This window comes from Mesorhizobium sp. RIZ17, assembly GCF_051127865.1.
Classification (GTDB): Bacteria; Pseudomonadota; Alphaproteobacteria; order Rhizobiales; family Rhizobiaceae; genus Mesorhizobium; species Mesorhizobium humile.
The window spans coordinates 4,363,415-5,243,778 of sequence record NZ_CP147861.1; the positions used below are offsets into that span (position 1 = coordinate 4,363,415).

Here is an 880,364-nt window from a genome sequence, read left to right on the forward strand (position 1 = left end):
TGGGCTGCGCGGCGGGCTTCGTCAACGTTCCGCGCATCAAGGGTTCGCATAATGCGGTGCTGTCCGGCATGCTGGCGGCCGAGCATGTGGCCGAGGCGATCGCCGGCGGCCGCGCCAATGACGAGCTCGCTTCCTATGAAGACGCCTGGCGCGGCACCGACATCGGCAAGGACCTGAAGAAGGTCCGCAACGTCAAGCCGCTCTGGTCGCGCTTCGGCACCATCGTCGGCGTCGGCATCGGCGGCCTCGACATGTGGCTGAACACGCTGTTCGGCTTCTCGCCCTTCGGCACGCTGAAGCACGGCAAGGCCGACTACGCGACGCTCGAGCCAGCCTCCGAGCATCAGAAGATCGCCTATCCGAAGCCGGATGGCGTGCTGACCTTCGACCGGCTGTCCTCGGTGTTTTTGTCCAACACCAACCATGAGGAAAACGAGCCGACCCATCTGATCGTCGGCGACATGGCGCTGCAGCAGCGCTCCGAACACGATGTCTTCGCCGGTCCTTCGACCCGCTACTGCCCGGCCGGCGTCTATGAGTGGGTGGACAAGGACGGCAACGCCGCAGCCGACCCGTCGGCCAAAGACGTGCGCTTCGTCATCAACGCGCAGAACTGCGTGCACTGCAAGACCTGCGACATCAAGGATCCGAACCAGAACATCAACTGGGTGCCGCCGCAGGGTGGCGAGGGACCGGTCTATCAGGGCATGTGAGCCGCGCTGCCGGCAGCGCCGTCTCGACCGCTGTTCGGCAACGTCCCGCGGTTCCGGCCGGCCCGTAACGGCGTTTCAAGCGCTCAAGCTTGAAATTGCACCCGGCTTATAGTTCCTTCTTTGCGGATAGGGAGCAAATGGGCCATGCGCCTGGCGGTTCTTACATGCCTCGTCATGCTCGGCGGGCTGTGCGGCATCGCACCGGAGGCCGTGGCCGGCACCAAGGTGCTGGTCACGACGCGCAGCTATGACATCGCCGGCGCGACGGGGGCTGCCCTGGTCGAGGCGATGAACAGCAAAGGTCCCAAGCACGGCTTTATGACCCGCGCCATCGCCGACACCAGCTATGTGGTGAACTGGAACTTGGACGTGCATCGCGACGACGGCGTCTGCAGGTTGCGGGGCGCCGACGGAACGATGGAACTCACCTACACTTTTCCCCGTCTGGCTTCGCCGCCGACAGCTAGGCTCGAGCGGCGCTGGCGGCGCTTCCTCGCCGGTGTCCATGCTCACGAGCACCACCATGGCCGCATCGCCAAGGCCATGATGCGCGCCACCGACAAGTCCATTGCCGGCCTCGCGCTTGCCGACAATTGGTTCTGCAGCGCCACCCATCGCGAGGCCAGGCGCCGGATAGACGCCATCTATGCGCAGTATGAGGCCAAGCAGAACGCCTTCGACGCGCGTGAGCATCGCGACGGCGGCCATGTCGACCGGATGGCCCACGCGCTGATGGGGAGGAACTGAACTCCAGCCCGCTCGCCTGCCAGGCGGGCGTCAGCCTCGCGGCTTGCCGGGCCCTTCATTCGCCGCCAGCGCCGACTTGTGCTCGTCATCGGGCGCCTCGGGCCGCAGCGTGAATTCGACCAGCACGGGCAGATGGTCGGAGCCGGTATCCTCCAGTCGGGCCGAGGAGAGGATCGCCACCCCGCCCTTGCTGAACACCTGGTCGATCGGCAGGCCCGCGTAACGGCGCAGGAAATCAGGCAGCGTGCGGTGGATCCAGGTCGGGCCGGCCGACGGCATCAGCGTCATGCCGCCAAGCCGCGCCACCCGCCGCACCGCCGCGCTCCACGGCACGGCGTTGCAGTCGCCGGCCATGATGGCGGTTTCGCCGAGCGCGCCCAGCGGTTCCGCCAGTTCACCGATCTGCCAGTACTGCTCCTTCGGCCACGGCCAGCTCAGATGGATCGCTGCGACGTCGACCGGAACGCCGTTGAAATCGATCGTGGCGGTCGCCATCGCGCCGCGCGGCTCGCAACGCGGTCCGGTGCCGGCGGCGAAGGGACGGCGCGAAAGCAGCGCGACGCCGAATATGCCGTTGGGATAGTCGCAAAGGATGCGATAGGGATAAGCGCTGCCAATATAGCCAAGCTCCTTCGCCCACATGCCGGACACTTCGTCGAGCGTGATGACGTCCGGATTGGTCCGGCCGATCAGCGACAGCACCTTCTTCGGCGTCGGGTTGTTGAAGCGCAGGTTCATCTGCAGCAGGCTGTAGGTGATCCGGTCGGCCGGCTTTGCGATTGCCTGCTGCGTCGACAATCTCGGCAGCGCGCTCGTCGTTGTCGCGAAGCAGGCGATGGCGAAGACCAGCGCCGCGACGGCTTGCAGCCGGTAGGAACCGGCAAGCAGCACCAGCGCGAGCAAGGCCGTCAGCAGGCTCAGATGCATGCGGAAATGCGAGAAGGAATCGAAGGCCGGGTGCAGCGTGCCGAAGAACCCGGCCAGCAGCGCTGCCGAGCATGCCATCATCGCAAGGAATGTCAGCTGAGCCATCATGCTCAAGCGCGCACCGCCCGTTGTCATTTGCTCCGACCGCCCCAGCCTTCCATCCGGATCGCTTATCGGCCAAATTGCGGCCCAAGCAAGACGACCGATTGCCTCGCCAGCGGTTGGCCGGTACGCGCCTACTGGAACGCCGTCTCGGAAAAGCTTCTGAGCTTGCGCGAATGCAGCCGCTCCATCGGCATTTCGGCCAGCTTCTCCATCGCCCTGATGCCGATGGTGAGATGCTGCGCCACCTGCCGCTTGTAGAACTCGGTCGCCATGCCGGGCAGCTTCAGCTCGCCATGCAGCGGCTTGTCGGAGACGCACAGCAGCGTCCCGTAAGGCACGCGGAAGCGGAAGCCGTTGGCGGCGATGGTGGCCGATTCCATGTCGAGCGCGATGGCGCGCGACTGCGACAGGCGCTGCACCGGTCCGCGCTGGTCGCGCAGCTCCCAGTTGCGGTTGTCGATGGTGGCGACGGTGCCGGTGCGCATGATGCGCTTGAGATCGTAGCCGGAAAGCCCGGTCACTTCGGCGACCGCTTCCTGCAGCGCCACCTGGATTTCGGCCAGCGGCGGGATCGGCACCCAGACCGGCAGGTCGTCGTCCAGCACATGGTCCTCGCGCACATAGGCGTGGGCCAGCACGTAGTCGCCCAGCGCCTGCGTGTTGCGCAGGCCCGCGCAATGGCCGAGCATCACCCAGGCATGCGGACGAAGCACTGCGATATGGTCGGTGATCGTCTTGGCGTTGGAAGGGCCGACGCCGATATTGACCATGGTGATGCCGCCATGGCCGGGCTTCTTCAGGTGGTAGGCCGGCATCTGCGGCAGACGCTGCGGCGGCGTGCCTTCGGAGGCCGTTGCCCCGTTGCGGGTCACGACATTGCCGGGCTCGACGAACTCGACATAACCGCTGTCGCCAGCGGCCATCAGCTCGCGGGCCCGCGCCACGAACTCGTCGATGTAGAACTGGTAGTTGGTGAACAGCACGAAGTTCTGGAAGTGCTGCGGGCTGGTCGCCGTGTAATGCGTCATGCGGTGCAGCGAATAATCGATCCGCTGCGCGGTGAACGGCGCCAGCGGCCTTGGCTCGCCGAACGCCACCTCGAAAGTGCCGTTGGCGATCTGGTCGTCGGTGCCGTCGAGATCCGGCACGTCGAACAGGTCGCGGATCGGCCGCTTTATGCGCTCGGCGTCCGCGCCGTCGACATAGGTGCCTTCCAGGAAGGCGAAATGCAGCGGGATGGGTGTTGTCGATTCCGCCACCGTCACCGTCACGCCGTGATTGCGCATGATGAGCCTCAACTGCTCGATGAGATAGTTTTCGAACAGTTGCGGCTGCGTGATCGTGGTGGCGAAATGCCCCGGCGTCGGCATATGGCCATAGGCCTGGCGCGAGTCGACCTGGCTGAACGAGGTCGTGGTGACGCCGATCTGCGGATAGAAGGCCCGGTAGCGCTTGCTCTCGTCGCCGCCCGCGGCAAGCGCGGCGAAGGAATCGCGCAGGAATTTGGTGTTGCGGTCGTAGAGCGCCTGCAGCGCCGCGACGGCTCTTTTCGCGTCGTGGAAGCTCTGCTTGCCGAAGGGCTCCGGCATGACGACAGATTCGATGGCTTGGGGGTAGATTCGCTTTTCCATGGCTCAATATAGAGATTTGGAAGAGCGGTTGGGAGGGGTCGGCAGCCGTGAAGGGGTCCGACGCATCGTTTTTCTTCGGCTCGTGCTACCCGCGCTGCAGGCTGATCAGCAATACGAAGCCTAAGCCGGTGTTCTTTTGCGGCGGCGCTTCGATCGTGTTGCCCGTGCCGGCGCGCATCATCGGCACGGCCAGCACCGGGGCGGCGAGCAGCATCAGGATGAGCGTCGCCCGCGGCAGCAGCCTCAGGGTCTTCGTTGCGGTGGTGGTGAGGCGGTTCATTTTGGTGGTGTCCCGAATTTCAGCTTGGTCGCTTTCAGCTTTGTCGTTTCAGCGCTTCACTTGGTTCACGGAGCCGAGAATGAAGCCGTCGGCCGTTCCCACGAGCGGGTCGAGTGACCGGCCTCCGCCACCAGGATGGCGAAGAACATGCCGAACAGGCTCATCAGCAGGCAGACGATGGTGAAGCGGCGGGCAAGCATTTCTCTCTCCTTTAATGCGGGAGAGAATGCCGGAATGCCTCTGAACCGGTTCTGAGACCGGTATTCATCTGCGGTTCAAATTGATTGACGAGGTCTTGAACAGGTGTCGATGCCAGAGCGCGGCTCCGGGGGGCGCAGCCGCTCCAAAAGAAAACGGGGCCGTTCGGCCCCGTCAGACCGCTGACAAACCCCGTCGATTTCGGCGGGGTTTTGTTTTTGCGTATTGATTGAGCTGAGTAAGTTGGTGTCCGGAGCAACTGTCAGGAAGGCACGGCGGCGGATTGGCCTCATGCGAGGCTTGGTTTTGGCTTTGGCCAGAGGCTGATTGCGATCTTTTTCATGTTCTGGGCGGCGGCTGCGATCAGGCACTGGCAGGCGACGCGTGTGCGCCCTCGGAAGCGGGCATAACGATGGCCGAAGAGCTGCTTGGCATCGGCGAAGGATCGCTCGACGGTTTCCTTGCGGCGGCGATAGATGGCCTTGCCCCATGCCGTGAGCCGGTTGGCGTCGACCCGCTCGCGCGCGTCTTGCCAGACGTGGCGCGTGATGGTGCGCTCGGCCTTGGCGTTTGAGGTGCATGAGGCCAGCAGCGGACAATCGCGGCAGATGGACGGGTCGCTCCTGTATTGGCGGTAGCCGTCCCGATTGGTGGTGGCGTAGGGGAGCAACTGGCCCTGCGGGCAACGATAGCCGTCCAGATCCGGTTCATAAACGAAGTCGCTCTTTCTCATCTTGCCGGGCTTGGGTGGGGTCGGGTTGCGATAGCCGATGACGCCCCTGACCTTCCTGTCTTCCAGGCCCTTGGCGATGCCCGGCGTGGCGTAGCCGGCATCCAGCCCCGCCGCCGCCACGGTGAAGCCGAAGCGCTCAACCTGGCGGTCCAGCCGGCCGAGATAGACGATCGAGTCGTGCACATTGGCCGGCGTGGCGAAAGTGTCGGTGATGATGCCGCAGCGCCCGTCCACCGTGCGGTGATCGAGGTAGAAGAAGCCCTTCGGCTTGCCCTCGCGCACCATGTAGCCGGCCTCCGGGTCGGCGCGCGAGACCTTGGTCTGCTTCTGCGGCGGCTTGCGCTCCTTGCCCTTCAGCGGTTTCTGGCCATGCAGCGCCCGCTCGGCCTCGATGGCCCGGTCGAGATCGGCCCAGTAGTCGGCGCGCGACTTGGCGACCATGGCAAGGTCGTACTTGCCCTTGTTGGCGTTGGCCTTCAGGTGCGTGCTGTCGGTATAGAGCACCGTCCCATCCACCAGACCCGCCCCGATCGCCTGCTCGACAATCTTGTCGAAGATCGCTTGTGCAATGCTCTCGTCCTGATAACGCCGCCGACGGTTCTGCGACAGTGTCGAGGCGTCGAACACCTTGTCCGTCAGCTTCAGCCGCAGGAACCAGCGATAGGCGACATTGACCTCGATCTCGCGCACCAACTGACGTTCCGAGCGCACCCCGAACAGGTAGCCAACAAACAGCGCCTTGAACATCAAGGTCGGGTCCAGCGGCGGGCGCCCATTGTCGGCGCAGTACAACGGCGCCGTCAGATCGTGGATGAAGGAAAAGTCGATCGCGCGATCGATCTTGCGAAGCAGATGATCAGCCGGAACCAGCTGATCCAACGTTACCATCTCAAGCGCGGTCTGTTCGGGGGCGGGTCGCTTCAACATGACCCAGTGAATCAAAAACCCCCGGCAAAAGCCAGGGGTTTGTCAGCAGTCTGACGGGGCCGTTCGGCCCCGTTTCGGATGGGTCTGGAATTGGCGATCAGAGCTTGTGCCAGGTCTGGCTCTTGCAGATCAGGCCGCCGAGCACGCAGCCGCTCATCTTGAGCGTCGTGCCCGTAAGCGTCGCCTTGCCGGAATAGGTCTTGTCGTTGGCCGGGTCGGTGATGTTGCCGGCATATTTGTTGTCGCCGGCCGCCTTCAGCGAGCCGATCGTCTTGCCGGCATATTTGCCCGTCTTGAGCGTGATGGAGAATGAGCCGCCGCCGCCGATCGTCGCCGTCTCGCCCGATTGCGTCTTCCAACTGCCTTCGATCGGGTCGGCCCACGCGGCACCCGCCATGATCAAGGTGGCCGCCAGGGCCAAGCTCATCTTTCGAAACATCTTGTCCACCTCCCTATGGGGTCGTGGCGGGCTCCGGTCCGCCTTCCTGCCCCTTACGCAAAGGTAAAGCTAATCCAGCTCCCGCCAAAACAAAAGCGGTGCCGCGACGGAAGGTTGCAAGGATTTTCGTGGCCGCCATGGCCCGGAATAAACGAAACTCGAAAAGCGCTTCGGTTTCCGTGGTTAGCGAAGTCTTGATTCCGGGCTCGGCAATTTTCATCGAATTTGAAGCAAAATGGCTGAAACGCTGGATTCCCATGCTTAACGATTTTCCGCGTTTACCTCTTGTTTTAGCTTTGTTTTCCTCAAATTAAGCAAGCCATTTAACGACGGATTCAAGGCCAGCCGTCATCCTCGAAAGCATCGAAAGAGCAGCCCGCCCCGAGGGACACCAAGGGAAAAAGGAGGCGGCTCTCGGGAGCCAGACAGGGGATTGAAATGGCACGCTTTGAAATGCTCGAAGACGGCTTCGGCGCCATGGGGGCAACTGCCCAGGCCGACATTCTTTTCGAACTGGGCATGATGTATGCGACCGGCCGCGATTGCGAGACCGATGTCGTTGCCGCCCACAAATGGTTCAACATCGCCGCGATCAAGGGCTCGGCCCGCGCCGCCGAACTGCGCTCCGAGCTGTCGGCCACGATGTCGAAGGCTGACATCGCCAAGGCGCTGCGCGAAGCGCGCGAATGGATGACGATGCACTGATCCTGAGGACCGGTGCGAAGGGTTCAGGGGACAAGGCCGCAACAAGACGGCCGTTAGACAAGACCAAGAACGCGGCAGGCCAACAAGCCAGAGCCGCGCCGACCATGATCCCGAAAAGTGGGTCCGGTTTTCGGATGAGATCATGGTCCACTAGATACAGGGAAGCGAGCGGGTTTCGGGCGCGGGGGCGTCTGGAGAGCTCGACTGCAAAAGCCGCGACCGACCGAAACAAGGTCGGCGCGGCTTTTTGCATTACGCTTGGTAATCGGCCGTGTGGCCCAAGAAATCCCCGCCTAAATGAACCAAAACCTTCCGCATTGTGCTCTCGACAGTTTCGGCGAAGGGTGAAATTGTCCCGGCTCTGTGGAAGAAGCGCGGCCGGAGCGGCGCGCGCAAGTGGAGGAGTTCTTATAGCCATGAAAAAATTGGGTATTTTGAGCGCGGCCGCATTTGGCCTGATGATGAGCGCCCCGGTTGCCTTCGCCGACGACATCACCATTTCGGTGGTCGGCCCGATGACCGGCCAGCTCGCCACCATCGGTGACCAGTTCAAGCAGGGCGCGAAGGCTGCCGCCGACGCGATCAATGCCGCCGGCGGCGTCAACGGCTCCCAGATCAAGCTCGACATCGAGGATGACCAGTGCGATCCGAAGCAGGCGGTCTCGGTGGCCAACCGCATCGTCGCCAACGGCATCAAGTTCGTCGACGGCCATGCCTGCTCGGGCTCGAGCATTCCGGCCTCGGCCGTCTACGCCGAAGCCGGCACGCTGATGATGAGCCCGGCATCGTCCAACCCGGTGCTGACCGACGCCGCGGCCAAGTCCGGCTGGCCGACCATCATGCGCCTCTACACGCGCGACGATGCGCAGGGCGCCTTCATCGGTCCGTGGATCGCCAAGAAATACGCCGGCAAGAACGTTGTCGTCCTGCACGACAAGAGCGCCTACGGCCAGGGCGTTGCCGATGCGGTGAAGGCGACGATGAATGCCGGCGGCCTGAAGGAAGTCGATTATGAAGGCATCAACGCCGGCGAGAAGGACTATTCGGCCTTGGTCACCAAGCTGAAGGAACTGAAGGCCGACGTCGTCTATTTCGGCGGCTACCATCCCGAGGCTGGCCTGATCCTGCGCCAGGCGGCCGAGCAGAACGTCAAGTTCCAGCTGATCATGCCGGACTCGATCGCCTCGCCGGAATTCTGGCAGGTCGCCGGGCCGGCCGGTGAAGGCACCATGTTCGTCTTCCCGTCGGACCCGCAGGCCAAGCCCGAAGCGAAGGACGCCGTCGCCAAGATCAAGGCCGGCGGCTTCACGCCGGAAGGCTTCACGCTGTTCTCCTACGCCGTGATCCAGGCTGTCGCCGAGGGCGTCAAGCGCGCCGGCAGCGACGATCCGGCCAAGGTCGCCGAGGCGCTCAAGGACGGCAAGCCGATCAGCACTGTCGTCGGCGACGTCATCTTCGACGAGAAGGGCGACCTGAAGAACGCCAGCTACGACATCAACCAGTGGCACGACGGCAAATACGCGCCGATCAAGCCGTAAATTCGGTTAGGTAATTTATGAAGATGGCCGGGCTCGTCCCGGCCATTTTCGTTTTGGCGCGCGGGCTTGAGCGTATGGGTCGGCTCTCTACGGCGCCCCCCTCTGTCCCGCCGACGCTTTGGTGCTAGCTACCCTCTGTATCGGCGAACCGCACCAGCACCGTGCCGTCGCTGACCTGCGCGCCCTCGGTCGCGATTTCGGCGATCACGCCGTCATGCGGGGCGGCGATCATGTGCTCCATCTTCATCGCTTCGAGGATCAAGAGCGGCTGGCCCTTGATCACGGCATCGCCCGCCGCGGCGCGCACCAGCTTGACAAGCCCCGGCATCGGCGCGCGCAGGCTGCCAGAGGCCGCTCCCGCCTCGTCGGCCTTGGCGAGCGGATCGGGAACCGTAAACGTATAGCCGACCGCACCCTCGAAGACGGTGACGTGGCCAGGCCAGCGGACGGCATGCGGCATGGTCCTCAGATCATGCGTGTTCACCGCATCGTGCGGAGCCTCTAGCGCCACCTGGAAGCGGCCGTCCGGTCGTGCCGAAACCCTGGCCAGGATGTTTTCCTCACGATAGTGCAGGCGAATGCGGCGCGCGAGCGCGTGGAAATGCGCATAGCCGGAAAGCGTGGACCATGGATCGGCCACTGGACCCGGCGCACCGGCGTCCGTCGCGGCCAGCGCCGCGGCTGCGATCGTCTTGTCGCCCGGCGCGGGAATGGCGGTGAGTGCCTCCTGATGCCGGCCGATCAAACCGGTATCGACGTCGCCCGCCGCGAAATCGGCGTCGGCCGCGAGCGCCGCCAGGAAGGCGGTGTTGACGGTCGAGCCGGCCACTTCGGTCCGGGCAAGCGCCTCGCGCAGCGCGCCGAGCGCCGTGGCCCGGTCCTTGCCGTGCACCACCAGCTTGGCGATCATCGGATCATAGAAAGGCGAGATCGCGTCGCCGGCACGCACGCCGGTCTCGATGCGCATGGCGGCGCCTTCCGTCGCAGCGTCCGGGAATTTGAGATGATGCAGCGTGCCGGTCGCCGGCAGGAATCCCTTCGCGGCGTCCTCGGCATAGAGGCGCGCCTCGAAAGCGTGGCCGGCAAGCGCGATGTCGCCTTGCGTTTTCGGCAGTTTTTCGCCGGACGCGACGCGAAGCTGCCATTCGACCAGATCGACGCCGGTGACCATCTCGGTAACAGGGTGCTCGACCTGCAGCCGCGTGTTCATCTCCATGAACCAGAAGCGGTCGGCCTTGAGCCCCTGGGAGGCATCGACGATGAACTCGATCGTGCCGGCGCCCGAATAATTGATCGCCTTGGCGGCCTTCACGGCCGCCTCCGTCATTGCCTTGCGCAGCGCGGGCGTCATGCCCGGGGCGGGCGCCTCCTCGATCACCTTCTGATGGCGGCGCTGCGCCGAGCAGTCGCGTTCGTAGAGATGCACCGCATTGCCGAAATTGTCGCCGAACACCTGGACTTCGATATGACGCGGCTTGTCGACATATTTTTCCACCAGCACGCGATCGTCGCCGAACGCCGCTTTCGCTTCGCGCCGCGCGCCGGAAAGCGCTTCCGAGAAATCGTCGGGGTGGTCGACCCGCCGCATGCCCTTGCCGCCACCGCCGGCGCGCGCCTTGATCAGGACGGGGTAGCCGATCTCGCGCGCCTTGGAGGCAAGCAGCACGATCTCCTGCGCCTCGCCGTGATAACCCGGCACCACGGGCACGCCGGCCGTTTCCATCAGCCGCTTGGCGGCGTCCTTCAATCCCATGGCGCGGATCGAGGCGGCGGAAGGGCCGATGAAGACGAGGCCCGCCGCCGTCACCTGGTCGACGAAGTCGGGGTTTTCCGACAGGAAGCCGTAGCCGGGATGGATGGCTTCTGCGCCGGTGGCGAGTGCCGCCGCCACGATCTTGTCGCCGCGCAGATAGCTCTCGCCGACGGGCGAGGGGCCGATATGCACCGCCTCGTCGGCCATCTCGACATGCAGGGCCTTGGCGTCCGCGTCGGAATAGACGGCCACGGTCCGCACGCCGAGCTTGCGGGCGGTGCGGATGACGCGGCAGGCAATCTCGCCGCGATTGGCGATCAGGATCTTGCCGAACATGGAGCCTCCGCAGCTAGAGTGTGCTTCGCGGCAAGGGGGGCGCTGTCCCGCCGGCGCATTCGTTCAACATCATGGACCTCTCCCTTACCAAGGGAGTGCTCTACCGAGGTCATCTCTTGAGCAGCCTTTTTGGTCATCAAGGTCAGCCTTCACCAATGGCAGCAACGGCCCGCCGATATAGCTCCGCCATTGGCTCATCGAAGCAGCAAAAGGTAATCGTATCAGGCGCTGCATTCTGTTGCAGGAAGCCGCTTACGGCGCCAACGGCGATTTCCGTCGCTTGATCTTTCGGATAGCCGTAGATGCCGGTCGAGATCGCCGGAAATGCCACCGTCCGACAATCATGGCCGAGTGCGATTTCGAGCGAGCGCCGGTAGCAGGAGGCGAGCAGTTCGGCTTCGCCCTTGCCGCCGCCCTGCCAGACCGGTCCGACCGTGTGGATGACGTAGCGCGCCGGCAGCCGATAGCCCTTGGTCAGCTTGGCATCGCCGGTCTTGCAGCCGTTGAGCATCCGGCATTGGGCGAGCAGCTCCGGCCCGGCGGCGCGGTGGATGGCGCCGTCGACCCCACCACCGCCGAGCAGTGATGAATTGGCGGCGTTGACGATAGCGTCCACCGAAAGCCTGGTGATGTCGCCGGTGTGGATGCGGATCCTGTCGCCAAGAGTGCTCATCGTCACATCCTGAACACGCCGAACTTCGTCTCCTCGACCCCGGCATTGAGTGCCGCCGAAAGGCTGAGCGCCAGCACCTCGCGCGTCCTGGCCGGATCGATGATGCCGTCGTCCCAGAGCCTTGCCGAGGAATAGAGCGGGTGGCCTTCATGCTCGTATTTCATCAGGATCGGCTTGCGGAATTTAGCCTCCTCCTCGGCGCTCCACTCGCCGCCCTTGCGCTCGATGCCGTCGCGCTTGACCATGGCGAGCACGGTCGCCGCCTGCTCGCCGCCCATCACCGAGATGCGCGCATTCGGCCACATCCACAGGAAGCGAGGCGAATAGGCGCGGCCGCACATGCCGTAATTGCCGGCGCCGAACGAGCCGCCGATGATCACGGTGAGCTTCGGCACCTTTGCTGTGGCGACCGCCATCACAAGCTTGGCGCCGTCCTTGGCGATGCCGCCGGCCTCGTATTTTCGCCCGACCATGAAGCCGGTGATGTTCTGCAGGAAGATCAGCGGAATGCCGCGCTGGCAGCAAAGCTCGATGAAATGCGCGCCCTTCAGCGCGCTTTCGGAAAACAGCACGCCATTGTTACCGATGATGCCGACGGGCATGCCATGCAGATGGGCAAAGCCGGTGACCAGGGTGGTGCCGTAATTCTGCTTGAACTCGTCGAACTCCGAACCGTCGACCAGCCGCGCGATCACCTCGCGCACATCGTAGGGCTGGCGCAAATCCGTCGGCACGACGCCGTAAAGTTCCTGCGGATCGTAGAGCGGTCGAATCGACTTCTGCAGATCGAGACTTACGGCCTTGTGCCGATTCAGGTTCCTGATGATGCGCCGGCAAATGGCCAGGGCGTGTTCATCGTCCATGGCGTAGTGGTCGGCAACGCCGGAAAGCCTGGTGTGCACATCGGCGCCACCGAGCTCCTCGGCGCTGACATCCTCGCCGGTGGCGGCCTTCACCAGCGGCGGGCCGCCGAGAAAAATGGTCGCCTGGTTGCGCACCATGATCGTCTCGTCCGACATCGCGGGCACATAGGCGCCGCCGGCAGTGCAGGACCCCATGACGCAGGCGATCTGCGGGATGCCGGCCGCCGACATGTTGGCCTGGTTGTAGAAGATGCGGCCGAAATGCTCGCGGTCGGGGAAGACCTCGTCCTGGTTTGGCAGGTTGGCGCCGCCGCTGTCGACCAGGTAGATGCAGGGTAGGTTGTTCTGCAGCGCGATCTCCTGCGCCCTGAGATGCTTCTTCACCGTCAAAGGATAATAGGTGCCGCCCTTCACCGTGGCGTCGTTGACGACGACCATCACTTCCCGGCCCTCGACGCGGCCTACGCCGGTGATGATGCCGGCCGACGCAATGTCTTCGCCATACATCGACCAAGCCGCGAACTGGCCGACCTCGAGGAAGGGCGAGCCGGTGTCGAGCAGTTGCGCCAGCCGTTCGCGCGGCAAAAGCTTGCCGCGTGAGACGTGGCGTTCGCGGGCTTCATCGGAGCCGCCGCGCTCGACGCTTGCCGCCTTCTCGGCGATATCGGCGACCAGTGCCCGCATGCGCTCGGCATTGGCGCGGAAGGTGTCGGAGGAGGGGGAGATCTGAGAGGCGAGGGCGGGCATTGACGAACCTCAAATGATATCATATTTTAGTATCACTTCGGGCTCTCGCCCCAACCCCGAGAGGAATTGTATTCGATATTGGGAGGGGGGAAAGTCATGAAGACAGCGCATCGGCAGACGCTGGATAAGATATTTGCAAATCCGGTCAGCGCTTCGATCAAATGGCGAGATGTTGAGGCTTTGCTGGTTGCGCTCGGCGCGCGAGTGTCCGAAGGACCCGGCTCGCGGGTCCGATTCACATTGAATGGAATAACGCTTCGATTGCATCGGCCGCATCCATCGCCAGATGCGAAAGCATACGTGATCCGAGAGGTCAGGACTTTCCTGATAGAGTCAGGTGTTGAACTATGAAGCCTTACAAGGGATATTTGGGAACGATCGAGTTCGATGAAACCGATGTTGTGTTTCACGGTCGTATCGTGGGTATTCGCGACATCTTCACATACGAAGCCAATTCGGCAGAAGAATTGCTGACGGCTTTTCATGAATGCGTCGACGACTACCTCGAATTTTGCGCTGAACAGGGCAAGGAGCCAGAAAAACCATTTTCTGGCAAACTCGCTCTGCGCACCACGCCGGAAGTCCATCGTCTTGTGAGCCGAGCGGCCTCCAGCGACGGCAAGTCGATCAATCAATGGGTGTCGGACACGCTCGCCGAAGCGGCCCGTAAGCGGATCGACGAAGGTTCGACGAAGGTGACGACCCGCGCGCACTAAACCTCCTCCGCCATGATCTCGCGGCCGATCAGCCAGCGACGGATTTCGCTGGTGCCGGCGCCGATCTCGTAGAGCTTGGCGTCGCGCAGCAGCCGGCCTGTCGGATAGTCGTTGATATAGCCGTTGCCGCCGAGCAGCTGGATGGCGTCGAGCGCCATCTGCGTTGCTTTCTCGGCCGCGAAGAGCACGCAGCCGGCGGCGTCCTTGCGCGTCGTCTCGCCGCGGTCGCAGGCGGCGGCCACCGCATAGACGTAAGCCCGCGCGGCGTTCATCGTCGAATACATATCGGCGAGCTTGCCCTGCACCAGCTGGAACGTGCCGATCGGCTGGCCGAACTGCTTGCGCTCATGCACGTAAGGGACCGCCACGTCGAGGCAGGCCGCCATAAGCCCGATCGGGCCACCGGAAAGCACCGCGCGCTCATAATCGAGCCCCGACATCAGCACCTCGACACCGCGCCCTTCCTCATGCAGCACATTCTCGAACGGCACCTCGACATTTTCGAAGACGAGCTCGCCGGTGTTGGAGCCGCGCATGCCGAGCTTGTCGAGCTTCTGCGCGACTGAAAAGCCCGCCATCGTCTTCTCGACGATGAAGGCTGTGATGCCGCGCGAATGGCGTTCGGGATCGGTCTTGGCGTAGACCACCATCGTTCCGGCATCGGGGCCGTTGGTGATCCACATTTTCGAGCCGTTGAGCACATAGCGGTCGTTGCGCTTTTCGGCGCGCAGCCTGAGCGACACCACGTCCGAGCCGGCGCCTGGTTCCGACATCGCCAGCGCGCCGACCGTTTCGCCCGAGCAAAGGGCAGGCAGGTACTTCTCCTTCTGCGCCGGGGTGGCCCAGCGGTTGATCTGGTTGACGCAGAGGTTCGAATGCGCGCCGTAGGAGAGACCGACCGAGGCCGAAGCGCGCGAAATCTCCTCCATGGCCACGACATGCGCGAGATAGGTCATGCCGGTCCCGCCGAAATCGGGGTCGGCGGTGATACCGAGCAGGCCAAGCGCGCCGAGCTCGCCCCAAAGATGCGCGGGAAATTCATTGCAACGGTCGATCTCGGCCGCGATCGGCGCGATCCTGTCCTGAGCGAAGCGCCGCACGGTGTCGCGCAACGCTTCGATGTCGGGATCAAGTCCGAAGTTCAGCGTTTTCGTGTACATGCCGTTCCTCGCTGCGCACGCCCCGGTCTTCGCGGAGATCGTGCCCGTATCAGAGTACCACGGCGTCCCTGGCGCGCCCCGAGGGACGCGCGGTGCCATGGCTGATTGTCGCGCCGACCAGGCGCATTGTCATCGAAAGATATGTCGTGGTGACTTCCGCGATCGACAGTCGTTCGCCCGGCCGGAACCAGACGATGACGCCGGTCATCATCTGGATCAGTGCCATGGCGGTGAGCCCGGTGTCGTCGACCTGAAAGACACCGGCCTCGGCGCCGTCGCGCAGGATGGTGCGCAGCTCTTTCTCATAGGCCGCGCGCATCTTGAGGATCTGCGTCAGCCTTTCGTGCGAAAGGCTGCGCAATTCCATGTTTGAGACATGGGTGGCGTGACGCCGCCCGATATGGAAAGCGATGTGGTTTTCGACATAAGCGGCAAGCCGGCTCACCGGGTCGACCGTGGCCGGTCGCGCCACGCCCCAAGCTTGCAACAGGCCTTCCATATGCTCCCGCATCAAGGTGAACAGAAGGTCTTCCTTGGTCGGGAAATAGCGATAGAGGGCGGCCGCCTGCACGCCGACCTCCGCCGCCAGCTGCCGCATCGACATCGCCTCGTAGCCGAGGCGCGCGATCAGGCAGACCGCCGCCTCGCGGACGGCCGCTTCGGTCTTTTCCCCGTCGGAGCCTGTGGTGCGTGCCATGTTCGCCTCCAATGGCAATAATAAAACGAACGTTCAATTAATTCAAGATGCATCGTATACCCATTCCTTCCTTGGTTTGCGAAGACAAGATGAGGCTAAAGCATGTCTCCCGAAAGTGGGTCCGGTTTCGGGACAAAGACATGCTTAAAATCAAAAACTTAAAGCAGGTCGCGTGAATCCTTTTTCACGCGACCTGGTTTAGTTCCTCAACACAGAAGTTTTGACCGGTTGGCTCGTGTGCGTTGGCAGATCCTCTGCCTTGGCGATTGGCCGAGACACCTATCGTGGTCGTCATCCACGGGCGGAGCAAGGAGCGAAGCGACGCGCGCAGACCCGAGGATCCATGCCGTGACATGAAAGCGTCGCAGCGGCCCAGAATTCTGCACCGATGCACACTTCGGTCTCGGTAACGGCATGGATTCCAGGGTCTGCGCGCGTCGCTTCGCTCCTTGCTCCGCCCTGGAATAACGAGGTTCAGGAGCCTTCAGCTTATCGCCAACGTTTTGCGCTGACGACTCCAACGGACGTTGATGACCTTTGCTCGACAAGCCCGCAATCTTTCAAAATCACTGTGTTGGGGAACTAGGTGACGATCCTGAAGTCCACAGGCGCGTCGTCGGTCGCTTCCTCGATCTCGACCTTCGAGACGAGCGCGCCCCGCGGCCCTTGCCACAGGCGTTCGATCATCGCCGTGACGGCGGCGTCGGCGCCGGCAATCAGCGCGGCGACCGAGCCGTCGCGCTCGTTGCGTACCCAACCCGTCAGCCCGAGGCGCGTGGCTTCGCCGCGCGTCCAGACACGGTAGCTCACACCTTGCACGGTGCCGTAAACACGCGCCCGAACGGCTCTTTGCTCACCTTGCATCGTCCGCTCCAGAACCTTCGCCCATCAATCTGGAGCACGAAAGGTCAAATGCAACCGGTTTGAGGGATAGGTGCCCGGTGGATTAATTAATTGACTCAGTCAATCAATGAAGAAATTATAGGATGCAGCGTCTCCAAGGAGGTCGGTATGCCGCACGAAGCCCTGGTCCAAGAGATTCGTCGCTTCAACCGGTTCTATACCGGGCTGGTCGGGCTGCTCGATGAGACCTTGATGCACAGCCCTTACACGCTGGCCGAAGCCCGCGTGCTGTTCGAGCTCGGGCGCAAGGCCAGACCGGGCGGCCGAAGGGCTGGTTTGCTGGCGCGCATGTTTCATCTTGATCTGGCGCCCGCGGCGTCCGAACTGGCCGGCGAACTCAGCCTCGCCCCTGCCTATCTCATGAGGGTCCTTCGAAAGTTCACCGCCATGGGACTGGCTGAAATGCGCGATGGCCCGGAGAACGGCCAGCCCGTTCTCATCCTGACCGAGCGGGGCAAAGCCGCGCTGGTCGATCTCGAAGCGGCGACGAACCGCGATCTTGCCCGCCTGATCGTCAAGCTCGAGGACAAGCAAGCCGCGGAGCTTTCCGATGCGCTGAACCGCGTGACGCGCCTGCTGGCAGCCGCCGGAATGTGAATTGCCGATCTGCTCCGGGAAGCACATTCTGCTCCCTGGGAAGCAGGCATATGGGCCAGGGTTCGGTCAGTTCCCTCGCGCCGCCGCGAGCGCGCCCGGCAGTTCCTCGGCGAAGATGTCGAGCTCATGGTCGAGGCCGACGCTCACCCTTATGCAGCGGTCGAGCACCGGCACCATCGGCTTGCGGATGAACACGTCGCGCGACAAAAGGTTCTGCATCACCTTGAGTGCGAAGACGCCGTCGCGGCCGCAGTCGATGGTGACGAAATTGGTTGCCGACGGCAGTGGCTTGAGATCGTTCTGCCTGGCGATGGCTGAAATGCGCTCGCGGCCTGCCGCCACGCGCGCCACCACCGAGTGCAGATAGTCCTGGTCGGCAAGCGCCTCGAGGCCGGCGATCTGCGCCATGCGGCTGACGCCGTAATGGTTGCGGATCTTCTCGAAGTCGCGGATCACCTCCGCCTCCGCCACGGCGTAGCCGCAGCGTATGCCGGCAAGGCCGTAAGCCTTGGAGAAGGTGCGCATGCGGATAACGTTCGGCCGCGAGACATCGATCGCCGGTAGCGCCGAGGCCGGTCCCAGCTCGCCATAGGCCTCGTCGAGCACCAGCATGGTGGTTTCCGGAAGCGCTTCGATGAAGCGGACGACATCCGGCGCTTCCCACCAGCTTCCCATCGGGTTGTCGGGGTTGGAGAGATAGACCAGCGGCGCCCTTTCGCTCGCGACCTTGGCGAGAAGCCCGTCCAGGTCTTCCTTGTCGTCGGCATAGGGGACCGTCACCAGGCGGCCGCCGACGCCGGCGATATGGAAATTGAAGGTGGGATAGGCGCCGAGCGAGGTCACCACGGCGTCGCCTGGGCCGACATACATGCGCGCCACCAGGCCGAGCAGGCCGTCGATGCCTTCGCCGACGACCACGTTTTCGACGGCCACGCCGTGATGCGCGGCGGCCGCCACCTTCAGCTCGTAATTGTCGGGGTCGCAATACATCCACTGGTCGCGGGCGACGCTCTCCATCCGGGCGATGACGCGCGGCGAGGGCCCGAAACTGCTTTCATTGGCGCCGATGCGGGCGCGGAACGGCCGCCCGCGCTCACGCTCCTGCGCCTCAGGGCCTACGAACGGCACCGTGGTGGGAAGCGCACCGATGATCGGCGTGAGGGAAGGGCGCTGGCGCATGGCAAAAGCTCGCGTGGAGGGAGCGTTCTTGCTAGCGTGGTGGCTGAGCCGGCGCAAGCTGAACGAGACACGCCATTGACCACGGCAGTGGTCGACACTTCAATCCCCCGCCTTCCGATCAACTCTGTTTGCATCGCTGGCGAAGGCACACGGTCAGTCGATTGGGTGTCGTCCTCGCCGCAGCGGCGTCCGAGGCGGAAGCACGTGCTCCTACTGGATTCTCCCCGCCGGTTTTGATAGCGAGATGGGATGAGCAATCGATTGCCGCCCACCTGGGCGAAGCACCTTAAAACTCGACCCTCGGGAGAGGCTGCGCCGCCGAACGCTGTACCGACGAAAGCCCAGCCGAAGGTCGGTCTGCCTCGCAGCCAGGCCGACGACATGCTGTTGAGGCAGGCGCTCGACTTTCAGAAAGCCGAGCGGCTGCCGGAGGCCGAGGAACTCTGCCTTCGCGTCCTGGAGAGGGCGCCAAACCATCCGCTGGCGTTTTACATCTTGGGAACGCTGGGGCTCGGACACGACGATGAGAAGGCTCTGCGGTACTTTGCCAGGGCTCTTGGGGAGGAGCCGCAAAATCCCTACTATCACCTTAGCCTCGGCGCAGCCTATCTGAAGCTCAGCGAATTTACGCCGGCAATCAAGCACATTCAGATTGCCCTCGATCTGAAGCCGGATCTTGTGGAAGCGCTTTGTACCTTAGGCAAGGCTTACAATGAGTCTGACAGGGGAGAAATGGCGCTGCCGCTATTCGAGAAGGCGCTCAAGATCGACCGAGATCATCCTCTGGCCCGGACAGGGCTTCCCCACGCACTCGCAAGCCTCGGTCGTATGGACGAAGCTGCAGCGCATCTGAAAGAGGCGATAGAACAGCGCATCGCTGTACCGAACGCCTACAATGCACTTGTGCACACGCGCAAATTCACGGGAGAGCCGCCAGAACTCGCGGCAATCCTGACAGAGCTTCGAAACCTGGACCACGGATCGGACGGAGCGCCGGCGCTTCATCACGCCGCCGGAAAGGTGCTCAACGACCTCGGTCGCTACAAGGAGGCGATGGATCACTTCAAGAAAGGAAATCAAGCCGGAGGCCATACATTCGATCTGGAATCCTACCGCCGGTGGATCGACGCCGTGGTCGAGACCTTTACGCCGGAACTGGTGGCTTCAAGGGCCGCCTGTGGCAATCCCTCGGAAGTACCTGTATTCATTGTCGGCATGCCTCGCTCGGGCACGACACTGACGGAGCAGATATGCGCCAGCCATCCCAATGTTCACGGGGCTGGTGAGCTCAGCAAGCTCAGACGGGTCGCCAATGGGATCGGCCTGACTAACTGCTCCAACATCAATCTTGGCGAATCGATCGCGGGGATGACGCCCGACCTGACCAGGATGTTGGCCGAGGAGCACCTTGCCTATCTCCGAGAGCGGGCTGCCGATTCGCTTCGAATCGTCGACAAGATGCCTCACAATTTCGAGCTGATCGGCCTGATCTGCCTTCTCTTTCCCAACGCGCGCATCATTCACTGCCGTCGCGACGCCATCGACAATTGCATCTCCTGTTTCGTCCTGCAATTCAGTGATGGGCACAACTACAGCGCCGATCTCCAAACATTAGGACTTTACTATCGGGAATATGATCGCTTGATGCGCCATTGGGACAGGATTTTCCCCGGACGTATCTTTGAAAATCGCTACGAGACCTTGATCGAAAATCAGGAGGAGCAGTCGCGTCGGCTAATAGACTATCTCGGGTTGTCCTGGGATGATGCATGCCTGCGTTTTTTCGACAAGGATAGATCGGTAAATACCTACAGCCGCTGGCAGGTTCGCCAGCCGATCTACAAATCGTCCGTCAAGCGGTGGAAGAATTATGAAAGCGAGATTCAGCCACTGATCGATGCGTTAGGGGATCTGGCCGAGATTTGATCGAACAAATCGATTCGCAAGGGCTGGCGCCAGCAGCCAATCTCGCCGAACTACCGGTTCGTCGAGCAGATTGATTAAGCTTCTATGCGGGCATTCCCGATGTGATGGCTTCCAAAGGCCGTCCATACATGAACCGTGCCCGGCTAAACAGCCGCCCCAGCATCCCATCATTTGTTCGGCCGAACGTGGAGAGGGGCACGAACCCGCGGATTCAAGGCTGGCCATGCCTTAGGCCGTGGCAACGAAAAACCCGGCGGTCGCCCGCCGGGTTTCTCTTTCAAAAGTATCTTATGCCTTAGAAGTCGCGCTGGAAGCGGAGGATACCGCCGACGCTGTTCTTCTTGTTAGCACCGGTCCAGTTGCCGAAGGCAGTGCCGTCGTCGAAGTGACCAAAGTGATCGTAATCAACTTCAGCGGTGACCGTGAAGCCCGGAACAGCGGTGTAGGCAACGTTCGCCGCCACGCCGTAGTTCTTGTCCTGATCACCCGACACCTGGAGGTTGAACGCGGTCTTCTCGTTGAACTTGTAGGTGCCGCCGGCCCAGAATGCCCAATGGCCAGCCCACTGCTTGTAGAAGTTGCGACCGAAGTCGACATCGAGCGAATGATTGTCGGTGCCGTAGCCAAACATGCCGAACAGCGACAGTTCGCTGGTGACGTTGAAGTCCGCACGAACCTTGCCGGCCCATTCTTCGTAGTTGCTGTCATAAGCAACGACGCCGATGATATCGCCCCAGCCCTGCGTATACTTCACGCCGCCGACGACGTGCGGGACGTAGCTGTCGATTGTGCCGGTATAAAAGCCATTGCTTGCGAGATCGCCAGAACCTTCTTCGAGCGAGACCACGGCCGAGAAGCCGTTGCCAGCATCGAAGTAGTACTGCACGACGTTGGTGTCGAAATCGCCGTAAGGAACGAGCGTGTCCTGGATGACGTTGCCGGCGTAGCCGATGAACGTATCGAAGGCCGATTCGTCCTTACCGACGCGCAGGCCGCCAAGCTGGATCCAAGCAAAGTTCAGCGAAACGCCGGAGTTGTGAGCTGGATTTTGGGTAGTTACTCCGTCGCTCCGGCCTCTGCCGTTGCCGAAGTTGAAGCGGGTCTCGGTGTAGGTCTTCAACGTGCCGAGCTCGGTTTCCTGGCCGGTCCAGGTCTTCAGGGTGAAGCGGGCATTCTTCTTCCAGGTGCCCTGGTCCTTGCCGTTCAGCACGTCGACGCTGCGAGCACCGTCGAACGAGCCGACGTCGCCGAGGCCGATGTCGTAGCGGACGTAGCCGCCGATGCGCAGGCAGGTCTCGGTGCCCGGGATGTAGAAGTAGCCGGCGCCGTAGACGTCGCAGATCTTGACGTATTCGGCCGGTTCCGGCTCGGCGACGGTCACCGCGTCCGCGGCGCGAGCACCGGAAACTGCGATCAGGGCCGCAGCTGAGCCGAGAAGAAGGCTCTTGATGTTCATTTTCTGACCTCCAGTCAAAAGTTAAAAAACGGGTCTGGGTATTTTTTGCTGAAGGACAGCGTTCCCTGCCCCATCCCCACTACCGAAAAAGATGCGCACCGCGCCGCTCCTTCGAAGCTGACATTACCCATGAGCCCGCGCCGTTCAACCACGATCGTGTCGGCGCGAGCGCTGTCCGGGCGCTATCCCCGGGGGTTGTTGCACAAATGACACGATTTGGCCTCACTCAGAAAGCTCTCGTTAACCATTGAGGTCCGCGTGCCGGTTGAATCCGCCCGAATCCGGCAGAGGACGGACTGAAATGCGGCAGGCGGCTGAGTCGACCGCCAGGCGATTGCCGCAGAATCGCCACCTGAAGCGGCGGGAACGCGCGGGCCAGCTGATTTTTCGCTGATTATGGCGCGGGCTTGTTGATTGTGCCGGCGCTTTTCTTTATCCAGCGGCGCGACGGAGAGGTGGCCGAGTGGTCGAAGGCGCTCCCCTGCTAAGGGAGTAGAGGTCAAAAGCTTCTCGTGGGTTCGAATCCCATCCTCTCCGCCATCCTACGCCCTGCGGGCTTCGGGTGGCAGGCCACCCGGAGCCGCATTTGGGCGTAGGAGTGTCGCCCGAAGCTACGAAGTAGCGTAGGGGGACCATGTGGTACGTCTATTTCCTGCAGCTCCATAACGGCGATGTCTATGTCGGATCGACAAACGATCTTCGACGTCGTTTCGAATCGCACCAGTCAGGCCAGGTGACTTCTACCAAGGCTTATTTGCCTGTCGCCTTGAAGGCCTATATCGCGGTTGAAACCGAGGCCAACGCCCGGCAGCTCGAGCAATATTTCAAGACCGGATCCGGAAAGGCCTTCGCCAGCAAACGATTTTGGCGCCTGGTGCGCGATTGATGGCAATTGAAGTTATCCTATTGAAGTGAAAGTGAAAATTAGCGGAACGAACTGCTTTCGCCGACCTCCTCCGTTCGATTCTGACTGGAGGTCAGAAAATGAACATCAAGAGCCTTCTTCTTGGCTCAGCTGCGGCCCTGATCGCAGTTTCCGGTGCTCGCGCCGCCGACGCGGTGACCGTCGCCGAACCGGAACCGGCCGAATACGTCAAGATCTGCGACGTCTACGGCGCCGGCTACTTCTACATCCCGGGCACCGAAACCTGCCTGCGCATCGGCGGCTATGTCCGCTATGACGCTTCGGCTGGCAGTGATGCTATCCTGGGCTTCGCTGGTGCCGACGCGAACGACGTGAGGAGCGGTAAAGTCCAGGACACCTGGGGCAAGAACGCTCGCTTCACCTTGAGGACTTGGACGGGTCAGGAGACTGAACTCGGCACGTTGAAGACCTATACCGAAACGCGCTTTAACTACGGCAATGGTCTTCATAATGGTCGCTGGGCGCTTGACACAGATGGCAACGTGATCAGTGGTGGTGGCGCGGGCACAAGCGTCTCGCTGAATTTTGCCTGGATTCAGCTCGGTGGGCTCCGTGTCGGTAAGGACGAATCGGCGTTCGACACCTTCAGTGGCTATGCCGGCAATGTCATCAATGACACACTGGTACCCTACGGTGGCTTCGATACCAACGTCATCCAGTACTACTTCGATGCCGGCAACGGCTTCTCGGCTGTGGTCTCTCTCGAAGAAGGAAGCGACAGCAAGTTTGCCGCCGACTTCGATGGCGATGGTGTCTATAGCGACAAGTATGTCGACTATATCGGTACGATCGACAGCTATGTACCGCACGTCGTCATCGGTGCGAAGTACACCCAGGGCTGGGGCGGCATCAATGGCGTGGTCGCCTATGACAGCAACTACGAGACCTGGGCCGGCAAGGTTCGGTTGGACGTGAACGTCAACGAGGCGCTCTCGCTGTTCGTCATGGGCGGCTATGGCCAGGAAAACTTCGACGGACCGACGAACCCGACGGGTCACTCCTTCTACAAGCCTTGGGACGGTAATTGGGCGGTCTGGGGTGGCGGCACCTACAAGTTCAACGAGAAGACCTCGTTTAACCTGCAGGCGTCCTATGACGAAGGCAAGACGATCGGTATCGCCGCGAACGTTGCCTACATGGTGGTTCCTGGCTTCACGGTCACGGGCGAAGTTGACTACATCAATCACACCAAGACCAACTTCTACCAGACCAAGAGCGACGGTATCGGTGCCGTCCTCCGCTTCCAGCGCGATTTCTAAGGGCTGGAATCCTACAAGGTGAAAATCCGGCCCGGGCGCTTTCACGCCTGGGCCGTTTTTTGTTTTCGCGATTGGTGCCAAACGAAAGGATGGGGGTAAACGATAAGCAGAGCGAGATCTTATGCATGATTTCGTGGGATCCCATCGATGGATGGATCGGCATAAGACTCCAAGAACTCTTGAAAGGACGCCTTCAAGCGGGTAGAGCTGGCTCTAACCACTCGGGGGTGTGGTGCAGAAATGTCGAACGAAGCGATTCAAGGGGGGGCTCCTCTGATCATTTCACGTTTTTTTCTTCTCAGAATTCGAATTTTCGATACACCTATAACAAGATCAGAGAAGTAAAATCGTATAGGATCGGGGAGCTGTTCGCAGCTTATCGAGATATACTCTGGGATGACGGGCGACATAAATACAATGTCAGCTCTTTCATCGGTGAAATAGACGAGATCCTTTTAGGAGAGCGTTTCAGCGCCTTTGACCAGAACGCCCTGGATAATCTTATCGGTACATTGCGCCAGCGCGGCAACAGCAATGCAACCATCAATCGCAAGATGGCTGCCCTCAGCAAATTGCTGCGTAAGGCGCATAAGATGGGAGATATCCACAGCCTGCCCGAGTTCCGCCGCCAGAAGGAGCGGGCGGGACGGATTCGTTTCCTCGAAAGGGACGAAGAGGCAAGGCTGTTCGCGGCGATCAGGAACCGCAGCGAGGATGCCTACAGGCTTTCCGTCTTCCTGGTCGATACTGGCTGCCGCCTCGGCGAGGCGCTCGGCCTGATCTGGAACGACATCCAGGAACACCGGGTCTCCTTCTGGATCACCAAATCCGGGCGCAGCCGCACCATTCCGATGACCGAGCGCGTCAAGGAAGTCATCAAGCTGCCGCCAAGCACGGAAGGACGACGGCCGAAAGGCCCGTTCACCAAGCTGACACAGGCGCAGTATCGCGCGATCTGGAACGAAGCGAAGACGGAAGTCGGTCTCGGCGCCGATGAACAGGTGGTGCCGCACATTCTGCGTCACACTTGCGCTTCACGTCTCGTCCAGGGCGGTATCGACATAAGGCGCGTCCAGATGTGGCTGGGCCACCAGACATTGTCGATGACCATGCGTTACGCGCATCTGGCCACCAACGATCTCGATGGCTGTGTCGTCGTTCTGGAAAAGCCGCGCGGCGATGAAGCCTCGCCGCGGTCGGCCGGGAACTCCGTGTTCGCGTCGCCCCTCACCGCGCCGACCCCCGCCACATCGTCTCGGAAAGCGAGAGGGCCGAAACCGGTCAAAGCGTCCCGCAAGCGCTCGAAAGGCGAATAAGGTGTAGCCAGCTTGCACTCGAAAAGTGCCAATCTATATGGCCCCGTGACAACGCCTTTGATCAACTGATGTTGGGAATTTGACCCTTGGAACTGGGAGGGATTCTATGAAGTTATTGATTTCCACAGCTTTGTTGTTCTGCTGCTCTGTTGTAACGGCCCATGCTGGGATGTCGGTTTCAGTGGATTGGGGCCCAACCAAGAAATGCTTCGATAGCAAGTCACCGCCTATGAAGTTTTCTGGAGTTCCAGCTGGGACGGCAAAATTCGACATTCGCATGTCCGACCTAGACGCGCCGGACTTTACTCATGGTGGCGGCAGAGTGCCATATTCTGGAAGTTCTCTGCCTTACGGCGCGTTTTCTTACCGAGGGCCATGCCCTCCGTCGCCACATACCTACCAATTCACCGTCAAGGCACTTGACACCAACGGCAAAACTATAGGCACGGCGAAGATAAGAAAGCGATTTCCGTGAGTGTTTCAGGCTGGGTTTAGTTTAAAGGGCCCTTACCCGATCGAGGAACGCGGCAATCTTCCCAGGCAAGTCGCCGGTTTCCAGGAAGGGCGCATGGCCCTGGCCTTCGGCGGTGATCTGATCCATGCCGGGATGCCGCTCCTGCATCTCTTGAAGTGTTGCCGTGGAAAGCAGTTTCGAGTTAGCGCCGCGAATGGCGAGCAATGGAATGGCGGCGAGCGCGTCGAACTGCGGCCACAGGTCCGGCAGCGGCTTGCTGAGATCGATGCCGGCCAGCGTGTCGACCAGGGCCGGATCGAAATCCGGCACCCAGCCGGCCTCCGTCTCGCGGCAGATTGCCCGGACCATGCGCGCCCAGTCGGCGTCGGTGAGCGCCGGGAAATCGGCGCCATGCACGCGCCGCTGGGCGTCCACCGCCTCGGCGAATGTCTTCGGTTTCGGCGCACGGTCGAGATAGGAGCGGATATGGGCAAGGCCCTCCGCCTCGATCACCGGGCCGATGTCGTTCAGCACGATGGCTTTCAGCATGGCCGGCTTCAGCGCGCCGAGCACATGGATGATCAGCCCGCCGCGCGAGGTGCCGATGAAGGCCGCTTCTTCGATGCCGAGTGTCGACAGTCCGGCAAGCACGTCACCGGCCTCGACGCCGACATTATAGTGGCCGATATCGGGATCGTGGTCGGATTGCCCGCGACCGCGGTAGTCGCAGGCGATGACTTTTCGTGGCCTCTCCACTTTGCTTGAGAGGTGGAGCGCCAGTTCGTGGAAGTCGCGGGCATTGCGGGTGAGGCCGGGCAGGCAGACGACCGGCAAGCCACCGGCATTCGCTTCACCATAGATACGGGCATGGAGCTTCAGCCCGTCGGGTGCGGCATAGAAGAAGTCAGAGAAACCGTCGCTGGCCATCGCAATCCCGCTCCTCGTTGAGGTGACCGACAGCTACAGGCGAGGGCAGGGATCGTCAAATGCGGAGTTCTTTCCTTCTCCCCTTGCGGGAGAAGGTGGCCTCGCGAAGCGAGGTCGGATGAGGGGTGCTCCAGGGAAAGCCAGCGTCTCACTTCGCTGGAACACCCCTCATCCGTCTCGGCGCTGGCGCGCCGATCCACCTTCTCCCACAAGGGGAGAAGGAAGAACTTCAGCCCCGTCCGTTCACGAGGTCGCCCACGATGTCGTATTTGCCCGAAATACGCATCTTGTAGACCTCGTAATTCTCCATCACGCGCTGAACGTAACTTCTCGTTTCCGTGTAGGGAATCCGCTCGATCCAGTCGACGACGGCGTCCACGTCCTTGCCGCGTGGGTCGCCGTATTTCGCCACCCACTGGGCGGCGCGGTTCGGGCCGGCATTGTAGCCGGCGAAAGTCAGCACATAAGAGCCGCTGAAACGGTCGAGCTGCTCGCCGAGAAAGGCTGAGCCGAGCGCCGCATTGTAGCCGGCATCTGTCGTCAGCCGCGCCTGCGAGAAGGTCATGCCCGCCTTCTTCGCCAACTGCCTGGCCGTGCCCGGCATCAACTGCAGCAGGCCGCGCGCGCCGGCGCTGGAAACGGCGCCGACGTTGAACTCGCTTTCCTGGCGGGCGATGGCATAGGCGAGCGCCTTGCCGGATCCCGAAATATTGGCCGAATCGGGAATGACGCCCAGCGGATGAGACAGCGCGCCGACATCGATGCCGCGCTGGGCGGCAATCTTGCCGACCTTCAGCGCCATGAAATGGTTGCCTTGCTTTTCGGCAAGCACCGCAAGCAGTGCCAACTCGCCCGGACTGGTCAGCTGTCCGGCAAGGTCGCGGTAGAGCGTCTCGGCATAGCGGTCGTAGCCTGCTTCCTGCAGCCGCTTGATCGCGCCGACCGCCTCTCGGTTGTCAAAGCTCAGTCGGTCGGCGGCACTCGGTTTCGGGTAGGCGATGTTGAGCGTTCTCAAACCCACGCGTTCGCCGGCGAGCTGGCCGTAGAAGGTCGTGCCGTAGCCGGCCGCGCGCGTGAAATAATCCTTGGCGTTGCCTGGGCCGCCGACTTCCGCCGCGCGGCCGAGCCAGTAATAAGCGCGCGACAGCGACACCGGTCCCTGGGCGAATTCGGTGATGCGCGTGAAATGCCCTGCGGCGGTCGCCGGGTCGTTGAGGCCGCGCAATGCATACCAGCCGGCGTGGAATTCGGCTTCGGCGGCATTCAGCGGGCTCTCGGCGGCGTGCATGGAGACGATTTTATAGGCGGTCTTCATGTCGCCCTGGTCGACCAGCTCGCGCGAGAGCACGCGGCGCTCAACCCACCAGGCATCGGGATCGACCAGCGAATCGCGATCGGCCGGTGCCTTCATCACGACAGCGGCGGCATCGGAGAATTTCTGCTGCTTGCGCAGATATTCCGCCTCGGCGAAGAAATAGCCGGCGGAGCGCTGCGCCGCGGGCACCGCCTTTAAGAGCTTGGCGGCGTTCTTGTCGCCTTTGTCGGCCGCCGCCCAGGCATCCGCCAGGGGCTGTGCGCCGGCGAGGCCGGCGACCCTCAGCGCCGAGGACGGCCGGTCGGCGTAGAACATGCGCTCCATGCGGTAGCGATGGTCGGCCGCCGGGATCAGCGTGCCAAACTCCTTGATGACGGTCGCCTCGTCCTTTGCTTCCAGCTTCTCGGTGCGCCAGAACGGCACCAGCACCGCGCGCGCCGCGGCCTGGTTGCCCAGCGCCATCTGCGAGCGGGCAAGGATAATCACACCCTCGGGCGTCAGCGGCTGGCTGCGGCCGAAGGCCTGCACCACCATTTGCGGTGGCGGGGCCTCGCGATAGAGCGCGCGCTCGCTGTTCTTGCGCAGCGCGATCGTGCCCGGCCATCCGGGCAGCATCTTGGCCGCGTCGGCAATCTCGCCGCTCGGCACCTGGTCGCCACCGTAAAGCGCGATCGCCCAGGCGAGGATGTGCCGGTCGAGCGAGGTGGCGGGCAGCGTGTCGCGCGCATTGCGCGCGCCGGCGATGTTGTTGGCGGCGAGCGCATCGAGCCCGCTCTTCAGTTGCGCTATGTCGGGGGACAGCGCAGTCGACGTCTGCCCGGGCGCCTGCGGTGTGTCGGTCGCCGGGATGGCAGCCGTCGCGCGCACGCCGACGCTTCCGCCGATCGCCACAGTGGGCGTCAGCGCGACGATCGCTCCCAAGAGCGCGAAGAAATGAGGCCGCCTCGTCGGCATGTTCAATCCTGGCACATCGTCAGCGGGTACGGCCTTGAAAGCCTGAACAGACTCTAAACTTAGGTGGTGAAGGGCTCGTAAACAAAAGGTTATCGAGGCCGTTCGAATTGCCCCCGCTGGCACTATTGCCATGCTTGCCGCCGAACCATGTCGAGACTATGGTGCGCGGCTTCGCTTTCCGCTAGAAGGCGCGCAAATAAACCGAACGCTAAAACCTGATACGTTCCCGATAGTTCCAAGGAGTTTGGACGACATGCTGAGAGGCTCGCTCACCGCGCTCGTGACACCGTTCGAGAAGAGCGGGCGCTTCGACGAGAAAGCCTTTCGCGCATTCGTCGAATGGCAGATCGCCGAGGGCACCAAGGGTCTGGTTCCCGTCGGCACCACCGGCGAGTCGCCGACGCTGTCGCATGACGAGCACCGTCAGGTCGTCAAGGTCTGCATCGAGGTGGCCAAGGGCAGGGTGCCGGTCGTGGCCGGCGCGGGCTCCAACAACACCGAGGAAGCCGTCGGGCTGGTGCAATACGCCGAAAAGGCCGGCGCCGATGCCGCCCTCGTCGTCACGCCTTACTACAACAAGCCCACCCAGCGCGGCCTCTACGAGCATTTTGCCGCCGTCGCCAGGGCGACCAGGCTGCCGATCATCATCTACAACATCCCGCCGCGTTCGGTCATCGACATGACGCCGGAGACGATGGGCAGGCTGCGCCACGACTTCAAGAACATTGCCGGCGTCAAGGACGCGACCGGCAAGGTCGAGCGCGTCTCCGAGCAGCGCATGACCTGCGGCAAGGATTTCATCCAGCTTTCCGGCGAGGATGCTTCCGCGCTCGGCTTCAACGCTCATGGCGGTGTCGGCTGTATTTCGGTCACCTCGAATGTCGCGCCGCGCCTCTGTTCCGAATTCCAGGAAGCCACGCTTTCCGGCGACAGCGCCAAGGCGCTCGAACTGCAGGACCGGCTGCTGCCGTTGCACAAGGCGATCTTCATGGAGCCCGGCGTTTCCGGGTCGAAATACGCGTTGTCGAAGCTGGGCAAGGTCGAGAACGTGGTGCGTTCGCCGCTTGTGACGGTCGAGGCTTCGACCGCGGAAAAGATCGACGCGGCGCTCAAGCACGCCGGCTTGATTAATTAGGGATGAGGCGCCACCTCTCCGCATTATGAATCAAGTCAAGAAAGCCGACCCCAACAACAGGACGGTCGCCGAGAACCGCAAGGCGCGCTTTTCCTACGAGGTGCTCGACACGATCGAGACCGGCTTGGTGCTGACCGGCACCGAGGTCAAGTCGCTGCGCCAGGGCCAGGCCAACATCCAGGAGAGCTACGCCTCGGCTGAAGGCGGCGAGATCTGGCTGATCAATTCCTACCTGCCGGAATATCTGCAGGCCAACCGCTTCAACCACGAGCCGCGCCGGCGCCGCAAATTGCTGGTCTCCAAGCGCGAGATGGCCAAGCTCTCGCAAAGCGTCGAGCGCGAAGGCATGACGCTGGTGCCGCTGAAGATCTATTTCAACGACCGCGGCCGCGCCAAGCTGCTGCTCGCCGTTGCCCGCGGCAAGAAGCTGCACGACAAGCGCGAAACCGAAAAGCAGCGCGACTGGTCGCGCGAGAAGGGCCGGCTGCTGAAGGAGCGCGGTTAAAGACTATCGGTGATACATCCAGGCAAGGCGAGCAGGGGGCCAAGGCTTGAGGAACCGGCTGATTGTCCTGGCTCTGGCTTTCGTCTTTCTGGCGCTTGCGGTCGGGATAGAGAGCTTTTTGCGGCCCCGCGCCTTTCCACCGGATCGTGCCAAGTTCCCCATAAGAGGCGTCGACGTTTCGCACCATCAGGGCAAGATCGACTGGCAGCGCGTTGCAGCCGACGATGTGACCTTCGCCATCATCAAGGCGACCGAAGGCGGCGACCATGTCGATGATACCTTTGCGACCAATCTGCGTGAGGCGCGCGCCGCCGGGCTCGCGGTCGGCGCCTATCACTTCTTCACCTTCTGCCGCCCGGGCGCCGACCAGGCGAAGAACTTCATCTCGGCCGTGCCGAGCGGCGAGCAGCTTTTGCCGCCGGTCGTCGATATCGAGTTCCATGGCAATTGCCCGCGACGCCCGTCACCCGCTGAGCTGAACGCGGAACTCGTTGCATTCCTGGCCCCGGTCGAGGCGGCCTTTGGCAAGCCGGCCATCATCTACATCACCGACGAGGCGGCGCCGGCCTATTCCGCTCATATAGCGGTTCGCGAACGCTGGCTGCGCTCGCTGGCAATGCCGCCGAAAGAGGAGGATTGGGTCTATTGGCAATATCTCGATACCGGCCGCGTCGACGGCATCGACGGCGATGTAGACCTGAACGTGTTGAAGGGGGGACCGGCGAGGCTGAGCGAACTGTTTGGCGCTGCGCCTGACTCTAGTTCTTCAGGAACGCCGCGATCTCCTTGAACACATTGACGAACATTTCTTCCGTCAGCACGCCGGTGTTGGTGTTGTATCGCGAGCAGTGATAGCTCGAAAACAGCGCGATACCACCGGCCTGCTGCCGGCCGCCATGGCGGAATGGAATGGCCGCGACGCGCTCGCCGAGTGCCCGCACCGTCGACTGGTGCGCGATCGAGCCCAGCGTCAGTATGGCGCTGAGATTGGGGAAGCGCGCGATCGTCGGTTTTAGAAAAGTCCGGCAGGTGGCGATCTCGGCGCCCACCGGCTTGTTCTCCGGCGGCACGCAGCGCACCGCATTGGTGATGGCGGTGCCGACAAGCTCGAGCCCGTCATCCGGCCTTGCCTTGAACTCGCCGCGCGCCAGGCCATGCGCGATCATCGTGCCGTAGAGCAGGTCGCCGGCATAGTCGCCGGTGAAGGGGCGTCCCGTGCGGTTGGCCCCGCGCAGGCCGGGCGCCAGCCCGACGATCAACAGGCGGACCGAATCTTCACCCTCCGGCGGCAGGAAGGTCGGCACCGGCGCGTTGAACCAGCCGGGCTCGCGCTCGCGCCAGGCGGCGATGAAATCATGCAGCCGCGGGCAGAGCGGGCAGTCATGGCTGGGTTCGGGGGAGGGCGCGGCGCTCAAGGCCGCCGCCTGTCAATAATCGTCCTCGTCGACTTCGGCGGGCTCCGGCCGGCGCGCGGGCCGCTCGGATGGGTCGCGGCCGACTTCGCTCTTCAGCGTCATCAGGTCGATGAAATGATCGGCCTGGCGGCGCAGGTCGTCGGAGATCATCGGCGGCTGCGAGGCCATGGTCGAGATGATCGACACCTTGCGGCCGCGTCGCTGCAGCGCTTCGACCAGCGTGCGGAAGTCGCCGTCGCCGGAAAAGATCACATAGTGGTCGACGACATCGGCGAGCTCCAGCGCATCGACGGTGAGCTCGATGTCCATATTGCCCTTGATCTTGCGGCGGCCGGTCGAGTCGGTGAATTCCTTGGCGGGCTTCGTCACCACCTTGAAGCCGTTATAGTCGAGCCAGTCGATCAGCGGCCGGATCGATGAATATTCCTGATCCTCGACCAGCGCGGTGTAATAGTAGGCGCGCAGCAGGTAGCCGCGCTTCTGGAAGCTCGACAGGAGCTTGCGGTAGTCGATGTCGAAGCCCAGCGCGCGGGAAGTGGCGTACAGATTGGCGCCGTCGATGAAAAGAGCGATCTTTTCACGGGGATCGAACATTGAAAAACATCCCTTTCGAAAATTTCTGTCGTCTAAAAGTGTTTGACGAATAGGTCCGACAAAATGGGCCTCGGTGCCGTCACATCCGAGATAACGCGCAATTTGTGGATATCCAAGGGCAGGCCGCTGCATTGCAAGCAATTGTGATCGCGACTATGTGAGCCGCATCATGGCGTGGCGAGATGATGAGCCGGGCAAAGGCCCGCAAAGCTGACGCCGCCGCCATAAAGCTTGTATTTCGGCCGCGCCCGCGTTATGGAGCGCGCCAGCTTTCCATCAAATCCATCGCATGAAAGGGGCAGTCCATGGCCCGCGTAACCGTTGAAGATTGCATCGACAAGGTCGACAACCGTTTTGAACTCGTGCTGCTCGCCGGCCATCGCGCCCGCCAGATCAGCCAGGGCGCGCAGATCACCGTTCCGCGCGACAATGACAAGAACCCGGTCATCGCGCTGCGCGAGATCGCCGACGAGACGCTTTCTCCCGACGACCTCAAGGAAGACCTGATCCACTCGCTGCAGAAGCATGTCGAGGTCGACGAGCCGGAAGCCGAGGGCGAGGCGATCGCCGACCAGACCGGCGCGACCGCTGTTGCAGCCGACACCGACGACGCCGAGGAAAACATCACTTTCGACCGCATGAGCGAGGAAGACCTGCTCGCCGGCATCGAAGGTCTGGTGCCGCCGGAAAAGAGCGACGACTACTAAGAGCTTTTGTCCCGGTTGGATCAACCATCCAGGACTTCCGTATCTTAGGTTTCGTGGCTATCTATGAGATGCGTCGCACACCAGTGCGGCGCATCAATCATTTCAGCACCGCGAGATCCCGCCCATGATGCGTCAGTATGAGCTTGTCGAGCGCGTCCAGCGCTACAAGCCTGACGTCAACGAAGCGCTGCTCAACAAGGCTTACGTCTATGCCATGCAGAAGCATGGCCACCAGAAGCGCGCCTCGGGCGATCCCTATTTCTCGCATCCGCTCGAAGTCGCCGCCATCCTCACCGACATGCATATGGACGAGGCGACCATTGCCGTCGCGTTGTTGCATGACACGATCGAGGACACGACCGCGACCAGGGCCGAGATCGACGAGCTCTTCGGCCCCGAGATGGGCAAGCTGGTCGAGGGGCTCACCAAGCTGAAGAAGCTCGATCTGGTCTCGAAGAAGGCCGAGCAGGCGGAGAACCTGCGCAAGCTGCTGCTCGCAATCTCCGAGGACGTCCGCGTCCTGCTCGTCAAGCTCGCCGACCGCCTGCACAACATGCGCACCCTCGACCATATGCCGGAGGCCAAGCGCCTGCGCATCGCCGAGGAGACGATGGACATCTATGCGCCTCTGGCCGGGCGCATGGGCATGCAAGGCATGCGCGAGGAACTGGAGGAAATCGCCTTCCGCTACATCAATCCGGAGGCTTATCGCGCCGTCACCGCGAGGCTCGCCGAGATTTTCGAGCGCAACAAGGGCGTCCTGCAGGAGATCGAGACGGCGCTGTCGGGCCTGTTCGACAAACACGCTATCAAGGCGAGCGTGAAGAGCCGGCAGAAGAAGCCGTGGTCGGTATTCCGCAAGATGGAGGCCAAGGCGCTCTCCTTCGAGCAGCTCTCCGACATCTTCGGCTTCCGCGTCGTCGTCGATTCGGTCGACGACTGCTACCGCGCGCTTGGCGCCATCCACACCACCTGGTCGATGGTGCCCGGCCGCTTCAAGGATTACATCTCGACGCCGAAGCAGAACGACTACCGTTCGATTCACACCACCATCGTCGGCCCGTCGCGCCAGCGCGTCGAATTGCAGATCCGCACCAGGGAGATGAACAAGATCGCCGAATATGGCGTCGCCGCGCATTCGATCTACAAGGACAGCGGCGGCAAGATGAATGGCGCCGCACATGCGATCTCCAGGGAAACCAACGCCTATGCCTGGCTGCGGCGCACCATCGAGCAACTGGCCGAAGGCGACAATCCGGAGGATTTCCTCGAGAACACCAAGCTGGAGCTGTTCCAGGACCAGGTGTTCTGCTTCACGCCCAAGGGCATGCTGATCGCGCTTCCGCGCGGCGCCACGCCGATCGACTTCGCCTATGCCGTCCACACCGATGTCGGCGACACCTGTGTGGGCGCCAAGGTCAATGGCCGCATCATGCCGCTGATGACGGAACTGAAGAATGGCGACGAGGTCGAGATCATCCGCTCCAAGGCTCAGGTGCCGCCCGCCGCCTGGGAATCGGTCGTGGTCACCGGCAAGGCGCGGGCCGCCATCCGCCGCGCCACCAAGAATGCGATCCGCAAGCAATATTCCGGCCTCGGCGCCCGCATCCTGGAGCGCGCCTTCGAGCGCGCCGGCAAGACTTTCACCAAGGAGAGCCTGAAGCCGGTGCTGCACCGGCTGGCGCGCAAGGATATCGAGGACGTGTTGGCCTCGGTCGGTCGCGGCGAGCTGAGCTCCACCGATGTCATGAAAGCGGTCTTCCCGGACTATAAGGACGAGCGTGTCACAGTCGCGCCGCCCAAGCAGCGCGAGGAGGGCTGGTCGAAGATCCGCAACGCCGCCGGCATGCTGTTCCAGATGCCCGGCACTCGGGCCGCGCGCAAGGACAAGGACCAGCCGCGAGATGGCGCTGTGCCGATCCGCGGCGTGCGTGGCGACCTGCCGGTGCGTTTCGCGCCGGAAGGTGCGGTGCCCGGCGACCGCATCGTCGGCATCATCCAGCCGGGAACCGGCATCACCATCTATCCGATCCAGTCGCCGGCGCTGCAGGCCTTCGACGATCAGCCCGAGCGCTGGATCGACGTGCGCTGGGATATCGACGAACGCACCAAGGAACGTTTCCCGGCGCGCATCTCGGTCACCGCCATCAACGCGCCGGGTTCGTTGGCCGACATCGCTCAGGTCGTCGCGTCCAACGACGCCAACATCCACACGCTGTCGATGATACGCACGGCGCCCGATTTCACCGAGATGCTGATCGACCTCGAGGTCTGGGACCTGAAGCATCTCAACCGGCTGCTGTCGCAGCTGAAGGACAATTCGAGCGTCAGCGATGCGCGGCGTGTGAATGGGTGAATAGTGAATAGTGAATAGTGAATAGTGAATGGAAGATGCTCTCACTACCATTCACCATTCACCATTCACCACCCGCCATGGGCATGGAGCAAACAATGAATACCGACGAAGTGCTGGGCATTTTCCGTGAGGCCGGCGCCGTGCTCGAAGGTCATTTCATCCTGACGTCCGGCTTGCGCAGTCCGGTCTTCCTGCAGAAGGCGCGGGTCTTCATGCATGCCGACAAGACCGAGCGCCTGTGCAAGGCGCTCGCGCAAAAGATCCGCAAGGCGGTGCCGGGACGCATCGACTACGTCGTCGGCCCGGCGATCGGCGGCCTGATCCCGGCCTATGAAACTTCGCGTCATCTCGGCGCGCCGGCCATCTGGGTCGAGCGGGAGGGCGGCGAATTCAGGCTCCGCCGCTTCGAGATCGCTGAAGGCTCGCGCGTCGTCATCGTCGAGGACATCGTCACCACCGGCCTGTCGATCCGCGAGACCATCGACTGCCTGCGCGAGCTTGGCGCCGAGGTGGTGGCGGCCGCTTGCATCATCGACCGCTCGGCCGGCAAGACCGATGTCGGCGTGCCGCTGATCGCGCTTGCCGAATATGAAGTGCCGGCCTATCCCGCAGACCGCTTGCCGCCGGAACTCGCCGCCATTCCGGCCGTTAAGCCTGGAAGCCGCAACATCTGACGTCGTGACGTGCAAAAACAAGCGCTTGAGCGCGCCGTTTGAATCTCGCTGCCAGCGGCGTATGTCGAGATCGCGATGATAGCAGGCATCGACCATTTCGTGCTGACGGTCCGCTCGGTGGAAGCGACCTGCGCCTTCTACGGGCGGGTGCTCGGCATGCGGCGGCTCGATGAACCGAACCGGCCGACCGCGCTTCTGTTCGGTCCGCAGAAAATCAACCTGCACGAAGTCGGACGCACATTCGAGCCAAAGGCAAGGACGCCGACGCCGGGTTCCGGCGATTTCTGCCTCGTGGCGGCGGTGCCGCTTGCCGAGGTCCAGGCCAGTCTCGAGGCCCATGGCGTGGCGATCGAAGTCGGTCCGGTCGAGCGCATCGGCGCGCGCGGCCCGATGATGTCGGTCTATTTCCGCGATCCCGACGACAATCTGGTCGAGGTCAGCGAGTATCGGCTTACCTGAGGTCGAGCCGCATGGCGCAGCGCTGGTCCCAGGGCATGCCGTGCTCGGCCTCGTCGCCGAGCAGGCCGGCCAACCGTCCGTCGATCTCGACGCCTTCCAGGGCGCGAAACCCGAGCTTGCGATAGAAGGGCGCGTTCCAGGGAACGGCGCGAAACGTGGTCAGCGTCACCGCCGCCAGTCCGCGCCACCTGGCGTCCGCGACCGCCCTTTCAAGCAGCGTGCGGCCGATGCCTTGGCCCTGCCGGTCGAGGCTCACGTCCAATTCCCAGATGTGCAGCACATCGTCCTCGATCCCGGCGCTCAGGAAGCCGACCGGCCGGTCCTTCCCGTCGGCGGCGACCCAGCATGCGCCCGCGGCGATCAGTGCGCAGTGCCGCTCGACGCTGACATTGTCGCCGTCGGCGAGCCACGCCAGTTCGGGAATGGCGCGGAACGCTTCCCCGGCCGACTGCTCGATCTGCGGCAGTACCTCGGCGTCCTCGGCCTGCGCCGGTCGAATGGTGATCATCGGCTCCGCATCCTGGTTGTTTTCCTCAGTTTCGCCAGAATGACGTGGTTGTTACAGCCTGCGGCAGACCATCGCGGCGGCGTTTCGTTGTTGCGCGGCCTTGTCGTCGCTATATCAGAGTTTTGTTGCCTTTCTGCGCCATCGAAGCGCAAGATATGTTGGCGCGTCCCGGTGGGCAGGGGCAGCGCGTGTTGGACCGGGAACTGGAAGAGAGTGCTTTTTCGACGCCGAGAGCCTGATGGCCTCCTGGAGCGGGTGCGTACTTATCTATGGCCGCGCCGCTCGTTCTCGCGTTCCGTGCAGTATTTCTCCAAGCGCATCCTGCGGCTGAAGGCGACGCCGCATTCCGTCGCCGCCGGCGTCGCCGCGGGCGTTTTTGCCTCCTTCTTCCCGCTTGGCTTCCACTTCATCGTCGCCGCCGTGCTGTGCTGGATCATCGCCGGCAACCTGGTCGCGGCCGCACTTGGCGCCGTGTTCTTCGGCAATCCGCTGACCTTCCCGCTTTTGTGGGGGGCGTCCTGGGAAACCGGCAAACTGATCCTGCATGAGCACCTGCCGAAGCACGGCCCGCCCGAGCATCTGGGCGAAATGATGCACAAGCTTTCCTTCGCGAAGCTCTGGCACCCGGTTCTGGAGCCGATGCTGATCGGCGCGGTGCCGCTCGGCCTCGTCTTCGGGCTGGTGTTCTACGCCATCACGCGCTGGGGCATGACCGTGTTCCGCGAGCAGCGCAGGAAGCGCATGGCCGAGCGCGCGGAGAAGAAGGCGCGGCAGGGCGGACGGGAAGTGCCGGCGGAATGATCATCGGCATCGGCAGCGACCTGATCGACATCAGACGCATCGAGAAATCGCTTGAGCGGCACGGCCAGCGCTTCGTCCAGCGCATCTATACCGAGGTCGAACGGGCCAAGTCGGAAAGACGCGCCGCCCGCGCCGCCTCCTATGCCAAGCGCTTCGCCGCCAAGGAGGCCTGCGCCAAGGCGTTGGGCACCGGCATGGCCGAGGGCGTGTTCTGGCGCGACATGGGCGTGGTCAACCTGCCGAGCGGCGCGCCGACAATGGCGCTGACCGGCGGCGCCGCGGCCAGGCTGGAGAAAATCCTGCCGAAAGGCCACCGCGCGCTCATCCATCTCACCATCACCGACGATTTTCCGCTTGCTCAAGCCTTTGTGATCATCGAGGCGGTGCCCGCCGAACAAGCGCCACATTGATTCCATCTGACCACGAGCGGCATGACGTTGCTCAGCGCCCGCCGAGACTCTATACAAACATCGCACAATCGAGGACGACATGAGCGTGGCTGAAAAATCGCAGAAGAAATCCGGCGGGCTTGGTGAAACCTTCTCCGTCATCATCCAGGCTCTGCTGCTCGCGCTCGTCATTCGCACGCTGCTCTTCCAGCCCTTCTCCATCCCGTCCGGCTCGATGCGGCCGACGCTGCTCGAAGGCGACTATCTCTTCGTCACCAAATGGGCTTATGGCTATTCGCGCTACTCGCTGCCATTCGGTCCCGATCTCTTCTCCGGCCGTATCTGGGGCTCGGAGCCCACGCGCGGCGACGTGGTGGTGTTCAAGTTCCCGCCGGATCCCTCGGTCGACTACATCAAGCGCGTCGTCGGCCTGCCCGGCGACAAGATCCAGGTGAAGAACGGCCAGCTTTTCATCAACGACGTCGGCGTGCCGCGCGTGAAGACCGGTCAGATCGACAATCCCGATGTCACCGAGGAAAACCGGCCGATCGACGTCTATCGTGAAACGCTGCCGAACGGCGTCAGCTACGACACGCTCGACATCAATTCCGATTCGATCGGCGACAACACGCGCGAATTCGTCGTGCCGGCTGGGCACTATTTCATGATGGGCGACAATCGCGACAATTCGTCCGACAGCCGCTTCGCCGTCGGCTATGTGCCGGCCGAGAACCTTGTCGGTCGCGCCAACCTCATCTTCTTCTCGATCGCCGGCAAGGCGAGCCCGCTCGAGATCTGGAAGTGGCCGTCGCTGATGCGCGCCGGGCGCTTGTTCCATTTCGTCCACTAGAGCGATGGCGGCCAGCAAGCGTTTGACCGCCGATGCCCTCGCCGAAGCGCTTGTCGAGCGGACCGGCCATGTCTTCGCCGACCGCCAGCGCCTGCAGCGGGCGCTGACCCATGCCAGCGCCCGTTCGACCCATGCCGGCGTCGACTATGAGCGTTTCGAATTCCTGGGCGACCGCGTTCTTGGCCTTGTCGTGGCCGACATGCTGCTCGCGGCCTTTCCCGATGCCGCCGAGGGCGAACTGTCGCTGCGTCTCAACGCGTTGGTCAACGCCGAGGCGCTCTCGGAAATCTCCGAACAGATCGGCCTGCCGGAACTCGTCCGCGCGGGTTCAGACGTGCGCAACCTCGAGGGGCGCAAGCGCACCAATCTGCGCGCCGATGCGCTGGAATCGCTGATTGCCGTGCTTTACCTGGATGGTGGCCTTGAGGCTGCCCGTGCGTTCATCCACCGCTACTGGCAGCCGCGCTCGCAGGCGATCGGCGCTGCCCGCCGCGACGCCAAGACCGAATTGCAGGAATGGGCGCACCAGGCGGCCGCCGGCGCCGTACCGGCCTATCGCATCGACGGCCGCGAGGGGCCGGACCACGACCCGCTGTTCACGGTCAGCGTCAAGGTCGGCGCTTTCGCTCCCGCGACCGGCAGCGGCCGCTCCAAGCGCGAGGCCGAGCAGGCCGCGGCGGCTACCCTTTTGCTGCGCGAGGGCGTATGGAGCGCGGCATGACAGAAACGGAAACCCCTGAAGCTCCCGCGACGCGTTCCGGCTTCGTCGCGCTGATCGGCGCGCCCAATGCCGGCAAGTCGACGCTGGTCAACCAACTGGTCGGCGCCAAGGTGTCGATCGTCACCCACAAAGTGCAGACCACCCGCGCCATCGTGCGCGGCATCGCCACGCATGACAACGCGCAGATCGTCTTCGTCGACACGCCCGGCATCTTCAAGCCGAAACGGCGGCTGGACACCGCGATGGTGACGACCGCCTGGGGCGGCGCCAAGGATGCCGATGTCGTCGTGCTTCTGATCGATGCCGAGCGCGGCATCAAGGGCGACGCCGATGCCATACTCGACCGGCTGAAGGACGTCCGGCAGCCGATGCTTCTGGTCCTCAACAAGGTCGATCGCGTCAAGCCGGAAACGCTTCTTGCGCTGGCCGCGACCGCGAACGAACGCGTGCCGTTCAAGCGCACCTTCATGGTCTCCGCGCTCACCGGTTCCGGCTGCAAGGACCTGCTCGACTATCTCGCCGAGACGCTTCCACCCGGTCCCTGGTATTATCCGGAAGACCAGATTTCCGACCTGCCGATGCGCCAGCTCGCAGCCGAGATCACGCGCGAGAAGCTCTATTTGAGACTGCATCAGGAGCTTCCCTATTCCTCGCATATCGAAACCGAGAAATGGGAAGAGAAGAAGGACGGCTCGGTGCGCATCGAGCAGGTCATCTATGTCGAGCGCGACAGCCAGAAGAAGATCGTGCTCGGCCACAAGGGCGAGACGATCCGCGCCATCGGCCAGGCCGCGCGGGGAGAGATCGCCGAGATCCTCGAACAGAAGGTGCACCTCTTCCTCTTCGTGAAGGTGCGCGAGAACTGGGGCGACGACCCGGAGCGCTACCGCGAGATGGGGCTGGAGTTCCCGCATTGATGCCTGTCGCCCAAAAGCGCGAAGCGGCTTTGGGATAACGACATGGATGACCCGCAACCGACCATAGATGGCGATCTCGTGCGCCGGCTGGTCGATACGCAGTTCCCTGAATGGAGGCATCTGCCGGTCAGCCCGGTCGCTTTCGGCGGCTGGGACAACCGCACATTTCATCTTGGCGACACCAACCAGGCCGAGGTGGAAAGGCAGCGCCAAGTGATCGACGAGGTGCTGGCGGATCACGGGCGCCGGGCTTGAGGACAGCATGCACGGCGTGCGTCAGATGAAAGCGTCTGACCCTGCTTCTTCCCGCGCCCGCAGCACATGCTTCTGGATCTTGCCCGAGGCCGTGCGTGGCAGGGCGTCCAACGGACAGAAGGTCTTGGGCACCTTGTAACGGGCGATGCGCGCGGCGCAGTGGCTGGCAAGCGCCATCGCATCGAGGGGACGGCCCGGCTTCATCACCACATAGGCGCGGCCGACCTCACCCCACTGCGCGTCGGCTACGCCGATCACCGCAACCTCGGCAATGTCGGGATGATCGAGCAAGGCTGCCTCTGCTTCGGCCGGGTAGACATTTTCGCCACCTGAGATGAACATGTCCTTGCGGCGGTCGATGAGGGTGACGAAACCGTCCTCGTCCATGCGGCCGATATCGCCGGTGCGAAACCAGCTATCGGCGCTGAAGGCGTTCGCCGTCTCGTTGGCGCGGTTCCAATAGCCCGGGGTGACGTTTGGACCCGCGATCCAGAGTTCGCCCGGCTCGCCCGGTGCCACATCGCGTTCGTCAGCGCCAACAAGGCGCATCGAAAGCATGGGGGCCGCCAGTCCTGCCGATCCTGCTTTCGCGGCGATCACCTGCGGGTCGATCGGCATGCCGAGAACCGTACCTGCTTCCGTCATGCCGTAGCCGTCGACCATCAGGATGCCCTGATCGAGCCACCAGCGGATGTTGGCGGCCGGATTTGGCGCGCCGCCGGTGAATAGCGCGGTGAGCGACGTCCAGCGGGAGGGGGCGAAATCCGCTTGCTCCCTCAGCATTTTCGCCATTTGCGGCACGCAGAAATAGTGCGTCACCCCGAGTTCGGGGTCGGCGAGGCGCCTGTTCGTCACACCGGCATCGAAGCCGGGGGAAATCAGCACCGTCGCCCCTTGCAGCAAGGGCGGCCGCAAGCTGGTGATCAGCCCGATCACGTGAAACATCGGAGTATCGCACAGAAAGACGCTGCGATTGCCTACCCGCCCGAGCACGCCGAAGTTGATCGCCGTTGCGAGCGCGTTCCGCTCGGTGAGGATGACCCCTTTGGAGCGTCCCGACGTGCCGGATGTGTAAAGGATGATCGACGTCGCATCGACCGAGGGCAGGGCACGGCGAGGCGCTGGCGGTGCCGCAACGATGTCGGCAGCAAAGGCGCCGACCTCGACGGTGGCGCGACCTTGCCGCGGCGGCTGCCATGGCGCTGCTTCGTTGCGGACGAGCAGGGCCGGCTCGCAATCGTCGAGGACGGCCAGCTGCTCTGCCGATGAGAGCCGCCAGTTGACCGGCACGAAGATCGCGCCGATCCGCATGGCTGCCTGTTGCAGGATCAAAAGGTCCGCGCTGTTGCGCGCGATCGCTGCGATCCGCTGTCCCGCCGTGAGGCCGTATCCGTCGGCCAGGACCGTGATGGCGCTCTGGATCGCCGCATCCAGCGCCGCATAGGTCCAGCGGCGGTCCGTCGCCAGATCGACGCATGCAAGGCGGTCGGGTTGCGACCGAGCGTAAAGCGCCACGGGATCCGGAGTCGTCCAGTGCGGCATCGGCATCTCCTCCCCAGTGCCGGTCAGTCCTGCTTGGGTGTCTGGCTCCTGTCATAGGCGCCGAGCCCCGGCTTGTAGCTCTTCTCGTCGATGAACTGCCGAATGCCTTCCTTGCGGCCGTTATTGTCGTGGAAGTTCGCCGCTTCCTGAGCCCGCACAAGATAGTCCTCGGCATTGTCATAGGTCATCTCGGCAACGCGGCGGATGGCGTCCTTCGTCGCCTTGAGCGCAACCGGATTCTTGTTCAGCAGCATTTTTGCCACCGCACTCACGCGCGCCTTCAGATCTGCCGCAGGCAGGCTCTCATTGACAAGCTTCCATTCGGCCGCCTTCTTGCCGCCGATCAATTCGCCGGTCAGTGCGTGATACATCGCGTCGCGCATCGACAGCAACTCGACGACCACCTTGGTCGCCCCGCCGCCGGGCAGGATACCCCAATTGATCTCGGAAAGAGCGAACTGGGCTTCGTCAGCGGCGAAGGCGAGATCGCAGGCAAAGAGCGGACCATAGCCGCCGCCAAAGCACCAGCCATTGACCATTGCAATGGTTGGCTTCTGGTACCAGCGCAGGCGACGCCACCAGCCATAGGCCTCGGCCTGAGCGCGGCGCACCGCGCCAAACCCCTTGGCTTCGGTCTCGCGGAAATATTCCTTGAGGTCCATTCCAGCCGACCATGCGCTTCCTTCGCCCGAAAGCACTAGAACGCCAACATCGTCGCGGAACTCCAACTCGTCCAAAACCTCCATCATGCGGCGGTTGAGAGCCGGGCTCATGCAATTGCGCTTTTCCGGCCGGTTGAAACGTACCCAGGCGATACCGCTTTCCACGTCGAAGGCGACAGTCTCGATGGCAGAAGTCATTTGGCTTTTTCCCGTACAGTCTGTCCGTTCATCCGCTTTGACTGCGGGAACGCGTTCGTTGCCAATTCGGCGCGCGTAAGCGGGCGAGCGACGCCCGCTTTCGATTTGCAGGAAAGGCCGGGGGAAATCGCTGAATGCTGCACTGCGGGCTCCTCCCTGCCTTGCGCCAATTCGCTATGTCAGATAGCATTATTGCTATGGCACATAGCATGTTATTGCTATCTGTCATAGTCTTTTTTCTTGACGGGGAGCACCCTCGCGGCGAAACGGTAACGCATGGAAAAGATTGAGAGTCGGGAAAAATCCACAGCCGAGAGACGCGCCCTCGACACATTGGTTGGTTATAATCTGCGCCGTGCCTCGGTCGTCATGCTCAACGATTTCGAGGTTGAGTTCGCCGAAGTGCCGCTGCGTCCGACGACCTTCGCGATGCTGGCGACGGTGGATGAGAATCCCGGCATCAGTTCCGCCGATCTTGGCCGCTTGCTCGGCATCAAAAGCGCCAACATGGCGCCGTTGATTGCGGAACTGGCTAACCGCGGGCTGATCGAGCGCCGCGGCCATGCGGAGGACAAGCGGGTGCAGATCCTGTTCCTGACGGCCGAAGCGCGCAATGCCATGCCGAAATGGCGCCAGCAGGCGCTGAGACATGAGGAGAGAGTTCTTCTCGACCTGACAAGGAGTGAGCGCGCCACGCTGCTGCGCCTGCTGCGCCGCGTCTGGATCGGCAAGGGAGGCTGAGATTGTTATGCAATAGTTGTGGCGCCCTTGATTTCGGGCGCCGCAATCATTTGCGGGCGGCAGATCGGCCGGCCCTTGGCCTTATCTTGATTTCATCGCGCAACGGGTGAATAGCTCCCTTCCATGGAATGGCGCGACGAGGGAATTGTTCTCGGCACCCGCAAGCATGGCGAAACCAGCGCCATCCTCGAGGTGATGACGCGCGCGCATGGCCGCCATCTCGGCTTGGTACGGGGAGGGCGCTCGCGCAGGCAGCAGCCGGTGCTGCAGCCCGGCAACCGCGTCGACCTCCTGTGGCGGGCGCGGCTCGACGAGCATCTGGGCATCTTCCAGGCCGAGGCGATCGAGATGAACGCGGCTCGGCTGATGGACAGTGCGGTCGCCGTCTACGGCCTGCAGACCATGGCCGCGCATCTCAGGCTCCTGCCGGAGCGCGACGCCCATGGCGGTCTCTATGAGGCGCTTGCCGTGATGATCTCCCATCTGGGCGATGCCGATGCGGCAGGCGAGCTGGTCGCCCGCTTCGAGCTGCTCATCCTCGATGAACTGGGCTTCGGCCTCGACCTCAGCCAATGCGCGGCGACCGGCACCAGGCAGGATCTCGCCTATGTCTCGCCGAAATCCGGACGCGCCGTATCGCGCGAAGCGGGTGCCGCCTGGCACGACAAGATGCTGGCGCTGCCGGCCTTCCTGCAGCGCGGCTCAGGCCTGCGCGCCGACGCGGCATCGCTCGAGGACGCGTTCCGGCTGAGCGGCTTCTTCTTCACCCGCCATGTCTACGAGCCGCGCGGACTCGAACCGCCCGACGCCCGCGCCGGCTTCCTCGCCGCGCTGCGGAGGCATCATGCGGCGGTGAAGGCCATTGCGGGCGAAGCAGGATAGCAAGGCAAGCGCCTGATGCATGTCGCCCAAAAGTGCGAAGCGGTTTGGGAGAAAGACATGCATCAGCGCGTCGCCTGTTCCGTTTCGGCGCGACGCGCTTTAATCCGCGCCGCGCCGCTCCAGGAAATCGTCGAGCATGGCGCGCTGGCCCTTGAGTATCTTGAGGCCGGCCTCGGGCAATGAAAACCAGCCGGCTCGATCCACCTCGGGGAATTCCTTCATGCGTCCCGATTTCGGCGGCCATTCCATGGTGAACATGTTGCTCCTGATGGCATCCGCATCGATGTCCGCTTCGACACTCCACGCGATGACGATCTTGCCGCCTGGCTGCTTGTAGCTGCCGAGCGGCCGGAAATCGCCGTCGACGGCGACGCCGAGCTCCTCTTCGGCTTCCCGTTTGGCGGCTTCGAGCTCATCCTCCTGGTCGCCGATCAGCCCCTTCGGGATCGACCACGCGCCTTCATCCTTTCTTGCCCAGAACGGCCCGCCTGGATGGACGAGCAGGAATTCGAACACACCGGCAATGCGCCTGTGGATCAGCAGGCCCGCGCTTTTCTGCGGCATCGGTCACCTCGCGGCATTTCTTCGCTCGCGCGAGAATAGCACGAGTATTTCGCGGCAGAGGTTACGCCATCTCGCCTGCAATGCCGGCAGCCTCGGCATGGGATAAGCCGGCAAGTTGCTGGCAATCGGCGCCGAAACATGCTCGATCTTGTTAGTCGGCCCGATCTAGTTAGTCGGCAAGACGCTGAGCTGCACCAGCCGTCTCATTGCCGCATTTGTTGGCCACGTCTGGTCTGGTTTTGAGGGAAACCACCATGTTTTTCAGCCTGATCGCCATTGCCGCCGTCATAGCTCTTTTCGTCATCGTCTCACGACAGCAGAACCGCATCGCACTGGTCGAGCGCGAGCTCGGCGTCCTGCGCGGCCTGGTGCAGTCGGGCGCTTCGCTGTCCGCGCCGAAGGCAGCCGGTGCGGCGCAGGGAGCTCTTCCCGAGGAGGCCAAGGCAGCCGTGGCGCCTGCCGCGCCGTTGGCTGACGGCGCGGGCGAAGACATCGCCGCGAAGCACGAGGCGGCCGAAGCGGAGGCAGCGGCAGGACCCTGGACGAAGGCCCAGGCGGCCGCGGCGCAATCCGCCGGGCCGTCCGAACCGGCGCAACCCGTTTCCACCACCGAGACGCCCGGAGCAGAGCCGCCCGCGCCCGCCAAGGCGGCGCGCCAGAGCGATGTCGAGACGGCGCTGGGCACGCGCTGGGCGGTATGGGTCGGCGGCATCGCGCTGGCGTTGGGCGGCCTGTTCCTGATCCGCTACACCATCGAGGCCGGTATCTTCGGCCCCGGCGTGCGCCTCGCCATGGCCGGCATCCTCGGCCTGGTGCTGATTGCCGGCGCCGAATTCATCCGCCGCACCGGCTTCAAGGTACCGGTGCAAGGCGCTGCCAGCGCCTACATCCCCGCGATTCTGACCGGGGCGGGCGCGTTCATCCTGTTCGGCACGGTCTACGCGGCGCACGGCATCTATGGCTTCATCGGCCCGGCGACGGCCTTCGCGTTGCTCGGCGTTATCGGCGTTGCGACCATTGGCGCTTCGCTCCTGCATGGCCTGGCGCTGGCCGGCATCGGCCTCGTCGGCGCCATGGTCACGCCGGCGCTGGTCGCCTCGGAGGCACCCAATCCCTGGGCCTTGTTCGTCTATCTGGCGATCGTGCTCGCCGCCACGGCGGCAATCGCCCGCATCCGTGACTGGAAGGCGTTGGTCGCCGCGGCTTTCGCCGGCACCGGTATCTGGACCATTCTCTACATGGTCGACGCGCCGGAGGTGAACCTCGCCGCCGTTCTGTTCATCAGCCTGGCGACGCTTGCCGTGCTTGCCTTGGTCTGGCTCGGCCTTTTCTTGGTTACTGGCCGCGACGCCGCCGAACGCGGCTTCGACTGGCCCTCGATCGTGCCCAGCTTCTTCATCGCCTTGAGCGCGCTCGGCCTGTCCGTCGATCCGGCCTTTGCCAGCGCCGGCGATGCCTTGCACGGCGCGGTCCTCCTGGCCGCGCTGGCCGCGGCGGCGCTCTACCGGCCGCGCGCGCTTCCGCTGGTCTTCGCGGCGGGCATTGCGACCGTGCTGATCTATCTCAGCATCATCCCACCCGCCACGATCGGCGCCGATGCGCTCGATGTCGGGTTGGACGCTCAACCCCTGGCGTCGTCCGACACGCTGACTTTCCGCATCGGCATCGCGCTTGGCCTGATCTTCCTCGCGGCCGGCTTCTGGGCGGCACGCCGCTTTGCGGCAACTGTTCCGGTGCGCGCGGCCTGCTGGGCGGCCTGGGGCGTCATTGCCCCGCTGGTGGTGCTCGCCGCGCTGTGGCTCACCTTCGGCGATATCGACCGCGATTTCGGCTACGCGATGCCGGCGCTGTTGCTGACACTGGTCTTCGCTGCCGGCGGCGAGTGGATCGCGCGCGCCGAGGAGCCGCCGCTGAGTGGCGGCCCGGCCGTGTCCTTCGCCCTTGCCGGCGCCGGCATCGCCGGCCTGCTGATGCTGCACATGGCCTTCGGCTCCGGCTGGACGACACTGCTGCTCGGCGCCGCCGCGATCATTCCGGCGCTGGCCACGCGCTGGCGCTCTTACCCAGTGCTGGGCTGGATCGGGGTGGGCGCGGCGGTCGCTGTGCTCGGCCGCGTCGCTTTCGATCCGACCATCGTCGGCGCGGCGCTTCTGTCGAGGACGCCGGTCTTCAACTGGCTGCTGCCTGGCTATGGCGTGCCGGCGCTCGCCTTCGGCTTCGCCGCCTGGCAGCTTGCCCGCACCACCAACGGCCGGCCGCGCCTTGCCATGGAGGCAGCCTCGGCGCTGTTCGCGCTGCTCACCATCGCCATGCTGGTGCGCCACGCCATGCATGGCGGCGTCATCGACACCGGCACGGTGACGCTTGCCGAGCAGGCGATCTACACGCTGATCGCGCTCGGCGCCGGCGCGATCCTTGTCGCCATCGACATGCGCTCGCCGAGCTCGGTCCTGCGCTATGGCTCGATGGCCGCCGGCGTGGTGTCGGCAGGCTTGATCGCGGTTCAGCATTTCGTGGTGCTGAACCCGCTGCTGACGGACGAGTCGACCGGGAAGATCCCGGTCTTCAATCTGCTGTTCCTCGCCTATCTGCTGCCTGCCATCGCTGCCGGCGCGCTCGCGCTCTATGTCCGCGACAAGCGTCCGCGATGGTACGCGGCGATGCTGGCGCTGATCGCCGCGCTGCTTGCCTTCGCCTATGCCACGCTCTCGGTGCGCCGCCTGTTCAAGGGCGAGTTCATCGCCTTGTGGAGCGGGCTCGGCCAGCTCGAGACCTACACCTACTCGGCGCTCTGGCTGGTCATCGGCGTGGCGCTGCTCACCGCCGGCGTCTGGCTGAAATCGCAGGTGCTGCGCATCGCCTCCGCAGTGCTGATCGCGGTCGCGGTGGTGAAGGTCTTCCTCTTCGACATGTCGGAACTGGAAGGCGTGCTGCGCGCGCTCTCCTTCATCGGCCTGGGCGCCGTGCTGATCGGCATCGGCCTGTTCTACCAGCGACTGCTGACGAGAGCGGCGAAAGCGGGGTGAGAGGCTTGGGCTTCCTGGACCTCTGTTGCTATTTCCGCGCAACGCCGCGCAGGCGGCGCTGGTCGGCTGCCTCTTTGATGAGGCCCGCAATCTTGCGAACGAATGCCGGACTGAAAGAACCGATCGGCTTTGTCGTCACGAGGTCGTAAGCTTCGTCAGTCCGCACACGGTTGTACTCGTCGAGGATCAGCCATGACGGAAAATCGAGGCCGCCCCTGCGGCACTCGATCTCACTGATGGCAATAGACGTGCGGGTCGGGCTGAGCTGCTGCGAGGTGAGTGGAAACAGGAACAGCGCCGCGGGCGTCGTCGGCGTTCGGACTACGACGCAGACGGGTCGCGCTTTGCGGCCTGATTCTTCACCGGCGTCAGCCTGCCGCGCCCATAGATAGTAATAACGAAGCAGGTCGCCGGGCTTAAACATCCGGTCCATCGTCGCTTATGATGGCTTCCAATCCCGACGTCAGTTCATCGTGGACCGCGTCAGGCGCATTCTCGAGCGTGTAGGCGGCATGAGACGAACCAACGAGTTGCCGGTATTGCCTGGCCGAAAGTATGACCAGTTTCTCCTTGCCGCGTTTTGTCAGGGCGACAGGCTCGATCATCGCCGTTTCGAGGATCTCGCCCGATGCGCGGTTCATGTCTGAAAAGGTGAATTGCTTCATGGGAGTGCCTCATACGTAACATACCTATTATACCTATGTTACGTAATCAAACAATCAATCTCGCACGGTTTTGAGCCGGGAATAAATCGCCATTCGCCAGCGTTATTCTCGTGCTTGGGTAATCGCAGCGGTTCGGCCGCTTCGCGCTGACTGCTTGCACCGCGCCGGGAAGGCGCGTTCTATCGGGATGGAAAGCGACCTCGAAACAAAGCGGTCATGGACGACAAGAAGGCAGCGATCCTGAGCGAAATACCGCGGCTGCGGCGCTATGCGCGCTCGCTGCTGCGCGACCGCGATTCCGCCGACGATCTGGTCCAGGATTGCCTGGAGCGGGCGCTTGTGCGGCTCGACAACTGGCAGACTGGAGAGAGCCCCCGGAGGTGGCTGTTTACGATCATGCATCACTTGTTCATCGACCAGATGCGCAAGGTCAACCGGCGCGGCGAGGCGGCGATGCTGCCTCTCGAAGCCGGTGAGGCCCAGTCCGCGCCCGCCGATCAGGTCGAGACCATCGCCTCGCGCGAGATCCTGGATGCCTTGCAGGCGATCAGCCCCGATCGCCGCGCGGCCTTGGTGATGGTCGCCATCGAGGGCTTTTCCTATGCCGAGGCCGCCAACATCCTCGGCGTGCCGGCCGGCACGCTGATGTCGCGCATCGCGCGCGGCCGCGAGGAATTGCGAGGCCTGCTCGAGGACACATCGCGGCGCCGCTCGATAAGGATCGTCGAGAAATGACCCGCCGCGATTTTTCCGAACGCGATATCCACATGGCCCTCGACGGCGAGCTGCCGGGTGAGGAGCGCATGGCTTATGACGCCTGGCTTGAGGCCAATCCCGAGATGAAGGCGAGGTCAGCGCGCTACATCGCCGATCGCGCCGCAATGCGAGCCGCCCTCGCGGGCGTGATGGACGAGCCGGTGCCGGCGAGGCTGCGGCAGGCAGTGCTTGGCGACGCGCCCATGAAGGCGCCGGCCTGGCGTTCGCGCTGGTGGCTGTCGGCTGCTGCCGCCGTGATGCTCGCTGTCGGCGGCTTGGGCGGCTATGTCGCCGGCGTCGACAGCATCGCCCGTGGTGGTGGCGACGACGACCAGCTCGCCGAGCAGGCGATCGCCGCCCATGTCATCTACGCCGCTGAGAAGCGCCATGCCGTTGAGGTCCCGGCGAGCGACAAGGACCATCTCCAGACCTGGCTGTCGAACAGTGTCGGGCTGAAGCTGGTTGCGCCCGACCTGGCGGCCGAGGGGTTCGAGCTGGTCGGCGGTCGGCTGCTGCCCGCCGGTGAGCAAGGCAAGGCGGCGATGCTTCTCTACGAGGACGCCAAGGGCGAGCGCATCTCGCTCTTCGTCACCGCCGAATCGGCCCAAACATCGAAGGGCACCTATGCGGCCGAGGCGGGTGGACCGCAGGCGGTCTACTGGCTCGACAAAGGCTATGCCTGCGCCGTCGTCGGCTCGTTGCCGCCGGAGCGGCTGTCGGATGTCGCAAAGAGCGCCTATGGCCAGCTCCTGGCCGGCATATCGAGCTGAACCGGCTGCGTTTTTCGGCGCCGGCAGTCCTTCGAACGGCAGTTCTGTTCAAGCGCCTGGCCCTTCCTGCCGTGGCGGAAACAGTCACAATTCGGCCCTAATCAAGGAGCGATAGCGCTTGATGAATGCTGGCGCTTCGGTCAGTGTTCGCAACGCATCCACCGGGGCCGTTTCTTAAACCCAATCGAGGTTCTCCCAAGCCCGCATGCCTGCCGAGATTCGCAAGGCCCGCGCGTCAGACGTCGATGACCTCGCCGCCATCGAGAAGGCCGTTTTTCCGGGCGACAGGCTCTCGCGCCGCTCTTTCCGCCAATTCATCGAACGTGAAACCGCCGAGATGCTGGTGGCCGAGAATGAGGGCCGTGTCGCCGGCTATGCCGTGGTGCTGTTTCGCAAGGGAAGCGGCGTCGCGCGGCTCTATTCCATCGCCGTCGGTCCGTTCTTCGCCCGGCTTGGCATCGGCCGCCTTCTGCTGGCTGCCGCCGAGGAAGCGGCCTTCGAGCACGACCGGCTGCTGCTTCGCCTCGAAGTGCGCGAAGACAACGATCGCGCCATCCGTGTCTACGAGCAGGCCGGCTATCGAAAACTGGGTCGCGAGCCCGACTATTACGAGGATGGCGCGACGGCGCTGCGCTATGAAAAGACGCTGCGCGGCGACACCCCGACCGCGACCAAGGTGCCGTTCTATCAGCAGACCTGCGAGTTCACCTGCGGCCCGTGCTGTCTGATGATGGCGATGGCCAATTTCGACAGTGGCTTCGTGCCGGACCCGGTCATGGAGATCCGCCTGTGGCGCGAGGCGACCACGGTCTTCATGATGTCCGGCCCTGGCGGCTGCGAGCCTTTCGGCCTGGCGGTCGCCGGCTACGAGAGCGGGCTAGCCGCCGAGATCTTCGTCTCCTTCTACGGCGCGTTGTTCCTGCAGTCGGTGCGGAGCGAGGACAAGCGCCGGGTGATGGAGCTCGCCCAGGTCGATTTCCGTCGCCGCGCCGAGCTCTACGGCATTCCCGTCAACTACCGTCCATTCGGCATCGACGATATCCGCCAAGCCCTTGCCGAGGGCAAGTTGGTGGTGGTGCTGATCAGCGGCTTCCTTATGTTCGGCAAGAAGGTGCCGCATTGGGTGCTGGCCATCGGCGACGATGGCGACCATATCCTGATCCACGATCCCTGGGTCGAGGATGAAAGACAGGAAACGATCCTCGATGCCGCAAACATTCCGGTGCCTTACGACATCTTCATGAACATGGCGCAGTTCGGCCGCGACGGCCTGCGCGCAGCTATCACTCTGGGAAAACGCTGAGACAATGACCTGGGTTATTCTGACAGGCAGGCAGAACGACATCGATCAGGTGGCCACACCCCACAAGATCATCACCAACCGCGACTATCTCGCGCATCCGGCACTGTTCCGCGGCCAGCGGCCGAAGGTGATCAACCTGTCCAACAATTACGGCTACCAGAGCCGCGGCTACTACGCCTCGCTGCTGGCCGGCTCGCGCGGCCACAGGGTGATCCCGACCGTCGAGACCATGATCGACCTGTCGGAGCGCAAGCTCTACGAGCACGCGCTGCCGGAGCTCGAGCTGGCCTTGAACAAATGCAGGAAGGACCTCGGCGGGACTTTCCCGGCCAAGGTCGCGATCTTCTTCGGCATCGGCCCGTCGAAAGTCTGGGACCGTTTCGCCAAGCTGTTGTTCGACTGGTTCCGCGCGCCGGCGCTCGAGGTCCATATCAAGGACAGCGCCGAATGGGCCTCGATCCGCAAGATCGGCTTCCTGCCGCTTGCCCGCATGACCGAGAGCGAGGAAGAGTTCTTCCTGCAATGCCTGGACACCTACACCAACCGCGAGTGGCGCGACACCAAGGGTCGCACGCCGGCGCGTTATACATTCGCGACGCTGGTCGACCCGCATGAGGAACTGCCGCCGTCGGAAATCTCCTCGCTGCGCTACTGGGCGAGGATCGCCGAGAAGATGGGCGTCGAAGTCGAGCCGATCACCAGGAAGGACCTCGCCAAGCTCGCCAATTACGACGCGCTGTTCATCCGCGAGACCACGTCGATCTCCAATCACACCTACCGCTTCGCGCGCCGCGCCCAGCAGGAGGGCATGCCGGTGATCGACGATCCGCTGTCGATGATCCGCTGCACCAACAAGGTCTATCTCAACGAGCTGATGACCTACAACAAGGTGCCGGTGCCGCCGACAGTGATGATCGCCGGCACGTCCGACTTCGAAGTGGCGGCACAGACGCTAGGTTTTCCCCTGGTGCTGAAGATTCCGGATTCGTCCTTCTCGCGCGGCGTCAAGAAATGCGAGAACATGGCGGAGCTGACCAAGCTTGCGACCGAATGGCTGGAAGATTCCGATCTGCTGATCGCGCAGAAATTCATTCCGACCGAATATGACTGGCGCGTCGGCGTGCTCGGCGGCCAGCCGCTGTTTGCCGTGCACTATCTGATGGCGAAGAAGCACTGGCAGATCGTCAACCACAAGGCCAGCGGCAAGCCCGACCAGGGCGGGATCAAGACATTCACGCTCAAGCAGACGCCGCCGCATGTCGTCGAGACGGCGGTCAAGGCCGCAAAATGCATCGGCGACGGGCTCTACGGCGTCGACCTCAAGGAGACCAAGGACGGGGTCTTCGTCATCGAGGTCAACGACAATCCCAATCTCGACCACGGCTGGGAGGATTCCGGCGAGAAGGACGAGCTCTGGGTGCGGCTGACGCAGTGGTTCCTGGAACGCCTGGAGAGGCCGGATAAGTAACGGCCGGAAAGGCGGAATTGAGGAACTGGGGAATTGAAGAATTGAGCAGCTGATGAACTGAAGACGGATGGCTCCGATAGCTGCTCCATTCTTCAATTCTCCAGTTCCTCAATTCTCCAATTCTAGTTTGTTCGAATTGAGGGAAAAGAAATGCTGTTCTTCGTGATCGAGGACTTCCACGGCGCGGACCGCAAGGAAATCTACCGCCGCTTCCGCGACAAGGGCCGGCTGAAGCCGGATGAACTCGTCGTGCATCACAGCTGGATCGCTGGCGATATGAGCCGCTGCTTCATGCTGGTGGAAGCCGATGACGCAACGGTGCTGCAGCGCTGGGTCATCGAATGGGCGGATCTGGTTGAGTTCGAGATCGTTCCCGTGGCCAGCAGCAAGGACATGGTCGCCGCGCTGGCCGGACATCTTTGAAAAAGATCGGCAAGCGGAAGTAAACCGGTGCGCCGTCATCGTATATCTTTTCGATGATCGGCTGGGCTAGCGGGTGCAATGCGGCGCCTGCCTGTTTTCAGGGCCAGTTCACTGCGACTACAACAAGTCAGCTTTCGAGCCTTTTCCTTAGCCGCTTCCTTAGAAATTCCACGAGCAGTTTGAGGCATTCAACCCGTTTGTTTTGCTCAGGGTAGTAGATGTAAAATGGTGGCAGGTCTTGGGCGTATGGCTCAAGGACCGGTTGCAGATTACCGGCCTTGAGATGTTCTTCCACCGACACCCGCATGGACCATCCAATTCCGTGTCCGTCTCGCGCCGCTTGAATGACGCCCGCAGCGGAATCGAAAATCAGTCGCGCTGGTGGGTCTATGCCTTTGTCTTGTCCATCCTCTGAAATCCGCCATTCGCGCAGGTTTCCAGATGCAGGTTGACTTTGCCGGATGCATCGATGGTGCAGAAGGTCGCGAGGGCGTTTAGGGACACCTTGGATTTGGAGGTATGAGGGCGCGGCAAAGAATGCCGACTTCACCGGCGAGGTGACGCGGATGGCGACCATGTCTGGTACGAGCATGTCGCCCAAACGGATACCCCCATGAATTCCATGGCGATTAACGTCCACCAATTCGTCATTCCACGAAATGTTCAGGTTGATGCCGGGATGCTCACCAAGGAATTCTCCCAACACAGGCGCCAGGACTGTGACGTAGGCCTCCCGTGACAAGCTCAGCCGCAAAGTCCCTGTTGTGGATCGCGCCATTTCTTTGGCTTTTTTGACCGCATAAGTCAGGTCGCGATGGGCAGGGGCGGCGGCGTCGAACAAGACCTTTCCGGCCTCCGTCAGTTCGATGCTGCGGGTTGTGCGGACCAACAAGTCAATTCCCAGCCGGTCTTCCAGCGCTTTCAACTGCAGAGTAACGGCTGGCGGGCCCACGCCGAGGGCATCTGCCGCTGCACGCATCGACCCTTCGCGGACGACAGCCAGAAAAACTTCAATTCCGTGGATCGGTACGCGCTCCATAATTTAAAAATACTAAATTGTGAGTTCAATATGCAAGGCATAATCAAATCGTCATCCATGCGGCAATTGTTGGAGGCGTGTGATTTCAGCAAGGGGCGAAAATTGACAGCTGTCGTTGAACTCCGGCCACAAAACATCGCGCGTGGTATTTCGCTGATTATCGCAGCGGCCCTCGCAATCTCCATCCAGGACGTCGTTTTCAAGCTCTTCAGCGGCGAGCTGACGCTCTGGCAAATATTTTGCCTGCGTGGCGTCTTGGTTATCCCGATGCTCTTCGCAGCCCTCTGGGTGCGCGGCGCGCAGCGGGGCATCCTGGAAGCCGCCTTGGGTAAGTGGCCGCTTCTGCGGTCTATGTTTATTACGGCCAGCTTGTTGGCTTTCTACGCGGCGCTGCCATTCTTGAGCCTGTCGACCGTCGGAGCAGCCAACTACATCGCTCCCATTTTTATAACGTTGCTGTCCGCATATGCGATCAGTGAGTCAGTCGGCCCGCTGGGATGGCTGGGGGTCTGCCTCGGATTTGCGGGCGTCGTGGTTTTGCTGCAGCCCGGAACCGACGCTTTTTCGCCATGGGCACTGCTCCCAATTGTCGGGGCCGCTTCCTACGCTCTGGCGCATATCACGACACGGGCGAGGTGCCAGAACGCCCCCGTTGCAGCTCTGTCGCTGTCTCAGAACATCGTCATGTTGCTCGCCGGAACAGTTGTCAGCGTGTCGATGCTTTGGCTCCAACCGCAAGGCACATTTGCGGACGCCTATCCCTACATTTTTGGCGCCTGGTCAAAAGTCGGTCTGAACGATTGGCTCGTGCTGACGCTGCTTGCCGGATTTGCGATTATCAATGGTATGCTGCTGGGAGGGGCTTATCAGACTGCACCGCCTGCCGTCGTTTCAACATTCGAGTACAGCTATTTGGTATTTGTCACCGTTTGGGACATTTTGTTCTTTGGGATAGCACCCAGCGTGACTTCTGTCTCAGGCATGGTCTTGATTGTAGTGGCGGGATTGCTGGTGCTGCGCCGCAAGGCGAGGTGAGGACAGAAAGCGGCGCTGTCATCGTAATTCCGTAAATCGGTCCTCGGAGCACTGGGTGCCGAGAGCCGGCGATCCGACGGCGCGCCGGCATTCCGCGATCAGCCATTCGCGGAACGCCGCCACGATATCGCGCCTCGCGCTGCGTTCGGGGATTGTGAGGCAATAGGGTTGGCGCAGTTCCAAGGATTTCGGGGCAGCCCGCACCAGCTTGCCATCCTCCAGCGCCCGGGCGCAATAGATGCCTTGCGCCAGCGCCACGCCCAGTCCTGAGATGGCAAGATCGAGCGCTGCCCGCGACGAGTTGGCCGAAAGGCCACGCTGTGCCGCGCGGCCGGGCTCGCTTCCCGCCGCCTCGAACCAGTTGCGCCAGGATGGGAAGGACGCGCCCGTCGGTCCCCAGTCGGTGTGAATGAGCGGCGGGCCGGCGAGGCCGTCGGATCCGGTCGCGCCGGCCAGCGTCGGCGCGCAGACGGGATAGACGGCGTCCCTGACGATCTCCTCGGTCGGATGCTCGCGATAGTGCGGGCCGTAGGAGAGGCGGATGTCGATCAATTCATGATCGAACGGTACCGGGTCGTCGTCTCCTCTCAGCGATATGTCGGCGGCGCCGTGGGAAGCAACAAAATGGGCGATGCGCTCGGAAAGCCAGCCCATCGCCATGGAGGGTGGCACCGAAACGACGAGCCTTGGCCGGAACGCATCGCCGCCGACATCGCGGGCGACGCTGCCGATCTCGCGGAAGGCCATGCTGAGCCGCGGCAGCATCTCCACCCCGGCCTCGGTCAGCACCGTGCGCCGGTTGACCCGATGGAACAGCTTTCGTCCCATCTGCTCCTCGACGGTACGGATAAGCTGGCTGACGGCCGCAGCCGAAATCGACAGTTCCTCCGCCGCCGCCGCGAAGCTGCCTGTGCGCGCCGCCGCTTCGAAGGCCTGAAGTCCGCGCAAGGAGGGAAGAGCGACCATGGCAATCCGAAAGATAAGGTTACCTTATCTATTTCGCAGAAATCCTCGTTTTTCGAAAGGTTTCTTTCTGGGTATCGTGGTTTCATGAACGCAATCGACCACGACACAGCCATCGACCATCGCTCCGTGATAGCCTCGCTGACGAATGAGGAGCGTAGCCGGCTGACCGGCAAATCGGACGGGCCAGGCCTTGTCCAGTTCGCGCTCCATCTCGGCGCGATCATCGTCCTTGGCGCCCTGATCGCAGCCAAGGTGCCGTTCTGGCCGGTGCTGATGCTGCCGCAAGGCGTCCTGATCGTCTTCCTGTTCACGCTGCTGCACGAAACGGTGCACAGGACGGCGTTCGAAACGCAGAGGCTGAACGATATCGTCGCGCGCTTCTGCAGCCTGGCGATCGCGCTGCCGGCCGATTGGTTCCGCTACTTCCACTTCGCCCATCATCGCTTCACCCAGGACCCCGAGAACGATCCGGAGCTCGCCTTTCCGAAGCCCGAGACATTGCGGCAATACATCGTCCACGTCTCTGGCCTCCCTGTATGGTGGGGCCATTTCAAGACGCTCTACGCCAACGCAATGGGGCGCTGCCGCGACAGCTATGTGCCGCCAAAGGGCCTGCCGAAGGTGAAGGCCGAGGCGCGGGCGATGATCGCCTTCTATGTCGTCCTGTTCGCGCTTGCGGTCTGGTTCAAGGCATCGGTGCTGCTCTATGTCTGGATCGTGCCAGCGCTGCTTGGCCAGCCGTTCCTCCGGCTTTATCTGCTGGCCGAGCACGGCCGTTGTCCCTTCGTCGCCAACATGCTGGAAAACACCCGCACGACGTTGACCAACTGGTTCGTGCGCAAGCTTGCCTGGAACATGCCCTACCATGCCGAGCACCACGCCTATCCCGGCGTGCCTTTCCACCAACTGCCGCAATTCCACAGGCTGATCGAGCGGCACCTCAAGGTGGTCGAGCCAGGCTATGTCAGCTTCCATGAGAAGTATATCGGGACACTCAACTGACCGTGCCTGACGTCGGGAAACCCGGCTTCAGCCCGATTGGCGCAGCAGCGCCTGCGCGCGCAGCAGACGGTTCACCTCGGCGGCCTTGGCCGGCATGCCGATCAGATAGCCTTGCGCTTCGCCACAGCCGGCCTTGCGAAGCATGTCGAGCTGCGCTTCGGTCTCCACACCCTCGGCGGTGACGGTGATGCCGAGCTCGGCACCGAGCCCGATCACGGTGCGCACGATCGCCGCCGTGTCGCGCTTGTCGAGATCGCTGGTGAAGGAGCGGTCGATCTTGATCTTGTCGACGGGGAAACGCCGGAGGTAGCCGAGCGAGGAATAGCCGGTGCCGAAATCGTCGAGCGCGATGCGCACGCCGAGACCGCGCAACTGGCTCAGCGTCTTCAGCACCGCGTCGCTCTCGTCCATCATCACCGTTTCGGTGATTTCGAGCTCGAGGCGGTTGGCCGGCAGGCCGGAAAAGGCAAGCGCCGCGATCACGCTGCGGGCGAAGCCGCCGTTCTTGATCTGCGCGGCCGAGACATTGACGGCCATGCGCATGTCCGGCGGCCAGTTCGCTGCCACGTTGCAGGCCTTGCGCAACGCCCAGTCGCCGAGCTGCACGATCAATCCGGTTTCCTCGGCGACGGCTATGAAGTTCTCCGGCGACACTAGGCCGCGCGACGGCGAGCGCCACCGCATCAGGGCTTCGGCGCCGACAATTCTGCCGGAGCCGATGTCGAGGATCGGCTGGAAATCGAGCTCGAACTCGCGCCTGGAGAGTGCTGCCTCGAGCTCGGCCTCAAGCGCCCGGCGCTCGCGCATCAGGGCATCCATGCCCGGCTCGAAGAAGCGATAGACATTGCGTCCTTCGCTCTTGCCCCGATAGAGCGCCATGTCGGCGTTGGTGAGCAGCGTGTCGGCATCGTGCCCGTCGCCGGGATAGAGCGCGATGCCCAGGCTCACGCCCACATGCATTTCGCGCCCCTTGTCGCGATAAGGCTTGCCGACGATCTCGACGATGCGCTTGGCGAGCTTTTCGGCGTCGGCGACGCTCCCGATGCCGAATTGGATGATGGCGAACTCGTCGCCGCCAAAGCGTGCCACCACGTCCTTGCTGCTGCGCACGGAATGCTGCAGCCGCTTGGCGACGCATTGCAGCAGCCAGTCTCCGGCCGGGTGGCCGAACGTGTCGTTGACGGCCTTGAAGCGGTCGAGGTCGAGCGAGAGGATCGCCAGCGGCTTGGCCTCGCCAAGCGCCTGGTCCAGCCGATCGCGAAACATCGAGCGGTTGGGCAGGTTGGTCAGCGTGTCGTGATGCGCAAGATGCGTCATGCGCTCCTCGGCGCGCCGGCGCTCGGTGACGTCCTCGAAAGTCGCAACCCAGCCCCCGTCGGTCAGCGGCCGCCGCAAGACGAACAGCGTTCGGCCGTCGACCAGCTCGCGGTAGCTCGAGTGCGACTGGCCGGCATCCAGGCTGGCCTTCGTCTTCCCGACCTCGACGTCGATTTCGACCGGCGCGAAGATGCCGAGGCGAATGAGTTTGTCCAGCATCTGGCGATGCGTCATGCCGAGCGCGAAATCCGACGCCTTGGCGTTGCACAGGTCCAGAAAGCGCTGGTTGCGTACGATGAGCCGGCCCGCGGCGCTGTACATCAGCAGGCCTTGCGACATGTTGGCCAACGCGGCGTCGAAGCGGCGGTGCTGCTCCTTCAGTTCCGCCTCGGCGCGCCGCTCCTCGGTCACATCCTCGTAGATCGACACCCAGCCGCCGACGGCGATCGGCCGGTGCGAAATGACGATAATGCGCCCGTCCGACAGGACTTCCTCATAGGTCGAAGCCTTGGCCCCGTCGATGTAAGGCTTGCGGATGGCATAAAGCTCGCTCGCGCTCTGCGAGGCGATGCCGATGTCGACGCTGTGCTGCAGGATGTCGAAGAAAGGAATGCCGGGCTTCACCACCTTGGCGTCCAGGCTGAAGATGTCGAGATAGTTGTGGTTGCAGATGATCATCCGCTCGTCGGCGTCGAACATGCACAGCCCATGCGACATGTTCTCGACAGCCGCCGCGAAGCGCTCGTTCTGAGCCCGCAATTCTTCGGCGATCCCCCGCACCGGACCAATGCCGGCCGTTTTTCGCCTGCCGGCGACCGAACCAGTCTTGACATGTGCGCCGGGCATGAGCACGCCTTCGGACCGTGACCGAACGCAATACTGTCGCGGTCGCCGGTTAATTTAGCGTTCTTCTATATGGTTGAATTCACGGCTTGCGAAGACTGGCGCCTGGCATCCAGCGTCTTGAAACGCTTTAGAAAAGCCGTTTGCGCCCAGGTCACGGATTTTGGCGTGAAGTCGAAGCGGTCGGCGGAGAAGCCGCGCGGTCGCCCGAAATACTCGGTCGCCTCCGCGGTCGAAAAGCCGGCCAGCAGCGTCGCCTCGTAATAGGCGGCGATCTGGTCGGCGCGCTTGATGTCCTTGAGCAAGGAGGCGGCGAGTTCGGCCGGCAGCGAGAAACGGAGATGGATGGCGCGCTGCAGGCGCAGCTCGCAATCCTTGTAGGAACCGCCCATCACCGATTTGAACGGCGAGATCATATCGCCGATGACATATTCGGGCGCGTCGTGCAGCAGCGCGGCGAGCCTCGCCTCTGCTGTGGCCTCCGGCGACAGCTCGCCATAGAGCGCCTCGACCAGCAGCGAGTGCTGCGCGACGGAGAAAGCATGGTCGCCGCTGGTCTGGCCGTTCCAGCGGGCGACGCGGGCAAGGCCGTGCGCGATATCGGCGATCTCGATGTCGAGCGGCGAGGGGTCGAGCAGGTCGAGCCGACGGCCCGAAAGCATGCGTTGCCAGGCGCGCGGCGGCGCGCCGGCCCGGTCGGCCGCCATCAGGCCTCCTCCGCGCTGATCGCATCCTGCGGGAAGGCGAACTTCGCCCAGCCGGGAATGGCGAGCGTTACCGGAACCTCGCCCGCCATGACCGCCTCGCCGGCATCGATCGCCGCCTTGACGCGGTCGATGCGGGCGATGGCAAGACCGGTCCGGCCGTCGACAGACCCAAGTGTGCCCACCGGTCGGCCAGCGACGGTGAGCTCGGTCCCGGCCGCAGGCAGGGGGCTATCGGCCGACGCAATCAGCACACGGCGCCGCGCGGTGCCGCGATGCTGCATGCGCGAAACCACCTCCTGGCCGACATAGCAGCCCTTCATGAAGCCGACGCCACCCGTCTCGTCGAGCAGCACGTCGTGCGGAAAGGCGTCGCCGAGTTGGTAGTCTGAACCGCTCTCCGCGATGCCGTTGCCGATGCGCAGCGCCAGCCAGGCATTCCGATCGCAGCCCTCCTTTGCCTCGCCTCCATAAGCGCGCCTCACCGCCACGTCGCGGAAGCGCGTGTCGGCGAGCGCCGTTGAATCAGAAAATGAGGCGGTTGAATCATCGCCCCACGCGACCGTGACAAGCGCCTGATCCTGCTTGGCAATATCGGCCTTCGCCCTTAGCCGGTAAAGCATCAGCCGGCGCACGAAATCGTCGGCGATATCGGCTCGGCATTCGAGGCGAAAACCATTCTCGCCGGCGCGGGAGATGAGAAAATCGAACAGGATCTTGCCCTGCGGCGAAAGCAACGCGCCCGGCTTTGCCTGGTCGGGGCCGAGCGCGTCGAGATCGGTGGTGAGGATGTTCTGCAGGAAATGCTCGGCATCGGGGCCGGAAACGGAAATGAGCGCGCGGTCTTTGAGCTGGGCAAAGGGCATGGGTGTGAAATCGGCCTGATCTTGCAAAACGTTCGGCCATTACGTAAGCCGGCCACACTCCCCCCGCAAGTGATTGGACCTGCCATGGCAACCACCTTCGACCTCATCCTGACAGGCGGCATCGTGGTCAACCATGACGGCGAGGGCCGGCGCGACATCGGCGTGAAGGATGGGCGCATCGCGCGGATCGGCGATCTCGGCCAGGCTTCGGCCAGCGAAACCATCGACTGCGCGGGCCTCCACATCCTGCCGGGCGTCGTCGACAGCCAGGTGCATTTCCGCGAGCCGGGGCTGGAACACAAGGAGGATCTGGAGACAGGATCCCGCGCCGCGGTGCTGGGCGGCGTCACCGCCGTCTTCGAAATGCCCAACACCAACCCTTTGACCACCAGCGAGGCAGCACTTGCCGACAAAGTGCGGCGCGCCACCGGGCGCATGCATTGCGACTTCGCCTTCTGGGTCGGCGGCACGCGCGACAATGCCGGCGACGTCGGCGAACTGGAGCGGCTGCCGGGCGCGGCCGGCATAAAAGTGTTCATGGGCTCGTCCACCGGCGACCTTTTGGTCGAGGACGATGAAGGCGTCGCCTCGATCCTGCGCAACACCCGCCGCCGCTCCGCCTTCCACTCCGAGGACGAGTTCCGCCTGCGCGAACGGCTCGGCGAGCGCATCGAGGGCGATCCGTCGTCGCATCCCGTCTGGCGCGACGAGATCGCGGCGCTGCGCTGCACGGAGCGGCTGGTGCGTATCGCGAGGCAGACGCGCGCGCGCATCCATGTGCTGCACATCTCGACGGCCGAGGAGATCGTCTTCCTAGAACAGCACAAGGATGTCGCGACCTGCGAGGCGACGCCCCATCACCTGACGCTTAGCGCCGACGACTATGCGCGGCTCGGCACACTGATCCAGATGAACCCGCCGGTGCGGGCCTCGCGTCACCGCGACGGCGTCTGGCACGGCATTTCGCAGGGCATCGTCGATGTTCTTGGCTCCGACCACGCGCCGCACACGCTGGCCGAGAAGGCGAAGACCTATCCGGCCTCGCCGTCCGGCATGACCGGCGTGCAGACGCTGGTGCCGATCATGCTCGATCATGTCAACGCAGGCCGGCTCACATTGCAGCGCTTCGTCGACCTTTCCAGCCATGGTCCGCAGCGCATTTTCGGCATGGCCAGGAAAGGCCGCATCGCCGCCGGCTACGATGCCGACTTCACCATCGTCGACATGAAGCGGCGCGAGACCATCACCAACGTGCAGGCAGGCTCCAAGGCCGGCTGGACACCCTATGATGGCAGGGAGGTCACCGGCTGGCCGGTCGGCACCGTCGTGCGCGGCACGCGCGTCATGTGGGAAGGCGAGATCGTGACGCCCGGCCAAGGCAGGGCGGTGGAGTTTTCCGAGGCGCTGCCGGCCTAATCCCGCCGAAAATTGGATTTGTTAAGCGCTCTGCATTATCTTGAGCGCCATGACCGCGAATATCGGGCCAATCATTCCTGCGGAGTTTCCTGAGCTCCAGGCACTCGCCTGGAACCGCGATGTCACGCGCCCCATCCCGGCCGAAGAAGTGTTTGCGCTTTATGAGCGCAACTGGCGCTTTGTCGATCAAAAGCGCCTTACGGCTCGTGAGAAACTGCTTATTGCGAAACTAGCCGACGAATTCGGCCACGGTATCCTTCTGACCACGTCGTGATAATCCATCTTTCTGTCCTCGATGCGCGCACCGCTGCGCCCGACGGAATATTGCGGGTAGAGATCATGAAGGCGTTCGAAAAACCGGAGCACAGGATAATTGCCGAAGCCCTCGGACTGATGGATCGTGACTTTCTGACGGCCAATCAGTGCTGGTTTGGCGGAGGCACAGCCATTGTCATGAAGCTTGGCGAGTATCGTCGGTCGCTGGATCTGGATTTCCTTTGCGCCGACGCCGGCGGCTATCGCGAGCTGCGAACACAAGCATCGGAACTCGGCGTTCGGGCTTTTTTCCCTGAATCCGTCGATGCCATCCGGGATTTCCAGATCGACCAGTACGGCCTGAGGACCGTTGTGAGGCTCAAAGGGCAACCGATCCGGTTCGAAGTCGTCCGGGAAGGCCGCATCGATTTGCGCGGTCATTTCGACGAGGATTTGGGGGTACCGGCGCTCGTTCCTGCGGACATGTTTGCTGAGAAGCTGCTGGCGAATGCCGATCGATGCCAGGATCGTGCCGTCGCATATCGCGATGCCTTCGATCTTGGGATGCTGGTCAAGGCGTATGGGCAGATGCCGACTGAGGCCCTCGACAAGGCACAAGCCGCCTATGGCTCCGACATCGAACGCAAAATCGCCTGGGTCGTGGCCAAACTCCGGGACCAGAGCGAATTGCGCGACGCAGCCGAAGCCTTGCAAATGGACCCCGTCTTGGGAACCGATGCCATTTCGGCCCTGCGAAACGAAGCGGCTCGGATATGGCCGCAGGCCGGTAAGCGATAGGTTTCGGGCCTAATCCCCGGCGACGAAGAACAGCCACTGGCCCGTCGGGGTGATGCCGACGCGATAGAAGATGTAGGCGCCGAACTGCTTCATGTCGTCATAGTCGCTTGCGGTGACCAGCTTGAACAATTCGACGCGTTGCCTGGGATCGAGCTTGTCGAGCGGCAGCGCGAAGAAATACGGCCAGACATAGAGTTCCTGCGGCGTTCCGGTGTCGACATGGACATAGCCGGCCGAAAGCACCTCTTCCAGGATGGCGAGGATTTCCTGGCCGTCGCCGTCGCCCGAGAGGCTTTTCAGGAAGGTGATCGGGTCGCCGTCGATGTCGCCCAGCGACAGTTGCGTCATGGAATCGCCCTTGCCGATCAGCGCTCTGAGCTTTTCGATGTCGCCGGTCCGACAGGCTTCGATGATCAGCCCATGCATGCGCTTGACCGGTTCGGGAAGCGTGTTGAGGTCATAGACGACCGCGGGCGGCGGTGCGTCCGGATCCGCGCGCGGGCTGGTGATGCCGCCATTGGCGGGCGGCGTCTTCGGCTCCGATTTGTCCGTGTCATCGGCAGGCTGGTCCGAGGGCTTGGTGCCGGGCGCCTCCGGCATCGGCACGGTAGCCCCGGGCGTGGCGCCGTCGCCATTGGCGGGCGGGGTCACCGGGGAAGGCAGGTCCTCGCGCTGGATCTCGCTCAGCGCGTAGGAAGGCGTGCTGGTGAGGCACAGAGGCAGCGCCAGGCAGGAAGCGGCGACCAGGATGCTGAGGGTCAGTCCGCGCGGCCGGCCCGACATCGAAAATCTCACCGCTTGCCTCTCCATGGTACCCGGGTTCGGCCCGGCCGGCGCTCCGAATGTCCGAGCGCATGGGCATGATGCCCAAATGGCGTGTCGCCGTCAAAAAGTCATGGTCAAAAAGTCGTTGTCGAAACGGGTGGTTAGTGCTTCAGCCGTTCCGGCTCGAACGCGCCGGCAATTACCTTTTCCCGCATGCGGTCGAGCAGCGCGAGCGCCGAGGTCTCGCCATTGGCGCGCAACATCTCGCCGAAAGCGGTCTCAAGCGCCGCTTCGGCGATGATCTCAGGTTCGATGCCGGCCGACAGGCCCTCGGCCCACGCTTCGCTGTGGCTTTCCACGGCGGTCAGCCGCTTTTCTTCCCTGACCAACGCGTCGATGTCGCTGACACCATGTTCCATTGCGATGTCCACCTTCCGCAAGCGGCGATCCGATAGTGGACCTAGCTTGACCTGTCAGTTCGTCCGCAGCCTCATTTAAGTCTTTGTAAATACGACATTTTTACGGTCGAAATCTACATTTCGGGTGAGATTGCGCTCAATCGGTTTCGAGCTTAGCCGATTAGACCGGCTTGGGGCATCAAAACCTTCAGTTTGAGTTAATTCCACAATCGCGCACTAACGTTTCATTAACGCTGTTGCGCAAGTGCAACACATGATTGCATCAGAGTGGGACAGGAGACAATAAGGCAGCTCACATTGGCGACGATTGTCGCAAAAAATCTGCGCAAAACGCGCAGCGGCCGCAGATCCAGCCTCAATTCCCGTAGCGCGAAGCGATGTCGCGCGACAACGTCTCGCCTTCCTTCATATAGCGGGCGATGGCCTCGGTCGCCGAAGGCGTGCATTGCGTGTAGATGCCGCTGAAGGAGCGGTAGCCGCGGTTGAAGGAGGCGATGAAGCGGGCGCGCCGGTCGGGATCGGGGTTTTCCGATTCGAGCAGCTTTTCCATCTCGGCCCGCCACTGGTCGCCTTTCTCGCCGCACAGGTTGCGCAGGAAATGCAGCGATCCCAGCACTTCCGCCAGCCGCATCAGCCCGGGCTCGAACGGCGCCTCGGCGGCAATCGCCGGCCGCGCGGCAACGGCCATGCTGACGGCGAGGCACGCGGCGAGAAGAGCAGAAGCGCGGGACATCAAAGCCTTGGCGTGAGGGAGCTAAGGCTTTGTGGCGAAACATCTTGTCGCCCGCAAGGCGATTTTTTCGGTGCCTACGCGCCCGCGGCGGGCCCGAGCAATTCCTCGGCGACCGAGAACACGTCGCCCGCAAGCGGCATCTCAGCCATTTCCGCCAGCGTGTAGAACGCCGCCGTCTCGGCATCGTCGCTGGCCACGGGCTCGCCGCCGGCATAGGCCGCGCCGAACACGCTCAGCAGATAGTCGACCGCGTGGTTCTCGGCACTGCCGTCGATATGGATGTCGCGCAATGGCCGATAGCCTGTCGCTTCGAGCCCTGTCTCTTCCTGAAGCTCGCGCGCCGCGGCTTGCGCCAGCGTTTCGCCCGGCTCGACCTTGCCGCCGGGATAGGCGTAGAGCCCTTGCGACGGCGCCCGCGCGCGCTTGACCAGAAGCACAGTGCCGCCGCGCACGACGGCGACGGAAACGGCCGGTATGATCCTGCGCTGTTCCATGCGGGTCGATCTTTCTGCAGCCTTTTGTGGACCGATTGGGCGAAACAAGCTTTAGCCGTTGCGGCGCGGCGGTTCCATCGCCACTTTCATGGCTCGTCAATCGAAGAGCCCAGATTCATGTGCGGACGCTTTGCCCTGACCGCCACGCCGGACCAGACCGCCGCCTTCCTCGGCCTTGCCGAGCTCGAGGAGTTTCCGGCGCGCTACAACATCGCGCCGACGCAGCCTGTGCTGATGGCGCTTGCCGGCCCGCAGCGGGAACCTGGCTCGAACCTGCCGGATCGCCAGGCGATGCTGGTGCGCTGGGGGCTGATTCCGGCCTGGGTCGAGGACACCAGGGCGTTTCCGCTGCTCATCAACGCCCGCTCCGAAGGGGTGCTGCAAAAAGCTTCCTTCAAGACCGCCATGCGCCACCGGCGCTCTCTTGTGCCGGCATCGGGCTTCTATGAGTGGCAGCAATCGGGCAGCGGCAAGGGGCAACCCTACTGGATCCGCCCGCGACGCGGCGGCGTGGTCGCCTTCGCCGGCCTGATCGAGACCTTTTCCGAACCGGGCGGCTCGGAGATGGACACCGGCGCCATACTGACGACCGATGCCAATGCCGGCATCGCCCATATCCACGACCGCATGCCGGTGATGATCGAGGAACGCGACTTCGCCCGCTGGCTGGATTGCCGCACGCAGGAGCCGCGCGACGTGCTCGATCTGCTGAAGCCGGCGGAACCCGATTTCTTCGAGGCTGTCCCGGTTTCCGACCTGGTCAACAAGGTCGCCAACACCGGGCCGGAGATTCAGGAGCGCGGCGTCGTTTCGCCGCAAGCCGAAAAGCCCAGGCGCCAGAAGCCTGGCGCGGACGAAAACCAGATGAGCTTATTCTAGCGAAGGTTACCAGCCTGGCGAGGCTGCTTCCGGAGGCCTTCATCTCCAGGGCGCGCTCTGGCGCCCTCATCGCCGGCATCCCCATTGTCGGGGACCGTGCCGGTCGTGCCTTTTCAGGCAGCGCGCGGCGAAACGATCTTCTGCGCGGGCTTCTTCTTCTTCGCGGTGTGGAGGAGGGCCGCGACGATTGCCGCCGGGCCGATCGCGCGGTAGTGGCTGGCCAGTGCGGGCTGCGTTTGTCGGTTCTGTTCCTGCTTGTTGCGAGCCATGATTCTCTTCCCTTGGTAACGGTTTCGTGTTGAGCGTTTGGCGGCCGATTCCGACCAAATCGTGACATCTGGCGGTCTAGCCGGCGAATGTTTCATCACTGTGCCGACATGTTTAATAAAATGTTTCGGCCTGTCTTTACCTGTGATTCAGCGACATCTTTCCTGAGCGGAGCGGCTTGACGGCAACACCCGCCGGCGCGATAAAGCCGCCCATGAAAACGTCTTTCGCCATTTGTGGCATTTGCATTATTGGCTAGCCTCGCGCTGGTCCGGACGTTTTCGCCTCATCTTTACCCAGATCGGAAAAACGCCCCGGCCAGCAGGCTGGAGCCTGCTTTGTGCCTTCGGCGCGGAGCTGGTTTCAGTGAACCCAAACCAAGGACCGGGACCGCATGTCTGACGCATCGAAGGGCCTTAGCCTCTACAACACGCTGACGCGGGCGAAGGAGCGCTTCGTTCCGATCGATCCGCACAATGTGCGCATGTATGTCTGCGGCCCGACCGTCTACGACTTTGCCCATATCGGCAATGCGCGCCCGGCGATCGTCTTCGATGTGCTTTTCCGTCTGTTGCGCCAAGTCTACGGCGAAAGCCACGTCACGTATGTGCGTAACATCACGGATGTCGACGACAAGATAAACGCCAGGGCGCTGCGCGACTTCGGCGGCGAGATCGAGGCCGGAAAGCTTTCGCTCAACGATGCGATCCGCAAGGTCACCGAAAAGACTGCCGACCAGTATCACAAGGATGTCGCCGCGCTTGGCTGCCTTGAGCCGACCTACGAGCCGCGCGCGACCGAGTTCGTCGCGCCCCGGGCCGACGGCAAGGCCGACATGCTGTCGCTGATCCGGCAGCTGATCGAGCGCGGCCACGCCTATGTCGCCGGCGGCGAGGTGCTGTTCGACACCGCCTCGATGCCGGACTACGGCGAATTGTCGAAGCGCAATCTCGACGAACAGCAGGCGGGCGTGCGCATCGCGGTCGATGCGCACAAGAAGAACCCGGGCGATTTCGTGCTGTGGAAATTGTCTTCGCCCGAAGAGCCCGGCTGGGAGAGCCCATGGGGCAGGGGCCGGCCCGGCTGGCACATCGAATGCTCGGCCATGTCGGCCGCCTATCTCGGCGAAGTCTTCGACATCCATGGCGGCGGGCTGGACCTGATCTTCCCGCACCACGAGAACGAGATCGCCCAGTCGCGCTGCGCCCACGGCACCAACGTCATGGCCAATGTGTGGATGCACAATGGCTTCCTGCAGGTTGAAGGCCAGAAGATGTCGAAGAGCCTCGGAAATTTCTATTCGATCCACGAACTGCTGGAGACCGAGACTTTCGGCGGCAGGAAATGGCCGGGCGAGGTGCTCAGGCTGGCGATGCTGATGACGCACTATCGCGAGCCGATCGATTTCTCCGTGCGCAAGCTGGAAGAGGCGGAAAACACGCTGCGCAAGTGGAAGCGCGCGGCGGATCTGGCACCCGCGGCCGCGAAGGACCTGCCGGCGGATGTGGTGGAAGCGCTGTCCGACGATCTCGCCACCTACACCGCCTTCCAGCGGCTGACGCAGCTTGCCGGCGAGGCGGCAGAGTTCGCGGGCACCGGCGAGAACCCCGTCGCCGCTTCGCTGAAGGCGGCGCTGGCCTTCCTCGGTTTCGATACGGGCGCGGCCAAGGTGGACGAGGCTGCGGTCGCCAAGGCGATCGCGGATCGTCTGGCGCTGATCGCGGCGAAGAACTGGCCGGAGGCCGATCGGGTTCGCGACGAATTGCTGGCGCAGGGCGTGCAACTGAAGGACGGCAAGGACCCCGCCACCGGCGAACGCGTGACGAGCTGGGAGATCAAGCGGTGAGGGTACCTTGGCGATTGGCGAAAGCGCTTATGACGGCTAATCTCCCCCCTTGCGGGGGAGATGTCCGGCAGGACAGAGGGGGGTGTGAAGGAACGCCAGCGTTTCGGCTTGCCCACTCATGTGCCGGCCATTTCCGGAGAAGGCAGCGCTCCCTGGTAGTTTCTACGTCGGCGGGACAGCACCCCCCTCTGTCCTGCCGGACATCTCCCCCGCAAGGGGGGAGATCAGATGTCGCGTGCGGTTTCGCCAATCTCCCACGTAAAGCAGCCTGAGCATGGGACACGACCTCGTTCCATCCCGTCAGCGTAAAAACGCCAAATCCATGCGGCGAGCGATGACCGATGCCGAGCTGAAGCTTTGGAACGAGTTGCGCGCCCACCGCCTGATGGGAATGAGCTTTCGGCGGCAGGTGCCGATAGGGCCATACATTGTTGACTTCGCTTGCTCAGCTCATCGTTTGATAGTCGAGGTCGACGGCAGCCAGCATGCCGATGCGGAACACTTACGATATGACGAAGCAAGAAGCGCATATCTAAGCGCCAGTGGCTGGACCATCCTGCGCTTCTGGAACGACGACGTGATCCGCGATATCGACAATGTCTGCCAGCATATCGTCATCGTGGCCGGCCTGGCCGATGCGCCCGCGCCACCAACGGAGGATCTCGTCCTATGATCGATCATCTGGGCATCACCGTTTCCGATTTCGGCGCCTCGAAGGCTTTCTACGACAAGGCGATAGCGCCGCTGGGGGCTTCGCTGCTCTACATGGTGCCTCAGGAATATACCGGCGGCGCCAAGGTTGGCGGCTATGGCCGCGACCGGCCGGTGTTCTGGCTGAGCGACAGCACGGACAAGCCGAGATCGACCCAACACGTCGCCTTCACCGCGCGCAGCCGCGCCGAGGTCGACGCCTTCCATGCGGCAGCACTTGCCGCCGGCGGCAAGGACAATGGTGGACCTGGCCTGCGCCCGCACTATCACCCCAACTATTACGGCGCCTTCGTCTTCGATCCCGACGGCAACAACGTCGAGGCAGTCTGCCATGATCCGGAGTGAGCCCCAAAAGCAGCCCATGATCGGGAGTGTGTCATGAGCCTCGACAACCGGCCGGTCTACACCGGCGGCTGCCAATGCGGCGCCGTGCGCTTCCGCGTCGAGGGCGCGCTTGGCGACGCCTCGGTCTGCCATTGCCGCATGTGCCAGAAGGCGAGCGGCAATTTCTATCTGCCGCTGGTTTCGGTGCGCGGCGCCACGCTCGACTGGACGCGCGGCGAACCGAAACGCTTCCGCTCGTCGAATGCCGCCTGGCGCGGCTTCTGCGCCGAATGCGGCACGCCGCTGACCTTCGAGGCATCGGACGGCATGGCGCTGGCGATCGCCGCCTTCGACGATCCAACGGGCATCGCGCCGACCATCCAATGGGGCGTCGAAGCAAAGCTTCCCTATGTCGACGGTATCCCGAAACTGCCGTCTGAGGACACGATGGCCGATATCGCCTCGGCGCCTTATCTCGCCGAACTCGTCTCCTACCAGCATCCCGATCACGACACCGACCAATGGCCGCCGGAGGAAAGACCATGACCGATCAAGTTCGAACAGGCGGCTGCCAGTGCGGCGCTGTGCGCTTCCGCATCAAGGGCAAGCTCGGGCGCCCGTCCATCTGCCATTGCCGCATGTGCCAGAAGCAGTTCGGCTCCTTCTTCGGCGCGTTGGTGACGGTGCCGAAGGACGGCGTCGAATGGACCCATGAGGAGCCGAGCTATTTCCAGTCCTCGGTCAACATCGACCGCGGCTTCTGCGCGCGCTGCGGCACGCCGCTGACCTATCGCCAGCCGGGCGCGCTGGAGATCGCCATCGGCGCCTTCGACGACCGCTCCGACCTCGCGCCCCAGATCCAGGTCAACTACGCGGTTCGCCTGCCCTGGGTGGAGAAGATCTTCGAGGCGCCGGTCCATGACGACCCCGATTTCTATCGACGTCAGGAGCAGATCATCTCCTTCCAGCATCCCGACCACGAGACGGCCAACTGGCCGCAGCAGGGCTTGAAACTATGACGATCCACAACAGTTCCTTGCGCACGCTCTATCCGGAGATCGAGCCGTTCGAGTCCGGCATGCTCGATGTCGGCGACGGCCACACCATCTATTGGGAGCGCTGCGGCACCAAGGGCGCCAAGCCCGCCGTGTTCCTGCATGGCGGTCCGGGCGGCACCATCTCGCCGAAGCACAGGCGCCTGTTCGACCCGAAACTCTACGACGTCGTCCTGTTTGACCAGCGCGGTTGCGGCAAGTCGGCGCCCAACGCTTCGCTGGAGGCCAACACCACCTGGCATCTCGTCGCCGACATCGAGCGCCTGCGCGAGATGGCGGGCTTCGACAAATGGCTTGTCTTCGGCGGCTCCTGGGGCTCGACCCTGGCGCTCGCCTATGCCGAGACGCATCCGGAGCGCGTCAGCGAGCTCGTCGTGCGCGGCATCTACACGCTCACCCGCGCCGAGCTCGAATGGTACTATCAGTTCGGCGTCTCCGAGATGTTCCCGGACAAGTGGGAACGCTTCCTGGCGCCGATCCCCGAGGCCGAGCGCGGCGACATGATGGCCGCTTACCGCAAGCGGCTTGTCGGCTCCGACCGCAAGGCTCAGGTCGACGCGGCTCTTGCCTGGAGCCTGTGGGAAGGCGAGACGATCACGCTGTTGCCCGAGCCGGAGACAAGCACGCCGTTCGGCCAGGACGACTACGCGGTCGCGTTCGCCCGCATCGAGAACCATTATTTCGTCCATGCCGGCTGGCTGGAGGAGGGACAGCTGCTGCGCGACGCCTGGAAGCTGAAGGACATCCCCGGCACCATCGTCCACGGCCGCTACGACATGCCGTGCCCGGCAAAATATGCCTGGGCGCTGCACAAGGCGTGGCCGAAAGCGGATTTTCATCTGATCGAGGGGGCAGGGCACGCTTATTCGGAGCCCGGGATTCTGGATCGGCTGATCCGGGCGACGGATCGGTTCGCTGGCGGCAATGCAACTTAGGTACGTCGAAAGCTGAAAAAATGGGCGAAATACTCACTGGCGGGTGTCAATGCGGCGCTATTCGCTACAGCGCGCGTAACGCCGCCGATCCCGCAATCTGCCATTGCCGGATGTGCCAGAAAGCTGTCGGCTCGGTGTTTTGGCCCTTTTTCAAAGTGCATCTTCCGGATCTCGAATGGACTCGTGGCCGGCCAGCCCTCTACCGCAGTTCGGAGGTGGGAGAACGTGGCTTCTGCGCCGAATGCGGAACCCCGCTGACTTTCTGGCATGTAAATGTCGAAACAATCGACCTTTCAATAGGCAGTCTCGACGACCCCACGCGCTTGGAACCAATTCGGCAACATTGGGCTGGGGCTCGCATGCCATGGTTCAATCGATTGGCCGGCTTGCCGGAGGTGAAAAGTTCAGCTTCTCCGGAAGAGATTCTACGCCGCCGCCCCTTTCAGCATCCCGATCATGACACGAGCGAATGGTCGACCCCAGGAAATCTCCGATGAAGCAACGCCTTTATCTCTTCGACACCACCCTTCGCGACGGCCAGCAGACGCCGGGCATCGACTTTTCCGTCGAGGACAAGATCGCCATCGCAAAACTGCTCGACGCGTTCGGCATCGACTATGTCGAGGGCGGCTATCCCGGCGCCAATCCGACCGACACCGCCTTCTTCCAGAAGAAGCGGACTGAGAGCGCGAAATTCGTCGCCTTCGGCATGACCAAGCGGGCAGGGGTCTCGGCTTCCAACGATCCGGGGCTGGCGGCGCTGGTGCAGTCGAAATCCGACGCCATCTGCTTCGTCGCCAAGAGCTGGGACTATCACGTGCGCGTCGCGCTCGGCTGCACCAATGAGGAGAACCTGGAGTCGATCAAGACCTCGGTTGAGACCGCGATCGCGGCCGGCAAGGAAGCGATGGTCGACTGCGAGCATTTCTTCGACGGCTTCAAGGCCAATCCCGATTACGCGCTCGCCTGCGCCAGGACCGCTTATGACGCCGGCGCGCGCTGGGTGGTGCTGTGCGACACCAATGGCGGCACGCAGCCTTCGGAAGTGCGCGAAATCGTCGGCAAGGTGATCGCCGGCGGCATCCCGGGCGATCATCTCGGCATCCATGCTCATGACGATACAGGTCAGGCGGTGGCGAATTCGCTGGCCGCCGTCGAGGCCGGCGTGCGCCAGATCCAGGGCACGCTGAACGGCATCGGCGAGCGCTGCGGCAACGCCAACCTGATCTCCATCATCCCGACGCTCTCGCTGAAGCCCGCCTTCGCCGATCGCTTCGAAACCGGCATCTCGGCCGAAGCGCTGACCGGAATATCGAGGCTTTCCCGCGCGTTCGACGAATTGCTCAACCGCGCGCCGGAAGCGCAGGCGCCCTATGTCGGCTCCTCGGCCTTTGCCACCAAGGCCGGCATCCATGCGTCCGCTTTGGCCAAGGAACCGGCGACCTATGAGCACGTGCCGCCGGAAGCCGTCGGCAACCGCCGCCGCGTCATGGTCTCCGACCAGGGCGGCAAGGCGAATTTCCTCGCCGAGCTGAAGCGGCGCGGCATCGATGTGCCGAAGGACGATCACCGGCTCGACGCGCTGATCGCGGTGGTCAAGGAGCGCGAGGCCGAAGGCTATGCCTATGAAGGCGCCGACGCCTCCTTCGAGCTGCTTGCGCGAAAAATGCTGCACGGCCTGCCGGAGTTCTTCAACGTCACCTCCTTCCGCTGCATGGTCGAGCGCCGCTTCGACGCAAACGGCAATCTGAAGACCGTCTCCGAGGCGATCGTGAAGGTCGAAGTCGACGGCGAGGAGAAGATGTCGGTGGCCGAGGGCCACGGCCCGGTCAACGCGCTCGACATCGCGCTGCGCAAAGACCTCGGCAAATATCAGAGCGAGATCGTCGACCTCGAGCTTGCCGACTTCAAGGTGCGTATCCTCAACGGCGGCACCGAGGCCATCACCCGGGTGCTGGTCGAATCGCACGATTCCACCGGCGCCCGCTGGTGGACGGTCGGCGTGTCGGAAAACATCATCGACGCCTCCTTCCAGGCGCTGATGGATTCGATCGTCTACAAGCTGATGAAGAACCGCGAAATGGCCGGGCTGGTGGCAGCGGAGTAGGGCTCCTTTCCTCGCCCCCGCAAAGCGGGGGAGAGGTGGCCCGGCGAAGCCGGGACGGAGCGGGGGGACGACCTACGCGAAGTCAGAGCCGACTCAATCGAGAGCGCGAGGCCGGTCACAAGCCAGCTTTGTCCTTTGCGGCAAATTGTCAGCCGCCGCGCTGACCCCTCTCCGTCCCGGCTTCGCCGGGCCACCTCTCCCCACTGCGTGGGGCGAGGAACTTGCGCCTCGCTCGCTTGAACCATCACGAAAAGTCCGTTGATCCATCATAATTTTGTGATGGTCTTGGGCGGTCCGCTGGGTCATAGCGTTGGGCCATGGTCACCGCTACAGCCGATCTCGATCAGGACGCCAAGGGTCGCCGCGGCTTCCTCCTGGCGCTTGGCGCCTATTTCCTCTGGGGGCTGCTACCCTTCTACATGAAGGCGGTGGCGCATCTGCCGCTTGCCGAGGTGATCGCCAACCGCGTCGTCTGGTCGGTGCCGATCGCGGCGGCGGTGCTGATCTGGGCCGGACGCACCGCCGACTTCAAGGCGGCGATCCGCTCGCCGAAGAGCCTTGCCATGGCGGCGCTGACGGCGGTGCTGATCTCGATCAACTGGGGTATCTATGTCTGGGCGATCGCTGTCGACCGTACCGTCGAGACCGCGCTCGGTTATTATATCAATCCGCTGGTCAGCGTCGTTGTCGGCGCCGTGCTGCTCGGCGAGCGGCTCGACCGGCTGCAGATCGCAGCGGTCGCGCTGGCCGCGATCGCGGTGGCGGTGCTCACCGTCGAGGCCGGCAAATTGCCCTGGGTCTCGTTGGCACTCGCCTTTTCCTTCGCCGCCTACGGCTTCTTCCGCAAGACGCTGCCGATCGGCCCGAGCCAGGGGTTCCTGCTCGAAGTGCTTTTGCTCTCGGTGCCGGCGCTCTGCTACCTCGCCTACCTGATCGCCACCGGCCAGGATCATTTGATTTCCAGCACCGGCGCCGACGCCGCATTGCTGATCGGCTGCGGCCCGGTCACCGCGGTGCCGCTGCTGCTGTTTGCGTTCGGCGCCAGGCTGCTGCGCCTCTCCACCATCGGCATCATGCAATATATCGCGCCGACCATGGTGTTCCTTATCGCCGTGCTGATCTTCGGCGAGCCGTTCGGCACGACACAGGCCATCGCCTTCGCGCTGATCTGGGCGGCTCTGGCCATGTATAGCTGGTCGATGTTCAGGGGCCGCGAGGTCCGCCAGGCGGCGCCGGCGACGAGATAGGGTAAGGAGGGGCTGATGTATGTTCTGCATATCGCCAACAAGAATTACTCTTCGTGGTCGCTGCGGCCATGGGTGTTGATGCGCACTCTGGATATCCCGTTCGAGGAACAGCTGAATCCGTTGCCGACAGGGTCGAGCTGGAATGTCTACCGGCAAACGTCGCCGAACGGCCGTATGCCCTGCCTGGTCGACGACGGCTGGGCTGTCTGGGATTCGCTTGCCATCGTCGAGTATCTTGCCGAGCGCCATTCTGGCGTCTGGCCGGCGGACGCCAGGGCACGCGCATGGGCGCGCTCCGCGGCCGCCGAAATGCATTCGGGCTTCAGCGCCCTGCGCGGCGCCTGCTCGATGAGCTGTGGCGTGCGTGTCGAGCTGTTCGAAACGTCGGAAGCGCTGAGGCACGATCTCTTCCGCCTCGGCGACTTGTGGAATGACGGCCTTGCCCGCTTCGGCGGCCCGTTCCTGGCTGGCGGCAGCTTCAGTGCCGTCGATGCGTTCTTTGCGCCCGTCGCCTTTCGGCTGAAATCCTACCGCCTGGCCGTCGAAGGCGCGGCCGCTGCCTATCCGCCGCGGCTGCTCGATCTGCCGGCCATGCGCGAATGGTACGTGTCCGCGCTTGCCGAGACATGGCGCGAACCCGGCCATGACGCGGAGATTGGCGCCGCGGGCGTTATCGTCGAGGATCTGCGCGCAACCGCGTAGTCCCAGTTGCTTCAGACGCGGCCCAGCCGTCGCACGATCATGTAGATGATGCCGGCGATGACGACCGAGATCGCCGTCACCACCCAGAAGCCGTGCGGCGTGTCGACCAGTGGCAACCCGCCGACATTCATGCCGAACAGGCCGGAGATGATGGTCATCGGCAACAGCACCGCCGTCATCACGGACAGGATATAGAGCAACTGGTTCGACTGCTCGGTCAGCTTCGCCATCAGCTCGTCCTGCAACAGGCGCGTGCGCGCCTGCAACTGCTCGCCGTCGTGATGCAGCGTGTGCGCCCGATGCGAGAGCCTGGTCGCCATGTCGTTGATCGGATCCGGCAGCTCGTTGCGATGCGAATGGTCGAGATGGCGGAAGAGGTTGGTGAGCGTCGCCATCTGCCGGTGGATCAGCACCAGCTGCCGGCGCGCGTCGACCAGCGCCTGGCGCTCATTGTGCCATGCATCGCATACGATGCGGTCCTCGATGCCATCGAGCGTGTCGCCCATCTTGTCGAGCTCGGCCGCCATGCCGTCGAGCGAGTGGCCCATCACCGCCTCGATCAGCTCGGCCGGCGTGCGGAATTTTCGCGTGCCGCTCTCCACCAGCTTGCGGACCTTGTCGACCGATTCCAGCGGTTGCTTGCGGGCGCCGACCAGCATCTTGTCGTTGAAAGCGAAGCGGAAGTGGGTGAGCCCGCGCGCTTCGGCAAAGTCGTGCCTGAGGTCGGGCAGGTCGCCATAGAGGAAGTCGTCCTCGAAATCGATCTGGCAGCCATGGCTGGGCGACAGGAAGGCATCGCGCACCGGCGCAGGCAAAGCCTGCTCGGCGCCGATCTCGTGGCGGGCGCGCATGTCGGTGATCTGATAGCTGCGCCAGCTCCAATGCGCCTCGGCCGGATCCTTGGTGCGGCTGCCGTCGGCCTTGAAATGGTAGATGAAGAACAGCCCATGCTCGTCCGGCAGGTAGGGCGAGAGGTCTGTGCCTTCGGCGGGGAGGGCGATGTTCATGGCGGCTTCGCCGGCTCTTGATGCGGTCGGGGTCGCGGGGGCGGCCAGGCAGCATTTCTAACATGCGCCACCCGGTTGGGTGTGACAGTTCGATGACGGCCGATGCTAGAGCCGGATGATTTCAGGTCGTCGACCTGAAATCTGAATCCGTCTCCAAATCAAAGAGATAGAGCATGATGTCATCCGAAAACCGCTTCACACTTTTCGGCGTCATGCCCTAGGCGGCTTCAGTCCTGATTTCGTGCGACCCAAAAAATTCTTCCGCGCCCCGGGAATAAACCCCGGGCCTTCCGGGTCTTGCTGTGTAGCGAGGCCATCCTCCCAAGGCACGCACCAACCAAACCGGAAGGAATACGCACATGAACAGAACCGTCTTTGCCGCAGCCGCCATTCTCGTCGCCACCAGCGGCGCCTTCGCCGGCAGCGACCACTTCTCCGCGACGAATGCCGGCCAGCAGGCCGTTGCCGTCGACATCACCACGACCGCTTCCATCGCGAAGCCCGAAATGGCCCGCCACGACATGAAGCCGGCGGCCAGGATTGCTGCGGAAGAGCCTGGCCAGGGCATTTGGGGTCACTGAGTTGGAGTGAGGGGCCAAAGGTCCTGATCCCTGTGTGAGGAAGGCACGCCTCACTCCGGGCTCCACGATCCGGAAGCCCCGATCTCCCCGGCGCCGGACCAGTCTTCAGTCGGACCGGCCGGCGCCGGCTTCCGCAGTCGGCGGAGGGTCGCACCGGGCCCTCCGCCATTCTCTCATACCGCCTGAAACATGAAGCAAACCCGCAAGCCACAAGAGGAGATTTCTGATGTTTAATATGACACGCCGCATGGTGCTCGGATCCGCCGCCGCCGCCGCCGCCTTCGGCATTGCCGGCAAGCTGGAATTCGCGCCCGCGGCTTACGCCGAGACCCCGGTCGAGCCGCTGGTCGGCTTCTACAAATACAAGGTCGGCTCGCTCGAGGTCACCGCCGTCTATGACGGCATCTGGCGCAAGCCGCACGACCCGGCCTTCATCAAGGACGTGTCGGTCGACGACACCAAGGCAGCGCTCGCCAAGGCGGGGCTGACCACCGAGTTCATGCCGATCCCGCTCACCGTCGTCGTTCTCCAGATGAACGGCCGCACCATCATGATGGATGCCGGCTCCGGCGTCGGCCAGTGGCAGGCCAACGCCACGCATCTGCCGGCCAACATGAAGGCCGCCGGCATCGATTACAAGGCGATCGACACCATCCTGATCTCGCATTTCCATCCGGACCATGTCTGGGGCCTGATGGAGAAGGGCACCAACGATCCGGTGTTCCCGAATGCCGAGCTCATCGTCAACGCCACCGAGTACAATTGGTGGACGGATCCGAGCCGCCTGGCCAAGCTTCCGGAAGGCCGCAAGCCGGCGGGTAAGCGCATCGCCGAGAACTTCCCGAAATGGAAGAACTGGAAGCTGGTCGACGACGGCGCGGAAGTGGTGCCCGGCATCCGCCTCATGGCGGCGCCCGGCCACACGCCCGGCCATTCCGTCTACCATGTCGATGCCGGCTCCGAGCAGTTCCTCGTCTCGGCCGACACCATGTACGTGCCGGCGCTGCTCGCCCCGCATCCCGAATGGCAGGGCGCTTATGACCAGGACGGGCCGATGGCGATCGCCACGCGCCACAAGATCATTGACCAGGTGATCGCCGACAATGTCCGCATCTGCGGCTCGCACTTCCCGTTCCCCGGCACAGGCAGCTTCGTCAAGGACGGCAACGCCTACGCCTTCACCCCAACCCAGATCTGATCGGAATCGGATCCTGAACAGAAAGCGACAACTCCCATGAAACACGCACTTTTCGCGGTGCTCGGCGCCATTGCGGTCTTGACCGCGGCTCCCATCGCCATCGCCGTTCCGGCCTATGCAGTGGACGACATCGAAGGCGCCGATGCACCCGACCTGACGGCCGTGAAAGCCAAGATCGAGGCCAAGGACTACAAGGGCGCGCTGGCCGATCTGCGTGACCTCGCGCAGGACACCCAGCAGGCCGACGTCTACAATCTGCTCGGCTTCACGCTGCGCAAGACCGGCGACTACCAGACCTCGCTGACCTACTACGCCAAGGCGCTGGAGCTTAAGCCCGACCACAAGGCGGCGCATGAATATCTGGGCGAGCTCTATGTCGAGACCGGCGACATGGCCAAGGCCAACGAGCAGCTCGCCTCGTTGCAGAAACTCTGCCCGGCGGGCTGCGAGGAGCTCTCCGATCTCAAGCAGGCCATCGATACCAAGGTGACGAAGTAGGCGGCCTGCTTCCTCGCTCACAAAGTGGGGAGAAGTGGCCGCGAAGCGGCCGGAGAGGGCCTGGCGCGGACCTATAAGCATCGACCTTTTTTGGGCGCCACGGCGGTAGCGCCCGAAAACCGGAGCCGGCGTTCCTCTCCCTCGCGCCGGCTCCGACCCTTCAACCCGAGCGCGCAGGCGCGCGTCCAGGCGGACCGGTGGCGCTCCCGCTCAATTCCAAGATGCCTGTTTCCAAGGATTGGAGCCGACCATGACACCGATCGAACTTGCCGAAAAACTTCACGCCAGGGACGCGGTCCTGCTCGCCGGCCGCCTGCTCCTGTCCCTGATCTTCGTGCATGAGGGACTGCAACTGGCGACGCATTTCGAGGGGGCCCAGAAGGCGATGGCCGCGCTCGGCGTCGGCACGCCACTGCTTGTCGCCACCATCCTGCTGCAGCTTGGCGCCGGCCTGTCGGTGGCGCTCGGCATCCTGGCGCGGCTGGGCGCGATCGGGCTCGGCCTGTTCTGCCTGATGACGGCCACCCTCTTCCACACCAATTTCGCCAGCCAGAACGAGCTTCTGCATTTCGAGAAGGACCTCGCCATTGCCGGCGGCATGTTTATCCTGGCGCTGGCCGGTTCGGGCCGGCTGTCGGTCGATCGGTTGCTGGCGGGTTTCGCCAAGGGTGCCAAGATTGATCCGACCGTCGAGCAACATCTGTCGGTGGGGGAGACGAGCTTGCCGGTTTGACGAGACGTCGGCCGCGCGTCACAGCACGCTCGTGATCCCGCCATCCACCAGCAGCGTCTGCCCGGTCACGAAGCTCGCGGCGTCGGAGGCAAGGAACACGGCGGCGCCGGCGAGTTCCTCGACATCGCCCCAGCGCCGCATCGGCGTGCGGCCGGTGAGCCATGTCGAGAATTTTTCGTCGGCGACCAGAGCAGCATTCAGCTCGGTCTTGAAATAGCCGGGCGCGATGGCGTTGACGCGTATGCCGTGCTGGCCCCATTCGCCGGCCATCGACTTGGTCAGCATGGTGATCGCCCCCTTGCTTGCCGCGTAAGGCGCGATCGAGGGGCGGGCGAGGGCGCTCTGCACCGACGAGACATTGATGATGACGCCTTTGCGGCGTTGGATCATGCCTTTCACCGCGGCGCGGCTGACCTTGAACACGCCGTCGAGATTGGTCGCCATCAGTGCATCCCAGTCGGCGTCGGAAAAAGTCTCGAGCGGCGCACGGCGCTGGATGCCGGCATTGTTGACCAGGATGTCGATCGGCCCGGTGCCCACTTCGCTCGCCGCAATCGCCGCGTCGACCGATTGCGTATCGGTGACGTCGATCACGGCTTCCGCCGCGGTATAGCCCTCGGCGCGCAGGCGGTCGCCGGCGGCCTTGAGCTCGTCGGCCTTGCGGCCGCCTATGGTGACGCGCGCGCCGGCGGCGGCCAGCGCCTCCGCGAAGGCGAGGCCCAGCCCGCGGCTGGCGCCGGTGACGAAGGCATGCCTGCCTTCGAGGCCGAAGAGACGGCCGAGATAATCAGTCGAACGCAATTTGCACCTTCATCGATTGTGATTTGTCGCTGGCCAGCTCGAAGGCTTTTCGCGCCTCGGCAAGCGGCAGCGTGTTGCTGAGCAGCGGCGCGACGTCGATGCGGCCCGTGCCGATCAGGTCGACGGATCATCGGCTCCTTCATGCGCACGGTGCCGAAGCCGCCATGGCGGAAATAGTGCAGGTCCGAGCCGCAGATGCCGCCGCGCGTGATGCGCACCAGCACTTCGCCCGGGCCGGGCGAGGGGGCGGCTCGCTCCTCCACATGGAGGTCGAGCGGCCGGCGCAGCACCACAGCGCGCATCGAGGACGTGGGCGACAAACCGGCTCTCCGAAATTTCTGTTCCCACAGCTAGCAGCAAAGCCCGGCTGCGTTCAATCCAATTCATCTGATAAATCGGATTAATAGGCCGAGCTGTGCGCCTTGATAATTAGTCAATGCGGTGTCGATCCCACACGTGTAACAGTGGCGTGAAGAGCCAAAGCAATTCCAGGAAAAGTGAGAGCGGTTTTGTGTCCGGAATTGCGTCAAAACAGAACATGGGCCGGGACAAATGGCAGGCAACCAGACCTCGTCGGTAACCGATGAGATAACCAATATTCTCGGCCGCGAGATTCTCGGTGGACTGTTTCCGCCCGGCGCGACACTGTTGGGCGAGGAAGAGATCTGCGCCCGCTTCGGCGCCAGCCGCAGCGCTGCCCGCGAAGCGGTGAAGATCCTTTCGGCCAAGGGCCTGCTGCTCACCCGTCCCCGGCGTGGCTCGCGCATCCGGCCGCTGAAGGACTGGAACTTCCTCGATCCTTCGGTGCTGGGCTGGCTGCGCGCCAGCGCGACGCCACGCCATTTCATCACCGAGCTTCTGGAAGTGCGCCTTGCCTTCGAATGCGAGGCGGCAGCGCTTGCGGCGAGCCGTAACAACGCGGACGAGATCGCCGCTATCCGCGAGGCCTTCGAGGCGATGCGCGCGGCATCCTCTGGCCAGGGCGATCCGGTCTCGTCGGATGCGGCTTTCCATGAGGCGGTGCTCGCCGCCACCGGCAACCGCTTCTTCCTGCCGCTCTCGGCGCTGATCCACACCGCGTTGCAATACAGCGTGCCGACCACCAACGCGCTGTTCGGCCACCCGGTCGGCGACCTCGACGCGCATGGCAAGGTGCTGAGGGCGATCGAGGCCGGCGACGCCGCCCGGGCGCGCAAGGCCATGCACGACATGCTGAGCGAAGTGCTCGCCCGCGTGCGCACCGCCGTTGAGCTAACCGGCGCCAGTTGAATCGTTCAGGCCGGAACGCGCATATCGTCCCGGCCTGCCTGGTGTCGGCGGCTAGTGCAGGTAGCCCAGCAGCCAAAGAATGAGAATCACGGGCAAAGGAATCCCGATAAGCCAAAGCAATCCGCCTCGCAGCATGACGATCTCCAAATTGTCGTTATGTGAGGCAACGCTAACGCATAGGCTTTGTTCCCGGCCAATGTTTTGGTGCGCCAATGCGAATGGCGGAAGGCCCGGTCCGGCTCAGCAGCCCCGCGCTCGATCGCCTCGTAAGGCCTTGTGGCCATTTGTCTAAAAGCGCCGGAGTAATCCCAATCACTCGCGGGTAATACGCTGGTGCACGCGGTCGAGGATCTCCGCAAAAGTCTCGAACGTGCCGTGCTCGGTCAACTCGCGCAGCACCTGCTCGTTGATGCCGCCCCGCGTCGCGTAATCTTGCGACAGGCGCATGAAGTCTTGGCCAGGCGCCGTGTCGGGCGCATTGGCCAGTGCCTTGTAGATGCTGGCGATGTACGCGCGGCTCTTGTCGTCAGCCACACCCCGGCTGCGCACCCAGGTGTGGATCGTGTCGAGATATTTGAAATAGCTGGCATAGGTGGCGGTGACGACGCTGAGCGCGTCGAACTCGCCTTGATCCTCGACCTCGATCACATCGCTCAGCCTGCCGAACAGCGGCGCCACGATCGGGTCCGGCGGACAGATGATCGTTGCGCCTTGCAGGCGCGCGATCATCGGCATCGGCAGCGCCTTGCCGACATGCGCCGCCGGCGCCACGAGGCCGGCGATCTCTTCGCGCGATATCGTGGCGATGAGGCTGACGACGTGATGGTCCGGCCGGAACCGCAGTGCCTTGAGCACCTCGCGCGCGATCTGCGGCCGCACCGCCAGCATGACCGTGTCGCACTGGTCGAGCACGGCCTGGTTGTCGGCGGCGATGCGCACGTCCGGGTAGCGGGCGGCAAGCTCGGCGGCGATCACCTCGTTGCGTGGCGAGACCACCACCGGCGTCGTCTCGCCCGGCAACGATTTCAGCCCGGCGACGATGGCCGAGCTCAACGTGCCCGTGCCGACAAAGCCAAGTTTCATGAATGTTTCGCCCCATTGTTCGGATCGTGGCCGACAATAGCGACGGTTCCCTTGCCGGCAAGGGCGGGATCGATCCCGGCCAAACTGTGGCCCGGATAGCACCGGGAAAGCGCCGACCATGGCCGTTACGTGCGATTAAGGCCGGCCTGATACATTCGCTGAGTCCGATCGGGGAATGTGGCCATGAGCCAGCGCGCGTTCATCACCCTGCTTATCCTGCTGGCGGTGCTCGTGGCACTGTCGGCCACGCCTTTCCCCGGCGCCATGATCGGCTTCCTGTTCGGCATCGCCATCGCCTTCTTCGTCGCCGGGCCGGCTATGCTGGTCGGCAAGGTGCTGGAGAGTAACGGCATTGCGATATCCGGTGAGACGGCATTGTGGGTGTTTGCCGGCTTTTATGCGCTGCTCATTCTCTTCGCCGCCTTCCAGATCTGGCGCCGGCTTCAGCGCCAGGACCCCGACCAGGCGCGATCCGCTGGCATGCGGCTGGCGCTGCTCGTCGCGCTGCCCGCGATGGCGTGGCTGTCGGTGAACGCAATGCAGGAAGCCTGGCCGTGAGGCTGCCGATCTACGGCAACCTCGCGGATAAGGCTTGGCTCACCGCTTCGGCCCGAAACCGGGATAAGGGTTGAGCGGCACGATCGCCGCGATGTCCATCATGCCGGCCTCGATCAACGGCAGCGTGGCAAGGTGGCCGCGTACTTCCTTTTCGTCGGTAGCCTCGAACATCATGCCGCTGCCGGGAATGTCGCCGCGGTTCCAGATCTGGCGCACGGCGCCTTGCGCGTAGAGTGTCTTGCGCTGCTCGGACTCTGGCGGCAGCAGCGGCGCGAAATCGGCGTCGCCGAACTTCTGGGTGTTGCGCGTAAGCAGGGCAAAGAACTGCATGGCGGTCTCCTTTGTGGCTGGTTGATGCCAGGAGATATCGCGCCGACTGGCCAGACTGTCCAAGACTGATTAGGCTATAGTTGAGATCTTCGAGGACCTGAACCGGGGAGCAAAAAAGATGCTCGACCTGCGCCAGATCAGATATTTCGTCGCCGTCGCCGAGGCCGGCAATGTCGGCCGCGCCGCCGCGCAGTTGCATATCTCGCAATCGCCCTTGAGCCGGCAGATCATGCAGCTCGAGGAGCAGTTGGGTGTCGCACTGTTCGAACGGGCGAAGCAGCGCGTCCATCTCAACGCCGAGGGCAGGGCTTTCCTTGCCGAGGCCCGCGCCTTGCTTGCCAACGCGACGCGGCTGGAAGAGCTCGGCCGCAGCCTCGCCAGCGGCGCCACAGGCAGCCTCGCCATCGGCTATGTCGAGGGCGCGGTGCATTCCGGACTGGTCGCCGCCATGCTGCGGGATTTCCGCCGCGCGCGGCCGGATTTCCATCTGCAATTGCGCAGCCGGCGGACGGCCGCGCAGTTCGAGGATCTGCGGCAGCGCGTGCTCGATCTCGGCTTCGTCTATTCGCCGGCGCCGGAGGGCGATCCGGATGTTGAAAGCATGCTGGTGCGGCGCGAGCCGCTGGTGCTCGCGCTGCCGGAGGGCGATCCGCTGGCCGATGTCGCCGACATTGCGCCCGGCCACCTCGACGGCCGCGTCTGGATCACCGTCGTGCGCCAGCCTGGCGACACCAACCGCGCGCAGTTCCTTGCGGCCTGCGCAGAATCCGGTTTCATGCCCGATATCGCCTATGAGACCGCCGATCCCTTGACCTCGCTCGGCCTGGTCAGCGCCGGCCTCGGTCTCGCCACGGTCCAGGAAAGCTTGCGAAGCGCAGCACCCACCGGCGTGATCTTCCGCGACCTGCCATGGTTCAAGCGCAGCGTGTCGATCCATCTCGCCTGGCGGCGGGATGACCGGCGGGCGGTGGTTGGGGATTTGAGGGAGGCAGTGAATAGTGAATAGTGAATAGTGAATAGTGAATAGTGAATAGTGAATAGTGAATAGTGAATAGAAGGCCTTCAGTAGACGGCGGCGCAAAGTTGCGCAGCCTCACCATTCACCATTCACCATTCACTATTCACCACTTACTACTCACATCTTATCGATCACCGCCCTTACGCCCTCCGTCGGCGCGTCGACCGACGATCCGGCCACCATGATGGCGGCGACGATCGCTTCCGGGTCGTTGACCACCAGCGGCTTCACCCGCTGCGCGGTGTGGATGAAGCCTTCGGCCGACATGTGCTCCAGCAGCGCCAGCATCGGGTCCCAGAAGCCCTTGACGTTGGCGAAAACGATCGGCTTGCGGTGATGGCCGAGTTGCGCCCAGGTCATGATCTCGACGATCTCCTCGACCGTGCCGATGCCACCGGGCAGCGCCACAAAGGCGTCGGATTTTTCGAACATGCTGTGCTTGCGCTCGTGCATGTTGTCGGTGATCAGCAATTCGTCGAGCTTGTCGAGCGCAGTCTCGGTCGCCTCCCTGTTGATCAGGAAGCGCGGGATGATGCCGGTGACCTTGCCGCCGGCCTTGAGCGCGCCATCGGCGACGGCGCCCATGATGCCCTTGGTGCCGCCGCCATAGATCAAGCGCAGTCCGGATTTGGCAAGCGAGCGGCCGAGTGTGTGGCCGGCCTTGATATAGGCCTCGTCGCGGCCCGGAGACGAGCCGCAATAGACGCAGACGGATCGAATCGTGTTCATGGCGATGATTGGTGATGGGGACGGTTGGCGCGGTCAAGCCCGCGGACGGGCTTTTTCTTGTCGGACTCGGGAAAACACGCTAGACCGGGCGTTAGGTGGCTAAGGGGGCAATACGGAATTATGGCTATCAATCCTTCTAAGGCGTTTTTGTTCGCGGCGGGCGGCGTTGTCGCCGTCGCGGCGGTCGCCTACGGGTCGGGTGCGCTCGACCCTTACATCAACAACCAGAAACCGGCGCAGGTCGCGGCGCTGCCGCAAACCAATGCGAAACCGGCCGAATCCTCGAGCACGAGCACAGAGGGGCGCGTGCCCCAGGCTCCGGCGAACACAATGGCTCCGGCCAACACGATGGCGCCTGCCAATAAGATGGCGCCGGCGAATAACGCCATGGCGCCGGCCAACACAATGGCATCGGCCAACAACGCGGCGGCTCCGGCCGCCCAGGCGCCCGCCGCCGCGGCTGGTCCGACACTGCCGACCTTCGATGTCGTGCGCGTCGAGAGCAATGGTTCGCTCGTCGTCGCCGGTAGCGCCGCGCCCAACGCCAAGGTCGAGATCCTGAATGGCGGCACCGTGCTTGGATCGACCGATTCCGGTCCTGACGGCGCCTTCGCCATCGTGCTCGACAACCCGTTGAAGCCTGGCGACTATACGATCACGCTGCGCCAGACGGTTGGCGGCACGGCTGTCGCCTCGGCCCAGACCGCGGTGGTCTCGGTGCCGCAGAGCCCGACGGGCCAAGTGCTGGCGATGGTCGAGGAACCCGGCAAGGCGTCCCAGCTGATCACCGTCCCTGAGGCCGAGACCAAGCCGGCGGCGCCGGCCGCGACCGATCAGGCTGCGGCGCCGGCGAAGCAGGCTCCGGCAACGCCCGCACCGGCTGCGTCGAGCTCGGATAGAGCCCCGGCTGCGACCGTGCCGGCCGCCACCGACCAGGCGTCTGCTCCGGCGGCCGCTGCGGCGGAGCCCAAGATCGCCGTCGAAGCGGTCGAGATCGACGGCAGCAAGATCTTCGTCGCCGGGACGGCTGATCCCGGTCGCAAGGTGCGCGCCTATGCCGACGCCATCCTGCTCGGCGATGCCAAAACCTCGCCCGACGGCCATTTCCTGATCGAGGCGACGCGCGACATTCCGGTCGGCAACTACACCATCCATGTCGACGGGCTGGATGACGACGGCGTCAAGGTCGTCGCCCGCGCCGCCGTGCCGTTCGAGCGCGAGCCCGGCGAGTCAATCGCCGCCGTCGCCCCGACCGAAACAAAGACAGGCGAGGCCAAGCCTGCCGAGACCAAGCTCGCACAGGTCCAGGGCGCCGGGTCTCAGGCCGCGGAGGCCAAGCCGGCAACGGCCGCCGAGGCGCCAGCCGCTGCTGCGACCGGCGAGGCCCCCGCCAAGGTCGCCGAGGCGACGCCTTCGACAGACGTGCCAGAGACGGTCGCGCCAAAGCTCGAACATGCCGACGGCGCCGCCGTCATCATCCGCCGCAACGACACGCTCTGGCGCATCTCGCGCCGCGTCTACGGCCACGGCGTGCGCTATTCCACCATCTATCTCGCCAACCAGGACCAGATCCGCAATCCCGACCGCATCTGGCCGGGCCAGGTGTTCAAGGTGCCGTCCAAGTCGAAGGAAGGCGAGGATGCCGACATGAAGGCCATGGGCGAGCAGATGACAGCCGCGCCGGCGAAGACGGAGTAGGGGCGCTTCGTCTTTCTAGGGCGGAGCAAGGAGCGAAGCGACGCGCGCAGACCCTAGAATCCATGCCGTGACATAAAGGCGATGCCACGGTGCAGACCTATCTTTTTCAGGCATCCTACGGAGTCCCATTCTCGATCGCCGCATCTCGCGCGAACGTCCCGGCATGGATTCTAGGGTCTACGCGACGCTTCGCGTCGCTCCGCCCTAGAATGATGAACGAGAGGGCTGCGACCTCCTTCAGACAAATCTACCCATCCGCCTAGCTTGCCCTCTCACTATCCATCGTCTATCGCCGATGGACGATGATCGAATCCCCCGTAACCCGCTGCAGCGACAGCCACGCTATGGCGCTCCGCATGGCGGCGCTGTCGCATCCGGCGCGCATCGAAATCCTGAAGCGCCTCTCGGCCAGCCGCTGCTGCTCGTGCCGTGAGGTGGTCGACCATCTCGACCTCGCCCAGTCGACTGTCTCGCAGCATCTGAAGATACTGGTAGAGGCGGGGCTGGTCCGCTTCGAGGCCGACCGGCAGCGTTCGCGCTACGCGGTCGACCATGCCGCGCTTGCGGGTGTCTCGGCCTCGCTCATCCAACTCGTCAACTTCTGCTGCCCGGCTCCGAATCCAGGAGAAAGAGCATGATGCCGTTCGAAAAGTCGCTCTGCGCTTTCGGCATCATGCTCCGGCGCTGACACTCTCACCCAAAAGGCAAGACTAGTGGCCGAAAAGACCGTATCCGCCGAAGCCGGCACCCTCACGACCCTGCGCAACCTGTGGCCCTATATGTGGCCGGCCGACCGCGCCGATCTCAGAGCCCGCGTCACCTGGGCGACGCTGCTTCTGGTCGTCGCCAAGCTCACCTTGGTCGCCGGTCCGTATTTCTTCAAATGGGCGACCGACGCGCTGGCCCATGCCTCGAAGACGCCGCCGCCGCTGCCGTCCTTCCTGCTGGCGCCGGTGGCGCTGGTCATCGCCTATAACGTGCTGCGCCTGATCCAGCTCGGCTTCAACCAGTTGCGCGACGCGCTGTTCGCCCGGGTCGGCCAGTATGCGGTGCGCCAACTCGCCTTCCGCACCTTCGTCCACATGCATCAGCTGTCGCTGCGCTTCCATCTCGAGCGTCGCACCGGCGGCCTGTCGCGCATCATCGAGCGCGGCACCAAGGGCATTGAGACGATCGTGCGCTTCATCATGCTGAACACGGCGCCGACCATCCTCGAATTCGCGCTGACGGCCGGCATATTCGCCTTCACCTATGGCTGGAAATACGTCGCCGTGGTCGCCGTCACCGTCAGCCTCTATGTCTGGTTCACCGTCAAGGCGAGCGACTGGCGTATCTCGATCCGCCGCGACATGAACGACAGCGACACCGACGCCAACACCAAGGCGATCGACTCTCTGCTCAACTTCGAGACCGTCAAATATTTCACCAATGAGCGCATGGAAGCCGAGCGCTTCGACCGCTCGATGGCGCGCTACGAGACCGCCGCGACGAAAACCTGGACCTCGCTCGGCTGGCTGAATTTTGGCCAAGGCGTCATCTTCGGTCTGGGCACCGTCATCGTCATGTGCATGTCGGCGCTGGAGGTGCAGGCCGGCAGGCAGACGGTCGGCGATTTCGTCTTCATCAATGCCATGCTGATCCAGCTTTCGGTGCCGCTCAACTTCATTGGCTTCATCTACCGCGAAATCCGGCAAGGGTTGACCGACATCGAGCATATGTTCGACCTGCTCGACGTGCCGCAGGAAATCGTCGACAAGCCGGATGCGAAGCCGCTGAAGGTCGGCCCCGGCAAGGTCGAGTTCCGTGACGTGCACTTCTCCTACGATCCGAACCGCAAGATTCTGAAAGGTGTTTCCTTCGAGGTGCCGGCCGGCAAGACGGTGGCGATCGTCGGACCGTCCGGCGCCGGCAAGTCGACTATTTCGCGGCTTTTGTTCCGTTTCTACGACGTGCAGGGCGGCCAGGTGCTGATCGACGGCCAGGACATTCGCGACGTCACGCAGGAGAGCCTGCGCGCCATGCTCGGCATGGTGCCGCAGGACACCGTGCTCTTCAACGACACCATCGCCTACAACATCCGCTACGGTCGCGTGGGCGCCAGCGAGGAGGAGGTGCGCAAGGCGGCCGAGCTCGCCCAGATCGGCCCGTTCATCGACAAGCTGCCCGAAGGCTACCGCTCGATGGTCGGCGAACGCGGGCTGAAACTGTCGGGCGGCGAGAAGCAGCGCGTGGCCATCGCCCGCACCATCCTCAAGGCGCCGCCGATCCTGATGCTGGACGAGGCGACCTCGGCGCTGGACAGCCACACCGAGCAGGAGATCCAGGCCGCGCTCGACCTCGTCAGCAAGGGCCGCACCACCATAGTGATTGCCCACCGCCTGTCGACGGTGATCTCGGCCGACGAGATCATCGTGCTGAAGGACGGCCAGATCGCCGAGCGCGGCACCCACGCGGCGTTGCTCGCCAAGCACGGCCTCTACGCCTCGATGTGGGACCGCCAGCGCGAAGCGACCGAAGCCGAAGAGCGCCTGCGCATCGCGCGCGAGAGCGATGAGTTGGGGGTGGTTGTGAGGAGAAGGACGGCAGAGGTGAGCTAGCGCCGACTTCCCCTTCTCCCCTTGTGGGAGAAGGTGGCCTCGCGAAGCGAGGTCGGATGAGGGGTGTTCCAGCTTTGCGATACGTTCGAAATCGCCACCGCCTCGTTCCTTCCAACACCCCTCATCCGTCTCGGCGCTCCGCGCCGATCCACCTTCTCCCACAAGGGGAGAAGGAGAAGTCGGCGCAAAATCCCCCTTGACCTCAACTTACCTTGAGCTTGCAAACCGTCTCCGAGCCACCTGCCAGGCAACTTTCCCAAACGGAGACAGATCGAAATGACCACCAAAAACCACCGAACCGGCAGCGTGTTCCGGGTCGACAAATTCGTCGTGCCGGCGGAAGCGCGCGACGAAATCCTCAGCAAGGCCAGGATGACGCATGAACTGCTGCGCCAGCAGGAAGGGTTCGTGCAGGATTTCCTGCTCGAACAATTCTCCGGCCCGGGCGAGTTCAACATCGTCACCGTGGTCGAATGGGAAAGCCAGGCGGCGGTCGACAAGGTGGTGCCGATCGTCAAGGCGGCGCATGAGCGCATCGCGTTCAGCGCGCAGGAAACCATCGCGCGCCTTGGCGTCAAGGCCGACATCGCCAACTACCAGCGCGTGCCGGAGGTGTAAGAAGGCCATCCGGCCCCCGGCGCGGACACAGCGATGCTCAGCACCTGGCCGGTGCGGGCGTCGCTCACCATGTTTTCGAAACCCCGCCATTCGGCGGCAAGGACGAACAGCGTCCTGCCGTCGGTTCCACCCAGCATGCAGGCAAAGCAGCCGCGATCGACCTCGACACCGTCGATTTTGTCGCCGCCTTCGCGCACCCTGACACAATGCCGGTTCGGCACGTCGGCATACCAGACACAGCCTTCGGCATCGATACAGATGCCGTCGGGATAGTCGTTGCCGAGATCGGCCCAAACACGCCGCTTGGAAAGGCCCCCGTCTTCGCCGATGTCGAAGGCAGTCAGCCGCCTGGCGTGGGATTCGGCGACGATCAGTGTCCGGTTGTCCGGCGTCACCGCCATGCCGTTGGCGAAGGCGATGTCCTCGGCGACCTGCCGAACCGTGCCGTCCGGCATGATCAGCACGATCGTGCCTGGCCCGAAATGCTCGCCCGGCGCCGGCGCCGGCCCACCGCCATTGACATAGATGTTGCCGCGCCCGTCGACGACGATTTCGTTCCAGGGGCTTTTCGACAGTCCCCGCAGATCGGCATGGGTGACGAGCGCTCCGTCCGCTTCCTGCCGGAGCAGAAGGCCTTCCCGGCCGGAAACGACAAGCAATCGTCCATCCGGCAGCCAGTCGATCGAATAGGGCAGGACTGCCGGTACGGTCAGCATGACCTCGCTCTTGCCGCCTTCGTCCACGGCAAGAATCTCGCCGGTGCCCCAGTTGCAGAGCCAGAGCCGCCCGTCATGCCAGCGCGGTGACTCGCCGAAGGCAAGGCCCTCAGTGACGATATTGGCTTTCCTGGCCGATTTCGATGACGACATTTGGCTGGCTCCGTTGGCGGGTTCTCCAGCCTAGGACGGATCAGCTTATGCCGCGCCGACATAGTCCTTCAGTGATTTAAGCCCGCCTATCGATCGGGCCGCAGCGCCAGCAAACCTGGCTATTCTGGTGCCTTTCAAATCCAACGTCTGATGATATCGTCGCGCCATAGAGAATCTCGCCATCGTTTTCGTCTCAGGAAAGCATTTTCGATGTTTGGCTTTTTCTCACGCAAATCCAACAGGGGCTCCGAGAGGAAATCGCTGGCTTCCGCAGATAGGGCAAGTAGCGTTCTGGTATCCTCGATCATGGTGCCTCGTTCGAAGATCGAACAGGCCGACGAAAGGTCATTTCATCTCGTCTTCGCTGTTATGCAATTCGTAGTGACGATGGTTTCCAAAGGGCTCTATCGCTATCCGGAGATCAACCCTAAGGCGATGCAGGTCTTTCATGCGGACCAGTACTCCTTGGAGGTGAAGAACGGCGGCCATAGTCAATTCATCCATAATGCAGGCAGCGAAATCGACACCATGATTGCCAACGCCAGAGCCGGACTCAGCGCGTGCGGGGCAAAAGGGCAGCTGGCGACGTTGGAAAAGATGTCAGCTTGGGTTGCCAAGCATCCCGACGAAGCGGCGAAACAAACGGGCTTCGAGGGCGGCCGCGACGATTTCTTGGATACACTTGACGATGCTTTCTACGAGGCCGATGACACCATGCCGATGGAGGATTTGCTCGCGCGTTGGATCGCTTCTTGGCCCGATCTGCAAATTGTCGATGATGACAACTACGATGACGCGATCGATCGACTAGTGCTGTCCAACCCCCAGCGCGAGGGCAGGCTTCTTCACGAGTCGGTTGGCAAACTGGCGCGTCAGATGTTGAGCCAGCGCGAAGTCGGCGCCGGCCTCGCCTGTGCAACGATATCGCCATTGGAGATCAAACTGGGGTTCGGCATGGCGAGGATGCTGGACGTCGAAGGCGAAAAGCAGATGATCTTCCAACTGCGCACCAGCGCTAACGAGCTTCGGCTATGCGCCGCGACAAAGACACGCGTCGCAGTTTACGAGTATATCGCCCCTGAAGACCCTCCTGTCATGCGCCCGGGTGAGAACCCGTTGGGAGCTAACGCACCGAGTGTCGGGACACTGCTTGGACGCGCGGAACAGTCGGAGATTGAGACAGTGATCCAACTGTCTGAACAAAATCACGCTCCCGTGGCTGTCGACCTTCTGCTACGCAAGGCCGGCTTTGATCCACTAGGTGCCATCGTTTCAGCTAACTCGGTGGCGCAAACGGCGGAGGGGCCAGTTGTGAATTGGGTGGTGCTGGCGTGTGACCGGACCTTCCTCTCGCTGTCTTCGCCGAATGGCAGTGTACTCTTGTGTGGCGAGGATTACGAAAAGCTCGCCGAGGCCACGATGCCTGAACTCGGCGCGCACTTTGATCGCTCAGCTGCCGCCCGGTAATTACCTGCCCGCGTTCGCGGTATCCGTGCCCCGCCTATCCCCCATTGTTGCGTTGCGGGGAGGGGGGCTTTCCGCTATTGAGGCGCAACCTGAAACAGGGACCGCCCCAAGCCTCATGACGCTTCTCGACTCGGTCAAGAATAGTTTCGTTCCGATCCATCGCGAAGGCTATCCCTTCATCGCCGCCTTCGCCGCGGCAACGCTGTTTCTCGGCTATTTCTCGTCGATCCTGTTCTGGATCGGGCTGATCCTCACCGCTTGGTGCGTCTATTTCTACCGCGATCCCGAGCGCGTCACGCCGGTCGACGACCGGCTGGTGGTGAGCCCGGCAGATGGGGTGATCTCGGCGGTCGGACCGGCCGTGCCGCCGAGCGAGCTTGGCCTGGGCTCGGGCGAGATGACCCGCATCTCGGTGTTCATGAACGTGTTTTCCTGCCACATCAACCGTGCTCCGGTGCGCGGCAGGATCACCCGCATCGAGCATAAGCCCGGCAAATTCCTCAATGCCGAGCTCGACAAGGCAAGCGCGGAGAACGAGCGCAACGGGCTGGTCATCGACAGTCCCAACGGCACGATTGCCGCCGTCCAGATCGCCGGGTTCGTTGCGCGCCGCATCGTCTGCTGGGCCGAGGCCGAGGGCTCGATCGCGATCGGCGAGCGTTTCGGCCTGATCCGCTTCGGCTCGCGCGTCGACGTCTTCCTGCCGTCAGGCGCCGTGCCGCGCGTCGCGGTCGGCCAGACGGCGGTGGGCGGTGAGACCGTGCTTGCCGAGTTCGGCGGCACGGCGGTCACGCCACTGGTCAGGATTTCCTGAGCGTTGGGCGCGCCGTTCAAAAAATTCGAGGCCCATGCCAGCGGCGGTCCGCGCATCCGCGAGATCCCGATGCGCATGGTGCTGCCCAATCTGGTCACGGTGCTTGCCATCTGCGCCGGCCTTTCGGGCATCCGCTTCGCCTTCGAGAACCGCTTCGAGATCGCCGTGGTCATGGTGCTGCTCGCCGCCTTCCTCGACGGCATCGACGGGCGGCTGGCGCGCATGCTGAAGGCCACCTCGAAATTCGGCGCGCAGATGGATTCGCTGGCCGACATCGTCAATTTCGGCGTGGCGCCGGCTTTGGTGCTCTACGCCTTCCTGCTCGATCGCGCCGGCTCGCCGGGCTGGATCGCAGCACTTCTCTTCACCATCGCCTGCGGCATGCGGCTTGCCCGCTTCAACGTGCTGGCCGACGACACCGACCAACCCGCATGGCAGACCGAATATTTCGTCGGCGTGCCGGCCCCGGCGGGTGCCGTGCTGGTCATGCTGCCGCTCTATCTCTATTTCCTGCGGCTGGGGCTGGAGCCGACGCGGCCGGCCGCCTTCATCGCCACCGGCTTCACCGTGCTTATCGCTTTCCTTCTGGTCAGCCGCCTGCCGGTCTATTCGGGCAAGAGCGTCAAGGTGCCGGGCGACAGGGTGCTGCCGGTGATCCTCGGCGTGGTGCTCTACATCCTCTTGCTGATGACCTATCCCTGGTACACGCTGACCGCTTCGGTCGGCGGCTATCTGCTGTTCCTGCCGTTCAGCGTGCGCGCTTATTCGAAGCGGGCGCGGCTGGAAGGGGAAAAGGTGCCGCCTTCGGATATCGGGTAGCGTCGGCGATCTATCTAAGCCGCCACGCCCAGCCCCAGCCGGTCGATCGCCAGCTTGCGGGCCGAGATGTAATCGGTCTTGCCCGAGCCCAGCACCGGGATTTCTTCCACCTTGATGATGTCGTTGGGCACCATCAGCTCGGCCGCGCCGGCTTTCTTGCCGAACTGGCGCAGTTCCTCGGCACTGGCGTCGTCGGCGGTGGTGACCAGCACGATGCGCTCGCCACGCCTCTTGTCGGGCACGGCAACCGCCGCGTGGCGCTCTTCCGGCCATAGCGACTGCACCAGCATCTCGACGGCGCCCAGCGACACCATCTCGCCGGCGATCTTGGCGAAGCGTTTGGCCCGCCCGCGTATGGTGATGAAGCCTTCGCGGTCGATCGAAACGATGTCGCCGGTGTCGTGCCAGCCTTCCAGCGGCTGCAATTCGCCGGGACGGTCGGCGGTCATGTAGCCCATCATCATGTTCGGCCCGTCGAGCCACAGCCGGCCGCCCTCGGCGATGCCTTCGACCGGCTCCAGCTTCATGCGGATGGCCGGCAGCGGCCGCCCGACCGTGCCGTCGCGGCCATGGATGGCGGTGTTCACGGCCACTACCGGAGCCGCCTCGGTCAGCCCGAAACCTTCGACGATCGAGGCCTGGAAACGGTCACGGTAGGTGCGCCGTGTTTCCGGCTTCACCGCTTCCGCGCCGGCCACGACGAAGCGCAGGCTGGAAAAGTCGCCGTCCTTGGCGGTGCGCGCGTAATTGGCGAGGAAGGTGTCGGTGCCGAACATCACGGTCGGCTTCACCTTGCGGGCGATCTCCGGGATGATCTTGTAGTGCAGCGGCGAGGGATAGAGGAACAGCTTTATCCCCAGCACCAGCGGCAGGATGGTGCCGCCGGTCAACCCGAAGGAGTGGAACACCGGCAGCACGTTGAGCAGGATATCGGCCGGCGAGACTGAGACGCGCGCCTCGGCCTGCATGACATTGGCAAGCAGGTTGCGGTTCGACAGCACCACTGCCTTCGGCGTGCCTTCCGAGCCGGAGGTGAACAGGATCACCGCCGGTTTGCCCGCCTGCTGCCGCTGCAACGGCAAGCGCCATAGAAGTGCGGCCGCGATCTTGTCCAGCGTGGTCACGCTGGCGCGCACATCCTCCAGCCACAGCATCTTGGCGCCGCCTGCCTCGACCGCGGCGACGATGTCGTCGATGGCGGCCTTTTCGATGAAGGCGCGGGACGAGATCACGGTGCGGATGACGGCGGTGCGGATCGCCGCGGTTACGCTCGCCGGGCCGGCGGTGTAGTTGATCATCGCCGCGACGCGGCCCGCGGAGATCAGGCCGACGAAGGATAGCACCACGCCATTGGCGTTGGGCAACAGCACGCCGACCGCTTCGCCCGGCGCCGTCACCGCCTCGAAATGGCGGCCGAGCACGCGCGCGCCGATGAACAGCTTGCGGTAGCTGAGCGAGCCGGAAATCACATCCTCGATGATCGGATGCGAAGGGCCGACGCGATCGGCGGCGTCGCGCATGGCAAGGAAGAGGCCACGGTCGAGATTGGTGCCGTAGAGCCGCGCCTCGGCGAAACGGTCGAACAGCGCGTTGGTGTTGGAGGCCATGTCGGGATTGCGCGCCACCAATTCGGCGATGGTCATTGGCTCCAGCACGCTCATCGAAAGCCGCGGGAACCAGTGGCGCGGCGCTTTCTCGTTCGGCGTCAGCGACACCGGCAGGTCGCGTGTGCCGGCAACGAAGATCGGCACGATGCTCGCGTCGGCCTGCATGGCGATGCGGGTTATGGCGCGAAACAGCCGGAAGGATTTGACGTCCGGCTCGACATTGTCGGGCAGGTATACGGCAAGCCGCCCCTTGCCCTTCAGCACGCGCACCAGCCGCCGGCTGACGTAGACATGCTCGGCGTTGAAGGCGATCGTGCGCCCAAGCTCGCGCCACGGTTCCAGCCAGGGCGAGCGCGCCGAGGCCTCGTCCAGGATATGCAGCGTGTCGTCGGGAAGCAGCGACAGCATCAGCGCCGGTTCGATGCGCGACTGGTGCGAGACCACGTAGATCACCGGCGTCTTGGCGCTGCGGGCAATGCGGATGCGGTTGTCGGCGATGCGGTAGGCGAGCTTGAACGGCACATAGAGCAGCGCCTGGGTGAAGCGCAGGTCGAGCCGGAACCTCTCGATCACCGCGATCAGCAGCCAGGCAAGAACAAGGCCCGCCAGCAGCGCCAGGGTCAGGATCATGCCGCTCTCTCCCAGTCTCCTCCAGGGCGCGGCTCTTGAACGGCCGCTTCGGGGCAGAGGGTAGCGGAAGCGTGGGCAAGGTCAATGTGGGGTGATGCAGCGCCTCGATCTCCACTTGAAAAGCTATGACATATGTCGTAAATAAAGTGACACGTGACGTGAGACGTAAAAATGGCCAGTTTTCCGACGGGGTTTGCCGAAGCACTGCATATGGAACCGGAGTTCGAACGGCTGGTCGACCTGTTCGGTGGGCCGAAGGTTCTTGGATCCTCGGTATCCAACCCGCTCGAGGCCCATGAAATGATCCTGCATGGAATTCCAAGCCAGGCTCTGGAAAGCCTTGTCAGGCAACTGACCGTCATCGAAGCAGACGCCTTCGAGGCGGCATTCGGCATGAGCGAGCGGACATTTCAGCGGCACAAATCGGATCACTCCAGGACGCTCAATCGGGAGCAGGGCTCAAGGACCTGGAATTTCGCCAGGGTTCTCACCAAGGCCACGTCCATTCTCGGCACTCAGGAAGCGGCCGAAAAGTGGATGATTGAGCCCGCCATGGGCTTGGACAACCGGCGACCGATCGATCTCTTGGCCACGGCGGCGGGCACTGTCCTTGTCCAGGAATTCCTCGAGCGGCTCGACTATGGTGTCTACGCGTGACGCCTTTGCCGGGTTCTCTTGGGACGGGAGAAGTCCTCGGCTGGAGGCTTGATCACAAACGCTTCCAGGCAAGCTGGGATAGCGGCGAGGGAGCCTTCAAGCTTGGGGGAAGGTGGAACGGCAAAGGTGTCAGGGCCGTCTATGCATCCATTGACCCCTCGACCGCCATTCTGGAGGTGGCTGTACACAAAGGATTTCGCACGCTCGATACAGTCCGCCACGTGCTGACGGCATTCGAGATCGCCGATCCTTCGAAAATTCATGTTGTGGAAATCGGCGATATTCCAAACGCGAACTGGCTTCGGCCAGGCATTCCAAGCGCGGGGCAGCAACAGTTTGGCGACGGTCTGCTGGCAGAGCACCCCTTGTTTCTGATTCCAAGCGCCGTGTCCCAGCATAGCTGGAACCTGGTGTTCGATCCCGGCCGGGCGAGCGGCCTCTACAAGCCGCACCTGCAGGAGGATTTCGCGCTGGATACCAGGCTCCATCCTCCAGCTAGATAGCGTACCGTCCGGGCGGAGGAGCAAAACACTCTCACGCCGCCTTCAGCCTTCCGCTGATGAACCGAAACTCCTGGCTCTTGCCGCCATAGCCGTAGGCCGCCGCCGGCACCTCATGCACGAAGGCATAACTCTCCTCATGCACGCCGCCGAGCAGCCGGCCGAAAGTCTCGAATATCGCCTTCAGATAGGCTTCGAGCTCGAGCTTGGTGTTGGTGCCGTCGACGACCTTGATGTCGAGCCAGAACGTGCTGGTGCCGTGCTCGGCGAGCGACTTGCCGCCGGCGAACCAGTGCTGCGGATCGATGTAGTTGACGGCGACAGCTGTAATGGTCGGATCCTTGCGCAGCAGCGTCGCCGTGATTTCGGTCGCTTCCCTGGCGATCGCGGCGGACAGCTTGGCGTCGGGCTTGCCGGTGACGCTGATATTGATGATAGGCATTTTCTCTCCTTCGGGTTGGCGAACCATGTCACCGTCGTAGCATCAATAAAATCGAATTGTTTTTGATAATTGATTCGATATTATCGAAGTATGGAGACGCTCGATCCGGATCTTTTGAAAACCTTCCTTGCCTTCGTCGATAGCGGCTCGCTCGCCAAGGCCGCGTCCACTGTCGGCCGCACGCCGTCGGCGGTAACCGCACAGATGCAGCGGCTGGAAGAGATCGTCGGCGAGCCGCTGCTCACCCCGCAGGGCAGGGGACGCGGGCTGAGCCCGGCCGGCGAGGACCTTGTCGGCCACGCCCGGCGCATCCTCGCCGTCCACACCGAGGCGTGGCTGGCGCTGAAAGGTGCGCGCGCCGGCGGCCGCATCGCCATCGGCACGACGCAGGATTTCGCCGATCAAGGCCTGCCGGACCTGTTGCGCGCCTTCGCTACCAGCCATCCACGTGTGCGGATCGAGCTGCGCGTCGGCCGCTCCCTGGAGCTCGGATCGGCGCTGCAGGCAGGCCAGTTGGACCTCGCGATCACCATGCGCCATGCCGCATCGCCAGATGAGGTGGCGCTGATCAGCGAACCGATGCTGTGGCTCTGCTCGGAAAAAGGACTGGCGGCGCAGCCCGAAGCGGTGCCGCTGGCGCTGCTCGATCCCTATTGCGGCTTCCGCGAGGCCGCGCTCAATGCGCTCGACTCGGCCGGCCGCCGCTACCGCATCGCCGCCGGCAGCGCCAGCCTTGCCGGCCTGCGCAGCGCGGTCAATGCCGGCATCGCGCTGACGCCGCGCACCCGGCGTTTCGCCCATTCGGGTATTGTGGAGGCCTCTGCCGATTTCGACCTGCCGCCGCTGCCGATGGCCGACTTCGCCATTCGGCTAGGCCGCGAGGCCCCCCTCCCGGCGCGGGATTTGGCACAGCTTCTGGGCAGCGGCCTGGCCTTGTCGTCCTGAACGGAATCGCGGCGCCATTTCCCGGGAACTGCCCAAAACAATGAAGCCCCAAAGAAAAAGCCGACCTTTTTGCGGGTCGGCTTCTAGTCGGACGGGTCGAGGGGTTTGGGGGGACTTGGGGGGTGACCCGTCAGGCTAACAATGCCTGAGTCGGATGATGGTTCCGTGACCGCGAAAATATTTTACGAACGCGCCGATTTCGCCTTCATCCAGTCGCGTCCGGCATGCGCGAAAACCGCGCAAAGCACGATGGCGCCGCCGATGATGCTGGCCATCGGCGGGACTTCGCCGAGGAACAGCAGGGCAAACACGATGGCGAACGGCACCTCGGCGGAACCCAGCAGCCCGGCTTCCGCCGACGGGATCAGCCGGGAGCCTTCCGTCCACAGGATCGAGGCAAGCGCGAAGGAGCAGCCGAAGGTGGCAAGCAGCGCCACGTCGCGGGCGGACACGGCCAGCGGATCGGTGACGAACCAGCCGAGCACGAAAAGCAGGAAGGCCGAGACAGCGCCGGCCCAGACGACCGGCGAATCGCGAAAAGCGCGCACCATGATCATGTAGAGCGCGCTGCCGGCGGTCATCAAAAGCGCCAGCCCATCGCCGAACAGGTGCCCGTTGCCGAGGCCGGCGCCCACCATGATGGCGACGCCGCAAAGCGATACGGCGGCCGCAACCATCGTCTGCAGCCGGAATTTTTCCCGCACCAGAAGGAAGGCGAGCAACGCTGCGATGAAAGGCGAGGTCGCATAGATGACGGCGACATTGGCGACATAAGTGAATTTGAAGGCCGAGATGAAGGCGATGCTGGCGGCAGCGCCCTCGACCGCAAGCAGCCAGCCGCGCCAGCCGAGTTTCAGGCTTTCGCGCCCACCCGAGCGGCGCCGGCGCCACAGCACGTAGAGCGTGATCAGGATCGAGCCGAAAAAACCGCGCCAGCAGGTGATGGTCAGCGGATCGGCATGGATCGACTTGGTCAGCACGCCGGTGAGCGCGAAGGCGATCGCCGAGGCCGACACGAGGATGATGCCGAGCGTGCGCTCGGCGGCGGTGTCGGCGGCGGGCCTAAGCTTTTCGGGCAATTCGAGCGTATCCGTCATGGCGCCAGACTATTGGGTTGCTCCTGACAGCCTTCTGTCATCAGGCCTGCTCCCGTTTGCGGAAACGCTCGTTGCCGACGATAAGCAGGCCGGCGCCGACGATCAGCGCCGCGCCGATGAACACTTCCGTACGCGGCAGGTCGCCCCAGATGGCGTAGCCCAGCGCGAAGGCCCAGACCAGCGAGGTGTATTCGAACGGCGCGATGATCGACACCGGCGCGCGCTTCATGCCTTCGAACAGCACGTATTGCGCCACGCCGCCGAGCGCCCCGACGCTGACAAGCAAAAGGAACTGCGTTCCGTCGGGCATGCGCCACCAGAGCAGCGCCGGCACGGCCGAGAAGAGCAGGAAATAGAAATTGTTGAGCACGAGCTGGATCGTCGTGCGCTCCTGCAGCGCAGTCTTGCGCAGCAGCACCACCGCGATGCCCCATAGAACAGCGGCGGCCAGCACCAGGAGCACCGGCACGGAGAGGCCGAGCCGCGTCGGATCGCAGGCGATGAAGACGCCGACGAAACCGATGAACACCGCGAGCCAGCGCAAGAGCGGCACCGCCTCGCCCAGGATAAGCACGGACAGCACGGTGACGATGATCGGCGCGGCGTAGTAGATGGTGGTGAGCTCGGCGAGCTGCAGCGAGCGCGCGGCGTTGTAATAGCAAAGCCAGGCGGCCAGCGTGAAGGCGCTGCGCACCAGCATCGGCTTGACGATCGGCGAGTCGATCGTATCGGCGAACAGCCGTTTGCCGCCGATTACGCCGCAGGCGACGAGCACGGTGATCGAGCGGACGAACATGATCTGCCAGACCGTCATGCCGACGACCAGGAGCTTGATCGAGGCGTCCTGCGCCGAAAACAGGAAATAAGCGGCGGCCGTGAACAGGATGCCGGCCAGCACCCTTTCGCGGCTTTCGAGGACGACGACATCGGCCATGCGGGTTTCAGCGTGTTTGCGTGAGGCGGTTCCGCCCCAGTCGGAGCCGCGCCCGCAGCTATACGGGCGAAAACAGGCGCTGCGCTGCTCCAGCGCGGCGCTTGCGTTGGCGCAGGTCCTTTGCCGCGGGCCGGTCGGGAGCTACTGCGTCGCCTGATAAAGCTCCGATGCCGCGTCCTTCAGCGCGCGCCTTCCGTCCGGCCGCAGATACATCATATGGCCGCCCTCGACGACGTCGAGCCGGATCGGCTTGGCGTCGGCCAGCGAGGGGACCTGGTTCACCAGATAGCGCGAGGCGAGATAGGGCGTGACGAGGTCGGTGTAGCCGTTGACGATGACGACGCTCAGCGCAGGGTTGAGTGAGCGGGCGCGCTGCAGGTCGTTCATCACGCCGGCATAACCTTGGCCCGACATGCCGTAATCCCAGTTGCGGCTGATCTCGCCATTGAGCAGCCTGTAGCTGACCTCAGTGCGGTAGTTGAGCTCGTCGCGGGCATAGGCGACGAAGGCGGAGGTCAGCACCGGAACGCTGCGGTCGAGAACCGGGTCGGGGGTCTCGTCGCGCGCGCTTTGCGGCACGATGTCGGCGGTGCCGATGGTGGCGTCATAGGGGCTGAGCACCTTGCCCGTGGCGCGCTGGAATTCCTTGGCGAAAAGCCCGGTGGGGATGCGGGCAAAATTGCGCTGGACGAGCTCGAGCGGCAGGCCGGTGATTTCTGAAACGCGTCCGCTGGTGAGCTTGCCGCCTTGCTCCAGCCCGCTGTTCAGTGCCGTCAGGTAGTCGCCGAGCGCGTAACGCTCGACCTCGGCCAGCCTGTCGCGCAACGCATCACCACTGACGCCGTCGCCCTTGAGCCGCGTCGCCGCGAGCGAAGGCAGCTCCAGCGCCCAGTGCAACTGGTCGAACTGGTCCGGGCGCACCAGCATGAACTCCAGCGCCGGCGAGATCAGCACGACGCCGCTGGGGCTCAGGCCCACATCCTCCTGCAGCGTGCGGGCAAGCAGCGCGGCGCGAAAGCCGCCATAACTCTCGCCGGCGAGGAACAGCGGCGATCCGGTGCGGCCGTTTTGCGCCAGATAGAGGCGGATGAAGGCGCCGACCGAGCTGGCGTCGGCGTCGACGCTCCAGAATTCCTTGGGCTCATGCCCCGGCGCTTCGCGGCTGTAGCCGGTGCCGACGGGATCGACGAAGACGAGATCGCTCATGTCGAGCCAGCTGTCGGGATTGTCGATCAGCTTTTGCGGCGGTCGCAGGAACTCGCCGTCGGCGGCGGTCGCGACGATGCGCGGCCCGATCGCGCCGAGATGCAGATAGGCCGACGCCGCGCCCGGCCCGCCATTGAAGACGAAGGTGATCGGCCGGTCCTTCGCCGGTACCGGCGATTGCTGCGTATAGGCGACATAGAAGATCTGGGCCGTGACCTCGCCCTTGCCGGACAAGAGCGACAGCGTGCCGGCCTTGGCCTGGTAATCCAGCTTGCGCCCACCAAGCGTGATCGAATGCTCGGTCACCTGCGGCGCCGGCAGGAGCGACAGCACGCCGCCTTGGGAGGCGGGGCGCTCGGGTGTCTCGGCGAACGCCGGCTGGACGAAGGCGGCGAGCGCCAGGAGGGCGAGGGGAGCGAGTTTCAAAGTGGGCCGCATGACATCTCCGCGGGAACGACTCCCGCCAAAGTATGGCCGGAGCGACCGAAGTCAAAGAGAATGACGGGTGGTCGGCGGTCCCGCGTCGCCAAATCGTATTCCGCGCCCCTTTCCGCCAGTGTCGGTTGGCGTTGACGGAGTTGTTCTCCGACCACTGTACCGCTTGGCTTTGCTGGCATTCGCCATGTTGAACTTGCGGCGGCATGCGCTAGGCTAGGCGCGAATGCTCTCGAATTTCTCCCTCGACCGGTTTGCACGCTGGAGCGGCGGTGTCGCCGCAGCGGCCGGCGCCGCGACGCCCGAGGAACTGTCGGCTTGCTTCACCGCGGCGGCTGGCGTGCTGCTCGATTCCGATCGCGTCTATGTCGGCTTCTATCGCCGCGACATCACGTCCGTGACGATCGACGATGCCGGGCCCGACCGCTGGAACCGCGACTATGATGCCCGGGTCTATCGGCTGGATCCCTTCTTCCAGCGCTTCGCCAGCACGCGGCAGGATTTCCTGCTGCCGCTATCTGCCCTCCGCGACGGCGATTTCCAGCTTTCGCCCTACTACCGCGAGTTCTACGGCCCCTCCGACAGCTTCGACGAGATAACCGGCGTGTTCAATCTCGACAGGCTGACGGCCGGCTATGTCACCTTTCTGCGGCGCAATGGGGAACCGCCCTTCGGCGAGCGGGATCTGGCGCTCGCCTGCGCCGCGGGCGGCGCGACCAGGCTCATCCTGGAAAAGTTGTTTCACCTGTGTCGCCTTCGCGACAAGGGCGGGGCAATCGAGGTCGCGCGATCGGGGCTGAGCCCACGCGAGCGCGAGATCGCGCGGCACCTGATCGAGGGCGGCAACGCCAAGACCATTGCGCGAAGCCTCTCCATCTCACCCGGCACGGCCCGCAACCACATCAAGCAGGTCTACCGCAAGCTCGGCGTGCACTCCCAGGTGGAGTTGCTGGCGGCAATTCGCGAAGCCGCGCGCGACTGATATTTCGCGCCGGCCCTACTGACCCGTCACCACGCGCGTCCACATGCGGTTTTGCGACCGCAGCAGCTTTGCGTCGCTGTTGTTGACCACGAACAGCTTGGCCTTCACGTCGTCGGGAGGAAAGACGCCCGGATCGCCGGCGATCGCCTTGTCCATCAGCGGCAGGGACTCCGGTATCGCGTTGGCATAGGAGACATAGCTGGAGTTGGCCGCGGCGATGTCGGGCCGCAGGTTGAAGTTGATCCAGGCCATGGCGTTGTCGGGATGCGGCGCATCCTTCGGCACCGCCATCGTGTCGTAGTTGATGAGCGTGCCTTCTTTCGGAATGGAATAGGCGATCTCCAGCTTCTTGGCGGATTCGGCGGCACGGGTCCTTGCCTGAAGGATATCGCCCGACCAGCCCAGCACGACGCAGATGTCGCCGTTGGCCAGGTCGTTGATGTATTTCGACGAATGGAAATAACGGATGTAGGGACGCACCTTGCCCATCAATTCCTCGACCTTGGCGAGGTCGTCGGGACTGGTCGATCTCGGGTCGATATGCAGATAGTTGAGCGCCATCGGGATGACTTCGGCCGGCGCGTCGATCATCGCCACCCCGCAATCCGAGAGCTTCTTGACCACGTCGACATCGAAGACCATGGCGAAGGAATTCGTCGGCGCGTCCGGCAGCCGCTGCTTGACCGCGGCGACGTCGTAGCCGATGCCGTCGGTGACGGCCATGTAGGGCACGGCATGCTTGTTTTGCGGGTCGGCGCCCCCGATCAGCGAAAGGGCTTGCGGATCGATCTTTGCGTGGTTTGCGAGTTTCGACCCGTCGAGCTCCAGGAAAGCCCCGGCCTTCACCTGGTTCTTCAGGAACGGATAGGCCGAAGGATAGACCACGTCATATCCCGAGCCGCCGGTGAGCAGCTTTGTCTCCAGCACCTCGTTGCCGTCATAGACATCGTAGCGGACCTTGATGCCTGTCTCCTTCTCGAATTTCTCGGCCGTGTCCGGCGCGATATAGTCCGACCAGTTGTAGACGTTGACGACTTTTTCCTCATCCGCCGCGGCCGTGCCGGCGATGCCGCAAGCAAGTCCGGCGACCAGGATTGACGGGATCAGGGCGCGCATGATTGTCCTCCTTCTTGCTTCAGGCTGGCGCTGACGGATTGCGCAGCCTTCGTTCCGTTTTTCGCCCCCGGTTCGGCCGGCGGGCTTGGTCCCTCAACGTCGTTGCGGCGCATAGACCGGCAAGGTGATGCAAGCGACATTGCCGCCGCCCAGCAGGATCTCGCGCGAGTTCTCGATGCCGACGATTTTGTGGTCGGGGAACAGCTCGGCCAGCTTCGCCTTCGCCTTCACGTCGAGATCGGAGCCGAACTCCGGCACGACCACGACACTGTTGCCCGGATAGTAGTTGATGTAGCTCGCAGCGATCCGGTTGCCGGCCGGGCGCGCCCAGGTCGAATCGAGCCGATCGACGCTTTCGCTTTCTTCCGGCGTCATCTCGATCGGCAAGGGATGCGGCAGGCGATGCACCTCGAGCGCGCGGCCACGCGCGTCGCAGGCCGAGCGCAGCACCTCCTCGGCCTCGCGCACGATCTCGTATTGCGGGTCATCGCGATCGTCGGTCCAGCTCAGCACGACCACGCCCGGCCGCACGAAGCAGCAGACATCGTCGACATGGCCGTCCGTCTCGTCGAAGGCGAAGCCGCGCGGCAGCCAGATGATGGCATCGACGCCGAGATAGTCGCCCAGTTGCCGTTCCACCTCGGCCTTGCCGAGATGGGCGTTGCGATTTCGATTGAGCAGGCATTGCTCCGTCGTTATGAGCGTGCCCTGGCCGTCGCACTGCAGGCCTCCGCCCTCGGCGATCAGCGGCGCGCGATAGCGATCCATCCGCTCGATTTCGAGCACTTTTCGCGCCGCCAGGTCGTCCAGGTCCCAGGGCGCGTAGAGCCCGCCGTCGAACCCGCCATAGGCGTTGAAGGTCCAGTCGACGCCGCGCACGGAGCCTTGATCGTTGATGACGAAATTCGGGCCGCTGTCGCGCAGCCAGGAATCGTTGGTGGACATCTCGACCACCCGCACATGGTCAGGCAACCGGGCCCTGGCGTTCTGCCACTGTCGGCCGGATGCCGCCACCGTCACCGGTTCGCTTTGCGCGATCGCCGCGGCGACATTGGCAAACAGCGTCTGCGCCGGCTTGGCGCCAAGGCGCCATGTGTCGGGCCGCTCGGGCCAGATCAGCCAGCAGCCCGATTTGGGCTCGAACTCGCCGGGCGCGCGAAATCCGTCCTGTTTCGGCTTCGTCGACAGGGTTCGTGGCATTGCGGGATCACCCGAAAATGGAAGATGACATTTGCCCGGATCAGACGTTTTCGCGGCATCGTCCGTCAATGTCCCATTTGGGATAGAGGCGCGCCGCCGGCGAAAGTCGTCCCGGCAGTTTGCTTCCGGAAATTGCGCCGAAACAAAGAGTTGGGCCGGTTGACCGTCCTTGAAGCCACGAAGCGCTCCGAGCCTGAAAGGCGGCAGGGATAAATGCGATTGCCTTCCTGGCCGATCGAGGCAAATCTCGGCCAGGCGGCGGATGCCGAAGCAGGAAGCAGTGGACGAAAAGGACAGGCAATGGACGCGACCGCACTCAAGGCCATGCAGGCGCCGCTGAAGGAAGCCTATCGCGAGGACGCCGCGCGCGCACTGATCACGCTAAGGGCGAGAGGCTCGCTCGACGACCAGTCGATCGCCTGCAAGGTGGAAACGGGCAGGGCGCTTGCCGTGGCTGGCCTTCATCCGGCCACCGGCGGCTCGGGCCTCGAACTGTGTTCGGGCGACATGCTGCTGGAGGCGCTGGTCGCTTGCGCCGGCGTGACGTTGAAAGCGGTGGCGACGGCGTTGGAGTTCAAGCTCGGCAACGCCACGGTCGAGGCCGAGGGCGACCTCGATTTTCGCGGCACGCTCGGCGTCGCCCGCGACGCGCCGGTCGGCTTCCGCGAGATCAGGCTGAAATTCGACCTCGACACCGACGAGCCGCAGGAGCGCGTCGATTCGCTCATGAAGCTCACCGAGCGCTATTGCGTGGTGTTCCAGACAATCAACAACAAGCCGGCGTTGAGCGTGAGCGCGGGGCGTTGAAACTGCTGATCTCCCCCTTGTTGGGGAGATGCCCGGCAGGGCAGAGGGGGGCGCTGTCCCGCCGACGTTTCAGCGCCTAGCTTTGCGGCGGCCCGTGCCTTCGTCATCCCTCGGGCTTGACCCGAGGATCCATTCCGTGACCTTCGACGTGAAGCGCCGCGGTACAGAATTCTGTAACCGCTGCAACGCTTTAGTGTCACGGCATGGATCCTAGGGTCTGCGCCGCGTCGCTTCGCTCCTTGCTTCGCCCTAGGATGACGAAGCAGAAGTCGCGCCCTTCAACGAAAGAGGAGAGATCAGCCCCCCGCTACTGCGCCGAGGGCGTCTCCGCGTCCCCTTCATCGGTGAACGGCGAGGCGCTCGGCACGCATTGCACGGCCCAGCCCTGCGGCGTCGGCTGCTTCTGATATTCGGTGACGGCGTTGGTGCATTGTTCGCGGGTGTCGAAGGTGCTGGGCAGCACCACCATGCCGCCTTGCGGGCCGGCGATCACCAGATACCAGACCAACGCTACGCTGGGAGTAGCAGCCATGGGAATTCCTCGCTTTGCTGAAATGTCGGAGTCGGATTGATCCTAGCAACTCCCTCGGCACGGCGAAAGCAGGGCGGCGGAACACGCTTTCGCCGCCCCGTTCACAGACCCGTGAATGGGCCGATCGGGCTTCGGGCTCACTCGGCCGCGAAACAGTAGAACAGGCCGTCGCCGCCGGTGCCTTTGAGCGCCTCCTGGCTGCAGCCGCCGCGCGAGGCATGCGAGGAATTCCACGACTTCGCCGCCGCCGAATCGTCGAGCCCGGTGCGGTCGTGATGGCCCATCATGGCAGCGCCCTCGGCGCCGCTCATCGTCCAGTCGCCGCAGGTCTGGTCAGCGATCCTGGTGCCGTCGGGCTTGGAGCCGGTCAACATGTCGTGACGGTTCGGCGTGTCGCCGCGGCCGTTGATCACCTCGCCCTTTTCGGTCAGCGCCGTCTGCTTTGTGATGCTGTTGGCGTCGCTGTGCAGCGAGGCGATATCGTCGGCGATCTTCTCGCCCTTGGCGTTGAACCACGGACCCTTGCCGATGCGGTCGCGCGCGTCTTCCGTGCTGGAGGAAAGATAGGCGTGCCAGGTCTTGCCGGTCACGCCGGCCGCTTCCGCGAGCGAGGCGCAATGGGCATCGGCGCCTTTCAGTCCGCCGAGATCGGCGCCCTTGCCGGAGCCGACACTGGTGACGAAGAAGCTCATGGTCTTGTCTTGCGAGAGGGCTACGCCGGCTGTGGCCCCAAGCGCCGCGGCAATGACCGTGGCGGCAAGCAGAGTGGGTCTACGCATGTCGGTCCTCCGGTTTTCGAATGTCCACATTCGAAGAACGTTGCCGGAGGCCTGTTTCATCCGCGTGGCGGTCAGGTTTGTCCGAACCTATTCGGGCTGGCGGTAGGCGACGAAGCGGTTGTGCTTGGCCTGGAAGATCAGACCCGTCTCTTTCAGCTCCGGGCTTGCCAGAGGCACGATGCGCCTGGCGATCTCGGACGGATGCGGCAGCGTCTCCGGATCCTCGCCGGGCATGGCCTGCGCGCGCATTGCCGTTCGGGTGGCGCCCGGATCGGCGGCGTTCACCCGCAGCGGCAGGGTCTCGGTCTCATGCGCCCAGGAGCGCATCATCGTTTCGACCGCGGCCTTGGAAGCGGCATAGGGCGCCCAGAAGGCGCGCGCCGAATGGGCCGCGTTGGACGACAGGATGATGGCGCGGCCGGCGTCTGAGAGCCTCAGCAGCGGATCGACCGAGCGGATCAGCCGCCAGGTCGAGGTGACGTTGATGGTCATCACCTTCTCGAATGTCTTGGCCTCGACATGGCCGATCGGCGAGATCACGCCGAGCACGCCGGCATTGGCAACCAGGATATCGAGCTTGCCCCAGCGCTCGTGGATGGCGCCGCCGAGACGGTCGATGCCGGCCATGTCGGTCAGGTCGAGCGGCACCAGCGTCGCCTGGCCCCGGCCGTCCGCCTTGATCTGGTCGTCGAGCTCTTCCAATCCGCCCACGGTGCGGGCAACCGCGATCACATGCGCGCCGGCCGCCGCCAGTTCCTTGGCGATGAAATAGCCGATGCCGCGCGAGGCGCCGGTTACGACCGCCAGGCGGCCGGAAAGGTCGAGGGTCATTCAGGAGTTTCCGTGAGCTGGAGCAATTCCAGGAAAAGTGTGTAACGGTTTTCCGTCCGGAATTGCGTCAAAAACAAACACTGCAATTCCAGGAAAAGTGTCCAGCGGTTTTCCGTCCGGAATTGCGTCAAAACAAATACTGCGATTACGCCCCGCCGCTCGCCAGCAGCGACAGCGTGCGCACATTGTCATGGCCTTCGAAGTCGAGCAGGCGGGTGGGGTACTGTCCCGTGAAGCATGCGTCGCAGAATTGCGGCTGGTCGTTGTCGCGGCGTGCCTCGCCGACGGCGCGGTAGAGCCCGTCGATGGACAGGAAGCCGAGTGAATCGACGCGGATGAATTCCGCCATCTCCTCGACCGACATGCGCGATGCAAGCAGTTTCGACTTCTCCGGGGTGTCGACGCCGTAGAAGCAGGACGCGCTGGTCGGCGGCGAGGCGATGCGCATATGCACTTCCCTGGCGCCGGCCTCGCGCACCATCTGCACGATCTTCTGGCTGGTGGTGCCGCGCACGATCGAATCATCGACCAGCACCACGCGCTTGCCCTCGATCATGCGACGGTTGGCGTTGTGCTTCAGCTTCACGCCCATGTGGCGGATCGAATCGCCCGGCTGGATGAAGGTGCGCCCGACATAGTGGTTGCGGATGATGCCGAGCTCGAAGGGAATGCCTGCGGCCTGGCTGAATCCGATCGCGGCCGGCGTGCCGGAATCCGGCACCGGCACGACGATGTCGGCCTCGACCGGGCTTTCCTGCGCGAGTTCGGCACCGATGCGCTTCCTCACATCATAGACGTTGCGGCCTTCGACCGAGGAATCAGGCCGCGCGAAATAGACATATTCGAAGATGCAGAAGCGCGTCTTCTGCGGCTCGAACGGGAACAGGCTCTCGATACCCTTCGAGGTGACCACCACCATTTCGCCGGGCTTGACGTCGCGCACGAAGCGGGCGCCGATGATGTCGAGCGCGCAGGTTTCGGAAGCGAGGATCCAGGCGCCGTCGAGATCGCCAAGCACCAGCGGGCGGATGCCGAGCGGATCGCGGCAGCCGATCATCTTCTTGGCGGTCATCGCCACCAGCGAGAAGGCGCCCTCGACCTGCCGGATCGCATCGATGAAACGCGAATTCAGGTCGCGCTCCTTGCTGGTCGCGACCAGGTGCAGCAGCGTCTCGGTGTCGGAGGTCGAGGAGAAGATAGAGCCCTGCTTCTGCAGCGTGCGCTGCACGGTGAGCGCGTTGGTGAGGTTGCCGTTATGGGCGACCGCCAAGCCGCCATCGGCGAGTTCGGCGAAGAAGGGCTGGATGTTGCGCAGGCCGGCGCCGCCGGTGGTGGCATAGCGCGTGTGGCCGATGGCGCGGTTGCCTTGCAGGCTGTCGATGACGCGCTGTTTGGTGAAGGTGTCGCCGATCAGGCCGACATGGCGTTCGACATGGAACTGGGTGCCGTCATACGAAACGATGCCGGCCGCTTCCTGGCCGCGATGCTGCAGGGCGTGCAGCCCGAGTGTGACGATGGCTGCCGCGTCCTGCCGGCCAAAAATGCCGAACACGCCGCATTCGTCGTGGAAATGATCGTCGGCCTCGGCGGAAAGGACATTGCCTGCATCTGCCGTTGAGTCTGCCATCTGGTGCTCAAGCTCCGCTAAAGCTGCCATATAGGGCGATCTCTCGCGGAACGCAACGCGCACCATCAGGCATTCACAAACAGGGACAAGCCGCGTCGGCTTGCCCGTAATCAGTTTGCCGGCGCTGGAGCGGGAGCCGGGGCAGGCGCCGGAGCCGGCTCGTTGTCGGCCGGGGCGTCGCTCTCGCTGTCGTCGGGCGCCGGCGCGTTGTCGTCGCCTGCCGGCGGCTCGGCCGCGGGCTGGTCGGTGGTCGCGGGCGCGCCGGCCTGCGGCGTGCCCTTATGCGTGTATTTGTTGACCAGTTCCTCGGTGTTTTCCGGCAGCACGCTTTCGAGCTTGGCGCCGATCGTCTCCAGCAATGGCCGCGACTTGGCGTTGGCGACCCAGGCGGGCGCCTTGGCACCGGCCAGCCAGTTGAAGAACATGAGCGCCACCGCGACCACCAGGATGCCGCGCGCCGCGCCGTAGAGGAAGCCGAGCGTGCGGTCGAGCGCGCCGATGCGCGAATCGATGATCCAGTCGGCAAGCTTCATGGTGATGACGGAGACGACGATCAGCGCGATGAGGAAGACGACGCCCGCCGAAGCCGCCATCGCGATCTTGTCATTCTCGACATAGGGCTGAACATAGGGCAGGACCGGCTTGTAGAAGAAGAATGCCGCCGCCGCCGCTGCCGCCCAGGAAACCACCGAGAGCACTTCGCGGGAGAAGCCGCGCACCATGGCGAGCATCGCAGAGACCAGGGTGAAGCCAACGAGGATTCCGTCAAGCAGCGTAATCGGCATGGTTCTCGCCCCACTTCCTGTCTTACGGCCCGAGGAGCCGCGTCACTCCGCGTCATCGGCACGGCCGCGCCGTGAGCCGGCTATGCGCGCCACAAGGTCGGCAAGCTCGGTGGGCTGGAAAGCGCCGGCCCCGATCCCCCCGGCCCCATTACCACCGACAAGTTCCTCGCTGCCGAGTGGCAGCACCGCGCTTCCAAAGCCCAGCTTTTCGGCTTCCTTGAGGCGCTGCTGCGCGTGCGCGACCGGCCTCACGGCGCCCGATAGGCTGATTTCGCCGAAATAGACGCAATCGGCGGGAAGGGCAAGACCGGTGAGCGACGAAACCAGCGCGGCGGCGACCGCGAGATCGGCCGCCGGCTCCGAGATCCGGTAGCCGCCGGCGACATTGAGATAGACGTCGTGCTGGCCGAAACGGACGCCGCAATGCGCCTCGAGCACGGCGAGCACCATCGACAGCCGCGCGCCGTCCCAGCCGACGACGGCGCGGCGCGGCGTGCCGAGCGAGGAGGGCGCGACCAGCGCCTGGATCTCGACCAGCACCGGCCTTGTGCCTTCCATGCCCGCGAAAACCGCCGCTCCCGGCGACTTCGCGTGGCGTTCGCCGAGAAACAGCTCGGATGGATTGGACACCTCGCGCAGGCCCTTGTCCGACATTTCGAACACGCCGATCTCGTCGGTCGGGCCAAAGCGGTTCTTCACCGTGCGCAGGATGCGGAAGTGGTGGTTGCCTTCGCCTTCGAAGTAGAGCACGCCGTCGACCATGTGCTCGACGACGCGAGGGCCCGCGATCTGGCCTTCCTTGGTGACATGCCCGACGAGCACGATCGCGGCGCCTGTGGATTTCGCGTAGCGGATCATGGCTTGAGCGGCCGCGCGCACCTGGGTGACGGTGCCCGGCGCCGAATCGGCAAGGTCGGTCCACAGCGTCTGGATGGAATCGAGGATGACGAGGTCTGGCCGCTTGCCGTCGGCGATGGTGGCCAGGATGTCCTCGACATTGGTTTCGGCGGCGAGCTCGACCGGCGTCGAGGCGACGCCGAGGCGCTGTGCCCTGAGCCTGATCTGCGCCACCGCTTCCTCACCCGAGACATAGACGATGCGATGGCCCTTCGAGGCGAGTGCTGCGGCTGCCTGCGTCAGCAGCGTCGACTTGCCGATGCCGGGATCGCCGCCGACCAGCAGGGCCGAGCCGCGCACGAAGCCACCTCCGGTGGCGCGGTCGAGCTCGCCGATACCGGAAACGATGCGCGGCGCGTCCTCGATGTCGCCCGACAGGCTGGTCAGCACCACGGCGCGGCCCTTGCGCGCGTTGCGCGTGTTCGCCGGCCCCGAGCCGATGCCGCCGGACGTGCCTTCCTCGACCAGCGTGTTCCACTCGCCGCAGGCATCGCATTTGCCGGCCCAGCGCTGATGCACCGATCCGCAATTCTGGCAGATGAACTGAACGCGCGATTTGGCCACGCTGTTACCTTTTTGGCTCTGGGCGGACGCCGCGATCCTTCGCGCCCCCCTCTGTCCTGCCGGACATCTCCCCCTCTAGGGGGGAGATCGGCAGTTTCGCCGACGGCGCCCATCCTGCAACGTTGGTGATTGGCGAAAGCAGACGCGACATCTGATCTCCCCCCTCGAGGGGGAGATGTCCGGCAGGACAGAGAGGGGGGCGACGGAGTGAGACGTTGGCCAAAACGCTACTCAAACCTCTCCGGCAGATGATGCTCTTCAGCCAGATCGGAGAAGCGCGTGAACTCGCCGTGGAAGGCGAGGCTGACGGTGCCGGTCGGTCCGTGGCGCTGCTTGGCCACGATGCACTCGGCCTTGCCGCGCGCCTCGTTCATCTCGTTTTCCCACTTGACGTATTCTTCGGTGCCGAGCTTCGGCTCGCGGTTCTTGAGGTAATATTCCTCGCGATAGACGAACAGCACCACGTCGGCGTCCTGCTCGATGGAGCCTGATTCACGCAGGTCCGAGAGTTGCGGGCGCTTGTCGTCGCGGCTTTCGACCTGACGCGACAGCTGTGACAGCGCGATGATCGGCACGCCGAGTTCCTTCGCCAAAGCCTTCAAGCCCGTGGTGATCTCGGTGATTTCCTGCACGCGGTTCTGCGAGGCCTTGGCGCTCGATCCCTGCATCAGCTGGATATAGTCGATGACAATGAGGTCAAGGCCACGCTGGCGCTTCAGACGCCGCGCCCGAGCCGACAACTGCGCGATCGAGATGCCGCCGGTCTGGTCAATGAACAGCGGGATCTTCTGCATGGTCTGCGAGCAGGCGACGAGCTTTTCGAAATCCATTTCTGTGATTTCGCCGCGGCGGATCTTTGATGACGAGATCTCGGTCTGCTCGGAAATGATACGGGTGGCGAGCTGCTCCGACGACATTTCCAGCGAGAAGAAACCGACGACGCCCCCATTGGCGGCCTTGAAGCTGCCATCGGCCTGCTGCGCCGGGACATAGGCCTCGGCGATGTTGAAGGCGATGTTGGTGGCCAGGGACGTCTTACCCATGCCCGGGCGCCCGGCGAGCACGATCAGATCGGAGGGCTGGAGGCCGCCCATGCGGCGGTCGAGATCGCGCAGGCCGGTCGAGATGCCGGACAGATGGCCGTCGCGCATATAAGCGGCATTGGCCATGTCGACGGCGGTCTTGACCGCATCGTTGAAGCTTTCGAAGCCGCCGTCATAGCGGCCGGTTTCGGCGAGCTCGAACAGCCGCCGCTCGGCGTCCTCGATCTGGTCGGAGGGCGACATGTCGACCGGCGCGTCATAGGCGATGTTGACCATGTCCTCGCCGACGGTGATCAGCGCACGGCGCGTGGCGAGATCGTAGATGGCGCGGCCATAGTCGGTCGCATTGACGACGGTGACGGCTTCGACGGCAAGGCGCACGACATATTGCGCCACAGTCATGTCGCCGACCTTCTCGTCGGCCGGCAGGAAGGTCTTGAGCGTGATAGGCGTCGCGATCTTGCCCATGCGGATGAGCTCGGCCGCGACCTCGAAGATACGGCGGTGCAGCGGCTCGTAAAAATGCGCCGGCTTCAGGAAATCCGAGACGCGGTAGAAGGCGTCGTTGTTGACGAGGATGGCGCCGAGCAGCGCCTGCTCGGCCTCGATGTTGTTCGGTGCCTCGCGATAAAGCGGCGTTTCCGCCGCGCCGAATTTCAGTGCCGCCTCTGCCATGATATCCCCGATTTCGATCCCGCTTTCCTCGATATCAGAACGGGAAGATTCGGTGCTGACCTTTCTGCATCACTATGCGGCCAACCGACCGTGATTCACGTTGTTCACAGGAACGGCGAACCGTCCACAGGACAGTATTCCGGTGGCCCGATTCCGGTTGACTCGGCAAGGGACTATTCTTAGTTGCAGGATCGGAACGAAGCAAGAACAATTTGTTCGGTAAGATGGTATGGAAGGTGCTCCTACCGGGCGGCCGGCGGTTCCGTTCGCCTAGCCGTCGCTAACCTTTGCGATTGGCCGAAACGTTTGTTTCGTCGTCATTCTATGGCGGAGCAAGAAGCGAAGCGACGCGGCGCAGACCATAGAATCCATGCCGTTACCTATAAGCGATGCAGCGGCGCAGAAGAGACCTCCCTTCTGCACCGCCTTCATTCTTCGCGCCACGTCGCGGCATGGATCCTCGGGTCTGCGCGCCGCTGCGCGTCGCTCCGCCCGTGGATGACGAAGTTCGGGCGCTTCGGCCAATCTCCAAAGTTGCGATTCCGCCAACGCATCGACGCCGCTACCTTCTGGGCGTGTACGGCTCAGCCGAGCGTGTCGCCCCAGTTCGCCCGCCGCGCTGCCTTGAACACCTCGCCGTCGCGCTTGCTGAACAGGCGCTCGCCGGCGCTGCTGTCCGGTTGGCAGAGTTTCAGCGCCACCTTGCCCGAGCCGCCTTTCGGCGGCGCGATCACCCGTGCCGGGCGGGCCGGCGGCGGCTGCCGGGAGGCGGCCAGGTAGATGAACTTCTCGTCCTCCCACGGCACCTCGGCTTCCTTGACCAGGCGATGCAGGCGCGAACGGGCGACGCGGCGCGCGAAATGGCACCAGTCGGGCGGCGCGAGCGGGCAGGGCGCCGCATGCGGGCAGGGCGCCAGGACATGCGCGCCCGCCGCGATCAGTTGCTGGCGCGCGGCAAGGATGCGCTGCCAGCCGGCGGGCGTGCCAGGCTCGACGATGAGAAGCGTGTCGGCCGTAAGCCCCCAGAGGCGGGCGATGAGTTTTGGCAGCGAGGCAGGCGCGATTTCGTCCAGCACGTAGGCGGCGCTGACGAGGTCGGCGGGCATGATGCCGTCGAGATCTATCGTCGCGTCGCCGGCGATCCAGTCGGCGCGGGCCGCGATCGCGCCTTCCACGAGCGACTGGCCGACCTTGCGCACGGCGGCGCTTGCCTCGACCAGCACCGCCCGTTCCAGTTCAGGCCAGACGTCAGTCGTGGCCCAAAGCATGGTGCCAGGTCCGGCGCCGACGTCGAGCAAGGTCTTCGGCTGGAAATCCGGTCGCGCATCGGTCAGCGTCTGGAGGCTGGCGCGCACGGCGGCATAGGTGGCGGGCAGCCGCGTCGCCAGATAGGCCTTGACCGCCATGTCCTCGCCCATATGCAGGCGGCCGTCGCGCAGCTCGGCGCGGTAGCGCTCGGAGAGCGTCTTCGCGGCCTGTTTCAGCGCCGGCAACGGCACCTTCTCCACGAGGCTGTCGACGCCTTGCCGGAGCCGGGCGGGCAGTTCCATCTCAGGCTCCCCTGGAATTAGAGAGATAGAGCAGGATGTCGTCCGAAAACCGCTTCACACTTTTCGGCATCATGCTCTCGGCGCAAGCAGGATGACCGAGGCGCCGACGATACAGAGCGCCGCCCCCGCCAGGTCCCAGCGGTCGGGGCGCACGCCTTCGACCAGCCACAGCCAGCCGAGCGAGGCGGCAATGTAGATGCCGCCATAGGCGGCATAGGCGCGGCCCGCAGCATCCGTGTCGACCAGCGACAGCAGGAAGGCAAACAGCGCCAGCGAGGCGAGACCTGGGAGAAGCCAGAGCGGCGATTTCTCCAGCCGCCACCACGCCCAGAACGAAAAGCAGCCGGCGATCTCGGCCAGCGCTGCTGCGATGTAGATGAGGTACGTCATGAAAAAGGTCTCGCGAACGAAACCTTTTTCGTGGCGTCACGCCGTAATGGCAAGCGGCAATCGATGCCGCGTCTACTCCACCTTCTTGCGGCGGGTCGGCTTGGCGGGAGCTGGCGCGGCCGGCTCCTTGTGCCCGATGTCGCGCAGCTCCAGCGCTTTCTCGCATTTGGCCATGTAGTCGCGCGTCATCGGCAGCGTGTCGTTCTTCTTGGCGATCTGGAACTGGAAGATCACCAGGTCCTGCCAGCGGAAGGCGGCTTCCGAGGCGGCGAGATAGAACTCCCACATCCGGCAGAAGCGCTCGTCATAGATGGCTTTCGCCTTGTCGCGGTTGGCGGCGAAGCGTGCCCCCCAGTGCTTCAGCGTATCGGCATAATGCAGCCGCAGGATCTCGATGTCGGTGACGACAAGGCCCGACTTCTCGATCGCCGGCATCACTTCGGAAAGGGCCGGGATGTAGCCGCCCGGGAAAATGTATTTGCGTACGAAGGCGCTGGTCGCCCATGGCACGCCGGAACGGCCGATCGTGTGGAGCAGCATAACGCCGTCCGGCTTGAGCAGCGTCGCCGCCTTGTCGAAGAAGGTGCGGTAATGGTTGACGCCGACATGCTCGAACATGCCGACCGAAACGATGCGGTCGAAGCGCTCGTTGATGTGGCGATAGTCCTTGAGCTCGAAATGCACGCGGTCCTGCAGCCCCTGCGCATGCGCGCGGTCGGTGGCGATACCATGCTGCTCGGTCGAAAGCGTCACGCCCTGCACGTCGACGTCGAAGGCCTTGGCGAGATAAAGGCCGAGCCCGCCCCAGCCGGAGCCGATGTCGAGCACCGTCTGGCCGGCCTTCAGCCTGAGCTTCGCGGCGATGTGGCGCTTCTTGGCAAGCTGCGCTTCGTCCAGCGTCATGTCCGGCTGCTCGAAATAGGCGCAGGAATACTGCATGTCCTCGTCGAGGAAGAGCTTGTAGAGCTCGCCCGACAGGTCGTAGTGGCGCTGCACATTGCGGCGCGAACGGGCGGCGGTGTTGATCTGCTGCAGCCGGCGGAAGGCATGTCGCAGGCCCTCTATCGCCTTCGACCAGGACACGTCGATGCCGCTCGAGCCCATGTTCTGGAACGCGATGCGCATCAGCCCGAGAACGCCACCCTCGAGCACATCCAGCTCGCCGTCCATATAGGCTTCGGGCACCGCCAGCATCGGGTCGAAGCTGATGGCACGCTCGGCATGCAGGGTCTTGATGTGGATATGCACCGGCTCACCGCTGCCGTCGCCGAACTTGTGCGTCGTGCCCTTCGGGCCGGTCACTTTGAGGTCGCCGGCCCGCACCAGGCGTTCGAGAACGTGTTTCAACAGGATATTCATGACCAAATGTCCCCTCAGTCGGATCACCCGGTAATCGGACTGGAATGCCAGATCGAAGATGCCACGGCGCGTCGCCCGCGTCCAATCGACGCGCCACGCTGTAATGTGCACAAGATATAGGGTGTCGAAAAGTTCCTTTTGGCACAAAAAAGCCCGGGTCGGAGACCCGGGCGTTGGTCCAGAAATCCTGGACGTCTGCTAAGCGAAGCGATGCTTCGGAGGATGTGCCGGTCAGGCCCAGCGGTCAGGCGTTCTCTTCGCCGCCTTCGAACTCAGCGTTCGGGTCGAAGAAATTCTCCGGCCGGGCATTGTCGTTGATGTCGTCGCCATAGATGGCCTCGGCGGTGGTCAGCGTCTCGCCCTTGGCCTGGCGCTCCGCCTCGTCGGCCGAACGGGCGACGTTGAGCGTTACGGTGACCTCGACTTCCGGATGCAGCGCGATCGCCACGTTGGAGAGACCGATGGTCTTGATCGGCTGGTTGAGCTCGATCTGGTTGCGGTTGACGGTGAAGCCTTCGGCGATGAGCAGATCGGCGATGTCACGGGTCGACACCGAGCCGTAGAGCTGGCCGGTCTCGCCGGCCGAGCGCACCACGATGAAGCTCTTGCCGTCGAGCTTCTCGGCGACCTGCGTGGCTTCCGACTTGCGCTCCAGGTTGCGGGCTTCGAGCTGGGCGCGCTGGCCCTCGAACTTCTTCTTGTTGGCTTCGTTGGCGCGCAGCGCCTTGCCCTGCGGCAGCAGGAAATTGCGGGCGAACCCGTCCTTGACCTTCACGGTCTCGCCCATCTGGCCGAGGCGCGAAATGCGCTCGAGGAGAATGACTTCCATGGTTTCGTTCCTTCGTCTGTGCGCTGACCTTTCGATCGGCGCTGAATGAATTGGAACAGGTCAGGAAGCTCGGTGCGGCGTCGCCGCTCTTGTCGCTGTCCTGCCTGTCTGGGCAGTTAGGGGCCATCGGCCCCAACTCGGGATTTGGCTTCAAACCTTCGCGGCGCCCGTCGCCGTGAGGTGGATGCGGGCGGCAAGCGCCCGCATCCAATGGCAGGTCTTAGCGAACCACGTAAGGCAGCAGGCCGAGGAAGCGGGCGCGCTTGATCGCCTTGGCGAGCTCGCGCTGCTTCTTCTGGCTGACGGCGGTGATGCGCGATGGCACGATCTTGCCGCGCTCGGAGATGTAGCGCTGCAAAAGACGCACGTCCTTGTAGTCGATCTTCGGAGCGTTGGCGCCGGAGAACGGGCAGGTCTTGCGGCGGCGATGGAACGGGCGCCGGGTCGGGATCTGATTGATGTCGACCATTATTCTGCACCCCCTTCAAAGCCTTCGCGCGGACGGCGCGGACCACGATCGCCACCGCCATCGCGGTCGCCACCGAAGCTGCGCGGCGGACGGTCACCGCGGTCGCGGTCGCCGAAGGAGCGCGGGCCACGATCGCCACGGTCGCGGTCGCCGAAGCCGCCGCGCTCGGAGCGCTCTTCGCGCTTCTGCATCATCGCCGAAGCACCTTCCTCATGCGCCTCGACCTTGATGGTCAGGAAGCGAAGGACGTCTTCCGACAGGCCCATCTGACGCTCCATTTCATTGAGCGCGGCCGGCGGGCAGGTGATGTCCATCAGCGTGTAGTAAGCCTTCCGGTTCTTCTTGACCCGGTAGGTGAGGGACTTCAGTCCCCAGTTCTCGATCCGGCCGACCGATCCGCCATTCGCCGCGATGACGCCCTTGTACTGTTCGACAAGCGCGTCAACCTGCTGCTGCGACAGGTCCTGCCGGGCAAGAAACACATGTTCGTAAAGAGCCATTATGTCTTTCTGCCTTTCTTCGTTTCTCCGACCGGCCCTCGCGGCTAAGCCTCTGCAACTTGTCTGACCCGGTCGCAAGGAGCGGGGAAGAAAGGAGCATCACGAGACGGTCGAGAGCGGAGACACGGGAGGCAGGAAGCGCATCTCGCTTCGTGTCGCGACCTTCGAAAAGGCCACGGCCCTCCGTTCAGCCCCCAGCAAGGACCGGCAGATTGCGCGGGTCTATATAGCAATTTCGCGGGAAGGCAAGGCCGGGAGGACGCCCGCACGGCTCCAGAGTGTCGCAGCCGTGTCAAAAGCGCCAATGCCGGCCGGAGCCCGATTTTATCGATTTTCCAGTAATCGGGCTTTAACCACCCCATAAGGTTGTATCCGGTTGTAACCACCCGTTTATCATGAAAAGCGCATGAGAGGCACGCGAGCCGCAAGGCGGCAGGAAATCGAGCAATTCCAGGGGGTAGGGGATGCTTCTCAGGCAGTTTTGGCGCTCGAGGCGCGGCAATTTCTCGTTGATGCTGGCGGTGGGCGTGCCTGCCATGCTGGGGGCGGTGGCCTTTGCCACCGATGTCTCCACTCTGATGCGAGCAAAAAGCAACCTGCAGAACGCGCTGGACGCCGCGAACCTCGCCTCCTCGCATCTCGGCGATGCCGAGACGACGCGCGCCGGTGCTTTTGACAGCTATTTCCAGGCCAATGTGGCCAGCCACAGCGAACTCTCGAACGCCAAGGCCACGCTGACCGTCGACAGAGGCGTCAACTTCGTCAAGACCAAGGCCACCGCCTCGGCCGACGTCAATCTCAACTTCGCGTTCCTGTTCGGCGCCGAAAAGCACATCAGCGTCGACGCTTCGGCGGTCGAATCCAACAACCAGCTCGAAGTGGTGCTGGTGCTCGACAACACCGGTTCGATGGCCGGCGCGCGTATCACCGCGCTGCGAACCGCGTCCAAGTCGCTGCTCGATTATCTCGAGGCGGTCAAGTCGCCGACCCGGTCCGTGCGGGCCTCGCTGGTGCCCTTCGTCACCGCCGTCAACGTCAACGGCCCCGAATTCGATCCGTCCTGGATCGACATGGACGGCAAGTCGTCCAGCAACGGCGTCAACTTCCCGGTCATCGACGGCAAGCGCCCGAACCATATGGCGCTGTTCAAACAGCTCGGCCAGAAGGGCGGCTGGAACAACACGGGCTGGAAGGGTTGCGTCGAGGCGCGGCCCGGCGCCTTGAACATCGCCGACACGCCGCCGGACCCGTCGAAGCCCGATACGCTGTTCGTGCCGTATTTCGCGCCGGACGACCCAGACGTCGCCAGGAAGCCGTCGGCCTCTTACGGCAATTCTTCGACCGGCTACAACAATTCCTATCTCGACGACACGATAGACAACAGCAAGCTGAACCAGAACATACTGGGCATCGACCTTAGCGGTCTCGTGACCGGCCTCGTCAACGCGCTTCTCAGCGCGGATTTGAAGGTCATCGGAAAATATGTCGCCTCGACCACGAAGATAATCACCGAGGCCGGCAATCCGATAACCATCGGTCCGAACCGTTCCTGCCCGACGCCGATCATTCCGCTGACCGACGACTTCGACAAGCTGCGCCTGGCGGCGAGCCAGATGAGCGAATGGAACGGCTCCGGCACCAACGTGTCCGAAGGCTTGAGCTGGGGCCAGCGGGTGCTGTCGCCGCAGCCGCCCTATACCGACGCCGCCCCCTATAAGACGGCGGGCGTCACCAAGGTGGTGATGCTTTTGACCGACGGCGAGAACGTCGTCTACGGCGCCTCCAACACGCCGCAGAAATCGGACTACACCTCCTATGGCTACCTCGCCAGCGGCCGTTTCGGTTCGAGCAACCAGACGACGGCGGCGCGCAACGTCGACGGCTGGACGAAGAATGTCTGCGCGCAGCTGAAGAGCCAGGGCGTCCAGATCTACACTATGGTGCTGCAGGCCGATACGGCGGCCAACCGCTCGCTCTACAGCGCCTGCGCTTCCGACCCGAGCGACTATTACGCCGTCGAGGACCCGGCCAAGCTGCCCAACGTCTTCCAGAGCATCGCCAACAAGTTCTCCAGGCTGCAGCTCACCAACTGAAGGGAGTTGGCGCCGCGGCATGGGAACGGTCGCGCCACGACCGTTTTCGTTCTCGTCATCTGTGCGACGATCGGCGCTCGACGGGCGTTCGCTTGCCAGCTCCGATTACTCAACTCGTATGCGCGACGAGCTTGTCCACCGTCTCGGGGAAGAAGTCGGGCGCCGAGCGCCGCTTGCCGAACATCATGTCGTATTGGATGAGCCGGAAATCGTTGATCTTCGGATCGATCTGCTTCTGCCGCGCCCAGTCCGGTGTCGCTTCGCCCGCGGGCGTCAGGAGCAGGTTGCGGTCGACCACGCGGTAGTGTTCGCGCAGCGCGCCGAGGAAGCCGGTGTAATAGGGGTGGGTGATGCCCGCCGTGGTCAGGATATGATAGGGCAGGAAGGCCGGGCTTACCGCGCCCAGGTTCTGCACCGGACCGGAGCGGTTCGACCAGATGATCAGCGGCGTGTCGTGATGCTCGAGCGCGGCGTTCGCCGGCTCCTTGCGCGGCGCGACATTGTCCTTGAGGAAGCCGGTCTCGACATAGACGGGTCCGAGCGGCGGCAGATGGTCGCCGAAGAAGGCGATGACGGTCGGTCGCTGGCGGGCCTTCGCCCAGTCGATCAGCCGCTGCAGGCCGCGGTCGGCGTCGGCCGAGCCCTCGGCATAGGAAAGCAGCGATTCCCGCGCCCAGGAACTGATCGGCGCGTCGACCGAATGCGTCGGGTTATAGTAGCGATAGGGCTCGTAAGGACCGTGGTTCTGCAGGCTGACGGCGAACAGGAACACCGGATCGTCGCTGGCGTCGGCCTCGCGGATGATCTCGTCGGTCATCGCCGCGTCGGACGCCAGCGGCCCGCGCTTTTCCATCGGCGGCAGCGTCTCTTCCGAGCGGAAGTCGTTGAAGCCGAAATCGGCATAGACGGCGCCGCGGTTCCAGAACCAGTTGGTGCCGGGATGGATGGCGCGCGCCCGGTAGCCCTCGCTCTTCAGGAAGGTCGCCAGCGACGGCGTCGGGGTGCGCACATATTGCTGGTAGGGGATAGAGCCGGCCGGCAGGAAGGCGTTGGAAAAGCCGGTCAGCGCCTCGAATTCGATATTGGCGGTCATGCCGCCGAACTCGGGGGAGAACATCGAGCCGGAGCGCAGCGCCCTGACCGTCGGGATCGGATCGGGCTTGATGGTGACGCCGGGCAGCTGCGTCGGATCCCAGAAGGATTCGCTCATCACCACGATGATGTCGGGCTTCTGGTCCGGCACCGAGGCGGCGACCCCGGGACGCGTGATCGCGTCCAACACCTTGTCGGTATAGCCGGGCGGGGCCGAGACATGCGCCATCGGCACATTCATCGCGAAGGCGAGCGCGAAGCCGTTGGAGGCGTAATTTTCCTTCTGGTCCCACATGATCGGGATGATCTGCAGCCTGTCGCGCGTCCACGAGAAGGTGGCGTAGTCCATGATCGAGACGAAGAAGGCGAGCAGCGGTACGGCAAGCGCCAGCCGCGCCAGGCGGCCCTTGCGGCTGAGGATCGGCACCCGCCGGCGCCAGCTCCGCCAGCCATAGACGAGCAGCGTCAGGCCGCCGACGATGCCGACCGCCAGCATGACGGCCGTCCACGGCCGCTCGCGCACCAGAAGCGGCAGCAGCGCCACGATCTGGCGGGCAAACAGGAAATCCGTTGGATAGAGTGGATCGCCGAGATAGCGCGATTTCTGGTGGCCGACAAAGGCCAGCGCCAGCGTCAGCGGCGCCACGATCATCAGGCTCTGGTGGCTGCGCCCGAGTACGGCGTCGAGCCCCACCAGCACCAGGGCGAAGACGATGATGGTGGTCCAGCCCGGCTTGAACGGCTGCAGGAAGAAATCGACCGTGCCGAAGAAATCGCCGCGTACGATCAATTCGATCGCGAACACCAGCAGGGCGGAGGCGAGAAGCGTCGCCAGACCGTAGCGCACGGTCGGCCAGGCTCGTCCCGGCAGATAGCCGGTGGACGGATCGTCTTCCAAAAACTGTGGCGCGGGCTTGGCCGCGCCTTTCCTGATCCTTGCCACTCTACTTCCCCCGGCCCACGTAACCCGCCTTCCACACGCGTCACGGTTGTGTCATCGAAATGTCACGCAAAGCTAGCGCCTGTGGCGGAAATAAGAAGAGCCAGCAAACTAAACGTGAGCGGTTTTCATCAGGTGTGATCGTCAAAAAGCCTTTCGGAACAGGGAGTCAGCACGGTTTTCCGGCTGAAATGCTCGCCGAAGAGGTGCTCGCGGGCTTGACTTGGCCCGTCCGCCTTGCTCCAGAGGCAGGGAAAACCAGCCTCTGGAGTGACTTCAAATGGCCGTCGCATTCACCTTTCCGGGACAGGGCAGCCAGGCCGTCGGCATGGGTAAGGACCTGGCCGATCAATTCCCCGAAGCGCGCCGCGTCTTCGAGGAAGTGGACGCCGCGCTCGGCGAAAAACTGTCGAAACTCATCTGGGAAGGACCGGAAGAGACCTTGACGCTGACCGCCAATGCCCAGCCGGCACTGATGGCGGTGTCGCTGGCGGCGATGCGGGCGCTCGAAGCGCGCGGCCTCTCGCTGAAAGACAAGGTGGCCTATGTGGCCGGTCATTCGCTGGGCGAATATTCGGCGCTTGCCGCGGCCGGTTTCGTTTCGGTCGGCGACGCGGCACGGCTGCTTCGGACCCGCGGCAACGCCATGCAGGCGGCGGTGCCGGCCGGCGAGGGCGCCATGGCCGCAATCATCGGACTGGAACAGGCCGATGTCGAAGCGGCATGCGCGCAAGCGGCCAAAGGCTCCGTTTGCCAGGTCGCCAACGACAATGGCGGCGGCCAGCTGGTGATTTCCGGCGCCAAGGCGGCGGTCGAGCTGGCGGCGAAGCTGTGCACCGAAAAGGGCGCCAAGCGGGCGCTGATGCTGCAGGTTTCCGCTCCTTTCCACTCGGCGCTGATGGCGCCGGCCGCCGATATCATGCGGGACGCGCTGGCGGATGTCGCGAAATCCGCGCCGGTAGTGCCGGTCGTCTCGAACGTGACGGTGACGCCGACCAGCGACCCGGGCGAGATCGCCCGCCGCCTGGTCCAGCAGGTGACCGGCCGCGTGCGCTGGCGCGAGACGGTGGAATGGTTCGGCGCCAATGGCGTCGCGACGCTTTACGAGGTCGGTGCAGGCAAGGTGCTGTCCGGCCTGGCGCGCCGCATCAATCGCGACATCGCCACCGGCGCCATCGGCACGGCGGCGGAAGTCGAGGCGGCGCTGGCGGCGTTGGGATGACCATCAAAGCTTGAATTTTCAACCCCAATGCGATATATGAATACATGTATTCATCGGGGGTCCCTCATGCCGACATCCATCCGTCTGGCGCCTGAGATTGAAGAACGATTGGACTTTCTGGCCGCCAAGACCGGCCGCAGTAAAGCCTATTATCTACGTGAACTCATTGAACGTGGGCTCGAAGACCTGGAAGACTATTATCTCGCTGCCGAGGTGCTTGAGCGCATCAGGCGAGGTGAGGAGGATGTCGTAAAGAGCGAGGATTTCTGGCGTGGCCTGGACGCTTGAGTATGCTCGTTCGGCTCGCAAGTTTGTCGAAACACTAGATCCGCATACACGAAACCGTATCCGCGAATTCATCGAAAATCGACTTGCCTATCTCGACAATCCGCGTGAGCTAGGCAAACCACTTAAAGGCCCGTTGGCGACATTCTGGAGGTACCGAGTTGGGGACTACCGGATTGTCTGCGATGTGCAAGACACGCGGCTGGTGATTCTTGTCGTGACGATCGACCATCGCGGCGACGTCTACAGATAGCCCGGCAGCTGACCTGTCCGATTTGAAAGGAAGTGAAATGTTCGAACTGACCGGCCGCAAGGCGCTCGTCACCGGCGCATCGGGAGGCATCGGCGAGGCGATCGCCAGGGTGCTGCACAGCCAGGGCGCGATCGTCGGCCTGCACGGTACTCGTGTGGAGAAGCTGGAGGCCTTGGCGGGCGAGTTGGGCGACCGCGTAAAACTGTTTCCAGCGGATCTGACGAACCGCGACGCAGTCAAGGCGCTCGGCCAGAAGGCTGAAGCCGACCTCGAGGGCGTCGACATCCTGGTCAACAATGCCGGCATCACCAAAGACGGACTGTTCGTGCGCATGTCGGACGCCGACTGGGATTCCGTGATCGAGGTGAACCTCACCGCCGTGTTCCGGCTCACCCGCGAGCTGACCCATCCGATGATGCGCCGGCGTCATGGCCGCATCATCAACATCACCTCGGTGGTCGGCGTCACCGGCAATCCCGGCCAGACCAATTACTGCGCCTCAAAGGCCGGCATGATCGGCTTCTCCAAGTCGCTGGCGCAGGAGATCGCCACCCGCAACATTACCGTCAACTGCGTCGCCCCGGGCTTCATCGAATCGGCCATGACCGACAAGCTCAACGACAAGCAGAAAGAGACGATCATGGCGGCGATCCCGACAAGGCGCATGGGCACCAGCGCCGAGGTGGCGTCCGCTGTTGCTTATCTCGCCTCGAACGAGGCGGCCTATGTCACCGGCCAGACCATTCACGTCAACGGCGGCATGGCGATGATCTGACGGGGCGATGGGCTGACCGACCGAGGTCGGCCGCGCCTGTGAAAACAGCCATTTCGGCTTGGACGGCCGCTATTTTTCGTGTAATGCGGCCCGCAACCCGGCGGTTCGGGCAAAAACCGGTCCTGTGGCGTTGCGTTGCCCGCAAGACCATCTTTCAGCTTGATTAGCGGCATTCCGCCCGCTAACGAAGATAGACAACATAAGACGAGGATTGCCCAAATGAGTGACACCGCAGAGCGCGTCAAGAAGATCGTCATCGAGCATCTCGGTGTCGATGCCGACAAGGTGACGGAGCAGGCGAGCTTCATCGACGATCTGGGCGCGGACAGCCTCGACACGGTCGAACTCGTCATGGCGTTCGAAGAAGAGTTCGGCGTCGAGATTCCGGACGATGCCGCGGAGACCATCCTGACCGTCGGCGATGCCGTGAAGTATATCGACAAGGCCTCGGCCTGAATTCTTTCGCAGGCATTATCGGGGAGGACCTGCGATGAGGCGTGTCGTCGTCACGGGCCTTGGTCTGCTTTCGCCGTTTGGCATGGGCGTCGAGCACAGCTGGCGGGAATTGCTCTCCGGCCGCAGCGCTTGCCGCCGCGTCACCGAATTCGAGGTGGACGATCTTGCCTGCAAGATCGCCCACATCATCCCGCGCGGCGACGGCTCCAACGGCACCTTCAATCCAGAGGCCGTGCTCGAGCCGAAGGAACTGCGCAAGATCGGCGAGTTCATCCTCTATGGCATCGCGGCCGCCGACGAGGCGCTGGCCGATTCCGGCTGGAAGCCGCAGACGCATGAGGAGCAGTGCGCCACGGGCGTGCTGATCGGCTCCGGCATCGGCGGCATCGACGGCATCGCCGAAAACGCGATGATCCTGAAGGAACGCGGGCCGCGCCGCATCAGCCCCTTCTTCATCCCAGGACAGATCATCAACCTGGTCTCGGGCCAGGTTTCGATCCGCCACGGCCTGAAAGGCCCGAACCATGCGGTGGTCACCGCCTGCTCGACCGGCGCGCACGCCATTGGCGACGCGGCCCGGCTGATCATGTGGGGCGATGCCGATGTGATGCTGGCCGGCGGCGCCGAGGCGCCGATCACCCGGCTGTCGATTGCCGGCTTCGCCGCCTGCCGCGCGCTCTCCACCGACCGCAACGATACGCCGGAAACGGCTTCGCGTCCCTATGACCGTGACCGCGACGGTTTCGTCATGGGCGAGGGCGCCGGCGTCGTCGTCCTGGAAGAGCTCGAGCACGCCAAGGCGCGCGGCGCCAAGATCTATGCCGAGGTTACCGGCTATGGCCTGACGGGCGACGCCCATCACATCACCGCGCCGGCAGAAGACGGGGATGGCGCCTTCCGCTGCATGACGGCGGCGCTGAACCGGGCGAAGCTCTCGCCGGCCGACATCGACTACATCAACGCGCACGGCACCTCGACCATGGCCGACACGATCGAGCTCGGCGCGGTTGAGCGCCTGGTCGGCAATGCCGCCTCGAAGATTTCGATGTCGTCGACCAAGTCGTCGATCGGCCATCTGCTCGGCGCCGCGGGCGCCGCGGAAGCGATCTTCTCGATCCTCGCGATCCGCGACAACATCGCGCCGGCGACGATCAATCTCGACAATCCGGAACGCGAGTCGGCGATCGATCTCGTGCCGAACAAGCCGCGCCAGCGCCAGATCGATGTCGCGCTGTCGAATTCCTTCGGCTTCGGCGGCACCAACGCCTCGCTCGTGTTCCAGCGTTACAACGGCTAAAAGATCCCAGGGAAGCGTGCATAGCCGTTTCCGACCGGGATTGCCCAGAGATAGACAACCAACCGGCAGTCCCGCCACCTGCCGTCATTTTTGCCAAATTCTCCCCTAGCTTTTGGCCGGGGGATTCGTTGCAGATCAGACGGTAGGGCGCGCCATGAGCACAAATCCTGGGAGCACAAATCCGGGCGGCGACGGGGAATTCGGACGCCAAGGCACAAAGGGGCCGATCGTGCCGAAGACCGCGGCCGAGGCGCTGCGCCCGGAAGCCGGCACGCCGCCGCCGTCGAAGCGCTCGCGCGCCTCGCGCAGCCAAGTCGTCGTGTTCCTGAATTTCTTCCTTTCCGTGGTCATCCTTGCCGTGCTCGCCTCGGGTGCCGCGCTCTATTTCGGCATGCAGGCTTTCGTCGAGCCCGGCCCGTCCGCCAATGGCGACACCTTCCTGATCAAGCCGAACACCGGCGTGCAGGAGATCGCCGACCAGCTGGAACGCCGCAATCTGATCGGCGATGCCCGCATCTTCCGGCTCGGCGTGCGCGCCACGGGCAATGAATCGGCGCTGAAGGCTGGCGAATACGCCATCAAGCCGCGCGCCTCGATGCGTGACATCATGGAGCTCTTCAAGAGCGGCAAGTCGGTGATGTACTCGCTCACCATTCCCGAAGGGCTGACGGTCGAGCAGGCGCTGCAGCGCGTCGCCGATCAGGAAGCGCTGACCGGCGATATGCCGCCGGCCCTGCCGCCGGAGGGCAGCATTGCCACCGACACGCTGCGCTTCACCCGCGGCGCCACAAGGCAGCAGATGGTCGACAAGCTTATCGCTGACCAGAAGAAGCTGGTCGAAGACGTCTGGTCGCACCGCGCGCCCGACCTGCCGATCGCCAACATCGACGACTTCGTCACGCTCGCCTCGATCGTCGAGAAGGAAACGGGCAGGAGCGACGAGCGCTCGCGCGTCGCCGCCGTCTTCCTCAACCGCCTGGCCAAAGGCATGCGGCTGCAGTCCGACCCGACCATCATCTATGGCCTGTTCGGCGGCAAGGGAAAGCCGGCGGACCGGCCGATCTACCAGTCGGATCTCGACAAGCAGACGCCCTACAACACCTACATGATCAAGGGCCTGCCGCCGACGCCGATCGCCAATCCGGGCCGCGCGGCGCTCGAAGCGGTCGCCAATCCGTCGAAGACCGACGACCTCTATTTCGTCGCCGACGGCAATGGCGGCCATGTCTTCGCGACCACGCTGGAAGAGCACAACCAGAACGTCGCCCGCTACCGGGCGCTGCAGAAGAAGCAGGCGGATGCCGCCGCCAAGGCTCCTGGCCAGACGACGGCGCCGGCCGCTCCCGATGGCGGCGCCGACAGCGGCGATGCCGGAGCCAATGGCGGCAGCGGCGAGAACGGCGACGCCGGCGGTGACGCCGCGCAATAAGCGCATCGCTTGAATCCAATCCGCCTTGAGCCTTCCGCTCGCGTCCTTTGACGCGAGCCGCTATTCATGTTTTGAGGGGATATCCGCCGCCGCGCCATCGGGCCGGCGATTTTTGGGGTGCGCGGCGCCGGGCAAGATAGGCCAGGGCCCGCGACAGGGGATGCACAATGAGCCTGCAAAGCATGACCGGTTTCGCACGGTCCGTCGCCGAAAGCGATGGCACCTCGATCGCCTGGGAGGTGAAGTCGGTCAACGGCAAGAGCGTCGAGGTCAGGCTGCGGCTGCCGCAGGGTTTCGACCGGCTTGAGACCGCCGTCCGCCAGACCGTTCAAAAACGCTTCGCGCGCGGCAATTTCCAGGCGACGTTGACGGTCGGCCGCGCCGCCGCGAGGCAGATCCAGCCGGTGGTCAACGAGGCGTTCCTCAAGGACCTGGCAGGGCTGGCCAAGCGTTTGCAGGAGCAGTTCGGCACCGAGCCCGCCACCGCCGACGGCCTGCTCTCCCTGCGCGGTGTGCTCGACATTCCCGAAGCGGTCGAGACGGAGGAGGAGCGCGCCGCCCTCGATGCCGCGATCCTGTCGGCGCTCGAGGCAGCGCTCGCCGGCCTCGAACAGGCGCGCCTCGGTGAGGGCGCAGCACTTGGCGCGCTGCTTGCCGGCCACATCGATGCCATCGAGGCGCTGACGCTGAAGGCAGAAGCCGACCCCTCGCGCGAGCCCGCGGCCATCCGCGAGCGCATCGCCGAGCAGGTGCGCCTCTTGATGGATGCTGCGGCCAATCTCGACGCCGTCCGGCTGCATCAGGAAGCGGCCTTCCTTGCCACCAAGGCCGACATCCGCGAGGAGATCGACCGGCTGAAGACACATGTCGCTTCGGCGCGGGCGCTGCTCAAAAGCGGCGGCGCCGTTGGTCGCAAGCTCGATTTTCTGGCACAGGAATTTAACCGCGAATCGAATACTTTGTGCTCGAAGTCGAACGCTGCCGCGGTTACCGCGATCGGGCTGGAGCTCAAGGCGGTGGTCGACCAGTTTCGCGAACAGGTCCAGAATCTGGAGTGACGGGATGGTTGCCAAGGAGCCGACGGCCGCCAGGGATCTGGGGTCCCGCATCCGCCGCCGCGGATTGATGCTGGTGCTGTCGTCGCCGTCGGGCGCCGGCAAGTCGACGATCGCGCGCAATCTGCTGGAAAGCGATGGAAGCCTCGAGCTTTCGGTCTCCGTCACCACAAGGCCGCGCCGCGGCTCCGAGATCGAAGGCGTCCACTATCATTTCCGCACCATGCGCGAGTTCGAGCGGCTGCGCGATTCCGACGCGCTGCTCGAATGGGCCGAAGTGCACGGCAATTGCTATGCGACGCCGCGCGAGCCGGCGGAAATCGCGCTGGCCGAAGGCCGCGATATGCTGTTCGACATCGACTGGCAGGGCGCCCAGCAGCTCAAGGAGAAGATGCGCGCCGACATCGTCTCGATCTTCATCCTGCCGCCGTCGATGAAGGAGTTGAAAGCGCGCCTGAAGCGCCGCGCCGAGGACCAGGAATCCGTCATCGAGACCAGGCTGAAAAATGCTCGCCTCGAGATCGAGCATTGGAAGGAATACGACTTCGTCATCGTCAACGACGATCTCGACCGCGCCTTCGCCGAGGTCCGCGCCATCGTCACGGCGGAGCGTCTTCGGCGCGACAGGCGGCCGGGCCTGTTCGACTTCATTTCCGGCTTGCTGGACGAGAAGACGGTGTAGGCAGGCTAAGTTTGGCAGGATTTCACAGTCACGGCGGCGCGCCGTCGCCGACGATTGGCCTTATGGCTTGACCCCATCCACCAAGATTAGATTCCGGCCAAGCGCGGCATCACGGATCTCAAGCGCGGCCGCATATTCGTCGGAGCGATACCAGCGTCGCGCGGTCTCGATGTCGGGGAATTCGACGACGATCAGCGGCCCGGGCTTCCAACTCCCCTCCAGCGCTTCCACTTCGCCGCCGCGGACGAGGTAGCGCCCACCATAGGCCCCGATAGAGGCCGCGGCGCGGGTTCGGTAGGTTTCGAACGCCACTCTGTCGCGGATCGTAACGTCGGAAATGACATAGGCTGGCATTGCTCGCTCCGGCTGGTTTCGCCTTGCCTATCTATGGCGCCGGCGCTCGCGATCAAACCGCGTTGGTCAGCCGCACGAATTCCTCGACGCTCAGCGTTTCCGCCCGCCGCGTCGGATCGATGCCGGCCCGCGCCAGCAGCGCTTCGCCGCCAAGGCTCTTCACGCTTTGCCTCAGCATCTTGCGGCGCTGGCCGAAGGCGGCCTCGGTGACGCGGCCGAGTTTTTTCGCATCGACGGGCAGGGGGGATGCGCGTGGCACCAGATGCACCACGGAGGAGGTCACCTTCGGCGGCGGCGTGAACGCCTGCGGCGGCACGTCGAAAGCGATCCTCGCCTCGGTGCGCCAGCCGGCCAGGATGCCGAGCCGGCCATAGGCGTCGCTGTCCGGAGCCGCGGTGATGCGCTCCGCCACCTCGCGCTGGAACATCAGCGTCATCGACTGGTAGAAGGGCGGCCAGTCCGCCACCGTCAGCCAGCGGATCAGAAGCTCGGTGCCGATATTGTAGGGCAGGTTGGCGACGATCTTGACCGGCCCGCCGTTCGCCGCCCCGGCGAGTACGGCAAAATCCGTCTTCAGAGCATCGCCGGGAATGACCTCGAGCCGGCCGGGATAATGACTGGAAACCTCGGCCAGCGCTTCGAGGCAGCGCTCGTCGCGCTCGATGGCGATCACGAGCCGCGCGCCGTTGAAAAGCAGCGCCCGCGTCAGCCCGCCTGGACCGGGGCCGACCTCGATCACCGTCGCTTCGCCGAGATCGCCGGCGGCGCGCGCGATCTTGCCTGTCAGGTTGAGGTCGAGCAGAAAATTCTGCCCGAGCGCCTTCTTGGCTTGCAGGCCGTGCCGCTCGATCACATCGCGCAGCGGCGGCAGTCCGTCGATTGTGGTGCGCCCGCTCAATGGATCCTCACGCGGCGGCGGCCTGCCGTCCGCTGTCGGCCAGCCGGCGCGCCAGCCTCAGAGCGGCGATCAGGCTGTCGGCGCGTGCGATGCCCTTGCCGGCGATGTCGAAGGCGGTGCCGTGGTCGGGCGAAGTGCGGATGAAGGGCAGGCCGAGCGTAACGTTGACCGCCTCGTCGAAGGCTAAAGTCTTGGCGGGGATCAGCGCCTGGTCGTGATACATGCAGAGCGCCGCGTCATAGGAAGCGCGTGCGCGCGGATGAAACATCGTATCGGCCGGCAGCGGTCCGATCGCGTCGATGCCTTCCGCTTGCAACATCCCGACGGCGGGAGCGACGATTGCGGCATCCTCCAGGCCCATCGCGCCGCCTTCACCGGCATGCGGGTTGAGGCCGGCTATCGCAAGCCTCGGCCGCGCTATGCCGAAGCGGCTTTCGAGATCGGCGGCAGTGATGCGCGCGGTGGCGACGATCAGCTCCGTCGTGAGCACCTTCGGCACTTGAGCCAAGGCGATGTGGATGGTCACCGGAACGGTGCGCAGGTCCGGTCCGGCCAGCAGCATCACCGGCGTCACATCCCTGCCGGTGTGGCGCGAGGCCAGATGCGCCAGATATTCGGTATGGCCGGGAAAGCCAAATCCGGCGTCATAGAGCGGCTTCTTGGCGATCGGGCAGGTGACTATCGCCGCGGCGCGGCCGGCGAAACAGTCGGCGACGGCGCGGTCGATGGCTTCGATCGTGCCGGCGGCATTGGCCGGGTCCGGCTCTCCCGGGCTGTCGACATGGCGCGCATCGAGCGGCACGACGGGCAGCGCGCGGGAAAAATGATGCGCTGCCTGTCCCGGTAGCGTCTCGGCAATCGTGATATTTGCGCCGACGAGGCGGGCGCGGGCTTCGATCAAAGCGGGGTCTGCAAGCAGGTAGAAAGGCGGCACGCCGGCGCTGTCGCCAGCCTGCCAGGCGGCGATGGCGATCTCGGGCCCGATGCCCGAGGGATCGCCGACGCTGAGCGCCAGCGGCGCATCGGTCCTCTGCCCGCTCATGCCAGCTCGCTCATCGCTTGGGCGAACTCGTTGCTGTGTCGAGGCACGCTTGTCGCTCTAGCGTTCGACGATCTTGGCCTTCTGACGCAGCTCGGCGACATATTTCTTGCTGAGCTCGTCGGCATCCTTGTCGTTGCTGCCCTCGGCCTGGAACACCATCTGCGCGGCCTTGTCGTCGGAAACCTCGCGCGAGGAGCAGACGCCGATGAATTCGACGCCGCGCTCGGTCTCGCGGGTCGGCGTCGCGCCGCCGGCCTTGGTCGCTTTGATCTGCTCGGCCCAGTCGGACGGCAATTGCGGCGCCAGAACACGGCCGAGATCGCGCACGGTGACGTCGAGCAGGCCCTTGGCGAAGTCGCGCGTGGTGTTGCAGCCGCTGAAGCGGGCGCGCATGGCGTCGGCCTCGCGCTTGCGTTTGGCGAGCGTGGCGGCGCGCTCCGAGGCCGGCACCACGAAGATCACCTGCTGCAGCATGTATTCCGTCGCGGTCGGCTTGGCGCCGCCCTTGTCGAGCATGCGCCGCACGGCGTCCTGCTCGGTTACCGAGCCGCCTTCGCCGGAGCGGTAGCGCGCGCTGAGCGCCTGGTTCCAGGCCATCTGGGCGCGGATGAATTCCTTGAAATGCTCCTTGGTGACGCCCGATTGCGTCATGATCGCATCGAGCTTCGCCAGCGGCATCTTGTTGCCTGAAGCGAAGCGCTGGTAGGCGGCGTCGACCTGCTGGTCGCTGATGCGGATGCCGAGCCGCTTGGCTTCGGCCAGCCGCAGCGTCTGGTCGATCATCTCCTCCTTGGCATCTCCCTTCTTGTGCTGCAGCTTGAAGAAGGCGGCACGATGGGCGATGTCACCGGAGGTGATCGGGATGCCGTTGACGACATACTTGATCTCCGCGGCGAAAGCAGGCTGCACGACGGCCGTGACCGAAACCGAGGTCGCCGCCACCAGAAGCGCCAATCCCGCTGAAAACAGGTATTTCCTCATCTTACCTTCCCAATTTTCCCCACTACGACGGCGCCGCGCGTCCTCCAAACGCCTGCGCGATGCAGTCGACCCCCATGCTCGTCCTATGCGGCGAAACGATGTCGCCGGCGCATGGCCTTGATAATCAGGTCCATTTTCGAAGAAACACGCTTCAAATCAAGACCAAACCCCATCGCACCCCCAGCCGACGCACGGCTCGGAGGCCGCGCGCCTGCCGCCTGGTCACTGGATGGTATCGACCGCGCTTGTTGACGAACCGAAATCGCCGAGCGTGCGGAACGACAGGTTGAAACCGATGTTCTGCGACACTTCCTTGGTGACGGTGTCACGCGTCTGCGAATACGTCATGATGTAGGTGAAGCAGGAATCGTTATAGGCGAAGCCGACACCGTCCTTGACCAGCACGTTGTTCTCGATGTCATAGGTGCCGGTGCCGAACAGCCGCCAGTTTTGCGCCAGATGCGTCGAGGCGCCGAGCGTGAGCTCGTGGCGGTCGGTGGTGAAACCATAGAGCGGCTGCGCTTCGATGAAGGCATATTTGGCGCTGAGCGATATCGGCAGGCCGGAATAGGCGGCCTTCACTTCGGCACGCCTGACCTCGAGGGTCTGTTCGTCGAAACGCCCGCTAAGCGAGCCGGAGAAACCGCTAGGGCTGTTGAAGCCGACCAGGCCGACATAGTCCGAGGTCCGCTTGTCAAGGCCGGAATCGGCTGCAACGTTTACGAGATCGGGAGCGGTGAAGGAATTCACGCCCGCGAGTTGATAGGACTGGCCGAAGATGGCGTTCGTCGCCCAGCCATTGTCATAGGCGCCTGAATAGCGGAAGCCGACATTGGCGCGCGTGCCGCCTTCTATGCGGTCATAGCCGGAGAATTTATCGCGCTCGAACAGCGTGGTGGCGTCGAAGACGAAGCTCTGCGCGTCTTCGTTCGGGACGGCCAGCCCGCCGACATATTGCTCGTTCGGACGCACGAAGACCTGCGCTGTAGGCTCCAGGATGTGACTGGAACTGGGCATCGAGAACAACAGCGGCCAACGCGCCTCGAGGCCGAGGGTAGCCATGTAGCGGGCAAGCGACGAGCGCATGTCGACGTCCTGGCCGAGATTCATCGCCATGTCGTTGACCGCCGTGAGCGAAGCCGAATTTGCATTGACGTAGCCGGCATCGCCGCGGAAGGCGAGCAACGGCGTCAGTTGCAGACCGCCGTCGGTGGTGAAGGTGCGCTTCCATTCGGCTTCCGCCGTCAGCCGGCTGGACTGTCCCTCAATTCCAGGAACCCGTTCCACCTTCGAAAACTTGTCGAAAGTCTCATCCAGCCGGTTGCGGCTGATCACGCGTGCGTTGACGTTGAACGACAATTGGCCGCCAGCCACCGACGTGTCGGGAATATAGGCGTAGTCGAGGGACGGCAGCACCCAGGGTTGCTTGGCGGCGCGCGCCGTCGGATCGCTGGAGAGCGTGTCTTCCTGCACCTCGAAGCGCATGGCGCGGACATCGAAATAATTGCGGTCGCTCAAGCCAGTCAGATAGATCGACGACTGGTGGACGAGGTCGTTGTAGCCCTCGATGTTGTAGGTGCGCGAGAAGTCCTTGTCGGTCTGCAGCAGCACGTCCCAGCCGAAGTTCCAGCGCTCGTTGATCGCGAACTGACCCTTGGTGCCCATCATGCCGCGGAACTTGTTCGGATCGTCGGCAGACCCCGAATTCACATTATGGCCGGCGGAATCGATAAACGCGTCGGGATCCTGCTGGTTGATGCCGGCGATCTTCAGCGTGTACTGGCCGTTGTTGAAGCGCTGGCGCCATTCGGCCTCGCCGAGGAAACCCTGCTTGGTGTAGCCGCTGCCGGTGACGGTCAGGTCGTAGGTCGGAGACAGCGCGAAGTAATAGGGGACTTTGACGCCGACGCCGAGATGGCTGTTGTAGGTGACGCCGGGGATCAGGAAGCCGCTCTTGCGCTTCACCGTCGGGTCGGCGATCTCGAAGGCGGGCAGGTAGGCGAGCGGGAAGCCGAAGAATTCGAAATTCGAGTTCTCGAAGCGGACCGTCTTCTTCTCGCCGTTCCAGATGATCTTGCGCGCCTTGACGCGCCAGGTCGGCGCTTTGTCCGGCTTGTCCTCGCAAGGTTCGCAAGCCGTGTAGACGCCGTTGTGGAAGGTGGTGAGCACGCCGCCCATGCGCTCGGCGCTCTCTGCGGCGAAATAAGCCTTGTCGATCGTCTCGACGCGCAACGCGTTGAGAAAGCCGTCGGCGAAGTCGTCGGTGATGTCGATATGGTCGGAATTGACCTTGGTGCCGTCGCTGTTGATCAGTTCGACGGCGCCGCTGGCGACGAGGCGCTTGGTGTCGCGGTTGTAAACCACACGCTGGGCGACCAGCTTGTTGCCGCCATAGTCGATCTGCACGCCGCCGACGGCCGTCACCGTATGCTTGTCGTTGTCATAGACGAGGGTATCGGCGGCCAGCAGCATCTGCGTGCCGGACGGGACGGGCTTGGCGACAACCTGCTGCGCCAGCGCGGGTGCCATCGGCACCGCGCAAGCGAACAGACATGCCAAGGCGGTCGCCCCATAGAGGCGTGCCAAACCGGCCTGCCTATGGCTGCGCAAAACCGCCTCCCTCACTAGCCGTCTTCCTTGTATAGCAGAAACGTCACCCCAAAGAACATAGCCACGACAACCGGAACCCATGCAGCCACCACAGTAGGCACGAATCCGGCGACACCGAATGCCTTGACCAGTACCGAGACGACATAAAGCAGAAAGCCGGCCACGACGCCACCCAGAATCATCGTTGCCGATTGCCCCATTCGCGCAAATCGCATTGAAACCGTTGCAGCAATCAGCGTCATGGCCACGAGCAGGAACGGCAACGCCACCAGCGAATCAAATTGCATGGCGAAGGCGTTTGCCTTCAGTCCGAAGGAACGGGCGACCTCGATCTTGCGTGGCAATTCGTAGAACGGGATGGTTTCCGGGCGCGCCAGGCGTTCCTGCACGAATTCCGGCTTGAGATTGGTCGGCACCTTGTCGGTCGCAAGCGCCTGGATATTGCCTCCCTTGAAAACCTTGACGTCCTGCAATTCCCAGTAGCCGTCGCGCAGGAAAGCCTTGGCGGCATCCTTGCGCTCGGCGATATTGCCATGCTGATCGAGGACGAAAAACACCGCGTCTGCCATCTCCAGCCCCTGATTGAGGATGGCGCGAGCGCCGATGATGGTGTCGCCTGATTCGGTCTTTTGCCTGAGCCACGGCGTGACATTGGTGGTGACGGCATTCGACTTGCCGGCCCGCAGGTCGTTCTCCATCTGCTCGGACCAGGAAAAGCCATGCGCGGCGATCGGGTTGATGATGGCGACCGACAGCACGCCGAACATCAGCGCGCCGACGCAGCAGGGGAACAGGAATTGCCAGGCCGAGACGCCGGCCGAGCGGGCGATGACGAGCTCATAGCGGCGGTTGAGCGACACCAGCGTCGCCATCGCCGAGAACAGCCCGACGAACGGCACCGTCTGCAGCATGATCATCGGCATCCTGAGCGCCGAAATGGCGAGGGCTGTGCCGTAGGTGAAGCCGGGCAGGCCGGTCGTGCGGCCGGAAAGCTCGGTGAAATCGATCAGGAACACCAGCGCCAGCAGGCCCAGGAAGAACCAGAAGGTAATCGAGACGTAGCGGAAGAAGAAATAGCGGCCCAGCGTCCAGCCCATGGTCAGGCTCCCTGGCCGGAAGTGCGCCGGGCGAGCCAGAGCTTGAATGCCGTCCAATTGTCGCTGCTGCGCTTGGCAAGGCCCGTCAGCCAGTCGGCCCAACTGACAGGCAATTCCATGCTGCGCGAGGAAACGATGAACCAGATCGAAACCGCGGAGGCGACGATTGGTATGCCGTAGAGCAGGTAGACATAGTACCCGACCTTGTCGGCCTTGCCCGCGGCGAAGAAGCCCAGCCATCGCACGAAAAGCGCGATCGCGATCGCCGTGATCAGCGGATTGACGCGCGCCTCCCGGTGCGAGCGCGCATCGCCCGCGACCGCAAGCGCGATCAGCGCGAACACAAGCGAATAGGACCATTCGGCGAAACGCTGGTTCAGTTCCGCCCGATAGCTCCCCGGTTCGCGTTGGAACATCTTGTCGTTGGGATCCGGGTTGAGCAGATACGCCGTCGTCCGGTCCTTGGGCAAAAGCGTGATGTCGTTCGCAGCCGACATGAAGGCCGACATGTCGAAGGCGTAGGAGGTGAAGCGGATGACGGAGAGGTCGCCGGTCACAGACTTACGGTTGATGACGCCGTCATTCATCATCAGCACCTTCTCGTCGCCCTTTTCGACGATGCTGCCGCTCTTGGCGTAATAGGTCAGGCTTGCGCCTTCCTCGCGCGAATCGGCAACGAAGATGCCGCCGAGCCGGTTGCCGGGAAGCCGTTCGCCGACCTGCAGGTAAAGGCCCTCGTCGATCTTGCGGAACGTGCCTTCCTGGATGATCAGCGACACGAGGTCGGCACGCGAAGCCGCCACCAGCTGGCGGTTTTTCTGCCTGGCATAGGGGTCTATGGCGTTGTCGACGATGAAGGAAAAGGCGCAGGCAAAAGCCGCCAGCAGCAGGATCGGCCGCGCGATCGTCCAACGCGAGGCGCCCGCGGCGCTGAGCACCGCCAGCTCCGAATCGGTGTTCATCGCGCTCAGTGTCTGCGCCACCGCCACCACCAGCGCGAACGGCACCACGATCGGGATGATCGAGGGGATGATGAGCGCGGCGACCTCGAAGAAGGTCAGCGCCGACTGGCCGTTGTCGGTGACGAGGTCGATCTTGGCCAGAACCTGCGTCGTCCACACGATTGCCAGCGTCCACACCAGCGATGCGAGGAACATCGTCAGCGCGCGGCGCATGATGTAGCGTTCAACGACCTTCATGAAGGCTTTTCTCGATTTTGCCGAACGGCATCATGCCCGCCGACAAGGTAGTCATCCGGCGGCGCCCGTACAACTGGCTCATAGGTGGCTCGCTCCGGTTCTTCGCCCCACGCCGCGTGCCCTGGCGCGGCGGAGTCTCCGCGCCAATGGATAAAAAATGCAAAACATCGATGGTTAACAGCACATTACGGCAGCAAGCTAAGGTCGTGCCGAGGCGAATCCTTTGTCTATGGTGGCGCTGATATAGACAGCGATTCCGGCCAAAGTCTTGCCAAATGGCTGAAAACGACCAAATGTCGCGCACGCTTGCCAAACCCCTCGCTCGCTCAATAACACCTTTTGCCGGCACCTTCCGGCCATCCCCGAAAGCAGGACCTGATGACGTCGAGACCTTCCGTTTCTTTCGCCAAGTTTGCCGCGCCGAAAAAAGGCAGTGTCTTCGTCTTCGTGGCCGATGGCGGGGGGCTCGGCGAAGCGGCGAAGGTCTGCGATCCGGCCGGCGCACTGGCACGCGCCTTTCCGGTCGCCGATTTTTCCGGCAAGTTCGCAAGCTCGGCCGAGGTGCTGGCGCCGGAAGGAACGTCCGTCGACCGGCTGGTGGCGATCGGTGCCGGCAAGGTCGGGAGCCTCGACGACAATGCCTGGCTGAAGCTGGGCGGCGCCGTTGCCGCGTCGCTGCGCAAGGCGACCGAGGTGGCCGTCATCCTCGATCTGCCGGACCTGCAGCCCGACGGCCGTCAGGCGGCAAGCCTCGCCGCCGGCATCCTGCTGCGCAGTTATTCCTTCGACAAGTACAAGACCAGGAAAGACAAGGAAGACGGGCAATCCGACACAAAGGCGGGCAAGCCAGCCAGGATAACCATCCATTGCGTCGACCCCGCGGCCGCGAAGAAGGCGTTTGCGGGTGAGGAGGCCGTGGTCGACGGCGTGCTGCTTGCGCGCGATCTCGTCAACGAGCCGGCCAATGCGCTTGGGCCTGTCGAATTCGCCGAACGCGTCAAGGCGCTGGGGCAGCTCGGCATCGAGGTCGAGATACTCACTGAAAAAGAGATGAAGAAGCTCGGCATGGGCTCGCTGCTCGGCGTCGCGCAAGGTTCGCCGCGCGGCGCCCGCGTGGCGGTGATGCGCTGGAACGGCGGCAAGGCCAAGGACGCACCGCTCGCCTTCATCGGCAAGGGCGTTACCTTCGACACCGGCGGCAATTCGATGAAGCCGGCTTCCGGCATGGAGGACATGAAGGGCGATATGGGCGGCGCGGCCGCCGTCACCGGCCTGATGCATGCGCTGGCCGCGCGCAAGGCCAAGGCCAATGTGGTCGGCATCATCGGCCTGGTCGAGAACGCCGTCGACGGCCATGCCCAGCGCCCCGGCGACATCGTCACGTCGATGTCGGGCCAGACGATCGAAGTCTTGAACACCGACGCGGAAGGCCGCCTCGTGCTCGCCGACGCGCTCTGGTACGCCAACGATCGTTTCAAGCCGAAATTCATGATCAACCTGGCGACGCTCACCGGCGCCATCATGGTGGCGCTCGGCCAGCATTATGCAGGCTTGTTCTCGAACAATGACGAGCTCGCCGGCAGGCTGTTCGGCGCCGGCCAGGCCAGCCAGGAGCGGCTGTGGCGCATGCCGCTCGGGCCCGAATACGACAAGCTGATCGATTCCAAGAACGCCGACATGAAGAACATCGGCGGCCGTTATGGTGGCGCCATCATCGCCGCGCAGTTCCTGCAACGCTTCGTCAAGGACACGCCCTGGGCGCATCTCGACATTGCCGGCACCGCGATGGGCGCGCCGTCGAGCGAGATCAACCAGTCCTGGGGCTCAGGTTTTGGCGTGCGCCTGCTCGATCGGCTGGTGCGTGACCATTACGAAGGGTAGGGCGTGGCCGACATCCTGTTCTACCACTTGACTGAATCGACGCTCGAGGAGGCGCTGCCGGGCCTGCTCGAGCGCAGCGTCGAGCGCGGCTGGCGCGCGGTGGTGCAGACGGGCACGGAAGAGCGCCGCGACGCGCTCGACCAGCATCTGTGGATCTTCCGCGACGATTCCTTCCTGGCGCATGCCACCGACCGGGAGGCCTATCCTGCCGAACAGCCGGTTCTGCTGACCACGGGCGAGGCCAACCAGAACGCCGCCCAGATCCGTTTCCTTGTCGACGGCGCCAGTCCGCCCGAGCTTTCCGGCTACGAACGCGCCGTCTTCCTATTCGACGGCCATGACGCCGCGCAGCTAGAAGCCGCGCGTGGCCATTGGAAGACGATGAAGGAAGCCGGCCACGCCGTGACATACTGGCAGCAGACGCCCGACCGTCGCTGGGAGCGCAAGGCTTAATGCATGTCGCGCAAAAGTGACCTCGGTTTTGCGGCAACGACATGCATCAAACAAAGGACCTAAAGCGCGTCGCCTGAATCCGTTCCAGCGCGACGCGCTTTAGCTCGGAGGCGGTTCGCTATGCCTGCAGATGCTGCCACAACGCCTCGGCCGCCGGTCCGTGCGGTTTGTCGCGCCGCCGGACAGCGGCGACAGTCTCGGTGCGGCCGGGGATATGCCGGCCGGCGATCGAGAGCAGTCGTCCGTCGCGCAGCTCATCCTCGATCAGCCATCCCGGCAGATGACCCCAGGCGAGCCCGTGCAGGATCAGTTCTTTCTTCATCGCATGATCGGGCACGGAGCAGGAATGCGCCCCGTCGAGGACGAAGAAGTTTTCCGATGAGGGACGCCGCGCGGTGTCGCGGATCACGCATTGGGTAAAGGGCCGCATCGCTTCCGGCGTGACGTCATGCCCGATTTCGAGCGGCAGGAACCCGGGCGCCACCACCGGCATGAAGGCGACTTCACACAGATCGATCCGCTCGAGGTGCGGGTCGGACGGGTTGGCGCGATGGAAGACGAGATCGGCCTCGCCGTCCATCAATCGCTCGACCGGCCCGCTGATCGCTTCATAGTCGAGATGCAGGCGCGTGCGCGGCCGCCCGGCGAAGAAGCGGCTGAGCAGGCCGAGTATTCCGGGTCTCGGGCAGACGTCGCCGATGACGACGCGCAAAATGGTTTCCTCGCCGCTCGCGAGCTGGCCGGCATAGTCCTTCAGATGCTCGACTTCGCGCAGCGCCAGTTGCGCGCGGCGGTGGAACAGGCGGCCTTCTTCGGTGAGGTTCACCCGGTATCCGCCGCGGTCGAGCAGGGTCAGGCCAAGCTGCTCCTCCAGCCGCGCGACCGCGGCGAAGATAGAGGGATGCGTCCGGTGCAGCGTCTGGGCCGCGGCCTGGAAGCTGCCGCCTGTCGCGACGGCATCGAAACATCTGAGATCGTGAAGCTTCAAATCGTCCATAGTCGAAAAATCCTACAGAGATTGTCAAATCATAGTAATTTTCTTCGATGATCGCCAGTCTTAGCTTTGCCCCATCGAAAGCTGCGGGAGCTACCCGCCAACCACGATGAGGATCAAATGACCGACACACTTCACTTCACGGCGGGCGATGGCGCCCGCATCGCCTACAGGTTGGACGGTCCGGAGGATCGGCCGGTGCTGATGCTCTCCAATTCCATCGCCACGACGTTGCATATGTGGGATGGCCAGGTTCCGGAACTCGCCAGATCCTTCCGCGTGCTGCGCTATGATTTTCGCGGCCATGGCGGCTCCGACGCGCCGGCCGGCGCCTATTCGCTCGACCGCCTGGGCCGCGACGTGCTGGAACTGCTCGACTTTCTCGGCATTGCTCGCGTGCATTTCCTCGGCCTGTCGCTTGGCGGTTTCGTCGGCCAGTGGCTGGGCATCCATGCGCCGGAACGCATCGATCGCCTGATCCTCTCCAACACCTCGCCGCATCTCGGTCCGGCGTCCTATTTCGACGAGCAGATAGGCAATGTGCTTGCGGCAAGCGACCTGTCGGCCACGGCGGACATGTTCATGCGCAACTGGTTCCCGGCTTCGATGCTGGCCGCTCAAAACAGGACGGTCGAGCCGTTCCACGCCGCGATCCTGGCCATGTCGCCACAAGGGCTGGCGGGATGCTTCGCCGCGGTCCGCGACGCCGATCTGCGCCGTCCGATTTCCTTGATCACCGCGCCGACGCTGGTGATCGGCGGCGAGGACGACAAGGTGACGCTGGCAAGCCACAGCGAGGCGATCGCGGCGACGATCCCCGGCGCCGAGCTTCTGCTTCTGCCCGGCGTCCACCTGCTCAATGTCGAGCGTCCGGCAGAGTTCATGGAGGCGGTGGTGGGATTCCTCCGGAGCCGATGATCCGGCAGTGCGGTATGAGTTTGGGAAACGTCGCCTCAAATCGCTTTTTGCGCTAGATAGGGCCGAGCTCATGCGGCGGGGGGAGAATGCGGATCAGGATCGTCGGAACCGGCAGGGCGGTACCGGCTGAGCGCCTCACCACGCGCGCCCTGGAGGCGAAGCTGAGCCTCGGCGAGGGCGTGCTGGAAACCGTCACCGGCGTCGTCGAGCGGTATGTCTGCAATGCCGAATCGCAAATCGATCTCGCCTGCGCCGCGGCCACATTTGCGCTTGCCGATGCCGGCATCGAGTCCGGCGCCGTCGACCTGATCATCGGCGGCTGCGGCGTGCCCTACCAGCCGCTGCCGGCGACCGCGCCCCTGGTCATGCAGCGCCTCGGCCTGGCGGACGGCTCGGCCGCGGCTTTCGACGTCAACAGCACCTGCCTTGGCTTCCTTACCGCTTTCGAGACCGCCGGCCGCATGATCGAGGCCGGGCAATGCGAGACGGCGCTGGTCTTTTCGTCCGAAGTCGCCTCGCGCGCCTTGCCGTGGGGCGACGCGCCGGAAATCGCCGCGCTCTTCGGCGACGGCGCGGCGGCGGCCGTGCTGCGCAAGGCCAAGCCAGGTGAGGGCAAGGTGGCGGCGAGCCTGATGCGCACTTATCCTTCAGGCTGGGAGGCTTGCGGCATCGGTTCAGGCGGCACGCGCTTCGATTTCCGCAAGGAGCAGGAAGCGTTCGCCGCGCACAGCCTGTTCCACATGGACGGCAAGGAATTGTTCCGGCTCACCGCGCGCCACTTCAACGGCTTCGTCGATGCTCTGCTCGATCGCGCCGGCTGGCGGCATGACGATGTCGACCTCGTCGTGCCGCACCAGGCGAGCCCCTTCGCGCTTGCCCACATGGCGCGCCAGACAGGCTTTGCGGCGGAAAGACTGGTCGACATCTCCGCCCGCTTCGGCAACCAGATCGCGGCCTCCATACCTTTCGCGCTGGACGTCGCGCGCCGCGAGGGCCGTGTCGCGCCGGGCACGAAGCTGCTCTTCCTCGGCACGTCGGCCGGCGTCTCCTTCGGCGGCATGGCGCTGGAGGTCTGAGGCGATGGCCGTGCTCGTCACCGGCGCCAGCGGTTTCTTGGGCTCGCATGTGCTCGAGCGGCTGGCCGCGTCCGGCACGCTGGCGCTCGGGCTCGGCCGCGATGAAGCACGCTGCGCCGCGCTCGAGGCCGCCGGCCATCGCATCATCCGCCACGACCTGACCGAGCCGCTCGACGGCACGCTCGATCCAAGGCTCAGCAGGGTCGAGCGGATCATCCATTGCGCGGCGCTCTCTTCGCCCTTCGGTCGCCTCGCGGATTTCGAGACGGCGAATGTGACGGCGACGCGAAACCTCGTCGATTTCGCCAGGCGGCAGGGCGTCAGCCGCTTCGTCCACATCTCCAGCCCGTCCGTCTGCTTCGCCTTCCGCGACCAGCTTGGGCTCAGCGAGGACGCGGCTTTACCGGAGCCCGTCAATCACTATGCCCGCACCAAGCGCGAGGCGGAGAAAATCGTGCTCGGCCAGCCCGCCATCCATCCGGTGGTGCTGCGGCCGCGCGGCATTTACGGCGCGGGCGATCGGGCGCTGCTGCCGCGGCTGATCAAGGCCGCGAGGAGCCGGCCTTTGCCGCTGTTTCGCGAAGGCCGGGCGGCCATCGACCTCACCCATGTCGACGATGTCGTCGACGCGGTGATGGCGGCGCTCGCGGCGCCCAGGGAGGCGGAGTGCCAGATATTCAACATTTCCGGTGGCGAGATGCTGCCGGTCCGCCGCATCGCCGACGAGGCCTGCAGCCGCGCCGGTCTCAAGGCGCGCTGGCGGCCGACGCCGCTGATGCCGGCGATGCTGGCGGCGGGCCTGATGGAAGCGGTGGCGCTTCGGCTGCCCGGCCGGCCCGAGCCGCCGGTCACCCGCTATGGGCTTGGCCTCTTCGCCTATGCGCAAAGCCTCGATCTTTCCAAGGCGAAGCGGATGCTCGACTGGGCACCGAAAATCTCGTTCGAACAAGGGCTTGACCGCACGTTCGCCGATGAGGCCGGGTCATGAAGATCGTCTTCGCCAACAGCGCTTGGGTGAGCGCCGCCGAGCGATTGATCCTGCGCGGCGGCGGCTGGCAAAGTGTCAGGCTGCGCGTCCGCTACGGACTGATCTTTCACCCGGCTGCCGGGCCAGTGCTCATCGACACCGGTTACACACCGGAAGCGCTGAGCGACGATCGGCGCGGCCGGATGCTGCGGCTCTACGGCGCGTTGCTCAAACCGCAGCTCAACGCCGAGGAGCAGGTCCTGCCGGTGCTGCGGCGCTTCGGCCTGTCGCCCGATGATATCCGCACAATCATCGTCACCCATTTTCACGCCGACCACGTTTCAGGCCTGTCGCTGTTCCGCAACACGCGCTTCATCGCCAGCGATGCCGCCTGGGCGCGGGTCAAGGCGCGCGGCCCGAGGAAGAATCTGCGCCATGGCGTCTTCACCGAACTCTTGCCGGCGGATTTTGAGGCGCGGCTGGAGGGCCTGTCCTCGAAGCAGTGGGTCGAGGCGCGCGAGGATGTACCCGGCGGCGCCGATCTCTTCGGTGACGGCAGCGTGATCGGGGTCGATCTCCCTGGACATGCCGATGGCCAGTTCGGCCTGTTGTTTGCCGGGCTCGATCGCCCACTACTCTACGCCGTCGACGTGCAATGGCTGCTCACAGCCCTGACCGAGAACCGCACGCCGGGCTTCCCGGCCACGCTGATCGCCGAGGATGCCGCGGCAATCGAGCCGACCAGCGCCATGCTGCGCCGCTTCCTCGCCACCGGTGGCGAGGTGATGCTTTGCCACGATCCCGCGCCGACATCCTATGATCTCGCGCCGGAGGCCGCATGAACGGGCTGGCGGAAGCGGCAGGCTCCTTCGCCCTGACACGTTGGGTCTCGCGCAAGACCCGGCCCGGCTTCGAACGCTGGCAGGCGGCCGCCTTGCGGCGCTTCCTCGACCGCGACCTGCCGCGCGCGCCCTTCTACGGCAAGGCGCCGGCGCGCCTCACCGATCTGCCGGTCACCGACAAGGCGCTGCTGATGGCGCGCTTCGAGGATTTCAACGTCCACGGCCTCAACGCCTCGCTAGCCTGGGCAGCCCTGGCGCGCGATGGCCGGGCTGGCGCGCTCACGGTCGGCGCAAGCACCGGCACGTCGGGCAATCGCGGCCTGTTCGTGATTTCGGAAGCCGAGAGATATCGCTGGCTGGGCGCGATCCTCGCCAAGGCGACGCCCGATCTTCTGTGGCGCGGCATGCGCGTCGCCGTCATCCTGCCGCAGAACACCGGGCTTTACGACAGCGCCCGCAAATCGCGGCTGATCAAGCTCGCCTTCTTCGATCTGACGCTGGGACCGGAAAGCTGGCGCGGCGCGCTCGAAATGTTCGACCCCACGATCATCATCGCGCCGCCAAAGATCCTGCGGCATTTCGCGGCCGAGAACTTTCGGCTTCGGCCGAAGCGCGTCTTCTCCGCCGCCGAGACGCTCGACCCCGTCGACCGTCCGGTGATCGAAGCCTTCTTCCGGCTGCCGCTCGACCAGATCTACATGGCAACCGAGGGCCTTTTCGCCGTGACCTGCCGGCAGGGTGGACTGCATCTTGCCGAAGACTCCGTCTTCTTCGAATTCGAGCCGGCGGGCGAGGGGCTGGTAACGCCTTTGGTCACTGCCTTCCGACGCCAAACCCAGATCATGGCGCGCTACCGGATGAACGACCTGCTGCGCCTCTCGGATCAGCCTTGCCGTTGTGGCTCGCCGCTGCGCTGTGTCGACGAAGTTGTCGGCCGCATGGACGATGTCTTCCGGCTTGGTTCGGCGGACGGGCCGATCCTCCTCACGCCGGATGTGCTGCGCAACGCCGTGCTCAAGGCCGATCGCCGCATAGATGATTTTCGCCTCGTCCAGATCGGGCCTGACAGGGTCGAGCTCGGGCTTCCGCCGACGCTCGCGGACGATGCGGCGGCTGCCGCTCGTCAAGCGGTGCAGACATTACTGGACACACGAAAGGCGGTCGTCACCGTCACGCTCGTCCGCGCGCCGCTGCCGCTGGAAACAGGCCGTAAGCTGCGCCGTGTCGAATGCCGCCTGGAGCAGGCGCGATGAGCCGCGCCGCGACGATGAACAGGCCCGCGCAGCAGGCCGACCGCGTCGAGAACAAGCCGGCAAAAGTCGAGGCTTTCGTGAGGCTTTTCAACGAGATGCCGGTGCGCAATCTCATTGCCAACCTCAAGACCAAAGTGGAGGTTTTCGAAGTCGCCGGCCGCGTTTTTCCGCTGACGTTGAACGACGCCGCTGAAGCGCCCAACTGCTATATCTGCTGCCCGACCAGCGCCTATATCGACTATGCGGTGGACGAGACACGCAACTTTGCCGCCCGCCCGCTGCTGCGGCGCGCGCTCAACGCGCTGATTGGCGCCTGCGCGCCGCTGGTCGGGGCAAGCGGCCTCGACCATCAGGCGCAGGTCAACAACTGGCTCTATTCGACCAATCCGGTGCCGCTGCTCGACCGGCCGGCGGTCGCGGCGCTGCGCGCGGCCCTGGCCGCGCGTTTCCCCGATCGCGCTATCGTCATCCGCTCGCTGAACGATATCGCCGATCCGGCGACCATTGCCGCCTTGAAGGCCGAGGGGTTCCGCATGCTGGCGGCGCGTCAGATCTACATCTTCGCCGACCGCAGCGCGGCGCCGGCGATGACGCGCGACATGAAGCGCGATCGCGCCCGCCTGCGCGCGACACCGTTCGAGTGGGTTGGCAATGGCGATTTTGCCGAGGCCGACTATGCCCGCGCCGAGCAGCTCTACGATATGCTCTACCTCGACAAATACACGCCGCTCAATCCGCACTACACCGCCCGCTACATCGCCGAGATGCACCGGCGCGGCATCATCAGCATGGCGGGGTTGCGCAGGCCGGGCAGCGAGCTGGTCGCCGTTACCGGCCTGTTCGAAAACGGCGGCACGCTGACCCAGCCCATCGTCGGCTACGACACGGGCCTGCCGGTGGCCGACGGGCTTTATCGCATGATGATGGCTGTGGCGCAGGACCACGCCACGGCGCGCGGCCTGTTCTTCAACATGAGCGCCGGTGCCGCCGGTTTCAAACGCCGGCGCGGGGCGGTTGCCGCGATCGAGTACAACGCCGTCTATGCCGGACATCTTCCACGCCGTCGGCGGATAGCGGTCCGCGTCATGGAGACGGTGCTGGCGCTGGTCGGCATTCCCCTGCTCAGGAGGTTCGAACTGTGAGCGAGCGCCGCGGGGAGGATCATTGGCAGGCGGTGGCGTTGTCCGCCGACATCGGCAGGCGGCCGAGGCGCATCCTGTTCGACGGTCAGCCCGTGGTGCTGTTCCGCTCGGCGCATGGCATCGCCGCGTTGTTCGACCGCTGTCCTCACCGGCTGGTCGAGCTGTCGACCGGCAAGATCGTCGGTGGCGAGATCGAATGCCCCTACCATGGCTGGCGTTATGACGGCGAAGGCCGTTGCACCGCGATCCCAGGCCATGTCGGCGCCATGCCGCATTACCGCGTCCGCCGCTACGCGGCGATCGAGCGCGACGGCGTGGTCTTCATCTCGTCCGGCGCGCCCGAAGGCGAACCTTACCTGCACTGCATGCAGGGCAGGGACATCATCGTGCGGCGGGTGCGCTCATCGACCCAGTCGACGGTGATCGACGCGGCGGAAAACATCCTCGATGCCACCCACACCCACTTCACCCATAAGGGCCTGCTGCGCGGCCTCACCTCCAAGCGCCACCTTGTGCGGGTCGAGGTGACCGGCGGCGAGGGCTGGGTCGAGGCCAGCTATTCCGGCGAGGACCGCCAGCAGGGTCTGATCAGCCGGCTGCTGGAAGGCGAGCGTGCGAAGACCATCGGCCGCTTCCGTCATCCCGGCATCGCCGAGCTCGAATATTGGGGCAAGGACGGGCTGGTTTTGGCCACCACCTTCTATCTTCGCCAGGCAGACGAGCGCACCGTCGAGGGCATCGGCTGGCTGATCGGCCGGCGCCAGGGCCTGCTCGGCGAGTTGAAGGCGCTTGCCTTCAAGCCGCTCTTCACCATCGCCCTGCATCAGGACCGCCGTGTGTTGAAATCGGCCAGCGACAACGCTCGGCTGCCGCCGCAGGCCTTGCCAGTGATCGGCCCGCTCGATTTCCTGCGCCGCGATATCGCCGCGATCATGGAGGGGAAGATGCCGGGGGCGGCGAGCGAACCGAAGGTGCATGAGATCGAGCTTTAGATATAAGCTAAGGTGCGAGGAGCTGGAGATAGTGCGATGCCCCTTGAGACGACACGCTTCGATATTCTTGATTATCTCAAGACCCCCGAAGACCGCCTGGCTTTTATCGAGACGGCATTTGAGGATGGCGAGTCCGTCGGTGTCGCCCATACCCTAAGCAGTGTGGCACGCTCTATCGGCATGAATGCCGTTGCAAGAAAAGCTGGAATGACACCGGAGGCGCTTGACGAGGCTTTGAGCGACAGCGACCCACCGCTCAGTACATTGCTGGCGGTGCTCAAGGCGTTAGGCCTACAGCTTTATGTGAAGCAGGGTTGATACGACGGCAACGTTGCATTCCTTCACACCCCCCTCTGTCCTGCCGGACATCTCCCCCCGCAAGGGGGGAGATTGGATGTCGCGACCGCTTTCGCCAATCATCGACGTTGCAGGAAAGGCGCCGTCGGCGGAGCCGCTGATCTCCCCCCTTGCGGGGGAGATGGCCGGCAGGCCAGAGGGGGGGGCTGTCCCGCCGACGTCACCGATTCGTCCCGTTCCACTCGATATCCCGCGTCGACGCCGACTGCAGGCTGATCCCTTGGCGCAACGCCACGCCCGCGATCTCCGCTAGCGCCGCCCATTGCGCCCTGACCGGCGCTGAATCGCCAGGCCAATCGAGCAACTCCTCGCCCTCGCGCATCGCCTTGCGAAAGTGGGCGAGGCCGCCTGAACGCAGCGCCGCCGGCAATCCATAAATCCACATCGCGAGTTGCACTGTTTGCGGCGCGGTGACGTCGGGCGTGACTTCCGGACCCTCGCCGAGCGCGGCATCCACGAAGCGCGCCGGATCGCGGAAGAAATGCAGGCCGCTCACGGCGCGCGGGTTGCATTCGAGCGGCAGCACGCGGCCATCCGCCTCGCGCATCAGGTCGAAGGAGATCTGCCCGGTCCACGCGGTGCCCGCGACGACGCGCTCGACAAGCTCGCGCGCGGCCGCGTCCTCGACCCGCTCGAAGAAGATGCCGGCACCCTTGCCGGCGCGATAGAGTGAGCGGTAGAGCGCCAGCGCCTTGAGCTGACCGTCGCGCGCCACCGCATAGGCGCTGATCTCCTCGCCCTCGACGAAACGCTGCGCCACCCAGGGCATGGCGGGCGAGGGCGCGATCGCATCGAGGAAATCCGGCGTCGGACGCAGCAGAACGTGGCTGGCGAAGCGCGACCAGACCGGCTTGAACACCAGGTCGCGCGAGCGGCCACGCACCGCCTCCAGATCGTCGCGGGAATTGAGAAGCGTGGTCTCCGGCACCGCCAGGCCAAGCTGTTCAGCCAACCGGATGAAGCCGTGCTTGTTGTGAACCTGCGCCAGCAACCCGAGATCGGGGGCGAACAGTCGCGTCGGCATGGTCCTGCCGCGCCAGGCGAGCGCAAGGTGAAAGACTTCCTCGCAGGTCGGGATGACGAGGCCGATGCCCTCAGCCCGTATCAGCGCCTCCACCGCGTCGGCATAGCTCCGCGGCTCGAAGCGCGGCGGCGGCAATCGATGATAGCGCGCGCAGGCCTTGCTCGCCGCCGCGATGGGCCGTGCCGGCGTGTCGGCCAGGATAACCCTATGACCCGCGCCGTGGAGAAGGCGCGCCAGATGCAGCGCCACCGGCGCGCGTGCCCCGGTAATCAGCACTGTCTCGTTAGCCCCCGGCATCAGCTCATACGGTCATTTCAGCCGCGACGACCGTTGCGCGAAATCGCCGTGCTCGGCAATTGCGCTATTTCGCGCCGACAGAGATGCGTGTTTCCGTGTGGGGAGAGATTAGAACTTCGCCTTGAAGCGTTTCACCATCCTGCTGGCGTAGTCGCCATTGCGCAGGTCCGATTTGCCGTGTCGGTCCCTGAACTCATACCAATCTCCGTTGGCAGATTTGCGCTGGTAGATCACCTTGCCGGCCTGGCGATGCTCGAAGCAGCTCAAGGACGTCTTGGCGCCCCATGAGCCGTGCCAAGTTGCCCGGAAACACAGCTTGCCGCTACCGGGGATGAACCAGATACCCTCGCCGTAGCTCTTGCCACCTTGAGTGGACCAGGCCGTGAACTGCCGTTTCTGCACTGCAAAATATGCCGCGCCGTGATTGCCCCAGCGCCAGGAACGGTTCTTGTAGAGCTGATAGACGCCTTCGTCAGAAACGGCGGCGGCCTTCGCTGCCTTGTCGTCGATCCTGTTCGCGGCCTTGGCCATTGCCGCACCCTGCAGGCCGACAACAAAAACGGAGCAGGCGAGCGCCGCTCCGACAAACTTCCCCACTGCACTTTTCACGATTTTACTCCGCGGACTGATTACGCAACACTGTTCACCCACCACCGAGCCAGCTCGGCGGCAACCCACTTTAACACCTTTAGCTGGAGCCCGTCCCCACCTGACCGGGACGGGCATGCTTGCCATGCCCTATGGCAGGACGTGCTGCGTCACCCGCCAGTCGGGCAGCCCATAGCCTCCCAGCCACGGCCACACTTCTTTCTGGTTGAAGTAGACGACCGAGGTCAGGGCTGGGAACTCCGCGTAGGACTTGCGGGAATCATCCGCCCATTTCGAAACATAGTCCTGCTTGCCGACATAGCCGAGCTCGGCCACGACCACAGGCTTGTTGAACTTGGCCACGCGGTCGTAGCCCGGCTTCAACGTTTCCTCGAAGGTCCGGTCGCGGCCGACTTCGTCATTGTCCTTCTTCTGCAAGCCGAACACCGACAGGCCGATGACGTCGACGTAGTCGTCGCCGGGATAGTATTTTTCAAGGCCCTCGATACCCTTGGGCGACCACATGTATTTTGCTGCGGGCGCGGCCTTGCGGCAGAGATCAACCTCGCGCTTGTAGGCGGCGATCCAGTCCTTCGGCGCCCAGTTGGCCCAGGTAAAGCGGCCATTGGTGTCTTCCATTTCCTGGGCCCAGCGGATGGTGACCGGGCTCTTCATCTGCCCGACCAGGTTGCAGATCGCCTGCATGTTGGCGTCATATTTGCCGCCCAATATGCCGTTGCGCAATTCAGGCGGTGTGATGCGCCAGTCCTTCGACCAGGTCCACGGCTCGATGGTGATCAGCAACGAGCGGCCGCGTTGCTGCGCATAGGCGTCCGCCAGCGGCAGCGTCGACAAATCGACGTCTTCCCAAGGCAGGAACAATTCCTCGATGCTGGCCGACTTGTCATTGCTGAAATCGCCGTAAGGATCGTAGGAGCCGAACGCCGACGCGGCCGAGCTCGTCTTGATCGGGTCCGTCCCGGCCGGCGATCCGGCCGATGCCGGTAAGGCCACGCCGAGAATGAGCGCCGACACAAGCGCGGTTGCTGTGGAGAGTTTCATATCCGCCTCCATGGCTTCAACATCCCGCCGGACCTTGAAGCTTGCCACGACGTGCCGACCCAAACCGGCACGCAAACCCAAATATCGGTCTGCCGACGTGAAATGCGGGTTTTCTGAGCGACTGGGACTGGCGCGTTTCACGCTGTGCCGTCCACTATTGCGGTCTCCCAAGCCCTATACCTGGACTTTGAGACGATGTCGCCGCGATACTCACAAATTCGCGTCAACGTTACGATATTAACCCTTCCTCATATAAGAGCCTATGCTCGATCAGAGTCAAGCGCAATTAACCGTTACTTAACCTTATCGCCGCCGGCATGGTTAATGACGGAGATAGTCTGCCGCCCGGCGTGGGGATGGTGCTTGTTCAAAGCCGGCAAAGGTTGGCCGCCACGGCATCGCCCGGTAGGGCAAAAGGGTGTGGAGGCAAGGGGTTAGGTTAACCAGTTCCCAATAAGCTTGGTTAACGAAAGACTAATTTTGTTGACTCTGCATTAGCGCTCACTGATTCTATGGCGGGGTAAATGCGTTCGGCCGGCTTGGTCGGGCGAGCAGGGCGGCGGGTAGTATGGGCGTATCTGCGGATGCCGTTGTTGTCGGCGGCAAAACGAGGTCATTGGACCGGGCTGCCGAGGTTTCGACCGGACTTGGCCCCAAGGGTCCTTACCTTGTGCCTGTTCTTACCCCCCGCCAGGAACTGTTCTTGCGGCTGGGCCTCGGTTTCTGGTTCGTCACGCTGATCATCTTCTGGTCCTGGTGGCTGCGACCCGCGCATATCGACCATGTCGGGCCCTTTGCCTTCGCCACCATAGTGTTGGCCTGGCTCACCCTGATGCCGATGTATTTCCTGCTCAACGTTCATGCCTCGCGGAAGTCGTCGAAGCTGCACGCGATCCCGAAGCGTTCGCGCGTCGCCATGGTGGTCACCAAGGCGCCGTCCGAGCCCTTTGCGGTGGTCCAGCGTACGCTGGAGGCGATGCTGGCGCAGGACTATCCGCATGACACCTGGCTTGCCGACGAGGATCCCGGCGAGGAAACGATTGCCTGGTGCGACGCGCATGGCGTGCTGATTTCGACGCGCCGCGGCCGCGAGGACTACCACCGCAAGACCTGGCCGCGGCGGACCCGCTGCAAGGAAGGCAATCTGGCTTTCTTCTATGATCACTACGGTTACGAGCGCTACGACTTCGTCGCCCAGATGGACGCCGACCACGTGCCCACGCCGACCTATCTGAGGGAAATCCTCTATCCATTCGCCGACCCCGGCGTCGGCTATGTCTCGGCGCCCAGCATCTGCGACAACAATGCCGACGAAAGCTGGGCGGCCCGTGGCCGACTGTTCCCGGAAGGCATGTTCCACGGCCCCTTGCAGTCCGGCCACACAGGCGGCGGCGCGCCACTCTGCATCGGTTCGCACTACGCCGTCAGGACGCGGGCGTTGCGCGAGGCGGGCGGCCTTGGCCCGGAACTGGCCGAGGATCATTCCACCTCGATGCTGATCAACGCCGCCGGGTGGCGCGGCGTGCATGCCATCGACGCCATCGCCAACGGCGATGGCCCGCAGACCTTCGCCGATCTCGTCACCCAGGAATTCCAGTGGTCGCGCAGCCTGGTGACGATCCTGCTCGAATACACGCCGAAATACTTCGCCAAGCTGACGCCGCGGCTGAAGTTCCAGTTCCTGTTCTGCCAGCTCTGGTATCCGCTGTTCGCGGTCTTTGCGCTGATGATGTATGTGATGCCGATCTATGCGCTGTTCACGGGGCGCAATTTCGCCAACGTCATGTATGCCGAATTCGTCTTCCACTATGCGCCGAATTCGGTGGCGCTGGTCGGGCTGGTGATCATGCTCAAGGCCTTCGGCCTGTCGCGGCCGACGACGGCAAAGACGCTGAGTTGGGAAGGCACGCTGTTCCTGTTCTTCGCCCGCTGGCCGTGGGTGCTCTGGGGCACGCTGTCGGCTGTGCGCGACTATATCACCAGATCCTTCGTCGATTTCCGCGTCACGCCGAAGGGCAGCGGCCCGAAGCAGCTTCTGCCCGCGCGCGCTTTCGCGCCCTATGTCGTGCTGGCGATTGGCGCGGCCCTGCCGGTGCTGCTGGTCAAACATCCTTTCGATGCCACCGGCTTCTACTGGTTCGCCGCCTTCAATGCCTTCCTCTATGGCCTGCTCGTCACGGTGATCATTGCCAGGCATGTTCGTGAGAACGGGATTTCGCTGCGCGCCAACGCCGCGAAACTCGCCCTGCATGCTTGTCTCGCGCTGATCGCGCTCGGCGTCCCGATCGCGGGTTTCTACGATCGCGGGCTTGAGGGTATCTATGGGTTGCAGCAGGGGGCCGGCGGTTTTCGCATCGTCAGGATCGCCTATGTGATATCCGGCGCCGGCATGGGCGACATCGGCTCGCGCAATTTCTATTTCGACCCCGGCTGGGACAACAACTCCAGGTAGCTCGTTGGCACGAGGGCCGATGAAAATGCATAACCAGTCCGTGGACAAAATGCGCTTTGCCCGCGCCAGTTCGATTGTCGTCTTCACCGTGCTGTTTGCGTGGCTGCTTCTCGGTGCTTTCCGAAGCATGGTCGTCGACCCGCAGACAACGCTTCAAGGGTTTCTGAAAGCGGTTCCCCTCGGGGTGGCCTCAAGCTACCACGACCAGATTTTCCTCGCGAGCCTGACCGCGGTCGCTCTGTCGTGCCTGTTTGCCGCGAAAGCCAGCCGATGGGCAACTGGCGCTATCCTCGCTCTGTTCTACTCTGCGCTGGTCGTCTCGATCTGCTGGGGATTCGCAAACACCAATCTGGTCAAAATCCTGGGTGAGCCGTTCACCTTCCAGTGGCTGGTCTACGGCGATTTTCTCCAGAACGAGGACGCCAAGAATGCAATGGGGGATGCGTTCAGCCTGTTCGATCTCTCGATCATATCCATCTCGGGGCTGTTGACGCTTGCCCTCGGGCAGGCGGCCGCCCGACTTTCACTCAAGCTTGCGCCGATGATCCAACGGGTCGTGCTTGCCGCGGTCGTCGTGTGTTTCGGCGCCGCGCTCTACAGCACGCGCTCCTACGTGACGGCGGAAGCCCTGCCGGCCGCGAAGATCGAGAACCCGATCGTCCATTTCGCGGAATCGGCCATGTTCAACGAGACGCCCGTCGTCCTGACCATGAAGACGAGCACCGACAACACCGATGTCGCCACGGTCGGTGAACGTCCGCCCGAAACATCGCGCTTCAAGGCGCCTTCACCGAATTCGATAAAGAACGTGCTTGTTTTCATGATGGAATCGGTGCCCGCACGATATGTGGAGACCTTCGGAGGCAAGTATCCTGTCACGCCGACCATAAAGAGATATGCCGATAGATCGATTCGCTTCGACAATATCTATGCGAATGCGCCGTCCACCAATTATACGTTATTCTCGCTGTTTAGCTCGATGTACAACGACATTTCGTACTACGGAATGACGTACAGTCACCCATACCTCCGGCTAGATTCCATCTCCAATACGTTGTCGACAAGCGGCTTTCGCACGGCCTTCTTCTGGAGTGCGGATTCACGCTTCCAGCGCGTCGATGAGTTCCTGCTCAATAAAGGTCTTGACGTCGTCCAGGATTTCAGAGGGCAGAAGTGTGCCGAGCCTACATTCAAGCTCAGTACGAAGGAATGGAAGAATTTCGACTACATCAGCGACTTCTGCTCCGCGCAATCGATCTCCGACTGGATGAATGCCGATCCGGAGAAGCCGTTCTTCGGCATCATGTTCACGGCGATGACCCACTACCCCTACATCGTCAACAATCCCATGTTCTCGGCGCGCGCACTCTCATCCGTATCCGGCACTGAGACGCACTATGCCGACGACGAGAAGTTCAATGCATATCTCAATGCGTTGAAGATAGGCGATGCAGCACTCGGAAATGTCCTCGATTCCCTCGATCGGTCCGGCAAGCTGGATTCGACGCTCGTGGTCATCTTGGGAGACCATGGCGAGGCGTTCGGCGAACATGGCACCTACGTCCATGCCAGCGCGCTCTACGACGAGAACGTCCATATACCACTCATCATGATCAACAGGCATCTGTTCCATGGCGACCTCGATCATTCGGTCGGCGGGATCATCGACATCGCGCCCACGATCCTCGACATCCTTGGCCATCCGCTTCCGAAGTCATGGCAGGGCCGCAGTCTGTTCAGCGAACAGCGCCCGAACAGGACATTCTTCTTTGCGCCTTGGAACGGATATCAGTTCGGCTATCGCCAGAACGACAGCAAGGTCCTCTTCAATTCCTCCACCGGGAAGCTCGAACAATATGATCTCAAGTCCGATCCCGGTGAAAAGGCCAATCTTTTCACCGGTGACGTGGGCGCCCGGGACGCCTTGATCCAACCGATCGCACGATGGGTGCAGTCGCAGAGGCGTCGAGTTGCCGACATGGTTGCCTTCCAGAAGAAAGACACCTCACGTTGCGCCGCTACCAATATCGAGTTCGACGCTGCCGGCACGAACTATCGGGGACCACCGACGCTTGACGTCCTGGTCAACGGCAAGGTCATCAGCCGGTTGGATGTCCCGGGCAAGGAGAGCACGGCATCGACACCCCAAGCCATTGTCAAGGAGCTGCAGGAGGCGTCCTCCCATACCACGCCATTTGACGTCGATATCAGCAGCGTGCCGGATCCCCAGAGGATCGAGCTTCGCTTTGTAAACGACCTTTGGGCCGGAGACGCAAAGGGCGGTGACCGCAACATTTTCATCAAGGATGTCAAAATAAACGGACAAGTACAGGCTACCGCCAAGCTCCATATCGAGGAGAAAGATGCAGGCTCCATCGACGACATCGGAGCCAGCCTCTACGGCAATGGTGCGATATGGTTCGATGGTCCGTTCGTCGAGGCCTGTCGCTAGAACAATTGTTCGCGCAACGGCCGGGTCGCCTTGCGCAATAGTTCAAATTTGAATCGTATCCGATGTTGCGCCGCAAGATCGCGCTCATCATGTCGTTTGCGCGAAATTTAATAAGTACCGTCTAATATTAAGCCACGATGCGGATGGCTTCTGGCCGTTCGCGCCGCGCGAAGGCCAAGGAAAGAGAAGTATATCCGCGCTGAAGAAACGCTTATTTCGTGGCAGGGGACGAGAATGAATAATTTCATGAATGCAGAAGTGACTATCGGCAAAAGGTATGCTTGCGCCATTGTCGCCATTGCACTGGCCTCGATGGTGTCCGGTTGCCAGAGCATGGACACGATGAAGACCAGTTCGGTCGGCATCACCCCGGCAGCCCACATCGCCGCCAAGAAGGTGCGATACCTCAAGCAGCAGCGCTTGCATCGCGTTCACCGCAAGTCGCTGACGCAGATGTCCAGTGTGATGCGCATCCGCGAGGAGGCCTATGCCGCCTTCGTGCGGCCGCAGCGTGCTCGCCTGCCCGTGCCGGTCAAGATTTCCTACAACATGGGCGGCGTCGGTCCGCTGCTTGGCCACTCGCCGTGGATCTGCGGCCCGAGCGGCTTCGGTCAGCGCTCGGCCTGCCGGGCGCGCTAAATTAGGCCGGGCAGTTTCGCAGCCCCGGTGTCACGACGTGATCGTGGGGCACGGGGACGGTTCGCCGTCAGCGTGCCACCTCTTGCCCTCCGGTCGCCCGCGCGTTGCGGTGCCGGCGGACGAGCGGTGGGAAATCATTTCCGGCGCGGCGTCGCCTTGACGGCCACCGGCTTGCTCGGCCAATGCCAACCGTCGCCTTCGCCATGCGAGGGCTGTGGCCGCGCCACATAGGCGAGCGCGCCATTGGCCTCGAGATAGACGCGCGACAGCATTTCGGCGAGCACGCCCGACGTCACCGCCTGCAGCCCGGCGATCACCAGGAAGAAGCCGGTGATCAGCATCGGCCTGGTGCCGATATCCTGTCCCCAGAAAACCTTGATCGCAAACAGATAGGCAAGGATCAGCGAGCCAAGCACGCCGAGCACGATGCCGATGCCGCCGAAGAAATGTCCGGGCCTCGTGCGGTAGCGCAGGAAGAAGAACATGAAGACGAGGTCCAGCACCACGCGGAAGGTGCGCGAGATGCCGTATTTCGACTGGCCGTGGATGCGGGCGTGATGCGTCACCACTTCTTCGGAGATGCGGCGCGGCGTCGTCACCGTCGCGAGCCACGCCGGGATGAAGCGGTGCATCTCGCCATAGAGCCGCACGCTGCGGATGACGCTGCCGCGGAACACTTTCAGGCTGCAGCCATAGTCCTTGAGCTTAACGCCGGTGACGCGCGCGATCAGCCTGTTGGCGATGCGCGAGGGCAGGCGCCGCATCCAGAACCCTTCCTTGCGGTCCTTGCGCCAGCCGGCGACCAGGTCGAGATCCTCGGTCAGCAGGCGATAGACCATGCGGGGAATGTCGAACGGATCGTTCTGCAGGTCGCCGTCGAGCGTCGCGATGACATCGCCGCGCGCGACGTCGAGGCCGGCCTGCATGGCGGCGGTCTGCTTGTAGTTGCGCACCAGCTCCACGCCATGCACATGCGGCCCATATTGGGCCGCCAGCCGCCGGATCTCGGCGGGAGTGGCGTCGGTGCTGCCGTCGTCGACCAGCACCACTTCCCAGGGCTGGCTGTAGTTTTCCATCGCCTGATGGATCCGCACCAACAGCGGCTCGACATTGTCGGCCTCGTTGTACATCGGGATGACGATGGAGAGCTTGTGTTCGGGCATGACGGCGCCCTCGGGCAATCCGGAAGCCGGAATGGGAAGCACGTTCATGGCGGTCATTTCCTTGCCGGTCCCGCCGTCGGGGTTTCCGGCAGCGTCGATTTCGAGGGAAACAGCCAGGCGATCGCACCGGTTGCGACCGCCGAGCAGAGGATGAAGAGATGCAGCGCCAGCGCCGCCTGCAGGCCGTCCTTCATGGCGATGCCGGAATAAAGCAGTGCCGCCGCCGCGCCCGCCTCATAGGTGCCGAAGCCGGCGACGCCCTGTATCGGCAGGATGGCGGCCGCCTCCGCACCGACAGCACCGGGAAAGGCGGTCTGGAACGAGGTGTTAAGCAGCATGGCGAGCAGCCAGCCCTGCACGCCGAGCTTCAGCGCCCAGTTGGCGATCGTCCACCACCAGCCATAGCGCGAGCGTCCCGTCGCTTCGGTGAAGATGTCGCGCAATTTGCCGAACTTCGAGACGATCCTGCCGCCGGCCGTCCAGTTATGCGGCGCGCGTGCCCAGCGCGGCAGATACCAGGCGACGGCGATCAGCGCCGCGATGCCGGCGGCCCTGAGCGCCGGATGCAGGCCGGGCCAGACCAGGCAGGCCAGCACGCCGACGACGAAAGCGTCCTGCAGCCTGAACCATAGGAGCGAGGCGCTGGCGCGCATGATCGATACCCCGAACACCTGGCGCAAGAGGATCGGGAAGGCCGTCTCGCCGCCGCGGAACGGCACGACGTTGATCATCGCATTGTGGATCAGGATGACGCGAAGCACGGCGCCGAAGCGGCCGTTCACGTCGTCGCGGAACTCGTCGCAAACGCGCAGCGCCCTGAGCACATAGGTGACGAACAGCGCCGCCGCGACCGCCGCGAAAGCGCCGGGCGTGATGCTGGCGAAGGCATCGCCGACCATCTTCCAGCGTTGGTCACTGGCAAGCCACGCCAGCAGCGCCAGAGTGACGACTATCGATATCGCTCGCTTCAACCAATTCTCCGATGGGGCCACCGCCGCGTTGGTGCGGCTTGTCCGGTGGCTCGACAATTCACGCCTTTATCGCGGATTGCTTCGCCGGCGCGCCTTGAGCGGCGCGCCGTCACGGGGCGCGTGATCCTATAGACCAGCATCGTATCCGAATCCACAAGCTTGGTCGCAGTCTTGCCGAGGTGGTCGATCATCCCGTCATGATGTTTTACGCCAGCATCGATGGATCAGGCAGCAACGACCTGTCGATCATCGCCCCAGGCATCAGCGCATGGGCGAGCGCGGCCGCATGCGCACGACCTCGTCCCAGCAGAGCGCGGTCAGCCTGTGCAGCGAAAACACCGTCACCATGCCGAACAGCGGGCGTCACCTGTCATCTAAGGCCGCCCCTCTGGTCGAAGTTGTTTTGACGCAACACATCGCCAAACAGCGTCACAACAACACAAGATTGTAATATCCGTGGTCAGCTAACGGTTTGCGGCGACCACTTAGACTTGGAATGAGTTGACATCGCAACGCGCGCCGCTGTTAATAAGTTCAAGGGCGCTGACCGCGCCGCCATCGGGCCGACAGGCCCGGGCATCGTGACGGATCGCGGAAAGCCCGAAGAAACTCTTCCAGATCGTGATTCCTCGACCTGGCCTTGTCAGGGTCGAGAGGGGGCTATGGATATGCGAGCAATCATCGGGACGACAGCCAGGACCACTTTGCCATCCAAACCGGGTTCGGTCGCGCCGGGCAGAGGCGGCAAGCCTATCAGGCGCGTTTGGACGGTTTTGCTCATGGCCGTCTGCGGCCATCTTGCCTTGTTCAGCACCGCCGAAGCGACCAAGAGCAATGCGCCTGTCGAGGTGGCCGCCAAGCCGGACATCGCTCCGACGGCCTTCGAGTTGCAACTGCTCTACGCCGATCGCACTTGGAACTGGGAAAATGGCGCGGCCTATTTCGGGATGGATCGACACCTCCAGGCATGGACGGCTGGACAGGACTCATCCGCGGTCGCCGAGGGCCGCTGGCTGGTGACCGACACCGGCAAGATGTGCATGGAGCTTGCCTGGAGATCCAAGACATACAAGACCAAGCCGCGGCGCACCTGCTACAGTCACCGTGTCGAGAACGGCAATATCGAGCAGCGCAAGGACCCGGACGGCGCCTGGTACGGTTTCAAGCACGCCAAGGACGATCCCGCCGACGAACACCGGAAGTTCGAGGCGGGCAACACCAAGGGCGCGCAGTTCGATGAGACCCGCAAGCTCATCGACACCAAGAGCTAATGCATGCCGCCCAGCGGTCTGGGGCAACGACATGCATCAAAACAAAGACTTAAAGCGCGTCGCCTGAATCCGGTTCAGCGTGACGCGCTTTAGAGCAATTCCAGGAAAAGTGTGATCGGTTTTCCGTTCGGAATTGCGTAAAAACAAAGAGATAGAGCGTTTCGCCGTTTCCGTGAAACGGTGAAACCTTCTAGGCGTCGAGGAAGGCGCAGGGTGAGCCCCGGCACCTCCAAAAATGGTGGCTCGCTGAGCCGGCCTTAGCCGAACTCAGCGAGCCCACGCCCCGACACATTACTCACAGGGCCGACCGCCGGCCTTGCGGGCCGGCGTTTCTGATTGACGTTCGCGCCACGCGGCGCGCGCAATGCGCGCGGTAGGGCGGCCGAAGCGCCGGAATTGAGCAAGGCCGGGCCGAGCCCGAAGAAGGGGGCGGCCGTCCTGACGATGGTGTCGATGTCGGAAAGTTGTGCCACAAAGCCCAGCTGCTCGCGGGCAAGGCTGGGGTCGGCGAAAAGCCCTGCCGGATCGCCAGGACGGCGCGCCTTGTACATGACCGGGACCGGCCGCGATGCGATCCGCTCGACCGCCTCCATGATCTGCCTGATCGAGACCCCGCGGCCGGTGCCGAGGTTGGCCGCAAGGCTTTTGCCGCCGGCCTCGAGATGCTGCAGGGCCTTGAGATGCGCCCGGGCGAGGTCGCTGACATGGACGTAGTCGCGCACGCAGGTGCCGTCCGCGGTCTCGTAGTCGGTGCCGAAGACCTCGATCGCCTCGATCATGCCGGACGCCGCCATCAATACCCTGGGGATGAGGTGGGTTTCCGGCGTGTGCCATTCGCCAAGCTCGCCGTCGGGGTCGGCGCCGCAGGCGTTGAAGTAACGCAGGATTGCGTATTTCGTGCCGTAAGCCGAGGCATGGTCCCTGATGATCTGTTCGCCCATCAGCTTGCTACGGCCGTAAGGGCTGATCGGGTTCTGCGACGAGGTCTCGCGCACGGGCAGCGTCTCGGGCATGCCATAGGTCGCGCAGCTGGAGGAGAAGATGATGTTGCCGATGCCGTTCGCCCGCATGGCCTCGAGCACGGCGATCGTGCCGGCGACATTGACCGAATAATAATCCGCGGGATCGCTGACCGACTCGCCGACATAGGCAAGCGCGGCGAAATGGATGACCGCCTGCGGCCGGTGGATGGCGATGGCTCGCTCGAGCGCGTCGCGGTCGCGGATATCGCCGACCACCAGTGGGCCCCAGGCCACCGCCTTCTCGTTGCCGCGGCTGAGATTGTCGTAGACCACGGGCAGATAACCGGCCGCGGCCAGTTGCTTGCAGGTATGGCTGCCGATGAAGCCTGCGCCGCCCGTCACCAGGATTGGGCGGCCACTCATAGCGCCAAAGCCTCGCCGGAGGACAAATGGCCTCCGCGGGAGGTCCCGGGCTGCTGGCGGCCCAGCAGGGCTTCGAAATAGCCGGCGGTGTAAGCCAGCCCCTCGCTCAGCGCGATCTTTGGCTGCCAGCCGAGCTGTTGCTCGGCAAAGGTGATATCGGGCCTGCGCTGCCGGGGATCGTCGACCGGCAACGGCCTGTGCACGATCCGCGAGCGGGAATTGGTGTAGTCGAGGACGAGTTCGGCCAGTTCCATGACGGTGAATTCGCCGGGGTTTCCGAGGTTGACCGGATGTTTCGGCGCCGCCGGCGACCGCATCAGCCGCACGAACCCTTCGATGAGGTCGTCGACATAGCAGAAGGAGCGCGTCTGCGTGCCGTTGCCATAGACGGTGATATCGTCTCCGCGCAGCGCCTGGACGATGAAGTTGGACACCACGCGTCCGTCATCGGGCTGCATGCGCGGCCCGTAGGTGTTGAAAATGCGCGCGACCCGGATATCGAGGCCGTAGGTTCGCGAATAATCGAAGAACAGCGTTTCGGCCGAGCGCTTGCCTTCGTCGTAGCAGGCGCGCGGGCCATGGGTGTTGACGTTGCCGAAATAGCCTTCGGGCTGCGGATGCACCAGCGGATCGCCATAGACCTCGGAGGTCGAAGCCTGGAATATCTTGGCGTTGTGGCGCCGGGCGAGTTCCAGAAGGTTGATCGCCCCTAGCACGCTGGTTTTGAACGTGTGGATGGGATCGGCCTGATAGTGGGGCGGCGAAGCTGGACAGGCAAGGTTGTAGATCTCGTCGACGGCGATATCCATCGGCAAGGTATCGACAACGTCGTGGCTGACGCAGGTGAAAGAGGCGTCTCGCGCGATGCCGGCTAGATTGTATCTTTTGCCGGTGTGGAAATTGTCCAGGGCGATGACTTCATAGCCGTCCGAAAGCAGCCGCTCGCACAAATGAGAACCCAGGAACCCCGCTCCGCCGGCGACCAGGGCCCGGCCACGATCGATACTCTTTCGACCCGACCGGACTGGTTTCAGAACTTTGATGACCTTATTCATGGCAACCTCGTACGCACACACGCTACCGCTCCGGGACGGGCCTTGCCCGACCAGGTCACAAAGGCGATTCCTCCGCATATGCGGAACCGCCTGCACTGATGTGCGTCGTAAGTTTCTGAGTTTTGCGGGGCTTGTTGCTCTACGGCTTGTCTCCGCCGCTAAGCGTCCCTTGCGCCCCTAAGTCGCGATCCACGAGTCGGTTGCCACCACCGCAGACTGCTCGCCCAAATTGCACACCCAACACATACAAAGATATACCTGTGTCGAGGGTAGTCAACTAAATTAGCGTTTCGTTAACCTCACAGCTTAGCGAGTGGTTAACCGTGAAGGGTGTTCACCTGGTTCGTTAGCGATGAAAAGCTGCTTCCAGGCCGCCTTGTGACCGGAGCCGCGTTCCATCGAATTGCGCAAGCATGTCGGGAGAGGCCGTCGGCCTCATGCTCCGAGCCTCGAAGCAACACCACTAAGACGCGTGGTCGAAATTGTCTCGTCGTGTCTAGATGTTCTCGGCAGGCGCCCCGGCACTTCTGGCGAAGCAATGCGATTGCTGTCCAAAGCCGCTCGGGCCGCAGATAAAAGCAGCGTTCCCAAGATAAGGGTTGACCCTTACCACGGGGCGAGACAGGTTCTTTGTCAGGGTGGGTCGGGTTGGTTTCAAGTCGATCAAGGCGGCGTTGCCGCTTTGCGATACGTTGAATGAAGTCGACTGGCCGAAGTTGAAGTATTGGCAACCGGAAGTTGCCACCAACGTACCCAAAACAAAAAGACGGGGCAGGGCCTTGGTCGGCATGCGAAAATTCTTGTTGGGGTAGGGCCGGCTTAAGCCGCGATAAGCCATGGGCATGAAGTAGTATCCCCTCAGCAAGTGGCGCTTATGTTCGAATCATTGATCAGCCACCCACCCAACTCATTATGGCAAAGCTGGTTAATTTAGCGATAGCTGTTTTGAGCTCTTCCACGGATTTCTGTTGCCGCAAGAGGGTGGGACGCTTGAAGAGCGGACACGGGGCTGGCCGCGGCCAGAAAAAATGGCCCGCGTGGCCACGGGCCATTTCGTCATCTCCGGTGTCTGGCGTCTGAGCCCTTACTGCCCGCCCATCTCTTTCTTGAACTGGTCGAAATCGACCTGCATGCCGTTGAAGATGGTGCTCCAGTGGCGCGTCAGCGCCGACATGGCGACGGCCTCCTGGATCTCCTGGTCGGTGGCGCCGGCGTGCTTGGCGTTCTCGGTGTCGGACCAGATGCAGTAGCTGCACGGGATCTGCGCCGCGACCGCCAGCGAGATCAGCGACTTTTCCTTTGGCGTCAGCGCTGTCTTGTCGCTGAACTCGATGGCCTTGACCTCGGCCCAGGCGCCGGGCAGACCGGCTTTCGGGAATTGTTTCACGAAGCTCGGCACGCCGCCCATCGTCGACTGGATATCCTTGAGGGCGGTGTCGTAATCATCGGCCCGGGCAGGCGCGGAAGCGAACACTGTGGCAAACACGCCCGCGGCGGCGATGAGCGAGGCGGAACGAAGGCAGGAATGCACGGTTGAGACGATGCGAATGACTGACATGATGTTCTCCTCTGGTTTTTGTTAGCCTTACGATGTAAGGTATGTGGAAGATGAACCTTACAGTGTAAGTTGTCAAGCGCAGCCATGGATGCATCGAGCAAAAAAAAGCGGCCCCGCGGAAAGCTGTCCCGCGAGATGATCGAGGACGCCGCCTTCGAGGTGATCGAGCGGGAAGGGCTTTCCGGCTTTTCGATGCGCAAGCTCGCCGCCAGGCTCGGCTGCGAGGCGATGAGCATCTACCACCACTTCCCCTCGCAGGCGCATCTCTACGAGGCGCTGGTCGACCGGCAGATGAGCGGGCTCGTCATTCCCGACGACAGCCTGCCCTGGCGCGAGCGGGCCCGCGTCGGCATGCAGGAGTTCCGCCGTGTCGCCACCGAGCATCCGGCCTTCGCGCCGTTCATCGTCGTCTACCGCATGAATTCGCCGCCCTGCCTCGCCAAGCTCAACGCCATCATCGGCCTGTTCGAGGATGGCGGCTTCGGCCCAGAGCTAAGCGCCCGCCTGTTCCGCGCCGCCGGCTATTATCTGATGGGCGCGATCCTCGACGAGACGGCCGGCTACGCCAAGGGGCCTTCGGCGGTCACCACCGTCAGCGCCGAGCAGTTGGCGCGCGACTATCCGAGCGTCGTGAAGGCCGGCGCCTATTTCGGCACCGGCGGCTTCGACAAGACTTTCGAGCTTGGCCTGGAAATGTTTCTGGACGAGATGGAGCGGGTTCGCGAAGCTGCCCGAGACAAAAACCACTCGTAAGGGCGGCAGCCGCCAGCCGAAAGAAAACAGCCAAGGGTTTGAATGCGCTTCCTCTCAGTCCTTCTCCTCATCGCCGGTGCCGCCATCGGCATCTTCTATCCCTGGGCGATGAGCAATTTTTCCGGCCATGCGATCGGCATATACCGCGTCTATGAGGGCGGCCGCTTCCGGCCCGCCACCGTGCAACTCGCCGCAAGCGACGCTCCGGTGCGGGTGCTGGTCGACTTGACCGCGCGGGCCGAGCGCGTCGCGGGCCAGCAGCGCACGGTGCTGACGCTGACCGCGGCGAGCGGCGGCCGCACCGCGCTGGCATCGGCGCTCTCCTTCAATCACACCGACAATCCGCGCCAGGCCAGCCCGCAACTGCCCGACAAGATCTTTCGCGACGAGGCCGGCGTCATCGATAGGGTCACGCCCGGTCCTTACGTCTTCACCGTCGGCCCCGGCGATGCCGACGGCATCGACATGCGCGCGGTCGATCTCATCCTGCGCGCCGGCACCGGCTCTGTCGACGAACGCGCGCAGCCGGCAGGCTATACGCTGATGGGTGTCGGCCTTGCCGGGCTGGTGCTGTCGCTGCTCTTCGGGCGCCGCGGCGGCGGCCGTCCGCAAAATCCCAATTCGCAGCCGCCGCCGCGCTGGGGCCGCAACGGTTCGCCACGAGCATGATGCCGAAAAGTGTGAAGCGGTTTTCGGTCGACATCATGCTCCTTAGAGGTCGGCGCGCATGAACTATCGCCACGCTTACCACGCCGGCAATTTCGCCGATGTCGTCAAGCATGCCGTGCTCGCGCGCCTCGTCGAATATCTCAAGCAGAAGGACAAGGCGTTCCGCGTCATCGACACCCATGCCGGCATCGGCCGCTACGATCTTGCCTCGGTGGAGGCCGGCAAGACGGGCGAGTGGCAGGGCGGCATCGGCCGGCTGGCCGAGACGACGCTCGAGCCAAAAGCGGCGGTGCTGCTCCAGCCCTATCTGGAGGCGGTGCGCGCGCAAAATCCCGGCGGCGGCCTCAAGCATTATCCAGGCTCGCCGCTGATCGTGCGCCATCTCCTGCGCAACCACGACCGGCTGACCGCGATCGAATTGCACCCCGCGGATGCATCTCGCCTGAAATCGGTTTTCGCCGGCGATTTCCAGGCAAGGGTGATCGAGCTTGACGGCTGGCTGGCGCTCGGCGCGCAGCTGCCGCCGAAGGAAAAGCGCGGCCTCGTCCTCATCGATCCACCCTTCGAGGAGGAGGGCGAGTTCTCCCGCCTCGTCGAGGGCCTGCAGAAGGCGCATCGGCGCTGGCCGGGCGGCATCTATGCGCTCTGGTACCCGATCAAGGATCGCAGGGCGGTGACCGCTTTCCGCGCGGCGCTGAAGGATACCGGCATCCCGAAGCTGCTCGACATCGCCTTCGAGATCCGGCCTGCCTCGGACGAGCCCAGTCTCGATGGCAGCGGGATGGTGGTGGTCAATCCGCCCTACACGCTGGAAGGCGAATTGAAGCTCCTGTTGCCCGCCCTCCACAAGGTGCTCGCCGTCCGGCAACCGTCGCGCTGGTCGCTCGAGTGGCTGGCGGGCGAGTAGGGTCGACCGCGCCGCTTAGAGCAATTCCAGGAAAAGTGCGTAGCGGTTTTCCGTCCGGAATTGCGTAAAAACAAAGACTTAGAGCGGTTCGGCGATTCCGTGAAACGCTCTAAGCCAGCGCCGTCGGCGTCACACCGGTCAGCCGCCGGCTTTCGCGGATCAGATGCGCCTGGTCGGCATAGCCGGCCTCGATGGCGAGCAGCGCGGTCGAGGCCTCGCCCTGCTGCCGCTGCAGGCGCCGGAAGCGGTGGAAGCGCAGGATGCGGTCGAGCGTCTTCGGCCCATAGCCGAAGGCGCCCTCGAAGCGGCGTCGCAGCGTCCGTTCGCTCATATGCAACTGGCGCTGCAGGAATGGAACCAGGGGCGTTTCCGGCGACAGGCCCTCGTCGAGGACACCAAAGGCCCGATCCATCTGCGGGTCGAGCGCATTGCCGCCTTCGGTGCGCATGCCGACCGTCTCTTCCAACTGCCGCAGCATGGCCGGCAGATCGGTCGCAGCCTTGATGCGATCCGACAGTTCGCGGGCACGCGTGCCCCATAATTCCTGGAGGTCCAGCCGCCCGCCGACGATTTCGCTGGCCGGCACGCCGAGCCAGCCGGCGGCCGCGCCTGGCCGGAAGCGGAAGCCGACGATCACCGCGCCGGCCGGCGGCGTCTCGATCTGCGGCTCCTTGTCCGGTCCGGCCACGCGGAAGCGGCCGTCGATCCATTGCAGGTCGATCGTCGCGTCAGGCGTGATGACGATGGGCGGAACGGCGCGCTCGTCCATGCGGTGGACCCAGATCGCCGAGAAGGCATCGGCCAGGCCTTTGCCGGCGGGCCGTTCCCGGAAGAAACCGGTTGTCTGCGCCAGGACCGGTTGCATCTCTTCTCCGATCTGCTCCGGCGGATGCCGGGTCGGTGCGGGTCATTTGGCCGAAATCTTCAAGGCCGGCCATGTCATCCATGGCAAAACAGACGCAACCTGATGGCGCCCATCGGCGCGTTTGCCAACCAGGTCCGATTTCGGACGTTGGTTTCGAATATAGAAAGGAGTGAGAGAAATGAAAGCTCGCATCACTGTATTGACGCTCGGCGTCGATGATCTGGAGGCCTCGCTCAAATTCTATCGCGACGGCCTCGGTCTGCCGACCGAAGGCATCATCGGCCGCGAATTCGAGCATGGCGCCGTCGCCTTCTTCGATCTCGCCGGCGGCCTGAAATTCGCCATCTACGAGCGCGCCAACATCGCCTGGGATGCCACGGTACCGCAGAGCGGCCGCAGCCCGACCGAATTGACCATCGGCCACAATGTCGGCAGCGAGGCCGAGGTCGACACGGTGATGGCCGAGGCCGTCAAGGCCGGCGCGCGCGTGGTCAAGCCGGCGCAGAAAACCTTCTGGGGCGGCTATGCCGGCTACTTCCAGGATCCCGACGACCATCTGTGGGAGGTCGTCTACAACCCGGCCTTCGTCCCAGAGGACTGAATGGAGCGACGCACGTCGTCGAAAGGAGGCCGCCATGCCTGTTCAAACCGTTCAAGCGTTCGGCGCTCTGCTCATCGGCGGCGTGTTCGTCTTTGCCGGCACCGAGCATTTCCTGAAATTCGGGGCGATGCGCGACTACCTGGCCTCGCAGAAATTTCCGGCTCCGGCCTTGACGCTGGCCGCCGGTTCGGCAGTCGAGGTCCTTGCGGGCTTCCTGCTTGCTGTTGGCATGGCCCGGCCCTTCGCCGCCGGGGCGCTGATCATCTTCACGCTGGCGACGAACCTCATCCTGCTGCGTTTCTGGGCCAGCGGGGAGCCCGAGCGCCAGGCGCTGCGCAATGCGTTCCTGATCAACATCGCCGTCATCGGCGGGCTGCTGCTTGCCGGCACCATCTCAATGCAACCCAATTAGCCGGCGACTTTCGGAACGAAGTTTTGCGGAAACCATTGTTTTGCCACCCGCTTGACCGCCGCCGAGCGAATCCGCACAGTGCGTGCAATCGATCCTGAGAGGCTGTCATGACTCGCTTCGCCCATTCCGCTCTTGCCGCGCTGGTTGCGCTGTCCACTCCCTTTGCCGCGCCGCTGGGCTTCACCCAGGCGGCTGAGGCCGCCGATCTGTCGACCTACAGCGGCGATGATGGCAGCGTCTGCGGCGAAAGCTGGGTGCTGAGCAAGATCACCGACCGCTTCTCCTACCAGGTGCATCACGTGCCGCATCTGCCTGACGTCGCGATCACCGATTTCCGCAACATCCGCCAGCATCGCTACGAGCCGGCGAGCGACGAATGGCCGATCGGCCGCCACTATTGCCGCGCCACCGTCAACCTGTCGGACGGCCGCGACCGCTCGATCTTCTACCTGATCGAGGAAGGCCAGGGCTTTGCCTCGATCGGCGACAATGTCGAATTCTGCGTCTCGGGTTTCGACCGCTGGATGGTCTACAACGGCCGCTGCCGCGTACTGCGATAAGGGGAGAGGCGCTACCGCTGAAGCTGCCGATCTCCCCCGCAAGGGGGGAGATCGGATAATTGTGCTGGCCTCAGCCGATCGCTCCAGCCCGCGCCAGCAGCAGCTCGCGCTCCCGCTCATTGCCGGTCAGCGCGGCGGCGCGGCGGAATTCGGCGCGGGCTTCCTCCATCCGTCCGAGCTTGGCCAGAAGGTCGCCGCGCACCGTGGGCAACAGATGCGTATCCTTCAGGCGCGGTTCGTCCCGCAGCGCATCGGCGATCGCCAGTCCTTGCGCCGGCCCGAACGCCATGCCGGCGGCGACCGCCCGGTTGACCTCGACGATGGGCGAGGGGGCCGCCAGCGCGAGCGCCTGGTAATAGGCGGCGATGGCGATCCAATCGGTGTCGGCCGCGATCACCGCGCGGGCATGGCAGGCGGCGATCATCGCCTGCAACTGATAGGGGCCGGGCGTCGGCGTGAGCGCCATCGCGCGTTTCAGCCCCTCGAGACCGCGCCGGATCAGCGACCAGTCCCAGCGGCCGCGGTCCTGGTCGAGCAGCAGGATCGGGTTGCCCGCTCCATCGGAGCGGGCGCCGAAGCGCGAGGCGCCGAGCTCCATCAGCGACAGCAGTCCGATCGCCTCCGGTTGCTCCGGCATCAGCGCCACCAGCAAGCGGCCGAGGCGCAGTGCCTCGTTGCTGAGATCGGCGCGCAGCCAGTACGGTCCGCAGGATGCGACATAGCCTTCGTTGAAGATCAGATAGATCACCTCCAGCACGGCGCCCAGGCGCTCGCGCCGCTCCTGCCCGCGGGGCGGCTCGAAGGTGATGCCGGCGTCGCGCAATGTCCGCTTGGCGCGCACGATGCGTTGGGCGACGGTGGCCTCAGGTACCAGGAAGGCGCGTGCGATCTCCGCCGTCGACAGCCCGCCCAGCATCCGCAGCGCAAGTGCCGCGCGCTGCTCGGCCGGCAGCGCTGGATGGCAAGACGTGAAGATCAGCCGCAACAGATCGTCGTCGATATCCTCGTTGAGCGCAGCCTCGACGTCGGGCATCGCGCGCTCCAGCTCGGTGAGATCGACGGCCAGCTGGCGATGCTTGCCGTCGATCAGCACGGTGCGGCGCAGCCGGTCGAGCGCCCGGTTGGTACCGACCCTGGTCAGCCAGGCGGCCGGGTTGTTCGGTATGCCGTCGCGGGGCCAGCGCTCCAGCGCCTGAACGAAGGCATCCTGCACCACCTCCTCGGCCAGCCCAACATCGCGCAGCATGCGGGTGAGCCTGGCGGCGAGCTTCGGCTGCTCGATCCGCCAGACCGCCTCGATCGTCGCAGCCGTGGTCAATCCTTGAGCTCATCGAACCCGTCGACGACCTTCTGGACGTCCTCGGGAAAATCGTTCATCTCGAAAACGCGCCGGACCTCGATGACGTCGTTCTCGCCGGCGGGGCAGCGGCGCGCCCATTCGACGGCTTCCTCGGGCGAGCGCACGTCGATCATCCAATAGCCGCCGAGCACTTCCTTGACCTCGGCGAACGGGCCGTCGGTGACAGTCGGCTTGCCGCCCTTGAAGGAAACCCGTGCGCCCGAGGACGGCGGATGCAGTCCGTCAAGAGCGAGCAAAACGCCGGCCCGCTTCAGTTCTTCATTGTATTTCATCATCGTCGCCACGGCCTCGGCTTCGGGCCTGACGTCGGGAGCCGCGGTGGCGTAGCCGCCGGGGATCATCAGCATCATGAAACGCATCTCGAATTCCTTCGGTTCGGTTGGTTGCGATGATACGACGAACGAGGCACGGCGGAATCGACAGGCGGTGCGCAAATTATTTGCGGCGCCGGTGGTCGGTCGAAGACGCACGGTGGCGCGCAGGTTGGCGCCGGCCTCTTCTGCTTGCGCTCACTCAGGCTGGCTTGCCGCCCGATGGGTCAGGTAGCCCGGCTACCTGACAGATAAACCTCGATCAGCTCGACGAGCTGCTTCTGCAATTCCGGCGCGTCGAGCATGTTGCGGCGCGCCGCGTTGTGGATCACGCCCTCGATCGCCGAGGAGAGCACGCGCGCCATCGTCTCGGTATCCTTGCGGCGCTTGCGATACTGCGCGACGGCCGCCGCATAATGTTCGAGATAGCGCGTCTGGAACGAGGCATGAGCGGCGCGTGAGCCACGGTCGCCGGGCGCCTCGTCGAGCAACACCTGGTGCAGCGTCGGATGGATCGAGTGCGCGCCGATCATGCCGCGCACCAGCTCGCGCGCGAATTGCCTGAGCGGCTTCTCGTCGGCCGCCGCTTCGCGAATCACCGACAGCACATGATCGAAGTGCCGGCGCCGTATTGCTTCGACCAGAGCGAGCTTGTCGGGAAAATATTGATAGAGCGAGCCGATGCTGACGCCTGCGGCCTCCGCTACCTTGTTCGTGGAAAAGCCCGCCCAGCCGAGCTCGCTCAGGACGTGAGCACCGGCTTCGATGATCGCCTCGACGGTGGCGATCGAACGCGCCTGGCGCGGCTGCTTGCGCATGCGTGCGGCCGGCTTTGCAATGCGAGTAGACATGCTGGCCCGTCTCCCGAGAATATAAACAGGATACTCACATTCATTTCACCAACGCAAATGGGGTCGCGAAGATGAGTGCCAAGACCTTGCTGAAGGGCATGCTTGCCTATCAGGCCCGGGCGAATGATGAGCTCGCGGAGAAGCTTGCCGGACTGGATCCGTCGAGCGATGCCGGGGAACGCCACGCTGCGATCCGTCTTATGAACCACATCCATGTCGTGTCGCGGATCTTTGCCGCGCACTTGAAGGGCGTTGCCCATGGCTATGCGAGCGACAACACGCCGGACACGCCCGAACCGGGCGCGTTGCGCACCGCCTTGGCCGAGGTCGATGGCTGGTATCTCGACTATCTCGAAACGGTTGCGGAGCAAGAGCTTGCCGAACCGGTCGCCTTCACCTTCACCGATGGCGACCAGGGCTGCATGACGAGGCAGGAGATGCTGACCCATGTCGTCCTGCACGGCGGCTACCATCGCGGCGAGATCGGCCGCATGCTGGCCGGGATCGCGGTCTCGCCGCCCTGGGACACCTACGCCGTCCATTTGCATCGCGCCGAGCCGGCGCGCCGCCAGCAGCGCGGACGCCGGCTGGCGGACGTTTAATCACGGCGCCTGAATATGAGCTTAAAGCTCACTTTGCGCGCCGCAAGCTTTCGCCCGTTCGCCTGCCCGGTTCATCTGTAGATGTTTTCGCTGGACAAGATGAAGCGAACGTTCGGCCGGTCATTCTTTATTGTGAGCATTGCGCTCACATTCCGATATAAGGTTATGCTGTGAGCCCATGGATGATCGGGCGATAGAAGCAACACGAAAATCTGTGTGGCGGGCCGTCACTTCGAAAGTGATAGATTCGCTCACAATTTTTCAACGGGATGCGTTTCCCGTAACCAAAATTCAATAACTGAAAATCATTGTGTTGCTTCGCTGGCTAGACAGTCGCGAGTCAGATATGCATAGACACGCCGGGTCACTCACGACCATAGGCAAAACGCAAGGGGCATCGCATGGCAAAGACGACAACCAAGGCGCCGGCGGCGAAAGCGCCGGCAAAGAAGCCGGCAGCTAAGGCTGCCGCGAAACCTGCAGCAGTGAAGAAGGCAGCGGCACCGAAGGCAGCCGCCAAGGCTCCGGCCAAGGCAGCGGCGAAGCCGGCGGCCAAGGCAGCAGCGAAGCCGGCCGCCAAGGCTGCGGCTAAGCCGGCCGCGAAGGCCGCGGCGAAGCCTGCCGTCAAGGCAGCGGCAAAGCCGGCGGCTAAGCCTGCCGCCAAGAAGCCGGCAGCCAAGGCCGCGGCCAAGCCCGCCGCCAAGGCTCCGATGAAGGCTGCCGCCGCCAAGGCGCCGGCCGCTGTGAAGAAGGCCGCTCCGGCGAAGAAGCCGGCCGCCAAGAAGTAATCGCGTAGCTTCGCTTGGCTGGCGCAACAGGTGAGGGCGGGTGCCACCCGAGCACCCCTCTCGCCAATTCGGTGTCAGAGCGAGCGAAGTCGGAGCGCACGCTCCTCCTAAAGCTCTCGGAAATTTTGCCGCCAGGCAAAAACTTCAGGGAGCTTTTTCTTTTCAGGTGCCCGCGCCGGCAAGACGCATCGGCCAATCCGGATTGGCCGGCTGGCCGTTGCCCTTCGGACCCTGATCGGTCAACAGTGCCGTAAACAACTGGGAACCCGATCATGCCGAAACTGCTCTACGCTTCCACGTCCCCCTACAGTTCGAAGGTCCGCATGGCGGCGCTGTATGCCGGCATCGCCGTCGACCTCGTGCCGGTCAAGACGGAGGACAAGCCCGCCGAACTGATCTCGGCCAATCCGCTCGGCAAGATCCCGGTGCTGGTGCTGGAGGACGGCCGCGCGATCCATGACAGCCGCGCCATCACCCAGCATCTCAACCGGCTGTCGAAGAACGCGCTCTTCCCGCGCAATCCCGACAAGCGGCTCGAGGCGGAGGTTCTCGAGGCGCTGGCCGACGGCATCTGCGACTGCGCGTTGTCGATGGTCTATGAGCGCCGCACGCGACCCGAGGCTTTTGTCTACCAGCCCTGGCTCGACCGCCAGTGGACCAAGATCGCCACCGCGCTCGACCTCATCAACGCCAACCCGCCGAAATTGCCGAAGAAGATCACCGCCGGCCACATGGCGCTGCGCGCCACTCTGGGCTATCTCGCGTTGCGCTTTTCCGGCCAGTGGGAGAAGGGCCGCAGCCGGCTCGTGCGCTGGGCTGCACGCTTCGACGAGAAGTTTCCGGAATTGAAAGGCAGCGTGCCGGGGTGAAGCATCTCCCTTCTCCACAAGGAGAAGGTGAGGATCGCGCCACCTTGAACCCCGTCCGCTTCCATGCTTGCCTGACATCACCCGCTTCGGAGTGGTGAGCATGGCAAAGCCCTCAATCAGCGTCGCGCCGGACCCGATGGTCGCACGCCTGCGCGCTGCCCTCGGCCGGCGCGCCTTCACCGAGCAGAAGATGTTCGGCGGCACCTGTTTCATGATCGATGGCAACATGCTGATCGGCACCTCGAAGCGTGGGCTTCTGGTGCGCGTCGGCAAAGGCGCGCATGCGGCCGCCGCGGCACATCCTCATGCAAGCCCGATGGAGATGGGCGGGCGCTCGATGGAAGGCTACATCCGCGTCGCGCCCGAAGGGGCGGCAACCGACGCCGATCTCGTCTCCTGGCTCGAGCGCGCGCTGGCTTTCGTCGAGACGCTGCCGGCGAAGGCGAAGGTGAAACAGCCGAAGCGGTCGAAATGAGGACCGACTGAGAAGTTCGCAGCCCTTCTGTTTTTCGCGGACACAAAAAAAGCCGGGCGCAAGGCCCGGCTTTTCCGTGTCGTGGCTTCTACGACTTAGAACTTCATACCGACGCCGAACGTGACGCGGTTGTCCGAAGACTTGACCTTGCCGACGTTGTCGAAGTTCTTGCTGCCGTAATCGGTGTAGCGGTACTCGACGCGGCCGAACACGTTGTCCGTGATCTTGATGTCGGTGCCGGCGCCGGCCGTCCAGCCGAACATGCCCTTGCTGTCGCTGGTACCGAGAGCGTCATCGGTGACCTTCTGGTTCTTGGCGGCGAGACCGCCCGTGCCGTAGAGCAGGATCTCGGGGGTCACGGCGTAGCCGAGGCGGGCGCGCAGCGAACCTTCAAGGCCCGACTTGGCGCTGAAGCCGTTGGAAGAACCCTTGGTGCCATTGTAGCCGAGGTCGGCTTCAGCACCGTACACAAAGTTCTCCTGCTGCCACTGATAGCCGCCGAACACGCCGCCGACGAAGCCCTTGGTGCCGATATTGGTGCCCTGGTCCTTCAGCTTGGCATGGCCGCCGAAGCCATAGCCGGCACTCAGACCGACATAGGGGCCGGCCCAGGAAGCGACCGGAAGCTCGGCAACCGGGGCGGGAGCCGGCGGCTCTTCGGAAACGACGTCGGCCGCGAAAGCGGTACCGGCGAAGGCGAACAGCCCGAGCGCAGCGGCAAGCGGCGCGAATTTAAGATTGGTCTTCATGTTATACTCCTTAAGCCACAAGACACTTAGGCTTGTTTGTTCATGAAACGCCCCGGCCCGTCCGGGGGGATAAACGGGCTTGGCGTTCAACGGTTCCAAATGTCGTGCTGAAATGCGGCTGAAGCGAACCTGAACTTGGGTCATTCCCCGGCGTGAATGAGGCCGAAAGTTGACGTTGCATCTTCGCAACAGCGAATGTCAGCAGGCTAAATATGTTGCGCTGCACACCGCTTGGTTCAAGGGGTCCGGCGACATATATTGCCAAGAACGATGCCCCGAATCCGGCGGGGCGGACGCGCGTCCGGGCCGCTTCGCCACATTCCTGCCCCAGGTGGAAATGGCATTTAACGCTTGGCCCGTCATATTGTGCCGGCTTCCCGGAATCGTGAAGCCGATTGAGGATTGACAAGATGAGACAAGCCACGGCCGTCGCGCTGGTGACGGGTGGAGCAAGACGGATCGGCAAGGCGATCGTCGAGGATCTGGCCAACAATGGCTTCGCCGTCGCCATCCATGCCAACCGCTCCGGTAACGAGGCTGAGGCGCTGGCGGCGAAGATCGTGGGCGAGGGCGGCCGCGCCGCCGTGGTCGCCGCCGACCTTACCGACATGGATGCCGTCAGCGATCTTGTCGGCAGATCAGAGGCCGCGCTCGGACCTGTCACGCTGTTGGTCAACAACGCTTCCCTGTTCGTCGACGATCGTGTCGAGGATTTCGACTGGCAGGCCTGGGACCGCCATTTCGCCATCCATGTGAAGGCGCCGGCGCTTCTGGCGCAGAATTTTGCCCGCGCCCTGCCGGAAGGGCAGGAAGGGCTGATCGTCAACATCATCGACCAGCGCGTCTGGCGGCCAACGCCGCGCTATTTCTCCTATGCGCTGTCCAAATCGGCGCTGTGGACGCAGACCGAGATGCTGGCGCAGGCGCTCGGGCCGCGCATCCGCGTCAACGCCATAGGCCCAGGCCCGACATTGAAGAACAAGCGTCAGGACGACGATGATTTCGAAAGCCAAGTCGAGGGCCTGATCCTGAAGCGCGGCCCGCAATTGTCCGAATTCGGCGCCACCATCCGCTATCTCTGGCAGGCGCGCTCGGTGACCGGCCAGATGATCGCGCTCGACGGCGGCCAGCATCTTGCGTGGCAGACGCCCGATGTGACAGGCATGGTGGAATGAGTCCCGCAGCTCAAAGACATGGACGCAACGGCGCCGCCGACGATCTGCCGCCCGATCTCGACCCCGATATCGAGGACGAGGCGGCGGAGGAGATCGTCGAGCCCGAAGCTTTGCCGACCGGCCCCGATGTCGCCTTCACCGCGATAGACTGGACGCCGCATGCCGGCGATGCCGACGGCATGGTCGGCGCCGAGGTGATCCAGACCTTCGTCAAGCGGCTGCCCAACCAGCCCGGCGTCTACCGCATGATGAATGCCGCCGGCGACGTGCTCTATGTCGGCAAGGCGCGCAGCCTGAAGAAGCGCGTCACCAATTACGCTCAAGGGAGGTTCCACACAGCCCGGATCGGCCGCATGGTGCGCGAGACGGCGACGATGGAATTCGTCGTCACCCGCACCGAGATCGAGGCGCTGCTGCTCGAGGCCAACCTCATCAAGCGGCTCAGGCCCCGTTTCAACGTGCTGATGCGGGATGACAAGTCCTTCCCCTACATCCTTTTGACCGGCGACCATGTCTCGCCCGGCATCTACAAGCATCGCGGCGCGCGATCGCGCAAGGGCGACTATTTCGGCCCCTTCGCCTCCGCCGGTGCGGTGGGTCGCACCATCAATTCGCTGCAGCGCGCCTTCCTGCTTCGAAGCTGCACCAACTCCTTCTACGAGAACCGCACGCGGCCGTGCCTGCTCTACCAGATCAAGCGCTGCGCCGGTCCCTGCACCGGCGAGATCTCGCATGAGGGCTATGCCGAACTGGTCGCGGAAGCCAAGGATTTCCTCTCCGGCCGCAGCCAGAAGGTGAAGACCGAAATCTCGGCCGCCATGCAGCAGGCCTCGGAAGAGCTCGATTTCGAGCGCGCCGCCATCTACCGCGACCGGCTTGCGGCGCTGTCGCATGTGCAGGCGCATCAAGGCATCAACCCACAGACGGTCGAGGAGGCCGACGTCTTCGCCATCCACCAGGAAGGCGGTCAGACCTGCATCCAGGTGTTCTTCTTCCGCACCGGCCAGAACTGGGGCAACCGCGCCTATTTTCCCAAGGCCGATCCGGCGCTGGAGCCGGCGGAGGTGTTGGGTTCGTTCCTGGCGCAATTCTATGACGACAAGCTGCCGGCGCGCACGCTGCTGCTCTCTCACACGGCGCAGGAACAGGAACTGCTCGCCGAGGCGCTCTCGACCCATGCCGGCCGCAAGATAACGATCTCGGTACCGCAGCGCGGCGAGAAGAAGGATCTGACCGATCACGCCCTGCAGAACGCGCGCGAGGCGCTCGGCCGCAGGTTGGCCGAGACCTCGACCCAGGCACGGCTGCTCTCGGGCTTCGCCGAGACCTTCGGCTTGCAAAAGCCGCCGGTGCGCATCGAGGTCTACGACAACTCGCACATCATGGGCACAAACGCGGTCGGCGCGATGGTCGTCGCTGGGCCGGAAGGTTTCGTGAAGAACCAGTACCGGAAATTCAACATCCGCTCGACGGAGATCACGCCGGGTGACGATTTCGGCATGATGCGCGAAGTGATGCAGCGGCGCTTTTCGCGACTGCTCAAGGAGCATGGCGACGTCCAGCCCGGCTCGACCGTCGAGGATGAAGCCGGCGAGGAGGATCTGATCGCTGGCAATGGCGGCTTCCCGGCCTGGCCCGACGTCATCCTGATCGACGGCGGCCAGGGCCAGATGACGGCAGTGCGCCAGATCCTGGCTGACCTCGGCGTCGAGGACCGGGTGGTGGCCATCGGCATCGCCAAGGGGCCGGACCGCGACGCCGGCCGCGAGCGCTTCTTCGTCAAGGGCAGGGACTCTTTCATGCTGCCGGTGCGCGATCCGGTGCTCTATTTCGTCCAGCGCCTGCGCGACGAGGTGCACCGCTTCGCCATCGGCTCGCACCGCGCCCGCCGCAAGAAGGAGATGGTCAAAAGCCCGCTCGACGAGATCGCCGGCATCGGCCCCGGCCGCAAGCGCGCGCTGCTTCACGCCTTCGGCACCGCCAAGGCGGTCAGCCGCGCCGCGGTCGAGGACTTGGTCAAGGTCGACGGCATTTCAGAGCATGTGGCGAAGCTGGTCTACAATCACTTCCACGAGAGCTGAGGGCTGGTCGCGAGCACGCAAGGTTGACTTGTTTTGACCACGAGCCGCAGAGGCCCGGGCCGATACAAATGCTATTTTTGCCTGGTCAATCGAATCTCGACTGTTGACCCCCTACATTGGCTTCTGATTTGAGTACGTCTGGCGGAGGAGATTTCCCGAGACGACATGGCACAGCGCGCGTTCAACCTGCCGAACATCCTTACCTATGCCCGCATCGTCGCGGTGCCGCTGGTCGTGCTGTGCTTTTTTCTTGAAGGCCATCTGAAGTCGTCCGACTTCGCCCGCTGGTCGGCGCTGGTCATTTTCCTGCTCGCCTCGATCACCGATTACTTCGACGGTTATTTTGCCCGCGCCTGGCAGCAGACCTCCAACATCGGCAAGATGCTGGATCCGATCGCTGACAAATTGCTGGTCGCGACCTGCCTGCTCCTGCTTGCCGCCGACACCGACCGCCATGGCGGCATCGCCGGCTGGTCGCTGTGGGCGGCAATCATCATCCTGTGCCGCGAGATCCTGGTTTCGGGCCTGCGCGAATATCTGGCCGCCTTGAAAGTCTCGGTGCCGGTGACCCAGCTCGCCAAGTGGAAGACCACGATCCAGATGGTCGCCATCGCCTTCCTGCTGGTCGGCCCGGCCGGCGACAAGATCTTTCCGCTGACCACCCAGATCGGCCTGGTGCTCTTGTGGGTCGCGGCGCTCGTTACGCTCTACACCGGCTACGACTATTTCCGCGCCGGCCTCAAGCACATCATGGACGAGTGAAGACAATGTCCACGAAGCTCATCTATTTCGCCTGGGTGCGCGAGCGCATCGGCAAGCCGGAAGAGGACGTCGAATTGCCTTCCGGCATCGAGACGGTCGCCGATCTGCTGCGCTGGCTCAAGTCGCGCGGCGAGGAGTACGAGAACGCGCTGCAATACCCCGACGTCATCCGCGTCGCCATCAACCAGGAACATGTCGGCCACCGCGAGAAGATTGCGGGCGCGCGCGAGATCGCCCTGTTTCCGCCAATGACCGGAGGCTGAGATGGCTGGCGCCGTCGTGCCCGCCATCCGCATCCAGCGCGAGGATTTCGACGTCGCCGCCGAGATCGCCGGCCTGACGAAGGGCCGCGCCGATATCGGCGCCGTGGTCACGTTTTCCGGCCTTTGCCGCGACGAACAGGGCGCGCTGTCGGCGCTCGAGCTCGAGCACTATCCCGGCATGGCGGAGGCCGAGATCGGCCGCATCGCCACCGAGGCGGTCTCGCGCTGGCCGCTGCAGGGGCTCACCGTCATCCATCGCCATGGCAAGATAGCGCCGGGCGAAAACATCGTGCTGGTGGTCGCGGCCTCGTCGCATCGGCAGGCGGCCTTCGAGGCGGCGAATTTCCTGATGGATTATCTGAAGTCGCGCGCGCCCTTCTGGAAGAAAGAGCACCTTGCCGACGGCTCCCAGGGCGGCTGGGTCGACGCCAAGGAAGCCGACGATCACGCGGCGGATCGCTGGAAGAAACAAGGCGAATAATGCATGTCGCCCAGAAGTGTGCAGCGGTTCTGGGGCAACGACATGCATCAGAAAAAACTCCCGTTCGGCCATCGAACGACCGCAATCCTTCCCAAGCTTGCCACTCGGTTTGATTTGCTTTGGCGGAGCAATCTCATGCTGGACAGGATCGCGGAGTTCTTCATCTTCGGGCTGGCGCCATTGGTCGTCGGCGTGCTTGCCGTGCCCGAAGTGACCAAGGCCGGCGAAAAGACGATCGCGGGCGAGGTCACCTATCGCGAGCGCATCGCCCTGCCGCCCAACGCCGTGCTGATGGTCGAACTCGCCGATGTTTCGCTGGCGGATGCGCCGGCAACCGTGATCGCCAAGCGTAGGATAGCGCCCGCCGGCCAGGTGCCGATCAAATTCGAGATCGGCTTCGACCCCAAGGCGATCCAAAAGGGCCGGACCTACGCGCTGCAGGCGCGCATCACGGTTGATGATCGGTTGCTTTTCGCCAACGATGTCCGCCACCATGTCGATCCCTTGAACGGCAAGTCGCAGACCGTCGTGCTGAAGATGGCGGCGAGCTGAGCTTCACCAAGCGAACTCGGGCATCTGCGAAGATCAAGCCTGCGGCGGCGGTGCCGGCGTCAGGCCGTGGCGAAGCATGATCTCCATCATCTTCGCGCGGTCAGGCGGGCCGGCCATGGCAGCGTTCAACAGCGCGAAGGTTTCGCGGAAATACTCCGGTCCGATCGCCGCCGGCGTCACCACACAGAGCACCTTGGCGGCCTTTTCGCCGTTGTTGTCGAAACGATGGACCGCTCCGCGCGGGATGCACAGCGCTTGTCCTGGGCCGACATCGTGCCGGTGGCCGTCGACTGTCCAGGTAAGGGTTCCCTCTACACCGTAGATGGTTTCCTCGTAGCGGTCGTGACTGTGAGCCGGGGCGAGCAGGCGCTTCGAGCCCGGCACCGTCACCTCGAATGCCGCTATGCTTCCATTGGACTGCTGGCCCGTGAGCAGGAAGCGCACGATCACTCCGTCATGGCTGAACGTCTCGTCCGCTGGATTGATGTGGACCTGGCTGGCTTCGTCTAGCATTGCATCCTCCCATGTGGTAAACGTAATTTACCAAATGAGTAAACTCAATTTACTAGAGTGTCAATGCCGCCGCTTGATGAAAGTCCGCTGAAGAAGCCTCCCTTGATCGGCGCGTTGCTACGCGTGCCGGCGATGGCCATTCACCGCAGGCTGATCCGCGAGCTTAGGGCGTCCGGGTTCGATGATCTGACTCCGCCGCATATGGCGGTGATCCAGTATCCCGGACCGGATGGTATGCGGCCGAGCGCGCTTGCCGAGCGTGCGGCAATGAGCAAACAAGCCATGAACCAGTTGCTGAAGACGCTGGAAGGAATGGGCTACATCACCCGCGGAGCGGCACCTGGAGACGCCGGCGGAACCGTCGTCAGCTTCACGGACCGGGGCAGGGCCGCCTACCAGAAGATGGCCGACATCCTGCTCGACATCGAACGCGAATGGGCCGAGGTGCTTGGACCGAAGCGCTTCCGTGAACTGAAGGCGCTGCTCGGCGACCTCTGGGACACGCCGCTGGTTCGCTGACCTGATTGACCCTGCAGAAGCGAGCCCTTAGGTTGCCGTAAAAATGGGGATGGGGTTCCCCCGAAACCGCCCTTATGGGCTGATGACTCCTGCCAGGCGTGCCCTTGCGCGGCAGGATTTGTTTTTCCCGCCCGTATCATGCCTGATTTCGTGAAGTGATTCCGTCTGGAATCGCGTTTGGAAAGGCATTGAAGCGATGACCCTTGCGGCTTGCGCCCTGGTCCTGATCGGCGGGTTCCTCGGCGGCATTTCCCGCTTCTTCCTCTCGGGCGTGGTCGGCCGCGGTATCGGCGAGACCTTTCCCTGGGGCACGCTGGCGGTCAATGTTTCCGGTGCCCTTGCCATCGGCGCCTTCGCCGGCGCGGCGCGTGCGGTGGGCGGCGTCTTCGCCAGCGATCTTGTGCGCGACCTGATCGTCGTCGGCCTGTTCGGCGGCTACACCACCGTGTCGTCCTTCTGCCTGCAGACGCTCAACCTCGCGCTTGACGGCGAGGGCCCGCTCGCCGCCTTCAACGTCGTCGCTTCGTCGGTGCTTTGCGTGCTGTTCGTCGCCCTCGGCTTCTGGGCGATCGTCTGGGTTTCTGGGCTGGCCACCGGCATGGCGGGCTGAACGATGACGGACAGGCGAATGGCGATGCGGCTTTATCTGGCGGTCGGCTGCGGCGCGGCGATCGGCTCGCTGTCCCGCTTCCTGTCGGGCTATGTCATCGTCTCGCTGCTCGGCCTGAACGCGCTTTGGTCGACCGCTTTCGTCAATGTCGTCGGCTCGTGGATCATCATGGCCTTCGCCACGTTGACCGGGCCGGACGGGCGCATGATGGTCGGCCCGGCCGCGCGCATCTTCGTCATGGCCGGCTTCTGCGGCGGCCTCACCACGTTTTCGGCGATGAGTCTCGATACCTTCATCCTGCTGTTCGAGGGCGACTGGCCGCTGGCCGCGACCTATCTCATCAGTGTGGTCGGGCTTTCGCTCGCCGCCGCGTGGCTGGGCTATCTCATGGCGTCCAGGCTCAACCGCTTGCCGGTCGCCAAGTGATCAGAGCATGATCCCGAAAACTGGGAACCGGTTTTCGGAGAAGATCATGCTCCAACAGAGAGTTAGGATCAGGATGGCGATTCAACGAAACGTCATCCTGATCTAGGAGGAAAACATGGAACTTCCCGCGCAATGCGCGCTGCTCAGGATCTTTTTCGGCGAGGACGACAGGTCGGCCGACGGCAAGCCGCTGCATGAGGCGATCGTCATCAAGGCGCGTGAGACCGGCATGGCTGGCGCCACCGTGCTGAGAGGCCCGCTCGGCTTCGGCCGCTCCAGCGTGCTCCACACCGCCAAGATCCTGCGCCTGTCGCAGGATCTGCCGATCGTCGTCGAGATCGTCGACGCGCCCGAGAAGATCGACGCGCTGATCCCCGAGATCAAGGCGCTGACGAAGGCAAAGAGCTGCCTGATCACCAGGGAGAAGGTCGAGATCATCCGCTACGGCGACGGAGACTGACCCTGCCGGTGCTGGTCAGCCGGCGCGAAGACGGCGGCCGAGCGTCGCTTCGTCGAAGATACCCGCGGAAAACAGTCTCATGGCCTCTACCGCCAGGTCCGATGCCCGCGGGGCTTCCCACGGTGATGCCGCGCTCCTTGCAGACCTGGTCATAGACACGCTTCAACAGGACGAGATCGTCCGGATAGGCAACGCCGCTTTCAGATACATGAGGTTTGGTCGTCCACCCGAAAGCAAAGAGGCGACCCGGCCGGGCCGGTCGCCTCTCATCTTGAAACCGGAATTATCTTCCGCTCAGCCGACGATCTCGGTGTCCGAGAACCAGTACTTGATCTCCTGCGCGGCGGTCTCCGGCGCGTCCGAGCCGTGCACGGAGTTCTCGCCGATCGACAGCGCATGCACCTTGCGGATGGTGCCCTCGGCGGCATTGGCCGGGTTGGTTGCGCCCATCACTTCGCGGTTCTTGGCGATGGCGTTCTCGCCTTCCAGCACCTGCACGATTGTGGGGGCTGACGACATGAATTCCACCAGCTCGCCGAAGAACGGGCGATCCTTGTGGACGGCGTAGAAACCTTCGGCCTCGCGGCGGCTCATCCACACGCGGCGCGATGCGACGACGCGCAGGCCGGCGTCTTCCAGCATCTTGGTGATGGCGCCGGTGAGGTTGCGCCTGGTCGCGTCCGGCTTGATCATGGAGAAGGTGCGTTCGATCGCCATAGGGTCGTCCTTGTTCTGGGAATGGAAATTGGAGTGGCGGGCTCTATACAAGTCGCCCGGCGGCTTGCCAAGGGGAGGCGGCTTCTGGTCAAGGCGAGCGCTTTGCGGGATAATTAGGCGGCTGCCAACGCTCGTCGCATGGAAGTCCGGGGCGTTGTGGCAGCGGAGCCTAAGGCGATGAACTGGCCCTATCTCACACGCGGCGATATGGCTGGCCTTCTTTTCGTGGCCGTATTTTTAGCCGCTGTCGTCCTTGCCCTGCTTTTCTTCCCACACCGCGCAGAGCAGAATTTCGGCTTCGGCCCGGAATGGCAATGCGTGCGCATGGAGCAGGGCGATCCGATCTGCGTGAGACTGTCCGTCAGCAATGCGCCGGACGGCGACGCGCGTGATAAGGGCGCGTCAAAGTAGACTCTAAAGCTCGATCTCGATGGTCACTGTCGGCGCGTCGCCGGCCCCGAGGCCTTCGCGCTGGCGCACCGAGGTCTTGACCGGCAACAGCAGGCTGCCGGACGACTTGTCAGGGAAGAGCGATGTTTGCCACCTGGTTTTGCCAATGCTCGCCGTGACACCGAGCGAGCCCCAAGGGCGCGCCAATCCCACCATCGCCGCCTTGATCCGCGTCGCGACGTCCGTCGGCACCGTCATGAAATGCCAGCCGCCCTTGCCGGGATAGACCCAGATCCCGGCCTGCATTTCATAACGCAACATCCCGACGCCCGTGGCGTTCACGCCGCCGCCGCGACCTGCCGGCCGATCCCGCCATGCAGGTCGAGGCAGCGCTCGAACCAGCGGGCGATGCCGTCGTCGTCGTCGAGCAACTGGAAAGGCGAGGCGATGCGCCCCCATTGCAGCGCCCCGAACACGATGTAGTCGGCAAAGAGCGGCGTCTCGCCGCCGAGGAAGGGTTGATAGGTGAGCGTGGAGCGCAGCGGCTCCAGCGCGGCGCGGAAGCCCGAGAGCCCGGCATCCCGGTTGGCCACGACGTCTTCCAGCCGCTTGCCGTAACGCTGCTCGCGGCTTTCGCGGAAATAGGCGGCGTTGGGCTCGTCTTGCATGTCATGCAGGTCGGTCAGCGCCACCGTCGCGACGTAAGGATGGATGGTGAGCTGCGACCATCGCTCGATGAAGCGCGCCATCGCCTTGCCGCCCTCGCCGGAAAACAGCGTCGGCCGATCCGGATAGGCCTCGTCGAGGTAAAGCGCGATGGCGAAGGAATCGGCCACCACACGCTCGTCGTCGCGGATCACCGGCACCGTCTTGGACGCGCCACCCTCGACTTTCGGCACCTCGAGGAAGCGCGTCGGCACCTTGGTGGCGGCGAGCCCCTTATGCGCCAGCGCCATCTTCGTCTTCCAGCAATGCGGACTGAACGGGCGTTGGCTGTCATGGCCGACGAGATCATAGAACAGAATGGTCATTGCGGTTCCTGCGGGTTACGAAGAGCGGGGATTCGTTGCGAGCCGGATGTAAGAATGAAACAGCATTTCATGATGTTTGCGGCCTACAATCAATGGGCCAACGGTCGCATCTACGATGCCGCTGCCGACCTCGGCGACGAGGAATTCAACCGCGACACCGGCGCCTTCTTCGGCTCGATGATGGGAACGCTCAACCATATCCTGACCGCCGATCGCATCTGGATGAAGCGTTTCACTGGTGAGGGGCACGCACCATCGTCCCTTGACGCCATTCTCTACAAGGCGTTGCCACCTTTGCACAGCGCGCGCGAGGCCGAGGACAAGCGGATCATCGACTGGGTCGGTGGCATGAGTGAGAAGGCGCTCGCCGGCCGCTTCTCCTACATGACGCTCTCCGACATGCGCACCGTCTCGCAGCGCCTTTCCCCGGCGCTCAGCCATTTCTTCAACCACCAGACCCACCATCGCGGCCAGGCGCACATGGTGCTCACAGTGCTTGGCCGGCCCTCGGTGTCGCTTGACCTGGCGCTGTTCCAGCGCTCCGAGGAAGGTCGCGCCTACGCGTGAAGGTACCCAGGCAGAAGGGGTGTCTTCAACCGGGTGCCTAGCGAAAGTCGAACAGTCCCGCGATCGCCCCTCTGTTCGGCTGTAGTTTCAATTGAGGTTTTGCACTGGTTTAGCATTCCTCTCAAATTTTAAATATTTAAATAAAGTAGCATATATTTTTAAATCTCCGATATATATTTCAAAAACTACAACTTGTTCTTGCAAATTCGGGCGCGAAACCGGAGTGCCATCTTGCGCGTAGGTATTTATGCGCCAAGCACATGCGAAACATTAGTTTTGGCACGATGCAGCGCAGCAAATAATGAAGTCAAAGAGGAGAGTGTCATGTCTAGTATTGCCAGAAATATCGCTAGGGCTCTGTCTTATGGCTCGATTATCGTTATTTTGGCAGTTCCGGCGAATGCTGCAAGTCTCGGGCTCGGCGGCCTCGGCGGCGCGTCCGTCGGAGGTAACGGCGCCAGCGCCAATGTGGGCGGCGCAAGCGGTGCCAATGCGGACGCTTCGTTTGGTGGAAGCAGCACCAGTGCAACGGCTTCCGTCGGCGGCACCGGCGGCACCGGCGGCACCGGCGGCGCCAACGCCGCCGTTTCGCTTGGCAGTGGCCAGTCAGCGGACGCGGCCGTGTCCCTCGGCGGCGCCAGTGGCACCGGAGCCACCGCGTCGATCGGCACTAACGGCGCCAATGTCGGCATCGGCACGCTTGGAGCTTCTGCCGGTGTGGGGGTCGGTATCGGCACGCCAGGCATAGCGGGAGTTCCGGGTACCTCCGGCACACCAGCCACTATTGGTCAACAACGTGCCATCGCACAGATGTCGAGCGCTCAGCTTACGCGCATGAAGAAGCGCTGTGCCGATGTGCTGTCCAGCGAAGGGACTTACGACTCCGATCTGAGGGCGCTTTGCCTGATGATCGCGCGTCGCTGAATGCATGATCCCAGCCGAGGTTTCGGCAGGATCATGCGCCAGGTCAGAGTGCCATGCCGTTCCTGACGCCGCGAGGCAGCGCAGGTAACGGCTCAGCCGGGAGTGTCCAACAAGGCCGTGAGGCTCTACGGCACTCTCCTACCGTGTCGCCGGTCGCGGCTGACGACACGCTGACGAGAACCTCCGGCCAGTCGGAAAGCCCGCCACATCCGTGGTGGGCTTTCTGGTTTTGCGTTGGCGGCGTTGCCCGATCGGCGTGGCCGCCCGGCCTAGAGCAATTCCAGGAAAAGTGTGAGCGGCTAGGCTCGGCGACTTCGCCGTCGCTTCCGTCCGGAATTGCGTTAAAACAAGGAGATAGAGCGGTTCGCCGTTTCCGTGAAACGGTGAAGTGCTCTAGCGCCGCTGGCTGAGAATTAACCAAGTTCGCAGGGCGGCGCGTGTATTAGCAGTTCGTTTGCCTTCCTCGCGGCATGATGGCCCGACGTAACGGGAGCAACGGCATGCGCATCGATTTGTCCCCGACAAGTTGGGGCAGGGTCGTGGTGGTCACCGCCGCCGGCACCGCCTTTTTCATCGCCGCCGCCTTCTTCGTCGATTCCTTCAATTTCCCCTCGCTGTCGCCGCAGGCGCTGCTGTGGGCGCAACTCACGGACCTGTTCCTGCCGCTCATCCTTGGCGGCTCCTTCCTGTTCTTCCTGATGTGGAAGATGCGCCAGCTTGCCATCACGCAGAAGGAACTCAGCGTCATTGCCGCGACCGACAGCCTGACGGCGGTCTTCAACCGCGGCGCCTTCTCGATGCTGGTCGAGGCCTATCTCGATCGGGCGCGCGGCCAGACGGTCGCCGATGCCGGCGCGCTGCTGATCGTCGATGCCGATCACTTCAAGTCGATCAATGACCGCCTCGGTCACGATTGCGGCGACCAGGCGCTCAGGTTGATCGCCGCGACGATCAAGGGGCAACTGCACGGCGCCGACATTGTCGGACGCATCGGCGGCGAGGAATTCGCGGTCTTCCTGCCCGGCGCCGACGCCGCGCGCTCCTTTCTGGTCGCCGAATCCATCAGGCGCCGCATCCGCGAGGCCGAGTTTGCACCCGGCGGGCGGCCCTGGCCGCTTTCCGTGAGCATCGGCGGCACCGCCTTCAGCGGCCCGACCACCTACCATGACATGTTCCAGGTCGCCGACCGCCATCTCTACAGGGCCAAGTCGAATGGCCGCGACCAGGTGAGCTTCGAGAGCCCGCGCGGCGGACCGGCGGGCGACGCCGCTGGCACGGTCCACTAAAGCGCGTCGCCCTGAAACGGATTCAGGCGACGCGCTTTAGGTCATTTTTTTGATGCATGTCGTTGCCGCAAAACCGAGGTCACTTTTGCGCGACATGCATTAATCAATTCCAGGAAAGGTGTGATCCGCTTAGGCTCGGCGACTTCGCCGTAGCCGTCCTCGCGGCCTTGGAAGCCAGGGTCAACGGTGGCTGCGGTTGAGCAGCGGCCTGTGCTGGCGGATCAACTGGCGCTCGACATCGAGATAGGGCCTGATCAGGCCCGCCGCGGTCGGGGTCGGTTCCGGCCGATGCACCACCGCGGTCAGCATGCCGTGTTCGGTGAGCACGTTCAGCCACTTCAGCGCTTCCCATTTGGGCGTCGCGCCACCACGACCGGCCAGGCTACGGTTGATATAGCCGGGATAGGAAAGCAGGCGCTTGCCCGCCGAGGCACCGCAGGTGCCGATCCTGACCGGCTTGCCCCCTGTGGTGATCCAGGCATAGACGGCCTCGCCGAGTTCGCACACCTTGGGGTCGGTTATCGTCACGCGGATCGACGATCTGTCCCGGCTGAGCCGCATTTCGGCTGCCGGCTTGAAACGCTCGCGATCGAGAAACATCCAGCCTCCTTGCCGCGCGTCCGCACTGACATGGGGAACGCGAACGGTCCGTGCGGTGTTTCACGCAGCGGTCGAAAAGTTTCACAGGATGTCGCGGCGCCGCGCATGCCTGCCGTCAACGGTCCGTTCATCCTTTGACGGCTAGTGTCGGCGGCTGACCTCAGCCGATCCGCGAGCGACCGTGTTCAATCTTATCGACTTCAAGGCGGTGCTGGTCATCGCCCTCATCTTCATCCCGCTCGAGCAGCTCCTGCCGCTGCATGCCGAGCAATCGGCGACGCGCCGGCATTGGCTGAACGACGTTTTCTACCTGCTCTTCAACGGCATCGTCATCAAGCTCGGCATGTTGCTGGTGGTCGGCGCGGAGATGCTCCTGGCGGAGCGTTTCGTTCCCGAAGCGCTCACCGCCGCCATCCAGTCGCAGCCTTTATGGCTGCAGGCGATCGAGGCTCTGCTCATCGCCGATATCGGCTTCTACCTTGCCCATCGCGCTTTCCATGCGGTGCCGTTCCTGTGGCGCTTTCACGCCATTCACCACTCGATCGAGGAGATGGACTGGCTGGCCGCGCACCGCGTGCACCCGGTGGACCAGATACTGACCAAGTCGGCTTCGTTCCTGCCGCTGTTCACGCTGGGTTTTTCCGGCGAAGCGGTTCTCATCTACGTGCTGATCTATCACTGGCAGTCGGTGTTCATCCATTCCAACACACGCATCAAGTTCGGGCCGCTGAAATGGCTGATTGCCTCACCGCAGTTCCATCACTGGCACCATGCCAACGAACGCCAGGCCCATGACAAGAATTTCGCCGGACAGTTGCCCGTTCTCGACCTGATCGGGGGCACCTTGTTCATGCCGCAACGAATGCCGGAAAAATACGGTGTCGACGAGCCGGTGCCGCAACTCTACCACCAGCAGCTCGTCTATCCCTTCGTCGCCACGGCCGAACCGGCCGCGCCGATCGTCGAGGCCGCGCCCGCCGCCGCCAAGCCGGACTGACGGCCCGGAAAAGCCCGCCAGGGCGGGCCTTTCCGGGAGGGTCGTCCTTTGCCGTAAAATTCAGGCGGCGAAGCCGCCATATCCGCGCGCCACCGGCTTGACCGAGACGACCGGCAGCTCCGAGGGCCAAAGCACGCCGGCCGTCACCGCGAAGGTGATCAGCGCATCGCGCGCGGCCTCGGCCGAGATTTCCCCATTGCGCGCGGCCTCGCAGGCCTTCACCGCGGCGCCGTAGCTGAGGCGGCGGCGCGACGGCGGAAACTCGATCAGGAAGTCATGCATGTCGAACAGCGAGGCGATCATGCGCTTGTGGCCGGCGCCGACGCTCAGCGCGACCGGTGTGAAGAACGTCCTGTCGTGCATTCGGACCTCGTCTATTGGCAGTGGAAGCGGCGGAGCTGCCGCCTCCGGTCTAGGGGAGGGACGCCCCACAACGCGGCTTGCGGCGACAGGTTCCGCGCGTGCCGATTTTTCCGTATTGGACTTGATCCGCCGGGCAGGCGGCTATTTCCACATCCCGCGCATGCGGGCGCCGAGATCGACCTTGACGCCCGGCTTCTGGCGCGGGTCGTCCTTGAGCGCGGCGCTCGCCCAGGACGACTGCTCGAAGGCCGAAAGCATCGAGGCCGGGATGAAGCGGGTGCGCGAGGCATAGACATGGCGGTCGCCGCGCGCCGGCTGGTTGTGCGGATAAAAACGCTGCGGCACGACGAGATGCAGGCTGTCCTTGGCCCTGGTCATCGCCACGTAGAGCAGGCGTCGCTCCTCCTCGATATCCTCCTTGGTGCCGACGCCGAGATCGGCCGGGATGCAACCGTCGACGGTGTTGAGCACGAAGACGTTCTTCCACTCCTGGCCCTTGGCCGAATGGATGGTCGACAGGATGAGGTAATCCTCGTCGCGATGCGGCGGGCCGGCCTGATCGCTGGTGGCGTCGGGCGGATCGAGCGTCAGCTCGGTCAGGAAGCGCTCGCGCGACGGATAGGTCGACGCGATCTGTTCGAGCTGTATGAGGTCGGCGCGGCGCGTGATCGCGTCCTCATGGATGCGTTCCATATGCGGCTCGTACCAGAGCCTGATCCGCTCGAGGTCGGCCGGCCATTTGGCGCCGGCGCGCAGCCCGCTATAGATGTCGAGGAACACCGGCCAGGCTTCCGCGGTGCGTTGCGGCGGGCGGAAGCGAGCAAGGCCCAGCGTCTCGTCCAGCGACGTCGCCATCGCGTCCACGATCTGCGAGGCGGCGGATGGGCCGATCCCCGGCATGAGCTGCAGGACGCGAAAACCGGCGACGCGGTCGCGCGGGTTCTCGGCGAAGCGCAGCATCGCCAGCATGTCCTTCACATGCGCGGCGTCGAGGAATTTCAAGCCGCCGAACTTGACGAAGGGGATGTTGCGGCGCGTCAGCTCGACCTCCAGCGGTCCGCTGTGGCTTGAGGTGCGGAACAGCACCGCCTGCGCCTTCAGCGCCGTGCCGGCCTCGCGCTCAGCCAGGATTGCCTGGCAGACATAGTTGGCCTGCTCGGCCTCGTCGCGCACACTCACGAGCTGCGGCTTGTGTGATGACCGGCGCTCGGTCCACAGGTTCTTGGTGAAGCGCTCGCTGGCCTCGCCGATGACCTTGTTGGCGGCGGCCAGGATCGTCTCGGTCGAGCGGTAATTGCGCTCCAGCATGACGATCTCCGCGCCCTGCGCGAACTGCTTCGGGAAATCGAGGATGTTGCGCACTTCCGCCGCGCGGAAGGAATAGATCGACTGCGCGTCGTCGCCCACGACGGTCAAGCCGACGCCGTCGGGCTTCAGCGCCAAAAGGATCGAGGCCTGCAGCCGGTTGGTGTCCTGGTATTCGTCGACCAGCACGTGGTCGAAACGGCTGCCGAGGTGGGAGGCGATCTCCGGTTCCGACGCCATCTGCGCCCAGTAGAGCAGGAGGTCGTCGTAATCGAGCACGTTCTGCGCCTGCTTGGCCTCGACATAGGCTGCGAACAGCTCCTTCAGCTGGTCCGCCCATGCCGCGCACCATGGGAAGGCTGCGCCCAGCACTTCGCCGAGCGGCGCCTGCGCATTCACTGCCCGCGAATAGATCTGCAGGCATGTGCCTTTCGTGGGAAAGCGGCTTTCGGTCTTGGAAAAGCCCAGCTCGTGCCGGGCAAGGTTTATCAGGTCGGCGGAATCCTCGCGGTCATGGATGGTGAAGGCCGGATCGAGGCCGATCTGCTCTGCATAGTCGCGTAAGAGTCGCGCGCCGATACCGTGGAACGTGCCGGCCCAGGCGAGCGCGTCGGCGATGATTGCCGCGTCGCGCCCCAGAACCTCGCCGGCGATGCGCTCGACGCGCTTGGCCATCTCGGCAGCGGCGCGGCGTGAGAAGGTCATCAGCAGGATGCGGCGCGGATCGGCGCCCTTGACGACGAGATGGGCGACGCGATGCGCCAGCGTGTTGGTCTTGCCGGAGCCTGCGCCGGCGATCACCAGCAGCGGCGTGGTCACCTTGCCGTCGCCATGCACCACCGCCAGCCGCTGCTCGTCGTTCAGCCGGGCAAGATAGGCGGGCGTTTCAAAGGACGAATCACGAGCGGCGATGTTCATCGCCCATCAAGCATCGTTTCCGCTTTGTTCGCAATACAGCTGATCTTGCCCTGGTGCTCGTGATCGGTGAAAGCCGGCGAGATAGTTGACCTCCCCACGGCTAAAACTACCGCCTCGGCTCCACTCCCATCGCCGCCGACTGGCGCCGCAAATTGCGTCTCTCGTCGCCCGGCATGTCCAGCGGCGCCACATCGCCGGGCACCTCGTCGATAATCCTCACGGCGACACGATAGGCGGTGTAGGCGAACAGACCTGTAAGCAGCAGGCGTATCATGATCGTCTCCTCGTACGGTTCGGTGGGTTCAACCGAACTCACGCCGGTTGGTTCCCCACCCCACGCAACCAAACTGTAGCCGCTTCGTTGCCTTTGAGATCTTGAGATCAAGGAGCGAACGAGAGGAGGTCGTTATGATGAAACTTCCTGCGCTGCTGACTCTTGCGGCAGGGCTCGCGGTCTCTGCCTGCGACAACAGCGTACCGCCCACCAAGGCGCCCGCCGATCAGAACCCGCAGGTCGATAAGAATCCGGTGCCGAAATCGACCTCCGGCGGCGACCAGCCGGGCACGCCGCCACAGCAATAGCGACGTTACAGGTCTGGTGGATTGTCGTCGGCTGAACGAAGAAGGCCGGCGCTGCTTGGGAGGAAGCTCGATAGCGCCGGCCAAGCGGGAAAGTCAGGCCCGCCGCACAATAGAAGATAGCTGAGTCTCGCCCTTGCGTCATGGTGCGATCGCGCTAGCCGGCTACGCAACTGCGGAAAATCACCGGAAAATCCTGAGATTCTGCAAAGCCCGCTGCGGTGGGTGTCCGTCGGTTCAGCGTTGATGGAGGAGTAACCCCTCACGCCATGGCCGAGCGCCGCACCGGGACGTTGGCGATCTCCAGGTCCAACTGGCGCTGCGTCAGCGCCGCCTCGGCCATGATCCACTGCTTGAACAGCTCCACCTTGCGGGCGCCGAGCGCCTTGATGGGGCTGACGAAATACCAGCCGGCCGTGTTGGGGTGGTGGACGGCGAAGGGCGCCACCAGCCGTTCGGCACGGATGTCGCTTGCCATGTAGGCACGGTTCGCGACGGCAAAGCCCATGCCCGCATTGGCCGCCTCGTAGGACATCATGCAGGAATCGAAATAGACGCTCCTGGTTTCGCCGAGCACGAAGCTCGCGCCGGCAAAGCCCAGCCAAGACTGCCAGTTCTGCGTGCACGTGTCGGAGTGAAGCAGCGTGAAATAGCGCAGATCCTCCGGCGTCACCTTCGACAGCGGTTTGTCGCCCAGCACGTCGTGAAACAATTTGCGGCTGCACACCGGCGTCAAATCCTCCCTGAACAGGAGTTCGGCGGTGAGGCCGGGGAAATTGCCATCGCCATAGCGGATCTCGAGATCGTATTCCGAAGTCGAGAATTCATGCGTGGCATAGGAAGTCGACACTCGCATCTCGATGTCCGGATACTGGCGCTGGAAGGAAGACATCCGCGGAAACAGCCAGCGCGCGGCAAAGGTCGGCAGCACGCAGATCCGAAGCACATGCGCCTGCGACTGGCCGGTGGCCTCCATGCTGGCCGCCACGATCCGCTCCAGCGCCTCGCGCACGCGCGCCACATAGGTCTCGCCCTCCGGCGTCAGCGACACTGCATTGCCGCCGCGCTCGAAGATCTTGAAGCGCAACTGATCCTCCAGGCTCTTCACGCGCTGGCTGACGGCGGAAGCGGTGATGAATTGCTCTTCACCGGCGCGCGTGAAATTCCTGTGCCTCGCGGCGCTCTCCACGATTTTCAGCGAGTTGAGGTTGACCTGACTGAGCAGACGCACGGGCTTTCGACCTTAAGCTGCGCTTACGCTACCATCAGCATTCCTAAATTTACAGGGGTAGGCGTTTAAATGACTGCTAACCAAGTGTTGCCCCCACCTTGGAGAAAGTAGAATGAACGCCCATACAATTCCCGAACTGCGTTGCGCAATGAGCCGCGAGGCCATCATTGGTCATGAGACCTCCTGGAAAGTGTCGGGTTTCGGCGTCGCCCAGTATCGTCACGGTTACGACCCCGCTCTGCTTGCCGCCATCGAGGAAGCCGCCCTGAAGCTGAAGGCCAGCCATGCCGTGCACAAGCACCTCGACCTTACCTTCATCACCGGCGCCGACCGCTATATCCCGGAGATCAAGGAGCTCTTGCATGACAAGCTGCGTCTGGAAAGGCTGTCCGACATGATGGGCACCAAGCTCGAGCCGTATCCGCTGTCGATCGTCGGCTCGACCGTCACCTTCATGAATCCCAAAGACGGCGCGGTCGAATGGCATTGCGATGGCGTTCCGGTGACGGAGCTCATTCCGCTGTCGATCAGCGACCCGCTCATCGGCGGTCACCTTGAAATCTATTGCGACGATTCCGAGACCGGCCGCTCGATCCTGGAATCCGGCCGCGACCTGCCGCGCAACAAGATCATGCGCATCGACCACAAGATGAACTACGCCACGCTCGGCCAGTTCCTCGGCGTGCTCCATCGCACCGCGCCGATCCAGCTCGGCGAGCGCGTTACGCTGGTGCTCAACCAGCGCTCGGCGACCAAGCCCTATGTCGACGACAACCGCATGTTCTACCTTGCCGCCGACAACGACCATGACCGTGCCTGGGTGAACGAGCTGGCCGAGGATGTCTGGACGAACCAGTTGCCCGCCTACCGCCGCTATGCCGGGGAGCATCCCGTGCCGCAGCCGACGGCGGAAACGGTTACCGGCGGGGCGAGGGAGTCGTGGTAATGAGCCACGAACCGGTCGAGCGTCAGCCGCCTTCAGTGTCGCTGCGCCTCGGCCCGGTCGTGGCGGGAAGCCAAGGCCGTTCCGGCGCCGCCCTCGGGGCGGCGCTTGCCTTCGCCCTCGGCGCCGTGGCGCTGTGGGCTACCAACGCCCTGGTCGGCAAGACACTGCTTGCCGCCTATCCGGTGTCGCAAGTGCAGTTCCTGCAATTTTGCGGCGCGGCGCTGGTCTTCGCGCTGATCCGGCTGACGAGCGCCTCTCCTTCCCCCCTTGCGGGGGAAGGTGGATCGGCGCGTAGCGCCGAGACCGATGAGGGATGCTCCAGCGAAGTGAGACGTTGGCGTTCCCTGGAACACCCTTCATCCGACCTCGCTTCACGAGGCCACAGCCCGGGGGCGAGACCCGCGGCTCGCCCCGTCCTTCGGACCCCACAAGGCGAGAAGGGGAGATCCGCGCTTGCCGCCTACGCCGTTGGCTTCATCGGCCTGGTTGGCACGATGGTCCTGCAATATATCGGTTTCGCCTCGATGCCGGTTATCGAGGCCAACCTTGTCGCCTACACTTGGCCGCTGATGACCGCTGCGGCGGTTATCGTGCTTGGCCGTCCGCGTCGTCCGCTGTTGCTCGGGCTGGCGGCGGCGCTGGGCTTTGTCGGCGTTGTGCTGGTGATTTCCGGCGGCCGCGCGCAGAGCTGGTTCGAAGGCAGCCTCGTCGGCTACCTCGCCGCTTTCGGTTCGGCGCTCTGCATGGCCTTCTACTCTCTCGCCGTCGGCCGCCTTGCCGTGTCGCCCGAGCGGCTGCTTTTGCCCTCGGCGCTGATCGGCGTCGCGCTCACCTTTGCCTGGTGTCTGCATGACGGCGTCGTACGCCCAAGCGGCGCGCACCTTCTGCTCGGCCTCTATCTCGGCGCCGGCCCGATGGGGCTCGGCTACTATTTCTGGTCGCGCGCGGCAAAGCTCGACCACGGCGGCAGGATAGCGGTCGTCGCTTATCTCACGCCGATAGCTTCCACGTTTCTGCTGACGCTCTCGGGCGAAAGCCTGTCGATGACGGCGGTTGCCGGCGCCGTCCTCGTCATCGGCAGCTGCCTTGCGGTCGGCATCGAAGGTACGGAGACCAGGCACGATGTCCAAAATGACCGTTGACGAGGATGAACGCCGCGCCAGGCAGGAGGCGCACTGGCTGGTCAGGGAGTTTGGCGCGGAGGCGCCGCTCTATGCGGCCATGAAGGCCGAAAAGGCCATCGAGCAGAAGGATTTCGGTCGCTGCGCGCGCTGGAAGCGCGTGCTGGAGATCCTCGCGGACGAGCCGCCCGTCGAGCTCAGGCGCGGTGTCAGCGCCAGATAGCGATTTGCCATGGGGCCTCCGAATCGCGCATGGTCGACTATCCGGCTGGCGGATTATCGTTGCCGTGCTGGAACTTGGCCTGAACTTCGATTTTTCAGCAACTTCCATCGCAAATCGAAGTGCTATAGCGCATTTTACGCATCCAGGCGGACCGCCGGTGCTATAGAATGTTGGCTATAGCTATTAGAATTCCTAACTTGCGCGTTTCCAGTCCGCGTAGAAACATCACCCGGTATTGAGTGTCGTAGCTTTACTGACTCTGGACGGTCCGTTGGGGGACATTTGTCCAATTCGATACACCGACGAAAGTCTTAAAAAAGAGCTGGCGATTTGAGGGCCAGCAGAAGGTGAAAAAATTGTCCAACATCGACGACAAGACTGCAATCGAACTGACCGCCGACATTGTCTCGGCCTATGTCGGCAACAATCCGCTCCCCGCCTCCGGCCTGCCCGATCTGATCGCCAGCGTCAGCGCCGCGGTGCGCAAGCTCGCCGGCGGCAGCGTTGTCAAGGAAGCGGTGGCGCTGACGCCCGCCGTCAACCCGAAGCGCTCGGTTTTCCCCGACCACATCGTGTGCCTGGAGGATGGGAAGAAGTTCAAGTCGTTGAAGCGCCACCTCGCAACCGATCACGGCCTGACGCCGGACGAATACCGCGCGAAATGGGGCCTACCCGCCGACTATCCGATGGTGGCGCCCAGCTATTCGGCGACACGCTCGGCGTTGGCCAAATCGTCCGGCCTCGGCCGCAAGCCGGCCGGCGACGCAGGCAAGGGCAAGCGCAAGGCCAAGGCCTGAGGCGTGTTGCCCGCAACGGATGACGTCGCGCCATGGCCATGGCGCGACCATCTGGCTGCCCTCGGCGCTTTGCGCCGCGGGGTAGCCGTCCAGTCCTCGGTGGATGCGGCTGACGGCGTCAAGGCGCGGCGCATCCTGTTTTCGCTGGGAGAGCCCTCCGGCGAAATACTTGCCGCGCTCGACGCGCTCGACCGGTTCGAGCGCACCATCGTCGAATGCGACAATCCGTCGGCCATCGAGACGCGCAGGCTGAACTGCCTGGTCATTCTGGATCGCCTTGCAGCTAAAGGGTCAGTCGCGCGCGAGCTGTTAGATTAGAGCAATTCCAGGAAAAGTGTGAGCGGTTTTCCGTCCGGAATTGCGTCAAAACAAGGAGATAGGGCGGTTCGCCGTTTCCATGAAACGGTGAAACGCACTAGCGGCGGGGCGGCTTGACCGGCAGGGTGCGCTTGGAATCTGGCTCGCCGGCAAGGCTCTCCGCCTCGACAGCTGTCATTTCAAGAAGATAGACAAGCATCTGGTAGCGCGTGCGCGAGAGCATTTTTGCCAGCTTGCGCGTGATTTCCGCGACATATCTCAATGTTCTTGAGTCGCTGGGCGCTCCATCCATCGTGAGCTCCTGACAGGCCAGCTATTTGGGCCAAGTTACGTGAACCAAGTTATCGTTGGCGCCTACTCGCGACTCGCGGCGCGTCTACAGGTTTGCAGGTTTGCGATAAAACTGAAATCAATTTTGATAAGCATCATGCTTGGCTCGAAAGATTTTGCCGTCCTTTTTTGGTGGCATCGCCACTTGCCACGTCAATATTGCACCAAAGCGCGACTTGCGGTTGTCTTGCCGCGCCGGGTTGATCTTCCGCCAGGAAATGTTGATCGCAACAGGTTGGCGACGGGCGGTCAGAGCCGTTCAGTCTTTATAGGCGGAGCAGAAGGCCGGCGCGTTGTCGTTGCCGATCATGGCGCAGCCGCGCTTGATCTCGTCGATCATCATGCTGCAGGCATTCTGCCCGTTGCAGGGCGGATTGGTTGCCGGCGACACCTGGACGCATTGCGAGACATACTGGTCCGACTTCGCCCTGCCGGCGGATTGCACGCATGGCCGCGTGTCATTTTGGCTTGCCTGGACAGGGGCCGCAGGCGCGGCCTTGGCTGGCGCGGCCTTCGCAGGCGCGGCACTGCCGCCGCTTTGCCGCACGCAGGAGAGGTCGCCTTGCGGACACTGCAACTGGTGCTGCAACTGCGCCAGCCGCGCCTTGGTCAACTCCGTCTTGCAGGTCGCGACGAGGGTCGAATACACCGAGCCGTCGGCATAGGGCTGGGTGCGGAAGGCGCACTCCTTGTCGCGGAACGGGATCCAGGCGCGTTGCGCGTCGCGCAGGCGCTCGAGGTCGGCGGGAGCGAGCCGTCCTGCCAGCGCCTTGTAGACGGCGTTGAGCCCAGCGTCGGCCGAAGCGGCATTCCCGGCCGTGCAGGTAGCAAGGTCGGCCTGCGTCTTCGCTGCCGCGCAGTCGATGGCCGCACGGGCCGCAGGGGTGGTGAGAAGAATGGCTATCCCGGCGGAGACTGCGAAAATCGCGACCGCCAGCAAGGTCGATAGGAACGAGGTCTTACCCGACATTCGATCTACCCTGTGTTTTGAATCGGCCCTGCCGCTTGCCAGCATAGGTTGAGGCAATAGCGGCGATCAACGCCAAACCTGTGACGTGGCAAGCAAAGTGTGACCTTGATCGGCGAAGCGAGGAGCGAACAATTTCCCCTTTGTGAGGGAGATGCCCGGCAGGGTAGCGGACGCGCCGTCGCGCCCGGGGGCTCAGTGATTCATAGGCGAAGCCTAAGATGCTTTTCCTGAATAGATTTGGATCAACAGATGTTCCGGCTCCCGCGTCTCTGGCCGGCTCGCTATCTGTCCCGATTGGGGGGAAGTTAGTTGGGCCTGCGGCACGCTCTCGGATTCAGTGGGGAGGGCAACATGAGCGGTTTCGTCCTCGAACAGAACCACCTGCGTCGCCAGCGCGGTTGTGGTGGCGACCTGGAAGAAGATGAAGGCTAGGGCGAGATAGCGGATCACGGGCCTCCAAACGCTTCGGCCGGCAACTGGTTCCAGCCTATCAGGCTTTTTTTGACGGATGGCCGCGGTTCTGCGCGCCGGCCTCATCGGGCCTGGCTCTTGCGAAGCGCCGATCTCCCGTGCAAAAGCCCGCTTATGCTTATCATCAACGACCTTACGCTGCGCATGGCGGGGCGGCTGCTTCTCGATCATGCCTCATTGACCCTGCCGGCCGGCACCAAGGCCGGCCTCGTCGGCCGCAACGGCACCGGCAAGACCACGCTGTTCAAGGCGATCACCGGCGATTTCCCGTCGGAGACCGGCTCGATCAGCCTGCCGAAGAACACCCGCATCGGCCAGGTGGCGCAGGAAGCGCCCGGCACCGAGGAGCCGCTGATCGAGATCGTGCTGAAAGCCGATGTCGAGCGCCAGGCTTTGCTCGAAGAGGAAAAGACCGCCACCGATCCCCACCGCATCGCCGAGATCCACACGCGGCTGGCCGATATCGACGCGCATTCGGCTGAATCCCGCGCCGCCACCATCCTCGCCGGCCTCGGCTTCGACGACGCCGCGCAGAAGCGTCCGGCTTCGGCCTTCTCCGGCGGCTGGCGCATGCGCGTGGCGCTGGCGGCCGTGCTCTTCTCCGAGCCCGATCTTCTGCTGCTCGACGAACCGACCAACTATCTCGACCTCGAAGGCACGCTCTGGCTGGAGAACTATGTCTCGAAGTATCCGCACACGGTGTTGCTGATCTCGCACGATCGCGACCTGCTCAACCGCGCCGTCAACTCGATCGTCCATCTCGACCAGAAGAAGCTGACTTTCTGGCGCGGCGGCTACGACCAATTCGAGCGTCAGCTGACCGAGCAGCGGGAACTGCAGGAAAAGAGCCGCGTCAAGCAGGAATTGGCACGCAAGCACATGGAGTCCTTCGTCGAGCGTTTTCGCGCCAAGGCTTCCAAGGCCAGGCAAGCGCAGTCGCGCATCAAGGCGCTGGAGAAGCTGAAGCCGATCGCTGCGATCGTGAACGACATGGTGCGCCCGTTCTCTTTCCCGGAACCGGTGAAGACGGTGGCCTCGCCGATCGTGGCGCTGAACGGCGTCAATGTCGGCTATACCGAGGGCAGCCCTATTCTGAAGAAGATGACGTTGCGCATCGATGCAGACGACCGCATCGCGCTGCTCGGCGCCAATGGCAACGGCAAGTCGACCTTCGCCAAGCTGCTCGCCGGCCGGCTCAAGGCCGAGACCGGTTCGATGACGGTCGCGCCGGGCCTGAAGGTGGCGATCTTCGCCCAGCACCAACTCGACGATCTGCGCCCCGAGGAAAACGCCTACGAGCATGTGCGCCGGCTGATGCCGGACGCGCCGGAATCCAAGGTGCGCGGCCGCGTCGCCCAGTTCGGCCTGTCGACCGAAAAGATGAACACGGCGGCGAAAGATCTGTCCGGCGGCGAGAAGGCGCGGCTTTTGATGGGCCTGTCGGCCTTTGAGGGGCCGAACCTTTTCATCCTCGACGAGCCGACCAACCATCTCGACATCGACAGCCGTGAATCGCTGATCCATGCGCTGAACGATTTTCCTGGCGCGGTGATCCTGATCTCGCACGATCGGCATCTGCTCGAAGCCACTGCTGACCGCCTCTGGCTCGTCAAGGACGGCGCGGTCAATCCTTATGACGGCGACCTGGAGGACTATAAGACGCTGGTCACCGGCGTGTCCTCCAACCGCCGCGAGCAGAAGGAGGCGGACAAGGCGTCCAAGGCCGACCGCCGCCGAGAGGCGGCCCAACGCCGCGCAGCACTTGAGCCTTTGGCCAAGGAAATCCGCGCCACCGAGGCGCTGATGGACCGCATCCGCAAGCGCATCGACCTCATCGAGGACGAGCTCGCCAATCCGGCCGTCTACGAGAAGGATCCGTCGACCGCGACGCGGCTGGCCAAGGAGCGCTCGCAACTGGCGCAGACGCTCGCGCAAAACGAGGACAAGTGGCTGACCATGTCGGCCGAGTATGAAGAGGGGATCGCGGAGTAGCGCGATCTTCCCCTTCTCCCCTTGTGGGAGAAGGTGGCCGCGAAGCGGCCGGATGAGGGGGATCCAGGAAACGCCAGCGTCTCACTCCGCTGGAACACCCCTCATCCGTCTCGGCGCGATCGCGCCGATCCACCTTCTCCCACAAGGGGAGAAGGGAAGGAGTCTCTGGCCCTACACCTCTCCGCCAAAACCCGCTAAACACCCCGCATGAACCAGCACGCCAAGCTCCGGATCGGCCATTCGGCCTGTCCGCATGATTGCCCCTCCACCTGCGCCCTCGAAGTCGAGCTGCTCGATGACAACCGCATCGGCCGCGTCCATGGCGCCAAGTCGAACAGCTACACGTCGGGCGTCGTCTGCGCCAAGGTCGCGCGCTATGCCGACCGCGTCCACCACCCCGACCGGCTGCTGAGGCCGCTGGTGCGGGCGGGCGGCAAGGGCGAGTGCGTCTGGAAGGAAGCGAGCTGGGAAGCCGCGCTCGACCTCGTCGCGGAAAAGTTCATCGCGGCCGAAGCGAAACACGGCTCGGAGACGGTCTGGCCCTATTTCTACGCCGGCACGATGGGGCTGGTGCAGCGCGACGGCATCGAGCGGCTGCGCCACGCGAAAAAATACTCGGGCTTCTTCGGTTCGATCTGCACCAACCTTGCCTGGACCGGCTGGATGATGGGAGCGGGCGCGCTGCGCGGGCCCGACCCGCGCGAGATGGCGAAGGCCGACTGCGTGGTGATCTGGGGCACCAATGCCGTGGTCACGCAGGTCAACGTCATGACCCATGCGATCCGGGCACGGAAGGAACGCGGCGCCAAGATCGTCGTCATCGACATCTACGACAATGCAACGATGAAGCAGGCCGATCTCGGCCTGGTCTTGAAGCCCGGCACCGACGGCGCGCTCGCCTGCGCCGTCATGCATGTGCTGTTCCGCGATGGGCTCGCCGATCGCGCCTATCTCGAAAAATACACCGACGACCCGCGCGGGATGGAAGAGCATCTGCGCACCCGCACGCCCGAGTGGGCGGCCGCAATCACCGAGCTCTCCGTCGCCGAGATCGAGGCATTCGCCCGGCTCGTCGGCACGACGAAGAAAACCTACTTCCGTCTTGGCTACGGCTTCGCCCGCCAGCGCAACGGTTCGGTCAACATGCACGCCGCCTCCTGCATCGCCGCCGTCACGGGCGCCTGGCTGTATGAGGGCGGCGGCGCTTTCCACTCCAATTCCGGCATCTTCAAGCTGAACCAGGACGTGCTCGAAGGCACCGCGATGCGCGACCCGAAGGTGCGCTATCTCGACCATTCGCGCATCGGCCCGGTGCTGACCGGTGCGGCGGACGCGCTCTATGGCGGCCCGCCGGTGACGGCGATGCTCATCCAGAACACCAATCCGGCGAATGTCGCCCCGGAGCAGCGGCTGGTGAAACAAGGTTTTCTGCGCGAGGACCTGTTCACTTGCGTGCACGAGCAGTTCATGACCGATACGGCCAAGCTCGCCGATGTCGTGCTGCCGGCGACGATGTTTTTAGAGCATGACGACATCTACAAGGGCGGCGGCAACCAGCACATCACGCTCGGCCCCAAGCTGATCGAGCCGCCGGAAGGGCCGCGCACCAACCACTACGTCAATGAGGAACTGGGCAAGCGGCTGGGCGTCGGCGACCGTCCGGGCTTCGGCCTGACCGAGCGCGAGCATATCGACATCATCCTCGGCAAGCGCGGGATCGGCAGCTTCGACAGCCTGAAGGAACAGAAGTGGGTCGACCTGCAGCCCGATTTCGACGATGCGCATTTCATCAACGGCTTCGGCCATGCCGACAGGAAATTCCACTTCCGGCCCAACTGGACCGGGCAGTCGGCGCCCAACCGGCCGCCGAAAAGCATGGGCCTGTTCGGCCCGGTCGGGCGACTGCCGGAATTCCCCGACCATGTCGAGCTGATCGAGGTGGCGGACGAGGAGCATCCGTTCCGGCTGGCGACCTCGCCGGCGCGCAACTTCCTCAATTCCAGCTTTGCCGAGACGCCGGTCTCGAAGGCCAAGGAAGGCAGGCCGGAATTGCTCATCCACCGCGAGGATGCAGCAGTGCTCGGCATCGAGGATGGCGGCCGCGTTGAGGTCGGCAACCGGCGCGGCGACGTGGTGCTGCACGCAAAATTCTTCGACGGCGTGAAGCGCGGGGTGGTGATTGCCGAAGGCATCTGGCCGAACAGCGCGCATGAGCGCGGCGAGGGCATCAACGTGCTGACCGGCGCCGATGCCCCGGCGCCCTATGGCGGCGCCGCCGTCCACGACAACAAGGTGTGGCTCAGGGCGCTGTGACGCGTTCTTGAAGCAATTCCAGGAGGGTGATGGCGAGGTTTCAAGCAACCTGCCCATTAATGCATGTCGCCCAGAAGTGTGCAGCGGTTCTGGGACAACGACATGCATCAAAACAAAAGCTTAAAGCGCGTCGCCTGAATCCGTTTCAGCGCGACACGCTTTAGTCCGTTTTTTCGATTTGCCTTGTTTTTCGGCGTATACGGCCTAAAGCGTCCAGAACCCTCAAGCGCTTCAACGGGATCCCATCATACTCTGTAAGAGAACTGCGACCGCCGCGATCTACGACGGTCAGCACTGCCCCGGGCCTGCCTCTGTTGACATAAAAAGCAGCTAAGAAGCTCCGGAAGTCAGTCGCCTCTGCGCCGTTTTTCTTGCAGAATTCGGGAAAGGCTTGCCCGAGATCTGGCCCAAGCGCCTCTCGTCGCGCCCGCCAGCTCCGGCGTCTATAGAGGGTCCTTGTCTCGGCAACGAGGGAGGATGTCGTGGCCAAGGTCTCGCTTCTGGGTATTCCGCATGACGAGAATTCGTCCTATCTGCGCGGCCCGGCCGAGGCGCCGCCGCTGATCCGGCGCGAGCTTCACAGCGACGCCTACAGTTCCTGGACCGAAACCGGCTTCGACCTGACGGGCCGCTTCATCGATCACTGCGACATCGATTTCAGCCAACCCGGCGACCCGTGGCAGCGGGTCGAAACCGAGGTCGGCCGTGCGCTCGACGCCGGTCACCCGCTGATCTCGCTCGGCGGCGACCATGCGATCTCCTGGCCGGTGCTGCGCGCGGTGCGCCGTCGCCATACCAGCCTCACCATCGTCCACATCGACGCGCATCCGGATATCTATCATTCCTATGACGACAACCCGCGCTCGCACACCTCGCCCTTTGCCCGCATCATGGAGGAGAAGCTGGCCGACCGGCTGATCCAGATCGGCCTGCGCACCGTCAATGATCACCATCGCGACCAGTTCAAGCGCTTCGGCGTCGAGGTGGTGGAGATGCGGCATTTCAGGGAAGGCCTACAGCTCGACCTCAAGACGCCCGTCTATATCTCGATGGACATCGACGCTCTCGATCCGGCCTTCGCTCCCGGCGTCTCTCACCGTGAGCCGGGAGGCTTCACCACCCGTCAGGCCATCGGCCTGATCCAGGCAATAGACCAACGAATAGTCGCGGCCGACGTCGTCGAATACAATCCGCGCCAGGACCTCTCCAACGTGACGGCGCTGGTCGCCGCCAAGCTGGTCAAGGAGATCGCCGGCATGATGCTGAAGACCAACGGCGCCGCCTGAAGCAACGCCTGAATCACTTTGCCAAGGCGGCGTGCTAGAGGATTGTTCCGTATAAGCTTTCGAAAAGGATCGTCATGCCGCAGCCGCTCAGGATAGCCATCGCCGGCGCGCTCGGCCGCATGGGCCGGCAGATGGCGGAGACCATCGCGGCCGATCCGCGGCTGCAACTCGCCGGCCGCTTCCATCGACCAGGCAGCACGGGCGAGGGACTGGTGCGGCGCGACGAAGCGCTGGCGCTTGCCGACGTGGTCGTCGATTTCACCACGCCCGCGGCTTCCGTCGAACTGGCAAAAGCCTGCGCGGCGCGTGGCGGCCCGGCGCTGGTGATCGGCTCTACAGGTTTCGATGGCGCTGAACTGGAAGCGATTGCCGACGCCGCGAAGACAATCGCCGTCGTGCGCTCCGGAAGCTATTCGCTGGGGCTCAACATGCTGACCGGGCTGGTCGAGCAGGCGGCGAGGGCGCTTGGGTCCTACGATTGCGACATCGAAATCCTCGAAGCGCATCACCGCATGAAGGTCGACGCGCCGTCGGGCACGGCGCTGATGCTGGGCGAGGCGGCAGCGCACGGGCGCGGCGTCGAGCTGGACGATGTGGCGAAGCGCGCCCGCGATGGCCTCGTCGGGCCACGCTCAACCGGCGAGATCGGCTTCGCCGTGCTGCGCGGCGGCAGCATCGTCGGCGAGCACAGCGTCAGCTTCCTCACCGAAGGCGAGACGCTCACGCTCTCGCATGCCGCTGCCGATCGCTCGATGTTCGCGCGCGGCGCCGTTGCGGCCGCACTCTGGATCGCTGGCCGGCCGCCCGGCGAATACGACATGCGTGACGTGCTGGGGCTCGTCGGCTCGTGACCGGCAATTTCGCCAGATTCCATTTCAACGGTCGCTAAAATGGCTGAAAGCCAGCTGAAAGCTTGGCCATGCCATGACAGTTTTGTGGCGCTCGCCACGTGATCGGCCTGGGAGGGCCGGCAGGAGGAAATGCGGTTCAGCCGGATGGCGGCCGCCAAGGTGGAGGAAGTTACGTGACCGGTTTCATCTCTAAACGCGCCCTGGGTTCGGCGCTGCTGACGCTTGCCACGCTCGCCGCGGGCGCAACGACGGCATCGGCCGCCGACAAGATCTCGATCATGGTGGGTGGCTACGAAAAGCAGATCTACCTGCCCGCCAAGCTTGCCGAGGCGCTCGGCTATTTCAAGGACGAAGGCCTCGACGTCGAACTGCTCAACGAGCCGGCGGGTGTCGATGCCGAAAACGAGATGCTGGCGGGCGCCGTCCAGGGCGTGGTCGGTTTCTACGATCATTGCATCGACCTGCAGGCCAAGGGCAAGTTCGTCGAATCCGTCGTCCAGTTCAGCCAGGCGCCGGGCGAGGTCGAGCTGGTCTCTTCCAAGCATCCCGAGATCAAGTCGCCGGCCGACTTCAAGGGCATGAGCCTCGGGGTCACGGGCCTCGGCTCCTCGACCAATTTCCTGACCGAGTATCTGGCGGTGAAGAACGGGTTGAAGCTCGGCGAGTTCACTTCGGTGCCGGTTGGCGCCGGCAACACCTTCATCGCCGCCATGCAGCAGGACAAGATCCAGGCCGGCATGACGACCGAGCCGACGATCACCCGGCTCTTGAAGACCGGCGAGGCGGCGGTTCTCATCGACATGCGCACGATGGAAGGCACGAAGGCCGCGCTTGGCGGCACCTACCCGGCCGCTTCCCTCTATATGCAGACCGAATGGGTCGATGCGCACAAGGACACGGTCCAGAAGCTCGCCAATGCCTTCGTCAAGACGCTAAAGTTCATCAACACCCATAGCGGCGCCGAGATCGCCGAAAAGATGCCGAAGGACTATTATGTCGGCGACCAGGAAGGCTATGTGAAGGCGCTTGACGCCGGCAAGGCGATGTTCACCGCCGACGGCGTGATGCCGCAGGGCGGCCCCGAAACGGTGCTCACGGTTCTCTCGGCCTTCAAGAAAGAACTGCAGGGCAAGCAGATCGACCTTTCGAAGACCTACACCACGGAATTCGTGAAGAACGTGAAATAGCGATCAAGCCGGCACTAGGTCCAGGCTTCGTGCCGGCATCCTGATCTGTTTTCCACGCCCGGCGATCCCCGCGCGGCGGTCGCCCGCTATTGGAGTTCCAACCATGGCTGTCGAGAAGACCGCTCCGGCGATAGAACTGATCAATGTCAGCCGCCGCTTCCTTTCCCCCACCGGCAAGTCGCTGACGGCGATCCGAGATTTTACCATGACGGTCGGGCGCGGCGAATTCGTCGCCGTCGTCGGCCCGACTGGCTGCGGCAAATCGACGACGCTCAACCTCGTCACCGGGCTCGCCAGGCCGAGCGCGGGCGAGGTCCGCGTCATGGGCGCGCCGGTCAAGGGCATAGACCCGCGCATCGGCTTTGTGTTCCAGACCGACGCGCTGTTTCCGTGGCGCACCGTCATCGAGAACGTGATGGCCGGACCGCTGTTTCGCGGCAAGTCGAAAGCGCAGGCCCAGGCCTCCGCTCGCGACTGGTTGGCTCGCGTCGGCCTTGCGCGCTTCGAGCAGCACTACCCGCATCAGCTTTCCGGTGGCATGCGCAAGCGCGTGGCGCTCGCCCAGACCTTCATCAACGGTCCCGAGATCCTGTTGATGGATGAGCCGTTCTCGGCGCTCGACGTGCAGACCCGCGTGCTGATGCATGAGGAGCTTCTGCGCCTGTGGTCCGAGGCGAGGGCGTCGGTGGTCTTCGTCACCCATGACCTCGAGGAAGCGATCGCGCTGGCCGACAAGGTCTATGTGTTGACGGCCGGGCCGGCGACGGTGAAGTCCGTCTACACGATCGACCTGCCACGCCCGCGCGTCGTCGCCGACATCCGCTACGAGCAGAGCTTCATCGACTATTCGCGCACCATCTGGGCCGACCTGAAGGAAGAGGTCGAGACCAGCTACGCCCGCGCGGCCGCTTAAAGGAACCCGATATGACAGACGCCACCGTCAATATCTCGGCCGCGAGCTTCAGGCCGGGAACTTCGGACGCCGAGATCGAGGCAGCCGCTGCCAAGGCCGCCGCGCATCGCCGTCACGCCGTCATCTTCTGGCGGCTCGCCATCCTCATCATCTTCCTCGGCCTGTGGGAGATCGCCGGCCGCATGGCCTGGATCGATCCCTTCTTCTACGCCATGCCGAGCACCATCGCCGGGCGGCTCTATGAATGGACCACGGAAGGAACGTCGGAAGGGCCGCTCTGGTACCACCTCTATGTCACCATGGAGGAATCGGTACTGGGCTTCGTAACGGGCTCCGTCGCCGGCATCGTCATCGGCGTCGCGCTCGGCCGCAACCGCATGGCCGCCGACATCTTCTCGATCTACATCAAGGTGATCAACTCGATCCCGCGCGTCGTGCTGGCGCCGATCTTCATCATGATCCTTGGCCTTGGCCTTGCCTCGAAGGTGGCGCTGGCCTTCGTCATGGTGTTCTTCGTCGTCTTCCACAACGCCTTCCAGGGTGTGCGCGAGGCCGACCGCGCGATGATCGCCAATGCCCGCATCCTCGGCGCCTCCGACTGGCAGCTGACGCGCTCGGTCATCGTGCCGTCGGCGATGAGCTGGATCTTCGCCAGCCTCCATGTCAGCTTCGGCTTCGCCATCATCGGCGCCATCGTCGGCGAGTTCGTCGGCTCGCGCTACGGCATCGGCCTGCTGATCAACATCGCCAAGGGCTCGTTCGACGCCGCCGGCATGTATGCGGCGATCGTTATCGTCATGGTGGTGGCGCTCGGCGCCGAGTACCTGATGACGCTGGTCGAGAGCAGACTGGCGAAGTGGCGGCCGCAGCCGCTGCACGAGACGCAGTGATGGCCGCGGCAGGTTTCACAGTTGGATATTAGCCGCCAGCCAGCGGCAGCCGCACCTCGACGATCAGCCCGCCGGCCGCGCCATCTCCAAGAGTGACGCGGCCGGCGGCGTTCTCGACAACCTCGCGGACGATGGCGAGCCCAAGCCCGCTGCCCTCCTCTGTCGTTCCGGCAACGCGGTAGAAGCGCTCGAACACATGCTCGCGCTCGTCCGCGGGAATGCCGGGTCCATCGTCGGCGACCGTGAGCTGTGCCTCGCCATCGACGGCCGCCAGCTTCACCGTGACGCTGCTCCCGGGCGCTGAATAGCGCAGCGCATTGTCGACGAGGTTGACGATCATCTCGCGCAGCATGGTGCCGTCGCCGATGACCGGCACGGGCCCGGTTTCCTCCAGGCCGAGATCGATATTGCGACCAACGGCGACCGGCGCATGGGTTTCGAGCACTTGCCGCGCCGCTTCGGTCAGGTCGATGCGATCGGCGCGGGGTCGCCTGCTCCCGGGCTCCGCCCGCGACAGGGTGAGCAACTGCTCGGCCAAACGCGCCAGGCGACCGGAACTTGCCTGCAGGGCCAAAAGCGCTTCATGGCGGGCATCGGGGACAGTCTCCCGCAAGGCATAGCTTGCCTGCGTCGACAGCAGCGCCAGCGGCGTGCGCAACTGATGCGCCGCATTGGCGATGAAGCGGCGCTGCGCCGCCATCTGGGCCCGCACACGCGCCATATAGGCATTGAGCGCCTCGATCAGCGGCCGGATTTCGGTTTGGGCGCCCGAGACCTCGACCGGATCCAGATCGCTGCGGCTTCGCGAACGCACGGCGTCGCGCAGCCGCAGCAGCGGCGCGAGGCCTCGGCGCAGGCCGAGCAGGACGAACACGCCGGCAATCACCACCAGCGCCAGCTGCTGGCCGAAGGCGCTTAACCACAGACGCCTCACCATCGCGTCATGCCCGGCAAGCGTCACGCCGACTGTGACCGTGATCGGCGAATCCTTCCCGGCGCCGATTACGGCATGGCCGAGCGTCGCGAGCCGCAGACGGTGCTCGCGAAAGCCGGTCTCGATGCTGCCGCGCTGAGTCGCCTTGGGCAGGTCGGGATAGCCGGTAAGCAGGCGTCCGCCCGCGGTCTCGACATGGTAGTAGACTCTGTCGCGGTCGCCGGTATCGAACATTTCGATCGCCGCCGGCGGAATTGTGGCGTCAAGCACGCCGTCCTTTACCGCGACCTGCTCGGCGATAGCGCGCGCCGACGCCATCAGCATCCGGTCGGTAACCAAGTCGGCGGTCGCGAGCGCATTGCCATGGCTGGTCCACAAATTGATGGCGGCGAGCCCGGCCAGCGGCAGCACCACCCAGGCCAGCAATTGCAGGCGAAGGCTGCCGATCCGAAACCTGTCAATCCTCATGGCGCCGGATCGTGATGACGCAACAGATAGCCGAGGCCGCGCAAGGTGGCGATCTGGACGCGCGATCCCTCCAGCTTCTTGCGCAGCCGGTGCACGTAGATCTCGATGGCGCTGGGATCGGCGTCGGTTTCGAAGTCGTAGATCGCCGTCGAGAGCGCCGCCTTGCTCACCGTGCGGCCGGCCTTGACGACGAGCTGTTCCAGCACGGCGTGCTCGCGCGGCGTCAGCGACAGCGTCGCGCCGGCAAGCGAGAACAGGCGTGTGTTGGTGTCGAAGACCAGATCGCCGCAGGAAATGACCGGCGCCGTGCGGTCGTTGGCGCGGCGCAACTGCACGCGGATGCGCGCTTCCAGTTCCTCGATCTGGAAGGGTTTCGCCAGATAGTCGTCCGCGCCTTCGTTGAGGCCCTTGACCCGGCCGTCGAGGCTGGCATTGGCGGTGAGCACGATCACCGGCACAGGATTGCCGCGCGCCCGCAGCCTTTTCAGCACCTCCATGCCGCCCATGCGGGGCAGGGCAAGGTCGAGGATGATCAAGGCATGGTCGCCGGCGGCCAAAGCATGCTCGACATCCTCGCCGTCATGCACGACGTCGACGACATAGCTCGCCTGGCGCAGCGTCTTGCTCAGCCAATCGGCCAGTTCGCGATTGTCCTCGACAAGCAGCAGCCGCATCGTTTGTCGCTGTTTCCTCCCAACGGCGCCGACCCTTCGCCGAGGGCGGCAGGCGGCGTCCGAATTGGTCCTCAGACCAACCGATAGTATCGATCCGCGCGCAAGGCAAACGTGGTTTGCCGGCGATCGCCATCCTGGTCGTGGCGCCTGCCTAGCCCCTTGTTCGGTCCGGCAAGCGATTAAATCGAACCGTTCGGTTCAATTAATGTTGACGGTTCGTGCAACTAGGGTGAACAAGGGCAGCCCGCATTAGGTGCCGCATCTCAAGGCGTTCGCCGTAACCAGTTGATATTAAATGATAAGAATGTGGCCGCCGCGTCACTCGCATAATTTCAAGATCGAACCGAACGGTTCGGTTCACAACTTTTCGTGATTGGAAATGGCAACAGGGCCGACCCATTTCGGGGTGGTCCGAGCGACGCGAATTTCCATCAAGGCACGCCACTAGACGGACACGACTTTTGAAATCTGGAGTACCTAAAATGAACAAGATTGCTTTTGCCGCCGCTGCTTTCCTCATTGCCACGGGCAGCGCTTTCGCCGGCAGCGACCATTATGGTTCCGACAACGTCAACCAGCCGGCCGTCACCGCTCCCGCGGGCAAGGTCGACAACACCATCACCGGCTCGATCCGCAAGCTCGACAAGTTCGAACAGCGCGATCTCCACATCACGCGTGATCAGAACCAGCCGCAGTCGGGCCAGGGCATCTGGGGCCGTTAATCGGCCCCTCCTGATCCGCTTCAAACCAACAACCTTGAATCTGGAGTAACTCAAATGACCAAGATCGCTCTTACCGCCGCCGCCCTTCTCGTTGCCACCGGTGCCGCTTTCGCCGGCTCGGACAACTACGGATCGGCCAATGCCAATCAGCCGGCCGCTTCGGTCGACACCTCGTCCACCGCTTCGATCACGAAGTCGGACGCGGATGCCCAGAAGCCGGTCGTCACGGGCGCTAACCACGACCTGTTCGGCAACCACTAAGCGGTTCGCCACGCGAACCTTCAATCGACAACCTTTAAATCTGGAGTAACTCAAATGACCAAGATCGCTCTTACCGCCGCCGCCCTGCTTGTCGCCACTGGCGCCGCTTTCGCTGGGTCCGACCACTACAACCCCAACGAGGCCAACCGGCCGGCCGCGTCGGTCGACACCTCGTCCACCGCTTCGATCACGAAGTCGGACGCTGATGTCCAGAAGCCGGTCGTCACGGGCGCCAATCACGACCTTTTCGGCAATCGCTAAACGGTTCTGTCCTCGACGGACCTCAAAGCGGCGGGCTTGTCCCGCCGCTCTGCTTTTGTGGAGCCGGCTACTCCCAGGCCGCCTCCTAGGTTTGATCAAGCATTTATCACGAAGCGGTGATGCCTGTAACGGGACCCCCGGTGGCTCCGAAGTGGGGAGGCAAGGGCCGATAGACGGGGCCGATCCAGGGAAATTCAAACGAGTGCAGCGAGCGGGCAGCCCCGGGCGATGTCGGGGGCCGTCCTGTACCGATCCACTGGGTCATCGGATCGTCAATCGCTCCCGATCGATAACGGAACAACCCGGAACAGGAGTATTTGAAATGACCAAGATCGCACTTACCGCAGCCGCCATTCTCGTCGCCACGGGCACTGCTTTCGCCAGCTCCGACCATTATGGCGCTGCCAACGCAAATCAGCCGGTCGTCACCATCGACCGGACTGTGACGGCCTCCATCACGAAGTCGGATACGGATGTCCATAAGCCGGTCGTTCAAGGCACCAACCACGACCTGTTCGGCAACCACTGATCCGGTCCGAAAGGTACTAGGCGGCGGGCTTTGTCCCGCCGCTTCGCTTTTGTGAAGCCGGCTACCGGTAACATCATTCACTTCACACGTATGTGTATCACAAGTATTTGTAATCGTTTTCCTTTTCCCGGGCGAAGTCGAATCCGACGCTGCCGTGGCCGCTGAAAACAGCGGCGCGCCGGGAATAAATCCTGGCTACCTCAGGTCTTCTCGGCAGCGGGGCCATCCTCCCAAGGCTACCGCCGATGAAACGACACGGAACAAGGAAATCGAACATGACCAGGATTGCATTCGTCGCGGCCGCCATACTTGTCGCCGCCATAGGCACCGCATCCGCCGGCAGCGATCACTACGGCGCTGACGGCGTCAACCAGGCAGCCATCGGCGCTGACACCAGCGTCACGGCTTCGATCCCGAAGCACAAGATGGCCAAGCCGGCTCCCAATGTCGACACCGCGATGAAGACCGGAGCGACCGACCCTGCGAATTGGCCGGGTCCGCCTGCGGATAATTGGGGCAATTGATCAGCTTCTCTGAAAATACTGAAGGCGGCGGGCTCGCTCGCCGCCTTTTCGGCAAGCTTCTGGCTCTACCCTAGTCTAAGTCTTTCGGCCTCACGCAATGCGTCAGCCGCGCGCCGCGAAAGTCGAGGTCCGCCCAATCCTCGTCCAGCGTGAATCGCGCGAGCGCCGCCGTCGGGAACTTCGCTTCGATCTTCTTGAAGACAGCCTCGTCCGATCCGGCGCCGGCCAGCCGCAGCACAAAATGCTGCAGGCCGGGATTGTGGCCGATCACCAGCAGGCTCGTCGCCTTGGCCTGCCGCACGCGTGCGAGGATTGCGCCCGCCGCCGCCTCATAGAGTTCCTCGGCAAATTGCGCCGGCACGTTCTTCGGCAGTTCCTGGGCGACCAGCCGCCAGGTGTCGCGGGTGCGCAGCGCCGGCGAGACCAGAGCGAGATCGGGCAGCCAGCCGCGCCGCGCCAGCTCCCGCCCCAGCAGCGGCGCCGTCTTCAAGCCGCGTGGGGCCAGCGGCCGGTCGAAATCGGCAAGTGCGGAATCGTCCCAGCTCGACTTGGCATGGCGCAGGATGAGCAGTTGTCTTATCGGCATTGATCAGGACCAGGGGAACCAGCGAGACGAGCGCGAGCCTTCTCATTGATTGCCTCGATGTCAAAATCATCGAACGGATCGCTGGCCAGCCCGTCTTCCCAAGCCTTGCGCAGCCGGTCTGCTTCAGTTCGGCTTTGCGGTTGGTTCGTCGGTTCCGAGTTGATCGCCATACTGCTGCTTCCAGCCAAGGCTACGGCGTGATCCGCGCCAGCTGTTCGAGGTCCGTCTCCTCGCGCAGCGGGTCCGGCGCCATTACGACCGAGCTGGCGTTGTCGGCGTCGTCGGCGAAATGGGCAAGCACGGTGTGACCCTTTTCCATGGACGCCTTGCCTTCGGCGACGAGACCCAGCGCCAGCGGGTAGAGCCGGTGCTCCACCTTGAGCACGCGCGCGGCCAAGGTGTCCTCGTTGTCGCCGACCATCACCGGCACGGCGGCCTGCGCGATGATCGGACCGTCATCCATTTCGGGCGTGACGAAATGCACCGAGCAGCCATGGATGCGAACGCCGGCGCGGATTGCGCGCGCGTGCGTGTCCAGCCCCTTGAAGGCCGGCAGCAGGGCAGGGTGGATGTTGACCATGCGCCCCTGCCATTTCTCGACGAGGCCGCGGCCCAGGATGCGCATATAGCCGGCCAGGGCCACGATGTCGGCGCCGAAGCCGGTGAGCGCGGCATCGATCGCGGCGTCATAGGCATCCTTGCTCGGATGGTCGGCGCGCTGGACCACCTTCGTGGCGATGCCGCGCGACTGGGCGATGCCGAGGCCGGCCGCGTTGGCGCGATCGGAAATGACGCCGACGATCTCCGCCGGATAGCTTGGATCGCTCGCCGCCGCGATCAGCGCCGTCATGTTGGAGCCGCGTCCCGAGATCAGGACGACCGTGCGTTTCCTGCTCATAGGCCGATCGAGCCCCTGTAGATGACGCCGGCATCGCGCCGCGGCACGATGCGGCCGATCGGCGTCACCGTCTCGCCGGCTTCCTGCAGCACCGCCGCGACCTGCGCCGCCTGGCCGGAGGCGACGGCGAGGATCATGCCGATGCCGCAGTTGAAGGTGCGCATCATCTCTTCCGGCGCGACGCCGCCGGTCTTGGCCAGCCACGCGAACACCGGCGGCACGTCGATCGCCTCGAGGTCGAGCTCGGCCGAAAAATCCTTCGGCAGCACACGCGGAATGTTCTCCGGAAAACCGCCGCCGGTGATGTGGGCGAGCGCCTTGATGCCATGCGTGTTCCGGATCGCCTTGAGGATCGACTTCACATAGATGCGCGTCGGCTCGAGCAGCGCCTCGGCGAGGCTTAGTTCGTCGTTGAACGGCGCCGGATCGCTCCAGCCAAGCCCGCTTGCCGCCACGATGCGGCGCACCAGCGAGAAGCCGTTGGAGTGCAGTCCAGACGAGGCCAGGCCGAGCAGAACGTCGCCCTCGACGATGTCGTCGGTCGGCAGCAACTGGCCGCGCTCGGCAGCGCCCACGGCGAAGCCGGCAAGGTCGTAATCCTTGTCGTGGTACATGCCGGGCATTTCCGCCGTCTCGCCGCCGATCAGCGCGCAGCCGGCCTGCCGGCAGCCTTGCGCAATGCCGCCGACGATCGCAGCGCCCTGGTCCGGGTCGAGCTTGCCGGTGGCGAAATAATCGAGGAAGAACAGCGGCTCGGCGCCCTGCACGACGATGTCGTTGACGCACATGGCGACGAGGTCGATGCCGATCGTGTCGTGCTTGCCGGCGTCGATGGCGATCTTGAGCTTGGTGCCGACGCCGTCATTGGCCGCGACCAGCACCGGATCGGTGAAGCCTGCGGCCTTCAGGTCGAACAGACCGCCGAAGCCGCCGATCTCGCCGTCGGCGCCCGGCCGGCGCGTGGCGCGCACCAGCGGCTTGATCTTCTCGACCATCAGGTTGCCGGCATCGATATCGACGCCGGCTTCAGCATAGGTGAGCCCGTTCTTGCGCTTGGCCTTGTCGCCCTTGCTCATCGTTGGCTCGTTCCTGTTTCCATTGCGGGCTATTCGCATGAATGGTTTCGGGGAGCAAGGATGACGGCCATTCCTGCCTATAAAACCGTGGAAGGTGGGCGAGGCGTCGAAGCTGCCAATCTCCCCCTCTTGCGGGCCTCACGACGTGGGAGATCAGTAGTTCCTCCCTTGCGCCCACCTCCTATCTCCCTCATCTTTTCCCAACAAAAGACACGACGGGACCTCATGTGACCCTTCCCAACATGATCACGATCATGCGGCTGCTGCTCGTGCCTGCGGTGGTGCTGGCCATGCTGCAGTCGCTTTGGGGCTGGGCCTTCGCCGGATTCCTCGTCGCCGGCATCTCCGATGGTGTCGACGGCTTCATCGCGCGCCGCTGGAACCAGTCGTCGCGCCTCGGCGCCTATCTCGATCCGATCGCCGACAAGCTCTTGCTGGTCTCGGTCTTCGTCGTCATGGGCTTTGCCGGCGAACTGCCGCTCTGGCTGGTGGTGACCATGGTCTCGCGCGACGGGCTGATCGTCTGCGCGGTACTTTTGTCCAGCGTGATGAGTCATCCGGTCGAGATGAAGCCGCTCTTCGTGTCGAAGGCCAACACCGCCGCGCAGATCGTGCTGGCGGCGCTCGTGCTGGGCGAACTCGCCTTCTCCGTGCAACTTGGCCCGCTGCGGACCGCGCTCATATTGCTGACCGGGGTCTTGACCGTGGCTTCGGCCGCGGCCTATCTCGTGGCTTGGCTAAGGCATATGAGCGGCTATGGCGAAGGCTCCCGAACGAGCAACTCCCAGAACGACGACATCAAGACCGGCGACAGCAAGTCGGGCATCGGCAAGTCGGGCGGCTCCTGCACGGACGCCTGACAATGACGGCGCGGTGATCGCCGCTGACGACGGCTCGGGCGGGCTTCGCCGCCAGGTCTTCTTCTGGCTGGCGACGGCAGTCCTGCTGGCGCTGTTCCTCTATCTTTTCTCCGGTATCCTGCTGCCGTTCGTGGCCGGCATGGTGCTCGCCTATTTCCTCGACCCGGTCGCCGACTGGCTGCAGCGGCTCGGCCTCTCGCGCCTGATGGCGACGGTGGTGATCCTGATTGCCTTCATCGTCGTGGTGGTGCTGGCCTTCGTCATCCTGGTGCCGGTGCTGGCCACCCAGATGGCCGATTTCGCCCGCAAGCTGCCGGAATATCTCACGCGCCTGCAGTCGCTGATCACCAGCTTCGATCCGAAATGGCTCGAGCAGCGCTTTGGCGTCAACGCCGCCGGCCTGCGCGACGGGCTGAATTCGCTGCTGACGTCCGGCTTCAGCCTGCTCACCACCGTCTTCACCTCGATATGGAGTTCCGGCGTCGCACTGGTCTCAGTGGTGAGCCTGTTCGTCGTCACCCCGGTCGTCGCCTTTTACATGCTGCTCGACTGGGACCGCATGGTCGCCGAAGTGGATGGCTGGGTGCCGCGCGACCACGTCGAGACGGTGCGCGCGCTGGCCCGCGACATCAACACCGCCACCGCCGGCTTCGTGCGCGGGCAGGGCACGCTCTGCCTGGTGCTCGGCGCCATGTACGCCACGGGCCTGACGCTGACCGGCTTGAACTTCGCCATCCTCATCGGCTTCTTCGCCGGGGTGATCTCCTTCATCCCCTATGTCGGCTCCTTGACCGGGCTGGTGCTCGCCGTCGGCGTCGCCTTCGTCCAGTTCTGGCCGGACTGGACCATGGTGGTGCTGGTCGCCTGCGTGTTCTTCGTCGGCCAGTTCATCGAGGGCAACATCCTGCAGCCGAGGCTGGTCGGCAAAAGCGTCGGCCTGCATCCGGTATGGCTGATGTTCGCGCTGTTTGCCTTCGGCGCGCTGTTCGGCTTCGTCGGCCTTTTGATTGCCGTGCCGGCCTCGGCCGCGATTGCCGTGCTGGTGCGCTTCGCCATAGCCCGCTACCTCGAATCGCCGCTTTACAAAGGCCACGCCGCCCGGCCCGCGCCGCCATTGCCGGCCGATCGCGGCGGCGGCCATCGTTCGAAGCCGCGTGGCTGACGTGCCCGCAGAGCGATCCGATCCGCCGCGCCAGCTGCCGCTCGACCTCGGCCACGGCACCGGCTATTCGCGTGACGAGCTCGTCGTCTCGGGCACCAACGCGCAAGCGGCATCGCTGATCGACCGCTGGCCGGACTGGCCGTCGCCAGTGGTCGTGCTGGCAGGGCCGCCCGGTTCCGGCAAGACCCATCTCGCCCGGATCTGGCAGGATCGGACGCATGCCGTCGCCATCGATCCAGGCCGGATCGGCGAGCACATTGCCGGACTCGGCACCAGGTCTGCGCTCATCGACGATATCGACAAGGGCCCGATCGACGAGCAGGGCCTGTTCCACCTGATCAACGCCGTGCGCGGCGCGGGCTCAACACTGCTCTTGACAGCGCGGCGTTTCCCCTCGGCCTGGCGCGTCGTGCTGCCCGACCTCATTTCGCGGCTGAAGGCGGCGGCGACGGTCGAGATCCACGAGCCCGACGACCTTTTGCTGGCCGGCGTCATCACAAAGCTGTTCGCCGACCGCCAGGTCGAAGTCGAGCCGCATGTGGTGCAATATCTGGTGCGCCGCATCGAGCGCTCGCTCGGCACCGCCATGCGCATCGTCGAGCGCCTCGACCGCGCGGCGCTCGAACGCAAGACGCCGATCACCCGCGCTTTGGCCGCCGAGACGGTCAGCGCCATGGACGAAGGGCAGGGCGAGTTCGATATCTAGAGCAATTCCAGGAAAAGTGTGAGCGGTTTTCCGCCCGGAATTGCGTAAAAACAAAGAGATAGGGCGTTTCGCCGTTTCCGTGAAACGGTGAAACGCACTAGAGGGAGACCCCGCTCGCGGCGCGCCCTTTACGCCCATAGCCTGGCCAGATGCCGGGCCAGCAGATAGACGCCCATATGCGCCGTCACATAGCAGGCGGCGACAAGGATGAAGAACATCAGGCTGGCGGACCGCGACCGGGCTACGCCATTCCTCTTGCTGGGCCGGTTGTTCCAAACCCAAAGAGCAGCGCACAGAATGGCCCAGACGACTGCGACCGGAACCGTAAAGCCGTAATAGGCCAGATAGGCCGGGCCGATCAGCGACAGCAATGCCTCCAGGACAGGCATCGAACCCCCTTTTGTCCGAAGTCTAGACCGGCGACAAAGTTGGAAGCGAGGAGATTATTCGATTCGCCCAGGCGTTCCGTGATCAACTCATGGGAGCATGCGGCGTAGCTGTCCCATTCCGGAGCAGTCTTTCAGGCATCGTTCTTGCAACGCAGACAATGCCGGTTGATCCCGGTCCCGGTCGCGTTCCAGATCGGGTTGTAGGCTCGCCGGGCTCGAGGTGTTGGGGTTCTCGCCCGGCGGGTTTACCGTCGATGCGACCGCGCCGTTGGAATGGCTAATGCATGTCGCGCAAAAGTGACCTCGGTTTTGCGGCAACGACATGCATCAAGCAAGGCGCTAAAGCGCGTCGCGTGAATCCGTTTCGACGCGACGCGCTTTAGTCCCGCTTCATCTTGAGCCTGTCCCGCAGCCGGCGCAATTGCCGCCGCCACCATGGCTTCGGCTTGCGCGGGACCAGGACCATCTTGCCATTGATGACGGCGTCATCCACCCAGTCATGCTCCTGCATGCGCCAACTGGCGCTGACCCGGGCAAGCAGCGGCAACGGATCCTCGCCAGCGACGCGCACCAGCTCCGGATTCTTCAGCGCCGAGCGGAAATCGAAACCCTGGGCGATGAGCGCGCGCAGGAACACGATCTGGCGCTGCATGCGATGGAAGTCGGTGCCCTTGCCATTGACCATGCTGCGTGCGCCGATCCACTGATGGAGACGCACGCCCGTGAGTGTCTCGGCGGGCGGGCGGAAGGAAACCTGTTGGCGCCCGTCCTCGAGGCGGCTCGTCGGCGTCAGCGGATACCAGAAATCGAGCGGCTCACTGACCGGCACGTTCACGCGGGCGCCGGCAAGCGCAGCCTCGCTCGCGCCGCGCCTGAGGCAGACTGCGCTGCGCGCCGAAAAGCCCAGTCCCGCAAGCGCATCGAGCAGCAATCTGCCGCCACCCATGGCGAAGGCCGCGTTGACGCGGTCGCTGATGAGGGGAGACCACAGATCGCGCGGCACCCATGTCAGCCGCCGCCTCGAAACGTCCACGACGACGATGATGTCGGTGTTGGCGTTCCAATTGTCCCTGTCGAGGATCGCTACAACCACGGCTGCCAAGATATGCACCCTCCGGTCGGGCTTACGGGGCCGGCCTGGTTGTCTCTGGGGAAGAAGCGATGGTCGGAGTGGCGTGATTCGAACACGCGACCCCCTGATCCCAAATCAGGTGCGCTACCAGGCTGCGCTACACTCCGACGTCCCGCGGCGTATAGGGGGCGCACGCCCGGAAGGCAACACAAAAACGGAGGCCTCGCAATTCAGCCGATGCCGCAGTGTTGAAGAGCGCCGGACCGCGGTTTCGTTGACAAGGCAACAGCGCTGCCTTCTTGGACAAATGACCGTCGGGCTGCCGATCAGCGCTTCTGAGAGGCGATCTTCCTGGCGATCGCAGCGGCCTGGATTATTGAATTGGCAAAGCAGCCGCGAATGCTCGGCCGCATGCCGGTGAACCAGAGCCCGGGCAGGTTCGGGTCGTTCGCGGCGCCGTTGAACAGCGGCACGCCCCTAGCGTCGAGCACACCGAGCCGGCCCAGCATCGTCTCCAGCCCGGTGCGGTAGCCGGTGGCGGCAATGACGATGTCGGGCGCGATCACCTGGCCATTGTCCAGCACGACGCCGTCGCGCTTGAATTCGCGCAATTGCGGCACCACGATGATGCGCCCGGCCTTGATGGCGTCGACCGCGCCGTCGTCGGCGGCGATCGCCGTGTAGTCGGAGCCGAGCCGGCTGGCGCCGCCCGCCGGGGCAGGGGGCAGGCCGTAATTCGTCAGATCCCCGAACACCAGGCGCTGCGTCGCCGCCATGACCGCATCCGCGAGCCTTGTCGGCAGCCTCGCCATGAGCGGCGATATGCGATGCACGGCGATCTTGCCGATACGCTTGGGCAGCAGCGAAGGTCCGTTGCGCGCCGAAAGCCACATCTGGCCCGTCTCCACGCGGGAAAGATGGTTGAGCGCGTCGAAGCCGGAATTGCCGGCGCCGACCACCAGCACCTTCTTGCCGGCATAGTCGCTTGCCCTGCCGAAATCGGCCGAATGGATGATCTTGCCTGAAAAATCCTCCATGCCCTTCCAGGCCGGGATGAAGGGTTGCCGGTCGCGTCCGGTGGCGATCACCACATGCCGCGCCGCCTTCAGGCCGGCGCTGGTCAGCAGCAGCCAGTGATCGCCGCGAAATTCGATCTCGTCGACCTTGACGCCGAAGGCGATCGGCAGCCGGTGCGTCTCGGCGAAATCGTTGAAATGGCGGATGACGGCACTGCGATGCGGGAAGGCCGGCGTTCCCGCGGGATAGGAAACGCCCGGCAGCGAGGAGAGATCGCGATGCGTGTTGAGGTGCAGGTTGTCGTGGCGGCGATGCCAGGGCTCGGCCAGCCGCTGCTCGCGTTCCAGGATCTGCGTCGTCACGCCGGCCTTGGCCAACGCATAAGCGGCGGCAAGCCCGGCGGCGCCCGCGCCGATGACAATCGCGCCTTCCAGTATCGCTGGCTCGCCGACCCCCGACGGCAAGACTTTCGCTTCCGCGTCCATCCGTGTCTTTATCGTCGTCATCATGCCTTTAACTGGCACGACCATGTATCTGACATATGCCGCCCACGGGCCAAAAGGAATAGGCCGATGTTGCAAAGGTTTCCGGCATTGTGTCGCGGATTTTTGCAAGCGCCGGCTAATGAACCGGGTCGGCGTGGCGATGCACCAGCTTGAACGCGCCATCTTCCAGTCGGAACACTTCCGTCACTCGCAAGGTCATATCGGTCGCCTCGCCGTTCTTGCCCATGCGCGCCTTGGCATGCTGCAAGCCGCTCCAGAAGGCCAGATCGCCGCTTGCCGACGCCTGCAGCACCTCAAGATCGGTGTTGCCGCCCTTGTGGAAGCTCGCCGCGTCGCGTTCGTAGCGGCCGGCAACCGCCTCTGCGCCTTCGAGGTGGTCGCCGCGTGGCGAGAAGAACGTCGCCGGCCCGGCGCGGGTGACGATCGCCTTAAGCGAGGTGGCATCGCCATTGACATAGTCCTCCGCGATCTTCTCGCGCTGCTTCATGAAAGCATCGAATGATGAGCCGCCAGGATGCATCGTCCTGATCCACATCTCCAGGCTGGTCATGAACTTCTCAAGGAAGGCGGCGGTGTCGGCGTTGGTCACCGCGCCTTTGTCGTCCAGCAACTCCGTGACATTGCCGATATAGGCCTCCGGCTGCTGCATCACCGGCATGTCGAGGAAGGCGAAGGTTTGCCTGAGCGCATGGTTGGCGCCGAATGCGCCGAGCTGGTACGGCGTGACGCTGACCACGCCGGCCGGCAGGCCCTTGAACACGCTCTTGCCCGAGGGGCGCGAGCCGACATCGAGCGCATTCTTCAGGCAGCCAGGGATTGAGCGATTGTATTCCGGGGTGACGAACAGCACCGCGTCACACTCGCGTATCGCCGCGCGGAAGCCCGACCACGCCGCCGGCGGGCGGTCGCCGTCCAGGTCTTCGTTGTAGAGCGGCAGGTCGCCGATCTCGATGAAGCGGCAGCGCACGGAGTCCGGCGCGCGGGCAGCGAGCGCCTTGGCGATCTTGCGGCTGAAGGATTGGGCGCGCAGACTGCCGACAAGAACGGCGAGCTGCAGGACGGCGTGTTCGGTTGCATTGGTCATGGCGAAACGTCCGTTTTGGCAGTGGCTCACGGGGGGAGGCGGCACGGAGTCTGCCCGCCCGACATTCCGATAATGTCGCCGGCGCGACGAGGTTCCCTGCGCCGTGGGGGCGCAGGGGACGCTTGCGGCCTTGCCGCCGCGGTCATTGCACAGTAATGACGGATTGGCGCAAGATCGGGGTTTCCCGCAGAATCCCCGGAGACGGCGCTGAACGAGGTGCCCGGTCTTCGGGCGGCAACGAGGTGGCCATGTCCGCGCGCATTTTCAGTCCAGCCAAAACCGCGATGCAGTCCGGCAAGGCCAAGACCGGGCATTGGGTGCTGGAATTCGACCCCACCCAGCGCAAGAAGATCGACCCGCTGATGGGCTACACCACCTCGGGCGATATGCTGAGCCAGGTGAAGCTCACCTTCGACACGAAGGAAGAAGCGGTGGCTTATGCCGAGAAGGAAAAGATCGCCTATCGCGTCGAAGAGCCGAAGGAAGCCAAGCGCCGGCAGATTTCCTATTCGGACAATTTCCGCTATGACCGCAGGACGCCCTGGACGCACTGACTCCTATCTTGCGTCGCCTGGCGTAACGCGTATCAGCCGGCCCGGTCGGCCGACGGTCCCGTAGCTCAGCTGGATAGAGCACCGGCCTTCTAAGCCGATGGTCGCAGGTTCGAATCCTGCCGGGATCGCCATTCTTTGGCTTTCTTGTCGATTGCAAATGTACGCTTTTTGCTTACGCGAGCTTGACTTGTGTACGCTATCTGCTTACGTTAGGCATGATCAAGTCATTCAAGAGCAAAGCGCTGGCCGATTTGTTCGAGACCGGGAAAACCGGAAAGATTGACGTTAAGATGCACAAGCGCATCCTAGTCAGACTTGACCGTCTCGAGGCTTCCGAGCGGCCGGAAGATATGAACCTGCCAGGATTTGATTTTCACGCGCTGAAAGGCTTCGACCCGACCCGCTATACGGTTCACGTGAACGGCCCGTGGTGCATCACATTTGAATTCGACGGCGAAGACGCCGCCCGCGTCGATTTCGAGCAGTATCATTGAGGCGGACAGACTGGGGAAGTTTGGTTGATGAGCGAGCACAAGCCGAAGCGTCCGATTGAGCGTTGCCCGTCCCACCCGGGAGCGCTGCTTGAGGATATCATCCCGGCGACTGGAAAGACTAAGGTGGAAATTGCCAGGCTGCTCGGAATCTCGCGACAGCAGCTCTACGATATCACCCGGGAACGGAAGCCGGTTTCGCCGGCCGTTGCGGCTCGGCTCGGAAAAATGTTCGGCGACGGCGCTGCAATCTGGCTTCGAATGCAGGCGGCCTATGATGCCTGGCACGCCGAACGGGAAGTGGATGTGAGCGCTATACCGACCTTGCACGCGGCTTAACAAAGTTTGCTCGGCGGTCCCTTAGAGCACCGGCTTTCTAAGCCGATGGTCGCAGGTTCGAAATCCTGCCGGGATCGCCGATTGGTTCAATGGGTCGTGAGGTCCGGCTGACTCCGGACCTAAACCCCCGCCAGCAACTCCATCACGAAATCTACGAACACCCGCACCTTGGCGGTGCGGTATTGCCGCGAAGGGTAGGTCGCGTAGAGCGGGAAGAGTTCGTCCTGCCAGTCGGGGAACAACTCGACCAGCCGTCCGTCGCGGACCTGCTCGCGCGTGGCGAATTCCAGCACCTGCGCGATGCCGGCGCCGGCAAGGCAGGCGCTGAGCATGGTCGGCGCGTCAGAGGTCATCAGCCTGGTCTCGACGCGGACCGGCAGCACCTCGTTGCCTCGGCGAAATTCCCACTCGTAGGCGCGGCCATGCGCGGCGTCCCAGAACTCGATGGCGTCGTGGTCGGGCAGGTCGGAGGGGCGCCGCGGGCGGCCCCGGCGCTCGATATAGGCGGGTGCCGCAACGGTCAGCACGCGCGTCTCGATCAGTTTGCGCGCCGTGAATGAGCCTGCCGGCGGATCGCCGAAGCGCAAGGCAAGATCGAACCCGTCTGCGACGAGGTCGCCCACCGCGTCGCGCATGATCAGTTCGAGACGAAGGTCGGGATAGAGCGCCAGGAACCGGCCCGCATGCTGGGCCAGCACCAGTTGCGAGAAGAACGGGTCGACATTGACGCGCAGCCTGCCGCGAACGACCGATGCCGCGCCGGTGGCCTCGATCGCTGCTTCCTCGATGCCGTCGAGGTGAGGGCCGACCCGCTCGTAGAAGCGCCGTCCTTCGTCCGTCAGGTGCATCGTGCGCGTCGTGCGGTCGAGCAGCCGCACCCCGATACGGGCCTCCAGCCTCTGGATGGCACGGCCGACGCCTGAGGCGGTCATGCCGAGCGTGTCGGCGGCCCGTGCCATCGAACCGGCTTCGACCACCGCCATCAGCACCGTCACGCCGGACAGCAATCTCCCGTCATAAGGCATTCGTCATTCCCAATCTGAAGTCCGGATTATGATGACATATCGGCTCTGGAATCAGCAAGCAAAGGGTAGGACAAGGCCGTCCACCGATCGTATCGGCCCGCGGCGTATCGAGCCGCTGCGATCAAACCGCGCAATTCGAAAGGAGCGATCATGTTCGCTGTCACTGCAATCACCGGTCGCGTCGGCGGCACGTTGGCCGAAGCGCTGCTCAAATCCGGCCACAAGGTTCGCGCCGTCGTTCGCGACCAAGCCAAGGGCGCGCCGTGGCTTGCCAGGGACTGTGAGGTCGCCGTCGCCGATCTCGGCGATGCCGGGCCGCTTGCCGCGGCGCTCTCGGGCGTCAAGGGCGCGTTCATCCTGTTGCCGCCGGTCTATGATTCCGAGTCCGGTTTCCCGGACGTGCTGCCGAGGATCGCCGTCATCCGCGAAGCATTGCATCGGGCGCTGCCTCCCAAAGTGGTCGCGCTGTCGACGATCGGCGCGGATGCGGCACAGCCCAACCTGCTAAATGTGCTGCGCCTGCTCGAAGAGGCGCTCGCCGATCTGCCCGTGGCGGTCACGTTACTGCGTGCCGCCTGGTTCATGGAAAATGCCCAGTGGGATCTCGCCTCGGCGCGCGACGGCGGCGTCGTCGAGAGTTACCTCCAGCCGCTCGATCGCCCTATCGCGATGATCGCCACCGCCGATGTCGGCAGGACGGCTGCCGAACATCTCCTGGAGGATTGGAGCGGTCACCGCGTGATCGAGCTTGAAGCGCAACACCGGGTGTCGCCGAACCAAATCGCCGCCGCCTTCGCCAAAGCCCTCGGCAGCAAGGTCGAGGCGCGCGCCATTCCGCGGGAGCGCTGGGAGTCGATCTTCCTCGGCCAGGGCATGCGCCACCCTGAAATGCGCATGCGCATGCTCGACGGCTTCAACGAAGGCTGGATCGATTTTCGCGATCCGAGCGCTGAACGGAGCAAGGGGAGAATTGGGATAGACGAAGCGATTGCGAAGATCGTCGGGGAGGCTGGACGTTGAGTTGACGTTTCGGGCGGCAGACCCAAAGATTCGTCAGAAGTCGCTCACCGCCTGTCCGGCGGTGCCGCCCAGATACGTGTTCCACACATAGTCCCGAAGCATTTCCCGATGCTCCACCGTTCGGTGGTGATAGCCAGGCCTTTCGGGGTATGACACGCCGGCGAGATGAAAGAAGGCACCGTCGATGAATTCGTGATGCCCGACCGCGCCCGCCATCGTCATGGGGCGCTGTTCCAAGGTTGCGACGGCAACATCCGCCTCTTCGAGCTTCGAATAGAGGATCGCCCAGTTTGCGCCGCCTGTGTCGAGGCCGAGGTTCAAGCGGGGGTCGAAGTTCAGTTTGCGGTCGGCCACGGCTGAGAACCGGTAGAAGCAATAGCCAGCCCACAAGTTCCAGTGCCGATCATCCGCTTTGGCTTTGTAGACGTGGTTTTCCGTGCCGTATGCCCTGCGGCCATACACGGCTTTGCCGGCCAGCTTGGAGGGAATGTCAAATGGCGTGACTGGGAAGCAGTCGTGATCGATGAAGCCGAAAAGCTCTGGCTTCAGATGGCGCACGATGTTGTGGAAGGCCCATGTGATGGCCGTTCCGTGCGATCTCGACAGGTGCTTTTCGACCCGCATCGGCAGGGCAAGGTAAGGCACGCCGCGCATTTTGCAGATGCGCGCGATGGCTTCTCTGGCCGCGACCTTGGTCGAGTTGTCGACGACGACCAGCGTCATCCCCGGCGAGTGCATTTCCCACGCTTTGGTCAAAGCGTCGATCACCCAGGGCACGTTGAACGCGATGGTAATGCAGACGCGCGACACTCCGGCGTCCTGCAATTCTTTCGCAAGAAGGCGCCCGGACGCGCGCCCCCGATATTCGAAGACCTTGTAGACGAACTGGTTGCGGAGCGCCTTCGCCTGGATCACCGTCCGGCTGCGGCTCAGTCTGTTAACTAACGGTTTGAATGCCAAGGCTGCCTCGCAATAGCGGCAGCCCCCCGATATGCTCTTTGCCCAGCGTCGCTGGAAAATCAAGCGGCTGGAGATCCCATCCAAAGGGCGCGGATGGTCCGACGGCTTCGCTTCAGCCCCAGTCCAGATCGATGTTGGTGATATTTTCGCGGGAAATGCGGTCGCGGAGAGCTCGAATCCTAATGGCAAGGTCGGGCGATAGCCTCTCGTGGGTCTCGACCAAGATGCGCCCTATGGAACGATAGACACCGTCGTTTAGCATGGCTTCGATGCATTCCGCCTCGGCGCCCTCAATGTCCATTTTGACGATGGCGATGGGCTCCCGGATATCTTTCAGGAATTCGACGAGATCAATCACCTCGACCGCAAAGGTGGGTCCCTTGGCGTGCGCAGATACCTCGAAAAGGGATGACCACTCCGTCATCCGTACGTTGCGGGTGTCCGGGCGCTGATGCAGGGTGGCCTTCCTTGCCGATCCTCCGACCGCTTTTGGCACGATCGTCACACGCTTGTCGCTGCCGAAGCGGCGCGTCAGCATTTCGAGCGCGGTAGGATCTGGCTCGAAGGCGATTACTCTCATGCCATAACTGAGGGCATGGCGCGTGACATCCCCCACATTGGCGCCAAGATCGATGAACAAGCCGCCTGCGGGTGTGGCCTTCATCAGTTGATGGAAATTGAATTCCGCCTGCCTTTTCGGGCGTGGTGGCCGGTGCCATCTGCGGTACAAATGCCAGCGCAGCACGAATTCAAGATAGCTTTCCTGTAACACAGCCCATCCGCCGTTTGATCGAGGCGGGTATAGTCTTGGCTCGACCGAGGATCAACTACGCTTCCTCGATCACGAAGTTTCCAGTGCCTGTCCGAAGTTGATCCCGCTGTTTGGCAACAGAACTGCGCTTTCCGACAGCTTTGAGGTTGTTGGCTCGGCCGATCTGCGGCTATGTCGACGAGAACGAGGTTGGGTTTTCGAATGTCGACATTTTCCAAATGGCTGAGGGAAGTCCGTTCCAAACTGCCGGAGCATGTGACGGTTGGCCGTCACACCTACGGCGTGAAATGGCAGAAGGTCATGTTTCCCTCGAAGGACGCTCCGCTGAAAATCGGAGCCTTCTGCTCCATCGCGGGCCAAGTGCGTTTCATGTGCTCTGGCCAGCATCAGACCGACAGCGCAACGTCGTTTCCGATCTACAGCCGCTTGCTGAAGCAGCCCGAGCCGATCCCCAATGGCGGCAAGCCGGCTGGCATTACCATCGGCAACGACGTCTGGATCGGCAATGGCGCGATGATCCTGCCGGGTGTGGAGATCGGCGACGGTGCGGTCGTCGGCGCCGGTGCCGTCGTCACCAAAAATGTGCCGCCCTATGCCATCGTCGGTGGCTCTCCGGCCAGGCTGATCAGGTACCGCTTTTCGCAAGACGTCATCTCACAGCTGCTAGCCATCCAATGGTGGCATTGGGATGACGAGAAGATCAAAGGCGAGGCGGCTGCGCTGACAGGTCCCATAGAAACTTTCGTAGCCAGGCATTCTGTGGCAAGCACCGCCACCAAGCCGGTCGGATAGACGAAGACGAATGACGAAATCATGTTTTTTCATAGCGGCCGACGCCACGTATTTTCCTTATGCCTGCCTTGCGGCGCGCCGGATATTGGACGTTTCACAAAAACCAACGGACGGTTTCATTCTTCATCTCGGAGCAAGCGAGGCTGACAAGAGCGTCGCCGACCGTCTGTTGGGAGGCCGCATTCAACTCATTGACGTAACGGAATTCATGGCGGCCTCCGGGTACCGTTTTCGCCCGGGCAGCGTTGCCACTTTCATCCGGCTCTTTGTCGATCAATTTGCGGAGTTCGCGTCTTACGACCGCATCGCGCACGTCGATTGCGATGTTCTTTTCAACCGGGACATAGCCGACTTGGTGGAGCAGCCCATTCAAGCGGCGCTCCTGGCGGCGCATGACGACTACATGTATTTCCGGCCATCTTATCGGCAAAAAATGTCCATGCAGCCGGGCGCGCCTTACTTCAACGCTGGCATCATCGTGTTCAACATGGCGCCGGTGCTCGAACAGGGGCTTATGAAGCAAGCCCGGAAACTCGCCGTCGAAGGTCAGATGAACGATCAGAACGCGCTCAACATCGTCTTCGAGGGCAAATGGCAGACGATGCATCCGAACTGGAATTTGCAATCGCTGGGAACCAGCGAGTTCCGCTTCTCGCAAGCCTGGGCAAGGCATTTCGCCGGCGGCAAGCCGTGGGGCAATCAGGTCGGGGTCGAGCTCGAAGCGCTGTGCATCTGGCGCGACCTGGCCAAGGACACGCCCTGGCAAAAGCCGTTCGAGCAGCGCATACCTTTCGAGCGCGGCGTGATGAAGCGTTTCTTCCGGCGCTTCGATGCTGTTGCCGGTCTTTTGGGCAAGGACGTGCAACGCCGCCGGGCCAGATATGACGGCACGAAGATGCATCGGATCTACGCCCGGCAGGCGGACGAAGGAGCGATGGCGGTCCAGTTTCCGGAAGTGCTTGGCGGATTTGGCTGATCGGTCCGCCGCGACGCCTGTGGATAGTAACCCCTCGTTTACCACGCGCAGGCGCTCGCGTTGCGGCCCGGCATCCGACTCGCCGAAATGGAGCGGCCTGAACCCGTCAGGCAACCCCGAAGCCCAGCGGCCGGCGTTTCATGTGCCCCACGGGATGCGTGCTTGAACGTGTTCCGCAGTATGCGCCGGCCGTCGCTTCGCCCTCATGGAAAACAAAAGCCCGCCGCGGCAATGGGAAACCGCGACGGGCTTGGCGTCCACGATGGGACGCCATGGGGAAATCGAGGCTACGCCAGCAGGCCGGCGACCTTGGCCGCCTTACGCAGCGTCTTGCGGGCTTCCACCGGGCTGCGCAGACCGTCGAGCGCGTCGCGGCAGACGCGGCTTGCCGTCCGCCAGGCGCCGTCGCGCGCCTGTCCCGGCCAGCGCTGGTCGAGGCATTCCATAGCCTCGAAGCAACTCGAAACCTTGCGCTGGCCGTTTGGCTGGAAATCGATCACGATCGGTTCGGAAAACCAGACATCGTTCATCACTTTCTCCGTTTCTTATGATCGTCTTTTGGGCAAGCAAGCGACGCCGGACGGCGCCGATGCAGGCCGAGGGCGATTGCCGACCCGCGCGTTAACCAACCACCGCGCATTAGGTTCCGAAGAATTTCCATGGCCAGGACGGGCCGCGTCCAAACGGGTCACGGGCCGGCGAATTCGCGATAGCTGAAGAATTGCGTGACCAAAGTCACTGACGCACCCTCGCGGGCGGCGCTAATGAATCCGGCAGGCTGATGAAACGCGGGAAGACCTCTCATGCTTATCGCCGTGCTCGCATCCACCATGACCGTCGCCACCTTGATGGCGACCGCTTTCGGACTCTACGAGGAAATACGGCTGAGCCGTGCGCGCGCTGAAACGGATCGTTTGCCCGCGCTTGGAACAGCGCGTCGATTTGCCGTCAAGCGGCGCGATCGATAGGCTCGACGCCGCCGGGCATGTTCACGCCGCTTCAACTGGCCATGTGCATCTTTCGGGCCGGGATCCTGCTGTCGCCGGCGGTGTTCGCGGTGCTGGTGCTCTTGTGGCTTTACCATCGATAGGCGGGCCTGCGGAATGCGAGTCCCGCCATGCTCTATTCCACCAGCACATGCGCTTCGCGCGCTGCGACGATGAAGGCTTCCCTGGCGTTGTCCGCCGCGACGTCGCCGCTGATCGCCCGGCGGCAGGCGCGCAGCGCGGCGCCATGCGGCGCGCTGCCGGCATCGCGCCATTGGCCGGTCAAAAGTTCGACCGCTTGCTCGGCGTTGGATATGTGGCGGATCGAGCCGGAAACGCCAACGGCGACTTCGACCGGCCTTGAAAACCATCCCTGGATCATCGCTAATCTCCCGAAATATCTCGGAACACGATATATTTTATCGTAGTATCGCGTGGCGGAACGTCAACTTAACGTGAAGCCGTCTCACCAATGCGGCAAACGCTGCTCATCGTCCGAGCGGCCTCCGCGAAAGCTCGATCAGCTCCGCCTCGTCGGTGATGCCCGCCATGTAGTTGGCGATGATGCGCGAGGCGCGCGCTTCCTTCTGTTCGGCGGTCTCGCCCTCGACATTGCCGTTCTCATAGACCCGGCCAAGCATGGCCGTCTCGTCGGGGGTGAACGTGTTGCGTATGACGGACATGGCTTCCTCCTCCAGCCCGGTCCCTTTGCCCGACTAATACTAGCACGCTTCGAGATCGGGAGTGAGTCGCGGCAACATCGCGGCCGAAGTCTCTTCGTACGGGCACGTCGGCTGCTGTGCTTGCTTGCCTGCGGTTGGCCGCTGCTTTGCCGGTCTCGTTATATTCTTGCCGAATGAGCGCTTCGCTGATACGCATTAGCAGCGTGGAATTTTTCCGAGTCTGCATTGACTTGCGCCCAGAAAAGCGCCGCGCGTTCTGTCCGAGACCAACAACCCCGACGTGGTGGCAACCGGGTTACGAAGGGGTTCTGGTTGAAAAGAAGCAGGGCAGGTCCCGTGTGCAAATCGGGGCATGCTCACCAACGCTCTGGAACTCTGAAGCCATTGCCCCCATGGCCTTCGGAAGAGCATGAAGCATGGGGAAATCGATGGTCACCAAGAAACTTACCGCCAACGCAGAAAGCGCGGCAGCCTTTCTCGCGGTGATGGGCAACGAGAAGCGTCTGCTCATCATGAACTACCTGGCCGAGGGCGAACTCTCTGTCGGCGTGCTCGCTGACAAGGTCGAACTCAGCCAATCGGCGCTGTCGCAACACCTGGCCAAACTGCGCAGGTTTGGCCTGGTCGAAACCCGCCGCGATCGTCAGATGGTCTATTATTCTTGCAAGTCTTCGGCAGCGCGCGAGCTTTTGGCGCTGCTCGACGGCCTGCTGGCCATGGACAAGCCGCTTGCCGGACCGGCAAGGCAGGCGTTTGTCGAGAGGATGCGGCGGCCGCAGGCCGCCTGAACTCACTGCTACGCACGGACGAGGCCGGGGGGCCTTCGTCCGGCGCGGTGCCTCGATGGCGCAACACCACGAACAAGAGCCGCACGGCGGTGCCGCTGATACTTTCCTGCGCCTCAAAGCCGAATCCGCCGCGCCGCTTGTAGGACGGACGGTTCATCACATTTGTTTGAGAGACGAGCCTCAAAGTTTCGGAAAGCTCATTTTAAGCTATTGATATAGAAGGATTTTCTTGCGAAAGTCGGCGCCGGATCCGGCCCAAGATTACAGATTCGTAAGTCGCCTCGCAGGCCTCCGCTGGCTAACCTTCTGAGTCGATCCACACCCCCGGATCATGACGGGCCTGGGCATCGCTATCGAGCCGGGGCAGCTGGTCATAACCGGCACTTGCGTTAAGCCGATAGAGGTCGAACCCGGCGATGAAGTCACCGGCGACCTTGGGAGATTTGGCCGCGTCTCGGTCAGGTTTGTCTGAGCCGTTTCAGCGTGCGGCGCGCTGCCTTGTGACGACGCTGCGCACGGCGAGCACCAGCACGGTGATGATGATCAGGATCACCGACAGTGCCGCGATCGCGGGATCGATGTTGTCGCGCAGGCCCATCCACATCAGCCGGGGGAGGGTGATGGCGTTGACCGAGGTGATGAACAGCGTCACGCCGATCTCTTCCCAGGAAAGCACGAAGGACAGCAGCGCCGCGGTGACGATGCCGAATTTGATGTTGGGCATGATGACGCGCGTCGCGCGCTCCCACACGCTGGCGCCGAGCCCGCGCGCGGCAAGGTCGATGCGCCGGTCGAGTTGGCTGAGCGACACCAGGATGAGCACCGTGGCGAAGGGCACCGTCATCACCGAATGGGCCATGGCGACACCCAGCCAGGTGTCGTAGCCGAAGAACGACGTGAGACCGGAGACCGAGGTGAGCAGGAAATAGAGCGTCACCGCCGAGACCACAGGCGGCACCACCATCGGCAGCAGCACGAAGCCGACGAGGGCAGCGGTGAAGCGTGGCTGGAACATCCACACGCCAAGGCTGAAGGTGAGGGCAAGCGCGGTGGAAAGGATGCTGCTGACGATGCCGATCCTGAGCGAAAGCAGGATCGACTCCAGCCAGCGCGGATCCTCGATCAGCGAGCGGTAGTGGCGCAGCGACAGTTCACCCGTCGGCATGGTCAGCATGCGGCTCGGCGTCAGCGACACCGGGATGACGGCCAGCAGCGGCATCAGCAGGAACAGCGCCACCAGCACGGCCAGGATCAGCGAAACGGGGCCGGGGCGATAAGTCGGCATCTTGGCTACACCAATTGCTTCGGTTTGACGTAGCGGAACATAAGCGCCATCAGCGCGCCGACGAACACCACCAGCACGACGCTGATCGCCGCGCCCAGCCCCCAGTCGGGACTCTGGAAGATGCGAAGATAAATCAGCTCCGCGATCATCACGCTGCGGCCGCCGCCGAGGATCGCCGGCGTGACGAAGAAGCCGAGCGAGAAGACGAAGGTGATCAGCGCCGAGCCGATGATGCCCGAGCGCGTCATCGGCACGAACACCGTCCAGAAGGTGCGCATGCGGCTGGAGCCCAGGCCGCGCGCGGCGAGCAGTACGCGCTCGTCCAGGCTGCGCATGGCCGATGCCAGTGGGAACACCGCGAAGGGGATGAGGAAATGCGACATGCCGACGATGACGCCGAACTCATTGCGCACCAGGGTCAGCGGCTCCGAGATGAAGCCGATCGATTGCAGCCAGGTGTTGATCAGGCCGCGGTTGGAGAGCAGCGCCACCCAGCCGAAGGCGCGCGTCAGCACCGAGATCCAGAACGGCACCAGGATGCAGAACTCGGCAAGCACGCGGTGCGCCGGACTGCCGCGCACCCACACCACGGTGATGGCATAGGCGGCGGTGACCGAAACCACGGTGACGATCGCCGCGATGCGCAGCGTGCGGATAAACACCGACTGCACCAGATCGTCGGTGAGCAAAGCGTGATACTGGCCGAGCCCGGGCGTGGGGAGGGTGAAACTCCACTTCACCACGCCGAGGAACGGCCATGCATAGGCGAGGACGAGGAACAGGAGCAGCGGCGCCATCAACAGCGCCGCGCCCGTCCTGTCGGAGAGGGTGCCTCTCATCGTCAAGAAGCTCTCGGCCGGTCAGGCCGAGATGATCTTGGTGTATTCGTCGAGCGCGGCGCCGTAGTTCTTGGCGTACCATTCCATGTCGAGCGGAATCTGCTTCTTCATGTTGTCGGGATCGACCGGGTTGATACGCTTCTTGTCGACCGGGATCAGCGCGTCGGTCGCCGGATTGGCCGGGCCTTGGCCAAGCTTGTCGAACATCACCAGTTCCTTCTGCGGATCCTGGGTGCTGGCAATGAACTTCATCGCCGCGTCCTTGCCGCCGGGGTTGTTCTTGAGCACGGCGAGCGCGCCGGGCGAGATCAGGCCCTGGTCCCAGATGAACTTGATCTGGCCGCCGGAATCCTGCTCGATCAGCGAGGCGCGCGTCGACCACACGATCGCCATCGAAGCCTCACCGTTGAGCAGCACGCTCTGGCTTTCGGCCCCGCCGCCCCAATAGGAGACGACGTTTTCCTTGAAGGCGGCGATCTTGTCATGTGCGCGCTTCAGATCGAGCGGATAGAGCGAGGCGGGTGCTACGCCGTCGGCCAGAAGTGCTGCTTCCCAGCTCGACACGCCCCATTTGTAGAGCGAGCGCTTGCCGGGGAATTTCTTGACGTCGAAGAAGTCGGCCATGCCGGTCGGCGCATTGGAGCCGAACTTCTGCGAGTCGTAGGCGATCACATAGGAGAAGAAGTAGGTCGAGGCGGCATATTCCCAGCCGAAACCCGGCCGCATCTTGCTCTTGTCGACGATCTTGTAGTCGATCGGCTCGAGCATGCCCTGGCCGCCGAGCGTGATGGCCGAGAACGGGTCGACGTCGACCAGGTCCCAGGTCGGCGCGCCGCTCTTGTACTGCGCGGCGATCGCGCCTTCGGTCGGGCCCGAGCCGTCCATCTTGACCGGGATGCCGGTGTCCTTGGTGAAGGCCTGGCCGTAGGCTGCGTCATAGGCCGTGATGGCGTCGCCGCCCCAGTTCACCAGCACCAGCCCCTTGGTCTCGGCGAAAGCGCCGGTCGAGCGCAAAAGCATCGGCGTGCCGGCGAGCACGAGGCCCGCAAGCTGCGCGAACTGGCGGCGTGAAATCTCACCGCGCTTCGCCCGCTCAGCGAGGTTTTCCATTGCCTGTTTCTTCGTATCGTTCGTCATGTCAGTTCCCCTTGTTGTCGTTGATTTGAACCGGAAGCCGATGCGGCTGAATTCGGGCCGCGGCGGCGCTCTCATTGTCCTCCGTCCGGAAGGAGGAAACCCTTTTCGGCCGGCCATGTCAGCCAGACGGAATTGCCTTTGCTCAAAGCTGCCGCCGCGACCTCGTTCGGCACCGAGACGGTTACCTTGGCGCCCTGGCGCGTGGTGAGGTCGAGCTTGGTCGCAGCCCCCAGATAGGTCGAGGCGACAGCGGTCGCGGCGATGCCGTTCTCGTTGACTGACGCTTCCGGCGCGATCGACATGTCCTCGGGGCGGATGGCAAGAATGGCGTCGCCCTTTATCGCTTCGGCCTTGCAGCGCATGTTGACCGCGCGGTCCTCGCAGAGGCCCGTGGCGCCATTGTCGGCGGGGCGAACGCCCTTCACCGGCAGCATGTTGATCTCGCCCAGGAACTCGGCGACGAAGCGGTTGGCGGGCCGGTCATAGACCTCATCCGGCCTGCCGACCTGCAGAAGCTTGCCGTGATTGAAGATGGCGACGCGCGACGACAGCGCCAGCGCCTCGCTCTGGTCGTGCGTGACGAAGACGAAGGTGGTGCCGGTCTCCTGGTGCAGCCGCTTCATCTCGGCCTGCATCTGGCCGCGCAGGCTCTTGTCGAGCGCCGAGAACGGCTCGTCGAGGAGCAGCACGCCCGGTTCGAACACCAGCGCGCGGGCCAGCGCCACGCGCTGCTGCTGGCCGCCGGAAAGCTGCGCCGGCAGCTTCTTCTCATGGCCGTTGAGGCCGACGCGCTCAATCATCTCGCCGACACGGCTTTTGATCTCGGCGGCCGATTTCTTGCGCACCTTGAGCGGGAAGGCGATGTTCTGTTCCACGCTCATATGCGGAAACAACGCGTAGCCCTGGAACACCATGCCGGCAGCGCGTTGCTCGGCCGGCCGGTTGGTGATGTCGACGCCGTCGCTGAAAAGCTTGCCTTCGCTCGGCTGCACGAAGCCGGCCAGGATCATCAGGAAAGTGGTCTTGCCGGAGCCGGAGGGTCCGAGCAGCGTCAGGAACTCGCCGCGGCCGATATCGAGCGACAGATTATCGAGCGCGCGGAACGAGCCGAAGCTCTTGCCGATCCCGTTCGCCTTGATTTCTGCGGCCCGGCCGGGTTGCTGCATCCTGGCTCCTTCCTCAGTTCCCAGAGAAATCGTAGGCATGGCGCGCGTTCACCGCAACCGAATAGTTTTCGCCTGATCGGCAAATTTGATTCACGGGTGGCCGATATTGGCGGGTGATTGGGGCGTCTACGGACGCGGGCCTTCGGCGCTCACCGGCGTTCGCGATTGGCGAAAGCGTTCACGCCGTCGTCATTCCAGGGCGGAGCAAGGAGCGAAGCGACGCGCGCAGACCCTGGAATCCATGCCGTGACCTTATACGCGCCGCAACGGTGCAGAATTCTGGTCCGCCGTGTTCGACGGCAAACGTCACGGCATGGATCCTCGGGTCAAACCCGAGGATGACGAAAGCGAAGGGCACTCGCCCCGCCTCAATACTTCGCCAGGCTGCTCTCCGACAACTTCGCTCGCAGCCAGTCACTGAAGGCGTTGAGCACCGGGTGTCCGGCCTTGGCGTGTTCGAACACCAGGAAATAGGCGCGCGGCGAGGGGACCGACGCTTCGAACGGCTTGACCAGCCGGCCCTCGCTCAGCGCCCTGCGGCCGGTCAACTCGTCGCCGAGCGCAATCCCCTGGCCGGCGATCGCGGCCGAGAAGACGAGGTTCATGTCGGAAAAGAAGATGCCGCCCTCGGTATCGGGGTTCTCCACCTTGGACAGCGCGAGCCAGCGCGCCCAGTCCTCGGTGTCGGAAAGATGCAGGAGATTGGCGCGCAGCACGTCGGCGGGTTTGGAAAAGCCGCCGACCTTGTTGAGCAGCGTCGGACTGCAGAGCGGCGTGAAGTGGACTTCGCAAAGCAGTTCCACCGCTCGGTTCGGCCAGTTGCCGACGCCGAAGGCGATGAAGGCGTCGGCCTCCGGGTTGGAGACGTCGTCGAGCCGCCTTGGCGTCAGCACGGAGAGCGCCACATCCGGATACATCTGCTGGAATTCGCCGATATGGGTGCAAAGGAACATCGAGGCGAAGCCCGGCGGGCAGGAGATGCCGAAGGAGCCGCCGACGCCGGCGCCGCTGTTTTGCGTTCCCGCGTCGCCGAGCACGGTCAGCGCCTTCCGGACATCCGCCGCGTAGCGCTGGCCGCGCGGCGTCAGCGCCACGCCCTTGCCGATACGCTGCAACAGATCGAAGCCGAGGTCGCGCTCGAGCAGCCTCAGCTGATGCGAGACAGCGCTGCGGGTGAGGTGGAGCTCGTCGGCGGCGCGCCACACGCTGCCATGACGGGCGAAGCTGTCGAGGGCGCGTAGCGCCTGTGTGGAGGGTATTCGCAAGGGACCTCAGGTGAACCGAATTTGCACGAACCGGGAAAACATATCACTTTTTGATGAGCCGCTTCACTGCTTTCTTGGGTCCATGGAGAAACCGGTGACGACCCAGGCGCAAGAAACCGCGCTTGCCTGTATCGACAGCATCCAGCCGCTGCTGTCGGCCTGGACGCGCACCATCTTCGATTTCGGCGAGACCGCCTGGCGCGAGTACCAATCGGCCGCCTGGTATGTGGACCGGCTGAAGCGCGAGGGCTTTTCGGTCGAGGAAGGCTCGGGCGGCATGCCGACCGCCTTCTGCGCCCACTGGACCAATGGCGACGGCCCGGTGATCGGCATGTATGGCGAGTATGACGCCGTACCTGGCAACTGCCAGGACGCCGCGACGGTCAAGCGGCCGCGAGAAGGGTTGGGCGTCGAGGCCGGCGGCCACACCGATCCGCATTCGGGGCTCGGCATCGGCAGCCTTGGCGGGCTTCTCGCCACCAAGGCGGCGATGCTGGAGCACGGCATCAAGGGTACGCTGCGCTTCACCGGCGAGCCGGCCGAGAAGGTGAGGGGCTCGAAGCCGATCCATGCCGCGAAAGGCTACTATGACGGCCTCGCCGGCATGATCTCCTTCCATCCTTTCTACATGCTGCCGCTCTGCAACACGGCGCGCTGGGACACGCATTGCGGCGCCGCCTATTCAATGATCTACCGCTTTGTCTGCGACGAACCGGAGAACTGGACCCGCGCGGCAACCGATGGCGCGCCGATCCCGCAGGCGCATTCGGCGGTCAGGGCGCCGGGCGCCAACGACGCGCTGATGATGATGTACATGGCCTCCAAGGCGCTGCGCGATTCCATGCTGACGCATCAGGGCGGCTGGTCGATCAGCGAGGCGATCCTGACGGCCGGCCAGGCGACCGCCGACAATTTGCCGGCCGGCCTCGCCGAGATCCAGTACATGATCCGCGTGCCGACGATCGCGATGGCCGAGCAGGTGAGCGCCGTGCTCGATCGCAATGCGGAAGCAGCGGCGAAGATGAGCGGCTGCCGCTACGAGCGCCACTGGGTCTCGAAGTCGCGCCCGGGATTGGCCAACCACGCCATGGCCGACATCACCTACGCGGCGCTCTCCACTGTCGGCGCTCCGCGCTGGGACGAGGCAGCCAAGGCCATCGCTCGCGAAATCCAGGTCAATGCAGGCGGCGAGCTGGCGGAAAACCCGTTCATCGACGAGCTGGAGCGGCTGATTTCGCCGCAAGAGGCCGAGGCGATCCTGCGCCGCGACCTGCCGCCATCGCAGGTGAACTCCACCTCCGACGACTACACCGACATGAGCTGGCACGCGCCGACGTCGCGCTTCTACGTTGCCCGTCCGGCGCTACGCGCGGCCAAGGGCCATACTTATCCGGCCTGGGTGATGAACGCGCTGGGCGGCATCCCCGCCACCATCGATCCGATGGTTACCTGCGCCGCGAAGACGGTCGCGCTGACGGCGCTGCGCCTGCTGGAGGACAAGGCCGCGCGCGATGCCGCGATGGACGAGTTCGTCAAGCGAACCGGCGGCGGCGTCGGCGGCTCGAACTGGATCGCGCCGCTCTGCGACTATGAACCGCCGATCCATTTCCGCTGGCCGGAATATGTCACCACGCCGCGCGGGCGCGACTGGTGGATTCCGGCCGCTTCGACCGCATAACCGATCAACAGAACAGTCCAGAGGAGAACACCATGACCGTCCATGACCGCATCGTCGCCGAGCCGTTCTCGCTGCAGCGCCGCAACCCCAATGGCGGCACCAAACCGCTGACCGCCTGGGGTTTCGCCAACGAAACCGACGTCTTGACCGACGTGCTGCTCGGCTCGCCCAATTTCCTGCGCCATCTGTCGACCAGCTCGCTGTCCAGGAAGCATCTGCGCGAGGCGCCCTGCAACGTCCAGATCGCGCAGGCGCAGCACAAGGACCTCGTCGCCGCCTACGAGCATTTCGGCGTCAACATCCATTGGCACGAGCCGACGCCGGAACTGCCGATGCAGGTCTATTCGCGCGACTCCAGCGTCATGACGCCTTACGGCGCCTTCATCACCGCCATGGCCAACTGGTGGCGGCGCGGCGAGAACTACGCCGCCATCCGCACCTATGAAAAGCTCGGCATCCCGATCTACGACATGGTGACGGCCGGCACCTTCGAGGGCGGCGACTTCAACGTCATCGAGGAGGGCGTGGTGCTGATCGGCTGCGGCGGCGCCCGCACCCAGGAAGAGGGCGCCCGCCAGGTGCAGGACTGGTTCGAGAAGGAAGGCTGGGAGACACGTCTTGCCTTCATCGACGAATATTACGTCCATATCGACCTGATGGTGGTGCCGATCGCCGAAAAGCTCACTGCCGTCTGCCTCGCCTGCACCGAGCCCGGCATCGTCGACTGGCTGAAGGGCAAGGGCCACGAGATCATCGATGTGCCCTTCCAGGACACGATGGCGCTCGGCTGCAACTTCATGTCGCTCGGCAAGGACAGGGTGATCGCGCCGACCTCCAGCAAGACGCTGATCGAGAAGCTGAAGGCTCAAGGCTTCGAGGTCGCGGCCGTCGACATGAGCGAAATCTCCAAGACCGGCGGCGGCATCCACTGCATGGCTCAGGCGCTGAAGCGGGTGCCGGCGTAACGGACTTTCGAACTTCGGCAATCGTCCACGATGAAAGCCAATCCCTCTGGCCGACAGGCCAGGGGGATGTTTCTTGCGCGGCTTGTCAGGAAATTTCCGTCGCTCCGGTTCCGGCCAATCCGATCCTGCGCTAGGCTCCCCGCCAGCCGAAACAGGATTGCCGCGAAGATGATCGTCCAGGCGTGCATCAACGGCGCCCGCCCCGCCGATTTCCATCCCGCGCTGCCGCTCGATCCTGAGGCGATGGCGCGCGACGCCGCCGCCTCGATTGCGGCGGGCGCCGCCGAGCTGCATGTGCATGCGCGCGGCACTGATCGCCGCGAGAGCTTGGCGCCGGAAGCGATGGACAGGACGGTCGCGGCACTCCGCCGCGCCTGCCCGGGCACGCTGATCGGCGTCTCCACCGGCGCCTGGATCGAGAAGGATGATTTGCGCACCCTGGTCGCCATCTCCGGCTGGCGCGAACTGCCCGATTATGCCTCGGTCAATCTCAGCGAGACGGCGGCGCCGGAAGTGATGGAGGCCCTGCGCGGCCGCGGTGTCGGCATCGAGGCTGGGCTTGCCTCGATCGGTGACGCTCTAAGGCTCGCTAGCCTCGACCATGGCGGCCGGGTGCTGCGCGTGCTGATCGAGATTTCCGAGCAGGCGCTGGACGAGGCCTTCGCCGTCGCCAACGGCATCGGGAAGGTGCTTGAGCGCGCCGGCATCCGCCGCTCCATCCTGTTGCATGGCGAGAACGCCACGGTCTGGCCCTTCGTGGAGAGGGCGGCGGCGAGGAAACTTTCGACGCGGGTGGGGCTGGAGGACGGCAAGGAATTGCCGGACGGCAGCATAGCCGATGGTAATGCCGCGCTGGTGGCGGCGGCGGTCGGGATTTATCGCGGAGCGTGACCCTGATTCCTCGCCCCACGCAGTGGGGAGAGGTGGCTCGGCGAAGCCGAGACGGAGAGGGGAGCACCCTACGAAGGCCCCCGCTCCGTCCGCTTCGCGGACACCTCTCCCCCGCCGCTGGCGGGGGCGAGGAACCAGCTCAGCACTCAGCCAATTTTCGCCAAAGGCTCGGCTTTTATCTCGACCCACTCGCAGCGGCGGCTGTCGTGGTAGAAGGACTGGAAGGGCGGCGGAAACGACGGGTCCGCGAACGCGCCTACCGGAATGGCGGTAAGGCCGGGTTGCGTGTCGATGCGATAGTGGACGGTGGTTCCGCAGTCCGGGCAGAAACTATAGATGACACGGCCGCCCAGCTCGCCGACGCGCGTAAACTGTGCCGACCGCCCCTCTATCGAAACGTCCGCCTCGGCAAATCGCACATTGTAGCTGAAGGCGCTGCCGGTGCGCCGCTTGCAATCAAGGCAATGGCAAACCGAAATGCGCACCGGCTCGCCCGAACAGGTGGCTGACAGCTGACCGCAGGAACATTCGGCGCGACGCGTGACCATGCTGGCTCCTTTCAGCAATGACCTTACTGCGTATCCGCGTTCGCCCTCAACTCGGCGCGTTTCTCATCCGACACCACGGCGAGGTCCAGCACCTTCTGCAGGCCTGCCGCGTGGCGGAAGGTCGGTTCGGTCTGCACGCCGCTCTTCACCGCTTCGACGAAACGCTGGTAGTTGGTCGGCACGGAGCCTGCATTGAGCTCCTCCCATTTGGCGCTCTCTATATTGTCGCCGATACAGGCCCTCAGAGCCGAGCCTTCGAGATTGTGCACCACCTCGATACCGCCCTTGTCGCCATAGATGCGCAGGCGCAATTCGTTCATGTGGCCGGTCGCCCAGCGGCTGGCATGCACCACGCCGAAGGCGCCGTTGGAAAAATCGAGCGTCATGGCGAAGCTGTCATTGGCGTCGAGCTGGTAGTCGCCGATGCGGTTGCCCGGTGCCTTGTCGAAGGCGCGCAGCCGGCAGAAGACATGGTCGATGTCGAGCGCCGCGCCATAGCTCGCGAAATCGAGGATATGGATGCCGACATCGCCGAGCACGCCGTTGGAACCGTGGCCGCGCGACAGCCGCCACAGCCATTTCGGATCGGTGCGCCAGTCGCCCCAGAATTTCGACACGAGCCAACTCTGCAGGTAGGAGGCTTCGACATGGCGCACCGTGCCGATCTCGCCGGCCTGCACCATCTGGCGCGCTTTCTGCAGCGCGGCCACGTTGCGATAGGTGAGGTTGACCATGTTGACGACGCCGGCGGCTTCCGCGGCATCGGCCATTTCGCTCGCCTTGCCGAAATTTTCCGCCAGCGGCTTCTCGCACAGCACCGGCGTCCCGGCGGCGACCAGCGCCATCGTGGTCGGGTGGTGGATACGGTCCGGCGTGACATTGGCGACCGCGTCGAAGTCGCCCCAGTCGAGCGCCGCCTCCAGCGAGGTGAAGCGCTTCGGGATCTTGTAGGCGTCCGCGTATTCATCGACGCGGGCCGCATCGACATCGACCGCGCCGACGATGTCGATGCCCTCGATGGCGCCGAAGCGGCGGGCATGTTCCTGCGCCATCCAGCCGGTGCCGAGTATCAAAAGCCGCATTTTGCTTCCTTGAGCGATTTGGTTCGATTCAATCGTGTGAGATGAATGTGACCCAGGCGCTGTTTCCGCGCAATCCCGCACGAAGCAGGCAAGCGCCTTTTTTAGCGGAAGCCGGCCTCGCCATGCGCGTGCAGCTTGGGTCCGCGCTCCTCGATCGGCTCCAGCGCCTTCTCCACCGGCACGTTCGGCGCATCGAGGATGGCGGGCTTCGACCCTTGCGGGTTGTGCGCCCATTTCACCGCGTTGCGCAGCACTGTCTGGACCGTCGCATCGTAATAGGTTGGATAGGTTTCGTGCCCGGGGCGGAAGTAGAAGACATTGCCGGCGCCGCGCCGGTAGGTCAGGCCGGAGCGGAACACCTCGCCGCCCTGGAACCAGGAGATAAACACGGTTTCCAGCGGCTCCGGCACGGCGAACTGCTCGCCATACATCTCCTCGTTCTCCAGCTCGAAGAACTCGCCGACGCCTTCGGCGATCGGATGGTTGGGGCTCGTCACCCAGAGCCGCTCGCGCTCGCCGGCTTCGCGCCATTTCAGCGTGCAGGGCGTGCCCATCAGCCGCTTGAAGATCTTCGAGAAATGGCCGGAATGCAGCACGATCAGCCCCATGCCCTGCCAGACGCGGCGAGCGACGCGCTCGACCACCTCGTCGGCCACCGCGCCATGGTCCTTGTGGCCCCACCAGACCAGAACGTCGGTTTCGGCGAGGCGGGATTGCGGCAGGCCGTGCTCCGGCTGCTCCAGCGTGGCTGTCGAGGCGGAGATCGCCTTGTCCGTGTTCAGCGCCTTGGCGATGGTCGCGTGCATGCCTTCCGGATAGATGGAGGCGACCACCTCATTGGTCCGCTCATGGATGTTCTCGCCCCAGACGACAGCGCGAATTGTCATGGATTGCCTCGTGAGTGATTGGGAGCCGCCCCGCGCCATAGATAGCGCCTTCGCCCGGTATTGAAAGCGGTTTTCGAGCGCCGCCCCGATGCACCTGGAGCCTGACACGAAAGTCTCCATGCCGGCCAACGACATAGGCCGTTATGCTTCGATGTTGATTCAACCCTGATCAGCCAATTGGCAAGCGTCGTGCCTCGGCTACAATGTCAGCTATGGGCGAAGTGCTTGTAGGGATAGCGATTTTTGGGTGCCTGGCCGGGGCCTCGCTGGTCAGCTTGATGATGCATGAGCGATTCCCCGCCCACCACCTTCGGGACGACACCAGCGCGGTGGTACGGCTTGCCGCGAACCTTTTCGTGGTGATGTCCTCGCTTATGCTCGGCCTGATGATCAACTCGGCCAAGAACACGTTTGAGTCCATCAACGGCAACGTACACACTTTCGCCACCGAGATCATTCTGCTCGACCGAACGCTCCGGCATTACGGGCCGGAGGCCGACAGCGCCCGGCAGTCGCTTGCCGCCTATGTCCAACGCGTCGTCGACACCTCCACCGCCGACAGCGACACAACCGTCGTCCCGAACAGGCTGTCGGAACTGCTGCTCAATCAGGTCGGAGACATCCTGGCGGGATTGGCGCCCGCGGATGCCAGGCAGACTGCCGCGCAACAGGCCGCGATGCAGCAACTCCAGAAGCTGATCGAGCAGCGCTGGATACTGGCCGAGCAGTCCGAGGGCGCGATCCCTACGCCACTGATCGCGCTGCTCGTGGCATGGCTGACGCTTATCTTCGCCAGCTTCGGCTTCAGGGCGCCGAACAATGGCACCATCGTCTTCACATGCCTCATTTCCGGAGCGCTGGTGGCGGCGGCGGTCTATTTGATCATCGATATGGACAGTCCCTTCTCAGGCCCGATCCAGGTCTCGCCAGCGCCCCTGCAAAGGGCGCTGGCGGAACTGACGGCACAATGAGGTCACCGGCTGGATTGCCCCACCAATTCAATCAGCCGCCGCGCCGCCGCCTCGGCGCCGTCGGTGCGGATCATGCCGGCCACTGCCGCTGCACGAGCGCCGGTCTCGGCCGCCAAGGCCACCTCCAGCGCCGCCGACAACGACTCCATCGTCGGTGCCGGACCGTCATGCGCGGCGCCTATCCCCAGTTCGGCCGCCCGCTTCGCCCAATAGGGCTGGTCGCCGATCTGCGGCACGATCACCTGCGACGCTCCCGCCCGCGCCGCGGCAACGGTCGTTCCGGCGCCGCCATGGTGGATGACGGCGGCGACGCGGCCGAACAGCGCCTGCTGGTTGACCTCGCCGACGGCGAAGCAGTCGCCGCCATCGTCGATGCGGCCGAGCCCGGCCCAGCCATGCGCGATGACCGCGCGAAGGCCATTGGCGCGGATCGCTTCGATGGCCGCGCGGCCGGCCTCGCTCGCGACCGATATCGAGCCGAAGCCGACATAGACCGGCGGCGGTCCGGCGGCGAGGAATGCTTCGAGATCATCGGGGAGGGCCCGTTCGTCCGGCAGGATGAAGGCGCCGGTCTGAGCGGCATCGATCAGGTCCGAGCCCGGCCAAGGCCCCAATGTCGGGTCGCAGGCGAGCAGGACCCTGTTGCCATAGACATAGTCCCGGACATTTTCCACCGGGGGCAGTCCGAGCGACGCGCGCTGGCCGTTGATCGCCTCGCCGAAGAGGGCGTTCTTGGTCCGGACATCCATCTCCCACAGCAGCCGGTTGTCGGTCACGCCGGGCGGCAACGGATGGCTTGGATATTCATGCGGCCGGTTGTGCGGCGACGGCAGCCAGATGGGACAGAACGTGCCGAGCATGTAGCGCATGCCGCGTTGCTCAGCGAGCATCCGCGCGGCGGCGCAGGATGGGAACAGACCGAACGCCACCACGGCGTCGCAGCCTTCGGCGGCCGCGCCGAGCGCCTCATATTGCCTGGCGACGATCTCGGCCGCCTGGCCGGCAATGAGCCTGGCCCGGTCTTCGGGCGACGCCGATCGCGACCGATTGATCATTTCCTTCGCCCATTCGCGCACAGGCGAGAAGGCCGGGGCCAGCGGCACGCCGGCGCGGGCCAGGAGGGCGGCAAACTCCGTGTCGCCCGGCGCGCTCACTTTGGCCTCGACGCCGTGCGCCTGCAACGCCGCGCCGAGCGCCGCCAGCGGCTCGACATCGCCGCGCGAGCCGTAAGTCGATAACAAGATCCGCATTCCATGCTCCGTTATGGTTTTTCGGAGCAGCGTTGATACGCCTTGGCCGGGGGCTTGCCGCAAGCCCGGGCTGCGCCATATCTATATCCTGGGAAGGGTCGTTATCGCTTCCTCATGCGAGGCAGCGATTGTTGCCATGGCTTGAAGCGACGGCAAACACCCGGGCGCGTCTTGGCGCCAGGCCCTTCGGATCAGCAAGTGGGGATCGATAACAGCCGGCGACCAGCGCGCCGGCTTATGTAAGGCTTAACCCTGGCGGCCTTCCTGGGCGACCCGGGTGGGGGAGCTTGTCAGGCGAGGGACCACGACAAGGCGCTTGATCTTGCCGTTTTTGTAGGCGGCGAGGAAGCGGTGATAGTCCTTGAAGACGACGCAGCCGTTCGACTCGGCGCGCCCGCCGCGCAGCATGTAGGTGTGGGCGAGCAGGCCGTTGCGGCCATATTTGTTGCTGCCGCTGGTCGGCGTCAGCCGGATCGCCTCGACGCCATGGAAGCGCGATTCACGCATCGACAGATTGTAGGTGTCGGGCGGCGTCGGGCCGACATTCTTCTTGTTGACGAAGCGTGGCTGGTCGACCATCGAGCCCAATCCCGAATGCGCCTCCAGCCTGGAGCCGTCCGGCATGTAGACCGTCTTGGCCGAGATATCGTAGACGGCGACGCCATTGCCCGTCGAGGGTCCGTTGAAAAGGTTGCGGAACGCACTGCCTAGCCCGCCGCGCTCCGGCGTATCCGGCTTGGCATAGGCGAGCATTTCTGACGCCTGCGCCTTGCGCTTGCTGGACTTTGAGTCGGCCACGACCGGCTTCGAGCCGGCTACGCCCGGTAGGGCCTGGTCGCCGCTTCTCGGCGAGACGGCCGTCGGTGCGCTTTGCGCGGTGTCGGCTGCGGCCGGCTGCGGCTTGGCCTTGGCGGCCTGCGGCTTCGAGGGTTCGGGTTTCTGCGGCTTGGCCGCGTTCTGTTCGGGCGTGTCGGTGGCGCGTTCGAGCGTCGTGCGTGGCCGAAGGCCGGGCACGGCAATCGCGTCGGGCAGATCGTCCTGCGGCGGCAGCGAGGCGACCTGGTATTCGCCGTCCTGGCCCTTTTCCGTATTCTCGGCAACATCGGGCGCATCGCTGTTTTGCAGCGCGACGGCAGTCGGGACGTCCGCCGTATCTTCAGGCGCGATGTTGGCAAGCGCCAGCGCCAAGTCGGAAGCGCCGCCGATTTCGGCCGGCTGCGAACCGAAGCGGGCTTCGATCGGGGCGTTCGGCTGCGCGCCGCCGAAGCGGCTCGCCGAAGGCAGGCTGGCGAGCAGGAACGGCGCCTTCTCGGCGCGGGCAAAGGCATCGGCAAGCTTTTGCGGCGAAAGCGCCGCGCGCTTCACCACGCCGTCGAAACGGTCGGCGGCTCCGGCCGCCGAAGCCACCACCACGACCTTTTCCTGCGCGACGCTGTCCGGCGACGGCAACTTGAGGCGCGCCATCTTGCCGTCGAGGCCTTTATTCTTCAGTTTTTCAGCTGCTTGGCTGTCATGTCTGAAGCTTGTCGCGAGGCTGAAGCAGCCTGCGTCGCAGCTGCCGATGAGCGAGCCTGCCTGGTAGCCGCCGTTGCCGGCAAGATGCGGCGCCCAGGCGTTGGCGAGCTGCCGGCGCTGGTCGCCAAGCCCGATGCTACGCCCGGAAAGCAGGCCTTGCGGCAATCCGTTGGAAGCTGCGGTCAGCGAGGTGCTCACCGAATAGAGCCCCGCCAAGGTGGCGACGGACCATAGGGCGAGGGCGGCGCCGATAGCAGGCACCACGACCCAACGATGACCAGACTTTTTCGAAGTTACCTCCCCATGAGGAGCGTCACCCCGGATTTTCAAACGCAAAAACGCCATACGACCACTCTCAATCGGCATGCCGGTTTGCGGACCTGGCACCCGTCACGATCACAGTTCGCTGGTGCCCCCTGCACCTACTCGCGTCTGTTGCCGATTGATTCAAAAGATGGACAAAGTTGGTTAACCAATCCCTCCACCAATCGCCGATTTGGCGACGGTCCATACGAAAAAAGAGCCCTCCATGGTCTTTGCCACGGTAGAAATGCTCTCCCTCACCCGCTTGCTGCCCGTTTTTCCAGCCTCTGTCAAGAAAACGTGAGGGCTGGAACCGCAGCGTCTTCAGCCGGCTAGAGGGCGATTGGGGTTAAAAAACGGCGGCGGGAGCATGTGGCAGGGCTGTCCCGGCATTTTCTTTTGCGCGAAGCCAGACACGGACCTTGGCGTACCTGCCTGCTCGATTTTCGCTTGACCTTCCAGTTGCTGGAACCCGTAGCGTGTTGGAGGGTCGTCCAGGCGGCGCCCTTCCCAAACACGATCGAGGAGACGGAAAATGCACCGACGCGGCTTTCTGATGGCTGGCCTGGCAACGGCTCTGTCGGGTTCTCGCGCGCTGGCGCAGATGAAGATGGACAGCATGTCCGGCATGGACTCGATGCCGGGAATGGGCAGTCATGCGGGCCATGACATGGGCGCCATGGCGCAAGCGCCCGTCACGCTGCCCGAGGGCGAGGGGCTGCGCCAATTGCCGCTGCTTGCCAACGAGGCCGGCCGGCCCGGGCTGTTCCAGGCGAGGCTGACGGCGGAGGCGGCCACGGCGCGCTTCGTCGAGGGCCAGGACACGCCGATCCTTGCCTATAACGGCACGAGCCCGGGGCCGCTGATCGTGGCCTATGAAGGCGACCGCGTCGAGATCACCTTCGCCAACCGGATCGCGGGCGAGCAAAGCACCGTCCACTGGCACGGCATGCCGGTGCCGGCAGACCAGGACGGCAATCCGATGGACCCGGTGGCGGCGGGCGCCGACCGTGTCTACGCCTTCGAACTGCCCGAGGGCTCGGCCGGATCCTACTGGTATCACCCGCATCCGCATGGCCGGACGGCCGAGCAGGTCTATCGCGGCCTTGCCGGCGCCTTCGTCGTCAAGGCCAAAGCCGATCCGATCCCGGCCGCCTATGGCGATACCGTGCTCATGTTCACCGACCTTCGCCTTGCCGCGGACGGCTCGATGCCCGACAACACCATGACCGACCTGATGAACGGCAGGGTCGGCGATCATGTGTTGGTCAACGGCCAGAAGAACCCGAAGCTGGCGATGGCGCGTGGCGCGAAGCGGCGCCTGCGGCTCTACAACGCCACCAATGCGCGCTTCCTCAGGCTCGCTTTCGCCAACGCCGCGATGACCGTGATCGGCAGCGACGGCGGTCTCCTGGAGGCGCCAGTTGTGGCCGAGGAGATATTGCTCAGCCCGGCCGAACGTGTCGAACTGGTCGTCGCCTTCGACCGGTCGGGCACTGCCACCCTCACCACGCTCGACTATGACCGCGGCTGGATGGGTCCTGGCCGGCCCACGGACGCCGGGCTGACGTTGCTGACGGTCGATGTCTCCGACGCGCCGGCCGAGGCGATGCCGCCGCTGCCCGAGCGGTTGAGGCCGATCGCGCCGCTAGGGGCTCCCACGGTCAGCCGCCGCCTCGTATTCACCGAGACCATGGCGATGAACGCCACCGGCATGGAGATGGGCTTCCTGATCAATGGCAAGGCGTTCGACATGGGGCGCGCCGACATCGTCGCCAGGGCCGGCGACACCGAGCTTTGGGAAATCGTCAACCAGGCCGACATGGACCATCCGTTCCATATCCACGGCACCCAGTTCCAGGTGGTCGAACGCGAACGCGACGGCAAGGTCGCCAAGCCGCCTTATCTAGCGTGGAAGGACACGGTCAACGTAGCACGCGGCGAGACGGTGCGGCTCCGCACGCGCCAGGAACGGCCGGGCACGCGCATGTATCACTGCCACATCCTCGAGCATGAGCAGCTCGGCATGATGGGCATTGTCGACGTGCGCGCATGAAGCCGCGTACCGTTCTTGGGGCGGCAATGCTTGCGCTCGCCGGCTCGCTGGCCGCCGCTCCGTCGCCGGCGGGGGATACGAGCCATGCAGTCGTGGCGGCGCGCCAGGCCTCGATGAAGGAAATGGCCGCCGCCTCCAGGGCGCTCGCCGAAATGTTCGACGGCAGGCGCGCCTATGAGCCTGCCGCTTTCAAGGCGGCGGCGGATACGCTCAGTACCCGCGCCGGCGCTGCTTTGATCGCCGAATTCCCGTCGGGCACGCTTGGCGCGCCGTCCGGCGCCAAACCGGAGATCGAACAGGCCCGGCCCGAGTTCGAGGCACTCGCCCGCCATCTCGGTCGGCTCGCCGGCGCGCTCGACGCCAAGGCGAAGTCGGCGCCGGCCGGGATCACCGCCGACATGCGAATGAGCGGTCTACCCATGGATGGCGGCAGCCTGCTCGGCAAGCGGCCGGGTGCGGTCGAAGCCGATCCGGCCAAGCTGCCGGCCGAACATCTCCTGCACCTCATCCTGCAGGATTGCTCGAGCTGCCATTCGAAGTTCCGGCAAAAGCAGCAGTGAGGCTGCCATCGGCAAGCTTCCGCTCTGCACAAGAAAATCAGTTCGTGCTAATATTAAGCAGCCATGCTTTTCCGTGCATGGCAGGTTTAGGGAGGATGCGATGACAACGATGAATCGCAGGTCTGCGATAGCTCTCGGCGTGACGGCCGCGACGGTTGCGCCCCTGTTCGCAACGGCAACATTTGCGAAAACCAAAAAGTACGGTCCGAAGGACGGCAAGGAAATCGCGCCCGGCGTCAGGGTGGTGGAAGTCGGCACCGGCAATTCCGACATTCCCGCCTACAAGAGCATCTCCATTGTCGATGTCGTGTTTCAACCGGGAGCGCACGCGCCTCAAAGCGTGATGGACAACGACATGGTGTGCACGATCACTGCGGGTGCATTCACCATCAAGAAGGTAGACAAGGAGTTCAAGCTCAAGGTGGGTGACATGTACACCTGCTCCAAGGGCAAGACCGACGAGGCGACGAATACGAGCAAGGAGGTCGGCATCCATCGGATCGCCGTCCTGGTGCCCGCGTAAAAAACCGGAGCGGTGCAGTTTTCGACAGAATGGCTGAACCGCTCCAACTATTCGTCTCAGGCAAAATTGATGGCGTCGCGGCTCACCAGGGCCGGTGAAGCATACCGTGAAGACGCGGGTGCCCCGGAGTTCAGCCGGCCATGTGGCGGCGCACTGCTTTCCACTCCTGCCAGATCAGCCACATGACGATCACATCGAATACGGTCAGTGCAAGCAGGCCGGGCGAATGCGTGTAGGAGTAGCGGTAGACCTGATAGGCCATGAAGGCGCCGAGCGCCGCGAGCGAGGCCGGATAGGCCCACAGCTTGCCGCGCAGCAGGCCGATAACCAGCAGAAGCTTAATCAGCCCGTGGCTGAGCAGGTAGAAGGCGTAGAACTCCTTGCTGTCCAGCGAAAACTGGCTCGCCGTCTGCGACAGATAGCCAGCTATGAAATCGTTCGGATCTTCGATCAGCTCTTCCTGGGTGAACATGTTGACCCAGGAGGCGATGGTGTCGGTGGTGACGAGGTAGAGCAGGATGCCGCCGATGCATTCGATCAAGGCATGGGCACCTTTTAGCCATACGCTGACCTCAAAGAGCTGGTGAATGCGATGTTCGTCGGCGGGCTTCAACGATCGACCTCACGATAGGCCAGGGAAATCAAGCTAGAATGGACGTTTCTCTCACGCACTGGATCAATTCAGCTGCCGGCATCAGCCCGCTCCTTGATAGAACAATGATCGCCATCTCACAAATCGGCGTGCCGCTGATGGTGATCGCGGTGGCCCTGCAATGGTGGTCGAGGACCGACCGCGCCCATGTGCGCCATGCCTGCCTGTCCGCCGGCCTTTCCTTCCTCCTCGGGTTGGCGATCAACCAGGTCATCCTGCTGTTCGTCCACCGGATCAGGCCATACGATGCCGGCGTCACGCATCTTTTGATCACGCCCAGCGCCGACTGGTCGTTCCCGTCCGATCACGCGACCGCCAGCATGGCCATCGTCGCCGCCTTCGCCATGCAGGCGCTGCCGCGCCGCACGCTCGCCTTGCTTGTCGTGGCGGTGCTGATCTGCTGGTCGCGGCTGCATATCGGCATCCACTATGCCGGTGACATCGTCGGCGGCGCGGTTACCGGGATTGCTGCCGCGCTGGCCGTACGGCTTTGCTACCGAGAAAATTCACGGCTGGACGCTTTCGCTACTAAAATTCTCTAGAGAGACTGGCTCCGACTCCATCGGCGCATCACAAAAGTGACGCGCTCGCCCCGCTATATGCTAGGCTGGATGCCGTCAAACCAGGGTTCATCGTTATGGATGCCAGCGAATTGCAGGCCATGGGCGATACGCTGATGCGCGTTGTCACCCCCGATATGAAACCGAAAGACTTGCTCAAGGCGGTGCGAAAACTGCATCCGGACGCCAAGAAGAAGGACATCGCCCGCGCGGCCTTCCACGCCATCATCGCCAACGCCGACCAGGATCCTGGCAAGTCGCGCAATCTCCAGGCCTTTGCGCTTGCCGAGCGCACCCAGTAGTCGGAATAAATTGCCGCGAATTGTAGCGTTGGGCTTGCCGGAAACTTAATAAGAGACTTCTAATTTAATGGCTCAGCCGGCAGCTAGCCCCCAACCGGTAATGAGCTCATGACCAAAAACCTCGGCAATGCCAAACCCAGCGCTCCCGCCAAGGAGATAAACCCCTCTCTGTTCAGCAGGGCGGCGCCGGCGCTGTTCCCGTTGGTCGTGGCGGCGCTCGGCTATCTCCTCGGCCGGCATTTCTTGGGCTTTTGACGCGGCCGGCGTTCGGCACGTTCTTCCCAGTCGTCAAAGCGCAACTGGTCCTGTCGGCCATGTCCTTGCAGCTTTGGTCCTAGGGCCTAGGTCGTTCTTGTCCTTGGTCGGGCCCAAGCGCATGTTTATGACAGCCGGCGGCCTCGCAAACTCCGGTCAGGCCCGGCCGCCGAACCCAGTATCACCCCCCAAGGCGACCGGGCCGCAGCCGCGCGGCGAATTCATTCGCGCTCCCGCCCGGCCAAGTGCCAGACCGGGCAATCCGCAAGTCCGCTCAGACGCTTTCGAAATGCGCTGCCGTATCGTATCGCAGACCGAACTCTATATCGAAGTCGAATTCCAATGAGCTGGGCGCAACGGCGTCCCTTCGCCTCCATACTCGTTTTTATTCATCAGGATCCGCAAATATATCGGATATTGGCGAGTACCATTGCACTAAAGACTAATAAGCCCCGCTTTCCGGCAACTCCAGGCGCTCTAGATCGTATTTGGTCGGAGGCAGGAAGTTCTTCGAGCGATGAGCAGGGGCTGTATATGGTAACAAGCGAGCCAGACAGTGTCCGCGTAAAAACCCTCAATGGCCAATGGATAGTGCGTGTCGTCGATGGCGGCAGGCTGACGCAGCAAGTGTTCGACATTCACGCGCAGGCCGAGATATTCGCCGAGGAGGAGCGACTGCGACTGGGATTGCCCGGGGAGCCGCCGGCCGAGGAGCCGGTAGGGCTGCAGTGACACGGACGGCCTCGCTGACAGGCGAGGGGGATTGTTGTCCAATGTTTGATCGATCGGCTCGCGGACAGCCGACGCTGGCGGCCGCCTCGCCGCAGCATTGGACGGCCGGTGCGCCGACAGCACGCCGCCCCGTTACTCCAGATGCTCGGCTTTCAGCTTTTCTTTCATCTGCTCGAGCGCCGGCTGGCCGCCGGCCGCCAGCTCATCCGCTATCCGCGCAAGGTTGTCGTCCGCCTTGCGATATTTGCTGCCCCAGGCGCCCAGTGCCGCCAGCATCGGCAAAAGGTCGATGCCAGCCTCGGTCAGCCGATAGATCGCCTTCAGCCCATGGCTCGGGTCGTCGCTGCGGGTGAGGACGCCTTCGTCGACCAGCGTCTGCAGCCGCTCGGCCAGCGTGCGCGACGAGATGCCTTCGTCGGATTGCAGGAACTCGCGAAAATGCCGTTTCCCGGCAAAGGCCAGGTCGCGGATGATGAGCAGCGTCCAGCGGTCGCCGAGCAATTCGAGCGAGAGGCTGATCGGACAGCCGGACCGTCCCTTGGTCGACATCAGTATGGTTCCATTTTTAAATCACTTTACTATTGACACCATTTCCCGATCTGGGTCAATGGTTCCGAAAGTAAAGCAATTAAGCGCGAGGGAACCGGACATGAAGAAGCTCATCCTGCAGATGCAGATGTCGGTCGACGGTTTTGTCGGCGCCGACGAGGGGCATCACTGGCAGCTCTGGGAATGGGGCGATGACAGCGCCTGGGACGAGGAGCTCAAGCGGGACTTCAACGCCGTCTTTGCTTGTATCGACACCATCCTGTTGAGCCGCAAGATGGCTGAGGAGGGGTATCTGACCCATTGGAGCAACGCGGCGAGGAAATTTCCGAAGGACCCTTTCTACGCCTTCGCGCAGCGCATCGTGGAGGCTGAGAAGGTTGTGGCGAGCGGCAAGCTCGAGGCATCGCGCTGGGAACGCACGCGGCTCGTCAGCGGCGACCTGCCACGCGAGGTCGCTGCGCTGAAGCAAGGCGAGGGCGGCGACATCGCCGTGTTCGGCGGCGCGGGCTTTGCCGCTGCGCTGATCGCCGCCGGGGTGGTCGACGAGTTTCAGCTCTTCATCAATCCGGTGGTTGTGGGCAGCGGCCGCCGCATCTTCGACAAGGGCGGTTTTGGCAGGCTGAAGCTCCTCGGCTCGAAGCCCTATGCCTGCGGCATGGTGGTGAGTCGCTACGCGCCGGCGCACTGAGAGGCAACAACCGAGGCCGCACTGCCTTGAATCAATCCGGCAGCGCGCCTTCTCAACCGCCTGTTTGGTTGTGTCTTTCCCGGATCGGCTGCGAGCCGCCTCCGCTGACCAGCCACAGTTGCGCGCCCGGCCGGCCGGGCCGCGGCCAGGCTGCGTGGTCGTTGCCCACGGCGGCGAACCAGCGGGCTTCGCGCGATGTCAGGCCGATAAGCACCCGGCCGGCATATTCGGCCGGTGCGCCAATACCCGCATCGAACACCGCCCAAGTGCTGCCGGGCGGCTCCTGCACCGCGACGAACCGCATCGGAGACTCCATCTGTGAAGAGATGGGCAACATAGCAGGCGCGACTTGGCGTTCCTATGACGTGGCTCACATTGGCACACATTTACGGTGGATAGACGGCCCCGGCTGCAAGCATGCCGTGCGTCCCCATCAATCGCCTTGGCCGTTTGCCTTACTGCCCCGCCTGGTCGGCGTCGGTCAGCGTGCCGAGGAAGGCGACGATGTCGTCGATCTCGGCGTCGCTCAGCGCCGGCTTGTCGCCGGGCTTTCTACCGTTGAACGGCGGGTCGGTGTTGAGGTTCGGCCAGTAGGCCTTTGGCAGGTCGTCGAATTTGTCGACCGTGCCGTCCGCCATCTTCGGATACCAGCGCGCGGGGTCGCTGTCGCGGCTGGCGTAGAAGGCGACCGCCTCGCGCAACGCGTGGAAATAGCCATTGTGGAAGAAGCTTTTGCGCAAGGCCACGTTGCGCAGGGTCGGCGTCTTGAACAGGCCGCAATATTCGGCGCGGCCCTTGAAATCGGTGCGCAGCGGGCCGCACAGGCCAAGGTCGACATAATTGGGATCGGCGTTGGCGGGAATCGCCGGATTGCGCGGCACGGCGACCGCGATTAGGCCGTAATCGGTGAACTGCGGCGGCTCGCCGTCATTGGCCGGCTCGCTCAAGTGACAGCTTGCGCAATTGCCCTTGGTCTCGTCCTCGAACAGCATGCGGCCGCGCAGCTCCTGTGCGGAAAGCTGCGCCTTGCCGGCGAGGAAGGCGTCGTAGCGGCTGGAATAGGGATAGAAGTCGGCGCTGCTCTGCTCGAAGGTGCCGAGCGCATCCACCGCAGCGTCGAAGGCGTCCTTTGGGTCGTCGAAGACATCGGCGCCGAACGCCGCCTTGAAGGCATCGGCATAGGGCGCCTTGCGCAGGCTGGCGACCACCTCGGCCTCGTCTTTGTTGCCCATCTCGAAGGACGACAGCAGCGGAATCCTCGCCTGGTCCTTGCCATGGTCGGCGCGGCCGTCCCAGGTCAGGCCGCCGGTCGGGCCATTGTCGACGCTTTCGTCGCCTTCGTCCTCGGAGTCGTAAAAATGCTCGGTGAAGGCCGGCGCCGCCTGCAGGTAGCGCAGCGATGGGACAGTGCGGACGCCCGGCTGGTCGAGCTTTGCCCCGCCTATCTCGACCGGCGAAGCCGAGGCCGGTCCGAAGGCGTGGTTGGGATCGTGGCAGGACGAGCAGGCCTGCTTGCCCGAGGCCGAGAGCGAAGGGTCGAAGAACATCTGCCGCCCGAGCGCAGTCAGCGCGTCGGCGCGGGCAAAGGCGTCCTGGCGCGACATGGGGCCGGGATGGACGCCGGAAGGTTCCGCGGTGTTGGCAGGCGCGGTCAAGCCGACCATCGAGGCAGTCAGAAGGGCGATCGTGTGATTTTTCCGTCCCATCGTCTGCGGCGACATCCCTGATTTCCTTCGCCCGATTCCGTTCGCGACGTAAGGATCGAGTGCAACGGATTGATGACCGGCGTATTCGCTCACGAAACCGTGTTCGGCCGGGGCGGAACTGTCACAAAGGTGACAACGCACCGAAGTAGCTGGGCATAGATGCAGGTTGCTTGCCTGCATTGCCGTCCTCCAGCCATTCCCAAGCCACGAGGCATTTCCCGATGACCCGGTCCTTTCTCTCGCTCTGCCTCGCCTCCACGGCGCTGGCATCGCTCTCCATTGCTGCCCACGCGGCTCCTCCCGGCTACGACAAGATCGACACCGTCGTCGTCATCTACGCCGAGAACCGCAGCTTCGATAACCTCTATGGCGGCTTCCCCGGCGCCAACGGCCTGGCCAATGTCTCGCTCGACCAGGCGCGCCAGCTCGACCGCGACGGCAAGCCGCTTTCGGAATTGCCGCCGGCATGGGGCGGACTGACCGGCAAGGGCGTCACCCCGGCGGTGACGGAAGCGCAGAGCGCGCATCTTCCCAATGCCGCTTTCGCGATCGACGACCCCAAGGGCTTCAACGAAAGCACCAACGTCGTCACGCACGACCTCTGGCACCGCTTCTACCAGGAGCAGATGCAGATCGACGGCGGCCGGAACGACAAGTTCGTCGCCTGGGCCGATTCCGGCTCGCTGGTCATGGGCCATTACGACGGCTCGAATCTGCCGATGTGGAACATCGCCAAGAAATACGTGCTGGCGGACAACTTCTTCCAGGGGGCCTTCGGCGGCTCCTTCCTCAACCACTTCATGCTCGCCTGCGCCTGCGCGCCTTACTATCCGAACGCCGACACCAGCCCGGTGAAGGGCCAGATCGCCATCGTCGAGCCGGATGGCGTGACGCTGAAGCCGGCCGACAATTCGCCCGCCTCGGCGCTGGGTGGCGTGCCGAAATTCGCCAATGACGGCGCCATCACGCCCGACTTCTACGCCGTCAACACCATGCAGCCGCCTTACCAGCCGAGCGCCAACAAGCCGGCGGAGGGTGGTGACAAGGCGCTGGCCGATCCGGCGCAGCCGACCACGCTGCCGCCGCAGCACGAGATCACCATCGGTGACCTACTGTCGCTGAAGGGCATTTCCTGGGCCTGGTATTCGGGCGCCTGGCAGGCGGCGCTCGACGGCAAGAACGCGACGCCCGTGCCGAATTTCCAGTTCCACCACCAGCCCTTCAACTATTTCGCGGCCTATGCGCCGGGCACGCCCGCTCGCGCCGAGCACATCAAGGATGGCGGCCTCGACGGCGTCGAGTTCATCAAGGCGATCGACGATGGCAAGCTGCCGGCCGTCACCTTCTACAAGCCGCAGGGCAACCTCAACGAGCACGCCGGCTATGCCGATGTGACCTCTGGCGACCAGCATCTGGCCGACCTCGTCGCGCATCTCGAAAAGAGCCCGCAATGGGCGCATATGCTGGTCGTCGTCACCTATGACGAGAATGGCGGCTTCTGGGACCACGTCGCGCCGCCCAAGGCCGATCGCTGGGGCCCGGGCAACCGCATCCCGGCCTTCATCATCTCGCCCTATGCCAAGATGGGCATGGTCGACCACACGCAGTACGACACCACCTCGATCCTGCGCTTCATCACCAACCGCTACGACCTGCCGGTGCTGCCGGGCATCGTCGCCCGCGACAAGGCGCTGCGCAACAACGACCAGCCGCCGATGGGCGATCTGACGGCGGCGCTCGATCTGACGAAGTAGGCGTTGAACACCCAACGAAAAGGCCCGCCTCGGCGGGCCATTTCGTTGACCTGGCGCTGGACCGCTGAACCACCTATGCGGTCAAGGCTGCGTGCTGCTCGAAAAGCACATGCAGCTGGGAGGCCGGCATAGGCCGCCCGAACAGCCATCCCTGGACATCCGTGCAGCCGTTCTCCCTGACCAGCAGATACTGGTCTTGCGTCTCGACGCCCTCCGCCGTGGTCGTCATGCCGAGCGTGCTGCCGAGTTCGGCGACGGCCTTGACGATAGCCCGGCTTTCGCTGCTCTCGCACATCAGGCTGACGAAGCTGCGATCGATCTTGATGCGGTCGAACGGAAACGACCGCAGGTAGCTCAACGAGGAGTAGCCGGTGCCGAAGTCATCCATGGCGATGCTGACGCCAAGGTCGCGCAGGCCGTGCAGCGTTTGGATCGTATGCTCATTGTGGGCCAACAGCACCGACTCCGTGATCTCTAGCTCCAGCCGTGACGGCAAGAGATTGGACGTGGCGAGCGCCGAGGCAACCTGAAGCGGCAGACCCTGCTGCTTGAACTGGGCCGGCGAGAGATTGACGGCGATCTTGACCGGCTGAGGCCAACTCGCCGCGTCTGCGCAGGCTTGCCGCATGATCCACTCGCCAAGCCCTTCGATAACCCCGGTTTCCTCCGCGAGCTGGATGAATTCGCCCGGCGGCAGCAGGCCGAGCCGCGGATGGTTCCATCGCACGAGGGCTTCGAAGCCGGTAAGCTTGGAGGTCTTTGCGTCATGCAGAGGCTGATAGTGCAGCACGAACTGATCCTGCGCCACGGCAAGCGCCAGTTCCGCTTCGAGCAGGCGACGCTCCTGCAGGCGCGCATCCATTCCCGGCTCGAACGACCGGCAGGTGCCTCGGCCTTCCATCTTGGCCTTGTAGAGCGCGAGGTCGGCGTTGCGGATGAGGATTTCCGAGCTGTCGCCGTCGTCGGGAAACACAGCGATGCCGACGCTGGCGCCGATGCCGATCTTGTGTCCCTGGATCACGAATTCCGCCGAAAGCGCGTGAATGGCCCGGCTGGCCAACCCGCCGGCCTGCGCGTCGCTGTCAAAAAGCAACTGAATGACGATGAATTCGTCGCCGCCGACCCGCGCCACCATCGCGGTTTCGCCGGCCTGCTGCCTGAGGCGCTTGGCCACGGCCACGAGAAGCTCGTCGCCCACCGGATGGCCGAGCGTGTCGTTCACCGGTTTGAACCGGTCGAGGTCGATGCAGTGTACCGCCAACTTTTCGCCGTCCCGCAAGCTCCGCAGCGCCTCGTCCATCGTCTCGGCCAGCAGGCCGCGATTGGGCAGTCCGGTAAGAATATCGTGTGTCGCAAGATGCTGTATCTCGGCGGTGCGTTCCTCCACGCGCCGCTCCAGGGTTTCGGCAGCCTCCGCCTGCATCGACATGCTCCGCGCGATCGCATGCCAGCACGCTAGGGCGAGCAGCGTGACGACGGCAATGGCGGCGTAGCCCGCCAGCTCGAATTGCTTCACCGACTGGACATCGACGTCGCTTTCGAACCGGCTGTTGGGAAAGCCGGCCCACAGCCGCCATGCGCTTCTGGGATCGTTGAGCGAGAGCGGAATGACTTCGGAATAGATCAGCTTGGAATCTGGCGCCGTGAACGATTTTGTGTCGGCCGCTAGGGCTGTCGAAAGCCGGTGCTGGTCGGATTCGAAGCCATAGTCGGAATTGACGATGACGTAGTCGCTGCTGGGCAGCAGCTTGCGCAACGCCGAGGTCAGCATGATCGCCGAGACCGAGCCGCGAAGCGTGCCGTCAGCCGCGAAAACGGGAACCGAGAGGATGAAGCCCGAGCGGTCGGCATCGTTGCCGCTGTGGATGAAATCGGTGTTGTCGCAGGTGATCAGTTCCTTCGTGCCGATGATCGGCACGTTGAGACCGTCGATGCCACTTGAATCCGGATAATTCGCCTTCAGCCAGGCAAGCTGCTTGGCAAGTTCGTGGTACTCATAGGTCTCGACCTCCTCCGCCGGCCGCTGAAGCGATTGATTGTCCAGCTTCCTCGGCTTTCGATCGTCGGCATCGGCCCTTGCCCTGGCGTTGACGATCAGCTGGTCGAACTGAAGGATCGGCTCCTCGAGCTTGCCTGTCACCGGATCGAAGCGGTCGGGGTCGAAGTCCAGCGGCAGGAAGTAGACTTCGGAAATGGAAACGTTGCTGGCCAGGTTGTTGTAGATCTGCTGGATCGTGGCACGGCCCTCGTCGCCGAGGTTGGTGCCATGCCGGTCGAGGTTTTGAACGCTGGGCAGATAGGTCAGCGTCCGGACATTCTCGTAGATCGATCGCAGCGCATCCTCGACGGTTTTGGCGGTCGCCCTGGATCCGGCCTGCGAATTCTCAAGGTAGCGTTGCTTGGCAAGGGCGAAATTGCGCTCGGAGTCGATGCGCAGCGCGGCCAGCGTCACAGCCCCTGTCAACAGGATCAGCACAAATCCGGCCATTCGCCTGAAGGCGCTCATCGACGACTCCACCGCTAATCCGCAAGGCATACCCCTTTGCGGTTTAGGAAGCGCTAATGATCCGCTGCCGTCGGCGCGGCGGGTGGACGATTTTCGCGCGCCGGACTGGCACGGCGGGCCGCACGAAGGTGGCTGAAATCCATCTTGTGCGAAGTAAGCGATACAATATGAAGCGCGAAGGCACGCCGGGGCGTAGAGCGGCCTCGCGGCGGAAAGGACAGTCGATGAGTGAGCTCAAGGTGAGGACCAGAACGACCGGTGCGCTGGCGGACCTCCCGCCCGGTGGGTTGCCGACGGTGACCACACCAACCGGTGGCACTGTCGATGTGGTGACTTCGGTCAGCGCTCCAGGCTTCAATCCGCTTGACCTGCTTTACGCTTCCCTGGCCGCTTGCATGGTGCTCAGCGCCCGCATCGCCGCCAATCGCCTCGGCGTCGCCGACCGGCTGGGCGAGGTGAGGGCGGAGGTCACTGGCGGGAAGGCGAAGGACGAGCCCTCGCGGGTCGAGACGTTCAACATCAAACTGGAGATCGCCGGCGACCTCGATGCCGCGACGAAAGAGCGGATCCTCGCCGACGCCGAGCATATCTGCACCGTCTCCAACACGCTGCGCGTCGCGCCGGCGCTTCACGCGACGCTGGGGTGAGCGCGATGGCGCATCTCTCCGCAATCGACTACGCGACCGCCCCCGAGGAAATCCGCGCCGAGCACGACCGCGAGCTTGCGCTGCGCGGCCGCATGACCAACATGAAGCGCGTCTTGCTGCACTCGCCGGCCGCCCACCGCATCTACGCCGAATGGTTCACGCTGCGCGACCTGCTGCGGCCAGCGCTCGACGACCGCGCCGTCTGGCTGTTCTCGAAGGCAATCGCCGAGACGATGCACGCCGAGATCCCGGTCACCTTCTTCCGCCGCGCGCTGATCGACAGCGGGATCGATCCCGAGGGGATCGAGCCGGCGGCCGACGAGGCGCTGCTGATCTCCTTCGGCAAGGCGGTCGCCGCCGATGCCAATGCCGTCCCCAACGAAACCTGGGCAGCGCTCAAGGCCCGCTATGACGAGACGCTGCTGGTCAACCTCACCGCCTTCGCCGGCATCATGGTGGCAACCTGCGTGTTCACCAATGCGGTGAAGGTGGAGCTTGATCCGGAGTTGGAAGGATATCGCAAGCGGTGAAACGCGGCCTTTCCTTCTCCCCTTGTGGGAGAAGGTGGATCGGCGCGATAGCGCCGAGACGGATGAGGGGTGTTCAAGCTTGGCAACAAGTGTGAAATTGCCGCCGCCTCATTCCTTCCAACACCCCTCATCCGACCTCGCTTCGCGAGGCCACCTTCTCCCACAAGGGGGAGAAGGGGAAGTCGGCGCGTCGCCATCTTGTCATGTATCGGGTGGTTCCAACATCGTCTCCGCCCCACTTTGACACCAAGCAAAGGAGGCACCCATGACCATCCATTCCCTCAACACCAAGCGCGCCAGCCGCTCGGCCGAATCCCGCGTCGCGGCGCAGGATTGGCGCGCGCTGGTGTCAGATCTCAATGCCCAGGGCTGCGCCGTCATGCCCGGCCTGATGTCTTCGGAAGAATGCGCCGATGTCGCCGGCCTCTACCCGCATGAAGAGCATTTCCGCAGCCATGTTGTGATGGCCCGCCATGGCTTCGGCAAGGGTGAATATCGGTACTTCAAGTATCCGCTGCCGGACCTGATCGAGGGCCTGCGCACAGCCCTCTATCCGCGCCTCGCCACGGTCGCCAATGACTGGAACGAGAAGATGGGTGTTGCGCAGCGCTATCCCTCCGACCACGCCGCCTTCCTGAAGCGATGCCACGACGAAGGCCAGACCAGGCCGACGCCGCTTCTGCTGCAATACGGCCCCGGCGACTTCAACTGCTTGCACCAGGACCTCTACGGCACGCTCGCCTTTCCGCTGCAAGTGGCAATCCTGTTGTCCGAACCCGGCGAGGATTTCACCGGCGGCGAGTTTGTGCTCACCGAGCAACGCCCGCGCATGCAAAGCCGCGCCGAGGTGGTGCCGCTCAAGCGCGGCGATGCGGTGATCTTCGCCGTGCACAATCGGCCGGTGCAGGGAACCAAGGGGTATTACCGGGTCAACCTGCGCCACGGCGTCAGCCGGTTGAGATCAGGACAACGACACACCGTGGGCATCATCTTCCACGACGCGAAGTAGAGTGATGCGCCAAAGCTGCTGATCTCTCCTCAAGTGGGGAGATGCCCGGCAGGACATAGGGGGTGCTGTCCCGCCGGTCTTGAAGGCTTGGGTTCCTCGCCCCCGCCAAAGGCGGGGGAGAGGTGTCCGCGAAGCGGACGGAGAGGGGGCCTTCGTAGGGCGTTCCCCTCTCCGTCTCGGCTTTGCCGAGCCACCTCTCCCCACCTTCGTGGGGCGAGGAACCTTGATCCTGCTGCGCCGCGTTCAATCGGCAAATGCAAGGAGGCGCATCTGCGGCGTTTGCGCTCTTCCCCTACCGCCTGCATTCGCGTACACGCCCGGGCAAATCCCGCCACGTCAGCGCAGTTTCCCGGACCGCCCCATGATCCGTCTTGAAAATATCGGCAAGCAGAACGGCCGACAGATCGTCTTCATCGAAGCCTCGGCTACCTTGCAGAAAGGCGAGAAGGTCGGCCTTGTCGGTCCGAACGGCGCCGGCAAGACGACATTGTTCCGCATGATCATCGGTCAGGAGCAGCCGGACGAAGGCCAGGTCTCGGTCGATCGCGGCGTCACCATTGGCTATTTCAGCCAGGATGTCGGCGATATGGGCGGCATGAGTGCCGTCGCTGAAGTCATGGAGGGCGCCGGGCCGGTGAGCGCCGTGGCGGCCGAGATGCGCGAGCTCGAGCACGCCATGGGCGATCCGGACCGCGCCGACGAGATGGACGCAATCATAGAGCGCTATGGCGAATTGCAGCACCGCTTCGAAGAGCTCGACGGTTATGCGCTCGACGGCCGGGCGCGCGAGGTGCTGGACGGCCTCGGCTTCAGCCAGGAGATGATGGACGGCGACGTCTCAAAGCTCTCCGGCGGCTGGAAGATGCGCGTCGCGCTGGCCCGCATCCTGTTGATGCGGCCCGACGTCATGCTGCTCGACGAGCCGTCGAACCATCTCGACCTCGAAAGCCTGATCTGGCTGGAGAAGTTCCTCAAGGATTACGACGGCGCGCTCTTGATGACCTCGCACGACCGCGAGTTCATGAACCGCATCGTCAACAAGATCATCGAGATTGATGCCGGCGCGCTCACCTCCTATTCCGGCAATTACGAATTCTACCAGGAGCAGCGGGCTCTCGCCGACAAGCAATTGCAGGCGCAGTTCGAACGCCAGCAGGCGATGCTGGCCAAGGAGATCGCCTTCATCGAGCGTTTCAAGGCGCGCGCTTCTCACGCAGCTCAAGTGCAGAGCCGGGTGAAGAAGCTTGACAAGATCGACCGCGTCGAGCCGCCGAAGCGCCGCCAGACGGTGACCTTCGAGTTCCAGCCGGCGCCGCGCTGCGGCGAGGACGTGGCGACGCTGAAGGGCATCCACAAATCCTATGGCAGCCGTTCGATCTATTCGGGCCTCGACTTCCAGATCCGACGCCGGGAGCGCTGGTGCGTGATGGGCGTCAACGGCGCCGGCAAGTCGACGCTGCTGAAGCTGGTCGCCGGCGCCTCCGAGCCCGACACGGGTACCGTCGCGCGCGGCCCGAGCGTCAAGATGGGCTATTTCGCCCAGCACGCCATGGAATTGCTCGACGGCGAGCGCACAGTCTTCCAGACGCTTGAGGATAATTTCCCCCAGGCCGGCCAGGCGCCGCTCAGGGCTTTGGCCGGCTGCTTCGGCTTTTCCGGCGACGAGATCGAGAAGAAGTGCCGCGTGCTCTCGGGCGGCGAGAAGGCGCGGCTGGTGATGGCGCTGATGCTGTTCGATCCGCCCAATTTGCTGGTGCTCGACGAGCCCACCAACCACCTCGACATCACGACCAAGCAGATGCTGATCGAGGCGCTGTCGCAATATGAAGGCACGATGCTCTTCGTGTCGCACGACCGCCATTTCCTGGCGGCGCTGTCGAACCGCGTGCTGGAGCTGACGCCCGAAGGCATCCACACCTATGGCGGTGGCTACACCGAATATGTCGCGCGCACCGGCCAGGAAGCGCCAGGGCTGAGGAGCTAGAGACGTAACTCAAAGCGCGTCGTAGACGGCGTCGATCAGGGCCTTGCGGCGCGGGTCCACATCGTCGAACCCCACCATACGGTTGGTGACGTAACCGAACCCCACGCCGGCGTCGGGGTCGGCAAAGCCGATGGCGCCGCCCCAGCCGGTATGGCCGAATGCTTGCGGCGATGCGCGGCCGGCATAGACAGGATCCTCGATCTGAAAGCCGGCAGCGAACGCGGCTGGCAGCGCGAAGCTGTCGTCCATGCCGCGAAAGCGCGGCATGGCGGCTTCTTCGATGGCCGCGCGGCCAGTCAGGGCCTTGCCCTCAAAGGTCCCGCCCGCCGCCATCATGCCGTAGATACGCGCCAGCGCAGGCGCCGTGGACTGGCCGTTGCCGCCCGGCACCTCGGCGGCGCGCCAGGCGCGGTCGTTGGGCGCCAAGGCGCGGGGCGTTGGGTTGTCGCATGCGTGGGGGAAGGGCGAAGCGCGCACGAAGTCGACCCAGTCGGAGGTCTTCGGTCCCTCGATCATCTCGGCGGCCCGGGAGTCCTCGGCTTGGGGCAGGCCGACATGGAAATCGGCTCCAAGCGGATCCGCGATCTCTTCTGCGATGAAGCGGCCTATGCTGCGACCGTCGACACGCCGCACCAACTCGCCGGCAAGATGGCCGTAGCTTAGGGCGTGGTAGATACAGCGGCTGCCGGGTTCCCATAGCGGCGCCATGGCGGCAAGCGCGTCGATATAGGGCGTCCAGGCGAGCATGCCTGCCTCGTCCATCGGCACGGCGAGACCGTTCAGCCCGGACCGGTGCGACATCACCTGGTCGAGTGTGACGCGCTCCTTGCCGCCGGCCGCGAATTCCGGCCAATAGCGCGCGACCGGCGCGGCATAGTCCAGCTTGCCGCGCTCCATCAGCATGGCGATCGCCAGCGCCACGACGCCCTTGGTGGAAGACCAGACATTGACCAGCGTGTCGCGCCGCCACGGCCGGGTGCGCGCGGCATCGGCATGGCCGCCCCAAAGATCGACGACGGTCTTGGCCTCGGCCACGACCGAGACGCCGCCGCCATGCTCGAGGCCTTCAGCGAAACACCAGGCGAACGCGTCGCGCACCCCGGCAAAACGCGGATCGCAGAAACCGTCTATGTTCATAGGCGAATTCCCACCAAAAGCGCCTCAGCCGAACAGCTTGGTCACAAAGCCGCTGAACCAGGCAAGTTGCGCCGCGTGGTGGGCTTCCATCAGCCGGTCCTGTTCGTCCCGGTCCTGCGCGCCGAGCGTTCCGTAGGGCGCGCCTTGCCGGTCCTGCCAGCGCCGGAAACCCGGCGGGCCTTGCTCGGCATGGAACTGCAGCGCATAGGTCTTGTCGCCGATCCGGAACGCCTGGTTGGGGAAGGTCTCGCTCGAGGCGAGGTGCACGGCGCCCGCCGGCAGGGCGAAGGTATGGAAGTGGTTTTGGGGCAGGAAGAGCGGCCGATCGAGGAAGTCGCCGGCCTCGGCCGTCGGCCTGATCTCGAAATAGCCGAACTCCCTGATGCCGCTTTCCACCGGCCCGACATCGGCGCCGAGGTGCCAAGCGATCTGCTGCGCGCCCTGGCAGATGCCGAGCAGCGGCAGGTCGTTCGAAAGGCAGTGCTCGATGAGCGCGGCCTCGTGGTCGAGGAATGGATGTTCGTCGGTGTCGAAGACGTTGAACGGGCCGCCATAGATCACGGCCCCGTCGACAGCGTCGAGATCGATCGCCTCGCCCTTGAACGGCATTGCGGTCGTGACCGCATGGCCGTTGGCCATGAGCGTCGTCTGGACATGGTCGTCGCCCGGTTCTTCCGAGTGCCTGACGAGAACGATGCGCTTCATCGGGAGGCTCCTGCCGCTCACTCCACCGGGGAATACCCGATACAGCTTAGCGGCCTGTCGGAAATGTGCCAGCGCCCAGTTACCGCTGGACGCCGGCAAGCCACTCAAGCGCTGCGCCGGGGCTCACCCCTTCGCCAAGCCGCGATCGATCAGCCGCGCCAGGCGCGCCGAGAAGGCCCTGGCGTCGGCCGGCTTGTCGCCGTCGAGCACGCGGGCTTCGTCATAGAGCAGGTGCGCTGCGTCTTCCTTGAACGCCTTTTCGTCGTCGCCGAGTTTTGCCAGCGCCGCGACGCGCTCATGGCGCGGGTTGATCTCGAGGATCGGCTTGGCGGCCTTGTCGAGCCGGCCGGCGGCGTTGAGCAGGCGCTCGAACTGGCGGTCGGGGCCATGCTCCGGCGCGACCAGACAGACGGCACTTTCGGTCAGCCTGTCGGAGGCTTTCACGTCCGACACCTCCTCGCCAAGCGTCGTCTTCACGAAGGCGAGGAACGCCGCGATGTCCGATGACGTCTCGGCATCCGGCTTCGCCGCATCCTCGGGCAACGGGACATCGGCAAGCTCGGCCGCGCCCTGCGTCACCGACTTGAACGGCTTGCCGTCGAATTCCGGCGTCATCGTCACCCAGAAACTGTCCACAGGATCGGTGAGGAGCAGCACCTCGATGCCGCGCGCGCGAAAACCTTCGAGCTGCGGCGAGGCCTCCAGCCGGGCGCGGTCGTCGCCGGCCATGAAAAAGATCGCCTTCTGGCCTTCCTTCATCGCCGCCACATAGTCGGCAAGGCTGCGCCAGCCTTCGCCCGAAGCGGTCGAACGGAAGCGGGCAAGTTTCAGCAACTGCTCGCGCCGCTCGTAATCCTCATAGAGGCCTTCCTTCAGCACGACGCCGAAGTTCTCCCAGATTTTCGCATAGGCTTCGGCATTGTTTTCGGCGAGTTTCACGAGATCGCCGAGAACGCGGTTGGTCACGCCCTTGCGGATCGAGGCGAGCAGCGGGCTTTCCTGGATCATCTCGCGTGAGACGTTGAGCGGCAAGTCGGCCGAATCGACCAGCCCGCGCACGAAGCGCAGGTAGCGCGGCAGCACGTCGGCGTCGTCGGTGATGAAGACGCGCCGCACATAGAGCTTCATGCGGCCCTTGCGGTCCTGGTCGAACAGGTCGAACGGCCGCGATCCAGGCACGAAGGCGAGCACGCTGTATTCCTGCCGGCCTTCGGCGCGGAAATGGATCGTGGAAGCCGGCTCGTCATACTGGCCGGCGATGCTGCGGTAGAAGTCGGTATATTCCTCGGGCTTGATCTCGCTCTTCTGCCGCACCCACAGTGCCGTGCCGTCGGCGATGTCGCGCGGCTCGGCGCCGGGTTTTTCGACAAGCGTGATCGGCACCGGCACATGGCCCGACTGCGTCTTCGCCAGGCTATCGAGCCGATAGGGCGTGGTGTAGGAGGAAGCGTCTTCCATCAGGTGCAGCACGACTCGCGTGCCGCGCTTGGGCGCCGCCTCGAGCGGCGCCGGCGCGATTTCGTAGGTGCCCTTGCCGTCGGACGACCAGCGGAAGGCCTCGTCGCTGCCGGCCTGGCGGCTGATGACGTCGACCCGGTCGGCGACCATGAAGGCCGAGTAGAAACCGACGCCGAACTGGCCGATAAGCTGCGTGTCGGCCGCCGCCTTGCCGGTCTCGACGCGCTCTATGAAGGCGCGCGTGCCGGAGCGCGCGATGGTGCCCAGTGCCTCGGCCATCTCGTCGCGGCTCATGCCGATGCCGTTGTCCTCGACGACAAGCTCCTTGTTGTCCGGATCGGCGGCAATCGTGATGCGCGGCTTGGCGTCGTCACCCAAAAGCTCGGGCCGGCTCACCGCCTCGAAGCGCAGCTTCTCGCAGGCATCCGCCGCGTTGGAGATCAGCTCGCGCAGGAAGACATCCCGGTCCGAATAGACCGAATGCACCATCATGTGCAGCAGCCGCGAGACGTCCGCTTCGAATGTCCTGGTTTCCGTTTTCTGATCCGTCATCTCGACTTTCCCAAATCTCCACTCTGCCTGACGCGCCAGGGCGTTCAGGATCTCATCCCACGATTGTTCAATTATCTCGCGGCCCGCGCGGGGCCGGCTTCGGCAGGACAATATCGGGATGGCAGGCGAAGGCAACAAGAGGCGGCGAGAGGTAAGTGGAAAGGCCGACTCCATCGAACGCTCCACGGTAGGGTCGATAGGGGAGCTCTGCCTTTATGCTCGTTTGCGGCTTTTAAAGTCTTCGCATCGGTCATGTGAATGATGACAAGCAGCTCATTGTCTTTCTCTTTTGCGGCGCGTGGTTTCAGCCCATACCCTGAGAGAAGATTGAGATACGCCAGGAGCGGAAGAGGGGATCACTTGGCAGCGGATCCGCATAAGATTGGGAGCGGCGATAACCTTAATTTCGGTTTCTTTTACAGAGGCTTTCCGAGCGGAAGGTAAAGGGATAAATTAGCAATTCGTTAAGTACGACTTGGGGGCAAGCGTAAGGGATGTGCCGTGATGAATTTCAAGTCTCTGATCAAGCGGGCCGAGGACGTCGATAAGGAATTTCAGGAGCTCCAATCGGATCTGGCGGAAGCATTCGAGGACGTTCTTGCCGATGAGGAAAAGGCACCGTCGGAGGACGATGCCGTTGCCGGTCAGGAACTGGTGGCAAGCGACGAGAATCCACCGCCTGAACAGCAGCCCGACGCAGCTCCATCGCGGCTGACGCCGCATACCCAGACGCGGCTGGCCGCCCTGGAGGCCGTTGCCGGGCTTTTCCGAGATGGGCAGGGGCATCTGCAGGAGATCGAGGCGAAGCTTGCCGAGATCGCGACCGCGCATCACATGACGCGTGAGGTCCTCAACGTCTTCCATCGCGACGTGTTGCGCTCCAACGAACTGGAACTGGCAAACCTCGCTCTTACCACCGAGCACAAGACGCTCTCGGAACAATTGCTCGAGGCCGGCCGTAGGCAGCGCGAACGCGACGGCGCGGCCGAGGCCTGGCAACAGCGCGAGGCGAGCCTCGTCCAGGACCGGGAGCAACTGCGCTCGGCGCTTGCTGCCGTGCGGCTGGAGCTGGTCGAGACGGGCAATGAGAGCGCCAGGCGCGAGACCGAGTTCGGCGAGATCGTCAAGGCTCTGACGACCAAAACGGTAGAACTCGACAGACGCGGCGCCGAGAACAAGCTGCTGCGCGAAAAGCAGGTCGGCCTATCGGTCGATCTGGAGCAGGCGCAAAAGCGCGAGGCGGAGGCCCGGCACAAATTCGAAGAGTTCGCGGCAACCCACGCCAGCGAAACCGCCCATATCGCCGAGCTGATGGCCCAACTCGGCAACCATGAAAAGGAAGAAACCCGACTGCAGAAGACGCTGGAGGCGACGCAAGCCAAGCTTGCCGAAACAGCCGAAGCGGCGCGGATCGCCGAAAGCGACAGCATCGCCGAATTGGCGCGCAGCCAGGCGGAAATGCGCGGTTTGCGTGCCGAGATCCGGGAATTGCAGTCGCGTCTGGATCAGGTCTCGTCCGCTAACGGCGAAGCCACGGCCGAGATCGTCGGGCTCAAGGCGCAGTTGAGCGATGCCGTCACCGAACGCCAGATTGCGGAGGAAAGGCTGGCCGTTCTCAAGGAAGAGAGCGAAGCCGACAAGAAGAGCCTCTCGGTGGTCAGCACCAATCTCTCACAGCTTTCGATGCAGCAGGCGTCCGAGCAGATCCAGCTCGATATCCAGAAGCAGGAATGCGAGGATCTGCACGCCGAGGTCGAAGCGCTCAATGCCCGCATCCGGGAATTGCTGCCTTACGAGCGGCTGCACCGGGTGACGGACGCCAGATCGCGCAAGGATGCCGCGCCTCCGGCCAACGGGATCATCGCGGAGGCGGGACGTCCCGCTCCGCGGCGTGTCCCGCGACGGAACCTGCGCGCCAACGCGAGCTGAGAAAAACCGCCGCGTACCTGTAACCGGTCTGGCGGACTATTTGCCCGCCATGCCGTCGGCAAGGTCCTGCGCCTGCTTGAGCAGCGCCGGAAAGGACGGATCGCCGGGCAGGCGCTTTGCCATGCAGGCGCGGTAGTCGGCATCGCCCTTTTCCCAGGCGGCGTTGGCGGGGTCGGAAGCCGAGCCGTCGTCCTGGTTCGCATCCTGATCTGTCTGCTGGGCTTTCTGCGCGGCGGCGTCCGCAGCCGCCCAGATCGAATCACATTCGGCGATCTTCGGCACCGCCGGCGAAGCGGACGCCTCGGCGATCAGCACGCGGTCGCCTTTGACGACCGCCACCACGACGCGCTGGTCGTAGATCGGCCCGATGTCCTGTGTCCAGCCGCCGAGCCGGGCGACCACCGCATCGGCGCCATCGGGCTTCTTCAGTGAAAAGTCGAGCGTGCCCGAGAAGGCCGCGTCGCTGCCGATGGCCTGGGTGTAGAAACTGTCGAGCTTCAGCGCCGCGCCGATATCGGCGGGCAGCTTGAAATCCGCTTCCGCTTCGGCCGATTTGGATTTCAGCCAGCGCTCGGTCAGACCGCGTGTCGAGGCGACGATGCTCGGGCTGTCGTCACTCTGGGCATATCGCAGCCCGTCGAGCATGCCGTAGCCGATGTCGGAGGAGTTGAGGCTTTCGATATTGTTGACGCCGGTCGAGGGAAAACCCTTGACCGACAGCGGGCCGAGGATAGCGGCCAGGCGCTGCTGCAGATCGGCAAGCGCCTTTTCGTTCTGGGCATCGATAGTTTCGATCGCCGTGTTGGCGCTTGCCTGCGCCGTGATATCGGCAATCGCCTTGTCGCGTGCGGCGATATAATCGTCTTCTGGCGAGGCGGCGAGCGCCGTGCCGCCCGCCAGTGCAAAGAGAAGCGTTAAGACCAACCGCATGCTGCAACCCCAAGATTAGCGATCAAGAGTCCCTGGCAGCCATCGCCCGACTTGGCGGCTTTTGCGTGGCGGAAATCAGGGCTGCGGCAAATCTTTATTCCGTCTTGCGCTTCTCCACCTCGGCCTTTCTCAGCAGGAACCGCTGGATCTTGCCGCTCGGCGTCTTCGGCAACTCGCCGACGAACTCGATCTCGCGCGGATAGGAATGCGCCGACAGCCGCTTCTTGACATGCTGGGCGAGCTCTTCGGCGAGCGCCTCGCTGCCCTTGAAGGCAGGCGCCAGCACCACGAAAGCCTTGACGATCTCGGTGCGCTGCGGATCGGGCACGCCGACCACCGCTGCCTCGTTCACCGCCGGATGCTCGATCAGCGCGCTCTCGACATCGAACGGCCCGATGCGGTAGCCGGACGAGGTGATGACGTCGTCGGCCCGGCCGATGAAGGACACCGAGCCGTCCGGCTCGTATTCCACCGTGTCGCCGGTGCGGTAATAGCCGCCGGCGATCGCCGGCGTCTCCGCCTGGTGATAGCCGCCGAACCAGCGCAGCGGCGATCTGGCGATGTCGACGGCAAGCACGCCCGGCTGGTTGGGGCCGAGTTCGTTGCCCGCATCGTCCAGCACCACCATGCGGTAGCCCGGCATGGCGAAACCGGCGGAGCCCGCGCGGACAAGATGCTTAAGCCCGTGATGGTTGTTGACCATCATGCCGTTCTCGGTCTGGCCGTAATGGTCGTGGATCGGCGCGGCGAGGTTGGCGTCGAACCAGCGGATCACTTCCGGGTTGAGCGGCTCGCCGGCGCTGCTCACCACGCGCAGCCTGCCTTTGACGCGGGCCGCCGCCTCCGGCCCTTCCGCCATCAGCAGGCGATAGGCCGTCGGCGAGCCGGCAAGGCTGGTGACGCCGAGGCGCTCGATGATGTCGTAGGTCGATTTGGCGTTGAAGGCGCCTTCGTAGAAGGTGGTGGCGATGCCCAACTGCAGCGGCCCGGTGATGGCGTAGTAGAGCCCATAAGCCCAGCCGGGATCGGCGATGTTCCAGAAGATGTCGTCGGGCGTAAGCCCGATCGCGTGGCGCATGTAGGCGCCGAAGGCAATGAGCGCGCTGAGCGGCACCGGGACGCCCTTCGGGTGCCCGGTCGTGCCGGAGGTCGACATCATCATGAACAGGTCCGAGCCCTTGCGCATGACCGGCTCGCAGTCGGGGGAGGCGGCTGCAATCGCCGCGCGGAAGTCGATGTCGCCGGCGGGCAGCGTGTCGCCGGGGCCAAGGATGGTGGCGATGCGCGGACGGTTCTCCACCTCGTCGAGCTTGCCGCGATTGGCGGGGTTGGTCACCACCAGCTTCGCCTTGCTGTAGCTCAGGCGATGCTCGATGGCCTTCGGCCCGAAAGCGGTGAACAGCGGCTGGTAGACCGCGCCGACGCGCCATGTGCCGAGGATCAGTGCCACCAGCTCGGGAATGCGCGGCAGCATGCCGGCAACGACGTCGCCGGGGCCGACGCCGAGCTCCTTGAGCATAGTGCCGACGCGGCCCGACATATCGGCCAGATCATCGAAGGAGTATTCCCGCAATTCGCCGCCGGCCGAGATCGCGCGCAGCGCCAGCCTGTTTTGGCTGGTGTAGCGGCCGCAGCATTCGACATAGGCGTTGATGCCGGTGGCGGGATCGCCGTGAAGGCGCGCGATCTCGTCCTCGATGCGGAATTGCGCAACGGCATCCTCATAGCGCGGCAGCGCTTGCGTGCTGGTCATGGCATCCTCCCTCGGCGGTGGATCATCTCCCCAAGATCGCCGCTGGGAGAGATTGCCTGAAAAGAGGGCGCTGGTCGATTGCGGCGAAAGTCGGCCCCTGGCTCAAGGCAGACGCACCCCTTGCGCCTGCATGTGCCGTTTCCAGCGGTTGCGCAACTCGGCGGGACGGCAGCCGATACGCTCGTCGAGAAAGATCGCGGCGGATATCCGGTCGGTGCGGAAATGGCGGAAATCTTGGCGCAACTCGCACCAGGCGGCGAGCAGGCGCACCGTCTCGGCATAGCCGATCATGGTCGGCCAGATGACGCGTTCGCTCTCTTCGTCGCGTTCGTTGCGGTAGCGGATCCGGATCTTGTGACCTTTGCGGATCGATTCTCGCGCCCGCGAAATATCCAGCCCGTCCAGCAGGCTCGCGCGGCTGAGCGGCGCGCCGACGGTTGGATTGCTGACGAAGGGGCGCAGCCGCTCGGGCACGACGGTGGCAATCTTGGCGATCAGGTCGCGCGCGGCGCTGGCCAGCACAGCGTCGCCCTTGTCGGCCACCCATTGCGCGCCGAGCACCGCCGCTTCCAGTTCGTCCGGCGTCAGCATCAGCGGCGGCATGTCGTAGTCGCGGTCGAGCACATAGCCGAGGCCGGCCTCGCCCTGGATCGGCACGCGCTGTCCGATGAGATCGGCGATGTCGCGATAGACCGAGCGGCGCGAGATTTCGAGCTCTTCGGCAATCTGGCCGGCGGTGATCGGCCGGCTCGATCGCCGCAGGATCTGGATGATCTGGAACAGTCTGTCGGCACGGCGCAAAGCATGTCTCCTGTTGCCACTATGGTGGCAGCAGGCCTGGTCCACAAGTCGGGGCAGGGCGCCTGAACGGGCGCGTCCAGCCGCGGAGATGTCCGTCGGCCAGCCACGGAGAAGACTTGGATGAATTTCGTTTCAACCCGTATCATCACCGCCGACGTCAAGCGGCTCGTCGCCTTCTACGAGACGGTCACGGGCATCAAGCTCACGCTCTACACCGAGGATTTCGCCGAGCTCGTCACGGGAGCCGGCACGCTGGCGATCGGCAGCACGCGCACGCTCCGGCTCTTCGGCGGCGACCACGTCGCGAGCCCCGCCGAGAACCGCAGCGCCATCGTCGAGTTCCGCGTCGCCGATGTCGATGACGAGTACCGGCGGCTGGGCGATTTCATCGACGGCGCGCTGGTGCAGGCGCCCACCACCATGCCCTGGGGCAATCGCTCGCTGCTGTTTCGCGATCCCGACGGCAATCTGGTGAATTTCTTCACGCCTGTGACGGCGGAGGCGATTGCGAAGTTTGAAAGGTGAGGGTGTTCCAAGTAAGAGCCGGTGCCGAAGCTGCCAATCTCCCCCAAGAGAGGGAGATGTCCGGCAGGACAGAGGGTGCGCGAAGGAACGCGGCGTAACGTGGTAAGCGGTTGACCACATCGACCATCCGGCCGATAGGGACGGCGAACCAGAGAGCCGCGATGACCACCGACCTCAAACAACCGGCCCCCGACGCCGCCTGGCAGGACGACATCCGCGCCGGCGTGCGCCATGTCCGCGACCTGGCGTCCCTGCCGCTCTCGCCGGCCGAGCGCGCCGCCGCGCAGGAAGCCGCGGCCGCGCACAAGGTGCGCGTGCCAAAGCCCTATCTCGACCTCATCGACTGGAACGACCCAGCCGACCCGATCCGCGCCCAGGTGATCCCATCGCCCGACGAACTGGTCGCAGCGGAGGGCGAGCTCGACGATCCGATCGGCGACCACGCCTTCAGCCCGGTGCCCCGCCTGACCCACCGCCATGCCGACCGCGTGCTTCTGTTCCCGACCTATCAGTGCGCCGTCTATTGCCGCTTCTGCTTCCGTAAGGAGTCGCTGACATCGATCGGCCGCGGCTATACGCTCGAGGCGCTGGAGCCGGCGCTGGCCTACATCGCCGGGCACCCGGAAATCCGCGAGGTGATCCTGACCGGCGGCGATCCGCTATCTCTGCCCGACAAGGCGCTGGCCGAAATCCGCGCCCGCCTGGAGGCGATCCCGCATCTCAGGCTTCTGCGCATCCACACCCGTGTGCCTGTGGCGCTGCCGTCGCGCATAACGGCTGGCCTGGTCCAGGCCTTGCAGGGCCGGCTGATGGTAACGGTGGTGACCCACTTCAACCACGCGCGGGAAATCACACAAGCCACAGAGGCGGCCTGCCGTACCATGCGGCAGGCGGGCTTCGTGCTGCTCAACCAGAGCGTTCTGCTCAAAGGCGTCAACGACAAGGTCGAGATGCTGGAGGAGCTCTGCCGCGAGCTGATGTATCGGCTCGGCGTAAAACCCTATTACCTGCACCATGGCGACCTCGCGCGCGGCATGGCGCACCGCCGCACAACGATTGCCGAAGGCCAGGCGCTGGTCGCCGAGCTGCGCCGGCGCCTCTCCGGCATATGCAACCCCACCTATGTCATCGACCTGCCGGACGGCGGCGGCAAGGTGCCACTGGCGGCGAGCCATATCGAGGGCCGAGACGGCGACACCTGGCGGATCAGAGGCCAGGACGGCAGGGTGCGGGAGTATACCGAGGTGGTGGTGGACTTATGAAAGCAGGGCCGGGCGCCGCTAGCAAGCGGCCCGACAGCTCTGTTTCGGGGGAAGATGCTGGGTGGCCGGGCCTAACCGGCGGCATGAACGCTGGCTAAACAAGCTGAATCCGACCCGTCAATGCTGCGCCATGTGAACGAAGTATTTGCTGTTCCTTCGTTCGGAGGATGCGGCGGTCCAGGAAAAGTTCGACACTGACGATGATCCTCTTGATCATCGTTGATCCTGTTGGATCATCAAAAGTCTACACAGTGAGAGTCCCCTGCCAGGTGCCTTCCTGGCGATCCTTGGGCCCCGCCTGCTTCTCCCCGGAGCACGCGGGGCCTCCCGTTCAACGCGGCCTGGTCGCAACATTGCCCTCTTCCTGTGGGAACCGGGTTCCTCGCCCTGCATTCTATGAGCGGGAGCTGAAGGAGCGTTGCGTGAAGGCTTTGTTGGGAATTGCCGGCGGCTTCGTGCTGACGCTCATCGTTTTTGCCAGCGGGCTTGCCTTCGCCACCTGGCTGCTCGCCGCCAAGCCGGTGCGCCAGGCAACGCCCGCGATCGGCGTTTCCGAGCTCTGGACGAAGGATGCGCAGCCGGTCGATCAGCAGAAGCAGAACCTTGAACGCATTCCCGCCCGGCAGCTTGCGGCTGCACCCGCCAAGACTGGCGACAAGACTGGCGAACCGGCCCCAGGCCAATCGATCAAAACGGATAGCGGAGCGCAGACCACCGCGCTCGCAGCGCCGGCGCCTGCGGTAGCGCCGCGACTGCAGCCATTGCCCGACGTCTCTGGCCCGGGCCAGCCCACGCCCGATGCCGGCGCGGCCCAGCGGCCGGCGACAGTCGACCAGCAGGCCGAGCCGCAACTGCCCGTTGCCCATCTGCAATGGTGCGCCACGCGCTACCGCAGCTACCGCCCGGCGGAAAACAGCTACCGCTCCTATGGTGGCGAGTTGCGTCCCTGCATCTCACCCTATTACGACCCTGGCGGCGACCGCACTGCCTCGACCGGCCAGAACGATCAAGCCGACGATCAGGCAGCAGCGAACGATCGCCAGAACGCCACCACCGACGACTGGATGAGCGATGATCAGGCCGAGATGGAAGGCTACGCCCCATCACGCGGCGGCTACGCCACAACCTATGGCGGCCCGCCGGAAGAAATCTCGCCGGATGCTGAGGCCGCCCAGGCGTCGGGCCGCGCTGTCTCGGGCGACCACGTCGATTACTGCTTCAGCCGCTACCGCTCCTACGATCCGCAAGACAACACCTACCAGCCCTTCGACGGCGGCCCACGCCGCCAGTGCGAGTAGGGGAGGAGTCGCGTTTCTGAGATGCTGGCGCGAGGCGCCCCCTCTGTCCTGCCGGACATCTACCCCGCTTGGGGCAGATCCGACGCCGCGCTTACCTCTGCAACGTCGGTGATTGGCGAAAGCCGGCGTGACATCCGATCTCCCCCCTTGTGGGGGAGATGGTCGGCAGACCAGAGGGGGGCGCTGTCCCGCCAGCCTCTCGCGCCAACCCGCCAACATCACCCCACAACCTTCCCGGGATTGAGGATGTTGTTGGGATCGACCAACTGCTTGATCGCCTTCGCCAAATCCTGCTTCACCGGATCCGCATGCTGCTCATAGGCGTCGCGCTTGTCGAGTCCCACGCCATGCTCGGCCGAGAATGAGCCGCCGGCCTCCCGCAGCCCCTCGTAAAGCACGTCCTCGATCGCCTCGTGCCGCTCGTGAGAAACCGGACCGTCGCAATTGATCGAGATGTGCAAATTGCCGTCGGCGAGATGGCCGTAGACATAAGGCGCGTAAGAAGCGTCGACCTGCTTCAGCCCCGCCTCGATGCGCGCCACATAGGCGTCGAGTCCGCCGCCCGGCACGGAGACGTCGAACGAGGGCGCCATCGGGTGCGCGCGCTCGATCTGCTCAGTCTCCTCGCGCAGTCGCCACATCGCAGCCGCTTGCGCCTCGGAGCTCGCGACCAGCCCGTCGATGATGCCGGCCTCTTCCCAGATCGCCGCCAGCCCGTCCTCGAGCGCGTGTCGCGCCGCCTCGATATTGTCGGCGCCGAGCCCCAGCACCAGAAGGCACGGCGCCTCGAGCGGCAGGCTGCCCGGCGCATACTTCAGCGCCCGCTGCATGAGGGACGCAAAATTGCGCCACAGAATCTCGGCAGCGGTGAGCCGGGCGCTGGTCGAGGCCAAGAAATGCCGCACGATGCGCTGCGCGCTGGCCGCATCCGGCACGCCGACAAGCGCGGTGGCGCTGGCCCCGGCCACCGGGTCGAGCCGCACCGCCACGCGTGTAACGATGCCGAGCGTGCCCTCGGCGCCGATAAAGAGATGTTTCAGGTCGTAGCCGGCGCTGGTCTTCAGCACCCGGGTGAGATCGGAAAACACCCGCCCGTCCGGCAGCACGGCCTCCAGCCCGAGCACGCGGTGGCGCATCGTGCCGTTGCGAAACGCCATGATGCCGCCGGCATTGGTGGAAACCATGCCGCCGATGGTTGCGCTGCCGCGCGCGGCAAGGTCGATGCCCGGGTCGAGCCCATGCTCAGCCGCCGCTTCCTGCAGCGCCCCCAGCGTCACGCCCGCCTGCACGATCGCCACGCGCGCGAACGGGTCGATCTCCTCGATTTGGTTGAGCCTGCCGAGATCGCAGATCACCTGCCCCGCCGAAGTCGCCGCCCCGCCCGCCAGCCCCGTGCGCCCGCCCTGCGCGACAAGGCTGACGTCGTGCTCTGTACAAAAACGCACCAGGGCCGCGGCTCCCTCGACATCGCGCGGCCGCACCAGCGCCGAAGCGCCGAAATTGCGGGGATCGAAGCCGGGATCGCGGGGCGCGAGCGCGGCGGCGTCCCAGACTGTGGCGTTGGGAAGGGCGGCGCGGAGGGAAGATAAAAGGCCGTCGCTCACGCTGGCGGACTCCTTCTGAAGCTGAGCCTCCAACCTATAGAGGCGGTGGCGCAGTTGAGCCACACTCGGACAATGATTGCAGGGCTAAATTTCGCTCGTGCCAGCCGCGCTGCTTGGATTGCGGTGTGGCAACTTTGGCATCGGCGCGGATCAGGATGTTCTGCCGGCCTGTTCGCGCCTTTGGGCGTCCTGGCTATTCAGCTTGGCAACAAGCTTTTCGGCGCGCCGCGTCCTGATTCCAACCGTCGGCTTCTGCTCGAACTCGGCAGGTTGGCCGGTAAAGACATCGAAAACGGTCCAACTGTTCGGCTCGTCCATCCTCAGTGCGTAGCGGTTTGCCATGCTTGCATCCTTCTGGTCTCGCGCCGGCTAGACGAACCCGCTCAGGCCCGTAGGACAAATACCGACGCCAGCACAGCTGCAATCCACAGCGCAACATAAAGCGTCAAGGCGAGTCGTCCGTGTGCGAAAAGCGCTCCGCGCATTGTCTCCGCGGCATTTTCCATGCGTTTCGATCTGGCCGGCTTCACCGCGGCCTGAGGCTCCGTCGCGCCAAACTTGCCGAAGCCACGGGAGATCCGCTTGGCCATGGATACGACCTCGAATGTTGTTGCAATGCCGGAAGTGGAGAGCGGAGCGCCGGACGACCACATAGCGGCTATGTGCTCGGATTTCTCGATGGCCTTTTCGGGAAAAGCCTGCCGTCTTATAGATGGCTTTGGATGTGGCGGATAGGAGTGAAAAAATAATTACAGGGAAGCCCAAAAATATTTGGGTGAAATAATTTGAAGATTTCAGCGCTTGCAAATCGATTTACCGCTGTTTCAGGCCCGGATTTGGGATTTCTATTTATCCGGGAAAAAAATATTAGGCGTGTAAGTCTTGCTTTGAGCGCAATTGAGGCGCATACAAAAAGTGTTGATTTGGTTGAGTTTGGCTTTCGCCCCGTCGGAGCCGCGCCAATCCTTTCCGAATTTTCGATAGCGAAGCGTTGCGTCGTTCCGGCGCGGCAGCTTGCTCGTTTGAACCCTGGAACGATGCAGGGCGCTGACCACGGATGTACTGGCAGCACCGCAAACCGTTCCAGCGGTTCGACCGAAATAATGCGGAAATCCATCCTGGCATGTTTTCACGGGAAAGCTGCAATCGTGGCCATTCGCGTCGTTCGTCGCTTCGGCTCTGCCGCTTCAGACGGGCCGCAACCGCAGGGTATTTTGCTGATCTCGACGAAAAGGCCTGGAAGGGTCTTTCCCGCGCCGCGCAACGCGGCCGCTTTCATTCACCTGCCGGCGATCGTCCGCACTGTGGGGCTCGCACGGTAAAAGTATCGATCAACCGGCCTCTCTCGAGGCGGCGCTCGATGACGACCGGAGACAATCATGACAAGCCTTATGCAGCGCAACACACGGCCGATACGGCACGGCGCCCCGCCGCGGTTGTTCGACATCGGACAGGCGGTCCGTCTGAAGGGAGATTTCCGGACATCGACCGCGGAAGTCTACCACGTCACCGGCACGCTGCCGCCAAAAGAAAACTCGCCGCAATACCGCATCCGCAGCGACACCGAACCGCATGAGCGGGTGGTGACCGAGGACAGGCTGGAATCGGCCGGAACTCCGGCGTCGGACCTCGGCCTGATGCTGATCGAAAGGACGTTCGGACATGGCCAAGGGACAGCAGCGCTCCAATCGCGAGGTGAGGAAGCCAACGCAGGAAAAAGTTCCGACCAAGCCTGAGAGCCCGTTCAATCAAGGTACTGGCCTCAGTACTGGCCTCAGCGCGAAGGGCTCGATGCCGTCGCGCGGCGGGTCTCGATGAAGGTCGTGATCGAATTCTATCGCACGCGCCTCACCGACGACGCGCATGCCGTCATCGGCCGCGAGACGGTGCTGGCGACCGATCTCGACGATGCAATCGAGATCGCGCGGCTTCTGGCGAGGACGCTGAACATGCCGCAGTGGCCGGACGCGGTCACAATCTCCGAAGCGGACGGTGCGGCGCTTTATTCCGAGATTATTGCCGCGCAGGAACGCGAGGAAAGACCGGTATGAACAGCCCCATGACCAACGGCGGAATCGAGGCGGGTCACAAGGCCGTATCCGGCTGTTCGCAAAGCGATGGAGGCCTGTCAGCCTACGTCTTCAGGGATCGTCAATACGGCCGCCGCGTCGAAGCGGATCATTCCTGGACGGTCTACCATGTCTTCACTGGAATTCCAGCGCATGTCGACGGCGCTCCGATGGTCGGGCTAACGCGTGCGCATGCGACGAAGAGCATGCTGGATCTCAACCGTCGCAATGTCGAGGCTCGAAAGGAATGGAACAGAGCCCGGCCGGCAACTGAATATGCCGAAACAAGGGTGGGCAACCCATGACGCTCGCCTTTCCAAATCCCAGCCGGAGCTTCGATCAAACGCGCCACGCCGTCTGCTTCATTGGCCATGACGGTATGTTCCAGGTTCGCTTCTTCGTCGAGGTCGAGGCCCTTGGGACATTTAACGACAATGCTGGGGGTGGGGAAACGGCCGAGACGGCATACCTTTCGGCATTCGACGCCCTGCGCAGTTCCATCCAGGACGCCGCCAGCAAAGCATATGCGCGCGAGCGCCGAAACTCCTACACGCTCACTGCTTCCGGCTTCCGATAGGCAGGAAGCCAATATCGCACGAAAGAGCACGCAACCGCGAATAGCCTTAGCCCTTGGCTGCTATAAGAAAGGATAATGCTGATGCGTTCCATGAAAACTCCCGAGTCGCCGCCGGCCGCGATGAAGCCGAGCGTCAGGCCGTCAAGCATCATGTCCGCACGGCTGACGATCAGGAAGGACGAAGCAGCAAGGCGCAAGCTCGCTGACACCGACGGCACTGTGCGGCGGGCACGCCAGATCGCAGAACGCAATCGCCTGATTTGACGTACGGCCACCGACAAGTGTCTCGGGAGCTGGCCTTCCCGGTCCTAGGCATGTCCAATCCCAAGGCGTTCATGCCCTAACCCGGGAGAAATACCATGGCGATAAAGCCCAACTATCGATACGAGCGCAGTCAACGCGACAAGGCGAAGGCGGCAAAGAAGGAGGCGAAGCTCGCGGCCAAAGTGGCGAAAGAGAAGGTAGCGGAGCGGCAAAGCGAGCGGGAGCAGAGCACTGATAGCGGATAACGTCGCGTTAGGCCGGCCGGCCTTGGAACCGAAAATGACAAAACGAGAGTCGGATCACTTCGAAATCGATGTGGAATGCCCTCGGTGTCGGCACCAGGCGAAAACGCGCGTGGGCTGGATCCGTGCTCACACCCAGATGGAGTGCGAAAATTGCGGCGAGATCATCGACATCGAAAGTAGGAATTTCAGAGCACGCGAACAGCCTTAAAGCATGTCTCCCGAAAGTGGGGCCCGGTTTCGGGACAAAGACATGCTTAAAATCAAAAACTTAAAGCAGGTAGCGTGAATCCATTTTCACGCGAGCTGCTTTAAGGCGTCACAAGAATGGCCGCCTCGCGGGCTGCGGCAATGAATGCCTTGCGCGCAAATGAAGCTGGTCGGCGTCCGCTGTTTGTATCTGTGCAGGCCTGAATGGCTGCACGGTGCTTATCGCTTCGCTTGCCGCGCCATCGTCGCAGCAGGAAGTCCAGGCAGGCGGCCGCATCGCCGATTGCCTCCTGTCCGCCGGCCGGATCAGCGATGATCGTTACCGGCTGGTCGAATTTTTCATTTGCCATCACTGCGCTTAGGCCGGGGCGCGCAACATAGCAAGCGCCTTTGTTTCCTGTGTGGCCAGTGGAACTGCTGAAAATGAGAGCCGTTGAGTATCAAGGGGTGCCTTATGGCGAACGATTACGGTCAGCCGCTTGACGAGATTGTCAAGCGGCTGATGAAGCAGACGGGTATTACCGAGGCTCAAGCGCTTGAGCTCGTCTATCGTGTTGGCTTGAATTGGCCGTCTCTCGTTAGACAGGCGAAGGCGCTTAAAGTCGGGAAATCATAGCAGCGTCTCTCAGGGTGCGCCTGGAATTGAATGCGCGAAGCAGATGCTGAAAATTGCGATGCGGCCCGCGACAAAATTAGTCGCGCCGTTTCGTTGGCGATTCCGAGCCCTGACGCCGGTACCTAGCCGTCCACTGCGACCTCTTCAGAGGTTCGATCGCATCGGCAATTCGGTTCCCTAATTCCTAACCCGCCCAGATCGAGCATCCCACCTTCTGCCCCGTAGCCGCGTCCCGCGTCGCTTTCGCGAACACCCGCCGCAGCCCAACCCTGTTGGCCTTCACTTCATCGCTGGCGAGGTAGGTCGGATCGCCGATCTCCCAGTGGTAGCGTGTGTTGGCCGGCGCGCGCCTCCAGGTGAATTTCGACAAGTAGGCCACCTGTCCCGGCGTGGTGTCGGCGAAACGACAGTCGATGGTCGCCGGCATCAGGCCTTTCGCGCTCATCGCATTGACGACCTTGTCGGCGTCGGCCGTCGCCAGCCATTGGTCGATGCCGCTCGTCTGGTATGCGTCTATGCCCCTCGGCTGGTGCGTCATGCACCCGGCAAGCAGCATCAGCGCGGCCATTGTTGCAATTGCCTTGCCTGCACGCTTGCTGTCTTCCCGATCGATGCCCATTGCCCGTCTCCTTGTCCGAAAGTATGGAAAGTCCCGGGCAAGAGGATGGTCCGCGCGCACCGCTTCGTATATTAGCCGTTTCACATGCTTGCGCTGTCCGGCCCTCAGGTCCTCGGCGGATCGCGGGTGGAGGCGGGCGCTGTGACCGCGCCGCCACAGAAGTTAGCCGCGTCAGCCGTTAACGGCTCCAATCCCCAAAATTAACCTTTTGTTAACCATTCGCCCGGCACCCTTTAACCATTGAGTAAGGATTCGCTTGGACGTGACCTTCGCCGCCCCTTTGCACAACAAATCGATCCGCTTTCGCGCCCGCTCATTCGTCGCTTTCACGCTGACGCCGGAGGCGCCGATCGCCGACTGGCTGGAGGGGTTGGATCACTGGATCGCCAACTCGCCTGGCTATTTCAACGGGCGCCCGGTGGTGCTGGATCTAAACGTCCTGCAGCCGGGGCCGGAGGAGATTGGAGCGCTTGTCGGCGTGCTCGGCTCGCGCGGCATCCGCGTCTATGCCGTCGAGCTTGAGGGCGCCGAGCTCGGGCCTGAATTGCCGCCGTTGCTCGCCGGGGCCAAGGAGGCGACCGCCGAGGGGCTGCTGGGCCGGGCCGCACGCAAGGCGCGGGCGGAAGAGCTGGAAATGGCCGTCGCCGAGGAGCGGGCTGAGGTGGCCCAAGAAGCTATCCAGGCGGCGGCGCCTGCCGAGGTTCTGCAGGCCACCGGCGATGAGCCGGTGGACCCCGAACTGGCAAGGCTGGAAGCGGTCAGGATCGAGCCGGCCCTAACCGAACCGGAAAGGCCCGGACAGGCCGAACCGGAAAAGCAAGGGCAGGGCGCGGTCCCGGCGCCTTCCGCCGGCACGCTGATGATCAAGGCGCCGATCCGCTCCGGGCAGTCGGTCTTCCATCCGCATGGCGACGTGATCGTGCTGGGCTCGGTCGCATCCGGCTCGGAGATCGTCGCCGGCGGCTCGATCCATGTCTATGGCACGCTGCGTGGCCGCGCGATCGCCGGCTCGGAAGGCAATATTTCGGCGCGCATCTTCTGCCGCAAGAACGAGGCCGAGCTGCTCGCCGTCGACGGCTGGTACACCACGGCCGAGGAGATGGAGGGCGTCTCGCGCGGCAAGGCCGTGCAAGCCTTCCTCGACAATGATGCGCTGTGCGTGGTGCCGCTCGGCTGAGTTTTGCGTCGCAAGCTTCGGACCGGTTTCGCGTGCGAGGCTGACAAAGAATCCCGCCGTGCCCGGCACGGCCAGAGAATAAAAACCGCCAATGGAGGCTGGATATATGGGCAAGGTAGTCGTGGTCACTTCGGGCAAGGGGGGCGTCGGCAAGACAACCTCGACGGCCGCGCTCGGCGCTGCCGTGGCCAAGACCGGCAAGAAGGTGGCGCTGGTCGATTTCGACGTCGGCCTGAGGAACCTCGACCTCATCATGGGCGCGGAACGCCGCGTGGTGTTCGACCTCGTCAACGTCATCCAGGGCACGGCGAAGCTGTCGCAGGCGCTGATCCGCGACAAGCGGCTGGAGACGCTTTACCTGCTGCCGGCCTCGCAGACGCGCGACAAGGACGCGCTGACCGAGGAGGGTGTGGCCGAGGTCATCGCCCGGCTGCGTTCGGTGTTCGACTATGTCTTCTGCGACAGCCCGGCCGGCATCGAGCGCGGCGCCCAGCTCGCCATGCGCTTCGCCGACGAGGCGGTCATCGTCACCAACCCGGAAGTGTCGTCGGTGCGCGACTCCGACCGCATCATCGGCCTGCTCGACGCCCGCACCATGAAGGCGGAGCAGGGCGAGCTGGTGCAAAAACACGTGCTGGTCACCCGCTATGACGCGGCGCGCGCCTCGCGCGGCGAGATGCTGTCGATTGACGACGTGCTGGAGATACTCTCCACGCCGCTGCTCGGCATCATCCCGGAAAGCCAGGATGTGCTGCGGGCCTCCAATCTCGGCTCGCCCGTCACGCTCTCGGAACCGCTCAATGGTGCCGCAAAGGCTTACCTCGAAGCGGCAAGACGCCTGGAAGGCGAGGACCTGCCGGTGGTCGTCCCCTTCGAACGCAAAGGCTTCCTCGACCGGCTTCTCGGAAGGAGGGCCGCATGAGCATCCTCGACCTCTTCAAGCGGCGCACCAGCGCGCCGGTGGCGCGCGAGCGGCTGCAGCTGCTGCTCGCCTATGAGCGCCAGAGCCGCGGCCAGCCGGATCTCGTCTCCATCCTGCGCGAGGAGATCATGGCGGTCATCGCCAAGCATGTGCAGATCGACCAGGACTATCTCCAGGTCTCAATGGACCGCGGCGCGACGATGTCGACGCTGGAGATCGACATCCAGATCCCCAACAAAAACGCCGCGCCGCTCGCCATGGCGGGGTAGGACTTGGGTTCCTCGCCCTCGCCAAAGGCGGGGGAGAGGTGCCCCGCGCAGCGGGGCGGAGAGGGGACCTACGACGTTGGCGGGTTTTCTCCGATTGCTTTCCAGGGCCGGCGCGTTTCCGTGACTGGCGTGACTGGTTGGCCGAAGGGTTGATTGCCACGTGGTTCCCCCAATCCGTCGCTGCTTCGCAGCGCCACCTTTCCCCCCTCCGGAGGGAAAGGAAGGGGGCGTTGCTGGACGGAGCGTTGACGACAAAAAGCTTGGCGCCTTTCCTCTACCCCGTCGATCGGGGGAGAGGTGGCTCGGCGAAGCCGAGACGGAGTGGGGGTCGACCAGCGCGGCATAAGAAATGCATGCGCCAAGCTGCCATGCACGCTTGAAGCGCCGCCGTCCCGCACGCCCCTCACTCCGGCCGGTACAGCTCATCCATGCTGCGCGCCGCCAGGTCCGCGAACGGCGCCTGCTTCTTCACCCGTCCATGCTCCAGGATCACCAGATCGTCGCAGAACGAGATCGTTGAGTGGTGGTGGCTGATGACGATCGTCGTGCGGCGGCCGGCGCGCGATTTCAGCGTTTCCACGATCGCCGCTTCCGACAGCCCGTCCACCGCGTTGGTCGCCTCGTCGAGGATCAGGATGTCGGGATCGCGCACCAGCGCGCGGGCGAGCGCGATGCGCTGCCTTTGTCCGGCCGACAGGTTGACGCCGCGATAGCCGACGACCGTCTGGTAGCCTTGCGGCAGCCTCTCGATGAATTCATGCGCCTCGGCAAGCTCGGCGGCGCGCCGCGCCTGTTCCATGCTAGCCATGTCCTTGCCGTAGGTGATGTTGTCGAGAATGGTGCCGTCCACCAGTTCCAGCTCCTGGCTGGCCAGGGCGATATGCGCCCGCCATGCGACCGGGTCGATCTCGCCGAGCGCCGTGCCGTCGACGAGGATCCGGCCCTCGTCCGGGTCGACGAAGCGGCAGAGCAGGTTGACGATGGTGGTCTTGCCGGCGCCGGAGCGGCCGATCAGCGCCGTCGAGCGACCGCTTCGGATGTCGAAGCTTGCGGCATGCAGCACCGCCGCGCGCTGCTCCTCATTGGCATAGCTGAAGCTCACACCCTCGAAGGCGATTTTTTCGCTCAAGGCGGCGAAGCCTCGGCTGCCTTGCGGAGGAGCCGGCTTGTCCGTCGGGTCGAGCAGCCAGGTCACCTCTTCCAGCGAGCCGGAAAGCCCCTGCAACTGGCTCCACGTCATCTGCAGCGCCCGCACATGCGGCTGCAGCCGGTAGAGCAGGATGAGGAAGGCGGCCACCAGCGGGAAGCTCAGGCCCGCGAGCCAGGCGCCGATCACGACCGCCAGGAACAGCATGGCGTGCAGCACTTCGGTAAGCGGTCCCAGCGCGCCCTGGCGGTTGGCAAGCTGGAAGGCCGCCCGGCGCACGCTGTCCGACGCCGTCTCGAATGCCGCCTTCTCGCGCGCTTCCTGGCCGAAGATGCGGATCAGTCGGCCGGCATGCACCAGATGCAGCATCCGCGAGGCCAAGGCGCTGTTGCGCGCGGCAACGCTTCGGCTCGGCTTCCTCAGATGCGCCGACAGCGCCATATGCGCCATCTGCACCAGAGCCAGCCCGAGCATCACCAGCAGCGTCATCTGCCAGGAGAGCAGCATCAGGAAGACGAGCAGGATGAGCGCCGCCGAGGCGCTGACGATCGAGCCCAGCATCGCCTGGATGGCGTCCGACGCCCGCCAGGATTCGCTGGAGATGATGTTGAGCAGCCGCCCGGGGCTCTCCCTCAGGAAGAACGTATAGCCGACCTCGAGCAACCGCCCGGCGAGCGCGCCGCGGATCGCCTGGCTGGCCTTGCCGTAGATATGGGCGGTGAGCACCGAATTGGCGAAGGCGAGCAGGTTCTTGAGCAGGATCGAGCCGAGGATCGCGGCCGCGATGGCGATCAGCCGCTCGCGCTCGCCAAGCCCTGCGCCGACCTTCTGCAACAGGGCCGAGAAGCCCGCCATGCCGGCGGTGTCGCCATGCCCCATGATGATGCCGAGCAAAGGGATGATCAGCCCGATGCCGAACCCTTCCAGCGCCGCGCTCGCCAGCCCGAGCGCGACGACGATCGGCAGCAGGCCGAGCTGCCGGCGGCCGAGCGCCTGGCGCAGCATCGACAGTGTCGGGCGCTCGCTCATCGCGCGCCGGCCTCCGCGCTGGCCTCGGGCGTTTCCTGGGCGCACCGCGCGTGTCGCGGCGGCCGCCTGGCCAGCACCAGAAACGCGAATTTCGCCGCGCCCGCGAGGTTCATCAGAACGATGGGCCAATGCGATAGCCTGAGATCGCTATCGAACCTCGGGCCGCCGGCAAGCTCGCGCAGAGCGGCGCGTGCGGCCCAGTAGAAATGTCGCAGCAGCCAAGGCGCGTGGCCGATGTGCTTGAGGCAGAGCGCGCCGTTGCCGAAATGATAGTCGCGGTGCAGCCGGTCGATCGCTTCGCGGTCGCGCCGGCCATGATGGTGGAAGATCGTCATATCGGGCACGTACTCCACTGCCACGCCGGCAAGCATGGCACGCACCAGATAGTCCGTGTCCTCGGCCGAGCGCAACGCCCCGCCGGCGCCAAAGCGCTCGTCGAAGGGACCGATCAAGGCGGCGACCTCGCGGTGCATGGTCATATTGCAGCCCAGCACGAAGCCGCCCGGATGGACGGCGGGCGTCAGTCGCTCGCGTTTGTCGCAGCGCTTGATGGTGAAGGGCAGGTCGCGCGCGTCGCCGATCTCGACGCGGCCGCCGCGGATCAGCCATTTCTCGCCGTTCGCATAGTGCCGTTCCAGGTCGACGAGGTAGTTGCCGTCGAGCCGGCAGTCGTCGTCGACGAACACCAGCACCTGCCCGCGTGCCCGCGCCAGCCCCGCATTGCGCGCTGCCGCCAGCCCGGGCCGCGGCTCCGAGACTGCCGTCAGCGCGATGTCGGAGGTCGCGGCGGCCGCCGAAATGTACTCGGCCGTGCCATCGCACGAGCCATTGTCGACCACCACCAGTTCGGCCGCGAAGGCCGGATGCGCCCGGCAGGCGGCGCGGATCGAGTCGATGCAGGCTTGCAGCACCGCGAGGCGGTCGCGCGAGCACACAATGAAGGAGACCTGAGGCCGCTGCCCCGGCCAGGAAGGGACGGGCAGGGCGGGGCGAAGATGCCGAAGCAGCGGGTGACGCTGATCGCTCATGGCGAGGCCTCGGCGTCAAGACGTTGCAGGACGCCCGTTCTCATGCCGTCCCCGTCCTGTAGGGTGCGAGCACCGACGCCTCCGGCGCGGATTTGAAGCGGTAGGCCACCCAATCGGCGCGCTTGCCCGCCCACATCGAGGCCTGGCTCAGCCAGGGCGCCCGGACGCCGGGGCTGAGCGCATATTTCTCGCGGCGGCGGATGGCGTTCCATTTCCCCGTCAGCGTCAGCAATTCATGCGACAGCGCCGGCTGCTCCTCGTCGTTGACGAGTTGGTAGAGGAAATAGAACAGGTTGAGCGCGCCGGCCTCGAAGCCCGGCCTCGTTGTATCGGGAAGGGCGGCGATCCGCTCCTCCAGGGCACGAATGAAAGCGGCTGCCCGGGCCACGGTGTCGAAGGTGACCTTCTCGCCGATGGCGCATAGGCTCCGGCCGTCTTCCGTCAGCCCCTCGCTCTCGAGATTCTCGCCGACAATCTTGAGATGCGTGCGCCGCATCTCCTTGCCGTGCATGCTGGTCACGCTGCCGGGATGGACGCGGTAGACCAGCAGGCTCTCGGGCATCAGCGCCGCCGGATAGCGCTCGGCCAGCCGCCGGAAGAGGTCGAAATCCTCGGCATGCCGATAGAGCTGGTCGTAGTGGAGATCGACCTCGGCGATGACCTTGCGGTTGTAGACCACTGTCGGGTGCATGAAGATGGTGAAGAATTTCGACAGCACGGGCAGACCGAGGCGGAACACCGGATCCAGCCGGCCCGGGGCGATGCGGCCGTGCAGCAGCGTATCCACGAGCGCGCCGCAGAAGCCGAGCTCCGGCCGCGCCGCAAACAGCGCCGCCTGACGCGACAGCCGCCAGGGATAGGCGAAGTCATCGGCGTCCATGCGCGCGACGAGCTCGCCCTGCGCGACCGCCAGTCCCTCGTTGAGGCTGGCGACGAGGCCGCGGTTCTCGCGTGAGATGATGGAAACGCGGCTGTCGTCCCTGCGGCAACGTTCGAGGATCTCCAGCGACCTGTCGGTCGATCCGTCGTCGATGGCGATAAGTTCGATCCGGTCGTAGTCCTGCCGCAGGATCGACTGCATCGCGGCGGCCACGTAGGGCTCGGCATTGTAGACCGGCAAAAGCACGGAGATGAGGGGCGCTGCGGTCATGGTCGGCCCCGGTCCGTCGGCCGCAGGTCGAGTGCCGGGGCGGTGCCGAACCCGCGCGTCTCGCTCGCGCCGCGCCGACGCGAGGGCGCGACATAGGGAAAATAGCGCTTGAGACCGTTGAGTGGCTTTTCGAAGAACACCCAGGAGAGCGAGGCGACGACCAGCGTGGCGGTGCCCGCGACAATGAACCGCCCCGGCCCCTGCTCCGAGACGTCGACCGGGATCCATGACTGTGCCCTGACGGTCAAGGCGAGAAGGATCGAATGATAGAGGTATACGCCGTAGCTGATGCGGCCAAGCGCTAGCAGCGGGGGGAACTCGGCCAGCCGGCCCAGCGTGCCGCGCAGGCCGTTCGAGCACGCGGCGACGATAGCCAGCATCGGTACCAGCGGCAGCACCTGCACCAGCGTCCAGCGTGGCCACTCCCAGGCGGAATTCGCTGGCCCAGGATCGGACCAGACGACGAACAGGAACATCGCGGCCAAGACCGGCCAGCCGAGCCGCATCCACTTCGGCGCATCCGCGCCCCTGGCGCGGCGGACGGCAAGCAGCGCGCCGCAGCCAAGCGCATCCATCGAGGCCGGCGGCAGCAGGTCGCGAGCGAGCGCTGGGTTGGCGGCGATCGGCCAGTAGAACCGGTAGGCGAGCGAGAAGGCGATGACGGCGATGGTGATCGCCTCGAGGCGCTTGCGCGGCGCCAGAAGCACGATCAGCGGCCAGACCAGGTAGAACTGCTCCTCGATGCTCAGGCTCCAGAAATGGCAGAGCAGCCAGGGCGTCCAGTCATTGTGCCGCGCATACCAGAAATTCGAGAGGTAGAGCGCGTGCCAGGCGAGCGAGGGCCTGGATTGCTCCGAGGCGAGCCACACGAGCCCCAGCACCGCGAAATAGGGCGGGAATATCCGGATCATGCGTCTGGCATAGAAGGAACGCAGCGCCGGCCCGACCTCGAACAGGGAGGCATCGCGCGCCTCCAGCAAAAGCCGGGTGATCAGGAAGCCGGAGAGTACGAAGAACAGCCTGACCCCGAGATGGCCGACGAAGGACGAGCCGCCGGCGGCGAGGAGATGCGAGTAGAGCACCAGCGTCACAGCAATGGCCCGCAATGCGTCCAACTGTATGTCGCGCGCGTTCGCCATCGGCGGCTTCCGCTGCGCATCGTGCGGGACGCTGTCGCTGCGGCTCAGCGGAATGCCCATCGGGGTCAACGTAACGGCATCCTTCACTGCATAACCGTCAAGGGTTTCTCGCGGTCCATATTGCAGCGCAACACAAAATGCTTATGGCTTTGAAATAAATATGTGATGGATAGAGGCGGGGATAATATTTGCCAGGTGAAAATATTCGCTGAGATGCCCAATGGTCCCATATGTTTATGGGCAGTTGGTCTGATTTTTTGAAAAGCACTTATCGCTGATGGTGTTGATAAATTGGTCGGCAACCAGAGCGAGAGCGTTGGAAATATCAAAACTGTCGGCTTTGTACCTCGCAAATCTATTCGAGGATCCGCGAAAAGAATCTTGAATTTCAAAGCTTTGTGCGCTGCAGCGGACGGATGCCTTGTCCCACTATCCGTCCGCTCGTGCCTCACGACAGCGCGACCGCCAGGCTTTATCTCCCGCGACACGCGGACAAGGGGATGGAGAGAAAGTGACGTCGACGCCAATTGCAAAACCGGAGACCCCTGTCGGCGCCATGCCGGTGCTTGGCCTGCTCGGCGCAATGCTCTCCGTGCAGGTCGGCGCCGCCTTTGCCAAGGGGCTGTTCCCGGTTCTAGGCCCGGAAGGCACGACCATGCTGAGGCTCGCCATCGGCGCGCTGATGCTGGCGGCGGCGCTGAGGCCCTGGAAGGTGCTGCCGTCGCGCCGGAACCTACCCTGGCTCGCCGCCTACGGCATCACCGTCTGCGCCATGAACATGTTGTTCTATGCCGCGCTCCAGCGCATTCCGCTCGGCGTTTGCGTGGCGCTCGAGTTCACCGGGCCGCTGTTCGTCGCCACGCTCGGTTCCAGGCGCCTGCTCGACCTTGTCTGGGTGGCGCTGGCCGTCGTCGGCATCGTGCTTTTGTCGCCTTTTGCCGGCATCAGTCGCGGGCTCGATCCGATAGGCGTGGCGCTCGCGCTGGCGGCGGGCGCCTGCTGGGGGCTCTACATCATCTTCGCGCAGAAGGCCGGCGCCGAGCTCGGCGTGCGCACCTCCGCCTATGGCATGGCGATCGCCGCGGTGCTGGCGCTGCCTTTCGGCTTCAGCGCCGCTCAGCCCTATCTCGCCGACCCGCACATTATGGCGGGCGCCGCCGTGGTCGGCCTGTTTTCAAGCGCTCTGCCCTTCTATCTGGAAATGCTGGTGCTGGCCCGCATGCCGGCCAAGGTCTATGGCATGCTGGTATGCCTGGAGCCGGCGGGCGGCGCGCTGACCGGCCTCCTGTTCCTGCATGAGAAGCTCAACCTTGTGCAATGCGCAGGCATCGCCGCAGTCATTGCCGCCGCCTTCGGCACGGCGGTTGCGGCACGGCGGCCGGTGGCTTTGCCGGCCTGAATCCATCTTCCGAACCCGGTGGTTCCAGGAAATTGGCGAACGGTCAGGCCCGGCGCCTTGCCGTGGCCTTCCGTCCGGAACTGCTTGAAAACAAGAGGTGCGGTGTTTCGCCGTTTCCTTGAGGCCTCGCAATGCCGTGGTCGTTAAGGGATTGGTCGGCTTTGGAAAAACCCCGCTGCGGTGGCAACGTGCGACCGCATCCGGTGGTTGAAATAAGACTTAGGTCCTATAACAAAATTGCAATAGGTCCGAGTGGACAAGACAAGGGTCGTGGGCCACTTCCTTATGCCTTGCTGATTGGGGATGCTTACCATGCGACATTGCCGGTGGGGTAGTTCGGCCGACGGGCTGAAGGGCTGGCATGGGGAGAACGGAATGCACGCATCGCGCGTGGGCTGCAGGCTAATCTTGCCGGCGCTGGCTGCGTTGGTGCTTGTCGTCACGCCTTTCAGTCTCTCCATCGATGGTCTCGTTGTGACCAAGGCCTATGCCGGCAAAGGCGGCGGTGGCGGTGGTAATGGCGGTGGTGGTGGAAACGGGAACGGCGGCGGCAACAGCGGGAGCGGTGGCGGGAATAGCGGCGGCAACAGCGGAAACGGCAACAGCGGTAACGGCAATAGCGGCGGCAACAGCGGTAACGGCAACAATAGCAAGAGCAACAACGGCGCGAGCGGCGCCAGTGCGACAAGTACCGGGGATGTCGATAGCCATGTGAACGCTGCTACCGGCGACAAGGTCGAGGCCACCAGAAATAGCATCCAGGTCACGCACCGCAATGGAATGAAGGAGACGATCGAGAACGGCCGGTTCAGGATGGAAGACAAGTACGGACGCACCATCGTCGACCGCATGGCTACCACGGTCGATCTCAATCGCCTGAAGAATTTGTGAGACAGAGTTTGTGAGAGCGAGGTTTTATCCGGATTAGATCTTAAGGGACCGAAGGTCAGCGCTGCAAAATCAGGTTGCCACCTTTTGCTTCGTCTCTACGGTCCTGATCGTCTTGCGGTAGAACCTGGCTACTCACCTTACCCCCGCCTTCGTGCGGGGGTAATTTTTTGCGCGGCAAAGCTTAGCCGCTGCGACATTGGTCAGCGATGGCGCCGGAAATGGTCCGACGGGCCGGGGCAGGGGTCGTGGGCCGCTTTCGTCGCCCCGTCGGATGTGAATTCCTGCCCGGGTCAGGACAACGGTTCCGCCTTGGCTGCGCCGTGAGCGGAACTTCGGCCATGCCGAGGTGGAATCGGAATGTAGAGAAGATATGCGAAACCGCCCCTTCAGCAGGCTTGCTTGGCTCGGGCTGCGTGTGCTTGGCGCGCTGGCGCTGACCTTTGCGCCATGGCACGTCACCTTTGATGGCGCGCCGAGGATTGCCGCCGCCACGGCCGATGCCGGCAACGGCAACAGCGGCGGCAACGGCAGTGGCGGCAATTCGGGTTCCGCCGGCGGCTCGAATTCCGGCAATGGCGGCAACAGTGGAAACAGCAATGCCGGCGGCAATTCCGGCAACAGCAATGCCGGCGGCGGCAACCCTAATGCCGGGCCGGGCAACAACAGCGGCAAGGGCAATACCGATCCCGGCGGCAAGAACAGCTACACCAACGCCGCGACCGGCGACACGTTGTCCATCGATGGCGACAAGATCACCGTCGTTCATCGCAACGGCATGAAGGAGCAAGTCCAGAACGGCCGTTTCGAGATGACGGACGCGCAAGGCCGCACCATCATCGAGCGGCAGGCGACGGAGGAGGATCTGTCGCGCCTGCTGAATCTGTGAAGGGATCAGAACTGGGGAACTGACGAACTGGGGAATCGAAGAATTGAAGAATTGAAGAATTGAAGAATTGAAGAATTGAAGAGGGAACCTCGTTCCTCAGCTCCTCAATTCTTCAGTTCCCCAATTCCCCAATTCCCCTCAATTCCTTTCCCTCGCCTCGTGCATCAGCAGCGCCGCCTCGGTGCGGTTGCGCACGTTGAGCTTGGCCAGCACCCTGGTCATGTGATGCTTGACCGTCTTCTCCTGCAGCGACAGCCGGGCGGCCACCTCCTTGTTGCTCAGCCCCTCCGCCACCAGTTTCAGGATCTCGGCCTCGCGTCCAGTGAGTTGGCTGAGCGGGTCGGGCTTGCTGCCAGTGGGCTGCAAAAGGTCGGAAAGCAGCCTGGCCGAGAGGCTCGGCGATACGTAGCTCTGGCCGTTCGCGACGTCGCGCAGGATCTCGGCCAACGCCTTGGAGCCGACGCCTTTCAGCACATAGCCGCGTGCGCCGGCCTTCAGCGCCTGGGCGACGTCGGCATTGGTCTCCGAAACCGTCAGCATGACGATCTTCTGCTCGGGCATCGCTGAAAGGATGCCGGCCAGCGCGTTGAGGCCGCCGCCCGGCATGCTGATGTCGAGCAGGAGAATATCGGGCGTGCTGGCGCGCGCCAGCCTTTCGGCGTCTTCGGCGCTGGCGCCTTCCCCGACAAGTTCGAAGCCGCCGATCTCGCCGAGGCTGCGCGCCACACCCTCGCGAAACAGGGGGTGGTCGTCGACTATTGCAATGCGGATGGATGTGCTCACGGTTGCTCCTCGACAGACAAGCTGATCACCAGTCTTGTTCCTCCCGGACCGGACAGCGTCTCGAACTGTCCGCCGATGCTTTCGATGCGTTCCCTCAGGCCCGCAAGCCCAAGGCCCTCGCTTCTGGCCGGGTCGAAGCCGGGGCCGGTGTCCAGCACCTCGACCAGGAGTTTGCCGCCCTTCGTCGTGGCCTTGACCTGCTGGCCCTTGCCCTTGCCGTGGCGGTAGGCGTTGTTCAGGCCTTCCTGCACGAAGCGGTAGATGCTGATCTTTTCCGAGGTGCCGAGTTCCGGCAAGCGCTCAGGCAGAGTTAGCAACACATTGGTGCTAGTGCGGCGCTCATGCTCGCTCACCGCCAGCCGCAGGATGTCGGTCACGGCCTGCGTCTCGATCTGCGGCAGCACCAGCCCGTTGCAGATGCCGCGTATCTCGCGCATCGCTTCGCCGAGCGTCTTGTGTATGCCGGCGATCTCCGCCTCGCGCAGCGTGCTCGACGTGGCCGGATCGACCAGCACCGGGCTGTCCATCCTGAGCGCGGCGAGCGCCACCAGCTGCGCCGGTCCGTCATGCAGGTCGGCGCCGATGCGCCGCAGATACCGCTCGTTGATGGCGGTAGCGCGGCGCGAGGCGCGCTGCACGCGCTGGCGCAGCGACGAGTTCTGCGCCAGCGCGGCCTGTAATTCGGAAACCTTGGCCTCGAGCGCTGCCTGCTGCGTGACGATGGTGCGGCTGCCGCGGAATACGATGCCAGAGAGCAGGGCAAGCGCCGCCGCCGTGGCGCCTGCCACCACCAGCCAGCTCCACAACAGGGCCGAGTGCAACGATTCCTCGAAATCGCCGGACAACTCGTAGAATTCAGACACGGCCACGACCTCGCCCGACCAGGGTTCGCGCACCGGGTTGTAGATCTCGAGCAGCGGCACCCCCATCGACCGTTCTTTCTCGTCTTCCTCGTCTACGAGCCTGTTGGAGTTGTATTTGACCATGACATTGCCGGCGAAAGCGGCGACGAGATTGACGTTGGGCGTGATCCGCCTGCCGATGATGCTGGCGTCCTTCGAGTAGAGAATAGTGCCGTCGCGCCGCCACAGCTTGAACGACACCAGCCTTTTCCCAAGCGCACCTTGGCCGAGTGTCTCGTCCAGCGCCCGCTTGACGGTGTCGTCGAGCTCCTGGCTCTTGCGCATGTCAGGCAGCAGCGGCGCGATCACGCTGTCGACATAGAGCGCGGTGGTCGCGGCGGCATTGTGCATGACGCCGTCACGGATCTGCGACGTGACCCACAGTCCAACCACCAGCATCACGGCCAGAAGGCCGATGCCACCCGCGATCACGAACTGCCAGGCCAGCGAAAGCCTGCTCCAGATTCGCGCAAGTCGCTTCAAATATCTCCCGAACATCGGCCCTGTTCACCCACCCGCTTGCAAGATTATAGGCGAGGGAAGGCAATTGCGACACCGACCTTGGTCCGTGCCGATGGGGGAAGGTTAATGGCGGGCGGCTTGCGCGCTCGCCAACGGGCAGGCGCTTGGCTTCGCAAGCGGCGAGGGTGGCGCTCCCGAGCGGCAAAAGCCCGCGTCATTCCTCTTGGCGGAGAAGACGCGGGCCGGCTGCCACCTGAAATTACAAATGGTTTTTGCGATGCCAACACAACCACCAATCGAGCTCCGGGTCCATACCAAAAGACGTATAACTTGCAAGATACAGCGCCACGCCGCCGATGCCTCGGCCCGAGACGGTGTTCTTATCGGCCGTTGTAGGTGCAGACATATAGCGGCGGACCTGTCGGATGGACGGCTTGCAAACCCTGTTCGCATCGGCAGGTCGGGCCCGGCAGAAGACGCGGACGCGGCGGCAAAATTTGCCCCCAAAAGAAGTCAGGACCAGGATGTTGATGGGTCGAACAGCCACCGCATATACATGGGTATGCATGATGAGCTTCACCCGGTTCTTGGCAACGTTATGGACGCCGGCACAAAAAAGCAAAAAAGAAACCAGCGGCTGTCGGTTTTTGAGCTCGAGGCTCTGCGGGAAGCTTTCAGGCAGTCCGTTCGCGACAACGACGTTGGGGAAGCGGAATGGGCGCAGCACGCCGAGCTTTTCGTCAAAAGAGCGCTTCAAAAAGGCAGCCGTCTAACGCAGGCTTGAACGGCCGGGCGTAGAGCAATTCCAGGAAAAGTTTGAGCGGATAGGTTCGGCGTCTTCGCCGTAGCCTTCCGTCCGGAACTGCGGCATCACGCTTCCAGCCGGTCGGACCATTGCGCCGGCGCATAGGACCTCAGCGACAATTGCGGGCGCAACGGGAAACGGACACGTTATCCCTGCGCCGGCTCTCCCCCCAAGGAAACCCAATGGCCGGCGCTTTAGCCCGGCTTGTCTGTCAAAGAGCCGTACTCTTTTACCGTCAAGGCAAGCCGGGCTACCCCAACCGCCGATTCGGTTGGCCGTCGCTCGATGCTGCTTGAGAGACGGCGCAAATTAAACAAATACGCGTGCGGTGCGGGCATTGTAGCGCGCAAAAATCCTGGCGCGTCACCTCAAACAGGGGGCGCGTTATTATGGAGCATCCGATCCTTCACTTTCGACGGAACGAAAGGCAGGGCAAGCGCGTTTTCCGCCGCTATGTCGAGGATACTTGACCGACACAAGGCCGAAAGGCCTTCTCAGGTTACCGAGGCCGAGCGTCTGGCACGCGTGCAAAAGAATGCCAGGCTGAAGCAGCTTCGCACCCACGCTTCGTGGCTGGTGCTCGATCCGCAGGCTCACTTTCAGGAGGAGATCGACTGTTCGGCGTTGCTCGGCGACATGTCGATCCGAAAGGTCGTCCGCGATGGCTGAACCCTTGCTGCTTTCAGCCTCAGGCCGCCTTCAGCCCGGTATCCTCGCGCGATATTTCGACCAGCCGCGCGATCGCCCATGGCGCCATCAGCGCAAAGAACGCCGTGACATCGAGAAAGATCGACCGCGCAAGGTCGAACCCGCTGTGGTCGTAGCAGACTGCGAACTCCATCACGCTTGATCCCTTGTTGACCCCACCCATTGCGCATGTCGTTTCACGCGCTCGACGAGCATGATCCTGATTTGCAACAAATACAAGTGGACGCTAATTTAGAGGTGTATATCTATTGATGTGCTCCTCACTTATGCGAGGCCACGCTGGCTGAAGCATCTAAGCCTTGGGCCAGAACAGCCGGGCGAGCGCCAGCGCCGCCAGCACCCAAAGCGTGATGATGAAGGCGAGCCCGGCCTTGCTCACCGGCTTCTCGCGCCGCATGGCCTCTTCGCGGAATTCCTGCATCAGATCGGAGGGGACCAACTTGACCGCGAGCATGATGCCGACAGGCACGATCAGCAGGTCGTCCAGGTAGCCGATGATCGGGATGAAATCCGGGATAAGATCGATGGGGCTCAGCGCATAGGCAGCGACGGCGCCCGCGGCGGCTTTTGCATACCAGGGCACACGCGGATCGCGGGCTGCAATCCAGAGCGCAACCACATCGCGCTTGATCTTGCGCGCCCGCCGCTTTGCCGCATCAAGGATAGACATGCCGCTTATATATGGGTGCTTGGGTCGTCAGGCCATTGAGCTGTCGATGGCTCGGCCTCTCAGGCGCAATCCTTCAACTCGACCACCTCGACGCCGAGGCGGAAGGCCTGGCCATCGGCATAGGAGCGCGCATATTGCTCGGCTTCGAATGGAAAGATGAGCGTCGTGCCGTAGGCGGTAACGCGCACCGTCCACTTCTGGCCCCTGACGAGTTCAACGCCGTGAAGCTTCGCCGTAACCATCTCACCCTCCTCAGATCCGGCACTCCAGCGACATCCGCATAACGTCGCTAAAGTCATTTGAATACAAATAATCCGACTTAATCGTGTCGTTACGGTGTCGATTCCGACATTGGGTCGTTTGCGTCCGTGAAATGGTTCACCGAGAGCGGCGCTTTTTTGCGGCCGGCCCGCAAGCGGACGGGACGGCTCGCCTGGAACCGCGACGGCCCAGGCGGGTTAGGTTCATGATTCACATGGTTCACAAGGAGATCGCCATGATCCGTAAGCTGAAATCCGGCGAATACAGGCTCTATTCGCGCAAAACCGATCCGAGAACCGGCAAGCGCCGCAATCTGGGCACCTTCAAGTCGCGCGAAGCTGCGGAAAAGCACGAACGCGAAGTGCAATATTTCAAGCGCCATTAGGCGCTTGAATTTGCCAGAACGCGAAGGGCGCGAGGGGAAGGGCCGATATCCCTGTTCACCCATGCGGTGTCGGCGGGGTGCGCGGGCGAGGGTGGCCAGGCACGTTGGAGCCGATATGATCGAGGTCACAACGCCGCGTCACCATCTCGACCGACTTGGTGTCGACGGTCACCCGTCCCAGCACCTGCACGGTCGTGCGTCCGAGATCCTCATCGATATGCACGACGTCACCCTCGAGTCTGAGCTTGTCACCCGCCTTGGCATTGGGCTCGACCATCGAATATTTATGGCTGTCGCCGTCGAGCCTCAGCGTCACGCGGTCGCCGGTGCGTTTGACCACCGTGGCGATGACAGCCACCCTGTCGCCTATCTCCACTGCCGGCCGTGTCATCTCGGCCTCCTTTCCGCCCCGTGCGGCGTCTCATCCGACGGAGCCGGCTGGCGCCACGCCGAGTGCCGGCAGCCGCTGAAATAAACGGCAAAACAAGCATTTGGTTGCCGCCGACTGCCTACAGCCGCGGGCGGCCGATCACATGAAGCCGGGATTTCGCGGCAGATATTGCGTCCAGTCGCCAAAGCCGGGCGATGCCATCAACAGCATCGGGAAGGTGATGCGCATGCCTTGATCGACCGCAAGGCCGAGCGCGCTCTGGCATGTGCCCGGCAGGAAGGCCGATACCTTTTCGGCCGAGCGATCCGCCGCTACCAGCAACGCCGTTGCAAAGGCATCCCGAAGGATATCGGGCCGCGTCACCGCCAGGGGGCCGATATGCCCGCTCGCGCTGAGGTAGCCGTAGCCGACAGCATCGCTGCCGGCGAGGAAGAAGACGCCTGTCGTCGAAGGATCGGCGCGCAGGTAGCGATGATGTTTCTCTCGCGAGACACCCAGGGCGCAGACGTCGATCTCGACCAGTTTTTTCATCGTCGCGGCGCTACCGTCCATTTCGACGGCGCGCAATCGCGGCTGAGGCAATGCCTTGGTCACGCGTTCGCGCGCGGCGCTGAGAAGGTAGATCGGCGTTTTGGGAAACAAGCCGTGCCGCATGTAAAGTCCCTGCGACACCCGATTGAAGGTGAACGTGATAAGCGCCTTGTGGGCTGCGCCTGATCTGCGGGCATGCTCCATGGTCCGTTCCAGCAGCGTGTTTCCGATGCCGTGGCCTTGTCGGCCAGGATCGACGAACAACTGGGCGAGGAACCAGATATCGCCGCACGCCCAGCTCCAGGCGAAGCCCACAATGTCCCCGCCGGCTTCCGCCACCCACAGGCCGCCAGGGTCGTCCTCGAGCGAAAACAGCTGGAAGTTGGGAGGGCTCGTCGCCGCCATCGGGCCAAAGCCGTGCCGAACGGTAAGCTCGTTGATGCTGGCGACCACCAGCGCATCGGTCGCGGCCAGGTCATCGGCGCGAGCAGGTCTGTAAGCGAGCGACATTGAACAACCCCAACCACAGAGCGCGAGCCGCAACGCCGATCATATCAGCTATCCATGCTTGCCGTCTCGGCCACAGTCAGCGGTATCATCATGGGTACCGGAGGCCACGTTGCCCCCCGGCGTTGCCCGCTGCCCGTCAGGCCGCCCGTGATAGTGCGTTTCACCGTTTCACGGAACTGGTGAACGCCCTATCTCTTTGTTTTTACGCAATTCCGGACGGGAGGCTACGGCGAAGTCGCCGAGCCCGACCGCTTACACTTTTCCTGGAATTGCTCTAGCGACAGGGCAGGGGCCACGCTGCCGACGGCGTGAGCCGGCCGACACTTGCCATTGCGGGCGACGTATCAAGGAAGCGAAGTGGCCGGGCTCGGTTGCACGTTGCCATATCCTACCCTGGAGGATAGGATATGGCATGACAATACACAGCCCTCATCCCGATATCATCGCCCGGCTCAAGCGCGCGCACGGCCATCTTGCGGCCGTGCTCACCATGTTCGAGCAAGGCCGGTCCTGCCTCGACCTCGCGCAACAGCTTCACGCCGTCGAAAGCGCCGTCGGCAACGCCAAGCGGGAACTGATCCACGACCATATGGAACATTGCCTTGTCGAAGGCGGCGAGCCTACCAGGGACGCGCTCAAGGAGCTGAAGCAGCTCACCAAATATCTGTGAGGCATTCGATGTGGAGAAAAATTCCGGACTGGTTCGGCTTCGGCGCTCACAGATACGACCACGGCGGGCACGACCACGGCGGGCACGGCCATGACCATCACGGACCGCATGGGCATACACATGGCGTGATCGATGCGACGATCGCCACGACGGAGCGCGGCATCTGGGCGATCAAATGGTCGTTCGTCATCCTGGCCATGACGGCCGCGCTGCAGATCGCGGTTGTCGTCTTTTCAGGCAGCGTGGCGCTGCTCGCCGACACCATCCACAACGTCGGCGACGCCACCACGGCAATCCCGCTCTGGATCGCTTTCGTGCTGGCGCGCCGCAAGCCGACAAGAACCTTTACCTACGGCCTTGGCCGGGTCGAGGACCTTGCCGGCATAGTCATCGTGCTCATTATCCTGGCCAGTGCGCTGGTAGCCGGTTACGAGGCGATCAATCGCCTGTTCAATCCGCAGCCGGTCCAGTTCCTGGGCTGGCTTGCCGCGGCCGGCATCATCGGCTTCCTCGGTAACGAGGCGGTGGCGGTATTCCGCATCCGCGTCGGCCGTCAGATAAACAGCGCAGCCTTGATCGCCGACGGCTATCACGCCCGCACCGACGGGCTCACCAGCCTCGCCGTCGTTGCCGGCGCGCTCGGTGTCTGGTTCGGCTATCCGCTGGCGGACCCGATCGTCGGCCTTTTGATCACCGTCGCCATCTTCGGCATCGTCTGGCAATCGGCGCGCTCGGTGCTGACGCGCATGCTGGACGGCGTCGAGCCGGGTCTTGTCGATGAGGTTCATCACGCCGCCGAACATGTCGCCGGGATCGAAAGGGTGGTCGGCGCCAAGGCCCGCTGGCTCGGCCACAAGCTGCACGTCGATGTGGAGATCGCGGTGAATGACGGGCTGCTGCTTGCCGCTGCGAACAACATCGCCGCTTCGCTTAAGGCCGAGCTCTTCGCGCATATTCCCGCGCTCGACGTCGCCATCGTGCGCTTTGCCGAGCCGGAGGCGGAGGGCGGCCACCATCACGCGCCGGATCCTTTCCTGGTGTCCGGCAAGCTCGCCAGCGGGCTGCTCGAAATCGTCGACACGCCGCAGGGCGAGCGCATGCGGCTGCGCCTGTCGCGTCACGCCGAGGGCTTGCAGGCCGGCGTTGCCATTGAGCGGCCGGGAGGCATCGAGCGCCTGGTGCTGTCTCCGGTCGGTGGCGACCATCACTATTTGCAAAGCCTGGTCGCTCCGGCCGAACCGCACGAATTCAGCGCCAGGCTGCAACTGGCGGCTGGTTCCGACAGCGAGGACCTGCCCTTCATGATGGCCGAGCCGGCGGGCCATCATCATGGGCACACGCATGGCTGAGACAGGCACTCTTTGAGTGCTGGCGCGGGATTTACGAAATGGTGGCGGCTCAGCTCACCTAACGCTGATCAGCGCCGTGCCGGCGATCGCGAGCAGCGCGCCGGCCCAGGCGGCTGCGGTCGGCCGCTGACCGCTGCGCAGCCACACCATCGGCAGGATGATGACCGGCGTCATCGAGGACAGCGTCGAGATGATGCCGACATTGCCGGTGCGCAGCGCGGCCATCAGGCAGGACATGCCGAGCGAGGTGCCGACGAAGGCGGAAAGCACCGCAAGCCCGACCGTACCGAACTGGACGGCTTCCCGCTTGCCCCTGCCGAATGGCGTTGCAGCGAGCGCGATGAACAGGATCACGGCGAGGCCCGAGCGCAGCGCCATTGCGCTGAACGGTTCGACGCCGGCGGCCATGGCCGGCCGCGCCAGAAGGGTGCCGATCGCCTGGCCGAGCGCCGTCGTGACGCCGAGCGCGATGCCTGGTCCCATGCGGCCGGTGAGCGGCGGCCCGGGCGCGGTGCTGACCGGCACGGTCGAAGGGGTGACGACCGGCATCGCCGGCGCCAGGTCGCCGCGCTTGAGGAACCGCCGCGGCATGCCGATGGCAAGCACGATGCCGGCCAGCACCAGCGCCACGCCCAGCGCCTGCCAGCGGCTGATGGTTTCACCGAGCACGAGATAGCCGAGCGCGAGCGCGAAAGGCGAGGTGAGCGAGAACAGCAGCGCCGTGATGCGCGGGCCGACCGAATAGATGGTGGCGAAATAGGTCGTGCTGGCGATGCTGATGCCGGCGAAGCTCGATCCGGCAAGCAGCCAGAACTCCCTCGGTCCGATCGTGTGCCAGCCGCCGATCGCCAACGACACCGAGCCGGTCATCACGAAGGTTGCGAGCATCTGCCAGCGGGCAAGCTGGAGGAGGGGAACGCGGCCCTTGAGCTCGCTCAGGAACATGGAGCTCAGCGCGCTGCACATAGCGGCGGTGACGGCGAAGGCTTCGGGGGCGAACATGGCTGCTGGCGGCTGCGAATCCGGAGGCCGGACAATTGCCGATGCTTACGCCAGCGCGCCGCGATGCGCTAGCCGGACTGGCGACGGCACGCCGCCGGCGTGGACACATAGATGTCAAGGTTGGTCAAGGACGATTGCAGGCATGCCCGGACATGGAAGCGACGGGCGAGTGCCCGTCGCTTCCATGGTGTCATTCCGGCATAGGGGCGCTACAGACGGTCTATTGCATGGCCGAGGGGTTCATCCAGAGGAACTCCCAGACATTGCCATCCGGGTCTTCTATGTGGCGGTTGAACATGAAACCGAGATCCTGCACCGGGTTGGGATCGGCGCGGCCGCCGGCCGCAACGCCTTTCTCGATTACCGCATTGACCGCGTCCTTGCTATCGACGGTCAGCGCGATCAGCATCTGGCTCTCGCGCTTGGCATCGCCGATCGGCCGGGCCGTGAACTGGCTGTAGTGTTGGTGCGTCAGCAACATGACCCCGATCGATTCGGAGAACATGATCGAGCTGGCCTGGTCATTCGAGAACTGCGGGTTGAGCGTGCCGCCGATGGCGAGATAAAACTTCGTCGCTGCCTGCAGATTGCGCACCGGCAGATTGAGGAAGAGCATCTGGGTCATCGGGTCGAACCTCCATTTCATTGACGGGTACTAGTCAGTCTAGTACTGTGACTATCATATGGGAACGGTACCGTCTAGTACTGATCGCGAGGCGCTATGAAAATTGCTGTTGAGACCAGATCGGCCCGCAAGGATCGTGAGATCATCGAAGCGGCGACCGCCGCGTTCATCGCCAAGGGCTACGATGGGACCAGCATGGAGGAGATCGCCACCCGGGCGGGCGCTTCCAAGCAGACCGTCTACAAGCATTTCAAGGACAAGGAGACGCTTTTCAGTGAAGTCGTGGAGTCCACCGCTTCTCAGACCAACGACGTTGTCGAGTCCGTGACGGTGTTGCTTTCCGAGGCGAAATTCCTGGAGGGCGGCCTGCAGCAGCTTGCCCGCCAACTGACCACCACGCTGATGAACAACGAGTTGCTGAGGCTCCGGCGTCTGATCATCGCCAATGCCGATCGGATGCCGCAGCTTGGCCGCAGCTGGTACGACAAGGGCTTTGAGCGCATGCTTGCCTCGGTGGGGGCGTGCTTTCAAAAACTCACCAGCCGAGGCCTGTTGCAAACCGGCGATCCCCGTTTGGCGGCCAGCCATTTCTTTGGAATGCTGCTTTGGATCCCGATGAACGAGGCCATGTTCACCGGAAGCAACCCGCGCTCGAAAGCCGACCTCGAGCGCCACGCCGATGCCTCGGTCGAAGCGTTCCTTGCCGCCTATGGGGTGCGCTCGAAGTAGTCGCGCTGCCTGGCGCGATCCGCGCAGCACAACGAGCCGCGCTACCTGGCATCTCGACTCGGTCAGCCGGCCTGAGTCGGTTAAACAGCGCGTACCCGTCTCGCGCCGAAGATCGACCACGCAGCCGTCATCAGCGCCGCGGTCATGGCCAGGACGACCGCCAGGCTCGGCAGGTGGAAGAACATGTCCCGCCATCTGGGCTCGACGACCGCGCCGGTGCTGAAGGCCTCGCCGCTATACTGGCACAGGATCCAGGACGCGCCGCCGCGCACCATGTCGGCATCGATGTCTGAGATCAGCGCCTTGGCCTGACGCGTGGCTGCCGGCATCGTCGCCATATAGGTGAGCAGCGCCTTGGCGGTGGCGAGATAGGCATGGCTGCATTCGTTGAAAGGGCTTTCCTCGTCGCCGAGGCTGCCCGGCATCAGGCCCCAGAGGCAGTAGGTGAATTGCAAATTGCCGTGATTGTAGAGCCGCCGGAAGGTCGGGTCGGTCACCGTCTGGCGCTGGGCGAGATCGATGATCTCACCGCGGTAGCGCGCCATCACCGCCATCTGGCCATGCGTGAGGCTGGGGATCTGGATGCCCGGGGGAGGCGGGGCCGAGGATCCGCTATGCGCCTCGGCCGGAATGGCGATCAGAAGCGACTGCCAGATCGTCAAAAGGAAAATGGCCGCCAGGGCAAACAACCGTGGCGGCCGACGCATCGGAATTCAGGCGTAGCGGCGGGCAGGGCCGCGCTGGTCGCGCTGCGCGACCACGCGCTCGGCGACCGCGCCGAAGCCGAGCCCCACAACGGTCCAGAGCACGAGCTGGATGCCGAGCGAGGCGACGCGGAACTGCCACAGCACTGTCGCCGAGAAGCTTTCCGGCACCTCGTTGATGTCGGGGAGTGCTGCCTTCACCAGCGCGAAGACCACCAGGAAGGCGAGCCCTGCCACGATCGAGGCGTTCCAGGCGCCGAGCCTGTTCCACAGCCCCTGCGCCAGCCCGACCGCCGCCACCATCGCCGCGATCGAGATCACGATCATGATGAAGAACAGTTCCGTGCGGTAGGCGATGGTCTCGGGGTTGCCGACGGCCGGCGGGTTCGCCGGATATTTGAGGCTGGGCACCACGATCACGGCCAGGAAGCCGAGCAGCGCCAGTAGCGCCGAGGTCCCGCGCGGCCCAAGCGAGCCCAGGCGGCCATAGGCATAGGCAAAGACCAGCGAGAACAGCCCGCCGAGCGCCGCGCCATAGACCAGCACGCCGGTAGCAAGGCCGATGCCGGCCTGGATGGCGCGGCTGACCATCTCGGGCTCCGGCGCTTCGCCGGCGGCCTGGGCCTGCTGTTCCTCGAAGGCGATCGCCTTGTCGACCTGCGGCTCGCCGTAGACGCGCGCGAAGGCAAACGCCAGAATCCCAGCGACCAACCCGACAAGCATGCCGCGCAGCAAAAGTTTTCCGACCATGTCAGCAGCCTTTCAAACAATCCGACGGAAAAACGCATAGCGATTTTCCGTCCGGAATTGCGTTAGACCAAACCTTAGGACGGTTCAGCGATGCCGAACCGCTTTAGTGGCAGGGGAAGCCGAGCAGGTGGCGGCCGTCATGCACGAATTCGTGCACCGCCGTGCCGCGGATCAGCGACGTCGCGCCTTCTTCCGCGCCGACGAAATAGATCATCAGCATCAGCATCAGGCCGGCGAAGATTGCCCAGGGCAGAAGCTCGCGGACCGGAATAGCAACCGGACCGTAGCTGGGGGCGAAGGTGGTGTCGGACATATTGACCTCCCGTGGGATACTGCGTCCCGTTGATCGAACAAATGCTGCGGAATAAGGCCTGACTTTCGGCTGGTGCCGATCACAGTGGCGCGACCGTGCCGGACTCGCACCGGCTTCCAATCCCGTATAGCGCTAAAACACTTGTCAGCACTTCGTTCGCCTGTCAACGACATGTAATGGCCAACAGGCTTCGCGCGGCCGAAATTTCACTGGACCACGGAGTTTTGGGATGCTCGCCCGCCTGACGATGATTGCAAGCGGTGCGACGCAGGCCACGCGCAAGGGTCGCTTTCCGAACGACGAGGCGCCGGAGCCGCGGGCTCTCGATCGCGCCGGCGCACTGGCCGCTTCGCTGCGCCGCGCCGACCGCGTCTGGACGAGCCCGGCGCTTGCCGCGCGGCAGACCGCTGAGGCACTCGGCCTTGACGCGACGGTCGAGCCGCTGCTTGGCCAGCAGGATTTCGGACGCTGGGCCGGCAAGGGCTTCGAGGAGGTGCAGGTCGAGGACCCGGAAGGCATGGCGGCCTGGTTCGCGGATGTGGACGCAGCACCCCATGGCGGTGAGTCGCTTGCCGCCGTCGCCCGGCGGGGTGCCGCGCTGATGGAGCGCCTTGCCCCCGAGAGCGGCCACACCATCGCGCTCACCCATCCCGTGCCGATCCGCGCCGCCATGGTGCATGTGTTGGGCGCGCCGCTTTCCTCGGTCTGGAAGATCGACATCGAGCCGTTGTCGCTCACCGAGTTCCGCGGCGACGGACGCCGCTGGGTGCTGCACGCCAGCGGGGTCGTTGTCGGCACGAAATAGCGCTGGGATCCTTCACCTGCCGACCAGCGGCAGCAGGCCAGGCCGAGCTTCGCCGTTTCAGTGATCGCTAACGGAACGGAAACGCCTCGCGGCTATTATACTGGTTCGTGGCGAGGAGAACTTTTGCCTGAGGAGCCCGCCGGATATGGCCGACTATCCCGAGACCGAGCGTCGTCTTCATGCGCGCGAATTCGTGCTCAAGGAAGCCACGATCATCGCCAATGGCGTCAGGATCGGCTGCTCGGTCAGGAACCAGCACGAGCAGGGTGCCGAATTGCGCGTCGGCGCCGATGTGGAGATCCCGGACCGCTTCCTGCTCGAGGTTCCAGCCGACGATATGGCATATCGCGCCCTGGTGCGGTGGCGGCGCAACGACCGCGTCGGCGTGGCGCTCTACAGCAACGCGCCGAAGGACTGACGCGCGGCAGTCTCACCAATTCGTCACTTGATCCTGCCCCAGGCGACGTGCAACCCGGTACACATGGAACGCAACCGGCGCGCGCGTTCATTGCCGGATCAACAGGGATTTGCGAATGAGCAGGACAGCCGTTTGGGTGGCGCTGATCGCCATCGTTCTCGTGGGCCTTTACCTGTTGCAGGCCAACGGCATGATCAGATTCTAGCAGCGTCGCGCGACCGTCGCAGGATCAACAGCAGCGGCTCGCGCCGCAGCAAGGCTGGCTTGCTGCCGCCGCCTGTTGCTTGAGCCAGCGGTCACGCGGCTTGCAGCTTGATGGTCGTGGCGACAGATCCACCTCGACGGCCCCGCCGACGAGGCTCGGCTGCGCCGCCCGGTGCAGTTCCATCGGGCGCACGCCGTCGCTGACCTCGAAGGTCAGCTTCGCAGCCTGATCGAGCGCGACATGGTCCGCCACCTTGCGGATGATCGCTGCGAACTTGCCGGCCGGCATGTGGACCGGCCCGCCTTCGTCCACGTCCCATAGCTGGACGAAGATTTCCGACCATGATTCCGGATTCGCCTCGCAATCCAGCGCCGAGAACTGTCCCGCTTTCACCTCGGTGACATGGTAGCCCGGCTTTACCGGCCGCCCGTCATAGCGGAACACCAACGGCCTGTCCTTGTGATCGGCCAGTGCCATCAGCAGGTCGCCGATGGTCAGGTCGGATGGATCCGTCGGAGCGACGTTTTTCCGATTGTCAGAAGAGAGCATGTCGGCTATTCCTCATTTCAATATTTCAAGGATTATTGAAACGTGGATGAACGTCAAGCCCTGATCGCCTTTGGCGCGCTGTCGCAGGAAACGCGCCTGCGCCTGCTGCGCCTGCTGGTCGTTGCCGGACCGGAAGGTATTGCCGCCGGTTCGCTCGCCGAAAAAGTCGAGGTCTCGCCTTCCAATGTCAGCTTCCACCTCAAGGAACTGGAGCGTGCCGGCCTCGTGACCGCGCGACGTGATGCCCGCTCGATCGTCTACAGCGCCGAATACGACGCGCTGTCCGGGCTGATCCGTTTCCTCATGGAGGATTGCTGCTCGGGTCGCCCGGAAATCTGCGCACCGGCGCTTGCCGCCCCTTGCTGCCGGCCGGGCGAGAGGAGCCGGCAATGACCGCCGCACCCGTTGCCCGGCCGAAGGCCAGCCGATGAATGCCTTCGATCTCTCGCGCCGGTTCGTGGCTGAAGCGCTGGGCACCGGCTTGCTGGTGGCGACAGTCGTCGGCTCCGGTATCATGGCCGAGACCCTGACGCATGACACGGCGCTGGCGCTGCTTGGCAACACGTTGGCAACCGGCGCTATGCTGGTGGTGTTGATCACCATCCTCGGGCCGATCTCCGGCGCGCATTTCAATCCGGCCGTTTCGCTGGTGCTCTGCCTCAACCGGTCGCTGCCAGCCCGCGATCTTCCCGCCTATCTCGTCGCGCAGCTCGCCGGCGGCATTGCCGGCACGATCGCTGCGCATCTCATGTTCGCCCTGCCGATGCTGGAGGTCGCAACGAAGATGCGCGCCGGGCCGGCACAATGGTTCTCCGAAGGCGTCGCGACATTTGGGCTGGTCGCCACCATCCTTGCCGGACTGCGCTTCGATCTCAAGGCCGTGCCCTGGCTAGTCGGCCTCTACATTACCGCCGCCTACTGGTTCACCGCTTCGACGTCCTTCGCCAATCCGGCCGTCGCCCTGGCGCGTTCGCTGACCAACACGTTTTCCGGCATCAGGCCGCTCGATCTGCCCGGCTTCGTCGTCGCCGAACTGCTCGGCGCCTTGATCGCGCTGGCGCTGATGGGTTGGCTGCTGCGGCCCAGGATCATCCAGCAACCTTCGAAAGCAGAGCCATGACGGTCACCATCTATCACAACCCTGACTGCGGCACCTCCCGCAACACGCTCGCCATGATCCGCGCCAGCGGCGAAGACCCCGTCGTGATCGAATATCTGAAGACGCCGCCGGACCGCGAAAGGCTGCTCGAACTGATCGGCGCGATGGGCATAACTCCGCGCGAACTGTTGCGGGAGAAGGGAACGCCTTACGCCGCGCTCGGCCTTGCCGACCCGAAATGGAGCGACGACGAGCTGGTCGATTTCATGCTCGCCCATCCGATCCTCATCAATCGACCCATCGTCGAGACGCCGAAGGGCACAAAACTCTGCCGGCCGTCGGAGGCGGTGCTCCCGCTGCTCGACAATCCGGTGCGCGAATTCGTCAAGGAGGATGGCGAGAAGGTCTACACGCCAGCTACCTGAAAACAGGGCTAGGGCGTTAGATGCTTCATGAAATAGATCGAGGCTCTTGGCTTGCCGAACGGGTCGACGAAATGATGCGGCACGACGCCGACTTCCCGCCAATTCATCCGCCGATAGAGCCGCTCGCTCGCTCCGCCTTCGGCGGTGTCGAGAAGGAGCAGGGAGCGCTTTCTCTTCCTTGCCTCGTCTTCGACGGATGCCATGAGCGCGGAACCGATGCCTTGCCGTTGAAAATCTCGATGCACGAGAAGCATGTAGACCTCCGCCCGGTGCAGCGCATTCGGCTCCGGCGACAGATAGAGCTGGACGGTGCCGACCAGCTTGTCCTCGAGATAGGCGCAGATGAGCAGGCGCTCTCCTTCCGCCACGGAGCTGAAGACCTCTTGCCAATAGGACTGCGCCTGTTCGGCGCTGAACGGCAGGACGAAGCCGACAAGCGCCCCGTCCTCGATGCTCTGCATCAATATCTCGGCGAGGGAGCCGATCTGGGCCTTTGCCTCTGCCTCGTCGATCACCGCGATACGCATGTGCTCTCCCATTTGAGCTCGACAGATAATGGGCTTTGAGCGATCCGTGAAGGCCGAAGCGCCTGTTTCGACTGCGCGCAATCGCCATGTCCTCGTTTCCGCCCTCGGCATCACGCAGATTCTCGCCTGGGGATCGTCCTACTACCTGCCCGCCGTGCTTGCCGCGCCGATTGCCAGGGATACCGGCTGGTCGCTCGCCTCCGTCGTTGCCGGCCTATCCTGCGGGCTCCTGCTTGCCGGACTTGCGTCTCCCTTCACCGGGCGGCTGATCCAGCGCCATGGCGGCCGGCCGGTGCTTGCCGCGAGCTCGTTGCTGCTGGCGGCCGCGCATTTGTTGCTGGCGACGGCAACCGCTTATCCCGTTTACCTGATTGCCTGGCTGCTCATGGGGCTGGGCATGTCGAGCGGCCTCTACGATGCCGGCTTCGCCACGCTGGGTCGGCTCTATGGACAGGGCGCGCGTGGCGCCATCACCAACCTGACGCTGTTCGGCGGCTTCGCCAGCACCGTCTGCTGGCCGCTCAGCGCCTTCCTTGTCGAGCATGGCGGCTGGCGCATCGCCTGCCTTGCCTATGCCGCGATCCATCTGGCGATCTGTCTGCCGCTCCATCTCTGGATGATACCGGCGCCCCCGGCCGCCGCGCCCGCGCCGGTGAAAGACAGGCGGAAAGAGGCCTCGGCTTCGGGCAGGACGCGGGCACGCTTCATCCTGCTGGCTTCGATCCAGACATTGGCCGCGATCATCGCCTCGATGCTTTCCGTCCACCTGCTGACGCTGTTGCAATTGCGCGGCGTGGGGCTGGCAGCCGCCGTCGGCCTCGGCGCCCTGGTCGGCCCGTCGCAGGTCGGCGCGCGCGTGGCGGAGCTGCTCATCGGCCGCAACCGGCATCATCCGATCTGGACGATGCTGACATCCGTATCGCTGCTTGCCGCCGGCATCTGGCTGCTCCTGGCGAGCCAGACATTCGTTGCTCTCGCGTTGATCCTCTATGGCGCGGGCAACGGCATCCATACGATCGCGCGCGGCGCGCTGCCGCTGGTGCTGTTCGATCCACACCAATACGCCGCGCTGATGGGCAAGCTCGCAACGCCGAGCCTGATCGCCCAGGCGGCGGCGCCCTCGATCGGGGCAGTGCTTCTTGGCATGGGCGGCGGCAGCCTTGTCCTGACCATGCTTGCATTGGCCGCGACCGTCAATGTAGGGCTTTGCGCCTGTCTCGTCGCCGCCGTGCGCCGATAGCGGCGCTACTTGTCCGCCGCCAGCGTCTCGTCGAGCACGGCGGCCAGGTGCAGGCCGCCGAGCGCGAGCTGCTCGACCGCCACCGGCGAGAACTGGTCGAAATAGGCCTGGTCAAGGATCACCGCGTGCGGATTGTCGGACTTGATCGTCGTGCCCTTGGGCAGCGCGCGATAGGCGTCTTCCGCTTTCTCATGGCATTCGGTCAGCCATTTCTCCGGCGTCTGGTCGGCCACCGGCATGGCGGGCAGATGCGGGATCACATCGGTTTCGAGGTCGAGCGCGACCTTGCCCCAGTCGTAGTATTTGAACAGGATGAGGCTTGAATCCCACACCGCGTGGAACGTCGTAAGGTCGCGGTAGGTCGAGCCGTCCGGCTTCGGCCGGTAAACGTTGAAACTCACCGTCAGCGTGTTGCCGCCCTGGTCGCCCTGGCTGCCATCCAGGCGCTCGACACAATGCAGCGGCTGCGACAGATCGCCGACCAAGTGGATGACGAAGGCCAACGCCTGCCAGCGCTCCTCGTCGCTCTTTGCCGGATCGGCCAGGATCTTCTCCTGCGCCGGCAGCGCCCGCATCAGGCAGAAGCCGAAACTCGTATTGTCCTTGCAGTCGCGCGCCGGATCATAGGCGGTGGCGCTGGCGCTCGCGTCGCCGGGTTTGGAGGCCAGCGGAATGTCGATGAAATGCCAGTTCGACGTCTCCTTGTGATTGTCGGCGCGATAGTCGTCGGCCCAGCTTGCCACCGAGGCCAGCGAGACGGTGGCCGGCGGCTTGAGCTTCAGGTGCGAGCGCAAAAGCTGCTCGATGACGTCATAGGCGTTCCGGCTGAGCCTGTGCTGCGCGATCTCCGCGATCACCGCATGCCCCTCCTGGCCCCAGGCCAGCGCCTGGCCGCAAATCGCCAGGCTCGTCGACATTGCCGCCAGGGAAAATGCCGCCGCAGCTTTCCACCGCATCGCCTTGCCTCCTCCAGGGTTCGATCCGTGAAGTACAATAGAGGCCTGTGACACGGACATGAACAATCTCACGGACGCAAGATTTTGCGACGCAGGAGGCAATCTGCTTTGACGCTCGTCAGGCGCTAAAATGTGCCGCGTAGGGCAAAAAACGACCCGGCAAATTGCCGGGCCGGTCTTCTGAACACTCACGATCGCGAAGCTTCGTCAGTCGCGATGCTCCGGCATCGCCTTGAGTTGATCCTTCGTCCAGCTTGTGACGGCATGCACGTCGCCGTCCTCGTCGCGCATGAAATCGAGTTGGCTGGCGGTGACGGCCACCGGCTTGGCACCGATGCCGAGGAAGCCGCCGACATCGATGACGACCTGGCTGCCGTGCAGGTGGTCGACCGAGCCGATCTTCTCGTCATCCGGGCCGTAGATGGTGGCGCCTTCGAGGATGTCGGGCGTGAGCTCTGCGTTGGTCAGTCTTACGTGGCTGGTGTGGTCCATGGCGCATCTCCTGTGGTTGTACAGGGATGAACCTCTTTTCGGGCTCCGGGTTCCGGCGACGGAGCGAAAAGCGGGGCGCTGCTCAGCGAAGCGCCGCCCAGCCTGTCACGAGGATGAGGACAAGCGTGACCAGCGCTCCGGAGACATAGAGGATCGTCCTGACGCTGCCCCCCTTGGCCGCGTTCCCGCCGCGCAGATAGATGATCATGTGGACGAGGCGTATCGCCACGTGCGCCCAGACCAGCACGGCCAGCGTCAGCGGCCCGACGCCGACCATCATCGCCAGCACCACGGGCACGACAAAGGGGCCCAGCGCCTCGACCGAGTTCATGTGGACGCGGTCGATCCTGTAGAGCGGGTTGTCGTCATCCGCCGGGATCACCGGTCCCGAAAGCTTGCCCGCAAATCCCTTGGACGAGCCGGAATGGACCGCCAGCGCCACCGACAGGAGACAGAGCGCAAGCACGCCGAGGGTGCTCAACCAATAGGCTTCCATTCTTTGCGCTCCTCGATCGCTGCCGTGCGGGCCATACCCCTCGAGCACGGCGCTGCCGTCACCCCGCCCGGAGAAAAAGCGCCTGGAACCGCTGCAGGTAGAGCGGCCAGCCCTGATCGCTGTCGACCCCGCCGCGCACGCTTTCCCAGCCCTGGCCGTGGCGCTCGATATGGCGGTGCTCGATTTCGACCCGGGTGCGGTTTTCCGCCTCGGCGGTGAAGCGGACCTCCCACTCGCTTGTCCTGGCGAGGTCGGTCTCGATCTGCCAGCGCGGGTTGATGTCCCAGCTCAGAAGCAGCCGGTTGGGCGGCTCGTAGGCCAGCACGCGGGCGAAGCGGCATTCGCTACCGTCGACGCCGCGGTCGTAGACGTGGCCGCCGACGCGCGGCTCGAAGATCGTTTCCGCGATCGGGACGGCAAGCAGATTGTGCTCGCGCGGCTTGAAGCTGCCGAAATCCTCGGTGAACACCTTGAAGGCGCGCGCGATCGGCGCCTCGACGACGACCGAATGTTTTACGGGAGCAGGCGCCGATCGCTTGATCATGTCTCGTCCTTTGTCGGTTGCTCGACGGTCAGCTTGTATGCGGCGAGCGTCTTCATCCAGAACTGGTCGATCTCCGCGCGAAACGCCGCGAGCCCATCCGGATCGATCCGGTAGATGCGCTCCTTGCCCGAGCGCGTTTCGGCCACCAGTCCGGCATCCTTGAGAACCTTCAGGTGCTGCGAGACCGCCGGCCGCGTCACGGGCAACGCACTAGCCAGCCCGCTGACCGAACTGGGTCGGTTGACCAGCAGTTCAAAGATCGTGCGCCGTGTCGGATCGCCCAGTGCTGCCCAGTATTTCGCGTTAGTGGCCACTAACGCGAAGCTAAGGCGCGATGATTGTCCTGTCAACCCGGATTGGGAGCGCACGCGCGTAGGCGCCAAGGAAGTGCCTGGGGCATGCCAGTCGTTCTGATCCTGGAACGCAGCCGCGATCAGCTGCGCCGTTTCGCCTTGAGACTCCGCGCCGCCTGCTCGATCGCCGCGCGGTCGTTGCCCAGCCTGTCGAGCAGTTCCTGCGCCTCGTCGCCCGAGATGCCGGTGCGCATGGCAAGCGCTTCCACCGTGAGCACGTCCGCGCTGTCGATCTCGCGCGTTTCGGGCAGCGCATCGTCCGCCGTCATCGGCAACGCCGCCTCGCGGTCGATCTCCAACTCGGCCTGCTGCCAATGCCGTTCGTGATTGCCGAGGATGCCGCCCTCGCGTTGAAAGATCTCATAGGCGCGCTGCCTGATCTTCTCGGTCCGATCGTCGTCCATCACCGTTCCTCCTTGCGTGTCACAAGAACGCAGGACAGGGCGGAACGATCCACGTCGTTCTCGAAGTGATCGACCGGCGCAATCCAGGCCTCCATCGCGCGACTCGCGCGAAGGGTTACGGCCCGTAAATGGCCACCGGCTTGCCGAACATGCCGGGCTCCGGTTTCACGCCCAGCCCCGGCCGCTGCGGCACTGCGATGTGGCCTTGCTTGATGACGACCGGGTGCTTCTGGTCGAAATGGCCCTTGATATATTCCTGGGCGATCCAGGCACCTTCCATGCGGCGCGGCTCCACCGTGGCAGCCAGATGCACGCAGGCCGCCGCGATGATGTCGCCGCCCCAGGCATCGTCGCAGCTGTGCGGTAGCGAGCGGATGGCGCAAAGATCGCGCACCGTGGTCATCTTGGTGAGCCCGCCAAGGCGCGTGACCTTGAAGCCGAAACCGTCTGCAATGCCGAGCGAGATCGCCCGCAGCACCGCGTTCTGATCCTCGGTGCTCTCGTCGAGATAGACCGGATGCGTCACGCGGCCCTTCAGCGTAGCGATCTCGTCCATCGTGTTGCAGGGCTGCTCGAACACGAACGGGACTTCTTGGCAGAGCCGGTCGAGATGGATCGCGGCGGCGACCGTCAGGCCCCGGTTGCCGTCGACGGCGATGCGCGCTCTGTAGCCGACCGCTTCCCAGACCTTGTGGACGACGGCCACGTCTTCTTCGAGATTGCGCCCGCCGATTTTCACCTGCAGGCGCGGATAGCCGGCCTTCACCTTGTCGGCGGCGATTTTTGCCGTTTCGTCCGGCGGGCCGACGATCAGCGAATAATAGGTGGGCACGCGGTCGGTCAGCGCGCCGCCCAGAAGCGTCGAGACCGGCACGCCGAGCTTTTGTCCAAGCAGGTCAAGGAAGGCCATGTCGAAGGCGGCCTTGGCATAGCCGTGGCCGTTTAGCCGCTCGTCCATCCGCTTCGCCAGCAGCCTGATCGAGGCGATCTCCAAGCCGATGAGGCCGGGCGCGATTTCGGCGATCGCGGCGCGGGCGCCGAGCGCATGATGCGGCTGGTAGACCGGGCCGATCGGGCAGGTCTCGCCCCAGCCGGCGAAACCGTCATCGGTGACGATTTCGACCAGCGTCGAGTCCAGCGCGTCGACATCGGCGCTGGCCATGCGGTAGACGCCGTTTTTGACCGGCAGTTGTGCCGAATAGACGTTGATCCGATCGATGCGCATGCCCGGCTCCCATCAAGGAATGCATGGACGACGGGGCCTCAAGCGGGCCCGTCTTACATCCGCGCCCTGGCCGAGGTCGGATCGTAGGGCGAATCCGCCACGACCTCCGCGACCTTCCATTCGCCGAGGATCGCGACATCGAGCTTCGTACCGGGTTTCGAAAAACGCTCCGGCAGCAGCGCCAGCGCCACGTCATGCCCCAGCGCATAGCCATAGCCGCCGGACGTGATGCGGCCGACCAGTTTGCCGTCGCTGTAGAGCCCCTCATTGGCGAACGTGCTGGCGCCGTCGGTGTCGATCCTGAGCGTGACCGACCGGCGCTGGTCGTTGCGCTCCTTGTATTTCAGAACCGCGTCGCGCCCGACGAAGTCGCCCTTGTCGAGGCGGATGAAGCGCTCCAGCCCGCTCTCCAGCGCGTTGAGCTCCGGGTTCATGTCGCGATACATGGCACGATAGGATTTTTCGAGCCGAAGCGACTCCAGCGCGTGCAGCCCGACCAGCCGCATGCCGTGCTTCTCGCCCTGCTTCAGGATCGCATCCAGCAACTGCCGCTGATAGGGCAGGGGGTGGTAGAGCTCCCAGCCGAGCTCGCCTTCATAATTGACGCGCAGCAGCCGCACGTCGCTGGCGAGAGCCACGCTGCCGGTCTTCACGCCGAACCAGGGGAAGCTCTCGTTCGAAAGGTCGATCTCGGTCAGCGGCTGCAGCACTTCGCGCGCCTTGGGGCCAACGACGGTGAAACACCCGCGATCGTTGGTGACGTTCTTCAAGGCCACGCTGCCGTCGGCTGGCAGCAGTCTGGAAAGATCGTCGAAATTCCAGCGCTCGGCGCGCGGCGTCGAGATCAGGTAGAACAGGTCCTCGTTGAGACGCGCCACCATATATTCCGCCTGAACGCCGCCGCTCGCCGTGAGCTGATGCGCCAGCGTCACCTTGCCGACCGCGGGCAGGCGGTTGGCGATGATCCCGTCCAGCCACGCGGCCGCGCCTGGCCCCGACACCTCGAACTTGGTCATCGGCGTCATCTCGACCAGGCCGACGGCGTTGCGCACCGCCAGCACCTCCTCGCCGACAAGATTCCCCTTCTGCGTCCAGCGCCAGCTATACTGGTCCTTGGCCTCGACCCCGTCGCGCGCGAACCAGTTGGGCATCTCCCATCCGTTGAGCACGCCCCAGACCGCGCCCAGTTCCGTCAATCGGTCATAGGAAGGCGCGGTCTTCTGCGGCCGCCCGGCGGGCATGTCCTGCCCGGGATATTTCTGCTCGGCATGCGTGCCCCAGGCCTCGCGCACCTTCTCGCGTGTCCAGGCCTTGTTGGCGTAGTCGCCGAAGCGGCGCGGGTCGAGGTCGGAGACATCGAGGCTGTTGCCGCCCTCGACGATCCGCTCCGACAGGTAATAGCCGATCGTGCCGCCCCACAGGATGCCGCCCGGCACGCCTTCGGCCAGCCACACATTGGGCAATCCCCAGGCCGGCCCCATCAGAGGCAATTCGTCCGCCGTCATCTGGAAAGGGCCGCGCACATTGGCCTTGATGCCGACGCGCCCGAGCGCCGGGACCAGTTGCAGTGCCTGTTCCCAGTTCCACGACACCGCCTCGAAATCCTCTTCCAGCAGATCGGCGCCGAACCAGGAGGGCACGCCGTCCTCGGCGAACAACTTGAGGTGCTCGGTGCGTTCGTAGGGTCCGAACATCAGCCCGTCGCCTTCCTCGCGCAGATATCCCTCAAAACCCTCGTCGCGCAGGATCGGCATTTCGGGCCGGCCAGCGCGCTTGCGCTCCACCACCTCGGGCACCGCTTCGGTGATCCAGTACTGGTGCAGGATCGGGATCGCCGGGATGTCGAGGCCGAGCAGCGCGCCGGTCTGGCGCGCGTAGTTGCCGGTGGCGCAGATTACATGCTCGCAGATGATGTCGCCCTGGCTCGTCTGCACCAGCCACTCGCCGCCCGGCGTCCGCTTGAAGCCGGTCACCTCGGTGTTGAGGTAGACTTTTGCGCCAAGATCCCGCGCGCCCCTGGCCATGGCATTGGTCACGTCGGCCGGCGCGATATGGCCGTCATCGGGATGGTAGAGCGCGCCAAGCATCTCTTTGTTGTCGAGCAGCGGCCAGAGTTTTCGCGCTTCGTCGGGCGTCAGCAATTGCGCCCGCATGCCCTGCACCTCGGCGACGCTCATATAGCTCTTGTATTCGTCGAGCCGGTCGCGCGAATTGGCGATGCGCAACTGCCCGCATTTGTGCCAGCCGACCGGCTGCCCGGTCTCGGCCTCGAGACCTTCATACATCTCGATCGTCTTGTTGATCATGCGCCCGACATTGATGCTGCGGGCGTAGGACGGAATCAGCCCCGCTGCGTGCCAGGTCGAGCCGGCGGTCAGCTGCGTGCGCTCGAGCAGCGCCACGTCGGTCCAGCCGCGCTTGGCCAGCCCATAAAGGATACCCGCGCCGACGCAGCCGCCGCCTACGATCACCACCCGCGCATGTGTCTGCATCAAATCGCCAATCCGACCGTATTGAGAAAACCGCGGTCGAAGCTACAGGCGGCGAAAGGCCGTGTAACGTCTTCAAAAATTAGGGATGACAATAAATTGGGCTTATGCAGCCGCCCTATACAAGACCATGACCTGACGGTGCCTTACTGAGCCTGCCCGTCCTGCGCCGTCTCGTCCTTGAAGTCGACTTTGGTGCCCGGCTTGACCATGGCGGCGAGGTCTTCGGCGTCCCAGTTGGTCAGCCGGATGCAGCCATGCGAAAAGGTCGTGCCGATCTTGCCGGGATCGGGCGTGCCATGGATGCCATAGCTGTCGATCGAGAGGTCGATCCAGACTGATCCCACCGGATTGTTCGGCCCCTTGGCGATGGTGAAAGGCCGCTTGCTCTTGACGCCCTTGAAGGCGAATTTCGGATTGTAGTGATAGGTCGGATTGCGCACCACGCGCCTGACCTCCGCCGCGCCGCTCGGCGCCGGCTTTTCCTCGCTGCCGATCGAGGCGGGATAGACCGCGAGCGCTTTGCCTGACGCATCGAGCGCGCGCACCTGGCGGGTGCCCTTGTCGACCTCGACGCTGGCGACGGCCGCGGGGGGACGGCCGCGGCCGACATCAGGCACCACCAGCGTGGTGTCGGCCTTCCTGAAACCGGTTTTGGGATTGAGCAGCCTCAGCAATTGTTCGCTGACATGGAAGCGCTCCGCCAGTTTTTCCCGCGCGTTGCGATAGCCGAGCCGCTTCAGATCCGCCATCCGCTCCATGCGGGCGGGGATGCGCCTGGTGAATGGCCCGCGCACATCCTTGGGCGTGACCTGGTAGTTTGTCAGCACCGGACCGGCGAAAGTCGCCGCCAGCTTGTCCCAGGTCTCCCGCGTGAGCTTGCCGTCGGAGGGCAGTCCGTTCGCCGCCTGGAAGGCCGCGACGGCCTTGGAAAAACTATTGGAAAGGCGGCCGTCGATCAGGCCGGGGGAGAAGCGGGCGCGGTCGAGCAGGATCTGCGCTTTGAGCAGCATCGGATCGGCGCCTTTCGGCTCGCTTTCGCTGAATTGCGCCTGGTTGACGGCGGCGACGTCGAGCTTGGCTGCCAGCGTCCCGCCGCACGCAAGCGCGAGCGCCAATGCAACGACAACAAGCAGCCTGACCATCGGTGTCACTCCAGGATCGCGACAAGAGCCTGTCTCTATGACGCGGCACGGCCGATGTAGTTCCCGTCGCAGGGAACCGCACGAAGATCATCACGAGCGTGCGCTTTCTCCCATAGATGTTTGAATTTTAAGCTGGAAACCAGTTCCCATGAACGCAAAGAACTGGCATTATCGCGCCAGGGCCTGCGCATTTTTCTGATTCCATGGCCCCTCGTGCTGGTAACCGACGGCTCCCCTACGCCCCCCGCCCATGCCGTCGGTTGCCCTGTTGGCGTCTTCCCGTCTGAGCCCCGTCAACGGTGGCTGGTCATCGGCTTGAATTGAGCTTCTGGATACGCCCCTTATCCAGCCGGAATACGCCGTCCGTGCCGCCTTGCAGCTCGAAATCGGTTTGCAGCTCATCCCATGTGCCGAGGTATCTGCCGCACTCGGCGCAATGGATCGCCGTTTCGGGTTGAGCATCGGCTGGAATTTGCAAACGGATGGTGCCGCAAAACGGGCATTCCAGTTTGTGGTCCAGATACTCGCCAGCCATGGTTACGCAGCATTGCGCAATCGGCGTGCCGGCGCAAGTCGGCGGGTGTCGGCAAAGGCTGACGCGCCAATTTCATGCGTTCGGCGCGCAAATCAATGCCGTCATGCCGGTCAATCGCCGACCCGCGCGGATGCTTCCGCGATTGCCCGCTCCAGTTCGGCGGGCTCGTATGGCTTCTGCAGGGTGAGTTCGTTTTCGAACGCGCTGGTCAGGCCAGGGGAACCGTAGCCGCTGGCAAACAGGAAAGGGATGCCGCGCCGCCGCAGGATTTCGGCCACCGGGAAGGATGTCGCGCCTGCGAGGTTTATGTCGAGAATGGCAAAGTCCAGATCCGCGTGCTCGGCGAACTTCATGGCCTCGGCCACTTGGGCAAAAGTGCCGGCTACCTGATGCCCCATTTCGGACAGCAGGTCCTCAAGCAGCATGGCGACGAGGAACTCATCCTCGACGATCAGAATCCGCCTTGCGCTCGGTTTCCTCACCCCGCTCTCCAAGCAATTGGTGCCCGGCAGGCAGAGGTGCCACGATCGTGCACACAAGGCCGGTGGACGCGTAATTAACGCCCACGTCGCCTCCAAGTTCCGATGCCAGCGCGCGCTCGATCAGGCGCGAGCCAAAGCCCTTGCGTTTCGGTTTCTCAACCTCGGGACCGCCCGTCTCTTCCCAGTGCAGGACGAGCCGGCGATCGCCCTCGGCGCCCTCGATCCGCCAAACGATAACCACGTGGCCGTCTTTGGACGACAGCGCACCATATTTGGCGGCGTTGGTGCTGAGTTCGTGCAGCGCCATGGAAATTGCCAGCGACGCGCTTGGCGTGAGCCGGACGTCTGGCCCTTCGATCCGGAAGCGGTTTTCTCCGCCGCCATGCGGCTTGACCGTGTCGGCAATGATGTCGCCCAGATTGGCGCTCTGCCAGCTTTCGCGCGTCAATACGTCGTGCGCATTCGCAAGGTTGAGCAGCCGAGAGCTGAATGCTTCGCGCGCTTCGTCCAGCGACGACGCGTGATTCAGCGTCTGGGAGGCGATGGACTGGATCACCGCCATCGTGTTCTTGACGCGGTGGTTGAGCTCGGCCATCAACGTCTTCTTGTGTTGGTCGGCGCGGCGGCGCTCGGTCATGTCGCGCGCGATTGTGGATGCACCTATGGTCTTGCCGGCTGCGTCTTTTATCGGGGATACGGTCAGCGAAACCCAGACGACGCTTCCATCCTTGCGCTGGCGACGCGTTTCGTAATGGTGGATATGCTCGCCTCGCTGGAGGCGGCCCAGAATATCCTCCTCCTCCTCGCGGCGATCCGGCGGCGCCAGCGTCATGATGGACTTGCCGACGATCTCTTCGGGTTCGTAGCCGAACAATCGCCGGGCGCCTTCGTTCCAGCTGGTTATGGTGCCGTCGAGGGTTTTGCTGATGATCGCGTCGTCGGAGGATTCGACGATCGAGGCAAGCTGTTTTGCCACGTCCTCGGCGTGTTGTTTAGCCACGCCCTCGGCACGTTTGCGCTCGGTGATGTCCTCGATGGCGAGCAGGATCAGTTCGTCGCGGCCGCCGCCCTGACCGAGCCTGCGGGCATTGAGCAGCATGTGGCGCCGGCCGATATCACCAAAGCCGTGTTCGACCTCATAGTCGGCGACTTCCCGGTTCTTCGCCAGGACTTCTTCGAGAAGCGTGCGCAGGATGGGAATGTCCCACTGTCCGTTGCCAAGGTCGTAAAGCAGGATGCCCACGGTTTCCTTCGCCGTGACCTTGAACAGATCGTAGAAGGCCGGATTGGCGGACTGGATACGCAACTTGCCGTCGAGGACGAGGAGCGGCTGGCGCACGGCCCCGACAATGGTCTCGGCGTATACTCTGGCCTCGTTGACCGCCAGCGCGGCCGCCCGCCGCTCGGTGATGTCGTTGAAAGTGACGACGACGCCGGCAATGCGGTTGTCGCGCGTGCGGTAGGGCAGCATGCGCCGCTGGTACCACCGTCCGGCGTCGCTGGGGACCTCGGCCTCGATGGTGATAAGCCTCTTCAGCACCGTCTCGGCATCCTGCAAGAGATTGTCGTCCGAGAATTTGCGCGCGAAGTGGGCGATCGGCCGGCCGATGTCGGACGCCACCAGATCGAACAGTTCCTTCGTCGCCGGCGCGAACCACTTGATGGCGAGCTTGTCGTCCAGGAACAGTGTCGCGGTTTCCGACCCCGCCAGCAGATTGTTCAGGTCGTTTGTCTTCCATTCCAGCTCCGCGATCTTGTGCTGGAGCTGGCTGTTGACGGTGTTCAGTTCCTCGTTGAAGGACTGCATCTCCTCCTTGGAAGTCTCCAGCTCCTCATTGGTGGACTGAAGTTCCTCGTTCATCGAGGTCGCTTCCTCGTTCGACGCCTTCAGCTCCTCATTGGCGGTCTCCAGATGCTCGATCGTGTTGCGCAACTCGGTGCGCATCGAAGCGAGCTCTTCCTGTAGCGCATGGTCGCCTGCTTTGATCTCCCGTGCATCCTTACGGCGAGCGGGTTGCTTCGGTTTGGCAATCGGCAGCCCCGGGGCGAAACTTACCAGGATGAATTTACTCCCCTGCGGCGAGGCTGGCAGCGGCACCACGGTCATGGTGACGTCTCGCGACGATCCGCTCTGATGCACGCGCCCATGAACCACAACGCTCTTGTCGCCTCTGGTGGCGTCGCGTATCGCCCCGCGAAGCTTCAGGCTCAGTCCATCGCGGGCCATCGCCAAAAGGTCCCTGGTGGGCTCGCCCGGCGGCTGTTCCAGAAAGTCGCGCGTCGTTCCATGGAAGTAGACCACGCGCCCCCTCTGGTCGAGAAGCACGGAAGCCGGGGCATAGCGCTCCAGCAAGGCGCGGCGCGCGATGTCGGCGACCGGTATCGAGCCTGCTTCTTGTGGCGCGGTCAGCGGCTCGCCCGCCGTTTCTGTCGCGGCCGAACCACGCAGCGGTCGATAGTCGACAAGGTCGTGCCTTGTCGGTCCGATCCGCCGGTATATCCGCCATTTCTTCGATACGGTTTCGAAAAGGTCGTCATGCCGCCCGATCGTCTCGGCATTGCCGAGAAACAGATGCCCATCCGGACGAAGGGCGAAATGACATTGGGCGATGATACGCTGCTGTGCTTCCGGGACGAGATAGATCAGGAAATTACGGCACGAGACGATGTCGAGCCGCGAGAACGGCGGGTCGCGCAAAAAATTATGCTGCGCGAACACCACCATGTCGCGAAGTTCTTTGCTGACCTGAAAAGAGCTGTCGATCCTTTCGAAGAAGCGGCGGACCCGTTCCGGCGGGAAATCGGCCAGCGCGGCCGCCGGGTAGATGCCGTCGCGCGCCTTGCGCAGATTGTCTTCCTGGGCATCCGTGGCGAAAACCTTGACGTCGAAGCGTTTCCCGGCGGCTTCGGCGTGCTCGGTTATCAACATGGCGATGGAATAGGTCTCCTCCCCGGTGGCGCAGGCGGGTACCCAGATCCGTACCGGTCGGCCGTTTTCGCGCTCGGCGACGAGGGGCGCGATCACCAGCTCGCCAAGCGCCCGCCATGCCTCGGGATCGCGGAAGAACCCGGTGACGCTGATCATCAGGTCCGCAACAAGGGTGGCCACCTCCTCGGGATTGGCATGCAGTTCTTTCAGGTAGTCGGCGAGCGTCTCGATGTTCCTCAGCCCCATGCGGTGGTGGATGCGCCGTCTGAGCGTGTTGCGCCTGTAGTAGCCGAAATCGTGCCCGTCGCGGGAGCGCACGATATCGAGGACCTGATCGATCGTCGCTTCGCCCAGCGGCGAGACGGACTCGGCCCGATCAGAGGCCGCGACGTAGTCGTGATGGATATAGGCGAGCAGGGTTTCCGGCATCCTCTCCGGCGCCAGCACATGGTCGGCGAGACCGGCGGCGATCGCGCTCCTCGGCATGCCGTCGAACTTTGCCGTTTCCGGCGCCTGCACCAGGCTCATGCCGCCCTCGGCCCTGATCTCTTTCAAGCCCTCGGTGCCGTTGCTTCCTGTGCCCGAAAACACAATGGCGACCGAGCGCTCGCGCTGCTCCGTCGCAATCGAGGCAAACAGGACATCGACCGGGTGCCGCTGGCCGCGCGGCTCCGACGGTTGGGAAACTTCCAGCCTGCCGCCGTTCAGTTTGATCTCGGTAGCGGGGGCGATGACGTAGACATGGTCGGACAGGAGTTGCATGCCGTCCTCAACCTGCGCCACCGGCATTTTGGTATGAGCGCGCAGGATGCGGGCCATCTCGCTTTCCCGTTTCGGGTCGAGATGCAGCACCACGACAAACGCGCAGCCGCTGTCGGCCGGCATCGCGTCGAAGAAACTGCTCAAGGCCTCGATGCCGCCCGCCGAAGCGCCGATGCCGACGACCGGAATAGCCTTGTCTGAAACCCTGTCGGCGGCCTCCTGCATGGCGGCATCGCCTGGCTTCGCCTTCAGGTCGCGGCGCGAGCGGTTTCCTGGTTTGTCTGGTCGCTTTGCCATGGGCGCCCTCACGATGCGACTGCATCATATAACGACGATCGCCACGTTCCCTAAAAAACGCGTCAAACGCTATAGGGGACGCCATTTATCGCATCAAGATCATTGAGTTCCGCTCGGTGACTTCAGCCGGCTCGATCTCCGAAAACAGCCAGTCGCGAAACGCCTTCACCTTGCGCTGGCGGATCGCTTCCGGCGGATAGACCAGATAGAAGCTGGAAACCGCCTTCAGCGCATGGTCGAACGGCCGCACCAGCCGGCCAGTGGCAAGGTCGGCCGATACCAGCATGGTCCGGCCGAGCACCACGCCTTCGCCCTGCACCGCCGATTCCACGGCGAAGGTGGCGGAATCGAAGGTGAGCCCGCTGTTCGGGTCGACGCCTTCGACGCCGGCGCTGGCCAGCCACGCCGCCCAGTCGATGCGGTAGCCGTCGCGGATCAGCGTGTGGTGCTTGAGGTCCTGCGGCGTCCTGAGCGGATGCGGCCCCTTCAGAAGCTTCGGGCTGCAGACGGGAAACACTTCCTCGCCGGTGAGGAATTCGGAAGTGAGCCCATGATAGTGGCCGCCGCCATAGCGGATGGCGACGTCGATGCCGTCGCCTCGGAAATTGGTCAGCTTGCCGGTGGTCGAGACGCGCACGTCGATGTCGCCATGCGCGCGGTGAAAACGGTATAGCCTCGGCACGAGCCATTTTCCGGCGAAGCCGTCCGAAGTGCTGACGTTCAGCGTCGAGCCGGAATGGCGCGAGGTCGCTGTTTGCGTCGCCAGCGCCAACTGGTCGAGCGCCTCGCGCACGGCAGCCGCATAAGGCTCGCCGACCGGGGTGAGCCGCACCGAGCGCGTCGCGCGCTCGAACAGCTGCACGCCGAGCTGGTCCTCCAGATGTTTTATCGCCCGGCTGATCGCGCCATGGGTGAGGTTGAGTTCGTCGGCGGCCCTTGAAAAATTCAAATGCCGTGCAGCGGCCTCGAAGGCCGGCAAGGCGTTGAGCGGTGGCAGTCTGCGGGCCATGACGACAAAGCCATTTGTGAGTTATGGTAACAAATACTTGCCAAACTTTGGTTTGTCCGTCGAGCTTTTTCCAGCCAAAAATCCTCACAGAATTTGTGATCAACGCTCACTTAAGATCAAACCTGCGAGGACAATATGGCCACCGTTCATCCCTTCCTCTGGTTCAACCTCGATGCTGAAGCCGCGCGTGATTTTTATCTCTCGGTCTTCAAGAACGGCCGCGCGCTGCAGACCATCGAGTTCACCGATAAGCCGCACGCGATCTTCGACTTCGAGCTCGAAGGCCAGCGTTTCACCGCGCTCAACGCCGGCGGCGTGCCGCCCTTCAACGAGCGGATTTCGCTCTACATCGAGACCGAGGACCAGGCCGAGACCGACTACTTCTGGAACGCGCTGACCGCCGGCGGCGGCTCGGAACAGCCTTGCGGCTGGCTGAAGGACAAGTTCGGCGTCTACTGGCAGGTCATTCCCGAACCGGCGCTGCGCCTGATGAACGACCCCGACCGCGTCAAGGCCGACCGGGCGCGGCAGGCCATGTATTCGATGAAGAGGATCATCCTCGCCGACATCGAAGCGGCCCATGCCGGTCGCGCCTGAACTAACCATTCCACAACTGAAGACGGAGAAGACCCATGACCAATCTCACGGGAAAGAAGATCATTGTCGTCGGCGGCAGCTCCGGCATTGGTTTCGGCGTCGCGGCGGCTGCACTGGAGAACGGCGCGGAAGTCGTGATCGTCGGCCGCTCGGCCGACAAGCTGAAGGCCGCCGAGAAGAGGCTGGGCGGGGCAGGGCGCGTGACCGGCATCTCCGCGAACATGGCTAGCGAGACGGACGTTGCCCGCCTGTTCGAGCAAGCCGGCGCCTTCGATCATCTGGTGGCGACGGCCGGCACGCCGCCGCCCAATTATCCGGTCGGCGAGGCCGACATGGATTTCGTGCGCCAATTCGTCGACGGCAAGCTGATCGGCGCGGTTATGCTTGCCAAGCACGCCGCGCGCAAATTGAACGAGGGCGGCTCGATGATCTTCACCTCCGGCATCAACAAGGACCGCCCGCCGGTCCCTGGCGGCTCGGTGGTCGCGGCGGTCGCCGGCTCCTTCACCTACTTCGCCCGTGCACTGGCGCTGGAGCTTGCGCCGACCCGGGTCAACATCGTCTCGCCCGGCTGGGTGGACACCGAGATGTGGGACGAGATCGTCGGCGCGGCCAAGACCGGTTATTTCGGTGAGATGGGCGCCCGCATCCCGGCGGGCAGAATCGCCACACCCGCCGACATCGCGCCAGCCTACCTCTATTTGATGCAGAACGAATTCATGACCGGCGAGACGGTTCATATCGATGGCGGACAAAGGCTGGTTTAGCGGGCAGGGCCGGACCTCGGTTTGAGGACCCGGCCTTTACCTTTTTGCTGTCCACAAGGCCGTTTGCCGGACCTTCGCTAAGCATGGCGCTTCCGGCGGAACGCTAATATACAAGACGCTTGAATGAGCAGCACCTCCGCCTCGTCGAGGAATGCATGCGAAAGATCGTCGTCACAGCCATGTGCCTTGCCGCCGCGACAGGCGCCGACGCCCATGACTGGTACCAAAACAAGGTTGACCCGGTAACCAACTTCAAGTGTTGCGGCGGTACGGATTGCCGCCCCATACCGGAGTCCACGGTGCAGCCCAGGGCCGACGGCGGCTACCTTTACGTGCCCGATGGGTTCAACATTCCGCCGGACCGCGTGCAGGAATCGCCGGACGGCCGCTACCATATCTGCGAGAACCACTACGTCATAACCAACCAGCCCTATTTGCGCTGCTTCTTCGCACCGCGCCTCAAAGTCTCGCGGTTGCTCCCGCGCTGACCGCAGGCTCCTCAGCTTCGGTGCCGAAGCGCCGCGACGATCACCGCCATCGCCGGCGAGAGCTGGCGCCGGCTTGGGTAGTAGAGGTGATAGCCCGGGAAGGGCAGGCTCCAGTCGTCGAGCACGAGCCTCAGCCGGCCCTCGGCCACGTGCCGGCTGACGAGGTCCTCCGGGACATAGGCGATGCCGTAGCCGGCAAGCGCGGCGTCGACTATGGGAAGGGTCGTGTTGAAAGTGAGCTGGCCTTCCACCCGGACCCGGAGCTCGCGGCCTTTCTTCTCGAACTCCCAGGCATAGAGCCCGCCGAACGTCGCCTGCCGCAGGCAGATGCAGTCATGCGCGACCAGATCCTGCGGTGTCTTCGGTACGGGGCGGCGCGAAAAATAGTCCGGCGATGCCACGGCCACCAGCCGCCAGTCGGGGCCGATGCGCACCGCGATCATGTCCTTGTCGACGCTCTCGCCCAGCCGCACGCCGGCGTCGAAGCGTTCCTCGACGATGTTGCGCATGCCGTTGTCGCTGTAGAGCTCGACGCGCAGGTCGGGATAGTCGCGCAGCGCCGGCTGCAGCTTCGGCCAGACGATCATCCGCAGCGCGTGGTCCGACAGCGTGATGCGCACCGTGCCGGCGGGCCTGTCGCGGAAGGCCACCAGGCTCGAGAGGTCGGACTCTATGCCTTCGAACCGCGGCACGAGCGACTGGTAGAGCCGCTCGCCCGCTTCCGTCGGCGCCACGCTCCGCGTCGTGCGAGTCAAGAGCCGCACGCCGAGCCGCGCCTCCAATTGCTTGATGGTATGGCTGAGCGTCGACTGCGACGTCCCGAGCTCGGCCGCCGCTCTGGTGAAGCTGCGCTCCCTGGCCACCGTCAGGAACCACATCAGATCCTTCAGATCCTCGCGCTGCATGACGACGCTCCGTTTTGGCCGCCCGCTCGAGCCGCAGCGATCCATGCCTTCGGTCAATTCATATCAAGAATGGATAAGTCCATGCAGATTGCAACGGCTAATCCGGATAGTGCCGGTGATTTATATAGCCGCCAGCGAAATGACTGGAGGGCCCGACGGCGGGCCGCGGCACATGGATACGACCTACGACAGTCAACTGGTGAAAGCCCAGGAGGCGAAAAAACCAAGCGCCTGGGGAGCGGTGACATGCCTGTCGCTGCTCACCTTCGTGCTGGTGGCGTCGGAGTTCATGCCGGTCAGCCTGCTCACGCCCATCGCCAATGAGCTCGCCATCTCCGAAGGGCAGGCCGGTCAGGCGATCTCCGTCTCGGGCTTCTTCGCGGTCCTCACCAGCCTGTTCGGCAACGCGCTCTTGTCGCGGCTGGACCGGCGCACCGTCATCGTCCTCTACACGGCCATCCTCGTGGTCTCCGGCCTGGCGATCACCTTCGCGCCGAACTATCTCGTCTTCATGCTCGGCCGGGCCCTGATCGGCGTGTCGATCGGCGGCTTCTGGTCCTTGTCCACCGCCATCCTGGCCCGTATCGTGCCTGGCGCCGACCTGCCCAGGGCGATCGCCATGCTGCAAGGCGGGACGGCCTTCGCCTCGGTGATCGCGGCGCCGCTCGGCAGTTTTCTCGGCGGCCTGATCGGCTGGCGCGGCGCGTTCTTCATCGTCGTTCCGATCGGCCTTCTTGCGATCGTCTGGCAGCTTGCCGTCCTGCCCAGAATGCCTGCCGGCGAACAGGCCTCGGTCGGCAAGATGTATCGCCTGCTCGGCAATCGCATATTCGCCATCGGCATGGCCGCCACCACGCTCGCCTTCATGGGGCAGTTCGCGCTTTCCACCTATCTGCGCCCCTTCCTCGAAAACATCACCGGCCTTGAAGTGAACGCGCTGTCGATGGTGCTTCTCGGCCTCGGCCTCGCCGGCCTGGTGGGCACGTCGCTGGTAGGCTTCATCCTTCGCACCCATCTCGCAGCCGTGCTGATCGGCCTGCCGACGGCTCTGGCGATCATCGCGCTTTCGCTGATCGCGCTTGGTCCGTCGGCAATCGCGACGGCGTCCCTGCTGATCGCCTGGGGCCTGTTCACGACGCCGGTCCCGGTCGCCTGGAACACCTGGATGACCCGGGTGATCCCCGACGATCTCGAAGCGGGCGGAGGGCTGCAGGTCGCGCTTATCCAGTTCGCCATCACCTTCGGCGCGTTCGCGGGTGGACTGCTGTTCGACAGCACCGGCTGGTGGAGCCCCTTCGCGCTCGGCGCAGTGCTGCTTTTCGGCTCGGCTCTGTTCGCCGTGGCGGCAACGACACCCGGGGGTCGCCATTGACGAAGCGACGACCGATCAGCCGCCGAACGCTGCTGTGCGCCGCGCTCGCAACCGTGGTCCCGGTGAGAGCGGCCAACAGCCAACAGGGTAGGGACCCGGCCAACCAGGAGCCGACCGATATGCGGATCAGGATGACCTTCGACGGTCGTATCATGACGGCCACGCTGTATGGCAACCCGTCTGCGCGGGATTTCTTTTCCATGCTGCCGCTCCATCTCACCGTCAGCGACTACGCCCACAATGAAAAGATCGCCTACCTGCCGCGCAAGCTGACCGAGGAGGGCAGCGGTCCGTTCGGCAACGAACAGCCCTACGACCTCTGCTACTTCATGCCGTGGGGCAATCTGGCGATGTTCTACGCCGATTACCGCCATCCCGGGCTGATCAGGCTCGGCCGCTTCGACGAGGGCGAACAGGCGTTGCACGTGCGCGGCGAGTTCCCGCTTCACATAGAACGCATCTGAGGACGCAAAGGAAATCATCATGGACATTCTTCGCGCAGGCAGCAGGCCTTCCGGCAAAGGTCCGGCAAGCTGGTTCACCGGCACGGTGCGGATCGATCCGCTCTTCAATCCTTTCGACGCTGAGCGTGTGCAGGGCGCGCAGGTCACCTTCGAGCCCGGCGCCCGCACCGCCTGGCACACGCACCCGCTGGGCCAGACGCTGATCGTTGTCTCCGGGCTCGGCCGCGTGCAGCGCGAGGGCGGGCCGGTCGAGGAGATCCGGCCCGGCGACGTCGTCTGGTTCGCGCCCGGCGAGAAGCACTGGCATGGCGCGTCGCCCGAAACCGCCATGACCCACATTGCCGTCCAGGAGGCCAAGGACGGCAAGACCGTGGACTGGCTGGAACATGTCAGCGACGCCGACTACGGCGCCTGACCCGATCGACGAAAGGAAAGCAAAAATGCTCGCAACCGTTCTTCACAAGCCCGGCGACATCCGCTGCGAGGAAGTCGCCGACCCGAAAATCCTGCGACCGACGGACGCCATCATCAAGCTGTCGGCAAGCTGCATCTGCGGCTCGGACCTGTGGCCTTATCGCGGATTGCAGCCGGTGGACGGCCCGCAGCATATGGGCCATGAGTATTGCGGCATCCTCGTCGAGGTTGGCGCGGAGGTGCGCACGGTTCGTCCCGGACAGTTCGTCGTCGGCTCCTTCTGCCTCTCCGACAACACCTGCCCGCATTGCCGCTTCGGCTTCCAGTCGTCCTGCGAGCAGCGCGAGTTCATGAGCGGCGCCCAGGCGCCTTACGCCCGCGTGCCGCTGGCCGACGGCACGCTGGTGGCGACTTCCGAGGTTCCGCCGGCTGAGCTCATCCCTGACTTGCTGGCCGTGTCGGACGTGCTCGGCACAGGCTGGTACGCGGCTGATGCGGCGGAGGTCCGCGAAGGCTCGACGGTCGTGGTCGTCGGCGACGGCGCCGTCGGCCTGATGGGCGTGCTCGCGGCCAGGGAGATGGGCGCCGGGCGCATCATCGCCATGAGCCGCCATGCGAGCCGCCAGAAGCTCGCACGCGAATTCGGCGCCACCGATATCGTGGCCGAGCGCGGCGAGGAGGGCATTGCGCGCATCAAGGAACTGACCAAGGGGATCGGCGCGGACTCGGTGCTGGAATGCGTCGGCACGGGAGAATCCTTCGACCAGGCGCTGGCCTGCTCGCGGCCCGGCGGCACGATCGGCTATGTCGGCGTGCCGCATGGCGTGAGCTTCGACGGCCAGAAACTGTTCTTCGGCCAGAAGCGCATGCTGGGCGGCCCGGCGCCGGTGCGCCGCTTCCTGCCCGACCTGATGGAGCGCGTGCTGCAAGGCCGCATCAAGCCCGGCAAGGTCTTCGACCTGAAGCTGCCACTTGCGGAAGTGGCGGAAGGCTACCGCGCCATGGACGAGCGTCGCGCGATCAAGGTCATGCTTGAGGTTTAGACGCGCCCTCGCGGTGTCTCAGCGTTCGGGAACCACCGCCCACAGCTTCTTCGCGAAGCCGCGCTTGTCGAGCGCCCATGTCGAGCCCGTCACCACCGCCTTGCCGTTCCGGCATTTATACGCATAGACGGCGTCGTGGCCGGTCGCGAAGGCCGGCACGACGTCTTCGTTCGGACTGGTCTTGCAGAATTCGTCGGCGCCCGGATTGTCGCGCTGGGCGTTCATCTTGGCGCAGGGCAGGTTGGCCCCGACGAAACAGGCCAGCAGCTTGCCGTTCATGCAGCGGTAGCTGGCCTGTGTCTGCAGCTCGGACTCCTGCGGTGTGCCGTTGGCGTCCGGAAACAGCTTCTTGAACGCCTTGACGGTGCCATCGTAGAGCTCATGTGAATAGGGGCGGACCGTGTCGTCGTTCTTCACTTGGCGGCAGAGCTTGTGGAGGTCCGTCGCAGGCGCGGCCTTAGCCGTCGCAGGCGCGGCCTTAGCCGTCGCAGGCGCGGCTATGGCGCCTGCGGCGGCGACAAGGAACATGAGCAGCGCCGGCACAAGAAAGCTGGTTGTCGAAAGGCGAAATGCGGTCATGGAGACCTCCTTGCGCTGACGGCAGCAAAACCCTCGGAAAACCGTTAGACGATACGGGGATTGCAGGAAGCGGCAAGGATGGCACAACTCACCGACAAACAGGAGCCTCTCACCTTCCGCTTCGCCGATGACGGGCTGGTGCCCAATCATCCGCGCTGGCCGATGCTCGTCTATCCCGGCGCGGTGATATTGCCGGACGAGGTCGACCCGGCTGCCGTCTTCGAGGATATTTTCGGCTCGAATGGCTGGGGCGACAGCTGGCGCAACGGCATCTACGGCTTCGTCCACTACCACTCGCGCATCCACGAGGTGCTGGGGATCGCGCGCGGCGCCGCCGAGGTCCGCTTCGGCGGCGACAAGGGCAAGGTGCTCGAGGTCAAGGCGGGCGACGTGGCGGTGCTGCCGGCCGGCACGGGTCACCAACGCCTGTCCGCCTCGGCCGACCTTCTGGTGGTCGGCGCCTATCCGCCTTTCGGCACATACGATCTGTGCCGGAGCGCCGAGCAGCACGCGGAGGCGCTGCGCACTATCCCGCAGGTCCCCCGCCCCGACAAGGATCCGGTCCACGGCGGCGATGGTCCGTTGCTCAAGGCATGGAGCGGAGGCTGAAATGCGAAGGATCGTCGCTATCGAGCATCTGACGCTGGACGGCGTCTTCCAGGCGCCGGCGCGTGCCGACGAAGACACGCGCAACGATTTTGCGCATGACGGCTGGGGCAGTCCGGGCAGCGGCCCGTCGCTTACGGATAATGTGTCTTCTTCGGCGCGTACGTTGCCGGATCGAAATCCAGTTCCTTCGGCAGCGGCTGGCTTGAGCACTGGAGGTGCATCTGTCGGGCAAACAGCCGTCGCTGCTGCTGCTCATGCTCCTTGACCGCAGCCACCATGCCCATGCTGTAAGGCCCAAGCAGCACGCCCATGCCCCAGCCGGGATGGTCCTTCTCGCGCTGCGCATAGTCCGCGGCGGCGGCGCGGGCCTGCTGGCATTGCGGCGATGCCCATTTCGGGTCCTGCTGCGACAGCGACGCGCCATAGTCGACTGGCGAGGACGCGCATCCAACCAGTGCCGCGCAGAGCGCGATGACCACCGCAATTCTCATGCTTGAGTCTCTGCTAATTTAAGGCGGAGAGAGCACGGAACGTGTCTTCGCACAAGCGAGATGGCGACGAAAAGCCAGGGTCAGGCGACCGCCGTGACCGTCGTTACCTGAAAAATTCTCCGACGCCTCGTTCCGTTTCCACTTGCCATTTCGTCCTTGGTTCGTCCGCAACGAAAAAGGAGAGCCGCAATGGCTGGAATGGTCGTCATCTACAAACAGCCGGCTGACCCGGAAGCGTTCGACAGACACTATTTCGGAACGCACATACCACTGGCCAAGAAGATCCCGGGCCTCAGGAAATATGAGGTCAGCCAGGGGCCGATCACCACGGTGGCCGGTCCGTCCGATGTTTACCTCATCGGGACCCTGCATTTCGACGATCTCGACACCATGAAAAAGGGGATGGCGAGCGCGGAGGGAAAAGCGGCCGGGGCCGATCGCCGGCTTTACGCACCTGACGAGTCAGGCGTTCAGATGTTCCTTTTTGACAGCAGGGAAGTTTAAATCGCGTTGCTATAGCCTATGCGCCCGCCCTGTCCTGCCACCGGCAACCTGGGCATGTCGGTCAGGCCAGCTCTATTTTGGCGACGACACCGGCGGCAGCGCTTAAGACGTATGCCAGTCGACAGCACCCTGATCATGATTGAACGCCGGCCGGCTAATGCATCGTTGCTGGCGCGCCCCCGCAGATTGGCGTTTGCCAATCCTGCGTGTTCACGCGGACTTTTCCCGATCGATCTCGGTGCGTTTTTGCTCCGCCGCGGCGATCGCATTTGCCATCACCGCATCCAGATCGGCCATCGCTTCCAGATGGCCGTGATCGATGATCGATTTGCGCAGCATGCGCATGGCCAAAAGCGCCTCGTCCAGTGCCTGTTCGACATTGATAACCATGGCCGCTTCAGCTTTTGCGCCGGCTGCGTTTCGTTGACGCCGGATTGTCGGCGGCCGGTCCTTCAGGTCGGTTGTCCGCCGCCTTGCGCGCCAGCGCCTCGGCTGCCAGCGGGTCTGGTTGGCCCGCCGGTATCGTCACCGCGCCGGGCATCGCGGCGCCCGGCTGCTCACCGAAGCCGTTGTCCTCGCGCTCGATCTCTTCGCGGGCTTGATGCCAGTGTTCTTCGTGCTGGCCATGCGCTTCGCCGCTGCGCTGCCAGATCTCATAGGCGCGTCGCTTGATGCGTTCGTATTTATCGCTCGCCATTGTCTGCTCCTCGGTCATTGACTTCAAACGTGCGCTGGCCGCAATCGATCCATGAAGGAGGCTGGAGAAGATAAGTTGGGTTCAGAATTTCCGGCTGAGATAGGCCGACCCGGCAAGTCCGAACCGCCAATCGAATTCCACCGCCTTGGTGAGGCCGATCCGGCGGCCGCTGACGATGGCGGCCGAGTCGGTCTGCGATCGCGCAAACTCGAAGGGCGGCGCGGTCAGCGGCAGCCGATTGTGCGAGCCGTCGATGCCCAGCGCCTGGCAGAGCTTGCCGGGGCCCGAACAGAGCAGCCGCTCGTCATCCATTCCGCGCCGTTCACGCATCGCGGCCATGCCAGAGAGCGGTTGGAGCGCCCGGATCAGCACGGCGCTACCAGGCAGGCACACCGCGTTCAGGCACCAATGCAGGCCGTAGGAGCGGTAGACGTAGGCAGTGCCGGGTGCGCCAAACATCGGCGCATTGCGCGGTGTCTCGCCGCGATAGGCATGCGAGGCGGGATCGTCGGGCCGGTACGCCTCGGTCTCGACGATGATGCCGCCGACACCGGCTAGCTCAAGCCTGGCGCCGATCAGCGCGCGCGCCACCACGAGCGCGTCGCGGGCGAAGAAGTCGCGATCAGGCGGCATAGGGGCGGGTGCTGGTCAGATAGGCCATGATCATCCTGTGGCATTGGCCGATCGCCCGCTCGCCCCGAACACTGACCGGATGCCGCTCGATGGCGCGATGGACGACGTTTTCCAGGAGCGTCTCGATGAGCGCGGCTGCCTCGCCGAGATCAAGGTCGGGCGCGATCTCCTGCCGGTGCCGCGCCAACTCGCCCTTGACGGTCGCCGCGATCCGGTCGCCGACCTCGCGGACCTTTTCCGCGCGATAGCGCGGCGCCAGCTCGTTCAGCGCCCGGTGCAGCTTTGGGTCGTGCGGATGCGCGACCAGCGCCACCTCGATCAGGGCATCGATCGTTTCCTCGAGCGTGTCATGCACGGGTGTCACCACCGCTTCGACAAAGGCGGCCTCGAACTTGTCGGCATAGTGGTCGACCACGGCGGCCGCCAGCGCCTGCTTGTTTGGAAAATACTGGTAGAGCGAGCCGACGCTGACGCCGGCGCGTTCGGCAACCCTGGCGGTGGTCAGGGCCTCGAAGCCCACATCGGTCAAAAGCTGAGCCGCCGCCTGGACTATCGCTTCCAAAGTGGCTCGCGCGCGCTGCTGTCGAGGAAATTTGCGTTGGATTACATCCACTTAGCCGGCCGTGCTGAATCAAATCCAAAAGCGAATACAAAACCTGACGAAATCGTCACATATTCGCTGGCGCATTGCAAGCAAGTCGCCGCCCGTCGGCCGCTTCGGTGTCAGCCAGCTCGGAGAAAAGGATCATGCTCTATATCAGCGTTCTCGATATTCACGCCTTCGGCATGATGTCTGCCGCGGTGCTGTTCCTGGCGGTTGAACTCCTGCTGTTCGCCAGTGGCGGGGAGGGCGTGAAAATGGCGCGCTATACGCTCAGCGCCAGCCGCGTCGGCAACCTGCTTGCAATGGTCGGCATGCTTGCCGGCATCGCGTTGGTCTATCTCGGCAGCTGGCCGCTCACAACGCCATGGCTGCTGCTGTCCTTCGCCCTGATTGCCGCCATGATGATTGTCAGCCGGCGCTTCGTGCAGCCGTGGCAAGCGAAGTTCCAGGCGGCGGTGGCGGGTGTGTCAACCCCCGATCTCGCCGCGCTGGCCGGTGACGGCAGGGCGCGTGTTGGCCGCGTCGCCGTGATTGCCTTGTTCGTGCTCGTGGCGGCGGTGATGATGCTGAAACCGGACCTGGCGCCGATGGGCTAGCGGCATCACGACACCGGCCATTTGTGCGCAAGCACCTGTCGATGTCGTGGCCCTTCGCGGCACTGATCGTCAGCCGCCTTTGCTCGCAAAGTCGTCATCGGGGCCAACGATCTTCCCGGCGGCTATAAGCGCACGGACGGACTCGTGGATCGCCTCGAAGCTCGTATAGCGGGGCTGGTAGCCGAGACGCTGGCGGCTTTTCTCGATCGAGTGGCAGGAGCTTCGGATGACGTGCCCTCGCGAGCCCACGGCATCGTCGCCTTCCAGGTCGAGGATCCATTCGTCGAAGGGTTTGAACGCGATGCGCGGCTCCTTGCCGAACCAGCGATAGACGGTTTCGGCGTAGCCCCTGAGCGTGACGGCCTGCTCGGAAACCGTGTTGAATGCCTCGCCGATCGATGCCGCCCGGTTTTCGATCGCGCGGATGATCCATTGGGCGACGTCGTCGGCGTGAACATGGTGCAACGTCTCCAGTCCGAGGTTCGGCAGGACCAGCTCATCACCACGCGCGATCAGGGAAAAAACGGCCGGATTGGCGTTGCCGATCGGGTTGATCGGATTCCATCCCTCGCCGACGATATGGCCCGGCCGAAAGCAGGTCGCGGGAAAGCCGGTCAGTCGTGCCTGCCGCAGCAGCCAGGCCTCGATCGCTGCCTTGTTCGCCCCGTAGGTGTCGATGGGATTCGGCGGGTCCGCCTCAATCGACGGAACCGCGAAGAAACGGCCATAGACCCAGATCGAGCTGCAGAACAGATAATGCTCGATCTTGCCGCGCAGCGCCTCGACCAATTGTTGGGCGCTGGGCAGATCGAACGATATCATGTCGATAACGATCTCCGGACGCAGCTCCGCGATCATCGTGCCGAACCGCCCCGCCTTCTCTTCGGCGACGCGGTCGATGACGATGTTCTCGATAGCTTGCCAGGCAAAATGCGGACGATAGGGCACCGCGGTGCCGCGGCTTACATTCACGACCTCATGTCGGAGTTCGACGAGCCGCGGCACAAGATAGCTTCCGACGTGGCCGCTGCCTCCGATGACGACGATGCGCGACATGTGTTGCTCCTGCTGGCATGATTTCAGGGATTTGGCTCCGCCGGGATGTAGCTAAGGCTTGTCGGGGCGGAAGCCAGCCGCTCATCCCAGCAAATTGCGCGCCGTACGCATGAAAATGCGCGAACCGATCGGGATCAGGTCGTCCGGAAAATCGTAGTCGGGATTGTGCAGCGAGGGGGTGCGCTCGCCGGCGCCGAGGAAGAACATCGCCGACTTGGCATTGTGGCCGAAGATGCCAAAATCCTCCGAGGCGCGCATCGGCAGCGTTTCTTCGCTGCGTAAAACGCCTTCCTCGTCGAGCGCACGGTTGAGGTGCTCGACCGCGTCCGGCGCATTGACGCTGGCGACGAAGATTTCGTGATAGTCGAAGCGCACGGCAAGACCGTGCCTGGCGGCGATTTTTGCCGCAAGCGCTTCCGCGGCGGCGACCTGCTCGGCCATGCGCTCGTCGCGGCGGGTGCGCAGCGTCGCCCACACTTCGGCATAGCCGGGCGCGATGCCGAACACGGCTTCGCCCATCGCGCAATGGGTCACGGTCACCATGCCGAAATCCTCATCGTTGAAGGTTCCGCGCCCAAGCGCTGGGAGCGCCGGCATCAGCTCGCTCATCGCCGGCATCGGCGAGGTGCCGGTTTCGGGCATCGAGGAATGCGCCGTCTTGCCTTCGAGCACGATGCGCATGCCGCGCGAGGCGCAGTTGACGGTGCCGGCCTTGAGCCGCACCTCGCCGAACGGCACGCCCGGCAGGTTGTGCAGCGAAAACGCGAAATCAGGCTGGATCTCGCCAAAGCGCGGATCGGCGACGACGCCGGCCGCGCCGTTGCCGGTCTCCTCGGCCGGCTGGAACATCAGCACGACGCGGCCGCGTGCCGGCCGTTCGCGCCCGAACTGGCGGCCGAGCGCCGCCAGGATCGCGGTGTGCCCGTCATGACCGCACATATGCGACTTGCCCGGCACCTGCGAGGCATGCGCCACGCCCGAAAGCTCCTCGATCGGCAGTGCGTCGAGCTCCGAGCGGAACAGCACCGTCGGTCCGGCCTGACCGCTGTCATAAACTGCTGCCACGCCGTGGCCGCCGAGCCCCGTCAGCACCTTGTCCGGTCCCGTGTCGGCGAGGAAGGCGACGACCTCGCTCGCTGTCTTCTCCTCCTCATTCGAGATTTCCGGCTGGCGGTGCAGCTTACGCCGCCATTCGGTCAGCTCGACGACGTCTCGATTGGTAAGGGTCATGGGTTGGGGCTCCGATTGGCTTGCCGGTCACACAAACACGATAGGGTTTTCTCACGCCGTGCCATGGCGGTCTATTCGGATGGTCCATCGGCAACCGCGAAATCAATGCCGCTATCTCCCACCTTCACCTGCGGCAGGTCGCGGCTGATCGGGCGGAAGCCGACGCCGTAATACATGTTCCGGGCGGCCGGATCCGCCGGCGCGCCGCGGCAGGCGACCAGCATGCGCGTGGCGCCGGCCGCCCTGGCGAGCTGCATGCCGTGCAATTGCAAGGCGGTGCCCAGGCCGCGCCGGCGAAAATCGCGATGCGTGCCGACGGGCTCGAATTCGGCGGTCCGCGTCGCCTCGTCCAGCCAGATGATCGCGGTGGCGGCCAGCGTGCCGTCGGGCGCGGCGACGAGCACATGCAGGTCGCCTCGGTACGGCCAGGTCCGCCGCACGCGCTCGAACGTCGCCTCGTTGAAGCGCGACGCATGCCAGGCCTGGCGATGCGCCTCTACCGCGTCGGCTGCCGAAACGTCGTTGGCGTTCAGGAACCGAAACCCTTCGGGCAGCGCCGGATCGGGCAGGTCAGTCAATTCCCGTGTGTTGAACTGCACCCAGGGGCCGTCATCCGCGCCGGCTTCCGCATCGAAGGCGTAACCATGCGCGGCGACAATACGCTGCGCCTCGATGTCGGCGGATTGCACCGTCAGCAGCCGGTCGACGCTGCCGGCGACGTCGTCGTACCAGTCGAGGATTTCGCCAAGCATCGCAGCGCGGTCCGGATGCGTCTGCCAGGTCAGGTTGGCGGTCTCGACCTCGAGCACGGTGCCGTCGCCGCGCGGCACCCGATGAGGCAGGCAGGCCCATCCCCACGCTGCCAGCCGCCCATCGGCGAACCACATGCGGTGGTGCCAGAACGGGCAGAGCGCGTCGAAATCCTTGGCCCAGACCCAGGCCAGCTCGCCGACGGTCGCATCGCCGTTGAGCAGTTCCGGCCGCAGCGCCGTCACGCCCTGCGCGAGGCCCTGCATCAGCCTGAGATCGGTCGGGCCAAGAGTTTCCATGTCGGCATCTTTTGCGAGAGCGCTCGTCCTGTCCACTCGGAACGCCGCCTGTTTTCTCCAAGCTCCTGGCGCCGAGCGACCTTGATCGAAAAATGCGACGTAAACCGCTGAAATCCTTAACACGATTTTCATTCCGCTCGCCTAACCACTAGAACCATGGCGAAGCATGACGAGCGGCTGATGGCAGGTCTCTCCTCCGAGGGGCGCAGCGAAGCCGTTGAAGCAGGCATCCTGCGCGATCAGCTCGCCGACCTGGCCAAGGGCGTCTTCATCTCGATGCCCGTCGGCACGGTGCTCTCGGCCTTGATCCTGACGGTTCAGCTCTTGTCGGGCGGCGGCTTTGCCGCGGTGTTGTGGTTTATTGCGATCGCCTTGATCAATGGCGCGCGGCTGGTGCTTGCCGTCGCCCAATCGGAGGCGGCCGACGACAGGCCGGAGGCGGCGGGCGCCCGGCTTTCCCTCTATGGCTTGCTGGCGCTTGCCTCGGGCGTCGCCTGGTCGTTCCTGGCGCTGCTGAGCGACGGATACACCACGGCCCAGGCGCCGCTCTATCTGATTGTGCTTGCCGGTGCCTCGGCCGGTTCGGTCACCTATGGAACCTCCTACGCGCCGGCTTCGATCAACTTCATCGTGCTGCCGCTTCTCACCGCCGCCGGCTGCGTGTTCGCGAAAGGCGGCGTCGAAAATGCCGTGCTCGCCTTCACGATCCTGCTTTTCCTCGGCGGCATGATCCGAAGCGCGCTGCTCGGACAATCCCGTTTCCGCGAGACGAGCCGTCTCAAATACGAGGCGCGCGAATTCGCCGCCGAGATGGAGCGCAACTCAAGGCGCGACCCGCTGACGAACTTGCTCAACCGCTATGGCCTGGAGCAGGCGATCGCCAAGCTCGGCCATTCCGACGGCCCGTTCGTGGCCATGCTGATCGATCTCGACGGCTTCAAATCCGTCAACGACACCTATGGCCACAACATCGGCGACGACCTCCTGGTCAAGGTGGCGCGCCGGATCGAGGGCCACGCCCCGCAAGGTGCTACGATCGCGCGCATCGGCGGCGACGAGTTCGTGCTGCTTTTCTCGACCGGCAGATGTCCGCAGCAGGCCGGAGAGCTTGCATCGGCCATCATCGCGGCCATCGCCAACCCGGATCCGGAGCTGAATTCGGTGCGGGTCGGCGCCTCGATCGGCATCTATCAGGCGGAAAAGCCGCGCCTGACGGAAATGCTGCTCAAGGCCGACTTCGCACTCTATGCGGCCAAGCGCGGCGGCAGGAACGAATACTGCCTCTTCGACGCGGGGCTCGACGCGGCGCTGGAACGCAAGAACCGCATCGAGCGCGACCTGCGCGGCGCGATCGAAGCAGGCCGGCTCTGTTCCTGGTTCCAGCCGCTGGTGCGGCTCGACACCAGCGCGGTCGTCGGCTTCGAGGCGCTGCTGCGCTGGCATCACGATGTCCATGGCGCCATCTCGCCGCCCGAGATCGTCACCGCCGCGCGCGAAACCGGCCTGCTTTCGCTTTTGACCGAGACGGTGTTCCTCAACTGCTGCGCCATGATCGCAGAGCTGGTGAAACAGGGGCGCCGCGACGTCCGCGTCGCGATGAACCTTTCGCCGCGCGAGCTGGAGGCCGGCAATGTCGACGACATGATCCTTACAGGCCTGCGCAAGAACAATGTGCCAGCCGCGATGCTCGAGATCGAGATCACCGAGGAGGCGCCGGTCGACCGCGATCGGGTCGACGAAAAGGTCGGGCGCCTGGCGGATGCCGGCATATCGATCGTGCTCGACGATTTCGGCACCGGCTTCTCGACCCTGGTGTCGTTGAAGGACAGCCGCATCCGCAAGATCAAGATCGACAAGGATTTCGTGCACGACCTGGCGAAATCCGTGGAGGACCAGGCGCTCGTCGAGGCGGTCATCGGCCTTGGCCGCACGCTGGGCATCGAGGTGATGGCCGAGGGCGTCGAGACCGACGCCGACCGCATGATCCTGCGCTCGCTGGGCTGCATGATCGCGCAGGGCTATCTGTTTTCGGCGGCGCTGCCGATGCGCGACGCGCTGGCCTTCGACGCGGCCCGCAAGTCTGCCGCCGAAGCTCATTTTGAGCCGCTCCGCAATCCCCGGAGCGGCAACGCCGCCTGATCGGCCGCCCGAACGAGGCCGCTCACGCGCACACCCGGCATCGTTCGGCCAGCAATGAGCTCCGAAAGGGCAGAGTAGCCGCGCGAGCGGCAGCGATGAAACCTTTTGATTTGCAGGCCGTTGTCGCGCGATGCCCCCGGCCAAGTCCAAACCGAAACCGACCGACAGAGCCACACCGCGCGCTGCAGGCAAGCCGCACCCGGCGGAGTTGCGCCACGAGAAGCCGCGCAAGGTGCAGGCGCGCGGCACCCCGAAATCGCGCCCGGACAAAGCTCAGGAAGACAAAGCGCTGGAAGACAAGGTGCTGGAAGGCAAGGCGCAACAGGAGAAGGCGCCGCCACCGGCCGACAAGAAGCCGCGCGAAGAGCAGCCACCTGCCGCCGATGCCGCGCCGGAAGCCATCGGCCATGCCGGGTCGCCGCCGCCCGAGGCCGCTGAACCGGATCCCGAGCTTTCGCCCGAGGAGGCCGAGCGGGCGCGCAAGAAGTACCTTTTGCGGCGCTTCTGGATCAGCGGGCGCGGCTATTGGGGTTTGCGCGGCGACAGGCTCGCCTGGCCGCTGACGATCGGGCTGCTGACGCTGATCTGCGTCAATGTCGGCTTCCAGTATGGCATCAACCGCTGGAACCGCGCGATCTTCGACGCCATCGAGCAGCGCGACGCCCACACCGTCTATTGGCTGAGCGCCATCTTCCTGCCGTTGGTCGCCGGCAGCATCAGTCTGGTCGTGGCCCAGGTCTACCTGCGCATGACCATGCAGCGCCGCTGGCGTTCCTGGCTGACCACGGCGGTCATCCAGCGCTGGCTGGCCAGCGGCCGCTACTACCAGCTCAACCTCGTCAAGGGTGACCATGCCAACCCCGAGGCCCGCCTGACCGAGGATCTTCGCATCGCCACCGAATCGCCGGTCGATTTCATCGCCGGCGTCCTCAACGCCTTCCTGTCGGCTTCGACCTTCATCGTGGTGCTGTGGACCATCGGCGGCGCGCTGAGTTTTACGCTGAGCGGCTCCACGATCACCGTGCCCGGCTTCCTCGTCGTCACCGCGGTCATCTATGCCGCGATCACCTCGACCTCGATGTTCTTCATCGGCCGCCATTTCGTCGAGCTTTCCGAGGAGAAGAACCAGACGGAAGCCGAGTTTCGCTATGTTCTGACACGCGTGCGCGAGAACGGCGAAAGCATCGCGCTGCTCGGCGGCGAGGAGGAGGAGAACGCCGGCATCGACCGCTCCTTCGCCGCCGTGCTCGCCCGCTGGGCGCGGCTCACCGGCCAGCACATGCGTACCGCGCTCGTCTCGCAGGGCTCCAGCCTGTTCGCGCCGGTCGTGCCGGTGCTCCTGTGCGCGCCAAAATTCCTCGACGGCTCTATGACGCTCGGCCAGGTGATGCAGGCGGCCTCCGCTTTCGCCATTGTGCAGGGCGCCTTCGGCTGGCTGGTCGACAATTATCCGCGCCTGGCCGACTGGAATGCCTCGGCGCGCCGCATCGCCTCATTGATGATGTCGCTCGACGGGCTGGAGCGCGCCGAAGAGAACGACACGCTCGGTCGTATCCAGCGCGGCGAGACCGCGGACGGCGCCATGCTCAGCCTCAACAACCTTTCTGTGACGCTCGACGACGGCACCTCGGTGGTCAAGGAGACCGAGGTGGCGATCGAGCCCGGCGAGCGCGTCCTGGTCTCGGGCGAATCCGGCTCGGGCAAGTCGACCCTGGTGCGCGCCATCGCCGGCCTGTGGCCCTGGGGCAGCGGCAGCGTCGATTTCCACCCGGGCAAGCGGCTGTTCATGCTGCCGCAGCGCCCCTACATCCCGTCCGGCACGCTGCGCCGCGCCACCGCCTATCCTGCCGCCGCCGACAACTGGAAGACCAAGGAGATTGCCGCCGCCCTCGACAAGGTCGGCCTCTCCTATCTGAAGGACCGGCTGGAGGAGGAGGCGCCCTGGGACCAGACGCTGTCGGGCGGCGAAAAGCAGCGCCTGGCCTTCGCCCGCCTTCTGCTGCACGCGCCCGACATCGTCGTGCTCGACGAGGCGACCTCGGCGCTGGACGAGAAGAGCCAGGACAAGATGATGCGGACGGTGATCGAGGAGCTGCCCAGGGTCACCATCGTCAGCGTGGCACACCGCGCCGAGCTGGAAGCGTTTCATACGCGAAAGATCACGCTCGAACGGCGCCAGGGCGGGGCGCGGCTGGTCAGCGATGTCGAGCTTGTGTCGAGGAAGCGTAAGCGCGGCCTGCTGCAGCGCGCGCTGTGGGGGAGCGGGGCGAACGGCGGCAAAGGGTAGGGGAGCTCCAACGTTGTATGCAACCGCCGAGGGCGCTCCCCCGCTCCGTCTCGACGCTGCGCGCCGAGCCACCTCTCCCCCACCTTTGGCGGGGGCGAGGAAACGCCAATCGACGGGGGCGAGGAAATGCCAATCACCGAGGGGCACGACTTCGCAAGCTTGGGTTCCTCGCCCCCGACAGGGCGGGGGAGAGGTGGCTCGGCGAAGCCGAGACGGAGAGGGGGCAGCGCCGGCATCCGCGATATTGGACCCACCTCTGCGCCAACCAACAAACCTTGACGCCACAAGCCGCCCCAGTCTGTAATCTCGACAGACCCGGCCGACAGGAGGAGGACGCCATCATGGAAAAAATCATCCTGGATTGCGATCCGGGGCATGACGAGGCCATCGCCATTTTGCTGGCGGCCGGCAACCCGAACATCGACCTGCTCGGCATCACCACGGTTTCGGGCAACCACAATGTCGAGAACACCACGCGCAATGCGCTGGCGACATGCACGGCCTACGGCATCAAGGTGCCGGTGGCGAAGGGCTCGCCCGGCCCTTTGGTCAGCGATCAGGTGCTGGCGATCGAGATCCACGGCGAGACCGGGCTCGACGGCCCCGAGCTGCCACCGGCCTCCTTCGATCTCGACAGGCGCCATGCCGTCGACTTCACCGGAAGTTCTGCGACCTGATCGTCGACGCGGTCGAGCGGCTGAGCCGGCAAAAGGCGTGAGCCGGCCGGGGCCGGGTCACGCCGGCCTCACAGCAGGAACGTCTGCCGGTCGCGCAAGGTCGTCGCGATGGCGGCGATGCCGGTCTCTATCTCGCTTTTGCTGACCAGGATCGTATCGGCCGCAGCATTCTCGACCAGCGAGCGCAGCAGCTCCGCCTGGCCGACCAGCACCGCGTCCTTCTCGGCGAGCATGGCGAGCGTCGCGGCCTCCTGCCGGTAGCGCTGCGCCATGCGGTCGTTCTCCGGCACCGGCTGGTGGCGGATCAGCCCCTCCAGCCCGCCCACCTCGCGGCCCAGCCGCTCCAGCGCCTGGGCGTTGGCGACGACGGCCGGGTCGGGGAAGGGGTTGGCGCGGGTAGGGGGCGCGATGTTCTCGCGCCGGTAACGGCTCTCGGCCTCGTCGAGCCCCGCGCGCGCCCGGCCAAGCAGCGAGCACGCCATCTGGCGCACCCGCTGGTCGTCGGCCCGCAGCTGGTTTTCCTGCCGGTAGAAATTGTAGCCATAGCCGTAGAACAGGTTGATCCCGACCTGCGCCAGCGGCCCAGCCTCGTAGAAACGGCTCATCGCGTCGCGCCCACTTCGTCACCCAGCGGGTAAAAGCCGGTCGGCTGGCCGCCGATCTGGAACGGCACGCCGGCCGCCGCGTTCGGCGCCGAGACCAGGCCCTTGTCGGCCATGCGCAGCGCCAGGTAATATCGCACCGCCTCGATGGGGGTGAGCCCGATCGCCTGCAGCGAGATCAATTCGCGCATGCGCTCGTCGCGCGGCATGATCAGCACCTTGAGGTCGTTGAGCATGATGCCGTAGACCTTGAGGAAATCGGTGAGATGCGCCTTCACCGCCTCGCGCACGTCGCTGATGCGCTCGTTGACGTTCTCCATCTTGGTGACCTGGATGATCTGGTTGATCGCCTGCTCGATCGCCGGGCCGGCATAGTCGGCGATCTCCTTGGTATCGATCACAGCGCCCGCGAACGGCATGTGGGTGATGAGGTCGAGCGCCTCTTCCTTGCTGTCGATGTGGATGTAGTAGTCAACCACATAGGACATCTCCGCCATCTCGGCGCTGGTCGCCACGCCCTCGTTGCGCACCAGGAGCTTCGAGCGGTTGATGTAGATCACCTCGTAGACCCAGGGCGACGAACCGCCGAAGAAGCCTTGCACCACCGAGCCGACCAGCGGCTTGTCCGGCGTCTGCAGCGCGTATTGCCCCGTCTCGTAGACATTGAGCACCGCGCCGCGCGATTTCAGGATGCAGAAATGGTTGCTTTCGACGGTGAGCAGCGAGCCCGAAACGATGCTCTCGTCGACGATCTTCATCGCCACGGTCCTGGTGCCGAGCGCATCGGTACCGTCGCGCTGCAGAGACGTGATGACCTGCCTGGTGATTGCCATTGGACTTTCCCTCGCTTGGTTGGAGGCGCACCCGCCTCATGGATTTACGTTGCAAAACAGAGAGTTGGAGCGGACAGACGATTCAGGATGGCAGCCGCGCTAACGCGGCGAACAGAGGCCCTTGCCCCTGAAGGATTGTTCGAGCCGCGCGGTGCGGTCGCTGCGCTGCCGGTAGCCGCCATCGCCGTCGAGCAGATATTTGGCGCGCTGCTTGCCTTGTGCCTGCGCTGCCGCCTTCTTCGACTGCTTGGCTGACGCCTGCCTGAGCGGCTTCAGCACCTCGGCCGCCCTGCGCTCGATCTCGCCGGTGAGGCCTGACTCCTGCAAGGCGCGGCTGACGGCCTGCCCGAGCAGTTCCCGCCCGGTCTCGCCAAGCAGCCCTTCGCCAAGCAGGCCTTTTTCGCCGAGGAAGCTCGAAACCGCTTCGGCGACATCGGCGATCTCGTCGCCTTCGGCATCGTCGTCGGTGTCGTCGGAAGAAGCGGTCCGCTGCGCAGCGCGCCGGCCGCCCTCCGGTCGAACGCTTTTCGGTCGAACCCCTTTCGCCCGACCCTTGGCGAACCACTGCCAGGCGACGAAGCCGAGCGCGAGCACAAACAGAAGATGCGACATGCCAAACCCCGATGAAATCGCCAAAACTCAAAATCGAAGGGAGTGGGGCAAGCGGTAGTCAACAACGAGACCCGGGACTGTGCCCGATTTCACAATGTCGCGGGGTGCCGTTTCGCTCGGCTCCGCTCGGTGGTCCGCCTTGGTTGCCCGCTTTGAAGATGCCGGAACGCGCCCGCTTCAGCGCGCGTTGCCGCCCGTTTCCGGGCGCCAACGGCCACGCCTGAGGCGTATCAAAAGCCGTTCCGTCGCCGATCCCCCTCCATCCCTTGCCTCATTCACAAAGACATTCTCTTCGCCGGACGGGGCTGTCCGGGAACCATGGATGGCATGCTGCCATCGTTGATAAGCGAAGACTGAAATACCCGCCATACACATTGTCGCGAGCGGCCGGCGGCGCCCCTTTTCCTCGCCCCCGCAAAGCGGGGGAGAGGGTGGCCGCGTAGCGGACGGAGAGGGGGCAGCGCCAGCGTATGTCATCACGCGCCAACCATGCCGATGCTAAACAGTCTGTAGAGCGGCTCGCCGTTTCCAGGAAGCGAAGAACCGCTTAGAGTTCCACCGAGCACGACAGACCGGGATCACCGGGGAGGGGAACATCGCGATGAAAGACGCCACGCCGCTTGATCCGAGACCGCTTGCTGAGATCGCCAGCTATCACGCCCACATCTACTACGGTGATGCTGCCCAGCGCCGGCAGGCCGAATGGCTGCGCGAGCGCATCGGCGAGCGTTTTCGCGTGCGGCTGGGCAACTGGCGCGACGAGCCGGTCGGCCCGCATGAGCAGGCCATGTACCAGGTCTCCTTCGCCACCGAAATCTTCGCTACGCTCGTCCCCTGGCTGATGCTGAACCACGGGGGCCTGAGCATCCTCGTCCACCCCAACACCACCAACCCCAAGCGCGACCATTTGATCGACCCGATCTGGATCGGCCGCGCGCTCAGCGTGCATGGCGAGGCGCTGGGAGAGGAGGACGAGGCGGAAGAGGCGCTGGAGGTGAATACGCAGCCGACGCTGGGGGCGTGAGGGGGGCGCGTCCTCGCAGCCATGCACGCGGGACGAGAGAGCCAGAGCCCACGTCCCACGCGGCGTACCCCGGAAGCATCGGTCGGAATCAGCTTCATATATGCAGCTTAGCTAAAATATGCCATTCTGACATGGCGTGTTTGCCCAGTTACAATTAGAGCTACGCAAGGGGCAGCATAATCCAGGCTGGAAAAGCATTGACCACAGATCGGCCGTTACTGGTGATGTGCTCGAAACACACCCGCGATAAAGAGCTGCGGCGAGTGGTTCTACTGCTTGCCAAACTGACGGCCAGCACATAAGCCTGCATATCTGCGATCATTGATCCTCGGGGGAGGGGCTTGTGGCGAAAACAAAACAGCTCGCGACGAAATGCGCAGCGTTGTGCCTGGGCGCGGCGATCCTCGCCGTGCCGGTCGCCGAAGCGCTGGCCGACAACGTCGTAGCGGACGACCAGATCGTTCAGGGAAGCCTCTGCGTCGGGCTCGACTGCGTCGACAACGAGTCCTTCGGGTTCAACACGATCGTCGTGAAGGAAAACAACACACGCATCTACTTCGACGACACGAGCACGAACGCCGGATTCGCCGCCAATGACTGGGCGCTGATTGCGAACGATTCCGGCTCTGGTGGCGCCAACTACTTCGGCATCCAGGATGCGACGAGCAACAAGATGGTGTTCCGCGTCGATGCGGGCGCTCCCGAGAATGCGCTCTATGTCAGCAGCTCGGGGAATCTCGGGCTGGGCACGTCCAACCCGGCGCTTGGCCTGCAGATAACCCGAGGCGACACCCCAGCGATCCGCCTTGAGCAGACAAACGCCGCCGGCTTCACGGCTCAGACTTGGGACATCGGCGGCAACGAGGCGAATTTCTTCATACGCGACACGACGAACGGCAGCCGGCTTCCTTTCCGCATCCGGCCGGGCGCGCCGACAAGCAGCCTTGACATCGCAGCCAACGGCAATGTCGGTCTCGGCACCGCTTCCCCCGACAGCAAGCTGCATGTCTACGGCGACTCCTTGGAAGATACGTACGAGACGATCGGTGCGTCCTCCGCAGCCAACGCGGATGCGCTGACCTTCGGCTATGGCGGCGCGAGCTTCGGCGTCGGGACCTCGCTGATCAATGCGCATTCGGCCACCGGATCGAGCGGCCGGCTTCTCCTTGCAACCGATGGCGTGACGCGCATGACCATCGATGGAAATGGGAATGTGGGCATCGGCACGGATACGCCGGCCGCGGGCCTCGATGTCGTGGGCACTGTCCGCTTTTCATCGCTTGCGGGCTGCTCGTCCGGCATCGGCACCAATGCTTCGGGCGATCTGACCTGCATCACCGGCGGAAGCGGAAACCCGCCCTATTACGACACGACCGCCTCCGGCACGCAGCCGCACGCGAGCGGGACCAATTCCACCGCGGCCGGCTCGGCAAGCAACGCCAGCGGCACCAACGCCCTGGCCGGCGGCACCAACAATCAATCGCAGGGGGACAACACCACCGTCATCGGCTCCAACAACAGCGTCACGGGCGACGACAGCGGCGCCTTCGGCACCGGCAACACCGTCAAAGGCAATGGCAGCTACGCGATCGGCGATCCCAACGTTGTCAATGGCGACAAGTCCTTCGTCTACGGCGACGACAACGCCGTCAACGCCCCGGATGTCGCCGGCAACGGCGACGGTATCCAAGTGTTCGGCTCGAACAACACTGTCGCAAGCACCACCAATTCCTCCGGATCGGTGGTGATCGGATCGGGTAACACGGTCAACGCCGCCAACACCATCGCGCTCGGCAATGGAACGACGGTGACCGGCGCCAATGCAATCGCCATGGGAGCGGGCGCATCCTCGGCCGGCCTGAACGCGGTTGCGATCGGCCCGGGTGCCAGCGCCGGCTATGCGGGATCGGCCGCCTATGGCTCGGGCGCCGTCGCGACAAGGCAGAACGAGCAGGTGTTCGGAACGGCGAGCAACACCTATGCGATGCCCGGCTTGACGTCGGCGGCGAGCTCATCCGCTCAAACCGGCGCGATCGAGATCGTCACCACCGATTCCAGCGGCAATCTCGCCTCGGTGACCCCGGGCGCTCTCGGCTTTGCCGACCCTGCGCAATTCAACAGTCTCAACTCGCGCATCGACAGCGTCGGCAGCCGCGCCTATTCCGGCGTCGCCATGGCGATGGCGCTGGCCGGCGCCCCGACCGTGCTTGCGGACGAAAAATTCGTCACCACCTTGAACTGGGGCACGTTCGAAGGAGCCAACGCCTTTGCGCTCAGCGCGGGCGCCCGGCTCGGCTCGCAGCTCCAGTTGAATGGCGGCATCGCCTTCGATCCCAACCAGCATATGGCCGGCGGACGGCTGGGCCTGAGGATGAGCTGGTAGGAAGCGGACCCGCCGGCTGGACATGATGATCCCAATGCGAACAGTCACAATCCTCTTGGCGGCGACGCTGGTCGTGTGCGCCGCCGGACTTGGCTTTGCCCAGACGCAGACTCAGGCGCCGGCGTCGGGCAAGAAGAAAGCGTCTTCGCCGGCCGCACCGGCCGCGCCAGCCTGGCCGGCAAATGCCGCGCAATCGATCTATCTCGCCCGCAGCACGATGATGGCTCTGCAACAGGCCGTGGAGACAGGCAACTTCACAGTGTTGAGGGACATGGGCTCGCCGGGCTTTCGCGCCCAGAACACCGCGGCCGACCTTGCCATCAGGTTCCAGGCGCTGCGCCAGTCCGGCGCCGATCTGACGGCGGTTGCCGTCGTCGCCCCGCAACTGTCCACGCCGCCCTTTCTCGATCCCCAGAAGCAGCTGCACCTTGTTGGCCTGTTTCCCACGCAGCCACTGGAGATCGATTTCGACCTCTCCTTCGAAAACGTCGACAACCGCTGGCGGGTCTCCGCCATCGGCGTAACGGCTGCCCCGGCGCCGAAAGCGCCGGATGCGGGCGATAAGGGTAAGGCGGCGAAATAGGCTGCGCGGCTGGCCACGATATTCCAGAGGAAACCAGCATGACGCCGCCGCGCCGGCGCATCGGCGAACGTTTTCGCGTGCGGCTCGGCAACTGGCGCGACGAGCCGGTCGGCCCGCATGAGCAGGCCATGTACCAGGTCTCCTTCGCCACCGAGATCTTCGCCTCGCTCGTCCCCTGGCTGATGCTGAACCACGACGGCTTGAGCATCCTCATCCACCCCAACACCAGCAACCCCAAGCGCGACCATCTGATCGACCCGATCTGGATCGGCCATGCGCTCGGCGTGCATGGCGAGGTGCTGGGCGAGGCGGAAGAGGCGGAAGAGGCTGGAGGTGAATACCGAGCCGACACTGGGAGTGTGAGGGGGTTCTATCGCGCCGCCAAGCGCGCGCGGTTGCTTGTCGCCGATGGTCGGCGCTTGGGCGCCTCCGCGGTCGTCCTGGCCAGGCATGCTGGCCGCCGGCCTTGCCGGCTTCCGGAACGATTGTCAGGCGGTTGTCAGGTTGGATTCGCTATGCCGCGCCAATGACGTGCGCAAGCCGTCATGGCCTGTCGGCCGAAATACCGGTCGCACGTCAACTTCCCCAACCGAATGGAGCTCTCATGTATCGCACTCTCGTTCTTGCCGCCCTCGCGGGCCTGATCGCCGGACCGGCCCTGGCTGCCGGCACCTGCAGCACGGCCGCGAAATCGAAGTTCCAGCCCAAGACGACGCTCGAGGCGCAGTTGAAAGGCGAAGGCCTGACCGTGCGCCAGATCAAGACCGAGAAGGGCTGCTACGAGGTCTATGCGGTCGACAAGTCCGGCAAGAAGGTCAACGCCGCCTACAATGCCGAGACCCTCGAGAAGCTCGACAATGCCGAAGCCGGCGAAAACTGATCGGGCCTTGCCCCCACAAGCAGGCGCGCGCCCGTCTCACGATGTGGTGCGCGTCTGGGACCGGGTCGTGCGCGGCTTCCATTGGGCGCTCGTGCTGAGCTTCGCCGTCGCGTGGTTCACCTCCGAGGGCGCCGAGGACATCCACCACTGGGCCGGATACGCCGCCGCCTCGCTTGTTGCGCTGCGGCTGGTGTGGGGCGTCGTCGGCACGCGGTATGCGCGCTTCTCGCAATTCGTGCGCGATCCCGCCACGGTGCTGTGCTATCTCGCCGCCATAATCAAAGGCAGCGAAGCCCGCTATATCGGCCACAACCCGGCGGGCGGCGCGATGGTTGTCGTGCTGATGGCCATGATGGCCTGCGTGGCGCTGACCGGGTGGATGATGACGACGGACGCCTATTTCGGCGTGTCCTGGGTGGAGGATGCGCACAGCCTGGCCGCGCACGGCCTGCTGGTGCTCGTGTTCCTCCACATTGGCGGCGTGGCGCTGGCAAGCCTTCGCCATCGCGAGAACCTGGTTCGGGCGATGATCACCGGGCGCAAGCGCAAAGCGGCGTCCGCCGACATCGCCTGACCGCGCCTGAACGGCAACCGCGGGCGCCTGCCTGGGAGCCCGCGGGAACATAATATCAGCTTGCGCGATTATTCCGGGCGCTCCCGGCCCTGGATACGCGCGAGCCTTGCAAGACGGAGAAGCCCGATGCGGCGCTATACACAGATCACCATCGCCATCCACTGGCTTACCGCCGTGCTGGTCGTCATTGCCTGGTTCACCGCGGTCGGCGGGCGCCATGCGCGCACCGACCCCTCCTATGTGCATTTCACCGTCGGCCTTGCCGTGCTGGTGCTGGTCGTGCCGCGCCTCCTGGCGCGCTGGCTGGGGGCGGCGCCCCATGTCGAGGAGCCGCAGAGCCGCTGGATGGACCTTGCCGCGCGCGCCGGACACACGCTGCTCTATCTGTTCCTCATCGCGCTGCCGCTCAGCGGCTGGTATGCCGCCTCGCGCCTCGGCCTCCCGGTCTCCTTCCTGGGGATCGACCTGCCAGCCCTTGCCACGCCCGTGCAGGGCGCGCCCGGCCAGATCGCCGACCTGCACGAAACCGGCGGCACGCTGATCCTGTGGCTGGCCGGCGCCCATGCGCTGGTCGCGATATGGCACCAGTTCGTCATCAAGGACGGAACGCTGGAACGGATGAACCCGCTCGTGTCGAACGACCTCGCCGGCGGCCGCGAATAGTCGCCGAAAGGGCAGAGCGAGGGGCCGCGCCAGCGCATCGGCGAGTATTTCCGGGTGCGCCTCGGCAACTGGCGTGACGAGCCGGTCGGCCCGCATGAGCAGGCCATGTACCGGTCTCCTTCGCCACCGGGATCTTCGCGACGCTGGTTCCCTGGCCGCGCGCACCGCGGGGGGCTCGCCAGGCAGCGATGCGGACCGCCAGTTCAGTCTTCGTTGCTTGGTTGCTCCAGCACCCAGGCCGCAGCGAAAATCGGTTCGTGAAGCCTGTTCCATGGGCTATAATGCCGCCGTTGGAGTACCGGCATGCCGGGCGTATCGATCGTCCCCATCAATGTCTCTTCCACTGTCGGAGGGATATCATGAACGTTCTGATAGTCTTTGGAACGACGGAAGGGCAGACGAAGAAGGTTGCCGAGCGGGTGGCAGCGCATTTTCGTGGGCGCGGGCACCATGTGGAGTTGCAGGATAGCGCGGCGCTTGCATCCGATTTGGAGCTTGGACATGTCGACGCATTCGTCATCGCCGCATCGGTCCACCAGGAGCACCACCAGGAAGCCGTCACGAACTTCGTGTTTGCGCATCACGACCTGCTGAGCACCAGGCCTTCCGCCCTCATATCCGTCAGCCTGTCGGCGGCGCTGGAAGGCCACGAGGCAGACGCTCAAAGATACGTGGATCGCTTCGTCTCGGTGACGGCGTGGCAACCGCGCATGACCCTGCTTCTCGGCGGCGCCTTGCGCTTCTCCAAGTACGATTTCTTTCAGGAGCAGTTCGTCAAATTCGTCGTCATGAAGAGCGGCGATCCGAACATCGAGCGCGATCACGAATTCACCGACTGGAACGCGCTCGCCAACTTCGCCGATCGATTCCTTGAGACGATCGGCTAGAGCGTTTCACCAGGCGTCGCAGATGGCAGGCGCTGATTTGGCACTATCCCGAAGTCCGCACGACAGCCAACTCACAGACATCGAGACTGCGATCTCGTTCTCCGCCTATCCCCCAGCCAATCTCGGCAGCAAAAAAATCTCCGCCCCCGGCGGCAGCTCCTTGCTCCACGTATCGCGATAGATCGTCCCGTCGATCGCGACCGCTATCCCGCGGTCGATCCACGGCTCGATCCCGGGATACTGTTCCGCCAGCTTGCGGAACAGCTCCCTGATGTCCTTGGCGTCGATGTCGTGCTTGGCCTTGCCCCCGGCGACGGCGCTGAGCGAGCCCCAAAGGGTAACTTCGACCATCAGACCCTCAAGCTGCGTCGATATTCAGGTGAGGCCGGCCTGCGAAGGACGGCTTCCTGCGCTTCCGGCCTTCGCCGGCCGAAGCACTCGTAAGCCGCCGCGCAGCCAAAGCTACGGCCGGCGTAGGCCGGTGCTCACGTACTTCAAGTACGCTCCGCTCCGGTTCTCGCAAGCCATCATTCTCGGCTCGGCCTGACCTGAATCTCAACACAGCTTACCCTAGCTTGGCTACCTCTCAGCCTTCCCGTTCCGCGTCGAGCGCCGCGAGAATGCGCGGCGGCGACATCGGGATGTGGGTCATGCGCACGCCGACCGCGTTCGACACCGCATTGGCGATTGCCGCCAGCGGCGGCACGATCGAGGTTTCGCCCACGCCGCGCACGCCATAGGGGTGGTTGGGATTGGGGATTTCCAGGATCTGCGTGTCGATCATCGGCAGGTCGGAGCACACCGGGATGCGGTAGTCGAGGAAGCCCGCATTCTGCAGCCGCCCGTCCTTGCCGTAGATATACTCCTCGTTGAGCGCCCAGCCGATGCCTTGCGCAGCGCCACCCTGGTACTGGCCCTCGACATAGGTCGGGTGCACCGCCTTGCCGGCATCCTGCACCACCGTGTAGCGGATCACCCGGGCAGCACCTGTCTCGGGGTCGACCTCGATGTCGCAGATATGGGTGGCGAAGGAGACGCCGGCGCCGTCGGCGACGAGCTCGCTATGGCCGGCGATCGGGCCGCCGGTGGTGCCCGACTTGGCCGCGATGTCCTTGAGCGACAGCGGCGACAGGTTGCCGTATTTCTCGCCCTTGGCGATGGCATGGCCCTTTTCCCAGGTGACGTCGTCGACCGGGATGTCCCACATTTGCGCCGCGCGATCCCTGAGGATCTTGATCGCGTTGCGCGCGGCCGAAATCGTCGCCATCGAGGAGGAGAAGGTGCCGCGGCTGCCGTCGGTCATGTCGTTGTAGCCGAGCGAAGACGTGTCGGCGACGATCGCCTTGACGTTGCCGTAGTCGATGCCGAGCTCCTCCGCCGCCACCAGCGACAGCGAGGCGCGGGAGCCGCCGACATCGACGGTGCCCACGGCCAGCGACACCGAGCCGTCCATGCCGATGTTCAAGTCGGTGCAGGTCTGGCCGCCGAAGTTGAACCAGAAGCCGCAGGCCATGCCGCGCCCCTGGTTCGCCTTGAGCGGCGCCTTCATGTGCGGATGCTTCTTCACCGCCTCCAGCGTCGGGCCGATGCCGATCGGCCCGTAGACCGGGCCGTAGGAGGCGCGCGTGCCTTCCTGCGCGGCGTTCTTGATGCGGAAGTCCACCGCGTCCATGCCGAGCTCCTTGGCGAGCTCGTCGATCGAGCTTTCCACCGCGAAGGCCGCCATCGGCGCCGAAGGCGCGCGATAGGCCGCCGTCTTCGGCCGGTTGACCAGCACTTCGAAGCCGACGGTCTTGACGTTCTCCAGCTTGTAGCAGGCGAACGCCGTCATCGCGCCGATCTCGGCCCAGGAGCCGGCATAGGGGCCGGCGCTATAGCGCAGCGTCGCTTCCGCGGCAGTGATGGTGCCGTCCTTCCTGGCGCCGATCCTGACGTCGATCGAAGTGGCGCTGGTCGGGCCCGACGCGCGAAAAACCTCGTCGCGGGTCATCACCAGCTTTACGGGACGGCCGGCCTTGCGGGAAAGGGCCAGCGCCACCGGCTCGGCCCAGACATGGGTCTTGCCGCCGAAACCGCCGCCGATCTCCGACGAGGTGACGCGCAGCTTCGAGGCTTCGAGCCCGAGCAGTTGGGCGCAGTGCTGGCGGTAGACGAAATGGCCCTGCGTGCAGACCCAAAGGTCCGCCGTGCCGTCCGGGTTGACGCTCGCCACGCAGGCATGCGGCTCGATATAGCCCTGATGCGTCTGCTCGGTCTTGAAGGAGCGCTCGACGATGAAATCGGCCTGGGCGAACCCCTTGTGCACATCGCCATGGCCGAACTGCGTGCGCTTGGTGACGTTGGAGGGTTTCGCCGGCTTTTCCTCGAGGCCCTCGGTGAAGACCTGGTCGTTGATCAGCGGCGCGTGGTGCTGCGCGGCCTCGTCGACATCGGTGACATGCGGCAGCACCTCATAGTCGACCTCGATCAGCTTCAGCGCCTGGCGGGCGATCCGGGCGTCGATCGCCGCCACCGCGGCCACCGCATGGCCGTCATAGAGCGCCTTCTTGCGCGCCATCGAGTTGTCGAGGATGTCGTACATGGCGGCGTCGCCATCGGTGAGGTCGGGCAGGTCCTTCGCCGTAATCACCGCCTTCACGCCGGCGAGCTTTTCCGCCTTCGAAGTGTCGATGCTCTTGATCACCGCATGCGCGTGCGGGCTGCGCAGCACGCGGCCGACCAACTGGCCGGCCATGTTGAAGTCGGCGCCGTAGCGGGCGCGTCCGGTCACCTTGTCGATGCCGTCGGGGCGGATCGGCCGCGTGCCGACCGAGGAGAAATTGCGTCCGGTAAAGCGCGGATCGAAATTCATGATCAGGCTCCCTTCATCACTTCAGCCGCGTCCTGGACGGCGCGCACAATCTTGTCATAGCCGGTGCAGCGGCACAGATTCCCCGCGAGACCGAAGCGGATTTCCTCCTCGGTGGGCGAGGGGTTCTTGGCCAAAAGGTCCTTCGCCGCAATCAGGAAACCTGGCGTGCAGATGCCGCATTGCAGGGCCGCGTGCTCCAGGAACTTCTGCTGCAGCGGATGCAGCTGGTCGCCATGCGCCATGCCTTCGATGGTCTCGACCTTGCGGCCCTCGGCTTCCGCGCCCAGCACCAGGCAGGAGCAGACCAGCCTGCCGTCGACGATGACGCTGCAGGCGCCGCAATCGCCGGTGCCGCAGCCTTCCTTGGCGCCCGTCAGGCCGAGGCGATCGCGCAGCACTTCAAGCAGCGTCTCGTCGGGCTGGCAAAGATATTCGACGGCGTCGCCGTTGATCGTGGTTGATACAGCTACACCGGCCATTATTTGCCTCCCGCACGCTTGTAGGCGATCGCGGCGGCTCTTTGCGCCAGCACGCCCGCGACTTTTCGTCTGAATTCGATGGTGCCGCGCTTGTCGTCGATCGGCCGGCAGGCGCCGGAGCAGATCTTGGCCAGCCGCTCCAGCGTTCCTTCGTCGAGCTTCGAGCCGACCAGCACCTGGCCAGCTTCCTCGACCAGCAGCACGGTCGGTGCGGCTGCGCCCAGCGCCACGCGGGCGCTTCTGATCGCGCCCTTCTCGTCGAGCGTCAGGTTCACGCCGGCGCTCACCACCGCGATGTCCATCTCGGTGCGCGGAATGAAGCGCAGATAGGCGTCGCCGGCATGTTCCGGCCGCTTCTCCAGCAGGATCGCCTCGATGATCTCGCCCTTGGCGAGAGACGTGCGGCCCGGTCCGGTCGGCACGGTCTCGACGGCAATTGTGCGCTTGCCCGAAGGCCCGACGACCACCCCCTTCGCGCCGGCCGCCACCAGCGCCGGCACGCTGTCGGCGGCAGGCGAGGCGTTGCACAGATTGCCGGTGATGGTGCAGCGGCCCTGCACCTGCTTCGAGCCGATCAGGTTGGCCGCTTCGACGACGCCAGGCCATGCCTTGCGCACCGCCTTGTTTTCGCCCAGCACCGCGCAGGGCACCGCGGCGCCGATACGAAAACCGTCGGCCGTTTCGCTGATGTCGGCCAGACCGCCTATTGCCTTGATGTCGACGATCAGCTCGGGCTCGATGAAGCCGCCCTTCATCCTCACCAGCAGGTCACTGCCCCCGGCCAGGATCGCGGCCGGGCCCACCGCCTTGGCGAGCTCGCCAACGGCATCTTCTATTGAAAGCGGACGTATGTAACGCATCGTCTCCCCTTGGTGGTCATAATCAGATCGCCCGTTATAAAGTGTCTGTTTATAATGACCATCCCGTTCGTGCATTGCACCACCCAAGTCAGGCAGGTTGGCCCTAATCCTGGCCTAATCTTCCAGGCTTGGGCGCCGGGACCACTCGTCTGCGTTGAGCCGGCCAGCCGCGCCACCATGGAGGGAGCTTCGATTCCATGACCAGCACCGGTCCAGTTGGCAGCGAGGATCTGGTCCGCCGCGCGGTGGCCGCCTTCAACTCCGGCGATCACGCCCAGGCGACGGATCTGTGCGAGCTTGGCCTGAAGCGGCACCCTGGCGATCCTGCGCTTTGCCATCTGCTGGCTGCGGTGTTGTTCGCCAGATCGGACCTGCCGGCGGCTCGGGCGCGGATCGAGGCGAGCCTTGCCAGCCGTCCGGACAATGTTCCCGCCCTGATCTTGGCGGGCAGGATCGCCCGCGCTGAAGGCCGCTTCGACGCGGCGTTGCAGATGCTCGATCGCGCCGCACGGCAGTCGTCCCGCGTGGAAATCCTTCTTGAGCAAGCGCGAACCTTCGATCAGGCGAGCGATGCCACGGCGGCAGGCGCGGCCTGGGACCGGGTCCTGCAAAGCGATCCGAAATCCGTGGAGGCGCTGGCGCGCCTCGGACGCCTGGCGTGGGAGCGTGGCGCGCCTGCCGAGGCCGAGGGCTTCCTCGTACGCGCCGTCGCTGGTGGCGGGCATCCGGCGCAATGGTTCGACCTCGGGCTGGTGCGTCAGGACATGCGCAAGTTCGAAGCCGCCGCCGAGGCCTACCGGCAGGTGCTGGCGAAGAGCCCGGACGCGGCGGAAGGTGCGGCCAATCTAGGCGTCGTCCTGCAGGAAATGGGTGACCTCGATCGCGCGATGGCGGCTTATTCGCAAGCCTATCGTCTCAGCCCGTCCACCTTCGGCATCATCGCCATGGCGCTCACCTCGGCGCCAAGCGGCCGGCTATGGCTCGATGAGGAAGCGCTGCGCCGCTTACTAGAGCAATTCGAGGAAAACGCGTAGCGGTTTTCCTTCCGGAATTGCACGAAAACAAAGGGTTGGAACAGTTCGGCGATTCAAGCGCTGAACCGCTCTAACCGGTTGAGCGTCCGCGCCTGGCGCGGAACCGCTTGCGGTAGACACCCGGTGTTGACAGGACATCCGCGACTGTCTGAGTGTAAGCGGCCTGGCGGTTTTCGTCGAACACCTCGTATTCCAGTTGCGGCGCGGCGCGTGGAACCGCGAAGCATTGCGCGACCGGGGTTCCCTTGCCGAGCACGCCGCAGAATTCGGGCTCCTTCCAGATCGCCGGGAAATTGATGCCGCCATCGCTGAACCGGTCGGAATCCACCAGGCCCGTCACCAGCCTGAAGGGAAGATCCTCGCGATTGACGGGATGCGTCGCGTAGAGCGACCAGCCATCCTCGACCTCGATGGTCCAGAAACTGTTGAATTTAAGCGCGGCCTGGCCAGGCCTGGCGAAGGGGCTGCCGGCAAGCTGCCCCGGCGTGTGGAAGCTCAGCGGCGCGCGCGGATGGTTGCCGGTGGCCGGTTCCGGGATATTCCAGTCCCAGGAAAACTTGCCCCGGTCGACGACGACGTCGCAGGGCAGCAGGATCATGAAGCCGTAGGTCATCGCATCGACCACCGGCGGGCACTGCTTGAGGGTGCGGATGTCGCGGCCGTGGATCGCCGAATAGGCGGTGGCGGGCATCGCGCGCAGCCAGTCCGGCAACACGCCGCGCGCAGGCACCGGGCGCGGAAGGTGCTCGGCCAGCATCGGGTCACATCGGAAAATGACACGCATCGTCGCCTCCGGCCTTGCGATAGCATGCCTGCCGCCCGCGCTCCAAGCGGCGCCTGGTCAGTCTGCCGCCTGCGCCGACATCTGCGTCCTGGTGAGGCGTCAATCTGTCGTGCCCGATGTCCACACCGGCTCGAACGACACATTGCGCAACCCGGCCTTGCGCACCCGGTCAACGAACACCTCGTTGACGAAGACCGGGGAAGCCCGCATCGGCAGCTTGAACACTTCCGAGCTCCCGATGCTTTCAGCGTCGAAGGCGTAGCGCTCGATCGCAAGAATGTCGCCGTCCTCGAACCGCACGATTTGCGACCGCGCCTCGTCCAGCGCGTCGATCACAGTCGTGACGTTGAGCAGCCAGACCTTCTCGCCGCGCAGCGCGACGAGCTCGCCATAGGGGCGCAGCGCCGCCGCCAGCGCATCGACGGCCGGCTGGCGCAACAGCGGCGCATGTTCGCCCAGCCAGGGGAAATCGGAATAGAGGCGCTCGCCTTCTTCGACACGCCGCATCACCGGCGGCTCCCAGCCCTCCAGCGAGCGCCCGTCGAGGCCGAAGAACACCTCGTAATACTCGTTATCGGCCGGCAGCACCCATTCCTGCCCCTCGTACACAGCGAATTGATGGATGGTCGTCATCGCTTGATGGCTCCGCCGTTTCGACTGAGGACCGCGGCACCCGGCGGCCGCTGAAAAGCGCGCGGACCATGCACCGAGCCAGGGCGCCGTTCAAGGCCGCGCGCTATCCAGCCTGCTTGCCGGTTGATAAACGTCGCTGGTCGCCAGGATGGCGCCTGGCTCGAATGAAAGTGGGATCGCGAAAGAATGGCCAAAAAATTCGCATTTCTCCTGGTGCGCGATTTCACCTTGTCGCCGCTGTCGCTGTTCATCGACACGCTCAGGCTGGCCGGCGACGAGGGCGACCGCAGCCGCAGGATCGAGTTCGACTGGGAGATCGTCGGCGAGCGCGGCCTGCCGATCCGCGCCAGCTGCGGCGTCGAATTGCTGCCGACCCGGGCGATGGGCAATCCGGAGGATTTCGACAATGTCGTGGTTGTCGGCGGCCTGCTCGACACCAACCGCAGGCTGAGTTCGGAAAAGGAGGCGTTCCTGATGCGCGCCGCCGGGAAGGGCGTGCCGCTCACCGCCCTCTGCACCGGCAGCTTCGTGTTGGCCCGCTACGGCCTGCTCGACGGCTACAGCGCCGCGGTCAGCTGGTTCCACATCAAGGATTTCCGCGCCGAGTTCCCGGATGTGAACGCCCATGCCGACAGCCTCTATTCCGTCGACCGCGGCCGCGCCACCTGCGCCGGCGGCACGGGTGCCGCCGACCTCGCCGGCTATTTCGTCTCGCAATTCATCGGCCAGAAGGCGGCGGAGAAGGCGGCCAAGATCCTGGTGCTCGATCGCATCCGCTCCAGCCGCGACGTGCAGCCGGTCGGCGACCTTTTTCCCGCGGCCGCGAGCCGCGCGGTGAAGCGGGCGCTGCTCCTGATGGAAAGCAACCTGCAGGAAACGCTCTCCGTGGCCGAGATCGCCGCCAGGCAGAATTGCTCGCGTCGCCAGCTCGAGCGGCTGTTCGGCGCCGAGCTCGGCATCGGCCCGATGGCCGCCTATCTGGCGCTGCGGGTGCATTACGCCAGGTCGCTGCTGGAAGGCAGCGATCTCGCCATCGGCGAGATCGCCTATCGCTGCGGCTTTGCCAATGCCGGCCATTTCAGCCGCGTCTTCCGCCAGCAGACCGGCATCACGCCGACCCATCTCAGGCACCCGAACCGTATGGCGGCGAATGGCGTTGCCAAATAGCGCTCGCGGTGCACAACCCCGGCAAGGTGGCATCTCTGCCGATGGCCAGGACGGCCGGTCGTTACGTTACCGCGATGACCTTGCCTGTTGCATCAAGGCGACACAGGACTTTCGCCTGTCGCACCTGGACGCCACCTCGGAGCGCATAGTCTATTCGCACCTCGATCGGCGCCGCTAGGCCGGCGTGGCGTTGGCGCATCGGGCCGGCGCTGACCGCGGATACGCGCACCGCGCCGAGCGGCCTCGCGGCGGATACGATCGCCGCGCGGCACGCGCTCACGACTTTGGGCGGCGTGCCAGGCCTCGCTTTCAGCGACACCAGGGGCGCAAAGGGATAGCCCGCCTTAGATCGCCCAAACTCGCCGCCACGTGTGCTGGAAGGCTTCAGGATGGATGGGAGGCTGATCGCGGTTGTCGCGCTTTTGGCGGAGAAAACCGCGAGGTTGTCGGGGGCCGCGGTTTCCGGGCTGCCTGGAGTTGCTGTGCCGGCACCTGCCGAAACGCCTGCGCCGACCGATCCGGTATCGGCATTTGTGGCCGCGCCAGCGCTAACGCCGCCTGAGCCCGCTGACGCGCCAACGCTTAGGCCGCCCGACCCGCCGACACTTGCCCCCACCCCTGCGGAAACGCCTTGCGAACCGACGCTCACTCCAGCGCCAACGCTCGCGCCGCCGATTTGGCCGCCTCCACCGACATCAAGGGCCGCTGCTGGTCCGGTGGCGGCTGCGATCATCAAGGCGACTGCCACGTATTTGTCCATTTCGGAACCCTCCTACGGCCTGCGTTAGCGCTATTCCAAATGCGCTCCTGGCCATCTTCATCGAGGCGGGGTCGGAAGCAACGCGTCGGGGAGAGTAATCGTCGTCGCCACCAAAACCCGTTTCGGTGTTCTCGCAATCTTCGCTTTGTTTTTGTCCGGCAAACCTGTTTGACGGGCGGGTTGGCCATCCTGGCTGGCAAGTCGAACCGCGGTGGAACGCGCCCGCGGCGCGTGCTCGATCTGCGCTGTGCGGCGCGCGCTTTGCACCTTGACAAGGTCGATCGCCTTTCGCGCGGCGGTAAGGGCAACGGACATGTCGGTCAATTTTTGACGCTCTTGCTCCAACGCGACGCTCAAGTCGGCAGAAGCCTGCCTTGCCGCGTCTCTTTCCCGACGGGCAATCTCGACATCACTTGCGGCCGAAGCTGCGCGCGCGCGTTCCATATCCAATGCCTCGTTGGCATGTGTTGCGGCGGCGACAGCCAACTGGAGGTCCTTCAGCGCATCAGCCCGCTCCGCCACAGCCAAATCTGCGCGTCTCTCATTGGCGTCGCCAGCCTGACGGGCCATGGCGAGTTCGTGTTCGGATTGCTCGAGCTTATCCCGCCCTTCGGCTAGCGATTGATTTGCCTCGGCCAGGGCCGCATCCTTGGCATTACGTGCTTCGTCCAAGGAAATGGCTTGTGCTTTCAAGCCTTTGATCACGCGCCGAGCCGCTTCCAGGTCGAGTTTGAGAGCTTCGTTGCTTTGGTTCGCCACATGGAGAGCGTTTGCTTGCTCCGCCGACGTGCCGGCCAGCACTCTTGCCTGCGCGCTTGCTGTGCGCTCGGCGTACTGGCTCTGGCCCAGTAGCGCTTTTGTCGAAGACAGTTCTCTTCGCGCCGCGGCGATCTGTTGCTGCATTTCGGCGCCATTGTCCGCCGGAGATATTAGTGCCAAGAGCAGGATGCATCCGGGAACGGCGCTCCACCTCCAGTGGCGCATGCTGAAGCGAACCCATGCCGGGCGCGGGTCGCCCTCGAACTCGTCATAAGATCCATGTGTGAATGTCACGGGCCTCCGTCCTCTGTCTGCTGGACATTCCTCGCGATTCTCAAGAACACGCCATAGCGGCTGTGCGTTCCCAGATACGACTTCAGGCGTAGGAAGCATCATCCAAATGAACTAGGTACCTTGGCTGGCCGTATCCGAGCAGGATTTGCCGACGGCGGGTTGACCAATGTCGGACGGTGGAAGCGAAGTGATGCTTCGCACTAATTCGCTTGCCGGTTTCGCCGGTGGAAAGGCGAGGGACTTCAATTCAACCAGTTCGGCTATCTGCAACGTCCCCGGTCACTGACCGACGCGTCAGCGACCTGGCGACCGGCGAGATCGCCTATCGCCAGCAGACCGGCATAACGCCGACCCATCTCAGGCACCCGAACCGTATGGCGGTTGCCGCGAAATGATAACGGCCGGCGCCGACCCTGGTCGGGTCGCATAGCCGGCCTGGCCGATTGCGCCGGCGCGGAAACGAACCGTAGCTTCGTGGCGAGCGGCGGTTGCGCCGCTGTTGCAACAGTCGAATTCGCCTTCGGAGAGCCATGCCGCATTATCCAGACGCCATGCCCGGATCGAAGACCCTGTTCGAGCGCGCCAGGAAGGTGATGCCGGGCGGCAACACGCGCACCACGGTCTTCGTCGACCCGTTTCCGATCTACGCCGCGCGCGGCGCGGGGTGCAGGGTCTGGGATGTCGACGGCAATGCCTATTACGACTGCATCAACAATTTCACCGCGATGATCCACGGCTACGCGCATCCCGATGTCACGGCGGCCGTGGCCGAGCAACTGCCGCTCGGCACGGCCTTCGGCGCCCCGACGCTGAGCGAGATCGAGCTTGCCGAGCTTCTGGTCGAGCGGTTGCCCTCGGTCGACCAGGTCCGCTTCACCAATTCCGGCACCGAGGGCGTGATGATGGCGATCAAGGCTGCGCGTGCCTTCACCGAACGGTCGAAGATCGTCAAGATCGAGGGCGCCTATCATGGCTCCTACGATTTCGCCGAAGTCAGCCTGGATTCCTCGCCCGCCAACTGGGGCGACCTGCCCAGATCGACGCCCTATGCCAAGGGAACGCCGCGCGGCGTGCTGGACGACGTGATCGCCGTGCCCTTCAACGACACCGAGGCGCTGCGCGCGGTCTTCGCCGCCGAGGGCGGCGGCATCGCGGCCGTGCTGATCGACCCGATGCCCAACCGTGCCGGCCTGATCCCGGCGCGCCGGGATTACCTCCTTGCCATGGCCGAGATCGCCCACGCGGCGGGGGCCTTGGTCATCTTCGACGAGGTCATCTCGTTTCGACTCGGATGGTCGGGTGCGCAAGGATTGTGGGGCATCGAGCCCGACCTGACGGCGCTCGGAAAAATCATCGGCGGCGGTTTTCCGGTCGGCGCCGTCGGCGGCCGCGCCGATGTCATGGCGGTGTTCGATCCGACCGCCGGCAAGCCGGCGCTTCCGCATGGCGGCACCTTCACCGCCAATCCGGTCACCATGCGCGCCGGCCTTGCCTCGATGCGGGCGCTGACCAAAGAAAGCTTTGCCCATCTCGATCGTCTTGGCTCGTTCTTGCGCGACGGCGTCACCGCCTCCTTCGAAAAACATGGGCTCGACGGTCAATGTGTCGGCCTGGGCTCGCTGTTCAAGGTTCATTTCACGTCACATCCCGTCACGGATTACCGCTCCATCTATCCCGGCCAGGCCGACCGGAAAAAATTCGACGCTTTCCACAAGGGCCTGCTCGGTCGCGGCGTGCTCTCCGCCAGCTACGGCCTGTTCGCGCTGTCGACGCCGATGACCGGGGAAGATGCCGGCGCCATCCTTCATGCGATCGACGAGACCCTGGGCGAGATCGCCGCGCAGTGCTGAAAGCAGGTGGACTACAAATGACGGCTTCTCCTCATGTCGTGGTGATCGGCGCCGGCACGCTGGGCATGTGCACGGCGCTCAACCTTGTCGAGCAGGGCGCGCGCGTCACGGTGCTCGAGGCGCAGTCGATCGCTTCCGGGTCGAGCGGCAGGTCGGTCGGCGTCGTCGGATCGCAATTCACCGACCCGTTCGAGATCATGCTGCGCGTTCATTCGCTGCGCCGGTTCCGCCAGTGGGAGGGCGAGGGGCTTCAATTCAACCATATCGGCTATCTCCGGCTAGCGCGCACGCCCGAGCAGATGGAACTGTTCGCGCGGTCGGTCGAGATCCAGGGCGAGGCGGGCCTCAGGTCGCGCCTGATCCAGGCAGACGAACTCAGGCAGCTCGTTCCGCACATCAACCCTGACGGGCTCGAAGGCGGATTGTTCGGGCCCGACAACGGATTCCTCGATCCGCACGAGATGTGCAATTTCCTGGCGGGCATCGTGCGCGCCAAGGGCGGCGAGATCCGCCAGTACCGCAAGCTGCTCGGCGTAGAACGGCAGCCGGGCGGCTATGCGCTGGAAACTGGCGGCAGCCCGGTCGATCGCGAGCGACGGCTGATCCACTGCGATGCGGTGGTCAATGCGGGCGGGGCCTGGGCGCCGCAGGTCGCCGCGCTTTTCGGCCAGGCCCTGCACATCTGGCCCGAGCGCCACGAGGCCGTCGTCATCCATCTCGACGAGCCGCTCGGCTACACCATGCCGATGGTCATGGACCTGGTGAACGGCGAAGGCAGCGGCCTCAATTTCCGCCACGAAAAGCCGGGCGAGCTGATCGCCGAGATCCACAAGGTGAACTCGGCCGCGCCGGAAGACCCCGACAATTACAACGAGCAGTGCGAGGAGCAGTCGAAGGTCGATCTGGCGGAGCTGCTTTTGGAACGCGTGCCCGATCTGCCCGGCGCGCGGCTCGGCCGGGGCTGGGCGGGCCTTTACCCGGTCACGGCCGACCATCGCCCCTTCGTCGGGCCGATCGATGCCTCGGAGCCGACGCTGATCACCGCCGCCGGCGCCGGCGGCTACGGCATCCAGCTCGCCCCGGTGATCGGCCAGATCGCCGCCGACTGGGTGCTTCACGGCGCGCCGGTCTCGGTACCCGGCTCGCAGAGCCTGGCGCCATCTGCTGAACGCAATATGCCGGGCCACTGACCGATGCTCCACGCCGGCTCGGATGCCTAAGATGCCACCGTTCCCGTTAACCATCGATTAACTATCCGGTGGCCTTTAATGGGTTCTGGAGGATACTGATTTTGGCCGCGAGCAATGATCTCGCAGCTGCCGAAATTGGAAAAGAAGCGGCGGGATACCGTCGCCGTCTGCCGGGGAGGCGCCCAGCATCTTTGATGAGGGAGCGCCGGAATGAATATCGAGGAAGCAGTCACTGCGGCGACAGCGGGGTCGGGCGCGCTCCTGTCCTGTCTTGGCCAGCCCGTCCTGGCCTATCACGTCACGGTCATCATGCGTGAAACCGACGCGAGGCATGCGCGGCAGATGCAACTGGCCTTGCTGCGGCGGAGCATCGAGGCGCTTGTCGACGACGGCCTCGAAGGCACCGAAGCCGAACGCTTTGCATCGCAGTTCGACGGTCGCGTCGGCTCAGCCTGGGACCTGCTGCATACGGCCGGCGACACCTCGCACTGATCTCCTACAGACGGCTTTATCAGGGCCGTATGTAGCTCTTGCGGCATGAGGTAGACTGCCGGCTGCGTCTGACGTTCATTGAACGGGGGCATGCGATGCAGGCGATACCGATAGCGCATCCGGCGGGCCAGCCTGCCGCCGTTTCGATACCCTCGCTCGGCGGCTATCCCACCGCTGTGCTGTGCTGGCTGCTCTCGGCCGGTGTCTATATCGCGGCCAAATGGGTGGCGCCGGAAATGCCGCCCTGGGGACTGTGCTTCTGGCGGCTCTTGCTGGCCTGCGCCATCCTTTTGCCGATCGTGCACCGCCATCACGGCGCGATGCTTGCGCTTCTCAAATCCCGGCCGCTGGAGATCGTCGCGGTGGGGGCGATCGGCCTGACGCTCGGCGCGGCCTTCATCGTCGTCGGGGTTGTGCTGGCGACGGCCATCAAGCCGAGGGCGGTTGCGGCAAAGGCGTGAGGGAACGGCAAACAGCGTCGATCGGCTGTTCGCATGGGCAAGTCGATTTGGGTTCCTGGACCGTGAGCCATCCGGGCCAAGCTTTCCTAAATTAGCCGATTTTGCTATTGGCTGCCCTTCGCAGCGCCGGTCAGGGCCGAAGGGGGATCATGGCGATCGACAAGCGTGTGAACGCATGAACGGCGGCCAGCACATGCTGGAGCTGCGCGTGCTTGGCGATTTTCAGGCGATGCGCGACGGCCAGCCGGTTGACCTGCCGCCATCGCGCAAGACGCGGGCGCTGCTCGCCTACCTCGCCGTCACCGCCCGGCAGCACCAGCGCGAGCGGTTGTGCGAGATATTCTGGGACATTCCCGACGATCCGCGCGGCGCCTTGCGCTGGAGCCTGTCCAAGATCCGCCAGGTGCTGGGCGGCGACGGACTCGCGCTCGTCGCCGATCGCAACGCCGTCGCGCTCAACATCGATGCCGATTACGCGCGGCTGGCGCCGCTGGTGAAGGCCGACCTTTCCTCCCGCACGAGTGAAGAGCTGGAAGCCGTCTTGGCCTCGATCCGCGGCGGCTTTCTTGCCGATCTCTCGCTCGAGCGCTGCTTCGACTACGAAAGCTGGCGGCAGGCCATCGCCAGCGAGGTGGAGATCGTCGAGCTCGGCATCCTGCGTGAGTTGGTCGAGCGCCTGGCGGACCAGCCGCGACGAGCGCTACCGTTCGCCCAGCGCCTGCGCGGCCTCGTGCCCGACGATGCGCGTCTCGCCGCCGAGATCGAGGCGTTGGAGGACAGGGTCCGGTCGGCCACCGCTCAAGCCCCGGGAAGCGCGTCGCAATCCAGCTCCGCCCGGCCGCCGCAAACGGCGTCGAAACCTGCGTCATCGCAGGATCCTGGCCGCGCCGTGCAATTCTGCCGGGCTCTCGACGGCACAAGGCTCGCCTATGCCAGTACCGGCAGCGGCCCGGCGATCCTGCGCGCCGCGCACTGGATGTCGCATCTCACCTTCGACTGGGACAGCCCGATCTGGCGGCACTGGATGCGCGAACTGTCGCGCCAGAACCGGCTGGTGCGTTACGACGAGCGCTGCAACGGCCTGTCGCAGCGGCACGTCGTCGACATTTCGTTCGAGACCATGCTGTCGGACCTCGAATGCGTGGTCGAGGCGACGGGACTTGACCGCTTCACCTTGCTTGGCCTGTCGCAGAGCTGCGCGGTTTCGATCGCCTATGCCATCCGCCATCCCGAGCGGGTCTCGGGCATGATCCTTTATGGCGGTTACGTCAAAGGCTGGCGGGCACGCGGCGACGCGGGCGAGATCGCGACGCGCGAGGCCGCCGCGACGCTGATGCGCGAGAGCTGGGGCAAGCCGAACCCGATGTTCCGCCAGGCCTTCTGCTCCATGTTCATCCCCGGCGCCACGCACGAACATTTCGCCTGGATGGACGATCTGATGCTGCGCACCGTCTCGCCCGACGATGCCTGGCGCCTTCAGAGTTCCTTTTCGGTGATCGATGTCAGCGACTTGCTGGACAAGGTGCGCGTTCCGACGCTGGTGCTGCACGCGCGGGACGACAACGTCGCACCCGTCGAATCCGGGCGCACCATGGCAGCGGGCATTCCCGGCGCGCGCTTCATCGAGCTCGAGAGCCAGAACCACATCCTCCTCGAAGGCGAGCCCGCCTTCGAGGAGTTCATCGACCACGTCCGCGCCTTCATCGCCGAGACGGCGGGCGGGTAACCGGGCGCTGGCGCAGCTCTCAGCTCTTAGCCAATGGCACGGTGAAGACCGTCGCGGTGCCGGTGAGGCAAAGCTCGCCGGCTTCGTTGCGCACCGATGTCTCCAGCTTGGTGATCGGCTTGTCGGCGCGCACCTCCTTGACCTCGACACGGCCGGTGATCAGTTCGCCGACGCCGACCGCCTTGACGAATTTCCACGACACTTCGAGGAACACCGAGCCGGGGCCGGGCAGGTCTTCCGCCACCACTGCATTCAGGATGCCGGACGTGACGCCGCCCTGCACGATGAGCTTGCCGAACACCGAAGCTTCGGCCAGCGCCTTGTCGAAATGCAAGGGGTTGCAGTCGCCGGTCATCTCGGCGAACGCATCGATATCCTGAGGCTGCGTGCGCCGCGAGCGCTCGGCGAAGGCGCCCACCTTTGGTCGACCCTTGATGACGCCGACCCACCCGTCCTTCATCACATGCACAGTCATGGTCTTGCTCCGGTTCGGTTGCGATTGGGTGTCATTCCGGCCGAGGCCGGCGGTTCGTCCTGGTTGGCCGGTGCCCGGTGGGCCGTCGGCCGCGATGCAGAGGAAGGGGCGCGGCGCACCGGCGCCGGCTGCCCGGCCAGCGCCTGAACCTCGGCCTTTAGCACGGCGCTGAAGCGGCGATGACGCTCGCCGAGATCGTCGAGCGTCCAGTCGAAGCCGGCGATCGCGTCGGTGGTGTCGAGGATCTGGTTGGCGATCATGTCGCGCTGCCGCTGCCAGATCGCGAATGCCGCGTCCGAGCCGTCGAGGATGGCGCGCGCGAGGCCCTCCGCATCGCGCAGCGCATCGGAAATGCCGTGCGAGGTGATCGGATCGCGGAAGAAACCGGCATCGCCCACCAGCGCCCAGCCGGGGCCGTGCGCCTGGCGGATATAGCCAGGCACGCCCCGAAACGCCTGCAGGCGGGCATCCTTCGGCGCTCTGGCCGCCTGTGCTGCCAGCGCCGGCGAAAGCGCCTCGAGCACATCCATGCGGGCGCGGGCGTGGCCGAGGCGGAAGCGCTGGTCGAACAGGCCCGTCGGCACCGAGGCGACGATGCAGGCGAGGCCGTCATTGCTCGGGATGAACGAGCCCGCGATCCCGTCGCGGAAGTACCAGTGGTAGCCGGTGCCGGGCTCGACCGGCGCATAGCCATAGACATGGGCGGCCGACACCGCGCCGCGCCGCAAGGGCTGGGCGTCGACGCATTTTGCCACCAGCGAGCCGACGCCGTCGGCGCCGACCACGATATCGGCGCTGACCCGGAGCGACGCGCGGCCGGCGGCGCGTATTTCGATGCCGCGCACGCCCCCGCGCGTGTCTGCGAAGAGATCGCCGACCGCCACCTCGTGGAGGATTTCCGCGCCGGCCTTGCGCGCCGCATCGACCAGGATGCGGTCGAGCACGGTGCGCCGCGGCGCGATCAGGCCGGGAATGTCCGAACCGGCGGCGAGCGGGATGGTGATCTCCTCATCGCCATAGTGGAAGGTCGTCGTCTCGATGAGCGGCGTGCCGGCCTCGAGCAGCGGCTTCAGCAAGCCCCAGCGCCACAATTGCAGAACGGCGGGCCGCATCAGCGCATGCGTCGACAGCGTGTCGGAGCCATAGGGCTTGCGGTCGATCGCCAGCACCTTGAGGCCCGCGCGGGCGAGCAGCATCGCGCTCGCCGCACCCGCGCAGCGCGCGCCAACGATGATGGCGTCATAATGGCCCCGCTTCGGAACGGCCATGAGGGAGATCGGGTTGCTTGCCATGGTCTTGGTCCTCAGGCCGCCCTGCGGCCTTTGCAGTCGAGATGACGGGAGATTTCGGCGGCGATCGCTTTCGCGTCCTCGCCGGCACCGCCGATGAAGTTGGAATCGCGCTTGCGCAGGAAGCGAAAGCCGAGTGCGTAGAGGCCGGGCACGCTGGTGACGCCGCCCTGATGCGCGAGCTCGCCGTCGGCGCCGAGCGCCAGCGGCTCCAGCCAGCCGAACGAGCGCGCATAGCCGGTCGCCCAGATGATGGTGCGGATCGATCCGTCGGTCAGCGAAAGCCGCTCAACGCCGGCCGCCGGCATCGCCACCGGCTCGGGCCGGTATGGTGTCGGCGTGCCTGCGAAGCGGTCGATCTGGTCGAGCAGGCGTGCCAGCTTCGCTTCCGCCGCCGCGATGTGCTGGCCGAGATCGCCGGCAAGGGCGATCTCGCGGTCGCCGACGCCATGCACCCGCCCGGTCAGCTCCACGCCGAGCGCCTGCAGCGTGGCGAGATCGACATCGGCCCTGTCGGGCCGGCCGGCGAGCTGCAGCGAAGGCTGGCGCCGGGCGCTTTCCGGATCGGCGAGGTCTTCCTGGCGCTGCGCCATCAGGCCCATTGCGCAAAGCCAGAAGAAGATGTCCTGGTCGCGCCATGTTCTGGGTAGGCGCGTATGCTTACCGACCGAAAGCATCACGCGCCGCCCGGCACGGGCGAGTTCGTCGGCAATCTGCACGCCGGAGGATGAGGCGCCGACGACCAGCACGCCGCCGCTGGGCAACTCGCCAGGCGAGCGATATTGCGAAGCGTGGATGCTGAGCGGCCCGCGAAGGGTCTCGGCAGAAAAAGGAATGACCGGCCGGTCGCAATGTCCCGTCGCGACGACGACCGCGCGCGCCGACCATTCGCCGGCGCTGGTGCGCAAGGCAAAGCCGTCGCCGGTCCGCTTTGCAGATGTGACCTCGACATTGGTCTCGACGGGCGCATGCCGTTGCCAGGCGTAGCGCTCCAGGCTTTCGACGAAAGCCCCTTTGCTCATGAAGCCGTCGGGATCGTCGCCCTCGTAGGGCGAGCCGGGCAGGGCGTTCAGCCAGTTCGGCGTGAGCAGCCTCAGTGAACGCCAGCTCTGCGAGCGCCAGCGCTCGCCGATCCGGCCGCGCTCCAGAACGGCATGGTCGATGCCGGCCTGGCCAAGGCAATGGCTGAGCGCAAGGCCGGCCTGGCCGGCGCCGATGATGACGACGTCCGCGCGTCTCATAGGTACTGTTCCGTCAGTGGGAGCGGAGGCGGCCCGGATTGGCTCCGGACCGCCTGCCGACTTACTGGATGGTCTTGATGCCGACAGTGACCGGCACGCCCTTGGTCAGCACGTCGAACACGGCCGAACGGGTCCGCGACTGCTCGACCAGCTGCTGCAGCTTTTCGGCCGGCGCGTCGCCTTCGATCTCGAACGACACCTGGATGTTCTGGAAACCGTTGCGGACCTCGTCGGAAATGCCGAGGATGCCGCGCAGGTCGATGTCGCCCTCGACCGAGCATTTCACCTTGGTGAGCTTGATGCCGCGCGCGGCGGCAATGTTGGCGACGCCCGCCATCAGGCAGCCCGCCAGCCCGTGCAGCAGCCACTCGACCGGGGTCGGCGCATTGTCGGCGCCGCACAGGATCGCCGGATGGTCGGCGTCGGCATAATGGGGCTTCTCGTGCTTCTGCTCGTTGCCGGCGCCGAAGAAGCCGTTCATGACGGTCTTGCTGTGCGTGCCTTCGATCCATTCATTGTGGGCGCGGAACTGGAACTTGGCCAACTCGGGCTGCCCGGCGACGAAATTGATCGTCGCCATCAGGTTCGGCGTGTCGACGCCATTGAGCGGAAGCCGTGCAGGTTTGGTGTTGGGTTGCATCTTCATCTCCAAAGGTTCGTTTGCGGCTTGGTTGCCGTGACGGCCTCTGTTTGCCGATGAAGCGTTTGAACGAGAGTGGGTGCGATCGTGGAATTTTTCATACGCCTACCGTGGAAATTGCGTTGGACGTATCGTTTGAAACGAAGCGTCGGCGCCGCCTGACCGAACGCAAAAGCCCCCGGGCGTGGGGAAGCCCGGGGCTTGGCGACAGCGTGGTAATGATCGCCATCGGCTGTCATCCGGCGTTGCGGATATCCATCCCATCGGCGCCGGACGCGGCGTAGTGCATCGAGGTGTAATGGTCGATTTCCGAACGGGCGATACCCATGTCCTTGAGCAGATAGTCGGGCATGGCCTGCATGGCGGCGCGGTCACTGCGCATCCTCATCGCACGGTAGACAAGCCTAAGCGCGCGGCCGGCAAAGCCGGTAAGGCTGAAGCCCGCGCGACCGGTTTCATAAGCGGTATGTTCCAAAGTCGTCATCGTTGTCTCCATCGTTTTGCGGCGCGATCCTTCGCGTCGTCGATGGGACGGCTTGTGGCTTACGACCGGGGGAACCAGCGTTGGAGCGGGCGTCGAAATCGCCGTGGAATCCGGCGTTGTCTCAGTTTGAAAATATCATCCTTTTCCAATGCAGCACGGACCGCGTCGTGGCGAAGTCCTTAGACTTTCGCTTATATCAGGATTCGCGTATATAAGGGCTGCGTTACTATGCTGATTTTCAGAGGGGAATTAAATCATGCGCAAACAGCAATCGCTTGGACTGGCGCTTCTGGCTTCCATATCGCTTTTCCTCACTGAGGCCGCTTTGGCGAAAGATGCCTACAAAACACCATGCAGGGCGGATGCCCAGCGACTGTGCAAGATGGTCGACAATGCAAAGGGGTTGAACTGTCTTAAACAGCACATCAGTGAGCTCACGCCTGCCTGCAAGGCGTTTCTCTCCAAGAAATGAACTGCGACCAAGACCGAATGCGTGGCAAACGCCCGGGCCTGCAAGAAGGCGGCCGCCGTCAGGAAATCCGCCGCCCTGCTTGGTCCAGTAGCACGCAGTCGTCCGGGTCGAAGCCTAGCTCGATTGTCTCGCCTTCTGTGAGCACGCGGCCATCGATCGGGGCGTTGGCGCGGATGTTCGCCGCGCCGCCTATGTCGACCTCGTAGATGGCGCTGCCGCCGAGATAGGAGGCCGACACGACCCGGCCGGGCAACCGGTTGGCGCTCGCTCCGCCGACCGACAGTTTCTGCGGCCGCACCACGACGGTGACGGCGCTGCCCTGCGCCAGCGCTTTGGGTGAAAGCACGCTGACCGTCTGGCCGCTGGCGAGCGTGACCGCTGTCGGCCTGTCGGATCTGCTCACCGTCCCGGAAAGCATATTGGCCTTGCCGAGGAAGTCCGCCACGAAGGCGGTGGCCGGCCGCTCATAGACCTCTTCGGGCGTGCCGATCTGCTCGGCCGAACCCGCATTCATCACCACGATGCGGTCCGACATCGACAGCGCTTCTTCCTGGTCGTGCGTGACGAAGATGGCGGTGATGCCGGTTTCCTTCTGGATCTTCTTGATCTCGACGCGCATTTCCTCGCGCATGTTGGCATCGAGCGCCGAGAGCGGCTCGTCGAGCAGGAGCACCTGCGGCTCGAACACGATGGCGCGGGCCAGCGCGATGCGCTGCTGCTGGCCGCCCGACAATTGCGAGGGCAGCTTCTTCTCGCTGCCCGGCAGCCGCACCATGTCGAGCGCCTGGCCGACCTTGCGCCTGATCTCGGGCTTGGCGACGTTGCGGTATTTCAGCCCGAAGGCGACATTGTCGAACACGCTCTTGTGCGGAAAGAGCGCATAGCTCTGGAAGACCAGCCCGATGTTGCGCTTGTAGATCGGCACGTCGTCGACGCGCCGGCCGCCGATCATGATCTGGCCGGCCGAAATGTCGACCAGCCCGGCGATGGAGCGCAGGATCGTCGTCTTGCCGCAGCCCGAGGGGCCGAGCAGCGTGACGAAGCTGCCCTTGCGGATCGATAAAGAGAAATCGCGGACCGCGACGAACTTGCCATAGGCGATGTCGATGTTGCGGAACTCGACCGCCGGGCTGCTCGCCTCGGCGGTCGCGATCGCGCCTTCCGCCCCGGCCGAGGCCGGCCGGGGATGGATTTTCGTGTCCTGGCTGTCAGGCACCTTTCGAGATCCTGTTCCACTGCTTGGTCCAGGCGTCCTCGTTGGTCGCCCAGTAGGTCGGATCGGCGAAGGTCAGCGCCTTCATCGTACCGGTCGGATCGAAGGCCGGCAGCTTCGCGATCTTGTCGGTGAGCTTGACCTTGGTCGGGTCGAGCGACGGCGGATAGCTCTGGCCCTCTGCCACCGCGATCGAGGTCGCCGGGTCGAGCATGAAGTTGATCAGCTCTTCGCATTCTGCCATCGGCGAGCCCTTCAGGATCAGCATGTCCTCCATCCAGGCATAGGAACCGGCCGGATCGAGATAGCCGATCGGATGGCCCTGGTCCTGCAGCGCCGCGACGCGGCCCGACCAGGCGTCGGTCACCACGATCTCACCCTTGGAAAGCAGGTCCATCAGCTCCGCGCCGGAGCTCCAGAACTTCTTGGCGAGGTCGCGCGTCTCGCGCACCTTGGCCCAGATCGTGTCCATGTCCTTGAGGTTGTTGGGGTCCTGGCCGGTGGCCAAAGCGGCGTACCAGACGCGCGTCGTCATGTCGGAATAGCCGCCGACCTTACCGGCATATTTCTTGTCGAGCAGCAGTGCCGCGCCCTTTTCCTTGGCCTCCTCCGGCGAGATCACCTTGGTGTTGTAGGCAATGCCGGTGGTGCCGTAGTCGTAAGGCACGGCCGACAGCTTCGGCGTCAGCTTGCGGAACGGCTCGATCATCGGCTGCAGCACATTCACCATGTTGGGAATGTTGGCCTCGTTGATCTCCGAGGTCAGGCCGCCATTGACGTATTTGATGTAGTAGTTGACGCCCGAGGAATGGATGACCTGGTAGTCGCCGGGCTTCGCGGTCTTGATCTTGGTGATGATCTCGTCCTCGTCGCCGAATGTGCCTTGCACCACCTTGATCTTGGTTTTGGCCGTGTAGGGCTGGAAGGCGAACTTGTCGATCGCGTCCTGCACCGTGCCGCCCCAGCCGTCGAAGCGGACTTCCTCGACCGCGGCGAGCGCCCGTCCCATCCACGGCATGGAAAGTCCCGCCGATGCTGCCGCCGCGGCGGTCAGCGTCAGGAAAGTGCGGCGGCTCAGATCGCCATTGGCATACCGGTCGTGCAGCCGTTCCAGCCGCTTGGTCGTCGTCAGTTTCATCGTACTTCCTCCTTTGGTTCGCCGCGTCTCTTCAACTTCGTCAGGCTCTGCAGGATCAGGCCGCCGATCAACGGGATGCCGACGGTCACCAGGATCATCACGGTGCCGAGCGCATTGATCTCCGGGCTGATCGAGATTTTCAGCATGGACAGGATTTGGGTGGGCATGGTCTCGACGCCCGCCGGCCGCCAGAACAGGCTGGCCGAGGTGTTGTCGAACGAGATGGTGAAGGCAAGCAGCGCGCCGCCGACGACCGCCGGGATGAGCAGAGGCAGCGTGATCTCGCGGAAGGACGAGAAGCGAGATGCGCCGAGCGAGAGAGCTGCCTCCTCATAGACGCGCCTTATGCCCACCATGCGTGCCTGCGCGATCAGCACGACATAGGGCACGGCCAGAAGGATATGGCCGAGCACCAGGAGCAGCATGGTGCGCGGCTGGTCGATCGCCTTGATCAGCACCAGAAGGCCGACGCCGAGGATGGTTTCCGGCACCAGTGCCGGCAGGATCACCAGCGTGCTCAGTGCCTGCTTGCCGGGGAAGTCGAAACGCACCAGCGCGAAGGCCGTGACGACGCCGATGGCCGTGGTGGCGACGGCGGTGACCAGCGCGATCCACAGCGAGGTGCGGAAGGCGGTCAGCACCGCGTCATTGTTCATCAGCTTGGCGTACCATTGCAGCGAAAAACCGGTCATCGGGAAGCCGCCGAACATCGAGGCGTTGAACGACAGGATGACGGTCGCCACGATCGGCGCGAACATGAAGATGTAGACCCAGAGCGTGACGAAGCCGGTCAGCCGCCAGGCCCATCTGCCTTCCTCCTTGCGCCGCGTGCCGCTCATCCGCCCGATTTCCTCATCCACCAAGCCCTTTGACGATCTGCGACATGCCCATGTAGCGGGTGTAGATGGCGGCGAAGAAGCCGAGCACGACGAACAGCACGATCGACAGCGTCGCGCCCATCGGCCAGTTCAATTCGCCCATGATCGTGTCGTAGATCAGGTTGCCGAACAGCGCGTCGCGGCCCGAGCCGAGCAACTGCGGCGTCACATAGCTGCCGGCCGCCAGCACGAAGCAGAGCAGCAGCCCGGCCGCCAGGCCGGGCAGGGAGAGGGGCAGGGTCACCTCGCGGAACGCCTGCGCGCTGGTGCAGCCCATCGAGCGCGCCGCCGCAATCAGCGTGCGGTCGATCCCCTCGAGGCTGACATAGACGTTGAGGATCATGTAGGGCAGGAGGAAGTGCAGCAGTCCCAGGATCACCGCGCCCTCGTTGTAGAGCATCTGCAGCGGCTCGTTGATGATGCCCATCTTGAGCAGCGCGACGTTGATGACGCCCTGTTCGCCCAGGATGTTGATCCAGGAAAAGGTGCGGATGGTAAAGCTGATCCAGAACGGCACGATGAGCAGGAGCAAGAGCAGCCATTTGTGCCTGAAGCTCGTCGCCCAGATGAAATAGGCAGGGAAATAGCCGAGCACGCCGCACAGCAGCGCGGTGATCGCGCCGACCCTCAGCGTCTTCAGAAGGAAGCCGGAATAGTAGCTGTCGGTGAAGAATTCCTGCCAGTTTGCGGGGGTCAGCGCGCTGGTTTCGACGCCGGCGGTGACGAAGGTGAAGAACGTATAGGCCGCCATCACCGCGATCGGCAGCACCAGGAAGAAGATCAGCAGCAGAAGCACCGGTGCAACCAGCATCCAGGCCAGGCGTGGATCGTACAAGGTCCAGCGATTGTTCATGCGCACCCGGAGGTAGGCGTCTTCTTCGACGCGCTTATGTTCCCACAGTGAAGATTGTTTCATTGCCGCCGCGATGTCTACAGGCGGTGATTGAGCCAGAGCGGTCGCGTGTCCGCGATTGCCGTCAGGCCCCTCGAACCGGCGCAGCAGTGAAAAGGGACGGTAGGAGCAACCAGATGCATCTCTGGGCGTTGAATGACAGCTGCCGGCTCACGAGGCCGCAAGCCGTGGGCCGCACCCTTTTGGGAGCAGGGCTCATGCCTTCACTGGTGCTCTTTGTGATCAAGAACATCGCCATAGGGGCGATCATCGGGTTGATCGTAGCGTGCTGGCTCGTGGCTTTCGGCACGGTCGGCAGCCATATATCGTCAGGCAACGGGGGCTACGTGGCTGTCGGTATGATCGCCTATTCGATGGCGTCTTCCTTCGGAATGGGCTTCCTGGCCACGGCGCTAATGTTCCTGGAATAGGCCGTCCGGCCGCCGCAACACGCCGTCCGCCCTATCTTTCCGCAAACGCCCTTGCGAACGAGTCCATCATCGGGCGCACCAGATATTCGAAGAAAGTCCGGTCGCCGGTGCTGATGAAGGTGTCGACCGGGGTGCCGGGATAAAGCTGTTCTCTCTTCACGCCCGGGGGCAGGGCGTCGGCGATCTTCAGCCTGGCACGGAAATAGGGTTCGTGGGTGGCCTGGTCGATCAGCCGGTCGGCGGAAATCTCGCTCACCGTGGCCGGGACTTCCGGCGTAAGACGCGTGTTGAGGGCGGAGAGCCTGAGCTTTGCCTGCTGGCCGACATGCACCTGGTCGATATCCTTCGGCCGCAGCCTGGCGTCCACTACCAGGCCGGATGACGTGGGCAGGATCTCCATGATCTTCTCGCCGGGCGCCACCACGCTGCCTTGCGAATTATAGGTCGAGGACACGACGATGCCTGCCGCCGGCGCGGTGATCGTCGTGCGCTTCAGCACCGCTTGCGCCGCGCGCATCCGCTCCTCGATATCGGCGAGGTTGGTGCGCACATCGTCGAGCTTGGTCAGCGCTTCCTCGACGCGCTGCGTCGTCGCGCGTTCGGTCTGCGCCTCCGCCTCGACGATCTGCGTGTTGGCCGAGGCGAGGTCCGCCTCCAGCGCGCCGGCCTGGCCGACGAGATCGGCCTCCGAGCGCAAGAGTTGCGAATACTCCGTGCGATTGGTGAGGCCCTTGTCCAGAAGATCGGTCTTGATGCCGAGCTCCTTCTTCACCACCTCGGCCTGCTGCTCGATTGCCAACTTTTGCGCGTTCAGCCCTTTGACCGACTCGCGATGCATGGCGACGCGCTGCGCCAGGATCGACTGCTCCGAATGGAACCGCGCAAGCCTAGCGTCGAACTCCTTCTGCTGCTCGCGGATGAGGTTTTCGAATTCCTGCTGGAACGGCGCAGGCGCTGGCTCGGCGATCGGCGCCAGCGTGGCGAGGCCGTCGCGCTCGGCCTCCAGCCGTGCGGCGCTTGCTTTGAGCGCGATCCACTGCCTTGTCAGTCGGTTGAGATCGGCCTCCGGGGCGGTCCGGTCGAGCAGGATGAGGTCCTGGCCCTCCCGGACATGGTCGCCTTCGTGCACCAGCAACTGCCTGATGATGCCGCCCTCGCGGTGCTGGATCAGGATGTTGCCGTCGGTTGCAGCGATCGTGCCCTGGGTGATCACGGCGCCGGCAAGAGGCGCCTTGGCCGCCCAATAGCCGAAGCCGCCGGCGAGCAGCGCGATCGCCGCGTAGCCGGCGAAGGCCGTGCGGCGGAAATCGGTGCGCGGGCGGCTTTCGAAGATGAGGCTCTGCGTCATCGTTCAGGACCCGTAGCGGATGGTCGGCGCGGCGCGGATGGTTGGCGCGAACGATCCCGTGACCACCGTGCTCCGCTGCGCGCCCTTGCCCGGTTGCCGCAAGATCTCCGCGCTCGGTCCGAACGCCTCGATGACGCCGCCGCGCAAGACCATCACGCGGTCGCAAGCCGAGGCGATCGCGGGGCGATGCGTGATGACGATGGTGGTGACCCCCGCGGCGCGCGCGGCGGCGAGCACCGCTTCCAGTGCTGTCTCTCCGGCGCCGTCGAGATGCGTGCTCGGCTCGTCCAGAACCAGGATGCGCGGATTGCCGTAGAAGGCGCGCGCCAAGCCGATGCGCTGCCGCTCGCCGCCCGACAGCGTTCCGGCGACCGTCGTCTGATAGCCGTCGCGCAGCGAAAGGACCAGCTCATGCGCCTCGGCGCGTTTTGCCGCCTCGATGATCGCCGCGTCGTCCGCGTCCGCGTCGAAACGGGCGATGTTGTCGGCGATGGAGCCCGGGAAAAGCTCCACCTCCTGCGCCAGATAGCCGACATGCCGTCCGAGCTGGTTCTCGTCCCAGGTCCTGAGCTCGGCGCCGTCGATCCTGACCGTGCCGCCGCTCGGCTGGGCGGCTCCGACCAGCAGCCGCGCCAACGTCGATTTGCCGGCGCCGCTCGGGCCGACGATCGCCACCGCTTCGCCGGCGCTGATGGCGAAGCTCAGCCGCTTCAGGATGGGCTCGGCGCCGAATGTGGCGTCAGGCGCGATGAAGAAAAGATCCTGCGCGGCAATCGCGCCGGTCGGGTCGGGCAGGATGAGCCTGCTCGCCACCGCCGGCTGGGCCGCGAGCGTGGCTGCCAGCCGCGACCATGCGCGCCTGGCGTCGGCGAGCTGCCGCCAGGAACCGATCAGCTGGTCCAGCGGCTGCAGCGCGCGCGACGACACCAGCGAGGACGCGAAGATCATGCCGGCCGTCATCTCGCCCTTCAGCACCAGCCAGGCGCCGGCGCCGAGGATCGCCAGCTGCAGCATCATGCGCAACGCCCGCGACGCGCCGCTGAAAAGCGCATTGGCGCCGGCCGAACGGTCATGCAGGGCAAGCGCGGCCGCCACATGCCGCCCCCAGGCGCGCGCGGCGTTTTCCACCATGCCCATGGCGCGCAGCGTCTCGGCGTTGCGGGCAAAGGCCTGCTCGGCCTTGCTGGCCAAAGCCGAACGCTCCGCCGAAAGCGCGTCGTTCCTGCCGACGGCAAGCTGGTTGGCCACGACCAGCACGACGAGCAGCACCGCGCCGCCGAGCGTCACCCAGAACAGCACCGGATGGATGAGATAGAGCAGCGCCAGGAAGATCGGCGCGAAGGGCAGGTCGAACAGCATCGAGACACCGCGCGAGCGGATGAAGGCGCAGACCGAGGCGAGGTCGTTGAGTGGCGACAGCGTGCTTCTGGCGCCGAGCGACGCGGCGAAAACCGTCGCGCCCAACCTGTCGTTGACCGTCGCGGCGATGCGCTGCGTGTAGACCGCGCGGATGGCGTCGAGCAAGCCAAGGAAGCCAAGCGCCGCGACCGCGATAATCGACAGATAGACAAGCGTCTCGACGCTGGAGGAGGGCAGGACGCGGTCATAGACCTGCAGCAGGTAAAGCGGGATCACCAGCAGCAGCAGGTTGATGAGCAGCGAGAACAGGCCGACATCGGCGATGGCGCGACGCAAGACCGGCCGCAATCCCGACTGTCCAGCCATTCCCGCACTCCCTGTCGAAGCCCATGGGCCGATCGCCTGAAGCATGTCCGTCGGGAAACCGGGAACCGGTTTCGAAAAAGACATGCGCAATATCAGAAGCCTGAAGCGCGCGATTCGAAAGACCGCCCTCGCTTCAGACCGTATGCTCGCTTGTCGTGCTGCTTGCGGTGTGGCTGGTCAGCGCCGCCGCCTGGCTTGGCAGATCGTTCAGCGTATAGGCGTGGATATAATCGATCTTCATCTGCGCCGGTGTCGCCAGATGGTCCGGCGGCGCGCCCGCCTGGCCACCCACCGCGAGATCGACCAGCATGTACATCGGCTTGTTCATGTCGGACGGCGTCGCCGCCGCCGCGACCTGCACGCCATCATAGGTCCAGATCAGCTTGTCCGGCGTCCATAAGAGGCCATAGGTGTGGAAGCCGGCGGTATCCATGACGTTCACCGTGGATCCGACCGTCGTGTGCTGGCCCGTCTGGTTGGTATGCGCGGTCATCAGCAGCGAATTCGGCTTCTGGCCATACATCTCCATCACGTCAAGCTCCGGCGGCCACGAGCCGTCTTCCGGCAGCAGCCAGAAGGCCGGCCAGGCGCCGGCGTTTTCCGGCAGGTCGGCCCTCATTTCGAAATAGCCGTAGGTCTGCGAGAACGAGTCATGCGTGGTCAGGATGCCGGATGTGTATTCGTAATTGTTGATCAGCGGCTTGATGTCGGCCGGCGCCTGCGCCGCGGTGATGGTGAGAACCCCGTTCTGCACGCTGAACGGATGCACGGAGCTGGTCGGCGCGTAATTGGCGTCGATGTACCACTGCAACTCGCCATTGCGGGTCAGCGTGCTGCCGTTCGGCGCGCCCCACCAAAAGTTGGTGTCCCAGGTGCCGCCCTGGCTATTGTGAAGGTTCAGCGTGTTAAACTCGTCGCTGAAGGACAGCGTCATGCCGGACTTGTCGATCGGCAGCTGGAAATTGTTGGGCTGCAATTTGTCGATCGTGGTGTTCTTGAATTCGAGGATTTCGCTCGATCCAAGGTTCAGCACCACATTCGGTCCCGCCTGGATCATCGCGTCGTGGACGGCGGCGAACGACGTGAATCCGTAGCCATCGAGCCGGACGGCATCGTTCGAGGCAAAATTGACGATCGAGTCGCTGCCGTTGCCCTTCGCGATGATGAAAACATCGGCGCCGCCGCCGCCATCGATCAGCACATCGTTGCCCGCCCCGCCGTCGATCGTCTGGCCGCCCGCCGTGGCGGTGATGATGTTATCCAGCGAATTGCCGAAGGCATAGTTGTGGGCGTTGGTGACGACGAGGTTCTCGACATTGTTCGGCAGCGTGTAGCTCATCCATGTGTTGATCGTGTCGATGCCCTCGCCAGGGTTCTCGACCACCTTGTTGCCCGCCGAATAGAGGTAATAGATGTCGTCGCCTTGGCCGCCATACATGGTGACGTTGACGCCGCTGGTGCCCCAGATGGAGTCGTTGCCTGAGGTGCCGTTCATCGTCCCGGGCGAGGACGCCGAAAGCCAGTGATTGGAAGCGCCGCTGTAGTAAAGAGGAACGCCTATCGCGTTGACAACGAAGCTCATCGGACACTCCTTTCTTGGTGGCGCCGGATTTTCAGGCCAACCTGCAAGCCGGCCTATGGTTCCAAGGATTCGCGTTACAGTACAGACAAAAAATTACCACTCATTGATTAATGATTAGAAATAGAGATAATAAGGTGGTTCTAATACAATTTATACGCGATAATTACACGTTGAATTGCTCAATTTTACTCAATATTGCGAGGCTCATGCTGAAATATTGGGCAAGATGCAGCGCGTGACCGCAATCGACCAGCGTGGCCGCGCGGTGATCGAGGCGCTGAGTCGCCATATTTGCGACGTTGGACATCCGAGCCGGAAAGCGATTTCGGTCTGCTCTAGAAAAGCGATCAATCCGAACGAACAGCGATGCCCAACGATGTCGCACATCGCGTTACATTGCGCCCGACCAGCCCGCGCCGCCGACGATGCCCGGCCTGATCGAAGCGATCGTGTCCGCAGCCTCCGTTGCAAGGGTGGCAGGTAGCCGCCGGGCAAAAAATTTGACAGCTTCTGTCGGATCGGCTGGGGGCTGCCCGTCCTTGGGGCATCGATCAACGAAACCTGAGAGGATATCGAGACATGCCGAGCACCATCCAACTGCACCGTGTCCTGGCAACCAAGCCGGAGAAGGTTTACCGCGCGTTCGTCGAGGCGGACGCGCTGGCGAAGTGGCTGCCGCCGAACGGCTTTACCTGTACGGTGCACGAGTTCGACGGCAAGGTCGGCGGCGCCTACAAGATGTCCTTCCGCAACTTCACCACCGGCGACAGCCACGCCTTCGGCGGCGAATTCGTCGAGCTCGTTCCGGGTGAGCGCCTGCGCTACACCGACCGCTTCGACGACCCCAACCTGCCGGGCCAGATCGAGGTGACGGTGACCTTGAAGAAAGTGTCGGTCGGCACCGAGATCAACATCACCCAGGCGGGCATCCCGGACGCCATCCCGGCCGAGGCCTGCTATCTCGGCTGGCAGGAATCGCTGCGCAACCTGGCCAAGCTCGTCGAACCCGAGATCAACCAGTAAATGAGGCAGGCGGCTGCCGGTCTTTCGGCAGCCGCCTTACCCAAGGTAAGTAAAATTTCACCAAGCGCTGTTAAAAGCCGCTTCCATGGATCGCAACAAGAACAACGACCTGTTTGTCCTGATGGCGGCGCTTGCCGCCATCGCGATCTACAACATTGCCTGCGGCATCAGGACAGGCGAAGTCCGGGGCAAGTTGCATTGGGTCGCCCTCGCGGACGATCCGACGCGCTTCTGGAACATCGTGGTCGGCAATTCGATTGTCCTGGTGGCTTCGATAGCCTTTCTGTGGGTGCTCAATTCCCGTAGACCGGGATGACTTGAGGTGACGTCCTCGTTACCTGCACGGCGATAAGCAAAATTTCATCGGGCGCAGCTACACGTGCTCCATGGATCGCAACAAAAACGACACCGTCTTTGTCCTGGTGGCGGCACTCGCCGCCTTCGCGATCTATAACCTTGCTTATGGCCTGAAGACTGGCGAGATCCGGGGAAGGCTTAGCTGGATTTCGTGTGTGGACGACCCGGCGCGTTTTTGGAGCAACGTTTTCGGCAATGTCGTCGCTGTCGTTGCTCTGCTGGGCTTTCTTTGGCTGTTGCATCTTCGCGGTCGCAAATGACTTGGCGCCCGGCAATGCCGGGCGCCGTCCTGCTGCCGCGCGGCTTACAGCGCCCTTGTGATGCCGCCGTCGACGCGGATGTTCTGCCCGGTGATGTAGGCGGCTCCATCGGAGGCGAGGAACGAGATCGTCGCGGCGATCTCTTCCGAGGTGCCGTAGCGCTTCATCGGCACGCTGTCGCGGCGCTCGTTCGTCGTCGGCAGGCTGTCGATCCAGCCGGGCAGCACATTGTTCATGCGGATGTTGTCGGCCGCATAGCTGTCGGCGAAGATCTTGGTGTAGGCGGCAAGCCCGGCGCGTGCCACGGCCGAGGTCGGGAACATCGCGCTCGGCTCGAACGCCCAGGCGGTCGAGATGTTGATGATGACGCCGCCTTTCTGCTTCTGCATCACCGGCGTCACCAGCCGCGTCGGGCGCACGGCGTTGAGGAAATAGGTGTCGATGCCCTTGTGCCAGTCCTCGTCGCTGATCTCGATGATCTGCGCGCGCGGCCCGTGGCCGGCGCTGTTGACCAGCACGTCGATGCGGCCCCAGCGCTCCAGCGCGCCGTCGGCAAGGCGCTTCAGGTCTTCGTTCGACTGGTTGGAGCCGGTAACGCCGAAGCCGCCAAGTTCCTCGCCCAGCGCCTCGCCCTTGCCGGAGGAGGACAGCACGCCGACCTTGAAACCGTCCGCCGCCAGGCGCTTCGCCGCCGCAGCCCCCATGCCGCTGCCGCCCGCCGTCACAAGAGCTACTTTTTCTGTCGCCATGTCGCTGTCCACTCGTTGGAATTGTGAAAGCGCCTCTGTTAGCATGCAGAGGGCAGGGCACGAACCGGATTGGATTGCGCCAGCGTATGAAGGCTGGGGTTCCTCGCCCCCGCCAAAGGCGGGGGAGAGGTGGCCGCGAAGCGGACGGAGAGGGGGCCTTCGTAGGGCGCTCCCCTCTCCGTCTCGGCTTCGCCGAGCCACCTCTCCCCACTGCGTGGGGCGAGGAAAAGGGGCTCAAACTTTGAACACACTCATCAGGGCCTTCGACACTCGCGCGCAGCGTGCCGGCTTCACGTCGCCCGGCTTCAGCGGCACGCCCTTGCCGGCAGCGACCGCCGGCTCGTACCAGCCGCGCAACGCCTGGTCGGCGGCGCAATAGCCCCAGTTCACCAGGTCGACGGTCTCTTCGCTGCCCAGGAAATGCAGCGACGTGCCGATATCGGCCGGCGCGGTGGCGGCGGTCTGCACGAAAGTCGGCTCGGTCGCGCCCGGCTTGCTGGCGATCGACCAGAAGACGCCGCGCGTCGCCGCATAGTCGGGCCGGGTCGCGTCACTAGGCAGGCCGCGATCGTCGGCGTCCTTGGCCGCCTGGAAGCGTGCCACCAGATCCCGGCGCCGCAGCGAGCGCACCTGGTTGTCGGTGGTGTCGGCGACGCGTTTCAACTGCGAGAACCAGTTCCAGTAACCGGCGTTCGAAGCCCGCCAGGGCGCGCCGGCGTCGCTGACCAGTAGCCAGCGGCATCGCTTCAGCGCCGGCTCGATACCGTGATTGTCGTAGACGCCGCCATCGGTGAGCACGGCGCGGGAAGGCGGCACCGGCGCGCCGACGCTCGGGTCGAGCTTGTCGTTGCGCCATGCGAACGCCGTGAGGTCGAGCCGGAGCGGCGACAGGAAAGGCGGAAAGGCCGACGAGGCGGCAACCGCGAGAGCCACCGGCAGGTCGGCCTGGTAGGCGACGCCGATGCGGTAGTCGGCGATGTAGCGCCGCGACAGCCGGAACAGCGAGCCGGTGTCGAGATTGCTGGAGCAGAACACGAACCAGGGTTTTTCCGGCAGGCTCTTCAGCATCGGCCTCGAGCCGGCGAACAGATGTTTCTCGTAGCAGGCGGCGACTTCGCGCGCGGCGCTGGAAAACGGGTTGAACAGGCCCTTGAAGATCGACGGCGCGTCGAGAAAGACCTGCGAGAACGCCAGGATCCTGTCGAGATAGATATCGAAATTGGCGGCGATGCCGTCGACGAAGGTGAAGTGCGGCCAAAGCACCGCGAGCAGCCCGGCCGCGATGGACCCGCCAGAGACCGAGCTTACCATATCGAGTTTCTGGAGCAGCCCGGCCTCGTTGAGGCGGCAGAGCGCGCCCGCATGAAACAGCATGGCGCGATAGCCGCCGCCCGACAGGCAGAGGCCGAGATCGTAGCGCTCGGCCCTGCCGTCATCCGCGTCCGGTGCTGATCCAGCCGGAACCGGCTCCATCGCGGCCCCTTCTGCCTGTCTGGCGTCCTCGAGCTTGGCTTTGGTCAATCCAGCCCAGCGCCGGCATTCTTGCAAGTGGGGGAACGCGTAACTTCACAGATCGGAAATCGGGCCGCAGCCGATGGGAGATTATCCGAAGCGGTTGGCCGGTATGCCGCGCACGCCGGGCTTGAGCGCGAACACGCCGCCCTCTGAAGGATGCGCATCGAGATGCTCGGCGCTCATCGTGAAGCGCGCGGAGGTCACGAACAGCGTGTCGAGATCCGAACCGCCGAAGGCACAACTCGTCGGCCAGCTGCAGGGCAGCTCGACGATCCGGTCCAGCCTGCCGTCGGGCGCGATACGGGCGAGGCAACTCCCGCCCACCACCCGGCAGTTCCAGACATAACCCTCGGCGTCGAGACATGAGCCGTCCGGCAGGCCGCGCTCGAAACCGGTGAAGAAGGGCAGGCGTTCGCCGAGCCGTCCCGCCTTCTTGTCCCAGCCGTAGCTGTAGAGCGCGTTCCTCATCGTGTCGGCGGTGACGAAGTGGCCGTCCGGCAGCCACGCCATGGTGTTTGTGATGCCGAAGCGGTCCTCGCTGAGCGACGCCGCCTTGCCGTTGGAACCGACCCGGTAGAGCCGGCCCTCGTCGCTCATGATGGCCAAGGGAGCGTCGTCCGGCCCGATATTGTTGGCCATCGTGCCGACCCAGAACGAGCCGTCCGGCGCGACGACGCCTTCGTTGAGCCTCGTGCCGGGCCGGTCCGCCTCGATCGTCGCAAGCGTTCGCAACGGCCCGCCGAAATCCCAGAGCGCGATGTCCTTGCGCAGGCCGATGATGGCGCCGCCATCGGCGCGCAGGCCGACCGAGGTGACGAGATCGCCCGTTGGCCAATTCTCATGCGCTCCGGTCGACGGGTCCAGCCGATGGATTCGGCGGCCGATGATGTCGACCCAGACCAGTCTGCCGCGGCGGTCGTCCCACACCAGGCTTTCGCCGACCACGTCGCGCGCGTCGAAGATCAGGGCGGCATCGGTTTCGGGCATGGGGCTCCTCCGTCTCCCGGGAAATGCACTTGACATATATCTTTCGGATCAAATATGAGCAATTCGATAATAACCTGTCATACAGGTTTTGAGGGAGCGCAATGCAGGAGCAGACGGACCCACCGGGTGACCCGAGCCCCGGACTGGTCAGCACGGCCATCCAGGCGATCACCCAGCACATCCGCTCGGAGGGCCTGGCGCCTGGCGATCCGCTGCCCAGCGAAGCCGCCATGACGCGCCAGCTCAACGTCTCCCGCACCGTCGTTCGGGAGGCCTTCCGCTCGCTGTCGGCGATGCGGCTCATCGACATGAGCGCCGGGCGCCGTGCCACCGTCGCCAAGCTCGATACCGGCGCGATGTCGATGGTGATCGAGCACGGCATCACCACACAGCAGATCAGCGTGCAGCAGGTCTATGACGTCAGGCGCACCATCGAGATGCGCACGGTCGCGCTCGCCGCGCTGCGCCGCACCGACCAGGAGGCTGCGGCGATTGCCCAGTCGGCCCGGCTGATGCGCGAGAATTTCACGAACCCCGAGGCCGTCATGGAGCACGACATCGCCTTCCACGAGGCGATCGCGGCGGCCTCGCACAACCCGGTCTTTTCGCTGATCGTCACCGCCTTCAGCGGCGTCACGCGCCGCACCTGGGTGATCGGCTGGCGCACCCGCTCCTCGGACGAGGCCCAGCTCAAGATGATCAAGGGCCATGAGGACATCGCCGACGCCATCCTCAAGGGCGATCCACGGCTGGCGGCCGAGCACATGGCCGAGCATTTCGACAAGAGCGTCAAGGCGCTGCTCGATGCGGGGATTGCCTGATGAAGATCCACGCCATCGAAACCGTCCGCATCGAGGAACGACCCAATTTGCTCTGGGTCGAGGTCCATACCGACGAGGGCATCACCGGGCTCGGCGAGACCTTCTTTTTGTCGCGCACCGTCGAGGAATATCTGCACGAATATGTCGCGCCGCGGGTGATCGGCCGCGACCCGCTGCAGATCGACCTCCTGGCCGCCGACCTCGTCGGCTATCTCGGCTTCCGCTCCAGCGGCGCCGAGGTGCGCGGCAACTCGGCCTTCGACATCGCGCTGTGGGACATTTTCGGCAAGGCCACCAACCAGCCGGTCGCGCAATTGCTCGGCGGCTTCAGCCGCCGCTCGATCCGCACCTACAACACTTGCGCCGGCACCGAATACATCAAGGACGCCAAGGGCCAGACCACGGCCAATTACGGCATCGGCGCCGGGCGTGATTATGACGACCTCAACGCCTTCCTCACCCGCGCCGGCGAACTGGCGGAGGAGCTGCTGGAGGACGGCATCACCGCCATGAAGATCTGGCCGTTCGACCACGCGGCGGAAAAGACGCGCGGCAACGACATTTCCGCCGCTGACTTGAAGGCGGCGCTCGAACCGTTTGAAAAGATTCGCAAAGCCGTCGGCGACAAGATGGACATCATGGTCGAGTTCCACTCCATGTGGCAGCTCTTGCCGGCCATCAGGATCGCGCAGGCGCTGAAGCCCTACGCCACCTACTGGCACGAGGACCCGATCCGCATGGATAGCCTCGGCGACCTCAAGCGCTATGCCGCCGCCAGTCCGGCACCGATCTCGGCCTCGGAGACGCTGGGCAGCCGCTGGGCTTTCCGCGACCTGCTGGAGACGGGAGCGGCCGGCATCGTCATGCTCGACATCTCCTGGTGCGGCGGCCTCTCGGAGGCGCGCAAGATCGCCTCGATGGCCGAGGCATGGCGGCTGCCGGTGGCGCCGCATGACTGCACCGGTCCGGTCGTGCTCGCCGCCTCGACGCATCTTTCGCTCAACGCGCCGAACGCGCTCGTCCAGGAAAGCGTGCGCGCCTTCTACCGCACCTGGTACCGCGATCTGGTCACCGCGCTGCCGGAAGTGAAGGACGGCATGATCACTGTGCCGCCCGGGCCGGGGCTGGGGCTGGCGCTCAGTCCGGAACTCGGCCGCGCCTACACCGTCCATCGTCGCGTCAGCGACAGGACAAGCATCTGAGAAATCCAAAGGGAGGAACAGACATGAAGAAACTCACCGCAATGCTATTGCTCGGCGTCGCCCTGATCGGCGGCCAATCCGTGGCCCGCGCCGACGGGCTCAACATCGTCTTCACCCATCATTCGTCGGCCTCGAACACGTTCTGGCAGGCGGTGAAGAAGGGTTTTGACGATGCCTGCGCCAAAGTCGAAGCGAACTGCAACATGGTCTTCACCCAGACCGAGGGCTCGGTCGAGCAGCAGGTCGCGAACATGCGAGCAGCACTTGCCGCCAAGCCCGACGCGCTTTTGACCTCAATCGTCGACGATCACGCTCTGGATGACGTCGTCAAGGAGGCACGCGACGCCGGCGTGCTGGTGATCGCCGTCAATGTCGACGACACCGAGGGCGCCAAGGGCAATGCGCGGCAGGCCTTCGTCGGCCAGGGCTTCAAGCCGGCCGGCTATTCGCTCGCCAAGGCGATTTCCGAGAGTTTTCCGAAAGACGGTCCGATCAAGGTGCTGGTCGGCATTTCGGCGCCCGGCCAGAACTGGTCGGAAAGCCGCGGCGCCGGTGTCATGCAGTTCCTCGAGGAGTACAAGGCCGCGCATAAGGACCGCGACGTGTCGTGGGAGCGCATCGACAGCGGCACCGATCTGGCCATCACCTCCGACCGCGTCGGCGCCTATTTGAACGCCCATCCCGACACCACGGCCTATTTCGACACAGGCTTCTGGTGCGCCGGCGTGGCCCGCGTGCTGGCCGATCGAGGCGTGGCGCCGGGCAAGGTGCTGCTCGGCGGCTTCGACCTGGTGCCCGAGGTGCTGCAGCAGATGCAGAAGGGCTATGTCCAGGCGCTGGTCGACCAGCAGCCCTACATGCAGGGCTTCATGCCGGTGATGGAGGCTTATCTGAACAAGAAGATCGGCCTTGCGCCTTCGGACATCGACACCGGCCAGGGCATCGTGCGGCCAAAGGAGGCCGACAGCATCATGGCGCTGTCGGCCCAGGGGCTGAGGTAGCTCTCCAAATACCGAGACCTGCATCGGCGGCGCCGGCCGTCGCCGATGCGTCTGAATCCCGAACCACCGGAGCCTTGCGTTGAAGCGCCTGTTCAAGACCTATCTCGAAAAACCGGAGCTGGCCGGGCTGATCCTTCTGGTTCTGCTCATCGTGCTGTTCCAGGTGCGCTCGCACGGCGTGTTCCTGAATGCCGACAATCTGCGCGGCGTCCTCGGCATCCTGCCGGAGGCCGGCCTCGTCGCCATCGGCGTCACCATCCTGATGATCGGCGGCGAGTTCGACCTGTCGGTCGGGTCGGTGTTCGCGTTGATGCCGATGTCGATGGCGGTGCTGATGGTGCATGGCTGGCCGTTCCCGCTGGCGCTGCTCGCCGGACTGCTGGTCGCCGCGGCGATCGGCTTCATCAACGGCTACATCACCATCCGCTTCGCGATCCCGAGCTTCATCACCACGCTCGGCATGCTGTTCATGGCGCGCTCGCTCACCGTGGTTGTCTCCGGCGGCTTCCCGCCGCTGCTGCCCGCCGACCTGCCCAACTGGCTGTTCACCTCCTTCGTTGGGCCTGGCAACATGTTCCGCATGTCGTTCCTGTGGTTCGTGGCGGTCGCGGTGCTGACCTCGCTGATGCTGTCGCGGACCAATTTCGGCAACTGGATCAAGGCTACCGGCGGCTTCCTGCCGGCCGCGGCCTCGATGGGCATCCCGACCGCCAGGGTCAAGATCGTCTGCTTCATGCTCTGTTCGGTGCTCGCGGGTTTTGCGGGCATGCTGCAGGTGCTGCGGTTGGGCTCGCCGCTGCCTTCGATCGGCGAGGGGCTGGAGTTGCAGGCGGTCGCGGCCGCCGTCATCGGTGGCGCCTCGCTCACCGGCGGCATCGGCACGGTGATGGGCGGCATCATCGGCACGACGCTCATCCGCGTCATCGACAACGGACTTGTGCTCAGCCACGTCGACGCCAACTGGTTCAAGTTCGCCATCGGCTTCCTCACCATCTTCGCCGTCGTCGCCAATGCCTGGATGCGCAAGCGCGCCAAGGCCATCAAGATGGAGGGCTGAGCCGTGGGCGATGCGATCATCTCGGTGCGCGACCTGCACAAATGGTATTCCGGCGTACATGCGCTGAAGGGCGTCTCGCTCGATTTCCGGCGCGGCGAGGCGCTCGGCCTTGTCGGCGACAACGGCGCCGGCAAGTCGACGCTGATCAACATCCTGTCCGGCGTCCACCGCGCCGATCAGGGCGAGATCCAGGTCGAGGGCAGGGCGGTCAGCATCGCAACGCCGCGCGACGCGATGGCTCTCGGCATCGAGACCATCTACCAGTACAACTCCATGGTCCCCACCATGTCGATCGCCAGGAACCTGTTCATCGGCCGCGAGCCGACCCGCTTCTCGATCCTCGGCGTCGGCATCCTCGACCAGAAGAAGATGGCCGAGGAGAGCATTCGCGCCATCGCCAATGTCGACCTGCATCTGCGCTCTCCCGACGCGCTCGTCGGCGAGCTCTCCGGCGGTCAGCGCCAGGGCGTCGCCATCGCGCGCGCCATGCATTTCAAGTCGAAGGTGATGATCCTCGACGAGCCGACCAACCACCTCTCGGTCAAGGAGACCAACAAGGTGATCGGCTTCGTGCGCGGCTTGAAGGAGCAGGGGGTGACCGGTGTTTTCATCAGCCACAACATGCACCACGTCTTCGACTGCTGCGACCGCATCGTGGCGATGGCGCGCGGCGAGGTGGTGCTGGACAAGCGCATCGAGGATACCTCGATCGATGAAGTGCATGGCGTGCTCTAGGGAAACTTGGCAATGAAGGTGCTTAACGGTCGTAAGGTGCTGCTGACGGGCGGCCTCGGCTCGCTCGGTCGTGCCCAGGCGGCGACGCTGGCGCGGGCCGGCGCGCGTGTGCTGGTGCTCGATCGGCCCGAGGTCGAGAACGGACCGGACATCGTCGCCGGGTTGGCCGGTCAGGCCAGCGGCGACATCGCCTTCATTGGGTGCGATCTCAACCGGCTGGCCGAGGCGGAAGCGGCCGTTGCCGCGCTGGCGGCGAAGGAAAGCGGCATCGACATCCTGATCAACAACGCGGCGCTGATCATCAACCGGCCGTTCGAGGAATTCTCTCTCGCCGAGTATGAGGACCAGATCCGCGTCAACTCCTCGGCCGCCTTCGCGCTGGCGCGGGCCTGCGCTCCCGGCATGAAGGCCAAGGGCTACGGCAAGATCGTCAACTTCTGCTCGATCACGCTCAACGGCCGCTGGGACGGCTACGTGCCCTATGTCGCGTCGAAAGGCGCCATGCTCGGCCTCACCAAATCGCTGGCGCGCGAGCTCGGGCCGCATGGCATCAGGGTGAACGCCGTGTCGCCGGGCGCGGTGGTCTCGGAGGCGGAAGAGCGCGTCTTCGGCGACCGGCTGAAGGAGTACAATGACTGGATCCTCGCGAACCAGAGCCTGAAGAGGCGTATCGAGCCGGCCAACGTTGCCGACCTCGTGCTGTTCCTCGTCTCGCCAGCCTCCGACATGATCAGCGGCCAGAACATCGCCGTGGACGGCGGCTGGTGACGGCCGGCATGGCTGAGCTTCGAGACGGCCGCGCGCGGCTCGTGCTCGCGCCCGACAAGGGTGGTGCGATCGCCCGTTACGATGCGCTTGTCGGCAGCGCGCGGGTTCCGCTTTTGAGGGCAGGGGACGGCACCGGCACATCCGGTTGCCAGCTCCTCGTGCCGTGGTCGAACCGCATTTCCGGCGGGGGCTTCACCTTCGACGGCCTCTTTCATGCCATCGAGCCGAATGTGCCCGGCGAGACTTTCCCGATTCATGGCGACGGCTTCCAGAAGCCGTGGCGGCTTGCCAGCCATACCGACACCGAGGCGGAGCTGACGCTCGATGACGGCGCGATCGGTCCTTACCGCTATGCGGCGTCGGTTACCTATACGCTGCAGGACGGCGCGCTGGAGGCGCGGCTGATTGTTGAAAATCGCGCCGGCATGCGCCTGCCCTATGGCCTCGGCTTCCACCCCTGGTTTCCGCGCGTCGCCAGGACCACGCTTAAGGCGAAGGCGCAGCGCGTCTGGCTGGAGGACGAGCGCCATTTGCCGGTCGGGGTGGCGCCTGTCGCCGAGCATCCATGGTGGGATTTTTCCCAAACCTCGCTTTTGCCGGCGGGCTGGGTGAACAACGGCTTCTCCGGCTGGGATGGACACGCGACCATCGTGCAACCGGGGCGGATTTCCGTTTCGCTCACCGCCTCGCCAACGCTCGATGTCTATATCCTCTATTCGCCGTCACCCGATGCCGGCTTCTTCTGCTTCGAACCGGTCTCTCACCCTGTCGATGCGCATCACGGCGAAGGGCTGACGGTGCTGGAGCACGGGCAAGCGATGAGCGCGACGATGCAGTTGGACTGGACGGTGACCGATTGAGCGTGCCGCCGCTGGAACTGCTGATCTCCCCCCTTGCGGGGGAGATTGAACGTCGCGTCGGCTTCGCCAATTTCCAACGTCGCAAGAGGACACGCCGGAAACAGCCCCCTCTACAACTCCTTCTCCGCCAGCTCCCTGAACCCGTCCGGCACTGAGCGCGCGCCTTCGAGCGCCACCGTGCCGTAGCCGACGGCCTCCTTGCCGAAACGCTGGCGTATCTTGTCGATGGCGCGGTCGGCTCCGAATCGAGCCAGCCCCTTGCGGCTGCCGGGCCTGAGCTTCTCATCCGCCAGGCCGAGTGGCAGTTCGAGCTGCAATTCGGCATGTTCCTCCAGATGCGAGACGGAGATGGCGAGCAGCGAGATGTCCCGCTCGCCTGGATGGGCGGCCAGCACGCCGCGCACCAGTTCTTCGGCGATCTCGGCCAGCATCGCTGTCGCCTGGATCGGCTGGTCGAGCGTGATCGAGCGGCTGACCGCGCGCATGTCGGCGAACCGCACGCGAACCGTGATTGTGCGTCCGGGCCGGTCCTTGGCGCGCAACCGGCTGGCGACGCGGTCGGCCAGATGCAGCAGCGTCGGCACGAAGACGCGCGGCAGCGCCGGTTTCCTGCCCAACGCCGATTGCGCGCCGGCGGAATGTGCTCGGCGATGCGTCTCGAGTTTGCGCGGGTCGCGGTTCCAGGCAAGCGCGGCAAGTTTCTGGCCGGCGGCGTGGCCGATCAGCCGCTCCAGCGCGCCGCTGTGCGTGCGCGCCAACTGCCCGATGGTCTCGACGCCGATCTCGGCGAGCCTGGCCTTGGTCGCCGGGCCGACGCCCCACATCAGCGTGACGGGCAGGTCGTGCAGGAAGGCGAGCTCGGTGCCGGGCTCGACCACCACCAGCCCGTCTGGCTTGGCCACCTGCGATGCGATCTTGGCCAGATGTTTTGTGCGCGCCACGCCGATCGAGATCGGCAGGCCGAGCTCGGCCATCACGCGGTCGCGGATTTTTCGCGCGATCTCTTGCGGAGGACCAAAAAGATGCGTGCAGCCGGCGACATCGGCGAACGCCTCGTCGATCGAGATGCGCTCGACCAGCGGCGTGAAATCGCCGAGCACCTCGATCGCGGCGTCGCCGAGACGCTGGTACTCGGAAAAATGGCCGCCGACGAAGATGAGCTGCGGGCAGAGCTCGCGCGCCTTGCGGCCAGGCATGCCGCCGCGCACGCCGAAGACCTTGGCCTCATAGGAAGCCGCCAGCACCACGCCGCCGCCGACTGCGATCGGCTTGCCACGCAATGACGGATCGAGCAACTGCTCGACCGAGGCGTAGAAGGCGTCGAGATCGGCATGCAGGATGGTGGCGGCCGCAGCGGCGTTTGTGGCGAGCATCCCGCGGTCCATCTCCATCCGGTCCGCATTGCGGCAGCGCAGCATTAGCTGCGTCTTTCGTAAGGGATTTTAATCGGAACATAAAGAGAACAAAAGCGGTCTCTCGTCAAGTCGGCGGGGCTGTACACCAGAACAGTTGCAACCGTGCACAACCGAGACGTTTGCCGGCCGGTTGTGCGCGACGCCTCGCTCTTGAGGGGACATGGTCGCAAGCGGCCATGGGAGCCTCGCGTGTGAAGCGCGGCGGCTTTGCAACGCCCAAGAACGGCGTTCCACGCGGGGCGACCCCTCTGCCGCTTTTGGCGCCCCCGGTCTGAGGGGCGATTGCTTGCGCTTATGCCGGTTTGGCGTATTGCTCGGCGCTCAGCACCTCGATGCACTGGAACGGCTGGTTGCCTTCCACCCAGGCGTCATGGCCGGGCGGGATGGTGTAGGAACTGCCGGCCTCGAAGGTCTTTTGCGTGCCGTCGGTCATCCGCACCGTGATCGAGCCGGATACGACATAGCCGACATGCGAGACCTGGCAGCTATCGGTCTTGACCACCGGCTTGACGCATTCGGACCATTTCCAGCCCGGCTGCATGTTCATCCGCCCAAGCGTATAGCCCGGCAGCCGGACGATCTCGACACGCGTCTTGGCGGGCGCGCGGACCTCGTCGGGATTGTTGTGCGATTTGGATTCGAGCTTCGTCACCTTCACGGCAGTTTCGGCCATGGCATCCTCCCATGTGAAGCGGAGCCTGACGCGACCGTCGGCGACCGCTGGCTTATTCATACGCCTCGTTATGAGGGATTGCTAATATAATTGCCTGAAGCTGCCGCGCGGGCTGAAGCGGTCGAGGGCAAGTAACGCCTGGAGCGGCTCGACGCCATTGCAGAGGCGGAACCGCTCCAAGGGCAGCCCGCGCCTCCCAAGAACACGCGGGCCGACAGCGCGACAACCAGGGCACCTTTGACAACTGGTTGCGTTCGCCAGGGTCAGCCGCCGCTCGCGGGAGCCGGGGCAGGCGCCGGAGCAGCGGGTGCCGTCGATGGCGTCTTGGTCGGCGCCGGCGGCGTGCCGGCCTTTGGCGCCTCGATCTTGGGCGTGTCGATCTTGACGTTGACATCGGTCGATCCGCCGCCACCGCCACCGACATTGATGATGCCGGTGAAGAACAGCAGCCCGACGATCACGATGATGGCGAGAACGATTGCGACCGCGGTTCCGCCGCCGCCACCGCCGCCCGTGTTTACAACTGTAGGTCCGTCGGCCATGACTTCCTCTCCTTTCGCCGATTTCGATTGCCGGGCAACGGCACCGGGAAGCGATTGTTCCGGCCCTCGGGCGACGGTCCAGGGCCGTGTTCGGACTGAAGTCTCACTCATTGAACGCAGAGGCCCGAGGCGCCGATTTTCTAGAAACAAGAAGGGCATTATTTCATTTGGGCTAGCAAGCCGCCGGACAAAGTCCCTTCATCGGCGGTCGACGACGGGGTGCCCGCCATTCCTGCGATATGGCGGGCACTCCTCTCCCCTTTGGAAACTGTCTTGGAGCTGCTGGCCGTGCTACCCGGCAACATGATCGCGAACCTGTTTGCCGCGCTGCTTTTGGCGGGATTTGTCGTCGGCGTCTTCCTCCTGGTCGGCAGGCCCCTCTGGCCACAACGCCATGCCCAGATGGTGGTCCTTCTTCCAATCGACACCATGGCCACCGGATCGGTGCGCAAGGCCTATGTCGAGCCATGGTTGCCGGCTCGCTTCGATCTCAAGCTCGCGCCCCTCAGGCCACTCGACGAAGGCAGGCGAGGGAACCAGTCCGCGCCTTATACCGTTGATTGAGCGAAGGGATGGCGCTGGCGGAGGCCGCCATGCATAATTTCGAACTCATCGATCTTCTGTGCGTCATCGACGCATGCGCGAGCGACCGTTTCGCCGGACGTCTCGTGCCTATGTCGAAGGCCGTCGAGGAATTGCGCGTCCTGACCGGCGATTTCGTTTCGTCGGATAGGGATGCGGCCAACGCCTTGACGCAGGTCGCGCTCGAGCGCGGCTGCGCGGTGCTCTTCGACGAGCAGCCGGGCGCGGATATCGTAGGCGAGCTGTAATCCTTCCCTCAAGGGGAGATTGGCGCTCATTTCGCCAGGGTGATCATCCGTCCCGCATACACCGCGCGGTTGCCGAGCTCGGCGCTGCAGTCCGACTTTACGGCGGAGCTCCCCGTCATTGTGACAGTGTCCCCGACCAGCCGCAGGCAACTGCCCTGGGCGTTCATGTCCGAATTTCCGGCATAGGCGATAGCGGCGTCCGGAGCGTAGATGAAACCGCTCACCACCGAGCCGGACCCGCCGTTGAGCGTCAGCGCCTGCGTGTTGCCATGCGCCTGGTAGATGGTGATGCCGGCGTAGGGGCCGCCGGTCGGCGGCGACAGGTTCACCTGTTCGTTGGCGTTGATGTAGAGCTGCGAGTTCTCCATCAGGAAGATCGTCACGCCCTGGCCGCTGAGGCTGCCGTTGCCGCCTGGTTTTATAGTGACGTTGCGCATGATGTAGGTACCTGGATCAAGGGTGATCTTCCCCGACAGGGTCTTGTCGCAATAGGTGCCCGGCGAGAGCGTTATCGTCTTGCCGTTCGGCACGGGCAGGCAAAGCGTATAGGGAGGCGGAACGACGTCGGCCAGCGGATCGAACGAGGCATACTGGTTTTCCTGCGCCGCGCCGCAGGAAAGGGTGGCGCTGGGCGGCGTCAATCCTTGCGTGCCCCCGACCGTCGAGACGCAACCGGCGCTGACGATCGCCGAGCCACCTCGGTTGACGGCGTCGGCGGCGTCCGAATTGGCCGCGATCACGCAACCGCTCATCGCCACATTGGTGGAGCCCTGCAGGCTGACCGCGCTACCGGCATGCGGATCGAGCGCCAGCACGCAGGCCTGCGCGCCGGGCTTGATCTTGACCGAGGCGGAGCGCGTCGCCGGCCAGGCCGGCATGCCGGGGACGAAGGACGGTCGGCTGATGCTCGACGACAGCGAAATGAAGTAGGCGCTCGGATCGCCGCTGGCCCCGGCCTGGAAGGCGGCGACGCTGCCCGAATATTCCTGCGTGTCGGCGGTGCTCATATTGGCCGCGAAGAAGGTCTGGCCGAGTTGCTGCACGTCGCTCGCCGACATGCTCGCCTGGTATTTCGTGCCGATCGCAAGGCCGGCCGCGTCCAGCGAGTTCTGCAACTGCGCAGCGTCGTCGCTGGTGCCGACCACGTTGATGGACCCTGCCACGGCAAGCATCAGCGGCACCATGGCCACCGCGGTCGCGACCGCGAAGTTGCCGCGCCTCGAAGCCCAGAAACGTGCAAACATGGAAGTCCGCCCTCGTCGTATATACGAGAGTGATAGGCACGCTGTCTCTACGGGCGATTTCCAAAAAAGATAAAATGCAGAAAGTGCTAAAATATATGGTTTTACTGATGGTTACATCTTAAGTCTGAGTGTCTTTGGGCCTTAAGTCTTAGTGCGCGCGGCGCAAGGCGGAGGTGGCCGCCCGATGCGGTCCTAACAGCGCAAGTCGAGTGAAATAATTAGCCATTCCTTCATATGGCAATGATGACGTCATGGCTGGGATACCTTGGGTGCGCTCGGCCATGGCCTTTTCAGGTCCGTTCTTCCGAAATCTTTTTTCTCGACTGGCCCCTCGACGCTTTTGCGAAGGCATGGGCGGCAACGTCGCGACCATCTTCGCGCTCACCCTTCCGGTCGTCGTCGGCGGCGCGGGGCTGGGTGTCGAGACGTCCTACTGGTACTATTCGAGCCTGAAGCTGCAGGCGGTCGCGGACGCGGCCGCCTACGCCGGCGCGCTGGAAAAGATCCAGGGATCCGACACGACGGCGATCACCGCGGCGGCTACCTCATCGGCGGCCTCGAACGGGCTGGGCGCCGGCACCATCGTCGTCAACACGCCGCCAACCTCAGGGCCGAACACGGCCAAGAAGGCGGTGGAGGTGATCCTCAACCAGAACCTCGACCGGATGTTCACCTCCATCTTCACCCAGACGAAGGTGCCCGAACAGGCGAGGGCGGTGGCGCTGATCACCGACGCTTCAAAAGCCTGCGTGCTGGCGCTAAATCCCTCGGCCTCGCAGGCGGCGCTGTTTTCCGGCAGCACCAGCGTCAAGCTCACCGGCTGCTCGGTCATGTCGGATTCGATCGCCAATGACTCCATCAAGGTGCAGGGCTCGGCAGGGCTGCAGGCCGATTGCCTGATTACTGCCGGCGGCGTTTCGCTGAGCAATCCGGTGACCACGGTCTGCAAATCGCCGATCACTCAGGCCTTGCCTGCGTCCGATCCGTTCGGCAGCTTGCCGGCGCCCGCGGCGACCAACCCATGCAAGAGCGTCAACGGCAACAAGACGTCGCAGACACTCCAGGCCGGCACATACTGTAGCGGCATGAGCCTCAACGGCAATGTCGCGCTGTCTTCCGGTACTTATGTCGTTCAGGGCAATTTGAAGATCAACGCCGGCGCCGTCGTCACCTGCGCCGCACCCTGCACCGGCGTAACCATCTACATGGCCGGCAGCAACACCGTCAGCATGAACGGCAACGCCACCGTGACGCTGAGCGCACCGACCTCGGGCACCTATTCGGGCGTGCTGTTCTACGGCGACAGGACGGGGACTGCGGCGCAGAGCACCTTCAACGGCACCGCGGACTCGCTGTTGACCGGTGCCATCTATTTTCCCAGGCAGCAGGTCAATTATCTCGGCAATTTCTCGGGCCAGAATGGGTGCACGCAGGTCGTCGCCGACACCATCCAGTGGTCGGGCAACTCGACCATCAACCAGGACTGCTCGAGCCTTGGGATGAAGGATATCCCGGCCGCGCAGTCCGTAGCGGTCGTCGAGTGAAATCCCCGGCCCGTCGATTGATCCAGGCCATTCGCGATGAAACGGGCATCGCCGCGGTGGAACTCGCTCTGGTCTTGCCCGTCCTGTGCGCGGCGTTACTCGGTACCATGGACGGCTGGTCCTATGTCACCAGTTCGCTGTCGATGCGCGCCGGCGTGAAGACGGCCGCCAACCTCGTGATGGCTGGATCCTCCGACGACACGGCGATCCAGGCCGCCGCGCTGGCGAGCTGGGAAAACAAGCCGTCCGACGCCCAGGTCGTCATCAGTCGCATCTACCAATGCGGAACGACCGTCGTCGATGCTTCCACCCTGTGCAGCGGCCCGAAAGCGCCGTCTGTCTATGTCCAGATCCAGGCAACTGGCACCTGGACCCCGCCCTTCACCTTCGGCCCTTACCCGGACAACACCACTCTCGGCCATTTGCAGGTAGTCCGTGTTCGCTAAAGCAATTCCAGGAAAAGTGCGCAGCGGTTTTCCGTCCGGAATTGCGCCGTCATGCAAAGCAATTCCAGGAAAAGTGCGCAGCGGTTGGCCTCGGCGGTTTTGGGCATTTGCCGGCAACGTGTCGGGCGGAAGCGCCATTGAATTCGCCCTGGTCGCGCCTGTCCTGATTATGCTGTTGTTCGGTATCTTCGCCTTCGGCTGGTCGATGAACACCACCTCCAGCGTGCGCTATGCGCTGGAGGCCTCGGCGCGCTCGCTGCAGCTCAACAACACGCTGACGCAGGCCGATATCCAGGCCATCGCCACGCAGAAGCTGAAGGCGCTTGGCCTGCAGAATGTCAACGTCACCATCACTACCGATCCGGCGAGCGGCGGCTTCCGCATGGCCCATGTCAACGCCAGCTACGCCTTCGTCATCAGCTTCCCCTATTTCAGCGATTATCCGATCAACTACACGACGTCCGTGACCGTGCCGCTGGTCGGCGGCTAGAAGGGCAGGGGCAAACCGGACATGAAACCCGTCTCCTCGGGTGGTGCCGGCGGCGTACGCGCCGCCCATCCGCTCCGGCCGGTCGTGCATCATCTTAGCAATCTCTAAAGTCGCAAGCTTGACGCCAGCCAGGAATGCTAGGGATTTGCCGTCGTCCTATCAGGAGCGCAGCCATGACCTCTCTCGTCGGAAACCAGCATGGTGCCGGCATCGTGCATCATTCGAGCAAACCTCAGGCAGCGTCGGAAACCTTTCCGGGCAAGAGCGCGGAAAGCGTCGGCCACCTTGCCAAGGCCTCGGCTTCCGAGACGGGTACGGAGCCGAACGCGCAAGGAAAAGCCGCGTCCCGCATCGCCCGCATGGATCTGACCGTGCTTTCTCCAACCGGTTCGGGGGAGAGTGAGGAACCGGATACCGCGACCGACGCGCCGACGATTGCCGGTGACGTGGAAGCCGCGTGAAACGGCTTTCCGTCCGGAATTACATCAGAACCAGACGATAGGGCGGTTCGCCGTTTCAGTGGGAACGGCGCAACGCTCTAGCAGCCTTGGCTTGTCGTTTTCATCTGGCCGGGAGCGTTCGATTTGGCGCTGGTGTCCTGCTGGCCGGAGGCGGCCTGCTTCGCGCTGCCGGTCGTCTGTTGTCCCGGGGCGCAATCCTTCGCCGAGTTTGGATTGGTCGAGTTCGTCTGCGTTTGGTCCGTGCTCTGGCTGCTGGGCATCGTCGTGGATGAGGAACTCGACGAAGTGCCCGACTGCGCTGTTGCCAGCCCTCCGGAAAGAGCAAGCAAGGTGGCGACAAGAAGAATCCGTTTCATGACGACTGGTCCTTTCGGTAACGCCGCTTCGGTTGCTTAACCCCGGCGGGGCAATAGTGTTCCGATGGGCCCAAATGCTCCGGATTTGCGGGACTTTCGTGGATCTGGATAACCTTTGGGACCATGGTCTGGCGAGACAAGGGCCCTCATTGTTCCAAACGGCCCAAGGAGGCTCGGCCCTTTGTATTTTCGTTAAATTTCAATATGTTAACGCAATATTTTGCGAGAATTATTGGACAATGGTCGCGGTGCTCTCATTTCGCGACCGCAATTGCCTAAAGTTTATCCGACGCCGTTAGGAAATTCTCATAAGAGGCTGCCTAGCGGTTGGGCTCTGGTTACGATTCATCTGCGGAGAAGCACAATGACATTGCGTAAGACACTTCTGGCATCCCTTGCCATTCTGGCGCTCGCGGCGGCCCCGGCGCTCGCCGGCAACGGCCATGGCGGCGGCAATGGCGGCAGCCATGGCGGCGGCAATGGCAACGGCGGCGGCAATGCCGGCGGCAAAGGCAACAGCGGCGCCTCGCATGGCAAGTCGGCCTCGGCCCCGGGCCAGAACAAGAGCACCGACGACACGACCACCGACAACACGACGACCGCCGCCACACCGAGCATCCATTCCAAGCTCGGCCGGCTGAACTCCTTGCAGCGCAACATCAACGCGTACATGAATTCCAAGAGCAAGAAGTTCGCTGGTATCCAGGCCTATGTGACCCAGGCTGCTGCAGCCCAGAACGCGGCGGCCAAGCTTGACGCGGCGAACACCCAGCTGGCCGCCGACCAGACCAAGCTCGCCGATCTCACCCAGCAGCTCGCCGATCTCAACGCGACTAACACGACCGGCTTCTCGACCGAACAGCTGGCGGCTCTCGACGCGCAGAAAGCCGATGTTCAGAGCCAGATCGATGCTCAGAATACGGCAATCACCGCCGACAATCAGGCGATCACCGACGCGCAGGCCGCGGTTGCCGCTAACCCGGCGCCCACGGACGCCTCCTTGGATGCGGCCCTCACCGACATGGCCAACAAGCCGGTCGACGCCGACGTTACCGCTTGGGCCAAGGATACGCTGGCGGGCAAGATCGACGCCATGGCCGCGGCCACGACAACCCCATAAGGCCGGCCGAACCGACCAGAGGGTGAACGAAACGCCGCCGGGCCTCGCCCGGCGGCTTTTTTGTCCGCCATCGCCGGGCCTTCACGACCTCCGGCCGGGCGGCAACTACCCTCATTCCAACTGTCGCTCAGGGACAGTTCGATCGCCGTCATCGCCGCGAATCCTGAAGGCCGGTGCCTCCACGATCGTCCCCGTCGGATGCTGGCAAGTCGGGCCAAAAACGTCGGCACGTCAGACCTCGGTCGCCTTGTATTCGGCAATACGCAACGCCAATGTAAAGGCGCACTCCTCATCCTTGCCCGCCATGGTGCATGGCTTAGACTCCGCCGCCCCCGGCGAACCGAGCCCAGATATGGGGAGTTGAGAAGACGGCAGTCGATTCCTCAGGGATGTAGCTGTGCCTTCATCGAGCCCGCCACTGGTTCAGGCGCCAGTCGGCGGGCTTTCGATGGTCGGCATAGAGCCGTCTCACGGAAACGGCCAACCGCTCTATCTCTTTGTTTTTACGCAATTTCCGACCGAAGGCTGCGGCGAAGGCGCCGAGCCTGACCGCTCACACTTTCCCTGGAATTGCTCTAATCCGCGTGATCGAGCAGGCGGGTGGCGTCGGGGCGATCCCGGCCCCGCTTGACCCCGGCGTGATCGATGCCTTCCACGGTGATGGCGAATGTCCCGTTCTCGGTCCTGCCGATGAAGCCCTTCGACTTGAGGTACCAGAGGTGGAACTCCAGGTGCTCGCGAGGGCAGCCCGACAGGCGCTCGAGCTCGTCGTCGCCGATGCCCGGATTGTTGACGTCCCGCCGGCGCCTCACATAGAGAAGCGACAGCAGATTGGCTTGGATGACGGTATCCCTCTCCATGCCGCCGCCGTCGCGGGCTCCTTCCGTGAGCTCGTGACGAAGGCCCAGATGCTCGCGGTAAAGGATGTCGTACTGAGCCCGTTTGACCGGGTCGCGCAGTGTATTGTGGGCCTCGACGATTTCGCTGAAACGCGACTCATTGCCGGTCTCCCGATTGTCGGGATGGTAGCGCATGGCAAAGTAGCGGAAGATCCGCTCGATGGTCTCAGAATTGGCGTTCGGGCTTATTTCCAGAATTTCGTAGTAGTCAATGAACATGTAATCGTGCTTCCGAAATCACGGAAACCATTCCCCCGTCGCCAAGCATTGCTCAAATGCCGCGCGCGTGCAAGCGCCTGGCCTTGCCGCGCTCATGGCCATGCGAAGGAGATCGAAAGAGTTGGGCATGGGGGAGCGGTTCGACAGCATTTTTCCGCGCTAATTGTCTTGTGCTGCGTGTTTCGTCTGTCGAGTCTTCTAGGGGCGGGCAAAACACGAGTTAATCTGCGGCAAGTTAGGTTGCTGAGCGTGAGCTTGGATGGAGGTAACGTTGGGTGCCACCACGCGCGCTGAAGTATTTAAAGCGGTCCACCACCGGAGTGAGACGGCCGGCGGGGCGTCTCCGGCGGGGGTGTCACTGAAATGTGTCGTCGTACAATTGAAATGATATAACATCACGTTATAAAGAGGATGCGAGACGGGTTTGCCGCGATTTGCGCGGCGACGAATGAGCAATCCGAATTGGTGATGAGGAGGCTGGCGAAAGGGGTATCGTCATAGTGGAGCAGACGGATCAGCACTCGATACTTGAGCCCAATGGCGTCAATGACGCTGGTCAGCAGTTCCTGGCGTTTGGCGGCACGCGCGAATTCAGTCGTGCGCAAAGCTCGCTGCACGTCCACCCCGACGTCACTGTCGTTAAATCCAGCGAGGGATTTGGCTGGACCGACCTCTATGCCGCCATCACCGATGAGCGGCCTCATCTGGCGATCCGCAGGGCCATTCCGGACATCTGGTTCGCATCGACGCTGACGGGCATTGAGTTGCGCCGCACGGTCGGCGATGAGCAGCTCCATGGTGTGCTCTCGTCGAATCTTGTGACGATTACGCCCGCGGGCATCGCCGTGCGGGATGAGATTGCTGTGCCCGTCAATGCCCTGCACGTCTATCTCAAAGGCGATGCGATGCAGGAGGTCGCCGACGACCTGTTTGCAACGCACCGCTCGGATCGGGCGATCATACCCGCATTCGCCAGCGAGGATCGTATGCTGTTTCTTCTGTTGCACGCGATCAGGGCCGCCCTCGATGAACCGCCTCGCAGCAATCTGCTGAAGGTGGAGCTTCTTGCCAGGGTGCTTGCCTCACACGTTCTGCAGATCCACTCGACGGATGGCGTAGCGCGGACCCGGACTGCGGACAGGCTGGGATCGAACCAGCTTCGGCTTGTCGTTGACTATATCGAAGCCAATCTCTGCGGCGAAATCAGTGTCAACGAGCTGGCCGCCATCACCGGGCTCAGTCGTGAGCAGTTCTTCCGTCGCTTCAAGGCGTCGCAACGGATTTCGCCGCATCGCTATGTGATGATGGCGCGCATCGAGCGGGCAAAGGCCTGTCTTGCCGACCCGAAGCTTGAGCTTGTGTCGATCGCCTTGATGTGCGGCTTTTCGAGTCAGGCGCATTTCGGCTCCGTCTTCAAGCGCTTCATGGGAACATCTCCCGCCCGTTACAGACGCTCGATCGCATAGCCATCGGAGACAGGCCCTCGCGCGGCAAGCGCGACGCGGGGAATGATTTAGGCGTTCTAGCCGCCCGAATTCGATATTCTTGCCACGAATTTGAAAGAAATCCGGCAAATTTCCCGGTATTTGCGGGACAACATTTACCCCTGATGACGACTGGGCCCACCCTTCGGGTTCGCGGTCCGCGGCACATGTGAGCGCCTGGAGCGGCCGGGCGGCCGCGCAGGCGTTTTTTGTTCGTGCTTACCCTTAATCGGAATGATGAGGAGACGTCATGCCGGAACGGGCACTTGCCCGCTCGCGCCAGTCAGTAGTGAATTTTGAGCTGCAAGACGCGGATGGTTTAGCGGACCACATCAACCAACGTTTTTCGCCCGTCAGAATCGAACCGGTACGGCCGGCCGATCGGTTCAGCATGTCCGGGACATACGGGCAGGTCGCCGGCATCGACTTCAGCCGAGGCCGGGTCCAAGGGGAATTCAGGGTATTTCCCAAGCGCCTCTATGACGGCGTGTTCTTCATTTTTCCGACGGTGGGCAGTCTCGTCTTCCATCAGAGCCGCGAGAGTTTTGCGAGCTCGCCCACCATCGCCGTCGCTGCCGAAGGGATGGCATGCCGATCGATGGATTTCCTTTTCGACACCACCTTCTGCGGTGTGGTTATTGATCGGTCGGCGCTGGCCGTTCGGATGTCGGCACTGCTTGGCCATCCGGTCGTCGAAAAGCCGATCTTCCAGCCATCGCTGGATATGGCGTCTGGCGGCGCCAGTGCGCTGAAGTCTCTTGTGATGTGCATCACGAGCCCAGAATTCGGCCCGCAACTCAACCGAGCGAGCCTCACCGCAGAGCGGATTCGCGAAACGCTTGTCGACCTGGTGCTCGAAACGTGGCCGAACAGCTACTCGGAGATCCTACATCGACCGCCGCCGATGATCGCGCCTCAGCACGTGAAGCTCGCCGTGGATTTCATCCATGACCACGCGCATATGCTTCCGAGTGGGACGGAGCTCGCAGCCTTGTCGGGCGTCAGTCTTCGTGCGCTGCAGGCCGGCTTCCGGCGGTTTGCGGGTGCCTCAATCGGTGCGTACCAGCGTCAGATCAGGCTGGAGCGGGCGCGCGCCGATTTTCTGCGCGAGCCGGGGGCCTCGGTCGAGGATATAGCCTTGAGGTGGGGATTCACCAATGCGGGGCGCTTCAGCCGATATTTCAAGGCGGCCTATGGCGTGTTCCCGACGGAGCTGATCCGCCGACAGCGCTGATCGCCCGCCGCGAGGTCCATTGCCGAAGGCAGACGAGCAGCCGACGATTCTGAAGATCGCGACACGAATCGGAAATATCCGGACTGCCGACAGCGGTAGACTGCTTGGGCGTCGACCCCCGGCTTGGCTGACCCGGGGCCGAGGGTCGCATCGAGGGGAGCCGCCCTTCAGGTCGCCGCATCTGCGGCTCGCCCTCCTCCTGTGCGGTGGGAGCCCCTCGCCACCGCACAGGAGTCTTCTTGTGGTTGGTTGCGGTCGCGTGCTCACGAATGGCGGAGTGCGAATTACGCCACGGCACGGCGGTCTCTGCGTTCCGTGGCGTTGCGGATGGAGCTGGTTTCCGTGACCTGCACCGGATCGCGCGCTGCGGCGATATGATAGCGATCGCGGCCGGTTCTCTTGGCGTGGTAGAGCGCTTCATCAGCAAGTTTCATCGTTTGCTCGAGCGTGATTGCTGGGCAGTATTGGGCGACGCCAATGCTGATCGTGAGATTGATATCACGCCCGGCGATCACTTTTCCTGAGTGCCGCATTGCTTCGCAGAGGCGGTCAGCCTCGCACCCTGCATCGCAGCTCCTGAGCTCCGGAAGAAAGACGCCAAATTCCTCGCCGCCAAGGCGCCCCACCAAGGCTTCGGGCGGCAGGGCGGTTCTCAGAACCTGGGCGAGGCATTTGAGAGCCTCGTCTCCGACATCATGCCCGTAGGTATCGTTGACCGATTTGAAGTGGTCGGCATCGATCATCAGGAACGAGCCGCCGCTTGCGAGTTGTTCGCGCATCTGGTTCAGCAGGTAGACGCGGGAGAGCACACTCGTGAGCGGGTCGTAGCGAACGCAATTGTCGAGACGATCAATCGTCATGGTGAGGAGCCTGAGGATGCTCAGCGCGCCGATAGCGATCGGCGGTGCAATCAGCAACGGAATGACCGCTGCGAGTGAGAGGACGCCCCAGAACGCCTGCCGCGGCAGCCCGGGCACAAAGGCGAGCGCCGTTGCGACCGACACGACTGGAGCTGCTACGCAAAGGAGTGTAATGAGCGCCAGCAAACCCCAAGCGTAGCGGTTCGATGTGATACGAAAAAATGGTAGCAACTTGTCCATGCCGAAAATCTTGGAACGACGTGCATAATCCTGCGGTTTCTTAATTCTATAAATTTGTAGGTAACGAGGACCGTCTGCTCACTTTGCAGCGCGATCTGTCTGCGCGTTGCTCAACGCGTCTGATATCTGGGCGGGTTGTGACTTTTCCGCGGTTTGGATTCTCCCGCGGCGCGCTGGCAACCAGCAATTACCGATCTTAGGCGGGGTGGTCTATCGGCGCCTCATCGCGTCATGCGATGTCGAACCACAGCGAATAGCGGTTTCGCACGAACTTCAGGAAATGGCGAAGTGCGGGGTTCGTATTGTCTCTTCGCCAATATCCGGAAGTCCCGATCGTCGGTCGGCAAAGGCCTGCGCCGCTCGGCTTAGAAAACTTTGCCGCGTCAGTCCGCTATTGCGGTGGAATAGATTCCGGGCCCTGTTACGTTAGCTCCGTTTGAAATTCAGGTGGCAACCTGGATGGGGGGCGACCTCAAGCCGGCTCCCTTTTTTGGCTCGCCTCGAAGGAGGCGAGCCTTTTTTTGCCAAACGCCAACACCTCGCGGCTTTCGCCCGAAGGCCGCACCGACTTAGGTGCGCCATGGCTAATATGGGTTGCAGGATGTAGACTTCGCAGAGTCGGGTTTACAGAGGCATTGGGAGGACAACAAAATGCCACGGATATCGGAACTCTTCTTCAAGACCGCCATCATCTTTTTCCTGCTGGGCATCGCCATCGGCATCAAGATGGGCATTTCGGGCGACCATGGCGCCTTCCCGGCGCATGCGCACTTCAACCTTCTGGGCTGGGTCACCAGCGCCATCTTCGGCGGCTACTACGCGCTCAATCCAGCCAAGGCCGAGAAGCGCCTTGCCATGATCCATTACGGCCTCTACACGCTTGGCCTGGTGGTGATGTTGCCGCCGCTTTACCTGAAATACGCATACGCGATGGACGCCGTTGAGCCGATCCTGGGCATCGGTTCGCTGATCGTCGCCGCGGGCGTGCTGGTCTTTGCCGTCATGGTCTTCTCGTCGGCCGAAACGGTACGCTCGACGACGGCTGCTACAGCCCGCTGAGGATTTGCCGATCAAAGCCGAGCGGCTTTGCGCCGCTTGGCTTTTCACGCCGAGCCATGCGGCGCACTTGTCGCCTGTGGCTCAGGGTAACCTTGGAAAGAGGCGCGAGATCAGGGCCTGGATGATGCCGTCTCGCTCGAACGGGCCCGGCAGCTTGGCAGGCGAGGCGGCGCCTTCGTTCGACTTGGTCTCGTCGGTCACGCGCGTCTCACCGTGCACGAGCCATAGCACGGCCGCGAAATAACCCGCCTGCAGGATGACAGCGGCGAGCACCGTCCAGCCCAATGCCGCCCAGGCCGATCCCGTGGACGTGTATGTCCAGCCGAGGATCACCAGAAGCGTAGCCACCATTCCCACAAGAAACTGCGGAAAATACATCTGCCCAACCGAGCGTCGCGACCACATTCGGTCATCGACGATCTCGCCCATGTCTCTACCCATCTTGACCCATGCACCTTTTCCGAGTGGTCCGCAAGCTTGAACGATCAGGAGGCGGGCCCATCGCCCTTTCGTCCGGCCCTTATAGGACGACGGACGCAGGACTTCCGTTGTGACAACTGGGAATGGCGCAAGATCGTTCCCGAGGCGCAGCATTCAATGCATGCCTAATGGACAGACGTCGTCTCGCGTGTTCGGACGTCTCTGCACGCAAAAAAGGGCCCGCCACGTGGCGGGCCTTGTCCGTCATGCTGACCGGATCAGGTCAGGATCAACACGATCTTGTAGGTATCGGGGTCGACGATGACGATACGTCCGTCGGCCAGCACGAAATACTCGTAGCTCTCGTACGCAGGCACGATCTTGACGATGCGCGCCGGCAGGCGGTGCAGCCGGATCTTGTGCCGCGGTACCTCGACGCCGACCGATATGTCGAAGCTGACGTCGCGGACCGGCTCGACCTTGGTCTCGTGGATGATCTGCGTGACCTGCGTCTTCTGCTCCACCGTCACGTTGTTGATCGAGGCCGTCTTGTTCTGGTCGGTCTCGACATTGGTGTTGCCCTGGGCGTTCTGCTCGGTCTGCACCTTGGTATTGCCCTGAGCATTCTGCTCGGTGGTGGCGCCGGCCTTGCCCTGCGCCTGCTGCTTCTTCTTCAGTTGGGTATTGTCCTGGGCATTCTGCTCGGTGCTGGTTGCGGCCTTGCCCTGGGCGTTTTGCTCGGTCTGCATCTTAGTATTGCCCTGAGCATTCTGCTCGGTGGTTGCGCCGGCCTTGCCCTGTGCCTGCTGCTTCTTCTTCAGCTGGGTATTGTCTTGGGCATTCTGCTCGGTGCTGGTTGCGGCCTTGCCCTGGGCGTTTTGCTCGGTCTGCATCTTGGTATTGCCCTGAGCATTCTGCTCAGTGGTGGCGCCGGCCTTGCCCTGGGCCTTCATTTCGGTTTTCGATTTCATCTCGCCCTGGGCCTGCCCGCCGGCTTTGCCGCCCTTCTGGCAATCCGCCGTGCCGGCCGCGCAATTGTCACCGCCGCTGGGCTGCGCGGACTCGGTCTGCGCCATCGCGGCGCCGCAACCGACGCCGAGCGCGATCATGCTTGTGATCAGCAGATGTTTCATTGGATTTCTCCTCGGAAAGTTCGGTCCCTTCACTGAGAAAACCCCGCCCGAAAGGCATTGTTCCGAAATTGTCGCGCTCGGCGCAGGCGACGTTTGCGAAAATAACGGGCGTCAGGTTTTTGCAGGAACAAGGCCTGCCGGCCGGCGTTACGGACAATGCCTACCGGCTGTGAAATCGCAGGCTCAGCGTGAGAGGCAATCATCCAAACGAGGAGAACATCGATGAAACTGCATCTCACAACCGCTGCGGCGGGCCTGCTGCTCCTGACGGGTATCGGCGCCGCCGCTGCTCAGGACGTCATCATCCAGCCCGAGCAGGAAACGGTCATTCGCGAGTATGTGCATAAGCAGCCGCTGGCCTCCGTCGAGGTTCCGGGCGTGAAGCTCAGCATCGGCAGCGTCCTTCCCGACACTGTCGAGCTTCACGAAGTGCCGAACGTGAAGTACCGCTACGTTGTCGTCGACAACCGGACGGTCATCGTCGATCCCGGCACGCGCAAAATCGTCCAGGTCATCGAATAGGGATTCATTCGCCGCTGGGTAGCCTGCCGCCGCCAGCGGCAGGCTACCCAGTATTAATTCGTTACCTACTGCTAATGGAACCTTTCGCCCAGGGCAGACGTTGCCGCCTCTGTGTTCAAGTTTGCCTCATAGAGAACACAAGCATGCGCAGGATGCAGGAATTGGGCGGCGGCGAAACAGGCACCGGTTGGGGAGGAGACTGACCAACATGTCGAAACGAGAAATCGGGACATCCCGTTCGCTCGGGATGCGGGTGGCCGATCTTAAGGCCAGGATGCGGGATGCTCGCATCACCGAACATGAGATGAAGACCTTCCAGAAGGTCGCGGCAATCATGGGGGGCGGCGAGGGCTCCCTACGCATAGACGCGGACGATCTGATCGCCGCGTCTTTCGTTACCGAGGCGCTGGGCGAATCGTCGCCGAACTGACAGCGGCCCACCAGCCGAAAATCCCAGATCGATCCAGTCAGCCGGCGTGGCGGCGTTCATAGACGAACGGACGCCAGGCGGCGCCCTTCCAGGATATGGCGGCTAACCCGAAAACTTGTAGGCAAGGCCGATGCGCATGGCGTTGAGTCTGAGTGCGCCGAGGCTGGCTCTATCCAGGCACGTGTCGGTTTTGGGCGCGGCTTTCGCGCGCCCGGCTGCGCCTGATCTTGGCTTCGCGCAGCACCGCGACCGGATCGGCGCCGGTCCACTCGATCCCCGCCTTCTTCGCGAAGACCAGGAATGCCTGACGCGCCTTGTCGAGATCGATCTCGCCGGCCCGCGCGGCTTCGCAGGCGCGCAAAGCCATGCCGTAGCTCTCGCCCTGACAGGCCGATGGCCATTCCTTGAGAAAGTTCTGCATCGCGGTGAGCGAGGCGATCTCGCGCTTGAAGCCGGCGCCGACGGCGATGGTCACCGGAGCCCGAAGTTCTATGTCGCTTCTGATGGAACCTTCTCGCATAACGACGGCACCCCATGGATTTCAAAGTCTTGGGCAGTTTCAAAGCCTTCCAATGCGGAGCCGATGCGAAGGTTCCGCCAAATCAATTAGTCATCGCTGACGGAACAACACCTTGCCGGCGACGTTTGCCCCTGGAGCTCCCATGTTCGACCTGCCGATGTTTCCGCTCCCGCGGAGGCAAGGCGGAGCTCGCCAACGCAACAGGAGAGAAACGATGAAAACCATCCTCATTCCAGCTGTCGCCGGCCTGGCTCTGATGGCCGGCATCGGCATCGCGGCCGCGGACGAGGTGATCGTCACGCCCGAGCAGCAGACCGTGGTCAAGGAATATGTCCACAAGCATCCGATTGCCTCGGTCAATGTGCTTGGCCTCGAGCTGGGCGTTGGCTCGACCGTGCCTGACACCGTCGAGCTGCAGCAGGTTCCGGACGTCAAGTATCGCTATGCGGTCGTCAACGACCACACGGTGCTGATCGACCCCGGCACGCGCCGCGTCATCCAGGTGATTCAATAACGCTTGGTCTGAATGAGCCCGATCCTCCCGCCGAAGCATCGGGGAAGGATCGGGCTCTTCTCGCATCCGGATATGAGGCCTAAACTAGACAGCGGTTTGGGAGGCAGCGAAGAAGGAGTCGTTGCCATGCATCATCCACACGTCGAATCGCCAAGTATCGCCGCCATGGTTGACAAGCTGCTAGCGGAGCACAGAACTGGCCTGCTGTCGATGAAAGAGGCAATTTCCCTGCTGCGGCAGCGCACGGGGACGGATCGCTCTGATGCGGATTTAGCCGGATTGATTACAAAGAAGGCAGCGTATCTAGGCGTCGCCGTCATCACCGACGGACACTGAGCGAAATTTGCCGTGCCAGTCGCTCGCTCACGCGCGATACCGAAGACGCCGCGGGAAAATTCGGCTAATGTTCGCGCCGGGGAACGGTCCCAACCTTTAGGAGGCGACAGTGACGGACGACAGGCACGAACGCATTCGCCAGCGCGCGCACGAGATCTGGGAGCAAGCCGGCCGGCCGGAAGGTGCGCATATGGAGCATTGGGACCAGGCGGCGGCCGAGGTCGATGCTGCGAGCAAGCCAAAGGCGAAGACCCCGAAGAAGGCCGCCGCCGACAAGCCGAAAGCCGCCAAAGCGGAGAAGCCGGCCAAGGTGCCCGCCAAGGCGAAAGCGACCAAGCCCAAAGCCAAGGCCTGAGCCATTTTGGCGGCCGGTCGCCGCCAAGCCTCATTTGGTCCGTCGGAAGGTGAGGCTATGTCACGCCCTCCGATAATTCTGGGCCGCCCGCACCCAACTGGGGCAATGCCGGCTGTGTCAATGCCTTCGTCATCACCGGCGCAGCGGTGCTGAGCGAAGGCTTCGCCCATGGTGGCCGGCTGACCGGCACGCTCGGTACCGCCTTCGCCGGCAGCCAGGTCGGCGGCAATGCGGGGCTGCAGTTCAGCTGGTAGGGGAAGCTACCGGGTCCCTTGCTTTCCGGCGTATCGCGCGACCGCGCAGAGGAAGGCAAGCGCTGCCATGTCGCAGGCAGCGCGTGACGGCGACGGACCCTTCGCGAAAAGGACCGCGTCGGCAACCGGGACCGTTAGACCGTGCTTCCGGGCGAATGAGATGACTTCGTAGGGCTGATCGTCGGGCTGCATGCCGATGTCGATGCGCTGATCCATCAAAACGAGTTCCTCCCTGGTATGCGGCTTTACCCTCCTGCGCCTGCGGAGAATTAACGCCCGGCCGCTCGCCCGCGTCCACCAATTGGCGATTGTGTGAAACGATGCATTTCCGGGAGCACGGCCAAGAGTTGCAGCGGCTGGCGGAGAGGGCGCGATGCGGCGGGCTTCTTGCTTCTTCCACAGGGAAGATGGCGCTTCACTCACCAGGCATCGCTCGACCTGGCAAACCTCATCCCCGCCGCGATCATCGCGCTTTCGCATTCGCTGATCAGCCTGAGGTTCTGCAGATACCGCGCCACCGTCTCCGGGAGCCAGGCGGCGCAAGCTTCGATATAGGCGCGGCCGTGCACCAGCGTGCCGGTGGAAAGCCGCTCATCCTTCTCGGCGATCACTTTCAGATATTGCCGAATGAAGCGGATGTCGTCGGCGATGTCCTGGCTCGCCATGCGCCAGGCACCGGCGAGGCGTTCGCGCTCGGCGAGCGGCAGTGGCGAGAGCAAAGGGCGGGAGAGGTCGGCGAAAGCGGCATGGTTCGCGGTGTTCAAGCAAATCCCCTCAAAGGAAGGGAGGTATCGTACTTTATGTACGAAAAGTAATCAAGCGAGATTCGTACAGTTTGAACGATATAGCAGTTATAAGAAATCCGCGAAAATCTTATAACCACCGGCATCTCCCATAGGGAGATGGGGCGCCTGGCCAACTGACACCGTAAAAAAAACCGCTTTCCCAGCACTGCAAACAATGCTTTAACCCCGCCATCCACAGGGGTGCTCCGTACGGTCGGGGCTGAGATGGCGGCGGCAAGCCTCCGGACCCTAAAGCTGATCTGGATAATACCAGCGGAGCGAGGCGGGCCATGTTTTCCGGCGCACAGATTTCCCTTTATCCCATGACCGACGATTTCGTCGGCGTCATCCTTGGCGCGCTCGGCGCGCTCGATCCTTACCGCGACAGGTTGAGGATCGAGACCGATGACATCTCGACGCTGCTGGTTGGGCCGCCCGAAGTGCTGTTCCCCGCCATGCGCGACCTGTTTGTAGCGGCGGCCAGAAGCGGCAGGCATTGCGTGCTGTCGGCCGCCGTCTCGCGCGGCTGCCCCGGCGAACCGGACGACCCGATCTGCCGCTCCGACGAGATCGGCGGCCCGGCGATCCCGCTCGACGAACGCAAGCGCGCGGCGCTCCGCGCCGTCGAGACGACGCCTTCGACCGACCAGCCGGTGGCGGCGCAATTCTCGCTCTACGTGATGGGCACCGGCGGCCACATGGACGAGATCTATGGCTGCATCGACTTCCTGAAGCAGTCCGGCGTGTTCGAACGCTCTAAGCATTTCTGCACCAAGCTGCGCGGTGACGCCGGCGCGGTGTTCGCCACGCTGAACGAGGCGTTCTGCCGCTTCGGCCCCGGCGCTGGCCATGTGACGCTCGACATAACGATTTCGGCGAACAGCCCGACCGCGGTTTGAGCGCACGCAAAGCGCCGTCGAGGGACGTCATGGCTGTCGAATTAGATTCCACACCGCAAGAGGCGTTTGGCGAAAGCCAAGACGACAGCCAATCTCCCCCGTTGCGGGGGAGATTGGCTGTGGCATCCGCCTTCGCCAAATTAGCTCCCGTCATATTTTCGTTGACCCTCCTCCTCACCGCCTGGGAGCTCTACGCTCGCCTGGGCGGCATCGCTCCCACCATGCTCCCAGCGCCCTCGCGGGTGCTGGCGCAAGCCTGGGAGAACCGCGCGGCACTGGCCGACAACACACTGCCCACCATCCGCGCCACGCTGGCGGGCTTTGCCTGCTCGCTCGCCGCCGCCTTCATCCTCTCGGCGCTGGTCGACTTCTTGGCTCCGCTGCGCCGCGCGCTGTTCCCGCTGTTGATCGCCAGCCAGACCTTGCCGCTGGTGGCGATCGCGCCGCTGGTGGTGCTGTGGTTCGGCTTCGGGCTGCTGCCGAAGATCCTGCTCGTGGCGCTGGTCACCTTCTTCCCGATGATGGTGGCGCTGGTCGAGGGCTATGCCGCCACGAGTCCGGAAATCAGCCAGATGCTAGCCGCCATGGGAGCAGGGCGCTGGCGCATTTTTTGGCTCGCCCGGTTGCCGTTGGCGCTGCCCTATTTCTTCGCCGGGCTGCGCATCTCAATCACCTATGCCGTGGTGGGCGCCATCTTCGCCGAATATGCGGGCGCCGCGAAGGGGCTGGGCATCTACATGCTCAGCGCCAAGAACAATTTCCGCCCCGACCTGGTGCTCGCCGCCGTCGCGGTCAGCTCGGCACTGACGCTGGCACTCTTCGGTCTTGCCGTGCTCGTCCAGCGTCTTGCGATGCCTTGGGAGAGGGCTGAGCGAGACGGTAACCACGAATCTTCCGGGAAGGGCCGGCCATGACAAGGCTCGAGCTCCGCAACGTGCAAAAAAGCTTCGGCGCGCTTAAGGTTCTGGCCGGCGTTTCGCTGCATGTTGCTGCGGGCGAGTTCGTCTCGATCCTCGGGCCATCTGGGGCCGGCAAGTCGACATTGTTCCAGTTGCTCACCGGCGCAATCCCGGGCGAGGGCGAGATGCGCTTCGACGGCGCGCCGCTCGATGGCGCCCGCTTCGCCTTCATGCCGCAGCGTGACGCGCTGATGCCGTGGCGGCGCGTCATCGACAATGCGACGCTGGGGCTCGAAGTGCAGGGCATGAAGCGCCGGGCCGCGCGGCGACGCGTGGCGCCTTTGTTCGCCGAGTTCGGCCTTGTCGGCTTCGAACATGCCTGGCCGGCCGAGCTGTCTGGCGGCATGCGCCAGCGCGCCGCGCTCCTGCGCACCGTCGTGCAGCAACGCGACATGCTGTTGCTTGACGAGCCGTTCGGCGCGCTCGATGCGCTGACCCGCGCGGCCATGCAGCGCTGGCTGGAGACGATGTGGCGAAACCATCGCTGGACGGCGCTGCTGATCACCCATGACGTGCGCGAAGCTGTGCTTCTGTCCGACCGAATCTATGTGCTGTCGGCGCGGCCCGCGCGCGTGGTGCGCGAAGTGGCCGTGCCGCTGCCGCGCCCGCGCACCGAGAGCGCGGCACTTGCCCGCGAGACTGCGGCGATCGAGGCCGGCATCCTCGACACGCTGCTTGGCCAGCCCGATTCGAATTTCCGACCATGCGATGGAGAATTGAAATGACCGACCTGACCCGCCGCCAGGCGCTGTTTCTGGCCGCCGGCCTGCCCTTTGCCGGAGCCATCACGCCAGCCCGTGCCGCCGCCCTGCAAAAAATCACCGTCGCGCTCGACTGGACCGTCAACACCAACCACATCGGCCTGTTTGTCGCCCGCGACAAAGGCTTTTACCGCGATGCGGGCCTGGACGTTGAAATCCTGCCCTATGGCGATACGGGTTCGGGCACGCTGGTTGCCAACCGTGTCGCCGATTTCGGCATTTCCGGTTCGCTCGGCTTGTTCACGCAAAAGAGCGCCGGCGCCGACCTGAAGGCTGTCTATGCCGTTGTCCAGTCGGAGACCGGTCGTGTCGTCTTCAACGCCGATCGCTCCGCGATCAAAAGCCCGAAAAACCTCGACGGCCTGACTTATGGCGGCTTCGGCAGCGCCTGGGAAAACACGCTGCTGCAGACCATCATCCGCCACGACGGCGGCAAAGGCGATTTCTCGACCGTGACGCTGGGAACGTCCGCCTACGAGGCCTTGGCCAACGGCGCGGTCGATTTCACGCTGGAAGTCTCGACATGGGAAGGTGTCGAGGCGGAACTGAAGGGTCTCAAGCAACGCACCTTCCGCTACGCCGATTACGGCGTGCCGGACGAGCACACCACGCTGATCGTCTCCAGCAATGCTTTTCTCGCGGCCAATCCAAAGGCCGCCGCGGCCTTCGTGCAGGCGACGCGGCGTGGCTATGCATTCGCAGTCGATCAGGCAAAGGATGCAGGCGACCTGTTGATCGCCGCCAACAAGGACACGCTCACCAACGCCGCGCTGATCCAAGCCTCGCTGAAGGCGCTGAACGACGGCCACTTCCTGAAGGGCGCTAACGGCGCCATCGGCACCATGGACAAAGCCAAGATGGAAGCGATGGGCGGGTATTTGTTCGCCTCGGGAATACTGCTCGACGGCAACGGCAAGGCGCTCGCCATGCGGCCAGACTTTTCCGCCTATTTCAGCGATGAATTCCTGGGATAGGGTTGAAGCCCCAGGAAGGCCGTCGGGCCTGACCAGCCGCGCCTGGGCACGCGCTGACGGGTTCGACCAGCCGTGCCGGCGTCATGCAATCGAGGGATGAAGCCTTTGAAGGCCGGCACTAGAGCAATTCCAGGAAAAGTGCGTAGCGGTTTTCCGTCCGGAATTGCGTAAAAACAAAGACTTAGAGCGGTTCGGCGATTCCGTGAAGCGCTGAACCGCTCTAGCTTGCTGTTGTGCATGGCACTCGAAGCCCTTGCACTCTTGAGCGCCGGTTTTGGAGTAGCTGCCCCACTCCTTTGTCAGGTTGCCAGTCGGCCGGCCCTCTCATCGCCCGCTGCCCACGCCTCGCGCAGCAGGCCTTTTCACGGAAAATGTGGTGGCGGCCCGGCGCCGTCGCTGTTGGGGTATGAACGGGAGGCGCCGAGCCTAACCGGCAACGGGTAAGGGACACCGCGTTGCCGGCTAAGAATGGATTATGCGTAATCGCTAATATGCGAAGCATGCGATCGAACGAAAAATGCAGACTTTCGCGCCTGGCTCGGGCGAATCCAGTGGGAATTTCGGGTAACCGTCGCGCGTCCGTGCCTTAGCTGTCCGCCTTCTTCCTGCGGCTGAACAACCGTCTCAGCCAGACCAGCGGCAGAAGCAGGATGAAGGCGCCCTTTTTCAACACCACCAGGGCGAGCGCGATGAGCCCTGCGCTGGCGGCGCCGCCATATTTGACGCCGAGCATGGTCGCCAGCACGCCCAGCGCGCCGTAGCCGGCGATCTTGTCGCCGCTGGAAAAATCAAAATAGGCCGCGCCGGCCTGCGGCTTGTAGGCGGCGGCCGACGCCGCGACGATCTTCTGCACGTCGTCGCTTGTCACGTTGCCGTTCACCGGCACGATCTTCATCGGAACATAGCCTTGCCGGTCGAAGATCGACATCGATATGTTGATCGTCCTCTCGCCGCCCCAGCTCAGGATGTTGGCGTAGTAGAGAATGTTCTTGGCCTTGTCGATTTGCGGATAGACAAGCCAGCCGTCGAAGCGGATCTCCTGTCCGGACCGCTCCGATTGCGCTTTCACCGATTCCTTGAAGGTGTCTTCGATCGAACTGATTTCCGCGCTGCGGTCGCTACTATCCCAGTCCGCCAGGCTCACATAGCCGTCCGACACGGGCTTCTCGACGGTCAGATTGTCGATCTCCGGCGTGAAGCCGAAGATCAGCTGGTCGATCGTACCGCACTGGTCGCGGTCCCAGCCGAATTCCTTCACCACCAGATCGCAGCGGTCTTCCGGCTTCAGATAAAAGGCATCTCCGCCCGCCGGATTGATTGTGCCTCTCGCCGCACTCAAAGGCTGGGTAAAGCTCTGCGGATGATAGTTCGCATCCTCGGCACGCACGATGGCCGCCTGCGCCAGGAAACAGCCGCTCGCCACCACAATGAAAAACAGGTTTTCCCTGACCGACTTGTTCATGACCCCCTCCCGTAACGGGACCCAACCCCACCCAGCCGTGATCTAAGGGGATTTTGAAGGCAAGTACAAGTCTAAGAGTTCTTTTTTTGTTCTTCTGCAGGGTTGTGACGTTATTGCGACGCGACGCCCTAACCCTCACATATCGATCATCGAGCGCTTCACCCGCCCGATGATGGTGATCGCGCCCTCCAGCTCCGGTGGCGGGATGTCCATATAGGACGCCGGCTGGAACGGCGGATTGTCGTTCGGGCGGTAGCGCTTGTAGGTGGCGCGTCCCGTCTCGTCCGAGATCACGTAGCAGCCATTGGTCACCAACCGCTTGTCGCGCAAATTGACGAAGATGATCGAATCCGGCGGTGAGATCTTGTTCATCGACGGACCGTCGACGCGCAGCGCGATCCATTCGCCTTCCTCGAGGTCGGCGGTGGGGATCGTCGGATAGTCGGAGAGGTTGACCACGCTGTCCTGGCTGCCGAGCTCGCCGGCGCTGATCCAGGACACGATCGGCACGTCGACGGTGACGGGCGAGGAGGCGAGGCTGACCGGTGCTGCTTCCGCACCATCCGCGTTGAACAAGAGCCAGCCGGGGTCGACGCCGAACAGCCGGCCGTATTTCTCCGCCGCTTTCCGGGACAATGGCCGGTTGCCGTTCTCGTGGCTGATCAGCGTGTTCTTGTTGATGTCACGCAAGGCCCGCGCCGCTTCGCTGGGCGAGGCATAGCCGGCCTGGGCGCGCGCCTGCTGCAATCTGTGCCGGGAATCCATCATCGTACAAAATGCCTGAAAATAATCGTCCAAATTGTACGATTTCGCTTGCGCGCATTTCGTACATAACGTACGCTTAGCGCATGAATGAGCATCCCGCAAGCATTTCCGCACTGCCCGTGATTCCGACGCTGCCCGCGAGCCTCCCAGGGCTGATAGGCGGCATGAACGCGCGTCCCTCGACGCATCAATTCCCATCGTCCGGACTGTCCTCCTCCCCGGTCCGGGCGCATTCCGGGGCGCTTGCCCCGGATCCGGTTGAACCGCCCGCACCCCGGTTCACCGGAACGGCCGGAGCCGTTCCTCCCCCGGCTCCGGCCCCCAATTCCGGCATAAGCTGTATCCGCACCGAGGACGGCACCGTCATCCTGTTCGACCGGATGACGGGCCGGGCGGTGTCGGGCCTGACGCGGGCCGCCGCCGAGGCCGCCCTTCTTCGACTGACCGGCGCGGCCTGACCCTTCAACGCTGATCTGACCACCAACGGCCTCGCGGCCGAACCCTGGCGCCTGGCCTGAAGCCGGGCACTTCGCCCCAAGCGCTTCGCAATCAATGGAACGAGATGATGGCAGCCGCCTACACCGAGAAGGAAATCGACGAGATCGCCGCCTTGCTGAAGGAGGGGCTGTCGGCCTCGCGCATCGCCGGCCGCTTCAGCGCGCTGCGCGGCAGTCCGGTCTCGCGCAACGCCATCATCGGCATCGTCCACCGCAACGCCGGCTTAAGCGCCATCGGCTTCGCCAACCCCAAAGGCGGCCGTGCCGGCGGCAGGCCGAGGAAGCACACCCGGCCGGGTCGCCCCGGCCGGCGGGGCAGGATGGCCGCCGGAGGGGTGGCGCTGTCGGAGCCGACTGTGCTTTCGAGATACGCCGAGCTTGTAGAAGGCGCCAGCGCGGAAGCTGCCAATCTCCTCCCAAGCGGGGGAGATGCCCGTCAGGCCAGAGGGGGGCGCTGTCCCGCTGACGTATCCGCCTATGGCACCTCGGTGAGTCAGGACGTCGTCACCGTCCGCACCCCCACGCCAAAAAAGCCCAACGCTCGCAAGCCCGCGCGCACCTTGCCTCCGGCCTGGCTTGCCCCAGGCGAGCGCCAGAAATCCGAAGCACATCTCTACAAGCTCCCGGCGCCGCCGCCTCCGGTGAACCCCGGTCGCCAGCCGCATGTCGCGGCCATGCGCCTCCTCGACTGCCTGTTCGGCCGCTGTCGCGCGCCGCTCGATCTGGCGCTGCGCGAGGATGCCGAAGACGATCCCGTCGGCGCCCGCCCGGGACCGGATATGCTCTGCTGCGGCCTGCCGACGTCGGCCACGCGCTCCTACTGTGCGCATCACCATGCAAGGTTCCACGGCCACCGCGGAAGGTGAAGGTGAAGCCGGGCGAATAGCCTGGTGCCATTTCCTCCCCCGCAGAGCGGGGCGGCGCGGCGAAGCCGCGACGGAGCGGAAGACCGTCGCCGACAATCAATGACAGGCCAGCCGGACAGCGCCCTCCAACTTTCCAATCGCCATTTTACTGAGCAAGGACCCGCCCATGCCCCGCAAAGCCGCCAAGAAACCCCAGCCGCCAAAGCTTCCCAAGGGCGAGGCGGAGCAGGTGCGCATCCGCCGCGAGCTCGGCCATGACTTTGCGCTGAAAACCGACGCCTTCGGCCGCCAGCGCCTCACCCCGGACACGGCCGAGGCGCGCCGCGTCTACGAGGTGTCGAACGGCGGCTACACCTCCACCGGCGGCATCGTGCGCCTGCGCAATGTCGACCCGCTGGTCGGCATTACTTCGCTCAGCCGCCAGCAGCGCGAGGCAGGCGGGCGCTTCCGCGACGATTTCGAGCGCAGCCAGCGCGAAGGCCTGCAGCCGCAATCCTGGAGCGAGCGCATCGACAGCGGCCGGGTCGGCGGCGGCATCCCCGACCGCGTGCTGTCAGCCGGCCGGGCCTATGCACATGCAGCGTCGGCGCTGGGCCATTGGGAGGTGGCGGAGGTGTTACGAAAAATCTGCCTCGAAGGCCGGTCGGTGAAGGCCATCGCGGAGCGCACCGGCGACGGACGCGATGTGGTGGTAAAGTTGCTGAAGCTCGGGCTGGACCTGCTGGCGGTGCACTACGGGATGATGGGGAGGAAGGCAGGGTGAGCGTCACCACCTGTCAGCATCGTTTGAACCCTTCGCGCCGCCTGCCATTAACCCGGTATGGAAAAACGCGAGGACCAATCCATGCATATCATTCTGGGTGGCACTGGCCATGTCGGCTCGGCCGCGGCGGCGACGTTGCTGCGCCGCGGCGAGGCGGTGACGGTGGTGACGCGCGATGCGGGCAAAGCGGCGCATCTCGTCGAACAGGGCGCCGAGGTGGCGGAAGTGGACGTGCGCGATGTAGAGGCGCTGCGCAAAGTGCTTAAGCGCGGCCGCCGCGCCTTCCTGCTCAACCCCCCGGCTGATCCTTCGACCGACACGGATACCCGGGAGCGCGAGACCGTGGCGGCTATCACCGCCGCGCTTGAAGGTTCGGGGCTGGAAAAGGTGGTGGCGGAATCGGCCTACGGCGCGCAGCCGGGCGAGGGCATCGGTGACCTGTCGGTGCTCTATGGCTTGGAGCAGAAGCTCGCGGCGCAAGCGCTTCCCGCCAGTATCATCCGCGCCGCCTATTACATGAGCAATTGGGATGGAGCGCTGGAGACGGCGCGGCGCGACGGCGTTGTCAACTCGTTCTTCCCGGCCGATTTCCAACTGCCCATGGTGGCGCCGCGCGATCTCGGCGAGGCAGCCGCGCGGCTGCTGCTGGAGCCGGTCGGGCAGACCGGTATTCATTATGTGGAAGGTCCCAGGCGCTACTCATGCGCCGACGTCGCGCGTGCTTTCGCGGAAGCGCTGGGCAGGGATGTGCGCCTGGTGTCGACGCCGCGCGAGCGGTGGGTGGAAGCGTATCGGCAGCTTGGTTTTTCCGAGGCAGCGGCCAAGGCTTATGCCCGCATGACCGCCGCCACGCTGGACGAGCCGGAGGAGCCTGAGAGGCCGGAGCGCGGCAAGATCAGCCTGGAAAACTATATCGCGGCCCTTGTAGGCAAGCAGAGCGCGCTTGCGATGTGAAAACAGACGCTTGGGGCGGGTAGGTGATCGAAGTTTGGGCTGGGGCGCGAGTCTGCTCAGCATCGGCGCTGCTCTCCATCCGCCCTTCTGGCACCTTCTCCCCGTAACTAGAGCAATTCCAGGAAAAGTGCGTAGCGGTTTTCCGTCCGGAATTGCGTAAAAACAAAGACTTAGAGCGGTTCGGCGATTCCGTGAAACGCTGAACCGCTCTAGGGCGAAGGATAGGGCGGGGCGCCCGGGGCAGCCATTTCTCCCCGTTCACGTTCACGGGGAGAGATGCCCGGCAGGCAATGAGGGGCGGCGCCGACCTGCGAGACTTTGCGGGCGAGCCTCAAGCATCTTTCTTCGGCGGCTTCAAATGACCTTCGGGCGCCTTCTCCCACCCGAACACGCTCCGCCCGCCCAGCAGGTGCGATTGGTCCATCTCGCCGGCGACGATCTCCTTCAAACTCGGCCCCGTCACATACCGTTCCATCCGGCGTGACTCGCCGTCCAGCCGTCTGAGCGCTTCCAGCTCTTCGCCTCGCCCGAGCTTTGCCTTCCCCACCGCCGATTTCAGCACGCCGATCGTCTCGTCATAGACCTTCAGCGGCACGGGGAAGGGGTGGCGGTCCTTGCCGCCATGGGCGAGCGAGAAGCGGGCCGGGTCTGAGAAACGGTAGGGCGCGCCGTGCACCACTTCCGAGACCATGGCCAGTGCCCGCACCGTGCGTGGGCCGACACCGGGGACCAGAAGCAGTTCGGGGAAATCCTTCGGGCCGCTTTCGATCGCCGAGGCGATGTTGCCGTGCAGGCGGCGCATGACGATGTCGCTCTCGCGCACGTCGTGATGCGCCGGCATGACGAGGTTGGGCAGCAGCGGCTGCGCGGCGGGCTCCGGTTCGGGTTGCGGCTCCAGCATGGCAAGCTCGGTCAGGATCTTTTCCGGACTCATCGTCTTGAGCAGCTCGATCTGGCCGCCGCGGGCCTTCTCGGCGCGCCGGTCGGTGAGATTGACGATCTCGCCTTGCGCCGCGCCCTCGATCGCCGCATGCGGCTGGTCGACGAAGCTTGTGAGCCCATCCGACAGCCAGTGGTAGCGGCGCGCCTGGCGGGCGTCGCCGTTCATGCCTTGCTGCACCACCACCCAGCGCCCGTCATCAGCGACGATGAAGCCGTGCAGATAGAGGTCGTAACCGTCCTGCACGGCGGCGCTGTCCACCTTGGCGACGAGGCGGCTGGCGGTGGCCAGAGCCTCGCCGTTGAGGCCGACACGGTCGCCGATGGCCAGCAACTCGCCTGGCGTCTTGCGCGAATGCGCGCCGCGCCCGCCGCAGACATGGACCCCGAGCTCGCCCGAGAGCGGGTTGAGCCCCCGCTTCAGCGCGCCGATGACCGAAGTGGTGATGCCCGACGAATGCCAGTCCATCCCCATCACGGCGCCGAAGGACTGGAACCAGAAGGGATGCGCCAGGCGCCGCAAAAGCTCGTCACGGCCGTAATGGTGGATGATGGCCTCGCATAGCACCGCGCCCAGGCGCGTCATGCGCTCGCCCAGCCACTTCGGGACCCGCCCGCCATGCAGCGGCAGATCGGCGCTGCCGCTTCGCTGCGTCACGTGATTCTCCTGGATGCCGATAATTTAGATGGCATGTCGGGAAGGATTTGCAAGGCGCACCAACTGCCAATCTCCCCCTCTGAGGGGAGGGCTATCGCATATGGCTCTGGGGAAGGTGGGATAACCTGCAACCCTCTTGCCGTCATCCTCGGGCTTGTCCCGAGGATCTACCGGCCTCCCCGAACTGGTCGCGCCCTATCCGCGTGCGGCGGCGGATCCTCGGGACAAGCCCGAGGAGAACGCCCCTCCGAGGATGACGGCGTTTTGTTGGCCTTCGTCGATAAACCATAGGCGATGCTCTGCCCACGAGGGGAAGATCAGGCAATCGCAGCGCTCAGCCACCTAATACCTGTAATAATACCTGTGGTGATGCCTGTGGTGGTGCCAGTAGTGATGCCTATGGTGGTGCCGGTAGTGATAAACGTAGTAGTGCCTGTAGTACCGGTAGTGCGGATAGCGGACCACGTAGCCGGGATAATAGTCGTCATAGTAGCGCGGGCCGTAATAGCGGCCGCCATAGTCGTAGAACGGGCCGCCATACATCGGAGGGCCGTAGAACGGATAGCCGCCAAGCGGCCCGAAACCGAGACCGAAGAAGCTGTGCGCATCCGCCGGCGCTACGGTAGCCGCCGCCGACGCGACTGCGATCACCGAAGCAAATAGGAGCTTTTTCATGGGGCAACCTCCTCCTGAAGGTCGATCACCCTATAAACGCGCCCAGGGCAGCCCATGTTCCCGCAACTGCTAATATTCGCACGCCGCTGGGCCGGCAGCCTCAGCAAGATCGGAAGTGCCGGGCAGCCGGGGGCCGACAATCCAAAGCGCCTGTCTATGGCACCTGACGCCAGATTGCGCGGGGCGGCAGGGCCCGCCCCGCGCAATCAATCATCCAGGCCTCTGGTAGCGCCTGCTAGTAGTTATTGTAGTAGCCGCCGTTACCGCACACGCGCACTTCTTCCGTCACGCGGTGGTGATGGCGCCAGTGGGTTATCAACTCGGTGCGGCAATGATGGCGGTGATAGCGATGATAGCGCACCACATAGCCGCCATTGTCGTAGTCGTCATTGTAGACGTGCCGGTAATAGCGGTGCGGGTAATACCCGCCGTAGTCGTTGTAGTACCCGTCATCATAGCCCGGACCGATGCCGATACCGAGCTGCACGCTGCCAGCGCTGGCCGGCACGATCGCGAACGCCGAGGCGATGGCGATCATCGAAGCAAGCAGAAGCTTTTTCATCGCTGCCTCCTGTGTTGGACGCCCCTTCGACAAGACAAACGGTTTCAAGCCGTTCATGTTCCAGAAAACCCCGAGGTTGCTGCCCTCGGACAGGACCTGGACCAAGTCGCCGGCAGCCTGAACCGGCGCATTGCTTCCTCTCTGTAAAGTCATGGCCCCAGGGTATTTATTAGCGTATCTGCAACCGACCTGCCCTGGGCGCGTTGCACGCCGGCGAAATATCTCCGATCATTGCCAGGCAGCAGGGAGGCTCAATAGTGGCGGCCAGTCGTCGGAATGGGGTTGGTGGCGCGTCGGAGCCGCGGCTGGCGAGCCTGCTCGCCGCCTCCAGGGGCCACCCGCGCACGGTGCTGCCGACGGTGGCGAGCGTCGTCACCAGCGTCGCCGCGCTTTATTTCGGGCGCGAGGTCTTCCTGCCGATCGCCGTCGCCCTGCTCTTGACCTTCGCCATCGCGCCCGTCGTGTCCTGGCTGAAGCGCGCCGGCGTCCCGCGCATCGCGGCGGTCATCGCCAGCGTTGCCGGCGCGTTCGCCGCGCTGTCGCTGTTCACCTTCGTCGTCGCCACCCAGGTCAGCGACCTCGCGCAGAACATCCCGGTCTACCAGATCAACATCCTGACCAAGGTCCGCGCGTTGAAGGAAAACGGCCTCGGCGGCGGCATCATCTCGCGCCTCAGCGGCGTCATCGAGCGTGTCGGCCAGGAGATCGACCGGCAGGAACCGCAGTTGCCCTCGGCCGCCGAGGCGCCGAAGCGCGATCCGATCCCGGTCGAGGTCGTTTCGCATGAAAAGCCGCTCGAAGTGCTGCAGAACCTGATCGGGCCGCTGATCAGCCCGCTGGCTTCCGCCGGCCTGGTCATCATCGTTGTCATCTTCATGCTGATGGAGCGGGAGGATCTGCGCGACCGCTTCATCCGTCTCGTCGGCTATGGTGACCTCCATCGCACCACGCAGGCCCTGCAGGATGCCGGCAAGCGCGTCGGCCAGTACCTGCTGATGCAATTGGTGGTGAACATCATCTATGCCGTGCCCATCACCATAGGCCTCTGGGTGCTGGGCATCCCCAACGCGCTGCTCTGGGGCCTTTTGGCGCTGGCGCTGCGCTTCGTGCCCTATATCGGCCCGATCGTCGGTGCGCTGCTGCCGCTCTTCCTGGCTTTGGCCGTGGCGCCCGGCTGGTCGCTGCTCTTGTGGACCGCCGCGCTTTTCATCGTCGTCGAACTCGTCACCGGCAACGTCATCGAGCCGTGGCTTTATGGATCGCACACCGGCCTGTCGCCGCTTGCCATCATCGTGGCGGCGATCTTCTGGACCTGGCTGTGGGGGCCGATCGGCCTGGTGCTGTCGACGCCGCTCACCGTCTGCTTGGTTGTGCTTGGCCGGCACGTGCCGCAATTCGAATTCCTCGACGTTTTGTTCGGCAATGAGCCGGTGCTGGAGCCGCATGCCCGGATGTATCAGCGGCTGCTTGCCGGCGACCCTGACGAGGCGACCGACCATGCCGAGGAGATACTTGAGGAAAAATACCTGTTCCAGTTCTATGACCAGGTCGCCATCCCGGCGCTCTTGCTTGGTGAGCAGGACCGTGGGCGCGGCGTCATGGATGACGAGCAGCGCAGGCAGGTCGCCGACAGCGCTATGACGCTGGTCGCCAATCTCGACGACAGCGCCCAGCAGGAGGCCGAGGAGGAAGAAACCGAACAGCCCCCCGCCGGCGAGAAGGCAACCGACAGGAAGGCAAGTGAGAAAAAAGCAGGTGAGAAAAAAGCGGGCGAGCCGGCCGAAGAGAGCGCCGACGAGGAAGATCTCGACCTGCCGGACGGCTCCGGCATCACCGTTCTCTGCAGCGGCGGGCGTGGCGAGCTCGACGATGCCGCCGCCGCCATGCTGGCGCAGGTGCTGGAAGTGCAGGGGACCTCGGTGTCGAAGGCGAGCTTCGCGGACCTCGAACCCTCGGCGATCCGCCGCCTCGACCTGGGGGCCACCGACGCCGTCGTCATCGGCTTCCTCAACCGCCAGTCCAGCCAGCACGCGCGCTTCATGGTGCGCAGGTTGAAGCGCATCAAGCCAAAGCTGCGCGTTGGCATCGTGTTCTGGTCGGAAGTCGGCAATGGCGATGGCGAGGCCGCGGCAGAGCTCGCCGGCACCCTCAACGCCGACTTCGTCGCCTTCGGCATGGTCGATGCCGTGACCGGCGCGCTGTCCAAAAGGGCCGCCGTCACGCTGAAACCAGCCCACCGCCGCCGTCAGCCGGCGCGTCGAAAGCAATTGCAGGCCGCGCAGTGAGGGCGGGGCGCCAGCCAGTTGGCATGACAGTGAAGAAAGAAAACTCGCCGAGCCTAACCCTAATGCCCAAGCCCACAGGCCCGGCGAGATTTAACCTGATCCTCCGATCAGGACCGGCGGGAGGACACCGACAATCTCTTTATAGCAAGACGGATGCCAGTCCCGAAACGGGACAGCGATGCTCAATGCCGCAAGCTCTGCAGGATGTCCGTTAAGTGTTGCTAATGTGCTACAGCCTATTACCTCAGCCGGCTATAGCTTCCTAGCATTGCCTGGCCGCGCCCACATGCGGACCGGCGAAGCCTTGAAAGGGGGGCACCTTGAAGAAAACCTATGAGAAGCCTGTTCTGACCAGGCGCGAAAAGCTGAGCGTCATCACTGCAACGCCGCCATCTTCTTCAACCTGATCTGGTCGGAACCTGAAAGCCCGCCATCCGGCGGGCTTTTTGATTCCAGATGGAACGCAGTGGAAACACACGGGATGTTCAGCCGCCCGGCGAACGCCCTAGTCATCGCAACCCGTCGCCACTTTGCCTGCCATTGTCGCATCGCCGCGTGCAACGCATGCGGTCATCGGCTATGCCGTCGCCAGCCAATTCCGGCGAACCGCAGGAGCATTCGATGACCAGACCCACCATTTTCAAATTCGGCGCCGTCGAGCATGCCGAGGCCGGCGACCTGCCGGGCTGGGTCGTCGTCGAGGGCAGGCCGACCATGCAGACGGCCGTGCAGCACACCACCGAGGACGGCAAGGTGATGTCCGGCACTTGGCGCGCGTCGCCCGGCACCTATCACGCCACCTACACCGACTATGAATTCGTCCATATGATCGCCGGCCGCATCATCATCACGCCCGACGGCGGCGAGCCGGTCGAGGTCGGCCCGGGCGATGCCTTCGTCGTCGAGGCCGATTTCAAGGGCACCTGGAAGATCCTCGAGCCGGTGACCAAGCATTTCGTCGTCGTGGTGGGGTGAGGGCTGGCTCGCGACTAGCTGATCTCCCCCACGAGGGGGGAGATTGGCAGCTTCACCGCCCCACCTTGGAAATCACCCTCTTCTCCACCTCCGGCTCCAGCGATTCAGCAAAGGGCGTCGCCATATGGTGCTGGTCGCGGAAGGCGAGCTTGCCGTCGATGAAGACGTGGCAAATGGTGGCGCTGCAGAAGCGGTCGGTGAGGTCGACGTAAGCGGCGTTGGGGATGCTGTCGACGATGTCGCGCTCCACCGCCGCCATCTGGTCGTTGGCGGCATAGGCGCGCGTCTGGTCGCAGCGTGAGGGTGTTTCGTCCCGCCAAAGCGCGCGCGCCACGCAGGTGTCGACATTGGCGTTGTTGAACGGCACGTCGCGGATGAAGGCGACCTTGAGCCCGGCCTTGCTCAGGCTGGTGAGGGTGGAACGCAGGCCGGCCCGCCAGTCGGCGTCCTGGCTGTCCGTGTCGCCGCCGCGGCCGGCCATCTTGCGTCCGCTGGTCAGCGCCAGCTCCGAGATGACCACGAGCGCCGGCCTCGCCTGGATGATCTCGGCGATTGCCTGCTCGCGCCAGCGGTCGCACTCGCTGTAGGGACGCTTGAGTTCGGACGACCAGACGCTGATGCGCGAGGCGCGGCAGGAATTCTTCAGCCAGGTCACCACCCGGTAGCCGTCCTTCCGGCCCGCCTCGATCAGCGGCGTCGACCAATGGTCGGCGTGGGAGTCACCGAAGAGCGCGATGACGCGTTGGCCATCGCCGAACACGCAAGGCTTCGGCGTCACCGTCTCGTTGTCCTGCACGCAGCCCGCCCTGGCGCGCGCCGTCGAAGGTTCGGCTGCGCTCGCGGCGATGATGCGCTGCTCGAAGTCCAAGTCGTGCACGGCCAGCCTGGCATTGCCGTAGGCGGCTGCGACGCCGGTGCCGGTCAGGAGGAGGGCCGGCACCAGCGCCCGCGCCGCATTGGCCATCAGCCAGCCGTTGCGGCGGATCGGGTTCTCGATGAGGTGGTAGCTGAGGGCGGACAGCGCCAGCGTCAGCGCAAGGCAAAAAAGCCGCTCGGCCGGCGTCAGCTCCGGCGCCAGCATGCCGGCATAGACGATGACCGGCCAATGCCAGAGATAGAGCGAATAGGAGAGCTTGCCGATCCATTGCAAAGGCGGCAGCGCCAGGGCGGCATTCACCCAATTCCGTTCGGAATTGCGCAAACGGCCGTCCCTGGCGCCGGCCGCTCCCGCCTTGAGCAGAAGGACCGTGCCGGCCACCGGCACAAGCGCCAGAAAGCCGGGGAAGGGAGCGTCCTCGCTGAAGGTGAGATAAGCGGCCCCGATCATTGTCAGGCCGGTCAGGCTCAACGCCCGCCCCAGCAGCGGGCGTTCCTGCAACAGCCGCGCCGGCGCCATCGATGCGAGGCCGCCGGCGGCAAATTCCCATGCGCGCAGCGGCGAAAAATAGAAGGCCCAGGGCTGCGACACGCTCGTCAGCCAGGCGCAGAAGACGAAGGAGATGAGGCCGGCAGTGCCGATCACAACGACGATGCCGCGCTTGCCCGGTCTCACCCAGGCCGCCAGCATCAAGAGCGCCGGCCACGCGAGATAGAATTGCTCCTCGACCGACAGCGACCAGTAGTGGATGAACGGGTTGCTCGTGGCATCGCTGGCGAAATAGTCGAACGACCAGCGGATCAGCCACAAATTGATCATGTAGGCCGACGCGAACATGGCGCCCTTGGAATAGAGCGCCTGTTCCTCCGGCGACAGGATGACCGCGCCGGCCGCAAGCGTCACGCCGATGACGAAAAGTGCCGCCGGCAACAGGCGCCGTGCGCGCCGGGCATAGAAGCGCAGAAGGTCCAGCCGGCCGGTGTCGGAGATCTCGGCGACGAGATGGCGGGTAATCAGATAGCCCGAGATGACGAAGAAGATGTCGACCCCGGCAAAGCCGCCGGGCAGCGCCGTCAGGCCGAAATGGTAGGCGACGACGCCCGCCACGGCCACCGCCCGCAACCCTTCGATGTCGGCCCGGAAATCCTGCGTTGATACTGACACGAATACGAACCTCGCAAACGTCGTTCGTATCCCGCCTGCCTCAAAGCCTCGGCCCTATGGGATGATATCGCAATGCAACAAATCTAACGCGGTGCAACATTTGGGGAGAGTCCTTCCTTCTCGCCGTTCACGGGGAGAAGGTGCCCGAAGGGCGGATGAGGAGCAGCGCCCTGCCCATGTTGGCGAGGCTCCATTGCTGTCGTGCTTTCGCCAATCGCCAGCCGCCCTCGGCTTCGACCGGGAGGGGGTAGGGCCTCGGCCCGCCATCACGCCTTCTTCAGGAACTCGGTCTTCAACACCAGGCCCTTGACCTGCTTGGTGTTGCATTCGATCTCGCCGGGATTGCCGTTGAGCCGGATGTTCTTCACCAGCGTGCCGCGCTTGATCGTTTCGGACGTGCCCTTGACCTTGAGGTCCTTGATGAGGGTCACGGAGTCGCCGTCTTTCAGCGGCGTGCCGTTGCTGTCTTTCACGATAGGGTCCGTCATGGCGGGTCTTTCATTGGTTGGATGGCCTCGGCCCGCCTATCGCGCCGACCACGGTTTGGTCAAGCCGCGCTTGAACCAGGGTGAGGCTCACCGCCCAAGCATCACTTCGGCCTCGATCTCGACCGGGAAGTTCAGGGGCAGCGCGGCGACGCCGATCGCCGTGCGGGCATGGCGGCCGATTTCCAGTCCGAAGACTTCGAGGATGAGGTCCGAAAAGCCGTTCATCACCGCCGGCGTTTCGGTGAGGCGCAAAGCCGAATTGACCATGCCGTGCACGCGGCACCAGCCGGTGATCCGGTCAAGGCTGCCGAGCTCGCGTTTCAGGCTGCCGAGCATCGACAGTCCGACCTTGCGGGCCGATGCCCGTGCTTCCTCCAGCGACACGCTCTCGCCGACGGCGCCGAACGGCCCGGCGAGCGATCCGTCCGGCTCCTGCGGTCCGTGGCCGGAGATATAGGCGCGGTCGCCGCGCACATTCACCCAGGGAAAGGGCAGCACTATGCCCGGCGGCAGTTTCAGCGGCGGTGGCAGCACGATGCCGAGCGCGGTAAGCTTTTCGTCGGCACCCGGCATGGCATGTCCTCCCTCGTCGCAGTCGCCGTTACGGCGCCACAGCCGAGCTTTCCGGTTCGCGGGGCATTCGTCAAGAACGGCTTGGATATGAAGAAGAATGATCGGGGGCTGGCTGGAAGCATAGCCGGCGGCGCCAAGCCCCCAGCCTTCAGGGTGGCCGGGCGGCTGTTGGTTCGGCCGTCCGGCCGCTGCTTTTTCCCAGCCGATCCCGGATGGTGAACTGGCTATGGGTCCCCTGGAATGGCTACCTTTTGTCTTACGCGGTTCCAGACCAAAACCGCCGAGCACAGCTTCCGAAATTGATTTAGAAATGAAGGTCCAGCGGCTGCGGATAGGCTTGGCCTGGTTCAGCGCTCTTCGACCGCAGGCCCGCCGAAGGCACGATGCCGCCGGTGGCCGTCTGATCGAGCGGCGGCCGGCTCTTCTCGTGGCCGGTCTTTGCCTCGGTCGGGGGGATTTTCGTTTTGGCTTCGGCGGCTTGCGACAACGCAAGCGCCATAACAAGCGCGGATAGAACGAGTTTCATGACAGCTCCCCTGTATTCATCCCGGAACGAGCGTAGCGCTGCCTGTCCATCCGCAAAGGTCGCGCGCGCGGAACATTGTGGAATTCTCTGGAATTCCAGTAATATTAGCATATGGAAATAAGATAGATGGAATGGAGGCCATTTGCCGGCGTGCTAACCCGGATCGTTGGGGAAGCTCGGTGATTCCTGCCGGACGCCGACATCGTTAGGCGACGAAAAATAGCGGGGGCTAGCGGATGGCGCAGCACATCGCGCAAAAACTTAGGCTGACTTCGGCCTTGCTGGGAACCGTGACCCGCAAGGATCTGGCGGCGGCGTTCCGCGCCGTCAATCCGAACACCGCGTTCGATCTCGGTCGCGCCGACAAATGGCTGCAGGGCCGCGCGCGGCCGCGCCAGATGAGCGTCTATGACGACTGGGCGAGACTGCTCGAACTGGAACAGCCCGGCGCCTGGATCGCCGAGAGCGAGCTACCGGCCTTCAGCGCCGCGATCGCGGCCCGCCACGGCATCGACAGCGCCGAGCTGGAGCGCCGCGCCGGCATGCAATTCGATGCTTCCGGGCACGATGAGCGCGGCCTTGGCTCCGGGCTTGCCGCAACCTATGCATGCTATTCGCGCGCCTGGTCACCCTATTATCGCGGCCAGCTGATCAAGGGCCGCCTGTCGATCGAGGCCGGACCGGGCGTGCACGGGCTGACGGCCACCTATGGCGAGACCTTGCCGACCGGGCATTTGCAGCTGGTCGGCCCGGTGATGCCGGCACAGCGCGGCCTCTATCTGCATCTCAAGGATGTCGGCGGCGACACGCAGTTCTTCCTATGCCTGTTCCCGCAGACACAGCCGGTCAGCGCGCTCGGCGGCTATATGTGCGGCTCCGCCGTCATCGGCCCCGAAGCGCAGCCCTCGCTGACCCGCATCCTGCTGGTGCGGCTGCGCGATGCGGCATCCGGGATCGGGACATGGGGCGGGTACCTGCCGGCCGGCGGTTCGATCGCCGCCGACCTGGCAAGCCTCGGCGTCGCCCTGGAACATCCGGAAGCGGTCGACCGCCAGCTCGACAAATTCCTCGACGCCTACAGCGACGACGGCGCTATCCAGATCCCGCCGGCCGAGTTTCGTGCTGTCCTCGAGTTGTTCGACCGCCATTGGCTGCAGCATGCGGGCTGACCCGGGACGATCTTAAAGCTGTCTCGCGGCGGCGTCGGATGTTGCCGGCCAGCCACAGCCCGCGTCCTTTCGGTTGCAGTCAACCCGCATTGCACGTCGATCACGCAAATGTTCTTTGACGCGACTCCGATTCGCGCTGCGTGCTGCACGCGCTAAACTTGGGCAAAGGGGTGCCTATGAAGAAGACTTACGAGAAGCCGGTGCTGTCGAAGCGCCAAAAGCTGTCGAGCGTCGTCGCGGCCGCCGTCGCTGGTTCGAATCCCGCGCCGTAACGTCGGCGCACGGACAGGATCGGCTGGCGCGCCTATCGGTTCGCCGGCCAGTTGTTTGAAACCGGTTTCCTGGCGGCCAAATTGGCCTCCTCGCTTGACGCGGCGGACACCGGGCATATGTTGCTGTCCTGTTTTCATCGCCGACCGGGCCCCGATGAAGTAGACAGCCGATGAAGAAGCCATATTGCAAACCAACGCTTGCCAGACGTGACAGGCTTTCGGCGGTGACCGCCGCAGTGCCGTCCTCCGGCTTCACGTTCTGATTTTCTCGGGAACGCGCCATCGCTTCAAGGCAAGCGGTTTTGAAGCTGAAAGCCGGCCCGGCCAGGAGCGGGCGGTACACCGCGCAGGTGCCCGCCCGTCCGGCGCCGCCGCCAAGCTGCTGAAACCCCGTCCGTCCCCAACAGCAACGGTCATGGCGTGACCAGTGGTTTGCGCATTGCCATTGGCGCGGAGGCCTGTCAACGCCGCCGGCGAGCGGCCTGGCAGCGCCTTTTTAGCCGCCTTTTCGTACCCGAAGCACGCTTTGCGGTCATGCCGGAGCCAAGCCAAGAAGCCCTGAAATGGCGGAATTCCGGGCTTTTTCGATGGCCGGCAGACCGCGTCGCATATATATGCGTATCCGCTTGAATAAGCTGATTTTTCGCCGGTCGGATTGGCCCTTCGACCCCGACTTTTTTTGGGCGCAATTCGGCAGTGCAGCATCGGCGCCCGGCGACGACGGGTTTCGCCTTGAAAGCAGTATCGGGCGCATCTGTGAGCCGTTTTATGATCCGCTCATGAAAGACGTGATACAATGTCGGCAACGAATGGGGGAAGTTGCGATGGCCAATCGGTTGTTCGAGGTTCTTGCCAGACGGCGGTCATGGCTGGATCGGGTCGCATTGGGGCTGCTTGTCTTCCTGGCGACCTTGGTCGCCGCGCTGATGGGCGGCGCCAGCACCTGAAAGCTACTCCGGGAAAAAACGCGAAGCGTTCAAAGCCAAGGATCGCCTATTTCCTCTGTCCGATTGCTTTGAATTCGAAGGTCGTGGGCCTGAGTCTGACCGGCCTCGGCCGCTCGGTGAGGTCGACGACGCGGACCCACCTGTCGGCACCGGCACGCAAGGTCACTTTCTGGCCAAGCGCCTTCTCAGCCGCCTCGAAAGGCGTCTTGGCTTCGGCCGCATGGACCGCGACTACGGTTTCGCCGTCAATTTCCTCGACGCGATAGGCCTTCATGCGCGCCTCCCGGGGCGCCGCTTTACGTTTCTCGCGTGGGCATCTTTATATTAGAAATTACAAATAAAGGGCAAGGTTGCACGCTCCTGCGCCTGACCAGGGATTGATAGGCTCACTCCTGCAGGACAGAGGGCGCGCCGTAGCCGCGCAGTCCCGTTCCGTTGCAGGCCTGGCAGGGAACCCGTTGTCCCGGACAATTGTCGTGCAGCGTGCCTGGCGGACAACATGTGCCGTTGGAGAGGGTTCGTTTCTCGCAGACGAACACCTTGCCTGCGCCTTGGCACAGAGGGCAGGCAAATTTCCTGAAGTCGCTCAATCCGCCTCCTTCCCAAGCGCCCAGCAATGTCCATGGCCGGCACTGGGTTCCGCGCGAGGAACGTTGGCGATGTCCGTATTATTAGTCTTATCTAATGTACCGACAATATGACTTTCGTCACGACCTCGGCGGCGAGAATTGGGGTGGTTCATTGGCCGGTCTGTGGTCCGCTCGCGACGTCCTGGCCTGTCGGAAGAGGTCAGGCGCTGCGCCCGCCACACACGTCCCGCACCAACCCGCGCAGCCAGCGATGCGCCGGATCGGCATCGAGCCTCGGGTGCCACAAGAGCGAGATCGTCAGCGCGGCGAGCTTCACCGGCAGCGTGAAGGTGAACAGGCCCGCGCGCAGGGTGCCGGTATAGCGCTCCGGCACGGTGGCGATGAGGTCGGAGCCGCGCGCCAGCGCCAGCGCCTCGGCAAAGCCGCCGACCACGGTCGTGACCTTGCGCGTCAGCCCGGCGCGTTCCAAGGCGTCGTCCACCGGGCCGCGGTCGAGGCCTCGACGCGAGATCAATATGTGCCGGCCGGCGGCGAAGCGGGCGGCGGTGATACGGCCTTCGCTCAAGGGATGGCCGGCCCGCGCGACGCCGACAAAGCGGTCGCGGAACAGCGCCTGCGTGCGTATCTCGGGTCCGGTCGAGCCGCCGACCACGCCGGTCTCCAGATCGACCGCGCCCTCGCGCATCGGGCCGCTGTCCTTGTCGGGCTTGGGCACGAAGCGCAATTGCACGCCCGGCGCCTCCTCAGCCACGCGGGCCAGCAGCGTCGGGCCGAAATTCTCGACGAAACCGTCGCTGTTGCGGAGCGTGAAGCTGCGGTTAAGCCGCGTGAGGTCGAGCCGTTCGGCGGGTCGCAGCATCGCTTCGGCCTCCGTCACCAGCCGGCCGACCTCGGCGCCGAGCTCGACGGCGCGCGGCGTCGGCACCAGGCCGCGCCCAGCGCGCACCAGCAGTGGGTCGTCGGTCGCCGCGCGCAGCCTCGCCAGCGCCCGGCTCATCGCCGAGGGGCTGAGCTTCAGGCGCCGCGCGGCCTTGGCGACGCTGCCTTCGGCAAGCAGCACATCCAGCGTGAGGAGCAGGTTGAGATCGGGTCGCGACATGGCGCGACCCTAGCACGGATCCGTCAAGGAGACATGGCGTTTGGTGCACTATTCAAGTGCAAATGCTGCGTGTTCCGCCATATCAGCCGCGCGCATATCTTCCCGGCAAGTTCAACCGACGGAGAAGAAATCATGGCCGACATCGCCGAAACCCGCGCCGCGCCTGGAAGCCGTTCGACAGCGGGCGCGCTGGCCAGCCTGTCGCTTGCCATGCTCATCGCTTCGCTCAGCACCAGTATCGCCAATGTCGCGCTGCCGACGCTGAGCGTGGCTTTCGCCGCGTCCTTTGCGGCGGTGCAATGGGTGGTGCTGGCCTATCTGCTCGCCATCACCGCGCTGATCGTCAGCGTCGGGCGTCTCGGCGATCTCGTCGGCCGCCGGCCGCTGCTGATTGCTGGCCTTGCGCTGTTCAGCACTGCCTCGCTTGCCGCCGCGCTCGCGCCATCGCTGGCCCTGCTGATCGCCGCCCGCGCCGTGCAGGGCCTGGGCGCGGCGGTGATGATGGCGCTGACGATCGCTTTCGTCGGCGAGACGGTGCCGAAGGAACGCACCGGCAGCGCCATGGGCCTGCTTGGCACCATGTCGGCGATCGGCACGGCGCTCGGACCCTCGCTCGGCGGCGTGCTGATCGCCGCCCTCGGCTGGCGCTCGATCTTCCTGGTCAACGCCGGGCTCGGCGCAGTCGCGCTGCTTGCCGCCTGGCGGTTCCTTCCAGCGGCGATGGCCGCCGGCGAAGCAGCGGGCATCGTCCGCCAAGCGATGGCCGCCGGCGAAGCAGCAGGCATCGTCCGCCGAGCAGCAGGCGTATCTGGAAAGGCGAGGGGGCGCTTCGATATGCTTGGCACGCTGCTGCTTGCCGCCACGCTTGTCGCCTATGCGTTGTCCATGACGACGGGGCGCGGCCATTTCGGTGGCCTGAACATCGCGCTGCTTGGCGCGGCAGTGGCCGGCGCGGCGCTGTTCGTAGTAGCCGAGGCCAAGGTGGCGTCGCCCCTGGTCAAGCTCGCGCTGCTGCGCGACCCGGTGCTGGCGCCGAGCCTCGCGATGAATGTGCTGGTTTCGACGGTGATGATGGCGACGCTGGTCGTCGGCCCGTTCTTCCTGTCCCGCGGGCTGGGCCTCGGCGACGCGGCGACCGGGGCCGTGCTGTCGATCGGGCCGGTCGTCTCGGCTCTATGCGGGGTCATTGCCGGGCGTGTCGTCGACCGCCTTGGCGCGGCCGCGATGATCGCCACAGGACTGGCGCTGATGGTTGCGGGCTGCCTCGCGCTCGCTGCGCTGCCAGGCCTCTTCGGCGTTGCCGGCTACGTGGCGGCCATCATCCTGCTCACGCCGGGCTACCAGCTCTTCCAGGCGGCCAACAACACGGCCGTCATGGCCGATGTCGACAACAACGAGCGCGGCGTGGTGTCGGGCATGCTCAGCCTCTCGCGCAATCTCGGCCTCGTCACCGGCACGGCCGTGATGGGCGCGGTGTTCGCCTTCGCAGTGGGGACGGGGAACATCGCGGCGGCGACGCCTGAGGCGGTTGCCGGCGGAATGCGGTTCACCTTCGTTGCGGCTGCGGTACTGGTGGTGGTCGCAGGGGGGATTGCGTTGGCTGGAAGAAGGAGCGCGTGATCTCTCCCTCGGAGGGATCAAGGGAGAGATTTCAGGCTTCCGCGATCGCGTAATTTCGCCATGGGCCGCAAGGACTATCTTTGCCTGGCGGCGGTGCCCATTCCGCCTTCAGCCGGAGCCTCGGCTACCCCAACGAACCCCACCCACCGTGGCTCCGGCTTCCCTCAAGCTTCCACCGGTCGCAAGACGCTCGGCCTCCATTTCCAGTTCTGTCAATTTCGACTTGATCTCATGCGGTTCCGCATGTTCGAGCCCGACCACGTCATTGCGCGTCTGGCGAAGCGCAATCACGATCTCGTCTAGCTTGGCGTGGATGGCCGCGGTGTCCCGGTAACCCTGGATGAGGACCACCCCGGTGATGACGATCGCCGCCACCGACAAGGCGTAAGTCACGACGTTGGTCAGTCCGAAGGGCACCAGGAGGGTGCAGGCGGCCATGGCGGCGAGCATCGCGTAGAAGCCGGGCGGCCGCGACAGGAAATCGGCGGCACGAAAGAGGAGGCGGTTCATCGCCACCTACCCGAGCAGCAAGCCGGCTATCAGCACGGTAAGCAGCATCGAGGCCGGCACGGCAAGAAGCCAGCGCGCTTCCAGAACACTGTTGTGGTCGTCATCCATGCCCGTTGCTCCAGTTGGCAGCTTGGTGCTGCGAATCCGATGCCGGCAAACGACGACGGAAGGCCTTCGTTCCGCTGATCGGGCGACGGTCCGAGAGCTTGTCGGACTGAAGTCGGACAGGCTTTCGAAGAGGGCCAGGCGCTGCAACCAAAAGCGCCGTTCGGCATTGGCAAGCGCGCCAATTTTCTCGCACGCCGAAAGGGAACCGACATGAGCCTTGATAGACCCGTGGACGATGCGGAAGACCAGCCATACGAGCCGGCCTTCTTCGCCAGCAAATACGGTCTGCCGCCGCGGCTTGCCAAGACGATGATCGAGGCCAATGGCGGCGGGAGACGCGCCTGCGATGCCGCGGCTGCGACCTACCTCCGCTATGTCGCGCTTCGGCGCCGGCAGGGCGGCTGAGTCCGGCTGCCGGCCGCGCTCAACAGCCCGCATCGTTGCCATGCACATCAGCCCGGAACCAAAGCGGCGAACAGCGGTTTACACGGCGAAGGGATGCTTCAGGAATTGAGGAATAGAGCAATGAAAACAGTGCTTCTTGCTGCCCTGGCGCTCTGTGTCGCCGCACCCGCCGTGGCTTCCGCGGCGGAGGCCGATGTCGTCATCAGGACCCATCACAGGCATTATTATCATCACCGCCCCGCCGTTATCATCAACGAGGAAGGCCACCGTCTTCATCACCGCCATCACGGCACGGTCGCTTTCTATGACAATGGCGAGCGCGCCTGGCGTTATCGCCATCACCGCCGTGAGGACGCCGTGGTCGTCACGGGTTCGATCCACCGGCACCATCACCGTCCGGTCGTCGTCGAGGGCGGCTCCGACTACTGAGGTTCCGCGGCCCGGCTCGTGCGTGTGACGCACGGGCCGGGCGCAAAGCGATTGCAGTGATCGGCGAAAGCGCCAGAGCGCGTGATCTTCGCTCGGGCGGCCGTCGGGGGAGATTGCGCGTTACGCCTTCAACGCCCATTGGACTTCGCCGCGACACAACCCATATTTGAGCCATGGCTTTGAGCGTGAGCATCGCGCGGGTGGCCGTTTTCGCCGCTGCTCTCATGGCCGCGGCCGTCGTTTCTCCCTTCTCTTCCGCCGGGAGCGGGAAGGTTGCGTTGAGCGTCGCCATCGACGGCGCCATCGGGCCGGCGAGCACCAGGCAGCTTGAGGAAGCGCTCGACACCGCCGCCAAGCGCGATGCCGCGGTCCTCATCCTTCAGCTCGATACGCCGGGCGGCCTAGTCACCTCGATGCGCGAGATGATTGCCGACATCCTGGCCTCGTCCGTGCCGGTCATCGGCTATGTCGCGCCCTCTGGTGGCCATGCAGCCAGCGCCGGCACCTACATCCTCTACGCCACCCACGTCGCGGCGATGGCGCCAGGCACCAATCTCGGCGCCGCGACGCCGGTCGAGCTCGGCGGGTTGCCGGCGCTTCCGGGCAGCGACAAGGACAAGGACCAGAAGGATGCCACCGGGCGGCCGGCGGGCGACGCGATGATGGCCAAGGTGACCAATGACGCGGTCGCGCTCATCCGCTCGCTCGCCGAGATGCGCGGGCGCAACGGCGACTGGGGCGAGAAGGCGGTGCGCGAGGCGGCGAGCCTGTCGGCCAATGCCGCCCTGCAGGAACATGTCATCGACTTCGTCGCCCGCGACACCACCGAGCTTCTGCAACTTGCCGACGGGCGCACCGTCGAGGTGGGCGGCAGGAAAGAGGTGTTGGCGACCAAAGGGCTGCCGGTCGAGACGCTGGAGCCTGGCTGGTTCATCCGGCTGCTGGCCGTCATCACCGACCCGAATACCGCAATCATCCTGATGCTGGTCGGCGTCTACGGCCTCGTCTTCGAGTTCACCAGCCCGGGCGCCGTGGCGCCGGGCGTCATCGGCACCATCTGCCTGGTGCTCGGGCTCTATGCGCTGAACCTCTTGCCGATCAACTATACCGGTCTCGCGCTGATGCTGCTGGGCGTTGCCTTCCTGATCGTCGAGGCCTTCAACCCAACCGTGGTGCTGGGGGTGGGCGGCGTCGCCGCCTTCCTGCTCGGCTCGGCCATGCTGCTCAAGGTCGAAGGGCCGGGTTTTGCAATGTCGTGGGCGGTCATCGGCCCGGCCGCCGCTCTGACGCTCGGGCTGGCGCTGCTCACCGGCACCTATGTCTGGGCGGCGCGCAAGAACCCGCCGCGCGTCGGCGGCGAGGCCATGCGCGGCCTTCCCGTCGAGATTCTCGACTGGCAGGGCGGCGAGGGGCATGTGCTGGCTTTGGGCGAGCGGTGGCGGGCGAAGGCAGGCGAGCCAATGCAGCCCGGCGACCATGTCGAGGTGACCGCTGTCAGCGACCTCGTGCTGACGGTGCGGCGTCGCGATGCAGGCAATAACGGAGCAATAAAATGATGGTCGGTTACGTGGCCTATCTCATCATTGCGGTGGCCGTGATCATTTTCCTGGCGGCGGCAATCCGCATTCTCAGGGAATATGAGCGCGGCGTGGTCTTCACGCTCGGCCGCTTCACCGGGGTCAAGGGCCCCGGCCTGATCATCCTCGTCCCCTTCGTCCAGCAGATAGTGCGGGTGGACCTGCGTGTGGTGGTGCAGGATGTGCCGCCGCAGGATGTCATCTCGCGCGACAACGTCTCGGTCAAAGTCAACGCTGTGCTCTATTTCCGCATCGTCGACGCCGAGCGGGCGATCATCCAGGTCGAGGATTTCATGGCGGCCACCAACCAGCTCGCGCAGACCACGCTGCGCTCGGTGCTCGGCAAGCATGAGCTCGACGAGATGCTGGCCGAGCGCGACAAGCTCAACAGCGACATCCAGGAGATACTCGACCAGCGCACCGATGCCTGGGGCATCAAGGTTTCCAATGTCGAGATCAAGCATGTCGACCTCAACGAGAGCATGATCCGCGCAATCGCCAAGCAGGCCGAGGCCGAGCGGCTGCGCCGCGCCAAGGTGATTAACGCCGACGGTGAGCAGCAGGCAGCGGCGAAGCTGGTCGAGGCCGGTCGCATGCTTGCAACCGAGCCGCAGGCCATGCAGTTGCGCTATTTCGAGGCCCTGCACGATATCGCCGGCGAGCGCTCGTCGACGGTGGTGTTCCCCCTGCCGGTGGAACTGCTCGGGCAGTTCATGAAGGCGCAGGGCAAGTGAGGCATTGACACTGCTCCTCCCCCAGCGGGCGGAATCAATCCGCCTCGCCTCCGGAGCCCTTGCCGCATTCCGCCAACACCTTGCCGATCGCTGCGCCAGAGCCTTTCAGGGGAAGCTCGCCTCGCCATATTTGTCCGTGGACACAGTCACGACGCCCTTGCCGCGCAAAAGCGAAAGCAGGGGCGAGGGACTTCGCCATGGGGAGGCTGTTTCTGGCCGTGTTCAGCACCTTGCCCACTGCCCGCCAAGACGCAACCTGGAACCACCTTGGGTGGCGGCTTTAACCCGGAAACAACTTTTCAGGCGCTTTTAATGACCCGATTGGAAATCGGTAACGGAGCCATGTGGCAGCATCTTACTGCAAATCTCGTTGCGGTGGCGCTGTTCGTCTCCGGCTGGAACTACGTCCAGCCCTGGCTTGAGGGGCGTTCGCAGAAGTTCAGGCTGCTGGCTTTCGGCTGCATCATGGGCTGGGGCGCGCTGACCTCGATGCTGCTGAGCGTCGAACTGCGGCCCGGCGTCCTCCTGGACTTCAGAACCTCGCTGGTCGCGACCGCCGGCCTGTTCGCCGGCCTGCCGGGCGCCCTGGTCGCCGCCGCCTTTCCGCTGGGATATCGCTTGGCGATCGGCGGACAGGGCCTGCCCGCCGGCCTGATCGGCATCGCGGTGGCAGTCGCCGCCGGCGTTCTCGCCAATCGCATCATGGGCCAAAGGCAACCACGCGCCTGGCAGGTGCTCTTGTTTGCGCTTTGCGTCGGGCTGGCCGTGTTCGTGCCGGCTTCCATCCTGCCGCAATCGACCGCGCCCGATATCCGCCTGATCCTGCCGCTGATCGCGCTCAACGCCGCGGCAACCGCCGTGGCCGGCCTCGTCGTGCTGCACACGCAGCTTGTCACCAAGGAGCGCGACCTGCTGCGCGCCGCCGTCGCCCAGGCGCCGGACTTCTATTACGTCAAGAATATGCGCGGCCAGTTCGTCGCCGTGAACCAGACGGTCGCCGCCCACAATGGTTACGATCATCCTGTGCAGATGACGGGCAGGACCGATTTCGACATAGCCGACGCGGCGCGCGCCCAAATCCTCTTCGGGCAGGAGCAGAGGATGCTGAAATCGGGCGAGGGGATCGCCGATTTCGAGGAACAGCTCCCCGACGTAAAGGGCAATCTCCGCTGGTTCTCGACCTCGAAGACGCCGGTGCGCGATGTCGACGGCAACGTCATCGGCCTCGTCGGCGTCACGCGGGACATAACGGCGCACAAGCAAGTCGAACAGGCGCTGCTCGAGGCCAAGAACCAGCTATCCTATGCGCTCTCGGAAATGTCGGACGGCCTTGCCATGTTCGACGCCGAAGGCGCGCTGGTCTTTTGCAATGAGCAGTACCGGGAATTCTTTCCGCTGACCGGCGACCTGCGGGTGCCGGGTACGCGACTGCGCGACATCCTCGAAGCTGTGACGGTGACCGGCGAGCAGGTGGGCATTCCCAAGGGCCACGAGAGGGAATGGATAGATGCAGTGGTCGGCGCGCTTCACACGCCCGGCGAGCAGCAGATCAAGCTCTTCGATGGCCGCTGGCTGATGTTGAGGACGCGGCCCACCGAGGCCGGCCTGGCGCTCGTGGTCGTCTCCGACATCACCGAGATCAAGAGCACCGAGGGAGAGCTCACCACGCTCAGCAACCAACTGGCGCAGCTTGCCAACACCGATCCGCTGCTTGGTGTCGGCAATCGCCGCGCCTTCGATCAGAAGCTGGCCGGCGTGGTCGCGGACGCAAGCCGGTCCGACAGGGAATTCGCGCTGCTGCTGATCGATGTCGACTCCTTCAAGGCCTATAACGACCGTTACGGTCATCTCGCCGGAGATGAATGCCTGCGCCAGATCGCCGACTGCCTGCGTCAGCGCACGCGTGCCAGCGATTTCGTGGCGCGCTATGGCGGCGAGGAATTCGCCGTCATCCTGCCCGAGGTGTCGGCGGCCGGCGCGATCCGCGTTGCCGACAATTTGCGCGCGGCGGTGCGCGAGCGGGCGCTCGAACACGATCGCAGCGAGCGCAAGGTCGTCACCATCAGTATTGGGGTCGCCACCAGCGCCCCCGCCGCTCGCCACAACCCGACCAGCCTGATCCTCCGGGCCGACAAGGCGCTCTACGCTGCCAAGGCAGGCGGACGCGACGCCACGCGTCTGGCCGAGCCGGACGTTGGCTTCCAACCAATTCCGCTTCCACGCAAGGCATGAAAAGCTAGAGTGCTCCAAAACGCGGCGGGAAAAGCGCCAGAACGCACGGGCGCCGGCGCTCAGGCATCAATCCGCCTCGCCGTCCGAACCCTTGCCGCATTCGGCCAGCACCTTGCCGATCGCGACGCCGGAGCCTTTCAGCGGAAAGCTCGCCTCGCCATATTTGTCGGCGGAGACCGTCACCTCGCCCTTGCCGCGCAGCAGCAGCGAGAGCAGCGGGTCGGAGGGGCCGGAGAGCTCGGCGGTGAAGTAGTTGTACATCGCCTCGAGCTCAAGCTTTTTCGTCAGGCTCTTGTCGCCGGCCTTGAAGGTGAAGGAGCCGCCGATGCCGGGCTCCAACTGCCCGCCGGCGGCGCCGAGATCGAAACTCAGCATCGGCTTCTCGAAGCAGGTCAGCATCAGATGCGCGTCGCCCTTCGGCCCGCCGCAGACCGAAGCCGTCATCACGCTGCCGCCCTCGTCCTCCTCCATCTGAGCGGACCAGGCGCAGGACGCGGCATGGGCGGGCAGGCTGGTGAGGAGTGCCAGAATGAGTGTCGGCAATGCGGCTTTCATGATGTCCCCCTAGGCTAGGGGGGATCATACAGGGATTGGCGAAGGGCGGCGAGTGGCTGAGTGCGCTCACCTGCTCTCGGCCGGCTGGAACAGTTCCACCAGATTGCCGGAAGGATCGACCAGCAAGATCTGCTTGCCGCCTGGACCAGTCACGATTTCATTGCGGAAGGAGAGGCCGGCCGTGCGCAGCCGGGCAACCTCCGCCGCAAGATCCTCGACGATCAGATGAATGCGGTTCCAGCCTCCCGGGCCGGGCCGCTCGCCGTCAGGCATCGGCCTGCCGGCCGAGCTGGTCGGGCCGCTCAGCAGCAGCCGAAGGGCTCCGCGCGTCACATCCGCGAAGGCCGGCGCATGGTTGGAAAGCTGCTTGAAGCCAAGGTGCTGCGTGTACCAGGCCAGGGCATCCTCGACATTGTCGACCATGTAACGGACATTGACAGTCTCGGACGCGGACATGGTCTTGCCTCCCTGATCTCTTTCAAAACTAGGCCAAGCTACCGCCAGGCCGCCTCGTTCTTCTGCTCATAGTCGCGGAACGCCTTGATCAGGCCGCCCAGGACCTCCGCCGACGTTTCGAACATCGCCTTGAGTTGGGGCTCGTCAACCTTCGTTATATCATCCCGGAGGTGGTCTTGTATCTCCTGGAACGCTTTCTGCATTTTCTGGGTGTGATGCCGCGGATCGCGGTCAGCTGCGCTTGCCATGTCCGTCTCCATTTTCGTGAAGCGCTCTGTTGCAAACGCGGGCGGCTGCGGGCGGGTTCCGTGGGTCGGCCAGCGTTTCGTTTCAAATCTGGGGTTTCTTCGGCGGGCGGGAGATAGGCGACGGCCAGTCTCCTTGCGGGGCAGATTGCACGCTCCTTCGCCGGCGCTTGCCGATATCGGCGTTTGCTCCAGCTATTTCACCGGCGTACGGAGACAAAAATCATGACCGAAGACGAAGCCGCGATCCGCCAGGTGGTCGAAACCTGGATGACGGCGAGCCGCAAAGGCGATCTGGAGACCGTGCTCGGCCTGATGACCGAGGACGTGGTCTTCATGGTTCCCGGCAAAGAGCCGTTCGGCAAGGAAGCCTTTGCCGCCGCCTCCAGGGGCATGGGCGAGACAAAGATCGACGGCGTGAGCGACATCGTCGAGCTCAATGTGCACGGCGACTGGGCCTATATCCGCAACCGCATCGAGATGGCGGCGACACCGCCGGGGGGCGAGCCGGTGCGGCGGTCGGGCTATACGCTGACGCTGCTGAAGAAGGAGGCCGATGGGCGTTGGCGGGTGGCAAGGGACGCGAACTTGCTGGCGGGGTAGGCGCCGCCCTTATCGCCCCCTCGGATCCCGCGCCGGTCCCCCGCGCGCGGAACACCGGGTTCGCGATCGCCCGCCCGATGCCTGCGATGGGCATCCGCCATTACCTCCGCCATGGCGGTACCGGCGCGAAGCGCTTGCCGATCCAGTCGGCGAAGGCGCGGGCCTTGGCGGCCTGGCCCTTGGCCGAGGGCATGACCACATAGACCGCGCCTTCGTCCGCCAGTGTCCAGTCCTCAAGGATCGGGACCAAGCGGCCACCGGCGAGCTCGCGGCCGACCAGCCAGTCGGTGCTCATCATCAGGCCGACGCCCTGCACGGCGGCCTCGACCAACATCTCGGCATCGTCGCTGACCAGCGGTCCCGAAACCTCGACACGCGCGTGCCGGCCCTCGCGGTCGGTCATTTCCCAGGCCGGAAAAGTCTGGAAGCCGGAGAAGCCGAGGCAGGCATGTTTGAGCAGCGCCTGCGGCGTTTCCGGCCTGCCCCTGCGGGCGAGGTAGGAGGGCGCCGCGCAGAGCAGCCGGCGCCGCGTCGCCACCTTGCGCGCCACCAGGCGAGAATCCTCCAGGCTGCCCAACCGCACGGCGACGTCGAAATTCTCGGCGACGAGATCGACGAAGCGGTTGGAGAATTCGGCCTCTATGCGCACATCCGGAAACTCGGCAAGGAACTGCGGCAGGAACGGGGCTATCCACATGCGCCCGAACGTGCCGGGCAGGGCCAGCCTCAGCAGCCCGCGCGGCCGGCCCCCGGCATGCGCGGCGGCGGCCGCCTCCGCCTCGTCGATCGAGGCGAGGATGGCGCGGACGCGCAACAGGAATTCCGCGCCCGCCTCGGTCAGCGACACGCTGCGCGTCGTGCGGTGGAGCAGCCGCACCCCCAGCCGCTCTTCCAGCGATTGCAGGCGGCGCGACAGGATGGTCGCGTCGCGCCCGACTCTTGCTGCCGCCCTGGTGAAGGAGCGCGCCTCGGCGACGGCCGCGAAGGCCGCCATTTCCGCAAGGGCGGAGGGTTCAACTGATTGCTGCATGATCTGCAATACTCAAATGCGAAATCCGCCGATTATCGAGAAATAGCGCAGCAGCTAGGTTCGCTCAACCCATCAATCGACCACCCACGGAGTGAACCTATGAAAGCCATCGAACTCAGCCAGCCGAGGCTTGACGCCTTCCGCCCCGCCAGCGTCGCCACCCCCGAACCGCAACGCGGCGAGGTGCTGATCCGCCAGCGCGCGGCGAGCTTGAATTTCGTCGATGTCGCTGTGGCGAGCGGCAACTACCCCGGACCGGTCTTCCCGCTCATTCCGGTTGCCGACGGCGCCGGCGAGATCGTCGCGCTCGGCGAGGGCGTGACGGGGTTCAGCACGGGCGATCGCGTCGTCGCCCACGCCAAGCCGCGCTGGATCGGCGGCCCGCCGCGACCTTACGAGATGACGCAGATGCGCGGCATCTCGCTGCCCGGGTCGCTCGCCGAATATGTCGCGCTGCCGGCCAATTCGGTCGCGCCGATCCCGGCGCATCTTTCCTTCGAGGCGGCCTCGACCTTGCCGATCGCCGGCACCACCGCGTGGAACGCGATCCGCGCCGCCAATGTCGGACCGGGCTCGGTGGTGGTGCTGCTCGGCACCGGCGGCGTCTCGATCTTCACGCTGCAGCTCGCCAAGGCGGCCGGGGCCACCGTCATCATCACTTCGTCTTCGGACGAGAAGCTGGAGCGGGCCAAGGCGCTCGGCGCCGATCACCACATCAACTACCGCGCGACGCCGGATTGGGACGGCAAGGTGCTGGAACTGACCGATGGGCTCGGCGCCGACCTTGTCGTCGAGACCGGCGGCACCGCCACCTTTGCCCGCGCGGTGAACGCCACCGCACCCGGCGGCACGCTGTTCACCATCGGCTTCGTCACCGGGGCCGAAGCAACGGTCAACCTGTTGCCGATCATCATCAAGGCCCTGAAGGTCGTGGGCAACAACACCGGATCGGTCTCCGACCTCAAAGACGCCGCCCGCGCCATCGGCGCCGCCCGGATCGAGCCCGTCGTCGACAAGGTGTTTTCGCAGAACGAGGCGACCGAGGCCTATGCCCACATGGCCGCCGGCGGCTTGCATTTCGGCAAGCTGGTGTTCGGCCTGGATTGGTAGGGGAGCCTCCGTCAGAGATTGGCGAAAGCCGGCGAGCAGCCGATCTCCCCCATAAGTGGACAAGTGGGGGAGATCAGCAGTTTCCAGCACAGCCGCCTGGATCAACTTCTCCAGCGTGATCGGCACCGGCCCTTTCGCCGCGTCGTCGTCAGAACCTCACATTGAGGTTTGCCTTGGCGCCGTTGTCGACGCCGTGGGAACCGAACTGGCCGGCATAGGATAGGCCTAGCGTGGCATTGGCCGACATCGGCAGGTCGAACCCGGCCTCGATCACCGCGCTGTCCCTGGCGACAGGCACGCCGGCGATGGTGAAGGCATCGCCGCCGGCAAAGGCGAAGGTCGAGCTCGGTGTGACATCGCCAAAGGCATGGCGCCAGCCGAGCGTGCCGCGCGCGGTCGCGCTTATGCCGCCGAGCGCGACGTCGGTCGAGGCGCGCAGCCCCAGCGTGGTGAAGGTGGCGCTGGCGGTTGAACCGGCGCTGGTCAGAGCCGCGGCGCCGCCTTTCTCGGTGAAGCCGTCGGTGTGCACGCTGACATAGGCGAGATTGGCGAACGGCTCGAACTTGAACCGCCTCGCATCGGCCTTGTAGGCGAGTTCGCCGAACACCTGCGCCGTGCCGGCATCATAGTCGGCCGACAGTTGGTCGGCGAAGCCGTTGAAGGCGACCGCGCGTTTTGTCGAGATGCTGTTCCAGCTGTAGGCGGCGCCGGTGCGGAAGGCGATGGCGCCCCACTTGGTGCCGCCGTAGAGACCGATATGGTAGCTGTCGGCGTCGCCGGAGGAATGGCGGGCGTCGGTATCGAAGGAGGAGCGGCTGTAGCCGCCGAGCAGGCCGACGCGCCAGCCGCCAACCAGTGTATCGGCGCCGGCCAGCAATCCGCCGGTGGCGCGGCTGAAGGCGGCGGCATTGCCGTCCGAGTCCGTATTGCCCCAGGAACCAAAAGCCTGGCCCCAGACCGCGAAACGGTCGGTGTCGGCGGCGACCATTTCGGGCCCGCCTTCGCCATAGGCCATGACGGGCAGGGGTGCAGCACCAGCATCGCCGAAGGCAGCAGCGATGCGATTGGTGGCGGCGTCGCGCAGGAAGCGGCTGTCTTGCACCAGCATGCCTTTGGCCGAGGCATGGATCTCGCCCGACAGCTGGTCGAAGGCGTCCCGGGCAACTGATTCGCTCGGCAACGCCATGATGGCGTCATGGAGCGTGTTGCCGCTGCCCAGGCTTGCCGCGCCGCCGGCGGTGGCGATCTGGTTGGGCGTCAGGCCGACCGATGCAAAGGACTTTGCCTGCACCACGTCGAGATAGACATGCGTCGCGTCGTAATTGGCGAGAAGACCGATGAACGGGCCGCCCCCGTTGAGCGTGTAGGTCCCGCTGACGCCGCCATCGGCTTGAAGCACCGTGTAATGCGTGCCGAGCACATAAGGCGCGGCATCCGTCTTGACCACATCGAGGATCGCGCCGGCGGCGATTGTCGCCGTGCCCGTCGCCAGCAGGAGATCGGACTGGCCGGTCGAGGTCAGTTCGACCTGGTAGGTCGAGCCTGCCGCCTGGTCGATATCGCCCGCGACATTGAGCGTGCCGATCGAATTGCCCGGCGCGATGATGCCGCCCGACTGCGCCGCGATGCCGCCCACCGTGCCGTTGCCGCCCAGCACGCCGCCCGAGATTGTCACCAGCGAGTTGGCCAGCGAACCGTTCACGGCCAGCCGTCCGCCGATCACGTTGGTCGCGCCGGTGAAGCCGCTCGAATCGGCTGTCAGGTTCGTCGTGCCGGCGATCTGGTTGATCGTGCCCAGTCCGCTGACCGCCGCAGCGAAGGTGTAGTTCGCGCCGGTATGATTGAAATTGACCGCGCCGGTGCCGGCGCCGAACTGCAGCGCGGCCGGACCGAAGATGCCGGCGCCCGTCGCTGCGAAGCCTGCCGCGCCGCCGATGTTGAGCGTGCCGACGGAACCGGCATGGCTGGCTATGGTGACGGTGCCACCGACCGAAACCGTGCCCCCGTTCGAAATCGTCAGTGTACCCGCGCCGTCGACGCCGACATCAAGGCCCGCGCTGCTGGTCCAGATCGAGCCGCCGCCGTCCACCGTCGCCGTGCCGGTCGAGCCTGGATTGTAACCGAGGTAGCCCCAGGCATTGCTGACCGCGCCGCCGTTCGAGACATTCAGTGCGGCGGTTCCGAGGCTGCCGACATAGAGGTCGCCGCTGTTGGCCCAGACAGAATTCGCACCACCCACCGTCACGGTACCTGTACCCGTGGCGGTGCCACCAATGATGCCGGCTGCGCTCTTGACGGTTCCCCCGTTCGAGATCGTCAGTGTGCCGGTGCCCGCGTTGCCGACGAGCAGGGTTGAGCTGTTGAGCCAGCTCGAGCCCGCGCCATCGACCATCACCGTGCCGGTAGAGCCCCCCGAGTAACCCACCTGGCCGACAGTGTTCTTGACGGTGCCGCCGTTACGGATGGTCAGCGTGCCGATGCCACCTCCGCTGACACCGACATAGAGAGCCGAACTACCGTTCCATGTCGAGCCCGCGCCATCGACGATCGCGGTGCCAACGGAATAGTTGCCGACATAGCTCATCGTGGTGTTGACAGTGCCGCCGTTCGAAATCGTCAGCGTGCCGGTGCCATTCTGGCCGACGGCGAGAAGGTTTGCGCCATTTGTCCATGTCGAGCTCACGCCGTCGACCGTGACCGCCCCGGCAGAGCCCGCAACTTTGCCGACATAGGCCCCGTCACTCGTGACCACGCCGCCATTGGTGATCGTCAGTGTGCCCGTGCCAAGACTACCGACGGTGAGCTTGCCGCTGTTGGTCCATACAGAGCCCATGCCGTCGACCATCGCGGTGCCGATCGAGGCGGCACCATAGCCGACATAGGCCGAAGCACTGTTGACTGCGCCGCTCTTCGAGATCGACAGCGTGCCCGTGCTGAGACCGCCGACATACAGGTCCGCGCTGGTCCAGGTCGAGCCGGCGTTGGCGACGGACACCATGCCGGTCGAGCCCGTCGAATTGCCGACATAGGCCGTGAGATTGCTGACCGCGCCGCCGTTGGTGATCACCAGATTGCCGTTGCCGAAATCGCCAACAGCCAGGTTGGAACTGTTGGTCCAGGTCGAGCCGGCGCCGTCGACCGTCACCATGCCGTTGGAGCCTGCATGCCAACCGATGGTGCCGGTGGCGTTGCTGACCGCGCCCCCCTTGGTGACAACAAGCGCGCCGGTGCCATGTTCGGCGACATACAGGTCGCCGCTGTTGGTCCAGGTCGAGCCTGTCCCATCGACGGTCGCGATGCCGGTGCCGCCATAGCCGACATGACCCACGGTATCGCTAACACTGCCGCCGTTCGAGATCGTCAAGGTGCCGGTGCTGTTCGTACTCGACGCGAGGAAAAGGTCCGAGCTGTTGCTCCAGGCCGAGCCTGCTCCGGTAACGGTCACGACCCCGTTGGCGTTCGAAAGATAGCCTACAAAGCCGGCGGTGCTGGCGAGCGTGCCGCCGTTCTTGATCGTCAGCGAGCCTGTGTAGCTGTCGATGGTACCGAGAAACAGATAATGCGCGGCCGCATTCGGCCCGTTGACCACGGTCGGATTCGGGAACGTCGCATTGAGCGTAACGTCGTCGCCCGACGTCGGAACAGCACTGTTGTTCCAGTTTCCGGCGGTGAACCAATCCGTGGAGGCGGCACCGGTCCAGGTCTCGGCAGCCGAGGCAGTGATTGGCTGGCCCAGGCCGACCAGCGCGGTCGAGGTCAACGCTAGATACTTCAACGCCTTCGCCTTGCGGCTTCCAACCCTATGCTTCGGCATGCAATCCCCTGATATGACGATCATTTCGCCCTGCGCTGGCATGTCATCGGAGCCAGCCCTTGTCTTGGGCAGGGCCGCACTGGAATTGGACTGGAGCGAGATGCGGCAGCTTTTCCGTGCACTGTGATGGTTTGGCACCATCGGTCGGCTCGGGAACTGAAAGGGTTCCGACGGATAGGAAAGGAAATTGCGTCCCGCGGCCTGTTCCAGACATGTCGCGCTCTATCTGGCGCTGCTTGGCGTGTAGCCGAAGCGGCGGCGGAAGCAGCGATTGAAGTACGACACATCGCTGAAGCCGCTTATCAGCGCGATTTCGCTGACGCGCATTTCGTCATTGTGTCTTTGCGAGAGCATCCTGTGTGCTTTCTGCAAGCGCATTTCCAGAACACGCTCGGAGAAGCTGATGCCTGTCTCCTGGAGCAGGTCCTGGACATAGCGCGCCGACAGGCCGAGTTCCTTTGCGACGCCTTGCGCGGAGATGCCGGGATTGGCGAAATTGTCCGCAATCTTCGCCAGCACTGCCTGCAGCCTTGCCGCCCGAAGGCCGCGCAGACCGGCCAGTTCGGCATCCTCGCCTTTCGCGCCGGTGACCAGCCCGATCAGATCGACGATCGTTTCCGTCGCGTGGGTTATCAGGTCGGGCGAGGCGAGGGGGCGGCCGCTCTCGAGCAACTGGCAATAGCGTTTGAGAAGATCGAGGGCTTCGTTTTCAGCGCCGATCTTCAACCCAAGCCTGTCATCGATTTGTGGGAAGGTCTGGGTGAGGATTGCGCGCGGCACCACCACATTTGCCCACACATTCCAGTCGGCACCGGTCATTTTCAGCGCTTCCGCCGCCGTGACCAGGGCTGCTTCGCCACGGCCGACGCTGTACTCGCGGCCGGCCTGTGTTCCGCTCAGCACGGTGTCGGCCCTGTTGATCAGCAGCAGATATCCGTCATTGCCGTCATCGGCGATGTTGCTCGTCTTCCTCGTCGCGTGCTTGATTGTCCCGGCCATCTGGCCAAGCACCAGCGATCCGACGGCCGTGGCCTCGATCGCTGCTTCGAAAGGCAGTTTTTCCGATATGCTGTATTCGACCGACCAGATCTTGGCGACATGGATATCCTGCCAGAGCGAAAATCGATCGCGGTCGCCAAGATGCTCCGGCAAATCAGCCGATGAAAACACCGTCTTTCGTGACAAGGAAGCGCCCCCGCTAACACCCGCAGTCTCAAAAAATCGAACGCGCCGCTTTCCATTCCAGGAATAACCAGCAACATTGATGGCTTGGCGTTCAACCGGTTGAACGCCTTAGTCGTGCCCAACCACGCTTGGCGTCACCCGAAAGTATGACGCCAGCAAAATCCTTCAGGCGGGATCGGTGCCTTTGCACCGGGTCGCAGTCAAAATGTTGCTGGTTTCATCGTTTGCCGCCACCCATCATGCGAGGGGCGGAGTATGCTGAGGTGTAGGAGAAACGGTGGAAAGGCTGAGCCGCGAAGTCCTGAGTTCGATTGTCGGCGATATCTACGATTGCGTGTTGAACCCGGAAGGCTGGACCGGGGTCATGGTCCGGATCACCGAAACCATGGACGCGGCGTATAGCACCATCGCGCTTGCCAACATTGAAGGCAATCACGGGCGCTTCGCCGCCCGGTCGCCCTGGGATGCCGAGCAGATGCGTGTGCTCCAGGAGGATTACGACTTTGAGGCAATTCCCGGACTGAAGGCCGTGGTCGTCGGCGATATCGACACGCCGGTCGCGACGCTCTCGCATATGAGCGAAGCCGAACTCCAGCGGACGCCTTTCTTCCAGAATTGGGCCAAACCGCAGGGATTGCGTGAAGGCTGCATCATCAAATTCGTCCATACACAGGATCGGATCGGCCTCATGGGTTGCACCACGCGGGCCGACCGGGAGATCATATCCGTCGAGGAGCAGCGTTTCATGGCATTGCTCTCGCCGCATCTGCGCCGCGCCTCCCTCATCGGGGATCTGCTCGATCAGGCCCGCGTGACCGCCAGTCTTTATCGCGAGGCGCTCGACCACCTGGCCGTGCCTGTCGTGCTGACTGGTGCCAACGGGGCAATCCTCCATGCCAATGGGGCTGCTCAACAGATGTTTTCGGCGCAAGGTCCCATTCTTTCCCGGCATGGCCTGCTCCAGGCGCAGAATACGGCGGTGGTCCCCGCCCTGCAGGAAGCGATCGCCAGTGCCGCGAGCGCGGATGCCTCGCTTGGCTCGCGCGGCATAGGCCTGCCCATTTCGGTCGCGGGCCAGCCGCCCGCCGTCGCCTATGTATTGCCCTTGACCGAAGGGACCGCGCGGGCGGCTTTCCGGCCGGCCTGCGCCGCTGTTTTCGTGTCGACCACGACGTCCGCCTCGCCACTGCCGGAGGCCGTTCTCACCACGCTGTTCGACCTGACGCCGGCGGAGGCGCGCGTCCTGCTCAGGATCGGCAGCGGCTTGTCCGCGTCCAGGAGCGCGGTGTCGCTCGGCATCGGCGAGAACACCTTGAAGACCCACCTCAACCGGATCTTCGCCAAAACCGGCACGCGGCGCCAAGCCGATCTCGTCAAACTCATTTCGGACATAGGCACGCCCCTCGCGGCTCCCGGATCATAGTGGTGGGGCGTCTGAATTTGCTTGCCTCCCCTTGCGGCGGGATCAGCAACATCGCGCCGCGCGGCACGCGCCGATCGGCTGCGGCTGATCGGCCACACCGAGCCGGAAAATGCCGCGGCGCGTTCCAGGACAATTCCAGTGCGGCTCACCCCAAGACGCGGCCGGCGGACGATGCAACACCAGGGCCTCGGCAAGCAGCCGGATTCCCGCAGGGCATTCCGCGGCGGGGAACGCAACATTTGGGGCAGCAACCTGACAATGAAAACCATTCTTCTCGCCACAGCCATCATTCTCGCGCCTGTCGGCATGGCATGCGCGGCGGACGTCAATGAGGGTTCGCCTGTAGCCGCCTACGACTGGTCCGGTCTCTATGCCGGCGTTCACTTTGGCTACGCGGCCGGAAAATCCAATCTCTTCATCGCCGGCGCCGGCGTTGGGGGTACCGACGTTAGCGATCCCGTCGATCCGAATGGTTTTATTGGCGGCATCCATGTCGGCGTCAACCAGGAATTGGCGAACCGTTTCGTGCTCGGTGCCGAGGCTGACCTTGCGTACAACAATGTCGATGGACTTACGACCTTCGCCAATGGCGGCAACACGTTGCTCAAGAGCGAACTCAAGTGGTCGGGGTCGGCGCGGCTGCGGGCCGGCTATGCTTTCGATCGGACTTTGCCTTACATCACCGCGGGCGTGGCCGCGGCCAAATATGAACTGACCGCGATTACCGGCACTCCCAGCGGTGACATAACACTCCACAACGAAGCCTATATTGGCTGGACTGTAGGAGCCGGCGTCGAGCACGCCTTCACCGACAAGTGGATCGCTCGCGTCGAGTATCGCTACTCCGACTTCGGCAGCAAGGCTCTCTCGGCCGCGGCCGGTCTTGCCACGGTGACGAACGTCGATCTCAAGACGCACGATTTGCGGGTCGGCCTCAGCTCCAAGTTCTGATCTGTCCGAACAAAACCCCGCGGCGGCATTTTTCCGCCGGGGAAGGCGACACTTTGGGGACAGCAGACAAGCAATGAAAACAGTACTTCTCGCCACGGCCTTTCTACTCGTGCCTGTCGGCATGGCGTCCGCCGCGGACGTCGATTCAACCTCGCCCGTCGCGGCCACCTACAACTGGTCTGGCGCCTATGTCGGGGCACAAGCCGGATATGCCTGGGGCGATGCAAGGGTCGGTCAGACTTTTGCGCCTGGCAGTTTCGAGGATTACGGCTGGGGCTACAGCCCATCCGGCGGCTTCGGCGGCTTGTATATCGGCTACGCCAAGCAGTTCGACGGCGGCCTGGTTCTCGGTGTCGAGGGCGACTACAGCTTTGCCAACGTCAAGGACACAACGGCCTATCAGGCTCTGGGGGTCGACGATCCTGCCTTCGGTGGCGTGCTCGAGCTGAAGGCGGTCGGGTCTGTCCGCCTGAGAGCCGGCTACGCGATGGATCGTTGGCTTCCCTTCCTCACCGGCGGCCTTGCGGTGGCAAACTACAAGCACACCACCGTCAACCTTCCGAGCGGAGATGCCTATGCCGACGTCGACGATACGATTGCGGGCTACACACTGGGCGCCGGTCTCGAATACGCCGTAACCGACAATTGGCTCGTCCGGGGCGAATACCGCTTCGCCGATTTCGGCCGTCACACCTCTGTGCGTCACTCGACCTTCGATGGGGCTCCTATCAACAAGGATGCGATCGAACTGACAACGCACGATATCCGCGTCGGGATCGCCTACAAATTCTGATCAGCCGTCTCGCGCGAACAGAACCCGGGCGCGTCGGGGTACCTGAAACGCGTCCATACAGGGAGATTGGCCGCTTCAGCGCGGGCGCTAAATCAACTTCTCCAGGGTGATCGGCAAATCCCGTACCCTTTTCCCCGTCGCGTGGAACACCGCGTTGGCAATCGCCGGCGCGATACCGACGATCGCCAGTTCCCCGACGCCCTTGCCGCCAAGCGCGGAGGAGTGCGGGTCGGGGATGCCGACCGAGATCGTCTGGATGTCGGGGATATCGGCATTGGTCGGCAGCATGTAGTCGGCGAAATTGCCGTTGACGATGCGGCCGTGGCGGCGGTCGACGATGCCTTCTTCCAAGAGCGCCTGGCCGATGCCCATGATGATGCCGCCCTTCCACTGGCTTTCCGCCAGCTTCGGGTTGTAGAGCCGGCCCGAATCCAGCGCTGACACCACGCGCGACACACGCACCGTGCCGAAATCCTCGTCGACGCGCACCTCGACGAAATGCGCGCACCAGGAATAGCGCGAATAGTCGCCTTCGGTGTGTGGGATCGACATGGCGATGGTGGTGTAGTTCTTGTAGCGCTCCTCCGGCGTCGTGCTTGCCGGCAGCGTGTCGCCCTTGGCCTCAATCTTTTCGCGCCCGACAGCGGACATGAACTCCGCGATCGACAGCTCCGGTCCTTCGCCGCGCGGCGAGGCGATGCGGCCGTCCCGCACCTGCAGCGTGTTCGCCTGCAGCTTCTGGAAAGGCGAGCGCGGGTCGGAAAGCGCGAGCCCGATCAGCTCGTCCAGCGCCTGGCCGGCCGCCTTGTAGACGGCGCCGGTCATGACGCCGGCAAGCCGTGAGCCGCCGGTGACGCCGGCGCGGGCGAAATGCGAGTCACCGAGCTTCACCGACACCCGCTCCACCGGCACGCCGAGCGTTTCGGCCGCGGTCTGCGCCAGGATCGTGTAGGTGCCCTGGCCCATGTCGATGGAGGAGCTTTCGACCTCGACCGAACCATCGGCTTTGAGCTTCACCACCGCCTCGCCATGCGCGCGCCGCACCGGATAGGTGCCGGCCGCAACACCCCAGCCGATGAGCTGGTGGCCGTCGCGCATCGAGCGCGGCGCGTTGCTGCGCTTCGCCCAGCCGAAGGCCTCGGCGCCGGCGGCAAAGGCCTCGCGCAACTGGCGTGTTGACCACGCCTTCTTGGTGTGCGGGTCCTGTTCGGCATAATTGATCAGCCGCATCTCCAGCGGATCCAGCCCAAGCTCATAAGCAAGCTCGTCGATGGCGCTTTCGATGCCGAAGGCGCTTGGGTTCTCGCCCGGCGCGCGTTTTGCCCCCGGTACCACCGTGTTGACCCGCACGACATTCTGCTTCGAGGAGAAGTTTGGCGTGGCATACATGATCGAGGTGACCGAACCGAGCGGCTCGACCCACATGCCGTCGACGGCCGTCTCGTTGACGCCGCGATGTACGATCGACTGGATCTTTCCATCCCTGTCGGCGCCGATGGCAACGGTCTGCCGTGTCGCGGCGCGGCCGCCATAGGACGTGAAATTCTGCGGGCGGTTGAGCACCAGCTTCACCGGGCGCCCGAGCATCTTCGCCGCCGCCGCCGCCACCGCGCTGTGGGCGAGCGCCAGCGCCTTGGAGCCAAAACCGCCGCCGATATAGGGCGATACGAGCCGCACATTTTCGAACGGCACGCCGAACCATTCGGCATAGGTACGCGCCATGCCGTCCAGCCATTGGCTCGGCTCCCAGATGGTCAGCTCGTCACCTTCCCAGCGCGCGATCAGCCCATGCGGCTCCATCGCCGCCTGGAATTCGCGCGGCGTGTTATAGGCCGCGCAGATGCGCACCGGCGCTTCGGCGAAGGCGGCTTCAGCGTCGCCCCATTCCTTGGTCATGGCGTCGATCGGGATGCCGTCACCGGCCTTGCCGTCGCTGAGATCGACGATGGCCGGCGTCTCGTCATACCAGACCTTGACCAGCGCCGCGGCGGCCACCGCCTGCTCGAAGGTCTCGGCCACGACCGCGGCGACATGCTGGCCGGAAAAGGTTACCTCGCGCACGAGCGGCGCGTAGGTCGACTGCGAGGGCGGATTGCCCAGCCAGTCCGATGCACCCTTCAGCTCCATGATGGTGTCGGGCGTCAGCACGGCGAGCACGCCAGGCGCGGTCTCGGCCGCGCGCGTGTCGATGGCGTTGACGTTGCCCGCGGCGATGGTTGCGCCGACGAGCACCGCATGCGTCAGCCCTTCGAGCTGCTGCTCGACGGCGTAGTGGGCCGCGCCGGTGATCTTGGCCGGACCGTCGACGCGCGACAGGCGCCCGCCGACCGCTTCGAGCCGCGCGCTGTCCGACGCGGCGTGTTTCATGTCATGAACGGTCATGCCGTCTCTCCCAATTTGAGGATGGCGCGCGCGATCACGCGCGGCGCCAACGCAATCTTGTAGCGGTTGGCGCCGTGGTCGACAGCGCCCTCCATGGCGAGCTCACTCGCCTTGCGGACGATGTCTTCGTCGAGCGCCTTGCCCTTCAGCGCGTCCTCGACGGCACGCGCGCGCCATGGCTTGGTGGCGACGCCGCCCAGCGCGACGCGGATGTCGCGGATGGTGCGACCATCGCCTTCGAGCTCCAGCCCAACGGCAGCGCTTGCCGCCGCGAATTCATAGGACTGGCGGTCGCGCACCTTGATGTAGGTCGAGCGCCTGGCCGCGGCCGAGCCGGGGATTTCTATTGCGGTGATCACCTCGCCGGGGCGGATGTCGTGCTCCTGCTCGGCGGTGGCGCCTGGCGCGAGGAAGAAGTCCTCCACCTTGAGCTTGCGCTCGCCAAGATCGACCTCGGCGTCGAAGGCGACGAGCGCCACCGCCAGGTCGCCCGGGTAGGTGGCGATGCAGGCCTCGCTGGTGCCGAGCACGGCATGGCCGCGCGTCACCCCGCCGATCGCCGAGCAGCCGCTGCCCGGCGCACGCTTGTTGCAGGTCGGAAAATTTTGCGGATCGCGGAAATAGGGGCAGCGCGTGCGCTGCATCAGATTGCCGCCGATGGTGGCCATGTTGCGCAACTGCGCCGACGCCGCCTGCCAGAGCGCTTCCGACACGGCGGGGAAGAGGCTCTTCACTTGCGGGTTGTCGGCGACATGGCTCATCTTGGCCAGCGCGCCGATGAAGGCGCGGTCGGCAGTCACGTCGACAGCGTTGAGCCCTTCGATGTGGCTGATGTCGATGACAACAGTAGGTTCGGCGACGCCGCATTTGGCGAGGTCGATGAGCGTCGTGCCGCCGGCCAGCAGCATGGCGCCGGGAAGGGCTGCGGCGTTGCGCGCGGCCTCGACGCTGTCGGCGCGGAGATAGGAAAAGTCTCTCATGAGCGCAGCTCCTGTGCGGCCTGGCGGACGGCGGCGACGATGTGCGGATAAGCGCCGCAGCGGCAGAGATTGCCGGCCATGTACTCGCGGATTTCCTCGTCGGAGCCGGCATGACCCTCGCGGATGCAGGCCACCGCCGACATGATCTGTCCCGGCGTGCAATAGCCGCACTGGAAGGCGTCCTGCTCCAGGAAGGCGGCCTGTACGGCGTGCAGCGTGCCGTCTTCGTCGGCAAGGCCCTCTATGGTGGTGATCGAGCGGCCCTCGACCTGGGCCGCCAGCGTCAGGCAGGCGAGCACACGCTCGCCGTCGACATGCACGGTGCAGGCGCCGCACTGGCCCTGGTCGCAGCCTTTCTTGGTGCCGCTGAGGTGCAGCCGGTCGCGCAGCGCGTCAAGCAGCGTCACGCGCGGTTCGACGTCGAGGGAATGCGCGCGGCCGTTGATGGTGAGATGGATGGAAAGCGCGGTGGGACTGATGGTGACTTGGTCATTCATGGGGCGTCGGGCTCCGATTGCTGGACGCTTAAGCGGATGGAAATGGGGCTTGGGGGGTGAGGGGCAAGGGTGATGGTTGCTTGGAGGCGACCTTCGCGTTCGTCATCCTCGGGCTTGACCCGAGGATCCATGCCGTGACGTTTGCCGAAGGACGCGACGGGCCAGAATTCTGCACCGTAGCCGCGCTCGCAGGGTATGGCATGGATCCCAGGGTCTGCGCCGCGTCGCTCCGCTCCTTGCTTCGCCCTGGGATGACGAAGTCACGAGCGGTTTTGCCAACCTCAGGCGTCGAAGAATGCCCCTGTCTCCAGCGGCCAGGCAAAGCTTTCCGTCCTTCTCTACGTGACATACCGCTTCCCCTGGTTATATGATAAAGGTACTCCACTAAAGCGGAGGTGCCTCCGTTTATTTAACTGGGGTCTGGCCAGTGATGGTTCAACCCCCCATATTGCGTTCGGTGGAGAAAAAAGTGCCTGACCGTGAAATGACCGCTGAAGCGACGCGCGATCCGCCGGCGCCAAAGCCGTTGCGCGCCGATGCGCAGCGCAACCGCGACAGGCTGGTCGAGGTGGCGGCGCAGGCTTTCGCGGCCGACGGCGTCGACGCCTCGCTGGAGGAGATCGCCAAGCGGGCAGGGGTCGGCATCGGCACGCTCTACCGGCATTTCCCGACGCGCGAGCATCTGGTCGAGGTAGTCTATCGCCGCGAGGTGGAAGGGCTTTGCCACGCGGCCGACGAACTGGCGCGCGAGCATCCGGCTGATGTCGCCCTCGAACTTTGGATGCAGCGCTTCGTCGACTACATCGCCACCAAGCGCGGCCTCGCCACCAGCCTGCGCCTTCTGCTCACCACCAACTCGACGCTGTTCTCCGACACCTCCGGCCGTGTCTCGGGCGCGATGCGGGGCCTGATCGAGGCTGCCGCCGCCGCAGGCAAGATCCGCCCCGATGTCGACGCCTCCGATGTCATGCATGCGCTCGGCGGCATCTACTCCGCGCCGAACACGCCCGACTGGCGCGAGCGATCGGGGAGGCTGGTGAAGCTTTTGATGGACGGCTTGAGGTTTGGAGCGAAAGGATAGGGCCCAGCGAGGCGGCTATCCCTTTTCTTCCACCAGGATGACTAGGGATTCGGGCACCACGCCGTCGAACTCCATGGCATCGGCAGCTGCCTTGCTCTGCATCAGGGCCGCCAGCTTGTCCATATCCGGAACGTCCATCATTACAGCCACCCGGTCACGATTCTGCGGATCGACGAAGGTGCGGATGTTGGTTATGCCAAGCGGACCGAATAGTTCCTTGCGCTTAGGTGATGTGAGCCAGTGCTTGGCGCCTTTTTTGATATCGTGGTGGCCGATGACAGTTGGCATGAGATCCTCCCGCGGTGACGCCGGCAGGCCAAATCGACCGCCTTGTTGCGATCTACCGCCTGTCAATCAGCGCCTTTTCCGTAGGCCTGTCAATTAGCGATTGCTGATGGACAAGAGGAGGCCGACAGCTGCAAGGACGCCCATTTTTCCGCACATCAGCTCGTCATTCCAAATCTGGAAACTACATAGGCGGGGCCAACCCACAGTGCAGAAGGAACGATTCATGCCTGAACAGTTGACATTGAACGACGCCGCCACGATCCCTCAGATCGGCCTCGGCGTGTGGCAAGTCGATCCCGACATCACCGCCAAGGTCGTGCGCTGGGGCATCGAGGCCGGTTATCGCCTCATCGATACCGCCGAGGGCTACCGCAACGAGGAAGGCGTCGGCGAAGCGATCCGCGCGGCCGCCGTGCCGAGGGACGAGTTGTTCATCACCTCCAAGCTGCGCAACGGCGCGCATCAGCGCGACGAGGCGTTGCGCGCTTTCGACGATACGATGCGGAAGCTCGGCATCGACCGGATCGACCTCTTTCTCATCCACTGGCCGGTGCCCAGCCAGAACAAATATGTCGAGGCCTGGAAGACGCTGGTTGAGCTAAAGCAGGCCGGCCGTATCAAGTCGGTGGGCGTCTCGAACTTCAACCAGGATCATCTGGAACGCATCATCGGCGAGACCGGCGTGACGCCGGTCGTCAACCAGATCGAACTGCACCCGCGCTTCCAGCAGCGCGACAAGCGCGAGTTCCACAAGAAGCACGGCATCCATGTCGAGAGCTGGAGCCCGCTGGGCAGCGGTCGGCTGCTGGCGGACCCGACGCTGGAGAAACTGGCGAAGAAGCACGGCAAGTCGGTGGCGCAGGTGATCATCCGCTGGCACCTGCAGGAGGGCCTGGTCGTCATTCCGAAGTCGATCCACCAGGAGCGCATCGCGAGCAATTTCGACGTTTTCGGCTTCGAGCTGGATGCGAGCGACATGCAGACCATCCACGGCCTGGATTCGCGTGATGGCCGGACGGGGCCGGACCCGGCCACGGCGGCGTTTTTGTTCTAACCGAAAGTCAGAGGCCTGGCGGGGCCCCGGTTACGGCAAAATACTGGAGCGCGCCGGGCAGGCCGCTTGCTTTCATCTCGCCTTGTTCCTCGAAGGTCAAGCCGGAGCCGACGACTAGGTCGCGCATCGTTCGCGATGCGATGATCTGGCCCGGCTTGGCATGGTCCAGCAGCCGCGCCGTGACTTCGATGGCGATGCCGGAAAAGTCCTCGCCACGCGCCTCGCACTCGCCGATGTGAATCGCCGCGCGAACCTTGAGGCCGCATGGCCCCAGGCGATTGGCGATCGCCATCGCGCATTGGATCGAGCGCGTCGGCCGCTGGAATGCGGCAAGCAGCGTGTCACGCGACCGCCTGATCTCCGAGCCGCCGCCAAGCAGCAATCCGTCGCGAACGATGTCTGCCTGCCCGGCCGCTTTCGCGTCGTCGGCCGCGCCGTCGATGGCGAGCGCCAGCACCGATATCAGCACCTTTTCCGCTCGCGCCGGCGGCAGCGCACCGATCACGAAATCCCTGATCTGGTCGATTAGGCCGTCGCAGTCCTCGCCCCAGATCACGTGGTCCCTTCCGGCAAGCTCGACATATCTGGCGCCTTCGATATGCGTCGCCAGATAGCGTCCTTCCTCCGGCTTCACCCAGCGATCGCCGGTCCGCTGCAGCACGAGCGTCGGGACATGGATCGCCGGCAGGATGTCGCGCACGTCGATCTCCGTGCCCCAGCGCCAGAGCGCGATCGCGTCGGCCGGCGAGGCCGAATTTCTGAGATAGGCGGCGAACCACTCGCGCTCGACCATGTTTTCGATCAGGCTGGGCGCGGCGTTGCGCATGTCGGCGGGCTCGCCCCATTGTCGTTCGACGGTGTCGATATCCTGTTGCACCTCATCGACGGTTCGGGCCCAAGGATAATCCTTCGACCATGTGCCTCGGGCATAAGCTCCAGTGAGCACCAACGCGGCGGTGCGTTCTGGATAGGTGGCGGCAAACAATAGGCACATCGGTCCGCCCTCGGAACTGCCGAACAGCACCGGGCGATCGGAGCCGACATCGTCCAGCACGGCGCGCACGTCTTCCATGCGCTGTTCCAGCGTCGGCAGGCCGACATTGCGGTCTGAGAGGCCGGTGCCACGCTTGTCGATGCGGATCAGACGCGAGAAGGAGCCGAGCCGCTTCAGCACATGCGCGAAGCGCGGCGATGCCCAGGCCAGGTCGAGATTGGAGACCCAGCCCGGCACGTAGACGAGGTCGACCGGCCCCTCGCCGGTCACCTGGTAGGCGATGTTCACGCCCGACGATTTGACATAGTGAGTTGGTGGCCGTGCGGATTCGGGTTCGGGGCTCGAAGCCGAGGGCCGGGCAGGAGACGCGATGCGGCGGGCGCGCAACTCGTCATGCAAGTGCCGGGTTTCGGCTTCCGGCATCAGCCGCAGCTCGCGCTGCAGCGCGTCGCGGCAGACCTCATATTGCTTCAGCGCCAGGTTGACGCGCCCTTGAGCCGCGTAGCTTCGCATCAGGGCACGATGGGCATCCTCGCGCAGCGGCTCCATCGCCAGCAGGCGCATGGCGGCCCGTATGCAGGCGGCGGGGTCAGCTGCGGTGGTGTAATGATTGATCAGCCTGTCCAGCGCCGCGACGGCGATCGCCCGCAGGCGCTCGCGCTCGACCCGCAGCCATTCCTCGAACGGCTCTTCCCGCAGGCCGAGCCCGTCGAGCAGGTCGCCGCGATAGAGGGCGGCGGCCTGTTCGAGATCCTCGGGCGCGGGGCCCGCGGCCAGCGCCTCGAAGCGCGCCACGTCGAAATCGATATCGTCGAGGTGAAGCGCAAGGTTCGCGCCGTCGGTGAGGAAGCGCCCCCCGCCCGCGACGCTTATCGCCTTGCGGACGGACGACACCGCCTGCCTCAGGCTCATCCGCGCCTGGGCCTCGCCATTGAGGCTCCAGAGCAGCGCCGCGAGCTTTTCGCGCGACTGCGCCTGCCCGGCCTGCAGCGCAAGGTAAGCCACCATGCCGCGCGCCTTGCGACTGAAGGCCGGAGCCGTCGCCCCGACGCCGTTAAAGTCGAAACCACCCAGCAGGTGAAGATGCGGCGCCGTCATCGGAAGCCACCCCGACCATGATCGAGGCAATTCTTTCGCTTAGCAGTCTCTAATTCAACCCGGATCTCATGCGGCCAGCATTTTTCACGATTTGATCACGCCGGTTGCTGCGTGTCTCTCACGGTCCTCCTCCAGATTATCCGCATTGGACATCAATCTGAGGAGGATGCCGTGCAACGCCCGAGCGAATGGCCAATCTGGCATGGCGACGACCAAATCGGCGGGCAGGACATCAGCGCGCCGTGTCGGCATGATATTGCGCTGGCGTGGTACCTTGACCGGCAACGCAAGCATCGGCAGGTGAGTACATCCATCGTCGACTTCGAAGGGTTCGCGCTTCGGCTTCTTGCCTTCGCGACCTGGATCGGGTCGGCACTCTCTCGGCGTGCCGAAAAAGTTTTTGCAACTAGGTTTAAGCCCAGAAGCCGCCTTCTGTAAGATCACGACAGCTAACGCCGCTTATTGGCGAAAGCCGGTGCACAGCCAATCTCCCTCCTTGTGGGGACATGTCCCCTACTGGGGGATCGGCCGTCACGGCCGCTTGCACCAAATAGTCGGGGTAAGCCGCCTTAAATCCCATCGCCGTCCACCAGCGGCACGTCCTCACCCTCCCACGGGCTTGGCATCGACCCGCGCCCAGCGGTAGGCAGCGGCATCCAGCATCTGAGCTCCGGCTCGGCATATTCGACGACGCGGCCGGGCGAGGAGTCCGACGCCCGCCAGCCTTCCTCGCCGAACTGGTCGGCGCGCGACCAGTAGGCCATGTCGACCTCGGCCGGCCCCTGTTCGGAGGAGCGCACCGTCACCAGGATGCGGCTGCCGTCCCGCGGCGCGCTCGCCATGTTGCGCCATTGGTCGGTGTCGTCCATGCGATCTCCTCCAGAAACAGACACTTGGACCGGCTTTGCGATTCAAAGCCTGAAGCCATTGCTGGGCAGTAGGCACTAGGCAGTAGGCAGTAGGCAATAGGAAAAAGGGCGTTGCGAGGCAGCATGGAAAGCGGCTATCCCCCTACTGCCTACTGCCTACTGCCTAGTGCCTCACTCACACATGCACATCGCCGAAGGACAGCTCGCCATCATCGGAGCGGACCAGGAAAGCGGCGGCAAGCAGCGCCAGATAGCAGGCGCTCACCCCGCACACGACGACGACGCCGGGGATGGGCCCCAGCGTCGCCACTCGGAACGTATCGACGAGCGAGGCGCCGAAACCGATCGGAGAGCCTTCGCGCGAGAGGCTTGGCGTGGTGATCTTCAGGATCCAGGCAAGCAGCAGGATCGTGTACATGAAGATGTAGTTGCGGCGCAGCCGGCGGATCAGCGCCGCGCGCTGCGAGATCAGGAAACGCGGCGAGCGCAGGCCTTCACCCAGTATGGCCAGCCAGTTGGAGGCATAGTCGGGCTGCGGCGAAAATATCTGCGCGAAGTAGTAGCGCTCGAACTGCCGCACGCGGGCGCGGTAGACGTCGAAGAAGCGGTAGCGCCGCGCCTCGATCCACAAAAGCAGCGTGATCAGGAGCATCGCGAACAAAAGCACGCCATGATGCGCGCTGGGAGTAGACAGCGACACCGACAGCATCGCCGCCACCACGGTGATCGCCCAGTTGCTGGTGCGGTCGAGCCGGTCGCGCCAGCCGGCCATGCGCGCGATCTCGGCGCGGTGGAAATGCGACAGCGTCGTGGTGAATTCGGCAGAGCTGAGCTTCAGCGCCAGCGTGTCGGAGGCGCGCGGAGGTGCTGCCTTCTCGGTCGATGTTGCCGGCGCGCTCGCCTCGGTGGATTTCGAGGCCGTGGCCGCGCCGGTGGATTTTGCGGCCGTCGTCTGGGACATTTTGCCATGCGCCTCCCGCCGCCATGGCCGGCCGCATCCCGACTAAGAACAGGCCGGCCACACCCCGTATAGCACAACGTGCGGCCGCCCCAAAATGTTCCCGCCTTTTCAGGCGCATAAGTCAGGATGCAAGCGGGGGAAGACCACCATTCGCGCGCCGCGGAAAGGGTAGCACATCGGCCATCGGCCTGGCATGCTGGGCTGCCGCCACCGCCTCGATCACAAGGTCGAGCGCTTGAAGCGCGGCACGGCTCGTTTCATCGTCGCCACGCAGGTAATGGCACGCCCGGTCGAGGTGCAGGTGGGCGGCGGCAAAGTCGCTTTTCATTAGCTTCTCCTTATTGCCCCGCCTGGCGGCCAACATCGTCGAGTCGCTTTACCGCGAAGCAAAAATCGGCCGTGGCATTTGATTAGAATTGTAGAAGCTTTTCCTCGCCCTTGCCAAAGGCGGGGCGAGGTATCCGCGAACCCGGACGGAGAGGATCTTTCGTAGGGCGAATGTCTTCCTCATAGAGGCGCTTTTACCGGTCGAACCGGCGTTCTCCCTCTCCGTCTCGGCTTCGCCGAGGCACCTCTCCCCATTTCATGGGGCGAGGAAAAGCCGTGCAACGATCCTCGCGCCAAACCGTTATGCCGACGCGAGGAATGAGGGGTGCATATTGTTCAACATGCTCAATCGGCGACGGTCGCTGTCGATCTGGATCGCGCTTGGTGCTGCCGCGCTCGCCCTGATGCCCGCCATCGCCTTCGCGGCCGAGAAGACCGGCATGTCCTCGGAAGGCATCTTCGTCGCCGAGCTGATCCTGCTTCTGGTCGTCGGGCGCGGTATCGGCGAGGTGCTGGAAATACTGGGCCAGCCCGCGGTGATGGGGCAGCTGATCGGCGGTATCCTGCTCGGCCCTTCGCTGCTCGGCTGGGTCTGGCCGGAGGCCGAGCGGCTGGTCTTCGCCGGCGACGCCTCGCAGAAGTCGATGATCAACGCCATCGCCCAGCTCGGCGTTCTGATGCTGCTCCTGCTCACCGGCATGGAGACGGATCTGAGGCTCGTGCGCCGCGTCGGCCGCGCCTGTTTTTCGATCTCGGCCGCCGGCGTCGCCGTGCCTTTCGCGCTCGGCTTCACCGCCGCGCAGTTCATGCCGGCTTCGTTGCTTGCGACCGGCAGCGAGCGCATCGTGGCCGGGCTGTTCCTTGGCACGGCGCTTTCCATCTCCTCGGTCAAGATCGTCGCCATGGTGGTGCGCGACATGAATTTCATGCGTCGCGACCTCGGCCAGATCATCGTGTCCTCGGCCATCATCGAGGACACGATCGGCTGGGTGATCATCGCCATCACCATCGGCATAGCAACCAAGGGGCGGATCGAGATCGGCAATCTTGCCTTCACCATCCTCGGCGTCGCGGCCTTCATGGCGTTTTCCTTCACGCTCGGGCGCCGCATCGTCTTCGACGCCATCCGCTGGACCAACGACACGTTCCGTTCGGAATACGCGGTGGTCACCGTCATCCTGGCCATCATGGGCGCGATGGCGCTGATCACCGACCTGATCGGCGTCCACACCGTGCTCGGCGCCTTTGTCGCGGGCATTTTGGTGGGCGAGTCGCCGATCCTGTCGCGGCATATCGAAGGGCAATTGCGCGGCATCATCACCGCCCTTTTCATGCCGGTGTTCTTCGGCGTCGCCGGCCTGTCGGCCGATCTCACCGTGCTGCTCGACCCGCAGCTGGCATTGCTTACCGTGGCGCTGGTGGTGATCGCCTCGATCGGTAAGTTCGGCGGCGCCTTCATCGGCGCGGAAGTCGCCGGCATGAGCCGTGCCGAAGGCATCGCGGTGGGTTGCGGCATGAACGCGCGTGGCTCGACCGAAGTGATCGTCGCCTCGATCGGCCTCTCGATGGGCGTGCTGTCGCACAACCTCTTCACCATGATCCTCACCATGGCCGTCATCACCACCCTCGTCATGCCGCCGACATTGCGCTGGGCGCTGCGGCGCCTGCCGATCGGCGAGAACGAGAAGAAGCGCCTGGAGCGCGAAGAGGTGGACCAGCGCGGTTTCGTCGCCAATCTGGAGAGGCTTCTGGTGGTGGTCGACGAGGGCGTCGTCGGCCGCTTTGCCGCCTATCTTGCCGGCGTCATCGGCGCCGGCAAGCCGATGACAGTGCTGCATTCCAGCGGTGAAATCGATGCCGAGCCAACCGAGGGGCTGCATCTGGACGAGATCGAAAAAGGTGCGGAGGACAGCCGCGAGGCCGCGAAGAAATCCGACGAGAGCCCAGTGCGCGAAGCGCCGGTCACCCGCCGCCAGCATGAGGAGCTTTCGGCCGAAACGGTCGCCAGGGAGGCGCGCAAAGGCTACGGCATGCTGCTCGTCGGCCTCGGTCGCGCGGTCACCTCCAAGGGCGGCTTCTCGCACCGGCTGAACGAAGTCGCCGGCGCCTTCGATGGGCCGCTCTGCCTAGTGCTGAAACCGGCAGCCGTAGGCCGCCAGACGCCGAAGCTCGGCCCGGGATCGGGCAAGATACTGGTGCCGGTCAACGGCACTGCGGTCGCCCGCCGCGGCGCCGAACTGGCCTTGGCCATCGCCGCCGTCACCGGTGCGCCGGTCAAGATGCTCTATGTCGCCAGGGTTGGTCGCGACGAGCCACGCGACACCGTCTCGCATCGCCGCAGGGAAGCGGTGCTGAAGGATATCGTCGCGCTCGCCGACCGCTACGGCGTCGAGATCGAGACCGCGATCCGCAGCAGAGCCGCAGCCGCCGATGCCATTGCCCGCCAGGCCAGCCGCAGCGTGGCGTTGATCGTCATGGGCGTGGCGCGGCGCCAGGGCGAAGAGTTGATCTTCGGTGAGACGACGACCGGCGTGCTGAGGCGAAGCCCATGCCCGGTGGTGCTGATCTCCGACGAGCGGGTGAAACGCGACGAGAGCGACCGCGAGGCGGTGCGCACGGGAACGGGGACTGGGTGATTAGCTGATCTCCGCAAGCTCGGTTCCTCGCCCCCGACAAGGCAGGGGAAAGGAACCGGTGCTGCTCACGCCATCTGCAGTTTCTGCCGGCTGGGTTGCGGCGGGAAGGCGATGGCGATGCCGGCGGCGCCGAGCCCGATCAGCGCCGAGCCGATGAACAGCCAGTGATAGCTGGCAGTGGCGTCATAGATCATGCCGCCGGCAAGCGGCCCGAGCGACATGCCGAGACTTGAGAGCATCGTGGCGGCACCTAGGATGGTGCCGATGATGCGCAGGCCGAAATATTCGCGCGCCAGCACAGCGTAGAGCGGCATCACGCCGCCATAGGTAGCGCCGAAGATGACGGCCAGAAGGTAGAACTGCTCGAGCTGGCCGACGGTGAGGTAGGCGGCGATGACCAGCCCCTGAATGGCCAGCCCGGCGACCAGCACCGGCTTCACGCCCAGCCTGTCGCCGAGCACGCCGTAAAGCACGCGTCCGCCAAGGCCGGCGAGCCCCTCGACGCTATAGATCGACACGGCCGCCATCGGCGCGACGCCGCAGGACATGGCATAGCTCACCATGTGAAAGATCGGGCCCGAATGCGCCGCGCAGCAGGCGAAGAAGGTCAAGCCCAGCACGATGAATTGCGGCGAGCGCAGCGCCTGGCCGACGCTCATGCCGGGATCGTCGGTGACAGGCGCCGGCGTGCCGTCGCTTGCCGCGACCGCCGTCGGCGGCTGGCGCACCAGGAAGACGGCGGGCAGCAAGAGCACCCAGGCCATGACGCCGATATCGAACATGGCGGTGCGCCAGTCATAGGCCGTGATCAGCCAGCGGGCGAAGGGCGAGATGGTCATCGGCGCGACACCCATGCCGGCCGAGACCAGCGAGACGGCGAGGCTGCGATTGGTGTCGAACCAGGCGGTAGTGAGCGCGATCATCGGCGCGAAGAAGGCGCTGGCCGCCAGCCCGACGATGACGCCATAGCTCAGCTGGAAGGTTAGCAGCGAATGGGCGCGGCTCGCCACCACCAGCGACAGGCCGAGCAGCACCGCGCCGGCGAGCACGACGGGCCGCGCGCCGACCCGGTCATAGATCGCGCCCCAGGCGAAACCGCCAAGGCCCATCACCAGGAAGTTCAAAGTCATGGCGCTTGAAATGCCGGTGCGCGACCAGTTGGTGTCGAGCGACATCGGCTCCAGAAAGATCGCTAGCGAAAACATCGCGCCGAGCGCCACGCAGGTCATCAGCGCGCCGGCCGCGACGATGACCCAACGATAGGAATGGTTCATGGTTCTGCTCCCATGCCGAAAGGCATCCTGTTTGATGCGGCACGGTTTTTCCAGTCCACCGGGCCGTTTGCGTCCGAAGGACGTCTGGGCGGGAACCGATCCTACAATCTGGTTGCATTTTTTATCTAGTTTTTTGGCGGGTCAGAGATTGCCGATTGTCTGAGAGGCAAGTGCTCTACGGCGCCCCCTTCTGTCCTGCCGGACATCTCCCCCACAAGTGGGGAGATTGGCAGTTCTCGCGCCTGCGCTCTTTCTACGACTTAGGAGATTGGCGAAAGCCGGCGTGACGTCTGATCTCCCCCCTCGTGGGGGAGACGGCCGGCAGGCCAGCGGGGGCTGTCCCGCCAGCCTTTCTGCATGTCAGCAGTCAGAAGCACCCCGCATTGACCCCACGCCGCTCCCATCTAAATTGAACCCCTCAACAGGAGAACCCGCATGGAACTCTATCGCGGCCGGCTCATCGATCATCTCCAGCTCGTGGTGCGCGACCTCCAAGCCAGCCGGCGTTTCTACGGCGCTCTGTTCGAGGTGTTGGGCATCCCGATCGGCGGCGAAGCCGAGGACTACTTCTGGGCGGACGAATTGTTCGTCTCCAGCGCCGACAGTCGCGCGGCGCGCGGCGTGCTCACCGGCCGCCACCATCTCGCCTTCCAGGCCAGGGACCGCGCCATTGTCGATGCTTTCTACCAGGCGGGGCTTGCCGCCGGCGGCAAGGACAATGGCGCGCCGGGTGAGCGCCCCTACCATCCCGGCTACTACGCCTGCTTCCTGCTCGACCCCGACGGCAACAACATCGAGGCGGTGTTCCACGGCGAGGCCAGGCGAAGTGCCGCGGCGGTTGTGGTGAGTTTCTGAGGCCTATCGGCGCCAGAACGGTTTCGCCAGTTCCTGCCGCACCTCATCCATGGTCAGGCCGATATCGCCGATCAGATACGGCGTGTCGCGCGCCTTGAGCGCCAATTGCTCGCGGAATGAGGCGCGCTCGCGCCACACGACGAAAAGGCCGAAGAGGCCAGGGCGGCGTGGCAGGAGGCTTTCTCCGACCGGCGGTTCGCGGACATCGAGCCGCACGGCGCCGTAAAAATCGGAAATCGTGTTCAACGTCGGTTTCATCATCGGCTCCTCGGAATGAATGTCCCTCATCGAGGGCATGTGAGGAGCCTGAACCGCGGCGCCCGGCCGCGCCATCGGCCGCATGCAGTGTTTTGGGTCCTGCATTTGTAGTATTTTGCAGTGGCGGGCGTTGATAATGTTGTCGTCCGCGGGCAGGGGATCGGGATGAACCACAACGCGACGCCCACACCGGCCGCGCTTTCGCCGGGGCAGCCCCCGCCGGCCCTGTCCGATCGCGAGCGCATGGTGGCGGAGAAATTCGCTGCCGGCATGACCTATCGCGAGATCGGCGAGGCGCTGTTCATCGCGCCGTCCACCGTTCGCACCCATCTCGCCGCAATCTACGAAAAGCTCGGCGTGCGCAGCAAGGTCGCGCTGGCTATGCATATCAACGCAATCGGGACCGCGCCGGCGGGGCCACCGGCGGTGGCCGATGCTTCGCCGGTGCTTGCGATTTTTCCCATCGAATGCCTGACCGCCGACGAGCATTGGCGCCGCTTCGCCGACGGCCTGTCGTCGGACATCACCGTCGACCTTGCGCGCTACGCGGATCTGCCGGTCGTCGCATTCCACACCATGAAGGCGCTGGGCAGCAAGCCGGCCGATTTCGCCACCGACGCCAAGGCTCTGGGCGCCGCCTATATTCTGTCCGGCCAATTGCGCGCCGACGCCCTGCGGGTGCGGCTTACGATGGAATTGGCTGACGCGCGGACCGGCGTCAGCCTGTGGAGCGAACGCTTCGACCGGCCCGTCGAAGACATCTTCGCGCTGCAGGACAGCCTGACGGAAAGCGTAATCAACGTGCTTGCCGGTTGTTTCGGCGCGATCGCCACAGTGGGTCGCAATGCAATCCGTCGCAAGCCGCCGGCCAGCTTGCGCGCCTACGACTGCTACTTGCTGGGTGTCGAACAGCACAACACCTTCAGCCGCAGCGGCAACAGGGAAGCTATCCGACTGTTTTCGCGCGCACTCGAGCTTGACCCGACCCTGGTCAGGGCCTGGACCGAACTCGCCTACGCCTATTCGATCGAGGCGTGCAACGGCTTCGGCGACGATCTGAAAGCCTCGGTCGGGAAATGGCGCTGGGCGGTCGAGAACGCGCTGCGGCTCGACCCGAGCGACAGCAGCGCGCACAATTGCTTCGGCGATCTCATGGGTTGCCTCGGCGATCTCAAGGCGGCCGAAGACGCCCACCGGCGCGCCTTCGAATGTGGCTCCAACCATGCTGACACGCTGGCGCTGCTTGCCGGCAGCAAGGCGCTGGTCGCAGGCGATCCGGCGGAAGCCATCCCGCTAATCGAGCGCGCCATGCGCCTCAACCCGCTTGCCCCGCCCTGGTATTTCGGCATGCAGGGCCGGGTCCTGTTCGCGGCCGGCAGGCACCGGGAAGCCATAGCCGCGCTGCGGCGGAGCACGCCGAATTCTCCACACGTGCTGATCTTCCTCATGCTCGCTCATGCCACGCTGGGCGACGGACCCGAGGCTGCTGCCATCGCGGCCCGATTGCGTAGCGAATTTCCGGGCTTCTCGGTCGAGGGTTTCATAGCGGGCTATCCCGTCACCAATCCGGATGCCGTCCGAGCCATCCGCGAGGCAGCGAAGCTGGCGCCGATCCGCTAACCCCCGCCCAGAAACGCCGCGATCAGCTTCAGCATGTTGCCGTCTCGGCCGAATTCCAGCTTGTCGAAGTCGCGGCTGTCCTGGCGCTGCGCCTTGGAGAGCTGGTCTAGATAGGCCGTCAGCTCCGCCCGGACCTTCTTGCAGCCGGGATCGTTCTGGGCGGTGAGGCCCGTGCTGAAGGCGACGATCTTGTCCACCATGTCGACGATGCCGGTGCCGTGCACCTTCTCATGCGCGATCAGCCCGGCGGCGAATGTATCCCAGCGCGTTTGCAAGGCTGAACCAAGTTTTCCCGCCGGCTTGGGCAGCGTGTAGGTGATGATCAGCTTCGGCCGCGCCGTCTTCAGCACGCAGGCGCCGCCTTGCGGCTGGTAGTCGCGCTGCCAGGTCAGCTTGAAGAAAGTATGCGCGATGACGCGCCGCGCGTTGCCGGCCGTGCCGACCACCGGTCCCTTCTCGCCGATCGAGAGATAGAGCTGCTCCGCACTCTCGCCCGAGACGGCGTAGGTGTCGATCTTTTCGATGGGCTTCCAGTCTGCGCGCGCCGGCGTGGACAGGAGCAAGGCAGCGAGGAGGAGGGCGGGCTTCATAGGCGAGCCATAGCATCGGGCCTCGTCTGGAAGAAGCCGGCCTGGGGATTTCTGGAACCCCTTCCACCGCTCAGCCGTTTCCTTGGGCAATCATCCCGACCGATGGGGGAGGACAAGATGACCCGCAACGACATCATTTCCGTGCTTGGACCGGTCGACGAGGCCGTTATCGCCGATATCGCGCTCACCGGCGCCAGCCTCGAGGAACTGCGCGAGGCCTTCGCCTGGATCGGCGCCGACGAGGCGCTGGTCAATGAGGGCCATGCCATGCCCGGCACCCGCGTGGCGAAACTGATCGAGATCCTCGAACCGCCCGAGGACGAGCCCGCGTTGCCGGGCGCGATGGAGTAGCGCGGCTCTCTCTAGGGGCTTCTCCCTACTTGTCGCCCGCACGCCTCCCGTCATAGCCTCTGCCGCTTGGGCGGGAGGAGAGGCCTTTGGACACCAATGTCGTCATCGTCGGCGCCGGCCCTGCCGGGCTCGCGGTCGCCGCCTGCCTCAAACAGGCGGGGCAGGATTTCATCATCCTTGAAAAGGCCAATGAGGTTGCGCCGGCCTGGCGACGGCATTACCGGCGGCTGCATCTGCACACGGTGAAATCCTTCTCGTCGCTGCCCTTCGTGCCGTTCCCGAAAAACCATCCACGCTACGTCCCGCGCGAGAAAGTGGTCGCTTATCTCGATGCCTATGCCGAGCGTTTCGGGCTGAGGCCGCGCTTCGGCGTCACCGTCAAATCGGTCCGCCGCGAAGGTGGGCGTCTGCTGGTCCAGACCGATGCCGGGCCCTTCAATGCCCGTAAGGTTGTCGTCGCCACCGGCAACAATGCTGAGCCGATCACGCCGGCCTTCCCGGGTATCGAGGCCTTCAAGGGCAAGGTGCTGCACAGCGCCGCCTATACCGAGGCCGCGCCCTATGTCGGTAAGGACGTGCTGGTCGTCGGCATGGGCAATACGGGCGCGGAGATCGGGCTCGACCTCGCCGAAAGCGGCGCCAGGCCCACCATCTCGGTACGCAAGGGTGTCCATATCGTGCCGCGCCAGCTGTTCGGCCTGCCGATCCAGATGGTGGGCATCGCCAGCCGCCCGATGCCGCAGACGCTGAACGACTGGATGTTCCCCAAGATCCTCGATTTGGCGCTGGGCAGGTTGGAGAGATACGGCATCGTGCGGCCGAAACAGGGCATCCTGCAAGGGATCGAAGCCGGCCGCATTCCGGTGATCGATGTCGGCACGGTGGCAGCGATCAAGCAGGGAAGGATCGGCATTGCACCGGATATCGCAAGCTTCACAGCGGACGGCGTGAAATTCGCCGACGGGGTGGAGAAGAAATTCGACGCGGCGATTTTCGCCACCGGCTACCGACCGGCCTATGACGGTTTCCTTTCGGCGGAACTGCGGCCGGTAAAGAGCGGCGTGAATGCCCGCGCGACGGAGCTCGGCGTCTATCTCGTCGGCTTCTACAATCCGGTCACCGGCCTGCTGCGCGAGATCGGCATCGAGGCGCAGGCGGTGGCGAAGGATATTGCGAGGCGGTGAGGGCGAAATGCGGCCAACATGTAAGGCCGAGCGCCGGACATGCCTTCCACGTTGGAGGAGATCAGGGTGCTTTGGCGCCGGCCATCACCTGAAAAAAGCTGACGATTGGCGAAAGCCGGCGTGGCGGCTAATGTCCTTTGTAGGGGGAGATGTCCGGCAGGACAGAAGGGGCGGCGCCTCGCGCTGACTCCGGGTGTTTTGGGTTGCGATGCCTGAATCGGGTGGTGCCTCGGCATCCATCGTGGCAAGCCGCGCCATCACATTAGGGGACCCACTCCATGCTCACGCTCTACGACTATCTCCCGTCGCAAAACGCCTGGAAAATTCGCGTCCTGCTCGGCCTGCTCGGCATCGCCTACGAAACCCGTATGGTGTCGATCTTCGAAGGCGAGAGCCGCACCGAGGCTTTTCTGAAGCTCAACCCGGCAGGTGCCGTTCCGGTGCTCGCCGTCGAGAATGGCCAGGCGATCGCCGAGTCCAACGCGATCCTCGTCTGCGTCGCGGAGGACACGCCCTATTTGCCGGCTGACCGTCTTGCCCGCGCCAAGGTGATGCAGTGGCTGTTCTTCGAACAGTACTATGTCGAACCGGTCATCGGCTCGCTGCGCTTCTGGACGCTGACCGGCCGCCTGGAGCGCAACCATGCACTGGTCGCGGGCAAGCGCGAGGCGGGTGTGCGGGCGCTTGGCGCGCTGGAGCGTAGCCTGCGCGACACAGCTTTCCTGGTCGGCGACACGCTCACCATCGCCGACATCGCTGTATACGCCTACGCCCACCGCGCCGAGGATTGCGGCTTCTCGCTTGCCGACTATCCGGCGGTTGAAGCCTGGGTGGAAAGGGTGGGCGAGGTGATCGGCGATGGCTATCCGGTGCATCCCTACAGCATCGATCCGCATTCGCGCGGATGAGCTGCGGCTCCTCCTGGAGAGGAAACCACGCCTACCGGTCCACCAGCGACATCGTCCGCTCGTTATACCTTGGCCCTGACACCTTGTCGGGCGTCAGCGCCATGTCGAGCCCGAGCATCTCGGTAGCGTCCAGCGTGATATCCGCCGCCGCGACATTCTCTTCCAGATAGATCCGGCGCTTCGTGCCGGGGATCGGCACGATGTCGATGCCGAAATCGGGGCCCTTGGCGAGCAGCCAGGCGATCGCGATCTGGCCGGGCTTTACCCCCTTGGCGTCGGCGATGTCGCGCACCGTGGCGGCCGCGGCGACATTCAGGTCGAAATTCTCGCCCTGGTAGCGCGGATCGCCACGGCGGAAATCGCCCTCGGGATAGTCTTCCGCGCGCCTGACGTCGCCGGCGAGGAAACCGCGGCCGAGCGGCGCGAACGGCACCAGGCCGATGTCCAATTCCTTCAGCGCCGGGATGATCTCGGGCTCGAGGTTGCGCTCCCACAGCGAGTATTCGCTCTGCAGCGCCGAGACCGGATGCACCGCATGGGCGCGGCGGATGTTGGCGATGCCGGCTTCCGACAGGCCGAAAAAGCGCACCTTGCCCTCGGCCACCAATTCGGCGACCGCGCCCGCGACGTCTTCCATCGGCACGGCAGGGTCGACGCGGTGCTGGTAGAGGAGGTCGATATGGTCGGTGGCAAGACGCTTGAGCGAAGCATCGACCACCTCGCGGATATGCTCGGGCCTGCTGTCGGTGCCGGACTGCTTGCCGTCGACGATACGGAAGCCGAACTTCGTCGCGATCGTCACTTGGCCGCGCCGGCCGTTCAGCGCGCGTCCCAGCAGTTCCTCGTTGACGAACGGCCCATAGACCTCGGCCGTGTCGAGAAACGTACAGCCGAGCTCGATCGCCCGGTGGATCGTTGCGATCGACTCCGCCTCGTCGGCCGGGCCGTAGGCCTGGCTCATGCCCATGCAGCCGAGGCCGATGGCCGAGACTTCGAGCCCCTGGCCGCCGAGTTTGTGTTTGCCGAGGCTCATCGTGTCTTGCTCCGCCGAATTTTCGATCCGGCTAAATTATAGGGCCAGGAGAGGAAGCGTCCAGCGTCAGGCCTGGCGACAGGCGGCGTCATAGTCGGCAAGCACGCGGTCGATAGCGGCGAGCAGGATCGCCTCGGGATTGCCGGCGGCGCCGAGCTCTGCCGGCAGCGTCGGCAGGAACTGCCGCATCAGCGTCTCGGGAATGGCGATGCCGCTCAGAGCTTCGCGCAGGCGCGCGACCGCAACGCTTGCCGCGGGGTTGCTCCAGTAATAGCGGATGCGGTCGCTGTAGCTGTAATGCCGCTGCAGATGGAGACTTGTCGCGTCGCCGTGATAGTGGCTGCGCCAATGGCCAGGCGCGGAAAGCATCAGCGTTTCCATCGCCTTGGCAAGCGAGCGCTCGCCATAGCCGGAGACCATTTCGGAGGCCACCAAATCCAACCCGTAAAGCGTCTCGCGCAGCGCGAAGGTCAGGCCGGGCCCAACCTTGAGGATGGGGAAGCCGTTGGCCACCAGCGCCGTTAGCGCCCAACGGCTCTGGTAGTCGGTCGAATGCGCTTCGTAGACGAGAGCTGTTTCATGGTCGAGCAGCGCGGTCAGCGGAGCAGATGCCTCCGGCCTGTAGGCGACGACATTTTCGCTGCCGAATTCGACACCCGGCTGCACGACCACCGCGATGACGCGGCTGAATGCTTCCTCCAGCCCTTCGCGGGCGAAGGTGTCGCGATGGATGTCGATGGTGCGACGCGCCGCTCTGGCCTCCGTCGGCTTCAGGTCGCTGATGGCATGGTCGGCGCCGCCGGGCACCGGCACCTCGGTGCCGATGATGTAGAGCGGCATGGCGCCGCCGCGCGAGCGCGCCGCCTTTTCCGCCGCCTTGGCGAGCCGCGCGGCGCGTGTGGCGATGGTCTCGTCGTCGAGCGCCGCCGGCTCGCCGGCACAGCCCATCGAGGCGTCGAGATGGATCTTGCTGAAACCCGCCCAGACATAGGCCGTGACCATCGCTTCGGCCTTGCTCATCGCTTGTGCCGCCGGCTCCGCCCTCCACGGGTTAGGTCCCAGATGATCGCCGCCGAAGATGATGCGTGAAGCGGGGAGCCCTTCGCGGGCGGCGATCCCCTGTACGAAGGCGACGAACAGATCCGGCGTCATGCCGGTATAGCCGCCGAACTGGTTGACCTGGTTGCAGGTGGCCTCGATCAGAAGCACGGCGTCCCTGTCGGCGACGGCGCGCCGGATCGCCGCCTGGATCACCAGCGCGTGGGCCGAGCAGACCGAGGTGATGCCGTAGGGCTTGCCATTACGGCGGGCAGTGGCGAGGCCTTGAAGCGGGTTGGTCGTCATCGTCATTTGGCCCGGTCCGTCCCGGCTATGAAGCGGTCGAGCGCGTCGAAGCCTGCCAGCCCTTCCATCGGCCCCAGCCGCGTCACATTGAGCGCACCCGCGGCATTGGCGTAAAGCAGCGCCTTGCCGGGCTCGATGCCGTTGCGGCGGCAGGTGAGATAGGTCGCGCCGAAACAGTCGCCGGCGCCGGTTGGGTCGACTTCCTCGACGACGAAGCCGGCGCAGTCGGTGCGGCTGCCGTTGGCGCCGAAGCGGGTGGAGCCGGCAGCGCCGCGCTTCAGCACGATCTCGCCGACGCCGCGCGCAATCAGCGCCGCCACTGCCTGCCGCTCGTCCGCGACGCCGGCCGCCGCGAGCAGTTCGTCGCCGGAGGGCAAGAGCAGGTCGGCGTCGTCGACCAGCGCCGAAAAATGCGCGCCGTCGGCGCCGTCGATCAGTTCCTTGCGCACATTCGGGTCGAAGGAGGTCGAGCCGCCGCGGGCGCGCACCGCCTTCGCGGCATAGGCGACGATCTCTTTCAGCCCGGCGATCGAGAGTGCCGAACCCATGACGTGGAGGTGGCCGGCGCCGTCGGCCAGCCGCCGCGCCTCTTCCGTCAGGCTGATGCGGCCGGCGGCGGATTCGGCGATGTTGTAGACGAAGTCGCGCCCGCCATCAGGTCTGTAACGCACGAAGGCGCTTCCCGTCGGATAGCGTTCGCTGACCGACACGGCCGAGACGTCGACGCCGTCGCGCCTCAGCCGCTCCAGGTTGATGGCGCCGAAATCATCGCGGCCGACGCAGGCGATGATGCCGGCGCCGCCGCCGAGCTTCGCCACCTGATCGATGAAGATGGCCGGCGCGCCGCTGGGGTAGGGGCCGGTCAGCGCCAGTGGTTCGAGGAAGCCTTGGCCACGCTCGCTCGCCATGATCTCGACCAGGATCTCGCCGGCGACGATCGTCGGCCCGGTCGCTTCGGCCGCAATCTCCCCTCGGCTCATTGATCCAATTCCTTCTCCCCAGCCGGACCGGCGCCAACGTTCACGATAGCGCCGGGCTTCGATCGAGGTAAATCGTGGCGGCGGTGGTGTCAACAAAAACTATACGCATGTTCACTTTCATGTCGCCGAGGGTGCGTGTCCTCTTTGGTTGAGAAGCCTGGAGGCATGAGCGCGCATTGTGGAGGCTGGGATTGTGGGCTTGACTAAGTGATCCTGTAGCGCAATAGAATATGAACGCATGTTCAGTTTTGCATGCGCATTCGTAAAGGAGGAGACGGAATGCCAATGCGTAGGCTTATGGGAATTCTCGCCGCGGCCACTGCCGCCTCGGCGCTGATGGCAGGCGCTGCCCTGTCGGAGGAAATTACGGTCGCCACGGTCAACAACGGCGACATGATCATCATGCAGAAACTGGCCCCGGAGTGGGAAAAGGCGACCGGCAACAAGGTCAACTGGGTGGTGTTGGAAGAAAACGTGCTGCGCGAGCGCGTCACCACCGACATCGCCACCAAGGGCGGTCAGTTCGATGTGATGACCATCGGCGGCTACGAGACTCCGATCTGGGGCAAGGCCGGCTGGCTGACGCCGCTCAACGATCTCGGCGCCGACTACGACTATGACGATCTGATCGCGCCGGTGCGCAGCGGCCTCACCGTCGACGGCAATCTCTATGCCGTGCCGTTTTATGCCGAGAGCTCTTTCACGCTCTACCGCAAGGACCTGTTCGACGCCGCCGGCCTGAAAATGCCGGAGCAGCCGACCTACGACCAGGTCGCCGAATTCGCCGACAAGCTCACCGACAAGTCGAAGGAGCAGTACGGGCTATGCCTGCGCGGCAAGCCGGGCTGGGGCGAGAACATGGCCTTCGTCGGCACGCTGGTGAACACCTTCGGCGGCCGCTGGTTCGACATGGACTGGAAGCCGCAGCTCAATTCCGATGCGTGGAAGAAGGCGATCGGCTGGTATGTCGACACGATGAAGAAGAATGGCCCTCCGGGCATCAGCTCCAACGGCTTCAACGAGAACCAGACGCTGTTTGCCTCCGGCCATTGCGCGATGTGGATCGACGCCACGTCCGCCGCCGGACGCGTCTATGACCCGAAGCAGAGCAAGGTCGCCGACAAGGTCGCCTTCGCCAAGGCGCCGGTCGCGGTCACGCCCAACGGTTCGGCCTGGGGCTGGGCCTGGAGCCTCGCCATCCCGACCTCGACCAAGAAGGCGGACACGGCGAAATCCTTCGTCAAATGGGCGACCTCGAAGGCCTATGTCCAGCGCGTCGGCGAGGCCGAAGGCTGGGTCGCGGCACCGCCGGGAACGCGCAAGTCCACCTATGCCAGCGCGGACTACCAGAAGGCGGCACCCTTTGCCGCGACCGTGCTTGCCGCGATCGAATCCGCCGATCCGACCAAGCAGACCAAGGACCCGGTGCCCTATACCGGCATCCAGTTCGTCGCCATTCCCGAATTCCAGGGCATCGGCACGCAGGTCGGCCAGGCGATCGCCGCGGCGGTCACCGGCGAACAATCGGTCGACGATGCGCTGAACGGAGTCCAGGCTTCGGTCGAGAAGACGATGGAGGAGGCGGGCTACATCAAATAGGCGGGCCTGCTCAAGGTGAAGCCGGGAAGCGGAACGTGCGCCGCCTCCCGGCCATCCGGCCCGCCGCAGAAACTCCCTTGCGGCCGGCCGGAGGATGCGCGGATCCGCCTGGCAATTCGAGGAGAAGCGCGTAGCGTTTCTTCCTTCGGAATTGCCTGAGCAAAGGTGGGTCCGTGCGTTCCTCGAGAGCGGGCTGGATAACTGCCTGCGCCCGGCAAACATTTTCGAAACGCGGAAGAATTGGAATTTGCAATGAAGCTGAAGGACAAAATCGCCCTGATCACCGGCGGCGCGCGCGGCATCGGCCTCGGCTTCGCGCAGGCCTTTGCGCGCGAAGGCGCGAAAGTGGTGATCGCCGATATCGACATCGAGCGGGCGACACGCGCGGCACGGGAGATCGGTCCGGCGGCAAGCGCCAAGAAGCTCGACGTCACCGACCTTGCCGCGATCGAGAGCGTCGTCGCCGAGATCGACCGCGAATTCGGCGGCATCGACATCCTGGTCAACAACGCGGCCATCTTCGACATGGCGCCGATCACCGACATCACCGAACAGAGCTATGAGCGCGTCTTCGGCATCAATCTCAAAGGCCCGCTCTTCGTGATGAAGGCGGTGGCCAACGTGATGATCAAACGCGGCCGTGGCGGCAAGATCATCAACATGGCGAGCCAGGCCGGCCGCCGCGGCGAGGCGCTGGTGACGCTCTATTGCGCCTCCAAGGCGGCGATCATTTCAGCGACCCAGTCGGCGGCGCTTGCGCTGGTCAAGCACGGCATCAACGTCAACGCCATTGCGCCCGGCGTCGTCGATGGCGAGCATTGGGACGTGGTCGATGCGCATTTCGCCAAATGGGAAGGGCTGAAGCCGGGCGAGAAGAAGGCGGCGGTGGCGAAGTCGGTGCCGATCGGCCGTTTCGCGCAACCGGAGGACATTGCCGGGCTCGCCGTGTTCCTCGCCTCGTCGGACAGCGACTACATCCTGGCCCAGACCTACAATGTCGACGGCGGCAACTGGATGAGCTGAGGCACCGCAGCAATTCCAGGAAAAGTGTGAAGCGGTCGGGCTCGGCGACTTCGGCGTAGCCTTCCGTCCGGAATTGCGTCGAAACAGGAGACGACAATGAAGGCCATCCGATTTGCCGCGGCCGGCGATGCCGGCATGGCTGAGCTCGACATGCCCGCGATCAGGCCAGGCCACGCTCTGCTGCGGGTGCGCGCGGCGGGGCTCTGCCACACCGATATCGACGTGCTGCATGGTCGCTATGGTTCCGGCGCGTTCCCGCTCGTGCCCGGCCATGAATATGCCGGCACGGTCGAGGCGGTCGCCGAGGACGTCACATCGGTTAAGCCCGGCGACCGCGTCGCCGTCGATCCCAACATCCCGTGCGGCCATTGCCCGGCCTGCCGTAAAGGCTTCACCAACCTTTGCGCCACGCTGAAGGCCTATGGCGTGACCGAGAATGGCGGCTTCGCTGAATACAGCCTCGTCGCCGTCGACCATCTCCACGCCATCGGCGATCTCGCTTTTGAAACGGCTGCGCTCGCCGAGCCGCTCGCCTGCGTGCTCAACGGCCTCGGCGCGGCCGGGGTAGAGGCCGGCGGTCACGTGCCCGGCAATGCGCTCGTCTTCGGCGCCGGGCCGATCGGGCTGCTGATGGCCCTGTCGCTCAAGGCCAGCGGCGTGGCGAAAGTGGCGGTGGCCGACATCAGCGAACCGCGTCTCGCCTTCGCGGCGTCGCTCGGGCTGGAGCCGCTTGTGTCCGGATCGCAGGACCTGGCGGCGCGGGCACAGGGCTTCGACCTCGTCGCCGACGCCACCGGCATCGCCAAGGTGGTCGAAGGCATGATCGGTCTCACCGCCGATGGCGGCACCGCGCTTGTCTTCGGCGTCTGCGCGCCCGACGCCAGGATCGCGGTCGCCCCATTCGAGATCTTCCGCCGCCAGATCAGGCTGGCCGGGTCGCATTCGCTGAACCGCAACATCCCGCAGGCGCTTGCGATCCTGAGTCGCGACGACGGCACCATGGCGAGGCTGGTCAGCCATCGACTGCCGCTCGACGAGGTGCTGCCTTTCTTCGCCAAGGGCGGCAATCCGGCGACGATGAAGGTCCAGTTCTCGGCCGAGGCTTGAACGGGGAGCACGATTGCCTGCCTTTGCGTCGCGAGGTGACTCAAGTAGACAGTCGTGACGCCGGTACCGACAGGGGCAGAAGGATGGCAAAGACGATCAGGACGATGGAGGATTTTTCCGCCTTTGTCGGCCTGTCCCGCACCACGGTTTCGAAATACTTCAACGATCCCGGTTCGGTGCGGCAGAACACGCGCAGCACCATCGAGGCGGCCCTGAAGAAATCCGACTTCCGTCCGTCCATGTTCGCGGTCAATCTGAACCGCCGCCGTTCCAACATCCTCGGCGTCATCATCCCCAATTCGACCGACCCGTTCTACATGGCGCTGACGCGCCGCATCGAGACGATCGCCAACGAGGCCGGATTCCTCGCCTTCGTGCTGTCCTCCGACGGCCGCGCCGAGATGGAGGACCAGGCGATCCAGACGTTCCGGTCGATGAACATCGCCGGCGCCGTCATCGCGCCGCTAGGCGTGCGCTCGCACCATCGCATCCTGGCCGAGCTCGGCGCTTCGATCCCCCTGATCTATGTCGACTCGCCGCTCGACGAGACTTCGTCCTTCGTCGGCACCGACAACCGGCAGAGCTTCCGGCTGATCGTCGACTATCTCTGCCGTTCCGGCGAGCCGCCCTGCTATTTCGCCATGCCGCTGGTCAACAACAACGCTTCCGCCCGGCAGGAGGCCTATGTCGAAGCCATGCATGGCTTCAAGATGACGCCCTCGATCGTGGCGGTCGAGGATGTCGGCTCCTGGGATTTCGAGAAATTCGGCCATGACGAGGCACTGCGCATCCTGAAAGGGCAAGGCTTCCCGACAGGGACGGTACTGTGCGCCAACGACCGCATCGCCTTCGGCGTCATCAGCGCCGCCTATGAACTCGGCCTCAAGGTCGGTCACGGCGCCGACTGCGATCTGCGCGTCGCCGGCCATGACGACCATCCTTTGTCGCGCTATGCCTGCCCGCCGATCACCACCGTGGCGCAGAACTATAACGAGATCGGCCGCCTGGCGATCGAGCTCCTGCTGCGGCGGCTGGACGAGAATGCGCCGGCCGCCAAGCGCGACAACGCGCGCGTCCTGCTCAACGCCGAATTGATGCTGCGCCGCTCGGCTTGAGGGGTGAGGGAGTAATTCACCGAAGGCGCCATTCCTGCAACCGTGCTCTAAGCCCTCGGCAGCATGTGGCGCATGATCAGCGAGGCGTGTCCGCCGACGCCATGCGCGGTGTCGCGGCGTTCGACCACTTCGAAGCCATGCTTGCGATAGAAGGCGATCGCGCGGTCGTTGCCCTCGATCACCTCCAGCGCGATCGAGGGAATGCCGGCATGCGCGGCCAGCACCGCGTGCAAAAGGTCGACCGCGAGGCCGCTGCCGAATGCCTGCGGCTCGAGGTGCAGGCGCTCCAGCATCACGTCGCCCTTTGCGTTCATCGCCGCCATAGCATAGCCGGCGATCGAGCCGTCGGCGCGTTCGGCGACGAAGGACATCTTGTCCTCGTCCTCAAGCTCGGCCGCGAGCTTTTCCGGCGCATGTTTCTCGTCGGAAAGTCGTGCCACGGCCTCGTCGCCCATGATCGGCGCATAGGTTCGCCGCCAGGATTGGCCAAGCAGGCGCGATACCTCGACAAGGTCGTTCCTCGTCATCGCTCGGATGCGGGTCATCGTCGTTGTCCTTGTTGCAATCTCAAGATAGGGCGAAGCGCGGGGTGGGGCCAATCCCCGCGCACGTGAAAGGCGCCGATCCCGTCGGCACCCGTGCCGGGCGTTGCAGCATATATCACGGGCGGCTGAACGATCTGAATTGGCCCAAGCGAGCCCGGCAACGGTGAAAAACCGACCCGTGCATGCACCGCCCGACAGCCCGCTGCCAAACCGATAGAGGCGGCAGCGGGCCATTGGTGCGACGGGAGTGCTGTCCCGCCGAGCAGGACACACAGCTCACCCTGTGATCTAAACTAGCGTCGCCGGGAAACGCGACTTACGGATTCGTAAGCTCACTTGCGATCATGTTCCCAGGCGCGGCCCGGCGGGCAATTCCTGACCTGCCTTATCTGTGTGGTCGAAAGCAACTCCTGTTACGCCAGGCGCCGCGCCGCTCGGCTTTCCCGCCTCGCGGAACCGGCGGGCGAAGATCATCAGGTGCCGCGCGGTTTTGTTGCGTAGGCGGCGCAGGCGCCATTCCAGCCCGGTCTCGGTGGTGATGCGCCTGGCATAGATGCTGGCGCGCATGGCTCTTTCGTCGGCGGCGATCTTGACCGGATCGTCGTAGAAGGCGCCGATCTTGTCGGCCGCCATGCCGGGTGTTTCGAGCCAGGCGGGAATATGCGTCGAGCTGAGGCAATCGACATCGGTCAGCACCCGATGGATGCCGTCACCTTGCGCCGGGCATGTCGTGGCGAACGCATCGCCGATGAAGACGACGCCGTCGCGGCGATGGCCCTGCGTCGTCGTCAGGCTGACCTGCCTTACTTCGACCTCGCTGGCCACAGCGAAGTTGCCGCATCGCCCGGCAATCTCCGGCATGAGGTCCAGCAGCATCTTTTGCGGATTATCGCGGAACGCCCGCACCCATGGGTCGGCGACGGTTCGATACACGAACATGTTCGCCCGCATCCGCTCGCCGATCCGGAAGATGGTAAGAAAGGCAATGCGATCGGCGATCCGCCTTGCGTAGAAGGTGAGGGACTGCAGCCCGAATTCCTGCGGCGTGATCGCAAGGTCGAACCCCATCGTCAGCGAATGGGCTTTTGATTCCTCGATGCGCTCTACGCCGATGGCGCGCCGCACCGCCTCGCTGTAGCCGGTGGCCACCACCAAGAGCCGGGCCTCGATGACGGAGCCGTCGGTGAGCACCAGGCGCTGCCGGTCCGGTCCGGTCGACACCTCGGCGACCTTGCCCACCGTCAGCGGCACTTGCGCCGGCAGCGCCGCGCGCATGCCGTTGACCAGCGGCGCGTAGGAAAAGGCGAACTCCGGACCTTCTTTGCGCTCGAAAAACTGGCCGAAGCGGAAGACATTGATGTCAGTCATCGGCGTGACGAGCGATCTGAAGACAGGCCCGAGTCCGAGCTTTTCGAACAGCCCCATCTGCTCCGCGCGGGTTTTCTCGGCCCGGAATTCGTCATGATGGATGCGATGCGGATCGACCAGCGCGACCTTGCGGCCGGCCTTGGCGAGCGTTATCGCCAGCACGGTTCCGGCGAGTCCCGCGCCGACGATCGCCACGTCAACCTCGGTCCGGCCCGGCGGCACGGCAGGCGTTTCGCGATCTTCTGCGATGCTCATGTCTTTTCTCCACCGCCCGCAGGCTTGGGATCCTGCCTCGGCGTGCGTTTCCAGCGCGGCGCCATTGCCGAACCGTCGATGAATTCCAGTCCGCCCGCCTCGTTGAGCGTGTGCAGCTTGCGGCCGGCCCAGCCCGCGCCGGGGTTGAGGATCGTTTCGACGACCTGCTCGAAGCCGGTATCGTCAAGCTGCGTAATGCGCGCTAGGCCGAGCGCGGCGCCGTAGCTCCTGCGGCAATCCTGCACCGGGCGCAGCAACTGGCCGCCGCGGCTGACCATGCGGCCCGCCGGACGCGCCGTGGCGATGTCGATCAGCAACGGGTTCTTCGCATGCGCCGTCCACGGCCCGCGGAAATCCGGCGCCGACCACAGATGCAACTGGTCCGAGAAGGCGCCGCCGCCGTCGCGCACGGTGGCGAACATCCACCAGCGTCCGCCATGCTCGGCGAGCGTAGCGTCGCTGGCGGCGATGTCCGACAGAAGCGTCGCTTCCTTGACCCAGCCGCCAGGGAAAGCGGTGGCGCGGTAGAGGTCGACCGTCCGGTTGGCCGAGGTTTCCGGCACCATCCACATCTCGCCGTCGCGCTCGAACACGAAGGGGTAGGAGAGGTGGTAGGGTAGTTCCAGCACCGGCTTCGGGGTGCCGGCCGGCCCGTTCGGCCCGAAAGCCACGGCCGAAAGGATCGCCTTGCCGGTGCGGTGGATGTAATCCTCGACGAACAGCGTCACCTGGCCGCGATAGAGCACGGGAAACGGGTCTGCGTAAAAGCGGCTGCCGTCGTCGGCCAGGTCGCGCCAGCCCGATTGCGGATGAGCGCGAAGCGCGTAGAGATCCTTGCCTCCGGTCTCGCGCCAGCCGACCCGCCAGTGCGGTGCGTTGTAGGCGAGATGATAGATCTGCTGGACGATGCGGCGCGCCGTCGCCTTGGCCGCACGCACACCGAGCTTGGTAGCCGACGGCATGGCCGGAACCGGCGCCTCGGATGATGGTTCGGGCAGCACCGGAAGCGACGAGCGCGCGGCGCCGTCGACCGCCGCGACGATCAGGCTGGCGCTGCGCGCCAGCATGTCCTGGAAGGACGCCAGCGCAATGCCGTGATATTCGGTGCCGAGCCGCCCTTCGGCGACCGTCGCGCCGTTCTGTCCCAGACGGGCGAGCGGGGTACGGCCGGCAAGGATCAGCGCCAGCAGGGCCTCTTCGCCGCAGGCGCCGTCATAGGCCAGGCGCCAGACCCGTCGGCCCTGCGGCTCGACATCGCCGATGAGGTCGATGGTGAGATCGGCCGGCGCGGACGCCCTCGAATGGCCGGCCAGTGTCGAAAGTGGCACACGTTTTGCCGTCCCATCGGCGGGCAGCCGATGGATCAGCGTCTCAAGCTGGAACAGCGCTTCGGCACCGCGCGTCACGCCGCCCGCCGCCGGACGCGCGTCGATGGCAAGCTCGATGCCGGGCAGCAGCGACAGCCGCTCGGCCAGGGCTACATGGAAAGCGCGCACGCAATCGCCGTTGAGGCGCAGATTCAGGCGCATCGCCAATCCCCGGACGACTCATATCCGGTGCCGGCGGCCCGGCCGGCCAGGTCAAGCTTCCGCCGCATGCGCACGATGTCTCCAACTTAGGCTGCACTTAAATTCTACTGGGTCGGTGCAAACTTCGTGCCAGTACGGCATCAATTTATGAACATAATTAACAGTGTTTTAATCGTTGCCGGGAATAGCTAGGCCAACGCCGCATTCACGTCTTTGCCGGCCGATGGAGCGTTGTCGGAGCGATCTTTGCAATCACCCCTGCTCATGGTGCCTCAGCAGAACGCGCCGGAGGCGGTCGTGCCGGCGCCGGCCTACTACGCACATGCGCCCGCGCATGCCACGGTCGAGCTTGGCGATCTCGGTCGCATCCTGCTGCGCCGCCGCTTTCTGATCCTCGCCATCACCGCGCTGCTCACCGTGCTGACGCTTGTCTACAGCGTCCTGACGCCGGCGCTCTACTCCTCGACGGCGCAGATCATCATCGACCCGCAGGACCTCCAGGTCGTCACCAACGACGTCAACCCAAGCCGCATCTCGCCCGATGGCGGCATCACCCAGGTCGAAAGCCAGGTGGCCGTGGCGCAGTCGAACGGCGTCCTGCTGCGCGCCATCAAGGCGACCAATTTGACCGAGAATCCAGACTTCAACGGGCAGGGCGGGCTCGGCCGGTGGCTCGGCATGTTGTTCGGCTCCGACGACGGCGACAGGACGGCTGAGACGCTCGATTCTCTGCGCCGCCGCCTTGCGGTCAAGCGCGACGACAAGGTGCTGGTCCTCAACATCATCATCACCGCCAAGAGCGCCGACCTAGCGGCGGAGCTCGCCAACGCCATCGCGCAGGCCTATCTCGACGACCAGGCGCAGGCGCGCTCGAAGGCTGCCGCCGACGCCTCGGACGCGATCAGCGCCCGGCTGGAGGATCAGCGCAAGCGCGTCGAGCAGGCGGCCAATGCCGTCGAGACCTACAAGGCCGAGCACAACATGGTGATGGCGGCCGGCAATCTGGTCAGCGACCAGGAGCTGACCGATCTCAACACACAGTTGACCGCCGCCCAGACCCGCACCGCGCAGCTCAAGGCGCAGGTCGACCAGCTGCGCCGGCAGGGCGGCGCGCCGGACGCGACCTCGGAGGCGATGCGCTCGCCGGTCATCGCCAGCCTCAGGGCGCAGGAAGCGACGCTGGTCGACCAGATATCGCAGTTCGGCACCGCGCTCGGGCCGCGCCACCCCTCGATGATCTCGGCGCAGCAGCAATTGAGCGACCTGCGCAAGCTGATTTCGCGTGAGCTCGGCCGCCTCGTCACCGCAGCGGAGACCGACTACGAGCGCGCTCTGGCCAACCAGAAGGAGCTGGAGGCCAAAGTGGCGTCGCTGAAGGGCAAGTCGCTCGACACCGACCAGGCTTCGGTCAGGCTGCGCGAGCTGCAGCGCGATCTCGAGGCCGTGCGCACCGTCTACGCCAATTACCTTCAGCGCGCCCAGGAAACGCGCGAGCAGACCAACGTCAACAGCACCAACGCCCGCATCATTTCGCAGGCCATGCCGGCGCTGAAGAAGAGCTGGCCGCCGAAGGGGCTGCTTGTCTTCGGCGCCATCTTCGGCGGACTGGCGCTGGGTATCGGCATGGCGCTGATCGCCGAATATCTTTCGCCGACCGTGCTGTCCGCCAACCAGATGCAGTCGGCCATCGACGCGCCGGTGCTTGGCGTGCTGCCGGGCAGGGGACGCCGCCGCTCCGGCGCCGCCCAGAAAACCGACGCCGTGGCGGGCCTCGCGCTGCAGCGCATCGCCGCCGGCACCAGGCGTCCGCCGGACTGGCCGCTGGTGCCCTCGATCCTGGTGGCGTCGCCGCCTGAGGACAAGGCGCCGCGGTCGAGGGTTGCATGGCAGCTCGCCAATGCGGCGGCGGCCAGGGGCCGCCGCGTGCTGTTCATCGACATCAACGCCGGCAAGGGCCAGAAGGACCCGCAGCCCGGCGTGCTCGACGTACTGCGCGGCGAATACCCGCTCGAAGCGGTCAGCCGCTATGCGCCCGGCAGTTCGGTGGCGCTCGTCGGCAGGGGCCGGCCGACCGCGGTGTTCCAGGAAGCCCAGGCGCTCTATTTCGCCCATCGCATGCTGGCCCAGGCCAACCACAGCTTCGAGCTCGTCGTCGTCGACGGCGGCGCGCTGGCCGACGACCTCAACGTCCTGCCGCTGGTCGCCATGGCCGACGAGATCCTGCTCGTCGCTCGGCTGAACGCGACGCCGATGCGCGACGTCGCTTCGACCTCCGAAGCGGTCTCCGTCATGGGGCGGCTGCCGACCGGCGCCATGCTGGTCGACGAGGCGGCCTGACATGGCCTCGATCCTGGCCGGTCCGGCCCGGCCTGTTCCGGCTTCGGGCTACGCCATGGCCGGCCCGCGCACTGTCCCTGTCGACACGCTGACGCGTATCGGCATCACCGTGGCGGTGCTGCTTCTGTTTTCCGTCTCGGGCGGCATGCTGTGGCTCGCCGGCTATAATTACGACGGCCTGCAGGGCAGTCCGCTGAGCAAGATCCACCCGTCCACCTATCTCTTCGTGCTCGTCTTTGTCTGGCGCTCCTGCACCTTCGGCAATCCGGTCGGCTATGTGGTCCATGTCACCAACAAGCGGCCGGCAACGATGCTGATGGCGGTGATCTCGACGGTGCTTCTCTTCGTCGTCATCCTCAGGCAGCGCCCCGGCATGGCCGGCATGATCGACACGTTCGTCACGCCGACGCTGCTCGTGCTGCTGCTCAGCGAGGATGATGAGAAGACCTTTGCCCGGCTGCGGATCGTCATCCATGTCGTCATGACGGTGAATGCGCTGCTGGCGCTGTTCGAATTCGGCACCAAGCATCTTGTGTTCCCGTATCGGTTCGACGGCGCGGTATTCGTCAACGATCTGCGCTCGACGGCGCTGCAGGGGCACCCGCTGTCCAACGCCACGGTCACCTCCATCTATGTGCTGTCGCTGTTGTCCGGCGCGCGTTCCTTGTCGACGCCGCTGAGGCTTACGCTGGTCGGCCTGCAGTTCTGCGCGCTGGTCGTCTTCGGCGGCCGCTCGGGCATGGTGCTGACGATCCTGCTCGGCGGCGTGTATGTGCTCATCCGCGGCGTGGCGCAGCTCAGGACAGGACGCGTCAACCTTCTGGGCGCCGCGCTGGTGATCATGCTCGCCGCGCTGCTGCCGCTGGCGCTCGCGCTCGCCGGTTACTACGGCTTCTTCGACGCGCTGCTCGAACGTTTCGTCTCCGACAGCGGCAGCGCCAATGCACGCGTCGAGATGTTCGATCTCTTCAGGCATCTGGAATTGCGCGACCTGATCGTCGGGCCCGACGTCGACCTGCTGGACAGCATGCGCCGCATCACTGGCCTGGAGCAGGGCATTGAGAACCCGGTGCTGCGCTTGACGCTCTACCAGGGCGCCTTCTTCACGCTTTTGATCTTCTTCGGCTTCGCGCTGTTCATGCACGAGGTCGCGCGCCGCTGCCATCCGGGCATCTGGCTGCCGATGCTGGGCTGGCTCATCCTGCTCAACACCTCCGAAAGCATCGCCTCCAAGACGACGCTGATGACCAAATTCGTGGTGATCGCGCTGGCGCTTTATCGGCCGGTGAAAGCTGTTGCGCGTCAAAGGACGCAGGCGTAGCGCTCTACGGCGAAGGATCGCGGCGCAGCGTTACTGTGCCTCCGCAGCGCCCCCGCTCGCCTCTCGCCTTCTCGCCCCAAGCAACACCAGCGGCACAGCTACCAGATTGATCGCGATCACCGACAGCCAGATAGCGCCGGGCCACTGCTTCTGCGTGGCGAAGTAGACGGTCGAGAAGGCGAGCGGGGCGACGATGGAGGCAAGGCTGACCGCCGAGGCCAGCACACCCTGCAACTGGCCCTGGCGCTCCGCATCGACCTGCCTTGTCGCCAGGGCCTGGAAGGCCGGCGTGCCTATGCCGCTGAGCGCGAAGACCGGCATGATGGCGAACACCATCCAGCCTTGGTTGGCGAAGGCCATGGCGGTGAGCGCGATGCAGGCAAAGCCGATGCCGATGACGAAGGCCCTGCGCTCGCCGAGCAGCCGGGCTGCGGGGCCGGGCAGGAAGGCCTGCACCAAGGTTTGGCAAAGGCCGAACGCGCCGAGCGAAAGTCCGACCCAGAGGCCGTTCCACCGGAACGTGTCGAAACCCCAGAGCGCCCAGCAGGTGCCGTAGGCCTCGCCGGCGCCGGAAAGGATGAAATAGACCAGGACGATGGGAAGCAGGCCCTTCATCGAAAACACCCAGCGCAAGGGCTTCAGCGGGTTGAGGGCCGCGAGATCGATCTTCTGTCGGTCCGGGAGGCGCGATTCCGGCAGGACGAAGATGGCCAAGAGCAGGTTCGCGGCGTTGAGCACGGCGGCGGCGATGAAGGGCAGCCGGATCCAGTGGTCGCCGAGCACGCCGCCCAGCACCGGGCCGATGATGAAGCCGATGCCGAACATGGCGCTGAACAGGCCGAAGCGGTCGGCGCGCTTATTCTGCGGCGTGATGTCGGTGATGTAGGCCGTCGCCACGGAGATGTTGGCGCTGGTCAAACCCGCGATGGCGCGGCCGATGAACAGCATCCAGAGCTGCGGCGCAAAGGCCGTGATCAGATAGTTGATCGCGGCGCCCGCCAGCGAAATCAGCAGGACCGGACGGCGGCCAAGATTGTCGCTCAAGGCGCCAAGCACCGGCGCGAAGAGGAACTGCATGGCCGCGTAGAGCGCGGTCATGATGCCGATATAGGCGACGATGTCGGGGCTGTGCGTCACCTCCTCGAGGAGGCGCGGCAGAATGGGAAAGACGAGGCCGATGCCGACGGCGTCGAGGCAGATGGCGGCAAAGATGACGATGAGGGGTTTGTTCATGGGGGAACTCCGGGAGCGAAGGCTATCTCGCCCGGGCGGCAGCAGGGTCGAACCTCGCCGCGCGCCAGGCGTCAAACCGTAAATATACTGAGTTTAAATATGTACTAAGTACATATCGACGATCGACGACGCAGAGTCAACGGAAATATGTACTGAGTACCAAAATCATGCTACGAGGAGCCATGCCAGAACCGTCCGACCGCCGCTCCCGAAAGCGGGCCGCCACCAGCAAGGCTATCTCCGATGCCGCCACCCGCCTGTTCATGGAACGCGGCTTCGATCAGGTGACCGTGGACGAGATCGCCGAGGCCGCCGATGTCGGGCGCATGACGGTCTTCAACCACTTCCCGCGCAAGGAGGACATGTTCTTCGACCGCGACGAGGAGGGGCGCGAGATGCTGCGCGAGGCCGTGCGCCAGCGCGCGCCCGGCGTCGCGCCGCTGGAGGCCTTGCACCTGCTCGCGCACCGGCTGGTCGCCGAACGCAGCCCGGTGGTCGAATTCTCCGCCAGAAGCGAGCGCCTGGTGCCGACGGTTGCCGGCAGCGAAACGCTGAAGGCGCGGGCGCGGGCGATCCGCGACGAACTGGCCGACCTGGTGGCGGCGGCGCTGGCCGAAAGCGTCGGCCGCGACACCGCCGATCCCGATGCGCATCTCGCGGCCAACCTGCTGTTGGCGACCTGGACTGTCGCCTTCCTCGAGGCGCATCGCATGTTCCGGCAGACCCGCAACCGGGAGAAAGCGAACGATGCTTTCCTCGCGCTCGTCGACAAGGGGGCGATGGGGCTGGAGGCCGCGATGGCCGGCACGCCGTACCTGTGAGCGAAACCAAACCTTTGGCGCGGTTTGGTGATTCAACAAATCAAGCGCGCGGCATCGTCAGCCCCAGCGCCTCTATCATCGCCGGGTCGAGGGCGCGCGTGGTGTCGTCCATCATCCCCATGCCGTCGAACAGGTCCCAGAACGCCCAGGGAAAGCCGAAGGCTTCCGCGCTCTGCCGCACATCGGCGATGTAGCGGGCGCGGTCCGGGCTCGGCGCGGCAGTGTAGCGGGCATCGGTGCGCAGCGCGCCGAACTCGCCCACGACAATGCGCTCGGGCGCGATGCCGTGGGTCTGCGCCCAGTCGCTCACCTGCTTAAGGTAGCGGTCGATGAAGCGGCGGTCGGGCTGTGCGTTGAAATAGACTTTCAGCACGCGCTCGGTCTCGGCATAGGCGGCCTTCTTGGCCTCTTCGGACATTTCCGTGTCCCCAGCCATCCTTGCCCTGACCGAGGCCAGCGTTCTTTCCAGCGTTCCGGCGGAGGCCGGCCATGGCACGTTGTTCAGCGCGCGGTAGACCGGCTCGCGCATCCATGGCGCACCCTGATGGCTGAACAGATAGGGCTCGTAAAAGTGGAAGGTGAACAGGATCGGCTCGAATTCGGCCAGCGGCGCCGGATCGAGCGCCGTCAAGCCCCGCACCATCGAGCCGCAGCCACCGGTGACGAGCAGCGGCACGCTCGGCTCCAACATCCTGGCGGCCGTCAGCAGCGAGGCCTGCACGGCCGGCCATGCCTCGGAAGAACAGTCCTGCGGCGGCTCGTTGACAGGCTCCAGCGCCACCATGCCGGCCTTCCTGCCCTGGAGCCGCTCAGCGATTTCGCTCACCAGCCTCCGATAGGATTCGAATTCCGGCGCTGTGGTGCTGGAATACATGCGGTCGGGATTCCAGTAATGCGTGGCTCCATTGGCCTGCACGTTGACGATGACGCCCAGATCGGCGCTGAGCGCCGCATCGACCGCTGCGTCGAGCATGCCCATCAGCTCGGCGCGCTGTCCCGCTTCAGCGGCAACGAACGGTCCCGGATCGACAGGCAGGCGGATGAAATCGAGGCCGCTGGCCCGCAACCGGGCAAGGTCGGCCGGCGTCGGCACCGGCCGCTGCGACTGGAAGGGCGGCCAGTCATAGTCGGTGCGGGGCGCGGGAAATTCGCGCGTCAGGGCAAACCATGGCCAGGTGTTGACGCCGCGCCTGAGGGGCCATGCGCCGGCGGCTCGCGCTTGAGATACGAACGGTGGAACCGTAGTCGCCAGTGGTGCTGTTGCCGCGCCCAGTGCCGCGCCGAGAATCCGGCGGCGCGACCAGCCGGTCATGCGTGCTTGGCGCGGTCGGCTTTCGCCGGCGCGGCGGTGGCACCGCCGAGCTGCCGCAGCGCTTCCTTTTCATAAGCGGTGAGCACGTCATCCCAGCGGAAGGCCTCGCGGGCGCGGGTCCGCGCCGCCGTGCTGCAGCGCGCCACCAGCGCATCGTCGGCCAGCACCTCGTCGATCCGTTCGCTCAGGCCATCGATGTCGTTGAAATAGATCGCTGCCTCGCCCGCGACCCACCGGTTGTAGCGGTTGTCATGCGCGATCACCATGTTGCCGGCGGCAAGCGCCTCGACCAGCGAAGGATTGGTGCCGCCCACGGTGTGGCCGTGCATATAGGCGCGCGCATGATAGCGCAGCGCCTTCACCACCGCCTGGTCGTAGATCGCGCCCGGCATCATCGCCGTGGTGCCCGCCGCTTCGCGCACGGCGCGGTGGTAGGGAATGTCGTCATTGAGCGTGCCGAGCACCACCAGCTTCATGTCGCCGCGATCGCGGCGGCGGAAGGCTTCGATGATCGGCAAGATGTTGTTGTCGGGTTCGATCCGCGCGATCGAGACCAGATATTTGCCGGGCTCGAGCCCGAGCGCGCGGATGGGTTCCTCCGGCGCCGAGGTCACCGGGTCCGCGCCATAGGCGATCGTGGCGATAGCGCTGCGCGGCCGCCTTGTCGCCAGATGGTCGGCGATCGCCGGGTGGTCGGCGACGAGCCGGTGCGAAAGCCAGGCGCCGACCCATTCGTTGAGCCAGAACCAGCTGCGCGCGGCCGGCCCCCATTTCGGCCGCCGCCACTCGATACCGTCCATGTTGGTGATGATCTTGCGCCGCATGAGCCTGAGCCAAGTCAGGAACACCGCGCCGTTATAGCCGAGCACCAAGCATACGCCCGGCCGCCTGGCGGCGTCGAGCACGCATTGCCAGTCGAATTCAAGCGTCGCGCGCGGACCGGTGGAGGCCACTTCGATGGTGATGAGCTCGATGCCGCGCCATGTCTCGGTGCTTACCCTTTGCCCGACGCGCTCGACCTCCTTCTGGCAGTAGACGCCGACCTTCCAGCCGCGTCCGGCCAGGAAAAGCGCCAGCCGCTCGGCGAAGGTTTCGAAGCCACCGTGAGAAGCCGGAATGCCGCGCGTCCCCAGGATCAGGATCGAAGGCTTTTCGATCAGGGTGGAAGGTCGTTCCGGTGTCAAAATAAAGGATTCCCCGGGTCCGGTCATGTTGTTACGTCAATGACACGCCCAGCAACTTCCGTGCCAGGGTACCCCCAGAACGGATATTCACATGAAGGTGTAAAATTTCTCTTCAGGTCGCATGGCTTGCTTCATTATCGGTCAACTTTCGCGACGTATCTGTATCGATACGGGGCACGGCTTGGGTTCCCTCGTCGCAGCCGGGTTTTCGCGACCCGGCATGATCCTTGCTCCCGGGCCTGCAGTGGCCACCGCTGGGTAGAGCGGCGTGCGGATTTGGCATGAAAGTTCTTCCGCGCTTGAAGTCCGGTGCTGAGCGGACTCGGGGTGCAAGGTGGAAAGATAGCAATGCGCATTGCCTGCGTTCATCAGGGCTACGAGCTCTATGGCTCGGACCGCAGCTTCGCGGAGAGCGTGGCTGCGCTGCGCGCCGCGTTTCCGGCCGCCGAGATCGAGGTCGTGCTGCCGCGCGAGGGACCGATCGTCGATATCCTAAAGCCGCATGCCAGCCGCATCGTGTTCGAACCGCTCTGGGTGCTCCGGCGCCAGGCGATGCTCAAGCTCGCCACCGTCGAGATGATGCGGCTGCCCGCTGCGCTCTGGCGGGCCTGGCAGCGCATGCGCGACAACGACCTGACCTATATCAACACCTCGATCATCGCCGATTATGCGCTGGCCGCGCGGCTCCTGCCACGCAAGGCGCTGCTGCACATTCACGAGATCCCGGAAGGCGTCCTGCGCAAGGTGCTTGTCGCGCTGATGCGCTGGAGCAAGGCGGATCTGATCTTCAACTCTCGCGCCACGCGCGCCACCTTCGGCGATCCGCCAGCCATCGATGCCGGGGGACGGCGCACGCATGTCGTCTACAACGGCGTTGCCGGTCCCGCCGCGGCCCTGCCCATGACTTATGACGGCAGCCGCCCGCTCAAAGTCCTGCTGCTTGGCCGCGTCAACCGCATCAAGGGGCAGGAGGTGCTGCTCGATGCCGTCGCCTCACTCCCCGCCGAATTGCGCGATCGCGTCGAGGTCCGCCTGGTCGGCGGCGCCTTCGAAAGCGTCGAACGCGAGCAGGCCTTGGCTGAACTGGTCGGGCGCATGGGGTTGACCGGGCATGTCGAGGTGCTGCCTTTCGTCTCCGACCCCACCGATCATTATCGCTGGGCGGACATCGTGGCGGTGCCGTCGCGCCGCCCGGAGTCGCTTGGCCGCGTCGCTATCGAGGCGATGGGCTGGGGCCGGCCGCCGCTGGTGTCGGCGATCGGCGGGCTGGTGGAAGTGGTGACCGACGGCGAGACCGGCTGGCATGTGCCGCCGGGCAACGCCGCGGCCCTTGCCGGCAAGCTCGGCGAGATCATCCTGCGGCCGGACCGCTGGCGCGGCTTCGCCGCCGCCGGCCGCGCGCGTTACGAGGCAGTGTTCAGCGAGCCGATCGCCGCCGCCGCGATCGTTGCGATCGTGGCCGACAAGCTGAAGGCGGCAACGCCCCGGCAGGGGCGGGCGCGTGTTGCCCGCGAGGCGGAGACGAGCCCGTGAAGTTCACCTTCCCGGCCCATCTGGTGCGGCGCCTCATGCTAATGATCGGCGGCGAGGCGATGCAGAGCGGCTTCCATTTTGCCCTCAACATTGCGCTGCTGCATCTTCTGTCGGCCGAAGGCTACGGCCTCTTCGCGCTGGCCATGGTGATGGGCGGCGTCGGCCTGTCCTATATCCGCTCGCTCACCGCCGTTCCGGCCACCATATGGATGAGCAGAAGCACCAACAGCGCCGGCGTCAACGCCAATGACGTGACCTTCGGGTCGGCGGCGCTTGTGGTGGCGCTGCTGATGGGGTTCGGCACGGCCCTGCTGATGCGCCTGCTGGGCGACCCGAGCGGCATCGGCGCCGGCTGCTTCGTCGGCGCATGGTCGCTGCGCAGCCATATGCGCACGGCATTCTTCGCGCGCCGCATGCAGCTCGTCGTCTCGATCAGCGACGCCGTGTTCACGATCGCCGGCATAGTGCTCGCGGCGGCGGCGATCTGGTTTTTCGCGGATGCGCTGCAGGCCACCTTCTACGCGCTTGCCGCGGCCAACGTGGTCGGCATCGCCGTGCTGGTGAAGCTGGCGCGCCGCAGGCTGCGCATCTCCTTCCGCGCGCCAACCTGGCGGCGCTATGCAAAGCTCTGGCCGCAGCTCTGCTGGTCCGGGTTCAGCGCCACCACCACCAACATCCAGGGGCAATGCCTGGCCCTGCTGGTCGCCGGCATCGCCGGACCCGCGGCCTACGCACCGCTGGCGGCGGTGCTGGTGCTGTTTGCGCCGCTGCGCATCATCAGCCTCGCCTTCTCCAACATGACGCAGCCCGAACTCGCAAAGCTGGTGCGCACCAAGGAGTTCGACCGCGTGTGGACGCAGGCCAAGATCTGGGCGCTCGTCATGGGGCTTGGCAGCCTGGCCTATGGCGGCGGTATCCTGTTCATCCTGCCGATGATCAAATCCCAGGCTCTGCAGCATGCCTCGGTCGGGCTGATCGGGCTTTTCGCCATCGCCAACTTCGTGCCGATCATGGCCTATGTCATGCCGCGCGTCGTTCTCGAGATCCTCGGCGATTTCCGCATCGTCGCCTTCATCACCATGGCTGGCGCGATTGTCGGGCTGGCGACGATCGGGGTCCTGCTGGCTATCGCGCCATCGACATGGTCGCTGGCCGGCGCTGCGGTGTCCGAGACCTTCGTGCTCGTCACCTCATGGTATTTCGCGGGTCACCGCATGTGGAATTCCAAGCATCCGAACGAGCAGCGCCCCAGCGTTTTCGGCGCCTGGCGCCGCGCGGCCACGCTGGCAGTGCAGAGACGATAGGAGAACGATGTGGCAAGCCAGGCAATGCCGATGGCCGCAATGACGACCGGCTTGGCCGACGACGAGGCGACAGTGTACGCCGCCGGCGCCGGCAGCGGCGCTTACGTGGCTGAGCTGCACACCAGCCTCGAAGCGATCAAACCGCTCTGGCTACGTCTCGAGACAGAGGGCGTGTGCACCGGCCACCAGCATTTCGCCTGGGCCGAAGGGATCGTCGAAGGGCTCGTGCCGCAAAAAGCCGATCTTGCCATCGTCGAGGTGAGGGATGCCGCCACGGGCGAGCCGAGGATGCTGGTACCGTTGATGCGGCGCCGCGCATTCCATCATTGGGTGATCGAGTGGCTGAGCTGCGGGGTCTGCGATTATTCCGCGCCGTTGCTCGCCGACGCGACGCCTTGGACCAAGCAATCCGCCGAAGCTGCGTGGGCGGCGGTGCTTTCCGTGCTGCCGCCGGCGGACCGCATCCACATCGTCGGCATCCCGAAGGAGGTTGGTGGCGTCGCCAATCCCCTGGCGCTGCTTTCGCTGGCGCGCGACTCCATCCACTCGCACTATGGCATCGCCATGGACGGCGACGCCGAAACCGTCGTCAAGCGCATCTGCCGTCCGTCCTTCGTCAAGGCGCTCAACAAGGACTTGCGTCGGCTCGACCGCAATGGCGGCCTGGCCCTGGTGGAAGCCGACACGCCAGCCCAGGTGGACTCGGTCTTCGGCAAGCTGGTCGAGATGCGACTCAACCGCTTTCGCGAGCTTGGCCGGTTCGATCTCCTCGCGCAGCCGCCGGTCGTCGATTTCTACCGGGACGCAGCGCATCGCGGCCTGACGGACGGCTCGGTGCGGATATTCGGCCTGCGCGCCGGCGACGTCATGGTCGCGGTCCAGTACCTGGCGGCTCATCTGGGCACGCTCCACGCGCTTCTGATCGCGATCGACCAGGGTGCGGTGCCCAATGTTTCGCCGGGACTTTGCATCATGGGCGAGCTGATCAGATGGGGGCGGGGCGCCGGCTTCGACTATTTCGACCTGTCGGTCGGCAACCAGAGCTATAAGGAACATATGGGGGCGGTGAAGTCGGTCCTGTCCGAACTTTGCTACGGCATCACGCTGAAAGGCATGGCCGCGAGCCAGGCCATCAAATATCGCGGCCAAGGCGTGGCTTTCGTGCGCGACAACCCGCGCCTGTTCAAGCTCGCGCAGGAAGTCATGCAGCGCTGGCGGCGGCTGCGGGCGCCGCGGTGAGTAGGCGAACCGTGCCCGGCGAAATTGACTCACATTCCGCTCTCCGTCATGCTTATGGGCAGCCGTATCTCCAGCGGCAGCGTGTTCGAGTGAGGCCATGGCCAGTCCCGTCGCCAGAGAAAATGCCCGCCGCGCCGCGGTGAAGACCGCGCTCGAGCGCCACAAGGTCTATGTCACCGCGCAGCGCTTCTCCGGCGGCACCTACAGCGCCCGCGTGCTGGTCGATGGCGAAGCCTACTGGGTCGACGAATTCCGGCTGAGCCAGCTGAAGCAGGGGCTGACGCCGGCCGAGCTGGACCTTTTGCCGGCGATTGACGATTGATCTCGGTTCCTTGCTCCGCCGTCATATAGGAAAATCCGAAATGCTGGCGGGACAGCGCCCCCCTCTGTCCTGCCGGACATCTCCCCCTCTAGGGGGGAGATCAGACGTCGCCCCCGCTTTCGCCAATCGCCGACGTAGCAAGGGTAGCGCCGGCGTGCGAACTGCCAATCTCCCCCCCAGAGGGGGAGATGTCCGGCAGGACAGAGAGGGGGGCGAAGGAACTCGGCGTTCGCTGTATTCCATAGCGTTCTTCAGCGCCTGACCATGCCCGCCAACCTCAAATCCTATCGCGCCAAGCGCGAATTCTCCCGCACTCCCGAGCCTGCCGGCGGCACCACCGCCGAGGGCTCCAACCGCTTCGTCGTCCACAAGCACCACGCAACCGCCGATCATTACGACCTGCGTCTCGAAGTCGGCGGCGTCCTGAAAAGCTGGGCCGTCCCGCGCGGGCCGTCGCTCAATCCGGCCGACAAGCGCCTCGCTGTCGAGACCGAGGATCATCCGATCGAATATATCGACTTCGAGGGCGTCATTCCCGTGGGCGAATATGGCGGCGGGCCGATGATCGTCTGGGACACCGGCACCTGGGCGCCGATGGAGGATGTCGAAAAAGGCCTGCGCACCGGCGCCTTCAAGTTCCGGCTGGCCGGGCAGAAGCTCAATGGCGGCTGGATGCTGACTCGTCTGAAGCCCAAGCCCGGCGAGGACGAGAACAAGAAGAACTGGCTGCTGTTCAAGGAGCGCGACCTCGCTTCCGACACCAAGCTCGACATCTTGCAGGCACGGCCGGAAAGCGTGAAATCGGGCCGCCGCATCGAGGAACTGGCGGCGCCACCGAAGAGACGCGAGCGCTTGCCGCCGAAGCCTGGCTCGCTGAAGCCCGGCGCGCTGCCTGGCGCTGTGAAAGGCGACCCGCCGACCCGCATCGAGCCGCAGCTTGCCACGCAGGCGCTGAAACCGCCGGGCGGCACAGGCCTTGCGGATGATACGGGCGAGCTCTGGCTGCACGAAATCAAATTCGACGGCTACCGCACCATGGCGCATGTCGTGGGTGGAACGGTCAGATTGATGACCCGCGCGGGCATTGACTGGACCAAACGCTATGGCGATCTCCCGCAGGCCTTTTCACGGCTGCCGGTCAGCCAGGCGATTATCGACGGCGAGATCGTGGTGCTCGACGACAAGGGCATTTCGCGCTTCGCGTTGCTGCAGGACGCGCTGGCCGAGGGCGCCGGCTCGAAGCTGCATTTCTATGCCTTCGACCTGCTCCAACTCGACGGTTGGGACCTGCGCAAGGCGCCGCTCAAGAAGCGCAAAGCCCTGCTTGCCGAGCTGCTCGCCGGCCAGGCCGCCAACGCCGCCATCCAGTACAGCGACCATGTCGAGGGCGACGGTCAGGGGCTTTACGACCAAGCCTCGGACCTTGGGCTGGAAGGCGTCGTCTCGAAGCGCGCCGACGCCATCTACATGAGCGGTCGCACCAAGAGCTGGACCAAGGTGAAGGCGCAAAAGACGGACGACTTCGTCATCGCCGGTTACACCGTCTCCGACCGGGCCGAGGGGTTGGCGGCGCTGGGCATGGCCGAGTTCGTCGATGGCGAACTACACTATCGCGGCAAGGTCGGCACCGGCTTCGACAGCGACATGGCGCGGGATCTGCTCGCCCGGCTGGAGCGGCTGACCGCCGGCGCCAGTCCGCCCGAAGGCGTCCCGCGCGAGATCATGCGTGAGATGCACTGGGTGAAGCCGCTGTTGTCGGCCCGTGTCCGCTATTCGAACCGCACCGCCGACGACGCGATCCGCCATGGCGTCTTTCGCGGGTTGCGTGATGTCGGCGGGCTGACCACGTCGGTCCCGGTCAAGCGCAAGCGGCTGATCGCCGAGTCCGATCTTGCCACCATCTGGGTCACGAACCCGGAGCGGCGGCTGTTCGGCAAGACCGGGCCTACAAAACTCGACATCGCCGTCTATTACGCGCTGGTCGGCGATTTCATGCTGCCGCATATCCTTGGACGTCCAGTGTCGCTGGTGCGCTGCCCAACCGGCAAGCCGCAGGACTGTTTCTTCCAGCGCCACGCCTTCACCGGCATGCCGCCTTCGGTGGCGGTGTTCGAGAGCACCAATTCGGAGGGCGAGACAAAAACCTATCTCTCGGTCGAGGATGCCAAGGGCTATCTGGCGCTGGCGCAATTCGGCGTCGTCGAGTTCCACACCTGGGGCACGCACCGGTCAAAACTCGACAAGCCCGACCAGATCGTCTTCGATCTCGACCCGGGCGAGGGGATTTCCTGGCGCGAGGTGGTCGAGGCCGCCGTCCACATCAAGGGCGGGCTGGAAAGCCTCGGCCTTGTGCCCTTCGCCAAGACTTCCGGCGGCAAGGGCATCCACATCACCGTGCCGGTGACGCGCAAGCAGAACTGGAAGAAGCTGCACCAGGTGAGCAGCGCCATCTCCACTTTGCTCGCCGCGAGCGCGCCCGACACCTTCACCACGACGATGGGCAAGGAAAACCGCAAGAAGCGTATCTTCATCGACTTCCATCGCAACGCTCGCGGCCACACCTCCGCCGCTCCTTACTCGCTGCGCGCCCGCACCAACCTGCCGGCCTCCACGCCGGTGAGCTGGACCGACCTGGAGACGATCGATGCGCCGGAGGACCTGAACTACGCCTCGCTGCCGGGATTGCTGGAGACGTCGGGCGATCCCTGGGCGGAGATCGATGAGGCGGCCAGGGATTTGCCGGTGGTGGAGAAGGGGTGGTAGCGTGCGGATGAGGGCCGGAGCCCCTCGACTTCGTCATTCCAGGGCGGAGCAAGGAGCGAAGCGACGCGCGCAGACCCTGGAATCCATGCCGTGACCTGGAAGCGATGCGGCGGTGCAAACTATCCGGTGTCGCGAAGCCTTCGTTCTCCACCGTGGTGCCTATCATGGATGTAACGGAATGGATTCTAGGGTCTACGCTCCGCTTCGCGTCGCTCCGCCCTAGAATGACGAAGCACGACGGCCTCGGCTAGTCGCCAAGCTCTTGCCTTCCATCTCCATCGACGCTTCCTACAATTTGAACTATCCTCCCGCCGATCCAACCCCAAGAACACTTCGCTAGGAATTCGGCTGTAAGGTTAGGGGTCGGTGTAGGATTTCCGCAGCCTCAATCGTCCTCCGGACGAAGCGCTGCAAAGAGCATGGATAAGACCATGCTCCAACATAGTGTCAGTGCACATGGCCGCGTAGGAGTTCATCATGGCGCCCAGGGCAAGTTGGAAAGGTTACCTCAAGCTCAGCCTCGTCAGCTGTCCGGTCCGGCTTTATCCGGCCACCAGCGCGAGCGAGCGCATCTCGTTCAACCAATTGCACAAGAAGACCCACAATCGCATCAACATGAAGCCGGTCGATCCCGAGCTCGGCCTAGTCGAGCGCTCGGACCTGGTTCGCGGCTACGAATATGAGGACAAGCAGTACATCATCATCGATGACGCCGACCTTGACGCGGTGAGGATCGAATCCAATCACACGATGAACATCGAGGCCTTCGTCGACGAGGGCGAGGTCGACGTCATCTACCAGGATGCGCCCTATTACCTGGCGCCGGATGGCGCCATGGCGGAGGAGACCTTTGCGGTGCTGCGGGAAGCGATGCGCAAGTCCGGCAAGCTCGCCATTGCCCGGCTGGTGCTCTCCAGCCGCGAGCGCGTGGTGACGATCGGGGCGCGCGAGAACGGCATGTTCGTCTGCACCTTGAGGAACCCCAACGAAGTGCGCGGCACGGCTGAATATTTCGGCAATATCCCGGACGCCAAGCCGGATCCCGAAATGCTCCAGCTCGCCGAAGCGCTGATCAAGCAGAAGCAGACCCATTTCGATCCGAAGAATTACGAGGATCGCTATGAAGTGGCGCTGATGGCGATGATCCGCGAGAAGCTGAAGGGCCACAAGCCGATCATCGCGGCCGCGCCCGAGCGCGGCAATGTCATCAACCTGATGGACGCGCTTAAGGCGAGCCTGTCGCAGCAGGCCAAGCCTCCGGCGAAGTCGAAGAGCAAGGCCGAGGAAGCGCCGGCCAAACCCGCCAAGAAGGCGGCTGCTGGTGGCGGCGCGCCTGAGAACCCGCTGAAGGCGAACCTGCTGAAGGCCGTCGGCAAGAGCAAGAAGTGACGGGAAATGCAGGGCCTGTGATCGTTCCCGGCGCCGTCTTCGGCGTCGTCGGGGCGCTGGCCGCCTTTCCGCTGCGACTTGCCGCGCGCGAGGTCGAGCGCCGCCACGCCGAGCTGCGGCGCGGCGTCACCCGCCGCACCTCTCATGTCGTGTTCGGCCGCACGCTCCTCGCCAAGACGACAAGGACCGGCGATGCCGAGATCGAGCGCCGCGCGAAGTCCGAGCGCGAGGCCGGCCGCACGCTCTCCAGCGAGAACGGTTTCCTGCGCCTGCTTGGGCTGATGAAGGCGCCCGACGCCTCGTCGCTGTCCAGGCAATCGCTGATCGACCAGTCGCGGCTCGCGGGCGACGACCTCGACATGCTGTCGCTGTTCGACGCCTTCGAGCATGACGCCGAACCCTATTCCTTCCGCGACCTGATCCTGGCAAGGAAATATGCCGGGCTGATCGCCAGCGGCGCGTCGTGGGGTGCGATCGCGCGCTCCGTGCACCGCTCCGGTCCGGTCGCCTCGCTCACCGCCAAGTCGCTCAACCTTGGCTCGCAGCATGGCCGCCCGGACGCGATCTATCTCGACGAGGGCAGGAGCGAGCTCGACGGGCAGCTTTTGTTCGACCTCGGCTCGCCGGAAGACGACACGCTGGAAGGACTCTTCGCCGAGGCTGAAGCCGCGGAAGAGGAGGGGCGCCACGACGATGCCGCCGCCCTCTATCAGCGCTGCCTGGCGATCGATCCCAAGGATGCGATTGCCGCCTTCAACCGCGCCAATTGCCTGCGCGGCGCCGGCCGGGCTGCCGAAGCCGCGCATGACTATGCCCGGGCGATCAAGCTCGATCCGGGCTTCGTCGAAGCCTGGTTCAACCTTGCCGGGCTGATGAGTGACGAGGGCAAGGTCGCGTCGGCGCGTCGGCATCTGCAGAAGGCGATGGCGCTGGACAAGGATTACGCAGATCCGGTGTTCAACCTGGCGCGGCTGGAATTCGATGCGGGTAATCTCAGTGAGGCTAGGCGGCTGTGGTCGCGCTATCTGGAGCTCGATGCGGATTCCGAATGGGCGCGGACTGCGCAGAAAGGCATACAGTTCGTGGATTTACACATGGCGGGAGAGAGAGATGTTCGCGCTTGAGCACCCCCCTCTGGCCTGCCGGCCATCTCCCCCGCAAGGGGGGAGATCAATTGTCGCGTCGGCTTTCGCTAATCGCCAGCGTAGGAGATTAGGCGCGGCGCCGAAGCTGCCAATCTCCCCCCTTGCGGGGGAGATGGCCGGCAGGCCAGAGGGGGGTGCGAAGGAACTCGGCCTTTCCGTGGGGGCCGTCTCATGACCACCTTCCTCTTCGACGGCTTTGACACCGCCCCCGTCACCATCCTGCTCGCCCATGGCGCCGGCGCGTCAATGGATTCGCCTTCCATGACCGCCACGGCCAAGGCGCTCGCGGCGGCAGGCTTCCAGGTCGCGCGTTTCGAATTCCACTACATGGCGGCGCGCCGCTACGGCCACCGCAAGCCGCCGCCGCGCGCCGAGACGGTGAACCCGGAATACATCAAGGCGATCGCCGACCTTCGCGCCAAGGGCGTGACCGGCAAGCTCATCATCGGCGGCAAGTCGATGGGCGGTCGCGTCGCTTCCATGGTCGCCGATGAGATGTTTGCCAAGGGCGAGACCGACGGTCTGGTCTGTCTGGGTTATCCCTTCCATCCGCCGGGCAAGCCCGAGCAATTGCGCACGAAGCATCTGATCGACCTGAAGACGCCGACGCTGATCTTCCAGGGTACCCGCGACGAGTTCGGCACCAGGGACGAGGTCGCGACCTACGGTCTCTCCCCGGCAATAGAGGTGATCTGGCTGGAAGACGGCGACCACGATCTGAAACCGCGCAAGGCGATCTCGGGCTTTTCGACGGCGGATCATCTGAAGACCGTGGCGGAGACGATAAAGGCCAAGCTGGCCCAGCCATCGGCTTCGTCATTCTAGGGCGGAGCAAGGAGCGAAGCGACGCGCGCAGACCCTGGAATCCATGCCGTTACATACGAGCGCTGCAGCGTTTCAGAATTCTGCATTGCCGAACCCCACGGCATGCGTCACGGCATGGATCCTCGGGTCAAGCCCGAGGATGACGAAGCGAGAGACCGCTTCGGCAAATGAAACTCGCCACCTTCAACATCAACAACATCAACAGCCGGCTGGAAAACCTGCTGGCTTGGCTCGCCACGGCCAACCCCGACGTCGTCTGCCTGCAGGAACTCAAATCCCGCGACACGCAGTTCCCGCTGACCAGGCTGGCGAATGCCGGTTACGGCGCGGTGTGGAAGGGCGAGCCGACCTGGAACGGCGTTGCTATCCTGGCAAAGGGCGCCGAGCCTGTCCTGACGCGCGACGCGCTACCCGGCGACGATGCCGACCGCCAGGCCCGCTACATCGAGGCTGCGGTCGACGGCGTCGTCATCGCCTGCCTCTACGCGCCGAACGGCAATCCGCAGCCGGGGCCGAAATTCGACTACAAGCTCGCCTGGCACGAGCGCTTCGCAGCGCATGCGGAGCAACTGCTCGACACCGGCCTGCCGGTGGTGCTGGCCGGCGACTTCAACATCGTGCCCGAGCCGCGCGACATCTACGCCACGCGCTCTTACGACGACAACGCGCTTGTGCAGCCGCAAAGCCGCGCCGCCTTCGCGACGTTGATCGAGCAGGGTTGGACGGACGCGCTGCGCAAGGTTTTTCCCAACGAAGAAAAACTCTACACCTTCTGGGACTATCGCCGGAACCGCTGGCCGCGCGACGCGGGCCTCAGGCTCGACCACATATTGCTGTCGAAGAAGCTGGCCCGAAAACTGAAAGCGGCAGGCATCGACCGCGAATTGCGGGGCGGGGACAATCCCAGCGATCATGCGCCGGTATGGGTGGAGTTGGGGTGAGGTTTTCGCGAAGAACGTCCAGGCCGGCGTTCCTTCGCGCCCCCTCTGTCCTGCTGGCATCGCAATTCATCACAATGACTTGCGGCATCAATGTCCAACGCTAATCTGCTGAAAACTTGGAGGGGTTCATGCTCGTGGTCTTGAACATCGGTCTGCAGCCATCGCCCGCCCATCATGGCTGATACCGTCCTCGTCGCCCTGATCTCGGCCCTCGTCCTTGCCGGCGCCGCAGCCCTCATCGCGATCGCGCTGCGCCGGCGACGCAAGCGCCGCAGGGCGCGCGGCAATCCCGATCCGACGGTCGACTATGCGCCGCGCGCCCATTGGGCGCCGACGTCCGGCAAGCTCAACTTCTCGTCCTTCGTCTACATGGACGTCGACGGCGACGGCACCTATGGCCAAGCCGACCGGCCGATGGCGGGCATCGCGGTGCGGCTCTATGACGAGCGCGGCACTTTCGTTGCCTCGGCGCGCAGCAACGCCGCCGGTTTCGCCAATTTCGCGATGTCGTCGAAGCGCCGCAGCGCGGCGATCCACAGGCCCGGCAACTATCGCTTTTCGGTATCGGTGCCGCCCGGCTGGCGCGCCAGCAGCGCCAACCACGACCAGGCGGTGCGCATCTCGGATGCGCCAGGCTCGATGGTCGGCCTCGTCGGCGAGGGCTTGCCGAAGCCGGTCGGCCTCGCGCCGGGGCGGACGGTGAACGGCAGGACGCCGGCCGCAACGGGCGCCACGCTGTCGGTCATGGGCAAGGGTCAATTGCTTGAAAGCCACGCGCTGCCCGCGGACGCGGCCTTCCGCTTCCCGTTGCGCGTCGATGCCGATGAAGTCGTCATTGCCGGTTCGGGGCTGGACCGAAGGCTGAAGCTGTCGGCCTATCCGGTCGATCTGGGCCTGCTGGCGCAGGGCTCGCTCGCGCCCGACGAGGCGCTCAATGCGATCGGCTTCGACGACATAACCCCGCGCGGCCTGTGCAAGGTGCCGTCGGGCCACGCCGGGCTCGACTGGCGCAATCTCAACGCCATGTCGCGCGACCACACCCCGAACAGCGAAGGCTACGTCAACGGCAATGTGTCGGGCGCCTACATCGCCTATACCAGCAGCGGCCATCCGGCCGAGTTCGGCCGCGCCGCGCCCTTCGGCTTCCATTCGGTGATGCTGGCCGCGGCCTGGCTGGCCTCGGAAGGCGAGGTGGCGCTGGTCGAAAGCTGGCTCAGGGAAGAGCTGATCGCCAGCGACGAGGTCACGCTGTCGGCGCTGGCGCCGGTCCACTACGCGCCGATGCTGGAGGCGGTGACACGCGTGCGTATCTCCACCAACCATCACTGGCAGGCCGTGCTGGATGATCTCATGCTCGCGCTTTGATGCCGCCCGGTGGACCATGGCCGCCACCTGACACGGCGGGCCTGCCGGCAGGAACAATTTCAGGAACAGCGTGTAGCGATTGGGCTCTGCGACTTCGCCGTAGGCTTCGGTCCGGAATCGCGCGACGGGATCAAGGGGTGGAAGCGCCTTGGGCCACCGCGGTCACGGCGGAGAGCCGGTCCTTCTTGATCAACGTCGGCTTCTCGTAGGCCTTCTTCATGCGGCGCCGTTGGCAAGCGATAGGCTCGCTACGACCATCGAGAGCTTGCCCTTGCGGACGAAAACCGGCTTCTCGTAAGTCTTCTTCATGTGATTGCTCCCCTCGAAATCCGAACTGATAATCTCATACCAGCAGTTCCTGTCAAGCAAACGGCCAGGCGGGCCGCTCTGTTCCTGGGGATGGCGTTCTACTGACATGACCGCCGCCCAATAGTGGATGTCCGCGCAAGCCGGTACCGGGCGCGGAGGATATCGTCTGGCGAAGCTGTGTGAGGTCTTGCACTTAGCCTTGGCCGCAAGCTCGGCTAAGATGCCGGGGCCGGCTTGCTGCCACGCTGCAAGGGAGCGGGGCGGCGAGGCGGGGGGAGACCGATGAAGAGATCGACCGAGAGGCTGCTGGCGCTGGCGATGCTGGTCATTGGCATTGCCTGCTTCGCCAAGCTCTATCCGGCGCTGGGCGGCAAGCCGTCGGCGCCGGCGCGCCTGGAAATCTTCGGCGCGGCCGGCGTGCTGTCGGTCCTTGCCGGGTTGCTTTTCCTCACCGGCCTGTTGCCGGGCGCCGCCAGGCACGATCCGGCCGCCCCTTTGTTCGGCCGCGACGCCGAGATCGCGCCGGCCGGCCATCCGCGGCTGCGCGGCATCGCGCTCGCTTTGCCGCTTTTGGCCTTGCTCGTCATCGTCGCCGACCAGTTCGGCTCGTGGCGGACCCAGGAGCCTGCTAGCGAGCCGACGAAGGAAATCGCCACCGCGCCGGCGCTTCGGCCTGCCGAGCCGGAGGCGAGTACAAGACCAACCACGCCGGAAGTGAGCACAAAGCCAATCGTGCCCGAGGCGAGCGCCGAGCCGGTCGTACCCACACAGGAAGAGGTCGCGACGCCTGCGCTGCCCGAGCCGGTTGCGGCTCCCGTCCAGCCTGCGCCGGCCGCCGCCGCGCCCGCGGCGCCGCAGCCTGCCCAACCGGCACAGCCCGTCCTGTCGACCGAGCAGACGGCGCTCGCGCCCGCAACGCCGCCGCAGACGGTGGCGCCGCCTCCACCGGCGCCTCCGGCCCAGCCGACCGCGCCCGAAGGCCACCGCGATGCCGTCGTCTGGCTGGCGGTGTCGGCCGACGGCCACGAGATCATGAGCGCAAGCACCGACCGCATGATCAAGCTGTGGGACATCGACGGCAAGCGGCTGATCCGCGATCTGGGTGAGCACAAGGACATGGCGCGCAGCGCGCTCTTCATGCCTGACGGCAAGACCGCGCTCACCGCCGGCGACGATGGCGAGATCGTGCTGCGCCAGTTGTCCGACGGCGCCGTGCTGCATGTCTTCGCTTCAGGGGCGAATGGCGGCGTCAGGCAACTGAAGATCAGCCCGGACGGCAAGCGCGCCGTCAGCGGTCACGACACCGGGTCCGTGGTTGTGTGGGACCTGGAGAAGGGTGCCGTGCTGCATGTGCTGCCGGGCCACGATTGGTCGGTGAGCTCCGTCGCCATCTCGCCCGACGGCACCAGGGCGCTCACGGGCAGCATCGACGGCGAGCTGAAGCTGTGGGACATCGTCGCGGGAAAACAGCTGCGCAGCTGGCACGGCCACGACCGCGGCGCCTATGGCGCGGCCTTCCTGGCCGACGGCCACCATGCGGTGACCGGCAGCGGCGATTACACGATCAAGCTCTGGGACCTCGACAGCTTCAGGGAAGTGCGCCGCTTCGACGGCCATTCCGGCACGGTCTACGCGCTCGCCTTGTCGGCCGACGGCAAGCGGCTCGGCTCCGTCTCGCTCGACGGTACGGCGCGGATCTGGAACATGGATACGGGCGACGAGATCGCCGAATTCGATCCCGGCACCGGGCCGATGTACTCCGTCGCCTTCGCCGCCGACGGCACGCTTTTGACCGGCGGCATCGACCGCACCATCCGCGACTGGCCGGCGGCGGGAGGGGACGGCAAGGTGCTGTTTGCGGGGGCACCAGAGTGAGGATGTTGCGATAGTTTGCTGACAGGATAGGTCGGCGGGACAGCACCCCCCTCTGGCCTGCCGGCCATCTCCCCCGCAAGGGGGGAGATCAGCAGCTTCCGCGCGCTGCCATTGTGCTGCAAGGCCGACAATTGGCGAAAGCGATCGCGACATCGATCTCCCCCCTTGCGGGGGAGATGCCCGGCAGGGCAGAGGGGGGTGTGAAGGAACGCAGCCTTCGCGATTGCGCCGTTTCGGACGCGTGGTCACTGACAAGGAGGCGCCAGCCGATGAACATAGTCGAAGCCTCGATCGCTGATCTGCGCCGCGCGCTGGAGGAGGGCACCGTCACCAGCGTCGAACTGGTCGGCGCGTATCTGCGGCGCATCGCGCATTACGACCGCCATGGCATCGCGCTCAACGCTGTGCCCATCCTCAACCCGAACATGTTCGCGGAGGCCGAAGCCTCCGACCGGCGCCGCAGCCAAAACAAAACGCTCGGACCGCTCGACGGCATCCCATACACCGCCAAGGACAGCTACAAAGCCAAGGGGCTGACGGTGGCGGCCGGCTCTCCGGCCTTCGAGCATCTGGTGGCCACGCAAGACGCCTTCACCATCGCCCGCCTGCGCGTGGCGGGCGCGGTGCTGATTGGCCTCACCAACATGCCGCCGATGGCCAATGGCGGCATGCAGCGCGGCGTCTATGGCCGCGCCGAGAGCCCCTACAACGAGGATTTCCTCACCGCCGCCTTCGCTTCGGGCTCGTCCAACGGTTCGGGCACCGCGACCGCCGCGTCCTTTGCCGCCTTCGGGCTCGGCGAGGAAACCTGGTCGTCCGGCCGCGCGCCGGCTTCCAACAATGCCTTGGTCGCCTACACGCCCTCGCGCGGCGTGATCTCGGTGCGCGGCAACTGGCCGCTGGTGCCGACCATGGATGTGGTGGTGCCGCATACACGCACCGTTCCCGACATGTTGGAACTGCTCGACGTCATCGTCGCCGACGATGCCGAGACGCGCGGCGATTTCTGGCGCGTTCAGCCTTGGGTGGAGATCCCGAAAGCTTCAGCGCTGAGGCCCGTGAGCTACACCGGTCTCGCGCTGCAAGGTGCGCTGAAGGGCAAGCGGCTTGGCGTGCCGAAAATGTATATCGGTAAAGATGAAGGCGCCGAACGCCCCATCGAGACCCGCGCTTCGGTGCTGGAGCTCTGGCGGCAGGCGGCGCGCGATCTCGATGCGCTCGGCGCCGAAGTGATCGAGGTCGATTTCCCCGTCGTCTCCAACTACGAGCGCGATCGTGCGGGCGCGCTGTCGATGGTCGATCGCGGTTTGGTGCCGTCGGAATTCGCCGAGCGCGAGATCTGGGACCTGTCCATCTGGTCCTGGGACGATTTCCTGCGCGCCAATGCCGATCCGGCAATCCCCGATCTTGCTTCGGTCGACGGCGCAAAGATCTTCCCGCAGCCGCCGGGCACGTTGCGCGATCGTTACGGCGAGGCCGATTTCGATCTGGCGCAATATGTCGAGCGGGCGAAGCGGGGCGTGGCGCCGCTCTCGGACATTCCCAGCATTGAGGCAGGCCTGAAAGGCCTGGAGGCAACGCGCCGCGCCGACTTCGAGGACTGGCTTGACGCCAACAAGCTCGAGGCCGTGGTGCTGCCGGCGGTCGCTGATGTCGGCCCGGCCGATGCCGATGTTGACGAGGCCTCGGCCAGGCTCGCCTGGTGCAACGGCACCTGGGTCGCCAACGGCAATCTGGTCTGGCGCCATCTCGGCATCCCGACCGTGACGGTGCCGATGGGAACGATGGCCGATATCGGCATGCCGGTCGGCCTCACCTTCGCCGGCAAGGCCTATGACGACGTGGCGTTGCTGGCGATCGCCGGCGACTATGAGCGCGCCACAAGGCGCCGCACCGTTCCGCCGCGCACGCCGGCGCTGGCCGATGATGTGTTCGAGGGCAGGGGCCTGGCGGGTCGTGTTGGCGATGCACCGCTCACGCTGGCGCTGGCCGCTCAGACGACGCGATCCGGCGACACCGACGAGATCGCGATCGTGTTGGACGTCGAGGCGAACGAGCCGGCCGCCGTGCAAATTCACGTCAATGGCGAGCCCGTCCTCATGCGGGCGGGCGGCAATCGCCACACCGGCCGGGTGGTCGTGCCGGCATCGACGCATCAGGGCTTCCACAGCGTCTGGCGCGGCGCCTATGGCTCGATCGTCACGGCCATTGCGCGCCTGCCTGACGGGCGCTGCAAGGGAACCTTTATAATCACCGGCGGCATCGGCTGACAGGCTACTGCCGATCTGGCAGAGCGACGCACTTCCGAGTGCACGGCAAGCTGATCGCCGCCACTCGCTCGATCCCGCAATGCGTCGCCGATCCGAGCAACGCCTGAGCGGCTGCTGCTGCTCCGTGCCGCCTGCTAAAGCATGTCTCCCGAAAGTGGGCCCGGTTTCGGGACAAAGACATGCTTAAAATCAAAAACTTAAAGCAGGTCGCGTGAATCCTTTTTCACGCGACCTGCTTTAGGTCGACCGCCAGCGCGATGAACCCGAACAGCGCCCCAACCGCGCACACCGCGTTCCAGCCGCCCCAGGCCCAGGCAATGCCGGCCAGCAGCGAGCCAATCGCGCCGCCGATGAAGAAGATGCCGACGAACAGCCCGTTGATGCGGCCGCGCGCCTTCGGCTGCAGCAGGTTGACCGCGCGGCGGCCCAGCGTCTGGTCGCCGGTGACGCCGATATCGAGCAGCACGGCGCTCGTGCCCATGAAGATGAGGGACAGCCATGCGCCGCCGGCCCCGGCCGCGTCGTCCCCCGCGCCGGCCCAGGCGGCGAGGCCGAGCGCCGCGATCAGCGCGAGATGGCAGAGGATCGTGGCCGGGCGCGTAAAACCGCGGTCGCCGGCGCGGCCGAAGATCGGCGTCACCGCCGCACCCCCGGCGCCGACCAGTGCGAACAGGGCAATACCTTTCTGGCCGAGATCGAAGGGCGGGGCCGAGAGGCGCAGCGCCACCGCCGTCCAGAACACGCTGAAGGCCGCCATCACTAGGCTCGCCGTGAAGGCGCGCCTGCGCAGCACCGGCTCCCGGCCCAAAAGTCCGACAAGCGAGGCAATCAGCCTCGCATAGTTCGCATGCGCCGGCGGCCGCCGCCTCGGCAGCGTCAGGCCGAGCAGGACGGCAAGCAACGCCAGTGCCGCGGCGCTGATACCGTAGAAGGCGCGCCAGCCGAAAGCGTCGGCGACGAGGCTGGCGATCGGACGCGAGAGTAGGATACCGATCATCAGTCCGCTCATCACGTCGCCGATGACGCGCCCTTCCTGTCCCGGCGGCGCCATCGAGGCGGCCACCGGCACCAGCACCTGGATGCAGGAACAGGCGGCGCCGAGCACGAACAGCACGGCAAGCAGCGAGGCGGCGGACGGCGCGAATGAAGCGACCGCCGCGGCGAGCGCGGCCGCGCACAGCATGCGCAGCACCAGCGTGCGGTTCTCGACCAGGTCCGACAGCGGCACCAGGAAGAACAGCCCGGCGGCATAGCCGAGAAGCGTGGCCATCGAGACGAGGCCGCTCTCCGATGCCGCGGCGCCGAGCGATGGGCCGATCAGCCCGACCAGCGTCTGCGGAGCGAACAAATTGGTGACGATGATGCCGACCGAGGCCGCGAACAACAGCGTCTGGGACCGGGTGATGGTGCCGCCGATTTCGCTTGGCCGTTCCGCCAGTTGCGCGTTGTGTGTGCCGTGCATCAAAACCTCCTCGCTGTCCGCATATTCAAGCAGGACTTTATTCGGAACGATCATAATGCTACAATTGAAATGTTCCGATAATGATTATGCGAGTTGCGCATGAACATCCATGACCTCGAAGCCTTCGTCGCCGTCGTCGAAACAGGCTCCATCGTCGGTGCTTCGGCTAGGCTCAACCTCACCCAGCCCGGCGTGACGCGCCGGGTGCAGAACCTCGAGGAGCAACTGGCGACGCCTTTGCTCGACCGTCAGTCGAAGCCGCTCAAACCAACGGCATCGGGCCGCGAGGCCTATGAGCATGGCCGCCGCGTGCTGCGCTCGCTGGAGGATCTGAAGGCTGGAGTGTCGCCGGCCGGCGAGGTGAGGGGCGAGTTCCGCCTCGGCATCATGCCTTATCTGTCGACCAGCGCGCTGTCCGAGCCGCTCGACAGCTTGCGTGCAGCCTTCCCGCAACTGACGCTGAAGATCACCTCCAGCCTGTCGCCGCGCCTAGTGGAGCAGGTGCTGCGCAGCGAGATCGACGCGGTCGCGGTCTGCCTTGCCGAGGGTGTCGCGCCGCCGCCGGAACTCGTCGGCGACGATCTCGGCGTGCAGGCGGTGCTTCTTGTCGCTTCGCCCGGCCTTGGCGTGCCGAAGCCGGCTGAGCTCAACGATCTTGCTCGCTACCCCTGGGTGCTCAACGAAACCGGCTGCGGCTTCCGCGCCTTCATCCGCCATCGCTTCGAGGTGGCCCGGCTGCCGTTCCATATCGGTGTCGAGGCACAGGGCGCCGATCTGAGAATGTCGCTGGTGGCGCGCGGCCACGGCATCGGAGTCGTCACGCCCGGCGCGCTGTCGGGCAGCCAATGGCGCGACGCGGTCGAGGTGGTCGATTGCCCCGGCTTCAAGCCGCGGGTGCGCTGCTGGCTGCTGCACCGCCCGCCGGCCGGAAGGTTGGCGCGCCCGATCGCGGTCTTCCGCGATGCGCTGGCCGAGGCGCTGAAGGGGCCGATGCCGCTGATGTCGTAGGGCTTCTCCTTCTCCTGCAAGAGCAGAAGAGGGCGGTCGTGCTGCCTTGACCCATCCCCCGCCCACGCTATCTTCGCGCCATGCCAGATACAGTCCCCTCCGCCGCGGCGCCGCTCATCGTCATCGACCTGCAGACCGGCATGTTCGACGGCCGTTTCGATCCGCCGATCCATGACGCCGACACAATAGCCGAACGCACTCGCAGGCTGATCGACTGGGCGCGGCATTCGGGCCGCAAGGTGGCGTTCGTGCGCCATGACGGGCCGGAGGGCGACCCGCTGGCGCCGGGCGCCTCCGGCTGGCCGGTCTGGCCGCTGCTTGGCCAGGCGGCCGACGAGCCGACCTTCGGCAAGAGCGTCGGCAACGCCTTCTCCAATCCCGAGCTCGCCCGATGGGTAACAGGGCAGGGCGCGAAGGACGTCGTGCTCATCGGCGCCCAGACCGATTTCTGCGTCGCCGCCACTGTCAAGGGCGCCTTTGCCGAGGGCTTGGGGGTCACTGTGGTCTCCGACGCGCATTCGACTCTGGACAGCGACAAGGAGAAGGCACCCGACATCATCGCCCGCCACAATGAGGTCTTCGAGGGGCAGGGCGCGCGGATGACGACGACGGCGGAGCTGACAAGCAAGGGTTGAAGGGCCGCATTCCTTCGCGCGCTGTCCCGCAGACATGTCAGTGAAGTCTCGATCCGGAGAACGCCAACCCAAGGAGCCCCATCTTGCCAACGCTTTCCCTGCCCGCCGAAGGAGGCTGCCGCTGCGGCCGCGTGCGTCTGAAGATTTCGGCGAAACCCTTGCTCACCATGGCCTGCCATTGCACCGGCTGCCAGTCGATGTCGTCCAGCGCCTATTCGCTGAGCGCGGCAATCCCGTCGGAAGGTTTCGAGGTGACCAAGGGCGAGCCGGTGATCGGCGGCCTGCATGGCGCGTCGAAACACTATTTCTGCGGCCACTGCATGACCTGGATGTTCACCCGGCCCGAAGGGATCGACTGGTTCGTCAACCTGCGCCCGACCATGCTCGACGATCATGCCTGGTTCACGCCCTTCATCGAGACCTGGACGGCCGAGAAATTGCCCTGGGCGGCGACGGCGGCCGTGCACAGCTACGCGGCGCTGCCTTCCTTCGAGGAATATGAGCCGCTGGTCGCCGAATACGCCGGGGCGCAGGGGTAAAAAAACGGCGACCTGGGCAAGGTCGCCGTTGGCATTTCCGTTCATGGTCGACGCGGCCGTTGGGGGCGCATTGTTGGGGATGTGCTTGGGCGTCCGCGCCGACCAAGGCGGCCTCATACCGCAGACTTCACCATGGCACATTTGCCGCCTGCTGAAACTTCCGCGAAAACGGTATATGGCGGTGGTTGCACTTGCCTTCCTGCACACGGAGGAGAAGGCAAGGGCGAAACACTTTCTATCCCTTGCCGCATTGACCTCGTCCGCCCGACCGGCGACGACTGACGCTTTCCTTTTCAATGGATTGCATCGTGAACGAGACTCATTTTCTCAACGCCAGGCTTGCCGACAGCACGGTCGCTGACCTCGCCGTCGCCGGGGGCCGCTTCAGCGCCATCACTCCGGCCGCCAATGCGGCGACCCCGCCGGTCGGCGCGATCGACCTCGCCGGTCAGCTCGTGCTGCCGGCTTTCGTCGAGGGCCATATCCATCTCGACACCTCGTTCTATGGCGATGCCTGGCGCCCGCACATTCCCTGCACCAATGGGTTTGACGTGCGCGAGCGGGTCGCCTTCCAGATGCGCAACCTCAAGCGGGCCGCGCCGATGGAAGAGCGGGCGAAAAACCAGCTCGAGCTCTGCGTCGGCAATGGCAGCCTCGCCATGCGCAGCCATGTCATGGTCGATGCCGCGGTTGGGCTGAAGCATGTCGAGACGATCCTCGGCGTGCGGGAGAAATACCGCGACCTGATCGACATCCAGCTCGTCGCCTTCCCGCAGAGCGGCATCCTGTCCTCGCCAGGCACCGCGGAGCTGCTTGACGAAGCGCTCAAGCTCGGCTGCGATCTGATCGGCGGGCTCGACCCGGCTAGCTTCGACCGCGATGTAAAGGGCCATCTCGATGTCGTCTTCGGCCTGGCCGAAAAGCATGGCGCCGGCGTCGACATCCACCTGCATGACCGCGGCACGCTCGGCCTGTTCGAGATCGAGGAGATCGTCGCCCGGACCACGGCATCGGGCATGCAGGGAAAAGTCGTCGTCAGCCACGCCTACGGGCTGGGCGACGTCTCGGCCGATGCGTTGGCCGGCGCCGGCGAGCGGATCGCCGCCGCCGGCGTCGCCATCATGACCAATGCGCCCGGCGATCATCCTTTCCCGCCGGTGGCGGCGCTGCGCAAGGCGGGCGTCACGGTCTTTGCCGGTTCCGACAACATCCGCGATTCCTGGTGGCCTTATGGCGATGGCGACATGCTCAACCGCGCCAACATGATCGGCTACCGCTCCGGCTTCTACGAGGATTGGGAACTGGAAGCCGCTTATGACGTGGTGAGCCGTGCCGGCGCGAAGGCACTGGGGCTCGAAGACTACGGGATCGCCGTTGGCGCCAAGGCGGATTTCGTCGCGCTGAAGGCCGAGCATGTCCCGGAAGCAGTGGTGGCGGTGCCGAAGGATCGCGCTGTGTATCGGGCGGGCAGGGAAGTGGCGCGGGACGGTCGAATGATCAGGTAAGCGACGGTCGGCGCGGAGAAAACAGCCGCCGACAGGCCTTCGCATGGATCGTTTCGCCGGCGCCGGCGTTCCTTCAGCTGAAACAGAGATCGGGAGGTTTCCATGGCTGAGCAGAGCAGGGAAGACCGTATCCGCCAACGCGCCTATGAGCTTTGGGAAAAAGAGGGAAAGCCCGAGGGTGCAGATCTGCGTTTTTGGGAACAGGCGATGGCCGAGATTGACGAAGAGGATCAGGGAAAGGATATGTCGGGCAAACGTGCCCGCCGGGCCGGTGCATAGTCGCCGGAGCGCCATGAATGCGTGGCCCTGAAAAGGGTCGGCAAAAGCCGGTTCGCTAGCCCGCCCATGATGGTCGTGAGGCAATGGACGTTCGCGATGCCATCCGTCGAGCGCTGGTCTGGTCCAGCGGATGGTTCAACTACGCCACCTCGCTGTGGCTGCTCTACCAACTCGTCATCATCTTCACGCTGTTCCTCGCGGCCAGGTTCGCCGGGCGGCGCGTCGAGTTGCTGCTTGAGGACCGGGCACGCCAGATCAAGGGTCACCCCGGACTGCTAAGGCTCGTGATCGCGCTGCTACGACGCACCGACTGGATCCTCTTCACGCTCTTCCTGCTTGCCGCGCTCAACCTCATGCGCGTTTTCGTGTGGCCAAGCCATCTCTACCTCCTCCATGTCGTGCTTTCGCTGTCGCTTGCCTGGCTTCTCGCGTCGGTGCTGTCGCGCATCGTTCGCAACCGCCTCGTCGCCCGCCTTCTCGGCTGGCTGATCTGGCTCTACGCCGCGCTTGTCATCCTGGGCGTCAGCGACGAGACCGCGACCTTGCTCGACAGCCTCGCAATTCCCATGGGCGCGATCCATCTTTCCGCCCTGCTGCTGCTCAAGGCGGTGCTGCTCCTGGTCGCCACGGTCTGGCTTGCGGTGGTCATCGGCAATTACGTCGATGAGCGCGTCCGCATCTCCGAGGAGCTGACACCCTCAATCCGCGTCCTCGTCGGCAAGGTGGCAAAGATCGGCCTGGTCCTGGTTGCCGGCGCCGTCGCCCTTTCCGCCGTCGGCGTCGACCTGACGGCGCTGACGGTTTTCTCCGGCGCGATCGGCGTCGGCCTTGCCTTCGGGCTGCAGAAGGTCGTTTCGAATTTCGTCTCCGGCATCATCATCCTGCTCGACAAGTCGATCAAGCCGGGAGACACCATCTCGCTCGAAGGCACGTTCGGCTGGATACGGGAATTGCGGGCGCGCTTCGTGTCGGTGGTCACGCGCGACGGCCGCGAATATCTCATCCCGAACGAAGACTTCATCACCCAACGGGTCATCAACTGGTCGTTCAGCGACAACCTCGTGCGGCTCGACGTGAACTTTGGCGTCTCCTACGACGCCGACCCGCACAAGGTCAGCGAACTGGCGATCGAGGCCGCGATCAGCGTCGGCCGGGTCGAAGCGGATCGACGGCCGGTTTGCTGGCTGACGGGCTTCGGCGACTCCTCGCTCAACTTCGTCCTGCGCTTCTGGATCCACGATCCGCAGCAGGGCCTGACCAATGTGCGCGGCAAGGTGCTGCTGGCGCTGTGGGACACGTTCAAGAAGAACGGCATCGGCATCCCCTATCCGCACCGCGAGGTCATCGTAAGGGAAGCCGAGCCGACCGGGCTGAAAGGCAGTTGGGCGGCGCGTTGAAAGCGCGGCTCCCTTCAGGGGACGTGACTCAACGCATCAGGCGATAGGCCCAAGCGTCTGACATTGCAGGCCATGCAGGCTCGCGTCCTGCGCGCGGGCTGCATGTCCGATCCCATAAATTAGTTTGCATGCATATGTTTCAAGCCGCTCCGGCTTCGTGAAGCATTTCACCGTTCGCGCGCAATCGACTGGTTACAGACGCATCGCAAAAGCGGCACCGGGAAGAGGCGGCACCGGTTTTCCGCCGCTGATCTATGGGGGTTTCCATGTTCAAAAGTCTCAACCGAATCCGCGCGGCCTTCGCGCAGGCCAGCAAGCGCCGTCGCACGACGCGCGAGCTCAACGAACTGCCGCCGGAAGTCCAAAAGGACATTGGCTGGCCGGGCGGGGCCGAGCCCGACGAAATCCGCCTGCCTTTTTAAGAGCAATTGCAGGAAAAGTGTCAGCGGTCGGGCTCGGCGACTTCGCCGTAGCCTTCCGGAATTGCGTAAAAACAAGGAGATAGTGCGGTTCGCCGTTCCGTGAACGAACCAGGTGGTGATGTCCTATTGGGCGCAGTTCGGCGTCGCAGGCGCGCCGTCGAACCTGTCCTCGGTCCACGCTATCAACCCGGCCTCGAGCGGCGAGCCGTCGGCCACCAGCGAAAGATGGCCGCGGCCATCGAATTGCCGATAGTCGATCTTCTGTCCCGCTGAGCATCGCTGGGCGACATAGGCCTGCTGGACGCGGGCGGGGACGAGATCGTCTTCGACGCCCTGCGCGATCAGGACCGGGACATCGATCGGGGCGCTGGGCATGTTCTCATCCAGTCTTGCGCCGAACGGGCCGGAGGCCGGATCCCGTTTGAAGATGCCGCCCGGCAGCAGCATCGTCTCGACGATCGAAAAAGGGTCGCCCGGCCGCCGACGCATCGCCCCGCCATGTCACGGGCGAGGATCATCGACGCGGGACCGAGATAATCGCTGAGCCGGACGTCGGGGTAGGCCTTGGCGTAGGCCTCGGCGAGATACGCAGACACGATCTTGCCGAACATTGTGCCCTGCACGGCTTCGAACAGGGCGCGCAGGTCGGTTGCCGGCGCAAACGCCGCGACTCCGGCAACGCTGATGTCGGGCGCATAACCCCCCGCGCGCATGCCGGCCCACAGCGCGCTATTGCCGCCCTGCGAGTGCCCCCAAACTGTGACCTTGCCGTCGGCGTGCAAACCAGGCAGCTGGCGCGCGGCGCGCGCTGAGTCGAGCACGGCCCGCGCAGCGTCCTCGCCGATCAGATAGGCATGGTCGCCGGAGGTGCCGAGGCCGACATAGTCTGTCGCGACATAGACCCAGCCCTGCCTGAGCAGGGCCTTGAGCGCCGGCACGTTGTCGAATGGATGTTTCAACACCGATGGCGCGCAGCCGGGGTCCATGCCGGTCGTGCCATGCGCCCACGCGACCACGGGTCTGCTTGCCGCACCCGAACCCGTCGAGGCCACAACAACTCCGCTTGCAACGGCCGGCGTATCGTCGTCGCGCGTGGTCGCATAAAGCACGCGCCAGGCCTGCGCTCCCGCCGGCACGTCACGCGTGAAGGGCTCGCTCGCCATCAGGGTTCCCGGTGGCGGAATGGGGTCGCGGCGGTTGGCGTAGAAAGCATCGGGCGCCGCCGGCCTGGCCAGGTACCAGAGTCCTGCGACGAGGACGCAGGCCGCCGCAACAAACACCGCGGCCGACCGCGCAAGCGACGCCAGCAGCCCACGTTTTTTCTTCGGTTGCAAGCTCTGTGCCATTGCTGGGGACTTCGCCTCGCTGGACCGACTGTGACATGGCGCAGCCTGCTTTCTACCAGCGAAGGAAGGTGACAGCCACACGGGCACGGCCGGTCCGTCGACATGTCCGATGGCGAAGGCTGGGCGCTGCAGACGGCCCGGCCTTCGCCGATGGGTTGCGTCAGCCTATTTCCGCGACGACTGTCCCCGACACTGGATCCGTCACGCCGAGATCGCCGCCGAGGTCCTCGAGCATGTCGCGGAAGGTGTCGAGGACGCCGATCATCATCGGGCGCGCCGCGGCGAGGCTGTCCATGTCTTTCCATTCGCCGACCATGCAGAATGTGCGCTCGCCGGTTTTGATAAGGGCACCTTTGCGAAAGCCCTTGGCGTTCAGCGAGACCTTCTCGTGCGCATCGACGAAGGCCTTTTCCTTGCCTGGCTTGGTGCGAAAGCGGACTACGTTGTAGGCGGTCATGGGGTCCTCCGATCGGTTTGAGGTCAGCCGGCCGGCTTGTAGGCGCCGGCGGCCTTGTTGGCGGCCGCGATCACGGCCTTCATGTCGAGTTCTTCCAGGACGACGAGGTCGCTCACCGAACCGCTTGCCCGCACCGCAAGCGTCATGCCCATCCCGGCAATCTGGTCCGGTACCTCGCCATTGACGATGACGTCGTAGATGCCGCGCGTGAACATCAGGCTACTCATCTTGCCGCCCACGCTTTCAAAGAGCGCCTTGATTGCGGCCTCCCGATTCGATCCTTGCATCAGCCCTTTGGCGGCATGGGGTTCGTATGTCGCCAGTATGGTAACCTTCATGGGATCCTCCTCCAGATATCACGACCGCCCGGCCGCTTGCGCAGCGCGGACTTGCCGGTTTTTCTGTGACATTTGACCTGGTCCGTGGACCGCCGGGAGAACATGGCCACGGCGGTCCAGCCGGAGCATGGCTTCGGCCTCCAATAATATGCGCTTTTTCTAATGTAACGACAATCCCGCCATGCGTCGTGCCGGGGCCTGTCGGCCGTCGAGAGCAGCTGGCGCTACCCCAGCCACCACCACAGCGCGCCGACCACCAGCGCGGCGGCCACGACGCAGCGCCAGCATGAGGTAGGAGCCGATGATCATCTCGCGGATGATCTTCTTGATGCTGGCGCGGTCGTTGAGGTTGGGGAAGGGCTCGTTGGGCAGCGCAACGCCGAGGTTGCATCCGCTCGCGCTTTCGCGCAACGGGTTTCTATTCGCAATCGCTAAAATGTTTGAATCGACTGGCTGGCAGGGGTGGCGGTCCGCTCCCGGTCCGCCACCCACGGTTGGAAACCATTTCAGGCGTGGCCGGCCAGCGCGTTCAGCTTGGCGCAGAATTCGGCATGCGGCTTGCTCATCGCCGCGTCCTGGCATTCCTTCATCATCGACGCCTGGTGCTTCTTCGACATCTTGGCCCAGACCTTCTTCATGTCGGCATCCGACTTCATGGTCTTCATCGTCTTGTCAGTGAAGAAGGGAGCCATCATCTTTGGCTCGTCAAGGATGCCGGCGAATGCCGTGCCGGCGATGACCGACGCCGCCAGCAGGCTTAGAAATGCCGCCTTCGTTTTCATGGCCTTGTTCTCCCATCGTTGTAGCCCCACAGCAGGGCGCCTTCATCAGTAGCACCGACGGCAAATAAATTAGAGGATCCTAGTACTTATCCAAGGTCACGTTTCGGTGAGCGGGATGACCGATGGTGTCGGTCCGGCCGGAACCAGGTTGGCCTGTGCGCGTTTTCGCGGCTGGGCTATTCAACTCGGCCAAAAAACCTGATAATAGGTCAGTAAAGTTGACCTAAATGCTGATTTGCCGCTCGGGAGGCGCGCCTTGACCCTGTTGAACCTTCTGGCCTCGCGCTCCTCGCGCATGAAGGCCTCCGAAATCCGCGAGCTGTTGAAGCTGCTCGACCAGCCGGACATCATCTCCTTCGCTGGCGGCATTCCCGACCCGTCGCTGTTTCCGGCCGAAGCCATTGGCGATGCCTACCAGGCGGTGCTCGGCGGCAAGGAGGCGGGGGCCGCGCTGCAGTACCAGGTCAGTGAAGGTTTCCTGCCGCTGCGCAAATGGCTGGCCGCCCATATGGGCAAGCTCGGCGTTCAATGCGACGAGGGCAACATCTTCATCACCTCCGGCTCGCAGCAGGCGCTCGACTATCTCGGCAAGCTGTTCTTGTCTCCTGGCGACACGGCCTTGGTCACCTGGCCGACCTATCTCGGCGCGTTGCAGGCCTTCAACGCCTATGAGCCGCGCTATGACCGGCTGAACACCGCTGGCGGCAACATGACACCGGAGGCTTATCGTGCGGCCGCCGCCGCCAATGGCGGCAAGGTGAAGTTCGCCTATCTGGTGCCCGATTTTGCCAATCCGACCGGCAACACGCTTGACGCCAAGCAGCGCGAGGCGGTGCTCGATCTCGCCGGCGAGCTCGACATCGCCGTCATCGAGGACGCCGCCTACCGCGCGCTGCGCTATGACGGCGAAGGCGTGCCGCCGATCCTGGCACTCGACTGCGCCCGCTCCGGCGGCATCGACAAGGCGCGCACGCTCTATTGCGGCTCGTTCTCGAAGATCCTGTCGCCCGGCATGCGCGTTGGCTGGGTCTGCGCGCCGCATCATGTGGTGGAAAAGCTGGTGCTGATGAAGCAGGCGTCCGACCTGCACAGCCCGTCGATCAACCAGATGGTCATGCATCGCGTCGCCGAGACCATCTTCGATGCCCAGGTGGACAAGCTGATCGGCGCCTACCGCAAGCGCCGCGACGCGCTGCTTTCCGCGCTGGAGGCCAACATGCCCGACGGCATTTCCTGGAGTCGGCCCGACGGCGGCATGTTCGTCTGGCTGACGCTGCCGGAAGGCGCTGACGCCACCGAGCTCTTGGCGCGTTCGGTCAAGGAGGCGCGCGTTGCCTTCGTGCCGGGCAACGCCTTCTTCGCCGACGGCACCGGCCGCGACACGCTGCGCATGTCGTTCACGCTTGCCGACGACCGCGCTGTGAACGAAGGCGTGCCGAGACTGGCGAAGCTGCTGCGGGGCTGATCTCCTCGAGGAAGATCAGCAGCCTGCTGTCACCTCTAGCTCGCGCAGGCGTGATTGGTAGTGTGCAGCCGTGATTGTCCGCGCGGCCGATTCCTCGGCTAGTGTCGCGACCGATCCAACACCCCCTGGATCGACCCGACCCTGGGGTCCCACCTCCATGGTCCGAACGAAAGAGCCCCGACGGCCTCCACCGGCGGGGCTTTTTCGTTGTTCCTGGGAGCCGCTGCGCCGACTTGCCCTTTTTCGGGCCGCTTTTCCGCTACGCTAATGTTGTCCAGGGAGGATCACAGATGACGACCTTGCGTCTCGGCTTCACCATGCTTGCCCTTGTCGCCTTCGCGGGCCATGCGGCGGCCTTCGAGATCTCCAGCCCGTCCGTTTCGGACGGCAAATGGGATGCGAAATATCTCGGCGACAAGGCTGGCTGCGGCGGACAAAGCGTCTCGATCGCGCTTGCCTGGAAGGACCCGCCCGCCGGCACCAGGAGTTACGCGCTCACCATGTTCGACACCGACGCCAATGGCGGCAAGGGTTTCTGGCACTGGCTTGCCTGGAACATCCCTGCGAGCGCCAAGGGTCTGAAAGAGGGCGCCGGCGCGCAGGACGGCAAGCGCATGCCCAAGGGGGCGGTGTCGGGCAAGGGCGGCGTCGGCCGCGCCGGCTATTTCGGCCCATGCCCGCCACCCGGCAGCGGCCAGCATCACTATGTCTTCACGCTGTATGCGCTGGGCGAAAAGACGCTGCGCACGCCGGAAAATCCGTCGCCGGAGATGGTGTCGGTCGCGGCCAAGAGCCAGGCGTTGGGCGAGGCGAGCGTGACATATACTTACGGGAGATAGCTACAGTTGATCTCCGGGCGACCTTCGCCTTCGTCATCCTAGGGCGAAGCAAGGAGCGCAGCGACGCGCGCAGACCCTAGGATCCATGCCGTGACGCTAAGGCGTTGAAACGGTTAAGAATTCTGCTCCGTTGCGCCCTTCGGCGCACGTCACGGCATGGATCCTCGGGTCAAGCCCGAGGATGACGAGCGTCGGCGGGGCTACTCCGCCGCCTCCAGCTTGTCCTGTGTCTTCGTCTCAAAGTCGCTGGCGTCGTGACGCTCGCGCAGCTGGAAGGCCGGATCGCCGGACATGCGGTTGACCATGCGGCCGCGGCTTACCGCCGGCCTTGCGTCGATCGCGTCGGCCCAGCGCTGCACGTTCTTGTATTCATGCACCGAGAGGAACTGATGGGCGTCGTTGTAGCTGCGGCCCTTGGCGAGCCCGCCATACCATGGCCACACCGCCATGTCGGCGATCGTGTAGTCGGGGCCGGCGAGATATTCGCTTTCGGCCAGCCGCCGGTCGAGCACGTCCATCTGCCGCTTGGTCTCCATCGCAAAGCGGTCGATGGCGTATTCGATCTTTTCCGGCGCATAGGCATAGAAATGCCCGAAGCCGCCGCCGAGATAGGGCGCCGAGCCCATCTGCCAGAACAGCCACGAGAAGGTTTCCGCGCGCGCCGCGCGCTCGGTAGGCAGGAATTCGCCGAACTTTTCCGCGAGATAGGTGAGGATCGAGCCGGACTCGAACACCCGCACCGGCTTCGGCTCGCTGCGGTCCATCAGCGCCGGGATCTTCGAGTTCGGGTTGACCTTGACGAAGCCGCTACCGAACTGGTCGCCGTCTCCGATCTTGATCAGCCAGGCGTCATATTCCGCGCCCTTGTGGCCGAGCGCCAGAAGCTCCTCCAGCATGATCGTAACCTTCTGGCCATTGGGCGTGGCCAGCGAGTAGAGCTGCAGGGGGTGCTTGCCGACCGGCAGTTCCTTCTCATGCGTCGGGCCCGCAATCGGCCGGTTGATCGAGGCGAACGTGCCGCCACTCGGCTTGTTCCAGGTCCAGACTTTCGGCGGGATGTATTGGTCCATATTGGCGGCCTTGTGTTGCGCAAGTGGCGGGAAGTCTGCCACGGATGCCGATAGACTTAGGGGCGGTTCCGCGCGGGTCAAAGAAAAAAGTTCAATCTTCGTTGAACTAGCGCTTGTGCCAGTTCCCGAAAGGGGGAAATCCGCCCTTGCGTCGCGCTCCTTCGGCCATACTTATAGATAGAGACCCGCAATCCAGGATGGATCGATGACGATCGAGAAAATTTCGCGCTCCGTCGTTGCCGTGCGCGCCATGGTTCCGGACGACGCTTTCACCGCCAATGCGCTCGGCACGCGCCGCGAAGGCAGCGGCGTGGTGATCCGCGACAATGGCCTGGTGCTCACCATCGGCTATCTCATCACCGAGGCCGAGGAAGTGTGGCTGACCGACCAGGACGGCCGCGTGGTGGCGGCGCACGCGCTTGCCTACGACCAGGAAACCGGCTTCGGCCTTGTGCAGGCGCTGTCGCCGCTCAACCTCCCGGCTGTGCAGTTCGGTAACGCCAGAAAGGCCAATGTCGGCGATGCGGTGACGCTCGCCGACGGCATCGGCCAGCAGGTCGACGCCCACATCGTCACCAAGCAGGAATTCGCCGGCTATTGGGAATATCTGATCGACGAGGCGATCTTCATCACGCCCGCGCATCCGTCCTGGGGCGGGGCCGCGCTGTTCGATCGCGACGGCAAGCTGCTCGGCATCGGCTCGCTGCGTCTGCAGATGAGCCGCGCCGGCGAGGTGGCCGACATCAACATGGTCGTTCCCATCGATCTTCTGACGCCGATCCTCGACGATCTCATCAAACGCGGCCAGGCGGCCAAGGCGCCGCGTCCGTGGCTCGGCGCCTTCTCGGCCGAGTCGAACGGCATGGTGGTGGTGATGAGCGTGGCCGAAGGCGGTCCAGCGGCGAAGGCGGGGCTGCGCCAGGGCGACATCATCTCCGACGTGCGCGATGGCGAGGTCGACGGTCTGGCCGATTTCTACAGAAAACTCTGGCAGAACCCGGCCGGCGCGGAAATTCCGCTGCGCGTCGTGCGCGACGGCCGCGAGACCTGGCTGCGCGTCAAATCGGCCGACCGCAATTCCTTCCTGAAGAAGCCGCAGCTGCAGTAGCCCTGAAGCGCCGATGCATCCCAGGCTGCTGAAGACTTTTCTGGCGGTCGCGCGAACGCGCAACGTCACGCGCGCGGCGCGGGAGGTCAATCTCGCCCAGTCGAGCGTCAGCGACCAGATCCAGGCGCTGGAGACAGAGCTTGGCGCCAGCCTGTTCACCCGCTCGCGGCAGGGGCTCGCTCTGACGCCGGTGGGCGAGGCGCTGAAACCCTATGCCGAGGACTTGCTGGCGCTCGCCGACGACGCTCGCGCCGCCATCGATGCCACGAGGGCCGAGGCGGCCGGCAGCCTGTCGATCGGCGCGCTGGAAACGATCGCCTCGGCAAGACTTGCCGGCTGGCTCGCCGGTTTCCGCGCCGCGCATGCCGGCATCGACATCAACCTTAAGGTGGCCGGCAGCGGCGAGTTGCTGCGCCGGCTGGGCGACGGCGAGGTCGACGTCGCCTTCTGCTTCGAGCGACCGCCCGAGCTTGAAGACGCCAGCGCGCCGGACCGGCGCCTGGCCAGGCGCGTGGTGGCGGTCGAGCCGCTTGCGCTGATCGCGCCGCCCGGCGACAACCGGGCGGACGTCGATCTGGCGGCGCTGGCCGAAAAGCATTTCGTCGCCACCGAGACAGGCTGCGTCTACCGCGCCATGGTCGACAGGGCATTTGCCGAGGCAGGTCCCCGCAAGCCCAGCCTCGCCGCCGAAGCCGGCAGCATCGACGCCATAGCCGGGCTTGTGGCGGGCGGCGCAGGCTTTGCCCTGGTGCCGCGTCTTGCGGTCGCCGCCGCGATCGACCGCGGCGAGGTCGCCGAGCTTGCCTGGCCCGGCCCTGTCCGCTCGGCTGACATCGTGATGATCTGGCGCCGCCGCCGCGTCCAGCCGCCGGCGCTGAAGGCGCTGCTCACCGCCATAGGGGAGGGCTTCGCCCCGGTCACACCAGCCGGTGCCCGCCCTCGACATGCAGCGTCTCCCCCGTCGTAAAGCCGTTGCCAATCAGGAAACGGATCGCGTCGGCAATGTCGTCGGGCCTTCCGACCCGCCCCGCGGGCAACCGCTCCGCCATGGCGGACAGGGTCTCAGCCTTCCTGTCGCCGGCGACGAACTCCCAGATCGGCGTGTCGACCCAGCCTGGCGAGACGGCGTTGACGCGGATCGGCGCGAGCTCCACGGCCAGTGCCCGCACCAGCCCTTCCAGCGCCGCGTTGACGCCCGCGACCACCGAACCGCGCGCCGCCGGCCGATAGGCCGCGATACCGGAGACGAAGGTGAGCGAGCCGGTCGGCGGCAGCTTCGGCGCGCCGTGCTTGGCAAGCAGCAGCGGCCCATAGAACTTGCTTTCCACGACCCGCTGCGCGGCTGAAAGCTCGATCTCGGGCAACAGGCGGTACGCGCCTTCGATTGCGGCGGCTGTGCTGACGATATGATCGAGTGACCCGATACGCTGAAACAACGCCGCAACCTCATCCTCGCGGCTGATATCGACCACCGCCGTTTCGAGCGTGGCAGGTCGGCTGAGCTCTTCCCGCGCCGCGTTCAGCTTCGCCTCGCCACGCCCGCCGATGATGACGCCGGCGCCCTCATCGAGACAGCGCCTGGCGAGCGCCAGCCCCATGCCCGAGCTGCCGCCGACGATCAGGATCTTTTGCTTGTCCATGTCCATGCCTTTCCTTTGCATGGACGGTCATGTGGCAGCCGGAAGCTCCAAGCGGAAACGGAAGAAACCGATAGGCCTATCGGGGACTCCGATGACACCCTCAGTTCCGCCTGGCGCTGGCGAAGACGACGAGGTTGTCGTCCGGATCGCGCATGCGCATGATGTAGAAATCCTTCGCATCCTCGACTGGGCCGGGCTTGAGGCCTGCATCGGCCAGCCGCTTGCGTTCGGGCTCCAGCGGCAGGACGCCAATGGTCAGCGTGCTGGTGCCGGCTCTGTCCTTGTCTTCGAAGAGCTGCACTTCCGCGCTGTCGGTGAACTGCCATTCAACCAGCCCTGCCATTGGCCGGCGGGCAGGGGCCTTGCCGAACAGCTTCTCGTACCATCGCGTGCTGGCTTCGAGATTTGAACAACTGACATGGGCGAAGATTGTTTCGATACCCATCGAACTCATCCTCCGTTCGACTGCGATGAGGCAGGAACGCGGCGCTGAGCCGGCGCGTTCCGGCCGGACAGTACTTATCGGTCACTTTTAGCCGTCTGCTGACAGGAGCTGGCAACAGTGGCGGCTACAAAACGCGAGGAATCGTCCAGACTGTCTGGAAGCAAAACGAGGTGACGATGGCCCCCATCAAAGTCGATCCAGCAAAAGTGCGCGAGTTCCCCGATGCCGAAAGCTTCTATGCGTGGCTCTCCGACAACCATGCCGGCGAAAGCGAGGTCTGGATCAAGGTTCACAAGGTTGGTTCCGGTCTCGCCTCGATCACACCGAAGGAGGCGATCGACGTCGTGCTCTGCTTCGGCTGGATCGACGCGGTGCGCAAGTCGCTCGACGACAAGAGTTTCCTGCAGCGCTATACGCCGCGCGGCAGGAAAAGCATCTGGAGCAAGATCAACATCGACAATGTCGCGCGCCTGGTCGAGGCGGGCCGCATGACCGAGCACGGCCTGCGCGAGGTCGAGGCGGCCAAGGCCGACGGTCGCTGGGACCGCGCCTATGGCGGGTCGAGGCAGATGACGATCCCGCCCGACCTGCAGGCCGCGATCGATGCCGAACCGAAGGCAAAAGCGATGCTGGAAAAACTTTCGGCGCAGAACCGCTTCTCGCTCGCCTTCCGCACCCACAACATGAAGACCGAGGCTGGGCGCAAGAAGAAGATCGCCGATCTGGTGGCGATGCTGAAGCGCGGCGAGACGATCCACCCGCAGAAGAAGGCATGATCCCGAAAAGTGGTTGCCGGTTTTCGGAAAAGATCATGCCTCATTGACACCGCAAACAAAAACGCCGCCCGGAAGGGAGGGCGGCGTTTTCGGGAAGCGATGATCCTGAACCCTTTGCAAAGCGGTTCCGGATCATCCGGTCATGAAGTTCGAAAGCGTCAGGCCTTATGCGGCCTTCTTCGCAACATGCTTCTTCACATGGTGCTTGCGCACGTGGTGCTTCTTCACGTGATGCTTCTTGGCATGATGCTTCGCGTGCTTCTTCACGTGATGATGCTTGCGGGCATGATGACGGTGATGCTTGCGGTGATGCTTCTTGTGCGGGCCATTGCTGGCCGGCTTGGCGGCCTCGGTCGCTGCCGGCTTCGCGGCTTCGGTGGTCGCGGCCGGAGCAGTCGCTGTCGCTGCGGTCGTCGCGGCGGCGTTGGCTTCGGTGGTGCCGAGCGCCGGCACCGCGAAAGCGAGCGCGACGGCAAGGCCGAGTGCGGAAAGAATGGTCTTTTTCATAATCGGCATTCCTTGGTTGAGAACGATGTCTTCGTGTCGCGCGCCGCAAATCATCGGCTGCTCCGGTACCGCTTATGACAGCCCGACTTTTCGCGAGTTTTTCCCGACTGTTGAATCTTGTTTCTGGATCGTGTCTGGCGAGGCCCTCGCTCCTAGAATGGGCGCGGGTGGCCGCGTGGCGACCGGCGAAGGGCAGCGCGGTTACACCTCTGCCGCGGCGAGCGCGTTTCCAGCTCGTTCAGGGTCGTCACTCATGAGCCATGCCGCATAATGATTGCAGACCCTTCACTCTAATCAAACAGCGCAATCGATGCGATCTTGCAGGCGATACAAAGAACCGAAGGAGCAAGAGCAATGACCAGCCACACAAATCATTCCGGCAAGGTGGCGTTTGTCACCGGCGGCAACCGTGGCATCGGCCTGGAAACGGCGCGTCAGCTTGCGGAACTCGGATTCACCGTGCTGATCGGCGTGCGCGACCTTGCCAAGGGCGAGGTGGCGGCGAAGCGGCTTGGCGGCAAGGTCGAGGCCATCGCGCTGGATGTCGCCGCGCCCGAGGCTGCGGCCCGCGCCGCGGCCGAGGTCGAACGCCGATTCGGTCGGCTCGACATTTTGGTCAACAATGCCGCGATCCATTACGACCCTTCGGCGCGCGCGCTCAGGCCCGACTGGACGGTGATCCGCGAGGCCTTCGAGACCAATGTCTTCGGCGCCTGGCGCGTCGCGGCCGCCTTCGCGCCGCTGCTTGCCGCTTCTGGTCGCGGCCGCCTGGTCAACGTCTCATCGGAGGGCGGCTCGCTTGCCTCGATGGGCGCCGGCGCGCCGGCCTATTCCACCAGCAAGGCGACACTGAACGCGCTGACCCGCATCCTGGCCGCGGAGCTGCGTGGCGCCGGCGTGCTGGTCAACTCAATCTGCCCCGGCTGGGTTGCCACCGACATGGGCGGCCCCGGCGGACGCCCGGTCGCACAGGGAGCCGCCGGCATCGTCTGGGCCGCGACCTTGCCCGACGACGGCCCGACCGGCGGCTTTTTCCGCGATGGCAAGCGGCTGCCGTGGTGAGCGGCCGCTCAACGAATTCGAAGGAGGCGAACATGAAGATCGGAATCCTTGGCGCAGGCATGATCGGCGGCACCGTCGGTCGCCTTTGGGCGCAAGCCGGACATGACGTGACCTTCGGCGTGCGTCATCCCGCGCGGCTGGCCTCGCTGATTGCCGGGCTTGGCGGCAAGGCCACCGCCGCCTCTGCGCTCGAAGCCGTTCGTGATGCGGATGCTGTCCTCGCCGCCATCCCGTTCCGCGCCTGGCCGGACATTGCCGGCGAAATCGGGGGCGAGCTCGGCGACAAGGTCCTGCTCGACGCCACGGTTCCCGATCCGCCGCGCGATGGCGCCTTCGGCGATGCCGCGCTCGCGCGGCCTGATGGCGTCGCCTTTGCCGTCGCGCCGCTGCTGCCACGCGCAAAACTGGTGCGCGCCTTCTCGACGGTGATGTGGACGACGCTGGGCAACCAGGCGCATCGCGCCGGTGACCGCATCGGCATCCCGCTTGCCGGCGACGATGCCGAAGCGCTGGCGCTCGCGGAGCGTCTGGTGACAGACGCCGGCTTCGACCCGGTCGTCGTCGGTCCGCTGTCTGAAGCCAAGCGCTTCGATCCCGGCACCAAGGTCTTCGACAGCAACATGAGCGGCCGAGAGGTGGCGGCGGCGCTTGGCCTCGGTTGAGGCTGCCGGAAGATCACGCTGCCGTGACCTGCGCCATGCTACGAAAATAGCATTCCAGGCCCGTGAAATGTGATGCTAGGTTTCGCGCGGCCAGGGCTGCGGCGTGATCGGCAGAGGAGAGCGAGCGGGGCGCGAGCCCGGATTTTCCACGGATACCGGACGGAACTGTTGAACCATCACGAGGCAGCCGCGTTTCCGTGGTTGCCATATGGGAGGAACCACCAGTGAAAGCATCCTATCTCGTCTCGGCCGCGCTGCTTGCGGCATCTGCAATGCCGGCGGCGGCCGGCGAAATCTCCGACGGCAAGGTCAAGATCGGCATCCTCAACGACCAGTCGGGCGTCTATGCCGATTTCGGCGGCAAATGGTCGGTCGAAGCCGCCAAGATGGCGGTCGAGGATTTCGGCGGCAAGGTGCAGGGCGCGCCGATCGAGATCGTCAGCGCCGACCACCAGAACAAGGCCGATATCGCCTCCAACATCGCCCGCCAGTGGTATGACACCGAGCAGGTCGACGCGATCATGGAGCTCACGACGTCCTCCGTGGCCTTGGCCGTCCAGGGCATTTCCAAGGAAAAGAAGAAGATCGACATCGTCACCGGCGCGGCCTCCACCGACCTCACCGGCAAGCAGTGCTCGCCCTACGGCTTCCACTGGGCCTATGACACGCACTCGCAGGCCGTCGGCACCGGCGGCGAACTGGTCAAGCAGGGCGGCGACAGCTGGTATTTCATCACCGTCGACTATGCTTTCGGCTATTCGCTGAAGGACCAGACCGCCAAGCTCGTCGAGGCAAGCGGCGGCAAGGTGCTGGGCGAGGTGCGCTATCCGCTCGGCTCCACCGACTATTCCTCCTTCCTGCTCCAGGCGCAGTCCTCCGGTGCCAAGATCGTCGGGCTTGCCAATGCCGGCCTCGACACGTCCAATTCGATCAAGCAGGCGGCCGAATTCGGCATCGTCGCGGGCGGCCAGCGGCTGGCAGCACTTCTCTTCACGCTCGCCGAAGTGCATGGGCTGGGCCTCCAGGCGGCGCAGGGCGTGGTGCTGACCGAAGGCTTCTACTGGGACCGTGACGACAAGAGCCGCGAATTCGCCCAGCGCTTCTTCAAGCGCACCAACCGCATGCCGAACATGATCCAGGCCGGCACCTATTCGGCGGTGACGCAGTATCTCAAGGCCATCGACAAGGCCGGCACCGACGAGACCGAGGCGGTCGCCAAGGAGTTGCATGAAATGCCGGTCAACGACGTCTTCACCGCCAATGGCAAGGTGCAGGCCGACGGCTCGATGGTGCACGACATGTATCTCTATCAGGTCAAGAAGCCGGAAGAGTCGAAGAAGGACTGGGACTACTACACCTATCTGGCGACCATTCCGGGCGACAAGGCCTTCATGAAGGCCGAAGACAGCGGCTGCCCGCTCGTCACCAAGTGACGCTCGACACCGCCACCGCTGTCCGGCCGGACAGCGCCGATGAGACGCCGCGGGTGGTGCTTTCCGCCCGCGGTTTGAGGCGCGACTTCGCCGGCTTCGTCGCAGTGAAGGATGTCGACCTCGACATTCATCACGCCAAGATCCATGCGCTGATCGGCCCGAACGGCGCCGGCAAGACGACCATCTTCAACCTGTTGACCAAATTCCTGCAGCCGACCAGCGGCAGGATCGAACTGCTCGGCACCGACATCACCCGCACGCCGCCGGCGAAAGTGGCGCGCATGGGCCTGGTGCGCTCCTTCCAGATATCGGCGATCTTCCCGCATCTTTCCGTGCTCGACAACGTGCGCGTCGCGCTGCAGCGCCCGGCCGGGCTCGGCTACCAGTTCTGGCGCCCGGTCTCGGCGCTGGATCGGTTGACCCCCAGGGCGCGCGAGCTGCTCCGCATCGTCGGCCTCGACGATGCGGCGAACCGACTTGCCGGCGATCTCTCCTATGGCAGGAAGCGTGTGCTGGAGATCGCGACCACGCTGGCGCTCGATCCAAAAGTGCTTCTGCTCGACGAGCCGATGGCAGGCATGGGGCATGAGGATGTCGGCATGATCTCCGGCATCATCCGCTCGCTGGCAAAAGACCGCGCCGTGCTGATGGTCGAGCACAACCTCACGGTGGTCGCCGATCTCTGCGACTGGATCACCGTCATGCAGCGCGGCCAGGTGCTCGCCGCCGGCGACTACGCCACCGTCAGCCAGGACGAGCGCGTGAGGGTCGCCTACATGGGCACCGAGCATGGGGGGACCGAGCATGACTGAGCCGCTGCTGGCCGTGCGCGACCTCCACGCCTGGTACGGCGAAGGCCATGCGCTGCACGGCGTCGATTTCGATGTCATGCGCGGCGAGACGGTCACGCTGCTTGGCCGCAACGGCGTCGGCAAGACGACGACGCTGCGCGCCATCATGGGGCTGATCCGCAAGCGTACCGGCTCCGTTACCTTCAACGGCAAGGACCTGATCCGCCTGCCGCTGCACCGCGTCGCGCATCAGGGCATCGGCTTCGTGCCGGAGGAGCGCGGCATCTTCGCGACCCTCACCGTCGACGAGAACCTGATCCTGCCGCCGGTGGTCGCCAAGGGCGGCATGAGCGTCGAGGAGATCTTCGAGCTCTTCCCCAATCTGAAGGAGCGCCGCAACAGCCAGGGGACAAAACTGTCCGGCGGCGAGCAGCAGATGCTGGCCATCGCCCGCATCTTGAGGACCGGCGTCGAGATGCTTTTACTCGACGAGCCGACCGAGGGCCTGGCGCCGGTCATCGTGCAGCGCATCGGGGAATTGTTGGCGACGCTGAAGAAGCGCGGCATGACCATCCTGCTGGTCGAGCAGAATTTCCGCTTCGCCGCCCGCATCGCCGACCGCTTCTATTTGATGGACCACGGCAAGGTGGTGGAAGGTTTCCCGGTGGGCGAGCTTGCGGCACACACCGAGAAATTGCACGAGGTGCTGGGGGTATGATCGCGCGATGACCATGATCTTCGGCATCCCCATCCAGGCGCTTCTCGGCCAGCTCCTCGTCGGCCTCATCAACGGCTCCTTCTACGCCATGCTAAGCCTTGGGCTGGCCGTCATCTTCGGCCTCCTGCGCATCATCAATTTCGCCCATGGCGCGCTCTACATGCTGGGCGCCTTCATCGGCTATCTGCTGCTAGTGCATCTCGGTATCGGCTACTGGCCGGCGCTGATCCTGGTGCCGCTTATCGTCGGCCTGTTCGGCATGGCGGTGGAGCGCGTGGCGCTGTCGCGGCTCTACCGCCTCGACCCGCTTTACGGCCTGCTCTTCACCTTCGGCCTCGCCTTGGTGATCGAAGGCGTGTTCCGCTATTATTACGGCGTCTCCGGCAATCCCTATGCCGTGCCTTCGTTGCTTGCCGGCGGCACCAATCTCGGCTTCATGTTCCTGCCCAATTATCGCGGCTGGGTGGTGGTCGCTTCGCTGATCGTGTGCATCGGCACCTGGCTTTTGATCGAGAAGACCAGGCTCGGCTCATACCTGCGCGCCGCCACCGAGAACCCTGAACTGGTTCAGGCCTTCGGCGTCAACGTGCCACTGCTCTTGACGCTCACCTACGGGCTGGGCGCGGCTCTTGCCGGGCTCGCCGGCATTCTTGCCGCTCCGGTCTACCAGGTCAGTCCGCTGATGGGCTCGGACCTGATCATTGTCGTCTTCGCTGTCGTCGTGGTTGGCGGCATGGGATCGATCCTCGGCGCCATCGTCACAGGCTATATGCTCGGCCTCGCCGAGGGGCTGACCAAGGTTTTCTATCCCGAAGCGTCGAACCTCGTCGTCTTCGTCATCATGGTGATCGTATTGCTGCTCAGGCCCGCCGGCCTGTTCGGAAGGGATGCCTGAGATGAGCGAGGCGACCCTGCACCAGGACCGCGCCGCTGCCTCCCTCAGGCTGGAACGGGCGCTGATCGCGCTGGGCATCGTGGCGCTGATCGTCGCGCCCTTCTTCGTCTATCCGATCTTCATCATGAAGATGCTGTGCTTCGCACTGTTCGCCTGCGCCTTCAACCTCTTGCTCGGCTACACCGGCCTGCTGTCCTTTGGCCATGCCGCCTTCTTCGGCGGCGCGGCCTATTTCTGCGCCTACGCCGTGAAAGCCTGGGGCTGGCCGCCGGAGGCCGCCATCCTGCTCGGCACCGCGGGGGCCGCGGCCATGGGCCTTGTCATGGGTTTCCTCGCCATCCGACGGCAGGGCATCTATTTCTCGATGATCACGCTGGCGCTGGCTCAGATGTTTTATTTCTTCTGTGTCCAGGCGCCCTTCACCGAAGGCGAGGACGGCATCCAGGGCGTTGCGCGCGGAACGCTCTTCGGACTGGTCGACCTCGGCGTCACCATGAACATGTATTTCTTCGTGCTCGCCGTCTTCCTCGTCGGCGTCTTCGCCATCTGGCGCATCGTGAACTCCCCCTTCGGCACGATCCTGCGCTCAATAAGAGAAAACGAGAACCGCGCCATTTCGCTCGGCTATTCCGTCGGCCGCTATAAGCTCGCCGCCTTCGTCATGTCGGCCGCGCTTGCCGGCTTTGCCGGTGCCACCAAGGCAATCGTCTTCCAGTTCGCCACGCTCACCGACGTCACCTGGCAGATGTCGGGCGAGGTGATCCTGATGACGCTGCTTGGCGGCATCGGCACCATGGTCGGCCCGGCGGTGGGCGCGGGACTGGTGGTCGGCCTGGAGAATACGCTTGCCACCTCCGGCTTTCCCGTGACGATCGCGACAGGCCTGATTTTCATGATCTGCGTGCTGATCTTCCGGCGCGGGATCGTCGGGGAGATTTATGCGCGGTGGTTGGGGCGCGCCGAAGCCGGCGGCGACAAGCATTGATCTGTGAGCTATCAACTGGCGCCTGGAATTAGGCCGCCCGCTTGGGTTCGACAGCGAACGGGCTGAGCCCGAGCCAGGTCTGCATCTTCCTGCCGATGGCCTTGTCGCCGGTCAGGGCGACCTTCGCGCCTGCCTTCTCGACGGTCAGCAGTCCCATCCAGATCGCGGTCATCGTGTGGAGGTCGGTCGAGACGTAGAGATCGACCTCGAAGCCCGGATCGTACCAGCACAGATCGACTTCGCCATGCTTCTCGACGATCAGCCACCACGAGCGTTTCGACGCCGGAAGATCCTGATACAGAAATTGTATCACGGTTCTTCCCTCGGGCAGGGGCGAGGGGTTCAGATTGCGCCGCATGTCCCACATCAGCAACGACGGATCGAGGTTCTTCAGCGATAGCCGGGACTCGACCCATTTCTGTCCCCAAAAGCCCATCGCCTCGACCACTGGGCGCAAATCGCGGCCCGCCTCGGTCAGCCGATAGTCGAAGATGCCTTTCTCGCCGGGCACTTCTTTGCGTTCCACGATCCCCGCCAGCTCGAGCTCCTTCAGCCGTTGCGACAGAAGGGTCGGCGACATTTTCGGCACGCCGCGGCGCAGGTCGTTGAAGCGGGTCGAGCCCGCAACCAGCTCGCGCATCAGCACCATCGTCCAGCGGGTGCACAGCACCTCGGCGGCCATCGATAGCGGGCAGAACTGCTTGTAACCGTGCTGGGCCATGATCGGCGCCTCCCCAAAAGTTGACCGAACATTAGACCTTCATGAATGAAGCGGCGAGTACAGAAACTGTACCGGCCCGGTACAGATCGCGGACTGGTTGGCGCGGGCCCTGCCGTGCGAGCCGTTGGCCGACGCACGGGATACCCCTGTGCGCAGCAACCAGGAGACTGACCATGACCGCTTATCTTATCGCCGACATCAAGGTGAAGGACCCGAAATGGATACCGGACTACGCCGCCACCGTGCACGAGCTCGTTCACAAGCACGGCGGCAGATATCTGGCGCGCAGCGGCAATGTGAAGACGCTCGAGGGCAAGCCGCTCGACACGACGCTGATCGCGCTGATGGCCTTCCCGTCGGAAGCGGCGGCGCACGCCTTCACCAATGATCCCGCCTACGCCCCCTTCGTGTCGGCCCGCCAGGGTGGCAGCGACAGCCGCTTCCAGCTGATCGACAACACCGACCTGGCCGGCACGATTTCATACCTGCCCAAGGGATGATCGGCAGCCGCCGCATCCACTCCGGGACCATCGAGCACAAACAGCCACGGCGCTTGCCCGTCGCGCCGCCCTATTTCCGGCGGCCGGCCAGCCGGGCTTTTTCGGGAAGAATGGAATGAACATGACACCACACTTTTGGAACAGACTTCTCATGGCAGCGGCCGTGCTGACGGCCTGTACGGCCTTCGCGCAGGCGCATCAGGACGCGGCTGCCTCCGTGTCCGGCGTCAGCTCGCTGGCCGACAAGGTGCGAGCGGCCAACAGCCGGTTTCTCGACGTCAAGGCCGCTACGGCCGAGGGCTATGCGCGTATTCCTTGCGCCAGCGGTATCACCGGCGGCGCCATGGGCATCCACTATGTCAACGGCCAGTATCTGAAGGACGACAAGATCGATATCGCCCGTCCGGAAGCGGTCATGTACGAGCCGACGGCCGACGGCACGCTGAAGCTCGTCGCGGTCGAATACATCACCTCGAAGGGTCCGGCGTCGCTTGACGGCCAGCTGTTCAACTTCAACAGCGCGCCCAACCGCTACGGTCTGGGCGAGTTCTACGAACTGCATGTCTGGGCCTGGAAAGGCAACCCGACCGGCACCTTCGCCGACATGAACCCGAAAGTGTCGTGCGAACACGCGGCGTCGCCGACCCAGTAGACGTTGGAGATTGGCGAAAGCCAAGACGACAGCCGATCTCCCTCACTCGGGGGAGATCGGCAGCTCCAACGCGGGCCTATCTCACTCCACCGGCACTTCCAGCCCTACCTTCACCCGGTCCATCGCCACGAACGTCCGGAACCGTTTCACATTGTTGTTCTCGAAGAACAGCCGCCTTGTCAGCGCCTCGTAATCGGCCATCGTCGCCACGGTGACGACGAGGATGAAATCGGCCTCGCCGGTGACGTAGTAGCACTGCTGCACTTCCGGCACTTGCGCGAAGCCGCGCTTGGCGGCGTCGATCAGCTCGGCGCGCTCGCTCTCCACCTCCACCTCGACGAAGATGGTGATCGGATGGCCGACCTTGGCCGGATCGACCAGCGCGACATTGGCGCGAATGACGCCGGTCTCCTCCATGCGCTTGATGCGCCGCTGCACGGCCGGCGCCGAGAGGTTCACCACCTCGCCGATGGCGCGCTGCGGCGTGGCGTTGTCCTTTTGCAGGATGGCGAGGATGGCGCGGTCGAAGGCGTCGAGATCGGGCGAAACGGACATGGCAGCGTTCCAGACGAAACAAAATTGCATTTCAAGCACCAAAACAGAGCGCTCTTCTCTCTCTGCTTGCAATAAATTTCAGTGATCAGAACGGAGAAAGCCATGTTCCTGCTCAACCGCCACCCGGACCATCGCCAGCCGCTGACGCCCGAGGATGCCGCGACGCTTGGACTCGCCGGCGCCGACGAGGCCGAGCGCTTCCTGGCCGCGCGCGACAACCATGCCGAGACGCCGCTGCATGCCCTGCCGGCGCTGGCGGGCGAACTCGGCATCGGCGCGCTCCACCTCAAGGACGAGGGCAAGCGGCTCGGCCTCGGCAGCTTCAAGGCGCTGGGCGGCGCCTATGCCGTGATGCATCTGGTGCTGGAGGAGGCCGGCGGGCGGCGCGGCCGCGCGGTCGCGGTCGAAGACCTGCACAAGCCTGAGGTGAAGGCGATCGCCGCCGGTATGACCTTCGCCTGCGCTACCGACGGCAATCATGGACGCTCCGTGGCGCAGGGCGCCGGTCTTGTCGGCGCGCGTTCGGTCATCTTCGTCCATTCGGGCGTCAGCAATGAACGCGTGGCGGCCATCGCCCGCTTCGGCGCCGAGATGGTGCGGGTCGCCGGCGATTACGACCAGTCGGTCCGGGAAGCCGCCCGCGTCGCTGCCGAGCGCGGCTGGACCGTCGTCTCCGACACATCCTGGCCGGGCTACGAGCGCATACCGGGGCTGGTCATGCAGGGCTACACGGTGATCGTGCGCGAAGCATTGAAGCGTCTGCCCGAGCCGCCCACCCACGTCTTCCTGCAGGCCGGCGTCGGCGGCTTCGCCGCGGCGGTGGCCGGGCATCTCGCCATCGTGCTTGGCGAGGATCGGCCGACCGTGACAGTGGTCGAGCCGGCTCGCGCTGCCTGCGTCTATGAGACGGCCAAGGCCGGACGTCCGGTCACCATCGCGCACAGCAAGCCGACGGTGATGGCGATGCTCGAATGCTACGAGCCGTCGCTGGTCGCCTGGCGGGTGCTGTCGCGCCTCGGCGATGCCTTCATGACCGTTGACGAGGAAGATGCGGTTTCGGTGATGAACCGGCTGGCGCGGCCTGCGGGCAACGACCCGGCGATCGTCTCCGGCGAAAGCGGCGGGGCAGGGCTAGCCGGGCTGATCCGCGCCGCCGGAGACAAGAAGATCCGGACAGCGCTCGGCCTCGACTCCAGCTCCCGCGTGCTCATCATCAACTCCGAAGGCGCGACCGATCCCGGCCGCTATGCCGAGCTGGTCGGGATGGCGCCGGACGAGGTCGCAAACGCAAGGCTGCCGGCATGAGCAATCTGACGATCAACGCCGACCGGCTTCTAGGCCGCATCGAGGAGCTCGGCGGAGTCGGCCGCGACGCTCAGGGGCGGCTGGTCCGCTTTTGGGCGTCGACGGCACGGTGCCGCCGGGCCAATTGCCACCAAAAATAGTCGTGCTGGCGGGATCGACTCCTCGCGAAGCGAACATTCGGCGACATCCAATCGAAACAAACTTCAATCACTTAGCCAATTGAAGCGCGCGGAATCGCGCCGGAATCGCGCCCGCCAACAGAATTCAGTGCCTAGCAGGAAGACTAGCATGCTGCTTCTCAACCAACGTCCAGAACACAACCAGCCGTTGGTTGCCGCCGATGCAGAGGCGCTCGGCATGGCTGGCGGCGAGCGGGCCGAGCATTATCTCAAGGCGCGCCACGATCATGCCGAGACGCCGCTGCACGCCTTGCCGGCGCTGGCCGATCAACTCGGCATCGCGGCGCTTCACGTCAAGGATGAGGGCCAACGTCTTGGCCTTGGCAGCTTCAAGGCGCTGGGCGGCGCCTATGCCGTCATGCGGCTGGTGCTGGAGGAGGCCGGCAAATGGCTCGGGCGCGATGTGGATATCAGCGAGATAAACGACGCCAGAGTGCGCGAGATTGCGTCGAGCATGATCTTCGTCTGCGCCACCGACGGCAACCATGGCCGCTCCGTGGCGCAGGGCGCCAGCCTCGTCGGCGCTCGCTCGGTGATCTTCGTCCATGCCGGTGTAAGCCCCGAGCGTGTCGCGGCCATCGCCCGCTTCGGCGCCGAGATTGTCGAGGTCGAAGGCGGCTATGACCATGCGGTGCGCGAAGTCGCCCGCCTCGGCGCCGAGCGCGGCTGGAAGATCGTCTCCAACACCTCCTGGCTGGGCTATGAGCGCGTCCCCGGACTGGTCATGCAGGGCTACACGGTGATCGTGCGCGAGACGTTGCGGCGCATGGCCGAGCCACCAACGCATGTCTTCCTGCAGGCTGGCGTCGGCGGCTTCGCGGCGGCGATCGCCGGCCATATGGCTGTCATGCTTGGCTCCAGGCGGCCGAAGGCCGTGGTGGTCGAGCCGCGGCGCTCGGCTTGCGTCTACGCTTCGGCTGAGGCCGGACGTCCGGCAGCGATCGCAAATCAGCAGCCGACCGTCATGACGATGCTCGAATGCGCCGAGCCGTCCTTGGTCGCCTGGCGCGTGCTGGCGCGCGTCGGCGATGCCTTCATGACGGTGGAAGAGGAGGACGCGATCGCGGTGATGAAGCGGCTGGCGCGGCCCCTGGGCAACGATCCGGCCATCATCTCCGGCGAGAGCGGCGGGGCAGGACTCGCCGGACTGGTCCGCGCCGCGGGCGATAGCCATATGCGGGCGGCGCTCGGCCTCGATACGCGTTCGCGCGTGCTCGTCATCAACTCGGAGGGCGCGACCGACCATGGCCGCTTTGCCGAGCTGGTTGGGATGGCGCCGGAAGAGGTGTTCCTGCAGACTGCCTGAGAGCAATTCCAGGAAAAGTGCGTACGGGTTAAGCTCGGCGCCTTCGCCGTAGCCTTCCGTCCGGAATTGCGTCAAGAAAAGAGCAGTTCCAGGAAGAAGCATTTAGCGGGTAAGGCTTCGCCCTTCGCCGTAGCGCCCGTCCGGAATTGCGTCGAGAAAAGGAACGTGAGGACGACGATGGCTGAACTCGACCAGCAAGAGCTTCACCGCGAGATGACGGCGTGGCGGCGCGATCTCCACGCCCATCCCGAGTTCGGCTTCGAGGAAAAGCGCACGGCGGCGTTCGTGGCGGAAAAACTCCGCGCGTTCGGGCTGGAGGTGACCGAAGGCGTCGGGGGCACCGGCGTCGTCGGCACGCTGACCCGGGGCAGCGGCAACCGCGCCATCGCGCTGCGCGCCGACATGGATGCGCTGCGCATCGCCGAGCAGGGCACGCAGGCCTGGCGCTCGCAAACGCCCGGAACCATGCATGCCTGCGGCCATGACGGCCACACATCGATGCTGCTCGGCGCGGCAAAGCTGCTTGCGAGTGAAGGCGGCTTCGACGGCACGGTGCGCTTCATCTTCCAGCCGGCCGAGGAATGGGGCAGGGGCGCGCTGGCCATGCTGGACGACGGCCTGCTCGAGCGCTTTCCATTCGAGGAGATATTTGGACTGCATAACATGCCGGGCCTGCCCATCGGCCATTTCGAGACCCGCAGCGGCCCGGTCATGTCGGCCGAGGACAATTTCGAGATCCTGCTGAAAGGCCTCGGCGGCCACGCGGCGCGCCCGCATGCCGGCCAGGAAACGCTGGTCGCCGCCTGCGCGCTGGTGGTCAACCTGCAGACCATCGTCTCGCGCCGCCTGAGCCCGGCGGATATCGGCGTCGTCTCGGTGACCGAGCTCGTCACCGACGGGATCCGTAATGCGCTGCCGGGGCTGGCGCGTATCCTGGGCGATTGCCGCAGTTTCCGGCCCGAGGTGAGCGCCGCGATCGAAAAGGAGATGCGCCGCATCGCCGAGGGCACCGCCCAGGCCTATAACGTCGCGGCCGAAGTCACTTACACCCGCGAGTTCGTGCCGTTGATCAATGATGCAGGCCTTGTCGATGAAGCGCTTGCCGCCGCGCGCACTGTGCTGGCCGACGACGCCGTTCGCGTCGCGGCTGAGCCCATGACCGCTTCGGAGGATTTCGCCCGCTTCCTGACCCACGTGCCCGGTTGCTTCGTCTTCATGGGCAACGGCGGCACCGCGCCGCTGCACAACCCGGCCTATGATTTCAACGACGAAGGCCTGCTGCACGGCGCGCGGTATCACGCGGCGGTGGTGAGGCGAAGGCTGGCGGTGGCCTCGTGATGTCGTCATTCTCGGGCTTGACCCGAGGATCCATTCCGTGACGGCTGCCGAAGAATGCAGCGGTTCAGAACTTCTGCTCCGCCGCAACGCTCCTAGGTAACGGCATGGCAACTGTGTTCACGCAAACGCAGTTTTGTCGCGAATGATAGCGTTGAGGACGACCAAGAGCTTCCTTGCGACGGCGATGATGGCGAGCTTCTTGGAGCCCGACCGGGCAGCAAGGGCTGTGTAGAAGGACTTGAACCGGTCGCAGGTTCTGATGGCCGTGAGGGCTGCCATATAGAGGGCGCGGCGCACGCGTGATCGCCCGCCTTGGATCTGGCTCCTGCGGTTGAGCTTGCCGCTCTTGTTGTCGAACGGGGCAAGGCCGACGAGTGCTGCGATCGCCTTGGGTGAGCGCTGGCCGAGCTCGGGCAGGAGCGCCAGCAGCGAGAGCGCGCCGACCTTGGAGACACCGGGCACGGAGACCATCAGCGCATGGTCGCGAGCGGTGTCCTGGTTTTGACGAATGACTTCGGCAATCTGGCTCTCGAACGCCTTGATGCGCGTGTCGAGGAAGGCGATCGTCTCTTCCAGATCGGCAATGACGACCTCCTCGAAAGCCTCGGCGAGGTGCTTCTTCAGCGCTGCCCGCATATTGACCAAGTGATCGCGGTGGCCGGCAAGCGATTGAAGCCGCTCGACTTCTTCGCTCGGCGCCGGCTCGGCTTCAGGGCTATAGCGACGGCCGTAGTCGCTCAGCATCCTGGCATCGAGAGGATCGGTCTTGGCGCGCCGGCGCGTCGACTTCGAATAGTGGTGGGTATGGGCCGGGTTGTGCCGCGAGAACGGCACGCCGGCCTTGGCCAGCGCATGGCGCAGGAGCCGGTCATGCACCCCTGTCGCCTCCATGACGACGAAGTCCCGACTGGGATCAAGACCCGCCACATAGGCCGCGATCGCATCGGCCTGGTTGTCGATGCGCCGAAGACGGCCGCTTGTCTCATCAAAAAAGTCGAGCCACTGCTTGGAGATGTCGCAGCCGACATAGTTCTGGGCTATCATGTCCACGCCTCTTCCTGTGGTGCGGGGTCTGCTTCGAACAGCCCCGTGCAACTGTTCAGGTTGATGGTTCACCGGTGGGAAGGGACCGGGCCATGCCACGGCCTGTCCGAAAGGACGACCAGGATCCACTCGGTCTCCTTCCCACTTCAACCATACACCAGAACCAACACACAGGATTCTAGGGTCTGCGCGCGTCGCTTCGCTCCTTGCTCCGCCCTAGAATGACAAACGCGGGGTTCGCGCCGTTTCCGCCCTGCTTGATACCTCATCGCAACTCCACCCCCGGTAACCCTTTCTTCTCTGCTTTCATGCAGTATTGCCGTGGCAGGACGGCAAGAACAGAGAATGGCGGACGACAATAAACGCAACGGCACGTTCTGGGCGCTGGCGCTTGACCGCGCTCATCTGGGCCTCTGGGACTGGAATCTGTCGACCGGCGATTGCTATTATTCGCCGACCTGGTCGAAGATGCTGGGCTATGAAGCGGGCGAACTGGCCAACACGCCCGATCTCTGGCTGAAGCTTACCCATCCCGACGATTGCCAGCGCGCGCAGGAAAGCGGCGACCGGCACATTGCGGGCATCGTCGATTCCATCGAGACCGAGCTGCGCCTGCGCCACAAGGACGGCCATTGGGTCTGGGTGCTCGACCGCGGCGGCATTGTCGAGCGCGACGCCGACGGCAAACCGCTCAGGCTGATGGGCGTGCAGACCGACATCACCCGGCAGAAAGAGGCCGAGGCGGCGCTCGAGCAGGTTAATATCCGTTTCCGCCTGGCGCTCGCCGCCAGCGGCACCGGCATCTGGCACCACGATATTGGCACCAAAAAGAGCTATTGGGACGCGCGCAGCCGCGAGATATTCGGCCTCGTTGCCGACAAGGACGAGGTGTCAGCCGAGCTGTGGCACACCTATCTTCATCCAGACGATAAGGAAGCCACCGAGCGCGCCCATCAGATCGCGCCTGGCTCCAACGATGTCCTGGCCTCGCAATACCGCATCATCCGGCGCGACGGCGAGGTCCGCCATCTCGAATCTTTGGTGCGCTTCGTCGCCGATGTCGGCGCGGCCGGCCAGGTGCTGGGCACCGTGCGCGACATCACCGAGGAGAAGACGCGCGCCGAGGAGCTTGCCTTCGCCGCGCGTCACGACGCGCTGACCGGACTGCTCAACCGTTCGGCCTTCGACCGGCTGCTTGCCGAGAACATCGCCATGGCCGAGCGCCTGCCGCTCGCCGTGTTCTATGTCGACCTCGACTACTTCAAGGCGCTCAACGACTATGCCGGCCATGCCGCCGGCGACCTCGCGCTGAAGAGCGTCGCGGCGGGCATCCTCGCCTGCTTGCCGGCGTCGGCGCATGCGGCGCGCCTCGGCGGCGACGAATTCGCGCTGCTGGTGCCGAACTGCAACGACGCCTGTGCCGAGCAGCTTGCCCGCGCGGTGCTTGCCGCGGTGCGCAACGCCGATCTCGGCCCGGCCGTCACGTCGCGCAGGCTTGCCGCCAGCATCGGCATCGCCTTCGTGCGCGACCGGAATATGGCGGTGGCCGACGCGCTCGCCTGCGCCGACGATGCCTGCTACGCCGCCAAGGCCGGTGGCCGCGACCGCTTCGCGGTGTTCTCGCCGGAAACGACGTCGGGCGCCAGCGGCCTCAATGCCGCGCGGCTGGCCGCCGATCTGGTGGATGCGATGGAGGATGGCCGGCTGAAGCTGTTCGGCCAGGAGATCCACCGCCTCGGCCAGCCATGGGAAGACAGCCGCCACGTCGAGGTGCTGGCCAGGCTCGAGGCCCGCAACGGCAAGATGATCCCGCCCGGCGATTTCATGCCGGTCGCCGAACGCTTCGGCCTTGCCGCCCGGCTCGACCGCTGGATCATCCGCACCGCGCTGACGCGCCACGGCGAGGCGATGCGGGCTGGCGCCATCTCGCTCGACTTCAACCTGTCGGCGCAGACGCTTTCGGATCCGCAGCTGTGGAGCTTCGTCGACGAGGCCATCGCCGAGAACGGCGCGCCGCCGTCGGCCGTCGGCTTCGAGATCACCGAAACCGCCGCCGTCACCAATTTCGACGCAGCGGCCGAATTCGTGCGCAGGGCGCGCGAGCGCCATTGCCGCGTCAGCCTCGACGATTTCGGCGCCGGCATGAGTTCGTTCGAATATCTCAGGCGCTTCCCCATCGATGCCATCAAGATCGACGGCTCCTTCGTCGAGCACATCGCCGAAAGCCGCTTCGACCGCGAGATCGTTTCGGCGATCACCGGCATCGCCCGCTCGATGGGCGCTGCCGTGGTGGCCGAGAAGGTCGAGGAGAAAAACGCGCTGGAGATCCTCATGGGCATGGGCGTCGCCTATGGCCAGGGCTATTTCCTGCACCGGCCCGAGCCGCTGGAAGCGATCGTGGCGAGGGCCGTAAGCGCCGTTGCGTCGCCGGAACGGCCGCATGCCAGGTTGGGCGCAAAATAAGCAGTTGCTAAAATTGCAAATACTCATTTAAGGGCGCCGTAATCCGCTACGGATGATGATCCGAGCCACAAAACGAATCGGAGCGCCTGATGAAAACCCTTCCCTTGCTTGCGGCAACTGCAGTCGGCCTGCTCGGCATCTTCGCCACGCAGCCATCCCATGCGGGCTCGGACAATGGCGGCGGTCTGACGGCGGCGTCGACGGCCGACGGTGATGACGATCAGGTCAATACATCCAGCGTCGGTGACGGCCACGAGGCCGCCGAGAACGACCAGGGCGCGGACAAGGGTGACGGCGCCACTTCCGGCTCGCCTGAAGGCGACCAGGATGGCGATCATCAGGGCGACGACCACGAAGCCGGGGACGGTGGCAGCCATGACAGTGGCGGCGAGAGCGGCGGCCATGGCGGTGGCGACAGTGGTGGCCACGACGGCGGGGACGGCGGCGGCCACGATGGCGGCGGCGACTGAGTCTCGGGGTTGAGCCAAAACAAGGCGGTTCCAGGAAAAGTGTGAGCGGTCAGGCTCGGCGACTCGCAGCCTTCCGTCGGAACTGCGCCAGGACAAAGATAGCGCGGCTCATCGTTAAAAGGTGAACCTTCGTTCTATCGAACTCTTAGGACAGCTGGGCTTACTGCCTGTGAAACGCTCTGCTCGGACATGACGTCTTGGCTCGATTGTCCGGCGTCCGATCCATGACGGACGGGCGCCTGCGAGACCCGGCAATGTCTTCGACGCTCAACAGCACCGCGCTTGTGATCCTGCTGCGGCAACGCCCGTCACCGAGCCCCAAAGCGGCGATCATCGGCATCGCCCCCGGCCCAGTGGCCTCACCGCTAACGCAGGCCACCGCGGTCTCGGCATCCATGTTCAGCGTCGACAGCCTCAACATCACGGCCGTCAAGGTGCGGCTGATGGAGCGCGCGGGCAAGGAGTTCGGCGTCGATCAGACCGACTACGAGTCCGTGTCTTCCTATGGGGCGGCGGTTAAGAACGCCGTCGAAGCGTTGAAACCGCAATCTCCATCGGCGATTGCCGAAATCGAGAGACAGCTTGGCCTGGACCAGCTTGGCGTTTCTCTCGATACGCTCGTCGGCGCGATAGGCGATCCGCGAGGCAGCGCCAACGAAAGTCTGGATGACGCGTTGAAGCAGCATGCGGGCCGGCAGGGCGAGGGCGACGCCGCTTCGGTCCAACCGGACGAGCTCGGGCTCTACGGCGGCTGAGGCCAGCTAACCCATCACCCACCTCAGCACGCCTGCCGAAGCCACCCCGACCACCACCGTCGGCAGCATCGACAGCCTCGTCGCGGCAAGCACGGTTATGGCCAGCGCCGCGAGGTCGGCCGGGTTCTTCGAGACGAAGTCCGGCGCGATCACCGAGATCAGCACGCAGCCGGGCGCGGCCTCCATCACCGCCATGGCTCGCGGGCTGAGCGTGCGGTTCCTCAACACCACATAGCCGCCGATGCGGGTGAGATAGGTCACGCCGGCCATCGCCAGGATCGCAAGCACGGTCATCGGATCGATCATTTCTCACCTGCCAGGAACCAGGCGGCCACTAGGCCGGACAACGCGCCGGCCGCCACATACCAGGCGCCAGGCACGACGAGATAGGTGAGCGCCGCCACCACCAGGCTGACGAGCCAGGGCCGCGCCGCGGCAAAACCCTTCCACATGCCGCGAAGCAGCACCAGGAAGACGGCCGGGAAGGCCATCGCGAAACCGTATGCCTCGACATCGCCAAGCACCGGGCCGAGCGCTGCGCCGCAGGTCGTGAACACCACCCAGGCGAGATAGAAGGGCAGGCCGGCGCCCAGATAGAAAGGCAGGCTGAAGGCTGGCCGCAGGCCGACGGCGGCGCGGCGCTGTGCATCGGCCAGGCCCACGGCCCAGCTCTCGTCGCACATCAGGAACAGCGCCGGAAACACCTGGCGTTTCGGCAGGTGCTTGACGAACGGCGCAAGTGCCGCGCCCATAAGCAAATGCCGGCTGTTGACCAGGAAGGTGATGGCGGCGATCAGCAGGATATGCGGCGGCGAGGTCCACAGCTGGATGGCGGCGAACTCCGAGCCTCCGGCGAAGTTGAGCCCGGTCATCAGCGGCACTTCGACCACGCTGAGGCCTTTCTGCGCGGCCTGCGCGCCAAGCACCAGCGCATAGGGGATGATGCCGAGCAGCACCGGCGTCGAGGCGGCAAGCCCGCGCCTGAACTCGGCGCCCCGGCCGTTGCTGGTTTGCTCCCCGGCGAGGGCGATCTCGGAAATGCTCATGATTTTGCCTTCGGCTGGCCTCGCGGCCGCCGTTCTCCCGGTCGGTTGTGGGGTTGTCGGTCACCGGACCATAGCCGAAACGCTTGGCAATTGGGTTGCGAAGATGCGCCATTTCTGCAAATATTTGGCATTGGATAGCGTATTTAGACAGAAGGTTGGAATTTTACGCCATGAAGCTGGATGAGATCGACAAGCGCATCCTGCGCGCCTTGCAGCGCGACGGTCGCATGGCCAACAATGATCTTGCTCGGGAAGTGGGCCTTTCGCCGTCGCCCTGCCTGCGCCGCGTCAAGCTCTTGGAGGAGGCCGGCGTCATCGATCGCTATGTCGCGGTCCTTAATCCGGCCAGGATCGGCCGCGGCCAGACCTTCTTCACCCGCATCTGGCTGAAGCAGCAGGACGAGGACACGATCGAGCACTTCGCCGCCGAGGTGGCGAAATTCCCCGAAGTGATGGAGTGCTATCTGATGCTGGGCGACTGCGACGCCATGGTGCGGATCGTCGCCGCCGGCATCGATGATTACCGCCGCTTCCAGTCCGAGCATCTGAGCCGCATCAAGGGCGTCCAGAACGTCAAGACGGATGTGCCCAGCCAGACGATCAAGCAGACGTCGGAGATGCCGCTGTAGGATTCTTCCGTTGTCCCCTTGTGGGAGAAGGGAAGTCCTCAATGATGCGCGTGGCTCTCATTCCGTTTGCGCGTCGCCGCCGCCTTCTTGGCCGAAGCGGAACGTTCGGCCGCGGAGCGCTCGCCCGAGGCCTTTCCGCCCATCCTGCCGCCCTTGTGCGCGGCGGGATTGCCGGTGTGCTTGCCGCGGCCCGAGCCGCCTTCCTTCTTGCCGCCGGCGTCATCCTTGTTGACGGTCGCCCAGGCGCGCCGCTCGGCTTCCTTCTCCGATACGCCGCGCTTCTCATAGCCCTCGGCGATATGGTCGGCCTTGCGTTCCTGCTTGTCGGTGTATTTCGATTTGTCGCCACGTGGCATTTTTCTTCTCCTTGTGCGCTGCGTGAATTCGGTAACAGGGTCAATTACCCTTCTTCTTGGCGACGTCGCCAAGATCGGAGCGTTCCGGGTCCTTGTTGTTCTCGCCGGCCGCGTCGCGATTCTCGTCAGGGTCGTCCTCGGCCGGGAGGTAGCCGCGCGGCTTGTTGGCCTTCGGGCCTTCCCAGCGCGGCCATTGATCGGAAGTCCCGGCTGGTCCCTGTTTCGGTGCATTGCTCATCTTTGCCTCGCTTTCCGGACGGTGTTCAGCCCTCCGCCTTCATGGTTCGTGCGATCTCGAGCAGCTTGGCGCGGTCATGCCCGTGCTCGCGTATCAGTTCGCGCGCCTGCTTTGGCGACAGATCGGTGTTCTCCGCCAGGAAGCGCACATCGGGATCGTCGCCCCCTTTGGTCGGCAGATTGCTCGTCCGCGGCGCTTGGGCGGCGCCGGGGCGATGCGGGATGTTCTCGTTGGTCCGGGTCATCGCAGGCCTCCTTCGGTTTCAACTTGCCGGCTGCCTGCGGCGTGCTTCCTTCTTGCGGCGCAGCACCTCGTCGGTGCCGACAATCTCCTTCGCGCCGCCGGTGATCGCGGTCGAGACCACAGCCGGCGGATCGCTTGCCGGAAAGCTGTCCTCCAGCCCGGACTGCAACTGCTCTTCCAACGTATCTGGATTCTCCGACCGGCCTTCGGTGCGCCGTTCGTCGATCTCCTCCAGATCGTGCTTGGCATCGGGATGCTCGCGGACATTGCGCAGCGTCGAGACGACGAGCTCGACAGCGAATTCTTTCATCGCCTCGGCCTGCGGCGCGGCGACGTCGGTCTCCTCGATCAGCCGCAGGAGCGACTGCTCGAGTTTGTCCAATTCGCGTATGCCCTGGCAACGTGCCAGTTTCTGAGCCAGCGCATGGACCAGCAACGGGCCGAAGGTCGAATAAGCTTGCATGCGGGTCTCGTCGACCCGTTCGGGATGGAGCGTATGCAGGGACATTGGTGCCTCCATGGAACGTCCTGCCTGCGGCCTCTGCCGTCAGCGGCGGCCGTTAGGGGAACTGGAGGGCAGGGAAGAGGTTCCATCGGAATGCGAATGTGGAGCAAGAGAAACGGCGTCCGTGAAGCACACGAACGCCATTTTGAACTCAACGCTGGCCGCCCTTGCGGCCGGCTTCCGACGCACGCTGGCGGTCTTCGGCGAAGTTGCCGCTGCCACCCCTGTGCCGGCGGCGCTCCGCTGACCCATGTTGCCGTCCTCGGCCTGCTGCTGCCCGCTGCGCGATGCTGCCCACCGTTATGTGGGTCGTCGCGGTTCTTGTGGCTTTGCTGGCCGGCCATGACGTGCTGTTCGTGGGTTCCGCCTTGATTGGGCATATCGAATTCTCCGTTGGTTCGGAGTTGGTTCGGATTTTTCTTCGGGGGTGAATTCAAGGACGCGTTGGCCTCCTTGAGTAGGGGAACAGGCGTCGGCAATCGATGTTCCGGCTGAAACATTTCGTGACCCGGGTCAGACTGAAGTCCGACCTGACCAACGCATTCGGCTGGCTTATGCAACCAATCTGCTTTCTACGGATTGGGGAGCGGCCGTCGAGAAAAGCCCCCATCGCCGGCCATCCTGGTGCCCGCCGATCTTCCCCGCGCAATTCCGGCGGGCATCAATATCCATCAACAAGAAAGCCGCGCAGCCGGCTTCGGAGCGAGACGACGTTTTGACCTATATCTCTGCAAAGCCCACCCGGCAGGATGTCGAAACCCTGCCTGCCAACGACAACGAACGTGCCGCCCTTGCCGATCTTTCCTTCCTTGACGTCATCAATGACGAGGACGAGGTCGCCGACATTGCCAGGCGCGCGGAGCGCCTGGGCCATGCCACGCTTATCGCGATGGCAATCGGCTTGGCGGCGGTGCCGTTGCTTTATCTGATGCTTGCGTGAGCCGGCCGGCCAGTCATCTGGCCGGCCCGCGCAACTCCCGCGACGCTGTGCTTCTATCTTCCGGAGAAGAAGGCATCGAGCGTGGCCGCCGTTTCGATCGGCGACTCCTCCGGAAAGAAGTGGCCGCCGCGCAAGGCGCCGCCACTGACATCTTCCGCCCAGTTCCGCCACAGCGCCAGCGGGCCGCCCGCCTGCGCGTACCATTCGGCCAGCACCCCATGCTCGCTCCATAGCGCCAGCAGCGGGCAGGCGATGCGCCGGCCGGCCGCTCTGTCGGCATGGTCATGATCGCGGTCGAGGGACGCCGCGGCGCGATATTCTTCGCAAATGGCATGGATGTGCGCCGGGTCGCGCAACGCATCCACATAGAGTTGCCGAACCTCGGGCGGGAACGCGTCGGGCGACGATCCCCAGCCGGAAAGCGCATTGTCGACGATGGCAGCGGCGGCGGCCGCAACCATCGTCTCCGGCAGCGGCTCGGGCTGTGCCAGCAACGACCACGGCCAGTAGCCGAGCGCCAGCCTCGCGTCGGCGCGGTCCCAGGCATCGGCGGTGGGAATGATGTCGAGCACGGCGAGCTTCTCGACGCGGTCCGGGTGGTCGAGCGCCATCCGGTAGGCGACACGCCCGCCGCGATCGTGACCGGCGACCATGAAGCGCCTGAAGCCCAACGTCTCCATCAGCACCACCAGATCGGCGGCCATGGCGCGCTTGGCATAGGGGGCGTGATCGGCGGAGGACGGCGGGCAGGAGCTTTGCCCATAGCCCCTGAGATCCGCGCACACGACGGCGAAATCGCGCGCGAGGCTCGGCGCCACGTCGCGCCACATCGCATGCGTCTCGGGAAATCCGTGCAGCAGCAGCAGGCCGCTTCCACTGCCGGCCCGGCGGGCGAAGATCCTTGCTTCGCCGGTGTCGATCTCGCGGCTGTCGAAATCCTCGAACATTGCTTGCCTCCGGTATCGGTGCCGGCCATCTCACGTCCAGGCTGAATCGAGCGTCAACGACGCTTCGAAAATCTGGTCGCGCTGCTCGTCCAGTACCTTCACGGTGATTGTCAGGTGCCTGCCGCCCGGCATCTCGTCGCGGGCGACATCATGCAGGATGCGCAGCGCCTCTATGCCCGCGCGCTCGCGACTGGCAAGAAGCTGCCCTTCATCGTCCCTCTGGCTGTGCTCGGTGTTGTACAGGTCGAAATAGAAGCGTTGCATCGGCACGTCGATCCCGGCGTTTCGAGCTTCAATTCGTCAGCGCGGTCATGGTTCCAAGCGGCTGATCCCGAGAGGAAATCCATGATGCGCCGCGCTTGCGGCGCGCGCAGCCGCCTGCAACCAGCCGCCCGCCTGCGGCGTTGCTGCTGCGAATGGAGGACGCAGGATGCTGGAATCGCTTTATCTCAACCTCGGCCAGCACGATGCCTTGTCGGAGGAAGAGAAGGCGCTGCTTGCAGGCGTCATGTCGTTCGAGAAATACGTCGCGGCCGGCGAGGATGTCGTCTCGGAGGGATCGAGGCCAAGTTACAGCACGCTGATCATCGATGGGCTCGCCGCCCGCTACAAGGTTTTGGAGGACGGGGGCCGCCAGTTCACCTCGCTCCAGGTCGCCGGCGATTTCGTCGACTTGCATGCCTTTCTGCTGAAGACGATGGATCACGGCATCATCGCGCTCTCGCCATGCCACGTGCTCGCCGCCGAGCATGGCAAGCTGAAGACTATCACCGAGCAGGCGCCGCATCTCACCAGGCTTTTGTGGCTGGACACGCTGGTCGACGGCGCCATCCACCGCGAATGGATAGTGGCCATGGGCCGGCGCTCCAAGACCTCCCATCTCGCGCATCTGATATGCGAGCTGTTCGTCCGGCTGCAGGTGGTGAAAAAGACCCGCGAGATGAGCTTCCATCTGCCGCTGTCGCAGGCCGAGCTCGCCGACGTGCTCGGCCTCTCCGTCGTCCATATGAACCGGGTGATCGGCACGCTGCGCCGTATGAACGTGATCAACTGGACGAGCCATATGATCACGATCCTCGACTGGGAGCGGCTGGTTGCGATCGCCGAATTCGATCCAACCTATCTCAGCATGACCCGCGAGCCGAGATAGGTCGGCCAAGACGGAAGCAAGGACAGATTGCCTGCGGCATCTAGCTGGGCGGAGCCTTGGAGCGCGACCACAGCTCGTCCAGCATGGTGAGGGCGGCACTCGGCTGGGCAGGCCTCAGCAGGCCTTGCTGCGCGGCGACCCTCTTGAAGGCGGCAAACGCGATGGCCGGACGGCAGGTGCCTGCGATCGCGTCATCCACCAGCCGGGCAGCTTCGAGATAGGCTGGCGCCTCCTTGTTCTTCCATGTGCCGGCGAGCGCCTTCTTGGCCTCGGCGACGGTGGTGACCACCATCGTGCCGCCGCTGACGAAGCGAATGGTGAGGGGCAGGAAACGGCTCATCGGTCTTTCACCATCCGAGCCATTCGAGCGTGCGCCAGGCAAGGCCGACAAAGGGCACGGCCGTGATCATGACGGCAATGAGGAGAAAAAACGGGCTGTTCATAGGCAAGGACTTCATGTTTCACCGCAAAATTGAGGATGGCCGTAAACGATGACTTCGCCAGTCGGTTGCATTCGGCCGGCCAGTCTGACGCTATAAATTTGGGGCTACATATTGCTCGCGGGCCGGGCCGGCGGCGCCGGCCGATGTGGCGGCCGCGGGCGCGGCCTCAGCGGCACCTCGGCGAGCGAAGCGCGGATCACCCGGACCGGCACCGGTGGTGCGGCGGCGCGCCGGCGCAGCATTGCGGCCGAGAGACTGCCGACGAGAGTTCGAACGTCCATGGGACTCCTCCTGAAGAGTCCCCCCAATGACGAAGGGTTAGCACCACGGCCGGGCGGCCGCATTTAACTTTGATGTATGGCCGGGCATGTCGGCGAGATGCGACGAACCGGGGGCCAACCTTTTCCGTCTGCACGCGTTGTCCTCTGAAAGGAGACCACCATGCCGACCAGCAGCCGAACGAAAACCGACACGACCAAAAAATCAGCCGCCGGCAACAAGACGGACACGGCGAAGACCACGCGCAGGCAGCGCGGCGTCCAGCGCAAGGTCGATGCCACGGACAGCAGCAAGCCGAAACCGAAAGCGCCAGGTGCGATGCAGGCCGGCGCGCGCAGATACCCCGTACCACCTTTTCCCAGGCAGCATCATCCCAAACCCGGCGAGGAATGGGCGATCGAGCCGGCGCCGCTCTATGACGCCCCGTTCTGGCAAGGGTCGGGCAAGCTCAAGGACAAGGTCGCGCTGATTACCGGCGGCGATTCCGGCATCGGTCGCGCGGTCGCGGTGCTCTTCGCGCGCGAAGGCGCCGATATCGCCATCGCTTATCTCAGCGAGGACCGTGACGCCAAGGCGACGAAGCAGGCGGTCGAGGCGGAGGGGAGGCGCTGCATCACCTTGCGCGGCGACGTCGCCAAGCGCGCCTTCTGCCGAAAGGCGGTAGGTGAGACGATCAAGGCTTTCGGCAAACTGGACGTGCTTGTCAACAACGCCGCCTTCCAGGTCCACTCGGCCGATTTCGCCGATCTCACCGAAGCGCATTTCGACATCACGCTGAAGACCAATCTCTACGGTTATTTCCACATGGCGCAGGAAGCCGTGCCGCATATGAAACCAGGATCGGCCATCGTCAACACCGGCTCGGTCACCGGCATAGAGGGCTCGAAGGAACTGGTCGACTATTCCATGACCAAAGGCGGCATTCACGCCTTCACCCGCGCGCTCTCCGGCAATCTCATCTCCAAGGGCATCCGCGTCAACGCGGTGGCGCCCGGTCCGGTCTGGACGCCGCTCAACCCGTCGGAGAAGGAAGCGGAGGACGTTTCGCAGTTCGGCGCCAAGACGCCGATGAAGCGGCCCGCCCAGCCGGAGGAGATCGCGCCGGCCTATGTGTTCCTGGCCTCGCCGCAATGCTCGAGCTACATCACCGGCGAGATCCTGCCGATCATCGGGGGTTACTGACCCATGAGGAGTATCCCATGAAAGATCTCACGAAGAAAGCGCTTCTCATCGCTGCCGTCGCGCTGATCCCGGTGCTGCCGGCAGCGGCCCAGACTGCCGCTCAGCCGATGGACCAGCAGGCGCAGAACTGCCAGGCCAAGCCCGACGCCAACGACCAGCAGCAAAAACAGAAGCAGCAGGCCGATACGGATGAACTGTCGAAACAGCTCGGCGATTGCGGCGGCGTGCTGAAGCCGCCGCCGACCGGCGACCAGAACGCGACGACGCCACCGCCGACCGGCGACATGCCAGTGATCAAGCCGGGCGAAGTTCCGCCGCAGAACGGCCAATGAGGCGTGCGTCTTCAACAACAAGGTTCAATGCTTGCGCTTCTCGCCCTCGGTCGCCCGAACGGCCGGCAAGCCGTGGGCCTCGCGCATCATCTGCAATGCCTCGTCGCGGGTGAGGCCGCATTTGCGGGCAAAATAAGCCGCCTCGTGGATTTCGGCGCGGGAAGCTGCCGAAACACTGGAAGCTGACCGTCTGTTCTTCTTCTTGGCCATCGGTTCACCGCGCCATGAATCACTTAGTCAGCTAATTATAAATCCATTGTTTCTTATTGCAAATGGGCCGCCGTTTTTAGCGATCCGGCATCCTCGCCCATTGGGAACCATTGTGCCGGCATGGGATTGTGGTTTGCGGGCCGCGTCAGCCGGACCTGGTGGCAAAGAGAACAGGGCTGGTTTCTCCGGCTTCACGCCCTGGCCAACGAAAGGGTAGTCGAGCTCTTGTCCCACCCGGCCCGCTCCGTATTTGGCGCGGGGCAGCAAATGGCAGGGCAGACGATAAAGCACGAAATACGCGTCCAAAACAGGTGAGGCGACGATGCCGGGCTGGGTTCGTGAAGGCTGGCTGCTCTTGCGGGAGAGTGTCACCGGCTACATCGACGACAATGCGCTGAGCCACGGCGCGGCGATCGCTTTCTACGCCACGACCTCACTGGCGCCGATCCTGCTGATCGTCGTGGCGATTGCCGGCGTCGCCATCGGCAACGATGCCGCCCAGGTCGCGCTGTCGGCCGAGATATCCGGCGTCATGGGCCCGCAAAGCGCCGACCTCCTGAAGGCTACGATCGAGAGCGCCGCACAGCGTTGGTCAAGCACGCTTGCCACGCTGATCGGGCTGGTCACGCTTTTCGTCACGGCGTCGGGCGTCTTCGGTGAAATGCAGCAGTCGCTCAACGAGATCTGGAAGGTGAAGCCCAACGGCGTGTCGCTGTCGCGCCTGGTGCGGGCGAGGGCGGCGAGCCTCGGTCTCGTCGCGGCGCTTGGCTTCCTGCTGCTGGTGTCGCTGGCGGCAAGCACGGCGATCTCGGCGCTGGGCGAACTGATCAACCGGCGCCTGCCGTTCGGTGGCGTGATCGTCAGCGGCGTCAACACGATCGTCTCGTTTGTGCTGATCGCTCTGCTCTTCGCCGCGATCTACAAGGTCCTGCCGGACCGCACGCTAAAATGGCGCGATGTCGGCGTCGGCGCGGTGGTGACCGCGCTGCTCTTCACCATCGGCAAGTCGCTGATCGGCTGGTACATCGGCACCAGCGCTATCGCCACGTCCTACGGTGCCGCCGGAGCGCTGATGGTCGTATTGGTGTGGGTCTATTATTCAGCGCAGATTTTTCTCTTCGGCGCCGAAATCACGCGCGCCTATTCGGTCCGTCGCGGCAGCCGGCGCGACCTCGCGCCGGTCATGGCACACGCCAACCACCGGGGTGCGCCGCGCCAGGCCGAACAAGTAGCCAAACCCGAGGCGACGATGCCCGCCAACGCTGATAGAAGCGTCGGCACGGCGCCAGCCCGGCCAACCGCATTCGGTGGCGAGATCGTCGGTTGGATTGTGCTGAGCAGCCTGATCACTCTGCTCGTGACGCGGATCTTGCGCCGCGGAGACTGATACCGAGCGCCCTACCGCCGCTCTTCCTGCCGTTTCTCGATTTGGTAGGACAGCCAGCGGCAGAACATGCCGATAATCGAGGTAGCGGCTCCGCCGAGCAGACAAGCGATCAGCAACGGACTTTTCGATGCGCTGTCCCAACTAACGATCGCCAACAGGGTCACGCTCACCGTGGAAATCAGATACCCCGTACCCTTGAGAAGATGAAGTGACGATCTGGTCATACTGGCCGCCTTCCAATGCAACTGACAGCCCCGATCAAGGTTCCATTTACCCGGTGTCCCTCCACGACAGTTGCTGCTGTGGCACTTATGCGGCATCCGGGGGCGGTCGGGTGTGACGCCTGTTGGCCCGCCGCCGTTCTTCAACGGGGCGGCGGGCTTTTTACGCGATATGCGCTGCTCGCGGTCCTAGGAGCTCTAGGTGCGGGCATTGAGGCGTTTTCCTGCAAGGTACATTAGTGCCGTCGCGGCACGGTTCCTGCCCAAGCCGGCAGCTTCCGCCTGTGCGAGCAGGCCATCGAGAGAGCCGGCCAACGCCTCCTGGCAGTCGCTGTCGTACCGGGCGGCGTTGACCTCATTGACGGGTTTTCCAACGGCTGGTTCTGCCATCGAGGTTCCTCGTCAATCATCTAGGTTTGGTGCGAGGCGCCCCGACAGCGGTCGTAGGCGCCCCGATCCTCATTGGTGATGTGACGGCTGGGCCCATCCGACGGCGGGAGGGATTGCTCCGTCCTCGACAAGGATATCCTTCTTGCGCGCGAACGCGGCGAAAACGCCTCGCGCGGTTTCCGCGTCGACGTCGCCAATCAAAGCCGCCTTGCAGGCACGGATGGCCGCTTTCTGCTCCGGGCTATTGCCGCACCAGTCGATCGCGAACTGATAGGCGTCGACGACGGTGTTCAGTTGCCGGGGAAAGCCTAGTCCGACCCAAACGTGAAGGGGTTTCTCGAAAGGTTTGGAAAGCATCGCGAACTCCCATACACCGCGATACTTTCAAACAGCCAGTCCGCCGCCGCGGCCGCCTTTGCCGGTCATCCATGGCAAGGGGACACTCACATCCTCAAGAATTCTGACCGACTTTGCGAAACCGCAAAAGGCATCTCTGGCGGCAGTCAGCGGATAGCCGCTGTCGAATGCCCGCTGGCAGGCACGAAGGGCCGTTTCAAAGATGGTTCCGCGCCTGTTCTTGGGCCACGCGTAGAGAAATTCCAGAGCATCTTCCAAGCACGCGATTTCCTGGATGAGGCTGTTTCCGCTCTTCACGAAAACGGGGCTGTCGAACATCCGGTCGTTCATAACGTCCTCCAATCGAACGAACAATTGAGTACAAGCCACGGCTTGGGACCGACAGAGGCCCAAGCCCAGCGGCGATATGGGTTTGTGGATTTTGACCGTCAAGAGCTTTCCCGGTCGCTGCGAGAACCGGCGCGTCTCGGAGGGATGAATAGCGGCTATTCGGCCAAGGCGCCGTCCGGCTTAGGTGTTAGCCGCCTTTCTCTTCTTGGCTGCCGCGCAGCGCGCCCGGAACGCCTCGACCTCGGCTTCGGTAAGATGCTCGATACCGATGAAATCATTCTTCGCATGGCCTGAGCGGATTAACTCGTCGAGTTTGGCCTGGATCGCCGCGCCGTCCCGGTTCTGGGTGTTCTGGATCAGGAACACCATCAGGAAAGTGACGATTGTGGTGCCGGTGTTGATGACAAGCTGCCAGGTCTCCGAATAGTCGAAGACCGGACCGGTTGCCCCCCACAGCAGAACCGATCCCAGGCATAGGCCAAAAGCCAACGGCCTGCCGGTGGCATGAGCGACGGCCGCCGCCATGCGATTGAACGCTTTTTCCATGGGATGGTACTCTGGGGAATGGTAGCAACGAGCCCCGGCAACCTGCCAGGGCTCGGCGGAAGCCGGACCGAGCGAATATCCGGCCGTGCGCGGAGCGCCGCTAGGCAGCCTCGGCAGCTACATTGACGGCGGATTCGGCGAGTTCGGTGAGCGCTGCGTCCGTTTCCTTTTCCTCGGCCAGCGTCTTGTCGAGCAGATTGACAGCTTCCGTCAGGCCGAGTTCCTGCGCCCAGGTCCTGAGCGTGCCGTAGCGCGAAATCTCGTAATGCTCGACGGCTTGGGCGGCGGCCAGCAGGCCGGCGTCGAGCGAGGGCGAGCCCTTGTACTCATCCATGATTTCCGCGCCTTCCTCGGTGATGCCCATGATGGCCGCGCAGGTCTTTCCCACAGGCTTCTTGTCGATCACCTCGAACACTTCCTCGAGACGCGCGACATGCTCCTCGGTCTGGTCGCGGTGCTTCTCGAAGGCCGCCTTCAACGCATCGTCCTGCGCCGCCTTGGCCATCTTGGGCAGCGTCGCCAGAATCTTCTTTTCGGCGAAGTAGATGTCTTTCAGCGTGTCATGGAAAAGTTCGTTGAGGCCCTTGTTCGAGGCCGCTTTCGTCGTCGCCATTTCTGCATCTCCTGGTGGGGTTGGATCATCACCAACACGGCCGCCCGCAAGTTGTTCCGAATAGATTTTTTGCCGGTGAAGGCCCTGGACCCTCAATTGTTATTGACGAGGCTACGCGTTGATCTTTGGCGCACGGGCTAAGCCCAGGACTCCAGGATTTCATCCACCGGGGCGACTTCCACATGGTGCGAATATCTTTTGGTGAACAGCCTGATGATGCTGTCATAGGCTTCGTCGGAGGTGCTGCAAATCGCATCCTCCGCCAGAACCGTTCGAAAGCCGAAATCGATAGCTCCAAGAAGCGTGGCCAAAACGCACATGTCGGCCTCGCCTCCGCTGACGACAATTGTGTCAACATCCTCGGCTGCAAGCGCGCGCCTCAACCTGCCTCCGAACCAGGGCGAATAGACGGGTTTGTCGAACTGTCGTGCCGGCGGAACGAAATCCTTCAGCTCCGGCGCCAACTCGATGATGTCGTTCCCTGCTTTTTCAAGCGTCATTTCTGCCCAGCGCTCATAGTAGCTGCGCCACTGGCCATGCCCTTCTCCTGCCCGCAGTGCCGGAATGAAGCGGGTGAAGATGGTTCGTGCCGGCCACCGCTCGGTGAGCCGAAGCACCTTGGGCAGAATCTGGGGAAACCACTCGACCGCCCACGGTCCGGGCGGCATGAACATGCGCTGCATGTCGACGCAAAGATGCACGGCGTTTGCAGGAATAGGGCGGGAGACGGGCATCAGCCGCTCACCGATTTGCGAGTTTTCGCTTGAAGGATTTCATTCCCTTCGTCAGCGAGGCCCTGGCCTCGGCCGCGTTTTGCCAGCCCTTCAGCTTGATTTTCTTGCCGGTACCCAGCACCGAGGAAAGGAAGAACTGCTCTATTTCCCGGCGAAGATCTTCAGGCACATCGACTGACGCCACGGGCTCATCCGGCGCGTCTTCCTTATGAGGGCAGAAAATGTACCGGTCGTTGCGGACTTTCGAGCCGTCGGGATCGCGCTGCTTTACCCTGAGCGCGCCCAGCAGGTCGCATTTTATCACGACCCCCGGAGCGCCGGCGGCCTGGTGGATGACGAGCCCGTCCAGCGGATCACCATCGTCTCCCAGCGTCGATGGCACGAAGCCCCAATCGTAGGGATAGGTGTTACCGACAGGAAGGGGGTGGGAATATTCGAACACCCCGGTCTTCGGTTCATAGGCGAGTTTCGCGGCCGATCCCCGCGGTGTTTCCACGACCACGCGGAACCGGTTACGAGAAGTTGCCGGAAGCGTCAGATAATTAGCCATTGCCAAACCGGGAGCCGACCAAACCACATTGCGCAAGGTGAACTTCACCGGCACCTGAATGTTCCATGACGAAGGAGGTGGCCGGCTGAATCGCCCAGGCCGAGATGCGCAGGCTGGCTCACTGCGAAAGGAGGGCCTTGGATAAATATATCCGGGGTTGTCTTGCCGGGAGTCAGTTTAAACGCTATATGTGTGATATCGATCTTGCTGAACGAACGTTGTTTCTGGCGCCTTTGTGCCCCGACGATCTTCCCTCTCAATTTCGAAAACTGTGACGTTTGGCATTCGGCCAAGCGGCGGTAATTTGCGTCGATTTGAAAGGAAATCGTATGACTACTGGAACCGTGAAGTTTTTCAACGCCACCAAGGGCTTTGGCTTCATCGAGCAGGGCGGCGGCCAGCCGGACGTGTTCGTTCACATCTCTGCCGTGGAGCGCGCCGGGATGCGTTCTCTCGTCGAAGGCCAGAAGGTAAGCTTTGACGTCGTCAAGGACGCCCGCAGCGGCAAGAGCGCCGCGGAGAATCTGCAGGCCGCCTAAGCCATGCATCGGCGCCTTTGACCACGGATGTACTGGCACAGGCGCTGGGGCTTTGAGGGAAGGTCGGGTTCGCCCGGCCTTTTTCATTTTGTATAGCGAGGTAGCACATGGCTGATACGAATGTGTTCAAGCCGAAAGGCGACGCCAAGAACGAGGCCACCACAAAAACCGCGCGCGCCATCATCGACGGGGAGGCGGCGGCCAGAATTGCAAAGACGGCGCGTCTTCGCGAGGCCAGACTGGCGCAGGAGCCAGTGGAGGAGCCGGTAAAGAAGGCGAAGAAAAAGGCCGCCGGCAAATAGGGCGCCGACCTGAGATGCGATCTGCGGAAGTCGGGCTGGCGTTTCGGTCTTCCCTGAAACACTAGCGTTCCAACTGCGCCGTCGTATGGCAGGTCAGGGCCGACGCAGCCCCGATTCACGCAGCGGCATTGGGCCCTGCTTCGGCGTCACCGGAAGCCGAGAAAGCCCAAAATGGCAATGACGATGACGACCGCTCCTACGAGCCAGATGATATTGTTCATGTCTGCTCTCCCAATGCTGACGTTCCGGCGCTGGCGCCGGCAAATGCAGCGGTCATGATGGCCATGGCACCAGCGCTCTTTGAAATGAGTTTGGCCTTCATGCTCTATTATCGATGCCTAATTTAGAAATAACTGCAGTGAGATAGCGTTCCTGAGGCGAGATAGTTCCGGTGAGCGCGAAAAACAGAAGAACTCTGATCAGTGCCGGCTCTTGAGGAACCTCGCCTCGCGCACCAACGAGGTCCAGTCGGTGCCAATGAGCTTGATCAGTTCGCGGGCGTCGTCCTCGGAGATGTCCGTGTCCTTCGCCAGCCGAAGGGCTAGCAATTCGACACCGCTCTTCGCTGGCTGAGCCGCTTTGCCGTTCTCGGCGTGGCGTGTCTTGCCGTCATTTCCGCCGATCATCATCCGCCTCCTTCCAGTAGGAACTTTCGAGGCGGCGGCATGTTTCATGCCCTCGGCAAATAACATCCGAAGGCGCCTCGCCGGCGGCAGGCCGTGAGAGTTAACGCGGTTCGCGCGTCATTGAGAGATAGGTCGGATCGAACTCGGCGATCTGCTGCAGCTTCTGCCAGTCGAGGATCGTCACCGTATGGTTCGCCCAGGCGATCACGCCGCTGTTGCGCAGCGCGCTAATGACGCGGTTCATATGCACCACCGACAGGCCCAGCACGTCGGCGAGCTCGGCCTGCGAGACGGGCAAATGAAAGCTCATGCCGTTGGTGCGCTTCACCACCTCCAGCCTGACGAACAGCTCGCAGAACAGATGCGCCAGATGCGAGACCTTCGAGCGCCGCCCCATGGCGACGATCCACTCGCGGTGGATGGCGCCGTCGATCAGCGTGTCGAGCCACAACAGCCGCGTCAAATGCGGCGCCCGCTCGGTGATGCTGCGCAGCTTCGAATGGTCGGCCAGGATGACGCGGCAAGGCGAAAGCGCGATGACGCCGTGGTCCATCGTCTTCAACAGGAAGGCGTAGAGGTCGACGAAATCGCCTGGAACCTGCAGCGAGGTGAATTGCCGGCCGCCATCAGCAAGCACCTTGTAACGGGCGGCGAGCCCGTCGAGCACGAGAGTGCTGGAGGCCGGCCGGGATCCCGACGCGACGATGTCCTGACCAGCGGCGAAGTGGCGTTCGCCCGCCATCAAGTCGCCGAGCAGGGTTTTCTCGTCGTCGGATAGGCTGTCGTGCTGGCCGAGATTCAGGAAAAGGGATTCAAGCATTCATGTCTTCCATGAGCGGGCCGAGCGGCCCGGTCACAGCGGATGTCAAAGTGATTCAAAACAGGCGCGTTTGACGAGGTATGGGGTTGTTGGTCAAAGCGCGCTAACATTTGATACTTCGGTGCCTTTTCCTCCGCGAAATGCCGAAAAGCGCATTGCGGTCGCGTTGCCGCACGGCCGATGCTTGCCTCACCCGTCGCCGGCGCGACGCCTTCCTGGAAGCGACGCAAGGTGGCGCGGCAGGAGCCTCGCGAAGGCAAACCGAATCCGGATAATCCGGCACGTCGGTGCCGTCGAACCTTTTGCGCCGGCCGGGGGATGCATGTCGGCTACATTGGTTCCTGAACATCGCGCGGCGGACTTCATCGCCTCGTCCTATCGCCCCGGGCGCGACGAGGCCGGGCTCGAGACGATCGAGAAGGCGGCCGACCGGGTGCTGGAGGAAACCGGAATCCGCTTCATGGACGATCCGCAAACCATCGACATGCTGAAGCAGGCCGGTGGCGTGGCGAGCGGCGATGTGGTGCGCCTGGACGGGGCCGAGCTGCGCCGCATCGTGCGCCGGCATGCGCCAGAAAAATTCCTTCTGCGCGGCAGGAACCCCGCAAGGGATACGACTGTCGGAGAAAGGGCGCCGCCGGTCTTCGCGCCGATCTACGGCGCGCCCAATGTCGTGCTCGACAATGGAACGAGAGTAGCGGGCAGCCGGCGGATCTATGGCGATCTCGTCGCCGCCGCGCATGCCGCTCCCGGGTTGACCAACACCGGACAGATGATCTGTGTCATGGAGGACGTAGCCGAGGACCGGCGGCCGCTGGAAATGCTGCTTGCGCATCTCACCCATTCCGACAAGCCGCTCATGGGCAGCATCGCCTCGCCGGCGGCAGCCGAGGCGGTGATCGACCTGACGGCCGCGGCGGTGGGGCGACCGGCGCGTGGCGGCGAATGCAATCTCCTCCATCTGATCAACGCCACACCGCCGCTCACCTATTGGCCGAACCCGTTGAAATGCCTGCGGGCGATCGCGATGAAGGGCGAGGCGAGCATGGTTTCGTCCTACATGATGATGGGTGCGACGGCACCGGTTACCGTGGCCGGCGCGCTGATCCAGGGCTATGCCGAGGTGCTGGCCGGCCTGGCGCTGGCTCAGCTCTGGCGCCCGGGCTCGCCGGTGGTGATGGGCATCCTCGCCTACCCGTTCGACATGCGCCGGATGTTGCCCAATTTCGGTGACCCGGCCTCGCAGCTCGTCCAGTTCTACGCCGCGGAACTGGGCAGGCGGCTCGGCGTGCCGGTGCGGGGCGACGGCGCCATCACCTCGGCCAAGGTCGATGATGCCCAATCCGGCGCCGAAGGGGGCAGGGTGCTTTCGGCAGCGGTGGCCTCAGGCGCGCATTTCATCCTGCACGCAGCCGGCTGGCTGGAGCAGGGCCGCACCGTGTCACTCGAAAAATTCCGCCGCGATGCTGCGGCGTTGGCGGAACTCGGCCATGGCAGGCCCGCGGATTTGCCCGCGCAGCTCGATCGCGGGATCGAGATGGAGATACGGGGCCGCCTCGCGCGGGCTTGAGCCCACGAAAAAGGGCGCTGCCGCGAGGCCGCGCCCTTCGTTTCGTGGGAGCCGGCTTCTACCAGCCCTGCATGCTGTACCAGTCATCGATGTCGCGGCGCACGCGGTCCTTCTCGAGGCCGTAGCGTTCCTGGATCTTGCCTTCGAGCTGGTCGCGTTTTCCCGCGATGCGGTCGAGGTCGTCGTCGGTGAGCTTGCCCCACTGTTCCTTGACCTTGCCCTTCACCTGCTTCCAATTGCCTTCGACGCGGTTCCAATCCATTGCCGGACCTCCTGTTGGACACGGAGGGCTAACGGCAAGGCGGTCGCGAGGTTCCTGCCAAAAAGCTTTTTCTCCGACGGCGTCAGGCATCGGCCCAACGGCTCCTGGCCGGGCTTCTTTTAGGTGCGGGCGTCCGGCTGCAACGGGTCGCTTCGATGGTCATGGCGCGTCCTCAAAAATTCGGGAGCGGCGGAACATTCGCCCGGCGCCGATGTTCTTGAATGCAGGATGGCGCGCAGCCCCGCTCCCCCGCGAAGGCGCGCCACCGGACCGGGCTCAGACCCGAGCAAGCCCGCCTCGGCCGTCCCTCGCCGGGGCGGGCTTTATTGCGACGAGATTGGAAAGACCTCATGCTTCATCAGGCAGCGAAGATAGCTGAGCAGGCCCATCGCGGCCAGAAGGACAAAACCGGCCAACCCTATATCGAACATTTGAGACGCGTCGCCGACGCGGTTGAAACGCTGGACGAAAAGACGGTCGCCTACCTGCATGACGTCGTCGAGAAGGGGAACGGCTGGAGCCTCGACCGGCTGCATGAGGCCGGCTTCAGCTTGACGGTTGTGGCGGCGGTGGACGCGCTGACCAAGCGCATGGACGAGAGCGAAGAGGGCTCCATTTTCCGTGCCGCTTCGAATGAGCTTGCCTTGCCCGTGAAAATAGCCGACCTGCGCGACAATCTCTGGCAGGCGCACCAGGCTGGCGTTGCCCCAGACCGGTACGAGACCGGGCTCGGCATTCTGGGCGACCTGGCCGCCAGGGACTAAAGCAGGTCGCGTGAAAAAGGATTCACGCGACCTGCTTTAAGTTTTTGATTTTAAGCATGTCTTTGTCCCGAAACCGGGCCCACTTTCGGGAGACATGCTTTAGTGGCCTCTTCGGAACCGCCCCGCTTTCCCCACACCGCAGTGCCGACAGCTATTTGTCCAGCTGCAACAGGTTGACCGGCGCGTCGGGCAGCGAGCGCTCCCAAAGAGCCCTCTCAAGGTCGTTCCGATTGTCGGCGCCTAGGGCCTGCGGCAGGTCGAGCGCCGTCAGGGCCTGGTCGTCGAACTCGATCGGCGCCCCGTAAAGCTGGGCAATCTGCATCACCAGGCTTTCTATGTCCTCGCGCGCGATGTTGTCGGCGAGGTTTTTGAGCCTGATTTCTTCGGCAAGCCGGATGATGTTGACGATGCCGTTCGTCCGCAGGGCCTGCTGGACCTTGCAATGAGCATCATCGCGCAACTGGTTGGAAAATCCTAGTATCATTGGAAAACCCTCCTTTCGCGGGGGTTTATCCCTCTGTTGCAACCATGCGCCGGAGGAGAGCGGTTGACAATACACAAATGTTAAAAACAATAAATAAATCAGTTGGTTAGCATAATATATCAAATGTGATTTCGCCCCATCCTGAGTATCGTTAGCTTCGTTGCCCATCGGCAAATCATCCCCCCTTGACGCTTCATGAGCCGTTTCCTACTTCTACTCATAGTGAGGCACATACTAACTCACAGCGGAGGCGGAAGTGGCTGAGCTTGAACGGCCGCAAAGGTTGCAGATCATGCTGACCGACGAGGAATTGGCGGCGCTGGAAAACTGGCGTTTCGAAAAGCGCATGCCGAGCCGTTCGGCCGCGGTCCGCGAGCTGTTGCGCCGTGGGCTGGCATCCGACGGGTTTCTGACCGCTGACACGGGCGCAAGGTCGCAGGATTTCGGTGTGATATCACCGAACCGGAATGTCGCCGATGGCCCCAGCGAATCGAAGCCCTGAGCAAATGCGTTCTCGCTCGCGTCAGATTGCCTTGACTCCGGCCGGCCCTAATTACCTTACATGACCAATTCCGGGGGGACGTTCCAACACGCTCCAAATGCCGATGCGCGTTTGGCCGCGATCGTCGATTCTTCGTACGACGCAATCGTCGGCAAGAATCTGGACAGCATAATCACCGACTGGAACCACGCGGCCGAGCGCATGTTCGGCTATACCGCCGAAGAAGCCGTCGGCCAGTCGATCCTGATGCTGATCCCCGAGCATATGCAAGGCGAGGAAACCGAGATCATCAGCCGCATCCGCAAGGGCGAGCGCATCCCGAGTTTTGAGACGGTGCGCAGGCGCAAGGACGGCTCGCTGGTCACCGTTTCACTGACGATTTCGCCGATCAAGAACAGCGCGGGGGAAATCGTTGGCGCCTCGAAAATCGCCCGCGACATCACCCCCGCCAAGGAAAGTGAGCGCCGCATTCGGCTTTTGATGCGCGAGGTCAACCATCGCGTGAAGAACCAGTTCGCGGTGATCCTGTCGATGGTCAGGGAAACCAGCAAGCGTTCGACCGATCCGGCCGAGTTCGAGCAGATGATCCGATCCCGCATCATGGCATTGTCGCGGTCCCATGATCTGCTTGTCACCTCGGAATGGGCCGGCGCCAGCCTGTTCGACCTGATTCAGGAGCATTTGAAGCCTTTCGGCCATGAGGAGCGTATATCGCTTTCCGGGCCGCTCCTCACACTGCAGTCGAATGCGGTGCAGAATCTCGGCATGGCCTTCCATGAGCTGGGCACCAACTCGTCCAAATACGGCGCGCTGGCGGGCGAGGGCGGCCGCGTCGAAATCACCTGGAAGGTCGAGAGCGGACCGGAAGCGCAGCGCCGCTTTCACCTTCTCTGGCACGAGACGTCCGGCGTGACAGCCGACGGAGCGGCGCGCAAGACGAGTGAGCGCACCGGTTTCGGCGACCGCAAGGGTTTTGGCACGGTGGTGTTGCAGCGGGTGGCGCCACAGGCGCTGAGCGGCTCCTCCAGTCTCGAACGTGCGCCTGGCAGCGTGAAGTGGGAGCTCGACGCGCCGCTCGAGGCAATCGTCGTGCCGCAACTGGGGGCCGACACCGAGAACGACTTCAGCGTTTGAGAGACCTGCCCGGAAGACTACCGAATTGCGCGCCGGCCTTCAGGAAGATGTCTTCGGTGCGTGCCGGTTCGCTCGGCGCGACATGGGTCGGCGCGCCGTCGACCTCATCATGCATCGGTATAGGCGCATGGCTCTGCCGGCTGCGCGCGAACGATGCCATTTTCCAATAGTCCCAAAGCCCCCAAAGCTCACCCGCAACCCCGACGATCGTGAGCACAAACATGCCGAGCGCGGTGAGTTTGACCATAGGACGCAGATGAGGAGGCATTGGGCAAGGTACAAGCCGCGGCCCGGCCCGCTCCTTGCAGAGCGGTAAAAGCGTAATTACATCAATGATGAGCGTGCAATGTCCACGCGGATGCAGTTGCTTTGGTCAAGCTTCATCTATGGAGGTTGTCATGGCAATGATGGAAGCAAGAAAGAGCCTCGACTGGATCACCTTGGTCCTGGCGATTTGCCTGTTTATCTCCCCCTGGGTCATCGGATTCACCGCGGCGATGGTGCCCGCGTGGAACGCCTGGATTGTCGGCGTTCTCCTCGGCGCGCTGGCGCTGGCGATGTTTTCGGTGTTCGCCGAGTGGGAAGAATGGGTAAGTTTGGCTCTCGGGCTCTGGCTGATCGTGTCGCCCTGGCTTTTGGGCTTCAAGGCTGACACGCACGTCATGACCACGCATGTCGCTCTCGGCGTGCTGGTGGTCGTGGCTTCGGCCTGGGCCGTCTGGGACTTCCGTCATCCCCACGCGCATGCGTGAGCGGTGACTGAACGGGAGCCCGCCGCGCGAGCGGCGAGCTCCTGAAACTGGCAGGAACATTTTTTGGGGCATCGGGCTGAAATGCAGCGGCGCCTTCACGCAATTGCTGCAACCGGAAACCTTTTCGTGCATTCTTGGGAATGGCCTCGATGTTCAACTCCGACACCCCCGCCAAATGCTGCTCCTATTGCGGCGGCCGGGACCATGATTTCGAGGAATGCCCCAAGCGCAAGGCCGATGCCGAGAAGGAAGAGGCGGCACGCGTCGCCAAGGCTGCTCGTGCAGAGCCTGGCTTCACCACTGATTTTCATCCGTAGTGTTCCCTCGCGCTCTCTCAGCCTATAGGCGCGCCGCGATCTGACTTTTTCTGGGATGGTCGCAGAACGGTGCTGATCCGGTCTATAAGTCCGGACGGGGGTGCGCGGGTGGCGGACATCATCTCGATTGGAACAGGCGCGGAGCCTGCCGGACGGCTGTCGGCGGGGCGCTTGCGGTTGGTCGCCTTCACGGCGATCGCCGCCTTCATGATCGCCGGACCCGCCGCGGAGCAAATCTTCGGGGTGCAATCGCCGTGGCTTCGCTCCTGGACCATGTTCAGCGCGATCGGGCTGGGCGTGATCGACGTTTCCTTCGAAATCCGCCAGCCGGACGGCGCGCTTGCTCCGCTCGACCGGTTCGCGATGCTCGGCGCCCCTCGCAACGGCAAGCTGAAGTGGATCCAGAACCGCGAGGAACTGGCTTCCGTCATCAAGCGGCTCTGCACGGTCGCCGGGCAGGGCACCGATATCCGAGTCCGTGCCCGGCTAGGCACGCGCAGCGGCTGGCAGACCATCCATACCGATGCCGAAAATGCCTGCGCCGAGTGACGCCGCCAGCGACCGGTCCGGCTTGCGCTCGATGCAAGCTTTTGCCCGGCGCTTTGCCGACTGGGCGGCTGGCACCGAGGGCTCGTCGCGGCCATCCGCGTTGATCCGCATCGGCCTGGCCATGCTGTTCTGGTCGCGCTGGGCAGGCGAGTTGCTGCTCTATATGGACCAGTCGCCGGCCGGCCTGTTCCTGGCGGCCAACTTCTTCGTCGCCACGACGCTGCTCTTCGTTGGCTATCACAGCCGCGCCGCCGCCGTCTGGACGGGCGCGGTCGGGCTGGCGATGTACCATTACTTCGGCATCGAGCTCGGGCGCGAGCCCTGGACCCACCACCATACCTATCTGCTGGCCGTTGCCGCGTTGCTGATCGCGCTCACGCCCTGCGACCGCTCCTATTCGCTGGACCGTTACCTGGCGGTGATGCGCGCCGAGCGCGCGGGCCTTCCGCCACCGGCGGAGCGCGGCAATCTGTGGGGGCTGCGGCTGATCGTGGTGCAGCTCTCGGTGCTTTATTTCTTCGCCGCCTTCGACAAGTCGAACTATGCCTTTCTCAGCGGCGCGAGGATCGAGCAGATCTTCCTCTGGTTCTACGCGGGGTCGGACTATCCGGCCGGTCTTGCCTGGCCCGCCACCATGGTGTCCGTAGCCGTGGTCGCGCTCGAATATTGCCTTGCCCTTGGCCTGCCGTTTCGCGCGACAAGGCGCTACCTGGTCCTGCCGGGCCTGGCCTTTCACGCCATCATCTATCTGACGCTGCCGGTCTACACGTTCAGCGCCACCATGGCGTTGCTCTATCTCGCCTATTTCGATGCGGATGCCGTGAGCAAGGTCCTCACGCGTCTCCAGGGGACCGGATCGACAGCGACTGCCAAAGGGGAAATTTCGTGAAGCGTGATTTGTTGTTTTCGGGCGCCGTCGTCGTCGCGGTCGCTGGCCTGGCCGTGCTCTGCGGCTCGGCGCGCGCCGGCGGCGCTGCGGACTATTATCCCAGGCGCGCGTGGGGTTCCTTCGAAGGCGGCCAGATGAACACATCGCTGCTGGTGTTCCGCGACCTCAACAGGAACGGCATCTACGATCTGGGCGACCGGCCGATGTCGCGCGTGGCTGTCGAACTCGACAAGCCGAACGGCAGCACCATCATGCGATTGACCAATGCCGGCGGTTTCGCCAACTTCCGCATGTCGGTCATGCAGCGCGATTTCGAAGTCGTCGATCCCGGCCACTACGCGTTCCGCGTCGTGCCTCCGCCGGGTTATTCCGTCACCACCGGCAACGCCTCGCAGGAAAGCGACTATGTCGTTTCGCCTGGATCGCCGGGCGACATGATCGCAAAGACCACGACGCACCCGGTCGGGCTTGCGGCGGATATGACGATCAGCGGCGCGGTCGCCGCCGGATCGCGCGTTTCGCTGACAGGGCCGGACGGCGTCAGTGCCGCCGCGCAGGTCGGTCCGGACGGGCGTTTCAGCGCACCCGTGACACCAGGCGAATGGCTGGTTGATTTCGCGACCGGCGGCGCGACTGAGCGGCGGCATGTCGTCGTCGGCGCGTCACCGGTGGTGCTCTCGGCGTTTTCGGGCAAAAGCGGACCCGCCGAGAAGCCGCTGCCCCTGGAGCATGTCGTCGGCTTCGACGACCTGATGACGTCGCCCGGCGTGTTCGAGGTTCCGTCGGGCTATGGCGGGCTGAACTGGTACAATCTCGTTGCCATGCACCAGCGCTTCACCGACGGTCCCGGCTACACCAACACGACCATGTCGGGCGAGTTCATCGCCTACAACAGCTCTGGACACCCTGCGCAGGTCTTCAGTGACAAGCCGTTCGATTTCACCGGCGCCTATTTCGGCGCCGGCTGGGACGACGCGGAGGGCGAGACGCTTGTTCTCAAGGCCTGGCGGGGCGATGAGCTCGCCTATGAGGATCAACTGGTGCTGTCCGCGAACGGTTTGGTCTACTTCGCGGCCGACTACCTGCGTATCACGCAGCTCGAGATCCGCACGCAGCATTACTGGCAGGCCGCTATCGACGATTTCGCTTACCGCACCGGCCCATAAGGGAGGGCGGAGAGCGACCGCTGCTTCAGCAAGAAGCTCGCGGCGATGCCGCGCAGGAACGGGGGCCGCCGTCCGAACGCCCGGCGGTGTCCTGATGCCCGCCGCCATGGCCGCTGGAATTGCCATTGCCGCTCGAACTGCCGTTGCCGCCGGAGCTGCCGTTGCCACCCGTGCCACCGCCGCCATTTCCGCCTGCGGAGCCGCCATTGCCGCCGGTCCCACCGGTGCCGCCACCGCCGCCATTGCCGCCAGTCCCGCCGCCGCCGTTTCCGGCCGAGCCACCATTGCCGCCGGTCCCACCAGTGCCGCCACCGCCGCCATTTCCGCCTGCAGAGCCGCCATTGCCGCCGGTTCCACCGGTGCCGCCGCCACCACCATTTCCGCCTGCGGAACCACCATTGCCGCCGGTCCCACCACCGCCGCCACCGCCGCCATTTCCGCCTGCAGAGCCGCCATTGCCGCCGGTCCCACCAGTGCCGCCGCCACCACCATTTCCGCCTGCGGAACCACCATTGCCGCCGGTCCCGCCACCGCCGCCATTCCCGCCTGCGGAACCGCCATTGCCGCCGTTACCCCCGTTTCCGCCATTGCCGCCCGCGGAACCTCCGTTGCCGCCATTGCCCCCATTGCCGCCTGCGGCCTGAGCCAGAAGAGCACGCTTGGCCTCCTGCAACATGGCTTGCGGATTCATCGCCTGGTGGAAAGCGTCTCGCGGCTCCGGTGGTGCCGAAGCCGCGCGAACTGCCATGGTGGTCGGCAGCAGCATGGTCGAGGCAAGCAGCGCCGCCGCCAGAACACTGCCGGCAAAGGAACGGCGCGCGATATCGGCATTTCCCATGACGTTGAAAACCCTCAAAAGCCGCGCCGACCGCCGCCCGGCAGGCTCAGCACCTGTTTTGATCGAGACGATGTTGGTCACCCGCGTACCCCCGTCCCAACGTATAAACCGGTTCGACGCCCGTTCTTCGACCGTGCCAGAAAAAGTCAGGACCCGACGCCCGACGTTGCGGCTGGTGCCCGCGGTTCGATCCGGCCGAGGGGTGCCGTCGTCTCAAATCATTTTGGCGCTCGCCTTATCCCCTCAACGCATGCGCCGCCGCGTCGGCGAACGAGATGTCGCCCTTGATCTCGCGCATCGCCATCGAGGTGACGGTACGGCGGACGCCTGGCAGCCGGCTGAGCTCCTCGCGCAGCATCCTGTCCAGCGCCCTCATGTCGACGGTGACGATCTGCAGCAGATAGTCGGCCTCGCCGGTCGTGGCGTAGCAGCGGCGGATCAGCGGGTGTTTCTTCACCGCCGCCTCGAAGGCGTCCGACACTTCGAAGTCGATCGACACCTGGATGAAGGCCTCGATGCCGAAGCCGATCGAAGCGGGATCGACGCGGGTGGAATAGCCGCGGATGACGCCTTTATCCTCCAGCGCCTTGACCCGTTTCCAGCACGGCGTCTTGCTCAAGCCCACCGCTTCGGCGAGCTCGCCGAAAGAGATGCGCGCGTCGCGCTCCAGGGCCGCCACGATCTTGCGGTCGAGCATGTCCAGCATGATTCGTTCTCCGAGGTTCCTCAAATGACGATAGATCGTCCTCCAATTTCGAAAGATTGGATAACACAAAGGAACAATGTTCAAGCCGAAAGTGCTATGCTTGGCACCTGCCGAAATGCCCGCGCGAGGAGATGAGCCATGGACAAGACGGACTATCACGCCCGCATCGAGACGCCCGAGATGCGCGATTACGGCGTCTACCTGCAATGCGACAAGCTTCTGACGTGCCAGAAGCCGCTCTCCGACATGGTCAACGCCGACGAGCTGCAGTTCCAGATAGTGCACCAGGTCGAGGAGCTTTGGATGAAGCTCATCGCCTACACGCTGGTCGATGTCCTCGACCATCTGGAGAAACAGGAGACGCACCGCATCGTCACGCTGATGGGCCGCGCGCACCGGCTGATGCGCATGATGACGGCGCAGCTCGATCTCCTGGAGACCATGTCGCCCAAGGAATACCAGCAGATCCGCCTGCAGCTCGGCAATGGCAGCGGCCAGGAATCGCCGGGCTTCAAGTTCCTGCTGCGCCTGCCGCCGGACCTCTGGAGGGCCTTCAAGCATGCCTATCTCGACGGCCGCGGGCTGACCGTGCAGGACATCTATGATGAGCATTACGACCACGGCGACGCTTACGTCGTCGCCGAGGCGCTGATCGAGTTCGACGAGCTGTTCCAGAAATTCCGCGCCAACCACCTCTATCTGATCCACCGCTCGATCGGGCTGGGCGCGAAATCGCTGAAGGGCAGGCCGGTTGAAATCCTCGAAGGCGGCGCCCGCCACCGCTTCTTCCCCGAGCTCTGGGACATCCGCTGCGACATGACCGATCGCTGGGGCGCCGAGTACGGCACCGTGCGGGAATCGATCAGCCACCCGCCACAGGCGAAGGCGGGGTAGGGCTCCCCCTTCTCCCCTTGTGGGAGAAGGTGTCGCCGAAGGCGACGGATGAGGGGTGCTCCAGATGCCACCAGCGTCTCACTCCGCTGGAACACCCCTCATCCGTCTCGGCGCTGTCGCGCCGATCCACCTTCTCCCACAAGGGGAGAAGGAGAGGCGCGGCGTCCCGCCTCGCATAATTTTCCCCGCCCCCTGTCGGAACCATCCCCCTCCGTCCGTCCTTGGGGCATCGACCGCTTCAACAATCCGGAGGGAAATTCGTGGAAAACACTCAATCGACCTGGCAGACCGTCGCCATTCTCATCGCCCGCCTGATCTTCGCCGCGATGTTCGCGATGGGCGTCGCCTTCAAGTTGATGGATATGGGCGCCACCGCCGGCTACATCGCCGCCGCCGACTTCCCGTTCCCGCTGTTCCTGGCCTGGTGCGCGGCGATCCTCGAAACGCTGCTGGTGATATCCTTCCTCACCGGCGCTTATCTGACACCGTTGGCGCTGATCGGCGCGGTCTACGTCGTGTTCCTGGGCTTTGCCTTCCACGGCCCGTCGCACTGGACCGCAGACCAGGCCGAGTTCGGCGCCTTCATGTCGCATTTCCCGTTCGCCGCCGGGCTGCTCTACGCCGCCGTGCATGGCCCGGGCAGCGTGCTGGCGCTCAAGCAGGGCTGGCCGGGCCGGGCGTGAACTCTTCCTTCTCCCCGTTGTACGGGGAGAAGGTGCCCGAAGGGCGGATGAGGGGCAGCGCTAGCATTCAAGGCAAAGGCACCTCCCGCCACACCTCACATCTGGTCGTTATACGGCTCCTTCATCTGGCCCACCATGCGTGCCAGCTTGGAGAAGGACGGCATGTCCGCTTCGGGCTGGCACTGGTTGGCGAGCTCGAGCAGGCGGATCGGGAAATTGATGGCGTCGCGGTTCGAAGCGGAAATCGCCTCGGAGCGCTCCTCGCCGGTCTCGCCGGCTTCGGCCTTGCGCAGCGCGATATCAATCTCCTCGACGCTGAGCACGCCTTTCTTGACGAGCACGTGATTGATCGCTGCGACGGCCATCAGCAGGCCCTCGAGCTGGAGATTGGCGACGTTCATGGCGTTCCTCCCATTTGACCTCGCCTCAAGAACGCATGAGGGGCGTTTCCGATCCGGGCAGGGGGAAGCCGACGCGGATCAGGCCTCCATCCACCGCTCGCCATATTCGCTCCAGAGCTGCCTGATCTCGCGGTTGCCGAGCGGCGGCGTCTGGCGGTCGCCATAGAAGACGGCGACGGCGCTGAGGTCGTACTGGCCCTCGGCCTGGGCGATGAAGCGGATCGCTTCGCCGAGTGGTCTCGAATGGAAGATCGGATCGGCCTGGCCCCGGCCAAGGCTGCGAACACCCGAAATGCTTGCAGGCACATGCCGCATCCGAAAGACGGATGCCATGGCAGGTCTGTCCATGCCGCTCTCCGCGATTCCCTTGGGGAATGATCCCATAAGCCCCGGCTAATGACCAGCCCGGGGCAACCGGCCACAGCAATGGGGCAGGTACGGCACAACCTTGAAAGGAAAAAGCCTGGTATCGGGAAGAGAAAGGCCGGGCACGACGGCCCGGCCGTTCCTCCGCGCGGCCGCAAGGCAGCCTTCGCTACTACCCTTGACCATCCTGGCGTATGCGGCCACGGCAGGTAATCTTATCGGTGCCAGCGGCGCAGCCAGTCCGGCTCGGGGTCGGAGCTTCGACTGATCGCCATGCCGGCCAGCAACCCGACCAGGCCGCCGATCAGCATCGCGGTCGAGAAGGTGCCGGGGTTCTGCTGCACCGTCTCCGAAACACTTTGCGCCTGGGTACGCAATTGGCTTGCCGCGCGCGACGCGCGGTCGGTGGCGCCGGTGTAGAGGTTCGAAGCGCGGTCGGAGGCGCCGCTGTAGAGATTTGACGCGCGGTCGGCCGCGCTCCGATACCAGCCTTGCGCGGTCTCGGCGGCTTCCTCGGCCTGCTCGGAAAGTGCGCGGTTCAGCCGGCTCACCTCGCGCTTCAGCTCGGCAATCTGCTTCTTCATGGCGTCTTCGGATGCCTTGGAAGAGCGCGTGCTGCCGCGCGAAGCGGCGCTGCGCGACGCGCCAGTGCTTCGCGACGCCGCGCTGCGTGGACGGGCAGAGCTCGTCGTCGATGTTCCGCTGCCGTTCGCTGCGCCGCCGGTCGTGCTTTCGTTGTCTGCCATGGGTTTTCTCCTTTTCGCCGTTGAAACGGCCGGCAAGCCGCATGGTTCCGCCCGAAATCTTGCAAAGGGTAGAGGGTGTTGGCCTGCTTACCAATGGCCGCGGAACTGGTTCCGCGGCCATTGCGCGTGGTGATGCGCCCAAAGCCTACTTGCCGCAATTCTTGTCGTTGACGTTGGGCTGCATCGTGCCGGCGGTCGTACTGTTGGCATCGCCCTGTGCGCCCTGCGGGCTGTTCGAGCAGTTCTTGTCGGCGTTCGAGTTCATGTCGCCGCCGCTGACGCTGCCGGTCGTGCCGGTATCGGGTGCGGCCTGGTCAGGCGACCGATTGGCCGGCGTCTTGGGGTCGACGGTGATGGTTTGGCCACTGCCGCTGCCATCATTTCCGGTTGTGCCGGTGCTCTGGGCCATCGCCGCCGTGGCGAGGCCGATGGTCAGGGCGGAAGCTGCAAGAATCCTCGTAAGCATGATCTTCTCCTCTGTTGCGAGAACCGTCGTCTGTCGCGTTGCGACTAAAGGTGGAACCCATCGGACCAAGGTTGGTTCCGACAAAATTTCGTTCGGCGTTCGGCTGATGGTTCAATCTGCGGCTGTAGCGCGCGGGTGTTTCGCCGATGTTGGTTGGCAGGGCAGGTTTCCGGAAAATAGGAAAATGTACCTAGAGGCTATTGCCCGGTGAGGGCAGCTATGCTACTATTTTGTCCATGGTGCTGATTTGCGCCAACGACCCGCCGCCCGGCGGGTTTTGTTTTTCGGCGCCATCCATTCTTTCGAGAGCTGAGCGCGACGGAATGCGACGCTTCCAACATTTGCCCGAGGCCCGGATGCCACGCTACGCCACCATCATCACCGCCGATGACGGCGCCGAAATCGTCAGCGCCATCGGCGAATTCGAAGGCGCAAGCCTGCCGCAGAGATCAGGCCGGGTCGAACAGGTCGCGCCGGGCGTGCGCATTGGCATGGTGCGCGGCGGCACGGTCGATGCGGTTGCCGGCTTCGGTTTTCCGCGCCAGGGCCTTGGCCCGTCCGCGGTCCGCACGGTCACGGCGAAGCTGAAGGCGGCGGAGGCGGCTACTGAAGCCCGGCCCACCAAGCAGGCCGGCGCAAAGCCGCGCAGAAAACCGGCGCGCAAGGTCCGCAAGCCAAAGGCGGCGAAAGCCGTGCCCTCGCAGGCGGCCACTCATGGCTGACGACAGCAGGCGCCGCGGCGGCGAGAAGCGGGCAAGCCGAAAGCCAAAAACTCCTCAAGCCGCGGCTGCTTCGCCCGTCCGCCCGAAGCGCCCGCGAAAGACGCTGGTCGACGATTTCGCCGCCGCGCTGCGCGCTGACTTCCGCGTTCACGGCGCCGGCGTCATCGCCGCGGTGCGGGCCGAAAAACCGGAGCAGTATCTGAAGGTCGTGCTGACGCTGCTGCCCAAGGATTTTTCGCGGGATCTCGATGCTGACAAGAACAATCTCGAGCAATTGAACGATGAGGAGATCCGCAAGCGCATCCGCGACCTCGAAGCGAACCTCAGGCCGTTCCTCGACAGCGATGCAGACGTATCTGGCGCTACTCGAGGAGTTGGACCGGCGCCGTCGCCGTGACCTCCTTGCAGCCTACGCGCCCTACGACCGCCAGGCTGATTTTCACGCGGCAGGCGCAATGAACCGCGAGCGCCTGTTCATGGCCGGCAACCAGCTCGGCAAGACCAGGGCAGGGGGTGCCGAATGGGCCATGCACCTGACCGGCCGCTATCCAAACTGGTGGGTGGGCAAAGTGTTCGACCGGCCGGTGCGGCTCTGGGCCGCCGGCGTCACCGGTGAGGGCACGCGCGACAACCCGCAGCGCGTGTTGGTCGGCCCGCCGCAACAGCAAAGCGAATGGGGCACCGGCATGATCCCGGCCGATGCCATCGCCGACACGGTGATGGGCCGCGGCGCGCCGGGAGCGCTGGACAGCGTCGTCGTGCGTTGGGGCGGTGGCGGCGACGTCCAGGCCGGCGAAAGCGTGCTCTCCTTCAAGTCCTACGAAAAGGGCCGCGAGAAGTGGCAGGGCGAGACGCTGCACGGCGTCTGGTTCGACGAGGAACCGCCACTGGATATCTATTCCGAGGGGCTGACGCGCACCAATGCCACGGATGGCATCACGATCGTGACGTTCACGCCGCTGCTCGGCATGAGCGACGTTGTGCTCAGGTTTTTGACGGCGGAGGCGGTTCAGGGTTTGGGTTCCTCGCCCCCGCAAGGCGGGGGAGAGGTGGCCGCGCAGCGGCTGGAGAGGGGGTCTTCGTAGGGCGACAAGCTCTGCGAACAGCTTCCGCTCTTGCGTCAAAAGCCAGCGCTGCCCCCACTCCGTCGCGGCTTCGCCGCGCCACCTCTCCCCCACTTGCGTGGGGCGAGGAATCCGAGCTTCGCGAAACCGCGCCGAAACCATGATCTGCGATGCCGCTTTGGTTGCAACCGAAGGTCGAGTAGCTTCCGACCGCGATCCGGAGCCGACATGCGACCGATACCCAACCTGCTTCTTGTCTGTACGCTGCTTTCGGCCTGCTCCGGCTCCAGCGGCGACTGGCGCGCCGATGCCATCGCTGCGGCCGAAGCCAGGATGCGCGGCCTGATCAATAATCCCGCGGCGACTTTCTCGCACGTCGATCTCACCGGCGACAGCGTAAGTGGCCAGACCTGCGGCGTCGTCATAAGCAAGGTCGGCATCTTCACCAAGGAAGTGCGCTTCATCGTCTATATCGACGGTGCCGGCCCTTACGTCGAGCCGGGCCTTGGCTCGTCCATGTCGCAGGCCGATTTCGACTGGGCCTGGAAGAACGATTGTGTCAACGAGGGGTACAAGGGCTGAGCCCTTTTCCTCGCCCCGCGCGGAGCGGGGGGAGAGGTGGCCGCGCAGCGGCCGGAGAGGGGCTTCGTAGAGCGACAGGCTCGGCCAACAGCCACCAGTTCTCCCATCAAAAGCCGGCGCCGTCCCCTCTCTCCGCCGCGGCTTCGCCGCGCCACCTCTCCCCGCTCTCACGGGGCGAGGAACTGGAGCTTGCCATGTCCCGACACGTCACCTTCATGACCATCGACGATGCCGGGCATTACACGCCCGAGCAGCGTGCTGAGATCATCGCGGCCTCTCGGACATCGTCTTCGAGGTGGTGGTGCGGCGGTTCAAACAGGCGCGGGAGGATTGAGCGCGGCGGGGTCGAAGCCGCGCAGGCATATTCGAAACATTGACGGGCAGATGGTCCACGCCGGATACTTGGGTGCCTGCGTCAGCCGTTAGCCCGCTCGAGCCGCTGGAAGAATCCGGCCGCAACGCCTATCTATGGTGCAAATCCAAAGGAGGTGTGACATGGTTTCTTCCACCGAACGCGCGGTCCTTGCCGGCGGCTGTTTCTGGGGCATGCAGGATCTGATCCGGCGCCTGCCCGGCGTGATCTCGACGCGAGTGGGCTATAGCGGCGGCGATGTCCCCAACGCCACCTACCGCAACCACGGCACCCATGCCGAGGCGATCGAGATCAACTTCGATCCGGCCAAGACCAGCTTCCGCACGCTGCTCGAATTCTTCTTCCAGATCCACGATCCGACGACAAGGAACCGCCAGGGCAACGATATCGGCGCGAGCTACCGCTCGGCGATTTTCTACACCAGCGATGAACAGAAGCAGATCGCCGAGGACACGATAGCCGACGTCGAAGCGTCGGGCCTGTGGCCCGGCAAGGTCGTCACCGAGCTCGCCCCGGTCGGGCCTTTCTGGGAAGCGGAACCCGAGCATCAGGACTATCTCGAGCGCTATCCCAATGGCTACACCTGCCATTTCGCGCGGCCGGGCTGGAAGCTTCCGGTCCGCCAGCATGCGGCCGCGTCATAATCAGCGACCGGGCTGTTTGACATAGCTTTCAAGCGCTTTGATCCGCCCGCCATGCCGGAAGGCATGGCGGGCTTTTTTGCGTTCCAGCCGGTCGTCCCGGACGGGTGGGCCTCAGCCCTTGGCCCGGCGGCCTTCGTGTTCGTGGCTGCCGATCCAGTGGGCGCGGATGCGGTCGCTGGCTTCGAGATAAGCCATGTCGATCAGGTAGGTCAGAAGCTTCTCGCCATCTGCCTCCGCCTTCTGGCGAAGTTCTCGCAAGATCCCCTGCGCGAACTGCAGGTTTTCCATTTTGCTAGGCTGGTCCATGGGTGCCCCCAAATGTCGGTGCGGTAAGTTTGGCTCACTATGCTTGTACGAAGATTGTCGCTTTGCTCGCGGTGAAGCTGTACCCGGTTGCACTGACGCTCGATCAGCGAACCTGTTGGACATCGCGCGGAAATGTCGATATTTTACGCGCCCAATCGGATAGCGACCATGCACGAAGACGAGGGCAGCACTCCTGACAAGTTGCAAGCCATGCTCGACGTGATTGCCAGGAGCGAGCCCTCGAGCGAGAGCGGGCAAGCCGATTTCGGCCGGTTGCGGGACGACGCCGCCAAGGCCGCCGGCGTGCTGATTGAATTTTACGGCGATGCGGCCCTGGATCGGGCCAAGCTCATCGAGCGCCGATCGCCCCAGTCGCATTTCGCGCGCATGGTCGCGGCTGAAGTTGGCAGGCGCGGCAAGCGGCCTGGAAGCTAACCCGGAAACGATCGGCGAAAGCTGCTTCAGGACGATCTTCGCCTCCCCAGCCTTGCGCCAAGCCGCTGCTCCACCTCTTCCTCAATATTGTCCAGAAGATAGGACAGCATGTCGTGTCCGATCGATCGCGCTATGTCCTTGGCCTGCCCGGCATGGTTTTGGATCTCGCGCAGAGCCTGCTCCTCGCACGCGGCGTCGTTCGTCAGGTCGACGAACCAGCCAGGATAAAGCGCCGCCTCGCCCACTCCGTCGACGTAGCATTGGCCGACGGCCAGGATCTTGCGCAACCCCATCTTTTCGGAATGGACCCTGTAGACCTCCCTGAACCCGGACCTGCGCTCCACGGCCTTGCGGATAGCCAGCCGAACCCTTGAGCGGTCGTCCTGGTCGATGCTTTGCATGCATCGTTCCAGTGGCGCGCCGTGCGAGAATTCGTCGAGTGTCAGGCCGAAATAGTCTGAAAGATTGGCATCGCCATAGACGCGGTCACGCTTGATGTCCCAGGTCCAGAACCCGTCGATCGGTGGATACCGCATATGCATGTTGCGGCCGTGTTCAGGCGCCGACGTCATGAAAACCGCCCCGTCCGGCTTCAAGATTCGACAGCACTATGTAGCAAAAAAAGAAAGAAACAAAGATGGCCTTTTGTACAAGGCCGAAAGTCATAAGGCTTGCTGCCGATGGCATTTCGGAATGTCATATTTGATATAACCAGAAGGAGGCCTAAGAAAAAATTTCTTGAGCCGAAAGAATTTTTACTTTGGTATTGCAACCGCAGCTTGGTATTTCACATGGTAAGCGCAGCGGACAAGCAGGCAAACAATCCCGGAGGTTGTATTTCCGCAAGAAGCATGGCTGAAAATTCTTATATTTTGTAAAACGAATAAAGCTCTTTGCGTGCTGCTGTCTGGAACCGGGGCCGGCTTAACGGCCTCACGCGCATCGCAAAATGATAACGTCAGCTGATTGGCCGGCAAACCGACCGGTGGTTGAAAAATGCGAAACTTCGAGAAAAGTCCGCGCATATCAGTCCACGGCCGGGAGTTTTTCCGGACGCGCCGGAGGCGCCGTTGGACTGAAGGTCGTTATCGTTCCGACTAAAGTCCGCCAAGATCTCATCCTAGGCGGACATTTGCTGTGGCTCCGGGTTAGCTTCAGCGCCCGCGGGCGAATCATCGGCGATCCGATCATGCTCGAACTGGCGCGCCGCGGGGAGGGCTTGCAACCAGGGCTCGCGGCGTCCGATCCAGAGCTCGTAGCTCGGCACCAGCCCTTCGGTTGGCGCAACGTCCAGGCTGCCGATCGTGACCTCGGCCTCGTCATCGCCGACAAACGGAACGCGGCTTCCGCAGGTGGGGCAAAAGCTGCGGGTGCCGTAGCTGCTGGTGATGCCGGTGGCTTCGAACGCTCGGAGCGGCCATACGGCGTAGGCGTGGAAGGCCGATCCACTTGTCTTGCGGCAGTCCTTGCAGTGGCAGAGGCCGACCCGGAGCGGTTCGCCAGTGACCCGAAACTGGACGCCGCCACACAGGCAACTGCCGCTGCGCGCGATTTCAGGCATTGCCGTTCCTCCTGCGGTCATGCACAGAGCCGCGTTTCTCTCGCGCCCGGCAAGTCCGCTGCTGGCTGCTAAAACCCGCAAGAGGTTGCAATGGTTCCGCGCCGGCGCGCAAGAAGCATCGTTCAGTCGGGAAAGTTGATCGGCTCCTCGCACCCGAGAGACGCGGCACTCGCCGTCCCTGGTCGGAACCGTCGTCGAGACAGGCCCTTCCGGCCAGTCGCATTCATTGCCGAATTGCCGAACGAACCGGTCATAGGTGTCCAAACCCGTGGTCAAGACCACGGTATGATCGCTTTTGCCAGCTGCGAAATGGTTGCAAGCGGACCGCGCCCCGCTGATCGTGGCGTCCGAGAACAGAAGTCGGCTTCGACGTCGGCGGAACATGCGCGCGGCTTGCGAGTTCACTTTCTCAATAACAATGCGCGGGATCGCACTGTCAGAGAGAGAGAGGAAGAGACCATGGGCCTCGGCACGATTATCATCATCATTCTTATTCTCGCCTTGCTTGGCGGCTTCAGCGGCCTTGGCGGCGGACCTTTCTACGGAACCGGTTATTACGGCGGCGGCGGCCTCGGACTTGTTCTGGTTATCGTGATCATCCTGGTGCTGCTCGGCCGCATCTGACAGCCCACGGCGCAAACAAGCCTCAGGGTGTCGCCAGCGCATCCCTCAGCTTCGCCGCCAGTTGTTCCAGCGTGAACGGCTTGGCGATGAAGTGCACATCGTGGTCGAGCACGCCATTATGCACGACCGCGTTGCGGGTGAAGCCGGTCATGAACACCACTTTCAGCGAGTGGGAATGGCCGCGTGCCTGTTCGGCAAGCTGGCGCCCGTTCATGCCCGGCATGACGATGTCTGTCAGCATCAGTCCGATGGCCGCATTCTCGCCCAGCTTGCGCAGCGCCTCCTCGCCGCTGGCGGCCTCGACGACGGTGTAGCCGAGCTCCAGTAGCGAGGCGGCCGTCGAAGCGCGCACGCGGGCGTCATCCTCGACGAGCAGGACGGTTTCGGTGGCCGGGACATCGCTCCTACCAATTGCTTTTGGTGGCGCTGCCGCCTCTTCCGGACCGGTGAAACGCGGAAGATAGATCTTGATCGTCGTGCCTTCGCCGGGTTCCGAATAGATTTTGACGTGGCCGCCTGATTGCTTGACGAAGCCGAACACCTGGCTGAGTCCGAGCCCCGTGCCTTTGGCCACGGGCTTGGTGGTGAAGAACGGCTCGAAAGCCTTCGCTATTATGTCGGGCGACATGCCGGCTCCTGTGTCGGTCACCGCGATCATCACATACTGGCCTGCCTTCGCCTCCGGATGCGCCGCCGCATAGGCTTCGTCGAGAAAGCAATTGGCCGTTTCGATGGTGAGCTTGCCCTTGTCGTCCATGGCGTCGCGCGCGTTGACCGCCAGGTTGATGATCGCGTTCTCGACCTGGCTCGGGTCGGCATGCGTTTTCCAGAGTCCGCCCGCCAGCACCGTCTCGATCTCGACCGTATGGCCGAGCGTACGGCGCAAAAGGTCCGACATGCCGGTGACAAGGCGATTGGCGTCGACGATCTGCGGCGCCAGTGGCTGCTGCCTGGAAAAGGCAAGCAGCCTGGCCGTGAGATTGGCGGCGCGGGCCGCGGCGTCGGCCGCCGCCTCGACAAAGCTCTGCACGTCATGCTCGCCGCGGGCGAGCTTGCGCTGCGCGAGGTTCATGGCGCTGGTGATGACGGCTAGCATATTGTTGAAATCATGCGCGATGCCGCCTGTGAGCTGGCCAACCGCCTCCATCTTCTGCACCTGGCGAAGCTGCGACTCCGCCTTTTCACGCGTCTCGATCTCGCTGAGCAGCGCCGCGTTCTTGGCGCTCAAAGCGTCCTGCGCCGTTGCCACTTCCTGGAAGCGACGACTGGATTGGCGGATCGTGTAGATGGCGAGCAGGAAGATGCCCAGCAGCGCGGCGAACGAACCGGCGCGCAACCAGCCTTCGATTTGCTCCATGCGCTCCGCGCGGGAAGCAAGGCTCGCGCCGTCGATGCGCCGGATCGCGTCGATATTGGCGCGGATCTGGTCCATGTCCAGCTTGCCCCTGCCGCCGCGCACGATGTCCAGCGCTTTCGCCGAGTTGCCCGTGTCGTAGAGCCTGATCGTCTCCGCGAGCTCGGCCTGTTTGCGTGCGAGCGCATCCTTGATGCCGACGACCAGCTGCGCCCTGTCGCTGCCTGCCGGAAACATCTCGTCGATGCGTTTGAGCAGCGCCGGCAGCGCTTCGACCGCATGCTGATATGGCAGCAGGTAGTTCTTTTCGCCCGTCAACAGATAGCCGCGCTGGCCGGTCTCGGCGTCCTGGGCGAGCGATTGCAGGCTCGAGAGCAACTGCTGGGCTTCGATCGCTTCTAGACTGGCGTCGCGGTCTGCGATCTGCGTTTCGGCCAGAATGGCGCGCACGGCGATGATCAGCGCGACAACGGCGAAGCCAGCAAGGAGCGGAAGCGCTTGCCATCGCAGGGCACGTCGCAATCGGACAATCATTGCTTTGTCAGGCCTGAGGAAACCGTGAAATTCGCCAAGTGGTAGGCGGCGGCAAAGCGCAAGGCAATAGTCGGTTCGTAAGGCAACGATTGCGGCAGGCGAGGCAGGCCTGGCTATGTCAAACTTTGATGATCACGGCCTCGGCAGATGCCAGGGTACGGGATGGCGCTTCGGCGTTTGCGGCCGGCCGGCGGCAGATCCATTGGATCCTGCTAGTTCTCGCGCCCGCTGCATTCGAGGCAGGCGATGCTGTGTCCCGGGCAACTCAGCCGATGCGTGCCTCCCGGGCAGCAATGGCCGTTCGAGCTCAGCCAGCGGGCGCAAACGAAAACTCTTTTGGCCCCATGACAACGGGAGCATTCCTGCGGACGCATCAATTCCTCCCATGACGGGACGCGATGTTCCGCTTCAACGACCGTGTTCATCCGTTTAGTCCCCAACGCCTGGATTATCGGTCACATATGTTAATTCACTATTCTTTACATTAGGGTTTATGAATGTGAAAGCCATGAAGGCGACATAAGGCTTTCACGCGCTTGCGTGCTTTCCCTTTGCGCTGCCCTTGTTAAATGTGGTGCCGCCCGAGCGTCGACAGATTCTGGCGGGCAGGGCAGGCAACGGGAATCTCTTGCAATGACATGGACCAGCGCGGGCGCGCTTTTCATCCTGGTCGCCACCTATGCCGGCGTCGCCGTCGGCCGCATTCCTGGCCTGCGCCTCGACCGAGCCGGCATCGCGCTGCTGGGTGGCGCCGCGATGATCGCCATCGGCGCGATCGGCATCGAGGATGCCTATAAAGCCATCAATTTCGACACCATCACTTTGTTGCTCGGCATGATGATCGTCGTGGCGCATCTGAAGGTCTCGGGAGCGTTTCGGGCGCTCGGCGGCTTTGCCATCGAGCATGCCCATGCGCCTTTCATGCTTTTGGTGATGGTGACGCTGTTGACCGGCGTGCTCTCGGCCTTCCTGGTCAACGACGCGATCTGCCTGGTGATGGCACCGATCGTCGTCCACGTCACACGGGTCATCAACCGCAACCCGGTGCCTTACCTCATTGCCACCTGCACGGCCTCGAATTGCGGCAGCGTCGCCACCATTACCGGCAACCCGCAGAATATGGTGATCGGCGCGCTGTCCGGCATTTCCTATCCGGCCTTCACGCTGGCGCTCGCGCCGGTGGCTCTGTTCGGCCTGCTGTGCGTCATCGTCATCGTGCGCATCGTCTACCGCGCAGAATTTTCCCGCCCTGCCGAACTCAGCCCGGAAGTCTATCGCGGCCGCATGCTGCCAGGGCAGGTGCTCAAGGCCACTATCGTCTGCGTCTTGCTGGCGATCGCCTTCTTTGCAGGCGTTCCTGTCGCCAAGGCAGCGCTGATTGCCGGCGCCTTCCTGCTGGTCACCCGGGCAATCAAGCCGCGGCGCATCTACCGCGAGATCGACGGGCCGCTGCTCTTCATGTTCGCCGGCCTGTTCGTGGTGGTGGCGGGCGCCGAGCGCACGCTACTCACGCCCGATATGATCGCCTGGGCGAAGAACGTCGGCCTCGACGATGTCTGGCGGCTTTCCGGCTTCACCGCGGTGCTTTCCAACATCATGAGCAATGTGCCGGCGGTGCTGGCGCTTCGCCCCTTCATTCCCGGGTTGGAAAACCCGGAGCGCGCCTGGCTGGTCGTGGCGATGAGCTCGACGCTTGCCGGCAACTTCACGCTGCTCGGCTCGGTCGCCAATCTGATCGTCGCCGAGCAGGCAAAGGCGGCCGGCAAGGAGCTTTCCTTTTCCGCCTTTTTCAAGGTCGGCCTGCCGCTGACGCTGGTGACGCTTGCTGTGGGCACAGCCTGGCTGGCCTGGTTATGAGACGCTGGCCTTTCGACCGCCTCGTCCGGAGCGCAGGGAGCGCTACCGGTCCGGCTTAGCTTTTGCCTGTCATCCTTGCCCGTATCAGCGTCGCGGCCGCATGACCGGCAGCAGCGACATAGTCGGGATTGTGATGGATCAGCATGCTGGAAAAGGCGCCGTCCATCAAAAGCACGATCTCGCGCGCCAGCATTTTCGCCTCGTCGACATCGTGGCTTGAAAGCGCGCTTGCCAGCCATTTTTCGAAATTGGTCTTGTGGCGTGCCCCAGCCTTAACAGCCGGATGTCCGGGCGTCGCTGCCAGCTCGGCCGCCGTGCGCAGGAAGCCGCAGCCCTTCCATTTGGGGTGGCGGGCCACCCGCGCCAGGTTGGTGAAGATTGCTTCCACCTTTTTGTCCGCGCCGCCCGCCGCAGCGTTGAACCAGCCGGCCATCTGCTCGAGATTGGGCTGGTCGCGGCCGTCCAGATAGGCAGCGATCAGATCGTCCTTGCTCTTGAAATGGTAGTAGAGCGTGCGCTTGGTAAGCCCGGCTTTCTCGGCCACCGCGTCGACGCTGACGCGGCCGATGCCTTCGGCATAGAACAGCTTGGTAGCCGCGTCGACGAGGCGTTTTCGGGTAGGATTGGCTTCTTCACTCATCACGTAAGTATACCGACTAGTGAATATACAAGCAACTGAAAGCCTGCTCCTTATCCCGCCGAACTGCCGGAAAGGAAAAGTCATGACCGAACTTGTGCTGAGCGAGACGCGCGACCGTGTCGCCATCCTCACTCTCAACCGCCCCGACAAGCTGAACGCGCTGAATTACGCGCTGATCGACCGGCTGCTTTCGCGTCTCGATCAGATCGAAACGGACGATGGCGTGCGCGCCGTCATCCTTACCGGGGCAGGGGAGCGCGCCTTCTCCGCTGGCGCTGATATCCACGAATTCTCATTGAGCGTGGCCGAAGGCGCCGATGTCGCGCTGCGCGATTTCGTGACGCGCGGCCAGCGCCTGACGGCGCGGCTGGAAGCATTCCGCAAGCCGGTCATTGCCGCCGTCAACGGCCTGGCTTTCGGCGGCGGCTGCGAGATCATCGAGGCCGTGCCACTCGCCATAGCCAGCGATCGAGCCTTGTTCGCCAAGCCCGAGATAAAACTCGCCATGCCGCCGACCTTTGGTGGCACGCAGCGCCTGCCGAGGCTGGCCGGTCGCAAGCGCGCGCTTGAACTGCTGCTTACCGGGGATGCGTTCTCGCCCGCGCGGGCATTGGAGCTAGGCCTCGTCAACCAGGTGGTGCCGCACGGTCAACTGACACCGGCCGCGCTCGATCTCGCGCGGCGTATCGTCAGCCACTCGCAGGCGGCGGTGGCGAGCATCCTTGCCGCTGTCGCACGCGGCCTCAATCAGAGCATCGCCGAAGGCCTGCTGGTCGAGGCCGAGCAGTTCGCGCGCATGGCTCCCACGGCCGATCTGCGCGAAGGCCTGAATGCCTGGGTGGAGCGACGCAAGCCGACCTATGACGGCACATGGACGCATATCACCCGGCCGGCCGAGGCAAGACGACAGGCGCGGCGGCTCGATCGAACGGCGAGCGGGGACATGCCGGGTGATCGGCCCAGCTCTATGCCACCGCTTTGAGGTGCGCCGGCGCCTGTGCGCGTGCTGCCGCAGCCAGCATGTCGGTCTGGGTAATCAGCCCGAGTATATGCCGGTCGCCATCGACGATCACCACGGCATGGCTGCGGCCGTCGGTCAGCACCGGCAGCAGGCTCATCGCCGGCATGTCGGGTGAAGCGGTGCCGGCCTTCGACATCACCCCTTTCACGGTGTCGGTGGCTCTTGTCAGCTCGCGCAGGCCCACCGCCCCGGTGAGCCTGCCATCCGTGTCGACCACCGGCAAGGTGCGGATGTTGTGATCGATCAGCTGTTTTCGCGCGTCATCGGCGGAGGCCGTTTCCGCCACGGAGATCACATCGCGGGACATGATGTCTTTGCAAAGCAGCGTGCGCTGCGAACGCACCATCGCCTGCAACTCGACCTGGCGCAGCAGGCGCTCCAGGTCGTCGCGGTCGATATCGAAGGTCTCGTCGAGCGCGGAGAGCGCCGCATCGACATCCTCGGGCCGGAAGCCGACACGCTCGGCCGGAGGCCGGTCCGCGGTGCCGTGGCCGCTGGCGGTAGGCACGTGCACATGGGGATATTTGCGCCGCGACAGCTTGTGGAAAAGGAAGCCGAGCGCAACCAGGATGGTCGAGTTCAGCGCCACGGGTAAGAAGGGAAACAGGAAGCCTGCGGCGGCAACGGCCGGTCCGCCGAGCACGCCGGTAAGCGCTGCTGCGCCGCCCGGCGGATGCAGTGAGCGCGTGAACGACATGGCGGCGATCGCCAGCGCCACCGCAAGGCCGGAGGCGATCACCGTGTCGTGCACGAAATGCGCCACCGTCACGCCGACCAGCGCCGAGATCGTGTTGCCGCCGATGATCGACCAGGGCTGCGCCAGCGGGCTCGAGGGAACGGCAAAGAGCAGCACCGCCGAAGCGCCCATCGGCGCCACCAGCATCGCGACATCCGCGCCTTTGCCCATCGCCAGCCCGCTGATCACACCGGTCAGCGCGATGCCGATCACGGCGCCGATGCAGGCGATCAGCCGTTCGCGCAGCGTGGCGCCGGCTAGGATCGGAACAAAGAGGCGGAACGCCATGGCAGGCCCTGGATCGAATGGGGTGGAATTGCGCTGCTCGCAATGCCGCTGAAACCACGGATTTGGAAGCCAAACCAATCCGTATATTCGCAGCTTGAGAGAATATTATTGCGCCGCACGCTGCACAGGCCATGCCGCCAGCGGCCTCCGCTTTCTCAATCGCGCCAAGCCTTTGCGACGGTTTGCGGATTCGGTTCGGCAATTGCCGAATGTCTTGGTTCCGGGGAGGAGCGTGTGTCCGGCGTGCGGCAACCCGCATGTGGATGATTGCTGCAAGGTCAAGCGAGGCGCTGCGCGCGCCTCGCCCTCCGGGATGGCTGGTCAAGGGAGCCGACCGATCAAGGGGCCACCTCGATATGGCCCTTCATGTTCGGATGGAAGCGGCAGAAATAGTCGATCGCTCCCGCTGCCTTCAGCGTGACCTGGCCCTTCGACTTTGCCGGGATCATCACATCCCAGCCCCCTTTGACCGTGGCGGTGTGGGCGAGAATATCCTTGTTCGTCCACACGATCGTATCGCCGACCTTGGCCTGAATGTTTGCGGGCGAAAAGACCAGTTTGTTGATAGTCACCTCGATGGTCGCCGGGAACGCCGGCGATGCGCCGAGCGCCAACGCCAGGGCCGGCGCAAGAAGCAGCGGCCTCATTTCAGCATGCCGGCGACATGTTCGGCATGCTGCTCATGTCCTTGGAAGATCTTGAGCCCGGTCTCCAGCAGGCTCTTCAGCTCGGCATTGCTGGCCGAGGGGATGAGCAGGGTTTCGAGCGCGCCGTTGACCTGCTTGTGATAGGCCACTTCGTTCTCGATATAGGCCTTGTCGAAGGCGGCACCCTCGAGCTTCGACAGCTTGGCGAGCTCCTCCTTGGCGGCCTTGGCCAGCGCCTTGCTGGTGTCGTTGTCCTCGGGCGTGACCTTCAGCTTCTTCACCAGGTCGAGCGCCTGCTTGTTCACCGCCTCATGGTCGCGCTCCATGTCCTTGGCGAAGTCGACGACCTCCTTGTTCTTGGATTTCTTGATCGCCAGCTTGGCCGCCTCGATGTCGATCGTGTCGGCCGTGTAGGCGATGTGGGCGATCTGCGGGTCGGTGGGCTTGTCGGCGGCTAGCGCCAGCGGCGCGGTGCTCACGAAGAAAAGGGCGGCGAGGGCGGCGGTCTGTCGCATAAACATGGCATCTCCTTCGCCCGGCGCATTGGCTTCGGGCTTCATCTGAGGTTGACGCTGATTGGATGCCCGAAGCGGCGAAACGTTCCCGGGAAAAGTTAGCCCTCGATACCAAGCCTTTTCATCACCGCCTGGGTCAGCCGCTCGCAGCGCCGGCCGGCGAAGGGGAAGGCGTCGAGCAGCACCGGGCCGATCTCGTCGTCCAGCGCCCTTCGCACCAGCGCCCGCGCCCGGTGCAGTCTCGTCTTCACCGTCTCGGCCCGCACGCCCAGAAGGTCGGCGGTTTCCTCGATGCTGAGGCCCTCGATGACACGGGCGACGAAAACCGTGCGATAGACGTCCGGAAGGCTGTCGGTCGCCCGTTCGACAAGTGCCAGAATCTGCCGCTGCGCCATCGTCCGCTCCGGATCGTCACCTGTGTTCCAGTCGCTCAGGGGAAACCGAATGATCTCAGCCTCCGGGTTCTCGGGCATCGCCACGACGCGCTTGCGCTTGCGCAGCCGGCCGAGCGCCTCGTTGATGACGATGCGCGACAGCCAGGTGGAAAGCGAAGCCTCGCCGCGGAAGGCGCCGAGATTGGCGAAGGCGCGCATATAGGCCTCCTGCACGATGTCCTCGGCCTCGGTGTCGTTGCGCACCACGCCGCGCGCGATGCGATAGAGCCGCTGGTTGTGCGTCTTGATGATGGCACGGAACGCATTCGGATCGCGCGCAAGCGCCCGGCGCATCAATGCCATGTCGCCGGCTTCGGCCGCGCCGATCTCGGCGGTTTCGATAGCGGGCTTTTTCATCGCGCCCGATCTCCCGACAGCTGTTGCAATCCGCGATTGGATGCGCCTGCCGACAAAAGGTTCCCAAGTTGGTTGCGCGGGTTATGTTAGCGCTTCGACAGAGGCCTGTCTGCGGTGGTGGATTCCTCCGCCGGTCGGCCAGTCACTCGGCGGCGGCCGCCGTGAGTCCACGCAGAATGTCGGCCTTGAGGTCTTCGACATCCTCAAGCCCGATCTGCAGGCGGATCAGGGGGCCTGCATACGAACCCTTGGCAAGCGTGCGGTCGCCGAGGAAGACCGGAACGGCGAGGCTCTCATAGCCGCCCCAGGAATAGCCAAGGCCAAAGATCTTGAGCGCGTCGAGGAAGGCGTGCTGGGCCTTCTGTCCGCCGCCATTCAGCGCGATCGAGAAGACACCGCTGGAGCCGCAGAAATCGCGCTTCCAGAGCGCATGGTCGGGATGGCTTTCCAGCGCCGGATGCAGCACCTGCGCGACGCCTGGCTGCTCCTCCAGCCAGCGCGCGATGTCGAGCGCGCTCTTGCGGTGATGCTCGAGCCGCACCCCCATCGTGCGCAAGCCGCGCAGCACCTGGTAGACGTCGTCGGGACCGGAACAGCAGCCGAGCGTGCAGAAGCCTTCGTAGAGCTGCTTCCAATAGGTCTCGTTGGCCGACACCGTGCCCAGCAGCACGTCGGAATGGCCGGCTGGATATTTCGTCGCCGCATGGATCGAGATGTCGACACCATGGTCGAGCGGCTTGAAATAGAGCGGCGTCGCCCAGGTGTTGTCCATCATCACGACGGCGTTCGCCGCATGTGCAGACTGCGCGATTGCCGGGATGTCCTGCACCTCATAGGTGTTCGATCCCGGCGATTCGGTGAACACCACCTTGGTGTTGGGCTTGATCAGCAAAGCGATGCCGGCGCCGATGCGCGGCTCGTAATACTCGACCTCGACGCCGAGCCGCTTCAGCATCGTATCGGCGAAGTGGCGCGTCGGGTGGTAGACGCTGTCGACGATCAACAGGTGATCGCCCGCGGCAAGGAAGGTGAGCAGCGGTATCGTCACCGCCGCCAGTCCGGAAGGCACCGCGATCGTGCCGGCCGAACCCTCCAGCGCATCGACCGCGAGCGCCAGCGCATCCATCGTCGGTGTGCCGCGCGTGCCGTAAGTGTATTTCTGGCTGCGCCCGGCCATCGAGGCGGCGTCGGGATAGAGCACGGTCGAGGCGTGCACGACCGGAGGATTGACGAAGCCGAAATAGTCGCGCGGATTGTTGCCGGAATGGGCAAGCCTCGTGTTGATGCCCATTTCGATGCCGTCTCTAGCCATGGTTCGTCGCCTGTCGAATGATGTCAGGAGACCCAGCCATAAAGCGACGGCAAAGCCCGCGCAACCGCGCCGAGTCCGCCAAAGCCGGTCTTCCGCTAGGCCAATCCAAAGCCGCGCAGGCCCAGTAAAGCATCGCTATTGCCGCAGCGGATTCTGCCGCTGGGTCATGCATTCGCGACGGCGCGGCTTGGCTGATTTGTTCGCATGGCCTGCCGGTTTCATGGGCTCTTGTCCGCAATTTGGGCATTTGCGGCAATTGCTTTTCAAACCTCTCTGGAATCGGTCATTTCCCTTGACCTCACAGGAATAATCGCCTTCGATGCGCTTCGTGAATGGGAGGCAGCGCATCGGCAACCGATGCGGGTCCGGGAGTGGGCCTTGAAGTGGGAGCTGCATTCACAAACGAAAAAAGATCAAGCGTCGCCTGGCGATTAGGGGCGCCTGTAACAGAAAAGGGTCTGTGGGTCATGAAACACATTGCAATCGGCATTCTTGGCGCCGCCGCGCTCGGGTTCATGGCGTCCGCCGCTTCGGCCGGCACGCTCGATACCGTGAAGCAGAAGGGCTTTCTCCAGTGCGGCGTCTCGACCGGTCTCGCCGGCTTTTCGGCGCCGGACGACAAGGGTGACTGGAAAGGCATCGACGCGGATTTCTGTCGCGCCGTTGCGGCCGCCGTCTTCGGCGACGCCACCAAGGTCAAGTTCACGCCGCTCAGCGCCAAGGAGCGGTTCACCGCCCTGCAGTCGGGCGAGATCGACATCCTGTCGCGCAACACCACCTGGACCAGCAACCGCGACAGCGCGCTCGGCCTCGATTTTGTCGGCATCACCTACTATGACGGCCAGGGCTTCATGATCAACGCCAAGAAGCTGCCCGGCGTGAACTCCGCGCTGCAGCTTTCGGGCGCCGCCGTCTGCGTGCAGAGCGGCACCACCACAGAGCTCAACCTCGCCGACTACTTCAAGAAGAACAAGATGGAGTACAACCCCGTCGTGTTCGAGAAGCTGGAAGAGGTCAACGCCGCCTATGACGCCGGCCGCTGCGATGCCTACACCACCGACCAGTCCGGTCTCTATGGCATCCGGCTAACGCTGTCTTCGCCGGCCGACCATGTCGTGCTGCCCGAGATCATCTCCAAGGAGCCGCTCGGCCCGGCCGTGCGCCAGGGCGACGACCAGTGGGCGCATATTGCGCGGTGGACGTATTTCGCGCTGCTCAACGCCGAGGAAGCCGGCATCACGCAGGCCAATGTCGACGAGATGAAGACGTCGACCGACCCGAACATCCAGCGCCTCCTCGGCACTGAGCCCGACGGCAAGTACGGCGCCGATCTCGGTCTTTCCAACGACTTTGTCGTCAACATCGTCAAGGCTGTCGGCAACTACGGCGAAATGTTCGAGCGCAATGTCGGATCGGGCAGCCCGCTTAAGATCGCGCGGGGCATCAACGCGCTGTGGACCAAGGGCGGCCTGCAATACGGTCCGCCGATCCGCTGATTGAAACGTGATCCGGGAGGCAGGTTGTCTGCCTCCCGGTTTCTCTTTCCAGGGGACGGTCCATGGCTTCGCAGGAAATCCTTCGCGAGGAGCCGAGCCGCGGCTCCTTCATCAATGACCCGAGAATACGCAGCCTGTTCTTTCAGACGCTGGTCGTGATCCTGCTGTTCGGCTCGATCTGGTGGATCGTCCACAACGTCATCGAGAACCTCCAGCGCCTGCACATCGCTTCAGGCTTCGGTTTCCTCAGGAGCAGGGCCGGCTTCGACATCTCCGACACGCCCATCGCTTACACGTCCGACTCGACCTATTTCCGCGCGCTGGTCGTCGGTTTGCTCAACACGATCATCGTTGCCGTCGCCGGCATCGTGCTTGCCACGATCGTGGGCTTCACCATCGGCATTGGCCGCCTGTCGCAGAACTGGCTGATCCGCAAGATCTGCACGGTCTATGTCGAGATCTTCCGCAACATCCCGCCGCTGCTGGTCATCTTCTTCTGGTATTCAGGCGTGCTCGCCGTGCTGCCGCCGCCGCGCGAGAGCATCCACCTGCCTTTCGGCTCCTTCCTCAACCAGCGCGGTTTCTATTTTCCGCGCGCCGTTTGGGGGGACGGCTCCTGGCTGATGGGTGTCGCATTGCTGCTGGCCATTGCAATGGCCTGGTTCGTCGCCCACAGGGCGCGACAGCGACAGAAGGCGACCGGCCAGCAGTTCCCGGTCTTCTGGACGTCGCTCGCGCTTGTCGTCGGCCTGCCGGTGCTGGCCTTCCTGCTCGGCGGCATGCCGCTCACCTTCGATTTTCCGAAGCAGTCGACCTTCAACCTGACCGGTGGCTTCTGGGTCAAGCCGGAATTCCTGTCGCTCTTGCTGGCACTCTCCTTCTACACGGCGGCCTTCATCGCCGAGATCGTGCGCGCCGGTATCCGGGGGGTCAGCAAGGGGCAGAGCGAAGCGGCGGGTGCGCTCGGCCTCCGCTCCGGTCCGATCTTGCGGCTGGTGGTCATTCCGCAGGCGATGCGCATTGTCATCCCGCCGCTCACCAGCCAGTATCTCAACCTGACCAAGAACTCCTCGCTGGCGATCGCCATCGGCTATCCGGACCTTACCGCGACTGCCGGCACGGTGCTCAACCAGACGGGCCAGGCGGTGGAGGGCGTGTTTATCATGATGATCGCCTATCTGGTGCTGAGCCTGGTGACGTCCTTTGTCATGAACATCGTCAACGCCAGAATGGCGCTGGTGGAAAGGTAGGGCCATGCAGGAACACGACATGTCCTGGGTGCGCACCGAGATGGCGCTTGCCCAGCCGGCCCCGCCTACCGAACGCGGCGCCTATGCCTGGGTGCGCAAGAACCTGATCGGTTCGGTCGGCGACACCGTCCTCACAATCCTCGGCATCGCCATCGTGCTGTGGATCCTGCCGCAGGTCATCAACTGGGCCTTCCTCAATGCCCAGTGGACCGGGCCGGACCGCACCGTATGCACGACCGCTTCGCAAGGTGGCATCCAGCCCGACGGTTGGACCGGCGCCTGCTGGGCTTTCGTCAACGCCAAGTTCGGCCAGTTCATGTTTGGCACCTATCCGATCGAGGAGCGCTGGCGGCCGATTCTGGCCGCCATCCTGTTCGTGGCGCTGCTGGTGCCGATGCTGATCCCCCGCGTTCCGCGCAAGGGGTTGAACGCGCTTCTGCTCTTCGTGGCGCTGCCGGTCGTCGCCTTCTTCCTGCTGGTCGGCGGCGTGTTCGGCCTGCCGCATGTCGAGACCCCGCGCTGGGGCGGGCTGCTGGTCACGCTCAGCCTGTCCTTCGTCGGCATTGCCGTGTCGCTGCCGATGGGCATCTTGCTGGCGCTCGGCCGGCGTTCGAAGATGCCGATCATCAAATGGCTTTGTATCGTCTTCATCGAGACGGTGCGCGGCATTCCGCTGATCACGGTGCTGTTCTTCGCCAGCGTCATGCTGCCTCTGTTCCTGCCGGAAGGCGTCAGCTTCGACAAATACCTGAGGGCCCTGATCGGCGTGTCGCTGTTTGCCGCCGCCTACATGGCGGAAGTGATCCGCGGCGGCCTGCAGGCGATCCCGAAGGGCCAGTATGAAGGCGCCGACTCGCTCGGCCTCGGCTACTGGCAGAAGATGGGCCTGATCGTGCTGCCGCAGGCCCTGAAACTGGTCATCCCCGGCATCGTCAACACCTTCATCGGCATGCTCAAGGACACGAGCCTGGTTCTGATCATCTCGATGTTCGACCTGCTCGGCGTGGTCAAGCAGAACTTCGCCGACCCCAATTGGGCGACGCCGCAGACCCCGAAGTCGGGCCTGATCTTTGCCGCCTTCGTTTTCTGGCTGTTGTGCTTCGGCATGTCGCGCTATTCAATGTACACCGAACGCCGGCTCGACACCGGCTACAAAAGATAAAAAGGGGAATTGGCCATGGCCACCGAAAACGCCGTCAGCGCGGAAGACCTCAAGGTCAATGCCGGAAAGATGCATGTCTCGACCACCGATGTCGCCATCGATATCGTCGGCATGCACAAATGGTATGGCGAATTCCACGTGCTGAAGGACATCAACCTCAAGGTGATGCGCGGCGAGCGCATCGTCATTTGCGGACCTTCGGGATCGGGCAAATCGACCATGATCCGCTGTATCAACCGGCTGGAAGAGCATCAGAAGGGCAAGATCATCGTCGACGGCAAAGAGCTCACCAACGATCTGAAGAAGATCGACGAGGTGCGCCGCGAGGTCGGCATGGTGTTCCAGCACTTCAACCTGTTCCCGCATCTGACCATCCTGGAGAACTGCACGCTGGCGCCGATCTGGGTGCGCAAGATGCCGAAGAAGCAGGCCGAGGAGATCGCCATGCATTTCCTCAAGCGCGTCAAGATTCCGGAACAGGCCAACAAATATCCGGGCCAGCTCTCCGGCGGTCAGCAGCAGCGCGTGGCGATCGCGCGCTCGCTGTGCATGAACCCGCGCATCATGCTCTTCGACGAGCCGACCTCGGCGCTCGATCCGGAGATGATCAAGGAAGTGCTGGAGACGATGGTGGGGCTGGCGGAAGAGGGCATGACCATGCTCTGCGTCACCCATGAGATGGGCTTTGCCCGCAAGGTGGCCAATCGCGTGATCTTCATGGATCAGGGCCAGATCGTCGAGCAGAACACGCCGGCCGAGTTCTTCGACCATCCGCGCCATGAGCGCACGAAGCTTTTCCTGTCGCAGATCCTGCACTGAGCGGGCCTCTGCTTCGTCATTCTAGGGCGGAGCAAGGAGCGAGCGACGCGGCGCAGACCCTAGAATCCATGCCGTGACACCGAGGCGTTGCCACGTTTCAGAATTCCGCACCGCTGCACCCCTCGGCAGAGGTCACGGCATGGATACTCGGGTCAAGCCCGAGTATGACGACGTCCCGGACAGAACCGCCGCGCCCGATGAGAAGAACCTTGCGATACCTGGCGATGCTGGTGGGTGCGGTGGTGCTTGCCGCCGCGCTCGGCACGCTGGTGCCGCGCCCGCTCTGGCCAGCCGCCGCCGCAGGCGAGGGGACGCGGCGCATATTGGTGCTCAAGAACCCAATCCACACCGATATCGCCGTGCCCCTCGACGATGGCGTGCGCCGGCGCTTTGCCTTCCTGGCCGATGCCGGTCTGCCGATCGACGTGCCGGAGGAGCGCTACATCGTCTTCGGCTGGGGCGGTCGCGCCTTCTATCTGGAGACGCCGACCTGGTCGCAACTGAAGGCCGGGCCGGTGTTGAAGGCGCTGACGCTCGACGCTTCGGTGATGCATGTCGATCTTGCCGGCGCGATCAAGGAACCACACCCGGATGTTGCAGGTTTCGACATCGACGAGCAGCACTTTTCGACGTTGCTCGACTACATCGCCGCGAGTTTCCAGCAAGGGCCTGAGGGACCAGTGGTGATCGAGAATGCGGGCTATTCAACCTATGACCGTTTCTACGAAGCCAACGGCCATTTCAACGCTCTGGTCGGCTGCAACACCTGGACGGCAGCGGGACTGCGTATTGCAGGCCTTCGCACGGGATGGTGGAACCCGCTGCCGATGTCGTTGGGGTGGTCGCTGAGGATATACAATTAGCACTCGTCCAAGCGAGCGCCGAGTTCCGTCACACCCCCCTCTGGCCTGCCGGCCATCTCCCCCGCAAGGGGGGAGATCAGCTGTAGCTGCGGCTTTCGCCAATCGCCAACGTCGCAGGATGAACGAGGCGCGTGAGCTGCCAATCTCCCCCCTTGCGGGGGAGATGTCCGGCAGGACAGAGGGGGGCGCTGGCCCGCCAGCCTATCCAACTTTTCGCCCGTTAGGCATCCACTACCGCCTCACAACCTTCCGCTCCTCCCAGCCATACAGCCAGTCCAGATCGGCCGCGAGTTTCTCCGCCGGCCGCGTCGCCAGCACCAGGTTGCGGGCAATCGCCACCGGTCCCCTGGCATGCCAGGCCAGGCGATTGAGCGTGCCGCGCTTCAGCACCTTTTCGACGCGCGGCCGTCTCAGATTCTCCCAGATAGTCAGGCTCTGCTTCGGATCGTCCGGAAAATCGGCGACCAGATTGGCCAGCATCGCGGCATCCTCGATCCCCATCGCCGCGCCCTGCGCCGCGAACGGTGTCATGGCATGCGCGGCGTCGCCGATCAGCGCGATGCCTTGCGGGACCGCCCAGCGCCGTTGCCGGACCGTGTGCATCGGAAACGCCGTCCATGGCCCCGCCAGCGCGACGAGCCTTGCGAGCTTCGCCGCGGTGCCGCGCATGGCACTGGAGAGGATGGCCGGGTCGGCATGGCCTGACCAGCCTTCCGCGATCTGCTCGCCCTTGGTGAAGGCGGCGAGATTGACGGCGCTGCCCTTGCTCACCGGATAGGCGACCAAATGGAAGCCGGGATGCAGGAAGGTGGTGACGCATCCCGCCGCGCCGATCTCGGCAAAAGCCTGCCCTGCGGGACTTTCGGTCGCCACTGTGGCGCGCCAGGCCAGTCGGCCCGAGAAGCGGCTTTTCGCGAAACCGGATTCCCCGCCGGCAAGCTGTGCGCGAACCGTGGACCAGACGCCGTCGGCTCCGACCAGCAGGCTGCCAGCGACCTGTGCAGCTTTGCCATCCGTCTCGACTGTCACGCTGATACCCGGCGCGTCGGCCGCGATGCCGGTCACGCGCGCGCCGGTGACAAGCTCGATATCGGGCCGGTCCGCCACTGCCGCCATCAGCGCTGCCTGCAGGTCGGCGCGATGCGCCACCAGATAGGGCGCGCGCCAGCGTTTTTCTCCGGCTTGTCCAAGCGGCACGCGGGCCAGCTCGCGCAGGCTTCTCGCGTCCTTCAGCACCACCGCTTCAGGCCGGATCGCGTCGGCCAGCAGGCGATCGAGCACGCCGAGCTGGCGCAGGATGCGGGTCGCGTTGGGTGAAAGCTGGAGCCCGGCGCCGGCGGCTTCGAGCTGCTTTGCCTGCTCGAACAGCTTTACCGGGAAACCGCGCTCGGCAAAAGCGAGCGCCGCCGTCAATCCGGCGATGCCAGCCCCGGCGATGACGATTTGCTGGGACCGTGTTTCAGCCATGATCGGGGAAAAAGGGTCAGGCGGCCTGGTCGACATAGAGGCAGCCGGCCGGCTGCGTTTCCGTCGCCTTCAGCGACGGCGAATAGCGGTAGAGCGTCGAGCAGTAGGGGCAGACCTTTTCATTGTCGTCGCCCATGTCGAGGAACACATGCGGATGGTCGAAAGGCGGGTTGGCGCCGGTGCACATGAATTCCCTGACGCCGATCTCGATGACCGGATGGCCCGCGTCGTTCTGGAAATGGGGAATGCTACCGCCTGCCATCGTCGTCTCCAATTGGGTTCGGCCAGTGGGTGTGACCCGTCTGCATCTGGAGCATAACAGGCCAGTTTGCAAGATCGATGAAATCAAACTGTCGCAAAAGGCTGGCAGAGGATAAGTTGAGCCGGTTAAGCGCATGGCTCCGCGCACGGATCGATTCCGTGACGATCATGCGTCACAAAAACATGTTAGAGCGTCGCCGAACGGCAATATGCGGCGCTCCCTGGGGACGGTAGCGGGCAAGAGCGGGAAACCATGAACGAACTGAAGCCTGTGCAGAGCGAGTTCATCACCGTCGTGGCGGCAAGCCCGGACGGCGGCAATCCCGACCGTTTCGTCAACCGCGAATTCTCCTGGCTGCAATTCAACCGCCGCGTCCTGGAGGAATCGCTGAACGAGCATCATCCGCTGCTCGAGCGCGTCCGCTTCCTGTCGATCTCGGCCGCCAATCTCGATGAATTCTTCATGGTCCGCGTCGCCGGCCTCGCCGGCCAGGTGCGCGAGGGCATCGCGCTGAAAAGCCCTGACGGCCGCACGCCCGAGCAGCAGCTCGAGCAATTGCTGCGCGAGGTCGAGCGCCTGCAGGAGGACCAGCAGAAGAGCCTCTCGGCACTGATGGTCCTGCTCAACAAGGAAGGCATCGAAAGCATCACCCGCGATGCGCTGACCAAGGACGAGAAGGCCTGGCTGGAGGAGCATTTCCAGGAACAGGTTTTCCCGGTGCTGACGCCGCTGTCGATCGACCCGGCGCATCCGTTTCCCTTCATTCCCAATCTCGGCTTTTCCATCGCCCTGCAACTGCGCCATCGCAAGAATGGCGAGGAGATGAGCGCACTGCTGCGCCTGCCGGTGGCGCTCAAGCGTTTCATCCGCCTGCCCGACCGCAAGAACCATGTCCGCTTCATTCCGCTGGAGGAAGTGGTCGGCATCTATATCGGCAAGCTTTTCCCCGGCTACGAGGTCAAGGGCTCGGGCACGTTCCGCATCATCCGCGACAGCGACATCGAGGTCGAGGAAGAGTCGGAAGACCTGGTGCGCCTGTTCGAAACGGCGCTGAAGCGGCGGCGTCGCGGCTCGGTGATCCGCATCGAATTCGACACGCTGATGCCGGCTCAATTGCGCGACTTCGTCGCCGGCGAGCTCGGCGTCTCGTCGAGCCGCATCAGCGTGCTCACCGGTCCGCTGGCACTCAACCAGATCTCCGAGATCGTCGCCATTCCGCGCGACGACCTCAAATTCACGCCCTACAATCCGCGCTTTCCCGAGCGCATCCGCGAGCATGGCGGCGACTGCTTCGCCGCCATTCGCGAGAAGGACATTGTCGTCCATCACCCCTACGAGTCCTTCGACGTGGTGGTGCAGTTCCTGCGTCAGGCCGCTGCCGACCCGGAAGTGGTGGCGATCAAGCAGACGCTCTACCGCACCTCGAACGACAGCCCGATCGTGCGCGCGCTGATCGACGCCGCCGAGGCCGGCAAGTCGGTCACGGCGCTGGTCGAGCTCAAGGCGCGCTTCGACGAGGAGGCCAATATCCGCTGGGCGCGCGACCTCGAACGCGCCGGCGTGCAGGTCGTGTTCGGCTTCCTGGAATTGAAGACCCACGCCAAGATGTCGCTGGTGGTGCGCCGCGAGGACGGCAAGCTGCGCAATTACGTGCATCTCGGCACCGGCAACTACCACCCGGTCACCGCGCGCATCTACACCGACCTGTCCTTCTTCACCACCGACCCGACGATCGCGCGCGATGTCGCGCAGCTCTTCAATTTCATCACCGGCTATGCCGAGCCGGCCGAGGAGATGCGCCTTGCCGTATCGCCCTTCACGCTGCGCAAGCGCATCCTGAAACACATCTCGGACGAGATCGTCCATGCCCGTGAGGGCCGGCCATCGCGCATCTGGATGAAGATGAACGCGCTGGTCGATCCGACCATCATCGATGCGCTTTACGACGCCAGCCGCGCCGGCGTCGAGATCGACCTCGTCGTGCGCGGCATCTGCTGCCTGCGGCCTCAGGTGCCCGGCCTGTCGGAGAACATAAGGGTGAAATCGATCGTCGGCCGTTTCCTCGAGCACAGCCGCATCTTCTGCTTCGGCAACGGCCACGGCCTGCCGTCGGACGAGGCGATTGTCTACATCTCGTCGGCCGACATGATGCCGCGCAATCTCGACCGCCGCGTCGAGACCCTGGTGCCCATCACCAATCCAACTGTGCATGAACAGGTGCTCGGCCAGATCATGCTGGGCAACATCATGGACAACCAGCAAAGTTTCGACGTATTGGCTGACGGCACCTCCCGGCGCGTTGTGCTGGAGGAAGGCGAGGAACCGTTCAACGCGCAGGAATATTTCATGACCAATCCGAGCCTGTCGGGACGGGGTGACGCGCTGAAATCGCATGCGCCCAAGCGCATTGCCCAGTTCAAGCGCCGCAAGAAGAACGGCGCCGCGTGATCGCAGTTTCCCAGGGCCGGCTTCAGGACCGGCGGCCGCTGTCGATCATCGACATCGGATCGAACTCGATCCGCCTTGTCGTCTATGAGGGGCTGGCCCGCTCGCCCACGCTTCTGTTCAACGAAAAGATGCTGGCCGGCCTCGGCCGCGGCATCGTTTCGACGGGCAAGCTCGATCCCGAGGCGGTGACGCGCTCGATGGAGGAATTCCGTCGTTTTCGCGCGCTTTCGGATCAAGCCGGCGCCGAGCATATGTACGTGCTGGCCACCGCCGCCGCGCGCGAGGCCGGCAACGGTCCCGATTTCATCCACCGCGCCGAGGACGTGCTGAGGACCGAGATCCGCGTACTCACCGGCCGCCAGGAGGCTTATTATTCTGCGCTCGGCGTCATGTCCGGCTTCCATCCCGCCAACGGCATCGCCGGCGACCTCGGCGGCGGCAGCCTCGAGCTGATCGACATCAACCGCGAGACGATCGGCCAGGGCATCACGCTGCCGCTTGGCGGCCTGCGCCTGCAGGACATGGCCAAGAACTCGCTCGTCCAGGCCCAGAAGATCGCCCGCCAGGAGCTGGCGCGGGCAAAGCTGCTCAAAGGCGGGCAGGGCAGGGTCTTCTACGCCGTCGGCGGCACCTGGCGAAACCTCGCCAGGCTGCATATGGAGATGACCAACTACCCACTCGGCGTCATGCATCACTACGAGATAACGGCCGACAGCGCGCAGGCTTTCCTGAAACAGGTCGCCAAGGGCGAGGTCGAGAAGGTGAGGGGCATCGAGGGTGTCTCCAAGAACCGCCGCTCGCTCTTGCCCTACGGCGCCGTCGTGCTGCAGGAGATCATGACGGCGATGCAGCCTTCTAAGATCGTGGTTTCGGCGCAGGGCGTGCGCGAGGGCTTCCTCTATTCGCTGCTCGACGCCGAGGAGCAGAAATCCGATCCGCTGATCTCGGCCGCCGAGGAACTGGCGCTTTTGCGCTCGCGCTCGGTGCACCACGCGCATGACCTGGTCGAATGGACCGGCAAGGCGTTCAAGGCCTTCGGCATCGACGAGACGGAGGACGAGGCGCGCTACCGCCATGCCGCCTGCCTGCTCGCCGACATCGGCTGGCGCGCGCATCCTGAATATCGCGGCAGGCAGTCGCTCAACATCATCGCGCATGCCTCTTTCATCGGCGTCGACCATCCGGGCCGCGCCTATCTGGCTCTGGCCAACGCCTATCGCCACGACGGCATCTTCAACGACGGCATCGCGCCCGAGATCAAGGCGCTGGCGCCGCCCAGGCTGTTGGAGCGCGCCCGCTTGCTGGCGGCGATGATGCGCGTGGTCTATCTGCTCACCGCAGCGATGCCCGGCGTGATGCCGAGGCTGAAATGGGAAAGCCGCGGCAACGGCGCGCTCGCCCTGGTGCTGCCGGCCTCGCTCGCCGATCTTTACGGCGAACGGCCGGCCGGCCGCCTGGCGCAGCTTGCGCGCATCACCAACCGACGCCTTGTGCTGGCGGTGGAAGGCGGGCCGAGCGTTTCGGTCAAATAGGGCCGGCTTAGCTCACTTCGGCGCCGCGATCCCGAAACCACGACCGTCCAGCGACCAGGCGCCAGCGCCGGCCATGGCATGCGCCAGGAAACCGCCGGCAATGGCGATGTCCTTCATCAGCATCTGTTGATGCAGGAAGGACAACATCGGATCGTCGCCTTGGTGGTAATGGCCGATGAAGCCGGCGGCGATGCAGAAAGCGGCAAGCAGCAACGCAACGATCGGCGTCTGGAAGCCGATCAGGATCAGCGATCCGGCGGTCACTTCGAACAGGCCGGTCCCCCAGGCGGCCAATGTGGGCAAGGGCAGGCCGAGGCCGGCGAAATAGCTGCTCGTAGCGGCGATGTCGCTGAGTGCTTGAAGCCCTGACGGCACGAACAGGGCGGCGAGCAGCAGTCGCGCGATGAGAAGCAGTGCGTTGCGGGCCATGACCACCACCTTCCTTGTCGGCACGGTCCGGCAATGCCGGACCGGAGCATTAGTCTAGTCCAGCAACGAAAAAGCGGCGCGGAAAATTCCGCGCCGCTCAACAGGGCTTGGGAGGAAGGGAACTGTTCGAGCTCAGGCGCGCTTGGCGTCGATCGAATAGGCGCCGGCGCCGGAGGAAGCGAGCAGGATGAAGCCGCCGGTGATGGCGAGGTTCTTGAGGAACTGGATCATCTGCATCTGGTCGGCCCACCCGGTATGCGCGACCAGCCCGGTGGCGATCGTGAAGATGGCGAGCACCCAGGCGGCGATCCGGGTCTGGAATCCGACGAGGATGGCAAGGCCGCCAAGCAACTCGATCAGGCCGACGACAACGGCCGTCACGGTCGGGACCGGCAGGCCGAGGGCACCGAAATAGCCGGCGGTGCCGGAAATGGCGGTGAGCTTGCCGAAGCCGGAAAGCAGGAAGATGACGGCAAGCAGGATGCGGCCGATCAGGATCGTGGTGGAGCTGTTGGATGCGGTGCCGTTGCCGGCGACGGAAGAGTTGATGGACATGGCGGTTCTCCGAACGGGGTTGAATGGCCCGTCAGATAAACGATGGAGACTGTTCACCAAAGCCGCCTATGCGGCAACACATTGTTCACAGGACGTGCATCCTATGATTCTGCGGCCGGCGTGAAATTCATGTCGTGGAAGTCGCTGACGGGAGCAAATTTTCCCACCGCAAAATACCGCATCGGTTTCGCCCGGAATGAGGAAGCCGCCCTCAGCCCGGATGCGTCATGTCCTCCGGCCGTACCAGCCGATCATAATCGGCTTCGCTGACCAGCCCGGTGGCCAAGGCCTCTTCGCGCAAGGTCGTGCCGTTCTTGTGCGCGGTCTTGGCTATCTTGGCGGCGTTGTCGTAGCCGATGGTCGGGGCGAGCGCCGTCACCAGCATCAGCGAGCGCTCGAGCGCGGCCTTGATGTTGTCCTCGCGCGCCTCGATGCCGACCACGCAATTGTCGGTGAAGGAGACGGACGCGTCGGCGAGCAGCTGCACCGACTGCAGGAAGTTGTAGGCCATCAGCGGGTTGTAGACATTGAGCTCGAAATGGCCCTGACTGCCGGCGAAGGCGAGTGCTGCGTTGTTGCCGAACACCTGCACGCAAACCTGCGTCAGCGCCTCGCACTGGGTCGGGTTGACCTTGCCCGGCATGATCGAGGAGCCCGGCTCGTTCTCCGGCAGCGACAGCTCGCCGAGGCCCGAGCGCGGGCCGGAACCGAGCAGGCGGATGTCGTTGGCGATCTTGAAAAGCGCCGCGGCCGCCGCGTTGATCGCTCCATGCGAGAACACCATGGAATCGTGTGCCGCCAATGCCTCGAACTTGTTCGGCGCGGTCACGAAGGCGATGCCGGTGATCGAAGCGATGCGATCCGCCACTTTTTCGGCGAAGCCGACCGGCGCGTTGAGGCCGGTGCCGACGGCGGTGCCGCCTTGCGCCAGTTCCTGCAGGCCGGGCAGCGTGAGCTCGATGCGCTTGATCGACGAGGCGACCTGCGCGGCATAGCCGGAAAATTCCTGGCCAAGGGTCAGCGGCGTGGCGTCCTGCGTGTGCGTGCGGCCGATCTTGATGATGTGGTTGAAGGCGCGCGCCTTGGCGTCGAGCGCCTTGTGCAGATGGTGCAGCGCCGGGATCAGATGGTGCACGACCCGCTCGGCGCAGGCGACATGCATGGCCGTCGGATAAGTATCGTTGGACGACTGGCTCATGTTGACGTGGTCGTTGGGGTGCACCGGCTTCTTCGAGCCCATCACGCCGCCGAGCATCTCGATCGCCCGGTTGGAGATCACTTCGTTGGCGTTCATGTTGGACTGCGTGCCGGAGCCCGTCTGCCAGACAACCAGCGGGAAATGCGCGTCGAGCTTGCCGTCGATGACCTCCTGCGCCGCCTCGACGATCGCCTTGCCGACGGCGGGATCGAGCCGCTTCATCTCCATGTTGACCTCGGCCGCGGCGCGCTTGACGATGCCCAAGGCGCGGACGATCGAAGCCGGCTGCTTTTCCCAACCGATCTTGAAATTGCCCAGAGAACGCTGCGCCTGCGCGCCCCAATAGCGATCCGCCGCGACCTCGATGGGGCCGAACGTATCGGTTTCGGTTCTGGTCTTTTCAGCGCTCACGGCCACTCTCCGGTCTGTCGATTTGGGCAAGGGCGTATCGCGTTGCACAAACGGCATCAAGCGGAGATTGCGGGCGGGGAAGATGCGAATCGGTTGAAGCTGCGCCCTCCTCGTTCTCCCCTCGCGGGAGAAGGTGGATCGGCGCGCCGCGCCGAGACGGATGAGGGGTGTTCCAGCGGAGTGAGACGTTGGCTTTCCCTGGAGCCCCCTCTTATCCGGCCGAGGCCAGGCCGACGGGCGTGGGCAGGCGAAGGGCCAGTCGCCCCGCGACGAAATCCTTGACCTGGCGCACCGCCTGCTCGCGCGTGACGCTGCCCGGCTGCAGGCCGAGCCTGAGCCACAGCCCGTCAATCAGCGCCGTGACGCCAAGCACGATCTCGTCGGCCAGTTCGGGCGAAGTGAGGCCGCGCAGGCCGGACAAAAGGTTCGAGCGCATGCGCGCATGGATGACCTTCTGGATGCGCGCAAGCTTCTCGTCGCGCGGCACCTCGGCGCAGAGCGACAGCCAGGCATGGCAGAGCGGCGGCAGGAACAAGTGCTCCTCGAAATTGCCCTCGATCACTGCGTCCAGCCGTTCCATCGGCGTCCGCGCCCGCTCAAGCCGGCCGACCACGGCGTGGCAGAGCACGGCGTTCGCCTCGCGCATGGCGTGCTCGAACAGCTCCTGCTTGTTGCGGAAATAATGCAGCACGATGCCTTTCGAGGCGCCAGCCTGGGCCGCGACCTTTTCCAGCGTCGCGCCGGCGATGCCTTCGCGCTCCAGAACGGCGAACGCCGCCTGCCGCAACTCCTTGCGGCGTATGTCGCTGAGGCGCGTGAGTTTCAACGGACCGATCCATGCATGGCGAATCCATGTTGACATTTTCGTCCGCTCAGATCAACAATTGACCAATGGGACAATAAGTCGACCAAAAGGTCAATTTCGACAATGAGGAGAACCCGAATGTTGCGCATGCTTGCGAATGGCGTCTGTCTCGCGGCCCTGATGCTGGCTTCCCCGGCGGCCTGGGCCGCCGAGGCCGAGAGCTGCAAAGCGGTCCGCATGGCCGAGCCCGGCTGGAACGATCTTGCCTTCACCACGGGCGTGGCCAAGGTGCTGCTCCAGGCGCTCGGCTACGAGCCGCAAAGCGAGGTGCTCGGCATCAACGTCATCTACGAAGGCATGAAGAACAAAGACCTCGACCTGTTCCTCGGCTATTGGGATCCGGCGATGGTCACTTATTACGAGCCCTACAAGAAGGACGGCTCGATCGAGAATGTGCGGGTCAATCTGGTCGACGCCAAATACACTTTCGCCGTGCCGACCTATGTCTGGGACGCCGGCGTCAAGGACCTGTCCGACCTGCACAAATTCGCCGACAAGTTCGGCAAGAAGATGTACGGCATCGAGCCCGGCTCCAATCAGCTGATGATGGACGCCATTGCCGATCCCAAGTTCGGCCTCAACGGCTGGCAGGTGGTGGAGTCGAGCGAAGCCGGCATGCTCTCGGAGGTCGGCTACGAGATCAAGGAAAAGCAGTTCATCGTCTTCCAGGGTTGGGCGCCGCATCCGATGAACACGATGTACGACTTTAAGTACCTGACCGGCGGCGACAAGTTCTTCGGTCCGAACTTCGGCGCCGCCACCGTGACGACGCAGGTGCGCAAGGGTTTTCTGCAGGAATGCCCGAACGTCGCGCGGTTCCTGAAGAACCTCGCCTTCGACATCGACATGGAAAATGTCGGTATGGGCTACCTCATCAATGACGGCATGAAGCCGGAGGACGGGGCGCTGAAGTCGATCACCGCGCACAAGGATCGCCTCGATGCCTGGCTTGCCGGCGTCACCACCTTTGATGGCAAGCCCGGCCTTGCCGCGGTCAAGGAAAAGCTCGGGCTTTGAGATTGACAGCTTTTGAGCTGGCGGATCAGGAGGCCGAGCAGGACGCTTGGGCCGGCCGCAAGGAGATCGTCGATGTCGGCGGTCTCGACCTTGCCTATGTCGAGGTCGCCGGCACGGAGCCGCCGCTGCTCTTGGTGCATGGCTTCACCGACACCAGCCGCAGTTTTTCGCTGCTGGCGCCGCATCTCTCCGGGCGCCGGCTGATCATGCCGGACTTGCGTGGCCATGGAGGTTCGCAGGCGGGCGAGGGCTGCGGCGTCGCCGATTTCGTCGACGACACCGCCGGCTTGATCCGGCGCCTGCGGCTGGACCGACCCGTCGTCGTAGGCCATTCGCTGGGTGGCATGGTGTCGATCGCGCTGGCCGCTCGGTATCCGGAGATGATCCGCGGGCTGGTGATCATGGCCAGCACGCTGAAGCCCGATTTCGGATCGGATCACCAGTTGATCGACGGCGTCGCGGCTTTGCGCGATCCGATCTCGCCGTCGGATCCGTTCTACGACTGGTGGCATGCCTGCCGGCCGGGTGTGCCGCGGGCTTTTCTCGCTGGTCTCGCAAAGGACGCCTCGGCGATCCCTGCGGCGCACTGGCGCGCCATTCTCGAGGAAGTCCGCCGCACCGATCTGACCGCCGCGGCGCCGGCCGTGCAGGTTCCGACACTGATCATTGCCGGCGGGTGCGATCCGCTTTTCGGCGCTGCGCATCAGCAGTCGATGACCCGGGCAATCGACGGATCGCGTCTGGTGTGGGCGCAGGAGTGCGGTCACAACCCGCATTGGGAAGACCCGGCCTTTGTCGCCGAGGCAATAGCGGGCATGTTGCCAGCCGCGTGACTATCGCAATAGCGATCGGGCGGTAGGCGTCAGCCGCAACGTCTCGTCCGGCTTTGAGGAAAAGGCCTGCATGGTTTCGCGGACCGCCCGCCATGCCGGCGAAGCGGCGAGGGCGGCTTGATGGCCGGCATGGGCATCGACATCGTCGAAGCCGGTGACGATGATGAGGACATTTTCGCCGGCACGTACCGGCAACCGCGGAAACGTATTTTCAGAGTGCTCGCTGACGAAGGCGCCGAGCAGTCGGGCCCCGTTTGCCGCGAGCAGCGGGACCGCCTCCGCCTCGAAGCGCTGGGCGAAGCCGGCCTCGGCGCTTGGTCGCAAATGGTGAATCGAAATCTCAACAAAGTCGGGCAAGCGGCTCCGATCGTTCATAGTTCCGGCCTCGGCAGCTGTCGGCCGGAATAATCCCGACAGGTCGAATTCCGCACCCCGCCAGGCCGGCTTGAGCAACAGCACGTCGTCGGAATCGATCATCGTCGCATTGGCGGCATCCCGGTGCGTGGCCCAGACCGGTCCGCCGTAGAAGGCGCTCAGCGCGTCCTTTCTCGCCTCCATGTCCTCGAAGCCGCGCAGCCAGACGAACATGTCGGGGCGGTCGATATCCCGAAACTGGCCGATGACGGTCATGCCGGTCGCTTCCTGCGTTTCGACGAACTCGCGATCGAACAGCGCGATCAGTGTTTCGCGCCGCCCGGGCTTTAGCGTGTATTGCCGAAGCTCGACGATGGGTGAGGCAAGGCGGGAAGGTCGGTTCATGGCCAGAATCTCAAAACAGGGCGATCATCCTGTTTCATAAACAGACCGGTTGCCCGGTTTTGTCAATCTGCTATCGTGGTTTTCCCCTTCTCCCCTTGTGGGAGAAGGTGGATCGGCGCGTAGCGCCGAGACGGATGAGGGGTGTTCCAGCGGAGTGAGACGCTGGCTTTCCCCGGAGCAGCCCCCGTCCGCCTTCACTTCGTTCAGGTACCTTCTCCAACAAGGGAGGAAGGGGAGATCGCCATGGCCTCGCGTAAAAAACGCACCAACGACCCGGATGGCATGCGCCGCCGCGTGCTCGACGTGGCGGAAGGTTCCTTCCAGGCGCGCGGTTACCACGCCTCGAGCCTCGGCGACCTGATGGCGGCTGCCGGTGTCACCGGCGGTGCGCTGCACCACCATTTCCCGACCAAGAAGGCGTTGGCGCTCGCGGTGATCGAGGAACGGGTGGCGGCCGCGGTCCAGGAAACCTGGATCGACCCGGTGCTGGCGGCGCCCACGGCCCGCCAAGGCGTGCGGGCCGTGTTCGAGGCGGTGGCTGCGGAGCTTGAACAGCAAGGCTATGTGCGCGGCTGCCCGCTCAACAATCTCGCGCATGAATTGTCGCTGGCCGACGATGACTTCCGCTCGGCGCTCGCAGGAATCTTCGCCGGCTGGCGGCAGGCTATCGCCGATAAGATCCGGGCCGACCAGTTGGACGGGAGGGAGGGCGGCACCGATCCCGACCGCTTCGCCGCGCTCGCGGTGGCTGCTTATTCCGGCGCCATGTCTATGGCCAAGACTTCGCAGGATGCTGGGGTATTGCGGGAGTGCTTGAGGGGATTGGAAGAGCTATCTTCGGGTGGACCGGCGGCAAGGCGACGCCGCAGGGTGTTGCTGCGATAAGCACAGAAAAGTTTGCTGTCCCGCCGACGTGTCCAACTGACCAGGTTCACTCCTTCAGCGGCTTGATCGTCTCGAACCCCACTTCGCTCTGCGCGCTGGTCCCCTCGTCGTATCGCCGTGCCAGCACCGCCTGCAGGTCCGGCGAATAGAGCGCCGTGAAGGTATCGATCACGTTGCCCGTATCGCCGGTGATCGTTTCGCTAACCACCAGCACGTTGTATTTGCAGTCGCCGAGCTTGTAGCTGTCCTTGCCCTTGACGGTCAAAGCCAGCGTCTCGGTGCCCTTCGGCGCCTTTTTCGAAGACAGCCGTACGAATTCGGTCTTGCTCTTGGCGCCCGCCTTCAGAGGGAACAGCTTCTTCAAGTCGCCAAGCGGGATCATCGACAGCCGCCCGGTCTCGCTGTCTCGGAACACCTCGATCAGCCCGGCATAGAGATACTGCGTCTGCGGCGAGTCCGACTCGTACTTGTTGGCGACCGCGACCATGCCGCCGGGCGCCGGCCGGAACTCGCTGCTTATGCCCGCCTTTTCCAGCACGAAGCCGGCTTTGGCGGATTTGGCGTCCACGCAGTCCGCAGCCTGCGCGGCGCCGGCGAGCATGGCGAGTGCCATGCCGGTTGCCAGGGTTTTCATGCCTTCCTCCCTGGATGCATGTTCCGAAGCAATGACAGAGCCCCGCCGCGCTGTCGACCCATGAGCTATTCATGCCTTGGGAATGAAAACTCTCCAGGGCGCCGACCGGGCATTGAACTGGACGAGGCGGTTCGAGGATGCTTAATCGGATGACGATGAATCGCTCTTCGCCCGCAACCGTTTCGCGCCGCACCTTCATCGCTCGGATGGGAGGCCTCGCTGCCGCCTGCGGCCTGCCTGGCGGTGCTTTCGGCCAGACCGGAAAGCGCATCCAGCCGATTGACGCCACCTTCCTCTTCATCGCCGATATCCATGCCTGCCGCATGGCGAGCGGGCTCAGCCCCAACTGCCTGCAGGAAGGCAAGACCGACGCGGCGCTTCTGCGCAATGTGGCGGCGCTCAACGCGATTGCGGACAAGCGGTGGCCGGCCGAGATCGACGGCGTTGCCACCGGCCTGCATTCGGCTGGCACCCGCATCGGCACGCCGCTCGGCCTCGTCACTGGCGGCGACATCACCGACGATGGCGGCGGCCAGGTCACCGAACCAAGCGAAGGGACGCAGCTTCTGCAGTTCTCCCAGCGTTATCAGGAAGGCGTCGGGCCGGACCGCGTCCACATCCCGGTCTATGTCGGACTCGGCAATCACGATCTCGACCAGAACGGCTCGCCGCCGCATGTCGACTGGTATCGTCGCGAATTGCGCGACTATGTCGAGGTCAACCATCGCCCCGGCGTGTTCTTCAAGCCGCCGGTGCCGGCGACCGAATATGACGTCGATACCGACTGCTACTCCTGGGATTGGGGCGGCCTGCATCTTATCCAGACGCATCGCTTCGCCGGCGACACCGGCCATGGCGCGCCGAGCAGCCTGCCCTGGTTGAAGCAGGACCTCGCCACCTATGCCGGCGACGGTCGTCCGGTCGTCCTGTTCCAGCACTATGGCTGGGACACTTTCTCGACCGAGCGCTGGGACCCGGTGAAACGCACCTATGATGAGGATGGCGCCGGCCGCCCGCACTGGTGGGCCGAGGCCGATCGCCAGGCGCTGCTGGCAGCGATCGAGGGCTACAATGTCATCGCCATCTTCCACGGCCACCAGCACGAAGTGCCGATGATCTACCAGCGCGACGGGCTCGATATCGTCAAGCCGAAGGCGGCCTATATGGGCGGCTTCGCGCTGGCGCGGGTGACTGCCGACAACATGGATGTGGTGCTGGGCGAAGCGGCCGGCGACCATGGCGACATCGTCTTCACCAACGCCTTCGCCAAGCAATTCCAGACATGAAAAGGCCGCCTCGCGGCGGCGTCGATCATCAAGGCAACGGCGTGAGGGTCAGAACGCCTTCTTGACCTTGTCCTTCGCGTCGCCATAGGCCTTCTGCACCTTGCCGGCGATCTTGTCGGCAACGCCTTCGACCTCTGTCCGCCGGTTGCCGGTGGCCTTGCCGGCGGCCTGCTTGACCGAACCCTTCATTTGCTTGGCAAGACCGGCAACCTGATCCCTGTTCACCATGGGCGCATCTCCTGGGTCTGTATGGAAGCTGGATACGGGAGCCGCATCCGGCAGCCAAACGGACGGAGAGACTTTTGGTTCCGCGCAAACCGGTGACGCGACAAGGACTATCGGCTCGAAGGTGAAGCGGCTAGGTTGGCCGGCAACCGCGCATGGGGGAGTCCGTCTTGGCAGAATTCACGCTCTACATCGGCAACAAGTGCTTTTCCTCCTGGTCGTTGCGGCCCTGGGTGGCGATGCGCCACCTGGAAATCCCCTTCGAGGAAGGCTTCGTTCGCCTGCGCACGCCTGAGACCGCCGCCGATCTCGCCAAGGTGTCGCCGACCGGCTTGGTGCCGGTGTTGAACCATAATGGTAGGACCGTCTGGGAAACCTTGGCGATCCTTGAATATCTGGCCGACCTCTATCCGGAAAAGAAGCTGTGGCCGGACGACCTCGGCGCCCGCGCGCTGGCGCGCTCGGTGGCGACCGAGATGCATTCCGGCTTCCGCGAAGTGCGCTATGGCTGGCCGATGAACCTGCGCCGGCCGAAATCCCACAAGCCGCTCGACGCCGAGGGCGAGGCGCAGCGGGCTCGGATCGAAGCGATCTGGCGTCAGTGCCGCGAGCAATATGGTGAAGGCGGCCCGTTCCTGTTCGGTCATTTCACCGCGGCCGATGCCATGTATGCGCCTGTGGTCACGCGCTTCGACACCTATGGCGGCGAGCTGGCGCCCGTCACGCGCGCCTATGTCGACGCGGTGTTGGCGATGAACGCGATGCAGCAGTGGTATGCGGAAGCCGCCAAGGAGCCCTGGCCGGAACCTGGGCCGGACGAATAACCGTCGAAATAGCGCGACGGCGCCGTTGATATCCGCCCTAAGGGAGGAACTGATGGCCAGCAGTGAAGCACCGCGTGAAGCCAGGGCGTTAAAGATCTTCCATTGCCGGCTGATCCCACCCCGGCCCGATTTCGCCTTCACCATGACCGAGGAGGAAAGGGCGCTGATGGGCCGGCATGCCGACTATCTGCGCGAGAAGCTTCGCGAAGGCATCATGATCATGGCAGGCCCAGTCGCCGATCCTGCCGGTCCCTGGGGGTTGTTGATCCTGCGTGCCGGCAGCGAAGCCGAGGCGAGGGTCGTGACCGATGGCGATCCCGTGTCGAGCTGGGGCTGCGGCTTCCGCTATGAGGTGCTGCCGATGATCAGCGTAATCATGTAAGAAGAACGCCTCTCGCGCTTTTTATGGCGCGGGAGGCGTCTTTTGCCGTCAACCTTTCTCGATTGCTCATGAATTGCTGACGACAAGGGTAAACCGGCAGCCGGCGAAAGGGTTCCGTGCAAGATGAAAAAAATCCGACGTCAATTATGTTGGTAGGATCGGCAGTTCGATGAATTGCCGTATTGCTTTGTGCTCGATCATGGCTGAAGACCGGCGCAAGCGGAGAGAATGCCGATGGCCACCAAACGTGTGCCTCCAATCCAGATAGCCAGCAATGCCACCATCGCCGATCTTGTCGATGGCTTAGACAAGCCGGTCGAATATGTCAGGCGCGTGCTTGAAAGGCTTGAGCGATGCAAGCGCGCCTTCGGCAATGCGCAGGTGCGGATCGCCGTGCTCAGTCGCGCCGAATGTCCGAACTATCTGATCGAATATGTCCGCGAGGATCCCAAGACGCTTCAGCGGACCACCCGTCAGGACGCGGCCTATAGCGGCAGCACGCATCGTGAGCTTGGAACGCATCACATAGAGGCGGCCGGGATGTGGTCGCCGGAAGAAATGAACATCACGGCGGTCTCGGCGCTGATCGGCCGCTTGCGTAACCCGAAAGCGCCATCATCGCGCTTTTCCAACGAGGACTGATACATGGCCATAAAATTCGCCCCCAAGGACCAGCCCGCAGGGTCGCCCGCTGCCGCGAAACCGCCCAAGCCTCCGCAGAAGGCGCCTGCCGAGGTTGCGACCGATCTGTTCAAGACGCCGGCCGAAGCACCGGCGCGCAAGACCAGGAAGAAGTAGCAGCCTTGCCGCAAGACCTCGGTCGCACCGCCTCCGGCCCTGTGCTGCTTGACCTGGCCGCTCAAGATGTCGACTCGGTTGCCGTCTTCGATTGCCAGAGCTGCGGCGCTTGTTGTGCTTATGCGGCGGATTGGCCGCGCTTTTCGACCGAGGACGACGACGAGCTCGAGCGTATCCCCGAAGCGCTGGTCGCCACCGACCTGTCCGGCATTCGCTTCGAAAATGGCCGCTGCGCCGCGCTTCGCGGCGAAGTCGGCAAAGCGACTGCTTGCGGCATCTACGACGCACGCCCACATGTCTGCCGCGCCTGCATGCCGGGCGACCCCGAGTGCCTGACGGCAAGGGCAGCGCACGGGCTGGACCTGCCAATCTCCCCCCTTGTGGGGGTTGAGGAGTGGTCCGCGTAGCGGACGCGAAGCCAATTGCTTGGCTTTGCGAACAACGAAAGCCCGGCAGGGCAGAGGGGGGCGCTGTCCCGCCGACGTCTCAGCCGAATTTCTCTCGCACTCAGGACTAGCTTTCGATTTGAACACCTGAGAGGTTGGCGTTCCTTCGCGCCCCCCTCTGGCCTGCCGGCCATCTCCCCCACAAGGGGAGAGATCACGCACTCCCCGCTTGCCGCCGCCCCGGTACCTTCCCGCCGGGCAGGGCTGCGGAGGAAATCCACGAGCATCGAATTCCTGTTGACGTCGCTGATCATCGTCGCTTCGCCCGGCACCGGCGTCCTCTACACGCTGAACGCCTGCCTCTCGCGAGGCGCGCGCCTCGATTGTCGCCGCTTTCGCCTGCACGCTGGGCATCATCCCGCATATGGCGGCCGCCGTCACCGGCCTCGCCGCCGTGCTGCACACCAGCGCCGTCGCCTTCGAGACGCTGAAATATCTGGGCGTCGCCTATCTGCTCTACATGGCCTGGAACACGTTGAAGGAAAAAGGCGGCCTCAGCATCATCGAGGACGCAGCGCCGCGCTCGACCGCCAGGACGATCACCTTCGTGAAGCTCAACCGGGTGGTCTCCTAAGCAGCTTACCCGGAATCCAAATCCTGGCGGGGGGTTCCGGGCTGGGCCTGAGCGCGGCTTCCGCGTCAGGCCCTATCCTTTCGCATAGCCCCTATCCCTTTACATAACCCATCGCCTCGACGATCCGCCCATCGGCGACGCGCATCAGGTTGACGCCGCGCAGCGACCTGCCGTCGGCCATCCAGAAGCGCCAGCGGATCGTGGCGCGGTCGCCGGCCACATATGTTTCTTCGATGTCGAAGCGCGTGCCGGGTCCGGTGGCGATCGCCGACCACAATTCAACGCAGGCCGCTTTGCCGTTGCGGCGGGCGCCGTCCGGCGCCGGCGTGGTGTTCTCGATGACGCAGTCCCGCGCCACCAGGTCGTCCAGTGCCGACGGATCGTGATGCTGGAACACGTCGTTGTAGCGCCGCATGATTTCCGCCGTTTCGGCGGAGCGCTCGGCCATGGCGATGTCGATGATCAATTCCTGGGTCATAGGATTTTCTCCCGCCATTTCATTAAGTTGCGAGGCTCGCTTTGAGCGTGATGGTGGCGACGCCGGCGAGCGCCCGCGAGACGAGGCAGGCCGCCTTGGCTTTTTGCGCCAGCCGTTCGAAGTCCTCGGCCGAGATGCCGGCGACGCGGGCCTCGGTTTCGAGCTCGATGCGGGTGATCGTCGGTCCCGTCGTGGTCGCGCCGAGATGCACTTTCGCGGTCGTGTAGATGTTGTCAGGCGTATGGCCTTCGCCGCCGAGAATGGCGGTGAGCGCCATCGAGAAGCAGCCGGCATGCGCGGCCGCGATCAGCTCTTCCGGATTGGTGCCCGGACCATTCTCGAAACGGGACGGGAAGGAATAGGCGCCTTCGAACACGCCGCTGCCAAGCCGCAGCCGGCCGGATCCTTGCTTGAGCGTGCCGTGCCATTCGGCCGAGGCTTCACGAACTGTCATGGCTGATCTCCTCTCTGTTTTGCGGGAAGGCGTGGCGGTTACGCACCGTCGATGACGACCTTGCCGAAGACGTCGCCCTGCTGGAAATGACGGTAGGCCTCGCGCGCCTCGGTGAACGGGAAGACCTTGTCGATGACCGGCTTCAGCCGGTGCGTGGCGACGGCGGCAAGCATTGCTTCCAGCCCGTTGCGGCTGCCGACGAAGAGGCGGCCGATGGTGACGAGGCTGCGCTGGTAGACGGCACCCGGGATTTCGACCGATTTGCCCTCCTGGTCCTGTACGGTGAGCAGCACGATGCGCCCGTAAAGCGCGCTGGCGATCAGCGATTGCTGAAAGGTCGCCGGTCCGCCGGTCTCGACGACCAGGTCGATGCCGCCGGTCGCCTCGCGCAGCTTCACGCCCCATTCCGGCGTTTCGGCTGCCGCGAAGACCAGATCTGCGCCGACCGTGCGCAGCCTGTCGGCCTTCTCGGCGCGCGAGGTGACGGCGGCGACGCGACAACCCATGAGCTTGGCGAACTGCAGCGCAAACAGCGCGACACCGCCTGAGCCGATGACGAGAACCCATTGTCCCGGCTTTGGAATTTCGGCGCCCGTCAGTGCGCTCCAGGCGGTCAGCCCGGCGCAGGTGAAGGTCGCCGCCTCTCGCCAGGAGAGATGGTCGGGCAACCGCACGGCCCATTGCTCGTCGAGCAGCGCATATTCGCAAAGCATGCCGTCCAGCGTGCAGCCGAGTTGGTCGACGATGCCCGGATGCATGCGGCCGTCGATCCAGCGCGCGAAATAGCTGCCGGTCACACGGTCGCCGACGGCAAAGCGCGTTACGGCATCGCCAACCGCCACCACCTCACCGGCGCCGTCGCTCAGCGGCACGACGCCGTCGCGTGGCGTCAGCGGATAGCTGCCGTTGAGGATCATCGTGTCGCGCCGGTTCAGCGACGTGGCGTGCACCCGCATAACGATCTGACGCGGACCTGGCCGCGGCACCGCCTCCTCGCGCAGCACCAGTTTGTCGGTGCCGCCTCGCTCCTCGAGCCGATAGGTTCGCATTGTTGCTTCCGAAATATGTAGACCGATTTACATATTATGTAGACCGATTGTCATATTGGGGGCAAGCCCTATAATGCGCGTTCCTGACAGAGGTTGACATTCGAGAGGTCGACGTGGCGACGGACACACGCACCCGCATGATCGAGGCGACGGCGCGGCTCATCCGGCAGCGTGGCTATCACGGCACGTCGCTGAACGACATCTTGAGCGCCAGCGCAGCACCCCGTGGCTCGCTCTATTTCCATTTCCCGGGGGGCAAGGACCAGCTGGTCGTCGAGGTGACGCGCGCCAGCGTCGCCGACGTGACGGAGCGGCTGGGCGCGGCGCTTTTGGAGGAAAGCGATCCCGCCGTTGCCGTGCACCACATCTACCAGTCGGTGGCCCGCATGCTGGAGGACAACGAATTCTCGCTCGGCTGTCCGGTTGCGCCGGTCGTGCTCGACGCACCGAATGATGTTCCGGACTTGGTTGAAATCTGCCGCTCGGCCTTTGAGCAGTGGGTCGGCCTGCTGCGCCAGGCATTCGTCAGGGCAGGGGTGCCGGAGCGGCGCGCGCAGGCGCTGGCGCTGCTGGTCGAATCCTCGCTGGAAGGCCTCATGGTGATCGCCCGCGCTACCCGCGACCGCGCGCCGCTGCAGGCGGTGGCCGACGAGGTCGCGGCGCTGGTCGAGCAGGCGGTGCTTGCTGGCAAAGTGGCGCAGCAGGCGGAGAGCGTCGCCTGAGGACTCGGATCTCCAGACGCAAACAAAAAGGGCGCCTCTCGGCGCCCTTTCCGTATCAGCTTGGTAGCTTGGATTAGAAATCCATGCCGCCCATGCCACCCATGCCACCGCCGGGCATGCCGCCCGGCATACCGCCGGCAGCTTCCTTCTTCGGAGCTTCGGCGATCATGGCTTCGGTGGTGACCAGCAGGCCGGCGACCGAGGCCGCGTCCTGGAGAGCCGTGCGCACGACCTTGACCGGGTCGACGATGCCCATGGCGATCATGTCGCCATACTCGCCGGTCTGGGCGTTGAAGCCGAAGGTCGCGCCCTTGTTCTCGAGGATCTTGCCGGCAACGATCGACGCTTCCGCACCGGCGTTCGCCGCGATCTGGCGGGCCGGGGACTGCAGCGCACGACGCACGATGTTGATGCCGGCAGCCTGGTCGGAGTTGGCGCCGGTGGCCTTGACGTTGGCCGAAGCGCGCAGCAGGGCCACGCCACCGCCGGCGACGATGCCTTCTTCCACGGCCGCGCGGGTCGCGTTCAGGGCGTCGTCAACGCGGTCCTTCTTTTCCTTCACTTCCACTTCGGTCGCACCGCCGACGCGGATCACGGCAACGCCGCCGGCGAGCTTCGCCAGACGTTCCTGCAGCTTCTCCTTGTCGTAGTCCGAGGTGGTTTCCTCGATCTGCTGCTTGATCTGGGCGACGCGGCCCTGGATCTCGGCCTTCTTGCCGGCGCCGTCGACGATGGTGGTGTTCTCCTTGGAGATCGACACCTTCTTGGCGCGGCCGAGCATGTTGAGGCCGACATTCTCGAGCTTGATGCCGAGGTCTTCCGAGATGACCTGGCCACCGGTGAGGATGGCGATGTCTTCCAGCATGGCCTTGCGGCGGTCACCGAAGCCCGGAGCCTTGACGGCGGCGATCTTCAGGCCACCGCGCAGCTTGTTGACGACCAGCGTGGCGAGGGCCTCGCCTTCGACGTCTTCCGAGATGATGAGCAGCGGCTTCGAGGTCTGAACGACGGCTTCCAGGACCGGCAGCATGGCCTGCAGGTTGGAGAGCTTCTTCTCGTGCAGCAGGATGTAGGCGTCCTCCAGATCGGCGACCATCTTGTCGGCGTTGGTGACGAAGTAGGGCGAGAGGTAGCCGCGGTCGAACTGCATGCCTTCGACGACTTCCAGCTCGGTCTCCGCGGTCTTGGCTTCCTCGACGGTGATGACGCCCTCGTTGCCGACCTTCTGCATCGCTTCCGCGATCATCTTGCCGACCGACTCGTCGCCATTGGCCGAGATCGTGCCGACCTGGGCGACTTCCTCGGAGGTCTTGATCTTCTTGGCGGCCTTGCCGAGAGCGACGACGACTTCGGCGACGGCGAGATCGATGCCGCGCTTGAGGTCCATCGGGTTCATGCCGGCGGCAACGGCCTTGTTGCCTTCCTGCACGATCGCCTGGGCGAGAACGGTCGCGGTGGTCGTGCCGTCGCCGGCGATGTCGTTGGTCTTCGAAGCGACTTCGCGGACCATCTGCGCGCCCATGTTCTCGAACTTGTCCTCAAGCTCGATCTCCTTGGCGACGGTGACGCCGTCCTTGGTGATGCGCGGGGCGCCGAACGACTTGTCGATGACGACGTTGCGGCCCTTGGGGCCGAGCGTGACCTTCACCGCGTCGGCGAGGATGTTGACGCCGCGCAGCATGCGCTCACGAGCATCGCGGGAGAATTTTACGTCTTTTGCAGCCATTGTTTAGCTCCTGACAGGGACTCGGGAAGAGCCCGAAAATTCAGTTGATGGAGAGGCCGATGATCAGCCGATGATGCCCATGATGTCGGATTCCTTCATGATCAGAAGGTCTTCGCCATTGAGCTTGACTTCAGTGCCCGACCACTTGCCGAACAGGATGCGGTCGCCGGCCTTGACGTCCAGCGGCACGAGCTTGCCGTTTTCGTCGCGAGCGCCGGAGCCGACGGCGATGATCTCGCCTTCCTGCGGCTTCTCCTTCGCCGTATCCGGGATGATGATCCCGCCGGCGGTCTTGGATTCGGATTCAACCCGGCGAACGACCACGCGGTCATGAAGCGGGCGGAACTTGGACTTTGCCATGTTTTCTTCCTCGAATGAGAACGGTGAGAACTGTTCCTCCATCCGGCGAGGCCGCCGGACATCGGTTAGCACTCACTAAAGGCGAGTGCTAACGTGGCGCTGAGATAGGCTGGCGTCTTGCCGGAGTCAAGGCGCGCGCTAGAGGCAAGCGGCGCGAAATTTTTCGCGCGTGGAACGCCAGCCCGAAAAGCGACGGGTGTCGCGAGGCGCCGACGAGCAATCTCATCCGTTAGTCCCGGCGCTTCGGCGACCGCAGCGCCAGCAACGGGCAGCGTTCGGCGAGCCCGTATGTGCCGGTCGAGGCAATGCCGACATCGCTGAAATACGCCTCGGCCTCTTGGACAAGAGCCGCCACCGGCGCGAAACTGTAGATGGCCGGCGAGTTCCGGTAGACGTCGATGGTTCCGATGACGGGCAGTTCCCAGCCGGTTCGAGCCGAGAGCTCCTCACGGTCAGGAAACATCCTGTCGAATTGTTCGAGGATTCTCCTCACCGGCATGATGTAGTCGGGCGCGGCGCCGATTGCGGTCATCGCCACGCGCCATTTGAGCTCGTGGAAGGTCGCGACGCCGCCGCTCAGCGCCAGGGCGCGGACATCCTTCGCGTCGTCCGGGATTTCGGGGCAAGCATAAAGCCTGATGCCGGCGCGCCCGTCGTCTTTCAGCGCACGCGCGATCGACGCAAACAGTGCACGCCTGAACTCGGCGGCGCCGATGACCGAGAGACATCCATCGCCGATCAGCGCATCGACGCTTCCGCCGGGAAATGGCAGGTCGAACCAATCGCCTTGCACCGCCTTGCGCGTATCGGTATCGCCTGGCCAGATGCCGGCGATCATGTCGGCGGACTCGTCGACCGCCGTCATCCTGGCGCCAAGCCCGGCGAGCTCGGGCGTCACGCCGAACATCACGACATGCGACCGGGCGAGCTCGAGCTCACGGTCGTAGGTTTCGACCACCTCCGCCGGCGGCCGCAGAGGTGAGCCGAGCAGCTGCCAATGTTGACGAATTGCATTCCAATGCTCCGTCATGCAAATCCCACCCCGGCAACGCGTTGTATTCGACCGAATAATCGACGACGCTTGATAAGCCAAGGGGGCGGGCATGGCGCGCATCGCGGTGATCACGCATGAGTTTGACGGGTTTGAACGACGTCGCGGGCCGTTGTTGCGCCGCGACAGCCCATACATGCTCTTCGATCTGCTGGAGGAGTTGAAGCGCCGGGGGCATTCCGTGCGCGTTCTTACGGGCACTTCGGCCAAGCCGGAGGCGGATATCGCGGTACTGCATGTCGACGCGACTGTTACGCCACCTGAATATGTCGAATACGCGCGCGCCTTTCCCTTCTGCCTCAACATCGCCGCCCCCGACATCTCGAAGCGACGCGTCAGCGGCGCGGTGATCGATAGGGACCACGGCTGGCGAGGCCCTGTCATCGTCAAGAGCAGCCTCAACAATCTGGGTACGCGAGAACAGACGCTCAACCGGAGATCGCGGCGCGCCGGCAGGCCGGAGCCATTTCCCGATGCCAAGCTGCTTGATCGCTACAGCATCCACAGCTCGCTTGCGGATGTTCCGCCGGCGGTGTTCGATCGCAAGGACCTCGTGGTGGAGAAGTTCGTTCCCGAGCCCGAGCCGGACGGCTTTGGCGCCCGCTTCTGGCTGTTTTGCGGAGAACACGAGCGCTGTACCCGGCATGTCTCGCCACAAAACCTGGTCAAAGGCGACGATACGATCCGACGAGAGCCGGTTCCGGTTCCCGACGAGCTTCGCGCGCTGCGGCGCGAGCTCGGCTTCGACTACGGCAAATTCGATTTCGTCATGCATGAAGGCAAGGCCTTTCTGCTTGACGCCAACAAGACGCCCGGCCGCGTCCGCAACCTGTCCGCCTTCCTCGCCGCCGGCAATGCCAATCTTGCCGACGGGTTCGAGGGGCTGATCCGCCAACACACCTAAAGCATGTCTCCCGAAAGTGGGCCCGGTTTCGGGACAAAGACATGCTTAAAATCAAAAACTTAAAGCAGGTCGCGTGAATTCTTCTTCACGCGACCTGCTTTAGGCGGCAGGCGCCCTACAAAAACAACCGCAACTGCGTGTGGATGATCGACCGATAATCGTCGATCGTGCGCCGGCCTTCTTCCTCGTCCTGCGTCAGCGCCAGCCGCACGACGCCGCCTGCAAGCTGGAAGATCAGGAACACGACGCGTCCGAAAGCCTCGCGCTGCTCGGACTTCAGCATCGGCGCGACATGGTCGCAGAACATTTTCGCCTGATGCCGCGTCTCGGCGATGTCGAGATGCTGCAGCGCCTTGTCGGCCTGGATGGCGTTCTGCAGGTCCTGGATCGCCGGGTCCGCCGCGACGCGGGAATAGTAATCGTCGAGCAGGCGGTCAGCCGCCGCGGTCACGTCCTCCAGCCGGCCTATCTCGGCGATGATCGCGCCGAATCTGGCACGGCTTTCCTCGGAAAACCGCTCGTAGAGCATCGCCAGGATCGCTGATTTGCTCGGGAAGTAATGATAGACGGTGGCGATCGGCCCGCCGGCAAGCGCGCCGACCTCCTTCATCGTCACCGCGTCGATGCCCTTTTCGCCGATCAACCGCATGGTGGTGGCCAGGATCGCATCGATGCGCTCGCGGCCGCGCTCCTGCTTCGGCCTACGCCGCGGTTCCGTCGCCGTTCGCCTGATCTGCGTCATGCGCCAAATCTCTCACGAGAGTGCGAATTCGTGGTTGACAAGAAACATGATCAAGTATCAGTTTCGCTAAATGCTGACAACTTGTCAGTTTTTCGATCGAGCTGCAAGGGAGGGCACCTCGTGACTGCATCGCAAGCCGCGCAAGCGGAAAGTGGCGATTGGCTGGTCGGCAATCCGACCGGCCTGCAACTGGCCTCCGCGCTATGGATCGGCTCGGTCGGCCTGCTCATCCTCGGACTGCAGCCGGTGCTGCTCGGCGCGCTCTACACGGAAGGCCATGTCACCGGCGACGAGCTGGCGCTGGTCGCCACCGCCGAGATGATCGCGATCGCCATCGGCTCGGCGATCGTGGCGATGCTGCTCCCCGCCAGGAACATGCGCTGGAAGAGCACGATATTGCTTGTCCTTCTCGCGCACGCCAATTTTTGGACCGCTTATGCCGGTAGCCCCGATGCACTGATCGGCGCGCGCACGCTGGCCGGCCTCGCGGAGGGCGGGCTTGTCGCCGTCGCGACCGAGCTGATCGCCCGCTCGCGCCGGGCCGAACGCATCGGCGGCTATTTCGTCACGCTGCAGACCTTGGCGCAATGCGCGCTGGCGCTGATCCTCGCGATCTATGCCGTGCCTGCCGCGGGTTCAGCCGGCGGCTTCATCGTGCTCGCCATCGTCTGCCTGCTGTCGCTGGTCGTGGCCTGGGCCGTGCCGGACGATTATGCCGACCTGCCAAAGGAAGAACAGTTCGCCAATGTGGCGACGGTGCCGGCGATCACCGCGCTTTTGTCGATCCTCTGCTATTTTATGTTCTTCGGTGCCGTCTGGGCTTTTCTTGAGCCGATCGGCGCGCAGTTCGGCATCGACGGCCGCACCGTCGGCCTGATGGTTTCGGCGAGCCTTGCCGCGCAGGTGATCGGCGCGATGACCGCGACAATCTTCGAGGCGCGCATCGACTATCGCTTTGCCATCACAATCATCGGCATCATCGCTGCGATCTGCTCGGTGCTGCTTGCGTCCGGTCCGGGTCTTTCGGTGTTCTGGGCGGTGGCACTGGTGATGGGCTTCATCCTGCTCTTCATCGTTCCCTACCAGATCCGCCTGGCGATCACCGCCGACGAAACGCGCACTGCCGTGCTTCTGGTGCCGGCTGCCCAGCTTTTCGGTCTTGCGCTCGGGCCGGTCGCCGCCTCGCTGCTGATCGATGGCGCGAACTTCCGGCCGGTGCCCGAATTCGCCGCCGCCACCGCTTTGGCCAGCGTACTTCTGCTCGGCGTCTTCGTGCTGGTCGCGCGGCGGCGCGGCCGGGCCTGAGCGGGAGGATCGAGATGGCAAACGCCTGGAGCAACTGGTCGGGCTTCGTCACGGCTTCCCCGAAATTGATCGCGATGCCGGCCGACGCCGGCGAACTGGCCGAACTGGTGCGCTCGGCGCCCGGTCCTTTGCGCGTCACCGGCGCGGGCCATTCCTTCACGCCGCTGGTGCAGTCCGAAGGCGCCATCGTCTCGCTGGAGAAGATCGAAGGGCTGGTCTCGCATGACGCGGCCGCCAACCGGGCGCGGGTGAGGGCGGGAACCAGGCTCGGCGCTCTGATGCACATCCTGCAGGACATCGGCCAGGGCTTGCCCAACATGGGTGACATCGACAAGCAGGCGATCGGCGGCGCGCTCGGCACGGCAACGCATGGTTCGGGTCCGACGCTCGGCGCCTATCACACGCAGCTCGAGACGGTGCAACTGGTGAACGGGCAAGGCAAGCTGCGCGAATACAGCCGGGCGAATGATCAGGATATGATCCACGCCACCGGTGTCGCGCTGGGCAGCTTCGGCGTGCTCACCGAAGTGACGATGAACAACGTTGCGAGCTATCGGCTGCGCCGTCGCAAATGGGTGCTGCCGGTCGGCGACATGCTGCGCGATTTCGAGACGATGATGGCCGCGCACCGGTCGGCCGAGTTCTACTACATCCCTTTCGCCGACTATGCGCAGTTCATCGCCAGCGATCTCAGCGACGCGCCGACGACGCCGCGTCCGACCGATGACGACGAGGAGGGGCTGGCGACGCTGCGCAAGCTGCGCACTGCCTTGCGCTGGCTGCCGTCGTTGCGTCGCGCGCTGATCAGGGGCGCGGTGAAGAAAGTGCCCTCCGAGGATTATGTTCAGGACTGGCTCAACGTCTACGCCAGCGACCGTCGCACCAAATTCAACGAGATGGAGTACCACCTGCCTTACGAGGAAGGTCCCAAAGCGTTGGCCGAGATCATCGCGCTGACGGAGAAGCACTTCCCGGAAGTCTATTTCCCGATGGAGGTGCGTTCGGTGGCGCCCGACGAATTCTGGCTTTCGCCTTTCTACAAGAGGCTGACCTGCTCGATCGCCATCCATCACGATGCGGCGAACGATCCGCTGCCCTTCATGCGCGCCGCCGAGCCGATCTTCCGCAAGTATGGCGGCAGGCCGCATTGGGGCAAGATGCACAGCCTGAAGGCGGCGGATTTCAAGAAGCTGTATCCGCGCTGGGATGACGCGATGGCGGTGCGGCGCGACATCGATCCGCAAAACCGTTTCGTCTCGCCCTACATGGCCGGCCTGTTCGGCATCCAACCATGAGCGCCTATTTTGCTGCTCTGTCCGACGCATTGAGGGCCGCCGAGATTTTCCGGCCCTGCCTGGTGCTCGACCGCGACCGGCTGGACGGCAACATCGCGCTGGCGAAGGAGAGGCTGGCGCCGGGGCTTGGCGTGCGGCTGGTCGACAAGTCGCTGCCCTGCGTGCCGCTGCTTTCGCACATCGCCAGGGCGCTTGGCACCAACCGCTTCATGACCTTCCACCCGCCGGTGTCGCAGGCCGTGCTTGACGCTTTTCCCGAGGGCGACCTGCTCTACGGCAAGCCGATGCCGGTCGGCGCCGCCAAGGCGGCGCTGACGCGGGGCGGCGCCGGCTGGTGGTCGCGCGTCTGCTGGCTGATCGACACGCCGGAGCGGCTGGCCGAATATGGCGCCTTGGCCGCCGCGCTCGACACGGAATTGCGCTTCGCCTTCGAGGTCGATGTCGGCCTGCATCGCGGCGGCTTCGCCAATCCCGCCGAGATCAAGGCGCTGACGATACCGGAGCGCCTGCGCTGCGAAGGCATTATGGCCTATGAGGCGCATGCGCCGGAGATACCGGGTCTGTTCGGCGGCGTGGCCAAGGCGCTGAAGCAGGCTTCGGCCAAGGCGGCGGAGTTCGCCGCCGCTCTCGACCCGGACCAGCGCCGCACCCTCAACATCGGCGGCTCGAAGACGGCGCTGCTGCATGGCGGCGGCATTGCCAACGAAGTATCGATCGGCTCGGCCTTCGTCCTGCCCAGCGACTTCGACAAGCCCGGCCTCGGCGGCTTCCAGCCGGCGGCTTTCATCGCCACGCCGATCCTCAAGGCGCTCGATCCGATGCTGCCCGGTCCGTCGGCGGTTTCCAGGGCGCTACAGGCGCTCGGCCTCTTCCCGCGCAAGGGCTGCTATATCTATGGCGGCAAGTGGATGGCCGAGCCGGTGTCTCCCGACGGCATGAAGCCGAACGGCTTGATCGGCCTGTCCTCCAACCAGCAGTTCATGGGGCTGCCCGCGGGAGCGAAAGTGAAGCCTGGCGACTATGCCTTCCTGCGGCCGACGCAGAGCGAGGCGGTGTTGCAGCATTTCGGTGTGATTGCTGTGTTCTCGGGGGGCCGGATCGTGGAGTTCTGGCCTGCGCTGCCGATGGGGTGACCGCGTTATCTGGCGGCAGTCTCTTTTTCATCCTTAGCTAGATGGTATGGGTGAATGAGGACTTCCGCAGGGATATGCCACTCGCGGTTGATCTTGAATGCCATGTCCATCGTGAGTGCGCGTTTGCGTGTCAGGATCTCGGAGGCGCGCGACGCTGAGCCTAAGAGTCGCACGAGCGCTGCCCGATTGAGATTGGCCATTTCCATGTGGGCCACGATCGCGTCCACGGGGTCGGTTTCTTCGATGGGATAGTGTTTGGCTTCGTAGGCCTCGATCAGGGCAGCCAGCACATCGAAACGGTCGGCCTCCGGGCTGCCCACAGCGGGCTCACGGTCAAAATAGCGGGTGATCTCGGCAATGGCCCAATCGTAATCAGCCTCCGTCTTAATGGGTCGAATGTTTTCCATCACACCTTCTCCACGTCTATCTTGTCATATTCGGCATGGGTGCCGACGAATTTGATCAGCAACCGCTTGAATGTGTAGCTCACATGCACGACCAGCCGGTACTTGTTGCCGGCTATGTCAAACACGACGCGATTGTCGGCGACAAAATCCACGGTCGTGCCGAACTGGGCCTTGATGTCCGCCGAGGTCTTCCATTCGACCTTGCTCGACGCGTTGAACCAAGCGGTAAGCGGTGCTCTAGCCTGTGGATGCTTGGTCCAAAACGTTACAAGCGTTTTCTTGCTGACGATTTGCATGACCACATATAGCTTATTCCCATCTTGGGAACAAGCGGGATTTCCCGATTTGGGAATACCGTTACCCGGGCGCACTCGCTGTAACGGCTCGACGTATCGCGATGTCATCAACGGGTATATTTATTGACTCAGTCAACTAAATGATTAATCCTGTCTGGCACAGGAGAAACCGCCATGACCATCCACGATCACCCCGGCAAGGAACGCATTGACACGGTCCGGTCCTTCAACCGCTTCTATACCCGCCAGATTGGCCTGCTCGACGAGGGCCTGCTGAAGAGCCCGTTCTCGCTGACCGAGGCGCGGGTGCTTTATGAGCTTGCCAATCGCGACGGGCTCGTCGCCAGCGACCTGGTGCGCGAGCTCGGCCTCGACCCCGGCTATGTCAGCCGTCTGCTCAAGAAATTCGAGGAACGCGGCCTGGTCGAGCGCGAAGCCACCGAGGCGGACGCGCGACGCGCCTCGATCGCGCTGACGTCCGCGGGCAGGCAGGCCTTCGCGCCGCTCAACCAGGATTCGCACGATCAGGTGCGCGCGCTGCTCGATCGTCTGGCGCCTGTAGACCAGGAGCGGCTGGTCAAGGCCATGCGCACCGTGCAGGACCTGCTCGGCGACAAGCCCGAGCCGAAAGTGCCTTATATCCTTCGCCCGCTGCAGGTCGGCGACATCGGCTGGATCACGCGCCGCCAGGGCATGCTCTACACGCAGGACTATGGCTGGGACGGAACCTACGAGGCGCTGGTCGCCGAGATCCTTGGCGAATTCGTCAAGAAGTTCGATCCGGACTGGGAGCGCGCCTGGATCGCCGAGCGCGAGGGCGAGGTGGTCGGCTCGGTCTTCGTCGTGCGCAAGTCGGCCGACGTGGCTAAGCTTAGGCTGCTCTATGTCGAGCATTCGGCGCGCGGCCTCGGCATCGGCGCAAGGCTGGTCGACGAATGCATCGCCTTCGCCCGCGCCAAGGGCTACAAGAGGCTGACGCTCTGGACCAACGACATACTGGGCTCGGCCCGCCGCATCTACCAGGCCGCCGGATTCAAGCTGGTCGAGGAGGAGCGTCACCACTCCTTCGGCAAGGACCTGGTTGGCCAGACGTGGGATCTGCAGCTCTAGGCTCCCCCTTCTCCCCTTGTGGGAGAAGGTGTCGCCGAAGGCGACGGATGAGGGGTGCTCCAGCGAAGCGGGACGCTGGCTTTCCCTGGAACACCCCTCATCCGTCTTGCCGCTTCGCGGCAATCCACCTTCTCCCACAAGGGGAGAAGGGAAGGCGCGCCTCACCCCTTCATCGGCAGCCAGATCTCCAGCCCGCCATTGCCGGAATGCGCATCGAACTCTGGCCCGTAGCGTTCGAATTCCGGCGCGTCGGCGACCTCATGGCCGGAGGCCGGCAGCCAGCTGTTCCAGATCGTGTTGATGGTGCGGCGGATGGTCGAGATGTGCTCGCGATGCGAGAACACCGCGTATCTCTGCGCCGGTATGCGCGCCCGATAAAAATCCTTGGGCAGGTCGGAGAAATCCTTCACCTCGACGCCGACGACATAGTCGAAATTGCCGGCGTCGTCGCCATTGAGGCAGACGCCGTAGAACACGCCGGGCACCTCGCCTGGAATGTTGCCGATATAGGGGGCGAAGCGCTGCCATTGCATTGGGATGCCGGCGCTGGTCTCGCAGCTGTAGCGTTCGCCGAGCCCGGCGATCAGGAAGGGGCGGCTGGTCTCGAAGCGCGGCGGCTCGAGTGTTGTGAGAAGCGAACTGTCCATCAGAATGGGCTCCACGAGGTCGAGGTTTTGGGTCGAGCCTTGCGCGCGTACCAGTTCCGGCGTGGTGCCGAACGCATCTCGAAAGGCCCGCGTGAACGCCTCATGCGAGCCGTAACCGGCATCGAGCGCGACGCAGAGAATGTCGGGCGCGCCGCCGGCCAGCTTGCGCGCCGCTTCGCTCAAGCGGCGCGCCCGCATGTAGCCCATGACCGACCGTCCCGTTGCGGCGCCGAAGGCGCGCGTCACATGGAAGCGCGACACGCCGCTGCTTGCCGCTATTTCGTCGAGGCTGATGGCGTCGGGAAGGTGGCTTTCGACAAACCACAGCGCTTTCTCGGTCGGGTTCATGGCTCCTCGCATTTGGCGGGGCGACACTAGCCGCCGCGCCGGCGGCCAGTTTGATCGAAATTGCGCTTCGAGCAACAATGCGCATATGCGACCTGCGCTGCCTCGGATGCGGAAACCGACGCGGCGCTACCGAGCAGTCCGGGAAGGGGCGTCCCGATAACGAACGGCCCGGAGGAGGGGTCGACAGATGTGCCGCGGCAAATCATCACCAGCTCGCTCGACGCCTTCTTCGTCGTCACCCATACTGATGCGCGACCGGCTGTGACTGGCGAGGATCAAACGGTCCAGAAGTAGCGCACGATGTGGAAGAAGATCGGCGCGGCGAAGACCAGGCTGTCGGTGCGGTCGAGCATGCCGCCATGGCCCTCGATCAGATGGCCCCAGTCCTTGACGCCCTGGTCGCGCTTGATCGCCGATGCGACGAGCCCGCCGAGGAAACCCATCGTGCAGGCGACGAAGGCGACGGCCGAAGCCTGTAGCGGTGAGAATGGCGTGATGAAGGAGAGCAGCGCCCCGAGCAGGCTCGAAGCAACCAGCCCGCCGACCAACCCTTCCCAGGTTTTCGATGGCGATACGGTTGGCGAGAAGCGGTGCTTTCCGAACAGCTTGCCGAAGATGTACTGCAGCACGTCGCTGCCTTGCACAACGATGATCAGGAAAGCGATGAGCAGAAGGTTGCGGCCTTCGAAGCCGGGCACGTTGAGCGTCAGCAAAGCAGGGACGTGGCTGACGCAATAGACCGAAATCATGATCGCCCATTGCTGCGCGGCGATGCGCTCCAGGAAGCGCTCGGTGTCGCCGTGCAGCGCCGTGATCGCGGGCATCAGCAGGAAGCAGTAGACCGGGATGAAGATGATGAAGAGGCCATACCAGGCTGTCCACACCAGCCAGTACTGGAAGGGGATGACGATGCCGAACATGCCGAGCAGCACCCAGTGGTCGCTGCGCCGGCTGTGCGTCAGCGTCACGAATTCGCGCAGCGCCGCGAACGAGATCAGCGCGAACAGGATCGTCATACCGTAGCGGCCGAAGAAGAAGGCGATCGTCATCAGCGCCACCATCACCCACCAGGCGTTGATGCGCTGGGTGAGGTTGACCAGCGTCGCGCTCAGCGGTTTGGGCGCGCGCGCCGAAAGGATGGCGGCGGTGACGCTGGCGGTGCTCAGCACCACGAAAAGGCCGATGATCAAGATACTGATTTCGTGGCGCATCAATCGTCTCGGTCGGGCCGCGGATCGAGCGCTAGAAGCTCGGCGCGGGCGCGCTGCAGAAAGGCCCGGCGTTCCTCGCCCGGCGCCACCGCAACGGGGGCGCCGAAGACGACGCGGCAGAGCAGCGGCACCGGCAGGAACTGGCCCTTGGGCAGCACGCGCGACATGTTCTCGATCCAGCAGGGGATCAGCTCGACGTCCGGCCGCGCCATCGACAGATTGTAGAGGCCGGAACGAAACGGCAGCAGCTCGTCGCTGCTGTTGCGGGTACCTTCCGGGAAGATGATCAGCGAATGGCCCTGGTCGAGCACGGAGAGCATGATCGAGATCGGATGCTCCGCCTCGCTTGTCCATTGCCGGCTGATCAGCACGGAAGACAGCATGTCCTGGGCGATGAAGCGGCGCAGCCGCGACTTGCCCCAATATTCGGCCGCGGCGATCGCGTGCGTCTTGGCACGCTCCGTCTCGCTGAGGCAGGCCGACAGAAGGATGAAGTCGCCATGGCTGGTGTGGTTGGCGAAATAGATGCGCTGCCGGTCCGACGGCTGGCTGCCGTTCCAGATCGGCCGCACGCCGGTGACCGCCCAGGCCATCGCAGACAGGCCGACGGAGGTGACCGTCTGCAGCAGTGTATAGGTGCGCAGCGCCAGCTTGCTCATCTTGGCATCCAGAAACCGGCCCAAAGGAACGCGACGACGAAGACCGCGAAGGCGATCCGCTGCCTGGCCAGCAGGCGGCGAGTACCGGCGATACGCTCGTTGAGCCGCCGCGGCGTGGCCGGGGAGGGCTTCAGCCGCATGCGCGCCAGCACGTCGTCGACCGCGACGCCTCCGGAAGCCTCGTCATCATGGCTCGCCATCAGCCGGAACAACAGCGCATCGAAGAGGAGAAGCGCCGAGAGCCCGAGCACCGCCACGGCGCTCGCCGCCGCGACCAGCAGCGCCAGCACCGCGAGGGGCGCGTGGAAGGCGCCGCGCGCCGAAGCGACGAGCGGCGCGATGCTCTCGCCGGCGATCACGATTGCCACCGGCCATGCCGCCTGCTTGACCAGCATTGCGGCGAGGCCGGCAGTCTTGCGTTGATAGGCGTCGCCGCTCATGCCGGCTCGTCCAGTCCGACCTGAAGATGCACCGGTCGGCCGGAAGCGGCGAGCTGCTTGCGGGCCTGCGCCGGCGTGTGCGAGCGGCCGGTGGCGACCAGCCATCTGGCGACGACGCTGGCGCTGCGCTGGAAGCCGAGCGCGCAGCAGACCAGAACCGTGCCCTGCCTGCGCGCCGGCTCGATCGCCGCCACGGCCTCGTCGAGCGTGCTCTCCGCAGGCGAAACAAGATCGAGCATGGGAAAGCTCGTCCAGCGCCCTGTCGCATCGTGTGGCCGCTCCAGTTCGGCGGCAAGGTCGATCACCATGCCGAAGCCATCGGCTTCGGCAGCATCGGGAAAACGTCCGAGGAAGACGCCGTCGGTGACGGCAACGACAGGCGGCAGCTTGCGTGTCCAGGCCCAGGCATTGGCCCTTGCGCCCAGCCGGTATGGCCAAAGCAGGACGCGGCTTGCCAGCGACACGCGGCCGTCCGCCGTCTTCTGGAACACTTTTGGTCCGGCACCGGCATAGCCGAAAGCGACGATGGCTAGTGCCAGCGAAGGCCACAAAAGCACGAGCGCGATGGCCGAGAAGAAAGCGCCAATGGCCGCGCCGGCAAGCGCCAGAGCGGCGCCCAGCGCGTAGTAGAGTGAAAGGCGCCGAGGCTTGCCATCGATCGTCAGGCGGAAGCCGGCGAAAGGCAGCTCGCCCTTGGCTGCAAACAGCCACAGCGCAAAGAAGCCGAGCAGCGCGCCGGTCGGGATGTCGATGAAATGGTGCTGCCAGGTCGTCAGCACCGAGGCGCCGATCAGAAAACACCAAAAGTGCCAGAGAACGAGCAGGGGGCCGGAAAGGCGCTGGCGCCAATGGTCCCAGATGATCACCAGCAGCGCGATATGCAGGGAAGGGGCCTGGTTGAACGGCTTGTCGAAACCGCCGAGCACGGCGAACAGGAAGCCGGGCAGGCCGGTCGTTGCCGGGCGCACGAAGGTCGCGGTCAGCGGAAACAGGATGAAGCACGAGACGGCGACGACCTGCGCGGTAAGGTAGCGGCCGGCCAGCCGGTCGACGCCCCGCCGGCTATCGTTGAGCAGAAGCGACAGGCCGTAGAACAGATTGATCGACCAGTAGGGCACGATCGTCCAGGCCATGAACGGAACATGGTGCTCCCAGGAGAAGACGATGCTGCCGACTTGATTGCGGGTCGAGGCCAGCCAGTTGGCGAAGCCGTAGGTCGAATAGAAGAACGGCGCCAGAAAGGCGAGCCAAAGCGCGGCCCGGAGGACGACGCGGCCATAGGGTTCGGCGGCTGCGTTGGCTGGAGGCGACGGAGGCTCGGCACTGGTGGGCATGCGTGGACGGTTCCTAAACCCGCCTTGCCAGCGAGACGGTGAAGATGCCCCACTGATCGATGCGCTGGTCGAGCTTCTCGAAGCCCGCGGCTTCGACCAGTTGGTCCATCTCGCCTTGCGTGCGCCGCCGCATCACCCAGGCTTGGCCGCCGCGATGCGAGGTCAGGCTGCGCGCGATCATTTCGAGCTGCGGATGCCAGGGCTGGTTGGTGTAGATCAGCAGGCTGCCCGGCTGCATCGAACGGGCGAGGCCACCGAGCGAGCGGGCAATTGGCGCATTGTCGGAGAAGAGCTCATAGAGGCCGGAGACGATGGCGAGGTCCGGCGCCGGATCGAGCGCCGCCAGCCCGTCGCCGTCGAAGGCGTCGGCGCGCCGGAACGAGACGCTGGCCGGCAATTGCCGCTCGGCGATCAGCTTGCGGCCCAACTCGACATTGAGATCCGAATAGTCCTGCAGGCGCACGCTGGCCGGCTGTTCGGCGCTTTTGCCGATCGCATCGAGCACGTAGCGGCCGTGGCCGGCGGCGATGTCGAGGATGTGGCCTGGCCGCCCGGCCGCCTTCAGCGTCGCCAGCGCCTGGCCGATCAACTCCTCGACGTTGAGCTTGCGCTGGCGTATGCCGCGCCAGCCAATGGCGTCGAGGAAAGTCCTGTCGACCATACGGCCGATTGGCCCGAGGCCGCGCGCGTCGTTCTCATAGACATAGTCCAGCGTCGAGCCGGAATCGAAACCGGTGCCGACGCCGACCTTCATGCCGCGCGAGAACCAACTGCCGATGCGGATGAAGGCACGGCTCGATGCCCAGTAGAGGCCCTTCGGCGACAGGAGATCGAGCGGCGAGGCGAGCCGGTCGGCCTCGTCGCGCGTGTAGCCTGCGATGTCCGCCTGTTTCAGGTCGACAGCTTCGGCCGGCGACGCGAATTGTCCTTCGATGAACGGCCGGATCAGATCAAGCGCCTTGGCGCGGTCGCGCTCGCCCAGCGTGTCGTGGAAAAAGCCCGCCAGGACATGCCGCTCCTTCACGCGGCTGCCGAGATTGACGAAGAACTCGTGCTGGGGGCCGTGCCGCACCACCCAGTCGCTGCCGGACAGAAGAAGCTGCGTCGGCACGGTGATGGCGCGCGCGTCGGCAACGATGCGCGCCGCATGCTGGTAGAGCTCGACCAGGATGTTCGACGCGATCGGCCTGGTGATCAGCGGATCGGTTTCGAACGAGGCGATGCGCACCGGGTCATGGGTGAGCAGGCTCGCCTTGACATAGGAATTGACGAAGAAACGTCCCTTGATCTTCTGCCACAGCGCGATGCCTTCCTTGGCGAAAGGGATATAGAGCTTGACCGAGAAAGCGGGCGAAGCGAGCACCATGGCGCGCAGCTTCGGCGCATAGTCGTGCACCCACGCAGCGGCGAGCACAGCGCCGAAGGATTGCGCGATGAGCGCGATATCCTGTGCGCCGAAATGGTCCTTGGCGGCGATCTCGCGCATGAAACAGTCGATATCGCGCTCAAGTGCCGCGAAAGACGGAGCATAGCCGCGCTCCCCGGCGGAGCGGCCGTTGCCGCGCGCATCCCAGGCATAGAAGGCGTAATCCGGCATGCGCGATTCGTCGGCCAGATGCGCCATGCGGCCGCCATGCTCGTGGCCGCGATGGAAAAGCACGACCGCGCCTTTGGCCTTGGCCGATAACGCCGGCCAGAAACGGTAGAAGATCTCGGTGCCGTCATGGCTGTGGAAGCTGCGTTCCTGCGCCTGCCGCGCAGGGCTTTCCGCCGGCGCGGCTGCGATCTGTTCGTGAAGCATGCTTTTCCCCTCGGACGGCATCGCGAGCCTCGATGCCTAGCCGGTTTTGCCAGTAAGACCGGCGCGTATCCGGTTTATGGCGGTCAGCAGCGAAAGCGTAGCCATCACCGGAAACACAAGAGGCGCGATCACCTCCGGCCAGAGACCGATGGCGCACAAAGCCGCGACCACGCCGAGCCCCAGCGCCCTGTCGCTCTTGCCGAACGGCCCGGCATAGTTGCGTCCGATGCCTGCGGCGATGCCGAGCACGCCGGCGAACTCGGCGAGCATCGCTGCGATGGCGAAGGCGACGACGCCCCAGGCGCCAAATTGCGGGAAGGCGGCAAAGGGCAGGATGAGCGCCAAATCGGAAACGACATCGCAGATTTCATTGAGATACATGCCAAGCGTCGAGGCCTGGCCGTGCTCACGCGCCAGCATGCCATCCATGGCGTTGAGCGCCATGCGCACGAACAGCACCAGGGGAATGAGCAGCAGAAGCAGGCGCGAACCCGGCGCCGTGGCGATCGCCACGCCGGCCGCTATCGAGAGGGCGGCCGCCGCGATGGTGATGAAATTGGCCGTCACGCCCATTGCCGCCAGCCGGCCGACAAGCGGCCGCAGCCTGTCCTGGAAGGCCGGCTTCAGCGCATAAAGCGTCGGCATTGCGTGATCCCCCGATCCACGCCAACCTTTATCATGAGCGAGCCGAAAGGCGCTAGCGTGCGGCAGAAAACACAGTGAATTTTCAGACGGTTGACGCCTTGCCGTGAATGCATCGCCTCAGGCCGTGGCAGCGGATTGCCGAATTCACTCGGCGCTAACCATGATCGCGGTTGCCGCAAGCTCACCGCATCTGCTTGCGCAGCCAATACTGCAGCTTGATCAGGTGCCGCTTCGGCGTGCGCTCGAAGCGGCGGACGTCGATCAGCGTCACGCCGCCACCGTCCGACAGCGTGTGCAGGCCGGTGTCGAAGCCATCGAGCCACCCCTCGGGCGACAGCCGCTTGACGATGTCGGCCGAAAATTCCTCCGGCGTCAGGCGCTCGATCCGCAACAGGTTGATGGCCGCGCCGTAGCCGTTTGTGCAGTCCTGGGTCGGGAAATGCAGTTGGCCATCATGCTCGAAGGGCGAGCCGCCGGGCCGCGACGATGCGTATCCCGTGCGCACCGGATTTCGCGGATGCTTGGTCCAGGGGCCGGTCAGGCTCTCGGCGAAAGAGGCGTGCAGCTCGCGCGTGTCCCGTTTGTTGGGGCCGTTGAGCGCGTAGAGCATCCACCAGCGCTGCTGGTGGCGAAAGATGGCCGCGTCGACCACCGGCTCGTCCAGCAGCACGGCGACCGGCTGCCACGCCTTTGGAAAATCGGTCGCCTTGTAAAGCGTGAGCCGCCCGCTCTTGAAGGCCTCCGGCAGCATGAAGATATCCTCCCCCTGCCGGATCAGGAACGGATAGGAGAGGTGGAACGGCTCCTTCAGGGCCACGCCGCGCTCCTTGAGCGTCCAGTCCCGGTCGTAGCTGTAGTATTGGATCTCGCCGCGTCTCACCCTGTGATCATAGGCCTCGACCAGCACCACGAAACGGTCGCCATGGAAGAGGCCGAACGGATCGGCGATGAAGCGGTAGGATCCTTGAGGCGGCAGCCAGACGATCCGGCTCCTGTCCAGGCCTTGCGGGGCAAGCGCGTTGTCGATCCGATCCGGGACGATACCCGCCTGCCAGATATCGAACATCATTTTGCCCCCCGCTGCGCCGGCGCATCTATGCAGCAAACCGTGCAGCCCCGCAAACCGCGTTTGCGGCACTGTGGGCGGGAAGCCTTGTTCCGCAAGGCGCGGCCAAGCTCATTTTTTTACATTGCCCTCGGAAGTGAATTCGCGATACCGCTGGCCGGCGGCTCTGTTCGCTTATCCATTTGTTGGGCTGGAGCGGGCGCCGCTTCGCCCGGGCGTCTCCGAAGAAAAGTGTCGATCAGCAGGCAAGCGATCCCGACAATCGCCATTTAAATATCATGAATTCAAATAACAAAAGAATCGACAGCGTTATTTTTACTGAAAGCTCACCTGATATCGGCGGACAGGAACGCCAGTTGCTGATCCAAATGCGATCACTTCTAGCGTCTGGGATTGACGTGGTGCTTGCCTGCCGCCCGAATTCTCGGGTTGGGGCTTTAGCGGCGACAATGAACATTCGGACAGAGACGCTTCCATTTAGAAACGGTGCAGATCCGCGCACGATAATTGGCTTATGTCGGCTGATCGCTGCAATGCGGCCCACCGCATGCGTCTGTCACAGCGGTCATGATACAGACAATCTTGCAATTGCTGCACGATTTTTCGGTCGAAATCGTCCGCGCCTGATTAGGTCTAAAGCATACCTGGCTGGAAAAATATCAGCAAATAGTTATAACTATTTCGTAGACGTTACATTCACTCCAAGCAAGTATTTGCGGTCAAGAATTCTGTCCAATAGCCGAGTCGACCCTAGGCGGATCGAAGTGGTTTATCCAGGCGTGGATTTCGAAAAACTTGACGCGGAACGTTACCTTGATCTTCCTTCTGATCTTTCTCACTGGATCGAAAGGAAGCGCGGCGCGCTGATCGTGCAGGTAGGCATGCTCCGCAAGGAAAAAGGCCACCTTATGATGCTTGACGCAATAGCGAAATTGCGTTCGCGGTGGCCCCCGGTTCATTATGCAATTGTTGGATCGGGGCCTGAGCAAGAATCGATCAAGCAGCGGGCAATCGAGCTTGGCCTTTATGATCAAATCTGGATGGGTGAATTGCCATCCGTTGCGGCGATCCTGGAAAAGGCGGATCTCGTCGTCATGCCTTCATTCGTCGAAGCTTTGGGTATGGCTCAAGTTGAGGCGGCGGGACTCGGCATTCCGATCGTGGCAAGCAATATTGGCGGTATTCCGGAGACAATCTCCCATCTGGAAACAGGCCTGCTGGCCGAGCCAAATGCGAATGATCTTGCACAATGGCTGGATTACGCGCTGTGCCACCCGGACGACATGCGCGCGATGGCGCATCGGGCTCGAGCGGATGTTCGGTCCCGTTTTAGCATCGAAAACAACGCCAGCGCGCTCAAATCTTTGATCACACGGCAGGTTCGCTGACGGCTTGCAGTGCTAACGCAGTCGTCCCGTATCGCCTCATTTAAATCCGCAACCCGGCGGGTTGGCGGCGAGCCCTGGAGCGGATCTCCGAATTCACCGGCCGCTAACCATGAATGCATCGGATGCCGGATATGTCGATTTGCCGGCTTCTGGGGCAAAGCTTTCGCTTGAATAGTAAGCACGCTTATCATATCTATCGCACATGGTTTCAGATGGTATCGACAGACTGGGATTTTTGATCCACGACGTGCAGCGCCTGATGCGCAAGCGTTTCGAAGCGCGCGCCAGCGGATTGGGGCTTTCCTCGGCGCAATGGCGGCTGATGGTGCGCGTTGCCAAGGAGGAAGGCATCAACCAGGCGCGGCTGGCCGAACTCCTCGAAATCGAGCCGATCAGCGTCTCGCGGCTGGTCGACCGCATGGAGGAAGGCGGCTGGATCGAGCGCCGCCAGGACGCGACCGACCGCCGTGTGCGCATGATCTTTCCGACCGAGAAGGCGAGTGCCGCCTACGCCGATGTCAAAAGCCTTGCCGGCGAGGTCTATGAGGAGTCCTTGACCGGTGTTTCGCCGGAAGATCGGCGCATCCTGATCCGGGTTCTGGACACGATCGTGCAGAACCTGACGGACGGCGAGGCATCGTCCCTGGAACAGATGAAAAGCAGGGAAGGGGCGGCAGCATGAGCGCGGCGGCCAAGAGAGAAGACGACGTCGTAACCAAGCTGGAAGCCCCGACGCAGCCGACGGCCGCTCCGGTCGCGGTGGCTCCCGGGCGGCAGCCCGCTCCGGCCGCGCCCAAGAAGAAGCGGCGCATCGGCCGCTTCCTGTTGATGGTTGCGCTGCCGCTCGTCCTGCTTGCGGGCGGCACGTATGTCTGGGTGACCGGCGGCCGCTATCAGGAAACCGAGAACGCCAATCTGCAGCAGGCCAGGATTTCGGTCGCTTCCGACACGGCGGGCCGTATCGTCCAGGTCGGCATCGCTGACAACCAGTTGGTCAAGCAGGGCGACCTTCTCTTCGTCATCGACCCCGAGCCTTACCGGATCGCGCTCGCCCAGGCCGATGCGGCGGTCGCCGCGGCGCGCCTCAATGTCGAGCAGTTGCGCGCCGCCTACAGCCAGGCGATGGCGCAGGAAAAATCCGCCTCCAGCGAGGTCGACTATGCGCAGTCGCAATATGGCCGCGCCGCCGATCTCGCGCAGAAAGGCATCAATGCCAAGTCCTCGCTCGACCAGGCCCGCAACGACCTCGACAAGGCCCAGCAGCAACTGGCCGTCGCGGAGCAAGGCATCGTCAGCGCCAAGGCGGCACTGGGCGGCAATCCCGACATCGAGACCGACAAGCATCCGACCGTGATGGCGGCTTTGGCCGCGCGCGACAAGGCCGCCTACGATCTGGCGCAGACCACCGTGAAGGCGCCGGCCGACGGCGTCATCTACCAGGCCGCGTCCTTCAAGGTCGGCCAGTATGTCTCCGCCGGCACGCCGCTGTTCGCATTGGTCGAGACCGGAGACACCTGGATCAACGCCAATTTCAAGGAGACCCAGCTCACCAACATGAAGCAGGGCCAGAAGGCCGAAATCGTCGTCGATACCTATCCGGGCCGTACCTTCGAGGCGACCGTCAAGGCGATCGGCGCCGGCACGGGCGCGGAGTTCTCGCTGCTGCCCGCGCAAAACGCCACCGGCAACTGGGTCAAGGTCACGCAGCGCATTCCCGTGCGCCTGGAACTGACCGATCCCGACGCCCAGATGGCGCTGCGCACCGGCATGAGCGCGACCGTCACCGTCGACACCGGCGTGGCGCGCGGCCTGCCGTCGATCTTCGGCCACGCCACGGCGGGGGAGCACACGCAGTAACGACAGCGAAGCCCGCCGCGATCCGACGGGCATTGGGATTGGTCTGACGGGAGGAGTGACAAGGCTCAGCAAGGCAGCCGCATGGCGGCTCGGTCGAATGCTGAGGCCTGAGCACGGACCCGTCGGTCCTCAGGTTTCCGGGCGGCAGGCATCCGCTCCAACAGAGACTTTCGGTCGATGTAACCCCCACATCGATAGTCGCGTCCCACCGCGATGAAGGTCTCTCAACGGAAGGCTTTGCCGCCCGGAAGCCTAGAGCCGGATGATTTCAGGTCTATTCGACCTGAAATCTGAATCCGACTCTAAATCAAAGAGATAGAGCATGATGTCGTCCGAAATCCGCTCCACACTTTTCGGCATCATGGTCTAGTCTACACGTTTTTGTTACCTGCTGGAAGTTCAGCACCATGAGCACGCCAGAAGCCTTCAAAGAAGTGCCGCATCGCGGACTGATCACGGTCGCGCTGATGCTGGCGACGATCATGCAGGCGCTCGACACCACGATCGCCAATGTCGCGCTGCCGACCATGACCGGCGACCTCGGCGCGTCGCCCGACAACATCAACTGGGTGCTGACCTCCTATATCGTGGCCGCCGCGATCATGACGCCGGTCACCGGCTGGCTCGCCGATAGGCTTGGCCGCAAGGAGTTGTTCCTCTTCTCCGTCGTCGGCTTCACCATCTTCTCCATGCTGTGCGGCCTCGCCTGGAGCCTCGAGACGATGGTGCTGTTCCGCCTGCTGCAGGGCGTGTTCGGCGCGGCCATCGTGCCGCTGTCGCAGACCTTCCTGCTCGACATCTACCCGAAGGAGCGCCACGGCCAGGCGATGGCCATCTGGGGCGCCGGCATCATGCTCGGGCCGATCCTGGGGCCGACGCTCGGCGGCTGGCTGACGGAGAACTTCAACTGGCGCTGGGTGTTCTTCATCAACCTGCCGGTCGGCATCCTCGCCTTCCTCGGCATGGCCGCCTATCTGCCCGTCGTCGCCAAGCGCATGCGCGGCTTCGACTTCTTCGGCTTCGCCATGCTGTCGCTCGGCGTCGGCGCGCTGCAGCTTCTGCTCGATCGCGGCGGCGAGGTCGATTGGTTCAACTCGGCCGAGATCTGGATCGAGCTTGCTTTGTCGCTCACCGGCTTCTGGGTGTTCGTCATCCACACGGTGACATCGGAGCATCCCTTCATCGATCCAAAGATCTTCCTCGACCGTAATTTCGTGACCGGGCTGGGCTTCATCTTCGTCATGGGCGTGCTGATCCTGGCCTCGATGTCGCTGTTGCCGCCGATGCTGGCCAACATCTTCGGCTATCCGACCGTGACCATCGGCGTGGTGCTCGGTCCGCGCGGCATCGGCACGATGATTTCGATGCTGGTCGTCGGCCGCATCATGCACAGGATCGACGCGAGGATCCTCGTCGCCATAGGCTTCCTGCTCACCGCGCAGTCGCTTTACACGATGGCGAGCTTCACGCCGCAGATGGACAACTGGCTGATCATCTCTTCGGGCGTCGTCCAGGGCCTCGGCATGGGCATGGTGTTCGTGCCGCTGTCGGCGGTCGCTTTCGCCACGCTCGACGCGCGCTACCGCACCGACGCCACCTCGCTGTTCAGCCTGGTGCGCAATCTGGGCTCGTCCATCGGCGTATCGGTGGTCGCGGCGCTGATGGTGCGCAACACCCAGATCAACCACACCGAGCTTTCGGCCTTCATCAACCCCTACAACCCGAACCTGTGGGCCGCCTCTCCGGCGGCCGCCGCCGCCGATCCCGCAGCACTTTCGCAGGTCGACCGCGCCGTGAATGCCCAGGCGATGATGATCTCCTACATCAACGATTTCAAAATCCTGATGGTGATGACGCTGATCGCGGTTCCGTTCGTCATCCTGCTGCGCAAGCCAAAAGCGGCGCCGGCGGGCGGAGCGCCGGCCGCCCATATGGATTGATGGCGCGGCGGCGCCGGTCGCGGGCGCGGCTGCATGCTTGCGCTCAGATCGCGATTTGAAGCACCCCGTGACGGCTTACCTCGGCCACGATTTCCGCGATCAGGGTCTCCAGCGCCTGATTGCGAGGCCCGCGTGCGCGCCTGATGACATAGGCCAGGCCTGGAGGCTTGGGAAAATCCCTGTCGACGATCTTCATCTCGGGTCGCAAGTGTCGCTCGCTCAACAGCGCCACGCCGAGGCCTGAGGTCACGCCGGCAACGATCCCGGCGGCACTCGAGCATTCGAACACGATCTCGAACAGCATGCCGTCGTCCTGCCCGAGCTCGAGACCCCAGCGCCGGTAGAAGCAGTTCTCGTCGAAGGACAGAAAAGGCACCGGCTTGTCCTTCGACACGATGAGGTCGCGAGATTTTACCCAATGCAGCGTTTCGCGAAACAGCACGACGTCGGTGGGACGCACCTCATGCTGAAACACCTGGATGATGGCGGCATCGAGCGCGCCCTGGCCCAGCAGCGCCTGCTGTGCGAGGCTCATGCGCACCTGCGTGCGCACGCTCACCTCGGGATAGAGCCGGCGAAACCGGCCAAGGATGCGCGCCAGGTCGGTGCAGGTCGTGTCCTCGGTCATCCCCAAGGCGATCTTGCCCTGCAGCGTGCTTTTGGACAGGCTGAGGATCGCTTCGTCATGGATGCCCAGGATGCGCCGCGCATAGCCCAGGAGATCCCGCCCGGCCGCGGTGAACAGCGGCGCGTTTGCCTTGCGGCTGAGGATCTCGCAGTCGAGACTTGCTTCAAGCCTTCTGATCTTGTGGCTGACGGCCGACTGCGACAGGCCCAGAATCTCGGCCGCGCGCGTGACGCCGCCATGGTTCTCGATCTCCACCAATGCCCGCATGGCATCGACATCCAGGCGGCGGCTCATCACTCCAGCCATGACAAATCTCGTTCAGAATGAAAAAACAACACGCCAACTTCTGACGCAGAACCGAATTTCAGGCAATCATGTATGCCAGGTCTCATGGCAATTTCATGAGCCTATCGAAATTTGTCATGTGCAAGTGCGCGTTTGCGTCGCCATAAGTCTGCGCGGACGGCTTTGATCCGCTTTTGGATCGAGGTGCCGGGGACAGAAAGCTTGACGATGCTGGCGCAAAACAAAGCCTATCCATTGCTGTGGCCGATCATGGCCGCCGCACTGGTCCTGAGCTGGAGCTCCGGCTTTGTCGGCATCCGCTTCACCAGCGAGAATGCCGATGTCATGCTGGTGCTGTTCTGGCGGACCTTGGTGTCCGGATTGATCCTTCTGCCATTCGCCCTCCTGATCGGGCCGCGTATCGGCGCGCGTGCGGTGAGTCAGCAGATGGTGTTCGGCGCGGCGACGATGTTTCTCTATCTGGGCGGGTTCGCCCTGGCCATCGGCCAACGTGTGCCGACCGGCCTTGTCGCGCTGATCTCCGATCTTGTCCCTCTCGCCATCGCGGCCCTGTCGCAACCGGTGCTGGGTCAGCGTCTCAGCGGCAGGCAATGGGTCGGAACGGCTCTCGGAGCGGCCGGCGTGCTCATCGTCTCGCTCGACAGCCTGACCCTCGGCACGGCCCCGCTCTGGGCCTATCTGGTGACGGTCGGCTCCATGCTGGTCATGGCGTTGGCGACGGTTGTGCAGAAGCGGATGGGAACGATCGATATGCCCATCCACCAGAGCCTGTGCATTCAATGCCTGACGGCAGCGATGCTCTTTGCCGTCTGCGCCGCATGGAATGGCGGGCTGGCGCCGCCTCTCGACGGCCGTTTCGCGTCCGGCATCGCCTGGCTGGTGCTGTTTTCGACCTTCTTCTGCTACGGCATCTATTACGCCAGCCTGCGCCTTTACAGCGTCGCCCAGGTCGGCAGCGTGATCTATCTCAGCCCGCCGGTGACGATGCTGTGGGGCTGGGCGATGTTCGGCGAGCCGCTGTCGACAGCGATGTTCCTCGGCCTCGGCGTGACCCTGTTCGGGGTCTGGCTCACCGCGTCGCGCGGCCGAATTCAACCAATCATGGACATCAAGGAGGTAAACCCATGAAGCTGACGGATTTCCAAGCGCTGACCTTCGACTGCTACGGAACCCTCATAGACTGGGAAACCGGCATGATCGACGGCCTGAAGCCGCTGACCGATCGGGTCGGCCGCGGCGTCAGCCGCAACGAGATACTGGAAGCGCATGCCCGCCATGAATCCAGTCAGCAGACATGGACGCCTGCAAAGCGCTACAGCGACCTCCTGGCGGTCGTCTACAAGCGGCTCGCGGAGGAATGGGGCGTCGTCGCCACCCGCGAAGAATGCGTGGCCTATGGCGAAAGCGTGAAGGACTGGCCGGCCTTTGCCGATACCGCGCAAGCGCTGCGATATCTCAAGCAGCACTACAAGCTGGTCATCCTCTCCAACGTCGACAACACCAGCTTCTCTTTCAGCAACAAAAAGCTCGGCGTGGATTTCGACGCGATCTACACGGCCGAGGATATCGGCTCCTACAAGCCTTCCGACCGCAACTTCAACTATATGCTCGAGAAGCTCGGCACGATCGGCATCGCCAAGGGGCAGATCCTGCACACGGCCGAAAGCCTGTTCCATGATCATGTTCCCGCCAGCCGCCTAGGTCTCAATTCCTGCTGGATCCATCGCAGGCACGCCGATCAGGGCTTTGGCGCCACGATGCATCCGGGCGAGGTGCCGAAGGTGGATTTTCGCTTCGACAGCATGGCCGCGCTGGCCAAGGCGCACGCTGAAGAGCTGCGCGGCGGCTGATCATCGAGCCGCCCGCAGGCGGTGGCTCTTCCAGCCTTACCTGCCGAGCACGAGCGCCCAATAGCGCAAGGCGGGATCGCGGCCGTCGCGCACATAAGCCAGCCCGAAACGGCTGAAGTCCGGATCGAGCATGTTGCGGCGGTGGCCGGCCGAATGCATCCAGATGTCGAACAGTTTTTGCTGGTCGAAACGGCCCTCGGCGATGTTTTCCGCCGCGGCACCCCGCACGCCATTGTCCTTCATGCGCGAGGCGAAATCCTTGCCCCAGCCGGTGGTGTGGCTCATGCGTTCACGCGAGGCCATGTAGCCGGCCTGCTGAAGTGCTGCCTGTTCGAGCTGCGCGTCCGGCGTCAGCGCCGGCATCCCAGCGGAGCTGCGGATGCTGGCTAGCGTCGCGGTGGCTGAGGAGGAGGCGCCGGCGCCTTCGCCGGTCGGCACCGTGACGGTGCTGCAGGCGGCGATGCCGGCAAGCGCTGCAAGGCCGGCAGCCTTGAGCAGCATGCGGCGGTTGAGATCGGGGAGGGCTGTGATCGAGATGCTCATCCGGCCTCTGATACCGGCGATCGTGGCTTTTGCCGGGCAGGCGATGAAAATCGCGTGATGCGGCGACTTTTCCCGGAAGATCGATTATGATGTGGTCGTTCTTGAAGTGGCAGCCACGGGCGGCCACCCACAGGCGGTGACCGACCCGCGTTGATCTGGCGCATGATTGCTTAACGAGAACCTTCTGGTTTTCGGGCTCATGCACTGACAAACGGAGGACGGTTATGGCCGGTTTTCATGTCATGTCGGACGCGTATGGGATGCACGTGCAGCCCACGGTGCGCCGCATCTCCACCTCGGACCTTTGGGACGCGCTGAAGCTCGGCGCCGAAGACTTCTGGGCCAAGCCCTCGCATTATGTGTTCCTCTGCCTGGTCTACCCGATCGTCGGCCTGATCCTGACGCAGTGGACCTCGGGCTCGAACGCCATCCAGCTCGTCTATCCGTTGATGTCCGGTTTCGCGCTGATCGGCCCGTTCGCGGCCATCGGCCTTTATGAGATCAGCCGCCGGCGCGAGCTCGGCATGAACACTCACTGGCGGCATGCGCTCGATGTCCGCCATTCGCCGGCGCTGCCGTCGATCGCAGTCATCGGCATCCTGCTCTTCGCGCTGTTCCTGTTGTGGCTGTTCACCGCGCAGTCGCTTTACACCAGCCTGTTCGGCGCCGAGCCGCCCGCCTCGGTCGGCGCTTTTGTGCGCGACGTGCTGACGACCGGCAAGGGCTGGACGCTGATCCTCCTCGGCAACGCCGTCGGCTTCGTTTTCGCCGTTGTCGTTCTGGCCACCACCGTCATTGCCTTCCCGCTGCTGCTCGACCGCGACGTCGGCGCCGTCTCGGCGATCGAAACCTCGGCCCGCGCGGTGATGGCCAACCCGCTGACGATGGCGCTCTGGGGCCTCACCGTCGCCGTGTTGCTGGTGATCGGCTCGATCCCGCTGTTTGCCGGGCTCGCCGTCGTCATGCCGATCCTCGGCCACGCGACCTGGCATCTCTACCGCAAGGTCGTCGAGCCGGAGCAAATCCGGCCTGAACGCCGGCCGATGTAGAATGGCAGTGTTCTTGGGGTGACGGCTACCTTTGCGCCTCGGTCGCCATCCTCAAGGCCAGCGCCGTCAGCACCGTGCCCATCATCCAACGCTGGACGACCAGCCAGAACGGCCGTCCGGCCAGGAAGGTCGCGATCGAGCCGGCGGTCACGGCGATGATGGCGTTGACGGTGAGGCTGATCGAGATCTGCGTCACGCCCAGCACCAGAAGCTGCGACAGAACATGGCCCTTGGCCGGATTGATGAACTGCGGCAGCAGCGACAGGTAGAGCACGGCCACCTTCGGATTGAGCAGGTTGGTCATCAGCCCCATGACGAAAAGCCTGCGCGGCCTGTCCCTCGGCAACTCGCGGACCTGGAAGGGCGAGCGCCCGCCGGGCTTCAGCGCCTGCCAGGCGAGCCATAGAAGATACAGCGCGCCGGCGAAGCGGAGCGCGTTGTAGGCGTAAGGCACGGCGAAGATGAGCGCGGTGATGCCGAAGGCCGCCGACACCACGTAGAACAGGAAGCCCAGCGCCACGCCGCCGAGCGAGATCAGCCCGGCTTTCGGCCCTTGCGACAGCGAGCGTGAGATCAGGTAGATCATGTTCGGCCCCGGCGTGAGCACCATGCCGAGGCAGATCAGCGCGAAGGTCAGATGGTTGGCGGCGTCGGGCATCGAGTGGCTCCAGCAAAGCGCGGCGGCACATGTGCGCGGCTTCACGAGAGGGCGCAAGGGCTTCGCAGCGCAAGCCGTTGCGCCAGATAATCGTTACTTCGGAACTCCGCTACCCGACCACGCGCAGGTTCGACAACTCGTTGGCGATCTCCTTGAAATTGTCGGAGAGCGTCGCTCCGGTCGCGTTCCAGAACAGCTTGGCCGGTTTGCTTGGGTCGGTCGGATCCTTGCGGAAGCGGGAATCGGAAGAGCAGGTCTTTAGAGCGGCCATCGCCTTCTGGTCGCTTGAACTTGCCGACGACATGTCGAGCGCGACCGTCATCACCATGATGTTGGCCGCCTTGGCGTTGTCGCACAGCTTCGCCATCTGCTCGTTCATCGCCGCGGTGTAGTTGCTCGACGAATAGTTGAACTGGCCGATGGCGCTCGACGTGCCGCCGAACAGGCGGGTGACCGAGGTGCCGTTGTAGCCGACGCCGGTGTAGCCATAGGCGGCATAGGTCGACTTGTTGCCGGCCGGATCTGAACTGACCGTCGAATAGGTGTTCTCGCCGTCGGTGAGCACGATGACGACCTTGTCGTTGCCGCGCTCGGTCTCCGGCCGTCCCTCGGTGAAGGGGGCGGCGCTCGACACGGTGCGCCAGCCCCAGGCCATGCCTTCGGGCACATTGGTGTTGCCGTTGGGCTTCATCAGGTCGATCGCCGCCTTGATGGCCGCAAGCCCGTCCGCGTTGGTGACGTCGGTGAGCTGGGTGATCGGCGTGGTGGTGCAACTGTAGTTCGGGCCGGCGCCCGAGCCCAGCACCGGAGCATTGATCGGCCGCGGCATGAAGTATTTGGCCATGTTGGACTGCCTTGTCTTGCCGGTGGTGCTCGACGGATCGTCGTTCCACCAACTGTTGGCGGCGCCATAAGTCACCGGCTTCGGTTCGTCAGGATCCTGTGTGACGTACCAATGGTTGCCGGGCTCGTCCGGCGCGAACATCGGCACGAACATGGTTGCCGGATCGCCGACGCCGATGCCGGTGTTGTTGGGGCCGCCTGAGGCCGGCGTGTCGTCGACGTTATAAGGATAGGGCCGCACCTCGACGCATCCCTGCCAACTGGCGAACGGGCCATAGGTGTCGTTGTAGTCGTATTCCGTGTGGCTGCTCGAACATGTGTGGTTCGAGCGATATGTGTCGCAGACCGTGCGCGCGCTGCCGACGATGCGTTCGTGGCTGGTGACCACCTTCATGTCCCGATAAAGCTCGAAACGGGTCAATATCTGGTTTTCCTCCGCGCCCCAGCCAGTACCCTTTTTGTACCAGATCCCATTGATTTTCTGAGCATATTTGTCAGGGGTATTCAGCGTCGACCAGTCGAAATTCTCGTTGGCGATCGGCGACAGCCCGTATGTGTCCATCCAGGGAGCATTGTCGTTATTCGTCCCCACATTGACCGAGGCTGCGAACGGCACGAGGCTGAACTGGACCGGCTTGTCGATCTGCTTGATCTGCGACGCCTGCTGGGCCAGCGTGTCGACAAGCTGCTTGGCGGCCTGCTTGAGCAGGTCGATGCGCTTTTGTCCCGTGCCGGTGCCGGGCGTTGTCATGGAGCCCGAATTGTCGAGCACCATCGCCACTTCCAGCGTGTTCTTCAGCCGCACCTGGGAGTCCATGTCGAGGTTGATCGACTTGTTCGCATCGACCGTGGATGCGCCGACGAGCAGCGAGGAGGACGGATAGAAGTAAGGGTGGTAGTTCAGCGTGGCGCTCATGGTCAGCAGACCGCCGCCGGCCTGGCTGGTTGGGAGCGTGATGTCGAGCGAGATGTTGGCGGGGTCGATGTTGTTGAGATTGGCGTTGAAGAAGTCGACCGCGTAGGCTCTGATCTGATCGTCCGTGGCGCCTTCGGCAAGCCGCCGCGCGGCGGCGAAATTGGCGGCATCGAGCGCGTTCAACACCATCTGCTTCTGGCGGTTGAGCTCGCTGAAGTCGACCGCCATCGCCACCGCCCCCATCAACGGCACCATGGCGATCGCAGTCATCAGGGCATAGTTGCCGCGCCGGTCGCGGCAGAAGTGACGCCAGAATTCACGCATTTCAGGTAAGCGGCCCCCCGCCGACGGATTTTCGCCGGGCCACACTTCCACAAAACGCTGAAGGACCGGTTTGGCAAACCGCTCGATTGCTTAACGGCGGCTTCACCAACCGCTAACCAAGCCAGTTGCAATGGCGTGGTCCACGACGAAAAACGCCCGCCGCGCGGCGGGCGTCGAGGATCGTTTGTCCTGCTGTTCAGCTGACGATGCGCAGGTTCGACAGTTCGTTGCCGATTTCCTTGAAGTCGTCCGACAACGTCGCGCCGGTCGAGTTCCAGAACAGCTTCTTGGGCTTGCTGGGGTCGGTTGGATCCTTGCGGAAACGCGAATCCGACGAGCAGCTCTTCAGCGCGGCCATCTGCGCCGCTTCGGCGGTGTTGCTGGAATTGAGGTCAAGCGCGATGGTCATGACGATGATGTTAGCGGCCTTGGCATTGTCGCACAGCGTGGCGAAATGCTCGTTCATGGCCTTGGTGTAGTTGGCATTCGAATAGTCGGTCTTGCTGACGTTGCTGCTGGTACCGAGGAAAATGCGGCCATAGCTGTAGGTAGTATTGTACGGATTCACATAACCAAGCGCCGAATAAGTAGATTTGGCACCCGCCAGGTCATTGGCCCCGAGCGAGTTTGGTGTGTAATACGTATTTGCGCCGTCCGTCAGGACGATCAAGACCTTGTCGTTACCTTTTTCATTCTCGGGGCGGCCCTCAGTGAACGGAGCTGTGCTGGAGAGGGTTCTCCAGCCCCAGGCCATGCCTTCCGGTACGTTGGTGGCGCCGCTGGCGGCCATGGCATCGATCGCCGTCTTGACGAACGTTGCGCCTGCCGTGGTCGATACGTCGGTGAGCGGCGTGATAGCGGTTGTGCTGCAACTGGTGTTAGGGCCTTCGTTCATGCCGTAGGCGGGCGTCACTTTGGTGCCGATGCCGGCATTGAAATATTTCGGCATGTAGCGCTGCCGCGCCGCGTCCGTACCGCTTGATGCATCCAAGTGCCAATTGCTGTAGGCGGAACGCGAAAAGCCGTCGGTGTTATCGGTCTCGTCAGGTGCGAACATAGGCACGAACATAGTCGCCGGTGTCGAGGTCGAGGCGGCCGTATCCTGAATGTTGTAGGGATAGGGGCGCGATTCGACGCAGCCGCCCCAGCTCGCAATTGGCGCGTACACAATGTTGGACGTGCAGTTGTTATTCCTGTCTTTGGTGCACGACGATATGCGCTTCATCCACTTGTAGATCGAGAAGCGCGTCAGCACATTGTTCAACTGAACTGGATCCCACGCCGAACCTTTCGCGTAGTAGTTGCTGCCGGATTTCACCGCATATTGGTTGGGAGAGTTGGCCGAGGTGAGCGTCGACCAATCGAGGTTCTCCTGGTCGAGCGGCGAGAGGCCTGTGGTGTCCATCCAGGCAGCGTCGGCGTTTGCAGAGCCGACATTGACCGAGGCGGCGAAGGGCACCAGGCTGAACTGGACTGACTTGGAAACCTGCTTCATCAACTGCGCTTGCCCAGACAGTTGGTCGACAAGCTGCTTGGCCGCGCTCTTCAACAGGTCGAACCGCACCTTGTTCGAGACGCTGATATCGGTCATCGAGCCCGAATTATCGAGCACCAGCGAAACTTCCAGCGTGTTCTTGAGGCGGATCTCGGACCTGGCCGAGAAGGTGAGGTTCGTCTGGCCGGCTGTTCCGCCGAGCAGCGCGACCGCGGCCGGCAGGAAATACGGCTTGTAGGTCATCGCTGCTTCGAGAACCAGCGTGCCGCCGCCAGCATTGTTGTTCGGCAGGGTCACCGTCAGCGTCGTGTTCGCTGGAAGGACATGCCTGAGATTGGCCTCGAAGAATGTCTTGGCATAGGCCTTGGCTTCGGCGTCCGTGGCGCCGGCGACGATCTGCTGTGCCGTCGCGATGCCGGCGGCGTCCAGTGCGTTGAGTGTCTCCTGCCGCTCCCGCACCAGCTCGGTATAGTCCACAGCCAATGCCACGCCGCCCATCAGCGGTATCATCGTGATGACCGTCATTAAGGCGTAGTTACCCCGCCTATCGCGAAAAAAATCGAGGATCATTGCGCTTTTCCCCCGCCAAGGACCCATGTCGAGATGCGACGATAGTCGTATCCAGTCTGCTACCATGGTCACAAATCGTTAAATTTCAGCTTGCGCGAAACAATCAACCACGCGCCGCCTTTTTGACGGCGCGTTAACCCTGTGCTTGCGGTATCGACTCGATAGGTGGCGACGGGGAAAGCTCGTGACAGGATGAAGCGCTTCCGTTATGCGGGACCAACCGCGGTGGACCCGGCCGTCGCGGCCTTGCCAGGGTCAAAATCAGGGACACAGCATGGCGGATTCGCCTGACATCATCGCTTCGCTCGACGATCTGGCGGGGCGCTACGCCGCAATCCTGTGCGACGTATGGGGCGTCGTGCACAACGGCGAATGGCATTTTCCGGCCGCTGCCGCCGCACTTGCAAGGGCGCGCGCGGCCAAGGTGCCTGTCGTGCTGATCACCAATTCGCCGCGTCGCAGCGCCGACGTCGTCGCCCAGATGAAGGTTATCGGCGTCCCTGCCGATGCCTGCGACCGGGTCGTTACGTCGGGCGATGTGACCCGCGACCTGATCGCCGAGGGACCGAGGAAGATCTTCCACATCGGTCCCGAGCGCGATTTCACGCTCTATGACGGGCTCGATGTCGATCTCGTCGAGGAATTCGAGGCCTCTGGCATCGTCTGCACCGGCCTTTATGACGACGAGGTCGAGAAACCCGCCGATTATGCCGAGCTGCTGCTGCGGCTGCGTGCCCGCAATTTGCCGTTCATTTGCGCCAATCCGGACATCCTGGTGGAGCGCGGCGAGCGCACCATCTGGTGCGCCGGCGCGCTTGCGCGGGATTACGCACAACTGGGCGGCCGCACGCTGATTGCCGGCAAGCCCTTCGCGCCGATCTACGATGTTGCCATGAAGGAGGTCGCCGGCCTTCTTAGCCGATCCGTCGAGCGCAGCGAGGTTCTCGCCATCGGCGACGGCATGATGACGGACGTCAAGGGCGCGGCCGACAACGGCTTCGACGTGCTCTATGTCTCGGGCGGCATCCACGCCCGTGACTATGGCGATCCGCTCCGCCCCGATCCAGAAAGGCTGGCCGGCTTCCTTGAAAAGCACGGCTACCGGCCGGTCGCCGTCATTCCGCGTCTGCAATAGGTTGGTGATCTGGCCATGACGGGCGCCTCGACATGATGCAAGCCTTCCAACGTCTTCCGGCGGTCGCGCCGCTGCCCGCGCATCTGCGCGGCGGCGTCGTGGCGATCGGCAATTTCGACGGTGTCCATCGTGGCCACCAGTCCGTCCTGGAGCGCGCGCTGACCGAGGCCCGGCGCAATGGCGTGCCAGCTTTGGTGCTTACTTTCGAGCCGCATCCGCGCAAGGTGTTCCGGCCACAGGTGCCGCTCTTCGTGCTGACGCCGCCGCCGATGAAGGCGCGACTGCTCGCCGGGCTTGGCTTTGCCGCTTTGGCCGAGCAGCCGTTCACGCGCGATTTTGCCTCGCTCTCGCCCGAGGCTTTCGTGACCGATGTGCTGGAGAAGAACCTCGGCATCCGCCACGCCGTCACCGGTTTCGACTTTCATTTCGGCAAGGACCGCCAGGGCGGCCCGGCCTTTCTGATGGCGGCCGGAGAGCGGCACGGCTTCGGCGTGACGCTGGTCGACGCCTTCCGCGATGAAGGCGCGGAGGTGGTTTCGTCGAGCCGCATCCGGGGACTGCTCACCGAGGGCAAGGTGGAGGAGGCCGCCGGCCTGCTCGGCTACCGTTTCACCGTCGAGGCCGAGGTGATCGGCGGCCAGCAGCTTGGCCGCACCCTGGGCTTCCCGACCGCCAACATGCGGCTTTCGCCGGAGGCGGCCTTGAGGGAAGGGATTTATGCCGTCCGCTTCCGTTGCGCCGACGGCACGCTCCATGATGGCGTCGCCAGCTTCGGCCGGCGTCCCACCGTCGACGACAATGGCGCGCCGCTGCTCGAAACTTATGTCTTCGATTTTTCCGGCGATCTCTATGGCCAGACCTGCCAGGTGTCGTTCTTCGGCTTCCTGCGCCCGGAGCTCAAATTCGACGGCCTGGATTCGCTGGTGGCGCAGATGAAGAAGGACGAGGCCGAGGCGAGGGCGCTGCTGGCGGGCGTGCGCCCGCTCTCGCAACTGGACGCCGAGATCGCGTTCTAGCTAGAGCAATTTCAGGAAAAGTGTGAGCGGTTTTCCGTCCGAAATTGCGTCAAAACAAGGAGATAGCGCGGTTCGCCGTTTCCGTGAAACGGTGAAACGCACTAATGCATGTCGCGCAAAAGTGACCTCGGTTTTGCGGCAACGACATGCATCAAACAAAGGACCTAAAGCGCGTCAACTGAATCCGTTTCAGCGCGACGCGCTTTAGTGCGTGCTTCTATCGCTTCAGCGCCAGCCCGATGGCGATGAAACTCCAGCCCTGGAAGACCAGGTCGATCGCCAGGAACATGCCCAGCACCCAAAGGCTGTTCACCGGCCAGCCCATGGCGATCATCAGGCCGAGCAGAATGGTGATGATGCCGGCCGCGAGCAGCCATCCCCAGCCTTGCTGTGGCCGATGATTGAAGGCCACCCAGGACCGCAAAAGCCCCGAGGCCACAAGCGCGATGGCCAACAGCAGCGTCAGCACCGCCGAGGCGAGCAACGGGTTGTCGAAGGCAAAGAAGCCGGCGACGGCGTAGAGCAGGCCGCTCAGCAGCCAATAGAAGAAACGTCCCCAGGTCTTGACCCCGAAGGCGTGGATGATCTCGATGACACCTGCCATCAGCATCAGCCAGCCGACGACATAGACCGAGGCGACGGTGGCGATGAACAGATTGCCGAAGGCGATGCCGCCGAAGATCAGCAGCAACACGCCGAGCGCCACGAACCATCCCCATTTGTCCCGCGTCTGGCCGATCGCATCCTTGAGAGCGTCGCTTGGCAAGGTCATGGTTTCATCTCCCTCGAAATTCACCACCGGTCATGCGGCGACAGGAAGCTAAACCCAATGGCATTGTCCGTCCAGCAACGCGGGCCGAACCCGCGGGTGGCCGGCTCTCCATGACCGTGAGGCGGTCACTGTCGCGATGGCCGGACTTCGTCCGGGAACGGTGCAAGCGTCGCCTCCAGTGTCTCCCGGCCGGCCTGCTCCCAGCTTCGCGCCACGAATTCTCTGGCCTTCGCTTCATATGGAGCACGGGCCGCGGGCGAGATGATCCACTCCCGCATGGCGTTTTCCCATCCTTCGATGTCGAGCGGATCAAGGCAGAGGCCCGAAGAGCCGACGACTTCGGCGATGGCTCCGCCCGTCGAGGCGATCAGCGCCTTTTCGTAGGCCAGCGCCTCGACGGGCGGCAACCCATATCCTTCATAGAGCGACGGGTACACGCAGAACGCACTGTTGCGGTAAAGGCGGGACAATGTTGCGTCATCGACATTGTCGAGATGGACAAGGCTCTTGCCGTAGTCGGGATGGCTGTGAAGCTTCGCCAGGACCCCGTCGACCATCCAGCCGCTGCGGCCGACGAAAACCAGCTTCATGCCGCTGCGCGCGACCGTTCCGTCCAGGACGAGGCGCCGCCAGACATCCATGAGGAGGGAATGGTTCTTGCGTGGTTCGATGGTGGAAACGAACAGGATATAGCGATCCGTCTCGATCCCGTCCGGCAGGCCGCCGTCCGCCTTCGATTTGCGGGCGCTGTCGCAGCCGAGAGGAACGTGTCTCAGCTCCGGCAGATGGACGCCGAGCTTGGCGGCATAGTCCTCGACATCGGAAGTGACGCGCCTCGACGTCAGGATGAAGCGGTCTGCCAGCCCGACCGCCAGATTCACATAGTCCGTGAATCTCTTGACGTCGTGCGGCCTGTACCATTCGGGAAACTGGATCGGAATGATGTCGTTCAAGAGCACGATCAGCTTTGCGCCGGCCGGGCGCGCCTCGCGCGAAATGACCTCGATATCGGTATGCGCCCAGTCGTTGTTCATCAAAAGCAGATGGTCGCCGGGCGAAAGATTGTATTTGTCGCCGGCCACGGTCCTGAGCGGGACGATCCGGGCGCGGGAGCCGTCCTCGCGGGCGACCTGCCGCCGCTCGTTTTCCTTCATCAGCCGGTTTTCGATCCGCTCGAGGAAACGGCGAAAGGGGCTGCCGGGATGGCGTCGGCCGAACGCGCCGATCTCCGTTATCAGGACCCGGCGCGGTCTCATGATCGCCATCAGCAATTGCCGCGCCCGGCTTGGCCAGCGATCGTAAAACCGCATCTTGATGCGGGCCGGATCCGGGTAGAAGCTCATATCGCACGAAATGTCGCCGGCGATGATTTCCGCCGCCATACCAGGCGAAACCTGTCTAAGGACCCGCTCGAAGGGGTCGAAGACGGTGAAGGCCACCTCGGAAGCCTTGAATGCGGCCGCGGCCGCCGCGTAGTGGCGTTGCACGCGGACCAGGCCGACCGGAGGGCCGAGCCAGCGCACCATGCTCGTGAGATCGACGACGAGACGCATCATTGAGGGCGCATCAGTTGAGCCGCATTTTCGCGGGACGCGCGATCATCCTGCGCCAGGCCAGCCGAGGGCCCAGCGCGAGCGTCCTGAAGGAGGGCGCGCCGGCAGCCGCGAGCAACAGCAGCTTTAGAGTGAGGGCCAGGGGTATGTCCGCGGTTCGCAACAGCAACTCGATGTCGCGTCTTTCCAGGCTGGAGATGCCGCCCCCCATAGCCGCGCGCGATGCCAGAAAGCTCGCGATCGCCTGCGCGGGTTGGCCGTTCGCGTCGAACGGCTCGGCGCGATGGCGACGCAGCAGCGCCGACTGCCTGGCCAACGCCGCGACCGCCTTTTGCTGATCTTCCTTTATGCGCGATACCTGTCCCGGATGCGATCTCAGCTTCACGAGCCGCGCATCCATGTTGGCCAGTTTTCCCGTTTCGGAAAGCCGCAGCCATAGATCGTAGTCTTCCGCATAGGTGAACGCGCGGCGGTAGCCTCCGGCGCGCCGGACGGCCTCGGCCCGGAACATCACTGTCGGATGAAGCATGGGATTGTACCTGGCCAGCGCGTCCCGCAATTGGTCGTTGCGGCTGGGGACGTCAAGCGGCCTCAACGGGTTTCCGTCCCGGTCGATCTGCAATCCCGCCGTGCCGAGCAACTGCAGATCGGCATTCGCCTCGAAACACGCCACCTGCAAGCGCAACCTGTCGGGCAGCGAGACATCGTCACAATCCATGCGCGCCACAAGAGGGGCCCGCGCGAGCGAAAGCCCCATGTTGAGCGCATCGACGATCCCCTTGCCGCGGTTGGCGACAAGCTTGACGCGGCTGTCACGGTCGCTGATCGACGTCGCGATCGCGGCGCTGTCGTCGCGAGATCCATCATCGACGACGATGACTTCAATATCCGCCAGATCCTGGTCCAGGATGCTTTGCAGGGCCTCGCCGACATATGGCGCGCCGTCTCGCACCGGAATGATCACGCTCACTGTCGGCAATGGAACTTTCCCTGCGATAATCGGCCGTGACCGAATGGCCGTTGAATTGTCGAATGTCGGCAACCTGGTTTCAAAATTCCAATTCCAAAGTTTCCTCGGTCTGTCGACTGTCAATCTGATTGTCGGGCCGATCCGAGCGCGATCTCGAGTGCGGGGGCGAGCAGTCGCAGGACCGTCTCGCGCTTTTTCGCCTTCAACGACAAGTCGCCGTCGAGGCCGACTTCATGAAGCCAGCTTCCGCGCCATTCGCAATAGGCTTGCCTGAGCTCAATTCCCGGCAAGGCGGCGAATGCGGTTATTGGCCGTTGCGGCACCGCATTGGGATCCGCATCCCGATAGAGCACCTCCCAATTGGCTCCGCCGGTGTCAAGGCCGGCGAACCAGTCGAGCCCGAAATCGAGAGGCTCGCGGCCGACGGCGTCGAACCGAAAGAAGCAATAGCCGGCCCACAAATACCATCGCGCGCCTGCCCAGCGCAGATCGCCGTAAAACGCCGCGCCTTCAAGAGGTTCGAAGGGGTCGCATGGCTGCGTCGGGAAAAGGTCCTGGTCGAGGAATCCGAACGCGGCCGGTGCGGCGGGCTTCAGAATGTTGTGCCACATCCAATTGAGCGCCGCGCCATGGGACCGGCTCGGGTTCCTTACGGTCCACGGATTGGCGGGCAGCCTGACATAAGCGGCGCCGTGAGCCGCGCATACCTGCCTGTTCTTGCCTGCGGAGGCTTCGCCGACGCTGTTGTCGGCCACGATGTGGAGATCGTGGCGAACCAGTCCCTTCGTCAGCCGCAACTGCAGATCCAGGCATTGGGCATCGCCGAAGGCAACGGTCAGCAGGACATCGCGACCCCGGGCGGCGGCACGGATACCCGGGATGTCGCCATCCTTGGCCGGCTGACGCAGAAACCTTCGGTCGATTCTCCGGTAACGGGCGGTCTTGATGGCATGCAGCATCGGCTGCAGCCTCAGCCATTGCCGCCAGTCATATTCGCGCAGGGTCTTTGGCACGGCTGCGGTGGCTTTCAGGCGAACCCGGCTTGGCAGCTGCGATCGCCCCGTGGAATTTTCATGAGCGCGCTCCGGTTGGGTTCTTTTAGGAAGCTCGAACGCGAAAGCATCCAAGTCTCTTGATAACCGGCTATATACAGCATATTCGTGGTTTCAACACGACCAACATTTGAGCGCCCGGCTGTGTTTGTTTGAGTGGGGAAGTCTGGGGCGCACCCGGAGCCTCTCTCCGTCGATCTTGGGGGGTAAGGCGGCGCTCCGGAAAATGAAATGAGAATCTGCTGCGCAATCTCTGCCCTCTTCATGAACGGAGGGCTGCAAAGGGATTGTCTCAACATCAGCGACCGACTGGTCGAGCGTGGCCATAACGTGACCATCCTGACGACCCGTCAGGTCGGTCACGTCGAGAGTTCGGCCACGATAAAAGTCCATCCGGCACGGGTTCTCTCGAACCCGGGCACCGAATATGCGCTGGGAAGGACCGTGCTGGCGGTCAGGCGCGACTTCGACTGCGTGGTCGGTTTCAACAAGATGGCGGGCCTGGACATCTACTATGCCGGCGACCCGCCCTATTTTGTGTCGAAGCTCGGGTGGTGGCGGCCGTTCTCTCCGCGCTTCATGCGCCAGCAGAACCTCGAATCGATGATCTTTGCCCCCGGTAGCGCCGCGCAGATCATTGCGCTCAGCGAACAGCAGGCAGCGCTTTACCGCGGCTTCTGGCGAACCGAGGAATCCCGCATTCACGTGGTCGGGCCGACGCTCGACCCGAAACGGCGCCGACCGGAGCTGTTGACCGGCGACCGTAATGAAATCCGCGATCGTTTCGGGCTTCCTCGTGAGGCCACCATAGCCTTGACCATCGCCAACAAATTGAAGGTGAAGGGTCTTGACCGGGCGGCAAAGGCTCTTCAATCGGTCTCGAACATCCATTGGCTGGTCGCCGGTTTTCGCAAGAACGGCGAAGAAGAAACGCGGCTTCGCGCCCTGATTGCCAAATCCGGCATATCGGAACGGGTTACCCTGCTGGGCATCCAGGAAGACATCCCGGCGATTGTGGTTGCGAGCGATTTCATGCTGCATCCGGCTCGCCTGGAAAATACCGGCACGGTGATCCTCGAGGCACTCGCAAATGGCCTGCCGGTCATCGCATCGGCCGCCTGCGGATATGCAAAATATGTCGAAGCCAGCGGGGCGGGACTGGTCGTAGCCAGTCGCGACGATCCCGAAATTTGGCGGCAGGCAATCCTGAAGGCCGGCGATCCGGCGATTCGGGGCCGATGGCGCGAGGCGGCTCTTGCCTACGGCGCATCGAACCAGCTTACCGGCGGGCTGGAAGCGGCTTGCGATCTGATAGAGACGTTCCGCCGCAACCGGCGTGTGGGCTAGTTGGCCTGCCGGTCGGTTTCGATGTTACGATTTTAAGTCAAATTTTACCGGACGCACGGCATGGCTTGAGCGCTGGCAGGTGGTGCTGCCGGCGCGTTTCGCGTAAGGGGTGACGATGCGTATTGTCGGGACGATTCCGCTGGCCGTCGCCATGGGCCTGCTCAGTGCACCTGTCGCCCAGGCGGGCGAAGGCAGCTGGATATCCGGCGACTGGTACCTGACGCTCGGCGCCACGGCGCTTGTCGCGCCGAATTTCGAGGGCGGCAAGAAATACATGCTGAGCGCCCAGCCGATCATCTCGCTCGGCAAGGTCGGTCCGGAGGCGCGCTTCACCTCGCGCAACGACAACATCTCGCTGGCGCTGATCGATGACGGTTCCGTTCGCGCCGGCTTGACCGGCAAGTTCATCTTCTCGCGCGAGAGCAAGGACGAGCTCAAGGGCCTCGATCCGGTGCGCTGGGGCGGTGAGGCGGGCGGCTTCTTCGAATTCTATCCGCTGGACTGGGTGAGGGCGCGGGCGGAACTCAGGCACGGCATTCGTGCCCACAACGGCTTCGTCGCGGACATCGCCGCGGACGCCTTCTATGACATCACGCCGACCGTGCGCATTTCCGGTGGGCCGCGCGTTTCCTTCGCATCGTCCGACTATTTCGACGCCTATTACGGCGTCAACGCCAAGGAAGCGGCTGCCTCGGGCTTGAGCGAGTACCATCCCGGCGGCGGGCTGAAGTCGACGGGCCTCGGCGGCGCGATCACCTGGAAAGTGACCGAGCCGATGACGGCGAGCGTCTTTACCGAATATTCGCGCCTGATGGGGCCGGCCGCCGATTCCAGCCTGGTCAAGGAACGCGGCGATCGCAACCAGTGGACCTTCGGTGTCTCGACCACTTACCGCTTCAATTTCACCATGTAGGCCGTGAAAGCGGCTTCATGCCTTGAAATCCGCGCTTTATTCCTGCCGCGCCATCCGCTAAAAGCCACGCCATGACGAGCTTTTCGCGCCTTTTCGCGATCGCGATACGAATTACGGGCCCGGTGTTCCGGGCGGCCTGAGCGCCGCTGGAGCCGCCGGGAGTTTTCGCGCGCGCCCCTCGCGCTTTTTCAAGAAAATCAACGCATATCGCCCAAAAGTGGGCTCCGGTTTTGGGAAAGCGATATGCGTCAGCTAAGACTCAACGCCCGGGCTTTCCGCCGCCGGGCAACGCAGATGGCAGATCAATGACCGACACTGTTGAAACGATCGACTATTCCAAGACGCTTTATTTGCCGCAGACGGACTTCCCGATGCGCGCCGGCCTGCCCGAGAAGGAGCCTGGCCTAGTCAAACGCTGGCAGGACATGGAGCTTTACAAAAAGCTGCGGGAGGAGGCCGCCGGCCGCGAGAAATTCGTGCTGCATGACGGCCCGCCCTACGCCAACGGCAACATCCATATCGGCCATGCGCTGAACAAGATCCTCAAGGACGTCATCAACCGCTCCTTCCAGATGCGCGGCTATGACGCCAACTACGTGCCGGGTTGGGACTGCCACGGCCTGCCGATCGAATGGAAGATCGAGGAGCAGTACCGCGCCAAGGGCAAGAACAAGGACGAGGTGCCGGTCAACGAGTTCCGCAGGGAATGCCGCGACTTCGCCCAGCATTGGATCAAGGTTCAGGGCGGCGAGTTCCAGCGCCTCGGCGTCATCGGCGATTTCGACAATCCCTATACGACGATGGCCTACCATGCCGAGTCGCGCATCGCCGGCGAACTGTTGAAGTTCGCCATGTCCGGCCAGCTCTACCGCGGCTCGAAGCCCGTGATGTGGAGCGTGGTCGAGCGCACCGCGCTCGCCGAGGCCGAGGTCGAGTACCAAGACTACGAGAGCGACACAATCTGGGTGAAGTTCCCTGTCGCGAGCCTCGCCCAGCCCGTCGCCGGCGCCGCGCCGGCGTTGGACGGAGCCGCGCTAGACCTCGTCGAGGCGCATGTCGTCATCTGGACGACCACGCCCTGGACCATCCCCGGCAACCGCGCCGTGAGCTATTCGCCCCGCGTCGCCTATGGCCTCTATGAGGTGACGGCGGCCGAGAACGCCTTCGGCCCGCAGCCCGGCGAGAAGCTGATCTTTGCCGACGCGCTCGCCGAGGAGAGCGCGGCCAAGGCCAAGATCACCCTGAACCGGCTTAACAGCGTCTCGGCCGAACAGCTTGCAAGCCTTACGCTTTCGCATCCGTTCAAGGGGCTTGGCGGCGGCTATGAGTACCCGGTGCCGATGATCGCCGGCGAGCACGTCACCGACGATGCCGGCACCGGCTTCGTCCACACCGCCCCCAGCCACGGCCGCGAGGACTTCGACGCCTGGATGGACGCGGTGGCCGAACTGCTCAAGCGCGGCGGTATCGACACGGCGATCCCGTTCCCGGTCGACGATGCCGGCTTTTTCACCAAGGACGCACCGGGCTTCGGCCCGGACCGCGAGGGCGGTGCGGCGCGCGTCATCGACGACAACGGCAAGAAGGGCAACGCCAACCAGGCGGTCATCGACGAGCTGATCAAGCGCAATGCGCTCTTCGCGCGCGGCCGGTTGAAGCACAGCTACCCACATTCCTGGCGCTCGAAGAAGCCGATCATCTTCCGCAACACGCCGCAATGGTTCGTCTATATGGACAAGGACCTCGGCGATGGCACCACGCTGCGCAGCCGCGCGCTGAAGGCGATCGACGACACCCGCTTCGTGCCGGCGGCCGGCCAGAACCGCATCCGCGCCATGATCGAGGAGCGCCCCGACTGGGTGCTGTCGCGCCAGCGCGCCTGGGGCGTGCCGATCGCCGTCTTCGCCGACGAGGACGGCAATGTGCTGAAGGACGAGGCCGTCAATCAGCGCATCATGGAGGCGTTCGAGAAGGAAGGCGCCGACGCCTGGTTCGCTGACGGCGCCAAGGAACGTTTCCTCGGCAATCACGACGCCTCGAAATGGCACCAGGTGATGGACATCCTCGACGTCTGGTTCGATTCCGGTTCGACGCATGTCTTCACGCTGGAGGACCGTCCCGACCTCAAATGGCCGGCCGACGTCTATCTCGAAGGCTCGGACCAACATCGCGGCTGGTTCCACTCCTCGCTGCTCGAAAGCTGCGGCACCAGGGGAAGGGCGCCCTACGACACGGTCATCACCCATGGCTTCACCATGGACGAGGAAGGCCGCAAGATGTCGAAGTCGCTCGGCAACACCGTCGTGCCGCAGGACGTCATCAAGCAGTCCGGCGCCGATATCCTGCGGCTCTGGGTGGTGACGACCGATTATTGGGAAGACCAGCGGCTCGGCAAGAACGTGCTGCAGACCAATATCGACGCCTACCGCAAGCTCAGGAACACCATCCGCTGGATGCTGGGCACGCTCGCCCATGACGACGGCCAGGACGTGCCGGTCGAGACGATGCCGGAACTGGAGCGGCTGATGCTGCACCGGCTGTCAGAGTTGGACGAAGTGGTGCGCCAGGGCTATGACGCTTTCGAGTTCAAGCGCATCACCCGCACGCTGCTCGACTTCATGGTGGTGGAGCTTTCGGCCTTCTATTTCGACATCCGCAAGGATGCGCTTTACTGCGACGGACCGTCGAGCTTGCGCCGCAGGGCGGCCGTGCAGGTGGTGCGCCATCTCTTCGAATGCCTGGTGAAATGGCTGGCGCCGATGCTGCCCTTCACCACAGAGGAAGCATGGCTCGACCGCCATCCGGACGCCGTCTCGGTGCATCTCGACCAATTCCCGGCGATCCCGCAGAACTGGCGCAACGAGGCGCTGGCCGAGAAATGGCGCAAGGTGAGGCAGGTTCGCCGCGTCGTCACCGGCGCGCTGGAGATTGCGCGCGCCGAGAAGCTGATCGGCTCTTCGCTCGAGGCGGTGCCGGTGGTGACGCTCGACGACGCCGCGCTGGAAGCCGCGATCGCCGATGTCGACATGGCCGAGATGGCGATTACCAGCGATCTCGTCGTCAAGCACGGCAAGGCCCCGGAAGGCGCCTTCACGCTCGACGACGTCAAGGGTGTGGCGGTGGTGGTGGAGAAGGCCGAGGATCGCGGCCTGGTAAAATGCGCGCGCTCCTGGCGCTACACCGCCGATGTCGGGCAGGACCCGGAATTCCCGGATGTGTCGGCCCGCGACGCCGCCGTGTTGCATGAGCTGAAGGCTCTTGGACGGCTGTAGGTGCATGTCGCCCAAAAGTGTGAAACGGTTTTGGGACGACGACATGCACCAAATCAAATAAATGCATGTCGCCCAAAAGTGTGAAACGGTTTTGGGACGACGACATGCACCACGTTAAATAAGTGCACAAAATGCCACGCCGGGCGGCCTGAAACTGCCCGTGCGTTGCCCTTAACAAGTGGTTGAGGTAAACACGCGACACTCCGGCAGACAAATTGTCGCCGGATTTCCGTCGCAAGTGCGGGGAAGCAGGGGACCGTGCCCTTGGCCGGTGGCGACCGAAAGGCTGTTAGAGTGGGACTTTTTGGCATGACCGACAGAATGTTTGCGCGCGCCGCGCTGGTGGCGCCGCTTGTGGTATCGGCCATCGCTCTGTCGGGCTGCATGAGCTCGCCCACCTATGGAACCGACAAGACGGCAGCCGCGCAGCTCTTGGACGATGTTTCCGGCGCTGCTGCGATCACGCCGAAGCACAAGGATCCGATCGACTACAAGCCGCGTCCTGATCTGGTGAAGCCCGCGCCCGGGCAGAAGGCAAACCTGCCGCCGCCGCAGCAGAGCATCGAGACGGCGAGCGCCGACTGGCCCGAATCGCCTGAGGCGCGCCGCGCCCGCATTCGCGCCGACGCCACCACGCATCAGAACGATCCCAACTATCAGCCTGAAGCGGTCGAGGACGTGCAGACCGATCCCGAGGCAGTAAAGAAAGCGATGGCGGAATCTGGATCCAGCCACCCCCCGCGCTGGTCACCGGATGATTCCAGCGTCACGCGTCGCAATGAGGTTCAGCGCCGGCTCGCCGAACAGAAGCAGGGCGATCCGACTACCCGCAAATATCTGAGCGAGCCGCCGCTCGCCTATCGCCAGGCTGCTGACACCGCGCCGCAGAACGAGCTCGGCGAGGATGAATACAAGAAAGAGCGCCGCCTCAAGGCGCAGGCCGAAGGCAAGAAGGGCGGCTGGTTCGACTGGCTGGGTCTGTGAATAGTGAATAGTGAATAGCTCTACTGACTACTCACTATTGACTACTGACTACCAACTGCGTGCCCACCATTCACCATTCACCATTCACCATTCACCACCCCGTCTCTCCCGAAAGAAATCCTTCAGGATGAGGGCGGCATCGCTCTCTCCGATCCCCGGGTAGACGTCCGGCGTATGGTGGCAGGTGGGTGAGGCGAAGAAGCGCACGCCGTTGACCACCGCGCCGCCTTTCTCGTCGGCGGCGCCGAAATAGAGCCGCCGCAGCCGGGCGAAGGAGATCGCGCCGGCGCACATCGCGCAGGGCTCCAGCGTCACGTAGAGATCATGGCCGGTGAGACGTTCGCTGGCGAGCTTCCGGCAGGCCTCGCGGATCGCCAGCATCTCGGCATGCGCGGTCGGGTCCGAGAGCTCGCGCGTGCGGTTGCCGGCTTTTGCGACCACCGTGCCGCCATTGGCGATCACAGCGCCGACCGGCACTTCGCCGCGGCTGGCCGCCGCCGCGGCCTCTTCAAGCGCCAGGGCCATGAAATCCGGTCGTTTCAAGCGGTTTCCATTCCGATTACTTCTCGCCACCCGGGAGTGATCCTGTTATCTAGCGCGAGACCCTGAAAACCGGAATCGGTTTTTGCCGCGCCGCTGGATGCGCAAAATCAAGATGACACTGCCTGCGTTAGGCGTCCGCAAGGACGCGCGGCGCTGTAGCAGGCGAAGACGAGCAATGTAATGGACGACGACAAGAAATCTCCACGCGGGCCACGCAAGGGTGGCTCCAGACCGACGGGCGGGCGTGACGGAAAACCGGCCTACGGTGCCAAGAAGCCGTTCGCCAAGCGTGAGCGACCGGTGGCGGCCGAAGGCGAGCGCCCGGGCCGCGATTTCAAGCGCAGCTACAAGCCGCGCGAAGCGGGTGAGGGCGCGGAGCGCGCCGAAAGGCCGTTCCGCAAAGGCCCGCGCCCCGAAGGCAAGCCCTTCGAGAAGCGCGATGGCCGCAAGCCCTACACACCGCGTGGCGACCGGCCGGCGGCTGCCGAAGGTGAGCGCCCGGCCCGCGATTTCAAGCGCAGCCACAAGCCGCGTGAAATGAGTGAAGGCGGGGAGCGTGGTGACCGACCGTTCCGCAAAACTCCGCCGCGCGACGGCAAGCCTTTCGAGAAGCGTGAGGGCGGCAAGCCCTACGCGCCGCGTGGCGACCGGCCGGCGGCGGCCGAAGGCGAGCGCCCGGCCCGCGATGTCAAGCGCAGCTACAAGCCGCGTGAAATGGGTGAAGGCGGGGAGCGTGGTGACCGGCCGTTCCGCAAAGCTCCGCCGCGCGACGGCAAGCCTTTCCAGAGGCGTGAGGGCGGCAAGCCTTACCCACCGCGTGGCGACCGGCCGGCGGCGGCCGAAGGCGAGCGGGGCGAGCGACGTTTCGACCGCCCCAAGCGCGCATTCGACGACCGTCCCAAACGCGATTTCGCCGACAGGCCGAAGCGAGACTTCAGCGATCGTCCACGCGAGGCTGGCGGAAAACCGGAAGGCGGCTTCAAGCCAAGGCCGCGTCCCTCGGAAGCCGCGCCGGAAAGCGGCGAGCGCATCGCCAAGCGGTTGGCGCGCGCCGGCATCGCCTCGCGCCGCGACGCCGAGGAACTGATCGCGGCCGGCCGCGTCAAGGTCAACGGCAAGGTGCTGGACTCACCGGCCTTCAACGTCAGCGCCAACGACATCATCCATCTCGACGGCACGGAAATCCCACCGATCGAGCGCACGCGGCTGTTCCTGTTCCACAAGCCGGCGGGCGTCGTCACCACCAACCGCGATCCTGAAGGCCGCAAGACCGTTTTCGACGTGCTGCCGGCCGACCTGCCTCGGCTGATGACCATCGGCCGGCTCGACATCAACACCGAGGGCCTGTTGCTTTTGACCAATGACGGCGGGCTGTCGCGCGTGCTCGAATTGCCGGCCACCGGCTGGCTGCGGCGCTACCGCGCGCGCGTCCATGGCAAGGTCGAGGAGAGCGCGCTTGCCGGCTTGCGCGAAGGCATCGCAGTCGACGGTGTCTTCTACGGGTCGATCGAGGCCTCGCTCGACCGCGAGCAGGGCACCAATGCGTGGCTGACGCTCGGCTTGCGTGAAGGCAAGAACCGCGAGGTGAAGAACATCCTCGGCGCGCTTGGTCTCGACGTGACGCGGCTGATCCGCATCTCCTACGGGCCGTTCCAGCTCGAGGATCTTCCCGAGGGTCATGTGCTGGAGATCAAGGGCCGTGTGCTGCGCGAACAGCTCGGCGAACGGCTGATCGAGGAATCCGGCGCCAATTTCGATGCCGAGATCCAGAAGCCGTTTTCCAACAAGCCGGTGCGCGGTGGCGGCCCCCGCCGTGAAGAGGCCGACCGGCCGAAATTCACGCGCGACGGCGACCGCCGGCCGATCGGCGAGGGTGGTCTGATCAAGGCGCGCAAGCGCCGCGAAGACAGCCGCGACGAGGCGCTGAGCAAGCTCTCGACGAAACCGGAAAGGGCGTTTGGCGAGCGCGGCCCGAAATCCGACCGCGGTTTCGGCGACAAGCCGCGTGGTGGCTTTGGCGACAAGCCCCGTTTCGGCGGGAAGAAATCCGAGCGTGAGCAGCGGCCGATCGAACCGCCGGGCCAGCGCAAGGCCAATGTCTGGATGGCGCCGGGCGCCCGGCCGATCGGCAAGGGCAGGGCGGAAGCCGATGCTGCCAAGGCCGCCGAGGCAAAGGCGCGCAAGGCATCCTACAAGCCCGGCGGCAAGGGCAAGCCGGGCGCAAAGCCGTTCGGCAAGCCCCGCGGCGAGCGTCCCGAAGGCGATGGCGGCGACAGGCCGCGCGGTCCGAAGAGGGGTGGCGATGCGGATCGTCGGCGGTGAGTTCCGCGGGCGTCCGCTGGCGACGCCGAAAAGCAATGCCATCCGCCCGACAACCGACCGCACCCGCGAGGCGGTGTTCAACGTCCTGGCGCATCGTTACGCTGAAAAGCTCGAAGGCGGCCGCGTGCTCGACCTCTTCGCGGGCACCGGCGCGCTCGGACTTGAGGCGCTGTCGCGCGGTGCCTCCTACTGCGTCTTCATCGAGGAATCGACGGAAGGGCGAGGCCTGATCCGCGAGAACGTCGAGGCCTATGGCCTCACCGGCCGCACCAAGATCTTCCGCCGGGACGCCACGCATCTCGGCGAAACCGGCACGATCTCGCCCTTCGGTCTGGTCTTTGCCGATCCACCCTATGGCAAAGGACTTGGCGAGCGCGCGCTACGCTCGGCCAAGGCCGGCGGCTGGCTTCTGCCTGGCGCGCTCTGCGTCGTCGAGGAAGCTGCCTCGGCGCCGTTCGAGCCGGGCGCCGGTTTTTCCGTGATGGACGAGCGCAATTACGGCGAAACGGTCATACGCTTCGTCGAGGCGAACTAGCCTCGCCTCGAAAATGCCGAACAATTCACTTTGCCTCGCCGGTGAACCTTGCCTATCGTCGCGCAACCGGAACCGGAGATCTTGATGACACCAACGGGGATTGGGCTGCGAGCGGCGCTTCTTGTCGGCACGCTGGCGCTCGCCGCGGCCACGGCCCGCGCGGCCGACGACGGTGAGGCCAAGGATTTCCTGCTCGACAACGGCATGGAAGTGGTCGTCATCCCCGACCACCGCGCCCCGATCGTCACGCACATGGTCTGGTACAAGATCGGCAGCGCCGACGAGCCGCCCGGCAAATCCGGCATCGCGCATTTCTTCGAGCACCTGATGTTCAAGGCCACGACCAACCACGCCGCCGGCGAGTTCGACCGCGCCGTGTCCGAGATCGGCGGCTCCAACAACGCCTTCACCTCCTACGACTACACCGCCTTCCACGAGACGGTGCCGCCTTCGGCGCTTGAACAGATGATGGGCTTCGAGGCCGATCGCATGCGCAACCTCATTCTGACCGACGATGTCATCAAGACCGAGCGCGACGTGATCCTGGAGGAACGTCGCTCGCGCATCGACAGCAATCCGCAGGCGGTGCTCGACGAGGAGGTCGACGCGACGCTCTGGCAGAACCAGCCATACCGCATTCCAGTGATCGGCTGGATGCAGGAAATGGAGCAGTTGAACCGCCCGGACGCGAAAGCCTTCTACGACGCCTACTACCGGCCGAACAACGCCGTGCTGGTGGTGGCCGGCGACGTCGAACCCGGCGCGGTGAAGGCGATGGCCGAGCGCACCTACGGCAAGGTCGCTCGCGGCCCGGACCTGCGGCCGCGCATCCGCCCCGTGGAACCGGAGCAGAACACGAAGCGCACGGTGACGCTCACTGACGCGCGTGTGTCGGTGCCGAGCTTCTCCACACAATGGGTCGTGCCGTCCTACCATACGGCCAAGGCCGGTGAAGCCGAGGCGCTCGACCTGCTTGCCGAGATCATCGGCGGCGACAACCGCAGCAGGTTGTACCAGCAACTCGTCGTCAAGCAGGGCATCGCCTCCGAGGCCGGCGCCTACTTCCAGGGCACCATGCTCGACGCCACCAACTTCACCGTCTATGGCGCCCCGCGTGGCGACGCCAGGCTTGCCGATGTCGAGGCGGCGGTCGATGCCGAGATCGCCCGCATCGTCAAGGACGGCGTGAGCGACGATGAACTGGATCGGGCCAAGACGCGCTATGTGCGCTCCATGATCTTTGCGCGCGACAAGCAGGACGACATGGCCAACATGTATGGCTCGACACTTGCCACGGGCGGCAACGTCAAGGACGTCCAGGAATGGCCGGACCGCATCCGCAAGGTGACCGCCGATGAGGTCAAGGCGGTCGCCGCCCGCTATCTTGTGCTCGATCGCTCCACCACCGGCTATCTCTTGCCGCAACAGCAGGCGGGGAATTGATGAAGAGCATGGTTCTTGACCGTATAAGCACCTTTCCTTCTCCCCTTGTGGGAGAAGGTGGATCGGCGCGCAGCGCCGAGACGGATGAGGGGTGCTGGAAGAAACGCGACCTATTCCGCCGGACATTGAGAACCGGCAGTCACCGGGGTCGCACTCCGTCCAACACCCCTCATCCGTCGCCTTCGGCGACACCTTCTCCCACAAGGGGAGAAGGGGGGCGCGTTTATCGCGCCATTGCCACCCTTTGCTTCGCCCTGTTCTTCCTGCTTTTGCCCGTGCTTGCCGCGCGCGCCGAAGTGAATATCCAGGAGGTGAAGTCGAAGAAGGGCGTCACCGCTTGGCTGGTCGAAGACCATTCGATCCCGCTGGTTGCGATCCGTTTCGTCTTCGACGGCGGCACGGCGCAGGACCCCGCCGGCAAGGAAGGCCTGGTCAACCTGATGACCGGCCTGTTCGACGAGGGCGCCGGCGACCTCGACAGCGAGGCCTTCCAGCTGAAGCTCGACGATGCCGGCGCCGAGATGAGTTTTCAGGCGGCGCGCGATGGCACCTATGGCTCGATGCGCATGCTGTCCGACCAGAAGGACGAGGCTTTTGGCCTGTTGAAACTGGCGGTGAACAGCCCGCGCTTCGACCAGGCGCCGATCGACCGAATCCGCGCCCAGATACTCTCCGGCATCCTCGCCAACGAGCGGGACCCCAATACGATCGCCCAGCAGCGCTGGCTGCGCGCGATCTATGGCCAGCACCCCTACGCGCGGCCGGACGAGGGCAACAAAGACAGCCTCGCCGCCATCACCACTGACGATCTCAAGGCCTTCCACAAGGCGAATTTCGCCCGCGGCGGCCTGCATGTGGCGGTGGTCGGAGATATCGACGCCGCCACGTTGAGCGGCAGGCTCGACGAGGTGTTCGGCGATCTGCCGGACAAGCAGACGCTGGCGTCGGTTGCCGATGTCGCGCCCAAGCTCGGCCAGCAGCTCGAAGTGAATTACGACCTGCCGCAGACCTCCCTGCAGCTTGCCTGGCCGGGCGTGAAGCGGAGCGATCCCGATTTCTACGCCGCCGTGCTGATGAACGAGATTCTCGGCGGCTCGACATTTACCTCGCATCTGTACGAGCAGGTACGCGAGAAGCGCGGCCTTGCCTATAGCGTCAGCTCCGATCTCGTCGATCACGAGCATTCCAATGCGCTGCTGGTGACGACGGCGACGCGTTCCGACCGCGCCGCCGAGACGCTTTCGATCGTGCGCCAGGTGGTGAAGGACATGGCCGAGAACGGTCCCACCGAGGAGGAACTCGCGGCGATCAAGAAATACATGGTCGGCGCCTACGCCATCAACAATCTGGATTCGTCCAACTCCATCGCCGCGACGCTGGTGGAGCTGCAGATCGACAATCTCGGCATCGATTACATCAAGCGGCGCGCGGCTCTCATCAACGCGGTGACGCTGGCCGACGTCAAGGCGGAGGCGAAGAAGCTCCTGTCGACCGACCCCGCGGTGATGGTCATCGGGCCGCCGCTGGTGCAGGTGGCGGGAGGCGGCAAGGGATGAGCCCGACCTTCGGGGTGGCCTTCGGCGGCGGCGGCGCGCGCGGTCTCGCGCATATCCATATCGTCGAGGCCCTCGACGAGCTTGGCATCAAGCCGGCGGCGATTGCCGGCTCGTCGATCGGCGCCATCATGGGCGCCGGCATGGCGTCGGGCATGACAGGTGCCGAGATCCACGATTATGCCCGATCGATCCTCGGCAGCCGGGCCGAAGTGGCGGCGCGCATGTGGCGCTCGCGGCCCGGCACGATCGCCGAGGCCATGCAGGGCGGCATCCGGGTCAGCCAGTTCAACATCGAGCGCATTCTGAAGGCTTTCCTGCCCGAGGCGATCCCGCAGACGTTCGAGGCGCTGAAGATCCCGCTCAAGGTCACCGCGACCGACTATTTCGGCCATAGCCTTGCGGTGTTCGCCGAAGGCGACCTGCATTCGGCGCTTGCCGCTTCGGCGGCCATCCCGGCGGTCTTCCGCCCGGTGACGCGCGAAGGCCGCGTGCTGATCGACGGCGGTATCTACAACCCCGTGCCTTTCGACCTCATCGAGAAGGACGCCGACATCATCATCGCCGTCGATGTCGTCGGCGCGCCGAGCGAGGCCGAGCGCAGGCATCCGACCACCGTCGACCTGATGTATGGCGCCACCCAGCTGATGATGCAGTCGATCATCGCCAACAAGCTCAGGCAGCACCCGCCGGACATTCTGATCCGGCCGAATGTCTCGAAATACCGCGTGCTCGAATTCCTCAAGATCGAGGCGTTGATGGCCGAGACGGTCGAGATCAAGGACGAATTGAAGCGCGCCGTCGAGAAGGCCGTGGAAGCGCATGGCGGCAGGCGAGGCAAGAAGAAGGTGGTCTGAGAGCCTCGGGGATCGCGCCGTTGGGGAATGGGGACACCGAAGGCCGGCGCCTGAGGTCTGATGGGGATGACGCAAAGGTCCCTCATAAAATAAGACCTAAGAATAGAGCAAAGTATTCTTTATTCTGATTGGCGCGTGTTCACGCGCAAGTTTGGCCTTTGTCATTAACTCTTCATCCAATTGCCCGTTGACGCACGCTGCGGTAGAGTTAATAATATCCTAATATAGAGTGGCGTGAACAATCTCGTGACCGGCAACAACGAGTAACGCGCTACTGGGGCAGGGGAAGTGCAGCGCGGCATCCATGCCGCATTAGCCGTCATCATCGGATCGCCAGCCGTCGTGAGCCGCCATCTGCTGCTCGCCGGCCGGAGCCGGTGGGTGCGGCTTGCCGGACGCCAAGCTGATCCTCCTCACTGAATTCGGGCGCCGATCTCGGCGCCTTTGGCATGGGGTAATTCGCCGCCTTGCGCGGCCAAAGGGCGTGTGCGCCCGTGGAGGAAGTTCAATGGCCACAGTAGTTGATCTGACCGGTGCGACGACTTCGCAGACGTTGACCGACGGCACTATTTTTGCTGCCGAGCAACAAGGGGACGCCGGCACAGGCAATTACAATTCTTTCCTGGTGCTTGGCGCGAACGGAACCGAGAGTGGCTTCAACACAGACGGCACCCCCCTCCCGCTGAATGACAAACAACAGGAGCACACCAACGCGCTTCTCCTGAGCGACATGCAGGTCGTGACTGTGGATGGCCACGACTACTACGTCTTCAAGCTCGACGCCAACGAGCCGAACAGCACTTCGGGATCGTTGCTGTCGCTGAATTCGCTGCAGATCTACTCCGCGTCGGATCCGAGCATTACAAGTCTCTCGACGCTGCAGAGTCAGCAACTACTCTATAACATGGATGGAAATTTCACCGATGGTGATGTGACCGTTCAATTGGATGCCGGCAAGGACGCCCCGGCAGGCAGCGGACAAGGCGATCTCTTTGTCTATATCCCCACTAGCTACTTTACCGGCGCCAACGGTGCCTATGTTTACCTCTATTCGGCGTTCGGCAATCCCAGCGAATCGGACGGCGGATTCGAGGAATGGGGCGTTATCACTAACGCGAGTGTGGACCACGCTCCTGCGGTTTCGGTCGAGAAGACGGCCGATCCGACCTCGATCAACGAAGGCTCGGCCACCGACGTCACCTACACCTATGAGGTGACCAACACGAGCGTAGATGGAGCTGCCGATCCACTGACGCTGACCTCTCTGACCGACGACAATGCAACGCCCGGCGACACCAGCGACGACATCGACCTGCTGGCCGGCTTTGTCGCCAACTCCTCGCATGGCACTCACTATGTGTCTGGAGACACCGACGGCGACTATCTGGTCGACAGCGACGAGAAATGGGTGTTCAGCGCCACCGTCGGCGTCGACGCCCACAATGCGGGCAGCATCGTCAACACGGTGGTTGTGCATGCCCACGACGACGACAGCACCAATGACGTGTCGGCCAACGACACCGCGACCGTGACGGTCAACGACGTCGCACCGTCGATCGCCATCGAGAAGACGGCCGACCCGACCTCGATCAATGAGGGTTCGGCTGCCGATATCACCTACACCTATGAGGTGACCAACACGAGCGCTGCCGGCGCCTTCGACCCGCTGACGCTGACCTCGCTGATCGACGACAATGCAACGCCCGGCAATACCAGCGACGACATCGACCTGCTGGCCGGCTTCGTCGCCAACTCCTCACATGGCACGCACTATGTCTCCGGCGACACCGACGGCGACTATCTGGTCGACAGCGACGAGAAATGGGTGTTCAGCGCCACCGTGGGCATCGACGCCCACAATGCGGGCAGCATCGTCAACACGGTGGTGGTGCATGCCCATGACGACGACAGCACCAATGACGTGTCGGCCAACGACACCGCGACCGTGACGGTCAACGACGTCGCACCGTCGATCGCCATCGAGAAGACGGCCGACCCGACCTCGATCAATGAGGGTTCGGCTGCCGATATCACCTACACCTATGAGGTGACCAACACGAGCGCTGCCGGCGCCTTCGACCCGCTGACGCTGACCTCGCTGATCGACGACAATGCAACGCCCGGCAATACCAGCGACGACATCGACCTGCTGGCCGGCTTCGTCGCCAACTCCTCACATGGCACGCACTATGTCTCCGGCGACACCGACGGCGACTATCTGGTCGACAGCGACGAGAAATGGGTGTTCAGCGCCACCGTGGGCATCGACGCCCACAATGCGGGCAGCATCGTCAACACGGTGGTTGTGCATGCCCACGACGACGACAGCACCAACGATGTGTCCGCCAACGACACTGCGACCGTGACGGTCAACGACGTCGCGCCGTCGATCGCCATCGAGAAGACCGTCGATGCCAATCATGACGGCATCTTCCATTCATCGGAAACAGTCCAGTCGGGTGCACAGAACGTCACCTATCATTATGAGATAACCAACACGAGCGCGGCCGGTGCGTTCGATCCGCTGACACTGACCTCGCTCATCGACGACAACGGCACACCGGGAAACACCGGTGACGACATCAATCTGCTCAGCGGCTTCGTGGCCAACAGCTCGCATGGCACTCACTATGTGTCCGGCGATCTCGACAACGACTATCAGGTCGACAGCAACGAAACCTGGGTCTTCACGGCCGACAGCTCGTTCAACTTGCTTCCGAATGCCGACACTCGAACCAACACGGTCGTGGTGCATGCCCACGACGACGATACCACCAACGACGTGTCCGCCAACGATACCGCGACGGTCCAATCATTCGACGGCCCCGGCGTGCGCACTCCCGGTTTCTGGAGCAACCTCGGCAAGTCGTTCTGGGATGGCGTCGCAGGCGTCGATAAATCCGGCCCGAACTTCGCCTCCGGTGAATTGCTCTACGCCGTCGATTCCAACAACGACGGGCATACGGATGCCACCAAAGGTCTTCTGATCGGCGACTACAACAAGGACGGGGTGACCGGCCCCGGTGAGGACACGTTCTTCATCTCTTACGCCGATGCGCTCAAGGTGATCAACGCATCCACTAAGGACCTGCAGGACACACGTTTTGTCCTTGCTCGCGATACGGTGGCCACCTGGCTCAACTATCTGGCCGGAAATCCGATCGGCGACGCCTCCGACCCCAATAGCCCGCACAAGTATCTCGACCAGGCGATCGACTGGCTGCAGGTTACGAATGGCGGGACATCCTCTTCTCATTCCGAGGATTGGGGCGGCGGAAGCGCGGTGAAGGCGAGCAGCGCAGCCTGGAACGTTGGTCTGGACGACGAAACCCCCACCGGATTGGAGCTGGCCGGAAACCTGGTCCATCAGGAACTCGATTTCTACAACAACACCGGCATGACCTTCGAGGGGGCGATATTGCATGTCTACGCCAATGACGGCGGTTGATGCTGCGTTGGCGCGCATGAAGTGCGAAGCGCCAGGTGAATTGACCGCCATGCTTTGTTCGGTGTCGCTTCGGCAATGGTAAATAAGGCAGCATCTGGTTCAGCGCAGGCAAAGGTAAGGTTCCTCGGCCTGATCCTTGTTGCTTGCGCTGTGCTGCTCCTCTTGGGTGGCGCCGGCTGGCTTTCGCCAGACCGGCCCCGATCTTTGGGGGAGACGCTCGCCGGGGTGGCGATCGTGGGCTTCGGCGGCTTGGCTTTGTTTCGCGCACGCCGGTCCACACCGGACAGCAACGTCGGCGATATCGCCAGGCAAACCAATACGGCGGTAGGCGGCAAGCGGCCGGCAAAACCGAAAGGGCGGCGAGCGCAATCTGCGCGCTCCGAGCTCGCCGAGGCACTTCGCTCCTGCCGGTCGGCCTTCCTCGCGGTTGGGTTGTTCAGCGGCGTGCTCAACATCTTGATGCTTACCGGCTCGCTTTACATGCTCGAGGTCTACGACCGCGTGCTGCCAAGCCGCAGCCTGCCGACGCTGGTGGGTATCACCATATTGCTGTTCGTCCTCTATTGCGGGCAGGGCGTTCTCGATTTCGTGCGCGGTCGAGTGCTGGTGCGCATTGGCGGGGCCCTGGACGAGGCGCTGGGCCGCCGTGTCTATACGTCGATGCTGCAGTTGCCGCTGAAGAGCGGCCGCGGGAGCGATAGCCTGCAGCCGATGCGCGACCTCGACAGCGTGCGTGCATTCCTGTCCGGCATGGGACCGACCGCGCTTTTCGACCTGCCGTGGCTGCCGCTCTATCTGGTCATCATCTTCATGTTCCACTGGTTGCTTGGTGTGACGGCGCTGTTCGGTGCGATCATTCTGGTTGCGCTGACCGTGCTTGCCGAGCGGTTGACGCGAAAGCCGGTCTCATCCGGGACTCTGACCGGTATTCGGCGCAATGGACTGATCTCGGCTGGGACCCGCAACGCCGAGGTCGTTGCCGCGATGGGCATGGCAGGCGGGCTCGCCGCGCGGTGGGAAGGCGCCAACCTTGAATACGTCGCCGAGCAGCGCAAGGTGAGCGATGTCGCTGGCGGCTTTGGCGCAATATCGAAGGTCCTGCGGATGCTGCTGCAGTCGTCGATGCTCGGCCTCGGCGCCTGGCTGGTCATCGAGGGGCAGGCGACGGCGGGCATCATCATCACCGCCTCGATCCTCAGCGGCCGCGCGCTGGCTCCGGTCGATCTGGCGATCGCGAATTGGAAGGGCTTCGTCACCGCGCGCCAGGGCTGGCAGCGGCTGAACAGGGTGTTGGCAGCGTTGCCGGCTGAAACCGAGCCGCTGCTGCTGCCGCCGCCGAGCGCGAATGTCGGCATGCTCAACGTCGGGGTCGCCGCGCCGGGTACCCAGCGGCTGCTGGTTCAGGACGCGAGTTTCGCCATAGAGGCAGGCCACGGCGTCGGCATCATCGGATCGAGCGGCTCGGGCAAATCCACGCTGGTGCGCGCGCTTGTCGGAGCCTGGCTTCCCGTCATCGGCAGGATAAAGTTGGACGGCGCCGATCTCGATCAGTGGTCGCAGTCAGAGCGTGGTCGCCACATCGGCTATCTGCCGCAGGACGTGGAGCTATTTGCCGGGACAGTGGCGGAGAACATCGCCCGCTTCGAGCCCGATGCCGATGCCGGCGCCATAATCGCCGCGGCGAAGGCGGCGGGGGCGCACGAGCTGATCGTCGGGTTCCGTGAAGGCTACGAAACCGAGATCGGCGACCATGGCGAGGCGCTCTCGGCCGGTCAGCGCCAGCGCATCGCGCTGGCCCGCGCGCTCTATCGCGATCCTTTCCTCGTGGTCCTGGATGAGCCGAATTCCAACCTCGACATGGATGGCGAGCAGGCCCTGATCAAGGCGATGTTGGGTGTGCGCGAACGCGGCGGTATCGTTGTGATCGTCGCCCATCGGCCGAACGTGCTGACAGCCGTCGATTTCGTGCTGGCGATGAACCAGGGACGCATCCACGCCTTCGGCCCGAAGGACGAGGTATTCGCCAAAATGTTTCCGACGCTGCGGTCCGTGTCGGGTACCGCTCCGCCGTTAAGAGTGGCAGCCGAGAACGCTCCGCGCGCTCTCAGCGACGGAACGGAGGGAGGGCACTGATGACCGTTTCGGGCACGTCCCATGCCTCGATCCGTTTCTATACGCGGCTTGGCGTCGGCATCGTAATCCTGCTTGCCGGCGGCGTCGGTGGCTGGGCGTCGGTCACCGAGATCGCCGGCGCGGTGATCGCCCCCGGCTCCCTGGTCGTCAATTCCCATGTCAAGGACGTACAGCATTCCACCGGCGGCATCGTTGCAGAGATCGATGTCCGGGACGGCGATCGTGTGAAGGCCGGCGACCTTTTGCTTCGCCTCGACCGCACCGTGCCGGCAGCCAATCTTGGCGTGGTGAGCAAGGCGCTCGACCAACTCGCCGCGCGCAAGGCGCGCCTCGATTCGGAGCGCCGCGGCAGCGATGCCATTATCTTTCCGAACGATCTTCTGGACCGCGTTGCCGATCCCGATGTCGCCGAGGCGGTGTCTGGCGAAAAACAGCACTTCGAGACGCGGCGCACATCCCGCGCCGGCCAGAAGAGCCAGCTGGAGGAACGCATCGCCCAACTGGAGAAGGAGATCATCGGCGATACCGCGCAGGCGCAGGCCAAGAGCAAGGAGATCGAGCTTGTGCAGAAGGAGCTCGCTTCCGTGCGAACGCTTTGGGCCAAGAAGCTCATCTCCATCGATCGGCTGACCCAGACCGAGCGCGAGGCCACGCGCCTCGATGGCGAACGTGGCCAGCTTATCGCGGCCCAGGCGCAGGCTCAGGGGCGCATCGCCGAGATCAAGCTGCAGATCATTCAGATCGACCTCGACCTCAGCACCGAAGTGAACAAGGACCTGCGCGACGTCGACGGCCAGATGGGCGAACTTCTGGAGCGCAAGGTCGCCGCCGAGGATCAATTGAAGCGGGTCGACATCCGCGCGCCACAGGACGGTGTCGTGCAGCAGTCGATCGCCTATACGATCGGCGGCGTGGTGAAGCCAGGCGAGACGATCATGCAGGTTGTGCCCGACAATGACAGTCTGGCGGTGGAAGCCAAGATCGCGCCGAGCGACATCGACCAGCTGTGGGTCGGCCAACCCGCTTCGCTGCGCTTTTCGGCCTTCAACCAGCGCACGACACCGCAAATCGACGGCGTGGTCGAACGAACCTCGCCCGACATCACGACCGACCAGCGCACCGGCGTCAGCTATTACACGGTGCGTATCACCACGACCGCCGCCGAGGTCGCGCGGCTTGGCGAGGTCAAGCTGGTGCCCGGCATGCCGGTGGAATCCTTCATCAAGACCGAGGATCGCTCGGTGATGTCGTATCTGGTCAAGCCGCTGCAGGACCAGATCAGCCGGGCCTTTAGACAATAGCCTTCGCGGTTGGCGCCACGTGTAGCGGGATGGGGTAGCAGAGCTCAACTGCCCGGATTGTAGCGCACCTTCAGGCGCGGATCTGCAGGACAAGCCTACAAAAGAGAAAAGCCCGCCATTTGGCGGGCTTCCTGCTTTGGCTGGAGGCCTTTTGCTTAGTTGAACTTGTACTTGGCGTCGATGCGGACCGTCTGGATCCGCGGGGTGTCTTCGAAGAGGCCGCCGGAGGCGAAGTATACCTTCTCGTACTGGGAATAGCGATATTCGAGGCCGACCGTCATGTTGTTGGAAACGGCGGTTTCGAGGTCGCCGCCGATCCGCTGGGACCCCAGTCGTAGATATCGCCGCTGCCACCACCTGCTACGGGGCCATGCAGGTTGAAGTGCTGCCAAGCTGAAGCGCGCCGTCGAAAAGGCCGTGGAAGCGCACGGCGGCAGGCGAGGGAAGCGAGCGGTTTAGTGTTATAGGCCCGCGCATTGCGGTGTCCCGTGGCCTCCGTGATTTTTCGGGATCTCCCTTTTTGCCCACTAGCCCGAAGCCGACCACACATCATATTGTCGCGACCATTTGAAGCGCCTGAGTCCGCATGAGCAATCTCCTTTTCACCCGCGTTCCTTTCAACCCGGTCTCTCTTGGGCTCGTCTGCAATTTTATTGCGCACTATCCGCCCTTCGATGGATATGAGTTTGGACAGATGGTGAAGTCGTTGCGCTACCAGATCGAGCAACAGACGCATCTCATCGGTTCCATCGACGACGCCATCGTCGCCTATGTCGGCTGGATCGTAACCAGCCGCGAGATTGCCGAGACTTGGGTGGCAAACAGGGGGCCGCTCAATCCCGATCCTGGCGGCAACGCGATTGCCGCCACGGTGATGGCGACGCGCTCGTCCGCGCACATCCTGCCGCTGATCAAGGAGGCGAAGCAGCTCAATCTCGATAAGTCGGTCTACTGGAAGCGGGATTTCATCGACGCCCGCGGTGCAATGAAACGCGCCGTCCGCAAACGGGACGCGTGATGGAACAGACTACGCCAGGCGAGGTGCTGACGCAGGAAATCCTAATCCGTCTCGGTGACCGTTACGCCTCGATGTTCGTACGCATCTGGCAGCCGGTCGGCCCACCGCGCGGCACCGTGTTCTGCTTGCACGGCTTTGCCGGCAATGGCTCCGATTTCGACTACCTTGCGGCCTTTCTATGCCGCAATGGCTACCTGGTGATCTGTCCCGACCTGCTCGGACGAGGGCGCAGCGCCTATCTCGGCTCCGGCTACGACATCGATCTCTATTCCAGGTGCCTGCGCGCGCTCAGTCAGTTTTCCGGTAAGGAGAACCATTTCGTCGGCACGTCATGGGGCGGGCTGATCCTCGTTCTCTTCCTCTACGCGAACCGCGGTCGCGTCGACAGGATTGTCCTCAACGATGTTCCCCTCGTTGGTGGGGCCAAGGTCGATGCTTTGCGAACCGAGGCCATCCGCGAAGCAGCGCTTGTATTCCAGACGCGTGCCCAGGCGAGGGAATATCTGCGTGCGGCAAATCCAGGCATGGGGCGAGTGGAGACGCCGGTTTTCGACCGCTTTATCGACAACAGAATTGCCGCGGGGGCTGATGGGTTTCGTTTGGCCTACGATCCGGCCGCGACCGGGAATTTCGAGGCCATGACCGGCCGCGAATACGACCTGTTCCCCATGGTCGCCAAGCTCGACGCCCAGATCATGCTATTGTACGGTCTTGGAAGCGGGTTCGCCGACAGGCAAGCCTTCGAGCGAGTCCGCTCCGCGCGACCCGGTCTTTGCATTGTCGACAACATCGATGCCGGCGATCCGCCGTCGCTGATGACGCCCGATCAGGCTTTCCTGATCTTCGGGTTTCTGTCCGCAATGTGAGCGGTATGGTCATGGCGGGATCGCACTTCGACGAAACATACACCCGATTGCTCTCAGCTGATTTCGATCGCGAGGGAGCGACTGGAAACCCGTACAGAATCCTGGTGTGCACCACGCCAAGAACGGCTGGTCACACCTATTGCCAGGTCATGCGGGATTTCGGATTTGGCTTGCCGACCGAATATTTCCAGTGGCAATTCGCGATACCGCTCATGCGGCGCTGGGCTGGAGACGACACATTCGACGTCCCGGCGCTCGATCGCTCGGCGTCTTCCTACGGAAAGCATCTTCTGATGCGGCGCTCGGTCGACGGCGTGTTCGCGGCCAAGCTATTCTTCGGCAATCTTGACTTCGCCCGGCGCTCGATCGGTGAGGACGATGCAAGCTCCTTCTATGTATTCCTGTCCCGCCGGAACAAGGTCGATCAGACGGTCAGCCTGCTTTCGATGCTGCATACCGGTCAGCCATTCGATGGCGGCGAAACGCTGCCTGGTGTGCCTATGTTGAGAACGATAAGTCAGAAAGCGGTTATCGACACCGTGCGACATATCGCGGACTCCGAGGCAAAGTGGCGGAGTTACCTTTCGACCATTGACGTGACGAGGGTTGCTCATGTGGCCTACGAGGACTTTGTCGCCAGTCCCCACGACAATGTGAAGGCGACAATGCGAAACTGGTTTCCAGCCCGCAATCTGCGCAATGACGCCGCCGCTCCCAATGGCCGCTACAGCAACGACGCATCGGTAAAGTCGATTATCGCAAGACAGTTCGGAGGCTTGATCCGTCAACTTTGGCGCGACATGCCCGGCGAGGCGGGGCAAAGCCGATCAGCGCCTTGATACGTTGACGGCCATGCCGGCCGCCGGGCGCAGCGCCAGCGCGTAGTCGAAGCGGATAATGTCGTCCAGGCGGGCGAACGCGAATTGACGCACCACCGCGCGAACCGCCTGGTCCACCTCAAGTCGGCCCAGGCGCGCGCCTCCGCACATACGCGGTCCGGTCAGGAAGGGAATGAAGGCTCGGCGGTCGAAACTGTTGTTGATGAACTCCTTGCGGCTGGAATCGAACGTCCTCGGATTTTCCCAGAATTCGGGATGCTGGTGCACTCCGACGACGGACAGCATGATAAGTTGCCCGGCTCGCAGCGGCGAGCCGTCCAGAACTGCATCGGTGCTCACTTCGCGGGTCAGGAACGGTATAGGTGGGAAATAGCGCATCGTCTCGTTGATGAAGCAGTCAGTAAACGGCGTCTGTGCTTTGTTGCCAGTGATCTCTTCGTGGATACGCTCCTGCACCTGCTGGTTGGCGCCGAGCCTGTCGATCACCCACTGGACTGTCGTGACGGTGGTTTCGACGCCGGCGAACAGATTCATCACGAATTCTTCGATCGGGGAGAAGCTGTCGATCCCGGCGGCCTTTTCGGAGAAACGGTCCATTTCGGCGGCCACTCGCGGATCCGCCGTCAGTTGCGAACCGAAGTCCGCGATGACTGCGCGGGCGTCGTGGATCGCGCTGTCCCTTTCGGCGCTGGTTGGCGTGACCCAGGAATAATACTGCAGGTGTCGCAATACCTCACGGACGCGGTCGAGAAGTGCCGCCGTCGGTCGAGCTTCCGCGACAAGTCCGAAGGCCTGATAGAAAATGGTCATGGCGCCGGTGAAAAGCGCCTGGTGGATGCCTGCGAGGGACGTCTCGCAATCGGCAAGGCCGCCGCTGAATATATCCGACACGCTTTGCTCATGAGCGGGCTTGGCCGCCGCGAGATAGCGATCCTGGGTGATGGCACGTCTTGTCGCCCATTCCTCGTCATTGGTGTTGAAGCGGCTGAAGCCAAGCGCCGAAATTAGCGAGAAGTTCTTCCGGAACAGCGCAGGCGCCTTGACGATCTTGTCGACGCTCTCCGGATGGTCAAATACGACGAGGTTGCCGATCTCCTTGGCACTGGTTGTTGGTCCGTCATCCTGCCCGCTCCGCGCGAATAGGTTGTAGACGAGATTGTTGAGCATGCCTTCAATTTGCGCTGGATCGCTCACCCTACCTCCATGTCTGAACGCCCGACGACCTCGTTATCCGTTCAGCGCGATGTCCGTTATTGTTGCAAAAGTGCGACAGTGGCGCCGCAAAGTCGTTGGCATTCGGCCGCGGCAATATGCGTTTATAAACTTGTCTGCAATAACAACGCGGCTGGAATCTGGGCGGGGACTTTAATGCATTCTCAGGGCAAGGGTAAATTTTTGGCTACGGTGGCGGCGTCGGCTGCCTCCGTGACGGCAATAGGCGTGGGCTCGGCTCAAGCCACCGAGGCGCAGCCTCCGGATCAGACGGCCATCGATTCGCGCGTCAAGCTCGCATTTGAAGGCGCGTATTTTTGGAACAATATCCACAACGACGACAAGCTCAGCAGCGATAAGCTGGGCAACAGCAACGGCGATATCTCCGGATCGGTGGCGCTGACCAAGCAGATTTCTCCGGACCTGGATTGGCGCCTCGCCGGCGCCTTCCATGTCGGCAAGGACCGGTCAGCCCTCGTCGACGAGTTTCCCGTGACGAACCCTGCCGGCTTCGTTACTGCGACTTACGGCGACGGCTATAGCTTCCAGGCTTTCGATTTTGACATCGGCAAGCACGTTAAGGTGCAACAGGCCGATATCCGTTTCTTCGGCGGCCTGCGGCTGGTGCATTCCGACGAAACATTGGGTGAGATTTCCGAAAAGTTTACCCCCACCAATCCTGCCGACAAAGGCATATCTGCTGACAAGATCGGTACGGCCGAGTACTGGGGTATCGGTCCGCGCGTTGGTGCGGAAGCTTACTATCCGGTCGGCGAGAACTGGGGCCTGACGGGCTCGGCTTCGGGCGCAGTCATGTGGGGTCGCCGCACCGAGCGTTCTGGTTTCAATGTCTCGACCACAAACCCTGTCCAACACTTTTCCGAAACGGTGGCCAGTCAGGGCTCGAATGAAACGGTCTCAAGCCTCGACGCATCGCTCGGCCTGAGCTGGACGCCGATCGCAAACACTACCTTCACCGCTGGTTACAAGATCGAAGCGTGGCACAATCTGCTTGTGAACGCGGACCACAAGAATCAGGTGTTCCAAGGTCCGTTCCTGCGCCTCGAAGTTAAAATGTAATCACGGCGGCCGGTCAGGGTGACTTCGAAGACAGGTTTCGAGTCCAGGTTCGCAGCGAACGGAAATGTCAAACTGCACTATGTCGCGGCGGGATCCGGCCCACCGCTTCTTTTCCTGCACGGCTTCCCCGACCATGGTCTTGGCTGGCGCCGGCAGATGGAAGCTCTGTGTGGAACCTTCACAGTACTGGCGCCGGATTTGCGCGGCTTCGGGCTGAGCGACGCACCAACAGGGCATGCTCAGTACACGCTGCTGCCGCACTTGGTCGAGGATGTGCTATCGATCCTTGTGGCAGAACAACTCTCTCACGTCTCGGTCATCGGTCATGACTGGGGTGGTACCATCGCATGGTGGCTGGCTATGCGCGTTCCACAGGCGGTGCGCCATCTGGTCATTCTTTCAACCCCCCATCCGCGCAATTACCTGCGTGCCATCGCGGATCCGGGCAACGCCCGATATTTCGCCTATATGCGCGCCTTCCAGGAGGCGGGCGCGGCCGCCATGCCGGCGCCAGTTGAGCTGGCCGGATGGGTTGCCGACGAGGGTGACAGGCAGGCGCTCGCAGAGTCGCTCGGGCGTTCTGATCCGGAAGTAATGCTAGGCTATTACAGAGCCAACATTCCGCTCGGCAGGGTGCCTGATATCGGTCAGCTACCCTTGGTCAAGGCGCCGACTTTGGTGATGTTCGGCACCCACGATCCCTATGTTCCATCGGGCGCCTATGACGGCACCTTCCGTGAAGTGGACAACGTCGCTTCGCTGGTGGCCATATCCGGCGCAGGTCACTTTATCCACCATCAGGCTGCTGGCTTCGTCACCCGCGAGATCGAAACCTGGGTGTCGCGGCCGCCATCTAGCTTTCGAGCGTTTTGATATCCGATTGAAGGCTCGGCGAGGTCGTCGCCGCGGCCGGCGTCAGCGTCGCACGGCATCGAAGGCGCTGAACGGGCAGGGCGGATGACGGAGGAGACTCGCGAGCGCATCCGCGAGACGGCGCGGCTGCGGGGCTTCGGCCGGACAGCCTGGCGCGGAGCCTGTTGCGAAAACGCCCCTTCACCGTCGGACTGCCCACCAACGATACCCGTGGCCGCTTCTCGCTGCCGCTGACGGCCGAGGTTTCGGATGCGCCGGTCGACAAAGGGACAACGTCGGCGGCATGCGTGGCCAACATCAAAGCGACGGCCGAAACGGCGCCCAAGGGGGCGATGCGGAGGGCTCTTTAGACCTCGGATAGGTTTTGCCGGTATCTATCGGGAAAAAGGAGCTGGAAAGTCATGACCGAGATCTGGCGCTCACTCCTGGGCAATCTTGCCCTCGTCTCGATCCTGGTCGTCGCCTGGGACCTCGTGGCGGATTTCACCGGGCGCCTGCCGCGGTTGATACAGTCGCTGATTCTGGGCGCGGTCATGTGCGCGGGTTCGATCATTTCCATGGCGACCGCACTCAACGTCTCCGGCTTCGTGATCGACCTGCGTGCCGCCTTTATCGCCGCGGCCGCCTTCTTCGGTGGATGGCCGGCAATGTTCATCGCAACCGCCGGCTCCATTGCCTATCGCGTCTATCTGGGCGGGCAGGGCGCGAATGTCGGGGTCATGAGCATCCTGATCACGGCGATCGTCGGGTTGGCATGGCATCACGTCGTCGCGGTCCGCTCGCGCACCATGCTCGACATACTCGGCCTTGGCGTCACGGTGGCGCTTGCCGGGCTGATCACGCTTGTGGTCATCCCGCAGCAGATACTCGCCGGCTTCGTCCAGCAGAGCACGCTTCCGTCCCTGGTGTTCCGCTTCCTCGGCACCTTCATCATCGGCGTGCTGCTCGACCGGCAGCAGCGGCGCCGCGATCTCGCCATGTCCAACATGATCTACCGCGCCATGGTCCGCGAGCTGCCGGATTGCCTCAATGTGAAGGATGCCGCCGGCCGCTTTGTCGTGGCAAACCCTGCCACCGCCGAAATGATGCGCGCCGCCTCGGCCGAGGACCTTATCGGCAAGACGGATTTCGATTTCTATCCGAAGGACGTGGCCGAGCGCTTCAGGCAGAATGAAATGGGCGCGCTGGAGACCGGGCAGACGTCGCGCATCGATCAGCAAGCGCTTTTCCTCGACGGCAGCCAGGGCTGGCTCTACACATTGAAGGCACCCTTTCGCGACGAGACCGGCAAGATCGTCGGCGTCATCACCTACAACCGCGACATCACCGAGCAGAAGCGGAACGCCCAGCTCAAGAACGACTTCATCTCCACGGTCAGCCACGAATTGCGCACGCCGCTGACGTCGATCCGCGGCTCGCTCGGCCTGATCGCGGCGGGTGTCGCTGGCGAATTGCCACCAAAGGCCGCCAATCTCGTCAACATCGCCCACAACAACAGCGAGAGGCTGGTTCTTCTCATCAACGACATCCTCGACATGGAGAAGATCGAATCGGGCGTCATCAGCTTCAAGATCAGGCAGATGCCGGTGCGGCCGGTCCTGGAGCAATCCATTGCCGCCAGCTCCAACTATATGGCCGAGAGCAGGATCCGCATCGTCCTGGTCGACGATGCGCCGCGCGCCGAGGCCAATATCGACCCCGACCGCCTGCACCAGGTGATGGCGAATCTTCTGTCGAACGCGATCAAGTTCTCCAATCACGGCGGCGCCGTGATGGTGAAGCTGCAGCGCCGCGACAGCGGCATGCTGCGCATCTCCGTGATCGACCAGGGCGCGGGCATTCCCGAAGCATTCCGCAGCCGCATATTCGGCAAGTTCGAGCAGGCCGATGCCTCCAGCACGCGCAGGAAGGGCGGCACGGGCCTCGGCCTGAGCATCGTCAAGACCATCGTCGAAAAGCTGGGCGGCGCCGTTTCCTTCGAGACGGAGGAAGGCAAGGGAACCTCGTTTCACGTCGATCTTGCCGAAGCGCAAAGGCAGGCCGAGAAGCCTGTTCTGGTCGAGCGCCGGTCGCGTAAGCGCGACGGCCGGCTGCGTGTCCTGATTTGCGAGGACGAGCCCGATGTCGCCACGGTGATCGCAGCACTTCTCGACGCCGAAGGCTTTTCCAGCGACGTCGCCCCCGACATCGACACCGCCAAGGCGCTGCTTGGCTCGCGCGATTATGTGGCGCTGACGCTCGACATCAAGCTGGCGGGGGAATCCGGCATCAAGCTCTTCCACGACATCAGGGCATCGCCGGTGAATTCCGACATTGCGGTCATCGTCATCTCGGCCGTCGCCGACGAAGCCAGGCGCTCGCTGAACGGTGCCGCGGTCGGCATCGTCGACTGGCTGGAGAAGCCGGTGGATTCGAAACGGCTGCACGCCGCTCTCGCCAAGATCGTCGGCCGCAGGGTCGAGCCGAAACCGCAAATCCTGCATGTCGAGGATGACGAGGGCGTGCTTGCGGTGATGTCGGAGGGGCTGGGTTCGGGTGTCTTGATCACCTCGGCGAAAACGCTCAAGGACGCGCAGCATGCGATCGCCAACCGTCGTTTCGATCTTGTCATCCTGGACATCGCTCTCCCCGACGGATCGGGACTGGACCTGCTGACCGACCTGCCGCTCGAGACCGGGGTCATCGTGTTTTCCGCGGCGGAACTGGACGACAGACTGGGTGATCGCGTGCAGGCGATCATGACCAAGACCAAGGCGTCGGAGATCGATGTCGCAAAGCTGGTCAGGAACATGCTGGTTGCGACCCGCGACGCCTCCGCGCAAGCCAGGGAGTGACCTTCATGCCGGCAAGGATCCTTTATGTCGACGACGAGGACGACATCCGCGAGATCGCGCAGATGTCGCTCGAGCTCGAGCCGGAATTCGAGGTGCGGTCCTGCGCTTCGGGCGCGGCGGCGCTGGTCGATGCGGCGGCATGGCAACCCGATCTCATCCTGCTCGACGTGATGATGCCGGACATGGACGGGCCGGAGACGCTGAAGCGCCTGGCCGAATCGCAGCCGACGGCGACGATACCCGTGGTATTCATCACGGCGCGCACCCAGACGCACGAGGTCGAGCGCTATCTCGCCATGGGAGCGGTGGGCGTCATCGCCAAGCCCTTCGACCCGCTGGCGCTTGCCGGCGACGTGAAGCGGTTGCTTGCGTCGCGCGCCGGCGGCCCGGCGGCCTAGCGCGTTTCACCGTTTCACGGAAACGGCGAACCGCTCTATCTCCTTGTTTTTGAAGCAATTCCGGACGGAAGGCTACGGGCGAAGTCGACGAGCCTAACCGCTCACACTTTTCCTGGAATTGCTCTAGCCGCGAGAGCGCCTGCGCCGGCGAGAAGCCTGTCGGCAAGCCCCGGGCTGGTGTTTACGCCTCCTATACCATGCGCCGATATTCATCTACTGATTGCATCGAAATGCGGCCGTCGCGAATCGGTCTATCTATGATCGGGCGGCATTGGTCGGCGCGGATGGCCGCGCGGGCTTTGTTTCATGGACCGCGTTGGCGGATGTCGGTTCATGGATTGGCTACTCCGGGGGGCACGAGGCGTAAACCGGAGCCGGACTGGTGGATGGAGCAAAGGCGAGAATTCTGATCTGCGACGACGACCCCTTGTTGCTCGAGCTGATGGAATTCAGATTGAGGGCGAAGGGATACGAGGTCGTCAAGGCAGTCGACGGAGCGGAGGCGCTCGAGAAGGTGCAGCGGGACGCCCCTGACGTCGTCGTGCTCGACGCGATGATGCCGAAGGCCGACGGCCTGGAGGTGCTGGCACGCATCAAGGGCGACCCGGCTTTGTCTGACACGCCGGTGGTCATGCTGACGGCCCGCAAGGGCCAGAAGGACATTGTCTCGGCCCTGGACAAGGGCGCCGACGACTATCTGGTGAAGCCATTCATCCCCGAGGAACTGCTGGCCAGGCTCGCGCGGCTGATCGCGCGCAAGAGCGGGAAGCGCTGATGCGGCACGGCCGGCGCTTGAGCCTTGCCGCATGCCTGATACTGGCCGTCGCCGCCGCTCCGCAGGCGGCGCTGGCGCAGACCGTCGACGAGCTCTACGCATCCGCCGTCAAGGCGAGGCAAGCGCAGCATTTCGACGAGGCCGCCGACCTGCTCAAGCGCGCACTGGCGCTCAAGCCCGACAATGCCGACGCGCTGGTCCAGCTTGGCTTCGTCGAGCTCGGCCGCAACGACCTCGCGGCGGCGCGTGACGCCTTTTCCAAGGCGCTTTCCATTGCCCCGACCTATCGGGACGCCAGCTTCGGCATGGCCGAGGTCGAGTTCCGGTCCGGCAATCTGGACACAGCGCTGCCGCTCGCCGAGCAGGTCGCGCAGGCCGACCCGGGCAATGCCGATGCCGCGGCGCTTGTCGACAACATCCGCAAGGCGAGGCATGCCAGCAAGCCGAAACCGGCTGCCGCGGCTCCGGCGGCGGTGAAGAAACCGCATCGCCGGCCCGATCCCGTCGCTGTCCAGTTGGAAGAGGGCAGGCGCCTGCGCCAGGCAGGCAAGCTGCCCCACGCGGAGGCGGTCTATCGCCGCGCCCTCAAGCTGTCGCCGAAAAACACCGACGTCCTCGTCGCGCTTGGCCTTGTCGTCGGCTCCAGCCAGCGCTTCGACGAAGCCGGGCAGTTCTTCGACCGGGCTTTGGCCATCAAGCCCGGCCTTGTCGATGCGCGTCTGGGCAAGGTGCGCCTGGCGATCTGGCAGGGCGACACGCCCCGCGCCCGCGCTCTGATCGACGACGCGCTGGCGAGCGCGCCGGACAATGTCGAGGCGCTTGACCTCGATGGCAGGGTAGCGCTGCTCGAAGGCGACCACAAGCGGGCCGGGCAGTCGTTCCAGCGCGTGCTGGCGCTTGACCCGAAGAATGCAGAGACGCTGGTGGGGATCGGCGATGTCCGCCGCGCCGAGGGCGATGACGAGGCCGCGCGGCAGGCTTACACCCAGGCGCTCGCCATCGAGCCGGGCTCCGCCGACATCGAGCAGAGGCTGGCCGTGCCGCCGCCGCGCAAATGGCGGCTCGACATCGGCAGCGAGGTGAGCGATCTCACCAATGGTCTCGGCGACTGGACCGACAGCTCGGCCGGTCTCGCCTATCGGCTGTCGCCACGCACGACCATCTCCGGCCACACCCGGCTGGCGACCCGCTTCGGCCACACCGACGTCCAGCTCGAGGGCCGTATCGACCAGGCCCTCACGCCGGCATTCTCAGCCTACGTGCTCGCCGCGGTGACGCCGGATGCAGACTTCCTGGCGCGCTATTCGGTCGGCGCCGGCGCGTCCTGGCAGGTCGTGGCGCCGGCAAAGGCGTTCGGCCCGCTCTCGCTCAACATCGATGCCCGCTACGATAACTTCGCCGACACCGGCGTCACCAGTATCCAGCCCTGGATCCAGGGCTACGTCCTCGACGGCCGGCTGGGGCTGTCGGCTCGCTGGGTGCATGCTGAGGACGATAGCGGCACGCGTGCCGACGGCTATGTGCTTCGCGCCGACCTCGCGGTGACGCCGCGCTTCAACGTCTTCGCCGGCTATGCCGACGCCCCCGAGATCGACGACGGCGCATTGATCCCGACGCGCACCGTCTTCGGCGGCATTTCCTTCGACGTCAGCGATCCGCTGACGCTGCGCGCCAGCGTCGCGCATGAGGAACGCCCGACCTTCGACCGCAACATATTCGGCCTCGGCCTGACGGCGCGGTTTTGACCATGTGGTATATCTGGGACCTCTCGATACTGCTCAGCGCCCTTTCCCTGGTGATCATGCTGTTCCTGATCGCACGGCGCTTGCTGCAGGAGCGCCGGGGCAGGGCGACGGCCGAGCAGCGGCGCCAGGTTCTGACCGCGCTGATCGCCTTCACCGAGAACCGCGATCGCGAGGCCCTGAAGACGGTGGTGCTCGCCGTGCCGGCCGGCGTGGCGATCGACGCCGGCTTCGAGTTCATTGCGCTGCTGCGCGGCGAGGAGAGGGACGACGTGCTCGTCGCCTTCAACGAATGCGGCCTGCCGGCCCGCGTCGCCAGGCAGCTGCGCAAAGGCAACATCGCCGAACGCATCCACGCGGCCGAGATGCTGGCCTCGCTGGGTTCGGACGATGCGTCGGCACACCTGCTTGCAGCGCTCACCCAGGACCGCTCGCGCGAAGTCCGGATCGCGGCGGCCATTGCGCTTTGCGATCTCGGCAGCCTGCCGCTGCTCGGCACCGCGCTGGACTTCATCGGCGTGGCGGGGCAGCGCTCGCGGCGCCTGATCGAGCTGTTCAGGCGCTTCCCGCGCTCGCGCTTCAACGAGCTTGCGGTCCACGCATCGCGCATCGACGCCTCGCCCTTCATCAGGGCGGCCGCGATCGACGCGCTGGCCCGCGCCGGCGGCTTCGGCTTCGCCGAATTCTTCGCCGGCCTAGCCGGCGATGCCTCGCCCGAGGTTGCCGCCGCCGCGCTGCGGGCGCTCGGCCTTACCGGGCACGCCCAGGCGCCGGCCATCCTCAAGCGCGCCATGGAAAATGGCGACTGGGACGTGCGCGCCGCCGCCGCCGAATCCGCGGGCCGGCTCGGCCTGCCCGAGCTCGCGGCGCCGCTCTCCACGCTGCTGGACGACGAAGTGTGGACCGTGCGCTATGCCGCCGCCAACGCGCTGCGCTCGTTCGGCCAGCCGGGAGAGCGGCTGCTGCGCGAGATTGCTTCCCACGAGGTCTCGCGCAGCCAGCGCACCGCCTCGCTCATCCTTGCCGAGGGACCGGCCCTATGATCGCCGACTGGAGCCACGAGGTCGTTCTCGCCGCCACCATCCTGTCCTGGTTCATCATCGGGGCAGGGCTGGCGCAGACGACGATCTACCTGCTGCAGCTCGTCGTCGCCGGCTACGCGCTGTCCGAGCGCCCGCCGGTGGCGCGCTCGGCGCTGCTGTGGCAGCGCTATGGCGACGTCGCGCCGCCGATCGCGCTTCTGGTGCCGGCCTATAACGAGGCGCTGAACGTGGTCGAGAGCGTGCATTCGATGCTGGCGCTCGAATATCCGAATTTCGAGGTGGTCGTCATCAATGACGGCTCGAAGGACAACACGCTGCAACTGCTGATCGAAGCTTTCAAGCTGGTGAAGTTCCACCGCCCCTATGAGGAGGCGCTGGCGCACCAGCCGATCCGCGGCCTCTATTCCTCACCGATGACCGAGCGGCTGTTCGTGGTCGACAAGGAGAACGGCGGCAAGGCCGATGCCCAGAACGCCGGCATCAATGTCTGCCGCGCGCCGCTCTTCTGCGTCATCGACGGCGATTCCATCCTCGATCCCGACGCGCTGATGCGCGCCGCCCAACCCTTCATCGACGACCCCGAGCGCACCATCGCCGTGGGCGGCACGATCCGCATCGCCAACGGTTCGCGGATCGAGGCGGGCAGGGTGCGCGAGATCCATTTGCCGCGCCGCCTGCTGCCCTTGTTCCAGGTGGTCGAATATCTGCGCGCCTTCCTGATGGCGAGGCTCGCCTGGAGCAGCATCAACACGCTGATGCTGGTGTCCGGCGCCTTCGGCATGTTCCGACGCGCCGAAGCGGTTGCGGTGGGCGGCTTCACCAAGGGCTCGATGGGCGAGGACCTCGACATCGTCATCAAGCTGCACCGCCATATGCGCGATACGAAGCGCAAATACCGCATCCAGTTCATTCCCGAGCCGGTATGCTGGACCGAGGCGCCCGAAACGCTGAGCGTGCTCGCCCGCCAGCGCTCGCGCTGGCAGCGCGGCGCGCTCGAATGCTTCTTTCGCTACCGCTCGATGCTGTTCAACCCGCGCTATGGCCGCGTCGGCTTCCTCGGCTTCGGCCACATCCTGATCGTCGACGTGTTGGGACCGGTGGCCGAAGTGCTGGGCTATATCCTGATCCCGGCCTTCTGGCTGCTCGGCATCCTGTCGGCCGAGTATCTGCTGGCCTTCACCGCGCTCATCTTCACCTATGGCGTCTGCGTCAGCGTCTGCTCGCTGATCCTCGAGGAGGCCGAGCTGCAGCGCTTCCCCCGCGCCAGGGACCTCGCCGTGCTGACGGCCGCCGCCGTGATCGAGAATTTCGGCTACCGCCAGCTCAACAATTTCTGGCGCGTGAAAGGCTGGTGGCAATTCCTGCGCGGCAACCAGGGCTGGGGCGAGATGACCCGAACCGGCCTCGGCGGCGCCAAGAAATAGGCGCGGCCCGGGGCCACGTCAGCACAGCGCCATTCACGCCAGCGTCCGCTCAATCTCCGCGATCAAGCCATCGAGCGCCGCCCGCACGCTCGCGCCATCCGCTTGCTCGATGAGCAGCGTCTCCAGCACTGAGGCCCGCGCGCTGATCTCAGCGAAACCGAATGTGCCGGCAGCACCCGCGAGCGAATGGGCGAGGCGGACCAGCGGATCGTTGCCCGGCAGGGGAACAGCCTGATCTGCGATGGCCTTCAGCTCCGCGAGCTGATCGGCGCAGCGAGTGAGGAAGCGTTGGCGCAGCGGGGCGAAGGGATCGGTGGGGATGGGGTGGCTCCTGAATTGACGGAGGCGGTATTCAAGCAGAAAGCCGGTCGGGGTGGAATGGAGGGCGGGACTGATAGTCGCGGGGAGTGGCGAAAGCTAAAAGGCGAACAGAACTAGAACAAACTCTTGACCACTGATGGTTTTCCGCATAACCTCAAATCTGGGGTTCACCCCGCATTGAGTCGGGGTGACCCATGCAGTTTAATCAGGCTCAGCTTCGGAACGCGATCGGAGTTTCAGTCGAGACCTTTCGCCACTGGAAGCGGGTTCTGCCGCCGTTTTCGGGGCGTAAGAAGTACACGTTAGGCGACCTGCTGGCTGCTGGCGTTTTGCACCGCCTTACTGATCGGTGCGGAGTACGTGCCGGGAATCTCCCTGAAATATCTAAGGCGATTGTAGAAGTCTGCAACACGGAAGCATGGGCTTCGTTGCAGGGTAGGATGCTTGTCATCGACATCCAGAACAAGACATGCGCCGTTGTTAAGAGCGCTCGTTCGGTTTCCTTTCAAGATGTCATGGTCGTTTGCCCCTTGGAAAGCGTGATGATGCAGATCCAGGAAGAGTTGTTGGGCGAGGAGCCTGCATCTGTCCAACAGCATCTACGATTTCCGCCGGTTGCCATTGGTAATCGCGTTCAAAGGCAACGCGCATGAGCGATGCGTCCTCAGTCCTAGGCAGCGCAACATGGAAAGAGCGCCTTGGCCTCGAGAGCCGCAGGGCTCCTGAGCTTTACGAGTCGACTACAATGGTGGCGGACACGCCCCATGCCCCCGCCATTCGCACTGCGCTCGACGAACTTGGACTCTCTGGCATGTTTTGCATCCAGGGGGTGCCTACTATCGCCATTCTAAATATGGCCGTCTACGATGCCGAGCGCGTGGTAGATTTGCACGGTGCACTCTGGAATCAAGGGTTGGCGAGCCTGCTTCTTGTGACGGCGGGCGATGTTTTGCGGGTCTATTCTTTGGCTCGAAAGCCCCAGAAGGACTGGGGCCAGCAATTCGATCAGCGCTGCCTGATAGAAACGCTCAACGCAACTGCGCATGCCCTCGAAATCCGCAACCTTGTCTACGGCGCGGAATCGGGTCGGATATGGAAGGAGTACGCGGATTATTTCCGCCCGAAAGAGCGCATCGACCAAGTTTTGCTTGATAATCTGACGCAGTCGCATAAGCTACTTAGTAATAGCCTCCCTTCGGATGCTGCGCAGGCCATATTGATTCAGGCGATGTTCATCGCTTATCTGGAAGATCGTAAGATAATTACGCCAGAATACGTATCTAACGCCACAGAGAAATCGGCAGATAGTTTCACTTCGCTATTGGCGAGGCGTGATGTACGGCTCTTGGAGCTCCTATTTGCTGCCTTGCGAGACGACTTCAATGGTGATTTGTTTGTGGCACCCTGTTCCTTTGATCCGCAGACAAAAGCGCCAACCATTCAAGCGACGCATCTCGATGTGATAGCCAGTTTCCGTACCGGTCGGGAGGAAATGGCAAAGCAAGGGCAGTATCGCTTCTGGGGTTATGACTTCCGGTACATTCCTATCGAACTCGTAAGCGCCGTTTATGATCGTTTCCTTGGGGAGAAGGAAGATGACCGCAAAGCACTCGGCGCTTACTACACTCCGATGTACCTTGCTGACACTGTTGTTTCCCAACTCTGGGACACGCTGACGCCTAGCGTTAAAGAGAAAGGGCAATTCCTCGACCCTGCTTGCGGCTCAGGGGTGTTCTTAGTTCGATCTTTTCAGCGACTTTGCGAGCATTGGCGTCTCAAACATCAGTCGAAGAAGATTCGTTGGTCGAGCTTACTTGCCATCCTGCGACGTATTCATGGCTGGGATTTGAACGGCGGTGCGGTGCGTGTTGCGGTCTTTTCCTTGTATGTAGCTCTGCTCGAAGAGATTGATCCTCCTGATCTGCAGGCATTGATCAAGAATAAGAAGGTGCTTCCCGAATTGTGGGGAGGCACCTTAGTTCAGCGCGACTTCTTCGATGTGGCAGAAAAAGAGGTGCCCGCTTTCGATGTAATCGTAGGCAATCCACCTTGGACTAGTCGACGTGGACCGGATCGGTCCTCTGTGCGTTGGTGTAAGAAAAACAATCTCCCAATGCCCGATCGCGAAGATGCGTGGGCCTTTGTCTGGAAAGCACTCCGCCATCTTAATACGGACGGTTTGGCAGCTTTCCTGTTGCCAGCCATGGGGTTTCTGCACAACGTGGCTGACACATCGCTAGCCGCGCGCAAGCACCTCATCCGCACAAGCAGGGTTCTCCGCATAATCAACTTCGCGGACCTGCGGTTCCAACTGTTCGACAGCGCCATTCGCCCCACTGCGCTTTTTCTCTTCGCGCCAGGCGGGACCGAGCATGTGGACTATCGTTTTGAGTATTGGGCACCCAAGGCTGATCTCAATCTCCAAGTTAAGCGTACTATTACCCTTAGTACCGCAGATCGCTTCGTCATGGATTCTGCAACTGTCGAGTCTGATGTCTTGGCCTTTAAGCATCGCCTCTGGATGCGAGAGCCCGATGCCAAGTTGTTCGCTTATCTGTCGAGACTTCCGAAGCTCGGAGCGCTCGTAAAGGAGTACAAAGATTTTAGTCGTCGGCGTCAGAGTACCTTAGGGCAGTGGGTCGTCGGCGTGGGGTACCAACCCTATCATCAACCCGAGCAAGGTGTTTCTGTCGCGAAATATTCGGTGAGCAAATTCGTTGGAACGCTTCCCGATCTGCCAATAGAGGCTTTTACACCCATTTCGCAGACTGCGGCTCATCTGAAGCCTGCTAATTCGAAGCTCGTCCGCCGTAGAGGTTTTGAGGCAGCTTTCAAAGGCGCACGCCTTCTTGTTCCTAGAACTACCTCCTTGGGCCGGTTGCGGGCCTCCTACACTGAAACGGATTTGACGTTTCAGGACATCATCCAAGGCATCATTGTGCCCGCAGGAGAGGAGGCGCGTGGCAAGCTCCTTGCCGCGCTTTTAAATAGCAAGGTCGCAGCCTGGTATGCATTTCATGGTACTGCATCCTTCGGCTCAGAACGTCCGGAAGTTAAGCAATCGGGCTTTGTCCATCTGCCGTTTCCCACAGCGGATGATTTGCCCGAACCCGAGCGTGCGCAGGCAGCCGCAACCAAACTCATAGCTATCATCGAAGAGGAGGCTCGGAAGGTTGACGCACCTTTCGTGATGGATAGCAGCGCAGACATGCTGTTGTCCGAAATCGACAAATGGGCTTACGAGTTTTTCTGCCTATCCCAAGATGAGATCATCCTTATCGAGGATATGATCGACCGCATCATTCCGGCAGTTCAACCACATCAGGGGAGTTTCCCCGAACTGTGGAAAGCGCCGACAGAAACTGAGCGGCGTCAATATGCTGCGTCGTTAATCGACAGCGTTTCTGCTTGGCTGCAGCCTAACGCTCAGCTTCATGCTAGACTAGAGGCTAGTAACGCCGATTTGGGCGTTTTGCGGCTTTCACTCAAAGACGAATTTCAATCGAATATCTATTCCGAGGAGAGTAAAACCCTCGTTAGTGATGCGCTGTCAAAAATTGTGCAGAACATCCATCAGCCGATTACAGGTAACTTCCAATTAGTGCCAGATTTGAGAATATTTATCGATACCGACTTATATCTCGTAAAACCGATGCAGCGACGCTTCTGGCTACGCTCCATGGCCCTGGCCGATGCGGACGCAATTGCCGGGGACCTGCAGCAATCCATTGATATCGATGCCCGCAGGGCAAACGCCGGATGATTGTTGGCGACCCGCATGCGTGGAAGGCCCGTTTCGTCACGCTCGATGAGCGGTTGCTGAGCCGCATCCTTCATGTCTGGCCAGCCTGCATGGCGCTACTCCCCGGGCAGCCGGAAGAGGACACTATCACTATCAATCTCGTCGCTCTGTTGTCACAGGACGCGGTGGTTCGGCGTATTTGTTATTTCATCATTTACCAACACGAGCCATTTGGAGCTCATCCCGGGGGCACCAAGTTCAGTAAAGGTAAGATCGATTTTGCTGTCCTGCTGGATCAGGAGCGTGAACGATATGTCGCATACGAATGCAAACGTCTCAATGTAATTCACAAAGGAGCGCGCGGTTCGCTCGCAACACGCTACGTGCAAGATGGGATGATGCGATTCCTGACTGAACAATATGCGGAGGGCCTGCCCTTTGGCTGCATGCTTGGTTATGTGATGGACAGCGATCTGCCATTTGCGCTCGCGCAATTGAGTGGTGCGATTGACGCGCACAAGGCGCCTCTTGGCATTGTTAGCGGCGCGTCTCAGTGCCAAGAGGTCCCAGGCATCGAACGCTTTTCAACACTCCACAAACGAGCGAACTCGTCAGTCATCGAACTTCGGCACGTTCTTCTGCCATTCTCGATTGCGAAGGGCGCTTGCACGTCGGTGCCTCGCGCTAAGGTGGTTGCTGATTAATGAGCCCAAGGGGCGGGCACGTGCATGACAATGGCTCCCTATGCCGCCAGTCAGTTGCTATTCGGGGGGTCTCGAAGAAGTCTCCCACACATGCCCGAACTACCTACCCCTTGCCAACCCCGCCCCCTTCCCCTAATCTCCCATCTGAGAAAACCTTTTCCCAAGTCGCCCCGCGTCCGCTGACCTCACCCGTCATCACCGCGCAGGGCGATAAGAGAAAACCTTTTCCCAGCTAAGGAATCCGCCGCGACCATGTCCGCCGATGCCGAGCCAGCGCCAGTTTCCGCCAGGCCGCCGGTCACGCTGCGGGAGGTCGCGGCCGCGGCCGGCGTCAGCGTCGCCACGGCCTCGAAGGCGCTGAACGGGCAGGGGCGGATGACGGCGGAGACGCGCGAGCGTATCCGCGAGACGGCGCGGGTGCTCGGCTTCCGGCCGAACAGCCTGGCGCAGAGCCTGTTGCGCAAACGCTCCTTCACCGTCGGGCTGCTCACCAACGATACCTATGGCCGTTTCTCGCTGCCGCTGATGGCCGGCGTTTCGGATGCGCTGGTCGACAAGGGCGTGTCGGTGTTCCTGTGCAATGTCGAGGACGACCCAAGGCTCGGCCAGCTGCATGTCGAGGCCATGCTCGACAAGCGCGTCGACGGCATCGTCGCCACCGGAAAGCGCATCGACCGCCATCTGCCGGTCGATCTCTCCAACCTGCGCATTCCGGTCGTCTACGCCTTCACCCAGCCCGATCCCGGCGCGGTCGGCCTCGTCTCCGACGACGCCGGCGGCGCGCGGCTGGCGGTCGAGCAGTTTTTGCGGCTCGGGCGCCGTCGCATCGCCCATGTCAGCGGACCGGCGAGTTTTGCCGTGGTGCACACGCGGGCCGAGGCCTGGCGCGATGTTCTCAAGGAGAACGGCTCGCCCACAGCCGAGCCGCTGCTCGGCGCCTGGTCGGAAGCCTGGGGCCATGAGGCTGTGGCAAAGCTGTTCGGCAAGGCGGGCAGGGAAGGGTGGCCGGACGCCGTCTTCTGCGGCAACGACCAGATTGCCCGCGGCGTCATCGATGCGCTGCGCGAGCGCGGCATCGGCGTGCCCGAGGATGTCGGCGTCATCGGCTTCGACAATTGGGAGATCGTGGCCGAGGCGACGCGCCCGCCGCTGACCTCCGTCGACATGAACCTGGCGAGCCTCGGGCGCGAGGCCGGGCTTGCCCTGCTTTCGCTCGTCGAGGGCCAGCCGGCCGCGCCGGGCATCAGGAAACTGCCGTGCCGGCTGGTGGTGCGGCAGTCATGCGGCAGTCCGCCGCTATGAAGCAACAAGGCCACGCGTCCGCCGGGCGGCGTGGCCAAAACAGGGAGGAGAACCATGAGGAGGAGTAACGTGAAGACCATGTTTGCCAAGCTGGCCTTGGCCGCTTCCGTCATCGGCGGCGGCCTGCAGGCGGCGTCCGCCGAGACAGCCAACATCTGGGTGCGCGCCGACGGCTCGAACTTCATGCCGCGCATCGTCGACGCCTTCAACAAGGCGAACAAGGACCAGATCAAGCTCGACATCATTCCCAATGCCGAGATCATCCCGAAATACGGCGCGGCCGCCGCCGGCGGCACCGCGCCCGACGCGCTCTCGCTCGACCTGATCTACACGCCGTCCTTCGCCGCCGCCGGCCAGCTGGAGGACATCACCGACTGGGCGAAATCCTTGCCCTATTTCGCCAGCCTGTCGCCGGCGCATGTGAAGACCGGCACCTACAAGGACCGCATCTACGGCCTGCCGTTCTCGGCCGACGCCTCGGTGCTGATCTGGAACAAGAAGCTGTTCAAGCAGGCGGGGCTGGACCCCGAGAAGGGACCGGCCAACTGGTCCGACATCGAGGCCGACGCCGAAAAGGTCAACGCGCTCGGCGGCGACATCAAGGGCTTCTACTTCTCCGGCAATTGCGGTGGCTGCAACATCTTCACCTTCACGCCGCTGATCTGGGCCTCGGGCGGCGACATCCTGTCCGAGGACGGCTCGAAGGCGACGCTCGACAGCCCGCAGCTGCGCGGCGCGATCGACCTCTACCGCTCGATGGTCACGAAGGGGCTGGTGCCCGAGGGCGCGCAGACCGACACCGGCGCCAATTTCTTCGCCGCCTTTGCCGGCGGCAAGATCGGCATCTCGCCGTCCGGCGCCTTCGCCATCGGCGCGCTCAACACGCAGTATCCGGACGTCGACTACGGCATCACCTTCCTGCCGGGCAAGGACGGCGGCTGGTCGTCCTTCGCCGGCGGCGACAATTTCGTCGTCACCAAGGGCACCAAGAAGATCGCCGTGGTGAAGGAGTTTTTGGACTTCGCCTATTCGCTGGAGGGCCAGACCATCCTCGCCAAATATGGCAGCCTGCCGGTGCGCAACGACATCGCCAAGGACGCGCTGAAGGATCTCGATCCGCGCTACCAGGTGGCGGCCGAGGCGATGGCCAAGGGCAGGACGCCCTATTCGGTGGTGTTCAACGACCTGATCAACTCCGCCAACGGCCCGTGGACGCAGATGATCAACGAAGTGTTCTTCGGCGACGACGTCGACGGCGCCATCAAGAACGCGCAGGACACCATGCAGTCGATCATCGACCAGGCGCCGAACAAGTAGACACCAGGGCCTCTAGGCGGCGAGGATCGCGCAACGCCTCGCCGCCCAGGCTCTGACCGGCCGCCCGCCCCGTCTCCCTGGCCGGGCGGCCGGATGTTGCATTCGCTAGTTCCAAGGCTGTCTTACATGGAAGCGTCGAAGCGTCTGCCTGGCTTGTCTCCCACCGCTTACAACAAGGGGAGGAGCAATTTTGGCTTGGGTTCCTCGCCCCCGCGAAGCGGGGGAGAGGTGGCTCGGCGGAGCCGAGACGGAGAGGGGGACTGCGCCCTACGAGAGCCCCCTCTCCGTCCGCTTCGCGGCCACCTCTCCCCCGCCCTTGGCGGGGGCGAGGAACCCAAGCCTCGTTGCGCCGCGCCGCAATCTCTTAACCGCCCTCACAAGGGGGAGGGTAGATGACCGCCATCGCCGCCGCCTCCGCGCCCGCCCGCTCTCGCACCCGCACCGGCCTGCGGCAATGGGTCGGCCTGCTCTATGTCCTGCCGGCCGTCGCGTTGGTCACGGTCTTCTTCGTCATCCCGCTCGGCATGACCGCCTGGATGTCGCTCAACAACTGGCCGTTGATGGGCGAGCATTCCTTCATCGGCCTCGACAATTATGTCGCCATCCTGCGCGACACGCGCTTCTGGAACGCGCTGAAATTCACCTTCTACTACACGGTGATCGTCACCATCGCGATCTTCGCCGTCGCCTTTCCGCTGGCGATCTTCATCGAAAAACCGCGGCCGCTCACCAATCTCTACCGCACCGCCTTCTTCATGCCGGCGGTGGTCGGCTTCGCCTCGGCGAGCCTGCTCTGGTCGTGGCTGCTCAACGTCGATTCAGGCCTGTTCAGCCCAGCCGCCTACGACCTCGGCCTGACCGCGAAGAAGGTCAATCTTCTCGCCACCTTCCAGCCTGCCTTCTGGTCGATCATCGCCATGGTGGTCTGGAAGGTCGCCGGCTTCACCATGATCATCCTAATGACAGGCCTGCAGTCGATCCCGCAGGATCTGCAGGAGGCCGCCGTCATCGATGGGGCGGGGCCGTTCGCGAGGTTCCGTGCGATCACGCTGCCCTTGATGCGCCGCACGCTGGCGCTGGCGCTTATCCTGTCGGTGGCGGGCTCGATCCTCGCCTTCGACCAGTTCTACATCATCCTGCGCGGCGGTCCGCGCAACCAGACGCTGACGGCGGTCTACTGGATCTTCAACCAGTCCTTCGTGTCGTTCAAGCTGGGCTATGGCGCCGCACTTTCCATGGTGCTGCTGGTCATCTTGGTGGCGCTCAGCCTCATCCAGCTCTGGCTGCTGCGCAAGCCCGAGGGGCTCGACTGATGGCCGAGGCGATGTCGCAGAACCGCAAAGTCGGCTTCAGCCTGGCCAGGCATTCCACCGGCATCATCGCCTCGGTGCTGTTCCTGGCGCCGATCGTCTGGACCGTGCTGTCGACCTTCAAGCCGGCGCAGGAAGCGCGCCAGCCGCCGCTGCCGCCCTGGCCGACCACCGGCTTCTCGATCGAGAATTACGAGACGCTGAACTCCTTCGGCGACGGGCTCTGGGTCTCGGCGCAGAACAGCATCTACGTCTCGGTGATGACGGTGCTGCTCTCGGTGCTGGTCAGCGTGCTCGCCGGCTACGGTTTTTCACGCTTCCGTTTCCCGTTCCGGGATTTCTTCTTCGTCCTCATTCTGTCGACGATCATGATCCCGTTCCAGTCGATCCTGACGCCGATCTTCCTGGTGCTGACCAAGCTTGGCCTGCACAACACGCTGACCGGACTGGTCTGCGTCTATGTCACGCTGCAGCTGCCCTTCTCGATCTTCATGATGCGCAACGCCTTCGACGCGGTGCCGCGCGAGATCGAGGAAGCCGCGCGCATGGACGGCGCCAACAATGTCACCATGCTCATCAAGGTGATGCTGCCGCTGGTCTGGCCGGGCGTCGTCACCATCGCGCTGTTCGCCTTCCTCGGCGCCTGGAACGAGTTCCTGGCCGCACTCGTGCTGATGACCGACCAATCCAAATTCACCCTGCCGGTGATGATGACGGCACTTCAGTCCGGCCGCTTCGGCGCCATCGACTGGGGCGCGGTGCAGGCCGGCGTTACGGTGATGATGGTGCCTTGCCTCATCCTGTTCCTGGCGCTGCAGCGCTTCTACATCCGCGGCCTCATGGCCGGGGCTGTCAAGTAATTCGAATGGAGTGAAACCATGACCGCATCGCAAGCCGCCACGCAGACCGGCGCATCCGTTAAGCCGAAGCTCGCTTTCCGGCCGTTGCCCGTGCCGCAGGTCGATGTCCGCGGCTTCTGGGGCGACCGCGTCGATGCTGTCGCCGCCAGGACCGCCGGCATCCTCTACGACCGCTGTGTCGAGGCGCGCATGCTGGAGCAGATCGATCCGGATCTGCCGTCGCCCGGCGTGGTCATCCCCTTCCATGTCAGCGACGGTTTCACCGCGCGCACCGTGACGACGCAGATGTTCTGGGATTCCGACTGGGGCAAGACGATCGAGACCGCCGCCTATTCGCTCTACCGCCGCCGCAATGCCGATCTCGAAAAGAAGATCGACGCCGTCATCGACATGTATGGCAAGCTGCAGCAGGAGGACGGCTATCTGTCCAGCTGGTACCAGCGCATCCAGCCCGGCCTGCGCTGGACCAATCTGCGCGACTGCCACGAGCTCTATTGCGCCGGCCATCTGATCGAGGGAGCGGTCGCTTACTTCCAGGCGACCGGGAAGCGCAAGCTGCTCGACATCATGAGCCGCTACGCCGACCACATCGCCGACACGTTCGGTCCCGAGCCCGGCAAGCGGAAGGGCTATTGCGGCCATGAGGAGATCGAGCTGGCGCTGGTCCGGCTGGCGCGTGCCACCGGCAACGACAAATACATGAAGCTGGCCAAGTATTTCATCGACCAGCGCGGCCAGCAGCCGCATTACTTCGACGAGGAGGCGCTGGCGCGCGGCGCCGACCCCAAGGATTTCCACTTCAAGACCTATGAATACAACCAGTCGCACAGACCGGTGCGCGAGCAGGACAAGGTCGTCGGCCATGCGGTCAGGGCGATGTATCTCTATTCCGGCATGGCCGACATCGCGACCGAATATGGCGACGACACGCTGAAGGTTGCGCTGGAGCGGCTGTGGGACGACCTCACGACGAAGAGCCTCTACGTCACCGGCGGTCTCGGCCCGTCCGCCGACAATGAGGGCTTCACCAACGACTACGACCTGCCCAACGAGACCGCCTATGCCGAGACCTGCGCCTCGGTCGGCCTGGTGTTCTGGGCAAGCCGCATGCTCGGCATGGGTCCGAACGCGCGCTACGCCGACATGATGGAGCGGGCTTTATACAACGGCTCGATCTCGGGCCTGTCGCTCGACGGCTCGCTGTTCTTCTACGAGAACCCGCTGGAGAGCCGGGGCGGCCATCATCGCTGGAAATGGCACCGCTGCCCGTGCTGCCCGCCCAATATCGGCCGCATGGTCGCCTCCATCGGCAGCTATTTCTACGGCCTCGCCGACGATGCGCTTGCCGTGCATCTCTATGGCGACTCGACCGCGCGTTTCGAGATCGCCGGCCGGCAGGTTACCCTGGTCCAGGCCAGCAACTATCCCTGGGACGGCGCGGTCGCGATCGAGGTCGGGCCGGAGGCGCCGGTCGAGTTCACGCTTCATTTGCGCATACCCGCCTGGTGCCGCAAGGCGGCGTTGCGCGTCAACGGCAAGCTGGTCGATCTCGAAGCGGCGACGGTCGACGGTTATGCCGCGATCCGCCGCGAATGGCGCCAGGGCGACAAGGTCGAGCTCGACCTCGAAATGTCGATGGCGCGCCTCTTCGCCAACCCGCAAGTGCGCCAGGACATCAGCCGTGTCGCGCTGGCGCGCGGCCCGCTGATCTACTGCGTGGAAGAAACCGACAATGGCGATGGGCTGCATCGCATCGCCCTGCCGCGCGAGGCAAGGCTCGAGGCCCACAAGGAGCCGAACCTGCTCGGCGGCATCGTCACGCTTTCGGCCATCGGCAGCAGGGCGCAGACGGAAAACTGGGGCGCCGATCTTTATCGCCCCGAACCCCCGGCGACGACGGAGACGAAGCTCAAGGCGGTTCCCTATTTCGCCTGGGACAATCGCGATCCTGGCGAGATGCTGGTGTGGTTGAGGGAAGGGTAGGGCTGCTCGGCTTACAGATGCACGAAAGCCGTCAGCGGCAGGTGGTCGGAGGCGACGCGCGACAGTGGCGTGTCATGCGCCTCGACCGCTGAAACCAGATCATGCCGGTTGCCCAGGATGCGGTCGAGCGCCAGCACCGGCAGGCCGGATGGGAAAGTCGGCACCGCCGGCGGCGTCGGCCCGAATGTCGTGTGCAGCGTGTTCAGCGCCGAGCGGTTGCCGAGCCGCCATTCGTTGAGGTCGCCGAGCAAGAGCGTCGGCCTCTCGTCGGCGCTGCTCATGATGTCGAGCACGACGCGGGCCTGTTCCGAGCGCGAGCGGCGCAAGAGGCCCAGATGGGCGGCGATGACGCGCAGGCTGCGTTTTTCGTCGAGATCGATCTCGGCGACCAGCGCGCCGCGCGGCTCCAGCCCGGGCAGCTTGATCTGGTGGACGTCGCGCACCGTGCCGCGTTTGAACAGAAGCACATTGCCGCGCCAGCCATGCCCCTTGCCGTTGCCGATGACCGGCACCGGAACCAGCCCCGTATCGTGTTCCAGGCGGGCAAGGTCGAGCAGCCCGGCCTTGTCGCCGAAGCGGTTGTCCGCTTCCTGCAGGGCGATCACGTCGGGGCTCATTTCGCGGATGACGCGCGCCGTCCTTTCAGGGTCGAACTTGCGGTCGGTGCCGATGCATTTGTGGACATTGTAGGAGGCGACGACGATCTCGGCGCCGTTGACGCGCTTGCGCGGCGTCGCCTTCGCCTTGCGCGCATTTCTGCCGCGGATCGACAAGATCACGGTCTCCGGCAGGGTGCGTCCCTTTATGTCGTCTATCTCCATGATCCCGGTGCTCGATTTCCTGTTCTAAAGATAGGGCGATCCCAGCCATAGCAAGCGGTCGAAGACGCGGATTGCGAACGGCCTTGCCTTCAGCGTCTGCAGCGTCACCGGCTGGGCGGTCGAGATGGCCGCCCCGATGCGGGCGTCGATCTCGGCGGCGAAGTTTTCATCCAGCACTTCCATGTCGATCTCGAAATTCAGTCTCAGCGAGCGCGCGTCCAGGTTGGAAGAGCCGACATAGGCCCACACGCCGTCGATCGCCATCAGCTTCGAATGGTCGAATACGCCTTCATGGCGCCAGACCCGGCAATAGTGCTTCAAGACCTGGTCGAACTGCGCCGTCATCGCATGGTCGACGAGGAAAAGGTTGTTCACCGCCGGCACGACGATGTCGATTTCGACACCGCGCCGGCCGGCGGTGGTCAGCGCGCTGATGAATTCCCGGTCCGGCAGGAAATAGGGCGACATGATGCGGATCGATTTGCGGGCGACAGAGAACGCGCCCATCAGCAGCTTGAGATTGGTTTCGTTGGACGCGTCCGGCCCGCTCGCGACCGCGCGCACCAACATTGGCTGCCCGGGCGGCGGCGCGGCGCGCTCGACCTGCCAGGGTCCGTCCTTCAAGGCCTCGTTGCCGGCAAAGCGCCAGTCCTCGGCGGCAACCGAGAACAGGTCCGCCACCACCGGCCCGGTGACCTCGAAATGGGTGTCGCGCGAACTGTCGGAACCGGCGAATTCGGCCGAGAATCCCTTGCGGATGTTCATGCCTCCGGTGAACGCCACCGTGCCGTCGACGATCAGGATCTTCCTGTGGGTCCTGAGATTGGCATAGGGAAGTCTCAGGCCCATGACGATATTGCCGTTGAACAGATCGACGGTGACGTCGGCTTCCCTGAGTTGCTTCAGGATGCTGGGCACCGAATAGCGCACGCCGACGGCGTCGATCAGCACCCGCACGGTGACGCCGCGCTTGACGGCGTTGCCGAGCGACTGGACGAAAAGCGCGCCCACCGCGTCATTGTCGAAGATATAGGTTTCGAGCAGCACGCTTTTCTGCGCCGCATCGATCGCCCCGCACATCGCCGTATAGGCCTCGTCGCCGGTCTTGAGCACGGCGATGGTGTTTCCCGAGGTGAGGGGGCGCCGCGCCACCCTGTCGCCAAGCGTCTTCAGCCCGGTGAAACGCTGGCCGTATTCGGCGTTGATCAGGGCTTCAAGCGCGACGTCGCGGTCATGCCTGGCGGCGGCGGCCTCGCTGGAGACAGGGCGCATGGCGCTGATCGTCGCGCGGCGGATGCGGTTGATGCCGGCGATGGCGTAGATGATTGCGCCGAGGAACGGCGACAACAGCATCACGCCCACCCAGCCGGTGGCCGCGCGCACGTCTTCCTTGGTCATGATGGCGTGGACGATGCCCACCGCCGCCATCGCCAGCGAAAGGATTAGGATAAGCGTCGACCAGTGACTCGCAATCGCCTCGAACATCGGCCCGACTATTGTGCGAGCCGGCGCGGAAGGCAATGCGGGCGGTCATTCCCGCAATCGTTCGGATGCATGAAATCTGGCGGCGAGGACCGCGGTCATCCGATCGGCCAGTTCCGCGACCGGCCCGGTCTTTTCCCAGGCATAGAGGGAGACCACCATCGGGGGCGCGGCGCCGAACGCCGCATAGGGCTGGACATGACGCCCGGCCACCGCGCTTTTGGGCAGCAACGACAGGCCGAGCCCGGCCTCGACGCCGACCAGCACGTTGCGCAGGCTGCTGCCGGAGAAGGCGATGTACCAGCGCCGTTGTTCGCGTTCGATCCGCTCGAACATGGCCTCGCGATAGAGGCCGCCGGGCGGAAAGACGACCAGCGGGATGGGATCGGCCCAATCGGATTGCCGGTCAGCGCTTTCGAACCACGCCATCGGTTCGGGAAAGCTCGCCCGGCAGTCGGGGTCCGCGACCGCCTCCTTGACCACCACGATGTCGAACTCGCCGGCGCGATAGCGCCGGGCGAGGTCGCGGCTCAAGCCGGCGGTGACGTCCAGCCGCGCCGCGCGGTTGCCCTTGGCGAAACCGCCGAACACGTCCGCCATCTGCGAATTGACGATATCCTCCGGCACGCCGATCCGCACCGGCGCGGTGCCGGCCGGATCGCCAAGCGCCGTTTCCGCTTCGTGCTGCAAATCGAGGATGCGACGCGCATAGCCAAGCAGGCGTTCGCCCGCGGCCGTCGGCTGGATCGGCCTCGTGTCGCGATCGACCAGGCTTTGCCCGACCGCGTCCTCCAGCCGTGCAAGCTGCTGGCTGATCGTCGATTGCGTCATGTTCAGCCGCTCCGCCGCCTGGGTGAAGCTGCCGGCGTCGGCAATCGCAATGAAGGCTCGCAGAAGGCGCGGATCGAGCATCTTTCCCATTTCGCCGGTACATCGGTGTCGATCATTTAAAATCATAATGTGATCGATGCATACATTTAATTTCTAAATGCCTCTGCGCGGCCCTATCTGGAAGCGCGGACAAGACCATGCGTGGCCACAGCCGGTAGGAGCCAGGAATGCATCGTCTCTTTTTTGTTTTTGCCTTGCTGGTGCTCGCTTGCGTTTCGGCGATCGCGTCAGGAGAAACCATGCGCACAACCCCTTTGCACGCCGCGGCCGCCGCTGACGACGTGGATGCCATCGGCAGGCTTTTGTCGCAAGGCGCCGAGATCGACGCGCGCGACGGCACCGGCGCCACGCCGCTGCTTGTCGCCACGCACGACAACAGGATCGCCGCCGCGAGCGCGCTGATCGCTGCCGGAGCGAACGTCAACGCCAAGGACAACATCGAGGACAGCCCGTACCTCTACGCCGGCGCGCGCGGGCATCTCGAAATCCTCAGGCTGGCGCTCGCGCATGGCGCCGATCTCGAGAGCATCAACCGCTATGGCGGCACCGCGCTCATCCCGGCTTCCGAGCGCGGCCATGTCGAGACCGTGCGCACGCTGATCGAGGCCGGTGTCGACGTCGACCATGTCAACAGGCTCGGTTGGACCGCGCTGCTGGAAGCCATCATCCTTGGCGACGGCGGCGAGCGTCACCGGCAGATCGTCGAATTGCTCATCAAGGCCGGAGCCGACGTCAATCTCGCCGACGGCGATGGCGTGACGCCGCTGCGGCATGCCCGTGACCGCGGCTTCAAGGCGATCGAAAAGCTCCTCATGGCCGCCGGCGCAAATTGAGAAAAATGGGCGGCGACCTGAACGGACAGAAAAGTATCGAGGCGGCGTCCAGCCGCTTTCTCATGCTTGCCGTGGTCGCCCTGGTCGGGCTCAACCTCAGGCCGTTCATCACCGGCATCGGTCCGCTGGCTGCGGGCATGCGGGCCGAAACCGGTCTCGGCACGCAGGGCATCGCGCTGCTGACGCTGGTGCCGATGCTGCTGATGGGGATCCTCGCCTTTGCCGGCCCGTCCTTGCAGGCGCTGATTGGCGCCAGCCGGGCGGTCATCGCGGCGCTCGCCATTCTTGCCCTCGCATCCTTCCTGCGCCTCTTCGTGTCGACTGGTCCCGGAATGGTGGGCACCGCCGCCTTGCTCGGGCTTGGGGCGGCTGTCGTACAGGCCGTGTTTCCCGGCATCGTCAAGCGCCAATTCCCCCGCCATGTCAGCCTCGTGATGGGGCTTTACTCATCGATGCTGATGGGCGGCGGCGCGCTTGGCGCGCAGCTTGCGCCGCTGATCGCCACGGCCTCGGGCGACTGGCATTTCGGGCTCGCCTGGATGGCGTTGCCGGCATTGGTCGCGGTTGTGCTCGCCTTGGCCTGCTTGCCGCGCGACGCCATCCGCCCGCAAGGCAGGAACGCGGCAGCGGGCTTCCTCAAGCGGCCGCGCACCTGGTTGCTGATGGCCCGCTTCGGCCTCGTCAATGGCGGCTACTCGACCTCGGTTGCCTGGCTGGCACCCTACTATCAGGAGCAAGGCTGGACGAGCGCTTCCAGCGGCGGCCTGCTGGCGGTCATGGCCGTGGGGCAGGCGCTCTCGGCCCTGCTGCTGCCGGCCCTTGCCCGCAAAAGCGCGGACCGCCGGCCGTGGCTCTGGCTGACCTTGGCCATGCAGGCAGTTGGTTTTGCCGGGTTGATCCTGCAGCCCCAGACCGCGCCCTTCATCCTCGCGCTCCTGCTGGGAGCGGGGCTGGGCGGTTCCTTCTCGCTCACCATGATCGTCGCGCTCGAACATCTGCCGGACCCGGCGGAGGCCGGCGCGCTGTCGGCCATGATGCAAGGCGGCGGCTTCCTCATCGCCGCGATACCGCCCTGGATCGTCGCGGTGCTGCACGACATGGCCGGCGGCTTTCGCGCCGGCTGGCTGCTGCACCTCGCCTGCATCTCGATCGTGATGGTGCTGACCTTCCGTCTCGCGCCACGCAGCTATGCGCCGGCAATGAAGCTGCCGGCGCCTGAGCCGGTCGCGGTGTGACGTAGGCTCATCAACCGCAACCGGTCTAAGGCTTCCTGAAGAAGCCGGACAGGATGTTCGGGCCCGCTTCGCCGGGCCGCAGTCTGATCCCGTCCTCGAAGCAGTTCAGCGTCACGCATTCGAAACCGCTGGCCGCGAGCAGCCCCACCAGCGAGTCGCGGTCGAAATGGTGCAGGTGCTCGTTGGGCAGGCGCATGCGCCAGTTGGCGAACCAGGTGTCGCCGTCGGCGCCGAGCTCTCGCCAGCGGCAATAGGGGACGGCGACGGCCAGGTGGCGGGTCTGAAGGCGGGAAAGGAAACTGAGATCGGGGATGTGCTCGAGCACGTCGAACATGGCGACGAGATCCCACGTGCCGGCGAGCGCCTGATTCCAATCGACGAAGCGAACCCCCTTGGGCAGAGGGAACTCCGCGATATCGCAGCCGGCGCAATCGGCGACGCCGGTTATTTTCGCGGCTTCGATGAATGTGCCGGTGCCATATCCGATTTCCAGCACCGAGCGAGGAATCTCGCCGGTGATGCCGAGCACCCAGCCAAGCCGCTGATAGCCGAGCTTGATGGTCCGGTCGCTCAGGTCCTCGTAATAGGAGATGTACTTCTTGTCGTATTTGATCGGCGTGAAGTCGATCTGGTGGATGACGCCGAATCTGTCCACCTCATAATTGTCCAACATTGTCTGCGCCGCTTCCGGATACCGATTTCCCTACATTGTCAATTGCACGTGGCAGCGGCCTTGAGCGCATCGGCCCGGGAAGATGCGGGCAGATTTCCGATCCGTCGAACAGAGGCGTAGAACCTTGGATAGTCGCCGGAGCACAAGTCGAACAAGCGGAGAAACGCCGGAACCTCTTCGCCATAGACAGCGGTCGCGGCAAGCTTTGCGTTGTTGATGGGGCTATCGAACCAGGCGTCGTATCCGCGGTATCCGGCCCATCGCTGGTCGCGCATTTGCCGGTAGCGCGTCCGCAGCCTGTCGATGGTGGCGGCTTTGTCGGCTGCCTTCTGCTCCGGGCGACGGGGGCTTCCATAGACCTGGCTCAGCTCGTCCCGGGTCTTCGCGATCAGTCCGAGAAAATCGGCCTTGCGCCTGCGATCGGCTTCGTAACTGCGCAACCCGGCGCGATTGCCGGTGGCGCCCAGCCATTTCCTCGTGCCGGTGGTTTCGACGGAAACAGCGAAAGCCTCGTTGAACGCGGAGTCGCCGTTCACATAGACTTTCTGATGCGCCAACTCATGGAAAACGAGGCTTGCGAGGTAGGTGTCGTTCTGGCGCAGCATGGTGCTGAGCAACGGATCGCTGAACCAGCCCAGCGTGGAGTATGCCGTGATGCCCGTCACATAGACGTCCAGCCCCTGCCGCTGCAGTCCAGCGGCATTTTCGAGCGCGTCCTTGCGCGAAAAATAGCCCTTGTAGGGAACGCAGCCAAAGACCGGAAAGCACCATGTTACCGGAGCGAGAGAGAATTGCGGCGCGGCAAAGACCGCCAAGGTCACATCGTTGCGACCGACGTCGACATAACTGCGGTAGCTGCTGTTGTCGGGCAATGCCAGTTCTTGCGTGGCAAAGCGACGTATGGCGCTGGCCGAGGTCAGCTTGGCACGCAATGGCTCCGGCGTCGAAGGATCATGGATCAGCGTCGCAACATTCTTGCGCGCGGCCATGATCTCGACATGGCCCTCCAACGACTGCGCGTAGTAGGAAATGCTGGTGCATCCGGTCATACCGGACGCCATGATCGCAGCGGCGAGCAATCGAAAAACGCGCTTCAAAGCCTGCCCACCGCCTGCTGATCTCCCATGGAGCAAATGTCCATTTGCTCCCGTGTCTCAGGCGCGCCTATTTTCGTCAAGACCTGGAAGGGCAGCGGTCGGACCTCCGATTTCGCAGCGGTGATCAGGATACGGCGCTCAGCGAAGATCTGACCTCCGCCGCGCCATCAGCCGCAGTCGTGTTGCAAGATGGAAGGCCACCATCGACAGGACACATCGGCGCCATGCCGCTGAGCAGCGAGGCGCCCGCCCGGATTGGCCCCTCCAATCGCCGACGTTCGGGCTACGGCCCAGGCAAAGCGGTCTCGCCGCAAATGACAGCAGGCTTGGGGACCTTTCCCCTAGGTATTGCTGGCTCGTGGGGGTAGCATGAGGCGCACTGGGGATGTGCACGATGACAGACGCCTCGATACGCCGGGCGGACTTCATGATGGTCCTGGCCTATGCTTCGGACCTTGCCACTGGCCATTCGCGTGATTTCGCGCTGAAATCCTGCGTGCTTGCAATGCGGATCGCCAAGCTTGCGGGCCTTTCCGACGAGGTTCGGCGTAACGCCTATCACCAGTCTATGCTGCGTTATGTCGGCTGCAATGCCGACACCGACCTGCTCTCGGCCACCTTCGGCGACGAAATCGCGCTCCGCCAGGATCTCGTCGGTCTCGACATGGGCAACCGTGCGGAATTGGGCAGGGTCTTCGTGCAGGCCTTCAAGCGGTTCTACTACGATCTCGAGCCTGACGCGCAGGCCAGGGCGATCGAGGCCGCGATGTCGCAGGCGCTCGCCGTAGCCCGCCCGGTGCTCACCGCGCATTGCGAGGTCGCTCAGCGGATCGGCGAGCGGCTTGGCCTGTCCGACGGCATCCGACGCAACCTTGGCCAGATCTACGAACGCTGGGACGGCAAGGGCCTGCCGCGCGGCTTAAGCGGCGAGGATGTCCTGCCGGCCGTCCGTCTGATCACGCTGGCGCAGGATGCAATCGCGCTCAGCGAGGCAGTCGGCATCGACGGGATGGCCGAAACCATCGCCAGTCGCGCGGATGGCCCATATGAAGCGGGTCTGGCCCGGCTCGTCTCGGCCAACGCGGCGGCCTTGATGGACGGCATCGGCGCGACGGTCGACCGCGAGACGATTTTGGCGCTGGAGCCCGATCCGCCGGTAACGCTGGACGAGGGGGCTTGCGATGAGGCGTTCCTCGCCATTGCCGACATGATCGACATGCGCATGCCGTTTACGCAGGGCCATTCGCGGATGGTGTCGGAACTGGCCGCGGGTGCGGGGGCACGGATCGGGCTGCCCGGGACTGATGTGCGCGCGCTGCGCTGGTCGGGCTGCATCCATGATATCGGCGAACTCGTCGTGCCCGTGGCGACCTGGATGCGCAACGGCCCGCTGTCGGTGCGTGAGCGCGACGCCGCGCAGCTGCACGCTTATTACGGTGAGCGGGCGCTGGCTTCCTTCGGCCACGACGGCGATGCGATGGGCGCGCTCGTGCTGCGCCATCACGAGCGCCTGGACGGTTCGGGATATCACCGCAAGGTCAGCGGTTCCGACCTGTCTCCGGCGGCCAGGATCCTGGCCGCTGCCGAGGCCTTTCAGACGTCGCGGGAGGAACGTCCGCACCGCAAGGCGCTGTCCAGCGAGGCGGCGGCGACGCAGTTGCGTGCAGCTGTTCGTGACGGCTGTATCTGCCCCGACGCTGCCGAGGCCGTATTGTCCTTCGCCGGGCAGCAGTCGCGCCGGGCTTTGCCGCAGGCGCTAGCCGGGATGACGCGGCGCGAGATCGAGGTGCTGCGCCTGATCGCCGCCGGCCTTACGGCGAAGGAGACGGCTCGCAAGCTCGATATCTCGCCCAAGACCGCCGACCACCACATCCAGAGCGTCTACTCCAAGATCGGCGTGGCCACCCGCGCCGGTGCCGCGCTCTATGCGGTCGAGCATGGCCTTGTCCGGCCGGGCGAAATGCCGGCATAGGGAATCCACCCCATGTGCGCCCGCTCCGGCGCGCGCATCGTGATCCTGTCGACGGACCAATGGTGGCCGCGACCGACAGGAGGAAATCAGATGCTTCTCGCAACGACCAAGGTGGCGGACGTCGACCGCTTCATCCGTATCTTTTCGACCAAGGGCGCCGACAAGCGCCGGCTGCACGGCTCGAACGGCGCAACCGTGTTCCGCGACCCGAGCGAGCCTGACCGCGTCTGGGCGATCTTCGACTGGGACGCCGAGGGTTGGAAGAATTTCGTGTCGGATCCGGAAGTCCCCGCGATCCTGCAGGAAGCCGGCCATGTCGGCAAGCCGCAGGCGGCATTGCTGCTGGGCCACTACGAGGCCTGAGGTCAACCCCTGCGCGCTGCCTGCCGTCGGCGGCGGCGCGCCCAACGAAACCCCAGAAGACGACCCCCAGAATCGGAGAAATCAGATGGATCCGAAACCCATCAAGATCGGCCTTATCGCCGAGCTCACCGGCCCATTGTCTTTCATGGGCATCGCCAACGCCAACCTCACCACCATGCTTGTCGACGACATCAACGCCAAAGGCGGCCTCCTCGGCCGCCCGGTGGTGCTAGTCATCGAGGATGGCGAAACTCTCGAAAGCGTCGCCAAGGCAAAGGCCGCGAAACTAGTCGACGTCGACAAGGTCGATGTGGTCGTCGGCGGCATCTACAGTTCGACCCGCCTGGCCATCAAGAGCGAGGCGGTCACCCGGGGCGGGACGCTCTACCTCTATACCGAGCAGTATGAGGGGCAGGAAAACGATCCGCTGATCTTCTGCACTGGCCCCGTGCCCGCGCAGCAGGTCGAGCCGCTGATCCCATGGCTCATGAAGTCCACGGGAGCCAGGAAATTCTACCTGCCATCCGCCGATTACATCTGGCCTCATTTGCTGAACAAGGCCGCGAGCCACGTAGTGCGCGCCAATGGCGGCGAGATCGTCGGCGAGGAGTACTTTCCACTGGACACTGTCGATTTCCGGCGGACGGTGCAGCAGATCATGGCGAGCGGCACCGACGTGGTTTTCAACACCATCGTCCCGCCGGGGCTGACACCGTTCCTCGAAGAACTGCACAAGGCCGGCTTCGGCAAACGCGGCGGCCGGATCGTCTGCACCTACTTCGATGAGAACTTCTTCAACCTGGTGCCGCCCGAGCAGATCGAGGGCCTCTACAGCTGCCTCGACTATTACCAGGAACTCGACGAACCGTTCGGTCGCGCGCTGTTGCGGCGCTACAGCGAACGGTTCCCCGGCGGCGCTACCTTGACTGCGGGCAGCGGGTGCACCGGGCACTACCGGGCGATCAAGATGTGGGAAGCTGCCGTGAAGGAGGCGGGCAGTGTCGAGCGCGACGCGGTCATCCGGGCACTCGACCATGCTCGTATCGCCGAAGGGCCGGGAGGTGCGGCCGAGATGGTTCCCGGCCAGCATCATGTTCGCATGAACATGTACATCGCGCAGGCGCAGGGCGGTCAATTCAGGGTCGTGAAGAACTTGGGTCCGATCGATCCCAACGAGCGCGTACTTACCAACGAACTCCAACCAGGCTAGGTGGAGCGAGCGTCGGCACTTTTCTTCCAATTGGCGGGGGCCGCTGAACGGTCCCGGTCCAGCCTTATGCCCGCCTGCCCACCAGCCGCAGCCATGGCGCAAGATGGAAGGCCGCCATCAGGAGATACATCGGCGCCATGCCGCTGAGCAGCGACGCGCCCGAGCCCGGCATGCACATCATGTCATGGCCGCCATAGGCGAGCGTCAGCAGCGCCATTGTTGCAAAGGTCGGCGCCGCGGCGAGGCAGAGCCAGTCGGCGAGGCCGAAGCCGCTCAAGCCGGTCGGGCGAGGGGAGTCGATGCTCATGATATCCACCTTCTGAAGCGGTCAGGTTTCAAGCCCTTAGGGCGAAGCGATCGGCTCCGGCGGCGCAGTTCCACGCCGCCGGAGTCGCTTCACGCTCAGGCGTTCTTGTTGCGGAACGCCGCTTCGCCGGCATCCGACACCTCGACCCATCTCTGGTCGGGGGCGGCACCTGCTTCGTAACTGTCGTGCCAGTTCCACCACTTGTAGGTCTGGGTCTGCGGATAGCCCTCGGGCGAATCCTCCCACACCTCCTGGCGGCCGAGCGGCGTGACGTCGAGATAGCTCCAGACGGTGCCGAACGCTTCATCGCCGCGGTTGTTGACGAAATAGGTGCGGAAAATACGCTTGCCGTCATGGATGAAGACGTTGTGGCCGTGCCATTCGTCGACGCCGAAATCCTTATCCCAGCTGTCGGTGATGGTGTACCAGGGCATCTTCCAGTCCATCTGCTGCTTAAGCCGCTGGATGTCGGCCTGCGGCGCGCGCGAGGCATAGGCAAGCGTGGTGTCGCGGGCATTGAGATGGGCGAGGTTGCCGACCTGATCGGCGCCGAGCGAGCAGCCGCGGCAGGCATGCTCTGGCCAGCCATAGACGCCCGGCTCGAAGAAGGCGCGGTAGATGACGAGCTGCCGGCGACCTTCGAACAAATCGAGCAGGCTCACCTTGCCGTTCGGGCCTTCGAACACATAGTCCTTCTTGACTTCCATCCACGGCATGCGGCGGCGTTCGGCGGCCAGAGCGTCGCGGGCGCGGGTGACGGCCTTTTCCTTGACCAGCATCTCTTCATAGGCGCCTTCCCATGCTTCCTGCGAAACGACCGGCGGTGTCTTCATGTGTTGGGTCATTGCTCTTGTCCCGTTCTTGGGTTTGGTTGGGGGGTGACGAAGACAGACATAGGGCCGCACACCGCAATGGTGGGAGTTACAAGTATGACGCGATTTGCTGTGGCGGGCTTTGAGGCGACGGCATGGACTCGCTGATCAACGCCGCCGGCCGCGCGCTTGCCGCTGGCGATCCGCTCGGCGCCCTGAAGCGCGTCGCGCTGCGCGACGACGCGCCGGCGCTGGCGTTGCGCGGCATCGCGATGGCGCAGCTCGGCGATTTCGCCAAGGCCAAGGCGCTGCTGAAGGACGCCGCCCGCGCCTTCAGCCCGAGGGAAGCGGTGGCGCGGGCGCGCTGTGTCGTCGCCGAGGCCGAGATCGCGCTCGTCTCGCGCGACCTCGGCTGGCCGGAGAAGGCCCTGCGATCCGCCCGCGCGACGCTCGCCACGCATGGCGACCGGCTGAACGCCGCCTATGCCGGCAGCCTCGAGGCGCGCCGCCTCATCCTGATCGGCCGGCTCGACGAGGCCGAGCGGCTGCTTTCGGATTTCGATCCGGCGCCGCTGCCGCCCGTGGCGCGCGTCGCGCATGAACTGGCGGCGGCCGGCATTGCCGTCCGCCGCCTCAGGACAAAGGCGGCGCGCTCGGCCTTCGGCCGGGCATCGCTTGCCGCTTACCAAGCCAACATCCCGGCCTTGAGGGCCGAAGTCGAAGCGGCATCCCTGGTGTTGAACACGCCGGTCGGCCGGTTGATTGCGCGCGGCGCGGAGAAGGATCTGCTGCTCGATGAGGTTGAGGCATTGCTGGGCTCGGGCGCGCTGGTTATCGATGCCTGCCGCAATGTCGTGCGCGAAGCCGACGCGGTCGTGTCGCTGGCGACCCGGCCGGTGCTGTTTACGCTGGCGCGCACGCTCGCCGAGGCATGGCCGGCGGACGCATCGCGCGAGGAGCTGCTGAGGCGCGCCTTCCGGGCCAGGCATGCCGACGAATCGCATCGTGCGCGGCTCAGGGTCGAGATGGGACGGCTGCGCGCCGAGCTCGGTGAGTTTGCCGAGATCAACGCAACCGCCGCCGGTTTCGCCATCGCGCCGCTGAAGGCCGCCGGGGTCGTCGTGCTTGCGCCGCCGGTCGAGGATGAGCATGGCGCGGTGCTCGCCTTCCTGGCCGATGGCGAGGCCTGGTCGAGCTCGGCGCTGGCGATCGCGCTTGGCGCCAGCGCGCGCACCGTGCAGCGGGCGCTGGAGGAGCTTTCGACGGCAAACAAGGTGCAGGCGGTCGGCCGCGGCAGGGCGCGCCGCTGGATGATGCCGCCCGTGACCGGATTCCCGACTGTGTTGTTACTCCCGGGTCCGCTGCCGACCGACTAGTCTGCGGCCATCGTTCGAATGGAGATCGAAAATGAAACGAGCCGCTGCCGAGATCCTGCGTGAATACGGACCGTTCCCCGGCGTCGAGCGCGTCAACGGTGTTACCTATGACGGCGAAAATGTCTGGTTCGCCAGTGGCGACAGGCTGAACGCGCTCGATCCTGACAGCGGCATGATCGTGCGTACGATCGATGTCGCCTCGCATGCCGGTACCGCCTTCGACGGCGAGTATCTCTACCAGATTGCCGAGGATCGCATTCACAAGGTCGACCCGAAGATCGGCAAGGTCGTCGCAACCATTCCCGCCCCCGGGAACGGAGGTGATTCAGGCATGGCCTGGGCCGAAGGCTCGCTCTGGGTCGGCGAATATCGGGCACATAAGATCCATCAGATCGATCCTGAAACGGGCAAGGTGATCCGCACGATCGAATCGAAGCGCGTCGTCACCGGCGTCACCTGGGTCGATGGCGAGCTCTGGCATGCCACCTGGGAGGGCGAGGAGGGCGATCTGGTGCGCGTCGATCCCGACACAGGCGACGTGCTGCAGGAACTGGCGATGCCCTCCGGCGTGTCGGGGCTGGAATCCGATGGCGGCGGCTGCTTCTTCTGCGGTGGCGGAAGCAGCGGCAAGATCAAGGCCGCGCGGCGTCCGGGACATAGCAGCGGCAAGTAATAGGCGGGAGGGCGGCCCGGTCAGGCCGCTTCGCGCGCCTGCCGCGTCATAGGCTTGTTGGAAGCCTTGGCGGCGTTCGACCCGTCGACATGCGCCCAGGCCGGCCGCTCGAACAGGAAGATGCCGAAGCCGATGCGCTTGACGATGAAGTAGAGCACCACCGGGCTGACGACCGAGACGAGCAGGACCGCGAGGCTCAGCATGCCGGTGTCGGTCAGAAGGCCGCTTGCCAGCATGACACCGCGGAAGATCGACATCGGGATGGTGAAGGCGACATAGACGACCAGCGAATGCTCGCCGAGCCAGCGCACCCATTCCATGGACGCGAATTTCGACAGGAAGCCGCCGGCGACGCAGAGCGCAACCGCGCCGGCGACGGCAAGCGACAGATGCAGCGGCGGCCATGCCGCCAGGCCCATCTGCATGCCGACCGGCTGCATGGCATAGCCGGGCGAATAGACGAGCAGGCCGTTGACGAGCGCCCATGCGAGCAGGCCCGCAACGGCGATCGCCGGGCGAGCTTGCGTCCATTCGACCAGCCGGAAGATCAGCGGCGCGAGCACGAAGCCGAGATAGAAGAACACGAAATAGGCCGCGAATTGCTCGACCGCGTAGCTGTCCGGCTTCGGCGCCCACATCTGCAGCACGGCAGCAGCCAAGATGACGATCCAGTGCGGCACGCGAAGCTCGCGCAACAGGCGGATGACGATCCCGAAGACCGCCAGCATGTAGATGAACCACAAGACGCCGTACGGCTCGACGACGGCCATGGCGAGATCGTGCAGCATGCCGGCCGGGTCGCGGCTGAAGATGCCGATCTTCAGCCCGATCGAGATGATCGCCCAAAGCACATAGAAGTAGAGATAGTGGACGACGCGGCGGTCGATATAGCGCCGCCATGGCCGGTCGATCACCTGCGACAGGAACAGGCCCGAGATCAGGAAGAATTCCGGCATGCGGAAGGGCGTCGCGAAGCCGATGACATAATGCAGGAAGCCGACGCCGCCGGTGTATTCGCCGGTGTTGTAGGCCGAATACATCATCACCACCAGGAGGATGGAAAGGCCTTTTGCCGTATCCACCCACGGCATGCGGTTCGGGCTGCTCATGCGCGATCTCGAGGAAATTCAACTGACGCAATTGTAGCGGACGGGCGCATGTCCCGCAGCAACAAGCTTACGATATCGTAAACGGAAACCTTGTTTGGGGCCGGCGTTAACCATCGCCCGGCGCTGGAAATGGGACGGCGACGCCAGTCTCGCGCATCGCTATCGCCACGATCGCACCCGACAGGAAGGTCAGCGCAGCGACTGACCCGATCGCCGCGGCGAAGCCGAAGAAGTCGGCGATCAGGCCTGCCGACAGCGCCCCGATCGCATAGCCGAGGTCGCGCCAAAAGCGGTAGACGCTGAGCGAGCGCGCCCGCCAGGAGGGATGCGACGCATCCGACACCGCCGCGATCAGGCTCGGATAGACCATCGCAGTGCCGAGGCCGAGCAGCAGGCTGGCCAGCAGCCACCAGCTGAAATCGCGCGTCATGGCGGTGGTGAGAAGCCCCGCCGCCTGCACCCACATGCCGGCGACGATCAGGCCCTTGCGGCCCCAGCGGTCGCTGAGCGGCCCGGTGGCGACCTGGAAGATGCCCCACACCGCCGGATAGACCGCCTTGAGAATGCCGATGCGCTCGACGCCGAGTCCATTGGCAACGAAGAAGAGGGGAAACAATCCCCAGCTCATGCCGTCATTGAGATTGTTCACCAGGCCGGCTTGCGATGCGGCGAACAGGTTGCGGTTCCCGAACGAGGTCAGCATGAAGATCTCGCGAAAGCTCAGCGGCGAAGCTGCTTTCGGATGGTTCGCCAGCTCCAGCCGCACATGCTCGCGCGTGTCGCGCACAAGCAGGAACGACAGCGCGGCACCCAGGATCGCATAGCCGACGCCGAGATAGATCGGCACCGGACGCAGCCCGTAGCGGCTCGCGAGATAACCGGTGAGGAAGGCGGTGACGCCGACCGCGAGGTAGCCGGCGAACTCGTTGAGGCCGACTGCGAGCCCGCGCGACTTCGGCCCGACCAGGTCGACCTTCATGATCACCGTCATCGACCAGGCGAACCCCTGGTTGATGCCGAGCAACGCGTTGGCGGCGACGATCCAGCCCCAGCTTGGCGCCCAGATGATGATGAAGGGCACCGGCACGCCGAACAGCCAGCCCAGGATCAGCACGCGCTTGCGGCCCCATGTGTCGGCGAGCTGGCCGGAGACGAGGTTGGCACAGGCCTTGACCACGCCGAAGCTGACGATGAAGGACACGACCAGCGTGGTCGAGGCGACACCGAATTCCTCTGCGCCGATCAGCGGCACCACGGTCCGCTCGATGCCGACCATGCCGCCGACGAAGGCGTTGATCAGCACCAGCAGCCCGAACTGCTTCCAGTTGGCCTTGAGGCCGAGCGCGACGGCGGGCGCCGCTGCGCTCAAGGTTTCGCTCCGGCGTTGACGGCCCGGGTCCGCGCGGCTTCCGGCGGCGGGGGAGGGATATCGGCGGTCATGGCGGCGACGAACTCACCCTCGTCCTCGATGCGGAAGGCCTTGTTGAAGCGTCGCTCGAAGCCGATGGTCGACGTCGGCTTGCCGCTCAGCGAACGGCCGCAGACAGAACCGGAATAGGCGCCGGGCAGCACCTCGATATGGTCGGGCAATCCCTTCAGCCGGCGCACGCTGGCGAAGAGCGCGCGGGCGCCGTCCTCGGCGCTGGAAGCAAGCTCGGTGCGGCCGAGATCGCCGACCATCAGCGTGTGCCCGGTGAGCACGAACCAGGGTTCGGTCGATCGCGTCCGGTCGGTGACGAGAAGGCTCAAATGCTCCGGCGTATGGCCCGGCGTGTGCATCACCGTTGCCGTGACATTGCCGAGCTCCAGCACCTCGCCGTCCTTCGCGCGCCGGAACGGGAAGCCGGCTTCCGCGCCTTCGAACAGCACGTATTCGGCGCCGGTTGCCTCGGCAAGCGCCCGGCCGGCCGAGATGTGGTCGGCATGGATATGCGTGTCGACGACATAGAGGATGCGCATGCCGGTCGCGCGCGCCGCCTCGACATAGGGCACGATGTCGCCGACCGGATCGACGACAGCCGCCGACGCCTTGCCGCCGCAGCCGAACAGGTAGGAGGCGGCAACCGGGTCGGTATGCAGGAACTGCCTGAGAATCATTGCGTTTCCTCCAAACGGACAGCCGTCCCGGGCGAAGCAGCCGAGCTTGACAGCAAGCCGAAACTATCATTCAATTATTCCATTGAATGACGATGCGTCGCTGAAAGGCCGATGTCAATCCGCAATCCGAAGCAGGCGCTCTACGAACAGTTCGCGATCGTCGCGAAGGCGCTCGGCCATCCGCTGCGCCTGGAGTTGATCGAGCATCTGGCGCAAGGATCGCGCAGCGTCGAGGCGCTCGCGGCGAAACTCGGCCAGCCGGTCGCCAACATCTCCCAGCATCTTCAGGCGCTGCGCCGCGGCGGCATCGTCTCGGCCGAACGCGACGGCAAGTTCGTGCATTATTCGCTCGCCGATGCGAGCGTGCTGTCGGCCTTCGCCGCCATTCGCGGCGTCGCCGAACGGCAGCTTGCCGAGGTCGACCGCATCGTGCGCGGCTATTTCGACGCGCGCGACGACATGCGGCCGGTCGGGCGCGAGGAACTGCAGGCACTCATGCGCGACGGACTGGTGACACTGATTGACGTTCGTCCGGCCGATGAGTTCGCGCTTGGCCACGTGCCGGGCGCGATCAATGTGCCGCTCCGCGAAATCAACGCGTGGTCCGGCAGCGCCGATGCCGGCAAGCAGATCGTCGCCTATTGCCGCGGTCCCTGGTGCGTGATGTCCTTCGAGGCCGTCGCTGCGTTGCGCTCGCTCGGGCTTGCGGCGCGCCGCCTCGAGGACGGCATGCCGGAATGGAGAGCTGCGGGCTTGCCGGTCGAAGCGGCCGCCTGACTGCGGGCAATGATGCCGAGCACTAAAGCATGTCTCCCGAAAGTGGTCCCGGTTTCGGGGCAAAGACATGCTTAAGATCAAGGACTTAAAGCAGATTGCGTGAATCCTTTTTCACGCGACCTGCTTTAGCGCGAACTGCTTCCAGTTGGCCTTGAGGCCGAGCGCGACGGCGGTGGCGTTCACGCGGGAAAACCGGCCTTTATGAAGCCTGAAGTGAAAAGCTCCAGAGCGACCGGGTCGGCGAACGGGAGACATGAAATCAGCCGAACAGTTACGTCGTGTTTCCTTGTCAGCGCTTCCTCGACTTCAGCGCGCGCCTTCTCCATCTCATCCAAATGTGCGTATGTCGCTGCGAGGAAGGCGTGAATGAAGAAATGGTCGCCGGCCTTCTGATACGAACCGACGGCTTCCGAGTACCTTCCAAGCAGGAAGAGCGAGCTGCCCTTCACCTCCCAGAACCATATCGGAGGTAACGGGTCGCGCAGGAGCGCGCTTTCGAGCACGCGGAGCGCGGTCTCGGCTTGACCACCATAGTTGAGCCAGCTTGCGTAATCGCCTGCTATGTTCACGTCCAGCGGGTTCAGCGAGCGTGCCTGCTCGAAATGCATTCCCGCATCGCTATGCTGGCGCATGTGCGTAAGCACCAGCCCCATGCTCTGGTGACAGACGCCATCGCTCCTGTCGAGGGCGAGCGCCGCTCGCGCCGAGTTCCAGGCCTTCTGCAGTGTCCTCGGATCGTTGTCATACCAGAATCTGCCAACGAGGGCCTGTGCGAGGAAGGCGTGGCCCTGAGCGAATGTCGAATCGAGCTCGACACATCGAACGAACAGGGACTCGGACTCGTCCATTTCATATTGATGGAAGAGCGCGCGCCCCTGCAGATAGTAGTCGTATGCATCCCAATCGGCCGGAGGCTTGCGTCTGGAGCGGCTCGCTGTATCGGCCTCAGCCCGGCCCTCGACCATCGAGGCGATGAGAGCGGCAACCTCGTCTTGCAATGCGAAGATGTCGTTGAGGGCCCGATCGTACCGTTGGGCCCACAGGTGGGCGCCGGTGGCGGCATCAATCAATTGCGTGGTGATGCGAATGCGATCGCCGAGCTTTCGTACGCTGCCTTCGACTAGGTAGCGGACCCCGAGTTTGCGATGGACTTCGGCAATGTCCAATGCCGGATCGCGAAACTGAAAGGACGAATTGCGCGCAATGACGAGGAGGGAGCGAAACCTGGCCAGCTCCGTGATTATATCCTCGGTTATGCCGTCACTGAGATACTGCTGGTCGTGATCGCCGCCCAGATTAGCAAAAGGCAGTACCGCGATCGACGGCTTGCCGGACGATGGTATCGGTTTGGAGGGCGCGCTCGCCACCGGCTCGACAGTCCCGGTGAAGCGGTAGCCGACGCGAGGCACGGTGGCGATCCACTCACCGCCATTGTCAGCCGGACCGAGAGCCTTTCTCAGTGTCGCGATCTGGACGGTAAGGTTGCCTTCCTCGACGGCGGTGCCCGGCCAGGCAGCGTCCATCAGCTCGGCCTTGGTCACGATCTCGCCGGGCCGTGCCGCAAGCGCGGCAAGCAGCGTCAGCCCACGATGCCCGACAGCGATCGGGACCCGCTCTTTAAGGAGCGTCCCGGTGTCGGGATCGAGTACGAACGGACCAAAGGCGATGCGAGTCCCCTGCATGGGGGGATATTAGCCGTTTCGGAGTTTCCGGAACAGTTTCGGCACTGCGGCCACGGAGCGCCAATTGCGAGCTCAAGCAGATCTATGACCGGCCCGGCGCCGGTTCCTGCTGAAGCGGACGGATCAGTGTCCGTGCCGCAGCCTTCCCTGCCGCGAGGATGCGGTCCGACAATTCGGATCCTTCCATGGCGCGGGCCAGTTGAAGAGCGCCGATGAGGGTCGAAAAGACGCCCAGCGCAACGGCCTCCGGATCTTCGGTCGGCGGCAATGCTTCACCTATCTGCTGCGTCAAGGATTGAACGCGCTCGGCATAAAGGTCCCTCGTTTCAGCCGGCTGCCGTGCAATCTCCGGCAACAGCGCGGCAGAAGCGCAGCCCTTGCCAGGATTGTCCCGGTGCTCAGCCGATAGATAGGCATCTATGGCCAATTCCAGGCCGCCAGCGGCCAATGCTTCCTGCAATTGGTGCGACTGCGCTTCCAAGGCCGCCGCCACGCTCTCACGCACGAGCTCGGCCTTGGATTGAAAATGCGGGTAGAAGGCCCCGTTCGTGAGCCCCGCGTCGCTCATGATGGCGGCAAGGCCCGACGCTGCGATCCCGTCCGACCGGAAACGGTCGGCGGCGACCTCCATGATCCGGCCGCGTGAAGCATCCTTCCGGCCCTTTTCGTAGCGCATGGCAGCCATCCCTTTCTTTTATTGCATTATGAGCATAATATGATATTATGATCGTAATTCAACTGACACGAAAATGCTAGCCCTCATGATTTTGGAGAACGAAATGAATGCGAATTCCGGAAAAACTGCAATCGTGACCGGAGCTTCCTCGGGCATCGGCCGCGCCAGCGCCGAGGCCTTGGCGCGCGCGGGATTCACCGTCTTCGGGACAAGCCGCCGCAAGTCCGACAGTGGCCCCGATGGGGTGGTGATGCTGGCATGCGACGTGACCGACGGTGACGCCGTTTCCGCGCTCGTTTCGACGGTGCTGTCGCAGACCGGCCGGATCGACCTCCTGGTCAACAATGCGGGTGTCGGCCTGCTTGGAGGCGCCGAGGAATTCTCGGTTCCACAGGTGCAGGCCCTGTTCGACGTCAATCTGTTCGGTGTCATCCGCATGACCAATGCGGTGTTGCCGTCGATGCGGCGGCTCGGCCAAGGGCGCATCGTCAACGTCGGCTCGGTGCTGGGACTCGTGCCGGCACCGTATTCGGCGCATTATTCGGCGGTCAAGCACGCGCTCGAAGGCTATTCGGAATCGCTCGACCACGAGGTTCGTGCCTTCAATGTCCGTGTCTCGGTGGTCGAACCGGCATTCGTGCGCACAGTCTTCGACCAGAACGGTATCCGGCCGGTCTCCCTGCTGAAGGAATACGACCGGGCTAGAGCCGGGCTCGAAGCGCTCCTTCGCGATGTGATGCCTGTGGCCGATCGGCCGGAAGTGGTGGCCGAGGTGATCGTCAAGGCGGCGACCGCTGCTCGTCCGCGGCGGCGCTACACCGCCGGCAAGGCAGCGCGCCAGGTCAGCCTGCTGCGCCGCTTCGCCCCCGCGGATATATTCGACAAAAGCCTGCGCAAACAGTTCCGCCTTCCGGTCTGAACGCAACGCGGCGAAGGATTTCGCGCGCAGCCGACTGGCAAGCAAGGCCTTCCGCTGTGCCCGCCACCTTCCGAACCAACCGTTTCAAGAAACACGTTTCAGAAAGTCACTGCAATGAAAGCATTTGTCGTCGATCGCTATAACAAGAAGGGCATTCTGCGGTTGGCTGAGATGCCGGCACCGAACGTCGGGGATAGCGATGTCCTGGTCGAGGTCCACGCCGCCGGGGTGAACCTCCTGGACGCCGATCTCAGAACCGGAAAGTTCAAGCTCATCCTGCCCTATCGCCGGCCCTTCATCCTTGGCCACGACATGGCTGGGACGGTTGTCCGCGTGGGATCGAAAGTCCGCAAGTTCAAGCCCGGCGACGATGTCTACGCGCGGCCGCGAGATGGCCGGATTGGCACATTCGCCGAGTTCATTGCCCTGGATGAAGCCGACGTGGCTTTGAAGCCCAAGAACCTCAGCATGGAGGAGGCAGCCTCAATCCCCTTGGTCGGCCTTACCGCCTGGCAGGTGCTCGTCGAAAGGGCGAATCTGAAGAAAGGACAGAAGGTCTTCATCCAGGCCGGCTCAGGCGGCGTTGGCACATTCGCCATCCAACTGGCAAAGCACCTCGGCGCGGCCGTTGCGACAACCGCCGGCGCGGCGAGTGCCGATTTGGTCAAGGGGCTCGGCGCGGACGTGGTTGTCGACTACAGGAAAGACGACTTCGAGAAAGTCTTGTCGGGCTACGATGTCGTCCTGAACAGCCAGGACGCCAAGACGCTCGAAAAATCCCTGAACGTGCTGAAACCGGGCGGCAAGCTCATTTCCATCTCCGGCCCGCCGGATCCTGAATTTGCGCGGGCGAAGGGACTGAACCTGGTCCTGACGTTGTTAACGCGGCTGTTAAGCCGGGGTATTCGGGCCAAGGCCAGGCGCCATGGCGTGAGTTTTTCGTTTCTTTTCATGGCGGCGCAGGGTGATCAACTGACCAAGATCACTGCCCTCATCGAATCCGGGGCGATCCGCCCGGTTGTCGATCGGGTTTTTCCATTCGAGGCGGCCAACGAGGCTCTGGCCTATGTCGGAACAGGGCGCGCCAAGGGCAAGGTCGTGATCAAGGTCAGGTAGCACCCTGCCGTTTTTGCGAGCCGGCACTCAGGACAGGGCAAGGCAAGGTATGCCGATGGGTCGGCACGCCTGTCCTCAGAAGCCGCGGCAATTGGGCTGTCGTAAGCTCTCAGTCCTTGGCGCGCTCGACATACGAGCCGTCGGCGGTCATCACCACGATGCGCGTGCCGGCGGAGATGTGCGGCGGCACTGTTGTGCGCACGCCGTTGGAGAGCACGGCCGGCTTGTAGGAGGAGGACGCCGTCTGGCCCTTGGTGACCGGCTCGGTATCGACCACCTCGAAGGTGGCGCGCTGCGGCAGCACCAGCGAGATCGGCACGCCGTTGAACTGCGCGAGCTGCACGGCCATGCCCTCCTGCAGATAGGGCGCGAAGTCGCCGACCACGCCTTCCGAGGCCACGACCTGGTCGTAGCTTTCCGGGTTCATGAAGTGGAAACCTTCGCCATCGGAGTAGAGGAAGGTGTGTTCGCGTTCCTCGACATAGGCGCGCTCGACCATTTCGGTCGTGCGGTAGCGTTCCGACACCTTCACCCCGTCGCCGATGCGGCGCATGTCGAGCTGGGTCACCGGCGTGCCCTTGCCAGGGTGGATGTTTTCGGCAAAGAGGATGACATAGAGCTTGCCGTCCTTATCGACGACGTTGCCTTTGCGTAAGGAGCTGGCGATGACCTTGACCACGATATTCGATCCCGTTCGAGTTTTTCGGCCTGCGAGCGTCGATTTCCGCGAAGCGGCGACGGCGGCCATCGCGTGCGCCCTAGCGCATCTTGCGCCGAACCGCCAGCCTTCCGCTCGATTTTCCTGCCCATGACCGCCGCTTCGCCCTGGTGGACGCCTGATATCCATGCCGATCGCCGGCCGCGCCTGATGGCGCGCAATGCCATCGCCGCAGCATTGCGCGGCTGGTTCTCGACACGCGATTTCATCGAGGTGACGACCTCGGCGCTGCAGGTTTCGCCGGGCAACGAGGCGCATCTCGCCGCCTTCGCCACCGAGGCGATCGGGCCCGACGCATCGCGCCGGCCGCTCTATCTCCACACCTCGCCGGAATTCGCCTGCAAGAAGCTGCTTGCCGCCGGCGAGGAGCGCATCTTCAGCCTCGGCCCTGTCTGGCGCAACCGCGAGCGCGGGCCGCTGCACCATCCCGAGTTCACCATGCTCGAATGGTACCGCGTCGGCGATACGGTTGAGCGCCTGATGGACGACTGCGCCGAATTCCTGGCGCTCGCGGCGGAAAGGGCCGGCACAAAGCGCTTCCGTTTCCGTGGCCGCGAGGCCGACCCTTTCGCCGAGCCGGAGCGGCTGAGCGTGGCGGAGGCTTTCAAGCGCCATGCGGGCATCGACCTGCTGGCGACCGTGTCAGTCGACGGCAGAACTGACCGCGACGCGCTTCACGAAGCGCTGGTCCATGCCGGACTGCGCACCGCGCCCGACGACAACTGGGCCGACCTGTTCAGCCGGGTGATGGTCGAAAAGATCGAGCCGGCGCTGGGGCAGGGGCGGGCCACCATCCTTTACGGCTATCCGATTTCGGAAGCGGCACTCGCCCGGCCGAGTGCCGAGGATCCGCGCGTCGCCGAGCGCTTCGAGCTCTATTGCTGCGGCGTCGAGCTTGCCAACGCTTTCGGCGAGCTGACCGACGCGGCCGAACAGCGCCGCCGCTTTGTCGCCGAGATGGACGAGAAAGAACGCGTCTATGGCGAGCGTTATCCGCTGGACGAGGATTTCCTCGCCGCTCTGGCCCTCATGCCGCAAGCCAGCGGCTCGGCCCTCGGCTTCGACCGGCTGGTGATGCTGGCGACCGGGGCAAACAGGATCGAGGACGTGATCTGGGCGCCGGTGGCCGAGTAGCACGCCCTTCTCGGCCCTGGGGTAAAGCATCCGACACGAACCACGGCGATTGCCTTGAGATTGCCGCATCCGCCATTGCACAAGCGTCGGTGGAACAATAGATGGTGCGGACGCATCCATGATGGTGCCATGGCGTCCATGATGGTGCGGCACCATCATAGCCGGCAGGGTTCCTCGTGACGGACTGCGTGAACAAACAGGAACAACCGCATGACCGATAAGCTCGACGCAGCGAAATTGACCGATCGCGTCGCGGCGCTCGTCGAGGCGGCCAGGCGCGCCGGCGCCGACGCGGCCGACGCGGTCGTGGTGCGCGGCCGCTCCGCCGGCGTGTCGGTTCGGCTGGGCAAGGTCGAGGGCACCGAATCGTCGGAGAGCGAGGATGTGTCGCTGCGCGTCTTCGTCGGCCAGCGTGTGGCGAGCGTTTCGGCCACCGCCGCATCCGACCCCAAGGCGCTTGCCGAGCGTGCCGTGGCCATGGCCAGGGTTTCGCCCGAGGATCCGTTCCAGGGCCTCGCCGATCCCGCGCTGCTTGCCCGCAATCTGCGCGATCTCGATCTCTTCGACCCGACGGAGGTATCGGCGGACCAGCTGAAGGAAGCGGCACTTGCGGCCGAAGCGGCCGCATTGGCGGTCAAGGGCGTGACCAATTCCGCGGGCAGCAGCGCCGGCGCCGGCCTGGGCGGCATGGTTCTCGCCACTTCGCATGGCTTTGTCGGCCAGTATGTCGGCTCGCGTTTCTCGCGCTCGACCAGCGTCATCGCGGGTGAGGGAACCGCGATGGAGCGTGACTACGAATTCTCCTCGCGCCAGCACTTCGCCGACCTCGACGCGCCGGAAGAGATCGGCCGCAAGGCGGGCGAACGCGCGGTGCGCCGCCTCGGCGCCCGCAAGGCGGCGACCGGCCCGGTCGACGTGGTGTTCGATCCGCGCGTCGCGCGCGGCATAGCCGGCCATCTGGCCGGCGCCATCAACGGCGCCGCGGTCGCCCGCAAGACCAGCTTCCTGCGCGACATGATGGGCAGAGAGGTGGCGTCGGCCGCGATCACCGTCACAGACGAGCCTTTGCGGCGGCGCGGCCAGGCCTCGCGCCCCTTCGATGGCGAGGGCGTCGAGGGCGAGAAGCTGCTGATGGTCGAGAAGGGCGTCTTGAACCACTGGTTCCTGTCGACCTCTGCCGCGCGCGAGCTCGGCCTCGTCACCAATGGGCGCGGCTCGCGCAGCGGCTCGTCGGTTTCGCCGTCCTCGACCAACCTTGCCATCGAGCCGGGCGGGCGTTCGCCGGAAGATCTGATCGCGTCGTTGAAGAGCGGCTTCTATGTCACCGAGGTCTTCGGCCAGGGCGTCGACATGGTGACCGGCGAATACAGCCGAGGCGCCTCCGGCTACTGGATCGAGAACGGCGCGCTGGCCTACCCGGTGGCCGAGGTGACGATCGCCTCGAACCTGAAGACCATGTTCCTCAACATGGTGCCGGCGAACGATCTCGACCGCAATTTCGGCACGGCGGCGCCGACGCTCCTGATCGAAGGGATGACCCTTGCCGGCGCTTGACCAATTGACCTCGAGCGAGGCCCGCGAAGACCTCGCTTTGCTGCGCGATGCCGCTCGCGAGGCCGGCGCCATCGCCATGCGCTATTTCGGCAACAACCCGCAGGTGTGGATGAAAGGCGGCACCTCGCCGGTGAGCGAGGCCGACCATGCGGCTGACGCCTATCTGCGCGAGACCTTGCTTCGGGCGCGTCCGGATTATGGCTGGCTGTCGGAGGAGACCGCCGACGACCATGCCAGGCTGTCGGCCCGCCGCACCTTCGTCGTCGACCCGATCGACGGCACGCGCGGCTTTCTCGATGGCCTGCATTCCTGGTGCGTCAGCGTAGCCGTGGTCGAGGCCGGGCGCTCGCTCGCGGGCGTGCTCGAATGCCCGGCCAAACGCGAGACCTATTGGGCGCTGCCGGGTGAGGGCGCCTATCTCAACGACAGGCGCATCCATGTCCGTCCGCTTGGGCAGGACGTCGATATCGGCGGACCCAAGCCGCTGGTCGACTTGATGCCGCAGGCCTGGCAGGGAAGGCTGCGGCGCACGGCCTACATTCCTTCGCTTGCCTATCGGCTGGCGATGATCGCCGCGGGCAAACTCGACGCGACCTTCGTCAAGCCGAGCGCGCATGACTGGGACATCGCAGCTGCCGATCTCATCCTCACCGAGGCCGGCGGCGCATTGATAGACCGCACCGGCAAGCCGCCGCGCTACGCCGGCGAGGTGATCAATCATGGCGCGCTCGCGGCCGGCAGCGGCGAATTGCTCGGCGTGCTTGCCGGGGTCATTGCCGGGCTTGACGAAGGGTGAGGCGGTCGGCGGTTCCAATACCGGCAGCTTTGGTCTAAAACCTGTCACGAATTCATAAGCATGCGAAGGATCGGCATGGCCGTGGAAGACGGAAAGAAGCAGCTTTTGCACCTGGTTTTCGGCGGCGAGCTGAAAAAGCTGGGTGGAACCGAGTTCCGCGATCTCGAAACCCTCGACATTGTCGGCATCTATCCCGACTATCAGACCGCGCTTGGCGCCTGGAAAGCCAAGGCGCAGGCCAGTGTCGACAATGCCCATATGCGTTATTTCGTTGTTCATCTGCACCGTCTGCTCGATCCAGAATCGAAGGTCGGCGGTTGACGTCGATGGAGCATGAAGCGGTGAAAGGGGCGACTGGGCGGCGCGCCGCCAGGCGCGGCGGAACGCGCACGCTGTGGCGGCGCATCCGTGAGCCGTTGGCGCAGTCGAGTTTCGTCAAGAACTTCATCGCCAACCTGTTCGCCTGGTTCGTGCGGCTGATTCGCGTCACCAGCCCGCTCGTCGAAGGCTCGACCCAGGTAGCCGGCGGCGCTTACGCGCATCTCGAGCCCGGCATCATAGCGCTCTGGCACGGCCAGCATCTTCTGACCCCAGCCTATTATCCCAAGGGCCGGCAGCTGGTCGCCATGGTCTCGCGCAGCGCCGACGCCGAGCTCCAGGCGCTGATGATCGAGAAATTCGGTATCGAGGCGGTGCGCGGCTCCGGCGGTCGCAACAGTTCGAGGCATCTCGACAAAGGCGGCGCCAAGGCCTTGATCGCGCTCAAGAAGTCGCTCGTCGCGGGCAAGAACGTCGCCATGATCGCCGACATTCCGAACGGCACGCCGCGCGACGCCGGGCTTGGCATCGTTCTCCTGGCAAGGCTTTCCGGCCGGCCGATCCTGCCCTCGGCCATCGCCACCAGCCGGCGCAAGGTGCTGGAGAAGAGCTGGGACAAGACCACCATCAACCTGCCTTTCGGCCGCTCCGCGGTTATAGTGGGGCCGCCGGTCTTCGTACCGGCCGATGCCGACGATGCCGAGATGGAGCGCAAGCGCCAGGAGGTCACTGCCTCCCTCAATGCGGCAACGGCCGAGGCCTATCGCCTCGTGGATAGCGGCAAATGAGCGAGCGTTGGGCGCGCGTGGCCCTGACCGCCTACCGCTATGCCGGGGCGGCCGCCTATCCGCTGATCGGACCCTATGTCGCCTGGCGCGCCTCGCGCGGCAAGGAGGACCGCGTCCGCCGGCGCGAGCGCTATGGCGTAGCCGGCCGTCCCCGTCCGGAAGGGCCGGTGATCTGGATCCATGCCGCAAGCGTGGGCGAGACGATCGCGGTGGTGCCGCTGGTCGAGAGCATCCTCGACTATGGCGTCAACATCGTCCTGACCACCGGCACCGTGACCTCGGCCAAGGTCGCCGAAGAGCGCCTCGGCAGCCGCATCATCCACCAATATGTGCCGCTTGATCTGAAACCCGCGGTGAGCCGCTTCCTCGATCACTGGCGGCCGGAACTGGCGATCATCGCCGAATCGGAAATCTGGCCGATGACCATCCTGGAACTTGGCGCCCGCAACGTGCCGCAGGTTCTGGTCAATGGCCGGCTGTCCGACCGCTCCTTCACCTCGTGGAAGAAGCGCGCCGGCGTCGCCGAGGCGCTGTTTGAGAACCTCGCCCACGTCATCGCCCAGTCGGATACCGACGGCGAGCGGTTTCGCGCGCTCGGCGCCCGGCCGGTTACCGTATCCGGCAACCTCAAGGTCGACACCAACCCGCCGCCGGTCGACGAGCGGGCTTTGGCCACCCTGCAGCGCCAGATCGGCGATCGTCCGACCTGGGCGGCGATCTCGACCCATGACGGCGAGGAGGTCGTGGCCGCCGAGGTCCATGCCAGCCTGCACAGGCGCCATCACGGGCTCCTGACCATCATCGTGCCGCGTCACCCCGACCGCGCGGATGCGCTTGCCGCGCAGATTTCCGGCATGGGCCTGACGGTGGCAAGGCGCAGCAAGGCCGACCGCATCTCGCCCGACACCGATATCCTGCTGGGCGATACGATCGGCGAAATGGGCCTTTACCTGAGGCTGACCGAGATCGCTTTCGTCGGCCGCTCGCTGACCTCGGAAGGCGGGCAGAACCCGCTCGAGCCGGCGATGCTCGAAACCGCCGTGCTTGCCGGCCGCAACGTGCAGAATTTCCGCGAGGCCTATCAGCGCTTGCTCGACAGCGGCGGCGCCAAGCTGGTGCGCGACCGCGACATGCTGGCCGGCGCCGTCAATTTCCTTTTGACCAACGAAGCGGCGCGCCACGAAATGATGGCGGCGGGTGCCGCCACCGTCGACGAGATGCGCGGCGCGCTTGCCCGCACGCTGAAATCGCTGGAGCCCTATATCCAGCCGCTGGTCGTCAAGGCGCGCCTGAAAGGCGCAAACGGGCGCTAGATCATGATCCCAAAAATCGGGACCGGTTTTTGGAAAAGCTCATGCGCGAAGCCGAGGCGCATAGGACCGGCGCGATGACCAGCGAAGCGCCACCCTTCTGGTGGGAAAAGCCGGACTGGCGTGTGCTCGCGCTGTCGCCGGCTTCGGCGGTCTACGGCCTGGTGGCGGGCCGCCGCATGCGCCACGCTCCGCGCGAGAAGGTCGCAGCACCCGTGCTGTGCGTCGGCAACCTCACCGTTGGCGGCAGCGGCAAGACGCCGGTCGCCATCGCTTTGGCCAAGCAAGCCAGGCGCATGCAGCTTACCCCAGGCTTCCTGTCGCGCGGCCATGGCGGTTCGTTCGCCAAGCCGCATGTCGTCGACGCGCATCACGACGCCGCCAAGCATGTCGGCGACGAGCCGCTGCTGCTCGCCGAACACGCGCCTGTCGCGGTGACGGCCAATCGCGCCGCCGGCGCGAAGCTGCTCATCGAGGGACATGGCTGCGACTTCCTGATCATGGATGATGGCTTTCAGTCGGCGCACATCCACATCGATTACGCGCTGGTCGTGGTCGACGCCCGCTTCGGTGTCGGCAACGGTCGCGTCATCCCGGGCGGGCCGCTCCGCGCCAAGGTCGTCGACCAGCTGGTCTTCACCAGCGGCTTGCTGAAGATGGGCGAGGGGGCCGCCGCCGACGGCGTCGTGCGCCAGGCCGCGCGCGCAGGACGGCCGATCTTCCTGGCGCATGTCGAGCCGGCCAACCCGTCACGCTTCGCCGGCGGCCGCTTCCTGGCCTTCGCCGGCATCGGTCATCCCGAGAAATTCTTCGACACGGTGCGCGGCGCGGGCGGCGAAGTGGCTCAATCGCGCGCTTTTCCGGATCATCATTTCTACGCCCAGGACGAGCTTGCCGATCTCCTGGCGCTTTGCCGGCAGGAGGGGCTGCGCCTTGTCACCACGGCAAAGGACGCCGCGCGGCTGCGCCATGGCGAGACGCCCGCCGGTTTCCTCGACCAACTGGACGTGCTCGATATCGAGGCGGTGTTCGAGCTCGATCATGTGCCCGAGCGCATAATCGACGAGACGCTCGACGCCTGGCGCCAGCGCAAGATGCGGGGTTGAGCGGCGCCCGCCGTCAATTGCCGTTGATCAGCCGGCGGAAGTAGCGAACCGTTTCGCCAAGCCCATCCTTGAGAGCGACGCGAGGGGACCAGTCCAGCGTCGATCGCGCCAGATCTATGTCGGGTTGGCGCTGTTGGGGATCGTCTTGCGGCAGGGGCTTGAACTCGATCTTGGACTTGCCGCCGACAATGCCCAGCACAAGTTCGGCCAGTTCCAGGATCGTGACTTCCGACGGGTTTCCAACATTGAGCGGGCCTACGAAATCGTCGGGCGTAGCCATCATCCGAACCATCGCGTCGACGAGGTCGTCGACGTAGCAGAAGCTGCGCGTGTGGCTTCCGTCGCCGTAGATGGTTATGGGGTCGTTCCGCAGGGCCTGGACGATGAAATTGCTGACCACGCGTCCATCCGACGGATGCATGCGAGGCCCGTATGTATTGAATATGCGCAGCACCTTGATGGGTAATTTCGACTGGCGCCAGTAGTCGAAGAACAGCGCCTCGGCGCATCTCTTGCCTTCGTCGTAGCAGCCGCGCGGTCCGATCGGATTGACGTGGCCCCAATAGGCCTCGGTCTGAGGATGGACTTGCGGATCGCCATAGACCTCGGATGTCGATGCCTGAAGGATCCTGGCTCCGGAAGCGCATGCGAGATCGAGCATGTTGATCGCTCCATAGACGCAGGTTCTGGTCGTCTCGATCGGAATGCGCTGATAGTGGACGGGCGAGGCCGGGCAGGCGAGATTGAAGATCTCATCCGTTTCGACTTTGAGGGGCACGGTAATGTCGTGTCTCAGAAGCTCGAAATTTGGATTGCCCAGAAGGTGACGGATGTTTTCTTCCAAGCCGGTGTAAAAATTGTCGGCGCATATTACCTGCCGGTCTTTTGCCAGCAACAGGTCGCATAGATGCGAACCGATGAAGCCGGCGCCGCCGGTCACAAGAGCCTTCACGATAACCCCCGTACCCATCGCCCTTTGGTGTCTATAGCCCCGGAAGCGCGAAAGTGTCAGCACTGAAATGACGGCCTAGGGCCATCAGCCGGGAAGGGAAGGGTGGCCGCTTCTAACCCGCGCGGCGCATCGCCTTCAGGATCGCCTCGTCGCGCTCGACGTTAAGCTTGCTTTCGAAGTCGAAATGCCAATCCCTGTCGCGCAGCGCTGAAGTCGAAGCGTCGCCGCGCCGGATTTTCTGGTCGAGGTCGGCAAGCGATCGCGACCAATAGTGATTGATCCTCAAGATATCGAGCTTGGGGGGCATGCCGGGCACGATGGTCCGTCGATGGGTATCGAGCCCTTCACCGGACAGGAATTTCGACAGATGGACGCCAACCTTGTAGACCATGCGAGGGTTGACGATTGTCTTGGCCGTCGTGATGTCCGGCCCGGCTCGCATCGTGTAGGCTTCGACCACCGGACTTTCCGGCCTTTCGACATGGCCGGAGGAACCGTAAAACGCCTGCCAGACACAGACGCCCGGCAGGTCGCGATAAGCGTTAAGGACGGAGCGCACGTCACGCCCGTCGGGCGCGAAAAGAAACTCGTCTATATCGAACAGCCCGATCCACAATGCTTCATGCCAGTGCCTGCGGATACAATCCTTGTAGGCCGACAACTGCCCTACCGGCCGCGGCCAGTCGACCAGCGTAACCAGCCCTTCCTGGATGAACGGGTCCAATACGGCTTTGAAGTCGTCGGTCGAGAAGTTGTTGTACAGATAGAAATGCTCAAATCCCACACTCTGATGGAACCTGATCCATTCGGCCAGGAACGGCGCTTCCTCACGGAAGATGGCGCAGGCCGTCAGCTTGAATCGTGGGGCTTTCGATACCGCCCGATCGCGCAATCTCGCGCGCATGATTAGTGGCATGCGAACGGCAGTCTTGAGAGAATTCTTTAGGTTTTTCAATGCAATACCCTAAGCGCGGTCGAAATTGATGGCCACGGCGCCATGGGTTCGCATGGCCTAGCCCCGCTTGCGCAATTCCGGGTGCATCTCGATCTCGCGGGCAAGCGAGACAGCCGCGTTCACGTAGGGCTCCTGCCGGGCGACGCTCCAATATTTGAGCTCGTCGAGGGGAATGTTCTCGCCCGTCACCGCGCAGCGCACGAAAGAGCCGGGACTGGTGACCTGGAAGTCGCCGTCGAGATAGCGGATCCGGGCTTCCCTGCCGCCCGGGCCTTCGAAACGATTCATCATGGAAGGACGCTTGAGTTCATCGGGTTTCAATCGCCACAAATCGCAAGCAACGTCAAGCTTGACGCAATGCTCATGCAGTATGGCTGAGCGGCAAAATGCTTTCCGGAAACCGGCATGGACATCACCTCGACCCGCCTGAACACGCTGATCAATGAGGCGCTCACGCCGCAGGCGGTGACGTCGCCGAAGGCCGATCCGGCGACGACGGCTTTGATCAAGGCGCTGGTCCAGCCGCCGGCGCCGACGACGGGGCAAGCGGCGCAAATCGCGGCCCAGTCGCTGCAAAGCGCGCAGCCGCGCCAGGCCGCTCAGGCATCGCAACGCCTGTCGTCCTCCGAGGTCGAGGACGCCTACCGGGCCGTCATGGAGCCCGATGCCGCCACCGACGATGCGCCGGCAAGACCCTCGACGGCCAGGGCGGCGACGGATACCGATCAGGCTCCGCGCGGCTTCGTCCCACCACCGGCAGCGGTTGCCGACAATACGTCCAGGCCCGTGGCTGCGCCGGCATTGTCCACATTTTCGCCGACCGCCGCTTCCGCCTCGGCGCTGGTCGCGGCCAACGCCAACGCGCCTCAGCCGCGTGGCGCCGCAGTCCGTCCGGCTGGACACGCTCCGCGATCGGAATCCGCGCCGATATCCCTTTGGACGATCTCGGTCGTCACCGCCATCGTCTCGGCGGTGACCGCAACGATCATGGTGCTGTTGCTTCGCTGATCCCGCTCAGACGTCGTCCTGAAGGAAAGCTTCGAGCTTTTCCGGAGCAAGCGCTGCCTGTTCGGCAATGCGCCTGGCAAGGTCCGCCGCCGCCGCGCGCGGCCGGCCGACCGGGCGGTCCATCCAGTAAGACACCGGGTTGAGCGCAACGCGCTCGTCGACGGCGACGATACGGCCGGATTGGAGCTGGTCTGCGGTCAGCGGCGGTCGTGCCAGCGCAATGCCCAGCCCGTGCGCCGCAGCATCCAGCACCAGATTATAGTCTTCGAAACGCCTGTCCTGCGGGCGTGGGCGATAGTCCACGTCCTGCGCCGCGAACCAGGCGCGCCAGGCGGAAGCGTCGGAATCGTTGATCAGCGGGAATTTCAGCAGTCGCGCAGGGTCGCCTCGTCCGATCTCCTTCGCCAGTTCCGGCGAGGCGATCGGGAAAACATGCTCCTCGAAAAGCTGCACCGAGACGCGGCCCGGAATGCGGCCGCGTCCGCAGCGCACCGACAGGTCGATGCCTTCGTCGGCGAGGTCGGCCTGGCGGTTGTCGACGTCGAGCACGATACGCAGCTTGGTCGGATGGTTCTCCAATTCCGCCATGCGCGGCATCAGCCACAGCCCGCTCACCGACGGGATCGAGGCCAGCCGCACCACGGCGGTGCCGCGCGGCTCGACCCAGCGGTCGGAGTTGACCGAGATCAGCGCGAAGGCCTCGGCGGTCCTCAAATGCAGGCGGTTGCCCTCGATCGTCAGCGTCACGCCGCGGGCGTTGCGCTCGAACACTTTCAAGCCAAGCCAGCCCTCCAGCTTGGCGATCTGGCGGCTCACCGCGCCATGGGTGAGGTTGAGCTTTTCGGCCGCCGCGGAAAAACTCCCTGTCCGCGCCGCCGCGTCGAAGGCGCGCAAGGTTTCGAGCGGCAGTATCTGGTCAGAGCTGTGATCCATATTCACAGCTGACCCTCGAATTGGTCGTTTGTCAATTGGCCGGCAATGCCGTTTTCTGCCTCCATGACACAGAAAGACGAGGCTACGGCAATGAGCGCTTACACCGGCACGTTGAATGAGACACAGCGCATGGACACCACCGCGGCGGTCGCGGTGACGTTGACGGTCATCGGCTGGGCCTCGGCTTTCCCGGCGATCCGCGCCGGCCTTGGCGCCTTCCAGCCGCTGGAGCTAGGGGCGCTGCGCTTTGCCATCGCGGCCGTTCCGGCCGCCATCTTCCTCGCGGTGAAGCGCCCGGCGCTGCCCAGGATCGACGAGCTGTGGCGCTTCGCCTTCGGCGGCGCCATCTTCGTCGCGCTCTACACCGCCATGCTCAATTTCGGCGAGCTTACCGTCTCGGCGGGCGCGGCCGGCTTCATCATCAATGTCAGCCCGATCTTCACCGCCATCATGGCCATGGCGCTGCTCGGCGAACGCTTCTCGGGAATCGCCTGGCTCGGCACCGTCATCTCCTTTGCCGGCATCGGCATCATCGCGGTGGCCGACGGACACGGCCTGCATTTCAACGCCGGCGCGCTGCTGGTGCTGGGCTCGGCACTTTGTTCGGCCGTCAACACCATCGTCCAGAAGCCGCTCTTTGCCCGCCATCATCCGCTGACGATCTCCGCCTCCAACATGGTGCTCGGCGCGCTCTGCCTGTCGCCGTTCCTGCCGGAAGCGTTTTCGCAGGCAGCGGTCGCCAACACCGCCGGTCTCGGCGCCGTCATCTATCTCGGCATTGTGCCCTCGTTGATCGCCTATGCCGCCTGGGCCACCGCCCTGTCGCGACTGCCGGCGGCCCGCGCCTCGAACTTCCTCTACCTCGTCTCGCCGACCTCCGCCTTGATCGGCTTCTTCTGGCTGGGCGAAGTGCCGTCGCTGCTCGGCATTCTCGGCGGCGCGCTGGCTCTGGGCGGCGTGATCGTGGTGAATTTGAAGCGGTAATTCAAAACGCTGCAGTCGTTTGCGGACTTAAAATCTCGAGTACCCCCGCGGTGATGCAGACACGCGCCAGGCGGGCGGCTATGGTGAGCCGCTTTCGGGGAACGCGGCGGTGATCGGGATGGCAGGACGGTTCGTATGCGCAATTTCTTGCGTACTGCTGCTGTGCGGGAACGCCGCCGCGGGCTGGTATCACGTGGAAAATTACGAAGGGTCCATCGGCTCTCAGCCCGTTCATATCTCGCTTCAGACCTATGACGGGTTCGGCAGCGGGATAACGGTCGAGGGCAGTTACTTCTACGACGCCAAGCAGAGCCCAATAGCGGTGTACGGCAGGATCACCGGCACCAGGCTCGCGCTCTGCGAGATCTCGGGCAAGAAGGAATTCGACCGGGTATTGATGGTTGGATCAAAGGCCCCTGTCGACACCGCCGGATGCCCGTTTTCCATCGACATGACCGAAAACGGCGCGACAGGCACCTGGAGCAAGGGTGCCGACACATATCCCGTCACGCTCAAGAAGGTCGCCAGTCTGGACGACAAGGGCGAGGTAAAGATCGACGGGACCGTCGAGATTCCCTTCTGGGCCGAGACAGCCGCCGACAGGTTTGCCGGTATCTATGCGGACACCGACTCAGGCACTTGCATGAAAAAAATGCAGGTCATCAAGAAGCGCAGCGGGAAGGTCGTTCAGGAAATCGCCTTCAAGGATGATGACGCCTGCAGCGCCGGCATGCTGATGACGTCCATCTATATGAACGTCGAGAAGTGGGTCGAGGGAGGCAAGGACGTCATTTCCGTGAATTTTAGCGGCGGTGGCGCAGGCCATACTGAGGACTATGCCTTCAGCCCCAAGGCGAACAAATATCGCAAGAGAAAATGAAATGGGGCGTCAGTCTAGTGCGTTTCACCGTTTCACGGAAACGGCGAACCGCACTATCTCTTTGTTTTTACGCAATTCCGGACGGAAAACCGTTCACACTTTTCCTGGAATTCCTCTAGCGCTCACCGCCGTCCGAACAGCCTTTCGATATCGGCGAGCTTGAGCTCGATATAGGTCGGGCGGCCGTGGTTGCAGGTGCCGGACCCCGGCGTCGCCTCCATCTGGCGCAGCAGCGCGTTCATCTCCTCGGCCTTGAGCAACCGGCCGGACCGGACGGAACCATGGCAGGCCATGGTCGCGGCTATTCTGTCCAGCCGCTCCTTCAGCGTCTCGACCGTGTCGTTGTCGGCGATCTCGTCGGCGAGGTCGCGCACCAGCTGCTGCACGTTGGTCTCGCCCAGCATCGACGGCGTCTCGCGCACCGCCACCGCGCCCGGGCCGAAGCGCTCCAGGCCGAGGCCGAATTTGGCCAGCGTGTCCGAATGCATCGCCAGCCGCTCGGCATCCTCTTCCGGCAGGTCGACGATCTCGGGCAGGAGAAGCATCTGCGACGGCACTGCGCGCGAATGCAGCGCGTTCTTCAGCGCCTCATAGACCAGTCGTTCATGCGCCGCGTGTTGGTCGACGATGACCAGCGAATCCCGCGTCTGGGCGACGATATAGTTCTCATGCACCTGCGCGCGCGCCGCGCCCAGCACCATGCCGAGCAGCGCTTCGGCCGGCTCGGCCATGCCGGCGCGGATATCGGCGCTGGCGAGCGGGCCGGTGTCGAAGGCGACCTGCTCGTTTTCGGCAAAACCATTGGCTCGCGATCTCGCCTCGCCATAGCCCATGTCGAGCGGCCGCTGTGGAGAACGTGTCGGATCGAAACCGCTCGAGCCGGAAGCGTGATAGGCCGCCTCGTAGCCGCGATGGCCATTGGCCGGGCCGGGATGCGAGTAGGGTGCAACACCCGGCCGGAACGCCGCCATCATGCCGGCAGCACCCGTGGTCGCGGCGCGGATGCCCGCGCCGGCCAGTGCCTCGCGGATGGCGCCGACGATCAGCCCGCGCACCAGGCCGGGATCCCGGAAGCGCACATCGGCCTTTGCTGGATGGACATTGACGTCGACGGTCGAAGGATCGAGCGACAGGAACAGTACGGTGACCGCGTGCCGGTCGCGCGGCAGGACGTCGGCGAAGGCGCCGCGGATCGCGCCGGCGATCAGCTTGTCGCGCACCGGCCGTCCATTGACATAGGCATATTGCTGCAGCGCGTTCGCCCGTGTGTAGGACGGGATCGAGACGTGCCCGGCAAGATGCACGCCATCGCGCACGGCATCGATGGCAATGGCGTTGTCGGGAAAATCCTTGCCCATCACCTGCGCGACGCGGGCAAGCCGGCCTTCCGGCGTATCGTCCGTCGCCGGCAGTTCCAGCGTCGAGCGGTCGGGACCGGCAAGCGTGAAGCGCACGGCTGGGAAAGCGATGGCGATGCGTTTCACCACGTCGCTGGTGGCCGAACTTTCGGCGCGCTCGCCCTTCATGAATTTCAGCCTGGCCGGCGTGGCGAAAAAAAGGTCGCGCACCTCGACCGTCGTGCCGCGATTGGCGGCAGCCGGCTTCACCGGCGAGACGCGGCCGCCGTCGATGCCTATCTCGGCCGCGCTGTCGCCGCTTGCCGTGCGCGAGCGGATCGACAGCCGCGCCACCGAGCCGATCGAGGGCAGCGCCTCGCCGCGAAAACCGAGTGAGCGGATGTCGTGGATATTGTCGGAAAGCTTCGAGGTGCAGTGGCGAGCAATCGCCAGTGCAAGCTCCGGTTCGGCTATGCCCGAGCCGTCATCGGTGACGCGGATGAGGTTCAGCCCGCCGCCCGCCGTGACGATCTCGACGCGCGAGGCCCCTGCGTCGAGCGCATTCTCGACCAGCTCCTTCACCACGCTCGCCGGACGCTCGATGACCTCGCCGGCGGCGATCTGGTTGATCATCGTTTCGGAAAGCTGGCGGATGGGCATTCAGCGATTATAGGCGGATTCGAACGGCGAGGGGGAGGGGTCAGTTCACGCCTGCGCCACCAGCCAGTCCCTTACCCTGCGCGCATTGTCGCTGAGGTCACGGTTCTTCGGCCAGATCACGTGGAAGCCGATGCCGGTCCGCATGACATGATCGGTCACCGGCACCAGCAGCCCCGAAGCCACCAGGCGCTCGACCAGATGCCGCCACCCAAGCGAGATGCCTTGTCCTTCCATCACCGCCTGGATCACCAGGGCATAGTCGTTGATGCGCAAGCCGCGCTCGGCGTTGCGCAGGCTGGTTCCGGCCGAAGCGAACCATTCGTCCCAATTCGGCGCCTCGCGATAGGGCTCTTCGAGATGGATCAGCCGGTGCGTCGCCAGTTCCTCGACCGTTTTCGGCTTGCCGAACTTGGCGAGATAGCTCGGCCCCGCCACCGGGAAGATCTCTTCCTCGGAGAGCGACAGCGAGTGATAGTCCGGCCAGTCGCGCGGCACGCCGCCGCGCACGCCGAGCGGAATGCCCTCGGCGATGATGTCGAGGTCGCGGTCGGCGGTCTGGATGCGCAGGTCAATGCCCGGCAACTCGTCCCGGAACTGCTGCAGGCGCGGCATCATCCAGAACGAGCCGAAGGCGGTCGAGGCGGCCAAGGTCACATGCCCGCCGGTCGCCTGCAGGCGCAGGTCCTCCGCCGATTTGCGGATGTGCGACAGGCCGAGCGAGACGTCGGCATGGAAGCGCTCGCCGGCTTCGGTCAGAAGCACCTGGCGGTGGCGGCGCTGGAAGAGCTTGGCGCCGAGCTGCTCCTCCAGGCCGCGCACGGCGTAGGAAACGGCGGCCTGCGTCATGCCGAGCTCGCGCCCGGCAGCGGTGAAGCTCGACAGCCGGCCGGCGGCTTCGAAGACGATGAGGCTGCCGGCGGAGGGCAGGAGGTGGCGTAGGCTTCGCATAAGCACAACTTATACAGAAGATCAGGATTTTCCAGCGTCACAGCCATATTTTGCCTCGCTAATTTGGGTGGCGGGAAGAAGGAGGCTCCATGAACGCACCGGCCGTTGAATTGACCGAACAGACCCACCGCCGCGGTGGTGGCCGTCTTGGCCGCAAGGCGCTGAGAAGCGCGCCGATCGCGTCCTTCCCGACCCTTGTGCGCAAGATCCCCGCCTACGAGATCGTGCCCGACGAGGCGGTGGAATTGATCCACGAGGAATCGCTCAAGATCCTCGAGGAGGTGGGGTGCGAATTCCGCGACGACGGGGCGATCGAGCTCTGGAAGGCGGCCGGCGCCGATGTCAGGGAAACGCGCGTCCGCATCGACCGCGCGCTCTTGATGGAGCTCGTCTCGAAGGTTCCGGCGGAGTTCACCCTCAATGCACGCAACCCCGAGCGCACCGTGCGCGTCGGCGGCAAGAATTCGATCTTCGTGCCGATGTATGGCGCGCCCTATGTCCGCGACCTCGACAACAAGCGGCGCTACGGCACGCTCGCCGACCTCAACAATTTCCACAAGATGGCCTACATGGCGCCGGCGCTGCATTCGTCGAGCTCGGTCATCTGTGAGCCGATGGAAATCGCCGTGCCGAAGCGGCATCTGCACATCATCCATTCGGCGCTGAAACATTCCGACAAGCCGTTCATGGGCATCGTGACCTCGAAGGAGCGCGCCGAGGACACAATGGCGATGGCTGGCATCGTCTTCGGCGAGGAGTTCGTGCGCGACAACCCGGTGCTGGTGGCGATCACCAACTGCAATTCGCCGCTGGTGTGGGACGCCACCATGATCGACGCCATGCGCGTCTATGCGAGCCACAACCAGCCGCTGATCCTGGCGCCTTTCGCGCTCTGCGGCGCCTCGACCTCGGCCTCCGCCGTCGGCGCGGTGGCGCAGGTCAACGCCGAGGCGCTTGCGGGCGTGGCTTTGACCCAGCTCATCCGGCCCGGCTCGCCGCAGATCTACGGCCAGTTCATGGTCACCGTCGACATGAAGACCGGCGCGCCGATGGGCGGCACGCCGGAGGCGGCCCAGATGATGTATCTGATGGGAGCGCTGGCCAGGAAATACAAATTGCCGTGGCGCACCTCAGGCTTCCATGTTGGCTCCAAGCTCAACGATGCCCAAGCCGGCTATGAGGCGAACATGCTGATGCATGCCGCGATCCTCTCCGGCGCCAATTATATCTGGCATTCCGCCGGCTGGCTGGAGGCGGGTCTCACCTGCGGCTACTCGAAATTCGCCACCGACTGCGAGCAGCTGGTCGGCTGGTACAAATATGCCGGCGGCGTGCCCTTCGACGATTTCAAGGAGGCTCTTGCCGCGATCCGCGAGGTCGGGCCGCAAGGGCACTTCCTCGGCACGCAGCACACGCTCGAGCATTTCGAGAGCGCCTTCTTCATGCCCAACATCATGGATTTCAATTCCTTCGAGCAGTGGAGCGCCGAAGGCGCCAAGGACCACGACGCGCGCGGCCGCGAAAAGGCGCGCGCCATGCTCGCCGACTACCAGGAGCCGAAGCTCGACGAGGGCATTGCCGAGGGTCTCGCGGATTTGATCGCGCGGCGTGAGGAAATGCTGCCGGACAGCGTTAGTTGATAGACGACAGTTCACACAAACGGGCGGAGACCCGAAGAAATCAATGGGAGAACGAAAATGACACTTTTCAAAAGCAATGGTGACCGGGTCCCGGCCGCTATCGAAGCGATGGCCGAGGAGGCGCGCGCCGGCCGTGTCGACCGGCGTGAATTCCTGGCGCTGGCCAGCGCCTTCGGCGCATCGACGGCTTTCGCCTATGGCATGCTCGGCCTTGCGGCGCCGACCAGGGCGCTCGCCGACGAGCCCAAGAAGGGCGGAACGCTGCATGTCGCGATGTCGGTCAAGGCGCAGAAGGATCCGCGCACCTATGACTGGACGGAGATGGCGAACGTCACCCGCACGTGGCTGGAGCCGCTGGTGCGCTACACCCATCAGTTCACCTTCGAGCCGGTGCTGCTCGAAAGCTGGGACATCAATGACGACGCCACCGAATACACGCTGCATCTGCGCAAGGGTGTCACCTGGAACAATGGCGATGCCTTCAACGCCGATGACGTGGTCGCCAATCTGAACCGCTGGTGCGAGAAGGGCGCGTCCGGCAATTCCATGGCCGCCCGCGTCGGCGCGCTTATCGACACCAAGACCGGCAAGGCCAAGGATGGTGCGATCACCAAGGTCGACGACCATACGGTAAAGTTGAAGCTCAACGAAGCCGATATCGCCATCATCCCGGGCTTCACCGACTATCCGGCGCTGGTCGTGCACCGCGACTTCGACAAGGACGGCGCCGATCCGATCAAGAAGCCGATCGGCACTGGAGCGTTCGAGCTGGTCTCCTACGATGTCGGCCAGAAAGCGGTCGTCAAGCGCCGCGAGAACGGCAAATGGTGGGGTGGCGAGGCGCCGCTCGATGGCGTGGAGTTCATCGACTACGGCACCGACTTCAACGCCACGCTCAATGCCTTCGACTCCGGCGAGGTCGACGTCGATTTCGAGACGCCGGCGGACTACATCGACCCGCTGGACAAGATGGGCCTGGTGAAGTCGGAGGTTGCGACGGCGACCACGCTCGTCGCCCGCACCAATGTCACGCATAAGCCTTATGACGACAAGCGGGTGCGCAACGCGCTGCAGATGGCGGTCGACAACAACCAGGTCATGCAGCTCGGCTACAATGGCCGCGGCACGGTTGGCGAGAACCATCACGTCGCCCCGATCCATCCCGAATACTACCCCCTGCCCAAGAAGGAGCGCGACGCCGCTGGCGCCAAGAAACTGATGGCCGACGCCGGCCAGGCCGACTTCGAGCACGAGCTGATCACGGTCGAGGACGAATGGCAGAAGAACACCGGCGACGCGATCGCCGGCCAGCTGCGCGACGCCGGCATCAAGGTCAAGCGCACCGTGCTGCCCGGCTCGACCTTCTGGAACGATTGGACGAAATATCCTTACTCCATGACCATCTGGTACATGCGTCCGCTCGGCGTGCAGGTGCTGGCGCTCGGTTACCGCACCGGCGAGGCCTGGAACGAGACGGCCTTTTCCAACCCGGATTTCGACGCCAAGCTCAAGGAGGCGCTGTCGCTCATCGACGTTGGCAAGCGCAAGGAGGTGATGAAGGATGTCGAAGCGATCCTGCAGGACTCCGGCGTCATCATCCAGCCCTTCTGGCAGAAGCTCTACTGCCACATGAACAAGAAGGTGAAGAACTACTCGATGCACCAGACCTACGAAATGGACTTCCAGAACGTCTGGCTGGATGCCTGAGCGCGCCCGGACTTCATGAGCCGCAAAAAAGCCGATATGCAGGAAGCGTGGTGGCGATCTTGCCGCCACGCCGCCGAACCTCCGGAGATCCTGCATGAAGCCGATAGTGCTCGCCGCTGCCATGTCGATAGCCTTGCCCGGCGCCGCGCTGGCGGGGCCGGCATCCAACGCCGTGAAGTTCTTTTATGTGCCTTCGGTGAAGTTCGAGGCGGACGCCAAATACCGGGACCGCTTCACCGACCCGGTGACAAAGCTGTTCGAAGCCAACGACAAGGCGCAGAAGGAGAAGCCCGACGAGGTGTCCTGCATCGATTTCGATCCCGGCCTCGACGCCCAGGATTTCGATCAGAAGACCTTGTCGAAGACGCTGAAGCTAACCGAGACCGTCAATGGCGACACCGCCGAGGTGACGGCTAACTTCAATCTTTTCCCGGAAGGCGATGACTCCAAACGCGAAATGGTGTGGTCGCTGAAGAAAGTGGACGGCAAGTGGAAGATCGCCGACATCACCTCCAAGACCAGCGACTGGAAGCTCAGCGCGCTGGAATGCGGCGCCTCGACGGAGTGACGCCGTGCTTCGCCGTCTCGTCCTTGCGCTGTCGAGTTTGTCGATGCTGGCCGCGGGGCTGAACGGCGCCGCCTTTGCACAGGGGCTCTTCGGCGCGCCGCCGCCGAGCGCGTCCTCAGGCGACAATGCGTCCTCGGACAACAAGTCGCCGCCCGCGGTCGATAAGTCGCCGCCTGCGGTCGATAAATCGCCGCCTGCCACAACGCCGGAAAGCAAGCCGGCTGAACCAGCGCCCGTCTCTCCTGTCCTGCCCGGATCGCCGACGGCAGTGGTCAAGCCGTTCTACGAGCATCTCGGGCTCGAGCTCGATCCGGCCCAGCGCAAGAACTTCGTCGATCCGGCGAAAACCGTGCTCGACAAGAGCGACGCGCTGCGCGCCTCGGGGCAGGGCGAGTGCCTCGACCCCAACATGGCGCTCGACAATTCAGATTACGACAAGCTCGCCATCGACAAGAGCCTGCGCACCATCGAGGCCGTCAATGGCGACCAGGCCAAGGTGGTGGTCGCCTTCGTCGTCGAGGGCCACCAGCACCGGCTGGAATGGAAGCTGAAGAAGGTCGGCGGCGGCTGGAAGGTCTCCGACCTTTTGTCGGTGACCGGCGAATGGGCGCTCAGCCAGTACCAATGCGAGTGATGGCGATCCGCTCAACCGCGCCCGCGATAGGGCGCAACGCCGGTATCCGGCAGCCATACGTCCTTGGGCGGCGCGCCTGTCTGCCAGAAGACGTCGATCGGGATGCCACCGCGCGGGAACCAGTAGCCGCCGACGCGCAGCCAGAGCGGCTTGGTCGCCTCCACGATGCGGCGGCCGATCATGACGGTGCATTCCTCATGGAAGGCGCCATGGTTGCGGAACGAGGTCATGAACAGCTTCAGCGACTTCGATTCCACCAGCGTCTTGTCGGGCGCGTAGTCGATGACGATGTGGGCGAAGTCGGGCTGGCCGGTGACCGGGCAGAGCGAGGTGAATTCCGGGCAGGTGAAGCGCACGATCGCCGGCGGGCCGTCGCCGCGCTGGAACGGCACGGTCTCCAGGACCGCCTGTTCGGGGCTCTGTGGCGTCTCGACGTGCTTGCCGAGCTGGGAGAGGTTCTTGGTATCGGTCATGGGCGGCTCCTAGCTGCCGCCGATTGTCCGGGCGGCAGGAAAACGAAGTGCGGAAATTACGCCGCGATCTTTCAGACGCAGCGGATTTGGGCCGCTCATTAGCATCGGACCGAAAAGTGCGCAGCGGTTTTCGGAAGAATCCAATGCGTGAAATGGAAGCGGGAGCGACACGACGCTTCCGCACAAATTGAAACGGCAGGAAGACGATGATCAGCAACGACCCGCTTCTCCAACCCTACCAGCTCAAGCACCTGACGCTGAAGAACCGGGTGATGTCGACCAGCCATGAGCCGGCCTATTCCGAGGACGGCATGCCGAAAGAGCGCTACCGGCTCTACCATGCCGAGAAGGCCAAGGGCGGCATGGCGCTGACCATGACGGCGGGCTCGGCGATCGTCTCGCGCGACAGCCCGGCTGCCTTCGGCAATCTGCATGTCTATGACGACCGCATCGTGCCGTGGCTCGCCGAGCTGGCGGATGCCTGCCACGAGCATGACTGCAAGGTGATGATCCAGATCACCCATCTCGGCCGGCGCACCGGGTGGAACAAGGCTGACTGGCTGCCGGTGCTGTCGGCCTCGCCGGTGCGTGAGCCGGCGCACCGCGCCTTCCCCAAGACCATCGAGGAATGGGACATCGAGCGCATCGTCGCTGACTATGCCGCGGCCGCGCAGCGCTGCCAGGCGGCCGGCCTCGACGGCATCGAGTTCGAATCCTACGGCCATCTGATGGACGGCTTCTGGTCGCCCGCCACAAATCACCGCGACGACGATTTCGGCGGCTCGCTCGACAACCGGCTGCGCTTCACCGACATGGTGCTGGACGCCGTGCGTACGGCGGTCGGTGAAAAATTCGTCGTCGGCATCCGCATGGTCGCGGACGAGGATTTCGAGAAGGGCCTGCCCAAGGAGGAAGGCGTCGAGATCGCCAGGCGGCTGGCCAATTCAGGCAAGGTCGATTTCCTCAACATCATCCGCGGCTCGATCGAGACCGATGCGGCGCTGACCAAGGTCATCCCGGTGACCGGCATGCGTTCCTCGCCGCATCTCGATTTCGCCGGCGAGGTGAGGGCGGCGACGAAATTCCCGACCTTCCATGCGGCGCGCATTTCCGACGTCGCCACCGCCCGCCACGCGATTGCCACCGGCAAGCTCGACATGGTCGGCATGACGCGCGCCCATATCGCCGATCCGCATATCATCCGCAAAGTGATGGAGGGCCGCGAGCACGAGATCCGCCCTTGCGTCGGCGCCACCTATTGCCTGGACCGCATCTATGAGGGTGGCGAGGCGCTTTGCGTCCACAACGCCGCGACCGGCCGCGAGGCGACCATTCCGCACATCATCGCGAAGAGTGAGGGACCGAAGAAGAAAGTCGTGGTCGTGGGTGCTGGCGCGGGCGGTCTCGAAGCCGCGCGCGTCGCGGCCGAGCGCGGCCATCAGGTGACGGTGCTCGAAGTCGCCAGCCAGGCGGGCGGCCAGGTGCGGCTCGCCACGCAGAATCCGCGCCGCAAGGAGCTGATCGGCATCATCGACTGGCGGTTGGCCGAGCTCGATCGCCTCGGCGTCGAAATCCGCTACGACACCTGGGCCGAGAAGGACGACGTGCTGGCATTGGCGCCGGACGTGGTGATCGTGGCGACCGGCGGTATGCCGCAGAACCCGCCGCTGACGACCGGCGACAATCTGGTCACCTCGAGCTGGGACATCATGGCCGGCAGCGTCAAGCCGGCCGAGAATGTCCTGCTCTACGACGACAATGGCGGCCATCAGGGCATGGGCGCGGCGGAGCTGATCGCCAACAGCGGCTCGAAGCTGGAACTGGTCTCGCCGGAGCGCTTCTTCGCGCCGGAAATGGGCGGCCTGAACCATGTGCCCTATATGCGCGCCTTCCACGAGAAAGGTGTCACCGTCACCATCAACACCCGCCTGCGCTCGGTGCGGCGCGAGGGCAACCAGCTTATCGCCGAGCTGGCGTCGGACTTCGCCGACGGCTGGCGCGGCGAGCGGCGCGTCGACCAGGTGGTGGTCGAGCATGGCACCGCACCCCTCGACGATCTCTATCTGTCGCTGAAACCCTTGTCGAAGAATGGCGGCGCGGTCGACTACGAGCGGCTGGTGAGCGGCGGCGACATTTTTCCGCAGCGCAATCCGGAAGGCGGCTTCGTCATGTTCCGCATCGGCGACGCGGTCGCCTCGCGCAACATCCACGCCGCCATCTATGACGGCATCCGGTTCGGGATCAGGATCTGATCGACAGACCGCCGCGCGCGAAAGAAAGCGCCGAATAGGATTGTATCAGCACCGGGGTTGCACGCTCCCGCGGTCAGCTTTACCGCTACGCCCAAAATCATTTGTATATGCTTGTATGTATAACCAATGATCGGTTAGTCTCGCGGGCGAGGACAGGCCGGCAAGGCCAAGGAGGATCGACAATGCGCAATGCTTCCCTCTTCGACCTGTCGGGCAGGAAGGCGCTCGTCACCGGCGCGAGCCGGGGCATCGGGCGCGGCATCGCCGAGGCGCTGAGCGCCGCCGGCGCCGCTGTCACTGTTACGGCGCGCAGCCTCGCCGCGCTCGGGGAGACGACGGCGGCGATCCGGGCCGCCGGAGGCGTTGCGCACGCCATCACCCTGGACGTCATCGACGTCGCCCGTTGCCGCGCTGCCACCGCCGAGGCCGCCGACCTGCTCGGGGGTCTCGATATTCTCGTCAACAATGCCGGCATGGAAGAGATCAGGCCTTCGCTCGACGTCGACGAAGCGCTCTGGGACAGGATCGTCGACACCAATCTCAAGGGCGCCTTCTTCTGCGCCCAGGCAGCCGCCCGCCTTATGCGCGATGCCGGACGGCCCGGCGCCATCATCAACATGTGCTCGCTGACCTCCGAGGTCGGCATCCCCACGGCCGTGCCCTACGGCTCGTCAAAATCGGGCCTGCTCGGCATGACGCGAGCGTTGGCGGCGGAATGGGCCGGTCTGGGGATCAGGGTCAATGCCATCGCTCCCGGCTACTTCAGGACGGCGATGACCGAGGTGTTCTACGCCGACGAGGCGTGGCAGCAATCGATGCTCGCCAAGATCCCGCAGCGTCGCTTCGGCGACCTTTCGGATCTGCACGGTATCGCGGTGTTCCTGGCCTCGGATGCCTCGGCCTACATCACCGGGCAGTGTTTCCCGGTGGACGGGGGCTTTCTTGCCTCGATCTGACGCGGCTTGCCGTGGCCAGCCCGATGGCAGGGCGCAGAAAAATGCTGGCGATGCTTATACATACATGTATATACTTTTCCCGAGTTTCTGAGGAGCAGCCATGTCCGACGTCAGCTTCCACGACCTGTCATCCGCCACCCCCGAACAGCGGGCGAACCTGCTGAAGCGCGCCGAAGCTGACCTGTCGGTCTTCGTTGAAAAGGTCCGCCCGATCATCGAGGCAGTCAGGACCGAAGGCGACGCGGCCCTGCTGCGATTCGCCCGGGACCTGGACAAGGCCGATGTGGCCGCGGGCAGTCTGAAGGTTTCGGAAGCCGAGTTCGATGCGGCCTTCGACAAGGTCGACAAAGATGTCGTCGACAGCATCCGCTTCGGCATCGAGAACATCAGGCATTTCCATGAGGAACAGCGTCCGGAGACGATGTGGCTCAAGGAGGTCCGGCCAGGCGCCTATGCCGGCGATCGATACACGCCGATCGCCTCCGTCGCGCTCTACGTCCCGCGTGGCAAGGGCGCTTTCCCGTCGGTGACCATGATGACCTCGGTTCCGGCCGTCATCGCCGGCGTGCCGCGGATCGCGATCGTGACGCCGCCGACCTCGGACGGTTCCGTCGATGCCGCGACCCTGGTCGCCGCCCGCCTTGCCGGGGTCGAAACCGTCTACAAATGCGGCGGCGCGCATGCCGTCGCGGCAGTCGCCTACGGCACCGAGACGGTGAAGCCCGCGCTCAAGATCGTCGGGCCTGGCAGTCCCTGGGTGGTGGCGGCAAAGAGCCTGCTGTCCTCGATCATCGATACCGGTCTTCCGGCCGGCCCTTCGGAGGCGATCATCTTTGCCGACGACAGTGTCGACGGCGGCCTCGCCGCGCTCGACCTTCTGATCGAGGCCGAGCACGGACCGGATTCCTCCGCCTATCTCGTGACGCATAGCCGCAAGGTCGTCGACGCTGCCCTGGCAGCACTTCCCGAGCACTGGTCCCGCATGAGCGAGCAGCGCGTCGAGTTTTCGCGCGCGGTGCTGACCGGCCAGCGCGGTGGCATCGTGCTGACCGCATCGCTGGAGGACAGTTACCGCTTCATCAACGACTATGCGCCCGAGCACCTCGAGATCCTGTCCAAGGAGCCGTTCGCGCATCTTGGGCACATCACCGAGGCGGCCGAGATCCTCATGGGTCCGCACACGCCGGTGACGCTCGCCAATTTCGTCCTCGGGCCGAATGCGGTGCTGCCCACCAGCCGCTGGGCGCGCACCTACGGGCCGCTTTCGGTGACGGATTTCCTCAAGCGTTCGTCGGTCGGCTATGTGACCTCGGCCGCCTATCCGGAGCTTGCCGGGCATGCCCGCAGGCTCGCCCGCTATGAAGGGTTCAGCTCGCACGAGAACGCGGTCTCGGAAATCCGCGACCGCTATCTCGGCGCCTGACGGACCGGCGCGATGAAAGCCGCCAGACTCTATGGCCCCGGCGACCTGCGCGTCGAGGATATCGCCGCGCCAGGGGCTCCCGACGCCGGCTGGGTGAAACTGCGTGTCGATGCCGCCGGCATCTGCGGTTCCGACCTCCACAATTTCCGCACCGGCCAGTGGATAAGCCGTGCGCCGTCGACGGCCGGCCATGAGCTGACCGGCACGGTGGTTTCGGTCGGCGAGGGCGTCGACATGGTCGCCATGGGCGATCGGGTCGTCGCCGATTCCCGTTTCTGGTGCGGAGAATGCGTGCAATGCCGCGCGGGCAGACGGCATCTATGCGCCTCGCTGGGCTTCGTCGGTGAAGTTTGCGACGGCGGCTTTGCCGAAGAGGCGCTCCTGCCGGCGCGCCTGCTGCATGTCATCGACGCCGCGCTCGACGAAAGGGTGGCGGCGATGGCCGAGCCGCTCGCCGTGGCGCTGCATGCCGTGCGGCGCCTGCCAAGGACAGCGGCTTCAGTGCTGGTCGTCGGCTGCGGCACCATCGGCGGCCTGGCGGCGCTGCTCTTGTCGCGGACGTTCGGCGGCAAGGTGCTGGTCGCCGATCGCAATCGGGCGCGCTGCGAGCGTGTCGCCGGCGTGACCGGCGCCACGATCGTCGATCTCGACCGCGAGGCAATTGCCGCCGTGCTCCACGGAGCGCCGTTGCTTGCGGCCGTCGAGGCCACCGGCAGCATCGCCGCGCTCAACCAGTTGCTGGGTGTTCTGGGTTCCGGCGCCTCCGTGGCGCTGGTCGGCATTTTCCACGGTCGCCTCGAGATCGACCCCAACATGCTGGTCGAGCGCGAGATCGCATTGCTGGGATGCCATGCCTTTGCCGATGAACTGCCCGACGCCATCGGGATGCTGGCGGACCTGTCCGGGCCGCTGATCGGCCTGATCGATCGCGAGATCGGCCTGGACGACGTTCCGGCCGCCTATGAGCGCCTGCTTGCGGGGCAGGGCGACGGCTTGAAAACCATCATCCGGATGCTGCGGCCTGCCGGTGCGTGATTGCCGACAGCTTGCCGGAAAGGACATGTGAAACATGAATACTTTGCCCGATACGGCCAGCCCTCTCTACGAGAAGGTCAAGGACTACATCCTGACCAACATTGGAACAGGCAAATGGAGCAAGGACCGCAAGCTGCCGTCCGAAAATGAATTCGTGGCAGTGCTCGGCGTGTCGCGGATGACCGTTCACCGCGCCTTGCGGGAATTGACCTCGGCCGGCTTCCTGATCCGGCTGCAGGGCGTGGGGACATTCATCGCGCCGCCCCGGCCGCAGTCGACGCTGATCGAGATCAACAACATCGCGGCCGAGATCGTCGCGCGCGGCAACAGGCATCGCTCCGAGGTTCTCGTCCTCGAAAGGATCACGCCGACCAAGGAGCTGTCGCTGTCCTTCGAATTCGCCAAGCGCACTGCTGTCTATCATTCGGTGGTCGTCAACTTCGAGAATGACCTGCCCGTTCAACTGGAAGAGCGCTTCGTCAATCCGGGCCTGATACCCGACTACGACAAGCAGGATTTCTCGAAGACGGCGACCTACGATTACCTGATGCAGAAGACGCCGGTGACCGAGGTCGAACACATCATTTCCGCCGTCCCGGCCGATGCCGAGACGGCGCGGCATCTCGCCATCGACATCGGCAGTTGCTGCCTTCTCCTGCATCGCCGGACCTGGACGGGCGCGGTCGTGGCCACCATCAGCAAGCTGACCTATGTCGGCAGCCGCTACTCGCTCGGCAGCCGCTATTCTCCCTCCCGCAAGACCTGAAACGGTTGGCATTGTTCGTGCCCCTGGCGTCAGTCATGAAGGAGCCCGGGATCAGCTGCCCAAAGGCTGCCGAGGTCCCGGAAATCTGCCTCTCCAACTTGTATATGCATGTATGTATTTTAGCCTTGACATCCATTGCCGCCGACGTTGAATATCGTTCCACTTCCGTCGACGTGGCAGGTAAGACGCCGCCGAGGCACAGTGCCGCAAGAAGCAGAAGCCGCATTCTCACCAGACCGGAAGTTTGGTTCAAAAAAAGCGGTCTGAATCATCAAGGGGAACAAAGATGATGCGTAACATCAAAGGACAATTCCGTGCGCTTATGGTGGCTGCCGCCGTCGGTTTCGCTCCGCTGGCCCACGCCGCCGACACCACCATTCCCGCGACGCCCGAGGCCGGCTCGTTCAAGATCGGCATCGAGCCGTGGCTGGGCTACGGCCAGTGGCACGTGGCCGAAGCCAAGGGCCTGTTCAAGGCAAGCGGGCTGTCGGACGTCCAGATCGTCAACTTCGCCGAGGACAAGGACATCAACGCTGCCCTGGCGAGCGGCCAGCTCGACGCGGCCAACATCGCGACCCACACCGCGATGGGCATGGTTGCGGCTGGGCTGCCGGTCAAGATCGTGCTGCTGCTCGACGTCTCGATGACGGCCGACGCCATGATCGCCGGCAAGGACATCACCTCGATCGCCGACCTCAAGGGCAAGCAGGTCGCCTTCGAGGAAGGCACGACAAGCGACATCCTGCTCAAATACGCGCTTGCCAAGAACGGCATGTCGATCGCCGACGTCCAGCCGGTGCCGATGCCGGCGGCGGACGCCGGCAGCGCGCTGATCGCCGGCCGCGTCCCGGTCGCGGTCACCTATGAGCCGTATCTCACCACGGCCAGGGCGCAGAACAAGGACGTCAAGCTTCTCTTCACCGCCGGCGAGGATCCAGGCCTGATCAGCGACGTGCTGGTGGTGCGCGACGAGGTGATCAAGTCGCGGCCCGGCCAGGTGCTTGCCATGATCAAGGCCTGGGATGCGGCGCTCAAGGACTACAACACCGACACGCCCGGCGGCCGCGCCATCATCTCCAAGGCGGTCGGCTCGAGCGTCGAGGACTTGAACACCGCCTTCGACGGCGTGCGCTACTATTCGCTGGCCGAGAACAAGGGCGCCCTGACCGGCGATTTTTCCACCAAGACATTCGCCGACGTCGAGGCCGCCGCCAAGAATGCCGGCCTGCTGCAAGCCGACGTGACGCCGGAGCAGATGATCGATCCGGCCTTCGTCAAGGCCGCGCAGTAGGCCGGGCCGTGGCGGTCGCCGAGATGCCCGACGAGCCTGCAGTCAAAGCGAACCCGTCCGGCCCGGCAACGGGGCTTGCTGCCAGGCAGGCGACGCGCCGCCGATCCTTCGGGATCGGCGTGCCGATCGCGCGCTCCCGTTTCCTGATGATAGCCGTGGCCGTCTTTGCCGGCCTCGGCCTGGCATGGTGGGCGGCGACGGGCCTCGAATTGGTCAAGCCGATCTTTCTGCCGTCGCCGGCCAGCGTGGTGACACAGCTCGGCAAGCTCTGGGCCGACGGCACGCTGCTCATCGATCTCAAGGCCTCGATCTACCGTATTTCGGTCGGCTTTCTCATCGCCTCGGCGCTGTCCATTCCGATTGGCGTGCTGATCGGCAGCTTCCGGACCTGGGAAGCGGCGATCGAGCCGTTGGTGGATTTCATCCGCTACATGCCGGTGGTCGCCTTCGTGCCGCTCTCCATCCTGTGGGCGGGCACCAGCGACGCCCAGAAATTCCTGATCATCTTCATCGGCACTTTCTTCCAGCAGGTGCTGATGATCATGGACAACGTCAAGCGCGTGCCGGCCGACTTCGTCGGTCTCGGCAGGACGCTCGGCCTGCCGGATCGCAAGATCCTGACGCGTATCGTGGTGCCGAGCGCCTTGCCGGGCATCTGGGATACGCTGCGCATAAGCCTGGGCTGGGCCTGGACCTGGCTCGTGCTGGCGGAACTCGTCGCGGCGACGTCCGGGCTCGGCTATCGCATCACCGTCTCGCAGCGCTATTTCCAGACCAACACCATCATCGGCTATATCCTGTTGCTGGGCATGCTCGGCCTCATCACCGACCAGGTCATGAAGGCACTGGGCAAGGCGCTGTTCCGCCAGGACAGCCGTTCATGACGAGGCAAGGCCGATGAATTCCCCCAAACTGCGGATCAAAGGCCTCCACAAGAGCTTCGGCACCGGAGCGCGGCGCACCGAAGTGCTGCGCGACATCAATCTCGACCTCGCCGACAACGAGTTCGTGTCGCTGGTCGGCACGTCAGGCTGCGGCAAGAGCACGCTGTTGTCGATCGTCGCCGGACTGCAGGATTTCGACTCGGGCGATCTCGATATTGACGGGTCGCCGATCCTGAAGCCCGGCCTCGACCGCGGCGTCGTCTTCCAGTCCTATACGCTGCTGCCCTGGCTGACGGCGCAGCAGAACATCGAGTTCGCTCTCAAGGCCGCCGGCCACGACCGCGCTACCTGCCGCAGGATCGCGCTCGAACACCTCGACCTGGTCAAGCTGCCGAACTCGGCCAATCTCTATCCTTCCGAACTTTCGGGCGGCATGAAGCAGCGGGTCGCCATTGCGCGCGCGCTTTCCTACCGCCCCAAGATGCTCTTGATGGACGAGCCCTTCGGCGCGCTCGACGCCCTGACCAGGCATCAGATGCAGGAACTCCTGACCCAGATCTGGGAGGAGCACAGGCTCACCGTGCTCTTCGTCACCCACGACGTCGAAGAGGCTGTCTATCTGTCGGACCGCATTGCCGTGATGGGCATCGGTCCGGGGCGCATCATGCGGACGTTTGACGTCGACATCGAGCGCCCGCGCCGCGAAGAGGTCATGGAGAGTGCCGCTTTCATGGACCTGCAGCGCAACGTCCACAAGGCCATTCGTGAAGCCTCCAGGCGCCCCGAAATGGCTTAGGCGGCTCCTTTCGTCGTCCGGTCCGCCGGCTTGTGACGCGCAACGGACCATTGCAAGGAGAGCCACCTGCCGCTTTGGTCCGTTGCGCGCCGCGCCCGGTCGGTTTCGCCGGCCGTGCGATGTCAAAACAGCTTGGCGGTCGCCATGCAAAACACGGTAATGACGAGCAGCCCGCCGGCGATGCGTTCGCCTCTGGTCATTTTTGCCCGCAAATGGGTCTGCGTCACTTGATCGGCGCCCGCCAGCTGCCTGCTGGCCGAGGCCACAAGCGCGCCCTGCACGCCGGCGGCGATCAGCGCCGTCAAGATGCCGAGTGCCAGCACTTTCTCCATCGAGCCGAACGCGCCCTCATGGAAGAAATACCAGAGCAGCAAGCCGGTCAGGAACACCACGCCGGAGGCGCCGAGTTGCGGCCGGATGAAGCGCTCCGCCTTGATCTCTGGATCGCGGGCAACCGCGATGGTCGTGCCGGCCCAGAAGACGCCGGCCATCACATGCAGGCCGATGGTGACGATATAGACATATTGCATGACCGCATTCCTCTCTGCCGCCCGCCGCGCCGCAACCCTGTCGCGACGTCATCAATAAGACAAAGTTAGATATCTAACGATTAGATGTCAATGCATGGAGCCGAGTTCCACCTTGCCATTGCATGCTCTACTGTCATGTCATGACACCGTTTGACCGCCCGCCCGTCGGTATGAATCTCGCCCGCACCTCGAAGGTGGTGGCGCAGGCTTTCGACGCCGCGCTGGTCCAGGCTGGCGGCACGCTGCCGGTCTGGCTGACCTTGCTGTCGGTCAAGTCGAAGGAATTGGCCAACCAGCGCGAGCTTGCCGGCATGATCGGCATCCAGGGCGCGACGCTGACGCATCACCTTAACGCCATGGAAGCGCAAGGGTTGCTGACGCGCCGCCGGGACCCGGAAAACCGCAGGGTCCACCAGGTGGCGCTGACCGAGGCCGGCGAGGCGCTGTTCGAAAAGCTCCGCCTCGCGGCCGTCGCTTTCGACAAGCGGCTGCGGGCTGGTATTCCCGATGAGAGGCTGGCCGAATTCGCCGAGATGCTTGCGTTGCTGCGGGCGAATGCGGGGGGCACCTAGCCGGTTGTATTGAATCGATTGGCAGTCAATGCTATATGACCACAATAGTCATATGATGGAGCTTGGCGATGCGGGAAATTCAACTGAAGGATGCCAAGGCAACGCTTTCGGCAGTAGTCGATAACGCTGTTGCGGGAGAGCCTGCCGTCATCACGCGTCATGGCCGCAAGCAAGCTGTGATCCTATCGTTCAAGGAATACGAAAGGCTGTCGCGCGTGCCAAGCTTTGGACAATTGCTGGCGGCGTTTCCGGGGGGCGAAGACGACATTGCCCCTCGCATCCGCAAACCTGTTCGAAAGGTTGACCTGTAAGGGCGGCCCTTCAGCCGATGTTTTTACTGGACACCAACATCATTTCGGCAATGGCGCCGTCCAAAAGGAATGAGCGGACGGAGTTGGCGGATTGGCTCGATCAGGCCAGCGACCATTTGTTCTTGTCCGTGGTCACGGCATCGGAGATCACCTCTGGAATCGCGAAAGCCGAACGCGAGGGCGCAACGACGAAAACAGCGCTACTCCGTCAATGGTGGCAGGCAATTGAATATCTTTATGGCGAAAGGATATTGCCTCTCGATCTGCGCGCGGCGCATGCTGCGGGATTGATGCTCGATCGTGCCCGGGCGCATCAGCCGGGATTTGAGGACATCGCGATTGCAGCGACAGCCGAAGTGCATGGCTTGACGATCCTAACGGGCAATGAGCGCCATTTTGCACCTCTCGGCGTGCCGATGCTCAATCCGCTGAAGGTGCTACCGGCGCTGCCCGGAGAGCGGCCAGTTCAGTCGTAGCCCGCAATCGCGCCGAAGGCGTAGTGGCGCAGCTTGAGCGCCGCGATCAGCGCCGTCAGCTTCGCCTTGCCGTCGAAGGCGTCCTGGAACATCTCGTCATGCATGAGCAGGATCAGCTTGTTCGGCCTGGCGAAATGGCCATAGCCGAACAGATGATCGATCTCGCTGACCAGGTGGTCGACGCTCTGCACCGGCTTGCCGCTGTCCTCATGCACCCATTCGTGGTCCCAGCCATAGAGCCAGAAGCCCGAGGCCGCGACGAATTCGTAATCCGGATCCTCGCGGCCTGCCTCCGCCAGCCCAAGCGAATTGTCGTCCTTCGAGTAATTGGGCAGCCGGAACACGTCGCGTCCCGGCAGCCGCGCGTGCACGGCCGGCTTCAAGCCCAGCACGGCGTTCGCCCTGAGCATGTCTGCGACCACGCCTTCGGTGTCGCCGTAGAAATGCCGGTAGTGATTGTAGGCGTGGCTGTAGCTGTGGTTGCCGATCGTCACCAGCGGCATCGATTTCGCCCGCTGCAGCAGCGCCCGGTTGGTGGCGTTGGCCTCGGCATGCATGCCGACCATGAACAGCGTCGCCGGCACCTGCTCGGCCTGCAGCACGTCGAGGATATTGCTGGTGCCGTTCAGCGGACCGTCGTCGAAAGTGAGGAAGACGGTGCGATCGGCGGCGAAGGCAGGCGACGCGGCGAACAGCAGTATCAGGATAAGAAGTCGAAGCCGCATCCCTGAAATCCGGTGGTAATCCTCGCAAGCCGCCACACCGAGACCGGTCTGTATGCTCGGCACTGCCGAGGTGCATCGAGATGCAGGTCAGGTCGAGTCGAGAATGGTGGCTTTCGAGAACCGGCCTACGCCGGCCGTAGCCTTCATAGAGCGGGAACACTTATGAGGGCTTCGGCCGGCGAAGGCCGGAGCGGAGCGTACTTAACATACGAGAGCGCCGGAAGCGCAGAAAGCCGTCATTCGCGGGCCGGCCTCACCTGAATATCGGTGTACCTCAAGCGAGGCTGCCCTGCAGTACTTTAAGCTTCGCCTTCTTCGGGCTGCGCGCCAGCAACCATTCGCGCGCCTTGTCCTGCGGCATCGGGAATGCGATCGAATAGCCCTGCACCTGGTCGCAGCCGATCGCCATCAGCGAGTCGAGCTCCGCCTCGGTTTCGGCGCCCTCGGCGACGATCGAGATGCCCAGCCCCCTGGCAAGCTCGGTGATGGCGCGCACGATCTTGGAGTTGTCGCCGTTCTCGTTGATGTTCTGGACGAAGCGGCGGTCGATCTTCAGCCGGTCGATCTCGTTCGGGTTGACGTGGCTGAGCGAGGCATAGCCGGTACCGAAATCGTCAAGCTCCAGATGCACGCCGGCGGCGCGGATGTGGCGGAGCTTCGAGGCGATGCCTGTCTTCTCGTCGTCGAGGATGACGGATTCGACGATCTCCAGCGCCAGCTTCTGTGGGGGCAGCCCGGCGCGCTCCAGCGTGCCGAACAGGAAGCTGTCGAAATCGGGCTCGCGCAGTTCCGTGCCCGAGACGTTGACGGCGATGCGCCCGAAATCGATGCCGGCGCGGTCCCATTCGGCGGCCTCGTTGATCGCCTTGCCGATGACGATGCGGCCGATCTCCGGCATGAAGCCGCATTTCTCGGCCACGGGGATGAACTCGCCGGGCGAGATCATGCCGCGCGTCTCGTGCTTCCAGCGCACCAATGCCTCGATGCCGCTGATCTTGCCGCTGGTTAGCGACACTTGCGGCTGGAAATAGACCTCGAAGCTCTTGCTGGCGATGGCCGTGCGGATATCTTGTTCGAGCTGCTTGCGATAGTCGAGCTCGCGGCGCAGCTCCTCCGAGAAGAAGGAGAAGTTGCCGCCGCCGAGCTTCTTGGCGGAGTAGAGCGCCAGGTCGGCATGGACGAGCAGGTCCTGCGCATTGTCGGCGTCGACCGGATAGACCGCGATGCCGGCGCTGGCGCCGGGCATGATGGTCGTGCCCTGGAACGTGATCGGCTCGTTGATCTCGCCAAGGATGCGCTTGGCCAGCGCATGGATGTCCTCGGTGGTGCCTGCGCCGTTGAGGATCATGACGAACTCGTCGCCGCCCAGCCTGGCGCAGAGATCCGACGCGCGGCAGGAATCGCGCATGCGCTGCGCCGTCACCACCAGCACATAGTCGCCTGCCGCATGCCCCAGAGTGTCGTTGATCTGCTTGAAGCGGTCGAGATCGAACTGGATCACCGCCAGGCGCTCGCGGCGGCGCTGCGCTCCCTTGATCAGCGTGTCGAAATGGTCGGTGAGGAAGGTTCGGTTGTGCAGTCCTGTCAGGCCGTCATGCACGGCGATGAAGGCCATCGAGTTGCGGGCATCGACCAGCTCGCGCGTCTTGCGCAGGATGGCGTTGGACATCGGCCGGAAGATGAACAGTGCCACCAGCACGATGACGCCGAGGGTGGCGAAGAACAGCGTGCGGTGCAGGTCGAGGATGTTGCTGGATTTCTCGTCGGCGAAGGCACTGATGCGCTGGCCGAGCGCGGCATAGCCGGACATCGTCGCATTGGCGACGGAGGCGTCGAGGCCGACGCGCTCGCCGCCGCCCTTGTAGCCGTCGCTCTGCATGCCGAGCTGCGACGCGAAGGACGAGACCAGCCTGTCGCCATTGGCGACGAGGCCGACCGAGAAGTAATCGAGGTGGAAAGGCTTGCTGAACAGGACGTATTCGATCGACTTCGGGTCGTTGCGCGCCGGCGAGAGCGGGTCGGCGCCGGTTTCCTTGAGCAGCCGGTCGTAATTGGTCTCGAACTCGCCCGTCGCCTGCTTGAGCGCCGTGACCAGCGCCGGCTGCTTGTCGCGCGAGGCGCCGCCGGTGGCGCTGGCCAGGAAGACGATGCGCTGCGACAGCGCCTTCTGCGTCGAGACGATGTCGAGCACCGCATTGTTGTGCTGCTGCTGCGCCATCAATTGCTGGAGAAGAATGAAGGACGCCACCACCATGGCGGCGATGATCGTCAGCGCCAGCCAGTAGCCGGTCTTGATGAGCAGGATCAGCTTGCGCGAAACGCTATGCACTGGCTGCTGCGACATAACTTAAGAGACCCCACCGGTCGACGGATTCCTGCCCTGGATACGGCGGGAAGACGCTTGCCTGGAAAGGGTTAACAGGTCGGCAAGGGAGGCCGGCGGCCGTCATGGCGGTTCGACAAAGCTCGCAAGATGGTTATCACGTCCTTTCCCGCTTACCCCATTTTTGCTCCTATTGCCGCCGCGCCATGGCGAAGGATTGCGATCGGGCTTTCGCGACGCCACCGAAGCGGTCGCTTTTGCGATGGATTTTTTGCAGCTGTAGCGCGACAGTCCGGCCTCGAACCGAACAGGGCCGGACCATGAGCAAAGCATTCCTTTCCCATATCGACAGTGAGCTCCAGGGCCTGAAATCGGCCGGGCTCTACAAATCCGAGCGGGTGATTTCCTCCATGCAGTCCGCCGAGATCGAGGTGGGCGGGCAAAAGGTGCTGAACTTCTGCGCCAACAACTATCTCGGCCTCGCCGACAGCGAGGATTTGCGCGACGCGGCAAAGCACGCGCTTGACCGCTACGGCTACGGCATGGCCTCGGTGCGTTTCATCTGCGGCACGCAGGAAGAACACAAGGAGCTCGAGGCGACGATCTCGTCCTTCCTCGGCATGGACGACACCATCCTCTATTCCTCCTGCTTCGACGCCAATGGCGGTTTGTTCGAGACGCTGCTTGGCGAGGAGGACGCCATCATCTCGGATGCGCTGAACCACGCCTCGATCATCGACGGCGTGCGCCTCTCCAAGGCCAGGCGCTTCCGCTACGCCAACAACGACATGGCCGATCTCGAAGCCCGCCTGAAGGAGGCGAAGGACTGCCGCTTCCGGCTGATCGCCACCGACGGCGTGTTCTCGATGGACGGCATCATCGCCAATCTCAAGGGCGTCTGCGACCTTGCCGAGAAATACGATGCGATGGTCATGGTCGACGACAGCCACGCGGTCGGTTTCGTCGGCAAGAATGGTCGCGGCTCGGCCGAGCATTGCAGCGTCGAGGGCAGGGTGGACATCATCACCGGGACGCTCGGCAAGGCGCTGGGCGGCGCCTCCGGCGGCTACACGTCGGGCAAGAGAGAGGTGGTGGACTGGCTGCGCCAGCGCTCGCGGCCCTATCTCTTCTCCAACACGCTGATGCCGGCGATCGCCGGCGCATCGATCAAGGTGTTCGACCTGATCCGCAATGGCGACGCGTTGCGCGAGCGCCTATATGCCAATGCGGATCGGTTCCGGTCTCAAATGGGTAAGCTCGGCTTTACATTGGCCGGCGCCGATCACCCGATCATCCCGGTGATGCTGGGCGATGCTGCGCTGGCGCAGGAGATGGCGCAGCGCATGCTGAAGCGCGGCATCTATGTCATCGGTTTTTCCTTCCCGGTGGTGCCGAAGGGCCAGGCGCGCATCCGCACGCAGATGTCGGCGGCGCACTCCAGCGCCGACATCGACCGCGCGGTCGAGGCGTTCGGCGCGATCGGCAAGGAACTGGGCGTGATTTCCTGAACGGCCGAAAGCTGCTCCGGATCAAGAGATTCAAGGAACAAAAGAATGTCCAACATGATGAAGGCGCTGGTGAAGGCCAAGGCCGAGCCGGGCATCTGGATGGAAGAGGTGCCGGTGCCGGAGATCGGCCCCAACGACGTGCTGATCAAGGTCAAGAAGACCGCGATCTGCGGCACCGACGTCCACATCTACAACTGGGATCAGTGGGCGCAGAAGACCGTGCCGGTGCCGATGGTGACCGGCCACGAATTCGTCGGCACCGTCGCCGATTTCGGCGCTGCGGTCACCGAATACAAGGTCGGCCAGCGCGTCTCGGGCGAGGGCCATATCGTGTGCGGCCATTGCCGCAATTGCCGCGCGGGCAGGGGCCATCTTTGCCGCAACACGCTTGGCGTCGGCGTCAACCGTCCAGGCGCCTTTGGCGAGTACATGGTGATCCCGCAGCACAATGTCGTGCCGATCCCCGATGACGTGCCGGACGAGATCGCCGCCATCTTCGATCCGCTGGGCAATGCCGTTCACACCGCATTGTCCTTTGACCTGGTCGGCGAGGACGTGCTGGTCACCGGCGCCGGCCCGATCGGCATCATGGGTGCGCTCGTGGCGCAATGCGTCGGCGCGCGAAAAGTCGTGATCACCGACATCAACCCGGTACGGCTCGATCTGGCGCGCAAGCTTGGCGTGCAGCATGTCGTCGACGCCTCGAAGGAAAAGCTGCGTGACGTGATGCCGTCGATCGGCATGAGCGAAGGTTTCGACGTCGGGCTCGAGATGTCGGGCGCCGCTCCCGCCTTCCGCGACATGATCGACACCATGAACAATGGCGGCAAGATCGCCATCCTCGGCATAGCGCCCACCGGCTTCGAGATCGACTGGAACAAGGTCATCTTCAAGATGCTGCATCTCAAAGGCATCTACGGCCGCGAGATGTTCGAGACCTGGTACAAGATGATCGCCCTGGTGCAGGGGCCGCTCGATGTTTCGGGGCTGATCACGCACCGCATCGGCATCGACGATTTCCAGGTGGGGTTCGACGCGATGCGGAGCGGCAGTTCGGGCAAGGTGGTGATGGATTGGTAGGCCTTTAGGGAGACGTCGAGTTCCTTCGCCCCCCTCTCTGTCCTGCCGGACATCTCCCCCTCAAGGGGGGAGATCAGCTGTCAGGCCGGCCTTCGCCAATCGCAGTCGTCGCAAGATGAGCGCCGTCGCCAAAGCTGCCAATCTCCCCCCTTGAGGGGGAGATGTCCGGCAGGACAGAGAGGGGGGCCTTGCGCTGGCCTACCAGATCTTTTCTGCCAACTCTCTCTCCAACGCCGTCACCCCCGTCACAATCGCCGCGCGCTCATCCTCACTCAATCTCCCCAGCAGCTCCCTCTCAAACGCCTTCGCAAGCGGCACCATCTCGCGATAGGCGGCGAGCCCCGCCTTGGTCAGCGCCAGATGCTCGACGCGGCGGTCGTTCTCGTCCGGCATGCGCGTCAGCCAGCGCCGCCGCTCCAGCTCCGCCACAGCGCGCGACACCTTGGTCTTGTGCATGGCCGACTGCTCGCCGAGTTCGGTCGCCGTCATTGTGCCGCGCTCGCCAAGCCCGGAGAGCGTGCGCCATTCCGGTCGCGTAAGGCCATGCCGATCTTTGTAGATTTTCGAGAATTCGCGGCTCACGGTGTCGGCCAGCCGATAAAGTCGGTAGGGCAGGAAGCTTTCCAGCTCGAGGATATCCGGTTCCATGAAATGCTCCCCGAGGCAGCGCAGCCGTTGATAGTTACATTTTCAATGGTTACAAATGAAACAAGTTTAGTCAATATCGCCGGCAGGGCGCGTCTCGGGACGCTTACAAGCCGGGATCAGGGAGGATCGGATGGCCTTTTCCTACATGCCGGGCTTCGGCAATGATTTCGAGACCGAGACGCTGCCCGGCTCGCTGCCGCAGGGCCGCAACTCGCCGCAGCGGCCGGCCTACGGGCTCTATGCCGAGCAGCTTTCGGGTTCGCCCTTCACCGCGCCGCGCGGCACCAACGAGCGCTCCTGGCTCTACCGCATCCGTCCAAGCGTAAAACACACCGGCCGCTTCAAGGCCGCGAGCTACCCCTTGTGGAAGACCGGGCCGAATATCGGCGACCATGAACTGGCGCTCGGCCAATACCGCTGGAACCCGACGCCAATGCCCAGCGAGCCGACCGATTTCATCTCCGGCATGCGCACCTTCACCACGGCCGGCGACGCGGTCGGCCAGTCCGGCATGGCCGCGCATATCTATGTCGCCAACCGCTCGATGGTGGACGACCATTTCTTCAACGCCGACGGCGAATTGCTGGTCGTGCCGCAGGTCGGCGCGCTGCGCTTCGTGACCGAAATGGGCGTCATCGAACTCCGGCCCGGCGAGATCGCCGTGCTGCCGCGCGGCCTCGTCTTCAAGGTCGAGCTCGCCGACAAGGAGGCGCGCGGCTATGTCTGCGAGAATTATGGCGCCAAGTTCACCATGCCGGACCGCGGCCCGATCGGCGCCAATTGCCTGGCCAATCCGCGCGACTTCAAGACGCCCTGCGCCTGGTTCGAGGAGAAGGAGACGCCCTGCCGGCTGATCGTCAAATGGTGCGGCACTTTCCACGTCACCGAGCTCGGCCATTCGCCGCTGGACGTCGTCGCCTGGCACGGCAATTACGCGCCCTACAAATATGATCTGGCGACGTTTTCGCCGGTCGGCGCCATCCTGTTCGACCACCCCGATCCGTCGATCTTCACCGTGCTGACGGCACCCAGCGGCGAGGAGGGCACCGCCAATGTCGACTTCGTCATCTTCCCGCCGCGCTGGCTGGTGGCGGAGAACACCTTCCGTCCACCCTGGTATCACCGCAACATCATGAGCGAGTTCATGGGCCTGATCCACGGCCAGTACGATGCCAAGGAGGAAGGCTTTGTTCCCGGCGGCATCAGCCTGCACAACCAGATGCTGGCGCACGGGCCGGACGCGTCGGGTTTTGAGAAAGCCACCCGCTCGGAGCTGAAGCCGGTCAAGCTCGACAACACCATGGCCTTCATGTTCGAGACGCGCTTCCCCCAGATGCTGACGCGCTATGCCGCCGAGCTCGGCAGCTTGCAGGAGAACTACATCGACTGCTGGGCCGACCTGAAGAAGCGTTTTAACGGCACGCCTGAAGGCGATTGGTCCTGATCGGCGGATCATTGTCAGGAAAACGTGTCGAGGCGACTTGACGATCGCTCGCGCGCGCTTTGTTGTGTGACAAAGCGGTGAAAAGGCCGCCAGGAGAGGAAACCGCATGAAGCTTGCTACTTTGAAGAACGGGACGCGCGATGGGAAACTGGTCGTGGTCTCGCGCGATCTGACGCGGTTCACCGATGCTTCCTTCCTGGTGCCGACGCTGCAGGCCGCGCTCGACGATTGGCGCCGTATTGCGCCGCATCTGGCGGCGATGGCTGAATCGCTGGAGACCAACGCAGTGCCTTCGGCGCGCTTCCACGAGCATGACGCGCATTCGCCGCTGCCGCGCGCCTATCAATGGGCGGACGGCTCGGCCTATGTGAACCATGTCGAGCTGGTGCGAAAGGCGCGCGGCGTCGAGATGCCGGCAAGCTTCTGGACCGATCCGCTGATCTACCAGGGAGGCTCCGACTCATTCATTCCGCCGCGCGATCCGATCCGCATGGCCGACGAGGCTTTCGGCATCGACATGGAGGCGGAAGTCGCCGTCATCGTCGATGATGTGCCGATGGGCGCCGGACTGGCGGAGGCGAAAGAGGCCATCCGTCTCGTTATGCTGGTCAACGACGTGACGCTGCGCGCCATCACCGGGCCTGAATTGGCCAAGGGCTTCGGCTTCTTCCAGTCGAAACCGTCTTCCGCTTTCTCGCCGGTCGCGGTCACGCCGGACGAACTTGGCGACGCCTGGGACGGCGGCAAGGTCAATCTTGCGCTGCTCGCCGATCTCAACGGCAAGCCGTTCGGCCGCGCCAATGCCGGCGTCGACATGACCTTCGACTTCCCGGCGCTGATCGCGCATGCGGCAAAGACACGGCCGCTCGCCGCCGGCACCGTCATCGGCTCCGGCACCGTCTCCAACAAGCTCGATGGCGGGCCGGGCAAGCCGGTTTCGGCGGGCGGCGCCGGCTTTTCCTGCATCGCCGAGCTGCGCATGATCGAAACCATCGAGAGCGGCGAGCCGAAGACGCCTTTCCTGCGTTTCGGCGACATTGTGCGCATCGAGATGAAGGATAAGGCCGGCCATTCGATCTTCGGCGCCATCGAGCAGAAGGTCGAGAAATATTAGAGCAGGATGCCGGAAAGTGTGATGCGGTTTTCGGACAACATCATGCTCCGACTTTAAGGGATAGTGGATGCCGGGCGAGGCGCTCTATGTGCTGTTCGGGCTCTGGGCGATCGCCATTCTGGTGGTCTTCGTCCAAGCGACGCGGCTGAGCTACCGCATCGAGGCGCGTTCGCCCGACCTCGCCAACCGCAGCGGCGTTCCGCGCAAGGCGATGCTGTTCCACACCATCACCAATCTGAGCGTCGCGCGGGACGCGCAGACGCAAGCGCTGCGGCGGCGCATGATCATGCTGCTGATGGTCGTCGTCGCGGGCTTCCTGGCCATGGCGGCAGGCATAGGCTTTGCCAGCGGAATGGCGCCATGACCCTGCTCGAGCACTTGCGCCGCATGGCGCGCAACAATTTATGGTCGAACGACCGGCTCTATCGTGCCGTGCTCGCTCTCAAGCCCGGCGAGTTCGAAGCCGGGCGCACCAGCTTCTTTCCGTCAATCAGGGAGACGCTCAACCACACCCTCGCGGTCGACCTCCTCTATTTCGACTTCCTGACCGATGGCGGTCTCGGCGCCTCCGCTTACGACAACTTCGTACCGTTCGACGATGCGGCAAGCCTGGCGACGGCGCAGGCCGATTTCGACCGCAGACTTGTCGCTTTCTGCGATGGTCTATCCGAAGCCGATCTCGATCGCCACGTCATCACCGATCGGCGCGAGGACGGCATGATCCCCGAACGGATCGGCGACATCCTCGCCCATGTCTTCCAGCACGACATCCATCACCGCGGCCAGTTGCACGCGATGCTTTCCGGCACCTCGGTGGCGCCGCCGCAGCTGGATGAGTTCCTGCTCGACTACGACATCAAGCTGAGGAAGGACGAGGTCGAGCGGTTGGGGCTGTGAGCGAGACGGCTGCGTTGAAAAATTATTGTAGTTACGAAAATCGTTGACTTAATTATTGTAGGTACATAAATTCTGATGAAGATCGTTTGGGACGAACCGAAACGGTGGGCCAACATTGACAAACACGGCTTGGATTTCGCTGCGTTGGACGAGGAGTTTTTTCTTGCGTCGACAATCCGGGCGGCCAAAGCCGGCCGTTTCATGGCGATTGGTCGGATGGTCGGCGGTGTTGTTGCAGTGGTCTTTGCCCGGCTTGGCTCCGAGGGCATCTCGATAATTTCGATGCGACCAGCCAACCAGGCGGAAAGGAGATTGTTCGATGGCAAAGTCTAAGCTGAACATCACAAAGCCCGACAAGGAGTTCAAGTCAGGCAAAGGTTTCACCAAGGAAGATTGGGACGCAGTTTCCGACAACCCCGAATGGACCGAGGAGGACTTCCGAAACGCGCGTCCCTTCACCGAAGTGTTCCCCGATCTCGCCGAAAGCATTCGCCGTTCGCGCGGCCGGCCGGCGCTCGACAATCCGAAGAGACAGGTGACGCTGCGCCTCGATAGCGATGTGGTTGCCCGCTTCCGCGCCGGCGGATCCGGCTGGCAGAGCCGGATCAACGATATCCTGCGCAAGGCCGCCGGCCTCCAAAAGTAGTTCGATCGTATGGCAGTCAGCCCAGCGCGACCTCGTATTGGGCAAAATGCGAATCTGACGTCAGGATCGTCAGGTTCTCTATCCGCGCCTGTGCAATCAGCAGCCTATCGAACGGATCGCCATGGTGAGGCGGCAGATCGCCGACTGCGTGCGCGTGCTGCAAGGTAACCGCGAGGGGCTGAAACCGCATCCTCGGAAGCAACGTCGGCAGGTCATTTGGCGCGTGAAGCTTTCCAATTGACCGTTTGATCGCAATTTCCCAAACGCTCGCCGCGCTCGCGAACACCACCGCGTCCGAGTCAAGGATGGCGCGATGCTGTTCGCTGAGACGTCGATCATCCGAAATCGACCAGAGGATAATGTGCGTATCGGCGAGAAACGGCCCAGTCGTCATTTGACGTATTCGTCCCATTCGGGACCGAGTTCGTCGAAGTCGTCGGCAATCCAGATCTTGCCTTTCAAGGCGCCGATACGCGGCAACGGTTCCACCACTGCCGGAGGTACGATACGCGCGGCCACCTTGCCATGGCGCGTAAGCACAATCTCCTCGCCGGCTTCTGCGCGGCTCACGAGTTCCGACAATTTGGCCTTGGCTTCTGCGATGGAAACATTCATGGAGCGATCCTTTATGACCATAATTTAGGTCATAATTGATCGTGCCGCAAGATATCGCCGGGCCGCTACGCCGCCTTGCCGTCCAGCTTGATCACGCCGCGCTTGATCTGATCCTGTTCGATCGACTCGAACAGCGCGCGGAAGTTGCCTTCGCCAAAACCTTCGTCGCCCTTGCGCTGGATGAATTCGAAGAAGATCGGCCCGATCACGGTCTTCGAGAAGATCTGCAGCAGGATCTTGGTCATGCCGCCGTCAACCACGCCTTCGCCGTCGATAAGGATGCCGTGCTTCTTCATGCGCTCGATCGGCTCATCATGGCCATGCACGCGCTCGTGCGACATCTCGTAATAGGTGTCGGGCGGGCCGGGCATGAACTTCAAGCCGTTGGCGGCAAGCTTGTCGGTCGCCTCGTAGATCGCGTCGGTGCCAACCGCAATGTGCTGGATGCCCTCGCCATTGTACTTCTTCAGATACTCGGCGATCTGGCTGGTCTCGTCCTTGGACTCATTCAGCGGAATGCGGATCTTGCCGCAGGGCGAGGTGATGGCGCGGCTGACCAGGCCGGTGATCTTGCCGTCGATATCGAAGAAATGGATCTGCTTGAAGCCGAACAGGTCGCGGTAGAAATCCCACCACTTGTCCATATTGCCGCGATAGACATTGTGGGTCAGGTGATCGAGGAAATAGAAGCCGACGCCTTCCGGCTTCGGGTCGCGCTCGCCCAGCCATTCGAACTCGGCGTCGTAGGCCGAACCCTTTTCGCCATAAGCCTCGATGAAATAGAGCAGCGAGCCGCCGATGCCGACGATTGCCGGTACGTCGAGCGCCTTGTCGGCGCCTTCATAAGGCGTGGCGCCCTTCGATACGGCATGGTCGAAAGCGTGCTTGGCATCGACGACGCGCCAAGCCATCGAGGCCGCGCAGGGCCCGTGCTTTTCGACGAACTTCATGGCATGCGAGCCGGGCTCGGCATTGACGACATAGTTGATGTCGCCCTGGCGCCAGACGGTGATGTCCTTGCTGCGATGCTTCGCCACGGCGACATAGCCCATGCGGGTGAACAGCTCGGCAAGCTTTGCCGGCTCGGCATGCGCGAACTCGACGAATTCGAAGCCGTCGGTGCCGGCCGGGTTCTGCTTGCTGATCCTGGCGGGTGGGGCGTCGTGTGGGAAGGGGCCCATGGCAGTCCTCCGAAAGCTGTTGCGGCCGGTCTTGGCCAATTTTCACCATGATAGCGCGGAGCGCCCGCACGGTGCTTGCATTCGACCGCTTGAAATGCGCATCATGTGCGTAAATTGTGCATGGTTGGAGAAAAATACGTGGATGATGCGCGCATTGATCAATTCGACCGCAAGATACTGGCGCTTTTGCAAGACGACGCGCGCTACACCAACAACGACCTGGCGGAGCGCGTGAACCTGTCGCCCTCGCAATGCTCTCGCCGGCGTCTGCGCTTGGAGGAGGACGGCTATATAAAGGGCTACCGCGCCGTGCTCGACCGCGACCGTCTCGGCTTTTCGCTGGTCAACGTCATTTCGGTGACCCTGGCCACCCATAACCGTGACAATGCCCGCCGCTTCGGCGAGCTGGTGGCCCGCCTGCCCGAGGTGCAGGAGGCGCACGCGCTGACCGGCGAGATGGACTACATCTTGAAGGTGGTGACGCCCGACCTCAAGTCGCTGTCGGAGTTCGTCAACGGCGTGCTCCTGCCGCACGAATCCGTGCAGCATGTGAAGACGGCGATCGTGCTGGAGACGTTGAAGGAAACCGGTGCGCTGCCGATTTAAGCTATGCTGATATTCAGGTGAGTCCGGCCTGCAAATGACGGCTTCCTGCGCTTCCGGCCTTCGCCGGCCGAAGCCCTCATAAATGCTTCCGCTCTATGAAGGCTACGGCCGGCGTAGGCCGGTTTTCGTAAGCCGCCATTTTCGGCTCGTACTGACCTGAATCTCAGCACACCTTCGCTGGGATATTCACCCCCGCTGCTGCTGGATCAGCCCATAAAGGTTGGTGCAGCGCGCGCCTGAACGGCAATAGGCGAACACCGGCCCCTCGAGTTCGTCGAGCGCGGTGGCCTGGTTCTCGACATTGTCCATTGTGATCTGACCGCTGATGACCGGAATGTACCGGAACGCAAGCCCGGCTGCCTCGGCCGCGGCCTGCACGCTCTCGGCCGAAGGCTGACCCGGCTGCTCGTCGTCCGGCCGGTTGCATATCACGCTCTTGAAGCCGGCGTCCTTGATGACGGCTATATCCTCGGGCTGGATCTGGCCGGAGACCGAATAGTCGTCGCTGATCTGGCGGTATTCCATGGTGTCCTCGCAAGTTTGGTGCCTCGTGGCTTGGCTGGTGTTCTGCCACTCCCCGAGCGATCCGGCAACTGCTGCTAGGCCGAGGCCGGCTGGGCGAGCCGAGTTCGGGCGAAGCGGGCCACGACGATGCCGGCGATGACCGCCGCGACAAAGACCGGCGTCGACGAGTAGCCAAGGCCGAGCGCCGGAATTGAGGCCCCGGGACAAAAGCCGGCAATGCCCCAGCCGATGCCGAAGACAGCAGCGCCGCCGACCATTTGCCGGTCGATGGTGCTTTTGGTCGGCAAGGCAAAGGCGCTCTCGAACACCGGCACCTCGCGCCGGCCGAACACCAATCGGTAGCCGGCGAAGGCGACCGCCAGGCCGCCGCCCATCACGAAGATCAGGCTCGGATCCCAGGTGCCGGCAATGTCGAAGAAGTTCAGCACCTTCGCCGGATTGATCATGCCGGAAACAGCGATGCCCAGGCCGAAAAGCCCACCGATCAGAAAGGCCGAGACGAGTTTGCGCATAGGTCAGCCTCCCATCACGTGGCGGATGATGAAGACAGTGACGAAAGCGGTCGCCATGAAGGTGGCGACCGCAACGAACGAACGAGGCGACAACCGCGCGATGCCGCAAATACCGTACCCGCTCGGGCAACCGCCGCCGAAATGCACGCCGATGCCGACCAGGAAGCCACCCACGACGAGCGCCGTCGTCGGGACCGGTACGCTGAATGGGATCTGCTTGCCGGCAAGCGCCAAGAGCAGCGGGGCGGCGATGGCGCCTGCGAGAAACATTGCGCGCCACTGCCAGTCGGCCGACAGCGGCGGGATGACGCCGGTCAAGATGCCGGTCATGCCGGCGATGCGGCCGTGCAAAGCCATCAGCAGCACGGCCGACAGGCCGATGAGGGCGCCGCCAAGCAGGGACTGGAGAGGCGTGAAGTCAGTCATGGAAAGGCCAATCCGGATTGCATTAACCGCTGTAGCAGATAGACATTTCCGTGCGCAAATCCAGCCGGAACTTGGTCCGGCTGGAAGGAGTGACTGTTTCTGCGCCTGGGTTGTTCCTCAACTCCCCAGGATCGCGCCTTTGATCTGCGTGATGTTGTTGTGCATCATGTCGATATAGGTCGACGCGGAGCCATCGGACGCCGACAGCGCGTCCGAATAGAGCGTGCCGCCGACCTTGATGCCGGTCTCGCCGGCGATCTGCTCGATCAGCCGCGGATTGGTGATGTTTTCCAGGAAGATCGCCGCCGCCTTGTCCTGCTTCACCTGTTTCACAAGCTTGGCGACGTCGGCGGCCGACGGTTCGGAATCGGTCGAGATGCCCTGCGGCGCCAGGAAGGTCAGGCCGTATTCGTGCTCGAAATAGCCGAAGGCGTCATGCGAGGTGATGACGACGCGCTTCGCCTCTGGGATCGACTGGATCGCTGCCTTAACTTCCGTCTCCACCGCGTCGAGCTTGGTGGTGTAGGCGGCGGCATTGGCCTTGTAGCTGTCGCAGCCTTCCGCGTCGGCTGCGCAGAACGCCTCGGCGATGTTCTTCACATAGATCTTGGCATTGGCGATCGACTGGAAGGCGTGCGGATCGGTGACGGTCTTGCCGCCGCTGGTGTCAGCGCCTTCAGCCGCGTCCGCATCGGCGAATTCCGGCTTGAAGTCGATCGGCGTCACGCCCTTGGTCAGCGTCACGATCGCGGCCTTGGTGGCGCTGGCGTCGACCAGGCGCTGCAGGAAACCCTCGAAATGCAGGCCGTTGACCAGCACCACGTCGGCTTTGGCCATCGCCACCGCGTCGGCCGGGCTCGGCTCATAGACATGCGTGTCGCCGTCCGGCCCGACGATGGTGGTGATGTTGACGCGGTCGCCGCCGACGTTTTTCGCAAAGTCGGCAATCACCGTGAAGCTCGCCACGACCTTGAGCGGCGCCGCGAAGGCAGTCGACGTAGCGAGAGCGCTTAATGTTATAACGCTCAACGTCAGTGCGGCGCGGAAGGATTTCAGCATTGGAGTCTCCTTGCTTGGGGATTAGGTTAGAGCGAGATGAGGTTAGATTGGATCATTCTGTTTCTCGGGCGGCGGGCACCCGCGGCGTCGAGCCGCTTGGGCGATGGAACCCCATCGCCCGGCGCGCCTCTCCTACCGGATTGCATCGCCGCCCGAGAAACAGAATGATCCAATCTAACCTCATCTCGCTCTAAGCAGTCCGGTGTCGGTGATGCACGATGCGGGCGCGCAGCACGCCGCGCGTGCCGAACAGGATCGAGCAGAAATAGACGACGCCCGCCGAAAGGATGATCGCCGGGCCGGAGGGCAGCGAGGCGTGGTAGGACAACAACAGTCCGGCGATGCAGGAGGCAAAGCCGATCAGCACCGCCAGCACGCACATCGGCTCCACGCGCATCGTCCAGAAGCGGGCGGCGGCGGCGGGTAGCATCATCAATCCGACCGAGAGCAGCGTGCCCAGCGCCTGGAAGCCCCCGACGAGGTTGAGCACGACGAGGCCGAGGAAGATGAAATGCACCGGGCTGCCCATGCGGCTCACCGAGCGCAGGAACAGCGGGTCGAGGCACTCGGCGACCAGCGCGCGCCAGAAGACGGCGAGGCAGGCGAGCGTCACCACCACGATGCCGCCGATCAGGATCAGCGCCTCATTGTTGAGCGCCAGCACGGTGCCGAAGAGCACGTGCATCAGGTCGACGCTGGAGCCGCGGATCGACACCATCAGCACGCCGACGGCAAGCGAGATGAGATAGAAGGCCGCCATCGAGGCGTCCTCGCGCTGGATGGTGAAGCGCGAGACCGCGCCCGCGCCGAGCGCCACGATGATGCCGGCAATCAGCCCGCCGACCGTCATCGGCAGGATTTCGAGGCCATAGAGCAGGAAGCCGGCGGCCGCGCCCGGCAGGATGGCATGCGCCATCGCGTCGCCCGACAGGCTCATGCGCCTCAGCATCAGGAAGACGCCGACCGGGCAGGCGCCGAGCGACAGCATCAGCGAGCCGAACAGCGCCCGCTGCATGAAGGCGAAATCGGCGAAGGGCGCGATGAAAAGGCCGTAGAGGAACTCCATCACGCCGCCCTCGGTCCGGAGCCGTGCTGATGGTCATGGTGGTGATCATGCGCATGATCGTGATGGTCGTGATCATGCCCATGATCATGGTCATCGGGCTCGCACCACGGCGCATTCTCTTCCCACGCCTCGTGGAAGCGCCTTGCCTTGAGCAGGTTTTCCGGCCGCAGCGTTTCCTTTGTGTCGCCCCAGGCGACGGGCTGGCGCGCGAGCAGCAGCGTTTCCGGGAAATTCTGCCGCACCAGATCGAGGTCGTGCACCACGACCATGATCGTGCGTTCTTCGCCATGCCAGCGCTTTATCAGCTGGATGAGATCGCCGACCGTCTTGGCATCGACCGCGTTGAACGGCTCGTCGAGCAGGATGAGGTCGGCATCCTGCAAAAGCACCCGGGCAAACAGCGTGCGCTGCAACTGGCCGCCGGAGAGCGTGTCGATCGGCCGCTTCTCGAAGCCGCCAAGGCCAACCGCCATCAGCGCCTTGCTGACCGACTCGCGGTCTTCCCTGGTGTAACGGCCGAGCATGCCGCGCTTCGGCCACAGTCCGAGCGAGACGAGATCGACGACGCGCGCCGGAAAGGACCGGTCGAGCTCCGACTGCTGCGGCAGATAGGCCGTGCGCACGCCAGGCATGCGGACCACGGCGCCTTCCATCGGCTTCAGCACGCCCACGATGCCCTTCATCAGCGTCGACTTGCCCGAACCATTGGCGCCGACCACGGCGGTCAGCGAGCCTTTGCGGACGGTGCCGTTCAAATGATGGATGGCCGGGTGGCTGTTATAGCCCAGCGTCAGGTCGCGGAAGGTCAGGCAGGCAGTGGTCATCAGGCGGCGGTCCGCGAAATCGAGTGCGTTGTCGATATGTGATGTTATTACATTAGTCAACACGCCGGCCCGGCGGAATTGTGTCACGACCGGTCAACTCGCCGTGTAGGCGTGCCGTTCGGGACCGGACATTGGCTCAATTGGTTTCGCGCCCGCCGGCCTTGCCCCGCGCCGGCCCGGACTCTAAACAGCAGCGACTCCCACAACGAAGGAACCTCCAATGAGCATTCGTCGCATCGATGTCGGCCCGCGCATGAGCCAGATTGTCATTCATGGCAACACCGTCTATCTGGCCGGCCAGGTCGGTCAGCCCGGCGGCAACGTCGCATCGCAGACGCGCGACATCCTGAAGACCATCGACGAATTGCTGGCCAAGGCCGGCACCGATAAGACCAAGATCGTGCAGGCGATCATCTGGCTGGACGACATGAAGACCTTTGCCGAAATGAATTCGGAATGGGACAAGTGGGTGCCGCAGGGCCACACCCCGGCGCGCGCCACCGGCGAAGCCAAGCTCGCCACCCCGGAATATCTGGTCGAGATCATTGTGACGGCTGCGCTGTAGCGCCAGCCTTGCCTTCTCCCCCCTGTGGGAGAAGGTGGCCGCGAAGCGGCCGGATGAGGGGTGCTGGAAGGATCGGGGCGCTGAAGATCTTGGCGCTCCAAGCGCTTGGATTTCCTGGCGCTGAGTTCCTTCCAGCACCCCTCATCCGTCTCGGCGCTTCGCGCCGATCCACCTTCTCCCACAAGGGGAGAAGGCGAGGGGCTACCCCTGCGATGGCGTGAACCTTGCCACCAGCGTGTGGCTCTCCGCCGGATAGATGAACCGCACATGCGTCACCGGGTGCTCGGCGCTCCAGGTGCGGCGCTCGACAACCAGGCAGGGCGCGCCGGGATCGATGTCGAGCGCGTCGGCGATTGTCTCGTCCGCCGCCATGGCGCGGATGCGGTGCTCGGCCTCGCTCCACGGCACGCGACCGATCAGCCAGGGGCCGGGCGCGATATCGAGAAACTCCTCCTCGCCGGCCTCGGTTACAGCCGAAAGATTGATCAGCCGCTGCTCGAGCGCGAAGGGCCGTTCGCCGGCAAAATGCAGGCTCTCCAGCGCCAGCACCGGACCCGGTGCGGAAAGCCCGAGCAACGCGCGGTCCTCGGCGCTGCTGCGCCGTTTCAGGCGCTCCAGCCGCTCATAGCGATAGGGCAGGCCGAGCGCCTCGACCTCGATCCGGATGTCGTGCAGTTCCAGCACCGCCGCCTGTGATTGCGGCTGGCGCACGAAGCTGCCGGAGCGGCGCCTACGCTCGATCAACCCGGCTTTGGCGAGTTGCGACAGCGCCTTGTTCACCGTCATGCGCGAGCAATTGTATTGAGCCGTCAGCTCGTGCTCGAAGGGGATGCGATGTCCAGGCGCCCAGGCGCCCGACAGGATTTTTTCGCGGATGTCCGACAGGATGCGCTGGTGCAGCGAGAGGATCTCGCCGTTTTCGACATCGTCTGTCTCGACCAAGCTCATCGGACGGTCCTGTTCAACCTTGCGACAATGCGGTCATGACTTGGCGGAACCGCGCGGCGACAGCCTCGCGCTTCGCGTGCCTGCCGCCGGCGACCTGCTTCTTGCCATGCACCCAGACACAATCGACCTTGCTGCCATTGGCAAAGATCCAGGCGTCGAGGATCGCATCGCCCGTCTTGCCGGTCAGCGATGGGTGGCCAGCGCCAAGCGAGACGAGATCGGCAGGGCCGCCCGCGGCAATCCGGGAAGGCCCGGCGCCGAGCGCCTGGCTGCCGCCGTCGAGCGAAGCGTCGAACAGCGCACGCCCCGTGGATCCGCCCGCGCGGGCCAGCACGTTGCGGGCGCGATGGGCGAGGCGCTGCGAATATTCGAGCTGCCGAAGCTCGTCCGGCAGGCCGATCAGCACGTTGGAATCGGAGCCGACGCCGAAGCGGCCGCCATGCTCGACGAACAGCGGCGCGGCAAATGTGCCATCGCCGAGATTGGCCTCGGTGATCGGGCAGAGCCCGGCGATGGCGCCGCTTTTGGCCATGGCGATCGTTTCGGCATCGGTCATATGCGTGGCGTGGATCAGGCACCAGCGTTTGTCCACCGTGGTGTTGGCAAGCAGGAGCTCGACCGGACGCCTGCCCGACCAGGCAACGCAATCCTCGACCTCCTTTACCTGTTCGGCGACATGGATATGGATCGGTCCGTCCGGCGCCATCGCCGCGACCGCATTGAGCTCGCCCGGCGTTGCGGCGCGCAGGCTGTGCGGCGCGACACCGACGACGGCCTGCTCCAACGAGCGAACGCCCTCGCGGGCTTTCCCAAGCAGACGTCCGAAGCGCTCGACATCATTGATGAATCGCCGCTGGCCCTCGTTCGGGGCGGCGCCGCCGAAGGCGGAATGGGCATAGAAGACAGGCAGCAGCGTCAGCCCGATGCCGGTGTCGGCGGCCGCGGCGGCGATCCGCTCCGCCATCTCGGCGATGTTGGCGTAAGGCTTTCCGTCGCGGTCGTGATGCAGGTAATGAAATTCGCCGACGCGCGAGAACCCGGCCTCCAGCATTTCGACATAGAGCTGTGACGCGACCGCCTCGACCTGGTCCGGCGTCATCGACAGGGCGAAGCGGTACATCACCTCGCGCCAGCTCCAGAAACTGTCGGCCGAAGGGCCGCGCAACTCGGCAAGACCTGCCATGCCGCGCTGGAAGGCGTGGCTGTGCAGATTGGGCATGCCCGGCACGACGATGGCATGGCGCTCGTCGCCGGCCTGCGCGGAAGCGCCAGCCTCGACCGTGGAGAAGCGGCCGCCGTCGAAGGCGATCCTTACATTGCCCTGCCAACCACCGGGCAGCAGCGCCTGTTCCGCAAAGATCGCCGTCACTTTTCTCTCCGAATCTGAACGCGCCAGCGACGATACCACTTGCGTCGCGTTTTAATATGTATATACATAATCGCCATCCAATCAAATGGAAAAGATGATGGGTGGAGCAAACGGAAAGAGCGGCCATCGGGTCTGGCGCAATGCGCGCCTGGCGACCATGGCCGATGGTGCGGCCGGTCTCGGCATCGTCGAGAAAGGCGCGGTCGCCGCGCGCGACGGGCTTATTGTCTATGCCGGCCCCGAGGCCGATATGCCGGCCGCTGCCGGGCAGGGCGCCGAGACCGTCGATTGCGCTGGCCGCTGGATCACGCCCGGCCTGATCGATTGCCATACGCATCTGGTCTATGCGGGAAATCGCGCCAACGAATTCGAGATGCGGCTGGCCGGCGCCACTTATGAGGAAGTGGCGCGCGCCGGCGGCGGTATCGTCTCCTCGGTCAAGTCGCTGCGCGCCGCCGGCGAAGACGAGCTGGTCGCCCAGACGCTGCCGCGCCTCGACGCGCTGATGGCCGAAGGCGTCACCACCGTCGAGGTGAAATCGGGCTACGGCCTCGATGCCGACAACGAGAAGAAGTCGCTGCGCGCCGCCCGCCGTCTGGCCAATGAGCGTCCGGTCACGGTCCGCACCACTTGCCTTGCGGCGCACGCGCTGCCGCCGGAAGCCAAGGGTGACAAGGACGCGTTCATCGATCTCGTCGCCAACACCATCCTGCCGCAGGTCGCCGCCGAAAAACTCGCCGACGCCGTCGATGGTTTTTGCGAGGGCATTGCGTTCTCGCCGGAACAGATGGCGCGCGTCTTCGACAAGGCCAAGGCGCTTGGTCTGCCGGTGAAACTCCACGCCGACCAGCTCTCCAACCTGCATGGCGCGGCCTTTGCCGCCCGCTATGGCGCGTTGTCGGCCGACCATCTCGAATATACGGACGAGGAGGGCGCCGCGGCGATGGCCAAGGCCGGCACCGTTGCGGGCATCCTGCCCGGCGCCTACTACTTCATCCGCGAGACCAAGAAGCCACCGGTCGACCTCTTCCGCCGCCACGGCGTGAAGATGGCTGTCGCCACCGATTCCAATCCCGGCACCTCGCCGCTCACTTCGCTGCTGCTCACCATGAACATGGCCGCGACGCTGTTCGGCATGACTGTCGACGAATGCCTTGCCGGCGTCACCCGCGAAGCCGCGCGCGCCCTTGGCCTGCTGGGCAACACCGGCACGCTTGAAGCCGGCAAATCGGCCGATCTCGCCATCTGGGACATCGAGCGCCCGGCCGAACTCGTCTACCGCATGGGCTTCAACCCGCTCCATGCCCGTATCTGGAGAGGACAATGACCGAACTTACCCTGACGCCCGGCAACGCGACGCTTGCCGACTGGCGCGCCATCTATCGCGGCGCCGTGCCGAAGCTCGACGCTGCTTGCCGGCCGAAGATCAAGGCGAGCGCCGAAGCGGTGGCCCGCATCGTCGCCAAAGGCGAGCCGGTCTATGGCATCAACACCGGCTTCGGTAAGCTCGCCAGCGTCCGCATTCCGGCCAACGATCTCGAAACGCTCCAGCGCAACATCGTGCTCTCGCATGCCGCCGGCGTCGGCGAGCCGATGCCCGTCGCCGTGGTGCGGCTGATGATGGCGCTGAAGCTCGCCAGCCTCGCCCAGGGCGCCTCCGGCGTGCGGCCCCAGACCATCGAATTGCTGGAAGCCATGCTCGCCAACGACGTCATCCCCGTCGTACCGGCGCAAGGCTCGGTCGGCGCGTCCGGCGACCTCGCACCGCTTTCCCATATGACGGCCGTGATGATCGGCGTCGGCGAATGCTTCACCCCGCATGGCCGCTTCCCGGCCAAGGTGGCCTTCGTCTCGCACGGGCTGGAGCCGGTGACACTCGGCGCCAAGGAAGGCCTAGCCCTGCTCAACGGCACCCAGTTCTCGACGGCTTTCGCGCTCGCCGGCCTGTTCGAGGCGGAGACGCTCTACCAGTCGGCACTGGTCGCCGGCGCGCTGTCGACCGACGCCGCAAAGGGCTCCGACGCCCCCTTCGACCCGCGCATCCATCTGTTGCGCAAGCATCGCGGCCAGATCGAGACGGCCGATGCACTGCGCAACCTGATGGCCGGCAGCGCGATCCGTGAATCGCACCGCGTCGGCGACGAGCGCGTGCAGGATCCGTACTGCCTGCGCTGCCAGCCGCAGGTGATGGGCGCCGCGCTCGACGTGCTGCGCAAGGCCGCCGACACGCTTCGGACCGAGGCGAATGGCGTCACCGACAATCCGCTGATCTTTGCCGAGGACGACACCGCGCTTTCGGGCGGCAATTTCCACGCCGAGCCGGTGGCCTTCGCCGCCGACATGATCGCGCTTGCGGTCTGCGAGATCGGCTCGTTGTCGGAGCGGCGTATCGCCATGCTGGTCGACCCGGCGCTTTCGGGCATGCCGGCCTTCCTGACGCCGAAGCCGGGTTTGAACTCAGGCTTCATGATCCCGCAGGTGACGGCGGCGGCCCTCGTTTCGGAAAACAAGCAGAAGGCCTACCCGGCGAGCGTCGATTCCATCCCCACCTCGGCCAACCAGGAAGACCATGTCTCGATGGCGGCGCACGGCGCGCGCCGGTTGCTCGGCATGATCGAGAACGCGACCGCCGTGATCGGCATCGAGTTGCTGGCCGCAGCCCAAGGCTGCGACTTCCATCAGCCGCTTGCATCCAGCGAGGCGCTGGAAGCGGTGCGCAAGCTGGTCCGGGCCGAAGTCCCGCATCTCGACAATGACCGTCATTTCCATCCCGACATGGAAAAGGCGATCGCCATGGTGCGCAGCGGCGCCACGGTGAAGGCGGCGAGCGCGGTGGCGTTGCCGGGAATTGCGTCGTGAGAATACCGAAGATTGAAGGCCGCGATCCTTCGCGCCCCCCTCTGGCCTGCCGGCCATCTCCCCCTCCAGGGGGGAGATCAGCAGCTTCTTTGGCGCCGCCCCTCTTGCAGCGTCGGCGATTGGCGAAAGCCGCCGCGACGGCCAATCTCCCCCCAACAAGGGGAGATCCCCGGCAGGGGAGAGGGGGGCGCCGTAGAGCTCCAACTTACGGAGGTCTCTCATGACCTCGCCCAATTGGCTCACCGTCACCCAGGGCACCGCGCCGCTGCTGGTTTCGATCCCGCACACGGGCATCGACCTTGCTGGCCTTGACGGCCGGCTGGTCTCGACCTGGCTGGCCCGTCGCGACTGTGACTGGTGGATCGACAATCTCTACGATTTCGCCGCCGACCTCGGCGCAACGGTCGTTCACACCGCCATTTCGCGCACGGTCATCGACGTCAACCGCGATCCGTCCGGCGTCTCGCTCTATCCCGGGCAGGCGACGACTACCCTTTGCCCGACGGAGACTTTTGACGGTGACCCGCTCTACCGTATGGGCGACGAGCCGACGCCGGCCGAGATCGACCGGCGCCGCGAGACCTATTTCGCACCCTACCACGCTGCCCTGCAGGCCGAGATCGATCGGTTGCGCGGCATGCATGAAAAGATCGTGCTCTACGACTGCCACTCGATCCGCTCGGTCCTGCCGAGGCTGTTCGAAGGCACGCTGCCGGTCTTCAATCTCGGCACCAATGACGGCAAGAGCACCGATCAGGCGCTGCAGGAAAAGGTAGCCGCCATCCTGGCCGCGACCGGCGAGACCTGGGTGGTCAACGGCCGCTTCAAGGGCGGCTGGATCACCAGAAGCTTCGGCCAGCCCCGGAATGGCGTCCACGCGCTGCAGATGGAGCTGTCCAACCGCGGCTACATGCGCGAGCCGGCCGAGAAGGGTTCACCCGAGAACTGGCCGGTGCCCTACGACGCAACCTATGCCGCGCCGATCCGCGCCACGCTGAAGAACATCCTCGAAACCGCCATTGACTGGGCCGGGCGCTGACGCGCCGCCTTACTCGAAAGGGACAATGATGAACGATCCACGCCACAACATCCGCGAAGTGCGCAGCCCCCGCGGCGACAAGCTCAACGCCCGCTACTGGACGACCGAGGCGCCGCTGCGCATGCTGATGAACAATCTCGATCCGGAGGTCGCCGAGAACCCGAACGAGCTCGTCGTCTATGGCGGCATCGGCCGGGCGGCGCGCACCTGGAACGATTTCGACCGCATCGTCGCGTCGCTGAAGACGCTGGGCGAGGACGAGACGCTGCTGGTCCAGTCCGGCAAGCCGGTCGGCGTCTTCAAGACCCATTCCAACGCCCCGCGCGTGCTCATCGCCAATTCCAACATCGTGCCGCACTGGGCAACCTGGGAGAAGTTCAACGAGCTCGATAGGAAGGGCCTGATGATGTACGGCCAGATGACGGCCGGCTCGTGGATCTATATCGGCACGCAAGGCATCGTGCAGGGCACCTACGAAACCTTCGTCGAGGCCGGCCGCCAGCACTACAACGGCAACCTGAAGGGCAAGTGGATCCTGACCGGCGGTCTCGGCGGCATGGGCGGCGCCCAGCCTCTGGCCGCCGTCATGGCGGGCGCTTCCTGCCTTGCCATCGAGTGCAACCCGGATTCCATCGATTTCCGCCTGCGCACCCGCTATCTCGACGAGAAGGCCGAGACGCTCGACGAGGCGATGGAAATGATCGATCGCTGGACCAAGGCCGGCGAGGCGAAGTCGGTCGGCCTGCTCGGCAACGCGGCCGAGATCGTGCCGGAGATGTTCAGGCGCGGCATCCGCCCCGACATGGTCACTGACCAGACCTCGGCGCATGACCCGATCAACGGCTACCTGCCCAAGGGCTGGACGATGGCCGAGTGGCGCGAGAAGCGCGTCAGCGATCCGAAGGCAGTCGAGAAGGCGGCGCGCGCCTCGATGCGCGAGCATGTCGAGGCGATGGTGGCGTTCTGGAACGCCGGCGTGCCGACGCTCGACTATGGCAACAACATCCGCCAGGTCGCCAAGGACGAAGGGTTCGAGAACGCCTTCGCCTTCCCGGGCTTCGTGCCGGCCTATATCCGCCCGCTGTTTTGCCGCGGCATCGGCCCGTTCCGCTGGGCCGCGCTCTCGGGCGATCCGGAGGATATCTACAAGACCGACGCCAAGGTGCGCGAGCTTACCCCCGGCAACACGCATCTCCACAATTGGCTCGACATGGCGCGCGAGCGCATCTCGTTCCAGGGCCTGCCGGCGCGCATCTGCTGGGTCGGCCTCGGCGACCGCCACCGGCTCGGCCTCGCTTTCAATGAGATGGTGGCCAAGGGCGAGCTCAAGGCGCCGGTCGTCATCGGCCGCGACCATCTCGATTCCGGCTCGGTCGCCTCGCCGAACCGCGAGACCGAAGCGATGAAGGATGGCTCCGACGCCGTTTCCGACTGGCCGCTGCTCAACGCGCTGCTCAACACCGCGTCCGGCGCGACCTGGGTGTCGCTGCATCATGGCGGCGGCGTCGGCATGGGCTTCTCCCAGCATGCCGGCATGGTGATCGTCGCAGATGGCACGGCGGACGCTGCCAAGCGCCTGGAGCGTGTGCTGTGGAACGACCCGGCGACCGGCGTGATGCGTCATGCCGATGCCGGCTACGACATCGCCGTCGAGTGTGCCAAGGAGCACCAGCTCAACCTGCCGGGCATCCTGGGCTAAAGCGATGCGCATCCTTCGTGCCGCCGACTACAAAGTCATGCCGTGGAAGAATGGCGGCGGCACGACGACCGAGATCGCCGTCTCGCCTGATGGCGCCGGGCTCGACGATTTCGACTGGCGCATCTCGATGGCTAAAGTCGAAACCAGCGGGCCGTTCTCGAGTTTCGCCGGCATCGACCGCACGCTGTCGGTGCTGGAAGGCGAGGGGATCGTCCTCGACATCGCCGGCCAGCCGCCGGCGCAGCTGACCACGGCCTCGGCGCCACTAGCCTTCCCAGGCGACGTGCCGACCGGGGCGGCGCTGATCGGCGGCCCCATCACTGATCTCAACGTCATGACCCGCCGTGGCCGCATGGCCCATAAGGTCGAGCGCCGGGCGCTCTCCGGTGAAATTCGCATCTCGCCGCGCGCCGACACGACGCTGGTTCTGGCCGTCGACGCAGGCTTCACGCTCTTCACGGACGATGCGTCGAGCCTGGGATCGCTCGATACGCTGATCCTCGACCGGGACAGCCCGGAATTGCGGCTTCAGCCCAAGGGGCAGGGCCTGCTTTTCGTGATTGAGCTCCACCGCCTCGCCGCCAACCATTAACGGCTGTTGCCAAACATGATCGCGGCTCGGGCGAATTATCGCCCGGCCCCTTGCATGTATCACGAAAAAGCCTGAATCCTTGCCCTGATCCAACCGGGGGCGAAGAGCGAGGGGCGTTCGCCCACGAGCTGTCGAAAGGGCACGCCCCTGTTGTGGTGCGCAAAACAAACTTTCGGCCGATCAGTCATGCAACCAATTGCAATTGAACCGGTTTTAGGGCCATTGCCGTGGCGGTGACGCCGCATTGCGCCCCCGCTTACGGAATTTTCAATGAACATTCAGACGAATCCGAACAAGATCGAACAGACAAGCGCCGGCTTCCCGACGGTGACGGAAGTGCCGATACGCTCCAATTTCCTGCCCGAGGACCGGCTGCGCGCCTTGGGCGTTGCGCTCGCCAAGGGCGAGGTCAAGGAACTGTTCGGCCTCGCCCCGTTCGAGTTCCAGGCCCGCATCCGCGACAGCGCCAAGAAGATCCTCGAAGTCTACCGCTCGACCAATGCCGCCCAGGCCAAGGGCGAGACCATAACGCCGGCCGCGCAATGGCTGCTCGACAACAACTACCTGGTTGAGGAGACCATCTTCCAGGTCAAGCGCGACCTGCCGCGCCGCTTCTATCGCCAGCTGCCGACGCTCACGCTCGGCGACGGCACGGTGCTGCCGCGCGCCTTCGTCGTTGCCTGGAGCTATGTCGAGCACTCCGACAGCTCCGTTTCGGCCAACATGTTCAAGGCGATCGTCGAGGGCTTCCAGTCGGTCGAGCCGATGAAGATCGGCGAACTCTGGGCGCTGCCGTCGCTGCTGCGCTTCGTGCTGATCGAGAACCTGCGCCGCATCGCCGTGCGCGTCGATCGCACCAGGCAGATGCGCCACGTCGCCAACGAGGTCGCCGACCGCGTCCTGGCGACCGACGACAATGCCGACCGCACCAGGATCCTGTCCAACTACAGCGCGCATGCGCAGGACACCACGTTCGCCACCCAGCTGCTCTACCGCCTGCGCGACGGGTCGCAGAACGCCGGCCGCGCGCTGGAATGGCTGGAAGGCGAGCTCGAAAAGACCGGATCGGATGCCGAGGAGATTATCATCTCCGAGCACCAGACGCTGTCCGGCGGCAACGTCACCACCGGCAACATCATCCGCGGCCTGCGCCTCATCAACGACGTCGACTGGACGGTCTGGTTCGAAGGCGTCAGCCGCATCGACACGCTGCTGCGCGACAAGACCGATTTCGCCGACCTCGATTTCTTCTCGCGCGACCAGTACCGCACCGCGATCGAGCAGCTGGCGCGGCGCTCGGAGCTGTCCGAATACCGGGTGGCCGAGAAGGCGATCGAGCTTGCCGGCCACACGCCCGGTGTCACCGATGCGTCCGGCGTGCCCGAAACTGCCGATCCCGACGTGCACACCGATGTAGGCTTCTTCCTGGTCGGCCCGCGCCGGCAGGAACTGGAAAAGGCGATCGGCTACCGGCCGCCTTTCTATGTGACCTTCAAGCGCGGCTTTGCCAGCGCCGGCTGGATGGGCATCGTCGGGCCGGTCTTCCTGCTGACGGCGCTGCTGCTCGTGCTGTCGGGCAGGGCGCTCGCCAATCTCGGCCTGTCGGTGGAATCGATCACGCTGATGCTGGCGCTGTTCGCGGTGCCGGCCAGCGAAGGAGCGCTGGCCTTTTTCAACACCGTGGTGGCGCTGTTCCTGAAACCGACCCGGCTTGTGGGCTACGACTACAACAAGCACGGCATCCCGTCCGCGTCGCGCACGCTGGTCGTGGTGCCCTCGCTGATCGGCTCGCGCGACGACGTCGAGGAAAACATCCGCAACATCGAGGTGCATCACCTCGCCAACACGGCGGAAGAAATCCATTTCGCTCTATTGTCCGACTGGCCGGATTCCAAGACTGAGATCGACGCCGCCGATATCGAGATCCTGCAATATGCCCGCGACGAGATCGCCAGGCTCAATGCCCGCTATCCGTCGGAAGGCTCGCCGCGCTTCTACCTCCTGCATCGCCGCCGGCTCTACAACCAGGCGCAGGGCTGCTGGATGGGCTGGGAGCGCAAGCGCGGCAAGCTGCATGAGCTGAACCTTCTGCTGCGTGGCGACAGCGACACCACCTTCCTGCCGCTCGACGTGCCGCTGCCGGAAAAGGTCGTCTATGTGATGACGCTCGACGCCGACACGCGCACCACGCGCGATGCGGTTTCGAGCCTGGTCGGCAAGCTCGCCCATCCGCTGAACCGCCCGCATTTCGATCCGGTCAAGCGCGTCGTCAGCGCCGGCTACACCATCCTGCAGCCGCGCATCACCGCTTCGCTGACCAGCGGCGACGACGCCTCCTTCTTCCAGCGCGTCTTTTCGGCCAATCGCGGCCTCGACCCTTATGTATTCGCCGTCTCCGACATCTACCAGGACGTCTTCGGCGACGGTTCTTTCACCGGCAAGGGCCTCTACCATGTCGACGCCTTCGAGGCGGCGCTGAAGGACCGCATCGACGAGAACACCATTCTCAGCCACGATCTGCTCGAAGGCGCCCTGTCGCGCGCGGCGCTGGTCACCGACGTCGAGCTGGTCGAGGATTATCCGACCCGCTATTCGGTCGACGCCTCGCGCCACCACCGCTGGGCGCGCGGCGACTGGCAGCTGCTCGGCTATATCTTCGATCCGCGCTCCGGCGTGCCGGCGCTGTCGCGTTGGAAGATGGTCGACAATCTGCGCCGCTCGGTCACTCCGATCTTCTGGGTCATGGCCTGCGTCGCCGGCTGGACGCTGCTGCCCTTCACCCAGGCCGCGCAGTGGCAGGCCCTGATGATCCTCAGCCTGTTCATGGCGCCGACCTTCGACATCGTGAACGGCATCCTGCCCAAGAGCGGCGACCAGACGCCGCGCGGCCATTTCTCTGCTTTGGCGCGCGACACGGTGTTTGGCACGGCGCTTGTGGCGCTCAAAGTGCTGTTGATGGCGCATCTCGCCTGGATGATGGGAGATGCCATCGTCCGCACCATCTACCGGCTCTTCGTCAGCCGGCAGAACCTGCTCGAATGGCGCACCGCCTCGCAGGCAGCCAAGGGCGGCAACGATCTCGGCGCCTATTACGGCATGATGTATGGCGCGGTCATCATCGGCGTCGTCGGCCTGGCGATTCCGGTGCTCGCCGATTCCACCGGCGCCTTCGTCGCCTTCTTCTTCGCCATTTTCTGGATCGCGTCGCCCGCCGTCGCCTGCTGGATCAGCCGTTCGGCCGAGACCGAGGACAGGCTGCGCATCTCGGCCGCCGACATTCACGCGCTGCGCACCTTCGCGCGCCGCACCTGGCATTATTTCGAGACCTTCGTGACCGCCGAGCAGCATCACCTGCCGCCGGACAATTTCCAGGAAAGCCCGGCGCCGGTGGTGGCGCCGCGCACCTCGCCGACCAATATCGGCGTCTATCTGCTTTCGGTGGTGTCGGCGCGCGACTTCGGCTGGATCAGCCTGTCGGACGCCATCACCCGCATCGACGCCACGATGACGACCATCGAGAACATGCCGCGCGATCGCGGCCATCTCTACAACTGGTACGACACGACGACGCTGAAGCCGCTTTATCCGCTTTACATCTCGGCGGTCGACAGCGGCAATCTCGCCGGCCACCTTGTCGCCGTGGCGGCCTCCTGCGCCGAATGGGCCGAAGCGCCGTCCGTGCATCTGCAAGGCGATTTCGAAGGCATCATCGACACCGTCACCATTCTCGACGAAAGCCTGGACGAATTGCCGGACGACCGCCGGCAGTTGCGACCGCTGCGCCAGCGCCTGGCCGACCGTCTCGACGGCATGCGCCGCGCCGTCGCGACCATCAAGGCGCAGCCTGAGATGGCGTCGATCCGCACCATCAACCTTGCCGTGCTGGCCGGCGAGATCCGCAAGCTCGCCACCGCCATCCACACCGAGGCGGCTTCGCCGAAGAGCGATGTCATTGCCGACTGGGCGGAGCGGCTGGAAGCGACCTGCGAAGCCCATGTGCATGACTCGCACAATGACGAGAGCGCGGTTTCGGCGCTGCGTGCCAAGCTGCTTGCGCTGCGCGAGCGCTGCCGTCGCTACGCCTTCGAGATGGATTTCTCCTTCCTGATGCGGCAGGAGCGCAAGCTTCTGTCGATCGGCTACCGCGTCGAGGACCGCCAGCTCGACGAGAGCTGCTACGACCTGCTCGCCTCGGAGGCGCGGCTCACCAGCCTGTTCGCCATCGCCAAGGGCGACCTGCCGACCGAGCATTGGTTCCGTCTCGGACGGCCGATCGTCGAGATCGGCTTCCAGGGCGCGCTGATGTCCTGGTCGGGCTCGATGTTCGAGTACCTGATGCCGCCGCTGGTGATGAAGGAGCCGCAGGGCTCGATCCTCAACCAGACCAGCAAGCTGATCATCAAACGCCAGATCCAGTATGCGCGCTCCAAGAACGTGCCCTGGGGCATTTCGGAAGCGGCCTACAACGCCCGCGACCGTGAGCTCACCTACCAGTACACCAATTTCGGCGTGCCCGGCCTCGGCCTGAAGCGCGGCCTTGGCCAGAACACCGTGATCGCGCCCTACGCGACGATCCTGGCGGCTCAGTTCAGCCCGCGCGAAGCGGTGCAGAACCTGCAACGGCTGCGCTCGATCGGTGCGCTCGGCCGTCACGGCTTCTACGACGCGGTCGATTTCACGCCGCAGCGCGTGCCCGAGGGCACCGACCACGCCGTGGTGCAGAACTACATGGCGCACCATTCCGGCATGTCGATCGCGGCGGTAGCCGACGCCATTTTCGAGGGCCGGCTGCGCGAGCGCTTCCACAGCGACCCGGTGATCGAGTCGGCCGAGCTCCTGTTGCAGGAGAAGGCGCCCCGCGACATTCCGACCGCGACCGTCCGGACGGAGGCCGACGAGCGCTCCAAGGACGAGACCGAGGCCGAGAGCCCCGACAGCCGCGTCGTCCTCGACCCGATCAAGGCGCTGCGCGCGACCAACGTCATGTCCAACGGCCGCTATTCGGTCATGGTCACCGCGACAGGCTCCGGCTACAGCCGCTTCGGCGAGCTTGCCGTCACCCGCTGGCAGCCGGACCCGAGCGAGGATCGCCTCGGCTCCTATATCTTCCTGCGCGACACCGCGACGGGCGACTGGTGGTCGGCCACGGCGGAACCGAAGCGCGCCGAAGGCGAGCGCGTCCAGACGCTGTTCGGCGACGACAAGGCGAGCTTCACCAAGACGGTGGGCTCGCTGCGTTCCGAAGTCGAGTGCATCGTCATTTCCGAAGGCAACGGCGAGGGCCGCCGCATCACGCTCTACAATGACGGCGCCACCGACCGGTATATCGAGGTGACTTCCTTCGCCGAGCTGGTGCTCGGCAACGAAGCCTCGGACAACGCGCATCCGGCGTTCTCCAAGATGTTCGTCGAGACCGAGATCGCGCCGAACAACGGCGCCATCTTCGCCACGCGGCGCAAGCGCGACAAGAACGATCCCGACCTCACTATGGTGCATTTCGTCACCGACCCGTCGGGTCCGTCGCGCGACGCCGAGGCCGAGACCGACCGGCGCGCCTTCATCGGCCGTGGCCGCACCATCGCCGATGCCGTCGCGTTCGACCCCGGCGTCAGGCTTTCCGGCAGCCAGGGCTTCACGCTCGACCCGGTGGCGGCGTTGCGCCGTCAGGTGCGCGTGCCGGCCAACAAGAAGGTATCGCTGACCTTCTGGACGGCCGTCGGCGTCAATCGCGACGAGCTCGACGAGGCGATCGCCCGGCTCGACCACCAGGAGAGTTTTGCCCGCCAGGCCATGCTTGCCTGGACGCGCAGCCAGGTGCAGACGCGCCATCTCGGCCTCAGCCTCACCGACGCCGCCAATGTGCAGAAGCTGGCGCGCTATTTGATCTATCCCGATCCGTTCCTGCGCCTGCCGGCGGAATCCATCGCGTCCGGCCTCGGCCGCCAGTCGAGCCTGTGGCCGACCAGCATCTCCGGCGATTTCCCGATCTTCCTCGTGCGCATCGGCGACGTCGCCGATCTCGAGATCGTCGCCCAGGCGCTCCGCTTCCAGGAGTATATGCGGGCCCGTGGCATGATGATCGACTTCGTCGTCGTCAACGAGCAGGCCTCGTCCTATGTGCAGGACCTGCAGCGCGCGGTGGAGACGCTGTGCGAGAACAGTCGCCTGCGCGGCCGCGAGCTCGGGCCGCGCCAGCACATCTTCGCGGTACGCCGCGACCTGATGGACGAGCCGACCTACAAGACCTTGCTGTCGGTGGCGCGCGTCGTGCTGCATACCCGCAACGGCACGATCTTCGACCAGCTCGAACGCGCCGAGACAGCGGCGCTCCAGGCCCGCGATGCCTTGCTGCAGGCCGAGGGCGGCTCGCCGCGCGAGCCCGTTCCGCCGCTGCCCTTGCCGGTCCCGGCAAGCCGGGGCGGGGCCGACATCGCCGCCGACGGCGGTGGTCTCAGACTTTGGAACGGCTTCGGCGGCTTTGACGGCGACGGCCGCCACTATGTCACGCGGCTGACCGGGCGGCGCTCGACACCGCAGCCCTGGATCAACGTGATCTCCAACGCTTCCTTCGGCTTCCACGTCTCGGCGGAAGGCGCCGGTTTCACCTGGAGCCGCAACAGCCGCGACTATCAGCTGACGCCATGGTCGAACGACCCGGTGTCGAACCGGCCGGGCGAGGGCTTCTATGTCTTCGACCACGCCAGCGGCAAGGCGTTCTCGCCGATGGCAGCGACGGTTCGCGATCCGTCGATGACCTATGAGACCTGGCACGGCCAGGGCTTCTCGACGTTCCGCTCGAAGCGCGGGCCGCTGTCGATGGATTTGACGCAGGTCGTCGATCCTGTCGATCCGGTGAAGATCAGCCGGTTGCGCATCCAGAATTCGGGTTCCGTGCCGGCGCGCCTGCGCGTCTATGCCTACGCCGAATGGGTGCTGGGCGGTCATCGCTCGCGCACCGCGGCGACCATCGTGCCTTCCCGGGACGCGGTGACCGGCGCCATGCTGGCGCAGAACCCCTATGGGCTCGATTTCGGCGAGCGCGTCGCCTTCCTGGCGGCAAGCCATCCCGTCCATTCGGTGACCGCGGACCGTTCCGAGTTCGTCGGCAGGCACGGTACGACCGAATATCCGCAGGCCGTGCTTGGCGGGCTTGCGCTCTCCGGCCGCATCGAGGCGGGCGACGATCCCTGCGCGGTTCTCGCCAGTGACATCGACATCCCTGCCGGCGGCGACGTCACGCTGCTCTGGCTGCTTGGCGACGCGGCAACGCCCGCCGAGGCGAGCGCGCTGGCGCAGGCCCATCGCGGCAAGGATTTCGACCAGCGCCTGGCCGACAACGAAAAGGCCTGGCGCGGCTTCCTCGACACCATCCAGGTCGAGACGCCCGACGAGGCGATGAACGCCATGGTCAACCACTGGCTGCCCTACCAGAGCCTGGCCTGCCGCATCCGCGCGCGCTCGGCCTTCTACCAGGCGAGCGGCGCTTTCGGCTTCCGCGACCAGTTGCAGGACACGCTTGCCCTTCTGGCGCACGACCCGAAGCTGGCGCGCGACCAGATCCTCAATGCCGCGCGCCGGCAGTTCCCCGAAGGCGACGTGCAGCACTGGTGGCTGCCGCGTACCGACGCCGGGGTGCGCACCATGATCTCGGACGACGTCGTCTGGCTGGCGCATGCGACGGCCCGCTACATCGAGGTGACGGGCGACGCTGGGATACTCAAGGAGCAGTTGCCCTTCGTCGACGGGCAGCAGCTCGGCGAGGGCGAGCATGACGCCTTCTTCACGCCGGAGATCACCAAGACCACCGCGCCGCTCTATGACCATTGCGCGCGGGCGCTCGATCTCGCGATCAAGCGCAGCAGCCCTGCCGGCCTGCCGCTCATCCTCGGCGGCGACTGGAACGACGGCATGAACCGTGTCGGCGAGGGTGGCAAGGGCGAGAGCGTGTGGCTGGGCTGGTTCCTGTTGAAGACGCTCACCGACTTTGCCCCTGTCGCCAAGGGGCAGGGCGACGCCAAAAGGGCGCAGGCCTGGGTCAAGCACGCTGACGTGCTCAAGCGTGCCCTGGAAAGCACCGCCTGGGACGGCCAGTGGTACCGGCGCGGCAGCTTCGATGACGGCACGCCGCTCGGCTCGCACAATTCGGACGAGTGCAAGATCGACTCCATCGCCCAGTCCTGGAGCGTGCTGTCGGGCGAGGGCGATCCCGCGCGCTCGACGACGGCCATGGAGCAGGCGACCGAGATGCTGGTCGACGACGAGCTCAAGATCGTCAAGCTGTTTACGCCGCCCTTCTCCAAGAGCCAGAAGGACCCCGGCTACATCAAGAGCTATCCGCCGGGCGTGCGCGAGAATGGCGGGCAGTACACCCATGCCGCCACCTGGTTCGTCATCGCGCTGGCGGAAATGGGCCGCACCGACGAGGCCTATCGCTGCTTCTCGATGCTGAACCCGGTCAATCACGCCTCGGACGAGGCGGCGGCCGAGCATTATCGCGTCGAACCCTATGTCGTGGCCGCCGACATTTATTCCGGCGAAGGCAAGGGCGGCCGTGGCGGCTGGACCTGGTACACGGGCTCGGCCGGCTGGCTTTACCGCGCCGCCGTGGAAGGCATTCTCGGCATAGAGCGGCGCGGCAAGGAGATCACGTTTAGGCCGAAGCTGCCCGGGCACTGGGACGGCTACGCCGCGACGCTCAAGATGTTCGACGGCGAAATCAAGCTTCGTGTCATCCGCGACAAAAAGACCAAGTCGATCTCGCTAGAAGTCGACGGCTCGAAGAAAAAAGCGACGTCTTTTGAGCCGAAGGCCGGCGGCAAGACCGAGGTCGTCGTCAGGATACCTGCGTAAAATCAAAGGCTTGGCTTGTCGGCCGCGCGTCCCCCGGGATGCGCGGCTGATCGCCGTTTTTTACTTGGCGAGGCTCCCGCGCCCGGTCACATGCCTTCCTTTAGGGCAGGCTAAGCAAGCAGCATGTGATTAAAAATGTGGCAGTGCGGGGTAAGTGCCATTATTTTGCCGCAAGGCTGACATTTCACCTTTTATCTCAAACCGTTAGGTGATCACGTCAGATTTCGTACCGTCGTCATCTTTTGTTCGCTAAATGGGAACGGAAGGGATAGACGACGCATTGTTTCGCGACACATTAACCGATACGTGTCAGAAAATGGTGCGGTGCACAAAACCGGCATTGAGCACTTACAAGAGTTTGGCGGAGTAGCTGAAGTGTCACTTCTGCAGATCTACTTAAGAGCGCTGGGTTATCTGGCGGCCGACAAGAAGCGCGTCGCGCTGATTTGCGGAGCCAACGTGGCGCTCGCGGCAATCGCAATCCTCGAGCCGATCCTGCTCGGCCGGGTGATCGGCGCCATCTCGGAAAAAGGCCCGGTGTTCTCGACGCTCGCCGTCTGGGCCGCTCTCGGCATTTTCAACGTCGTCGCCTTCGTGCTGGTTGCGCGCGGCGCCGATCGCTTCGCCCATGCCCGCCGTTCCGAAGTGCTCTGCCAGTCCTTTGAACGCGTGATCACCATGCCGCTCGCCTGGCATCACCAGCGCGGCACGTCCAATTCGCTGCACACGCTGCTGCGCGCCGTCGAGACCCTGTTCAGCCTGTGGCTCGAATTCATGCGCGTGCATCTGTCGACGGCAATCGCGCTGGTGCTGCTGGTGCCGACCGCGCTTGCCATGGATATCCGCATGTCCGTCGTGCTGCTCGGCCTCGGCGTGCTTTACGTCGGCATCGGCCGTATCGTCATGCGCCACACCAAGTCGGGGCAGACCGCAGTCGAGCGCCACTACCACACCGTCTTTGCCCATGTGTCCGATAGCGTCAGCAATGTCGCCGTGCTGCAGAGCTACAACCGCATCGGCCATGAGACCGCGACGTTGAAGCGTTACGTCAAGGACCTGCTTGATGCCCAGAACCCGGTGCTCGACTGGTGGGCGATCGCCAATGCGCTGAACCGGCTGTCGTCGACCATCTCGATGATGATCGTTCTGTCGATCGGCGCCTATCTCGTCACCCGTGGCCAGCTTCGCGTCGGCGATGTCGTCGCGTTCACCGGCTTTGCCGGAATGCTGATCGCCCGTCTCGACCAGATGTCGGCCTTCACCACCCAGATCTCCGAGGCGCGCGCCAAGCTCGAGGACTTCTACCGTCTTGAAGACTCGGCCGCCGAAACCGTCGAGCCCGACGGCCTGCGCGAGCTCACCAACGTCACCGGCCATGTGCGCTTCGAGGACGTCAGCTTCGAGTTCGCCAATTCCGGCCACGGCATCGAGGACGTCTCGTTCGAGGTCCAGGCTGGCCAGACGGTCGCTATCGTCGGCCCGACCGGCGCCGGCAAGACGACGCTCATCAACCTGTTGCAGCGCGTCTTCACGCCATCCAGCGGCCGTATCCTGATCGACGGCATCGATACCCGCACGGTGACCCGCAAGTCGCTGCGCCATTCGATCGCCACCGTCTTCCAGGACGCCGGCCTGCTCAACCGTTCGATCGAGGACAACATCCGCGTCGGCCGCGCCGATGCGAGCAATGACGAAGTGCACGCTGCTGCCAATGCCGCCGCCGCACAGGACTTCATCCTGTCCAAGAGCTGCGGCTACGACACTGTCGTCGGCGAGCGTGGCGGCCAGCTCTCGGGCGGCGAACGCCAGCGTATCGCCATTGCCCGCGCCGTGCTGAAGGACGCCCCGATCCTGGTGCTCGACGAGGCGACCAGCGCGCTCGACGTCGAGACCGAGGACCGCGTCAAGGAAGCGATCGACGAGCTGCGCCGCAACCGCACGACCTTCATCATCGCCCACCGTCTGACCACGGTCCGCGACGCCGACCTCGTCGTCTTCATGGACAAGGGCAAGGTGGTGGAGTTCGGCGGCTTCACCGAGCTGTCGCTGCGCAACGGCCGCTTCGCCAGCCTGCTGCGCGCCGGCGGCCTGCTCAACGACGAAGAGGTCCGGCGCCTCAGCCGTCCGGTCACGGAAGCGGCGTAAGCACGGCGCTTCTCCTTCTCCCCTTGTGGGAGAAGGTGGCCGCGTAGCGGCCGGATGAGGGGTGCTCCAGGGAAAGCCGACGTCTCACTCCGCTGGAACACCCCTCATCCGTCTCGGCGCTATCGCGCCGATCCACCTTCTCCCACAAGGGGAGAAGGGAAGGTCGCGCCGTCTGCGACAACCGTCCAATTGCCCTCGATCCATCGTCGGTCTATTTAGGTCGGCATGAGCGATACCACCTCACGGCTTGCCGCCTGGACCGATCTCGCCAACCCGACGCGCTTCGTCGGGCTGGCGGACAAGGTCATTCCGTGGCTGGCGGCGGTCGCGGCGATTCTGCTCGCCGTTGGCCTCTATATGAGCTTCACCGCGCCGGAGGATTTCCAGCAAGGCATCACGGTGCGCATCATGTATATCCACGTGCCTTTCGCCTGGCTCGCCATGATGTGCTACACGATCATGGCGCTCTCGGCGCTTGGCACGCTGGTCTGGCGTCATCCGCTGGCCGATGTCGCGCTGAAATCGGCGGCCCCGATCGGCGCCACCTTCACAGCGCTGGCGTTGATCACCGGCTCCATTTGGGGCAAGCCGATGTGGGGCACCTGGTGGGTGTGGGACGCCCGGCTGACCTCGGTGTTTGTGCTCTTCCTGATGTATCTCGGCATCATTGCGCTGACGCGCGCGCTGGACGATGCCGGCCGCGCCGCCTGGGCCGCCGCCATCATCACGCTGGTCGGCTTCATCAACATCCCGATCATCAAATTCTCGGTCGACTGGTGGAATACGCTGCACCAGCCGGCTTCCGTTTTCCGCCTCGGCGGCCCGACCATCGATCCCTCGATGCTGTGGCCGCTCGCCGTGATGGCGCTCGGCTTCACGGTGCTGTTCTTCGCGCTGCATCTGATGGCGATACGCACGGAGATTTTCCGGCGCCGCGTCACCGCGATGCGCAGGGTTGCGGCAAGGCAGGCGGAGCGGGCCTAACCTTCTCCCCTTGTGGGAGAAGGTGGATCGGCGCGTAGCGCCGAGACGGATGAGGGGTGTTCCAGCGGAGTGAGGCGCTGGTGTTCCCTGGAGCACCCCTCATCCGTCCGAGCTTCGCTCGGCCACCTTCTCCCACAGGGGGAGAAGGAGAGGCCGCTCCTCACCCCATCCGCCCCCTTGCCGCAACCGGCAGCGTTTCCAGCACCTTGTCGCCGTCGATCAGATGCACCTGCTCGAACAAATTGGTCACCACGCAGCAATGGTCGGGAACGACGCGCACGCGCTCGCCGATGTGCAATGCGGCGCCGTCCGATAGCGTGACGGTGCCGTGCTCTTCGCTCAAGCCAGTGACGCGGGCGCCGGGCACGCCCAGCAACTCGCCGAACTCCGGCAGCCCCAGCGTATCGGAGGACAGCGCCTTGCTGCCGCTGTCCAGGATGGCTCGGGTCGGGGTCGGATGGCTGACCACCGTGGCGAGTACCGTCAGCGCGCAATCGTCCAGCGTGCCGACGCCTTTGGCGACCTGGTAGCGATCGAGATAGATGTAGGTGCCGGGCCGATATTCGGTGACGACGCTGTCCTCGCCGGAACGCCACATGTCCGGCGTGCCGCCGCTGGAGATGCGCTCGCATGCGAGGCCGGCCGCCGCAAGCGCGTCGCGCGCGGCCTTCAGCCACGCTTCCGCCTCGGCGGCGCGGCCCGCGGCCGGATAGGTCATCAGCCCGCCGAAGGCGAGCCCCTTGGCCTTGTCGATCACTTTCGCCAGCGCCAGTGCATCGTCGGCGCTCTGCACGCCGCAGCGGCCCATGCCGGTGTCGCACTCGACCAGAACCTGCAACGGATGGTCGGTATCCGTGAAGGTGGCGGCAAGGCCTTCCAGCGTCTCACGGCTGTCCGCCGTCACCGACAGCGTCACGCGCCCATGCAATGCCTTCAGCCGCTCCAGCTTGGCGCGGCCAAGGATGTTGTAGGGCAGAAAAATGTCGGTCAGCCCGGCATCGGCCATCACCTCGGCCTCGCCGATCTTCTGGCAGGTGATACCGACGGCGCCGGCCCCGACCTGCTTCTTCGCCCAATAAGGCAGCTTGTGCGTCTTGATATGCGGTCGCAGCTTCAACCCATGCGCGTCGGCATGCGCCTGCGCCTTTTTGATGTTGGCTTCTGCGCGTGCCGCATCGATAAGGATCGCCGGCGTGTCGAGGTCGTCTATGCTTGGCATGGGATCACCGTCCAAAGCATGCCTGCCGATTCCGGCACGAGGACATGCGCTTCAAAGAAAACGACTGGGTTTATGGCCCCGATCCGGCCGGATGTCACGGTCCAGAACTGCCGGTTTGCGTCGACAGCGGACCGGCATTGGGCTATTCGGAAGGTCAGATTTCAGCAGGCAGCGGCCGGAAGGAAAAGAACCCATGAAGCGCTCAAAGATCAACGACATCATCCGCGAAGCCGACGCCTTCATCCGCTCCTTCGGCTACATCATGCCGCCCTTCGCCTATTGGTCGCCGGAAGAGATGAAGGCGCACAAGGCCGACTCCTCGGCCATCTTCACCTCGCGCCTCGGCTGGGACATCACCGACTACGGCCAGGAGAAGTTCGACGAGCTCGGCCTGTTCCTGTTCACCGTGCGCAACGGCCGCTACGAAGACATGAAGCTCGGCATGGGCATGCTCTATGCCGAGAAGATCATGATTTCGCGCAAGGATCAGCTGTCGCCGATGCACCGCCACAACATCAAGGCCGAGGACATCATCAACCGCGGCGGCGGCAAGCTGGTGCTGGAACTGTTCATGCACGACCGCGACGGCGGCATCGACCCGAAGGCCGAAGTCTCGGTACCGGTCGACGGGACCATCACCAGATTGCCGGCCGGCGGCCTGCTGAAGCTCGATCCCGGCCAGAGCGTGACACTGCTGCCCGGCGTCTGGCACGCCTTCTGGGCCGAGGGCAAGGATGTGCTGATCGGCGAGGTTTCCACCGTCAATGACGACCTCACCGACAACGTCTTTCGCGAGCCGATCGGCCGCTTCTCCAACATCGACGAGGACGTCTCGCCGGTGCACCTCTTGGTGTCGGACTATGAGAAGTGGGTCGGGTAGGCGAGGGCGCTGAGACTTCTATTTGGTCTGAGTGAGAAGTGCGCGCAGTCGGCGCACTTCCGTGATCAGGCGTGGGATGTCCTGACGTGCGGCGGCCATAAAATCCTGGTCTGCAACTGTTGCGCCGGACATTTCTATGTCCTCGCCACGTTCTGCCCCATTGCCGGTCTGGATGAAGTTCGATCCTCCGTCGAAATCCCGGCCTTCGACCCATGATTTCCACGGACCGGGTTGGGCTGCCGCCGCCCGTGTTTCCATTTCTTGAATTTCGAGTTCTGACAGAGACGTCTTCATTTGAGATCACTCAGGCGCGCTACCGCGCGTACTTATCCGCCTTGCGGTTCCCAAGCAGCAGCTTGCGTTCGAGATGCGCGCGCAACTCGCCATAGTAGGCGGTGAGGAAAGCCTTTGAATCGATCGGCTCGACCCTGGCGCCGATCTTGCGGGCGATGGTCTCCGCCACCGCCTTCAGCGCCGAATAATCGTCGCGGCGCAGCACTTCCTCGAGCTTTTGCAGTTCGGCGATGCCATAGGCGTCGAGCTGCGCCGGACTGAATTGGAAGCGGGCCGCGACCGGATCCTTGCGCTGCGAAAGGTCTTCGAGCAGCGCCACTTTTGGCGCCTCGACCACCCAGGTGCCGGCGAGCAGGTCGCCGATTCTGAGCCGGTCGCGGTTGAACAGCGGGAACAGCGAGAAGAGCAGCGCCCAGACCAGGCCGAAGATGGTGGTCAGCGTGTCGGCGACATCGGCGCTGGCGCGCGCGGCGAGGATCGACAGCGGCAGGAAAACTTCGATCTCGCGCATCAGGTTGCGCGCGATGACCTGGTCGAGCGTGAGGCCGGCGCCGCTGCGCGACGCGACCCTCACGCCAACCATGCGCTTGCCCGGCGTCGCTGCCCGCCGACCGGCCTCGAAGGCGATGAAATAGACGTTGCGCAGGAAGAAGATGAAGATGATCCAGACGATGAACAGCGGCTGCGCATCCTGCACGCCAAGCCCGCCAAGGCCGAACAGCGCGACGAGGCTCACCACGACCGCCGCCACGATGATGATCACCACGTCGAGCAGGAAGCCCGAAGCCCGGGTGCCGGCGTCGGCCAGCTTGACCCTGAGGTCGACGCCCTCCGGCGTGACCAGTGGACGGATCAGCGCTGCCGGGTCCTTGACCTTCGCTGCCCTAGCGGTCGCCATGCCGCACCATCCGGAACAGGTAGAAATAACAGATCCAAAAGGCCAGCATGCCGCCGCCTATCGAATAGCGGGTGAGGTCGCTGGTGATCGTCTGCCGGCCGATGCCCTCCAACAATCCGGCGAAAAGCAGCATCACCGTGACGCCGATCATGGCGGTCGCAGCCACGCGGCCGGCCCGTGCGGCCGCCGCCATGCGGGTCAGTTCGCCGGGAAAGGCGATGCTGGTGCCGATGCGCATGCCGGCCGCGCCCGCGATGGCGATGGCGAACAGCTCCGTCGTGCCGTGGATCGAAAGCCAGCCGCCGAGCTCGAAGCCAAGGCCCTTGGCGGCATAGATCTGGAAGATGGCGCCGAGCATGCAGCCATTCATCAGGATGATCAGCACGCTCGGCACGGCGAAGGCGAAGCCCAGCGCGAAGGCCAGGATCGAGACCTGCGTGTTGTGCGTGAAGAGATAGGCGGCAAAGCCCGACAGAAAATGGTCGCCGCCGCCGTAAAGCACGGCCCGCAGCGTCTCGGTCGACGAATCCGGATTGCGCCCGCCCGCCAGGCTCGGCGCGATGATGGCGTCGTACCAGCGCTTGTCGGAGGCGACCAGCCAATAGCCGGCGATCGCGCCGATCACCGTCAACCCGACCGATGTCCACACCTCGCGCCAAAGGTCGCGGATCGCAGCCGGCCAATCGTGCAGGAAGAAGTCGCCGATGCGCGTCCTCAACGATCGCCGCGCGCCGTAGAGATAGAAATAGCCGCGCAGGCACAGCGCCTCTAGATAGGCGATCAGCGCGCTGTCGAGCGAGGTCGCGCGCGCCACCGAAAGCGACGACAGCGCCGAGCGGTAGAGCAGCGGCAGCGACAGCAGCTCGTCTTCCGACAGCGCGCGCGGCGCGCGCTTCTCGACGCGCGCCAGCAGCGCCTCGAAGGCTTTCCAGTCGGCTTCGCGCTCCTGGCGGAAGCTTGCCAGCGACTGGCGCACCGCATCGGTGCCGGCCGACAGCGTCATAAGAGGTTTTCCTCCTTGAGCTGGATATAACGCCCGACCAGCGCCGGGCCGAGCCGCTGATGGTCGGCCTCGATGACATGCGCGCCGAGCAGCCTGAGCCTGCCGATCACCACCTGCCGCTGCCGCAACAGGTCGCCGGCGGTGACGGAGCGGGCGACATCCTCGGGCGCCGCCGGCGCCATGTCGGCTAGCGTCTCCAGCTCCACATCCTTCATCAGCATGAACAGCACCAGATGCCGCTCGGTCAGCCGGCCGACGGTGCGCAGCATCAGCTCGGCGCTGATCGGATCGACGAAATCGGTGAAGACGATGACCAGCGAGCGCCGGTCGAGCCTGGCCGAAAGCGTGGTCAGCGCCAGGGTGAAGTTGGTTTCCTCGGTCGAATAATCGATCTCGGCGGCGCGCTTCTGGATCATGGTGAAGCTCGGCGAGCCGCGCACCGCGCCGCTGGAGACGCGCGGCCGGGCGTCGAAGGAAAACAGGCTGACGAGATCGCCGCCCTTGAGCGCGATGAAGGCCGACAGAAGTGCTGCCGTCACCGCACGGTCGACTTTCGGCACGCCGTCGACGGGCTCGCACATCAGCCGGCCGCTATCGATGGCCAGGACGATGTTGTTGTTCTCCTCGATCCGGAATTCGCGCGCCAGAAGCTTGCCGTGGCGGGCGCTGCGCTTCCAGTCGATCATGCGCCGGCCCATGCCGGGCTGGTAGTCCTTCAGCGCCTCGAACTCGCGGCCCTGGCCGGCGCGCTTCTGTGCATGGCCGTCGGCAAGCGCGGAGCGCTGCAGAAGCGTGATCGCTTCGTCGCGCGCGCTGCTGACGTCGGGCAGCACCGCGACCTTGCGATCGACCGGCAGAACGACCTGGTTCCAGATCAGCCCGAACGGACCCTGCCAGCGCAGCCACAACCGGTCGAAACTGGCGATGCCGCGGCGGATGGCCTCGAATTCGAGGTCGAGCGTGCCGCCATTGGCCGGCAGCGCGCCGCCGGTGCCGGCGACCGGCTGGAGCCGCTGGTCATGCCCGACACGCGCCTGCAGGCGCCGCGGCTTGGCGCCGAAACCCGCCGCGATGTGCAGCGTGAAGCGCCCGCCGACGCCGACCTGCGGCGGCGCCGTCAGCGTGGCGTTGAGCGAGGCGCGGCCTCGCCCGGCGGCGGCGTCCACCGCCAGGAAGGCGAGCAGCAGGCAGATCCACAACAGGCCGAGATACCAGACATGCGGCAGAGCGAGCGCGATCAGGAAGGCGGGGATCGCCCCCGCCGCCGCTGCCCAGACCGCTCTGCCGCTCGGATAGATCAACGCGGCGCTTCCGTGTGGTCGACGAGGTCGGAGACGATCTGCTCGACCAGCCGTCCGTCGATCTGCGCTGCCGGCGAGAGAACGACGCGGTGGCGCAGCGCCGGCACGGCCAAAGCCTTGACGTCGTCCGGGATGACGTAGTTGCGGCCGTCTAGCGCCGCCCTGGCGCGCGCGGCGCGCGCCAGCATGGCGCCCGCGCGCGGGCTGGCGCCGACCTCGAGGTCAGGACTTTCGCGCGTGCCGCGCACGAGTGCTGCGATATAGCCGACGATATCGTCGACCAGCGTGACCTCGCCGACCGTGGCAAGGGCGGCTTCCAGCGTCTTGCGGTCGGTCCGCGCCTTGATGCCGTATTGCTCGATATCGTGCGAGGCCGAGCCGCCGCCGTGATGGATGATGATGGCGCGCTCTTCCCGGAGGTCCGGATAGCTCACCCGATGCTTGAACAGGAAGCGGTCGAGCTGCGCTTCGGGCAGCGGATAGACGCCCTGATGTTCGATCGGGTTCTGCGTCGCCACCACCATGAAATTCCGGCCAAGCGAATGCGTGGTGCCGTCGAAGGTGACGGCATGCTCCTGCATGGCCTCGAGGAGTGCTGCCTGCGTCTTCGGCGGCGTGCGGTTGATTTCGTCGGCAAGCAGAAGGTCGCAGAAGATCGGGCCGCGCGTCAGCGTGAACTGCCCGCTCTGGAAATTGTAGATGTTGGCGCCGACGATATCGCCAGGCATCAGGTCGGGCGTGAACTGGATGCGGCCATAGGCGACGCCGAGCGCCTGCGCGAAGCAGCGCGCCGTCATCGTCTTGGCGGTGCCCGGCGGGCCTTCGAGCAGGATGTGCCCGCCAGCAAACAGCGCAGTCAGCATCAGGTCGACGGTATCGCGCTGCCCGGTAATCGCTTTCGCTACTTCTTCCCTGATCGCGTTCGCCAGGGCCTTCACTTCATCGACGTTCACCGAGCCTCCTTGCCGTCCAGTCATGCAGCTTTTCCGCTGCTTCATGCATTCCGGCCAAACTATTGGAATCATTCACTGCCTTGAACCGCGCGGTGAAGCCGTGCGCTTCATCCTTGTCGCGGGAGTCCAGCCAGCGGTCGAGCGCCTCGCCTTGCAGCCCGTGCGGCGCGCCAAGCAAGGCAGCGGCGCGTTGGCGCATCAGCGCCGCATAGCGGTCGCCAAGCTCTTGCAGCCGCCCGGCGCGCCTGAGCAGCATCGCCGTGGTGTCGACCAGCGCCCGCTTGCCGAAGGCGATAGCGCGGCCTTCCGCACGCGGCGGGCCGAAGCGGCCGAGCCCATGCAGGAAGGCGAGCCCGGCGGCCACCAGCACCGACAGCGTCAGCGCCAGGAAGGGCGGTTCGACCAACAGCTTGGCAAGATCGTATTTCTGGCCGATGCCGTGCAGCGTCAGGTCGAACATGACGGCGCCCTTGGCGGGCTCCAGCATGGCGATCATGTCGAGCGCGGCGGCTGCCGTCTGTTCGTCCTTCAGCCCGGCATTGTTGATGAAATCGGGATCGGTGAGGATGTAGAAGGGTTCGTTGTCGAGCTCCGTCAGGATAGCCCTGCCGTCGCCGGCCGCGATCAGCGGATGGTCGTCCGCCACCCATTGCAGGTCCTCCGGCGCGGGCACCGTGCGGCCGGCGATATTGATCTGCGAGAGCGTGTTCTTTGCCTCGCCGAGCTTCGCCTTGGCGATGCGGCCGAGCCAGTCGTTGACGACCGTGTTGGGCAGCCGCTCGACCTTGGTCTCCCAGCCGTCATGGCTGAACAAGGGAAAGGTCTGCCATTTCGGCAGCACGAAGAGCGTGTCCTTGCCCGAGCGCAGCTTGATGATGTGGTCGAGCGCGGCCGGGTCGCTGCCCGGTGCGATGGTGACGACGAGCAGGAAAGTCGAGGCCAGCGGGGACGCCAGGTCCTTCTCGCCGCGTTCCATCGGCGGCGCTTGTCCGTTGGTCAGCTTCAGCCATTCGACAAGCCCGGCATAGCCGGTGCCGCCCTTCGAGAACGGCGTGCCGCCGCCTTCGGGCTCGCGGAAATCGGGGGCATAGGTGGACAAAAGGAAAAACCCGGCCGCCGCCAGCAGGCTGGCGAAAATGCCCCAGAACAGGGTTTTGCGGCTGAACGGTTCTTGCGCTGCCCCTGTCATCTGCGCGGTCATGCCCAGGCATCCCGAAAGGCGAAACGCTCATAGGCGCCGCGCGCCTGCCGCCAGCCCTCGACTCCGACGGGACGGCGGGCAAACAAGGCTGCCTCGACGATGCGGGCGATCTCGCTGAAGGCGGCGCGGGGCCGGGTGGGGATGGAGCCCGCGCCGGCGATATCGCGCGCGGTGAGCGACGGCCGCAGGAAATCGGGCAGCCGCGTGGCGATGTCGGCGACGCTGCGGCGAAGCAACAGATGCACCGCCTCGTCATATTCGCCGCGCGCTGCCAGCGCATCGGCCTCGGAGAGCAGGATCTGGGCGGCGCCCGCGTCAGGACGCCACTCTTCCTTCGCTTCGGTCTCTTCGCGTTTCCGCCGCCATGGCAGGCGCCAGGCAACGCCTTTGGCCTCGAGGAAAAGCAGGAAAGCAATGATCGCGACGCCGACAATCACCGCGCCCCAGAACAGGTAGATCATATACGGACCGAGCTTTGCCAGGCCGTCCAGAAACGGCTTCAACCACGCCGGCGGCTCGGGCCGCACATAGGTCGGCAGCCCGAACTGGATCGAATCGTCGGCCAGCAGCTGCTTGTGCAACTGCGCCAGCCGTCCGGCCCCCTCCGTCGCTGCGGCTGTCACCCGCTCGTTCCCCCTGCAACCTGCGGTTCGGGGCCGACACTGGCAATACGCCATGACAATTGCAAGCGCACTGGACGTAGCCCTTTAATCTTGGCAAATTTACTTTGAAGTCATCCGTTGGATACGGTGGTGGTTCGGGGGAAATTATCATGACGACTGTGACATTGGGACAACCCGGCAGATTCGAGATCGGCAGGGTATTCAGCAACACCTTCGGCGTGATTGGCCGAAACATCGGACTTTGCGTGGGGTTGGCGGCTTTGTTTGCGGGTCTGCCGGCATTGCTCATCAGGCTGTGGACCCAGCCGCAGATCGACGCAATGATGCAGCGCGACCCCGCCGCCATGGCCGACCCAAGCGCCATGTTCCGCAATTCCTACATCACCATCTTCGCCGGGCTGATCTCCTTCATATGTGCGCTGCTGCTGCAATCGGCGCTGGTGCGGGCGACCATCGAGGACCTCAACGGCAAGCGGCCGTCCTTCGGCGACTGCATCCAGATTGCGATCCGCTTCCTGCTGCCGACGCTCGCGGTCGGCCTTCTCGTCGGTCTCGGCGCGGGTATCGGCCTGATGCTGTTGATCGTGCCGGGCATCATCCTGTGGCTCGGCTGGTCGATGTCGGTGCCGGTCCTCATCCAGGAGCGTCGGGGCGTGTTCGGCTCGATGTCGCGCAGCCGGGCTCTGACCAAGGGCAGCCGCTGGTCGCTTTTCGGCCTGTTTCTCATTCTCATCATCATCGCGATGATCATCCAGTGGGGGATATTGCTGGTTCTCGTGCTGTTCGGCGGCATCATCGCCGAGATCGGAGCCGCGCTGGTGCAGACCGTGGTGTCGATGGTGCTCTCGATCGCCACGGCGGTGAGCTACGTCGAACTGCGCCAGGCGAAGGAAGGAGCGAGCATCGACGAACTGGCGGAGATCTTCTCGTAGCGGCTGGCGCCGTCGTCGCGGAGCAACAGCACGCCTAGAGCAATTCCAGGAAAAGTGTGAGCGGTTTTCCGTCCGGAATTGCGTCAAAACAAGGAGATAGAGCGGTTCGCCGTTTCCGTGAAACGGTGGAACGCCCTAGTGACAGCAGCAATGATCCGCTGGCACGCTCGTCCTGCAGAGGCAGGACGAGGTGATCGCCACATCCGCCTTGGCCAGCGCCGTGGCAAGCTTCGCCTGCAACCTGGGCAGTTCCTCTTTCTCGCCGCGCCGCTTCAGGCATTCGACCAAGCCGTGCAGCGCCCAGACATTGTCCGGATGCTGGGCGCAGCGTTGCACGGCGCCGCTCAGGCCCAGATCGTCGCGATAGACCTGCTCGGCCTCGGCCGCGTGGCCCTGGTCGAGCAGGAGTGCCGCCAGCGCATGGCGCGGCGGATGCATCCAGGCCCATGGCTCGGTGTAGGAGAGATTGTCGTCGATCTCGACTGCGCGGCGCAGATGCGAGTAGGCCTCGTCGTGACGGCCCTGGTGATAGGCGAGCTCGCCGTCGAGCAGCGCCGCGCCCACGGCGAGCGAGGCTTTCGTAGGGTTGCTTAAGAATCGGCGCTCGGGCAGAATACTCTCGATTTGCCGGCTAAACAACTCGCGTTCGCGCTCGGCGGAAGCGAAGTCGCGCAGCGTCGCATGCGCCACGCCCTTGGCGTAGTGCTGCAGCGCGGCGGTCACAACATAGAGGTCGGGCTCGCTATTCATCGGCTCGTCGATGATCTCGCGCCAGCGCCCGAAGCGCACCTGCACATGCGATTTCATCGCGTGATAGCCCTCGACCGTCTGCGTCAGCTTCGGCCGCTCGGGGATGCTGACGACGTCGCGCGTCACCAGGTTACGCACCTTGTCGGCCGCCCACAGAGCAGGGCGGTACTGGCCAAGAAACATGCAGGTGAACATCATCAGATGCAGGTCGTGGCAGCAGCCGAGCAGGTAATAGGTCGGCTCGCCGGCATAGGCGAGGTAGAGGTCGTTGGCGCGCACCGCCTTCTCGCTGGCGAGCTTTGCCTTCTCATATTCGCCGCAAAGCACGTAAATGTGCCCAGGCATATGGTTCATGTGGCCGGCATCGGGACACATCGTGCCCAGCCGTTCCGCTGAGCGCATGCCGCGCTCGGGCTGCGTCGACATCTCGAGCAGATGGATGTGGAGATGGAGCGCCGCCGGATGCGGCGCGGCCCCTGCCTCGTCCGACATTCGGATCGAGCGTTCGCAGATATCCAGCGCTTCGAGGACGTCCGAATTCGGCGCAGGAGCGCCGGTCTTGAGGTTCCACAGGCGCCGCACCGTGCGCATCATCAGCGCCTCGACGGTCAGCGCCATGACGTCATGGTCATCGGGAAAGTCGCGATAGACGTGCCGCATGGCGGCGGCATAGGCGTCGTCCCATTTTTCGAATTCCGCGGCGCTCACGCCATGCGGCTGCTGGAAGCGGGCGGCCAGCGCCTCGATCAGCTGCTGCTCGACAGGGCTGGCGCTCGCCGCATTGGCTTGCGCCAGCCTCGCATGCTCGAAGCAGCGCCTGGCGACATGATCGGCCTCGGCCTTGCCATGTTCCTTCCAGGTGAGGTTATAGAAAGGCCCGGCGGCATAGGCGATGCCCCAATGCACAAAGGCGCAAGCTGGATCGGTCTCCAGCGCCTTCTCGAAGCACTTTATGCCTTCCTCGTGGTTGAAGCCGTAGCACCAGTTCAGCCCGATATCGAACCAGCGCTGCGTTTCGGGGGAGGACGTGGAGATGGGGCGGCGATAAGTGCCGAGGTCGAAATGATCCATGCCTTGCTGCTTCTCGCATTCCGTGCGGGCGGGACCCGGCGCAATCTGAGCCGAAACGCAACAGCTTGGCAAACGGCTTCTCAGCCATCGAAGCGCGAGGGGCGAAACGGCTCGAGCAAGGGATTGGCCGTCCCGCTGACGATCTCGCCGGCCAGCAGTTCGCCTGCGATGAGCCCCAGCGTCGCGCCACTGTGACTGAAGACGACATGATAACCCGGAATACCGGTCAATTGGCCGACGACCGGTTCGCCGTCCGCCGGAATGGGCTTCGGCCCCACGTGAAGGCTCTCCAGGACAAGTCTCGGGTTGCCCTCCAGCACCGAGGAGGCTTCCTTGAGCAGCCCTGCGATCGTGGACGGCTTTGCCTCGTATGTGCCATCGTCTCGCACGATGACTTCCTCTTCCGACCATGCCGAATCCAGCGCGAAGGCGCCGTTCGGAGTGGGCCTGATGGCGACGCGAGGGGTGTTGAGCACGGCACGCAGCGGATGCGGAACCGGTTTGCTGAAAACCAGCAGCGCACGTGTCGTGCCGTCGCCTATATGCCTGCCGACCTTGGCAGCCATTGCCGGCACTGCCGGGCCGGTCGCGACCACCACGACATCGGCACCGACCACCTCGCCGGAAGTGGTCTTCACGCCGCTGACGCGGCCGTTGGCGAGTGTGACGTCGGCGGAGCCGGCGTCGCTGAGAATGCGGCCGCCGCGTTCGCGAAATTCCGCCAAGAGGAGGTTAATCAATGAAGGCAGGTCTACCCAGCCTTCGCCGGCATTGAAGATGGCGCCCTGGGGCGAGACAGCGCGCGGGTCGACACCAGGCGTGACGGCGCTGAGTTCAGAAGGCGCGAGTAGCTGTGTCTGGTAGCCAATAGACTGCTCGTGCCGGTGGATCTCCGCTATCTGGTTGGAAGCATCGTCGGCGTCCCAGGTCAGGCCGCCGTCGAACCGCAGCCAGGCGCTGCAATCATGACTGGCCGCAAAAGCCTTGTAGCGTTCAAGGCCTTGAATACGCAGCTTGTGATACGCCGCGGAGCGCTTCCGCGCCGAATTGAGCCAGGCCAGCGAGCGCGACGATGCCCCGTTGGCGACGGCGCCGTCGTTCACAATGGTGGTTTGGACGCCGAGGCGAGCGAGGTGGAAGGCTGTGGAGACGCCAAAGACGCCGGCGCCGACGACGACGGCCTTGAGGGCGGTGTTATTGGTCATGGAAGCAACTTTCGATGGTTCGGACGATGAGTTCTATTGGATATCGGAACGATAGGTTGGGGGCCGACATCGTTCACAGCACCTCGGCCAGGAATTGCTTCAGTCGCGGGCTCTTCGGCCTGTCGAAGACTTCGGCTGGCGGACCGACCTCGACGATGCGGCCCTCGTCCATGAACGCGACCTGGTCGGCGACCTTGCGGGCGAAACCCATCTCGTGGGTGACGACGATCATCGTCATACCGCGTCGCCCCAGATCGGCCATCAGGTTGAGCACGCCTTTGACGAGTTCGGGATCGAGCGCGCTGGTGACTTCGTCGAAGAGGATGACCTCGGGTTCCATGGCGAGAGCCCGCGCGATTGCAACGCGCTGCTGCTGGCCGCCCGAAAGGCGGCTCGGCCGGTAGTCCGCGCGGGCGGCGAGACCCACTTCCGTCAGGCGTCCCTCGGCAAGTCGCCTGGCCTGGCTTTGCGCCATGCCTTTTATCCTGGTCAGCGCCAGCATGACGTTCTCTATTGCCGTATGGTTCGGGAACAGGTTGAAATGCTGGAACACCATGCCGACACGTCGCCGCAACTTCTCAGGCCGCATCGCCAGGATGCTCTCGCCGTCGAGCATCACGTCGCCGCCTTTGGGTTCGACGAGCCGGTTGAGGCAGCGCAGCAGGGTCGATTTCCCTGAGCCGGACGGGCCGATGATGCAGGTGACCGTCCCCGGCTCCACCTTGAGCCGGATCTGCTTGAGAACCTGATGCTCGCCATAGGCCATGTCGAGATCGCGGACTTCGAGGCTGCCGGCCTTGATGGCTGGTTCCTTCTCGGCCTTGGCCACTGAATCCTTCAGTTCGCCCACTTCGACGAGGCCGCTGACAACGCCGCCCGCCTTCTGTTTGCCGAGGCGCAGCCGGTTGTCGATGTAGTTGACCACATGGGTCAGTGGGACGGTGATGACGAGATAGAAGACGCCGGCCAGGAGCAGCGGCGACAGATTGCCGGTAACGACCGCCTGGTCCTGGCCGATGCGGAATATCTCTCGTTCTGAGGCCAGCAGGCCGAGAAAGTAGACGAGGCTGGAATCCTTTACGTTGCCGATGAACTGATTGACCAGCGCCGGAAGCACGCGGCGTATGCCCTGTGGGATTACGATCAGCCGCATGCCCTGGTTGTAGCTCATGCTGAGCGCGCGGCAGGCTTCCATCTGGCCGCTTTCGACGCTCTGGATACCCGAGCGGAAGATCTCGCCGATATAGGCGCCGGCAATCAGGCTGAGCGCCAGGATGCCGAGCGGGTAGGGCGAGGGGCCGAAAATCTCACGCCCGATACGGGCGAATCCCTGGCCGATCAACAGGATGGTGAGGATGGCGGGGAGGCCGCGAAAGATGTCGGTATAGACGCGTGCCGGGATGCGCAGCCAGGCGGAGCGGGAGATGCCCATCACGGCGATCACCATCCCAATCAGGACGCCGAGGACCGTCGATGCGGCGGCGAGGATCAGCGTATTCTTCAGTCCGACCGCCAGCAGCGATGGCAGCACCGATGCCATCGCGTCCCAGTCGAAGAAACTTCGTTGAAGATTTGCGAGCCAGTCCATCCGTCATCCTGCCTTGCGAGGCGGCGCAAATTGCCGCTCGGCCGATCATTTGCCGTCTGCCAAGGGAATGGCCACCGGCATTCGCGCCGGCGGCCGAGCCCAGGTCAGTTCTTCTTGGGCAGGTATTGATCCGGCATCGGGGATCCGGGGAACCATTTCTGGTAGAGGTCCCGCCAGGTGCCGTCCTGCATGGCTTCGTGGATGCCCTTGTTGAGCGCCTCGCGGAACGCGTCGTTGCCTTTGCGCACCACAAATCCAGCGGGTGCGTCGAACGACGGGATGTTGACGGCGATCTTCAGGCTCGGATAGCGCTCGCCATATTGCTTGGCAGCTTCATAGTCGAGGAAGTGACCGTCGATCGTGCCGTTGTTGAGCGCGGCGATGGCCGAGTTGTTATCCGGGAATTTCACCAGGTCCGTGTTCTTGAAATTTTTGGTCGCGTAAATCTCCTGCAGCGTCCCCTGGACGACGCCCAGCCGCTTGCCGGCAAGGCCGTCGGCGGAGGTGATCTTGGGGTCCGACGTCAGCACCGACAGATATCCGGCGAGATAGCCGTCTGAGAAATCGACGGTCTTCTTCCGCTGCTCGGTCGTTCCGATCGCGGCGACCGCGACGTCGAAGCGCTGGTTGGCGACCGATGGCATCAGCGCCGAGAATTCCTGGCCGGTGAAGGTCACCTGGTCCGGCTTGAAGCCCATCCGGCCCACCACGTTCAGGAAGAATTCGAGATCGAAACCGGTGAACTTGCCGTCGGCCGTGGTGAAGGCATAGGGCTTGGCATCTCCCATCGTGCCGACGCTGATCGTCTTTGGGTCTATGAGATTGTATGGGTTGTCCGTCGCCCAGGCCTTGGGCAGCGATAGGACTGCAAGTGCGACTGCCAAGATCAAGGAGCCGACGCGCTGACGCCGGCTTGATATGAAAAGACCTCTGATATTCATGGTTGTTCTCCACTCTGAAGATCGGCCCGTGCGGGGGCACAGCGAACAATTTTCTGTACGGCCTGCGATCCGGCGCCTGTCGCGCTCTTGTTATCGTGAGACCGGTCTCAAGTTGGCTTGAGACCGGTCTCTTGACATTTGTAGGCACGACGACGAGCATCCGTCAACGAATTTGAGAGTGACTTGTCCACAATGAAGCGGCCGCCCAAGATTTCCTCAATCACCGTTAGCGACGTAGCCCGGGAGGCGAAGGTTTCGAAGGCGACCGCCGCGCGCGTTCTGGGCGGCTATGGCCGGGTCAGTCAGGCGGTGCACGTGGCCGTGTTGGAAGCGGCGAAGGCGCTGGACTATCGGCCGAATGAGCTGGCGCGCAGCATGACGACCGGCCGTTCGGGCAGTATCGGCGTCGTCGTCGGTGATATCGAAAATCCCTTCTTCTCGCTCGCGGTGCGTGGCATCAGCGATATCGCGCGGTTGTCGGGCATCAACGTCATCCTGGCCAACTCGGGTGAGGAGGTCGAAGCGGAAAGGAACGCCATACGCGTGCTCCTGGCAAAGCAGGTCGACGGCCTGATCGTCACGCCCGCCCAAGCTGGAGACATCGCCCACCTCCGGGAGATTTCCTGCCCGCTGACGCTGCTCGACCGGGCACTGCCGGAGCTCGATGTCGACACGGTCACGGTCGATGACCGCGACGCCGCGCTACGCGCCACGCGCATGTTGACCGAAGCCGGGCATCGTAGAATCGCCTATGTCACCGCCGCGGTGCTGTCCGGGGATTTTCGCGGTGCCGCCTCAAGGATCAATACTTCCACGGTGCGCGAGCGCATACTGGGCTTCCTCGAAGCCTGCCGCCAAGCCGGCATCGAGGATGCGGAGCGCAACATCCGTTTCGGCAGCAGGCGGTCGGAGAGGTCGCATGCCTCGCTGGTGCAATTGCTCCGGAGCGCCGACAGGCCAACCGCAATCCTGGCCTCCGACAGCGTCGTGGCGCTCGATCTCTTCAAGGCGATCCGGGAATGCGGCCTCGGCATTCCGCGGGACATATCGCTGGTGACCTTCCACGATGCCGACTGGACCAGCGTGACGACGCCCCCGATTACCGTGATCGATCAGCCGGTCTACGCGCTCGGAAAATCGGCGGCGGAGCTGCTAATCCGCCGCCTGAAAGGCGATGACCGGCCACCTGAAAGGATAGTCCTGCCGACGACGATCATCGAGCGGATGTCAGTAGGTGGCCCCCTGACCCAATCGGACGATCGATCCTGACCCGTGCAGGCCGCCACAAACGGCCCGGAAGGCCGCGCCGGCCGTCTCAGTTCCGGAAGGATCAGCTCTCCAGCCAGACTTTTTCGAAATGCTGCTCGAGCGCCTGGTGCTGTTCGCAGCCCTGCACGCCCTTGCGATAGGTGCGGTAGACCGAGCGCCAATAGGGTTGGATGATGATGCCGGAGTCGCGCAGGTTCTGTTCGATCTTGGCCATGATCTCCTTGCGCGCCGCCGCGTCCGGGGTCGCCAACGCCTTGTCGAGAAGCTCGTCGAACTCCTTGTTCGCATAGGCGCTTTCGTTCCACGCCGCGCCCGACTTGTAGGCGAGTGCCAGCACCTGGACACCGAGCGGACGTCCCAGCCACTCGGTGCAGGAATAGGGGAACTTGGCCCAGTCGTTCCAGAAGGTCGCGGCCGGCAGAACGGTGCGCTTGATCTTGAGGCCAGCCTCGCGGATTTGAGCGGCGATCGCGTCGGCGGTGCTCTTTTGCCATTCGACGTCGACAGAGATCAGCTCATATTCATGGTCGGCCTTGCCGGCTTCCGAGATCAGCTTCTTGGCCTGGTCGACATCGCGTTTGGCAGGGCCGATATCGGCGAATTCGGGATGCATCGGGCCGACATGGTGGTTGTCGGCCGGCTTGCCGCGGCCGTCGATGCCGAGCTTCAGCACCGCCGCATTGTCGACCGCAAGCTGGGCGGCGCGGCGCACCTTGACGTCGTCATAGGGCGCATTGCCGACGTTGAAGCGCGCGACGATGGTCGAGCCGGTGGCGATTTCCGAATTCTGCAGGCCCATCTTGTCCGTCTGCGAGACTGCGTCCGACGCGGTCTCGTGGTCGGTGTCGATCTCGCCGGATTCGAAGGCCGACAGCGTGGCGTTGGGATCCGAGCCGTAGTCGACCCATTTGATGCCGTCGAGGTGGAACTCGCCCTTCCACCAGGGCTTGTCCTTGCGCTTCACCTCGGCGCCCGTCTCGGCGTCCCAGCTCACCAGCTCGCAAGGGCCGGTGGTGATGGCCAGGGCCTTCTTCGGGTCGGCATCACCCTCATAGGAGCGGTGCATGATCAGTGCCGGATAGTCGGCCATGCCGGCGATCAGCGAAATGTCGGGCTTCGGCAGGTTGAGCTTGACGGTGTAGTCGTCGACCTTCTGGATGCCGCCGTCGACAGGTTTCTTGGTGTCGGCGTTGACCAGCGCGCCCATGCGCGCCGCGACCGAATTGCCGGCGACCGAGGCATCGCACCAGCGGTTGAGGTTGTGGATCACGTCGTCGGCATTGAAAATGTCGCCGTTCGACCAGGTGATGCCCTTGCGCACGTGAAGCGTGATCGTCTTGGCGTCGTCGCTGGTCTCCCAGCTTTCCAGCAGCCAGGGTTCGAAGGAAAAGTCGGTTTTCCAGCGCACGAGATATTCGTTGCACTGGCGCGCGACATTCGACATCTCGACGCCGTCAAAGGTGCGCGGATCCTTGAAACCCTTGACGTTCATCGCGACGCGGAGCACGCCGCCCTTTTTCGGCTCGGCGGCACGGGCAGGCGAGGGAGCGATCCCGCCCAGCGCCATCGCGCCGGCGGCGCTGACGCCGAAGCCGGCCATCAAAGCCAGATATTCGCGCCGGCTGATCGCGCCGGTCTTGAAATCGGCGGCGATCGGCTTGGCCTGCGGGTGCAGTTTTCTGTCGGTCAGCATGAATTTCATCGTCGTTCCCTCTGTTGTTGGCGCATGTTGCCCGCGCGGCGGTCTGTTGGGGCAACGAGTTGCACGAAGCCAACGGTCGCCCCGGGATCGCGAGGCGGGGGCGGATGCGACCGCCAGGGCGCCGTTGCCTGCGAGGGAATGATAGGTCCGCTTCCCGCGGCGAAATAGTTGGATTTCCGCAGTTCTTGTGCGCTGTTCCGCAAGGCGTTGATACAGCTGATCTCCCCCTTGTGAGAGTTGAGGAGCGATCCGCGTAGCGGACGCAAAGCCAAGCAATTGGCTTTGCGTCCGCTACGCGGACCGCTCCTCAACCCCCACGCGGGGGGAGATCAGCGCGTCACCGCCGGCACCCAGCTTGCCGATGTCGCCGATAATTCTGGCAAACGCCTCCGCTGCCCTTGGCACCGTTGCACGCGCCCGCAGAAAACTGTGCACCAGCCGCTTCTCTTCGCGCCACGAGGCCTGTCCGCCAGATGCAACAATCCGGTCGCGATAGGTTTCGCCGTCCGAGGAGAGCGGATCGCATTCCGCGGTGACGATGATCGTCGGCGGCAGGCCGGAGAAATCCCGGTCTTTGAGCGGCGAGAAGGTCGGGTCGTCCTGTGGCTGCCCGGGTGCGGAACGGACGCGCCGATAGAAGTCGATGTCGGCGAGCGTCAGCAGCGGCGCCTCGGCATGCTCGATGTAAGAGCGCCCGCTCTGGTCGCCGCCCAGGCCGGGATAGATCAGCATCTGCCCAATGGCGGGCCGCATATGACGCTGCGTCGCCTGCGCCACCGCGGCGGCGAGATTGCCGCCGGCGCTTTCGCCGCAAAGGACGATCGGCAGCGTGCTGGTCGCGGCGACCCACTCGAACACGGCCAGGGCATCGTCGAAGGCGGCTGGATGCAGATGCTCCGGCGCCAGCCGGTAGTCGGCCGAGACCACCTCGAAACCGGTGCCGGCGCAGATCTCGGCGCAGATGTCGTCATGGCTGTCGAGGTCGCCGAGCACAAAGCCGCCGCCGTGATAATAGACGACAATCGCCGCTGCCGGCTTGCCCGCCATGCGGTAGCGCCGGACCGGGATCGCATGCGTGGCCGTCTCGACGAGGCTGTCACTGGTGGTCACGCCTTCCGGGCGGCCCAGGTGGAATGCCACGCACATCCGGTTGTAGACCGCTCGCTGCTCGGCGATCGGCGCGGCCACAATCTCCGGCGGGTACCAGCTGTTGACCTTGTCGATATAGTCGCACAGCTCCGGGTCGAGCCGATCGGCATATTTGCCGCGGCTCGTCGAATTGCTTGGGTTGCTGACCACTGTCGTCAGAGCTCGGCGTAAAGCCGCGCCGCGTTCTCGAAAGTGAAACGCAGCGGCACCGACCCTTCGACCTGCCAGACGCTCACCGTGTCGCCTGCCATCAGCCGGCAGGCGTCGAGCGTGTTGGCGACGGCGCCGCCATAGAGCCGGTTGGCGAGATTGAGGATACCGGTCTGGTGCATGGCGGTGCTTGCGCTGCCGCAGGCGTCCTTGACCAGCAGCACGCGAAAGCCGCGCGCCACCGCGTCCTTCACCGTGGCGTCGATGCAGGCCTCGGTCCACACGCCGGCGATGACCAGCCACTCGATGCCGGCTGCCTTGAGCTTGTCGCCAAAATCGTTCCTGCCGAAGGCGCTCGCTTCCTGCTTGACCAGCATGGCTTCGCCGTTTTGCGGCGCCACTTCATGGCAGATCGCCGTCAGCGGATCGTCCTTGTCGGAAAAGGCCGACTTGCCGCTCTCGTCGACGGGATGGAATGGCCGCGCCTCGGCGAGATCGACGATATAGGCCCAGTGGTGGAGCGGCACGAAATTGCGCCGCGCCGCCTCCTGCAGGCGCTGCACATTGGCGAGGATGTCGCCAAAACCCTCGACCAGATAGCGCTTGTCCTTGCGATGCTCCTCCTGGAGATCGATGAACACCGCGGCCACCGTGCCGCGTCGGATGGAAATGGGGGTTTTCATGCGGATGCCCGAACTTCGTCATTCCAGGGCGAAGCAGCCGCGTAGCGGCGTCGCGAAGACCCTGGATTCCATGCCGTTACCTTGGTTGTCGATCGCTGCCTAACAGAATTCCGCACCGTGGCGAAGCGGAGACGGAACGGCATGGATTCCAGGGTCTGCGCCGCGTCGCTTCGCTCCTTGCTCCGCCCTGGAATGACGACGGCAGGTACGCCACGGCTAGTCTCGAAGCCTTGCGGTATTGCGCACCGGCTGGCAGTGGACGCCGACATCACTTCGCTCATTCCAAAAACTCGTCCTCATACGGGAAGCGCGAGAGCAATTCGGTGCCGGTCTCGGTGATCAGGATCTCGTCCTCGAGCTTGACGCCCTCGCGGCCGCCTTTCTCGCCGATATAGCTTTCGACGCTGACCACCATTCCGGGCACGATGATGCCGTCGCGACCATAGGTCTCGTAATCCATCGAATGCGCGATGAAGGGCGTCTCGCCATGCATGCCGACGCCGTGCATGACCGACGTGTAGCGCTGGTCGACAAAACGGTCCGGGATCTTCCACGCCTTCTCGGCGATCTCGCGGAATGCCATGCCGGGCTTCACGATGCCGATATTGTGCTGCACCTGGTCGTGCGCCATGCGGTAGAGCGACTTCTGGTAGCGCGTCGGTCTGCCCGGCCCGCAGCGGAAGGTGCGCGAGAAGTCGGAATAGTAGCCGTAGCAACCGATCGTGTCGGTATCGAGCGCGACAAGCTCGCCCGGCCTGATCTTGCGGCCGCTCGCCTCGTTGAACCACGGATTGGTGCGCTGCCCCGAGGTGAGCAGCCGGGTCTCGATGAACTCGCCGCCTTGGCGGATGACCTCGCCATACATGATGGCGAACAGCTCGTTTTCGGAAACGCCGGGCTTGATCGCCTCGCGCACGGCCGCCACCGCAGCCTCGGCGCCGGCCATCGAGGCCTGCAGGCACTTCACTTCCTCCGGCGTCTTCACGGCCCGCACGGCCAGGATCTCGCCCTGGCAGTCCTTGACCTCGCAGCCGCGCTTTTCCAGCGCCAGCGCCTGCAGATGGCTGCAGCGATCGAGGCCGAGCTTCATCGAGCCACCGCCATGCTTCTTGAGCAACTCGGCGATCTCGTCGGCGAAGGGCCCGGCCGTCTCGTCGTCGCGACCGGAGACGGACGACCAGACGAGCTTGGAAGGCCGCGCCTCGTCGATCGTGTCGAGCACCATCGAGACATGGTAGCTCTGCGGATATTCGAACAGCACGACCGGCCCTTCGGTCGGGACGAAGAAGTATCGCGTCGAGTTGCGCAGGAAATAGCCGAACATGTTGCGCGAGCCGGTGGCATAGCGCTGGTTGTAGGGATCGAACAGCACGACGCCGCCATAGCCCGCCTCGCGCATCCAGGCGCGCAGCTTGGCCAGCCGCCCCTTGCGGAGCGCGTCCGCGTCGATGAAGGACGGCTCGGTGTCGGACAGCCACATGCCGCCGGCCGGATCGGCCGCGACCGGATGGCGCATGCGGTCCTTGAAGTCCACATCCTCGGTGCTGTCGGGGTCGAAAACGACGATGCTCATGCGGGGCCTCCTGTTGCGGAGACCATAGCCGGATGGCGTTTGGAGCTTGTGCGGCATTCCGCAGATGTTGTGCTGAGTGCCGCAGAGATGTCGGCGGGACAGCACCCCTCTCTGTCCTGCCGGACATCTCCCCCGCAAGGGGGGAGATTGGATGTCGCCATCGCTTTCGCCAATCGTCGACGTTGCAGGAACAGTGCCGTCGGCGGGACTGCTGATCTCCCCCCTTGCGGGGGAGATGGCCGGCAGGCCAGAGGGGGGGTGTGAAGGAACTCGGCGTGGTAGGAAGAACGCGTGCCTAATGCCTTCGCACCGCCTTCGGCGCGTGCCCATGCTCTTCCCGAAACGCTCTCGCAAAGCTCGACATCGAAGCAAACCCGCAGGCCAGGGCCACGTCGCGCACCATCAGCGTCGAATGCGCCAACAAATCGGCCGCCCGCTTCAGCCTGAGCCGCCGGTAATATCCGTTGGGCGAGACATCCAGCTCGGCCCGGAAATTGCGCTCGAGCTTATCCGACGACACGCCCAGCCGCTCGGCCAGCTCGGCCATGCCAAGCCTTTCCTCCACCGCGTCCTCCATGATGGCGATGGCCGACAGCACCAGCTCGTTCTGCACGCCGGTGCGCAGCCTGAGCGGCATCAGCTTGCGGTCGACGCTGGAGCGCAAGGGGGAGTGCACGAACCACTCCGCGACGCCCGCGGCGATCTCGGCGCCACAGTCGCGCGTGATGATTTCCAGCATCATGTCGAGGCTGCCGACGCCGCCGGCGGAGGTGAAGCGCTTGCGGTCGATGACGAAGAGATCGCGCCGAAGCTCGATATCCGGAAAAGCCTCGGTGAAGGCGGCCTGGCTGGTCCAGTGCAAGGTGCAGGCATGGCCGTCGAGCAGGCCGGCGCGGGCGAGGAAGAAGGCGGCGTCGGCGACAGCGCCGATATGCGCGCCGCCGCGCAGGCTTTTGCGGATCCAGCTCATCGCCTCGTCGGCCACGACATGGTCGGCGTCACCGCCCGAGCAGACCACTATGCGGTCGACCTTCGGTGCGTCCGCCGCGGAAAAGCCCGGCTGGATGACGACGCCGTTGGAGGCTTCGACCGTGCCACGGTCGGCGCCGACGATCACCCAGCGGTAGCAGTCGCGCCTGGCAAGCACGTTGGCGGCGCGCAGCGGCTCGATGACGGACGAAAACGCCATCATCGGAAAGCCGGGAAAGACCAGCACGGCGAAGGTGAGGGGCGCTCCGCCCGCCTCCTGTTTTGGCTGGTTGCGTGAACTCATGGCTGACGACCGTAACGCGGCAGCACGATATCGGTGGTCAGCGGCGCGAGCTCCATGCCGCTTGCCAGTTCCGGGTTCAGCCAGATCATCTCCTCGATCTCGGCCGCCGGAACCGGCTCGCCGGTGATGGAGAGTTCGAACAGCTCGGCCTCGACGCGGGCATCCGGCTCATTGGCGGCAGGCGCCGAGAAGGAGCCGAGATGGAAGGCCGCGGCCGGATCGACGGCCACGCCCAGCTCCTCGCGCAATTCGCGGGCAAGGGCGGCGGCCGGCAACTCGCCCGGCTCGATCTTGCCGCCGGCCTGCATGAAGGCGCTGGTGCCGCGCTTGCGCACCAGAAGCAGCCTGCCGCCGTCGTCGCGGATGACAGCGGCGGCGATATGGATCGTCCTGGCCCTCGCTGTTCTGGAGTGGCTGGTGGTCACGATAGGTAGTTTCCCGGCGGCGTTTTGGTGGCAGAGAGGCCGGACTGTATCGGGCGCCTCAATGTTCTTGCAACGGAGAAACGACCAGGATGTGTCTGTGGCTGCCGCAACTCGCACTTGTGCGATTTCCTTGATTTGTACGCCGATGCGACGTACATACATACACAAAGGAGCAGGAGCATGGAAACTTTCCATGATGAAATTCCAGAGATCGAGGAGCGCAGCAGCGAGCGGATGAACTTCCGCACAAAACCGCGCATCAAGAAAGCGATTCAGCAAGCCGCGGCTCTTGCCGGTGTCGATGACTCGGTTTTCACGATGAATGCCGCATACAGGGCCGCCATGGAAACGATAGAGGCTCATGAGCGCACCGCTCTGCGGCCTGTTGATCATGCTGCCTTCTTTGCGGCCCTCGACAATCCCCCGCAGCCGACGGATCGGCTACGGGCGTCGTTTGCCCGCTATACCAAAACCGTCATTTCCAAGTGACGCGACAGCCTGAAGTCGCCAACATCATAGAGCCGTTCGATCCCGAAAAGCATGATCGAACGGCTTTTTCCTGTGGCGTGGATCAGGTCGACAATTTCTTCAAAAGGACAGCCAACAAGCTATCCAAAGCCGACAATCTTCGTGTCTTCGTGATGCTCGGTTCAGCTGAAGACCTGATCGGCTTTTACGCCATCAATTCGCACTCGGTGGATTATAGCGAATTGCCGCACAAATATGGGAGAACCCGGCCAGGGCATGGGAGCATCCCTGCGGCCTATCTGTCGATGATGGGCGTCGATCTGCGATACACGGGCAAAGGATATGGCGGCGATCTTTTGCTTGACGCGCTGGCACGCATAGCGAGGGTTGCCGACCAAATCGGTATTGCTGTTGTCATGCTGGATGTGCTGGATTGCGGCGACCCGGCCAAGGTAGCGCGCAGGAAAAAGCTCTATGTCGATCATGGTTTCAGCGCATTGCCATCCAACGAATTACGACTGTTCCTGCCCATCAAAACCGTTCAGGAACTGATGAGCCACAACCAGTAAGCCTCGCGGCTGGCTTGCAACGGAGAGATCAAGCGATGTTTGCGGCAACGGCAATCGACACGAGCAATAAGCCGGCCTTCTACAAGGAGTTGGCCACGCAATTGAAAGCACTGCTGCAAGGCGAGGGCGATTCCGTCGCCAACGCCGCCAACACGGCGGCGCTGATCTACCAGATGGTGCCCGACCTCAACTGGGCCGGCTTCTATTTCCTCGCCTCCGAGGACGAACTGGTGCTCGGGCCTTTCCAGGGCAAGCCCGCCTGCGTTCGCATCGCCGTCGGCAAGGGCGTCTGCGGCAAGGCCATCGAGCTCGACATGTCGATGCTGGTCAAGGACGTCAACGAATTTCCCGGCCACATCGCCTGCGATGCCGATTCGCGTTCCGAGCTGGTGGTGCTTTTGCGCGATGCCGAAGGCGCCTTCGGCGTGCTCGACCTCGACAGCCCGCTGCCCGGGCGCTTCGACAAGGAAGACCAGGCCGGCATCGAGAAGTTGGCCGCGATCTATGTCGCGGCGTGTGAGCTAGAGGACGATGACGAGGACTAAGAGGTAAGGCGACCCTACCTCGATCTCAGGCGAACCGCACCAGCACCAGGCTGAAGCCGGCGATGAAGATGAAGGCCAAGAAGGCCAGCATCAGCGGCCGCAGGCCACGCGAGCGCAGTTGGGAAATGTCGGCCTGAAGGCCCATGGCGGCGAGCCCCATGGTCAGCATCACCTGAGCGGCCAGGGCGATTGCGGCATGGAGCTGGGCCGGAATCGCGACCAGGCTGTTCAGCGCCACGACCGCGACGAAAGCAGCCACGAACCAGGGCATCGGCGGCTTGGCGCCGGATGCGTCGGTGTTGCCACGGCGCGCCATCAGGCCGAGCGCGATCACCATCGGCGCCAGCATGGCGACACGCGTCAGCTTGGCGACGGTCGCTGTCTCGCCGGCAAGCGTGCCGTTCTGGAAGCCGGCCCCGATCACTTGCGCCACCTCATGGATCGAGGCGCCGGCCCAGAGGCCGAAGGCGTGCTGGTCGAGGCCGAAGACCGGCGCCAGCAGCGGAAAGCCGAGCATGGCGACGGTGCCGAACAGCGTGATGGCGGCAACCGCGTAGGTTACGTCCTCGTCGCGTGCGTCTGTGACGATGTTGGTGGCGACGATCGCCGAGGCGCCGCAGATCGAGGTGCCGGCGGCGATGAGCTGCGCGAGCTTGCGGTCGACGCCGATCAGCCGTCCGAGCGTGACGGTGAAGAGGAAGGTGGCGCCGAGCGTGGCCGCGACGATGCCGACGCCGCCAAACCCGATGCCCGCCACCTGGCCGAGCGTCAGCTGGAAGCCGAGCAGCACGATGGCGAAGCGCAGCAGGCGCTTTTGCGAAAAGGCGATGCCGGCCTTGGCGTGGGCGGGCACGCCGAGCACGTTGGAATAGACCATGCCGGCGACGACGGCGAGGATCATCGGGCTGAACAGCGTGAGGCCGGAGAAGCCGCGCGCCGAATAAGCGACGCTGGTGATCATCGCCACCAGCACCAGTCCCGGCACGACGCCGGTTGAGATCGAGGTCAGGGCGGGGCGCTTGTGCCCGGCTTTGGCCGAATTCAGGCCGTTTGGAAGATCGTTCGCGGTGGCGGGCAGGAAAGACAATTGAATTCTCCAGACACTTTCGCCGCCGAAATGCCATTCCACAACCAATCTTTCCAACGAATTATTCGAGTTATAATGATCGATTTCTACGAACGATGCGGAGCGGTTCACCTGGATGGAGCGGTACGCCGGCCGTGTCGACGCCGGCTTGACAGCCGCTCGGCTCCCGGTCCAACTTCTGGCCATGACGGCCTTTATCGTAAATCCGCAGCGACGCCGCCGTTCGAAGGAGCGGCAAGCTGATTGCGTAAAGACAAAGGCCGGCTAGCAAGTCACCCCGGTTCTTTCATCCCAGCCCCGCCCATCGCAACGATCGGCGGGTTTTTTGCATTTGGAGTGTCTGAATGAGCGTCGTTTCTTCCCTGGAGTTTCGGCCGGCCGAACCGGCGGATGCCGCGGCCATCAAGGCTGTCGTGCGCGAAGCCTATGCCAAATGGGTGCCGGTGATCGGCCGCGAACCCTTGCCGATGCGCGTCGATTACGACAAGGCCGTCCGCGAGCATCGATTCGAGCTCGCCATCGAGAACGGCCGCATCATCGGCCTGATCGAAACGATGGCGCATGAGGATCATATCTGGATCGAGAATGTGGCCGTGGCTCCCGCGGCGCAGGGCAGGGGTATCGGGCGCAAGCTGCTCGACAGCGCCGAGCGCGCGGCGCTTGAAGCTGGCTTTCGCGAGCTTCGCCTGCTGACCAATAGCGCCTTCGAGGCCAATGTGTCGCTGTACAAAAGGCACGGCTATGCGGTCGACCGTGAGGAGCCGTTCATGAACGGCACGACGGTCTATATGAGCAAGAGCCTCCCGTGACCGCGCCAACCAAGGACGGAGTTCGACGAATGGCTGCCCGGATCCGGCTGAAGCAACTTCCCGGTCCTTATGCGATTTCACGTCTTGAAGCTGGAGAAACTATTCCTGACTGGGCGGACGCAGCAGGCTTCGTCAGCATCACTAGGACGCAGGACGAACTGTCGATCGTCTGTTTGCAGGAGCGTGTCCCGGCTGCCCTCAGGCAGGACAAGGATTGGGTCGCCTTCAAATTCGAAGGCCCCTTTGCCTTCGGCGAAACCGGCATCGTGCTGTCGGTCGTCAGGCCGCTGTCGGACAATGGCCTGGGCGTCTTTGTCGTCTCCACCTTCGACGGCGACCACCTGTTGGTGAAGGCCGCGGACGGGGGCGCGGCGATACGCTTGCTGGGCGAGGCAGGGCATACGCTGCTCTAGTCGAGAATGCGGCGGGCGACACCAGCTCTGGCGCAATGCCCGACGCGCTGGCTCAAGCACTTCTCGCTTGCGTTTGACAGAGCACATGCCGCATCGTTATTTCTGGCGATATACGACGACCACCTCGCCACAATCGAGCAAAGCGGCCCGCAGGGAGCGAAACCATGCCACACAATCTGCAATTCTATATCGACGGCGCCTGGGTCGATCCCGTGGTGCCGAACACGCTCGACGTCATCGACCCTTCGAACGAGGACGCTTTCGCGCAGATTTCGCTCGGCTCCAAGGCGGATGTCGACAAGGCGGTGGCCGCCGCCAAGCGCGCTTTCAACACGTTCGGCTTCACCTCGGTCGAGGAGCGGCTCGATATCCTCAACCGCGTCATCGAAATCTATAAGAAGCGCAGCAAGGACCTGGCGCTCGCCGTCTCGCGCGAGATGGGCGCGCCGCGCCAGATGGCGCTGGACAGCCAGGTCGGCGTTGGCCAGGCGCATCTGGAAAAGATGGCCGAGGTGCTGAAGACCTTCCAGTTCCGCCATGTCAAAGGCTCCTCGCTCATCGTCAAGGAGCCGATCGGCGTCGTCGGCCTGATCACGCCGTGGAACTGGCCGCTGAACCAGATCACCTGCAAGGTCGGCCCGGCGCTTGCCGCCGGTTGCACAATGGTGCTCAAGCCGTCCGAGATTGCGCCGCTCGACGCCATCATCTTCGCCGAGATCATCGACGAGGCCGGCGTGCCGAAGGGCGTCTTCAACCTCGTCAATGGCGACGGCCCGGGCGTCGGCCAGGCTTTGGCCGGCCATCCCGATGTCGACATGATGTCCTTCACCGGTTCGACCCGCGCCGGCATCCTGGTCGCCAAGGCGGCGGCCGACACGGTCAAGCGCGTGCATCAGGAGCTCGGCGGCAAGTCGGCCAACATCCTGTTCCCCGATGTCGATCTGGAGCGGGCCGTGACCAAGGGCGTCGCCGGCTGCTTCGGCAACAGCGGCCAGTCCTGCAACGCGCCGACCCGCATGTTCGTGCCGCGCGACCGGCATGACGAGGCGGCCGGCTATGCCAAGAAGGCGGCGGAGAAATTCACCGTCGGCCCTGCCGACGCGCCGGCGTCCAAGCTCGGCCCTGTGGTCAGCCAGATCCAGTTCGACAAGATCCAGGACCTGATCCAGAGCGGCATCGACGAGGGCGCCACGCTGGTCGCCGGCGGCCCCGGCCGGCCGGCCGAGCTCAATCGCGGCTACTACGTCCGCCCGACCGTCTTCGCCAATGTCACGCACGACATGCGCATCGCCAGGGAAGAGATCTTCGGGCCGGTGCTGTCGATCATGCCGTACGACACGGTCGAGCAGGCTGTCGAGCAGGCCAACGACACCGTCTACGGCCTCGCCTCCTACATCCAGGCCAAGGATATCGAGAAGGCGCGCGCCGTGGCGGCACGCATGCGCTCCGGCAATGTCTACATCAACTACCCGACCTGGGACGCCGGCCTGCCCTTCGGCGGCTACAAGCAGTCCGGCAACGGCCGCGAATATGCCGAATATGGCCTGGAGGATTTCCTCGAGATCAAGGGCATCGCCGGCTACGAGGCTGCGGAGTAGGGCTCGCGGGTCCGCGCCCGGAGAACCAGGCCTCCGAAAAGCTCAGCAAGGGCGCGGTCTCGGCCGCGCCTTTTCATTTGGGCTGAGAGCCTCACTCGAAACAAAGATCCATCCAATGTTGGCTTGCGACCGCGCCGCTTGGGCTGCGGTAGCAACGGCTCTTCAGAGCGTATTCTTCACCGGACAAATCACTTGTATAGCGCTCACGCACAATATTATATCGTTTCCGATCGGCTTCCGTTCCAGGGCATGTCCTCCCTCACCGCTATTGGCCAGCTGTCGCAAAAACTGCCATGATTGAGCTTTCAGCATGGGTTTAGACCGCAAACCGCAGGTACGCCGGACGACGCCGCCGTCGGAAAGTATCGTTGCGAACTGGTACGAGAACGCCAGTTCACTCGATAGCTACAGCATTGACTTGAGCGCATCGGAACAGTCGAGCATGCGCGAGTTGGCGACGCGGACACTCGTCAATCCACCCGCGTGGCAAAAGGCGTTGATCGCGCTGCGCGACGCCATGGTTACGCCCTTTGGCATCAAAACCTCCGATACGGTCAGGTCGTCCCAGGACAGCCGTGAACGGGTGGACTTCTTCCCGGTGCACTGGGAAGGCAAGGACGAAATTGTGCTCGGCACGGATGACCGACACCTGGACTTCCGGCTATCTCTGCTCCGACGCCATTCTCCAACGGGTACGTTGCTCATCGCGACAACCGTTGTGCATACCCACAATGCCTTGGGCTTCACCTATCTCAATGCAATCAGGCCTTTTCATCACCTCGTGGTCAGGGCCAACCTGGCACGCTGCGCACAAACGCACATGCAGTGGAGCTGCAGGAACCTCGAATTTTAAACGATAAAATACGGCAGGGGCGCTCCCAACTGCCGGCGATGCGGGCTGCATCCTTTCGAGACGTCAGCGGGAGATTGCCCCCTCTATTCCGGTCAATCCGGCGCCGTCTGGTGATCAGGGCCATCCCACTCGCTGGGACGAATAGCATCGCTTCGAACAGAAAGAAGCCCCGCCGGCGAGATGCCTGCGGGGCTTTTTTCAGCGGACGTGCCGATCAGCGACGATCGCCGCGGCTGTCATGGTGGCCGCCGTTGTTCGCGGCACCCAGGCACATGCCATAGTAATCGTCGTGGTTGCTGCACGAATTGACGGTCGTCTGCTGAGCATAAGCCGAACCGGCCAGGCCGGAGACTGCAACAACGGCGAGAATTGCATTGCGAACGATCTTGGACATTTTCGTTTTTTCCTTCGTTTGAATTCCGGTCGCGCCGGTCGATAGCGGTTTTCCCGCAGTTTGGTTTCGGTTTGATGGCGCATGAGCGCGAATTTGTTTCGAAATGGCAACTTGTCATACGGCAGCAGGCCGAGTTGGCCGACGCCTCGCAAGCCGTGATGGGCTCGTTTGCATGCAAATGTTTCAGCGGCGGCCGGTTCTCGTTACGGGCCTCGTGCTTGCGTGCAATGCGCCGGAAACGGTGGCCGATCATTTAAATCGCCATGGTGAAGGCGGCGGGGATTGTCTCCGCGAGAGCCATGGCGAACCAGGGATGAAGTCTATGTCGATCATGAAGACGTTGAACCGCATGGGCGCGGCCTTGAAATATGCGCAGGATGCCCGCAAGACCGAGCGCATGCTGAACGGCCTGACGCACGAAATTCAGATGGATATTGGCTGGCCGGTGATGCCAACAACCAAACACTTGTCGTCGAACATTTGGGGAGGCTTGAGATAAGGTTTGCCTGAAAATCCGAGCTGTGCCGGTTAATGGCAGTCATTCCTCGCGAGTCGCGGGCACGTCAGCGCCGCGTCTCGACGTCGCCTAAGATTGAGAAGACAATCACAAAAGTAAGCTTGGCTGGGGTTCCTAGAAGCTTTTCGAACTTTTTGGAGCGAACCTCGGCCCGAACTATGTGCGCTAATCGGCAAAGTTCCGATATCGGAGGCGGCTCTGGGACGAACGTAGGTCGCCGACGCAGGAGGTTGGCGCTGCCGCATAAGTTGTCTCCCGACGAGATCGACAACCGGCAGCTTTGCGCCCCATTTCGGTCGTTGCGTCAGACTCTATTCCAGTATCAAAGCGGACGCTCCGATGTTGAGGCGGCGGATCACCAGCCGATGGCTTGCCCGTCCTTGCGAGAATCCGAGCCTCCGATCAGAAAACCTGCTCTGTCGTCGATCTGCACAATTTGCCCACAACCGTGCGGACCTGCGGCTTCGCAAACATTGTGGCCAACCATACGTAGCTCGGAGCGGATTTCGGACGAGATACTTGCCTCGAGCAGAACTCTGCCGTGGGCGTCCCAGAACGCTCGTGGATGATCGACTGCTTCTTGCGGGTCCATTCCATAGGTCAGCATGTTACACAGAATGTGCGCATGACCCATCGGCTGGAATGCACCGCCCACCACCCCGAATGATATCGCTGCACGACCTTTTGCGACTGCCATCCCGGGCATGATTGTGTGTAACGGTCGCTTCCGTGGCCTCAACTCGTTGGGGTGGCCCGGCTTTAGCGAAAAACAGGCGCCACGGTTTTGCAACGCAAACCCTGACTTCGGTGTGACTATGCCGGAGCCGAATGCGTCATAGATCGAGTTGATAAACGAAACTGATCGCCGTTCGCGATCCACGACCGTGAGATACACGGTGTTCGATTGAGCGGGCGGCGGAAGGTCTAAGTCTGAGATACGTGCCTTAGGGTCGAATTGGTTGACCAAGCCCTCGATGAACTCGTCTGAGAGCAGCGGGTCGACATCGATAGTCATCGACGCCTGATCGCCCAGAAGCCGGTCGCGGACGGAATAGGCTAATCGAGCCGCTTCGATTTCGATGTGATAACGCCCGCTGCTGGATGGAGGATGTGAACGGACATCCAGCGCCTCAAGTACACGCAACAAGACCAGGGCGGTGATACCTTGGCCATTTGGCGGAAGCTCAAGGATGTCGAGGCCGCCGAAAGTCGTTGAGATGGGCCTTACCCAATCCACGCTCACTTGTGCCAGGTCGGCATGGGTGAGCGCTCCGCCCTTGGCCTGAATCGTCCTCGCGATTTCCTGACCGATTTCGCCATTATAGAACTCATCAGCGCCGCCGCGAGTAATCGCTCGTAGTGTAGCGCCAAGAGCTGGGGCTTGAAAGCGTTGCCCCACCTTCGGGGCCTCACCGGCGAGTAGCCAATGTTTCGCGGCGCCCTCGTCAGTGCGCAGATCTTTCTCACAACTAAGCCAGTCCCAAGCCACCCTGGGGGACACGGGGAAGCCGGCCTCGGCGTAGCGAATTGCTTCCGCAAACACTTCGTCGAAAGATCGAGAACCGAAGCGCTGCAACAATGCCTGCCATGCCTTCACTGCTCCGGGTACGGTGACACTCAAAGCTCCCGTTTCCGGCATAGTCATATGACCGTGTGCGCGCAGCTTTTTCGGATCTGCCGCCGCAGGAGCGCGACCTGAACCGTTGAGCCCGTGAACAGCGCCATTCGGTTCAACCACGATTGCAAAACAGTCTCCCCCTACGCCAGTCATGTGGGGTTCGACGACCGATAGCGTCGCGGATGCCGCGATCGCGGCGTCTACCGCGTTGCCACCATTTCGAAGAATGTTCACGGCAGTCGAAGTCGCCAGCGGGTGGGACGTGGCTGCCATCCCATTTTCGGCATAGACGGCAGAACGACCCGGAAGTTGAAAATTTCGCATCGAACCCAAGGCCAGAGAGGATGGTTTTCAGCGGGGGTTGGGCCTCGCGACTTGCAGGGCCCAGCGTGCATCTTTGGTCGCTTCATTCGTCCGATAACAGAGAAGATCAAGGGATCGGGTACTGGGCGAAGGAGCTTGCATTTCGAGAGGACAGCGAGCGGCGGCTAAGGTGCTGAGTGCCGCCGCTCTGCCGAAGCTATCCTTCGAGCCAGACTTTCTCGAAGTAGCGCCCGTTCATCAGTTCATTGTTGACGTCGGGCGTGTAGCCCTTGACCCTTTTGCTGACGCCATCGAGGTACTGATTGAACATCGGTATAATGGCCCCGCCATCGTCCCGGATCATTTCGCTCGCTTGCTTGTACTTTGCAGTGCGCGTTGTTTCGTCGTCGGTCTTGCGGGCTTCCGCCAGAAGCTGATCGAAGGCGGGACGCTTCCAAGCCGTATCGTTCCAGGGCGCATCGGATTTGTATGCCAACGCTAAGGCAAGATCCTGAGTCGGGCGTCCGTCCCAGTAGGTGGCGCAGAACGGTTTCTTATTCCAGACGTCACTCCAATAACCGTCCCCCGGCGAACGTATCACATTGATGGTGATGCCTGCTTTGGCTGCATGTTGTTGGTAAAGCGTTGCGGCATCCACGGCGCCGGGGAAGGCCACATCCGAGACATAGAGTTCGATCGGTCCTGAATGTCCCGATTTCTTGTAGCGGCGGCCTGCCTCTTCCGGGTCGTACTTCCTCTGCTCGAGGACCCTGGCAAGTGGATATGTGTTGTTTATCGGAGTATCATTTCCGATCGATCCGTAGCCATGCATGATGCGCTTGACCAAATCTTCCCGATCAATCGCCAGTTTTAGCGCCATGCGCAAATCGGCATTGTCATATGGAGCTGCATCGCACCGCATCGCCAGGCTGTAGTGGCCGCGCCCCTGCGTTGGAACAATTGAAGCCGATTGGGAGCTCTTCAGAAGTCCAACGACTTTTGGGTCGATTGTATTGATCAAATGTACCTTGCCGTTGAGCAATGCCGAGACCCGCGCAGTCCCATCGTTAAGAACCAGGGTTTCGATAGAGTCCACGAAGCCGACGTCGGGGCGCCAGTAATCTTTGAATTTTTTGGTCAAATACCTTGTGCCGAAAATGGATTCCGCAAGAGCATAAGCGCCGGTCCCGATGCCGGAGTTCCCAGGCAGTCCTTCGGGCTGTACGACGATGTGATAGTCGGTCAGCACGTATGGGAAATCGATATTGGGTTCACTCAACGTTATGGTGATCTCATGATCGTTCGCTGACTTGATGTCGGAGACGATCTTCATGCCGGCTGCACCACCGGACTTTGTATCTGGGCCTCGGTGACGGTTCAAACTGTAGACCACATCTTTTGCCGTCATCGACTTGCCGTTGTGGAACGTGACGCCTTTCCTGAGTTTGAGGGTCCAAGTCAGGAGGTCCTTAGAGTGGTCCCAACTCTCGGCGAGCATCGGTTCGAGGCCCCGACCGTCGGATGCTGCGTAAATCAGATGATCCTGCAACTGCTTGACGATTGTTCCGGCGACCTGCGATGCGGAAAGAGTGGGGTCGAGGCTATCGCTGCTCGCCCCGCCGGTGAGCCCGACAACCAAGTGACCTCCTGCGACAGGCTTTTCCGCTGCAACGGCCAGCCTTCCGGTAACGGCAAAGGCCCCTGCGGCGCCGGCTGTAATCAGGAAAGCGCGGCGGTTTACGGAAGGACCTACCCCAAATCTGGTTTCATTGCTCATGAGATTTCCCCTGTTTCTTCGTTGACTGCGTGCAATGTCGAAGTGCACGCCTGCACGCAGTTTGCGGGTAGCGCTTCCAAATCTATGAGCGAAAGGCACAGGGAGGTTTTGCGATTCCGGTCGCCAATCTCACAAAAAGTGACGCCTCCTTTGCCGGGGTGTGGGCCGGAAGGAACCTGTTTGTCGCGGCCTACACCTGGGGCGCACCGAGCGACATGCCTTGACAATTTCGGAATGTAGTCTCGTCAAATGAGCAAACGAGCGAGACCAAAGTGACTTCTGCCTTTCCACAGATCGACGGTGCCGAACCGCACCAAGTGACCATCCTACTCCTTGAGCAGTTCGCAATGATTGCGTTCTCATCGACAGTCGAACCGCTGCGAGAGGCGAATTGGGTAGCTGGTCGTCAGCACTATGCGTGGAAAGCAGTGTCTCATAACGGCAAGCCTGTTCGCGCGAGCAACGGACTGATGCTGCAGGTGAATGGCTCAATCGACGATTTTCCGTTTAGCCCCGTCGTCATCGTCTGCAGCAGCTTTAACCCGCATCTCTATACAACCCCTCCGATCCTGGCCTGGCTGAGGCGGCAGGCTCGGCGAGGTTCGATGATTGGCGCTGTCGAGACCGGAGCCTATGTTCTGGCGCGCGCAGGGCTGTTGAACGGGCATCGCGCGACTATCCACTGGGAGAACGCGAACAGCTTCGCCGGCGAGTTTCCGCAGGTTCAACTTACTGACAGGTTGTTCGAGGTTGATCGGAGGCGATTTTCAGCGTCGGGAGCGTCCGCCGCTATGGACATGATGCTGGCGATGATTTCGGAGCAGGTCAGCCGCAAGGTTGCTTCGGGTATTGCCGACGAGTTTATCTATAATCGAATGCGCCAGGCGGAAGTCCCCCAGAGGATACCCGTCTCCGATCGGCTCAATGCGCGAAATCCAAGATTGCGGCGTCTGCTTCATTTTCTTGAAAAGCGGCTCGACGATAACATCGAAGTAGGCGAGATGGCCGACTCTGAGGGCGTGTCCGAGCGCGAGATTCAGCGCCTATTCAAGGCGCATGTAGGCGTATCGCCTAAGGCGTATCACCGCAAACTACGACTGCAACGCGCCCAGGACTTGCTCCGGCAAACAGAGATGCCGATTTCGGAGGTCGCATCAAGTTGTGGTTTTTCATCTTCGGCGGACTTCTCGCGCGCATATAGACGAGAGTTCGCACGTCGCCCGAGCGACGATAGCGGGGCGGCCTACCTGCTGGATAAGTGACGGGTGCGCTCAACAAATTTTCGAAGCGCCTTGTACCCTGCTGAGCCCATCTTCGAATGCGTAAACGGGAAAGCCATCTTCCGACATTGCCAATTGGGGGCGCCATGAACGCTGTAGCTTGGCCTGAAGCAACCGGAGTTCAGCATGTCCGCCAACACAGCCACCAAACCTCTCGCCGGCTATCGGGTTCTTGATTTTGGGCACTATGTCGCCGGGCCGGCGGCGGCAATGATGTTGGCCGATTTCGGGGCAGATGTCGTAACCGTGGTTCCACCGGGTGGGCCTCGTTGGCAGCATCCGGCCTCTCAGGTCCTTTCACGCAACAAGACGTGCGTCGAACTCGACCTGAAGACCCCGGCCGGGGTTGCTCAGGCAAAAGCTCTGGCGGAAAAAGCCGATGTGTTGATCGAAAACTTCCGGCCTGGTGTCATGGATAGGCTCGGTCTTTCCTACGTGGAGCTTGCCGGCGCCAATCCCGGTCTGGTTTATCTTTCACTCCCAGGGTTTGCATCGACTGACAATGAGCGGGCAAATTTGCGTGCCTTCGAGGCCATCATCTCGGCGGCATCGGGCCAGTTCACCGATATGGGGCTCAATCGGGTCTTGATGGGGATCGATCCAAGCTTCTCGCCCTTGACCCTTGCCTCGGCGTATGGATCCGTTCTGGGGTTGAACGCGGTGCTCTTCGCACTCCACGATCGCGGAAGCAGCGGTTTGGGTGACCACATCGAGGTTCCACTGGCTTCCGCTCTAATGGAGGGCCTGGCGTACAATTCGCAGCGTGTTCAGGACTACCCAGAGCGCTACAAATCTCCTCGGGAGAAGGAGATCGAAAGGCGCCTGGAAAAAGGTATGCCCTTCAACCTTTCCTACGCCGAGCTGCAGGAATTCCTTGATCCGTTCTACCGCAGCTATCGATGCTCAGACGGGCGCATGATCTACATAGTTTGCGCCTCGCACGTGGATCACGCCAAGCGCTGCCTGCAGGTCCTTGGGCTGTGGGACGAAATGAAGGCGCTCGGCATCCCGGAAGAAGACGACTGGTATAAACCGACGAGCGAATGGGCCAGCGACTGTGCCCTTGGCCACTATCCCTTGTCGCGGCACTGGGCGGATATCGTTTCCCGAAGGATCGCAGAGGTTTTTGCTACCGATACAGCGTTCGCCTGGGAGCAGAAGCTCGGCGAGGGTCGAGTGCCGGCCCGCGCGCATCGCACCACGCAGGAATGGCTACACACCGAGCATGCTTTGCGAGCCGACCTGATTGTCGAGCGTGACGATCCTGTTTTGGGAACGATGTTGTCACCAGGTCCCATGGCCTGGCTTCGTGATCCTGATGCTCGCAAAACCACCCAGGAGCCCTGCAAGAAAGAATCAGCGTCTGCGGTGGATTTGCGGTGGCCCGCTACGCTGCCTCGTCGCGCCCCGCTCTCGGACGGCCGGGAGCGACTATGGCTCAAGGGGATGAACATCCTCGACATGACCAACGTCATAGCGGGCCCGACGATCGCTTCTTTCATGGCTCGCTTTGGCCCCGACATCGTGAAACTGGACCCGGTTAAGCCGACATTTGATCCATGGAACACCATAGTCTTTGGTATGCAGGCTGGACGGGGCAAGCGGAGCGTTTTGGCCGACGTCCGTTCGTCGGAAGGACGCGAGATCCTGCATGATTTGATCCGTTGGGCTGATCTGATCACCATTAACGCCGTCGATCGACAGGTTGACGGGCTCGGGCTCGACGAGGCGGCTCTAAAGGAGATCAATCCGAATGTCATCCTATGCCAGGTTGATGCTTTTGGCGGCCCCGTGCGCGGACCCATGAGCGATCACCTTGGATACGACGACACGGTGCAAGCCATGACGGGAGTGATGATCCGGTTTGGCGGTGATCGCGACACCCCGGAAGAACATGCGCATTTTGGTACGATCGATGTCCTCGGCGGCTTTCTGGCCGCCGCCGCTGCCGGCGCCGCGCTTCTCCTGAAGCGCGATCGGGGTATCGTTCGACGTGCGCGCTCCTCGCTCGCGGCCGCTGGCCAACTGATCCAGATACCCTTCATGCATGACTATCAGGGGCGCGAAGCTTTCAACGAACCTGCTGGGCGCGATGCACTGGGCGCACGGGCGGGTTATAGGTTCTATCGGGCAAAGGATCGCTGGTTTTTCCTTGCCACCGCGAATGATGGTGAGTTGCGGAAGCTGTCTGATGTGCTTGGCCTCCCCAGCAATGAGGTAGATGAGCCGCAACTGGAATCTGTCTTCCGCACGATGCCCGCAGACCATTGGGTGCGCATCTTGCAAGAGCTAGACTTGGGGGCAGTAGTCCCTTCTTCGATTGCCGAATTGCGGGACCGGTACAGGGTTGATGGCAACAGGATGGAATTGGGGGCCATAGGCACCTACGCATTTCAACGGCATGCGATCGATTCGGGGCGGCGCTGGGTTGACCTGTTTGCTCCCTGTTCGATCAGGCCACTGAAATCCGCCATCACAACCTATCCGCCGGCAGAAAAGTACGGGGCGTCGACGAAAGCCGTTCTTAGAGAACTCGGCCGCGGCGACGACGAGTTGGACGCATGGATCCGCTCACGGCGCGTCTCAACCAGTTGGTCGGCGGACTATCTTCCAGAATAGCAGCTCTGCGTCTCCAGAAATCATCGCACAAGAAGTCATCGCATTTGGGCAAAGACGGCCGTGTGGGCCGTCTTCGCGATCGAACGAGGTTTAGTCGGATCGCGCAAAACGATCGGCCTAAAAGGCAAACCACTCGTCGTGGGTATCGGAAAGATTGGGCGACATCGTCAGGAGTGAGGAATCCCATGAGCAATCATCGTCACGGCAGCGGTTCACCGAGCAGGGGAACTTCGCTCCACTCTTTGTGGCCAAACTCGGTATTCGAAAACTTTCACGAACTCCCCCTCTTCGATCGCTCGCAACTCGGTGCCTGGTGCTACACCGACCGTTTAAGCTATGCACCCGGCGAGACACTCAATGTCCACGCCAATACAACGGGGGTACGCTACGATCTAATCATTTATCGAGATGGCGCGCAGACATGCGAAGTCTACGCGAAGAGGGATATCCCTGGCGCATTTCACAGCACGCCGAAGGATTGCTCGGTGAGTGGTTGTGGTTGGCCCGTTGCCATTTCTTTCGAGGTGCCTGCGTGGAAGAGTGGAGGCTACATCCTCCACATTCGAGCTTATGACGCGTCTGGCGAGAGTATCGACCATCATTTCCCCTTTGCAGTTAGGGCTATCAGTCCATCTTCGCCCGAAGCGGTGCTCCTTCTAAACTGTACCGGCACGTGGATGGCCTATAATGACTGGGGCGGTTCCAACCACTATGAGGGGATTGAAGGTGAGAACGCGGACCAGTTTGCGCCGGTCGTAAGCACACTTCGCCCGTTCAGTCGCGGATTCGCCTGGCTGCCCGAAGGCGCTCCCCGCATTACGCTCACCGAGCCCCCAAAGCTCGGTGCTGCAATTCGCTACCCGCACATGGAATGGGCCTACGCCAACGGTTTCAGCAAGAAATACGCTTCCGCGGGATGGGCCACATATGAGCGGCACTTCGTCCGTTGGGCGGAGCAGAATGGCTTCGTCGTCGATGTCGCGACCCAACACGATCTTCATAAGACTCCCGATCTTCTAAGCGGATATGCGTGCGTCGTTCTGGTCGGCCATGACGAATACTGGTCAGCCGAAATGCGTGACCATCTTGAGGCCTATGTCGAAAAGGGCGGAAACGTCGCGCGGTTTGCCGGCAACTTTACCTGGCAGATCCGCATCGAGGAAAATGGCACCCGTCAGGTCTGCTACAAATCAAGGGCCGAACGCGAAGATCCCGTTCGCGGAACGGACAGGGCACATCTACTTACCAGTGCGTGGGACGATGTCGCGGTCAATCGTTCAGGGACCCAGACCTTCGGCATCTACGGGCATGGTGGCATCTATGCGGGCTGGGGGGGATGCGTGCCGCGCGGTTCAGGCGGCTTTACCGTCTATCGTCCGGAACATTGGGCTTTCGCAGGAACTGACCTCTATTATGGCGACCAACTGGGCGCAGCCTCGAAAGTATTCGGCTATGAAGTCGACGGGTGCGATTACACGATCAGGAATGGACTGCCGTTCGCCACTGGGAGCGACGGGGCCCCGGTCGACCTAGAGATATTGGCGATGAATGTCGCCACGACATTCGAGGCTGATCACGGCAATGCTGGCTCCACTTTCTTTATGGGAGGGGAGGATGCCAAAGGCGTTGCATATCAGCGCTTTCGCAAGACAGACGACGAGGCCCTCGATCTAGTTAAGCGAGGCTCCGGTATGATTGTCTGCTTCAACCGTGGCAAGGGGACGATTTTCAATGCTGGCTCTTGCGAATGGGTCGCAGGATTGATCGCACGCGACCCATTCGTCGAGAAGTTGACCTGCAACGTACTTCAGCGATTCACAAAAAGAGGCGACGAGCAATCATGACCCGCATCATCCAGCGGACGGTTCACGACCGACCGCCAATTGCGGTTTCAGGCGAGGGGATCTGGCTGCACCTCGATGACGGCAGGCAGGTGATCGACGGCTCTGGCGGGGCAGCAGTTGCCTGCTTGGGGCACGGCAACAAACGCGTGGCGGACGCCGTTGCCGGGCAGGTGGGCAGGATGGCCTATGCCCATACCGGATTCTTTACCTCGGAGCCGGCGGAAGCCCTTGCCGATTTCCTCCTCGCAGACGAGCCCGGCGGTCTAACGCACGCCTTTTTTGTTAGCTCCGGATCGGAAGCGATGGAAGCGGCAATAAAGCTAGCACGGCAGTACTTTATTGAGATCGGGCAACCAAGCCGGTTCAGAGTTATCGCCCGGCGGCAGAGCTATCACGGCGTGACTCTGGGCGGACTGTCGACGGGCGGGCATATGGCACGTCGCGCACCCTACGAGCCGATCTTGAGCGGTGCCTTTAGCCGAGTTTCACCATGCTTCGCCTATCGCTATCAATCGGCTGTCGAAGGCGATGAGCGGTACGTCCAACGGCTGGCAGAGGAACTGGATGCCGAGTTTAGACGTCTCGGACCAGAAACTGTCACAGCGTTCTGTGCAGAGACGGTGGTTGGAGCTGCTACCGGCTGTGTCGCTGCTGTCCCAGGCTACTTCAAGGCCGTGCGGGAGGTCTGTGATAGATACGGCGCATTGCTCATCCTCGATGAGGTCATGTCGGGCATGGGCCGCACGGGTACGCTGCACGCATGGGAGCAGGAGGGCGTTTGGCCTGACATCCAGGCCATTGCCAAGGGCCTCGGTGGCGGCTATCAGCCCATCGGCGGCATTCTTGTCAACGGCAGGATAATAGAAGCGCTACGTACCGGCTCGGGCAACTTCGTGCATGGCCAAACATATCAAAGCCATCCAGTCGCTTGCGCGGCCGCGCTTGAAGTTCAGCGCATCATTCGCGAGGACAATCTGCTGGCCAATGTGGTTGATGCGGGCGCCGAGCTCGAGGCACTGCTGATCGAGCGTTTCGGCAACCACCGCCACGTCGGTGACATTAGGGGCCGGGGCCTGTTCAGAGCGATCGAATTCGTTGCCGACAGGGTATCGAAGGCACCTTTCGAACGTTCTCTGAAACTCAACGAGCGCGTAAAAGATCAGGCTTTTGCGCGAGGGCTTTGCGTGTACCCGTCAACTGGAACGGCCGATGGCCTCAATGGCGATCATGTAATTATCTCCCCACCGTACGTCGTCTCCAAACGAGAGATTCGGATGATTGTAGAGCGTCTAGGGGACGCAGTGGATGCCGCGCTCTCAGACATAAATGGCCAGTAAGTGCTTTTGCCAACTGCGCTCGTATGACTCGCGATATTCGTAGGCGGCTACAGTTGCCCAGGGGTCGCGCGCCTATCGCGTTCCGAAGTCCATCGGATGGGGCGGAACATAGCCCGGGTGCCCGTCGCGACCATGGCGGGCCGTCCGCTTTCAGCCAAGTATGTGCCGATAACGGCCGGTCAGCCTTCCGGTCCCAAAGCAGCCGTCAGACAGTTCTACAATTGGCCGTCGACTGGGGTTCCTGGAAGCTTTTCGAACTTTCTGGATCGCGCCTCAACCCGAATTGCGTGTGCTTATTGGACAAATTAGGTCATGAGCATCCGTCATGGGAACAGCTCGCGCACAGATACGTTCGGCCGCCGCTCTTCGATCGCGATGCGAAGCTTCTTGGCCACGATCTTTTCGAGCGAAATCCGGCGACGCAACGCCTCGACGACGTCCATGCCATCCATCATAACGATGCGCCTGGCGACGAAAGCTTGCAGGCCGTCCGAGGTGAATCCCGAATATGAAACGAAGAGGCCACGGGCGCCTTCGAAGTGTTGCCCGATCAACTCTTGGAACGACCGGAGTTCACCAGCGCCAGTTTGGGCATTGCGCCATTTCGCTTCGAGAAAATAGACGGTGTTGCCGTGCAGAAAGCTGCCGTCGATCTGTTCGCCTTTGAGCTTGAAGGCTTTACGTGGTTCGAGCCCCCATGCATCGAACCAGCGCTTCAGAAAACTCTCAAAGGCGTAGCCACGCGCCTGTGCTGCATCGTCCATTCCATGCAGCCCCATGAACTCGTTCTCGAGATCGACTTGTGTTGATTCGGCCGGTCCGCCGCGTAGCGGCGCTCTCGGCTCCGGAGACTGCGTGGTTGTGCCAGGGATAGGCCTACCGCCCAGTCGCTCGATCAGTGCGCTCAACCTCTCGCGGCTCCGGGGCACGCTATCTTCGTTTCCCGCGATATAAGCCATCCGATATTCCCAAAGGCCATTCAGCGCCTTCACTATAGCGCCCTTCTGAGCCTTCTGCATGAATGCGCGGAGGCGCTTGCCCTTACTGTTAGCGTTGTCGATAAGATAGGCGTCGTCGTAGATGTCGACGCCCACTTCGTCCCGGAAAAATTCTTGGTAGGTGCGGTTAGTGAAATCCATCACGTAGCCGTCGCCGAACAGATCGCGGACGAGTTTCAGATCCACCGCCTTGATTTCGCCGGCCATCGATTCGCCTATCCAATAATTGCTCCGCCAGTTTGATTCAGAACCGACCTCGGATGCAAATTCGTTCAATTTCGGCGGAGCTTTCGCGTAAAGCGCCACCAAGGTGCGCGTATCGCCCCGAAGTTTCCCTCTGGCACCAAGGGACGGTTCATCAAGTCCGATTGTATGGCCGCGTTCGGCCCAAAAGCAGGGTGCAAGAGGCAGACAATAACCGCCTCTTGCACTTTCACACTCAGGGTCGGCCACTCTTGTTTTTCGTCGGATCGACGAGTTTGTAGCTCTGGCCCGACTTCGGCGTTGGCGGCAGCGTTTCGCCGCGCGTCACGGTCCGCTCTTTGCCGGTGTCTCCACCGCGCGTCCCTAGGATTCCATACTGGCCGGAACGTGGGGCGGTCTGCCCAGGTTTGAAAGTTTTTGTCATATTAGGTTCTCTTTATCGGTTAAGGGCCACAACATATGGTGTTCACGCCCCATGAAATCTCTATAGCAGCCATTGACACTGGGATCAATTAGGAGAAAATAGGACCTAGAAAATTTCTGAGGAGAGCCTTATGCCCGCGTCGCATTCCCATATTATGAAACCGTCGTCCGCCCGGCCCGCTCCCCCCAAGCTCATGCTGGCCGAGGACGTCTGTCCGCTGTGCGACCAGGCGATTCCTCACGACCACGCTGAAGAGATCAAAGAGCGCATCGAGCTACGTCAGCGCGAACAGGCGACCGAGCTTGCATCGCGTCTTCAGGAGCAATTCGAGCGAGACAAGGCGCTTGCCGTCGAACAGACCCGCCAGGAAGCCGCAGCGGCACTGGGCCAGGTGCAACAGGAAGCGGAAGCGCGGATATCGGCCGCGCGCGCGGAAGCGCGCCAGGCCGCTGAGGCCGCGGCACAAGAGCAGCTTGAGAGCGCGGCCCTCGCCAGCAGCCAGGCGCTTGAAGCCCTGAACGAGCAGATCGCCACGGCGGAAGCGGCCAAGGTCGCGGCAGAAGACGCGATCGAGAGTGTGAAAGCCGAAGCAGCCGCGAGCGAAGAAAAAATTCGCGCCGAGGCCAAGACCGCAGCCGAAGCCGCCATTCAATCGCAGCTCGAGGAGTTCCGTCGCCAGCGCGAGCAAGCTGAACTTGCTCTCACGTCCCAGGTTGAAACGGCAAATGCTGCCCGGATCGCCGCCGAGGCGGGTATCTCATCCCTTCGGGAAACTATGGAACAGAAAGGACGGGATTACGCCGCTGCAATCGAAAAACTGAAAGAGGATGCTGCTGCGAATGAAGCCGACATCCGCCGGCAGGCTCAGGTCGCCGCCGAGTCGGTCACCCAGGAAAGAGTAGCAGGTCTGGAGCAGGCAAAGACCGCCGCCGACGCCAGGGCGGCTGCGGCCGAGGAGCAGATTCAGACGCTGCAGAAATCCCACGAAACGGTATTGGCTGAGCGCCTCCAGGAACAGCGCGAGGCTCTGGAGCGCGCCAAGACCGACGCGGTGAATGCCGAAAAGTCATCGTGGTTCGACGAGAAGCTGAAATTTTCCGCCAAGATCGAGGAACTTCAGCGCACGGTCGATAAGAAAACCGCCGAAGAACTCGGCGAAGGCGCGGAGATCGTTCTTCTCGAAGCCCTCAAGGGTGAGTTCACCGGTGATATTTTCGAGCCTGTCGGCAGGGGACTTCCCGGCGCCGACATTATCCACACTGTGATCCACAATGGCCGCGAGTGCGGCAAGATCATCTACGATTCAAAAAACCATAATGCCTGGCGCAACGATTTTGTGACGAAGCTGTCGACCGACCAGTTGGCCGCCAAGGCCGAGCACGCAATCCTCTCCACGCGAAAGTTTCCGCAAGGGGTGCGGCACCTCCATGTTCAGGATGGCGTAATTCTGGCCAGCCCGTCCCGCGTTGTCGCGTTGGTGCACATCGTGCGGCAGCATCTTGTCCATACCCATACGCTCAAGATGAGCAACGAGGCCAAGGCGCAGAAGACCGCGGCCCTGTACTCGTATATCACGTCAGAACGCTGCAGCGGGTTCTTCTCGCGCATCGACGCGCAGACCGACGACCTACTCGATTTGCAGAGAAAAGAAATGAAGGCGCACCAGAGTATCTGGAAGCAGCAGGGCGAACTTCTCCGCTCGGTGCAGAAAGTCGGCGCCGAATTCCGTAGTGAGATCGACGCTATCTTGGGAACGAGCCATGAAGCGGAGACATCCGATGCATAGCGCGGCCCCGCGCGAGGTAGGCAATAACATCGTCAATCTGCAGGAGCGCCGGCTGGATCGAACGGTCCTCCGCACCTATCGAACCAAGGCCGACATTGATGACATTGTGCCGAACGAAAAGCAGCCCCGGATGGGGCCGAAGCTCGATGAGGAACTGCAACGCCAGATCGAGGCGAATGGCGGTCTGTTCGAGCCGCTGCTCGTTGAGCCGCATCCCAATCTGCCGAAAAAATTCCGCATTATCGACGGTGACCGGCGGTGGACGAATTCGCGCGTGCTGGTTGATCAGGGAAAAGAGGAATACAGGCAGGTCCCTATCGAGGTCACCGACCGCACGTTAAGCGAGGAAGACCGGCTGCGCGTCTGGGTTTACATCCACCGCCAGCGCAAGGAGTGGGACACTAAGGAAAAGGAGATGGTCGCCTACCGGTTGGTCGATTTAATGGGTCGCGCTAGCACTGCCAATATCCTTGGAATTACCGTTCGGGAGCTCGACAAGCTAGTCGACGTATTTGAAGTCTCTGAAAAGTTCACGAGCCTTCGCGATCCGAGTGCAGCCATCACCTGGGCGCGGGAAATGATGGGCGTCAGCAAAAAGCTCCTCACTCCCAGTGTGGTTGAAGCGGTGGTCAAGAAGGTCAACCAAAAGCGTATCACCAACTCCAAAGATCTTCGAAAGCTACGGGCGATCCTGCCTGATCCTGTAGCGAAGGCTCATTTTTTGAGTGATGGCGGCGACCTTGAGTCGGCGATGCTTCGGCTTGGTTCGCAAACCGAGAAGAAGCCCAAGGGCGGCCTCTCTGGTGATCTCGAAGCGGTTGTCGAGGCAATGAAGTCCATTCCCTGGACGACGTTGCAGGAGCTTAGGGGGGATCCTGACATTCTGAAAAAGATCGACGACACCGAGGCGATGCTCAAGTCGCTGCGCAAGGCCCTCTCCTAGCTGACGGCTTTCCTGTTTCCATGATCACGACTTTCCGGAGCAAGAAATATGCTGAGTGCCATACACCGGGAGCTATTGTCACCAGCGGGGATGGCGAGAGCTCGGGAGGCAATCGCGAACCGCCATTCGTGGTTCTTGCATGTCAGCGGCCTTCATCGGTTCGGTGAGTTGAAGCTCTCAGGCATCGAACCGCGCAACCCAGGTGCACCCTTCGATCCAGCCATAGCTGCGGCGGTCGGCAACAGTTCCGGAGCGATCGTTTGTCTTCGGCCAATATTTGCATTCGACACCCGTCCCAATAGAGACTATCCCCAAATTCTTCTTTCTGTCAGCAATTCGGACCTTCCGAATCGAGTGGGCGCCGATTGGTCTTATCCTGCCAGTTGGAATTTGATTGACGTCATGCACTCGGAAGTGCCGGGAGCGCCCGGCGAACGGGTTTTTGCGCAAGTCGTCCAACAATCAGGCTGTGTCGCCTCATACGATGCAATCCCCCCTGAAGCGGTAAGGGTGTGGGCAAAGGGAACCCCCCAAAATGACCCGTCCAAATGGCCGGGATTGTTGGCGATCAATGAAGGCGAAGTCTCAATCTTGCCGTGACCGATATTGCCGACGCGTTATAACGACGGCTCATTTAGATGCGTCAAAATCTGACCAGATCGTAGCGGATCGATCCTGTCCGCTTCTGCGAGTGCCCAACGTTGCCAAGCTTCCAGCACCGAGGGGGCGATCTCAGCCGAACCTTCGTCGATTGCGCGACGGACGCGCTCCACAAGCGCACGAATGTCTTCGGCTTGACGTAGAAGCTCGCCGCTGGTCCGAAGGTTTTGCAGGCGCTTTTGGTTAAGTTGGACGAGCCATTCCTGGCGTTGTTTCTCCTTTTCAATCCGCTCCCGCTCTGCACGCTCCTCGGCTTCCCGCAGGCTAAGCCGAAACTTTCTCTCGCCAGCTACGATGACCGCAGCCGCGATCTCAGCAATCCTAGATTCAAGCTTTGTGTCACCGTCGTCCTGCCAAGAAACCGCATTCTTGCCGTCGAAACCTGGGTCGACCCGCAGGGCAAGCGGCGTTGATGCTGGCAAGTCCTGCGCCGGCCGGAGGTACCCGTGCTGACGCACGGTGCGGTGGCTGCCGACTATTCCAATGTCCAACCCAACATGTGTGTCGCCGATGGCGGCTCCCGCGTGAATTTCTCCATCGCGCTCGTAGGCACCCCCTTCGTGGCCGCGCTTGCTGAGCGCCAAGAACAATGCGTTGAAGATTCTCAATCGTCGCTTGCCTAGCGGATTGTCGAACTTGGGTTCGTCAAAAGTCCACTCGCGTTCTGCATTTTTCTCGCGCCGGCGCTGCTCCTGCTTGAGTATTTGAACGAGCCCTTTGTGGGGCCTGTCCAACCCGTGCGGGACGGAAGCTTTGCCAATCGCTTGCAATTCCTGTGCGTGGAGTTCGTCGAGGTCTTCTGGAACCAGCGCGGATGCAAATGGCCCATTGGATGCAAGAGGGGCTGCAATCGGCAGGACCTTTTTGAAGCGCGCGTCGACACTTGCTCGGCCCATTTCACCGGGGCGCCGCGGTGGCGCCTTCGGTAATGCTGGCACTTTCTTTCCGGCACGTATTTTGTTCCAATAGCCTTGCGGCGGCGACGCAACTCCACACCGCGTCAGCAGCTTCTTCAGCCCGACGTCGGACAGTTCGAGCTTCGCCGCCAAGTCCCGCATCGGTGCAGACCATGCGAACGCAATCAGGTCGTCAGGCAACACAAGGATGTCGTTCTGCCACACGTCGCCTTACCTCCATTTTGTTCAACGAGGTTGCTTTTGGCACGCCTTCGCAGTGTCGATATGACAGGCCAGCCCGTGCCGTCTAAGGTCAATTCTGGCAACTCCAACGTGCGATCGATCTCGCCAGGGATGCGCCTGCATCATCAAGGTAGCTGCAGATTGGCTGCAGCTGAAGCAGCGCTCTCGGTGAGCAGCAGCGGGGCGCTCTAGAGGCGATCTGCTTCCTTTCGTAGTTCCTCGCGCAGCGGTGGGAAGCCCGACATTGCCGCGTGGCCGAGCGAGGTTTGGTGCTGTTGAGCGATGGCCAGGAAATACGATCGAAGAGCGATGGCAAGATAAAAGGGAGCACTTTGCGCTGCGGTTGTGTCTTTGTTTTTCAATGGGTTACGAGGTGATTTCGCAATGTGCGTATGTTGACCGCACATTGCGAGAACCGCGATTTCTGCGCGATTTCCAAGGCTTAATGCAATGTGCGACCCCTCGGCGGGCAGTTGAGGAAGCGTGGGGCCGGGACGGGGGCATGGTCAGATGGGACCGCTGAGATCCCTCTCGTCGGCGATAACCGAGCTGCCGGGTCCTCGAGGTCTGGTGGCCCGCGAGGGGCGGTCGACACGACTGCCGCAGAAGTGCTTCACCACGCCCCGAGAGCCGACGTTGCCAGCGTCGGCCGTAGGATGGCGGCCGAGCGCAGGCTCGTCGGCTGGCGCCATCGTTCGCGTTGCGAATGCATATCCTCCACGGTCCCAATGGTAGCGCCCAGTTGCGACAAGCTGCCACCAGTTGAAGCTTCCGTCGTAGGGCAGTCGAGCTCGACATCCCGTCCGCGATCCAGGCGCTGTGCATTGGCCAGCCGCACTGGCTGCCCACTGCCACGGGGGGCTCTCAATCCTGACACGAATGAGCAACCGCCGTATTGCCACGTCCAGTATCAACGGCCACGCCTTGCTCTTCCACTTGGTGCGACCATTACGCATAACTGGAGATTTGAACACCCCCGACTGCCATGAAGCGGTTCATTGGAAACCCAATCAAGGGTAGATAGGCGTTGCCTGAGAAACCCAGCACGTTGGAGCGCAGGCCAAGCCACTCCGCTACGAAACTTAGGGTCGCGCAAATAACACCGGCATCGCGCCAGGCCAAGCTTTCTCCATTCACATAGGCTGCATCGACTTTGGACATGTCTGCTACCAACCGAAGGGTGCACCCTGAGGCGGTTCCCAATACCCCCTTCACCTGCTCTCTGTTGAGTTCGGCTGCCTGGGATGAGGCGCTGAGTAAAGCTGCAGCGTGTCTCGTGGGCAGATACGCGCGTGCTGCATGATCGCTGTTCGACATCTGATAAATGATCTGGACGGCGTGCAATCCACCTGCGGAGGGTGAAATCCGGTGTTCCAAAGGCACGCCGGCACGTCCGATCCCACATAATTCGCGGGTCCTGGATGCGTACCAAAGCAACGCTTCAATGTCTTGCCAGCTTACGGGCCCTCCAGTGGCGGATCGCCGCGACTCCATTACGTCTATAAATGACCGATCATACGGCTCTTCCGGCTTTGGAAGCTCGCGTATCACCGCGCCTGCCGGTAACCAGGCAGACCAGTCAAGAGGCTGCTCCCTCGGAGCAGGTTCTTCAGTGAGGCGTCCAGCCAAGAGCCGACCAAGTGTTGTAGTGCTTCACGCAACCCCTGCATTTGCCGCAGGCGTAATTCCCAACGTGGCACGAGTGCGCCCAGGCGAGGGTCGCTTGGTCGATCTCGGAGGTTCGCACCAGTTCGACCGCATCCAGCTCTATTGCCGGAGCTTCTACGATGATGCCGCCCTCCTGAAGCGCCAGCAGCTTCGAGATATGCTCGACAAAGTCGGGACGCCCGTCGGCGTGCACGCCGTCGGTGGCGAGGGCGCCGATGAGTAAGCGCTTAATGCCGGTGTTCACAGCGGCCATGCCAGCGAGGGTGATCAGGAGCTGATTGCGGAATGGCCACCATTCTGACACTGGCGCGACCTCAGACGGCGCACTGCCCGCCATGTCCCCAGATCCTAGAGCCGAGCAATCAACTCGAATGACTTCGTGAGGGATATTGAGGAGTCGCGCGACTTGGCCAGCGGCGATGATCTCGGCCTCAGCCGGCTTCTGCCCATAGTCGATGGTGATACAAACGTTCGGACGCTTCCACCAAGCGATGCTAACCGAGTCCATGCCTCCAGAGAGTAGCAATGCCGTCTTCATTTAGGCAGGCTCCATATCGCCTTGTAGATCGCGGTCACGAAGTCCTGTGCGACCATTGCGCCAGAGCCCACGAACATCTTTAGGTCTTCCTCCTTCTCGTTCTCCGCCAGTGCAACGATCGGGATGCCCTTTCTTTTCGCGTACCCGACTTCGAAGACAGTTCCGGGGTCCATGCCGTTGAGTATGGCAAAGACGACATCGCAGCCGTCCAAACCGATCAAATCCGCCGGAGCGACGACGTCGGCCTTGCCTGGGCCGATTTCATGTACGGGCGAGAAGACGTCTGCTCCAGCATCAATAAGTGCGAGCCGCGCCTCTTCGACCAGCCAGCGTTGTCCAAGGTCAAAGAACGGTGCGGCAAGATATATGCGTCCAGAGCCAGGCTTGATCGGTTTTGCCCCGGCGGACATCAAACTATCTGGAGTGGGAGGTGGAAGGGTTCGCGAGTTGCAATACCAAGCGGTTGCGCGCGACGCCAAATCCGCGGCTTCGGACGGTTCCTTCCCATGAACCGCCCACAAGCCGGCAAACGTTGAGGAAAACACGTCGCCTGACCCGAGCTTCCAGACTGAATCAGATTCGTAGAGTGGAACCCGTTGTTGGCGCTCAGGCGTGAGGACCAATGCCCCCAGTGCGCCCATTTTCAAGACGACGACTTCGGCGCCGTCATTATGGAACAGCCAATTGGCGCCGTCGCGCGGATCGTCAGTCCCAGTGATGGACCGCATCTCCAACCGGTTGAGAACTACACCGAGCCTAGCTGCCGACGAACCATTTCTCCTGAACGGTTGGGCGTCGAACGCGGACTGAGGGTCGTACACTGCTATGTTCGCGGACGCGATGACGTCTGATTCGATCATCCCGTAACGGATGACGATGTTGTTCTCGACTTTGATGTTTGGAAGTCTCTTCAGCAACGCCGGTGGCGGCGAGATATGTGGTACCGAGAGCGTATGGACATAATCGAAAGTGACCGCCTGCTCGGTACTTAGGAGATCCAGTTGAACGTCAGCGAGTTCTGCCTCAACAGCGATCCGGTCGCTGAGCCGGCTGTTGGCGTAGCCTCGTAGTTGCACGCGGCCACTTGCAAGCTGCGCAATCGAAAACGCGCCGCGACCTGCCGACCCTAAGACACGATCCCATTCAGGTTGCAGGCAGCGCTCATGGTAGACGCCGCCTGCAACGGTCACGTCTCTGCTCACACCGGGTAGACCTTGACCGTGTAGACGCCGCCGGAGATCGACAGAATCTCGGCCTTATACAGCACCCCCTGCTGGACGATGCAGTTGATCACCTGCAGATAGCCAACGAACGTGAGTGACCCGCCGAGGTTTCCGCCAGCATCCCGTACGACCAGCGTTGACGAACTACCTATGGCCACAACATCGACATCTAGAACGTTGCCGACATTAAGCGCTCCAAGTACCGAAGGCTTCGGACTGTTAATGGGGGCCTGGTACTCGCGGCTGCATTGATCGAATCCTCCTCCGACAGCGGGACCGAGATCGCTCCGTCCACTGCCTCCGCCGCCACCGCTCATGTCTAGTCCTCCTCGCCTAGTTCGGAACTAGAGCCTGATTCGAAACATCCATCAATGTTCTTAAGAAGCGCGGATGCACGCTTCGCATGACTTTCCACATTACGGCGTCCAGCATTGATGCCCGGACTCCAATCGCAGAGCTGAAATCCAAATATTTCTTCTCCAGTCTGAAATAATCGGTAGCTGGATTCGCCTTTGCAGGAAAAACGCCTATTTGGCAGCAGGCACGGATGATGTGAACGTCGAGTATAGCGACATAGTCGCTGCGTCGACGATTGCGAACTACCCATGATGCGGTCTTCGGCCCGATCCCGGGCAAGGTACAAAGGCTATCGCGCAACTCTCTGTCGTTCAACTGGGCCTCGTCAATCAGAGCAACGCCTTCCAGGCATCCGTGCAAGTAGCCTGCACGTTGCTTTGCGAACCGGTATCTCACGGATCGTCCGAGGACTGATAACGGTTCTGATAGCAGTGATTCCGCCTGGGCCAGAGTCAGGCGGGGGCCGTTCACGCGCATATAGGAGCGGACGCGATCGTATGCGGCAAGGCCAACCTCAGCAGGTGCGCCGTGCCCGCCAAGAAGGCACGCGGCCACTTCCTCTGCGAGAGTTTCGCCCAGTCCGTTCTCGTCAGGCGTGTCAAGCGCATCCATCCAAGCTTGCGTTGCCCAGAAAGCCGGCGTGAACACTGCCGCGAAATCCCCCCAAGGAACCGACGGCATAACCTCGGCATCGGCATCCGGCAGATGCAGGAAGATCGGCTGCCCATCCTTCAGCGAAATAACCTGTTGCATCCCTTAGTCTCAATCCTTATTCATAAAGATCATAGCAAATTATGATCAAAAATGACAACGGAAAATACGGCTCTGCTGAACGAGATACGAGAGGCGATGGACCGGCTAGGGGTAGGCCAGGTCCAGCTGGCATTGTCCTGTGGTTACACGCAATCATACATCAGTAAAATATTGAATCATCGTGCTAAAATGACCGATAAGTTGGAGCGGAAGCTGACAGCTTGGCTTTCATCCCATTCTATGACGGAAGTGGCTTCCGATGCAGAGATCGAGGCAATCGTTCAGCGCCTTGCTAGGGCAAAACCGGAGAGAAGAATGCATATAATGAATATTCTTCGCGGTCTGGCCGGTATGTCGTGAGGCGCACCGAGCCTATAGTGGCCGCTGTCGCATGGTGGCAACTTGGCGTCCTGCGACGTCAAGAAGCACTCTTTCCACACGATAGAGCCGTCGCTGCTGGTCCAGCTCGTACAAAAGGCGCTAAGGTGGCGGCCTCACATCTTCTCGTCGTGTCCGTTTCCGGGCCAGACCAATGAACCGATTGTCATGCCTGATCGATTGAGCCACATGAGCGACCGCCCTTCCGCCTTCCGCAAGGATGCTGTGCTGGCTCGATTGGCCGAACAATTCAATGTCGCGCAATTCGTTAGCTTCGCACCGAAAGCCGGGGCTCCGGTACAGCAGTTTGCCCGGCTCGCTGGGCTGCCGGCCGATCAGCACTTCGATACGCCGGCGGAGGCGATCGGGGCTCTCTTTTTGAGGAGCGTCGAAGGCACGCTCAACGTCCGGAGCTTCAATGAACACCAGCCTCAGAGTGCTGAGTTTCTCTACGGACTTTCCTCGCCACTTGATGTCGTAGCTGCGGTTGAGCGTCTCTCTGCCGCAGGCTGGTTCACGATTGTCAACGAGACTATCGATGTCAGCGATGGCGGAGTTTCGGGGGTGATCCTTGATGACATCGTTGAATTTGGTCCCGATGTTACGCCACGCGGGGTCGAGAAGGCGGGTTTTGCGGCACTGCGCTCTGACTGGGCGAGCCGGCTGTTCGACATAGTCTACGGATTTGGTCCCGATTTTGCTTCAGCAAAATCCGCGCGCCTTGAGTTCAGCCTTCACCCCAAGCCGCGCGGCTATCGTCAATCCCATGTCATATATTGGGAATTCGGTGAGAATGAAGCCATGCATGCCGCTGACGTGGAGCCGAGATGGCCAAATGGCTTCTCGCGTATGCTTGGAGACAAGGCATACGGGTTGTTGATCGGTCATCTTGCCGGCGTGCCGGTGCCGCGAACGACAGTTATTTCTCGCCGGGTCGCTCCATTCTCGTTCGGCGATAGTACAGGCACCCGCGAAATTTGGACACGGACATGTCCGACCGAACAGGTGCCGGGCCATTTCACCACTGTTCGAGGTTGGATTGACCCGTTCAAGCTCCTGAATGCGGAGGACCCCGATCATCGTGCAATTGCGTCGATCATCGCGCAGGAAGGCGTCCCCGCAACCTGGTCGGGCGCTGCGATTTGCGACGCTGATGGGCAGCTCCACGTCGAGGGAGTTATTGGCGCCGGCGACGCTTTCATGCTCGGGAAGAGGGCGCCTCAAGAACTTCCACCCGAAGTTTTGAGTGCAGTTGAAACTCTCTATCAACGAACTTCCGCTCAACTTGGTGCGGTGAGATTCGAATGGGCATATGACGGCCGCGCTGCGTGGCTGCTGCAACTACATAAGGGGCGCAGCGTTTCATCTGGTGCAACAATTGTCCCAGGTGATGCTGCGGAATGGAAAAGTTTCGATGTTCGAGATGGCTTGGAAGCGCTACGAGTAACTCTCAGAATGATTCCGTTCGGCCATGGCCTGATATTGGAGGGGGAGGTCGGCCTGACAAGTCACATCGCGGATGTCGTCCGACAGGCTAGCGTGCCGACGCGAATGCGTCTGGTTGCCGACCAAGCCTCTAATTGACGCTAGCGGGAAAACGGAACATAATAAGAACACGATAAAAATATTAAGTATCCACAATGCCAAACGAAGGGAAACGAAGATGCTTTTGACCGCTGTCGCAAACGCTCGTAAAGATGCTGAGTCGCAGCTCGGAACCTTGGATAGGGCTCTTCGCATGCGCTTCGAACGCCGCATGAGGGAAGAGACAGAGAACGATGGCAAAGCCGCCAAAGAGCCCGTCAAAAACGGCGCCGAAAAGCAAGATTAAGCTCTATACGAGCAACGATGAAACCAGGGAGGTGGTCCGCGGAAACGCGGACCCCCAAGATAAGGACTACCGGCACAATTACTCCCGAGATCACGGTCGGATCATTCACAGCGCTAGCTTCCGCCGTCAGCAGGGAAAGACACAGGTATTCCCCAGCCGCGAGTCCGATTTTTTCAGGAGCCGGCTGACACATTCACTTGAGGTGGCCCAGATCGCCCAGGGAATAGCCGAGTTCATCAACCACACATACAAGAGTACTTTGCCTGAACCTATTGACGTCAGGTTGTGTTTCGCCGCTGGTCTGGTTCACGACATTGGCCATCCGCCATTTGGTCACAACGGTGAACGGGCGCTCGACAATGCGATGCTCGAATATGGCGGGTTTGAGGGCAATGCCCAAACCTTGCGAATCCTGACCAGGCTGGAGAAGAAGGTCAAATACGCCAAAGCTCTCGATGGCGGTGGCGATATAAGGGCCGGTCTAAACCTCTGCCATCGGACGCTGGCTTCTGTCCTGAAGTACGACAACATGATCAAAGCCGTGCGCCCTGAAGGCTCAAAGGTCGAGAAGGGCTACTACGCTACGGAAAAAACGATCGTCGAGAACATCAAAAGTTCAGTAATAGGCGACTTCAAACTGAAGCGCGGAAAAGAGTTCAAGTCGCTCGAATGCTCGATAATGGATCTGGCAGACGACATTGCATATTCCGTCTACGATCTTGAAGACTGCCTGAAGGTCGGGTTCCTCAGCCCTGCGAAGATACTGGCGACCAAGGATGCGCTGTTGGAAAAGGTTGCGGCGAGCGTATCGAAGCAGATCAAGGAGGAGGTCAGCAAGGAAGATGTGCTCGACGTATTCTTCGATATTTTTGCCGGACTGTTCCAGGGCGAGCCCAATAGCGAGGGGCTGGATGCGACTGGGATTCCGAGTGGCGCTGAAATGGCCGGCCAAGAGGATCGCGACAGTCTGCAGCCAGCCGAAGTGGCCAGAAGACAGAAGCTGGAGGCAGAGCGGGAAGGGTTCAAGCGATTTACCGCCGTTTATAAGACGTCCAGGCTGATCAGTGATGACGGCTACAACCGGACAGAGTTGTCGTCGCAGTTGGTGCACGAATTCATCTCGTCAGTCGAGCTGGATTACAACGAGCAATGTCCACCTCTGAGCCAGGTGAAGCTGTCCAAAGGGCGATTGCGCCGAAAGGAGGTCCTGAAACAATACACATACGAGGCCGCTATCTATGCCCCGCGCGTGAAGCTGGGCGAATATCGAGGTTACGATGTTGTGACCGATCTTTTCGAAGCGCTGATGGCTGACAAGGGCGATATTCTGATGCCAGAGGACGTAAGAGAGCGTTTCAACAGGGCAGACAACATCACTGGACGGGCTCGCGAAGTGTGCGATTTCGTGGCGGGGATGACGGATCGGTATGCCATTGAGTTCTGGGCGCGTTTGAAATCCGACTCAGCGGAAAGCATGTTCAAGCCGATCTGACAGAGACCGCCGAATTTGAGGATGAGCGGCTTTGACTTGCGCCGCCGGATAGGATTAACCAGCGTGCTTGGCGTTGGCCAACTTCATGGCGAACAATCCGCTATGCAAGCGAGCTGGATCCGTGCAGGATGGCATCATCCGTCTCGAAACTGTGCTTGTCCGGAGCGGCTTGTGCCGCTCGACCATATATCGAAGATCGCCGAAGGCACTTTCCCAACTCAGATCAAGAGCGTCATATCTGATTGCGAGATAAACGAACGCCAGCGCCGCCGCCATTCTCTGGAATGAACTCTATCCCGGCTGCTTCGAACGTGTCCCGGAGCGCAGCGAGGGTAGTTTCTTTCAGTTGTTCACCCCGCTCAAATCGGGCGACGGTATCGGGTGATACTCCAGCATTTCGAGCCAAGTCTCTCGTCCCCCAGCCGAGGGCAACCCGAGCCATCTTGCATTGGATGATGTTCATTTCGTAACATCGATACGATTTACGTTGATCTGCATCGTCATCTAAGATATCGTAACCCTGATACGATTGTAGGCGGCGCTTTCTTCGGCTGCTGACGGTGTTACGACCACTCAGCAGCCTTGCCACGCCCCAAGCTGTTAGGAACTCGGATCATGGCTGATTCCGACAATACCACGCCTTTGTCTTTCGTCACCCGCAGGAAGGTACTTGGTGTAACGGCGTTTGCAATTGCAGGATGCGAGTGGGATGCACTTGCCGGTGAGGCAGCATCAGCAGCTATTCCCTCCGATCCCGTGCTGGCGATCTGGCGGGAATGGCGCAATGCTCGCGAAGAGAGCGAGCGTCTGTGTGATCAAAGTGCGCACCTAGAGCGCACGCTCGTGAAGACCGTCGGCTTCCCCTGTGCGACCGTCCAGTTGCCCGGTGGCGAGAATGTAACGGTTCATTCTATCGGAGCACTCCGCGAGGTGCTTGGCGCTGACGCCAAAGCCGATGATGCTCGCGCCAAGGCAGAAGCCCGGTTAGCGGCCCATCAAGCACGCTGGGATGCTGCCGATAGGCGAGTTGGGTATTCGTCCGTGGCAGACGCGGAAAGACAGGCGGCTGACCGAGCCGAAAAATTGCTCGAAGCCTTGGCTGCGGCACCCGCCACCTGCCTTACCGGCGTAGCGGCCAAGTTGAATGCGGTACTTCTTGAAAGCGAGGTGCGGGAGGGAGGCGCAGAGTTTCCCTGGCCGCAGATTCGCTCAGCGTTCGGTGATGTCATGCGGCTGGGCAAAGAGAGTGCGCTCGCGTCAGCAGATCGAGACTTTTTTCGCCCGCGCCCAGACCGACGGAACTCGGAAAGGGAAGGGTAGGCCCCCTAGCCGTCCAAGGGGGGAGCGTGGAAAGGGCGGCTAAAGCGCACACATCGGCCATTCGAGATTGGAGAGAGATCGGCGACCCTAGCCTGGTGCTGCAAAGCGCCTGAAATCGGGCAGGGACGATGAAGAGACTGAGGAATGCTTGTCCGTCAGTTGAGATGACCCAGTCTCCACGACGCCGCTCGGGAGACGGCGCTGTGCTGGATCGGACTGTCGAGCTCTTCGAGCAGCGCACGGGCCGAAAGCTCTCTAAAGAGAACGCGCGCCAAATCGTTGAAAACGTCACCGGGTTCTTCCGCCTCCTCGCCGAATGGCAAGATATGGAATGAGCGAGGATTTCACCTCGCTCCGCCGGGTTGGTCAGGAGACGAGGCTCAGAAATGGTCAAGAAGGCTGTACAGACCGCCATTCGCGGTGGCTTGGTGAAAGCTCTGCTCTATGCTCGGGTCTCCTCTAAGGAACAGGAGAAAGAGGGCTTTTCCATCCCGGCACAATGCAAGCTGCTAAGGGAGTATGCGGCCCAAAAACAGTTTGGCATCGCCCAAGAGTTCATTGACGTCGAGACTGCCAAGAGCAGCGGACGGACCAACTTCAATGAAATGGTCAAATATCTGCGCAAGCACCCCGGCGTGCGGGTCATCCTGGTCGAGAAAACCGATCGCCTCTATCGCAATCTGAAGGATTGGGTGACGCTCGACGAACTCGACGTCGAGATCCACCTCGCCAAGGAAGGCGTGATCCTCTCCCAGGACTCCCGCTCGTCGGAAAAGTTCATGCACGGCATCAAGGTGTTGATGGCCAAGAACTACATCGACAATCTCTCGGAGGAAGCCCGGAAGGGGCAGATGGAGAAGGCGGAGCAGGGCATCTGGCCGACCAAGGCACCGCTCGGCTATCTCAATGTCACAGGAGGCGACGGCAAGAAGGTCATTGAGCCTGATCCGGAGCAGGCGCCGATGATCACGCGCCTGTTTGAGCGTTACTCGACCGGCGCCTATTCGCTCAAGGCAATCGCCAAGGCGGCGCACGCCGAGGGCTTAGTGTATCCGAAGAGTGGCAATCCGGTTCCGGTAAGCACGGTGCACTCAATTTTGCGCAACCGGCTCTATACCGGGTTATTTCGGTGGAACGGGAAGCTGCACCACGGCAAGCACGAGCCTCTGGTCTCGATCGAGCTGTGGGAGCGGGTCCAGGGCGTGCTGACAGGACGGCACGCGACCCCGATCCACTCTTATGGCTACGAATTTGCCTTCGGCGGGCTGATGACCTGTGCCAAATGCGGCTGCGCGGTCGTGGCTGAGATCAAGAAGGGCAAATACATCTACTACCACTGCACCGGTCACAGTGACAAAGGCCGCGGCGGCTATGCCGAGTGCCGCCGCAAATACGTTCGTGAGGAGGCCCTCGAAGAGACCTTTGGCGCCTTGCTGGACAAACTTCATTTCGACGAGGAGGTGCTGGACTGGGTCCGCGACGCCCTCAAGGCCAGCCATGCGGATGAGCGCAAAGAGCAGGAACAGGCCATCCAACGGTGTCAGAAGGAACACAAGCGCCTCGAGGATCGCCTGCAGGCAATGTACTTGGACAAACTTGATGGCCGCATCGACAGCGCCTTCTACGACCGGATGTCGGCACAATGGCGAGTCGAACAGACGCGCCTGCTTCGCGAACTGGAACGGCACGGCGACGCTGGGGAATCATATATGGAGGAAGGCGTGCGCTTGCTGGAACTGGCGCGCAACGCCCGCCAACTGTTCGCCAAGCAAGCTCCAGGTGAGAAGAAACGGCTTCTGAATCTGCTACTGTCGAACTGCACGTGGGACGACGGAGAGGTTTGCGCAGTCTTTCGACAACCATTTGATTTGCTTGTTGAAACGACTACTGCGCTATCTTCGGTGCAAGCCTCGGGAGCCGTTTTGTCGAAAGGACATCCAGTTTGGCTGGGGAACCTGGATTCGAACCAGGACTAACGGAGTCAGAGTCCGTGGGTCTACCGTTAACCTATTCCCCAGCAGGCGCGGCTGGTACCGCGCGAAGCGGGCGGCTCATGTGCCGCGAGCGCTGCCTTGTAGCCGCCATCCGAAAATAGTCAAGCCCGCAACTGAGATCAACCGCAGCCTTTTTGCCGGTCACTTCCTTCGGGCGCTCGCAAGGCCTCAACTCTCGCCGCGGCTGTATTGCGAATGCTCGAAATAGAGCACCACGCCAAGGCCGATCAGCAGCGGAATGATCAGATAGAACAGGCGGAACACCAGAAGCGCGGCGAGCACGCCGACCGGATCCATGTCCGAAAGGCCGGTGAGGAAGACGACCTCGAACACGCCAAGCGCACCAGGCGCATGCGAGAGGAGCCCGATCGAGAACGACACCATGAACACGCCGAGCACCACGAAATAGCCGGGATTGCCGGCCCCGGGCAGGACAAAATAGATGATCGCGGCGGCCCCCAGCAGTTCGACCGGGCCGACCAGCAATTGCCGCGCCACGATCGGCAGCGCCGGATAATGCACTTGGAAGCTGCCTATCTTGAGCGGCCTCAGATGCAGCCAGCTGCCGAAGGCGTAGGCGCCGACGAGGATGAGCATGGCGAGCCCGGCGGCGAAAACAGCGCCATGGTGCGGCGCGCCGGTGAAACGATCGACGATCTGCGGCTCGAACAACAAAATGAGGCCGCCGAGGAAAACGCTGGAGAGGATGAAGGTGAACCAGCAGATGGCCACCAGCACGCCGATTTCCTGGCCAGTCAGCCCCCGCGTGGCATAGGCACGGTAACGGATGACCGCGCCGGAAAACACGGAGCCGCCGATATTGTGCGACACCGCGTAGGTGGTGAAGGAGCACAGCGTGACGAACAGCCACGATACTTTCTTGCCGAGATGCAGCAGCGCGATGTGGTCGTAGCCGGCGAGCGAGGCGTAGGCGACGACCGAGCTCAGCGCCGCGAGCACCCAGCCGCGCGGCGGGATGGCGGCGATGCCGGCCCAGACATCGTCGAGTGAAATGCCGCGCAGTTCATGAATGAGCAGCCACAGCGAGAACGCGACGGCCGCGATGCCTACGACCGGCCAGAAATAGCGCCTCCAATTCATGGCGTCGTCATCATGCGTTGCAGCTCATTGATTTGATGTGCCCAAGCCCTTCGAACCCTCATTTGAGACATGCCTGATTGAAGCCGGCTATTCAACCGGCAAGACGTTGCCCCAACGTGACGCTGGCAAAATGTGACGTCAGCGAAATTCGGCCTCGCGCTCTTGGTGATTGCGAAGGGCACTGCTACTCTGTCGCCAACTTGAAACAAATCGAGGTGCCTGCTGCGTCCGTTCCCGGTTCGCGCGGCGCCGGAAGGAACTGAAGTGGAAGACCACGATACCGGCGCGGGCGCGTCGGCAGTGGGCATGTCCGGGGCATTGCCGACGCAGTCGGCAGGCCCGCAGCCGGCGCGATTCAGCCGCCACGCGGGTGCGCACCAAAGACATGCCGACCCCAGACATGCCAACCAGAGGCAGACTGGCGCGAGCCTGGCCGACCAGCAGGGCGATCCGCCGAAAGGCAAGACGCGCAAGCGCCGCAAGCGCCGGCGCGGTCGCAAGGTGTTTGCGCGCGATGACAACGGCGCCCCGCCGCCTGCCGCGCCCGCCGCCATTCCCGCAAGCCAGGCTCAGAGCGCGCCGTCGCAGGTCGAGCCAAGGCCGCCCCAGTCCCCGCCACGTCCGCCGCAGAAGGAATTGCCGGTTTTCGCCGCGCTCGACCTTGGCACCAACAATTGCCGGCTGCTGGTCGCGGTGCCCGGCCGTCACGGCCAGTTCCGTGTCATCGACGCTTTCTCGCGCATCGTCAGGCTGGGCGAGGGGCTCACGGCCAGCGGCCGGCTGAGCCAGGCCGCGATGGACCGCGCCGTCGAGGCGCTGAAGATCTGCGGCGACAAGCTACGCAACCGCAAGATCAGGAAAGCCAGGCTGATCGCCACCGAAGCCTGCCGTTCGGCCGCCAACGGCGTCGAGTTCCTGGATCGTGTCGAGCGCGAGGCCGGGCTGAAGCTCGAGATCATCGACCGCCAGACCGAGGCCCGCCTTGCCGTTTCCGGCTGCGGCTCGCTTGTCGAGCGCGACACGCAGGGCGTGGTGCTGTTCGACATTGGCGGCGGCTCGTCGGAAATTGCCTTGATCGACCTGACCGGACGGCGCTCTCCTCGGCTCGCCAACCACATCGTGTCGTGGACCTCGCTGCCTGTCGGCGTGGTGTCGCTCGCCGAGCGCTTCGGTGGACGCACGGTCACGCGCGAGACCTTTGCCGCCATGGTCGACGACGTGGCCGCGCGGCTGAAGGTCTTCGACGGCCGCGACAGGCTCGCGCATGTGCTGGCCAGTCCAAACTTCCATCTGCTCGGCACCTCCGGCACGGTGACGACGCTGGCCGGCGTGCATCTCGATCTCGAGCGATACGACCGCCGCCGCGTCGACGGGCTCTGGATGGACCGCGACAGCGTCGATCGCATGATCGAGCGGCTGATCGGCTGGGATTTCCAGCAGCGTTGCGCCAACCCCTGCATCGGCGCCGACCGCGCCGATCTCGTGCTCGCCGGCTGCGCCATCCTGGAAGCGATCCGGGGCGTCTGGCCGTCCGAGCGGCTGCGCGTCGCCGATCGCGGCTTGCGCGAGGGTATCCTGAGCGAGCTGATGGCCGATGACGGCGTCTGGCGTGGCGGCCGACCATGAGCAAGAAGCCTGAAAAGCCGGGTTCGGGAAGCATTCGCGTGCTGAAGACCCGGATCAAGAAGAAGAGCGGTCTGAAGGAATCCTCGCGTCGCTGGCTCGAGCGCCACATGAACGATCCTTATGTGCAGCGCTCCAAGGCAGACGGGTATCGCTCCCGCGCCGCCTACAAGCTGATCGAGATCGACGACAAGCATCACTTGTTGAAGCCCGGCATGAAAGTGATCGACCTGGGTGCTGCCCCCGGCGGCTGGTGCCAGGTGGCGGCCGCGCGGACGAAGTCGACGGCGGAGAATCCGCATGTCGTCGGTATCGACTATCTCGAAATGGACGCGGTTCCGGGCGCGGTCATCCTGCAGATGGATTTCCTCGAACCCGATGCGCCGCAAAAACTTGCCGAGGCGCTGGGCGGCCAGCCGGATGTGGTGCTGTCCGATATGGCGGCGCCCACGACCGGGCACCGCCGCACCGACCATTTGCGGACCATGCATCTGTGCGAAGTCGCTGCCGATTTTGCGCTGCACGTCCTGAGGCCGGGCGGGCATTTCCTCGCCAAGACTTTCCAGGGCGGCGCCGAGAACGAGCTTTTGTCGCTGCTGAAGCAGAATTTCCGCTCGGTCCATCACGTCAAGCCGCCGGCTTCCCGGGATGAGTCGGTGGAGCTTTATCTGCTGGCCAAGGAGTTCAAGGGGTAGCGCCTCTCCCTTCTCCCCTTGTGGGAGAAGGTGGCCGCGAAGCGGCCGGATGAGGGGTGTTCCAGGGAATACCAACGTCTCACTCCGCTGGAACACCCCTCATCCGTCTCGGCGCTGCGCGCCGATCCACCTTCTCCCACAAGGGGAGAAGGCAAGGGGCTACTTCCCCGCGGTTCCCGCCGTTTCCAGCGTCTTCGGCGTTGTCAGCCGTCCATGCCCGGAAACGGCATTGCCGGCGTCCGGCGCCAGCCGCATGAAGGTGATCGCCGCCGCCGCCGAGACGGCCGCCACGATGAAGAAGGCGATGTGGAAATCGCTGAGCGTCAGCGGTCCGCCATGGATGGACGTCGACACTTCGAGGATGCCGCCGGCCAGCGCCACGCCGAGCGCGATCGACAATTGCTGGAAGACCGCGGTGATCGGCGTCGCCTTGCTGGTGTCGGCGGGCGTGATCTCGGCATAGGAGAGCGCATTGACGCCGGTGAAGAACATCGAGCGGATGAAGCCGCCGACCAGGAGTATCGCCAGCATCAGCGCATAGGGCGTCTGCGGCGTGAACAGGCCGTAGATGGCGATCGAGGCGGCCGCGACAAGCGAGCCCCAGATCAGCACGCGGCGGAAGCCGGCGAGCCGGAACAGCAGCGCGGTGACGAACTTCATGCCGATGGCGCCGATCGCCGAAACGAAGGTGATCATGCCGGACTGGAAGGGCGTCAGCCCGAAGCCGATCTGGAACATCAGCGGCAAAAGGAACGGCACCGCGCCGATGCCGATGCGAAACAGCGAGCCGCCGAGCACGGAGGATCGGAAAACCTGGTTGCGGAACAGCTCCAGGGCCAGCAGCGGGTTCTTTGCACGGCGGGCATGGAGGAGATAAAGCACGCCGGAGATCACCCCGACCGCCACCGTGATGAAGCCTGCCATCGGCGGCAGGGCGGGCAGGCTGACCACGGAAAGGCCGAAGACGACGCCCGATGCCGCAAGCCCCGAAAGCACGAAGCCGGGGAAATCGAGCGGCGGCGTCTGGGCAGGCTCCGTCTCCGGCAGATAGCGGGTGGCGAGCCACATGCCGACCAGGCCGATCGGCACGTTGATGAGAAAGATCCAGTGCCAGGTGAAATAGGTGGTGATGAAACCGCCGATCGGCGGACCGACCAGCGGGCCGACCAGCGCCGGCACGGTCAGCCAGGACATTGCCGCGACGAGCTCGTTCTTCGGCGTGGCGCGCACCAGCACCAGGCGGCCGACCGGCGTCATCATCGCGCCGCCCATGCCTTGCAGGAAGCGCGACACCACGAAGGCCGGCAGCGAATTGGCAAACGCGCAGGCGACCGAGCCGGCGATGAAGACGCCGATCGCGGCGCGAAAGACGTTCTTGGCACCGAACCGGTCCGCCATCCAGCCGCTGATTGGAATGAAGATCGCCAGCGACACCAGATAAGCCGTCAGCGCCAGCTTCAACGCGATCGGGCTGGTGTGGATGTCGACGGCGATCGCCGGCAGCGACGTCGCGATCACGGTCGAATCCATGTTCTCCATGAAAAGTGCGACCGCCAGGATGAGCGGGATGATGCGGTTCAAGGGAAACGCCCTGATTTGTCTTCACGATTCTAGGCCCGGCTTGGGGGCGAACCGGTGCGACCGGGCGGTTATCACGCCTCGGCCGGGATGTCGCATTAAATTGCTGTCACTTTTGTGCGACCGCAACCACTGGTGGCTAGAAAATAGCTAGGCGCAACACTTTGCGATTGGCGCAACGATCGGCTTTTCAACCGCGACAGGACGTGTTACCAGCCAGCGCCAATCCTGAAAGGGAAGATGAGAGTCGGCGCTGGCCAATCGGCCCGGCGCCTTTTCCGCATTCAAAAGGACTGGCCATGGCAAAAATCATCGAAACGTCCACCGGCGCATTGGCGCTGACCTTCGACGACGTGCTTCTGCAGCCCGGCCATTCCGAAGTCATGCCGGGCGAAACCGACATCCGCACCCGCATCGCCGGTGACATCGATCTCAACGTGCCGATCCTGTCGGCGGCCATGGACACCGTCACCGAGGCGCGGCTGGCGATCGCCATGGCGCAGGCCGGCGGCATCGGCGTCATCCACCGCAACCTCACGCCGGCCGAGCAGGCCGAGCAGGTCCGGCAAGTGAAGAAGTTCGAATCCGGCATGGTGGTGAACCCGGTCACCATCGGCCCGGACGCCACGCTCGCCGACGCGCTGGCGCTGATGCGCACAAACGGCATCTCCGGCATTCCCGTGGTCGAGAATGGCGGCACCGGCGGTCATACGGTCGGCCGGCTCGTCGGCATCCTCACCAACCGCGACGTGCGCTTTGCCTCCGATCCGGCGCAGAAGGTCTACGAACTGATGACGCGTGAGAACCTGATCACCGTCAAGGAGAACGTCGACCAGGACGAGGCCAAGCGCCTGCTTCACAAGCACCGCATCGAGAAACTGGTGGTGGTCGACCGGAAGGGCAATTGCGTTGGCCTGATCACCGTCAAGGACATCGAGAAGTCGCAGCTCAACCCGCATGCCACCAAGGACGCCCACGGACGCCTGCGCGCCGCCGCCGCCACCAGCGTCGGCGATGACGGCTTCGAGCGTGCCGAGCGCCTGATCGACGCCGGCGTCGACCTGCTCGTCATCGACACCGCGCATGGCCATTCGCAGCGTGTCCTGGATGCCGTGACGCGGGCGAAGAAACTCTCCAATTCAGTGCGCATCTTGGCCGGCAACGTCGCCACCGCGGAAGGCACGAAGGCGCTGATCGATGCCGGCGCAGACGCCGTCAAGGTCGGCATCGGCCCAGGCTCGATCTGCACCACGCGCATCGTCGCCGGCGTCGGCGTGCCGCAGCTCTCGGCGATCATGTCGGCGGTGGAGATGGCGCAGAAGTCGGGTGCGACGGTGATCGCCGATGGCGGCATCAAATATTCCGGCGACCTCGCCAAGGCGCTCGCCGCTGGCGCTGGTGCCGCCATGATCGGCTCGCTGCTGGCCGGCACGGAGGAGAGCCCGGGCGAGGTCTATTTGCACCAGGGCCGCTCCTTCAAGGCGTATCGCGGCATGGGCTCTGTCGGCGCCATGGCGCGCGGCTCGGCCGATCGCTACTTTCAGGCCGAGGTCCGCGACACCCTCAAACTGGTTCCGGAGGGCATTGAAGGGCAGGTTCCCTACAAAGGACCTGTGGCTGGCGTGCTGCACCAGCTTGCAGGCGGCCTGAAAGCCGCTATGGGTTATGTGGGTGGACGTGACCTTGCAGACTTCCGCGAGCGCGCCACTTTTGTGCGCATATCCAATGCCGGACTTCGTGAAAGCCACGCCCATGACGTCACGATCACCCGCGAAAGCCCAAATTACCCGGGCGGAATTTGATCGGGAGGCCGATCAGGCCGACCGCCAGGGCCTGTGGCGTGGCTTGAGCGTGGCGGTTCTGCGGCTGTCGCGACACGCGGCGGCCCTTTCCATCGCCTCGATTGCGCTTTTCCTTGCCATGACGGCGCTGGAGTTTCTCTATTTCCAGCGTCTGAGCGGTGGCCTGGCTTCGCTCGACATGCGCGTCGCCGGCTTCACGCCCGACGAAGGCATGGCGTGGCTCACAGCACTCGGCCGTCGCGGCGGCGAGATCATCATCGTCTGGCACTATTTGACCTTCGACCTTTTGTTCCCGGCCCTGCTGTCGCTGACGCTGGTCAGCCTCATCCTTGCCTTCGGCAGGCGGCTCAGCACCTTCCGAGCCATGCCGGCGCAACTGCAGGCCTTGTTCTCGCTCGTCCTGGTGTTGCCCTACACGGTCGCCGACTACGCCCAGAATTTTGCCTTGGCGCGGCTGCTTTCCGATTTCCAGTTGGCCAATCCCGATTCGCTGGCCTTCGCCTCTTCGCTGACCGTCACCAAATTCGCGTTGCTGGCGATCCCAGTCTTCGTCGTCGCATTCTTCGCGCTGGCCGGGCAACGGCGGCGCTGACGGGAGGAGAGGGCGCACATATGCACCAGACCGCCATCTTCTGGCCAATGCTGGCGCATGTGCTCCTGGTCTACATCGTCTATCTGGTGATGCTGAAGCGGCGCTATCTCGCCGTGAAATCGGGCGAGGCGAAGGTCAGCCAGTACAAGGTCCGCTCGACCGAGCCGGCGTCCAGCGTCACCGTCGCCAACAATCTGATCAACCAGTTCGAGCTGCCGGTTCTCTTCTACGCGCTCTGCCTGGCGCTGTTCGTCACCAATGGCGTGAACTACCTGACTCTGGCATTGATGTGGCTGTTCATAGCCACGCGCTATATCCACGCCTGGGTGCATCTCGACAGAAACTATGTGCTGCACCGCAGCCGCGCCTTCTTCCTCGGCGCGGGCATACTTTTCGTTGCCTGGATCTGGTTTGCGCTGCACCTGGTTGGGGCGGTGTGAAGAGGCGCTAAAGATCGAACACCGCGATCCTGCGCCTGTCGAATTTGATGCCGATCTCGCCGCGAACCAGCCTTAGCGCCTGCTCGCCGAAAACGGCGCGCCGCCAGCCCTGCAGCGCCGCCACGTCGGCCTCGTCGCCCTCGGCCGCTATGCGGTCGATATCGTCGCTGGAGGCAAGCACCTTGGTGGCGACGCCTTCCTTCTCCGCGACGATCCTGAGCAGCACCTTGAGTAGTTCCGCCGCCGCGCTCGATCCTTCCGGCGGCTGCACGCTTTTCGGCAGTTTCGGCATCGAGTCCTTGGGCAGCGCCAGCGCCGCGTTGACCGCGCCAAGCAGCGCGATTGCCGTCGCGGAGCGCTCCCAGCCTTTCGGCGTTGTGCGCAGCTTGCCGAGCGCCGCCGCGTCGCGCGGCGCCTGCTGCGCGATCTCGTAGATGGCATCATCCTTGAGCACGCGGCCGCGCGGCACGTCGCGCTCGCGCGCCTCGCGTTCGCGCCAGGCGGCCACCGCCTGCACGATCGCCAGCTCCTGCGGCTTGCGCAGCCTCATCTTCAGCCGCTTCCAGGCATCTTCGGGATGCGGATCGTAGGTCTCGCGCGAGGTCAGCACATCCATCTCCTCGTTCAGCCAATGGGCGCGATCCTCGCGCTTCAGCTCGGCGCTGAGATGCTGGTAGACCTCGATCAGGTGGGTGACGTCGGCAAGCGCGTATTCGAGCTGCTTGTCGGAGAGCGGCCGGTGCCGCCAGTCGGTAAAGCGCGAGGACTTGTCCAGCCGGGCTCCGGTGACCTTCTGGACGAGCTGGTCATAGGAAACGCTGTCGCCGAAGCCGCAGACCATAGCCGCCACCTGGGTGTCGAACACCGGATGCGGCACCAGATCGCCGAGATGGACGATGATTTCGATGTCCTGCCGCGCCGCGTGAAAGACCTTCAGCACCGCCTCGTTGGCCATGAGCCGGAAGAACGGTTTCAGGTCGATGCCGGGCGACAATGGATCGATAAGCGCCTCAATCCCAGGCGCGGCAATCTGGATCAGGCAGAGGATCGGCCAAAAGGTCGTCTCGCGGATGAATTCGGTATCGACGGTAACGAATTCCGACTTTTCGAACGCCGCGACAACGCTCTCGAGTTCTTCTTGTGTGGTAATGACGTGCATCAAATCGCTTTTGGCACAATATTAGGCCTCTTTCAATTTCAGCCGCGCGCGCTTTCGTCAAGCGCCGCGACGTCGTCACGCACCGCTAGTTTCGCGCGATCTCGATATCCGACGGCTGGGCGCAGTGTTTCAGGCCTCTGCGACCGGCGCTTCCACTCTTTGCCGTGCGATATCCGCGACTTCGGCCGCGGACCGTCGGCCAAGCGCGCCGGCGGCGGCCAGGCTGAGCAGGATGAAGGGGAGGCCGATGCCGAAGGCCGAGCGGATGCCCCAGTGATCCGATACGAAGCCGAGCAGCGGCGGACCAAGCAGAAAGGCGACGAAGGAGATCTGCGACAAGGCGGCGACATTGATCGCCGCGGGACGGTCGGTGCGCTGCGCCGCCGCCGAGATCGCCAGCGGAAAGATGGCGCTGCTGCCGATGCCCAGAAGCGCGAAGCCCAGCATCGAGACGAAGGGCAGGGGCGAGAAGAAGACGATGAACACGCCGACCAGCATTGTCGCCAGCAGCACGCGCGCCACGCCGCTCGGTGAGTGGCGATCTACAAAGCTGTCGGCGAAGAAGCGTGTCGTCGCCTGCGAGAAGGCGAACAGCGCCACGGTGAAGCCGGCAACGAAGGGCCCTGAGTCGAACACTGCGCGCATATAGATCGCCGACCAGTCCATGCTGGCCCCTTCCATCAGCATGGCCGATAGTGTCACCGCGACGAGGATGAGGATCGGCAGAGTCGGCCGGGCATACATCGGCGGCTTGTCGCCGGTCGCGGCGAAGCGGGCGGGCGCCGGTTCGAAATTGCCGAGGAACAACGCCATCGCAACCGCCACAATCGGCACGACCAGCGCCAGATGCACTTGCGGTGACGGGCCGAGATGAGCCACGGCGCTGCCGAACAGGCCGGCGCCGAAGAAGCCGATGCTCCAGAATGAATGTGCCCGGTTCATGATGCGGCGTTGGAGCAGGAACTCGGTCCTGTCGGCCTCGACATTCAAGATGATCTCGATGCTGCCGATCATCAATCCGACCGGGAGCAGCATCAGGAACAGAGCGGCCGGGCCCGGTGCGTGCACCGCGATGGCATAGGCGAGCGCGAGCAGCGGCACCAGCCACAACAGCGCGCGGCGAAAGCCGACGCGCTCCAGGATCGGCGTCGCCAGCGTCAGCGCGATCAAGGTAGCGATGGGCGTGCCGATCAGGGCCAGACCGAGCGTGCCGTCCTCGATCCCCATGGCTCGCTTGATGTCGGGCAGGCGCGGAAAGATGTTGCCCATGGCAAAGGAATAGATCGCGAAGCCGGCATAGACGCGGTGCTGGGGGGCGAGTTTCGGGCCAAGGGTCATCATGGGCAATCCAACAAGGAGATTCTGGCGGGCCTCGTCGGGCCACCAGCGACTCTGCTTCTTGCATGAACAAGCAAAACATGCAACAATGTGCACAAATAAATAGGATCGTGCATGCTCACCGAGGAACGCCACCAACTCATTCGCGACCAGCTTGCGGCCGACGGAAAGGTGCTGGCCGGTGAACTCGCCAGCCGTTTCGGCGTGTCGGAAGACACGGTGCGCCGCGATCTCCGGGAATTGGCGAAGGCCGGGCAGTTGCGCCGCGTCTATGGCGGCGCGGTCGCGTCGGCGCCCTTTGCCGCCGCGACGCTCGGCCAGCGCAGCCGTCATGCGGTCGAGGAGAAAACGCGGCTCGCCAGGGCGGCGGTTGGGCTGCTGAGCGCGGGGCAGTCGCTGTTCATCGACGGCGGCACGACCAACGAGGCGATCGCCAGGGCGATCCCGCGCGACATGGAACTCACCGTCGCCACCAATTCGCTGGGTGTGGCCTCGGCTCTGACGGACCTTCCCCTGGTCGAGCTGATCGTGCTCGGCGGCCGCTATGTGCCCGATCTCGGCACCTGCGTCGGCGCCGACACGCTCGCCGCCGTGGCGCAGCTCGGTGCCGATCTGTTCTTTCTGGGCTCCTGCGGGCTGGATGTCGCGCGCGGCGTCACCGCCTTCGATTCGGCCGAAGCCGAGGTGAAGCGCGCCATGGCGAAGAACAGCGCCGGCATCGTCATTGCCGTTACCAACGACAAGCTCGCCACCGCCGCGCCCTATCGCGTGGCGGGAGCGGATGCGATCCGCCATCTGGTGGTGGAAAAGACCGCGCCCTCTGCCACGCTCGCCGATTTCCAAAGCCGGGGCGCACAGGTCCACTTTGCCTGAACGGCCGCGCTGGCGCGCCTGTGTGACCGGTTGCCTTGACAAAGCCGGCCTCTCATGCGCTTTTCGCGCCAATTTTCGAGCCGGGCCGATGCCCGCAATTTCCGGACTTTACCCATGACCACGCATCGTTACCGCAGCCATACCTGTGCCCAGTTGAGAAAGAGCGACGTCGGCAATTCCGTTCGCCTGTCGGGCTGGGTGCATCGCGTGCGCGACCACGGCGGCCTGCTCTTCATCGACCTGCGCGACCACTATGGCCTGACTCAGATCGTCGCCGATCCGGATTCGCCCGCCTTCAAGGTGGCCGAAACCCTGCGCGGCGAATGGGTGGTCCGCGTCGACGGCGAGGTCAAGGCGCGCCTGCCCGAGACGACCAACGCTAACCTGCCGACCGGCGAGATCGAGATTTTCGCACGCGAGATCGAAGTGCTGTCGGCCGCCAAGGAGCTGCCGCTGCCGGTGTTCGGCGAGCCGGACTACCCAGAAGACATCCGCCTGAAATACCGTTTCCTCGATCTGCGCCGCGAGACGCTGCACAAGAACATCGTGGCGCGCACCAAGATCATCGCCGAGATGCGCAAGCGCATGGGCGAAGTCGGCTTCACCGAATTCTCGACGCCGATCTTGACCGCGTCGTCGCCGGAAGGCGCGCGCGACTTTCTGGTGCCGTCGCGTATCCATCCCGGCACCTTCTACGCGCTGCCGCAGGCGCCGCAGCAATACAAGCAGTTGATCATGGTCTCCGGCTTCGACCGCTATTTCCAGATCGCGCCCTGCTTCCGCGACGAGGATCCGCGCGCCGACCGCCTGCCCGGCGAATTCTACCAGCTCGACCTCGAGATGAGCTTCGTCGAGCAGGACGACGTGCTCTCCACCATGGAGCCGGTGCTTCGCGGCGTCTTCGAGACCTTTGCTGCCGGCAAGCCGGTGACGCAGAAATTCCGCCGCATCCCCTATGACGAAGCGATGCGCACCTATGGCTCCGACAAGCCGGACCTGCGCAACCCGATCGAGATGCAGGCGGTCTCGGATCATTTCCGCGATTCCGGCTTCAAGGTGTTCGCCAACATCCTGGCCAACGATGCAAAGGCCGAAGTCTGGGCCATCCCGGCCAAGACCGGCGGCAGCCGCGCCTTCTGCGACCGCATGAATTCCTGGGCGCAGGGCGAAGGCCAGCCGGGCCTCGGCTACATTTTCTGGCGCAAGGAAGGCGAAAAACTCGAAGGCGCCGGCCCGATCGCCAAGAACATCGGCGAGGAGCGCACCGAGGCGATCCGCCAGCAGCTCGGCCTTGCCGACGGCGACGCCGCCTTCTTCGTCGCCGGTGACCCGAAGAAGTTTGTCACCTTCGCGGGTGCGGCGCGTACCCGCGCCGGCGAGGAGCTGAACCTCGTCGACCGCGAGCGGTTCGAGCTTTGCTGGATCGTCGACTTCCCGTTCTTCGAATGGAACGAGGACGAGAAGAAGATCGACTTCGCCCACAATCCGTTCTCCATGCCGCAGGGCGGCATAGACGCGCTCAACGGCGAGGAGCCGCTCGGCATCAAGGCCTTCCAGTACGACATGGTCTGCAACGGCTTCGAGATCGCGTCGGGCGGCATCCGCAACCATCTGCCGGAAACCATGGTCAAGGCTTTCGAGATGGTCGGCCTGGACCGCGCGACGGTGGAGGAGCGCTTCGGCGGCCTCTACCGCGCCTTCCAGTATGGCGCGCCGCCGCATGGCGGCATGGCGGCGGGCGTCGACCGCATCGTCATGCTGCTCGTCGGGGCAAAGAACCTGCGCGAGATCACCATGTTCCCGATGAACCAGCAGGCCTATGACTTGTTGATGAACGCGCCGTCCGAAGCCACCCCGCAGCAGCTGCGGGAGCTGTCGTTGCGCGTCGCGGTGGCCAAGAAGGAAGGCTAGGACTCAGAGCCAAGCCTTTCTTTCTGCTCGCAGAAACAGCATCCATAGAAAAGCCCGGCATCGCTGCCGGGCTTTTTGCTTGAAGCGTGTCGCTCGATCAGTCCTGGTTCGCCTTGACCTTGACGCCCAGCGTCTTCGGCAGGTCGAGCGGGTTGGACATGGCGCCGGCCATGATCAGCGCGAACGGCACCGACGACGGCGGCTCGGCCGAGATTTCCAGGCTCTTCGGATCGTCGAGGAAGGTGTTGACCGCCGACGAGACTTCCGCCGTCAGCTCGGGATTGTTGAGCTGCGCCATGCCGAACGGCACGATCGCCTTGGCCTGGTTGGCGACGTCCTTGGCCGACATGCCCTGCTGCTTGCCGACATAGTCGAGCACCTTGCCGGTGAGCGAATCGTCCTCGAAGCGCACCGAGGCGCCGTTGAAGGAAAGCTGCTGCATCAGGCCGAGCATGGCCATGCCTTGCGCGGATTTGTCGGCGCCTTCCGGCTGGGCGGCGAGCTGCTTCTGCATGGCCTGCATCGACTTGATGAAGTCCAGCGTATAGCCGCCGAGGTTGAAGGTCATGCCGAGCGTGCCGGCATTCTCGACCGAGATGTCATATTTCGACAGCTCCATCTTGCCGTCGCTCGGCTGCCAGGTGCCGGCCATGTCGATGTTGCCCGAGATGTTCTGGTAGCCGAGCGCCTCGATGGCTTCCTTCGACTTCGGGTCGTCGACCAGCGACAGATCGGCGGTGAATTTTTCGGTATTGGCGGTGAAGTCCATCGCCTTGCCGTCGGCTGGCGGGGTGATCTGGACGGCAAGCCCGTCCATCGCGAACGCCGTCTTGTCACCGACCTTGACCGTCATGTTGGAGAGCTCCGCCGACTTGTACATCATCAGCGAGCCGAGCGGATCGGTGCTGCCTTCGGCCGGGACCTTCATGTCGTGGATGACCACGGGGCTGAGGTTGAGCGTCACGCCGTCCTTGCTGTGCTCGAAAGCCGAGGTCGAGACGGTGGCGATCTCGTAGCCGCCATCGGCTTCGGTGACCCCTTCCAGCTTCACGTCGCCGATCGTCAGCGCTTCCTTCTCGGCCGCAGGCTTGATCGAAACACCCTGCAGCACGGCATTCGAATCGTCGCCGGAGACACCGGTCCACGAAATGTCGACGCCCTGGGCGCCGAGAGCTGCCTTGATGCGCTCGGCCACCGCCGGATCGGCGGCGAAGGCCGTGTTGAGCGGCAGCGTCAGCAGAAAGGTCGAAAAGGCCAGTTTCTTGAGCGTTGAGCGTTGGATTGTCATGGCGAGTTCCCTGTCCTGATTTGGCTATGATGAGATTGTTTTGAAAGCTGCTCCATCACCATTCCGTGACGAACGGGACGGGAAAAAGGCATTTCCCCGCACATTTGTCGAAAATGGCGACGAAAGGCAAACGCCGGTCGGCAGCCATTGCCCGATGCGGTGAATTTATCATGAAGGCCGCGGCTTCCCTCCGCCAGCGCGTCGCATTGCCAGATAGCGGCCGCATGTAACGGATTGATGTTGGCCGGCGTCATGTTGCCGACTAAGCCTGTTGCAGATCGGTGGCAAATTGCCGCCGCCGCCTTGCCGCTTCCGTGAAATCCTTCACACCCGCCGCTGCATGTCCACGGCCGCGACGAATGCGCCGATGTTCACGCGGCGCTTGCCGCGAATCGCCTGCTCGGCTAGTCCAAATCCATGGGAAAGAGGCTTTTGCCGCCTGATGACAATGGCGGCGGCGACAAAATCGAACCGGTCGATCTGAAGGAAGCGCTCGAGCGGCGCTACCTCGCTTACGCGCTGTCGACCATCATGCACCGGGCCCTGCCGGATGTGCGCGACGGGCTGAAGCCGGTCCATCGCCGCATCATGCATGCCATGCGGCTGCTCAGGCTCAACCCCGATCAGGGTTTTGCCAAATGCGCCCGCATCGTCGGCGACGTGATGGGCAAGTTCCATCCGCATGGCGACCAGTCGATCTACGACGCCCTGGTGCGTCTCGCGCAGGACTTCTCGATGCGCTACCCGCTGGTCGACGGGCAGGGCAATTTCGGCAACATCGACGGCGATAACGCCGCCGCCATGCGCTACACCGAAGCGCGCATGACCGAGGTGGCGAGCGAGCTGCTTGCCGGCATCACCGAGGACGCGGTCGATTTCCGGCCGACCTACAACGAAGAGGACGAGGAGCCGTCCGTCCTGCCGGGCGCCTTCCCGAACCTGCTCGCCAACGGTTCCTCCGGCATTGCCGTAGGCATGGCGACCTCGATCCCGCCGCACAACGCGGCCGAGCTTTGCGATGCTGCGCTTCATCTGATCGAGCATCCGGAAGCGCCGGTGGCGAAGCTGATGGATTTCGTCCAGGGACCGGATTTCCCGACCGGCGGCATCATCGTCGACAGCCGAGCCTCGATCCTCGAAGCCTATGAGACGGGCCGGGGCGGTTTCCGCGTGCGCTCGAAATGGGGCCAGGAGGACCAGGGCAGGGGCACCTGGAGCATCGTCGTCACCGAAATCCCTTACGGCGTGCAGAAGGCGAGGCTGATCGAGAAGATCGCCGAGCTGTTGATGGCGCGCAAGCTGCCGCTGCTCGAAGACATCCGTGACGAGAGCGCCGAGGACATCCGCGTCGTGCTGGTGCCGAAGAGCCGCACCGTCGATCCCGGCATCCTGATGGAATCGCTGTTCAAGCTCACCGAGCTCGAAAGCCGTTTTCCGCTCAACATGAACGTGCTGTCGCGCGGCAAGGTGCCGAACGTCCTGTCGCTGAAGGGCGTGCTGAAGGAGTGGCTCGACCACCGCCGCGAGGTTCTGATCCGCCGCTCGAAATATCGGCTGGGCGAGATCGAGAAGCGGCTGGAAATCCTTGCCGGCTACCTGATCGCCTATCTCAACATCGACGAGGTCATCAGGATCATCCGCGAGGAGGATGAGCCCAAGCAGGTGATGATGGCCCGCTGGTCGCTCACCGACAACCAGGCCGAAGCCATCCTCAACATGCGCCTGCGCGCTTTGCGCAAGCTCGAGGAGATCGAGATCCGCAAGGAGTTCGACGGCCTCACTGCCGAGAAGAAGCAGATCGAGGCCCTGCTGGCGTCCGACGCCAAGCAATGGTCGACGATCAAGTGGGAGGTCGGCAAGGTCCGCGACACGTTCGGTCCGGAGACCGAGCTCGGCAAGCGCCGCACCCAGTTCGCCGACGCGCCCGAGCATGACCTGACCGACATCGCGCATGCCATGATCGAGCGCGAGCCGGTCACCGTGGTGGTGTCGGAAAAGGGCTGGCTGCGCGCCATGAAGGGTCACCTGACCGACCATTCACAGCTCACTTTCAAGGAAGGCGACGGCCTGAAGCTTGCCTTCCACGCCCAGACCACGGACAAGATCCTGGTCTTCACCACGGGCGGCAAGTTCTACACCATCGGCGCCGACCGGCTGCCGGGCGGGCGCGGCCATGGCGAGCCGATTCGCATCATCGTCGACATGGAGAACGACCAGGACATCGTCACCGCCTTTGTCCATGATCCCAAGCGCAAGCTGCTGCTCGTCTCCTACGATGCCAATGGTTTCGTCGTTTCGGAGGAAGAGGTCGTCGCCAACACCCGCAAGGGCAAGCAGGTGATGAACGTCAAGGCGCCGGACGAGGCCAAGCGCTGCATCCCGGTTTCGGGCGACCATCTCGCCATCGTTGGCGAGAACCGCAAGATGCTGGTCTTCCCGCTGGCCGAAATTCCGGAAATGGCGCGCGGCAAGGGCGTGCGCCTGCAGAAGTACAAGGACGGCGGCGTGCTGGACCTCAAGACGTTCACGCTCGAGACCGGGCTCTCCTGGCAGGATTCGGCGGATCGC

At 63.9% G+C, this 880,364-nt stretch carries 924 protein-coding genes, 5 tRNA genes, 7 pseudogenes and 3 riboswitches (2 of these 939 running past the window's edge); of the genes and pseudogenes, 511 read left to right on the plus strand and 425 right to left on the minus strand.

The annotated features are described in order from the left end of the window. Both WDX12_RS20740 and WDX12_RS20745 read left to right on the plus strand, forming a co-directional pair. Nucleotides 1-713, plus strand: partial view of an electron transfer flavoprotein-ubiquinone oxidoreductase gene (locus WDX12_RS20740; RefSeq protein WP_434721825.1) — the final stretch only. It extends 967 nt beyond the left edge of the window; only the last 713 of its 1,680 coding nucleotides appear in the window; its start codon lies beyond the left edge, outside the window; it ends in the stop codon at nt 711-713. A 144-nt stretch (nt 714-857) separates the two neighbouring features. Next, nucleotides 858-1,460 (plus strand): DUF922 domain-containing protein, encoded by a 603-nt coding sequence (locus tag WDX12_RS20745; RefSeq protein WP_434721826.1) that lies wholly within the window; start codon nt 858-860, stop codon nt 1,458-1,460. A 30-nt stretch (nt 1,461-1,490) separates the two neighbouring features. Here the strand turns inward: WDX12_RS20745 and WDX12_RS20750 are convergent, their stop codons facing one another. The 7 genes from WDX12_RS20750 to WDX12_RS20780 form a co-directional block, all read right to left on the minus strand. Then, nucleotides 1,491-2,495 (minus strand): endonuclease/exonuclease/phosphatase family protein, encoded by a 1,005-nt coding sequence (locus WDX12_RS20750; protein ID WP_434725684.1) that lies wholly within the window; start codon nt 2,493-2,495, stop codon nt 1,491-1,493. A gap of 128 nt (nt 2,496-2,623) precedes the next feature. Next, nucleotides 2,624-4,081 (minus strand): AMP nucleosidase, encoded by a 1,458-nt coding sequence (locus WDX12_RS20755; RefSeq protein WP_434721827.1) that lies wholly within the window; start codon nt 4,079-4,081, stop codon nt 2,624-2,626. 127 nt (nt 4,082-4,208) lie between these two features. Continuing rightward, on the minus strand, nt 4,209-4,403 hold the full coding sequence (locus tag WDX12_RS20760; RefSeq protein WP_320294936.1) for a hypothetical protein: 195 nt from the start codon (nt 4,401-4,403) through the stop codon (nt 4,209-4,211). A 65-nt stretch (nt 4,404-4,468) separates the two neighbouring features. After that, on the minus strand, nt 4,469-4,603 hold the full coding sequence (locus WDX12_RS20765) for a hypothetical protein (RefSeq protein WP_320294937.1): 135 nt from the start codon (nt 4,601-4,603) through the stop codon (nt 4,469-4,471). Nucleotides 4,604-4,890: 287 nt separating this feature from the next. Then, on the minus strand, nt 4,891-6,261 hold the full coding sequence (locus WDX12_RS20770) for an IS1182 family transposase (RefSeq protein WP_434721828.1): 1,371 nt from the start codon (nt 6,259-6,261) through the stop codon (nt 4,891-4,893). A gap of 97 nt (nt 6,262-6,358) precedes the next feature. Next, a complete protein-coding gene (locus tag WDX12_RS20775) occupies nt 6,359-6,700 on the minus strand; it encodes a DUF2147 domain-containing protein (protein ID WP_140807574.1) in 342 nt (113 codons plus the stop codon). Nucleotides 6,701-6,713: 13 nt separating this feature from the next. Next, entirely contained in the window at nt 6,714-6,959 is a 246-nt protein-coding gene (locus tag WDX12_RS20780) for a hypothetical protein (protein ID WP_434721829.1), read from the minus strand. A gap of 179 nt (nt 6,960-7,138) precedes the next feature. On the opposite strand from WDX12_RS20780, the gene WDX12_RS20785 reads away from it, so the two are divergent. After that, a complete protein-coding gene (locus tag WDX12_RS20785) occupies nt 7,139-7,405 on the plus strand; it encodes a sel1 repeat family protein (RefSeq protein ID WP_278077872.1) in 267 nt (88 codons plus the stop codon). A gap of 416 nt (nt 7,406-7,821) precedes the next feature. Beyond that, on the plus strand, nt 7,822-8,943 hold the full coding sequence (locus WDX12_RS20790) for an ABC transporter substrate-binding protein (protein WP_320294939.1): 1,122 nt from the start codon (nt 7,822-7,824) through the stop codon (nt 8,941-8,943). A 124-nt stretch (nt 8,944-9,067) separates the two neighbouring features. On the opposite strand, the gene WDX12_RS20795 is transcribed toward WDX12_RS20790, so the two are convergent. From WDX12_RS20795 to WDX12_RS20805, 3 genes are all read right to left on the minus strand, one after another. Next, nucleotides 9,068-11,032: an acetyl/propionyl/methylcrotonyl-CoA carboxylase subunit alpha gene (locus WDX12_RS20795; RefSeq protein ID WP_434721830.1), complete on the minus strand. Its 1,965-nt coding sequence runs from the start codon at nt 11,030-11,032 to the stop codon at nt 9,068-9,070. A 142-nt stretch (nt 11,033-11,174) separates the two neighbouring features. Then, a complete protein-coding gene (locus tag WDX12_RS20800) occupies nt 11,175-11,705 on the minus strand; it encodes an O-acetyl-ADP-ribose deacetylase (protein WP_434721831.1) in 531 nt (176 codons plus the stop codon). 2 nt (nt 11,706-11,707) lie between these two features. Further along, a complete protein-coding gene (locus tag WDX12_RS20805; protein WP_434721832.1) occupies nt 11,708-13,315 on the minus strand; it encodes a carboxyl transferase domain-containing protein in 1,608 nt (535 codons plus the stop codon). Between the two features lie 96 nt (nt 13,316-13,411). On the opposite strand from WDX12_RS20805, the gene WDX12_RS20810 reads away from it, so the two are divergent. Together WDX12_RS20810 and WDX12_RS20815 are read left to right on the plus strand one after the other, a co-directional pair. Continuing rightward, complete coding sequence (locus tag WDX12_RS20810; protein ID WP_434721833.1) at nt 13,412-13,666, plus strand: type II toxin-antitoxin system HicA family toxin; 255 nt, start codon at nt 13,412-13,414, stop codon at nt 13,664-13,666. After that, complete coding sequence (locus tag WDX12_RS20815; protein ID WP_434721834.1) at nt 13,663-14,031, plus strand: type II toxin-antitoxin system HicB family antitoxin; 369 nt, start codon at nt 13,663-13,665, stop codon at nt 14,029-14,031. The genes WDX12_RS20810 and WDX12_RS20815 overlap by 4 nt, the downstream gene beginning before the upstream one ends. On the opposite strand, the gene WDX12_RS20820 is transcribed toward WDX12_RS20815, so the two are convergent. The 3 genes from WDX12_RS20820 to WDX12_RS20830 form a co-directional block, all read right to left on the minus strand. Beyond that, nucleotides 14,028-15,191, minus strand: a complete 1,164-nt coding sequence (locus WDX12_RS20820; RefSeq protein WP_434721835.1) for an isovaleryl-CoA dehydrogenase — start codon at nt 15,189-15,191, stop codon at nt 14,028-14,030. The two genes, WDX12_RS20815 and WDX12_RS20820, sit on opposite strands and share 4 nt — an antisense overlap. A gap of 49 nt (nt 15,192-15,240) precedes the next feature. Further along, nucleotides 15,241-15,888 carry a TetR/AcrR family transcriptional regulator gene (locus WDX12_RS20825; protein ID WP_434721836.1) on the minus strand — a complete coding sequence of 216 codons (648 nt, stop codon included), beginning with the start codon at nt 15,886-15,888 and terminating at the stop codon, nt 15,241-15,243. A 582-nt stretch (nt 15,889-16,470) separates the two neighbouring features. Then, nucleotides 16,471-16,752: an acylphosphatase gene (locus WDX12_RS20830; RefSeq protein ID WP_434721837.1), complete on the minus strand. Its 282-nt coding sequence runs from the start codon at nt 16,750-16,752 to the stop codon at nt 16,471-16,473. Between the two features lie 147 nt (nt 16,753-16,899). On the opposite strand from WDX12_RS20830, the gene WDX12_RS20835 reads away from it, so the two are divergent. Then, nucleotides 16,900-17,388 (plus strand): MarR family winged helix-turn-helix transcriptional regulator, encoded by a 489-nt coding sequence (locus tag WDX12_RS20835; RefSeq protein ID WP_434721838.1) that lies wholly within the window; start codon nt 16,900-16,902, stop codon nt 17,386-17,388. Between the two features lie 66 nt (nt 17,389-17,454). Here WDX12_RS20835 and WDX12_RS20840 read toward each other — a convergent pair whose 3' ends face one another. After that, nucleotides 17,455-18,567 (minus strand): pyridoxal phosphate-dependent aminotransferase, encoded by a 1,113-nt coding sequence (locus tag WDX12_RS20840; RefSeq protein ID WP_434721839.1) that lies wholly within the window; start codon nt 18,565-18,567, stop codon nt 17,455-17,457. A 249-nt stretch (nt 18,568-18,816) separates the two neighbouring features. Here WDX12_RS20840 and WDX12_RS20845 point away from each other — a divergent pair, with 249 nt between their 5' ends. Further along, the gene (locus WDX12_RS20845) at nt 18,817-20,493 is read left to right on the plus strand and encodes a tetratricopeptide repeat-containing sulfotransferase family protein (RefSeq protein WP_434721840.1); all 1,677 of its coding nucleotides are present in this window, start codon (nt 18,817-18,819) and stop codon (nt 20,491-20,493) included. Nucleotides 20,494-20,788: 295 nt separating this feature from the next. On the opposite strand, the gene WDX12_RS20850 is transcribed toward WDX12_RS20845, so the two are convergent. Next, entirely contained in the window at nt 20,789-21,949 is a 1,161-nt protein-coding gene (locus tag WDX12_RS20850; RefSeq protein ID WP_434721841.1) for a porin, read from the minus strand. A gap of 449 nt (nt 21,950-22,398) precedes the next feature. On the opposite strand from WDX12_RS20850, the gene WDX12_RS20855 reads away from it, so the two are divergent. The 5 genes and pseudogenes from WDX12_RS20855 to WDX12_RS20875 all read left to right on the plus strand — a co-directional run bounded on the left by WDX12_RS20855 (nt 22,399) and on the right by WDX12_RS20875 (nt 25,924). Further along, nucleotides 22,399-22,489, plus strand: a tRNA-Ser gene (locus tag WDX12_RS20855). Nucleotides 22,490-22,583: 94 nt separating this feature from the next. Then, nucleotides 22,584-22,835, plus strand: a complete 252-nt coding sequence (locus WDX12_RS20860; protein WP_320294952.1) for a GIY-YIG nuclease family protein — start codon at nt 22,584-22,586, stop codon at nt 22,833-22,835. Nucleotides 22,836-22,933: 98 nt separating this feature from the next. After that, nucleotides 22,934-24,133 carry a porin gene (locus WDX12_RS20865; protein WP_434721842.1) on the plus strand — a complete coding sequence of 400 codons (1,200 nt, stop codon included), beginning with the start codon at nt 22,934-22,936 and terminating at the stop codon, nt 24,131-24,133. A gap of 240 nt (nt 24,134-24,373) precedes the next feature. Then, nucleotides 24,374-25,449, plus strand: a pseudogene (locus WDX12_RS20870) (tyrosine-type recombinase/integrase). Between the two features lie 229 nt (nt 25,450-25,678). After that, nucleotides 25,679-25,924 carry a hypothetical protein gene (locus WDX12_RS20875; protein WP_434725685.1) on the plus strand — a complete coding sequence of 82 codons (246 nt, stop codon included), beginning with the start codon at nt 25,679-25,681 and terminating at the stop codon, nt 25,922-25,924. 21 nt (nt 25,925-25,945) lie between these two features. Here the strand turns inward: WDX12_RS20875 and WDX12_RS20880 are convergent, their stop codons facing one another. Beyond that, the gene (locus tag WDX12_RS20880; RefSeq protein ID WP_434721843.1) at nt 25,946-26,830 is read right to left on the minus strand and encodes an alpha/beta fold hydrolase; all 885 of its coding nucleotides are present in this window, start codon (nt 26,828-26,830) and stop codon (nt 25,946-25,948) included. A 229-nt stretch (nt 26,831-27,059) separates the two neighbouring features. Continuing rightward, a complete protein-coding gene (locus tag WDX12_RS20885) occupies nt 27,060-29,099 on the minus strand; it encodes a lytic transglycosylase domain-containing protein (RefSeq protein WP_434721844.1) in 2,040 nt (679 codons plus the stop codon). Between the two features lie 253 nt (nt 29,100-29,352). Between WDX12_RS20885 and dapA the strand changes: the two genes are divergently transcribed. The 3 genes from dapA to WDX12_RS20900 are packed head-to-tail and all read left to right on the plus strand — an operon-like array spanning nt 29,353 to nt 31,529. Then, nucleotides 29,353-30,234 (plus strand): 4-hydroxy-tetrahydrodipicolinate synthase, encoded by an 882-nt coding sequence (gene dapA / locus WDX12_RS20890; RefSeq protein WP_434721845.1) that lies wholly within the window; start codon nt 29,353-29,355, stop codon nt 30,232-30,234. Nucleotides 30,235-30,259: 25 nt separating this feature from the next. After that, the gene (gene smpB / locus WDX12_RS20895; protein WP_127877696.1) at nt 30,260-30,739 is read left to right on the plus strand and encodes an SsrA-binding protein SmpB; all 480 of its coding nucleotides are present in this window, start codon (nt 30,260-30,262) and stop codon (nt 30,737-30,739) included. Between the two features lie 46 nt (nt 30,740-30,785). Further along, nucleotides 30,786-31,529, plus strand: a complete 744-nt coding sequence (locus WDX12_RS20900; RefSeq protein WP_434721846.1) for a glycoside hydrolase family 25 protein — start codon at nt 30,786-30,788, stop codon at nt 31,527-31,529. Here WDX12_RS20900 and WDX12_RS20905 read toward each other — a convergent pair. Both WDX12_RS20905 and WDX12_RS20910 read right to left on the minus strand, forming a co-directional pair. Then, the gene (locus WDX12_RS20905; RefSeq protein ID WP_434721847.1) at nt 31,498-32,154 is read right to left on the minus strand and encodes a uracil-DNA glycosylase; all 657 of its coding nucleotides are present in this window, start codon (nt 32,152-32,154) and stop codon (nt 31,498-31,500) included. The two genes, WDX12_RS20900 and WDX12_RS20905, sit on opposite strands and share 32 nt — an antisense overlap. A gap of 12 nt (nt 32,155-32,166) precedes the next feature. Next, complete coding sequence (locus WDX12_RS20910) at nt 32,167-32,748, minus strand: NYN domain-containing protein (protein WP_042637844.1); 582 nt, start codon at nt 32,746-32,748, stop codon at nt 32,167-32,169. A gap of 305 nt (nt 32,749-33,053) precedes the next feature. Here WDX12_RS20910 and rpoZ point away from each other — a divergent pair, with 305 nt between their 5' ends. From rpoZ to WDX12_RS20930, 4 genes are all read left to right on the plus strand, one after another. Continuing rightward, entirely contained in the window at nt 33,054-33,455 is a 402-nt protein-coding gene (gene rpoZ / locus WDX12_RS20915) for a DNA-directed RNA polymerase subunit omega (RefSeq protein ID WP_320294960.1), read from the plus strand. 124 nt (nt 33,456-33,579) lie between these two features. Then, nucleotides 33,580-35,811 (plus strand): RelA/SpoT family protein, encoded by a 2,232-nt coding sequence (locus WDX12_RS20920; protein ID WP_320294961.1) that lies wholly within the window; start codon nt 33,580-33,582, stop codon nt 35,809-35,811. A 95-nt stretch (nt 35,812-35,906) separates the two neighbouring features. Beyond that, on the plus strand, nt 35,907-36,485 hold the full coding sequence (pyrE, locus tag WDX12_RS20925; RefSeq protein WP_320294962.1) for an orotate phosphoribosyltransferase: 579 nt from the start codon (nt 35,907-35,909) through the stop codon (nt 36,483-36,485). 75 nt (nt 36,486-36,560) lie between these two features. Continuing rightward, a complete protein-coding gene (locus WDX12_RS20930) occupies nt 36,561-36,944 on the plus strand; it encodes a VOC family protein (protein ID WP_434721848.1) in 384 nt (127 codons plus the stop codon). Here the strand turns inward: WDX12_RS20930 and WDX12_RS20935 are convergent. After that, nucleotides 36,937-37,452 carry a GNAT family N-acetyltransferase gene (locus tag WDX12_RS20935; protein ID WP_434721849.1) on the minus strand — a complete coding sequence of 172 codons (516 nt, stop codon included), beginning with the start codon at nt 37,450-37,452 and terminating at the stop codon, nt 36,937-36,939. The two genes, WDX12_RS20930 and WDX12_RS20935, sit on opposite strands and share 8 nt — an antisense overlap. Nucleotides 37,453-37,665: 213 nt before the next feature. Here WDX12_RS20935 and WDX12_RS20940 point away from each other — a divergent pair, with 213 nt between their 5' ends. The 6 genes from WDX12_RS20940 (at nt 37,666) to WDX12_RS20965 (ending at nt 41,385) form a co-directional block, all read left to right on the plus strand. Continuing rightward, nucleotides 37,666-38,253 (plus strand): DUF2062 domain-containing protein, encoded by a 588-nt coding sequence (locus WDX12_RS20940; RefSeq protein ID WP_320294965.1) that lies wholly within the window; start codon nt 37,666-37,668, stop codon nt 38,251-38,253. Continuing rightward, entirely contained in the window at nt 38,250-38,663 is a 414-nt protein-coding gene (acpS, locus tag WDX12_RS20945) for a holo-ACP synthase (protein WP_434721850.1), read from the plus strand. The genes WDX12_RS20940 and acpS overlap by 4 nt, the downstream gene beginning before the upstream one ends. A gap of 79 nt (nt 38,664-38,742) precedes the next feature. Next, on the plus strand, nt 38,743-39,492 hold the full coding sequence (lepB, locus tag WDX12_RS20950) for a signal peptidase I (RefSeq protein ID WP_320294966.1): 750 nt from the start codon (nt 38,743-38,745) through the stop codon (nt 39,490-39,492). After that, nucleotides 39,479-40,213 carry a ribonuclease III gene (rnc, locus tag WDX12_RS20955; RefSeq protein WP_430699242.1) on the plus strand — a complete coding sequence of 245 codons (735 nt, stop codon included), beginning with the start codon at nt 39,479-39,481 and terminating at the stop codon, nt 40,211-40,213. Before lepB ends, rnc begins: the two co-directional genes overlap by 14 nt. Beyond that, entirely contained in the window at nt 40,198-41,130 is a 933-nt protein-coding gene (era, locus tag WDX12_RS20960) for a GTPase Era (protein WP_434721851.1), read from the plus strand. Before rnc ends, era begins: the two co-directional genes overlap by 16 nt. 42 nt (nt 41,131-41,172) lie before the next feature. Continuing rightward, nucleotides 41,173-41,385 carry a hypothetical protein gene (locus WDX12_RS20965; RefSeq protein ID WP_434721852.1) on the plus strand — a complete coding sequence of 71 codons (213 nt, stop codon included), beginning with the start codon at nt 41,173-41,175 and terminating at the stop codon, nt 41,383-41,385. A 21-nt stretch (nt 41,386-41,406) separates the two neighbouring features. On the opposite strand, the gene WDX12_RS20970 is transcribed toward WDX12_RS20965, so the two are convergent. Continuing rightward, nucleotides 41,407-42,927 (minus strand): AMP-binding protein, encoded by a 1,521-nt coding sequence (locus WDX12_RS20970; RefSeq protein ID WP_434721853.1) that lies wholly within the window; start codon nt 42,925-42,927, stop codon nt 41,407-41,409. Nucleotides 42,928-42,950: 23 nt separating this feature from the next. Then, a complete protein-coding gene (locus WDX12_RS20975; RefSeq protein ID WP_320294970.1) occupies nt 42,951-43,787 on the minus strand; it encodes a p-hydroxycinnamoyl CoA hydratase/lyase in 837 nt (278 codons plus the stop codon). 276 nt (nt 43,788-44,063) lie between these two features. On the opposite strand from WDX12_RS20975, the gene WDX12_RS20980 reads away from it, so the two are divergent. Both WDX12_RS20980 and recO read left to right on the plus strand, forming a co-directional pair. After that, nucleotides 44,064-44,528 (plus strand): MarR family winged helix-turn-helix transcriptional regulator, encoded by a 465-nt coding sequence (locus tag WDX12_RS20980; RefSeq protein ID WP_434721854.1) that lies wholly within the window; start codon nt 44,064-44,066, stop codon nt 44,526-44,528. 123 nt (nt 44,529-44,651) lie between these two features. Beyond that, nucleotides 44,652-45,410, plus strand: coding sequence for a DNA repair protein RecO (gene recO / locus WDX12_RS20985; protein WP_320294972.1), 759 nt, complete (start codon nt 44,652-44,654; stop codon nt 45,408-45,410). A gap of 99 nt (nt 45,411-45,509) precedes the next feature. Here the strand turns inward: recO and WDX12_RS20990 are convergent, their stop codons facing one another. Next, nucleotides 45,510-45,974, minus strand: a complete 465-nt coding sequence (locus WDX12_RS20990) for an NUDIX domain-containing protein (protein ID WP_434721855.1) — start codon at nt 45,972-45,974, stop codon at nt 45,510-45,512. A gap of 254 nt (nt 45,975-46,228) precedes the next feature. Here WDX12_RS20990 and WDX12_RS20995 point away from each other — a divergent pair, with 254 nt between their 5' ends. Beyond that, nucleotides 46,229-49,000 carry a DUF2339 domain-containing protein gene (locus WDX12_RS20995; RefSeq protein ID WP_434721856.1) on the plus strand — a complete coding sequence of 924 codons (2,772 nt, stop codon included), beginning with the start codon at nt 46,229-46,231 and terminating at the stop codon, nt 48,998-49,000. 28 nt (nt 49,001-49,028) lie between these two features. Here the strand turns inward: WDX12_RS20995 and WDX12_RS21000 are convergent, their stop codons facing one another. Together WDX12_RS21000 and WDX12_RS21005 are read right to left on the minus strand one after the other, a co-directional pair. Continuing rightward, nucleotides 49,029-49,424, minus strand: a complete 396-nt coding sequence (locus WDX12_RS21000; protein ID WP_434721857.1) for a hypothetical protein — start codon at nt 49,422-49,424, stop codon at nt 49,029-49,031. Continuing rightward, complete coding sequence (locus tag WDX12_RS21005) at nt 49,417-49,665, minus strand: type II toxin-antitoxin system prevent-host-death family antitoxin (RefSeq protein ID WP_434721858.1); 249 nt, start codon at nt 49,663-49,665, stop codon at nt 49,417-49,419. Before WDX12_RS21005 ends, WDX12_RS21000 begins: the two co-directional genes overlap by 8 nt. A 216-nt stretch (nt 49,666-49,881) precedes the next feature. Between WDX12_RS21005 and WDX12_RS21010 the strand changes: the two genes are divergently transcribed. The 5 genes from WDX12_RS21010 to WDX12_RS21030 all read left to right on the plus strand — a co-directional run bounded on the left by WDX12_RS21010 (nt 49,882) and on the right by WDX12_RS21030 (nt 54,385). Next, entirely contained in the window at nt 49,882-50,400 is a 519-nt protein-coding gene (locus WDX12_RS21010) for an RNA polymerase sigma factor (protein WP_320294976.1), read from the plus strand. Continuing rightward, complete coding sequence (locus WDX12_RS21015) at nt 50,397-51,191, plus strand: anti-sigma factor family protein (RefSeq protein ID WP_434721859.1); 795 nt, start codon at nt 50,397-50,399, stop codon at nt 51,189-51,191. Before WDX12_RS21010 ends, WDX12_RS21015 begins: the two co-directional genes overlap by 4 nt. 205 nt (nt 51,192-51,396) lie before the next feature. Continuing rightward, nucleotides 51,397-52,494, plus strand: a complete 1,098-nt coding sequence (locus WDX12_RS21020; protein ID WP_434721860.1) for a peptidase C39 family protein — start codon at nt 51,397-51,399, stop codon at nt 52,492-52,494. Between the two features lie 4 nt (nt 52,495-52,498). Next, the gene (locus WDX12_RS21025; RefSeq protein ID WP_320294979.1) at nt 52,499-53,962 is read left to right on the plus strand and encodes a RimK family protein; all 1,464 of its coding nucleotides are present in this window, start codon (nt 52,499-52,501) and stop codon (nt 53,960-53,962) included. Between the two features lie 150 nt (nt 53,963-54,112). Next, nucleotides 54,113-54,385 (plus strand): DUF3303 domain-containing protein, encoded by a 273-nt coding sequence (locus tag WDX12_RS21030; RefSeq protein ID WP_434721861.1) that lies wholly within the window; start codon nt 54,113-54,115, stop codon nt 54,383-54,385. Between the two features lie 127 nt (nt 54,386-54,512). Here the strand turns inward: WDX12_RS21030 and WDX12_RS21035 are convergent, their stop codons facing one another. Then, on the minus strand, nt 54,513-55,364 hold the full coding sequence (locus WDX12_RS21035; RefSeq protein WP_434721862.1) for a LysR family transcriptional regulator: 852 nt from the start codon (nt 55,362-55,364) through the stop codon (nt 54,513-54,515). A gap of 90 nt (nt 55,365-55,454) precedes the next feature. Between WDX12_RS21035 and WDX12_RS21040 the strand changes: the two genes are divergently transcribed. Then, nucleotides 55,455-56,459, plus strand: coding sequence for a DMT family transporter (locus WDX12_RS21040; protein WP_434721863.1), 1,005 nt, complete (start codon nt 55,455-55,457; stop codon nt 56,457-56,459). Nucleotides 56,460-56,477: 18 nt separating this feature from the next. Here WDX12_RS21040 and WDX12_RS21045 read toward each other — a convergent pair whose 3' ends face one another. Further along, entirely contained in the window at nt 56,478-57,425 is a 948-nt protein-coding gene (locus WDX12_RS21045; protein WP_434721864.1) for a LysR substrate-binding domain-containing protein, read from the minus strand. 111 nt (nt 57,426-57,536) lie between these two features. Between WDX12_RS21045 and WDX12_RS21050 the strand changes: the two genes are divergently transcribed. Beyond that, entirely contained in the window at nt 57,537-58,427 is an 891-nt protein-coding gene (locus WDX12_RS21050; RefSeq protein WP_434725686.1) for a fatty acid desaturase family protein, read from the plus strand. Between the two features lie 27 nt (nt 58,428-58,454). On the opposite strand, the gene WDX12_RS21055 is transcribed toward WDX12_RS21050, so the two are convergent. The 3 genes from WDX12_RS21055 to WDX12_RS21065 form a co-directional block, all read right to left on the minus strand. Then, nucleotides 58,455-60,590, minus strand: coding sequence for a putative bifunctional diguanylate cyclase/phosphodiesterase (locus tag WDX12_RS21055; RefSeq protein WP_434721865.1), 2,136 nt, complete (start codon nt 60,588-60,590; stop codon nt 58,455-58,457). Between the two features lie 65 nt (nt 60,591-60,655). After that, entirely contained in the window at nt 60,656-61,294 is a 639-nt protein-coding gene (locus tag WDX12_RS21060; RefSeq protein WP_434721866.1) for a hydrolase, read from the minus strand. After that, on the minus strand, nt 61,294-62,157 hold the full coding sequence (locus WDX12_RS21065) for a YgfZ/GcvT domain-containing protein (protein WP_434721867.1): 864 nt from the start codon (nt 62,155-62,157) through the stop codon (nt 61,294-61,296). The genes WDX12_RS21060 and WDX12_RS21065 overlap by 1 nt, the downstream gene beginning before the upstream one ends. A gap of 84 nt (nt 62,158-62,241) precedes the next feature. Here WDX12_RS21065 and WDX12_RS21070 point away from each other — a divergent pair, with 84 nt between their 5' ends. The 3 genes from WDX12_RS21070 to WDX12_RS21080 all read left to right on the plus strand — a co-directional run bounded on the left by WDX12_RS21070 (nt 62,242) and on the right by WDX12_RS21080 (nt 64,626). Continuing rightward, nucleotides 62,242-63,573 carry a dihydroorotase gene (locus WDX12_RS21070; RefSeq protein ID WP_434721868.1) on the plus strand — a complete coding sequence of 444 codons (1,332 nt, stop codon included), beginning with the start codon at nt 62,242-62,244 and terminating at the stop codon, nt 63,571-63,573. Between the two features lie 49 nt (nt 63,574-63,622). Further along, nucleotides 63,623-63,847, plus strand: coding sequence for a hypothetical protein (locus WDX12_RS21075; protein WP_320294987.1), 225 nt, complete (start codon nt 63,623-63,625; stop codon nt 63,845-63,847). Nucleotides 63,848-63,912: 65 nt separating this feature from the next. After that, nucleotides 63,913-64,626, plus strand: a complete 714-nt coding sequence (locus tag WDX12_RS21080; RefSeq protein ID WP_434721869.1) for a nucleotidyl transferase AbiEii/AbiGii toxin family protein — start codon at nt 63,913-63,915, stop codon at nt 64,624-64,626. A gap of 9 nt (nt 64,627-64,635) precedes the next feature. Here the strand turns inward: WDX12_RS21080 and WDX12_RS21085 are convergent, their stop codons facing one another. The 4 genes from WDX12_RS21085 to WDX12_RS21100 all read right to left on the minus strand — a co-directional run bounded on the left by WDX12_RS21085 (nt 64,636) and on the right by WDX12_RS21100 (nt 67,037). Continuing rightward, nucleotides 64,636-65,421 carry a hypothetical protein gene (locus tag WDX12_RS21085; RefSeq protein WP_320294989.1) on the minus strand — a complete coding sequence of 262 codons (786 nt, stop codon included), beginning with the start codon at nt 65,419-65,421 and terminating at the stop codon, nt 64,636-64,638. A gap of 131 nt (nt 65,422-65,552) precedes the next feature. Further along, nucleotides 65,553-65,810: a hypothetical protein gene (locus WDX12_RS21090; protein WP_040984202.1), complete on the minus strand. Its 258-nt coding sequence runs from the start codon at nt 65,808-65,810 to the stop codon at nt 65,553-65,555. A gap of 355 nt (nt 65,811-66,165) precedes the next feature. After that, nucleotides 66,166-66,543 carry a TIGR02301 family protein gene (locus tag WDX12_RS21095; protein WP_434721870.1) on the minus strand — a complete coding sequence of 126 codons (378 nt, stop codon included), beginning with the start codon at nt 66,541-66,543 and terminating at the stop codon, nt 66,166-66,168. A 74-nt stretch (nt 66,544-66,617) separates the two neighbouring features. Continuing rightward, nucleotides 66,618-67,037, minus strand: coding sequence for an NUDIX hydrolase (locus WDX12_RS21100; RefSeq protein WP_434721871.1), 420 nt, complete (start codon nt 67,035-67,037; stop codon nt 66,618-66,620). 117 nt (nt 67,038-67,154) lie between these two features. On the opposite strand from WDX12_RS21100, the gene WDX12_RS21105 reads away from it, so the two are divergent. Further along, the gene (locus WDX12_RS21105) at nt 67,155-67,916 is read left to right on the plus strand and encodes an SOS response-associated peptidase (RefSeq protein WP_434721872.1); all 762 of its coding nucleotides are present in this window, start codon (nt 67,155-67,157) and stop codon (nt 67,914-67,916) included. Nucleotides 67,917-68,029: 113 nt separating this feature from the next. On the opposite strand, the gene WDX12_RS21110 is transcribed toward WDX12_RS21105, so the two are convergent. Further along, nucleotides 68,030-68,185 carry a hypothetical protein gene (locus WDX12_RS21110; RefSeq protein WP_112095803.1) on the minus strand — a complete coding sequence of 52 codons (156 nt, stop codon included), beginning with the start codon at nt 68,183-68,185 and terminating at the stop codon, nt 68,030-68,032. Between the two features lie 392 nt (nt 68,186-68,577). Here WDX12_RS21110 and cysS point away from each other — a divergent pair, with 392 nt between their 5' ends. From cysS to WDX12_RS21160, 10 genes are all read left to right on the plus strand, one after another. Further along, nucleotides 68,578-70,029 carry a cysteine--tRNA ligase gene (gene cysS / locus WDX12_RS21115; RefSeq protein WP_434721873.1) on the plus strand — a complete coding sequence of 484 codons (1,452 nt, stop codon included), beginning with the start codon at nt 68,578-68,580 and terminating at the stop codon, nt 70,027-70,029. A 274-nt stretch (nt 70,030-70,303) separates the two neighbouring features. After that, nucleotides 70,304-70,702: an endonuclease domain-containing protein gene (locus WDX12_RS21120; RefSeq protein ID WP_434721874.1), complete on the plus strand. Its 399-nt coding sequence runs from the start codon at nt 70,304-70,306 to the stop codon at nt 70,700-70,702. After that, nucleotides 70,699-71,085, plus strand: coding sequence for a VOC family protein (locus WDX12_RS21125; RefSeq protein WP_434721875.1), 387 nt, complete (start codon nt 70,699-70,701; stop codon nt 71,083-71,085). The genes WDX12_RS21120 and WDX12_RS21125 overlap by 4 nt, the downstream gene beginning before the upstream one ends. A 33-nt stretch (nt 71,086-71,118) precedes the next feature. Then, nucleotides 71,119-71,610 carry a GFA family protein gene (locus WDX12_RS21130; RefSeq protein ID WP_320294996.1) on the plus strand — a complete coding sequence of 164 codons (492 nt, stop codon included), beginning with the start codon at nt 71,119-71,121 and terminating at the stop codon, nt 71,608-71,610. Continuing rightward, nucleotides 71,607-72,083, plus strand: coding sequence for a GFA family protein (locus WDX12_RS21135; protein WP_320294997.1), 477 nt, complete (start codon nt 71,607-71,609; stop codon nt 72,081-72,083). Before WDX12_RS21130 ends, WDX12_RS21135 begins: the two co-directional genes overlap by 4 nt. Then, the gene (gene pip / locus WDX12_RS21140; RefSeq protein ID WP_320294998.1) at nt 72,080-73,054 is read left to right on the plus strand and encodes a prolyl aminopeptidase; all 975 of its coding nucleotides are present in this window, start codon (nt 72,080-72,082) and stop codon (nt 73,052-73,054) included. Before WDX12_RS21135 ends, pip begins: the two co-directional genes overlap by 4 nt. 20 nt (nt 73,055-73,074) lie before the next feature. Beyond that, nucleotides 73,075-73,551 (plus strand): GFA family protein, encoded by a 477-nt coding sequence (locus tag WDX12_RS21145; protein WP_320294999.1) that lies wholly within the window; start codon nt 73,075-73,077, stop codon nt 73,549-73,551. Further along, a complete protein-coding gene (gene cimA / locus WDX12_RS21150; RefSeq protein ID WP_434721876.1) occupies nt 73,548-75,161 on the plus strand; it encodes a citramalate synthase in 1,614 nt (537 codons plus the stop codon). Before WDX12_RS21145 ends, cimA begins: the two co-directional genes overlap by 4 nt. A 317-nt stretch (nt 75,162-75,478) precedes the next feature. Further along, a complete protein-coding gene (gene rarD, locus WDX12_RS21155; protein WP_434721877.1) occupies nt 75,479-76,408 on the plus strand; it encodes an EamA family transporter RarD in 930 nt (309 codons plus the stop codon). 15 nt (nt 76,409-76,423) lie between these two features. Continuing rightward, nucleotides 76,424-77,110: a glutathione S-transferase family protein gene (locus WDX12_RS21160; protein ID WP_434721878.1), complete on the plus strand. Its 687-nt coding sequence runs from the start codon at nt 76,424-76,426 to the stop codon at nt 77,108-77,110. 11 nt (nt 77,111-77,121) lie between these two features. Here the strand turns inward: WDX12_RS21160 and WDX12_RS21165 are convergent, their stop codons facing one another. Continuing rightward, complete coding sequence (locus WDX12_RS21165; protein WP_434721879.1) at nt 77,122-78,117, minus strand: transporter; 996 nt, start codon at nt 78,115-78,117, stop codon at nt 77,122-77,124. 359 nt (nt 78,118-78,476) lie between these two features. Here WDX12_RS21165 and WDX12_RS21170 point away from each other — a divergent pair, with 359 nt between their 5' ends. From WDX12_RS21170 to WDX12_RS21185, 4 genes are all read left to right on the plus strand, one after another. Next, nucleotides 78,477-78,698 (plus strand): DUF680 domain-containing protein, encoded by a 222-nt coding sequence (locus tag WDX12_RS21170; protein ID WP_434721880.1) that lies wholly within the window; start codon nt 78,477-78,479, stop codon nt 78,696-78,698. 226 nt (nt 78,699-78,924) lie between these two features. Continuing rightward, complete coding sequence (locus WDX12_RS21175) at nt 78,925-79,896, plus strand: MBL fold metallo-hydrolase (RefSeq protein WP_434721881.1); 972 nt, start codon at nt 78,925-78,927, stop codon at nt 79,894-79,896. A gap of 36 nt (nt 79,897-79,932) precedes the next feature. Next, nucleotides 79,933-80,394: a tetratricopeptide repeat protein gene (locus WDX12_RS21180; protein WP_434721882.1), complete on the plus strand. Its 462-nt coding sequence runs from the start codon at nt 79,933-79,935 to the stop codon at nt 80,392-80,394. 250 nt (nt 80,395-80,644) lie between these two features. Continuing rightward, entirely contained in the window at nt 80,645-81,127 is a 483-nt protein-coding gene (locus tag WDX12_RS21185) for a DoxX family protein (RefSeq protein WP_434721883.1), read from the plus strand. An 18-nt stretch (nt 81,128-81,145) separates the two neighbouring features. Here WDX12_RS21185 and WDX12_RS21190 read toward each other — a convergent pair whose 3' ends face one another. Then, a complete protein-coding gene (locus WDX12_RS21190; RefSeq protein ID WP_434721884.1) occupies nt 81,146-81,928 on the minus strand; it encodes a glucose 1-dehydrogenase in 783 nt (260 codons plus the stop codon). Between the two features lie 128 nt (nt 81,929-82,056). Beyond that, nucleotides 82,057-82,230, minus strand: a pseudogene (locus tag WDX12_RS21195) (L-idonate 5-dehydrogenase); the annotation flags it as partial. A 250-nt stretch (nt 82,231-82,480) separates the two neighbouring features. On the opposite strand from WDX12_RS21195, the gene WDX12_RS21200 reads away from it, so the two are divergent. After that, nucleotides 82,481-83,197 carry a FadR/GntR family transcriptional regulator gene (locus WDX12_RS21200; protein WP_434721885.1) on the plus strand — a complete coding sequence of 239 codons (717 nt, stop codon included), beginning with the start codon at nt 82,481-82,483 and terminating at the stop codon, nt 83,195-83,197. Between the two features lie 312 nt (nt 83,198-83,509). Here WDX12_RS21200 and WDX12_RS21205 read toward each other — a convergent pair whose 3' ends face one another. Beyond that, nucleotides 83,510-84,280 carry a pyrroline-5-carboxylate reductase gene (locus WDX12_RS21205; RefSeq protein ID WP_434721886.1) on the minus strand — a complete coding sequence of 257 codons (771 nt, stop codon included), beginning with the start codon at nt 84,278-84,280 and terminating at the stop codon, nt 83,510-83,512. Nucleotides 84,281-84,463: 183 nt separating this feature from the next. Between WDX12_RS21205 and WDX12_RS21210 the strand changes: the two genes are divergently transcribed. Next, entirely contained in the window at nt 84,464-84,838 is a 375-nt protein-coding gene (locus tag WDX12_RS21210; protein WP_434721887.1) for a hypothetical protein, read from the plus strand. A gap of 39 nt (nt 84,839-84,877) precedes the next feature. On the opposite strand, the gene WDX12_RS21215 is transcribed toward WDX12_RS21210, so the two are convergent. After that, a complete protein-coding gene (locus WDX12_RS21215; RefSeq protein WP_320295010.1) occupies nt 84,878-85,168 on the minus strand; it encodes a muconolactone Delta-isomerase family protein in 291 nt (96 codons plus the stop codon). Nucleotides 85,169-85,286: 118 nt separating this feature from the next. Here WDX12_RS21215 and WDX12_RS21220 point away from each other — a divergent pair, with 118 nt between their 5' ends. Further along, the gene (locus WDX12_RS21220; RefSeq protein WP_434721888.1) at nt 85,287-86,174 is read left to right on the plus strand and encodes a LysR substrate-binding domain-containing protein; all 888 of its coding nucleotides are present in this window, start codon (nt 85,287-85,289) and stop codon (nt 86,172-86,174) included. Nucleotides 86,175-86,303: 129 nt separating this feature from the next. Here the strand turns inward: WDX12_RS21220 and WDX12_RS21225 are convergent, their stop codons facing one another. Then, nucleotides 86,304-86,915, minus strand: a complete 612-nt coding sequence (locus WDX12_RS21225; RefSeq protein WP_434721889.1) for a TIGR00730 family Rossman fold protein — start codon at nt 86,913-86,915, stop codon at nt 86,304-86,306. A gap of 120 nt (nt 86,916-87,035) precedes the next feature. Between WDX12_RS21225 and WDX12_RS21230 the strand changes: the two genes are divergently transcribed. From WDX12_RS21230 to WDX12_RS21245, 4 genes are all read left to right on the plus strand, one after another. Further along, nucleotides 87,036-88,613 carry a LysM peptidoglycan-binding domain-containing protein gene (locus WDX12_RS21230; RefSeq protein WP_434721890.1) on the plus strand — a complete coding sequence of 526 codons (1,578 nt, stop codon included), beginning with the start codon at nt 87,036-87,038 and terminating at the stop codon, nt 88,611-88,613. 302 nt (nt 88,614-88,915) lie between these two features. Further along, nucleotides 88,916-89,251, plus strand: coding sequence for an ArsR/SmtB family transcription factor (locus WDX12_RS21235; protein ID WP_434721891.1), 336 nt, complete (start codon nt 88,916-88,918; stop codon nt 89,249-89,251). Nucleotides 89,252-89,326: 75 nt separating this feature from the next. Then, nucleotides 89,327-91,210 carry an ABCB family ABC transporter ATP-binding protein/permease gene (locus WDX12_RS21240; RefSeq protein ID WP_320296385.1) on the plus strand — a complete coding sequence of 628 codons (1,884 nt, stop codon included), beginning with the start codon at nt 89,327-89,329 and terminating at the stop codon, nt 91,208-91,210. A gap of 276 nt (nt 91,211-91,486) precedes the next feature. Then, nucleotides 91,487-91,828 (plus strand): antibiotic biosynthesis monooxygenase, encoded by a 342-nt coding sequence (locus WDX12_RS21245; RefSeq protein ID WP_434721892.1) that lies wholly within the window; start codon nt 91,487-91,489, stop codon nt 91,826-91,828. Here WDX12_RS21245 and WDX12_RS21250 read toward each other — a convergent pair. After that, on the minus strand, nt 91,804-92,697 hold the full coding sequence (locus WDX12_RS21250; protein ID WP_434721893.1) for an SMP-30/gluconolactonase/LRE family protein: 894 nt from the start codon (nt 92,695-92,697) through the stop codon (nt 91,804-91,806). The genes WDX12_RS21245 and WDX12_RS21250 overlap by 25 nt on opposite strands. 210 nt (nt 92,698-92,907) lie before the next feature. Between WDX12_RS21250 and WDX12_RS21255 the strand changes: the two genes are divergently transcribed. The 3 genes from WDX12_RS21255 to WDX12_RS21265 all read left to right on the plus strand — a co-directional run bounded on the left by WDX12_RS21255 (nt 92,908) and on the right by WDX12_RS21265 (nt 95,797). Continuing rightward, entirely contained in the window at nt 92,908-94,164 is a 1,257-nt protein-coding gene (locus WDX12_RS21255; RefSeq protein WP_434721894.1) for a DMP19 family protein, read from the plus strand. Between the two features lie 115 nt (nt 94,165-94,279). Next, entirely contained in the window at nt 94,280-94,978 is a 699-nt protein-coding gene (locus WDX12_RS21260) for a phosphatidylserine decarboxylase (protein WP_434721895.1), read from the plus strand. Between the two features lie 3 nt (nt 94,979-94,981). After that, nucleotides 94,982-95,797, plus strand: a complete 816-nt coding sequence (locus WDX12_RS21265; RefSeq protein WP_434721896.1) for a CDP-alcohol phosphatidyltransferase family protein — start codon at nt 94,982-94,984, stop codon at nt 95,795-95,797. Between the two features lie 14 nt (nt 95,798-95,811). Here the strand turns inward: WDX12_RS21265 and WDX12_RS21270 are convergent, their stop codons facing one another. Continuing rightward, entirely contained in the window at nt 95,812-98,034 is a 2,223-nt protein-coding gene (locus WDX12_RS21270) for an AMP-binding protein (protein ID WP_320296380.1), read from the minus strand. Nucleotides 98,035-98,205: 171 nt separating this feature from the next. Between WDX12_RS21270 and parS the strand changes: the two genes are divergently transcribed. Both parS and WDX12_RS21280 read left to right on the plus strand, forming a co-directional pair. Continuing rightward, on the plus strand, nt 98,206-98,691 hold the full coding sequence (gene parS, locus WDX12_RS21275; protein ID WP_320296379.1) for a type II RES/Xre toxin-antitoxin system antitoxin: 486 nt from the start codon (nt 98,206-98,208) through the stop codon (nt 98,689-98,691). Next, nucleotides 98,688-99,194 carry an RES family NAD+ phosphorylase gene (locus tag WDX12_RS21280; RefSeq protein ID WP_434721897.1) on the plus strand — a complete coding sequence of 169 codons (507 nt, stop codon included), beginning with the start codon at nt 98,688-98,690 and terminating at the stop codon, nt 99,192-99,194. The genes parS and WDX12_RS21280 overlap by 4 nt, the downstream gene beginning before the upstream one ends. A 31-nt stretch (nt 99,195-99,225) precedes the next feature. Here the strand turns inward: WDX12_RS21280 and WDX12_RS21285 are convergent, their stop codons facing one another. After that, nucleotides 99,226-99,633, minus strand: a complete 408-nt coding sequence (locus WDX12_RS21285; protein ID WP_320296377.1) for a tautomerase family protein — start codon at nt 99,631-99,633, stop codon at nt 99,226-99,228. A gap of 90 nt (nt 99,634-99,723) precedes the next feature. Here WDX12_RS21285 and WDX12_RS21290 point away from each other — a divergent pair, with 90 nt between their 5' ends. Continuing rightward, nucleotides 99,724-100,578, plus strand: a complete 855-nt coding sequence (locus WDX12_RS21290; protein WP_434721898.1) for a LysR substrate-binding domain-containing protein — start codon at nt 99,724-99,726, stop codon at nt 100,576-100,578. Between the two features lie 182 nt (nt 100,579-100,760). Here the strand turns inward: WDX12_RS21290 and WDX12_RS21295 are convergent, their stop codons facing one another. The 3 genes from WDX12_RS21295 to WDX12_RS21305 form a co-directional block, all read right to left on the minus strand. Then, a complete protein-coding gene (locus WDX12_RS21295) occupies nt 100,761-101,675 on the minus strand; it encodes a DMT family transporter (RefSeq protein ID WP_434721899.1) in 915 nt (304 codons plus the stop codon). A gap of 40 nt (nt 101,676-101,715) precedes the next feature. Next, nucleotides 101,716-102,609: a DMT family transporter gene (locus WDX12_RS21300; protein ID WP_434721900.1), complete on the minus strand. Its 894-nt coding sequence runs from the start codon at nt 102,607-102,609 to the stop codon at nt 101,716-101,718. Between the two features lie 141 nt (nt 102,610-102,750). Then, nucleotides 102,751-104,253 (minus strand): S10 family peptidase, encoded by a 1,503-nt coding sequence (locus tag WDX12_RS21305; protein ID WP_434721901.1) that lies wholly within the window; start codon nt 104,251-104,253, stop codon nt 102,751-102,753. A gap of 223 nt (nt 104,254-104,476) precedes the next feature. Between WDX12_RS21305 and WDX12_RS21310 the strand changes: the two genes are divergently transcribed. Beyond that, nucleotides 104,477-105,232 (plus strand): helix-turn-helix transcriptional regulator, encoded by a 756-nt coding sequence (locus WDX12_RS21310; protein WP_320296372.1) that lies wholly within the window; start codon nt 104,477-104,479, stop codon nt 105,230-105,232. A 15-nt stretch (nt 105,233-105,247) separates the two neighbouring features. On the opposite strand, the gene WDX12_RS21315 is transcribed toward WDX12_RS21310, so the two are convergent. Together WDX12_RS21315 and aguA are read right to left on the minus strand one after the other, a co-directional pair. Continuing rightward, complete coding sequence (locus WDX12_RS21315) at nt 105,248-106,348, minus strand: polyamine ABC transporter substrate-binding protein (protein WP_434721902.1); 1,101 nt, start codon at nt 106,346-106,348, stop codon at nt 105,248-105,250. 93 nt (nt 106,349-106,441) lie between these two features. Next, complete coding sequence (aguA, locus tag WDX12_RS21320; RefSeq protein WP_434721903.1) at nt 106,442-107,548, minus strand: agmatine deiminase; 1,107 nt, start codon at nt 107,546-107,548, stop codon at nt 106,442-106,444. 300 nt (nt 107,549-107,848) lie between these two features. Here aguA and WDX12_RS21325 point away from each other — a divergent pair, with 300 nt between their 5' ends. Beyond that, nucleotides 107,849-108,355 carry an OsmC family protein gene (locus tag WDX12_RS21325; protein WP_320296369.1) on the plus strand — a complete coding sequence of 169 codons (507 nt, stop codon included), beginning with the start codon at nt 107,849-107,851 and terminating at the stop codon, nt 108,353-108,355. 307 nt (nt 108,356-108,662) lie between these two features. On the opposite strand, the gene WDX12_RS21330 is transcribed toward WDX12_RS21325, so the two are convergent. The 13 genes from WDX12_RS21330 to rpsF form a co-directional block, all read right to left on the minus strand. Next, nucleotides 108,663-108,887 (minus strand): hypothetical protein, encoded by a 225-nt coding sequence (locus WDX12_RS21330; protein ID WP_027165524.1) that lies wholly within the window; start codon nt 108,885-108,887, stop codon nt 108,663-108,665. A 137-nt stretch (nt 108,888-109,024) separates the two neighbouring features. Beyond that, nucleotides 109,025-109,666, minus strand: coding sequence for a hypothetical protein (locus WDX12_RS21335; protein ID WP_434721904.1), 642 nt, complete (start codon nt 109,664-109,666; stop codon nt 109,025-109,027). Between the two features lie 87 nt (nt 109,667-109,753). Beyond that, a complete protein-coding gene (locus WDX12_RS21340; protein WP_434721905.1) occupies nt 109,754-110,497 on the minus strand; it encodes an SDR family NAD(P)-dependent oxidoreductase in 744 nt (247 codons plus the stop codon). Nucleotides 110,498-110,642: 145 nt separating this feature from the next. Then, nucleotides 110,643-112,124 carry an amidophosphoribosyltransferase gene (gene purF, locus WDX12_RS21345; protein ID WP_320296366.1) on the minus strand — a complete coding sequence of 494 codons (1,482 nt, stop codon included), beginning with the start codon at nt 112,122-112,124 and terminating at the stop codon, nt 110,643-110,645. 110 nt (nt 112,125-112,234) lie between these two features. Then, nucleotides 112,235-112,909 carry a CvpA family protein gene (locus WDX12_RS21350; RefSeq protein ID WP_320296365.1) on the minus strand — a complete coding sequence of 225 codons (675 nt, stop codon included), beginning with the start codon at nt 112,907-112,909 and terminating at the stop codon, nt 112,235-112,237. A 42-nt stretch (nt 112,910-112,951) separates the two neighbouring features. After that, nucleotides 112,952-114,370 carry a DNA repair protein RadA gene (gene radA / locus WDX12_RS21355; RefSeq protein ID WP_320296364.1) on the minus strand — a complete coding sequence of 473 codons (1,419 nt, stop codon included), beginning with the start codon at nt 114,368-114,370 and terminating at the stop codon, nt 112,952-112,954. Nucleotides 114,371-114,597: 227 nt separating this feature from the next. Next, complete coding sequence (locus WDX12_RS21360) at nt 114,598-116,088, minus strand: replicative DNA helicase (RefSeq protein ID WP_434721906.1); 1,491 nt, start codon at nt 116,086-116,088, stop codon at nt 114,598-114,600. A gap of 584 nt (nt 116,089-116,672) precedes the next feature. Then, entirely contained in the window at nt 116,673-117,638 is a 966-nt protein-coding gene (locus WDX12_RS21365; protein ID WP_434721907.1) for a small ribosomal subunit Rsm22 family protein, read from the minus strand. A gap of 69 nt (nt 117,639-117,707) precedes the next feature. Next, the gene (locus WDX12_RS21370; protein ID WP_434721908.1) at nt 117,708-118,028 is read right to left on the minus strand and encodes a YnfA family protein; all 321 of its coding nucleotides are present in this window, start codon (nt 118,026-118,028) and stop codon (nt 117,708-117,710) included. A 72-nt stretch (nt 118,029-118,100) separates the two neighbouring features. After that, the gene (locus WDX12_RS21375; RefSeq protein ID WP_434721909.1) at nt 118,101-119,387 is read right to left on the minus strand and encodes a class I SAM-dependent methyltransferase; all 1,287 of its coding nucleotides are present in this window, start codon (nt 119,385-119,387) and stop codon (nt 118,101-118,103) included. A 244-nt stretch (nt 119,388-119,631) separates the two neighbouring features. After that, nucleotides 119,632-120,216 carry a 50S ribosomal protein L9 gene (gene rplI, locus WDX12_RS21380; RefSeq protein WP_217576822.1) on the minus strand — a complete coding sequence of 195 codons (585 nt, stop codon included), beginning with the start codon at nt 120,214-120,216 and terminating at the stop codon, nt 119,632-119,634. Between the two features lie 220 nt (nt 120,217-120,436). Then, nucleotides 120,437-120,685: a 30S ribosomal protein S18 gene (gene rpsR, locus WDX12_RS21385; RefSeq protein WP_006203718.1), complete on the minus strand. Its 249-nt coding sequence runs from the start codon at nt 120,683-120,685 to the stop codon at nt 120,437-120,439. Beyond that, nucleotides 120,685-121,185, minus strand: coding sequence for a 30S ribosomal protein S6 (gene rpsF, locus WDX12_RS21390; RefSeq protein ID WP_320296358.1), 501 nt, complete (start codon nt 121,183-121,185; stop codon nt 120,685-120,687). The genes rpsR and rpsF overlap by 1 nt, the downstream gene beginning before the upstream one ends. Before the next feature lie 464 nt (nt 121,186-121,649). Here rpsF and WDX12_RS21395 point away from each other — a divergent pair, with 464 nt between their 5' ends. After that, entirely contained in the window at nt 121,650-123,278 is a 1,629-nt protein-coding gene (locus tag WDX12_RS21395; protein WP_434721910.1) for a pilus assembly protein TadG-related protein, read from the plus strand. A 109-nt stretch (nt 123,279-123,387) separates the two neighbouring features. Here WDX12_RS21395 and WDX12_RS21400 read toward each other — a convergent pair whose 3' ends face one another. Beyond that, nucleotides 123,388-125,313, minus strand: coding sequence for an LTA synthase family protein (locus WDX12_RS21400; RefSeq protein ID WP_434721911.1), 1,926 nt, complete (start codon nt 125,311-125,313; stop codon nt 123,388-123,390). A gap of 277 nt (nt 125,314-125,590) precedes the next feature. Between WDX12_RS21400 and fabD the strand changes: the two genes are divergently transcribed. From fabD to gmk, 9 genes are all read left to right on the plus strand, one after another. Continuing rightward, nucleotides 125,591-126,532: an ACP S-malonyltransferase gene (gene fabD, locus WDX12_RS21405; protein ID WP_434721912.1), complete on the plus strand. Its 942-nt coding sequence runs from the start codon at nt 125,591-125,593 to the stop codon at nt 126,530-126,532. 66 nt (nt 126,533-126,598) lie between these two features. After that, nucleotides 126,599-126,820 (plus strand): type II toxin-antitoxin system RelB family antitoxin, encoded by a 222-nt coding sequence (relB, locus tag WDX12_RS21410; RefSeq protein WP_320296354.1) that lies wholly within the window; start codon nt 126,599-126,601, stop codon nt 126,818-126,820. After that, nucleotides 126,804-127,070 (plus strand): type II toxin-antitoxin system RelE family toxin, encoded by a 267-nt coding sequence (locus WDX12_RS21415; protein ID WP_434721913.1) that lies wholly within the window; start codon nt 126,804-126,806, stop codon nt 127,068-127,070. The genes relB and WDX12_RS21415 overlap by 17 nt, the downstream gene beginning before the upstream one ends. Nucleotides 127,071-127,107: 37 nt before the next feature. Further along, nucleotides 127,108-127,845: a 3-oxoacyl-[acyl-carrier-protein] reductase gene (fabG, locus tag WDX12_RS21420; protein WP_112101164.1), complete on the plus strand. Its 738-nt coding sequence runs from the start codon at nt 127,108-127,110 to the stop codon at nt 127,843-127,845. Between the two features lie 219 nt (nt 127,846-128,064). After that, entirely contained in the window at nt 128,065-128,301 is a 237-nt protein-coding gene (locus WDX12_RS21425; protein ID WP_006203723.1) for an acyl carrier protein, read from the plus strand. A gap of 34 nt (nt 128,302-128,335) precedes the next feature. Beyond that, nucleotides 128,336-129,598: a beta-ketoacyl-ACP synthase II gene (gene fabF / locus WDX12_RS21430; protein ID WP_320296352.1), complete on the plus strand. Its 1,263-nt coding sequence runs from the start codon at nt 128,336-128,338 to the stop codon at nt 129,596-129,598. Nucleotides 129,599-129,752: 154 nt separating this feature from the next. Then, nucleotides 129,753-131,027 carry an endolytic transglycosylase MltG gene (gene mltG, locus WDX12_RS21435; protein WP_320296351.1) on the plus strand — a complete coding sequence of 425 codons (1,275 nt, stop codon included), beginning with the start codon at nt 129,753-129,755 and terminating at the stop codon, nt 131,025-131,027. Between the two features lie 167 nt (nt 131,028-131,194). Beyond that, nucleotides 131,195-132,085, plus strand: a complete 891-nt coding sequence (locus WDX12_RS21440) for a YicC/YloC family endoribonuclease (RefSeq protein ID WP_320296350.1) — start codon at nt 131,195-131,197, stop codon at nt 132,083-132,085. A gap of 4 nt (nt 132,086-132,089) precedes the next feature. Beyond that, entirely contained in the window at nt 132,090-132,764 is a 675-nt protein-coding gene (gmk, locus tag WDX12_RS21445; RefSeq protein WP_434721914.1) for a guanylate kinase, read from the plus strand. A 60-nt stretch (nt 132,765-132,824) separates the two neighbouring features. Here the strand turns inward: gmk and WDX12_RS21450 are convergent, their stop codons facing one another. The 7 genes from WDX12_RS21450 to lptF all read right to left on the minus strand — a co-directional run bounded on the left by WDX12_RS21450 (nt 132,825) and on the right by lptF (nt 140,945). Then, nucleotides 132,825-133,118, minus strand: a complete 294-nt coding sequence (locus tag WDX12_RS21450) for a DUF1330 domain-containing protein (protein WP_434721915.1) — start codon at nt 133,116-133,118, stop codon at nt 132,825-132,827. Between the two features lie 52 nt (nt 133,119-133,170). Continuing rightward, on the minus strand, nt 133,171-134,016 hold the full coding sequence (gene rsmA, locus WDX12_RS21455; RefSeq protein ID WP_434721916.1) for a 16S rRNA (adenine(1518)-N(6)/adenine(1519)-N(6))-dimethyltransferase RsmA: 846 nt from the start codon (nt 134,014-134,016) through the stop codon (nt 133,171-133,173). A 7-nt stretch (nt 134,017-134,023) separates the two neighbouring features. Next, nucleotides 134,024-135,058 carry a 4-hydroxythreonine-4-phosphate dehydrogenase PdxA gene (gene pdxA, locus WDX12_RS21460; RefSeq protein ID WP_434721917.1) on the minus strand — a complete coding sequence of 345 codons (1,035 nt, stop codon included), beginning with the start codon at nt 135,056-135,058 and terminating at the stop codon, nt 134,024-134,026. Between the two features lie 57 nt (nt 135,059-135,115). Next, a complete protein-coding gene (locus WDX12_RS21465; RefSeq protein ID WP_434721918.1) occupies nt 135,116-136,039 on the minus strand; it encodes a SurA N-terminal domain-containing protein in 924 nt (307 codons plus the stop codon). Nucleotides 136,040-136,261: 222 nt separating this feature from the next. Then, complete coding sequence (locus WDX12_RS21470) at nt 136,262-138,664, minus strand: LPS-assembly protein LptD (protein ID WP_434721919.1); 2,403 nt, start codon at nt 138,662-138,664, stop codon at nt 136,262-136,264. Then, nucleotides 138,664-139,746 (minus strand): LPS export ABC transporter permease LptG, encoded by a 1,083-nt coding sequence (gene lptG, locus WDX12_RS21475; protein WP_434721920.1) that lies wholly within the window; start codon nt 139,744-139,746, stop codon nt 138,664-138,666. The genes WDX12_RS21470 and lptG overlap by 1 nt, the downstream gene beginning before the upstream one ends. A 2-nt stretch (nt 139,747-139,748) precedes the next feature. Beyond that, entirely contained in the window at nt 139,749-140,945 is a 1,197-nt protein-coding gene (gene lptF, locus WDX12_RS21480; protein ID WP_320296341.1) for an LPS export ABC transporter permease LptF, read from the minus strand. Between the two features lie 378 nt (nt 140,946-141,323). Here lptF and WDX12_RS21485 point away from each other — a divergent pair, with 378 nt between their 5' ends. Together WDX12_RS21485 and WDX12_RS21490 are read left to right on the plus strand one after the other, a co-directional pair. Then, on the plus strand, nt 141,324-142,826 hold the full coding sequence (locus WDX12_RS21485; protein WP_434721921.1) for a leucyl aminopeptidase: 1,503 nt from the start codon (nt 141,324-141,326) through the stop codon (nt 142,824-142,826). 3 nt (nt 142,827-142,829) lie between these two features. Then, a complete protein-coding gene (locus WDX12_RS21490) occupies nt 142,830-143,279 on the plus strand; it encodes a DNA polymerase III subunit chi (protein ID WP_320296339.1) in 450 nt (149 codons plus the stop codon). 118 nt (nt 143,280-143,397) lie between these two features. Here the strand turns inward: WDX12_RS21490 and WDX12_RS21495 are convergent, their stop codons facing one another. Next, nucleotides 143,398-144,276, minus strand: coding sequence for a LysR family transcriptional regulator (locus tag WDX12_RS21495; RefSeq protein WP_434721922.1), 879 nt, complete (start codon nt 144,274-144,276; stop codon nt 143,398-143,400). A 117-nt stretch (nt 144,277-144,393) separates the two neighbouring features. Between WDX12_RS21495 and WDX12_RS21500 the strand changes: the two genes are divergently transcribed. From WDX12_RS21500 to WDX12_RS21535, 8 genes are all read left to right on the plus strand, one after another. Further along, on the plus strand, nt 144,394-145,191 hold the full coding sequence (locus tag WDX12_RS21500; RefSeq protein WP_434721923.1) for an alpha/beta fold hydrolase: 798 nt from the start codon (nt 144,394-144,396) through the stop codon (nt 145,189-145,191). A gap of 86 nt (nt 145,192-145,277) precedes the next feature. Then, nucleotides 145,278-146,267, plus strand: a complete 990-nt coding sequence (locus tag WDX12_RS21505) for a 3-oxoacyl-[acyl-carrier-protein] synthase III C-terminal domain-containing protein (protein ID WP_320296336.1) — start codon at nt 145,278-145,280, stop codon at nt 146,265-146,267. Between the two features lie 4 nt (nt 146,268-146,271). Continuing rightward, complete coding sequence (locus tag WDX12_RS21510) at nt 146,272-147,255, plus strand: NAD-dependent epimerase/dehydratase family protein (protein WP_434721924.1); 984 nt, start codon at nt 146,272-146,274, stop codon at nt 147,253-147,255. Further along, on the plus strand, nt 147,252-148,076 hold the full coding sequence (locus tag WDX12_RS21515; RefSeq protein WP_434721925.1) for an MBL fold metallo-hydrolase: 825 nt from the start codon (nt 147,252-147,254) through the stop codon (nt 148,074-148,076). The genes WDX12_RS21510 and WDX12_RS21515 overlap by 4 nt, the downstream gene beginning before the upstream one ends. Beyond that, nucleotides 148,073-149,329: a F390 synthetase-related protein gene (locus WDX12_RS21520; RefSeq protein ID WP_434721926.1), complete on the plus strand. Its 1,257-nt coding sequence runs from the start codon at nt 148,073-148,075 to the stop codon at nt 149,327-149,329. The genes WDX12_RS21515 and WDX12_RS21520 overlap by 4 nt, the downstream gene beginning before the upstream one ends. Next, nucleotides 149,326-150,471 carry a GNAT family N-acetyltransferase gene (locus tag WDX12_RS21525; protein WP_434721927.1) on the plus strand — a complete coding sequence of 382 codons (1,146 nt, stop codon included), beginning with the start codon at nt 149,326-149,328 and terminating at the stop codon, nt 150,469-150,471. The genes WDX12_RS21520 and WDX12_RS21525 overlap by 4 nt, the downstream gene beginning before the upstream one ends. Beyond that, a complete protein-coding gene (locus tag WDX12_RS21530; RefSeq protein ID WP_434721928.1) occupies nt 150,468-151,463 on the plus strand; it encodes a Rieske 2Fe-2S domain-containing protein in 996 nt (331 codons plus the stop codon). The genes WDX12_RS21525 and WDX12_RS21530 overlap by 4 nt, the downstream gene beginning before the upstream one ends. 36 nt (nt 151,464-151,499) lie before the next feature. After that, complete coding sequence (locus tag WDX12_RS21535) at nt 151,500-151,781, plus strand: addiction module antidote protein (RefSeq protein WP_320296330.1); 282 nt, start codon at nt 151,500-151,502, stop codon at nt 151,779-151,781. 199 nt (nt 151,782-151,980) lie between these two features. Here WDX12_RS21535 and WDX12_RS21540 read toward each other — a convergent pair whose 3' ends face one another. The 3 genes from WDX12_RS21540 to WDX12_RS21550 form a co-directional block, all read right to left on the minus strand. Further along, nucleotides 151,981-153,141, minus strand: coding sequence for an ATP-grasp domain-containing protein (locus tag WDX12_RS21540; RefSeq protein ID WP_434721929.1), 1,161 nt, complete (start codon nt 153,139-153,141; stop codon nt 151,981-151,983). A gap of 108 nt (nt 153,142-153,249) precedes the next feature. Then, nucleotides 153,250-153,750 (minus strand): DUF995 domain-containing protein, encoded by a 501-nt coding sequence (locus WDX12_RS21545; protein ID WP_434721930.1) that lies wholly within the window; start codon nt 153,748-153,750, stop codon nt 153,250-153,252. 129 nt (nt 153,751-153,879) lie between these two features. Further along, nucleotides 153,880-154,803, minus strand: coding sequence for a glycoside hydrolase family 26 protein (locus tag WDX12_RS21550; RefSeq protein WP_434721931.1), 924 nt, complete (start codon nt 154,801-154,803; stop codon nt 153,880-153,882). A 556-nt stretch (nt 154,804-155,359) separates the two neighbouring features. Between WDX12_RS21550 and WDX12_RS21555 the strand changes: the two genes are divergently transcribed. From WDX12_RS21555 to WDX12_RS21565, 3 genes are all read left to right on the plus strand, one after another. Then, a complete protein-coding gene (locus tag WDX12_RS21555; protein WP_434721932.1) occupies nt 155,360-157,243 on the plus strand; it encodes a glycosyltransferase family 2 protein in 1,884 nt (627 codons plus the stop codon). Nucleotides 157,244-157,262: 19 nt separating this feature from the next. Beyond that, the gene (locus tag WDX12_RS21560; protein ID WP_434721933.1) at nt 157,263-159,695 is read left to right on the plus strand and encodes a sulfatase-like hydrolase/transferase; all 2,433 of its coding nucleotides are present in this window, start codon (nt 157,263-157,265) and stop codon (nt 159,693-159,695) included. Nucleotides 159,696-159,929: 234 nt separating this feature from the next. Next, the gene (locus tag WDX12_RS21565) at nt 159,930-160,334 is read left to right on the plus strand and encodes a hypothetical protein (protein ID WP_320327839.1); all 405 of its coding nucleotides are present in this window, start codon (nt 159,930-159,932) and stop codon (nt 160,332-160,334) included. Between the two features lie 134 nt (nt 160,335-160,468). Here WDX12_RS21565 and WDX12_RS21570 read toward each other — a convergent pair whose 3' ends face one another. Further along, nucleotides 160,469-161,545: a glycosyltransferase family 2 protein gene (locus WDX12_RS21570; RefSeq protein ID WP_434721934.1), complete on the minus strand. Its 1,077-nt coding sequence runs from the start codon at nt 161,543-161,545 to the stop codon at nt 160,469-160,471. Between the two features lie 5 nt (nt 161,546-161,550). Beyond that, nucleotides 161,551-162,468, minus strand: coding sequence for a lysylphosphatidylglycerol synthase domain-containing protein (locus WDX12_RS21575; protein WP_434721935.1), 918 nt, complete (start codon nt 162,466-162,468; stop codon nt 161,551-161,553). Nucleotides 162,469-162,736: 268 nt separating this feature from the next. On the opposite strand from WDX12_RS21575, the gene WDX12_RS21580 reads away from it, so the two are divergent. Together WDX12_RS21580 and WDX12_RS21585 are read left to right on the plus strand one after the other, a co-directional pair. Next, the gene (locus WDX12_RS21580) at nt 162,737-162,919 is read left to right on the plus strand and encodes a hypothetical protein (RefSeq protein WP_434725777.1); all 183 of its coding nucleotides are present in this window, start codon (nt 162,737-162,739) and stop codon (nt 162,917-162,919) included. Nucleotides 162,920-163,247: 328 nt separating this feature from the next. Then, the gene (locus WDX12_RS21585) at nt 163,248-163,739 is read left to right on the plus strand and encodes a DUF995 domain-containing protein (RefSeq protein WP_434721936.1); all 492 of its coding nucleotides are present in this window, start codon (nt 163,248-163,250) and stop codon (nt 163,737-163,739) included. A gap of 257 nt (nt 163,740-163,996) precedes the next feature. On the opposite strand, the gene galE is transcribed toward WDX12_RS21585, so the two are convergent. From galE to WDX12_RS21605, 4 genes are all read right to left on the minus strand, one after another. Continuing rightward, the gene (gene galE / locus WDX12_RS21590) at nt 163,997-165,124 is read right to left on the minus strand and encodes a UDP-glucose 4-epimerase GalE (RefSeq protein WP_434721937.1); all 1,128 of its coding nucleotides are present in this window, start codon (nt 165,122-165,124) and stop codon (nt 163,997-163,999) included. Then, the gene (locus WDX12_RS21595; RefSeq protein ID WP_320296319.1) at nt 165,121-166,179 is read right to left on the minus strand and encodes a UDP-glucuronic acid decarboxylase family protein; all 1,059 of its coding nucleotides are present in this window, start codon (nt 166,177-166,179) and stop codon (nt 165,121-165,123) included. Before WDX12_RS21595 ends, galE begins: the two co-directional genes overlap by 4 nt. Before the next feature lie 496 nt (nt 166,180-166,675). Continuing rightward, on the minus strand, nt 166,676-167,023 hold the full coding sequence (locus WDX12_RS21600; RefSeq protein ID WP_434721938.1) for a hypothetical protein: 348 nt from the start codon (nt 167,021-167,023) through the stop codon (nt 166,676-166,678). Between the two features lie 240 nt (nt 167,024-167,263). Continuing rightward, complete coding sequence (locus tag WDX12_RS21605; protein ID WP_434721939.1) at nt 167,264-167,737, minus strand: carboxymuconolactone decarboxylase family protein; 474 nt, start codon at nt 167,735-167,737, stop codon at nt 167,264-167,266. A 135-nt stretch (nt 167,738-167,872) separates the two neighbouring features. Between WDX12_RS21605 and WDX12_RS21610 the strand changes: the two genes are divergently transcribed. From WDX12_RS21610 to WDX12_RS21620, 3 genes are read left to right on the plus strand one after another with little or no spacing between them, the layout of a single operon-like run. Beyond that, on the plus strand, nt 167,873-168,490 hold the full coding sequence (locus WDX12_RS21610) for a TetR/AcrR family transcriptional regulator (RefSeq protein ID WP_434721940.1): 618 nt from the start codon (nt 167,873-167,875) through the stop codon (nt 168,488-168,490). Nucleotides 168,491-168,532: 42 nt separating this feature from the next. Beyond that, on the plus strand, nt 168,533-169,159 hold the full coding sequence (locus tag WDX12_RS21615; protein ID WP_434721941.1) for a hypothetical protein: 627 nt from the start codon (nt 168,533-168,535) through the stop codon (nt 169,157-169,159). Between the two features lie 58 nt (nt 169,160-169,217). Then, complete coding sequence (locus WDX12_RS21620; protein ID WP_434721942.1) at nt 169,218-170,066, plus strand: 23S rRNA (adenine(2030)-N(6))-methyltransferase RlmJ; 849 nt, start codon at nt 169,218-169,220, stop codon at nt 170,064-170,066. Between the two features lie 109 nt (nt 170,067-170,175). Here the strand turns inward: WDX12_RS21620 and WDX12_RS21625 are convergent, their stop codons facing one another. After that, nucleotides 170,176-170,931, minus strand: a complete 756-nt coding sequence (locus WDX12_RS21625; protein WP_320296313.1) for an AraC family transcriptional regulator — start codon at nt 170,929-170,931, stop codon at nt 170,176-170,178. Nucleotides 170,932-171,109: 178 nt separating this feature from the next. Here WDX12_RS21625 and WDX12_RS21630 point away from each other — a divergent pair, with 178 nt between their 5' ends. The 3 genes from WDX12_RS21630 (at nt 171,110) to WDX12_RS21640 (ending at nt 172,504) form a co-directional block, all read left to right on the plus strand. After that, complete coding sequence (locus WDX12_RS21630) at nt 171,110-171,532, plus strand: VOC family protein (RefSeq protein ID WP_434721943.1); 423 nt, start codon at nt 171,110-171,112, stop codon at nt 171,530-171,532. A gap of 34 nt (nt 171,533-171,566) precedes the next feature. Next, nucleotides 171,567-171,944, plus strand: coding sequence for a DoxX family protein (locus WDX12_RS21635; protein WP_434721944.1), 378 nt, complete (start codon nt 171,567-171,569; stop codon nt 171,942-171,944). A 107-nt stretch (nt 171,945-172,051) separates the two neighbouring features. After that, on the plus strand, nt 172,052-172,504 hold the full coding sequence (locus WDX12_RS21640) for a hypothetical protein (protein WP_434721945.1): 453 nt from the start codon (nt 172,052-172,054) through the stop codon (nt 172,502-172,504). A gap of 70 nt (nt 172,505-172,574) precedes the next feature. Here the strand turns inward: WDX12_RS21640 and WDX12_RS21645 are convergent, their stop codons facing one another. The 3 genes from WDX12_RS21645 to WDX12_RS21655 form a co-directional block, all read right to left on the minus strand. Then, nucleotides 172,575-173,822: an RNA polymerase sigma factor gene (locus WDX12_RS21645; protein WP_434721946.1), complete on the minus strand. Its 1,248-nt coding sequence runs from the start codon at nt 173,820-173,822 to the stop codon at nt 172,575-172,577. Next, on the minus strand, nt 173,819-174,223 hold the full coding sequence (locus WDX12_RS21650; RefSeq protein WP_320296308.1) for a YciI family protein: 405 nt from the start codon (nt 174,221-174,223) through the stop codon (nt 173,819-173,821). Before WDX12_RS21650 ends, WDX12_RS21645 begins: the two co-directional genes overlap by 4 nt. Nucleotides 174,224-174,402: 179 nt before the next feature. Further along, nucleotides 174,403-174,993, minus strand: a complete 591-nt coding sequence (locus tag WDX12_RS21655) for a TetR/AcrR family transcriptional regulator (RefSeq protein WP_434725687.1) — start codon at nt 174,991-174,993, stop codon at nt 174,403-174,405. A gap of 104 nt (nt 174,994-175,097) precedes the next feature. Between WDX12_RS21655 and WDX12_RS21660 the strand changes: the two genes are divergently transcribed. From WDX12_RS21660 to WDX12_RS21675, 4 genes are all read left to right on the plus strand, one after another. After that, a complete protein-coding gene (locus WDX12_RS21660; protein ID WP_434721947.1) occupies nt 175,098-175,628 on the plus strand; it encodes a DinB family protein in 531 nt (176 codons plus the stop codon). A 401-nt stretch (nt 175,629-176,029) separates the two neighbouring features. After that, complete coding sequence (locus WDX12_RS21665) at nt 176,030-176,416, plus strand: hypothetical protein (RefSeq protein ID WP_320296306.1); 387 nt, start codon at nt 176,030-176,032, stop codon at nt 176,414-176,416. Nucleotides 176,417-176,688: 272 nt separating this feature from the next. Beyond that, nucleotides 176,689-177,285: a glutathione S-transferase gene (locus WDX12_RS21670; RefSeq protein WP_320296305.1), complete on the plus strand. Its 597-nt coding sequence runs from the start codon at nt 176,689-176,691 to the stop codon at nt 177,283-177,285. Between the two features lie 100 nt (nt 177,286-177,385). Beyond that, on the plus strand, nt 177,386-177,760 hold the full coding sequence (locus WDX12_RS21675; RefSeq protein ID WP_434721948.1) for a TfoX/Sxy family protein: 375 nt from the start codon (nt 177,386-177,388) through the stop codon (nt 177,758-177,760). A 95-nt stretch (nt 177,761-177,855) separates the two neighbouring features. Here the strand turns inward: WDX12_RS21675 and WDX12_RS21680 are convergent, their stop codons facing one another. Beyond that, nucleotides 177,856-178,509 carry an outer membrane protein gene (locus WDX12_RS21680; protein ID WP_434721949.1) on the minus strand — a complete coding sequence of 218 codons (654 nt, stop codon included), beginning with the start codon at nt 178,507-178,509 and terminating at the stop codon, nt 177,856-177,858. A 410-nt stretch (nt 178,510-178,919) separates the two neighbouring features. On the opposite strand from WDX12_RS21680, the gene WDX12_RS21685 reads away from it, so the two are divergent. From WDX12_RS21685 to WDX12_RS21710, 6 genes are all read left to right on the plus strand, one after another. Further along, a complete protein-coding gene (locus tag WDX12_RS21685) occupies nt 178,920-179,684 on the plus strand; it encodes an SDR family oxidoreductase (protein WP_434721950.1) in 765 nt (254 codons plus the stop codon). Then, a complete protein-coding gene (gene uvrC, locus WDX12_RS21690) occupies nt 179,681-181,765 on the plus strand; it encodes an excinuclease ABC subunit UvrC (RefSeq protein ID WP_434721951.1) in 2,085 nt (694 codons plus the stop codon). The genes WDX12_RS21685 and uvrC overlap by 4 nt, the downstream gene beginning before the upstream one ends. A 165-nt stretch (nt 181,766-181,930) precedes the next feature. Further along, a complete protein-coding gene (pgsA, locus tag WDX12_RS21695; RefSeq protein ID WP_040984724.1) occupies nt 181,931-182,527 on the plus strand; it encodes a CDP-diacylglycerol--glycerol-3-phosphate 3-phosphatidyltransferase in 597 nt (198 codons plus the stop codon). Between the two features lie 5 nt (nt 182,528-182,532). Then, nucleotides 182,533-182,790, plus strand: coding sequence for a molybdopterin converting factor subunit 1 (moaD, locus tag WDX12_RS21700; RefSeq protein WP_041001878.1), 258 nt, complete (start codon nt 182,533-182,535; stop codon nt 182,788-182,790). Nucleotide 182,791: 1 nt separating this feature from the next. Beyond that, nucleotides 182,792-183,271: a molybdenum cofactor biosynthesis protein MoaE gene (locus tag WDX12_RS21705; RefSeq protein ID WP_434721952.1), complete on the plus strand. Its 480-nt coding sequence runs from the start codon at nt 182,792-182,794 to the stop codon at nt 183,269-183,271. A 135-nt stretch (nt 183,272-183,406) separates the two neighbouring features. Continuing rightward, nucleotides 183,407-183,823, plus strand: coding sequence for a YbaY family lipoprotein (locus WDX12_RS21710; RefSeq protein ID WP_320296299.1), 417 nt, complete (start codon nt 183,407-183,409; stop codon nt 183,821-183,823). A 33-nt stretch (nt 183,824-183,856) separates the two neighbouring features. Here the strand turns inward: WDX12_RS21710 and WDX12_RS21715 are convergent, their stop codons facing one another. Next, nucleotides 183,857-184,336 (minus strand): cupin domain-containing protein, encoded by a 480-nt coding sequence (locus tag WDX12_RS21715; protein ID WP_320296298.1) that lies wholly within the window; start codon nt 184,334-184,336, stop codon nt 183,857-183,859. A gap of 63 nt (nt 184,337-184,399) precedes the next feature. Here WDX12_RS21715 and WDX12_RS21720 point away from each other — a divergent pair, with 63 nt between their 5' ends. The 4 genes from WDX12_RS21720 (at nt 184,400) to WDX12_RS21735 (ending at nt 186,351) form a co-directional block, all read left to right on the plus strand. Continuing rightward, the gene (locus WDX12_RS21720; protein ID WP_434721953.1) at nt 184,400-184,855 is read left to right on the plus strand and encodes a MarR family winged helix-turn-helix transcriptional regulator; all 456 of its coding nucleotides are present in this window, start codon (nt 184,400-184,402) and stop codon (nt 184,853-184,855) included. A gap of 36 nt (nt 184,856-184,891) precedes the next feature. Further along, nucleotides 184,892-184,954, plus strand: a riboswitch (Fluoride riboswitch). 97 nt (nt 184,955-185,051) lie between these two features. Continuing rightward, nucleotides 185,052-185,465, plus strand: a complete 414-nt coding sequence (gene crcB, locus WDX12_RS21725) for a fluoride efflux transporter CrcB (protein WP_434721954.1) — start codon at nt 185,052-185,054, stop codon at nt 185,463-185,465. 18 nt (nt 185,466-185,483) lie between these two features. Next, complete coding sequence (gene crcB / locus WDX12_RS21730) at nt 185,484-185,891, plus strand: fluoride efflux transporter CrcB (RefSeq protein WP_430700519.1); 408 nt, start codon at nt 185,484-185,486, stop codon at nt 185,889-185,891. Nucleotides 185,892-186,006: 115 nt separating this feature from the next. Next, nucleotides 186,007-186,351: a DUF190 domain-containing protein gene (locus WDX12_RS21735; protein WP_320296294.1), complete on the plus strand. Its 345-nt coding sequence runs from the start codon at nt 186,007-186,009 to the stop codon at nt 186,349-186,351. A 294-nt stretch (nt 186,352-186,645) separates the two neighbouring features. Here WDX12_RS21735 and ndk read toward each other — a convergent pair whose 3' ends face one another. Then, nucleotides 186,646-187,068 (minus strand): nucleoside-diphosphate kinase, encoded by a 423-nt coding sequence (gene ndk, locus WDX12_RS21740; protein ID WP_041010781.1) that lies wholly within the window; start codon nt 187,066-187,068, stop codon nt 186,646-186,648. A 177-nt stretch (nt 187,069-187,245) separates the two neighbouring features. Here ndk and WDX12_RS21745 point away from each other — a divergent pair, with 177 nt between their 5' ends. Then, on the plus strand, nt 187,246-187,479 hold the full coding sequence (locus WDX12_RS21745; protein ID WP_434721955.1) for a hypothetical protein: 234 nt from the start codon (nt 187,246-187,248) through the stop codon (nt 187,477-187,479). Between the two features lie 3 nt (nt 187,480-187,482). Here the strand turns inward: WDX12_RS21745 and WDX12_RS21750 are convergent, their stop codons facing one another. Beyond that, nucleotides 187,483-187,800, minus strand: coding sequence for a DUF1905 domain-containing protein (locus WDX12_RS21750; protein ID WP_434721956.1), 318 nt, complete (start codon nt 187,798-187,800; stop codon nt 187,483-187,485). Then, nucleotides 187,797-188,489: a glutathione S-transferase family protein gene (locus WDX12_RS21755; protein WP_434721957.1), complete on the minus strand. Its 693-nt coding sequence runs from the start codon at nt 188,487-188,489 to the stop codon at nt 187,797-187,799. The genes WDX12_RS21750 and WDX12_RS21755 overlap by 4 nt, the downstream gene beginning before the upstream one ends. A 54-nt stretch (nt 188,490-188,543) precedes the next feature. Between WDX12_RS21755 and WDX12_RS21760 the strand changes: the two genes are divergently transcribed. From WDX12_RS21760 to WDX12_RS21770, 3 genes are all read left to right on the plus strand, one after another. Further along, nucleotides 188,544-189,056: a DinB family protein gene (locus tag WDX12_RS21760; RefSeq protein ID WP_320296289.1), complete on the plus strand. Its 513-nt coding sequence runs from the start codon at nt 188,544-188,546 to the stop codon at nt 189,054-189,056. 324 nt (nt 189,057-189,380) lie between these two features. Further along, nucleotides 189,381-189,980, plus strand: coding sequence for a hypothetical protein (locus WDX12_RS21765; protein WP_434721958.1), 600 nt, complete (start codon nt 189,381-189,383; stop codon nt 189,978-189,980). 500 nt (nt 189,981-190,480) lie between these two features. Continuing rightward, nucleotides 190,481-191,266 (plus strand): GGDEF domain-containing protein, encoded by a 786-nt coding sequence (locus WDX12_RS21770; RefSeq protein WP_434721959.1) that lies wholly within the window; start codon nt 190,481-190,483, stop codon nt 191,264-191,266. Between the two features lie 180 nt (nt 191,267-191,446). Here the strand turns inward: WDX12_RS21770 and WDX12_RS21775 are convergent, their stop codons facing one another. Continuing rightward, nucleotides 191,447-191,866, minus strand: coding sequence for a hypothetical protein (locus WDX12_RS21775; RefSeq protein WP_434721960.1), 420 nt, complete (start codon nt 191,864-191,866; stop codon nt 191,447-191,449). A gap of 181 nt (nt 191,867-192,047) precedes the next feature. Here WDX12_RS21775 and WDX12_RS21780 point away from each other — a divergent pair, with 181 nt between their 5' ends. Then, nucleotides 192,048-192,863: a sterol desaturase family protein gene (locus WDX12_RS21780; RefSeq protein WP_434721961.1), complete on the plus strand. Its 816-nt coding sequence runs from the start codon at nt 192,048-192,050 to the stop codon at nt 192,861-192,863. Between the two features lie 60 nt (nt 192,864-192,923). Here the strand turns inward: WDX12_RS21780 and WDX12_RS21785 are convergent, their stop codons facing one another. The 3 genes from WDX12_RS21785 to WDX12_RS21795 form a co-directional block, all read right to left on the minus strand. Next, complete coding sequence (locus WDX12_RS21785) at nt 192,924-193,226, minus strand: DUF982 domain-containing protein (RefSeq protein ID WP_434721962.1); 303 nt, start codon at nt 193,224-193,226, stop codon at nt 192,924-192,926. A 141-nt stretch (nt 193,227-193,367) separates the two neighbouring features. After that, on the minus strand, nt 193,368-195,449 hold the full coding sequence (locus tag WDX12_RS21790; RefSeq protein ID WP_434721963.1) for an ATP-dependent helicase: 2,082 nt from the start codon (nt 195,447-195,449) through the stop codon (nt 193,368-193,370). A gap of 106 nt (nt 195,450-195,555) precedes the next feature. After that, nucleotides 195,556-195,723: a hypothetical protein gene (locus tag WDX12_RS21795; RefSeq protein ID WP_434721964.1), complete on the minus strand. Its 168-nt coding sequence runs from the start codon at nt 195,721-195,723 to the stop codon at nt 195,556-195,558. Between the two features lie 134 nt (nt 195,724-195,857). Here WDX12_RS21795 and WDX12_RS21800 point away from each other — a divergent pair, with 134 nt between their 5' ends. Beyond that, entirely contained in the window at nt 195,858-196,031 is a 174-nt protein-coding gene (locus tag WDX12_RS21800) for a hypothetical protein (protein ID WP_434721965.1), read from the plus strand. A 259-nt stretch (nt 196,032-196,290) separates the two neighbouring features. Here the strand turns inward: WDX12_RS21800 and WDX12_RS21805 are convergent, their stop codons facing one another. Further along, complete coding sequence (locus tag WDX12_RS21805) at nt 196,291-197,259, minus strand: LysR substrate-binding domain-containing protein (RefSeq protein ID WP_434721966.1); 969 nt, start codon at nt 197,257-197,259, stop codon at nt 196,291-196,293. Between the two features lie 112 nt (nt 197,260-197,371). Here WDX12_RS21805 and WDX12_RS21810 point away from each other — a divergent pair, with 112 nt between their 5' ends. The 5 genes from WDX12_RS21810 (at nt 197,372) to WDX12_RS21830 (ending at nt 200,664) form a co-directional block, all read left to right on the plus strand. Continuing rightward, nucleotides 197,372-198,205, plus strand: coding sequence for a hypothetical protein (locus WDX12_RS21810; protein WP_434721967.1), 834 nt, complete (start codon nt 197,372-197,374; stop codon nt 198,203-198,205). Beyond that, a complete protein-coding gene (locus WDX12_RS21815; RefSeq protein ID WP_434721968.1) occupies nt 198,205-199,347 on the plus strand; it encodes a DMT family transporter in 1,143 nt (380 codons plus the stop codon). Before WDX12_RS21810 ends, WDX12_RS21815 begins: the two co-directional genes overlap by 1 nt. Further along, entirely contained in the window at nt 199,328-199,549 is a 222-nt protein-coding gene (locus tag WDX12_RS21820; RefSeq protein WP_434721969.1) for a hypothetical protein, read from the plus strand. The genes WDX12_RS21815 and WDX12_RS21820 overlap by 20 nt, the downstream gene beginning before the upstream one ends. Nucleotides 199,550-199,905: 356 nt before the next feature. Then, complete coding sequence (locus WDX12_RS21825; protein WP_320296276.1) at nt 199,906-200,346, plus strand: MucR family transcriptional regulator; 441 nt, start codon at nt 199,906-199,908, stop codon at nt 200,344-200,346. A 6-nt stretch (nt 200,347-200,352) separates the two neighbouring features. Then, a complete protein-coding gene (locus WDX12_RS21830) occupies nt 200,353-200,664 on the plus strand; it encodes a hypothetical protein (protein WP_434721970.1) in 312 nt (103 codons plus the stop codon). Between the two features lie 97 nt (nt 200,665-200,761). On the opposite strand, the gene WDX12_RS21835 is transcribed toward WDX12_RS21830, so the two are convergent. The 3 genes from WDX12_RS21835 to WDX12_RS21845 all read right to left on the minus strand — a co-directional run bounded on the left by WDX12_RS21835 (nt 200,762) and on the right by WDX12_RS21845 (nt 202,414). Beyond that, nucleotides 200,762-200,956, minus strand: a complete 195-nt coding sequence (locus tag WDX12_RS21835; protein ID WP_434721971.1) for a hypothetical protein — start codon at nt 200,954-200,956, stop codon at nt 200,762-200,764. 297 nt (nt 200,957-201,253) lie between these two features. Beyond that, nucleotides 201,254-201,964 (minus strand): lysozyme inhibitor LprI family protein, encoded by a 711-nt coding sequence (locus WDX12_RS21840; protein ID WP_434721972.1) that lies wholly within the window; start codon nt 201,962-201,964, stop codon nt 201,254-201,256. A gap of 213 nt (nt 201,965-202,177) precedes the next feature. Next, the gene (locus WDX12_RS21845; RefSeq protein ID WP_434721973.1) at nt 202,178-202,414 is read right to left on the minus strand and encodes a hypothetical protein; all 237 of its coding nucleotides are present in this window, start codon (nt 202,412-202,414) and stop codon (nt 202,178-202,180) included. Nucleotides 202,415-202,549: 135 nt separating this feature from the next. On the opposite strand from WDX12_RS21845, the gene WDX12_RS21850 reads away from it, so the two are divergent. From WDX12_RS21850 to WDX12_RS21880, 7 genes are all read left to right on the plus strand, one after another. Next, the gene (locus tag WDX12_RS21850) at nt 202,550-204,427 is read left to right on the plus strand and encodes an ABC-F family ATP-binding cassette domain-containing protein (RefSeq protein ID WP_434721974.1); all 1,878 of its coding nucleotides are present in this window, start codon (nt 202,550-202,552) and stop codon (nt 204,425-204,427) included. 207 nt (nt 204,428-204,634) lie between these two features. Continuing rightward, a complete protein-coding gene (locus tag WDX12_RS21855) occupies nt 204,635-206,740 on the plus strand; it encodes a molybdopterin oxidoreductase family protein (RefSeq protein ID WP_434721975.1) in 2,106 nt (701 codons plus the stop codon). Between the two features lie 482 nt (nt 206,741-207,222). Continuing rightward, complete coding sequence (gene speB, locus WDX12_RS21860) at nt 207,223-208,026, plus strand: agmatinase (protein WP_434721976.1); 804 nt, start codon at nt 207,223-207,225, stop codon at nt 208,024-208,026. 74 nt (nt 208,027-208,100) lie between these two features. After that, nucleotides 208,101-208,877: a 4-hydroxy-tetrahydrodipicolinate reductase gene (gene dapB / locus WDX12_RS21865; RefSeq protein WP_434721977.1), complete on the plus strand. Its 777-nt coding sequence runs from the start codon at nt 208,101-208,103 to the stop codon at nt 208,875-208,877. 200 nt (nt 208,878-209,077) lie between these two features. Next, nucleotides 209,078-210,064: an ABC transporter substrate-binding protein gene (locus WDX12_RS21870; protein ID WP_434725688.1), complete on the plus strand. Its 987-nt coding sequence runs from the start codon at nt 209,078-209,080 to the stop codon at nt 210,062-210,064. Nucleotides 210,065-210,167: 103 nt separating this feature from the next. Continuing rightward, nucleotides 210,168-210,977 carry an ABC transporter ATP-binding protein gene (locus tag WDX12_RS21875; RefSeq protein WP_434721978.1) on the plus strand — a complete coding sequence of 270 codons (810 nt, stop codon included), beginning with the start codon at nt 210,168-210,170 and terminating at the stop codon, nt 210,975-210,977. A gap of 11 nt (nt 210,978-210,988) precedes the next feature. Next, nucleotides 210,989-211,867, plus strand: coding sequence for an ABC transporter permease (locus WDX12_RS21880; RefSeq protein ID WP_434721979.1), 879 nt, complete (start codon nt 210,989-210,991; stop codon nt 211,865-211,867). A gap of 28 nt (nt 211,868-211,895) precedes the next feature. Here the strand turns inward: WDX12_RS21880 and WDX12_RS21885 are convergent, their stop codons facing one another. Continuing rightward, nucleotides 211,896-213,269 carry a sensor histidine kinase gene (locus WDX12_RS21885; RefSeq protein WP_434721980.1) on the minus strand — a complete coding sequence of 458 codons (1,374 nt, stop codon included), beginning with the start codon at nt 213,267-213,269 and terminating at the stop codon, nt 211,896-211,898. Next, nucleotides 213,266-213,943: a response regulator gene (locus tag WDX12_RS21890; protein ID WP_320296262.1), complete on the minus strand. Its 678-nt coding sequence runs from the start codon at nt 213,941-213,943 to the stop codon at nt 213,266-213,268. Before WDX12_RS21890 ends, WDX12_RS21885 begins: the two co-directional genes overlap by 4 nt. Before the next feature lie 482 nt (nt 213,944-214,425). Between WDX12_RS21890 and WDX12_RS21895 the strand changes: the two genes are divergently transcribed. From WDX12_RS21895 to WDX12_RS21915, 5 genes are all read left to right on the plus strand, one after another. Further along, nucleotides 214,426-214,665, plus strand: a complete 240-nt coding sequence (locus WDX12_RS21895) for a DUF680 domain-containing protein (protein ID WP_434721981.1) — start codon at nt 214,426-214,428, stop codon at nt 214,663-214,665. 54 nt (nt 214,666-214,719) lie between these two features. Beyond that, nucleotides 214,720-214,926, plus strand: a complete 207-nt coding sequence (locus WDX12_RS21900) for a DUF680 domain-containing protein (RefSeq protein ID WP_434721982.1) — start codon at nt 214,720-214,722, stop codon at nt 214,924-214,926. A 54-nt stretch (nt 214,927-214,980) separates the two neighbouring features. Beyond that, a complete protein-coding gene (locus WDX12_RS21905) occupies nt 214,981-215,187 on the plus strand; it encodes a DUF680 domain-containing protein (RefSeq protein WP_320296259.1) in 207 nt (68 codons plus the stop codon). A 322-nt stretch (nt 215,188-215,509) separates the two neighbouring features. Beyond that, the gene (locus WDX12_RS21910) at nt 215,510-215,716 is read left to right on the plus strand and encodes a DUF680 domain-containing protein (RefSeq protein WP_320296258.1); all 207 of its coding nucleotides are present in this window, start codon (nt 215,510-215,512) and stop codon (nt 215,714-215,716) included. A 275-nt stretch (nt 215,717-215,991) separates the two neighbouring features. Next, nucleotides 215,992-216,240, plus strand: a complete 249-nt coding sequence (locus WDX12_RS21915; RefSeq protein ID WP_320296257.1) for a DUF680 domain-containing protein — start codon at nt 215,992-215,994, stop codon at nt 216,238-216,240. 70 nt (nt 216,241-216,310) lie between these two features. On the opposite strand, the gene WDX12_RS21920 is transcribed toward WDX12_RS21915, so the two are convergent. Genes WDX12_RS21920 through purM form a run of 4 tightly spaced genes read right to left on the minus strand, consistent with a single transcriptional unit; the run spans nt 216,311 to nt 218,800 of the window. After that, nucleotides 216,311-216,826, minus strand: coding sequence for a SixA phosphatase family protein (locus WDX12_RS21920; protein WP_434721983.1), 516 nt, complete (start codon nt 216,824-216,826; stop codon nt 216,311-216,313). After that, on the minus strand, nt 216,817-216,996 hold the full coding sequence (locus tag WDX12_RS21925) for a hypothetical protein (RefSeq protein ID WP_434721984.1): 180 nt from the start codon (nt 216,994-216,996) through the stop codon (nt 216,817-216,819). The genes WDX12_RS21920 and WDX12_RS21925 overlap by 10 nt, the downstream gene beginning before the upstream one ends. Before the next feature lie 20 nt (nt 216,997-217,016). Then, complete coding sequence (gene purN, locus WDX12_RS21930) at nt 217,017-217,724, minus strand: phosphoribosylglycinamide formyltransferase (RefSeq protein WP_434721985.1); 708 nt, start codon at nt 217,722-217,724, stop codon at nt 217,017-217,019. Next, a complete protein-coding gene (purM, locus tag WDX12_RS21935; protein ID WP_434721986.1) occupies nt 217,721-218,800 on the minus strand; it encodes a phosphoribosylformylglycinamidine cyclo-ligase in 1,080 nt (359 codons plus the stop codon). Before purM ends, purN begins: the two co-directional genes overlap by 4 nt. 227 nt (nt 218,801-219,027) lie before the next feature. Between purM and WDX12_RS21940 the strand changes: the two genes are divergently transcribed. The 3 genes from WDX12_RS21940 to hdaA are packed head-to-tail and all read left to right on the plus strand — an operon-like array spanning nt 219,028 to nt 221,528. Next, the gene (locus WDX12_RS21940; protein ID WP_434721987.1) at nt 219,028-219,660 is read left to right on the plus strand and encodes a CDP-alcohol phosphatidyltransferase family protein; all 633 of its coding nucleotides are present in this window, start codon (nt 219,028-219,030) and stop codon (nt 219,658-219,660) included. Further along, the gene (locus WDX12_RS21945; RefSeq protein ID WP_434721988.1) at nt 219,557-220,822 is read left to right on the plus strand and encodes an AI-2E family transporter; all 1,266 of its coding nucleotides are present in this window, start codon (nt 219,557-219,559) and stop codon (nt 220,820-220,822) included. The genes WDX12_RS21940 and WDX12_RS21945 overlap by 104 nt, the downstream gene beginning before the upstream one ends. Nucleotide 220,823: 1 nt before the next feature. Beyond that, complete coding sequence (gene hdaA / locus WDX12_RS21950; RefSeq protein ID WP_434725689.1) at nt 220,824-221,528, plus strand: DnaA regulatory inactivator HdaA; 705 nt, start codon at nt 220,824-220,826, stop codon at nt 221,526-221,528. A 128-nt stretch (nt 221,529-221,656) separates the two neighbouring features. Here the strand turns inward: hdaA and WDX12_RS21955 are convergent, their stop codons facing one another. The 5 genes from WDX12_RS21955 to WDX12_RS21975 form a co-directional block, all read right to left on the minus strand. Then, on the minus strand, nt 221,657-221,917 hold the full coding sequence (locus WDX12_RS21955; RefSeq protein ID WP_320296250.1) for a hypothetical protein: 261 nt from the start codon (nt 221,915-221,917) through the stop codon (nt 221,657-221,659). Between the two features lie 379 nt (nt 221,918-222,296). Further along, on the minus strand, nt 222,297-223,019 hold the full coding sequence (locus tag WDX12_RS21960) for a hypothetical protein (RefSeq protein ID WP_434721989.1): 723 nt from the start codon (nt 223,017-223,019) through the stop codon (nt 222,297-222,299). A 60-nt stretch (nt 223,020-223,079) separates the two neighbouring features. After that, a tRNA-Pro gene (locus WDX12_RS21965) sits at nt 223,080-223,156 on the minus strand. A gap of 159 nt (nt 223,157-223,315) precedes the next feature. Continuing rightward, the gene (locus WDX12_RS21970) at nt 223,316-224,491 is read right to left on the minus strand and encodes a flavin-containing monooxygenase (RefSeq protein WP_320296397.1); all 1,176 of its coding nucleotides are present in this window, start codon (nt 224,489-224,491) and stop codon (nt 223,316-223,318) included. A gap of 136 nt (nt 224,492-224,627) precedes the next feature. After that, entirely contained in the window at nt 224,628-225,596 is a 969-nt protein-coding gene (locus WDX12_RS21975; protein WP_320296248.1) for an NAD(P)H-dependent oxidoreductase, read from the minus strand. Nucleotides 225,597-225,844: 248 nt separating this feature from the next. Between WDX12_RS21975 and WDX12_RS21980 the strand changes: the two genes are divergently transcribed. The 5 genes from WDX12_RS21980 to WDX12_RS22000 all read left to right on the plus strand — a co-directional run bounded on the left by WDX12_RS21980 (nt 225,845) and on the right by WDX12_RS22000 (nt 227,054). Then, entirely contained in the window at nt 225,845-226,150 is a 306-nt protein-coding gene (locus tag WDX12_RS21980; protein ID WP_434721990.1) for an ETC complex I subunit, read from the plus strand. A gap of 54 nt (nt 226,151-226,204) precedes the next feature. Next, nucleotides 226,205-226,281, plus strand: a tRNA-Arg gene (locus WDX12_RS21985). Between the two features lie 84 nt (nt 226,282-226,365). After that, on the plus strand, nt 226,366-226,644 hold the full coding sequence (locus tag WDX12_RS21990) for a type II toxin-antitoxin system RelE/ParE family toxin (RefSeq protein ID WP_320296247.1): 279 nt from the start codon (nt 226,366-226,368) through the stop codon (nt 226,642-226,644). Between the two features lie 27 nt (nt 226,645-226,671). Then, a complete protein-coding gene (locus WDX12_RS21995; RefSeq protein WP_040972222.1) occupies nt 226,672-226,980 on the plus strand; it encodes a HigA family addiction module antitoxin in 309 nt (102 codons plus the stop codon). A 7-nt stretch (nt 226,981-226,987) separates the two neighbouring features. After that, nucleotides 226,988-227,054, plus strand: a tRNA-Arg gene (locus WDX12_RS22000). A 45-nt stretch (nt 227,055-227,099) separates the two neighbouring features. On the opposite strand, the gene WDX12_RS22005 is transcribed toward WDX12_RS22000, so the two are convergent. Continuing rightward, nucleotides 227,100-228,005, minus strand: coding sequence for a LysR family transcriptional regulator (locus WDX12_RS22005; protein ID WP_434721991.1), 906 nt, complete (start codon nt 228,003-228,005; stop codon nt 227,100-227,102). A 192-nt stretch (nt 228,006-228,197) separates the two neighbouring features. On the opposite strand from WDX12_RS22005, the gene WDX12_RS22010 reads away from it, so the two are divergent. Further along, nucleotides 228,198-229,025, plus strand: coding sequence for an NmrA family NAD(P)-binding protein (locus tag WDX12_RS22010; protein ID WP_434721992.1), 828 nt, complete (start codon nt 228,198-228,200; stop codon nt 229,023-229,025). Nucleotides 229,026-229,058: 33 nt separating this feature from the next. Here WDX12_RS22010 and WDX12_RS22015 read toward each other — a convergent pair whose 3' ends face one another. Both WDX12_RS22015 and WDX12_RS22020 read right to left on the minus strand, forming a co-directional pair. After that, complete coding sequence (locus WDX12_RS22015) at nt 229,059-229,985, minus strand: hypothetical protein (RefSeq protein WP_434721993.1); 927 nt, start codon at nt 229,983-229,985, stop codon at nt 229,059-229,061. Between the two features lie 112 nt (nt 229,986-230,097). Next, nucleotides 230,098-230,757, minus strand: a complete 660-nt coding sequence (locus WDX12_RS22020) for an FkbM family methyltransferase (RefSeq protein ID WP_434721994.1) — start codon at nt 230,755-230,757, stop codon at nt 230,098-230,100. A gap of 474 nt (nt 230,758-231,231) precedes the next feature. On the opposite strand from WDX12_RS22020, the pseudogene WDX12_RS22025 reads away from it, so the two are divergent. Continuing rightward, nucleotides 231,232-231,447, plus strand: a pseudogene (locus tag WDX12_RS22025) (DapH/DapD/GlmU-related protein); the annotation flags it as partial. A gap of 112 nt (nt 231,448-231,559) precedes the next feature. After that, nucleotides 231,560-232,525 carry a glycosyltransferase family 8 protein gene (locus WDX12_RS22030; protein ID WP_320296241.1) on the plus strand — a complete coding sequence of 322 codons (966 nt, stop codon included), beginning with the start codon at nt 231,560-231,562 and terminating at the stop codon, nt 232,523-232,525. Nucleotides 232,526-232,812: 287 nt separating this feature from the next. On the opposite strand, the gene WDX12_RS22035 is transcribed toward WDX12_RS22030, so the two are convergent. Next, nucleotides 232,813-233,055 carry a DUF982 domain-containing protein gene (locus tag WDX12_RS22035; protein ID WP_434721995.1) on the minus strand — a complete coding sequence of 81 codons (243 nt, stop codon included), beginning with the start codon at nt 233,053-233,055 and terminating at the stop codon, nt 232,813-232,815. 273 nt (nt 233,056-233,328) lie between these two features. Here WDX12_RS22035 and WDX12_RS22040 point away from each other — a divergent pair, with 273 nt between their 5' ends. Further along, nucleotides 233,329-233,493 carry a hypothetical protein gene (locus tag WDX12_RS22040; RefSeq protein WP_434721996.1) on the plus strand — a complete coding sequence of 55 codons (165 nt, stop codon included), beginning with the start codon at nt 233,329-233,331 and terminating at the stop codon, nt 233,491-233,493. 154 nt (nt 233,494-233,647) lie between these two features. Here WDX12_RS22040 and WDX12_RS22045 read toward each other — a convergent pair whose 3' ends face one another. Beyond that, complete coding sequence (locus tag WDX12_RS22045) at nt 233,648-233,893, minus strand: DUF982 domain-containing protein (RefSeq protein ID WP_434721997.1); 246 nt, start codon at nt 233,891-233,893, stop codon at nt 233,648-233,650. Nucleotides 233,894-233,999: 106 nt separating this feature from the next. Then, nucleotides 234,000-234,194, minus strand: coding sequence for a hypothetical protein (locus WDX12_RS22050; protein ID WP_320296237.1), 195 nt, complete (start codon nt 234,192-234,194; stop codon nt 234,000-234,002). 428 nt (nt 234,195-234,622) lie between these two features. On the opposite strand from WDX12_RS22050, the gene WDX12_RS22055 reads away from it, so the two are divergent. Further along, nucleotides 234,623-234,982, plus strand: coding sequence for an ArsR/SmtB family transcription factor (locus tag WDX12_RS22055; protein ID WP_040988334.1), 360 nt, complete (start codon nt 234,623-234,625; stop codon nt 234,980-234,982). A gap of 478 nt (nt 234,983-235,460) precedes the next feature. On the opposite strand, the gene WDX12_RS22060 is transcribed toward WDX12_RS22055, so the two are convergent. From WDX12_RS22060 to WDX12_RS22080, 5 genes are all read right to left on the minus strand, one after another. After that, a complete protein-coding gene (locus tag WDX12_RS22060; RefSeq protein ID WP_320296236.1) occupies nt 235,461-236,267 on the minus strand; it encodes an ABC transporter permease in 807 nt (268 codons plus the stop codon). 5 nt (nt 236,268-236,272) lie between these two features. Then, a complete protein-coding gene (locus WDX12_RS22065; RefSeq protein ID WP_434725690.1) occupies nt 236,273-237,106 on the minus strand; it encodes an ABC transporter permease in 834 nt (277 codons plus the stop codon). 21 nt (nt 237,107-237,127) lie between these two features. Continuing rightward, the gene (locus tag WDX12_RS22070; RefSeq protein ID WP_434721998.1) at nt 237,128-238,243 is read right to left on the minus strand and encodes an ABC transporter substrate-binding protein; all 1,116 of its coding nucleotides are present in this window, start codon (nt 238,241-238,243) and stop codon (nt 237,128-237,130) included. Between the two features lie 71 nt (nt 238,244-238,314). Further along, on the minus strand, nt 238,315-239,409 hold the full coding sequence (locus WDX12_RS22075; RefSeq protein ID WP_434721999.1) for an ABC transporter ATP-binding protein: 1,095 nt from the start codon (nt 239,407-239,409) through the stop codon (nt 238,315-238,317). A 368-nt stretch (nt 239,410-239,777) separates the two neighbouring features. Then, nucleotides 239,778-240,674 carry a LysR substrate-binding domain-containing protein gene (locus WDX12_RS22080; RefSeq protein ID WP_434722000.1) on the minus strand — a complete coding sequence of 299 codons (897 nt, stop codon included), beginning with the start codon at nt 240,672-240,674 and terminating at the stop codon, nt 239,778-239,780. Nucleotides 240,675-240,756: 82 nt separating this feature from the next. Between WDX12_RS22080 and WDX12_RS22085 the strand changes: the two genes are divergently transcribed. The 3 genes from WDX12_RS22085 to WDX12_RS22095 all read left to right on the plus strand — a co-directional run bounded on the left by WDX12_RS22085 (nt 240,757) and on the right by WDX12_RS22095 (nt 244,208). Further along, a complete protein-coding gene (locus WDX12_RS22085; RefSeq protein ID WP_434722001.1) occupies nt 240,757-242,352 on the plus strand; it encodes an amidohydrolase in 1,596 nt (531 codons plus the stop codon). A 32-nt stretch (nt 242,353-242,384) separates the two neighbouring features. After that, nucleotides 242,385-243,317: a dimethylarginine dimethylaminohydrolase family protein gene (locus WDX12_RS22090; RefSeq protein WP_040988460.1), complete on the plus strand. Its 933-nt coding sequence runs from the start codon at nt 242,385-242,387 to the stop codon at nt 243,315-243,317. Nucleotides 243,318-243,485: 168 nt separating this feature from the next. Then, nucleotides 243,486-244,208, plus strand: coding sequence for a 3-keto-5-aminohexanoate cleavage protein (locus tag WDX12_RS22095; RefSeq protein ID WP_320296230.1), 723 nt, complete (start codon nt 243,486-243,488; stop codon nt 244,206-244,208). A gap of 146 nt (nt 244,209-244,354) precedes the next feature. On the opposite strand, the gene WDX12_RS22100 is transcribed toward WDX12_RS22095, so the two are convergent. The 3 genes from WDX12_RS22100 to WDX12_RS22110 form a co-directional block, all read right to left on the minus strand. Next, nucleotides 244,355-244,756, minus strand: coding sequence for a GFA family protein (locus WDX12_RS22100; protein ID WP_320296229.1), 402 nt, complete (start codon nt 244,754-244,756; stop codon nt 244,355-244,357). A gap of 23 nt (nt 244,757-244,779) precedes the next feature. Then, complete coding sequence (locus tag WDX12_RS22105; RefSeq protein WP_434722002.1) at nt 244,780-245,838, minus strand: Gfo/Idh/MocA family protein; 1,059 nt, start codon at nt 245,836-245,838, stop codon at nt 244,780-244,782. Nucleotides 245,839-245,939: 101 nt separating this feature from the next. Next, nucleotides 245,940-246,725, minus strand: coding sequence for a ThuA domain-containing protein (locus WDX12_RS22110; protein ID WP_434722003.1), 786 nt, complete (start codon nt 246,723-246,725; stop codon nt 245,940-245,942). Between the two features lie 212 nt (nt 246,726-246,937). Between WDX12_RS22110 and WDX12_RS22115 the strand changes: the two genes are divergently transcribed. Beyond that, nucleotides 246,938-247,696, plus strand: coding sequence for a DUF4239 domain-containing protein (locus WDX12_RS22115; RefSeq protein ID WP_434722004.1), 759 nt, complete (start codon nt 246,938-246,940; stop codon nt 247,694-247,696). Between the two features lie 2 nt (nt 247,697-247,698). Here the strand turns inward: WDX12_RS22115 and WDX12_RS22120 are convergent, their stop codons facing one another. Further along, nucleotides 247,699-248,946: a glycosyltransferase gene (locus WDX12_RS22120; RefSeq protein WP_434722005.1), complete on the minus strand. Its 1,248-nt coding sequence runs from the start codon at nt 248,944-248,946 to the stop codon at nt 247,699-247,701. A 246-nt stretch (nt 248,947-249,192) separates the two neighbouring features. Continuing rightward, nucleotides 249,193-250,722, minus strand: coding sequence for a DUF2778 domain-containing protein (locus WDX12_RS22125; protein WP_434722006.1), 1,530 nt, complete (start codon nt 250,720-250,722; stop codon nt 249,193-249,195). Between the two features lie 577 nt (nt 250,723-251,299). On the opposite strand from WDX12_RS22125, the gene WDX12_RS22130 reads away from it, so the two are divergent. The 3 genes from WDX12_RS22130 (at nt 251,300) to WDX12_RS22140 (ending at nt 253,903) form a co-directional block, all read left to right on the plus strand. Beyond that, on the plus strand, nt 251,300-252,820 hold the full coding sequence (locus tag WDX12_RS22130; protein WP_434722007.1) for a multicopper oxidase family protein: 1,521 nt from the start codon (nt 251,300-251,302) through the stop codon (nt 252,818-252,820). After that, on the plus strand, nt 252,817-253,380 hold the full coding sequence (locus WDX12_RS22135) for a cytochrome c (RefSeq protein ID WP_434722008.1): 564 nt from the start codon (nt 252,817-252,819) through the stop codon (nt 253,378-253,380). Before WDX12_RS22130 ends, WDX12_RS22135 begins: the two co-directional genes overlap by 4 nt. A 100-nt stretch (nt 253,381-253,480) precedes the next feature. Next, nucleotides 253,481-253,903, plus strand: coding sequence for a hypothetical protein (locus WDX12_RS22140; protein ID WP_434722009.1), 423 nt, complete (start codon nt 253,481-253,483; stop codon nt 253,901-253,903). A gap of 130 nt (nt 253,904-254,033) precedes the next feature. Here the strand turns inward: WDX12_RS22140 and WDX12_RS22145 are convergent, their stop codons facing one another. Then, the gene (locus WDX12_RS22145) at nt 254,034-254,444 is read right to left on the minus strand and encodes a DUF2127 domain-containing protein (RefSeq protein WP_434722010.1); all 411 of its coding nucleotides are present in this window, start codon (nt 254,442-254,444) and stop codon (nt 254,034-254,036) included. Between the two features lie 176 nt (nt 254,445-254,620). On the opposite strand from WDX12_RS22145, the gene WDX12_RS22150 reads away from it, so the two are divergent. The 4 genes from WDX12_RS22150 (at nt 254,621) to WDX12_RS22165 (ending at nt 256,404) form a co-directional block, all read left to right on the plus strand. Then, the gene (locus WDX12_RS22150) at nt 254,621-255,097 is read left to right on the plus strand and encodes a phosphatase PAP2 family protein (RefSeq protein WP_434722011.1); all 477 of its coding nucleotides are present in this window, start codon (nt 254,621-254,623) and stop codon (nt 255,095-255,097) included. 95 nt (nt 255,098-255,192) lie between these two features. After that, the gene (locus WDX12_RS22155) at nt 255,193-255,417 is read left to right on the plus strand and encodes a hypothetical protein (protein WP_434722012.1); all 225 of its coding nucleotides are present in this window, start codon (nt 255,193-255,195) and stop codon (nt 255,415-255,417) included. A gap of 108 nt (nt 255,418-255,525) precedes the next feature. After that, complete coding sequence (locus tag WDX12_RS22160; RefSeq protein ID WP_434722013.1) at nt 255,526-255,672, plus strand: hypothetical protein; 147 nt, start codon at nt 255,526-255,528, stop codon at nt 255,670-255,672. A 591-nt stretch (nt 255,673-256,263) separates the two neighbouring features. After that, nucleotides 256,264-256,404 carry a hypothetical protein gene (locus tag WDX12_RS22165; protein WP_434722014.1) on the plus strand — a complete coding sequence of 47 codons (141 nt, stop codon included), beginning with the start codon at nt 256,264-256,266 and terminating at the stop codon, nt 256,402-256,404. 132 nt (nt 256,405-256,536) lie between these two features. Here the strand turns inward: WDX12_RS22165 and WDX12_RS22170 are convergent, their stop codons facing one another. After that, nucleotides 256,537-256,953, minus strand: coding sequence for a winged helix-turn-helix transcriptional regulator (locus WDX12_RS22170; protein WP_434722015.1), 417 nt, complete (start codon nt 256,951-256,953; stop codon nt 256,537-256,539). Between the two features lie 100 nt (nt 256,954-257,053). On the opposite strand from WDX12_RS22170, the gene WDX12_RS22175 reads away from it, so the two are divergent. Beyond that, nucleotides 257,054-257,641, plus strand: a complete 588-nt coding sequence (locus WDX12_RS22175) for a dihydrofolate reductase family protein (RefSeq protein WP_434722016.1) — start codon at nt 257,054-257,056, stop codon at nt 257,639-257,641. Nucleotides 257,642-257,693: 52 nt separating this feature from the next. Here WDX12_RS22175 and WDX12_RS22180 read toward each other — a convergent pair whose 3' ends face one another. Further along, nucleotides 257,694-257,945: a hypothetical protein gene (locus WDX12_RS22180; RefSeq protein WP_434722017.1), complete on the minus strand. Its 252-nt coding sequence runs from the start codon at nt 257,943-257,945 to the stop codon at nt 257,694-257,696. Nucleotides 257,946-258,096: 151 nt separating this feature from the next. Beyond that, complete coding sequence (locus WDX12_RS22185; RefSeq protein ID WP_434725691.1) at nt 258,097-259,305, minus strand: cytochrome-c peroxidase; 1,209 nt, start codon at nt 259,303-259,305, stop codon at nt 258,097-258,099. A gap of 263 nt (nt 259,306-259,568) precedes the next feature. Between WDX12_RS22185 and WDX12_RS22190 the strand changes: the two genes are divergently transcribed. Next, a complete protein-coding gene (locus WDX12_RS22190) occupies nt 259,569-261,101 on the plus strand; it encodes an acid phosphatase (protein WP_434722018.1) in 1,533 nt (510 codons plus the stop codon). 73 nt (nt 261,102-261,174) lie between these two features. On the opposite strand, the gene WDX12_RS22195 is transcribed toward WDX12_RS22190, so the two are convergent. Then, nucleotides 261,175-263,607: a putative bifunctional diguanylate cyclase/phosphodiesterase gene (locus WDX12_RS22195; protein ID WP_434722019.1), complete on the minus strand. Its 2,433-nt coding sequence runs from the start codon at nt 263,605-263,607 to the stop codon at nt 261,175-261,177. Between the two features lie 224 nt (nt 263,608-263,831). Between WDX12_RS22195 and WDX12_RS22200 the strand changes: the two genes are divergently transcribed. The 4 genes from WDX12_RS22200 to WDX12_RS22215 all read left to right on the plus strand — a co-directional run bounded on the left by WDX12_RS22200 (nt 263,832) and on the right by WDX12_RS22215 (nt 267,777). Beyond that, nucleotides 263,832-264,254 (plus strand): OsmC family protein, encoded by a 423-nt coding sequence (locus tag WDX12_RS22200; RefSeq protein ID WP_434722020.1) that lies wholly within the window; start codon nt 263,832-263,834, stop codon nt 264,252-264,254. Between the two features lie 5 nt (nt 264,255-264,259). After that, nucleotides 264,260-264,784, plus strand: coding sequence for a hypothetical protein (locus WDX12_RS22205; protein WP_434722021.1), 525 nt, complete (start codon nt 264,260-264,262; stop codon nt 264,782-264,784). Nucleotides 264,785-265,049: 265 nt separating this feature from the next. Beyond that, the gene (locus tag WDX12_RS22210) at nt 265,050-265,793 is read left to right on the plus strand and encodes a 2OG-Fe(II) oxygenase (RefSeq protein WP_434722022.1); all 744 of its coding nucleotides are present in this window, start codon (nt 265,050-265,052) and stop codon (nt 265,791-265,793) included. A gap of 361 nt (nt 265,794-266,154) precedes the next feature. Further along, entirely contained in the window at nt 266,155-267,777 is a 1,623-nt protein-coding gene (locus WDX12_RS22215) for an ABC-F family ATP-binding cassette domain-containing protein (RefSeq protein WP_434722023.1), read from the plus strand. 9 nt (nt 267,778-267,786) lie between these two features. On the opposite strand, the gene WDX12_RS22220 is transcribed toward WDX12_RS22215, so the two are convergent. The 3 genes from WDX12_RS22220 to htpG all read right to left on the minus strand — a co-directional run bounded on the left by WDX12_RS22220 (nt 267,787) and on the right by htpG (nt 271,629). After that, nucleotides 267,787-268,914: a serine hydrolase domain-containing protein gene (locus tag WDX12_RS22220; protein WP_434722024.1), complete on the minus strand. Its 1,128-nt coding sequence runs from the start codon at nt 268,912-268,914 to the stop codon at nt 267,787-267,789. A gap of 24 nt (nt 268,915-268,938) precedes the next feature. Further along, nucleotides 268,939-269,619 (minus strand): type 1 glutamine amidotransferase, encoded by a 681-nt coding sequence (locus WDX12_RS22225; protein ID WP_434722025.1) that lies wholly within the window; start codon nt 269,617-269,619, stop codon nt 268,939-268,941. A 123-nt stretch (nt 269,620-269,742) separates the two neighbouring features. Beyond that, entirely contained in the window at nt 269,743-271,629 is a 1,887-nt protein-coding gene (gene htpG, locus WDX12_RS22230) for a molecular chaperone HtpG (RefSeq protein WP_434722026.1), read from the minus strand. 504 nt (nt 271,630-272,133) lie between these two features. On the opposite strand from htpG, the gene WDX12_RS22235 reads away from it, so the two are divergent. Further along, nucleotides 272,134-273,558 (plus strand): hypothetical protein, encoded by a 1,425-nt coding sequence (locus tag WDX12_RS22235; protein WP_434722027.1) that lies wholly within the window; start codon nt 272,134-272,136, stop codon nt 273,556-273,558. A 36-nt stretch (nt 273,559-273,594) separates the two neighbouring features. On the opposite strand, the gene WDX12_RS22240 is transcribed toward WDX12_RS22235, so the two are convergent. From WDX12_RS22240 to WDX12_RS22250, 3 genes are all read right to left on the minus strand, one after another. Then, entirely contained in the window at nt 273,595-274,488 is an 894-nt protein-coding gene (locus WDX12_RS22240; protein ID WP_320296202.1) for a hypothetical protein, read from the minus strand. A gap of 94 nt (nt 274,489-274,582) precedes the next feature. After that, entirely contained in the window at nt 274,583-276,241 is a 1,659-nt protein-coding gene (locus tag WDX12_RS22245) for an acyl-CoA synthetase (RefSeq protein ID WP_434722028.1), read from the minus strand. Nucleotides 276,242-276,343: 102 nt separating this feature from the next. Continuing rightward, nucleotides 276,344-277,042 (minus strand): helix-turn-helix transcriptional regulator, encoded by a 699-nt coding sequence (locus tag WDX12_RS22250; protein ID WP_320296200.1) that lies wholly within the window; start codon nt 277,040-277,042, stop codon nt 276,344-276,346. Nucleotides 277,043-277,162: 120 nt separating this feature from the next. On the opposite strand from WDX12_RS22250, the gene WDX12_RS22255 reads away from it, so the two are divergent. From WDX12_RS22255 to WDX12_RS22265, 3 genes are all read left to right on the plus strand, one after another. After that, nucleotides 277,163-277,567 (plus strand): VOC family protein, encoded by a 405-nt coding sequence (locus WDX12_RS22255; protein ID WP_320296199.1) that lies wholly within the window; start codon nt 277,163-277,165, stop codon nt 277,565-277,567. 161 nt (nt 277,568-277,728) lie between these two features. Beyond that, the gene (locus WDX12_RS22260) at nt 277,729-278,829 is read left to right on the plus strand and encodes a KamA family radical SAM protein (protein WP_434722029.1); all 1,101 of its coding nucleotides are present in this window, start codon (nt 277,729-277,731) and stop codon (nt 278,827-278,829) included. A gap of 422 nt (nt 278,830-279,251) precedes the next feature. Next, a complete protein-coding gene (locus WDX12_RS22265) occupies nt 279,252-280,127 on the plus strand; it encodes a BA14K family protein (protein WP_434722030.1) in 876 nt (291 codons plus the stop codon). A 218-nt stretch (nt 280,128-280,345) separates the two neighbouring features. On the opposite strand, the gene WDX12_RS22270 is transcribed toward WDX12_RS22265, so the two are convergent. The 3 genes from WDX12_RS22270 to WDX12_RS22280 form a co-directional block, all read right to left on the minus strand. After that, nucleotides 280,346-281,731, minus strand: a complete 1,386-nt coding sequence (locus WDX12_RS22270; RefSeq protein ID WP_434722031.1) for an FAD-binding oxidoreductase — start codon at nt 281,729-281,731, stop codon at nt 280,346-280,348. Nucleotides 281,732-281,881: 150 nt separating this feature from the next. Continuing rightward, complete coding sequence (locus WDX12_RS22275; RefSeq protein WP_434722032.1) at nt 281,882-282,073, minus strand: hypothetical protein; 192 nt, start codon at nt 282,071-282,073, stop codon at nt 281,882-281,884. A gap of 41 nt (nt 282,074-282,114) precedes the next feature. After that, nucleotides 282,115-282,321 carry a hypothetical protein gene (locus WDX12_RS22280; RefSeq protein ID WP_320296194.1) on the minus strand — a complete coding sequence of 69 codons (207 nt, stop codon included), beginning with the start codon at nt 282,319-282,321 and terminating at the stop codon, nt 282,115-282,117. 195 nt (nt 282,322-282,516) lie between these two features. Here WDX12_RS22280 and WDX12_RS22285 point away from each other — a divergent pair, with 195 nt between their 5' ends. From WDX12_RS22285 to WDX12_RS22315, 7 genes are all read left to right on the plus strand, one after another. Continuing rightward, complete coding sequence (locus WDX12_RS22285; protein ID WP_434722033.1) at nt 282,517-283,053, plus strand: hypothetical protein; 537 nt, start codon at nt 282,517-282,519, stop codon at nt 283,051-283,053. A 57-nt stretch (nt 283,054-283,110) separates the two neighbouring features. Continuing rightward, nucleotides 283,111-283,467: a hypothetical protein gene (locus WDX12_RS22290; protein WP_434722034.1), complete on the plus strand. Its 357-nt coding sequence runs from the start codon at nt 283,111-283,113 to the stop codon at nt 283,465-283,467. Between the two features lie 78 nt (nt 283,468-283,545). Then, nucleotides 283,546-283,782, plus strand: coding sequence for a hypothetical protein (locus WDX12_RS22295; RefSeq protein ID WP_434722035.1), 237 nt, complete (start codon nt 283,546-283,548; stop codon nt 283,780-283,782). Beyond that, nucleotides 283,779-284,105 carry a hypothetical protein gene (locus WDX12_RS22300; RefSeq protein ID WP_434722036.1) on the plus strand — a complete coding sequence of 109 codons (327 nt, stop codon included), beginning with the start codon at nt 283,779-283,781 and terminating at the stop codon, nt 284,103-284,105. The genes WDX12_RS22295 and WDX12_RS22300 overlap by 4 nt, the downstream gene beginning before the upstream one ends. Continuing rightward, nucleotides 284,102-284,377 (plus strand): DUF1488 domain-containing protein, encoded by a 276-nt coding sequence (locus WDX12_RS22305; RefSeq protein ID WP_434722037.1) that lies wholly within the window; start codon nt 284,102-284,104, stop codon nt 284,375-284,377. Before WDX12_RS22300 ends, WDX12_RS22305 begins: the two co-directional genes overlap by 4 nt. A 75-nt stretch (nt 284,378-284,452) precedes the next feature. Continuing rightward, nucleotides 284,453-284,641 carry a hypothetical protein gene (locus WDX12_RS22310; protein ID WP_434722038.1) on the plus strand — a complete coding sequence of 63 codons (189 nt, stop codon included), beginning with the start codon at nt 284,453-284,455 and terminating at the stop codon, nt 284,639-284,641. A gap of 95 nt (nt 284,642-284,736) precedes the next feature. Then, nucleotides 284,737-284,886, plus strand: a complete 150-nt coding sequence (locus WDX12_RS22315) for a hypothetical protein (protein ID WP_320296188.1) — start codon at nt 284,737-284,739, stop codon at nt 284,884-284,886. Nucleotides 284,887-285,194: 308 nt separating this feature from the next. Here the strand turns inward: WDX12_RS22315 and WDX12_RS22320 are convergent, their stop codons facing one another. After that, a complete protein-coding gene (locus tag WDX12_RS22320; RefSeq protein ID WP_320296187.1) occupies nt 285,195-285,443 on the minus strand; it encodes a DUF982 domain-containing protein in 249 nt (82 codons plus the stop codon). Nucleotides 285,444-285,547: 104 nt separating this feature from the next. Here WDX12_RS22320 and WDX12_RS22325 point away from each other — a divergent pair, with 104 nt between their 5' ends. Continuing rightward, entirely contained in the window at nt 285,548-285,709 is a 162-nt protein-coding gene (locus tag WDX12_RS22325; protein WP_434722039.1) for a hypothetical protein, read from the plus strand. Nucleotides 285,710-285,893: 184 nt separating this feature from the next. Here WDX12_RS22325 and WDX12_RS22330 read toward each other — a convergent pair whose 3' ends face one another. Beyond that, on the minus strand, nt 285,894-286,328 hold the full coding sequence (locus tag WDX12_RS22330; RefSeq protein ID WP_320296186.1) for a hypothetical protein: 435 nt from the start codon (nt 286,326-286,328) through the stop codon (nt 285,894-285,896). A gap of 262 nt (nt 286,329-286,590) precedes the next feature. Here WDX12_RS22330 and minC point away from each other — a divergent pair, with 262 nt between their 5' ends. The 3 genes from minC to minE all read left to right on the plus strand — a co-directional run bounded on the left by minC (nt 286,591) and on the right by minE (nt 288,696). Further along, on the plus strand, nt 286,591-287,505 hold the full coding sequence (gene minC, locus WDX12_RS22335; protein ID WP_434722040.1) for a septum site-determining protein MinC: 915 nt from the start codon (nt 286,591-286,593) through the stop codon (nt 287,503-287,505). A gap of 106 nt (nt 287,506-287,611) precedes the next feature. Continuing rightward, entirely contained in the window at nt 287,612-288,427 is an 816-nt protein-coding gene (gene minD / locus WDX12_RS22340) for a septum site-determining protein MinD (protein WP_042638294.1), read from the plus strand. Beyond that, nucleotides 288,424-288,696: a cell division topological specificity factor MinE gene (gene minE, locus WDX12_RS22345; RefSeq protein ID WP_095824629.1), complete on the plus strand. Its 273-nt coding sequence runs from the start codon at nt 288,424-288,426 to the stop codon at nt 288,694-288,696. Before minD ends, minE begins: the two co-directional genes overlap by 4 nt. A 403-nt stretch (nt 288,697-289,099) precedes the next feature. Here the strand turns inward: minE and WDX12_RS22350 are convergent, their stop codons facing one another. The 4 genes from WDX12_RS22350 to WDX12_RS22365 are packed head-to-tail and all read right to left on the minus strand — an operon-like array spanning nt 289,100 to nt 294,189. Beyond that, a complete protein-coding gene (locus WDX12_RS22350; protein ID WP_434722041.1) occupies nt 289,100-290,872 on the minus strand; it encodes an ABC transporter ATP-binding protein in 1,773 nt (590 codons plus the stop codon). Next, complete coding sequence (locus tag WDX12_RS22355; protein WP_434722042.1) at nt 290,869-291,900, minus strand: glycosyltransferase family 2 protein; 1,032 nt, start codon at nt 291,898-291,900, stop codon at nt 290,869-290,871. Before WDX12_RS22355 ends, WDX12_RS22350 begins: the two co-directional genes overlap by 4 nt. Before the next feature lie 40 nt (nt 291,901-291,940). After that, nucleotides 291,941-293,050 carry a glycosyltransferase family 2 protein gene (locus tag WDX12_RS22360; protein ID WP_434722043.1) on the minus strand — a complete coding sequence of 370 codons (1,110 nt, stop codon included), beginning with the start codon at nt 293,048-293,050 and terminating at the stop codon, nt 291,941-291,943. Further along, a complete protein-coding gene (locus WDX12_RS22365) occupies nt 293,047-294,189 on the minus strand; it encodes an acyltransferase family protein (RefSeq protein ID WP_434722044.1) in 1,143 nt (380 codons plus the stop codon). The genes WDX12_RS22360 and WDX12_RS22365 overlap by 4 nt, the downstream gene beginning before the upstream one ends. A 511-nt stretch (nt 294,190-294,700) precedes the next feature. On the opposite strand from WDX12_RS22365, the gene WDX12_RS22370 reads away from it, so the two are divergent. The 3 genes from WDX12_RS22370 (at nt 294,701) to WDX12_RS22380 (ending at nt 297,365) form a co-directional block, all read left to right on the plus strand. Next, entirely contained in the window at nt 294,701-295,588 is an 888-nt protein-coding gene (locus WDX12_RS22370) for an EamA family transporter (RefSeq protein WP_434722045.1), read from the plus strand. Between the two features lie 375 nt (nt 295,589-295,963). After that, nucleotides 295,964-296,479, plus strand: coding sequence for a hypothetical protein (locus WDX12_RS22375; protein WP_434722046.1), 516 nt, complete (start codon nt 295,964-295,966; stop codon nt 296,477-296,479). 370 nt (nt 296,480-296,849) lie between these two features. Further along, the gene (locus tag WDX12_RS22380) at nt 296,850-297,365 is read left to right on the plus strand and encodes a hypothetical protein (RefSeq protein ID WP_320296178.1); all 516 of its coding nucleotides are present in this window, start codon (nt 296,850-296,852) and stop codon (nt 297,363-297,365) included. A 138-nt stretch (nt 297,366-297,503) separates the two neighbouring features. On the opposite strand, the gene WDX12_RS22385 is transcribed toward WDX12_RS22380, so the two are convergent. The 3 genes from WDX12_RS22385 to WDX12_RS22395 all read right to left on the minus strand — a co-directional run bounded on the left by WDX12_RS22385 (nt 297,504) and on the right by WDX12_RS22395 (nt 300,269). Continuing rightward, complete coding sequence (locus tag WDX12_RS22385; protein WP_434722047.1) at nt 297,504-298,148, minus strand: response regulator; 645 nt, start codon at nt 298,146-298,148, stop codon at nt 297,504-297,506. Further along, a complete protein-coding gene (locus WDX12_RS22390) occupies nt 298,145-299,548 on the minus strand; it encodes a sensor histidine kinase (protein WP_434722048.1) in 1,404 nt (467 codons plus the stop codon). Before WDX12_RS22390 ends, WDX12_RS22385 begins: the two co-directional genes overlap by 4 nt. A gap of 223 nt (nt 299,549-299,771) precedes the next feature. Continuing rightward, the gene (locus tag WDX12_RS22395) at nt 299,772-300,269 is read right to left on the minus strand and encodes a hypothetical protein (protein ID WP_434722049.1); all 498 of its coding nucleotides are present in this window, start codon (nt 300,267-300,269) and stop codon (nt 299,772-299,774) included. 333 nt (nt 300,270-300,602) lie between these two features. Here WDX12_RS22395 and WDX12_RS22400 point away from each other — a divergent pair, with 333 nt between their 5' ends. Continuing rightward, nucleotides 300,603-300,986, plus strand: a complete 384-nt coding sequence (locus tag WDX12_RS22400; protein WP_434722050.1) for a hypothetical protein — start codon at nt 300,603-300,605, stop codon at nt 300,984-300,986. Nucleotides 300,987-301,005: 19 nt separating this feature from the next. On the opposite strand, the gene WDX12_RS22405 is transcribed toward WDX12_RS22400, so the two are convergent. The 3 genes from WDX12_RS22405 to WDX12_RS22415 all read right to left on the minus strand — a co-directional run bounded on the left by WDX12_RS22405 (nt 301,006) and on the right by WDX12_RS22415 (nt 301,937). Further along, nucleotides 301,006-301,161, minus strand: coding sequence for a hypothetical protein (locus WDX12_RS22405; protein WP_434722051.1), 156 nt, complete (start codon nt 301,159-301,161; stop codon nt 301,006-301,008). 156 nt (nt 301,162-301,317) lie between these two features. Then, the gene (locus WDX12_RS22410; RefSeq protein ID WP_320296172.1) at nt 301,318-301,695 is read right to left on the minus strand and encodes a YkvA family protein; all 378 of its coding nucleotides are present in this window, start codon (nt 301,693-301,695) and stop codon (nt 301,318-301,320) included. 59 nt (nt 301,696-301,754) lie between these two features. After that, the gene (locus tag WDX12_RS22415; RefSeq protein WP_036258067.1) at nt 301,755-301,937 is read right to left on the minus strand and encodes a hypothetical protein; all 183 of its coding nucleotides are present in this window, start codon (nt 301,935-301,937) and stop codon (nt 301,755-301,757) included. 254 nt (nt 301,938-302,191) lie between these two features. Here WDX12_RS22415 and WDX12_RS22420 point away from each other — a divergent pair, with 254 nt between their 5' ends. Then, nucleotides 302,192-302,341, plus strand: a complete 150-nt coding sequence (locus tag WDX12_RS22420; RefSeq protein ID WP_140831573.1) for a hypothetical protein — start codon at nt 302,192-302,194, stop codon at nt 302,339-302,341. A 55-nt stretch (nt 302,342-302,396) separates the two neighbouring features. Here WDX12_RS22420 and WDX12_RS22425 read toward each other — a convergent pair whose 3' ends face one another. Both WDX12_RS22425 and WDX12_RS22430 read right to left on the minus strand, forming a co-directional pair. Continuing rightward, nucleotides 302,397-302,732, minus strand: a complete 336-nt coding sequence (locus tag WDX12_RS22425; RefSeq protein ID WP_320296171.1) for a hypothetical protein — start codon at nt 302,730-302,732, stop codon at nt 302,397-302,399. Between the two features lie 138 nt (nt 302,733-302,870). Then, nucleotides 302,871-303,806 (minus strand): GNAT family N-acetyltransferase, encoded by a 936-nt coding sequence (locus WDX12_RS22430; RefSeq protein WP_434722052.1) that lies wholly within the window; start codon nt 303,804-303,806, stop codon nt 302,871-302,873. 379 nt (nt 303,807-304,185) lie between these two features. Between WDX12_RS22430 and WDX12_RS22435 the strand changes: the two genes are divergently transcribed. Both WDX12_RS22435 and WDX12_RS22440 read left to right on the plus strand, forming a co-directional pair. Then, nucleotides 304,186-304,443: a metal-sensing transcriptional repressor gene (locus tag WDX12_RS22435; protein WP_320296169.1), complete on the plus strand. Its 258-nt coding sequence runs from the start codon at nt 304,186-304,188 to the stop codon at nt 304,441-304,443. 8 nt (nt 304,444-304,451) lie between these two features. Then, nucleotides 304,452-305,792: a cation diffusion facilitator family transporter gene (locus WDX12_RS22440; RefSeq protein ID WP_434722053.1), complete on the plus strand. Its 1,341-nt coding sequence runs from the start codon at nt 304,452-304,454 to the stop codon at nt 305,790-305,792. Between the two features lie 54 nt (nt 305,793-305,846). Here the strand turns inward: WDX12_RS22440 and WDX12_RS22445 are convergent, their stop codons facing one another. Both WDX12_RS22445 and WDX12_RS22450 read right to left on the minus strand, forming a co-directional pair. Next, nucleotides 305,847-306,794, minus strand: a complete 948-nt coding sequence (locus WDX12_RS22445) for an EamA family transporter (protein WP_434722054.1) — start codon at nt 306,792-306,794, stop codon at nt 305,847-305,849. Between the two features lie 220 nt (nt 306,795-307,014). Next, the gene (locus WDX12_RS22450) at nt 307,015-307,419 is read right to left on the minus strand and encodes a VOC family protein (RefSeq protein WP_434722055.1); all 405 of its coding nucleotides are present in this window, start codon (nt 307,417-307,419) and stop codon (nt 307,015-307,017) included. Nucleotides 307,420-307,515: 96 nt separating this feature from the next. Between WDX12_RS22450 and WDX12_RS22455 the strand changes: the two genes are divergently transcribed. Beyond that, nucleotides 307,516-308,148 carry a TetR/AcrR family transcriptional regulator gene (locus tag WDX12_RS22455; RefSeq protein ID WP_434722056.1) on the plus strand — a complete coding sequence of 211 codons (633 nt, stop codon included), beginning with the start codon at nt 307,516-307,518 and terminating at the stop codon, nt 308,146-308,148. Nucleotides 308,149-308,228: 80 nt separating this feature from the next. Here WDX12_RS22455 and WDX12_RS22460 read toward each other — a convergent pair whose 3' ends face one another. From WDX12_RS22460 to WDX12_RS22470, 3 genes are all read right to left on the minus strand, one after another. Next, on the minus strand, nt 308,229-308,855 hold the full coding sequence (locus WDX12_RS22460) for a hypothetical protein (protein ID WP_434722057.1): 627 nt from the start codon (nt 308,853-308,855) through the stop codon (nt 308,229-308,231). Nucleotides 308,856-308,861: 6 nt separating this feature from the next. Next, the gene (locus WDX12_RS22465; protein WP_434722058.1) at nt 308,862-309,602 is read right to left on the minus strand and encodes a CbtA family protein; all 741 of its coding nucleotides are present in this window, start codon (nt 309,600-309,602) and stop codon (nt 308,862-308,864) included. Nucleotides 309,603-309,705: 103 nt separating this feature from the next. Next, entirely contained in the window at nt 309,706-309,915 is a 210-nt protein-coding gene (locus WDX12_RS22470) for a CbtB domain-containing protein (RefSeq protein ID WP_112100494.1), read from the minus strand. Further along, nucleotides 309,915-310,060: riboswitch (adenosylcobalamin (AdoCbl) riboswitch) on the minus strand. (Overlaps the previous gene by 1 nt.) 84 nt (nt 310,061-310,144) lie before the next feature. Between WDX12_RS22470 and WDX12_RS22475 the strand changes: the two genes are divergently transcribed. Then, nucleotides 310,145-310,720, plus strand: a complete 576-nt coding sequence (locus WDX12_RS22475; RefSeq protein WP_434722059.1) for a histidine phosphatase family protein — start codon at nt 310,145-310,147, stop codon at nt 310,718-310,720. 145 nt (nt 310,721-310,865) lie between these two features. Beyond that, nucleotides 310,866-311,138, plus strand: a complete 273-nt coding sequence (locus WDX12_RS22480; protein WP_434722060.1) for a PilZ domain-containing protein — start codon at nt 310,866-310,868, stop codon at nt 311,136-311,138. A 229-nt stretch (nt 311,139-311,367) separates the two neighbouring features. Here the strand turns inward: WDX12_RS22480 and WDX12_RS22485 are convergent, their stop codons facing one another. Further along, nucleotides 311,368-311,892, minus strand: coding sequence for a DUF6428 family protein (locus WDX12_RS22485; RefSeq protein ID WP_434722061.1), 525 nt, complete (start codon nt 311,890-311,892; stop codon nt 311,368-311,370). Between the two features lie 42 nt (nt 311,893-311,934). Here WDX12_RS22485 and WDX12_RS22490 point away from each other — a divergent pair, with 42 nt between their 5' ends. The 3 genes from WDX12_RS22490 to arsC are packed head-to-tail and all read left to right on the plus strand — an operon-like array spanning nt 311,935 to nt 313,416. After that, nucleotides 311,935-312,285, plus strand: a complete 351-nt coding sequence (locus WDX12_RS22490) for an ArsR/SmtB family transcription factor (protein ID WP_320296159.1) — start codon at nt 311,935-311,937, stop codon at nt 312,283-312,285. A 34-nt stretch (nt 312,286-312,319) separates the two neighbouring features. Then, nucleotides 312,320-313,012: an MIP/aquaporin family protein gene (locus WDX12_RS22495; protein ID WP_320296158.1), complete on the plus strand. Its 693-nt coding sequence runs from the start codon at nt 312,320-312,322 to the stop codon at nt 313,010-313,012. After that, nucleotides 313,009-313,416: an arsenate reductase (glutaredoxin) gene (gene arsC, locus WDX12_RS22500; protein WP_434722062.1), complete on the plus strand. Its 408-nt coding sequence runs from the start codon at nt 313,009-313,011 to the stop codon at nt 313,414-313,416. Before WDX12_RS22495 ends, arsC begins: the two co-directional genes overlap by 4 nt. A gap of 8 nt (nt 313,417-313,424) precedes the next feature. Here arsC and WDX12_RS22505 read toward each other — a convergent pair whose 3' ends face one another. Beyond that, the gene (locus WDX12_RS22505; RefSeq protein WP_434722063.1) at nt 313,425-313,943 is read right to left on the minus strand and encodes a GNAT family N-acetyltransferase; all 519 of its coding nucleotides are present in this window, start codon (nt 313,941-313,943) and stop codon (nt 313,425-313,427) included. Between the two features lie 46 nt (nt 313,944-313,989). Between WDX12_RS22505 and WDX12_RS22510 the strand changes: the two genes are divergently transcribed. After that, a complete protein-coding gene (locus WDX12_RS22510; RefSeq protein WP_434722064.1) occupies nt 313,990-315,183 on the plus strand; it encodes an MFS transporter in 1,194 nt (397 codons plus the stop codon). A 5-nt stretch (nt 315,184-315,188) separates the two neighbouring features. Here the strand turns inward: WDX12_RS22510 and WDX12_RS22515 are convergent, their stop codons facing one another. The 12 genes from WDX12_RS22515 to WDX12_RS22570 form a co-directional block, all read right to left on the minus strand. After that, nucleotides 315,189-316,139 (minus strand): S1/P1 nuclease, encoded by a 951-nt coding sequence (locus tag WDX12_RS22515; RefSeq protein ID WP_434722065.1) that lies wholly within the window; start codon nt 316,137-316,139, stop codon nt 315,189-315,191. Between the two features lie 207 nt (nt 316,140-316,346). Beyond that, entirely contained in the window at nt 316,347-316,631 is a 285-nt protein-coding gene (locus WDX12_RS22520) for a hypothetical protein (protein ID WP_040980340.1), read from the minus strand. Nucleotides 316,632-316,713: 82 nt separating this feature from the next. After that, nucleotides 316,714-317,127: an MAPEG family protein gene (locus WDX12_RS22525; RefSeq protein WP_434722066.1), complete on the minus strand. Its 414-nt coding sequence runs from the start codon at nt 317,125-317,127 to the stop codon at nt 316,714-316,716. A 58-nt stretch (nt 317,128-317,185) separates the two neighbouring features. Further along, nucleotides 317,186-317,671, minus strand: a complete 486-nt coding sequence (locus WDX12_RS22530) for an SRPBCC family protein (RefSeq protein WP_434722067.1) — start codon at nt 317,669-317,671, stop codon at nt 317,186-317,188. After that, a complete protein-coding gene (locus WDX12_RS22535) occupies nt 317,668-317,985 on the minus strand; it encodes an ArsR/SmtB family transcription factor (protein ID WP_320296395.1) in 318 nt (105 codons plus the stop codon). The genes WDX12_RS22530 and WDX12_RS22535 overlap by 4 nt, the downstream gene beginning before the upstream one ends. A 119-nt stretch (nt 317,986-318,104) precedes the next feature. After that, on the minus strand, nt 318,105-318,428 hold the full coding sequence (locus tag WDX12_RS22540) for a DUF2934 domain-containing protein (RefSeq protein WP_434722068.1): 324 nt from the start codon (nt 318,426-318,428) through the stop codon (nt 318,105-318,107). A gap of 115 nt (nt 318,429-318,543) precedes the next feature. After that, nucleotides 318,544-319,653: a mandelate racemase/muconate lactonizing enzyme family protein gene (locus tag WDX12_RS22545; RefSeq protein ID WP_434722069.1), complete on the minus strand. Its 1,110-nt coding sequence runs from the start codon at nt 319,651-319,653 to the stop codon at nt 318,544-318,546. A gap of 53 nt (nt 319,654-319,706) precedes the next feature. Then, nucleotides 319,707-322,145, minus strand: coding sequence for a GcvT family protein (locus tag WDX12_RS22550; protein ID WP_434722070.1), 2,439 nt, complete (start codon nt 322,143-322,145; stop codon nt 319,707-319,709). A 143-nt stretch (nt 322,146-322,288) separates the two neighbouring features. Further along, nucleotides 322,289-323,287, minus strand: coding sequence for a L,D-transpeptidase family protein (locus WDX12_RS22555; RefSeq protein WP_434722071.1), 999 nt, complete (start codon nt 323,285-323,287; stop codon nt 322,289-322,291). A gap of 307 nt (nt 323,288-323,594) precedes the next feature. Next, a complete protein-coding gene (locus tag WDX12_RS22560; protein ID WP_434722072.1) occupies nt 323,595-323,822 on the minus strand; it encodes a hypothetical protein in 228 nt (75 codons plus the stop codon). Between the two features lie 110 nt (nt 323,823-323,932). After that, nucleotides 323,933-324,247, minus strand: a complete 315-nt coding sequence (locus WDX12_RS22565; protein ID WP_434722073.1) for a response regulator — start codon at nt 324,245-324,247, stop codon at nt 323,933-323,935. Between the two features lie 13 nt (nt 324,248-324,260). Beyond that, on the minus strand, nt 324,261-328,118 hold the full coding sequence (locus WDX12_RS22570; RefSeq protein WP_434722074.1) for a CheR family methyltransferase: 3,858 nt from the start codon (nt 328,116-328,118) through the stop codon (nt 324,261-324,263). On the opposite strand from WDX12_RS22570, the gene WDX12_RS22575 reads away from it, so the two are divergent. After that, the gene (locus WDX12_RS22575) at nt 328,042-328,398 is read left to right on the plus strand and encodes a hypothetical protein (RefSeq protein WP_434725778.1); all 357 of its coding nucleotides are present in this window, start codon (nt 328,042-328,044) and stop codon (nt 328,396-328,398) included. The two genes, WDX12_RS22570 and WDX12_RS22575, sit on opposite strands and share 77 nt — an antisense overlap. On the opposite strand, the gene WDX12_RS22580 is transcribed toward WDX12_RS22575, so the two are convergent. Continuing rightward, nucleotides 328,378-329,301 (minus strand): transcriptional regulator GcvA, encoded by a 924-nt coding sequence (locus WDX12_RS22580; protein ID WP_320296144.1) that lies wholly within the window; start codon nt 329,299-329,301, stop codon nt 328,378-328,380. The genes WDX12_RS22575 and WDX12_RS22580 overlap by 21 nt on opposite strands. Nucleotides 329,302-329,436: 135 nt before the next feature. Between WDX12_RS22580 and WDX12_RS22585 the strand changes: the two genes are divergently transcribed. From WDX12_RS22585 to WDX12_RS22595, 3 genes are all read left to right on the plus strand, one after another. Continuing rightward, on the plus strand, nt 329,437-329,898 hold the full coding sequence (locus WDX12_RS22585; protein ID WP_320296143.1) for a VOC family protein: 462 nt from the start codon (nt 329,437-329,439) through the stop codon (nt 329,896-329,898). Nucleotides 329,899-329,933: 35 nt separating this feature from the next. Beyond that, nucleotides 329,934-330,665: an SDR family oxidoreductase gene (locus tag WDX12_RS22590; RefSeq protein WP_320296142.1), complete on the plus strand. Its 732-nt coding sequence runs from the start codon at nt 329,934-329,936 to the stop codon at nt 330,663-330,665. Between the two features lie 155 nt (nt 330,666-330,820). Further along, complete coding sequence (locus WDX12_RS22595; protein ID WP_320296141.1) at nt 330,821-331,153, plus strand: hypothetical protein; 333 nt, start codon at nt 330,821-330,823, stop codon at nt 331,151-331,153. Between the two features lie 11 nt (nt 331,154-331,164). Here the strand turns inward: WDX12_RS22595 and WDX12_RS22600 are convergent, their stop codons facing one another. Then, nucleotides 331,165-332,058, minus strand: a complete 894-nt coding sequence (locus WDX12_RS22600) for a LysR family transcriptional regulator (protein ID WP_434722075.1) — start codon at nt 332,056-332,058, stop codon at nt 331,165-331,167. A 172-nt stretch (nt 332,059-332,230) separates the two neighbouring features. Here WDX12_RS22600 and WDX12_RS22605 point away from each other — a divergent pair, with 172 nt between their 5' ends. Genes WDX12_RS22605 through WDX12_RS22620 form a run of 4 tightly spaced genes read left to right on the plus strand, consistent with a single transcriptional unit; the run spans nt 332,231 to nt 335,351 of the window. Then, nucleotides 332,231-333,430 carry an MFS transporter gene (locus WDX12_RS22605; RefSeq protein WP_434722076.1) on the plus strand — a complete coding sequence of 400 codons (1,200 nt, stop codon included), beginning with the start codon at nt 332,231-332,233 and terminating at the stop codon, nt 333,428-333,430. Beyond that, entirely contained in the window at nt 333,427-333,894 is a 468-nt protein-coding gene (locus WDX12_RS22610; protein ID WP_434722077.1) for a cyclophilin-like fold protein, read from the plus strand. Before WDX12_RS22605 ends, WDX12_RS22610 begins: the two co-directional genes overlap by 4 nt. A gap of 19 nt (nt 333,895-333,913) precedes the next feature. Further along, on the plus strand, nt 333,914-334,309 hold the full coding sequence (locus tag WDX12_RS22615) for a (R)-mandelonitrile lyase (RefSeq protein ID WP_434722078.1): 396 nt from the start codon (nt 333,914-333,916) through the stop codon (nt 334,307-334,309). Nucleotides 334,310-334,334: 25 nt separating this feature from the next. Further along, nucleotides 334,335-335,351: a zinc-dependent alcohol dehydrogenase family protein gene (locus tag WDX12_RS22620; protein WP_434722079.1), complete on the plus strand. Its 1,017-nt coding sequence runs from the start codon at nt 334,335-334,337 to the stop codon at nt 335,349-335,351. Nucleotides 335,352-335,369: 18 nt separating this feature from the next. On the opposite strand, the gene WDX12_RS22625 is transcribed toward WDX12_RS22620, so the two are convergent. Further along, nucleotides 335,370-335,930 carry a hypothetical protein gene (locus WDX12_RS22625; RefSeq protein WP_434722080.1) on the minus strand — a complete coding sequence of 187 codons (561 nt, stop codon included), beginning with the start codon at nt 335,928-335,930 and terminating at the stop codon, nt 335,370-335,372. A 78-nt stretch (nt 335,931-336,008) separates the two neighbouring features. On the opposite strand from WDX12_RS22625, the gene WDX12_RS22630 reads away from it, so the two are divergent. Next, the gene (locus WDX12_RS22630; protein ID WP_434722081.1) at nt 336,009-336,539 is read left to right on the plus strand and encodes a cupin; all 531 of its coding nucleotides are present in this window, start codon (nt 336,009-336,011) and stop codon (nt 336,537-336,539) included. 131 nt (nt 336,540-336,670) lie between these two features. Here the strand turns inward: WDX12_RS22630 and WDX12_RS22635 are convergent, their stop codons facing one another. Continuing rightward, a complete protein-coding gene (locus WDX12_RS22635; RefSeq protein ID WP_320296133.1) occupies nt 336,671-337,030 on the minus strand; it encodes a hypothetical protein in 360 nt (119 codons plus the stop codon). 189 nt (nt 337,031-337,219) lie between these two features. Here WDX12_RS22635 and WDX12_RS22640 point away from each other — a divergent pair, with 189 nt between their 5' ends. Next, nucleotides 337,220-337,534, plus strand: coding sequence for an EthD family reductase (locus WDX12_RS22640; RefSeq protein ID WP_434722082.1), 315 nt, complete (start codon nt 337,220-337,222; stop codon nt 337,532-337,534). Between the two features lie 210 nt (nt 337,535-337,744). Here the strand turns inward: WDX12_RS22640 and WDX12_RS22645 are convergent, their stop codons facing one another. From WDX12_RS22645 to WDX12_RS22660, 4 genes are all read right to left on the minus strand, one after another. Then, nucleotides 337,745-337,924 (minus strand): hypothetical protein, encoded by a 180-nt coding sequence (locus WDX12_RS22645; protein ID WP_434722083.1) that lies wholly within the window; start codon nt 337,922-337,924, stop codon nt 337,745-337,747. A 7-nt stretch (nt 337,925-337,931) separates the two neighbouring features. Next, nucleotides 337,932-338,249 carry a DUF2934 domain-containing protein gene (locus tag WDX12_RS22650; protein WP_320296130.1) on the minus strand — a complete coding sequence of 106 codons (318 nt, stop codon included), beginning with the start codon at nt 338,247-338,249 and terminating at the stop codon, nt 337,932-337,934. A gap of 63 nt (nt 338,250-338,312) precedes the next feature. Then, the gene (locus WDX12_RS22655; RefSeq protein WP_320296129.1) at nt 338,313-338,864 is read right to left on the minus strand and encodes a DNA-3-methyladenine glycosylase; all 552 of its coding nucleotides are present in this window, start codon (nt 338,862-338,864) and stop codon (nt 338,313-338,315) included. Then, a complete protein-coding gene (locus WDX12_RS22660) occupies nt 338,854-339,426 on the minus strand; it encodes a TetR/AcrR family transcriptional regulator (protein WP_320296128.1) in 573 nt (190 codons plus the stop codon). The genes WDX12_RS22655 and WDX12_RS22660 overlap by 11 nt, the downstream gene beginning before the upstream one ends. A 185-nt stretch (nt 339,427-339,611) precedes the next feature. Between WDX12_RS22660 and WDX12_RS22665 the strand changes: the two genes are divergently transcribed. Further along, nucleotides 339,612-340,064 carry a hypothetical protein gene (locus WDX12_RS22665; RefSeq protein WP_320296127.1) on the plus strand — a complete coding sequence of 151 codons (453 nt, stop codon included), beginning with the start codon at nt 339,612-339,614 and terminating at the stop codon, nt 340,062-340,064. A gap of 69 nt (nt 340,065-340,133) precedes the next feature. Here WDX12_RS22665 and WDX12_RS22670 read toward each other — a convergent pair whose 3' ends face one another. The 3 genes from WDX12_RS22670 to WDX12_RS22680 all read right to left on the minus strand — a co-directional run bounded on the left by WDX12_RS22670 (nt 340,134) and on the right by WDX12_RS22680 (nt 343,399). Next, nucleotides 340,134-341,120, minus strand: coding sequence for an NAD-dependent epimerase/dehydratase family protein (locus WDX12_RS22670; protein WP_434722084.1), 987 nt, complete (start codon nt 341,118-341,120; stop codon nt 340,134-340,136). Between the two features lie 81 nt (nt 341,121-341,201). Then, on the minus strand, nt 341,202-342,350 hold the full coding sequence (locus tag WDX12_RS22675) for an amidohydrolase (RefSeq protein WP_320296125.1): 1,149 nt from the start codon (nt 342,348-342,350) through the stop codon (nt 341,202-341,204). 71 nt (nt 342,351-342,421) lie between these two features. Beyond that, nucleotides 342,422-343,399: a GNAT family N-acetyltransferase gene (locus WDX12_RS22680; RefSeq protein ID WP_434722085.1), complete on the minus strand. Its 978-nt coding sequence runs from the start codon at nt 343,397-343,399 to the stop codon at nt 342,422-342,424. Between the two features lie 180 nt (nt 343,400-343,579). On the opposite strand from WDX12_RS22680, the gene WDX12_RS22685 reads away from it, so the two are divergent. The 3 genes from WDX12_RS22685 (at nt 343,580) to WDX12_RS22695 (ending at nt 348,502) form a co-directional block, all read left to right on the plus strand. After that, complete coding sequence (locus tag WDX12_RS22685) at nt 343,580-345,538, plus strand: putative bifunctional diguanylate cyclase/phosphodiesterase (RefSeq protein WP_434722086.1); 1,959 nt, start codon at nt 343,580-343,582, stop codon at nt 345,536-345,538. Nucleotides 345,539-345,668: 130 nt separating this feature from the next. Beyond that, on the plus strand, nt 345,669-347,825 hold the full coding sequence (locus WDX12_RS22690; protein ID WP_434722087.1) for an ATP-binding cassette domain-containing protein: 2,157 nt from the start codon (nt 345,669-345,671) through the stop codon (nt 347,823-347,825). A 341-nt stretch (nt 347,826-348,166) separates the two neighbouring features. After that, nucleotides 348,167-348,502: a nucleoside hydrolase gene (locus WDX12_RS22695; protein WP_434722088.1), complete on the plus strand. Its 336-nt coding sequence runs from the start codon at nt 348,167-348,169 to the stop codon at nt 348,500-348,502. A 68-nt stretch (nt 348,503-348,570) separates the two neighbouring features. Here the strand turns inward: WDX12_RS22695 and WDX12_RS22700 are convergent, their stop codons facing one another. From WDX12_RS22700 to WDX12_RS22710, 3 genes are all read right to left on the minus strand, one after another. Next, a complete protein-coding gene (locus tag WDX12_RS22700) occupies nt 348,571-349,107 on the minus strand; it encodes a hypothetical protein (protein ID WP_434722089.1) in 537 nt (178 codons plus the stop codon). Further along, nucleotides 349,104-349,937, minus strand: coding sequence for an SPFH domain-containing protein (locus tag WDX12_RS22705; RefSeq protein ID WP_140804921.1), 834 nt, complete (start codon nt 349,935-349,937; stop codon nt 349,104-349,106). The genes WDX12_RS22700 and WDX12_RS22705 overlap by 4 nt, the downstream gene beginning before the upstream one ends. Nucleotides 349,938-350,036: 99 nt before the next feature. Continuing rightward, a complete protein-coding gene (locus WDX12_RS22710) occupies nt 350,037-350,549 on the minus strand; it encodes a hypothetical protein (RefSeq protein ID WP_320296119.1) in 513 nt (170 codons plus the stop codon). A 601-nt stretch (nt 350,550-351,150) separates the two neighbouring features. On the opposite strand from WDX12_RS22710, the gene WDX12_RS22715 reads away from it, so the two are divergent. From WDX12_RS22715 to WDX12_RS22750, 8 genes and pseudogenes are all read left to right on the plus strand, one after another. After that, nucleotides 351,151-351,573: a DOPA 4,5-dioxygenase family protein gene (locus WDX12_RS22715; RefSeq protein ID WP_434722090.1), complete on the plus strand. Its 423-nt coding sequence runs from the start codon at nt 351,151-351,153 to the stop codon at nt 351,571-351,573. Nucleotides 351,574-351,916: 343 nt separating this feature from the next. After that, nucleotides 351,917-353,956, plus strand: coding sequence for a hypothetical protein (locus WDX12_RS22720; protein WP_434722091.1), 2,040 nt, complete (start codon nt 351,917-351,919; stop codon nt 353,954-353,956). 55 nt (nt 353,957-354,011) lie between these two features. After that, on the plus strand, nt 354,012-354,539 hold the full coding sequence (locus WDX12_RS22725) for a hypothetical protein (protein WP_320296116.1): 528 nt from the start codon (nt 354,012-354,014) through the stop codon (nt 354,537-354,539). 50 nt (nt 354,540-354,589) lie between these two features. Beyond that, nucleotides 354,590-354,902: pseudogene (locus tag WDX12_RS22730) on the plus strand (DOPA 4,5-dioxygenase family protein); the annotation flags it as partial. A gap of 241 nt (nt 354,903-355,143) precedes the next feature. Continuing rightward, nucleotides 355,144-355,419: a PepSY domain-containing protein gene (locus WDX12_RS22735; protein ID WP_434722092.1), complete on the plus strand. Its 276-nt coding sequence runs from the start codon at nt 355,144-355,146 to the stop codon at nt 355,417-355,419. Next, nucleotides 355,397-355,993, plus strand: a complete 597-nt coding sequence (locus WDX12_RS22740; protein WP_434722093.1) for a cytochrome b/b6 domain-containing protein — start codon at nt 355,397-355,399, stop codon at nt 355,991-355,993. The genes WDX12_RS22735 and WDX12_RS22740 overlap by 23 nt, the downstream gene beginning before the upstream one ends. A gap of 126 nt (nt 355,994-356,119) precedes the next feature. Next, the gene (locus tag WDX12_RS22745) at nt 356,120-356,656 is read left to right on the plus strand and encodes a cytochrome b (RefSeq protein WP_434722094.1); all 537 of its coding nucleotides are present in this window, start codon (nt 356,120-356,122) and stop codon (nt 356,654-356,656) included. Nucleotides 356,657-356,937: 281 nt separating this feature from the next. Beyond that, the gene (locus tag WDX12_RS22750; protein WP_434722095.1) at nt 356,938-357,543 is read left to right on the plus strand and encodes a flavodoxin domain-containing protein; all 606 of its coding nucleotides are present in this window, start codon (nt 356,938-356,940) and stop codon (nt 357,541-357,543) included. 105 nt (nt 357,544-357,648) lie between these two features. Here the strand turns inward: WDX12_RS22750 and WDX12_RS22755 are convergent, their stop codons facing one another. The 4 genes from WDX12_RS22755 to WDX12_RS22770 all read right to left on the minus strand — a co-directional run bounded on the left by WDX12_RS22755 (nt 357,649) and on the right by WDX12_RS22770 (nt 361,733). Then, nucleotides 357,649-357,894 (minus strand): MoaD/ThiS family protein, encoded by a 246-nt coding sequence (locus WDX12_RS22755; protein WP_434722096.1) that lies wholly within the window; start codon nt 357,892-357,894, stop codon nt 357,649-357,651. A 235-nt stretch (nt 357,895-358,129) separates the two neighbouring features. Next, entirely contained in the window at nt 358,130-360,394 is a 2,265-nt protein-coding gene (locus tag WDX12_RS22760; RefSeq protein WP_320296110.1) for a xanthine dehydrogenase family protein molybdopterin-binding subunit, read from the minus strand. Nucleotides 360,395-360,396: 2 nt separating this feature from the next. After that, nucleotides 360,397-360,873 (minus strand): (2Fe-2S)-binding protein, encoded by a 477-nt coding sequence (locus WDX12_RS22765; RefSeq protein WP_127865144.1) that lies wholly within the window; start codon nt 360,871-360,873, stop codon nt 360,397-360,399. Beyond that, a complete protein-coding gene (locus WDX12_RS22770; protein ID WP_434722097.1) occupies nt 360,873-361,733 on the minus strand; it encodes an FAD binding domain-containing protein in 861 nt (286 codons plus the stop codon). The genes WDX12_RS22765 and WDX12_RS22770 overlap by 1 nt, the downstream gene beginning before the upstream one ends. A gap of 197 nt (nt 361,734-361,930) precedes the next feature. Here WDX12_RS22770 and WDX12_RS22775 point away from each other — a divergent pair, with 197 nt between their 5' ends. After that, a complete protein-coding gene (locus tag WDX12_RS22775) occupies nt 361,931-362,767 on the plus strand; it encodes a tetratricopeptide repeat protein (RefSeq protein WP_434722098.1) in 837 nt (278 codons plus the stop codon). Between the two features lie 70 nt (nt 362,768-362,837). Here WDX12_RS22775 and WDX12_RS22780 read toward each other — a convergent pair whose 3' ends face one another. Next, nucleotides 362,838-363,551, minus strand: coding sequence for a hypothetical protein (locus WDX12_RS22780; protein WP_320296106.1), 714 nt, complete (start codon nt 363,549-363,551; stop codon nt 362,838-362,840). Between the two features lie 99 nt (nt 363,552-363,650). After that, nucleotides 363,651-364,184, minus strand: a complete 534-nt coding sequence (locus WDX12_RS22785; protein WP_320296105.1) for an imm11 family protein — start codon at nt 364,182-364,184, stop codon at nt 363,651-363,653. A 186-nt stretch (nt 364,185-364,370) separates the two neighbouring features. Here WDX12_RS22785 and WDX12_RS22790 point away from each other — a divergent pair, with 186 nt between their 5' ends. Beyond that, a complete protein-coding gene (locus tag WDX12_RS22790) occupies nt 364,371-365,351 on the plus strand; it encodes a GlxA family transcriptional regulator (protein ID WP_320296104.1) in 981 nt (326 codons plus the stop codon). Nucleotides 365,352-365,412: 61 nt separating this feature from the next. Here WDX12_RS22790 and WDX12_RS22795 read toward each other — a convergent pair whose 3' ends face one another. Together WDX12_RS22795 and WDX12_RS22800 are read right to left on the minus strand one after the other, a co-directional pair. Further along, nucleotides 365,413-366,111, minus strand: a complete 699-nt coding sequence (locus WDX12_RS22795; protein ID WP_434722099.1) for a hypothetical protein — start codon at nt 366,109-366,111, stop codon at nt 365,413-365,415. Nucleotides 366,112-366,168: 57 nt separating this feature from the next. Next, nucleotides 366,169-367,014: a hypothetical protein gene (locus tag WDX12_RS22800; RefSeq protein ID WP_434722100.1), complete on the minus strand. Its 846-nt coding sequence runs from the start codon at nt 367,012-367,014 to the stop codon at nt 366,169-366,171. Between the two features lie 680 nt (nt 367,015-367,694). Between WDX12_RS22800 and WDX12_RS22805 the strand changes: the two genes are divergently transcribed. From WDX12_RS22805 to WDX12_RS22825, 5 genes and pseudogenes are all read left to right on the plus strand, one after another. Then, a complete protein-coding gene (locus WDX12_RS22805; protein WP_434722101.1) occupies nt 367,695-369,014 on the plus strand; it encodes an aspartate aminotransferase family protein in 1,320 nt (439 codons plus the stop codon). Between the two features lie 17 nt (nt 369,015-369,031). Beyond that, nucleotides 369,032-370,204 (plus strand): NAD(P)/FAD-dependent oxidoreductase, encoded by a 1,173-nt coding sequence (locus WDX12_RS22810; RefSeq protein ID WP_434722102.1) that lies wholly within the window; start codon nt 369,032-369,034, stop codon nt 370,202-370,204. 210 nt (nt 370,205-370,414) lie between these two features. Next, the gene (locus WDX12_RS22815; RefSeq protein ID WP_434722103.1) at nt 370,415-370,696 is read left to right on the plus strand and encodes a hypothetical protein; all 282 of its coding nucleotides are present in this window, start codon (nt 370,415-370,417) and stop codon (nt 370,694-370,696) included. 95 nt (nt 370,697-370,791) lie between these two features. Beyond that, a pseudogene (locus WDX12_RS22820) lies at nt 370,792-371,109 on the plus strand (DMT family transporter); the annotation flags it as partial. A 223-nt stretch (nt 371,110-371,332) separates the two neighbouring features. Further along, a complete protein-coding gene (locus tag WDX12_RS22825) occupies nt 371,333-372,883 on the plus strand; it encodes an alpha/beta fold hydrolase (RefSeq protein ID WP_434722104.1) in 1,551 nt (516 codons plus the stop codon). 19 nt (nt 372,884-372,902) lie between these two features. Here WDX12_RS22825 and WDX12_RS22830 read toward each other — a convergent pair whose 3' ends face one another. The 5 genes from WDX12_RS22830 to WDX12_RS22850 form a co-directional block, all read right to left on the minus strand. Then, nucleotides 372,903-373,358, minus strand: coding sequence for a MaoC family dehydratase (locus WDX12_RS22830; RefSeq protein WP_434722105.1), 456 nt, complete (start codon nt 373,356-373,358; stop codon nt 372,903-372,905). Continuing rightward, nucleotides 373,355-374,650, minus strand: a complete 1,296-nt coding sequence (locus WDX12_RS22835) for an NAD(P)/FAD-dependent oxidoreductase (protein ID WP_434722106.1) — start codon at nt 374,648-374,650, stop codon at nt 373,355-373,357. The genes WDX12_RS22830 and WDX12_RS22835 overlap by 4 nt, the downstream gene beginning before the upstream one ends. A gap of 11 nt (nt 374,651-374,661) precedes the next feature. After that, nucleotides 374,662-375,888: a flavin-containing monooxygenase gene (locus tag WDX12_RS22840; RefSeq protein WP_434722107.1), complete on the minus strand. Its 1,227-nt coding sequence runs from the start codon at nt 375,886-375,888 to the stop codon at nt 374,662-374,664. A 61-nt stretch (nt 375,889-375,949) separates the two neighbouring features. Further along, nucleotides 375,950-376,528 carry an OsmC family protein gene (locus WDX12_RS22845; RefSeq protein WP_320296093.1) on the minus strand — a complete coding sequence of 193 codons (579 nt, stop codon included), beginning with the start codon at nt 376,526-376,528 and terminating at the stop codon, nt 375,950-375,952. A gap of 235 nt (nt 376,529-376,763) precedes the next feature. Next, entirely contained in the window at nt 376,764-377,012 is a 249-nt protein-coding gene (locus WDX12_RS22850) for a DUF1127 domain-containing protein (protein WP_434722108.1), read from the minus strand. Nucleotides 377,013-377,268: 256 nt separating this feature from the next. Between WDX12_RS22850 and WDX12_RS22855 the strand changes: the two genes are divergently transcribed. Next, nucleotides 377,269-377,484 carry a hypothetical protein gene (locus WDX12_RS22855; RefSeq protein ID WP_320296091.1) on the plus strand — a complete coding sequence of 72 codons (216 nt, stop codon included), beginning with the start codon at nt 377,269-377,271 and terminating at the stop codon, nt 377,482-377,484. A gap of 58 nt (nt 377,485-377,542) precedes the next feature. On the opposite strand, the gene WDX12_RS22860 is transcribed toward WDX12_RS22855, so the two are convergent. From WDX12_RS22860 to WDX12_RS22875, 4 genes are read right to left on the minus strand one after another with little or no spacing between them, the layout of a single operon-like run. After that, complete coding sequence (locus WDX12_RS22860) at nt 377,543-378,700, minus strand: ABC transporter ATP-binding protein (protein ID WP_434722109.1); 1,158 nt, start codon at nt 378,698-378,700, stop codon at nt 377,543-377,545. Next, nucleotides 378,693-379,835: an ABC transporter substrate-binding protein gene (locus WDX12_RS22865; RefSeq protein WP_140804969.1), complete on the minus strand. Its 1,143-nt coding sequence runs from the start codon at nt 379,833-379,835 to the stop codon at nt 378,693-378,695. The genes WDX12_RS22860 and WDX12_RS22865 overlap by 8 nt, the downstream gene beginning before the upstream one ends. Then, nucleotides 379,832-380,674 (minus strand): ABC transporter permease, encoded by an 843-nt coding sequence (locus WDX12_RS22870; RefSeq protein WP_434722110.1) that lies wholly within the window; start codon nt 380,672-380,674, stop codon nt 379,832-379,834. Before WDX12_RS22870 ends, WDX12_RS22865 begins: the two co-directional genes overlap by 4 nt. Nucleotides 380,675-380,687: 13 nt before the next feature. Next, nucleotides 380,688-381,566 carry an ABC transporter permease gene (locus tag WDX12_RS22875; RefSeq protein WP_320296394.1) on the minus strand — a complete coding sequence of 293 codons (879 nt, stop codon included), beginning with the start codon at nt 381,564-381,566 and terminating at the stop codon, nt 380,688-380,690. 176 nt (nt 381,567-381,742) lie between these two features. On the opposite strand from WDX12_RS22875, the gene WDX12_RS22880 reads away from it, so the two are divergent. Then, a complete protein-coding gene (locus WDX12_RS22880) occupies nt 381,743-382,036 on the plus strand; it encodes a hypothetical protein (RefSeq protein WP_320296088.1) in 294 nt (97 codons plus the stop codon). Between the two features lie 31 nt (nt 382,037-382,067). Here the strand turns inward: WDX12_RS22880 and WDX12_RS22885 are convergent, their stop codons facing one another. From WDX12_RS22885 to WDX12_RS22895, 3 genes are all read right to left on the minus strand, one after another. Then, complete coding sequence (locus WDX12_RS22885) at nt 382,068-383,384, minus strand: HlyD family type I secretion periplasmic adaptor subunit (RefSeq protein WP_434722111.1); 1,317 nt, start codon at nt 383,382-383,384, stop codon at nt 382,068-382,070. Nucleotides 383,385-383,387: 3 nt separating this feature from the next. Further along, nucleotides 383,388-385,109: a type I secretion system permease/ATPase gene (locus WDX12_RS22890; protein WP_434722112.1), complete on the minus strand. Its 1,722-nt coding sequence runs from the start codon at nt 385,107-385,109 to the stop codon at nt 383,388-383,390. A 133-nt stretch (nt 385,110-385,242) separates the two neighbouring features. Next, nucleotides 385,243-386,691 (minus strand): family 16 glycosylhydrolase, encoded by a 1,449-nt coding sequence (locus WDX12_RS22895; RefSeq protein ID WP_434722113.1) that lies wholly within the window; start codon nt 386,689-386,691, stop codon nt 385,243-385,245. A gap of 579 nt (nt 386,692-387,270) precedes the next feature. On the opposite strand from WDX12_RS22895, the gene WDX12_RS22900 reads away from it, so the two are divergent. From WDX12_RS22900 to WDX12_RS22910, 3 genes are all read left to right on the plus strand, one after another. Next, entirely contained in the window at nt 387,271-387,714 is a 444-nt protein-coding gene (locus WDX12_RS22900; protein ID WP_320296084.1) for an SRPBCC family protein, read from the plus strand. Between the two features lie 85 nt (nt 387,715-387,799). Then, the gene (locus WDX12_RS22905; protein WP_320296083.1) at nt 387,800-388,030 is read left to right on the plus strand and encodes a hypothetical protein; all 231 of its coding nucleotides are present in this window, start codon (nt 387,800-387,802) and stop codon (nt 388,028-388,030) included. 70 nt (nt 388,031-388,100) lie between these two features. Continuing rightward, a complete protein-coding gene (locus WDX12_RS22910) occupies nt 388,101-388,331 on the plus strand; it encodes a hypothetical protein (RefSeq protein WP_434722114.1) in 231 nt (76 codons plus the stop codon). Between the two features lie 44 nt (nt 388,332-388,375). Here the strand turns inward: WDX12_RS22910 and WDX12_RS22915 are convergent, their stop codons facing one another. The 3 genes from WDX12_RS22915 to WDX12_RS22925 form a co-directional block, all read right to left on the minus strand. Beyond that, a complete protein-coding gene (locus WDX12_RS22915; protein ID WP_434722115.1) occupies nt 388,376-389,080 on the minus strand; it encodes an SDR family oxidoreductase in 705 nt (234 codons plus the stop codon). A gap of 234 nt (nt 389,081-389,314) precedes the next feature. Next, on the minus strand, nt 389,315-390,553 hold the full coding sequence (locus WDX12_RS22920) for a patatin-like phospholipase family protein (RefSeq protein WP_434725692.1): 1,239 nt from the start codon (nt 390,551-390,553) through the stop codon (nt 389,315-389,317). A 129-nt stretch (nt 390,554-390,682) separates the two neighbouring features. Further along, nucleotides 390,683-391,582 (minus strand): SMP-30/gluconolactonase/LRE family protein, encoded by a 900-nt coding sequence (locus WDX12_RS22925; protein WP_434722116.1) that lies wholly within the window; start codon nt 391,580-391,582, stop codon nt 390,683-390,685. A gap of 101 nt (nt 391,583-391,683) precedes the next feature. On the opposite strand from WDX12_RS22925, the gene WDX12_RS22930 reads away from it, so the two are divergent. From WDX12_RS22930 to WDX12_RS22960, 7 genes are all read left to right on the plus strand, one after another. After that, nucleotides 391,684-392,403 (plus strand): FadR/GntR family transcriptional regulator, encoded by a 720-nt coding sequence (locus WDX12_RS22930; protein WP_434722117.1) that lies wholly within the window; start codon nt 391,684-391,686, stop codon nt 392,401-392,403. Further along, complete coding sequence (locus tag WDX12_RS22935; protein ID WP_434722118.1) at nt 392,403-393,605, plus strand: mandelate racemase/muconate lactonizing enzyme family protein; 1,203 nt, start codon at nt 392,403-392,405, stop codon at nt 393,603-393,605. The genes WDX12_RS22930 and WDX12_RS22935 overlap by 1 nt, the downstream gene beginning before the upstream one ends. Nucleotides 393,606-393,628: 23 nt before the next feature. Next, on the plus strand, nt 393,629-394,606 hold the full coding sequence (locus tag WDX12_RS22940) for a sugar ABC transporter substrate-binding protein (protein ID WP_320296077.1): 978 nt from the start codon (nt 393,629-393,631) through the stop codon (nt 394,604-394,606). Nucleotides 394,607-394,685: 79 nt separating this feature from the next. Then, entirely contained in the window at nt 394,686-395,663 is a 978-nt protein-coding gene (locus WDX12_RS22945; RefSeq protein ID WP_434722119.1) for an ABC transporter permease, read from the plus strand. Nucleotides 395,664-395,666: 3 nt separating this feature from the next. Then, nucleotides 395,667-396,398, plus strand: a complete 732-nt coding sequence (locus tag WDX12_RS22950; RefSeq protein ID WP_434722120.1) for an ATP-binding cassette domain-containing protein — start codon at nt 395,667-395,669, stop codon at nt 396,396-396,398. A gap of 12 nt (nt 396,399-396,410) precedes the next feature. Further along, nucleotides 396,411-397,166 carry an SDR family oxidoreductase gene (locus WDX12_RS22955; protein ID WP_434722121.1) on the plus strand — a complete coding sequence of 252 codons (756 nt, stop codon included), beginning with the start codon at nt 396,411-396,413 and terminating at the stop codon, nt 397,164-397,166. A gap of 8 nt (nt 397,167-397,174) precedes the next feature. Further along, a complete protein-coding gene (locus WDX12_RS22960; RefSeq protein WP_434722122.1) occupies nt 397,175-398,026 on the plus strand; it encodes an aldose 1-epimerase in 852 nt (283 codons plus the stop codon). Between the two features lie 110 nt (nt 398,027-398,136). Here the strand turns inward: WDX12_RS22960 and dinB are convergent, their stop codons facing one another. The 3 genes from dinB to WDX12_RS22975 all read right to left on the minus strand — a co-directional run bounded on the left by dinB (nt 398,137) and on the right by WDX12_RS22975 (nt 400,656). Beyond that, a complete protein-coding gene (dinB, locus tag WDX12_RS22965) occupies nt 398,137-399,399 on the minus strand; it encodes a DNA polymerase IV (protein WP_434722123.1) in 1,263 nt (420 codons plus the stop codon). A 334-nt stretch (nt 399,400-399,733) separates the two neighbouring features. Then, entirely contained in the window at nt 399,734-400,114 is a 381-nt protein-coding gene (locus WDX12_RS22970) for a cupin domain-containing protein (protein ID WP_320296071.1), read from the minus strand. A 263-nt stretch (nt 400,115-400,377) separates the two neighbouring features. Further along, entirely contained in the window at nt 400,378-400,656 is a 279-nt protein-coding gene (locus WDX12_RS22975) for a hypothetical protein (RefSeq protein ID WP_434722124.1), read from the minus strand. A 273-nt stretch (nt 400,657-400,929) separates the two neighbouring features. On the opposite strand from WDX12_RS22975, the gene WDX12_RS22980 reads away from it, so the two are divergent. Together WDX12_RS22980 and WDX12_RS22985 are read left to right on the plus strand one after the other, a co-directional pair. Beyond that, entirely contained in the window at nt 400,930-401,220 is a 291-nt protein-coding gene (locus WDX12_RS22980) for a polymerase (protein WP_434722125.1), read from the plus strand. Nucleotides 401,221-401,249: 29 nt separating this feature from the next. Next, nucleotides 401,250-401,486 (plus strand): hypothetical protein, encoded by a 237-nt coding sequence (locus WDX12_RS22985; RefSeq protein WP_320296068.1) that lies wholly within the window; start codon nt 401,250-401,252, stop codon nt 401,484-401,486. A gap of 26 nt (nt 401,487-401,512) precedes the next feature. On the opposite strand, the gene WDX12_RS22990 is transcribed toward WDX12_RS22985, so the two are convergent. After that, nucleotides 401,513-402,730, minus strand: coding sequence for a TadE/TadG family type IV pilus assembly protein (locus WDX12_RS22990; RefSeq protein ID WP_434722126.1), 1,218 nt, complete (start codon nt 402,728-402,730; stop codon nt 401,513-401,515). Between the two features lie 350 nt (nt 402,731-403,080). On the opposite strand from WDX12_RS22990, the gene WDX12_RS22995 reads away from it, so the two are divergent. The 6 genes from WDX12_RS22995 to WDX12_RS23020 all read left to right on the plus strand — a co-directional run bounded on the left by WDX12_RS22995 (nt 403,081) and on the right by WDX12_RS23020 (nt 407,147). Next, complete coding sequence (locus tag WDX12_RS22995) at nt 403,081-404,274, plus strand: pilus assembly protein TadG-related protein (protein ID WP_434722127.1); 1,194 nt, start codon at nt 403,081-403,083, stop codon at nt 404,272-404,274. A 17-nt stretch (nt 404,275-404,291) separates the two neighbouring features. Beyond that, entirely contained in the window at nt 404,292-404,720 is a 429-nt protein-coding gene (locus WDX12_RS23000) for a TadE/TadG family type IV pilus assembly protein (protein ID WP_320296065.1), read from the plus strand. Between the two features lie 118 nt (nt 404,721-404,838). After that, entirely contained in the window at nt 404,839-405,210 is a 372-nt protein-coding gene (locus tag WDX12_RS23005; RefSeq protein WP_320327842.1) for a TadE/TadG family type IV pilus assembly protein, read from the plus strand. Nucleotides 405,211-405,383: 173 nt separating this feature from the next. Next, entirely contained in the window at nt 405,384-405,671 is a 288-nt protein-coding gene (locus WDX12_RS23010; protein ID WP_434722128.1) for a hypothetical protein, read from the plus strand. Nucleotides 405,672-405,794: 123 nt separating this feature from the next. Continuing rightward, the gene (locus tag WDX12_RS23015; protein ID WP_434722129.1) at nt 405,795-406,067 is read left to right on the plus strand and encodes a hypothetical protein; all 273 of its coding nucleotides are present in this window, start codon (nt 405,795-405,797) and stop codon (nt 406,065-406,067) included. Between the two features lie 324 nt (nt 406,068-406,391). Further along, on the plus strand, nt 406,392-407,147 hold the full coding sequence (locus WDX12_RS23020; RefSeq protein ID WP_434722130.1) for a hypothetical protein: 756 nt from the start codon (nt 406,392-406,394) through the stop codon (nt 407,145-407,147). 575 nt (nt 407,148-407,722) lie between these two features. Here the strand turns inward: WDX12_RS23020 and WDX12_RS23025 are convergent. Then, nucleotides 407,723-408,265 (minus strand): DnaJ domain-containing protein, encoded by a 543-nt coding sequence (locus tag WDX12_RS23025; protein ID WP_434722131.1) that lies wholly within the window; start codon nt 408,263-408,265, stop codon nt 407,723-407,725. 500 nt (nt 408,266-408,765) lie between these two features. On the opposite strand from WDX12_RS23025, the gene WDX12_RS23030 reads away from it, so the two are divergent. Together WDX12_RS23030 and WDX12_RS23035 are read left to right on the plus strand one after the other, a co-directional pair. After that, on the plus strand, nt 408,766-409,731 hold the full coding sequence (locus WDX12_RS23030) for a helix-turn-helix domain-containing protein (RefSeq protein ID WP_434722132.1): 966 nt from the start codon (nt 408,766-408,768) through the stop codon (nt 409,729-409,731). 268 nt (nt 409,732-409,999) lie between these two features. Further along, nucleotides 410,000-410,983, plus strand: coding sequence for an AraC family transcriptional regulator (locus WDX12_RS23035; RefSeq protein WP_434722133.1), 984 nt, complete (start codon nt 410,000-410,002; stop codon nt 410,981-410,983). A 284-nt stretch (nt 410,984-411,267) separates the two neighbouring features. Here the strand turns inward: WDX12_RS23035 and WDX12_RS23040 are convergent, their stop codons facing one another. Continuing rightward, on the minus strand, nt 411,268-412,083 hold the full coding sequence (locus WDX12_RS23040) for a GGDEF domain-containing protein (protein ID WP_434722134.1): 816 nt from the start codon (nt 412,081-412,083) through the stop codon (nt 411,268-411,270). Nucleotides 412,084-412,734: 651 nt separating this feature from the next. On the opposite strand from WDX12_RS23040, the gene WDX12_RS23045 reads away from it, so the two are divergent. After that, nucleotides 412,735-413,142 carry a hypothetical protein gene (locus WDX12_RS23045; RefSeq protein ID WP_320296055.1) on the plus strand — a complete coding sequence of 136 codons (408 nt, stop codon included), beginning with the start codon at nt 412,735-412,737 and terminating at the stop codon, nt 413,140-413,142. An 81-nt stretch (nt 413,143-413,223) separates the two neighbouring features. Here WDX12_RS23045 and WDX12_RS23050 read toward each other — a convergent pair whose 3' ends face one another. Both WDX12_RS23050 and WDX12_RS23055 read right to left on the minus strand, forming a co-directional pair. Further along, nucleotides 413,224-413,571: an exopolysaccharide production repressor protein gene (locus WDX12_RS23050; protein ID WP_434722135.1), complete on the minus strand. Its 348-nt coding sequence runs from the start codon at nt 413,569-413,571 to the stop codon at nt 413,224-413,226. Nucleotides 413,572-413,840: 269 nt separating this feature from the next. After that, nucleotides 413,841-414,671: a DUF1236 domain-containing protein gene (locus tag WDX12_RS23055; RefSeq protein WP_434722136.1), complete on the minus strand. Its 831-nt coding sequence runs from the start codon at nt 414,669-414,671 to the stop codon at nt 413,841-413,843. Nucleotides 414,672-414,917: 246 nt separating this feature from the next. Here WDX12_RS23055 and WDX12_RS23060 point away from each other — a divergent pair, with 246 nt between their 5' ends. Together WDX12_RS23060 and WDX12_RS23065 are read left to right on the plus strand one after the other, a co-directional pair. Then, nucleotides 414,918-415,217: a DUF1236 domain-containing protein gene (locus WDX12_RS23060; RefSeq protein WP_434722137.1), complete on the plus strand. Its 300-nt coding sequence runs from the start codon at nt 414,918-414,920 to the stop codon at nt 415,215-415,217. 208 nt (nt 415,218-415,425) lie between these two features. After that, a complete protein-coding gene (locus tag WDX12_RS23065) occupies nt 415,426-415,647 on the plus strand; it encodes a hypothetical protein (RefSeq protein WP_320296050.1) in 222 nt (73 codons plus the stop codon). Nucleotides 415,648-415,816: 169 nt separating this feature from the next. On the opposite strand, the gene WDX12_RS23070 is transcribed toward WDX12_RS23065, so the two are convergent. Beyond that, entirely contained in the window at nt 415,817-416,122 is a 306-nt protein-coding gene (locus tag WDX12_RS23070) for a DUF982 domain-containing protein (RefSeq protein WP_320296049.1), read from the minus strand. Nucleotides 416,123-416,381: 259 nt separating this feature from the next. Here WDX12_RS23070 and WDX12_RS23075 point away from each other — a divergent pair, with 259 nt between their 5' ends. The 3 genes from WDX12_RS23075 to WDX12_RS23085 all read left to right on the plus strand — a co-directional run bounded on the left by WDX12_RS23075 (nt 416,382) and on the right by WDX12_RS23085 (nt 417,372). Then, nucleotides 416,382-416,681 carry a DUF1236 domain-containing protein gene (locus WDX12_RS23075; protein ID WP_320296048.1) on the plus strand — a complete coding sequence of 100 codons (300 nt, stop codon included), beginning with the start codon at nt 416,382-416,384 and terminating at the stop codon, nt 416,679-416,681. Nucleotides 416,682-416,807: 126 nt separating this feature from the next. Continuing rightward, a complete protein-coding gene (locus tag WDX12_RS23080) occupies nt 416,808-417,017 on the plus strand; it encodes a hypothetical protein (RefSeq protein WP_320296047.1) in 210 nt (69 codons plus the stop codon). Between the two features lie 109 nt (nt 417,018-417,126). Beyond that, on the plus strand, nt 417,127-417,372 hold the full coding sequence (locus WDX12_RS23085; RefSeq protein WP_320296046.1) for a DUF2934 domain-containing protein: 246 nt from the start codon (nt 417,127-417,129) through the stop codon (nt 417,370-417,372). A gap of 260 nt (nt 417,373-417,632) precedes the next feature. Here the strand turns inward: WDX12_RS23085 and WDX12_RS23090 are convergent, their stop codons facing one another. Then, nucleotides 417,633-417,842 (minus strand): hypothetical protein, encoded by a 210-nt coding sequence (locus WDX12_RS23090; protein ID WP_320296045.1) that lies wholly within the window; start codon nt 417,840-417,842, stop codon nt 417,633-417,635. A gap of 203 nt (nt 417,843-418,045) precedes the next feature. Continuing rightward, the gene (locus WDX12_RS23095; protein ID WP_320296044.1) at nt 418,046-418,390 is read right to left on the minus strand and encodes a hypothetical protein; all 345 of its coding nucleotides are present in this window, start codon (nt 418,388-418,390) and stop codon (nt 418,046-418,048) included. A gap of 208 nt (nt 418,391-418,598) precedes the next feature. After that, nucleotides 418,599-418,711: riboswitch (TPP riboswitch) on the plus strand. Between WDX12_RS23095 and WDX12_RS23100 the strand changes: the two genes are divergently transcribed. The 4 genes from WDX12_RS23100 (at nt 418,702) to WDX12_RS23115 (ending at nt 422,004) form a co-directional block, all read left to right on the plus strand. After that, nucleotides 418,702-419,310, plus strand: coding sequence for a YkoF family thiamine/hydroxymethylpyrimidine-binding protein (locus WDX12_RS23100; protein ID WP_434722138.1), 609 nt, complete (start codon nt 418,702-418,704; stop codon nt 419,308-419,310). It overlaps the preceding riboswitch by 10 nt. Nucleotides 419,311-419,429: 119 nt before the next feature. Then, the gene (locus tag WDX12_RS23105) at nt 419,430-420,224 is read left to right on the plus strand and encodes an ABC transporter permease (RefSeq protein ID WP_434722139.1); all 795 of its coding nucleotides are present in this window, start codon (nt 419,430-419,432) and stop codon (nt 420,222-420,224) included. Continuing rightward, a complete protein-coding gene (locus WDX12_RS23110) occupies nt 420,221-420,994 on the plus strand; it encodes an ABC transporter ATP-binding protein (RefSeq protein WP_434722140.1) in 774 nt (257 codons plus the stop codon). The genes WDX12_RS23105 and WDX12_RS23110 overlap by 4 nt, the downstream gene beginning before the upstream one ends. Then, a complete protein-coding gene (locus WDX12_RS23115) occupies nt 420,991-422,004 on the plus strand; it encodes an ABC transporter substrate-binding protein (RefSeq protein WP_434722141.1) in 1,014 nt (337 codons plus the stop codon). The genes WDX12_RS23110 and WDX12_RS23115 overlap by 4 nt, the downstream gene beginning before the upstream one ends. A gap of 586 nt (nt 422,005-422,590) precedes the next feature. On the opposite strand, the gene WDX12_RS23120 is transcribed toward WDX12_RS23115, so the two are convergent. After that, entirely contained in the window at nt 422,591-423,466 is an 876-nt protein-coding gene (locus WDX12_RS23120; protein WP_434722142.1) for a DUF2167 domain-containing protein, read from the minus strand. 135 nt (nt 423,467-423,601) lie between these two features. Then, on the minus strand, nt 423,602-424,234 hold the full coding sequence (locus WDX12_RS23125) for a LexA family transcriptional regulator (RefSeq protein ID WP_434722143.1): 633 nt from the start codon (nt 424,232-424,234) through the stop codon (nt 423,602-423,604). An 80-nt stretch (nt 424,235-424,314) separates the two neighbouring features. Here WDX12_RS23125 and WDX12_RS23130 point away from each other — a divergent pair, with 80 nt between their 5' ends. The 4 genes from WDX12_RS23130 (at nt 424,315) to WDX12_RS23145 (ending at nt 427,311) form a co-directional block, all read left to right on the plus strand. After that, entirely contained in the window at nt 424,315-424,689 is a 375-nt protein-coding gene (locus WDX12_RS23130; protein ID WP_434722144.1) for a hypothetical protein, read from the plus strand. Between the two features lie 107 nt (nt 424,690-424,796). Then, nucleotides 424,797-425,594 carry a GcrA cell cycle regulator gene (locus tag WDX12_RS23135; RefSeq protein ID WP_434722145.1) on the plus strand — a complete coding sequence of 266 codons (798 nt, stop codon included), beginning with the start codon at nt 424,797-424,799 and terminating at the stop codon, nt 425,592-425,594. Between the two features lie 166 nt (nt 425,595-425,760). Beyond that, nucleotides 425,761-426,357 carry a DUF6456 domain-containing protein gene (locus tag WDX12_RS23140; protein WP_434722146.1) on the plus strand — a complete coding sequence of 199 codons (597 nt, stop codon included), beginning with the start codon at nt 425,761-425,763 and terminating at the stop codon, nt 426,355-426,357. A gap of 81 nt (nt 426,358-426,438) precedes the next feature. After that, entirely contained in the window at nt 426,439-427,311 is an 873-nt protein-coding gene (locus WDX12_RS23145) for an NmrA family NAD(P)-binding protein (RefSeq protein WP_434722147.1), read from the plus strand. 331 nt (nt 427,312-427,642) lie between these two features. On the opposite strand, the gene WDX12_RS23150 is transcribed toward WDX12_RS23145, so the two are convergent. From WDX12_RS23150 to WDX12_RS23160, 3 genes are all read right to left on the minus strand, one after another. Next, nucleotides 427,643-428,908, minus strand: a complete 1,266-nt coding sequence (locus WDX12_RS23150) for a DUF763 domain-containing protein (RefSeq protein ID WP_434722148.1) — start codon at nt 428,906-428,908, stop codon at nt 427,643-427,645. A 342-nt stretch (nt 428,909-429,250) separates the two neighbouring features. Then, nucleotides 429,251-429,583: a hypothetical protein gene (locus WDX12_RS23155; protein ID WP_434722149.1), complete on the minus strand. Its 333-nt coding sequence runs from the start codon at nt 429,581-429,583 to the stop codon at nt 429,251-429,253. A 235-nt stretch (nt 429,584-429,818) separates the two neighbouring features. Next, entirely contained in the window at nt 429,819-430,145 is a 327-nt protein-coding gene (locus WDX12_RS23160; protein WP_434722150.1) for a hypothetical protein, read from the minus strand. Between the two features lie 257 nt (nt 430,146-430,402). On the opposite strand from WDX12_RS23160, the gene WDX12_RS23165 reads away from it, so the two are divergent. Both WDX12_RS23165 and WDX12_RS23170 read left to right on the plus strand, forming a co-directional pair. Then, nucleotides 430,403-432,430 (plus strand): AI-2E family transporter, encoded by a 2,028-nt coding sequence (locus WDX12_RS23165; RefSeq protein ID WP_434722151.1) that lies wholly within the window; start codon nt 430,403-430,405, stop codon nt 432,428-432,430. Between the two features lie 621 nt (nt 432,431-433,051). Then, a complete protein-coding gene (locus WDX12_RS23170) occupies nt 433,052-433,405 on the plus strand; it encodes a cupin domain-containing protein (protein WP_434722152.1) in 354 nt (117 codons plus the stop codon). A gap of 52 nt (nt 433,406-433,457) precedes the next feature. Here WDX12_RS23170 and WDX12_RS23175 read toward each other — a convergent pair whose 3' ends face one another. The 4 genes from WDX12_RS23175 to WDX12_RS23190 all read right to left on the minus strand — a co-directional run bounded on the left by WDX12_RS23175 (nt 433,458) and on the right by WDX12_RS23190 (nt 437,033). Beyond that, nucleotides 433,458-435,446, minus strand: coding sequence for an acyltransferase family protein (locus WDX12_RS23175; protein WP_434722153.1), 1,989 nt, complete (start codon nt 435,444-435,446; stop codon nt 433,458-433,460). 266 nt (nt 435,447-435,712) lie between these two features. Then, on the minus strand, nt 435,713-435,934 hold the full coding sequence (locus WDX12_RS23180; protein ID WP_040980560.1) for an alkylphosphonate utilization protein: 222 nt from the start codon (nt 435,932-435,934) through the stop codon (nt 435,713-435,715). 87 nt (nt 435,935-436,021) lie between these two features. Further along, nucleotides 436,022-436,507 carry a RidA family protein gene (locus WDX12_RS23185; protein WP_434722154.1) on the minus strand — a complete coding sequence of 162 codons (486 nt, stop codon included), beginning with the start codon at nt 436,505-436,507 and terminating at the stop codon, nt 436,022-436,024. 304 nt (nt 436,508-436,811) lie between these two features. Further along, a complete protein-coding gene (locus tag WDX12_RS23190; protein ID WP_320296027.1) occupies nt 436,812-437,033 on the minus strand; it encodes a hypothetical protein in 222 nt (73 codons plus the stop codon). 236 nt (nt 437,034-437,269) lie between these two features. Here WDX12_RS23190 and WDX12_RS23195 point away from each other — a divergent pair, with 236 nt between their 5' ends. The 3 genes from WDX12_RS23195 to WDX12_RS23205 all read left to right on the plus strand — a co-directional run bounded on the left by WDX12_RS23195 (nt 437,270) and on the right by WDX12_RS23205 (nt 439,421). Further along, a complete protein-coding gene (locus WDX12_RS23195) occupies nt 437,270-438,202 on the plus strand; it encodes a hypothetical protein (protein WP_320296026.1) in 933 nt (310 codons plus the stop codon). A 176-nt stretch (nt 438,203-438,378) separates the two neighbouring features. Further along, the gene (locus WDX12_RS23200; RefSeq protein WP_320296025.1) at nt 438,379-438,474 is read left to right on the plus strand and encodes a putative RiPP precursor; all 96 of its coding nucleotides are present in this window, start codon (nt 438,379-438,381) and stop codon (nt 438,472-438,474) included. A 563-nt stretch (nt 438,475-439,037) separates the two neighbouring features. Then, nucleotides 439,038-439,421, plus strand: coding sequence for a hypothetical protein (locus WDX12_RS23205; RefSeq protein WP_434722155.1), 384 nt, complete (start codon nt 439,038-439,040; stop codon nt 439,419-439,421). 46 nt (nt 439,422-439,467) lie between these two features. On the opposite strand, the gene WDX12_RS23210 is transcribed toward WDX12_RS23205, so the two are convergent. Further along, nucleotides 439,468-439,695 carry a hypothetical protein gene (locus tag WDX12_RS23210; protein ID WP_320296024.1) on the minus strand — a complete coding sequence of 76 codons (228 nt, stop codon included), beginning with the start codon at nt 439,693-439,695 and terminating at the stop codon, nt 439,468-439,470. 515 nt (nt 439,696-440,210) lie between these two features. Next, nucleotides 440,211-441,110 (minus strand): LysR family transcriptional regulator, encoded by a 900-nt coding sequence (locus tag WDX12_RS23215; RefSeq protein ID WP_434722156.1) that lies wholly within the window; start codon nt 441,108-441,110, stop codon nt 440,211-440,213. A 132-nt stretch (nt 441,111-441,242) separates the two neighbouring features. On the opposite strand from WDX12_RS23215, the gene WDX12_RS23220 reads away from it, so the two are divergent. Continuing rightward, nucleotides 441,243-442,730: an MFS transporter gene (locus WDX12_RS23220; RefSeq protein WP_434722157.1), complete on the plus strand. Its 1,488-nt coding sequence runs from the start codon at nt 441,243-441,245 to the stop codon at nt 442,728-442,730. Between the two features lie 108 nt (nt 442,731-442,838). Here WDX12_RS23220 and WDX12_RS23225 read toward each other — a convergent pair whose 3' ends face one another. Continuing rightward, the gene (locus WDX12_RS23225) at nt 442,839-443,240 is read right to left on the minus strand and encodes a low affinity iron permease family protein (RefSeq protein WP_320296021.1); all 402 of its coding nucleotides are present in this window, start codon (nt 443,238-443,240) and stop codon (nt 442,839-442,841) included. A gap of 318 nt (nt 443,241-443,558) precedes the next feature. On the opposite strand from WDX12_RS23225, the gene WDX12_RS23230 reads away from it, so the two are divergent. The 5 genes from WDX12_RS23230 (at nt 443,559) to WDX12_RS23250 (ending at nt 448,725) form a co-directional block, all read left to right on the plus strand. Beyond that, entirely contained in the window at nt 443,559-443,753 is a 195-nt protein-coding gene (locus WDX12_RS23230) for a hypothetical protein (RefSeq protein WP_320296020.1), read from the plus strand. Between the two features lie 120 nt (nt 443,754-443,873). Then, nucleotides 443,874-444,182: a hypothetical protein gene (locus tag WDX12_RS23235; protein WP_434722158.1), complete on the plus strand. Its 309-nt coding sequence runs from the start codon at nt 443,874-443,876 to the stop codon at nt 444,180-444,182. Nucleotides 444,183-444,367: 185 nt separating this feature from the next. Further along, nucleotides 444,368-445,738: an NfeD family protein gene (locus WDX12_RS23240; RefSeq protein ID WP_434725693.1), complete on the plus strand. Its 1,371-nt coding sequence runs from the start codon at nt 444,368-444,370 to the stop codon at nt 445,736-445,738. Then, the gene (locus WDX12_RS23245) at nt 445,735-446,493 is read left to right on the plus strand and encodes a slipin family protein (protein ID WP_320296017.1); all 759 of its coding nucleotides are present in this window, start codon (nt 445,735-445,737) and stop codon (nt 446,491-446,493) included. The genes WDX12_RS23240 and WDX12_RS23245 overlap by 4 nt, the downstream gene beginning before the upstream one ends. A 312-nt stretch (nt 446,494-446,805) precedes the next feature. Beyond that, entirely contained in the window at nt 446,806-448,725 is a 1,920-nt protein-coding gene (locus WDX12_RS23250) for a diguanylate cyclase (RefSeq protein WP_434722159.1), read from the plus strand. Nucleotides 448,726-448,791: 66 nt separating this feature from the next. Here WDX12_RS23250 and WDX12_RS23255 read toward each other — a convergent pair whose 3' ends face one another. From WDX12_RS23255 to WDX12_RS23265, 3 genes are all read right to left on the minus strand, one after another. Then, nucleotides 448,792-449,280: a hypothetical protein gene (locus WDX12_RS23255; protein ID WP_434722160.1), complete on the minus strand. Its 489-nt coding sequence runs from the start codon at nt 449,278-449,280 to the stop codon at nt 448,792-448,794. Nucleotides 449,281-449,346: 66 nt separating this feature from the next. Further along, nucleotides 449,347-449,736, minus strand: coding sequence for a VOC family protein (locus WDX12_RS23260; RefSeq protein ID WP_434722161.1), 390 nt, complete (start codon nt 449,734-449,736; stop codon nt 449,347-449,349). A gap of 38 nt (nt 449,737-449,774) precedes the next feature. Next, nucleotides 449,775-449,984, minus strand: coding sequence for a hypothetical protein (locus WDX12_RS23265; RefSeq protein ID WP_434722162.1), 210 nt, complete (start codon nt 449,982-449,984; stop codon nt 449,775-449,777). 222 nt (nt 449,985-450,206) lie between these two features. Here WDX12_RS23265 and WDX12_RS23270 point away from each other — a divergent pair, with 222 nt between their 5' ends. Further along, on the plus strand, nt 450,207-450,584 hold the full coding sequence (locus tag WDX12_RS23270) for a YybH family protein (RefSeq protein WP_434722163.1): 378 nt from the start codon (nt 450,207-450,209) through the stop codon (nt 450,582-450,584). Between the two features lie 100 nt (nt 450,585-450,684). On the opposite strand, the gene WDX12_RS23275 is transcribed toward WDX12_RS23270, so the two are convergent. After that, the gene (locus WDX12_RS23275; protein ID WP_434722164.1) at nt 450,685-451,614 is read right to left on the minus strand and encodes a LysR family transcriptional regulator; all 930 of its coding nucleotides are present in this window, start codon (nt 451,612-451,614) and stop codon (nt 450,685-450,687) included. 99 nt (nt 451,615-451,713) lie between these two features. On the opposite strand from WDX12_RS23275, the gene WDX12_RS23280 reads away from it, so the two are divergent. After that, entirely contained in the window at nt 451,714-452,724 is a 1,011-nt protein-coding gene (locus WDX12_RS23280; protein ID WP_434722165.1) for a zinc-dependent alcohol dehydrogenase family protein, read from the plus strand. A gap of 148 nt (nt 452,725-452,872) precedes the next feature. Here WDX12_RS23280 and WDX12_RS23285 read toward each other — a convergent pair whose 3' ends face one another. Beyond that, a complete protein-coding gene (locus WDX12_RS23285; protein WP_434722166.1) occupies nt 452,873-456,538 on the minus strand; it encodes an autotransporter outer membrane beta-barrel domain-containing protein in 3,666 nt (1,221 codons plus the stop codon). Nucleotides 456,539-456,760: 222 nt separating this feature from the next. Continuing rightward, on the minus strand, nt 456,761-457,708 hold the full coding sequence (locus WDX12_RS23290) for an AraC family transcriptional regulator (protein WP_320296008.1): 948 nt from the start codon (nt 457,706-457,708) through the stop codon (nt 456,761-456,763). A 292-nt stretch (nt 457,709-458,000) separates the two neighbouring features. Between WDX12_RS23290 and WDX12_RS23295 the strand changes: the two genes are divergently transcribed. The 3 genes from WDX12_RS23295 to WDX12_RS23305 all read left to right on the plus strand — a co-directional run bounded on the left by WDX12_RS23295 (nt 458,001) and on the right by WDX12_RS23305 (nt 460,890). After that, complete coding sequence (locus tag WDX12_RS23295) at nt 458,001-459,146, plus strand: helix-turn-helix transcriptional regulator (RefSeq protein WP_434722167.1); 1,146 nt, start codon at nt 458,001-458,003, stop codon at nt 459,144-459,146. 21 nt (nt 459,147-459,167) lie between these two features. Then, nucleotides 459,168-460,097 carry an outer membrane protein gene (locus WDX12_RS23300; RefSeq protein WP_434722168.1) on the plus strand — a complete coding sequence of 310 codons (930 nt, stop codon included), beginning with the start codon at nt 459,168-459,170 and terminating at the stop codon, nt 460,095-460,097. 73 nt (nt 460,098-460,170) lie between these two features. Next, complete coding sequence (locus WDX12_RS23305; RefSeq protein WP_434722169.1) at nt 460,171-460,890, plus strand: outer membrane protein; 720 nt, start codon at nt 460,171-460,173, stop codon at nt 460,888-460,890. A gap of 87 nt (nt 460,891-460,977) precedes the next feature. Here the strand turns inward: WDX12_RS23305 and WDX12_RS23310 are convergent, their stop codons facing one another. From WDX12_RS23310 to WDX12_RS23320, 3 genes are read right to left on the minus strand one after another with little or no spacing between them, the layout of a single operon-like run. Beyond that, a complete protein-coding gene (locus tag WDX12_RS23310) occupies nt 460,978-463,272 on the minus strand; it encodes a xanthine dehydrogenase family protein molybdopterin-binding subunit (protein ID WP_434722170.1) in 2,295 nt (764 codons plus the stop codon). Continuing rightward, complete coding sequence (locus WDX12_RS23315; RefSeq protein WP_434722171.1) at nt 463,269-464,252, minus strand: FAD binding domain-containing protein; 984 nt, start codon at nt 464,250-464,252, stop codon at nt 463,269-463,271. The genes WDX12_RS23310 and WDX12_RS23315 overlap by 4 nt, the downstream gene beginning before the upstream one ends. After that, nucleotides 464,249-464,749 carry a (2Fe-2S)-binding protein gene (locus tag WDX12_RS23320; RefSeq protein WP_434722172.1) on the minus strand — a complete coding sequence of 167 codons (501 nt, stop codon included), beginning with the start codon at nt 464,747-464,749 and terminating at the stop codon, nt 464,249-464,251. Before WDX12_RS23320 ends, WDX12_RS23315 begins: the two co-directional genes overlap by 4 nt. 484 nt (nt 464,750-465,233) lie before the next feature. Here WDX12_RS23320 and WDX12_RS23325 point away from each other — a divergent pair, with 484 nt between their 5' ends. After that, nucleotides 465,234-465,830, plus strand: a complete 597-nt coding sequence (locus tag WDX12_RS23325) for a TetR/AcrR family transcriptional regulator (protein ID WP_434725694.1) — start codon at nt 465,234-465,236, stop codon at nt 465,828-465,830. A 15-nt stretch (nt 465,831-465,845) separates the two neighbouring features. Here WDX12_RS23325 and WDX12_RS23330 read toward each other — a convergent pair whose 3' ends face one another. Continuing rightward, a complete protein-coding gene (locus tag WDX12_RS23330; RefSeq protein ID WP_320296001.1) occupies nt 465,846-466,118 on the minus strand; it encodes a hypothetical protein in 273 nt (90 codons plus the stop codon). Between the two features lie 223 nt (nt 466,119-466,341). Here WDX12_RS23330 and WDX12_RS23335 point away from each other — a divergent pair, with 223 nt between their 5' ends. Further along, a complete protein-coding gene (locus WDX12_RS23335; protein WP_434722173.1) occupies nt 466,342-467,172 on the plus strand; it encodes an aldo/keto reductase in 831 nt (276 codons plus the stop codon). A 7-nt stretch (nt 467,173-467,179) separates the two neighbouring features. On the opposite strand, the gene WDX12_RS23340 is transcribed toward WDX12_RS23335, so the two are convergent. The 5 genes from WDX12_RS23340 to WDX12_RS23360 all read right to left on the minus strand — a co-directional run bounded on the left by WDX12_RS23340 (nt 467,180) and on the right by WDX12_RS23360 (nt 471,422). Continuing rightward, nucleotides 467,180-469,264 carry an alpha/beta fold hydrolase gene (locus WDX12_RS23340; protein ID WP_434722174.1) on the minus strand — a complete coding sequence of 695 codons (2,085 nt, stop codon included), beginning with the start codon at nt 469,262-469,264 and terminating at the stop codon, nt 467,180-467,182. Between the two features lie 84 nt (nt 469,265-469,348). Then, on the minus strand, nt 469,349-469,708 hold the full coding sequence (locus WDX12_RS23345) for a hypothetical protein (protein WP_320295998.1): 360 nt from the start codon (nt 469,706-469,708) through the stop codon (nt 469,349-469,351). A gap of 125 nt (nt 469,709-469,833) precedes the next feature. Next, nucleotides 469,834-470,133: a hypothetical protein gene (locus tag WDX12_RS23350; RefSeq protein ID WP_140831796.1), complete on the minus strand. Its 300-nt coding sequence runs from the start codon at nt 470,131-470,133 to the stop codon at nt 469,834-469,836. 175 nt (nt 470,134-470,308) lie between these two features. After that, the gene (locus tag WDX12_RS23355) at nt 470,309-471,094 is read right to left on the minus strand and encodes a DUF2270 domain-containing protein (RefSeq protein ID WP_320295997.1); all 786 of its coding nucleotides are present in this window, start codon (nt 471,092-471,094) and stop codon (nt 470,309-470,311) included. A gap of 121 nt (nt 471,095-471,215) precedes the next feature. Then, on the minus strand, nt 471,216-471,422 hold the full coding sequence (locus WDX12_RS23360) for a hypothetical protein (protein ID WP_320295996.1): 207 nt from the start codon (nt 471,420-471,422) through the stop codon (nt 471,216-471,218). A 340-nt stretch (nt 471,423-471,762) separates the two neighbouring features. On the opposite strand from WDX12_RS23360, the gene WDX12_RS23365 reads away from it, so the two are divergent. Further along, nucleotides 471,763-474,057, plus strand: a complete 2,295-nt coding sequence (locus WDX12_RS23365) for a cation:proton antiporter domain-containing protein (RefSeq protein WP_434725695.1) — start codon at nt 471,763-471,765, stop codon at nt 474,055-474,057. A 65-nt stretch (nt 474,058-474,122) separates the two neighbouring features. On the opposite strand, the gene WDX12_RS23370 is transcribed toward WDX12_RS23365, so the two are convergent. Beyond that, nucleotides 474,123-475,331, minus strand: coding sequence for an MFS transporter (locus tag WDX12_RS23370; RefSeq protein ID WP_320295995.1), 1,209 nt, complete (start codon nt 475,329-475,331; stop codon nt 474,123-474,125). Between the two features lie 435 nt (nt 475,332-475,766). Here WDX12_RS23370 and WDX12_RS23375 point away from each other — a divergent pair, with 435 nt between their 5' ends. Beyond that, complete coding sequence (locus WDX12_RS23375; protein ID WP_434722175.1) at nt 475,767-476,186, plus strand: VOC family protein; 420 nt, start codon at nt 475,767-475,769, stop codon at nt 476,184-476,186. 3 nt (nt 476,187-476,189) lie between these two features. Here the strand turns inward: WDX12_RS23375 and WDX12_RS23380 are convergent, their stop codons facing one another. Further along, nucleotides 476,190-476,618, minus strand: coding sequence for a DUF1127 domain-containing protein (locus WDX12_RS23380; protein WP_320295993.1), 429 nt, complete (start codon nt 476,616-476,618; stop codon nt 476,190-476,192). Between WDX12_RS23380 and WDX12_RS23385 the strand changes: the two genes are divergently transcribed. Further along, complete coding sequence (locus WDX12_RS23385) at nt 476,610-478,064, plus strand: LuxR C-terminal-related transcriptional regulator (protein ID WP_320295992.1); 1,455 nt, start codon at nt 476,610-476,612, stop codon at nt 478,062-478,064. The genes WDX12_RS23380 and WDX12_RS23385 overlap by 9 nt on opposite strands. Here the strand turns inward: WDX12_RS23385 and WDX12_RS23390 are convergent. Then, nucleotides 478,061-478,654, minus strand: coding sequence for a DUF922 domain-containing Zn-dependent protease (locus tag WDX12_RS23390; protein ID WP_434722176.1), 594 nt, complete (start codon nt 478,652-478,654; stop codon nt 478,061-478,063). The genes WDX12_RS23385 and WDX12_RS23390 overlap by 4 nt on opposite strands. A gap of 117 nt (nt 478,655-478,771) precedes the next feature. On the opposite strand from WDX12_RS23390, the gene WDX12_RS23395 reads away from it, so the two are divergent. The 3 genes from WDX12_RS23395 (at nt 478,772) to WDX12_RS23405 (ending at nt 481,097) form a co-directional block, all read left to right on the plus strand. Next, on the plus strand, nt 478,772-479,005 hold the full coding sequence (locus tag WDX12_RS23395; protein WP_320295990.1) for a hypothetical protein: 234 nt from the start codon (nt 478,772-478,774) through the stop codon (nt 479,003-479,005). 86 nt (nt 479,006-479,091) lie between these two features. After that, a complete protein-coding gene (locus WDX12_RS23400; RefSeq protein ID WP_434722177.1) occupies nt 479,092-480,189 on the plus strand; it encodes a flavin-containing monooxygenase in 1,098 nt (365 codons plus the stop codon). Between the two features lie 278 nt (nt 480,190-480,467). Beyond that, complete coding sequence (locus WDX12_RS23405; RefSeq protein WP_434722178.1) at nt 480,468-481,097, plus strand: glutathione S-transferase family protein; 630 nt, start codon at nt 480,468-480,470, stop codon at nt 481,095-481,097. A gap of 31 nt (nt 481,098-481,128) precedes the next feature. Here WDX12_RS23405 and WDX12_RS23410 read toward each other — a convergent pair whose 3' ends face one another. From WDX12_RS23410 to WDX12_RS23420, 3 genes are all read right to left on the minus strand, one after another. Then, the gene (locus WDX12_RS23410; RefSeq protein ID WP_434722179.1) at nt 481,129-482,130 is read right to left on the minus strand and encodes an aldo/keto reductase; all 1,002 of its coding nucleotides are present in this window, start codon (nt 482,128-482,130) and stop codon (nt 481,129-481,131) included. A gap of 66 nt (nt 482,131-482,196) precedes the next feature. Continuing rightward, nucleotides 482,197-483,480: a D-tagatose-bisphosphate aldolase, class II, non-catalytic subunit gene (locus tag WDX12_RS23415; RefSeq protein ID WP_434722180.1), complete on the minus strand. Its 1,284-nt coding sequence runs from the start codon at nt 483,478-483,480 to the stop codon at nt 482,197-482,199. Then, nucleotides 483,477-484,454: a tagatose kinase gene (locus WDX12_RS23420; RefSeq protein ID WP_434722181.1), complete on the minus strand. Its 978-nt coding sequence runs from the start codon at nt 484,452-484,454 to the stop codon at nt 483,477-483,479. Before WDX12_RS23420 ends, WDX12_RS23415 begins: the two co-directional genes overlap by 4 nt. A 285-nt stretch (nt 484,455-484,739) precedes the next feature. On the opposite strand from WDX12_RS23420, the gene WDX12_RS23425 reads away from it, so the two are divergent. The 4 genes from WDX12_RS23425 (at nt 484,740) to WDX12_RS23440 (ending at nt 489,298) form a co-directional block, all read left to right on the plus strand. Continuing rightward, on the plus strand, nt 484,740-486,053 hold the full coding sequence (locus WDX12_RS23425; protein WP_434722182.1) for an ABC transporter substrate-binding protein: 1,314 nt from the start codon (nt 484,740-484,742) through the stop codon (nt 486,051-486,053). Between the two features lie 252 nt (nt 486,054-486,305). Then, on the plus strand, nt 486,306-487,076 hold the full coding sequence (locus tag WDX12_RS23430; RefSeq protein ID WP_434722183.1) for an L-iditol 2-dehydrogenase: 771 nt from the start codon (nt 486,306-486,308) through the stop codon (nt 487,074-487,076). Nucleotides 487,077-487,172: 96 nt separating this feature from the next. Beyond that, nucleotides 487,173-488,183 (plus strand): zinc-dependent alcohol dehydrogenase family protein, encoded by a 1,011-nt coding sequence (locus tag WDX12_RS23435; protein ID WP_434722184.1) that lies wholly within the window; start codon nt 487,173-487,175, stop codon nt 488,181-488,183. A 104-nt stretch (nt 488,184-488,287) separates the two neighbouring features. After that, nucleotides 488,288-489,298, plus strand: a complete 1,011-nt coding sequence (locus WDX12_RS23440) for a LacI family DNA-binding transcriptional regulator (protein ID WP_434725696.1) — start codon at nt 488,288-488,290, stop codon at nt 489,296-489,298. A gap of 47 nt (nt 489,299-489,345) precedes the next feature. Here WDX12_RS23440 and WDX12_RS23445 read toward each other — a convergent pair whose 3' ends face one another. The 3 genes from WDX12_RS23445 to WDX12_RS23455 all read right to left on the minus strand — a co-directional run bounded on the left by WDX12_RS23445 (nt 489,346) and on the right by WDX12_RS23455 (nt 492,995). Further along, nucleotides 489,346-489,843 carry a GNAT family N-acetyltransferase gene (locus WDX12_RS23445; protein WP_434722185.1) on the minus strand — a complete coding sequence of 166 codons (498 nt, stop codon included), beginning with the start codon at nt 489,841-489,843 and terminating at the stop codon, nt 489,346-489,348. Between the two features lie 342 nt (nt 489,844-490,185). Next, on the minus strand, nt 490,186-491,466 hold the full coding sequence (locus WDX12_RS23450; RefSeq protein WP_434722186.1) for an FAD-dependent oxidoreductase: 1,281 nt from the start codon (nt 491,464-491,466) through the stop codon (nt 490,186-490,188). Next, a complete protein-coding gene (locus WDX12_RS23455; protein ID WP_434722187.1) occupies nt 491,463-492,995 on the minus strand; it encodes a glucosamine inositolphosphorylceramide transferase family protein in 1,533 nt (510 codons plus the stop codon). The genes WDX12_RS23450 and WDX12_RS23455 overlap by 4 nt, the downstream gene beginning before the upstream one ends. A gap of 246 nt (nt 492,996-493,241) precedes the next feature. Here WDX12_RS23455 and WDX12_RS23460 point away from each other — a divergent pair, with 246 nt between their 5' ends. Then, complete coding sequence (locus tag WDX12_RS23460) at nt 493,242-495,332, plus strand: GumC family protein (RefSeq protein ID WP_434722188.1); 2,091 nt, start codon at nt 493,242-493,244, stop codon at nt 495,330-495,332. Between the two features lies 1 nt (nt 495,333). Then, complete coding sequence (locus tag WDX12_RS23465) at nt 495,334-496,653, plus strand: VpsF family polysaccharide biosynthesis protein (protein ID WP_434722189.1); 1,320 nt, start codon at nt 495,334-495,336, stop codon at nt 496,651-496,653. A 30-nt stretch (nt 496,654-496,683) separates the two neighbouring features. Here the strand turns inward: WDX12_RS23465 and WDX12_RS23470 are convergent, their stop codons facing one another. Further along, nucleotides 496,684-497,886 (minus strand): TCR/Tet family MFS transporter, encoded by a 1,203-nt coding sequence (locus tag WDX12_RS23470; protein WP_434722190.1) that lies wholly within the window; start codon nt 497,884-497,886, stop codon nt 496,684-496,686. A 182-nt stretch (nt 497,887-498,068) separates the two neighbouring features. Between WDX12_RS23470 and WDX12_RS23475 the strand changes: the two genes are divergently transcribed. After that, complete coding sequence (locus tag WDX12_RS23475) at nt 498,069-498,707, plus strand: TetR/AcrR family transcriptional regulator (RefSeq protein ID WP_434722191.1); 639 nt, start codon at nt 498,069-498,071, stop codon at nt 498,705-498,707. Between the two features lie 40 nt (nt 498,708-498,747). Here WDX12_RS23475 and WDX12_RS23480 read toward each other — a convergent pair whose 3' ends face one another. Next, nucleotides 498,748-500,019 (minus strand): glycoside hydrolase family 5 protein, encoded by a 1,272-nt coding sequence (locus WDX12_RS23480; RefSeq protein WP_434722192.1) that lies wholly within the window; start codon nt 500,017-500,019, stop codon nt 498,748-498,750. Beyond that, the gene (locus tag WDX12_RS23485) at nt 500,016-501,203 is read right to left on the minus strand and encodes a DUF1972 domain-containing protein (RefSeq protein ID WP_434722193.1); all 1,188 of its coding nucleotides are present in this window, start codon (nt 501,201-501,203) and stop codon (nt 500,016-500,018) included. The genes WDX12_RS23480 and WDX12_RS23485 overlap by 4 nt, the downstream gene beginning before the upstream one ends. A 348-nt stretch (nt 501,204-501,551) precedes the next feature. Between WDX12_RS23485 and WDX12_RS23490 the strand changes: the two genes are divergently transcribed. The 10 genes from WDX12_RS23490 (at nt 501,552) to WDX12_RS23535 (ending at nt 514,029) form a co-directional block, all read left to right on the plus strand. Continuing rightward, complete coding sequence (locus WDX12_RS23490) at nt 501,552-502,736, plus strand: glycosyltransferase family 4 protein (RefSeq protein ID WP_434722194.1); 1,185 nt, start codon at nt 501,552-501,554, stop codon at nt 502,734-502,736. Continuing rightward, nucleotides 502,733-504,040, plus strand: coding sequence for a hypothetical protein (locus WDX12_RS23495; protein WP_434722195.1), 1,308 nt, complete (start codon nt 502,733-502,735; stop codon nt 504,038-504,040). Before WDX12_RS23490 ends, WDX12_RS23495 begins: the two co-directional genes overlap by 4 nt. 9 nt (nt 504,041-504,049) lie before the next feature. Further along, nucleotides 504,050-505,279 carry a GNAT family N-acetyltransferase gene (locus tag WDX12_RS23500; RefSeq protein ID WP_434722196.1) on the plus strand — a complete coding sequence of 410 codons (1,230 nt, stop codon included), beginning with the start codon at nt 504,050-504,052 and terminating at the stop codon, nt 505,277-505,279. A gap of 97 nt (nt 505,280-505,376) precedes the next feature. Further along, nucleotides 505,377-505,601 (plus strand): hypothetical protein, encoded by a 225-nt coding sequence (locus WDX12_RS23505; RefSeq protein WP_434722197.1) that lies wholly within the window; start codon nt 505,377-505,379, stop codon nt 505,599-505,601. A 264-nt stretch (nt 505,602-505,865) separates the two neighbouring features. Next, entirely contained in the window at nt 505,866-508,364 is a 2,499-nt protein-coding gene (gene ligD, locus WDX12_RS23510; RefSeq protein WP_434722198.1) for a DNA ligase D, read from the plus strand. A 477-nt stretch (nt 508,365-508,841) separates the two neighbouring features. Continuing rightward, a complete protein-coding gene (locus tag WDX12_RS23515; protein WP_434722199.1) occupies nt 508,842-509,753 on the plus strand; it encodes a Ku protein in 912 nt (303 codons plus the stop codon). Nucleotides 509,754-509,770: 17 nt separating this feature from the next. After that, a complete protein-coding gene (locus tag WDX12_RS23520; protein WP_434725697.1) occupies nt 509,771-510,877 on the plus strand; it encodes a tetratricopeptide repeat protein in 1,107 nt (368 codons plus the stop codon). A gap of 192 nt (nt 510,878-511,069) precedes the next feature. Beyond that, a complete protein-coding gene (locus WDX12_RS23525) occupies nt 511,070-511,723 on the plus strand; it encodes an alpha/beta hydrolase family protein (RefSeq protein ID WP_434722200.1) in 654 nt (217 codons plus the stop codon). Nucleotides 511,724-511,890: 167 nt separating this feature from the next. Beyond that, complete coding sequence (gene xth / locus WDX12_RS23530) at nt 511,891-512,664, plus strand: exodeoxyribonuclease III (RefSeq protein WP_434722201.1); 774 nt, start codon at nt 511,891-511,893, stop codon at nt 512,662-512,664. Nucleotides 512,665-512,838: 174 nt separating this feature from the next. After that, a complete protein-coding gene (locus tag WDX12_RS23535; RefSeq protein WP_434722202.1) occupies nt 512,839-514,029 on the plus strand; it encodes an SdrD B-like domain-containing protein in 1,191 nt (396 codons plus the stop codon). A 216-nt stretch (nt 514,030-514,245) separates the two neighbouring features. On the opposite strand, the gene WDX12_RS23540 is transcribed toward WDX12_RS23535, so the two are convergent. Beyond that, nucleotides 514,246-514,338: a putative RiPP precursor gene (locus WDX12_RS23540; protein ID WP_434722203.1), complete on the minus strand. Its 93-nt coding sequence runs from the start codon at nt 514,336-514,338 to the stop codon at nt 514,246-514,248. A 282-nt stretch (nt 514,339-514,620) separates the two neighbouring features. Between WDX12_RS23540 and WDX12_RS23545 the strand changes: the two genes are divergently transcribed. Both WDX12_RS23545 and WDX12_RS23550 read left to right on the plus strand, forming a co-directional pair. Further along, nucleotides 514,621-516,213 carry a WD40 repeat domain-containing protein gene (locus WDX12_RS23545; protein WP_434722204.1) on the plus strand — a complete coding sequence of 531 codons (1,593 nt, stop codon included), beginning with the start codon at nt 514,621-514,623 and terminating at the stop codon, nt 516,211-516,213. Between the two features lie 269 nt (nt 516,214-516,482). Beyond that, the gene (locus tag WDX12_RS23550; RefSeq protein WP_434722205.1) at nt 516,483-518,483 is read left to right on the plus strand and encodes an amidase; all 2,001 of its coding nucleotides are present in this window, start codon (nt 516,483-516,485) and stop codon (nt 518,481-518,483) included. A gap of 223 nt (nt 518,484-518,706) precedes the next feature. Here WDX12_RS23550 and WDX12_RS23555 read toward each other — a convergent pair whose 3' ends face one another. Continuing rightward, nucleotides 518,707-519,945 (minus strand): MFS transporter, encoded by a 1,239-nt coding sequence (locus WDX12_RS23555; protein ID WP_434722206.1) that lies wholly within the window; start codon nt 519,943-519,945, stop codon nt 518,707-518,709. Nucleotides 519,946-520,044: 99 nt separating this feature from the next. Here WDX12_RS23555 and WDX12_RS23560 point away from each other — a divergent pair, with 99 nt between their 5' ends. The 7 genes from WDX12_RS23560 to WDX12_RS23590 all read left to right on the plus strand — a co-directional run bounded on the left by WDX12_RS23560 (nt 520,045) and on the right by WDX12_RS23590 (nt 525,730). Beyond that, entirely contained in the window at nt 520,045-520,953 is a 909-nt protein-coding gene (locus tag WDX12_RS23560; RefSeq protein ID WP_320298433.1) for a LysR family transcriptional regulator, read from the plus strand. A gap of 80 nt (nt 520,954-521,033) precedes the next feature. Continuing rightward, nucleotides 521,034-521,588: an isochorismatase family protein gene (locus WDX12_RS23565; RefSeq protein WP_434722207.1), complete on the plus strand. Its 555-nt coding sequence runs from the start codon at nt 521,034-521,036 to the stop codon at nt 521,586-521,588. Nucleotides 521,589-521,671: 83 nt separating this feature from the next. After that, complete coding sequence (locus tag WDX12_RS23570) at nt 521,672-522,127, plus strand: GFA family protein (protein WP_434722208.1); 456 nt, start codon at nt 521,672-521,674, stop codon at nt 522,125-522,127. Nucleotides 522,128-522,423: 296 nt separating this feature from the next. Continuing rightward, a complete protein-coding gene (locus tag WDX12_RS23575; protein WP_434722209.1) occupies nt 522,424-523,632 on the plus strand; it encodes an amidohydrolase family protein in 1,209 nt (402 codons plus the stop codon). A 102-nt stretch (nt 523,633-523,734) separates the two neighbouring features. Next, nucleotides 523,735-523,911, plus strand: a complete 177-nt coding sequence (locus WDX12_RS23580) for a DUF2934 domain-containing protein (protein WP_320298430.1) — start codon at nt 523,735-523,737, stop codon at nt 523,909-523,911. An 83-nt stretch (nt 523,912-523,994) separates the two neighbouring features. After that, nucleotides 523,995-525,308: a mechanosensitive ion channel family protein gene (locus WDX12_RS23585; protein WP_434722210.1), complete on the plus strand. Its 1,314-nt coding sequence runs from the start codon at nt 523,995-523,997 to the stop codon at nt 525,306-525,308. A gap of 266 nt (nt 525,309-525,574) precedes the next feature. Beyond that, the gene (locus WDX12_RS23590) at nt 525,575-525,730 is read left to right on the plus strand and encodes a DUF1127 domain-containing protein (protein ID WP_320298428.1); all 156 of its coding nucleotides are present in this window, start codon (nt 525,575-525,577) and stop codon (nt 525,728-525,730) included. A 123-nt stretch (nt 525,731-525,853) separates the two neighbouring features. Here the strand turns inward: WDX12_RS23590 and WDX12_RS23595 are convergent, their stop codons facing one another. The 6 genes from WDX12_RS23595 to WDX12_RS23620 all read right to left on the minus strand — a co-directional run bounded on the left by WDX12_RS23595 (nt 525,854) and on the right by WDX12_RS23620 (nt 528,653). Then, the gene (locus tag WDX12_RS23595; RefSeq protein WP_434722211.1) at nt 525,854-526,105 is read right to left on the minus strand and encodes a lipase family protein; all 252 of its coding nucleotides are present in this window, start codon (nt 526,103-526,105) and stop codon (nt 525,854-525,856) included. Next, nucleotides 526,072-527,076 carry a lipase family protein gene (locus WDX12_RS23600; RefSeq protein ID WP_434722212.1) on the minus strand — a complete coding sequence of 335 codons (1,005 nt, stop codon included), beginning with the start codon at nt 527,074-527,076 and terminating at the stop codon, nt 526,072-526,074. Before WDX12_RS23600 ends, WDX12_RS23595 begins: the two co-directional genes overlap by 34 nt. Nucleotides 527,077-527,236: 160 nt before the next feature. Further along, nucleotides 527,237-527,533: a putative quinol monooxygenase gene (locus WDX12_RS23605; protein WP_320298426.1), complete on the minus strand. Its 297-nt coding sequence runs from the start codon at nt 527,531-527,533 to the stop codon at nt 527,237-527,239. Nucleotides 527,534-527,556: 23 nt separating this feature from the next. After that, a complete protein-coding gene (locus WDX12_RS23610) occupies nt 527,557-527,871 on the minus strand; it encodes a GYD domain-containing protein (RefSeq protein WP_320298425.1) in 315 nt (104 codons plus the stop codon). Between the two features lie 159 nt (nt 527,872-528,030). After that, the gene (locus WDX12_RS23615) at nt 528,031-528,282 is read right to left on the minus strand and encodes a hypothetical protein (RefSeq protein WP_434722213.1); all 252 of its coding nucleotides are present in this window, start codon (nt 528,280-528,282) and stop codon (nt 528,031-528,033) included. A 95-nt stretch (nt 528,283-528,377) separates the two neighbouring features. Beyond that, nucleotides 528,378-528,653 (minus strand): hypothetical protein, encoded by a 276-nt coding sequence (locus tag WDX12_RS23620; protein ID WP_320298423.1) that lies wholly within the window; start codon nt 528,651-528,653, stop codon nt 528,378-528,380. 295 nt (nt 528,654-528,948) lie between these two features. Between WDX12_RS23620 and WDX12_RS23625 the strand changes: the two genes are divergently transcribed. Then, nucleotides 528,949-530,118, plus strand: a complete 1,170-nt coding sequence (locus tag WDX12_RS23625) for a PLP-dependent aminotransferase family protein (protein ID WP_320298449.1) — start codon at nt 528,949-528,951, stop codon at nt 530,116-530,118. A 290-nt stretch (nt 530,119-530,408) separates the two neighbouring features. Beyond that, nucleotides 530,409-530,957 (plus strand): YbhB/YbcL family Raf kinase inhibitor-like protein, encoded by a 549-nt coding sequence (locus WDX12_RS23630; protein WP_434722214.1) that lies wholly within the window; start codon nt 530,409-530,411, stop codon nt 530,955-530,957. Between the two features lie 200 nt (nt 530,958-531,157). Here WDX12_RS23630 and yghU read toward each other — a convergent pair whose 3' ends face one another. Next, entirely contained in the window at nt 531,158-532,027 is an 870-nt protein-coding gene (gene yghU / locus WDX12_RS23635; RefSeq protein ID WP_320298421.1) for a glutathione-dependent disulfide-bond oxidoreductase, read from the minus strand. 205 nt (nt 532,028-532,232) lie between these two features. Between yghU and WDX12_RS23640 the strand changes: the two genes are divergently transcribed. Together WDX12_RS23640 and WDX12_RS23645 are read left to right on the plus strand one after the other, a co-directional pair. Next, entirely contained in the window at nt 532,233-533,135 is a 903-nt protein-coding gene (locus WDX12_RS23640; protein WP_320298420.1) for a S1C family serine protease, read from the plus strand. A 13-nt stretch (nt 533,136-533,148) separates the two neighbouring features. Further along, nucleotides 533,149-534,102, plus strand: coding sequence for a LysR family transcriptional regulator (locus WDX12_RS23645; protein ID WP_434722215.1), 954 nt, complete (start codon nt 533,149-533,151; stop codon nt 534,100-534,102). On the opposite strand, the gene WDX12_RS23650 is transcribed toward WDX12_RS23645, so the two are convergent. Together WDX12_RS23650 and WDX12_RS23655 are read right to left on the minus strand one after the other, a co-directional pair. Beyond that, nucleotides 534,053-534,781: an SDR family oxidoreductase gene (locus WDX12_RS23650; protein WP_434722216.1), complete on the minus strand. Its 729-nt coding sequence runs from the start codon at nt 534,779-534,781 to the stop codon at nt 534,053-534,055. The two genes, WDX12_RS23645 and WDX12_RS23650, sit on opposite strands and share 50 nt — an antisense overlap. Nucleotides 534,782-534,875: 94 nt before the next feature. Next, nucleotides 534,876-535,220 (minus strand): VOC family protein, encoded by a 345-nt coding sequence (locus WDX12_RS23655; RefSeq protein ID WP_434722217.1) that lies wholly within the window; start codon nt 535,218-535,220, stop codon nt 534,876-534,878. A 176-nt stretch (nt 535,221-535,396) separates the two neighbouring features. Between WDX12_RS23655 and WDX12_RS23660 the strand changes: the two genes are divergently transcribed. Next, nucleotides 535,397-535,996, plus strand: coding sequence for a YdeI/OmpD-associated family protein (locus WDX12_RS23660; RefSeq protein ID WP_320298416.1), 600 nt, complete (start codon nt 535,397-535,399; stop codon nt 535,994-535,996). A gap of 165 nt (nt 535,997-536,161) precedes the next feature. Here WDX12_RS23660 and WDX12_RS23665 read toward each other — a convergent pair whose 3' ends face one another. Then, nucleotides 536,162-536,503 carry a hypothetical protein gene (locus tag WDX12_RS23665; protein WP_434722218.1) on the minus strand — a complete coding sequence of 114 codons (342 nt, stop codon included), beginning with the start codon at nt 536,501-536,503 and terminating at the stop codon, nt 536,162-536,164. A 354-nt stretch (nt 536,504-536,857) separates the two neighbouring features. Between WDX12_RS23665 and WDX12_RS23670 the strand changes: the two genes are divergently transcribed. The 7 genes from WDX12_RS23670 to WDX12_RS23700 all read left to right on the plus strand — a co-directional run bounded on the left by WDX12_RS23670 (nt 536,858) and on the right by WDX12_RS23700 (nt 543,049). Next, nucleotides 536,858-537,565 carry an SDR family NAD(P)-dependent oxidoreductase gene (locus WDX12_RS23670; protein WP_434722219.1) on the plus strand — a complete coding sequence of 236 codons (708 nt, stop codon included), beginning with the start codon at nt 536,858-536,860 and terminating at the stop codon, nt 537,563-537,565. A 32-nt stretch (nt 537,566-537,597) separates the two neighbouring features. Then, nucleotides 537,598-538,227 (plus strand): NADPH-dependent F420 reductase, encoded by a 630-nt coding sequence (locus WDX12_RS23675; protein ID WP_434722220.1) that lies wholly within the window; start codon nt 537,598-537,600, stop codon nt 538,225-538,227. 224 nt (nt 538,228-538,451) lie between these two features. Continuing rightward, nucleotides 538,452-539,660, plus strand: a complete 1,209-nt coding sequence (locus WDX12_RS23680) for an ABC transporter substrate-binding protein (protein ID WP_434722221.1) — start codon at nt 538,452-538,454, stop codon at nt 539,658-539,660. Next, on the plus strand, nt 539,657-540,472 hold the full coding sequence (locus tag WDX12_RS23685; RefSeq protein ID WP_434722222.1) for an ABC transporter ATP-binding protein: 816 nt from the start codon (nt 539,657-539,659) through the stop codon (nt 540,470-540,472). Before WDX12_RS23680 ends, WDX12_RS23685 begins: the two co-directional genes overlap by 4 nt. Continuing rightward, a complete protein-coding gene (locus WDX12_RS23690) occupies nt 540,465-541,169 on the plus strand; it encodes an ABC transporter ATP-binding protein (RefSeq protein WP_434722223.1) in 705 nt (234 codons plus the stop codon). Before WDX12_RS23685 ends, WDX12_RS23690 begins: the two co-directional genes overlap by 8 nt. Before the next feature lie 7 nt (nt 541,170-541,176). Beyond that, nucleotides 541,177-542,064: a branched-chain amino acid ABC transporter permease gene (locus WDX12_RS23695; protein ID WP_320298409.1), complete on the plus strand. Its 888-nt coding sequence runs from the start codon at nt 541,177-541,179 to the stop codon at nt 542,062-542,064. A 1-nt stretch (nt 542,065) separates the two neighbouring features. Next, on the plus strand, nt 542,066-543,049 hold the full coding sequence (locus WDX12_RS23700; RefSeq protein ID WP_434722224.1) for a branched-chain amino acid ABC transporter permease: 984 nt from the start codon (nt 542,066-542,068) through the stop codon (nt 543,047-543,049). Between the two features lie 28 nt (nt 543,050-543,077). On the opposite strand, the gene WDX12_RS23705 is transcribed toward WDX12_RS23700, so the two are convergent. Next, nucleotides 543,078-543,770, minus strand: coding sequence for a winged helix-turn-helix transcriptional regulator (locus WDX12_RS23705; RefSeq protein WP_434722225.1), 693 nt, complete (start codon nt 543,768-543,770; stop codon nt 543,078-543,080). 173 nt (nt 543,771-543,943) lie between these two features. Here WDX12_RS23705 and WDX12_RS23710 point away from each other — a divergent pair, with 173 nt between their 5' ends. Together WDX12_RS23710 and WDX12_RS23715 are read left to right on the plus strand one after the other, a co-directional pair. Then, nucleotides 543,944-544,270: a DUF1330 domain-containing protein gene (locus WDX12_RS23710; RefSeq protein ID WP_320298406.1), complete on the plus strand. Its 327-nt coding sequence runs from the start codon at nt 543,944-543,946 to the stop codon at nt 544,268-544,270. A 151-nt stretch (nt 544,271-544,421) separates the two neighbouring features. Beyond that, nucleotides 544,422-544,922 (plus strand): hypothetical protein, encoded by a 501-nt coding sequence (locus WDX12_RS23715; RefSeq protein WP_434722226.1) that lies wholly within the window; start codon nt 544,422-544,424, stop codon nt 544,920-544,922. 81 nt (nt 544,923-545,003) lie between these two features. On the opposite strand, the gene WDX12_RS23720 is transcribed toward WDX12_RS23715, so the two are convergent. Further along, a complete protein-coding gene (locus tag WDX12_RS23720; RefSeq protein ID WP_320298404.1) occupies nt 545,004-545,477 on the minus strand; it encodes an Lrp/AsnC family transcriptional regulator in 474 nt (157 codons plus the stop codon). 102 nt (nt 545,478-545,579) lie between these two features. Here WDX12_RS23720 and WDX12_RS23725 point away from each other — a divergent pair, with 102 nt between their 5' ends. From WDX12_RS23725 to WDX12_RS23740, 4 genes are all read left to right on the plus strand, one after another. Beyond that, nucleotides 545,580-546,782 carry a diaminopropionate ammonia-lyase gene (locus WDX12_RS23725; protein WP_434722227.1) on the plus strand — a complete coding sequence of 401 codons (1,203 nt, stop codon included), beginning with the start codon at nt 545,580-545,582 and terminating at the stop codon, nt 546,780-546,782. Next, complete coding sequence (locus WDX12_RS23730; RefSeq protein WP_430699300.1) at nt 546,779-546,922, plus strand: hypothetical protein; 144 nt, start codon at nt 546,779-546,781, stop codon at nt 546,920-546,922. The genes WDX12_RS23725 and WDX12_RS23730 overlap by 4 nt, the downstream gene beginning before the upstream one ends. A 148-nt stretch (nt 546,923-547,070) precedes the next feature. Continuing rightward, the gene (locus WDX12_RS23735) at nt 547,071-548,267 is read left to right on the plus strand and encodes a diaminopropionate ammonia-lyase (protein ID WP_320298402.1); all 1,197 of its coding nucleotides are present in this window, start codon (nt 547,071-547,073) and stop codon (nt 548,265-548,267) included. A 177-nt stretch (nt 548,268-548,444) separates the two neighbouring features. Further along, the gene (locus tag WDX12_RS23740; RefSeq protein WP_434722228.1) at nt 548,445-549,605 is read left to right on the plus strand and encodes a M20 aminoacylase family protein; all 1,161 of its coding nucleotides are present in this window, start codon (nt 548,445-548,447) and stop codon (nt 549,603-549,605) included. A 117-nt stretch (nt 549,606-549,722) separates the two neighbouring features. Here the strand turns inward: WDX12_RS23740 and WDX12_RS23745 are convergent, their stop codons facing one another. Beyond that, nucleotides 549,723-550,649: an IS110 family transposase gene (locus WDX12_RS23745; RefSeq protein WP_434725596.1), complete on the minus strand. Its 927-nt coding sequence runs from the start codon at nt 550,647-550,649 to the stop codon at nt 549,723-549,725. A 345-nt stretch (nt 550,650-550,994) separates the two neighbouring features. On the opposite strand from WDX12_RS23745, the gene WDX12_RS23750 reads away from it, so the two are divergent. The 3 genes from WDX12_RS23750 (at nt 550,995) to WDX12_RS23760 (ending at nt 554,337) form a co-directional block, all read left to right on the plus strand. Beyond that, entirely contained in the window at nt 550,995-553,112 is a 2,118-nt protein-coding gene (locus tag WDX12_RS23750; protein WP_434722229.1) for an EAL domain-containing protein, read from the plus strand. 89 nt (nt 553,113-553,201) lie between these two features. Next, complete coding sequence (locus WDX12_RS23755) at nt 553,202-553,582, plus strand: hypothetical protein (protein WP_434722230.1); 381 nt, start codon at nt 553,202-553,204, stop codon at nt 553,580-553,582. A 254-nt stretch (nt 553,583-553,836) separates the two neighbouring features. Then, nucleotides 553,837-554,337, plus strand: a complete 501-nt coding sequence (locus WDX12_RS23760) for a hypothetical protein (protein WP_434722231.1) — start codon at nt 553,837-553,839, stop codon at nt 554,335-554,337. A 6-nt stretch (nt 554,338-554,343) separates the two neighbouring features. Here WDX12_RS23760 and WDX12_RS23765 read toward each other — a convergent pair whose 3' ends face one another. Next, nucleotides 554,344-554,643, minus strand: a complete 300-nt coding sequence (locus WDX12_RS23765) for an AzlD family protein (RefSeq protein WP_434722232.1) — start codon at nt 554,641-554,643, stop codon at nt 554,344-554,346. After that, nucleotides 554,640-555,383, minus strand: coding sequence for an AzlC family ABC transporter permease (locus WDX12_RS23770; RefSeq protein ID WP_320298396.1), 744 nt, complete (start codon nt 555,381-555,383; stop codon nt 554,640-554,642). The genes WDX12_RS23765 and WDX12_RS23770 overlap by 4 nt, the downstream gene beginning before the upstream one ends. Nucleotides 555,384-555,553: 170 nt before the next feature. Here WDX12_RS23770 and WDX12_RS23775 point away from each other — a divergent pair, with 170 nt between their 5' ends. Continuing rightward, nucleotides 555,554-556,012 (plus strand): Lrp/AsnC family transcriptional regulator, encoded by a 459-nt coding sequence (locus WDX12_RS23775; protein ID WP_320298395.1) that lies wholly within the window; start codon nt 555,554-555,556, stop codon nt 556,010-556,012. A gap of 38 nt (nt 556,013-556,050) precedes the next feature. Here WDX12_RS23775 and WDX12_RS23780 read toward each other — a convergent pair whose 3' ends face one another. From WDX12_RS23780 to WDX12_RS23800, 5 genes are all read right to left on the minus strand, one after another. Beyond that, nucleotides 556,051-556,368, minus strand: coding sequence for a plasmid stabilization protein (locus WDX12_RS23780; RefSeq protein WP_135873952.1), 318 nt, complete (start codon nt 556,366-556,368; stop codon nt 556,051-556,053). A 40-nt stretch (nt 556,369-556,408) separates the two neighbouring features. Then, nucleotides 556,409-556,606: a hypothetical protein gene (locus WDX12_RS23785; RefSeq protein WP_434722233.1), complete on the minus strand. Its 198-nt coding sequence runs from the start codon at nt 556,604-556,606 to the stop codon at nt 556,409-556,411. A 25-nt stretch (nt 556,607-556,631) separates the two neighbouring features. Continuing rightward, on the minus strand, nt 556,632-556,850 hold the full coding sequence (locus tag WDX12_RS23790) for a hypothetical protein (protein ID WP_434722234.1): 219 nt from the start codon (nt 556,848-556,850) through the stop codon (nt 556,632-556,634). Between the two features lie 18 nt (nt 556,851-556,868). Continuing rightward, the gene (locus tag WDX12_RS23795) at nt 556,869-557,357 is read right to left on the minus strand and encodes a hypothetical protein (RefSeq protein WP_434722235.1); all 489 of its coding nucleotides are present in this window, start codon (nt 557,355-557,357) and stop codon (nt 556,869-556,871) included. Nucleotides 557,358-557,505: 148 nt separating this feature from the next. Then, entirely contained in the window at nt 557,506-557,652 is a 147-nt protein-coding gene (locus WDX12_RS23800; protein WP_434722236.1) for a KGG domain-containing protein, read from the minus strand. Nucleotides 557,653-558,069: 417 nt separating this feature from the next. On the opposite strand from WDX12_RS23800, the gene WDX12_RS23805 reads away from it, so the two are divergent. After that, the gene (locus WDX12_RS23805; RefSeq protein ID WP_434722237.1) at nt 558,070-558,294 is read left to right on the plus strand and encodes a hypothetical protein; all 225 of its coding nucleotides are present in this window, start codon (nt 558,070-558,072) and stop codon (nt 558,292-558,294) included. Nucleotides 558,295-558,347: 53 nt separating this feature from the next. On the opposite strand, the gene WDX12_RS23810 is transcribed toward WDX12_RS23805, so the two are convergent. Then, entirely contained in the window at nt 558,348-559,241 is an 894-nt protein-coding gene (locus WDX12_RS23810; protein ID WP_434722238.1) for an alpha/beta fold hydrolase, read from the minus strand. A gap of 30 nt (nt 559,242-559,271) precedes the next feature. After that, the gene (locus WDX12_RS23815; RefSeq protein ID WP_320298388.1) at nt 559,272-559,505 is read right to left on the minus strand and encodes a DUF6894 family protein; all 234 of its coding nucleotides are present in this window, start codon (nt 559,503-559,505) and stop codon (nt 559,272-559,274) included. A 166-nt stretch (nt 559,506-559,671) separates the two neighbouring features. On the opposite strand from WDX12_RS23815, the gene WDX12_RS23820 reads away from it, so the two are divergent. Beyond that, complete coding sequence (locus WDX12_RS23820) at nt 559,672-560,391, plus strand: Crp/Fnr family transcriptional regulator (RefSeq protein WP_434722239.1); 720 nt, start codon at nt 559,672-559,674, stop codon at nt 560,389-560,391. A gap of 40 nt (nt 560,392-560,431) precedes the next feature. Here the strand turns inward: WDX12_RS23820 and WDX12_RS23825 are convergent, their stop codons facing one another. Both WDX12_RS23825 and WDX12_RS23830 read right to left on the minus strand, forming a co-directional pair. After that, nucleotides 560,432-560,731, minus strand: a complete 300-nt coding sequence (locus WDX12_RS23825) for a DUF982 domain-containing protein (RefSeq protein WP_320298386.1) — start codon at nt 560,729-560,731, stop codon at nt 560,432-560,434. A 207-nt stretch (nt 560,732-560,938) separates the two neighbouring features. After that, nucleotides 560,939-561,115 (minus strand): hypothetical protein, encoded by a 177-nt coding sequence (locus WDX12_RS23830; RefSeq protein ID WP_320298385.1) that lies wholly within the window; start codon nt 561,113-561,115, stop codon nt 560,939-560,941. 160 nt (nt 561,116-561,275) lie between these two features. Between WDX12_RS23830 and WDX12_RS23835 the strand changes: the two genes are divergently transcribed. Beyond that, nucleotides 561,276-562,295 carry an SDR family oxidoreductase gene (locus WDX12_RS23835; protein ID WP_320298384.1) on the plus strand — a complete coding sequence of 340 codons (1,020 nt, stop codon included), beginning with the start codon at nt 561,276-561,278 and terminating at the stop codon, nt 562,293-562,295. A 17-nt stretch (nt 562,296-562,312) separates the two neighbouring features. Beyond that, on the plus strand, nt 562,313-562,627 hold the full coding sequence (locus tag WDX12_RS23840) for a hypothetical protein (protein WP_320298383.1): 315 nt from the start codon (nt 562,313-562,315) through the stop codon (nt 562,625-562,627). Nucleotides 562,628-562,651: 24 nt separating this feature from the next. On the opposite strand, the gene WDX12_RS23845 is transcribed toward WDX12_RS23840, so the two are convergent. Further along, the gene (locus tag WDX12_RS23845) at nt 562,652-562,837 is read right to left on the minus strand and encodes a hypothetical protein (protein ID WP_320298382.1); all 186 of its coding nucleotides are present in this window, start codon (nt 562,835-562,837) and stop codon (nt 562,652-562,654) included. A gap of 322 nt (nt 562,838-563,159) precedes the next feature. Between WDX12_RS23845 and WDX12_RS23850 the strand changes: the two genes are divergently transcribed. Continuing rightward, nucleotides 563,160-564,224: a YihY/virulence factor BrkB family protein gene (locus WDX12_RS23850; RefSeq protein ID WP_320298381.1), complete on the plus strand. Its 1,065-nt coding sequence runs from the start codon at nt 563,160-563,162 to the stop codon at nt 564,222-564,224. Between the two features lie 11 nt (nt 564,225-564,235). Here WDX12_RS23850 and WDX12_RS23855 read toward each other — a convergent pair whose 3' ends face one another. The 8 genes from WDX12_RS23855 to WDX12_RS23890 form a co-directional block, all read right to left on the minus strand. Continuing rightward, nucleotides 564,236-564,448 (minus strand): hypothetical protein, encoded by a 213-nt coding sequence (locus WDX12_RS23855; RefSeq protein WP_320298380.1) that lies wholly within the window; start codon nt 564,446-564,448, stop codon nt 564,236-564,238. Between the two features lie 195 nt (nt 564,449-564,643). Beyond that, nucleotides 564,644-564,835, minus strand: coding sequence for a hypothetical protein (locus WDX12_RS23860; protein WP_434722240.1), 192 nt, complete (start codon nt 564,833-564,835; stop codon nt 564,644-564,646). A 69-nt stretch (nt 564,836-564,904) separates the two neighbouring features. Beyond that, the gene (locus WDX12_RS23865) at nt 564,905-565,192 is read right to left on the minus strand and encodes a DUF982 domain-containing protein (RefSeq protein ID WP_434722241.1); all 288 of its coding nucleotides are present in this window, start codon (nt 565,190-565,192) and stop codon (nt 564,905-564,907) included. A 27-nt stretch (nt 565,193-565,219) separates the two neighbouring features. Further along, entirely contained in the window at nt 565,220-565,522 is a 303-nt protein-coding gene (locus WDX12_RS23870) for a DUF982 domain-containing protein (protein ID WP_320298377.1), read from the minus strand. A 180-nt stretch (nt 565,523-565,702) separates the two neighbouring features. After that, entirely contained in the window at nt 565,703-566,047 is a 345-nt protein-coding gene (locus WDX12_RS23875; RefSeq protein WP_320298376.1) for a low affinity iron permease family protein, read from the minus strand. A 121-nt stretch (nt 566,048-566,168) separates the two neighbouring features. Beyond that, nucleotides 566,169-566,681, minus strand: coding sequence for a ferritin-like domain-containing protein (locus tag WDX12_RS23880; RefSeq protein WP_320298375.1), 513 nt, complete (start codon nt 566,679-566,681; stop codon nt 566,169-566,171). Nucleotides 566,682-566,818: 137 nt separating this feature from the next. Beyond that, complete coding sequence (locus WDX12_RS23885) at nt 566,819-567,415, minus strand: cysteine hydrolase family protein (protein ID WP_434722242.1); 597 nt, start codon at nt 567,413-567,415, stop codon at nt 566,819-566,821. Nucleotides 567,416-567,422: 7 nt separating this feature from the next. Beyond that, a complete protein-coding gene (locus tag WDX12_RS23890) occupies nt 567,423-568,019 on the minus strand; it encodes an inorganic diphosphatase (protein ID WP_434722243.1) in 597 nt (198 codons plus the stop codon). Between the two features lie 275 nt (nt 568,020-568,294). On the opposite strand from WDX12_RS23890, the gene WDX12_RS23895 reads away from it, so the two are divergent. Both WDX12_RS23895 and WDX12_RS23900 read left to right on the plus strand, forming a co-directional pair. Next, nucleotides 568,295-568,504 (plus strand): cold-shock protein, encoded by a 210-nt coding sequence (locus WDX12_RS23895; RefSeq protein WP_095768399.1) that lies wholly within the window; start codon nt 568,295-568,297, stop codon nt 568,502-568,504. Between the two features lie 107 nt (nt 568,505-568,611). Then, complete coding sequence (locus WDX12_RS23900; RefSeq protein WP_320298372.1) at nt 568,612-568,806, plus strand: hypothetical protein; 195 nt, start codon at nt 568,612-568,614, stop codon at nt 568,804-568,806. A 419-nt stretch (nt 568,807-569,225) separates the two neighbouring features. Here the strand turns inward: WDX12_RS23900 and WDX12_RS23905 are convergent, their stop codons facing one another. After that, entirely contained in the window at nt 569,226-569,432 is a 207-nt protein-coding gene (locus WDX12_RS23905; RefSeq protein WP_434722244.1) for a hypothetical protein, read from the minus strand. Nucleotides 569,433-569,532: 100 nt separating this feature from the next. Next, nucleotides 569,533-570,252, minus strand: a complete 720-nt coding sequence (locus WDX12_RS23910; RefSeq protein ID WP_434722245.1) for a Crp/Fnr family transcriptional regulator — start codon at nt 570,250-570,252, stop codon at nt 569,533-569,535. Nucleotides 570,253-570,574: 322 nt separating this feature from the next. Here WDX12_RS23910 and WDX12_RS23915 point away from each other — a divergent pair, with 322 nt between their 5' ends. Next, nucleotides 570,575-571,822, plus strand: a complete 1,248-nt coding sequence (locus WDX12_RS23915) for a trimethylamine methyltransferase family protein (protein ID WP_434722246.1) — start codon at nt 570,575-570,577, stop codon at nt 571,820-571,822. A gap of 58 nt (nt 571,823-571,880) precedes the next feature. Here WDX12_RS23915 and WDX12_RS23920 read toward each other — a convergent pair whose 3' ends face one another. After that, entirely contained in the window at nt 571,881-572,084 is a 204-nt protein-coding gene (locus tag WDX12_RS23920; protein WP_320298367.1) for a CsbD family protein, read from the minus strand. 350 nt (nt 572,085-572,434) lie between these two features. On the opposite strand from WDX12_RS23920, the gene WDX12_RS23925 reads away from it, so the two are divergent. Beyond that, nucleotides 572,435-572,848 (plus strand): HD domain-containing protein, encoded by a 414-nt coding sequence (locus tag WDX12_RS23925; protein WP_434722247.1) that lies wholly within the window; start codon nt 572,435-572,437, stop codon nt 572,846-572,848. A gap of 151 nt (nt 572,849-572,999) precedes the next feature. Here the strand turns inward: WDX12_RS23925 and WDX12_RS23930 are convergent, their stop codons facing one another. After that, nucleotides 573,000-573,500, minus strand: coding sequence for a hypothetical protein (locus WDX12_RS23930; RefSeq protein WP_320298365.1), 501 nt, complete (start codon nt 573,498-573,500; stop codon nt 573,000-573,002). Between the two features lie 88 nt (nt 573,501-573,588). On the opposite strand from WDX12_RS23930, the gene WDX12_RS23935 reads away from it, so the two are divergent. Together WDX12_RS23935 and WDX12_RS23940 are read left to right on the plus strand one after the other, a co-directional pair. Next, nucleotides 573,589-573,834 (plus strand): hypothetical protein, encoded by a 246-nt coding sequence (locus WDX12_RS23935; protein WP_320298364.1) that lies wholly within the window; start codon nt 573,589-573,591, stop codon nt 573,832-573,834. A 111-nt stretch (nt 573,835-573,945) separates the two neighbouring features. Next, nucleotides 573,946-574,968: a sensor histidine kinase gene (locus WDX12_RS23940; protein ID WP_320298363.1), complete on the plus strand. Its 1,023-nt coding sequence runs from the start codon at nt 573,946-573,948 to the stop codon at nt 574,966-574,968. On the opposite strand, the gene WDX12_RS23945 is transcribed toward WDX12_RS23940, so the two are convergent. Further along, nucleotides 574,958-575,215: a hypothetical protein gene (locus WDX12_RS23945; RefSeq protein ID WP_434722248.1), complete on the minus strand. Its 258-nt coding sequence runs from the start codon at nt 575,213-575,215 to the stop codon at nt 574,958-574,960. The two genes, WDX12_RS23940 and WDX12_RS23945, sit on opposite strands and share 11 nt — an antisense overlap. A 151-nt stretch (nt 575,216-575,366) precedes the next feature. Here WDX12_RS23945 and WDX12_RS23950 point away from each other — a divergent pair, with 151 nt between their 5' ends. From WDX12_RS23950 to WDX12_RS23970, 5 genes are all read left to right on the plus strand, one after another. Next, nucleotides 575,367-575,720 carry an SPW repeat protein gene (locus WDX12_RS23950; protein ID WP_320298361.1) on the plus strand — a complete coding sequence of 118 codons (354 nt, stop codon included), beginning with the start codon at nt 575,367-575,369 and terminating at the stop codon, nt 575,718-575,720. Between the two features lie 149 nt (nt 575,721-575,869). Further along, nucleotides 575,870-576,037 carry a hypothetical protein gene (locus WDX12_RS23955; protein ID WP_434722249.1) on the plus strand — a complete coding sequence of 56 codons (168 nt, stop codon included), beginning with the start codon at nt 575,870-575,872 and terminating at the stop codon, nt 576,035-576,037. 108 nt (nt 576,038-576,145) lie between these two features. After that, entirely contained in the window at nt 576,146-576,586 is a 441-nt protein-coding gene (locus WDX12_RS23960) for a hypothetical protein (RefSeq protein ID WP_434722250.1), read from the plus strand. Next, nucleotides 576,570-577,475, plus strand: a complete 906-nt coding sequence (locus WDX12_RS23965; protein ID WP_434722251.1) for an HTTM domain-containing protein — start codon at nt 576,570-576,572, stop codon at nt 577,473-577,475. Before WDX12_RS23960 ends, WDX12_RS23965 begins: the two co-directional genes overlap by 17 nt. Next, nucleotides 577,472-578,641: an SdrD B-like domain-containing protein gene (locus WDX12_RS23970; protein WP_434722252.1), complete on the plus strand. Its 1,170-nt coding sequence runs from the start codon at nt 577,472-577,474 to the stop codon at nt 578,639-578,641. The genes WDX12_RS23965 and WDX12_RS23970 overlap by 4 nt, the downstream gene beginning before the upstream one ends. Before the next feature lie 25 nt (nt 578,642-578,666). Here the strand turns inward: WDX12_RS23970 and WDX12_RS23975 are convergent, their stop codons facing one another. Together WDX12_RS23975 and WDX12_RS23980 are read right to left on the minus strand one after the other, a co-directional pair. Further along, nucleotides 578,667-579,560: a hypothetical protein gene (locus tag WDX12_RS23975; RefSeq protein WP_434722253.1), complete on the minus strand. Its 894-nt coding sequence runs from the start codon at nt 579,558-579,560 to the stop codon at nt 578,667-578,669. A gap of 154 nt (nt 579,561-579,714) precedes the next feature. Beyond that, nucleotides 579,715-580,185 (minus strand): Lrp/AsnC family transcriptional regulator, encoded by a 471-nt coding sequence (locus tag WDX12_RS23980; RefSeq protein ID WP_434722254.1) that lies wholly within the window; start codon nt 580,183-580,185, stop codon nt 579,715-579,717. Between the two features lie 138 nt (nt 580,186-580,323). Between WDX12_RS23980 and WDX12_RS23985 the strand changes: the two genes are divergently transcribed. Together WDX12_RS23985 and WDX12_RS23990 are read left to right on the plus strand one after the other, a co-directional pair. Beyond that, nucleotides 580,324-581,079, plus strand: a complete 756-nt coding sequence (locus WDX12_RS23985) for a tryptophan 2,3-dioxygenase family protein (protein WP_434722255.1) — start codon at nt 580,324-580,326, stop codon at nt 581,077-581,079. A 260-nt stretch (nt 581,080-581,339) separates the two neighbouring features. Continuing rightward, the gene (locus WDX12_RS23990; protein ID WP_434722256.1) at nt 581,340-581,762 is read left to right on the plus strand and encodes a DoxX family protein; all 423 of its coding nucleotides are present in this window, start codon (nt 581,340-581,342) and stop codon (nt 581,760-581,762) included. A 95-nt stretch (nt 581,763-581,857) separates the two neighbouring features. Here WDX12_RS23990 and WDX12_RS23995 read toward each other — a convergent pair whose 3' ends face one another. The 4 genes from WDX12_RS23995 to WDX12_RS24010 form a co-directional block, all read right to left on the minus strand. After that, entirely contained in the window at nt 581,858-582,163 is a 306-nt protein-coding gene (locus WDX12_RS23995; protein ID WP_140651970.1) for a hypothetical protein, read from the minus strand. Nucleotides 582,164-582,241: 78 nt separating this feature from the next. Beyond that, complete coding sequence (locus WDX12_RS24000) at nt 582,242-582,511, minus strand: hypothetical protein (protein WP_140640957.1); 270 nt, start codon at nt 582,509-582,511, stop codon at nt 582,242-582,244. 233 nt (nt 582,512-582,744) lie between these two features. Beyond that, nucleotides 582,745-583,275 (minus strand): hypothetical protein, encoded by a 531-nt coding sequence (locus tag WDX12_RS24005; protein WP_320298352.1) that lies wholly within the window; start codon nt 583,273-583,275, stop codon nt 582,745-582,747. Between the two features lie 145 nt (nt 583,276-583,420). Continuing rightward, complete coding sequence (locus WDX12_RS24010; protein ID WP_434722257.1) at nt 583,421-583,741, minus strand: hypothetical protein; 321 nt, start codon at nt 583,739-583,741, stop codon at nt 583,421-583,423. Between the two features lie 356 nt (nt 583,742-584,097). On the opposite strand from WDX12_RS24010, the gene WDX12_RS24015 reads away from it, so the two are divergent. The 5 genes from WDX12_RS24015 to msrA all read left to right on the plus strand — a co-directional run bounded on the left by WDX12_RS24015 (nt 584,098) and on the right by msrA (nt 587,126). Continuing rightward, complete coding sequence (locus WDX12_RS24015; RefSeq protein ID WP_320298350.1) at nt 584,098-584,463, plus strand: hypothetical protein; 366 nt, start codon at nt 584,098-584,100, stop codon at nt 584,461-584,463. Beyond that, nucleotides 584,456-584,860, plus strand: a complete 405-nt coding sequence (locus WDX12_RS24020; protein WP_434722258.1) for a hypothetical protein — start codon at nt 584,456-584,458, stop codon at nt 584,858-584,860. Before WDX12_RS24015 ends, WDX12_RS24020 begins: the two co-directional genes overlap by 8 nt. A 58-nt stretch (nt 584,861-584,918) precedes the next feature. Next, nucleotides 584,919-585,548, plus strand: coding sequence for a terminase large subunit domain-containing protein (locus WDX12_RS24025; protein WP_434722259.1), 630 nt, complete (start codon nt 584,919-584,921; stop codon nt 585,546-585,548). 207 nt (nt 585,549-585,755) lie between these two features. After that, entirely contained in the window at nt 585,756-586,109 is a 354-nt protein-coding gene (locus tag WDX12_RS24030; RefSeq protein ID WP_434722260.1) for a hypothetical protein, read from the plus strand. Between the two features lie 495 nt (nt 586,110-586,604). Next, a complete protein-coding gene (gene msrA / locus WDX12_RS24035; protein WP_320298338.1) occupies nt 586,605-587,126 on the plus strand; it encodes a peptide-methionine (S)-S-oxide reductase MsrA in 522 nt (173 codons plus the stop codon). Between the two features lie 111 nt (nt 587,127-587,237). Here msrA and WDX12_RS24040 read toward each other — a convergent pair whose 3' ends face one another. Further along, a complete protein-coding gene (locus tag WDX12_RS24040; protein ID WP_167498612.1) occupies nt 587,238-587,414 on the minus strand; it encodes a hypothetical protein in 177 nt (58 codons plus the stop codon). A gap of 186 nt (nt 587,415-587,600) precedes the next feature. On the opposite strand from WDX12_RS24040, the gene WDX12_RS24045 reads away from it, so the two are divergent. Then, entirely contained in the window at nt 587,601-587,867 is a 267-nt protein-coding gene (locus tag WDX12_RS24045; protein ID WP_434722261.1) for a hypothetical protein, read from the plus strand. Between the two features lie 26 nt (nt 587,868-587,893). On the opposite strand, the gene WDX12_RS24050 is transcribed toward WDX12_RS24045, so the two are convergent. Next, a complete protein-coding gene (locus tag WDX12_RS24050; protein ID WP_434722262.1) occupies nt 587,894-588,439 on the minus strand; it encodes a hypothetical protein in 546 nt (181 codons plus the stop codon). A 548-nt stretch (nt 588,440-588,987) separates the two neighbouring features. After that, the gene (locus WDX12_RS24055) at nt 588,988-589,428 is read right to left on the minus strand and encodes a GFA family protein (RefSeq protein WP_434722263.1); all 441 of its coding nucleotides are present in this window, start codon (nt 589,426-589,428) and stop codon (nt 588,988-588,990) included. 459 nt (nt 589,429-589,887) lie between these two features. Here WDX12_RS24055 and WDX12_RS24060 point away from each other — a divergent pair, with 459 nt between their 5' ends. Then, nucleotides 589,888-590,052, plus strand: a complete 165-nt coding sequence (locus WDX12_RS24060) for a DUF3309 family protein (RefSeq protein ID WP_320298334.1) — start codon at nt 589,888-589,890, stop codon at nt 590,050-590,052. A gap of 22 nt (nt 590,053-590,074) precedes the next feature. On the opposite strand, the gene WDX12_RS24065 is transcribed toward WDX12_RS24060, so the two are convergent. Further along, on the minus strand, nt 590,075-591,928 hold the full coding sequence (locus WDX12_RS24065) for a CHASE3 domain-containing protein (protein WP_434722264.1): 1,854 nt from the start codon (nt 591,926-591,928) through the stop codon (nt 590,075-590,077). Between the two features lie 645 nt (nt 591,929-592,573). On the opposite strand from WDX12_RS24065, the gene WDX12_RS24070 reads away from it, so the two are divergent. Continuing rightward, nucleotides 592,574-593,797: an anion transporter gene (locus WDX12_RS24070; RefSeq protein ID WP_434722265.1), complete on the plus strand. Its 1,224-nt coding sequence runs from the start codon at nt 592,574-592,576 to the stop codon at nt 593,795-593,797. Between the two features lie 55 nt (nt 593,798-593,852). Here the strand turns inward: WDX12_RS24070 and WDX12_RS24075 are convergent, their stop codons facing one another. Then, nucleotides 593,853-594,437, minus strand: coding sequence for a TetR/AcrR family transcriptional regulator (locus WDX12_RS24075; protein WP_320298447.1), 585 nt, complete (start codon nt 594,435-594,437; stop codon nt 593,853-593,855). A gap of 82 nt (nt 594,438-594,519) precedes the next feature. On the opposite strand from WDX12_RS24075, the gene WDX12_RS24080 reads away from it, so the two are divergent. Then, on the plus strand, nt 594,520-595,419 hold the full coding sequence (locus tag WDX12_RS24080; protein WP_434722266.1) for a crotonase/enoyl-CoA hydratase family protein: 900 nt from the start codon (nt 594,520-594,522) through the stop codon (nt 595,417-595,419). Here the strand turns inward: WDX12_RS24080 and WDX12_RS24085 are convergent. The 5 genes from WDX12_RS24085 to WDX12_RS24105 form a co-directional block, all read right to left on the minus strand. After that, nucleotides 595,403-596,482, minus strand: coding sequence for an HPP family protein (locus tag WDX12_RS24085; RefSeq protein WP_434722267.1), 1,080 nt, complete (start codon nt 596,480-596,482; stop codon nt 595,403-595,405). The genes WDX12_RS24080 and WDX12_RS24085 overlap by 17 nt on opposite strands. 338 nt (nt 596,483-596,820) lie before the next feature. Then, complete coding sequence (locus WDX12_RS24090; protein ID WP_434722268.1) at nt 596,821-597,129, minus strand: cupredoxin domain-containing protein; 309 nt, start codon at nt 597,127-597,129, stop codon at nt 596,821-596,823. Further along, nucleotides 597,126-597,650 (minus strand): DUF4142 domain-containing protein, encoded by a 525-nt coding sequence (locus WDX12_RS24095; RefSeq protein WP_434722269.1) that lies wholly within the window; start codon nt 597,648-597,650, stop codon nt 597,126-597,128. Before WDX12_RS24095 ends, WDX12_RS24090 begins: the two co-directional genes overlap by 4 nt. A 92-nt stretch (nt 597,651-597,742) precedes the next feature. Further along, a complete protein-coding gene (locus tag WDX12_RS24100) occupies nt 597,743-598,435 on the minus strand; it encodes an RNA polymerase sigma factor (protein ID WP_434722270.1) in 693 nt (230 codons plus the stop codon). Nucleotides 598,436-598,577: 142 nt separating this feature from the next. Further along, nucleotides 598,578-599,747 carry a cystathionine beta-lyase gene (locus WDX12_RS24105; RefSeq protein ID WP_434722271.1) on the minus strand — a complete coding sequence of 390 codons (1,170 nt, stop codon included), beginning with the start codon at nt 599,745-599,747 and terminating at the stop codon, nt 598,578-598,580. A 467-nt stretch (nt 599,748-600,214) separates the two neighbouring features. Here WDX12_RS24105 and WDX12_RS24110 point away from each other — a divergent pair, with 467 nt between their 5' ends. The 5 genes from WDX12_RS24110 (at nt 600,215) to WDX12_RS24130 (ending at nt 605,337) form a co-directional block, all read left to right on the plus strand. Further along, nucleotides 600,215-601,243 (plus strand): amino acid ABC transporter substrate-binding protein, encoded by a 1,029-nt coding sequence (locus WDX12_RS24110; RefSeq protein WP_320298325.1) that lies wholly within the window; start codon nt 600,215-600,217, stop codon nt 601,241-601,243. A gap of 62 nt (nt 601,244-601,305) precedes the next feature. After that, nucleotides 601,306-602,493 (plus strand): amino acid ABC transporter permease, encoded by a 1,188-nt coding sequence (locus tag WDX12_RS24115; RefSeq protein ID WP_320298324.1) that lies wholly within the window; start codon nt 601,306-601,308, stop codon nt 602,491-602,493. A gap of 4 nt (nt 602,494-602,497) precedes the next feature. Then, the gene (locus tag WDX12_RS24120; protein WP_434722272.1) at nt 602,498-603,655 is read left to right on the plus strand and encodes an amino acid ABC transporter permease; all 1,158 of its coding nucleotides are present in this window, start codon (nt 602,498-602,500) and stop codon (nt 603,653-603,655) included. 15 nt (nt 603,656-603,670) lie between these two features. After that, nucleotides 603,671-604,474: an amino acid ABC transporter ATP-binding protein gene (locus tag WDX12_RS24125; RefSeq protein WP_052457670.1), complete on the plus strand. Its 804-nt coding sequence runs from the start codon at nt 603,671-603,673 to the stop codon at nt 604,472-604,474. Nucleotides 604,475-604,671: 197 nt separating this feature from the next. Next, the gene (locus WDX12_RS24130) at nt 604,672-605,337 is read left to right on the plus strand and encodes a TIGR02117 family protein (RefSeq protein ID WP_434722273.1); all 666 of its coding nucleotides are present in this window, start codon (nt 604,672-604,674) and stop codon (nt 605,335-605,337) included. Nucleotides 605,338-605,568: 231 nt separating this feature from the next. Here the strand turns inward: WDX12_RS24130 and WDX12_RS24135 are convergent, their stop codons facing one another. Together WDX12_RS24135 and WDX12_RS24140 are read right to left on the minus strand one after the other, a co-directional pair. Next, nucleotides 605,569-606,804, minus strand: a complete 1,236-nt coding sequence (locus WDX12_RS24135; RefSeq protein ID WP_434722274.1) for an FAD-dependent monooxygenase — start codon at nt 606,802-606,804, stop codon at nt 605,569-605,571. A gap of 16 nt (nt 606,805-606,820) precedes the next feature. Next, a complete protein-coding gene (locus WDX12_RS24140; RefSeq protein WP_112097842.1) occupies nt 606,821-607,066 on the minus strand; it encodes a zinc-finger domain-containing protein in 246 nt (81 codons plus the stop codon). A 252-nt stretch (nt 607,067-607,318) separates the two neighbouring features. On the opposite strand from WDX12_RS24140, the gene WDX12_RS24145 reads away from it, so the two are divergent. Together WDX12_RS24145 and ppx are read left to right on the plus strand one after the other, a co-directional pair. Next, nucleotides 607,319-609,514 carry an RNA degradosome polyphosphate kinase gene (locus tag WDX12_RS24145; RefSeq protein ID WP_434722275.1) on the plus strand — a complete coding sequence of 732 codons (2,196 nt, stop codon included), beginning with the start codon at nt 607,319-607,321 and terminating at the stop codon, nt 609,512-609,514. Continuing rightward, a complete protein-coding gene (gene ppx, locus WDX12_RS24150) occupies nt 609,511-611,046 on the plus strand; it encodes an exopolyphosphatase (protein ID WP_434722276.1) in 1,536 nt (511 codons plus the stop codon). The genes WDX12_RS24145 and ppx overlap by 4 nt, the downstream gene beginning before the upstream one ends. A gap of 12 nt (nt 611,047-611,058) precedes the next feature. On the opposite strand, the gene WDX12_RS24155 is transcribed toward ppx, so the two are convergent. From WDX12_RS24155 to betI, 4 genes are all read right to left on the minus strand, one after another. Next, the gene (locus WDX12_RS24155) at nt 611,059-611,475 is read right to left on the minus strand and encodes a DoxX family protein (protein ID WP_320298317.1); all 417 of its coding nucleotides are present in this window, start codon (nt 611,473-611,475) and stop codon (nt 611,059-611,061) included. A 132-nt stretch (nt 611,476-611,607) separates the two neighbouring features. Beyond that, the gene (locus WDX12_RS24160; protein WP_434722277.1) at nt 611,608-612,030 is read right to left on the minus strand and encodes a DoxX family protein; all 423 of its coding nucleotides are present in this window, start codon (nt 612,028-612,030) and stop codon (nt 611,608-611,610) included. Between the two features lie 211 nt (nt 612,031-612,241). Continuing rightward, nucleotides 612,242-613,639 carry a class II fumarate hydratase gene (gene fumC, locus WDX12_RS24165; RefSeq protein WP_320298315.1) on the minus strand — a complete coding sequence of 466 codons (1,398 nt, stop codon included), beginning with the start codon at nt 613,637-613,639 and terminating at the stop codon, nt 612,242-612,244. A gap of 211 nt (nt 613,640-613,850) precedes the next feature. Further along, complete coding sequence (betI, locus tag WDX12_RS24170) at nt 613,851-614,501, minus strand: choline-binding transcriptional repressor BetI (RefSeq protein WP_434722278.1); 651 nt, start codon at nt 614,499-614,501, stop codon at nt 613,851-613,853. 81 nt (nt 614,502-614,582) lie between these two features. On the opposite strand from betI, the gene choX reads away from it, so the two are divergent. Together choX and WDX12_RS24180 are read left to right on the plus strand one after the other, a co-directional pair. Beyond that, complete coding sequence (gene choX, locus WDX12_RS24175; RefSeq protein WP_434722279.1) at nt 614,583-615,521, plus strand: choline ABC transporter substrate-binding protein; 939 nt, start codon at nt 614,583-614,585, stop codon at nt 615,519-615,521. A gap of 2 nt (nt 615,522-615,523) precedes the next feature. After that, complete coding sequence (locus WDX12_RS24180; RefSeq protein ID WP_434722280.1) at nt 615,524-616,354, plus strand: alpha/beta fold hydrolase; 831 nt, start codon at nt 615,524-615,526, stop codon at nt 616,352-616,354. Here WDX12_RS24180 and WDX12_RS24185 read toward each other — a convergent pair whose 3' ends face one another. Then, nucleotides 616,355-617,113 (minus strand): NIPSNAP family protein, encoded by a 759-nt coding sequence (locus tag WDX12_RS24185; RefSeq protein WP_434722281.1) that lies wholly within the window; start codon nt 617,111-617,113, stop codon nt 616,355-616,357. It abuts the gene before it with no gap. Between the two features lie 243 nt (nt 617,114-617,356). Here WDX12_RS24185 and WDX12_RS24190 point away from each other — a divergent pair, with 243 nt between their 5' ends. Next, nucleotides 617,357-617,998, plus strand: a complete 642-nt coding sequence (locus WDX12_RS24190) for a TetR/AcrR family transcriptional regulator (protein WP_434722282.1) — start codon at nt 617,357-617,359, stop codon at nt 617,996-617,998. Between the two features lie 46 nt (nt 617,999-618,044). Here WDX12_RS24190 and WDX12_RS24195 read toward each other — a convergent pair whose 3' ends face one another. Continuing rightward, nucleotides 618,045-618,632: a hypothetical protein gene (locus WDX12_RS24195; protein WP_434722283.1), complete on the minus strand. Its 588-nt coding sequence runs from the start codon at nt 618,630-618,632 to the stop codon at nt 618,045-618,047. Nucleotides 618,633-618,787: 155 nt separating this feature from the next. Between WDX12_RS24195 and WDX12_RS24200 the strand changes: the two genes are divergently transcribed. Beyond that, complete coding sequence (locus WDX12_RS24200) at nt 618,788-619,918, plus strand: metallophosphoesterase (RefSeq protein ID WP_434725698.1); 1,131 nt, start codon at nt 618,788-618,790, stop codon at nt 619,916-619,918. Between the two features lie 48 nt (nt 619,919-619,966). Here the strand turns inward: WDX12_RS24200 and WDX12_RS24205 are convergent, their stop codons facing one another. Next, the gene (locus WDX12_RS24205; protein ID WP_320298307.1) at nt 619,967-620,146 is read right to left on the minus strand and encodes a CsbD family protein; all 180 of its coding nucleotides are present in this window, start codon (nt 620,144-620,146) and stop codon (nt 619,967-619,969) included. 167 nt (nt 620,147-620,313) lie between these two features. Between WDX12_RS24205 and WDX12_RS24210 the strand changes: the two genes are divergently transcribed. The 6 genes and pseudogenes from WDX12_RS24210 to WDX12_RS24235 form a co-directional block, all read left to right on the plus strand. Then, the gene (locus WDX12_RS24210) at nt 620,314-620,967 is read left to right on the plus strand and encodes a glutathione S-transferase family protein (RefSeq protein WP_434722284.1); all 654 of its coding nucleotides are present in this window, start codon (nt 620,314-620,316) and stop codon (nt 620,965-620,967) included. Between the two features lie 52 nt (nt 620,968-621,019). After that, complete coding sequence (locus WDX12_RS24215; protein ID WP_434722285.1) at nt 621,020-621,349, plus strand: YciI family protein; 330 nt, start codon at nt 621,020-621,022, stop codon at nt 621,347-621,349. A gap of 234 nt (nt 621,350-621,583) precedes the next feature. Beyond that, the gene (locus WDX12_RS24220) at nt 621,584-621,991 is read left to right on the plus strand and encodes a hypothetical protein (protein WP_320298304.1); all 408 of its coding nucleotides are present in this window, start codon (nt 621,584-621,586) and stop codon (nt 621,989-621,991) included. 3 nt (nt 621,992-621,994) lie between these two features. Then, nucleotides 621,995-622,147, plus strand: a complete 153-nt coding sequence (locus WDX12_RS24225; protein WP_320298303.1) for a hypothetical protein — start codon at nt 621,995-621,997, stop codon at nt 622,145-622,147. Between the two features lie 53 nt (nt 622,148-622,200). Next, nucleotides 622,201-622,554: a YkgJ family cysteine cluster protein gene (locus WDX12_RS24230; protein WP_434725699.1), complete on the plus strand. Its 354-nt coding sequence runs from the start codon at nt 622,201-622,203 to the stop codon at nt 622,552-622,554. Nucleotides 622,555-622,797: 243 nt separating this feature from the next. Continuing rightward, a pseudogene (locus WDX12_RS24235) lies at nt 622,798-623,134 on the plus strand (LysE family translocator); the annotation flags it as partial. Between the two features lie 124 nt (nt 623,135-623,258). On the opposite strand, the gene WDX12_RS24240 reads toward WDX12_RS24235, so the two are convergent. The 3 genes from WDX12_RS24240 to WDX12_RS24250 are packed head-to-tail and all read right to left on the minus strand — an operon-like array spanning nt 623,259 to nt 625,148. Beyond that, complete coding sequence (locus tag WDX12_RS24240; RefSeq protein ID WP_434722286.1) at nt 623,259-623,645, minus strand: nuclear transport factor 2 family protein; 387 nt, start codon at nt 623,643-623,645, stop codon at nt 623,259-623,261. 22 nt (nt 623,646-623,667) lie between these two features. Then, nucleotides 623,668-624,099, minus strand: a complete 432-nt coding sequence (locus WDX12_RS24245; RefSeq protein WP_434722287.1) for an OsmC family protein — start codon at nt 624,097-624,099, stop codon at nt 623,668-623,670. 38 nt (nt 624,100-624,137) lie between these two features. Then, the gene (locus tag WDX12_RS24250; protein WP_434722288.1) at nt 624,138-625,148 is read right to left on the minus strand and encodes a zinc-dependent alcohol dehydrogenase family protein; all 1,011 of its coding nucleotides are present in this window, start codon (nt 625,146-625,148) and stop codon (nt 624,138-624,140) included. 113 nt (nt 625,149-625,261) lie between these two features. Here WDX12_RS24250 and WDX12_RS24255 point away from each other — a divergent pair, with 113 nt between their 5' ends. Beyond that, nucleotides 625,262-625,870: a TetR/AcrR family transcriptional regulator gene (locus WDX12_RS24255; protein ID WP_434722289.1), complete on the plus strand. Its 609-nt coding sequence runs from the start codon at nt 625,262-625,264 to the stop codon at nt 625,868-625,870. A 73-nt stretch (nt 625,871-625,943) separates the two neighbouring features. Here the strand turns inward: WDX12_RS24255 and groL are convergent, their stop codons facing one another. The 3 genes from groL to WDX12_RS24270 all read right to left on the minus strand — a co-directional run bounded on the left by groL (nt 625,944) and on the right by WDX12_RS24270 (nt 629,070). Continuing rightward, complete coding sequence (gene groL / locus WDX12_RS24260) at nt 625,944-627,596, minus strand: chaperonin GroEL (protein ID WP_434722290.1); 1,653 nt, start codon at nt 627,594-627,596, stop codon at nt 625,944-625,946. A gap of 63 nt (nt 627,597-627,659) precedes the next feature. Further along, nucleotides 627,660-627,956 (minus strand): co-chaperone GroES, encoded by a 297-nt coding sequence (groES, locus tag WDX12_RS24265; protein WP_073987612.1) that lies wholly within the window; start codon nt 627,954-627,956, stop codon nt 627,660-627,662. A gap of 229 nt (nt 627,957-628,185) precedes the next feature. Further along, the gene (locus WDX12_RS24270) at nt 628,186-629,070 is read right to left on the minus strand and encodes a class I SAM-dependent methyltransferase (RefSeq protein WP_434722291.1); all 885 of its coding nucleotides are present in this window, start codon (nt 629,068-629,070) and stop codon (nt 628,186-628,188) included. On the opposite strand from WDX12_RS24270, the gene WDX12_RS24275 reads away from it, so the two are divergent. Then, nucleotides 629,060-629,911: a hypothetical protein gene (locus WDX12_RS24275; protein ID WP_434722292.1), complete on the plus strand. Its 852-nt coding sequence runs from the start codon at nt 629,060-629,062 to the stop codon at nt 629,909-629,911. The two genes, WDX12_RS24270 and WDX12_RS24275, sit on opposite strands and share 11 nt — an antisense overlap. 115 nt (nt 629,912-630,026) lie before the next feature. Here WDX12_RS24275 and WDX12_RS24280 read toward each other — a convergent pair whose 3' ends face one another. Further along, nucleotides 630,027-630,653 (minus strand): TetR family transcriptional regulator, encoded by a 627-nt coding sequence (locus tag WDX12_RS24280; protein WP_434722293.1) that lies wholly within the window; start codon nt 630,651-630,653, stop codon nt 630,027-630,029. 120 nt (nt 630,654-630,773) lie between these two features. On the opposite strand from WDX12_RS24280, the gene WDX12_RS24285 reads away from it, so the two are divergent. The 3 genes from WDX12_RS24285 to WDX12_RS24295 are packed head-to-tail and all read left to right on the plus strand — an operon-like array spanning nt 630,774 to nt 634,386. Next, the gene (locus WDX12_RS24285) at nt 630,774-631,958 is read left to right on the plus strand and encodes an MFS transporter (protein ID WP_434722294.1); all 1,185 of its coding nucleotides are present in this window, start codon (nt 630,774-630,776) and stop codon (nt 631,956-631,958) included. Between the two features lie 14 nt (nt 631,959-631,972). Then, a complete protein-coding gene (locus tag WDX12_RS24290; RefSeq protein WP_434722295.1) occupies nt 631,973-633,253 on the plus strand; it encodes a D-arabinono-1,4-lactone oxidase in 1,281 nt (426 codons plus the stop codon). Continuing rightward, a complete protein-coding gene (locus WDX12_RS24295) occupies nt 633,250-634,386 on the plus strand; it encodes an alanine racemase (protein ID WP_434722296.1) in 1,137 nt (378 codons plus the stop codon). The genes WDX12_RS24290 and WDX12_RS24295 overlap by 4 nt, the downstream gene beginning before the upstream one ends. A gap of 5 nt (nt 634,387-634,391) precedes the next feature. On the opposite strand, the gene WDX12_RS24300 is transcribed toward WDX12_RS24295, so the two are convergent. Together WDX12_RS24300 and WDX12_RS24305 are read right to left on the minus strand one after the other, a co-directional pair. Further along, complete coding sequence (locus tag WDX12_RS24300) at nt 634,392-634,793, minus strand: helix-turn-helix domain-containing protein (RefSeq protein ID WP_434722297.1); 402 nt, start codon at nt 634,791-634,793, stop codon at nt 634,392-634,394. Further along, nucleotides 634,793-635,089, minus strand: coding sequence for a type II toxin-antitoxin system HigB family toxin (locus WDX12_RS24305; protein WP_434725700.1), 297 nt, complete (start codon nt 635,087-635,089; stop codon nt 634,793-634,795). The genes WDX12_RS24300 and WDX12_RS24305 overlap by 1 nt, the downstream gene beginning before the upstream one ends. A 174-nt stretch (nt 635,090-635,263) precedes the next feature. Between WDX12_RS24305 and WDX12_RS24310 the strand changes: the two genes are divergently transcribed. Next, nucleotides 635,264-636,199 carry a bifunctional helix-turn-helix transcriptional regulator/GNAT family N-acetyltransferase gene (locus WDX12_RS24310; RefSeq protein ID WP_434722298.1) on the plus strand — a complete coding sequence of 312 codons (936 nt, stop codon included), beginning with the start codon at nt 635,264-635,266 and terminating at the stop codon, nt 636,197-636,199. A gap of 161 nt (nt 636,200-636,360) precedes the next feature. Here the strand turns inward: WDX12_RS24310 and WDX12_RS24315 are convergent, their stop codons facing one another. From WDX12_RS24315 to WDX12_RS24350, 8 genes are all read right to left on the minus strand, one after another. Continuing rightward, entirely contained in the window at nt 636,361-637,194 is an 834-nt protein-coding gene (locus WDX12_RS24315) for an AraC family transcriptional regulator (RefSeq protein ID WP_434722299.1), read from the minus strand. A gap of 275 nt (nt 637,195-637,469) precedes the next feature. Then, a complete protein-coding gene (locus WDX12_RS24320) occupies nt 637,470-638,405 on the minus strand; it encodes a phosphatidate cytidylyltransferase (protein WP_434722300.1) in 936 nt (311 codons plus the stop codon). Beyond that, nucleotides 638,405-639,064, minus strand: coding sequence for a lysophospholipid acyltransferase family protein (locus WDX12_RS24325; protein WP_434722301.1), 660 nt, complete (start codon nt 639,062-639,064; stop codon nt 638,405-638,407). The genes WDX12_RS24320 and WDX12_RS24325 overlap by 1 nt, the downstream gene beginning before the upstream one ends. Beyond that, nucleotides 639,061-639,504, minus strand: coding sequence for a hypothetical protein (locus WDX12_RS24330; protein WP_320298287.1), 444 nt, complete (start codon nt 639,502-639,504; stop codon nt 639,061-639,063). Before WDX12_RS24330 ends, WDX12_RS24325 begins: the two co-directional genes overlap by 4 nt. Next, nucleotides 639,501-640,838: a phosphatase PAP2/dual specificity phosphatase family protein gene (locus tag WDX12_RS24335; protein ID WP_434722302.1), complete on the minus strand. Its 1,338-nt coding sequence runs from the start codon at nt 640,836-640,838 to the stop codon at nt 639,501-639,503. Before WDX12_RS24335 ends, WDX12_RS24330 begins: the two co-directional genes overlap by 4 nt. Before the next feature lie 13 nt (nt 640,839-640,851). Beyond that, complete coding sequence (locus WDX12_RS24340; protein WP_434722303.1) at nt 640,852-642,639, minus strand: bifunctional alpha/beta hydrolase/class I SAM-dependent methyltransferase; 1,788 nt, start codon at nt 642,637-642,639, stop codon at nt 640,852-640,854. Nucleotides 642,640-642,675: 36 nt separating this feature from the next. Further along, the gene (locus WDX12_RS24345; RefSeq protein WP_434722304.1) at nt 642,676-643,284 is read right to left on the minus strand and encodes a CDP-alcohol phosphatidyltransferase family protein; all 609 of its coding nucleotides are present in this window, start codon (nt 643,282-643,284) and stop codon (nt 642,676-642,678) included. 181 nt (nt 643,285-643,465) lie between these two features. Beyond that, nucleotides 643,466-644,353, minus strand: a complete 888-nt coding sequence (locus tag WDX12_RS24350) for a glucosamine inositolphosphorylceramide transferase family protein (protein WP_434722305.1) — start codon at nt 644,351-644,353, stop codon at nt 643,466-643,468. A gap of 179 nt (nt 644,354-644,532) precedes the next feature. On the opposite strand from WDX12_RS24350, the gene WDX12_RS24355 reads away from it, so the two are divergent. The 4 genes from WDX12_RS24355 to WDX12_RS24370 all read left to right on the plus strand — a co-directional run bounded on the left by WDX12_RS24355 (nt 644,533) and on the right by WDX12_RS24370 (nt 649,535). Continuing rightward, a complete protein-coding gene (locus WDX12_RS24355; protein WP_434722306.1) occupies nt 644,533-645,738 on the plus strand; it encodes a glycosyltransferase family 4 protein in 1,206 nt (401 codons plus the stop codon). Between the two features lie 202 nt (nt 645,739-645,940). After that, nucleotides 645,941-646,420: a MarR family winged helix-turn-helix transcriptional regulator gene (locus tag WDX12_RS24360; RefSeq protein WP_320298281.1), complete on the plus strand. Its 480-nt coding sequence runs from the start codon at nt 645,941-645,943 to the stop codon at nt 646,418-646,420. Beyond that, the gene (locus WDX12_RS24365) at nt 646,417-647,595 is read left to right on the plus strand and encodes an HlyD family secretion protein (protein ID WP_434722307.1); all 1,179 of its coding nucleotides are present in this window, start codon (nt 646,417-646,419) and stop codon (nt 647,593-647,595) included. The genes WDX12_RS24360 and WDX12_RS24365 overlap by 4 nt, the downstream gene beginning before the upstream one ends. 407 nt (nt 647,596-648,002) lie before the next feature. After that, nucleotides 648,003-649,535: a DHA2 family efflux MFS transporter permease subunit gene (locus WDX12_RS24370; protein WP_434722308.1), complete on the plus strand. Its 1,533-nt coding sequence runs from the start codon at nt 648,003-648,005 to the stop codon at nt 649,533-649,535. A gap of 43 nt (nt 649,536-649,578) precedes the next feature. Here the strand turns inward: WDX12_RS24370 and WDX12_RS24375 are convergent, their stop codons facing one another. Beyond that, nucleotides 649,579-650,469 carry a LysR family transcriptional regulator gene (locus tag WDX12_RS24375; RefSeq protein WP_434722309.1) on the minus strand — a complete coding sequence of 297 codons (891 nt, stop codon included), beginning with the start codon at nt 650,467-650,469 and terminating at the stop codon, nt 649,579-649,581. A gap of 207 nt (nt 650,470-650,676) precedes the next feature. Here WDX12_RS24375 and WDX12_RS24380 point away from each other — a divergent pair, with 207 nt between their 5' ends. Continuing rightward, complete coding sequence (locus WDX12_RS24380) at nt 650,677-651,597, plus strand: DMT family transporter (protein ID WP_434722310.1); 921 nt, start codon at nt 650,677-650,679, stop codon at nt 651,595-651,597. Then, nucleotides 651,594-652,319: a haloacid dehalogenase type II gene (locus WDX12_RS24385; RefSeq protein WP_434722311.1), complete on the plus strand. Its 726-nt coding sequence runs from the start codon at nt 651,594-651,596 to the stop codon at nt 652,317-652,319. The genes WDX12_RS24380 and WDX12_RS24385 overlap by 4 nt, the downstream gene beginning before the upstream one ends. 36 nt (nt 652,320-652,355) lie before the next feature. Here WDX12_RS24385 and WDX12_RS24390 read toward each other — a convergent pair whose 3' ends face one another. After that, nucleotides 652,356-652,862 carry a CAP domain-containing protein gene (locus WDX12_RS24390; RefSeq protein WP_320298275.1) on the minus strand — a complete coding sequence of 169 codons (507 nt, stop codon included), beginning with the start codon at nt 652,860-652,862 and terminating at the stop codon, nt 652,356-652,358. A 224-nt stretch (nt 652,863-653,086) separates the two neighbouring features. Between WDX12_RS24390 and WDX12_RS24395 the strand changes: the two genes are divergently transcribed. Further along, entirely contained in the window at nt 653,087-653,911 is an 825-nt protein-coding gene (locus WDX12_RS24395; protein WP_434722312.1) for a DUF2189 domain-containing protein, read from the plus strand. 25 nt (nt 653,912-653,936) lie between these two features. Here the strand turns inward: WDX12_RS24395 and WDX12_RS24400 are convergent, their stop codons facing one another. The 3 genes from WDX12_RS24400 to WDX12_RS24410 form a co-directional block, all read right to left on the minus strand. Continuing rightward, nucleotides 653,937-654,569 carry a LysE family translocator gene (locus WDX12_RS24400; protein WP_434722313.1) on the minus strand — a complete coding sequence of 211 codons (633 nt, stop codon included), beginning with the start codon at nt 654,567-654,569 and terminating at the stop codon, nt 653,937-653,939. Nucleotides 654,570-654,678: 109 nt separating this feature from the next. Then, nucleotides 654,679-656,652 carry a pilus assembly protein TadG-related protein gene (locus WDX12_RS24405; protein WP_434722314.1) on the minus strand — a complete coding sequence of 658 codons (1,974 nt, stop codon included), beginning with the start codon at nt 656,650-656,652 and terminating at the stop codon, nt 654,679-654,681. A 196-nt stretch (nt 656,653-656,848) separates the two neighbouring features. Then, nucleotides 656,849-658,717, minus strand: coding sequence for a pilus assembly protein TadG-related protein (locus WDX12_RS24410; protein ID WP_434722315.1), 1,869 nt, complete (start codon nt 658,715-658,717; stop codon nt 656,849-656,851). Between the two features lie 274 nt (nt 658,718-658,991). Here WDX12_RS24410 and WDX12_RS24415 point away from each other — a divergent pair, with 274 nt between their 5' ends. Both WDX12_RS24415 and WDX12_RS24420 read left to right on the plus strand, forming a co-directional pair. Further along, nucleotides 658,992-659,852: a TIGR01459 family HAD-type hydrolase gene (locus WDX12_RS24415; protein WP_434722316.1), complete on the plus strand. Its 861-nt coding sequence runs from the start codon at nt 658,992-658,994 to the stop codon at nt 659,850-659,852. A gap of 35 nt (nt 659,853-659,887) precedes the next feature. After that, nucleotides 659,888-660,868 (plus strand): bifunctional riboflavin kinase/FAD synthetase, encoded by a 981-nt coding sequence (locus WDX12_RS24420; protein ID WP_320298445.1) that lies wholly within the window; start codon nt 659,888-659,890, stop codon nt 660,866-660,868. 217 nt (nt 660,869-661,085) lie between these two features. On the opposite strand, the gene WDX12_RS24425 is transcribed toward WDX12_RS24420, so the two are convergent. The 4 genes from WDX12_RS24425 to WDX12_RS24440 form a co-directional block, all read right to left on the minus strand. Then, nucleotides 661,086-661,640: an HdeD family acid-resistance protein gene (locus WDX12_RS24425; protein WP_434722317.1), complete on the minus strand. Its 555-nt coding sequence runs from the start codon at nt 661,638-661,640 to the stop codon at nt 661,086-661,088. Between the two features lie 125 nt (nt 661,641-661,765). Next, nucleotides 661,766-663,196: a glycosyltransferase family 4 protein gene (locus tag WDX12_RS24430; protein WP_434722318.1), complete on the minus strand. Its 1,431-nt coding sequence runs from the start codon at nt 663,194-663,196 to the stop codon at nt 661,766-661,768. A gap of 10 nt (nt 663,197-663,206) precedes the next feature. Then, nucleotides 663,207-664,235, minus strand: a complete 1,029-nt coding sequence (locus WDX12_RS24435) for a glycosyltransferase (protein WP_434722319.1) — start codon at nt 664,233-664,235, stop codon at nt 663,207-663,209. A 47-nt stretch (nt 664,236-664,282) separates the two neighbouring features. Further along, on the minus strand, nt 664,283-665,290 hold the full coding sequence (locus WDX12_RS24440; protein WP_434722320.1) for a hypothetical protein: 1,008 nt from the start codon (nt 665,288-665,290) through the stop codon (nt 664,283-664,285). Between the two features lie 156 nt (nt 665,291-665,446). Here WDX12_RS24440 and WDX12_RS24445 point away from each other — a divergent pair, with 156 nt between their 5' ends. The 4 genes from WDX12_RS24445 to WDX12_RS24460 all read left to right on the plus strand — a co-directional run bounded on the left by WDX12_RS24445 (nt 665,447) and on the right by WDX12_RS24460 (nt 671,731). After that, nucleotides 665,447-666,562 (plus strand): glycosyltransferase family 4 protein, encoded by a 1,116-nt coding sequence (locus tag WDX12_RS24445; RefSeq protein WP_434722321.1) that lies wholly within the window; start codon nt 665,447-665,449, stop codon nt 666,560-666,562. Between the two features lie 115 nt (nt 666,563-666,677). Then, nucleotides 666,678-667,475, plus strand: coding sequence for a MipA/OmpV family protein (locus tag WDX12_RS24450; RefSeq protein WP_434722322.1), 798 nt, complete (start codon nt 666,678-666,680; stop codon nt 667,473-667,475). Between the two features lie 305 nt (nt 667,476-667,780). Then, nucleotides 667,781-670,747: an isoleucine--tRNA ligase gene (gene ileS, locus WDX12_RS24455; RefSeq protein WP_434722323.1), complete on the plus strand. Its 2,967-nt coding sequence runs from the start codon at nt 667,781-667,783 to the stop codon at nt 670,745-670,747. A gap of 309 nt (nt 670,748-671,056) precedes the next feature. Beyond that, nucleotides 671,057-671,731: a hypothetical protein gene (locus tag WDX12_RS24460; protein WP_320298263.1), complete on the plus strand. Its 675-nt coding sequence runs from the start codon at nt 671,057-671,059 to the stop codon at nt 671,729-671,731. 84 nt (nt 671,732-671,815) lie between these two features. Here the strand turns inward: WDX12_RS24460 and WDX12_RS24465 are convergent, their stop codons facing one another. Further along, complete coding sequence (locus WDX12_RS24465; RefSeq protein ID WP_320298262.1) at nt 671,816-672,274, minus strand: nucleoside deaminase; 459 nt, start codon at nt 672,272-672,274, stop codon at nt 671,816-671,818. Between the two features lie 180 nt (nt 672,275-672,454). Here WDX12_RS24465 and WDX12_RS24470 point away from each other — a divergent pair, with 180 nt between their 5' ends. From WDX12_RS24470 to WDX12_RS24505, 8 genes are all read left to right on the plus strand, one after another. Then, nucleotides 672,455-674,596: a pseudouridine synthase gene (locus WDX12_RS24470; protein WP_434722324.1), complete on the plus strand. Its 2,142-nt coding sequence runs from the start codon at nt 672,455-672,457 to the stop codon at nt 674,594-674,596. Beyond that, a complete protein-coding gene (rsmD, locus tag WDX12_RS24475; RefSeq protein ID WP_434722325.1) occupies nt 674,577-675,131 on the plus strand; it encodes a 16S rRNA (guanine(966)-N(2))-methyltransferase RsmD in 555 nt (184 codons plus the stop codon). Before WDX12_RS24470 ends, rsmD begins: the two co-directional genes overlap by 20 nt. An 84-nt stretch (nt 675,132-675,215) precedes the next feature. Further along, nucleotides 675,216-676,574: a M16 family metallopeptidase gene (locus tag WDX12_RS24480; protein WP_320298259.1), complete on the plus strand. Its 1,359-nt coding sequence runs from the start codon at nt 675,216-675,218 to the stop codon at nt 676,572-676,574. Between the two features lie 296 nt (nt 676,575-676,870). Beyond that, nucleotides 676,871-678,130 (plus strand): M16 family metallopeptidase, encoded by a 1,260-nt coding sequence (locus tag WDX12_RS24485; protein WP_434722326.1) that lies wholly within the window; start codon nt 676,871-676,873, stop codon nt 678,128-678,130. Continuing rightward, nucleotides 678,127-678,984 carry a patatin-like phospholipase family protein gene (locus tag WDX12_RS24490; protein WP_320298258.1) on the plus strand — a complete coding sequence of 286 codons (858 nt, stop codon included), beginning with the start codon at nt 678,127-678,129 and terminating at the stop codon, nt 678,982-678,984. Before WDX12_RS24485 ends, WDX12_RS24490 begins: the two co-directional genes overlap by 4 nt. Nucleotides 678,985-679,492: 508 nt before the next feature. Then, nucleotides 679,493-682,432 (plus strand): hypothetical protein, encoded by a 2,940-nt coding sequence (locus tag WDX12_RS24495; RefSeq protein WP_434722327.1) that lies wholly within the window; start codon nt 679,493-679,495, stop codon nt 682,430-682,432. Nucleotides 682,433-682,657: 225 nt separating this feature from the next. After that, entirely contained in the window at nt 682,658-684,565 is a 1,908-nt protein-coding gene (locus WDX12_RS24500) for a type I secretion system permease/ATPase (protein ID WP_434722328.1), read from the plus strand. Further along, the gene (locus WDX12_RS24505; RefSeq protein ID WP_320297454.1) at nt 684,565-685,866 is read left to right on the plus strand and encodes an HlyD family type I secretion periplasmic adaptor subunit; all 1,302 of its coding nucleotides are present in this window, start codon (nt 684,565-684,567) and stop codon (nt 685,864-685,866) included. Before WDX12_RS24500 ends, WDX12_RS24505 begins: the two co-directional genes overlap by 1 nt. A gap of 155 nt (nt 685,867-686,021) precedes the next feature. Here the strand turns inward: WDX12_RS24505 and WDX12_RS24510 are convergent, their stop codons facing one another. Then, complete coding sequence (locus WDX12_RS24510; RefSeq protein ID WP_434722329.1) at nt 686,022-686,258, minus strand: outer membrane protein; 237 nt, start codon at nt 686,256-686,258, stop codon at nt 686,022-686,024. Nucleotides 686,259-686,452: 194 nt separating this feature from the next. Here WDX12_RS24510 and WDX12_RS24515 point away from each other — a divergent pair, with 194 nt between their 5' ends. Genes WDX12_RS24515 through WDX12_RS24525 form a run of 3 tightly spaced genes read left to right on the plus strand, consistent with a single transcriptional unit; the run spans nt 686,453 to nt 688,589 of the window. Further along, nucleotides 686,453-686,884 (plus strand): hypothetical protein, encoded by a 432-nt coding sequence (locus tag WDX12_RS24515; protein ID WP_320297452.1) that lies wholly within the window; start codon nt 686,453-686,455, stop codon nt 686,882-686,884. Continuing rightward, complete coding sequence (locus tag WDX12_RS24520) at nt 686,884-687,750, plus strand: alpha/beta hydrolase (RefSeq protein ID WP_434722330.1); 867 nt, start codon at nt 686,884-686,886, stop codon at nt 687,748-687,750. The genes WDX12_RS24515 and WDX12_RS24520 overlap by 1 nt, the downstream gene beginning before the upstream one ends. An 11-nt stretch (nt 687,751-687,761) precedes the next feature. Next, complete coding sequence (locus WDX12_RS24525) at nt 687,762-688,589, plus strand: Stf0 family sulfotransferase (protein ID WP_434722331.1); 828 nt, start codon at nt 687,762-687,764, stop codon at nt 688,587-688,589. Here WDX12_RS24525 and WDX12_RS24530 read toward each other — a convergent pair. Continuing rightward, nucleotides 688,578-689,783 (minus strand): cytochrome P450, encoded by a 1,206-nt coding sequence (locus WDX12_RS24530; protein WP_434722332.1) that lies wholly within the window; start codon nt 689,781-689,783, stop codon nt 688,578-688,580. The genes WDX12_RS24525 and WDX12_RS24530 overlap by 12 nt on opposite strands. Nucleotides 689,784-689,957: 174 nt before the next feature. Here WDX12_RS24530 and WDX12_RS24535 point away from each other — a divergent pair, with 174 nt between their 5' ends. From WDX12_RS24535 to WDX12_RS24575, 9 genes and pseudogenes are all read left to right on the plus strand, one after another. Then, nucleotides 689,958-690,881: an Lpg1974 family pore-forming outer membrane protein gene (locus tag WDX12_RS24535; protein ID WP_434722333.1), complete on the plus strand. Its 924-nt coding sequence runs from the start codon at nt 689,958-689,960 to the stop codon at nt 690,879-690,881. 18 nt (nt 690,882-690,899) lie between these two features. Beyond that, the gene (locus WDX12_RS24540) at nt 690,900-691,754 is read left to right on the plus strand and encodes an alpha/beta fold hydrolase (protein WP_320297447.1); all 855 of its coding nucleotides are present in this window, start codon (nt 690,900-690,902) and stop codon (nt 691,752-691,754) included. Between the two features lie 14 nt (nt 691,755-691,768). Beyond that, nucleotides 691,769-692,041 (plus strand): annotated as a pseudogene (locus WDX12_RS24545) (LacI family DNA-binding transcriptional regulator); the annotation flags it as partial. A 114-nt stretch (nt 692,042-692,155) separates the two neighbouring features. Beyond that, on the plus strand, nt 692,156-694,588 hold the full coding sequence (locus tag WDX12_RS24550; RefSeq protein WP_434722334.1) for an ATP-binding protein: 2,433 nt from the start codon (nt 692,156-692,158) through the stop codon (nt 694,586-694,588). Between the two features lie 5 nt (nt 694,589-694,593). Then, nucleotides 694,594-694,986: a response regulator gene (locus WDX12_RS24555; protein WP_434722335.1), complete on the plus strand. Its 393-nt coding sequence runs from the start codon at nt 694,594-694,596 to the stop codon at nt 694,984-694,986. Between the two features lie 382 nt (nt 694,987-695,368). Next, a complete protein-coding gene (locus WDX12_RS24560) occupies nt 695,369-695,761 on the plus strand; it encodes a response regulator transcription factor (protein ID WP_320297444.1) in 393 nt (130 codons plus the stop codon). Beyond that, nucleotides 695,761-697,506, plus strand: a complete 1,746-nt coding sequence (locus tag WDX12_RS24565; RefSeq protein WP_434722336.1) for a YaiO family outer membrane beta-barrel protein — start codon at nt 695,761-695,763, stop codon at nt 697,504-697,506. Before WDX12_RS24560 ends, WDX12_RS24565 begins: the two co-directional genes overlap by 1 nt. Nucleotides 697,507-697,508: 2 nt before the next feature. Beyond that, a complete protein-coding gene (locus tag WDX12_RS24570; protein ID WP_434722337.1) occupies nt 697,509-698,546 on the plus strand; it encodes a HEAT repeat domain-containing protein in 1,038 nt (345 codons plus the stop codon). Continuing rightward, the gene (locus WDX12_RS24575; protein WP_434722338.1) at nt 698,543-699,970 is read left to right on the plus strand and encodes a glycosyltransferase family 2 protein; all 1,428 of its coding nucleotides are present in this window, start codon (nt 698,543-698,545) and stop codon (nt 699,968-699,970) included. The genes WDX12_RS24570 and WDX12_RS24575 overlap by 4 nt, the downstream gene beginning before the upstream one ends. Nucleotides 699,971-700,003: 33 nt before the next feature. Here WDX12_RS24575 and WDX12_RS24580 read toward each other — a convergent pair whose 3' ends face one another. Further along, a complete protein-coding gene (locus tag WDX12_RS24580) occupies nt 700,004-700,267 on the minus strand; it encodes an Hpt domain-containing protein (protein WP_434725701.1) in 264 nt (87 codons plus the stop codon). Here WDX12_RS24580 and WDX12_RS24585 point away from each other — a divergent pair. The 9 genes from WDX12_RS24585 (at nt 700,157) to WDX12_RS24625 (ending at nt 711,509) form a co-directional block, all read left to right on the plus strand. Next, nucleotides 700,157-700,408: a hypothetical protein gene (locus WDX12_RS24585; protein WP_434722339.1), complete on the plus strand. Its 252-nt coding sequence runs from the start codon at nt 700,157-700,159 to the stop codon at nt 700,406-700,408. The two genes, WDX12_RS24580 and WDX12_RS24585, sit on opposite strands and share 111 nt — an antisense overlap. A 77-nt stretch (nt 700,409-700,485) precedes the next feature. Further along, on the plus strand, nt 700,486-700,944 hold the full coding sequence (locus WDX12_RS24590) for a hypothetical protein (RefSeq protein WP_434722340.1): 459 nt from the start codon (nt 700,486-700,488) through the stop codon (nt 700,942-700,944). After that, nucleotides 700,941-704,054 carry an HsdM family class I SAM-dependent methyltransferase gene (locus WDX12_RS24595; RefSeq protein ID WP_434722341.1) on the plus strand — a complete coding sequence of 1,038 codons (3,114 nt, stop codon included), beginning with the start codon at nt 700,941-700,943 and terminating at the stop codon, nt 704,052-704,054. The genes WDX12_RS24590 and WDX12_RS24595 overlap by 4 nt, the downstream gene beginning before the upstream one ends. Then, on the plus strand, nt 704,051-704,737 hold the full coding sequence (locus WDX12_RS24600; RefSeq protein WP_434722342.1) for a hypothetical protein: 687 nt from the start codon (nt 704,051-704,053) through the stop codon (nt 704,735-704,737). Before WDX12_RS24595 ends, WDX12_RS24600 begins: the two co-directional genes overlap by 4 nt. A gap of 252 nt (nt 704,738-704,989) precedes the next feature. Then, complete coding sequence (locus tag WDX12_RS24605; protein ID WP_434722343.1) at nt 704,990-706,039, plus strand: LacI family DNA-binding transcriptional regulator; 1,050 nt, start codon at nt 704,990-704,992, stop codon at nt 706,037-706,039. Nucleotides 706,040-706,117: 78 nt separating this feature from the next. After that, nucleotides 706,118-707,356 carry an ABC transporter substrate-binding protein gene (locus tag WDX12_RS24610; RefSeq protein WP_434725702.1) on the plus strand — a complete coding sequence of 413 codons (1,239 nt, stop codon included), beginning with the start codon at nt 706,118-706,120 and terminating at the stop codon, nt 707,354-707,356. A gap of 392 nt (nt 707,357-707,748) precedes the next feature. Then, the gene (locus WDX12_RS24615; protein WP_434722344.1) at nt 707,749-708,669 is read left to right on the plus strand and encodes a carbohydrate ABC transporter permease; all 921 of its coding nucleotides are present in this window, start codon (nt 707,749-707,751) and stop codon (nt 708,667-708,669) included. After that, nucleotides 708,669-709,526 (plus strand): carbohydrate ABC transporter permease, encoded by an 858-nt coding sequence (locus WDX12_RS24620; protein ID WP_320297433.1) that lies wholly within the window; start codon nt 708,669-708,671, stop codon nt 709,524-709,526. The genes WDX12_RS24615 and WDX12_RS24620 overlap by 1 nt, the downstream gene beginning before the upstream one ends. A gap of 18 nt (nt 709,527-709,544) precedes the next feature. Then, nucleotides 709,545-711,509: a glycoside hydrolase family 127 protein gene (locus WDX12_RS24625; protein WP_434722345.1), complete on the plus strand. Its 1,965-nt coding sequence runs from the start codon at nt 709,545-709,547 to the stop codon at nt 711,507-711,509. A gap of 11 nt (nt 711,510-711,520) precedes the next feature. On the opposite strand, the gene WDX12_RS24630 is transcribed toward WDX12_RS24625, so the two are convergent. From WDX12_RS24630 to WDX12_RS24640, 3 genes are read right to left on the minus strand one after another with little or no spacing between them, the layout of a single operon-like run. Next, nucleotides 711,521-712,330, minus strand: a complete 810-nt coding sequence (locus WDX12_RS24630) for an endonuclease/exonuclease/phosphatase family protein (protein ID WP_434722346.1) — start codon at nt 712,328-712,330, stop codon at nt 711,521-711,523. Nucleotides 712,331-712,354: 24 nt separating this feature from the next. Continuing rightward, on the minus strand, nt 712,355-713,815 hold the full coding sequence (locus tag WDX12_RS24635) for a phospholipase D-like domain-containing protein (RefSeq protein WP_320297428.1): 1,461 nt from the start codon (nt 713,813-713,815) through the stop codon (nt 712,355-712,357). Between the two features lie 45 nt (nt 713,816-713,860). Beyond that, nucleotides 713,861-714,769 (minus strand): LysR family transcriptional regulator, encoded by a 909-nt coding sequence (locus WDX12_RS24640; protein ID WP_434722347.1) that lies wholly within the window; start codon nt 714,767-714,769, stop codon nt 713,861-713,863. A gap of 173 nt (nt 714,770-714,942) precedes the next feature. On the opposite strand from WDX12_RS24640, the gene WDX12_RS24645 reads away from it, so the two are divergent. Together WDX12_RS24645 and WDX12_RS24650 are read left to right on the plus strand one after the other, a co-directional pair. Continuing rightward, a complete protein-coding gene (locus WDX12_RS24645) occupies nt 714,943-715,536 on the plus strand; it encodes an ankyrin repeat domain-containing protein (protein WP_434722348.1) in 594 nt (197 codons plus the stop codon). A 5-nt stretch (nt 715,537-715,541) separates the two neighbouring features. Continuing rightward, nucleotides 715,542-716,771 carry a cyanate transporter gene (locus tag WDX12_RS24650; RefSeq protein WP_434722349.1) on the plus strand — a complete coding sequence of 410 codons (1,230 nt, stop codon included), beginning with the start codon at nt 715,542-715,544 and terminating at the stop codon, nt 716,769-716,771. A 25-nt stretch (nt 716,772-716,796) separates the two neighbouring features. Here WDX12_RS24650 and WDX12_RS24655 read toward each other — a convergent pair whose 3' ends face one another. Continuing rightward, nucleotides 716,797-717,426: a class I SAM-dependent methyltransferase gene (locus WDX12_RS24655; RefSeq protein WP_434722350.1), complete on the minus strand. Its 630-nt coding sequence runs from the start codon at nt 717,424-717,426 to the stop codon at nt 716,797-716,799. 56 nt (nt 717,427-717,482) lie between these two features. Next, on the minus strand, nt 717,483-718,505 hold the full coding sequence (locus tag WDX12_RS24660) for an aminopeptidase (RefSeq protein WP_434725703.1): 1,023 nt from the start codon (nt 718,503-718,505) through the stop codon (nt 717,483-717,485). A 430-nt stretch (nt 718,506-718,935) separates the two neighbouring features. On the opposite strand from WDX12_RS24660, the gene WDX12_RS24665 reads away from it, so the two are divergent. The 3 genes from WDX12_RS24665 to WDX12_RS24675 all read left to right on the plus strand — a co-directional run bounded on the left by WDX12_RS24665 (nt 718,936) and on the right by WDX12_RS24675 (nt 722,086). Beyond that, nucleotides 718,936-720,513, plus strand: coding sequence for an HD domain-containing phosphohydrolase (locus WDX12_RS24665; protein ID WP_434722351.1), 1,578 nt, complete (start codon nt 718,936-718,938; stop codon nt 720,511-720,513). A gap of 90 nt (nt 720,514-720,603) precedes the next feature. Beyond that, a complete protein-coding gene (locus tag WDX12_RS24670) occupies nt 720,604-720,876 on the plus strand; it encodes a hypothetical protein (RefSeq protein ID WP_091581466.1) in 273 nt (90 codons plus the stop codon). An 85-nt stretch (nt 720,877-720,961) separates the two neighbouring features. Further along, complete coding sequence (locus WDX12_RS24675) at nt 720,962-722,086, plus strand: substrate-binding protein (protein ID WP_434722352.1); 1,125 nt, start codon at nt 720,962-720,964, stop codon at nt 722,084-722,086. Between the two features lie 64 nt (nt 722,087-722,150). Here the strand turns inward: WDX12_RS24675 and WDX12_RS24680 are convergent, their stop codons facing one another. Together WDX12_RS24680 and WDX12_RS24685 are read right to left on the minus strand one after the other, a co-directional pair. After that, a complete protein-coding gene (locus WDX12_RS24680; protein WP_434722353.1) occupies nt 722,151-722,393 on the minus strand; it encodes a hypothetical protein in 243 nt (80 codons plus the stop codon). Between the two features lie 95 nt (nt 722,394-722,488). Beyond that, nucleotides 722,489-723,238, minus strand: a complete 750-nt coding sequence (locus tag WDX12_RS24685) for a DUF899 domain-containing protein (RefSeq protein WP_320297420.1) — start codon at nt 723,236-723,238, stop codon at nt 722,489-722,491. Between the two features lie 122 nt (nt 723,239-723,360). Here WDX12_RS24685 and WDX12_RS24690 point away from each other — a divergent pair, with 122 nt between their 5' ends. Next, entirely contained in the window at nt 723,361-724,581 is a 1,221-nt protein-coding gene (locus WDX12_RS24690) for a helix-turn-helix domain-containing protein (RefSeq protein ID WP_434722354.1), read from the plus strand. 31 nt (nt 724,582-724,612) lie between these two features. Continuing rightward, nucleotides 724,613-725,254, plus strand: a complete 642-nt coding sequence (locus WDX12_RS24695; RefSeq protein ID WP_434722355.1) for a Vgb family protein — start codon at nt 724,613-724,615, stop codon at nt 725,252-725,254. Nucleotides 725,255-725,274: 20 nt separating this feature from the next. On the opposite strand, the gene WDX12_RS24700 is transcribed toward WDX12_RS24695, so the two are convergent. The 3 genes from WDX12_RS24700 to WDX12_RS24710 form a co-directional block, all read right to left on the minus strand. Next, nucleotides 725,275-726,363 (minus strand): acyltransferase family protein, encoded by a 1,089-nt coding sequence (locus WDX12_RS24700; protein ID WP_434722356.1) that lies wholly within the window; start codon nt 726,361-726,363, stop codon nt 725,275-725,277. A gap of 106 nt (nt 726,364-726,469) precedes the next feature. Further along, a complete protein-coding gene (locus WDX12_RS24705) occupies nt 726,470-727,732 on the minus strand; it encodes an MFS transporter (protein ID WP_434722357.1) in 1,263 nt (420 codons plus the stop codon). Beyond that, the gene (locus WDX12_RS24710) at nt 727,729-728,460 is read right to left on the minus strand and encodes an MBL fold metallo-hydrolase (RefSeq protein WP_434722358.1); all 732 of its coding nucleotides are present in this window, start codon (nt 728,458-728,460) and stop codon (nt 727,729-727,731) included. Before WDX12_RS24710 ends, WDX12_RS24705 begins: the two co-directional genes overlap by 4 nt. A gap of 111 nt (nt 728,461-728,571) precedes the next feature. On the opposite strand from WDX12_RS24710, the gene WDX12_RS24715 reads away from it, so the two are divergent. Next, nucleotides 728,572-729,237 carry an ArsR/SmtB family transcription factor gene (locus WDX12_RS24715; protein ID WP_434722359.1) on the plus strand — a complete coding sequence of 222 codons (666 nt, stop codon included), beginning with the start codon at nt 728,572-728,574 and terminating at the stop codon, nt 729,235-729,237. 179 nt (nt 729,238-729,416) lie between these two features. Here the strand turns inward: WDX12_RS24715 and WDX12_RS24720 are convergent, their stop codons facing one another. Together WDX12_RS24720 and WDX12_RS24725 are read right to left on the minus strand one after the other, a co-directional pair. Beyond that, nucleotides 729,417-730,919 (minus strand): winged helix-turn-helix domain-containing tetratricopeptide repeat protein, encoded by a 1,503-nt coding sequence (locus WDX12_RS24720; protein WP_434722360.1) that lies wholly within the window; start codon nt 730,917-730,919, stop codon nt 729,417-729,419. Nucleotides 730,920-731,001: 82 nt separating this feature from the next. After that, nucleotides 731,002-731,595: a TetR/AcrR family transcriptional regulator gene (locus WDX12_RS24725; protein WP_434722361.1), complete on the minus strand. Its 594-nt coding sequence runs from the start codon at nt 731,593-731,595 to the stop codon at nt 731,002-731,004. Nucleotides 731,596-731,698: 103 nt separating this feature from the next. On the opposite strand from WDX12_RS24725, the gene WDX12_RS24730 reads away from it, so the two are divergent. Together WDX12_RS24730 and WDX12_RS24735 are read left to right on the plus strand one after the other, a co-directional pair. Then, nucleotides 731,699-732,514 carry an oxidoreductase gene (locus WDX12_RS24730; RefSeq protein ID WP_434722362.1) on the plus strand — a complete coding sequence of 272 codons (816 nt, stop codon included), beginning with the start codon at nt 731,699-731,701 and terminating at the stop codon, nt 732,512-732,514. 114 nt (nt 732,515-732,628) lie between these two features. Beyond that, complete coding sequence (locus WDX12_RS24735) at nt 732,629-733,630, plus strand: NADP-dependent oxidoreductase (RefSeq protein ID WP_434722363.1); 1,002 nt, start codon at nt 732,629-732,631, stop codon at nt 733,628-733,630. A 109-nt stretch (nt 733,631-733,739) separates the two neighbouring features. Here the strand turns inward: WDX12_RS24735 and efp are convergent, their stop codons facing one another. Continuing rightward, nucleotides 733,740-734,309, minus strand: a complete 570-nt coding sequence (gene efp / locus WDX12_RS24740; RefSeq protein ID WP_320297409.1) for an elongation factor P — start codon at nt 734,307-734,309, stop codon at nt 733,740-733,742. 129 nt (nt 734,310-734,438) lie between these two features. Here efp and epmA point away from each other — a divergent pair, with 129 nt between their 5' ends. From epmA to lpxK, 7 genes are all read left to right on the plus strand, one after another. Beyond that, nucleotides 734,439-735,482, plus strand: a complete 1,044-nt coding sequence (gene epmA, locus WDX12_RS24745; RefSeq protein WP_320297408.1) for an EF-P lysine aminoacylase EpmA — start codon at nt 734,439-734,441, stop codon at nt 735,480-735,482. Nucleotides 735,483-735,692: 210 nt separating this feature from the next. After that, complete coding sequence (locus WDX12_RS24750) at nt 735,693-737,036, plus strand: TldD/PmbA family protein (RefSeq protein WP_320297407.1); 1,344 nt, start codon at nt 735,693-735,695, stop codon at nt 737,034-737,036. Continuing rightward, nucleotides 737,023-737,832 carry a 3'(2'),5'-bisphosphate nucleotidase CysQ gene (locus WDX12_RS24755; protein ID WP_320297406.1) on the plus strand — a complete coding sequence of 270 codons (810 nt, stop codon included), beginning with the start codon at nt 737,023-737,025 and terminating at the stop codon, nt 737,830-737,832. Before WDX12_RS24750 ends, WDX12_RS24755 begins: the two co-directional genes overlap by 14 nt. Before the next feature lie 75 nt (nt 737,833-737,907). Continuing rightward, nucleotides 737,908-738,153, plus strand: coding sequence for a DUF4170 domain-containing protein (locus WDX12_RS24760; protein WP_320297405.1), 246 nt, complete (start codon nt 737,908-737,910; stop codon nt 738,151-738,153). Nucleotides 738,154-738,158: 5 nt separating this feature from the next. Continuing rightward, nucleotides 738,159-738,938, plus strand: coding sequence for a lysophospholipid acyltransferase family protein (locus tag WDX12_RS24765; RefSeq protein ID WP_320297465.1), 780 nt, complete (start codon nt 738,159-738,161; stop codon nt 738,936-738,938). Beyond that, a complete protein-coding gene (gene waaA, locus WDX12_RS24770) occupies nt 738,935-740,251 on the plus strand; it encodes a lipid IV(A) 3-deoxy-D-manno-octulosonic acid transferase (RefSeq protein ID WP_320297404.1) in 1,317 nt (438 codons plus the stop codon). The genes WDX12_RS24765 and waaA overlap by 4 nt, the downstream gene beginning before the upstream one ends. 74 nt (nt 740,252-740,325) lie before the next feature. Continuing rightward, complete coding sequence (gene lpxK, locus WDX12_RS24775; protein WP_434725704.1) at nt 740,326-741,354, plus strand: tetraacyldisaccharide 4'-kinase; 1,029 nt, start codon at nt 740,326-740,328, stop codon at nt 741,352-741,354. 13 nt (nt 741,355-741,367) lie between these two features. Here the strand turns inward: lpxK and WDX12_RS24780 are convergent, their stop codons facing one another. From WDX12_RS24780 to WDX12_RS24790, 3 genes are all read right to left on the minus strand, one after another. Then, on the minus strand, nt 741,368-742,324 hold the full coding sequence (locus WDX12_RS24780) for a UDP-glucuronic acid decarboxylase family protein (RefSeq protein WP_434722364.1): 957 nt from the start codon (nt 742,322-742,324) through the stop codon (nt 741,368-741,370). A gap of 94 nt (nt 742,325-742,418) precedes the next feature. Further along, on the minus strand, nt 742,419-743,210 hold the full coding sequence (locus tag WDX12_RS24785; protein ID WP_320297402.1) for a glycosyltransferase family 92 protein: 792 nt from the start codon (nt 743,208-743,210) through the stop codon (nt 742,419-742,421). Between the two features lie 108 nt (nt 743,211-743,318). Next, nucleotides 743,319-743,552, minus strand: a complete 234-nt coding sequence (locus tag WDX12_RS24790; RefSeq protein WP_040986608.1) for a DUF2093 domain-containing protein — start codon at nt 743,550-743,552, stop codon at nt 743,319-743,321. 114 nt (nt 743,553-743,666) lie between these two features. Here WDX12_RS24790 and WDX12_RS24795 point away from each other — a divergent pair, with 114 nt between their 5' ends. Beyond that, nucleotides 743,667-744,269: a hypothetical protein gene (locus WDX12_RS24795; protein ID WP_434722365.1), complete on the plus strand. Its 603-nt coding sequence runs from the start codon at nt 743,667-743,669 to the stop codon at nt 744,267-744,269. Between the two features lie 6 nt (nt 744,270-744,275). On the opposite strand, the gene WDX12_RS24800 is transcribed toward WDX12_RS24795, so the two are convergent. Continuing rightward, nucleotides 744,276-745,202, minus strand: coding sequence for a LysR substrate-binding domain-containing protein (locus WDX12_RS24800; RefSeq protein ID WP_320297400.1), 927 nt, complete (start codon nt 745,200-745,202; stop codon nt 744,276-744,278). A 90-nt stretch (nt 745,203-745,292) separates the two neighbouring features. On the opposite strand from WDX12_RS24800, the gene WDX12_RS24805 reads away from it, so the two are divergent. Both WDX12_RS24805 and WDX12_RS24810 read left to right on the plus strand, forming a co-directional pair. After that, nucleotides 745,293-746,186 (plus strand): DMT family transporter, encoded by an 894-nt coding sequence (locus WDX12_RS24805; protein ID WP_320297399.1) that lies wholly within the window; start codon nt 745,293-745,295, stop codon nt 746,184-746,186. A gap of 118 nt (nt 746,187-746,304) precedes the next feature. After that, nucleotides 746,305-747,066, plus strand: coding sequence for a hypothetical protein (locus tag WDX12_RS24810; protein WP_434722366.1), 762 nt, complete (start codon nt 746,305-746,307; stop codon nt 747,064-747,066). 122 nt (nt 747,067-747,188) lie between these two features. Here the strand turns inward: WDX12_RS24810 and mutL are convergent, their stop codons facing one another. Continuing rightward, entirely contained in the window at nt 747,189-749,063 is a 1,875-nt protein-coding gene (mutL, locus tag WDX12_RS24815; RefSeq protein WP_434722367.1) for a DNA mismatch repair endonuclease MutL, read from the minus strand. 45 nt (nt 749,064-749,108) lie between these two features. Next, nucleotides 749,109-750,011 (minus strand): LysR substrate-binding domain-containing protein, encoded by a 903-nt coding sequence (locus tag WDX12_RS24820; RefSeq protein ID WP_434722368.1) that lies wholly within the window; start codon nt 750,009-750,011, stop codon nt 749,109-749,111. 89 nt (nt 750,012-750,100) lie between these two features. On the opposite strand from WDX12_RS24820, the gene WDX12_RS24825 reads away from it, so the two are divergent. The 4 genes from WDX12_RS24825 (at nt 750,101) to WDX12_RS24840 (ending at nt 754,560) form a co-directional block, all read left to right on the plus strand. Further along, a complete protein-coding gene (locus tag WDX12_RS24825; protein WP_434722369.1) occupies nt 750,101-751,651 on the plus strand; it encodes a trimethylamine methyltransferase family protein in 1,551 nt (516 codons plus the stop codon). Nucleotides 751,652-751,708: 57 nt separating this feature from the next. Then, nucleotides 751,709-753,358: an ABC transporter substrate-binding protein gene (locus WDX12_RS24830; protein WP_434722370.1), complete on the plus strand. Its 1,650-nt coding sequence runs from the start codon at nt 751,709-751,711 to the stop codon at nt 753,356-753,358. A 94-nt stretch (nt 753,359-753,452) separates the two neighbouring features. Then, the gene (locus WDX12_RS24835; protein WP_434722371.1) at nt 753,453-753,926 is read left to right on the plus strand and encodes a DUF3828 domain-containing protein; all 474 of its coding nucleotides are present in this window, start codon (nt 753,453-753,455) and stop codon (nt 753,924-753,926) included. Between the two features lie 4 nt (nt 753,927-753,930). Continuing rightward, the gene (locus WDX12_RS24840) at nt 753,931-754,560 is read left to right on the plus strand and encodes a hypothetical protein (protein ID WP_434722372.1); all 630 of its coding nucleotides are present in this window, start codon (nt 753,931-753,933) and stop codon (nt 754,558-754,560) included. Between the two features lie 11 nt (nt 754,561-754,571). On the opposite strand, the gene queF is transcribed toward WDX12_RS24840, so the two are convergent. Further along, nucleotides 754,572-755,033 (minus strand): preQ(1) synthase, encoded by a 462-nt coding sequence (gene queF / locus WDX12_RS24845; RefSeq protein WP_320297392.1) that lies wholly within the window; start codon nt 755,031-755,033, stop codon nt 754,572-754,574. Between the two features lie 206 nt (nt 755,034-755,239). Between queF and WDX12_RS24850 the strand changes: the two genes are divergently transcribed. The 8 genes from WDX12_RS24850 (at nt 755,240) to WDX12_RS24885 (ending at nt 764,436) form a co-directional block, all read left to right on the plus strand. Then, nucleotides 755,240-757,285 (plus strand): FAD-dependent oxidoreductase, encoded by a 2,046-nt coding sequence (locus WDX12_RS24850; RefSeq protein ID WP_434722373.1) that lies wholly within the window; start codon nt 755,240-755,242, stop codon nt 757,283-757,285. 182 nt (nt 757,286-757,467) lie between these two features. Beyond that, entirely contained in the window at nt 757,468-758,241 is a 774-nt protein-coding gene (locus WDX12_RS24855) for an SDR family NAD(P)-dependent oxidoreductase (protein WP_434722374.1), read from the plus strand. Between the two features lie 100 nt (nt 758,242-758,341). Then, nucleotides 758,342-759,664 (plus strand): histidinol dehydrogenase, encoded by a 1,323-nt coding sequence (hisD, locus tag WDX12_RS24860; RefSeq protein WP_434722375.1) that lies wholly within the window; start codon nt 758,342-758,344, stop codon nt 759,662-759,664. Nucleotides 759,665-759,676: 12 nt separating this feature from the next. After that, nucleotides 759,677-760,699, plus strand: coding sequence for a zinc-dependent alcohol dehydrogenase (locus WDX12_RS24865; RefSeq protein ID WP_434722376.1), 1,023 nt, complete (start codon nt 759,677-759,679; stop codon nt 760,697-760,699). Nucleotides 760,700-760,733: 34 nt separating this feature from the next. Beyond that, complete coding sequence (gene hutC, locus WDX12_RS24870; RefSeq protein ID WP_434722377.1) at nt 760,734-761,465, plus strand: histidine utilization repressor; 732 nt, start codon at nt 760,734-760,736, stop codon at nt 761,463-761,465. 289 nt (nt 761,466-761,754) lie between these two features. Continuing rightward, complete coding sequence (locus tag WDX12_RS24875; RefSeq protein WP_434725705.1) at nt 761,755-762,756, plus strand: ABC transporter substrate-binding protein; 1,002 nt, start codon at nt 761,755-761,757, stop codon at nt 762,754-762,756. A gap of 8 nt (nt 762,757-762,764) precedes the next feature. Further along, nucleotides 762,765-763,640, plus strand: coding sequence for an ABC transporter permease (locus WDX12_RS24880; RefSeq protein WP_434722378.1), 876 nt, complete (start codon nt 762,765-762,767; stop codon nt 763,638-763,640). Nucleotides 763,641-763,653: 13 nt separating this feature from the next. After that, a complete protein-coding gene (locus WDX12_RS24885; RefSeq protein WP_434722379.1) occupies nt 763,654-764,436 on the plus strand; it encodes an ABC transporter ATP-binding protein in 783 nt (260 codons plus the stop codon). A 122-nt stretch (nt 764,437-764,558) separates the two neighbouring features. Here WDX12_RS24885 and WDX12_RS24890 read toward each other — a convergent pair whose 3' ends face one another. Further along, the gene (locus WDX12_RS24890; protein WP_434722380.1) at nt 764,559-764,966 is read right to left on the minus strand and encodes a hypothetical protein; all 408 of its coding nucleotides are present in this window, start codon (nt 764,964-764,966) and stop codon (nt 764,559-764,561) included. 140 nt (nt 764,967-765,106) lie between these two features. Here WDX12_RS24890 and WDX12_RS24895 point away from each other — a divergent pair, with 140 nt between their 5' ends. The 3 genes from WDX12_RS24895 to WDX12_RS24905 all read left to right on the plus strand — a co-directional run bounded on the left by WDX12_RS24895 (nt 765,107) and on the right by WDX12_RS24905 (nt 766,325). Continuing rightward, nucleotides 765,107-765,538 (plus strand): MarR family winged helix-turn-helix transcriptional regulator, encoded by a 432-nt coding sequence (locus WDX12_RS24895; protein WP_434722381.1) that lies wholly within the window; start codon nt 765,107-765,109, stop codon nt 765,536-765,538. 68 nt (nt 765,539-765,606) lie between these two features. Then, entirely contained in the window at nt 765,607-765,849 is a 243-nt protein-coding gene (locus tag WDX12_RS24900; protein WP_320297383.1) for a type II toxin-antitoxin system Phd/YefM family antitoxin, read from the plus strand. Between the two features lie 17 nt (nt 765,850-765,866). Then, a complete protein-coding gene (locus tag WDX12_RS24905; protein WP_320297382.1) occupies nt 765,867-766,325 on the plus strand; it encodes a type II toxin-antitoxin system VapC family toxin in 459 nt (152 codons plus the stop codon). On the opposite strand, the gene WDX12_RS24910 is transcribed toward WDX12_RS24905, so the two are convergent. Beyond that, on the minus strand, nt 766,316-767,050 hold the full coding sequence (locus WDX12_RS24910) for a polysaccharide deacetylase family protein (RefSeq protein WP_434722382.1): 735 nt from the start codon (nt 767,048-767,050) through the stop codon (nt 766,316-766,318). The two genes, WDX12_RS24905 and WDX12_RS24910, sit on opposite strands and share 10 nt — an antisense overlap. Nucleotides 767,051-767,324: 274 nt before the next feature. After that, nucleotides 767,325-769,394: a putative bifunctional diguanylate cyclase/phosphodiesterase gene (locus WDX12_RS24915; RefSeq protein ID WP_434722383.1), complete on the minus strand. Its 2,070-nt coding sequence runs from the start codon at nt 769,392-769,394 to the stop codon at nt 767,325-767,327. Nucleotides 769,395-769,693: 299 nt separating this feature from the next. Here WDX12_RS24915 and WDX12_RS24920 point away from each other — a divergent pair, with 299 nt between their 5' ends. Beyond that, a complete protein-coding gene (locus WDX12_RS24920; protein WP_434722384.1) occupies nt 769,694-770,881 on the plus strand; it encodes a glycine C-acetyltransferase in 1,188 nt (395 codons plus the stop codon). 45 nt (nt 770,882-770,926) lie between these two features. Continuing rightward, nucleotides 770,927-771,961, plus strand: coding sequence for an L-threonine 3-dehydrogenase (gene tdh / locus WDX12_RS24925; protein WP_126083104.1), 1,035 nt, complete (start codon nt 770,927-770,929; stop codon nt 771,959-771,961). Between the two features lie 198 nt (nt 771,962-772,159). On the opposite strand, the gene WDX12_RS24930 is transcribed toward tdh, so the two are convergent. Continuing rightward, nucleotides 772,160-772,609, minus strand: coding sequence for a MarR family winged helix-turn-helix transcriptional regulator (locus tag WDX12_RS24930; protein ID WP_434722385.1), 450 nt, complete (start codon nt 772,607-772,609; stop codon nt 772,160-772,162). Nucleotides 772,610-772,739: 130 nt separating this feature from the next. Between WDX12_RS24930 and hmgA the strand changes: the two genes are divergently transcribed. The 6 genes from hmgA (at nt 772,740) to WDX12_RS24960 (ending at nt 776,710) form a co-directional block, all read left to right on the plus strand. Beyond that, complete coding sequence (gene hmgA, locus WDX12_RS24935; protein WP_434722386.1) at nt 772,740-774,053, plus strand: homogentisate 1,2-dioxygenase; 1,314 nt, start codon at nt 772,740-772,742, stop codon at nt 774,051-774,053. A gap of 106 nt (nt 774,054-774,159) precedes the next feature. Continuing rightward, complete coding sequence (locus WDX12_RS24940) at nt 774,160-775,167, plus strand: fumarylacetoacetate hydrolase family protein (RefSeq protein ID WP_434722387.1); 1,008 nt, start codon at nt 774,160-774,162, stop codon at nt 775,165-775,167. 67 nt (nt 775,168-775,234) lie between these two features. Next, the gene (locus WDX12_RS24945; protein WP_434722388.1) at nt 775,235-775,531 is read left to right on the plus strand and encodes a hypothetical protein; all 297 of its coding nucleotides are present in this window, start codon (nt 775,235-775,237) and stop codon (nt 775,529-775,531) included. Further along, on the plus strand, nt 775,528-776,064 hold the full coding sequence (locus tag WDX12_RS24950) for a DinB family protein (protein WP_434722389.1): 537 nt from the start codon (nt 775,528-775,530) through the stop codon (nt 776,062-776,064). Before WDX12_RS24945 ends, WDX12_RS24950 begins: the two co-directional genes overlap by 4 nt. Nucleotides 776,065-776,139: 75 nt before the next feature. Continuing rightward, nucleotides 776,140-776,397 carry a BrnT family toxin gene (locus tag WDX12_RS24955; protein WP_434722390.1) on the plus strand — a complete coding sequence of 86 codons (258 nt, stop codon included), beginning with the start codon at nt 776,140-776,142 and terminating at the stop codon, nt 776,395-776,397. Continuing rightward, on the plus strand, nt 776,384-776,710 hold the full coding sequence (locus WDX12_RS24960) for a BrnA antitoxin family protein (protein WP_434722391.1): 327 nt from the start codon (nt 776,384-776,386) through the stop codon (nt 776,708-776,710). Before WDX12_RS24955 ends, WDX12_RS24960 begins: the two co-directional genes overlap by 14 nt. 16 nt (nt 776,711-776,726) lie before the next feature. Here the strand turns inward: WDX12_RS24960 and WDX12_RS24965 are convergent, their stop codons facing one another. From WDX12_RS24965 to hppD, 3 genes are all read right to left on the minus strand, one after another. Further along, entirely contained in the window at nt 776,727-777,104 is a 378-nt protein-coding gene (locus WDX12_RS24965) for a type II toxin-antitoxin system VapC family toxin (RefSeq protein WP_434722392.1), read from the minus strand. Continuing rightward, nucleotides 777,101-777,325, minus strand: coding sequence for a type II toxin-antitoxin system Phd/YefM family antitoxin (locus tag WDX12_RS24970; RefSeq protein ID WP_140634067.1), 225 nt, complete (start codon nt 777,323-777,325; stop codon nt 777,101-777,103). The genes WDX12_RS24965 and WDX12_RS24970 overlap by 4 nt, the downstream gene beginning before the upstream one ends. Before the next feature lie 65 nt (nt 777,326-777,390). Beyond that, nucleotides 777,391-778,506: a 4-hydroxyphenylpyruvate dioxygenase gene (gene hppD, locus WDX12_RS24975; protein ID WP_434722393.1), complete on the minus strand. Its 1,116-nt coding sequence runs from the start codon at nt 778,504-778,506 to the stop codon at nt 777,391-777,393. Between the two features lie 138 nt (nt 778,507-778,644). Here hppD and WDX12_RS24980 point away from each other — a divergent pair, with 138 nt between their 5' ends. After that, entirely contained in the window at nt 778,645-779,112 is a 468-nt protein-coding gene (locus tag WDX12_RS24980) for an Lrp/AsnC family transcriptional regulator (protein WP_434722394.1), read from the plus strand. Between the two features lie 186 nt (nt 779,113-779,298). On the opposite strand, the gene WDX12_RS24985 is transcribed toward WDX12_RS24980, so the two are convergent. The 6 genes from WDX12_RS24985 to aztA form a co-directional block, all read right to left on the minus strand. Beyond that, nucleotides 779,299-779,637: a TIGR01244 family sulfur transferase gene (locus WDX12_RS24985; protein ID WP_434722395.1), complete on the minus strand. Its 339-nt coding sequence runs from the start codon at nt 779,635-779,637 to the stop codon at nt 779,299-779,301. A 74-nt stretch (nt 779,638-779,711) separates the two neighbouring features. Then, entirely contained in the window at nt 779,712-780,149 is a 438-nt protein-coding gene (locus WDX12_RS24990; RefSeq protein WP_434722396.1) for a DUF6691 family protein, read from the minus strand. A gap of 3 nt (nt 780,150-780,152) precedes the next feature. Continuing rightward, nucleotides 780,153-780,575, minus strand: a complete 423-nt coding sequence (locus WDX12_RS24995) for a YeeE/YedE family protein (RefSeq protein ID WP_434722397.1) — start codon at nt 780,573-780,575, stop codon at nt 780,153-780,155. Nucleotides 780,576-780,692: 117 nt separating this feature from the next. Next, nucleotides 780,693-781,634 (minus strand): zinc ABC transporter substrate-binding protein AztC, encoded by a 942-nt coding sequence (aztC, locus tag WDX12_RS25000; RefSeq protein ID WP_434722398.1) that lies wholly within the window; start codon nt 781,632-781,634, stop codon nt 780,693-780,695. Nucleotides 781,635-781,824: 190 nt separating this feature from the next. Next, the gene (gene aztB, locus WDX12_RS25005; protein WP_434725706.1) at nt 781,825-782,700 is read right to left on the minus strand and encodes a zinc ABC transporter permease AztB; all 876 of its coding nucleotides are present in this window, start codon (nt 782,698-782,700) and stop codon (nt 781,825-781,827) included. Next, entirely contained in the window at nt 782,700-783,524 is an 825-nt protein-coding gene (gene aztA, locus WDX12_RS25010; protein WP_434722399.1) for a zinc ABC transporter ATP-binding protein AztA, read from the minus strand. The genes aztB and aztA overlap by 1 nt, the downstream gene beginning before the upstream one ends. 220 nt (nt 783,525-783,744) lie before the next feature. Here aztA and WDX12_RS25015 point away from each other — a divergent pair, with 220 nt between their 5' ends. Continuing rightward, complete coding sequence (locus WDX12_RS25015; RefSeq protein ID WP_320297365.1) at nt 783,745-784,089, plus strand: RidA family protein; 345 nt, start codon at nt 783,745-783,747, stop codon at nt 784,087-784,089. 201 nt (nt 784,090-784,290) lie between these two features. On the opposite strand, the gene hutC (WDX12_RS25020) is transcribed toward WDX12_RS25015, so the two are convergent. Both hutC (WDX12_RS25020) and WDX12_RS25025 read right to left on the minus strand, forming a co-directional pair. Continuing rightward, nucleotides 784,291-785,037, minus strand: a complete 747-nt coding sequence (gene hutC / locus WDX12_RS25020) for a histidine utilization repressor (protein WP_434722400.1) — start codon at nt 785,035-785,037, stop codon at nt 784,291-784,293. 13 nt (nt 785,038-785,050) lie between these two features. Next, the gene (locus WDX12_RS25025; RefSeq protein ID WP_434722401.1) at nt 785,051-786,406 is read right to left on the minus strand and encodes a formimidoylglutamate deiminase; all 1,356 of its coding nucleotides are present in this window, start codon (nt 786,404-786,406) and stop codon (nt 785,051-785,053) included. 97 nt (nt 786,407-786,503) lie between these two features. On the opposite strand from WDX12_RS25025, the gene hutI reads away from it, so the two are divergent. The 8 genes from hutI (at nt 786,504) to WDX12_RS25065 (ending at nt 804,574) form a co-directional block, all read left to right on the plus strand. Further along, complete coding sequence (gene hutI, locus WDX12_RS25030; RefSeq protein WP_434722402.1) at nt 786,504-787,733, plus strand: imidazolonepropionase; 1,230 nt, start codon at nt 786,504-786,506, stop codon at nt 787,731-787,733. Further along, nucleotides 787,730-789,265 carry a histidine ammonia-lyase gene (gene hutH, locus WDX12_RS25035; RefSeq protein ID WP_434722403.1) on the plus strand — a complete coding sequence of 512 codons (1,536 nt, stop codon included), beginning with the start codon at nt 787,730-787,732 and terminating at the stop codon, nt 789,263-789,265. The genes hutI and hutH overlap by 4 nt, the downstream gene beginning before the upstream one ends. A 220-nt stretch (nt 789,266-789,485) precedes the next feature. After that, nucleotides 789,486-790,304 carry an N-formylglutamate deformylase gene (gene hutG, locus WDX12_RS25040; protein WP_434722404.1) on the plus strand — a complete coding sequence of 273 codons (819 nt, stop codon included), beginning with the start codon at nt 789,486-789,488 and terminating at the stop codon, nt 790,302-790,304. A gap of 25 nt (nt 790,305-790,329) precedes the next feature. Then, nucleotides 790,330-792,003 carry a urocanate hydratase gene (gene hutU / locus WDX12_RS25045; protein WP_434722405.1) on the plus strand — a complete coding sequence of 558 codons (1,674 nt, stop codon included), beginning with the start codon at nt 790,330-790,332 and terminating at the stop codon, nt 792,001-792,003. 4 nt (nt 792,004-792,007) lie between these two features. Further along, nucleotides 792,008-792,595 (plus strand): HutD/Ves family protein, encoded by a 588-nt coding sequence (locus WDX12_RS25050; RefSeq protein ID WP_434722406.1) that lies wholly within the window; start codon nt 792,008-792,010, stop codon nt 792,593-792,595. A gap of 270 nt (nt 792,596-792,865) precedes the next feature. Further along, complete coding sequence (locus tag WDX12_RS25055; RefSeq protein ID WP_434722407.1) at nt 792,866-801,445, plus strand: GH36-type glycosyl hydrolase domain-containing protein; 8,580 nt, start codon at nt 792,866-792,868, stop codon at nt 801,443-801,445. A 375-nt stretch (nt 801,446-801,820) separates the two neighbouring features. Continuing rightward, on the plus strand, nt 801,821-803,590 hold the full coding sequence (locus WDX12_RS25060) for a glucan ABC transporter ATP-binding protein/ permease (protein ID WP_434722408.1): 1,770 nt from the start codon (nt 801,821-801,823) through the stop codon (nt 803,588-803,590). Between the two features lie 225 nt (nt 803,591-803,815). Further along, entirely contained in the window at nt 803,816-804,574 is a 759-nt protein-coding gene (locus WDX12_RS25065) for a heme ABC transporter permease (RefSeq protein ID WP_434722409.1), read from the plus strand. Nucleotides 804,575-804,734: 160 nt separating this feature from the next. Here WDX12_RS25065 and WDX12_RS25070 read toward each other — a convergent pair whose 3' ends face one another. After that, nucleotides 804,735-805,793 carry a D-TA family PLP-dependent enzyme gene (locus WDX12_RS25070; protein WP_434722410.1) on the minus strand — a complete coding sequence of 353 codons (1,059 nt, stop codon included), beginning with the start codon at nt 805,791-805,793 and terminating at the stop codon, nt 804,735-804,737. Between the two features lie 44 nt (nt 805,794-805,837). On the opposite strand from WDX12_RS25070, the gene WDX12_RS25075 reads away from it, so the two are divergent. Both WDX12_RS25075 and WDX12_RS25080 read left to right on the plus strand, forming a co-directional pair. Then, nucleotides 805,838-805,990: a hypothetical protein gene (locus tag WDX12_RS25075; RefSeq protein ID WP_434722411.1), complete on the plus strand. Its 153-nt coding sequence runs from the start codon at nt 805,838-805,840 to the stop codon at nt 805,988-805,990. Beyond that, complete coding sequence (locus tag WDX12_RS25080) at nt 805,987-806,673, plus strand: D-lyxose/D-mannose family sugar isomerase (RefSeq protein WP_434722412.1); 687 nt, start codon at nt 805,987-805,989, stop codon at nt 806,671-806,673. The genes WDX12_RS25075 and WDX12_RS25080 overlap by 4 nt, the downstream gene beginning before the upstream one ends. An 18-nt stretch (nt 806,674-806,691) precedes the next feature. Here the strand turns inward: WDX12_RS25080 and WDX12_RS25085 are convergent, their stop codons facing one another. From WDX12_RS25085 to WDX12_RS25115, 7 genes are read right to left on the minus strand one after another with little or no spacing between them, the layout of a single operon-like run. Continuing rightward, nucleotides 806,692-806,967, minus strand: coding sequence for a hypothetical protein (locus WDX12_RS25085; RefSeq protein ID WP_434722413.1), 276 nt, complete (start codon nt 806,965-806,967; stop codon nt 806,692-806,694). Between the two features lie 19 nt (nt 806,968-806,986). Further along, nucleotides 806,987-807,865 carry an RDD family protein gene (locus tag WDX12_RS25090; RefSeq protein ID WP_434722414.1) on the minus strand — a complete coding sequence of 293 codons (879 nt, stop codon included), beginning with the start codon at nt 807,863-807,865 and terminating at the stop codon, nt 806,987-806,989. Then, complete coding sequence (locus WDX12_RS25095) at nt 807,852-808,868, minus strand: stage II sporulation protein M (RefSeq protein WP_320297351.1); 1,017 nt, start codon at nt 808,866-808,868, stop codon at nt 807,852-807,854. Before WDX12_RS25095 ends, WDX12_RS25090 begins: the two co-directional genes overlap by 14 nt. Next, entirely contained in the window at nt 808,865-810,169 is a 1,305-nt protein-coding gene (locus WDX12_RS25100) for a DUF58 domain-containing protein (protein WP_434722415.1), read from the minus strand. Before WDX12_RS25100 ends, WDX12_RS25095 begins: the two co-directional genes overlap by 4 nt. Continuing rightward, the gene (locus WDX12_RS25105) at nt 810,166-811,122 is read right to left on the minus strand and encodes an AAA family ATPase (protein WP_434722416.1); all 957 of its coding nucleotides are present in this window, start codon (nt 811,120-811,122) and stop codon (nt 810,166-810,168) included. Before WDX12_RS25105 ends, WDX12_RS25100 begins: the two co-directional genes overlap by 4 nt. Next, a complete protein-coding gene (locus tag WDX12_RS25110) occupies nt 811,109-812,323 on the minus strand; it encodes a DUF4350 domain-containing protein (RefSeq protein WP_434722417.1) in 1,215 nt (404 codons plus the stop codon). The genes WDX12_RS25105 and WDX12_RS25110 overlap by 14 nt, the downstream gene beginning before the upstream one ends. After that, nucleotides 812,320-812,946, minus strand: a complete 627-nt coding sequence (locus tag WDX12_RS25115) for a DUF4129 domain-containing protein (protein WP_434722418.1) — start codon at nt 812,944-812,946, stop codon at nt 812,320-812,322. The genes WDX12_RS25110 and WDX12_RS25115 overlap by 4 nt, the downstream gene beginning before the upstream one ends. Nucleotides 812,947-813,095: 149 nt before the next feature. On the opposite strand from WDX12_RS25115, the gene WDX12_RS25120 reads away from it, so the two are divergent. Beyond that, nucleotides 813,096-813,878, plus strand: coding sequence for a hypothetical protein (locus WDX12_RS25120; protein WP_434722419.1), 783 nt, complete (start codon nt 813,096-813,098; stop codon nt 813,876-813,878). Between the two features lie 135 nt (nt 813,879-814,013). On the opposite strand, the gene WDX12_RS25125 is transcribed toward WDX12_RS25120, so the two are convergent. The 4 genes from WDX12_RS25125 to WDX12_RS25140 form a co-directional block, all read right to left on the minus strand. Further along, on the minus strand, nt 814,014-815,699 hold the full coding sequence (locus WDX12_RS25125; RefSeq protein ID WP_434722420.1) for a hypothetical protein: 1,686 nt from the start codon (nt 815,697-815,699) through the stop codon (nt 814,014-814,016). Between the two features lie 80 nt (nt 815,700-815,779). Further along, nucleotides 815,780-816,904, minus strand: coding sequence for an NAD(P)/FAD-dependent oxidoreductase (locus WDX12_RS25130; protein ID WP_434722421.1), 1,125 nt, complete (start codon nt 816,902-816,904; stop codon nt 815,780-815,782). A 73-nt stretch (nt 816,905-816,977) separates the two neighbouring features. Next, nucleotides 816,978-818,492, minus strand: a complete 1,515-nt coding sequence (locus tag WDX12_RS25135; protein WP_320297344.1) for an amino acid ABC transporter permease/ATP-binding protein — start codon at nt 818,490-818,492, stop codon at nt 816,978-816,980. A gap of 104 nt (nt 818,493-818,596) precedes the next feature. Then, nucleotides 818,597-819,433, minus strand: a complete 837-nt coding sequence (locus WDX12_RS25140; protein WP_320297343.1) for an ABC transporter substrate-binding protein — start codon at nt 819,431-819,433, stop codon at nt 818,597-818,599. Between the two features lie 192 nt (nt 819,434-819,625). Here WDX12_RS25140 and WDX12_RS25145 point away from each other — a divergent pair, with 192 nt between their 5' ends. Then, the gene (locus tag WDX12_RS25145) at nt 819,626-820,702 is read left to right on the plus strand and encodes a LacI family DNA-binding transcriptional regulator (RefSeq protein WP_434725707.1); all 1,077 of its coding nucleotides are present in this window, start codon (nt 819,626-819,628) and stop codon (nt 820,700-820,702) included. Between the two features lie 61 nt (nt 820,703-820,763). Here WDX12_RS25145 and WDX12_RS25150 read toward each other — a convergent pair whose 3' ends face one another. The 6 genes from WDX12_RS25150 to WDX12_RS25175 form a co-directional block, all read right to left on the minus strand. Next, on the minus strand, nt 820,764-822,404 hold the full coding sequence (locus WDX12_RS25150; protein ID WP_434722422.1) for an ABC transporter substrate-binding protein: 1,641 nt from the start codon (nt 822,402-822,404) through the stop codon (nt 820,764-820,766). A gap of 291 nt (nt 822,405-822,695) precedes the next feature. Continuing rightward, a complete protein-coding gene (locus WDX12_RS25155; RefSeq protein ID WP_434722423.1) occupies nt 822,696-823,703 on the minus strand; it encodes an alpha/beta hydrolase in 1,008 nt (335 codons plus the stop codon). Between the two features lie 5 nt (nt 823,704-823,708). Beyond that, nucleotides 823,709-824,386, minus strand: coding sequence for an isochorismatase family protein (locus WDX12_RS25160; RefSeq protein ID WP_434722424.1), 678 nt, complete (start codon nt 824,384-824,386; stop codon nt 823,709-823,711). Between the two features lie 277 nt (nt 824,387-824,663). After that, nucleotides 824,664-825,959 carry a M24 family metallopeptidase gene (locus WDX12_RS25165; RefSeq protein ID WP_434722425.1) on the minus strand — a complete coding sequence of 432 codons (1,296 nt, stop codon included), beginning with the start codon at nt 825,957-825,959 and terminating at the stop codon, nt 824,664-824,666. 295 nt (nt 825,960-826,254) lie between these two features. Further along, entirely contained in the window at nt 826,255-827,232 is a 978-nt protein-coding gene (locus tag WDX12_RS25170) for a GlxA family transcriptional regulator (RefSeq protein WP_434722426.1), read from the minus strand. Then, a complete protein-coding gene (locus WDX12_RS25175) occupies nt 827,229-827,657 on the minus strand; it encodes an NUDIX hydrolase (RefSeq protein WP_434722427.1) in 429 nt (142 codons plus the stop codon). Before WDX12_RS25175 ends, WDX12_RS25170 begins: the two co-directional genes overlap by 4 nt. A gap of 180 nt (nt 827,658-827,837) precedes the next feature. Between WDX12_RS25175 and WDX12_RS25180 the strand changes: the two genes are divergently transcribed. From WDX12_RS25180 to WDX12_RS25190, 3 genes are read left to right on the plus strand one after another with little or no spacing between them, the layout of a single operon-like run. After that, nucleotides 827,838-828,146: a DUF1778 domain-containing protein gene (locus WDX12_RS25180; RefSeq protein WP_434722428.1), complete on the plus strand. Its 309-nt coding sequence runs from the start codon at nt 827,838-827,840 to the stop codon at nt 828,144-828,146. Further along, the gene (locus WDX12_RS25185) at nt 828,143-828,694 is read left to right on the plus strand and encodes a GNAT family N-acetyltransferase (RefSeq protein WP_434722429.1); all 552 of its coding nucleotides are present in this window, start codon (nt 828,143-828,145) and stop codon (nt 828,692-828,694) included. Before WDX12_RS25180 ends, WDX12_RS25185 begins: the two co-directional genes overlap by 4 nt. A 35-nt stretch (nt 828,695-828,729) precedes the next feature. Beyond that, nucleotides 828,730-829,239, plus strand: a complete 510-nt coding sequence (locus tag WDX12_RS25190) for a GAF domain-containing protein (RefSeq protein WP_434722430.1) — start codon at nt 828,730-828,732, stop codon at nt 829,237-829,239. 25 nt (nt 829,240-829,264) lie between these two features. Here WDX12_RS25190 and WDX12_RS25195 read toward each other — a convergent pair whose 3' ends face one another. Beyond that, a complete protein-coding gene (locus tag WDX12_RS25195) occupies nt 829,265-830,317 on the minus strand; it encodes a YeiH family protein (protein ID WP_434725708.1) in 1,053 nt (350 codons plus the stop codon). Nucleotides 830,318-830,670: 353 nt separating this feature from the next. Between WDX12_RS25195 and WDX12_RS25200 the strand changes: the two genes are divergently transcribed. From WDX12_RS25200 to WDX12_RS25215, 4 genes are all read left to right on the plus strand, one after another. Next, entirely contained in the window at nt 830,671-831,135 is a 465-nt protein-coding gene (locus WDX12_RS25200) for a GNAT family N-acetyltransferase (protein ID WP_434722431.1), read from the plus strand. Between the two features lie 29 nt (nt 831,136-831,164). Further along, on the plus strand, nt 831,165-831,548 hold the full coding sequence (locus tag WDX12_RS25205; protein ID WP_434722432.1) for an ACT domain-containing protein: 384 nt from the start codon (nt 831,165-831,167) through the stop codon (nt 831,546-831,548). Between the two features lie 164 nt (nt 831,549-831,712). Continuing rightward, entirely contained in the window at nt 831,713-833,146 is a 1,434-nt protein-coding gene (locus WDX12_RS25210) for an aldehyde dehydrogenase family protein (protein ID WP_434722433.1), read from the plus strand. Between the two features lie 310 nt (nt 833,147-833,456). After that, entirely contained in the window at nt 833,457-833,999 is a 543-nt protein-coding gene (locus WDX12_RS25215; RefSeq protein WP_434722434.1) for a DUF2867 domain-containing protein, read from the plus strand. A 214-nt stretch (nt 834,000-834,213) separates the two neighbouring features. Here the strand turns inward: WDX12_RS25215 and WDX12_RS25220 are convergent, their stop codons facing one another. Beyond that, the gene (locus WDX12_RS25220) at nt 834,214-834,393 is read right to left on the minus strand and encodes a hypothetical protein (RefSeq protein ID WP_434722435.1); all 180 of its coding nucleotides are present in this window, start codon (nt 834,391-834,393) and stop codon (nt 834,214-834,216) included. A gap of 172 nt (nt 834,394-834,565) precedes the next feature. Here WDX12_RS25220 and WDX12_RS25225 point away from each other — a divergent pair, with 172 nt between their 5' ends. After that, nucleotides 834,566-834,892 carry a hypothetical protein gene (locus tag WDX12_RS25225; protein WP_434722436.1) on the plus strand — a complete coding sequence of 109 codons (327 nt, stop codon included), beginning with the start codon at nt 834,566-834,568 and terminating at the stop codon, nt 834,890-834,892. Between the two features lie 373 nt (nt 834,893-835,265). Here WDX12_RS25225 and WDX12_RS25230 read toward each other — a convergent pair whose 3' ends face one another. Both WDX12_RS25230 and WDX12_RS25235 read right to left on the minus strand, forming a co-directional pair. Beyond that, on the minus strand, nt 835,266-836,762 hold the full coding sequence (locus WDX12_RS25230) for a gamma-glutamyltransferase family protein (protein ID WP_434722437.1): 1,497 nt from the start codon (nt 836,760-836,762) through the stop codon (nt 835,266-835,268). Between the two features lie 286 nt (nt 836,763-837,048). Continuing rightward, on the minus strand, nt 837,049-838,608 hold the full coding sequence (locus tag WDX12_RS25235; RefSeq protein ID WP_434722438.1) for an ABC transporter substrate-binding protein: 1,560 nt from the start codon (nt 838,606-838,608) through the stop codon (nt 837,049-837,051). 272 nt (nt 838,609-838,880) lie between these two features. On the opposite strand from WDX12_RS25235, the gene WDX12_RS25240 reads away from it, so the two are divergent. The 4 genes from WDX12_RS25240 to WDX12_RS25255 all read left to right on the plus strand — a co-directional run bounded on the left by WDX12_RS25240 (nt 838,881) and on the right by WDX12_RS25255 (nt 845,688). Beyond that, nucleotides 838,881-839,870, plus strand: a complete 990-nt coding sequence (locus tag WDX12_RS25240; protein ID WP_434722439.1) for a GlxA family transcriptional regulator — start codon at nt 838,881-838,883, stop codon at nt 839,868-839,870. Between the two features lie 144 nt (nt 839,871-840,014). Next, nucleotides 840,015-842,507: a CoA transferase gene (locus WDX12_RS25245; RefSeq protein WP_434722440.1), complete on the plus strand. Its 2,493-nt coding sequence runs from the start codon at nt 840,015-840,017 to the stop codon at nt 842,505-842,507. A gap of 185 nt (nt 842,508-842,692) precedes the next feature. After that, complete coding sequence (locus tag WDX12_RS25250; RefSeq protein ID WP_434722441.1) at nt 842,693-844,351, plus strand: N,N-dimethylformamidase beta subunit family domain-containing protein; 1,659 nt, start codon at nt 842,693-842,695, stop codon at nt 844,349-844,351. Beyond that, nucleotides 844,348-845,688 carry an aspartate aminotransferase family protein gene (locus WDX12_RS25255; RefSeq protein ID WP_434722442.1) on the plus strand — a complete coding sequence of 447 codons (1,341 nt, stop codon included), beginning with the start codon at nt 844,348-844,350 and terminating at the stop codon, nt 845,686-845,688. The genes WDX12_RS25250 and WDX12_RS25255 overlap by 4 nt, the downstream gene beginning before the upstream one ends. A 323-nt stretch (nt 845,689-846,011) precedes the next feature. On the opposite strand, the gene WDX12_RS25260 is transcribed toward WDX12_RS25255, so the two are convergent. Continuing rightward, entirely contained in the window at nt 846,012-846,893 is an 882-nt protein-coding gene (locus tag WDX12_RS25260; RefSeq protein ID WP_434722443.1) for a restriction endonuclease, read from the minus strand. A gap of 232 nt (nt 846,894-847,125) precedes the next feature. After that, on the minus strand, nt 847,126-847,314 hold the full coding sequence (locus WDX12_RS25265) for a YjzC family protein (RefSeq protein ID WP_434722444.1): 189 nt from the start codon (nt 847,312-847,314) through the stop codon (nt 847,126-847,128). A gap of 130 nt (nt 847,315-847,444) precedes the next feature. On the opposite strand from WDX12_RS25265, the gene WDX12_RS25270 reads away from it, so the two are divergent. Together WDX12_RS25270 and WDX12_RS25275 are read left to right on the plus strand one after the other, a co-directional pair. Continuing rightward, on the plus strand, nt 847,445-849,100 hold the full coding sequence (locus tag WDX12_RS25270) for a DUF2130 domain-containing protein (RefSeq protein ID WP_434722445.1): 1,656 nt from the start codon (nt 847,445-847,447) through the stop codon (nt 849,098-849,100). Then, the gene (locus tag WDX12_RS25275; protein ID WP_434722446.1) at nt 849,093-850,043 is read left to right on the plus strand and encodes a ParB/RepB/Spo0J family partition protein; all 951 of its coding nucleotides are present in this window, start codon (nt 849,093-849,095) and stop codon (nt 850,041-850,043) included. The genes WDX12_RS25270 and WDX12_RS25275 overlap by 8 nt, the downstream gene beginning before the upstream one ends. A 617-nt stretch (nt 850,044-850,660) precedes the next feature. Here the strand turns inward: WDX12_RS25275 and WDX12_RS25280 are convergent. The 6 genes from WDX12_RS25280 to WDX12_RS25305 all read right to left on the minus strand — a co-directional run bounded on the left by WDX12_RS25280 (nt 850,661) and on the right by WDX12_RS25305 (nt 856,381). Then, nucleotides 850,661-851,824, minus strand: a complete 1,164-nt coding sequence (locus tag WDX12_RS25280; RefSeq protein ID WP_434722447.1) for a hypothetical protein — start codon at nt 851,822-851,824, stop codon at nt 850,661-850,663. Between the two features lie 966 nt (nt 851,825-852,790). After that, nucleotides 852,791-853,003 (minus strand): hypothetical protein, encoded by a 213-nt coding sequence (locus tag WDX12_RS25285; protein WP_434722448.1) that lies wholly within the window; start codon nt 853,001-853,003, stop codon nt 852,791-852,793. A 448-nt stretch (nt 853,004-853,451) separates the two neighbouring features. Beyond that, the gene (locus WDX12_RS25290) at nt 853,452-854,048 is read right to left on the minus strand and encodes a 7-cyano-7-deazaguanine synthase (protein ID WP_434722449.1); all 597 of its coding nucleotides are present in this window, start codon (nt 854,046-854,048) and stop codon (nt 853,452-853,454) included. After that, entirely contained in the window at nt 854,045-855,238 is a 1,194-nt protein-coding gene (locus tag WDX12_RS25295; RefSeq protein WP_434722450.1) for a PfkB family carbohydrate kinase, read from the minus strand. Before WDX12_RS25295 ends, WDX12_RS25290 begins: the two co-directional genes overlap by 4 nt. Nucleotides 855,239-855,246: 8 nt before the next feature. Then, nucleotides 855,247-855,588 (minus strand): hypothetical protein, encoded by a 342-nt coding sequence (locus tag WDX12_RS25300; RefSeq protein ID WP_434722451.1) that lies wholly within the window; start codon nt 855,586-855,588, stop codon nt 855,247-855,249. A gap of 16 nt (nt 855,589-855,604) precedes the next feature. Beyond that, nucleotides 855,605-856,381 carry an endonuclease III domain-containing protein gene (locus WDX12_RS25305; protein WP_434722452.1) on the minus strand — a complete coding sequence of 259 codons (777 nt, stop codon included), beginning with the start codon at nt 856,379-856,381 and terminating at the stop codon, nt 855,605-855,607. Nucleotides 856,382-856,432: 51 nt separating this feature from the next. On the opposite strand from WDX12_RS25305, the gene WDX12_RS25310 reads away from it, so the two are divergent. The 4 genes from WDX12_RS25310 (at nt 856,433) to WDX12_RS25325 (ending at nt 860,370) form a co-directional block, all read left to right on the plus strand. After that, nucleotides 856,433-856,741 (plus strand): hypothetical protein, encoded by a 309-nt coding sequence (locus WDX12_RS25310; RefSeq protein ID WP_434722453.1) that lies wholly within the window; start codon nt 856,433-856,435, stop codon nt 856,739-856,741. A 207-nt stretch (nt 856,742-856,948) separates the two neighbouring features. After that, nucleotides 856,949-858,343 (plus strand): hypothetical protein, encoded by a 1,395-nt coding sequence (locus WDX12_RS25315; protein WP_434722454.1) that lies wholly within the window; start codon nt 856,949-856,951, stop codon nt 858,341-858,343. Between the two features lie 194 nt (nt 858,344-858,537). Continuing rightward, on the plus strand, nt 858,538-860,082 hold the full coding sequence (gene dgt / locus WDX12_RS25320) for a dGTP triphosphohydrolase (protein WP_434722455.1): 1,545 nt from the start codon (nt 858,538-858,540) through the stop codon (nt 860,080-860,082). 21 nt (nt 860,083-860,103) lie between these two features. Continuing rightward, nucleotides 860,104-860,370 (plus strand): hypothetical protein, encoded by a 267-nt coding sequence (locus WDX12_RS25325; RefSeq protein ID WP_434725779.1) that lies wholly within the window; start codon nt 860,104-860,106, stop codon nt 860,368-860,370. On the opposite strand, the gene WDX12_RS25330 is transcribed toward WDX12_RS25325, so the two are convergent. Further along, on the minus strand, nt 860,315-860,545 hold the full coding sequence (locus WDX12_RS25330; RefSeq protein WP_434722456.1) for a helix-turn-helix domain-containing protein: 231 nt from the start codon (nt 860,543-860,545) through the stop codon (nt 860,315-860,317). The two genes, WDX12_RS25325 and WDX12_RS25330, sit on opposite strands and share 56 nt — an antisense overlap. A gap of 152 nt (nt 860,546-860,697) precedes the next feature. Between WDX12_RS25330 and WDX12_RS25335 the strand changes: the two genes are divergently transcribed. From WDX12_RS25335 to WDX12_RS25345, 3 genes are all read left to right on the plus strand, one after another. Further along, nucleotides 860,698-861,402 (plus strand): hypothetical protein, encoded by a 705-nt coding sequence (locus WDX12_RS25335; protein WP_434722457.1) that lies wholly within the window; start codon nt 860,698-860,700, stop codon nt 861,400-861,402. A 203-nt stretch (nt 861,403-861,605) separates the two neighbouring features. Next, nucleotides 861,606-861,737: a hypothetical protein gene (locus WDX12_RS25340; protein WP_434722458.1), complete on the plus strand. Its 132-nt coding sequence runs from the start codon at nt 861,606-861,608 to the stop codon at nt 861,735-861,737. 51 nt (nt 861,738-861,788) lie between these two features. Then, entirely contained in the window at nt 861,789-863,378 is a 1,590-nt protein-coding gene (locus WDX12_RS25345) for a recombinase family protein (protein WP_434722459.1), read from the plus strand. Here WDX12_RS25345 and WDX12_RS25350 read toward each other — a convergent pair. Together WDX12_RS25350 and WDX12_RS25355 are read right to left on the minus strand one after the other, a co-directional pair. Beyond that, nucleotides 863,346-863,419 (minus strand) — tRNA-Gln (locus tag WDX12_RS25350). The genes WDX12_RS25345 and WDX12_RS25350 overlap by 33 nt on opposite strands. 145 nt (nt 863,420-863,564) lie before the next feature. Then, nucleotides 863,565-864,497, minus strand: a complete 933-nt coding sequence (locus WDX12_RS25355) for a lysylphosphatidylglycerol synthase transmembrane domain-containing protein (protein ID WP_434722460.1) — start codon at nt 864,495-864,497, stop codon at nt 863,565-863,567. A 264-nt stretch (nt 864,498-864,761) separates the two neighbouring features. On the opposite strand from WDX12_RS25355, the gene WDX12_RS25360 reads away from it, so the two are divergent. Beyond that, nucleotides 864,762-866,123 (plus strand): Ppx/GppA phosphatase family protein, encoded by a 1,362-nt coding sequence (locus tag WDX12_RS25360; protein WP_434722461.1) that lies wholly within the window; start codon nt 864,762-864,764, stop codon nt 866,121-866,123. Continuing rightward, nucleotides 866,120-866,815: an RlmE family RNA methyltransferase gene (locus WDX12_RS25365; protein WP_434722462.1), complete on the plus strand. Its 696-nt coding sequence runs from the start codon at nt 866,120-866,122 to the stop codon at nt 866,813-866,815. Before WDX12_RS25360 ends, WDX12_RS25365 begins: the two co-directional genes overlap by 4 nt. Nucleotides 866,816-866,974: 159 nt before the next feature. Here WDX12_RS25365 and WDX12_RS25370 read toward each other — a convergent pair whose 3' ends face one another. Then, a complete protein-coding gene (locus tag WDX12_RS25370) occupies nt 866,975-868,396 on the minus strand; it encodes an MFS transporter (protein WP_434722463.1) in 1,422 nt (473 codons plus the stop codon). A gap of 296 nt (nt 868,397-868,692) precedes the next feature. Between WDX12_RS25370 and guaB the strand changes: the two genes are divergently transcribed. From guaB to WDX12_RS25385, 3 genes are read left to right on the plus strand one after another with little or no spacing between them, the layout of a single operon-like run. Further along, entirely contained in the window at nt 868,693-870,195 is a 1,503-nt protein-coding gene (gene guaB / locus WDX12_RS25375) for an IMP dehydrogenase (protein WP_434722464.1), read from the plus strand. A gap of 43 nt (nt 870,196-870,238) precedes the next feature. Next, entirely contained in the window at nt 870,239-870,787 is a 549-nt protein-coding gene (locus tag WDX12_RS25380; RefSeq protein WP_320297320.1) for a hypothetical protein, read from the plus strand. 20 nt (nt 870,788-870,807) lie between these two features. Further along, nucleotides 870,808-871,227, plus strand: coding sequence for an MAPEG family protein (locus WDX12_RS25385; RefSeq protein WP_434722465.1), 420 nt, complete (start codon nt 870,808-870,810; stop codon nt 871,225-871,227). A gap of 7 nt (nt 871,228-871,234) precedes the next feature. On the opposite strand, the gene rnd is transcribed toward WDX12_RS25385, so the two are convergent. Together rnd and WDX12_RS25395 are read right to left on the minus strand one after the other, a co-directional pair. Next, on the minus strand, nt 871,235-872,386 hold the full coding sequence (gene rnd / locus WDX12_RS25390) for a ribonuclease D (RefSeq protein WP_320297318.1): 1,152 nt from the start codon (nt 872,384-872,386) through the stop codon (nt 871,235-871,237). A 129-nt stretch (nt 872,387-872,515) separates the two neighbouring features. After that, the gene (locus WDX12_RS25395; protein WP_434722466.1) at nt 872,516-873,727 is read right to left on the minus strand and encodes an MFS transporter; all 1,212 of its coding nucleotides are present in this window, start codon (nt 873,725-873,727) and stop codon (nt 872,516-872,518) included. Between the two features lie 111 nt (nt 873,728-873,838). Between WDX12_RS25395 and WDX12_RS25400 the strand changes: the two genes are divergently transcribed. After that, nucleotides 873,839-874,597 (plus strand): DeoR/GlpR family DNA-binding transcription regulator, encoded by a 759-nt coding sequence (locus WDX12_RS25400; RefSeq protein WP_434722467.1) that lies wholly within the window; start codon nt 873,839-873,841, stop codon nt 874,595-874,597. A gap of 114 nt (nt 874,598-874,711) precedes the next feature. Continuing rightward, nucleotides 874,712-876,508 (plus strand): aspartate--tRNA ligase, encoded by a 1,797-nt coding sequence (aspS, locus tag WDX12_RS25405; protein ID WP_434722468.1) that lies wholly within the window; start codon nt 874,712-874,714, stop codon nt 876,506-876,508. A gap of 97 nt (nt 876,509-876,605) precedes the next feature. Here aspS and WDX12_RS25410 read toward each other — a convergent pair whose 3' ends face one another. After that, the gene (locus WDX12_RS25410) at nt 876,606-877,796 is read right to left on the minus strand and encodes a hypothetical protein (protein ID WP_434722469.1); all 1,191 of its coding nucleotides are present in this window, start codon (nt 877,794-877,796) and stop codon (nt 876,606-876,608) included. A gap of 417 nt (nt 877,797-878,213) precedes the next feature. Between WDX12_RS25410 and parC the strand changes: the two genes are divergently transcribed. Next, nucleotides 878,214-880,364 carry the 5' portion of a DNA topoisomerase IV subunit A gene (gene parC / locus WDX12_RS25415; RefSeq protein WP_434722470.1) on the plus strand. It continues 105 nt past the right edge of the window, so only the first 2,151 of its 2,256 coding nucleotides appear in the window; the start codon lies at nt 878,214-878,216; its stop codon lies beyond the right edge, outside the window.

Excerpts from the sequence above, each read along its gene's own strand:
- WDX12_RS20745 (WP_434721826.1), top strand. The coding sequence starts at position 858 with ATGCGCCTGGCGGTTCTTACATGCCTCGTCATGCTCGGCGGGCTGTGC.
- WDX12_RS20750 (WP_434725684.1), bottom strand. The coding sequence starts at position 2,495 with ATGATGGCTCAGCTGACATTCCTTGCGATGATGGCATGCTCGGCAGCG.
- WDX12_RS20755 (WP_434721827.1), bottom strand. The coding sequence starts at position 4,081 with ATGCCGGAGCCCTTCGGCAAGCAGAGCTTCCACGACGCGAAAAGAGCC.
- WDX12_RS20760 (WP_320294936.1), bottom strand. The coding sequence starts at position 4,403 with ATGAACCGCCTCACCACCACCGCAACGAAGACCCTGAGGCTGCTGCCG.
- WDX12_RS20765 (WP_320294937.1), bottom strand. The coding sequence starts at position 4,603 with ATGCTTGCCCGCCGCTTCACCATCGTCTGCCTGCTGATGAGCCTGTTC.
- WDX12_RS20770 (WP_434721828.1), bottom strand. The coding sequence starts at position 6,261 with ATGTTGAAGCGACCCGCCCCCGAACAGACCGCGCTTGAGATGGTAACG.
- WDX12_RS20775 (WP_140807574.1), bottom strand. The coding sequence starts at position 6,700 with ATGTTTCGAAAGATGAGCTTGGCCCTGGCGGCCACCTTGATCATGGCG.
- WDX12_RS20780 (WP_434721829.1), bottom strand. The coding sequence starts at position 6,959 with ATGGGAATCCAGCGTTTCAGCCATTTTGCTTCAAATTCGATGAAAATT.
- WDX12_RS20785 (WP_278077872.1), top strand. The coding sequence starts at position 7,139 with ATGGCACGCTTTGAAATGCTCGAAGACGGCTTCGGCGCCATGGGGGCA.
- WDX12_RS20790 (WP_320294939.1), top strand. The coding sequence starts at position 7,822 with ATGAAAAAATTGGGTATTTTGAGCGCGGCCGCATTTGGCCTGATGATG.
- WDX12_RS20795 (WP_434721830.1), bottom strand. The coding sequence starts at position 11,032 with ATGTTCGGCAAGATCCTGATCGCCAATCGCGGCGAGATTGCCTGCCGC.
- WDX12_RS20800 (WP_434721831.1), bottom strand. The coding sequence starts at position 11,705 with ATGAGCACTCTTGGCGACAGGATCCGCATCCACACCGGCGACATCACC.
- WDX12_RS20805 (WP_434721832.1), bottom strand. The coding sequence starts at position 13,315 with ATGCCCGCCCTCGCCTCTCAGATCTCCCCCTCCTCCGACACCTTCCGC.
- WDX12_RS20810 (WP_434721833.1), top strand. The coding sequence starts at position 13,412 with ATGAAGACAGCGCATCGGCAGACGCTGGATAAGATATTTGCAAATCCG.
- WDX12_RS20815 (WP_434721834.1), top strand. The coding sequence starts at position 13,663 with ATGAAGCCTTACAAGGGATATTTGGGAACGATCGAGTTCGATGAAACC.
- WDX12_RS20820 (WP_434721835.1), bottom strand. The coding sequence starts at position 15,191 with ATGTACACGAAAACGCTGAACTTCGGACTTGATCCCGACATCGAAGCG.
- WDX12_RS20825 (WP_434721836.1), bottom strand. The coding sequence starts at position 15,888 with ATGGCACGCACCACAGGCTCCGACGGGGAAAAGACCGAAGCGGCCGTC.
- WDX12_RS20830 (WP_434721837.1), bottom strand. The coding sequence starts at position 16,752 with ATGCAAGGTGAGCAAAGAGCCGTTCGGGCGCGTGTTTACGGCACCGTG.
- WDX12_RS20835 (WP_434721838.1), top strand. The coding sequence starts at position 16,900 with ATGCCGCACGAAGCCCTGGTCCAAGAGATTCGTCGCTTCAACCGGTTC.
- WDX12_RS20840 (WP_434721839.1), bottom strand. The coding sequence starts at position 18,567 with ATGCGCCAGCGCCCTTCCCTCACGCCGATCATCGGTGCGCTTCCCACC.
- WDX12_RS20845 (WP_434721840.1), top strand. The coding sequence starts at position 18,817 with ATGAGCAATCGATTGCCGCCCACCTGGGCGAAGCACCTTAAAACTCGA.
- WDX12_RS20850 (WP_434721841.1), bottom strand. The coding sequence starts at position 21,949 with ATGAACATCAAGAGCCTTCTTCTCGGCTCAGCTGCGGCCCTGATCGCA.
- WDX12_RS20860 (WP_320294952.1), top strand. The coding sequence starts at position 22,584 with ATGTGGTACGTCTATTTCCTGCAGCTCCATAACGGCGATGTCTATGTC.
- WDX12_RS20865 (WP_434721842.1), top strand. The coding sequence starts at position 22,934 with ATGAACATCAAGAGCCTTCTTCTTGGCTCAGCTGCGGCCCTGATCGCA.
- WDX12_RS20875 (WP_434725685.1), top strand. The coding sequence starts at position 25,679 with ATGAAGTTTTCTGGAGTTCCAGCTGGGACGGCAAAATTCGACATTCGC.
- WDX12_RS20880 (WP_434721843.1), bottom strand. The coding sequence starts at position 26,830 with ATGGCCAGCGACGGTTTCTCTGACTTCTTCTATGCCGCACCCGACGGG.
- WDX12_RS20885 (WP_434721844.1), bottom strand. The coding sequence starts at position 29,099 with ATGCCGACGAGGCGGCCTCATTTCTTCGCGCTCTTGGGAGCGATCGTC.
- dapA (WP_434721845.1), top strand. The coding sequence starts at position 29,353 with ATGCTGAGAGGCTCGCTCACCGCGCTCGTGACACCGTTCGAGAAGAGC.
- smpB (WP_127877696.1), top strand. The coding sequence starts at position 30,260 with ATGAATCAAGTCAAGAAAGCCGACCCCAACAACAGGACGGTCGCCGAG.
- WDX12_RS20910 (WP_042637844.1), bottom strand. The coding sequence starts at position 32,748 with ATGTTCGATCCCCGTGAAAAGATCGCTCTTTTCATCGACGGCGCCAAT.
- rpoZ (WP_320294960.1), top strand. The coding sequence starts at position 33,054 with ATGGCCCGCGTAACCGTTGAAGATTGCATCGACAAGGTCGACAACCGT.
- WDX12_RS20920 (WP_320294961.1), top strand. The coding sequence starts at position 33,580 with ATGATGCGTCAGTATGAGCTTGTCGAGCGCGTCCAGCGCTACAAGCCT.
- pyrE (WP_320294962.1), top strand. The coding sequence starts at position 35,907 with ATGAATACCGACGAAGTGCTGGGCATTTTCCGTGAGGCCGGCGCCGTG.
- WDX12_RS20930 (WP_434721848.1), top strand. The coding sequence starts at position 36,561 with ATGATAGCAGGCATCGACCATTTCGTGCTGACGGTCCGCTCGGTGGAA.
- WDX12_RS20935 (WP_434721849.1), bottom strand. The coding sequence starts at position 37,452 with ATGATCACCATTCGACCGGCGCAGGCCGAGGACGCCGAGGTACTGCCG.
- acpS (WP_434721850.1), top strand. The coding sequence starts at position 38,250 with ATGATCATCGGCATCGGCAGCGACCTGATCGACATCAGACGCATCGAG.
- lepB (WP_320294966.1), top strand. The coding sequence starts at position 38,743 with ATGAGCGTGGCTGAAAAATCGCAGAAGAAATCCGGCGGGCTTGGTGAA.
- era (WP_434721851.1), top strand. The coding sequence starts at position 40,198 with ATGGAGCGCGGCATGACAGAAACGGAAACCCCTGAAGCTCCCGCGACG.
- WDX12_RS20965 (WP_434721852.1), top strand. The coding sequence starts at position 41,173 with ATGGATGACCCGCAACCGACCATAGATGGCGATCTCGTGCGCCGGCTG.
- WDX12_RS20970 (WP_434721853.1), bottom strand. The coding sequence starts at position 42,927 with ATGCCGCACTGGACGACTCCGGATCCCGTGGCGCTTTACGCTCGGTCG.
- WDX12_RS20975 (WP_320294970.1), bottom strand. The coding sequence starts at position 43,787 with ATGACTTCTGCCATCGAGACTGTCGCCTTCGACGTGGAAAGCGGTATC.
- WDX12_RS20980 (WP_434721854.1), top strand. The coding sequence starts at position 44,064 with ATGGAAAAGATTGAGAGTCGGGAAAAATCCACAGCCGAGAGACGCGCC.
- recO (WP_320294972.1), top strand. The coding sequence starts at position 44,652 with ATGGAATGGCGCGACGAGGGAATTGTTCTCGGCACCCGCAAGCATGGC.
- WDX12_RS20990 (WP_434721855.1), bottom strand. The coding sequence starts at position 45,974 with ATGCCGCAGAAAAGCGCGGGCCTGCTGATCCACAGGCGCATTGCCGGT.
- WDX12_RS20995 (WP_434721856.1), top strand. The coding sequence starts at position 46,229 with ATGTTTTTCAGCCTGATCGCCATTGCCGCCGTCATAGCTCTTTTCGTC.
- WDX12_RS21000 (WP_434721857.1), bottom strand. The coding sequence starts at position 49,424 with ATGTTTAAGCCCGGCGACCTGCTTCGTTATTACTATCTATGGGCGCGG.
- WDX12_RS21005 (WP_434721858.1), bottom strand. The coding sequence starts at position 49,665 with ATGAAGCAATTCACCTTTTCAGACATGAACCGCGCATCGGGCGAGATC.
- WDX12_RS21010 (WP_320294976.1), top strand. The coding sequence starts at position 49,882 with ATGGACGACAAGAAGGCAGCGATCCTGAGCGAAATACCGCGGCTGCGG.
- WDX12_RS21015 (WP_434721859.1), top strand. The coding sequence starts at position 50,397 with ATGACCCGCCGCGATTTTTCCGAACGCGATATCCACATGGCCCTCGAC.
- WDX12_RS21020 (WP_434721860.1), top strand. The coding sequence starts at position 51,397 with ATGCCTGCCGAGATTCGCAAGGCCCGCGCGTCAGACGTCGATGACCTC.
- WDX12_RS21025 (WP_320294979.1), top strand. The coding sequence starts at position 52,499 with ATGACCTGGGTTATTCTGACAGGCAGGCAGAACGACATCGATCAGGTG.
- WDX12_RS21030 (WP_434721861.1), top strand. The coding sequence starts at position 54,113 with ATGCTGTTCTTCGTGATCGAGGACTTCCACGGCGCGGACCGCAAGGAA.
- WDX12_RS21035 (WP_434721862.1), bottom strand. The coding sequence starts at position 55,364 with ATGCGTGCAGCGGCAGATGCCCTCGGCGTGGGCCCGCCAGCCGTTACT.
- WDX12_RS21040 (WP_434721863.1), top strand. The coding sequence starts at position 55,455 with ATGCAAGGCATAATCAAATCGTCATCCATGCGGCAATTGTTGGAGGCG.
- WDX12_RS21045 (WP_434721864.1), bottom strand. The coding sequence starts at position 57,425 with ATGGTCGCTCTTCCCTCCTTGCGCGGACTTCAGGCCTTCGAAGCGGCG.
- WDX12_RS21055 (WP_434721865.1), bottom strand. The coding sequence starts at position 60,590 with ATGCCCGGCGCACATGTCAAGACTGGTTCGGTCGCCGGCAGGCGAAAA.
- WDX12_RS21060 (WP_434721866.1), bottom strand. The coding sequence starts at position 61,294 with ATGGCGGCCGACCGGGCCGGCGCGCCGCCGCGCGCCTGGCAACGCATG.
- WDX12_RS21065 (WP_434721867.1), bottom strand. The coding sequence starts at position 62,157 with ATGCCCTTTGCCCAGCTCAAAGACCGCGCGCTCATTTCCGTTTCCGGC.
- WDX12_RS21070 (WP_434721868.1), top strand. The coding sequence starts at position 62,242 with ATGGCAACCACCTTCGACCTCATCCTGACAGGCGGCATCGTGGTCAAC.
- WDX12_RS21075 (WP_320294987.1), top strand. The coding sequence starts at position 63,623 with ATGACCGCGAATATCGGGCCAATCATTCCTGCGGAGTTTCCTGAGCTC.
- WDX12_RS21080 (WP_434721869.1), top strand. The coding sequence starts at position 63,913 with ATGAAGGCGTTCGAAAAACCGGAGCACAGGATAATTGCCGAAGCCCTC.
- WDX12_RS21090 (WP_040984202.1), bottom strand. The coding sequence starts at position 65,810 with ATGGAACATGGTGTCAGCGACATCGACGCGTTGGTCAGGGAAGAAAAG.
- WDX12_RS21095 (WP_434721870.1), bottom strand. The coding sequence starts at position 66,543 with ATGTCCCGCGCTTCTGCTCTTCTCGCCGCGTGCCTCGCCGTCAGCATG.
- WDX12_RS21100 (WP_434721871.1), bottom strand. The coding sequence starts at position 67,037 with ATGGAACAGCGCAGGATCATACCGGCCGTTTCCGTCGCCGTCGTGCGC.
- WDX12_RS21105 (WP_434721872.1), top strand. The coding sequence starts at position 67,155 with ATGTGCGGACGCTTTGCCCTGACCGCCACGCCGGACCAGACCGCCGCC.
- WDX12_RS21110 (WP_112095803.1), bottom strand. The coding sequence starts at position 68,185 with ATGGCTCGCAACAAGCAGGAACAGAACCGACAAACGCAGCCCGCACTG.
- cysS (WP_434721873.1), top strand. The coding sequence starts at position 68,578 with ATGTCTGACGCATCGAAGGGCCTTAGCCTCTACAACACGCTGACGCGG.
- WDX12_RS21120 (WP_434721874.1), top strand. The coding sequence starts at position 70,304 with ATGGGACACGACCTCGTTCCATCCCGTCAGCGTAAAAACGCCAAATCC.
- WDX12_RS21125 (WP_434721875.1), top strand. The coding sequence starts at position 70,699 with ATGATCGATCATCTGGGCATCACCGTTTCCGATTTCGGCGCCTCGAAG.
- WDX12_RS21130 (WP_320294996.1), top strand. The coding sequence starts at position 71,119 with ATGAGCCTCGACAACCGGCCGGTCTACACCGGCGGCTGCCAATGCGGC.
- WDX12_RS21135 (WP_320294997.1), top strand. The coding sequence starts at position 71,607 with ATGACCGATCAAGTTCGAACAGGCGGCTGCCAGTGCGGCGCTGTGCGC.
- pip (WP_320294998.1), top strand. The coding sequence starts at position 72,080 with ATGACGATCCACAACAGTTCCTTGCGCACGCTCTATCCGGAGATCGAG.
- WDX12_RS21145 (WP_320294999.1), top strand. The coding sequence starts at position 73,075 with ATGGGCGAAATACTCACTGGCGGGTGTCAATGCGGCGCTATTCGCTAC.
- cimA (WP_434721876.1), top strand. The coding sequence starts at position 73,548 with ATGAAGCAACGCCTTTATCTCTTCGACACCACCCTTCGCGACGGCCAG.
- rarD (WP_434721877.1), top strand. The coding sequence starts at position 75,479 with ATGGTCACCGCTACAGCCGATCTCGATCAGGACGCCAAGGGTCGCCGC.
- WDX12_RS21160 (WP_434721878.1), top strand. The coding sequence starts at position 76,424 with ATGTATGTTCTGCATATCGCCAACAAGAATTACTCTTCGTGGTCGCTG.
- WDX12_RS21165 (WP_434721879.1), bottom strand. The coding sequence starts at position 78,117 with ATGAACATCGCCCTCCCCGCCGAAGGCACAGACCTCTCGCCCTACCTG.
- WDX12_RS21170 (WP_434721880.1), top strand. The coding sequence starts at position 78,477 with ATGAACAGAACCGTCTTTGCCGCAGCCGCCATTCTCGTCGCCACCAGC.
- WDX12_RS21175 (WP_434721881.1), top strand. The coding sequence starts at position 78,925 with ATGTTTAATATGACACGCCGCATGGTGCTCGGATCCGCCGCCGCCGCC.
- WDX12_RS21180 (WP_434721882.1), top strand. The coding sequence starts at position 79,933 with ATGAAACACGCACTTTTCGCGGTGCTCGGCGCCATTGCGGTCTTGACC.
- WDX12_RS21185 (WP_434721883.1), top strand. The coding sequence starts at position 80,645 with ATGACACCGATCGAACTTGCCGAAAAACTTCACGCCAGGGACGCGGTC.
- WDX12_RS21200 (WP_434721885.1), top strand. The coding sequence starts at position 82,481 with ATGGCAGGCAACCAGACCTCGTCGGTAACCGATGAGATAACCAATATT.
- WDX12_RS21205 (WP_434721886.1), bottom strand. The coding sequence starts at position 84,280 with ATGAAACTTGGCTTTGTCGGCACGGGCACGTTGAGCTCGGCCATCGTC.
- WDX12_RS21210 (WP_434721887.1), top strand. The coding sequence starts at position 84,464 with ATGAGCCAGCGCGCGTTCATCACCCTGCTTATCCTGCTGGCGGTGCTC.
- WDX12_RS21215 (WP_320295010.1), bottom strand. The coding sequence starts at position 85,168 with ATGCAGTTCTTTGCCCTGCTTACGCGCAACACCCAGAAGTTCGGCGAC.
- WDX12_RS21220 (WP_434721888.1), top strand. The coding sequence starts at position 85,287 with ATGCTCGACCTGCGCCAGATCAGATATTTCGTCGCCGTCGCCGAGGCC.
- WDX12_RS21225 (WP_434721889.1), bottom strand. The coding sequence starts at position 86,915 with ATGAACACGATTCGATCCGTCTGCGTCTATTGCGGCTCGTCTCCGGGC.
- WDX12_RS21230 (WP_434721890.1), top strand. The coding sequence starts at position 87,036 with ATGGCTATCAATCCTTCTAAGGCGTTTTTGTTCGCGGCGGGCGGCGTT.
- WDX12_RS21235 (WP_434721891.1), top strand. The coding sequence starts at position 88,916 with ATGATCGAATCCCCCGTAACCCGCTGCAGCGACAGCCACGCTATGGCG.
- WDX12_RS21245 (WP_434721892.1), top strand. The coding sequence starts at position 91,487 with ATGACCACCAAAAACCACCGAACCGGCAGCGTGTTCCGGGTCGACAAA.
- WDX12_RS21250 (WP_434721893.1), bottom strand. The coding sequence starts at position 92,697 with ATGTCGTCATCGAAATCGGCCAGGAAAGCCAATATCGTCACTGAGGGC.
- WDX12_RS21255 (WP_434721894.1), top strand. The coding sequence starts at position 92,908 with ATGTTTGGCTTTTTCTCACGCAAATCCAACAGGGGCTCCGAGAGGAAA.
- WDX12_RS21260 (WP_434721895.1), top strand. The coding sequence starts at position 94,280 with ATGACGCTTCTCGACTCGGTCAAGAATAGTTTCGTTCCGATCCATCGC.
- WDX12_RS21270 (WP_320296380.1), bottom strand. The coding sequence starts at position 98,034 with ATGATCCTGACCCTGGCGCTGCTGGCGGGCCTTGTTCTTGCCTGGCTG.
- parS (WP_320296379.1), top strand. The coding sequence starts at position 98,206 with ATGGCCAGTTTTCCGACGGGGTTTGCCGAAGCACTGCATATGGAACCG.
- WDX12_RS21285 (WP_320296377.1), bottom strand. The coding sequence starts at position 99,633 with ATGCCTATCATCAATATCAGCGTCACCGGCAAGCCCGACGCCAAGCTG.
- WDX12_RS21290 (WP_434721898.1), top strand. The coding sequence starts at position 99,724 with ATGGAGACGCTCGATCCGGATCTTTTGAAAACCTTCCTTGCCTTCGTC.
- WDX12_RS21295 (WP_434721899.1), bottom strand. The coding sequence starts at position 101,675 with ATGACGGATACGCTCGAATTGCCCGAAAAGCTTAGGCCCGCCGCCGAC.
- WDX12_RS21300 (WP_434721900.1), bottom strand. The coding sequence starts at position 102,609 with ATGGCCGATGTCGTCGTCCTCGAAAGCCGCGAAAGGGTGCTGGCCGGC.
- WDX12_RS21305 (WP_434721901.1), bottom strand. The coding sequence starts at position 104,253 with ATGCGGCCCACTTTGAAACTCGCTCCCCTCGCCCTCCTGGCGCTCGCC.
- WDX12_RS21310 (WP_320296372.1), top strand. The coding sequence starts at position 104,477 with ATGCTCTCGAATTTCTCCCTCGACCGGTTTGCACGCTGGAGCGGCGGT.
- WDX12_RS21315 (WP_434721902.1), bottom strand. The coding sequence starts at position 106,348 with ATGCGCGCCCTGATCCCGTCAATCCTGGTCGCCGGACTTGCTTGCGGC.
- aguA (WP_434721903.1), bottom strand. The coding sequence starts at position 107,548 with ATGCCACGAACCCTGTCGACGAAGCCGAAACAGGACGGATTTCGCGCG.
- WDX12_RS21325 (WP_320296369.1), top strand. The coding sequence starts at position 107,849 with ATGGACGCGACCGCACTCAAGGCCATGCAGGCGCCGCTGAAGGAAGCC.
- WDX12_RS21330 (WP_027165524.1), bottom strand. The coding sequence starts at position 108,887 with ATGGCTGCTACTCCCAGCGTAGCGTTGGTCTGGTATCTGGTGATCGCC.
- WDX12_RS21335 (WP_434721904.1), bottom strand. The coding sequence starts at position 109,666 with ATGCGTAGACCCACTCTGCTTGCCGCCACGGTCATTGCCGCGGCGCTT.
- WDX12_RS21340 (WP_434721905.1), bottom strand. The coding sequence starts at position 110,497 with ATGACCCTCGACCTTTCCGGCCGCCTGGCGGTCGTAACCGGCGCCTCG.
- purF (WP_320296366.1), bottom strand. The coding sequence starts at position 112,124 with ATGGCAGACTCAACGGCAGATGCAGGCAATGTCCTTTCCGCCGAGGCC.
- WDX12_RS21350 (WP_320296365.1), bottom strand. The coding sequence starts at position 112,909 with ATGCCGATTACGCTGCTTGACGGAATCCTCGTTGGCTTCACCCTGGTC.
- WDX12_RS21360 (WP_434721906.1), bottom strand. The coding sequence starts at position 116,088 with ATGGCAGAGGCGGCACTGAAATTCGGCGCGGCGGAAACGCCGCTTTAT.
- WDX12_RS21365 (WP_434721907.1), bottom strand. The coding sequence starts at position 117,638 with ATGGAACTGCCCGCCCGGCTCCGGCAAGGCGTCGACAGCCTCGTGGAG.
- WDX12_RS21370 (WP_434721908.1), bottom strand. The coding sequence starts at position 118,028 with ATGACGTACCTCATCTACATCGCAGCAGCGCTGGCCGAGATCGCCGGC.
- WDX12_RS21375 (WP_434721909.1), bottom strand. The coding sequence starts at position 119,387 with ATGAATATCCTGTTGAAACACGTTCTCGAACGCCTGGTGCGGGCCGGC.
- rplI (WP_217576822.1), bottom strand. The coding sequence starts at position 120,216 with ATGGAAGTCATTCTCCTCGAGCGCATTTCGCGCCTCGGCCAGATGGGC.
- rpsR (WP_006203718.1), bottom strand. The coding sequence starts at position 120,685 with ATGGTCGACATCAATCAGATCCCGACCCGGCGCCCGTTCCATCGCCGC.
- rpsF (WP_320296358.1), bottom strand. The coding sequence starts at position 121,185 with ATGGCTCTTTACGAACATGTGTTTCTTGCCCGGCAGGACCTGTCGCAG.
- WDX12_RS21395 (WP_434721910.1), top strand. The coding sequence starts at position 121,650 with ATGCTTCTCAGGCAGTTTTGGCGCTCGAGGCGCGGCAATTTCTCGTTG.
- fabD (WP_434721912.1), top strand. The coding sequence starts at position 125,591 with ATGGCCGTCGCATTCACCTTTCCGGGACAGGGCAGCCAGGCCGTCGGC.
- relB (WP_320296354.1), top strand. The coding sequence starts at position 126,599 with ATGCCGACATCCATCCGTCTGGCGCCTGAGATTGAAGAACGATTGGAC.
- fabG (WP_112101164.1), top strand. The coding sequence starts at position 127,108 with ATGTTCGAACTGACCGGCCGCAAGGCGCTCGTCACCGGCGCATCGGGA.
- WDX12_RS21425 (WP_006203723.1), top strand. The coding sequence starts at position 128,065 with ATGAGTGACACCGCAGAGCGCGTCAAGAAGATCGTCATCGAGCATCTC.
- fabF (WP_320296352.1), top strand. The coding sequence starts at position 128,336 with ATGAGGCGTGTCGTCGTCACGGGCCTTGGTCTGCTTTCGCCGTTTGGC.
- mltG (WP_320296351.1), top strand. The coding sequence starts at position 129,753 with ATGAGCACAAATCCTGGGAGCACAAATCCGGGCGGCGACGGGGAATTC.
- WDX12_RS21440 (WP_320296350.1), top strand. The coding sequence starts at position 131,195 with ATGAGCCTGCAAAGCATGACCGGTTTCGCACGGTCCGTCGCCGAAAGC.
- gmk (WP_434721914.1), top strand. The coding sequence starts at position 132,090 with ATGGTTGCCAAGGAGCCGACGGCCGCCAGGGATCTGGGGTCCCGCATC.
- WDX12_RS21450 (WP_434721915.1), bottom strand. The coding sequence starts at position 133,118 with ATGCCAGCCTATGTCATTTCCGACGTTACGATCCGCGACAGAGTGGCG.
- pdxA (WP_434721917.1), bottom strand. The coding sequence starts at position 135,058 with ATGAGCGGGCAGAGGACCGATGCGCCGCTGGCGCTCAGCGTCGGCGAT.
- WDX12_RS21465 (WP_434721918.1), bottom strand. The coding sequence starts at position 136,039 with ATGAGGAAATACCTGTTTTCAGCGGGATTGGCGCTTCTGGTGGCGGCG.
- lptG (WP_434721920.1), bottom strand. The coding sequence starts at position 139,746 with ATGGGCTGGACGCTGGGCCGCTATTTCTTCTTCCGCTACGTCTCGATT.
- lptF (WP_320296341.1), bottom strand. The coding sequence starts at position 140,945 with ATGAAGGTCGTTGAACGCTACATCATGCGCCGCGCGCTGACGATGTTC.
- WDX12_RS21485 (WP_434721921.1), top strand. The coding sequence starts at position 141,324 with ATGACGTCGAGACCTTCCGTTTCTTTCGCCAAGTTTGCCGCGCCGAAA.
- WDX12_RS21495 (WP_434721922.1), bottom strand. The coding sequence starts at position 144,276 with ATGGACGATTTGAAGCTTCACGATCTCAGATGTTTCGATGCCGTCGCG.
- WDX12_RS21500 (WP_434721923.1), top strand. The coding sequence starts at position 144,394 with ATGACCGACACACTTCACTTCACGGCGGGCGATGGCGCCCGCATCGCC.
- WDX12_RS21505 (WP_320296336.1), top strand. The coding sequence starts at position 145,278 with ATGCGGATCAGGATCGTCGGAACCGGCAGGGCGGTACCGGCTGAGCGC.
- WDX12_RS21510 (WP_434721924.1), top strand. The coding sequence starts at position 146,272 with ATGGCCGTGCTCGTCACCGGCGCCAGCGGTTTCTTGGGCTCGCATGTG.
- WDX12_RS21515 (WP_434721925.1), top strand. The coding sequence starts at position 147,252 with ATGAAGATCGTCTTCGCCAACAGCGCTTGGGTGAGCGCCGCCGAGCGA.
- WDX12_RS21520 (WP_434721926.1), top strand. The coding sequence starts at position 148,073 with ATGAACGGGCTGGCGGAAGCGGCAGGCTCCTTCGCCCTGACACGTTGG.
- WDX12_RS21525 (WP_434721927.1), top strand. The coding sequence starts at position 149,326 with ATGAGCCGCGCCGCGACGATGAACAGGCCCGCGCAGCAGGCCGACCGC.
- WDX12_RS21535 (WP_320296330.1), top strand. The coding sequence starts at position 151,500 with ATGCCCCTTGAGACGACACGCTTCGATATTCTTGATTATCTCAAGACC.
- WDX12_RS21540 (WP_434721929.1), bottom strand. The coding sequence starts at position 153,141 with ATGCCGGGGGCTAACGAGACAGTGCTGATTACCGGGGCACGCGCGCCG.
- WDX12_RS21550 (WP_434721931.1), bottom strand. The coding sequence starts at position 154,803 with ATGGAGGCGGATATGAAACTCTCCACAGCAACCGCGCTTGTGTCGGCG.
- WDX12_RS21555 (WP_434721932.1), top strand. The coding sequence starts at position 155,360 with ATGGGCGTATCTGCGGATGCCGTTGTTGTCGGCGGCAAAACGAGGTCA.
- WDX12_RS21560 (WP_434721933.1), top strand. The coding sequence starts at position 157,263 with ATGAAAATGCATAACCAGTCCGTGGACAAAATGCGCTTTGCCCGCGCC.
- WDX12_RS21565 (WP_320327839.1), top strand. The coding sequence starts at position 159,930 with ATGAATAATTTCATGAATGCAGAAGTGACTATCGGCAAAAGGTATGCT.
- WDX12_RS21570 (WP_434721934.1), bottom strand. The coding sequence starts at position 161,545 with ATGAACGTGCTTCCCATTCCGGCTTCCGGATTGCCCGAGGGCGCCGTC.
- WDX12_RS21580 (WP_434725777.1), top strand. The coding sequence starts at position 162,737 with ATGGGCGAGCGCGGCCGCATGCGCACGACCTCGTCCCAGCAGAGCGCG.
- WDX12_RS21585 (WP_434721936.1), top strand. The coding sequence starts at position 163,248 with ATGGCCGTCTGCGGCCATCTTGCCTTGTTCAGCACCGCCGAAGCGACC.
- galE (WP_434721937.1), bottom strand. The coding sequence starts at position 165,124 with ATGAGTGGCCGCCCAATCCTGGTGACGGGCGGCGCAGGCTTCATCGGC.
- WDX12_RS21595 (WP_320296319.1), bottom strand. The coding sequence starts at position 166,179 with ATGAATAAGGTCATCAAAGTTCTGAAACCAGTCCGGTCGGGTCGAAAG.
- WDX12_RS21600 (WP_434721938.1), bottom strand. The coding sequence starts at position 167,023 with ATGCCCATGGCTTATCGCGGCTTAAGCCGGCCCTACCCCAACAAGAAT.
- WDX12_RS21605 (WP_434721939.1), bottom strand. The coding sequence starts at position 167,737 with ATGTCAGTCATTCGCATCGTCTCAACCGTGCATTCCTGCCTTCGTTCC.
- WDX12_RS21610 (WP_434721940.1), top strand. The coding sequence starts at position 167,873 with ATGATCGAGGACGCCGCCTTCGAGGTGATCGAGCGGGAAGGGCTTTCC.
- WDX12_RS21615 (WP_434721941.1), top strand. The coding sequence starts at position 168,533 with ATGCGCTTCCTCTCAGTCCTTCTCCTCATCGCCGGTGCCGCCATCGGC.
- WDX12_RS21620 (WP_434721942.1), top strand. The coding sequence starts at position 169,218 with ATGAACTATCGCCACGCTTACCACGCCGGCAATTTCGCCGATGTCGTC.
- WDX12_RS21625 (WP_320296313.1), bottom strand. The coding sequence starts at position 170,931 with ATGCAACCGGTCCTGGCGCAGACAACCGGTTTCTTCCGGGAACGGCCC.
- WDX12_RS21630 (WP_434721943.1), top strand. The coding sequence starts at position 171,110 with ATGAAAGCTCGCATCACTGTATTGACGCTCGGCGTCGATGATCTGGAG.
- WDX12_RS21635 (WP_434721944.1), top strand. The coding sequence starts at position 171,567 with ATGCCTGTTCAAACCGTTCAAGCGTTCGGCGCTCTGCTCATCGGCGGC.
- WDX12_RS21640 (WP_434721945.1), top strand. The coding sequence starts at position 172,052 with ATGACTCGCTTCGCCCATTCCGCTCTTGCCGCGCTGGTTGCGCTGTCC.
- WDX12_RS21650 (WP_320296308.1), bottom strand. The coding sequence starts at position 174,223 with ATGCGTTTCATGATGCTGATGATCCCCGGCGGCTACGCCACCGCGGCT.
- WDX12_RS21655 (WP_434725687.1), bottom strand. The coding sequence starts at position 174,993 with ATGCGCAAGCAGCCGCGCCAGGCGCGTTCGATCGCCACCGTCGAGGCG.
- WDX12_RS21660 (WP_434721947.1), top strand. The coding sequence starts at position 175,098 with ATGAGTGCCAAGACCTTGCTGAAGGGCATGCTTGCCTATCAGGCCCGG.
- WDX12_RS21665 (WP_320296306.1), top strand. The coding sequence starts at position 176,030 with ATGGCAAAGACGACAACCAAGGCGCCGGCGGCGAAAGCGCCGGCAAAG.
- WDX12_RS21670 (WP_320296305.1), top strand. The coding sequence starts at position 176,689 with ATGCCGAAACTGCTCTACGCTTCCACGTCCCCCTACAGTTCGAAGGTC.
- WDX12_RS21675 (WP_434721948.1), top strand. The coding sequence starts at position 177,386 with ATGGCAAAGCCCTCAATCAGCGTCGCGCCGGACCCGATGGTCGCACGC.
- WDX12_RS21680 (WP_434721949.1), bottom strand. The coding sequence starts at position 178,509 with ATGAAGACCAATCTTAAATTCGCGCCGCTTGCCGCTGCGCTCGGGCTG.
- WDX12_RS21685 (WP_434721950.1), top strand. The coding sequence starts at position 178,920 with ATGAGACAAGCCACGGCCGTCGCGCTGGTGACGGGTGGAGCAAGACGG.
- uvrC (WP_434721951.1), top strand. The coding sequence starts at position 179,681 with ATGAGTCCCGCAGCTCAAAGACATGGACGCAACGGCGCCGCCGACGAT.
- pgsA (WP_040984724.1), top strand. The coding sequence starts at position 181,931 with ATGGCACAGCGCGCGTTCAACCTGCCGAACATCCTTACCTATGCCCGC.
- moaD (WP_041001878.1), top strand. The coding sequence starts at position 182,533 with ATGTCCACGAAGCTCATCTATTTCGCCTGGGTGCGCGAGCGCATCGGC.
- WDX12_RS21705 (WP_434721952.1), top strand. The coding sequence starts at position 182,792 with ATGGCTGGCGCCGTCGTGCCCGCCATCCGCATCCAGCGCGAGGATTTC.
- WDX12_RS21710 (WP_320296299.1), top strand. The coding sequence starts at position 183,407 with ATGCTGGACAGGATCGCGGAGTTCTTCATCTTCGGGCTGGCGCCATTG.
- WDX12_RS21715 (WP_320296298.1), bottom strand. The coding sequence starts at position 184,336 with ATGCTAGACGAAGCCAGCCAGGTCCACATCAATCCAGCGGACGAGACG.
- WDX12_RS21720 (WP_434721953.1), top strand. The coding sequence starts at position 184,400 with ATGCCGCCGCTTGATGAAAGTCCGCTGAAGAAGCCTCCCTTGATCGGC.
- crcB (WP_434721954.1), top strand. The coding sequence starts at position 185,052 with ATGACCCTTGCGGCTTGCGCCCTGGTCCTGATCGGCGGGTTCCTCGGC.
- crcB (WP_430700519.1), top strand. The coding sequence starts at position 185,484 with ATGGCGATGCGGCTTTATCTGGCGGTCGGCTGCGGCGCGGCGATCGGC.
- WDX12_RS21735 (WP_320296294.1), top strand. The coding sequence starts at position 186,007 with ATGGAACTTCCCGCGCAATGCGCGCTGCTCAGGATCTTTTTCGGCGAG.
- ndk (WP_041010781.1), bottom strand. The coding sequence starts at position 187,068 with ATGGCGATCGAACGCACCTTCTCCATGATCAAGCCGGACGCGACCAGG.
- WDX12_RS21745 (WP_434721955.1), top strand. The coding sequence starts at position 187,246 with ATGAACTGGCCCTATCTCACACGCGGCGATATGGCTGGCCTTCTTTTC.
- WDX12_RS21755 (WP_434721957.1), bottom strand. The coding sequence starts at position 188,489 with ATGACCATTCTGTTCTATGATCTCGTCGGCCATGACAGCCAACGCCCG.
- WDX12_RS21760 (WP_320296289.1), top strand. The coding sequence starts at position 188,544 with ATGAAACAGCATTTCATGATGTTTGCGGCCTACAATCAATGGGCCAAC.
- WDX12_RS21765 (WP_434721958.1), top strand. The coding sequence starts at position 189,381 with ATGTCTAGTATTGCCAGAAATATCGCTAGGGCTCTGTCTTATGGCTCG.
- WDX12_RS21770 (WP_434721959.1), top strand. The coding sequence starts at position 190,481 with ATGCGCATCGATTTGTCCCCGACAAGTTGGGGCAGGGTCGTGGTGGTC.
- WDX12_RS21775 (WP_434721960.1), bottom strand. The coding sequence starts at position 191,866 with ATGTTTCTCGATCGCGAGCGTTTCAAGCCGGCAGCCGAAATGCGGCTC.
- WDX12_RS21785 (WP_434721962.1), bottom strand. The coding sequence starts at position 193,226 with ATGCACGACAGGACGTTCTTCACACCGGTCGCGCTGAGCGTCGGCGCC.
- WDX12_RS21790 (WP_434721963.1), bottom strand. The coding sequence starts at position 195,449 with ATGAACATCGCCGCTCGTGATTCGTCCTTTGAAACGCCCGCCTATCTT.
- WDX12_RS21795 (WP_434721964.1), bottom strand. The coding sequence starts at position 195,723 with ATGATACGCCTGCTGCTTACAGGTCTGTTCGCCTACACCGCCTATCGT.
- WDX12_RS21800 (WP_434721965.1), top strand. The coding sequence starts at position 195,858 with ATGATGAAACTTCCTGCGCTGCTGACTCTTGCGGCAGGGCTCGCGGTC.
- WDX12_RS21810 (WP_434721967.1), top strand. The coding sequence starts at position 197,372 with ATGAACGCCCATACAATTCCCGAACTGCGTTGCGCAATGAGCCGCGAG.
- WDX12_RS21815 (WP_434721968.1), top strand. The coding sequence starts at position 198,205 with ATGAGCCACGAACCGGTCGAGCGTCAGCCGCCTTCAGTGTCGCTGCGC.
- WDX12_RS21820 (WP_434721969.1), top strand. The coding sequence starts at position 199,328 with ATGTCCAAAATGACCGTTGACGAGGATGAACGCCGCGCCAGGCAGGAG.
- WDX12_RS21835 (WP_434721971.1), bottom strand. The coding sequence starts at position 200,956 with ATGGATGGAGCGCCCAGCGACTCAAGAACATTGAGATATGTCGCGGAA.
- WDX12_RS21840 (WP_434721972.1), bottom strand. The coding sequence starts at position 201,964 with ATGTCGGGTAAGACCTCGTTCCTATCGACCTTGCTGGCGGTCGCGATT.
- WDX12_RS21850 (WP_434721974.1), top strand. The coding sequence starts at position 202,550 with ATGCTTATCATCAACGACCTTACGCTGCGCATGGCGGGGCGGCTGCTT.
- WDX12_RS21855 (WP_434721975.1), top strand. The coding sequence starts at position 204,635 with ATGAACCAGCACGCCAAGCTCCGGATCGGCCATTCGGCCTGTCCGCAT.
- dapB (WP_434721977.1), top strand. The coding sequence starts at position 208,101 with ATGCCGCAGCCGCTCAGGATAGCCATCGCCGGCGCGCTCGGCCGCATG.
- WDX12_RS21875 (WP_434721978.1), top strand. The coding sequence starts at position 210,168 with ATGGCTGTCGAGAAGACCGCTCCGGCGATAGAACTGATCAATGTCAGC.
- WDX12_RS21880 (WP_434721979.1), top strand. The coding sequence starts at position 210,989 with ATGACAGACGCCACCGTCAATATCTCGGCCGCGAGCTTCAGGCCGGGA.
- WDX12_RS21885 (WP_434721980.1), bottom strand. The coding sequence starts at position 213,269 with ATGAGGATTGACAGGTTTCGGATCGGCAGCCTTCGCCTGCAATTGCTG.
- WDX12_RS21890 (WP_320296262.1), bottom strand. The coding sequence starts at position 213,943 with ATGCGGCTGCTGCTTGTCGAGGACAATCGCGAACTGGCCGATTGGCTG.
- WDX12_RS21895 (WP_434721981.1), top strand. The coding sequence starts at position 214,426 with ATGAACAAGATTGCTTTTGCCGCCGCTGCTTTCCTCATTGCCACGGGC.
- WDX12_RS21900 (WP_434721982.1), top strand. The coding sequence starts at position 214,720 with ATGACCAAGATCGCTCTTACCGCCGCCGCCCTTCTCGTTGCCACCGGT.
- WDX12_RS21905 (WP_320296259.1), top strand. The coding sequence starts at position 214,981 with ATGACCAAGATCGCTCTTACCGCCGCCGCCCTGCTTGTCGCCACTGGC.
- WDX12_RS21910 (WP_320296258.1), top strand. The coding sequence starts at position 215,510 with ATGACCAAGATCGCACTTACCGCAGCCGCCATTCTCGTCGCCACGGGC.
- WDX12_RS21915 (WP_320296257.1), top strand. The coding sequence starts at position 215,992 with ATGACCAGGATTGCATTCGTCGCGGCCGCCATACTTGTCGCCGCCATA.
- WDX12_RS21920 (WP_434721983.1), bottom strand. The coding sequence starts at position 216,826 with ATGCCGATAAGACAACTGCTCATCCTGCGCCATGCCAAGTCGAGCTGG.
- WDX12_RS21925 (WP_434721984.1), bottom strand. The coding sequence starts at position 216,996 with ATGGCGATCAACTCGGAACCGACGAACCAACCGCAAAGCCGAACTGAA.
- purN (WP_434721985.1), bottom strand. The coding sequence starts at position 217,724 with ATGAGCAGGAAACGCACGGTCGTCCTGATCTCGGGACGCGGCTCCAAC.
- purM (WP_434721986.1), bottom strand. The coding sequence starts at position 218,800 with ATGAGCAAGGGCGACAAGGCCAAGCGCAAGAACGGGCTCACCTATGCT.
- WDX12_RS21945 (WP_434721988.1), top strand. The coding sequence starts at position 219,557 with ATGGCGAAGGCTCCCGAACGAGCAACTCCCAGAACGACGACATCAAGA.
- WDX12_RS21955 (WP_320296250.1), bottom strand. The coding sequence starts at position 221,917 with ATGCCTGTCCTGGAGGCATTGCTGTCGCTGATCGGCCCGGCCTATCTG.
- WDX12_RS21970 (WP_320296397.1), bottom strand. The coding sequence starts at position 224,491 with ATGGACGCGGAAGCGAAAGTCTTGCCGTCGGGGGTCGGCGAGCCAGCG.
- WDX12_RS21975 (WP_320296248.1), bottom strand. The coding sequence starts at position 225,596 with ATGACCAATGCAACCGAACACGCCGTCCTGCAGCTCGCCGTTCTTGTC.
- WDX12_RS21980 (WP_434721990.1), top strand. The coding sequence starts at position 225,845 with ATGTCCGCGCGCATTTTCAGTCCAGCCAAAACCGCGATGCAGTCCGGC.
- WDX12_RS21990 (WP_320296247.1), top strand. The coding sequence starts at position 226,366 with ATGATCAAGTCATTCAAGAGCAAAGCGCTGGCCGATTTGTTCGAGACC.
- WDX12_RS21995 (WP_040972222.1), top strand. The coding sequence starts at position 226,672 with ATGAGCGAGCACAAGCCGAAGCGTCCGATTGAGCGTTGCCCGTCCCAC.
- WDX12_RS22005 (WP_434721991.1), bottom strand. The coding sequence starts at position 228,005 with ATGCCTTATGACGGGAGATTGCTGTCCGGCGTGACGGTGCTGATGGCG.
- WDX12_RS22030 (WP_320296241.1), top strand. The coding sequence starts at position 231,560 with ATGACGAAATCATGTTTTTTCATAGCGGCCGACGCCACGTATTTTCCT.
- WDX12_RS22035 (WP_434721995.1), bottom strand. The coding sequence starts at position 233,055 with ATGAACGATGTCTGGTTTTCCGAACCGATCGTGATCGATTTCCAGCCA.
- WDX12_RS22040 (WP_434721996.1), top strand. The coding sequence starts at position 233,329 with ATGCTTATCGCCGTGCTCGCATCCACCATGACCGTCGCCACCTTGATG.
- WDX12_RS22045 (WP_434721997.1), bottom strand. The coding sequence starts at position 233,893 with ATGATCCAGGGATGGTTTTCAAGGCCGGTCGAAGTCGCCGTTGGCGTT.
- WDX12_RS22050 (WP_320296237.1), bottom strand. The coding sequence starts at position 234,194 with ATGTCCGTCATACGCAACACGTTCACCCCCGACGAGACGGCCATGCTT.
- WDX12_RS22055 (WP_040988334.1), top strand. The coding sequence starts at position 234,623 with ATGGTCACCAAGAAACTTACCGCCAACGCAGAAAGCGCGGCAGCCTTT.
- WDX12_RS22060 (WP_320296236.1), bottom strand. The coding sequence starts at position 236,267 with ATGCCGACTTATCGCCCCGGCCCCGTTTCGCTGATCCTGGCCGTGCTG.
- WDX12_RS22065 (WP_434725690.1), bottom strand. The coding sequence starts at position 237,106 with ATGAGAGGCACCCTCTCCGACAGGACGGGCGCGGCGCTGTTGATGGCG.
- WDX12_RS22070 (WP_434721998.1), bottom strand. The coding sequence starts at position 238,243 with ATGACGAACGATACGAAGAAACAGGCAATGGAAAACCTCGCTGAGCGG.
- WDX12_RS22075 (WP_434721999.1), bottom strand. The coding sequence starts at position 239,409 with ATGCAGCAACCCGGCCGGGCCGCAGAAATCAAGGCGAACGGGATCGGC.
- WDX12_RS22085 (WP_434722001.1), top strand. The coding sequence starts at position 240,757 with ATGGAGAAACCGGTGACGACCCAGGCGCAAGAAACCGCGCTTGCCTGT.
- WDX12_RS22090 (WP_040988460.1), top strand. The coding sequence starts at position 242,385 with ATGACCGTCCATGACCGCATCGTCGCCGAGCCGTTCTCGCTGCAGCGC.
- WDX12_RS22095 (WP_320296230.1), top strand. The coding sequence starts at position 243,486 with ATGATCGTCCAGGCGTGCATCAACGGCGCCCGCCCCGCCGATTTCCAT.
- WDX12_RS22100 (WP_320296229.1), bottom strand. The coding sequence starts at position 244,756 with ATGGTCACGCGTCGCGCCGAATGTTCCTGCGGTCAGCTGTCAGCCACC.
- WDX12_RS22105 (WP_434722002.1), bottom strand. The coding sequence starts at position 245,838 with ATGCGGCTTTTGATACTCGGCACCGGCTGGATGGCGCAGGAACATGCC.
- WDX12_RS22110 (WP_434722003.1), bottom strand. The coding sequence starts at position 246,725 with ATGACAATTCGCGCTGTCGTCTGGGGCGAGAACATCCATGAGCGGACC.
- WDX12_RS22115 (WP_434722004.1), top strand. The coding sequence starts at position 246,938 with ATGGGCGAAGTGCTTGTAGGGATAGCGATTTTTGGGTGCCTGGCCGGG.
- WDX12_RS22120 (WP_434722005.1), bottom strand. The coding sequence starts at position 248,946 with ATGCGGATCTTGTTATCGACTTACGGCTCGCGCGGCGATGTCGAGCCG.
- WDX12_RS22130 (WP_434722007.1), top strand. The coding sequence starts at position 251,300 with ATGCACCGACGCGGCTTTCTGATGGCTGGCCTGGCAACGGCTCTGTCG.
- WDX12_RS22135 (WP_434722008.1), top strand. The coding sequence starts at position 252,817 with ATGAAGCCGCGTACCGTTCTTGGGGCGGCAATGCTTGCGCTCGCCGGC.
- WDX12_RS22140 (WP_434722009.1), top strand. The coding sequence starts at position 253,481 with ATGACAACGATGAATCGCAGGTCTGCGATAGCTCTCGGCGTGACGGCC.
- WDX12_RS22150 (WP_434722011.1), top strand. The coding sequence starts at position 254,621 with ATGATCGCCATCTCACAAATCGGCGTGCCGCTGATGGTGATCGCGGTG.
- WDX12_RS22155 (WP_434722012.1), top strand. The coding sequence starts at position 255,193 with ATGGATGCCAGCGAATTGCAGGCCATGGGCGATACGCTGATGCGCGTT.
- WDX12_RS22160 (WP_434722013.1), top strand. The coding sequence starts at position 255,526 with ATGACCAAAAACCTCGGCAATGCCAAACCCAGCGCTCCCGCCAAGGAG.
- WDX12_RS22170 (WP_434722015.1), bottom strand. The coding sequence starts at position 256,953 with ATGTCGACCAAGGGACGGTCCGGCTGTCCGATCAGCCTCTCGCTCGAA.
- WDX12_RS22175 (WP_434722016.1), top strand. The coding sequence starts at position 257,054 with ATGAAGAAGCTCATCCTGCAGATGCAGATGTCGGTCGACGGTTTTGTC.
- WDX12_RS22180 (WP_434722017.1), bottom strand. The coding sequence starts at position 257,945 with ATGCGGTTCGTCGCGGTGCAGGAGCCGCCCGGCAGCACTTGGGCGGTG.
- WDX12_RS22185 (WP_434725691.1), bottom strand. The coding sequence starts at position 259,305 with ATGGTCGGCTTGACCGCGCCTGCCAACACCGCGGAACCTTCCGGCGTC.
- WDX12_RS22190 (WP_434722018.1), top strand. The coding sequence starts at position 259,569 with ATGACCCGGTCCTTTCTCTCGCTCTGCCTCGCCTCCACGGCGCTGGCA.
- WDX12_RS22195 (WP_434722019.1), bottom strand. The coding sequence starts at position 263,607 with ATGAGCGCCTTCAGGCGAATGGCCGGATTTGTGCTGATCCTGTTGACA.
- WDX12_RS22200 (WP_434722020.1), top strand. The coding sequence starts at position 263,832 with ATGAGTGAGCTCAAGGTGAGGACCAGAACGACCGGTGCGCTGGCGGAC.
- WDX12_RS22205 (WP_434722021.1), top strand. The coding sequence starts at position 264,260 with ATGGCGCATCTCTCCGCAATCGACTACGCGACCGCCCCCGAGGAAATC.
- WDX12_RS22210 (WP_434722022.1), top strand. The coding sequence starts at position 265,050 with ATGACCATCCATTCCCTCAACACCAAGCGCGCCAGCCGCTCGGCCGAA.
- WDX12_RS22215 (WP_434722023.1), top strand. The coding sequence starts at position 266,155 with ATGATCCGTCTTGAAAATATCGGCAAGCAGAACGGCCGACAGATCGTC.
- WDX12_RS22220 (WP_434722024.1), bottom strand. The coding sequence starts at position 268,914 with ATGAACATAGACGGTTTCTGCGATCCGCGTTTTGCCGGGGTGCGCGAC.
- WDX12_RS22225 (WP_434722025.1), bottom strand. The coding sequence starts at position 269,619 with ATGAAGCGCATCGTTCTCGTCAGGCACTCGGAAGAACCGGGCGACGAC.
- htpG (WP_434722026.1), bottom strand. The coding sequence starts at position 271,629 with ATGACGGATCAGAAAACGGAAACCAGGACATTCGAAGCGGACGTCTCG.
- WDX12_RS22235 (WP_434722027.1), top strand. The coding sequence starts at position 272,134 with ATGAATTTCAAGTCTCTGATCAAGCGGGCCGAGGACGTCGATAAGGAA.
- WDX12_RS22240 (WP_320296202.1), bottom strand. The coding sequence starts at position 274,488 with ATGCGGTTGGTCTTAACGCTTCTCTTTGCACTGGCGGGCGGCACGGCG.
- WDX12_RS22245 (WP_434722028.1), bottom strand. The coding sequence starts at position 276,241 with ATGACCAGCACGCAAGCGCTGCCGCGCTATGAGGATGCCGTTGCGCAA.
- WDX12_RS22255 (WP_320296199.1), top strand. The coding sequence starts at position 277,163 with ATGAATTTCGTTTCAACCCGTATCATCACCGCCGACGTCAAGCGGCTC.
- WDX12_RS22260 (WP_434722029.1), top strand. The coding sequence starts at position 277,729 with ATGACCACCGACCTCAAACAACCGGCCCCCGACGCCGCCTGGCAGGAC.
- WDX12_RS22275 (WP_434722032.1), bottom strand. The coding sequence starts at position 282,073 with ATGGCAAACCGCTACGCACTGAGGATGGACGAGCCGAACAGTTGGACC.
- WDX12_RS22280 (WP_320296194.1), bottom strand. The coding sequence starts at position 282,321 with ATGGCCAAGCGGATCTCCCGTGGCTTCGGCAAGTTTGGCGCGACGGAG.
- WDX12_RS22290 (WP_434722034.1), top strand. The coding sequence starts at position 283,111 with ATGACAAGCCTTATGCAGCGCAACACACGGCCGATACGGCACGGCGCC.
- WDX12_RS22295 (WP_434722035.1), top strand. The coding sequence starts at position 283,546 with ATGAAGGTCGTGATCGAATTCTATCGCACGCGCCTCACCGACGACGCG.
- WDX12_RS22300 (WP_434722036.1), top strand. The coding sequence starts at position 283,779 with ATGAACAGCCCCATGACCAACGGCGGAATCGAGGCGGGTCACAAGGCC.
- WDX12_RS22305 (WP_434722037.1), top strand. The coding sequence starts at position 284,102 with ATGACGCTCGCCTTTCCAAATCCCAGCCGGAGCTTCGATCAAACGCGC.
- WDX12_RS22310 (WP_434722038.1), top strand. The coding sequence starts at position 284,453 with ATGCTGATGCGTTCCATGAAAACTCCCGAGTCGCCGCCGGCCGCGATG.
- WDX12_RS22315 (WP_320296188.1), top strand. The coding sequence starts at position 284,737 with ATGGCGATAAAGCCCAACTATCGATACGAGCGCAGTCAACGCGACAAG.
- WDX12_RS22320 (WP_320296187.1), bottom strand. The coding sequence starts at position 285,443 with ATGGCAAATGAAAAATTCGACCAGCCGGTAACGATCATCGCTGATCCG.
- WDX12_RS22325 (WP_434722039.1), top strand. The coding sequence starts at position 285,548 with ATGGCGAACGATTACGGTCAGCCGCTTGACGAGATTGTCAAGCGGCTG.
- WDX12_RS22330 (WP_320296186.1), bottom strand. The coding sequence starts at position 286,328 with ATGGGCATCGATCGGGAAGACAGCAAGCGTGCAGGCAAGGCAATTGCA.
- minD (WP_042638294.1), top strand. The coding sequence starts at position 287,612 with ATGGGCAAGGTAGTCGTGGTCACTTCGGGCAAGGGGGGCGTCGGCAAG.
- minE (WP_095824629.1), top strand. The coding sequence starts at position 288,424 with ATGAGCATCCTCGACCTCTTCAAGCGGCGCACCAGCGCGCCGGTGGCG.
- WDX12_RS22350 (WP_434722041.1), bottom strand. The coding sequence starts at position 290,872 with ATGAGCGAGCGCCCGACACTGTCGATGCTGCGCCAGGCGCTCGGCCGC.
- WDX12_RS22355 (WP_434722042.1), bottom strand. The coding sequence starts at position 291,900 with ATGAGCGATCAGCGTCACCCGCTGCTTCGGCATCTTCGCCCCGCCCTG.
- WDX12_RS22360 (WP_434722043.1), bottom strand. The coding sequence starts at position 293,050 with ATGACCGCAGCGCCCCTCATCTCCGTGCTTTTGCCGGTCTACAATGCC.
- WDX12_RS22365 (WP_434722044.1), bottom strand. The coding sequence starts at position 294,189 with ATGGCGAACGCGCGCGACATACAGTTGGACGCATTGCGGGCCATTGCT.
- WDX12_RS22375 (WP_434722046.1), top strand. The coding sequence starts at position 295,964 with ATGCACGCATCGCGCGTGGGCTGCAGGCTAATCTTGCCGGCGCTGGCT.
- WDX12_RS22380 (WP_320296178.1), top strand. The coding sequence starts at position 296,850 with ATGCGAAACCGCCCCTTCAGCAGGCTTGCTTGGCTCGGGCTGCGTGTG.
- WDX12_RS22390 (WP_434722048.1), bottom strand. The coding sequence starts at position 299,548 with ATGTTCGGGAGATATTTGAAGCGACTTGCGCGAATCTGGAGCAGGCTT.
- WDX12_RS22400 (WP_434722050.1), top strand. The coding sequence starts at position 300,603 with ATGCTGCTTGAGAGACGGCGCAAATTAAACAAATACGCGTGCGGTGCG.
- WDX12_RS22410 (WP_320296172.1), bottom strand. The coding sequence starts at position 301,695 with ATGTCTATCCTTGATGCGGCAAAGCGGCGGGCGCGCAAGATCAAGCGC.
- WDX12_RS22415 (WP_036258067.1), bottom strand. The coding sequence starts at position 301,937 with ATGGTTACGGCGAAGCTTCACGGCGTTGAACTCGTCAGGGGCCAGAAG.
- WDX12_RS22420 (WP_140831573.1), top strand. The coding sequence starts at position 302,192 with ATGATCCGTAAGCTGAAATCCGGCGAATACAGGCTCTATTCGCGCAAA.
- WDX12_RS22425 (WP_320296171.1), bottom strand. The coding sequence starts at position 302,732 with ATGACACGGCCGGCAGTGGAGATAGGCGACAGGGTGGCTGTCATCGCC.
- WDX12_RS22435 (WP_320296169.1), top strand. The coding sequence starts at position 304,186 with ATGACAATACACAGCCCTCATCCCGATATCATCGCCCGGCTCAAGCGC.
- WDX12_RS22440 (WP_434722053.1), top strand. The coding sequence starts at position 304,452 with ATGTGGAGAAAAATTCCGGACTGGTTCGGCTTCGGCGCTCACAGATAC.
- WDX12_RS22445 (WP_434722054.1), bottom strand. The coding sequence starts at position 306,794 with ATGTTCGCCCCCGAAGCCTTCGCCGTCACCGCCGCTATGTGCAGCGCG.
- WDX12_RS22450 (WP_434722055.1), bottom strand. The coding sequence starts at position 307,419 with ATGACCCAGATGCTCTTCCTCAATCTGCCGGTGCGCAATCTGCAGGCA.
- WDX12_RS22455 (WP_434722056.1), top strand. The coding sequence starts at position 307,516 with ATGAAAATTGCTGTTGAGACCAGATCGGCCCGCAAGGATCGTGAGATC.
- WDX12_RS22460 (WP_434722057.1), bottom strand. The coding sequence starts at position 308,855 with ATGCGTCGGCCGCCACGGTTGTTTGCCCTGGCGGCCATTTTCCTTTTG.
- WDX12_RS22465 (WP_434722058.1), bottom strand. The coding sequence starts at position 309,602 with ATGGTCGGAAAACTTTTGCTGCGCGGCATGCTTGTCGGGTTGGTCGCT.
- WDX12_RS22470 (WP_112100494.1), bottom strand. The coding sequence starts at position 309,915 with ATGTCCGACACCACCTTCGCCCCCAGCTACGGTCCGGTTGCTATTCCG.
- WDX12_RS22475 (WP_434722059.1), top strand. The coding sequence starts at position 310,145 with ATGCTCGCCCGCCTGACGATGATTGCAAGCGGTGCGACGCAGGCCACG.
- WDX12_RS22480 (WP_434722060.1), top strand. The coding sequence starts at position 310,866 with ATGGCCGACTATCCCGAGACCGAGCGTCGTCTTCATGCGCGCGAATTC.
- WDX12_RS22485 (WP_434722061.1), bottom strand. The coding sequence starts at position 311,892 with ATGCTCTCTTCTGACAATCGGAAAAACGTCGCTCCGACGGATCCATCC.
- WDX12_RS22495 (WP_320296158.1), top strand. The coding sequence starts at position 312,320 with ATGAATGCCTTCGATCTCTCGCGCCGGTTCGTGGCTGAAGCGCTGGGC.
- arsC (WP_434722062.1), top strand. The coding sequence starts at position 313,009 with ATGACGGTCACCATCTATCACAACCCTGACTGCGGCACCTCCCGCAAC.
- WDX12_RS22505 (WP_434722063.1), bottom strand. The coding sequence starts at position 313,943 with ATGCGTATCGCGGTGATCGACGAGGCAGAGGCAAAGGCCCAGATCGGC.
- WDX12_RS22515 (WP_434722065.1), bottom strand. The coding sequence starts at position 316,139 with ATGCGGTGGAAAGCTGCGGCGGCATTTTCCCTGGCGGCAATGTCGACG.
- WDX12_RS22520 (WP_040980340.1), bottom strand. The coding sequence starts at position 316,631 with ATGGACCACACCAGCCACGTAAGACTGACCAACGCAGAGCTCACGCCC.
- WDX12_RS22525 (WP_434722066.1), bottom strand. The coding sequence starts at position 317,127 with ATGGAAGCCTATTGGTTGAGCACCCTCGGCGTGCTTGCGCTCTGTCTC.
- WDX12_RS22530 (WP_434722067.1), bottom strand. The coding sequence starts at position 317,671 with ATGATCAAGCGATCGGCGCCTGCTCCCGTAAAACATTCGGTCGTCGTC.
- WDX12_RS22540 (WP_434722068.1), bottom strand. The coding sequence starts at position 318,428 with ATGGACGACGATCGGACCGAGAAGATCAGGCAGCGCGCCTATGAGATC.
- WDX12_RS22545 (WP_434722069.1), bottom strand. The coding sequence starts at position 319,653 with ATGCGCATCGATCGGATCAACGTCTATTCGGCACAACTGCCGGTCAAA.
- WDX12_RS22550 (WP_434722070.1), bottom strand. The coding sequence starts at position 322,145 with ATGCAGACACATGCGCGGGTGGTGATCGTAGGCGGCGGCTGCGTCGGC.
- WDX12_RS22555 (WP_434722071.1), bottom strand. The coding sequence starts at position 323,287 with ATGGTCAGGCTGCTTGTTGTCGTTGCATTGGCGCTCGCGCTTGCGTGC.
- WDX12_RS22560 (WP_434722072.1), bottom strand. The coding sequence starts at position 323,822 with ATGGCTGGCGAGTATCTGGACCACAAACTGGAATGCCCGTTTTGCGGC.
- WDX12_RS22565 (WP_434722073.1), bottom strand. The coding sequence starts at position 324,247 with ATGCTGCTTGAGGACCTGCTGTCCGAAATGGGGCATCAGGTAGCCGGC.
- WDX12_RS22575 (WP_434725778.1), top strand. The coding sequence starts at position 328,042 with ATGCGGGCCATCTCGCTTTCCCGTTTCGGGTCGAGATGCAGCACCACG.
- WDX12_RS22570 (WP_434722074.1), bottom strand. The coding sequence starts at position 328,118 with ATGCCGGCCGACAGCGGCTGCGCGTTTGTCGTGGTGCTGCATCTCGAC.
- WDX12_RS22580 (WP_320296144.1), bottom strand. The coding sequence starts at position 329,301 with ATGGCCCGCAGACTGCCACCGCTCAACGCCTTGCCGGCCTTCGAGGCC.
- WDX12_RS22585 (WP_320296143.1), top strand. The coding sequence starts at position 329,437 with ATGGCCACCGTTCATCCCTTCCTCTGGTTCAACCTCGATGCTGAAGCC.
- WDX12_RS22590 (WP_320296142.1), top strand. The coding sequence starts at position 329,934 with ATGACCAATCTCACGGGAAAGAAGATCATTGTCGTCGGCGGCAGCTCC.
- WDX12_RS22595 (WP_320296141.1), top strand. The coding sequence starts at position 330,821 with ATGCGAAAGATCGTCGTCACAGCCATGTGCCTTGCCGCCGCGACAGGC.
- WDX12_RS22600 (WP_434722075.1), bottom strand. The coding sequence starts at position 332,058 with ATGCAGCGCGAGGATCTGAAGGATCTGATGTGGTTCCTGACGGTGGCC.
- WDX12_RS22605 (WP_434722076.1), top strand. The coding sequence starts at position 332,231 with ATGGATACGACCTACGACAGTCAACTGGTGAAAGCCCAGGAGGCGAAA.
- WDX12_RS22615 (WP_434722078.1), top strand. The coding sequence starts at position 333,914 with ATGGACATTCTTCGCGCAGGCAGCAGGCCTTCCGGCAAAGGTCCGGCA.
- WDX12_RS22620 (WP_434722079.1), top strand. The coding sequence starts at position 334,335 with ATGCTCGCAACCGTTCTTCACAAGCCCGGCGACATCCGCTGCGAGGAA.
- WDX12_RS22625 (WP_434722080.1), bottom strand. The coding sequence starts at position 335,930 with ATGACCGCATTTCGCCTTTCGACAACCAGCTTTCTTGTGCCGGCGCTG.
- WDX12_RS22630 (WP_434722081.1), top strand. The coding sequence starts at position 336,009 with ATGGCACAACTCACCGACAAACAGGAGCCTCTCACCTTCCGCTTCGCC.
- WDX12_RS22635 (WP_320296133.1), bottom strand. The coding sequence starts at position 337,030 with ATGAGAATTGCGGTGGTCATCGCGCTCTGCGCGGCACTGGTTGGATGC.
- WDX12_RS22640 (WP_434722082.1), top strand. The coding sequence starts at position 337,220 with ATGGCTGGAATGGTCGTCATCTACAAACAGCCGGCTGACCCGGAAGCG.
- WDX12_RS22645 (WP_434722083.1), bottom strand. The coding sequence starts at position 337,924 with ATGGTTATCAATGTCGAACAGGCACTGGACGAGGCGCTTTTGGCCATG.
- WDX12_RS22650 (WP_320296130.1), bottom strand. The coding sequence starts at position 338,249 with ATGACCGAGGAGCAGACAATGGCGAGCGATAAATACGAACGCATCAAG.
- WDX12_RS22655 (WP_320296129.1), bottom strand. The coding sequence starts at position 338,864 with ATGCCGCCTGATCGCGACTTCTTCGCCCGCGACGCGCTCGTGGTGGCG.
- WDX12_RS22665 (WP_320296127.1), top strand. The coding sequence starts at position 339,612 with ATGCTCTATATCAGCGTTCTCGATATTCACGCCTTCGGCATGATGTCT.
- WDX12_RS22670 (WP_434722084.1), bottom strand. The coding sequence starts at position 341,120 with ATGTCGCGCATCGTCGTCATCGGAGGCAGCGGCCACGTCGGAAGCTAT.
- WDX12_RS22675 (WP_320296125.1), bottom strand. The coding sequence starts at position 342,350 with ATGACCCTTACCAATCGAGACGTCGTCGAGCTGACCGAATGGCGGCGT.
- WDX12_RS22680 (WP_434722085.1), bottom strand. The coding sequence starts at position 343,399 with ATGGAAACTCTTGGCCCGACCGATCTCAGGCTGATGCAGGGCCTCGCG.
- WDX12_RS22685 (WP_434722086.1), top strand. The coding sequence starts at position 343,580 with ATGGCAGGTCTCTCCTCCGAGGGGCGCAGCGAAGCCGTTGAAGCAGGC.
- WDX12_RS22690 (WP_434722087.1), top strand. The coding sequence starts at position 345,669 with ATGCCCCCGGCCAAGTCCAAACCGAAACCGACCGACAGAGCCACACCG.
- WDX12_RS22695 (WP_434722088.1), top strand. The coding sequence starts at position 348,167 with ATGGAAAAAATCATCCTGGATTGCGATCCGGGGCATGACGAGGCCATC.
- WDX12_RS22700 (WP_434722089.1), bottom strand. The coding sequence starts at position 349,107 with ATGAGCCGTTTCTACGAGGCTGGGCCGCTGGCGCAGGTCGGGATCAAC.
- WDX12_RS22705 (WP_140804921.1), bottom strand. The coding sequence starts at position 349,937 with ATGGCAATCACCAGGCAGGTCATCACGTCTCTGCAGCGCGACGGTACC.
- WDX12_RS22710 (WP_320296119.1), bottom strand. The coding sequence starts at position 350,549 with ATGTCGCATCTTCTGTTTGTGCTCGCGCTCGGCTTCGTCGCCTGGCAG.
- WDX12_RS22715 (WP_434722090.1), top strand. The coding sequence starts at position 351,151 with ATGAAAGACGCCACGCCGCTTGATCCGAGACCGCTTGCTGAGATCGCC.
- WDX12_RS22735 (WP_434722092.1), top strand. The coding sequence starts at position 355,144 with ATGTATCGCACTCTCGTTCTTGCCGCCCTCGCGGGCCTGATCGCCGGA.
- WDX12_RS22740 (WP_434722093.1), top strand. The coding sequence starts at position 355,397 with ATGCCGAAGCCGGCGAAAACTGATCGGGCCTTGCCCCCACAAGCAGGC.
- WDX12_RS22745 (WP_434722094.1), top strand. The coding sequence starts at position 356,120 with ATGCGGCGCTATACACAGATCACCATCGCCATCCACTGGCTTACCGCC.
- WDX12_RS22750 (WP_434722095.1), top strand. The coding sequence starts at position 356,938 with ATGCCGCCGTTGGAGTACCGGCATGCCGGGCGTATCGATCGTCCCCAT.
- WDX12_RS22755 (WP_434722096.1), bottom strand. The coding sequence starts at position 357,894 with ATGGTCGAAGTTACCCTTTGGGGCTCGCTCAGCGCCGTCGCCGGGGGC.
- WDX12_RS22760 (WP_320296110.1), bottom strand. The coding sequence starts at position 360,394 with ATGAATTTCGATCCGCGCTTTACCGGACGCAATTTCTCCTCGGTCGGC.
- WDX12_RS22765 (WP_127865144.1), bottom strand. The coding sequence starts at position 360,873 with ATGGCCGGTGTAGCTGTATCAACCACGATCAACGGCGACGCCGTCGAA.
- WDX12_RS22770 (WP_434722097.1), bottom strand. The coding sequence starts at position 361,733 with ATGCGTTACATACGTCCGCTTTCAATAGAAGATGCCGTTGGCGAGCTC.
- WDX12_RS22775 (WP_434722098.1), top strand. The coding sequence starts at position 361,931 with ATGACCAGCACCGGTCCAGTTGGCAGCGAGGATCTGGTCCGCCGCGCG.
- WDX12_RS22780 (WP_320296106.1), bottom strand. The coding sequence starts at position 363,551 with ATGCGTGTCATTTTCCGATGTGACCCGATGCTGGCCGAGCACCTTCCG.
- WDX12_RS22785 (WP_320296105.1), bottom strand. The coding sequence starts at position 364,184 with ATGACGACCATCCATCAATTCGCTGTGTACGAGGGGCAGGAATGGGTG.
- WDX12_RS22790 (WP_320296104.1), top strand. The coding sequence starts at position 364,371 with ATGGCCAAAAAATTCGCATTTCTCCTGGTGCGCGATTTCACCTTGTCG.
- WDX12_RS22795 (WP_434722099.1), bottom strand. The coding sequence starts at position 366,111 with ATGGACAAATACGTGGCAGTCGCCTTGATGATCGCAGCCGCCACCGGA.
- WDX12_RS22800 (WP_434722100.1), bottom strand. The coding sequence starts at position 367,014 with ATGCAGCAACAGATCGCCGCGGCGCGAAGAGAACTGTCTTCGACAAAA.
- WDX12_RS22805 (WP_434722101.1), top strand. The coding sequence starts at position 367,695 with ATGCCGCATTATCCAGACGCCATGCCCGGATCGAAGACCCTGTTCGAG.
- WDX12_RS22810 (WP_434722102.1), top strand. The coding sequence starts at position 369,032 with ATGACGGCTTCTCCTCATGTCGTGGTGATCGGCGCCGGCACGCTGGGC.
- WDX12_RS22815 (WP_434722103.1), top strand. The coding sequence starts at position 370,415 with ATGAATATCGAGGAAGCAGTCACTGCGGCGACAGCGGGGTCGGGCGCG.
- WDX12_RS22825 (WP_434722104.1), top strand. The coding sequence starts at position 371,333 with ATGAACGGCGGCCAGCACATGCTGGAGCTGCGCGTGCTTGGCGATTTT.
- WDX12_RS22830 (WP_434722105.1), bottom strand. The coding sequence starts at position 373,358 with ATGACTGTGCATGTGATGAAGGACGGGTGGGTCGGCGTCATCAAGGGT.
- WDX12_RS22835 (WP_434722106.1), bottom strand. The coding sequence starts at position 374,650 with ATGGCAAGCAACCCGATCTCCCTCATGGCCGTTCCGAAGCGGGGCCAT.
- WDX12_RS22840 (WP_434722107.1), bottom strand. The coding sequence starts at position 375,888 with ATGAGACGCGCGGACGTCGTCATCATCGGCGCCGGCCAGGCCGGCCTT.
- WDX12_RS22845 (WP_320296093.1), bottom strand. The coding sequence starts at position 376,528 with ATGCAACCCAACACCAAACCTGCACGGCTTCCGCTCAATGGCGTCGAC.
- WDX12_RS22850 (WP_434722108.1), bottom strand. The coding sequence starts at position 377,012 with ATGACGACTTTGGAACATACCGCTTATGAAACCGGTCGCGCGGGCTTC.
- WDX12_RS22855 (WP_320296091.1), top strand. The coding sequence starts at position 377,269 with ATGCGCAAACAGCAATCGCTTGGACTGGCGCTTCTGGCTTCCATATCG.
- WDX12_RS22865 (WP_140804969.1), bottom strand. The coding sequence starts at position 379,835 with ATGAAACTGACGACGACCAAGCGGCTGGAACGGCTGCACGACCGGTAT.
- WDX12_RS22870 (WP_434722110.1), bottom strand. The coding sequence starts at position 380,674 with ATGAGCGGCACGCGGCGCAAGGAGGAAGGCAGATGGGCCTGGCGGCTG.
- WDX12_RS22875 (WP_320296394.1), bottom strand. The coding sequence starts at position 381,566 with ATGAACAATCGCTGGACCTTGTACGATCCACGCCTGGCCTGGATGCTG.
- WDX12_RS22880 (WP_320296088.1), top strand. The coding sequence starts at position 381,743 with ATGCATCTCTGGGCGTTGAATGACAGCTGCCGGCTCACGAGGCCGCAA.
- WDX12_RS22885 (WP_434722111.1), bottom strand. The coding sequence starts at position 383,384 with ATGACGCAGAGCCTCATCTTCGAAAGCCGCCCGCGCACCGATTTCCGC.
- WDX12_RS22890 (WP_434722112.1), bottom strand. The coding sequence starts at position 385,109 with ATGGCTGGACAGTCGGGATTGCGGCCGGTCTTGCGTCGCGCCATCGCC.
- WDX12_RS22895 (WP_434722113.1), bottom strand. The coding sequence starts at position 386,691 with ATGAGCTTCGTTGTCAACGCGATAGGCGTTCCTCTTTACTACAGCGGC.
- WDX12_RS22900 (WP_320296084.1), top strand. The coding sequence starts at position 387,271 with ATGCCGAGCACCATCCAACTGCACCGTGTCCTGGCAACCAAGCCGGAG.
- WDX12_RS22905 (WP_320296083.1), top strand. The coding sequence starts at position 387,800 with ATGGATCGCAACAAGAACAACGACCTGTTTGTCCTGATGGCGGCGCTT.
- WDX12_RS22910 (WP_434722114.1), top strand. The coding sequence starts at position 388,101 with ATGGATCGCAACAAAAACGACACCGTCTTTGTCCTGGTGGCGGCACTC.
- WDX12_RS22915 (WP_434722115.1), bottom strand. The coding sequence starts at position 389,080 with ATGGCGACAGAAAAAGTAGCTCTTGTGACGGCGGGCGGCAGCGGCATG.
- WDX12_RS22920 (WP_434725692.1), bottom strand. The coding sequence starts at position 390,553 with ATGGAGCCGGTTCCGGCTGGATCAGCACCGGACGCGGATGACGGCAGG.
- WDX12_RS22925 (WP_434722116.1), bottom strand. The coding sequence starts at position 391,582 with ATGCCCGAAACCGATGCCGCCCTGATCTTCGACGCGCGCGACGTGGTC.
- WDX12_RS22930 (WP_434722117.1), top strand. The coding sequence starts at position 391,684 with ATGCAGGAGCAGACGGACCCACCGGGTGACCCGAGCCCCGGACTGGTC.
- WDX12_RS22935 (WP_434722118.1), top strand. The coding sequence starts at position 392,403 with ATGAAGATCCACGCCATCGAAACCGTCCGCATCGAGGAACGACCCAAT.
- WDX12_RS22940 (WP_320296077.1), top strand. The coding sequence starts at position 393,629 with ATGAAGAAACTCACCGCAATGCTATTGCTCGGCGTCGCCCTGATCGGC.
- WDX12_RS22955 (WP_434722121.1), top strand. The coding sequence starts at position 396,411 with ATGAAGGTGCTTAACGGTCGTAAGGTGCTGCTGACGGGCGGCCTCGGC.
- WDX12_RS22960 (WP_434722122.1), top strand. The coding sequence starts at position 397,175 with ATGGCTGAGCTTCGAGACGGCCGCGCGCGGCTCGTGCTCGCGCCCGAC.
- dinB (WP_434722123.1), bottom strand. The coding sequence starts at position 399,399 with ATGCTCGCCACAAACGCCGCTGCGGCCGCCACCATCCTGCATGCCGAT.
- WDX12_RS22970 (WP_320296071.1), bottom strand. The coding sequence starts at position 400,114 with ATGGCCGAAACTGCCGTGAAGGTGACGAAGCTCGAATCCAAATCGCAC.
- WDX12_RS22975 (WP_434722124.1), bottom strand. The coding sequence starts at position 400,656 with ATGGCCGACGGACCTACAGTTGTAAACACGGGCGGCGGTGGCGGCGGC.
- WDX12_RS22985 (WP_320296068.1), top strand. The coding sequence starts at position 401,250 with ATGCATAATTTCGAACTCATCGATCTTCTGTGCGTCATCGACGCATGC.
- WDX12_RS22990 (WP_434722126.1), bottom strand. The coding sequence starts at position 402,730 with ATGTTTGCACGTTTCTGGGCTTCGAGGCGCGGCAACTTCGCGGTCGCG.
- WDX12_RS22995 (WP_434722127.1), top strand. The coding sequence starts at position 403,081 with ATGGGCGGCAACGTCGCGACCATCTTCGCGCTCACCCTTCCGGTCGTC.
- WDX12_RS23010 (WP_434722128.1), top strand. The coding sequence starts at position 405,384 with ATGACCTCTCTCGTCGGAAACCAGCATGGTGCCGGCATCGTGCATCAT.
- WDX12_RS23020 (WP_434722130.1), top strand. The coding sequence starts at position 406,392 with ATGACATTGCGTAAGACACTTCTGGCATCCCTTGCCATTCTGGCGCTC.
- WDX12_RS23025 (WP_434722131.1), bottom strand. The coding sequence starts at position 408,265 with ATGTTCATTGACTACTACGAAATTCTGGAAATAAGCCCGAACGCCAAT.
- WDX12_RS23035 (WP_434722133.1), top strand. The coding sequence starts at position 410,000 with ATGCCGGAACGGGCACTTGCCCGCTCGCGCCAGTCAGTAGTGAATTTT.
- WDX12_RS23040 (WP_434722134.1), bottom strand. The coding sequence starts at position 412,083 with ATGGACAAGTTGCTACCATTTTTTCGTATCACATCGAACCGCTACGCT.
- WDX12_RS23045 (WP_320296055.1), top strand. The coding sequence starts at position 412,735 with ATGCCACGGATATCGGAACTCTTCTTCAAGACCGCCATCATCTTTTTC.
- WDX12_RS23050 (WP_434722135.1), bottom strand. The coding sequence starts at position 413,571 with ATGGGCGAGATCGTCGATGACCGAATGTGGTCGCGACGCTCGGTTGGG.
- WDX12_RS23055 (WP_434722136.1), bottom strand. The coding sequence starts at position 414,671 with ATGATCGCGCTCGGCGTCGGTTGCGGCGCCGCGATGGCGCAGACCGAG.
- WDX12_RS23060 (WP_434722137.1), top strand. The coding sequence starts at position 414,918 with ATGAAACTGCATCTCACAACCGCTGCGGCGGGCCTGCTGCTCCTGACG.
- WDX12_RS23065 (WP_320296050.1), top strand. The coding sequence starts at position 415,426 with ATGTCGAAACGAGAAATCGGGACATCCCGTTCGCTCGGGATGCGGGTG.
- WDX12_RS23075 (WP_320296048.1), top strand. The coding sequence starts at position 416,382 with ATGAAAACCATCCTCATTCCAGCTGTCGCCGGCCTGGCTCTGATGGCC.
- WDX12_RS23080 (WP_320296047.1), top strand. The coding sequence starts at position 416,808 with ATGCATCATCCACACGTCGAATCGCCAAGTATCGCCGCCATGGTTGAC.
- WDX12_RS23090 (WP_320296045.1), bottom strand. The coding sequence starts at position 417,842 with ATGGATCAGCGCATCGACATCGGCATGCAGCCCGACGATCAGCCCTAC.
- WDX12_RS23100 (WP_434722138.1), top strand. The coding sequence starts at position 418,702 with ATGTTTTCCGGCGCACAGATTTCCCTTTATCCCATGACCGACGATTTC.
- WDX12_RS23110 (WP_434722140.1), top strand. The coding sequence starts at position 420,221 with ATGACAAGGCTCGAGCTCCGCAACGTGCAAAAAAGCTTCGGCGCGCTT.
- WDX12_RS23115 (WP_434722141.1), top strand. The coding sequence starts at position 420,991 with ATGACCGACCTGACCCGCCGCCAGGCGCTGTTTCTGGCCGCCGGCCTG.
- WDX12_RS23120 (WP_434722142.1), bottom strand. The coding sequence starts at position 423,466 with ATGAACAAGTCGGTCAGGGAAAACCTGTTTTTCATTGTGGTGGCGAGC.
- WDX12_RS23125 (WP_434722143.1), bottom strand. The coding sequence starts at position 424,234 with ATGATGGATTCCCGGCACAGATTGCAGCAGGCGCGCGCCCAGGCCGGC.
- WDX12_RS23130 (WP_434722144.1), top strand. The coding sequence starts at position 424,315 with ATGAATGAGCATCCCGCAAGCATTTCCGCACTGCCCGTGATTCCGACG.
- WDX12_RS23135 (WP_434722145.1), top strand. The coding sequence starts at position 424,797 with ATGGCAGCCGCCTACACCGAGAAGGAAATCGACGAGATCGCCGCCTTG.
- WDX12_RS23140 (WP_434722146.1), top strand. The coding sequence starts at position 425,761 with ATGCCCCGCAAAGCCGCCAAGAAACCCCAGCCGCCAAAGCTTCCCAAG.
- WDX12_RS23145 (WP_434722147.1), top strand. The coding sequence starts at position 426,439 with ATGCATATCATTCTGGGTGGCACTGGCCATGTCGGCTCGGCCGCGGCG.
- WDX12_RS23155 (WP_434722149.1), bottom strand. The coding sequence starts at position 429,583 with ATGAAAAAGCTCCTATTTGCTTCGGTGATCGCAGTCGCGTCGGCGGCG.
- WDX12_RS23160 (WP_434722150.1), bottom strand. The coding sequence starts at position 430,145 with ATGAAAAAGCTTCTGCTTGCTTCGATGATCGCCATCGCCTCGGCGTTC.
- WDX12_RS23170 (WP_434722152.1), top strand. The coding sequence starts at position 433,052 with ATGACCAGACCCACCATTTTCAAATTCGGCGCCGTCGAGCATGCCGAG.
- WDX12_RS23180 (WP_040980560.1), bottom strand. The coding sequence starts at position 435,934 with ATGACGGACCCTATCGTGAAAGACAGCAACGGCACGCCGCTGAAAGAC.
- WDX12_RS23185 (WP_434722154.1), bottom strand. The coding sequence starts at position 436,507 with ATGCCGGGTGCCGACGAAAAGCTTACCGCGCTCGGCATCGTGCTGCCA.
- WDX12_RS23190 (WP_320296027.1), bottom strand. The coding sequence starts at position 437,033 with ATGAAACTCGTTCTATCCGCGCTTGTTATGGCGCTTGCGTTGTCGCAA.
- WDX12_RS23195 (WP_320296026.1), top strand. The coding sequence starts at position 437,270 with ATGGCGCAGCACATCGCGCAAAAACTTAGGCTGACTTCGGCCTTGCTG.
- WDX12_RS23200 (WP_320296025.1), top strand. The coding sequence starts at position 438,379 with ATGAAGAAGACTTACGAGAAGCCGGTGCTGTCGAAGCGCCAAAAGCTG.
- WDX12_RS23205 (WP_434722155.1), top strand. The coding sequence starts at position 439,038 with ATGGCGGAATTCCGGGCTTTTTCGATGGCCGGCAGACCGCGTCGCATA.
- WDX12_RS23210 (WP_320296024.1), bottom strand. The coding sequence starts at position 439,695 with ATGAAGGCCTATCGCGTCGAGGAAATTGACGGCGAAACCGTAGTCGCG.
- WDX12_RS23215 (WP_434722156.1), bottom strand. The coding sequence starts at position 441,110 with ATGTCGCGACCCGATCTCAACCTGCTCCTCACGCTGGATGTGCTGCTT.
- WDX12_RS23220 (WP_434722157.1), top strand. The coding sequence starts at position 441,243 with ATGGCCGACATCGCCGAAACCCGCGCCGCGCCTGGAAGCCGTTCGACA.
- WDX12_RS23225 (WP_320296021.1), bottom strand. The coding sequence starts at position 443,240 with ATGAACCGCCTCCTCTTTCGTGCCGCCGATTTCCTGTCGCGGCCGCCC.
- WDX12_RS23230 (WP_320296020.1), top strand. The coding sequence starts at position 443,559 with ATGAGCCTTGATAGACCCGTGGACGATGCGGAAGACCAGCCATACGAG.
- WDX12_RS23235 (WP_434722158.1), top strand. The coding sequence starts at position 443,874 with ATGAAAACAGTGCTTCTTGCTGCCCTGGCGCTCTGTGTCGCCGCACCC.
- WDX12_RS23245 (WP_320296017.1), top strand. The coding sequence starts at position 445,735 with ATGATGGTCGGTTACGTGGCCTATCTCATCATTGCGGTGGCCGTGATC.
- WDX12_RS23250 (WP_434722159.1), top strand. The coding sequence starts at position 446,806 with ATGACCCGATTGGAAATCGGTAACGGAGCCATGTGGCAGCATCTTACT.
- WDX12_RS23255 (WP_434722160.1), bottom strand. The coding sequence starts at position 449,280 with ATGAAAGCCGCATTGCCGACACTCATTCTGGCACTCCTCACCAGCCTG.
- WDX12_RS23260 (WP_434722161.1), bottom strand. The coding sequence starts at position 449,736 with ATGTCCGCGTCCGAGACTGTCAATGTCCGTTACATGGTCGACAATGTC.
- WDX12_RS23265 (WP_434722162.1), bottom strand. The coding sequence starts at position 449,984 with ATGGCAAGCGCAGCTGACCGCGATCCGCGGCATCACACCCAGAAAATG.
- WDX12_RS23270 (WP_434722163.1), top strand. The coding sequence starts at position 450,207 with ATGACCGAAGACGAAGCCGCGATCCGCCAGGTGGTCGAAACCTGGATG.
- WDX12_RS23275 (WP_434722164.1), bottom strand. The coding sequence starts at position 451,614 with ATGCAGCAATCAGTTGAACCCTCCGCCCTTGCGGAAATGGCGGCCTTC.
- WDX12_RS23280 (WP_434722165.1), top strand. The coding sequence starts at position 451,714 with ATGAAAGCCATCGAACTCAGCCAGCCGAGGCTTGACGCCTTCCGCCCC.
- WDX12_RS23285 (WP_434722166.1), bottom strand. The coding sequence starts at position 456,538 with ATGCCGAAGCATAGGGTTGGAAGCCGCAAGGCGAAGGCGTTGAAGTAT.
- WDX12_RS23305 (WP_434722169.1), top strand. The coding sequence starts at position 460,171 with ATGAAAACAGTACTTCTCGCCACGGCCTTTCTACTCGTGCCTGTCGGC.
- WDX12_RS23310 (WP_434722170.1), bottom strand. The coding sequence starts at position 463,272 with ATGACCGTTCATGACATGAAACACGCCGCGTCGGACAGCGCGCGGCTC.
- WDX12_RS23315 (WP_434722171.1), bottom strand. The coding sequence starts at position 464,252 with ATGAGAGACTTTTCCTATCTCCGCGCCGACAGCGTCGAGGCCGCGCGC.
- WDX12_RS23320 (WP_434722172.1), bottom strand. The coding sequence starts at position 464,749 with ATGAATGACCAAGTCACCATCAGTCCCACCGCGCTTTCCATCCATCTC.
- WDX12_RS23325 (WP_434725694.1), top strand. The coding sequence starts at position 465,234 with ATGACCGCTGAAGCGACGCGCGATCCGCCGGCGCCAAAGCCGTTGCGC.
- WDX12_RS23330 (WP_320296001.1), bottom strand. The coding sequence starts at position 466,118 with ATGCCAACTGTCATCGGCCACCACGATATCAAAAAAGGCGCCAAGCAC.
- WDX12_RS23335 (WP_434722173.1), top strand. The coding sequence starts at position 466,342 with ATGCCTGAACAGTTGACATTGAACGACGCCGCCACGATCCCTCAGATC.
- WDX12_RS23340 (WP_434722174.1), bottom strand. The coding sequence starts at position 469,264 with ATGACGGCGCCGCATCTTCACCTGCTGGGTGGTTTCGACTTTAACGGC.
- WDX12_RS23350 (WP_140831796.1), bottom strand. The coding sequence starts at position 470,133 with ATGGACGACACCGACCAATGGCGCAACATGGCGAGCGCGCCGCGGGAC.
- WDX12_RS23355 (WP_320295997.1), bottom strand. The coding sequence starts at position 471,094 with ATGTCCCAGACGACGGCCGCAAAATCCACCGGCGCGGCCACGGCCTCG.
- WDX12_RS23360 (WP_320295996.1), bottom strand. The coding sequence starts at position 471,422 with ATGAAAAGCGACTTTGCCGCCGCCCACCTGCACCTCGACCGGGCGTGC.
- WDX12_RS23365 (WP_434725695.1), top strand. The coding sequence starts at position 471,763 with ATGCTCAATCGGCGACGGTCGCTGTCGATCTGGATCGCGCTTGGTGCT.
- WDX12_RS23370 (WP_320295995.1), bottom strand. The coding sequence starts at position 475,331 with ATGAACCATTCCTATCGTTGGGTCATCGTCGCGGCCGGCGCGCTGATG.
- WDX12_RS23375 (WP_434722175.1), top strand. The coding sequence starts at position 475,767 with ATGGAACTCTATCGCGGCCGGCTCATCGATCATCTCCAGCTCGTGGTG.
- WDX12_RS23385 (WP_320295992.1), top strand. The coding sequence starts at position 476,610 with ATGAACCACAACGCGACGCCCACACCGGCCGCGCTTTCGCCGGGGCAG.
- WDX12_RS23390 (WP_434722176.1), bottom strand. The coding sequence starts at position 478,654 with ATGAAGCCCGCCCTCCTCCTCGCTGCCTTGCTCCTGTCCACGCCGGCG.
- WDX12_RS23395 (WP_320295990.1), top strand. The coding sequence starts at position 478,772 with ATGACCCGCAACGACATCATTTCCGTGCTTGGACCGGTCGACGAGGCC.
- WDX12_RS23405 (WP_434722178.1), top strand. The coding sequence starts at position 480,468 with ATGCTCACGCTCTACGACTATCTCCCGTCGCAAAACGCCTGGAAAATT.
- WDX12_RS23410 (WP_434722179.1), bottom strand. The coding sequence starts at position 482,130 with ATGAGCCTCGGCAAACACAAACTCGGCGGCCAGGGGCTCGAAGTCTCG.
- WDX12_RS23415 (WP_434722180.1), bottom strand. The coding sequence starts at position 483,480 with ATGACGATGACGACCAACCCGCTTCAAGGCCTCGCCACTGCCCGCCGT.
- WDX12_RS23420 (WP_434722181.1), bottom strand. The coding sequence starts at position 484,454 with ATGAGCCGAGGGGAGATTGCGGCCGAAGCGACCGGGCCGACGATCGTC.
- WDX12_RS23425 (WP_434722182.1), top strand. The coding sequence starts at position 484,740 with ATGCGTAGGCTTATGGGAATTCTCGCCGCGGCCACTGCCGCCTCGGCG.
- WDX12_RS23430 (WP_434722183.1), top strand. The coding sequence starts at position 486,306 with ATGAAGCTGAAGGACAAAATCGCCCTGATCACCGGCGGCGCGCGCGGC.
- WDX12_RS23435 (WP_434722184.1), top strand. The coding sequence starts at position 487,173 with ATGAAGGCCATCCGATTTGCCGCGGCCGGCGATGCCGGCATGGCTGAG.
- WDX12_RS23440 (WP_434725696.1), top strand. The coding sequence starts at position 488,288 with ATGGAGGATTTTTCCGCCTTTGTCGGCCTGTCCCGCACCACGGTTTCG.
- WDX12_RS23445 (WP_434722185.1), bottom strand. The coding sequence starts at position 489,843 with ATGACCCGCATCCGAGCGATGACGAGGAACGACCTTGTCGAGGTATCG.
- WDX12_RS23450 (WP_434722186.1), bottom strand. The coding sequence starts at position 491,466 with ATGAGCATCGCAGAAGATCGCGAAACGCCTGCCGTGCCGCCGGGCCGG.
- WDX12_RS23455 (WP_434722187.1), bottom strand. The coding sequence starts at position 492,995 with ATGCGCCTGAATCTGCGCCTCAACGGCGATTGCGTGCGCGCTTTCCAT.
- WDX12_RS23465 (WP_434722189.1), top strand. The coding sequence starts at position 495,334 with ATGGCCTCGATCCTGGCCGGTCCGGCCCGGCCTGTTCCGGCTTCGGGC.
- WDX12_RS23470 (WP_434722190.1), bottom strand. The coding sequence starts at position 497,886 with ATGAACAAACCCCTCATCGTCATCTTTGCCGCCATCTGCCTCGACGCC.
- WDX12_RS23475 (WP_434722191.1), top strand. The coding sequence starts at position 498,069 with ATGCCAGAACCGTCCGACCGCCGCTCCCGAAAGCGGGCCGCCACCAGC.
- WDX12_RS23480 (WP_434722192.1), bottom strand. The coding sequence starts at position 500,019 with ATGACCGGCTGGTCGCGCCGCCGGATTCTCGGCGCGGCACTGGGCGCG.
- WDX12_RS23490 (WP_434722194.1), top strand. The coding sequence starts at position 501,552 with ATGCGCATTGCCTGCGTTCATCAGGGCTACGAGCTCTATGGCTCGGAC.
- WDX12_RS23505 (WP_434722197.1), top strand. The coding sequence starts at position 505,377 with ATGGCCAGTCCCGTCGCCAGAGAAAATGCCCGCCGCGCCGCGGTGAAG.
- ligD (WP_434722198.1), top strand. The coding sequence starts at position 505,866 with ATGCCCGCCAACCTCAAATCCTATCGCGCCAAGCGCGAATTCTCCCGC.
- WDX12_RS23515 (WP_434722199.1), top strand. The coding sequence starts at position 508,842 with ATGGCGCCCAGGGCAAGTTGGAAAGGTTACCTCAAGCTCAGCCTCGTC.
- WDX12_RS23525 (WP_434722200.1), top strand. The coding sequence starts at position 511,070 with ATGACCACCTTCCTCTTCGACGGCTTTGACACCGCCCCCGTCACCATC.
- xth (WP_434722201.1), top strand. The coding sequence starts at position 511,891 with ATGAAACTCGCCACCTTCAACATCAACAACATCAACAGCCGGCTGGAA.
- WDX12_RS23535 (WP_434722202.1), top strand. The coding sequence starts at position 512,839 with ATGGCTGATACCGTCCTCGTCGCCCTGATCTCGGCCCTCGTCCTTGCC.
- WDX12_RS23540 (WP_434722203.1), bottom strand. The coding sequence starts at position 514,338 with ATGAAGAAGACTTACGAGAAGCCGGTTTTCGTCCGCAAGGGCAAGCTC.
- WDX12_RS23545 (WP_434722204.1), top strand. The coding sequence starts at position 514,621 with ATGAAGAGATCGACCGAGAGGCTGCTGGCGCTGGCGATGCTGGTCATT.
- WDX12_RS23550 (WP_434722205.1), top strand. The coding sequence starts at position 516,483 with ATGAACATAGTCGAAGCCTCGATCGCTGATCTGCGCCGCGCGCTGGAG.
- WDX12_RS23555 (WP_434722206.1), bottom strand. The coding sequence starts at position 519,945 with ATGCACGGCACACACAACGCGCAACTGGCGGAACGGCCAAGCGAAATC.
- WDX12_RS23560 (WP_320298433.1), top strand. The coding sequence starts at position 520,045 with ATGAACATCCATGACCTCGAAGCCTTCGTCGCCGTCGTCGAAACAGGC.
- WDX12_RS23565 (WP_434722207.1), top strand. The coding sequence starts at position 521,034 with ATGCCAGATACAGTCCCCTCCGCCGCGGCGCCGCTCATCGTCATCGAC.
- WDX12_RS23575 (WP_434722209.1), top strand. The coding sequence starts at position 522,424 with ATGGATTGCATCGTGAACGAGACTCATTTTCTCAACGCCAGGCTTGCC.
- WDX12_RS23580 (WP_320298430.1), top strand. The coding sequence starts at position 523,735 with ATGGCTGAGCAGAGCAGGGAAGACCGTATCCGCCAACGCGCCTATGAG.
- WDX12_RS23585 (WP_434722210.1), top strand. The coding sequence starts at position 523,995 with ATGGACGTTCGCGATGCCATCCGTCGAGCGCTGGTCTGGTCCAGCGGA.
- WDX12_RS23590 (WP_320298428.1), top strand. The coding sequence starts at position 525,575 with ATGTTCAAAAGTCTCAACCGAATCCGCGCGGCCTTCGCGCAGGCCAGC.
- WDX12_RS23595 (WP_434722211.1), bottom strand. The coding sequence starts at position 526,105 with ATGCCCAGCGCCCCGATCGATGTCCCGGTCCTGATCGCGCAGGGCGTC.
- WDX12_RS23600 (WP_434722212.1), bottom strand. The coding sequence starts at position 527,076 with ATGGCACAGAGCTTGCAACCGAAGAAAAAACGTGGGCTGCTGGCGTCG.
- WDX12_RS23605 (WP_320298426.1), bottom strand. The coding sequence starts at position 527,533 with ATGACCGCCTACAACGTAGTCCGCTTTCGCACCAAGCCAGGCAAGGAA.
- WDX12_RS23610 (WP_320298425.1), bottom strand. The coding sequence starts at position 527,871 with ATGAAGGTTACCATACTGGCGACATACGAACCCCATGCCGCCAAAGGG.
- WDX12_RS23620 (WP_320298423.1), bottom strand. The coding sequence starts at position 528,653 with ATGAAAACGAAGGCGGCATTTCTAAGCCTGCTGGCGGCGTCGGTCATC.
- WDX12_RS23625 (WP_320298449.1), top strand. The coding sequence starts at position 528,949 with ATGAAGGCCTCCGAAATCCGCGAGCTGTTGAAGCTGCTCGACCAGCCG.
- WDX12_RS23630 (WP_434722214.1), top strand. The coding sequence starts at position 530,409 with ATGACGACCTTGCGTCTCGGCTTCACCATGCTTGCCCTTGTCGCCTTC.
- yghU (WP_320298421.1), bottom strand. The coding sequence starts at position 532,027 with ATGGACCAATACATCCCGCCGAAAGTCTGGACCTGGAACAAGCCGAGT.
- WDX12_RS23640 (WP_320298420.1), top strand. The coding sequence starts at position 532,233 with ATGACGATCGAGAAAATTTCGCGCTCCGTCGTTGCCGTGCGCGCCATG.
- WDX12_RS23645 (WP_434722215.1), top strand. The coding sequence starts at position 533,149 with ATGCATCCCAGGCTGCTGAAGACTTTTCTGGCGGTCGCGCGAACGCGC.
- WDX12_RS23650 (WP_434722216.1), bottom strand. The coding sequence starts at position 534,781 with ATGGACATGGACAAGCAAAAGATCCTGATCGTCGGCGGCAGCTCGGGC.
- WDX12_RS23655 (WP_434722217.1), bottom strand. The coding sequence starts at position 535,220 with ATGGGTATCGAAACAATCTTCGCCCATGTCAGTTGTTCAAATCTCGAA.
- WDX12_RS23660 (WP_320298416.1), top strand. The coding sequence starts at position 535,397 with ATGGCCCCCATCAAAGTCGATCCAGCAAAAGTGCGCGAGTTCCCCGAT.
- WDX12_RS23665 (WP_434722218.1), bottom strand. The coding sequence starts at position 536,503 with ATGAAAAAGACCATTCTTTCCGCACTCGGCCTTGCCGTCGCGCTCGCT.
- WDX12_RS23670 (WP_434722219.1), top strand. The coding sequence starts at position 536,858 with ATGACCAGCCACACAAATCATTCCGGCAAGGTGGCGTTTGTCACCGGC.
- WDX12_RS23675 (WP_434722220.1), top strand. The coding sequence starts at position 537,598 with ATGAAGATCGGAATCCTTGGCGCAGGCATGATCGGCGGCACCGTCGGT.
- WDX12_RS23690 (WP_434722223.1), top strand. The coding sequence starts at position 540,465 with ATGACTGAGCCGCTGCTGGCCGTGCGCGACCTCCACGCCTGGTACGGC.
- WDX12_RS23695 (WP_320298409.1), top strand. The coding sequence starts at position 541,177 with ATGACCATGATCTTCGGCATCCCCATCCAGGCGCTTCTCGGCCAGCTC.
- WDX12_RS23700 (WP_434722224.1), top strand. The coding sequence starts at position 542,066 with ATGAGCGAGGCGACCCTGCACCAGGACCGCGCCGCTGCCTCCCTCAGG.
- WDX12_RS23705 (WP_434722225.1), bottom strand. The coding sequence starts at position 543,770 with ATGGCCCAGCACGGTTACAAGCAGTTCTGCCCGCTATCGATGGCCGCC.
- WDX12_RS23710 (WP_320298406.1), top strand. The coding sequence starts at position 543,944 with ATGACCGCTTATCTTATCGCCGACATCAAGGTGAAGGACCCGAAATGG.
- WDX12_RS23715 (WP_434722226.1), top strand. The coding sequence starts at position 544,422 with ATGGCAGCGGCCGTGCTGACGGCCTGTACGGCCTTCGCGCAGGCGCAT.
- WDX12_RS23720 (WP_320298404.1), bottom strand. The coding sequence starts at position 545,477 with ATGTCCGTTTCGCCCGATCTCGACGCCTTCGACCGCGCCATCCTCGCC.
- WDX12_RS23725 (WP_434722227.1), top strand. The coding sequence starts at position 545,580 with ATGTTCCTGCTCAACCGCCACCCGGACCATCGCCAGCCGCTGACGCCC.
- WDX12_RS23730 (WP_430699300.1), top strand. The coding sequence starts at position 546,779 with ATGAGCAATCTGACGATCAACGCCGACCGGCTTCTAGGCCGCATCGAG.
- WDX12_RS23735 (WP_320298402.1), top strand. The coding sequence starts at position 547,071 with ATGCTGCTTCTCAACCAACGTCCAGAACACAACCAGCCGTTGGTTGCC.
- WDX12_RS23740 (WP_434722228.1), top strand. The coding sequence starts at position 548,445 with ATGGCTGAACTCGACCAGCAAGAGCTTCACCGCGAGATGACGGCGTGG.
- WDX12_RS23745 (WP_434725596.1), bottom strand. The coding sequence starts at position 550,649 with ATGATAGCCCAGAACTATGTCGGCTGCGACATCTCCAAGCAGTGGCTC.
- WDX12_RS23750 (WP_434722229.1), top strand. The coding sequence starts at position 550,995 with ATGGCGGACGACAATAAACGCAACGGCACGTTCTGGGCGCTGGCGCTT.
- WDX12_RS23755 (WP_434722230.1), top strand. The coding sequence starts at position 553,202 with ATGAAAACCCTTCCCTTGCTTGCGGCAACTGCAGTCGGCCTGCTCGGC.
- WDX12_RS23760 (WP_434722231.1), top strand. The coding sequence starts at position 553,837 with ATGTCTTCGACGCTCAACAGCACCGCGCTTGTGATCCTGCTGCGGCAA.
- WDX12_RS23765 (WP_434722232.1), bottom strand. The coding sequence starts at position 554,643 with ATGATCGATCCGATGACCGTGCTTGCGATCCTGGCGATGGCCGGCGTG.
- WDX12_RS23770 (WP_320298396.1), bottom strand. The coding sequence starts at position 555,383 with ATGAGCATTTCCGAGATCGCCCTCGCCGGGGAGCAAACCAGCAACGGC.
- WDX12_RS23775 (WP_320298395.1), top strand. The coding sequence starts at position 555,554 with ATGAAGCTGGATGAGATCGACAAGCGCATCCTGCGCGCCTTGCAGCGC.
- WDX12_RS23780 (WP_135873952.1), bottom strand. The coding sequence starts at position 556,368 with ATGCCACGTGGCGACAAATCGAAATACACCGACAAGCAGGAACGCAAG.
- WDX12_RS23785 (WP_434722233.1), bottom strand. The coding sequence starts at position 556,606 with ATGAGCAATGCACCGAAACAGGGACCAGCCGGGACTTCCGATCAATGG.
- WDX12_RS23790 (WP_434722234.1), bottom strand. The coding sequence starts at position 556,850 with ATGACCCGGACCAACGAGAACATCCCGCATCGCCCCGGCGCCGCCCAA.
- WDX12_RS23795 (WP_434722235.1), bottom strand. The coding sequence starts at position 557,357 with ATGTCCCTGCATACGCTCCATCCCGAACGGGTCGACGAGACCCGCATG.
- WDX12_RS23810 (WP_434722238.1), bottom strand. The coding sequence starts at position 559,241 with ATGTTCGAGGATTTCGACAGCCGCGAGATCGACACCGGCGAAGCAAGG.
- WDX12_RS23815 (WP_320298388.1), bottom strand. The coding sequence starts at position 559,505 with ATGCAACGCTTCTATTTCGACCTGTACAACACCGAGCACAGCCAGAGG.
- WDX12_RS23820 (WP_434722239.1), top strand. The coding sequence starts at position 559,672 with ATGCTGGAATCGCTTTATCTCAACCTCGGCCAGCACGATGCCTTGTCG.
- WDX12_RS23825 (WP_320298386.1), bottom strand. The coding sequence starts at position 560,731 with ATGAGCCGTTTCCTGCCCCTCACCATTCGCTTCGTCAGCGGCGGCACG.
- WDX12_RS23830 (WP_320298385.1), bottom strand. The coding sequence starts at position 561,115 with ATGGACGTTCGAACTCTCGTCGGCAGTCTCTCGGCCGCAATGCTGCGC.
- WDX12_RS23835 (WP_320298384.1), top strand. The coding sequence starts at position 561,276 with ATGCCGACCAGCAGCCGAACGAAAACCGACACGACCAAAAAATCAGCC.
- WDX12_RS23840 (WP_320298383.1), top strand. The coding sequence starts at position 562,313 with ATGAAAGATCTCACGAAGAAAGCGCTTCTCATCGCTGCCGTCGCGCTG.
- WDX12_RS23845 (WP_320298382.1), bottom strand. The coding sequence starts at position 562,837 with ATGGCCAAGAAGAAGAACAGACGGTCAGCTTCCAGTGTTTCGGCAGCT.
- WDX12_RS23850 (WP_320298381.1), top strand. The coding sequence starts at position 563,160 with ATGCCGGGCTGGGTTCGTGAAGGCTGGCTGCTCTTGCGGGAGAGTGTC.
- WDX12_RS23855 (WP_320298380.1), bottom strand. The coding sequence starts at position 564,448 with ATGACCAGATCGTCACTTCATCTTCTCAAGGGTACGGGGTATCTGATT.
- WDX12_RS23860 (WP_434722240.1), bottom strand. The coding sequence starts at position 564,835 with ATGGCAGAACCAGCCGTTGGAAAACCCGTCAATGAGGTCAACGCCGCC.
- WDX12_RS23865 (WP_434722241.1), bottom strand. The coding sequence starts at position 565,192 with ATGCTTTCCAAACCTTTCGAGAAACCCCTTCACGTTTGGGTCGGACTA.
- WDX12_RS23870 (WP_320298377.1), bottom strand. The coding sequence starts at position 565,522 with ATGAACGACCGGATGTTCGACAGCCCCGTTTTCGTGAAGAGCGGAAAC.
- WDX12_RS23875 (WP_320298376.1), bottom strand. The coding sequence starts at position 566,047 with ATGGCGGCGGCCGTCGCTCATGCCACCGGCAGGCCGTTGGCTTTTGGC.
- WDX12_RS23880 (WP_320298375.1), bottom strand. The coding sequence starts at position 566,681 with ATGGCGACGACGAAAGCGGCCTCGAACAAGGGCCTCAACGAACTTTTC.
- WDX12_RS23885 (WP_434722242.1), bottom strand. The coding sequence starts at position 567,415 with ATGCCCGTCTCCCGCCCTATTCCTGCAAACGCCGTGCATCTTTGCGTC.
- WDX12_RS23895 (WP_095768399.1), top strand. The coding sequence starts at position 568,295 with ATGACTACTGGAACCGTGAAGTTTTTCAACGCCACCAAGGGCTTTGGC.
- WDX12_RS23900 (WP_320298372.1), top strand. The coding sequence starts at position 568,612 with ATGGCTGATACGAATGTGTTCAAGCCGAAAGGCGACGCCAAGAACGAG.
- WDX12_RS23905 (WP_434722244.1), bottom strand. The coding sequence starts at position 569,432 with ATGATCGGCGGAAATGACGGCAAGACACGCCACGCCGAGAACGGCAAA.
- WDX12_RS23910 (WP_434722245.1), bottom strand. The coding sequence starts at position 570,252 with ATGCTTGAATCCCTTTTCCTGAATCTCGGCCAGCACGACAGCCTATCC.
- WDX12_RS23915 (WP_434722246.1), top strand. The coding sequence starts at position 570,575 with ATGTCGGCTACATTGGTTCCTGAACATCGCGCGGCGGACTTCATCGCC.
- WDX12_RS23920 (WP_320298367.1), bottom strand. The coding sequence starts at position 572,084 with ATGGATTGGAACCGCGTCGAAGGCAATTGGAAGCAGGTGAAGGGCAAG.
- WDX12_RS23925 (WP_434722247.1), top strand. The coding sequence starts at position 572,435 with ATGCTTCATCAGGCAGCGAAGATAGCTGAGCAGGCCCATCGCGGCCAG.
- WDX12_RS23930 (WP_320298365.1), bottom strand. The coding sequence starts at position 573,500 with ATGGGCAACGAAGCTAACGATACTCAGGATGGGGCGAAATCACATTTG.
- WDX12_RS23945 (WP_434722248.1), bottom strand. The coding sequence starts at position 575,215 with ATGGTCAAACTCACCGCGCTCGGCATGTTTGTGCTCACGATCGTCGGG.
- WDX12_RS23950 (WP_320298361.1), top strand. The coding sequence starts at position 575,367 with ATGGCAATGATGGAAGCAAGAAAGAGCCTCGACTGGATCACCTTGGTC.
- WDX12_RS23955 (WP_434722249.1), top strand. The coding sequence starts at position 575,870 with ATGTTCAACTCCGACACCCCCGCCAAATGCTGCTCCTATTGCGGCGGC.
- WDX12_RS23965 (WP_434722251.1), top strand. The coding sequence starts at position 576,570 with ATGCCTGCGCCGAGTGACGCCGCCAGCGACCGGTCCGGCTTGCGCTCG.
- WDX12_RS23980 (WP_434722254.1), bottom strand. The coding sequence starts at position 580,185 with ATGCTGGACATGCTCGACCGCAAGATCGTGGCGGCCCTGGAGCGCGAC.
- WDX12_RS23985 (WP_434722255.1), top strand. The coding sequence starts at position 580,324 with ATGGACAAGACGGACTATCACGCCCGCATCGAGACGCCCGAGATGCGC.
- WDX12_RS23995 (WP_140651970.1), bottom strand. The coding sequence starts at position 582,163 with ATGAACGTCGCCAATCTCCAGCTCGAGGGCCTGCTGATGGCCGTCGCA.
- WDX12_RS24000 (WP_140640957.1), bottom strand. The coding sequence starts at position 582,511 with ATGGACAGACCTGCCATGGCATCCGTCTTTCGGATGCGGCATGTGCCT.
- WDX12_RS24005 (WP_320298352.1), bottom strand. The coding sequence starts at position 583,275 with ATGGCAGACAACGAAAGCACGACCGGCGGCGCAGCGAACGGCAGCGGA.
- WDX12_RS24010 (WP_434722257.1), bottom strand. The coding sequence starts at position 583,741 with ATGCTTACGAGGATTCTTGCAGCTTCCGCCCTGACCATCGGCCTCGCC.
- WDX12_RS24015 (WP_320298350.1), top strand. The coding sequence starts at position 584,098 with ATGCCACGCTACGCCACCATCATCACCGCCGATGACGGCGCCGAAATC.
- WDX12_RS24020 (WP_434722258.1), top strand. The coding sequence starts at position 584,456 with ATGGCTGACGACAGCAGGCGCCGCGGCGGCGAGAAGCGGGCAAGCCGA.
- WDX12_RS24025 (WP_434722259.1), top strand. The coding sequence starts at position 584,919 with ATGAACCGCGAGCGCCTGTTCATGGCCGGCAACCAGCTCGGCAAGACC.
- WDX12_RS24030 (WP_434722260.1), top strand. The coding sequence starts at position 585,756 with ATGCGACCGATACCCAACCTGCTTCTTGTCTGTACGCTGCTTTCGGCC.
- msrA (WP_320298338.1), top strand. The coding sequence starts at position 586,605 with ATGGTTTCTTCCACCGAACGCGCGGTCCTTGCCGGCGGCTGTTTCTGG.
- WDX12_RS24040 (WP_167498612.1), bottom strand. The coding sequence starts at position 587,414 with ATGGAAAACCTGCAGTTCGCGCAGGGGATCTTGCGAGAACTTCGCCAG.
- WDX12_RS24045 (WP_434722261.1), top strand. The coding sequence starts at position 587,601 with ATGCACGAAGACGAGGGCAGCACTCCTGACAAGTTGCAAGCCATGCTC.
- WDX12_RS24050 (WP_434722262.1), bottom strand. The coding sequence starts at position 588,439 with ATGACGTCGGCGCCTGAACACGGCCGCAACATGCATATGCGGTATCCA.
- WDX12_RS24055 (WP_434722263.1), bottom strand. The coding sequence starts at position 589,428 with ATGCCTGAAATCGCGCGCAGCGGCAGTTGCCTGTGTGGCGGCGTCCAG.
- WDX12_RS24060 (WP_320298334.1), top strand. The coding sequence starts at position 589,888 with ATGGGCCTCGGCACGATTATCATCATCATTCTTATTCTCGCCTTGCTT.
- WDX12_RS24070 (WP_434722265.1), top strand. The coding sequence starts at position 592,574 with ATGACATGGACCAGCGCGGGCGCGCTTTTCATCCTGGTCGCCACCTAT.
- WDX12_RS24075 (WP_320298447.1), bottom strand. The coding sequence starts at position 594,437 with ATGAGTGAAGAAGCCAATCCTACCCGAAAACGCCTCGTCGACGCGGCT.
- WDX12_RS24080 (WP_434722266.1), top strand. The coding sequence starts at position 594,520 with ATGACCGAACTTGTGCTGAGCGAGACGCGCGACCGTGTCGCCATCCTC.
- WDX12_RS24085 (WP_434722267.1), bottom strand. The coding sequence starts at position 596,482 with ATGGCGTTCCGCCTCTTTGTTCCGATCCTAGCCGGCGCCACGCTGCGC.
- WDX12_RS24090 (WP_434722268.1), bottom strand. The coding sequence starts at position 597,129 with ATGAGGCCGCTGCTTCTTGCGCCGGCCCTGGCGTTGGCGCTCGGCGCA.
- WDX12_RS24095 (WP_434722269.1), bottom strand. The coding sequence starts at position 597,650 with ATGTTTATGCGACAGACCGCCGCCCTCGCCGCCCTTTTCTTCGTGAGC.
- WDX12_RS24100 (WP_434722270.1), bottom strand. The coding sequence starts at position 598,435 with ATGAAAAAGCCCGCTATCGAAACCGCCGAGATCGGCGCGGCCGAAGCC.
- WDX12_RS24105 (WP_434722271.1), bottom strand. The coding sequence starts at position 599,747 with ATGGCTAGAGACGGCATCGAAATGGGCATCAACACGAGGCTTGCCCAT.
- WDX12_RS24110 (WP_320298325.1), top strand. The coding sequence starts at position 600,215 with ATGAAACACATTGCAATCGGCATTCTTGGCGCCGCCGCGCTCGGGTTC.
- WDX12_RS24115 (WP_320298324.1), top strand. The coding sequence starts at position 601,306 with ATGGCTTCGCAGGAAATCCTTCGCGAGGAGCCGAGCCGCGGCTCCTTC.
- WDX12_RS24120 (WP_434722272.1), top strand. The coding sequence starts at position 602,498 with ATGCAGGAACACGACATGTCCTGGGTGCGCACCGAGATGGCGCTTGCC.
- WDX12_RS24125 (WP_052457670.1), top strand. The coding sequence starts at position 603,671 with ATGGCCACCGAAAACGCCGTCAGCGCGGAAGACCTCAAGGTCAATGCC.
- WDX12_RS24130 (WP_434722273.1), top strand. The coding sequence starts at position 604,672 with ATGAGAAGAACCTTGCGATACCTGGCGATGCTGGTGGGTGCGGTGGTG.
- WDX12_RS24135 (WP_434722274.1), bottom strand. The coding sequence starts at position 606,804 with ATGGCTGAAACACGGTCCCAGCAAATCGTCATCGCCGGGGCTGGCATC.
- WDX12_RS24140 (WP_112097842.1), bottom strand. The coding sequence starts at position 607,066 with ATGGCAGGCGGTAGCATTCCCCATTTCCAGAACGACGCGGGCCATCCG.
- WDX12_RS24145 (WP_434722275.1), top strand. The coding sequence starts at position 607,319 with ATGAACGAACTGAAGCCTGTGCAGAGCGAGTTCATCACCGTCGTGGCG.
- WDX12_RS24155 (WP_320298317.1), bottom strand. The coding sequence starts at position 611,475 with ATGGCCCGCAACGCACTGCTTCTCATCGCGCGACTGCTGCTCGCCGCC.
- WDX12_RS24160 (WP_434722277.1), bottom strand. The coding sequence starts at position 612,030 with ATGTCCATCAACTCTTCCGTCGCCGGCAACGGCACCGCATCCAACAGC.
- betI (WP_434722278.1), bottom strand. The coding sequence starts at position 614,501 with ATGTCAACATGGATTCGCCATGCATGGATCGGTCCGTTGAAACTCACG.
- choX (WP_434722279.1), top strand. The coding sequence starts at position 614,583 with ATGTTGCGCATGCTTGCGAATGGCGTCTGTCTCGCGGCCCTGATGCTG.
- WDX12_RS24185 (WP_434722281.1), bottom strand. The coding sequence starts at position 617,113 with ATGAACCGACCTTCCCGCCTTGCCTCACCCATCGTCGAGCTTCGGCAA.
- WDX12_RS24190 (WP_434722282.1), top strand. The coding sequence starts at position 617,357 with ATGGCCTCGCGTAAAAAACGCACCAACGACCCGGATGGCATGCGCCGC.
- WDX12_RS24195 (WP_434722283.1), bottom strand. The coding sequence starts at position 618,632 with ATGAAAACCCTGGCAACCGGCATGGCACTCGCCATGCTCGCCGGCGCC.
- WDX12_RS24200 (WP_434725698.1), top strand. The coding sequence starts at position 618,788 with ATGAATCGCTCTTCGCCCGCAACCGTTTCGCGCCGCACCTTCATCGCT.
- WDX12_RS24205 (WP_320298307.1), bottom strand. The coding sequence starts at position 620,146 with ATGGTGAACAGGGATCAGGTTGCCGGTCTTGCCAAGCAAATGAAGGGT.
- WDX12_RS24215 (WP_434722285.1), top strand. The coding sequence starts at position 621,020 with ATGGCCAGCAGTGAAGCACCGCGTGAAGCCAGGGCGTTAAAGATCTTC.
- WDX12_RS24220 (WP_320298304.1), top strand. The coding sequence starts at position 621,584 with ATGGCCACCAAACGTGTGCCTCCAATCCAGATAGCCAGCAATGCCACC.
- WDX12_RS24225 (WP_320298303.1), top strand. The coding sequence starts at position 621,995 with ATGGCCATAAAATTCGCCCCCAAGGACCAGCCCGCAGGGTCGCCCGCT.
- WDX12_RS24240 (WP_434722286.1), bottom strand. The coding sequence starts at position 623,645 with ATGACCCAGGAATTGATCATCGACATCGCCATGGCCGAGCGCTCCGCC.
- WDX12_RS24245 (WP_434722287.1), bottom strand. The coding sequence starts at position 624,099 with ATGACAGTTCGTGAAGCCTCGGCCGAATGGCACGGCACGCTCAAGCAA.
- WDX12_RS24250 (WP_434722288.1), bottom strand. The coding sequence starts at position 625,148 with ATGCGAACCTATCGGCTCGAGGAGCGAGGCGGCACCGACAAACTGGTG.
- groL (WP_434722290.1), bottom strand. The coding sequence starts at position 627,596 with ATGGCTGCAAAAGACGTAAAATTCTCCCGCGATGCTCGTGAGCGCATG.
- groES (WP_073987612.1), bottom strand. The coding sequence starts at position 627,956 with ATGGCAAAGTCCAAGTTCCGCCCGCTTCATGACCGCGTGGTCGTTCGC.
- WDX12_RS24275 (WP_434722292.1), top strand. The coding sequence starts at position 629,060 with ATGGCGCGCATCGCGGTGATCACGCATGAGTTTGACGGGTTTGAACGA.
- WDX12_RS24270 (WP_434722291.1), bottom strand. The coding sequence starts at position 629,070 with ATGCGCGCCATGCCCGCCCCCTTGGCTTATCAAGCGTCGTCGATTATT.
- WDX12_RS24280 (WP_434722293.1), bottom strand. The coding sequence starts at position 630,653 with ATGACGCAGATCAGGCGAACGGCGACGGAACCGCGGCGTAGGCCGAAG.
- WDX12_RS24290 (WP_434722295.1), top strand. The coding sequence starts at position 631,973 with ATGGCAAACGCCTGGAGCAACTGGTCGGGCTTCGTCACGGCTTCCCCG.
- WDX12_RS24295 (WP_434722296.1), top strand. The coding sequence starts at position 633,250 with ATGAGCGCCTATTTTGCTGCTCTGTCCGACGCATTGAGGGCCGCCGAG.
- WDX12_RS24300 (WP_434722297.1), bottom strand. The coding sequence starts at position 634,793 with ATGGAAAACATTCGACCCATTAAGACGGAGGCTGATTACGATTGGGCC.
- WDX12_RS24305 (WP_434725700.1), bottom strand. The coding sequence starts at position 635,089 with ATGCAAATCGTCAGCAAGAAAACGCTTGTAACGTTTTGGACCAAGCAT.
- WDX12_RS24310 (WP_434722298.1), top strand. The coding sequence starts at position 635,264 with ATGACCATCCACGATCACCCCGGCAAGGAACGCATTGACACGGTCCGG.
- WDX12_RS24315 (WP_434722299.1), bottom strand. The coding sequence starts at position 637,194 with ATGAACCCGACCGAGAAAGCGCTGTGGTTTGTCGAAAGCCACCTTCCC.
- WDX12_RS24320 (WP_434722300.1), bottom strand. The coding sequence starts at position 638,405 with ATGCGCCACGAAATCAGTATCTTGATCATCGGCCTTTTCGTGGTGCTG.
- WDX12_RS24325 (WP_434722301.1), bottom strand. The coding sequence starts at position 639,064 with ATGAGCAAGCTGGCGCTGCGCACCTATACACTGCTGCAGACGGTCACC.
- WDX12_RS24330 (WP_320298287.1), bottom strand. The coding sequence starts at position 639,504 with ATGAGCGGCGACGCCTATCAACGCAAGACTGCCGGCCTCGCCGCAATG.
- WDX12_RS24335 (WP_434722302.1), bottom strand. The coding sequence starts at position 640,838 with ATGCCCACCAGTGCCGAGCCTCCGTCGCCTCCAGCCAACGCAGCCGCC.
- WDX12_RS24340 (WP_434722303.1), bottom strand. The coding sequence starts at position 642,639 with ATGCTTCACGAACAGATCGCAGCCGCGCCGGCGGAAAGCCCTGCGCGG.
- WDX12_RS24345 (WP_434722304.1), bottom strand. The coding sequence starts at position 643,284 with ATGCCGACGCTTTATGCGCTGAAGCCGGCCTTCCAGGACAGGCTGCGG.
- WDX12_RS24350 (WP_434722305.1), bottom strand. The coding sequence starts at position 644,353 with ATGATGTTCGATATCTGGCAGGCGGGTATCGTCCCGGATCGGATCGAC.
- WDX12_RS24360 (WP_320298281.1), top strand. The coding sequence starts at position 645,941 with ATGGTTTCAGATGGTATCGACAGACTGGGATTTTTGATCCACGACGTG.
- WDX12_RS24365 (WP_434722307.1), top strand. The coding sequence starts at position 646,417 with ATGAGCGCGGCGGCCAAGAGAGAAGACGACGTCGTAACCAAGCTGGAA.
- WDX12_RS24370 (WP_434722308.1), top strand. The coding sequence starts at position 648,003 with ATGAGCACGCCAGAAGCCTTCAAAGAAGTGCCGCATCGCGGACTGATC.
- WDX12_RS24375 (WP_434722309.1), bottom strand. The coding sequence starts at position 650,469 with ATGGCTGGAGTGATGAGCCGCCGCCTGGATGTCGATGCCATGCGGGCA.
- WDX12_RS24380 (WP_434722310.1), top strand. The coding sequence starts at position 650,677 with ATGCTGGCGCAAAACAAAGCCTATCCATTGCTGTGGCCGATCATGGCC.
- WDX12_RS24385 (WP_434722311.1), top strand. The coding sequence starts at position 651,594 with ATGAAGCTGACGGATTTCCAAGCGCTGACCTTCGACTGCTACGGAACC.
- WDX12_RS24390 (WP_320298275.1), bottom strand. The coding sequence starts at position 652,862 with ATGAGCATCTCGATCACAGCCCTCCCCGATCTCAACCGCCGCATGCTG.
- WDX12_RS24395 (WP_434722312.1), top strand. The coding sequence starts at position 653,087 with ATGGCCGGTTTTCATGTCATGTCGGACGCGTATGGGATGCACGTGCAG.
- WDX12_RS24400 (WP_434722313.1), bottom strand. The coding sequence starts at position 654,569 with ATGCCCGACGCCGCCAACCATCTGACCTTCGCGCTGATCTGCCTCGGC.
- WDX12_RS24405 (WP_434722314.1), bottom strand. The coding sequence starts at position 656,652 with ATGCGTGAATTCTGGCGTCACTTCTGCCGCGACCGGCGCGGCAACTAT.
- WDX12_RS24410 (WP_434722315.1), bottom strand. The coding sequence starts at position 658,717 with ATGATCCTCGATTTTTTTCGCGATAGGCGGGGTAACTACGCCTTAATG.
- WDX12_RS24415 (WP_434722316.1), top strand. The coding sequence starts at position 658,992 with ATGGCGGATTCGCCTGACATCATCGCTTCGCTCGACGATCTGGCGGGG.
- WDX12_RS24420 (WP_320298445.1), top strand. The coding sequence starts at position 659,888 with ATGCAAGCCTTCCAACGTCTTCCGGCGGTCGCGCCGCTGCCCGCGCAT.
- WDX12_RS24425 (WP_434722317.1), bottom strand. The coding sequence starts at position 661,640 with ATGACCTTGCCAAGCGACGCTCTCAAGGATGCGATCGGCCAGACGCGG.
- WDX12_RS24430 (WP_434722318.1), bottom strand. The coding sequence starts at position 663,196 with ATGATGCGTCTCGTCGTCGATCTCACGAGCATGGTGCGCTGGCTCGGC.
- WDX12_RS24445 (WP_434722321.1), top strand. The coding sequence starts at position 665,447 with ATGAGAATCTGCTGCGCAATCTCTGCCCTCTTCATGAACGGAGGGCTG.
- WDX12_RS24450 (WP_434722322.1), top strand. The coding sequence starts at position 666,678 with ATGCGTATTGTCGGGACGATTCCGCTGGCCGTCGCCATGGGCCTGCTC.
- ileS (WP_434722323.1), top strand. The coding sequence starts at position 667,781 with ATGACCGACACTGTTGAAACGATCGACTATTCCAAGACGCTTTATTTG.
- WDX12_RS24460 (WP_320298263.1), top strand. The coding sequence starts at position 671,057 with ATGACCGACAGAATGTTTGCGCGCGCCGCGCTGGTGGCGCCGCTTGTG.
- WDX12_RS24470 (WP_434722324.1), top strand. The coding sequence starts at position 672,455 with ATGGACGACGACAAGAAATCTCCACGCGGGCCACGCAAGGGTGGCTCC.
- rsmD (WP_434722325.1), top strand. The coding sequence starts at position 674,577 with ATGCGGATCGTCGGCGGTGAGTTCCGCGGGCGTCCGCTGGCGACGCCG.
- WDX12_RS24480 (WP_320298259.1), top strand. The coding sequence starts at position 675,216 with ATGACACCAACGGGGATTGGGCTGCGAGCGGCGCTTCTTGTCGGCACG.
- WDX12_RS24490 (WP_320298258.1), top strand. The coding sequence starts at position 678,127 with ATGAGCCCGACCTTCGGGGTGGCCTTCGGCGGCGGCGGCGCGCGCGGT.
- WDX12_RS24495 (WP_434722327.1), top strand. The coding sequence starts at position 679,493 with ATGGCCACAGTAGTTGATCTGACCGGTGCGACGACTTCGCAGACGTTG.
- WDX12_RS24505 (WP_320297454.1), top strand. The coding sequence starts at position 684,565 with ATGACCGTTTCGGGCACGTCCCATGCCTCGATCCGTTTCTATACGCGG.
- WDX12_RS24515 (WP_320297452.1), top strand. The coding sequence starts at position 686,453 with ATGAGCAATCTCCTTTTCACCCGCGTTCCTTTCAACCCGGTCTCTCTT.
- WDX12_RS24520 (WP_434722330.1), top strand. The coding sequence starts at position 686,884 with ATGGAACAGACTACGCCAGGCGAGGTGCTGACGCAGGAAATCCTAATC.
- WDX12_RS24525 (WP_434722331.1), top strand. The coding sequence starts at position 687,762 with ATGGCGGGATCGCACTTCGACGAAACATACACCCGATTGCTCTCAGCT.
- WDX12_RS24535 (WP_434722333.1), top strand. The coding sequence starts at position 689,958 with ATGCATTCTCAGGGCAAGGGTAAATTTTTGGCTACGGTGGCGGCGTCG.
- WDX12_RS24550 (WP_434722334.1), top strand. The coding sequence starts at position 692,156 with ATGACCGAGATCTGGCGCTCACTCCTGGGCAATCTTGCCCTCGTCTCG.
- WDX12_RS24555 (WP_434722335.1), top strand. The coding sequence starts at position 694,594 with ATGCCGGCAAGGATCCTTTATGTCGACGACGAGGACGACATCCGCGAG.
- WDX12_RS24565 (WP_434722336.1), top strand. The coding sequence starts at position 695,761 with ATGCGGCACGGCCGGCGCTTGAGCCTTGCCGCATGCCTGATACTGGCC.
- WDX12_RS24570 (WP_434722337.1), top strand. The coding sequence starts at position 697,509 with ATGTGGTATATCTGGGACCTCTCGATACTGCTCAGCGCCCTTTCCCTG.
- WDX12_RS24575 (WP_434722338.1), top strand. The coding sequence starts at position 698,543 with ATGATCGCCGACTGGAGCCACGAGGTCGTTCTCGCCGCCACCATCCTG.
- WDX12_RS24585 (WP_434722339.1), top strand. The coding sequence starts at position 700,157 with ATGGGCGAGGCGGACCAGCGGATCGTTGCCCGGCAGGGGAACAGCCTG.
- WDX12_RS24590 (WP_434722340.1), top strand. The coding sequence starts at position 700,486 with ATGCAGTTTAATCAGGCTCAGCTTCGGAACGCGATCGGAGTTTCAGTC.
- WDX12_RS24595 (WP_434722341.1), top strand. The coding sequence starts at position 700,941 with ATGAGCGATGCGTCCTCAGTCCTAGGCAGCGCAACATGGAAAGAGCGC.
- WDX12_RS24600 (WP_434722342.1), top strand. The coding sequence starts at position 704,051 with ATGATTGTTGGCGACCCGCATGCGTGGAAGGCCCGTTTCGTCACGCTC.
- WDX12_RS24605 (WP_434722343.1), top strand. The coding sequence starts at position 704,990 with ATGTCCGCCGATGCCGAGCCAGCGCCAGTTTCCGCCAGGCCGCCGGTC.
- WDX12_RS24610 (WP_434725702.1), top strand. The coding sequence starts at position 706,118 with ATGTTTGCCAAGCTGGCCTTGGCCGCTTCCGTCATCGGCGGCGGCCTG.
- WDX12_RS24615 (WP_434722344.1), top strand. The coding sequence starts at position 707,749 with ATGACCGCCATCGCCGCCGCCTCCGCGCCCGCCCGCTCTCGCACCCGC.
- WDX12_RS24620 (WP_320297433.1), top strand. The coding sequence starts at position 708,669 with ATGGCCGAGGCGATGTCGCAGAACCGCAAAGTCGGCTTCAGCCTGGCC.
- WDX12_RS24625 (WP_434722345.1), top strand. The coding sequence starts at position 709,545 with ATGACCGCATCGCAAGCCGCCACGCAGACCGGCGCATCCGTTAAGCCG.
- WDX12_RS24630 (WP_434722346.1), bottom strand. The coding sequence starts at position 712,330 with ATGGAGATAGACGACATAAAGGGACGCACCCTGCCGGAGACCGTGATC.
- WDX12_RS24635 (WP_320297428.1), bottom strand. The coding sequence starts at position 713,815 with ATGTTCGAGGCGATTGCGAGTCACTGGTCGACGCTTATCCTAATCCTT.
- WDX12_RS24640 (WP_434722347.1), bottom strand. The coding sequence starts at position 714,769 with ATGATTTTAAATGATCGACACCGATGTACCGGCGAAATGGGAAAGATG.
- WDX12_RS24645 (WP_434722348.1), top strand. The coding sequence starts at position 714,943 with ATGCGCACAACCCCTTTGCACGCCGCGGCCGCCGCTGACGACGTGGAT.
- WDX12_RS24650 (WP_434722349.1), top strand. The coding sequence starts at position 715,542 with ATGGGCGGCGACCTGAACGGACAGAAAAGTATCGAGGCGGCGTCCAGC.
- WDX12_RS24660 (WP_434725703.1), bottom strand. The coding sequence starts at position 718,505 with ATGGCGTCCGGTATGACCGGATGCACCAGCATTTCCTACTACGCGCAG.
- WDX12_RS24665 (WP_434722351.1), top strand. The coding sequence starts at position 718,936 with ATGACAGACGCCTCGATACGCCGGGCGGACTTCATGATGGTCCTGGCC.
- WDX12_RS24670 (WP_091581466.1), top strand. The coding sequence starts at position 720,604 with ATGCTTCTCGCAACGACCAAGGTGGCGGACGTCGACCGCTTCATCCGT.
- WDX12_RS24675 (WP_434722352.1), top strand. The coding sequence starts at position 720,962 with ATGGATCCGAAACCCATCAAGATCGGCCTTATCGCCGAGCTCACCGGC.
- WDX12_RS24680 (WP_434722353.1), bottom strand. The coding sequence starts at position 722,393 with ATGAGCATCGACTCCCCTCGCCCGACCGGCTTGAGCGGCTTCGGCCTC.
- WDX12_RS24685 (WP_320297420.1), bottom strand. The coding sequence starts at position 723,238 with ATGACCCAACACATGAAGACACCGCCGGTCGTTTCGCAGGAAGCATGG.
- WDX12_RS24690 (WP_434722354.1), top strand. The coding sequence starts at position 723,361 with ATGGACTCGCTGATCAACGCCGCCGGCCGCGCGCTTGCCGCTGGCGAT.
- WDX12_RS24695 (WP_434722355.1), top strand. The coding sequence starts at position 724,613 with ATGAAACGAGCCGCTGCCGAGATCCTGCGTGAATACGGACCGTTCCCC.
- WDX12_RS24700 (WP_434722356.1), bottom strand. The coding sequence starts at position 726,363 with ATGAGCAGCCCGAACCGCATGCCGTGGGTGGATACGGCAAAAGGCCTT.
- WDX12_RS24710 (WP_434722358.1), bottom strand. The coding sequence starts at position 728,460 with ATGATTCTCAGGCAGTTCCTGCATACCGACCCGGTTGCCGCCTCCTAC.
- WDX12_RS24715 (WP_434722359.1), top strand. The coding sequence starts at position 728,572 with ATGTCAATCCGCAATCCGAAGCAGGCGCTCTACGAACAGTTCGCGATC.
- WDX12_RS24720 (WP_434722360.1), bottom strand. The coding sequence starts at position 730,919 with ATGCAGGGGACTCGCATCGCCTTTGGTCCGTTCGTACTCGATCCCGAC.
- WDX12_RS24725 (WP_434722361.1), bottom strand. The coding sequence starts at position 731,595 with ATGCGCTACGAAAAGGGCCGGAAGGATGCTTCACGCGGCCGGATCATG.
- WDX12_RS24730 (WP_434722362.1), top strand. The coding sequence starts at position 731,699 with ATGAATGCGAATTCCGGAAAAACTGCAATCGTGACCGGAGCTTCCTCG.
- WDX12_RS24735 (WP_434722363.1), top strand. The coding sequence starts at position 732,629 with ATGAAAGCATTTGTCGTCGATCGCTATAACAAGAAGGGCATTCTGCGG.
- epmA (WP_320297408.1), top strand. The coding sequence starts at position 734,439 with ATGACCGCCGCTTCGCCCTGGTGGACGCCTGATATCCATGCCGATCGC.
- WDX12_RS24750 (WP_320297407.1), top strand. The coding sequence starts at position 735,693 with ATGACCGATAAGCTCGACGCAGCGAAATTGACCGATCGCGTCGCGGCG.
- WDX12_RS24760 (WP_320297405.1), top strand. The coding sequence starts at position 737,908 with ATGGCCGTGGAAGACGGAAAGAAGCAGCTTTTGCACCTGGTTTTCGGC.
- WDX12_RS24765 (WP_320297465.1), top strand. The coding sequence starts at position 738,159 with ATGGAGCATGAAGCGGTGAAAGGGGCGACTGGGCGGCGCGCCGCCAGG.
- waaA (WP_320297404.1), top strand. The coding sequence starts at position 738,935 with ATGAGCGAGCGTTGGGCGCGCGTGGCCCTGACCGCCTACCGCTATGCC.
- lpxK (WP_434725704.1), top strand. The coding sequence starts at position 740,326 with ATGACCAGCGAAGCGCCACCCTTCTGGTGGGAAAAGCCGGACTGGCGT.
- WDX12_RS24780 (WP_434722364.1), bottom strand. The coding sequence starts at position 742,324 with ATGGGTACGGGGGTTATCGTGAAGGCTCTTGTGACCGGCGGCGCCGGC.
- WDX12_RS24785 (WP_320297402.1), bottom strand. The coding sequence starts at position 743,210 with ATGCGCGCGAGATTGCGCGATCGGGCGGTATCGAAAGCCCCACGATTC.
- WDX12_RS24790 (WP_040986608.1), bottom strand. The coding sequence starts at position 743,552 with ATGATGAATCGTTTCGAAGGCCCGGGCGGCAGGGAAGCCCGGATCCGC.
- WDX12_RS24795 (WP_434722365.1), top strand. The coding sequence starts at position 743,667 with ATGGACATCACCTCGACCCGCCTGAACACGCTGATCAATGAGGCGCTC.
- WDX12_RS24800 (WP_320297400.1), bottom strand. The coding sequence starts at position 745,202 with ATGGATCACAGCTCTGACCAGATACTGCCGCTCGAAACCTTGCGCGCC.
- WDX12_RS24805 (WP_320297399.1), top strand. The coding sequence starts at position 745,293 with ATGAGCGCTTACACCGGCACGTTGAATGAGACACAGCGCATGGACACC.
- WDX12_RS24810 (WP_434722366.1), top strand. The coding sequence starts at position 746,305 with ATGGCAGGACGGTTCGTATGCGCAATTTCTTGCGTACTGCTGCTGTGC.
- mutL (WP_434722367.1), bottom strand. The coding sequence starts at position 749,063 with ATGCCCATCCGCCAGCTTTCCGAAACGATGATCAACCAGATCGCCGCC.
- WDX12_RS24820 (WP_434722368.1), bottom strand. The coding sequence starts at position 750,011 with ATGCGAAGCCTACGCCACCTCCTGCCCTCCGCCGGCAGCCTCATCGTC.
- WDX12_RS24825 (WP_434722369.1), top strand. The coding sequence starts at position 750,101 with ATGAACGCACCGGCCGTTGAATTGACCGAACAGACCCACCGCCGCGGT.
- WDX12_RS24830 (WP_434722370.1), top strand. The coding sequence starts at position 751,709 with ATGACACTTTTCAAAAGCAATGGTGACCGGGTCCCGGCCGCTATCGAA.
- WDX12_RS24835 (WP_434722371.1), top strand. The coding sequence starts at position 753,453 with ATGAAGCCGATAGTGCTCGCCGCTGCCATGTCGATAGCCTTGCCCGGC.
- queF (WP_320297392.1), bottom strand. The coding sequence starts at position 755,033 with ATGACCGATACCAAGAACCTCTCCCAGCTCGGCAAGCACGTCGAGACG.
- WDX12_RS24850 (WP_434722373.1), top strand. The coding sequence starts at position 755,240 with ATGATCAGCAACGACCCGCTTCTCCAACCCTACCAGCTCAAGCACCTG.
- WDX12_RS24855 (WP_434722374.1), top strand. The coding sequence starts at position 757,468 with ATGCGCAATGCTTCCCTCTTCGACCTGTCGGGCAGGAAGGCGCTCGTC.
- hisD (WP_434722375.1), top strand. The coding sequence starts at position 758,342 with ATGTCCGACGTCAGCTTCCACGACCTGTCATCCGCCACCCCCGAACAG.
- WDX12_RS24865 (WP_434722376.1), top strand. The coding sequence starts at position 759,677 with ATGAAAGCCGCCAGACTCTATGGCCCCGGCGACCTGCGCGTCGAGGAT.
- hutC (WP_434722377.1), top strand. The coding sequence starts at position 760,734 with ATGAATACTTTGCCCGATACGGCCAGCCCTCTCTACGAGAAGGTCAAG.
- WDX12_RS24875 (WP_434725705.1), top strand. The coding sequence starts at position 761,755 with ATGCGTAACATCAAAGGACAATTCCGTGCGCTTATGGTGGCTGCCGCC.
- WDX12_RS24885 (WP_434722379.1), top strand. The coding sequence starts at position 763,654 with ATGAATTCCCCCAAACTGCGGATCAAAGGCCTCCACAAGAGCTTCGGC.
- WDX12_RS24890 (WP_434722380.1), bottom strand. The coding sequence starts at position 764,966 with ATGCAATATGTCTATATCGTCACCATCGGCCTGCATGTGATGGCCGGC.
- WDX12_RS24895 (WP_434722381.1), top strand. The coding sequence starts at position 765,107 with ATGACACCGTTTGACCGCCCGCCCGTCGGTATGAATCTCGCCCGCACC.
- WDX12_RS24900 (WP_320297383.1), top strand. The coding sequence starts at position 765,607 with ATGCGGGAAATTCAACTGAAGGATGCCAAGGCAACGCTTTCGGCAGTA.
- WDX12_RS24905 (WP_320297382.1), top strand. The coding sequence starts at position 765,867 with ATGTTTTTACTGGACACCAACATCATTTCGGCAATGGCGCCGTCCAAA.
- WDX12_RS24910 (WP_434722382.1), bottom strand. The coding sequence starts at position 767,050 with ATGCGGCTTCGACTTCTTATCCTGATACTGCTGTTCGCCGCGTCGCCT.
- WDX12_RS24915 (WP_434722383.1), bottom strand. The coding sequence starts at position 769,394 with ATGTCGCAGCAGCCAGTGCATAGCGTTTCGCGCAAGCTGATCCTGCTC.
- WDX12_RS24920 (WP_434722384.1), top strand. The coding sequence starts at position 769,694 with ATGAGCAAAGCATTCCTTTCCCATATCGACAGTGAGCTCCAGGGCCTG.
- tdh (WP_126083104.1), top strand. The coding sequence starts at position 770,927 with ATGTCCAACATGATGAAGGCGCTGGTGAAGGCCAAGGCCGAGCCGGGC.
- WDX12_RS24930 (WP_434722385.1), bottom strand. The coding sequence starts at position 772,609 with ATGGAACCGGATATCCTCGAGCTGGAAAGCTTCCTGCCCTACCGACTT.
- hmgA (WP_434722386.1), top strand. The coding sequence starts at position 772,740 with ATGGCCTTTTCCTACATGCCGGGCTTCGGCAATGATTTCGAGACCGAG.
- WDX12_RS24940 (WP_434722387.1), top strand. The coding sequence starts at position 774,160 with ATGAAGCTTGCTACTTTGAAGAACGGGACGCGCGATGGGAAACTGGTC.
- WDX12_RS24945 (WP_434722388.1), top strand. The coding sequence starts at position 775,235 with ATGCCGGGCGAGGCGCTCTATGTGCTGTTCGGGCTCTGGGCGATCGCC.
- WDX12_RS24950 (WP_434722389.1), top strand. The coding sequence starts at position 775,528 with ATGACCCTGCTCGAGCACTTGCGCCGCATGGCGCGCAACAATTTATGG.
- WDX12_RS24955 (WP_434722390.1), top strand. The coding sequence starts at position 776,140 with ATGAAGATCGTTTGGGACGAACCGAAACGGTGGGCCAACATTGACAAA.
- WDX12_RS24960 (WP_434722391.1), top strand. The coding sequence starts at position 776,384 with ATGGCAAAGTCTAAGCTGAACATCACAAAGCCCGACAAGGAGTTCAAG.
- WDX12_RS24965 (WP_434722392.1), bottom strand. The coding sequence starts at position 777,104 with ATGACGACTGGGCCGTTTCTCGCCGATACGCACATTATCCTCTGGTCG.
- WDX12_RS24970 (WP_140634067.1), bottom strand. The coding sequence starts at position 777,325 with ATGAATGTTTCCATCGCAGAAGCCAAGGCCAAATTGTCGGAACTCGTG.
- hppD (WP_434722393.1), bottom strand. The coding sequence starts at position 778,506 with ATGGGCCCCTTCCCACACGACGCCCCACCCGCCAGGATCAGCAAGCAG.
- WDX12_RS24985 (WP_434722395.1), bottom strand. The coding sequence starts at position 779,637 with ATGGAATACCGCCAGATCAGCGACGACTATTCGGTCTCCGGCCAGATC.
- WDX12_RS24990 (WP_434722396.1), bottom strand. The coding sequence starts at position 780,149 with ATGCGCAAACTCGTCTCGGCCTTTCTGATCGGTGGGCTTTTCGGCCTG.
- WDX12_RS24995 (WP_434722397.1), bottom strand. The coding sequence starts at position 780,575 with ATGACTGACTTCACGCCTCTCCAGTCCCTGCTTGGCGGCGCCCTCATC.
- aztC (WP_434722398.1), bottom strand. The coding sequence starts at position 781,634 with ATGCTGAAATCCTTCCGCGCCGCACTGACGTTGAGCGTTATAACATTA.
- aztB (WP_434725706.1), bottom strand. The coding sequence starts at position 782,700 with ATGGAGTTCCTCTACGGCCTTTTCATCGCGCCCTTCGCCGATTTCGCC.
- aztA (WP_434722399.1), bottom strand. The coding sequence starts at position 783,524 with ATGACCACTGCCTGCCTGACCTTCCGCGACCTGACGCTGGGCTATAAC.
- WDX12_RS25015 (WP_320297365.1), top strand. The coding sequence starts at position 783,745 with ATGAGCATTCGTCGCATCGATGTCGGCCCGCGCATGAGCCAGATTGTC.
- hutC (WP_434722400.1), bottom strand. The coding sequence starts at position 785,037 with ATGAGCTTGGTCGAGACAGACGATGTCGAAAACGGCGAGATCCTCTCG.
- hutI (WP_434722402.1), top strand. The coding sequence starts at position 786,504 with ATGGGTGGAGCAAACGGAAAGAGCGGCCATCGGGTCTGGCGCAATGCG.
- hutH (WP_434722403.1), top strand. The coding sequence starts at position 787,730 with ATGACCGAACTTACCCTGACGCCCGGCAACGCGACGCTTGCCGACTGG.
- hutG (WP_434722404.1), top strand. The coding sequence starts at position 789,486 with ATGACCTCGCCCAATTGGCTCACCGTCACCCAGGGCACCGCGCCGCTG.
- hutU (WP_434722405.1), top strand. The coding sequence starts at position 790,330 with ATGATGAACGATCCACGCCACAACATCCGCGAAGTGCGCAGCCCCCGC.
- WDX12_RS25050 (WP_434722406.1), top strand. The coding sequence starts at position 792,008 with ATGCGCATCCTTCGTGCCGCCGACTACAAAGTCATGCCGTGGAAGAAT.
- WDX12_RS25055 (WP_434722407.1), top strand. The coding sequence starts at position 792,866 with ATGAACATTCAGACGAATCCGAACAAGATCGAACAGACAAGCGCCGGC.
- WDX12_RS25065 (WP_434722409.1), top strand. The coding sequence starts at position 803,816 with ATGAGCGATACCACCTCACGGCTTGCCGCCTGGACCGATCTCGCCAAC.
- WDX12_RS25070 (WP_434722410.1), bottom strand. The coding sequence starts at position 805,793 with ATGCCAAGCATAGACGACCTCGACACGCCGGCGATCCTTATCGATGCG.
- WDX12_RS25075 (WP_434722411.1), top strand. The coding sequence starts at position 805,838 with ATGCGCTTCAAAGAAAACGACTGGGTTTATGGCCCCGATCCGGCCGGA.
- WDX12_RS25080 (WP_434722412.1), top strand. The coding sequence starts at position 805,987 with ATGAAGCGCTCAAAGATCAACGACATCATCCGCGAAGCCGACGCCTTC.
- WDX12_RS25085 (WP_434722413.1), bottom strand. The coding sequence starts at position 806,967 with ATGAAGACGTCTCTGTCAGAACTCGAAATTCAAGAAATGGAAACACGG.
- WDX12_RS25090 (WP_434722414.1), bottom strand. The coding sequence starts at position 807,865 with ATGGCGACCGCTAGGGCAGCGAAGGTCAAGGACCCGGCAGCGCTGATC.
- WDX12_RS25095 (WP_320297351.1), bottom strand. The coding sequence starts at position 808,868 with ATGACGCTGTCGGCCGGCACCGATGCGGTGCGCCAGTCGCTGGCAAGC.
- WDX12_RS25110 (WP_434722417.1), bottom strand. The coding sequence starts at position 812,323 with ATGACCGCGCAGATGACAGGGGCAGCGCAAGAACCGTTCAGCCGCAAA.
- WDX12_RS25120 (WP_434722419.1), top strand. The coding sequence starts at position 813,096 with ATGACGACTGTGACATTGGGACAACCCGGCAGATTCGAGATCGGCAGG.
- WDX12_RS25125 (WP_434722420.1), bottom strand. The coding sequence starts at position 815,699 with ATGGATCATTTCGACCTCGGCACTTATCGCCGCCCCATCTCCACGTCC.
- WDX12_RS25130 (WP_434722421.1), bottom strand. The coding sequence starts at position 816,904 with ATGACCAATAACACCGCCCTCAAGGCCGTCGTCGTCGGCGCCGGCGTC.
- WDX12_RS25135 (WP_320297344.1), bottom strand. The coding sequence starts at position 818,492 with ATGGACTGGCTCGCAAATCTTCAACGAAGTTTCTTCGACTGGGACGCG.
- WDX12_RS25140 (WP_320297343.1), bottom strand. The coding sequence starts at position 819,433 with ATGAATATCAGAGGTCTTTTCATATCAAGCCGGCGTCAGCGCGTCGGC.
- WDX12_RS25145 (WP_434725707.1), top strand. The coding sequence starts at position 819,626 with ATGAAGCGGCCGCCCAAGATTTCCTCAATCACCGTTAGCGACGTAGCC.
- WDX12_RS25150 (WP_434722422.1), bottom strand. The coding sequence starts at position 822,404 with ATGAAATTCATGCTGACCGACAGAAAACTGCACCCGCAGGCCAAGCCG.
- WDX12_RS25160 (WP_434722424.1), bottom strand. The coding sequence starts at position 824,386 with ATGAAAACCCCCATTTCCATCCGACGCGGCACGGTGGCCGCGGTGTTC.
- WDX12_RS25165 (WP_434722425.1), bottom strand. The coding sequence starts at position 825,959 with ATGAGCATCGTCGTTTTCGACCCCGACAGCACCGAGGATGTGGACTTC.
- WDX12_RS25170 (WP_434722426.1), bottom strand. The coding sequence starts at position 827,232 with ATGAGTTCACGCAACCAGCCAAAACAGGAGGCGGGCGGAGCGCCCCTC.
- WDX12_RS25180 (WP_434722428.1), top strand. The coding sequence starts at position 827,838 with ATGGAAACTTTCCATGATGAAATTCCAGAGATCGAGGAGCGCAGCAGC.
- WDX12_RS25190 (WP_434722430.1), top strand. The coding sequence starts at position 828,730 with ATGTTTGCGGCAACGGCAATCGACACGAGCAATAAGCCGGCCTTCTAC.
- WDX12_RS25200 (WP_434722431.1), top strand. The coding sequence starts at position 830,671 with ATGAGCGTCGTTTCTTCCCTGGAGTTTCGGCCGGCCGAACCGGCGGAT.
- WDX12_RS25205 (WP_434722432.1), top strand. The coding sequence starts at position 831,165 with ATGGCTGCCCGGATCCGGCTGAAGCAACTTCCCGGTCCTTATGCGATT.
- WDX12_RS25210 (WP_434722433.1), top strand. The coding sequence starts at position 831,713 with ATGCCACACAATCTGCAATTCTATATCGACGGCGCCTGGGTCGATCCC.
- WDX12_RS25215 (WP_434722434.1), top strand. The coding sequence starts at position 833,457 with ATGGGTTTAGACCGCAAACCGCAGGTACGCCGGACGACGCCGCCGTCG.
- WDX12_RS25220 (WP_434722435.1), bottom strand. The coding sequence starts at position 834,393 with ATGTCCAAGATCGTTCGCAATGCAATTCTCGCCGTTGTTGCAGTCTCC.
- WDX12_RS25225 (WP_434722436.1), top strand. The coding sequence starts at position 834,566 with ATGCAAATGTTTCAGCGGCGGCCGGTTCTCGTTACGGGCCTCGTGCTT.
- WDX12_RS25235 (WP_434722438.1), bottom strand. The coding sequence starts at position 838,608 with ATGAGCAATGAAACCAGATTTGGGGTAGGTCCTTCCGTAAACCGCCGC.
- WDX12_RS25245 (WP_434722440.1), top strand. The coding sequence starts at position 840,015 with ATGTCCGCCAACACAGCCACCAAACCTCTCGCCGGCTATCGGGTTCTT.
- WDX12_RS25250 (WP_434722441.1), top strand. The coding sequence starts at position 842,693 with ATGAGCAATCATCGTCACGGCAGCGGTTCACCGAGCAGGGGAACTTCG.
- WDX12_RS25255 (WP_434722442.1), top strand. The coding sequence starts at position 844,348 with ATGACCCGCATCATCCAGCGGACGGTTCACGACCGACCGCCAATTGCG.
- WDX12_RS25260 (WP_434722443.1), bottom strand. The coding sequence starts at position 846,893 with ATGGCCGGCGAAATCAAGGCGGTGGATCTGAAACTCGTCCGCGATCTG.
- WDX12_RS25265 (WP_434722444.1), bottom strand. The coding sequence starts at position 847,314 with ATGACAAAAACTTTCAAACCTGGGCAGACCGCCCCACGTTCCGGCCAG.
- WDX12_RS25270 (WP_434722445.1), top strand. The coding sequence starts at position 847,445 with ATGCCCGCGTCGCATTCCCATATTATGAAACCGTCGTCCGCCCGGCCC.
- WDX12_RS25275 (WP_434722446.1), top strand. The coding sequence starts at position 849,093 with ATGCATAGCGCGGCCCCGCGCGAGGTAGGCAATAACATCGTCAATCTG.
- WDX12_RS25285 (WP_434722448.1), bottom strand. The coding sequence starts at position 853,003 with ATGTCCAAAGTCGATGCAGCCTATGTGAATGGAGAAAGCTTGGCCTGG.
- WDX12_RS25290 (WP_434722449.1), bottom strand. The coding sequence starts at position 854,048 with ATGAAGACGGCATTGCTACTCTCTGGAGGCATGGACTCGGTTAGCATC.
- WDX12_RS25300 (WP_434722451.1), bottom strand. The coding sequence starts at position 855,588 with ATGAGCGGTGGCGGCGGAGGCAGTGGACGGAGCGATCTCGGTCCCGCT.
- WDX12_RS25305 (WP_434722452.1), bottom strand. The coding sequence starts at position 856,381 with ATGCAACAGGTTATTTCGCTGAAGGATGGGCAGCCGATCTTCCTGCAT.
- WDX12_RS25310 (WP_434722453.1), top strand. The coding sequence starts at position 856,433 with ATGACAACGGAAAATACGGCTCTGCTGAACGAGATACGAGAGGCGATG.
- WDX12_RS25315 (WP_434722454.1), top strand. The coding sequence starts at position 856,949 with ATGAGCGACCGCCCTTCCGCCTTCCGCAAGGATGCTGTGCTGGCTCGA.
- dgt (WP_434722455.1), top strand. The coding sequence starts at position 858,538 with ATGGCAAAGCCGCCAAAGAGCCCGTCAAAAACGGCGCCGAAAAGCAAG.
- WDX12_RS25325 (WP_434725779.1), top strand. The coding sequence starts at position 860,104 with ATGAGCGGCTTTGACTTGCGCCGCCGGATAGGATTAACCAGCGTGCTT.
- WDX12_RS25330 (WP_434722456.1), bottom strand. The coding sequence starts at position 860,545 with ATGAACATCATCCAATGCAAGATGGCTCGGGTTGCCCTCGGCTGGGGG.
- WDX12_RS25335 (WP_434722457.1), top strand. The coding sequence starts at position 860,698 with ATGGCTGATTCCGACAATACCACGCCTTTGTCTTTCGTCACCCGCAGG.
- WDX12_RS25345 (WP_434722459.1), top strand. The coding sequence starts at position 861,789 with ATGGTCAAGAAGGCTGTACAGACCGCCATTCGCGGTGGCTTGGTGAAA.
- WDX12_RS25355 (WP_434722460.1), bottom strand. The coding sequence starts at position 864,497 with ATGAATTGGAGGCGCTATTTCTGGCCGGTCGTAGGCATCGCGGCCGTC.
- WDX12_RS25365 (WP_434722462.1), top strand. The coding sequence starts at position 866,120 with ATGAGCAAGAAGCCTGAAAAGCCGGGTTCGGGAAGCATTCGCGTGCTG.
- guaB (WP_434722464.1), top strand. The coding sequence starts at position 868,693 with ATGGCAAAAATCATCGAAACGTCCACCGGCGCATTGGCGCTGACCTTC.
- WDX12_RS25385 (WP_434722465.1), top strand. The coding sequence starts at position 870,808 with ATGCACCAGACCGCCATCTTCTGGCCAATGCTGGCGCATGTGCTCCTG.
- rnd (WP_320297318.1), bottom strand. The coding sequence starts at position 872,386 with ATGCACGTCATTACCACACAAGAAGAACTCGAGAGCGTTGTCGCGGCG.
- WDX12_RS25395 (WP_434722466.1), bottom strand. The coding sequence starts at position 873,727 with ATGATGACCCTTGGCCCGAAACTCGCCCCCCAGCACCGCGTCTATGCC.
- WDX12_RS25400 (WP_434722467.1), top strand. The coding sequence starts at position 873,839 with ATGCTCACCGAGGAACGCCACCAACTCATTCGCGACCAGCTTGCGGCC.
- aspS (WP_434722468.1), top strand. The coding sequence starts at position 874,712 with ATGACCACGCATCGTTACCGCAGCCATACCTGTGCCCAGTTGAGAAAG.
- WDX12_RS25410 (WP_434722469.1), bottom strand. The coding sequence starts at position 877,796 with ATGACAATCCAACGCTCAACGCTCAAGAAACTGGCCTTTTCGACCTTT.